The organism is Nocardioides convexus, from assembly GCF_011090295.1.
The window spans coordinates 2963369-3823546 of the sequence record NZ_JAAMYA010000001.1 but is presented as its reverse complement, the minus strand read 5'-3'; the positions used below and the strand labels follow the sequence as shown (position 1 = coordinate 3823546).

The following is an 860178-nucleotide window of genomic DNA, read 5'->3' as shown; positions in this document are numbered from 1 at the left end:
AGCGCGCAGCCCATCACGCCCAGGCCGGACACGTCGGAGAGCCACCGGGTCAGCACCAGCGGGCCCGCGGCGTAGCAGACCGCGACGCCCAGCATCTCCGCAACCGCGAGCAGGTCGACGTGGTCGAGGTCGAGCCCGACCAGGCAGGCGACGCCCGCGAAGCCCAGCACCAGCCCGGCCGCCTGGGTCCGGGTGAAGCGCTCGGCCTGCGCGGTCACCAGGAAGGCCAGCGCGCCGAAGAGCGGCACCGCCGCGACCAGGAGCCCGGCCAGCGAGGAGGAGATCCGCTGCTCGGCGTGCCCGAGCAGCACCCACGGCACCATGATCTCGATGACCGCGAAGAGCGCCAGCGGCCGCCAGCGGCGCAGCACCGGGGCGACCTCGCCGCGGGCCAGGGCCAGCGGCAGGAGGACCAGCGCCGCGAGCGCCGTGCGGAGGAAGACCAGGCCGGCGGGCGAGACGTGCTCGACGGCGATCCGGATGAACAGGTAGGGAAGGCCCCAGATCACGCACATCGCCAGGAACAGCGTCCACCCACGCTTCGTCACGGGAGCACTGTAGGGACGGCCGCCGACAACCGGGCAAGATGGACGCCTCGGACCCTGAGGAGAGCCCATGGCGAAGTACCTGCTGTTGAAGCACTACCACCGCAGGCTCCGGCCCGGCGCCGGTCCCCGGCGCCGACGTGCCGATGGACCAGTGGGTGCCCGAGGAGGTCGCCGCCCACGTGCAGTTCATGCGCGACTGGGCCGACGACATGCGCTCGCGCGGTGAGTCTCGTGGACGCCCAGGCGCTGGCTCCCGAGGGCACCTTCGTCCGGTACGACGGCGAGGGCCTCCCGCCCGTGATCGACGGCCCGTTCCCGGAGACCAAGGAGGCTGATCGCCGGCTGGATGGTCATCGACGTGGACTCGCCGGAGCAGGCCTACGAGGCCGCCGCGAGCCTGTCCGCCGCGCCGGGCCGGGACGGGCAGCCGATCCACGAGTGGATCGAGGTGCGGCCCTTCCTGGAGGAGCAGCCGGCCGAGGACTGAGCGAAGGTAAAGAATCCGGCGATCCGCCGCCAGCCCGTCGGGCGCGGAGCGACAGTGGGCCCATGCGCCGTCGTACCGGACTCGTGGGTTCCATCGTGCTGCTCGGGGCGTCCTTGGTGGCCGTCGTCGGCGTCTCCGCGCCGCCCGCGCGGGCGGACTACACCGAGCGCTGGTGCGGCACGCCGTTGGTGACGCCGTGCATCCAGTCGTTCACCATCAACGGCGTCGCCCAGACCTCCAGCAGCCCGACCGGGCTGGTGCTGAACGGCCCGCAGTCGTTCACGGGCTACCGCGAGGTCAACCTGGAGTCTGGAGGGTGTCGCGCCCGCGCTGAGCGACGACCTGGTGGTGGTCGTCAACACCGGCAAGACCTTCGACCCGCAGCGGATGCTGGGCACGATGAGGCTCGCCGATGTCGACCGCGGCACCGACGCCTCCGGCAACCACCTGATCCGGATCGCCGGCAAGCCGGTGCGCTGGGCGCTCGGCTGCAACTTCGACGTGTGGCCCTGGGCGTGCCCGGCCACCGCGAGCAGCGACGCCGTCCGCTTCGGCGGCGACATCGCCCAGCTCACCGACCCGACCGACACCAGCATCGGGATGTACGTCGGCACGAACGCCTACTACAACGGCATCTTCTTCGAGGAGCAGCCCGACGGGTCGCACGCCCTGACGACCGACATCGCCGCGCCGCACTACTACGCCGACGGCAGCACCGTCATCACCGGCTCGATCCGCTTCCGCGTCTCCTACGACCTGATGCGCACCGACATGGGCATCCCGAACCCGGAGACGCTGACCTCCACGAGCCTCGCCGGCGCGGTGAAGACGCCCACCGGCGCGCCGGCGGCCGGGAAGTTCGTCACCTGGCACGACCCCGACGGAGGCGGATTCTTCATCGAGGCCTCGGGCTTCACCTTCTCCCGCAAGCGGCTGCTCGTCGACGCGGCCCGGATCACGCCGACCCGCCCGGCACTCGCCCGCACGGTCCGCAAGACGGCCCGCCGAGGCGTGCTCGTGCACACCCGGGCGCTGCCGCGCGGGGCGCGCGTCACGTCGTACGCCGCCTACTGCCGCAGCGCCTCGGGGCACGTGGTGCGCGCCAGCGGGGCGCCGGGCTCGTCGGTCGTGGTGGTGACCGGGCTGCGCCGCGGCAGGTCCTACAGGCTGCAAGGTGGCCGCGAGCTCCAAGGCCGGCCGCGGTGCGTGGAGCGCGCCGCGCACCCTGCGCGCCCGTCCCTGACGCTCAGGCCTCGGGCGGTCCCGGCTGCTCGCCCTGCTCCAGCCAGCCGCGGAAGGCCTCGAGGTTGGCGGTCGACTCCCCACGGTCGTTGCGCCACTCCCACTCCTTGCGGATGGAGGACGCGAAGCCGAGACTCGAGGATGGTGTTGAACGACTCGTCGGCGTAGGTCAGCACCGAGCCGAGCAGCCGGTCGAGGTCGTCGGGGGTGACCGAGGAGAGCGGCAGGCGGGCGTCGAGGTAGATGTCGCCGTGGTGGTCGATGCCGAAGGCGACGCCGTACATCTTCATGTTCCGCTCCAGGAGCCAGCGGTAGACCCGCTCGAACTCCTCGTCGGGACGGCGGCAGACGAAGGCGTGCACGCCCAGCGCGTGGGGGCCGAGGTCGAGCCGAACCGGGGTCTGCAGCCTTCTTCTCGCCGGGCAGCGCGAAGGCTGAAGACGCCCTCGGTCTCCTCGAACTCGATCTCGTTGGCCTTCAGGTGCTCCCGTACGACGTCGCGGGGGTCGGTCATCGCAGCGCTCCTGCTTCCTCGCGCATCAGGGAGTGCGCGCGCTCGTAGACGGCCAGGGTCTGGGCGGCGGTCGCCTCCCAGGTGAACTGCTCGGCCTGCACCAGCGCGCCGGCGGCCAGCCGGTCGCGCAGGTCCGCGTCGAGGACGACCTTCTCCAGCGCGGCCGCCCACACGGTCGCGTCGTGGCTGTCGACGAGCAGACCACTGTGCCCGTCGCGCACGACGGTGGTCAGCCCGCCCACGGCGGCGGCGATGACGGGGGCTCCGGTGGCCTGGGCCTCGGCGGCGACCAGCCCGAACGACTCGTTGTACGACGGCACGGCGACCAGCGACGCGGCGGCGTACCAGCCGGCGAGCTCGTGCTGCGGCACCGGCGGCACGAAGCGGACCACGTCGTCGATGCGCAGGCTCGGCGGCCAGCCTGGGCGAGCGCGGTGGGGCGCTCCAGGCCGCTGCCGGACGGCCCCCCGACGACGGGTACGACGAGCCGGGAGCGCAGACCCGGGCGGCGGTACAGCAGGCTCGGCCACCGCCCGGAGCAGCACGTCGGGTGCCTTCAACGGCTGGATGCGGCCCGCGAAGAGCAGCACCAGCGCGTCGTCGGGCAGGTCCCGCTCACGGCGCGCGCGCTGCCGCTCGGCGGGCGAGGACGGACGGAAGACCGAGGTGTCGACACCGGGGTGGACGACCTCGACGCGACCCGGCTCGGCGTCGTACAGGTTGATGAGTCTGCTTGGCCTCGAGGTCGGTGTTGGCGATGAGCACGTCGGCGGCCTCGACCACCTGCTCCTCGCCGATCACCCGCTCCAGCGGCTCGGGGGTGTCACCCTCGGCGAGTGCCTCGTTCTTGACCTTCGCCATGGTGTGCATCGAGTGCACGAGCGGCACGCCCCAGCGGTCGCGCGCGAGCGCGCCGACCTGGCCGGAGAGCCAGTAGTGGGAGTGCACGACGTCGAAGTGCCCGGCCGGGTGGGCGGCCTCGGCGCGCAAGACCTCACGGGCGAAGACGCACAGGCTGGCCGGGCAAGCTTGCTCCTTGCTCAGGCCCTCGAAGGGGCCGGCGTGCACGTGGTGCACGGTGACCTGGTCGGAGAGCCGGACGACGGGGTCGAGGGAGGAGCCTGGTGGCCCGGGTGAAGACGTCGACGTCGATGCCGCACGCGCCGAGCCGGCGGGCCACCTCGACGACGTAGACGTTCATGCCGCCCGCGTCGCCCGTGCCCGGCTGGTCGAGGGGCGAGGTGTGCAGGCTGATCATGGCGACGCGCCCGATCCGCGACTCCCCCATGCACCCTCCTCGCGTCCGACTTCTGGCGAACGGCTCAACCCTCTCAGTGTGCCCGGCATTCCCTACCGGGGAAGATGGGGTCCATGAGCACCCGGATCGCTGTCGTGACAGGAGCCTCCAGCGGGATCGGCGCGGCCACCGCGCGCCACCTGGCGGAGGCGGGCTTCGAGGTGGTGTGCGCGGCGCGCCGTACCGATCGGATCGAGGCGCTGGCCGCGGAGATCGGCGGCCGGGCGGTCGCCTGCGACGTCACCGACGCCGCCCAGGTCGCCGCGCTCGCCGACGCCGTCGGCCCGCGCCTGGACGTGCTGGTCAACAACGCCGGCGGTGCCTTCGGGCTGGCCCCGGTCGCCGAGGCCGACCCCGAGGACTGGCGGCGGATGTACGACGTGAACGTGCTCGGCGTCCTGCAGGTCACCCAGGCGCTGCTGCCCGCCCTGGTCGCCAGCGGCGCGGGCGTGATCGTCAACGTCGGCTCCACCGCGGGCCGCCTGGTCTACGAGGGCGGGGCGGGCTACACCGCGGCCAAGCACGGCACGAAGGCCGTCACCCAGACCTTGCGCCTGGAGGCTCTTCGACCAGCCGGTGCGGGTCAGCGAGGTGGCGCCCGGGATGGTGCACACCGAGGAGTTCTCGCTGGTGCGCTTCGAGGGCGACCAGGGCGAAGGCGGACGCGGTCTACTCCGGTGTTCCCGACCCGCTGGTGGCCGACGACGTCGCCGACGCGATCACCTGGATCGCGACCCGGCCCGCGCACGTCAACATCGACGAGCCTGGTGATCAAGCCGCGCGCCCAGGCCGCCCAGCACAAGGTCCACCGCGTCTGAGCCGGCTGCGCACGAGCGTGCGCAGGCGCAGCGCGAGCGCCCACGGGACGCCGGTCCAGGCGGCCCGCGAGCGCACCGGCAGCGCCGCGTGCGCGGGCAGCACGAGGCTGACCGCGGCGTGCCGCAGGTCCGCCGAGGTGCTGCGCGAGGCGAGCCGGTGACGGAAGGTCAGCGCGCTGCCGGCACCCCCGCCGAAGGAGCCCGGTACGGCAGCGCGGTGGTAGCCCAGCGCCTGCTCGACCACGGCCCTCGGCACCCGGTCCAGCCGGTCGTGCACCGGCCCGGGCACGTCCGCCGGCAGCCCGACCGTCGCCCGCGCGATCGCCAGCGAGGTGAGCGCGACCGGTCGCAAGCTCGCCCTCCAGGACGGCCGGGTCGCGGGCCAGCCGGCGCAGGTCCACCAGCGTGCGCAGCCACACCCAGCCCTCGCGGTGGGAGGCGGAGTGACGCAGGGCGTCGTAGGGGCTCAGCGTGGGCAGCAGGCTGCCACCGAGCGGGACCTCGGCGCGCCGACCGTGCAGCACCGCGAACGGCGGGAGCGCACCGGGGCTCGGGTCCAGACGCCAGTGCAGGTCGATGTCGGCGCCCTGGCCGGCATAGGTCAGTGCGTTGCCCCAGCGGCTCACGTGCCGCCAGGCCCAGGTGTCCGGCTCGACCCGCCCCTCCTCGCGCAGCGCCCAGCCCCCGGCCAGCAGCACACGGTGCGCGTCGACCACCTGCTCGGGCGCCACCAGCAGGTCCACGTCGCCGGGGCCGCGGGCGCTCGCGTCGCCGGTCGTCAGCACCGCGAGCGCCCGGCCCTTGAAGGCCAGGACGTCGATCCCGTGACCCGCCAGCAGGGCGCACGCGCGCACCGTCTCCATCGCCTGCAGCAGCAGCCGCGGCCGGGCCAGCGCGCGCCAGGCGTCCAGGCCCTCGACCAGACTCGGCCGGCAGGGCGAGTGGCTCCGCCCCGGTGCGCAGCGCCTCCGCGACCCGGTGGCGCCGTACGACGGCGAGGAGGTCGGCCACGTCCACGCCACCGAGGTCCACGGGTCCGACGAGGTGTCCCTCCTCAGCCGCCAGTGCACCGCGGACGAGCCTCCGGAGCAGGTCGTGGGCGGCGGTCACGGCGCGAGCGTCGCACGCGCCGCCGGACCCGGCAGCCGAACAGAGTTAAAATCGTGGATGGGCCGTTCCCTCGGGGTGCGAGCCGCGTTTGACGGACGACGGCGAGTCCTCCCGTTCGCCGTCCGAACCCTCAGGAGTCCGCATGAAGCCGACCTACACACCGCCCGTCCTCGAGACGCTGAGCCTCCGGGCCACGCACGACATCGAGGTCGACCTCGACATCAACCTCGGTCTCGGCAGCTGACGAACCGAGCCCGGCTCGCCCTCGCGGCGACCTGGGTGCTGCTGGGCCTGACCCGGCTGCTCACCCTGGTCCTCCCGTTCCGGGCGGTCCGACACCTGCTCGGTGACCACCGGGCGCCTCGCGCGGCAGCCTCGCTGCCACCCGCCGGTCCACGGGAAGCCGGCCGGGCCAGGCGCATCGGCTGGCTCGTGCAGGTCGCGGCGACTCGGACGCCGTGGCGCTCCGACTGCTACCCGCAGGCGCTGAGTGCCCGACTGCTGCTGCGCGCGCTGCGCGTGCCGCACCGGGTGACCTTCGGCGTGCGCCGCGACGCGTCCGGCTCGCTCAAGGCCCATGCGTGGGTGTCGGCCGGCGGGGTCACGGTGACCGGCGGCTCGACCCGTGACTGGGCCGAGGTCGGTGCCTTCGTCTGGGCTCCTCGACACTAGGGGATCAGCGCATGCACCTCTCCTGCTACGGCCTGGTGCTCGACAGCGAGTCTGCCGCTGCCGGAGCCTGGCTCCCGCGCCCGCGGCCGGGCCCGACGTGACGATCCGGGTGGGGCCGGTCGCCACGCCGGGCCCGGCCGCGGTGCCGCTCCCGCTGGGGTTGTGGGTCGACGGCGAGGCCACCGGCGTCGACGTACCGGAGGTGGGGCGGTTCCTCGCCGAGCGCGGTTGCCGGATCACCGTGCAGCCGTACGACGGCGCGGACCCGGGCGCCGTACGGCTGTTCCTGCTCGGCACCGCCCTCGGCTGCCTGCTCGTGCAACGCGGCCTCCTGGTGCTGCACGGCAACGCCTTCCGGGTCGGCTCGGCCTGCGCCGTCGTGCTCGGCCACTCGGGCGCCGGGAAGTCCACGCTCGCCGCGGAGATGCACCGGCGCGGGCTCGACGTGCTCAGCGACGACGTGGTGCCGGTCGACGCCACCGGCCACGCGCTGCCGGGCTTCCCGCGGATCAGGCTGTGGCAGGACGCCCTGGACCGGCTCGGCGTCGGCTCGGGCGGGCTGTCCCGGGTGCGCGCGGAGCACGACAAGTTCCACCTGCCGATCGAGCGGGCCGGCCTGGCGCCGCTCCCGGTGCGCTGGCTCTACGTGCTCGACCGGCACGACGGGCCGCTGCGGCTCGTCCCGCAGCGCGGGGCGGAGGTCTTCACCGCACTGCACGAGCACGCCTACCGCAACGAGGTGCTCGTCGGGACCGCGCGTCGTACCCACCTGGCACGGAGCGCCGCGCTCGCCGCCACCGCCCGGATGACCCGGGTGGACCGGCCCCGCGGCGTGGACTCCGTGGTCGCGTCGGCCGACGCCATCCTCGCCGACATCGCAGCCACCGAACGGGAGGGGCGCCATGCCCGCACAGCCTGAGCCCCGCTGGGTCCGCGCGCCCGGCTGGGAGGCGGTCGAGATGGGCGGGGAGTTCGTGATGATGAGCGCCGAGGCGGGCGAGTACTACGCCGTCAAGGGCGTCGCCGCCACGCTCTGGCAGGCACTGGCGCAGCCGCACGACGTGGACAGTTTGGTTGCCCTGGTGGCGAGTGAGTACGACGTCACGGCACAGGACTGCCGCGCCGACGTGGTCGCCTTCGTGGAGCAAGCTGCGCGGCAAGGGGATGGTCCGGCCCGCCGGCTGAGCCCGGGAAAGATCAGGCGAGCGCGCGGTCCAGCGCCGCCGCCACGTGCAGCGCGGTCGAGGGGAAGACCGGCGACTCGGAGTCGGCCTGGCGCACCAGCGACCCGAACCGGAGCAGCCCAGGATCACGCCACCGGCGCCGGCGTCCCACGACTCGCTGATGATCGAAACGACCGAACGGCGGGAGTCGTCGAGGACCTTCCCGTGCACCAGGCTCGTCGTAGATGATCCGGTTGAGACTCGTCGTGGTGACCGGCCTCCGGCACCAGCACGCCCAGGCCGTGGCTGGCGATCCGGTCGGTGAAGAAGGTGCGCGACATCGCGAACTTGGTGCCGAGCAGGGCCACGGTCTCCACGCCCTGCTCCTTGCAGGACTCGGCGACCACGTCGCCGAGGTGCAGCAGCGGGATCGCGACGGCGTCCTGGACCTGCTCGGCGACGCGGTGGAAGGTCGTCGTGCAGAGCATCAGGAAGTCGGCGCCGGCCCGCTCGACCGACTGCGCGGCGTCGCGCAGGATCGCGGCCACGCCGTCCCAGTCCTCGGCCTCCTGGAGGGTCGTCACCTCGGCGAAGTCGACGGAGGCGAGGACGCTCCTGGCTGAGTGGAAGCCGCCCAGCCGCTCCTCCACGCCACGGTTCAGCGCCTCGTAGTAGGCCGCGCTGCTCTCCCAGGACATGCCGCCGACGAGGCCGATGGTCTGCATGGAGGGAGTCTAGGGGCGGGCGCGACGATGCGAGGCGGAAGGTCCGGCGCCAGTAGGCTGAACCCTCGTGTCCCAGACTCGTCGTACCGATCTCCGCAACGTCGCCATCGTGGCCCACGTCGACCACGGCAAGACCACCCTCGTCGACGCCATGCTGCACCAGGCCGGCGCGTTCAGCGCCCACCAGGCCGAGGGTGTCGCCGAGCGCGTGATGGACTCCGGTGACCTCGAGCGCGAGAAGGGCATCACGATCCTCGCGAAGAACACCGCGGTGCACTACCGCGGCCCCTCCGCGCAGGAGCTCGCCGACGGCGACATGGTCATCAACATCATCGACACCCCCGGTCACGCCGACTTCGGTGGCGAGGTCGAGCGCGGCCTGTCGATGGTCGACGGCATCGTGCTGCTGGTCGACGCCTCCGAGGGCCCGCTCCCCCAGACCCGCTTCGTGCTGCGCAAGGCGCTCAACGCCGACATGCCGGTGATCCTGGTCGTCAACAAGACCGACCGCGGTGACGCCCGCATCGACGAGGTCGTCGACGAGACCTACGAGTCTCTTCATGGACCTGCTCGACGAGAACCACTCCCAGGACGCCCTGGACTTCCCCGTCGTCTTCGCCTCCGGCAAGGCCGGCATCGCCTCGCTCACCAAGCCGGAGAACGGCACGCTGCCCGAGGGCACCGACCTCGAGCCGCTGTTCCGCACCATCCTGGAGACCATCCCCGCGCCGGTCTACGACGAGGGCGCGCCGCTCCAGGCCCACGTCACCAACCTCGACGCCTCGCCCTTCCTGGGTCGCCTCGCGCTGCTGCGCATCAAGCAAGGCACCCTCAAGAAGGGCCAGCAGGTCGCCTGGATGCAGCGCGACGGCGGTGTGAAGAACGTCAAGATCACCGAGGCTCCTCGTCACCGAGGGTCTCGAGCGCAAGCCCGGCGAGTCCGCCGGCCCCGGTGACATCGTCGCCGTCGCCGGCATCCCGGACATCACCATCGGCGAGACCCTCGCCGACCCGGAGAGCCCCGTCGCGCTGCCGCTCATCCACGTCGACGAGCCCGCCATCTCGATGACGATCGGCACCAACACCTCCCCGCTCGTCGGCAAGGGCGGCAAGGGCCACAAGGTCACCGCCCGCCTGGTCAAGGACCGCCTCGACTCCGAGCCTGATCGGCAACGTCTCGCTCCGCGTCCTGCCCACCGAGCGTCCCGACGCGTGGGAGGTCCAGGGCCGCGGCGAGCCTGGCGCTGGCCATCCTCGTCGAGCAGATGCGCCGCGAGGGCTACGAGTCTCACCGTCGGCAAGCCTCAGGTCGTCGTCCGCGAGGTCGACGGCAAGACCCACGAGCCCTTCGAGCGCCTCACCATCGACGCGCCCGAGGAGTTCCTCGGCACCATCACCGAGTCTGCTCGCCAACCGCAAGGGCCGCATGGAGGGCATGACGAACCACGGCACCGGCTGGGTGCGGATGGAGTTCGTCGTACCGGCTCGGGGGCTGATCGGCTTCCGCACCGACTTCCTCACCGAGACCCGCGGCACCGGCATCGCCCACTCCATCTCCGAGGGCTACTTCCCCTGGGCCGGCGAGATCCGCTCCCGCCAGTCCGGCTCCCTCGTCGCCGACCGCTCCGGCGCCGCCACGGCGTACGCCATGACGTCGCTGCAGGAGCGCGGCGTGCTCTTCGTCGAGCCCGGCACCGAGGTCTACGAGGGCATGATCGTCGGCGAGAACTCCCGCGCCGACGACATGGACGTCAACATCACCAAGGAGAAGCAGCAGACCAACATCCGCTCCGCCACCTCCGACAACTTCGAGAAGCTCATCCCGCCGAAGAAGTTCGTCGCTGGAGCAGTGCCTGGAGTTCTGCCGCGAGGACGAGTGCGTGGAGATCACGCCCGAGACCGTCCGGATCCGCAAGGTGAACCTGGACGCGAACGAGCGGGCGAAGATGGCCTCTCGGGCTCGGAAGGCGAACAAGAGGCTGAGTGCTTGATGCGAGAGGCCCGTCCCTGATGGGGCGGGCCTCTTGCGTGGCCACGGCTCCGGAAATTCACATCAAGGCGGCCATGCTCGAGGGTCGCTCACAAGAGCGTCGCGTCGGAACCCGCCGCAGGCAAGTACCGGTTCGCGGCGAAGGTGGTTCTCGATCGTCACGTTTGTCTAGGCGCCGTGCGTACGGCGCGACAAACTGGCGGTGATCAACGTTCTGCGAAACCACCTCGACGGCCTACTCCGGAAAGCGCCCGGCACAACGCCTTCGGAAAAGAACACGGCGAGTTGCTGCGTCCCGTGGGCGGCGGAGCCTATGTTGAGAAACGCGAAGGCCCGGCGACCTCCAGATGACCTTCAAGCATCTGGATACGTCCCCGGGCCTCGCGCCTTTCTAGGACCCTAGGATCAGGTCCAGTCCTCGACCGTTCCGCCGTTGGCGATGATGTTCGCGCAGTTCTGCGCGCTCGCCTTGGCGGCGTAGGTCTCGGAGGCGGCCAGGATGGCCCCGTTGCTGGCCACGACACGGACGAAGAACTGCCCATTCGTGGACTTCCTGATCTGACACTTCATGGTGTTTGTGCTCCTTATCTCATCGACAGCGCCGCCACGGATCGGACTGACGCTTGACCCCAGTAGTTACATCGCTGTAAGTACCTCGTCGCCATCAGTCTCCCTGACGAGAATGACGTCCGCAACAGTCCATCCACGGGCGCGTAGGTCTTCTTGCCCACCAGGGGGCACAAATTGACCCGAGAAGACCCGGGTACGCCTGAGAAGACCCCGGTATACCCGGCTACGACCCTCAAAACTTGGCAAGTAAAATTTCGTGGGTACGGCGTTCCTGGTAACTGAAGAGGCCTGTGGGACTGGTGGGACTAGCCTTGTCCGCTCATGAGCGTGCCGGTCACCGCGCTGCGCGATCCCGCCAACAACCAGGACCTTGCGTCACTCCGCCGCCGCAAAGAACCTGCCCCTGCCGGAGTCGGCTGTCGTGATCAGCCGTCCGCCCGGCCGCCAGGTCAGTCGGCCGTGGCCCCCGCGTGCGCGATCGCGTCGACGGCCGCTTGGTGCGCCCGGGTCAGCACCAGTTCTCCCGATCGGGTCTGTCGCACTCCGACGTTGTCGATCAGCGCATTGGCGACGCCCAGCGCCAGTCCCGCCGCAGCCATCCCGAGGAACAGCCCGGCGAGCTCCTTGCCGGAGACCACACTGACGACGGCGAGGACGAAGCCGCCTCCACCAACGAGCCAGGCGAGGCGGTTGCGGCGGCGCCAGCGGTCGTGCACCTCGTGCAGGAGCGGTACGTCGATCCGGTAGCGCCGGGAGGAGCCGGTGGTCGCCACCAGCCAGGCTCAGGAAGCCTGAAGATGACGAGGAAGTCCACCCAGCCGGGAGTGGTGGCGCCGCGGAGGGTGACCTTCTGCGTGGTGGGGCGGCCGGTCTTGACGCAGACGCCGGTGCCGACGTTCACCGTCGTACCGACTCGTCCGATCACCACGCTCGCCATGGCGGCAGCGTAGGCGATGTCAGCCGCGGAGGACCTTCTCCATCGGCCGCCCCTTGGCGAGCTCGTCGACCAGGCTTTGTCGAGGTAGCGGATCTTCTGCATCAGCGGGTCCTCGACGTCCTGGACCTTCACGCCGCAGACCGAGCCGGTGATGAGCGAGGCGGCGGGGTTCAGCGTGGCAGCGGCGAAGAAGTCGAGGAAGGTCGTCTCGTCGGCCAGGTGCGCGGCCAGGCTCGTCCTCGGAGAAGCCGGTGAGCCAGCAGATGACCTCGTCCAGACTCGGCCTGGGTGCGGCCCTTGCGCTCGACCTTGGTGACGTAGTGCGGGTAGACCGAGGCGACGCTGGTGGTGAAGATCCGGTGCACGGGGCCACGGTACGGCGGAACGAATTCATGCCTATGATTCAGCAGCCCTACCCGCCGATCTCCGGGGAACGGGATCCGGCGAGACCAGAGGTGAAGCGATGAGTTCCACACCGGTGCGGCCCCAGAAGACCGCCATGCTGCTCGCGCAGCGCATCGTCGGCGACATCAACCGGCGTGGCAACACCGTCGGCGACCGCCTGCCCCCCGAGCGGATCATGCTCGAGGACTACGAGGTCGGGCGCGGCACGCTGCGCGAGTCGCTGCGCTTCCTGGAGTCGCAGGGCGTCATCTCCCTCAAGCCCGGCCCCGGCGGCGGTCCCGTCGTCCAGCACCCCGACGCGACCAGCCTCGCCACCTCGCTCACCCTGCTGCTGCAGTTCGCCGACGCACCCTTCCGCACGATCGCCGAGGCCCGCAGCGGCCTGGAGCCGATGCTGGCCCAGGCTCGCGGCCGAGTCTCATGCCCGACGAGCAGGCTCGCTGCGCTCGAGGCCAGCGTCGACAACATGCACGACCACCTCGACGACCAGACGGTCCTCCAGGAGGAGAGCAGGCGCTTCCACCACGTGATCGCGCACGGCTGCGGCAACCCGATCCTCGGCTACCTCGTCGACGCGCTGCTCGGCATCCTCGACGACTCCGCGATCGGCGTCGACCACCACGAGGTACGACGCTCCGCGGTCCACCAGGCGCACCTCGCCATCTACGAGGCGATCGCCCGGCGCGACCCGTCCGCCTCGGCCGCGGCCATGCAGGACCACGTCCACCAGCACCTCAGGTACGCCGAGGAGAAGTTCCCCGACGTGCTCTCCGCTCCCGTCGTGTGGGGCAACGGCTCCTGAGCCCGGCAGGCGTCGCGATCGGCGGACGGCGGCGCGTCGATCCGCTTTGATGGGCGCGTGCTCGTCGACCTGCAGGCTCGATGCCCGCCCCGACCGCGCGCTGGTCCGTGCCCGGGAGCCTGACCGAGGCCGGTGCCGCCGGGCTGTTCACCTTCGAGGGCCCGCACGACGTCTTCCTGCCGCTGGCCGCCGTCGCCGGCCAGGTCGACGCCGACCTGATGACCAACGTCGCCATCGCGATGCCCCGCTCGCCGATGCACCTGGCGCACACCGCATGGGACCTCCAGGCTCATGACGGGCGGCAGGTTCCGGCTCGGGCTGGGCTCCCAGATCCGCCCCCACATCGAGAAGAGGTACGGCACCACCTGGTCCCCGCCTGCCGCCCGCATGCGCGAGATCGTCAGCGCCGTGCGCGCCATCCTGGGCTCCTGGCAGGACGGCACCCGGCTGGACTTCCGCGGCGAGCACAGCACCCACACCCTGATGCCGCCGACCTTCGTCCCCGGCCCGAACCCGTTCGGCCCGCCCCCGGTCCTGCTCGGCGCGCTGGGCCCGCTGATGACGCGCACCGCCGCCGAGGTCGCCGACGGGCTGCTGGTCATGCCCTTCCACAGCCACCGCCACTTCCACGAGCGCACCCTGCCGGCGGTCGCCGAGGGCCTGTCCCGGGCCGGTCGCCGCGTCGAGGACTTCGCGGTCTTCCCGCAGGCGATCGTCGCGATGGGTCGCACCGAGGCGGAGCCTGAGTGCCGCGCGGGCCGGCGTGCGGGGGCTCCTGGCGTTCTACGGCTCCACGCCGGCGTACCGGCCGGTGCTGGAGGTGGAGGGCTGGGCCGACCTCCAGCCCGAGACCAACCGGCTGTCCAAGACCGGCGAGATCGCGGCCATGATGGCCCTCGTGGACGACACCATGCTCGCCACCCTCGCGGTCACCGGGACCCCCGAGGAGTGCGCCGCGGAGATCGTCCGGCGCTTCGGCGACGCACCGGGCGTCGCGGACCGGGTCTGCTGCTACTTCCCGGGCTACGACCCGCCCGCCGAGCAGGTCGCGGCTCTTGTCGCCGACCTGAGGACGGCACACCACGACCAACGCTAGGGTGCGGCTATCACGCTGGGGGGTTGTGAGCACAACGCTTCCTTCTGCTCAGGAGTCCTCCCCATGTACGAACTGCTGGACGCCGCGACCCGCGCCCGCCCGGACGCCGTGGTCGTCACCAGCCCCGCCCGCCGGACGACGTACGCCGAGCCTGAGCCGCGACGTCGCCGCCATCGCGACCGCCCTCGTCGAGCGCGGGAGCCGCCGCGTCGCGGTCCTGCTCGCGGAGCCGGCCGACGTGCTGGCCGTGCTCGCCGCCTGCTCGCGGATCGGCGTCGAGGCATGTGTCTACCCGCTCGCGGCCACCGACCAGGCGGTCGAGGAGATGGTGGAGCGCTTCGAGCACGAGGTCGTCGTCACCGACCGGACCACCCTGGCCTCCCCCGTCGTCACCCTCGACGAGCCTGACCTCGGTCGCGCCGGGCGAGACTCCCGCCGATGCCGGAGAGCCGGCCGGTCATGGCGATGACGACCGGCACGAGCGGCTTCCCGCGCGGCGTGCGGCACGAGTGGGACCGGCTGCTGCGGGCGGTCCGCAAGATCAAGCCGGCCCCCGACCACCGGTGGCTGCTGGCCTACGGCCTCAACCAGTTCGGCGGCCTGCAGATCCTCATCCACGTGCTCGCCGCGCAGGCCCGACTCGTCGCCGCCGAGTCCTTCCAGCCGCGCGACGCGCTCGGCGCGATGCGCGCGTCCGGAGTCACCCACGCCAGCGGCACCCCGACCTTCTGGCGCTTCCTGGTGGCCGAGATGAGCGCCGACGGCGGCCCCGTCCCGGGCCTGCGGCAGGTCACCCTCGGCGGCGAGGCCGTGCCCGGCGCGCTCCTGGAGCGGCTGCGCGAGCGCTTCCCGGACGCCCACCTGTCGCAGATCTACGGCGCCACCGAGTTCGGCCAGAACGTCACCGTCCGCGACGGCCGGCCCGGGCTGCCCGTCTCGATGCTGGAGTCCGGTGGGGACGTGCAGTTCAAGATCACCGACGGCGAGCCTGTGGGTGCTGTCCAAGGCCTCGATGCTCGGCTACCACGGCGAGGAGGCCGTCCCCGACGGTGCCTGGCGCGCCACCGGCGACCTGGTCGAGGTGGTCGGCGACCGGATCGAGTTCCGCGGCCGCAAGACCGACGTCGTCAACGTCGGCGGCGTCAAGGTGCACCCGATCCCCGTCGAGGACCGGGTCAGCAAGGTCCGCGGCGTCTCCCTGGTGCGCGCCTACGGCCGTCCCAACCCGATGGTTGGCCACGTGCTCGCCGTCGAGATCGTGCTGGAGCCCGGGTACGACGAGTCGGAGGTCGCCCGCCAGGTGCGCGAGGCGTGCGCTGACCTGCCGCCGGCCGCCCGGCCCCGGAGCATCAAGTTCCTCGACACGATGAGCACCACCGGCAACAAGATGCTGCGCGGCGCCGCACGCTGATCAGCGCCCGAAGGCCGGCTTCTCCTTGGCGAGGAACGCCCGGACGCCCTCCGCGAAGTCCGGGCCGCCGTAGACCTCGCGCAGCAGCGCCTCCTCCTCCGGCGGAGAGGCCTCGGCGGGCTGGGCGCGGGTGAGCAAGCTGGTGCTTGGTGGTCTCGATGGTCACCCGGGAGGCCTGGGCGATCCCGGCGGCGAGGTCGGCGACCTCGGCGTCCAGCCCCTCCGCGTCCGGTACGACGGCCGCGAGCGCGCCCACGCCGTAGGCCCGCTCGGAGGTGACCAGCCGCGAGGCCAGCAGCATCTCCCGGGTGAGCGACTCCCCGAAGATCGCCTGGCAGCGGTAGAGCACCGAGCCGGAGAGCGCGTTGCCGAGGGTGCGCGCGATCGGGTAGCCGAAGCGGGAGCCGGCGGTCGCGACGCGCAGGTCGCAGTGGGTGGCGACGGCGAGGCCGCCGCCGACGCAGACGCCGTCGATGGCGGCGATCGTGACCTGGGGCAGCGCCCAGAGCCGGTCGAACATCTCCCGGATCCAGTTCTCGTACTCGACGGCGTCGGCCTCGAGGAAGTCGCTGATCTCGTTGCCCGCCGCGAACGCCTTGCCACCCGCGCCACGCAGCACGACCACGCCGACCGACCGGTCGGCGGCCGTCGCCTCCCACAGGGCACGCAGGCTCGCCGTACATCGCCTTGGTGAAGGCGTTGCGGCGCTCGGGCCGGTTGAAGGTCACCTCGAGGACACCGGGTCCGAGGCGGTCGCGATCGATCAGCAGGTCAGCGGTCACGACGGTGAGGGTAGCGGCCCGCGAGACCGCGCTCGCTCACGACGACGGCGGCGAGAACGCCGGCGAGCGCACCGAAGAGGTGGCCCTGCCAGGAGACGCCCGGCGTCCCGGGCAGCACGCCCCACAGCACGCTGCCGTAGACGACCAGCACGACCACGCCGATCAGGATCTCGGCGGGCTTGCGGTCCACGAAGCCCTGCACGGCGAGGTAGGTGATCCAGCCGAAGATCAGCCCGGACGCGCCGATGTGCACCGAGCCGCTGCCCGCGACCAGCCAGACCGCGAGCCCGCCGGCCAGCCAGATCACGGCCGTCGCGGCGAGCCCGCGGGCCAGGCCGGTGGCGAGGGTGAGAAACCCCAGCACCAGCGCCGGGACGGTGTTCGCGCCGAGGTGCTCCCAGCCGCCGTGCAGCAGCGGCGCGGCGAGGATGCCGAGCAGGCCCTCACCGTCGCGCGGCCGGATCCCCCAGCCGTCGAGCCGGTGCGACGCGGCCACGTCGAGCACCTCGATCCCCCACAGCAGCACGACGAACGCCACCGCCACCACGCCGGCGACCTGCCACGGCGGCCGCGGACCCCGGGAGGTCCGGGTGGTCACGGCGTCCGCCAGACGGCGACCCAGTACTGCACGCCGAAGGGCGCGTCGTCGTAGAGCACCTCTGCCTCGCCGAGCGGCGGCAGGCTCGCCCAGGCAGGCGGTGTCGGCCCAGAGCGCGGCTGCGAGGTCCGCGTCGATCCCGGCGAAGGAGGTGCGCAGTGCGTCGTCGAAGGCCGCGGCTCGTTCGTCGAGGTGACCGGGCGCCTTCTCCGTGCGGGTGGCCGATCCGTTGCCGACGACCAGCACACCGGTCTCGCCGTCGTCGACGACGGTGCCGCCGGTCGCGGCGACCAGCGCGGCCGCGACCCGCGCTCCGGAGGGTCCGGAGGCACGGACCCGCACCCGCGGCCCGAGCCGGCGCACGGCGTCGAGAGCCGCGACGCGCAGGGCGGCGACCGGGTCCTCCAGCGAGGCGTACGACGGGAGCAGGGCCGGCACGCCCGGCACCAGGACCACGGGGCCGGTCACTGGATGCCCCGGATCGCGCGCAGCGGCGGGCGGCGCCCGGCGATCGACCACACCATGTCGACGGTCTGCCGGGTCTCCACCACCTGGTGCACGCGGTAGATGCGGGCCCCGGCGAGCGCGCAGACCGAGGTCGCGGCGAGGGTGCCGACCAGCCGCTCGCCCACGTCGAGACCGAGCGTCTCGCCGACGAAGTCCTTGTTGGACAGCGACACCAGCACCGGCCAGCCGGTGGCGACCATCTCGCCGATCCGGCGGGTCACCTCCAGGGAGTGGAAGGTGTTCTTGCCGAAGTCGTGGGCCGGGTCGATGACGATCGACTCCCGCGCGACGCCAGCGTCCAGGGCCCGCTGCGCGTAGGCCGTGGTGTCGGCGATGGCGGCGGCGACCACGTCGTCGTACTCGATCCGGTAGGGGCGGGTCCGCGGGGTCACCCCGCCGGTATGGGTGCAGATGATCGCCACGTCGTGGGCCGCGGCGACGTCGACCAGACTCCGGGTCCGCACCGCCCCACGCGTCGTTGAGCACGTCCGCGCCGGCCGCGCAGACCGCGTCGCCGACCTCGGCACGCCAGGTGTCGACCGAGATCACCAGGCCCGGGTACGACGCACGCACCCGCGCCACGAAGTCGACCACCCGCGCCTTCTCCTCGGCGGGTGAGATCTCCACGCCGGGCGCGGCCTTGATCCCGCCGATGTCCACGATCTCGGCACCCTGCTCGACCACCTCGCCCACGCGGGCGAACGCCGCGTCCTCGGCCCAGGTGGCGCCCTTGTCGAAGAAGGAGTCGGGGGTGCGGTTGACGATCGCCATCATCAGCGCCTCGTCGTCACCGAAGTGCTGGCGTCCGAGTCTCACAGGTGGGCCTCCGCGGGGGTCGTTCGAGGGTGGGGACGACCTGCTCGACAGGCTCCAGGCCACGCAGGTACTGCCGCAGCACCGCTTCGCCACCGGCCCCCTCCACGCCGGAGCGGGCCAGTGCGGCCGCGATGATCTGGGTCGCCATCCCACCGAGGTCGCGCAGCGCCTGGTGCCGGTGCGCGCGGACGCCGAGACCCACCTGCGCGATCGCGGCCGGTCCGGCGGCACGGAGGGTGTCGACGAGCGCGGCCAGGCTCGACGGCGTACCCGGTCGGGACGGAGAGGCCGGCGAACCACGAGCGGCGCACCGCCCACTCCCCCGCGAGCGGCTGCACCAGGCTGCCGAGTCCGGGGAAGAGCAGCGCGATGAGGGGGCGCGCGACGAGCTCGGTGACCCGGCCGCCCTCCAGCGGGCCGTCCACGCCGGGGCGGTCGTAGAAGCCCTTGACGAGCCTGCACGTCGGGCGAGGTCAGCAGCGGACCGAGCAGGCCGGGCACGAAGTGGGTGTCCCAGTCGTGCAGGTCGGCGTCCATGAAGACGACCAGGTCGCCCGAGGTGACGAAGAGCGACTTCCACATCGCCTCGCCCTTGCCCGGGTGGCTGCCGAGGTCCGGGCGGATCTCCGCCGCACGGTGCACCCGCGCACCGGCGGACTCCGCGACGGCGTAGGTGTCGTCGACCGAGTCGCTGTCGATCACCACGATCTCGTCGACCAGGTCCACCGTCTCCATCAGCGCGGTGCGGACGCGGGAGACGACGGCGCCCACGGTGGCCGCCTCGTTGCGGGCCGGTACGACGAGGCTGACCCGCTGGCCCAGCCTCCCCTTGGCCACCAGCAGCCCCTCGAGGTCCCAGTCGTCCCAGGAGGCGGCTCGGATCCCCATGCCCGCCAACCTACCGGCACGTCGTACGGCTTCGAGTTTGCCGTCGATCCGGTCACAAACGACGTGCGCGGTGCTACGGTCGAAATCCTCTCGGGAAGTTCGGTGGGCGCTCCCTCCCCCTGGAGTTCACGACATGGCATTTCGACGGTGGCGACGCAAGGTCCGTTGCCTGCTCAAGCACGGCCCGCGCGGCTGTCCGCACATCGAGCGGCACTCCCGCCGGCCCCGTCGCCGGCGGCGTACTCGAGGACGACAGCGGTCGTCACCTGCCACCGGTGGCGATCATCGATCCTGCGGACCTGGTGCGCTGAGGAAGGCCCGCGCCCCGGCGACCAGCGCCCGCGCGTAGCGGCGCTGCCCGGCGGCGCTCTCCATCACCGCGGCCTCCGCGGGGTCGCGCATGTTGCCGAGTCTCCACCATCACCGCCGGTACGCCGGACAGGTTCAGGGTCCCGAGGTCGCCGCGGACGTCGATCCCCCGCACCCCCCGGTACGACGAGGGCCGGAACCGCGCGTCCACCAGGGCGTCGCGCACGGCGCTCGCCAGCCGGCGCGAGGGCCGCACGATGTCCTCGGTCCACCCGGCGAGCCGCGCGGGCCGGATCACGTGGAAGCCGTTCGCACCGCCTGCGGTCACCCCGTCGGCGTGGATGCTGATCCGCAGGTCCGCCGTCGGGCCGGGACGGCCGGGGTTGCCGACCCGGCCACGCTCGTCGACGCACGGACCCCACCTCTGGTCCGAGTCCGAGCCCCGGGTCAGGACCACCCGGGCGCCGAGCCCCTCCAGCAGGCGCCGCGCGTCCTGCGCCACCCGCCAGGTGAAGGTGGACTCGGGGAAGCCGTCCGTGGTCGCCGTGCCGGTGGTGTTGCACTCCTTCTCGAAGCCGCCCGCGTCCACGGGCGCGCCGATCTCCGCCGCGTGGTGGCGGTTGCCGAGCCTGGTGGCCCGGGTCGAGCACGACCACCTTGCCGGCGAGCGGCCGGCCCGCGGCAGCCGTGGGCGAGGGCACCACCGTCGGGGTCGCCGACGCGCGGGGCGGCGCGGAGTCGGGTCCGCCCGCCGAGCAGCCGGCCGCGAGGGCCGCGGCCAGCAGCAGGGGCGCGGCCCGGCGTACGGTCATGCGTAGCCCAGGACGTCCTTGCGCTTCTCGCCCCAGGCCAGCGCGGACGCGATCGCCTCGTCCAGGGAGAGCTCGGTCTGCCAGCCCAGCAGGCTCGCGCGCCTTGTCGGCGTTGGCGAAGGCACCCGCGGCGTCGCCCGGGCGCGCCGGCGCCTCGGTGACCGGGACCGGCTTGCCGACGACCCGCTCGACGGCGGCCAGCAGGCTCCCGCACGGTGACGCCCTCACCGGAGCCGAGGTTGATGTAGGTGTACGTCGCGTCGACCTTCGCCAGCACGCCGTCGAACTCCTCGACCGCGCGCACGTGGGCCTTGGCCAGGTCCCAGGCGTGGATGTAGTCGCGGATGCCCGTGCCGTCGCGGGTCGGGTGGTCGGTGCCGGTGATCGTGAAGTCTGTCGCGGAAGCCGAGAGCCGTCTGCGCCATCAGCGGTACGACGTGCGTCGCGTCCCGCAGGTGGTAGCCGGTCTCCAGGTCGGGGTCCGCGCCGATCGGGTTGAAGTAGCGCAGGATGATCGCGCGCAGCGCGGTGGCCTTCGACAGGTCCTCCAGCACCTCCTCCATCATCCGCTTGGTCCGCGCATAGGGCGAGACTCGGCGCGACCGGGTCCTCCTCGGTGACCTCGAAGTCCGGCTTGAGCGCGTAGAGCGAGGCGGTGGAGGAGAAGATGATCCGGGCCTTGCCCAGTGCGGTCAGGCTCGTCGAACATCTCCAGCGACTTCGCGACGTTGTCGCGGTAGTACTCGTAGGGCTGCTCCACCGACTCCGGCACGATGATCCGTGCGGCCATGTGGATGGTGGCGTCCAGGTCGGGGTGCTCGGCGACGATCCGGCGCAGCAGCGCACGGTCGGCGACGTCGCCCTCGTAGAAGATCCGGTCGCCGACGTAGGCACGCGGGCCGGTGAGCAGCGAGTCGAGGACGACCGGGACGTGCCCGGCCTCCTCCAGGGCCTTGGCGGTGATCGAGCCGAGGTAGCCGGCGCCGCCGGTGACGAGGACCTTCATGGCTCTGGACCCTAGCGGGCCGCCCCTCAGCCCCCGTGCTTCTCGTCGAGCAGGGCCAGCAGGTAACCGCCGTAGCCGCTCTTGAGCAGGCCGTCGGCGCGCTCGGCGAGCTTGCTCGTCGGTGATGTACCCCAGTCGCCAGGCGACCTCCTCGGGCGCACCGACCTTGGTGCCCTGGCGCGCCTCCAGCGCGCGGACGTAGTTGCCGGCGTCGTTGAGGTCCTCGAAGGTGCCGGTGTCGAGCCAGGCCGAGCCCCGCGGCAGCACCTCGACCTGGAGCCGGTGCTCCTCGAGGTACATCCGGTTCAGGTCGGTGATCTCCAGGCTCCCCGCGCGCGGAGGGCTGCAGGACCTTGGCCTTGTCCACGACGTCGGGACCGTAGAAGTAGAGGCCCGGCACGGCGAAGTGGCTGCGCGGCTTCTCCGGCTTCTCCTCCAAGGACAGGGCTCGGCCGTCCTCGTCGAACTCCACCACGCCGTACGCCGTCGGGTCGGCCACGCGGTAGCCGAACACCGCCGCGCCGTCGAGGCCCTCGAAGCGGCTCAGGTGGGTGCCGGTCCCCGGGCCGTGGAAGATGTTGTCGCCGAGCACCAGGCCGGCGCCACCGCCGGCGAGGTGCTCCTCGCCGATGAGGAAGGCCTGGGCCAGGCCGTCCGGGGAGGGCTGCACGGCGTAGGCTGATCGCGATGCCGAACTGGGAGCCGTCACCCAGCAGACGCCGGAACTGGTCGGCCTCGTGCGGCGTGGTGATGACCAGCACCTCCCGGATCCCGGACAGCATCAGGGTCGAGAGCGGGTAGTAGATCATCGGCTTGTCGTAGATCGGCATCAGGCTGCTTGCTGATCGCGTGCGTGATGGGGTGCAACCGGCTTCCGGTGCCTCCCGCGAGGATGATCCCGCGCATCGTGATCCCGCTCCTTGTCGATATCGGGGACGGCCGCGCCATTGTGCTCCATAGACTCCTCCCCGTGCAGCGCATCCTCGTCACAGGCGGCGCCGGCTTCATCGGCTCCAACTTCGTCCACCACCTGCTCCGGTCCACCGACGCCTCGGTGACGGTGCTCGACAAGGCTCACCTACGCCGCGTCGCGAGAGTCCCTCGACGGCCTGCCCGCCGAGCGGGTGAGGCTGGTCGTGGGCGACGTCGCCGACGCGGCAGTGGTCGAGCCGCTCGCCGGTGAGCACGACGCCGTCGTGCACTTCGCCGCGGAGTCGCACAACGACAACTCCCTGGACGACCCCTCGCCGTTCATCCGGACCAACCTGATCGGCACCTTCACCCTGCTGGAGGCGGTCCGCAAGGCGGGCGTGCGCTTCCACCACGTCTCGACCGACGAGGTCTACGGAGACCTGGAGTCTGGACGACCCGAAGCGGTTCACCGAGGACACGCCCTACCAGCCGTCCTCGCCGTACTCCGCCTCCAAGGCGGGCTCGGACCACCTGGTCCGCGCCTGGGTACGCTCCTTCGGCGTGCAGGCGACGATCTCGAACTGCTCCAACAACTACGGCCCCTGGCAGCACGTGGAGAAGTTCATCCCGCGCCAGATCACCGAGGTGATCGACGGGCGCCGGCCCAAGCTCTACGGCTCCGGCGAGAACGTCCGTGACTGGATCCACACCGAGGACCACTCCTCCGCGGTGCTCGCGATCCTGGAGCGCGGGCGGATCGGCGAGACCTACCTCGTCGGCGCCGACGGCGAGAAGTCGAACCTCGACGTGGTGCGGCTGATCCTGTCGCTGATGGGCCGCGACGCCGACGACTTCGAGCACGTCACCGACCGCGCGGGCCACGACCTGCGCTACGCGATCGACTCCGGCAAAGCTGCGCACCGGAACCGGATGGACGCCCCGGTACGCCGACTTCGAGTCCGGTCTCGCGCAGACCGTCCGCTGGTACCAGGACCACGCCGACTGGTGGCGCCCGGCGAAGGCCGCCACCGAGGCGGCGTACGCCGCGAAGGGCCAGTGACCGTGGAGCCCGCGGTCGAGACCACGCCCGTCCCGGGCCTGGTCGTCCTCCGGCTCGCCGTGCACGCCGACGCCCGCGGCTGGTTCAAGGAGAACTGGCAGCGCGAGCGGATGGTCGCCCAGGGGCTCCCGGACTTCGGCCCGGTGCAGAACAACATGAGCCTCAACATCCGTCGCGGCGCGACGCGCGGCATCCACGCCGAGCCGTGGGACAAAGTCTGGTCTCGGTGGCGACCGGCAAGGTGTTCGCGGCCTGGGTGGACCTGCGCGCGGGCGAGAGCCTTCGGCGCGACGTACTGGATGGAGCCTGGACGAGGGCGTCACGGTCTTCGTCCCGCGCGGGGTCGGCAACTCCTACCAGGCGCTCGAGGACGGGACGGTCTTCTCCTACCTCGTCAACGACCACTACGTGCCCGGCACGACCTACCCGGCGCTGCACCTGGGCGACGAGAGCGCCGCGATCCCGTGGCCGATCCCGCTCGCCGAGGCCGACGTGTCCGACAAGGACCGGGCCAACCCACGCCTGGCCGAGGTCGCACCGATGCCCGCGCGCAGGCCGTTGATCACCGGCGCGAACGGTCGGACCGGCAGAGCGCTCGCCGCGCTCTACCCGGAGGCGACCCTCGTCGACCTGGCGGAGCCTGGACCTCACCGACCCCGACGCCCTCGCCGCGTGGCCCTGGCAGGACCACGACCTGATCCTCAACGCCGCGGCCTACACCGCCGTCGACAGGGCGGAGACGTCCGAGGGCCGGGCCGCCGCGTGGGCCGCCAACGCCGCCGCGCCCGCGGCCCTGGCCGCCATCGCCGCGCGCCGCGGGATCACCCTGGTCCACTACTCCACCGACTACGTCTTCGACGGCCGCGAGGTCGCCGGTGGTCACCGCGAGGACGAGCCCTTCGCGCCGCTCGGCGTCTACGGCCAGACCAAGGCCGCCGGCGACCTCGCCGTCGCCACCGCGCCGAGGCACTACGTGCTGCGGACCTCCTGGGTGATCGGCGAGGGGCACAACTTCGTGCGCACCATGGCCCGGCTCGCCGCCGACGGCGTCGATCCCGCGGTCGTGGACGACCAGGTCGGCCGGCTCACCTTCACCGCCGAGACTCGCCCGGGCCACCCGGCACCTGGTGGACACCGCGGCGCCGTACGGCACCTACCACGTCACCAACAGCGGGACGCCCCGCTCGTGGGCCGACTACGCCCGCCGGGTCTTCGAGCTCACCGGCCACGACCCGGCGCGAGTGAGCACCACCACGACCGAGGAGTACGCCGCCGGCAAGCGTCTCTCGCCGCGACCGCTGCACAGCACCCTGGCGCTCGACAAAGCTCGCCGCGACGGGGTTCGAGAGCGCTGATGCCGATCAGGCCCTCACGGACTACCTCGCCCATCTAGGCTGACGTCGTGCTTGCGCTGACCTGCCCCACCCAGTCCTACGACTGGGGCTCGACGCACGCCATCCCGACCTTCCAGCGCACCGAGGCCGACGGCCGGCCGGTCGCCGAGGTCTGGGTGGGCACGCACCCGCTCGGCACCGCCCGGATCGACGACGGCACCGGTCAGGGCCGGCCGCTGACCGAGGTGGCCGGCGAGCTCGGCTTCATGCTCAAGCCTGCTCGCCGCCGACCACCCGCTGTCCATCCAGGTGCACCCGGACGCGACCCGGGCCGCGGCCGGCTTCGCCGACGAGGAGGCCGCGGGCGTCCCGCTCGGCGCCCCGCACCGGGTCTTCAAGGACCCCTTCCCCAAGCCCGAGATGGTCTACGCGCTGACCACCTTCGACACCCTGGTCGGCCTGCGTCGTACCTCGGAGGTGATGCGGGTCCTGCACGCCATCGAGCACCCGCTCGCCGAGAGCCTGATGGCGAGCCTCGTCGACCGCCCGGGCTTCTCCGGGATCGTGCGGCTGATCGAGGGCCTGCTGGAGTCGCCGCCGACGCCCGCCACCGTCGGCGAGGTCGCCGCGGCCTGCCAGAAGGCGCTCGACGGGGGCCGTGACGTCAAGCGCGCCTTCGAGACCGCCGTCGAGACTCGCGGAGGCCTGCCCCGGCGACGTGGGCGTCATCGTCTCCCTGCTGCTGAACCGGCTCACGCTGCAGCCCGGCGAGGCGGCGTACCTCGCCACGGGGATCATCCACGCGCACCTGCGCGGGCTGTGCCTGGAGGTGATGGTCTCCTCCGACAACGTGCTGCGCGCCGGGCTGACGACCAAGCACATCGACGCCCCGGGCCTGGTCCGCTGCCTGGAGGAGGGCACCTCCCGCGCCGCCCGGGTCGAGCCGATGGTCTTCAACTACTCCACCGACGTGTTCAGCCCCTGCGGCGACTTCGCGCTCTCGGTCACCCAGAGCTCACCGGCCGACCCGGCAGGCGTCGTGCTGCCCGCGACCGGCGCCCGGCTGCTGGTCTGCACCGGCGGCGAGGTCGCGCTGGTCAACCGGCGCGACGAGGTGCTGCGCCTGGGCCGTGGCGAGGTGGCCTACGCCGACGGCACCGACGGCGAGCCTGCGGGTCGCCGGCACCGGCGAGATCGCGCAGGCGTTCGTCCCCGCCCCCGACGCCCGCGGTCAGCCTCTTCGACCTGCTGTGACACCGACCGAGCACGTCTTCGGGGCGTGTGAGGGCAGCAAGCTGCGGCGAGGCCCCTCTCGCCGCGCTGCCGGCCGGAGTCACCGGCTCCTCAGCGGGGCTCCTCAGCGGCGGCGGCGCAGCCCCGCCAGCGCCGGTCGTACGTCGACCAGGTAGACGAACGCCGCCACCGTCAGCACCAGGTTCACGATCCCGATCGGGAACGGCACCACCTGCAGCAGCACCCCGATGCCGAGCAGCGCGCACCAGGTCGCACTTGTTGAGGCTTTGTCGGCGGCCTCGTAGGACTCCGCGGAGTAGAGCAGCGCGTTGACGAGCGCGAAGATCTTGAGCACGAGCAGCGCGAAGGAGACACCGAGGTTGATCCACGCCTCGACGTCGCTCGCCGGCAACACCCATCCTCCGCCCATGAGCAGTGATCCTAGCCAGAGCGTGGTGGCGAAAAAGACCGCGACCCCGGGGCCGACGGCCTCGGGGTCGCGGTACGACGGAGCGGTGCGCTCAGTTCGCGGCGGCCTTCTTGGCCGGCGCCTTCTTCGCGGGAGCCTTCTTGGCGGCCGGGGCCTTCTTGGCCGGAGCCTTCTTCGCGGGAGCCTTCTTGGCGGCCGGGGCCTTCTTGGCCGGAGCCTTCTTGGCGGCCGGGGCCTCACCGCTGCGCAGGCTTCACGACCACGCCCTCGCCGCGCTTGGCGAGGTCGGCGTACAGCGCGGTGGCGGTGGCGACGTTCTCGTCGTAGGCACCCTTGACGGAGGTCTGCACCTTGGCCGGCAGGGCCTTGGCGTCGGCCTGCAGGTCGGCGAAGGCCTCGGTGGCCTTGCCCTGCAGCGACTTCGGCTGCGGGAGCGAGAAGCCCTTGACGCTGGTCTGCACGTCGGCGACGCGGGTGGTGACGTCCTTCTGGACCTCGGCGACCCGGGCGGTGACCTTGGTCTGCACGTCGGCGACGTAGGCGCGGACCTTCTCCACGGCCAGGTCGGTCGCGCCGACGCCGGCGTAGATCGGCTTGGCGGCGGCCGGGGGAGGTCCGGAAGGTCGATCGCCTTGAGGTCGATCGTGGGGATCTCGAACTTCGGGAGGTCGAGCCTCCGGGAGGTCGAGCTCCGGCATTTCTTTACCCTTCGTTGGTGACACGCTGGACGCTGTCGGGAATCTCGTTCGGGATCGAGGCGTCGCTCTCGGCGGCGGCATCGGCCGCGTTGAGCGCGAGGAACGATGCGTAGACGTCGAGGAGCGACTGCTTCTGTCGCTCGGAGAGGCCGGTGTCGCCGAGGATGGCGAGCTCGACCGAGCCTCCGACGCCGTCGTCCGGGCTGAGGATGCCGGCCCGGATGTAGAGCCTGCTCCGCGGAGATCCGCAGCGCCTTGGCGATCTGCTGGAGGACCTCGGCCGACGGCTTGCGGAGCCCGCGCTCGATCTGGCTGAGATAGGGGTTCGAGACACCCGCCTGGTCGGCGAGCCTGCCGCAAGGAGAGACTCGCGGAGGTGCGCTGCTCCTTGAGGTAGTCACCGAGCGACCCGACGGTCTTCCCGACCTTTCCCTTAGCCATGGCTCCATGGTGCTAGCAATAGTTAGCACTGTGCAAGCACTCCGCTAGTGAAGTCCTTCACATGAGCCGACTTACGGCGGGTGCGTGGTTCCGCCTGTCAGTGTTCGAAGCGGAGCAACTCACTCGACTCGGTACGATCACCTGCGTGTCGAGTCCCTCCGTGCCGCAGCACTGCCCCACGCCCCGGGAGCTCGACGACCTGGAGCCTGCTGACCTCCGGGGCCGCGGGCCCGATCGTCGGGTTCAACGAGCCGGGCAGCCCGATCACCCTGGACCTCCCCGAGAACCTGGAGAACCACCTCGACGAGGGCCACGAGGTCGAGCTCGTCGACCCCGAGGGCCTCCCCCTGGCCCGGCTCGCCCGCACTCTGCGCGGGCTGAGCGTCACCCCGCTGACCCACGCCCAGTTCGGCGCCTTCCGCTCCCTGCACGTGCCGCCCGACGTCGCCCGCGAGCGGTACGCCGGACGCACCGTCGTCCCGGTCACCGACCTGGTGACCGACACCCAGGCTCGAGCAGGCTGCGCGGACTCGGCCCGGTCCTGCTCGCGGCCCTCGTCGGCGCCGGGACGCCCGCGGTCAGCCCGGTCGGGCTGCTGCGCGCGACCACGAGGGTGGCCGCGATGATCGGCGCCGAGGTGGTCGCCATCCCGCTCACCGACCACGGCCCGGAGGCCGACGAAGCAGACGCGGCCCTGCGCCAGTCCGTCCTGGCCTGGTACGCCGGGGCGGACGACCTCGTCGAGCCTGGCACCCGGCGGGAGCACCCTGCCCGAGCCTGGCGGGCATCGAGGCCCAGGAGCGCCCGGCCGCCGCCGACCAGGGCCTGGTGCTCTTCTTCACCGGCCTGTCCGGCAGCGGGAAGTCCACCATCGCCCGCGCGCTGATGGACCGGATCCTGGAGCAGGGCGCGCGGACCATCACCAGCCTCGACGGCGACGTGGTGCGCCGCAACCTCTCGGCGGGGCTCACCTTCTCCAAGGCCGACCGGGAGACCAACATCCGCCGGATCGGCTGGGTCGCGGCCGAGATCGCCCGCCACGGCGGGGTCGCGATCTGCAGCCCGATCGCGCCCTTCGACGAGACCCGCCAGCAGGTGCGGGCGATGGTCGAGCAGGCCGGCGGCCGGTTCTTCCTCGTCCACGTCGCCACTCCCCTGGAGGAGTGCGAGCGGCGCGACCGCAAGGGCCTGTACGCCAAGGCCCGTCGCGGCGAGATCCCCGAGTTCACCGGCATCTCCTCCCCCTACGAGGAGCCCGCCGACGCCGACGTGCGCGTCGACACCACCGGACGCACCATCGAGGACGCGCTCGACGACGTGGTCGCGGGCCTGGCCGAGTCGGGCCTGATGTTCCTGCGGACCACCGACCCCGGCAGCCCGCCGCCCGCCGCTGCGGCCGCCACTGCGCGACGCACGGCCGCGCGTCGTGAGGCCGCCCGGCCCCGGGCGGCCGACGCGGGCCCGCTGCGCGTGCTCTTCGTGTGCACCGCGAACATCTGCCGCTCGCCGTACATGGAGTCTGCGGGCCCGGGAGCCTGCTGGGCACCCACACCGACGTGGAGTTCACCAGCGCCGGCACGCACGGCTTCCGCGCGCACCCGGTGGACCCGACGATGGCGAGCGTGCTCGCCGACCGCGGCGTCCCCGACGCCCTGGTCGCCGGCTTCGCCAGCCGCCGGCTCACCCGCGAGCCTGATCGACGAGGCGGACCTGGTGCTGACGGCCGAGGCCGCGCACCGCGCCTTCGTTCTCGAGGACGCACCCGGCGCCTTCCGCAAGGCCTTCACCCTCGGCCAGTTCGCGGAGTCCGTGGAGCGGGTCGACGCGAACCTGACCGGCGCCGCCCTGGTGACCGCCGTCGGGCACCGCCGCGCGGGCGCGGTCGACGCGCACGACGTGCGCGACCCCTATCGCCGGGGCCGCTCGGCCGCGGAAGCCTCGGCCGACCAGATCGACGCCCTGCTCCGAGCGGTCCTGCCGCGGTTGAGCCCTCCCGAGACAGGCTCCGCATGACCGAGTGGTTCACCCTCACCGCGCTGTCCATCGCCGCCGCGGGCTTCCTCGTCGGCATCGTCGTCGGGCTGACCGGCATGGGGGGCGGCGCGCTGATGACGCCCGCGCTGATCTTCCTCGGCGTCGGGCACACCTCGGCGATCGTCACCGCCGACCTGACCGCCGCCGCGATCTACAAGACCGGCGGGGCGATCACCCACGCCCGCGAGGGCTCACCGAACCTGCGCCTGGCCGGGTGGTTGATCGCGGGGTCGGTCCCGATGGCCTTCCTCGGGCCGTGGCTGGTCAGGCTCGCTGACCGACGACCCGGCAGACCTGGAGAAGACACTCAAGGCTCTGCATCGGCATCGCCCTGCTCTTCGCGGCGTCGACCTACGCGCTGCGGCTCTACATCAACCTGCGCCGGGTACGGCGCGGCGGCGTCGCCCCCGACGACGACCCGCGCATCCGGCCGCTGCCGACCCTGCTCGTCGGCATGCTGGGCGGCCTGCTCGTCGGGATCACCAGCGTCGGCTCCGGCTCGGTCATCATGATCGCGCTGCTCATGCTCTACCCCGGCCTGTCGGCCGTGCGGCTGGTGGGCACGGACCTGGTCCAGGCGGTGCCGCTGGTGCTCAGCGCCGCGCTGGCCAACATCGCCATCCACGGCCTGGAGTGGGACCTGCTGGTCCCGCTGGTCGTCGGCTCGGTGCCCGGCACCCTGCTCGGCTCGCGGATCGCGCCGCGAGTGCCGCAGTCCTTCATCCGGCGCGGCATCGTGATCGTGCTGACGATGTCCGGCACGGCGCTGCTCTTCAAGGCCGGTCTGCACCCCTTCGGCGAGGGCCACGAGACCCTCGAGGCGGTGCTGGTGGCCGCAATCGGCGCGGCGATGCTGCTGCTCGTCCCGCTCGTGTGGGGCCTGCTGCGCAAGCAGCACGGGCTGCCGATGTTCGGCGCACCGACGGTCAGCGAGATCGAGGCGCTGGGAGCGGACGGCGACCGCCGCGGCCGGCGTACGCCGACGTCGGGCTGAGCCGGCTGGACCAGGCGGTCAGTGGCCGAGCCGGAAGGGCTCGTCCAGGGTCGCGGAGCGGGCGAGGCCGAAGGTCAGCGCCGAGGCGGCGACGACCCAGAGGGCTCCCAGACCGAGCAGTGCTTCCATGCCTCCACGGTAGGCCGGTCACCGCAGCGACCCCACCCTCATTTCGTCTGGAAGATCCGCGACTTTAGTCCCGTCCGTAGATGTCGCGGGTGTAGACCTTCTCGGCCACGTCGTCGAGCACGTCGGTGCGCCGGTTGGCGATGATCACGTCGGCCTTGGCCTTGAACTCGTCGAGGTCCTTGATCACCTTGGAGTTGAAGAAGCGCTTCTGCTCCAGGCTCGGGCTCGAAGACCACGACCTTCACGCCGCGGGCCTTGATCCGCTTCATCACGCCCTGCACGGCAGACTCGCGGAAGTTGTCCGAGCCGGCCTTCATGGTCAGCCGGTAGATCCCGACGACCTTGGGCTCACGGCGCAAGATGTCGTCGGCGATGAACTCCTTGCGGGTGGCGTTGGCCTCCACGATCGCGCTGATCAGGTTCTGCGGCACCCGCTGGTAGTTCGCCTGGAGTCGCTTGGTGTCCTTCGGCAGGCAGTAGCCGCCGTAGCCGAAGGACGGGTTGTTGTAGTGCCCCCCGATACGCGGGTCCAGGCCGACGCCCTCGATGATCTGCCGTGTCGCCAGGCCGTGCGTGGCGGCGTAGGTGTCGAGCTCGTTGAAGTACGCCACCCGCAGCGCGAGGTAGGTGTTGGCGAAGAGCCTTGATCGCCTCGGCCTCGGTCGACCCGGTGAACAGCACCGGTACGTCGTCGTCGAGGGCCGCCTGCGTCAGCAGGCTTCGCGAACAGCCGGCCCGGCTCGGTGTCGGAGCCGATCACGATCCGCGAGGGGTGCAGGTTGTCGTGCAGCGCCCGGCCCTCGCGCAGGAACTCCGGGCTGAAGAGGATCGAGGCGCCGGGGTGCGCCTCCCGCAGGGTGTTGGTGTAGCCCACCGGCACGGTCGACTTGATCACCACGGTGGCGCCCGGGTTGGCGGACAGCGCCTCGGCAGTGACCTTCTCGACGGTGGAGGTGTCGAAGCGGTTCGTCTCGGGGTCGTAGTTCGTGGGCGTGGCGACGACGACGAAGGCTCGCGTCGGCGTAGGCCTCCTTGCGGTCGCGGGTGGCCTTCAACGCGAGGCCGCCCGCGGCCGGTGCTCCTCCGACTCGGCGTCCACGATGGGCGAGCGGCCGGCGTTGACGGCCGCCACCCGCTCGGCGCTGACGTCGAGCACGGTGACGTCGTTCCAGCGCGCCAGGAGCACGGCGTTCGACAGGCCGACGTAGCCGGCCCCGACGACGGTGATCTTCATGCTCCTCAGGCTGGGACGACCGCCTGAACGCCTCCGGACGCCGACATGACGCCCAGGTGGCGGGTGGGCGGCGGGTCAGCCCGCCCAGACGGTGGCGATCGGCAGGCCCCACAGCCGCGGGCCGTACTGGTGCCCGGACCCCGCGGTGGTGAGCACCACCCCGCCGCGGAAGCGCGGCCCGGCGCGGCGGGCGAGCGCGCGCAGCCGCTCGAACTGGTGCGGGCGCAGGCTCGCCGCGGTGATCACCTCCAGGCCGTAGAGCGTGTCGTCGGGCGACTCCACGACGAGGCCGACGGCGAGGCCGTTGCGCTCGCGCAGGTAGGCCACCCGGTGCTCCACGACGCTGGTCGCCTGCTGGCGCAGCAGACTCGCCGGCCACCATCGTGCGCAGCAGCGGCGCGAGCCGGCGACGGCCGGAGAAGGCCGCCAGGTCGTCGGGTCGGTGGCCGGCCAGGTGCCGGGCCAGGGCGGCGTCCTCGAAGACCACCTGCGGCCGGCCGATCGCCCGCTTGGCCGCCACCGAGCGGGCCCCCGGCAGCAGCCGGACCACGCCGGTCTCGACCAGCACGTCGACGTACGGGCCGACGGTGGTGGGCGGGATACCGGTCGCGGCGCCCAGCCGGGCGTGGTTGAGTCTCGCCCAGCAGCGGGTCGGCGAGCGCGGCGAGGACGGCGCCCAGCCGTCCCGGGTCGGTACGACGCACCGAGCGCGCCCGGCGGGCGATCCGGCGCAGGCTCCTCGCCGGTGACCTCGCGGGCGGTCGCGGCGACGTACCGGTCGACGTCCCAGGTGCTGCGCACCTCCCCGGGGCGGTGCCCCGGGAGCCCAGACGGGCGACGAAGTCGGCTGCCACGGAGCCGAGCCTAAGGACCACCCGTGGAAAACTCGTCGATTTGTCTAACGAGCCCGTCGCAATGTCTCGGTGCAAGGCCGCGCATGGCACGATGCAGCCCATGTCCCAGACCCACAGCGACTACCGGCTGAGCCAGCCTGGACCAGCCTGGAAGCCGAGTCGATCCACATCTTCCGGGAGGTGGCCGCCGAGTTCGAGAAGCCCGTGCTGATGTTCTCGGGCGGCAAGGACTCGATCGTCATGCTCCGGCTGGCGGAGAAGGCGTTCTACCCGGCGAAGATCCCGTTCTCGATCCTCCAGGTCGACACCGGGCTGGACTTCCCCGAGGTCATGGAGACCCGCGACCGCTGGGTCAGCCGGCTCGGCGTGAACCTGGTCGTGGCGAGCATCGACGACGCGATCCGCGACGGGATCATCCCGGACGCCGCGAAGATCAGCCGCAACCGCCTGCAGATCCCCACCCTGCTCAACGCGATCGAGGAGAACGGCTTCACCGCCGCCTTCGGTGGCGGCCGGCGCGACGAGGAGAAGGCCCGCGCCAAGGAGCGCGTCTACTCCCACCGCGACGAGTTCGGCCAGTGGGACCCGAAGAACCAGCGCCCCGAGCCTGTGGAGCCTCTACAACGGCCGCCTGCACGAGGGCGAGCACATGCGGATCTTCCCGATCTCGAACTGGACCGAGTCTGGACGTCTGGGACTACATCGGCCGCGAGGGCATCGAGATCCCCCTCGATCTACTTCAGCCACCAGCGCCGCGTCTTCGTGCGCGACGGCATGCTGATGAGCGAGACCCCGCTCAACCCGCTGCGCGAGGGCGAGGTCGTCGAGGAGCGGACCGTGCGGTTCCGCACCTGCGGCGACATCACGCTGACCGGCTGCGTCGAGAGCACCGCGTCGACGATCGCGGAGATCATCGACGAGGTCTCGGTCGCCCGCAAGACCGAGCGCGGCGCGACCCGCGGTGACGACAGGTTCTCCGAGGCTGCCATGGAGGACCGCAAGAAGGAGGGCTACTTCTGATGGCCGGGACGAACATGGACCTGCTCCGCTTTGCCACCGCCGGCTCCGTCGACGACGGCAAGTCCACCCTCATCGGGCGCCTGCTGCTCGACTCGAAGTCGATCTTCGAGGACCAGGCTCGAGGCCGTCGAGGCGACCTCGCAGTCCAAGGGCTACGACTACACCGACCTCGCGCTGCTCACCGACGGGCTCCGCTCCGAGCGCGAGCAGGGCATCACCATCGACGTGGCCTACCGCTACTTCGCGACGCCCAACCGCAAGTTCATCATCGCCGACACCCCCGGGCACGTGCAGTACACCCGGAACATGGTCACCGGCGCCTCCACCGCCGACCTCGGCCTGGTTCTCGTCGACGCCCGCCAGGGCCTCACCGAGCAGTCCCGCCGGCACGCGGTGATCCTCTCCCTGCTCCGCGTCCCGCACCTGGTGCTGGCCGTGAACAAGATGGACCTCGTCGACTTCGACCAGGCGACGTACGACAAGATCCACGCCGAGTTCACGTCCTTCGCGACGAAGCTCAACATCCCCGACCTCGAGGTCATCCCGATCTCGGCGCTCCAGGGCGACAACGTGGTGACCCGCTCGGAGAACATGAAGTGGTACTCCGGTCCCACCCTCATGCACCACCTCGAGCACGTCCACGTCGCCTCCGACCGCGACCTGATCGACGCCCGCTTCCCCGTCCAGTACGTCGTCCGGCCCAAGTCGGACGAGTTCCACGACTACCGCGGCTACGCCGGCCAGGTGGCGGGCGGCGTCCTCAAGCCGGGCGACGAGGTCGTCGTCCTCCCCTCGGGGATGACGTCGCGGATCTCCAAGATCGACCTGTTCGACAAGGAGATCACCGAGGCCTTCCCGCCGATGAGCGTGACAGTGCGCCTCGAGGACGACGTGGACGTCTCCCGCGGCGACATGATCGCCCGGGTCAAGAACGCCCCGACGCCGAGCCAGGACATCGACGCGATGATCTGCTGGATGACCAACGCCCCGCTGCAGCCGCGGCAGAAGTCGGCCATCAAGCACACCACCCGGACCGGCCGGGCGCTGGTGAAGGACATCCAGTACCGCCCGGACGTCAACACCCTGCACCGCGACCAGGAGACCAAGGAGCCCGGCGTCAACGAGATCGGCCGGGTCACCCTGCGCACCACGGTCCCGCTGCTCGCCGACCCCTACTCCAAGAACCGCACCACCGGCTCGTTCATCCTGATCGACGAGGCGACCGGCGTGACCGTCGGCGCCGGCATGATCAACGGCTGATCCCGACGGCCCCGACGGGCGTCCTCCGCACGCGGAGGGCGCCCGTTCGTCGTACCTCTTGACGTTCTCCTGCGGTTCTTGACCGTTGCAACGGCCAGGAACCGTAGGAATCCCCCGGTAACCGGGGATTCCTGCAGCCCTCAGCGCTGCGGGCGGAAGTGCAGCCCGATCTCGGGGTCGACGACGACCTCCTGCGCGGCGGGCAGCCCGTCGACGACCAGCGGCGCGGCCAGGTCGGTGTTGCGCTTGAGCAGGGCCAGCGCGATCGGGCCGAGCTCGTGGTGGCGGGCCGAGGAGCCGACGAAGCCGGCGTCGCGGCCACCGGCGGCGGGCACCACCACCGAGCCGAGGGCGGGCAGCCGGTTCTCCGAGCCGTCCAGGTGGAGCAGGGTGAGCCGGCGCGGGGGCTTGCCGAGGTTGTGCACCCGCGCGACGGTCTCCTGGCCGCGGTAGCAGCCCTTGTCGAGGTGCACCGCGCCCCACGGCTGCTCGGCGATCCAGCCGACCTCGTTGGGGATGGTGCGCTCGTCGGTGTCGACGCCGAAGCGCGGCTCGCCACGGGCGATCCGCAGCGCCTCGAAGGCCCACAGCCCGGCGGCGGGGCCGGCCGCCTCGGCGTACGCCGGCAGGCTGGTCGCGGGGCACCAGGTCGTAGCGGCCCGGGCGCCAGGCCACCGCGAGGGCCGAGGTCTCGTCGGTGACCTCGACGCGCATCATGAACCTCATCCGCTCGAGGAAGGCGATCAGCGCCGCCGCCCGGCCGGGCTCGGTGTGCGCGGTGAACGCCTCGCCGTCGTCGACGCCGGTGAAGGCGTGCTCGACGTGGCCCTGCGGGGACAGCACGAGGGCGGAGACCCACTGCCCCGGGGCCAGGCCCTCGAAGTACTGCGTGGTCAGCGAGTGCAGCCAGGTCAGCCGGTCCGGGCCGGCCACGCGGAGCACGTCGCGGTGGGAGAGGTCGACGAAGCCCTCGCCGGCCTCCAGCGCCTTCTGCTCGCCGAAGAGGCTGCCGTAGTGGGCCGCCACGCCGGCGTCGATGCCGTCGCCGGCGACGGCGCCGGGGAGCCTGGAGAAGAGGTGAGGTCATGTGAGGTCCCGGTAGTGCTCGAGGAGGCGGGTCAGGGTGCCGAGCGCGGTCTGCATCTCCTCGATGTGCACGGGGTCCAGGGTACGGAGCATCTCCTTGATCTCCGTGCTCGAGACACCCGAGGTCCGAGGCAGGTACCGCACCTCGCAAACGTCGGAGAGACTCGTCGAACTTCCCGGCCCAGTCGTCGCCCATCACGAAGACGTCCACGCCGTGCTCGACGATGTCGGCGCGCTTCTGCTCCCAGGCTCCGCTCGGGGAGGACCAGGTCGACGCCCTTGATCGACTGCACGATGGCCGCGCGGTCGTCGTACGACACGACGGAGCGCTTGCCCTTGCCGGCGTTGAACTCGTCGGTGGAGACACCGACGATCAGCCGGTCGCCCATAGCGGCGAGCCGCTCGATCAGCCGCAGGTGGCCGATGTGGAAGAGATCGAAGGTGCCGTAGGTGAGCACGGTGGTCATCGGGGTCCTCCCTCGCAGTCGGCGCAGCGGCCGAAGACGGTCAGGTGCCCGAGATCGGGCGCGAAGCCCTGGGCGCGCAGCACCTCCACGAACGGTGCGGCCTCGGCGGCATCGACCGAGGTGACCGCGTGGCACCCTCGGCAGACCAGGTGGAAGTGCTCGTGCCCCCGCACCGAGTGGTACGTCGGAGCGCGGTCCGAGAGGTGCGCGTGCCGCACCAGGCCGAGCCTCCTCCAGCACCTCCAGCGTCCGGTAGACGGTCGAGGCGTTGACCGTGCTCGCGGTCTCCTGGACCTTCGCCAGCACCTCGTCCGGGGTGGCGTGGCCGAGCTCGTCCACGGCGGCGAGGATCGGCTCGCGCTGCGGCGTGAGCCGGTAGCCCCGGTCGCGCAGGGCTGCCCGCCAGTCGGTCTCCTCAGGCACGCTTGAGCCTCGCCCAGAGGTGCGGCTGCAGGGCCTGGCCCATCGCAGCCATGTCGAAGGCGTAGAGCAGGTCGCCCTCGACGTTGCCGTAGAGACGCTTGCCGGCGACGTACTCCTTGGCGGTCTCGGTGCGGGCGACGGCGTCCGTCGTCCACTCGAACTTGCCGTTGTCGGCCGTGCCCTCCCAGATCTCCGCGATGCCGGTGTTGTGGGTCAGCAGGATCTCGAACTTCCCGTCGCCGACGGCGCGGATGAAGCCGGTCTCGATGGCCGCGTCGCGGACCTTCTCGTTGTTCTCGTCGACGATCCACGAGCGCGCCATGTAGTGGAAGAACGGGCGCCCGTCGTGGGTGAAGATCAGGCTCCTGGCCGAACTGGAAGGCATCGATCGTCGGGTAGTCACCGTGGCCGTTGCCGCGCCACGTGCCGAGCATCCAGGCGATGGGTCCGCAGTCGGGGTGCAGGTTGTCGGGGAGTTCGAAGGCCACGAGGTGGAAGTCTAGTTCCGGCGGCTGCGCGGCGCCGCTGCGGCAGACTGTGGCCCGTGCTGACCCCCGCCGCCGTGTCCGAGCCTACGGCGCGCGGTGCGTGCCGCGCTCGCCGCCGAGGCCGGCGCGTCCGTGGGCTGGCAGTGGCGCGGCGCGGTTCCGGCCGACGACTTCCTCGACGCGGCCGTGCGGCACCGGGTGGAGATCCTGCTGGCGGGACGGGCGAAGGAGCCTGGACCTGCCCGGGCCGGTGGCGGCGGAGCCTGGGCGCGCTGCGCGACGAGGACCGTCGTACGGCGATGGCGCGGATCGTCACGATCCGCCGGCTCGACGGCCTGCTGGCCGGCATCGACCACCTCGTGCTCAAGGGTCCTGCGCTCGCGGTGCAGACCACCGGGGACCCGACCGCCCGCGGCAGCGGCGACGTGGACCTCCTCGTCGCCCCGACGGACGTGGAACCCGCGCTGGACCGCCTGCTCACCGCGGGCTGGACCTGCCGGGCGGGCAGCACCGTGGACCGGGCGTCCTGGAGCTGGCGGCACCAGCCTGCGCCACGGCAACGAGCTCTCCCTCGCCGGCCGCGACGCGGTCGTGGACCTGCACTGGCGCCTGGACACCACCCAGGACGGCGCACCGGGCTTCGCCGAGTCTCTGGTCGCGGCGCGCGTACGCCGACCTCGGGCCGGTCACGGTCGCGACCCTCGCCCCGGCCGACGCCCTGCACCAGGCCCTGCGGCACAGCGCCCGCGACGGCTGGGACACCCTGCGCAGCCTGGTCGACGTGCACCGCCTGGCGCGCGACCCGCGCGCCTGGCCCGCCAGGCCGGACCGGCTCGACCGGGCCAGCCTCAGCGTGGTCGCCGCGACCACCGGCCTCCCACCTGGTACGCCGGGCTTCCGCACCACCCGCGCCGGCCTGCCCCGCGCCCTCTCGCTCCAGGCGCGCGAGATCAACGCCCGGCGCCACCCCGGCGACCAGGTCGGCCGGTACGTCACCTGGGCGCTCGCCGCCAGCCACAGCCCGCGCGACCTCGTCGCCACCGCGATCACCGCGCTGCTCCCCCGCAGCAGGCTGGCGGAGGTCGCCGAGCCGACCGCGGCACGGGCGATCGCGGTCGGGCTGGGGCGCCGCGCGCGTCGTACCGTCGGCCGGCTGGGGGAGCCTGCGATGACCTCCCGCGCCCGCGCCTACCTGGCCGCCGCGGCCGATGCCTGCGGCCCTCGCGCGCTGCTGCTCTTCCAGGCTCACCCTGCTCGCGAGCGCGGTGCTGGAGGCGGGGGCGCTGCTGCTGCTCGTGCCGCTGGTGCAGGTGCTCGCCGGCGCCGGTGCGGTCGACCTGCCACGGCTGCACCTGGAGGTGGACGCCCCGCTCGCGGTCGGCGCGCTGCTGGTCGTGGCCCTGCTGCGGGCCGGCTGCGGGTGGCTGACGGCGGTCCAGGGCACGAGCATCCAGATGCGCACCGCGGACCGGGTCCGGCTCGGCGCGCTGGGCGAGCCTGCTGCACGCCGAGTGGCCCTTCCTCGCCCGGCAGCGCACGAGCGACGTCGTCCAGGCGACGACGACCCAGATGGAGCGCTTCGAGGCGGCACTCGCGCTGCTGCTGCACACGGCGGTGAGCGCGGTGACGCTCGGCGCGACGGTGGTCGCGGCGCTGTGGATCTCCCCCGTCCTCGGCGGCACCGCGATCGTCGTGCTGGCCGTGGTGGCGCTGGTCAGCCGCCGCGTCGTACGGCGCAGCGTGGACCTTGGCGTGGAGGGCTTCCACCGCAGCACCCTGTTCGGCGCCGCCGTCACCGACTCGCTGTCCTCGCTGCGCCTGGTCCGCGCGCACGACGCCGCGGGGCGCTGGATCGACCTGCTGCGCGACAGCGCCGCCGCGAGCCGCGGGATCGAGCGCCGCTACGTCGAGTCGACCGCCGGCTACCAGTCCGTGCTCAGCGTCGTGGGGGTCGTCGCCGCGCTCGCGCTGGTGCTCGCGGGCCGGGCGCTGGACCTCGGGGTGGCCGAGTCGATCACCCTGGCCGTGGTGATGAACCGCGCGATGGCGCTGGCCCGCACGTCGGTGCAGGGCGCCCAGGCCTTCGCCCACGACGCCCCCGCGATCGACGCGATCTCCGAGATCGCCGCCTCCGCGCGCGCCCACGCCGAGCCGGCCGGCGACCCCTCCGCCGTCAGTCCGGTCGCGGCCCCGCCCGCGCTGACGGTCACCGCCCTCACCGCCGGGTACGGCGACCAGCCGGCCCTGCGCGGCCTCGACGCCACCGTCCCAGCAGGGGCCCTGGCCGCGGTGGTCGGCCCGAGCGGGTCGGGCAAGTCCACCCTGCTCGACTGCCTCCTCGGCCTGCTCACGCCGTCCGCGGGGGCGGTGCTCGCGGACGGCCGGCCGCTGCCGCCGCCCTCGGTGTGGCGGGCCGGCCTGGCCTATGTCCCCCAGGCTCGCGGTGCTCGTGCCGGGCAGCGTGCGGGCGAACCTGACCTGGGCCGCCGGGCGCGAGGTCACGGACGCCGAGCTCGTGGCAGGTGCTGGAGACCGCCTGCGTCGCGGACGCCGTACGCCGGCTGCCGGAGGGCCTCGACACGGTGCTCCACGACGTCGCCCAGGCTCTCCGGTGGTGAGCAGCAGCGGGTCTGCATCGCCCGGGCCCTGGTCCGGCACCCGCACCTGCTGGTGCTCGACGAGGCGACCAGCGCGCTGGACGAGGAGACCGAGCGGCGCGTGCTGGAGGCGATCCGGGCCGGTGGCGCGACGGTCGTCCTGGCCACCCACCGCGCCGGCGTCACGGCCGTGGCGGACGTGGTGATCCGGGTCACGGGAGATTCACAAGTCGACACGCCGTGACCTGTGGGACGGTTGGGCCGTTATCGGATCGTCATGCCGTCCGGATTGCAACCATCGGTTCCGCCCGGCCATGATGTCTCATAGGATGCTCGGGAACCGACACAATGAGGGAGATGTGGCGATGGAGAAGAAGACGTGGGTTGCGCCCACCGTCGCGCCGTTGAGCGCCGCGAAGGACGCTCAGGGCAGCCTCATCGGCACGGTCGCTGACGGCACCTCCAACCGGAAGCAGATCAGACTCGGCAGGCTGACGCGCCGCGCGTGACGTCCGGAGCCGCCCGCGTGCGGCTGGTCGGGCGTTGGTCCGATCTCGGTGACGGGATCTCGTTGCACACCGGGCCCGGCCCGGTCGATCGTGCTGCTCTCCACACATGGCTGCGCCGGGACCTGACGGGTCCGGTGCCCGTGCGGCAGGGCTTCGCCGTGGCCTGGAGCCGTCCGGACGGCTCGGTCCTCGTCGCGACCAGTCCCCGCTGGGAGCAGGCCGCGCTCTACGCCGTCGACGGCGACAGCCTCCTCGTCGGCACCCGTCCCCGCGAGACTCGTCGGTGCGCTCGGGGTGCCGCCGCCCCTGGACGTCGGCAAAGCTCGCCGACCTCGTCGCGCTCTACGACGCCCCGGACACCACCGTCTTCACCGGGGTCTCCCGGCTCCCGCTCGGTCACGCGCTCGCCTGGGCGCCCGGGCAAGCACCGGCCGTCCGGCGGTGGTTCGCGCCGGCGACCGAGCCGGACCCGGCCCTCCTGCGCACCGCGCCGGACCTGGTCCGCAGCACGATCGCCGAGGCCGTCGCCGCCTCCCTGCCCTCGACCGGGGACGTCGGCGCCACCCTCTCCGGCGGCCTCGACTCCACGACCGTCACCGCCACCGCGGCCGCGATCCTGCAGCCGCAGGGCCGCTGGATCGACGCGCTCACCCACGTCCCGCTACCCGGTGCGGTGGACGAGCACCCGGCCTGGGAGCCGGACGACAGCCCCTACGTCCGCGCGCTCGTGGCCGCCGTCCCCGGCATCCGCCAGGCCGACGTCGTCAACACCGCGCGGGTCCGGCCGGTGCAGGCCGAGGCCTGGTTCCACGAGCGCACCTGGCACCCGTCCGGCAACCCGGCCAACCAGGCGTGGCTCAACGAGATCGTGCGTCGTACCGAGGCCCGGGGGCACGGCCTGCTGCTCACCGGCACCGCCGGCAACGCGACCTTCTCCCGGCCGCGCCAGGGCATCGTCCGCGGGCTCGCGGCGGAGCACGCATGGCCCGCCCTCCTGCGCGAGGTACGCCGCCGGCACGCCGAGGGGCTCGCCCTGCGGCGCGCCGGCCGGGAGGTGCTGCGCGACGTGCTGCCGCCGCGGCTGCTCACCCGGCTGCGTGGCACGACGCCGGCGGACGGTCCCGGACCGCACGACCTGCCGCTGGTCACCGCGGCGCTCAGCGACGCCGCGCGCGCGGACCTCGCCGCGTGGGCACGGCTCGCCACCGCCCCGCCCACCCGCGCGGACTGGCTGACGATGCTCCTCGGCGACGACTCCCGCATCGACATGGCCCAGCACATGTCCGACACCGTCTGGGTCAGCGATCCCCTCTCCGACCCGGCGCTCCTCGCGCTGGCCGCGCGGCTGCCCGAGGAGGCCTGGCTGACCGGCGGCCGGTCCCGCGGCCTGGCCCGGGCCGCCACCACCGGGCTGCTGCCCGACCCGGTGCGGCTGCGCCGCACCTACGGCAGCCAGGGCGCCGACATCGCCGAGGTGGTGCGAGGCCACGAGCAGGACTACCGCGACCTGCTCGACCGGTTCCGCGCCTCCCCCACCGTGCCGCAGTTCGTCGACCTCGACGCCCTGGAGCGCTCGCTCGGCCCGGACCTGTCCGACCCGCTGCGAGCCGTGCACTGGCACGGCGTGCACGGCCGGGCGTTCTCCTACGGCCACTTCGCGGTCTGGTACGAGGACGAGGTGCTCGGGCGCTAGGCCAGCCCCGCCACCACGTCGGCCACCTCGCCGACGGTGTCCCGGCCCTCCGGGCGCTCGACGTGCCACAGCGGCACGGCACGCGCCAGCCAGGTCGTCCACTCGTGGAAGGCGGCCCGGTGGGCGGGCAGCCGGCAGATGCCGTAGCGGTCCGCGGACCAGGCCAGCACCGGCAGCGCCTCCAGCCCGGGGACCTCGCGGGCGGCGACCTCCCCGGCACCGGCCCGCTCGGTGAGGATCACCATCCCGGCGAGCGGGCGCGGGGTCAGGTCGGCGGGTGCGTCGTAGGCCCGCTTGTCGCGCTGGGGCAGCCAGCGGCCCTGCTCGACGTCGCCGCCGAGTGCCCGGGCAGCGGGGTCGGAGAGGTGCAGCGGACGGGCGACCGGCAGGGCCCGTGGGCCGTCCGGGCCGGGCACCACCTCGGCGATGTCGTCGCTCGCGAGGGTCCAGCCGCGTCGTACCAGGCTCCACGGCGGTGGTCGACTTGCCGGCGGTCGACTCACCGAGCAGCGCCCAGGCACGGCCGTCCGGCGCCACCACGAGCCCGCCGTGCAGGTTGAACCGGTGCCGCAGCGACAGCAGCGCCCGGGTCGCGGTCGCGTAGAGCAGCCAGTCCATGGTGGCCCGCTGTGCCGCGTCGGGCGTGTCCAGCAGGACACGGTCGGCCCGCACGTGCACCGCGGAGCCGAGCGCACGGAAGAGCAAACTGGTCCTCATCGGCCCACAAGTACGGCGGTTCGGCGACCGGCGCGTCCCACGGCTCGGGGGCGGTGCCCTCCTCGACCGGTACGTCGAGGACCTGCCGGGTCAGTCCGGGTGGGCCGAGGATCATCCCCGGACGACCAGGCCGTGCTCCTCGAGCGCCTCGAGGAAGCGGGCGACATCGGTGCGGCACTGCTCGGCGCTGACGTCGTACTCCGCGGTCAGCATGGCCACCAGGCTCGTCCAGGTCGCTCGGCTCGGCGAGCAGGTCCCAGACCCGCTGGCCGACGGTGTCGAGACCGAGGTACTCCAGGCTCCGCGTTGAGCAGCACCCGGACCTCGTCGAACTGCGCCTCGACGACACCGGAGGTACGCGCGACGGAGCGGGGGGGAGCTCATGGCCGCGAGGATAGCGGTCCGAACTGCGATGCCGGGCGGAAGCCGTCCATCACGTCCTCCCCGGTCACGACCAGCCCCGAGCGGCCCACGAACCAGGCGTGCGGCACCGCCGCGGGCCGGCGCGCGTCGAGCCCGATCACGACCGTGCCGGGGCGGCGTCGTACCCGCATCATCAAGGCTCGCGGCGACCGCCTGCTCCAGGCAGTTCGCGCCGGTCCGCGCGGTCGCCGAGCGCAGCGCGACCGCGACCCGGGCCTCCGTGCCGCTCAGCCGGCCGAGCACCGGCGGGGTCGCGGCCGGCCCGCTCGGGCCGAGCAGCGGCGCCCAGCGACGCATCGGGACGTGGCGGCGGAGAACCCGCGCGAGCAGCACCAGGGCCAGCGCCTCCACGACGCGCAGACGGTGCCGGAGCCTGACCACGGGCCCAGGGTGGCACAACGGCGCACTCCCGTACGCTCGCCGCATGGCGCGTGGACTCGTGGTGAAGGTGACCTGCGGCGTGGACGAGCCGGAGCGCTGCAACCAGGGCTTCACCGTCGCCGGTACGGCGGCCGCGTCCGGAGTCCCGGTCTCGCTGTGGCTCACCGGCGAGGCGTCCTGGCTGGCGGTGCCCGGACGCGCGGCGGAGCTCGCGCTGCCCCTGGCCACGCCGCTGCCCGACCTGCTGGAGACCGTCCTCGCGACGGGCACGGTCACCGTGTGCGCGCAGTGCGCGGCTCGACGCTCGCTGGGCGAGGCGGACCTGCTGCCCGGCGTACGGATCGCGGGGGCCGCGGTCTTCGTCGAGGAGGCGCTGGCCGAGGGCGTGCAGGCCCTCGTCTACTGAGGATTTTCCTCGGGACGGGGCGCATCGGCCCCGGAGATCGGCTTAGGGTGTGCTCACACCGCCGTGCATCCCCCCTTCCGACAACGCCACGGCGGTCCGGAGGCTCCACCGGCGATGTCCGTCACCGCATGCCCAGGCTTTGTGGCTCGCAGAACCTGAAGAACTACCGCCCCTCGCGGCGGACCGGGCGGAAGAACTTCCGCTGCCGGTCCTGCGGCCTGGTGGGCTGGTCCGACCGGGCGGACCTGGTCCTGCCCGACACCGTCGGGCTCGACGACATCAGCGTCGAGGAGCGTGCGGCCTGGGTGGCCAGCAAACGCAGCCACGCCGCGGAGGCCGCGCAGGTCGAGGTGCTCGACGAGCTCGGCGCCCGCCTCGACGGCGGCCCGCGGAACCGCACCCTCTACGACATCGGCACCGGTGACGGCCAGTTCCTCTCCGTCGCCGGCGAGCGCGGCTACCAGGTGCGCGGCAACGACCTGATCGAGGCCAACGTGCACCTCGCCGAGCGGTCCTACGGCGTACCGGTGGACCTCGGCGACCTGTCCGCGCTGGACGTGCCCGGGCACGACGCGGTCACGATGTGGTGCGTGCTGGCCCACGTCGCCGACCCGGAGGCGCTGCTGCAGAGGCTCCTTCGACCTGCTCAACCCGGGCGGGACGCTCTTCCTGCAGACGCCGCGGCGGACCCGGGTCGACAGCGCCGCCATCGCGCTGAGTCTCGGCCTCGGGCGGCCGGCTCTCGCACTGGGCGGACCGCCGGCTCGCCCCGCACCACTGGCACCTGCACACCGCCGAGTCGATGGTCACGGCCCTGCACGCGGTCGGTTTCGTCGACGTCGAGGTCATCCCGCGCGCCCGCTACTCCCTCAACTCCGGCGCCTACCTCGCCTCGATGGGCGTCCCCGCCCGCGCGGCGCGCGGCGCCGGCCTCGCCGCCGACCGGCTGATCGACCGCGGCTGGGCGCCGCGGATCGTGCTCGAGGCCTACGCCCGCAAGCCCGGCACGCTCGCGCCGGCCGTGGCGGTGGGCACCGAGCAGGCACCCGGGGTCGCCGAGGCCGGCTGACCCGGCAGGATGGCGCCCATGCGCGCCGTCCTCCAGCGAGTCACCTCCGCCTCGGTCGTCGTCGACGGCTCCGTCGTCGGCGCGCTCGACGTACCAGGCCTGCTGGTCTACCTCGGGATCACCCACGACGACGGACCGGCCGAGGTGGCCTGGATGGCCCGCAAGATCCGCGACCTGCGGATCCTGCCCGAGGAGCGCTCGGTCGCCGACGCCGGCGCCCCGGTGCTCGTCGTCTCCCAGTTCACCCTGTACGGCGACGCCCGCAAGGGCCGGCGACCGACCTGGACCGCCGCCGCGCCCGGCCCCGTCAGCGAGCCGCTGTACGACGCCGTCTGCGCCGCGCTCGAGGAGGCCGGGACGCCCGTCGAGCGCGGCGTCTTCGGAGCCGACATGGCCGTCGCGTCGGTGAACGACGGCCCGTTCACGGTCCTGCTGGAGTCGCCCTGAGCCCCCGGCCCGACGGACGTCCGCGACGAGATGGGCCTCCAGCCCGCCGAGGGCGGTGCGGACATCGCCGACGCGCGTGAGGCTCAGCCGGCGGGCCGGTAGGCGCGGACGAACGCGTCGACCCCGGCGACCACGGACCGCTCCACCGCCGCGTCGTCGCCGGGCACGGTGCCGAGCAGGGTGATCTCCTGCATCTCCGCGCTGATCAGCGCCAGGAAGTGGCGTGCGGCGAGGTCGGGGTCCTCGATCTCGAGGTGACCGGCGTTGGCGAGGATCGCGAGCCGGCCGGCGAGCCCGTCGAGCAGCGGCGTGGCCGACTCCGCCCAGACCTCGCGGACCAAGGCTCGGGTCACGCAGCGACTCGGTCTGCAGGCTGGCGGGACAGGGCGATCGACTCGGGGCTTCGCTGGCACTGCACCAGGGAGACGCCGGCCGTCGTCAGCGCGTCGCGCCACTGAGCCGACGCGGTGATCCCCGGCAGCACCCGGGCGAAGCGCTGGTTCATCGCCAACGCGGCGCGCGCCAGGGAGGCCCGGTAAAGGCCCTCCTTGCCGCCGAAGTGGCTGTAGACGGTCGGCTTGGAGACCCCCGACTCGGCTGCGATCGCGTCGACGCTGACCCGCTCGTAACCCGCCGCCGCGAACAGTCTCTCGGCCGCCTCCAGGATCTGCTCGCGCTTGTTCCGCGATGCCCGGGAGGGAGGAGCGAGAGCCATGGCACCACCATACTCGCCGGGTTCATTGACTTTACTACACCGTTTAGTTCATTGTATTTGCCATGCCAGTAGCAACCGACCAGGCGAGCCTCACCCGCCAGCAGGTCGTCCTCGTCGTCGTTCTCGCCGCCACCGCCTTCGTCGCGATCCTCGACGGCTCGGTGGTCGCGGCCAACCTCGGTGCACTGCAACGACAGTTCGACGCCGGACCCGACGCCGTGGTCTGGGTGACGGTCGGCTACCTCCTCGCCGCCGGTGTCACCCAGTCGCTCGTCGGCTGGCTCGGCGGGCGGCTCGGCGTCCGGGCGGTGTTCTTCGCCGGGCTGATCGCCTTCCTCCTCGGATCGGCCATGAGCGCCGCAGCGTGGAGTCTCGGCAGCCTCGTGGCGTTCCGGGTCGTCCAGGGCTTCGGTGGCGGTCTCGTCGAGCCGGCCGCGACCGCCCTCGCCGCAGCCACGGCACCCCCCCACTCTCATCGGCCGGGTGACCGGGTGGTTCGCCCTGATCATCAACGTGGCGCCGGTCGCGGGCCCGCTGCTCGGCTCCGCGGCCTCGACCGGATCGTGGTGGCGCCTGGTGTTCGCGGTCAACGTGCCGATCGGCGTCGTCCTGCTCGTCCTCGGTCGACGGACACTGCCGCCCGAGGCCCCCGTCTCCGCACCCGAGAGCGAGCGGACCCGCCCCGACCTGGTCGGTCTGGTGCTGCTGCCCCTCGGGTTCGTCGCCGTGCTGTTCGCCCTCAACCGGGTCGGATCATCGATGGCGGGGTGGCAGATCGCGATCATCGCCGTCGTCGGGACGGTGCTCGTCGCGGGGGCACTCGTGCGGTCCCGGTCCACGACCCGGGAGCCGGTGATCGACACCCGCCTGTTCGCGTTCGCCGAGTTCCGGGCGACCACGGTGATCATGCCGCTCGTCGGCTTCACGATGTTCTCGCTGCTGATCGTGCTCACGACCTACGCCCACACGCTCCACCGCTTCAGCGGGGCCCGGGCCGGGGTGTTCGTCGCGGCCGTCGGCATCGGCCTGCTCGTCACCATGCCGCAGGCCGCACGGCTCTCCGACGCTCTCGGCCCGAAGGTGCTCGTCTCGAGCGGCGCCGCCCTGCTGACCGCCCTGTTGGCCCTCGCCGCGGCCGTGCTGCCGCACGGGCCGGTGCCCGTCGTGCTGGCCGTGCTGGTGCTGGCCGGCATGGCCTTCGGCACCACGGCGGCTCCCACCTTCGCCAGCATCTACCGGTCCCTGCCCGCCGCGAGGATCGCGCACGGCACGTCTGCGCTGTTCCTGCTGACCCAGGCTCGGTGCGTCCGCCGGAGCCACCCTCGCCGAGTCGATCGTCGGCGACGGACACCCCGCCGACTTCCGTCACGCGTTCCTCTGCCTGACGGCCGTCGCGGCGCTGATCGCGCTCGCCTCCCGCCTGCTGCCGGGCCGGCCGGCGGCACAGTGAGTCAGGCCGGGCGACCGCGCAGCCGCGCGCCCAGCAGGTACATCTCGCAGCCCAGGCAGAACGCGAAGACCGCGTTGAGGAAGGCCGCGACGAAGGCGAAGCCGGCGAAGACCTGGCCGAGCAGGATCGCGCCGGTGGCGAAGCCGATCGTCGCCACGACGGCGAAGACCGGGCCGACCGCCTGGGCGAAGCGCGGCGGGGCGGGGTCCTCCAGGCTCGGCCGGCGGGGTGAGCCGCGGCCGGACCACCGAGCGGAAGAAGAGGCCGGTCGGGGTCTTCTGCACCCCGAGCCCGGCGCCGATCGCGAAGAGCACGGCCTGCACGCCGGTGATCACCGCGGCCGCGGTGGGTGCGGCGTCGGAGAGCAGCAGGGCGACCGCGAAGACGACGAGGGTCACCGTGGCGGTGAAGCGCGGGCCGCGCGGGTCGATTCCGGAGGTGCTGGTCATCGGGACTCCTGGGAGAGGGGCAGGGCGGCGAGCACCTGCTCGCGGCGGGGGCGCCGGCGGCGCGGGTGACCTCGCGGCCACCGCCGTCGAGGATCAACGTGGTCGGCGTACGACGCACGTCGAGCGAGCGGACGAGGTCGAGGTGCTGCTCGGCGTCGATCTCGACGTGGGCCACGCCGTCGTACCGCTCGGCGACGTCGGCGAGCACCACCCGCGTGGTGCGGCAGGGAGCGCAGAAGGCGCTGGAGAACTGCACCAGCGTGGCCCGCTCCCCCAGCGCCGCGTCGGGGAGGGCGACCGCGACCGAGGTCCAGGCGGTCTCCTCGGCCAACGCCTCCTCGGCCAGCGCCTCCTCCGTCGGCGCACCGGCGAAGCGGCCGTCGACGCGCCTGCGGTACAGCCCGAAGCCGACCGCCACGACGACGGCCAGCACGAGGATGAGGAGTCCGGTGGTCACGTCCGTCCTTCAACGCCGACGGCGGCCCCCGGATTCCGAGAACCGCCGTCGGCGCGCATCAGAGCCTCAGATCGAGATCTGGACCTCGGCGACCGAGCCGGTCTGCGCCTGCACGGCGCGGTCGACCGGGTCGGCCTTGGGGGCCAGCGTCCGCAGGGTCCACTGGCCGTCGCCCGCGAAGAAGCGGAAGTGGCCGGTCGCCGAGGTGGGGACCTCGGCGGTGAACTCACCGGACTTGTCGAGCAGCCGGACGTAGGCGCCCGAGACCGGGGTGGCGTCCTCGCCCTGGCCGCGCACGACCTGGCCCTGGATCACCGCCTCCTTGGCGACGTTGACGCCGTCGAGGGAGAGACCTCCCACCGTTGCACCGCACATGGCTCAGGCCTCCCCGGGCTCGTCGCCGAGGGCGATCGGGACGCCGACGAGCGAGCCGTACTCGGTCCACGAGCCGTCGTAGTTCTTGACGTTCTTCTTGCCGAGCAGACTCCTGCAGCACGAACCAGGTCAGCGAGGAGCGCTCACCGATGCGGCACAGCGCGATGGTGTCCTTGTCCTCGTCGAAGCCGACCTCGTCATAGAGCGCCTTGAGCTCCTCCTCCGACTTGAACGTGCCGTCGTCGTTGGCGTTCTTGCTCCACGGGACGTTGACCGAGGTCGGGATGTGACCGGCGCGCTGCGACTGCTCCTGCGGGAGGTGGGCCGGGGCGAGGAGCCGTCCGGCGTACTCGTCGGGGCTGCGCACGTCCACCAGGTTCTGGCTGCCGATCGCGGCGACCACGTCGTCGCGGAAGGCGCGGATCGAGCGGTCCTGCTCCTGGGCGACGTAAGCTGGTCTCCGGGCGGGTGGGGACCTCGTCGGTCAGGCTCGCGGCTGTCGAGCTCCCACTTCTTGCGGCCACCGTCGATGAGGCTTGACGTCCTGGTGGCCGTAGAGCCTTGAAGTACCAGTAGGCGTAGGCCGCGAACCAGTTGTTGTTGCCGCCGTAGAGGACGACGGTGTCGTCGTTGGAGACACCGCGCGAGGACAGCAGGGCCTCGAACTGCTCCTTGTTGACGAAGTCACGGCGGACCTGGTCCTGCAGGTCGGTGGTCCAGTCGAGCTTGATGGCGCCCTTGATGTGGCCCTTGTCGTAGGCCGTGGTGTCCTCGTCGACCTCGATGATGACGACGCCGGGGGTGTCGATGTTGTCCTCGGCCCACTGGGTGGAGACGAGCGAGTTCTCGCGACTCATGGAGACTTCCTTACTTGCGCGGTGGTGGTGGGTTTCGTACGGCTGCTGCCGAGGCAGCGCGAGAGCGCACAGGACGAGGCCTGGGCGCGGAAGCGCCGCGGAGGCGACGGGGAGACGGCGGAACGCCGGATCAGAGACCCGTCAGCAGGGTCGACACAGCGCCGAGTCGACGCGGCAGTTGTCCACCGCGCGCCGCTTGGTCAGCAGCAGGGTCGTCGACATGGGCAAGAGCCTAGGCGGCAATCCCGGCCGATCCCATTCGGTCTCTCGAATAGCGAGACGCTTGTCCAGAATGTGAGATCAAGCGTGGAGGCGGCGCCTCAGCGGACCGTGCAGGAGCCTGGCGACCGTGCGGTTCGGGCTGCCGGGCGAGGCGCCGGGCGTGACCGAGAGCCGTACGTCGCCGGTCTGCCCGGCACCGGCCTTCATCACGAACTCGATGCGGTGCCGCGACTGCGGCTCGAAGGTGAGCCCCACCCGGGCCAGCCTGCCGCCCGGCGAGGCTCTCGACGACGGGCCTGGCGACCCGCTGCCCGTCGATCGACAAACTCGTCGATCTCGCCGCCCACCGGCGAGGTCACGTAGACCACGAGCAGTTTGGTCCCCCGGCGACACCCGCTGGTCGGGGTACCCGGCGCCGGTGATCGAGGGCGGCAGGGCGCGGACGTCGGGCGGGGTGTCGCTCTGGAAGTCGATCGAGCCGCCCAGCACCTGGCGGTCGCCGACGCAGGAGCGCGGGATCACGGTGGCGTCGTACTTGAGGTAGTACTGCATCTTCGTCGGGCCACCGTCGTTGAGGTAGATCCCGACGCCGGGGTCGTTGCTCGCCTGGTCGGAGAACTCCCCGGCGATCGCCGTGCCGGCGATCTCGGCCTGGTTCTCCGGCTCGAAGCTCGTGCATCCGGATCCGGCCCTCCTGCACCGCCGTCACCAGCCCACGGATCGACTCGGCGGTGTTCCCGCGCCCGGCCGCGAAGGCGTCGAACACGGCCTTGGCGACGGCCTGCTGGTAGTCGGACTGGATCGAGCGGTCGTTGGTGAGCCGGTAGATCTCGTTCTCGACCGCCTGGACGACGTTCGCGGCGTCGACCGGGACGTAACCCGGCACGGCGACCGTCCCCGTGCCCCGCAGCAGGTAGGACACGGCCACCGGGTCGACGAAGAACATGCCGTCCAGACGACCGCCCATCTCCCGCTCCCAGCGCGCCCGGATGATGTCGGCCGAGCGCTGGAAGTCCGGGGTGAGCGTGGCGTCCACCGCCGCCAGGCCGAGGATCCGGCCGAAGATCCGGTTCTCCTCCGGCGTCAGGGTGACCACCGGGCGGGTGTCACGGCCCAGGCTCGGACATGTCCGCCTGCTCGACGATGTCGACCTTGCCGTCCTGCATCCGCACCAGCGACAGGGCACCCGGCAGCCCGCCGCCGCTGCGCAGGCTCCGCGTTGTTCTGCATGACCATCAGGTAGTAGCGGGGCCGGTCGGTGCCCATCATCCGCGGGATCATCCGCGCCGCCCGGTACGTCGAGCCGAGCGTCGCGCGCGCGTCGGTGACCAGACTCGTCGAGCCTTGCCGAACTGCTCCCGGACCGGGCCGAGGAAGTCTGTCGGTGTCGACGGCGGCGAGCTTCTTGCCGGCGTCGTCGAAGGCGCGCTCGCTCTGCTCGGCGGGCCGCACCATCGCCGCGATGCGGTCCACAGGGAAGCGCCCGTCCACCGGCTGGAAGGTGTCGGCGGTGACCAGGCTCCGCGGCGTCCGCGATCGGCGGCAGGCCGTCGCGGCCGATCTCGTCGAGCACGTCGGCGGCCGTGGCGATGCCCTCGGCGTCGTCGCCGAGGAAGGGCACGGCCTCGAACACCTTCCAGGTCGGCCCGGAGGTGTGGTCGTGCGCCGATGCCGCGGCCTCCTGGTAGCGCGCCATCGCGCGGCGGGCGCCGTCGGCGTCCGCCCGGACCAGGGCGGCGCGCATCACGGTGGCGCTCTCCCGGACGTCGGCGAGGTCGCTGCTCGCCGCCCGGACCACCCACGCCGACCAGGCGAGCGCGAGCAGGACGACGACGCCGAGGCCGCCGAGGACCAGACGGCGCGGATGCTCCGTGCGCAGGCTCCCTCAGCCGCCGGACCAGGCGCCGGGTCGGGGTGGAGCGCCGGCGGCGGCGTACCTCAGGCATGGGCAACGCGCCCTGCACGGGTTTGCGCCCTCCGCCACGGAAGCCCGGTGGTGTTGACTAGGATCACCTCACTTGTCCGTGGCACACGGTACCGACAGCAAGGGTTGGGTCTTGGACTTCAAGCAGTTTCTGGTCGTGCTGCGCCGTCGCTGGTTGAGCGTCCTGCTCATCATGGCGCTCGCGCTCGGTGTCGCCTCGGCGCTCACGTTCACCCGTACGCCGATGTACGAGTCGAAGGCACAGGTGCTCCTGACCGTCGACGTCCGCAACACGACAGACTCCTACGCCGCCAACCTCGCGATCACCCAGCGGGCCGCGACCTACGCGCAGATCGCCAAGAGCACCGAGCTCGCCGGCATCATCATCGACGCCGGCGGCTTCGAGATGAGCCCGGAGAAGCTCGCCTCGCGGATCGCCGCCGAGGTCGTCGAGGGCACCTCGCTCATCGAGTCTGAAGGTGCAGGACGAGAACGCCCGTGAGGCGCAGAAGATCGCCAACGTCACGGTCTCGCAGTTCGCGGACTACATCCAGAACCTCGAGCAGGTGACCGGCTCGGACAACACCGTGCTGGTCAAGAAGACCGACGAGGCGACGTACAACCCCAGCCAGGTCAGCCCGACGGTGCTGCTCAACCTGGTCGTCGCCGCGCTCATCGGCCTGCTCCTGGGCATCGGTCTCGCGGTCACCCGCGAGCCTGCTCGACCGCACGATCCGCACCGCGGACCACGTCGGCGAGTCTCACCGACTCCCCGGTCCTGGCCAGCATCGGCTTCGACAACGACATCCGCTCGGCGCCGCTGCTCACCGACCTGGGCGGCTTCGCCGCACGCACCGAGGCCTTCCGCCTGCTGCGCACGAACCTGCAGTTCATCGACCTCGACCACCAGCCGCGCTGCCTCGTCATCAGCAGCGCAGTGCCGGGCGAGGGCAAGACGATGACGTCGACCAACCTCGCCGTCGCGCTCGCCCAGACCGGCCGCAACACGCTGATCATCGACGCCGACCTGCGCCGCCCCCGGGTCGCCACCACCCTCGGCCTCGACCCGGCGATCGGCCTCACCACCGCGCTCGTCGGCAAGACCGAGATCCACGACGCCATCCAGGTGCACGAGGCCAGCGGCCTGCACGTGCTCGCCAGCGGCGCGAAGCCGCCGAACCCGACCGAGATCCTGCAGTCGAAGATCACCCACGACCTGATCCGGCGGCTGCGCTCGTCGTACGACATGGTCATCATCGACGCCCCGCCGCTGCTGCCGGTCGCCGACGCCTCGGTGCTGGCCAAGGCTGGCGGACGGCGTGATCATCGTCGTGCGCCACGCCAAGACCACCAAGGACCAGGTCAACGAGGCCATCAACCGCCTCAACCAGGTCGGCGCCCGCCTCTACGGCGTCGTGGTCAACATGGTCGCCAAGCGCGCCGTCGGCTCGTATTACTACTACTACTACGAGGAGACCGCGCCGACCGGACGCGGCAAGGGCTCCTCCGGCGGGCGCCGCCGGGCCTGAGGCCGGCCGGGCACAACAGACGCACGAAGGGGCGGGAGATCATCGATCTCCCGCCCCTTCGCCGTTGCGCCGGGGCTCAGGCCTTGCGGACGAACACCATCCAGGTCGGCGCGAAGCGCGGCGGCGTGAGCCGGTCGGCGAGCCTGGGCGGCGCGCCAGGCCGGCTTGGCCGAGCCGAAGTACGTCGGCTCGGAGGCGTGCCCGTAGAGCACCAGGCTCGTGCGCGGAGAACAGCCGTTCCAGGTCCTTGCGGGTGTTCATCGTGTAGCGGACCGGGAAGACGTCCTCGGCCTTGCGGCCGGGCTGCAGCCTGGTCAGCACGCGCGTGTGCAGGTCGTTGGGGACTGCCCGTGCGCCGAGGCCGATGATGCCCCACTTGTTCGGTGTCCGGGCCGCGAACCAGCCGCCGGGCTTGAGCACCCGCATCACCTCGTCGGCGACGACCTGCGCGTCCTCGCGGCCCACGTGCTCCAGCACGTAGTCGGCGATCACGACGTCGAAGGTCTCGTCGTCGTACGGGATCGGGGCGCCGGGCTCGATCAGCCTGGCCTCGGCCAGCGACTCGTTCTCCAGCACCACCGGGTCCACGTCGACGCCGACCACCCGCTCGACCCACTGGTCGATCGCGCGCAGCTTGCGGTGGTACGGCGCCAGCGGCTCGAACTGCCACGCGCCCCGCCCCGCTCCGAAGTCGAGCACCACGCTCGACTCGTCGAGCAGTGCGTTGACCCGCGAGTAGAACTCGACGAAGCCGTCGTACCGGGTGAAGCCCCCGGCCTCGACCTCGGGGTAGAGTCTGCGCTCGCAGGCCCGCGACCTCCTCGCTGGCCCGGTCCTGCTGGATCTCCGGCTGGTTGTCCATTCCCATGCGCCCTTTCGGCCACCGCGGAAAAGGGATCGCGGGGCGGTCCAGACAATATTCGCCGACGCCGGATTTGGGGCGAGAACCCCTGCTATCTTCGCCCGGTGACGACGACCCCCGACGAGCCTGCGCGAGCTCTACCTCGACCTGATGAAGCGCACCCTGACCGGTGCTCTGATGGAGGACAACGACTCGATCCTGGGCGGGGTGCGGACGGCCGGATCGCCGTCCCTGAAGAAGAAGGCGGCCAACGCGGCCGGCTCGCTCGCCCAGCGGTTCGGCTTCGAGATCGCCTACAAGAAGCCCTACGACCCCGCCCTGCGCGAGACCGGCAGCGACTGGCCGGCCCGCTCGGAGTCGATGATCGGCCTCAAGCGGATGCAGAACATCCAGGACGCGATCTCCGCGATCATCGAGGACGACGTCCCCGGCGACCTCATCGAGACCGGCGTGTGGCGCGGTGGCGCCTGCATCTTCATGCGCGCCAACCTCAAGGCCTGGGGCGACACCAAGCGCACCGTGTGGCTGGCCGACTCCTTCCAGGGTCTCCCGGCCCCGAACGTGAAGGACTTCCCGGCCGACCAGGGCGACACCTTCTACCTGCAGACCGGCCTGTCGGTCGGCGAGGCCGCGGTGCGCCACAACTTCGAGCGCTACGGCCTGCTGGACGACCAGGTGAAGTTCCTCGTCGGCTGGTTCAAGGACACCCTGCCCACCGCCCCGGCCGAGCAGTACGCCCTGATCCGCCTCGACGGCGACCTCTACGAGTCGACGATCCAGGCCCTCGACGCGCTCTACCCGAAGGCTCGTCGGTCGGCGGCTTCTGCATCATCGACGACTACGGCACGCTGCCCGACCAGGCCGGCAGGGCGGTGCACGACTACCGCGAGCAGCACGGCATCACCGACGAGATCGTCGACGTGGACGGCAACGGCGCCTACTGGCGCAAGACCGCCTGACGGGACGTGCAGGAATCCCCGGTTACCCGGGGATTCCTACGGTTCTTGACCGTCGCAACGGTCAAGAACCGTAGGAAAACGTCAAGAACCACCCCGCATCGCGTACGCCGAAGGGCCCGGGTCGGTCGACCCGGGCCCTTCGTGCTGCGTTCTGGAGCTGCGCGCCTCAGGCTGGTGAGGCCGCCGTCCACGACCAGCACCTGGCCGGTCATGAACTTGTTGTCCGGCGAGACCAGGAAGGACACCACGCGGGCGACGTCCTGGGCGTCACCGAGCCGCCCGAGCGGCGTACGGCGCTCGATCTGCTTGAGCCTGGTCCTCGTCGAGGCCGTGGCTCATCTCGGTGCGCAGGTAGCCCGGCGCGACGCTGTTGACGGTGATCCCGCGGGAGCCCAGGCTCCCGGGCCAGTGCCCGGGTCATCCCGTCCAGCGCCGCCTTGGTGGCGCTGTAGACCGACAGCCCGCGGTAGCCGGACAGGCCGACCACCGAGGAGATGTTGACGATCGCGCCGCTGCGGCGGGCGAGCATGGTGCGGCTCGCGGTGCGGGTGACGTAGAGCGTGCCCTTGATGTTGAGGTCCACGACGCGGTCGATCATGCCGTCGTCGGTGAGCGCGATCATGCCCTCGCCCGCGACGCCCGCGTTGTTGACGAGGACGTCGATCCGGCCCCAGCGCTGCACGACGTCCTTGACGTAGCGGGTCGCGTCGGCCTCGACCGAGACGTCCGCGGTCTGGAAGGAGAACCGGTCGGGGAACTCCTTCTCCCACGCGTCCACCTGGTCGGTGCGCGAGCGGGAGCAGGTGGCGACGGCGTAGCCCTGCGCGAGCAGGTCCTCGACGATGCCCGCACCCAGCCCGCGGCTGCCGCCGGTGACGAGGGCGACGCGCGCCTCGATCGGCGCCGTCATGCGGCGTTGTAGAACGCCAGGACCTCGCCCACGGTCTCGGGAAGCACGTCGCTGGTCGAGAACGGGTCCGAGCCGAACTCGTCCTCCAGGACGGCCGACAGGCTCGGCGGCCTCCAGGGAGTCGAGTCCAACCCGCCGCCGTACAGGCTGAGGTCATCGGTCAGGCTCGCCGTACTCCTTGTTGGCGCGCTGGAGGAACTCCACGATGACTGCCCGGGCACGGTCCACGGTCACTTCGAATCCTTTCGACACGGTTGAGGTCACCCACCCAACGCGGCGGGCCGGGTCAGGTCACGATGATCGCTCACTTGGTGGCCTTCAGGATGCCGTACCCGAAGGTGCGGTCGTTCCAGAACGCCTCGAGCACCTCGGTCGAGCGGACGTACTCGTCCAGCCCGTCGGCGCCGATCAGCCGGGTGATGTCCTCGGCGTGCTCGTCGCAGTTGGCACGCCACGCCGCGAACGTCGGCAGCGTCTCGTCACTGATGTCGGTGAGGTCGTCCACGGTGAGGCCGACCTCGGTCAGCATCGCGGCGTACTCCTCCAGCGGCAGCATGTGCGCGTCGCCGTAGACGGCCCGGAGGAGGGCGAACTCGTCGCGCCGCTCGCGGACCTCGAGGAAGGGGATCTTGCGGCGGCTGATGATGTCGCAGAGGACCAGCCGGCCGCCGGGGACGAGCACGCGTGCGCACTCCGACAGCAGCGCCTTGCGCTCGCGCATAAGGTGCGAGGACTCCAGCGCCCAGGCCACGTCGAAGGCTGGCGTCGGGCAGGCCGTTGTCGGTGCCGTCGCGCTGCTCGAAGCGGGCGCCGTCGAGCCCGCGCGAGGCGGCGAGGGCGGTCGCGGCGGCCACGCCGGTGCCGCTCGTGGTGATGCCGAGGACCTGCGCGCCGTGCTCCGCGGCCGACTTTGCACGACTGGTGGCCGGTGCCGCAGCCGATGTCGAGCACCCGCTCCCCGGGCTGGATCTCGGCCCGCGCCAGCATCTGCGCGGTGAGCGCGGCGGCGGCGTCGGCGAGACCGATGCCCTCGGGCCGGAAGTAGCCGTAGTGGAACTCCTCGCCCAGGATCAGGCGCCAGGCCTCGTGGACCCGGTCGTAGTGGGCGTCGGGCTGGTGGCTCACGGACGGCCCGGCGTCGCTGGTTCCCATGCTGGTCCCTTCAAAGATCGATAGACTCCCCCGCCGAATCCAACCACTTCCCGAGGGTCTCCATGAGGCGAGTTGCCGCACTGCTCCTGATCTTCCTCCCCCAGCGGCTCAAGCACGCCGTGGCCAACCGTGTGCTCGGCTGGGAGATCCACCCGACGGCGCACATCGGGCGGAGCCTGGTCCTGGCCGGCAAGGTCACCATGGGCCCGGGCGCCCAGATCGGGCCGCTCAACGTGATCCGGGGCCTCGACGAGCCTGCGGATGGCCGAGGGCGCCAACATCTCCTCCCGGAACTGGATCATCGGCGTGCCGTCCTCCTCCGGGCTCTACCCGGACCCCAAGCGCGACCCGTCGCTGGTCATGGGCGAGTACGCCATCATCACCACCGCGCACGAGCTCGACGTCACCGACCGGATCGAGTCTGGGCAAGCAGGCCGCGATCGCCGGCTTCCGCTCCGCGATCCTGACCCACAACCTGAACCTGGTGAACGACCGGTTCGGCAGCAGCAAGGTCACCCTCGGCGACTACGGCGTGCTGATGTCCGGCTGCACGCTGCAGAGCGGCACGAACGTGCCCGCGCGCTCGATCATCTCGGCCGGCTCGGTCGTCGCGACCAGGCTCAAGGCCGAGCCTGACCCTCTACCGCGGCAACCCCGCCGAGGCGGTGCGCGAGCCTGCCGGAGCGGCTGGCCTTCTTCCACCGCGAGGGGCGGCAGGCCCAGATCGAGGCCGAGGTACGACGCTGGCTGGCCAAGTCCTGATCTCCCGGCGCAACCGGCCCTCGGCCCACTAGGCTCACCGCCCATGAAGCGCGCGCTCATCACCGGCATCACCGGCCAGGACGGTTCGTACCTCGCCGAGGCTCCTCCTCAGCAAGGGCTACGAGGTCCACGGGCTGGTCCGGCGCCACTCCACCCTCAACCGGGCGCGGATCGACCACCTGGCCGGCACCGAGAACCTCCACCTGCACTACGGCGACCTCACCGACGGGGTCAGCCTGGTGAACCTGGTGCACGCGATCGAGCCGCACGAGGTCTACAACCTCGGCGCGCAGAGCCACGTGAAGGTCTCCTTCGAGCCTGCCGGAGTACACCGCGTCCACCGACGCCGTGGGCACCTTGCGCCTGCTGGAGGCCATCCGGGCCTCGGGCATCGACTGCCGGTTCTACCAGGCCTCGACCTCGGAGATGTTCGGCGCGACCCCGCCGCCACAGGGCGAGAACACGGTGTTCTACCCCCGCTCGCCGTACGGCGCCGCGAAGGCTCTACTCGCACTGGGTGACGGTCAACTACCGCGAGGCCTACGACCTCTTCGCCGTCTCCGGCATCCTGTTCAACCACGAGTCCCCGCGCCGCGGCGAGTCCTTCGTGACCCGCAAGATCACCCTCGGCGTCGCCTCGATCAAGGCTCGGCATCACCGACCACCTCGACCTCGGCAACCTGGACGCGGTCCGCGACTGGGGCTATGCACCGGAGTACGTCGAGGGCATGTGGCGGATGCTGCAGCACGACGAGCCGCAGGACTACGTCCTCGCCACCGGGATCGGTACGACGGTGCGCGAGTTCTGCCAGGAAGCCTTCTCCCACGCCGGCCTGGACTGGGAGGAGCACGTGCGCTACGACAAGTCCTACGAGCGCCCGACCGAGGTCGACGCGCTGATCGGGGACGCGTCCAAGGCGCGCGACGTGCTCGGCTGGGAAGCCAGGACCGACGCCAAGGCGCTCGCCCAGGCTCATGGTCGACGCCGACATCGAGCAGGCTCGGCCGGCTGGTCCGCAACCGCTCGGAGTGAGCGCCGCCGAGCCGCGGCCCCCCCGGTGGGTTCTTGACGTCTTCCTACGGTTCTTGACCGTTGCAACCGTCCAGAACCGTAGGAATCCCCGGTTAAGCGGGGATTCCTGCACGCCCCGTCAGGAGCGGACCGGCACCTTGCCGGCAGCCTGGCGCTCGCGGGCGTAGGCGATGAAGCCGTCGATGTCGTCGGTCGTCAGCAGCGGGACCGCGGCCTTGACCTCCTCGTCGGGCCAGTCCCACCAGGCGATGTCGAGCAGCGCGGTGATCTGCTCCTCGGTGGCCCGGTAGCGGATCACCCGTGCCGGGTTGCCGCCGACGATGGCGTACGGCGGGACGTCCTTGGTCACGATGGCGTTGGCCGCGACGACCGCGCCGTGCCCGATCCTCACCCCGCTGCGGATGAAGGCGCGCTGGTAGACGACCACGTCGGAGCCGATCCAGGTGTCCGCCGACGGCACCGGGTTGCCGTCCTTGGTGGCCCCGGGCATGCCCCAGTGGATCCGGAACGGGAAGTGGCTGACGGTGTTGTTCGGGTGCTCGCCGCCGAGCATCACGATCGCGGTCTCCGAGACCGGGCTGTACTTGCCGATGGTCAGGCTTTGGTGTTGTCGTGCTCGTAGAACTTGATCGTCGGGATGGCGTAGGAGTGGTCGCCGATCTCGAGCCGGCCCATCCGCTTCAGCCGCGCCGCGACGGCCTGGTTCGGGCCGATGATCGCGTCGTGCAGGCGCAGGAGGTTGAACTTCAGCCACCGGAGCAGGTACATCACCATGGCTCCATCCTTGCGCACCGCCGGGCCGATGCGGAGGGAATCGCGACGACCTTCCGACTTCGGGGGTGGTGCGGGGCGCCACGTCCTATCCTCGTCCCGTGACCGCGCTCCGCAGCACCGGCTACCTCGCCAAGCGAGTCCGCCAGACCCCCGCTCTCTTCCGCAACTTCCCCGCGGTGTTCGCCGACCTGGCCCTGGGCCGGACCCGGCTGGCCCGCCCGGAGATGACCCTCCGCCTGCGCAACGGGCTGACGATCACCACGCCGAACGTCGACGGGGCGCGCTTCCCGGTCTACGAGATCTTCGCCGACGACATCTACCGGATCGAGGCGCTGACCAGCGGCGTCGACGCCGACGCGACGATCGTCGACGGCGGCGGCCAGGTGGGCTGCTTCTCGATGGCCCTGGCCCACGCGCTGCCGGGCGCCAAGGTGCACGTCTACGAGGCGTCGCCGACCAGTGCGTCGTACGTGCGCCGCAACGTGACGGGCAACGGCTTCGGCGAGCGGGTCACCGTGCACGCCAAGGCGCTCGCCGGTGAGGCCGGCGAGTTCACCTTCGTCGACAGCGGCACCGCGAGCAGCCACAACGGGCTGACCGCGCCGGAGGACTCCGGCCAGGAGGTGACCGTCCCGGCGGTGACCTTCGACGACGCGGTGCGCGACGCCGGCGGCTCGGTGCAGATCGTCGAAGCTCGACATCGAGGGCGCGGAGTACGACCTGGTCCTGCAGAGCAAGCCGGAGTCGTGGCGCGAGGTGCGCAAGGTCGTCATGGAGTACCACCCGGTCACCGGCCGCGACGTGCAGGAGGCTCCTCGACTTCTTCGCGACCGTCGGCCTGGTCCCCGAGCGGATCGACAAGATCACCGAGACCGGGCTCGGCACCCTCTGGCTCCACCGCGCGGCGTGAGCCGGGTCCCGCCGCAGCTGCAGCGGTTCTGGCCGCTCATCAAGCGCGGCCACCGGTACGGCGCCCGGGTCGCCGGCGCCGTCGGCCGCCACACCGGCGGCCCGGCCCGCGGCCTGCCCCGGACCGCCTCGCCGACCGCCCGGGAGACGGTGCGCCGCGAGCCGGTCGGCACCCGCTTCCACACCCTCGCGCCGGCGTACACCCTCGACCGGCCGATGCCGGTGGGCGAGCCGGCCGGCCACCCGTACTTCGCCGCCCGGTCGCGGCAGGAGGTGCCGGAGCGCTTCGTCCTCGACCTGCGCGACGGGCTGCTGCTGGGCCGGCACCTGGCGACGGTGACCGCGGGCGGCATCCTCGACAGCGAGACCAGCCACTACTGGGGCATCTCCGGCTGGCGCGAGCACCCGGTCTTCTGGAACCCCTGGCCCGCCAGGGTGCGCCACGTCGAGGGCACGGTCGGCACGCTCTCGGCCCGCGGCACGGGCGGCAACTACTACCACTTCCTCATCGACGCCCTGCCCCGGTGGGAGGCCGTGCGCACGGTGCTCGGCGGCGCGGACCCGGACTACTGGGTCCTCGACCACGCCACCCGCTACGAGAAGGCCTACGTCGAGCCTGATGGGCATCGACCCGGCGCGGATCATCACGCCCGGTCCCGGCTTCGCGCTGCGGGCGGACCGGCTGCTCGTGCCCTCGCTGCCGAACGTGGAGACCCTGGTCGAGCCCGGGACGACGACCTGGCTGCGCGAGCGCTTCCCGGCCGGCGACCTGAGCGGGCTGCCCGAGCGGATCTACGTCACCCGGGGCGAGGTGCCGAACACCCGGCGCGTGGTGGGCGAGGACCGGCTGTTCGCGGCTCTCGCCGACCGCGGCTTCGCGAAGGTCGACCCGGGTGCGCTGAGCGTGCAGCAGCAGATCGACCACTTCGCCGCGGCGCGGGTGATCGTCTCCCCGCACGGAGCGGCCCTGACGAACCTGAGCTTCTGCCGGCCCGGCGTACGGCTGCTGGAGTCTGTTCGCCCCCGGCTACGTCAACGGCGGCTACTGGTCGATCACGGGCAACATCGCGGACTCTCGCTACCGCTACCTCCTCGGCGACGGCGACCCCGGCCGCACGACCCCCGGCGCCGAGCCGGTCATGCAGGACATCGAGGTCGATCCGCGTCGGGTGCTGCTGGCACTCGACGCCCTGGAAATGTGAGCATTTCCGGTACCCAAGACGCCGCGTGACGCAAGATGGACGCAGTCGTTGGACCGGCACATCGCTGGGGGGCGACCGACACCGAATCCTTGGAGGAGACAGCATGAACGCGGGCCCAGTAGACGTCCTCGTCGCCGGCGGCGGCGGCTTCATCGGAGGTCACCTGGTCGCCGATCTCCTGGCGCAGGGCAAGACCGTGCGCTCGGTCGACGTCAAGCCTCTCGACGAGTGGTACCAGGTCCACCCGGACGCCCAGAACAGCGTCGGCGACCTCTCCCTGCTCGACCAGGCCGAGGCCGCGACCCAGGGTGCGCGCGAGGTCTACATGCTCGCCGCCGACATGGGCGGCATGGGCTTCATCGAGAACAACAAGGCGCTGTGCATGCTGACGGTGCTGACCAGCACCCACATGCTCCAGGCCGCGCAGAAGCACGACGTGGAGCGCTACTTCTACTCCTCCTCCGCGTGCGTCTACGCCGCCGACAAGCAGACCGACCCCTCGGTCACCGCGCTCAAGGAGTCCGACGCCTACCCCGCCATGCCGGAGGACGGCTACGGCTGGGAGAAGCTCTTCTCCGAGCGGATGGCCCGCCACTTCCGCGAGGACTTCGGCCTCACCACCCGGATGGCGCGCTACCACAACGTCTACGGCCCCGAGGGCACCTGGACCGGCGGTCGCGAGAAGGCCCCCGCCGCGGTGTGCCGCAAGATCGCCGAGGCCGTCATCTCCGGCAAGCACGAGTCTGGAGATCTGGGGCGACGGCGAGCAGACCCGCAGACTTCATGTACATCGACGACTGCGTGAAGGGCTCGCAGATGATCCTGGCGAGCGACCACGTCGAGCCGATCAACCTGGGCTCCGCCGAGCCTGGTCTCCATCAACCAGGCTCTACTCCATCGTCGAGGACATCGCCGGCATCAAGTGCGAGCGGAAGTACGACCTCAGCGCACCCCAGGGCGTGCGCGGGCGCAACTCCGACAACACCGAGATCAACGAGGTCTTCGGCTGGGAGCCGTCGATCAGCCTGGCCGACGGCCTGGCCAAGACCTACGCGTGGGTCTACGACCAGGTCAAGCGCGCCCAGGGCTGATGCGGGTCCTCGTCCACGACCACAGCGGGCACCCCTTCCAGGCCGAGACTCAGCCGTGAGCCTGGCCCGGCGCGGCCACGACGTCACCCACTCCTACGTCGCGGGTTACGTCTCCGGCAAGGGCGAGGCTCGAGGCCGGCCCCGAGGAGACGATCGTCTTCGAGGGGATCGGCGGCAGCAAGCAGATCGACAACCAGCGGATGCTCCAGCGCCTCGTGCGCGAGACGTCACGGGGCTTCGGTTCGGTGCGCCACGTCCGCAAGGTGGATCCCGACGTCGCGATGATGTCGAACGTGCAGATCCCGACCCTGGTGATCTTCGCGTTCTTCATGGCGGTGCTGCGCCGTCCCTGGGTGCTGTGGCACCAGGACGTGTACGCCGTCGCCGTCCGCTCCTTCGCCGGCAGCAAGGCTGCCCAAGCGGTTCGCGGTGGTGGCCTGGGCCTTCGAGGTCGCCGAGCGCTGGTGCTCGCGCCGGGCCGCGGCCATCGTCGTGATCGCGCCCTCCTTCGTGCCGGTGCACGAGAAGTGGGGCACGGCCGACAAGGTGAGCGTGATCCCGAACTGGGCGCCGCTGGACGAGATCGTGCCGACCGAGCGCAAGAACGACTGGGCGACCGAGCACGGCCTCGACGACGTCCAGACCCTCGTCTACTCCGGCACGCTCGGCCTCAAGCACAACCCGGCGCTGCTGGTGCGCCTGGCCAAGGCGACCATCGACGCCGGCCGCCCGGTGCGCCTGGTGGTGGTGAACTCCGGCCCCGCGGTCGACGTCCTGAGGGACGAGGCGGCGCGGCTCGGCGTCGAGGTGACCCTGCTGCCCTTCCAGCCCTACGAGCGGCTGCCGGAGGTGCTCGGCACGGGCGACCTCCTGGTCGTGCTCCTGGAGCAGGAGGCGGGCGCCTTCTCGGTCCCGTCCAAGACGCTGTCCTACCTGTGCGCGGGCCGTCCGGTGCTCGGGCTGATGCCCTCGGAGAACCTCGCCTCGGCGCTCGTCGGCCGCGCGGGTGGAAAAGTTCTCCCGCCGTCCGACGTCTCTTTGCCCGAGGCGGGCCGGTGGATTGCTAACGTCCTGGGGGACGACGAGGCTCAGGGTGGAGCTCGGGGAGGCCTCGCGGGACCTCGCGGAGCAGGAGTTCGCGCTCGAGAGACTGGCCTCCCGGTTCGAACAGCCTTCTCAGGCTCGACGGCTCGACGGTAAACCGTTTCCGAACTTCTGGATGTAACACGTATCTCTTTCTGCGCTCGCTCGTTGGCTTGCATGAGCGGGTGTCCCCCATCCCGCCGATTGGGTGACCTGGGGCTCGGCTTGGTCCTCGACAGGAGGTTTGCAGGCTTGCGAAAGCGCGTTTTCGACGTCGTCGTCATCTGCCTCGCCGCCATCGTGTGGATGCCGGTGGTGGCCGTGTCGGCCCTCGCCGTCCTGATCTTCTCCGGCCGCCCGATCTTCTACCGCTCGCGCCGCTGGGTCGGCGCGGGCACGGTCATCGAGATGGTGAAGCCTGCGGGTCATGATCCGCGACGCCAACAAGGTGGTCGCCCCGATCGAGGCCGGCCGGTTCCTCAACACACCCGCGGACTCCCCGCTCTACACCCCGGTCGGCCGGATCCTCGACGGCCTCGGCCTCAACGAGATCCCGCAGTTCATCCACGTGCTCAAGGGCGAGATGAGCATCGTCGGCGCCCGGCCGCTCACCGACGTCGTCCGCGACGCGCTGATGGAGCAGCACGAGGACCTGGACGGCCGCTGGGAGACCCCGGCGGGCCTGACCGGCCTCCCGCAGGCTCGTCGGCCGCCGGGACCTCACCGATGCCCAGCGGCTGCAGGCTGGAGGCGTCCTACGCCCGGCGCACCGCGGCGAAGCCGAGCATCCGCCTGGACTTCATGATCCTGCTCAACACGGTGCTCATCACCTTCGGGATCCGCAAGCCGATGACGTACGACGCCGCGCTGGAGTCTGGCCGAGGGCCGCAAGACCCGGGTGCGTCAGGCTCCGGGCGCAGTCCTACCCGGCCGCCGCCACGGACGCCGACGCCGTCGCCTGACAGACTCCTCGGGTGGAGTCACCGCGCGCGCTGGTCACCGGCATCACCGGCCAGGACGGCATCTACCTGGCCCGGCACCTGCTCGCCGCGGGCTGGCAGGTCACCGGCACCTGCTCCCCCGGCTCGGCTGCCACGGAGCGGGCCGCGCACTACGTCCCCGCGGCGCGGGTGCTGCCCGTCGACCTGCGCGACGGTGAGGCGATGGCGGCGCTGCTCGACGCCGAGCAGCCCGACCACGTCTACAACCTCGCCGCGCTGACCTCGGTGGGCCGGAGCCTGGTCGGAGCCGGAGGACACCGCGGCGACGAACGGCACGGCCGTCGTAGGGCTGCTGGACGCGGCGGTCCGGATGCAGGAGCGGCGCGGGCGCGAGGTCCGGTTCTTCCAGGCCTCCTCGGCCGAGGTCGGCGGCACCGCCGCGGACAGTCCCTACGCGCGGGCCAAGGCCGAGGCCGAGCAGGCCGTCGTGGAGCACCGCGAGCAGGACGGGCTGTTCGCCTGCTTCGCGGTGCTGCACAACCACGAGAGCCCGCTGCGCAGCACTGCCTTCGTCACCCGCAAGATCACCCGCGGCGCCGCCCGGATCGCGGTCGGCGCCGAGCGCGAGCCTGGTCCTGGGCAACCTGGACGTGAGCCGGGACTGGGGCTTCGCCGGGGAGTACGTCGACGCGATGCACCGGATGCTCGGCACGGACAGCCCCGTCGACCTGGCGATCGGCACCGGCGTCGCGCACACCCTCGGCGACCTGATCGTGGCCGCCTTCGCCGCGGTCGGGATCGACGACCCGTGGCCGCACGTGCGCCAGGACCCGGCGCTGCTGCGCCCGGCCGACACCGCGCACATCGTCGCGGACCCCGAGCCCGCCGCGGCCGCGCTCGGGTGGCGGGCGAGCGTCACGTTCGCCGAGCCTGGTCGAGCACATGGCCCAGGTGGACCTGGCCCGGGCCCGCAGCGGCGTCGAGGACGCCGCCGACTACCTGCTGCCCTCAGCGCCCGTCCGCGGCCAGTGAGTCGCGCACCGCGGCGGCGGTCGCCTCCCAGGTGAAGTCCGCGATGTGCGCCTGACCCGCGGCCAGGCTCCTCGGGGGTGCGGGCCAGCGCGCGGCCGATCGCGCCGGCGAGGTCCTCGGCGCTCGTGCTCGCGGCCACCGCGGCGTGCCCCCCCGGTCACCTCGGCCAGTGCCTCGTCGGCGGAGACCACCAGCGGGATGCCCAGGCGCAGCGCCTCGGCCGCCGGCAGCCCGAATCCCTCGAAGTCGGAGGGGAACACGATCAGCCCCGCACCGGCGAAGCAGCGCTGGAAGGCGTCGTCGTCGAGCCAGGGCATCAGGCTCCACGCGGTCCGCGATGCCGAGCCGCGCGATCTCCTCCCTCCACGGCCGGGCGGCCGGCCTTGCCGAGGCCCACCACCCGCAGGGTCATGTCCTCGTTGCTCGCGCAGAACCGGGCCCAGCCGGCCAGCACCGCACCGGCGTTCTTGTTGGAGAAGTGCCCGAACGTCAGGGCGTACGGCGGGACCGCGCGCTCCGTCGGCGGCCAGGCGTCCACGTGGTCGGCGCCCAGGCGGGCGACCACGCCCTTGCGGGCCGGCGCCGGGTGGAGGCGGCGCAGGTCGTCGTACGTGCGCCGGGAGATGCAGAAGATGTGGTCGGTGTTGCGCATCGCCAGCCCCCAGGAGACCCGGCGGGCGGCGCGGCGGCTGCGCGGGAACTGGTGGGGCCGCAGGCTCGTGGCGGAAGTCGTACATGATCAGCCCGTGCGGGCAGCCCGGCGGCACCAACGCGCTCGCCGGGACGCCCGAGAGCACGGCGTCGGCACCCAGCCGGCGCGCTTCGCGTCGTACGGCGAAGGAGCGGAGCCAGGCCGTGCGCAGCCGCCCGCCCGCGGGGGCCTCCACCTGGACGACCTCGGCGCCCGGCGGCGCGGTGAGCTCGAGGTCACCGTCGGCGAGGACGGTGATCCGGTCCGCGGGCGCGAGCCGCGCCCAGCCGTGGAGCAGGTGCTCGACCACGATGCCGGCGCTGCCGGCCCGGACCGCGAGTGCGTCGACGACAAGGTGCACGGCGCGACCCTATCGGCAGCGGACCTGCCGGGTCCGCGGAACCGGCTCCACACGAGCGAGGCGACCGATAGGCTGCGCACGCAGGAATCTCCCCTCCCGACGTATGCCCCGAAGGACGCTCGTGAGCAACAAGATGATCGACCCGGCCGACTGGCCCGACGGCGTGCTCCTCAACCTCGGCTGTGGGCACCACGCGCCGAAGACCTGGATCAACATCGACCGTTCTCCCATGATGATCCTCCGCCGCTTCCCCGCGGTCCGGAAGAGCCTCAAGAAGGTCGGGGTGCTGACCAACGACCACATGGGGACCTGGCCCGACAACATCCTGCGCCGCGACCTCTCCAAGCCGCTGCCGCTGGCCAACGGCACCGCCGACGCGGTCTACTCCTCGCACATGCTGGAGCACCTCTTCCTCGAGGACGCCCGCAAGTTCCTCGCCGAGTGCGCCCGCGTGCTCAAGCCCGGCGCGCTGATCCGCCTGGCCCTGCCGGACGCCGAGCAGTTCGCCAAGGACCTGCTCGCCGCGGCCGAGGACCCCGAGGGCAAGGCCGGGATCATGTACGGCCAGATGCTGCGCGCGCACCCCGAGTCCAAGCCCACCGGCAAGCGCCTGGTCACCTTCGTCGGCGGCTCCAACTGGCACCGCTGGCAGCCGACCCGCGGCCTGGTGAAGTCGCTGCTCGCCGAGGCCGGCTTCACCGACATGAGCGAGCACACGTTCCGCGAGGGCAAGGCTGCCCCACCTCGCCGACGTCGAGCAGCGCGAGGACTCCTGGTTCATCGAGGCCGTGCGCACCTGATGCATCCGTACGACGGGCCCCTGCCGATCTCGGCGGGGGCCCTTCGTCGTTCGTGGGGGCTCAGCCCCAGATGCCGGACTTGCCGACCATCTTGCCGCGCACGCCGGAGACCAGCCGCGGGAAGCGCTCCTTGACGTAGACGAACTCGTCGACGAGCGTGATCCGGGCGCCCTTGGCGGCATCGCCGCCGAGCTCGCGGCCCACGGTCTTCCACGCCGCGCGCTTCCACGCCTTCCAGGCCTCCGCCTCCTCGGGGAGGAAGGGCAGCGGGAGGTCGGCGCCGGCGCGCGCCTGGACCCGCCAGGCCCGGCGGATCAGCCGCGGGATGCGCTTGCCGGCGGTGTCGTGGTTGTAGCGGTACGCCGGCGCGGGCGGGAGCTTCTCGGAGCAGGCGAGCACCGCGGCGGCGTACTCCTCGGCGAGGGCGCGGATCGTGGAGTCCTCGGTGAGCGAGTGCACCGGCGACTCCGACCAGCGCACCGACATCAGGCTCGGGGCGCTGCGGATCGAAGGCGTGGAAGTGGAACAGCCGCAGGCGCTCGTCCTTGCCGACGATGGCGTAACCCTTCTCGTCCTGGGCGAGCGGGCGCTCGTGGACGTTCATCACCGACACGTTGTAGCCGTGGTGGCGCAGCGCACGGGCCTGGAACAGGTCGGCGCCGATGTCCATCCACTTCTGGTCGACGAACAGACCGTTGAGCGCATCGACGATGCACTCCCAGCGCAGCCGCTCCCACCACCAGTCGAGCGAGGCGATCGCGCGACGGTCCCAGCCGCCGAAGCCGAGGTTGTAGATGCCGACCATCACCTGGTGGCCCTCGTTGACGGGCGCACCCTCGGGCAGCGGGTGCAGGAAGTGCGAGGTGAGCAGGATGCCGCCCTCGCTGGCCTGCAGGCTCGCCGGACAGGCTCCTCCATCGGCTCGGTGACATAGGTGTCCGGGTCGAGGTAGAAGACCTGCTCGGTCTCCTCCAAGAGCCGCTTGAAGAGCAGTGGCTTGATCGCCGTGGCGAACTCGACCAGGCTCGTAGCGGGTCGTCAGGCCGAGCAGACTCACGCCGGTCGAGGCCGAGGAAGTCGGTGCCCAGCAACCGGATCGGCAGGTCCGCGGGCAGGTCGTGGTCCGTCGAGGCTCTCCGCGTCGATCAGCAGCACGACCAGCCGTGCCCCCATCTGCCGCTCCAGGCTCTCGGCGAGCGCCAGCGCCTTGGGCAGGTAGTTGGTCGCGAGGACGGTGCAGTAGGTCACCGTGGGGGTCGGCATGGGCGTCACCTTACTGAGCGGGAGCGGTGTGCGAGCCCGAGTCGCCGGACTGGCTCCCGGTCTCCTCGGGGGCGGGCGCGCCGACCCTGTCCTCAGGCCGGTGGCGCAGGTACGTCGCCCACCAGATCACGTTGCAGATGACCTGTCCGACGACCAGCGCCCAGTAGGCACCGGTCACGCCGCCGACCACGACGCCGACGCAGATCGCGGTGGTGAGGATGACCGTGGTGGCGATGTCGATGCGCACCGTCTTGTGCACCGCGCGCATGCCGAGCAGGCCCGCGCGGGTGCCGCAGATCGCGGCGTAGAGCACCATCTGCACGGTCGCCGGCAGCAGCAGCGCCTGGGTCGGCTCCCACACGTCCTTGAGCAGCAGCCGACCGACCGAGTCGGGCAGCAGGAGCAGGACGACCATGTTGATCACCGAGGCGGCCACCGTCAGCAGGGTGGTACGACGCACGTGGCGTCGTACGTCCGCCGACCCGGGCTCCAGCCGGGAGATCTCCGCGGTGCCGGCCGCGACCGACGCCAGGTGCACCAGCCCGACCGGGCGGGTGATGAGGACCGTGCCGCGCACCGCGCCGAGGGCGTCCGCGCCGGCCGCCACCCCGACCACCACGGAGCCTGGCGAGCGAGGCCATCTGGGTGGAGGCGAAGCCGATCAGGTAGCGCCAGGAGAACGACCAGGTCTCGCGCAGCCACTTGAGAGAGACGTGCAGGTGCCGCAGGCCGAAGCGGGTGAAGACGAGCAGACCGGCCAGCGCACCGGACCCGGCCCACGCGGCGACGAAGGTGACCAGCGAGCCTGTGGTCGAGCACGGCCAGCAGCACGATGACGGCGATCATCAGCACCAGCCAGACCGTGTCGATCATCAGCGAGAACGACGGCCGGTGAGTGGTGAAGCCGAGGTAGCGGCCCAGGTCCTGCAGCGCGATCAGCGGCATGCAGACGCCGAGCACGATGAAGGAGCCCGCGAGCTCCGCGTGCCACAGGTGGGTGACCAGGCCGGCCACGACGAGCAGGACGCCCGCGCCGAGCCCGAGCAGGGTCGTCGTGCCGATGGCGTCGCCGGGACGCTCCTCGGCCTCTTCGGGGTGCACGAGCAGCGGCTCGCACAGCAGCGCGCGCAGGCAGCCCTGCACGGTCACGAAGGCGGTGAAGACGATGCCGTAGAGGCCGAAGGCCTCCACGCCGAGCACCTGCGCGGCGAGCACGAGGATGAGGACGTTCGAGGCTCCGGAGACGGCCTGGTCGACGGTGATGACGCGCAGCCGGCGCCCAGCCGACGACACACCCTTGTCCACAAACCCCACCGATGCTGTCGTAAGCCGTCCGAGCAGGTCTAAGGTAGCCCACCAGGGGGCAGCACCGGGCGCGATTGCGCGCATCGGAAAAGGACGCATGGGGCGTCCGCTGGACCCGAGGGAGCTCTCCAAATGAACAACGCCACCCCGTTTGCCGACCGGTCGAAGCAGAAGGCCATCGAGTGGGCCACCGCGACGGTGTCCTGGGGGCCCGCGCGGCTCGCACTCAAGAAGGGCGCCCACCAGGCGGCCCGGGCTCGCGGCCGAGCCCTCGAGCGCAGGGGCGAGCTCCCCGCGATCGCGAACATCTACACCGCCTCCACCCCCAAGGCCGGCAGCCAGTGGATGCGCGCCGTCTTCGACCACCCGGTGGTGCGCGAGCAGACGAACCTCTTCACCGTGCCGCAGGCTGAACTACCAGGACCGGCCCGAGCGAGGCCTGCCGCTGGCGAGCCTACGTGCCCGGCCTCTACGTCCGCTACGACGAGTACCGCCGCATCCCGCACCGCTACCCGCACCGGGTGATCTACATGTTCCGCGACCCGCGCGACGTGGTGATCTCCGGCTACTTCTCGGCAGTCAAGACGCACCAGAACACCTACAACGACGAGGTCGAGCGGCTGCGCGACGAGCTTGCGCGCGATGCCCTTCGACGAGGGCCTGCTCAAGGCTGATCGAGGAGGCGGCCCCGCGGCTGCAGGAGATCGCGACCTGGGCGGGCGTCGAGGACCCGAACGTCGCGTGGTTCAAGGCTCGAGGAGGTCTCCGCCGACCCCGAGCCGCACGTACGACGCATGCTCACCCACTGCGGTGTCGAGCCTGAGCGAGGCGAGCCTTCGCCACCCTCCTGGCCGACACCTCGCGGGAGACCCTGCAGGCCAAGGACCTCGCCAAGCGCGAGGCCGGGGCGGAGTCGCACTACCGCGTGGACCGCAAGGGCTACCAGGACCTCTTCCAGCCCGAGCACTACGCGGCCGTCGAGAAGGCCGTGCCCGGCCTGGTCGCCGGTCTCGGCTACCCCGAGTGACCCGCCAGCAGCGGATCAGGCTGACGCGCGCTGCGTCCTCGAGGGCCTGCAGCCCCACCGGGTCGTCGCGGTGGGCGACGGCGACGTCCCAGAACGCGTAGCCGCGCTCCTCCTTGGTCGTGCGCTCCAGACTCGGCGGTGCGCTCGACCAGACTCGGTGGTCGGGAAGGTGCCGATGAGCCGGCCGCCGTTGTCCCACAGCACGGCCTGCTCGTAGCCGCGCTCGTGCAGCGTGGGCCACAGGCTCGCTAGGGGTGACCTCGGGGTTCACGATCCGGGTCGGCACCGGGTCGAACTCGAAGAAGATGACCGGCTTGGAGACCAGGAAGGCCGCCGACACGGCGGTGACCAGGCTGGACGTCGTACCCGTCGGTGTCGGACTTGACCAGGCGGACGTTCTCCAGGCTCGGGGTACTTCTCGCGCAGCGCGGTCGTGGTGATCGTCGGCAGGCCGTCCTCGACCGAGGTGCGCTCGACGATGCTGCTGCCGAGTCTCGGCGCGGGCGATCTTCAGCCCGTGCGTCTGGTCGGTCTCCGGGGAGACCAGGACGGAGTGCTCGACGGCGACGTTGGCCATCGCGCCGACGTTCGCCTGCAGGTAGTCGAGCCAGTGCGGGTCCGGCTCCACGCAGACCGCGCGGCCGGGCGCCGCGTCGAGGACCACGAGCGCGGTGTCACCGACATTGGCGCCGATGTCGAGCAGGGTGACCTCGCCCTCGGAGCGGGCCAGGGACTTCGCGAGCGCGACCAGGTTGTCGAAGTAGACCGAGCCCGGGTGGGTGAAGTAGGGCAGGGCGTGCCCGCGCGGCAGCACCATCTCGATGCCACGGACCGTGCGCTTGACAGGCTTCACCGGCAGACGCGAGTCCACCATCAGCCGGACACGCGCCGCGACCTTGCCGAGGGGAGGAAGGGACACCGGGAACCTCTCGTCGCACGCCACCAGGACGCGCCGATGCTATACGCCCGAGGCCCTGGCCACAGGCGTTGTGGAAGGTACGTCGAAATCAGTGCTCTCCACGCCCTCGGCCGCCCTCACGCCGTTGTCGCCGGGGCTGCGACCGGTGGTCGTGACGACCGCGACGACGCTGAGCGCGATCGGCGCCCACACGCCGCGGTCGTAGAGGCTCGGCACGATCGCACCCCAGCCGACGTAGGTCCACGCGGCGTAGCACAGCCGGCGGTAGGGGCTGTCGCCGAAGAGCGGGCGGGCGAAGGCGAACAGCACGAACAGGTAGGCCAGCAGGCCGAAGAAGCCGATGCCGACGGCGACCTCGAGGAAGTTGTTGTGGATGTCGAACAGGTCGATCAACCCGTCGCCGAACCACGGACTGTTCCAGAACCGGTCGATGCCCGACTGCAGGCCGTTGGTGCGTGCCTCGTTGGAGCCGGAGGCGCTGCCCTGGCCGAGGATCCGGTCGATCGCCGACGTGCCCGAGCCGACCTCGACCACGAGCGGGAGCGCCGCCAGGAAGATCGCGCCGCCGATGGCGAAGATGAAGCCGGTCACCGCGGAGCGCTCCACGACCGGGATCATCAGCACCAGCACGGCCGCGACGGCGGTCGCCCCGCGGCTGCCACTGAGCAGGATCGTCACGCCGCACAGGGCGATCGCGCCGAGCACGGCCGCTCGGGCCAACGGCTTCTTGTAGTGGAAGAGCAGGTAGAGCAGCAGGCTGATCGACATGATCGCGGCCCGGCCGAAGTAGTTGGGGTGCGTGGTCAGCCCGAAGTAGCGGCCGTCCGCGGTGACCCCGCCGCGAGCCATGCCCCCGAGCCAGCCTGACCATGTGCCCGGCGACGTAGGCTCCAGGCGAGCAAGCTGGATGATCTTGTCCGAGGGCATCCACAGCGCGAACGCGATGGGCAGCGGGACCAGCACGATCAGCCACAGGACGAGGGCGAAGAAGGCTGAGGAAGGACTGCTCGGAGAGCGTCGAGGCGATCGCCCCGAAGATGGCGATCCCGGAGACGCCGAAGATGTAGCTGATCGGCATCGAGATCCGGCGGTTGATCACGTGCGGCAGCAGCAGCGCGAACCCGACGACGAAGAGCACGTCGGTCGGCGTGATCTGCTGGCCCTCGGGGACCAGGCCCTTGTACATCGGCGCGGTCGCGAAGGCGCCCATCAGCGTCAGCGTCGCCGTCTTGAGCGAGCCGAGCACCGCGAGCAGCGCGATGAACCCGGCCACCAGCACGCCGGCCGCGAGCCCGAGCAGCCCCTGCGTCGCGGCCAGCGCGACGAGGCCGGCCGTCAGGACGACGTACCCGGCGACGATGGTGATGCGCCAGCCGTTGCCGGGCGCCGCGCCGAGGACGCCAGTGCGTCCGGCGGCTGCCGACTGCTGCACAAGGACCCCTTTCCGGTGGATCGCGCAGGAGTCTACGGCCTGAGCGGGCTCACTCGGCGCGAGACAGCCAGATCACGCCGAGTCCGGCCATCGGGCCGTGCTCGTGGCGGGTCGGGGTGAGCCCGACGGCGGCGAACCAGTCGAGCAGGTCGTCCAGGGATCGGCCCGGCATGGGGTGGTACTCCATGACGACCTTGCGCACGCCGGCCCAGGACTCCGGGCTGCTGCTGAGGACGATGTCGTACTCCGCGCCCTCGACGTCCATCTTCACCACCCGCACCGGGCTCTGCGCCGCGGCGACCGCCTGGTCGAATTCCTCGGCCTCGACGGTGACCTCGCTCCCGCCGTGGGTGTGGACCAGGCCGGTCAGCCCGTTGTGGCCGCTGCCGGTGCCGCTGTCGGTGAACGTGAACATCCCCGCCCGTCCCGCCATCGCCACCGCTCGTACGTCGACCTGGTACATCAGCCCGTTGCGGCGCACGTTGCGGCGGATGAAGCCGGCACTGGTCGGCGAGGCCTCGTAGACCCGGACCTTCACGTCGGGCCGCGCGCCGGCGACCGCCAGCGAGAAGCACCCGATCTGGCCACCGACGTCGAGCACGGTGTCACCGGGGCCGACGCCGTCGAGCAGACTCGTCGAGGTGGTAGGCGTCGTCGGCGAAGATCTCGTAGAGCGGGAAGCGCGCACCGTCGGCGTTGGGGCACGCCACGACGTACCCGTTGCGCATCCGGAAGGTGATCTCCGGACGCCGCCACTGGGTCCGGGTGCTGCCGAGGTCGAGGAAGACCTGCACGTAGTTGCGGAACAGTCGCGGCGTCTGCCGCACCCTCGTCATCGTGTGGCTCCGTGCCCGCACGCGCACAGCAGTCATCTGCTGCCCCTCCCCGGTCCTCCCCCCAGCGATCGCAGTAGGCCGACCCTGGCACAGGACGAAGGTCCCGGGTGAGTCTTTTTACGAACCTTCTCGTAAAAGTTCTCAGCCGCCGGCGAAGGGCGGCAGGAACTCCACCGTCTCCCCCGGCCGTACGACGACCGCACCGGGATCGCCCGAGGACACCGGCCGCTCCCCCACCAGCACCGAGCACACCCGCACGACGTCGGCGAAGGTGCCGCCGGGATGGCGCTCCACGACCGCCGCGCGCAGACTCGGTCAGCGTCAGCGGGCCGTCGGAGGCGACGTCCTCCTCGGCCACCCCGGCCGCGGAGCGCGCCGCGGCCCAGTAGCGGACCCGGATGACCTCGGTCTCATCCACCGTCTGTTCCCTTCCGCGTTGCGCCCTGGTTTCGCTATCCTCCCCTACACGAAAACCGGCCGGGGCCCAGCGTTGCGTTTCGGTCTCTCGACATGGCTCCGCGCGACCCGCGGCTGCCAGTGAGGAGACCCCAGTGAGCACTCTCCTGCTCCTGACCAGCGCCCTCCAGCCCTCTGCCGAGGTGCTGCCCGGGCTCGCGCTGCTCGGCCACCACGTGAAGATCCTGCCCGCCGAGGGCAGTGCGCTGCTGGAGGCCCCCGAGGCCGACCTGCTGCTCGTCGACGGACGCCAGGACCTGGCCGGCGCGCGCGACCTGTGCCGGCTGATCCGCACCACCGGGACCGACGTACCGGTCCTGCTGGTGGCGACCGAGGGCGGCCTCGCGGTCGTCAGCCACGACTGGGGGATGGACGACGTCGTGCTGCACACCTGCGGCCCGGCCGAGCCTGGAGGCGCGGATCAGACTCGCCATCGGCCGGCTCGCCGCCGCGCGCGACGCCGCTGACCCCGAGGCCCACGTCATCCGCTCCGGCGAGGTGGTGGTGGACGAGGCGACGTACACCGCGAAGGTCGGCGGGCGCGTGCTCGACCTGACCTTCAAGGAGTTCGAGGCTCCTCAAGTTCCTCGCCCAGCACCCGGGCCGCGTGTTCAGCCGCCAGCAGGCTGCTGCAGGAGGTGTGGGGCTACGACTACTTCGGCGGCACCCGCACCGTCGACGTGCACGTACGACGCCTGCGCGCCAAGCTCGGCCCCGAGAACGAGACCCTCATCGGCACCGTCCGCAACGTCGGCTACCGCTTCGTGCTGCCGTCCAAGGACGCGGCCGCGGAGGCCGACTCGGCGCGGGTGGCCGCGCGCGCCGACGCCTGAGTCGCGCGTCGGTCAGGACGTGCGGCCCTGCTCGTCGAAGTGGTCGCTGGTGCGCATCAGCGACACGACCTCCTCGCGCAGCCGCGGGCCGAGTCTCGCCCCAGCCCTCCTTGTAGCCGTAGACCGCGGCGAGCGAGCGGGCGTCGTAGTCGCCGTTGAAGATGTCGACGTCGGTCGTGGTGATGAGGCCGGGGTGCGCCACGCCGACGGCCGCCGACACCCGGGTCAGGCTCCTTGCGCAACGTGCGCAGGTAGACCGCGCAGCGCTCGGCCTTGGAGACCGGGTCGAGGCCGCGGACCAGCCACGGGTTCTGCGTGGCGACGCCGGTCGGGCAATGGTCGGTGTGGCACTTCTGCGCCTGGATGCAGCCGATCGAGAGCATCGCCTCCCGGGCGACGTTGACGAGGTCGGCTCCGAGCGCGAAGGCCACGATCGCGTTGTCGGGCAGGCCCAGCCTTGGCCGAGCCGATGAAGGTCAGGTCGTCGGTCAGGCCCAGGCTCGGCGAAGGTGCCGTAGACCCGTGAGAAGCCCATCCGGTAGGGCACCGCGACCGAGTCGGCGAAGATCAGCGGCGCCGCACCGGTGCCGCCCTCGCCGCCGTCGACGGTCACGAAGTCCACACCCCGCTGGCGCGGCTCCATCAGCCGGGCCAGGCTCCTCCCAGAAGTCCATCGCACCGACCGCGGACTTGATCCCGACCGGCAGCCCGGTCTCCGCGGCGAGCAGACTCGACGAAGTCCAGCATCGAGTCGACGTCGCGGAAGGCCGTGTGCCGCGAGGGCGACGCGCAGTCCCTGCCCTGCGGGATGCCGCGGATCGCCGCGATCTCCGCGGTCACCTTCGCCGCCGGCAGCAGCCCACCGAGACCGGGCTTCGCGCCCTGGCTGAGCCTTGATCTCGATCGCCCGGACCGGTGCGGAGCCGACCATCTCGAGCAGGCGGGGCAGGGAGAAGTCGCCCTTGTCGTCGCGGCAGCCGAAGTACGCCGTACCGATCTGCAGGACGAGGTCCGCACCGTTGCGGTGGTACGGCGAGATGGCGCCCTCGCCGGTGTTGTGCAGGCAGCCCGCCGCCGCGGCGCCCTTGTTGATAGCGGTGATGGCGTTCGAGGACAGCGAGCCGAAGCTCATCGCGGAGACGTTGACGACCGAGCCCGGCCGGAACGCCTTCGCACGCCCGCGCGGGCCGCCCAGCACCTTCGCACTCGGCAGCGTCCAGTTGGCGTCGTGGTCGCTCGGCAGACTCGTCGGCGAAGGTCCGCGGCTTGATGTAGGCGTGGCCCTGGGTGTGCTCGACGTCCATGTCGGTACCGAACCCGAAGTAAGTCTGTTCTGCTCCTTGCTCGAGGCGTAGATCCAGGTCCGCTGGTCCCGGCTGAACGGCCGCTCCTCCTCGTTGCTGGTGACGATGTACTGCCGCAGGCTCCGGCCCGATCGTCTCCAGCCAGTAACGGGCGTGGCCCAGCACCGGGAAGTTGCGCTGCAGGGCGTGCTTCTTCTGCAGGATGTCGCGGGCTGCGACCGCGCCGAGGGCCGCCACCGCCCCACCCACCGCGTGGCTGAGGCTTCATGAGGCAGGTCTACCCGGGTCACCGCGTCGCACGCAATGCAGCGGATCGACTCGCGATAGCGTCGCGACGTGCCCTCCGAGGAGTTCCTGACCGGTCCCGCCGCACTCGCCGCGATCGAGGCGGTGAGCGCCGCCGCGGCCGCGGCCGACGGGGCCGCGCCGCTCGACGAGGCCGCTCTGCTGCGGCTGCGCCACCACGGGCTGGCCGGTGCGGAGTCCTGGGTGAGCACGGACGGCTTCGCGCTGCGCCGAGGCACCGAGCCTGGACCTGGTCGTCGCGCCGGGCGCGCGCGGCGCCGGGCTCGGTGGGCGGCTGGCCGGCCACGCGGTCGCGGAGCCCGGTGAGCCTGACCGCCTGGTCGCACGGCGACGACCCGGCCGCCCGGGTGCTCGGTGAGCGGTGGGGCTTCGCCCGTGACCGGGAGCCTGTGGGTGATGCGGCGCCCGACCGCCGTACCGCTGCCGGGGCTGGAGGTTCCCGACGGCGTCACCATCCGCGACTACGGCGACGGCGACGCCGCCGCCCTGCTGGCCGTCAACGCAGCGGCCTTCGCCACGCACCCCGAGCAGGGCGCGCTGGACCGCGCCGGGCTGGACGAGCGGATGGCCGAGGCGTGGTTCGACCCCGCCGGCCTGCTGCTCGCCGTCGACCCCGACGGCACCCTGCTCGGCTTCCACTGGACCAAGCAGCACGATGCCGCCACCGGCGAGGTGTACGTCGTCGGGATCGCCCCCGAGGCCCAGGGCCGCGGCCTCGGGCGGGTTCTCACCCTCGCCGGTCTGCACCACCTCGCCGCCCGTGGCGTCGCCGAGGTGATCCTCTACGTCGAGTCGGACAACGCGCCGGCGCGCCGGCTCTACGAGGGGCTGGGCTTCACGCACGCCGCAGCCGACACGCACGTGCAGTACCGCCGGGCGCACTCTGTGGAACATTCCCCGTAACCCCGGCATCCGTGAGTAGATTTACCTCCCATGAGGCTCTGTCACCGACGACGGGCCGGAGTCCGAGGACTCCCGGCTCGACGAGTCGCGCTCCGAGCGCGGCAAGGGACGCAGGGGCCGGTTGTGGCGTCGCCACGACAAGGAAGTGCCGGTCGTCGGTGAGACTCGACGCCGAGGACCTCGACGGTTCGCTGCGCCGCAGCCACACCTCCGCGGTGGTCGAGGGCGACGACGAGGAGCCCGAGCCGAGCGCGCCCGCGGTGCACGACGCCCCCGCGGACCTGCTGGCGGCCGACGACCCCGACAACATCGCCGCCCGGGTCGGCTCCCGGACCGGCCCTGCGCCGGAGGTCGACCACGACGACGTCGACTGGGAGGCGGTGCTGAGGCTCGGGCGAGGAGCCCGACGCGGACGCCGAGCCCGGGGCCGGGCTCGAGACGCAGGAGGAGCCCGACGCGCAGGTCGACTCCGACGCGGAGCCCGAGCCCGAGCCCGAGGACGCCGCCGAGGCGGAGGCGGAGGCGGACGGTGAGGACTGGGCCGCACTGATCGACCGCGCCGTGGGCCGCGACGAGAGCACGCCGGTCCAGGGCGGCCTGGCCGCCCGCATGGCCCGGGTGCGCGAGGAGCCGGAGGTCGCGGAGTACTCCGGCGAGGCCCCTGGCGCCTGGGACGGCAGCGACGACTGGTCCGCGATCATCTCCCGCGCGACCCGCGAGCCGGACCCGCTGAACGACCCGATCGAGGAGCCGGAGGAGCCGGCGGCCGAGCACGCCTCCGAGGAGGCGCCCGAGGCAGCGGACCTCGAGGCCGAGCCCGACGCGGTCGAGAACGTGCCCGACGCGGTCGAGGACGAGCCCGAGGTCGAGGCGGTCCAGGCGGTCGAGGCGGTCGAGACCGAGGAGCCCGCGGCCGCGCGGACCGAGTTCGGCGACCACCACACGACCGACGAGGAGGCGGGCCAGCGGATCATCGCGGCCGCCATCGACGGTGGCTTCGCCGAGCCGACCCCGGTTCCGGCACCGAAGGGACTCGCCCGGCTGCGCCGCCGCAACGGTCCGGGCGCCGCCCCGAAGCCGGAGGCCCGGCCGCTGGCGGACTTCGTGGAGCCGCCCCTGCTGGAGGAGCCGATCCCGGACATCGACCGGTCCTCCGACGTGCCCCGTCGGCCGGCGGAGGTGCTCGCCCAGGCCCGCGCCGAGATCGAGGCCGAGCTCGCACCGGCCGTCGAGCCCGAGGCGGAGGCCGACGTTCCCGTCGAGGCGCCGGCGAACGCCGAGGTGGTCGCCGCGCTCGCCGCCCGCCTGCGCCGCGACGCCGAGATGGCCGCCGCGACCCAGGCCGCGGAGCGGCTCGCCGCCGAGGAGGCCGCCCAGCGCGCCAACGAGGCGCGCGCCGAGGCCGACCGCCTGGCGCAGGAGCAGGCCCAGACCGCCGAGATCGCGCACCGCGCCCGGGCCGAGGCCGAGGAGCCTGGCCCGCGCGGAGTCGGTCGCCCGCGAGGCCGCCGAGCGCGCCGCCCGCGAGCGGGCCGAGCCTGGCCGATGCCGAGTCCGCGCGCCGTGAGGAGGCGGAGCGGCACGCGGTCGAGCAGGCCGAGCGGGCCGCGGCCGCGCACGCCGAGCGCGAGGCCGCCGAGGCCCGCGCCCAGGAGCAGATCGAGCCTGGCCTCCGCGGCCGCTGTCGCACGGCAGGAGGCCGAGGCGGCCGCCAGCAGCCTACGCCGACGCCGCGCGCCAGGCTCACGAGGACCGTGCCGCCGCCGAGGACCGCGCCCGCGTCATGGCCGAGGCCGCCGCGGTCAGTGCCGCCGAGCACGCCGAGTTCGCCCGGCGGATGCTGGAGGAGCGCGAGGCGGCCGAGCGTACGTCGGCCGAGATCGCCCAGGCGCGTGCCCTCGCCGAGGACGCCGCCCGTCAGCAGGCCGCGCTCGCCCAGGAGGCGCACCGCGCCGCCGAGGCGGCCGAGGAACGGGCCCGCCTGCTCGCCGAGCAGGCCGCCGCCAGCGCCGAGGAGCACGGCGCCCTGGCCCGCCAGGCCGTCGACGAGCGGGCCGCCGCCGAGCACGCCGCCGCCGAGCACGCCCGGCTCGCGACCGAGGCCCACGAGGCCCGGGCCGCCGCCGAGCAGGCCGCCCTGGAGCAGGCCGAGGCTCGCCCGGATCGCCCTGGAGACCGCGGAGGCCGCCGAGCAGCGCTCCGAGGACGCCGCCGCCCGCGCCACCGAGCAGGCGGCCGCCCGGGTCGCCGCCGACGAGTCCGCCGCCCAGCAGGCCCAGCGCGCCGAGGAGGCGCACGAGGCACGCCGGCTCGCCGAGGTCGCCGCCCGCGAGCAGGCTCGACCTGGCGCGCGAGGCCCAGGCCGCGGCGGCCGCCGCGCACGACTCCGCAGCCGCCCTGGCCGAGGAGAAGAAGGCCGCCACCGAGGCCCTGGCCCTCGCCGCGGAGTTCGCCGCCGAGGCGACCCACGCCCGCACCGAGGCCGAGGCCCGGGCCACCAGCGCCCTCGCCGAGCTCGAGAAGGCCGCCGCCGCGCACGTCGCCGCTCTCGAGGACCTCCAGACCGAGCCTGGTCCAGGCCCGCGAGACCGCGCTCGAGCACGCCCGGGCCCGGGTCGAGGCCGAGGCCGCCGCCGCCGAGCAGGCCGAGGCCCGCGCCGCCGCGGAGGCCCGCGCCATTGAGACTCGCCCAGGAGCGCGAGCGCGCTCTCGACGAGGCCACCCGCGCCCGCGAGGCCGCCGAGGCGCACGCCGCCGAGCCTGAGCCAGGCCCGCGAGCAGGCGCTGGCCGCGGCGACCCAGGCCCGCCTCGACGCCGAAGCCCGCGCCGCCGCCGAGGCCGACGCCCGCGCCCAGGCACTCGCCGACGCCACCCAGGCCCGCCTCGACGCCGAAGCCCGCGCCGCCGAGCAGGCCGAGGCGCGCGCCGCCGCGGAGAACCGTGCCCACGAGACCGCGCAGGAGCGCGAGCAGGCGCTTGCCGAGGCTGCCCGCGCCCGGGCGGTCGCCGAAGCCAATGCCGCGGACCTCGCCGACCAGGTCGCCCAGATCCGCGCCCGCCTCGACGCCCAGCCCGAGCCCGCCCCCGCCGTCGCGCCGGTCGCCGCGCCCGTTGCCGCGCCCGTTGCCGCGCCGGTGTGGCCGGCTGTGGTCGCGCCGGCCGCGGCCGTCGCGGAGGTACGGCACGAGGAGCCCGACGCCGAGGAGCCCGAGCCCGAAGCGCTCGTCGAGCCGGAGCCGGAGCCCGAGCCCGAAGCACTCGTCGAGCCGGAGCCGGAGTCCGAGCCCGAAGCGCTCGTCGAGCCGGAGCCCGAGCCGGAGCCCGAATCCGAGCCGGACGTCGAGCCGGACGTCGAGGCCGAGGTGGTCGCGACCGAGCCCGAGCCCGTCACCGCGGACGAGGTCGAGGAGGTGCGCGAGCACTACCTGCTCTCCTCCGCCGAGAGCGACCTGTCCGACGTGGGCGTGGTGGAGGCCGACGAGGCGTACCTCGTGTCCTCGACCGAGACCGGTGAGCACGACCTCGCCGCGATCGCTGCCTCGTCCGCGGCACCGACCGCTGCCGACATCCTCGCCGAGGCAGACAGTGAGGAGCCCGTCGACGAGTCGAGCATCGCGCGCGGCCCGTCGCTGGTCGAGCAGTGGCGCGCGAGCGTCGAGCCGGTCGACGAGACCGAGGGCCTGGTCGAGATCGACGGCGAGGACGCCGAGCCCGCCGTCCCCGCGCCCGGCCTGGCCGCGCTCTGGCGCGCCTCGGCCGCCGCTTCCGACGAGGCGGACGCGGTGGTCGACCCGGTCACGAGCGCGGACGAGGTCGTCGCGGCCGAGCCTGGCGCCGCTGCGCGACACCGACTTCGGCGACGACCCCGAGCCGGTCGTGGAGCCCGAGCCCGAAGTACTTGTCGAGCCGGAGCCCGAGCCCGAGCCGGAGCCCGAGCCGGAGCCCGAGCCGGAGCCCGAGCAACACCGCCCCTCGGCCACCGAGGCCGGCCGGGCGACCGTGGCCGCGCTGGCCGCCGACACCCCCACCCGCACGACGCAGACCGGCACCGCCCAGCCGTTCCACTCCAAGCGCGGCGACTCCAGCCTGGCGTTCGTCGCCCTGCTGATCGCCGTGGCCTGCGCCGCGGTGGTCGGTCAGCAGGCGATCCAGGGCCGGATGCTCGACGACATCCCGCTCAACGCGACGCTGACGGTGATCGCGGCCGCGCTGCTGCTCTTCGCGCTGCGCGCGCTCGGCAACACCCGCACCGTCGCGATCGACGAGCAGGGCATCCTCAAGGTGACGGTCGGGGACTTCAACAGCACCTTCGACCTGACCAGCCCGAACACCAAGATCGAGCAGACCGGTACGCCGGGCTCGCGCAACTGGCGCATCAACATCCTGCGCCGCAGCATGTCCCCCGTCGCCGTCGACAGCCGGATGGTCGAGGCGCACAGGCTTCCTGGAGGCGCTGCGCCAATGGCGTCCGGACCTCTAGAGACCGACCTCGCGCACCTGCGATCCGAGCGGGACGCGCTCGCGCAGCAGGTCGAGGACCTGACCGAGCAGACTCGCCCAGGCGCGGGCGCGGATCAGCGCCCTCGAGGCGGACCAGTCCGGGCCGCTCGCCCTCTTCGAGGGTGGCGAGGACCGGTTGACCGGCGACGGCAGCGATCCCCGGGTCCTGTCGATGGTGCTCGGCGCGACCGCGGTGGTCGCCGGCATGGTCGCGCTGCTGGCGCTGATCAACGGCAAGGCTCGGTACGCCGTTCGGCATCGTCATGGTCGTGCTGACGCTCGCCCTGGCGTGGGGCGCGGCGCGCACCCGGGTGGTGCCGGTGGAGGTCAGCGTGGTGCGCGGGATGGTCTACGTGCAGCAGGGTGAGTCGTCGTACCGCTTCGAGGTGCGCAAGCCCGAGACGGACGTGCAGATGGTCGGCCAGCCGGGCGATCCGGGGTGGCAGGTCCGCTTCGGGCGGCGCGGGCTCGAGCCGTTCGTGATCGACGCCTCGATGGTCGACGCCCACGAGTTCGTGGCGAAGGCTGCGGGAGTTCCGCCCCTCCCTGTGAGCCTCAGCGCAGGGCAGTGCGCAGCCGGCCGGCGATCTCGAGCACGGCCGCGCGGCTGGTGCGCCCGGCGCCGACGATGTTGAGGAAGCCGTGGATCTGGTCCACGAAGCGCCGCATCTCCACCTCGACACCGGCGTCGGCGAGCCGTCGCGCGTAGGCCTCGCCCTCGTCGCGCAGCGGGTCGAAGCCCGCCGTGACGAGGTACGCCGGCGCCAGGCCCGGCGGCGACTCGACGTCGAGCAGGTTGACCCGCTCGTCGCTGCGGTCCGCGGCGGTCGGGAGGTAGATGTCGTTGAAGGTCGCGATCGACTCGGCCGTGAGGTAGAGGTCCTGGCCGAACAGACGCAGGCTCTCGGTCTGCCGGTCGGCGTCGACGCACGGGTAGATGAGCAGACTGGAAGGCGAGCGGTACGCCGGCCCGGGCCGCCTCGATCGCGGTCCACGCCGCGATGTTGCCGCCCGCGGAGTCACCCGAGACGCCGATCCGCTCGGGGTCGGCCCCCAGGCTCCTCCGCGTGCTCGTGCACCCAGCGCAGCGCGGCGAAGGCGTCGTCGAAGCCGTCGGGGAAGGGGTTCTCCGGGCCGAGCCGGTACTCCACCGACAGCACCGGTACGCCGGACTCCTCCGCCAGCACGCGGCAGGGCGCGTTGTGGGAGTCGAGGTCGCCGTAGAGGAACCCGCCTCCGTGGAAGAACAGCAGCAACGGCTGCGCCTCGGTGGCGGGCCGGGCGCCGTGGGGGAGGTAGTGCCGCGCGGGCAGGCCCGCCACCGTCAGGCTCGCGGACCGCGCCGATGGGCTGGTCGCCGCCGACGAGCCCCGCGTTGGCACGCATGTCCGCGCGCCCGCTGGCGATGTCGGCACCGGCGAGGTCGCCCTTGCGTGCGATCCGCTGCAGCCGCAGCATCGTCTGGAGGTCGGTGGCCAGGGTCTGCCCGTCGAGGACGAGCGGGCGCCCGGCGACGGCGCGCTGGGCGGGGCCGGGCAGCGCCATCAGGGTCTTGAGGGCGGCGGACTCGACGGTCGTGCGCAGGTTCACGCCGCCCAACCTACTCACCCGTAACCGGGCGGCGCTCGCGACACCTCCCGTTCACCGACGACTGCCACACTCGATGCATGTCCACCGAGCCACAGATCGCCGACGCCCCCTCCGACGCCGACGGGCTCCGGGGGACCGGGAGCGAGGCGGAGGCGCTGGCGTCGTACACCCCCGAGCCGGCGCTGGTCGAGCGCATCGAGGCGGTCGACAACCGGTTCGTGGACCGCGAGCCTGTCCTGGCTCCGCTTCAACGAGCGGGTGCTGGAGCTCGCCGAGGACGAGAGCCTGCCGCTGCTCGAGCGGGCCCGCTTCCTGGCGATCTTCACCAGCAACCTGGACGAGTTCTTCATGGTCCGGGTGGCCGGGCTCAAGCGCCGGATCGCGACGGGCCTGGCCGTCCGCGCGGCGAGCGGGATGATGCCGCTGGAGGTGCTCGAGGCGATCTGGACCCGCGCCGAGGAGCCTGAGCCAGCGCCAGGCCAGCGTGTTCCAGGACAAGATTGTCCCGTCGCTGCGCGAGGAGGGCATCGCCCTGGTGCGCTGGTCGGACCTCGACCGCGACGAGCAGAAGTCCTGCAAGAAGGCTCTTCAAGGAGCGCGTCTACCCGGTCCTGACCCCGCTGGCGGTCGACCCGGCGCACCCCTTCCCCTACATCTCGGGGCTCTCGCTCAACCTGGCCGTGCTCATCCGCAACCCGAAGACGGGCAAGGAGCACTTCGCCCGGGTGAAGGTGCCCTCGAACTTCGACCGCTTCGTCGCGGTGGGCAATGCCCGCTTCGTGCCGCTGGAGGACGTGATCGGGGCCCACCTCGGCCGGCTCTTCCCCGGCATGGAGGTGCTCGAGGTGCACACCTTCCGGGTCACCCGCAACGAGGACCTGGAGGTCGAGGAGGACGACGCCGAGAACCTGCTGGCCGCGCTGGAGAAGGAGTCTGCTGCGCCGCAAGTTCGGCCCGCCGGTGCGCCTGGAGGTGGAGGAGTCGATCGCCCCGTCCGTGCTGGAGTCTGCTGGTCTCCGAGTCCGGGCATCAGCAGCGAGGAGGTGTTCCGGCTGCCCGGGCCGCTGGACCTGCGCGGGCTGCACTCGATCGCCGACCTGCCGCGCGACGACCTCAAGTACCCGTCCTTCGTGCCCTCCACGCACCGCTGGCTGGCCGAGGTCGAGTCCTCCGCCCCGGTCGACGTGTTCAAGGCGCTGCGCCGCCGCGACGTCCTCCTCCACCACCCCTACGACTCGTTCGCCACCTCGGTGCAGCGCTTCATCGAGCAGGCCGCCGCCGACCCGCACGTGCTGGCGATCAAGCAGACGCTCTACCGCACCTCCGGCGACTCCCCCATCATCGACGCCCTCATCGACGCCGCCGAGGCCGGCAAGCAGGTGCTGGTGCTGGTCGAGATCAAGGCCCGCTTCGACGAGCAGGCCAACATCCGCTGGGCGCGCAAGCCTGGAGCAGGCCGGCTGCCACGTCGTCTACGGCCTGGTCGGCCTCAAGACCCACTGCAAGCTGGCGATGGTGGTCCGCGACGAGCCCGAGGGCATCCGCCGCTACACCCACATCGGCACGGGCAACTACAACCCGAAGACCTCACGGATGTACGAGGACCTCGGCCTGCTCACCACCGACGAGACCATCGGCGAGGACGTCGCCCACCTGTTCAACAACCTCTCGGGCTGGTCGCGCAAGGCGACGTACGAGCAAGCTGCTCGTCGCTCCCGACTCGGTCCGCAGCGGCCTGGTCGAGCAGTTCCACCGCGAGATCGAGCACCACCGGGCCGGCCGGCCCGCCGGGATCCGGATCAAGGCCAACTCGGTCGTCGACGAGGAGATCATCGACGCGCTCTACCTCGCCTCCTGCGAGGGCGTCCCGGTCGAGTCTGCTGGTGCGCGGGATCTGCGCGCTGCGCCCGGGCGTCGCGGGCCTCAGTGAGAACGTCAAGGTCCGCTCGGTCCTCGGGCGCTTCCTCGAGCACAGCCGCATCTTCTCCTTCGAGGGTGGCGGCGAGCCGACCGCCTGGATCGGCTCGGCCGACATGATGCACCGCAACCTGGACCGCCGGGTCGAGGTGCTGGTGCGCCTGCCCGACCACTCCCGCGACGAGGTACGACGCCTGCTGGACCTCGCCTTCGCCGAGACCACCCAGGCCTGGGAGCTCGGCGAGGACGCGCGGTGGACACGCAACGCCGGCACCGAGCACCTGCAGGAGACGCTCATCGAGCGCCAGCGGCGCCGCCGGGACGACTCGCCGCGCTGACCTGCGCGGATGCTCCCCGCGGCAACGGTGTGACACCCGCCGCGGACAGGCGGATTGCATTTACCGCCTCGTGACCCCCTAGCATGATGACGTTCTTCTCCGCCTCAACGGGAGTCCATGTGGGTCTGCGTCTGCGTCCGGTCGACACGTCTTTCTACGACCTCTTCACCCAGTCCGCGAACCACCTCGTCGGTGGCGCGGAGATCCTTGCCGAGATGCTCTCGGACAACTCCGACAAGGCGTCGGTCGCCGAGCGCATGCGCGCCGCCGAGCACGCCGCGGACGAGACGACCCACGAGATCGTGAAGAAGGTCAACAGCACCTTCGTCACGCCTTTCGACCGCGAGGACATCTACGCGCTGGGCTCCGGCCTCGACGACGTGATGGACATGATGGACGAGGCCGTTGACCTGATCCTGCTCTACGAGGTGCAGACGCTGCCGGCCGAGCCTCTCCGAGCAGGTCGAGGTGCTGCGCCGCTGCGCCGAGGCTGACCGCGGCCGCGATGCCGCGGCTGCAGTCCATGCAGTCGCTCGACGACTACTGGATCGAGATCAACCGGCTGGAGAACACCGGCGACCGCAACCACCGTCGTACGCTCGCCAAGGCTCTTCTCCGGTGAGTACAAGACGATCGAGGTGCTCAAGCCTGAAGGACATCGTCGAGTCGCTCGAGGGCGCCATCGACGCCTTCGAGAAGGTCGCCAACACGGTCGAGCAGATCGCCGTCAAGGAAGGCTGAAGGGCCCTGCTGTGACCCTCACCCTGGCGATCGTGATCGCCGTGATCGTCATTGCCCTGGCGTTCGACTACACCAACGGCTTCCACGACGCCGCGAACGCGATCGCCACCTCCGTCTCCACGCGCGCGCTCACCCCGCGGATCGCGCTCACCCTGGCCGCCCTGATGAACTTCATCGGCGCCCTGCTGGGTCAGGAGGTCGCCAAGACCGTCGCCGACGTGATCACCATCGAGGACAAGACCGGCACTCTCACCGTCGGCGTCCACCACGGCCTGGTGGTGGTGATGGCCGGCCTGCTCGGCGCGATCATCTGGAACCTCATCACCTGGTACTTCGGCCTGCCCTCCTCCTCCTCGCACGCGCTCATCGGCGGTCTGGTCGGTGCCGCGCTGGCCGGCGGCGTCTCGGTCAAGTGGGACACCATCGTGGAGAAGGTCCTGATCCCGATGGTCATCTCCCCCCTGTTCGGCTTCTGCGCCGCCTTCGTGGTGATGACCGCGATCCTGTGGATCTTCCGCAAGGGCAACCCGCACCGGATCAACCGCGGCTTCCGCGGCATGCAGACCATCTCCGCGGCCGCGCTGGCGCTCGGTCACGGCCTGCAGGACGCGCAGAAGACGATGGGCGTCATCCTGCTGACGCTGGTGATCGCCTACCCGGCGTCGTACGACATCGAGACGCTGCCGCTGTGGGTCGTGCTCGCCGCCGCGACCGCCATCTCCGCCGGGACCTACGCCGGCGGGTGGCGCATCATGCGCACCCTCGGCCGCAAGATCATCCACCTCGACCCGCCGCGCGGCTTCGCGGCCGAGTCGGTCGGCGCGGGCGTGCTCTACACGACCGCGTTCGTCTTCCACGCCCCGATCTCGACCACCCACACGATCACCTCGGCGGTGATGGGCGCGGGCGCCACCAAGCGCTTCTCCGCGGTGCGCTGGGGCATGGCGCGCACGATCCTCGCCGCCTGGGTCTCGACCTTCCCGGCCGCCGCGCTGGCGTCCTGGGGCTGCTACGAGATCCTCAAGCTCGTCCTGCTCTGACCCCGCCCACGAACCGTGGGTAGTGGCACCGCGAACCGTGGGTAATGGCACCACGAACCGTGGGTAATGGCACCACGAACCGCGACCGAGGGTTTGGTACGTCGACGTACTCCGCCACCAGCCGCGTCTCGCACAGCCATCTGCCGCGGCTCGTGGTGCCGCGCAGCACGGTTCGCGGTGCCATCCGGCACGGTTCGTGCGGTCAGGCGGGGTCGATCGTGAGGCTGTAGCCCCGCCCCCGCACCCGTCGTACGACGGCCGCGGAGCCCAGCCGCGCGCGCAGCCGGGTGACGTGCATGGCGATCGTGTTGCCGCCCGGCCGGTGGCCGCTGGTGCCCCACAGCGCGTCGCCGAGTTCGTCGTCGGTGACCACGCCGGGCGCGTGCAGCATCAGGGTCCGCAGCAGACTCGAACTCCTTGAGCGGCAGGTCCGCGATCCGCTGGCCGTCCACCCGCACGGTGAACGCACTGGCGTCGAGACTCGATCGGGCCGACCTCCACCCGGGCGTGGTCGGAGACCGAGCGCGGCCCGTGCGAGATCAGGTCCCACAGGTGCTGGGGAGCGTAGGGCCGCAGCACCACCGCGGAGGCGCCGGCCAGCATGAGCGAGCCCACCCCGTGCTCGGTGACGTCCTCGGTCCCCGCGATGACGTACGGCGAGCCGAGGCGCCGGATCACGCCGACGAACTCCTCCACCGGGATCCCCGGTGCCTCCGGCGCGACCAGCACCGCGTGCGGGTCGGTACGCCCGAACTCCACCAGGGCGTCCAGGGTCGAGTCGACCCAGGTCACGTGCACGCCGTGACCCGCCATCCCGTCGGCGAGCGCGCCCTCGTCCGGCCGGGGATCGACCACCAGGAGCCTGCGCTCCGGTGGTCTCCGCCCAGCGGTGGAGGTAGGCGCGCACGGACTGCCGACGGGCGTCCCGCCCGTCCCGCATCGCCATCTCTGCTCCGTTCCGGTCTCCGTGCTGCACGCCCGAGCGCAGCATCGTCGATCAGCCGAAGCGACCAGAGATGTAGGCCTCGGTCGCGGGGTCGTCGGGATTGGCGAACATCTTCTTGGTGGGGTTGAACTCCACCAGGTGCCCGGGCTCGCCGGTCGCCTTGAGGTTGAAGAAGCCGGTGTCGTCGGAGACGCGCGCGGCCTGCTGCATGTTGTGGGTGACGATCACGATCGTGAACTCGTCCTTGAGCTCGTGGATCAGGTCCTCGATGGCCGAGGTCGAGATCGGGTCGAGCGCCGAGCACGGCTCGTCCATGAGCAGCACCTGCGGCTCCACGGCGATCGCGCGGGCGATGCACAGCCGCTGCTGCTGGCCGCCGGAGAGGCCCATGCCCGGCTTGTTGAGCCGGTCCTTGACCTCGTTCCACAGGTTCGCGCCGCGCAGGGACTTCTCCACGACGGCGTCGGCCTCGGACTTCTTGAGCTTTGCCCGCGTTGAGCCTTGAGGCCCGCGAGGACGTTGTCGTAGATCGACATCGTCGGGAACGGGTTGGGCCGCTGGAAGACCATGCCGACCTGGCGGCGTACGGCGACCGGGTCGACGCCCGCGCCGTAGAGGTCCTGCCCGTCGACGACGATCTTGCCCTCGACCCGTGCGCCGGGGATGACCTCGTGCATGCGGTTGAGCGAGCGCAGGAAGGTCGACTTGCCGCACCCGGAGGGACCGATGAACGCGGTGACCGCGCCCGCGCGGACGGACATGTTCACGCCCTCGACCGCGAGGAAGTCGCCGTAGTAGATGTTGACGTCGGAGACGTCGATGCTCTTGGCCATGGTGGTTCCTATCAACCCTTCTTGGGGGCGAAGATCTTGCCGACGATGCGGGCGGTGAGGTTCAGCACCACCACGATGATGATGAGGATGAAGGCGGCGCCCCAGGCGATCGCCTCCGCGGGGGCGTCGCCGCGCAGGTTCTGTCCGTAGATGAGCACCGGAAGGGTGGTCATCGAGCCGTCGAACAGGTTCATGTTGGTCCGGTCCGTGGCACCGGCGATGAGCAGCAGCGGGGCGGTCTCCCCGATGACGCGGGAGACGGCGAGGGTGATGCCGGTCAGGATGCCGCCGAGCGCCGTCGGGAGGACGATCCGCACGATGGTCTTCCACTTCGGCGTGCCGAGGGCGTACGACGCCTCGCGCAGGTCGTCGGGCACCAGCATCAGCATCTCCTCGGTCGCCCGCACGACGATCGGGATCATCAGCAGCGACAGCGCCACCGACCCGCCGAACCCGGAGACGTACGCCGGCCCGAAGAGCAGCGTGAAGAGCGCGAAGGCGAACAGGCCGGCGACGATGGAGGGGATGCCCGTCATCACGTCGACGAGGAAGGTGATCGCCTTGGCGAGCCTTGTTCTTCTTGCCGTACTCCACCAAGTAGATCGCCGCCATCACGCCCACCGGGACCGAGATGACGGCCGCGCCGATGGTGATCAGCAAGGTGCCGATGATGGCGTGGTAGACGCCGACCGGCTGGTCGATCTGGGTCTTGAAGAAGGAGTAGGCTGAGGAAGGTGCTGTCGATCCGGCCGGCGCCCTTGGAGATCACCCGCCACAGCAGGGAGACCAGGGGGACGACGGCGACCAGGAAGGTCGCCCAGATCAGGCCCGTCATCATCCGGTCGGTCGCACCGCGCCGGCCCTCGACGAAGAGAGACCACAGCGGCAGGGCGGCCAGGTAGACGATCGCACCGATGAGCACGCCGCCGACGACACCCGTGCCGAGCACGATGAGCAGCAGCGCGAGCGCCACGGCGATGCCGGCGACGATGAGCGGCGCCACGCGCGGCAGGCGCGGCTGGACGAGCGGGATGTGCACCCGCTGCTGGACCTCGTTCGCGGTGGTGCTCATCGGGCCATCCGCCTCTCGCTGCGGCCGATGACCCACCGGGCCGCGAAGTTCACCAGGAAGGTCAGCAGGAAGAGCACCAGACCGGTCGCCACCAGGACGTTGAGCAGGTCGGCGCTGCGCTCCTTGTACTTGAGCGCGATGTTGGCCGCGATCGAGGTCGGGCTGGAGGTCGCGATGACGTTCCAGGACAGCCCGAAGCCGACCGAGAGCACCATGGCCACGGCCATCGTCTCGCCGAGCGCGCGGCCCAGGCCGAGCATCACGGCGGAGACCATGCCGGAGCGGGAGTAGGGGAAGACCGTCATCCGGATCATCTCCCAGCGGGTGGCGCCCAGCGCCAGCGCGGCCTCCTCGTGCAGGCGCGGCGTGCGGGAGAAGACCTCGCGGGTGATCGCGGTGATGATCGGCAGGATCATGATGGCGAGCACGATGCCGACGGTGAGCCACGAGCGGCCGGCCGGGTTCGGCTCGCCGAAGAGCGCGCCGAGGACCGGCCAGGAGCCGAAGGTGTCGTGCAGCCAGGTGTGCATCGGCACGAGCTTCTTCGCCAGGTAGAACGCGCCCCACAGGCCGTAGACGACCGAGGGCACCGCGGCGAGCAGGTCGATCACGAAGGCGACGGGCGTGGAGAGCCACTTCGGCGCGTAGTGGCTGATCACCAGCGCGATGCCGAAGGCCAGCGGCACCGCGATGAGCAGCGCGATGATCGAGACGGTGAAGGTGCCCACGAGCAGCGGCCAGACGTAGCCCAGGAAGGCTCTCGGCGTGCGGGCCGTAGACCTCCGCCGGCTTGGTGAAGCCGGTGGCTCCCTTGGCCAGCAGGAAGATGAAGACGCCGGCGAGGGCAGCCAGGATGATGAGTCCGGCCACGAGCGCGGCGCCGGAGAAGATGCGGTCACCGATGCCACCGCGGACGCTGGCCCACTCGGCGGGCGCGTCCTCGATCTCGGCGGTGGGGGCTGTCACGGGGTCACCTCAGGGTGCTCGGGATGGTGCGGGAGTACGACGGGTGGAGGGGCGGGGACGGGCAGCGCCCGTCCCCACCCCTCCGGGACGTCACTTCGCGGAGATCTTCGCGACGATGTCCTGGGCCTTCTTGGCCGTGTCGGCCGAGAGCCTTGGCCGAGCCGGCGTTGTCCGCGGCGGCCGCCCGGCCCTCGTCGGACACGATGTACTCGAAGTAGCCCTTGACGTTGGCGGCCTCGGTCGCGTCGTCGTACTTCTCGCAGGCGATCAGGTAGGACAGCAGGATGACCGGGTAGGCGCCGGCCTCGGTGGTCTTGCGGTCCACGTCGACGGCGATGTCGGTCGCGTCGCGACCCGTGACGGTCGGGGAGACCTCGACGGTCTTGGCGGCACCCTCGGGCGACGGCGCGACGTAGTCCTCGCCGACCTTGACCGAGACGTGCTTGAGGTCGCCGGTCTGGCTGGCGTCGGCGTAGCCGATCGCACCCTCGGTGTCGGTGATCTGCTTGACGACACCGGAGGTGCCCTCGGCGGAGAGACCACCGGAGACCGGGAAGGCGTCCTCGGCCTCGTACTTCCACGCCTCGGGCGCGACCTTGTTGAGGTAGTCGGTGAAGTTCTTGGTGGTGCCCGAGTCGTCCGAGCGGTGCACCGGGGCGATCTTGGTGTCGGGCGACCTTCACGCCGTCGTTCTGGCCGGCGATGGCCGGGTCGTTCCACTTGGTGATCTTGTTGTCGAAGATCTTCGCGATGGTGGCCGCGTCGAGCCTGAGCTCGTCGACACCAGGCACGTTGAACGCGATGGCGATGGAGGAGATGTAGGCCGGGACCTCGACGATCGTGCCGCCGCAGCGCTCCTTGGCCTTGGTCAGGTCCTCGTCCTTGATGTAGGAGTCGGAGCCGGCGAAGGACAGCGCCTTGCTGATGAACTGGCTGCGGCCGTCGGTCGAGCCGAGCAGGCGGTAGTCGATGGTGAGGCCGCTGTTCTTGCCCTGGAAGTTGGTCTTCCAGGCGTCCTGGGCCTTCTCCTGCGACGTCGCGCCACCACCCGTGAGGGTGCCACTGAGGCCGCCGGAGCCGTTGTCGTCGCTGCCGCCGTCCTCGTTGGAGGCGCCGCAGGCGCTCATGAGCAGGGCGAGGGCGGCGACGCCGGGCACCGCGGCGCGGTGGATGGACTTGAGGTTCAAGGAACTTGCCTCTCAGAGGTGAGGGGCGAGCACGGAAAGGCCCCTCGATTCGTACTGGACACCGTGAAGTTAGGGAGCGTCGGTAACACAACTCCCCAGCCGATCTGAACGGCCGGTGAACAGTGGCGGTCCGGGCGGCGCTGGCCCGTGGTCCCGGTTACACCGGGCGCGGTCGGTGCCGCTCCGCCGCCACGACGGCGCCCTTGCGCACGTGCAGCACGAGCATCTCAGCGGGCTCCAGGCCCGCGCCCTCAGGGGGTGCCGCGAGCCCCGCCGCGTCGTACACCAGCGGGAGGACGGGGCGGTGCGTGCACAGCACGCTGCCCTCCTCGGCCTCGAACAGGCTCCTCGACCATCTTGGCGACCGCGCGCGGGGTGGCCCGCTCCTCGCTCAGCCGCGGGCGCAGGTCGAGGGCGAGGTCGGCGGTCTCGGCGTAGGGCCGCACGGTCTGCACGCAGCGGGTGCTGGTGGAGGTCACCACCCGGGTCACGTCGTACGCCGCCAGCAGGGGCACCGGGCGGTCGGACTGGTGCTCGCCGGCCCGCAGCAGCGGACGGGCCGCGTCGTCGCCGCGCCACGCCTTGCGCGAGCGCGCCTGCCCGTGCCGGAGGACCACGACCGCGCGGGTCTTGCGGCGCACCTTGAGCGCGGCGGCGAGCGTGGTCCGGTCGTGCTCGTAGGTCAGCCGGACCATCGCCTCGTCGAAGGGCACCCAGGCGACGCCGTCGATCTCGTCGTTGGGCCGGTAGCCGCTGACGTCGTCGTCGCCGACCACGCGCCCGGTCCAGTAGTGGACCGTCTTCATCCGGCGCGCGACCGGGTAGCGCTGCGAGGGCAGCGGCGGACCGAGCCGCACGTGCACCCCGGTCTCCTCGGCCACCTCGCGAACCGCCGCGGCGACGGCGTGCTCGCCACGGTCCAGCCTTGCCCTTGGGGAACGACCAGTCGTCGTACTTGGGGCGGTGCACGAGCAGGACCTCCCGGCCGGGACGGAAGACGACCACGCCGGCGGCGAGAATGTCGGGCACGGGCCTAGGGTAAGGGCACTCACCTCTCGGCCCGATCGAGGAGATCCCCGCGTTGCTCCACCTCCCCCGCTGGTCCGTACGACGCTGGGTCGCCCTGGGGGCCGCGCTGGCCGTGGTCGTCGCCGGCCTGGTCGTCGTCTGGCTGGTCCGCGACCGCGACCGGACCCGCCTGGAGCACGCGCTGGAGAGCGTGCCGGCGTCCTCGGAGCGGTTCAGGCTGGACCGACTGGACCGCGGTGCGGGCCGCGGTCGGCACGAAGGTCGGCGCGGACTCCTCCGCCGAGGAGGTCACCACCTTCCTGGAGCAGGCCTACGACCGGGACCTGACCGCGACCACCTCGCTCGACGACTCCGGGCCGGCCATGCAGACCACCCTCGGCTTCTCCCCCGCGAGCCTGGACTGGGAGCCTGTTCGCCCAGGGCACCGAGGGCGCGGTGGTCGCGATGGGCCTCCCCGACGGGTACGACGTGAAGGCGCTCCGCGAACGCCTCCGCACCCTCGGCTACTCCGCCCCCGCACGGGCCGACGGCGTGTGGAACGCCGGCACCGACCTGGTCTCCCGCCTCGGCGACGGCAGCCTGACGCCGGAGCCTGGCAGCGGTGCAGGTCGACGAGGACGCCCACGTGCTCTACGCCTCCGACCAGGCGGCCTACCTCGACCGGCGGGCGAAGGGCGCGCGCGGGGACCGGGACGACGAGGTGGCCCGCACCGCGGCCGCCGTCGGCGACCCGCTGAGTGCGCTGCTGCTGGACGGCGACCGGGCCTGCACCGAGCCTGGCGATGAGCGAGGCCGACGAGGCGGACCGGATCCGCGGCTCGGAGCCTGGTGAAGCAGGCCGGCGGGGTGCACCCGCTGACCGGGTTCGCGATCGCGACCGAGCGCGGGGGCGACGTACGGGTGGCGCTGGCGTTCGAGCAGGAGGACCAGGCCCGGGCCGACGCCGACAGCCGCTCCCAGGCTCGCCGCCGGGCCGGCGCCGGGCCAGGGCGGCACCTTTCCCGAGCGCTTCCGGCTGGGGAAGGTGCGCGCCGACGGCACCCTGGTGACCATGGCGCTCGAGCCGCTCGAGGGTCAGTCCCTGCTCTCCGACCTCAGCGACGGGCCGCTGCTCTTCGCTACCTGCTAGCGGAACCTCCGCAGTCGCAGGCTGTTCGACACCACGAAGACGCTGGAGAAGGCCATCGCAGGCTCCGGCGAGCATCGGGCTGAGCAGCGCCGCCGCGGCGAGCGGCAGCGCGGCCACGTTGTAGGCGAAGGCCCAGAACAGGTTGCCCTTGATCGTCGCGAGGGTACGGCGCGCCAGGCGCACCCCGTCGGCGGCCACCCGCAGGTCGCCGCTCACGATCGTCAGGTCGCTCGCCTCGCGGGCCACGTCGGTGCCGGTGCCCATCGCGATGCCCAGGTCGGCCTGGGCGAGCGCGGCGGCGTCGTTGATGCCGTCACCGACCATCGCGACGCTGCTGCCCTCGGCCTGGCGGGCCGCGACGTACTCCTGCTTGCCGGCGGGGAGCACACCCGCGACCACCTCGTCGATGCCGACCTCGGCGGCGACCGCGCGCGCGGCCCGCTCGTTGTCGCCGGTCAGCAGGACTGGGCGCAGGCCGAGCCCGCGCATCCGGGCGACCGCCTCGGCGGCGCCCTCCTTGACCGTGTCGGCCACGGCGAGCACGCCGCGCGCGCGGCCGTCCCAGCCGACGACGACCGCGGTCGCGCCCCGGGCCTCGGCGGCGTCGACCGCCTCCACCACGGCAGCGGGCACGTGCAGCCCCTGCTCGGCCACGAAGGCCACCCGACCGATCACGGCCGGCGTGCCGTCCACCTCGCCGGTGACGCCGAGGCCGGCGACCGCGGCGAAGCCGGTGAGCACGCCCCGCTCGGGGACGGCGGCGGCGATCGCCTGGGCGATCGGGTGCTCGGAGCCGGCCTCGAGGGTGGCCGCGACGCGTCGTACGGCCGCCTCGTCGTCGGCGACCACGGACTCCAGCCGCATCCGGCCGGTCGTCACGGTGCCGGTCTTGTCGAGCACGATGGTGTCGACGGCCCGCGCGGACTCCAGCGCCTCCGGCCCACGGACCAGGATGCCGAGTCTGGGCGCCCCGGCCGGTGCCGACCATCAGCGCGGTCGGCGTCGCCAGCCCCAGCGCACAGGGGCAGGCGATGATGAGGACCGCGACGGCCGCGGTGAAGGCCACCGGCGCACCGGCCCCGGCGCCTAGCCAGAAGCCGAGCGTGGCGACGGCGAGCACGATCACGACCGGCACGAAGACCCCGGAGATCCGGTCGGCGAGCCGCTGCGCGGCCGCCTTGCCGGCCTGGGCGTCCTCGACCAGCCGGGTCAGCCTGGGCGAGCCTGGGTGTCCGCCCCCACCCGGGTCGCCCGGACGACCAGCCGTCCGGTGGTGTTGACGGTCGCGCCGACGACGGTGTCGCCCTCGGCGACCTCGACCGGGACCGACTCCCCCGTCAGCAGGGAGGCGTCCACGGCGGAGGTGCCGGACACGATCGTGCCGTCGGTGGCCACCTTCTCCCCCGGCCGTACGACGAACAGGTCACCCTCGGCGAGCGCCGCCAGCGGCAGCGGCGTCTCCGGCCCGCCCGGGCCGTCACGGAGCACCGCGACCTCGCGGACGCCGGTCTCGGCGAGCGCCCGGAGCGCGGCTCCGGCCCGGCGCTTGGAGCGCTTCTCGAAGTACCGCCCGGCCAGCAGGAAGGTGGTCACCCCGGCCGCGGTCTCCAGGTAGATGTCACCCAGCCCGTTGCTGGGCGCCTCGCCCCAGCCGGTGAAGAGCCTGGAAGGGGTGCCGCATCCCGTCGGCTCCGGCGTCGCCGAGGAAGAGCGCGACGAGCGACCAGCCGAGCGCGGCCAGCACGCCCATCGAGACCAGGGTGTCCATGGTCGCCGCGCCGTGGCGCAGGTTGACCCACGCGGCACGGTGGAAGGGCCAGGCGCCCCAGGTCGCGACGGGCGCGGCCAACGTCAGCGAGGCCCACTGCCAGTGGTCGAACTGCAGCGGCGGCACCATCGCGACGAGCACGACCGGCACCGCGAGCACCAGTGACCACAGCAGCCGGGTGCGCAGCGCGTCGAGCTCGGGATCGGCGTTCTCGCTCTCCTCGGAGACCGGCTCGTCGGGCGCGGCGTGCACCCGGGCGCCGTACCCGGCTGCCTCGACGGCCTCGATCAGCGTGCCGACCTCGACCTCGGCCGCGTGCTGCACGCGGGCCCGCTCGGTCGCGTAGTTGACCGTCGCGGTGACTCCGTCGAGCCTTGTTGGCTTTGCGCTCGATGCGGTTCGCGCAGGACGCGCAGGTCATCCCGGTCAGGTCCAGGTCGACGTCGTGGGCCTGGTCAGTGGTCGTGCTCACCGGGGGCTCCCTTCTCCTCGCCGGTCACCTCGAAGTCGGCGCGGTGGACCTTGCCGCCGTGCTGGAACTCGAAGAACAGCCGATAGGCTTCCGGGCTCGTCGAGCCCGGTGTGGAAGGCGACGGTCGGCCCCGCCGGGCCGTCCTGCGGGTGGACGTGCAGGTAGGCCAGGTCGTCCGTGCGGATCGCGACGAGGTGCCCGTAGGCGCCCAGGTAGGGCTCCAGGTCGGTGACGTCGGCGCCGCCGCGCTGGACGTGCAGGCGCAGGCTCCCCGGCGTCGCGGGTCATGTGCACCGTGAAGCCGTCGACCGTCGCGGTGGCGGCGTCGGGCGCCGGCGGCGCGGGGGAGAACTCCCCGGCCACCGCCAGGTCGGCCTCGGCGAGCGCGGCACTGCCGCCGGCCGGAGTGAAGTCGGCGTAGACCCGCCAGCCTGCCGGCGTCGAGGTCCAGCGGCACGGTCCACCGGCCGGTCGCGGCATCGAGGATGGGGTGGACGTGGCGGTACCCGCCCAGGTCCCGTCGTACGACGACCAGGTGGAGCCTGCTTCTCGTGCTGCACCTCGTACGCCGTGATCGGGGAGCCGCCCGCGGTGCGCAGGGTGAACGTCAGGCGCTGCCGCCCGGCGTCGTACCGCGTCCGGTCGAGGTCGAGGACCGGCTGCTCGCTCGCGACCGGCTCGGCTCCCTCGTCCATCTCCTCGTGGGTCGCCTCGTGGCCGTGGCCGGTCTCCTCGGTGTCGATCGGGCCGACCGCTCGGCCGATGCCGAGCGCCGCGGCGAACGCGACGACGACGATGACCGCGAAGGCGGCGACCTTCTGCGCGCCGCTCATGCCAACGCGTAGCCGGCTTCCGCCACGGCGGCCTCGACGGCCTCCCGCGTGACGGGCTCGGCGCTGGTGACGACGACGGCGCCGGACTCGAGGGTGACCTCGACGGACTCCACGCCCGCGATCTCCTCGACCTCCTCGCGCACGGAGGCGACGCAGTGGCCGCAGGTCATCCCAGTGACGGTCCAGGTGCTGGTGGTGCTCATGATCGGTTCCTCCTGGGGTTGGCGTTCAGGACCGCACGAGGCGGTTGATGGCGGCGATGGCCTCGGCGACCTTCTCGCGGGCCTCGGCGTCGCCGGCGCGCGCGGCGTCGACCACGCAGTGGTTCATGTGCTCCTCGAGCAGGCCGACCGAGAAGGACTGCAGCGCGCTGGTCATCGCGGCCACCTGGGTGAGGATGTCGATGCAGTACTTCTCCTCCTCCACCATCCGCTGGAGGCCGCGCGCCTGGCCCTCGATCCGCCGCAGGCGCTTGAGGTAGTCGTCCTTGCGCTGGATGTAGCCGTAGTGGTGGCTGTGCTCGTGGCCGTCGCTCATGCGGGGAACCATACCCCCTACCCTATCGCGATCAAGACAAAGAAGAACCGCCCCTCCCGGGCGGGAGCAGGCGGCGTCGTACGGCGGCGGGGATCAGGCCCGGGGAGCCACGCCCAGGATCCGATCGATCTCGTCGAGCGGCAGGCGCTCGTCCGAGGCCGTGGCGGCGATGATGAGGTTCGTCGTCAGACTCGACCTCGACGAGCAGGTCGCGGTCCTCCAGGGTCACGTCGAACTGGTCGGCCACGAAACCCTCCCTCCCGCCGAGCCCGGATCGGATAACTGAATCCATCTTCCCCCCAACCCGGTGCCCGAAACCCTTAAGTTCAGCAAAATTCGGAAGGCCCCGCCGACCGGCGGGGCCTTCCTGCTGAAGACGAGGGTCTCCTCGTCCAGGCGGTGCCTGGATCAGAGGGGGACGGACGTTCTCCGCCTGCGGGCCCTTCGGGCCCTGGGTGACGTCGAACTCGACCTTCTGGTTGTCCTCCAGCGACTTGTAGCCGTTGGACTGGATCGCCGAGTAGTGGACGAAGACGTCGTCGCCGCCACCCTCCTGCTCGATGAAGCCGAAGCCCTTCTCGGCGCTGAACCACTTGACGGTGCCCTGAGCCATTGTGCTCGTTACTCCTTGTGTCGGGGCGAGAGTCGCCACCTCGGCGACCCACAGCGGAGGCGATGACACGTCGCTCCGACCCGTGATGGAGACACCCCGAACCAGATACGCCGTCGGCCACAGATCTCCGCAGGCGTTGAACCTTCCGAAACTGCATCCGCTGCAGATCCGACACTACCAACCGGAACGGCCAACGGAACCTCCGTGCTGCAACGTTCTCGCGTTCGGCCATGAAGGTTCCGCTACGCACACGTGACAGGCCCGCAAACAAGACCGTGGCACCATCGGCGGGTGTCCACCACGCCCGTTCCCCGGCGCCCCGACGTCACCACCGTCGAGTCTCGTCGGCGGCGTGGAGAAGCGCGCGCTCAGCCTCTCCGAGCCGGACCCGGCCTGGCCCGCGTCGTACGCCGGGCACGAGGCGCGGATCCGCACCGCGCTCGGTCCGGTCGCCGTCCAGGTCGAGCACATCGGCTCCACCTCGGTCCCGGGGCTCGCTGCGAAGCCGATCATCGACGTGCTCGTCACCGTCGCGGACATCACCGCCGAGGAGGACTACCTCGACCCGCTGCTGGACGCGGGCTACGTGCTGCGGGTGCGCGAACCGGGCCACCGGTTGGTGCGCACGCCCGCGCGCGACGTCCACGTGCACGTCCTCGCGGAGGGGGACCCGGCGGCCGGGGACTACCTGCTGCTGCGCGACCACCTGCGGGCCGACCGCGCGGACCGGGAGGCTCTACGAGCGGACCAAGCGAGAGCCTGCTGACCCGGGACTGGGCGGACATGAACGCCTACGCCGAGGCCAAGACCGCCGTGATCACCGCGATCAAGGAGCGGGCGCGGCGGTCGGCGTAGCAGTGCGCAGCGGCTCGACGATGCCGCGGACCAGGTCGACGGGCACCCAGGGACCATCGGGGCACTGCTCGGTCGCCGGGCACAGGTGCGCGCGCGAGTCGGCCGCGTGGGCGCGGTTGTCGCCCAGCACGAAGAGCCGGCCCTCCGGCACCGGGCCGACCGTCCACCGGCACTCTCCGGCGATGGCCGTCCCGGGCCGGACCCGCCCACAGCGCGATCAGGGGCGCGTCGCACGCACCGGGCTCGGGCGCGAGGTACGGCTCGTCGAGCGCCTCACCGTCGACCGCGATGCGCCCCTGCGCGTCGCAGCACACGATGGTGTCGCCGGGCGTGCCGATCACCCGGTGGACGAGGGTGCCGTCCTCGGAGTCCAGCCCGAGCCAGCCGCCCGGGTCGCGGTAGACCACCACGTCGCCGGTGCGCGGGCCGCCGGCGCCGACCTCCGTGGCGACGAGCCGGTCGCCGGGACGCAGGCCCGGCTCCATCGACCCGGCCGTCACCGAGCCGCGGAAGGTCACCTTCCGCCCGTCCGCCGGCCCTTCCTCCCCGCCGCCGCAACCGGTCAGAGCCGGGACGAGCAGGACCGCCACGATTCCCCAGAGCGCGCGCACGCCCGGATCGTACGACGCCGAGCGCCCGGCCGGGTGGGGTCGGCGCGCGCGACGGCGGCGTGCGCCAGTAGTCTTCGAGGACCCGGGCCCCTAAACCAATTGGCAGAGCCTGAGGACTTTTAATCCTTAGGTTGTGGGTTCGAGTCCCACGGGGCCTACCCGGAGCAGTCGGCGCAGAGCCCGACGAGACTCGACCGTGTGCGCCACGTCGGTGAAGCCGTGCTCGTCGGCCACCGCGTGCGCCCACCGCTCGACGGCGGACCCGGTGATCTCGACGGTGCGCCCGCACGAGCGGCACACCAGGTGGTGGTGGTGCGAGGTGCTGCAGCGACGGTACGTCGCCTCACCGGCCGGGCTGTGCCGGACGTCGACCTCACCGGAGTCCGCCATCGCCTGCAGGGTGCGGTAGACGGTGGCGAGACCGACCTTGTCCCCGCCCTGGCGGAGCGCGTCGTGGATCTCCTGGGCGCTCTGGAAGTCCACGGCCGAGCGCAGCGCACCGGTGATCGCGAGGCGCTGCTTGGTGGGGCGCAGCGCGGTCGGACGCGCGTCGGTGTCGGTCACCGGACCTCCAGCAGTTGGGAATCGCTCTCAATTTACCCGGTCACCGGGCGGCCGGCCCGGGGTGCCCGGAACCGGGGACGACGGCGGCGCGCCGGAGGTACGCTCGGTCGCGGAGAGGGAAAGGGAGGACTCCGTCATGGGGAGCAATGACGAGTTCGGACCCGACACGGAGACGATCCGTGCGTGGCTGGCCAAGCGTGCGACCTACGCCAAGGACGCGCGGGTGATCGCTGCGCCCCGCGACGCCCCGGCCCCCGATCCGGAGCCCCCGCCGCCGGAGCCCCCGCCGCCGGCAGCCCCCGCCGGCCCGGACACCCGGGTCGCCGGCCGCTCCGTGGTGGAGGCGCTGCGCGCACCCGGCCCCGCCACCGAGCCGACGGCCCCGGTCGCACCGGTTGCCCCGGCGGCACCCGCGGAGAGCGAGCCGGCCGCCCGGGTGACCGCGAGCGAGCCGGCGAAGGGCGTCCGGGTGAGCACGCCGGCGCCCCGGGCGTCGTACCAGGCGTCGAGCCGGCCGCCACCGGAGACGGCCGCCCCCGCACCCGTCGTACGACGCGGGCGGTGGACCGAGCCGGAGGCCAACCGCCTGGCCGTGGAGGCGACCACCGACGTGGACTTCCCGGTGCGCGGCGGCGCGCGCCGGGTGCTGTCGGTGCTGCTGCTGGTCGTCGTGGTGGCGACCGGCGCGATGGGCTACGTCGCGGCCCGGGACCGCACGCCGACCTCGCTCGGGATCGCGGGCGTGCTCGGCTTCCTGACGCTGATGGTGTGGGCGGTGCGCGCGAGCCTGCACGACGACCCAGGCTCACGCTGCGCCGCGGCCGGCTGACGATCCGGCGCACCGGGCACACCGAGGCTCGTCGACATCGGCAGCCACCTCACCCCGATCGCGATCGTCGGCGAGCCGGGTCACCGCCGGTGGACGGTGCTGCTGGAGCGCCCGGGGCTGCCCCTCGTGGTCATCAACGCGAGCATGGTCGACCCGCACTGGTTCACCAGCGCGCTGTACCGGCTGCGCCCCGAGCCTGCGGCCCGGCTACGACGAGGTCAGCCGAGGCTGATCCAGAAGCGCATCTTCCCATCGCGCACGTCTTCGAGCACGCCCCCGCGCTCTCGATGGTGCGCCGCGAGGGCGCGTTGTCGTCCTCGCAGGTCACCAGCACCCGCTCCAGGCCGAGCCCCGCGGCCTCCTCCAGCGCCAGCCGCAGGGCGGCACCGGCGTGCCCGCGCCGGCGTGCGGACGGCTTGACGGAGTACCCGATGTGGCCGCCCACCTCCCGCAGGAAGTCGTTGAGCGCGTGCCGCAGGTGCAGGAACCCGACCAGGCTCGTCGCCGTCGGCGATCCAGAAGTACGTCGACGGCACCCGGGTGCCGTCGAGGTCGGGCGCCGCGGTCAGGCTCGGTCATCGTGACGAACGCGGCGCACCCGGCCTCGGTCGGGACCGGGTCGCCCTCGAGGAACCAGGACCCGGAGCCGTGCATCTGCTCGACGTCGCCGAAGTCCTCGACCATCGCGGCCCAGGCTCTTCCACAAGGCGGCGTCGGGCGGCACGAGGGTGGTCATGTGCCGATTCTGGCCGATGCCGAATGAGAACGTGTTCTAGTCTGGCGAGGTGAACTGGCACCTCCCCACCGACGACCTCTCCCCCGACGACGCCCGCGCCGCCGAGCGGGAGGCCGCGACCTGGCTGCCGCTGGCCGAGGTCACCCGCGAGTCTGGTCGACCTGTGCGTGATGTCCGACGTCGCGGAGGAGGACGTGCGCGCGGCCCAGGCCGACGTCGAGGCGGCGGTCGCGCGGCTGCGGAAGCTCCGTCGTACCCAGACCCTCGGCCAGGAGCACCTCACCGGCGGCCGTCGCCGGCCGTGGGGCAACCCGGTGATCGGGCTGCGCAACCCGCTCGCCCCGCCGTTGGAGGTCCGGACCGACCCGAGCGGGCGGGCCGAGAGCGACTTCACGTGCGGGCCGGCGTACGAGGGACCGCCGGGGCTGGTGCACGGTGGCGTCGTCTCGCTCGTGCTCGACCAGTCTGCTCGGGCATGCGGTCGGCGCGGCCGGCCGGCCCGGGATGACCGGGACGCTGACGATCGTCTACCGGCAGGGCACGCCGCTGGGTGACCTGCGCGCCGAGGCGTGGGTGGACCGCGAGGACGGCATCAAGACCTGGGCCCGGGCCCACCTGCTCGGCCCGGACGGCGTCACCGCCGAGGCGGAGGGCGTGTTCATCCTGCCGCGCGCGATCCGCGAGCGGGGGTTCCTGACGGGTTCCGACGGTTCTTGACCGTTGCAACGGTCAAGAACCGACGGAATCCCCGCTTAAGCGGGGATTCCTGCAGCGCCTCAGGCGTCGACCCGCACGCCGCGCTTGTTCTCGTCGGAGAGCCGGGCCTCCTCGGCCGCCTGCTCCTCGAGCTCGGCACGGCGCCGCTCGGCGTCGGCGAACTCGCCCGGCTGCGAGACCAGGTCCGTGGCGCCGCGGGTCAGCCGCTGCAGGGCGACCCGGGCGAAGATCTGCTGCTCGGTCGCGGTCCGCTCCGAGCGGCCCTTGCCGAGGAACGAGACGGCCCAGCGCAGCACCGCGGTGACCCGGTTCTTGAAGCCGGTGAGGTAGAAGAGGTGCACGACGAGCCACATCAGCCAGGCGAGGATGCCGGTGATCCGCAGCTTTGCCGACCATCGCGACCGCCCGGAAGCGGCTGATGATCGCCATCGAGCCCTTGTCGAAGTACTTGAAGGGGCCCTGTGCGGGCTTGCCGTCGAGCCGGCCCTGGATCTCCTTGGCGGCGTACTTGGCACCCTGGATCGCGACCTGCGCGACACCCGGGAGGTTGTCGAGGGAGATCATGTCGCCGACGACGAAGACCTCCGGGTAGCCGGGCAGCGTGAGGTCCGGGTTGACCGAGATCCGGCCGGCGCGGTCGAGCGGGGCGCCGGTCTGCGCGGAGAGCCTGCTTGCCGAGCGGGTTGGCCTGCACGCCGGCGGCCCAGACCTTCGCCACCGCGTCGATGCGCTGCTCGGTGCCGTCCTTGTACTTCACGGTCAGGCCGCGCTCGTCGACGTCGGTGACCATCGCGCCGAGCAGGACCTCGACGCCGAGCTTCTCCAGGCTTCTCCTGGGTCCACCTGCCGAGCTTTGGCGCCGAACGGCGGCAGCACCTGCGGGGCGGCGTCGACCAGGATCACCCGGGCCTGGTTGCTGCTGATGGCGCGGAAGTCGCGGGTCAGCGTGCGGTGCGCGAGACTCGGCGATCTGGCCGGCCATCTCCACACCGGTCGGCCCGGCACCGACGACGACGAAGGTCAGCAGGTGGTCGACGTCCTCGCCGCGCGAGGCGGCCAGGCTCGGCCATCTCGAAGGCGCCGAAGATCCGCCCACGCAGGCTCCAGCGCGTCGTCGATGCTCTTCATGCCGGGCGCGAACTCGGCGAACTGGTCGTTGCCGAAGTACGACTGGCCGGCACCGGCGGCGACGATCAGCGAGTCGTAGGGCATGACCAGGCTCACGACCGAGGACGTGCGAGGTGACCTGGCGGTTCTCCGGGTCGACCTCCGTGACCTCACCGAGCAGGACCTGGGCGTTCTTCTGGTTCGCCAGCACCTCACGGGTCGGCGGTGCGATCTCGCCCTCCGAGAGGATCCCGGTCGCGACTTGGTAGAGCAGCGGCTGGAAGAGGTGGTGGGTGGTCTTGGCGATCATCGTGACGTCGACGTCGGCCTTGCGCAGCGCCTTGGTGCCGAACAGGCCGCCGAAGCCGGAGCCGATCACCACCACCTGGTGCTTGCCGGAGCGGGGCACGATGACGCGGTCGGACAGTTCCTGCTGGATGTCGTCTGCGGTCATGGCTGCTTCCTCCTGGAGCGCACGTACGTCACGTGTGATCGACGGCTTCGGTGGTGCGACGAAGATCGCACGCCGCCTATTCTTCCGCCTCGGCTCCGCGTGGCCCAACCGAGGTCGCGGTCTCGTCCGTCACACTGCTGCCCCGACGCTGAGAAAACAGCCGGGCCGAGTTGGTTTGGTTGCACTTTTAACCGGGTATCGCATTCGGGATCAGGCTTCACCGACCGATGAGATGCGAGAACTCGGGCACTGGAATCCGTGGAAGGTCTCTCTGTGCAGCAACGGCAGACCCTGGAGCCTGGCCACCGGGCCACGCAGCGTGCACGAGGCACGCCGCTGGGTCGTTGCCACCTGCCGTGAGACTCGGCCGTGACGACGTGGCCGACTGCGCCGAGCCTGGCGATCTCCGAGTCGGTCACCAACGCCGTCCTGCACGGTGAGGCACCGGTGCGGATGCAGGCTCAGCGGCACCGCCGAGCACCCCCGCTTCGAGGTCCACGACGCCTCCACCATCGCCCCGCAGCCGGCGACCCAGGCGAGCGGGTTCGACCTCGACGCCTTCGACCTCGACGCCTTCGACGCCCTCGACGAGGAGCAGACTCGCCGCGCTGACCACCGTCGGCCGCGGGCTCGACATCGTGGCCCGCGCCTCCGTGGTCTGGGGCGCGGAGATCGACGAGGAGGGCAAGGCGGTCTGGTTCGAGCCGGCTGCCGAGTCTGTCGGAGGAGGGCGGTGCGCCGTACCAGGCTCACCTACACGAGCAGCCTGTTCGCCGAGGACCGCACCCGGGTCGGCGAGGTCGCCGTCCAGATCAACGGCGTTCCCGTGCGCGCCTTCGGGCACTTCCAGCGCCACTACCGCGACCTGCGTCGCGAGATCCGGCTGCTCGCCCTCGCGCACGAGGACGACTACCCCCTCGCCAAGGTGCTCTCGGAGCACTTCGACGCGCTCGAGCGGCCACTGCGCTCCAACATGGGCCGCGAGCAGGTCGACGAGGCGCACGCCGAGGGGCGCACCAGCGTCGACCTCCGGCTGCGGATGCCCCGGGAGTCCGCCCGGCACATCGGCGGGCTGATCGACCTGCTCGACGCCGCGGACGAGTTCAGTCGCGCGCAGCGGCTGCTCACCGCACCGCGCACGGCCGACCAGCGCGCCTTCCAGATCTGGTTCCTCGGCGAGTTCCGGCGCCAGTCGGCCGGGGCGCCGCCGGTGCCCTGGCAGGGCAGTGCCGGGTCCGGCGCACCCTCCCGGGCGCTCTAGCATCGCCGCATGACCCCCGGGCCGCGGCACTTCCTCGCCGTGGCCGCCGGTGGGGCCGCCGGCGCCTCGCTGCGGTACGTCGCCCTGCAGGCCCAGGCCGACGGCCCCGGCTTTCCGTGGACCACCTTCGCGATCAACGTCGCCGGCTCCGCGCTGCTCGCCGGGCTCCTGCTGCTGCCGCTCGCGCGCCGCTCCCCCGTCGTGGCGGCGGGCCTCGGCCCGGGCGTGCTCGGCGGCTTCACCACCTTCTCCGCCACCTCCGAGCAGGCTCGCGCGCTGCTCGCCGACGGCCGCGCGGGACTGAGCGCCGCCTACGTCCTGGGCACCCTCGCCGCCGGCCTGCTCGCGGTCGTCGCGGTCGGAGTGCTCGCCCCGTCGCTGCCCGCGGAGGACGAGTCTGTGAGCGTCCTGCTCGTGGCGCTCGGCGGCGCTCTCGGCTCGGTGCTGCGCTACGCCCTCGGCCAGCGCTACGACGACCGGTGGCACCACGGCACGCTCGCCGCCAACACCCTGGCCAGCCTGCTGCTCGGCGCCTGCGCCGGGTGGGCGCTCACCGGCGCGCTGCTGGCGCTGGTGGGCACCGGCGTGTGCGGCGGGCTGTCGACGTACTCCTCGCTGATGGTGCAGACCCGCGACCTCGGGCTGCGCCGGGGCGGGCTCTACCTGGTGGCGACGATCGGGCTCGGGCTGGCCGCCTGCGCGCTCGGGTTCTGGCTGGCCGCGGGATAGTCCCCGGGCGGCTCAGGCGTAGCCGAGGTCGTGCAGGCGGTCGTCGTCGATACCGAAGTGGTGGGCCACCTCGTGGACCACGGTGATCCGGATCTCCTCGGCGAGTCTCGGCGGCGTCGGCGCACATGTCGAGCAGCGGACCGCGGAAGAGGTAGATCCGGTCGGGCAGCCTGGGGCAGGAGGCCCCCGTCGCGCTCGGTCAGCGCCACGCCGTCGTAGAGGCCCAGGAGGTCGTCGGGCTCGCCCTCGGGCGGCTCGTCCTCGACCAGGACCACCACGTTGTGCACCAGCCGGGCGAGACTCGTCGGGGATCTCGTCCAGGGCGGCGTCGACGATCGCGTCGAACTCCTCGGGACTCATCTCGACCGGCACCCGGCCATTGTGCCGGGCGCGCCAACCACACCGGGCGCGGAAAACGCACGACGCCCGGACCTTGCGGTCCGGGCGTGCTGGCGACCCCGACGGGACTCGAACCCGCGGCCTCCGCCGTGACAGGGCGGCGCGCTAACCAACTGCGCTACGGGGCCTTGGCTTGCTGACGCACTCGCGTGCGCAGCGGATGGAACTCTAACCCATGCCCGAGCCGGGCACCCAATCGGTGGCTGTGCCTATGCTGCACCGACGCGGGGGACGCCGATGAAAGGGCTCGGGATGCTGCGGGTGACGCTGCGCGGGGCGGGACTGCCGACGGTGGTTCTCGGCTCCGGAGAGACGCTGCTGTTCGGGCGCGCACCGCACCAGGCCCTGCCCGAGGACCCGGACGCCTCGCTCGCGCTCACCGCACTGGCGCTCCCGCGCTGCGCGCCGCACGTCTCGCGCCTGCTCGGCGAGCCTGGTCGTCGGCGAGGAGACCGCACGGCTGCGCTGGCGCGGCGCGGGCGAGACCCAGGTGTCCAGCCTGTTCGACGCCCCGGGCGGCGCGCGGCGGGTCACCGTCACCGAGGGGATGTCCCTGCTGCTCGACGAGGGGGAGAACGCGCTGACGGTGATGCGTGGGCGCCAGTCCGGCCCGTCGTCGTACGACGACCTGACGATCGTCGTCGACGTGAGCCTGGCCGAGCCGGTCCCGGTGGAACGCCCCCGGACCGTGGAGGCGGAGCCTGGAGGGCGCCGTCACCGCGCCCGCGCCGCAGGCTGGTCCGCCTCACCCGCGAGTGGTACGTCGCCCCGGCGCTCGCCGAGCCGTGGCTGACCGGCACCGACGACTACCCGCGGCCGCCGTCGAACCGGGAGATCTTCGAGCGGGTGCTCGGCTGGCACGGCTACGCCTGGAACCTCGAGCGCGCCCAGCGGGTGGACGACGCGATCCGGGCCATCTCGAGGCTGGCGTTCGGGCCGCGCGACGACCCCTTCCAGGCGGGCAGCGGCCGGGCCCAGAACGTCCGCTTCGCGATCGGCCGCCGGGCCGCGGAGGTCCGCCTGGTGACCGCGGAGGACCTCGACCTGGTCGAGCGGGCGGCGCAGCGGCGGCTCGCAGACCGGAAGGTTCCACCCCCGCAGGCCTCGCCACCGGCGCCCTGAGGTTCCTAGCCTCCGGGCAAAGGGCACCGAGTCGCCAGGAGGCAGCCATGAGCAGCAACATCCAGGGAATGGACACCGAGTACGCCCGCGAGATGGTGCGCGGGATGAAGCAGAGCGCCGGGCAGATGTCCGGCGTGCTGACCAGCGTCTCGGGCGTCGTCCAGCGCGCCAAGCAGAGCCTGGAGCGGGCCCGACGCCGAGGCGTTCGTCAACGACTGGGACGGCCAGTTCGCCCCGCAGGCGCAGGGCGCGGTGGAGTCGGTCGACGAGCAGGCCGGCGTGCTGGCCCGCCACGCGGACCGGCAGGACGCCGCGAGCGCCTGAGCGTCGTACCCGAAGGGCCGTCGGACCGCTGTCCGGCGGCCCTTTCGCATGCCCGGAGCAGGTCCCGGCAAGGCGGAACCTTCCACCCCCGGATCCCTCGACGGGCCGCGAGCCACCGGCCTAGCGTCCACCGCGTCACCCCGACGACGACAGCGAAGGAGGGCCCACGATGTTCCTCGGAGCAGACACCGAAGAGCCTGCAGGAAGCCGGCCAGAAGTGCCAGGAGGGGGCCGAGGCCACCGGCCAGGTCATCCAGTACCTGCGGGCCCTGGTCCTCGCCCTGCGGGCGGCATCGTTCTTCACCGGCGGCGCGAGCGCGGCCTATGCGCAGTACCTCGAGTCGACCGTGATCCCGTGGCTGGAGCGGGTCAAGCAGGCGCTCGACCTGTTCGCCAAGGTGCTCCTGGCGCACGCCGACGCGCAGAACAAGGTCAGCGCCGGCGAGAGCGTCGACTGGAGCGGCCTCCCGACGTACCGGAGCCCCGCCCTGCCGGCGGGCGACACCCGCGACTACCCCACCATCGTCGCCGGTGCGCCCGGCCCGGTCACGGCGAGCGCCGGCGGCTCCCCGTCCGCGCCCGTCACCGGCCCCACCACCCCCGCCGCGCCCGCCGTCGCGGGCTTCGGCCCGGCCGACCAGGTGGGCCGTGACGCGGGCGTGCCCGGTGGCACCGGCAGCACCTCCCCCGGCAGCACCTCCCCCGTCGGGGCCGGCGCCGGCGCCGTCGGTGGCACGGGCGGTGGCACGGGCGGTGGCACCGGCGGTGCCACGCCCCTGGGCGGCGGTACGCCGGGCGGCCTGCCCGCCGGCGTACCGGGCAGCGGCGACGGGGCCGGCCCCGTCACGGGCAGCCCGGCCATCGCCACCGGCACCGTCGACGGCACCGGCGGCGCGGCCGCGGTACCGGTCAGCGAGGTGGCCGGCAAGGCGGGCGAGAGGTCGTACGGCACGGCGGCAGGGATCGCCGGCGGTGCCGCGGCCCTCGGCCTCGGCGGCGCCGCGGCGGCCGCACGACGCGGCGGCAACGGCGCCGACTCCGACATCGAGCGGCTGGTCGCGAGCAACGGCCGCGGCAGTCGCGGCGAGGAGGTCCGAGAGCCTGCAGGAGCGGCTCACGGCGGCGGGCTACGACACCCAGGGCGCGGACGGGCAGTGGGGCCGCAAGACCGAGGCGGCCTACGAGGCCTGGCGCACCGACCACCCGCTGGAGATCAAGACCGGCACGGGCTACACCTCGCCGAGCGGCTTCGACTACAACCGGGTCCGCGGGGTGGAGGGCAACGCCCACGTGACGCCGGAGTTCCTGCGCCGGATGGAGGGTGTGGCCCAGCGGGTCGGCGCCCGCCCGGAGGACCTGATGGCCGTGATGGCCCTGGAGTCCAACCGGACCTTCGCCCCCGACGTGCGCAACGCCGACACCGGCGCGACCGGGCTGATCCAGTTCATGCCCTCGACCGCGCGCGGGCTCGGCACGACCACGACCGCGCTGGCGGGGATGACCGCGACCGAGCAGGCTTGCCGTACGTCGAGCGCTACCTCGCCCCGCGCCGCGGCCACATCGGCAACCTCGAAGGGCTCTACACCTCGATCCTCTACGGCAGCCCGCAGGACGACCCGAGCAAGGTCCTGTGGAGCCGCGGTACCGAGGCGTACGGCGACAACCACGGACTCGACCGCAACCGTGACGGTCGGATCACCGCGGGTGAGGCGGCGGACTCGGTCCGCACCTTCGTCCGCAACTGAGCACACCCACCCACCAGCAGCACCCACAGAGAAGGAGAAGAGCCATGGCCATGAAGGGAATGGACGTCGAGGGCGGTCGCCAGGCGGCCTCGCAGATCACGCAGGGGATGCAGGAGGCTGGAGGCGCTCGCCGGCCGGCTCACCCAGTCCATCAAGAGCTTCGAGTGGGTCGGCCCGGACGCCGACCGCAGCCGCAGCACCTGGGACACCGACTACATGTCGATGCTGCGCCAGGTCGGCGGTGCGCTCCAGGAGTTCTCGACGCTGATCCAGAACCAGGCCCAGGAGCAGGAGCAGGTCTCGGCCTGACCCGGTGCCCGAGCCTTGCCGGGATCCGCACGCCGGATCCCGACAGGCTCGGACGCCGGGCCGCCGGACCGCGAGCCGAGGAGGAGCAGCCATGCCGAGTCTGGGCCCTGTCCCTGCGGGCCTCGCCCGAGGCCGGCGTACCGTCGGCGGACGTGCGGGTGCACGCCCGCCCCGACGCCACCGTCGCCGACCTGGCCCGGGCCCTGGGCGGGCACCTCGCCCCCGCCCAGCACGGCCTGCTGCTCGTGCCGACCGAGGGCAGCCACCCGTGGCCGGCCGACCGGCGCCTCGCCGAGTGCGGGCTGCGCACCGGCGACCTGCTGGACGTCGTCTCCGCGCCCGAGAGCCTGGCTGGCCCGCGGCTCGTCGGGCGAGCGGGTGCGCGCGGTGGCGCACGTGACGACCGGGCCGGACCGCGGCAAGCGGGTGCCGGTGCGCGGGAGCGCGCTGACGATCGGCCGCGGCGCGGCCTGCACCCTCCAGGCTCTCCGACCCGCTGGTCTCCCAGCAGCACGCCCGGGTCGTGCTCGGCACCCGCCCGACGGTGTACGACGAGGGCTCCGCCAACGGCACCTCGGTCGGCGGGCACGCCCTGTCGGGCCCCCGCGAGACCGACTGGAGCACCCCCATCACCGTCGGCCGCACGACGGTCGTGCTCGACCCCGGCGAGAGCCTGCCCGCCGAGCCGGCGGTCTCCGTCTTCCGCTCCCCCCGCTTCGGCGACCCGCTCGTCGAGGACGTGCTCGAGCCTGCCCGCGCCGCCGTCGAAGCCGCGGCCGAGCCCGGTGCCGTGGATCGTGATGATGATGCCGGTGCTGATGGGCATCGCGCTCTACGTCACCACCCGCAGCACCTACGCGCTGATGTACGTCCTGGTCTGGCCGTTCATGGGCCTGGGCACGTGGTGGCAGCAGAAGCGGACGGCGGAGCGTCAGTTCGCCGAGGAGCCTGGACGTGTGGCGGCAGGACGTCGACGAGTCTGCTCACCACCATCGACGACCAGGCCCGCGCCCAGCGCGAGCAGGCGCACGAGGACTACCCGGAGCCGCAGGTCGTCCGCGAGCGCGCCGCGGCCGGGGACCCGCGGACCTGGGCGCGCAGCGAGGACCGCGCCGGCTTCCTGGTGACCCGGATCGGGATCGGCACCGTGCCGGCGCTCCTGCGCGGGACGGTCAAGGAGGGCGGCGACCGCGCCACCCGTCGTACGACGGTCCAGGAGCCTGCAGCGCCGCGACGCCCTCGCCGACATGCCGGTCACCGTGGACCTGGCCGGCCACCCGCTGGTGGCCGTCACCGGGCAGCCGGACCGGGTCGACGACCTGGCCCGCGCGCTGGTGCTGCGACTGGCGTGGGACCACGCGCCCACCGACCTGAGCGTGGCGGGCTGCCTCGGCACCGGACGCGCCGCCCACGAGGCCTGGCTGCGCTGGCTGCCGCACGCAACGGCCCGGGTCGGCGGGGAGTCGCCCGTCGCGGTCGGCACCCGCGCGGCCACCGCCCTGCTCGACCACCTTGCGACCGAGGACGGCGTGCGGGGGCACACGATCTGTCTCGTCGACGAGGGGGCGGAGGTGCCGCGTCGTACCCTCGAGGCGATCGCGGGGATCGCCGCCGAGCGCCGGCTGCACCTGGTCTGGATGGGCAGCGACCCGGACCGCGTGCCGGCGGCCACCAGCCTTCTCGTCGACGTCGACCGCGGCGTGGTCGCGCTCGCCGACCGCGGCGGCCGCCAGCACCTGGAGCGGCCGGACACCGCCGGGCTGGAGCAGGCCTGGCGGGGCGCCCGCGCGATGACCGGGAACGTCGACGAGGCCGCGGTGCTGCCGGCCAGCACCGCCGTGCCGCGGCTGGTCCGGCTGCCCGAGGTCAGTCCCGACCTGGCCGACCTGGACGACGTGGGCGCGGTCCTCCAGCGGTGGCAGCAGGGCAGCGGCCTGCGCGCCCAGGCTCGGCGCCGGCGTGGACGGCGTGGTCACGATCGACCTGCGCGAGGACGGCCCGCACGGCCTGGTCGCCGGCACCACCGGCTCCGGCAAGAGCGAGTCTGCTCCAGTCGATGATCTGCTCGCTGGCCCTGAACAACCCGCCGTCGCGGATCAACTTCCTGCTCGTGGACTACAAGGGCGGCGCGGCCTTCCGCGAGTGCGCGGACCTGCCGCACACGGTCGGCTACATCACCGACCTCACCCCGGCCCTGGTCGCCCGCGCCCTCACCTCCCTCGGCGCCGAGATCGCCGCGCGCGAGCACCTGCTCGCTGAGCACGGGGTCAAGGACCTGCCCATGCTGGAGCGCGAGCACCCCGAGGTGGCGCCGCCGAGCCTGCTCATCTGCGTCGACGAGTTCGCCGCGCTGACCTCGGAGGTGCCGGAGTTCGTCGACGGGATGGTCAACATCGCCCAGCGCGGGCGCTCCCTCGGCATGCACGTCATCCTCGCGACCCAGCGCCCCGCGGGCGTGGTGACCGGCAACATCAAGGCCAACACCGACCTGCGGATCTCGCTGCGGGTCTCCTCCGCCGACGACTCCAACGACGTGATCGACTCCCCCGAGGCGGCCCGGATCTCGCGGCGCACCCCCGGCCGCGCCTGGGTACGGCGCACCGGCCACGGCACCGCAGAGCTCGTCCAGTCCGCGTGGGTCGGCGCCCGGGAGACGCTGGCCGGCCCGGGCACGGTCGTACGGGTCGAGCCCTTCACGGCGACCGCCACCGGCGCCGGCGGTGACCGGGACGACGTCCGCCTGGACCCGCGGACCGACCTGGAGCGCTGCGTCGCCACGATCGGCGCGGCCTTCCTCAAGAGTGGCGCCGGCGCCCCGCCGAAGCCGTGGCTGCCGATGCTGCCCGAGGAGCCTGCTGCTCGACCCCGACGCGATCGCGGCCGCCGGCCGCCGCCCCGGCCAGGTGTACGTCGGCCGGGTGGACCGCCCCGACGAGCAGACTCCAGCCCGACCTGGTCCTCGACTACCCCGCCGTCGGGCACGTGCTCGTGCACGGCGCCTCCGGCTCCGGCAAGACCGAGTCTGCTGCGCACGGTCGCACTGGCGGCCTCGCTCGGCGACGCCGCGAGCGGCGCGGCGCCGTACGTCTACGCGCTGGACTACGCCGGCGGCGGGCTCACCCCGCTCCTGGACCTGCCCACGACCGCAGCCCTCGCCTCGGCCGCCGAGCCGGGCCGGGTCATGCGCACGATCCGGCTGCTGCGCCGTACCGTCGACGAGCGGACCCAGGCCCTCGCCGCCCGCGGCTGCGCCGACCTCGACGACCTGGCCCGGGCCGGCCACCTGCTCCCCCGCGTGCACCTGCTCGTCGACAACCTGCCCTCGCTCATCGAGTCGCTGGAGTCCGCCGGCGGGTTGGCCCGCGAGCACGTGGAGCAGCCTGCAGACCGTGCTGCAGAACGGGCGCCGGGTCGGCATCCACGTCACCGCCACCGCGCCGGGCCGCACCGGCGTGCCGACCGCGATCGGCTCCAGGCTTCCGGGCGGCGGGTGGTGCTGCGGATGACCACGACCGACGACTACCTCATGCTCGGCGCCCCCGCGGGCGTGCTCGACGCCGACACCAGCCCCGGCCGCGGCCTGCTCGGCCGGAGCCTGCTGCAGGTCGCCACCACCGGCGGCGCCGGCACCCCGGCCCAGGCCGAGCACGTCCGGCAGGTCGCCACGCTGCTGCTCCCGGCGGTCACCGGCCGGGCGGGTGCACCGGTGCCCGGCATGCCCGGGCGGCTGCCCGCCTCGGCGCTGCCCGACCCGATCGGCGCCACGCTGCCGCTGGCCGTCGACAGCGACGCGGTCGGCCTGGTGGAGGCGGACCTGCTGGCGGGACCGGTGCTCGTCGCCGGGCGTGCGCGCAGCGGCCGGACCTCCTTCCTGGACGGGATGGCCGAGCTGGCGGCGCGCTCGTCGGTGCCGCCGACCGTGATCCGCGGCGGCCTCGACGAGGTCGCCCAGGCGCTGGCCGCCTGGTCCGCCGGGCTCGGCAGCGCCGCGGAGGACGCGTGGGCGCTGCTGCTGCTCGACGACGCCCACCGGGTCGACGTACCGGGCGGGGAGGGGCGGGACACCGTCGCCGCGGCCATCGCCGACCACGCCCGGCTCCGGCTCGGCGTCGTGGTCACCGCCGACGTCGCCGAAGCGCGGCAGCGGGCCGCGGCGGGCGGCGTCGTGGAGACCGTGAAGCGGTCCCGGCGCGGCATCCTGCTGCAGCCGGAGTGGGCCGACGGGGACCTGTTCGGGATCACCGTGCCCACCAAGACGATCGAGCCGCTGACGGGCCCCGGCCGCGGGCTGTGGTGCGTCGCGGGAGGCGCTGTGGGCGTCCAGGTCGTGTCCGGTCCGGGAACATCCGGTGGCGAACGCTGACCGCACTCCTGGAGAGGGTTTGCGGAAGGTTCCGGGTTGGGAACCAGGACTGTTTGAGAACACTGTGCGTCGTGCGAGGGTAAGGCAGCCGACGGAGCGAAGGGACGAGAGCGATGAGGCGGATCTCGGGGCCGCGAGGCTGGGTACGACGCGGACGCTCCGCGCGCGGCACGGCCGAGCTCTCGGTCGTCGTGGTGGCCGGCTCGCTGCTCGCCGGCCTGGTCTTCGGCAACGGCCTCGCGCGCACCTCGCTCGACCTGACCGACGGGCTCAGGCTGGCTCAAGGACGAGCCCTCCGGCCAGGTGCTGCAGGTCAACCCGCTCACCGGTGAGCCGATGGGCGCGCTCGACACCGGCGACCCGAACGACCCCCTCCAGGCTCGCCCAGTACGACGGCGGCCTGGTCGTCCTCAACCGGGCGACCGGCACCCTCACCTCCTTCGACCTGGCGACCATCCTGCAGACCGGCCAGAGCCGGGTCCGCGACGGCGACCAGGTCGAGTCTCCTCGTCCACGACGAGCAGTTCTTCCGCCTCGACAAGCAGGAGGGCACCTTCGCCGCCCTGGACGCGGTGACCACCCGCCCCGTCGGCGAGATCTGGTTCTCCCCGACCGGCCTGGTCGACGCCAAGATCGACGAGGAGGGCACCATCTGGACCCTCGACCCCGAGGGCCTGGTCACCGCGCTGACCTGGTCGCCGGAGTCGAGGTCGTTCATCGTCGAGGACACCCGCAAGGTCGATCACTCCGGCCCCGGCTCGGTGCTGGTGGCCCACGAGAAGGGGGTCACCCTCTTCGGGCCCGACAACGGGATCGTCGTCCAGGTCGGCACCGGGCGCGACATCGTCCACGGCGGCATCGACATCAAGGGCCGGCTGGCCGGGCCGGGCGTCAGCCCCGACGACCTGGTCCCCGTCGCCTCCCCCGACAACGGCACCGTCGTGATCGTCTCCGGCGACCGGGTGGTCCAGGTTCCGCTGGGTGCGAGTCTGCGAGGACCCGGGCGCGCCGCTGGCCTACCACGACTCGGTCTACGTGCCCTGCGAGGGCGACGCGCAGGTTCTGCGCCTCAGCCCGGACGGCAAGGTCGTCGGCGCGATCCGTACGCCGCACGAGGGCACCGGCATCGAGCTGGTGCTCGACGACGGCTACCTCCTGATCAACGTCCAGGGCGCCGACACCGGCATCCGGGTGCTGCCCAACGGCGACACCAAGACCTTCACCCGGCGCGAGCGCGGCACCCCGGTCCGCAGCGGGCGCGACGACGACGGCTACCCCGACCTGCAGCAGAACGCCGCCCAGGACCGTGACGAGGGCCGCGACCGCGAGCCCCCGCCGCCGCTGAAGCTTGTCGACACCGCCGATCAAGTCTGCTCACGCCGCCCGAGGGCGACCGGGACCACGGCGGCAAGGACCCGGGCCGCACGCCGGGCAAGGGCGACCACGAGGGTCTGGCGCCGCCGAGCAGCGTCGTCGCCACCGTCGAGGGTGGCCGGGTGGTGCTGCGCTGGTCGCACTCCGGCCGGCCCGGGGCCGAGTCCTTCGAGGTGCGCGAGGCCGGCGGCGGACGGGTCGCGACCCTGCGCGACGGCGACCGGCGCGAGCTGCGCCTCGACGGCGGCGTCCCGAGGACACCGACCGCGTGGACGGTCACCGCGATCAACGGACGCGAGCGGGCGGTCTCCGCACCGTCCAACGAGATTCCCGACGACGGCGCGCCGGCCGAGTTCGCCGCACCGGTGAGCGTGCTCGCCACGGCCGAGCCGGGGGGCAAGGTCCGCCTGTCCTGGTCCCACGGCGGCGAGGTCGCGGCCGAGCACTTCCGCGTGGAGCGCTCCGGCGGCGTCGTCCTGGCACAGGACCTGGCGGCCGACGACCGTGACTACGTCGACGACGCCGCTCCGCTCGGCAAGCCGGTCACCTACGTCGTCACCGCGATCCGCGGCAAGGAGCGGGCGCCCTCGGCGGCCTCCAACCCGGTCACCCCGGCCGAGGCCCCGGCACCGCTCGCCGCCCCGGCGAGCGTGGTGGCGACGCCGCTGGGCGACGGCACCGTGCACCTGACCTGGACCCACGCCGGGAGCACCCCGGCCGGCCAGTTCACCATCGCCACCGGCGCCGGCACCGACGTCACCCCGTCGGCGGGCGTGGCAGGCGGCGCGCGCGAGGCGACGGTCACCGCGCCGCTCGGCACCCCCGTCACCTTCGTCGTCACCGCGGTCAACGGCGACCAGCGGGTGGCCTCGGCGCCCTCGAACGAGGTCACCCCCGCCCGCGACCCGGACCCGATCTCCGCACCGACCGGCGTCACCGCGACCGCGCAGTCCAACGGCACCGTGCGGGTCACCTGGACCCACAGCGGCACGGCAGCCGCCGAGTTCGTCGTCAACGGCGGCGGTCGCGAGCTCGGCACGGGCCAACGGCACCGAGCGCGAGGCCGTCGTCAGCGGCATCGCCGCCGGCACGCCCGTCACCTTCACCGTCACGGCGGTGCTCGGCAGCCAGACCCGCACCAGCGCCGCATCCAACGCCGTGACGACCAGCAGCCAGCCCGGCGCCCCGCCCAACGTCCGGGTGAGCGCCGAGCCGACCAGCACCATCAAGATCTACCGGGTCAAGGTGACCGTCACCTGGGGCACCGCTCCCGACAACGGCTCGCCCATCACCACCTACGACGTGACGATCGGCGGAGGAGGCCTCGGCGAGCGCACCGTGCGGGCCACCGCGGACCAGCGCACGGCGACCGCGACGTTCAGCCTGCAACTACCTCGACGACAAGCTGCGGCAGCCTCGGCGAGGACTTCGTCGCCACGGTGACCGCCACCAACGCCTTCGGCACCGGGCCGGCGGGCAGCAACCAGACCGACCTCCCCCCGCCGCCGCAGCCGGGCGCCCCGCCGAACGTCCGGGCGAGCGGCGACTTCCAGCGCACCGGAAACCCGCTCTACGCCGACGGCACCTGCACCATGTCCGTCACCTGGGGCGCGGCCCCCGACAACGGCTACCCGATCGAGGGCTACGACATCACCTTCGGCGAGGGCGCCTCGGCGATCACGAAGAGCACCAACGGCGCCGGCCGGGACGCGAGCGCGACCAAGGACTGCGAGGCCGGCAACGGCGCGCAGGACTTCACCGTGACCGTGCGCGCCCGCAACAGCAGCGCCACCGGTCCCGCCGCGAGCGCCACCGGGACCCTCAGCACGGGCGGGCGCTGGACGTGCTGGCCCGATCCCCCGGTCGGCCCCGGCCAGCAGTGCCGCTGATCCCCCACGACCCGCAGGAAGGCCACCTCCGTGACCGCCACCATCCCCGCCACCGCACCGACCCCGCACGACATCGCCGACTTCCGCGCGCTGCACCAGCGGGTCGGCGACGCGATCGAGTCGGCGGTCCACGGCAAGCGCCCGATCGTCGACCTGGTCCTGGTCGCCACCTTCACCGGCGGGCACGTGCTCCTCGAGGACGTGCCCGGCACCGGCAAGACCACGCTGGCGCGGGCGACGGCCCAGGCCCTCGGCGGCACGGTACGACGCATCCAGTTCACCCCGGACCTGCTTCCCGGCGACGTCACCGGCACGACGATCTTCGACCCGCGCGACGGCGCGGTGCGCTTCCGGCCGGGCCCGGTGTTCGCGAACGTGCTGCTCGCCGACGAGATCAACCGGGCCGCGGCGAAGACCCAGTCCGCGCTGCTGGAGGTGATGGAGGAGCACACCGTCACCGTCGACGGCGAGGCGCACCCGGTGCCCGCGCCCTTCGTCGTGATCGCCACCCAGAACCCGGTCGACCTCGACGGCACCTACCGGCTCCCGGAGGCACAGGCTGGACCGCTTCCTCATCCGCACCGCGCTCGGCTACCCCGACATCGAGCACGAGCTCGACGTCCTCCGCCCGGGCAGCACCGCCGGCGTCATCGGCCAGGTCGCGGCCGTCACCACGCCCGCCGAGGTCGCCGACCGGATGGCCCGGCTGCGGCACCTGCACGTCGCCGACCCGATCCTGCGCTACGTCCGCGAGATCGGCGCGGCCTCCCGCAGGGACCCGCGGGTCCGGCTCGGTGCCAGCACCCGCGGGCTGCGCGCCCTGGTCCGCTGCCTGCAGGTGCACGCCGCCGCGCAGGGCCGCCACTACGTCATCCCGCACGACGTGCAGCGCCTCGCCGAGCCGGTGCTCGCCCACCGGATCGTGCTCTCCCGCGAGGCGGCGCTCGGCGGGCACACGCCCGACGCGGTGCTCCACGACGTGCTGCAGACCGTGGAGCCGCCCCAGCCGGACCGCGGGTGAGTCGTGGCCCGCGCCCTGCCTGAGCCGCTCGCCGCGCTCACGCCCCGCGGCCGGCTGAGCCTGCTCGCCGCGCTCGTGCTGCTGGGACTGGGCCTGTGGTGGCACTACCCGGTGCTCGCCGGACTCGGCGGCATCCTCACCGCGCTGGTGCTCGCCGAGCCTGGCCGCCTGCTACGGCGCCCCCCCGGGTCGTCGTACGACGCGAGGTGGACCCCCGCGTCGTCGTCCGCGGCGCGAGTCTGCCGCGGCGAGCCTGCGGTTGTCCGGGCGAGCGCGGACGGGCCTCGCCCGGCTCGACGTCGCCGACCAGGTGGACGGCCGGCGGGTGCCGGTGGCCCTGCCGCGCGGCGCGGGCGACACCGGGGTCGGCTACGACATCCCGACCTCGCGCCGCGGCCTGGTCGACGTGGGCCCGCTGCACGTGCGCCGCTCCGGGCTCACCGGCATGGCGTCCCGCTCGGCCGAGGCGGGCGACGTGCTGCAGGTGCGGGTGCTGCCCCGCCGGATCCCGCTCGCCGGCATGGCGCCCGGGCACCGACGGGCCGTCAACGCCGGCGGCGACGCGATCGAGCACGGCGGGACCGACCTGGTCGGGCTGCACGAGTACACCGTCGGCGACGACCTGCGCCGCCTGCACTGGCCGACCTCGGCCCGCACCGGCACGCTGATGGTCCGCGAGGACGCCGACCCGTCCGAGCCGCACCTGTTCGTGCTGCTCGACGACCGGGCCGCGAGCCTACCCGGGCCCGGGGACGGAGTTCGAGGAGGCGGTCGAGCTCGCCCAGGCGCTGTGCCACGCCGCGGTCGCGGCCGGGAACCCGCTGCGCTTCCGCACCGCGAGCGGGCTCGCCGAGGTCGACGTCGCCGGGCGCGACGCGGGCCTGCGCAGTCCCGAGGCCGAGCACCTGGAGTGGCTGCTCGCCGAGATCCAGCCCGTCGAGGAGCCGGCGCTCGCCGACCTCGGCACCCGCGACCTCGACGTCTTCGCCGCCGTCACCGGCCGGGACGCCGACCTGCCCGACCTCGCCCTCGCGGCCGCGTCCGCGCTCAGCCAGTACGTCCTCCTCGTCGACCCCGCGCCCGCCGCCGGCGTCGAGCAGCGGGCCGGGCTGCTCCTGCTCCGCGGCCGGACCTCCACCGACCTGGCCGCCGCCTGGGAACGGACCGTGGCCCGGTGAGCGCCCGGGAGGCCGCCGCCACCGCGTGGACCGCCGCGCTGCTCGTGTCCGGCAGCGTCTCCCTCGCGCTGGCCTGGGGGCACTGGCTGCCGCCGCTCGTGATCGGCGCGGCGGCCGTCGTACCGATGCTGCTGCTGCGTCTGGCGCTGCGGCTCGGGGTGTCGCGCTGGGCGAGCACCTCGGTGCTGATGATCCTGCTGGTGCTGGTGGCCTACCTGCTCAGCGCCGAGCGCGGGGCGTCGTTCACCAGCACCGTCTCCGACGCGCTGCCGCTGCTGCTCACCGAGCCGCAGCCGCTCGCGGTGAGCGCCCGGCTGCTCGCCGCGCCGGTGCTCCTGGCCGGGGTCGTCAGCCTGCTGGTCGGCCTGCGCCGCGAGCGCGGCGCCCGCTTCGCCCCGGTGTGCGGCGCCCTGGTCCTGTACGTCGCCGGGCTGCTCCTCACCTCCGGCGACGGCGACCCGCTCGGCCTGCTCGCCGCCGCGATCCTGGTCCTGGCGCTGGCCGGCTGGGCGCTGCTCGACGAGCACGGCGAGCCCACCGCGCGTCGTAACCGCGTGCTGCTGCCGGTCGCCGCGCTGGCGGTCGGGGTGGTGGCCGGGGTCGCGGCGGTGCCGGTCAGCAGCGCCTTCGACCCGCGCGAGGTCGTGCACGCCCCGACGACCGAGGAGACCGTGCCCAACCCGCTGCCGCAGCCTGCACGCGTGGCTCCTCGACCCGGCGGTCGAGTCTGCTGCGGGTCAAGGGCACCGCCTACCCGCTGCGGCTGGTGACCCTGACCGAGCACAACGGCGCGAGCCTGGGAGGCGCCGACCAGCCTACGCCCGGTTCGGCAGTCTCGGCTCCCCCGCGCTGCCGCGCGGGCCGCGGCAGGCCGTGCTCGACGAGCGGATCGACGTGCGCGAGCCTGGCCGGGCCCTGGCTGCCCACCCCCGGTACGCCGACCGAGACTCGGCGTCGACGGCGCGCTCTACGACGTCGAGACCGGCGCCGTCTACGCCCCCGACCGCGAGCCCGGGCTGTCCTACGACGTCTCCGCGCAGAGCGACGCTCCGGAGCCGGCCGACCTGGCCGAGGCGGCCGTCCCGGACTCGGACGCGGCGGCGCCGTACCTGCAGGTGCCGGACTTCGGTGCGTCGGGGACCGAGCCTGGAGCAGACCCTGCTCGGCTACGCCCAGGAGGCGACCGCGACCTCCCGCACGCCGTACGAGAAGGCGGAGGCGCTGGAGCAGGCCGTGCGCGGCAGCCGAAGGGTGGACCCCGACGCGCCGTCCGGGTCGAGCGGCGCCCGGATCGTGGCCTTCCTCGGCGGCGAGCCCGGCACCTGGGGCGCCCAGACCGGTACGTCGGAGCAGTTCGCCACGGCCTTCGCCCTGCTGGCCCGGATGTCCGGCCTGCCCACCCGGCTGGTCGTCGGCTTCAAGGCCGGCACCGAGCAGGCCGACGGCACCCGGCTGGTCCACGGACGCGACGCGCTCGCCTGGCCGGAGGTCTACTTCGAGGGCCAGGGCTGGGTGCCCTTCCAGCCGACGCCTGAGGACAACACCTTCTCGCGCCCCGACGTGAAGCCGCCGCCGGAGCAGGCCCCACCGCCGCCCACGCCGACCGACCAACCGAGCGAGACCGCGACCCCGGAGCCGCAGCAGCCCACCACCGACCAGCCGGGCGCCTCCGGTGGCGGAGGCACCGCGCTGCCGTGGTGGCCGCTCGCCGTCGCCGGCCTGGTGCTGCCCTTCCTCGCGCTGGCACTCGCGCGCGGGCTGCGCTCGCTGCGGCAGCGCCGTGGGGGTGCGCGGGGCGCGTGGGCGGAGGTGCTCGACTACCTGGTGCTCGCCGGCCGGCCGGCGGGACGGCACGAGTCCGCGAGCCAGGTCGCCGAGCGGGCCCGCGCCGGTTCCGGGACACCCGAGGTGGTGCCGCTGGCCCACGCCGCGGAGCACGCGGCCTTCGGCCCGGACCCGGCCCCGGAGCGCGGCCCGGCACCGGCGGCGCTGGCCGTGGTGCGGCGCGCGGCGCGTCGTACCGTCCCGGCGTGGCGGCGGCTGTGGTGGCCCTTCGACCCCCGTCCGCTGCTCAGGGGCGGCAGCGCGGCGCCTTCGCCGCGGCGAGCTCCCCGTCCAGCGTCGTCGCGATGACGGTGTAGCAGAGGTCCTTGGCGTCCGGGTCGACCCCGGTGATGGTGTACGACGTGGTACCTGCGGCGAGCAGGCTGGCCGAGGATCGCCCGCACCGGCCGGGTCTGCACCACGGTGAACGACGCCTCGCCCCCGGTGCGGTCGGCCCAGGTCAGGGTGAGGGACGTGCCGTCGTCGTCGAGGCGGCGCAGCACCGGGCTGATCGCGGGGTTGTACTTCGGCGGCTGCACGGTGCCGCCCGCGGTCGGGTCGAGCGTCGGCAGGGCCGTCGAGCCGCTGTCGCGGCGCTGCGGCGGGTCCTCGCCGTCGCTGCGCAGCGCCTGGGCGGCGATGCCGAGCGTGACGCCGACGATGGTCGCCACGATGCCGAGGTAGAGCGCGATCCGCCGCTTGCGAGGCCGCGGGCCGTCGTCGCCCGGCAGCACCTCCGAGCCCGGGTCCCCGTTGCCCTCGCCGCGGCCGGAGGCAGTCGGCTCGGCATCTCGCTCGAGCGCCGTACCGGGGGCGTGGGAGAGGACCGACAGCGCGACCGGGCCGGGCTCGGCGACCGGCGCGGGCACCGGCTCGGCGGGCCGGGGCCGCTCGGCGGTGTCGTCGCGGCGAACGGGACGCGGCGCAGGTGCGACCGGCCCGGCCTCGGGCGCCCAGGCGCGCAGCGACGCACGCAGGTCCTCCAGCGCGTCGCGCATCGCCGCCGCGTCCGGCCAGCGCTCGGCGGGGTCCTTGCGCAGGGCCCGCTCGACCACCGCGACCAGCCCGGCGTTCGCGTCGGTCACCGCGAGCGGGCGGTGCGGCTCGGTCCGGGCCCGGCGCAGGTACGCCAGCGCCGTGTCGTCGTCCGGGTCGTCGGCGGCGAACGGCGGCCGCCCGTCGAGCAGGGTGAACAGGGTGGAGCCGAGCGACCAGATGTCGTCGGCCACCGTCGGGGGGTGCCCGTCGAGGATCTGCGGCGACGCGTGGCGGTAGGTGAAGCGCTCCGCCGAGGCGGTGTGCTCCGAGCCCGCGAGCCGGGCGATCCCGAAGTCCCCGAGGACGTACGACGTGGGCAGCACCATCACGTTCTGCGGCTTCACGTCGCGGTGCAGCACCCCGTGGGCGTGGGCGAAGGAGAGCGCGTCGGCCAGCACGGTGCCGATCGCGACCACGTCCGGCGCCGGGACCGGGCCGGACTCGTGCAGCCGGTGGTCCAGCGAGCCGCGCTCGTAGTGGTCCATCACGATCGCCGGGCGTCCCGAGTCCGTCGTACCGGTCGCCAGGACGGTCATGATGTTGGGGTGCTGCCGGCCGAGGTCGACGGTGATCTCGACCTCGCGCTCGAAGCGGGACACCGTCGTCGCGTCGTCCACGAGGAGCACCTTGATCGCGACGTCCCGGTTCAGCCGGGTGTCCCGCGCCCGATAGACCACGCTCTCGCCACCGCGGCCGATCTCGACCAGGTCGGTGTAGCCGGCCAGGGACTCCGCCGCCGGCGGTGGGCCCGCCGGGGCCGGCTCGGCCGGCATCCAGGCGCGGTCGGCGTGCGGGTCGCCGCCCGAGACCTCACCCGCCATCCCCGTCCTCGCTCTCGCGTCACGCCGGTGGGAGCACCCCCAACCGGATTCGAACCGGCGTACCCGCCGTGAAAGGGCGGTGTCCTGGGCCGCTAGACGATGGGGGCCCGCCGTCGCCGGACCAGGCCCACGACAGCCGGGCCAGCATAGTGCGCCGCCGCGGCCGCGCGCCCATCCGGATCGCGAAGGTGCCTCCGCTTTCGTGAGAACCGGCGGGCTCTAGTAAGGTGTGCGACTGCCTGGCCAGGTAAACTCAGTTGGTACGAGCGACCGACTGAAAATCGGTAGGTCGGCGGTTCGACCCCGCCCCTGGCCACAGCGACGAAGGGCCCCGCAGCACGCTGCGGGGCCCTTCGTGCGTCCCGGCTCAGGCGTCGCGCACGCAGCGGAAGCCGAGGTGACCGGTGCTGCTCTCGAGCGCCTGCCCCTGCCGCGCGCTGGCGCGGTAGCGCCGGCAGTACGACGGTGCGCACAGGTGCGAGCCGCCCTTGGTGACCGCGCGGGTCTCCTCGGCGGCGGGGCCGCTGGGGGCGCAGCAAGCTCGCCACCATCGCCAGCGGCGCGGCGCCGTGGTCGTCGGTCCAGGGCGAGGAGGTCCACTCCCAGACGTTGCCGATCATGTCGACCGGGCCGAACGCGTTGGGGCGGAAGGAGCCGACGGGCGTCGTACCGGCACCGCGGGGGTCGTCGTGGCGCCAGGGGAAGTCGCCACGGAAGGTGTTGGCCATCGGCCGGCCGCGCGGCTCCAGGCTCCTCCCCCACGGGTACGTCGTGGTGGCACCCGCCTGCGCCGCGTGCTCCCACTCGGCCTCGGTCGCGAGCCGCTTGCCCGCCCAGGCGGCGTAGGCGAGGGCGTCGACGTGCGCGACGTGGACGACGGGGTGCTTGTCGCGCCCGTCGAGCGTGCTCCCGGGGCCGGCGGGGTGGCGCCAGTCGGCGCCGGGGACCCAGGCCCACCAGCGGCGCCAGTCGTCGAGCGGGACCGGACCGGCGGGCGGGGTGAAGACGAGGGAGCCGGGCTCGAGCTCGTCGAGGCGCTCACCGGGGACGGGCGGCGGGGGCAGACTCGGCGAGGGTGACGTGGCCGGTGTCGGCGACGAAGCGGCGGAACTCGGCATTGGTGACGGGGTGCTCGTCGACCCACAGGTCCGGCACCTCGACCCGGCGGACGGGCCGCTCCTCCGGGTAGGCGTCCTCGCTGCCGATGGTGGCGGCACCGCCGGGCACCAGGACCCCGCGTGCGGTCCGGCGCGTGCTGTCGGCGCGTCCCATGGTGGACACCTCCTCTCCGTCGTACGACTGAAACCTATTATCTCGACAGGCTTTGTCCACTATGCAGGAGGCTCCCCCATGCCCGACCAGTCCACCACGCCCTCCGGCCTCTCCCGCCGCGGTCTCGCCGGCGCCGCCGTCGGCGTTCTCGGTGCCGCCGCCGTGGTCGGCGCCGGCGCGAGCGCGGCGTCCGCCGAGCAGCCGTTCCGCGCGATCGCGAGCAAGGGCCGCCGGCCGCGTCCCAACATCCTCGTCATCCTCGCCGACGACCTCGGCGCCGCGGACCTGAGCCTCCTACGGCTCCCCCGACATCGAGACCCCGCACCTGGACGCGTTGGCCGCCTCGGGCGTGCGCTTCACCCAGGGCTACTCCGCGGGCGCGGTCTGCTCGCCCACCCGGATCGCGCTCTACACCGGCCGTCACCCGGGCCGGATCCCCGGCGGCCTGCAGGAGCCGATCGGCCGAGCCAACGACCGCGACGGGATCCCGCCCTCGCACCCCACCCTCGCCTCGCTGCTCAAGGGGGCGGGGTACTCCACGCACATGGTCGGCAAGTGGCACGGCGGCTTCCTGCCGACGTTCGGGCCGCTCAAGTCCGGGTGGGACACCTTCTACGGCAACTACTCCGGTGGCCTCGACTACTTCAGCAAGTACGCCCACAACGGCCTCTACGACCTCTACGACGGCGAGACCCGGGTCGAGGACCCGCGCTACTACACCGACATCCTCACCGAGAAGGCCACTGCGGTGATCCGCGCCGGGGCGCGGGAGCACCGGCCGTGGCTGTTCAACCTCAACTTCACCGCCCCGCACTGGCCCTGGGAGGGGCCGGGCGACAAGGCGGTCAGCGACGAGTCTCACGGCGCGACTGCGGGGCGGCGACACCCAGGCGCTGTTCCACAACGACGGCGGCTCGCTGGCCAAGTACAAGGAGCTCGTCGAGCACCTCGATCGCTCGATCGGCAAGGTGCTCGCCGAGCTGCGCCGCACCGGCCAGGACCGGGACACGATCGTGCTCTTCGCCAGCGACAACGGCGGCGAGCGGTTCAGCCTACAACTGGCCCTTCACCGGCAACAAGGCCGGCGTCAACGAGGGCGGGATCCGGGTGCCGGTGATCCTGTCGTGGCCGGGCCGGATCGAGAAGCGGCAGGTGGACGACACCCCGGTCACCACGACCGACTGGACCGCGACCTTCCTCGAGACCGGCGGCGCGCGGCCGGACCCGTCGTACCCGCTCGACGGGACCAGCCTGGTCGGCCACCTCTTCGAGGGCGAGGACGTCCCCGAGCGCGACCTGTTCTGGCGCACCCGGAGCGGCCGGGCGCTGCGCCGCGGCGACCTGAAGTACGTGCGGCTGAGCGGCACCGACCACCTCTACGACCTCGCGGCCGACTCCCGCGAGCAGGCGGACCTGGCCAAGAAGCAGCCCGCCGACCTCGCGGCACTGCGCACCGCGTGGGAGAAGGTCGACGCGAGCCTGCTCGCCTACGCCTGAGCGGGGCCGCCCAGGTCCCGCGGCCACCACGGCGGGAGCAGCCGGCCGTAGAGCGCGAGGAGCTCCTCGACGTCCGGGTCCGGCTGCTCCAGCCAGGCCGCGATCACGCCGACCGTGCCGTCGGCGATGAAGCGGGCGGCGGCGTCGGCGACGTACGCGTGCTCCAGGCCCGGTACGTCGAGCGCCACGTCGACCCCGGACACCTCCCGCAGGATCCGCCCGCTCTCGCGGAAGTGCCGCCCGAGCATCCCGCGCAGCCCGTGGTCGGTCTCGCCGTCGGCGAGACCGGCCCGGTAGATCGCCGCGTGCCGGGCCACGTGCTCCAGCACCCCGCGGGTCACCGCGGTCACCGAGCGGGCCACCTCCTCGGGCGGGGCGCCGGCGGCGGGGAGCCCGGCACGCAGGTCGTCCAGGCTCGGCGCCGAGCGCGGCCTGCAGCAGGCTCGTCGACGGAGCCCGCGTGCTCGTAGACGGTCGAGCGGTGCACCCCGGCCGCGGCGGCGACGGCGGTCATCGAGATCTCCGCGACCGGGCGCTCGGCGGCCGGGCGGAGCACCGCGTCGTGCAGGAGCGCGCGGCTGCGCTGCTGGCGGGGGTCCACCCGTGGAATGTTATCCGACATCTGTAGGTTAGACCCCTATCCGACACTTGTCGGACAGAACTCAGGAGGTAGGAAACATGGCCACCTACGACGTAGCAGACCGCTCCGCCATCGTCACCGGAGGCGGCTCCGGCATCGGCCGGGCGGTCGCCGAGTTCGCTGGCCGCGAACGACGCGTCCGTGCTCGTCGCCGACATCGACGCCGCCGCCGCGCAGAGCGTCGTCGCGGCGATCACCGCCGCCGGCGGCACCGCCGCGCCCTTCGTCGGCGACGTCGGCGACCCGGACACCGCGACCGCGATGGTCGCGGCCGCCGAGGAGCTCGCCCCGCTGCGGATCGCCGTCAACAACGCCGGCATCGGCGGCGCCAACGCGCCCGTCGGGGAGTACCCGATCGACTCGTGGCGCAAGGTCGTCGACATCAACCTCAACGCCGTCTTCTACGGCGTGCGCGCGCAGGTCCCCGCGATGGCCGCCCACGGCGGCGGCGCGATCGTCAACATGGCCTCGGTGCTCGGCTCGGTCGGCATCGCCGGCTCCTCGGCGTACGTCACCGCCAAGCACGGCCTGCTCGGCCTCACCAAGAACGCCGCCCTCGAGCACAGCGCCCAGGGCGTGCGGGTCACCGCGGTCGGTCCCGGCTTCATCGCCACGCCCCTGCTGGAGGCCAACCTCGACGCCGCGACCCAGCAGGCGCTCGCGGACAAGCACGCCACCGGCCGCCTCGGCACGCCGGAGGAGGTCGCCGCGCTCGTCGCCTTCCTGGTCTCCGACGCCGCCACCTTCGTCACGGGCAGCTACCACCTGGTCGACGGCGGGTACGCCGCCTCCTGACCCCCCGGCGGCACCCGCGTGAGACGCTGCGCGGGTGCTGCCCCGCTTCGCGATCGTCGCGCGCCACCGCCCGGTCGAGATCGTCGGGACACCCCTCGTCGCCGAGCGGTACGACGACCCGCGGGCTCAGCAGTCGAGCACCGCCGCGCTGCCCCTGCTGGCGCCGTTCGCGGCGGTCGAGTCTGTCGCTCGCGGGCCGCGGCGGCGGCACCACCGCGAGCCTGGCAGGACCGGACGGCTCCCAGGCTTCTCCGCGGTCCTCGACCAGGGCCGGGTCCGGATCACGATCCGCTCGGGCGCGGCCGAGACGGTCCACCGCAGCCGGCGCCACGGCAGGACCCGGCGCTCGCCGGGCCGCCTGGCGCTCGCGCTCACCGGGACGCACGTCTCGGCGCTGACCTTCGAGGCCGGCTCCTGGGTGCTCCGCGCCCGGGTGGACCTGGCCGGAGGCCACGTCCGCTCCCCGGAGTGGCTGGCCGGGCTGACCGCGTCGTGGTCCTCGGCGGAGCCCGGCGCGGTGACCGCCTGGCGGGCGGGGACGTTCGGGCAGGCTGGGGCTGCGCGACATCAGGCTGGTGACGGAGGCCGACGGCTCGGCGTACCGCACCGCGGACGGGTCGGTGCTGCTGTCGGCGACCAGCGCGGGACCAGGGTTCTTCGGCACGGCACACACCTCGTTGTGGACTCTTGACGCACAAGGGGGGATGCGGCGCGGTGCCGTGCTGTACTTCCAACGACCCGGTCGGCCCGGGGGCTACGGCGACCACGCGACCCACGTGGTCCGCGACGGCGGGCGCTGGCTGGTCGCCACCAGCACCTGGTCAGACTTCCCGGCCGACAAGCGGGCGCGCCGGGACGCCCGGGTGGCCGTGACGCTGGCCGAGACGAGCGCCGACCTCACCCGCGGCCAGCACCTGCTGGCCACGCGTGCGCTCGACCTGCCCACCGACGGCCCGAGCGTCGGCGTCTGGGACCCGCACCTGGTCCGCGACGGGGACACCTGGCTGGTCGGCTACGTCAGCGCCCGGCGGTTCTTCGACTTCCACCCGGTGCTCGCGAGCGGCCCGTCACTGGACGCGCTCACGCTGCGTGCCTCCGCGACCGGCCGTACGGCGACCGAGGGCACCACGCTGCACCACGACGGCGCCGCGTGGCGGGTGCTCGCCAGCGACGGCCGGGACGGCCCCCGCGGACGGCGCGGACGGTTCCCGGTGCTCGACCTCGACCTGCGTGAGATCGGCACCGTGGACGCGCCGTACCCCTCGAACCTGCCGTGGCCCACCGTGGTCCCGCCGGACCCGGCCGTCCCGGGTGACCGGTGGCGGCTGGTGACCTTCGACGGTACGCCGTCAGGAGGTGCGCTCGCGGGTTACGGGACCCACGGCGACGTGATCGTCATGCACGAGGCGCAGTGAAGCGCGTCGTGCCTACCGATCGCTCGGGTCGGCGTAGTCCGACCACTTCTCGAGCACCTCAGGCTCGACCTCCTCGGTGCGGCTCGCCGGCTCCCCGTGGAGCTCAGCGGCCAACGCCGAGAGATCGGTGTCGTGAGTGCGGTACTTCAGGTCGCGTGCGACCTTGGTCTGCTTGGCTTTCGCTCGGCCGCGGCCCATAGGGTCCAGCCCCCTCGCACACTTGGCCGGGAACCCTCCGGGCCCCGGACTGCTGAATCAGAGTCTCGTGGGCCTAACGGTACATGGCCGGTGGGTGTTCCCGCACGCCAGCCCACCCGAAACGCGGGGCGGGAGACCCAGGTCACCAACCGGGGTGCTGGCCGACCAGCTCGACGGTGCCCTGCTGCTCCGGATCGACGCCGACCTCGCCGGCGGCCCAGGAGTCGATCCCGAAGTCCCCGAGCCGGGCGAGCACCGCGTCGGCGGCGTCCGGCGCGACCAGCGCGACCATGCCGACGCCGCAGTTCAAGGTGGCCTCGAGGTCGGGCTGGGCGACCTCGCCGACCTGGCGGACCAGGTCGAAGACCGGGCCCGGCGTCCAGGTGCCGCGGTCCAGGGTGGCCTTGAGCTCCGGCGGCATCACCCGGGCCAGGTTGTTGGCCAGGCCGCCGCCGGTGACGTGCGCCATCGCGTGCGTCTCGGTCTCGCGGGCGATCGCCAGGCAGGGCTTGGTGTAGAGCCGGGTCGGCTCCAGCAGGCTCCTCGCCGAGGGTCCGCCCGAGCCTCCTCGACCTGGCGGTCCACGGTCCAGCCGGCCTGGGTGAAGAAGACGTGACGGGCCAGGGGTAGCCGTTGGAGTGCAGGCCACTGGCCGCCATCGCGATCACGACGTCACCGGGACGGACCCGGCCCGGGCCGAGCAGCGCATCGGCCTCGACGACACCGGTCGTGGCGCCGGCGACGTCGTACTCGTCGGGGGCGAGCAGGCCCGGGTGCTCGGCGGTCTCGCCGCCGACCAGCGCGCAGCCGGCCTCCACGCACGCCTCGGCGATGCCCTTGACGATCGCCGCGATCCGCTCGGGGACGACCTTGCCGGTGGCGATGTAGTCGGTCATGAACAGCGGCTCCGCGCCGCACACGACCAGGTCGTCGACGACCATGCCGACCAGGTCGAAGCCGATCGTGTCGTGCTTGTCCATCAGGCTGCGCGACGGCGACCTTGGTGCCCACGCCGTCGGTGGAGGTGGCCAGCAGCGGGCGCTGGTACGCCGTCAGGGCGCTCGCGTCGAAGAGGCCGGCGAAGCCGCCGAGGCCACCCAGCACCTCGGGCCGACGGGACTTCTCGACCCACTCCTTCATCAGGTCGACGGCGCGGTCCGCGGCCTCGATGTCGACGCCGGCACGGGCATAGGCGTTCTCAGCCACGGTTCCCCTTGGTTCGCTCACGGGTTGTTGAAGACGGGAAGGGCCTCGCCGTGCGTGCTCGGCGAGAGCGTCGCCTCCAGCAGGTGCTTGCCGAGCAGGCTCTCGTCGGGCAGGCTCGATCGGGTAGTCGCCGGTGAAGCAGGCCGTGCACAGGCTGGCTCTGCGGCTGGCCGGTCGCCTCGATCATGCCGTCGAGGGAGATGTAGCCGAGGCTGTCGGCGCCCACGCTGGCGGCGATCTCGTCGACATCGAGGCCGTTGGCGATCAGGCTCGGCGCGGGTGGCGAAGTCGATGCCGTAGAAGCACGGCCACTTCACCGGTGGGCTGGAGATCCGGACGTGGACCTCCAGGGCACCGGCCTCGCGGAGCATCCGGACCTGGGCGCGCTGGGTGTTGCCGCGCACGATCGAGTCGTCGACCACCACGATCCGCTTGCCGCGGATCATGTGCTCCAGGGCGTTGAGCTTGAGCCGGATGCCGAGCCTGGCGCAGGGTCTGGCTGGGCTGGATGAAGGTCCGCCCGACGTAGGCGTTCTTGACGAAGCCCTGGCCGAACGGGATCCCGCTCTCCAGCGCGTAGCCGGACGCGGCCGGCGTACCGGACTCAGGGACGGGGATCACCAGGTCGGCCTCGACCGGGAACTCCCGGGCCGGCTGGCGGCCCATCTCGACCCGGGCCTCGTGCACGCTGCGCCCGGCGATGGCGGCGTCGGGGCGGGCGAGGTAGACGTACTCGAACACGCAGCCCTTGCGGCGCGGCTCGGCGAACTTGTGCGAGCGCAGGCCGTCCTCGTCGATGACGAGCAGGCTCACCGGGCTCGACCTCGCGGACGACGCTGGCGCCGATGGTGGCCAGCGCGGCGGACTCGCTGGCCACGACCCAGCCGCGGTCGAGCCGGCCGAGCACGAGCGGCCGGATGCCCTCGGGGTCGCGCGCGGCGTACAGGGTGTTCTCGTTCATGAAGACGAAGACGAAGGCGCCCTCGACCTGCGGCAGCAGGCTCCAGCGCGCGCGACTCCAGGGACTGGTCGGGGTGGTGCGCCAGCAGCGCGGTGACCAGGCTGGTGTCGTTGGTGGAGGCCTCGAGGTTGCGGGCGTGGATGTCGAGACTCGCCCTCGTCACTGGGCAGTCTGCTGCACCATCTGCGCGAGCGCGGCGGTGTTGATCAGGTTGCCGTTGTGGCCGAGCGCGATCGAGCCGTCCTCGGTGGGCCGGAACGTCGGCTGGGCGTTCTGCCAGGTGCTCGACCCGGTCGTGGAGTAGCGGCAGTGGCCGACCGCGAGGTGGCCGGTGAACGACGCCAGCGCGTTCTCGTCGAAGACCTGGGAGACCAGTCCCATGTCCTTGTAGACGAGGATCTGCCGGCCGTTGCTGACCGAGATGCCGGCCGACTCCTGCCCGCGGTGCTGCAGCGAGTACAGACCGAAGTAGGTCAGGCTTGGCGACATCCTCACCCGGGGCCCAGACGCCGAAGACTCCGCACACGGCTTCCAGCCTACCGGCGAAGTGCTCGCAGGCCTCAGTTCGCGAGGCTGCGGCGAGACGTGCGCTCCACCACGGTCGCCGCGACCTGGGCCGCCTGGGCCCGGATCTCGGGGATGGCGGTGGACTCCCACAGCGTCCCCTTGCGCGGCGGGCCCACCAGGTGGAGGCCCGGGACCGGCTGCCCGGACGCGTCGAGCACCTGGCCCTCGGGGGTCGCGTCGAGACCGAGCGCGAGCGGGTCGGGGGCGACCGTGCCGCGGGCCAGCAGCGCCTGGATGAGCGGGTCCGCGCTGCGTCGTACGTCGGAGAGGGGGCCGGTGCAGTTGACCACGGCATCGACCTCCAGGGTCTCGGCACCGGAGGTCACCCGGCAGCGCTCACCGAGGTCGGTGACGGTCTCCAGGGTCCCGGGGCGCACGTGCAGGCGGCCCTCGTAGCGGTAGCGCTGCAGCCGGAGCGCGACGTCGGGCGCCATCCGGTGGCGTCGTACCTCCCAGTCGCGGGCGTAGACCTCCAGGAAGCGCCGGCGCTCGGCGAGCGGCAGCCGGCGCCACAGGTCCTGCGTGGCCGGGCGCAGACCGTCGACGACCGCGCGCCAGCCGACCCCGCGCTCGGCGGCGGCCCTGCACTCCTCGGTGACGGCCTCGGCGATCGCGTCGGCGGTGACCGGCCCCTCGGGCACCTTGGTGACCCAGGCGGTGTGGGCCTGGCCGACGTGCGGCTTGGGCAGCAGGCCGTGGCGGCTGAGCATGGTGACCTCGCGGTCCGGGCCGTCCTCCAGCAGCGTGATGACGGTGTCGACCGCGGTCAGGCCGGTGCCCACCACGACGATCCTGGCCTCGGCGGGCAGCGCCCGCAGACGGGCGAGCCTGCCACGGGTTGGCGACGTGCCAGGGCGCCTCGGGCAGCGCCTCGCCGGTGGCCGCCACGGTCAGCGGGCGCGGCGGCTGGTTGCCGTGGCAGAGCACGACCGCGTCGGCGGTGGAGCGCGAGCGCTCGGTGACGATCTCGAAGCCGTCGGCGGCCGGCACCACGTCGAGCACCCGACCGGCCCGCACCCGGAGCCGGTCGTCGGCGACGTCGGCGAGCCGGTCCTGGAGGTAGATCGCGTAGTCCGCGCGCGGCAGGAAGCCCTGCGGGTCGCTGCTCCGCCCGGTCCGCAGGGCCCAGTCGAGCAGGTCCGAGGGCGAGTCGGGGAAGGCGCTCATGTGCCGCGCGCGCACGTTGAGCAGGTGCCGCTGGTCGTTGGTGCCGTAGGCGATCCCCCGCCCCACGATCCCGCTGGCCTCGTGGACGACGACCTCGAGCGCAGGGTCGTCGGAGCGCACCAGGAGGTTGATCGCGGTCAGCACACCGCTCGCGCCGCCGCCGATCACCGCCACCCGGGTGCGCTCGGCCACGGGTCCGCGGTTCTCGGTCAGCGTCATAGCACAAAGTCTAGGGCATCACTCGACATTGGGTTGAGTTGTGGGTTCCCACCCGCGAGTTGTGGGTTTCCACCCGCGACTTGTGCCAAGTCACGGGTGGGAAGTGCCAAGTCACGGGTGGGAAGTGCCAACTCGCGGGTGGGAAACCCCGAGTCAGCCGCCGAGATTGCGCAGCAGCAGCGCCTCGGCGAGCAGCACCTTCTCGAACTCCGCCAGGTGCAGGCCCTCGTTCGGGCCGTGCGCGCGGGTGTCGGGGTCCTCGACGCCGGTCACCAGGACCGAGGCCGCGGGGAAGGCTCTCGAGGAACTCCGCGATGAACGGGATGGACCCGCCGACGCCCATGTCGACCGGCGCGGTGCCGTCCCAGGCCTCGGCGAACGCGGCCCGCGCGGCGTCGTACGCCGGCCCGGTGGCCTCGATCTGGGTCGCCTCCCCGGTGTCGACGACCGTCGCGGTCAGGCTCGGCACCCCACGGCACGTGCGCCTCGAGGTGGCGCTGGAGCGCGGCGAGGGCGTTCTCGGTGGTGTCACCGGGCGCGACGCGGAGCGAGATCCGGGCGCGGGCGGCGGGGACGAGGGTGTTGGAGGCGCCGTCGACCTTGGGCGCGTCCAGGCCGGTGATGCTCAGCGCGGGCTTGGTCCACAGCCGCTCGACCGCGGAGCCCTCGCCGATCCACTCGGCGCCGGGCGCGGCACCGGACTCGGCGCGCAGCCGCTCCTCGGGGTAGTCCACGTCGGCGGCCGGGCCGGAGTGCAAGCCCTCGACGGCGACGTTGCCGCGGTCGTCGTGCAGGCTGGCGATCAGCCGCGACAGCGTGATCAGCGCGTCGGGGACCAGGCCGCCCCACATGCCGGAGTGCACGGCGTGGGTGAGGGTGCGGACCTCGACATCGACGCGGACCAGGCCGCGCAGCGAGGTGGTGAGGGCCGGGACGCCGATGTCCCAGTTGCCGGAGTCGGCGATCACGATGACGTCGGCGGCGAGCCGGTCCTGGTAGGCCTTGAGCAGGCTCGGGCAGGGTGTCGGAGCCGACCTCCTCCTCGCCCTCGATGAAGATCCGGACGGTCACGGGCAGGCTCGTCGCCGAACGCGCGCAGCGCCGCGACGTGGGTCGCGATCCCGGCCTTGTCGTCGGCGGCACCGCGGGCGTAGAGCCGGCCGTCACGCTCGGTCGGCTCCCACGGCGGGCTGTCCCACTCGGCGTGGTCGTTCTCGGGCTGCACGTCGTGATGGGCGTAGAGCAGCACGGTCGGTGCGCCCTCGGGGCCCTTCTTCTCACCGATCACGGCGGGCGGCGCTCCGTCGTACGCACGCACGATCTCGACGTCCACCCCCTCGGCGGCGAACAGTGCGGCGGTGGCGCGAGCGCTCTCCTCGACGTCCTCACGGCGGGCGGGATCGGCGCTCACGGACTGGATGCGGACGAGGGCCTCGAGGTCCGATCGGACGCCCGGCAGGAGACTCGGCGAGACGCGTACGCAGGTCGGCGGTGGTGACAGGTCCGGTCATGGATCCCAACCTAGAGGACGAGCACGCGGCGCTCCGCCTCGCGGCCGGTAGTACGACAATCTTCGTAGATACGATGTTTATAGTACCTATATGTCCGCCACCGAGACCCGCCTCTCCGCGCACGCCGCCCCGAGCCGTTGGACGCTCCCGGTCGTGCTCGCCGCCCAGTTCGTCACGCCCACCGCCATCGCCGGCACCGCGATCGCCCTGCCCCTCGTCTCCGAGGACCTCGGCGCCCACCCGGTCGCGCTGCAGGGCGTGGTCAACGGCTTCAACCTGGCCTTCGCCCTCGCCACGGTCGCCTGGGGCGCGGTCGGCGACCGGGTCGGTCATCGCCGTGTCTTCACCGCGGGGGCGGCCCTGGTGACCCTCGGCAGCGTCGCCAGCGCGGCCGCCCCGAGCCTGCTCCTGCTCGACCTCGCCCGCATCGTCGCCGGGATCGGCGCCGCGGCCGTCCTCACCGGCTCGACCTCCCTGCTCTCCCACGCCTACGACGGCGCACGGCGTACCCATGCGTTCGCGGTCTTCGGCACCGTCAACGGGCTCGGCCTGGCCCTGGGCCCGACCCTCTCCGGCGCCCTCGTCGCCGCCGTCGACTGGCGCGGGGTCTTCCTCCTGCACGCGATCGTGCTCGCCGCGGCGGCCCTCGGGTCCCGGCTCCTGCCCGAGGCACCGGGCCGCGCTGCGGCGGCCGGCCCGGTCCTGGATCTCGGCCTGCTGCGCAACCGGGAGTTCCTGGTGATGTGCCTGGTGCCTGTCGCCGGCGCGATCGGCTTCGTCACCCTGCTGACCTACCTGCCCTCCGCGCTGAGCGGGGTGCGCGACGTCTCCGCCGGCCACGCCGGCCTGCTCATGCTCGCCATGACGGTGCCGGTGCTGGTGGCGCCGCTGGCCGTGGCTCAGGCTGGTGACGCGCTTCGGGGGAGTCACCGTGGGCCGGGTGGTCGGCCTGAGCCTGGCCGCACTGCTGCTGGGCGATCTCGGGATGCTGCTCCTCGCGCCGGACCGCTCGGTCGCCTGGATCCTGCTGCCGATGGTGCTGGTCGGCCTCGGCTTCGGACTTCCGGTCGGCCTGGTCGACGGCCATGCGCTGTCCGTCGTCCCCGCCCACCGCGCCGGTACGGCGGCCGGCCTCCTCAACTTCTTCCGCATCGGCAGCGAGGCGGTCTTCGTCGCGGGCTACGCGGCCGTGCTCTCGCTCGCCGTCGGGACCCGGCTCAGCGGCGACCCGGCGGCCGAGACGGCCGCCGGCCAGTTCGGGCACCCGGCGGTCTACCGAGAGGCGTTCGCGACGACCGTCGGCGCGCTGGTGGCCCTGCTCGTCGTGCTGACGCTGGCGATCGCGCTCGCCGGGCGTCGATCAGCGGCCGACCGCTGATCGCTGCGAGTCGGAGCGCTGGGAGGCGAGGATCGAGTCGAGCAGGCCGGGGAAGACACGGTCGAGGTCGTCGCGGCGCAGCCGGGTCATCCGGCCGTTGCCCACGTCGCGCTGCCAGATCAACCCGGCCTTGCGGAGCACCCGGAAGTGGTAGGTGCGCGTCGACGGCGCCCACGGCATCCCGAAGTCGCTGCAGAACTGCTCGCTCCCGGCCGGCAGCGCGGCGAGCCTGGGCGATCACCTCACGGCGGTTGTCGTCGCCGAGCGCGTTGAGGACGGCCGAGAACTCGAACTCGTCGAGGTCGGGGTGCCCGTCCGCATCTGCCACACCCCGATCCTACGGGCCCAGGGGCAGGTACCGCGTCAGGTCGGTCCGTTCCCCGCTGGCGCTCACCCGCCCCGCCGCCACCGCGTCGAGCCAGGCCAGGCTCCCCGGTCGCGACCGCGATCCAGGTCGCCGCGTCGGTCTCCACGACGGCGGGTGGTGTGCCCCGGGTGTGCCGGACGCCCTCGACGACCTGCACCGCGGCGTACGGCGGCACCCGGACCTCCACCGAACGACCCGGCGCACGGGTCTCCAGCAGGGCCAGGAAGTGCTTGACGAGCAGGCTTGAGGTCGGCCCGCTCCGCACTGCCCTCGTCCACCCGGGTGAGGGCGGTGGCGACGGCGGCGGGGTCGGCGGGCTTGAGGCGAGCGGGCATCGACGCCAGGTTATCGGCGGTCTCCCCGAACCCGCCGCGGCGCCCGTGCCCGCACTGCCACAATGACCCCATGCTGCTCCGCCGTTCCGCCGCCGCCTGCTTCGGGCTGCTCGTGCTCCTGCCCGCCCTCGCCGCCTGCGGTGGCGACGACGGGGGCATCAAGGTGGGCGACCTGGTGGACGCGCGGGCCGACGACCAGTTCATCGAGGGCGGCACGGCGTCGACCGTCGCGCTCCCGATCGGGCGGCTGGAGATCAGCGCGGGCAAGCCGACGACCAAGGCTGGCCGCGGACGACACCCGGCAGCCTGCAGGCGGTCGAGGCGCCGGCGGGCAGCACGTTCATCCCGATCACCTGGCAGTACGACGCGGGGACCTTCGGCGACTACACCGACTACCTCGACACCCAGGCCAACCCGGTGATCGACCTGGTGGCCGACAAGGCGTCGTACCGGCTCCCGGCGCCGGAGGCGACCGGCGAGGGCGCGGAGTCGTTCTACACGCTGGTCTCCGGCGACGGCGAGGACGCCGCGCTGTCGGTCGACTTCGACGGCGTGAAGCAGACCGTGGTCCTCGCGACCGGCAAGCGCACCGAGGGCAAGGCCGCCCCGCTGTACAGGCTCAAGCCGCGCAAGGACCGCACCGCCTCCTGCACCACCGACAGCAAGTTCAAGTCTGTCGATCACGCACTCGCGGCTGCCCGACTACAGCCGCAACATCACCCCGACCGCCACCATCCCCTACGCCGGCGGCAGGTGGGCCGACGACGGCAAGACCTGGCTCGTGGTCACGCTCAGCACGACGTTGCGCCGCTACGACCTGCTCTCCGACGACCTCAAGTCGGGCGCGATCTACGTCGCGACCTCGATCGACTCGACGTTCACCCTCGGCAAGGCCAAGCCGGCGAAGGTGATCGAGGACAAGGCGCTGACCTCCTGCCCGGACCCGGAGCAGGGCGGGTGCGTGAAGGTCTACCACCTCATCTTCGGCGTGCCCGAGAAGTCCCGGGGCACGCTGCGGATGGACCAGACCTACGAGCCTGGCGCTGAGCAGCGTCTGGGGCGGCGGCTCGGGCCGCGACACCCTGACGCTGACCAACAAGGCCGTCATCAAGGCTGGGCTGAGGCTCAGCGGCCCAGCGCCTCCGGCAGGGTGGCGGACCAGGCGGTCCGCAGGCTCCTCCAGGGGCACCTCGAAGGCGCCCTCGACGACGAGGGCCTCGCCGCCCGTCGTACCGATCTCGGCGAGCGGCACGTCGTGGCGGCTCGCCAGCACGCGGAGGCTCCTCGACCGCGCCGGCCGGCACGGTGACGATCGCCCGCGCGGCGGACTCGGCGAAGAGGCCGACGAAGGCGTCGCCGTCGAGCCGGACCGTGGCACCGGTCCCGCTGACGATGGAGGCCTCGGCGAGCGCCTGCGCCAGACCGCCGTCGGAGAGGTCGTGCGCGCTGGTGGCGACGCCGACCAGGTCCTGCAGCAGCCGGGCCAGGCGTTGCTCAGCGGCGAGGTCCACGGCAGGCGGGCGGCCGCCGAGGTGGCCGTGCACGACGTGCGCCCACTCCGAGCCGGACAGGCTCCTCGCGGGTGGTGCCGAGCAGCACGACCGTCTCGCCGGCGGCCTGGAAGTGCGAGGGGGTACGGCGCCGCACGTCCTCGATCACGCCGAGCACCGCGACGACCGGGGTCGGCAGGATCGCCGTCTCGCCGGTCTGGTTGTAGAGGCTGACGTTGCCGCCGGTGACCGGGATGCCCAGGCTCCAGGCAGGCGTCCTTGAGCCCGCGGCAGGCCTCGGCGAACTGCCACATCACGGCCGGGTCCTCGGGGGAGCCGAAGTTGAGGCAGTCGCTCACGGCCAGCGGGGAGCGCACCGCCGGTGGCGACGTTGCGATAGGCCTCGGCGAGCGCGAGCCTGCGCGCCGGCGTAGGGGTCGAGCCTTGGCGAAGCGGCCGTTGCAGTCGGTGGCGATGGACACCCCGAGGTGGGTCTCCTCGTCGACGCGCACCATGCCGGAGTCGGCGGGCTGGGCGAGGACGGTGTTGCCCTGCACGTAGCGGTCGTACTGGTCGGTGATCCACGACTTGTCGCACAGGTTCGGGCTGGCCACCAGGCGGAGCAGGGTCTCGCGCAGGCTCCTCGCCCGTGCTCGGCCGGGCCAGTGCCTCGGCACCGTCGGCCTGCAGCGCGTCCTGCCACTCGGGGCGGGCGAAGGGCCGCTCGTAGACGGGGCCGTCGTGCGCCACCGTCCGCGGGGGCACGTCGACGACGGTCTCGCCGTGCCAGTCGATCACCAGGCGGCCGGTCTCGGTGACCTCGCCGATGACCGCGGCCTCGACGTCCCACTTGGTGGTGATCGCGAGGAAGGCGTCGATGTCGCCGGGCTCGACGACCGCCATCATCCGCTCCTGGCTCTCGCTCATGAGGATCTCCTCGGGCGAGAGCGTCGAGTCGCGCAGCGGCACCTTGTCGAGGTGGACGAACATGCCGCCGTCGCCGGCGGAGGCCAGGCTCGGAGGTCGCGCAGGACAGGCCCGCACCGCCGAGGTCCTGGATGCCGGCGACGACGCCGGCCTGGAACAGGCTCGAGGGTGCACTCGATGAGCAAGCTTCTCCATGAACGGGTCGCCCACCTGGACGCTCGGTCGCTTGGCGGGACCGTCGGCGTCGAAGGTCTCCGAGGCCAGGACGGACACGCCGCCGATGCCGTCGCCGCCGGTGCGCGCGCCGTAGAGCACGACGAGGTTGCCCTCGCCGGACGCCTTGGCCAGGTGCAGGTCCTCGTGGCGCAGCACGCCGATGCAGCCGGCGTTGACGAGCGGGTTGCCGAGGTAGGTCGCGTCGAAGACGGCCTCGCCACCGATGTTGGGCAGGCCCAGGCAGTTGCCGTAGCCGCCGACGCCCGCGACGATCCCGGGCAGCACGCGGTGGGTGTCGTCGGCGTCGAGGGGGCCGAAGCGCAGCGGGTCGACGACCGCGACCGGGCGCGCGCCCATCGCGATGATGTCGCGGACGATGCCGCCGACACCGGTCGCGGCACCCTGGTACGGCTCGACGTACGACGGGTGGTTGTGGGACTCGACCTTGAAGGCTCACGGCGTAGCCCTGGCCGATGTCGATGACGCCGGCGTTCTCGCCGATGCCCGCGAGCATCGGGCCGATGGGCGTCTCCTGGGGGATCTCGCCGAACTGGCGCAGGTGCACCTTGGAGGACTTGTAGGAGCAGTGCTCGCTCCACATGACCGAGTACATCGCGAGGCTCCCGCGCCGGTGGGCCGGCGGCCGAGGATCTCGCGGATCCGCTCGTACTCGTCGGCCTTGAGGCCCAGGCTCGGACCAGGGCTGCTCGCGGCCGGGGTCACCGGCCGCGACGGCGACCGTGTCGAGAGCGGAGCGAACGGGTGCGGAAGCGGTGTCGGCCACGGGGCGCAATCCTATCCGCCCGGGTGCGCCGTGCTGACCGCGCGGTCACAGGGTGTAGGCTGTGGTAGCGGCTGCGGAACTCTGCCATCAGGCTCCGGCGTGGGCTCCGCGCCCTCCGCGACGGCACGGTGCAGGTCGGCGAAGAACTCCTCGTAGCCGCCCGGCGTGTAGAGGCAGATCGCCGTCGCCGGGGCGTCGCCGGCGTTGCGGAAGCCGTGCGCGCAGCCGCGGAGCGCGGCGACCAGGGTGCCCGCACCGGCGCTCACCTCCTCGGTGCCGGTGTGGAAGGTGAGTCTCGCCGCGGACGACGTAGAAGTGCTCGTCGTGCCGCTCGTGGACGTGGGGGCGGGCGCCCAGCGCACCGGCGCCGAGGGTGAACTCCTCCACCGAGACCAGCCCACCGGTCTCGGCGGCGGTCAGGCTTGAACAGGTGCGGGAGGCCCATCGCCTCGATCGAGGTTCCTGCTCCGGGCGGCTTGATCAACGGGGGGCGCATGCCGGTGAGAACCCCGCCCGTCCGGCCGGAATGCCGCTTGCCGCAAGGATTTGCGGGGTTCCGATAACTACACCGTTGTAGTTCACCCCGACCACTGTTACGGGTGTGAATGTTGTGGTTATCGTGACGTGGCTTCGCCACGGTCCGCCCCGCCTTCCCCTGGAGTTCCTCCGCCATGTCTGCCCGGTTCGCACCCCTGTCCGCAGTGTTCGCGGCCGCCCTCGCGGCAGTGCTCGCGATCACCCTGCTGGGCGCCCCGGAGGCACCCACCGACGACCCGGTGGACCTCACCGCGACGAGCACCAACCGGCCCACGCCGGCCACCCACTTCAAGGGGTACGGCTTCGACCAGTGCCTCGCGCCCACCCAGGCGAAGATGGACGCCTGGATGGAGAGACTCGCCGTTCCTGGCCGTCGGCATCTACATCTCCGGGGCCTCGCGCGCCTGCCGCAGCCAGCCCAACCTGACCGCGACCTGGGTGAGCACCCAGGCTCGCCCGCGGCTGGCAGCTTGCTGCCGATCACGCTCGGCCCACAGGCCAGCCTGCTCGACCCGCTACCCCAAGTACGGCGCCGCGATCGACCCCAAGATCAGCGCGAACAACGCCAACGGCTACGCCACCGCCCGCAACCAGGGCCGCATCGAGGCGGACCGCGCGGTGGTCGCCTCCCGCGCCCTCGGCATCACCCAGGGCAGCACGCTGTTCTACGACCTCGAGGCCTTCGACATCACCAACGCCACCTGCAAGGCCTCGGCGATCCGCTTCCTGGACTCCTGGACCGTCCGGCTGCACGCCCTCGGCTACAAGTCGGGCTACTACTCCAGCGCCGGCTCGGGCATCAAGATGGTCAACGACTTCAAGGCGAAGTACCCCACCACCTTCACCTACCCGGACACGCTGTGGATCGCGCGCTGGGACGGCGCCGCGAACACCAGCGTCAGGCTCGTCGTACCTCGCCCCGACGGCGTGGACCCCGGGCCGCCGGATCAAGCAGTACCAGGGCGGGCACAACGAGACCTGGGGCGGCGTCACGATCAACATCGACCGCAACTTCCTCGAGGCTCGGCGCCGGCATGGTGCCCGGCCGCGAGGTGCACTGCGGCGGCGTCCCGGTCGACCTGACGACCTACGCCACGCTGAAGATGCCGACGGCGTCGTACAAGCCCCCGGTGGCGTCGGTGAAGGCGATGCAGTGCCTGATGGCCGAGGTCAAGGCCTACACCGGCAAGATCAACGGGGTCTACGACCTGACCACCCGGCGCGCGGTCTACACCTGGCAGCGCCGCCGCGGGTTCGCCGCCAGACTCGACCTGGGGCAACCGCGACTGGATCACCCTGCTCACCGCGGGCGCCCGCCCGGTGCTGAAGTACGGCTCGGCGGGGCTCTACGTCCGCCGCGTGCAGCGCGCGATGCGCGTCGCGATGCCCTCGCGCAACGTCCAGATCACCGGTGTCTACGACGCGGCGATGGCCGCGCACGCGGGCTACTACCGCCGCCAGGTCGGCGTCTCGTCGTACAACATCATCAACACGGCGACCTGGCTGAAGGCTGCAGACCGGGCGGTACTGAGCGCTCAGCCGCCGAAGCCGACCTGCGGGTCGAGCCCGGTGCGCATCCGCCAGCCGAGCAGCGCCAGGCCCAGCCCGGTGCGGTGGTCGGCCTCGTCCAGGGAGACCCCGAGCAGCCGCTCGATCCGGGCGAGCCGGTCGTAGAGCGACTGGCGGCGCAGGCCGAGCAGGTCGGCGGTGCGCGCCTTCGACAGCGAGCACGCGAGGTAGGCGTCCAGGGTGCGCAGCAGTCTCGCTGCGGTGCTCCCGGTCGTGGTCGACGAGCGGCCCGATCTGCTCGTGGACGAACTCGCTGAGCACCTGCGGGTCGATCGCCCGGGTGACCAGCCGGTGCGCCGCGACGTCGCGCTCCATCACCACTCCCGTACGACGCCCCGAGCGCCGCGCGGCCCGGACCACCTGGCGCGCCCGGCCCACCGCGGCGGCGAGGTCGCCCGGATCGGCGACGGGCGTGGTCGCCCCGACCAGGACCCGGCCGGGGAGCTCGGCCGCGAGCCGTCCGGCCGCCGCGGCCAGGTCCTCGCGGACCTGGGTGGGCACGGCGCGGCGACCGCCTCGCTGGACGAGGACCACGTGCCCGGCGGCGGTGCCGACGAGCACGCCGCCCTCGTGGCCCAGCACCCGCTCGGTGGCCGCGACCGCGTCGGTGACCGGGACCGCGGCGTCGACCTCGATCGCCGCGACGACGAGGTGACGACCCTCCAGGGGCGGCCAGCCGAGGTCGACGAGCCGGTGCAGCACGTCCGCGCGCGAGACCACGACTCCCGCGGCGAGGTCGGCGACCAGCGACTGGGCGGGCCCGGGCCGGTGCCCGCCACCGGTCCCCCGGCCGAGCTCCAGCGCGACCGCGGCACCGGCCGCGTCGGCGACCCGCTGCCGGTGGGTGGTGGCGGCACCGAGGAGACGCAGCGTGCCGTGCACGCCCGCCTCGCCGCGGACCTGGAGCCGACGCCGGCATCGCCGCTCACCGAGGCGATCCGGCTGCGCTCGACGGTCTGCCCCTCGGGGTCGCGCAGGCTCGACCGCGCAGCCCGCCAGGCGCGAGGTCTCGTCGAGCAGCGCGCGCAGGCCGCGTCCCTCGATCACCACCTGGGTGAGCGTGCGCCAGCCCGCGTCCCCCGTGCCGGCCTCGACCTTGCGTCGTACCAGCAGGCTCGTGGAAGTCCTCGACCATCCGCTCGAAGGGCACCACCCGGTGGAACACCAGCACCGGTACGTCGCGGCGCAGCGCCGCCTCGACGATCGGCTCCGGCACGGCGAAGAAGGTGCGGCCCACCTCGAGACCGATGGCCGCGACGCCCGCGTCGGCCAGGCTGGTCGACGTAGGCCTGCAGGTGGTCGGCGGTGCGCCCGTGCAGGCCGAGCCCGGAGGTCAGCAGCACCTCGCCACCGGCGAGCAGCGAGCCCATCTCGAAGACCTCCGAGGAGTGCACCCAGCGCACCCGGACGCTCTCGGGGTCGCCGTGCAGCACCTCGGTCCCGGCAGCGCGGAACGACGGGAGGGCCAGCACCTCGGCAAGAGTTGCCGCCATCAGGACAGTCCGTCCGGACGTTCGCCGTTCATGCCGGACAGTATGTCCCTTGTCGGCAGCCATCGCCTCTGGTGGTGTGAGCCCCGACACACCCGGCACCGACGGAGGCACCATGATCGACGACCACGACCGCAGGTATCTCGACCTGGCGATCGAGCAGGCACGCACCGGGTGGGAGGAGGGCGGCATCCCGATCGGCGCCGTCCTCGTGCACCAGGGCGAGGTGCTCGCCGTCGGCCGCAACCGCCGGGTCCAGGCTCGGCTCGGCCATCCGGCACGGCGAGACCGACGCCATCGAGAACGCCGGCCGGCTGCCGGCGAAGGTCTACCGGGCGAGCACGCTCTACACGACCCTGTCCCCCTGCTTCATGTGCGCGGGCACCTCGGTCCTCTACGACATCCCGCGCATCGTGGTCGGCGAGAACGTCAGGCTTCCAGGCCTCCGAGGAGTGGCTGCGCTCGCGTGGCGTCGTGGTCGACGTCGCCGACGACCCGGCCTGCAAGGAGGCTGATGGCGACGATGATGCGGGAGAAGCCCGAGTCTGTGGGCCGAGGACATCGGGGAGGAGTCGTGACCGACACCGCCCGCCCCGAGACGGCCGTCGTCGACCCGGACTACCCGGTCACGCCGGTCCCCGCGCACGCGCGCAAGTCGTTCCTCTCGCTGGCGGTCGTGCTGCTCGGGTTCACCGTCTTCACCCCGACCATGCTGGCCGGCGCGCAGGCTCGGCTCGGCGTTCGCGCTCGGCGACCTGGTCCGGGTGATCCTGCTCGGCTCGCTCGTCCTCGGCACCTACGTCGCGCTGCTCGGCTGGATCGGCGCCAACACCGGCCTGACGACGGTCGTCATGGCGCGGTACGTCCTGGGCCACCGGGGCAGCAAGACTCGGCTCGATCCTGCTCGGCGGCACCCAGATCGGCTGGTACGGCGTCGTCATCGGCACCATCGGCGACCTCACCGCCCAGGCGTTCTCCTGGGAGTCCGACCTCGCCCGCGCCGCGGTGATGATCGCGACGAGCGTGCTGATGTGCCTCACCGCCTGCTACGGCTACCGCGGGATGTACTGGGTCTCGGCGATCTCCACCCCGCTCATCCTGATCCTCGCCTTCTGGGTGCTCTTCCGCTCCCTCGACGAGGTCGGCGGCTGGTCGGGCCTGGCCGACGTGCAGCCGAATGCCACGATGACCACGGCCGTCGCGATCACCACCGTCGTCGGCACCTTCGTCTCGGCCGGCACCCAGGCGCCGAACTGGACCCGCTTCGCGCGCACCGGCAACCAGGCCCTGATCGCCTGCGTGATCGGCTTCCTGATCGGCAACGGGCTGATGATCTTCTTCGGCGCGACCGGCGCGATGACCTTCGGCCAAGGAGACTTCGTCCTCGTCCTCTACGACCTCGGCCTGGTCACCTGGGGGCTGGTGCTGCTCTTCGGCAACCTGTGGAAGTCGAACGCCGACACGGCGTACGCCTTCGGGGTGGCGGGCGCCGAGCTCTTCGAGAAACCCTCGAAGACGCCCTTCGTGGTGGGCGGCTCGATCGTCGGCACCGTGCTCGCCCTGGTCGGCGTGCAGAACCACCTCGTGGACTACCTGGTGCTGCTCGGCGTCTTCATCCCGCCGCTGGGCGGGGTGATCATCGGCGACTACCTGGCCCGGTGGCGCGGAGGGATGCCCGAGGGCGAGCGGCTGCCCGCCCTCAACCTCCCCAACCTGGCGGTCTACGCCGTCGCCAGCGCCGCGGCGTACGTCGCGAAGGAGGCCGAGATCGGCATCCCGCCCGTGATCGGAGTGGTCCTCGCCGCCGTCGGCGCGTACGCCGTGGGCCGCTCCGGGCTCAACCGCCGACTGGACCCGGCGGGCTGATCGGGCGGGCTGATCGGGCGGACCGCTCAGGCGAAGGCGGTCTCGACGAGCGAGGTGAAGAAGCCGAGCCCGTCGAGGCCGCAGCCGGTCAGGCTCCTCGACCGCGTGCTCGGGGTGCGGCATCAGGCCGACGACGTTGCCGCGCTCGTTGCTGATGCCGGCGATGTCGTTGAGCGAGCCGTTCGGGTTGACCTCGAGGTAGCGGGCCACGACCTGGCCCTCCCCCTCGATCCGGGCCAGGGTCTCGGCGTCGGCGACGAACCCGCCCTCGCCGTTCTTGAGCACGATCCGGATCTCCCGGCCCTCGGCGTACGCGGAGGTCCAGGGGGTCCGGTTGTTCTCGACGCGCAGCAGTCTGGTCGCGGCAGACGAACTTGCGCAGGCTCGTTGCGGATCAGGGCGCCGGGCAGCAGGTGCGACTCGCAGAGGATCTGGAAGCCGTTGCAGATGCCGAGCACGGGCATGCCGGCGTTCGCGGCCTCGACCACCACGTCCATGACCGGCGCGAAGCGGGAGATGGCGCCGCAGCGCAGGTAGTCGCCGTAGGAGAAGCCGCCGGGCAGCACGATCGCGTCGACGCCCTTGAGGTCCGCGTCGCCGTGCCACAGCGCGACCGCCTCGTTGCCGCCGATGCGGACCGCGCGCTGCGCGTCGACGTCGTCGAGCGAGCCGGGGAAGGTGACGACGCCGACCTTCACTGCTCGACGCTCACGACGTAGTTCTCGATCACCGGGTTGGAGAGCACGGTCTCGGCCATCTTGTCGACCTCGGCGAGGACGGCGTCGGTGACCTCGCCCTCGATCTCCAGGCTCGAACCGCTTGCCCTGACGGACATCGGTGACCCCGGTGAAGCCCAGCCGGGGCAGCGCGCCGTGGACGGCCTTCCCCTGCGGGTCGAGGATCTCGGGCTTCGGCATGACAAGCTACGACGACTCGGGCCACGGGGCGTAACTGTACCGGGGCACACTGGGGTCATGAGCAATCCGTCCCGTCCCGCGTTCGGCACCACCTCCCCGCTCAGGCTGGAGTACCCCCAGTCCCTGGCGGTCTACGACGACTACGCCGCCGCGCAGCGCACCGTCGACTTCCTCGCCGACGAGAAGTTCCCCGTCGAGCAGTGCATGATCGTCGGCACCGACCTCAAGCGCGTCGAGCGGATCACCGGCCGGCTCACCACCGGCCGGGTCGCCGCCGGCGGCGTGATGTCCGGGCTCTGGCTCGGCCTGTTCGTCGGGCTGATCTTCAGCATCTTCACCGACGAGAGCACCTTCGGGATCATCGTCTCCACGATGGCCCTCGGCGCGGCCTTCGGCGTGATCATGGCGCTCGTGGGCTACGCCCTCTCGGGCGGACGCCGCGACTTCTCCTCGATCAGCGCGGTCGTCGCCACCCGCTACGAGGTCCTCGTCGAGCACAGGGTCTCCGCCCAGGCACGCGAGCTTACTGGCGAAGGCTGCCCGGCGCGCTGCCGAACCCCTTCAGGCTGAGGTGCGGCCCCACGTCGCCGGCTTCGCCGAGCTCGACCCGCACACGCTCTACGACCTGCTCCGGCTGCGCGTCGACGTGTTCGTCGTCGAGCAGGCGTGCGCCTACCCCGAGCTCGACGGCCGGGACACCGAGCCGGGCACCCGGCACCTGTGGCTGGCGGACGGCGGTGCCCCCACGGCGTACCTGCGGGTGCTCAGCGAGCCGGACGGCGTCGCCCGGATCGGCCGGGTCGTGGTGACCCCGGCGGCCCGCGGGACCGGTGCCGCCGGCCGGCTGATGGCCGCGGCGCTGACCGAGATCGGTGCGCGGGAGACGGTCCTCGACGCACAGGCCCACCTGGTCGCGTTCTACGAGCGGCACGGTTTCACGGCCACCGGCCCGGAGTTCCTCGAGGACGGCATCCCGCACGTGCCGATGACCCGCCCGGCCTGAGACCAGAGGTCGACCGGGTCCGAGCAGAGCCTGGGTCTGCGCGTCCCAGGTCGCGTTGCCGTGCGCGAGGGTGGTCGCGCCGTCGTCGTCGGAGCGCCCCAGCGCCGGCGGGTACGGCGGCGCCACCACTCCCAGGCAGAAGGTCACCCGGTCCGGGGCCTCCGGCAGCGCCACCGGCCCGTCGCCGAGGTCGTCGCCGAAGGGCTGGCGCCGCACGAAGGGCTCGGGCACGGTGAGCTCGCGGCTCAGGCTCCTGGCCCGCTGCGAGCCGGGTGACGCCCACTCGGGGCGCCTGTCCCCACGCCATCGAGTCCGTGTCGGGCCACGGGAACGCCCGCTGGGACAGCAGGATCCCGGAGCCGCGCCCGGTGACGTAGGCCAGCGTGGCGTCGTACCGGACCCCGGCGCCGGCGGCGCGCGGCACCCCGTCGAGGACGAGCAGACTCGCCGTCGGTGGTGTTGCGCAGCCGCCAGGAGACCCGGACCGTGCCGTCGGCGACGCGCACGGTCGCGGCGAAGTCGAGACCGGGGTCGGCGATGCCGCCGTCCGGGTCGGCCGGGTCGCTCGGGGCACCGGCGGGCGCCGAGTCCTTCGTGTCCGCACCACATCCGCCGAGCGTCAGGCCGAGCACCGCCGCGAGGGCCGCGAGCAGACGCCGGTCAGTAGTGGTCACGGTGCGGCGCCCCCATCTCCTCACGCAGCCCGTTCTCGGTGTACTGGTACGGGTGGTCGGGGTCGATGACCTCCGGCGTCGACGGGTCGCCGTCGTGGTCGATCGGGAGCCCGGCGGCCTGCCGCTCGTCGTTGGGCGTGCCGTGGTTGGTCTGGTCGTCGCCCTGGTAGTCACCCGGCGCGCTGGTGTCGTTGGCGTAGTCGTAGACGTGGGCGAGACTCGTGGTAGACCACCGCGATCGGCGGGCCGTCGACGCCGCCGCCCGGCGTGCGCAGGTGGTCGAGCGCGACGTTGTAGTTGATGACGTAGTTGCCGTGCCCGTCGTTGCTGGCCGTGCTGTTGTCGGGGTCGCTCGGGTCGTTGTACTCGCGGATGACCAGGGTGTCCTTGTTGATCCCCAGGAAGCCCGAGTCGTCGATGTTGTGCGCCAGGTTGGCGAGCATCTGCTGGCCTGCCGGCGAGGACGCCAGCGACTCCAGGTCGGCGCGCACCCGGGCCTGGAACTCCGGCGAGCCCTCGACCTGGATCTCGCTCGGCACGTCGCGCAGGCTCCACCGTCACCCGGTGCTCGCCGCCGCGCACGACGTCTCCCTGCTCGGCGTACGTCGTGTCGGAGCCAGTGCCGGCCTCGACCGTGTCCTCGCCCTTGCCGGTGTAGACCTTGTCGTCACCGTCGCCGCCGTAGATCGTGTCGTCGTCGGTGCCACCGGACAGCGTGTCGCCGCCCGCGCCGCCGTCGAGGGTGTCGTCGCCGGAGCCGCCCTCGAGGTAGTCCCAGCCGTCGCCGCCGGACAGCGTGTCGTCACCGTCGAGGCCGTAGAGCGTGTCGTCGCCCGAGCCGCCGGAGAGGGTGTCGTCGCCGAACTGGCCGTCGGCGTAGTCGCGCCCGGCGCCGCCGGAGATCCGGTCGCCGCCGTCGCCGCCCTTGATCCGGTCGTCGCCGCTGCCGCCGAGGATCGTGTCGTTGCCGTCCCCGGTCTCGATCAGGTCGTCGTCCTTGCCCCCCAGCACGGTCACGTCGACCCGGCTGCCCTTCGGCACGGTGACGGTGTCGTTGCCCTCACCGACGCGGACCACGACCTCCTGCCCGGCCGGCACCCGGTAGACCTTGCCGTTGATCGTGACGACCTGCTCGCCCGTCTTCGGGTCGACGGTGACGGTGACCGTGTCGTCGCCCGCGCCGGTGTTGAAGATCGTGCGGTTGCCGATGGTGATCGCGCCGACGCCGTCAGCGTCCGGCGGCGAACTCGAAGGGATCGGCGCCCTCGGCGACGGCCTGCCAGCGGTCGGCGATCGCGCGCCACTGCTCGACGGTCGCCGCGATGGCCGCGCGGTCCTCGTCGAGCGCCGTGTCGAGCCCGTCGCGGATCTCCCGCGCCCGGGCCAGCGCCTCGGTGACCTTGGTCTGCTCGGCCTCGTCGCGCGGCTGGAAGGTCATCTCCCCGCCCGGCCCCCAGTGCACCGGGACGCTGACGATGGTGGCCCACTGCGCGTCGAGGTGGCCCTGCGCGACCCGCACGGAACCGGCCGCCAACGTCAGGTGCGAGGCGACCTTGCCCGCCAGGTCGCCACCCGCGTCGAGGTCGGCGACCAGGCGTCGGCGGTGGTCGTCGAAGGAGTCGCGGGTGTCGCCCTCCCAGCCGGCGTCCATGACCGCCTTGACGCCACGGGTGACGTCGTCACCGGAGTCGGTCAACGTCGTACCGACGGCCGCCCACTGGGTCGCCGCGGTGTCCAGACTTTGTCGACCTGGTCGTGCAGGTCGAAGATCCCGGCCGCCATCACGCCACCCGGGCGGACGTCGGCGGCGGGGTCGGCGCCGGGCCAGGCGAGGGCGAGGGGACCGGCGGGGGCGTCTTGTCGGGGGTCTTCTCCGCGAAGCCGGCCGCGACCCTCTCGTCGGTCGTCGAGAAGTCGAAGGCGCACAGGTAGACCGCGTCGACGTCGGCTTCCAGCACCGACACCAGCCGCCCGACGGCGATGGCCGCGGCGTTGCCGGCGTCGGTGTGGGCGGTCAGCAGCGGACCGCTCTCGAGGGTGTTGCCGGCGGCGCCGGACGGGACCTGGAGCGCACTCAGCGCCCCGGACCAGCCGTCGGCGACGTCCTGGGACGCCGACAGGCAGGTGTTCGCGAGCTCCGCGAGCCTGGGTGGGGACCTCCACGAGCGGCCTCCTGAGGGATGGGATGGTGAGACCCGGCTCCTACCCCATCCCCCGGAGACGCTAACCCCTGTCTTGCCGCCGGAAGGCGGCAGACCTACGCCGGTCGACTGCGCGCGCGGCAGCGCGGCGAGAGCCGCCGTCCGGCAGACTTTGCTGCCCGCCCCTGCAGGCGAAGCCGCGCTCGCGCCACCGGACACGACGGCGTCTTGCCGCCAGACGGAGGCAGTCTCTACGGAAGCCGACTGCGCGCGCGGCAGCGCGGCGAGAGCCGCCGTCCGGCAGCCTTGCTGCCCGCCCCTGCAGGCGAAGCCGCGCTCGCGCCGATCGATCAGTCCAGGCTCGCGCTTGAGGATCTTTCCGGTGGCGGTCATCGGCAGGCCCTCGACGATCTCCACGAGGCGGGGGTACTTGTACGCCGCCATCTGCTCCTTGCTCCAGGCCACGATCTCCTCGGGGGTGGCCTCGGCGCCCGGCTTGAGGATCACGAACGCCTTGATCTCCTCGCCGTGGCTCTCGTGCGGGACACCGATCACGGCGGCCAGCGAGATCGCCGGGTGGGTGAGGAGCACCTCCTCGATCTCGCGCGGGTACACGTTGAAGCCGCCGCGGATGATCATGTCCTTGGAGCGGTCGACGATGTAGTACCAGCCGTCGGCGTCCTTGCGGCCGAGGTCGCCGGAGCGGAACCAGCCCTCGTCGTTGATCGCCTCGGCGGTGGCGTCGGGGCGCTGGTAGTAGCCCTTCATGATGTTGTGGCCCTTGATGGCGATCTCGCCGATGCCGTCGGGGTCGGTGACCTCGTCCCAGGCTCTCCGGGTCGATCAGGCTTCATCTCGACACCGGGGATCGGCGTGCCGATCGAGCCGACCCGGACCGGCTCGCCGAAGCGCGAGAAGCTCGCGACCGGCGAGGTCTCCGACAGGCCGTAGCCCTCCAGGATGGTGACGCCGAAGCGCTCCTCGAACTGGTGGTGCACCTCGACCGGCAGGGCAGCGCCGCCGGCGACCGCGACCCGCAGGTTGGCCGCGATGGCCTTGACGTCGACCGAGGCGTCGAGCGCGCCGAGCAGGCCCCAGTACATCGTCGGGACGCCGGCGAAGAAGGTGACCTTCTCCTTCAGCATCAGGCCCAGCGCGGGCGCGGCCTCGAAGCGGGGCAGCATCACCACGGTGCCGCCGAAGGCGAAGGCGCCGTTCTGGATGACGGTCTGGCCGAAGGAGTGGAACAGCGGCAGCACGCACAGGTAGGTGTCGGGGTTGTCGGCGCTCGCGCCGAACAGGTCCTTGCCGGACAGCGCGTTGTCGCGCATGTTGCGGTGCCGCAGGCTCCGCGCCCTTCGGCTGGCCGGTCGTGCCGGAGGTGTAGAGGATGACGGCGGTGTCGTCGTCGTCCACCTCGACGGTGTCGAACGTCGGCGCCTGGCCGGCGAGCGCCTGGCCCAGCGTCTCGGTGCCCTCGATGGGCGAGGCCGCGGTGGGGTCGGCGGTGATGACGAAGAAGTGCTCGCAGCCGTCGGCGGCCTGGAAGCCGGCGTACCCCTCCTCGCCGATGGCGAGACTCGGGGGTGCCCTGGAAGGCGAAGTAGGCCTTCGCGTCGGAGTCGCCGAGGTGGTAGGCGACCTCGCGGCCCTTGAGCAGCACGTTGAGCGGTACGACGCTCGCGCCGGCCTTGAGGATGCCGTAGTAGACGATCGTGAAGTACGGCAGGTTGGGGCAGGCTGATCGCGACCTTGTCGCCCGGCTTGATCCCGCGCGAGACCAGCAGGTTGGCGACCTGGTTGGCCGCGCCGTCGACCTGCGGGTAGGTCAGGCGGGTGTCACCGAGGACGATGGCTGTGCGGTCCGGGAAGGCTCTGGGCGCTGCTCTCGAGGAAGCCGGCGAGGTTCGTCATGCGGGACAACCTACTTGCCGGTCGTGACGGCGGTCACCGATCACTCAGAAGGTCTCACCCGTCAAACGCTCGTAGGCCTCGATGTAGCGCGACCGGGTCCGCTCGACGACCTCGGGCGGCAGCGGCGGCGGAGCCTCGCCGGACGCCTTGTCCCACCCGCTCTCGGCCGACAGCGCCCAGTTGCGCACGATCTGCTTGTCGTACGACGGCTGCGCCCGGCCCGGCTGCCAGTCGTCGGCCGGCCAGTAGCGCGAGGAGTCCGGCGTCAGCACCTCGTCGGCCAGCACGATCTGCGCGATGCCCGGGCGCACTCCGAACTCGAGCCTTCGTGTCGGCCAGGAGGATGCCCTGCTCCCGCGCGATCTCCTCGGCCCGGCCGTAGACCTCCAGGGTGAGTCTCGCGCAGCGCGGCGGCGGAGTCCGCGCCGACGGTGGCGACGACGGCGTCGTAGGAGACGTTCTCGTCGTGGTCGCCGAGCTCGGCCTTCGTGGCCGGGGTGAAGATCGGCTCCGGCAGGCGGCTGCCGTCCTCGAGGCCGCCGGGCAGGGCGATCCCGCAGACCTCGCCGGTGGCGCGGTAGTCGAGCAGCCCGGAGCCGGTGAGGTAGCCCCGCGCGACGCACTCGACCGGGAACATCTCCAGTCGCTCGCACACCACCGCGCGGCCGCGGACCGCCTCCGGCACGTCGGTGGAGAGCACGTGGTTCGGCACGAGCGGCGCCAGTCTGCTCGAACCACCACTGCGACATCCGGGTGAGGATCTCGCCCTTGTCCGGGATCGTCGTCTCCAGCACGAAGTCGAAGATCGAGAGCCGGTCGCTGGCGACCATGAGCAGGCTTTGCCGGCGTACGGGCCCTCGGTGACCTCGTAGAGGTCGCGCACCTTGCCCGAGTGCAGGTGGCGGTGGCCGGGGAGCTCCGGGGCGGGCGGGATGTTCGCGAGCGTCACGGGCGACAGCCTATTGAGCCCGCTGCGTGAAGGCCCTCCCCGGATTCAACAAAACTATCTAGACTGATCTACATGCCTTCGGACCGGGACCCTCGCCCCGACTTCTTGCTGGTCGGCGCGCCCAAGGCCGGCACGAGCGCCCTGCACCTCGCCCTCGCCGCGCACCCCGACGTCTTCGTGACCACGCCGAAGGAGCCGAAGTACTGGCTCTGCGAGGGCGCCCCGCCGCCGCACTGGGGCGGTCCCGGCGACCGCCACTCCCAGCAGGAGTGGGTCTGGCAGGAGCAGGCGTACGCCGACCTGTTCCGCCCCGCGCCCGCCGGAAGCGTGCGTGGGGAGTCCACGCCGTTCTACCTGTGGCACCGCGGGGCGCAGCGCCGGATCGCGGACGCACTGCCCGAGGTCAAGCTCGTCGCCGTCGTCCGGGACCCGATCGACCGGGCCTACAGCAACTGGATGCACCTGTGGTCCGACGGCCTCGAGCCGGAGGCCGACTTCGAGACCGCCTTCGCCCGCCAGGACGAGCGGGTCGCGGCCGGGCACGCGCCCTTCTGGCGCTACCGCGACCTCGGGCTCTACGGCGAGCAGGCTGCGCGACCTCTACAAGGCTCGTGGACCCCGCCCGGGTGCTGATCGTGCGCTACCGCGACATCGTCGACCACCCGGCCGAGACCGTCGACCGCACCTGCCGCTTCCTCGGCATCCGCGAGGGCCAGGTGACCTCCATCCCCCGCGACAACTCCCGGCCCTACGTCGCCCCCGGCTGGCGTCCGCGCGTCGTCGGACCCGTCGTCCGCGGCGGGGCCTGGGCCGGCCAGTTCGTCCGGCCCGAGATCTGGCGGCGGCTCAGCATCCCGCTCGTCGCGCGGCTGCAGACCAGCGACGCGCACCGGCCCTCGCTCACGCCGGAGCAGCGGGAGCGGCTCCTGCCGGCCTTCGCCGACGACATCGCCCTGCTCTCCGACCTGACCGGCGAGGACTTCTCCGACTGGCTCTCCACCCGCGACCGCGGGTCCTTCGCCGAGCGGGTCAGCGCCCGCCCCTGACCCGCGACTTGGGGGTTTCCACCCGCGACTTGGGGGTTTCCACCCGCGACTTGGGGGTTTCCACCCGCGACTTGGGGGTTTCCACCCGCGACTTGGGGGTTTCCACCCGCGACTTGTCACAAGTCGACGGTGGGAAGTCCCAACTCACGGGCGGGAAGTCCCAACTCACGGGTGGGAAGTCCCAACTCGCGGCTAGCGGACGACAGTGACCAGGTCGTGCGCGCCGTCGGGCCGCGCGGCCTCGACGTAGAAGCGCACCCGCCCGTCCGGCAGCGGTACGGCGGCGGCGTAGCGCCACGCGCCGTCGCTGTGCGGGGAGGTGATCGGCGGGGCGTCCTGGGCGACGTACCGCTCACCGTCCCAGGTGGCGATGCCGGTGGTCTCGAACCAGTTCGAGGCGGCGTCCGCACGGCCGTCGTACAGGATGGTGCGGGGGGCGCCCTCGCGATCGGGCAGCACCGCGGTGGCGCGGGCCCCGCGGGCGTCCCACTCCCCCGGCCGGCCGGCGAGCACCTCGCCGTGGTCGGTCCAGGCGAGGCCGTCCGCGCTGCGCAGCAGGCGCGAGGTCATCCGGTCCTCGTGACCGGCGTCGGTGAGCGGGTGGCAGCACAGCAGCATCTCCCAGCCCTCCGGCCCGTGGGTCACGACCGGGTCCTTGACCGCGACGGTGTCGTCGCCGGGGAGCACCACCTGCCGGACCCCGCCGGGCAGGCTCCGCGGGCGTCGCGGCGGTGAGGCTGTCGACCCACCAGTGCTTCGATCCGGGCGTCGCGCAGGACAGGTACAGCCGCCAGCCCACCCCCGGCACCGGCACCAGCACCGGGCGCTCGAAGGACTCGCAGCCGAACGCGTCGCGGTGCACCTCGGCCACCTGCTCGAAGTGCTCGCCGTCCTCGGAGCGGGCCACGACCACGCTCACCCCGCGGCCCTCGGTCAGCGGCCGGCGGACCCGGTAGGTCAGCCAGTACGTGCCGTCGACCAGCACCGCGCTCGCCGCACCCGCCCAGTTGCCCGCGCCGGCGGCGGGAGCGGGGACGACCACCCGCGGGTCGTCGTACGTCGGGGCGGTGGGGGTCGCGAGGGTCATGAGGTGATCATACTTGACCAAACGACTCGACATTGGGGGTCGGTGCGGGAGCCGGTCTGCGCGGATGGCACAGTGTCGCCATGACGGAGTCCGCGCAGACCCCCGAGAGCACGTTCGTCCACGGCCCCATCGTGTGGGAGGACGAGGTCTGGATCCTCGCCCGCCACGACGCCGGCGGCCGGCTCGGCCTGACGCTGCACCACCGTGACCCCGAGGCTCTCGGGCAGGCTGTCCGACGACCACGCCTCGCAGGCTCGGCCGGATCGGCAACCGCCTGATCCGGATCATCGAGCACCTGCCCGGCGCGGGCAGTGTCTCCCTCGGCCGCATCTCCGGTGAGCACGTCCAGGCTTCACCTTCGAGGTGACCGACGTGACCGAGGACCACCTGCACGACATCGCCATCCGGCTCGCCAACTGGGGCGGCGAGGCTCGCGCCTGACCGGCGCCCGATCGAGGAGCACTCCATGCCCGTCGTGAAGATCAACGCCATCACGGTGCCCGAGGCCGCCGGCGCCGAGCTCGAGAAGCGGTTCGCCGCACGGGCCGGTGCCGTCGAGGGCGCCTCCGGCTTCCTCGGCTTCCAGTCTGCTCCGCCCGACGGCCGGCGAGAGCCGGTACTTCGTCGTGACGCAGTGGGCCGACGAGGAGTCCTTCGCCGCCTGGCGCGACGGCGACGCCCGGGCCGCCCACGCGACACCGGCCGGCGAGGCCCCGCGCAAGCCGGTCTCCACGGGCGCGGACCTGCTCGAGTTCGACGTCGTGCTCGACGTACGCCCCTCCTGAGCCGGCTCAGGAGAGCAGCCGGGCCGCCCGCCTCAGGTCGGCCGCGACGGCCGGCCGCGCGAAGCGGGTCACCAGCGGGCCGGCGCCCAGCGCGCCGACCGTGAAGTCCGCGGACACCCGGCAGCCCTCGTCGGTCGATACGAGTTCGCAGGCCCAGGCGAGCCCGGAACGGGCCGAACCGCCCCTCCTCCGCCCACCGGTGGGGCCGCTCGGAGACGGTGGTGCGCATCCGCGGCCGCAGTCCCGGCACGACGGTGACGTCCGTCCACGCCGGGCCGTCCAGGTCGGCGACGGCGCGCAGCGAGGACTGCCACGCCGGGCGGTTGCGCGGGTCGGCGAGGTAGTCGAACGCCCGGTCCGCCGGGACCGGGAACGGGACCTCGATCGGGCTCAGAGGATCGCCCCCGGCTGGTACGACGCCGCGGCGGGGTGCGCCGCGAGGACCGCCTCGACCTGCCGGCACACGGCCTGGGTCTGCTCGACCGCGGCACCGGTGAACGTGATCGGCTCGGCGACCAGCGACTGCAGGCTGCTCGCTCGTCAGGCCCAGCCGCTCGTCGGCGGCGAGCTTTTGGCGAAGACGTCGTTCTCGGCCTGGCCCTGGCGCATCGCCAGCGCGGTGCCGACCGCCGCCTCCTTGATCGCCTCGTGCGCCGCCTCGCGCCCGACGCCGTTGCGGACCGCGGCCATGAGCACCTTGGTGGTGGCGAGGTAGGGCAGGTAGCGGTCGAGCTTCGCGCTGGATGACCGCGGGGAAGGCCCCGAACTCGTCGAGCACCGTCAGGAAGGTCTGGAACAGCCCGTCCACGGCGAAGAAGGAGTCCGGCAGCGCCACGCGTCGTACGACGGAGCAGGAGACGTCGCCCTCGTTCCACTGGTCGCCGGCGAGTCTCGCCCACCATGGACAGGTAGCCCCGGGTCACCACGGCGAGGCCGTTGACCCGCTCGCAGGAGCGGGTGTTCATCTTGTGCGGCATCGCGGACGAGCCGACCTGGCCCTCCTTGAAGCCCTCGGTGACGATCTCGTTGCCGGCCATCAGCCGGATCGTGGTCGCCAGGTTGGAGGGCGCCGCGGTGAGCCTGCACCAGGGCCGAGAGCACGTCGAAGTCGAGCGAGCGCGGGTAGACCTGCCCGACGCTGGTCAGCACCCGCTCGAAGCCGAGGTGGCTCGCGACCCGCTGCTCGAGGTCGGCCAGGCTTCGCGGCGTCACCGCCCAGCAGGTCGAGCATGTCCTGGGCGGTGCCCATCGGCCCCTTGATCCCGCGCAGCGGGTAGCGGGCGAGCAGGCTGCTCGATGCGCTCGATGCCGATCATCAGGCTCGTCGGCGACGGTCGCGAAGCGCTTGCCGAGGGTGGTCGCCTGGGCGGCGACGTTGTGCGAGCGGCCCGCCATCACGGTGGTCTCGTGCTCGGCGGCCAGCCGGGCCAGCCGGGCCAGGGCCGCGACGGCGCGGTCGCGCACCAGGCCGAGGGACTGGCGCACCTGCAGGCTGCTCGACGTTCTCGGTGAGGTCGCGGCTGGTCATGCCCTTGTGGATGTGCTCGTGCCCGGCGAGCGCGGCGAACTCCTCGATCCGCGCCTTCACGTCGTGCCGGGTCACCCGCTCGCGGGCCGCGATCGAGTCCAGGTCGACGACGTCGACGACCTTCTCGTAGGCCTCGACCACACCGTCCGGTACGTCGATGCCGAGGTCGCGCTGCGCCCGGAGCACCGCGATCCAGAGCCTGCCGCTCCAGCACGATCTTGTGCTCCGGGGACCAGATCTCAGCGAGGTCGGCGGCGGCGTAGCGGGTGGCGAGGACGTTCGGGACGGTCACGGTGGGCCATTCTCCCACGGCGGCGCACACCACCCGCCATCAGCGCACGGGCCGGACCAGCACCATCTCGCCGTCCTCGGTGGTGCCGCGGACCCCGGTGAACCCGGCCTTGGCCGCCACCCGGAGGCTCGCGGCGTTGTCGGGCGCGATGGACGCCCGCACCCGGACCCCCGCGGAGTCGGCGCGCCGCAGCAGCGCGGCGAGCGCCTCCGTCGCCAGCCCGAGACCCCGCGAGGAGGTCACCAGGCCGTAGCCGACCTCCACCTCCGGCGTGCCGTCCGCGGCGTCCTCGGGCGGGCCGAAGAAGCCGATCGAGCCGACCACGACGCCCTCGTGCACGATCGAGCGCGGACCCCACGGGTCGCCGTCGCGCCACAGGGTGGCCGCGCCCCGGTCGTCCTCGCGCGGGAAGTCCGGGTGCCAGTCGGGGTGCCGGGAGCCCTCGCGGATGGCGCGGACCGTGGCCTCGTCCCACAGCACCAGGTCCAGCCGGGCGGTGCCGACCCCGCGGCGCTGAGCCGCCTGCTCAGCCATCGGCATCCACCACCCGGCCGTCGTACGACGCCAGGGCGCTCGCCACGGCCCGGACGTCCGTGCGCCAGACGTCCTCCGGCCCGGGCGGCAGGATGTCGTCCCAGTCGACGGCGAAGGACCCGCGCACCGACAGCAGTCCCTCGGTGCGGGCCATGAACCAGGTGTGCAGGTGCTCGGCGCCGTCGCCGATGCGCTGCACGTGGCAGCGCGCGACGTTCGGGAGACCCTCGACGATGCGCGCGATGCGGACCGCGAGCACGCCGTGCTCGGCGGCCATGGCGTCGTCGAGGTCGGGCAGGTCGAGGTGGGCCCACGGCTCGAGGATGAGCACCAGCGGCAGGCCGCTGCGCTCGGAGAGGTGGCGCAGGCGCCACCGCTCGTTGGTCCACGCCACACCGGCCGGCTCGGCATCGCACGCCCGACAGCCGACGCCACCCTCGCCCTCGCGCGGCTCCTCCGGGGCCGGCTCGGCGAGCGGCTTGGGGCTCAACCGCCCGTCGACGACCTCCCACGGGAAGACGTCCCAGGACGCCACCGAGGGCAGCGGGAGCCGTCCGTGCTCGTCGGCGACGCCGCGCACCCGGGCATACAGGTCTGCTGCTGACTCGGCCATGGCGTCACTCTGCCACCCAGGGCCGCTCAGTCGTGGAGCGCCTTCTGCCACCACACGACGTCGATCCAGCGGTCGAGCCTTGTGGCCCACCTCGCGCAGCACGCCCTGCCGCTCGAACCCGCAGGCGCGGTGCAGCGCCTCGCTGGCATCGTTCGGGAGCGAGATGCAGGCCAGGGCGGTGCGCATGCCGGAAGCGGACAGCCGCGCGAGCAGGCTCGTCGTAGAGCCGGCGGCCGATGCCACGCCTCGAGGCGGACGGGTCGAGGTAGATGGTGACCTCGCGGGTGGCGTCGTAGGCGCCCTTGGGCCGGAACGACGAGGAGTAGGCGAAGCCGAGGACGGTGCCGCCGTCGTCGGCGACCAGGAAGTGGTCGCCGGGGTGGGCGGAGGAGAGCAGCCCCTCCCACTTCGCGCGCGGCGGCGGCTCCAGGTCGAAGGTGGCGGTGCCCTCGCGGACCTCGCGGTCGTAGATCGCGGCGACGGCGTCCAGGTCGGCGTCGACGGCGGGGCGGACCTCCACTCAGTCCTCCGCGACCGACGCGCCCTCGACCACGCCGAGCGGCTCGGCGGCGATGTCGGAGCGGCGCTGCTGGCCCTCGAAGGCGATCAGGTCGGCCGCGGCGTAGGCGCGGGCCCGTGCGTCCGAGACGTCGTAGCCCACCGCCCGTACGGCGAGCACGCGTCCGCCCGCTGTCACCAGCGACTCGCCCTGCAGCGCCGTCCCGGCGTGGATCACGTCCACGTCGTTGACGCCGTTGGCGGCACCCACACCGGTGATCACGTCGCCCCGGGAGGAGGACTCGGGATAGCCCGCGGAGGCGAGCACCACCGTGACGGAGGCACCGTCGCGGAAGGCCGGCGGGACGACCGAGCCGAGGTCGCCGCGGGCGGCGGCCAGCAACAGGCTCGCCGAGCGGCGAGTCGAGCAGGGCGAGCACGGGCTGCACGTCGGGGTCGCCGAACCGGCAGTTGAACTCGATGACCCGCGGGCCGGCCGTGGTGAGCGCGAGGCCGACGTACAGGCAGCCGACGAAGGGCGCCTCCCGACGGGCCATCTCGTCGAGGGTGGGCTGCACGACGGTCTCCAGGACCGTCGCGGCGAGGTCGGCGGGCGCCCACGGGAGCGGGGAGTAGGAGCCCATCCCGCCGGTGTTCGGGCCCCGGCCTCCGTCGTGGATGCGCTTGAAGTCCTGGGCGGGCTGCAGGGCGTAGGCGGTGGTCCCGTCGCACACCGCGAACAGCGAGACCTCCGGGCCGTCGAGGAACTCCTCGACCACCACGGTGCCGCAGCCGGCCGCGTGCTCCTCGGCCTCCGCCCGGTCGCGGGTCACCACGACGCCCTTGCCGGCGGCGAGCGCGTCGTCCTTCACGACGTACGGCGGGCCGAAGTCGTCGAGCGCGGCGGCGACCTCGTCGGCGGTGACGCAGGTCCGCGAGCCCGCCGTCGGTACGCCGGCCGCGGCCATGACCTCCTTGGAGAACGCCTTCGAGCCCTCCAGCAGGGCGGCCGCCCGCGACGGGCCGAAGACCGGGATCCCTGCCTCGCGCACGACGTCCGCGACACCGGCGACCAGCGGTGCCTCCGGGCCGACGACGACGAGGTCGGCGCCGATCTCGGTGGCGAGGGCCGCGATCGCCGTGCCGTCCATCGGGTCGACGGGGTGCAGGCTCGCGAAGGCGCCGATGCCGGGGTTGCCCGGAGCCGCGTGCACCTCCGTGACCGCCGGGTCGCGGGAGAGCGCGAGGGCGAGCGCGTGCTCGCGGCCACCGGTGCCGATCACGAGGGTCTTCACGGGGGTCGATCCTAGGGCGGCCACGGCCGGCTCACATGCTCGGCACCCGCGGCTTGCTGGGCAGCACCATCTCGAAGGTCGTCCGGCGCTCGTCGGTCGGTGCGAGGTAGCGCACCTCGCCCCCGTGGCTGCGGGCGATCTCCCGCACCAGGTGGAGGCCCAGGCCCGTCCCGCCGGTGGGACCGGCATGGGCGAAGCGGTGGAACAGACTCGTCCAGCAACCGCTCGTCGACCCCGTGGCCGTCGTCGGAGACGCGGATCCGGACGCCGTCCGCGGTCGGCTCGCCGGTGACCAGGACCGGCGCCCGGCCGTGCCGCAGGGCGTTCTCCAGCAGGTTGTCCAGCGCCTGCCCGAGCCGGGCGGGATCGGCGAAGATCTCGGTCTCGTCGCTCACCTCGACGGCGATCCGCTCGTGCGGGTGCACCGCGCGGGACCGGTCGGCGGCGGCCAGCAGGGTGGTGCGCAGCGAGACCCGCTCGGGCTCCAGCGCCAGCGCGTCGGCGTGCACGTCCGAGGCGGCGCTCAGGTCGCTCACGAGGCGCTGCAGGCGGTGCGCGCTGCTGGCCATGGCCTCGAGCAGCCTGGTCGCGGGTGTCGTCGGAGACGGTGTCCCCGCTGTCGCGCAGGATCGCGACGGAACCCTCGACCACGGCCGCGGGCGTGCGCAGGCTCGTGGGCGGTGATCGCCAGCAGGTGCGCCTGCTGCTCGATGGCGGCCTTGCGGTGCTCCTCGTGCTCGCGCTGCTGGGTCTGGTCGCGGGTGATCTTGGCGTACCCGCGGTGGCGACCGGCGTCGTCGTAGACGGCCGTGATGAGGACGCTGGCCCAGAACCGGCTCCCGTCGCGGCGCACCCGCCAGCCCTCCTCGGCGTAGGTCCCCTTCTCCAGGGCGTACTCGAGGTTGCGCTCGGGGTGCTCCGCGCGGCGCTCCTCCTCGGGGTAGAAGACCCGGTAGTGCTGACCCACGATCTCGTCCGCGGCGTAGCCCTTGATGTTCTGCGCACCGGGGTTCCAGGCTCGCGACCCGGCCGTCGGTGTCGAGCAGGTAGATCGCGTAGTCGGTCACCGCGGTCACCAGCAGCCGGAACATCTCCTCGCTGCGCCGCAGCGCGATCTCGGCGGTGATGTCCTGGACCTGCGCGAAGACGTAGAGCGGCTGGCCGCGGGAGTCGCGGATCGGCGCCAGGGTGACCCGCAACGTGCTCGCGCCGCCGTCGGAGACCAGCGGGTGCTCGAAGGTGACCAGGTCCTCGTCGCCCTCGGTGATCCGGGCCAGTGCCTCGTCGAGGTGGTCGCCGTGCTGGCGGGTGAGCACGCCGTAGTCGAGCCCGACCAGGTCGTCGGGCACCCGGCCCACCATCTCGGCGAGCTCGGGGTTGGCGCGAACGATGCTGCCGTTGAGCGTCATCGTCGCCATGCCGATCGCGGCCTGCTCGAAGGCCTCCTGGTAGCGCTCGCGGTGCTCGTCGAGCGCGGCCTGGTCGCGGGCCGCGGACTCGTCGAGACCGTCGGCGACGTGCAGGCCCAGCGAACGAGGTCGTCGTACGTCGGCCTCGGGCCGGTCGACGTGCTGCCACAGCAGGCTCCGGCAGACTTCTCGATCGGCACCGACTTCTCGATGAAGTCCGCCGCCCCCAGGCTCCCGGGCCCGGGTGGCGAGGCCCCGTCCCTCGAAGCCGGTGAACACCACGACCTTGGTGCGCGGCGAGACGGCCAGCACCAGCGGCAGCGCCTCGAGCCCGTCGAGCACCGGCATCGAGGTGTCGAGCAGCATCAGGTCGGGCTCGTGCTGGTGGGCCAGGATCATCGCCTCACCGCCGTCGGCGCCCTCGCCGACCACGTCGAACAGGCCCGAGGCCGACAGTCGCGATCGCACCACGACCCGCAGACTCGGCTGAGTCGTCCACGATCACCACCGTGGGGCGTCCCACCACGCGCTTCCTCCGCCCTAGATGTCTCCAGGCCGAGGTTCCCAGCAATTCCCTTTCCACACGGGAGTTCCCGACAAAATCTTCGCGGTCAGCGCAGCGGGTGCCGCACCACGGCCTGCTCACGCTCGGGACCGACGCCGACGACGGAGATCCGCGCGCCGGAGCGGTCCTCGACGAAGGTGACGTAGTCCTGCGCGGCCTTCGGCAGGTCTGCGAAGTCGCGGCACCCCGAGATGTCCTCGCTCCAGCCGGGCAGGTTCTCGTAGACCGGCACCGCGTGGTGGAAGTCGCTCTGGTTGACCGGCATCTCCTCGTGGCGCACACCGTCGACGTCGTAGGCGACGCACACGGGCAGACTCCGCGAGCCCGGTCAGGGTGTCGAGCTTGGTGAGCACGAAGTCCGTGACGCCGTTGACCCGCGCGGCGTAGCGCGTGATCACGGTGTCCATCCAGCCGCAGCGCCGCGGACGCCCGGTGGTGGTGCCGTACTCCCAGCCGGCCTTGCGCAGGAACTCGCCGTTGTCGTCGTGCAGGCTCGGTCGGGAACGGGCCCTCGCCGACCCGGGTGGTGTAGGCCTTCGCGATCGCGATGACCTGGTCGATGCGCGTGGGCGGGATCCCGGTGCCGGTGCAGGCGCCGGCGGAGATCGCACTGCTGGAGGTGACGAAGGGGTAGGTGCCGTGGTCGACGTCGAGCAGGGTCGCCTGACCGGCCTCCATCAGGACGACCTCGTCGCGGTCGAGGGCCTGGCTCAGCAGCAGGCCCGTGTCGCACACGTACGGCGCCGGGCGCTCGGCGTGGCCGAGCAGGCTCCTCGACGGTCTGCTCCACCGACGGCGCGCGACGGTTGTAGATCTTGGTGAGGATCTGGCCCTTGAGCTCCAGGGCACCCTCGACCTTCGCGGTGAGGATCTTCTCGTCGAAGAGGTCCTGGACCCGGATGCCGATCCGGTTCATCTTGTCGGCGTACGTCGGACCGATCCCGCGTCCCGTCGTACCGATCTTGCGGGAGCCGAGGAAACGCTCGGTCACCTTGTCGACCTGCCGGTTGTAGTCGGCGATCACGTGCGCGTTGGCGCTGAGCCTGAGCGAGGAGGTGTCGATGCCGCGCGCCTCCAGGCCGTCGATCTCCTGGAAGAGCACGTCGATGTCGACGACGACGCCGTTGCCGATGACCGGCGTGCAGCCGGGCGTGAGGATGCCGCTGGGCAGCAGGTGGAGGGCGTACTTCTCGTCGCCGATGACGACCGTGTGGCCGGCGTTGTTGCCGCCGTTGAACTTCACGACGTAGTCGACCTGGCTGCCCAGGTGGTCGGTCGCCTTGCCCTTGCCCTCGTCGCCCCACTGGGCGCCGACGATCACGATTGCAGGCATTGGTTGCTCCTCGCCACGGACGGAGTCCCTCCGCCCCTCCTGACGGGACGGCTGCTCGACGCACCACTTGTTGTTGGTGTTGCTGTTGGTGTCTGCCCAGCAAGAAGCCCCGGCAAGACCGGGGCTCTTGCGGCGTCACGTTACCAAAACGCGATCTTCACGCTAGATTCGGCTAACGAGAACACGTTCTACTTTGGGAGACCGCCATGGGCGCCAGCCGCGAGACGATCCTCGGGACCATCCAGCAGTACGTCGACCTGGTCGCCACCGGCGCCTCCGCCGACGTCGTCGCGCTCTACGCCGACGGCGCGAGCGTCGAGGACCCGGTCGGCACCGAGGTGCGTCGTACCCGGGAGGAGATCGCGGAGTTCTACGGCGCCCTCGACGGCCTGGAGCAGTCCGCGACGCTGCTGCACGTGCGGATCGCCGGCAACGAGGCGGCGTTCGCCTTCGAGCTCGTCACCAAGGCCGGCGAGCAGACCTACACACTCGCGCCCATCGACGTGATGACCTTCGACGACGACGGCCGGATCACCAGCATGCGGGCGTTCTGGTCGGGCGAGGACATGGTCGTCGGCTAGCGGCCAGCCGGGCCGCGACCTCGGCGACCACCGCGCGGGCCAGCGTCTCCGGCGTGTCCCCCTCGTCCTCCGGCACGACGCCGTGGACATCGCCGTCGGCGAGCAGGTCGAGCGCACCGACCCGCTGGCGCTCGGCCATCTCCGCGGCCCGGGAGGCGTCCCCGTGGACGATCACGCTGGCCCCCTCGGGCGGGAGCGGGGAGAGCCAGCCGCGCTCGGTCGCGAGCACGGTGTCGGCAGGCAGCATGGCCAGCGCCCCGCCACCGCAGCCCTGGCCGAGGATCACCGACACGGTCGGCACCTCCATCGTCACCAGACCAGCGATGCAGCGGGCGATCTCACCGGCCATCGCGCCCTCCTCGGCCGCCTGCGAGAGACCCGGCGCCGGGGGTGTCGACGACGGTGACCAGCGGCAGGCGCAGGCTCGTTGGCGAGCTCCATCGCCCGCCGGGCCTCGCGCAGCGCGCCCGGCCCCATCGGCGTCGCGGGCGTCTGCCGGGAGCGGTCCTGGCCGACCAGCACGCAGGGCCGGCCGTCGAGCCGGGTGAGCGCGATGAGGACCGAGTCGTCGCGCTCCCCCTCGTCGGTGCCCTTGAGCCGCAGGGTGCTGGTGGCGCCGTACCGGAGCAGGTCGCGCACGCCCACCCGGCCCTCGGCACGGGTCGCCTCGACGTCCTCCCAGACCGGGTGGTCCAGCCGGGTTCCGGCGGCGACCGGCTCCCGGCGCTCCAGCGCCGGCTCCGTCGCCGGGTCCACGAGCACGCCGAGCGCGGCGTCGACCAGCGCCGGCAAACTCCTCGGCCGGTACGACGGCGTCGATCACCCCCTTCGCGGCGAGGTTCTCCGCGACCTGCACCCCCTCGGGGAAGGGCTCGCCGTTGAGCGCCTCGTAGACCTTCGGGCCGAGAAAGCCGACGAGCGCACCCGGCTCGGCGACGGTGATGTGGCCGAGCGAGCCCCACGAGGCGTACACCCCGCCGGTCGTCGGGTGCCGCAGGTGCACGAGGTAGGGCAGGCCGGCCGCGCGGTGTGCCATCACGGCGCGCGAGATCTCGACCATCTGCACGAAGGCGGGCGTCCCCTCCTGCATCCGGGTACCACCCGAGGAGGTGCTGGCCAGGACCGGCAGGCCCTCGTCGGTCGCCCGCCGTACGGCGGCGGCGATCCGGTGCGCCGCGGCGATGCCGATCGAGCCGGCCAGGAAGCGGAACTCGTTGACGACGAACGCCACCGGCCTCCCCCGCACCGTCCCGCGCCCGGTGAGCACGGACTCGTCGGTGCCGGCCCTCTCCGCCGCGGCGCGCAACTCGTCCTGGTACTCCTCGGCGTGCCCGCTGATGTCGATCGGCACGTCCCAGGACTCGTAGGAGCCCTCGTCGAGGACGAGGTCGATCAGGCTCACGGGCGGTCCAGCGTCGCGTGCTTCCCATGCGACCGAACTCTAGGGTGGTCCCGTGCCCACCGACCGCTCGATGCTCGTGATCACCAACTCCGGCGCCGGTACGGCGGACCAGGAGGCCCTCGACGCGGCGCTGGCCGTGCTCCGCGGGGCGGCCGAGGTCGAGGTCGCGGCCACGTCCTCACCGGAGGAGGCTCGAGGAGGTCCTGCGCGGCGTGGGCGAGCGGGAGGTCGTCGTCGCGGGCGGTGACGGCAGCATCCACGCGGTCGTCCAGGCCCTGCACGACCGTGGCGGCCTCGACGGGCGCACCCTCGGGCTGGTGCCCCTGGGCACCGGCAACGACTTCGCCCGGACGCTGGGCATCCCGCTGGAGGCGGCCGAGGCGGCCCAGGTCGTGGTGGACGGGACACCCCGGCCGACCGACCTGGTGGTCGACGACCGCGACCGGGTCACCGTCAACAGCGTGCACCTGGGCGCCGGCGCCGAGGCCGGCAAGTACGGCGCGCGCTGGAAGAAGCGGCTGGGGAAGATCGGCTACCCGATCGGCGCGGTCCAGACCGCGCTCAACCCGCCGGTCCTGCGGCTGCGGGTCGAGGTCGACGGCGAGGTGGTCGTCGACGTCGACAAGGGCGTGCTCATGGTGGCCGTCGGCAACGGCGCGTCGGTCGGCGGCGGGACCGAGTCGACCCCGGACGCGGACCCGCACGACGGGCTGGTCGACGTGCTGGTGGCGACGCCCGACCGGACGCTGGCGCGGCTGGGGTACGCGCTGCGGCTGCCCTTCGCGCGGCACGGCGAGCACCGCGACGTGGCGATGGTGCGCGGTCGCGCGGTCCGGGTGACCGGCACCCCGTTCGACTGCAACAGCGACGGGGAGATCGACGGGCCGGTGGGGGCGCGGACCTGGCGGGTGCTCCCGGCGGCGTACTCGATGGTGGTCCCGCTCTCCTAGCGCCCTAGGCTTGGGCGCCGTGGCACGAGGACAGCGCGACCAGCAGCAGGACCCCACCGACTGGGTGACCCGGACCGCCGACCTGGCGCTCCGGCACGCCGAGCAGGTCAACGGCGGCACCCTGCCCGACCTGGTGACCTGTGCGTCCGGCATCAGCCCCTCCGGGCCGATCCACCTGGGCAACCTGCGCGAGTTCCTCACCGTGCACTTCGTCGCCGAGGAGATCCGCCGCCGCGGCGTCGACGTCCGTCACCTGCACAGCCTGGGACGACTACGACCGCTTCCGCAAGGTGCCGGCCGGCGTCGACCCGTCGTGGAGCGAGCACATCGGCCGCCCGCTGTCGGCGGTGCCGGACCCGACCGGGGAGTTCTCCAGGCTGGGCCGAGCGCTACAAGGCGCCGCTGCGGGCCGCGCTCGCCGAGATGGGCTGCGAGATGGTCGAGGTCAGCCAGACCGAGATGTACCGCGCCGGCACGTACCGCGACCAGATCCTCACCGCCATCCGCAAGCGTGGCGAGATCGAGACCGTCATGGCGCGCTTCCGCACCAAGAAGACCGACCCGGTCGAGGACGGCGAGTCGCTCGCCGAGGAGGATGCCGGCCACGGCGCCACCGAGGACCTGGCACGCTTCCCCTACAAGCCCTACTGCCGCGGGTGCGGGCGTGACACCGTCACGCTCACGTCGTACGACGACGACAGCACCGACCTCGCCTACACGTGCGAGACCTGCGGCCAGTCCTACGTCACCAACGTCGCCACCCAGGACGAGGGCAAGTCTGGTCTGGAAGGTCGACTGGCCGATGCGCTGGACCTTCGAGGGCGTGCACTTCGAGCCGGGCGGCGTCGACCACGCCTCGCCCGGCTCCTCCTACACGGTCGGCAAGGAGATCGTCGGCCCGGTCTTCGGCGGCTCCGCGCCCTCCTTCGTCGGCTACTCCTTCGTCGGCGTCGCCGGCATGCCGAAGATGTCCTCCTCCAAGGGCGGAGTCCCCACCGCTGCCGAGGCGCTGCGCATCCTGGAGGCGCCCATCCTGCGCTGGCTCTACGTCCGGCGCCAGCCCAAGCAGGCCTTCAACGTCGACTTCGGCCGGAGGTGCTGCGCCTGTACGACGAGTGGGACGCGCTGACGAAGAAGGCCGCGATCCCGGAGAAGCGGGACGCCGCCGTGCTGGCCTGGGAGCGGGCCTCCGCCACCGCGGCGGCGGGCACGCTGCCGACCCCGGCGGTCGTCGTGCCGTTCCGGATGCTCTCGTCGGTCGCCGACGTCACCGCGGGGTCGCGGGAGATCACCGCGCAGACGGTCGGTGCCTCCGAGGCGGACCTGGAGCCGCGGCTGACGAAGGCCGCCACCTGGATCACGTCGTACGTCGACCCGGAGGAGCGCACCACGGTCCGTGAGTCCGCCGACACCGAGCGCCTGGGGGCGCTGGCGGAGGACGAGGCGCGCTGGCTGGGGCTGCTGCTCGACCGCCTGCCCGACTCCTTCGCCGACGCCGACGAGCCTGACCACGCTCATCTACGGCGTGCCCAAGGCTCGGCCGCGGCCTGAGCCTGGACGACGCGCCCACCGAGGAGGTCAAGGCCGACCAGAAGGCGTTCTTCCGGCTGCTCTACAACCTGCTCGTCTCGGCCGAGCGCGGCCCTCGTCTGCCCACGCTGTTCGCGGCCCTCGGCCCCGCGAAGGTGCGCTCCCTGCTCACCTCCTGAGGAATTTTCTCGCGAAATCGCGTGATGTTCCCCCGCTCCTCGCGTCCGGACCAGTGCAATCCCCCGGAAACGAGGAGCCTCCCATGCGTACTGCCGAGTCTGAACCGCAAGCACCGCGCCACCCAGCCTGTCCCCGCCGCCGAGCGGCCGGCCCCGACCGGTGACCACCGCGCCGCGCGCACCGTCGACCTGCCGATCTTCGGGATCCTCGGGATCCTCGTCATCCTGCTCGCGGTCTACCTCACCCTGCGGGGCTGAGGTGCGGCTGTGGCTGCCGTCGCTGGCGGCCGTGCTCGACACGCTCGTGCTCGACGAGTCTGCGGCGCTACGTACGACGCTGAGCGCCTCGCCGTCGTAGCCACGGCCCCAGCAGCGGCGCGAACGCCAGCGCCACGAACACCCGGACGAACTGCATCGTCAGGATCAGCCCGATCTCCTGTCCGGAGTCGACGGCGACGGCGACCACCGCCGGCAGCCCGCCGGGCGTGGTCGCGAGGTAGCCGTCGATCCGCGAGATGCCGACCGCGTCCGCGAAGAGAACGCCCACCGCCGCGCAGGCGAGCACCCCCAGCACGACCTGGACCATCGCCAGCGGGAACAGCCGCGCCAGCCGGCGCAGCCGCTCCCGGGTCAGGCTGAGCCCGACGTTGGCGCCGACGACCGTGAACCCGAGCGCCACCACCCAGCCCGGGACGCTCGCGTCGGGGAACCACCCCGACAGCGCCAGCGCGCTGGAGGCGACCAGGGTGCCGAGGATCGGAGCCGCACTGATCCGCACGAAGCGCGCGAACAGCAGGCCGAGCGCGATGGCGGCGGCGGTGTAGAGCAGCCGGGAGACCGGGTCGCTCGGGGTGTCGTCCGGAAGGGCCGCACCGCCGGCGTCACCCAGCAGCGGCGCCACGATGGGGACGCTGACCAGCACGAAGACAACGCGCAGGTACTGCACCGAGATGACGATCGCGTCGTCCGCGCCGTACTCCCGCGCCGCCAGGGCCACGCCCGACGCACCACCCGCGACCGAGGCGAAGATCGCGGTCGTGCCGTCGACGTCGCGTGAGAACCGCAGCACCTGACCCACCAGCATCGAGACGGCGAGGGTGACCAGCACCCCGCCGACCACGGCGACCGGCTCGCGGGCGACCGTGCGCAGCACGTCGGCGTCCACGCTGGCACCGGCAGCGGTGCCGACCACCGCCATCCCCACGGTGCGCAGCGCCGGCGGCATCTCCGGCGGGTCCGGCGCCCGCAGCGCCACCAGGACCGCGGCGACCAGCGCCGCGAAGAGCAACGGGGAGGGTGCGCCGAGCCACCACAGGCCGGCCCCCACGACGGCGTACGTCGCCGCGGCGGCCGCCCACAGGCCCGGGCGGGGCACCTCAGCCGAGCAGACTCGTCGTACCCCGTCGGGCTGGAGTCGCGCAGGAACTCCGCGCACCGCTCCCACTCGGCGCTCTCGCCGATCGCGCGGGCCGCCAGGGCGAGCAGGGCCAGGGCGCGCAGGAAGCCGCGGTTCGGCTCGTGCTCCCACGGCACCGGGCCGTGGCCCTTCCAGCCGTTGCGGCGCAGCAGGTCGAGCGAGCGGTGGTAGCCGACGCGGGCGTAGGCGTAGACGGTCACGTCGTCGGCGCCCTCGTCACGGGCCTGCTCGGCGAGGGTGGCCCAGGCCAGCGGCGAGGCCGGCAGGCGTCGTACGACGGCCGTGGGCGCCTCGCCCGCCGCGAGCAGACTCGGCGGCAGTGTCGACGGGCAGGTGCGTGGGCGGAGGGCCGGCCATCAGGTCGGCGCCGGGGGTGAGGCTCATGGCTTCATTGTGTCCCCGGGGAACAGGATGTCGGTGGGCGGGTGTTGACTCGGACCGTGACCCAGAGCGCACCCCCGCAGACCACCTCCGAGGTGGACAACCCCTGGCCGGCCCTGTGGGCCCTGGTCATCGGGTTCTTCATGATCCTGGTCGACCTGACCATCGTGACCGTCGCGACGCCGACGATCATCAAGGACCTGGACGCATCGGTCAACGACGTCGTGTGGGTCACCAGCGCCTACATGCTGGCCTACGCCGTGCCGGTGCTCATCATGGGTCGTCTCGGCGACCGGTTCGGCCCGAAGAAGGCTCTACCTGCTGGGCCTGACGGTCTTCACCCTCGCGTCGCTGTGGTGCGGCCTGACGAACACGGTGGACGCGCTCATCCTGGCCCGCGTCGTGCAGGGCCTCGGCGCGTCGATGATGACGCCGCAGACGATGGCGATCATCACCCGGATCTTCCCCGTCGCCCAGCGCGGCAGCGCGATGGCCGTCTGGGGCGCCACCGCGGGCGTGGCGATGGTGGTCGGCCCGATCCTCGGCGGTGTGCTCACCGACGGCCTGGGCTGGGAGTGGATCTTCTTCGTCAACATCCCCTTCGGCATCATCGCCTTCACGATGGCCTGGCGCCTGGTGCCCTCGCTGCCCACCCACGCCCACCGCTTCGACTGGCTGGGGGTGGCGCTCTCCGGCGCCGCGATGTTCCTGCTCTGCTTCGGCATCCAGGAGGGCCACCAGAAGGACTGGGCGAGTCTGGATCATCGCGATGATCACCGGCGGCGTCGTGCTGCTGGTCGTCTTCATCGTGTGGCAGCGCTTCAACCGCGCGGAGCCGCTGGTGCCGCTCAGCCTGTTCAAGGACCGCAACTTCTCCGTCTCCAACGTCGCGATCGCCTGCATGGGCTCGATCGCCGCGGCCTTCGGGTTCCCGCTCATGCTCTACGCCCAGGCCGTGCGCGGCTACACGCCCACCCAGGCGGCGCTGCTGATGCTCCCGATGGCCGTGATGTCGATCTTCCTGGCCCAGCCGATCGGCAAGGCCGACCGACCGCCTGCACCCGCGCCAGGTCACCGGCTTCGGCTTCGGGGTCAGCCTGGTGGGCTTCCTGTTCCTGATCTGGCGCTTCGAGCCGGACGTGGCGATCTGGGAGATCGGCCTGGCGATGGCGATCATCGGTGTCGGCAACGCCGCCATCTGGGCGCCGACCGCCGCGACCGCCAACCGCAACCTGCCGCTGCAGACTCGCGGGCGCCGGGGCCGGGGTCTACAACGCCACCCGCCAGGTCGGCTCGGTGCTCGGCGCCGCGGCCATCGCGGTGCTGATGGACAGCCGGCTCGCGCACTACCTGCCCGGCGCCGCCGCGACCGGGGAGGCCGGGGCCGACAAGATCCCCGACCCCCACGTCGCCGCCCTGTTCAGCAACGCGATGCACGACGCCCTGTGGCTGCCCGCGGTGATGTACGCCGTCGGTCTCGTCGCCGTCATGTTCTACGAGGCTCCGAAGCACGCCGGCTTCCGCGGCGCTCACTGAGCGAAGGTCCGCCTCCCGCCGCCCCGGCGGGAGGCGGACCCCGCTCGGGTCCCCCGCTCAGCGCCGCGCCGGGCGCAGCAGCGCCAGCACGCCCACCGCGGCCACCAGGCACAGCCCGGCGTTGACCCCGATCGCGGTCCGCAGGGCGCCGAGCAGGTCGATCCCTCCGGCCGCTGCGCCGCCCAGCGCGGCCACCAGGACGGTCCCCATCACCGGGATGCCGATGGTGATCCCGACCTGGGTGCTCATGTTCGCCAGGCCCGTGGCCAGGCCCTGCTCGGTGTCGGGCAGGCCGCTGGTGGCGCTCACCATGAAACCCACGATCGCGACCAGGTTGGCGACCCCACCGACGAAGGTCGCGACCAGCAGCAGCCCGACCGACGCCCGCGAGGTGCCCAGCAGCAGCAGCGAAGCGGTCGCCGCGGCCTGGACCAGGAGTCCGGCGACGATCGCGGTCCGCGGCGAGGTGGCTGCGATGACCCGCGGCGCGAGCAGACCGCCCAGCACCGTGCCGATGCCGAGCACCGCGAAGGACAGCCCGGCCTGCAGCGGGCTGAACCCCTGCACGTCCTGCAGGTAGAGCGTCAGCAGGAAGACCAGCGAGGTCTCGGTGGCGAAGGCGACGATGCCGGCGAGGTTGCCCCACAGCACGCTCCGGCGTCGCAGGACGCCCAGCGGCACGAGCGGGCTCGGCGAGGCGCCCTCGACGACCAGGAACACCACGAGCAGCGCCACGCCCGCACCCAGCGCGCCCCAGGCGAGCGGGTCGGAGGCACCGGCCTCCCCGATCCGCGTCGCACCGAGGACGAGCAGGAGCAGCGCCCCGGTCACGCTGACCGCCCCCGGTACGTCGAGCCGGGTCCGCCGCTCGCGCGCCCCCTCGGTCAGCAGCCGCGGGCCCAGCACCAGCACGGCGAGCGCGACCGGGAGGTTGAGGAAGAACGCCCAGCGCCAGGCTCAGCAGGTCGGTGAGCAGACCGCCGAGGATGGCCCCGGTGGTGAAGCCGGCGGCCATCAGGGAGCCGTTCAGGCCGAGCGCCCGCTCGCGCTGCGGCCCCTCCGGGAAGGACGTGGTGAGCAGCGACAGCGCCGCCGGGGTGACGGCCGCGGTCGCCAGTCCCTGCACGACGCGGGCGGTCAGCAGCGTGGCCGGGTCCTGCGCGAGCCCGCCGAGCAGCGAGCCGACGCCGAGCGCGGCCATGCCCACCAGGAACAGCCGCTTGCGGCCCACCAGGTCGGCGACCCGGCCGAAGAGGAGCGTGAAGCCGGCCGCGCAGAGCGCGAACGTGGTGGCGATCCAGGGCAGGGACTCCAGCCGGAAGCCGACGTCCGCCCCGATGACGGGCAGCGCGACGTTGAGGATGGAGAAGTCGATCGCCAGCGTGAAGTCTCGCGGTCAGCAGGAGCACCAGGACCAGGCGCTGGCGCGGGGACCAGCCCGCGTCCGTCGTACCGGAGCCTGTCGAGGAGGGTGGACATGCGGAGGCCTTTCGGGTCGGAGCGGGACTCCTCCACGGTCCGGTGGTACGACGCTCCGCACCACGCCCGGTGATGGGTAGCACCGGCAGGGATACCCCCGGGCGGTGGTGGCCGGGGATACTCGCAGCATGTCCTCCCTGGGTGCCTTCCTCCGGCAGCGCCGGGCCGCGCTGCGCCCGGTGGACGTCGGCCTCGTCGAGTACGGCGCCCGGCGGGTCCCCGGCCTGCGCCGCGAGGAGGTCGCCCTGCTGGCCGGGGTGTCGATCACCTACTACACCCGGCTCGAGCAGGGGCACAGCACGAACGCCTCGGAGTCGGTGCTCGGCTCTCTTGCCCGGGCGCTGGCGCTGACCGCCGTCGAGCGGCAGCACCTCTTCGACCTCGCCGGGGTGCGGGACCGGCCCGGGCGCCCGGCCGGGACGGCCCCGGACTTCGCCCGGCCCGGCACGGTCCGCCTGCTCGACGCGATGGCGGCCGTCCCCGCCCTGCTGCTCGGCAAGCGCACCGAGGTGCTGGCCTGGAACGCGCTCGGCCACGCCCTGGTGGCGCACCACCTCGACCCGCGCGGGCCCGAGCAGCCCGACGTACGGCCGAACCTGACCCGGCTGCTCTTCCTCGACGAGGCGACCCGGGCGCTCTACCCGGACTGGGCCACCGAGGCGGCCCGCGCGGTGGCCTCGCTGCGGCTGCTGTCGGGACGCTTCGCCGACGACCCGGCGCTGGCCTCGCTGATCGGCGAGCCTGACCCTGAAGAGCCCGGAGTTCGCGCGGATGTGGGCCGAGCACCCCGTGGACAGCCTGCATGTCGGGCACCAAGACGATCCGGCACCCGGTCCTCGGTGACCTGGAGCCTGGACTTCGAGGTGCTCTCGATGCCCGACGACTCGGGGCACCGCCTGCTCACGTACACCGCCGCACCCGACAGCGCCTCCGGCCGAGCGCTGGCCGGACTGCTCGCGAGCGACGTCGCCTAGGAGAGCACCAGGCCGAACAGCGGGCTGTTCGGCGGCACCTTCTCCACCCGCAGCCGCGAGGCCTCCATCCGGGCGAGCAGCCCGTCCAGGTCGTCGCGGTGCTGCATCTCCACGCCGACCAGCGCCGGGCCGGTCTCGCGGTTGTTGCGCTTGGTGTACTCGAACAGCGTGATGTCGTCGTCCGGGCCGAGCACCTCGTCGAGGAAGCGGCGCAGGGCGCCCGGCTCCTGCGGGAACTCGATCAGGAAGTAGTGCTTGAGCCCCTCGAAGACCAGCGCCCGCTCGACGATGTCGGCATAGCGGGAGACGTCGTTGTTGCCGCCGGAGACGACCACGACGACCTTGCTGCCCGGCTCGAGCGCTCCGCCCACCGCGTCGAGGCGCAGCGCGGCCGGCGCCAGCGCACCGGCAGGCTCCGCGATGATGCCGTCGGACTGGTAGAGGTCGAGCATCTCCACGCAGATCAGCCCCTCCGGCACCGCGACCACGGACAGGTCGACGGCGGAGCGGGCCTGGGAGACCGCGGTGTAGGTCAGGTCCCCCACCCGTCGTACGGCGGCGCCGTCGACGAACGGGTCGACCGTCTCCAGACTCCAGCGGACCGCCGTGGTCCAGGGCCGCGGCGAGGGACGCGGCGCCCAGTGGCTCGGCCGCGACGACCGCGACGCCGGGGAGCCGCTCGGCGAGGACGGTCAGGCAGCCGGCGATCAGCCCGGCCCCGCCGACCGGCAGGACGAGGGCGTCGGGCTGCCAGCCGAGCGCCGCCGACTGGGCCAGGATCTCGGCCGCCACGGTGCCCTGGCCGGCGACGATGCCGGGGTGGTCGAAGGCGGGGATGACTGTCGCGCCGGAGGCGGCGGCGAACTCCGCGGCGGCGACGGCCGCGTCGTCGTAGGCCTCGCCGGCGATGACGACCTCGACCTGCTCACCGCCGAGGGCGGCGACCCGATCGCGCTTCTGCCGGGGCGTGGTGCGCGGCAGGAAGATCGTGGCGTGCACGCCGGCGCGGGCGCAGGCGAAGGCGACGCCCTGGGCGTGGTTGCCCGCGCTGGCGCAGGTCACACCCCGGGCACGCTCGTCGTCGGTGAGCCCGGCGAGCACGGTGTAGGCGCCGCGGGCCTTGTAGGAGCGGACCGGGGTGAGGTCCTCGCGCTTGAGCCAGACGTCCAGCCCGGTCAGGGCGGAGAGGCGGTCGGCGCGCTGCAGCGGGGTCGGCGGGACGACCGACCCGAGCAGCCCCGACGCCTGGTCGACGTCGGCGGCCGTGGGGAGCCTGGCCGGTCACCGTCAGCCGACGGTCTTGCCGGCCGAGCGGAGGTTCTCCGACGCCTCGACGACGCGCGCGGCCATGCCGGCCTCGGCGGCCTTGCCCCACGCACGCGGGTCGTAGGCCTTCTTGTCGCCGACCTCGCCGTCGATCTTGAGCACGCCGTCGTACTTCTGGAACATGTGCGTCGCGACCGGACGGGTGAAGGCGTACTGGGTGTCGGTGTCGACGTTCATCTTCACCACGCCGAAGTCGACGGCCGCACCGATCTCCTCCGCCGTCGAGCCGGAGCCGCCGTGGAAGACCAGGTCGAAGGGCTTGGCGCCCTCGGGCAGGCCGAGGCTCCTCGACCACCGCGGCCTGCGCGTCGCGCAGGATCTCCGGGCGCAAGCTTGACGTTGCCGGGCTTGTAGACGCCGTGCACGTTGCCGAAGGTCAGCGCCGTCAGGTAGCGGCCCTTCTCCCCCGTGCCGAGCGCGCGCACGGTCGCGAGCGCGTCCTCGGGCGTGGTGTAGAGCTTCTCGTCGATCGCGCCGACGATGCCGTCCTCCTCGCCGCCGACGACGCCGACCTCGATCTCGAGGATGATCCGCGCGGCCGCCGCCTTGGCGAGCAGACTCCTCGGCGATCTGCAGGTTCTCCTCCAGCGGTACGGCGGAGCCGTCCCACATGTGCGACTGGAACAGCGGCGCCTCACCGCGCGCCACCCGCTCGGCGGAGATGTCGAGCAGCGGGCGCACGAAGCCGTCCAGACCTTGTCCTTGGGGCAGTGGTCGGTGTGCAGCGCGATGTTGACCGGGTAGGCTCTTGGCCACCTCGGCGGCGTAGGCCGCGAAGGCCACTGATCCGGTCACCATGTCCTTGACGGTCGGGCCGGAGAGGTACTCCGCGCCACCGGTCGAGATCTGGATGATGCCGTCCGACCCGGCGTCGGCGAAGCCCTTGAGCGCGGCGTTGAGGGTCTGCGAGGACGACACGTTGATCGCGGGGAAGGCGAACGCTCCGGCCTTGGCGGCGTCGAGCATCTCGGCGTACTTCTCGGGGGTGGCGATGGGCATGCTGGCTGGCTCCTGCACGGGTCGGGTGGACGACCCGGCCAACCTACCGTGACAACCTCCGGGGACTGGTCTGCGTATCCCCTCGTGAGTGAGCATCGACCACGACGCGGGAGGCGGACATGCAGGACATCATCGAGCGGCTGGAGGCCGAGTCTGGGCACCCCTCCGGCCGCGGGCTTCGAGATCGAGCAGGCGGTGCGCACCGGCCGGACGGCGGTACGGCGCCGCCGGGTCGCCCTCGGCGGCGCCGGCCTGGCCGCGGTCCCGGCCGTCGGCGGGGTGGCCTGGGCGGTCGGCCCGGGCGGCGGCGCCGACGGGGGCGTCGACCGGACGCCGGTCGCGGTCAGTCCCACGCCGACGCCGACACCCGCGCCGAGCCCGTGGGAGAAGGGCGAGGTGATGCGTGTCGACGCCGAGGGCACGATCACGATGAACCCCGCCGCCGCGGTGCTGGAGCAGACCCGGGTGAGCGACCCGGAGGGGACGGTTCACCGGGCCTTCCGGATCCGCCTGGACGGCCAGGGGTACTACGCGGTCGCCGACGACGCGGGGTACGCCTCGCAGCCGTTGCCGGCCCAGGGGCTGACCCTGCGCGAGTGGGCCCAGCAGACTGGTCACGCTCGGCACGAGCGAGTCGGGCTCCAGCGACGACGCGTGGGTGCGCATCAACGGCCGCTCCCAGGTGCGGCCCGAGCCGGGTGTCGAGATCGTCGCGTCCCGCCCCGACCCGGGCCTGGGCGACCGGTTCGCCCCGGCCGGCCGGCCGACCGCGGTGGTCGAGGTCGTCCGCGACGGCGAGACCTGGTTCCTCGCGGTCCGCCGGATTCCCGGCGGCGGCACCGAGGCGATCCCCTACCGCAAGGACGCGACGGTCCCCACCTTGTCGGCGTTCCTCGCCTACGCCCGCACCCAGTACGCCCCGAACGAGTCCGGCGGCAGCGAGGGCCTGCGATGAGGCGCAGCCAGGAGGCGGCGTACGTCGAGTTCGCCACCAGCCGCCGCGACCGGCTCCGCCGCATCGCCTACGGCATGTGCGGCGACTGGCACCAGGCCGACGACCTGACCCAGACCGCCCTCGTCCGGCTGTACGTCGCCTGGCCCCGGGTGACCCGGCGCGGCACCGAGGACGCCTACGTCCGCCGGATCCTGCTCAACGCGAGCATCGACGCCTCGCGGCGCGGGGTCCGGCGGGAGACGCCGACCGCGGACGTACCGGAGCGCGCGGCGCCGGACGAGACCAGTCTCGAGGACCGCACCTCGCTCGTCGCGGCCCTTCAGACGCTGCCGGCACAGCAACGCGCCACGGTGCTGCTGCGGCACTGGCTGGGGCTGTCGGTGAGCGAGACGGCCGCGGAGCCTGGGCATCGCGGAGGGCACCGTGAAGAGCCACACCTCGCGGGGGCTCACCGCGCTGCGGGAGGCGCTGGCTGCCGCCGACGCGTGAGGATCGCGACCGCCAGCCCGACCGCGGCACCGGCCGCCGTCTCCACGAAGCGCGGGCCGAGCAGGTCGCCGAGCGGCTCGGGGTGCGCGAGCTCGGTGACGAGCAGGGCGAGCGGGGTGATCAGCACGAGCGCGAGGCCGTAGTTGCGGGTGACGACCAGGCTCGGTGGCCGCCTGCAGCAGCGCGACCACCACGATCGTGCCGATCGCCGAGAGCGGCAGCGCCAGCAGCAGCCCGGTCAGCACCAGGCCGGCCAGGGTGCCGAGCACCCGGTGCACCCCGCGGGTCACCTGCTGGCGCAGTGTCGTCGCCGCCAGCGGCACGACGGCCGCCACCATCGCCCAGTACGGGTGCGCGACGCCGGTGCTCGTCATCAGCCCGCCCGCGACGAGCACGGCGACCGCGCACCGAGTCGCCTGCAGCCGGCGACGCCCGGGCGGCAGCGGCGGCAGCGGAGGCGGGCCGGCCGGGACCTCGCCGCGTCGTACCTCGATGGTGGTCTCGACGACCGCGAGCGCGATCGCGAAGGCGGCCGTCGCCAGACAGACCGCGATCGCCACCGGCACCCGGTCGAGCGTGGTCGGCACCGAGGCGCAGGTCGCGGCGGCGAAGACCAGGAACACCGGGCCGGGCGGACGCCAGCGCCAGCGGTCCGAGCCGGCGGCGCCGATCGCGGCCCAGGCGGCGGCGACCAGGACCGCCCACCAGGCCCGGTGCGCGCTGGTCGCGACGAGCGACCCGCAGGCGACCGCACCGGTGAGCAGGACGGCGAGCGCCACCTGCTGGCGCCACCGCCGGCGGTAGGGCACCGCGCCGCCGTAGATCGCGGCGAAGGCACCGAAGGTCGCCGCGGCACCGAGCTCCAGCGAGCCGGCCGCGTGCAGGACGAGCAGCGCGACGAGCAGGGTGCCGCCGGCCCGGATCGCCGCCCAGCGGGTGACCGGCGGCGGCCCGACGTGGCGCAGGCTCGTCGAGGAGCCTGCTGCCTCAGCCCCGCCACGTCTCCACGCCGCCGAGGTCGGCGTGCTGGCGCACCCAGGCGTGCATGGCGATGGCCGCGGCGGCGGAGGCGTTGATCGAGCGGGTGGAGCCGAACTGCGCGATCGAGAAGGTGCCGTCGCACGCCGCCCGCGCCGCCTCCGAGAGCCCGGGGCCCTCCTGGCCGAACAGGAAGCACACCCGCTCGGGGATCTCCATCGTCTCCAGGTGTGCCGAGCCGGGCAGGTTGTCGATCCCCAGCAGCGGTACGTCGCCCAGGTGGGCCCGCAGACTCGTCGACCGTCGGGTGGTGGTGCACGTGCTGGTAGCGGTCGGTCACCATCGCCCCGCGCCGGTTCCAGCGCCGGTTGCCGACGATGTGCACCTCGGCGGCGAGGAAGGCGTTCGCGGAGCGCACGATGGTGCCGATGTTGAAGTCGTGCTGCCAGTTCTCGATGGCCACGTGGAAGCCGTGCCGGCGCGTGTCGAGGTCGGCGACGATCGCCCCCAGCGACCAGTACCGGTAGCGGTCGACGACATTGCGGCGGTCCCCGTCGCGGAGCAGACTCGGCGTCGTACACCTCGCTCCCGGGGCCCTCAGGCCACGGCCCGGGCCAGGGCCCGACGCCCACCTCCGCGGGTCCGTGCGGCATCGGGTCGTACGGCGCCCGCTGCTCCCCATCCACGGATGGCACCCTAACGCTCACCCTCCTGGGCAGGGACAGGTAGCGTGACGGCGTGAACTCGCTGGTCGCGACCCCCTTCGTCGTGCCGATGCTCCTGGGCATCAAGTGGCTCGACCCCGAGTGGTTGCAGCATGAATACGGCAGCACCTTCATCTGGATCGCGCTCGCGATCGTCTTCGTGGAGTGCGGCCTCTTCTTCCCGTTCCTGCCCGGCGACACGCTGCTCTTCGCGCTGGGGCTGTTCATCGCGGGGAGCAACACGACCGGCTACTCCGTGATCGGGATCTCCAACGAGCCGGTCGAGTCTGGTGATCGCGATCGTGCTGCTGACGATCGCCGCCTTCGCCGGAAACGTCGCGGGCTACGAGATCGGGCGCAAAGCTCGGTCCGCCGCTCTACGAGCGCGAGGGCAGGATCCTCAAGAAGAAGTACTTCGACAACACCAGCGCCTTCTTCGACAGGCACGGCAACAAGGCCCTCGTGATCGGCCGATTCGTGCCCTTCGTGCGCACCTACATCACCGTGGTCGCCGGCGTGACCGAGATGCAGCGTCGCCGCTTCTTCGTCTGGAGCGCCATCGGCGCGGTGCTCTGGGTCGTCTCGATCACCCTGCTGGGCTACTTCCTCGGTGCCGCGATCCCGGCGCTCGGCGAGAACATCGACTACGTCACCCTGGCGATCCTGGCCTTCTCCGCCGTACCGCTCGGCTGGGAGTGGTGGCGGCACAAGCGGCCCGGCGCCAAGCGGCGCAAGGAGACTCGCCGCGGAGACCCTCTCCGACGAGCGATGAGTCCGGGCTGATCCTCCGGTCTTCCCCGGCATCGAACCACCACGACAGCAGGGAGTGAACCGATGGGCATCAACCTCAACCCGTACCTCAACTGGCGCGGCCAGGCCCGCGAGGCGATGGAGTTCTACCAGTCGGTGCTCGGCGGTGAGCCTGAGCGTCATGACCTTCGCCGACATGGGCGGCCCCGCGCGGGAGATCGCCGAGAGGGACGGCGAGACTCGACTGGGTCATGCACGCGGCGCTGAGCGTCTCCGAGTCCGTCCTGCTGATGGGCGCCGACCACCCGGCCCACGTGCCAGGCGAGCCGAAGAAGCAGACCGTCAGCATCAGCGGCGACGACGAGACCACGCTGCGCGCCTGGTGGGACGGGCTGTCCGAGGGCGCGACCGTCCACCAGCCGCTGGAGAAGGCGGTCTGGGGCGACTCCTTCGGCATGCTCGAGGACCGGTACGGCACCGAGTGGCTCGTCAACATCGCCGGCGAGCGTCCCGCGGAGTAGCCCCCTGCGGGTCAGGCCTGGGCAGCCGCCCGGGCCGCGTCCAGCTCGGCCTTGGTGAGCACGGCGCGCACCTCGAGGGCGACGTCCTCCAGCGGGTTCGCGTCGCCCGCGCTGCGGTCGATCGCGCACACGACGGTCTCCACGACCGCGCCGCCCTCGCGCAGCGCGTTCGTCGCGTCGCGCACCGCGCCGCCGGTGGTGATCACGTCCTCGATCAGCACGATCCGCTTGCCGCCGAAGGCCGGGCCCTCGGCGAGCCTTGGCGGTGCCGTACTCCTTGGCCTTCTTGCGCACGAACACCACCGGGATGCCGACCAGGCTGGCTCACCGCGGTGGCGATCGGGATGCCGCCCATCTCCAGGCCGCCGAGCAGGTCGGCGTCACCGGGGAGCAGCCTGGGCGACCTCGCGGGCCACGCGGGCGAGGAGCCTGCGGGTCCGCCTCGAAGAGGTACTTGTCGAAGTACTCGTTGCTCACCTGGCCCGAGCGCAGGGTGAACTCTCCCGTCAGGCGGCAGGTGGCGTCGATGTCGGCGGCGAGGGCGGTGTCCGTGGTCGTCACGGGCTCAGGGTAGTGGGCGCACCGCCACGAACCCGGTGACCGTCCCCTGCAGCAGGGTGCCGTCCGGCAGGAAGGTTCCGACCATCTGCAGGGTGTCGGCCCCGGGGCCCAGCCCGAGCAGCGTCCGGCTGAGCACGCGCCCCGTGCGGGGGTCGATCCGCACCAGGTGCCAGGTGAGCCCGCCCAGGCCCCGCTCGACGGTGTAGATCACGTGCTCCGCCACCGACAGACTTCGGTACGGCGGCCGAGGCGACCGCGTTCGTCCACCGGGACCGGCATCCGGCCCTGGTGACGTCGATCCGCTGCATGCCGCCGACGAAGGGCGCACTGGCCGGGTCCGCAGCCCCCGCGCCGTCGGGCGTCGCCGGGTAGGGGTAGCCGTAGGTGCTCGCGACGTACACCTGGTTGCGGAAGCCGATCGGTGAGTTCTCGGTGCCGGAGTTGTTCGCGCCGAGGAACGGGGTCTTGCAGACCTGCCGCCCGGTGCGGGTGCGGTAGACGAGGAGGTGCTCCCGCGGGCGCGCGTTGTCGGTGACGAGGACGTACTCGTTGCCGGTGCGCGGCCCGAAGAAGGTCGGCGTCGCGCCGGTGCCGTGGCTGAGCCTGGCCGGGCTTGCGTGCCGGACCGCGGTCGTAGGCCCGGCGCCAGACCTGGCGGATCGCGCCCGGCCGGCCCGCCGCGTCGCGTCGCGCCCGGACGAGGTACGTCGCCCGGTCGGTGGCGACCGCCATGCCGGCGGGCGCGGTGGAGATGGAGTTGGCGACGTGCTCGCCGCGGCCGAGGAGGCGGAAGGCGACCTTGCCGGTGCGAGGGTCGGCGTAGCCGGCGCGGCCCTGCGCGGTGCCGAACCAGACCAGCCCGTTGTAGCCGGGCGCGACGGTCGTCACCGCGTCGCACGCCGCGGCGCCGCACGCTCGGGTGAGCGCCGGCTTCAGGTCGATCGCGCGGGACTCGACGATCGTCCAGCCGCCGGCGGGGGTGCGGCGGTGGGCGAGGAAGAGCAGCCGGCCGCTGCCGTCGACGGTGACGACGCGGTCGTGCTGGTCGACGTAGGCGTAGACGCCGCCCAGCAGGCTCCCCGCGGTCAGGTGCTTGCGGGCGACCGGCAGCAGGGTGCGCGGGTCGATGACGTTCAGGGTCGGCCCGCGGTCGTAGTACTCCGTGCAGAGCGCCAGGATGTAGCCGTCGGCGCCGGCGAGGATCGTCGGGCACACCGACAGCAGCGGCAGCGTCGGCGCGGCCGCCGCGCGCGGGCCGGGGCCGCGGTAGGGCGTGGTGTCCGAGGACGCCGGGTCGCCGTGCATCGTCGAGGAGCCCACGGGCCCGGCGTACGGGTTGACGGGCGGCTGGCCGGGGACCCGGGAGAGGGCTTGCCCCGACCCGGGGAGGAGGGCGAGGACCAGCAGGGCGATGACGACCGGAGCGACGGCGCGAGACCTGAACACGACAAACATTATCGACTTGGTCGGGTAGCAGCGCCCGGCCCGTCCGGTCCGTGGCCTACGGTGAGGCTGTGCCTCCTGCATCCCGACGCGTCGCCGGCATGGGCGCGACCATCTTCGCCGAGATGTCCGCCCTCGCCGCGCGCACGGGCGCGGTCAACCTCGGCCAGGGGTTCCCGGACACCGACGGCCCGGCAGCCGTCCTCGACGCCGCGAGCGCGGCCCTGCACGGCGGCGCCAACCAGTACGCCCCCGGGATCGGCGTCCCGGTCCTGCGCCAGGCGATCGCCCGCCACCAGCAGCGCCACTACGGCATCGACCTCGACCCGGACTCCCAGGTCACCGTGACGACCGGGTGCACCGAGGCGATCGCCGGCGCCCTGCTCGGGTTGGTCGACCCGGGCGACGAGGTGGTCGTGCTGGAGCCCTACTACGACTCCTACACCGCGATGATCGACTTCGCCGGCGGCGTACGACGCCCGGTGACGCTGCGCGCGCCGGACTTCCGCCTCGACCCCGCCGAGCCTCGAGGCGGCGGTCACGGAGCGGACCAGGCTGATCCTGCTCAACACCCCGCACAACCCGACCGGGCGGGTGCTCGACGCCGCCGAGCCTGGCCGCGGTCGCGGACGTCGCGCGCCGCCACGACCTGCTCGTGGTGACCGACGAGGTCTACGAGCACCTGACCTTCGACGGCCGCCCGCACACCCCGGTCGCGACCCTCCCGGGGATGGCCGAGCGCACGCTCACCCTCTCCAGCGCCGGCAAGTCCTACTCGGTGACCGGCTGGAAGGTCGGCTGGGCGACCGGCCCGGCCGACCTCGTCGGTGCGGTGACCGCGGCGAAGCAGTGGCTGACCTACACCTCCGGCGCACCGCTGCAGCCCGCCGTCGCGGTGGCGCTCGACGACGAGGCGGGCTTCCCCCGCCGGCTCGCAGCCGACCTCGCCGCCCGCCGTGACGAGCCTGGTCGCCGGGCTGCGCGCGGCCGGCCTCCCGACGTACCTGCCGGAGGGCACCTACTTCGCGACCACCGACGTCTCCGCCCTCGGCTGGGCCAGCGGCAGCGACTTCTGCCGGGCGCTGCCCGAGCGGGCGGGTGTGGTGGCGATCCCCGCGGAGGTCTTCTACGACGAGCCGGACGCCCCCGGCGCCGGGCGGCACCTGGTCCGCTGGGCGTTCTGCAAGCAGCCCGCGGTGATCGCGGAGGCGCTCGCGCGGCTCGGCGCGGCCGACCTCAGCGCGTGAGCCCCGGCATCCGGCGCATCCGGTACCAGGCGCCGACCTCGGGCCGCAGCAGCATCCGCACCGCGAAGCCGATGCTCAGCACGACCACCAGCACCGGCGGGTAGACTCAGCGCCACCAGCAGGGCCAGCACGGCCGCGCCGACCCCGGAGATCGCGAGCACGATCCGCGCCCAGTCCTGGCCGACGTAGGCGAGGCCGGCGAGCACCGCCGCACCCACGCACCACAGGATCAGCCCGACCGCGATCACCCAGAACATCGCGACCACGTCGGCCTCGGTCATCCCCGAGGACTCGACCATGTCCGGCTGCTGCTCCTTGACGTCGGCGAAGAGCCTGACCGCTGTCGCCGACGGCACGGACGACGCCGAGCAACCCGCTCAGCGCGACCAGCGGGGTGAGCACCCAGGTGAGGATGCAGCCGCCGGTCAGCGCCCCCGGCCGTCGTACGGCGAGGGGCCGCTCACGCGGCAGCGCCGGCGCACCCGGGGGCGGAGGCACCGGTGCCTGACCCTGCTGCGGCGCGGGGGACGCGGGGGACGCCGGAGGCAGGGTCGGGCTGCCGGAGCGCATCAGCGCGAGCCGCTGCTCGCGGCGCTCCCGGTGCTGCTCGGCCCAGGGCCGTCCGGCGTACCAGTCGCGGGTGGGCTGGGCCCACAGCAGCGCCACGCCCAGCACCGCGAGGATGCCGAGCGGGGTGCTGGTCGCGAGGCCGCCGACGAGCAGCAGCGGAGCCAGCCCGGCGAGCACGAGGCGCGCACTGGTGGAGCGCTGGAAGACCTGGAAGCCGAGGATCGCCGAGGCCGCCGCGGCGCCACCGCCCACGATGCAGAGCACCCGGATGGTCGCGGTGATCTCCTCGACGGTGAGCCCGCGCACCTCGTTGCGGGTCAGCCACTCCTGCAGCCCCTCGCGCACGTCGAGGGTGTTCAGCAGGCTGACCCGCTCCCAGGCGAGGGCGATCAGCAGGAGCGAGCCGCCGATGATCAACCCGCCCGCGAGCGTGGCCTGGACCGGTCGCGCCTGCTGCTCGCTCATGGCCCCCATTCCACCAGACGGCCCCAGCGGCCGTGCTCCTGGTGGTTTCCCGACGGTTCTCGACCGTTGCAACGGCCAGGAACCGCGGGAATCCCCGGTGAACCGGGGATTCCCGCAGTCCCGATCACACCGCCAGGACCAGTCCGTCCTCCCCGCGCTCGACGGTGACGGCACCTCCGTCGGTGACGTCGCCGCCGATGAGCAGCCGCGCGAGCGGGTCGCCGATCGCGGTCTGGATCAGCCGGCGCAGCGGCCGGGCGCCGTACGCCGGGTCGTAGCCGACGTCCGCCAGCCAGGCCCGCGCCTCCGGCGTCACCGCGAGGGTGATCCGCCGGGCGGCCAGCCGGGCCTCCAGCGAGCGCAGCAGCAGACTCCACGATGTGCCCCAGGTCGTCGCGGGTCAGCGCGTCGAAGGTGACGATCTCGTCGAGCCGGTTGAGGAACTCGGGCTTGAACGCCTGCCGGACGATGCCGAGCACGGCCTCCTTCTGCGCCGCGGGGTCCATGGTCGGGTCGACCAGGAACTGCGAGCCTAGGTTGGAGGTCAGGATCAGGATCGTGTTGCGGAAGTCCACCGTGCGGCCCTGGCCGTCGGTCAGCCGGCCGTCGTCGAGCACCTGCAGCAGGATGTCGAAGACCTCCGGGTGCGCCTTCTCGACCTCGTCGAGCAGGACGACGGAGTACGGACGGCGACGGACCGCCTCGGTGAGCTGGCCGCCCTCGTCGTAGCCGACGTAGCCCGGAGGGGCACCGACCAGGCGGGCGACGGAGTGCTTCTCGGCGTACTCGCTCATGTCGATGCGCACGATCGCCCGCTCGTCGTCGAACAGGAAGTCCGCGAGCGACTTGGCGAGTCTCGGTCTTGCCGACGCCCGTCGGGCCGAGGAAGAGGAAGGAACCGGTCGGACGGTTCGGGTCGGAGATCCCCGCCCGCGCCCGTCGTACGGCGTCGCTGACCGCGCGCACGGCGTCCTGCTGCCCGATCAGCCGGGCCCCGATGACCTGCTCCATCTCGAGGAGCCTTGGCGGTCTCGCCCTGCAGCAGCCGGCCGGTGGGGATGCCGGTCCAGGCCTCGACGACCTCGGCCACCTGGGCCGCGCCGACCTCCTCGCCCACCAGGCTTTCTCGCCCGCGGGCTGGGCGCCCTCGGCCGCCTCGACGGCCTTGATCTGCTGCTCCAGCGCGGGGATCTGGCCGTAGAGGATCGCGCTGGCGCCGCCGAGGTCACCCTCGCGCTGCAGCCGGTCGGCCTCGATCCGCAGCTCGGTCGAGCCTGGCGGCGCAGCGCGCCCTCGCCCTCCAGGCTCGGACTTCTCCCGCTCCCAGCGGACCTCGAGCCCGCGCAGGCTCCTCCTCCTTGTCGGCGAGGTCGGCGCGCAGTGCCTCCAGCCGGTCGACCGACGCGGCGTCGGTCTCCTTGGCGAGCGCGAACTCCTCCATCTTCAGCCGGTCCACCTGGCGGCGCAGACTGGTCGATCTCCTCCGGGGAGGACTCGATCTCCATCCGCAGCCGGGAGGCGGCCTCGTCGACGAGGTCGATCGCCTTGTCAGGCAGCCTGCCGGCCGGTGATGTAGCGGTCGGACAGGGTCGCGGCGGCGACCAGGGCGGCGTCGGTGATCCGGACGCCGTGGTGCGCCTCGTACTTCTCCAGGATGCCGCGCAGGATCTGGATGGTGTCCTCGACCGAGGGCTCGCCGACGAAGACCTGCTGGAAGCGGCGCTCCAGCGCGGGGTCCTTCTCGATCGACTCGCGGTACTCGTCGAGCGTGGTGGCCCCGATCATGTGCAGGCTCACCGCGCGCGAGCATCGGCTTGAGCATGTTGCCGGCGTCCATCTGGCTGTCGCCACCGGCGCCCGCGCCGACGACCGTGTGCAGGCTCGTCGATGAAGGTGATGACCGGCCCTCGGAGTCCCGGATCTCGTCGAGCACGGCCTTGAGCCGCTCCTCGAACTCGCCGCGGTACTTCGCGCCCGCGACCATGCCCATCAGGTCGAGGCTGAGCACCCGCTTGCCCTTGAGGCTGTCCGGTACGTCGCCCGCGACCACCCGCTGCGCCAGGCCCTCGACGACGGCGGTCTTGCCGACGCCGGGCTCGCCGATGAGCACCGGGTTGTTCTTCGTGCGCCGCGAGAGCACCTGGATCACCCGGCGGATCTCCTGGTCCCGGCCGATGACCGGGTCCAGCCTTGCCCTCCTCGGCGGCGGTGGTGAGGTCGACGGAGTACTTCGCCAGCGCCTCGTAGGTCGACTCGGCGTCCTGGGAGGTCACCCGGCGGCCGCCGCGGACGGCGCCCAGCGCCTCGCGCAGGCCCTCGGCGCTCAGCCCGGCGTCGGTGAGCACCTTCTGGGCACTGGACTCGACGGTGGCCAGCGCGATGAGCAGGTGCTCGCTGGCGACGTACTCGTCCTTCATGGAGCGGGCCAGGTCGAGCGCGGAGGCGAGCACGCGGGTCAGCGCTGCGGATCCCGCCGGCTGCTGGACCGTGGCGCCGCTGGCCTTCGGCAGGGCGTCGCGCGCGGCCGAGGCGGCGTGCACGAGCGCGGGAACGTCGACGCCGGACTTGGCGACCAGGTTGGCCGCGGTGCCCTCCTCCTGGAGGAGCAGCGCGACGAGCAGGTGCACCGGCTCGACGGTGGTGTTGCCGGCGGTGGTGGCGGCGAGTCTGCGCGGCCTCGATCGCCTCGCGGCTGCGCGTGGTGAACTTGTCGGCCCCGAACTGACTCATGTGCAGAGTGTCTCCTGTGTGCGAAGGGGTGGAACGTCTGTGGGCTCAACGCGCGCAAAGTTGAGTCTGTTCCACTCAACTTTACTTATTTCGAGCGTCGCCGTCGATTGGTCCTGCGAGGATCGGCGACCATGCGGAACGAGCAGGCTCATCCCCCGGCACACGCCGGCCTCGCGGGCGGTCGCCGAGCGGGTCCCGGTGGTCCTCGACCTCACCTCGCGGCTCAACCGGCTGCCCTTCTCCGACGCCGCGGGCCGCGCCGCGCTGCTCGCCGAGATCCTCGGCCGCCCGGCCCCGGAGACGCTGACCCTGTACCCGCCGTTCTACTGCGACCACGGCCTGCGCCCGGACCTCGGCGAGCACGTCTTCGTCAACCAGAGTCTGCTCGTTCTACGACATCGGGGGGATCACGATCGGCGACCGGACGATGATCGGGCCCGGCGTCACCCTCGCCACGGCCGGGCACCCCGTCGCCCCCGCCGAGCGGTACGACGGCATCACCACCGCCCCGATCGACATCGGCCCCGACGTGTGGCTCGGCGCGAACGTCACCGTCGCGCCCGGCGTACGGATCGGGGCGGGCTCGGTCGTCGCAGCGGGCGCCGTCGTGGCGCGGGACGTGCCACCGGCCAGCCTGGTGAGCAGCGCCGGGCAGGTCACCCGGCGCTCGCTGGCGGACTAGTGCTCGGACGGGCCGCTCAGCCCTCCATGTCCGGCGGCGACTCGTGCTCGGGCAGGGCGTCGCTGGCGGCCGTGGCCTCGTCGACCAGCGCCAGCTTGCAGAACTCCTCACCGAAGGGCGTGAGGTGGATGCTGCGGCGGACCACCTTGGTGAACTTCACCGAGTGCAGGGCGGCCAGCACGTCCGGCTGCGCCTCGAGCACCTGGTACTCCATGTGGTCGTGCACCGGCTCCCGGGAGAACCAGACCAGGCCCAGCCGGAACAGGTTGTTGAGGTAGGACGGCACCTGCTCCAGGTAGCGCAGCCCGGCCCGCGGGCCGACCATGTTGAGCCCGGGCGCAATCAGGCTGGCTGCTCACCACGCCGATCGGGCCGCCGGTGCGCACGTCCACGCTCGGCTGGGGGCCGTTGCGCAGCAGCATCACCAGGATCCGCGCCTCGTCCGGCGCGAGACTCGTCCAGGATCCGGTCGAACGCGGGGTGCCGGTCGTCCTGGCTCCACACGTCGCGGGACTTGGCGAGCAGGTCGTTGCCGCGCTCGCGCAGGCTCTGCGGCCGGCTGGCGGTGACCTTGCCGTCGACGACCGGTGCGGCCAGCGGCTCGCGCCGCTCGGCCCCGCCCAGCGACTCCCCCGCCCGCATCAGGGCGGTCGCGACCGGGACCCCGCCGGAGACCTGGCGGGCGACCTCGCCGAGCGCTCCGACGTACGACGTGACGTCGCGGATCAGCGAGGCGGCCTCGTCCTTGTTGGTGACGGCCTTGCCGACGCGCAGCCAGTTGCGGGTCGTCGTCCGCACGCCCCAACCGGCGGTGTGCAGCGCCGCGGAGCCCGCGACCCGGGCCAGGCCGGGCAGCGACTCGGCCACGGCCGGGCCGGTCAGCGCGGGCAGCCGGGGCAGGCCGTCGTTGTCGAGGTCCTGTGTCATGCCAGCCTTCCGCTCACGGTGGGAACCCGGGGATCCAGCCCCAATTGAAGATGCCGAGGTGGAGCAGTCCGCCGGCGGCCCCCATCACGGCGCCGTGGGCGTAGAGCATCCACTCGTCCTCCTTGATGGCCGCGCGCATCATCTCCACGAAGTCCTTGGGCGGCAGGCTCCTTGGTGCGCCGCGCGATGAGGACCCGGATCTTCTCCGACTGCTGCCGGCTGAACTCCGCGTCCCGGAAGGGCGTGATGGTGCGGCCCACGGCCTCCATCGCGAAGGAGTCCTTGATGCTGTCGTACCGCCTGCCGCCCATCGCCACGTTGACGGCGCCGCGCAGCGGGCCGGCGGCCTTGTCGATGGCCGGGCGCATGGCGGTCGCGATCATCTGGCGGGTGCGGTCCCCGCGCGGGCCGTCCATGAGGAAGTCGCCGATCCGCTCCAGGGTGATGACGTCCTCGGCGATGATCCGCGCGTAGACCTCCGCGCACTCGTCCTGGCGGCGCAGGAAGAGCCCCTGCACCTTGATCCCGAGGATCCGCTTCGCCTCCGGCGGGTCGAAGATCAGCCACATGCCGAGGAGGTTGGTCGTCCAGCCGACGAAGACGCCGAGCAGCGGCAGCAGCCACCAGATGTGCCAGGTCTGGTCGATGATCGCGACCGGGATGCCGAGCAGGAAGCCGAAGATGAAGCCGAAGGCGACCATCAGGTTCAGGCTCGCGCTGCCCCACGTCCTTGAACACCCGGACGACGAGGTCGGGGTTGGCCCGGAAGTGGTCGATCACCATGATCTTGGGGTCGAGCAGACTGGTCGATGTGGACGCCGATCTCGTCGGTGATCGTCTTGACCACGCCCGGCAGCCTGCGCCTGGACCCGGTCGATGACGGCCTGGCGCACCGGGCGCGGCAGGTCCCGCCACAGCCGCGGGTGCTCGCGCATCATCACCTCGTCGACGAGGTCGGGGAGGTCGGGGCGGAAGACGTTGACGATGTGCTCGGCGATCTGGTCGGGCTCGAGCCTGGGCGTAGAACTCCGCGGGCGTGCCGAGTTCTGGCGATCACCTTGTCGACCGCGATGCTGCCCATCTTGGCCGCCCGCGCGGGCACGATGCCCTGCCAGCCGAAGCCACCGTCCATCCACCCCGGGATCTCCTGCAGCCTTGCGCGGCAGGATGCCCGCGACCTCACGCAGGCCGGGCACCCGGAAGCCCCAGAAGCCGACCGGCTTGAAGAGCATCCACAGGCCGGACCAGTTGATCAACCAGCCGACGATCCCGGTGAAGAACGGGATCGACACGAAGGCGAACCAGTCGACGTGGTCGGCCCAGTCCCTGAGCCAGTCCAGCACTGCGTCCACGTGCACCTTCCGTCCTGTGAGTACCGCAGTGCCCCCATGCCACCCGACGGTCCCGACGGGCTGAGGTTAGTGCCTCCTGTGGCGAACGGCACAGGGATCTCAGTCACGGTGTCGCAGGAACCAGCCGTACGTCGTCCTCCAGCGAACCGAAGTCGCCGAACGGCTGCAGCCGGAAGGAGACCCGTGCCTCGATGTGGTCGGCCCGCGCGAAGCCGAAGGTCCGGGAGTCGTCGGAGCCACCCCAGTTGTCCCCGACGACCCAGTAGGAGTCCTCCGGCACGGTCACCCAGCCGGGCTTCGTCGTGCCCTGGACCGTGGTGCCCTCGGGGGTGCAGCAGGGCTGGGTCTTGGCGCCGACCCGGCCCGCCCACGTGGGGTTGTCGACCACGTACTCACGGGCGGAGCCCGCGGGACGCACCCGTACGACGGGCGCCGCGCCGGACGCGTCGGCACGGACCCGGTCGCCCGGCATCCCGATCACCCGCTTCACCAGCGGGATCTCCCGGTCCCCGAGGGTGGTCTCGACGATGTCGAAGCGGTGGATGTCGTCGCCGGCGAACGGGTTCACCAGCAGCCGGTCGCCGTCGCCGAGGGTCGGCTCCATCGAGTGCCCGGAGACCTTCACCGAGAAGGCCAGCGCGGCGATCACGACCAGCACGCCGGCGAAGAAGAGCACGAGCGCGGTCACGCCCAGCGCGGTGCGCAGCCAGGGTCGCCGCTCGGCTCGGTGGGACACGGCCGGAACGCTACGTGATCAGGTCTGCATCGGCCGGCACCTCTCCCACCTGAGGAGAAATCCGCGACGGAGTGTCGCGCACACCTGGAGATGTGTGTCACACTCCGTCACGGTTGGCCAAGGGCATGGGGATGCGGCCAGGCTTCCGCCGCCGGTTCGGGAGGGATCGGCGGATGCCTTTGGGAGGGAACACAGATGAACATGCACGAAGAAGGAATGGGCCGCACCCGTCTGAAGAGGTTCGCGGCCGTGACCGTCCCCGCCTCGCTGCTCGCAGCGGGACTCGGGGTCGCGATGCTGCAGGGCATGGTCGGCGCGGTGCTCGCATCCGCCGACGGGTTCACGCTCAACAGCGACCGCATCACCAGCGACGGCCTGAAGGCGCGCACCGGCGCAGCCAACGTCGCAGGGGGCAACCAGGCCACGATCTACGCCGAGACGGGGTCGAACACCAACGCGAGCGGCATCCAGGTCGTCACCCCCAACGTGACGATCCCGCTGCTCAACCTGCCGGCGCACCTCGAGGTGAAGTCCACCGACACCACCATCGCGCTCGGCTCGGTCGGCCTCAACGCGAAGACCCTCAACACCCCCGACGGAGCCGAACTCGGCACCACCACCATCGGTGTCGCGCAGTCCGAGGCGGGATTCGCGAACAAGGACACCTCCAGCGGCTACGTCGGCGACGCGTTCGCGCTGACCAGGCTCCTCGGCGGACCTGCCGAACGTCAACGCGAAGGCCTACGCCATCACGCTGCAGAGCCTGGACCTGGACAACCTGTCGCTGTCCGTCGCGCTCGGCAACTGATCGCCGGCTGCTCCCCGGCGCTCGGGTCCGCTCCCGCCCGACGCCGCTGAACCCTCGTCCCGCGGAGGCGCGCGCACCCCTGCGCGCCTCCGCGGGGCACCCACTCGTTGCGTAGGGACACCCCATGACCGGGTCGATCGACCCCGTCGCCGGCACCGCCGCACGCGCGACCACCCCCACCGTCACCACCGTCACTCCTGCCGCCCCGGTGCGACCGTCGCACCTGCGCCGGGCACTCACGGGCTTCACCCGCTTCCGCCGCACGCGCCCCTTCTGGGGCTCGCTCGTCCTGCTCGGCGGCGCCTGGTTCATCGCCAGCCCGCTGCTCGGCGAGAGCCTGGAGTTCTACACGACCGTCGGCGTGCGCAGCATCACCCCGCTGCTCCTCGCCGGAGGCATGGCCGCGGCGGCCCTCGTCGCCGTCGTCGTCCCCGCCCAGCGGCACTTCCCCGCGATCGTCGCCATGATGCTCGCCGTCGCCTCGCTGCCCTTGGCCAACCTGGGGGGTTGGCTGATCGGCATGGTGCTCGGCATCGCCGGCTCCGGCCTGGTGTTCGCGTGGGCGCCGTACACCGAGAAGCAGGCTGGCGCGCTTCGCCGAGCGCGACGCCCGGCGCACCGCCCGTCGTACGGCGAAGCGGGCGGCCCGATGACCAGCCGGCGTCTGGGCCTCGTGGCCCGTGCGAAGAGGGAGGCGGCCCACCGGGCCGCTGCGATGGCCGCGCAGGCCCAGACCCGGCGGGGCACCCGCCGGCGAGCGCTGGTGCCGCTCGCCGGCGGGTTCGCGGCGCTGGTCGCGATGTTCCAGGCTCGTCAGCAGCAACGTGCTGGCGGTGAACTTCACGACGTCCAACCAGGAGTTCCAGGCTCTACTCCAACTACCTGCAGGGCGCGCAGGCCGCCGGCTTCCTGGCGACCAACGACACCGCGACCGGTCAGGACAACGGGGTGGCCGAGCTCGGGATCCGCTCCGCGAAGGCTCGCCGGGCTGTGCGCCATCGCCCACGAGAGCGTGCCCGTCGTCGGCGAGGTGACGCTGATGATCCTCGCCGGCGTCCCGGTCCGGAGCAAGCTTCAACACCGGCAGCAACACCACCACCGACGGCGCCGGCAACCCGCTGACCTACGACGCCAACGGCCTGCTCACCGGCGGCAACCACATCACCGCGAGCAACCTGTTCATCAACTCCCGCTCGCTCAACGGCTTCGGCAACCTCATCAGCGGCATGAACCTGGGCCAGAGCGCCAACACCGTGGACGCCACCGCCGGCATCACCTGGCCCGCCGGGCAGACGAAGCCGGACGCCGGCGACTTCGGGCTGACCGTCGACCGGATCAACGTCGGCGGCCTGGGCGGCGACACCTACGGCATCAACCTGCAGGGGGCGATCACCCTGCCGAACCTGAAGATCAAGGTCGTGCCCGGTCACAAGACCCAGGCCGACTGCCCGACCCAGGCGGCCGGCTGATGGCCGCCCGGGTGAAGGCGGCCTGGGCGTGGTTCGGCGCCTTCCGCCGTACTCGTCCCTTCTGGGGCGGGCTGTGGTGCGTCGCCGCGGGCGCCTGGATCATCCGCTCGATGTTCTTCTCGTTCGTGCTGGCGGTGAGCGGCGGGTGGAGCCTACTCGGCCGGCTACATCCTCGGCGGTGGGCTGGTGCTCCTCGGCCTGGTCTCGTGGTTCGCGCCGCACTACCGCGCGCTGCTGGGGATCCTGGCCGTGCTGCTCGCGCTGGCGGCCTTCGTCGCGGCCAACCTGGGCGGCTACCTCGTCGGCTCCGTGCTCGGCATCCTCGGCGGCTCGATGGTCTGGGCGTGGGGCGAGAAGGCGCCACGGCGGGCGCGCGGTGGGCGCCGACGCGCGGCCGCGACGGCGTCGTGACGCTGTCCGTGCGGCGCCAGCGCTGGCTGGTGCTGCTGACCGTGCTCGCCCTGGGGGCCGCCGCCCTCCTGCTGCCGCGCGTCGGCGACGAGGCACTCGGCCAGCCCCTGAGCAGCGCTGCGCAGCCCTTCGCCTGCGACCAGCCCGGCAGCAGCGACCCCCAGCAGCGCCGCCAGGACATCCAGACTCGACAACGGCAACGGCGACTTCAACGCGGCCGGGCGGATGTACCCCTGCCTGGCCGGCGTGCGCTGGCACCTGCAGTCGGGCAACGTCGCCACCTCCGACGCCAGCGCCGCGATCGGGCAGATCCGCACGGCGTACGGTCGCAAGTTCCCGAACACCGTCTACTACGCCGCCGCCGGCTCCCGCACCGACCTCTACCAGGTGGCGTTCAGCGGGCTGCAGTTCTGCACCGCCAAGGGCGCTCCGGTCTCCACCTGCCCGACGGCCGGCACGACCGACATCCAGGCTGTACGGCGACAGCACGGACGCTCCCGCGCCCAAGGCCGCGAAGAACTACCGGCTCACCATCGACCCCGACCAGGCCATCACCATCGGCGGTCCGGGCGTGTGGACCGAGGTGCTCGCGACGGGGGACAGGCTCGTTCACGGTCCCGGTCGCGCAGCCGCCGACCGCCACGCACCTGGCCTGCGGGCTGGTCGGCGGCACCGCCCGCGGCGGCTTCCTGGGCATCGGCGGCACCTGCGAGCCTGAGCGCCTCGGACTTCGCCGGCGGCCTCGCGCAGTGGCTCGGCGGCGGCAAGGACTACACCCTGCTCGGCATCAACCTCGACCTCTACTACCTGGTCACCCACCGCGAGAACGCCAGCGACCCCTACACCCAGGTCCCGGTCGACGGCTCCGGCAACCCGCTCAACTCCATCCAGGCTGCCCAGCACGACGATCTCGGTGGTCTGATGGAGCAGGGACGACGCGGCACCCGCTGGCGCCGGATGGGCGCCCTGCTCGGCGCGGGGCTCGGAACCCTCGGCGCGCTCGCCACGCTCACCTGGAACCAGGTGCTCGGCTTCGACGCGACCCTGGTGATCCAGGACGGCAACGCCACCTTCTCCTCCTCGCAGATCACCGCCGACGACGCTGCCTTCGGGATGGCGCCGGTACGCCTGGGCGACGGCACCTGGAAGAACGTGCTGCGCGCGGGCTTCGCCAGCGCCAGCCTCGACGGGCTCTGCGTGTCGAAGACGGAGACCATCGCGGGCGGCATCAGGTACACCCTCAAGGCTCACCGCCGGCGACGGCGGTGCGGGGCTGGAGACGAGGGCCGCCAACGCGGCGCTCGACGTCACCACGCTGCGCGGCGCGGGCATCAGCCTCCAGGGCAGCACGCAGGCTCGGGCAGGCGACGACCGACCTGACGACGGCGCCCGGCGCGGCGCCGTACCTGGCCAATCCGTTCGGCGTCCCCTCGACGTACGACGGCGGGTTCTTCGGACCCGGCCCGACCGGCCCGCAGGCCTACTCCGGCACGGGCAACGGCGGGCACGTCAACGGCCAGGGCTTCACCGGGATCGATGCCACCCGCGGCTCGCTGACCCAGGTCTACGGCCAGGCTCTGGCAGGCCCAGGTCACCGGCAACATCACGCTGCCGAACCTGCAGATCCGGGTGTACCCGTTCAAGGACGACATCGGCTTCAATGCCAACGGCACCCCGAACAGCACGCCCGACGGGATCGATGACCGGTCGTGCTGGACCGAGGCCAAGCAGGGGACCTACCCGCGCTGACGGCGCCAGACCACCAGGGACTGCCCGGCCGGCGGCTGCGGCAGCGCCGGCAGCCGGGCCGGCGGTGCGGGCGGCCGGGCGCTGAGCGCCTGGCGCAGCGCCTCGTGCGCGGCCTCCAGGCTCGGCGACCAGACCGGCGTTGCGCCCGCGCAGCGCGGTCACGGTGTTCTCCAGGTCGAGGATCCGCTTGACGCCCTCGATCCCGATGCCGGCGGCGGTCGACTCGGCGATCTCCCGCAGCCGCTCGATGTCGCGGTAGGAGTACCGCCGGCCGCCGCCCCCGGTGCGCCCGGGCGTGATCAGCCCGACCCGCTCGTAGGTGCGAAGGGTCTGCGGGTGCAGCCCGCTGAGCCTGCGCGGCCACGCTGATGACGAAGACGGAGTCCTCGGCACCGGGCGGGCCCTGGGGCGGCAGGCCGGGCATCAGCCGGCCTGCTCTTCGAACAGGCCCGCCCGCAGCGAGTCTGCCGGCCGTCGCGGCGGCATAGGCCTCCAGCGCGGCCCGGGCCTCCGCATCGAGCGTCGCCGGCACCTGCACCTCGACCGTGGCGAGCAGGTCGCCCCGCGAGCCATCGGCCTTGGCCGCGCCCTTGCCGCGCACCCGGAAGGTCCGGCCGTTGGGCGTGCCCGCCGGCACCTTGAGGGTGACCGGAGCGCCGGCCATCGTCGGCACCTTGATCTCCGCACCGAGCGCGAGCTCGGTGAAGGAGACCGGTACGTCGACGGTGAGGTCGTTGCCCTTGCGCCCGAACACGCGGTGCCCGGTGACCTTGACGGTGACGTAGAGGTCGCCGGCCGGGCCGCCGTTGCCGCCGGGCGCACCCTTGCCGCGCAGCCGGATCCGCTGGCCGTCCTTGACCCCCGCGGGGATCTTGGCCTGGATCGTGCGGGTCGCCTGGCCGGTGCCGCTGCCGTGGCAGGTGGGGCACGCCTCGTCGTAGACGAGCCTGGCGACCGCCGCAGGCCGGGCAGGTCTCGTTCATCGAGAACGCCCCGCCGACCGAGGAGGTGACCATCCCGGTGCCCTCGCACACCGGGCAGGCGTGCGGCTTCGTGCCGGGCTTGCCGCCCGTGCCGTGACAGGTCGGGCAGGCCCCCTCGGAGGCGATCCGCAGGGCCACCGTGACGCCCTCGAGCGCCTCGGTGAAACCGATCGTCGCGGTGGTCTCCAGGTCCCCGCCCCGGCTGGCCCGAGGCGCCCGCCGGCCGGCGCCGAAGCCCCCGCTGAACAGGTCGCCGAACAGGTCGCCGAAGCCACCGCCACCCGGGCCGCCGGCCCGGTCGCGGAGCAGGTCCTCCACGTTGACGTTGCCCCCACCGCCGTACCCGCCGCCGAACCCACTGGGGAAGCCGCCGCGGCGGAACATCTCGCGTGCCTCGTCGTACTTCTTGCGCTTGTCGGCGTCGCCGATGACGTCGTAGGCCTCCGCCACCGCCTTGAACTTCTCGTGCTTGGCGGTGTCGTCGGGGTGCGAGTCGGGGTGGTGGGCGCGCGCGAGCCTTGCGGTAGGCCTTCTTGATCTCGTCCTGCGTCGCGGTCTTCGCGACACCGAGTCTCCTTGTAGAAGTCCTTGCTGGCCCAGTCGGACCGGATGCCGTCGTCACTCATCGCGCACCTCCCTCCTGCTGTCTGTCGTGCTCACTCAGCCCTCGACCGGGTCGACCACGAGGACCTGCGCTGCGCGGACCACGCGCTCGCCGATCTTGTAGCCGGCCTTCGCGACCACCTTGCAGGTGGTCACCTCGACCTCGGGATCGGTGCCGATGTGCGAGAGCGCCTCGTGCACGGTCGGGTCGAAGGCGTCGCCCGGCGCACCGAACTTCACCAGCCCCAGCCCGGACACGACCCGCTCGAGTCTGCTCGGCGGTCGCCTTGAAGCCGCCCTCGAGCGGCTCGTGCTCCCGCGCCCGGTCGATCGTGTCGAGCACGTCGACGATCGGCGCCAGCGCGGTGTACGTCGCGTTCTCGCGCAGCAGCCTCCCGGTCCCGCTCGACCCGGCGCTTGTAGTTGAGGTACTCGGCCTGCAGTCGCTGCAGGTCCAGGGTCCGCTCCTCGAGCGCGATCTTGGTGACCGTCAGGCTCGTCGGCCTCGGGGGTCGCCTCCTCGGCGGCCGGCTCGGCCTCGGCGGCCGGCTCGCCCTCCGGCGAGGGAGCAGCCTGGTCGGGCTGCTCCCCCTCCGGGGTGAGGTTCTCCTCGGTCACTTGGCGTCGCCCTCGGTGTCCTCGTCCACGATCTCGGCCTCGACGACGTCGTCGTCGGACTCGCCGGTCGCGCCGGTGGTGCCACCGGCCGCGGCGGAGTCCGCCTCGGCGGCGGCGTACATCGCGGCGCCCATCTTCTGGCTGGACTCACCGAGCCTTGGAGATCGCGGCGGTGAGGTCGTCGGCGCTCGACTCGGCGTTCTCGAGGACGCCCTTGAGCGCCTCCAGGTCCGTGGTCACCTCGGCCTTGACGTCGTCCGGGGATCTTCTCGCCGTTGTCGGCGAGGAACTTCTCGGTGGTGTAGACGAGCCTGGTCGCCCTGGTTGCGGACCTCGACGGCCTCGCGACGCTTGGCGTCCTCCTCGGCGTACTGCTCGGCCTCCTTGACCATGCGGTCGATGTCGTCCTTGGACAGCGCGCTGCCTCCCGAGATCGTCATCGACTGCTCGCGGCCGGACGCCTGGTCCTTGGCGGAGACGTGGACGATGCCGTTGGCGTCGATGTCGAAGGTGACCTCGATCTTCGGCACGCCGCGCGGAGCCGGCGGCAGGCCGGTCGACTCGAAGTTGCCGAGGCCCTGGTTCTGCGACCAGATGGCCCGCTCGCCCTGGGCGACCTTGATCTCGACCGACGGCTGGTTGTCGTCGGCGGTGGTGAAGATCTCCGAGCGCTTGGTCGGGATCGTGGTGTTCCGCTCGATCAGCGTGGTGAACACGCCGCCCTTGGTCTCGATGCCGAGCGAGAGCGGGGTGACGTCGAGGAGCAGCACGTCCTTGACCTCACCGGCGAGGACACCGGCCTGCAGGGCGGCGCCGACGGCGACGACCTCGTCCGGGTTGACGCCCTTGTTGGGCTCCTTGCCGCCGAGCAGGCTCCTTGACCAGGCTCGGTGACCGCGGGCATGCGGGTCGAGCCGCCGACGAGGACGACGTGGTCGATCGCGGAGACCGCGATGCCACCGTCCTTGAGGACGTTCTGGAAAGGCGCCTTGGTGCGCTCGAGCAGGTCGGCAGTCAGCCGCTGGAACTCCGAGCGGGTGAGCCGCTCCTCGAAGTGCAGCGGGCCGTTCTCGCCGTGGGTGATGTAGGGCAGGTGGATCGTGGTGTCGCTGGAGGAGGACAAGCTCGATCTTCGCCTTCTCCGCGGCCTCCTGGAGGCGCTGCGCGGCGATCTTGTCGGCGGAGAGGTCGACGCCGTTGGCGTCCTTGAACTTCTTGACCATCCACTCGACGATCGCGTTGTCCCAGTCGTCGCCACCGAGGTGGTTGTCACCGCTGGTCGCCTTGACCTCGACGACGCCCTCACCGATCTCCAGCAGGGACACGTCGAACGTGCCGCCACCGAGGTCGTAGACGAGGATCGTCTGGTCGTCGCCCTTGTCGAGGCCGTAGGCCAGCGCCGCGGCGGTGGGCTCGTTGACGATGCGGTCGACCTTGAGGCCCGCGATCTCGCCGGCCTCCTTGGTGGCCTGGCGCTGGGCGTCGGAGAAGTACGCCGGGACGGTGATGACCGCGTTGGTCACGGTCTCGCCGAGGTAGGCCTCCGCGTCGCGCTTCAGGCTTCTGCAGGATGAACGCCGAGATCTGCTGCGGCGTGAAGTCCTTGTCCACCGGGTCGCCGATGTGGGTGGTCCAGTCGGTGCCCATGTGGCGCTTGACCGACCGGATGGTGCGGTCCACGTTGGTGACCGCCCGGCGCTTCGCGACCTCGCCGACGAGCACCTCACCGCTCTTCGCGAAGGCGACGACGGACGGGGTGGTCCGCGCGCCCTCCGCGTTCGCGATGACCGTGGGCTCGCCGCCCTCGAGGACCGCGACGACGCTGTTCGTCGTACCGAGGTCGATGCCGACAGACTCGTGCCATGTGTATTTCCTCCTGCTGTGCTCAGCGGCTGGTTCAAGTTAGTTGAGCCGGATGGACTCAAGTCTGACACAGGGCACAACGGGCGTCCTCGCCGGGTTGTTCCCGGCTCGCCGAACTTCCCCCCGTGCACGCGTCCAGGGGCCCATGGCATAGTGCCTGCATCAGTGGCTAGGCCACTGGTCCATTGAACCAACCCTCAGGAGCCACCATGCCCGTGTCCTCCGGCCCGCTCGCCGGCACCGTCGTCGTCGACCTGAGCCGGGGGCTCGCCGGCCCGCACGCGACGATGATGCTCGGCGACCTCGGCGCCCGGGTCGTCAAGGTCGAGGCGCCCGGGCACGGCGACGACACCCGCGGCTGGGGTCCGCCCTTCGTCGGGCCGTCCGAGGACCCGGTCGCGACGTACTTCCTGGCGGCCAACCGCAACAAGCAGTCGATCGCGCTCGACCTCAAGGACGCCGCGGACCGCGACACCCTGCTCGCGCTCGTCGACCGGGCCGACGTGCTCGTCGAGAACTTCCGCACCGGCGTCCTCGAGCGACTCGGGCTCGGCATCGAGGAGCCTGATGGCCCGCAACCCACGGCTGGTCGTGCTCTCGATCACCGGCTTCGGCCACGACGGCCCCGAGGGCGGGCGTGCGGGCTACGACCAGATCGCCCAGGGCGAGGCCGGACTGATGTCGCTGACCGGGTCCGGGCCCGAGGACCCGCAGCGGGTCGGCGTACCGATCGCGGACCTGCTCAGCGGGATGTACGGCGCCTACGGCGTGCTCGCCGCCCTCCACGAGCGCGGACGCACCGGCCGTGGCCAGGTGGTGCGGACCAGCCTGCTCGCGGCAGTCGTCGGCGTGCACGCCTTCCAGGGCACTCGGTGGACCGTCGCCGGCGAGGTCGGGCGGGCCCAGGGCAACCACCACCCCTCGATCGCTCCCTACGGCCTGTTCCGCTGCCTCGACGGCGCCGTGCAGATCGCGCTGGGCAGCGAGGGCCTGTGGCACCGCTTCTGCACCGGGTTCGGCATCGACCCCGCCACGCCCGGCCTCGCGACGAACCCGGAACGAGTCGGCGCCCGCGAGCGCACCGTCGCCGTGGTCGAGGAGGCCTTCGCGCCGTGGCCGGCGGAGAAGTCTGCTCGCGCGGCTGGCCGAGCTCGGCGTACCGGCGGGGAAGGTGCGCACGCTCGACGAGGTCTACGCCTGGGAGCAGACCGCGAGCCAGGGACTGCTGGTCGACGTCGAGCACGCGAGCCTCGGACCGGTGACCCTGCCCGGCCCGCCCCTGCGCTTCTTCGCCGCGGACGGCGCGGAGACCACCTTCACCGCGCACACTGCTCCCCCCGTTGCTCGACGCCGACGGCGACGAGTCTGCGCACCTGGGTGGCGGGCGGCTGATCAGGAACCGTCGCCGAGCAGGCCCGCACAGGCGGTCGCCGCGGCGGCCGCGTCGCCGCGGATGATCGCCTCGGCGAGACGGTCGAGGCTCGCCTGCAACGCGGGTGAGTACGACGGCGCGGGGGCATGGGCGGCGAGGCTGTCGTCGAGCCTCGGCGAGCAGCGCGGAGTCGGCGAGGCGTCGGACGCAGCGCCAGGTGTGCTCGAAGTCTGCGCGGCTGGCCGTCGTCGGCGAGCATCGCCAGGCGCAGCGAGCCCTGCGGGTTGGCCGCCGCCGCGCGGGCGATCCCGGCGAGCATCGCCTCGCGCGCCGCGACCACCTCCGTGCGCGGGCGCGCCTCGACGGCGGGCAGCACGGTGGTCGACCCGGACGCGTCGCGCACCAGCGCGCCCACTCCGTGCCGCACCTCGATCCGGCCCTGGGTCTCGAGCGAGGCCAGGGCTCGCGAGAGCGTCGCCCGGCTCACGCCCAGGCTCGGCGGCGAGCCTGGCGCTCGGGCGGCAGCCGGTCACCGCCGACGAGTCCCTGCGCCTCGATGAAGTCCGAGATGTGGTTCGCGAGGCTCTCGTAGAGCCGTTCACGGCGCATCGGCGGGAGCGGGGGGCGACGATCACCGTTCTCGGGCATGAGACGCATCGTAGTGGTTCGGTGATCCCAGTGGACAGGTGGCCTAGCCACTGGCACACTGACGCTCGCACGTATGACGCCCATCACATCCTCGGCCTCCCCAGGAGAACCATGTCCCACGAACTCATCTCGCTCGCCGTGCTGGCGGTGGTCTTCCTGGTCGCCACCGTGCGCGGCGTCAACATGGGCGCGCTGGCGCTCGTGGCGTCCTTCGTCGTCGGCTTGGCGGTCTACGACGCCACGACGGAGGACGTGCTCGCCGGCTTCCCCAGCGGCCTGTTCGTGATCCTGGTCGGCGTCACCTACCTCTTCGCGCTGGCCAAGAACAACGGCACCGTCGACTGGATCGTGCACGCCGCGGTCCGCGCCGTGGGCGGGCGGGTGGCCCTGGTGCCCTGGGCGATGTTCTTCGTCTGCGCGGTGGTCACCGCCATCGGCGCGGTCAGCCCGGCGGCCGTCGCGATCGTCGCGCCGGTCGCGATGGGCTTCGCGCTGCGCTACCGGATCCACCCGGTGATGATGGGCATGATGGTCGTGCAGGGCGCGACCGCCGGCAGCCTTCTCCCCCATCGGCATCTTCGGCTCGATCACCAACGGCGTCGTCGACACCAACGACCTGCCGGGCAACCAGGGCGTGCTGTTCGTGACCACCTTCTCCGCCGCCACCCTGATCGCGGCGATCACCTACCTCGCCTTCGGCGGACGCCAGGCTCGTGGCCCGCGGGCGGGACACCGTCGCCGTGGGGGCGATGGGCAACGAGGCCGAGCAGGCGTCGTACGCCGCCACGCACGGCGTCGCGACCGCGACCCCCACTCGGCCGTCGAGGCGCGCCGCAGCACCCGCAGCGACGACCCGGAGGACGTGACCCGGCTCAACCCGCAGCGCTCGCTCACCCTGGTCGGTCTGGTCGCGCTCATGGTCGGCGCGCTCGGCTTCGACCTCGACGTGGGCTTCACCGCGCTGACGATCGCGGTGACCCTCACCCTGGTCTTCCCGGCGTCAGCCAAGGGTGCGGTGGAGAAGATCAGCCTGGGGCACCGTCCTGCTCATCGGCGGCATCGTCACCTACGTGACGCTGCTGCAGAACGAGGGTGTCGTCGACTGGCTCGGTGACAGCGTCGCGAAGGTGGGCTCACCGCTGGTCGCCGCGCTGCTCATCTGCCTCATCGGCGCGATCGTGTCGGCCTTCGCCTCGACCACCGGCATCATCGGCGCACTGATCCCGCTCGCCGTGCCCTTCCTGCTCACCGACCAGGTCAACGCGATCGCGCTGATCGCGGCCCTGGCCATCTCCAGGCTCGGTCGTCGACTGCAGCCCGTTCTCGACCAACGGCGCCCTGGTGGTCGCCAACGCCGACGCGGACGAGCGCGAGATGGTCTTCAAGCGGCTCATGCAGTGGGGCATGTCGATCGTGCTGGTCGCCCCGGTCGTGGCCTGGGCCCTGCTCGTCGTGCCGACCGCCTGAGCGGGTCGGGACCTCAGTTGACGGTGACCCTGATCTCGTTGCTCACGGTGCCGGTGTCGCGGTTGATCACCCGGAACCGGTTGAGGCCGCTGACGCCGGTGAAGATGTAGGCTGGAGAAGGTGCCGTTGGCGACCCCGACGCTGGCCGGGAAGTCCGCCCACGCACCGTCCTGCCAGCGCTGCAGCCACAAGATGGCGCCCTCGCCACCGGGGTAGACGCCGCTGAAGTAGATCCGCTCCCCGGAGCCTGACCGTGCTGTCGACGGCCTGGAGCGAGATCTGGCCGGCCTTCGGCAACTCCGAGGCGGTGTCCTCGGTGGTCGCCTCGTCCGACGGCTCGTCGCCGGCGGAGTCGGTGCCCTCGTCGTCCGGGTCCTCGGTGTTCAGCGTGATCAGCGGGCCGCTGGAGACCTCGGTCTCGACCGGGCTCGGGAGGTACATCGAGTCGTGCACCGTCGTACCACCGGAGGCGTCGCCGCCGTCACCGCCGACACCCAGGACCTTGATGCCGACCACCGCGACGAGCGCCACGAGCAGGCCCACCCCGAGGCCGACGCCGACCAGCGCCACCAGCCCGTTGAGCACGGGGCGGTCGGCGCGGGGCTCGTTCTGGTCGCTCACCCGGCCCATTCTCCGGGTCGGGTGGTGAAATCAGAAACCGCGTGTCCAGACGACCTGCTCGTGGAGACGGCGCGAGCGCCAGCCGGCGTCGGTGCGCACGAAGGAGTGGCGGTAGAGGCCGCCCACCTCAACCACCCGCTCACCGCCGCGGCCGTCGGAGATCCGCATCGGGTTGTGGAAGTACGCCGTCACCTCGGCCGCGTCGCGCCCCTCGGTGAAGTCGAAGGCGATCTGGCCCACCGTGTGCAGCCGGTGCCGGGAGAAACCGGGCAGCGCCTCGGCCAGCCACGCCTTGACCACCTCGTAGGTGTCGACGACGCCGCCGCTCTCGGTGTAGTCGATGTGCGCGTCCGGGGTGAAGACGGTGTCCAACCGGTCGAAGTCGCCCTCGTCGACGGCGAGGGTGTAGCGGGTGATCGCGTCGGTGATCTCCGCGCGGTCGCTCAGGCTCCTGCAGGTCCACGGGTGCTCCTCGGTCCTCAGCGGGGTTCCAGGACGACGACCGGGATCTCCCGGTCCGTCCACGACTGGTAGCTCGTCGAAGTCGGCGTACAGGTCGACCAGGCGCGGCCACAGCAGCGCCCGCTCTCCCGGCCCGGCCACCCGGGCGCGCACCGGCCGGGCGCGCTCGCGGGGCAGCGCGACCGTCGTGTCGGGCGTCGCGACGAGGTTGTGGAACCACTGCGGGTTCCTCGGCAGGCCGCCCTGCGAGGCGACGACCACCAGGTCGCTGCCGTCGGGCAGGTAGAGCAGCGGCGTGGTGAACCGCGCGCCGCTCTTGCGCCCGACGTGGTCGAGGAGCAGCACCGGGACCGGCTTGCGCCAGCCCGCGCCGATCCGCCACTTCGCGCCGATCCGGCCGTTGGTGAGCCGGAAGGCCCGGACGTTCGCCTTCGCGCCGTACTTGATGATCGTCGCGACGATCGGCTTGTCGAGCCCCTCGGGCTTCTCCTTCGGCAGTCCCGCCATGCCTGCACTCTGGCAGAAATCTAGAACACGTTCTAGTGTTTCGCCCATGCGCTTCTCCTTCGCCGAGGGCATGACCCACGCCGGCTACTACGCCCCGCTCGCCCAGGCCTGCGAGGCGGCGGGCTACACCTCGATGACGATCGCGGACAGCCTGATCTACCCGCAGGAGTCGGACTCGAAGTACCCCTACACCGACACCGGGGACCGGGAGTTCCTGCTCGGCAAGGAGTTCATCGAGACCTTCATCCTGTGCGCGCACCTCTTCGCGCAGACCTCGACCCTGCGGCTGACCCCCTTCGTGCTGAAGGCTGCCGATCCGCCCGCCCGTCCTGGTCGCCAAGCAGGCCTCGTCGCTGGCGTTCCTGTCGGGCAACCGGCTCGGCCTCGGCGTCGGGCTGTCTCCCTGGCCCGAGGACTTCGCCGCGCTCGGCGTCCCGTGGGAGCGGCGCGGCAAGCGGATGGACGAGTGCATGGACATCCTGCGCGGGCTCACCCAGCCCGGCGACGAACCGACCTTCTTCGGCTACTCCGGGGAGTTCTTCGACATCGAGCCGCTCCAGCAGTGCCCCGCGCCGACCGAGCGGATCCCGCTGCTGGTGGGTGGCCACTCGGACGCGGCGCTGCGGCGCGCCGTACGCAAGGGGGACGGGTGGATGCACGCCGGCGGGGACGGTGAGGAGCCTGGACCGCCTGCTCACCCGGCTCGCCGAGATCCGTGCGGAGGAGGGCGACACCCGCGGCCCCGACGAGTTCGAGGTCCACGTCATCTCCTACGACGCCTACACGGTCGACGGCGTGAAGCGGCTGGAGGAGCGCGGGGTCACCGACTGCATCGTGGGCTTCCGGGTGCCGTACATCAAGGGACCCGACACCGAGCCGCTCGAGACGAAGATCAAGCACCTGGAGCAGTACGCCGAGAACATCATCGCGAAGGCCGGCTGATGTCGGCCTCGCTCGGGCTGACCGGTCCGTTGCAGACGGCGATCGCCGAGGCCGAGGAGCCTGATCGCCAACGCGCCCTTCATCCGGACCGAGGCGGACCGGCTCGAGGGCTACGACTACCTCGCCGGCCGGATCCGGATGGCGCTGCAGACCGCCTTCGACTACGACCTGGAGCAACCGCTCTTCATCAACCCCACCCACCAGTTCTCGCGGCAGGGGCTCGACAACCCGGACGCGGTCTACCTCCACGCCTACCTGCGCGAGGGCGTCTCGTACGTGATCCGGGGCCGCCGCGGCACGTCGGCCGACCTGTCCTTCCAGGTGATGGGCGGGACCTACTCCGCCGACTCGGCCGCGACCTCGCTGATGGCCTTCGACGAGCGCGAGTCTGGACGTCGAGCCAGATGGGAGCCTTCTCCTTCGCCTACACCGCCGAGCCCGGCGCGAAGACCCTCATCGTGCGCGAGGTGTTCAACGACTGGGACACCGAGGAGCGCGGCACGCTGAGCATCGAGCGGGCCGACACCGTCGGTCGCCCCCGGCGTCCGCTGACCGAGGACCTGCTCCGCAAGAAGTACGAGGTCGCCGCCCGCTCACTGACCGGCTCGATCCAGACCTGGTTCGCCTTCCCGCACTTCTTCCAGTACAAGGAGCCGGTCAACACCCTCACCGTGCCCTCCTCGACACCGGGCGGGCTGTCCTCGCAGTACTCCTCGATCGGGCACTACGAGACTCGCCGAGGACGAGGCGATGATCGTGACCGTCCCCCGCTGCGACGACTGCACCTACCAGGCCATCCAGATCGGCTCCGACTGGTACGCCTCCACCGACTACGAGACCCACCAGACCTCGCTCACGAAGGCCCAGGCCGTGGCCTCCGAGGACGCTCTGCTGCGGTTCGTGATCTCCGAGCGTCCGCCGGGGCCGCGTGGCACACCGGTCGCGAACTGGCTGGAGACCACCGGCCACCGCACCGGGCCGATCATGCTGCGCTGGCAGCAGGCTTCTCCCGCGCGCTCGGTCCGGCGGACGGGCCGGGGGTCGAGGTCGTGCCCGTCGCCGAGGTGGCGTCGCGGGTGCCCGGGCTGGCCGGGTTGAGCGAGGCGGAGTACGCCGAGAGGATCGCCGCACGACAGCGGGCGGTGGCCCGGAGGATGATCTCCTAGCGCACCGCCCGCCGCGTCGGCTCAGGACCGCGACCCGATCAGTCGGGGATCCAGTCGAAGGTGTCCGGGTTCGGGCCCTGCCGCCCCGCCTCGCCCTTGTCGAGCGCGGCCAGCGTGGCCACCTCGTCGGCCGCGAGCGCGAAGTCGAAGACCTCGAAGTTCTCCGCCAGCCGCTCCTTGCTGAGCGACTTCGGGAACACGATGTCGCCGCGGTCCAGCGCCCAGCGCAGGAGCACCTGGGCCGGGGTCTTGCCGTGCCGCTCGGCGAGGGCCGTCACGGCCGGGTCGTCCAGGCTCGCCGCCGCCCTGGCCCAGCGGGGACCAGGCCTGCACGGCCGCGCCGTGCCGGGTGGTGGCCGCGCGGGCGGCCTCGTTGGCGAAGTACGGGTGCGCCTCGATCTGGTTCACCGCCGGGACGACGCCGGTCGCCTCGACGATCTTGTCGAGGTGGTCGGGCTGGAAGTTGGACACGCCGACCGAGGTGGTCAGGCCCTCGTCCCGCAGGCTCCAGGAGCGCCTTCCAGGTCGCGACGAAGTCGCCGTCGTACTGGGTCGGGAGGGGCCAGTGGATGAGGAAGAGGTCGACCTTGTCGAGGCCGAGCAGGCTCGAGCGAACGTCGCAGCGAGTCCTTGGCCTGCGCCGGCTCGTGCCGGTTGTTGTTGAGCTTGGTGGTGACGTACAGGCTCCTCTCGGGCCAGGCCGGAGCGCGCGATCGCGGCGCCGACGCCGGCCTCGTTGCCGTACATCTGGGCGGTGTCGACGTGGCGGTAGCCGATCTCGAAGGCTTCGGAGACGACGCGCTCCGCGTCCTCCTGGGGCACCTGCCAGACACCGAGCCCGAACTGCGGGATGGACGTGTGGTCGTTGAGTTCGATCCGAGGAATGCTCACCTCCATCCCAACCGAGGCGGGCGCTCACTATTCCGCCCGCGGGTCAGTAGTCGTCGCCGGCCTCCGTCATGCTCCCGGAGTGGGTGACCTCGCCGGGACTCCACTGGTGCGCCCCCTTGAGTGGGCGAGGTCGCGCAGCGCCTGGTCGATGCTGAACGGCAACGCCGCGCCCGGATCGGTGGGCGGGTCCGCGTGGGGGTTGCCGGACAACAGGCTGGGTCAGGCCGGAGCGGTATCCCTCGTAGTACGTCGAGTAGAGGGTGTCGGTGAGCCCGGTGTAGATCTGCTCGGCGCCCTCCAGGCTTGACGTCCGCGTGGGTCTCCCCGAACTTGTGCCCGCTGACGTCGGCGATGTCGGTGACCAGGCTGCGACACGTCGGTGACGGTGCCCACGAACTTGTCGACCTGCTCCTTGACGACCCCGACCACCGGCAGGTCCCCGACCACGGCCCAGGCCGAGCCGAGGATCTTGGTGAAGTCCGCCATCCAGGGCGGCTCCGTCGGCGGATCCGCCGGCCGGCCGTCCTGCCGTACCCATTCGGCGAGACTGCGTCTTGAGGTTGTCGCGCACGCTCTCGGCGAACTTCTGCGCACCGACCTGGGCGCCGTGGGTCAGCATCGCGAGCATGCCGAAGGCGGCGACGACGTCACAGGTGAAGGTGTAGCAGCGGCCGAGCATCGAGTTGAAGTTGTCGTAGAAGGCTGGCGAACGCGCTGGCACCCTCGCCGGTCCAGAAGTTCGAGACATGCTCGATCGTGGCCCAGTCGGAGTTGTTCTGCGGGTGGAGCCTTGCCGAGGGTGTTCCGCTGCAGGTCCACCAGGGCGTCGGCGATGGTCTCGGGGCTGACCTCGGTGAACTGGGCACACACGCTGCGGCAGTAGTCCGCGATGCCCGCCGACCAGACTCACCCCCTGCTGGTACGCCAGGTTCGCGTTGGTCTTGAGCGTGGTGAAGAACGCGTCCTGCGCGGCCTTCGCGCCGTCCTCGTCGACCGGGCGGAAGACCGGGAAGCGCAGCGGCGAGGAGTACTCGCCATCGGACCACATCGGCTTGACCGCGTAGCGCGAGTCCGGGCAGGGGAACCGGTAGTCGTTGTCCACCTCGTAGATCGCCAGGTAGAACACGCCCATGCCCTCGACCTCCGGCGGCAGGTCCTCGGTGGTCTGGATCGACTCGCTGCGGGCCGAGCGGAGGTAGAGGAACGCGCGCTCGTTGCCCATCAGGTAGCCGAGTAGGCTTCTCGATCTCGTCGAGCGTCTTGGAGAAGGCGTAGGAGTCGAAGGCCATCAGTGGGCTCCCGGCGTCGGTGTGGCGGGCAGGTCCGGACCGTCCATCTGCTGGCCCTGCTCGTAGCCGACGTCCGTCGGGTCCGGCGTGGTGCCGACCTTCACGTCCTCGATGTGGATTCCCAGGATGTCGATGTCGGTCGTCGCGCCCGGCGCGGCCAGGTCCGGCAGCGCCGGTCCGGCCGATGCGGGAGACGGGTCGGCCACGGAGGGCAGGCGCAGCCCGAGCCGGTGGAGGTCCTCGCGTGCCTCGTCGTCGGTGCGGGCGTAGTCCGCGGCCGTGGCGAGGACGGCCTGCGCCGCGTTGTTGAGCGAGATCACCGCGCTGCGCAGCACCGCGTGCACGTCGCCGCCGATCGACAGCGCACCGGTCAACGCCGGGGAGTCCCCGGCGAGGGCGGCCTGCACGTTCAGGGTGTCGAGCCCCATCGCCAGGCTCTTGGCCACCGCGGAGATCAGGTCCGCCTGGTCGGGCAGCGCCTTGGTCGCCGCCCAGTACATCCGGCCGATGTCGGCCGTCATGAGGTTCTCGTAGGACGGATTCGTCATGGCGGCGATATGCCCGCTGACACAAAGACACCAAACCTGATTTGATTTGTCGATCACATCTGATCAGAGGGGTTTGTGGAGGTCGCGGCGAAGGGAAAGGTGGCGCTCGTGTCCCGACCGATGCTGCGTGCCCTGATCGGCGTGCTGGCCTGCGCCGTCCTGGCGCTCGGTGGGTGCACGCCCTCGTCCGACACGCCACCGTCGTCGCAGGACAGCGACCGGCCGCCGAGCGGGAAGCCGTCCCCCGACGCACCCACGCCGGCCCGGACGACCGACGCCACCTGGGCCTCGATCGGCCAGCCTGGACCCGTGCAAGGCTGAGCGCCGCCGGGCGCCGGGTCGCGTTCGCTGGCCGGCTCGGCAAGGGCGCCACCACGTGCACCACCTGGACGTCGGCACAGGACAGCGACATCGTGGCGGAGGTCGGACGGAGATGGAACGCCGCCGACACCGACGGCCTTGCCCCCAAGCGTCTCGCCGGCTTCCAGGCTTGGGCCGGACCGGTCGGCCCCAGCCTGCTTCGTGCTCCTCCCGGCCGGAGGCACGAGCGTGGCCCTCACCTCCGCGGACCAGCCCGACTGCGGCCCGCTCCTCGCGCAGGTCACCACGGTCCTGACGCGGCTCCGCGCCGACCCGCACGCCTTCGACCTGGCCACACCGCGCCCGGTCGCGTGCCAGGTGCTGTCGAGTGCGGGGCTCAGCGCCACCGGCGACGACGCGACGGCGTGCACGAGCGGCACGATCACCGCCTGGATCCTCGATGCGTCCACCCACCCCGACGACGTCCACGTCGCTCTCGGCGCCGTGCGCGGAACGCGCTCCCGGCAGGCTGGCCGAGGAGCAGGGCCTCGCGTCCTGCAGCGTCCGCTGGACCCTCTCCGCCGGCATCGAGGCCGCCATCCTCGCGCCCACCTGCGAGCAGGCGGCCGACGTCGCACGCAAGGCGGCTGCGGGCGGCGGGGCCTTGCCCGCGCCCGGCTCCCTCGCCCTCGATCCCGCCGACTGACACGGCCCGGCGCCTACCAATACGACCAACACCCTCGACCAAAACTGAAACACGTTCTATTCTGGCGCGCATGGTGGATCTGCTGACCGACAAGGTCGTCGTGCTGTCCGGGGTCGGGCCGGGGCTGGGCCGCTCCCTCGGCGAGGAGGCGGCGCGGATGGGCGCCGACCTGGTGCTCGCCAGCCGCACCCCGAAGCGCCTGGAGAAGGCGGCCGAGACGGTCCGGTCCTACGGGCGCCGGGCGCTCGTCGTACCGACCGACATCACCGACGAGGGCCAGCGCCAGGCGCTCGTCGACGCCGCCGTGGCCGAGTTCGGCAAGGTCGACTGCCTCATCAACAACGCCTTCGGCATCCCGCCGATGGACCCGATCAGCACCCTCGACCTCGATGGCCTGCGCACCGCCAACGAGACCAACGTCTTCGCCCCGCTCCGGCTCTCGGCCCTGTTCGCCGACGCGCTCGCGGAGACCGCGGACAAGCCGGGCGGGTCGATCATCATGGTCAACTCGTGCGTCGTCTACAGCAGCCAGCCGGAGTACAGCGGCTACAAAGCTCTCCAAGGGCACGCTCAAGCACCTCGCGTCCTCGCTCGCCACGGAGCTCGGACCGCGCGGCATCCGGGTCAACAGCGTGGCGCCGTCCTACATCTACGAGGACGTCAACAAGGCCTACTTCGACTGGCTCGCCTCCGAGTCCGGGCGCACCCACGAGGAGGTCTACGCCGAGAAGGCCGCTCCGACCGACCTCAAGCGGCTCGCCTCGCCTGAGGAGGTCGCCCGGGCCACCCTGTTCCTCGCCTCCGACCTCGCCTCCGCGGTCACCGGCGTGATGCTGAACGTGGACTGCGGCGAGTTCCATGTCGACTGAGAGCGCACCGGCCGAGCGGCAGCGCTCCGACGTCGGCTCCTTCGAGGACATCTGCGCCGCCGCGACCCGCACCACCGGGCTGACCGACTTCGGCTTCGCCGACGCCCCCGGGCACGAGGAGGCCTTCCGGATCCTCGTCGAGGACCTCGGCTCCCCGGAGGCCGGGCTGACCGGCACCGGCAACTACTTCATGCGCTCCCAGGTCAAGAGCGCACTCGTCGCCCGGCTGCTCACCCAGGCCCGCTTCACCGAGCTTCCCGCGCACGCCGACGTCGCGATCGAGCGGCCGATCTTCGTGCTCGGCCTCCCCCGCACCGGTACGACGGCGCTCAGCCGCCTGCTCTGCGCCGACCCCGCGCACCAGGGCCTGGAGATGTGGCTGACCGAGTTCCCGCAGCCCCGCCCGCCGCGCGCCACCTGGACCGACGACCCGATCTTCAACGCCATGCAGAGCGCGTTCCGGGCCCACCACATCAGCAACCCCGAGTTCATGGGGATCCACTACTCCGACGCCACCGAGCCGGAGGAGTGCTGGCGCGTGCTGCGCCAGACCGGCAAGTCCCTGGGTTTCGAGTCGCTGGCCCACGTGCCGGCGTACTCCCGCTGGCTGGCCACCCAGGGCTGGACCGACGCCTACGAGCGGCACCGGAGCAACCTGCAGGCTCATCGGGCTCAACGACCAGGACCAGCGCTGGGTCCTCAAGAACCCCTCGCACCTGATCGCGCTCGACGCCCTGCTCGAGGTCTACCCCGACGCGCTCGTCGTGATGACCCAGCGCGAGCCCGTGACCTCCGTCGCCTCCGCCTGCTCGCTCTCCGCCGAGGCCACTGCCGGCCACTCGACGACCTTCGTCGGCGAGACCCTCGGCCGGGACCAGACTCGGCCACCTCACCCGGCAGTGGCACGCCTTCTGGCAGGCCCGGCCCAAGTACGACGAGCGTCAGTTCTTCGACGTGGACTACCGCGACTTCGTGAACGACCCGGTCGGCACGGTCGGCGCGATCTACGACGCCTTCGGCCTGACCTGGAGCCAGGCCGCACAGGATGCCGTGCACCGCCTCGACGACGAGTCGCGCAAGGGTCCACGCCGCCCCTCGCACCGCTACGACCTGGCCGACTACGGCCTGACCGAGGACGAGGTCCGCGAGGCCTTCGTCCGCTAGCGCATCGCCCTCACCTCACTCACCGCCCGAGGCCCGGCACAGGCAGAACGGGTGCCCCGCCGGGTCGAGGAAGACCCGGAAGGCTCTCGCCGGGCTGGTGCTCGTGCTTGGTCGCCCCCAGCGCCACGACCGCGACCTCGGCCTCGTCCAGGTCGTCCACGTCGACGTCGAGGTGGATCTGCTGCGGCACGTCCTGGCCCGGCCACACGGGTGGTCGGTAGTCCTCGACCCGCTGGAAGTGGAGGAAGTGGTCGCCGGAGAAGACGGTGGCCCAGCCTGCCGTCGGGGTCGGTCTTCGGCGTCCACCCGAGGATGGCGCCGTAGAACTCCGCCAGGACGAGCGGGTCCGGGCAGTCGGTGACGAACTGGGGATTGCGTGCGATGGCCATGACACGACGTTAGGTGGGGGTACCGACACCGCCTGCCGGGCCGGCCGCTCCGCCCCTTGCTAGCCGCGCGGACGCTCGCCGCCGCGTGCCGGTGGGCGGGGCTCAGGTGCCCCAGAGCCTCCCGTTGCGCCCCAGATCCGTCCCTTTCCCCTCCACAGGCCGCCCCGCCGGCGCGGTCGTCCACAGCGCCCGTCCGCCACCACCGTCGACTTCACCTTCGCCGCGCACCCTGCCGCCATGACCCAGCACGCGGCCACCAGCCACCACGACGTTCTCCTGTCCGTCCCCCGGCACTGGGTGACCCACGCCGATCCCGAGCAGGCCATCGCGCTCGCCGCGCGGGCGCCGCGCCGCCTCGCGAGCGGGTTCGCCCCCGGTTCGGTCCTGCGCGCCGTACCGGTGACCGGTGATGGGGAGCAGTGGCGCCGCCGCGTCCTCCTCGCACCGGGCAACGGCCTGGAGGAGTTCGAGGTCGAGGAGATCGAGCACTACGAGACTCGCCGAGCGGATCGTGGGCTACCGCCGGTTCGGCCACCGCGTCGGCGCAGTCTCGGTGATCTGCGACCAGTGGGCGTGGGTCGACGAGGGCGTCGGCGTGACCCTGACCTGCTCGGTCGCCCGCAGCGACTACGCCGACTACGCCGAGTTTGTTCGAGAGCATCGCCGCGACGGCCGAGGTCACGCCCTCCGCGCGACCCGGATCCGCGCCCCGCGACGAGGAACGCTCGTGATGTTGCGGACCTGGGGGACCTCCCTGCCGACAGCCTCCACGTCGTACCGGCGGAAGACCTCGCGGAGCACCTCGACCCCCTCCATCAGGGAGAAGCCGGCTCCGATGCAGCGCCGCACGCCGCCACCGAAGGGGATCCACACGTTGAGCGCGGGGGTGTCCTTGCCCAGGAAGCGCTCGGGCCGGAAGACGTCCGGGTCCGCGAAGTTCGACTCCTGCTGGTGGCTCAGGATGATCGACGGCCCGACCGTGGTGCCGGCCGGGAGGTCCCACCCACCGACCGTTGCCGGTGCCATGAGCGTCCGGACGACCATCGGGATGATCGGGTGCAGGCGCATCGACTCCTTGAGGACAGCCTCCAGCCAGGCGTCGTCTCCCTGGTCGGCCGCGTGCTGGGTTCGGGCGAGCAGGTCGGCGCTGCGGCCGATCTCCACGAGCGCCCACGACAGCGCCGAGGCGGTGGTCTCGTGACCTGCGAGCAGCAGCGTCACCAGCCTGGTCGCGCAGGCTCGGTGTCGTCCAGCCCGCTGCCCGGCTCCTCGGGGTCGGTGGCGGCCAGCAGCCGAGAGAGGACATCGGTGCGGTCGGCGAGGTCGGTGGCCGTACGACGCTCGCGGATCTCGGCATACATCAGCCTGTCGAGTCTCGACCTGGTTCTCTACCGTGCGCCGCCACGGGCCGAGCTTCTGCAGGCGGGGATAGGCCCATCCGAGCAGCACGGCGGGGTTGATCTCGACGGTCCGGTTCACCGCGGGCCGCAGCCGGGCGAGCCGTTCCTCGTCGGTCACGCCGAAGACCACCCGGAGGATGACCTCGAGCGTCAGCGCGTTCATCCGCTCCAGCGCACGGAAGGGCACACCCTCGGTCCACCCCTCGGCCTCGTCGGTGGCGACCTCGGCGACCATGCCCCGGTAGCCGCGCAGCGCATGCCCGAGGAAGGCCGGCATCAGCAAGCTTTGCGGGCCCGGTGGTGCTCGGTCGAGTCCTGCAGGAGCAGGGAGTGCTCGCCCATGATCGGGCCGAGCACGGCGTTGCCCCGGCCGGCGTGGAAGACCTCGGGGTCGCCGGCGAAGATCTCCTTGGTGACCTCGGGCCGGGTGAAGAGCACCAGCGGGCGGCCCCCGGGGACGAGGTTCACGGTGTACGCGTCGCCGTACCGGCGGTGGAGCCAGGGGTGGAAGCGGTGCCGGAAGCGCATCAGCGCGATGGTCTGCACGAGCGCCGGCCACCGCGGGCCCGGGGGCAGCGCGTCCAGGGGCACCGGCGGCAGACCGCTCCCGCCGACCACGCTGGTCTTCTGGAACCGGCGCATCGTCAGGTCGCGGGTGTCGCCGTCTCGCGCCGTGGCGCGCTCTGCCTCGAGGGTCACGAGCCCGACGCTACGCCGCGAGCGGAGCCTCGACAGCCTCCTACGGTAGGAGATCGTCGCGGCGCGCGATCGCCGCCGCCTCGGTCCGGCTGGCCGCGCCGAGCCTTGCCGAGGATGTTGGAGACGTGCACGCTCACCGTCTTGGTGCTGATGAAGAGCCTGCTTGCCGATCTCGCCGTTGGAGCGGCCCTCCGCGACGAGGGCCAGGATCTCGACCTCGCGGGCGGTCAGCGCCGGCACGCCGGGGCCGGCCGATGCAGCCGGACGGCCGGAGGGACGCGCGGCGGAGCGGGAGGTGCCGGCCTCGGCCATCAGGTCGGCCACCAGGCCGGGGGCTCCGAGTTCGCTCGGCCAGCGCACGGGCCGTCTCCGCCTCGTCCCGCGCTCGTACCGGGTCGCCGGTCAGCCGCAGCACCTGGGCGTGAGCGGCCCGGACGCGCGCCTGCTCGGGGACGTGTCCGAGCTTCACGGCGGAGTCGGTCGCGTCCTGCCAGGCGTCGATCGGCTCGTCGCGCTGCTCGGTGCCCACGCCGGCCAACCAGCGCACTCGCAGGTGCTCGGCGACGAGTCGGTCCACCCACATCTGGCCCTCAGGACCCCAGGGGCTGCCGCGCTCGCGTGACCAGGCGAGCACGGCGTCGCCGTCGGCACGGAGCCGGTCGGCCTGGGCGGCGAGGTTCCGGCGTTCGGCGGCACTGGCGCCGGGCATCGCGGCGGCCAGTGCGGTGAGGGTCTGGGCGGCGAGCCGGATGCGACCTCCGAAGTGCTCGTGCCAGATCCGGGTGAGCACCTCCACGACGTCGTCGTAGGCCGCGAGGGCGGCGGTGGCATCGGCACGCGCGGCGTAGACCTCGATCTCGACGCCCGAGTCTGAACACGGCGATCCCACCCTCGGCCTCCCACAGGGTGCGCAGCGGGAGCAGCCGGTCGAGCACGTCATGGCCTCGGGCGTTGAGAACGGCGAGCCTGTGCCGGCTGGATGATCCCCCGCGGGACGGCGGGCGCGTTGACGCCGTCGACGGCGTCGACCAGAGCGAGCACCTCGTCCCAGTCGCCGAGGATGTAGGCTGATCCAGGTGAGTCTGCCAGCGTGACTCGATGCTGAACGGCGCCCAGAGCAGCCCGGCTCGCTCACCGAGGTGGAGCGCGGAGCGGAACCAGCGGGCGGACTGCACCCAGTCGCCGGAGTCCTGGTACGAGCGGGCGAGCAGCCAACGGCCGCGGATCTCAGCCTGGAAGGCACCGGCGCGGGCGGCGCTCTCGACGGCCGACTCCAACGCCCGGCGCAGGGCGTCCTGCTCGGTACCCTCGACGATCTTGACGCGCAGGCCGCTGAGGGTGGTGCGGATGTCGGAGGCGAGCTCGGGCAGGGCCAGCCGCTCGGCGAGGGCGAGGGCCTCGGTCGCGAGCGCCTCCGCCTCGTCCTCACGGTGCCGCGCGTGCGTGCCGAGGATCCGCGCGTACGCGACGAGCACCTTGGCCCGCAGCGCGCTCTCCCCCTCGGGAGCGAACTCGAGGGCCTCGGCGGCCAGCGCGACGGGGTCGAGGCCGGTCTCGATGATGGCGAGGACCTCGGCATAGGCGAGGAGCAGCCGGGAGCGGGAGTACGGCGGAGCGTCGGGACCGAGCCGTTCGAGTCTGGGTCCGCAGCAAGCTGCCCCGACCGGAGGGCGTTGCCACCGGTGGTCAGCGCGGTGGCGGTCTTCACCACGAGCCTGGAGTGGTCGATGCCGAGCCGGGCGGCGCGCCCGGCGTCCTCGAGCAAGCTCCAGGGCCTGCTGGTAGTGGTCGGCGGCCTCGTCGGGTCCGCCCACGGCCATCGCCTCGTCGCCCGCCTCGATGCTGGCCGCGACCGCGCGGTCGAGGTCGTTGGCGCGACGGGCGTGCAGGGCGAGCTCGGCGGCCGTGCCGCGGGCCAGCCCCTCGTCGAGCGCGGCGACGAAGCGGGCGTGCAGCCGGACCCGCTCCCCGGGCAGGAGGTCGTCGTAGACCGCCTCGCCGAGGAGGGCGTGCCGGAAGGTGTAGCGGTCGCCGCGGACCTCCAGGACGTTCATCTCCACGGCCTGTCGGACGCCGGCGTCGAGAGCGTCCTCGGGCAGGTCGGCGGAGGCGGCGAGCAGGCTCGTGGCTGACCCGGCGCCCGGCGACGCTGGCGACGCGGACCACGTGGCGGGCATCGTCGGCGAGGCGGTCGAGGCGGACGAGCAACACGTCCGCCAGGTCGCCCGGCACGTCGCCGGTGGCACAGGAGTCGGAGGCGACGAGCTCCTCGACGAAGAAGGCGTTGCCCTCGGCACGAGCCACGATCCGGGTCACCGAGGACTCGTCCATGGTGTCGGCGAGTCTCGCGGACCAGCGCGCGGACGGAGTCCTCCGACAGCGGGTTGAGCGCGAGTCGGCTGACCTGCGGCAGGCGGCTCCACTCGGCGACCTGGCGGCGCAGCGGGTGACGGCGGTGCAGGTCGTCGGAGCGGTACGACGCGACGATGGCCACCGGACGTGCGAAGGCCCGCGTGAACAGGAAGCCCAGCATGTCGCGGGTCGACTGGTCGGCCCAGTGCAGGTCCTCGACGACCAGCAGCACGGGCGCCTCGGCCGCGACGGCCTCGAGCAGGGCGTGGACGGCGACGAAGATGTCACCGCGGTCGGGCGCGTGGCCGACCTCGCCGCCGGGGTCGTCCTCCCCCGCGCTCCGCGTCCGACGGCCGGGCTGCAGCCGGGTCAGCGCCGGGTGGTCGGTGGCGACCGCGTCGACGAGGGCCGGGTGCTCGGTGGCGATCCGCCCGAGGACCTCGCTGAAGGGCAGGTAGGGCAGCGCACTGTCGGCGAAGTCCAGGCAGTGCCCGGCCAGCACCTGCCAGCCGGCGTCGTGCGCGTGGTCGCGCAGCGAGCGCAGCAGCCGCGTCTTGCCGACCCCGGCGTCGCCGGAGAGGAGCAGCACGCGCTGCGGGCTGCCCGTCTCGGCCGCACGGACGGCGTCGTCGAGCACCGAGGTCGCCTCGGCGAGCTCGGCGTCGCGCCCGACCATGGTCAGGCTGCTGTGTACGGCCACGGGCACCATCATGGCGCCGCGCGCCGACATGGTCTGCGTCAAGGGGTCGGCCGACCGGGCGGCACTCAGCGCGACTGGCGCTGGACCGCGGGGTCGGTGGCCGCGAGGCGGCGCAGCCACGAGGCCCGGCTGCGTCCGGACCGGCTGGCGGCGGCGATGCCGCGAGCGGCCTGCTGGCGGCGGTAGTCGTTCTCTGCGGAGATGAAGTAGTCGTTGCTCATGTCATCGAGAGTGGTCCTCTGAGGTAGGCCCCCACATCGGGCAACTGCCTTAGGTGGCTCGGTGCCTACCTCAATTGCCGCCGTGGCCGCGGTGGGATGATGGGTGGCCGAGGAGGTCGGGTGGAGTTTCCAGAGGTCGTACGACGACGCCGCATGACGCGCGCCTACGCACCCGAGCCGGTCGACCCCGCCGTGGTCGAGCGGGCCCTGGACCACGCGACCCGCGCCCCGAGCGCGGGGTTCTCCCAGGGCTGGGCGTTCGTCGTGCTGGACACCCCCGAGGCGGTGCACGGCTTCTGGGCCGCGCAGACCGACGCCGCGCTCCCGGGCGGTGAGCCGGACCGCTGGCTGGCCGGGATGATGGGCGCGCCGGTGGTGGTCGTGCCGTGCAGCCGCCGGGCGTCGTACCTGGAGCGCTACGCCGAGCCCGACAAGCGCCGCGCCGGGCTCCACGAGCGCGACGAGAGCCGGTGGGCGATGCCGTACTGGCACCTCGACACCGCAATGGCCTCGCTGCTGATCCTGCAGTCGGTGACCGACGCCGGGTTGGGGTCGTGCTTCTTCGGCCTGGTCCCGGACCGGGTGGATGCCGTCAAGGCGCAGGCTCGGCCTGGTCGACACCGCCGACGAGGAGGCGCCGCACCCGATCGGGGCGATCACGATCGGCCACCCCGCCCCCGGTACGACGGGCGCGCGCGGCTCGGCCGCGCGGCGGCGTCGTACGCCCTGGACCGAGGTCGCGCACCGTGGCCGGTGGGGAGCGGGCTGGTGAGGCCGAGTCCCGTGGTGACCCACCTGACCCCGGAGGACCTCGACCAGCGCGAGCCGGTCATCCCGCGGATCGCGCGGCTGCTGCGTCCGTACCGCGCCAAGATCGCGCTGGTGCTGGTCGCGGTGGTGGCGGCCGCGTCGCTGACCGCGCTCGCGCCCTTCCTGACCAAGGCGGTCTTCGACGACGCGCTCTTCCCGCTCGACGGGAGCGGCCCGGACCTGCACCTGCTGGCGTGGCTGGTGGCGGGCATGTGCGCGATCCCGATCGTGGTCGCCCTGATCGGCATCGGGCAGATGTGGCTGACCTCGTCGGTCGGCAACTCGGCGATGGCGGACCTGCGCGGCGACCTGTTCGAGCACCTGCAGAAGATGGAGCCTGGCGTTCTTCACCGCCACCAAGACCGGGGCGATCCAGTCCCGGCTGGCGAACGACGTCGCCGGGGTGCGCACGGTGCTCACCGACACCGCGACCACCATCGTGCAGAACACCGTCACCGTCTCGGCCGCGCTGGTCTCGATGGTGGTGCTGTCGTGGCAGGTCGACCGTGATCACGCTGTTCCTGATGCCGCTCTTCGTGGTGCTGCAGTTCCGGGTCGGCCGGGTCCGCCAACGCCTGGCCCGCCGCACCCAGGAGTCGCTCTCGGAGATGACGGCGATCACCGAGGAAGCCCTGTCGGTGAGCGGGATCCTGCTCGCGAAGGTGTTCAACCGCGCGGACTCCGAGGTGGAGCGCTACCGCGAGGCCAACCGCCGCCAGACCCGGCTCCAGGTGGAGCAGGCGATGACCGGTCGCACCTTCTTCGCGGTCGTGCAGACCTTCTTCGCGATCACGCCCGCACTGATCTACCTCGCCAGCGGCTGGATCATCACCGGCGGCATGCCGGTCGGCGAGGACGCCCTCACCGCCGGCACGCTGGTCGCGTTCACCACGCTCCAGGGCCGGCTGCAGATGCCGCTGCTGCAGGCTGATGCGGGTCACCCTCGACGTGCAGACCTCGCTCGCGCTGTTCCGGCGGATCTTCGAGTACCTCGACCTGCAGCCCGCCATCACCGAGAAGCCCGGCGCGACCGTGCTCGACCCGGATCGCCTGCAGGGCCGGGTGGAGCCTGCGCGGCGTGCGCTTCCGCTACCCCGAGCCGCGCACCCTCTCCGGTACGACGACACGGGACCGCTTCGGCGAGAGCGGCGTGCGCATCGAGGGCACCGACACCGACGAGGCGCCCGCCCAGGGTTGGGCCCTCGACGACGTCTCGCTCGTGGTGGAGCCGGGCCGACTCGCCGCGATCGTCGGCCCCTCGGGGAGCGGGAAGACGACCGCGACGTACCTCGTCCCCCGCTTCTACGACGTCACCGAGGGCGCGGTCCTCATCGACGGGCACGACGTCCGCGAGACTCACGCTCTCCTCGCTGGCCGACGCGGTGGGGATGGTGACCCAGGAGCCGTACCTCTTCCACGGCACCATCCGCGACAACATCGCCTACGCCAAGCCGGACGCGACCGCGGAGGAGATCGAGCGGGCCGCCCGCGACGCCAACATCCACGACCGCATCATGGGCTTCCCCGAGGGCTACGAGACGGTCACCGGCGAGCGCGGCTACCGGCTCTCCGGCGGCGAGAAGCAGCGCCTCGCCATCGCCCGGGTGCTGCTCAAGGACCCACGGATCCTGATCCTCGACGAGGCCACGTCGGCCCTCGACAACGAGACCGAGCGGCTCGTCCAGGAGGCGCTGGAGCGCGCGACCCGGTCCCGCACGACGATCGCGATCGCGCACCGGCTCTCGACGATCCAGTCCGCCGACGTGATCTTCGGCCCGGAGGACGGCCGGGTGGTCGAGCGCGGCACGCATCGCGAGCTTGCTGGCGTCGGGCGGTCTCTACAAGCGGCTGTACGACGAGCAGTTCTCCCGCGAGCCGCACGGCCGTCCGCACTGCGACAGCCGCCGTGCCGACGTCTCGCTGTGACCTGACGACGGTGACCCGGCTGGCAGGATCGCCGACGTGATCCGCTTCCCGGCGCCGCTTCGTCCCGGCGACACCATCGCCGTGACCGCACCGTCGGCCGGCGTCGGCGGGGCGGCTGCCGACCGGGTCGCGTTCTGCGTCGACTGGCTGCGCGCACAGGGCTACGACGTCGTGGTCGGCACGTGCATGGACGGCTCCGGCATCACCTCCGCACCGGCCGATCAGCGAGCAGCGGAGCCACCGCGATGCTCGCCGACCCCGCGGTGCGGTGCGTGCTGCCGCCCTGGGGCGGGGAGACGGCGATCGACCTGGTCGACCTGATCGACTGGGACACGCTCGCCTCCGCGGAGCCGACCTGGCTGGTGGGCTACTCCGACCTCTCCACCCTCCTGCTGCCCGTCACCACCCGGCTCGGCTGGGCGAGCCTGCACGGCGACAACCTGGCGGACACGCCGTACGAGTCGCCGGCCGGCCTGCTGCGGTGGCTCGACGTCGCCGCCGGCCCCGGCCCGCACGTGCAGCACGACTCCGGTCTCGTCGCCGACTGGGTCCGCTTCGAGGAGGACCCGCGGGCCACCAGGTGGCGCGAGGTCGGTGCGGGCGGTTGGCGGCTGCAAGGCGCCGAGACGCTCGACGTGACCGGGCGGCTCGTCGGCGGCTGCATCGAGACCCTCGTCAACCTGGCCGGCTCGCCGTACGGCGACGTCGCGGGCTTCGGCCGCGAGCACGCCGCCGACGGACTGATCATCTACGTCGAGGCCGCCGAGGAGGGAGCGGCCACGATCTGCCGTCACCTGCACGGGTTGCGCCTGGCCGGCTGGTTCGAGCACGCGCGCGCCGTCCTGGTCGGCCGCACGAACGCCGCCGACCACCCCAGGATGACCCAGGAGGAGGCCGTGCTCGACGCACTCGACCGCCTGGGCCTGCCGATCGTCCTCGACCTGGAGATCGGCCACGTGCCTCCCCACCTGCCCCTCGTCAACGGCGCGCTCGCGCGGGTGCGCATCGACGGCGACGTACGACGGATCACCCAGGACCTGCGGTAGACCGGCTCCCCAGCCGCCCGCGCTATCGTCGGGAGCGAGGTGAGAGGAATGCCCGAGGACCGACGCGAGGACCGGCCGCACGACGCGGACCAAGCCGCCGCACGCGCCCGGATCGCCCAGCAGCAGACCTGGGTCGACCTGCAGGTGCGCCAGGCGATGGAGCGCGGCGAGTTCGCGAACCTGCCGGGTGCGGGCAAGCCGATCGAGGGCCTCGGCGAGACCCACGACCCGGACTGGTGGGTCAAGCGACTCGTCGAGCGGGAACGCATCACGGTCCTGCCGCCCGCGCTGCAGCCTGCGCAAGGACGACGCGGAGCTCGACGCCCACCTGGACACCCTGGCCTCCGAGCACGAGGCGCGCTCGTTCGTGGAGGACTTCAACGCCCGGGTGATCCGGGCGCGCTACACCCCTGTCGACGGTCCGCCGCTCATCACCATGCCGCGCGACGTCGAGGCGACGCTCGCAGCGTGGCGCGATCGCGGCGAGGCCCGTCGGCTCGCCCGGCAGGCCCGCCTCAGCGACGCTGCAGACTCCCACGCGGCGCGGATGGCTCGGCGGATGGCGGCGGCGTCGCCGCTGAGCAGGGCCTGCACCTTGCGGTGGCGCTCGTAGCGCGGCGGCACCCCGAACGTCCCCGGGTGCTCGGCGAGCAGCCGCTCCCGCTCCAGGAGGCCGGACCGGACGACGAGACTCGCCCGGATCGATCAGGCGCGCGACGAGCCGGTCGTCGACGTACCACGCCGGGTGGCTGGTCGTGCCCTTGCGCTTGCACCCGGGCAGGGAGCGCGCGAACTCGTCGACCTCCTCCGGCGTCACCCCCACGACGGTACGACGCCGGCGCCGTCTCGGCGAGAGATCGGTCATACCGGAGCGGGGTGACTCGCCGGTAGGTTGTCGAAGCGTGAGTCACAAGAGCGCCAAGGACTTCTTCCGACCGCTCGCCGTGGGAGCCCCGCTCCCGCTGCGCGAGATTCCCGCCCGGCCGAGCCGCGCGATCCACTTCTTCGACCCGAGCAACGAGAAGATGGCCGCGAAGATCCCCGGGATGATCGGCACGGTCGACGTGCTGCTCGGCAACCTGGAGGACGCCGTCAAGGCGGACAACAAGGTCGCCGCCCGCGAGGGCCTGGTGCGGATCGCCCAGGCCACCGACTTCGGCCCGACCCAGCCTGTGGACGCGGATCAACGCGCTCGACAGCCCCTGGGTGCTCGACGACCTGACCACGCTGGTGCCGGCGATCGGCGAGAAGCTCGACGTCGTCATGGTCCCGAAGGTGCAGGGCGCCGAGGACATCCACTACGTCGACCGGCTGCTCGCCCAGGCTCGAGGCGAAGGCCGGCATCAGCAAGCCGATCCTGATCCACGCGATCCTGGAGACCGCCCGCGGCGTGGCCAACGTCGAGGAGATCTGCGGCGCCTCGCCGCGCATGCAGGGTCTCTCGCTCGGCCCGGCCGACCTCGCGGCCGACCGCAAGATGAAGACCACCCGGGTCGGCGGCGGTCACCCCGGCTACCTGGTGCGCCAGGACCCGCCGCGCGACGCGGAGGGCAACAGCCAGATCGACGCCCAGCGTGCGATCTTCCAGCAGGACCTGTGGCACTACACGATCGCCAAGATGGTCGACGCCTGCGCGACGCACGGCATCTACCCGTACTACGGCCCCTTCGGCGACATCGCCGACGTGGTGGCCTGCGAGGACCAGTTCCGCAACGCCTTCCTGCTCGGCTGCGTCGGCACCTGGTCGCTGCACCCCAAGCAGATCGCGATCGCCAACCGGGTCTTCTCCCCCTCCGTCGAGGACATCGCCCACGCCCGCCGGGTCGTCGCCGCGATGGGCGACGGCACGGGTGCGGTGATGATCGACGGCAAGATGGAGGACGACGCCTCCCTCAAGCAGTGCCTCGTGCTCGTCGAGTCTCGCGGAGAAGCTCGCCGAGATCGACCCCGACCTCAAGGCCCAGTACGACGCGATCCCCACCAGCGAGGTGCAGTCCTGATGACCGAGTTCAAGCCGCTCCGCTCCGTCCTCTACATGCCCAGGCTCGAACGAGCGGGCGCTCGAGAAGGCCAAGACCCTGGCCGCGGACGCGATCATCTTCGACCTCGAGGACGCCGTCGCACCCGACGCCAAGCCCGCTGCCCGAGAGGCCGCCGCTGCCGCCGTCCAGTCCGGTGAGTACGGCCGGCGCCACCTCGTCATCCGCGTCAACGGCATCGGTACCGAGTGGCACGACGAGGACATCCGCGTCGCCGCCGCGGCCGGCCCGGACGTCGTGCTGGTGCCCAAGGTGAACTCCGCCGACGAGGTGAAGCGACTCGTCGCCGCCCTCGAGGCCGCGGGCGCGCCGGAGAAGACCACGCTCTGGGCGATGGTCGAGACCCCGATCGGGATGCTCAACGCGCTCTCGATCGCGCAGGCCTCGGACCGGCTCACCGGCTTCGTGATGGGGACCAACGACCTGGTCAAGGAGGCTGTACGCCGAGCACGTCCCCGGCCGCCAGCCCGTGATCACCGGCCTCGGACTCGCCCTCCTCGCGGCCCGCGCCGCCGGCATCGTGATCATCGACGGCGTCTACAACGACGTGAAGAACCTCGACGGCTTCCTCGCCGAGGTCGAGCAGGGCCGCCAGATGGGCTTCGACGGCAAGACCCTGATCCACCCCGGCCAGGTCGAGGGCGCCAACTCCGGCTTCGCCCCCGACGAGAAGGCGGTCGAGGACGCCCGCGGGCTGATCCAGGCCTGGGAGGACGGCAAGGGCTCCGGCGTCGTCACCTACAACGGCAAGATGGTGGAGAACCTCCACGTCGAGTCGGCCGAGCGCACCCTGTCGATCCACGAGGCGATCCAGGCGCTGCAGGGCTGATCGCGAGCGGGTCCGTGGCGGAGCCGGAGCACACGCCCGACGGCCGGTACGTCGTCGTCGAAGGGCGACGCTGGCGCGCCACGGACCCCGCCATCCCCGAGGAGCGCCGCGCCGAGCCTGACCCGCATCCTGATGGCCTGGCGCCGCGAGGTACGGCGCACGAAGGGCTCCGACGAGGAGGACCGCTCCCGCGCCGGCGTGCAGGCCGCCAAGGTCGCCCTGGGCGAGCGCGGACAGCCGCCGTGGTGGGACCAGAGCGATGCCGAGCGCCGAGCACGGTGGGAGGCCGACGTACCGGTGCCGGAGGGCTTTCGGCCCTGACCTGGACGTCGGTGCCACGATGGTCCGATGGACAGCGACACCCGGACCTACCGCACCGGCGACCGTGAGGTCGTCCTCGACCTGACCCGCGACGCCGCCGCCTGGGTGGCCGGGCGCGGCGACGGGCTGCTCCACGTCTTCGTCCCCCACGCGACCGCGGGCCTGGCCATCATCGAGACCGGCGCGGGCAGCGACGACGACCTGCTGGCGGCGCTCGGCGACCTGCTGCCCGCCGACGACCGCTGGCGGCACCGGCACGGCAGCCCCGGGCACGGACGCTCGCACGTGATGCCGGCTCTCGTCCCGCCGTACGCGAGCGTGCCGGTGCTGGACGGCCGTCTCGCGCTCGGCACCTGGCAGAGCATCTGCCTGGTCGACCTGAACGTCGACAACGACGAGCGCGAGGTGCGCTTCAGGCTTCCTGCCGGGCTGACCACCGAGCGCGCGGCACCCGTCGTCGCGCCCTTCGCGACGCCGACGAGCAGCACCCGCGTGGCCACCGGCGTCAGGCACCTGGACCGCTGACAGCCTCCTCCAGGAGGTCCGCGACGGCCTGCTGCTCCTCCGCGTAGGGGTGGTAGGCCGTGGCGTCGCGCACCGGCTTCACCCCGGCGATCCAGGGCTCCTCACCGCAGATGTCGTGACCCTCGGTGGCGGACCAGACGTCGGCGTACTCGGCGCCGGCCTCCTTCGCGGCGTCGCGCTGGGCCTCGACGAACTGCTCGATGACGCCGCGGCCGAAGAGGTAGTCGCCCGCGCCGAGCGGCGACTCGGGACAGGTGCCGGTGGCGGGGATGATCTGCGGGTAGCCCACGACCACGACCCGGGCCTTCGGCGCACGGTCGAGGATCTCGCCGACGATGTCGACGATCGAGGTGCTCACCTGGTCGAAGATCTTCGGCAGCACGGTGGGGTTCTGCTGGGCGAGGTCGGAGCAGGGCGCACCGGTCGGGTTGGCGACGGCGAGTCTGCGCGCAGGTGATCACCAGGCTGCCGTAGACCTCGCCGTTGTTGGCGCCGATGCTCAGCGTGACCAGGTCGGTGTCCTCGGTGACCGCGTCCAGGCTGCGGGGGTACGGCGTCGCCGCCCGCCTGCTGCTCCTGGGTCATGTTCTCGGTCTTCGCCCCACCGCAGGCTCACGTCGGTCGAGCTTCAGGTCCAGGGCGGCGGCGAGCAGGTGCGGGTAGTTGGCGTCGGTCTGCTGGCACCCGGCCGGCCCGGTCGGCGTACCGACACCCGGGGCGGAGGTGTAGGAGTCACCGAGGGCGACGTAGCGGTCGCCGGCGGCGACCGGCCGCTTGTTGCCGCGCGCGTCGGGCTCGTCGTCGCTGGTGCAGGCCGCCAGGGCCAGCACCGACGTCAGGACGAGGGCGCACCCGGCGGCTGCCCGCGCGTGCCACGCGCTCATCCGGCCTCCTCCACACCGAGGGCAAGGGTCAGGGCGAGCACGCTATCGGGATCGTCCAAACGCTCGCCGTACAGGCTCGCGGAGCCTGGTTCATCCGGTAGCGGATCGTCTGCGGGTGCACGAAGAGCGCGGCCGCCACCTCGTCGCGGCGGCCCTGGTGCAGCAGCCAGGCGCGCAGGGTCTCGCGCAGGCTTCGCGGCGGCGGCCGGGCGCAGACCCTCCATCGGCGCCAGGACGACGGCGCGCAGGTCCGCCAGCGCCCGCGGGTCGGCGGTGAGCACCAGCCGGGGCAGGTGCAGACTCGGTGTCGCCGGTGAGGCCCAGCGCGCCGGCGCGCACGGCCCGGTCGTAGGACTCGCGCACCTCCAGCCACGGCCGCGCCGGGCCGACCAGCGCGTCGCGGTCGCGCACGGTGCGCAGCAGCGGGGCCCGGCGCCGGTCGTGCGCATCGGGGACCATGAGCAGCGCGGAGCCGTCGAGTCTCGGGCAGGTCGGTGGTGACGAGCGTGCCGCGGCGCAGCACCCGCAGCAGCGTCCCGGCCTGGGACTCGGGGACGATCACGGCGGTCAGCGTGCTCGGCGGGGTCCACTCGGCCCGCTCGGCGGAGGCGAGCACGGTCGCCTCGGGGGCGCCGGTGAGCAGGTGGCGGGCCAACCGCTCGACCATCCGCTGCCGGATCCGGCCCTCGCTGGCGGACTCGTCGCGGTGCCCGGCGACGCTGGCCGCGGACAGACTCGTCGATGTAGGCGAAGACCAGGCTCCGCGAAGGACGCCATCGTGGCTGGGTCGATACCCTGCTCGACGGCCTTGGCGGACAGGTGGCGCCAGGAGACCTGCGCCCCGATCCGGTACGCCGACAAGAGCGCGTCCGCCGTACGCCCGCTGCGGACCTCGCCGCGACCGAGTCTGGTAGGCACCGTCCACCGCGGAGGCCCGCGGGGCGAGCGCGTCGGGACCGCGCCGGTCGCTGATGAGGGAGAGGAAGCCGCCGAGCGCGACCTGCACGGCGCCGCGGATGGTCTCGCCCATCGGGCCGCTGAACGCGTCCTCGTAGGCGGGCACCTCCTCGATGATCCGGCTGACGACGTCGTCAGCCACCACGGCGAGGTCGGTACGGATCGCCGCGACGGTCTCCGGCGGGAGCAGCACGCTCTCGCCGGGCCGTGCACGGCGCAGGGCGCGTCGAGGCACTTTCACTCCTGGAGAACAAAAGCAGTCGGCCGATTCACCGACTGTGGTCATGAGTTTAGCGCCCGTTGCTGGGAGTCTGGTTGATGTGAGCACGACCAGCGCCTCGCCCCGGACGGCCGCCCGCACCGGGCGCCTGACCTCCGGGCTGCGCAGCCTCCTCGACGCGGCGGTCACCCCGCTGACCGTCGACGACCTCCTCGACCACTTCGCGCCGCTGCGCGGCAACGCGGCCACCGGCCTCCAGGGCCGGATCGTCTCCGTCGAGTCGGAGACCGCCGACGCCGCGACGATCGTCGTCAAGCCGGGCCGCGACTGGGCCGGGCACGTCCCCGGCCAGTACGTCCGGGTCGGTGTCGACGTCGACGGCACCCGCCTGTGGCGCACCTACTCGCTGACCCACGGCCCCCGCCCCGACGGCCGGATCTCGATCACCGTCAAGGCGATCCCCGGTGGCGCGGTCTCGCAGCACCTGGTCCGCACCGCGCGGCCCGGGCAGATGCTGCAGGCTCGCGCAGGCCGAGGGCGACTTCGTGCTGACCCCGCCCGTCACCGGGCGCCGGCAGAAGCTCCTGCTGATCACCGCCGGCTCCGGGATCACCCCGGTGATCGGGATGCTGCGCAACCTCTACTCCCGCAACGAGCACGACGCCCGCGCGGCGTACGACATCGTGCTGGTGCACTCGGCCATGTCCCGCGACGAGGTGATCTTCGGCGCCGAGCTGCGCGCGCACGCCGACGCCGGTCGCCTGCGCCTCATCGAGCGGCACACCGACACCGACGGCCTGCTGACCACCGCCGACCTCGAGACCGAGGTCCCGGACCTGGCCGAGCGGACGGCGTACGCCTGCGGGCCGGCGGGGCTGCTCGACACCCTGGAGGCGTTCTACGCCGAGCGCCGGCTCACCCTGCACACCGAGCGCTTCCGCCCGGTCACCATGGCCGCCGAGGCCGACGGCTCGGGGGGCGGCACGGTCACCTTCTCCGGCGCGAGCGTCGAGGCCGACGGCGCCACCCCGATCCTCGACGCGGCCGAGTCGGCCGGCGTCCTGATGCCCAGCGGCTGCCGGATGGGCATCTGCATGGGCTGCGTCCTGCCCCTGAAGTCCGGCGCCGTGCGCGACCTGCGCAACGGCGAGTCTCACCGTCGCCGTCCCCGGCGAGACGCATCCCGACGGCGTGAAGATCCAGACCTGCATCAGCGCCGCTGCCGGCGACTGCCACATCGACCACTGAGCCACCCGCTCCCCCGACGAAAGGCTGACGATGACCACGATCACGCACAAGCCGCAGAACCCGATCGCCCACCTGAGCCCCGAGCAGATCGAGGCGCTCGGTGCCGAGTCTCGACGCCATCCGCCAGGACGTCATCGACACCCGCGGCGAGCGCGACGCGGCGTACATCCGCAAGGTCGTCGACGTCCAGCGCAAGCCTGGAACCGGCAGCCGCGCCGTGCTCCTGGCCAGCATCTTCCCGCCCGCCTGGCTGCTCGGCACTGCGGGCCTGAGCGTCGCGAAGATCCTCGAGAACATGGAGATCGGCCACAACGTCATGCACGGCCAGTGGGACTGGATGCGTGACCCGAAGATCCACTCCACGACCTGGGAGTGGGACAACGCCACCCCCTCGGAGGCCTGGAAGCACTCGCACAACCAGGTCCACCACACCCACACCAACATCGTCGGCAAGGACAACGACCTCGGCTACGGCATCATGCGCGTCGACGAGGAGCAGCGCTGGTACCCGCTCTACCTCGCCCAGCCGCTGTGGAACTTCATCAACGCCTGCTTCTTCGAGTACGGCATCGCGGCCTACGACCTCGAGACTCGGCAAGAACCTCTCCAAGCCGAAGGACAAGCGCCCCGAGTCGTTCCGGCAGGGCGTGAAGGACACGCTGACCAAGATCCGCAAGCAGGCCACCAAGGACTACGTCGTCAACCCGGCGCTCGCGATCCCGACCGGCTCGTTCCTGCCGGCTCTCGCGGCGAACTTCACCGCCAACCTGGTGCGCAACCTGTGGTCGCACTCGGTCATCATGTGCGGCCACTTCCCCGAGGGCGTGGAGACCTTCGAGTTGAAGGCGATCCCGGAGAAGGAGACGCGCGGGGAGTGGTACCTGCGCCAGATGCTCGGCTCCGCGAACTTCTCGGGCTCCCGGGCGATGCACATCATGAGCGGGAACCTCTCCCACCAGATCGAGCACCACCTCTTCCCCGACCTGCCGAGCAACCGCTACGCCGAGGTCGCGCCGAAGGTCCGGGCGGTGTTCGAGAAGTACGAGTCGACCTACCTCACCCGGCCTTTCGTCCCGCAGGTCGCGAGCGCGTGGCACAAGGTGCTCCGCCTGTCCTTCCCCAACGGCTGGCTGGAGACGACCACCCCGAGGAACCTGCCCTCGCAGACTGGTCGCGCTCTACAAGATCACCACCGCCGACAAGCGCAAGCGCCGGGTGATGCTCAAGGCTTGCTCGAGCGCGAGGCGAAGAAGCAGTACGCCGAGGCCGCCTGAGCCCTCCCGGCAAGGGTTACCCATGGGTAGCATGAGCCCATGAGCAACGTCTCCTGCACGATCACCGACGGCATCGCCCACGTCCGGCTGGACCGTCCGGACAAGGCTCAACGCGCTCACCCTCGACCTGCTCGACGACCTGGTCGCGACCGCGTCCCGGCTGCGCCGCGACAAGACGCTGCGCGCGGTGGTCGTCAGCGGCGAGGGTGACGCCTTCTGCGCGGGCCTCGACTTCGCCTCGGTGATGCGCAACCCGGCCGGCCTGGCCAAGGCCTTCGTCCCGCGGCCGCTGCGCGGCACGAACACCTTCCAGGAGGCGCCCTGGGCCTTCCGCCGGATCCCGGTGCCGGTCATCGCCGCGGTGCACGGCCACTGCCTCGGCGGCGGGCTGCAGATCGCGCTCGCCGCGGACTTCCGGATCGCGACCCCGGACTCGCGCTGGTCGGTGCTGGAGGGCAAGTGGGGCCTGATTCCCGACATGTCCGGCATCCAGGCGCTCAAGGAGCTCGTCGGCATCGACCAGGCCAAAGCTGCTGACCATGACCGCCGAGATCTTCGACGGCAGCCGCGCCCACGAGCTCGGCCTCGTCACCCGCCTCGACAACGACCCGCTCAGCGGTGCGCTGCGCCCGGCCAACGAGATCAGCCGCAAGTCACCCGACGCCGTGGCCGCCGCCAAGCGACTGTTCAACGACACCTGGAGCGCCTCGCCGCGCCGTACCTTCGCCCGGGAGCGGATCGAGCAGGCCCACCTGCTCGTCGCCCGCAACACCAAGGCGGCCCGCGAGGCGGCGTTCAAGAAGGCCGAGGCGGTCTACGGCCCGCGCGGTCGCTGAAAGCCGCTCGCCGGCACCGCAGCGCGCGCCGTACCCTGGCGCTCTCGCCTCACCCCTGGGGCGGACGGGCCACGGCAGGTTCCGACCCTGCGTGGCGACCGTGATCCGTGAACAGTGGTCCGACCACATCGGCAGGGGTTGTTCGGGTGGCCCGGCCGAGCCGGGCCACCCGTCCTTTCGGACCCTCTTCGCGACGATCTCTTCGAGAATGTCGTATCCCGCCGATCTCCTTCGTGGTCCGAGTAGAGAGCCGAGCCGAAGGAGACAGGGCGATGTGGACCAACACCACCCACGAGCAGCACCTCAGCCACGACCTGCCGTGCCCCGCCTGCGGGCACGCGGCACACACCTACCTGGCGTGCAGCGACAAGCTGCGACTGCCGGCCGACGGTGATGCCGGGCGCCGCGCCGCTGGCGGCCTGAGCCGGGCTCAGGCCCGCTCCTCCCCCAGCGGTACGACGAGGGCGGCCAGCGCCACCCAGGTGGCGACCGAGTGCAGCAGCCAGTGCGCGGGCAGCGCGAGCGCGTCGAGGGCCGCGAGCCAGCCGCGCCGGCGGGCCAGCGAGACGCCGGCGACGAGCACGGCCGTGCCGAGCACGATGACGGCCTCGCCGATGCTCAGCCAGGCGACCCGCTCGGCGAGCGAGCCACCCTGCCCCTCGCTCCGGACAGCGGCGAGGAGCGCCCCGACGACGGCGACCGGGTAGGCGAGGAACATCGCCGGCGTCAGCAGGCGGCGGACCACCTCCGCCGCGGGGAGACCGCCGGACAGCGCGCTGCGCACGGAGCGCACGCTGGCCCGGGCCCGGGCGTCGGTCCAGCGCACCAGACCGGGGTCGCCGGCGCGCACCGAGATCGAGTCGAGGTGCTCGATCCGGGGCCCGTCGGGCGGCAGCGCGCGGGTGGCGATGGCGAAGCCGCCGTGGCGGCGCAGCAGCCGCATGTTGAAGTGCACCGACTTCATCGCGAGGGAGTGGCCGTGCTCGCCGCTGAGCCGGCCCAGGTCGAGGGCGTCGTCGATGTCGGTCATCCGCGAGAAGAACGAGCGGCCGTCGCCGTCGGCGCGGTGGTCGGCACGCAGCCCGACGAGGGGTGCCGGCGCGAGGCCGAGCGGGCTGTCGAGGCCGGCGGCGAGGTCGGCGTCGAAGGCGCTGACCGCCCGGCGCAAGCTGGTCGGCGGCGGGGTGCTCGTCGGCGGCGTACGCGACGACGTAGCGGCCGCGGGCCAGGGTGAGTCCGTGGTCGAGGGCGAGCACCGGCTCGGCGTGCTCCCCGGCCGGCACCCGGGCGACCCGGACCCACTCCGGCGGCGCCACGCGTCGGACGCCCTCGAGGGTGGCGGCGTCGTCCTCCGCGACGAGCAGCACCGCGTCCAGGCGCGAGGTCGGGTAGTCGTAGCCGCGCAGGGTCCACAGCGCACGCCGCACGGCCGCCTCCCCGCCCTCGAGCCGCATCAGCACGGTGTAGACGGGCGACTCGGCGTCGTCGAGGCGGGGCGGCGGCGGGGAGGCCTCCGCGGCCGGCGGGGCGAGCGCGGAGAGACCCGACACCGCCTGCGTGGCCGCGCCTGCGAGGAACACCACGGAGGCGAGCAGGACGACGGCCGCCAGCAGCCAGAGCGGTACGACGAAGCCCGCCACCAGCGCGGTCACCGCCAGCACCAGCACGGCGAGGTAGTGCGGCGTGCGGACCCCGGTCCGGGGCGAGCGCCGGGTCGCGGGGGCGCGCGGACCGCGGGCCCGGCGGGCGGCCAGAGCGACCCCGTCCAGGTCCCGCTGGGTGCACGCCACGAGGCTCGATCGCGCGGCCCGGGAAGTGCTCCTCGATCTCGGTGACCAGGCTCCTCGGCGGGCCGCACCGACGTCGCCACCACGACCCCGTCGTCGGTCAGGCTCGCAGGCCACCCAGCCCAGGCTCGACGGCGGTCTCCGGGTCCAGACTCGGCCAGCAGACTCGGGCGACGGCGGGTCGGTGACCAGGTCACGCGGGGTGAGCTCCCAGTGCTCGGCGAGGGCGGCGTAGAACTCCGAGCGGGTGAGGTGGCCGGCGTCGACGAGGTGCTGGCCGACGTACCCGCCGACGGTGCGCTGCTGCTCCAGCGCCCACTCCAGGCTGGGCAGGCTCGACCCGGCCGGTCGCGACCAAGCGTGCTCCGATGGGTCCCACGACGTCCCCAGGCTCCCCGCGCCCCCCACCGACGCGTCCTCTCCCACTGTCCCTGCGGCGAGAGTAGGACGCCGCCGCCGGGTTTCTCACCGGATCGTCGGATCCTTTGCCGAGACCGTTCCCACATGAGGGAACGCTCAGGTCAGGGGTAACGCAGGTCCACGGTCTCCTCGCTGATCTCCCACAGGGTCCGCGCCGCCTGCTCGTCCTGGCCCAGCCTGCTGCGGCCGACCCGGCGCGGGGCGCCCGACATCTGCTGGAAGCCGCTCGGGCCCACGAAGGTGTTGCCGGGCAGGTCGCCGGTCGCGGCCCACAGCGACGGCCGGGCGCCCGCGGCCGCGGACTGCGAGACCGCCCGCACACCGGCGTCGAGGATCGAGGCGATCCCGCCGGAGGAGCGGCCGTACTGCCCGTTCGCCGCCAGGTGGGTGCCCGCGAAGCCCGGGTGCGCGGCCAGCGCCCGCACCGGCAGGTCGCGCTCGCGCAGGCGGCGGTCCAGACTCGGCGGTGAAGTAGAGGTTCGCGAGCCTGGACTGCCCGTAGACCCGCCACTTGCTGTAGCGGCCGTGCTGCTCGCGGGGGTCGCCCAGCGGCGGCTTGCCCGCGAAGTTGTGGAACATCGAGGACACCGTCACGACCCGGCCGTCCTCGCTGGCCACCAGCCTGCGGCAGCAGCAGCCCGGTGAGCAGGAAGGGGCCGAAGTGGTTGGTGGCCATCTGCGACTCGAGCCCGTCCGCCGTCCGCGCGTACGACGTGCCCATCACCCCGGCGTTGTTGACCAGCACGTCGATCGGCCCGATCTGCTGGGCCGCCGTCGCCGCCGAGCGCACCGACGCGAGGCTGGCCAGGTCCAGGTGCAGCGCCTCCAGGGTCGCCTCCGGGACCTCCGCCCTGATCGCGGCGACCGTCTCCTCCACCTTCGCCGGCGTGCGCCCGGCGAGCACCACCCGGGCACCGCGCCGGGCCAGGCTCGAGCGCCGTGTGGTGGCCCAGCCCGCCGAGCGTCGGGCCGGTGATCAGCACCGTCCGCCCGCTCTGGTCGGGCAGTTCGGCGATGTTCCACTTCTCAGGCATCGAGGCTCCTACGGGGTGGTGGCGAGCCGGTCGAGGATGCGCCCGCCCAGGCTCCTGGTCGCCGGAGACGGTGACCGCGCCCTCGGCGGCGGCCCGGCGGCCTCCCGCGAGGACGATGAACGACTCCCGGTCCATGTGCAGCGCGACGCTCGGCTCAGCGGGCACCTCGGCGAGGCGCCGCGCGCGGCCGTCGTCGCCGATGCCGACCGCGACCGGGTCGCTGCCGTCGACGGCCAGCACGGCCGTCGTGCCGGCGGGCGGGGCGACGCGCTTGCCGACGACGTACCCGAAGCCCTCGACGAGGTAGTCCGCCGTGTGCTGCGCGCCGGGCGAGTCCAGGCCACCGGGACGGCCGACCGCGCGGCGGATGTCCTGCTCGTGCATCCACACGTCCAGCGGCCGGTTGCGCAGCAGGGTTCGGGTGCTCCAGCCGATCAGCCCGAAGATCCCGGTGGCCGGAGCGTCGGGGTCGGTCGGCGGCTCCGCCGTCAGCGCGGCATGCCGCTCACCGGTGCGCTCGCGGATCTCGGCGACGATCGAGGCCGGCGCGCGGTCGCGGCGGGTGAGCACGCCGATCTCGGTGAACTGCCCCATCGGGCCGGTGATGTGGTCCGCCGGGCCGACGTCGGCCTGCTCGTCGGGACCGCCGGCGAGGAGCGACTCCAGGTGCGCGGTGTGCGAGGCGACGGCCTTGACGTCCCAGCCGGCCAGGTCCGTGGGTCGCGCCCAGTCGTCCGGGCCGAGGTCCTCCAGCAGGGCGAGGAGGTCCTGCACGGAGGTCCACCAGGCGTCGACGTACCGGCTCAGCAGGCTCGCCCTCGCTCACCTGGCCGATGCTAGCGAAGCATTCGCGCGAGCGAGGCCAATGTCTGCTCCCAGCCCAGCCGTACGCCGCCGGCCACGGCCGCGCCCTCGGGACCGATCCCGGAGAGCCGGATCGTGAGGTCCACCCGGGTTCCACCGTCGCGCCCGGTCAGCAGCACCTCCTGGACGGCGCGGAGCACCGGAGCCCCGTCCGCTCCGAGCGGCGACAAGCTCGACCTCCAGGCGACGCAGCGGCTCGACCGCCCGCGCCCTCCCGGCAGCCCGGTGCAGCGCCCCGTCGCCCTCCCGCAGCGTGATCTCCCACCGGCCGCCGACCCAGGGTTCGACGGCAGCCTCGGCGACCTCGAAGTGCTCCGGTGCCCACCAGCGTCGTACGACGGCGGGGTCGGTCCACGCCCGCCAGGTCTCCGCCGGCGAGGCGGGAACGTCCACGTGCAGACTCGATCGTGTGCTCGGTCTCCCCCGCGGCGATCTGCTCCTCCTCGACGGCGATCGCGCGCTCGTACTGCTCCAGCGCACTGTCCGCCGGGTCCGCCACGGCGACCGCGGCCAGCCAGTCAGCGAGCCCGCGCAGCCGGGACCGGTCGAGGGCGACCACCCGCCGGCGGCCGAGCCGGTGCACCCTCACCACGCCGACCGCCTCGAGCGCCTGCACGTGCCGGGTGACCTGCGGCTGCGGGGCCCCGGTGCGCTCGACGAGCTCGCCGATGGTCCGCGGCGCGGCGGCGAGGAGCCGCACGATCTCGAACCGGGTGGGCTCCGCCAGGGCGGCCAGTATCCGCTGTTCCTCCACGGGCGCATCCTTTCAGGATTGACATATGCGTTGCAACGCATATGATCACCCTATGACGACCCTCACCCGACAGATCCCGACCACCCCCGCGCACGTCTGGGAGCCTGTGGACCACCGCCGCCGGCATCGCGCAGTGGTGGGCCCCCGACGGCTTCCGCACCGACGTGACCCGCATCGAGGTCCGCGAGGGCGGTGAGCCTGGAGTACACGATGACCGCCGTCGATCCGGCCCAGGTCGCCTTCATGGAGGAGCACGGCCTGCCGCTCACCACGACCGCGCGCAAGCGCTTCACCGAGGTGGCCGCACCCGCGCGCCTCGGCTACCTCTCCCTGATCGACTTCGTCCCGGGCATGGAGCCCTACGACCACCTGACCACCGTCGAGCCTGACCGCGACCGACGGCGGCACGCTGGTCACGATGACGATGGACGAGCCTGCACGACGCCGAGTGGACCGGCCGGCTCGTCGCGGGCCGCGGCAACGAGCCGACCACCTGCGCGCCCTGGTCGCCGGCGCGTGAGCAGACGCGGAGACGACGACGGCCGCCCCGGGGAACCGGGACGGCCGTCGTACGGGGTCGATCAGCGGATCAGAACGCCGCCTCGTCGAGGCTCCATCAGGTCCAGGCCGGTGTCCTGGGCGATCTTGAGCTCGGCCGAGATCCGCGGCAGGTTGAGCCTGCGCGAACCACTGGGCCGCAGCGACCTTGCCCTCGTAGAAGGCCTTGTCGTTGCCGGCGTCGCCGCCGAGCTTCTCCAGCGCGACCTCGGCGCCGCGGAGCAGCAGCCAGGCGCACACGACGTCGCCGAGCGCCATCAGCAGGCGGGTGGTGTTGAGGCCCACCTTGTAGATGTTCTTGATCTCGTCCTGGGCGGACATGAGGTCGTTGATCATCAGCCCGACGATCGCCTCGGCGTCGGCCAGGGCGGTCGCGAGGAGCTCGCGCTCGTTCTTGAGCCGGCCGTTGCCCGCCTCGGACTCCAGGAACTTCTTGATCTCGCCCGCGACGTGGCCCAGCGCCTTGCCCTGGTCCTTGACGATCTTGCGGAAGAAGAAGTCCTGGCCCTGGATGGCCGTGGTGCCCTCGTAGAGGGTGTCGATCTTGGCGTCGCGGACGTACTGCTCGATCGGGTACTCCTGCAGGAAGCCCGAGCCGCCGAAGGTCTGCAGCGACTCCGTGCCCAGCAGAACCCACGAGCGCTCCGAGCCGTAGCCCTTGACGATCGGCAGGAGCAGGTCGTTGACGGCCTCGGCGAGTCTCGTCGCGCTCCCCGGCAGCCTTGGCGATCTGCACCTTGTCCTGCCAGGTGGCGGTGAAGACGACCAGCGAGCGCATCGCCTCGGCGAACGACTTCTGGGTCATCAGCGAGCGGCGTACGTCGGGGTGGTGGGTGATCGTCACCCGGGGCGCCGCCTTGTCGGAGGCCTGGGTGAGGTCGGCACCCTGGACGCGCTCCTTGGCGTACTCCAGCGCGTTGAGGTAGCCGGTCGACAGCGTCGCGATCGCCTTCGTGCCGACCATCATCCGGGCGTTCTCGATGACGTCGAACATCTGGCGGATGCCGTCGTGCACCTCGCCGAGCAGCCAGCCCTGCGCGGGCTCGCCGCCGCCGACCTGCGGGTCGCCGAAGGTGAGCTCGCAGGTGTTGGACACCTTGATGCCCATCTTGTGCTCGACGTTGGTGACGTAGACGCCGTTGCGCTCACCGGTCAGGCTCACCGGTCTGGTGGTCGAAGTGGTACTTCGGCACGAGGAACAGGCTCAGGCCCTTGGTCCCCGGGCCGCCCACGCCCTCGACGCCCTTCGGGCGCGCGAGGACGAGGTGCATGATGTTCTCCTGCAGGTCCGACTCGGCGCTGGTGATGAAGCGCTTGACGCCGGAGATGTTCCAGGAGCCGTCCTCGTTCGGGGTGGCGAAGGTCTTGCCCGCACCCACGTCGGAGCCCGCGTCGGGCTCGGTGAGCACCATGGTGGCGCCCCACAGGCGCTCGACCATGATCTCGGCGATGCGCACGTCGCGCTCCACGCCGTTGGCGTTCTTGAAGACGACCGAGCCCATCGACGGGCCGGTGCAGTACATCCAGATCGGCGCCTGCGCGCCCAGCACCATCTCTCCGGTGGTCCACACCAGCGACGGCGGGGCGGTCGTGCCGCCGATCTCCTCCGGCAGGCCGAGGCCCCAGAAGCCGGACTCCATCCAGGTGTTGTAGGCCTTCTTGAACGACTCCGGCAGGGGGGCCGTGTTGGTCTTGGGGTCGAACACCGGCGGGTTCCGGTCGGAGTCGACGTACGACGCCGCGAGGTCCTCGCGGGAGATCCGCTCGACCTCGGAGAGGATCTCGCGGGCGGTGTCGGCGTCCATCTCCTCGTAGAGGCCGGTGCCGAGGTACTGCTGCACGTTGAAGAGCTCGAAGAGGTTGAACTCGATGTCGCGCAGGTTGCTCTTGTAGTGGCTCACTGTCCCACCGTTTCTAGGTTTGTCGTGTGGCTGCTACTCGCCAGTAACTTCCATGATACGGGCGGTGCTAACAGCCGGCAAGCGAATGATCGGACGAATGGCTCACACCGGTCCCGCTCCTCCCTTTCGGGAGTTGGGCGGGTAGGTCGAGTGAATCGATCGAGCAATCTGCGACACTGGCCCCATGCGCGTCTCCGCGAAGTCCGACTACGCCCTGCGCGCCCTGATCGCGATGACGGGGCGCTCCGACGGCCGTGCTGTCAGCGCCGAGGAGCTCGGCCGCCTCCAGGACATCCCGCACGGCTTCCTGCAGGCGATCCTGGCCGACCTGCGCCGGGCCGGCATCGTGATGTCCCAGCGCGGCCAGTCCGGCGGCTGGCGGATGGCGCGCGAGGCCGACACGGTCAGCGTCGCCGACGTGATCCGCGCCGTCGACGGCCCGCTCGTCTCCGTCTACGGCCTGCGCCCGGAGGCGGTCAACTACAACGACTCCGCCGAGGTGCTGCAGCACGTGTGGATCGCCGCGCGCAGCGCCCTGCGCGAGGTGTTCGAGGACGTCTCGATCCAGCAGGCTCTCCGACGGTGCGCTGCCGGAGGCGGTCACCACCCGCACCGCCGACGAAGACGCCTGGCAGCCCCATTAGGCGCGAGCGCGGCTTCGCCGCGGCAGTCGGCAGCAAGTTTGCTGGGCACGCGGCTCCCGCCGCGCTGCCGCGCGCGCAGTCGCGTTGCGTAGGTCCGACCTCCGCCTGGCGGCAAGACGCCGCCAATGGCGCGAGCGCGGCTTCGCCGCGGCGGTCGGCAGCAAGTCTGCTGGTCGCGCGGCTCCCGCCGCGCTGCCGCGCGCGCAGTTGGCTTTCGTAGGTCCCGCCTCCGTCTGGCGGCAAGACGCCGCCTGGGGTGCGGGCGGACGTCATGCGAAGTGGTCGTCCTGGAGACCGGTTCGTATGACGCAAGGGGCCTGGCGGGCCCGGCGGGCGCGGTGGGCTCCCGGCGCTCCGGGACCCCCGGCCTGATTCTCGGCTGACGGCTCAGCCCACTCTCCCGGGCACCGATCGGGCGCACAGACGGCCGTGCGCCCCACCGGGGTACGCCGGCGCAGGACGCGCCGGAGGCCACGTTGCCAAGGAAGGTGACGCTGTGGCCCTGCGCCGTGTGCTCGTGTCGTTCGCTCTCGGGATCGCGGTCGTCGTACCAGCCGCCTTCGGGTTGTCCCCGGCTCCCGCACACGAGGCGCGCTGCGGGACCAGGCTCCTCGCTGGACTGGGTGCTGCCCGGCGCGTGCCAGCACGTGGACGAGCCGCCGGCCGGGGTGGACGTGACCGAGCCGGTCTCCACCACCGAGCTCCGGGGGCGCGACGGCGGCGGGGCGGAGGCATACGCCGCGGCGGAGGAGCCTCGGCGTGCCGGCGGCGGCCCAGGCCGCGGCCGCGAGCCCTGCCGTGACCTGCGACGGCGACGGGAGCAGCGGCTACCGCGTCCAGGGGATGTACGTCGTCGAGGCGGGCAAGACCAACCGCTACGCCGCCCTCCAGGACAGACCTTCCGGCTCTGGGCCGCGGGCGTCGACGACGTGGTCAACCGTTCCGCGGCACTGACCGGCGGGGTGCGCAAGGTCCGCTTCGTGACCGATGCGGCCGGCGGCACGTGCGTCGCGCGGGTGCTCAACGTGACGGTGCCGGCGGGTGCGATGAGTCTCGTTCAACGCCACCATCTCCGCGGTCCAGGCACTCGGCTACACCGACCCCAGCCGCAAGTACCTGATGTGGACCGATGCGACCGTGCTGTGCGGTGTCGCCTCGATGTACCCCAACGACGTCGACGGCCGGGGCAACCCCAACAACGGCAGCTTACGCCCAGTACGCCCGCGTCGACTCCGGCTGCTGGGGCTTCGGCGACGGCGCCTCCCAGCACTCCGTCGAGGCGCACGAGTTTGCTGCACACGCTCGGCGGGGTGTTCAGCACCGCGCCGCACGGCACCCGCGCCGGTCACTGCTGGGACGAGTCGGACACGATGTGCTACGCCGACGGCGGCGGCTTCGCGATGAAGCAGGTCTGCCCGGCGGAGCGGGAGTACCTGCTCGACTGCAACAACGACGACTACTTCTCGACGTACCCGGACCCGGGCGGGTGGCTCGACGGCCACTGGAACGCCGCGGACTCGCGCTTCCTCGTCGGCGGCGGCAACGGCAGCGGCGGCGGTACGCCGGGCGCACCGACCACGCTCGGCGCCACCATCGCGGTCAACAACCCGGCCGTCCCCGGCCTGGCCACCCAGGCCTCGGTCGCCCCGGCGCTGCCCGACGGGCGGACGGTGGCGAGCGTGGCGTGGAAGTCCGCGAGGTCCGACTGCGCGTTCAGCGCACCGCAGGCACTGCAGACCGACGTGACCTGCAACGCCGCCGCGACCGGCTCCACGACGGTGACGGCCACCGTCACCGACTCCAGCGGCGCCACCAAGACGGTGACCAGCCCGCTGACCTTCGCGAGCGGGGCGGCCCGGCCGATCGGCGTCGCGCTCGGCGCGGCCGGGCAGACGCCGGCCGACGGCGGCACCGCCGCGGTGTGCACCGGTGCGGCCTTCCCGCTCACCGCGACCGTCCTCGACACCGCCAGCGGGCAGCCGGTCAAGGGGCTCACCGCGACGCTGACCAAGCAGACGGCGGCGATGCTCGCCCCGGCGAGCGCCGGGGCGCCGGCCACGGGAGCCACCGGCACCGCGACCCAGAGCCAGACCGCGACCGTCGCGACGACGTACCGGGCCCGGGTGGCGGCCACCGCACGATACGCCGCCGCCGGCCCCGCCACGCTGGTCGCCGCGCCCGCGCGCTGCACGACGGCGCTGACGGCGGCGCTCGACGAGACCGAGGTCTGGTACGGCGACCCGGTGGTCGCGACCGGCCGCCTCACCGCGAGCGCCGGCGGCACCGCCGTCGTGCCCTCCGGCGTCAGCCTCACCGTCCGACTGAGCACCGCGGCCGGGAAGGTCCTCTCACTGGGCGTGGCGAAGACCGACGCCGAGGGCCGCTTCGCGTTGACCACGAAGCCGACCGCGAGCGGGACGGTGAGCGTGCTGCTGACCGGCGGGGCGTCGTACACGGAGGCGAGTGCGGCCGCCGGGGCGATCACGGTGCGCGAGCCGGCGACGCTGGTGACCGGCGCCGTGGACAAGGCGACGGTCGCCTACGGCCAGTCCGTCGTCGTGACCGGGACGCTGCGCCGCGACGCGGGAGGCACCGTGACGCCGCTCGGCAGCAGGTCGGTGGCGATCACCGTGACGCCGGCGGGCGGTACGACGGTCAAGGTCGGCACCGCGACGACGAAGCCGGACGGATCGTTCAGCGCGACGATCGCGCTCAAGACGAGCGGCACGCTCGCGGCGACGTACGCCGGCACCACCGGACAGCCCGCCGCCTCCGCGACGATCGGCGCGGTCTCCGCCGCCACCTGGTCCACGGCGCTGGGCGCCAGCGCGTCGGCGGGCCAGGTGACGCCCGGCGGCGCGCTGACGATCACCGGCGCGGTGACCCGGACCTACGCCGGCGCGAGCAGCCCCGCGGCCGGGCTCCGGCTCAAGGTGACCTTCCGGGCAACGGGGAGCAGCACCACGACCGTCGTGTCCTCGGTGACGACCACGGCGACCGGCACGTTCACCGCGAAGGTGCTGCCGAAGGCGAGCGGGACGTGGACGGTGACCCTGTCGGACACGCCGGGCTACGCACCGGCGGCATCGAGCGGGCTCGCCGTCACGGTGGGTTGACCCCGACCGGGTCAGGCGACCTCGCCGAGCTTTGCGCTTGAGCTCTGCGGCGCTTGCGGTCCAGGCTCCTCGAGCCGGACCTCGAGGGAGGCGTTGCGGCGGGCCAGGCGCTCCAGGCTCGCGCAGCGCCTCGGGCAGGGACTGGAACACCGGCGTGGCGTGGGGAACCTCGTCGAGGCGCAGGGACGACGTACCGAAGCCGACGAGCCTTGCCGAACGCCTTCCACACGTCCTTGGCCTCCAGGCCGTCGGTCTCCAGCACGTGCAGGCGCTCGGGCTTGCGGACCGCGGAGATCCAGCGGGTGATGGTGTCGGCCTCGTCGTCGATGCCGGTGGTGACGACGACGTTGACCTGGTGACCGACGAGCGCGTCGACGAGCAGCGCGACCTGCTCCGGCGTGGCGCCGGCGAGCAGCGACTGGCTGAACACGAGGTCGCCCTTCGCCTTCTGCGCCCGGCGGACCAGGCGGACCCACTGGCCCTCGACGTCGGAGCGCTTGAGGCCCCACTCCTTGTGCGAGCGGGTCATCTCGACCGCCGCGCGGAAGCCTCTCCGCGGGCGTGTGCGCGACCGACGCGACGCCGAGTCTCGACGAGCGCGCCGTGGTGGTGGGCGAGCGCCGGCTCGACCACGTCACCGGCGCCGGGCATGCCGACGTGGATCCACGCCTTGGGCTTCTTGGCCATGCTCGCACCGTCGCAGAGGCCGGTGAGCGGTCCGTGAACCGACGGTGACCGGCGGGCGTGCGGCCGATGTGACGTCCTCCACTAGAACCTGTTCTAGATTCGTCCTACGCTGACGCCCATGATCACCTCCGACGCGATCGTCTGGAACGCCCCGAACGACCCGCACCCGGCGCGCGCGGCCTCGCAACGCTCGTACTCCGCCGTCGCCAAGGGCGATCTCGCCGAGTGGCTGACGGTGTACGCCGAGGACGCGATCCTCGAGGACCCCGTCGGGCCGTCGATGTTCGACCCCGAGGGCGCCGGTCACCACGGGCACGCCGGCATCGCGGCGTTCTGGGAGAAGGCGATCGCGCCGATCGGCACCTTCGAGTTCCAGATCGACGACTCCTTCGCCAACCCCGGCAGCAACACCTGCGCCAACATCGGGCGGATCAAGACGTCCTTCCCCGACGGCTCGCACACCACGACCGACCTGATCATGGTCTACGTCGTCGACGACGAGGGCCGGGTCACGTCGATGAAGGCCTTCTGGGAGCCGGAGCGGACGATGGCGAGCTTCACCTCCGCCTGAGCCCTCCCCCGCTCGTCGCAGAAAATCGGTGGCGGGCGCTCGTAGGGTGGATCGACGTGAACCCCCTGACCGAGCAAGAGATCCGCGCTTCCTTCGTCAACTGCTCCAAGGGCGAGGCGAAGCGGCTCAACGTGCCGCGCGGCCTCTCCGAGCAGCCGTGGGAGGACCTCGACTTCCTCGGCTGGCGCGACCCGCAGTCGCGGACCCGCGGGTACCTCGTCGCGCCGTACGACGGCGGGCCGCGGGGCATCGTGCTCCGGGCCTCGGACGGCGGCGCGGGCACGCCCCGCAAGAACCTGTGCACGCTCTGCCTGACGCCGCACCCGCCCGGCGGTGTCGTCCTGCTCGTCGCTCCCCCGTGCCGGCAAGGCCGGCCAGAACGGCGACTCGGTCGGCACCTACATCTGTGCCGACCTCCAGTGCTCGCTCTACGTCCGCGGCCGCCGCAAGCCCGACACCGAGCGGCTCCCCGAGTCGCTCAGCGTCGAGCAGCGCATCGAGCGGCTGGAGACCAACCTCGCGGCGTTCCTGGGCCGGGTCGGCTGAGCGCGGTCAGGAGACCGCGGTCTCCAGCCAGTTGATCAGCGGGCGTAGCCGGCGCCAGTCCTCCCGGACCCGGTCGAGCAGGCTCCGCGGTGTGCACGAACGGCTCGAAGCCGTAGGACCGCATGCCCAGCACGGTCTTCATCCGCAGCAGGTCGATCCGCGGGTGCTCCTTGTCGTAGCCGCGGGGCACGGTCTTGAGCCGCTCGCCCGCCACCTCGAAGCCACCCCGCTCCAGGTCGCGCAGGATCCGTTGCAGCGCCTTGCCGGTCTTGTCCTCGGCCATCGCCTCACGGATCGCCGCCAGCCGCTCCCCGCTGGCCTCGTAGATCCCGCCCCCGACCCGGACGCCGGGCGCGGCCACCTCGACGTACCAGCCGGTGGCCGGGGCGACGCCCACGAAGGCGCCCTGGTGGGTCTTGTACGGCGTCTTGTCCTTGGCGAAGCGCACGTCGCGGTAGGGCCGGAACACCTTCGCGGCGCCGAACTCCTGCGCCAGCGCGTCGGTCAACGCGACCATCGGCGCCTTCACCTGCTCGGCGTAGACGTCCTTGTGCGCGTCCCAGAACGACTTGGTGTTGTCGACCTCGAGGTCGTCGTAGAAGTCGAGGGCCGCGACGGGGAAGCCTTGGAACGACATGCGGGCAGCCTAGGCGGTGGGCCCGGGTCGCCGTCGGGGCACCGTCGGGGCACCGTCCCACACGCCTCGCGGTCGATCGGGTTCTGCGCGACGATGGGCCGATGGACACCACCGGAACCCGTGGCTCGGCACCCGGGGTGCGGCTCAGGCCGGTCGAGGACGCCGACCTCGACACGCTCTTCCAGCACCAGACGGACCCGGAGGCGAGCGCCATGGCGGCCTTCCCGGCGCGGGGCCGAGACGACTTCGACCAGCACTGGGCGAGGCTCCGCGCCGACGACAGCGTGGTGACCCGCACGATCGTCGCCGACGGCGCCGTCGCCGGTCAGATCGGCAGGCTGGGCGCAGGACGGACAGCAGTCTGCTCGGCTACTGGATCGGTCGCGAGTGGTGGGGCCGTGGCGTCGCCACGCGGGCGCTGGCTCTCCTCGCGGACGAGCCTGACGGTGCGGCCGCTGATGGCCCACGTCGCGGTCCACAACCGGGGCTCGATCCGGGTTCTCGAGAAGTGCGGGTTCCGTCGTGACCGTGCGCAGGAGGCGGCGGCGCCGGAGGACGGGGTCGAGGAGCTCGTGTTCGTGCTCGAGCGGTGAGCGCCCGTGGGAGCATGCCGCCATGAGGGTCTCGGTCTTCACCCCCAGCCACGCGCCGACGTACCTCGACCAGTGCTGGCGCAGCCTGCTCGCCCAGACGTACGACGACTGGGAGTGGATCGTGCTGCTCAACGGTGGCGCGACCTGGACCCCGGAGAGCCCGGACCCACGGATCCGGATCGTGCACGGCGGGACGACCGGCAAGGTCGGGGCAGCCAAGCGCGAGGCGTGCGCGCTGGCGGACGGTGAGATCCTGCTCGAGCTCGACCACGACGACGTCCTCGCGCCCGACTGCCTGGAGGCGGTCGTCGCGGCGTTCGCCGAGCACCCCGAGGTCGTGCTCGTGTACTCCGACTTCGCCCAGATCGACGAGGCCGGCGCGACGGACCACACGACCTTCAACCTCGCGATGGGCTGGGAGTACGCGCCGGCCAACGTCGCGGGACGAACTCGTCAACCGCTGCAAGGCGCTCGAACCGAGCCCGCACAACGTGGCCTACATCTGGTACGCGCCCAACCACGTGCGGGCATTCCGGCGGGCGGCGTACGAGCGGGTCGGCGGGTACGACGCGGCGTTGGAGGTGCTCGACGACCAGGACCTGATGATGCGGCTGTTCGCGGAAGGGCCGTTCCTGCGCATCCCACGCTGCCTGTACCTGCAGCGGGTGCATCCCGCCAACACCCAGAAGGACAGCCGGATCAACCGGGAGATCCAGAGCGAGACCGTGGAGCGGTACTGGCTCGGGATCGACCGGCTCGCCGTGGCCTGGGCGCAGCGTGAGGGGCTGGCGGTGGCCGACCTGCAGGTGGCTGCGTGGGCCGGTCCCGGCGACGTGGTGGTGGACCCAGCCGATCCTGTCCTGGCGTACGACGACGACTCGGTCGGCGTTCTGCGCGCGACCGACGTGCTGCAGCGGATCCCCGACCGGGGCCGGTTCTTCGCCGAGTGCTTCCGGGTCCTCGCCCCGGGCGGGCTGCTGATGACCGCGACGCCGAGCACCGACGGGCGGGGCGCGTTCCAGGACCCGACGCACGTGTCGTACTGGAACGCCAACAGGCTTCTGGTACCTCACCCAGGCGGCGCTGCGGGAGCGGACCTTCCCGTCGTACCCGGAGATGAGGTTCCAGGTCAGCGGTCTGCGGACCTGGTTCCCGACCGACTTTGACCGGGCGAACGACATCCCGTACGTCGCGACGAACCTGATCGCGCTCAAGGACGACGTACGGCACGGCGGGCCGCTGTTGATCTGAGGGTCAGATGCAGATGGCGTACGCCGTCAGGCGGACCGGTCCGCCTCCGAGCAGCGGGATGTTGGTGACCCGGATCTGTGCCGTCCACGCGGTCGTGGAGGTCGGCGCGTTCTGGATGACCTCCCAGTCGTACACCGAGGCGAGGATCCCCCCACTGGTGTCCGTGACGTAGAAACCACCGCCGACGACCTGCTTGCCCGCGGTGCACGTCGCCGAGACCGAGAGAACCTGGTTGAGGGCGATCGTGGCGGCCTGCACCGAGTTCGAGACCTGCGCCGGCGCGACTGAGGGGCCCTGGGCTCCCTGCGGCCCCTGGGCGCCGGTTGCCCCTTGAGGGCCCTGGGGACCCGCGGCGCCGGTCGAGCCCGGCGTACCAGTTGCTCCGGTGGCACCCTGGGCGCCTGGTGCTCCGGTCGCTCCCTGGGCTCCCGTGGCACCCTGCGGACCGGTGGGCCCGGCTACGCCCTGCGGGCCCTGAGGCCCGGTCGCGCCGGTCGCGCCCTGAGGTCCGACAGACTCCGGTCGCACCCTGCGGACCTGTCGCTCCGGTCGCACCCGTCGCGCCCTGGGCTCCCGTCGCACCCGTGGCGCCCTGGGCGCCGGTGGCACCCTGCGGGCCCTGGGGACCAGCCGGACCCGCGACCCCCTGCGGGCCGGAAGCACCCTGAGCACCCGTCGCGCCCTGCGAACCCGTCGCGCCCTGCGAACCTGTCGCACCCGTCGCGCCCTGCGAGCCCGTCGCACCTTGCACACCAGTGGCGCCCTGAGCACCGGTGGCACCTTGCGGGCCCTGGGGACCAGCGACCCCCTGCGGGCCAGCGGCACCCTGGGAACCCTGCGAGCCAGTGGCACCGGTGGCACCCGTGGCACCCTGCGGACCAGCGAACTCCCTGCGGGCCGGCAGCGCCCTGAGCACCCGTCGCGCCCTGCGAACCCGTCGCACCCGTCGCGCCCTGGGCACCGGTGGCGCCCTGCGGGCCCTGGGGACCGGCCGGACCGGCGACCCCCTGCGGGCCGGAAGCACCCTGAGCACCCGTCGCGCCCTGCGAACCCTGCGAGCCCGTGGCGCCCTGCGAGCCAGTGGCGCCCGTCGCGCCTTGCGAGCCCGTCGCTCCCTGCGAGCCCGTCGCGCCCTGCACACCAGTGGCGCCGGTTGCGCCCTGGGCACCGGTGGCGCCCTGCGGGCCCTGAGGACCGGCCGGACCAGCGAGCTCCCTGCGGGCCGGCAGCACCCTGAGCACCCGTCGCGCCCTGCGAACCCGTCGCGCCCTGGGCACCGGTGGCGCCCTGCGGGCCCTGAGGACCAGCCGGACCGGCGACCCCCTGCGGGCCGGAAGCACCCTGAGCACCCGTCGCGCCCTGCGCACCCTGCGAGCCCGTGGCGCCCTGCGAGCCAGTGGCGCCCGTCGCGCCTTGCGAGCCCGTCGCTCCCTGCGAGCCCGTCGCGCCCTGCACACCAGTGGCGCCGGTTGCGCCCTGGGCACCGGTGGCGCCCTGCGGGCCCTGAGGACCGGCCGGACCAGCAGACTCCCTGCGGGCCGGCAGCACCCTGAGCACCCGTCGCGCCCTGCGAACCCGTCGCGCCCTGGGCACCGGTGGCGCCCTGCGGGCCCTGAGGACCGGCGACCCCCTGCGGGCCAGCGGCACCTTGAGCACCCGTCGCGCCCTGCGCTCCAGTCGCGCCCTGCGAGCCGGTGGCACCCTGCGATCCAGTGGCGCCGGTCGCGCCCTGGGGACCGGTGGCACCGGTCGCACCCTGAGCACCCGTTGCACCCTGCGCTCCAGTCGAACCCTGCGCTCCAGTCGAACCCTGCGCTCCAGTCGAACCCTGCGGACCCTGAGGACCAGCCGGACCACCAACTCCCTGAGGGCCGGTCGCACCAGTTGCACCCTGAGCGCCAGTGGCGCCCTGGGCACCGTCAGCGCCCTGTGCACCCGTCGAACCCTGGGCTCCCGTCGCACCCTGGGCTCCAGTCGGACCCTGCGAACCCGTCGCACCCGTTGCGCCCTGCGCACCGGTGGCGCCCTGCGGTCCCTGCGGACCAGCCGGACCACCGACACCCTGAGGACCGGCAGCCCCCTGAGCACCTGTCGCCCCCTGAGCGCCCGTTGCACCTTGCGCACCCGTTGCACCCTGAGCGCCGGTCGCGCCATCAGCGCCCTGAGCACCCGTCGAACCCTGCGGCCCTTGCGGACCAACCGGCCCGGCTACGCCTGGCGCGCCTTGGGCTCCTTGCGAACCTTGAGCACCCGTCGAACCCTGAGCGCCCTGCGAACCCTGGGCGCCGGTTGCACCATCAGCGCCCTGAGGGCCCTGCGGACCAGCGGGACCACCGACACCCTGCGGACCGGCGGCACCCTGAGCACCGGTGGCGCCGTCGGCACCCTGAGCACCGGTGGCGCCGTCGGCACCCTGAGCACCGGTGGCGCCGTCGGCACCTTGGGCGCCCGTTGCACCTTGCGCACCGGTGGCGCCATCCGCGCCCTGCGCACCCGTCGAACCCTGCGGCCCTTGCGGACCAACCGCCCCGGCGGGGCCAGGTGCACCCTGGGATCCCTGCGAGCCCTGGGCGCCGGTTGCGCCATCCGCGCCCTGGGCACCCGTCGCGCCCTGCGAACCCTGGGCACCGGTTGCACCGTCAGCGCCTTGAGCACCCGTCGAACCCTGCGGTCCCTGCGGACCAGCCGGACCACCGACACCCTGAGGACCCGTTGCACCCTGAGCACCCGTTGCACCCTGAGCACCGGTGGCTCCGTCGGCGCCCTGCGCACCCGTCGGCCCCTGGGCGCCCTGCGAACCCTGGGCGCCAGTTGCGCCATCAGCGCCCTGGGCGCCTGTCGCTCCCTGCACACCGGTCGCACCCTGAGGACCCTGCGGGCCAGCCGGACCACCGACACCCTGAGGACCGGCGGCACCCTGAGGACCCGTTGCACCCTGAGCACCCGTTGCACCCTGAGCGCCGGTGGCTCCGTCGGCGCCCTGCGCACCCGTCGCTCCCTGCACACCGGTCGCACCCTGCGGTCCCTGCGGGCCAGCCGGACCACCGACACCCTGAGGACCGGCGGCACCCTGAGGACCGGCGGCACCCTGAGCACCCGTCGCACCTTGAGCACCGGTCGCGCCGTCGGCACCTTGGGCACCCGTCGCTCCTTGGGCACCGGTCGCTCCCTGGGCACCGGTTGCACCGTCAGCGCCCTGAGCACCCGTCGAACCCTGCGGCCCTTGCGGGCCAACCGGCCCGGCTACGCCTGGCGCGCCTTGGGCTCCAGTCGCGCCCTGGGCACCGGTCGCACCATCAGCGCCCTGAGGGCCCTGCGGACCAGCGGGACCACCGACACCCTGCGGACCGGCGGCACCCTGAGCACCGGTGGCGCCGTCGGCACCCTGAGCACCGGTGGCGCCGTCGGCACCCTGAGCACCGGTGGCGCCGTCGGCACCTTGGGCGCCCGTCGCTCCCTGCGAACCCTGGGCACCGGTCGCACCATCAGCGCCCTGAGCACCCTGAGCACCCTGCGAACCCTGAGCACCCTGCGAACCCTGGGCGCCAGTTGCACCATCAGCGCCCTGAGGGCCTTGCGGACCAGCGGGACCACCGACACCCTGAGGACCGGCGGCACCCTGAGCACCGGTGGCGCCGTCGGCACCCTGAGCACCGGTGGCTCCGTCGGCACCCTGAGCACCGGTGGCGCCGTCGGCACCCTGAGCGCCCGTCGCTCCCTGCGAACCCTGGGCACCGGTCGCACCATCAGCACCCTGAGCACCCGTCGAACCCTGAGCACCCTGCGAACCCTGCGAACCCTGGGCGCCAGTTGCACCATCAGCGCCCTGAGGGCCCTGCGGACCAGCGGGACCACCGACACCCTGCGGACCGGCGGCACCCTGAGCACCGGTGGCGCCGTCGGCACCCTGAGCACCCGTGGCGCCGTCGGCACCTTGGGCGCCCGTCGCTCCCTGCGAACCCTGGGGACCGGTCGCACCATCAGCGCCTTGAGGACCGGCGGGACCGGCGGGACCGGCAGGGCCGGCGAGGCCCTGGGGGCCTACGGCGCCCTGCGCACCCTGGGCGCCGTCGGCCCCGTCAGCACCGGCCGCGCCTTGAGCTCCGTCGGCTCCGTCAGCGCCGTCCGAACCCCGCGCCCCCCGCGTGCCGTCCGCACCCTGCGCGCCGCGGGGACCAGTGGGCCCTTGGGAGCCCGTCGCGCCTGAGCCGTCGGCGCCCTGGGGGCCGGAGGAGCCGTCGGAGCCGTCGGAGCCGCGTGGCCCCCGCGGACCCGGTACGCCGGACAGACTCGGGCTGGTTCGTGGCGGAGATGCCGCCGACCTCGTTGTCACCGAAGCCACCGAACACGGGGCCTCGGAGGCCCGGGGGCTGGATGCCGAACCAGGGCATCTCGGGCCCCGGCGGCGGCTCGGCGCCGACCCGCGCACTGCAGACCAGGCAGAGGGCGGCACTCGCCGCCGCGGTCGCACTCGCACGCCGCGCCTTGCGCGCGAGCCGCGAGTGCGAGGTGCGGCTCACGGGCTGTTCCCGAGGAGGGCGACCGTCCCGTCGGAGACGAGCCTCTCGGACTCACCCTTCGTGGGCGAGTAGACCTCGATCTGGAAGGCGCCGTCGGGGAAGGCGAAGTAGGTCGAGAGCGGCTGCTTCTTGAAGACGGCGACGACAGCACCGCTCTGCGTGCGGGTGACCTCGGCGGCGTTCTTCTTGGCGCTGACGAGGTTCTGGTAGCCCTGCACCGCGGCGTAGGTGGCGACGGTGAGGTACTCGCCCTTCGAGCCCGCCTTCACCTTCTCGGGCAGGTAGCGCACGAAGATGCCGTTGCGGGCGGTGAGGGTGAGACTCGATGTGGGTCCCGGGCCGCTCGCCGGCCCAGTAGACCTGCTCGTGGTCGCCCGCGAACTCCTTGAGCTCGGCCGGCGAGACGATGACCGGTACGCCGACCCGGATCTCGTCCTTCGCGGCGGACTTCTCGTCGTCGCCGCCACGCAGCAGCCATCCGCCGAAGCCCGCAGCGACGAGAAGCACGACCACGCCGACACCGACGATGAGCCTTGTAACTGCCCCGCACGAAACCCTCCCCGGTACCACGCCTAGACCAGAAGTATCACAAATCGCAATACCCCGGAAAGAAGGGATGAAGCGCGTCGGAGCCGGATCGGATACCGGCGGTGGGCCGTTCTGGAGCGGATGACGAGGTTCGAACTCGCGACATTCAGGCTTGGGAAGGTCGACGCTCTACCAACTGAGCCTACATCCGCAGACCCCGGTCTCCCGGAGCGTGGAGGATGCTACCCGATGGGCTCCAGGGCTGGTCGCTTCGGCTCCACCCCATCGCCCGAGGAGCGGCCGGTGACCCGCCGCTGGACCCACGGCGCGAGGTGAGACCGGGCCCAGGCCAGGTCGGCGGCGCGCTGCTCCCGCGCGCTCAGCACCGGTACGACGGCCGGCGGGATCGGCTGCAGGTCGTGCTCGACCCCGAGCGCGTCCAGCGCGGCGATCGCGATCTGCTGGTGCCCGACGGCGTTGAGGTGCAGGCGGTCCTCGTCCATCACCTCGGCGACCGTCCACCCGCGCATGCGCCACATGTCGACGACGGTGGCGTCGTGCTTCTCGGCGATCTCGCGGACCCACTCGTTGAAGATCGCGGTCCGTCCTCGGATCACCCTGATGACGGGGTTCAGGCCCGGGTCGGCGATCGTGAACATGAGGACGTGCGCGCCGCCGGAGGCGAGCCGCTCCACCGCCGCGTCGTACGTCGCAGCGAGGGCGTCGATGTCCACCTTGGGCCGCAGCACGTCGTTGCCGCCGCCGTGGATGGAGACCAGGTCGGGCGCGAGCGCCAGCGCGGCGTCGACCTGCTCGTCGATGATCGCGGGGAGCTTTGCGCCCGCGGATCGCCAGGTTGGCGTAGCCGAAGTCCACGCCGTCGCGGGCGGCCGCCGCGGCGAGCCCCTCCGCCGTCCGGTCCGCCCATCCCCGCAGGCCGTTGGGACGCGCCGGGTCGGGGTCACCGACCCCTTCGGTGAACGAGTCGCCGAGGGCGACGTACTTGGAGAAGGTCACCTCCGCATTGTGCGCCCGTGATCGCCGCCACTGCGCACCGGGACCGGCGGGTAGGGTGCGGGGCGTGCTGCTCAGCGACCGCGACATCACCGCCGAGATCGACGCCGGACGGGTCGCTCTCGACCCCTACGACCCGGCCATGATGCAGCCGTCGTCGATCGACGTGCGGCTGGACCGGTTCTTCCGGGTCTTCGACAACCACAAGTACCCCTCGATCGACCCGGCGGCGGACCAGTCCGACCTCACCCGGGTGGTCGAGCCGGAGGGCGACGAGCCGTTCATCCTGCACCCCGGGGAGTTCGTGCTGGGCTCGACGTACGAGGTCGTGACCCTGCCGGACGACATCGCGGCCCGGGTGGAGGGCAAGTCCTCGCTGGGCCGGCTGGGCCTGCTCACCCACGCGACGGCGGGCTTCGTGGACCCGGGCTTCTCCGGGCACGTCACGCTGGAGGCTGGCGAACGTCGCGACGCTGCCGATCAAGGCTCTACCCGGGCATGAAGATCGGGCAGTTCTGCTTCTTCCGGCTCTCCTCGCCCAGCGAGCACCCCTACGGCTCGGAGAAGTACGGCTCGCGCTACCAGGGTCAGCGTGGACCGACCCCGTCGCGCTCCTTCCAGAGCCTTCCACCGCACGCCCATCTGAGGCTTCGCAATCGAGGTTAGGTTAGCCTGACCTCATGACCGTGGAGAACGCGTACGTCGCCACCCTGCCCCTCATCCTCAGCGAGGTGGAGGTGGTCCGGGCCGAACGCGTCAGCCCGTCCTTCGTGCGGGTCGAGCTGGGCGGCGCCGCCCTCGCCGAGCTCGGTACGCCGGGCCCGGTGCTCGACCAGCGCTTCAAGATCATCTTCCCCAACGCCGCGGGCGACCTGCCGTCCTTCGCCGATGCCGACGCGTCCTGGTGGACCTCCTGGATGGAGATCCCGGAGGACGAGCGCGGCTCGATGCGGACCTACACCGTGCGCGACGTGCTCGGCGAGGGCACCCAGACCCGGCTGGTCGTGGACATCGTCGTGCACGAGGCGCACGAGGACGACCCGCTCGACGGCGCCGGCAACAAGTGGGCGCTCCAGGCCCGCGCCGGTCAGCGCCTCGTCATCATGGCGCCGCGGCGCGGGCACGAGTTCGGCGGCATCGAGTGGTCCCCCGGCGACGCCTCGCGGCTGCTGCTGGTCGGCGACGAGACGGCGGTACCCGCGATCCGTGGCGTGCTGCGCGACCTGCCGGCCGACGCGAGCGGCGCGGCCTTTCTCGAGGTGCCGGTCGACGGCGACGTCCTCGACGACGTCACCGCCCCCGCGGGGGTGAGCGTCACGTGGCTGCCCCGCAACGGCGGCGCCCGCGGCGAGGAGCCTGCACGCGGCGGTGCTCGCCCACCTGACCGGCAGCGCGCCCACCGAGTCGATCGACGTCACCGACGAGGAGATCGACCCGGACCTGTGGGAGACCCCGGTGTACTCCTCCTCCGGCGAGCAGGTGGCCGAGGCCACCGCCGTACCGGGCGACGGGGTGCCGTTCGCCGGCCTCTACGCCTGGATCGCCGGTGAGTCCAAGGTCGTCACCGGCCTGCGACGCAAGGCTCGTCAACGACCTCGGCCTGGATCGCAGCCAGGTCGCCTTCATGGGCTACTGGCGCCAGGGCGTGTCGATGCGCTCCTGAGTCAGGGGCGCACGGCCAGCGTGATCGAGGACGGGTACGACGGGCCGGTCCGCACCGTCACCGGCACGAGCCTGGGCGAGCAGGTCGGTCAGCGGCGAGAGCAGGTGCGGGACGTCGAAGGCCTGCACGGCGATCCGCAACCGGTGCCCGGGCTGCACGACGGCACCCGTCGGGAACACCTCGACGTCCACGGGCGCCACCTGACCGGCGGGCGAGCTTGGCCTGAGCGGTCTTGGTGAACGGGTGGTACGGCTGCAACGAACTTTGCCGCCGAGGTAGCGCGACCTCGTGGTGTCGAGCGCCCGGTGCGAGATGACCTGCCAGCCGCCGGTGATCCGGTGCACCGAGCCGTCGGGCGCGACGTCCTCGATCGCGACCGAGAGCATCCCGTCGCCGGTGGGCGAGGACACGTAGAGCCGGGCGTTGATCGGCCCCTGGACCCGCACCGGGGTCGTCACCGGCGCAGTGTCGAAGGTCAGCCCGCCGAGGTCGTTGAGCCGGTTGTCGGTGAAGCAGGGCAGCCCGCTGAGCACGGTGGAGGGCAGGCCCGCGGTCCACTGGTCGGCTGAGCGGGTGCACAGCCCGGTGACCGGGATCGGCGGGACGGTCGAGGAGCCCGCGGCGGGCGTACCGGTGACGAGGCCGCCGGCGGTGCCGCCGACGGCGGAGGTGCCGGACAGCCTTGTACTCCCGCGCGCTCAGGTCGGCGTCGATCCACTTGGCCTTCTTGACCCACTTCCCCGAGCCCTGCTCGTAGTAGGTCAGCGGCGCGATCTGGTCGAGCTTTGCCGTCGATGCCCTTGAGGTACTGGTCGAACCACCGCAGCCTGCAGGCTCGGCGAGCGAGCCGTAGCCGGCCTGGCCGACGTCGGCACCGGAGGAGCCCTGGAGGTGGTTCCACGGGCCGAGGATGAGCTTTGGTGGGCACGCCGTTGCGCTGGATCCGCTCGAAGTCGAGCGGGGTGCCGCGCTGGAACAGGTCGTACTCGCCGCCGATGAGGAAGGTCGGCACCTTCACCTTGTCGATCGCGGTGATCGGCGAGCGCTCGGCGTAGAACGGGCCGTCGTAGGCCGGCTCCCCACCGAGCAGTGCCGCCAGCGCCAGCGGCAGGGTGAAGCCGAGTGCGCCGGCGAGGTGGTCGGTGAGCATCTTGAAGCCGGCGGCGGGCTCCTGGACGCCGTACGCCGGCGGGAGGATGCCGGTAGCGGTCACCAGCCCCAGCCACAGCGGGATGAAGCCGACGTCGATCTGGCCGCCCGAGGCCACCACGTCGCGGTAGACGTCGGCCGCGGGCACCTGCGGGAAGATCGCCTTGAGGCCCGGCGGCTGCTGCTCGGCAGCGAAGAGCCTGCGAGATGCCCATGTACGACGCACCGGTCATGCCGACCTTGCCGTTGCTCCACGGCTGGGCCGCGGCCCAGTTCACGATCGCGCCGGCGTCCTTGCCCTCCCGGGCACTGAACGCCGCCCACTGGCCCTCGGACGTGCCGGTGCCGCGGGCGTCGACGGTGAGCCTGGGCGTAGCCCCGCTTGACCAGGTACGCCGGGTCCGCACCGGCCAGCACCGCTCCGGCGCCACCGGCGATCACGGTCTTGTTGTAGGCCGTGATCGTGACGATGACCGGGAGCCGGGTCGCGACCGGCTGGCCGTCGGCACCGGCCGGACGCTGGAGGTCGCCGCGCAGGACGACGCCGTCGTCCATGCGGATGGCGAGGTCACGGGTGGTGACCGTGGCGGCGTACTGCGCCGGGCGCGGGGACCAGCCGGTCGCCGCGTGCGCGGACGGTCCGGCGGGGACCAGCAGCGCGGCGGGGAGCAGGACGCCGGCGAGGGCGGCGGACAGGCGGAGGAGACGGGCGTGCACGAACAGGATCAACGTCGCGCCGTGACGACGGTCACGCAGGGACGAGCGCGACGTTCCCGGACACGGTCGTCGCCCGCACCTCGACGTGGTCCGCACCCGGCTCCGGCTCGCCCGCCGACGGCAGCGTCGAGCCTGACCCGGCCGCTGACGGTGCTGATGTCGGTCCACACCGGCGTGCCGGCGGGGACGCCGACGAGGATGTCGCCCGAGGCCCCCTTCGCGCTGATCCGGCCGCGTCGCGCGTTGCGCACCGCGACCGCGCCGGAGCCGGTGCTCGTCGCGACGTCGCACTCCGACTCCTGGATCTCCAGGTCGCCCGAGCCGGTCTTGACGACTACCGAGCCGGCTGCGCGGCCGATCCGGATGTCACCGGAGCCGGAGGAGATCGAGGTGGTCCCGGCCGTCGCGCCGACCCCGACGGCGCCGGACCCGCTGCGCACCTTGAGCGCGCCGCTGACGCTGCCCACCTCCAGGTCGCCGGAGCCGGTGTCGAGGACCGCGTCGCCGGCGACGCGCTCCACGCGCACCTGGCCGGACCCGCACTTCACCTTGGTCTCGCCGACCTCGCCGGTGACGTCGACGTCCGCGCTGCCGCTCTTGGCGATCAGCCGGCTGCCGAGCGGCACCTCGACCTCGATGTCGAGCGAGGAGTCGCCACGGAAGAGGCCACCGCGCCCCTTCGGCGCGAGCACGCTGATCTGGTAGCGGTCACGGGTGATGGTCACCTCCTCGGCGCGGTGACCCGCGACGAGCACGTGGGTGGTCGTGGTGTCGGTCGCGACGACGGCGATGCGGCCGGCGCCGTTCTCGACGTAGAGGTCGATGCGGGCGGGGGTGTCGAAGGTGCGGACGAGGGGTTCGCCGTTCATGGTTCTCTCCTGGGGATGGGGGCTCAGAGCCAGCCGGTCATCCGGCGGTTGCCGGGCTTGCCACCGAACGGGAAGTCGCCCCCGAACGGGATGCTGGTGACATCGACGTCGACCTGGACCGCACGCTCGCCGGTCGCGCCGCGGATCAGGCCGACCAGCCAGGTGTTGAGCGACTGCCCCGCCTGGGCGGCGGCGTCGTCGGCGCGGGCCTTGAGCGACTCGGGCAGGCGCAGGCTGACGCGGGCCAGGCCCTCGTCCTCGGCGGGCGCCGCCGGGACCGGCACGGTCACCGGCACGAGCGCCGGCTCCGGCGGGCCCGCGTCGACGACGAACGCGAGGTCGCGCCCGGCGAGGCGGACGTCGACGCCCCCGCTCGCCATCGCCGCGGTGATCTCGGCGGCGGCCTGGCTGATCGCCTCCATGACGGCGAGGCGGACGGCGGGGTCGAGCGCGTAGCCGAGCCGCTCCGCCACCTCCCGCGCCTCGGGGCCGGCGCCGTCGGCAGCGGCCAGCAGGTCGCGGCGGAGGCTGTCGACGTACGGCGTGATGTCCATGTGCATCACTATGACGTCATGATGACGTCACGTCAAGGGCAGTGTGACGTCAGCCCAGGCCGAGCAGGCTCCGCCGAGCGCTCGCGCATCTCCACCTTGCGGACCTTGCCGGTGACCGTCATCGGGAACTCCTCCACGACGATCACGTAGCGCGGGATCTTGTAGTGAGCGAGCCTGCCGGTCGCGAACTCCTTGACCCCGGCCGCGTCCAACGGGGTCGCACCGGCCCGCATCCGCACCCAGGCGCACAGGCTCCTCGCCGTACCGCTCGTCGGGGACGCCGACCACCTGGACGTCCTCGACGTCGGGGTGGGCGTAGAGGAACTCCTCGATCTCGCGCGGGTAGATGTTCTCCCCGCCGCGGATCACCATGTCCTTGATCCGGCCCACGATGTTGCAGTAGCCGTCCTCGCGCATCACCGCCAGGTCGCCGGTGTGCATCCAGCCGTCGGCGTCGATCGCCTCCGCTGTCTTCGCCTCGTCCTCCCAGTAGCCGAGCATCACGCTGTAGCCGCGGGTGCAGAACTCACCCGCCTCGCCGCGCGGCACGTTCTCCCCCGTCGCCGGGTCGACGATCTTGATCTCGACGTGCGGCGCGGCCCGCCCGATCGTCGCCGTACGGCGGTCGAGGTCGTCGTCCGCCCGGGTCTGGCAGTACCACCGGGCTGGTCTCGGTCATGCCGTAGGCGATGGAGACCTCGCTCATGTGCATGTCGTCCACGCAGCGCTTCATCACCTCGACCGGGCAGATCGACCCGGCCATGATCCCGGTGCGCAGGCTGCTCAGGTCGTAGGCTCGCGAAGTCGGGGGTGTTCTGCATGGCGATGAACATGGTCGGTACGCCGTACAGGCCGGTGCAGCGCTCCTCCGCCACCGTGCGCAGGGTGGTCGCGGGGTCGAAGCCGGGCGCCGGGATCACCATCGTGGTGCCGTGGGCGACGCAGCCGAGGTTGGCCATCACCATCCCGAAGCAGTGGTAGAAGGGCACCGGGATGCACAGCCGGTCCTGCTCGGTGAGGCCGATCGGACTCGGTGACGAAGAATCCGTTGTTGAGGATGTTGCGGTGGCTGAGCGTGGCACCCTTCGGGAAGCCGGTGGTGCCGCTCGTGTACTGGATGTTGATCGGGTCGCCCGGGTCCAGCGCGCGCTGCCGCTCGTCCAGCGCGTCGGCGGGCAGGTCCCGGCCGGCCGCGGCGAGCGCGGCCCAGTCGTCGGTGTCGACGTAGACCGTCCGCTCCAGGCCGGGCACCTCGCCGCGGCCGACGACCTCCTCGACCATGCCGCGGTAGTCGCTGGTCTTGAAGGCTGGTCTGCGTCAGCAGCAGACGCAGCCCGGACTGGTTGACGGCGTAGGCCAGGCTCGTGGGTGCGGTACGACGGGTTGACGTTCACCAACACCGCGCCCGCCTTGGCCGCGGCGAGGCTGGACGATGGTCCACTCCGCGCAGTTCGGCGCCCACATGCCGACCCGGTCGCCCTGGGCGATGCCGAGGGCGAGCAGGCCGCGCGCGATCTCGTCCACCGCGTGGTCGAGTTCGCGCCACGTCCACCGGCGCCCGCTCGCGACCTCGACCAGCGCCTCCCCGTCCGGCCACTGCCCGACAGTGCGCTCCAGGGCCGCGCCGATGGTCTCGGTCAGCAGCGGCGTCGTGGTCTCTCCGGCGGCGTACGACAGACTCGGTCATGGAGCCATCGTGCCTCGCACGTGAGCGCGGTCACACCCCTCGAAAGGAGGTGCGGGGTCGAGCGGCGGTGCAGGAATCCCCGGTTAGCCGGGGGTTCCTACGGTTCTTGCCCGTTGCAACGGACAAGAACCGTAGGAAGCAGTCTGGAACCCCGCCCGGCTCAGAGGTCGAAGAGCGAGCCGGTCTCGTTGATGTCGGCGTCCGTACGAGGCTGGTGGGCCTCGCCGGAGGACGCCGGCTTCGGGGCGGGCTTCTTCTCCTCGGGCTCGGCCTCCGCCGCGGGCTCGGGCTCCGCCGCGGGCTCGGGCTCCGGCTCGGGCTCCGGCTCGGGCTCCGGCTCCGGCTCCGGCTCGGGCTCCGGCTCCGGCTCGGGCTCCGGCTCGGGCTCCGGCTCGGGCTCCGGCTCGGCAGCAGCCTCGGGCGCGGGCTCCGGGGTGGCCGCCGCGGGGGCGGGCGCCTCGGGAGCGGCGAAGTCGAAGAGCGAGTCGGCGCCGTTGATGTCGACGTCCGAGGCCGGCTCGGCCGCGGGCGCCGGCTCGGCGGCCGGCTCCGGCGCGGGCGCCTCGGGGACGGTCTCGGCCTCCTCCTCGCGGGCCTCCTCCTCGACCGGCTCCGCCTCCGGGGCCGGCTCGGGGGCGGGCGCGGGGACGTCGGCGGCCTTCGCCGGCTCCGGCTCGGCCGGGGCGGCGATGTCGAAGAGCGAGCCACCTGCGTTCAGGTCGACCGCGGGCTCCGCCTTCGCGGCGGGCTCCGCCTTCGCGGCGGGCTCCGCCTTCGGCTCCTCCGCCTTCGGCTCCTCGGTCTTCGGCTCCTCCGCCTTCGGGGCGGCCGGCGCGGGGGCCTCCTCCGCCGGGGCGGCGATGTCGAACAGCGAGCCACCCGAGCCGAGGTCGGCCGCGGGCTCGGCGTCGGCGGGCTTCGGCTCGGCCTTCGGTGCGGGCTTCTCCTCGACCGTGGAGGTCTCGGCCTGCGGCGCCGCGGCCTCGGTCGGCGCGACGTCGAACAGCGAGCCGCCGGAGCCGAGGTCCTCGGCAGGCTTCTCCGCGGCAGGCTTCTCCGCGGGCTTCTCGGCGTCGGGCTTCTCCTCCGCCGGGGCCGGGGAGTCGAAGAGGGAGCCTGGAGTCGTCGAAGAGCGATCCGCCCTCGGCCGGCTTCGCGGCCGGCTTCTCCTCGACGGGCGCGGCCTTGGCCTCGGCGGGCTTCTCGGCCGGCTCGTCGAACATCGAGCCCGGGTCGTCGAACATCGAGGAGCCGCCCGAGGCCTTCGCGGCCGGACCGACGTCCTCGGTGTCGACGACGGTGTCCTCGGTGACCGTGACGTCCCCGGCCTCCGGCTCGGCCTTGGTCTCGACCGGCTCGGACTTCTCCGCCGGAGCGGCCGGAGCAGCCTTGGCCTGGACCGGCGTACCGGCACCAGGGGCGAGCCTTGGTGGCCATCTCGTCCTTGACGGAGGCGAGCAGCATCTGCGCGACGTCGAGGATCTCGACCTCCTCGCGCGCCTCGCCGTCGGCCTGCATCTTGGTGAGGCCGTCGGAGAGCATCACGCGGCAGAACGGGCAGCCGACGGCGACCTGGTCGGCACCGGTGCCGACCGCCTCGGCGGTGCGGTTCAGGTTGATCCGCTCACCGATCTTCTCCTCCATCCACATCCGGGCACCACCGGCGCCGCAGCAGAAGGACCGCTCGGAGTTGCGCTCCATCTCGGCGAACTCCGCGCCGGGCAGGATCTGCAGCAGGTCGCGCGGCGGGGTGTAGACCTGGTTGTGGCGCCCCAGGAAGCACGGGTCGTGGTAGGTGATCTTGCGGTTGTGCGCGCCCGCGCCACCGGCGACGGGCGTCAGGCTTTGCCCTCGCGCACCAGCCGGTTGAGCAAGCTGGGTGTGGTGGATGACCTCGAGCTCGATGCCGAGGTCGCGGTACTCGTTCTTGAGCGTGTTCATGCAGTGCGGGCAGGTGGAGACGACCTTCTTGGCCTTCGCCTCGGTCAGCGTCTCGATGTTCTGCTGGGCCAGGCCCTGGAACACGAACTCGTTGCCGGCGCGGCGGGCAGAGTCACCGGTGCAGGTCTCACCGTTGCCCAGGACGCCGAACGAGACGCCCGCCAGGTCCAGCAGGCTCCGCGACGGCGCGGGTCGTCTTCTTGGCGCGGTCCTCGTAGGCACCGGCGCAGCCGACCCAGAACAGCCAGTCGACGGACTCCAGGTCCTCGATCTGGTCGCCGACGACCTTGACCTCGAAGGGCAGGTCCTTGGCCCAGTCCAGGCGCGCCGTGGCCGACATGTTCCACGGGTTGCCCTTGTTCTCCAGGCCCTTGAAGAGGCCGTTGAGAACCGGAGGGGAAGCTCGACTCGACGAGCACCTGGTAGCGGCGCATGTCGACGAAGTGGTCGACGTGCTCGATGTCGACGGGGCACTGCTGCACGCAGGCGCCGCAGTTGGTGCAGGCCCACAGGGCGTCCTCGTCGACGACGAAGTCGCCGCCCTCGGGGTTGTAGAACCAGGTGTCGACGCCGTCGGCCTGGTCGTGCTCGGTCTTGCCGACCAGGGCACGCTGCTCGGCGCCGCCGGCGACGGCGTACGCCTCCTCGCGCATCGCCATCATCATCGGCACTTCGGCGAGAGCGGCTTCTCGGTGTTCCACGCGGGGCACTGCGACTGGCAGCGACCGCACTCGGTGCAGGTGGTGAAGTCGAGGATGTCCTTCCAGGAGAAGTCCCAGATGGAGCCGGCGCCGAGGGTGGCGTCCTCGTCGAGGTCGTCGATGTCGTCGAGCGTGATCGCCTTGCCGCCGGACGTCAGCGGCTTGACCGCGCCGAGGGCCGTACGACCGCTCTCCTCACGCTTGAACCAGATGTTGAACCAGGCGGTGAAGCGGTGCCAGGCGACCCCCATGGTGAGGTTCGTCGAGATGACGATGAGCCAGATCATCGCGGAGGTGATCTTGACCATCGCGATGAAGAAGATGATGTTCTCCAGCGTCCCGATCGAGTCGTGGCCGGTCGGGAAGAGGTGGGAGAAGACCTGCGAGACGGGGAAGTGGAAGCCGTCGGCGTGCTCGGCGGCCTCGCCGCCGTGGGCCTTGGCGAGGTTGTACTCCGCGCCGCGGATGAAGAGGATCGCGGAGGCTCTCCAGCAGCACCATCGCCTCGACGAAGTAGGCCTGCCACATGGTGGAGCCGAAGAACCGGCTCCTGCGGCCCATCTGCGAGGGCCGGTGGGTCAGGCGGTAGACGATCAGCGGGATGATCGCGATCGTGCCGAGGAGACCGAGCAGGCTCCGCGGCCCACTCGTAGATCCACCACTTGCCGATGACCGGGATGGTGAACTCGGGGTCGAAGAGTCTGGACGTACGCCGCGGCGACGGCCGTCGAGAGGCCGATGAACGCCGCGAAGGCGAACCAGTGCAGGATGCCGACCCACGTCCACTGGAGCATGCGGGTGTGGCCGACGGTCTCCTTGAGCATCGTCAGCGTCCGGCCGACCGGGTTGCCGGTGCGCCCCGGCGCAGCCTGGCCCTTCCGGATCACGCCGAGCATCGCGGAGACCGCACGGGCGGTCAGGGCGATGGCGACGACCGAGATGGTCAGCGAGACGATGATCGCAACGGTCTGCATCTTCGGACTTCTCCACTCGTCTGGATCAGGTGCGCGCACAGGTGCGGCGGGCCGAGCCTATTGCCATCCACGGGTACGACGAACCGAAGGCAAGCCTTACCGATGCCGTCGTCGCCCGTGGTCGGTCCCCGAATACTACCGGCAGGTAACTTCCCGCGGAGCGTGACGATCACCTCAGGGATGGATCAGGAGAAGGCGATCGCGGTCACCGCACCAGCCCGGGAGAAGGTCACCGTCACCGGCACGCTGGCCCGCGTCGCGCTCCTCGCACAGAACCGGTACGTCGCCCCGAGTCGCTGGTAGGGCTGGCCCACCGCGCGCAGCACCGCCTCGGTGCCCATCCCCGGGCGGACCACGGACCGCACCGCGGCGACGTCCTGGCGCAGGCCGGGGTTGCGGCACGAGTCGGGCCGCACGCCGTACGTCCGCTCCCACATCTGCAGGTAGGCCTCCGCACCGCGGGCCATGTCGTCGACGATCTGGGTGCCGTCCCCGGCGTGCTGGGCGTCGGCGATCTTGCGCAGGTCCTCGACCCAGTCCGGGTAGAGGCCGTACTGAGCGACGCCGTCGACGTTGATGTCCCAGGTCCGCTGCCCCGCCTGCTGCTTGTCGATGCGCACCCCGCCGAGGCCGGTGAACGGGTAGGTCACCGGGTTCGGCACGTCCGCACCGCGCGGGTTGCCCTGCGCGCCGAGGCCGTTGATGTCGGCGCCGAAGCCGAAGCCGAAGTAGTAGCGCGGGTCCGCCCAGCCCAGGTGCCGGCGCCACTTCGCGACGAAACCGGTGGAGTCGCCGGCGTAGGGGGTGATGAAGCCGCCCGCGCGGTAGATGCGCGGGTAGGTGTCCGGCGTGGACCAGGAGTGGCTGGAGATGACGCCCGGGTAGCGCAGGCCCTCGATGACGTCCATCGACGCGGCGCGCGCCTTGACCGAGAGGTGGTCGGGGTCGAAGACCATCCTCCGCTTCGCCATCGCGCCGATGGTGTGCACGCCGAGCTCGGTGAGCCCACGCCTGTTGCAGTGCGCGGGCGGGCCGTAGAGCGGGGTGGCCGGAAGCAGGCCGAGGATCTTGCCGACCGCGCCGAAGAGCGCGTCCTGCTGGTCCGCGTCGATGTCGGGGAGCACGGCCAGGCTGGGGGTTGTCGGCGGACTCGCCGTCCGCCGGCTCGCAGTGCTCCATGGCCCAGAAGGACCCGGTCTCGAGGAAGTTCGCGGTGTTGACCAGCGGACCGATCACGCCCGCGTCGCCGGCGACCCCGGCCAGGGCGTTGTCGAACTTGTTGACCAGGCTCCATCTGCCGGACCCCGAGCCTCTGCATCTCGTCGAGGTTGGCGTCGATCTGCGCCGCCGTGCAGGCGGGGAAGTCCTTGCCCAGCGAGCTTCTTGTAGGTGCAGCCGAACGGGATCGAGGTCTCGATGCCCATGACCACGGCCATCTTGCCGCCGTTGACCACCCGGCGCGCCTCGAAGGGATCCTTCACGATCCGGTAGAAGCCCTTGCCCGGGCCACCGAACTGCGCGTCGATGTAGTCCTGCATCTTGTACATGTCGGAGGCCTGCAGCCGGATCGAGTCCATGTCGTCGCAGGAGTTCCGCTTGATCGGGTAGAGGCTGGCAGAGCCTTGTTGTTCTCGACCAGCAGGTTCACGAAGACCCGCTGCCCGCCACGCCAGGCGCGCTCCAGCCACCGGTAGTAGGTGCCCTCGTGGGTCAGTGACTCCGGCGCCGGCCAGTCCTTGAAGGTCGGCCAGCCGACCGGGTCGTGCGAGGCCTTGCCGGACAGCACCGACTCCAGCAGGGCGCCCTTGCCCTGGGTGAGCGTGTGGTCCGGGCAGTCCACGAGGGCGTACGGCGCGCCGTAGGCTGTGCCACGGACGCCCGCAGTGCACGCTGCCGCCGAGGAACTCGAAGGCCATCCCGTGGGTGTGCGCGTCGACGAACCCGCGCACCTCCTGGTAGGTCGTCTCCCCCGCGAACGGGTCGCCGGTGACGTTGATCGCCGCCTCCGGGTACGACGGGCAGCCGCTCGCCGTGCGCAGCGCGAAGGTCGTCCCGGCGCCGCGCACGAGCTTGCCTCCGGAGACGGTGAGCACCTTGCCGGCGCCGAGGTCGAAGCGGAAGCCGCCGGTCACCTGGGTCGCGGTCCAGTCCGAGGCCGCGCTCGGCTTGGCCGCGACGGCGACCGCGAGCCCGGGCGCGGACAGGCTCTCCGGTGGGCGTGTGCAGCAGGTAGCCGCCCAGCCGGGTGGCCTTGAAGTAGTAGGGCCCGAACGCCTTGCCGGCGCCGGTGAGGGTGTAGCAGCCGCCGGCCATCGCGTAGCGGTCGGCGGGCACCGCGGCGCGGGCCGGGTACGCCGGCACGGAGACCGAGCTTCGGGTCGGGCAGCGCGCGCTCGCGGGCGACGTACGCCTCGGCGGCGGCGCGCTGGGCGGCAGTGGTCGGGTCCACCGCCTCCTCGCCGACGGCCAGCCCGCGGGACACCTCGTTCTTGGTGCGGGGATCGTTGTGGTCGTGGGGCGGCAGGTAGGCGTCGTCGTGCGGGACGCCGAGGTCGGACTTCTGCTGCTCGGCTGCCGCGGCCAGCGACGTCGTACCGCCGGCACCGGTGACCGGCACGCGGGCCGCGACCCCGATGACGGACAGGGCCGCGAGGACGGCCAGGCCGACCCGTCGCGACGCCTCGTTCTCGCGCACTCTGTCCATGCCGTCCTCCTGGCCGTGATCCCGATCACCCCAACGAGCGAGTCCGCGGAGGGTAACACCAGAATGTGAACCTCTGTCAGGTTCGTCCGCGCGGGCAGAATGACCCTCGTGACCCGCACCTCCCGCCTGCTCGCGTGCACCGCCACCGCGCTCGTCCTCGCCGGGTGCGGTGCGGTCGCCACCAACCCCGGCACCCTCCCGGGCGGCACCCCGACGCCGACCTCGACCGCCTCCGGCACCGCCCCGGGCCCGTACGGCGCCGGCCGCAGCGAGACCCGCGAGGACTCCGTCTACCCCGACGTCGGCGACCCCCTCGTGGACGCGCTGCACTACGACCTCGGGCTGACCTGGGAGCCGCAGCGGGACCGGCTGACCGGCCGGCAGGAGCCTGGTCTTCCGGGCCACGGCGGACTCGGCCACCATCCCGCTCGGCTTCAACGACGACCTGGCGATCTCGGCGCTCACCGTGGACGGCGCCGCTGCCGGGCACGACGTCGACGGCACGCACCTGACGATCCGGCACCCGGTGAAGAAGGACCGCCAGTACACCCTGGCACTGACCTACGCCGGCACTCCGCGCACCGCTCCCGCGCCGAGCACCCGCAGCGACTTCACCCAGGGCGTCGGGTGGAGCATCAGCGACGACCACGAGACCTCCACGCTGCAGGAGCCCTACGGCGCCTTCACCTGGTACGCCGTCAACGACCAGCCCTCCGACAAGGCGCTCTACGACTTCACCCTCACCGTCGACGCGCCCTGGCAGGGCGTCGCCAACGGCGAGTCGACGAAGTCGACCGAGGCCGGCGGGCGGACGACGAACCGCTGGCACCTGGCCGAGCCCGCGTCGTCGTACCTGGTGACGGTGGCGTTCGGCGACTACCGGCGCACGGACCTGAAGTCCGCCGGCGGCGTACCGATCCAGGTCTGGGCCCCGGCCGACGGTGAGGCCCTGCCCGGCGGCACCGGCACCGCGCCGGCGGCGATCGACTGGCTGGAGAAGATCCTCGGCCCCTACCCCTTCGACACCTTCGGCATCGTCGTCGTCGACAACGACAGCGGCATGGAGACCCAGACCATGGTCACCCTCGGCGACACCGACTACAGCCTCTCCCCCGAGGTCGTCGTGCACGAGGCCGCCCACCACTGGTACGGCGACACGGTCACCCCCGCCGACTGGTCGGACGTGTGGATGAACGAGGGCATGGCGATGTACCTGCAGGGCATGTGGGAGGCCGAGCAGGAGGGCGTCCCGGTCGCGGACAAGATGGACCAGTGGGCCGACTTCGAGGCCTCGCTGCGCGCGAGCGCGGGTCCGCCGGCGGCGTACGACCCGAAGCAGTTCGGCGACGGCAACATCTACTACGGCCCGGCGCTGATGTGGCAGGAGCCTGCGCGAGCGGCTCGGCGACCGGAAGTTCTTCGAGGTGCTGCGCGAGTGGCCGGCCGCGCAGGAGAACGGCAACGCCGACCGCCAGGAGTACTGGGACTGGATCGAGAGGACCACGGGCGTGGAGGCTCTCGGGCTTCTTCGACGCCTGGCTGCTGGGCAAGCAGACCCCGCGCGCGACTGACGGCTTTGCCCTCCAGCCCTTCCGCGCCGACTGGAACACGTTCTAGTCTCCGGGGATGCGCCTGCGCTCCCTCGCCGCTGCGGCCTGTGCCCTCGCCCTGACCCTCACCGCCGCACCGGCGCACGCCGACGGGTTCGCCCTGCCCGGCCTGCCCGCGCTGCCGACGATCCCGGGCCTGCCGATCCCCCCCGCTGCCCACCGACCTGCTCGTGCCGCGCTTCACCGGCGCCCCGGTCACCGCGCAGCCGTTGGACGCGTCGCCGGTGCCGCAGAACCCCTACCTCGCGCCGAACGGCCGCAGCAGCATGCACAACGACGCGTACAGCACCGACGCGTACGCCGTGTCCGGGCCGACCGGGCGGGCGCTGACGATGCGCACCGCGTCGTACGGCATCCGGGAGTGCGCGACGATGGCGTTCGACTCCCGCGACCGGATCGTCGGCCTCTGCGGCGGTCTCGAGGGCTTCACCCTGATGGTGATCGACCCGGTCAGCCTGCACGCGGTCTCGCAGACTGCAGGCTCTCCGCGCGCGACCTCACCAAGGCCGCCAACCCCTTCACCGACATCTGCGGCGGCACCTACTTCTTCCTCGACGGCCAGGACCGGGCCTACGCGACGACCACCGACTCCTCGATCGCGGAGGTCCAGGTGACCGCCGCCGGCGGGCTGGTCAAGGGCCGCACCTGGCCGCTGGCCTCGTCCCTGGCGAAGGGCGACTGCCTGGTGGCGACCGGCGTCGACTGGTCCGGCCGGGTGTGGTGGTTCAGCCAGAAGGGCACCGTCGGCACGCTGGACCGGGCGACCGGCGCGGTCCGGGCGCTGGAGTCGCCCGAGGGCGAGGGCATCTTCAACTCGGTCTCCAGCGACGAGACCGGTGGCGTCTACTTCGTCTCCACGCACCGGACCTACCGCCTCGACGCCACCGCGGACGGCACCCCGGAGATCACCTGGGCCATCCCCTACGACCGCGGCACGACGACCAAGCCCGGCATGCTCTCCCAGGGCTCCGGCACCTCGCCGACCCTCATCGGCGAGCGCTGGATCGCGATCGCCGACAACGCCGAGCCGCAGAGCCACGTCATCGTCTACGACCGCCGCAAGGGCGTCGCCGAGCGCGAGCACTGCTCGGTCCCCGTGCTGCAGCCCGGTGCCAGCACGACGGAGAACAGCCTGGTGGCAGCGGGCGACTCGCTGATCATCGAGAACAACTACGGCTACGCCGGTGTGCAGTCCACGCTGCTCGGCAGGTCCAGCACCCCCGGCATCTCGCGGGTGATGATCGACGCCGAGGGCTGCCACGTCGCCTGGACCAGCCCGGTCACCGCGCCGACCTCGGTCCCGAAGGCCTCGCTCGGCAACGGGCTCGTCTACGTCTACTCCAAGCCGCCGCGCGCGGACCTGCTCGACGCCTGGTACGTCACCGCGATCGACATCCGCACCGGCGAGACCGCGTGGAGCCGGCTCACGGGGACCGGCATCCAGTGGAACAACCACTACGCGTCGATCTACCTCGGACCTGACGGGGCACTGTACGTCGCCACGATCGTCGGCCTGGTCCGGCTGGCCGACGGCCCCTAGCGGGGTACCGCCGCGTCCGCCTCCGGCAGCGTGGTGACGCCCTCCGCGGCGAGGAAGTGCCCGGCTCCGGGCACCACCCGCGCGGCGACGCCGAGCCTGCGCGGCGAGCCGGTCGGTGAGCGCGGTGGGCACGATCGGGTCGGCGTCCGAGCGGAGCACGGCGACCCGGTCGACCTGCCGGGCGATCGCGCGGACGTCGGTCCGGCCGCCCACGAAGCCGTCCAGCGCCGTGAAGCCGGGCACCGGCTCGGCGAATCCCGCGACGACCACCAGCGTGCCGAGGCGCCAACCGGGCGGCAGCGACAGCAGGTGCCGCAGCACGGTGAGCGAGCCGAGGCTGTGCGCGACGACCACGGACCCGGCGTCCGGTACGCCGATCGCGGCGCCCGCGACCTGCTGCCACCGGGCGGCGTCGGGCTGCTCGGGATCGGGCAGCGCAGGTACGGTCGGGGTGAGGCCGTCCGCGGCCAGCCGGTCGGCGAGCCAGCCGAACCAGTGGTCGGCGGGCGTGGCGCCGTACCCGTGGATGATCGCGGCACGGCGGGGAGTTGAGGACATGCGCCGGACCGTACGGGTTGACGCCGGCGTCAAGGTCAAGCCAGGAGGGAACGTGCGGATCGCGGAGGCGGCACGGCGCGCGGGGGTGAGCCCACGGGCGCTGCGGCACTACGAGGACAGCGGGCTGCTGGCACCGGCCCGGACGGCCGGCGGCTACCGGGAGTACGACGAGAGCGACCTCGCGCGCGCCGCCCAGGTGCGCACGATGACCGCGGCAGGGGTCGGCACCGAGCCTGATCCGCCGCTACCTCGACTGCGTGGGCGAGGACACCCTCGAGCCTGTGCCCCGAGCCTGCGGGCCGAGCTCGCCGCGCTCGACGCCCGGCTCGCCGGGGAGCGCGCGGCGCTCGCCGCGAAGCAGGACCGGCTCGCCGCGCTCCTCAGGAGCGGGGCTCCGGGGCCGATGCAGCGAGCATGCACGTCGTGACCAGGCTTCGCTCGAGCCGCGCGCGCGGTGGGAGGAGTCGGACACCGTAGGTGCCGAGGCGTTCGCGGAGGCGGCCCAGCGCGTGGTCGGCTACCTGAGCCGTCGTACCCCCTTGCGGGACTGGTCCGTCTCCCGCGTCGCCGGCGGCGAGCAGGTCCACGTGCACGTCCACCACGACGTGCTGCTCGAGACCGGCGACCGGGTGCCGTGGGACGAGACGTTCTGCCGGCGGATGAGCAACGGCGCGGACCACGTCGTGCCCGATGCCCTGCGCAACCCCGACTACGCCCCGCTGCCCGACGCCGGCGACGTGCGCGCCTACGTCGGCTTCCCGATCACCGACGAGGGTGCGCTGTTCGGTGTCCTGTGCGGCGTCGGCGCGGAGCCGCTGCCCGGTGTCGAGGCCGTGGACGCCGACCTGGTCGAGTCTGCTGAGCACCCTGCTGTCCTCGCAGGCTCACCATCGCCCGGGCCGCCGACCGCGAGCGTCGCCGGGCCGCACTCGCCGCCGCCCTCGCCGACACCGACGAGTCTCACCGGCCTGGTCAACCGCCGCGGCTGGGACGCGATCGTCGCCGACGCCCAGCAGCGGATCGACGCCTTCGGTGACCCGGTCGCGATCGCGGTGGTCGACCTCGACGGGCTCAAGGCGGCCAACGACGCACGGGGGCACCAGGCGGGCGACGCGCTGCTGCGTCGTACCGCGTCGGTGCTGCGGGGCGCCTGCACGCCCCAGGACCGGGTCGCCCGCTACGGCGGCGACGAGTTCGGGATCCTCAGCAACAACGTCGCCGTGGACGGGCTCGCCACCCACTTCGCCCGCTTCGCCGACGCACTGGCCGCCGAGGGCATCGCCGCCTCGATCGGCCACGCCTTCACCGGCCCCGGCGAGCGCACGGTCGTCGAGGCCTTCCGCCGCGCCGACGCCGCGATGTACGACGTGAAGCGGGCCCGGCGGGCCTGACCCGGCCCGCTCCGGGCTCCTCGTGGACGGCGCACCGGACGAATTCGTCGTCGATCGGGCTCGTCCACGACGATTGTGCCCGGTGCGACGCGCGAGGCGGGCCTGGTCAGAACAGCAGCGCCGTCGCCGGATCCTCGACGATCCCCGCCACGTCGGCGAGGAACTGCGAGCCGGTCGCCCCGTCGATGTGCCGGTGGTCGAAGGACAGCGCGAGCGTCATCACCTGCCGCGGCACGACCTCGCCGTCGACCACCCACGGCTGCGCCTTGATCGCGCCGAGGCAGAGGATCGCGGACTCGCCGGGGTTGATGATCGGCGTGCCGCCGTCGACACCGAAGACCCCCACGTTGGTGATCGTGAAGGACCCGCCCGCCAGGTCCGCGGGCTGGGTGCGGCCCTCGCGCGCGGTCGCGGTGAGCGCCTCCAGGGCGCGGGCGAGGTCGAGCAGACCGAGCGCGTGCGCGTCCTTGACGTTGGGGACGACGAGCCCGCGTGGCGTGGCGGCGGCGATGCCGAGGTTGACGTAGTGCTTGACCACGACCTCCTGTGCCGCCTCGTCCCAGGTGGAGTTCACCAGGGGCGTACGACGCAGCGCGAGCACGCACGCCCGCGCCACCACGAGCAACGGGCTGACCTTGACGTCGGCGAGTCTCGCGGCGGGAGCGCAGCCGGGCCACCAGGCTCCACCGTGGCGGTGGCGTCGATCGTGACCCACTCGGTCACGTGCGGGGCGGTGGAGGCGGAGGCCACCATCGCTGAGGCCATCTGCTTGCGCACGCCCTTGACCGGTTCGCGGGTCTCGCGGCCCGTCGGCGCCGACGCGGCCGACGCGGCCGACGCGGCCGCCGCGGCCGGCGCCGGGGCGTCGACCGCCGCCAGCACGTCCTCCTTGCTGACCGTGCCCTTCGGCCCGGTCGGCGTGATCGTGGTCAGGTCGACGCCGAGGTCGCGGGCCAGACGGCGCACCAGCGGCTTGGCGAGCGCGCGTGGCGGGCGGACCGCCGGGGCGACCTCCTCGACCGCGGGGTCGGTGACAGCAGGCGCCAGCGCCTCCGCAGGCGCCTCCGCCTTGCGGGCGCGGCGCTTGAGGGCGCGTTGCTTAGGGCCGTAGCCGACGAGGGTGGCCTGCCCCGTCGGCGGGATGTTGGTGTCGATGATCTCCGGGCCGCGCGCAGGCTCCGGGGCGGGCTCCGGGGCGGGCGCGGCAGGGGCAGCCTCCGCCGAGCCGATCCGGATGATCGGCGTGCCGACCTCGACGGTGTCGCCCTCCTGGACGAGCAGGGCCAGCACCTCCCCGGCGTACGGCGAGGGGGAGCTCGACGATCGACTTGGCCGTCTCGATCTCCACGACCACGTCGTTGACGGCGACGGTGTCGCCGGGCTTGACCCGCCAGGCGACGATCTCCGCCTCGGTGAGGCCCTCGCCGACGTCGGGCAGACTTGAACTCGTTGCTCATCGCGGGCCTCCTCAGTAGCCGAACGTGCGGTCGACGGCGTCCAGCACCCGGTCCAGGTCGGGCAACCAGGCCTCCTCGATCCGGGCCGGCGGGTACGGCGTGTCGTAGCCGCCCACGCGCAGCACCGGCGCCTCGAGGGAGTGGAAGCACTCCTCGGTGACCCGGGCGGCGACCTCGGCACCCACTCCGAGGGTCACGTGCGCCTCGTGCACGACCACGAGACGACCGGTGCGTCGTACCGACTCCACGACCGGCACCAGGTCCAGCGGCGAGAGGGTGCGCAGGTCGATCACCTCGACCGAGCGGCCCTCGTCGGCGGCCACGGAGGCCGCGTCCAGGCAGGTGGAGACCGTGGGGCCGTAGGCGACCAGCGTGGCATCGGCGCCGGGGCGGACCACGCGGGACTGCCACAGGGGGGCGGGCGCGGCGTCCTCGTCGACCTCGCCCTTCGCGGAGTGGTACAGCCGCTTGGGCTCCAGGAAGACGACCGGGTCGTCGCTGGCGATCGCCTGCTGGAGCATGGCGTAGGCGTCGGCGGGGTTCGAGCAGGCGACCACCTTGAGCCCGGGGGTGTGGACGAACTGCGCCTCGGGCGACTCGCTGTGGTGCTCGACCGCACCGATGCCGCCACCGAACGGGATGCGGATCACCATCGGCACCTTGATCCGGCCCTGGCTGCGGAAGTGCAGGCTTGGCGACCTGGCACACGATCTGGTCGTAGGCGGGGTAGACGAAGCCGTCGAACTGGATCTCCACCACCGGCCGGTAGCCACGCATCGCCAGGCCCACGGCGGTGCCGACGATGCCGGACTCCGCGAGCGGGGTGTCGATCACCCGGTCCTCGCCGAAGTCCTTCTGCAGGCCGTCGGTGATCCGGAAGACGCCGCCGAGCGTGCCGACGTCCTCCCCCATCACGAGCACCTTGTCGTCGGCCTCCATCGCCCTGCGCAGCCCGGCGTTGAGCGCCTTGGCCATCGTCATGGTGGTCATGCCGTCACCTCCTCGAAGGAGGCCACGTGGGCGTCGTAGGCGGCCTGCTGGGCGGCGAGCTCCGCGGTCTGCTCGGCGTGGACCAGCCCGAAGATGTCGCGAGGCTGCGGATCGGGCAGGGCGTGGCACTCGCGGCGCATCCGCTCGCCGAGGCTCGTCGGCCTCCGCCGCGACGCTCTCGACGAAGCCGTCCTCGACCAGGCCGTTGCGGCGCAGGTAGACCTCCACCCGCGCGATCGGGTCCTTGAGCCTTCCAGTGCTCGACGTCGTCGCTGAGCCGGTAGCGGGTCGGGTCGTCGGTCGTGGTGTGGGCACCCATCCGGTAGGTGTAGGCCTCGACGAAGGTCGGCCCCTGGCCCTCCCGGGCGCGTTGCAGCGCGGCCTGCATGACGGCGTACGTCGCGAGCACGTCGTTGCCGTCGACCCGGACGCCGGGGAAGCCGAAGCCGTGCGCCCGACGGTAGAGCGGGATCCGGGACTGACGCTCGAAGGGCTCCGAGATCGCCCACTGGTTGTTCTGGCAGAAGAACACCACCGGCGCGTTGTACGACGCGGCGAACACGAACGCCTCGTTGACGTCGCCCTGCGAGGAGGCCCCGTCGCCGAAGTGCGCGACGACCGCCGTGTCCCGCTCGGGGTCGCCGGTGCCGACGGCGCCGTCGCGCTGCACGCCCATGGCGTAGCCGGTCGCGTGCAGGGTCTGCGCACCGATCACGATCGTGTAGAGCCCGAAGTTGTTCTCGTTCGGGTCCCAGCCGCCCTGGTCGACGCCGCGGAACAGCCCGAGCAGGCTGGACCGGGTCCACCCCGCGGCACCAGGCGACGCCGTGCTCGCGGTAGGTCGGGAAGACGAAGTCCTGGGGCCGCAGCGCGCGTCCGGCGCCGATCTGGGCGGCCTCCTGGCCGAGCAGGCTGGGCCCACAGGCCGAGCCTCGCCGTGGCGCTGCAGGGCGGTGGCCTCGATGTCGAGGCGGCGCACGAGCACCATGTCGCGGTAGAACCCGCGCAGGCTGCTCGGCGGAGAAGTCGAGGTCGAAGCCGGGAGGGTGGACCCGCTCGCCCTCGGGCGTCAGGAGCCTGCACGAGCTCCGGGTCAGCGGTCTGCTCCGGGGCCGGTCCGAAAACGGGGTCCGTCATCACCACTCCTTGCGGCCACGCCGGCGGGATCACCGCGACGCGAGTCGGGGTCGTCGTGCCCCGGACCTGGCACAGGGGTGGCGTGCCTGTGACCCGGGCCACACATCACCGCCACGATACTCGCTAGGGGGTGGCGTCGAAGCGCTCCCGCGCGGGCCACAGGGAGCCGGCGAGCAGCACGACGCCGGCCGGGATCGCGAGCAGGAAGGCCCGCGCCCACGGGGTCAGCGAGCCGAGGACGGCGTCGAGCATGATCCGCACCAGCGGCTGGTCGCCGACCTCGGCGCGGTCCACGAGCAGGTCGGTCACCGGGTCCACCGCGAGCAGCACCAGCCCCGCACCGAGGGCCAGGCCGAGCAGCGCGAGTCCCGCGGTGCGCAGCCGGCCGCGCCACCCCGAGGCGACCAGCACCGCGAGCAGGACCAGGCCGAGCCACAGCGGCGGCAGCCAGCGGGAGGCGCCGTGCGTGGCCCGGTACACCGGACCGCCCTCCGCGACCTTCGCCCGCTCCACCACGCGCACCTCCAGCGGCAGCCTCGGCAGCAGGGCGACGGGGATGCCGCGCTCCTCCAGGCTCAGGAGCACCTGCGCGAGCAGCGGAGCCGCGTCCACCGTGATGGAGCCGGAGGTGTCGGCGTCGGGGTCCTTGAGGACCGCGAGAACCTGGCGGTGGACGTCCTCGTTGGCGGTGCGCCAGAACTCCGGGAAGTCCGGGCTGTCCACGACCTTCCGCGCGGCGGCGTCCGCCCAGTCGGTGACGGCGGCGGGAAGCCCGACCGGGATCCGCTCCTGCAGCGCCTTCACCGCGCCCGCCGCGGCGGCGTCCGCCATCACCTGCCGCACGCCGGGGTCGTCGGCGAGCGGGGCGACCGTGTCGACGTACTCCCGCCGGTCGTCGACGCGCGCGCTCACCCAGGTGCTCGCGACGGCGAGCGGGGCGAGCACGGTCGCGACGACGACCAGCACGAAGACCGAGAAGGAGCGCACGGGACTACTCGCCGGTGGTGTCGTCGACCTTCCAGTCGCCGTCCTCCTTGACGAGCCTTCACCGTGCCGTCCTGCGACTCCTCGTCGTCGTCACCACCGCAGTCGTCGAGGATCTTCTTGTCGCCGGTGAACTTCGAGGTCGAGCTTGAAGTCGACATCGGCCTTGTCGCCGGTCTCGTCGGTCTTCTTGATCTCGACGTTGTAGTCGATGTCGTCCTGGATGTCCTTGAACGTCGAGTCGCAGGAGCCGTCGAGCCTTCTCGTCGAGCCTGGTCGTCGAACTCCTTCTGCTGCTTGTCGGCGTAGGCGTCGCAGTCCTTGACGTCGGCGCCGTCGAGGAGCCTCCTTCTGGGAGTCCTTCGACAGCAGGCTCGCACTGCGCGCTGTAGTCGGGGTCCACGAAGTTCTGCGCCTCGAGGTAGTCCTTCGCGACGTTCTCCGGGCTGCCGCCACCGACCACCTTGAGCAGCACGATGCCGGCGATGAGCGCGATGATGACCACCGCGGCGATGCCGCCGATGATCGCGATCAGGCTTTGCCCTTGCCCTTGCCGCCACCGCTGGGACCGGGCTGGCCGTAGCCGCCGAACCCGCCGCCACCGCCCTGGCCGTAACCGCCCTGGCCGTAGCCCGGCTGCTGGCCGTAGGGCTGCTGGCCGTAGGGCTGCTGCGGCTGGCCTGCCGGCGGGCCCCACTGCTGCGGCGGCTGCTGCGGCTGCTGGGGCTGCTGCTGGCCGTGGTCGGCGGCGCGGTTGGGCGCGACCACGGTCTGGTCACCCGGGCCGGGCGCGGCCGGCGGCTGCGGCGCGGCAGGCGTGCCCGGCTGGGTGTGCTCGGTCCACTGCGTGCCGTCCCACCAGCGCTGGCCACCCTGGCCGTCGGGATACCAACCGGGAGGGGTGGTGGGCTGGTTCGGGTCCGACATGAGCACTCCTTGCGCGCGTCGCCGAGCGGATCGTCCGCTCTCGATGGTGCGCCATCATGCCATCCGCAAACCTCAGCCCGCGTCGACTCCCGCGACCTGCCAGCCGTCGTCACCCTCGTCGAGCAGCACCGTGCCGCGGTCCACCGGCTCGCCGCCCTGCCACAGCGCGTCGAAGCCGGCCCGGTCCGCACCGTGGTACCGCAGGGCCACCACGTAGGTCACCCGCGCCTTGCCGCCGTCGTCCTCGGCGGTCCTCACGGTGACCTCGATGTCGGTGTCGGCGGCGTACCTCGCGAACCCGGTCTCGCTCGCGGTCCGCTTCTCCTCGGCCGCGAAGGCCGCGCAGTCCGCGTACGCCCGGCCCTCGTAGAGGAAGTGCTGCCACTGCTCCGAGGCCAGGCTCGCACTCGGTGCGCGCGTCTCCGTCCCACTGCGCCCGCAGGTAGTCCTCCGCGACGTCGTCGGGGCCGGGTCCGCGCAGCGCGAGGACCAAGCCGGTGACTCCCGCGGCGACGGCAAGCACGACGACCGCCACCACCACGAGCGTCGTACGACGCCGCGGAGGCATCATCCCTCGTCGGCCAGGCTCGCGACGAAGTCGAGCCTTGTCCAGGACCGGGGCCGGGATCACGAACGGATAGACGTCTTCCTTGCCCATCGAGCGGTTGATCTGGTTGAGCGCCACCGACAGCGGCACCCACACGGCGCGGACCAGGTCACGGAAGACGCTGAACGCGCGGACGTCCACGGTCGCCAGTCCGTAGGCGGCGGCCGTCTCGCAGGTGTCGCTGATGTGCAGGTAGTGCGCGAAGGTCTCCGCGAAGTCCTCGAAGGGGTGCATGGTCGCGTAGGTCGTGATGAACGACGCCTCCCACCCCTCCGGCGGCCCCTCGGCGTAGTGGCGGTCGATCTCGGCCTGGTAGTCGGTGGTCTCGTCGCCGAACAAACTCGCGGCAGCGGGCCAGCCGCTCGGGGTGCTCCTCGGTGACCAGCCGCATCTGGAAGAAGTGCCCCACCTCGTGGCGCAGGTGCCCGAGCAGGGTGCGGTAGGGCTCACCGAGTCTGCTGGCGGATCCGCTCGCGGCGGGCGTCGTCGGACTCGGCGAGGTCGATGGTGATCACGCCGTCGGCGTGGCCGATCACGACGTTCTCCTCGACGCTGGAGAGCATGTCGAAGACCAGCCCGTCGAGCGAGAGGCCGAGCCCGTCGAGGCTCCACCACGAGGTGCCGCTTGGCGGACTCCGCGGCGGGCGGCTGGGACAGGCCCTCGGCGTCGTCGTCCGCGGGCCGGGTGCGGGTCAGGTCGCAGGCGGCGCACTGCCCGCCCTCGACCGGGGCCAGCCAGGTGCAGCCGGAGAGGTTGAGGTTGCGGCACACGTGCCAGACCAGACCGGCGTGGTCGACGTACCGGCCGCCGGAGTCGAGGGGCACGATGTCCCGCTCGGCCCGGGAGAAGCCGAGCGCGGTACCGCAGGACACGCACAGGGAGTTGTCGAAGAAGAGGGGGCTGTCACAGACCCGGCAGGAGAAGGCGCGCACCCCATCAGCGTAGGCGTGAGGGGGACGGACGGGCGTGGCACCACCCCCGAGGTCCCACGCCCGTCCACCCCCAGCATGCCAAAGGCGCGCACGTGCCGCGCACGGACGGGTGCCTCAGATCGGTGCGACGTCGACCGACACCGCGAGCCGGGACGTGGTCGCCTCGGTGAAGATCACGCCCTTGAGCGGGGGTACGTCGCCGTAGTCGCGCCCCCACGCCACCGTGACGTAGCGGTCGTTCTGCCACTGGTCGTTGGTCGGGTCGAGGGCGAGCCACTCCTCGCCGCCCAGCCACACCGCGACCCACGCGTGCGAGGCGTCCGCGCCGACGACCCGCTCCTTGCCGGGCGGCGGCTCGGTGGCGAGGTAGCCGCTGACGTAACGCGCCGCCAGCCCGTGCGCGCGCAGGGCGGACAGGGTGAGGTGCGCGAAGTCCTGGCACACCCCGGCCCGCTGGGCGAGGATCTGCGACACCGTCGAGGTGACCGTGGTCGCGGCCGGGTCGTACTCGAAGTCCGCGTGGATGCGGTGCATCAGGTCCGTCACCGCCTCGCCGACCGGCCGGCCGGGCAGCAGCGACGCCGCGGCGTAGTCGCGGGCGCCGCCGTGCGCCGGCACCGCCGCGCTCGGCAGCGCGAAGTCGGTGGCCTGCCACGCACCGACCGCGTCCGGGTCGGCGAGCGGACGCACCGACTCCCAGGGCCGTGCCGCGGCGCCCTGGTCCACCAGCGGCGGGACGACGTCGACCTCGCCGCCGCCGACCACGACCAGGCTCGTTGTGCGGCGTGGTCACCTGGAAGTAGGTCACCGTGTTGCCGTAGTAGTCCGCGTCCTGGCTCAGGTCCCCGGGCTCCGGGGTGATCGCGACGTCGTAGCCGCTGACCTGCTGCCACGGCAGGACGCGCGGGACGAGGTGGCCGATCCCGAGGCTGTCGGTCACGTCGTCGTCGTAGGTGTACGTCGTGCGGTGCTCCACGCGGTAGCGGGTCATGCCGTCACCTCGACGGCCGTCAGCACGCCGAAGGTGCGCGGGCGCGGGCCGGTGGCGAAGTGCAGGTCCCGGATCGCCTCGGCCAGCCGCTGGAGCCTGCGCGGTCACGTCGTCGAGGAGGCCCACCAGGTGCGGCCGGTCCACGCCGCCGATGGCCGCCAGTGCGGAGATGTCGGCGCCCTCGACCTGGGCGATCAGGTCGTCGAGCAGCCGCTCGGGCCGGGTGGAGCCGGTCGAGGCGACCTGCGCGGCGAGGTGCTCGCGCAGGCGGTGCAGGCTGAACACCAGCGAGCGCGGGTTCTCGGGGTCGATCAGCAGCAGGTCGAGCACACCGGCCGGGCGGACGTAGTCGCGGTAACGGCGCCGGTGCGTCACCGAGCTCTCTGCCGCGGTGAGGACAGCCGCCAGCACCTCCCGGTCGACGTCGAAGCCGCGCCGCTCGGTGATCATCCGGAGCAGGTGGCACAGCCTGGAGCCCGCGCTCGACGTACCGTCCGGCGGCGGCCATGTGCCAGCCTGCGTCCCGGATCATGCTGGCCGTCACGCCCTGCAGCGCGAGCACCGCGGTGAGCATCCGGCCGGCGGACTCGGCCACCTGGTGGCTGTGGTGCGAGGCCTCGAGGACGGCGGTCGCCCGGTCCACCGAGCCCATCGCCCGCCACGCGTCGGCCGACATCTGGTCGCGCACGCCGGTGAGCGCGTCACGCAGCCCGGCCAGGGAGTGCGCGGCCGAGCCGGTCCGCTCCTCGTCCAGCAACACCGAGCGGAGGTCGAGGTCGTCGTCGTCGAGCGCCTGCCCGGCGAGCCGGTGCACGGCCGACATCAGCACCTCCGGTTCACCCCGCCGGTGGTCCGCGGCCGGGCGCGGTAGTCGGCGACGAGCACGTGCGCGGCGAGCACCAGGGCGGAGCATGTCCTCGGCGCGCTCGGCGTAGCGGCCGAACCAGAACAGGTCGTCCAGCACGCGCGGCACCGTCGCCGGCAGCGAGCGGACCGCCGTCATCGGCAGCACCTCGGTGAGCCCCTGGTCCGGCTGCCCGGTCTCCTCCTTGAGGACCCACACGTCCTTGCTGGCGACCGTGCGGTCGCCGTCGCGGGCGGTGGCGAGCCCGCCCAGCAGGGGCCGGTACGCCGAGCCGTAGCGCAGCGTGAACGTCCGCAGCGACGAACTCGGCCGGCTTGGCCGTGCGCCCGCGCCAGGTGGGCGACTGCGACAGGCGCATCCGCTGCTGGCCGACGAAGGCGTGCGGGCGGGCGCGCACGGTGAGCCGGATCCGCTCGGGAGAGGCACCGGCGAGGGTCGAGTCGGAGCCGTCGATCGAGCGCACCACGAGACTCGTCGAGGTGGCTCAGCACGTGCTCGAGGCCCGCCGGGTCGCCGCACCACCAGGTCGGCACCGACGGCAGCCGCAGGGGCTCGCCGAGCAGGTGCTCGCACGCGGCCGGGAGGAAGGGCAGCAGGCCGGGGTTCTCCAGCACGCCCGCGCCGAGCCCGTTGACGACGCGGACCCGGCCGCGTCGTACGGCCTCGGCGAGACCGGCGACGCCCAGGCTGGCTGTCACCGCGCAGGCTCCAGCGGGTCGCTCCAGGCGGCGTCCACCCGCCGCAGGATCACGTCGACGCGCTCCAGGCGCTGCGGGGTCTTCATCAGCACCCAGCCGTCGCGCACGGTCAGGTCGCTGCCCTGCACCAGCGGGAAGCCCAGGTTGCTCGCGATCGCCGCCTGGTCGTAGTGCGTCTCGGAGTGCAGCCCCGGGCTCAGCACGACGACGCGCGGGTCCGGCAGGTCACCGCTCGCCGACTGGAGCAGTGCCGAGCGCAGCGCCCACAGGTACGGCGCCATCCGGTGCGAGTCCGCCTCGCGGTAGAGCTCGGGCATGACCCGGCTCAGCACCCGCCGGTTCTCCAGCGCGTAGCCCAGCCCGGACGGCGCCTGGGTCCGGTCGCCGAGCACCCGCCAGGTGCCGTCGGCGTCGCGGCCCAGGTCGGTCGCGGAGAGCACCAGCGGTCGCGGGTCTGCCGTCGAGGCACGCGCCACCACCCGGGTGAAGCCGCGGTGGCCGAGCACGACGGCCGGCGGCACGATCCCGCGCGCGAGCAGGGTCTGCGGGCCGTAGAGGTCGGCGAGCAGGGCGTTGAGCAGACTCGGCGCGCTGCGCGAGGCCGACCTCGAGGTGCTTCCAGGACGCCGCGTCCACGACGAGGGGCACCGGGTCCAGCCGCCAGCGGGCGGGACGCTCGCCGGGCCGGGAGTAGGTGACGCCGTCGTCCTCGAGGAAGCGGGCGATCTCCTCGGCCACGCGACGCATGTCCTCGGCGTCGATCCGGGTGGCGACCTCGGCGAGCCGCTTCCACGGCGGGCGCAGCGACCCGTCCGGGCCGACCACCTCGTCGTACCGGCCGGGCTCGTCGACTCCCCCCTCGCCACCGAGCGTCGGCTGGGTCAGCCCGGCGGCGTAGTCGCGCAGGACGGTCACGGGGCGCCTCGCGGGACCCGGCGCAGGTCGAGGGTGTGCGGGTACTCCTCCGAGGCGACCGCGCGCGCGAGCCGCCGGAGCCCGGCCACCTCGATCGGGCCGGCGGTGTGCCGGCGCGGCTCGAAGCGCGCGGCCCGCCGGGCCTCGGCCTCCTGGGCGTTGACCGGCGGGGAGTCGTAGCTGCGGCCACCCGGGTGCACGACGTGGTACGTCGCACCGCCGAGGCTCACCCCGGCGTCGAGGTCGACCACGTCGAGGACCAGCGGCGAGTCCACCGGGATCGAGGGGTGCAGCGCCGACCACGGCTGCCATGCCCGGTAGCGGACGCCGGCGTAGTGGGCGTCCGCGGCGGGCGAGGTCGCGGTCAGGGGCACGGGGACACCCTGGCACGTGACGAGGTGCCGCTCGGGGTCGATCCCGGTGACGCTCACCTGGACGCGCTCGACCGAGGAGTCGACGTACCGGGCGGTGCCGGTGCCGGTCGCCTCTTCACCGAGGACGTGCCACGGCTCCACGCCCTGGCGCGCTCCAGGCCGATGCCGCCGGAGACCTCGGCGGCGCCGATCCGCGGGAAGCGGAACTCCGTGAACGGCGCGAACCACGCCGGGTCCAGGTCGATCCCCGCGGCCGCGAGGTCCGCGGTCACGGCGGCGATGTCCGCGGCGGCACCGTGCGGCAGCAGGTGGTCCTCGTGCAGCCGGGTCCCCCAGCGCACCAGCGGCGCGCTCGACGGGTCGATCGGGTGCTCCCAGAACATCGCCACCAGGCTGCGCACGAGCAGCGCCTGCACCAGCGCCATCTGCGGGTGCGGCGGCATCTCGAAGCCGCGCAGACCCAGCAGCCCGAGCCGCCCGCGGGTGGAGTCGGGGCTGTAGAGCCTTGTCGATGCACAGGCTCCGCACGGTGGGTGTTGCCGGTCAGGTCGGTGAGCAGGTGCCGCAGCGCCCGGTCGACCAGCCACGGCCGCGGCTCACCGCCCGCCGCGAGCCGGGCCACCTCGGCGCAGGCGATCTCCATCTCGTAGACCGCCTCGGGCCGGCCCTCGTCGAAGCGCGGTGCCTGGCTGGTCGGGCCGATGAAGCGGCCGGAGAAGAGGTACGACAGCGCGGGATGCCGCTGCCAGTAGGTGATCAGGCTGACCAGCAGGTCCGGCCGGCGCAGCAGCGGGCTGTCGGCGGGCTGCCGGCCGCCGAGAGTGAGGTGGTTGCCGCCACCGGTGCCGGTGTGCAGCCCGTCGAGGTCGAACTTCTCCGTCGACCAGCTTGCGCCCGGCGGGCCTCGGAGTAGAGCGTCGTGGTGAGGTCGCGCAGGCTCGGCCCAGGAGCCGCTCGGCTGCACGTTGACCTCGACCACGCCGGGGTCCGGTGTCACCGAGAGCCTGGGTGAGCCGCGGGTCGGGCGGCGGCGGGTATCCCTCGAGGACGACGGTGGTGCCGGTCGCGGCGGCCGCGGTCTCGACGAGGTGGAGCAGGTCGGCGTAGTCCTCGAAGCGGGTGGTGGGCGGCAGGAAGACGTGGACGTTGCCCTCGCGCGTCTCGAACGCCAGCGCCGTGCGGTCGGACTTCTCGGGGTCGGCGAGAGCCACCGCCGGAAGGCCGGCGACGTGCCCGTCGGTCGCCTCCAGGTACGACGGCTGGGCCGGCGCCTCCGGGTCGCGCCAGGCGATCGAGGACAGCGGCAGCCGCAGCCCCACCGCGCTGGTGCCGGGCGTGAGCACGACCCGCCCGCGGCGCAGCGCCCACACCGGGCTGGTCCAGCCCTCCTCCCCGGTCGTCAGCGGCAGCACCCAGCCGGTCGGCTCGGTCACGCCGGCGTCGAGCCGGGCGACGAGGTCGAGGTCGGGCTCCACCTCGCCGGGTCGCTCACCCTGCGGCCGGGCGACGTCCTCGGCCAGGGCGGCGAACGGGTCCTCGAAGGCGCCGCGCAGGCTGGTCCGCGGGCAGGCCGAGCAACCGCGTCACCTCGGCGCCCAGGGCCTGCGCGGCAGCAGGCGTCACCTCACCGGCCGCCCACGGGTCGGCCAGCAGGGCGGGGTCGGACCACAGCGGCACGCCGTCCCCGCGCCACTGCAGCGCGATCGACCAGCGCGGCAGTGGCTCGCCCGGGTACCACTTGCCCTGCCCGCGGTGCACCACCCCGCCGCTGGCGTACCGCTCGCGCAGCCGCGCGGCGAGGACGCTCGCCAGCCGGCGCTTCTCCGGGCCGTCGGCGTCGGTGCTCCACTCCGGGGTCGAGGAGTCGGCCAGGGACACGAAGGTCGGCTCGCCACCCATCGTCAGCCGGACGTCGCCGGCCTCCAGCCGGGCGTCCACGGCCGCGCCGAGGGCGTCGATCCGCGCCCACTGCGCGTCGGTGTACGGCGCGGTCACCCGCGGGTCCTCGTGCACCCGGGTCACCGTGTTGTGGAAGGAGAAGGTCACCTCGACCGGCTCGGTCGCCCCCTCGATCGGAGCCGCGGAGCCTGGGGTGCGGCGTCGCCGACAGCGGGATGTGGCCCTCGCCGGCAAAGAGCGCGCTCGTCGGGTCCATCCCCACCCAGCCCGCACCGGGCAGGAAGACCTCCGCCCAGGCATGCAGGTCGGTGAAGTCCTCGGTGGGCCCGGCGGGCCCGTCCAGCCCCTCGTTCGCGAAGGCGTCCGGCGCGAGCCTGGACCAGGTAGCCCGACACGAAGCGGGCGGCCAGCCCGTACTGCCGCAGCAGGCTGACCAGCAGCCACGCCGAGTCGCGACAGGACCCGATCCCGCTGGCCAGGGTGTGGTCCGGGGTCTGCACACCGGGCTCCATCCGCACCGAGTAGGCCACGTCGTGGTGCACCGCGGTGTTGAGGTCGGCGAGGAACTGCACCGTCGGCACCCCGCCCGGCGGCAGGCTCCGGGAGCCGGCGGCGCCAGGCGTCGGCCGCCCCGGAGTCCCCCACCGGGCGCAGGTACGGCGCGAGGTCGGCCGCGAGCCTGCTCGTCGTAGGCGAAGGGGAAGGTCTCCGCGTGCTCCTCGACGAAGAAGTCGAACGGGTTGACGACCATCAGGTCAGCGACCAGGCCGACCGTGATGTCGAGGGTGCGGACCGGCTCGGGGAACACCAACCGGGCCAGCCAGTTGCCGAACGGGTCCTGCTGCCAGTTCACGAAGTGCCCGGCCGGCTCGACCTCCAGGGAGTAGGCCTCGATCGGTGTGCGGCAGTGCGGGGCGGGTCGCAGGCGCACCACGTGCGGGCCGACCGCCACGGGGCGGGCGAACTCGTACGTCGTACGGTGCTCCAGCGCGACCTTGATGGACATGTGCTCACCCTAGGCAAGGCTCCGGCACGACAGGTTTCGCCGAGGTCACGCAGCCCCGGTCAGTCGATGTCGCTGATGAGCCACCGTCCGCCGGCCTGGGTCAGCGTCACGGTCGGTTCTGTCGTCCTTCCCGGCGTAGGTGAGTCTGATCGGGACCGTCGCCGTGGAGCCCTTCACGGAGGCCTTGCCGACGGTGTACTTGGCCTTGCTGCCGAAGTCCGAGGGCAGGTCGGAGGTGGTGCAGCGCCCCTCGGACTTGAGGTACGCCGGGGTGACCAGGTCCTCCGCGGTCGCGCAGTCGCCCGCCAGGGCCGAGGAGAGGAAGGCCGTCACGACGGCGCTCGGCTCGTTGGCGACCGCGCTCGCGGTGCTCGTCCCGCTCGGGCTCGGCGTACCGGTGGACGGCAGGTCGGTCGAGGAGCCTGCTGGGGCCGGTCGGCGTCGGGCTCGCGCCGTCGCCCTCGGCGTACGACGCGACGCGCCACTCGCCGTCGACCTGCTGCAGCACGAACTCGTAGTCGCTGCTGCCCGCCGAGCCTGGTGAAGGTGACCGGCACGGTGGCCTCGGAGCCGTCGACCTGCGCGTCGCCGACCTCGGCGTCCACGTCCTCGGTCGAGAGCAGCCGGAACTCCGCCGCCGAGCACGGGTCCGCCGCCGCGGCGGCAGCGGTCAGGTAGGTCTTCGCCTGGTCGCAGTCCCCTTCCTCGGCCGCGTCGACGAGGCTCTTCACGACCTCGTCGGGTGCCGCACCGGAGGCGGCCGTCGAGGGGTCGTCTCCGGCCTTGTCGTCGTCGCCGTCGTCGCTGCCGGTCAGCAGCAGGACGAGTCCCACGATCACGCCGACCAGGGCGAGCACGCCGACGACGCCGAGCACGATCCACAGGGTGTTGCCCTTGCGCGGCGGCGGTCCCGGCGGCGGGAAGCCCGGCGGGAAGCCCGGGGGCGGACCCTGCGGCGGACCCTGCGGCGGCAGTCCGGGTGGCGGACCCTGCGGCAGGCCGGGCGGGGGCGGGAAGGACGGCGGGTTCGGCGTGCTCACGGGTTCATCTGCTCCAGGAAGTCGGTGGCCCAGGACTGCCAGCCCTCGGGGTCGGTCGGGAACTGGGACGGCAGGCTGCTGGCGAAGTTCGACGGCAGGCCCGAGGGCAGCCGCGAGCGCAGGCTCGCTCGGCAGGCTCCGTCGGCAGGCTCGGTCGGGAAGTCGGACGGGTTGATCGTCGGGATGTCCAACGAGGAGGGAGGCGCGGCCGTCGTCGAGGTGGTCGTCGACGACGGGGCGCCCGCACCGGTGTCCTTCTCCGGCTCGTCGCCCCTGCCGAGCACGACGACCAGGCCGACCACCACGACGGCGGCGAGCACCAGGGCGCCCAGCACGCCGATCGCGATCCGCAGTCCCTTGCCGCCGCCGACCTCGAGGGTCTGCAGCGGGCGGGTGGGGGGCGGGTCTTCGGGAGCGGACACCGTCTCTCCTGGGGGCGCGACGTCAGGACTGGCCCCACCGTAGCGGGATCAGGCGGCAGCCTCCCCGCTCGACAGCACGTCGCCGCCCGTCACCACCTCGAGGTCGCGGCCCAGGGTGATGTCGAGCGGGTTGGTGAGGCAGCGGATCGAGCCGCCCCCGAGGTGGAACTCCGAGACGTCCACCAGCACCACGTCGAAGCCGAGGGTGTCCAGCCAGTTGCGGACCCGGCGCGGGCACTCGGGCATCACCACGGTGCGCCCGACGACCACGGAGTTCGCGCACCAGCCTGCCGATCGCCTCCTCCTCGCTGAGCACGACCGGCTGCGGCACCAGGTCGAGCAGCATCGCCGCGGAGGCCTCGTCGAAGGCCGCCGGGCAGACCAGGGCGTGGTCCTCGTCGAGCGGGCAGAAGGCGAGGTCGAGGTGGTACATCCCCGGGTGCGTGATCCGCACCCCGCGCACCACCACGCCCAGGTCGTGGGCGAGCCTGCTTGAGGGCGAGACTCGTCGGTGCGCGGACCGTGCCCGACCACCAGGCTCGCCGCGGAACGGGAAGGCGTCGCCGGCCTCGAAGTGCGCGCCGATCCCGTCCCGGCCGACGTACGACGCCGCGAAGCCGTGGGACTCGAACCACGCGCGCGCCGCCGGCGTCTCCACCCGTCGTTGCGGGAAGCGCATGTGCGACATCACCACCGAGCGGCGGCCCGGGCCGCTCCAGTCCGGGCGGAGCGCGACCAGGCCGAGGTTCATCGCGTAGACCATGTCGGGCGCCTGCGGCAGCGCCGGGATCTCCTCCACCTCGGCGCCGAGCGCGCGCAGCGTGCCGGCCAGCGTCTGCCACTGGTCCCGGGCGCGGACCGGGTCGGGCTGCACGGCCGGGTCCATGTACGGGTTGATCGCGTAGTCGATCCGGTACGCCGCCGGGTCCACCATCGCGTAGTGCCGGCCCCATTCGAGCGTCATCCGCCGCCCTCCCACCCCTCGGAATCATTGTCAGACAATCTGACAAGAGTCACAGGATAGCGGCCGGACCGGCAGAATGGGGCGCATGTCGGCCCTCCCCGCTCCCCGCCAGGCCTTCGCCTCGTTGAGCGTCGAGCACGCCTCGACCGTCTCCCGGGTGGCCGCGGAGCCTGCGCCGGGCCGTGTTCGAGGGCGAGCCTGGAGAGCGGTACGCCGCTGCGCGAGATCGCCCTCGCCGAGTCCCTCGGCGTCTCGCGGCCCACCGTCCGCGAGGCCCTGACCGTGCTGGTCGGCGAGGGCCTGGCGATCCGCGAGCCCAACCGCGGGGTGTCCGTGGTGACCCCGCGGGCGGACTCGGTGCGCGACGTGTGCCGGGCCCGCTGGGTGCTGGAGGGGGCCGGGGTCCAGGCCTGGACGGCCGCCGACGGCGGGCGCCGTCAGCGGGTGCGGGACACCCTGGAGGCCTACACCGAGGCGGTGCGCGGCGGCGTGGCGTCGTACGAGGAGCCTGAACGAGCGGCACCTCGCCTTCCACGTCTCCCTGGTGGAGCCTGACCGGCAGCCCGCGGCTGGTGCAGATGGCCGAGGCGCTGATGGACGAGCTCAGGCTGGCCCTGGCCCAGGTCGACCGGCTCAGCCGCAACGCCCACGACGAGGCCGAGTCGCACGAGGGCCTGGTCGAGCCTGCTCGAGGCCGGGCACATCGACGGACCGGACGGCGCGTACGCCTTCCTGCGCCGCCACATCGACGAGGCCGAGGTCGAGGTCATCGAGGCCCTCGGCCTGGAATGAGCCTCCGGCGAGCCTGGAATGATGGCGCCATGATCGCCTTCCTCACCCGCTGGGGCATCACCGCCGCCGCGCTCGCCCTCGCCGCCCAGCCTGCTCGACGGGATCTGGTTCGAGGGCGCCACCGAGGGCAGCGCCGAGGCTCTCCGACAAGATCGTCCCGCTGCTGGTCGTCGCGCTCATCTCGTGCGCGATCACGGCCTGGGTGAAGCCGGTCCTGACCATCCTGTCGATCCCCTTCATCCTGGTGACCCTCGGGCTCTTCCTGATCGTGCTCAATGCGCTGCTGCTGCGCTTCACCGCCTGGATCGCCGACGGCGTCGACCTCGGGTTCCACGTCAACGGCTTCTGGCCGGCGTTCTGGGGCTCGATCATCATCAGCGTCACCACCTGGATCCTCGACGCGATCGTGGGCGTGGACGACTGATGCTGCCGGCCCCGCGCACGCCGGGTCGCTACCGGATCGCCCTGGTCTGCCTCGGCAACATCTGCCGCTCCCCGATGGCGCACGTCGTCCTCGCCGCCCGGGTCGCCGACGCCGGGCTCGACGACCGGGTCGCCGTCGTCAGCGCGGGCACCGGCGACTGGCACGTCGGCGGCCCGATGGACCGTCGCGCGGCGGCCCTCCTCACCGCCGAGGGGTACGACGCGAGCCGCCACCGGGCGCAGCAGGTGCTCCCGTCCTGGCTGGAGGAGCACGACCTCGTGCTCGCCATGGACGCCGACAACCTGCGCGACCTCCGCGCCCTCGCCTCGGCGGAGCCGGACCCGGAGCGGCTGCGGCGCTTCCGCGACCTCGACCCGGACGGGCCGGGCGACGTACCGGACCCCTACTACGGGGGCGACGACGGCTTCCGCGACGTGCTCGCGATGGTCGAGCGCACCGCCGAGGCGATCGTCGAGGAGGTGGCCGCGCTCGTCCCCTGACACCGGAGGCGTAGATTGCTAGGACGTCCTAGCAATTCACGTCTGGAGGGAGACGGTCATGACGGACATCGAGCGCGTAGGGGTGGTGGGCGGCGGCCTGATGGGAGCGGGCATCGCCGAGGTCAGCGCCCGCGCCGGCAAGGACGTCGTGGTGGTGGAGTCCTCCGCCGCGGCCGTCGACGCCGCACGCAACCGGCTGGAGAGCTCGCTCAAGCGCGCCGAGAGCCGGGGCAAGATCGAGTCCGCGGACGCCGTGCTGGCGCGGGTGCGGGTGGTCGAGGACCTCACCGAGTCTCGCCGACCGCCGACTCGTCGTGGAGGCCATCGTCGAGGACGAGCAGGCCAAGACCGACCTCTTCCGCCGTCTCGACGAGGTGGTCACCTCCCCCGACGCGATCCTCGCGTCCAACACCTCCTCGATCCCGATCATGAAGGCTCGCGGTCGTCACCAGCCGGCCCAGCCACGTGCTCGGCGTGCACTTCTTCAACCCGGTCCCGGTGCTCTCGCTCGTCGAGTCTGGTGCCCTCGCTGATGACCGACGCGGAGACCACCGAGCGCGCCCGCGCCTACGTCCAGGAGGACCTCGGCAAGCACGCCATCGACTGCCAGGACCGCGCCGGCTTCGTCGTCAACGCCCTGCTGATCCCCTTCATCCTCTCCGCGATCCGGATGCTGGAGTCCGGCTTCGCCACCGCCGAGGACATCGACGAGGGCTTGGTCCGCGGCGCCGCCCACCCCCAGGGCCCGCTCGCCCTCGCCGACCTGATCGGCCTCGACACCACCAAGGCCGTCGCCGAGTCCCTCTACGAGGAGTTCAAGGGAGCCGCTGTACGCCGCCCCGCCCCTCCTCGCCCGGATGGTCGAGGCCGGCCTGCTGGGCCGCAAGACCGGGCGCGGCTTCTACACCTACGGCTGATCCGGGAAGTCGCCGGACGCCCGCCGCACCTTCCGCAGCAGGTCGTAGGCGTCGCCCTGTTGCCCGTCGTCCAGGCCGGTGATCGCGAAGTCGATCGCGCTCACCGCCTTGGTCGCCTTGCGGACCGTCGAGCGGCCGGAGGGCGTCAGCCGGGCGAGGGTACGACGCCGGTCGTCCTCGTCCGGGACCCGCTCCACGAAGCCCTGGGCCTCCAGCCGGTCGATGGCGCTGGTGACCGAGGTGGGGTGGACCATCAGCCGCTCGCCGATCTTGCTCAGCGGCAGCGAGCCGCGCTTGCTGAACAGCAGCAGCACCAGCACCTCGTAGCGGGAGAAGGTCAGCCCGAACGGCTTCAGGGCGCCGTCGAGGGCGCTCATCATCAGGCTGCTGGACGCGCATCACCGAGGTCGCCAGGCGCATCGAGGTGGCGTCGCCGAAGTGCTCCTCCCACAGGCTCGCCCGCCCGGTCGATCGGGTCGAAGGGCAGGCGGGGCGCGGGCATGCGCCCGACCCTAAGGCATCACGCCCACTTCACAGATTTAGTAGGACGTCCTACTATCGGAAGTCCGAACACTTTGGAGGCCTCCCGCATGCCCGACTCCGCCCTGCACGTTCCGCAGCACCCCGTCCGCCTGGTGACCGCGTCCAGCCTGTTCGACGGCCACGACGCCTCGATCAACATCATGCGCCGGATCTTCCAGAGCCAGGGCTGCGAGGTCGTGCACCTGGGCCACAACCGGTCGGTGGCCGAGGTGGTGGAGGCCGCGATCGAGGAGGACGTGCAGGGGATCGCCGTGTCGTCGTACCAGGGCGGGCACGTGGAGTACTTCGAGTACCTCGTCGAGTTCGCTGCGCCAGCGCGGTGCCGAGCACATCAAGGTCGTCGGCGGGGGCGGCGGCGTGATCGTGCACGACGAGATCGACCGGCTGCGCGCCTCCGGCGTCACCATCTTCTCCCCCGAGGACGGCCAGCGCCTCGGCCTGCCCGGCATGGTCAACACGGTCGTCGCCGAGTGCGACACCGACCTGTGGGAGACCGCGGCCGTCACGCCCGAGCAGGTCATCGCCGGCGACCGTACGGCGCTCGCCCGGGCCATCACCGGTGCCGAGACTCGGCCGCCTCGACGAGGCCTTCCTGACCCGGGTCCGCGGCGCGCACGAGGGCCGCCGGGTCCCCGCCCTCGGCATCACCGGCACCGGCGGCTCCGGCAAGTCCAGCCTCACCGACGAGTCTGGTACGACGCCTGCGGATCGACCAGCAGGACAAGATCCGGGTCGCGGTGATCGCCGTCGACCCGACCCGGCGCAAGGGCGGCGGAGCACTGCTCGGCGACCGGATCCGGATGAACAGCCTCGACCTCACCGGGCACGGCCTGGACCGCGACCGGGTCTACTTCCGCAGCCTCGCCACCCGCGGCGCGCACGAGGTCCCCGAGCACCTGACCGACGTGCTCGACGTCGTCAAGGCCGCCGGCTTCGACCTCGTCGTCGTGGAGACGCCCGGCATCGGGCAGGGCGACGCGGCGATCGTGCCCTTCGTCGACACCTCGCTCTACGTCATGACGCCGGAGTTCGGCGCCGCCTCGCAGGCTGGAGAAGATCGACATGCTCGACTTCGCCGACGCGGTCGCGATCAACAAGTTCGAGCGCCGCGGCGCCGCCGACGCGCTGCGCGACGTGGGCCGCCAGATGGTGCGCAACCGCGAGGCGTTCGGCAAGCAGCCCAGCGACATGCCGGTGTTCGGCACGTCGGCCGCGACCTTCGACGACGACGGCGTCACCGCGCTCTACCAGCACCTGCGCGGCCTCCTCGTCCCGCAGGGCCTCCCGGCGAGCGAGGGCCTGCTCGCCCCGGCCGAGGGCAAGTTCTCCACCCGGATCCAGCAGGTGCTCCCCGCCGACCGGGTGCGCTACCTCGCCGAGATCACCGAGACCGTTCGCGGCTACCACGCCGCCACCGAGGAGCCTGGTCGCCAAGGCCCGCCGCGCGCAGCGCTTCGCCGCCGTCGCCGACGAGACTCGGCGAGATCGAGGACCTGGCAGCGGCCGCCGCACGGGCCAACGACGACCTCCCGCTCGACCTGCGCGACGAGACTCGCCGCGTGGCCCGGCGTCGTCGCGTCGTACGACGAGGACACGGCCAGCAACGGCCGCGAGTCCCTGTCCGGCAACCGCGTCCCCCGCGTCGCCGTGCCCCGCTTCGAGGACCACGGCGAGACTGGTCCGCTTCTGGCGCCGGGAGAACCTGCCCGGCAAGTTCCCCTTCACCGCCGGGGTGTTCCCGTTCAAGCGTGCCGACGAGGACCCGGCCCGGATGTTCGCCGGCGAGGGCGACCCGTTCCGCACCAACAAGCGCTTCAAGTTTGCTCTCCGAGGGCCAGCCCGCCACCCGGCTGTCCACGGCCTTCGACTCGGTCACCCTCTACGGCCGCGACCCCGACGAGCGCCCCGACATCTACGGCAAGGTCGGCACGTCCGGCGTCTCGGTCGCGACGTTGGAGGACATGAAGGCGCTCTACGACGGCTTCGACCTGCTCTCGCCGACCACCTCGGTCTCGATGACCATCAACGGCCCGGCCCCGACGGTGCTTGCGTTCTACCTCAACACCGTCATGGACCAGGCCCGCGAGCGCGGCATCGACCCCTACGAGGCGATCAGGACGGTGCGCGGCACGGTGCAGGCCGACATCCTCAAGGAGGACCAGGGCCAGAACACCTGCCTGTTCTCCACCGAGTTCTCGCTGCGCTGCATGGCCGACATCCAGGAGTGGTTCATCCAGCAGCAGGTGCGGAACTTCTACTCGGTCTCCATCTCCGGCTACCACATCGCCGAGGCCGGGGCGAACCCCATCAGCCAGGCTCGCGTTCACCCTCGCCAACGGCTTCACCTACGTCGAGTCCTACCTCGCGCGCGGCATGGACATCGACGACTTCGCCCCCAACCTGTCGTTCTTCTTCTCCAACGGCATGGACCCGGAGTACTCCGTGATCGGCCGCGTCGCCCGCCGGATCTGGGCGGTCGCGATGAGGGACAGGTACGGCGCCAACGAGCGCTCGCAGAAGGCTGAAGTACCACGTGCAGACCTCCGGTCGCTCCCTGCACGCGCAGGAGATGGACTTCAACGACATCCGCACCACGCTGCAGGCGCTGATCGCGATCTACGACAACGCCAACTCGCTGCACACCAACGCCTACGACGAGGCGGTCACCACGCCCTCCGCGGAGTCGGTACGACGGGCGCTGGCGATCCAGGCTCATCATCAACCGCGAGTGGGGCCTGGCGATGAACGAGAACCCGCTCCAGGGCTCCTACGTCATCGACCAGACTCACCGACCTCGTCGAGGAGGCCGTGCTGCTGGAGTTCGACCGGATCTCCGAGCGCGGCGGCGTGCTCGGCGCGATGGAGACCGGTTACCAGCGCGGCCGGATCCAGGACGAGTCGATGCTCTACGAGCACCGCAAGCACGACGGCAGCCTGCCGATCATCGGCGTCAACACCTTCCGCAACCCCTCGGCCGGCGACGGTACGCCCGACCACATCGAGTCTGGCCCGCGCGACCACCGAGGAGAAGGACTCCCAGGCTCGACCGGGTCCGCGACTTCCAGGCCCGCCACGCCACCGACGCGGCCGAGGCGATCGCCCGGCTCAAGGAGGCGGCCACGACCGGGGAGAACGTCTTCGCCGTGCTCATGGACGCGGCGCGGGTGTGCTCGCTCGGGCAGGTCACCGAGGCGTTCTTCGAGGTCGGTGGACAGTACCGCCGCAACGTCTGAAATCTTTTCCTCGGTCGATGTCGAAAGCCCGGGGGGGCCGTTCGACGTAGGTTCGTCATCACCCACCAACGACTGACGAAGGACTGATCGAGATGCCGCGTTTCATGGGTTTCGTGCGGATGGAAGAGGGACAGGGCCAGCCCCCGCAGGCGCTGTTCGACGCGATGGACACCTACATCGGGGAGCAGGCCGGCAAGGGTCACTTCCTCGACGGTGGCGGGCTCTACGGCCTGGAGGACGCGGTCAACTTCGTGGTCCGCACCGGTGAGGTCACCCGCGTCGACGGCCCGTACGCCGAGGCGCGCGAGGCCGTCGGCGGCTGGGCACTGCTGCAGTACGACACCCTCGAGGAGGCGATCGCCAACCAGGAGGAGTTCGCCGCCCTGCACGCGAAGTACTGGCCCGAGTGCTCGATGGTCGCCACCCTGCGCCAGGTGCCCGACGAGGCACCCACCCCGGCCGAGGGCTGACCCGCCCCCACGAAGTGTGGGAAGTGGCCCACCGAACCGTGGAAGGTGGTCCACCGAACCGTGGAACGTGGTCCACCGAAGCGTGGGCCGTGAGCGCATCCGAGATGGACCGCTTCCCACGCTTCGCACGACCACTTCCCACACTTCGCGGAGCCACTTCCCACACTTCGTGGGGCCACTTCCCACACTTCGTGGGCCCTAGGCTGGCCGCATGGCCGACGTCACCACCGCCGACGCGATCACCGCCACCTGGCGGGCGGAGTCGGCCCGTCTCGTCGGCGCTCTCGCCCGGATGACCCGGGACGTCGAGCTCGCCGAGGACCTCGCGCAGGACGCCCTGGTCGCCGCCCTCGAGGCGTGGCCGGGCCAGGGCGTGCCCGCCAACCCCGCCGCCTGGCTGATGACGACCGCCAAGCGCCGCGGGATCGACCACATCCGGCGCGCAGCGAACCTGCGCCGCAAGACCGAGGAGACTCGGTCACGCCGCGGAGGAGGTGAGCCCGATGCCCGACCTGGACGCCCAGGTGGACCACATCGAGGACGACGTCCTGCGGCTGGTGTTCCTCTGCTGCCACCCGGCGCTCACCCCGGAGTCGCGCGCGGCGCTCACCCTGCGCCTGGTCGGCGGCCTGACCACCGACGAGATCGCCCGCGGGTTCCTGGTGCCCAGCACCACCATGGGCCAGCGCATCTCGCGGGCGAAGAAGACGCTGGCCGAGGCCGGCGCGCGCCTGGAGTCGCCGACCGGCGCGGAGCGCACCCAGCGCCTCGACGACGTGATGGCGGTCGTCTACCTGATCTTCACCGAGGGGTACGTCGCCACCGCGGGCGACGACTGGTCCCGCCCCGACCTGGCCCGGGAGGCCATCCGGCTGGCCCGGCTGCTCGCCGAGGTGGCCCCCGACGAGCCCGAGGTGCACGGCCTGCAGGCGCTGCTGGAGTCTGCAGGGCTCGCGGCTCGACGCCCGCACCGACGCGGCGGGCGAGCCGGTGCTGCTCGACGACCAGGACCGGGACCGCTGGGACCAGTCTGCTCGTGCGCCGCGGGCTCGCGGCGCTGGGCCGGGCGGAGGAGATCGCCGCGCGCGGCGTACCCGTCAGCCGGTACTACCTCCAGGCTGCGATCGCCGCCGTGCACGCCCGCGCCGCCACCGCCGCGGACACCGACTGGCCCCGCATCGCCCACCTGTACGACGTCCTGGCCACCGCCGCGCCCGGGCCGGTCGTCGAGGTCAACCGCGCCGTGGCCCACGGCCGCGCCGCCGGCCCGGACGCGGGCCTGGCCGTGCTCGACGCGATCCCCCCGGAGGCGCTGCGCGACTCCCCGCTGGTGGCCAGTGTCCGCGGCGACCTGCTGGAGCGCGCCGGGCGTCGCGCGGAGGCCGCCGGGCAGTTCGCCGAGGCCGCACAGCGCACCCGCAACGCCGGCGAGCGGGCGCTGCTGGAGCGCCGGGCGGCGGAGAACCGGGACTAGCGCGCCCGCAGCGTGTCCGAGGGCGCCACGCCGTACCTGCCCCGGTAGGCCGCGGCGAAGCGGCCCAGGTGGGTGAAGCCCCACCGGGACGCGGCTTCGCCGACGGTGCCGACCCGGCCGGCGAGCAGGTCGGCGTGCACCCGGGCGAGCCGGATGGCGAGGAGGCTCCGCCGACGGCGTGCGGCCGACGTAGCGCTGGAAGCCCTGCTGCAGCCGTCGGATCCCGACGCCGGCCTCCCGGGCCAGGTCGGCGGCGGTCCAGTCCCGCGCGGGGTCGGCCTCCATCGCCTCCAGCACGCGGGACACGATCCGCGGCCGGACCGTGCCGCAGCCGGGCTCCTCGGGGAAGGACGCCGCGACGAAGGCCGCGGTCAGCGTGGCCGCGAGCCGCCGGGCGACCCGCTCGTCGCGCGCCAGGCCCGGGTTGCGCAGCGCCTCGGTGCCGATCGAGGCGAGCAGCCCGATCCAGGTGCGTCCGCCGTCGGTGCGCAGGTCGAGCCTGGGCGGGCAGCCGGTCGGTGCGCAACCCGATCAGCGCGGCGACCTCCTCGACGAGGTAGTCCCGCTCGACCCGCATCCCCACGATCGAGCAGTCCGCCGACCACCGGGTCATCCGGGTCTGCTCGTCGGGCGGGCAGATCGTCGCCTGGCCGTCCAGGGAGAGCACGTGGTGGCCGCCCACCCGGGCCTCCAGCACCCCGCTGCGCGGCACGTTGACCGCCCACGCGCCGGGGTGGTCGGACTCGACCGCGACCTCGCTGCCCCAGCCGATCCGGGTCAACCGCACCGGGCCGAGGTCCACGGCGCGCAGGTCGGCCGGCCCCGCGGCCGGACCGCGCACCACCAGCCGGTGCGGGAAGTAGGCCCGCGCGACCGCGGTGGAGAAGTCGTCCAGGCTCGATGACGCACCTCCTCGGCTCCGGCGTGACCGTCCTCACACTAGGCGAACTCCGCGATCCGGAAAACGCAACCGGCGCAGCCCGCTGCGCAATCCGGACCGCCGCTTCGCCGGGCGGATCGCCGGGCGTCGTACCCACGCCTAGCGTCACCGCCCATCCCGTCCCGCTCCCGTCCACCGAAGGAGGCACCCATGGACCCGCGCACCCTGCGCTCGGCCTTCGGCCGCTTCGCGACCGGCGTCACCGTCGTCACCTGCCGGACGCCGGACGGCGCCCACCACGGCGCCACCGTCACCGCGTTCACCCCGATCTCGCTCGACCCGCCGCTGGTGCAGGTCGCGCTCACCCGGACGTCCAAGGCCGCGGCGTACCTCGACGGCACGGCCTTCGCCGTGAACGTGCTGGCCGCCGACCAGGTGGACGTCGCGATGCACTTCGCCGGCCGCCCGAGCGCCGACCCGGTGGCCTGGTGCGGCGGCGGCACCGCCCCCTCCCTGCACGGTACGGCGGCGACGCTCGTGTGCCGCGCGCACCGCACCGACGACGGCGGGGACCACCTGCTGTTCCTCGGCGAGGTGGTCGACGTCCTCACCACCGGACGCCCGCCCCTGCTCTTCCACGACAGCGCCTTCCACCAGATCGGCCGCCGCTCGTCCGACGTCGTCTGGCTGGGCTGCCAGGACGACCCCCACACCAGGCTGGTTCGGCGCGCTCGTGCCGGCCGACACCCACTACTGACCGAGAACGAGGAGACATCCCATGACCGACATCCTGGCTCCCGAGGCCACCAACCCGGCCGCCGACAGCCCCGCCAACCAGCAGACCAACTTCGCCTCCCGTCCGATGACCGGCGACGAGTACATCGAGAGCCTCAAGGACGGGCGCGAGATCTACCTGCACGGCGAGCGGGTCCAGGACATCACCACGCACCCGGCGTTCCGCAACCCGATCCGGATGACCGCCCGGCTCTACGACGCCCTCCACACCGGACCGCACGTCGACGAGCTGACCGTCCCCACCGACACGGGCAACGGCGGCGTGACGATGCCCTTCTTCAAGACCCCGACGTCGTCGGCGGACCTGCTCAAGGAGCGCGACGCGATCGCCCGCTGGGCGAAGATGACGTGGGGCTGGATGGGCCGCAGCCCCGACTACAAGGCGTCCTTCCTCGGCACGCTGCACGCCAACAAGGAGGCTCTACGCGCCCTTCCAGGCCAACGCCGAGCGGTGGTACCGCGAGTCCCAGGAGAAGGTCCTCTACTGGAACCACGCGATCATCAACCCGCCGGTCGACCGCAACCTGCCGCCCGACGAGGTCGGCGACGTCTACATGAAGGTCGAGAAGGAGACCGACGCCGGGCTCGTCGTCTCCGGCGCGAAGGTCGTCGCCACCGGCTCGGCGATCACGAACTACAACTTCATCGCCCACTACGGCCTGCCGATCCGCAAGAAGCAGTTCGCGCTGATCTGCACGGTCCCGATGGACGCGCCCGGCATCAAGGTCGATCTGCCGCTCGTCGTACACCGAGCAGGCGGCGCTCAACGGCGAGCCCTTCGACTACCCGCTGTCGAGCCGGATGGACGAGAACGACACCATCTTCATCTTCGACAAGGTGCTGGTGCCCTGGGAGAACGTCTTCATGTACGGCGACGTGGACCGCATCAACGCCTTCTTCCCCCAGTCCGGCTTCCTCCCGCGCTTCACCTTCCAGGGCTGCACCCGGCTCGCGGTGAAGGCTCGACTTCATCGCCGGGCTGCTGCTCAAGGCGCTCGAGGCGACCGGCTCCGGCGACTTCCGTGGCGTGCAGACCCGGGTCGGCGAGGTGATCGGCTGGCGCAACCTGTTCTGGTCGCTCACCGAGTCGATGGCCCGCGACCCCGAGCCGTGGGTGGGCGACGCGGTGATCCCGAAGCCTGGAGTACGGCCTGACCTACCGGATGTTCATGATCCACGGCTACCCGCGGGTCAAGGAGATCATCGAGCAGGACGTCGCCTCGGGCCTGATCTACCTGCCCTCGGGTGCCGCCGACTTCAAGAGCCCGGAGGTGCGGCCCTATCTCGACAAGTACGTCCGCGGCTCCAACGGCATCACCGCCGTGGACCGGGTGAAGGTGATGAAGGCGCTGTGGGACTCCATCGGCTCGGAGTTCGGCGGCCGGCACGAGGCTCTACGAGCGCAACTACTCCGGCAACCACGAGAACGTGAAGGCCGAGTCTGCTGTTCGCCGCGCAGAACCGCGGTGACGTGGCGCAGATGAAGGGCTTCGCTGACGAGTTCCTCGCCGAGTACGACCTCGACGGGTGGACGGTCCCGGACCTCTTCTAGCCGATCAGCAGGCCCTGCTGGTCGAGACTCGTCGAGACCCCCTGCGGGCTCGGCGGGCTCGGCCGGCTCGGCCGGGGAGAGCCGCCAGTTGAGGATCCCGGCGAGCAGCACCAGCCCCGCCGCCACCACCGGTACGACGAGCGCCGCGCCCGTCCCCGCCCGGTCGGCCAGGCTGCCCGTCACCACCGACGCGGTGGCCTGGCCGACGATCACGGCGGATCCGAGCATCGTCATCACGGTGGCCGAGCGGCCGGCCGGGCTACGCAGCGCGCCGAGGCTGTACTGGGTGACCATCGTCGGGCCCACGCCGGTGCCGACCACCAGCAGCAGCACGCACATCGCGGCGACCGAGCCGACGAACGGCAGCACCGCCGTGCCGGCCACCAGGACGCCGGCGAAGACCAGCCAGCGCGCGCGCAGCGAGAAGGCGGCGGGCAGGAAGGCGACGCCGAGCGCGAAGGCGGCCGAGCCGATGCCCATCACGCCGTAGACCGGGCCGGCGCCCTCGGCGTTGCCGTGGTCGCCCATGAAGGCGGTCAGCGAGGTGAGCATGGAGCCGAAGAACAGACCCACACCGAGGATGCCCGCGACCACGACGACCAGCGCCGGGCGGCGCAGGCTCCGCGGCCGGCGCGGGCGGCACGCTCTCGCCGCCGGAGGCGGCCAGCGCGGTCGCGGTCGGGTGCACCGCGAAGGCGGAGACGAAGACCAGGGTGACGACGGCGGCGGCCGCGACCGGCGCCCACGGGTCGAGCGCGGTGCCGAGCAGCCCGACGAGGAAGGGGCCCACGATGAACACCATCTCGTCGGCGGCCGACTCGTAGGCCATCGTCGCGTCGAAGGTCCGCTCCCGGCGCTCGGGCGACAGCCTCGCGGCGATGATCTGGACCAGCCGGCTGCGCGACATCGGCGCGATCTGCGGCGCACTGCCGCCGACGAGGAAGGCCACCGCCAGCACGGCCGCTCCCGGCAGCGGGCTGTAGACCACCCAGGCCATCAACCCGAGCGCGGTGGTGGACGCCAGCCCGGCGACGAGCAGCACCGGGCGCTGGCCGAAGCGGTCGGCGGCGGCACCGAGCAGCGGCCCGAAGCAGGCCGCACCGAGGCCGACCATCGCCGAGTCTCAGGCCGCCGAAGGCCAGCGAGTCGCGTCCGGCCACGACGAGCGTCAGCACACCGACGACCATCATCGCGTAGGGAAGTCGCGCGACCAGCGCGATCGGGAAGTACGTCGGACCGGTCGCCTTCAGCAGCGACCGAGCGGCTTCGACCATGGTGTCGTCCCAGGGGCTCAGGTGCCGCCTTGGACCGCCGGTCGAGCCGGCGCGAGGTAGATACACACGGGTGATCTGTACACCTCATCCTACGCGGCCCTGGCGAGGAGCGGGAATCAGCGGGACGACCCACTAAGGTCCGTCCCATGAGCACGCAGCCGACGTACGACCAGGCTCGTCACCCTGCCCGCCTTCGCGGTGCAGCCGGTCCCCACCGCGTTCGAGGACTTCAACGGCTTCCTCAACGTGCGGCACTACCTCGGCATCGGCAGCGAGGGCCTCGACGAGTCCCTCTACGACGTGGGCATCTCCCAGAACTGGCCGGTCGCCAGCGGCTTCGCGTGCCTGTCGGCCGAGCACCACCTGACCTACCTGCACGAGCTCAAGACCGGTGACGAGATGTCGGTCCGCGTTCGCCTGGTCGGTCGCTCCGAGCGCGCGGCGCACGCGGTCGTCTACGTCCTCGACGACACCAACCAGCGGGTGGCGTGCGTGTTCGAGGAGATCTTCTTGTGCGTCAAGGCTCGACCAGCGCAAGACGGCGCCCTGGCCCCCCGGGGTGGCCGAGGGCCTCGACCGCCGCGTCGCCGAGCACGCCGAGCTCGACTGGAAGCCCGCGCTCACCGGCGCGCTCGGCCTGCGCTGAGGAACGCTCCCGCGGTGAGCGTCGACGACCTGGGCGCCGAGGTGGCGCTGCCCCGGCCGCCGCGCCGCATCGTCTCGCTCGTGCCCTCGATCACCGAGGCGCTGGCGACCGACGTACCGGACCGGCTGGTGGGCGCCACCGACTGGTGCACCCACCCGGCGGACCTCGACGTCGCACGGGTCCGCGGCACCAAGAACCCCGACCTGGCGGCGATCCGCGCGCTGGAGCCGGACCTGGTGGTCGCCAACAAGGAGGAGAACCGCGAAGCTCGACGTGCGCCGCCTGCGGGACTCCGGCGTGCCGGTCTGGGTGACCGACATCGAGACGGTGCCCCAGGCGCTCACCTCCCTCACCCGTCTGTACGACGAGGCGCTCGCCCTCCACACGCCGGGCTGGCTGCGGGAGGCGACGACGCTGTGGTCGGGTCCGGTTCCGGCGGTGCGGGGGCGGGTCGCCGTACCGGTGTGGCGGGACCCGTGGTTGGTGGTCGGCCCACGGACCTACACCGGCGACCTGCTCCGCCGGCTCGGCTGGGCGAACGCCTTCGAGGAGCACGCGGACCGCTACCCGACCGTGGAGACTCGCCGCGATCGACCGGGCCGGCATCGACCTGGTCCTGCTCCCGGACGAGCCCTACGAGTTCAGCGCCGAGGACGGGCCCGAGGCCTTCGCGCTGGTTCCGACACGACTCGTGCCGGGCCGGCTGCTCACCTGGTACGGACCGGCGATGGTGGCCGCCCGCGGCGTTCTCCTGGCACCGTGACAAGGCCGACCGCTCGCACTGTCGTCGGCATCACATGCCACGACATCCTTTCGTAACCACGGGGCTTGTTCGCGGAAACCTCAGCGGCTCAGAGTTGTTCCCATGAAGCAGACGACCTCTCCTGAGACCCAGACCGGCCGTCACCTCGAGTCCGTCGACACCCATCGTGTCGAGGCCGTCGAGGACGCCGCCGCCCGCGCCATCGCCCGTCGTGCCGCCCTGCGCGACCGCCACGCCCAGAACCTCACCCGCCTGATGGAGCAGCGCAGCGACCTGCGCGGCGTGCACCCGCTCGCCGACTTCGTCGACGACGCGGTCCGCTGGAGCGCCTGACCTCCCTCCCCTCCCGGCCGGCCTCTCCCTGCCGGCCCCCTGCCTGGGGCCTGGCTCCCGGTCCGGCGCCGCTGACGTTGCTCAGCACGCGCCGGATGGGGAGTCAGGCCCTAGGCTCGGTCGGACCATGACATGGCTCGACGATCTTGCGCTGCGGGGCCGGCTCGAGGACGAGCAGGACCGCCTCACCGGCTTCGGCACGACGCTCCTCCACCCCGCCGGCGGAGCGGCCTGGCTGGACGACGCCGGCCGCCCCGAGCCCGAGCGCGGTGTGCTGACCTGGATCACCTGCCGGATGCTGCACGTGCACGCGATCGCCGCGCTCACCGGGCGTCCCGGCTCCCGCGACCTCGCCGAGCAGGCTGCTCGCCGGGCTCGCCGGTCCGCTGTGCGACACCGCGCACGACGGCTGGTTCCACGCCCTCGACGCGGACGGCCGGCCCGACCTCGCGGCCGGGAAGACCTGCTACGACCACGCCTTCGTCCTGCTCGGCACCTCCAGCGCCGTCGTCGCCGGGCTGCCCGGGGCCGATGCGCTGCTCGCCGCGGCGAGCACGGTCTTTCTCGAACGGTTCTGGGACGAGGACGCCGGGCGGTGCCGCGACGAGTGGTCCGCCGACTGGTCGCGACTCGACTCCTACCGCGGCCTGAACGCGAACATGCACGCCGTCGAGGCGATGCTCGCGGTCGCCGACGCCACCGGCGACCTCTCCTGGCGGAGGCGCGCGGCACGCGTCGCGGACTTCGTCGTCGACCTCGCGGCGCGGTACGACGCCCGCCTCCCCGAGCACTTCGACGCCGCCTGGACGTCACTGCCGGACCTCAACGCGGACCGCCCCGCCGACCCCTTCAAGCCCTACGGCGCCACGATCGGCCACGGCCTGGAGTGGTCCCGGCTGCTGCTCACCCTCGACGCCGTGGCGCCCGACGAGCGGCTGCTTCCGACCGCGGAGGCGCTCTTCGACCGCGCCGTCGCCGACGGCTGGTCCGTCGACGGCACGCCCGGCTTCGTCTACACCACCGACTGGTCGGGCACGCCCGTCGTACGGGACCGGATGCACTGGGTGCTCGCCGAGGCGCTGGCCGCCGCGGCGGCGCTCCTCGCCCGCACCGGCGAGCAGCGCTACGCCGCGTGGTTCCGGGAGTGGTGGGCACACGCGGAGGACGTCTTCATCGACCGCGCGCAGGGCTCCTGGCACCACCAAACTCGACGCGGACAACCGCCCCGCGGCGGGCGTGTGGCCGGGCAAGCCCGACCTCTACCACGCGGTCCAGGCCACCCTGCTCCCGCGGCTCCCGCTCTCCCCCACTCTCGTCCGCGCGATCCGGGACGGAGCCTGGCAGTGACCCCACCCGAGGTGCTCGTCGTCGGCGAGGCGCTGATCGACATCGTCCAGCGCGCCGGACAGGATCCGGTCGAGCCTGCCCGGGGGGAGCCTGCGCCAACGTCGCGCTGGCACTCGGCCGGCTCGGGCACCACCCCCGCCTGGCGACCGTGCTCGCCGACGACGAGCGCGGCGCGGTGCTGCGACGCTGGCTGAGCGCCAGCGACGTCGTCGTGGAGGCGGCCGAGCCCGCCACCGGCCGCACCAGCACGGCCGCCGCAGTGCTCGACGCGCGCGGTGCGGCAACCTACGAGTTCGACCTGTCCTGGGTGGCGCCGCCGATGACCGACGGGGCCTGCGACGTGCTGCACGTCGGCTCGATCGCCTCGGTCCTGGCGCCCGGAGCCGACGCGGTGCGGGACCTGGTGCGCCGTGCCCGGCGGCGGGCGCTGGTCTGCTTCGACCCCAACGCCCGGCCCGGGATCACGCCCGACCGCGACGCGACCCTGGCCCGGGTCGAGGAGCCTGGTCGCGCTGGCCGACGTGGTCAAGGTCAGCGACGAGGACCTGGGCTGGTACTTCCCCGGCCTCGCGCCCAGCGAGGCCGCCGCCCGCTGGGCCGGGCTCGGTCCGGCGATCGTCGTGGTCACCCGCGGCGGCTCGGGAGCGAGCGCGCTCCGCGCGGACGGCACCGTCCTCGACGTGCCCGGGGTGCGGACCGAGGTCGTCGACACCATCGCCGCCGGTGACACCTTCACCGCCGGGCTGCTCGACGGCCTCCTCGCTGCGGGGATCTGGGGCACGGACGCGTCCCCGCGGATCGCCGGGCTGGACGACGCGGGCCTCACCGCCGTCGTACGACGGGCCCACGCCGCCGCCGCGATCACCGTGTCGCGACCGGGCGCGGACCCGCCGACGCGCGCCGGACTCGACGCGCGCCTGGGTGATCAGCAGGCCTAGCGGCGCCGGCGGGCGGTGCCGAACATGCCGCGGGCGATCTCGGACGCGGCGGTGCGCATGAACTGCTTGAACGCCGAGGACTGCACGACGTCCTTGACGATCTCGCCCGCGCCGCCGCCCTCGTCCTTCTTCTTCGCGGCCGGCTTCTCCGCCGGGGGAGCGGCCTTCTCCTCCGCCTTGGCCTGCGCGCCCTCCTCGAGCTTCTTGGCCAGGATCTCCCGGGCGGACTCGCGGTCGACCACCTCGGCGTACGTCGCGTAGCGCGGGCTCGCCTTGACCGTCGCCTCCATCGACTCCGCACTGCTGGGGGCCATCAGCGACTCCGGTGCGCGCAGCCGGGTCCACGCGACCGGCGTCGGCGCGCCCTTCTCGCCCATCACGGTGACGATCGCCTCGCCGATGCCGAGGTTCGTGATCACCTCGCCGAGGTCGTCGTAGGCGCTGTTGGGGTAGGTGTTGACGGTCGCCTTGAGCGCCTTGGCGTCGTTGGGCGTGTGCGCGCGGAGCCTGGTGCTGCACGCGCGAGCCGAGACTGCGCCAGCACGTCGTCGGGCACGTCGGTGGGGCTCTGGGTCACGAAGAAGACGCCCACGCCCTTGGACCGGATCAGCCGCACCGTCTGGGCGATCTGCTCCAGGAACGCCTTCGAGGCGTCCTTGAAGAGCAGGTGCGCCTCGTCGAAGAAGAAGACCAGGCTTCGGCTGGTCGACGTCGCCCACCTCGGGCAGGTCGTGGAAGAGATCGGCGAGCAGCCACATCAAGAAGGTGGAGAAGATCGCCGGGCGGTCCTGCAGGTTCGGCAGACTCGACCAGGTTGATCAGGCCGCGCCCGTCGGAGGCCTGCTGCAGCAGGTCCGCGGAGCCTGAACTCCGGCTCGCCGAAGAACGCCTCCGCGCCCTGGTCCGCGAAGCCGATCAGGCTCGCGCAGGATCACCCCGGCCGTCGCCGCGGAGAGACCACCGAGGCTCCTTGAGGTCCTCCTTGCCCTCCGGGCTGGTGAGGTGCTGGACGACCGCGCGCAGGTCCTGGAGGTCGAGCAGCGGCAGGCCGGCCTTGTCGGCGTAGTGGAAGACCAGGCTCAGGCTGGACTCCTGGGTCTCGTTGAGGCCGAGCACCCGGCTGAGCAGCAGCGGGCCGAACGCCGTCACGGTGACCCGGATCGGGATGCCCGTGCCCTGGCCGCCGAGCGCGTAGTACTCGACCGGGAAGGCGGTGGCCTTCCAGTCCTGGCCGACCGACTTGGTGCGCGCGAGCAGGCTTTGTCGCTGGCCTCGCCGGCCGTGGCCAGGCCGGACAGGTCGCCCTTGATGTCGGCGGCGAAGACCGGTACGCCGGCGGCGCTGAGCTCGCTCGGCCAGCAGGCTGCAGGGTCTTGGTCTTGCCGGTTCCGGTCGCGCCGGCGACCAGGCCGTGCCGGTTCAGCATCCCCAGGGGGATCCGGATGGTGCTGGCACTGAGCCGGTCCGGGCCGGTCATCAGGCCGCCGAGCTCGAGGGCCGGGCCCTCGAAGGCGTAGCCGGGCGCGATGGCCTGCTCGATCGGGTCGGCGGCCGGGGCGGCGGGTGCGGGCGTCTCGGGTGCGGGCGTCGTCGGCTCCTGCGTCATGCTGGGAACTCTAAGCGGAACACGGTGTCGCACGGCAGGCCCGTAGACTCCGAGCCCGTGATCTTCAAGCGCGTGGGCGACGGGCGTCCGTACCCCGACCACGGCCTCGGCTCCAAGGGCTGGGCCGCGGTGCCTCCGCGCCAGGTCCGGCTCGACCAGTCTGGTCACGACCAAGGACACCTTGCAGGCTCTCCTCGTTGCTCGACGAGGACTCGACGTTCTACGGCGACCTCTTCGCGCACGTCGTGCTGTGGCGAGGTGAGTACTACCTGGAGGACGGCCTGCACCGCGCGCTGCGGGCGGCGCTCCAGCAGCGCAACGTGCTGCACGCGCGCGTGATCCGGATGGAAGGCTGAGGGGATGGACGGGCAGGACGTCAAGGAGAGCAGCCGCTCGGCGATCACCCTCGTGGTGCTGGCGGTGGTGTTCCTCGCCGCCATCGCCTGGGGCTGGTCGCGGGTGACCTCGCCCTTCCCGGAGAAGGTCGAGGCGGCGCCCTGCACCGACACCCTCGTCGCCGCCGGCGACGAGGTCGCCCCGCCGCAGGTGATGGTCACCGTCCTCAACGCCGGTGGCGCCAACGGTCTCGCGGGCAAGACGATGGACAAGGCTGGTCGGCTTCGGCTTCGGCCAGGGCAAGACCGGCAACGCGCCCCGGGACACCGGGTCGGTCTCCGCGCAGGTGTGGTCCGACGACCCGGGCGACCCGGCCGCGATCCTGCTGGCGTCGTACCTCGGCAAGGGCGTCGAGGTCGTCGACCAGCCCTCGGGCTACCCGGGCGTGACGATCGTGGTCGGCAAGAAGTTCAAGGGCGTCACGAAGGGCCGGGCCACGGTGACCGCGCAGAAAGACTCCTCCGTCTGCACGCCTCCGCTGAGCACCGACCCGAGCCTCTCGTCGTAGCGGTCAGCCGCGCCGGCGGTCCTCGCCCAGCCACTGGGCGAGGCGACCGCCCGCGCTGACCTGGCGCAACCGCTGCTCGGTGGACTCGCGCAGGCTTTGCGTGGGGTGACGACGATCAGGTCGTCCCCCTGCCGCAGCACGGTACGGCGCTCGGGCACCATCGCGCGCCCGTCGCGCACCACCATCGAGACGTTCGCCCCCACGGGCAGCCGCAGGCTCGCCGACCTCCACGCCGTGCAGCCTTGGACGCCGGGCTGATGGTGACCTGCAGCAGGTCCGCCGCGACCCGCTCCAACGGCGCCGCCTCGAGTCCGAAACCGCGCGGCTCCGAGCGCCGGGTGACCCGCAGCAGACGCGCGGCCAGCGGCAGGGTCGGGCCGGTGAGCAGGGTGTCGACGACCACCAGCACGAAGACGATGTCGAAGAGCCGGTCGGCGCCGTCGACGCCCTCGGCCAGCGGGATCGTGGTGAGGACGATGGGGACGGCTCCGCGCAGCCCGGCCCAGGACAGGAAGGCCAGGCTCGTTCCAGCGCATCGGCTTGACCACCGCACTGACGAGCACCGACAGCGGCCGTGCGGCGAGGGTGAGCAGCGCACAGGCGGCCAGCGCGATGCCGACCGTGCTCCAGGCTCAGCCGGCCGGGCGAGAGCAGCAGGCCGAGCATGACGAAGAGCCCGATCTGCGCCAGCCAGGCCAGGCCCTCGACGAAGGACCGGGTCGCCGCCCGGTGAGGGAGGTCGGAGTTGCCGAGGACCAGCGCGGCGACGTACACGGCGGCGAAGCCGCTGGCGTGCACGGCCGCGGACGCGCCGTACCCGATCAGGGTGAGGCAGAGGATCGCGATCGGGTAGAGACCCGAGGACGGCAGCGCGGCCCGGCGCATGATCCACGCGCCGCCGAACCCGGCGACCAGGCCGAAGGCGACGCCGGCGATCAGGCTCGAAGACGACGATGCCGGCCGTGCCGAGCAGCCCGTGGTCACCGACGGCGCCGGAGGCGACCAGGGTGACCAGGACGACCGTGGGTGCGTCGTTCAGCCCGGACTCCGCCTCCAGCGCACCGGTCACCCGCTTGGGCAGCGGTACGACGCGCAGCACGGAGAACACCGCCGCGGCATCGGTCGGCGAGCAGACCGCACCGAGCAGGACGGCCAGGCTCCCAGGGCAGCCCGAGCACGTAGTGGCCCGCCAGGGCCATCACCGCGACCGAGACGAACACGCCCACGGTCGCCAGCGACAGGCCCATCCGCATGGCCGGTCGCGCGTCGCGCCAGGCTCGTGGTGAGACCACCCTCGGCCAGGATGATCGCCAGCGCGCCGAAGCCGAGCGCGTGCGCGAGCCTGGGCGTCCTCGAACCGGATGCCCACCACGGACTCGCCGAGGACGACGCCCATCAGCAGGTAGACCAGGAGGCTCGGAAGACCGGCGCCCGCCGACAGTCGCACCGCGAGGACCGCGAGGAAGGTGACCGCGGCGCCCACGAGTACGAACTGATCGAGTTCGGTGGACGTCGAAGGTCAAAGGTCACTCGGCTTTCGTCGGGTGGCGGGTACGTAGTCTATCGGTAGAACATGTTCTAGATTTGTCCTCGTGACGACCACGAGCGACAACGTTCCGGCCGGCCTCGCTATTCCCGAGGCCCTCCCCGCCAGCGCCCTCGGCGAGGCCCCCGAGAGCCTACGACGTCGTCGTCGTCGGCTTCGGGATCGCCGGTGGCTGCGCGGCTCTCGAGGCGGCCCGCGCCGGCGCCCGGGTGCTGCTGCTGGAGAAGGCCGCGGTGCACGGCGGCACGTCCTCGATGTCGGGCGGGCACTTCTACCTCGGCGGCGGCACCGCGGTGCAGCGGGCAACGGGTCACGACGACTCGGTGGAGGCGATGACGGCGTACCTCCTGGCGAGCACGAAGGACCCCGACGAGGAGAAGATCCGCGCCTACTGCGAGGGATCGGTCGCGCACTTCGACTGGTTGGAGCAGGCTCGGCTTCGAGTTCGAGCGCTCCTACTTCCCCGGCAAGGCGGTGATCCAGCCCGGCACCCAGGGCCTGATGTTCACCGGCAACGAGAAGGTCTGGCCCTACCGCGAGGAGATCGCGCCCGCGCCGCGCGGACACAAGGTGCCCGTTCCCGGCGACACCGAGGGCACCCGGATCGTGATGGACCTGCTGCGCGAGCAGTGCGAGAAGGCCGGCGTGGAGGTGCGCTACGAGACCGGCGTGACGAACCTCGTCACCGACGGCGACGGCGACGACCGTCAGGTCGTCGGCGTGGGCTGGCGCTCCTTCGACACCCACGGGGCGGTCCGCGCGCGCAGCGTCGTCCTCGCCGCCGGGGGCTTCGTGATGAACGCCGACATGGTGGCCCGCTACACCCCGGCACTGGGCTCGAAGTCTGTTCACCCTCGGCTCGACGTACGACGACGGCCTGGGGATCCGGCTCGGCCAGTCGGTCGGCGCGGCACTGGAGCACATGGAGGAGCCGTTCATCACCGCGCCCTTCTACCCGCCGTCCTCGCGCTGCAAGGGGATCATCGTCAACCGCGACGGGCAGCGCTTCGTGGCCGAGGACAAGCTACCACGCGCGGACGTCGTACCACGTGATGAAGGAGGCGGACGCGGTCGCGTACCTCATCGTCGACAGCGCGCACCTCGGCGAGGACCACATGCCGCTGGTGCCGTTGAAGGACGGCTTCGAGACGATCGAGGAGATGGAGGCCGGGCTCGGCATGCCGGCCGGTGCGCTCGTCGCGACGATCGAGCGCTACAACGACCACGCCGCCCGCGGCGAGGACCCGGACTTCCACAAGCACCCCGACTGGCTCACGCCGCAGACCGAGGGCCCGTGGGCGGTGCTCGACCTCTCCCTCGGTGTCGCGCTCTACGCCGGCTTCACCATCGGCGGCATGGCCACCACCGTCGACGGCGAGGTCCGCCGTGCCGACGGCTCGGTCGTGCCCGGGCTGTACGCCGCCGGCGCCTGCGCCTCGAACATCGCCCAGGACGGCAGCGGCTACTGCTCGGGCACCCAGGCTCGGCGAGGGCTCCTTCTTCGGCCGCCGGGCCGGCCTCCACGCCGCCACCCGCCGTTGACTTGGGGCTTCCCACCCGCGACTTGGGGCTTCCCACCCGCGACTTGGGGCTTCCCACCCGCGACTTGGGAGATTCCCACTGTCGCGTCCGGTGCACAAGTGCCAACTCAAGGGTGGGGAACTGCCAACTCGCGGGTGGGAAACCCCAACTCGACGCGGCATAGGGTCGGGACGTGATCGACCGTCTCACCGTCGCCGCCCGGGCGAACGTCCCGCCGTTCCACGTCATGGACCTGCTGGCCGGTGCGGCCGAGCGGCAGCGCACGCACGGCGACCTGCTCAACCTGGTCGCGGGCCAGCCGAGCACCGGTGCGCCGGCGCCGGTGGCGGCGGAAGCGGTCCGCCTGCTCGGCAGCGGCGACCCGCTGGGCTACACCCCCGCGACCGGCATCGTCGAGTTCGCGCGAGGCGATCGCCGGCCACCACCGCGAGCGCTACGGCCTCGAGGTGGGCGCCGACGACGTCATCGTCACCACCGGCTCCAGCGGCGGCTTCCTGCTGGCGTTCCTCGCGGCCTTCGACGCGGGAGCGCGGGTGGCGATCGCGCGACCCGGCTACCCCTGCTACCGCAACGTGCTCGCCGCGCTCGGCTGCACCGTCGTCGAGGTCGCGACCGGACCGGAGACCCGCTTCCAGCCGACGGTGGAGCAGACTCGCCGAGGTGCACGTGCGGCAGCCCCTCGACGGGCTCGTCGTCGCCAGCCCGGCCAACCCGACCGGCACCATGCTGCTGCCCGAGGAGGCTCGCCGCGATCGCGCGCTGGTGCGAGGAGAACCGGGTGCAGCCTGGTGTCCGACGAGATCTACCACGGCATCCAGTACGCCGGCGCCCGCGCCGCCTCCGCCTGGGAGACCTCGCGCGAGGCGATCGTCTTCGGCTCCTTCTCCAAGTACTTCTCCATGACCGGCTGGCGACTCGGCTGGATGCTCGCGCCCGAGCGGCTGCGCCGGCCGGTGGACGTGCTGACGGGGAACTTCAGCATCTGCCCGCCGGTGCTGTCGCAGCGCGCGGCGCTCGCGGCGTTCACCCCCGCGTCGTACGCCGAGCCTGGACGGGCACGTGCAGCGCTACGCCCACAACCGGGCCCTGCTGCTGGAGGGCCTGCCCCGGCTGGGCATCACCGCGCTGGCGCCGGCCGACGGCGCCTTCTACGCCTACGCCGACGTGGGCCACCTGACGCGTGACTCGATGGCCTACGCCAAGGACCTGCTCGCCCGCACCGGGGTCGCCGTGGCGACCGGCGTCGACTTCGACACCGTGGACGGCGGCCGCTTCCTGCGGATCAGGCTTCGCGGCCTCGACCGCCGACGTCACCGCGGCGCTGGACCGTCTCGACGGCGCGCTCTGAGGCTCGGCCCGGGTGTCCTAGGGTGACCCGGTGGTCGATCGTCGGGAGGCTCGAGGCACGCAACGACGCGATCTACGCCGAGCACCGGGCGGTCGTGGCTCGGGGCGAGAAGCGGGTCCTTCGCACGACCAGGTCCGGCCTGCTGCACAGCTACCAGCCCGACGAGATCGGCCTCGGCCCGGCCTCCTCGACCCGGGAGGTGACGAGCCTGGTGGGGGCTGACGATCCTCACTGCGTTCTTCGTCGCGATCTTCGCCGCCTCCTGGGCGATCGTCCTCGTCCCCGTGAGTCGCGGGGAGGGCCCGGCGTGGGCCGGACTCGTGGTGACGGCGATGGGTGCGCTCGGCGCCGCCTACACCGGGCACCTCACCCTGATCCAGGCTCCGCGCGCGGCGGGTGCGCCGCCGCCGCGGCGCTCCCGAGCCGGGCACGTACCCGCTGCCCGAGCGGTGGACCGACCACGCGGCCGTGGCCGGTCTCCTGGCCCGGGCACGCACGCCACACCCGCGGGCCCACCGCTGGCGCAAGCGGCCGTGGTGGTGGGTCGTGCTGCGCGGCCTCGCCGCCGCGGCGCTGGTCCTCGCGGTGATCGGCGCGCTCACGGACCTCGAGGACCCCGACGCACCGGGGGCGCTGTGGTTCGCGGGCGCCGGGCTGGTGCTCACGAGCGTGCTCCCGGTGGTCCAGGCCGTGCGCCGGGTCCGCGACGCCGACGAGGTTTGACCGAGGACGAACGAGGGAAGGGCGCGACTCATGTACGGCGACAGCGAGGTGATCCGGCGACGCGTGTCCGCGGTGCGGGACCAGGGTGCCGACGTGCGCGCCCTGGCCGACGAGCCTGGTCGCCCGGGTCGACGGCCTGGGCTGGACCGGACGGGCCGCGGAGGCGATGCGCGAGCGGGTCACCGAGCGGGCCCGGCACCTGCGCGCCGCCGCCGATCGCCACGTCTCCGCAGCGGACGCGCTCGCCGACCACGTGGAGGCGGTCGACGCGACCGCCGAGGAGATCGCGGTCACCGAGTCCCGGGTGCGTGCGCTGGTCGCCGACGCACAGGCCCGGGTCGCGGCCATCGCGGCCCGCAACGAGCGCAGCGACGGCCCGCAGATCTCGCCCGACCCGCTCGACGAGGTGCTCGCCGCGTTCACCCCGCCGCCGCCCGGGCACCGCGACTGGCTCGCTGTCGACGTACCGGGACTGGAGCGCTGACGTGCCGACCATCGACCTGACCGACGTCAGGGCCCGCGCGCCGCGGCGCCCTCTCGACGCGGCCCCGCGCCGGATCGGGCTGACCCTCACCGAGCCTGCAGCACGCCGCGAGCCTCGCGGGCGGCGCGCCGCTGCCGTTCGAGGTGACGCCGCCGGCCGCGGTCGACACGATGCAGTCGCGGCTGGGCCAGAGCCCGGCGGCGAGCGACGACCGCGCCTACCGGACGGCGGTGGGCGCTCTGCACGACGGCGCCGACGCGCTGCAGCGCCGCGGCCTGCTCACCGACGGCGTGCTGGACCCCGGCCTGGCCGGCGCGATCGGTCTGCTCGCGGCGCCCCGGACCGCGCTCGACGTGGACCTGCGGATGGCCGGCGTCCAGGCGAAGGTCTGGCAGCGCCGGGACGACTCCGCCGTCGCGTCGCTGGCCACCGTCGACGGGATCGTCTTCGAGCTCGGCTGGTTCGCCACCGACGCCTGGGCCGGCGAGCCTGGCGCGGGTCGCGGCGATCTCGGAGGACGTCCCGCTCGGCACCTCCACCGTCCCGTCGTACGCCGACCTGCCGTTCGAGCTCGCCGACGCCGCCGCCGAGGCGACCCGGGTCGGGCGGGGCGACCTGCTCCCGGTGCTCGCGTCCCGGCACAGCGGATCGGTGCTGGGGCCCGACGGCGTGCTGCCCGACGACGCGGTGGCCCGCCTGCTGACGGCGCTCGCCCACGAGGCCCAGGGCCGGCTGCGCGCGCTCGTCGCCGACGTGTCGGGCAGCACGGTCGACACCGTCGGCGTCGTCTCCTGGACGCTGCTCGCCGACGGCTGGCGGGCCTTGCGCCCGCACCAGCAGGACGGCGTGCCCCGGCTGGAGATCCGGGCCGTCGAGCCGGCCGACCTGGCCGCCGTGGTGGCCCCGGTCCTGGAGGGAGCACGATGACCGACCAGCGCAGCGAGCAGCAGAGCGAGCGGCCGTTGACCGCGGTGGAGTCCGCCGACCTGGCCGACAAGTACGACCAGATGATGCGCCCGGCCGACCTCTTCGACGACGCCGGCGCTCAGATGCGCGACTGGGCGCAGCCTGGGCCAGCAGGTGCTCACCGACCCGGAGGTGGTCGCGTCCACGACGCTCTCGCCGGGCACCTGGATGACGGCCGAGGAGGAGCCTGCGCGCCGCGACCACCGGCAAGGACGGCCTGCTCGGACGCTCGATCGAGTCTCGACGCCGACGCGCTCGTGCTGCGCGCCACCGTCCTGACCTACCGCTGGATCGACGAGCCTGCAGGCGGCGGCGTACCAGACCCTGGGCTCGATCGCGGGCAAGGCGATCGGCTACCTCGCGCCGCAGGTCAGCCTCGGCGGCGCCATCGTCGCGGCCGGGCTGATCGAGACCGACGCCCTGGACCGGGACGGCGTTGCGGCGTACCTCAACGAGCCTGGCCGAGGCCAACCCCGAGCTGATGGAGCACGTCACGACCGGTGGCGGTCTCCTCGACAGCCTGCAGATGCGCGAGTCTGCTGACTGCGGGCGTGCTCTCCGGCGACCAGGCGCGGCGGGCTCGCACGGGCGGGCTGCGCGCGACCGGGATCGCGCCGCTCGGCGACGACTGGGGCTCGGCCCTGCGCGACGTCGCGGTGGACCTCCCCGGCCCCGTCCCGGAGGTGCAGCCCGAGCCCGGCGAGGAGGACGGCAGCGCGCCCTCGGGCCTCGCCGACCTGATGACCCTGCTGGCGGGCGGCGCCGACGGCGACCCGGTGCGGATCCTGCGGGTCGGTCCCGGCCGGCTGCTCGCCTTCCTGACCGGTACGCCGCCCGCCGCACCCGCGACCGGACGGCTCCGCCTGGTCTCGGGCGACGCCTCCGGCCGGGCCGCGGCGGTGGTCCGGGCCCTGGGCGCGGCGGCCGCCGAGCACGACGGCGAGACCCGGGTGATGCTCGTGGGCCGGGGCAGCGGCGGTGCCGCCGCGCTCGAGATCGCGACCCGGACCGACCTGCCCGGCTTCGTGGTCGACCAGGTCGTCACCGCCAGCGCGCCGGCAGCGGCGCTCCCGGCGCTGCCGGCCGACGTCCGGGTGCTCTCCCTGGAGGACCGCAGCGACCCGGTCGCCCTGCTCGGCTCGCTCATCAACGCCGCGACCGCCAACCGCCTCACCGTCGTCTACGACGCGGGCGCGGACCCCGGCGTGCCGCCCCTGGTGGCGGGCGGCAGGGCTGCGGACCGCGCCGAGCATCCCGACCTCCGGGCGGTGCTGGCCCGGTGGCGCGAGCAGGGCTACCTGCGCTCGGCCTGAGGGATCCGGACGATCCCGCCGAGCACGCAGGCGGCGATGGGGACGAGCGGGAGGTACCAGAGGATCACGCCGTCCCGGGCGATCCCGAGCGCGGCGAGCGCACCCAGCCCGGCGCACACGCCGAACGTCGCGAGCACCGGCCGCAGGACCGGCGGCGCGGGCCGCGGGTCGGGCGCCGGTGACTCGAAGCGGCCGACGAGCGCCACCGCTCCGGCGGTCAGCAGGGCCAGGACCGCGACGTACAGCGGCCGGGTGGCCCACCAGCCCCCGGTGTCCGGTACGCCGTGCAGGCCCAGCCCCCGAGCGCCATCGAGCCGGCGACGAGCACGCCGAGCATGGTCAGGTGCCACAGGTAGATGCTCATGATCCGGCCGTTGACGAGCACGGTCGCGAGCCAGACCCGGCGGTGCGCGACGACGCGGCGCAGCAGCGGCTCCAGGGTGAGCACCGCGCCCGCCTGCAGCAGCCCGAGGAAGCCCTGGGTGACCCGGGTCGGGTAGGCGTTGTCGATCTCGTCGGTGCCGAGGCCCACCATCGAGACGGCGTAGGGCCCGTGCACGGTCAGCAGCCAGAGGCCGGCGAGCCCGACGGCCCCGAGCGCGAGGCGGCGTGCGGTCGAGGAGAGCCGCCCGTCCAGCCAGGCGTAGCCGAGCAGGTGCACGGTGCTCCACACGACCACGTAGTTGAGGAAGCCGACAGCCAGCAGGTCGCCGCGCACGCTCACCAGGTCGACCAGGCCGCCGAGCGCCAGGCCGGCCACGACCGAGCCCCAGCCGAGGCGCTCCCAGGCGAGCAGCGTCAGCGGCGCGAGGGCCACCACCACGACGTACGCCGCGAGGAACCAGGTCGGCACCAGGGACGCGCGGCTGGCGATCCGGAGCAGGTCCGGGTCGGCGCCCAGCGCGTGCGCGGTGGGCGCGAGCACGGCCCAGAACGCCATCAGCGGGAGCACCGGCAGCACCAGGCGGCGCAGGCGGGCGCGCAGCCAGCCGGCGTACGTCGCGCCGCGGCGGCGGGCCGAGCGCCAGGACAGCCCGTTGGCGTAGCCCCCGACGAGGAAGAAGACCGGCATCACCTGCAGCACCCAGGTCAGCGGGTGGGTCCAGGCGGCGAGGTCGAGCAGGTCGGCCCGGTGCAGGTCACCGTCGCGGTCGACGTACACGGCGGCCATCAGCCAGTGCCCGAGCACGACCACGAGGATCGCGGCGGCACGGAGCAGGTCGACGACCCTGTTGCGGGTAACGGGAGTGGCGTCGGCGAGGGCGGCGGCGCTCGGCAGCAGGCCGGTCGGAGCGGTCATGGAAGCGATCCTCGTCACGGACGGAGCGGTGCGACCGGGCCCTTGTACTCAAATCCTTGATCAGTTCCTTGACAAAACCGGGGGCAATGTATGCAACATTGTGTTGCGCTAACACGGCGCACGCTCCCGCTTTCGACGACGAAACGGATCGAGGAAGACATGACTGCCACCGCTGACCGCACCGCCGAGACCCTCCCGGAGACCGAGGGCCTGAGCCTTCCAGGACACCCTCAAGGTCCTGTCCGAGGCCTCCGTGCACCAGCACTTCGACGCCTTCCTCGACATCGCCTGGGACTCCCCGGAGTTCGCCGTCGACCCGAACGACCCCCGTTGGGTGCTGCCGAAGGCTCGACCCGCTCGGCGCGACCGAGTGGTACCAGTCGCTCCCGCTGGAGCGTCAGGCTCGAGATCGGCCGCTACCGCTACGCCAACATCATGAAGGTCGGCCTGCAGTTCGAGCAGGTCCTCATCGGCGGCGTGATGGCCCACCTCATCGGCATGGACAACAACCGTGCGGAGTTCCGCTACTCCACGCACGAGGTGACCGAGGAGTGCCACCACACCCAGATGTTCCAGGAGGCCGTCAACCGCATCGGCGTCGACGTCCAGGGCGGCCCGAAGTGGTTCGTGAAGGTCGCGCCGTGGCTGTGCCTGGCCGGTGGCCCGCTCACCAACGTGTTCTTCATCGGCATCCTCGCCGGTGAGGAGCCGATCGACTACCTGCAGAAGATGCTGCTCCGCTCGGGTCACGAGCCTGCACCCGATCGTCGAGCGCGTCATGCAGATCCACGTCGCCGAGGAGGCGCGCCACATCAGCCTTCGCGCACTCCTACCTGGTGGAGCGCTCCAAGGACTACGGCCGCCTGCAGCGCTTCGGCCTGTCGCTGGCCTACCCGGTGATCATGCGGGTGCTGTGCGACGTGATCATGAAGCCGAGCCGCCAGATGCAGAAGGAGCTCGGCATCCCGCGCTCGGTCATGCGCGAGGTCTACTGGAAGGGCCCGCAGTCGGAGAAGTCTGCTGCGCGACACCTTCGGCGACGTGCGCATGCTGGCCGACGAGCCTGGGCCTGATGAACGTGGTCTCCCGCCGCATCTGGGGCGCGCTGGGCATCAACGGGACCTCCTCGCGGTTCCGCAGCGAGCCCAAGTCCGCCGCGGCCTGACCCGCGCCGCCCCCGGATCCTCCATGGCCTACGTCGTCACCCAGTCGTGCTGTGCCGACGCCTCGTGCGTCGTCGCCTGCCCGGTCAACTGCATCCACCCGGCACCGGGTGAGCCGGGCTTCGGCACCACCGAGATGGTGTACGTCGACGCCACCACCTGCGTCGGCTGCGGCGCCTGCGCGACCGCCTGCCCGGTGGGCGCGATGGTGCCGGACGCCGCGCTGACGACCAAGCAAGCTGCCCTTCGTCGACCTCAACGCTGCCTACTACGACGCCTTCCCGCACGCGGACCGCACGCCGCTCGCGCTGGTGCCGCAGCAGCGCCGGCTCACCCGCACCGGCCCGTTCCGGGTCGCGGTGATCGGCGCCGGACCGGCCGGCCTCTACACGGCCGACGAGCCTGCTCAAGCACCCCGAGGTCGAGGGTGTCGACGTCTACGACCGGCTGCGCACGCCGTACGGGCTGGTGCGGCACGGGGTCGCCCCCGACCATGCCTCCACCAAGGCTGGTGACCCGGCTGTTCGAGGCCATCGAGCGGCAGCCGCGCTTCCGCTACTTCCTCGGCACCGAGGTCGGCACGTCGATCACGCTGGCCGACCTGCGCGAGCGCTACCACGCGGTCGTGTACGCCGTCGGCGCCTCCGCCGACCGCGCGCTCGGCATCCCCGGCGAGGAGTCTCGCCGGCTCGGTGCCGGCGACGGCGCTGGTGGGCTGGTACAACGGCCACCCCGAGCAGCAGGCGCTCGACGTGCCGCTGACCCACGAGCGGGCCGTCGTGGTCGGCAACGGCAACGTCGCCCTCGACGTGGCCCGGATCCTGACCCGCGACCTCACCGTGCTGGAGCGCACCGACCTGGCGCCCGGCCCGCTGGAGCAAGCCTGCGCGGGAGCAGCGTGCGCGAGGTCGTCGTGCTCGGGCGCCGGGGTCCGGCGCAGGCGGCGTTCACCGTCCCCGAGCCTGATCGGCCTCGCGGCGCTCGACGACGTCGACGTGCTCGTGGAGTGCGACCCGGCGCTGCTGACCGGCGAGGACCAGCGCAGCCAGGCTGCTGCGCGACCTCGCCGCGCGCACGCCCTCCGGCGACCCGCAGCGGCGCCGGATCCTGCTCTCCTTCGCCGTCTCCCCCGTCGAGGTGCTCGGCACCGACGGCCGGGTGAGCGGCGTCCGGGTCGCCCGCAACGACCTCGTCACCGACGCCGACGGCACGGTCCGCGCGGTCACGACCGAGGAGACCTCCGTGCTCGACGCCGGCCTGGTCGTCCGCTCGGTCGGCCACCGCGGCCTCCCCGTGGCGGACCTGCCCTTCGACGAGCGCAGCGCGACCGTCCCGAACCACGCCGGCCGGGTCGAGCCCGGCGTCTACGTCGTGGGTTGGATCAAGCGCGGCCCGGTCGGCTTCATCGGCACCAACAAGACCGATGCGCAGGAGACGGTCGAGACGATCCTCGACGACCTCGACGCCGGGCTGCCCGAGCCCACCGGCACGCTGGCCTCGGCGGCGACGCTGGTGCGCGAGCGCTGCCCCGACGCCACCGACCTCGGTGGCTGGCAGCGCCTCGACGCCGCCGAGCGCGAGCAGGGGGCCGCCATCGGCCGCCCCCGGGCCAAGGTCACCGACCCGGCCCTGCAGCGCTCCCTCGCAGCACCGCCTGTCACGCGCCGCCGAGGGCTGCTTCGGCGTACCGTGTCGCTCACGTCGTGACCACCCGAGGAGGTGTCGCCGTGAGACTCGCCGAAGCGGGACACCACCGACGGCCGCAAGCGCCGCTGGCAGGAGCACAACGCCGCGCGCCGTCAGGCGATCATCGACGCCGCCCTCGTCGTGCTCACCCGCGACCTCGAGCCGGGCGAGGAGACTCGCGGTCCAGCAGATCGCGGACGAGGCGTCGGTGCACCGCACCGTGCTCTACCGCTACTTCGACGACCGCACCGACCTCGACCTCGCCATCCAGCGCGAGATCTGCCTGCGCGCCGGTGAGGTGCTGCTCTCCGCGGTGACGCTGGAGGGCACGCCGCGCGAGATCGTGCAGCGCATCGTCGCGGCGTACGTCGGCTGGTCGGTGGAGAACACCGCCCTGATGAGGTACGCCGAGCGGGACGTCCCCGGCGCCAACGCCAAGCCCCTCGACGAGGCCATCTCCCAGATCGCCGAGCAGATCGAGTCTCGTCATCGGCGGGTTCATCGCCGTCCTCGACATCGAGATCAGCGAGGACGACCGCGACTCGCTGACTCCGTGGGTGTTCCTGCTCGTCGGCGGCGTCACCGCCGGCGTCCGCAGCCTGGATGTCACGCGACGCGCTGCGGCCCGCCGCCCCCGTCTTCACCGACCTGCTCGCCGAGGTCACCTGGCTCCAGGTCGAGGCCCTGGCAGCGACCCGCAACATCGAGGTGCCCGACGTCCCCGTCGAGCAGACTCCTCAACCCGAAGGAAGCACCATGAGCGACCCCACCCCCGAGCACCTCGACGTCCTCATCGTCGGTGCCGGACTCTCGGGCATCGACGCGGCGTACCACGTCGGGAAGGCCTTCCCCGACCGCTCCTACGCGATCCTGGAGATGCGCGACGCCCTCGGCGGCACCTGGGACCTGTTCCGCTACCCCGGCATCCGCTCGGACTCCGACATGTACACCCTCGGCTTCGGCTGGAAGCCGTGGAAGGGCAAGAAGGCCATCGCCGACGGCGCCGACATCCGCGCCTACCTCCAGGAGGCGGCCCGGGAGAACGGCATCGACCAGAACATCCGCTACCACCACAAGGTGGTCAAGGCGGACTTCTCCACCGAGGACGCCCGGTGGACGGTCACCGTCGAGCGCACCGACACCGGCGAGACCGCCGGGTCGACGGCGAGCCTTCCTGTGGTCCACCTCCGGCTACTACCGCTACGACGAGGGCTTCACCCCCGACTTCGCCGGTCTCGACGACTTCCAGGGCCAGCCTGGTCCACCCGCAGCACTGGCCCGAGGACCTCGACTACCAGGGCAAGCGGATCGTGGTCATCGGCTCCGGCGCCACCGCCGTGACGCTGATCCCCTCGCTCGCCGACTCCGGCGCCGGGCACGTCACGATGCTGCAGCGCACGCCGACGTTCATCGTCCCGCAGCCGCTGACCGACCCGATCTCCTACCGGATGCTGCAGACGCTGCCCGACAAGGCTCGCCAGCAAGGCTGGTCCGCGGCCGCTACCTCGCGCTCACCATCGGCTTCTACGAGTTCTGCCGGGCCCGGCCCAAGGAGGCCCGCAAGGCTGATCCGGGCGATGTCCGAGCGGCGCCTGCCCAAGGACGTGTCCTACGACGAGCACTTCACCCCGCCGTACGACCCCTGGGACCAGCGGCTGTGCGTCGTCCCGCGCGGCGACCTGTTCAAGGCGCTGCGCAAGCACACCGTCGACATGGTCACCGACCGGATCTCCCGCTTCACCGAGAAGGGCATCCTGCTGGAGTCCGGCCGCGAGCCTGGAGGCGGACATCGTCATCACCGCGACCGGCCTCAACCTGCAGGTCTTCGGCGGCGCCCGGCTCGCCGTGGACGGCGCCGAGGTCAAGCTCGCCCGACACCATGGCCTACAAGGGCATGATGCTCAGCGGCATCCCGAACTTCGCGTTCATCGTCGGCTACACCAACGCCTCCTGGACGCTCAAGGCCGACCTGGTCTGCGGCTACATCGTGCGGGTCATGGAGCACATGGCGAAGACCGGCGCCCGGTCCGTCGTGCCCCAGCGGGACCCGAACGTGGCGGAGGAGCCCTTCCTGGACTTCGAGGCGGGCTACGTCATGCGCGCGATCGACCAGTTCCCCAAGCAGGGCGACGTCGAGCCGTGGCGGCTGAAGATGAACTACTTCAAGGACCTCAAGGTCTTCGGCAAGCCGGTCGACGACCCGGCCCTGGAGTACACCCGCTAGGCCCACGGGTCGAGCGCGTGCTTGCCGCGGGTCTCCCCCGCGGCGAGCCGCGTCAGCACCCGCGGCCCGTCGGCCAGCGGGTGCACCTCGGGCGTGCCCGGCGGGACCACGCCGTCGGCGACGAGTGCCTGGAGAACCGGCCAGCAACGGCCGCCACGGCTCCGGTACGCCGGCCAGCGCGCCCACGTGCAGGCCGAGCACCTGGACCGGGTGGGTGTGCACGAGGTCGTGGGTGCTCACCGTCGCGTCGCCGGAGGCGGCGCCGAAGACGACGACGCGGCCGGTGAACGGCCGGGCCAGGGCCAGGCTGCCCGCCAGGGTCGTCCGGCCGACGGACTCCAGCACCACGTCCACCCCACCCGTACGACGCCGGACCTCCTCCGCGAGGTCCGGGCGCCGGGCGTCGAGCACCACGTCGGCCCCGAGCGCCGCGACGACCTCGTGCTTGCCGGGTGAGGCGGTCGCGACCACGCGGGCGCCGTAGTGCCGCGCGAGCCGGACCGCCGCCTGCCCGACGCCCCCGGCCGCGGCGTGCACGAGCACCGTCTCCCCGGCTCTCACCCGACCGAGCGTGCGTAGCGCGGCCAGCGCGGTGGCGGTGTTGAGCACCAGCCCGAGCGCTTGGGCGTCGCTCCACCCGGCCGGCACCGGGAGTGCGGCCGCCGCCGGCATCGCCACGTGCTCGGCGAAGGCGCCCGGGCCGGTGCCGAGCACGTGCGTGCCGAGCGGCAGCGGGTCCGTGACCCCCGGGCCCACCGCGACGATCTCGCCCGCGGCCTCGAAGCCGGCCACGTAGGGCGGGGTCGGGCCGCCGCCGTACCGGCCGCGGGTCTGGAGCACGTCCGCGAAGTTCACCCCGGCAGCGCCGACCCGGACCAGGTACTCACCAGGACCCGCGGCCGGTTCCGGGTACTCCATGACGAGGGCGAGGTCCGCCGGGCCGTCGGAGGAGTGCTGGACGAGGGCGCGCATGCTCATGCGAGCGACGCTAGGAGCCTGCCACTTGCGGCAGGGTCAAGCGGCAGGGTGAGGCGGCAGGGTCAGGCGCCGGCGTCGCGGAGGTAGGCGTCGAGCGCGTCGCGCTGGTCGCTCAGCGTCGCGATCCGCCCGTCCAGCCGGTCCCGGAAGCGTCGTACCTCCTCCAGGAAGGCAGGGTCCGGCCCGTCCTCCGAGAGCACCTCGCGGATCAGCCGCACGGACAGCCCGGACTCCAGCAGCGAACGGATCGCGAGGACCCGGTCGACGGTGGAGGGGCAGTAGTCGCGGAAGCCGTTGCCGCACCGGCCCGGCACGATCAGCCCCTCGTCCTCGTAGTGCCGCAGGGAGCGCACGCTGACGCCGCTGACCCGCGCCGCCTCGCCGATCCGCATCGCGTCACCAGGCCAGGTCGTGGACGAAGTCGCTGAGCCTGGGCCATGTTGCGGCACTCGATCATCGGCACGATGTCGGCGTACGTCGGCGCCGCCGAGTCGCCGGTGCCCCAGTTGCGCTGGTGCTCGGGGTTGAGCCAGAACGATCGTCGTACCGACCCGGCGAGGTGGCGCAGCGTCTCCTCGTGGAGGTCGCTGTAGTTGGAGCGCGCGTCGCCGAGGATCAGCAGCGTGGTCTTGGGGGTGAGCGCGTCGGCGTGCGAACTCGTCGAACTTCTGGAAGGCGCGGCCGTAGTTGGTGCGGCCCCACAGCGCCGCGTGGCTGGCGCTCGCGGTCAGGTCCGCCAGCACGTCGGCTGGGTCGGCGCCGGGCCGGAAGTGACCGCTGACCTCGTGGACGTGGTCGATGAAGGTGAAGGCGCGCATGGACTGGAAGACCTCGCGCAGCGCGAAGACGAAGAGCAGCGTGAAGGACGCGAAGTTCGCGACCGAGCCGCTGACGTCGCACAGCACGACCAGGTCGGAGCGGTGCGGGCGCTTGGGCCGGTGGTGGGTGGTGATCGGTACGCCGCCGGTGGCGATCGACGCGCGCACGGTGCGACGGAAGTCCAGCGGCGCCGTCCGTGCGTGCCGCGAGTGCTGCTCCTTCGCCAGCCGGGTCGCGAGCCGGCGCGCCAGCGGGAAGATCTCCTTGCGCATCTCCTCCAGGTCGGTGCGCCGCGCCGCGAGGAAGGCGAGCTTTGTCGATGCTCGGCCGGATCGCGACCTCCGCGACGTGGTCCGGCCCCTTCTCCTCCGCGATCCGACGGCGGGCGTCGTCCTCGACCATCCGGGTGAACGATCCGATCCGGCGGTTCGCGCGGCGGGCCGCCTCCTCCTCGCCGACGCTCTCGCTCATCAGCCCGGCGACCAGGCGGTCCACCAGGCTCCTGCGGGGCGACCCGCTGCAGCGCGGTGTACGCCGACCACGACGACAGCCCCGGCCCGCGTCCCGGCATCGCGCCGAAGGTGCCGACCATCTCGGCCGCCATCCGCCGCAGGCTCCGCCTCGTCGATCTCCCCGGCCTCCAGGCTGCTCGGCGAGCCGGTCACGGAAGTCGACCAGGGCGGCGGCGTTGTCGCGCACCTGTGCCGCCGGCTCGTCGTCCGTGCTCGCACCGGCCGCCCCGTCGCCCACCATCGCGGGGAAGTAGACGTCGAAGAGCGCGTCGAAGGTCGTGCGTTGCGACTGCTTCTTGACCATCGTCGCGGCGAACGCGTCGCGCACCGTGGCCCGGTCGGTCCAGTGCAGTGCGGAGAGCGCGGCCACCGAGTCCAGGTCCTCGGCGAGGGAGACGGACAGCCCGGCACCCCGCAGCGCCTCGACGAAGGCGAGGTGGCGGTCCAGGAGGCCGGAGCGGTCGGCTTTCATCGACGTCTCAAGCCCGCGCGAGTTCGGTTCCTTGATCGCGCGCTCGTGGTCGGACTGGTGCTTGAGCACGGCGCCGAGCGTGCGCAGGACGGCCTGGTCGTCGAGGTCGCGGATCTCCAGTGCGATCAGGGTGCGGGCCCAGTCGACGGACTCCGCGATCGAGGGCGCCTTCTTCAGGTCCAGGCTCCCGCATCCGGGCCACCGTCGCCACGAGCCTGGCCGGCGATCCGGTCGTCGAGGCCGGGCACCTGCTGCTGCAGGATCTGCCGCTCGCGGGCGGCGTCAGGGTAGCCGATGTGCAGGTACAGGCAGCGCCGCTTGACCGCCTCGGAGAGCCTCGCGGCTCGCGTTGGAGGTCAGCACGACGTACGGGCGCCGGGTGGCCGCGACCGTGCCCAGGCTCGGGGATGGTGACCTGGAAGTCGCTCAGCACCTCCAGCAGCAGGCCCTCCACCTCGATGTCGGTCTTGTCGACCTCGTCGATGAGCAGCACCGTCGGCTGCTCGCGGCGGATCGCGGTGAGCAGCGGCCGGGTGAGCAGGAACTCCTCGGTGAAGATGTCGTCGTGGGTGGCGTTCCAGTCCTGCCCACCGCCGGCGGCGTTGGCAGCCTGGATCCGCAGCAGCTGCTTCTTGTAGTTCCACTCGTACAGCGCCCGCGCCTCGTCGAGTCCCTCGTAGCACTGCAGCCGGACCAGGCTCGGCGCCCGTCGCCCGCGAGACCGCCTTGGCGAGTCTCGGTCTTGCCGACTCCCGCAGGGCCCTCGAGCAGCAGCGGCTTCTCCAGCGCCCCCGCGAGGTACGTCGTCGTGGCGGTCGCCGCGTCGGCGAGGTAGCCCGCCGAGCCCAGCCGGGCGGCCGTGTCGGCCGGTGAGTCGAACCAGGTCATGACCCCATCCTGCCCGCCCCCGGCGCGGAAGGGCGACGCGGCTGTCGCAGATCACACCACCGGATCGTGACCCGGGCCGGGCCGCCTCGTTGAGATCGGCAGGGAAGGCACCGACCGGGACACGATCGACAGGGGGGACGCACGATGGCTGAATTCGCTGCTCCCACGGCATGGATCCGGGTCACGGTCCACTCGTTCCGCACCGCCACCACGGTCGCCGGGCTCACCCTGCTGCTCGGCTTCGGCGCCCTCGGCGCCACCACCACGCCGACCCCGGCCGCTCCCTCGGAGAGCGTCGGGCTGTCCGCCGGCCCGCTCGACGACCTGATGCAGCACAACCGCTGCTCGGTCACCGGCTTCGACCGCACGGTCGTCCCCAGCCAGGCCATCGTGCGCACCCCCGAGGGCGAGACCGAGTCTGGTCTCCTTCGACCGCGGCTGGGCCGTCTTCAGCGGCGAGGTCGCCGGCGAGCCTGGTCGCGGTGTGCCTCGGCCCGAAGCAGCCCGCGGCCGCCTCAGCGCCCTAGCGCCTCTCCCACGAAGCGCAGCACCCGCGGCGCGATCCGCCGCCAGTACCCGCTGTCGTGGTCACCCCGCTCGAACCCGCCCGCCGGCGGGTGCTCGAAGCCCGCCACGTAGTCCCGGGTGGTCGCGTAGAACGGGTCGCCCTTGCCGCAGTCGACCCGCACCGCGATCCCCGCCAGCCCGTCCTGGCGGCCCAGCACGGTGGTACGGCGGAAGTCGGCGGCGTCGTCGTAGGCGCCGGGCGCCGTGTCGTCGTAGGAGTGCCACAGGGCGGGCGACATCGCCGCGACCGCCCGCACCCGGTCGGCGCCGAGCACGTCCGCCAGGTGCAGCGCGCCGAAGCCGCCCATCGACCAGCCCGTGAGCGCCAGCCGGGTGGTGTCGAGGCCCTGCCGCTCCAGCCGCGGCAGCAGACTCCTCGACCACCATCGTCTCCGCCCGGTCCCCGCTCGCCCGGTCGTGCCAGTAGGTCTCGCCGCCGTCCACGCTGGCGATCGCGAACGGCGGCACGCCGCGTCGTACGGCGTCGGTGAGGAAGCGGTCCAGCGCCAGCCGGCTCCGCCGGAACACCGCCGTGTGGTCCTGCCCCCGGCCGTGCAGGACGACGAGCACGGGCAGCCCCGTGCCGGTGCCGCCCGGGGTGGCCACCGCCCAGCCGACCCGCCTGCCACGCGCGGAGGAGCGGAAGGCGCCGTAGTGCACCCGTGCCGGCTCGACGTCCGGTACGACGCCGTCGGGCCCGTCCGCACCGAGGTGGTGGTAGAGCGAGGCCTTGCCGGGCAACACCTCCAGGCTCGACTCCGGTCAGGGTGGCGGCGCCGGCAGGGCGAGAGCGCCGGTCGCGAGCAGCGCCCGACGGCGGGTCAGCGAGGTCACGAGGAGGAGACGCGCGGACGTTGCGAACGGTTGTCACCGAACGACGGAGGCTCTTCGTTTCCCGACCGTGCTGCGAAGATCGGGCGGTCCCGGCTAGGTGAGGTCTTCGCGGTGACGATGGACGTAGGCGTCCACGCCAGGGACGGTGTAGGCGAGCCTGTCCGTGGTCGGGTGCGTAGACGAGGCCCTTCTTGATGAGGTTGGCGCGGCAGGGGGCGAGGCTTCGGCTTCAGGTCCTTGCGACGTGCTATCTCGCTGGAGGCAGACGGGCCGGAGCCGTCCCCGGCCATCGCGACGAGCAGTCGACGCTCTGAGGGAGTGGCGCGGTTCCAGCGTGAGCGGAAGAACCCTGCGTCCAGGCGTTCCAGCCCGATGACTGCGCTGGCACGGGCATCGTCGAGGGTGATGACGGGTCCGGCTGCGACCTCCCATGCTGCCCTTCCTTGCTCCTACAGGAAATAGGGGTAGCCGCCGGAAGCGTCGAGGAGCAAGCTGGAGTGCGTCTGGGTCGAACGACACATCGTGCTTGGTGACGGGGCCGACGAGAGCGGCGTGCGCTTCGGGGTCCGGCAGGCGGGCGATGGTGCGGTAGTCGAAGAGCCGCTCTGCGTAGGAGCGGATCTCAGCCAGGATGCCGGGCAGGTGGGGCAGTCCCGCTCCGATGAGGAAGAACGGCCAGCCGCGTTGACCGGCTTCCCTGTCCGTGGAGGCGCCGTGTGCACCAAAGTCCTCTACCCCAAGCGTTGGGCGGCGCGGGCCGCGCTGGAGTTCATACAGCGCAAAGGCTGGGCCGTGAAGTCAGTACATCCCTACTATGGAGGACATTCAGGGACGTGGCACGTCATGACGACGGCGACGGGAACAACCCACCGACGGGGAGCAGCACTAGACGAATGCCGCCTGTGGCGCGAACGTCATGAACGGAAGCAGCCTAGTCCACCAACCAACCGCCACGACATGGCCGGCTCCATGGGCCGAGTCGGCGCGGCCGGCGACAACGCGGCCGTGGACTCGTTCGGCTCACCGGTGCCGGGCGGTACAACCTCCCTGGACATCACAACTAACGGGGCTAAGTGCCCGGGGGAGCCTGCGATCGCGATCGTGACCTGGATCGAGAATGCCTACGACCGACTACGCAGGCAGGCAACTTTCGGGCGGTTCACCCCCGTCGAATACGGAGTTGATCTTGAAGGCCCCCGCCATCAAGGCGGCCCAACACCGACTGTCACCCGTTCGTGCGGCACACCCGACGCTCGATGCTCGACCCGTTCGTCTGGCCGGCGAATCCGCGCACGAGGGACGCGGTCGTATGCACCGAGGGCGGTGAGATCGTCGAGCCAACTAGTCACCAGTAGCCGGTCGGAGATGCTGTCGGTCCGCCCCCTGTATCCCTCGTCCACGGTGGGTTCGAGGATGTCGGTGGCCTAGCCGCTTAGGGATGCATCCGCTACCTCGCCGGTCACGATGTTGTGGGCGCGGTTGAACTTGGCACATGCTCCTATCTCGCCGGGACTCAGTGATGGTCTCCTAGGTACGTCGGGGCCAACGTGGACGCTCCCAAGGAACCCGATCACGACACCGCAATACGCAGTGCATAGCCGAACCGGGTCATAAGTGAGCGCGATTATGTGATTGACACCGTCGGCGATGTTGTTGCCCCGGGAATCCCCATGTGGTCCCAGCGTGAGCGCACCCGATCTACTTGCTTCGGCGCTCCTCTGCCAGTGCAGCGACAGCGGGGATCCAAAAGCCGCTAAACGCCAGCGGACCTAAGAATACAGACCACCAACCATCACCTCCCGGCACGGCGACAACCGCAACCACTACAGCCAGGACTATCCAACGCAAGCGATGCAGAAGTCGTATGCCTGGCCGGAGGTTCGCATCTCGCTAGTCACGGAGATCTCCATCACGCGTAGAAAGGCGGGTCATAATCGGCACCATTTCTGCCCGCGTACCCATTGACCCAGTGAGAGAACGTCGGAACCCATCCGAAGTAGTAGCGCACCCTCCAGCGGTACTGACCGTAGTAGAGAGTACCCGTGCGATACTGCTTACGCCACTTTCCTGCGACCTTCACACAGCGCCATTGGTTCACAATCGTACTTCCCGATCGCTGCTGGGTCCCGATAATTTCGATCCGCATCGGCGACAATCCGTAGAGTCTCAATGGCGGTTTCCTTGAGCCATTGCTTGAATCCGTACGGTCCGGAGCCGTTTGGGGCGTCCTTCCACCGGCGCCACTTGATCTCGGAGATATGGTATGTAAACCAGTCACGAATTCGGCTGTCGCACTTTCCGTCGATATCTGCTTGGTTACACGGGTCTAGAGGATACCCGTATGGCGTCAGATTGCCGCCCGGAACAGGATCAGGAGTCGTGAAGAGTCCGGTCGACGGGTTGTACATTCGTACGCCGAGCGAGACGAGTTGCCCGATGTTGCTGGCGTCCCTCTGGTGCGCTCCGAGCCATCCATAGGAACGTCCCGTCGGCGTTAGGCCGACCTGTCGACCAAACTCGTCAGTCTCGAAGTAGGCCGTGACGACTCCCGCCGATGTCGCGGCGGCAACTACGTCTCCACGGATATTCGTTATCTGATACTCGTGATCGGCCCCGGTCGTCGACAACACCAAACCCAGACCCGGGATGATGAGGTGCTTGGTTTCGGTCCACGTCACACCTCCATCGCTTGAGCGTTGCGTGATGGCCGGTGTATCGGTAAGAGCGCCATAGCGGAATCTGGTCCGTTCGGTCTCTACGCCGTCGGCCAAACGGATCACCTGAGCGACGGCTCCCCCAGGATCGTACGAGTACGTCGCACTGGCGTCGACGGTCGTGGATCCAGAACCAGAGACCTGCTGCGCAAGTGAGTGAACCCGATCATCTGCATCGTAGGTGGCAACAAGATCCGATGTACCGCTGCCGTCTAGCGCAGGCTGAAGGAATGCTCGTCATTCTTGCAAGGCCGTCGTAGACGTAACCCGAGTCCACCACACGGTTCGCCGCGTCGAAGGCGCTAGTGCGGCTGACTGTCGCGGTCGAAGTCTGACATGTCTCCGGCGCGGTGGCGTCTGGCCCGTACGCGCGTTGGCTGGTCCGGTTGGAGAATGAGTTGTAGCCGTACGTTCGGGTGGTGCAGCCCGACCCGCGCACGTCATCCACCCGCACGAGACGTCCAAGTCTGATCCTGCGTGAGGGCCTGATGAGATCCAGGGGATGCCTGCGCAATGGTCTTACCCGATGCCTCCTTAGTTGCCGAGAAGCCAAAAGTCGGGTTGGATGCCGACCGGTACTCCAGCGCGATCACCTCGCCGATTTCGTTGTATCGGAAACTTGCGGTAATCCCGTTCGGCAAGTCGATCTCATGCAGACTTCCATTCGCATTGAAGTCGTAGTCGAAAGCGCCCACACCGGAGCCAGCCGAGATTGAGTCGATTGCACCGGACGGGTCATAGGTGAAGTCAAGGTCGTAGGCACCGGTATCTAGCGTTGAGACCCGGCCAGCGACGTCGTATGTCTGCTCGGCGGTAGGCTCCGCTACGGTCGGTATATGTGATCTGGCGCCCCCACCCATCGTATGCCAGTGAAACTTGCTGCCCATCCGACGCTTTGGTCGCGAGCAGACCGGAGCCAGGAGAGTATGAATAGTCAGTTTGCTTACGGTCCGTTCGGGCTGCCCCGGAGGTCTCGTTAACCACCTGAACCATTCGGTGAGCATCGTCGTAGGTGACGGAGGTGGACCGGACGACTGCTCCACCACTTCGCTCCTCTATCAGCGTCGGCGCGAGATCAGCGTCGTATTGCATCACGTGCTTGACCGGAACCGAGCCTGCCCGTAGGCTGTGCAGCCGGCCCCTCCTGGCACACCAAGCCGGCCCACTGCGGCTTTCCACCACATACTCCGGTGCCGCCGGCGGTATAAAGATGGGTGACAGTGGAGTGAGCGTCGCTCCCGGCGCCAGCGGAGTCCGCGCTGCCCCCGGGCTGGCGAACCTCCACGACGTCGCCGTCGGAGTTGAACCGAGTGATTTCGGTCGACCACGTGCTGGCATCGAGGCTGACGGAGGTAGACGTAGGCTTACCCAGCACCCAACCGTCACCGTCTCCCGTAACGCGAGGAGCGTAGCCGTAAGTGGTGATCTTGGCGTCGTGGTCGTCGCTCAGGTCTGAGGCGGCGGAGCTTTGTCGTCTCTTTGACGACCAGCCCAAGCGGGCTGCTGCCCGGGCGCCCGGCCAGCAGGGCGCTGTCAACGCCGGGGGTGTCGTCGTAAACGTAGGCGGTGTGACTCCGGTAATTGCCGACCGTCCCGCTCCTCAAAGACGCGGTGTGGGACGGTCCATATTCGTCTACGAGGCGCGTACCGACACTCGCGGCATCACCCCAGGTGTTGTAGACGTTAAAGGACGACGCCTCGATCGCGACTTGAGGGCGGTCCGCAAGCGGCGCGGCCTGAACACGGGCCCAGCCTGTGGGGTCAAGGTTCTGCACGGGGTTTCCGCGTGCATCGAGCCAGACTGCGGTCATCAGCCATCCGCTCGGACCGGAGGTTGCGGTGTTGATGACTCTGCCAGCACGGTCCGTGTAGAACAGTTCAGCCTTCGACACGTCAGTCGCCCCAGTACCGTCGGCGTACACCGCGTATACAGCTTGTCGGAGCGACGGACTGACCCCACTCGGCGAGCCTTGGTCGCGCTCATGTCAGGCAGGCCGGCGCTGGTCAGACTGAGGTTGTAGTCAATTGCCCAAGTTGCGTCTCCGCCGCTTGTGCCGGGAAGTTGTCGCTTGACGTTGAGGAGCCGACCGATCGGGTCGTAGGTGAAGCGCCACTCGGTGAGGCCCGCCGGCTTGAGGGTGGCGAGCAGGGTGCGGCTAGCGACCGTTGTGTAGGTGTACTCGGTACACAGAGGAGCCGCTATACCTGCGCCGTCGGGGTCAAGCCCGCAGACCTTGGTGAGCCTTACCCGAGGTGTAAGTGTAGTTGGCGAGGGTCTTCGAGGCGACAGCGCCGGGGCTGGTAGCGCCGATGATGCGTTCGACCTTGCTAACTCTGGTAGAGCCTGCCCGACCCGGTGTAGGTGATGCTAAGGCCGCGGCAGCCCTCAGTCTGGGTGGTGCCGTTACAGGTCGAGGAAGGCTGATGGATCGGACACGCGGACGAAGGTGGGCCGTTGCCCGGTGCTGTTGACCGCCATGTCGTTACCGGTCCCGGGCGGGTCGGTTTCCTTGACCGTCCACTCCGGGGCGTCACCGGTGTCGGAGGTCTTCCACTCCCACGTGGTGACTACGGTTCCCGTTCCCAGGGGGCGCGAGAGCGTGAGGGTGTCGAGGCCGCCACCGGTGCCCGCCGCGAAAGTGAGCTTGGTAGCGTCGCCAGTCGGCTCCAGTGGAGTGAAGACGCCACCGGTGGTCGCCGTGAAGGTCTGGGAACCGCCATCGGCATTGACGACGACGAATGTGCCGTCTTTCGACCGATTGTCGATGATCGATGCAGCGGTGTCAGAGTTGGCGCTGAGGATCGTTGGGTCTGACCAACCAGGCCCAAAGACACCATCCGAGATGGTTCCGTCGGACAGGCTGGAGTAGGTGCGACCAATGGCCGCCTTGGCGTCGACTGCGTCGGTTTCGGAGATCATCGCTTCGCCGTTGAGCAGCGCGACCTGGGCGGGCCCTAGTCTCGCGGTCGGGAACTTCTCGCCGAACGCGGAGCCGAAGAGGCCGACGTAGGTGACGGCTGAGCAGGAGTCTGCTGAGCCTGAGTATTGGAAGCAGCCCCGGATCTCGAGCAGCGACGGTGCCGTGATGAGCGGCGCAGTCTCGCTCGTCTCATCAGTAGCGTTCCAGATCAATGCGCCGGTGGTGGATCGTCCGATACCTGCGGTGACCGTGCCGGTCCAGTCGGTGCCGTCAACCTTCTTGACCTTCGCGGCGTTGGTCCAGGTCGTCTGCCCGGCAAGACGCCACTGCAGGCTTCGCGCCGGTCGCCGAAGGTCGTGATGAGAGGTCGATGGGGAACGACGCCGTGGAGGGGGTCCACTGGTATGGCGTGGTGAAAGCTCGCCGCGCCGACACCGTGGCTGAACGTGACCGGGGTGCCGTAGTTGCCTGCGGTGTCGATCGGGGTAACCGCGAGAACGTGCCAGCCAGGGGTGGGTGCGTAGGGCATCGTCGCGTCGCCGGAAGCGTTGGCCTTGATGTTGGCCTTGACGCCGTCGTAGTCGACCAGGAAGGCGGTGGTGTCGGCGCTGCCGTTGAGGGTGGTGGTCGCACTGCTGGGCAGCGTGTTGGTCCAGGTGCCGTTGGTGAAGACGTTCGAGGTCACGATCACATCAGGAACGTTCGTGTCGACCGTGACATTCGTCGACGCTGCCGTCTTGCTGCGCGCGGCGACACCGTCCTCTCCCCGGACTGTGACGGTGTACTGGCCGCCGTCGGTCAGGCTTTGCCCGACGGGACCTCGACACTCGCGGTGCCACCGGAGGCCACCATCGCGCTGGTGCCGGACCAGATGACGGTGCTGCCCTGCTTGACCTCGAAGTAGCCGGCGACCTGCCCGCCGTCGGGGTCGGTGACCACGGCCGACAGGGTCGGCGTGGTCGAGCCTGACGTGTGACCCGTCCGGGCTCGGTGCGACCTGCAGCGAGGTCGGGGTCGAGGGGTAGCGGTTGTAGGTCACGATCAGGCGGGGCTTCTGGATGCCGCCGCTGGAGTCGGCGGACCAGTACCCGCGCCAGGTGTTGGGGTTCGTCTCGGTGTACGCCGCCAGACGCAAGCCGTAGTTCGCCGCCGACCCGTCCGCCCACGACTGCACGATGTTCGTGACGTTCCACTGCGCTTCGTCAGCAGCACAGCCGGTCGCACCGTGAGCGGGCGAGTACTGCGCCTGGTCGGTCGCGGTCGCGACCGGCTGGTTGCTCCAGGTCAACGTGCTCGGCGCCCACGAGGCCGTGATGCGGGACGCACGGATCGCGCCCGCGCTGCAGGTGCCCGACTGGAAGTTCCACAGGCTTCAGCACCGCGCCACGGATCTGGGAGCCGTTCCACGTCGCGTCACCGGGGAACTTCAGGAAGGAGCGCGCCGGGCTGGTGCCGTCCGCCGTGCCGGCCCGGAGAACCGACGAGCCTGCCCTGGCCCGAGGGGAAGTTGCTGCTCACCCAGGTGTCCGCGTTCGAGTAGAGCGTGAACTGTGGGTCCACGGTGACCGGGTAGACCGTGTCCGGGTCCGTCAGGAACGCCATGTCCGGCTTGAGCACCAGCCGACCGCCGGCCGCGGTGTCGACCACGCTCGCGCTCACCGGCTCGACAGACGGGTCACCCGAGGTCGCCGTCGCGCTGACGTCCTGCGGCCCCGGGGCAGAGGAGTCCCACATGATCGGCCGCGGCGCTGCTGCCACGACCTCGTGGCCCTTGGCGCTGGTCGTGATCTCGACGCCGCCCGCGGCGTTCGTGCGGACCTCCGCACCCGGCGTCGTGACCGGGATCGTGAGACCGACCGGCGCGACCTTGCCGTCCGCGCCCGCCTTCGGCCGCTCCTCGAGCACCACGTTGTGCGTGAAGCCCGACGCCGTGGCCGTGACCACCAGGTCACCACCACCAGCAACCACATCGCGATACGTCGCCGACGCACCGTCCAGCACCGGCTCCGGCAAGCTCGCTCGGCCAGGACCACGACACCTTGCCCGCGCCACCGGGACCGTCGTCCGGAACGACATCGGCGAAGACCTTGTCCCCACCCGCCGACAAGGACAGACTCACCGGGCGCGTTCTTCGGCACCAACCGGCCGCCGACCTTGACCAGCGTCAGGTCGATCGGCGCCCACTCGCCCTTCTCGTCCTGGGCCCGCACCGGCTCGGAAGCGGACTCCGTCGTCCAGGTGCCGTCCGGGTTCGCGAACACCTGCGTGAACGCATCACCCTGCGACAGGTCCTCGACCCGCTGGCCCGCCGACTGAGCCGCGACCATCGCCGCCACCGCGTCGCTCCGCGGCGACACATCCACCTTGCGAGCGGGCTCCGCCGCCGCAGGGGGAACCGCCACCGGCGACACGACGGGCTGAACGGCAACCGCCGACAAGGCGACCGCGAGGCCGAGCGTTCCCAGACCAAGACGACGACGAACGACAGGCACCACGAGCAGCCCACTTCCTCCGATAGCCCGAGGTCGACAGCCGACCCGGGAACAACTGCAGGCGTGACTCTCGCACCGACCGCTCGAACGTGTCTTTGATTTCCGGGAAGTTCGATCAATTGATGTCACATCTGGAAACTCGCTCGACACGTCGCATGACAAAGCCCCCCGCCGAGACGAGTCTCGACGGGGGCTTTTGCTGGCGGGCCAACTGACCCAACTGTGGAATCACTCCGTATGGGCTCAGGCGGCGCAGATCCTCGCTGACCCCAATGCCTACGCCCGAGATCCAGCCCTCGACGTGCCCACAGGCCGCCGCCAAGCCCAGCGCCGCCTGAGCGAACCAACCTGGGCCAAGATCGCCTCGGAGTACCAAGAAGGCTTCACTGCCGGCACCCTCGCCCGCCGCTACGGCATCGACGACCAGACGGTCCTGAACCAACTCCGCGTCCGGGGTGTCGCGATTCGCGCGCGGCCCGCCGCCATCGCGCCAGCCGATCACGCAGACCTCCTGGCTCGCAAAGCCTGAAGGCTGGAACAACGCCCAGATCGGTCGGCACTACGGCTGCAGTCGACAGGCTGTCCAACAAGCGCTAAAGCGAGCCGCGCTCCTGACGGACGGCGCCAACTGAGATACAGCCATCCCCGTAGAACAAAGTATTGAGCGCCTTTCTACAACAATTTCTCCATTTACATTGGTCCACGCCAATTGCATAGTGTCTTCATGGCAACCAAATAAGGATAGGAGTCATCATGGCAACCAAACGCAAAGCACTAACACTTGAGGATCTTCTCGACGTAGTCAAACAAGAGAAGGCTCACACCTAAAGTCTAAGATCTTTCTTAGCATCGACGAAGAAGGCAATGAGATGTACGGGCTCGCTTCATTCGGAATGGAGAAGGGAGAATTGGTGCTCTACCCGTCCAATACTGCCGAGTACCGGTTATCCGATTGGTAGTCGCCCGCTTGGGGCTCAGGTCGCGATCGAGAGTATTCCCGCGAGCACCAACAACGAGGCAATGGAGATATCAACCATGCAGGAAACACCACGTGAAAAGTCAAGTAGACGAAATGGGTGGCTCGAATATCAAAGTGAGCGACTCCGGCGAGTTCATAGACGGTTGTCTCTGCGGAGGCAGAGACTTCTATACAGTCGTCGCCGACGGCGGCCACTACCGCGAGATTGAGCCCGTAGTTGTTTGGGACGATTGTGGCCTGCGCCAGTTGCGAACAACTTTGGTCAGACGCCGGTGCACTTCTGGCTCACCACTCTCATACCAGACGGCTGGCGCAACTTGATATTGACAACCAACTCACGACGCAACCGCGTGCAACTACTCTGTTAGGCTTTGGAATAGGAACTTCTACTTCTGCCGGCTTGGAAGGCTCCATTCGAAGTCCGGGCAATGTGCGCAGGTACAGGAAAGAGAGGGCGAATTGAACTACGACGAGACCGTGGCATCAGGCGCTGAGCAGTACCGCGACGTTCTTGACGCTCTCGACGCGGTGGGCCTCGGCGGAGAGTTCATTCAAACCGGAGGAATGTGCGCCGCCCTCGAAGTCATCCTTGATGGTGGCTACTACCTTCTATTCACCGACCAAGAAGACACCCTGGCTTGGCGGCGCGAGGACCATCAAGGGTGGTTAGTTGGCCTATATCAGGCCGACGAGAGACGAACGGTCGACGGTCCGCTGCGTTACCTTCTCCATCCGGACGGATCGCCCGAGAAAGCCGTCGACTTGGCGCAGCGGGTTCTCAAGGGCGAGACGCTGTAGCAACGCTTGGTCCGCGGTCGACTCGCCGCGAATATCGGAGCACCTCATCCCTTGCCCGGACCGTGCGTCCATAGTCGTTCTAGCCGCCGAACGCTAGGCGCCCAGTCGGCGCCCGGCTGCGAGACGCGCCCTGACCCCGCGCTCGAGTCGACTTCACTCAACTTCCCGCAAGTACTGCCGAATCAGGCCTTCCAGATCCCGTCGCTTGCTCGCCTGAGCCCAAGCCAGACTTGTCTCAACCTCGAGTCGCCAAAAGTTGAACACCTGGTCGATCCGGCCACTCAGTGACGCGTCCCTCGCGAGGCGGCGTCCACGACGTAGGTACGAAAACGCCGTGACATAGGGGTGCTCCGTGACCCGGTTGGCGGAGGCACGACGGGCTTGATCCACCGCATTGAGCCCGTCAAAGAATGTGTCCTCATCAAGGCTGCGCCGTGGCGACCGAGCGTCTCAACAAGACCGTTGCGAGAGTATTTAGGCTGAGCCCATCCTCATGTCGGCTCACCGCCTCTCGGGCCCACGCCTCTGCTCGCTCATACCGAGGACGTGAAGCCTCGAGTTCCGCGAGAGCTCGCTGCTCCCAGAAACGAGAGTTCCAAGAAAAGATCGACTCCAGTTCCTCGTAAAAGGTCGCGACTCGCTCCCTTCCGAACGAGGCCACGACCCGCTGCGCGTCCATCAGCCTTGGCAACAAGAGAGACCTCCCGCGTCCTCTGGGAGATGGTGGTGGGGTGGACGTAGGGCGCCGCAGCCGAGACCAAATCCACTGTCGCCACGTACCGTCGGTCTGCCGTAAGCACCTGACTCGACGCTCGAGCCGCCAAACCCCAGTGCCGTGCGGCAACCCCCCCGCGGGGACCGGCGTGGATGAGGCGCTGCAGTGGCGCAACGCTCAGCCTGCGCCCGCAGGTCGCTTGCCGTTACAGGCTGCCGCTCGCGCGAGGACTCCCGCGCTCAACTCCACACGCGCCTCGCTGGCGAGAAGGACGATGTCCAAGATCCTTCGCGCGGTCGGTACGGTCACCTCCTCGTAGGCCTCGACATACCTGGCAGAGAAGGTCCGACCCCGTGTGACAGCAGCGAGGCCGTCAACGAGCGACGCCTTGTGGGTCTTAGCAAAAATTCTATGCGCTCCTCTTCATCCAAATCGAGAAGCACGTTGAGGCGATTATTTCGGCTCAGGGTCTCAAGGAGCGTGGCAATTTCTCGTGGCGCCAGGCGGTCAGAAACACGGATCGGCCGAAGCGCATCGCCAAGATGCAACTGGAGGGCGGGCAAACGGGATGAACGGATGCTCGAAACCAACACGACCGGCGTACCCGAGTCCGCGCACAGTTCCTCTAGGCTCGCCGGCGGCGTCAGCGAACTCGTCGATTCGCGGGACCCGCAGCAAAGCCTACGCGCACCCTGTTTCGCCATCCAATGGATAGACCTCGGATCAAACATCCCGTCGCCGCAATACTCAAGCACGTCGAATCCGGAACCGACCGCATCTTCGAGGAACCGCATCTCCGCCGTCGTCGTACCGCTCAACTCCCCGTGAAACGCCAGAACCCGCAGACCGCTTGTTGGCTTCACGTCAGCCATCTTTGGTATGTGCTGGATAGCACGTGGGGCATCGAGACCGCGGCGAAGGTCGCCCCACGACGGCTCATCACCGGCGTAAAGGTCATGCCAACGGTCGGTGACGTCAGCGGGCTTACGAAACGATCGCAGAAAAGACAACGCCAACGGATTCAGCCCCTCTGTTCCGGGAACCTGAGCCGACGCGATCAAGGAAAGTGTGCTCTCCCATTCGTCATTTACTGCTTGAAAGAACCCTTTGGCTTCCATGCGGACGGGGATTAGCCCGGCTTGCCTTAACCGGAATTCTTCGAATTCGGTGAACGTCGGCTTGACGATGATAGACGGCCGAGAAGAATCGGCGGCATCCCCGAGCAGTGGCCTAGCCAGATCCAGTTCGTCGTCCAGCGAGGCACCGACGACCACCGTCGGAACCCCGTCTACCCACTCATCGGAGAAGATCTTGTGCGCGGCGCCACCGCTGGCCGCTGCCGACAGGTATTCGAGTGAACCGAATACGAGCGGACCGTTCGAAGCGGCGCCATGCAGGTGAACCATCCGCACCTTATCCAGGGGATCGCGACGCGCAGTCCATGGGTCCTCCCAAGCAGCGACTTTGAGTTCTTGTCGAGCCCGACTACGAAAGACCTTGCGGTAGGCGTTCGTAACAACATCGTCGATGTTGAGGTTCCAGATTACGCGCCACGGAACCGTGACGAGGTGTGCATACCAATCAGCCTACGGAGCAACCGGTGAACCACGGCCTGATGACCTCGGCAGGCGAACGGGACCCCGCGACTCCCCGCCTCACTTAGAACTACGTCGTACACCGGCGCAGCGACTGGTCATGGCCGCCGGGGATCTTGTAGTGGTCAAGCAGCCGATCGCGGAGTCCGGCTCCTCCTAGCAGTTGTTCCCCCAAGCCGTTCGTACATCCCAAGCCTGGCACCGGCCCCCAGCACCAAGGAATACTCGGCCGTGGCAAGCCCCTCCAACAGGTCTCTCCATTGACTCTCGTCGAGTTCAGTTGGTCTCACTGTTCCCCGATCAGCCTTGGCCTTCTGCGCAAGCATTTGACGCACTCGAGTGATTGATTCCAGAAATTTTGGGCGTGATCGGTTCTCGCGGCCTTGAACAAATCAGAAGCCTTCACGCAAGCGCGTCAAGAACCTTGTTCAGATCGGTGACATTCTTGTTCGCCTCCAGGTAGTGCGCGTATTGAGCGCGCGCCTGGTGGATCAACTCCTGGTACCGAAAAACCCGGCCGTTGATCTCCGCGACGCGGTCGCGCGAATAGTCTTCGACCTTGCGTCCGGGGGGACCTTCTTTGCCGACGGTTGCTCGCCAACCACAAAGATCACTTCGAATGGCTCACTTCCGCGGCCAGTGTCATCCAAGATCTTCTGAAGCGCCGTGACGTAGGAATGTCCTTGGTCGTACAGGACGTCGATATCAGGACGAACCTTGGGCCGCTTGAGCTCAATAACTACATGACGATTCTGAACGTTGCAGTATCGAAGATCGAATCGCTTTAGCGGATCCTCGGCCGGGCGGGGTGCACCCATCCTCTTGGCGGCCTCGAATACGCGTTCTTCCATTTGTGCATCCTGCGATACCCGATCCCACGCCGGATCCAAGAGCCAAAGGTTCTTATGGAGACTGGTCTGCAGGACCTTCTCCAGTACGTTTTCTTCAACATCGGAGTTGAAACTCTCGACCGTCTCCATCCGGGCGCGGATTAAATCGAGGTACAACGCAGATTCGTAGTCATCGAGTGTCCCCAACGCGTGCAGCACGTCTTCGCTTTTCATCGTGGTCAGCAAGTTGATCCGGTCGAGATCCTCACGAAGCCCGATTCTTGCAAACGCCACAATCCCGGACTGGAACAAGCGCTTCTTGTCCTTGGCCGCGTCGCTGCTCTCAGGGATCGAAAGAGCCTCGATTGTGCCCATCAACTTGGTTGCAGGACCTCGCTGATACTTGGGAAGTCCCTCGATCCACTCCTTTACGGCTGTGTTGTTAGCGAGGACTTCCTTCGCCTTTTTCTTGGGCCGCCAGTCCGACCACTGGTCAGATGCCTTCAACACCGCGTCGCGGATGAACTTCCGGAGCGCCTCGACGCGAGGGTCGTCCTCCATCAGCCGCTGCCGATCACTGGTCGCAATGTCATCCAGCAGATCTTCGTCCAGGAAATCGGCACGGATCTGTCCAGTCAAGTAGCTGACGAACACGCGGCTGAAATCAAGCCGCTCAATGATGCCTTCCTGGATCGGCCGGCCGCGCGACAGAATGATGATGTTCTTGAGCGAGCCCGCCTCCTTGTCCTCGACGAGCCTGATCGGGCTTGGCGACGGTGCCGAACCAGCCGGTGACCTTCCAGGTCGAGTCGCCGGGCACTGTATCGGGGATGACGGTTCGCTTGACATCATCCGCAAGGTTCTCCGCCGGGACGACCTCGCCTCCGAACTCCCAGATGTACTCAAGTTTCTTGAGTTCCACGCGGTCGTGGAAGCCGATGGGATCGCCATTGATCGTGACGTAGAAGGTATTCTGGAGCTCGCCTTGCACCTCCGTGCGCTCCTCGGCGCTCAATTCCCCTTCAAGCCGGTTGCGGGCATCCCTGATCAAGGTCTGGATGCGCACCAACGGCGGGGTCTTATCGTCACCGGGCACTGTCAGGGACAATACGTCGAAACGGCGAGCGACCCGCTTCCGCAGACCCGCGATCGCCATGTCGAGCCGCTGCCGCTTGAGCGACGACAATCTGATGATCGTGCCGTGCTTGCCGAGGTCATCTGTCGGCTTGATCGGGTCAGGGTGGTACGGCTTGTTTTCTGCAATTTTCGCCCGAAGGTCGTCCACGTCAATCCGTAGCGCGTTCCGTTCGCCGTCCCGAGCGGAATGCACCTCGACCACCCGGGCGATCGAGAAGACCGACAGACTTGCCGATCCCCTTACGCCCCATGAAGGGGCGCGACAGCGTGCCGCTGACACCTCCCTCGGTATGACGCTTGGGATAGCCGACCGTCAGGAATCGCTCGTTCAGGCTGATCCTGCGTCATGCCTGTGCCGTCGTCCCAGATCTCGATCTCGGCTTCGTCGGCGTCGGGATCCCACTTGATCTGCACCAGCCCCGCTTCGGCGTCCCACGCGTTGGCGACCATCTCCGAGATGACCGCGGCGGCATTGCTGTAGAGGTTGATGCCCAACGCCTCCAGCACGGACATGCTCGCCTTCATCTCGAAGGGGTGCGCCTCCTCCGGGCTCTCAGCAACCTCGTCCACCACTGCCTCCTCGTAGGTCAGGATGGGATTCTGACATACGAAGACATGCTCCCTCGAGGTGTCCGTCACATCATGCGGCGTCGGCTTTCCGTGCCGCGCGCACGATGACGTCACCGACAAACTCGTCCGAACGCCGGGGGGACCGCGTTGCCGATCAGGCGTCCTACCGCCTGCATCGACACCTTCTCGCCAGGAGGGACGAACTTGTAGGTGCGGGGAAAGCCCTGCAACATGGCGGCTTCGCGGAGCGTCAGGCTCCGGTCCTGCTCGGGATGCCCGAACCGTCCAGTCCCAAAGTTGAACGCCTGAGTGGTGATAGTCGGCGACGGCTCATCCCAGACCATCCGTCCGTAGAAGGCGCCGAAGGCTCCTGCCGCTCTCCTTGCGGTGGCACGGAGCGAGTAGATCCTCGGGCCAGTCTCTCCACGTGCCGCCGGGGCGTGACGCCCGCATGCGTGCGAGGTTGGTCGGCGAGAGCTTTGCGAGCCGCGTGGAGCGGGTCGCCAGAGTCTGTCTCGCCGCTCTGCAGCCTTAGGAAGGTCGGCGATCGTCCGCCGTACCGTCGTGGCATCGTCTCCTCGGTCCACATTGCCCTGCGGCAACGCGATGTGCCCCAGTCGCGAGGCCACAAGCACCAGCCGTCTGCGCTGCTGGGGCAGGCCGAAATCCGGGCCATAGAGCGTTCGATGGTCGACGACGTAGCCGGAGCCTACGCAGCGACGCCACAAACTCTGCGAAGACCGACAGACGCCGGAGCCGGGGCACGTTCTCCATGGTCACGAAGTCCGGCCCCGTCTCCTCGACGAGGCGAGCGAACTGCTCGAGTAGGTTCCAGTTGTTCTCGGAGTCTGGTGTCGGCGCCACGTCGATGGCTTGAGAAGGGCTGACACGGCGCGCATCCGGCGAGCAAGCGGAACTTCGCGCGCCCCCACAATCGCTCGACGTCCGCGCCCTCCACGTCGCTGACATCGCGAAGAAGGAACTTCGCGTTGATGTTCTCGGTGTAGGGGTACTCGCACGCCGGGTCGAGGTCAACGCCGCCAGCAACTCGTACGCCAGCCTTGCTGAAGACCGAGAGAGAGCCCACCTGCCCCGGAGAAGAGATCCACAGCGGACACAGTCACCATGAGCGTACACACTAGTCAGGACGAGGCACCGTGGCTGGGAGAAACGGCGAGGTGAAGCGGTGACCTTGCTGACCCTCCAGATGCAGGCTGCCGGCGCGGACTCGACTCGCGTCAGCGGTTGGGTCGCGCTCGCACGGCCGACTCGATTGCAGCGGCGACCCGCTCAGGCGACTCGTGCTCCCAGAATCGGAGAACCCGCCAGCCGCGCTTTGTGGACTCGGCGGTCGTCTCGGCGTCACGCTCCCGATTGCGTTCAATCTTGGAGCTCCAAAAGTCACGATTGCGCACGGGCGGAACGAAGTGCTCTGGACAGCCGTGCCAGTAGCAACCGTCGACCAACACGACGACCCGCACCTTGGTGAAGACCAGGTCACCCGTGCGCCTGAGCGTCGATTCGGGTCGGTAGTTGACCCGATACCGCAGCCCTCGCGCATGGACTAACCGGCGGATCGCCAGTTCGGCTGACGTATCGCGTCCGCGATTTCCCTGCATCGTCCGACGCACCGCATCACTCGATGCCCAAGACTCCGCCATGCTTCGACGATACGACCGCTGGCGCCCACGCAGTGTGCGTTCGCTAGGCTCTTCAGGTCAGTGCGCGGCCCCGTACGCGTCGCGAACACTGGCCGGAATCCGGCCGCGAGCAGGCACGTCGAGCCCCTGACCGCTCGCCCACTCTCGGATCTCACTCGCGCTCGGTCCACTCGTCGACTTGCGCTTGGCTCGAGCAGGAGCGCCAGAAACCCGCCGGGCCTGCTCGACGTAGGAGGAGAGAGCACCACGCAGGCTTCGCCGCGTTCTCGTCGTTGAGATCGATCTCGTAGGTCGCGCCATCGAGAGCGAATGTCACGGTCTCGGCAGCCTCGCCGCCGTCAATGTCGTCCTCGAGCAGGGTGATGATCTTCTGCGCCATTGGGCGACCGTCTCACTCGATTCGCCTTGGCCGCAATCTCCCGCGCCGCGCTACCCTGACGTTGTCCCTTCGGCTCCGTGGACCTTGGAATGCGGGTGAGCCGAGCGCATTGTTGCGAACCGCCGCTGTGTCGTCTGCCGATGTGGCAGGGCGCCACTCCACTCGATATCCATGTCCGTGGAGGCGCCCGTGTGCACCAAAGTCCCCTACCCCAACCGTCGGACGGCGCAGGCCGCGCTGGTGTTTCTACAGCGCAAAGGCTGGCCCGTGACGTCCATCCATCCCTGCTATGAAGGACATCCCGGAGCGTGGCACGTCACGCGGCAAAAGCGCCGAGAGTAGTGATCGGTTGCCGGTAGCCTGCTCCCCGTGGCTGCGTCGACTCCCGGAGCCTGCACCGAATGCGGGACACAGGCTGGTTGTGGGTGTCGAGTTCGTTGATGACGGGAGCATCCATGACGTTGACGCTCCCGACCCGACGGTTGCTGTGGATTGGTGTCCCAACGTCGACTGTCCGTCGAACGGGCGCCCTCGATGCTTCCGGCAGATCTCGCCACACGAGTACCGCTGCGTGGTCTGCGGCGAGGTCGTAACGGCTTACGTCGATGCGGTATCAAAGCACCGCCGTCAGCACGAATAGGGATCGACACCGCTCAGGTGCGCAGGTCGCGCCGCAGCAGCGCTGCTAAGGCAATCGTGATGAGCCCGATACACAACGCCAAGTCCTGCGCCAAGCGGTCCTGCGCCGGTGAGGATGGCAGGGAACGCCCAGAGGACGGCAGCACCCGCGTAGACCGGCGTCGACGATAGCCGGCGCGTGGTCAGCGAAGTCGCCAGCCCGAGGGCAGAGGTCTCTGAGCCGAGTCCCGTTGCCGCCCCGCTATGCCGGTAGACGAGCACCCACGGCGCTACGAATCCGCCGATCGCGATGATGACTTGCATGGCGTGAGCCAACTGCTGGTGGGGGCCGATGGCTAGCCGCTATCGCTCGATGCTGAGCAGATCGCCGACATCGCACCCGAGCGCATCGCAGATCGCAGTCAGGGTCGAGAACCGGATCGCATTGGCACGGTTGTTCTTGAGCACGGAGAGATTGACCCTCGTGACCCCGACTCGGTCGGCCAGTTCGGTGAGCGTGATTCCACGCTCGTCAAGCAGCGCATCTAGGTGACACTGGACGCGGTGCAGGCTGAGGTCTCCCTCGCTGTCGGCGTCCTCGCCTCCATTCTTGCGGCTCACACGAGGCCCTTCACGTCTTGCTCAAGTGCGACCCCTCGTCGCCACACGTGGGCGATCGCAAGCAGGGCTCCGCCTGCGGCGATCCCGCCCCACGGCAGCGAGAACAGGTCGTATCCGATCTGGTCAACTCGGTCGGCGACGGTCGAGGAAGCGATCATGCGGCCGAGCACCACATGCTGACCAACCGAACTGACGATGCTGCCGATGCCGAGGACACCGCCCGCGAGTGTCAGCCGGCGAGCGTTCGATGACGTGAAGGGTGACCCACCTCGGCGGCGGGCGACGCCAGCCAGGAGCCACGCCACGGCCGCAATGCCGAGCCAGGTAGCGGCATGGATGATGACGTACGCCCAGCGCTCGCCTGCGGGAGGAGTGAAGAACTGGAGTCGCGGACCGAACGACACTTCGGCGTAGCCGCGCGGCTCGATACCGCCGTCCATCGCACCGAGGTCTCGGGAGACGTCGGAGAGCGCGTCGTTGTCCTCGCGGTCCGACAACGCGATCGGAGCCGACGGCAGTGCACCCCAGGCTCCTCAGTGATGGCGCCGTCACGAGGTCGTCGGTCCCGGCGGCGAAGTCCGGATCGATGATGTGCGCGCCGTTGTAGCCCAGCACCCACAGTGCTGCCATCGCGACGCACGCGATCGCGACCAGTCGCAGCGATGCCTCTGCCGCAGATCGAGCGAGCTTTGTTCATGTGTCTACCCCCGAGGTTGAGTATCGTTCTTCGATACTATCGAATAGCGATACGTTGTCAAGGGCGTCCCGGTCTGGCGTTGGCCTGCCCGCGGTTCCCGGCATCGGGGGCGTCTGCCGCAGTTGACTCGACGCTCGGCGCACATGAGGCCGCGCGCCGAATGGGTCGAGCATCGGGCGGTGTTTCATGTATCCGGAAAGTTGAAAATTGCCACATCCTCACATTCGGTGAGCAACTGTTGACAACACTTCGGTGGAGACCTCATAGTCCAGCGTCGGACATTGTCTTTCTCAGGGGGCTCCATGCACGTCCAGAACCGGTCGATCGCCACACTCTTGGTGGCTCTGGTGTCGGGTCTCTTCATCCTGACCTTCGCGCCGAAGGCGTTCGCTGCGACGGACGACTGGTACTCCAAGACCAGTCCGTTGATCGCGTGGGAGGACGACGCCAAGCAGGCGCTGGCCTACGGCACCGCCTACACGAAGAACACGTACCTCAAGAACCACACCTTCTACCGGGACCCCCGCGCGGGCGGCGACGCCGTCTACACCGAGTCGAGTCTACAGCTACAAGGAGCCTGCCGGCCAGTACGGCGAGCAGTGGGGCTACCCCAACGGCGAGGACCAGAGTGCCCGCGACAGCAGCGGCTCCTGGGTCGACCAGTACGACGCGGACGACTATTCCCACCGACGTGCCAGCCAGGGGCGGGTCTACTACAAGGTGTGTGAAGACCAGAACTTCAGCGGCGACCCCTGCAGCCGCAAGCCGTACTCGCCGTTCAACCTCTGACGTGAGCATCGCAGCACTGGGGGTGCGTTGCTCCTACGGGCGCAACGCACCCCCAGTGGTCAATGTCGATGAGTTCGCGGTGGAGTCCGGTGTATGCGGGCTGGTCGGCGTGAACGGGGCTGGTAAGTCGACGCTACTTCGAACGCTTGCGGGATGTCGGCGCCCTGAGGCGGGCGCCGTAAGCATCGACCAAACCGCCCTGTACGGCAGGGCTCGCCGGAAGGTGATTGCGCGAATCGGCTACATGCCGCAGCAGACTCGATCTGCCGCGCGAGCTCCGAGTCTCGGATGCCTTGGGATACGCCAGTTGGATCCGTGGCGTGCCCTCGTCGACGGCGTCACGTCGCAACCCCGAACTGCTAGAGCGTGTTGGACTCACGTCCAAGGCATCGCACCGCGTCGGCCAGTTGTCCGGAGGCATGAACCGCCGACTCGCGCTTGCCGTTGCGCTTGTTACCGATCCAGACGTCCTGCTCCTTGACGAGCCGACCACCGGCCTTGATCCAGCGCAGCGTGCTGCGCTGCGCGGCATCGTGGCTGGCCTCGGGTCCGAAGCCGCCACCATCCTCAGCAGTCACGTCATGGAGGACGTCGCCATGATGGCCGATCGGGTGGCGGTCCTCGACGAGGGTGAGTTGCTCTACGACGGCGGCATGTCGGACTTCGTCAGCACCTACGGAGGCGCCGAGAAGTCGGCCGAGGCCGCGTTCCTGGCCATCATCGAGCGGGGCAGGCTGAGTTGAGGCACGCACTCACCTGGATTGGGAGTCGCCGTACGGTCGCGCTCGAGTTCGCAGCGATGCTTGCCGCGGGAATCGGATGCGTGCTGGGGCGGGCAGATTCGTGGATCGGGTCTTGGAAACAGGCGCTCGACATGGCTGCCGGATCGACGCTGCTCATCGGGCCGGTTCTCGCTGGCGCGGCAGCGCTGGCGTACGCACGCCTGCGGTCGTCGGCGGTGAGCGAGATTCTCATGCAGGGTCCTCGTGACTGGCTACGCTGGCTCCAGCCGCTAGTGACCACATGGGCGCTCGGATGCCTCGCGCTGCTTCTGGTCGTCCTCGGCACCACGACCGCGGCCAACCTCGCAGGCGCCCCGGCGTATCCGCAGTACATCTGGATACTGCTGCCCGCCTTCGCCGTGCTTGGAGCCCAGACCGCCATCGGTGCGGCCTTCGGGTATGCGGCCGGGCGGCCCTGGACTGCACCCCTCGCGGCAGTCTTCGTGTTCCTGCTCTTCTTGTGGACCGTGAACGGCCCCCTTCCGACCTTCTTCGTTACGGGTGGCGTGACCGGCACGCTCGCGGGAGAGAGGTTCGTCGCGGGTCCGGTGTTTGGCCCGGGGGTAGCGGCCGTCGGTATCGCTGGCGTGGTGCTTGCCGCCGTCCATCCCCGGCTGCTGCTGGCGACCTTGCCGCGCAAGCTCGTGGCGGCGGCCGCGGTTGCCATCCTTGCCCTCGGCTGGGTGCTGACGCCGGGTGACAACGATGCCCGCTACGCGATTGTCGCGGATCCCGCTGTCACCTGTGCGGGTAGCGCGCCGGAGGTCTGCGTGCTTCGGGAGGTCCCGCGTCCGCTCGACGACCTCGCCGAGAAGGCCCACGCCCAGGCCAGCGCCCTCGTCGAGATCGGTGCGCCGGTTCCCCAGCGCTTCTCGGCGTCGCCACATGGGTCGGAACGGCGCGGGGACGGCGTCGTGCTCATGTGGACTAAGGATGAGTCCGCTCGGGTAGTCGGCGATGACTCGGTGACCCGAACGCTGGTCACGCCGGCGGAGTGCGCCGCCGATACCGGTGACGACGTCGAAGCCGTTCCCTTCGATGCCCGACACCTACTCGGGCGCTGGATTCAGGTGCGTGCTGGGCTGCTCAAGCCGGGCAAAGATGACGGGGATCGTGCGTGGCTGACCCGGCCAAGCGAGGCACAAGAGGAGTGGGTGCGGACCACCTACCGCCAGGCTCGCGAAGTGTGACTTCGCGGCCATTCGGATGCCGGATGGATTGGGTTAGACGGACGCTGGCCGTCTACCGTGCCTGGGGGCTCGGGACCGCACTCGGCGTCTCCGTCGTGCTGGCTGGTATCGCTGTGGTTGCCGGCGATGCTTCGCTCAATCTGAGCATAGTGCACAACAGGATCACGACGGTCCATGTGCTCCCGGTTCTCACCGCAACGGCACTCGGCTATCCGCTCGTCGACCGGACTCCGGGTCTCACTGTTCTCGGCAGGCGATCATCAACCTTTGTGCCCACTGTCCGCCTGATTGCGGCAGTCGTGGTCGCACTGCCGGTCGCCCTCGCCTTGGTCCTGATTGGCTGGACCGTCGCCGGAGCGTCGGTCGTAGTTGGCTTCCTCGGGGTATCGGCAGTCTTCGTCTCGCTGCTCAGGATCTGGTACTGGGCGCCCATGCTCGTAGTGATGGTCGCCTGGGTGGCCCTGCGCCCGCCGTACGCCGCGGTCGGCGCAGGCGGCGAGTGGATGGCCATCTCTTTGGCCGCGCTGCTGCTCGGCGGGACCTTCTTCATCGGTATTGAGAGCCGGCGCGCGCTGCCAGGACGACAGGACGGTGCCTACGACTGACCTCGTGTTCCGCAAGGGCCGATGAGCAGGAGGCCCGCCCTCGCTGCCCCTGCCTGGCTCGCGCTACAGCCAAGCCCTAGATCCAGCGCGCCGATCCCTTTACGACGGCCGGGACGCCGGCATATAGAAGGCCCGGCTCCGCATCTTGGACCAAGACCGAGCCAGCGGCGATAACGGCTCCGTCCCCGACGTTGAGCCTGACCGACGACGATTGATCCCGTGCCCACAAGTACGCCGGCGCCGACGACAGGGGGCCGAGGTGTCCACCGACAGAGCGCGCGTGGACTAGGGACCCTTGGACCACCGATCCGTGACCTACAACGACACCATTACAGATGAAGCCACCAACTTGCACATCATTTCCGATTCTGCAGTCGTCGTAAATTCTGGCGCCGTATTCGACCACAACACGATCTCCAATGATGCAGTCTTCACCCACGTAGCTTATGGGCGTCCGCGCGCAAGTAGTCGCCGATGGTCGTTCCGCGGCCGACAAAGGTGAACGACCCGACAGTGCAACCGTCGCCGAAAACCGCCAGCCGTGGAGCCTGCGATCGACCAAGTTGGAAACTCTCACCACCTAGATCGCAGTAGTCGCCCACGCGGGGGAGTTGCCGAACTGGGCGCGCGGATAGCGGACCGCAACCTCTCGCGGGTCTGTGATCATCGACCCAAATCCACCACGTACTTGACGATGTCTCGCGCCATCGGCACATAATGCTCGATAGGCCGTGGGCGGTCGACGAGAGTGCCGATATCGACGTTGCTGATTGTCCAGCCGCTGCGTACGGCTGCGAGCACCAGCGCAATATCAAACGCCCATCCGGGGGGGATACGTCGGCGGCGGGAACTTCGACCGCGAGAAGGCATAGGTGCCGGAGAGACATCTCGGCGGCAACTTGAGCCCTGGGAATATCACAGCGCAGATGTTTTCCGCTACCAACCGCGTGACCGGGAAGTCATCGTACGGGGAGTCAAAGACTCCACGCATCAGGTCAGATCCACCAGTCGCGACCTCGGCGATCTTTCCAAAATCCCAATCGGAGATGTCCGCGTCAGTTCGAAAGATGCGATCAGTCGTACTGGCGTTCACCCCAGCGGCCATCGCCGCTCCCAGGCCGGATTGGCGCGCGCGCACAACGCGGGCCCCAGCATCCCGCGCCACTTCGGACGTAGCATCTTCTGAAAGGCTATCAACGACGAGAACCTCCTCGGAACAGGCCCGAGGAGCACAACTCACCGACGACAGAGCCGACCGTCTTTGCTTCATTGCAAAGCCTGGGATAACGGCAGTGACTCCTTCAAACTTCACCGAGCAGCCTGCCCTTCACGTACCAGAGTGCGCGATGCCACAACGTGGGCTCCGGGAACACAGAGCCTGCCCGCTTCCAGATGGAGAAGCTCGATCGCCAAGAACGTGGGCGCCAGTGAGTTCGACCCATAAGTGAAAAAACCGTCTGGTGAAGTATCGGTGACCCTGACGATCGCAAAACGATCTCGAGTTCCGTTTGCATGTCCGACGTGATGTTCGGGAAGTACATCCACATCCGCCAGTTCTTCGAGCCAACGCAGGGCCCCGAACGTACCGAGCGTCGACACGCCGGCAACGACGACTCGGTGGCGGATGGATGCGGCGCGCGATCCTCCCTCATGCGTGACTTGCACTATCCCGTAGCAGGTGCGAGGTCGGCCGTCGGCGTCACGCAAAGTGGTCAAGGACGCAAAACTGGCGCCGTCGCTGCCCTTGGCGACCAGTGCGTCGTCGGTCGCTCCGTGGCGCGCAATAGTCTGGAAGGCAACATCGAACGGGGAGCTCATGATCAGGTCTCTCGACACGTCATTCCACACGGGACCACTGATTGCTAGTAGTTCACGCCAAGTGCGAAAATCAGGCCGCGCGGTCGTCGAACAGACGGTTGAAATTGATCCACGTCGCCGGAGGCTCAGAAAGTGTAGAGCAGAGGCGATCGAAGAGATGTCTCCCTCGTGAGCGAAGCGGTGTCCAGTAGTCGGGTCGACCACCAATCCGTAGACAACTCGGAGTCGAGCCTTTGAACGAGGGGCAAACCCAGTGAACTTGTGGAACGCACTTTGATGTCGCGCAACAAGCCACGTGACAGTCACAAAGGCGGCGGCACCGCCCAAGAACCAGAGTGCGGCTGCGATGATGCTTGCCGCGACGGAGCCTGAGCAACTAGACCTGCCGAAGGACTTGATCCCAAACGGTCGACTCATGACCGCTCTGGGTAAATGCATGTACGCCGCCTTCAACTCGAACCCACGTTGCGAATGGATTCCGCTTCGCCACCTCTCGCGTGGACTCATACGGGATCAACTCGTCCGCATCTCCGTGGAAGATCAAGTGAGGACGGTCGATCCGTCCGTAGGCTCGCGCAACGTCCATGAGACGGAATTCGAGCAACATTTCCCGACTCATTTCGAAATGCGGGACCGGTCGGAAGGCTTCCCAGCCGGCTCGCCTGCTCAAAGGTGCTGTCATTGAACATGGCCGCCATCTCAGGCTGGGTTGGCTTGACGAAGGTGTCGTCGAAGCGAAGAACCGGGTTGATCATGACGAGTTGATCGTTGACAAGATCCCGGATCAGCGGCCACGCCAGCGATGTGACTGCACCCGAAAAGGACGAAGAGACGAGCCCAACGCTTTCAGACCGGCCTCGCGCCCACCTCAATACATCAACGAGTGACCACACCATTGCCTCGACATTGGCTTCACTGCTGGGCGTGGCACTTTGCCCGTGTCCGGGAAGATCGAATGCCGCGGACGAAATCCCGGCGCCTTCCAGCAAGGGCGCCAGACGCTCGAATCGCCCGTTCTCGGACTTGTCCACGAAGATCCCGTGGGACAGCACCCAGAGGCGCGCCCCGGCGTCAACCACCCTCGCGCGAATTGGGCCACCGCGAGGGCTCGGGATGTCCACACGAACTGCGGTCATTGATTGATCACTGCCCTTCGCGGACGTCGCAGCATGCCGGATGACCCACGTGGGATTGATGACGCTCGACCGGAATCTGGAGGACTAACATTCATGCGTACCTTCATCCTATCAAATCTTGACATCTGATTCTAGGGCGAGCGTCCGGTTTCGACTAACTCCACTGGCAGTCGGTCTCTGCCAATCGATGTCGGGTGCAGTCGGCCCGCCCCACTGCCGCTCTTTGTCGCCCTCGTCGAACTGCTTCACCCTGTCCTCGATCTCCCGAAGAGCCTACCCGTCGCACGCAAACTCACAGACGAGCGCACCCCTTCGTCCTCGTGCACGAAGAGTCGAGAAAATCGGCACCCGGGCCGCCTTGTGCTTTGCGCCGAAGGCTCAACCGGCGAGTCTGCCGGATCACTGCGGCGCTGTCCAACATGACCCTCTCTGCGATGACCCGCCCGTCGTCATCGAACTCGACGATGGCCACCATCTCGAGGTTCACGGCACGTCCCGTCGGGGCGATTCCCGCGTAGTTCCCGTCATGGGTTCCGACGAACCGCACGAGCATGGCGCCTGTGTTTCCCTCCTGCCCCAAGGGGGTGCAGGTCGCGGTGAGGTCGCTGAAGCCGCCGAAGAGAGCGATCTCGCGCTCGCGGAGCGCGGCGATGCCGTTCTGGGGCCCGGTGAGAGGAGAGTCGTAGCGGGCGGGTTCGGCCCAGAGGGCTACGACGGAGTCGACGTCGTGGGCGTTCACGGCCTGAGCGGCCGATCGGGCGAAGTGGTGAATGTGCATGACTGGCTCTCCTCGTTTGGGGTTGTTTGTTGTTGAGTCACGGCCGTACGGAGCGCTCGGCCGCACTGATGGCGATGCGTTCGGGAAGTCGGGTTGCGACGTGAGCCAATGCAGCGTTCCGCTTTCCGTCCACGACACTGGGTCGGTCACGCCGGATGGCGCGTTCGGCGGTAGATACGACCTGCTCTGGGCTGCGGCGGTTTCCGACCGACGCAGCCTCGCCGACGATGTCGAAGAACTCGGTGTCGGTCGCTCCGGGGCACAGGGCCAAGACCTTGACGCCAGTTCCGCGGGTCTCTGCCCACAGCGCTCGGGTGAAGGACAAGACGTAGGCCTTCGTGGCGGCGTACACGGCCATGTGTGGCACAGGCTGAAAGGCCGCGGTGCTTGCGACGTTGATGACTTGGCCCTCGCCGCGCTCGACCATTGCCGGCAGCAGGCGGGCGGTGAGTTCGGTCAAGCTTGCTGACGTTGAGGGTGATCTGTGCGACGAGGGAAGCTTGGGTTGCCCGTCACGACATCGCCGTGATCTCCGACGCCCGCGTTGTTGATCAGCGTTCCGACCTCGATCTGGCGGGTGGCGAGGGCGCCGGCGAGTTTCGCAGCCCCGTCCGCGGTGGAGAGGTCGGCTGGGATCACGTCGATCGCACTTCCGTAGCGAGCACTCAGGCTCGCCGCGAGATCCTTCAGGCGCGCTTCGCGGCGCGCGACCAGCACCAGGCTCTGCCCCGTACGCCGCGTGGCGTTCCGCGAAGGCTCGCCCGATGCCCGATGAGGCACCCGTGATCAAGACGGCAGGTCCACGCACTTCTACTCCTAAAAACCGCATAGTTGGTATGTTCTGTTCGGTAGGATGACTCCTGTGTCTCCATCGCGCAAGTCCCCCGTGGGTCAAGTCGCTCCTCGAGAGCCGAAAGACGAGGTCGGACGAACCCCCAAAGGCACTGCCTCCCGGGCCCAGATCCTCGATCGCGTCGCCGAGGTCTTCGCCGACGTCGGCTTCGATCGAGCGCGGATGGCTGATCTGATCGCGGCGACTGGGATGACCAAGGGAGCGGTCTACTTCTACTTCGACGGCAAGGAAGCCTTGGCTCTCGCAGTCTTGGAGCGGAAGCATGATCAGTGGCTGGCTGCCGTGCGCGAGAAGGTGGCGGTGACGAGGCCAGGTCTTGCGCGCCTGCGCGGGCTGACGGCCGCCATGCTGGACTTGCACGTCACCCATCCAGACGCCTGGGCCGTCAGTCGGCTTACCAACTCGCTGGCCGAAGTGCCCACGGCGCGACCGCACGCCGCGCTGCTCAATCAGCGTTGGGTCGACTTCGTGGCTGGCCTAGTCGGCGAGGCTCAATCCATGGGTGACGTGCGGGCCGACGTGGATGCAGCTGCTCTCGCCACCGTGCTCGTGGGGGCTTTCGATGGGATCAAGGCGACCGTCGCGGTGCTGGCAGAAGATGGGGAACGGGCCGGGCAGGCTCGCGGCGGCGAGCGATCTGCTGGAGCGGATGCTGCTGGCCTACCTCACCGAGACGAAGAAGTGACACCTCGCCATCGGGCTCGGCAGATGCGTTAGGGAATGGATCAGGTGATCCAGTTGGCGGGCTGATCGCCGCGAGGTCCGAACAGGTGCAAGATCTCGACGTCCTTGTCGTCGGCCGGACCGAACCAGTGGGGTTCAGAGGTGTCGAACTCGGCCACACCGCCAGCCTTGAGGACCTGGTCGCGCTCACCAACGAGGACGCGAAGCGTCCCAGCCAGCACGTAGAGCCATTCGTATCCCTGATGGACGACAAGCCTGGGCGGGCGCGGCGCCAACACCTGCTTGAAGACTTGGATGCGCCCGGGGTAGGCCGTCAGTGGGATGACGATGCTGTCGTTGTCGTGCCGGTAGGGCTTCAGGTGTACCCGAGGATCGCCAGTGGCGGGTGGAGCGACCAGGCTGGTCCAGCGACACCCGATGAACGCGGGCCAATGGGATCAGCAGATCAAGCGTTGGGCGCCGCTTGCCCACCTCGAGACGCGACAGCGTGCTGACTGTGAGACCTGCCTGCTTTGCGACGAGCTTCTAGGGACAAGCTTTCGCTGCTGCCGGAGCCGTCGCAGCCGGGGTCCGATGGCGGCGAGGACCTCATCAACTGGCGCGTCCGTCATTGCGGTGGGCCCCAAGTCCATAGGTCCGAGTCTGCCCGACCTCCGCCCGGCGTTGCACTTTTCGCAACAAAGGTGGGGATTCGCGGGGCGGTGCTTCCAGACTCATGCAGGTCGCGTCATACGCCACGTCTGCATGGTTGGCGTTGTCCTCAGGAGGTTTCAGGTGAACGGTGCCGTCGCTGCAGTTGAAGGTCACGGGCTGACCCCGGTGAGACGCCGCTGGGTGCTGATCATCTGCGCCTCGAGCCTCTTTCTGGTCGGGCTCGACACGACGATCGTCAACGTGGCGCTCCCCTCGATCGGCGATGGACTCGGGACCGGCACTCGAGGCCTTGAGTGGATCGTCGACGCGTACACCATCGTGTTCGCGAGCTTGTTGATCACCTCTGGCGCGCTAGCCGATCGCTTCGGTCGACGCCGCGTCTTCCTCACGGGACTCATCGGGTTCGGTGTGACCTCCCTGCTGTGTGCGCTCGCTCCGAGCGTCGAGCCTGTTGGTCGCCGCGCGGGCTCTCCAAGGTGTCCCGGCGTCCATGCTGAGCCCCGTCGCCCTGGCCATCGTGGTCGCAGCGACGCCCGATTCACGCGAGCGCGCCCGCGCGATCGGCATATGGGCATCGGTGTTCGGACTCAGCCTCGCGGCCGGCCCCGTGCTCGGGGGTCTCATGTTGAGCCTGTTCGACTGGCGGTCGGTGTTCTGGATCAACGCACCGTTCGTGATGATCGCAGTCACAGGCGTCCTTATCGTCGTCCCGGAGTCACACGGGTCCCAGACGCGGCGGCTCGACCTGCACGGCCAGATCCTCCTGATCGCCGTGCTGGGACTCACGGTCGGCGCCCTCATCGAGGGTCCGCATGTGGGGTGGACCGCACCTGCGATGGGCGCGATCTATGCCGCCGTGGTCGCTTCCACCCTGCTGTTCATCAGGACCGAAACACGCCATGGGGCGCCGCTGATCGACCTCGCCGCCTTCAAGAGATCGACCTTCACAAGCTTGCTGTGCTGGGAGCTCGTCGCGGTCTTTGTCGCGATCTCAGTCATGTTGCTGACAAACACCTTCTATCTGCAGGCCGTTCGCGGGTGGAGCCCACTCGCCACCGGTCTCGCGGTCCTGCCGATGGCGGCGGGGGCAACGATTTGCGCGCCCCTCTCGGGCAGCCTCGTGGCGAGGAACGGACCGCGGACCCCTCTGGTCATGGCTGGTGCGTTCATCGCATCTGGCGCGCTGCTGGCCTGGGTTGCCACCGTCGGGATTGCCTTCCATCACATCGCCACCGTTCCCCTGCTCTTGGCGGCTTATGCGGTGTTCGGCACTGGGGTGGGGTTCGCGAACGCTCCCATCACCAGCACGGCAGTGGGCAGCCTTCCCGCCGAGCGAGCCGGGGTGGCGGGTGGTATCACGTCCACGGCGCGGCAGGTAGGGGCGGCGTTCGGCGTCGCTGTCGCCGGCGGCCTGCTCGGCGCCTCCCTGGCACCAGGCGTCGATGTGCGTGGGTCCGACCTCGCCGCAGCGTTCACTGCGGGGTGGGCCATCGCTGCGTCCGCCGGCATTGGCTTGGTCCTGCTTGCGGGGGCCCACCGTCGGATCAGGCCGTCATGACTGGCCGACGCCGTAGATGCGGGTGAGGTGGATCCGCGTGAACTAGTCGGCCAGGCTGAAACGCAGCGGGCAAGTCGGATCGAGCAGTCTCGCGTCCACGTGCCCTACGCGCCCTACGACGATGGCCTTAGATCCGGCTCAGTGTGCTCTCCGCCAACGATGGCCTTACCGGAGGTCGACGTCAGAGGGGGGCATCGGGTGCTACCGAGGGTGACGATGGCGAGCGTGGGCGGGTGCCAATCACGGCGGCGCAGATCAAGGCGCCACCGAGGAGGGCCCTGACGCTGAGGTGTTCGTGAAGGAAGATGACGGCCAGCGCGAAAGACGGTCAGCCGCAGGCTTCCCGGCTGGTACCTCGTCGGTCGCAGGGACGACCTTCCACGACGATCGGCGGACCTCGCGTTCCTCAGCCGCCGTCGGCACGTGCGGCACGGTCTTCGTCAGGCTCCTCGATCAAGACGTCTCGACGCTGGCTGTCGATCTGCAGGAAGATCTTTAGAGTCTTGAGCTTCACGTTCACACCCAGCCGCAGGTCATGCCGCCGCAGTTCTTCCGCCAGGTCACACAACACGGCGATTCGCCCGCGGTCGTAGATCGTCGCTGATCGCGTCGAGAATGGACGACGCCTCCAGGGCACGACGCAGCGCGGCGAGATTGGTTGTCACTCGCCGACTCGTGGTGCGGATGCGTTCCCAGTCCGACGTCGCTTGGTCGGATCCATCGCCGATGGGGATGACGATGTCGCCCTCATCGCGTCCGGTAAGACGGAGTTCCTGACCGGCAGGTATGAGCCGGTGGACCCGACATGCGTGTAGCAGGCGCCGATAGCGTGCACGTTCCGACTCCGAGGGGTCAGCGACAATCATCGGGGCGCCAGCGCCCTGTATCTGGGCGACGAGCACCCGGGCCTCATCAAGCGTTGCCTGCGCCTTCTCGCCCAGTTCGACGGGTTGCTCTGCCGTGTGCTCCGCGCCTGCAGTCCGGCGCCGACGGGGAGTGCCGCCGCCAGCGTGCCCAGGCGGATACTCGCCGTGCTGCAGAGTACGTACCCGCCTCAGTGATGGTCGCCTGCCATGACCGCGCATGACCCTTGATAGCGACCAACCCGCGGCCCTTGAGCGCGCCAGTCTGTCGTCTTGTAGGTGAAGTCACCGTCCGGCCAACGCCCGTCCGGGCAGCCCTCAGCAACCCATCTCAGAACTTCAAGTTGGCGCGCATTCACGACTCGAGGCACGTCAGCCACCATAAGCACCTCCCCCGACACAACGGCTGAGCCATTGCTCAGAAATGCACTCGCGGCGCGCCAGGCACGCCGCTTCTGGCGTCACGACCGATGACCCCTCAGCAGTAGGTCACTGTCGAGAACACCGAGGCTTCCAAAAGAAGCGTCGGCAAACCCGCCAGTCGCTGCTTGGCACCCGATCAAGCGGCGCGGTGCTCAAGACGCGAGATGCGCGTCTCGTGATCGTCCAAACGAACTGTCTGCCGACGATCTATCGCCTCCATGGCAGCCACGATGGTCTCGGTCTGCTGATTCATCCCCTCAACGACTTGGTCACGGAGTACGTTCATCTCGAACTCGGAGATCCGTAGCGAGACCGTCAACCTTGCTCGCGAGTCCATCGACCTTCCCATCGAGTGCGTCAAGATCCGCCTGCGTCGCCAAACTAGAAACAGCCTGTGAAACAGTCCCTCGCACAAACCGCTTCAAATCTTCCAGTAGTTCTTCATTTGTCATATGCATCCATTATCGCATAGACGTTGAAATATGCCAATGCCAACTGCAGAAAGGCTGAAATAGTCCCGGGAGGCCGAATCTAGATGGCTGAACAATGGGTCCATCTACCGCCCGGCGCCCACTACCTCAGCCTTCGATAACCAAACCCTCCACCAACGCACCCGGATCAACCTCGACCGCACCAGCAATCTTGATGATGTTGTGCAGGGAGATGTTCACCTGACCACGCTCGACCTGCCCGAAGTAGGTCCAGTGCAGGTCGCTCCGATCAGCCAGCGCCTCCTGGCTCAGGCTCGAGCTCGAGTCGGCGTTCGCGAACACGGCGCCCGAACTCCGCCGTGGCGGGCGAGAGCGGCGGTTTGCCGGCGGGCCTGGGCACCCGCCAACCCCATAGTTCCCAACCCGATTCTTCCAGAGGCGTTGCCTCTCAACGATATTCATCGTAACGTCTGGATCCGCGCGGCGCCACCCGGAGCGCCCCCAGCGAGAGGACTGATCAGATGAGTGGTGGCGGTGGGCTGATGCCCCCCAGCAGTGTCCGTCCGAGCCGGTTTGAGCGGCTTGCCGAGCGACTGCGCCTGCGTCGCGGTCGGCGACACTGATCGCCGATCGAACTACGGCTGGCTTCGGAGTAGCAGCAGCCTGAGGGCTTCCAAGTGGAGGCTGTTGGTGCAACCCGCGAGACTGAGGAAGTAGCCGTCGTTAACGCTCAGCAGCGCCGTGACGCCGCCTTGCCGCGGTTGGGTGCCAAGACTTGTCCGACGCGCGCAGATAGGCGCCGACGTGACCGTGCGCCAGCCCTGACAACCCACGCCAGACCGCTTTGTACGCGAGCGCACCGTGTTCCATCTCGGTAGCGCATGACAGACTCGGCGAGTCCATGCAGCACCTTTGGTCCAGGCGGTGGGTAGGTCAGACCAAGCTCCTGAGCCTCGGCGCGATAGGTCGTGTCGACATCACGAGCCGCCTGGTCGAAATCCTGCTTAGCCGCAGCAGGATCGGCCTCCAGGTCCTCCCCGAACACTTTGAGTAGATCGTCGTAGTACAGGTCCTGCTCACGCTCGTCCGCGATCTCCAAGCGGAGCGCCCGCCGGCGCCGCTCGAGGCTCTCTTCCGGGTCCAGCACCCATGCCGCGTAGAACGACGCCTCGAACGTTCCTCGCAGCAGGTTCCAAGGCGCAGAAACACTCAGCCCATGCGGACTCTGCAGCAGCGCTACCAATGCCTGGTGGTTGTCCCTGGCGATCATGAGGTAGCGCTGCGCTGCCATATAGACGCGGTGACCTGCCACTTGGCCTTCGTCGATCATGCGGGCGTGCAATAAACCCGGACGACGCTTGGCGGTGACATGTCGCACGGCGTCGTACGCCGCGTCGAGCAACTGCCAGTGCTGCGCTAGTTCGCTCAGGTCGAGCGTGCCGGTCTCGACCCGGTCGTTAAACACCGCCGTCCACGTCCTCTCGCGTCTCAGCCCCGCCGACTGCTGCGATGGTCTGCCTGGCTATTGAACGGCGCGGAAGACCTCGACGACGCGCCCGCGAAGCGACTGTTCAGGCGAGCCGGCCAGCGGCTTCCTCGGTTGAGACGACCTCAGTCCGGATGAGAATCTCCGCCCCAAAGCGAACCTCGCCGTGCCACTTGTCAGGCACCTCGTCGCACACGGCGAACAGGTTGAACTGCACTGCACCAGCGTTCGTCGGTACGGGCACCCTGAGACCTGGGCGGAGTTCCTCACCATTGGTCGCGAAGCGCGTCGCCTTCATTCCGGGCATGGACACGATGATGCACCCTGGCTCTAGGCTTTGATCGCGAACTCCAGACGCAGATGATCACGAACGTCGACCGCATCCTGGATGACGGGACCCCACAGCAACGATTCGGTGCCCGAGCGCCTGGCGTCAAGGCCACTGGCTAGGCTCCAAGCCCCCCGGGAGGCTCGGATCCCACCGCCCTTCGATGAACATCTCGCTGAACGGCCGGAAGGCCCCGCCGAATGGTCGGGGCCTTCCTTGGTTGGTGCCGATCACGGCTGGTCCACGAGGGTGCCGTGAGGTCGTGGTGAGGTGTCAGAGCCGGGTGGTGTACCACCGGGTGTAGTAGTAGCCCGAGGTCGATGCCCGGGTGATCACGACCTTGGTGACGTTGCCGCCGAGGCGGTAGTTCCAGGTCGCGGAGCCCGACCGCGTCCAGAACGTCAGGGACTTCGACCAGACCTGGCGCCCGGCGTTGTCGTACATCTTGATCGTGTAGCCCAGGTTCACGGTCGGCGAGGTGGTGCAGTGCCCGATCGTGAGCCGGAGGTTGAGGTCGCCGTGAGCTCGCGCGTACTTCAGGGTGGTGGAGCCGGCCACGTCGGTGCCCGATCCGGACTCGCTGTAGGTGCCGGCCGTGGCGGTCGGCATCGTGGCCGGGCTCATCGTGACGCCGAGCGCGCCGCTGGTCCCGAGGGCCAGCAGAGTGACGCCCCTGATGATGGAGTTCTTCATTGTCGTTCCCTTCTCGTCGTTCCTGCCTCTGCCGGCGACCTCGGATTGAGGACGCCGGGTAGACGGCCGGCCCGACGAGAAGGGTCCGCAGACAAGTGTGTGAAGTCTACCCGGTGGCATCGTCCGGAGGGCCCCACGAGAGAAGAGCCAAGTGGGGCTCGGACCAGATGCGCTCGTAGTAGTTCAGACCAGTAGCCCTTGGCCCCCTCCCGCGCGGCACCAACCATTCCAAAAGGAACCTGGACGCTCGTCCTCCACCACCACAGTGGAGGACTGAAACCGGTCCGAGTCCGAGGAGACCAAACCCTTTCCCCAGGCGAGTGGTGAAGTCTGGTGTGCCTACCACGCCCCCGCAAGGATGAGGAATCCCTAGGTAGAAGGATCAACCCTTCGCCGAGCACGGTCAAGGAAACCGTGCGAGTTCGTGGGTTACAGATCGGAAACAGTGGGGTACAGGGACGCGACACGCACGGTCATCCACAGGGTCACTGTGGATGTGGAGTAACGGAGAATGAAGAAACCCTCCGCCTGGCCGCCTGGCGTGACGGAGGGGAGGGTCTGAGCGAGGTGGTGTTGGTTCGCTCGTTTTGATCTTCTGGAATGGTCGAGCCGGGAGGTCCCGGGCTCCACTCAAAGTCGCACTCTACGCCTAGCGCCGTGATGACCACCAGATGCCGTCTGGAGACGACACAAAGCCGAGACTTTGGTCCCGAGTCGAACAGCGGCAGCGGTCATCGAGCCAGGAGTCCCACGCCGCACCGACAGACCCTTCACCGGATACGACAACAGACTCGGTTGCGACCGACCTGGTTGCATGCTCAACCTCAGGCTGCAGCCAAGCCTCCGCGAGATCGGAAGGTTCGAGGCTCACGACCGTCCGCTCTCGCGACTGGTTGAATCCGTGGTGCGTCCGAGCTTCACGATCATCTGCGTCTGGAGTTCGCGATCAAGCCACTGGCTCCGACAGTTGAGATCGCGATCGAACCCACCCGGGCGACTTGATGCTCACCCTGAGCCGGCGGCTACGCAGCGGTACGGCTGGGCGACGAGTCACTGGAGTCTACCAGGCTCCACTCTGGCTGCCACCCAGCGTCCAGATGAAGGTGATTCCCGCACGAGGTAGGAGCCATCCCGGGAGATCCACACTGACCACACGAGCGTTCACCTGGTCGGGCATCGGCACGATCTCTGGTCGTTTGGCGCTGGTGACCAGATCCATGACGGTCAGGCGCTCGATCGGGGTGTCGGTGTAGTCGAGCTTTGAGCGAGAGGTTCTTGGTTGGCTGCGGCAGGTCAAGGAAGAGGAAGTGCCCCGTCCGGGTGACGGTGGTTCGGTAGAGGTGCTTGATCCGGACCGACTGCCGGTCGCGCACCACCTGATCCCCGATAGAGACGCTGTAGGTCTGCCCGCCCTTGCGCTGCTGGCGACGGATAGGGAGTTCCTCCCCGTCGACACTGAAGTAGAGCAGTTCGTAGGCAGCGCGATCAGCGGCGTCTGCGCTGCGCCCTGACATGAACCACGTCGACGTAGCCGGCGCATCGCTGACGAGCTCCTCGTACTCATCCCGGTCGGAGACACAGGCGAAGCGGCGTACGCCGTGGCTTGGAACGGTCGTGTACTCCCACTCGACGAGCACATCAAACAGCGGAGTACCTGCGGTACTCCGCTCTACTGCAGTAGAGAGCCGGACACTTACGCTCACATCAGTCCACCGCTCCGGTGCCCGGATCGCCTGGTCGCGAAGATCGGTGTAGATCTCTCGAGCGAACTGAGCATCGCCCAACCTCAGTGCGAGTGCATTGGTCGCCAACTTGTCGAGGAACTCAGGGGTCGCGACCCGCTTCATGTCTTCAGGCTGCGCCGCGAAGCCCTTCAGCACGGCGTCGACGTAGTCCGGGATCAGTTCGCGTTGGACCAAACGGTTCTGCTCCAGGCTCCATCTCGCGGCGATCGCGGCTTGCGAAGAAGTCCACCGCGATGCCGATGGCACCGGTGACCAGCAGCACGTCAGCCAAACCGTCAACCACGGCACGAAGCAGGTGCGGCGCACCGACGCCTTGAAGCCAGTCACCTGCTGCGGAGGTGAGCAATGCCAGAACGAGCAGAAGCGCTCCCGCGAAGAGGGAGCCTTAAGACGATAGATCCGAGATAGGAGGGTTGAGCGGTCTTTCATTCACAATGAATTATGAACCACTTTACTCAGATCTCAAAATAGTGATGCCCAAATTCAGGGAGAGATTGCATCACTTGTCGCAAGAAGACGGATCGCCCCTAAAGGCACCCCGTCGCGACGACATTTCGATCAGGCTCGTTGGACGAGCGGCTCACCCTCCGAAGAGGTGCGAACTCACACCACTTCAATGAGATTCTCCAACGACTCGTCGCTCGCGGAAGCGACGGCCTTGTATGAGAGCCACGAGACTCATCCACCCGGTTATGATCACCGTCATCGTTACCAGACCTAGCACCGCCGCCACGATCCAAAGCGAAAGAATCGTACCGTCCCATCCTTCGAGCGCCACCGACAATGCGGCGGCGAACGAGGTGGCTGAAGAAACAAGCAGCAGCGTCCGAAGGCGGCTAGCGACATGCCCTGACAGTTCGTGTTCGTCAGACCGGAGAACGCTTGCCGATCCCAGGGAGAATAGCGACAACGACACCGCTACAACCGGCCCCGCCGCCGTCCCCGCTTTTGCCTCCGTGAGGATACTTCCGAGCCACTCCCCAACGAGCCCAGCTTACCGTTACCATGAACCCCGCGATTGCCCACAATGCCGCCGCGGTAAAGGATCCGCGAGGTACCGGTCGCAGGGTTAGGAGAAGAAAGTACTCTGCGGGCGACAACCCAGCCGTGTAGCATATAGACCGTTCTGGGGTCACCTTCTTGATGAAGGTCGCGTCGGGACCTCCGTGGCTAGTACTTTCGTCTCCATCGACGTACAGCTGGGCTGACTCGATGAACGTCCCTTTGGGAGCCGTCACTCGCAGATGTTCTCGTTGTGCACCGCCCACATGAGGCGCATCGACATAGTAGTACTGCGGCGAGATGCAGAGTGCTTCGCCGAGACTTCGTCGTCCGATTTCGTATGACTCCACGAGCCGGAACTTGATGATGCTGTGAGGCCTCTCAATGTCGATCTCAGTCATCATTAAAACGAGTCCGCGAAGTGGTCGACCTGCCCAAGGTCCGGGAGTTGCTGCCGAAGAAGCGAGTGAGCCTTGCTCTCTTTGCGTCGACCCTTTGTGGCCACTCGCGAGTTGGTACATGCCCTCAAGAGTTGAAGGCTCAACCTGGTGCCCCAGCAAATCAGCCGCCATGTCGGCAAGAATGAGCTGGCTGGCGAACGAATCGTGGCCGCTTGTTACCACCGACATCGGACGCCCATCGACGCCGATTAGGTCAACATCAAGAAGCAGACCCTTGGGCAACACTGCGAACGGTATGGGAAGAATCGAAACATCTCGCAAGCCGTGATCGATTGCACGCCGAGCCAGAGACCGACCCGATATGTCTAACGTAACGCGGCGCTGCCAGCGACCCCTGTCCAGCAGGCTCCACCGTCTCGACGCGTCGTTCTATCCACGACGGATCTTCAACTAGCGAACGAAGGTACTTTGCTAGCGGTTTGTGATTCCAACCAACACAGACTGCGGCGCTATGCGCATGCAGTCTGGAACTCGTGCGACCTGTCGAGTCTACTTAGACCTAGTCGGCTTTTTGGCGCTACGCATACCGACGGCAGAGGTCTCGGCTGACTTGACGTGGTGGAATCCATCCACACCCTTTTTCTCGAAACGCTTGAGCGCCTTCTTCTGCCCCTTGACCGCGGCGCTCCGCGTGATGCTCTTCGCCAACCTAGACACCAGCCTCAAGCGTGGAGGCGGCAAGTCCAACTCGCACCCCGGCGTGTCCGGAGCCTTCTGCGGACCGCTTGTCTCGGACGTCGGGACCTCGCCCTGGGATTCGCGAGAAAGTTGCGGAGCCGCCGCCCTCAAAACCACTGAACCGCAGGTCTGACATATCGTCTCGACCTGCGCTACTTCCGTCTGTTCTGCTGGTACTTGGGGGATTCGCTCGTATTCCATACGTGTAACTCTCAGTTACACTCTGGGCCGAAAAGACGAACACGTCAACCCCATTCTGCTCGACAGCAGGACCACCAAGAACTCTCACCTCTGGTGATGCCGTCACTGTAGTTACAACGTTGTGATTCTCAATCGCGACACGCCGGGAGAATGTTTGACCATCACCGGCGTATGTCGTCAAGAGTCATCACCTTGTTGCTCACGCGGAACTGCCCGCGACACCATCTTGGCTCGCGCATCCAAGCGACCCCCGGGGTCGGGAGTGTCGGGGACCACTGAGTACACCAGATCAACCGGCGACCCGCCAGAGAGTTGTTCAGATCGTCACATGGTGACCAACGGCAGCCGTGCATCACTTCTGAGTCTGTTGTCGACCAGTTCCACTCCCAAGCAACCCCCGCAAACAGCCCGCCGTACAGGTCCCTGAACTCCGCCTTCACCGAAGACGTCGGTCCCGGCTCCAGCAACCGCTCCGTGCTCGGCACCCCCGGTGCCTCTGGTGCAGTGAGCCCGCCGAACTCCCACATGTACTCCGGCTGCTCGCCCAGGAACAGCACCTCGAACACCGCGAATCTGGTGGGCTCGTGGAACGCGAGGCTCTCGGACATCAGCCAGGCTTCTTCGGTCGGGTCCCCGGGCACCTTGAACGCGAGGTCGTAGGTCTGTCCGCGTCTCAGGGGTTCCTTGTGCCAGAAGGCGTGGTGGTAGCCGCCCGGGATTTCGGTGGTGCGCACGGTGAAGTCGTGGCCGGCGACCATCACGGTCGGGTTGCCGCTGACGATCGCCACGTACTCCGCGCCGTCGAAGAGCGTGAACAGCCGGTAGTGGTGGCTGCTCTCCAGATGCCTGCGATCGCTGACAACCGTCCGAACATGCACCGCGTGCTGCACCGTGCCGTTGTGGGACTCCGGCACCCGCAGGCCCATCGGGGACTTCGGGTACCAGCCCGTTATCAGGCTGAGTGAGCAGCCGCTCGACGGCTGCGGTGTCACGATCGGCGACCGCCTCGCGACCGATGCCGAGCCCGAGGCGACGGCATCGCGCCGCTGCGAGAGCAGCGCGAGCCTTTCCGTCTCATCGCTCAGCGCGTAGACGGCCATCAGCAGCGAGGCGTCGTCATCTCGAAGCGACCAGATCGCCGACTCAAGCCGCTCACGTAGGACGTCGCCGGGTTCGGCCGCTCCGCCGAGCACCCCGATGAGCGCGTGGCAGCGTCCGAACCGGTCGTCTGTGTAACCCCGCCCCTTTCGGAGGTACAGGAGGTCCGTCCGAACGTCCTCAGGCTCGAAGCGCTGCGCCACGGCCGCCCCTTCCCCAGCGTCAGGGCACGGTGTCAGACGCCGTCAGTCCACCGTGTGACTCCAACTTTGTGCCGGTTCACTCCAACTATCTCGCGGCCCCTATCGAGGGGTGTTCGCCGAAACCTAGCGTCCGGGGCGCGGACCAAGCCGGTTCCGCACCCTACGAAACGAAAGGACCAAGCAATGAGCGGACTAGAACGAGCCCCGATCGGCAGGATGGCCCACCGCCGAGCGGTGTCCCAGGGCGAGCGCGCACTCGACCTCGCGGTCGGCGACATCCGTTCGGAGACCAAGATCGCCGCGGTCAAGGTCGACGCATCGGCGGCGCTGGCCGGACGGATCATGGAACGGGTCGTTGACATCGACGAGTACCGGCGCGCGCTCGCCGGCAACGACGAGACCCTCAACGCCGCACTGACGCGCATCGAGACTCGGCTTCATCGCCAAGGCCGAACGCATCCAGCGCGGCATGGGCTCGGAGTTCGGGCTATGAGCGGCCCGGACCTCGTGGCGGCGTTCAGCTACCTCGGAGCCGCCGGTGTCGGCGGCGGGCTGGGCGTCTTGGCCGCCGCCTGGGTGACGCGGACGCAGCGGCGCATGGCACGAAGCGTGGTGCGGGCGATCACTAAGGCCACCGCGCCGCACGGGGACGACGAGTCGGTCGGCGCTGGTGACCGGGAGGCCGAGGCGATGCTGAATGCCCACGTCACCGCAGTGCGCTATCAGGTGGAGCGCTTCGCCGACGCCCTCGCCGCTGGCGATCCCGTGCTGCGGTCCCGCCTGCGGCATCTCGAGCAGCAGATGGGACGGGGGCGCTGAGATGGTCATCGCTCTGGTCGGCTGGCGCTGCTGGTGCTGTTGTCCGCCGCGTCCATGCTGGTTTGGATGGTCTGGGACGCGACCACTCGGACGAAGTCTTCGGCTGGCCGACTGCTCGATGACGAGTACTGGCAAGCACGGCGCACCATGAACGACGCGGCCAATCAGTCGTGGCGCAACCTGGCGGACTGATCACGATGACCGCCGCTCCGGAGCCCCAGACCCTAACGACCGCGCCGAACGCCGAGCCCGAGTCGAAGCCTGCGCCGTGTATGAGCTGGGGTGCCATCTCGGACCTCTGCCTCACCAACTAGTTCCGCCCAGCACAGCCAGGAACGAAGCGGTCTCGAAGGTGGACCAGAGAGCGTTCTCTCGCGAGGAACGTTGTCCATTCCACATCGACATTCTTCGGACCTACTACGTCCCGATTCCCCGTTATCCGCAACCTGTTGCTCCGAGCGACCAGACGTCGCGTCGCTCGACGCGTCGCACCCCTCATCCCTTGCATTTCACAGGCCCTCAGGCTTTAAGTAGCGGCAAGCCCCGACGAGGGTCAGAGCACGGGCTTTCTGCCACGGAGGCGGTCCCATCAACCGCCGCACGTGGAGCCCACGTGCTCTGAGACGGACTCGCCGCACCGAGACATCGCGCCGGTGCGCTGTCTTCGTCATGCCCGAAATCTGAAAGCACGGGGCCGGAAGGAGGTCTTTCTATGTCCAACGTCATCAACCTCACGCCTCGGCCGGAGTCGCCGGCGAGGTACCGCACGATCCTGGCCGACCCGCCGTGGGACGTCCACCAGAAGGGACGCCACGGCGCCGGCGAGCACTACAGCCTCATGACGCTCGACCAGATCGCCCGCTTGCCGGTGGGTGATCTGGCGACAGAGAACGCCCACCTGTGGCTCTGGGTCACCAACAGCACGCTGCGGATCGGCTACGACATCGCCGAGGCATGGGGGTTCACCGTGAAGTCGCCTCTGACCTGGGTGAAGTTCCGCCTGGGGCTCGGACCGAATCTTCGCAACGCCACCGAGCATCTGCTGTTCGCTACGAGAGGCAAGGCTCCGGTGCGGTTTCACGCCCAGCCCACTTGGCTGAATGCCCCCGTGCAGGACCACTCCCACAAGCCCGAAGAGCAGTACGCCGTCATCGAGCGCATCAGCCCAGGCCCGTACCTCGAACTGTTCGCCCGGCGGCCGCAGCCGGGCTGGCACGCTTGGGGCAACCAGATCGACAGCGACATCTCCATCCCGGGCTATCCGGTCCCGAGCGACCGCCGCAGACCAGCAGGGGGTGACCGGTGATGGCGCGCTCTGGCTTCGACCCGACCGGCTGGTTCGTCAGCACCGCAATGAGCCTGCTGCTCGGCGCCGTCGCCTTGGCCATGGCGATCGCGATCATCCAGTACTACTTCGCCTGGATCATCGGGGCTGCGCTCGTGCTCGGACTGGGTTTCGTGCTCGTCCAGGCTCGGCCTGTGGTGGTGGAGGCGGCCATGGTGACGCAGCGCTCCGCGCCCGACCCAGCGGACGATCCGAAGACACCGAGGGTGCCCGATACCGAAGCACTCGAAGATCTCTGGCAGGAGCGGATCGACCAGCGAGACTCGTCGGCGCCAAGCCAGACGGCGCCCCAGGGCCGGCGCTCGCCGCATCGTCGTGGACGCCGACCGGCGCACCGCCCCAGACAGCCAGCGCATGTCACGTGCACTCCTGGCGCTCCAGCGACAACTCGCTGCGGCTGATGCCGAGACCGATGCCCGCACCCGTGGCCAAGACGGCACTGCAGCCGGGGGCGAGTCGTGACCCGGCACGACATGGCGTTTGCGCGCGTCTACCCACCCCGCCCGCTTGAACCGCAGGCCGTCGAGGCGCTCCTGCTGCGCCTGGCGTCGGACCCGACCAGCGCGCCCGTCGCTCTCGAAGCACGCGCGCAGCCAACGACGACGGACGAGAGCGCTGTCGACTATTGGATTGGTTCTTCTGGCAAGCACATTCGTTGGCTACGCCGAACAGCACACGATCTCCTGCCGGGACTGCTCGTCGACAGCGAGGCCACCGGTCGCCTTCAGGTGAACCACGCCGTGAGGGTCGATGTGCGGCCGGGCGGCCTGGCACTCAATGTCGATCACCCGCAGCGGACCGCCACCGCGATCCTCTCGGCCCTCAACCAGAAGTCTGCTCCCCGGTGAAACACTCGTGCTCCAACTCCTGTTCGGACGACGCCGCACCCCACAGCACCGACGGCGAGCACTCATCGACCCAGGGCAGCCATGGTGGTCGGTGCTGGCCCATGGAACTGTCGAAGCACCAACCGCCCTCGTCAAGCAGCACGACCAGCGACTCCTCCAGGCAGGCATCGCGACCACCGTCCGGCTCGGCGTCTTCACGGACGGCATTGCCCACCCCGAGCGTCACCAGCGGCTCCTGGTGGGACTGCTCGGTGGACTCTCCACCGCCAAGACTCCAGGCACCTTCATGCGGCTCCGACGCGACAACCCAGCGAAGCTCGACCTGGCAACTCCACCCAGACGCTGGCGCATCGCGCCCGCCGCCGCCGAACTCGTCGGTTTTACCGCATGGCCGTTCGGTGAAGCCGACCTCCCCGGCCTGCCGCCGATGCATCCGAAGTTGTTGGCGCCAAGCCGGGCCATCCGTGCGAGCACTGACGCAAGCCGGATCCTCGGCGTATCAGCCGTGCCTGGCAGCCAAGATCCGATCCCGCTGACCGCGAAAGACTCGCTCTTTCACCTCGTCGCTACCGGCCCCACCGGTTCCGGCAAGTCGACCGCTCTCCTCCACCTGATCCGAGCCGACCTCCACGCCGGTCGCCCCGCGCTCGTTATCGATCCCAAGCGTCAGGCTCATCGACGACATCCTGGACCGCGCGGTACCGGAGGAACGCGTCGACGACGTGGTCGTCCTCGACCTCGACCCGAGTGCCGAACTGGTTCCAGGGTTCAACCCCCTCGACGTCGGCAGCGGGCGGCTCGGCCGCGACCCAGACGTAGTCGTCGACGGCCTGCTCGCCGTGTTCGCCGCCGTGTTCGCCGAAGGTTGGGGACCCCGAACACAGGACATCACTCACTCAGGTCTGCTGTCGCTCGCCCGAGCCAATGTGCAGCAATCCCTCCGCGGCCTGCCGCCCCACACCCTGCTCGACCTGCCTCGACTCTTCGTCGACCCAACCTTCAGGCGGTCGGTCATTGGCCACGTCGCAGCCGACCCAGGTCTCGCCGCGTTCTGGGCCTGGTACGACTCCCTGGCGCCACAGGCCCAGGCGACGGCGCTCGCGGCGCCGTCGAACAAGTGGCGCCAGTACCTCCTCCGCCCGAGCATCCGGCGGGTTCTCGGGCAACCGAGCCCGGCGTTCAACATGCGCGACCTGTTCCGCGAACGCAAGATCGTGCTTGCTCCCCTCAACGAGTCCCTCATCGGTCCGATCACCGCGCAGGCTTTGTCGGCGGGCTACTCGTCGCCGAAGCCTGGGCAGCCACGCTCGAACGCGCTACCGAGCCCGACCCGATGAACCGACCAGGCTCGATCTGGATCGACGAAGCGCAGAACTACACGCACCTACCGACCTCACTCGATGCCGCGCTGGCCGCGAGCCGATCGCTCGGCGTCTCGTGGAACCTCGCACACCAGTTCAGATCGCAGTGGCCCACCGCCATGGCCGCTGCTGTCGATTCCAACGCCCGCAACAAACTCATCTTCGCCACGACCGACCCGAAGGATGCCGCCGCGTTTGCGCGCTTCGCACCGCAACTCGACCCAACGGACTTCCTGACCCTGCCTGCCTACACGGCCTACGCCACCGTCATGTCCGGCGGCGCCCAGCAGCCGTGGTGCACCGTCCGCACGCTTCCGCCTCCCGAGGTCACCGGGCTCGCGCAGGAGATCCGCCGGAGGTCGACGAGCAACTACGGCGGAGAGCCGCCCGCTCCGGTCTTGGATCCGAAGCCGACGAGCGACTGGCCAGAACCGGGCGACCATCCCGTTGGCCGCAAGCAAGGACGGAGGCACTCATGACGACCCTTCTGACGCGTGAAAACCAAAACGAAACGCGACGCATCGACCGTCTCGTCGCGACCCTCAACCAGTTCCGTTTCCCCAGGCTCATTCCCCATGTCTCCTCCCTTTTGGGATGGGACTGACCCCGCACCGCGGGGCCACGAACGCCGCCGCAGGGGCGCAGGAGTTGCCCGGTGAACGCCTACCTTGCCGAGGCTCCACACAACCAACTCGACGACCGAGACCTGGCGATTCTGAGGTCGCTCGAGCGGTTCAGACTCCTCACCACGCGCCACATTCAGCACCTGCACTTCCACGGCCACCAGAGCCTTGCTCGCTGGAGCACGCGCCTGCACCAGGACGCTGCAGCGACTGCACGCGAGTGGGTTCATCAGCCCTCTTGAGCGCCGCATCGGAGGAGCCCGACGCGGGTCCGCCAGCCTACGTCTGGCACCTGGCCGCTGCGGGTGAGCGACTGCTCCGGATCCGCGAAGGCGGCGGCCGGCGCCGCCGCTACCTCGAGCCGGGATACGCGTTCCTTGACCACACGCTCGCGGTCAACGACGTCGCGGTCGGCGTTATCGAGGCAGCACGTGACCGAGCCTGATCTGCACCTCGACGCGCTGGTCTCCGAGCCCCGCAACTGGCGTCAGTATCTGGGCGCGCACGGGGAGACTGCCTGGCTCAGGCCGGACCTATACGTCATCACCAGCGGTGCAGGAGTCGACGGTGAAGACGACGCATGGGAGGCGCACAGGCTTCCTAGAGATCGATCGAGGAACCGAGCACCTGCCACGTATCCAGGCGAAGTGCTGGAGCTACGCCAGCTACTACGCCACAGGGCGCTACCAGGCCGAACACGGGGTCTTCCCCGCCGTGATCTGGCTGAGCAACGACCCCGCCCGCAGGCGGGCCCTCCGCGGCGCCCTGTCGGCCGCTACCGGCCTCCCCGCCCTCTTCCGGGTCACTAGCCCGGCGGACTACCTCAGCAGCCTCCCGGGCGGCGGAGACGGCGAAATCAACAACCAACCAAGCACGCAGGAAGGAGGACCAACCTCATGAATCACGAACACCCATCGGCTAACGACTCTGGAGCGGAGCCACCACGACACCGAGCCGACATCCCGGGAGGGGACTCCTCCGAGTCGATTCCCAGCGTCGAGAGCGACGCCTACGTCCTGCACGTCATCAGGCACGCACCAACGTCGGAGACTGCGGAGGCGATCGCCGACGCCTACGGCCGCCACGGCACCGCCTTCGCGCTCTACCTCACGCTCAGCGGCGTGGACAGGTACGTCCGCGACTACGGGCCCGGGCACACACACGAAGGGGCCACCGGGCCGCAGGGGATCGAGCGGGACTTCCAGAACAAGCTTACTACGGCAGGTTCGCCTCGCGGGACGCGCTCGTCGACGACACCATCGAGTCCTTCGACTGGGGCACCGAGCCTGAGCCGCCTCCTGGAAGGGCGCATCGAGTCGCAGCATGTCGTGACCTTCGACCGCGACGCGATCTACGACTTCGCGGCCGCCCACTACGAGGTCGTCGAGACGGATGACGGGCTGTATGCGTTCTGGCGCTGATGCGCCGGCGAGAGCCGGAACGACTGATGCGATTTCCGCATCACCCCGCCCGCCCCCGGAGTTTGCCGTTTCCGCAGGTCAGAACGGCATTTCCGACTGGATTTCGCCGCCTATCTGAGCGTCAATGTCACCGGGCCGGGGCCGGTCCTGAACGGTCCGCCCCCACCCCTCAACCAACCCGAAAGGAGGCACATATGCCTACACCAGAACCATCTACAAACACTCCAAACCCGGAGGCGCCGACGGTGCACGACAACCCTGAGCAGCAGCGCTACAAGACGATCGCGGTCCGCGTGGAAGAGCGTCTGCACTCGCAGGCTGCAGTTCATCGCAAACCTGAGCGGCACCACCATCACCGACGAGATCCGCACCGCCATCGATCGCCGCATCACGACCGCCCAAGAGGACCCTGACCTCCAAGCACGTGCGCTCGCAGCACAACAGGAGATCGAGCGCGAAGCCGCCGCACGAACTGCAGCCATCGCAGGCTTCATCGGGCACACCGCAGCCGCCGCACCGACCGGCAAGACCACCCGCGGAGCCGGACGATCAAGCCGTGCGTCAAAGCCGGCCGAGTCCTAGAGGCCCTTTGGAGGACAACCCACCATGAAGATCCCTGACGCCGCCGAGCAGAGGCTTCACGATGCCGCCTGACACGCAGACCGCCCCGGTCAACGCGCTGATCTACCTGCGCGTTTCGACCGCCCGCCAAGCCACGAAAACGGAGAGGCCGAGGGCTACTCCATCCCGGCCCAGCGCGAAGCCTGCCTCCGAAAGGCCCGAGAACTCGGCGCCGTGGTCATCGAGGAGTTCAAGGACGCAGGTGCCTCTGCTCGCTCCGCTGACCGCGACGGCCTCCAAGCCATGCTCGAGCGCGTCCGCGTCGGCGACATCGCGTACGTCATCATCCACAAACTCGACCGCCTGGCGCGCTCGCGTACTGACGACGTCGAGATCGCCACCATCTTCAGCAAGGCGGGGACCACCCTGGTCTCCGCCAGCGAGCAGATCGACGACAGCCCGTCCGGCTCGCTGCTACACGGCATCATGGCCGCGATCGCCGAGCACTACTCCAAGAACCTCTCCCACGAAGCCAAGAAGGGGATGGCCGAGAAGGTCCGACGCGGCGGCACGAACGGCGTCGCTCCCCTCGGCTACCTGAACCTCGTCGAACGAGTGAACGGCGTGGAGATACGCACCGTCGGCGTTGATCCAGACCGCGCCCCGCATGTGCGCTGGGCATTCGAGCAGTACGCCACCGGCGACTGGTCGATCTCAGTGCTACGGGACGCCCTCGCGGCACGCGGCTTCAAGTCCCGCACCACCCGAAAGGTCGTGGGCAAGCCGATCAACAGCAGCCAACTACACCGCCTGCTGACCAACCCGTACTACAAGGGCCAGATCCTGTTCAATGGCGTGCTCTACGACGGCAGCCACGAGCCGCTCGTCGACGACGTGACCTGGCAGCGCGTGCAAGACGTCCTGGGCACAAGACGCATCGCCGGTGACCGTTCCTGGCGCCACACCCACTACCTCAAGTCTCCGACCTTCACCTGCCGGCGCTGCGGCAGTCGACTCGGCACCACCAAAGCCAAGGGACGCGGCGGGGAGTACGACTACTTCTACTGCGTCGGGAGGAACACCAAGCGCACCGGCTGCGACCTCCCCCACCTCAACGTGCACGAGGTCGAAGAGGCCGTCACCCGCGAATGGGCACGCGTCCGCTTCACTCCTGAACAAGTTGCTGCATTCAGCCAAGCGGCCCGAGAGGATCTGCGCCGCTCCGCCGAATCCAGCAACCGCCTGCTCGCGGACCAGCGCCGGAGACTCGCCGAACTACAACGCCACCAGCAGAAGTTGCTCGACGCCTACATGGCAGACGCCGTACCGATCGACGTCCTGAAGGAACGGCAGACCAGCACGGCTCTGGAGATCGCTGACGCGCAGCGCACGATCCAGAACGCACAAGCAACCAACAGTGAGACTGTTCGACAGGCTCGACCAGGTCATTGAACTTCTGACCTGCGCCCAGCGTCTCTACGAGACGTCCAACGACGAAGCGCGGAGTCTGCTGAACAGTGCCGTGTTCTCGGGCTTCGCGGTCGACGTCCTGGACGACGACCCCTCGCGGGTGCCCTTCATCGCCGAGGCCCCACTCAGCCCGGTGACCGCGGCGGTCGTCACCGCAGGGGCCGGACACGAAGAAACCCCCGGCGAGCTTTCTCTCGTCGAGGGTTCCAACGTGACTCATTTGGCGGTGGCGGAGGGATTTGAACCCTCGGTGGACTTGCGCCCACAAACGCTTTCGAGGCGTTCTCCTTAGGCCGCTCGGACACGCCACCGCCGCAGAGATTACCGGAGGGTGACGGGCGGCCGAAATCCGGCCGCCCGTCGCGGGCTCAGCGGTTGACGCGGCCGACGACCGGGCGGCCGGGGACCTGGGCGAGGCCGGTGGCGCTGCCGGTCGTCGAGAAGACCGCGGAGACCTCGCCGCCGTAGAGGTAGGAGCCGCTGCCGCTCTCGCTGACGACGACCTGGACGGTGTGCGCCCCCTTCACGACCGGTACGACGAGGGTGATCGAGCCAGTCGCGCCGATGCCGATGTCGCGGTAGGTCAGGGTGCGGCGGGAGTCGATGACCTTGCCGTCGATGCGCAGGTTGTAGTTGAGCGAGCCGAGGCCGGTCAGGTCGAAGTCGTCCTCGGCGTACAGCGTGCCGGTGACGGCGAGGAACCCGGTGGCGGGGGTGGTGAGCGTCTTCGAGACCACCGGCGTCCACGCGCTCGCGGTGAAGTCGTCGGTCTGGGCGTTGGCCATCGCACCCCAGACGGAGGTCTCGTCGGCGATGTCCGCGTTGGTCAGCGAGCCGTTGGCGACGTCGGCACCGGTGAGGGAGCCGTCGCGGACGTCGGCGCCCAGCAGGCCGTTGTTCTGGATGTCGACGCTGCCGAGGCTGCCGTTCTTGATGTCGGCACCGGTGACGGACTCGTTCTTGATCTGCTTGCCGGTGATCAGCGCACCGGCGACGGCACCGCCGGTGGAGCCGAGCAGCAGGGCCACCACGAGGGCGGCGAGGGCGAAGGGGGAGAAGCGACCGAAGCGGGCGCGCTCGGGATTGGGCATGACGGATCTCCTCGGGAGAGGGAGTTGGGAGCACTCCACACGAGCGATGTGGAGTGCTCCCGACGCTGACACGCAGCGTTTCCGCCTGCAGGGCGATTGCCGGAATCTTTACCCGTGACAGCCCGTCAGCGCCTCGGCCGTCACCGGTTGGCGGTGCGCGGGTGCACCGTGCGGCCGGCGACCAGGGCGAGCCCGCTGGAGCTGCCGGTCGGCGTGTACACCGCGCTGAGTCTCGCCGCCGTAGAGGTACGTGCCGGAGCCCTGCTCCTTGACGACGAGCCTGGACGGTGTGTCCACCCGCCGCCACCGGTACGACGATCGTGGCGGCGCCGTTCTCCCCCGCACCCGGGTCGGCGAAGATCAGGAGGCTTCCGGGCGTCGACGACCTTGCCGTCGATGCGCAGGTCGTAGGCGAGACGGCCCGTGCCGGCGAGGCTGAAGTCGTCCTCGGCGTACAGGGTGCCGGTGATGGTGAGGTAGCCCGCACGGCCGGTGACGAGCGCCTTCGACACCACGGGCGTCCACGTGCCGGCGGTGAAGTTGTCGGTCTGCACCTTCGTGGCGGCTCCCCACGCAGCCGGCTCGTCGGCGATGTCGACGTGGGTGAGGGAGCCGTCGCGGACGTCGGCGCCGAGCAGGCCGTTGTTCTGGATGTCGACGCTGCCGAGGCTGCCGTTCCTGATGTCGGCACCGGTGACGGACTCGTTCTTGATCTGCTTGCCGGTGATCAGTGCGCCGGCGACGGCACCGCTGGTGCTGCCGAGCAGGAGCGCGACCACCACGAGGGCGAGCGCGACGGGCGAGAAGCGGATCTGGGGGATACGGGGCATTGCAGTCTCCTTGGGGGGATGGAACCTTCCCCGCTCAGAGCAGCCGGGCCCACCGCCTGATACATCGATCTCGCGGATCGGCGGATGCAACGTGGTTGCAACCTCCAGCAGACATCGTCGGGAGGACGAGAGACGCTGGTCACACGGGGGACGACGATGTCTACTGGACTCATGACGCAGGAGCCCGCACCGCAGCGGATGCGGGCGGAGGTCGCCGCGTCCTGGGAGCGCTCGGCCGCGGCCGGCGTCGCCGTGGAGCCTGGGCTCGGCACCGGTCACGATGGCCGACGCGGCACTGCACGGTCGGCGCGAGGCCCACCCGCTGGCGCGGGTGCTGCCGCTGCTGGACGACGTGCTCGGCCGTGAGGTGCGCGACTGCGGCGCGGTGATGGCGCTGGCGGACGCGGAGGGCACCCTCCTGTGGGTGTCCGGTACGACGGACCGGCTCCGTCAGGCGGAGCGGATCGGCTTCGTCGAGGGCAGCAACTGGGACGAGCGGCTGGCCGGCACCAACGCGCCGGGGCTCGCGCTCGCCACCGGCCGGGACGCGTTCATCACCCGCGAGGAGCACTTCCGGGAGTCGGTGCGCACGTGGAGCCTGCGCCGCGACGCCGATCCACGACCCGGGAACCAGCCAGCCTGCTGGGGGTCCTCGACGTGACCGGCGGCGACCAGATCGTCGTGCCCCAGACGATGGCGATGGTCCGCGCGGCCGCCCGGCTGGCGGAGGCCGAGCCTGGCGCGCCACCTGCCGCCTCCGGTGCGCGAGCGCCCCAGCGGGCTGCGCCTGCTGCTGGAGTCTGCTCGGCCACAACGAGGCCCTGCTGACCGTCGACGACGGGCGCGGACGGCTCAACCGGCTGCGTCTCTCCCGCCGGCACAGCGAGATCGTCGCGCTGCTGGCCGCCTCCCCCGCCGGCCTGACGGGCGACGAGCCTGGCCGTGCGGCTCTACGAGGAGGACGGCGGCACCTCCACCCTGCGCGCCGAGCTCAACCGGCTGCGGGGGCTGCTCGGCGAGGAGCCTGCTCGCCTCGCGCCCCTACCGGCTCACCGCCCCGGTGGCCGGTGACTGGCTGGCCGTCGAGGCCCAGGCTGGCGGCGGGCGACCTCCGCGCCGCCATGAAGGGGTACGGCGGGCCGGTGCTCCCCCGGTCGAGCGCGCCCGGCGTCGTACGGCTCCGCGACAGGCTTGGCCGCCTCGCTGCGCCAAGCGCTGCTCCGCTCCGGTGCGCCCGAGTCGATGTCCGCGTGGACCCGCTCCGGGTGGGGGCGCGACGACTACGACATGTGGCTGGCCCAGCGGGCCGCGGTGCCGGCCGGCGCGCCGATGCGGGCTCTCATCGAGGGCCAGATCGCCCGTCTGGACAAGGAATTGGCCTGATCCACCGGATCGCCGCAACGAGGCTGCAACGTCGCGGCTCCTAGCGTCGTGACCGCCGTCACAGACCGGACGGCCCGACCGACACCTGGAGCAACCCATGACCGTCTACGCAGCACCCGGACAGCCCGACTCGCTCGTCTCCGTCGCGAGCCGCTACGGCCACTACATCGGCGGCCAGTGGGTCGATCCCGTCAAGGGCGGCTGGTTCGAGAACGTCTCACCCGTCAACGGCAAGGGGTTCACCGAGATCGCCCGCGGCACCGCCGAGGACATCGAGGCCGCCCTCGACGCCGCGCACGCCGCGGCGCCCGCGTGGGGCCGCACGTCCACGACCGAGCGCTCCAACGTCCTGCTGAGGATCGCCGACGTCATGGAGGCGAACCTGACCGCGATCGCGGTCGCGGAGACCTGGGAGAACGGCAAGCCGGTCCGCGAGACGCTGGCCGCCGACATCCCGCTCGCGATCGACCACTTCCGCTACTTCGCCGGCGCCCTGCGCGCTCAGGAGGGCTCCATCGGCGAGATCGACGAGAACACCGTCGCCTACCACTTCCACGAGCCGCTGGGCGTGGTCGGCCAGATCATCCCGTGGAACTTCCCCATCCTGATGGCCGTGTGGAAGGCTCGCGCCCGCGCTGGCGGCCGGCAACGCCGTCGTCCTCAAGCCCGCCGAGCAGACGCCGTGGTCGATCCTCAAGGCTCATCGAGTCTGGTGGGCGACCTGCTGCCGGCCGGGGTGCTCAACGTGGTCAACGGCTTCGGCGTCGAGGCCGGCAAGCCGCTCGCGTCGAGCCCGCGCGTCGCCAAGGTCGCCTTCACCGGCGAGACCACGACCGGCCGGCTGATCATGCAGTACGCCAGCCAGAACATCATCCCGGTCACCCTGGACTCGGCGGCAAGAGCCCGAACATCTTCTTCGACTCCGTGGCCGCCGAGCGGGACGCGTTCTACGACAAGGCGCTCGAGGGCTTCGCGATGTTCGCCCTGAACCAGGGCGAGGTCTGCACCTGCCCGTCGCGTGCTCTCGTCCAGCGCAGCATCTACTCCGACTTCGTCCACGACGCCGTCCAGCGGGTCGAGGCGATCAAGCAGGGCAACCCGCTCGACGACACCACGATGATCGGCGCCCAGGCCTCCAACGACCAAACTCGAGAAGATCCTGTCCTACATCGACATCGGCAAGGAGGAGGGTGCCAAGATCCTCACCGGCGGCGAGCGCACCGTGCTCGAGGGCGACCTCGCCGAGGGCTTCTACGTCCAGCCCACCGTCTTCGAGGGCGAGAACTCGATGCGGATCTTCCAGGAGGAGATCTTCGGCCCGGTGGTCTCGCTGACCGGCTTCGACGACGAGGCCGACGCCCTCAAGATCGCCAACGACACGCTCTACGGCCTCGGCGCCGGGGTGTGGTCGCGGGACGGCTCGCAGGCCTTCCGCGCCGGCAAGGAGATCCAGGCCGGCCGGGTGTGGACGAACAACTACCACGCCTATCCCGCGCACGCGGCCTTCGGCGGCTACAAGCAGTCCGGGATCGGCCGGGAGAACCACAAGATGATGCTCGACCACTACCAGCAGACCAAGAACCTGCTCGTGTCCTACAGCCCGGACGCCCTCGGCTTCTTCTGAGCCGTCTGCCCGGGCCGACCGCGCTCCCGCCGCCGGGGACCGTATGACCTCCCCGGCGGCGGGCACCACCGCAGCACCAACCACAGGAGGACCGCGTGACCAGCAGGGTCGACGTCAGTGCCGCGGCAGCCGAGTCTGCTGCGCACCCTCACCGAGGCCCACGGCCCGGTGATCTTCCACCAGTCCGGCGGCTGCTGTGACGGGTCCTCGCCGATGTGCTACCCGGACGGTGAGACTCCTGCTGGGCGATGCCGACGTCCATCTCGGGGACCTCGACATCGGGCTCGCACGCGACGTACCGGTGTGGATGTCGCGGGCACAGCACGCCTACTGGTCGCACACCCACCTGACCATCGACGTCGTCCGGGGACGCGGCGCGGGCTTCTCGCTGGAGGCGCCGCACGGCGTGCGCTTCCTGGTCAGGTCGCGCCTGCTGTCGGACGCGGAGCTGGCCACGCTCGAGGAGGTGCCCGCATGATCGCCCGCGAGACTCACCCTGCTGGTGCGCGACCTCGCGCTCTGGGCCGTGGGGGTACGACGCGCCACGACTCCGCGCTGAGCCGGTCAGGCCAGTGCCGCGGCGATCTCCCCCGCCACCCGGGCCATCGTGGCCCGGGCCCGCTGCGGGTCGTCGGTGAGGAAGTAGTGGTCCACGCCCGGGGTCACGTCGTGCCAGACCTCGACACCGGCCTCGCGCAGCCGCGCGGCGTACCGGTCGCCGTCGGGGCGCAGGGTGTCGCGCTCCCCCGTCAGCACCAGCGCCCGCGGCAGCCCGCGCAGGTCGGGCGCCAGCAGCGGTGAGGCAGCCGGCTCCGTGCGGGTCGCGGGGTCGGGGAAGTAGACCCGGCGGACCAGGTCGCGGAACGACGGCGAGATCATCCCGCGCCCGCGCGGCACCTCGCTCGCCACGTCCAGCGCGGGCACGCCGAGCACCTGCAGCCGGGGCACGAAGGCTGCCGGCCTCCCGCGCCTGCAGGCACACCGAGGCGGCCAGCCCACCGCCGCTGGAGAAGCCGCCGACCGTGACCGGTGCCGAGCGGGCCACCGCCGCGGCGACGTCGTGGCACTGGTGCTGCGCGACCGGGTAGGCGACATAGGGGCCGGCGCGGAAGTCCACGTTGAGCACCCGGACCCCGGCCGTGGCCGCGACGTAGCGACACCACCAGTCGTCCATCTCGGGGTAGCGCATCAGCCAGGCGCCGCCGTGGAAGTGGACGTGGGCCGGGCCCTCGCCGGGTCCGGCCTGCGGCGCGTCGTGCTCCCAGGCGGTGACCTCGCCGTGCCGGGTGGCGAAGCGGACCCGGCGGGGGCGCGGGAGGTCCGTGCCGGCGAAGCGGAGCCGGGCGCCGTAGCGGACGGTGTGGCGGGCGCTCGCGTGGACCAGGCTCGCGCGCAGACGGTCGGTGGGTCTCACACCCCGGGTTCGGAGCGGGTCCCCTCGGCGGATTCCGGGACGGTGTCGACGACCGTCGGGCGGAGCATCGCCCAGCCCTGCAGGACCGCGGCGAGGACCAGCAGGCCGACGCCGACCCACAGGTTGACCGACGAGCCGTCGGTCCTGCTGTCGGCGGTCCGCTCCGGCCCGAACAGCCCGGCCAGGACGAGGATGACCCCGAAGAGGCCGATCAGGGCCGCGATGAACGTGCGGATGTCGAACGCACCGGCGGTGTGCTTCTGCTCTGCCATGTCGGTCACCTCACCAGAAGACGATGTTGAGGACGATGACCAGGACCAGCGCGACGCCGGCGAGGGTGCTCGGCCGCTGCCACCACGTCAGGCTCGCCCTCGGTCTCGTCGTGGAAGTCCTGCTTGGGGGTCAGGCTGTAGACCAGCCCGCGCAGGCTCGGACTCGGGTCGTGGCTGGGTCACCAGGGTGACAGCGACGCTCACGGCGATGTCGACCACGAAGGCCGCGCCCGCGGCGACGAAGCTCGCGCCCTGACCCTTGAGGTCGATCACGCCGAGCGAGAGCGGGCCGAGGACGTCGGTGCCGAGCACCGCCACCACGACGGCCGCGAGCGTGCCGGAGACGAGACCCGTCCAACCGGCCGTGGCAGTCATCCGCTTCCAGAACATACCGAGGATGAAGGTCGCGAAGAGCGGGGCGTTGAAGAACCCGAACAGGGTCTGGAGGTAGTCCATGATGTTCGAGTACGACGAGGCGAAGATCGCCGTGCCGACGGCCACCACGGTCGCCCCGACCGTCGCCCAGCGCCCGACCGCGAGGTAGTAGCCGTCGGGCTTGTCCTTCTTGACGTAGGTCTGCCACAGGTCGTAGGCTGAAGACCGTGTTGAACGCGGAGATGTTGGCGGCCATGCCGGCCATGAACGAGGCGAGCAGGCCGGCGACCGCGAGCCCGAGCATGCCGTTGGGCAGCAGGTCGCGGATCAGGTAGATCAGGGAGTTGTTGTAGTCGAAGTCGCTGTTCGGGTCGGCCTTCGCCGCGGCGACCGGCGCCACCAGGACACCGGCGATCATGCCGGGCAGGATGACGATGAACGGGATGAACATCTTCGGGAAGGCGCCGATGATCGGCGCGCGCTGCGCCGCGGTGATCGACTTGGAGGCCATCGCTCGCTGCACCTCGACGAAGTTCGTCGTCCAGTAGCCGAAGGACAGCACGAAGCCGAGACCGAGCACCAGGCCGAGCACCGACAGCACGGGGCTGCCGATCTCGGTGAGGTTCGTGCCGGGCCACGACGAGAGCCTGGTCACCACCACCGGAGGTGGCGCCGATGCGGTCCTTGAGGCCGGACCAGCCACCCACGCGGTGCAGCCCGATGATCGTCAGCGGGGTCAGCGCCGCCACGATCACGAAGAACTGCAGCACCTCGTTGTAGATCGCGGCCGAGAGCCCGCCGAGCGTGGTGTAGGTGAGCACGACCAGCGCGGCGACGATCAGCGAGATCCACAAGCTGCCAGCCGAGGATGATCTCGACGATCTTGGCGAGCAGGTAGAGGTTGACGCCCGCGATGAGCAGGCTGGGCGACGGCGAAGGCTGATCGCGTTGACCAGGTGGGCGGTCGGGCCGAAGCGGCGGAGCATGAACTCCGGCACCGAGCGGACCTTGGAGCCGTAGTAGAAGGGCATCATCACCACGGCGAGGAAGAGCATCGCCGGGACCGCGCCGATCCAGAAGTAGTGGACCGTCGGAATGCCGTACTTCGCGCCGTTGGCGCTCATCCCGATGATCTCGACCGCGCCGAGGTTGGCGGAGATGAACGCCAGCCCCGTCACCCAGGCCGGGAGCGAGCGCCCGGAGAGGAAGAAGTCGAGGCTGTTCGAGACGGCGCGCCGCGCCATCACCCCGATGCCGAGCACGAACACGAAGTAGAGGGCGATGACGACGTAGTCGACCCAGTTCGTGTCCAGCCGCAGATTCGCCGCCCATGCCGAGACCATGCGCGGGAACTTACTCCTTCGCGGCCAGACGCGCGTCGACGGCTGCCGGTGAGAGCACCGTGTCGAGGGCCAGGGCGGCGCAGCCGACCAGCCCGGCCCGGTCGCCGTACGTCGAGGGGAGGAAGCGCAGGCTCCCGGGTCGCCAGTGCGGAGGCCCGGGCGTAGACCGCCTCGCGCACCCCCGCGGCGTAGACGTCGTACGCCCCCGCCATGTCGCCGCCGAGGACCACGGCCTCGGGGTTCAGCAGGTTGATCGCGACGGCGAGCGAACCACCGAGCCGGCGCCCGCTCTCGCGCAGCAGCCTGCTTGGCCTCGGCGTCTCCGTGGTGGGCCTGGGCGACGAGGTCGCGGACGTGGTCGACGCTGCGGCCCTCCTCGCGCAGCCGCGCGACCAGCGCCCACCCGGCGGCGAGGGTCTCCAGGCAGCCGACGTCACCGCAGCGGCAGGGCCGGCCGGCGGCCTCGGGGACCTTGGTGTGGCCGAGGTCCCCGGCGCCGCCGCGGGAGCCGCTGACGATCCGGCCGTCGGCCAGCACCCCGAGCCCGATGCCGGTCGAGGCCTTCACGACGAGCAGGTCACGGACGGTGGCCGCGTGGCCGAGGAGCCTCCGAGCGGGCGAGGATGTCGGCGTCGTTGGCGAGGAACAGCGGCGCGTCCGCCACCCCGGCGAGGTACGGCGCGAGCGGCACCCCGTCCCAGCCCGCCATCACCGGCGTGTCCACGCTGACGCCCCGGTCGGGGTCGACGACACCGGGCATCGAGACGGCCGTGCCGAGCACGGGCGGCAACCCCGGGGCGAGCAGCGCGCGCAGCTGCTCGGCGACCACGGGCATCACCTCGTCGGGTCCGGCGCCGACCTCGTGGTCGACGGCGGAGGACGACAGCTCGGTGCCGCCGAGGTCGAAGACGGCGACCTGGGAGCGGGAGCGGCCGATCGCGGCGGCGAGCACGACGCCCGCCTCGGTGTTGAGCACCAGGCTGCCCGGCGGACGGCCGCCGGTGGAGGCGAGCTCCGCGCCGAGCCGGAGAAGGCCGGCGGCGGCGAGCGCGTTGACCCTCGCGACGACCGCAGTGCGGGACAGCCCGGTGACGGTGCGCGACTCGGAGCGGGTGGACGCCCGGCCGCTGCGCAGCAGGGCGAGCAGGTCTCCCGCGGTCGCCGACTCCATGCGCGGAGTCTAAGCATCTCCACTTTGATCCGAAAAAGACCTAAGTAACGCTTCCGAAGAGCAGTGTTAGGTCGTAGCGTGGTGTCGGTGGGTCTCCTTCTCGCCCGATCTCGACCTCCCGGCCTGCGACTTCACGGTCTTCGGTGGCACCGGCGACCTCGCCCTCCGCAAAGCTGCTGCCCGGCCTCTACGAGCGCGAGCGCCAGCACCAGCTGCACCCCGACACCCGGATCGTCGGCGTCTCCCGGCACGCCCTCGACGACGCGGGCTACCGCGACCTCGTCACCACCGCGATCTTCGACCACGTCCCCGAGGACCACCTCGAGGCCGGTGCAGTGCACCGGCTGATCAGCCGGCTGCACCACCTGGCCCTCGACGCCCACGACCCGGAGGGCTGGGACCTGCTGCACGGCCTGCTCAAGGAGGAGGCCGCGACCGGCTCCACCACCCGGACGCGGGTCTTCTACCTCGCCGTCTCCTCCGACCTCTTCGGCCCGCTCTGCCAGCGCCTGGACGACCTGGGCCTGGTCGACACCGAGAGCAGGGTCGTGCTGGAGAAGCCGATCGGCGCCGACCTCGCCTCCTCACGCGCCGTCAACGACGCGGTCGGTCGGGTCTTCGAGGAGCGGCAGATCTTCCGGATCGACCACTACCTCGGCAAGGAGAGCGTGCAGAACCTCCTCGTCACCCGCTTCGCCAACATCTTCCTCGAGCCGATCTGGGACTCCCGCTGGGTCGACCACGTCCAGATCACCGTCTCCGAGACCCTCGGCGCCGCCGGCCGCGGCGACTACTACGACCGGGCCGGTGCGATGCGGGACATGGTGCAGAACCACCTCCTGCAGATGCTCTGCCTGGTCGCGATGGAGCCGCCGACGTACGTCGGTGGGGACCCGGTGCGCGACGAGAAGCTCAAGGTGCTGCGCGCCCTCAAGCCGCTCACCGGCGCGGAGGCGGACCGGAGCACCGTGCGCGGGCAGTACACGACGTACGGCGAGGAGATCGGGCACCCCAGCACCACCGAGACCTTCGTGGCGCTGCGTGCCGAGGTGCAGAACTGGCGCTGGGCGGGCGTGCCGTTCTACCTGCGCACGGGCAAGCGGCTGGCGCGCAAGGAGTCGAAGATCGAGGTCGTCTTCAAGGAGCCGCCGCACGCGATGTTCCCGCACAGCGAGGGCGTCACCACGCCGAACCGGCTGACCATCCGGATGCAGCCCGACGAGGGCATGCAGCTGCACGTCACGGCCAAGCACCCCGGCCCCGGTGGGATCCGGCTGCACCCGGCCTCGCTCGACCTCAGCCTACGCCGACGCCTTCGACGAGCGCAGCCCGGACGCCTACGAGCGGCTGCTCCTCGACGTCATGCGCGGCATCCCGACCCTGTTCATGCGCCGCGACGAGGTCGAGGCCGCGTGGGCGTGGACCGAGCCGATCATCGAGCAGTGGCAGCGCTCGGCGCTCGAGCCGGTCCGCTACCACCCCGGAACCGCCGGTCCCGCCGCGGCAGCGACGCTGCTGGCGCGCGAGGGCCGCACCTGGCAGGAGTGAGCATGACCCACCCCGTCCTCGCCGACGTGACCCGTCGGCTCACCGAGCGCAGCGCCGCGACCCGTACGGCGTACCTGGCTCGGGTGCGTGCGGCGGCCGGGCGCGGACCCGCGCGCGGCCGCCTCGCGTGCGCCAACCTCGCGCACGGCTTCGCCGCGGCCGACGAGCCCGCCAAGGCCGAGCCTGGCGCGCGGGCAGAAGCCCAACCTGGCGATCGTCACCAGCCTACAACGACATGCTCTCCGCCCACCAGCCGTACGGCGCCTACCCGCCCGTGCTCAAGGACGCGGTGATCCGTGCGGGCGGCCTGGCCCAGGTGGCCGGCGCGGTGCCCGCGATGTGCGACGGCGTCACCCAGGGCCGCGACGGCATGCAGGCTCTCGCTCTACAGCCGCGACGTGATCGCCATGTCCACCGCGATCGCGCTCTCCCACGACATGTTCGACGGCGCGCTGCTGCTCGGCGTGTGCGACAAGATCGTGCCCGGCCTGCTGATCGGCGCGCTCTCCTTCGGTCACCTGCCCGCCGTGTGGGTGCCCGCCGGGCCGATGGCCTCGGGCCTGCCCAACAAGGAGAAGGCCGCCGTGCGGCGCCTCTTCGCCGAGGGGAAGATCGGGCGCGAGGAGCCTGCTGGAGGCCGAGGCCGCGTCGTACCACTCCCGGGGGACGTGCACCTTCTACGGCACCGCCAACTCCAACCAGCTGGTGATGGAGGTGATGGGCCTGCACCTGCCGGGCTCCTCCTTCGTCAACCCGGAGAACCCGCTGCGCGAGGCGCTCACCCGCGAGGCCGCCGCCGTGGCCGTACGACGCACGGCACAGGCAGGCGGTGCGCCCACCCTCGGCGAGATGGTCGACGAGAAGGTCGTGCTCAACGCCTGCGTCGCCCTGCTCGCCAGCGGCGGCTCCACCAACCACACCCTGCACCTGGTCGCGATCGCGCGTGCGGCCGGCATCCTGCTGAGCCTGGGACGACCTGGCGGAGCTCTCGGCCGTCGTACCGCTGCTGGCGCGGATCTACCCCAACGGCGCCGCCGACGTGAACCACTTCCACGCCGCCGGCGGGATCGGCTTCCTGGTCCGCACCCTGCTCGACGCGGGCCTGCTGCACGAGGACGTCGAGACGATCGTCGGGCGCGGGTTGCGCCGCTACACCGAGGAGCCCGTCCTCGCGAACGGGATGCTCACCTGGCGGCCCGGTCCGGCAGAGTCGCTGGACCTGGACGTGCTGCGGCCCGCCTCGGCCCCCTTCTCCGCCGACGGCGGCGTGAAGGTCGTGCGCGGCCCCCTGGGCACCGGGGTGGTCAAGACCTCCGCGGTGGCGCCCGAGCACCGGCGGATCTCCGCGCCGGCGCGGGTCTTCGACGACCAGCACGACTTCCTGCTGGCCTTCTCCGACGGCGAGACTCGACGGGATCGACCTGGTGGCGGTGATCCGCTACCAGGGCCCGGCCGCCAACGGGATGCCCGAGCCTGCACAAGGTCGACCCCGGCGCTCGGCGTGCTCCAGGACCGCGGTCGGCAGGTCGCGATCGTCACCGACGGGCGGATGTCCGGCGCGTCCGGCAAGGTGCCGGCCGCGATCCACGTGACGCCCGAGGCCGCCCTCGGCGGGCCGCTCTCCCGGGTCCGGGACGGCGACGTGATCACCCTGGACGCCGACGCCGGCACCCTCACGATCGACGCCGAGTCTCTCCGGCCGCACACCGTCCGGCGCCGCTCCCTCCGGCGCGGAGTGGGCCGGCACCGGCCGCGAGCCTGTTCGCGGCCTTCCGCGCGACCGTCGGCCCCGCCGACGAGGGCGCGTCCGTCTTCCCCGTCCTCTCCCCCGCCGCGGAGGTGCCCCTTGTCCGCTCCTGAGCACACCGACGTGGTCCTCGACCTCGTCCCCGTCCTGCCGGTCGTGGTGATCGACGACCTCGCGCACGCCGTCCCGGTCGCCCGCGCGCTCGTCGACGGCGGGCTGCCCGCCATCGAGCCTGACCCTGCGCACGCCGGTGGCCCTGGACGCGATGCGGCTGATCGCCGCCGAGGTGCCCGAGATCGTCCTCGGCGCCGGCACCATCACCAGCCCCGACCAGGCGGAGGCGGCGGTGGCCGCAGGCGCCCGCTTCCTGGTCTCCCCGGGCTCGACGCCCGCGCTGCTGGCCGCGATGGCCGCGACCGGGGTGCCCTTCCTGCCCGGCACCTCGACGGTCTCGGAGGTGCTGGCCGTGCTGGAAGCGGGGCTCACCGAGATGAAGTTCTTCCCGGCGGAGGCGGCCGGCGGTGCGCCGTACCTGAGGTCGGTGGCGGGTCCGCTCCCCCAGGCCCGGTTCTGCCCGACCGGCGGGATCACCCCGGCCTCCGCGCCCGGCTACCTCGCACTCCCGAACGTCGGCTGCGTCGGCGGCTCCTGGCTCACCCCGGCCGACGCCCTGGCCTCCGGGGACTGGGAGCGGATCAGCAAGGCTGGCCGCGGAGGCGGCGGCTCTGCGCTGAGTCAGGCGCGGCGGCCCAGCAGCGCGAGCAGGCTCGGTGAGCGGGTCCGCGCCCGCCGGGACCGGCTGCACCGGGCCGAACGCGCCGCCGCGCTCGGCCGCCGCCTCGGGCGTCGAGAACGGCCGGGCGAAGGACAGGCACGCGGCGACGTCCTGCTCCGCGGGGGCGTAGGGCCGGCCGAGTGCCGTGGCCAGGTCCCAGCCGTGCACGACCACCTCGTTGAGGGCGACCGCCGCGGCCACGTCGCCCGGCATCTCGACGCCACCGGCGGAGGCGGTGCCGTCGTACGCCGCCGGGTCGCGCCAGGCCCGGGCCAGGCTCCGCCAGGTCCGCGGCGATCCGGTCGCGCCACCCCGGCTCGAGCCGCGAGGCATCGCCCGTCCCGCCCTGGTCGGCTCCGGGCACGGGCTGTCGGCGGGCCGCGCCGGTGAACGCGACCGCGAGGCCGCCGATGTGGTCGACGAGGTCGCCGACGGCGTACTCCGGGCAGGGGGTCGGGGCCACCAAGCTCGTCGTCGCCGACCGAGCGCACCAGGCTCGGCGAGGGTGGTCGTGGCGGGCCCGAGGTCGAGAGTCGTCATGCCCGGTGCAGACCCGGCGCCGACCCCTGACTCATCGCTGGGTGGCGAAGAAGGACTCCAGCAGCGCGGCCGACTCCTCCGCCAGCACCCCGGCGAGGACCTCGGGACGGTGGTTCAGCCGCCGGTCCCGTACGACGTCCCACAGCGAGCCCACGGCGCCCGCCTTGTCGTCGTAGGCACCGAAGACGACGCGGTCGACCCGTGACAGCACGGCCGCGCCGGCGCACATCGTGCACGGTTCCAGGGTCACCACCAGGGTGCATCCCGAGAGCCGCCACTCGCCGCGGGACTCCGCAGCCGCGCGCAGGGCGACCACCTCGGCATGGCCGGTCGGGTCGCCGTCGCGCTCGCGGACGTTGTGGCCGGCGCCGAGCACCGCGCCGGCGGCGTCGAGCACCACCGCCCCGATCGGTACGTCGCCCGAGGCCAGCGCCGCGGACGCCTCCGCCAGCGCGAGCCGCATCGGCTCGTCCCAGGCGGACCTCACGCGGAGGTCAGGCCGACGACGTCGTCGAAGAGCTCCCCGAAGCCCATGCCCCGGGCGATCTCGGAGAGCATCTCGTCGGGGTAGAGCTCGTCGTCGTCCAGCACCTCGGCGAGGAACATCGCGTCCACACCGAGGTCGCTCAGCGGACTCGAGGTCGCCGGCGGGCTCCGGGTCGTCCTCGTCGTCCACCGCGGGCAGCCCCAGGTGCTCGACCACCTCGGCCGCCAGGCTCCCACTCGCTCGCCGCGGTGATGTCGGAGAGCATCACCCGGGTCTGCTGGCCGGCCACCCGGACCACGACGAAGAAGTCCTCCTCGACCGCGACCAGGCCCACCGCGCCGCCGTCGCCGGGGAAGCGGCGCAGTGCCGAGACGAGGGTCTCGACGTCGGTCGCGTGGTCGGGGGTCAGGCTCGGCAGGCTGCCACACCCCCTCCTCGCGGAAGGCGGCGAGCGCGAAGTCGACGGCGTCGGCTGCGGACATGGCCCAAGCGTGACACGGGAAGGCCCGTGGGGCTAGGGGCGTTTCGGCCGCGCCGCTCTAAGGTTCACCCATGCGCACCATCGTCGTCGACCACCCCCTCGTCGCCCACAAGGCTGACCGTCCTGCGTGACCAGGAGACCGACTCGCCGACGTTCCGCTCGCTGGCCGACGAGCCTGGTCACCCTGCTGGCCTACGAGGCGACCCGCGACGTGCGGGTCGAGGCGTCCGAGATCGTGACGCCGGTGGCGCCGACGACGGGGGTCCGGCTCGCGACGCCGCGCCCGCTCGTCGTTCCGATCCTCCGGGCGGGGCTCGGCATGCTCGACGGCATGATGCGGCTGCTGCCCACGGCCGAGGTCGGCTTCCTCGGCATGGTCCGCAACGAGGAGACCCTGGAGGCGGTGACCTACGCCGAGCGGCTGCCCGACGACCTGACCGGGCGCCAGTGCTACGTCCTCGACCCGATGCTCGCGACCGGCGGCACGCTCGCCGCCGCGATCCGCTTCCTCGTCGAGCGCGGCGCCGACCACATCACCGCGGTCTGCCTGCTGGTCTCGCCCGAGGGCTGCGAGCGCCCGGAGCAGGAGCTCGCGCACCTCGACATCCCGGTGACGATCGTCACCGCGGCCCAGGACGAGAAGCTCAACGAGAAGGGCTACATCGTGCCGGGCCTGGGCGACGCGGGAGACCGGCTCTACGGCATCGCCGCGGGCTGAGCACGCCTCTGCATAGACGTACGTCACACGTAAGACGGGCCCCGTGAGGGGGTGAGCCGTGTGTAGGTTGACCAGCGCTGTACTCACAGAAAGCCTGGAGGCTCCGTGCTCATCGGCATCCCCCGCGAGTCGAAACCGGGCGAGACCCTGGTTGCGGCCACCGCCAAGACCGTATCCCAACTGACCAACCTCGGTTACGACGTCGTCGTCGAGTCCGGCGCCGGTGAGGCCGCCGACCAGCCCGACGCAGTCTTCACCGACGCCGGTGTGCGGGTCGGTACGTCGGAGGAGGTGTGGTCCGCCGACGTCGTCGTGAAGGTGAACGCCCCCTCCGAGGAGGAGATCGGCCGTCTGCGCCCGGGCGCCACGATCATCTCGATCCTCGCCCCGGCCCGCAGCCCCGAGCCTGCTGGAGAAGCCTGCAGGCCGCCGGTGTGACGGCGCTGGCGATGGACGCCGTGCCGCGCATCTCGCGCGCGCAGTCGATGGACGTGCTGTCCTCGATGGCCAACGTCGCGGGCTACCGCGCCGTCGTCGAGGCGGCCCACGAGTTCGGCCGCATGTTCACCGGTCAGGTGACCGCCGCCGGCAAGATCCCGCCGGCCCGCGTCTTCGTGGTCGGCGCCGGTGTCGCCGGCCTGGCCGCCATCGGTGCCGCGTCGGCGATGGGCGCCGTGGTGCGCGCGTTCGACGTGCGCCCGGAGGTGGCCGAGCAGGTCGAGTCGATGGGTGCGCAGTTCGTGCACGTCGACATGGAGCAGGAGGTCTCCTCCGACGGCTACGCCAAGGAGATGTCCGAGGCCCAGGTCGCCGCCACCGCCGCGATGTACGACGAGGAGGCGCGCGCCGCCGACATCGTCATCACCACCGCGCTCATCCCGGGCCGCCCGGCCCCGTCGCTGATCACCGCCGAGACCGTCGCCGGCATGGCGAACGGCTCCGTGATCGTGGACATGGCCGCGGCCAACGGCGGCAACGCCGCGGGCACCGTGACCGACCAGAAGGTCGTCACCGAGAACGGCGTCACGATCCTGGGCTACACCGACCTCGCCGGCCGCCCGGCCGCGCAGACGTCCCAGGCTCTACGGCACCAACATCGTCAACCTGCTCAAGCCTGCTGACCCCGGAGAAGGACGGCAACCTGACGCTGGACTTCGACGACGTCGTCCAGCGCGGCATCACGGTCGTGAAGGACGGGGAGTCCACCTGGCCGCCGCCGGCCGTGCAGGTCTCCGCCGCCCCGGCCGCCGCTCCCGCTGCGGCCGCCGAGCCCAAGCCGGAGAAGGCGCCGCTCTCCGCGGGCGCCAAGGTCGGCATCACGCTCGGCGCGATCGCCCTCTTCTGGCTGGTCAACGCGCTCGCCCCGACCGAGGAGCCTGCGCCGGCACTTCACCGTGCTGATGCTCTCGATCGTGATCGGCTACTACGTCATCGGCAAGGTGGCGCACGCGCTGCACACGCCGCTGATGTCGGTGACCAACGCGATCTCGGGCGTGGTCGTCGTGGGCGCGCTGCTGCAGGTGCCGAGCGACGACAACCTCGTCCTCGGCCTCTCGCTGGTGGCGATCCTGCTGGCCTCGATCAACGTCTTCGGTGGGTTCGCGGTCACGCGCCGCATGCTCTCGATGTTCAGCAAGGGAGCCTGATCCATGGACATCACCTCGATCACCGGCGCGGCGTACATCGTCGCCGCCCTGCTGTTCATCCTGTCCCTGGCGGGCCTTTCGAAGCACGAGAGCGCCAAGAACGGCCTGACCTTCGGCATCGTCGGCATGGCCGTCGCGCTGGTCGCGACCGTGGCCGGCGTCATCGACGTCAGTGAGTACGTCGACAACCGCGCCCTGGTCATCCTGCTGATGCTCGCCGCCATCGCGATCGGTGGGGCGATCGGCCTGTGGCGGGCGAAGATCGTCGAGATGACCGGCATGCCCGAGTCTCATCGCGCTGCTGCACTCCTTCGTGGGTCTGGCCGCCGTCGCGATCGGCTGGAACGGCCACATCCTCGGCTCCCACGAGTCGCTGTCGAGCCTGGTCAACATCCACGAGGCCGAGGTCTCGATCGGCATCTTCATCGGCGCGGTGACCTTCACCGGCTCGATCGTCGCCAACCTCAAGCTTGTCGGCGAAGATGAAGTCCGCGCCGCTCGTGCTGCCGGGCAAGAACTTCATCAACCTCGGCTCGCTGGCGCTGTTCGCGATCCTGACGATCGTCTACGTCTCGCTCGACGAGGGCACCGGCCAGGACGTCATCCTGGTCGTGCTCACCGTGCTCGCGCTGGCACTCGGCTGGCACCTCGTCGCCTCCATCGGCGGCGGCGACATGCCGGTCGTGGTGTCGATGCTCAACTCGTACTCCGGCTGGGCCGCGGCCGCGTCGGGCTTCCTGCTCGGCAACGACCTGCTCATCGTCACCGGCGCGCTGGTCGGCTCCTCCGGTGCCTACCTGTCGTACATCATGTGCAAGGCGATGAACCGCTCGTTCATCTCCGTGATCGCCGGTGGCTTCGGCATCGAGGCGCCCGCCGGCGCGGACGTCGACTACGGCGAGCACCGCGAGATCCAGGCCGACGCCGCCGCCGAGTTCGCTGGCCGGTGCGTCCTCGGTGATCATCACGCCGGGCTACGGCATGGCGGTCGCGCAGGCGCAGTACCCGGTCGCCGACCTCACCGCGAAGCCTGCGGGCCAAGGGCGTCGACGTACGGTTCGGCATCCACCCGGTCGCCGGCCGCCTGCCCGGTCACATGAACGTGCTGCTGGCCGAGGCCAAGGTGCCCTACGACATCGTGCTGGAGATGGACGAGATCAACGACGACTTCCCGGAGACGGACGTCGTGCTGGTCATCGGCGCCAACGACACGGTCAACCCGGCCGCGTCGGAGGACCCGACCTCGCCCATCGCCGGCATGCCGGTCCTGGAGGTCTGGAACGCCAAGGACGTCATCGTCTTCAAGCGCTCCATGGCCGCCGGGTACGCCGGGGTGCAGAACCCGCTGTTCTTCCGCGACAACAGCCAGATGCTGTTCGGCGACGCGAAGGACCGGGTCGAGGACATCGTCCGCGCACTCGGCTGACGCACTGCTCGGAAGGCCCGGATCCCGCGTGGGTCCGGGCCTTCCGGCGTTCTCGGGGGCTACAGGACGATCTCGGCGAGCGTCTCGTAGCGGGGCGAGCGGCGCGGTCCCTCGCCCAGGTGCGAGGCGATCACCTCGACCGAGCCGAACGGCCAGGGCGGTCCGGTGTAGGTCTCCAGCAGGCGCACCCACGAGGTCATCTCCACGAACCGGCCGCCGGTGCGGGCGACCGTGGCGTGCGGGGTGAAGCGTTGGCCGTCGACCTCGATCCCGCAGGCCACGGCCGCGTTGCGGGCCCGCACGGACGCCGTGCCGAGCACGTCCGCGCCTGTCACGCCGGTCGCGAGGACCCGGCCCTCGCCGACGTGGGGAAGACCACCGCGCCGGACAGCGCGAGGGCGTCCAACGGCAGGCCGTCGAGCGCGGTGGCGAGGCGGTCGACGTACTCGTCGACGCGGCGGGGCTCGGCGTCGGCCATGAACGCCAGGGTGATGTGCAGGTGCTCGGGGCGGGTCCAGCGGAAGTCAGCGGCTGCACGGCGCGGCTCGAGGAAGGCGTCGAGGTGGGCCACCACCTCCGGGGGCGGTACGACGGCGGCGAAGGCCCGCATCACACCTGGGTGCCGACCAGGCTGGCCGATGCCGTGGGTGACCGCCATCGCGATCAGCCCGCCTGCCACGTTGCGCAGCACCGCGAGCCGCCAGGAGCCGTAGCCCAGCCTCGCGCTGCCCCAGCCGGTGACCGCGAGGGCGACCACGACCGCGGCGACCGTGACCCAGACGCGCGCGTCGGCGGCGACCAGGAGGATGGTGAGCAGAGGCAGCAGCGCGCCCAGGGTGAAGGAGATCATCGACGCCAGCGCCGCGTTCCACGGGTTGGTGAGGTCGTCGGGGTCGATGCCCGACTCGACCTCGGCGTGCGCGGCGAGCGCGTCCTTCGCCGTGAGTCTGCTTGGCGACCTCGAGCGCCGGGTCGGGCTCGAGCCCCTTGTCGACGTACAGCCCGGCGAGCTCCGCGAGCTCGTCCTCGGGGTCCTCGCGCAGGCTCGCGCTTCTCCTTGGCGAGCAGCGCCTCCTCGGAGTCGCGCTGGGTGCTGACCGAGACGTACTCCCCCGCCGCCATGCTCATCGCCCCCGCCGCCAGGCCCGCGACGCCCGCGATGAGGATCGCCGTCCGGTCGGTGGTCGCACCGGCCACGCCGAGCACGATGCCGGCGGTCGAGACGATGCCGTCGTTGGCGCCGAGGACACCGGCACGCAGCCAGTTCAGCCGGTCGTTGAAGCCCTGCTCGTGGGGCTCGTCCTCGTGGGGTCCGGGCTCTGCCACCAGGGCGTTCGCGTCACTCACCCGCCCATGATCCCCGACCGACGGGTCGCGGCGCGACCCGGAAAAGACGCGAGTGCCGAGCCCCGCACGGGCCCGGCACTCGGCAGGCGGATCTCAGAGGCCGAGGTCGCGGCCGATGAGACCCCTTCATGATCTCGTTGGAACCGGCCCAGATCTTGGTGACGCGGGCGTCGCGCCAGGCGCGAGCGACGCGGTACTCGTTCATGAAGCCGTAGCCGCCGTGGAGCCTGGACGCAGTGGTCGAGCACCTCGGACTGGACCTGCGAGGAGAACCACTTGGCCTTGGCGGCGTCGATGGCCGTCAGGGTCTTCTGGGAGTGGTTGAGCACGCACTTGTCGATGTAGGCCTCGGCGGCCTCGATCCGGGTGACCAGGTCGGCCAGCAGGAACTTGTTGTGCTGGAAGGTGCCGATCGGGGCGCCGAAGGCCTGGCGCTCCTTGGCGTACTGGATCGTCTCCAGCAGGATCTGCTTGGCGTGCGCGACGTTCGCGACCGCGCAGCCGAGGCGCTCCTGCGGGAGCTTCTGCATCATGTGGATGAAGCCCATGTTGAGTCTCGCCGATGATCTCGGCGTCGGTGACCCGCAGGTTCTCGAAGAAGAGCTCGGCGGTGTCGGACTCCTCCATGCCGACCTTGTCGAGCTTGCGGCCACGCGAGAAGCCCTCGGCGGTCGCCTCGATGCCGAAGAGGGTGATGCCCTTGGGGCCCTTCTCCGGGTCGGTGCGCACGGCGGTGACGAACAGGTCGCCGGAGTAGCCGTTGGTGATGAAGGTCTTCGAGCCGTTGATGATCCAGCCGTCGCCGTCGCGCACGGCCGTGGTCTTCAGCGCGGCCAGGTCGGAGCCGCCGGACGGCTCGGTCATCCCGATGCCGAGCAGGATCTCGCCGGAGACGACGCCCGGGAGCCAGCGCTCCTTCTGCTCCTCGGTGCCCAGGCTCGACGATGTACGGCGCGGTGATGTCGGCGTGGATGCCGTGGCAGGTCGGGTACGCCGCGCCGACCTTGGCGAGCTCCTCCTGCAGCACGGCGTTGAACCGGAAGTCGCCGGCCTCGGCGCCGCCGTACTGCTCGGGAACCTCGAGGCCGAGCAGGCCCTGCTTGCCGGCCTCGAGCCAGAACTCCCGGGGCAGCGCCTTGGCGGCGATGTGCTCCTCGGTGTGCGGCAGGACCGAGCGGTCCACGAACTCCTTGACGGAGGTGCGGAAGGCCTCGTGGTCCTCGTCGTAGATCTCACGCTTCATGAGCGCGATCCTACTCGCGGGTCACATGCGCGCGGGCGGTCAGTCCGCGACCGGCTCGAACCTCTTCGGCATGACCAGACCCGCCGCCACCAGCGCCAGCGCGGTGAGCGCGACGCCGACGAAGACGGCGTGCAGCGCCGGCTCGAGGACGCCGACCGGCAGGGCGTCCAGGTCCACGTCCCCGGCACGATGACCCCCACCGAGCCGGGAGGCGACGACGCCGTTGGCGACCGCGCCGAAGACGGCGACCCCGACCGCGCTGCCGACCGAGCGGGCGAACATGTTGGTGCCGGTGGCGACCCCGCGGTGGCTCCACGAGACGGCGGACTGCGCGGCGACGATGCTGGGGCTGGCGACGTACCCCAGCCCGAGGCCGAGGACCAGGCAGCCGAGCGCGAGCAGCCAGACCGGGCTGCCCGGTCCGACGAGCAGCACGATCCCGGTGCCGAGGACGCCGAAGAGCGAGCCCGCGAGCAGGCACGGACGGAACCCGAGGCGCAGGTAGAACCGGCCGGCGCTGCTCGCCGCGATCGGCCAGCCGATGGCGAGCGCGGCGACGGCGAGGCCGGCGGTGACGGCGCCCGCGCCGAGCACCCGCTGCGCGTAGACCGGGACGTAGGACGTCACGCCCAGCATCAGCATGCCCACCACGAACGCCCCGATCGTCGCTGCGTTGAGCACCCGGTCGCGGAACACCCACAGCGGCAGGACCGGGTCCGGCACCCGTCGCTCGACGGCGACGAAGGCGAGCAGCAGCACCACGGCCGCCACGAAGATCCCCACCCCGGCGGGCGACCACCAGGCCCAGCGGATGCCGCCCTCGAGCAGCCCGAGCAGCAGCAGACCGGCGGCGAGCGCCAGCAGCACCGCCCCGCCGACGTCGATCGGCCGTCGTTCGCCGCGCGTCGTACCGGCCGCGGACTCGTCGAACCGCCGCGCCAGGACGTACGCCGCGAGCGCGCCCAGCGGCACGTTGATCCAGAAGATCCAGCGCCAGGAGAGCCTGCTCGGAGAAGAGCCCGCCCAGGGTCGGGCCGACCACCGCGGCGGTAGCCCACACGCCCGCGACGTAGGCTCTGCGCGACGGCCCGCTCGGCGACGGAGTAGATGTCGCCCATGATCGTGACCGAGGCCGGCTGGATCGCGCCGGCACCGAGGCCCTGGATCGCGCGGAACACGATCAGCGCCGTCATGCTCCAGGCCACGGCGCACAGCACGGAGCCGAGCACGAAGAGCCCGATGCCCAGCAGCATGAGGGGCTTGCGGCCGAAGACGTCGGCGAGCCTTGCCGTAGATCGGCGTGGTCACCGCCTGCGCCAGCAGGTACGTCGAGAACAGCCACGGGAACTGGGTGAACCCGCCCAGGTCCTCGACGATCGCCGGCACCGCGGTCGCCAGGATCGTGGTGTCGATCGCGACCAGCGCCACGCTCAGCATCACCGAGGCGAGGATCGGACCCCGGTCGCTGCGCAGTCCCACGCTCGCTCGGCTGATCGGCGTAGTGGTGGGGGAGGTCACGACGGGCTGCAACCTCCGCCCCGGAGCCGGCATTCCCCGCGCCTCCTAGACTCAGGCGTCATGGCGACCCACGACACCCGGATGCTGCTCCTGGGTGCGGTCGCGCTGTTCGAGCCGGTCAACGGCTACCAGATCCGGCGCGAGCCTGCTGTCCTGGCAGGTCGAGGACTGGGCGCACGTCAACCCCGGCTCGATCTACAACGGCCTGTCCACGTTGGCCCGGCAGGGCCACGTGACCCGCACCGACCTGGTGGACGGTGGGCGCCCGGTCGCGGTCTACGAGCCTGACCGACTCCGGCCGCACCGAGCTGGAGCGGCTGATCCGCAGCGGGCTGGAGGAGGTCAGCACCGTCGATCGGACGGCGTTCAGCGCCGCGATCTGCCTGCTGCCGTTGCTGTCCCCGGCCCGGGCGCTGCGCTCGCTCACCCGGCGCCGGACCGCGCTGGAGCAGGTGGTCGCCGACCTCGGCACACCGGTCGGCCCCGAGGCGGCGCCACCGCACGCACTGCGCATGGTCACCCTGTGGCTGGACCTGGCCATCGCCGAGCCTGGCCTGGCTGCGCGAGACGATCGAGCAGGCTCCGGCGCGGGGACCTGCCGCTCGACCCGGCCGCGTGGGCGCCGCCGGCCGACGATCCCGGCTGGCAGATGAGCAGCGACCGCGACCGCTACCGGGCACTCCTGGGCCGCTGAGCCGCGCGAAAAGCGCTCGCCGATGATTCGGCGGCGGTGGCAGGGTCAGAGCGTGCGGCGGGGGTGAGCGCGATCGGTTGACGCGGTCGTGTTCAATCTTGAATACTCCGTGTTCAACGTTGACTACGAAGGGATCGCGATGATCGAGGCACGAGGGCTCGTGCAGACCTTCCACACCGGGCAGGGCAAGCAGAAGCGCGAGGTGCACGCGGTGCGCGGCGTCGACCTCGACGTCGCCGAGGGCGAGGTCGTCGGCTTCCTCGGCCCGAACGGCGCCGGCAAGACCACCACGCTGCGGATGCTGACGACGCTGCTGCGACCGACGGCGGGCACCGCCACCGTCGCCGGGTACGACGTCGCGACCCAGCCGGTCGACGTACGACGCTCGATCGGGTACTGCTCCCAGGTCGGCTCGACCTTCTCCGGCGCCTACGCCGGCGACGAGGTCGTGGACCACGGGATGCTCTACGGGATGTCCAAGAAGGCCGCGGTGGCCAAGGGCCAGGAGACTCTTCGACCGAATCCAGACTCGAGGGGCTGTGGCGGCGGATGCCGAAGAACATGTCGGGCGGTCAGAAGCGCCGCCTCGACATCGCCATGGCGCTGATCCACTCGCCGGGGCTGGTCTTCCTCGACGAGCCGACCACCGGCCTCGACCCGCAGGCGCGGATCAACCTGTGGCAGCACATCTCCGACCTGCGCACCCGCGAGGGCGCGACGGTCTTCCTGACCACGCACTACCTCGACGAGGCCGACGCGCTGGCCGACCGGATCATCATCATCGACAAGGGCGAGATCGTCGCCAGCGACACCGCCGACAACCTCAAGGCCGCCGTCGCCGGCGACCTGGTCGACCTCGAGGTCAGCACCGACGAGCAGGTGAGGATCGCGCGCGACAAAGCTCGCCACGATCAGCGGCGACGTCGAGGTGGACGGTCACCACGTCCGCGGCCGGGTGGCCCGCGCCGGCAAGGCGGTGCCCGGGCTGCTGCGCGACCTGGACGCCTCCGGGGTCGCCCTGGAGTCGATCGAGGTCGTCCGGCCCACCCTGGACGACGTCTTCCTCACCCTGACCGGCCGCTCGCTGCGCGACGCCGAGGCCGGTGCCGCCGCGACCGACGCCCCCACCACCGAAGGAGCCGAGGCATGACCCTCTTCCTCCGCGAGTCCTGGATCGTCTTCAACCGCCAGCCTGCGGATGAACCTGCGCAACCCGGCGTGGGTCATCATCGGGATGCTGCAGCCGGTGCTCTACCTGCTGCTGTTCGGCCCGCTGCTCAAGCCGGTGATCTCCCAGGCTCGGCGGCAACCAGTACACCTGGTTCGTGCCCGGCATGCTCGTCCAGGCTCGGCATCTTCGGCGCCTTCTTCGCCGGCTTCTCGCTGATCGGCGAGTGGCGCGAGGGCGTGATCGAGGCGGAGCGGGTGACCCCGGCGCACCGCTCGGCGCTGCTGTTCGGGCGGCTCTACCGCGACCTGCTCCAGTCTGTTCGTGCAGGCGGTGATCCTCGTGGTCCTGGGGCTGGTGCTGGGGATGGATGCCTCCTTCGGCGGCATCGTGGTCGGCGTCGTCCTGACCATGCTGCTCGGCGGGGCGTGCGCCGCGGCGTCGAACGCGCTGGCGCTGACGACCAAGAGCGAGGACGTGATGGCGCCGATCATCAACGTCGTGATGATGCCGGTGCTGCTGCTCAGCGGGATCCTGCTGCCGATGAGCTTCGGCGCCGGCTGGCTGGAGCGGCTCAGCGACTTCATGCCGATCCGGCACGTGGTCGACGCGGTCCGCGCGTCCTTCTTCGGCGACTTCGACAGACTCGATGCTGTGGGGCGTGGGCTGGACCTTCGCGCTCTTCGGCCTCGCGGTCTGGTGGGGCACCGCGGTGTTCAAGAAGGAGAACGCCTAGGAGCCGGGCCTAGGAGCCGGGCAGGGCGCCGAGGCCCTTCTGGATCGTGTCGAGGTACTTCCGCAGCGGGAAGACCTGTCCGTCCGCGGGCTTCTCGATCGCGACCTCCTCGTCGAAGTCCGAGAACTCGAAGTGGTCGACGTCGCTCTCCTCGATCCGCATCAGGTAGTGCGGCGCGGCGGAGCGTACGTCGACCACCTCGCGCTGGCCGCCCTCGCTCTGCTCGATCCGGACCGTCTCCTCGCCGTCGACCCGGCCGGTGCCGATCCGCCTGGCCTCGGCGTTCTCCCGGCCGTCGCGCTCGAGGAACTCGTCGAGGTCGCAGAAGCCCTCGGTGCTGTCGCGCAGGTCGTTCTCCAGGACCCACTTGTCGCCGAGCACGGCGAGGATGATGTCGGTCGTGCTGTCCTTGCCGGTGGCGTTCCAGTACGCCCGGTCCGCGCGCAGGTAGACCTGGTCGTCCACGCGCAGGATCTCCGCGGTGCCGCCGGAGGATGCCGACTTCATGCTGCCCGTGCAGTCGCCGCGGGTGGTGGCGGTGACGTCCACGGTGAGGGTGTCGCCGTCGCTGTCCGCGAACTGCCCGCGGATCCGCGCGGTCTCCACGACCGCCATGTCCTTGTCGGAGGCCTGCAGCACCTCCTTCGGGGACAGGCGCGCGAACGCGTCCGGCTCCGGGTCGCTGCTGCCACTGGTCCCCAGGGCCACGCCGATGCCGCCGGCCAGGGCGAGGACGGCCGCGCTGCCCACCGCCACCCACCGTCCGGTACGACGCCGGGCCGGAACCGTCACGAGGGGCGCCGGGGCCGCGGGCGGTGCCGGGGCCGCGGGCGGTGCCGGCCGCGGGGTCGGGGCGGGCGTGGGCCGCTCGAGCGCGGAGAGCCGGAGGGCGGCCTGCAGGTCGCCGCGCATCTCCCCGGCCGAGCGGTAGCGCTCAGCGGGGTCCTTGGCCATCGCGGTGCGCAGGATCCGGTTCGTCGCCTGCACCATCGCGCTCTCGCCGGGCAGCCTGCGGCACCGGCTCGCTCTCGTGCGCGGCGATGACGAGGTGGTCCGCCGGGCGCGGGTAGGGCTGGGTGCCGGTCAGCGCGACCCACAGCACGCAGCCGAGCGCGTAGATGTCGGTCGCCGGGCCGGCCATCGTGCCCGCGTGCAGGCTCCGGGGCCATGTACGACGGCGTGCCGGCCGTGGTCGTCGTCCGGCTGGCCGCGGCGTCCATCCGCCGGGCGATGCCGAAGTCGGCGAGGTAGGCCCGCACCGGGCCGGGCCGGCGGACCAGGACGTTGGCGGGCTTGATGTCGCGGTGCACCAGCCCGGCCGAGTGCGCGTCGGCGAGGCCGGCCGCGACCTGCTCGATGATCTCCAGCGCCCGGACCAGGCTCGGCGTGCCGTCCGCGCGGATCAGCCTGCCGGAGGTCTCCGCCGGGGACCAGGCTGGCTGGCGAGGTAGAGGTGACCGTCCTCCTCGCCGTGGGCGTAGACCGCCACCACGTGCGCGGACTCCAGCGAGGCCTGGGCGCGCGCCTCACGGGTGAAGCGGGCCCGGAAGTCCGGGTCGTGCGCCCACAGCGGCGCGATCACCTTGAGCGCGACCTCGCGGCCGAGGTTCTCCTCCAGGGCGCGGTAGACCACGCCCATGCCGCCCTGGCCGAGCCTGGTCGAGCAGCCGGAACCGCCCGATGCGCGACCCGGGCGCGGGGTCGCCGGCTGGGGGTGGGGGAGGAGACACGGTCCCTGTCTACCGGAAGCGGTACGCCGGGGACGAGGTGCGCCGCGCCCGGACGCCGGGGCGAGGCCCCCCAGACCGTCCCCGGTCAGCCGACCGTCGATCCGGCGTGCGGCGGACGCAGCGCACCTCTCGCGAAGGACCACTTCCCCCACGGAGGGCCCAGCGCAATTGTCCGGCCGCGCGTGACCGGGGGGAATCCCCCGAAATGGAGGACACGCCCCGCGCGCGGCCGAATCCGCCTAGGGTGCGACGAATGGGGCCTCGTCGTCCGGTCGCGCGCGCGTTCGGCGCCACCGTGGAGCGCGTTCTCCACCTCGCGCTCGGCCTGGCCCTGCTCCTCGGCGCGGCGCTCTTCGTCCTCCGGCTCGGCCCGCCGGCGGACCTCGACGAGGTGACCCTGCTGTCGGCGGTGGTCGTGGTGCTCTGCCTGGCCACGGCCGGACTGCGCTGCCTGGGGCGCGGCACGAGCGGTCTCGACGTGCTCCTCGGCGTCGCCGCCGCCGGCGCCGGGACGACCATGCCCGGCGCCGAGCGGCCGGTCCTCCTGCTCGCGGCGCCGCTGCTCCTCGTCCTCGCCGCGCGCCGGCCGCGCCCGGTGCTCGCCGTCGTCTCGGTGACAGCGGCCTACGCCGTCCTGCGCTGGAGCCAGACCGGCACGCCCGGCGTCGCGGAGGCGGTCCTCGCCGGTGGCACCGGGCTGGCGGCGCTCGTCCTGGTCACCCGGATGCGCCGGGCGGCGGCCCGCGCCGACGCCACCCTGGACAGTCATCGCGAGGTGCACCGCGCGCACCTGTCCGTCGCCGAGGTGGAGACGACCGCCTTCCTCCACGACGACCTCGTGCCGACCCTGCTCGCCGTCGGCAGCATCCCCGACTCCCCCGACACCCACGCGGCCGCGACCGCCGCACTCACCCGGCTCACCGGGCCGGCGCACGGCGAGGACGCCGCGGACCTGGTGACCGCGATCCGTGCCGCCGCGGCCCGGGAGAGGCTCGACGCCCGGATCCTCACCCGCGGCCCGCGCACGCACCTGCCCGAGACCGTGCGGGAGGCGATGCTCGGCGCGGCGGGTGAGGCGCTGCGCAACGTCGCCCGGCACAGCGGTCAGCGGCAGGCCACCGTCACCGTCGTACGACGCCCCACGGCCCTGCGGGTCCGGATCGAGGACAGCGGGAGCGGACTGTCGGGCGCCCAGGGCGTCGGCATCCGGGTCGCGATCCTCGGCCGGCTCGAGTCGATCGGGGGCACTGCCCGGGTGACGGGTGCGCCCGGCGGCGGGACCGTCGTGGAGCTGGCCTGGCGGGCCCGGCTCGTCTCCCGGCTGCTCGGCGTCAGCCCCGACCTCGACCGGCTCGTGCGGGCCGCGGTCGGCGACCCGGGCCGGGTGGCCCGCCAGGTGGGCGCGATCCTCGCGGCGGCCTACGCCGCCTCGGGGCTGCTTCTCGGCCGCGAGACCCCGCAGGAGCCGTGGGCGTGGGCGGGCGCCGCGCTGCTCGTCGCCCTCGTGCTGGTCGTGGGGACCGCGATGAGCCGCGGCGCGCTGCACCCCGCCCTGCTGGTGCCGGTGGCCGTCGTACCAGCGGTGGTCGTGGGCGGGACGACGGAGGTCTGGGCGGCGGCGTTCGCGGCCCTGCCGGCGCTCGCGGTCGCCTGGGTGGTGTCGGGCCGGATGCTCGTCCTGCTGCTGGCGCCGGCCGGGGCCGTGCTCCTCGCGCAGGGCCGGGCGGACCTGCTGGCCCTTCCACTGGCCGACGCCGCGGCGGTGGCGGTCGCGGTCGCCGTGTGCCGCCACGCGGGGCGGGTGCTGACCGAGCCCGCTCGGCCCGAGGTCACCGCCCACGCCGCCGCGCTGAGCGCCGCACTGGGCCCGATCCTGCGTCCGGTCGTGGTGGCGCTGCGGACGGTGGGCGCGCCCGACGCCCCGGCCGAGCCGCCGCCTGCGCTGCTGGCCCAGGCGGTGCGGGACTGCCTCTACCTGCCGGGGCCCGGCCACGAGGCGCTGCGCACCGAGATCGACGCGCTGCGCCGTGCCGGCGTCCACGTGGAGACCATCATCACCGACCTGCCCCCGGCGACCCGGACGCTCGCGGCGGCGCTCGCCACCGCGGGCCGGACCGGGGCGACCCGGGTGACGGTGTCGGGCAACCCGGAGGAGGTGACCGTCGTCGCCGTGCCGGGGCCCGGGCCGGAGCCTGGCCGAGCGGCTGCCCCGGCTGCTGCCGGTGGCCTGGCGCGTGGACGCCGATCCCGAGGTCGCGGTGCTCAGTGGTCCGCCCGACCTCGCGACCCTCATTCGTCGAGGTGACCGTCGGCGCGTGCGCGACTGATCAGTCCGTGCACGTTGCCGATGTCGACGCCCCCGTCGCGGTAGGCACGGGCGGCGCGGGAGAGGTGCTCACGCACGGTGACCTCGCTGATGCCGAGCCTGGCGCGCGACGAGCCGGTACGGCAGGCCGGTGCTGACCGCCTGCAGGATCTCGATCTGCCGCTCCGAGAGCCGGGTGCCCAGGGAGGCGTCGGTGAGCAGAGCGGCGGCGAGCCTGGCCCGAGCAGGCGAGCTCGCCGGCGGCGGCGTCGCGGATCGACTGCGCGATCCGCTCGACCGGGTCGACCTTGAGGACCAGCCCGGCGGCGCCGGCGGCGATCGCGCGTCGTACCGGGACGGGCTTCTCCTCGGCGGTGAACAGCAGCACCACGATCCCGAGCTTTGCTCAGCCGGCCGACGGTCTCCTCGGGGTGCGGCTGGCCCGGCATGTGCAGGTCGAGCAGCACGACGTCGAGCCCGTCGGGCGCCTTGGCGAGCAGCGCGTCCACGGTGTCGGCGATCGCGACCAGGCGCAGGTCCGGAGCGGATTGGGCGAGCGCCGCCCCCACCCCGGCGAGAACCACCGGGTGGTCGTCGATCGCGCCGACCTTGATCACGGGACCAGTATGTCCACGCGATCCGCTCCCGTGCGGGGAATCGGAGATCCCGCCGGCTCCTCGCGGAAGCCGTGCCGCTCCCACCACCGCGCGAGCGGCGCCGGAGCCCACCAGTTCCACCGGCCGAGCAGGCTTCATCGTGGCCGGCACCAGCAGCGCGCGTACGACGGTCGCGTCGACCAGGATCGCCACCAGCATGCCGATGCCCATCATCTTCATGAACACCACGCCGCTGAGGCTGAAGGCACCGATCACGACGGCGAGCAGCAGGGCCGCACTGGTGATGATCCGGCCGGTCTTCTGCACGCCGGCCTGCACTGCGAGGTCGTTGCTGCCGGTGGCGTCCCACTGCTCGCGGACCCGGGAGAGCAGGAAGACCTCGTAGTCCATGGACAACCCGAAGAGCACGGCCAGCATGACGATCGGGTTGGTCATGTCGAGGAAGCCCTGCGGCGTGAAGCCGAGCAGGCCGGCGAGATGGCCGTCGCTGAAGATCCAGGTGACCACGCCGAAGGAGGCGGTGATGGAGAAGGCGTTCATCAGCACCGCCTTGAGCGGCAGCACCAACGAGCCGAACGCGAGGAAGAGCAGCACGAGCATGACGCCGACGACGATCAGCCCCATCAACGGCAGGTGGTCGCCCACCGAGGTCGCGAGGTCGACGGTGCTCGCGGTGAGCCCGCCGACCAGCGCATCGGCGCCGGCCGGCGCGTCGACCGTGCGCAGGTCCCGGACCACCTGCTGCGAGGCCTCGCTCTGGCTGTTGCCCCGCCAGGCCGCACGGAGCAGGGTGGTGTCGCCGTCGGTCGCCACGGGCCGGACGTCGACCACGCCCGGCACCGCGGACAGCGCGGCGACGTAGGCGTCCAGCCCGGCGCGGTCGGCACCCTCGACGAGCACGTTCGCCGTCGAGCGCTCGGCACCGAACTCGGTGTTGAGGCGTTCCGAAGCCTGGTGCGACGGGGTGTCCGCGGGCAGGACCCGGTAGTCCACACTGCCCCACTTGACCCCGAGGAACGGCGAGGCGACGACGAGCAGGACGGCGACGACACCGACCGCGACGAGCACCGGGCGGCGCATCACGGCGCGGGCCAGCCGGGCCCAGCCGCCGTGGTCGTCCTCGGTCCGCGGCGCCCGCTGCAGGAAGGGGATCCGCAGGGCGTCGATGCGGGTGCCGAGCAGCGCCAGCGCCGCCGGGAGGACCGTCAGGGCGGCCACCATCGCGATCAGCACGGCCGCGATGCCGCCGTACCCGATCGACTTGAGGAAGGTCTGCGGGAACACCAGAAGCGAGTCTCATCGCCGCGGCGACGGTGAGCGCCGAGAAGGCGACCGTGCGCCCGGCCGTCGCCATCGTGCGCACCAGCGCGGCGCCCGTGTCGTCCGGCGTGCGGGCAATCTCCTCGCGGAAGCGGGAGACCACGAAGAGCGCGTAGTCGATCGCCAGGCCCAGCCCGAGCAGGGTGATGATGTTGGGCGCGAAGATCGAGACGTGGACCAGGCTCGTTGAGCCCGGCCACCGTCGCCCGGGCGCCGACCACGGCCGCGAGCCCGACCAGGACGGGCATCAGCGCGGCGACCACGCTGCGGAAGATGAGGAGCGAGAGCAGCAGCACGATCGGCATCGAGACCAGACTCGGCGCGCAGCAGGTCGGCCTTGGTCTCCTTGTTGACGTCGACGTAGACCGCGTAGGGGCCGGCGAAGTCGGTGGCCAGGCTGCTCTCCGCGACGACCGGCTCCATCCGCTCGAAGGCGTCGCCGAAGTCGTCCTGGCTGGTGCCGACCAGGGAGACGTACACCGCCGTCGCGTGACCGTCCTTGCTGACCATGGCGGGGTCCTGGGCGTCGTACCAGGTCTGGGCGGCGGCGACGGTGCCGCGCGGCACCGAAGCGAGGGTGCGCTCGACCTCGGCCCGGAAGGCCGGGTCGCTCGCCTGCGCCGTCGGGCTGGAGAAGATCACGATCGTGTCCACCGAGCGGTTGCCGAAGGTGGCACGCTCCTGGGTCAGGCTCGCGCGCCGACTGGCTGCTCGGGTCGTCGAAGCCACCCGCGTCGAGCCTTGTCCTCGAGCCCGATCCCGGCGATCGCTGCCGCGGCGGTGATGCCGAGGCCCACCAGCAGCACCACGATCGCCCGTCGTACGACGAGAGCGCCCCATCGCTCGATCATCGGCGTGTCCCCTGCCTGTCCGTGAAGCACCATCAGTTTCGTTAACACTGTAAACCGTAAACGGTGTAAACTCCTCACGTCAAGCCATCTCGGACCTCTCGTAGGAGTCACGTGCCCCACCTCCCCGCACCCGCCACCCGTCGCGAACGCCAGCGGGAGGCGACGTACGACGAGATCGTGGCGGTCTCCGCACAGCCTGCTCGCCGAGGGCGCGGACCTGTCGCTGCGCGCGGTCGCCGGGCGGATGGGGATGACCGCCCCCGCGCTCTACCGGTACGTCGAGAGCCTACCAGCGAACTCGTCGACCTGGTCGCCTTCGAGACTCGACAAGGCCGCCACCGCCGAGTGGCGCGCGGCGGCCGAGCGCTTCCCGGCCGACGACCCGGCCGCGCGGCTCACCGTCGCCTGCGTGCGCTTCCGGCAGTGGGCGCTCGCCAAGCCCCGCGAGTTCGCCCCGGTCTTCGCCAACCCGATCGCGGAGGGCGACACGCACCGCCGCGAGCCTGCTCACCGTCTCCACGTCCGGGCACTACTTCACGGACCTGCTCTGGGAGATCTGGGAGCAGACCCGGTTCCCCTACCCGCGCCTGGACGAGCCTCGACCCGGTCATCCGGGAGGCCGTCCTGGAGCCGCTCATCCCCGCCAAGGCCGACCACGTCCCGGCCGAGGAGCGCGGCCTGCTGTGGGTCTACATGCGCGCCTGGTCCGCGCTCTACGGCGTGGTCACCCTGGAGTCCACCGGGCACTGCGACCCGCGGGTGATCGCCTCCGGGCAGGCTCTTCCGGGCCACCCTGCTCGACTGGCTGGCGCCGCTCGGGCTCGACGACGACCGGACCCGGATCACCGGGATCCTGGACGCGGAGCCTGGCGCGGGACTAGCCGCCGAGCCTTGGCCAGGTCGACGGTGTCGGAGGCGGCCGGCCTCTTCGCGTTGACCGGCACGTCGAACTGGCTGAGCGTGACGGCGCCTTCCTTCTTCACGTCCCAGCGCAGGAAGTAGTGGGGGTCGCTTGACGCCACCCACGCCACGCCGGGGTTGCCGTCGTCGGACGTGAACGAGACGCCCACCGCGTCCTTGCCTGCGACCTTCTTGGTGCCGGTGACCTTGGATCCCTTGCCGCTGACGTCGTCGGACTTCAGGCTCGCCCAGGAGGCCGTCGAGGTCGCAGAGCCTCGGCGAAGCCCTCGGTGTCGGAGGAGTCGGTGGCCCACCGGTCGCCGATCAGGCTTCATCGCGGCGTCCGCGTCCCCACCGGCCTGGCTGCGCCAGAACGCCTCGTCGGCCTTGAAGTAGGAGACCCCGTCGACGGCGATCAGCCGGAACGAGCCCGTCCCCGGGATCTTCATGCTGCCGACACAGTCACCGCTGGTGCTGATCGAGACGTCCATGACGATGGCCTCGCCGTCGTCGACGATCCTGCCCTTGAGGTGGACCGACGTCAGGTCCTTCATCGCCGCCTCGACGTCCTTGCCGATCTGCTTGACGGAGGTGTCGGCGTAGGCCTTCGGCTCAGCGCCCGATCCGGTGTCGGCGGCGTCCTCGCCGTCTCCGCAAGCGGTGAGTCCGAGCAGGACGAGGGGGACGAGGGCGAGGGTGCGGGCCGAGAACATGGCGTCACAGTAACCCGGCACATCCTGAAAAGACGTGCTCAGGCCCAGAGCACCTCGCGCGCCCACACGGGCACCAGGTCGCCGGCACGGCCCTGCCGGGCCTCGTGGAAGAAGTGCGTGCCCTCGCTCGGCTCGAGGTTCAGGCTCCAGGGTGCGCGCGCCGTGACGGCGGGCGTGCTGGACGAAGCCGGCGGCCGGGTAGACCGCACCCGACGTACCGATGGAGACGAACTGGGTGGCCTCCGAGAGCGCGTCGACGATCCGGTCCATCTCGTAGGGCACCTCGCCGAACCACACCACGTCGGGGCGGAGGTCGTGCACGCCGCAGCCCGGGCAGGCCGGCTCGTCGAGCAGCGTGCCCTCCCACGGCGAGGCCACGCCGCAGGAGCGGCACAGCGCCTTGCGCAGGCTCGCCGTGCATGTGGATCACGTTGCGCGAGCCGGCCCGCTCGTGGAGGTCGTCGATGTTCTGGGTGACGACGAGCAGGGCGTCCCCCATCGTCTCCTCCAGGCTCGGCGAGCGCGCGGTGGGCCGGGTTCGGCTCGACGTTCGCGAGGGCGGCCCGGCGCTCGTCGTAGAAGCGCTGGACGGTGGCGCGGTCCCGCTCGAAGCCCTCGGGCGTCGCGACGTCCTCGACCCGGTGGCCCTCCCAGAGCCCGTCCGCGTCGCGGAAGGTGGGCACCCCGCTCTCCGCGGAGATGCCGGCACCGGTCAGGACGACGATCTGAGGCACGTCCGGAGGCTACTCGCCCTCCGGGTGACGGCAGTCACCCGGAGGGCGGGCGCGAGACGCGACGCCCCGGTCACTGGTTGTCGAGCGGCAGCCCCGGCGGGTTGATCTCGGACTTCTCGACCGCCTCGTTGGAGAGGTTGTACGTCGCGAGCCACTTCGCGTACTGACCGTTGTCGATGAGGTAGTTCAGTGCCGCGGCCACCGCCTCCACCAGCCCCGAGCCCTTCTTGGTGGTCGCTGCGATGAGGCCCTGCAGGGAGGACCCGGCGCCGGAGTAGGTGCCCGCGGTGCGGTACTTGTCGCCCGTCTGCGACTCCTGGTAGGCGATGCTCGGGTTCGGGCCGAAGTAGGCGTCGATCTGGCCGGAGTCCAGCGCCGTCCACTGCGAGTTCGCTGTCGGCGAAGTACTTGATGTCGATGCCCTTCTTGCCCGCCTTCTTCAGCGCGTCACTGAACTCGACGAGGATCTTCTCCTGGTTGGTGCCTGCGCTCACCGCGATGGTGAGCCCCTCGAGGACGGCCGGGTCGCCCTTGAAGTCCAGGGTGCTGTCCTTCTTGACCGCGAAGGCGACGTTGTCCTTGCGGTAGCCCGCGAAGTCGTAGGTCTCCTTGCGCTTCTCGGTGTCGGTGATGTTGGAGAAGCCGACATCGGTGGCGCCGCTGTCGATGCCGACGAAGAGGTTGTCCCAGGTGGCGTTGACGACCTCGGGCTCGAGGCCGAGGACGGCGGCGACGAGACGGCCGAGGTCCGGCTCGGCGCCGGTGATGGTCTTGTCGTCGTCACCGACGAAGGCCAGCGGCGGGAAGCCGTCGGGCAGGGCGCCGACCCCGATGACCAGGCTTTGCCCTTGTCGAGGACCGCCTTCGGGAGCCTTCGCCCGGATGTCCTTCTGGACGGGTACGTCGAGGGTGGTCTTCTCGAAGGCTGGTCGCGGTGTTCGCGATCGTCACCTGGCCCTCGGCGTCGCCCGACGCCTCGGCGTCGCTGCCGCAGCCGGTCAGCGTCGAGGCGAGCAGGGCGGCGACGGAGGCGGCGAGCAGGGCGCGGCCGAGGGGTCGGCGGAGCGGACGGGTGGCAGACATGGTTCTCCTAGGTCGAGCATCGTGGGACCACCGGCGGGACCGCCGGCGGGGTGCTGCGGAGGGAGCCTGCGGGTCAGAGGACCTTCCCGAGGAACTCGCGGGTGCGGGCGTGCCGCGGGTGGTCGATCACCGTCTCCGGTGGGCCCTGCTCGACGACGACGCCGCCGTCGATGAAGACGACGTGGTCGGCGACCTCGCGGGCGAAGCCGATCTCGTGGGAGACGATGACGAGGGTGGTGCCACTCTCGGCGAGCGCCTTGATCACGGCCAGCACCTCGCCGACCAGACTCGGGGTCGAGCGCAGAGGTGGGCTCGTCGAAGAGCAGCAGGCCCGGCTCGAGGGCGAGCGCGCGGGCGATCGCGACCCGCTGCTGCTGGCCACCGGAGAGCCTGGCGCGGGTAGGCCTTGCCCCGGTCGCCGAGACCGACCTGGTCGAGCAGACTCGCGGGCCCGCGCCCGGGCCTGCGAGGGGGTGGCCCGCTTGTGGGCGAGGAGCGGCTCGGCGACGTTCTCCTCGGCGGTCAGGTTCGGGAAGAGGTGGAAGGCTCTGCGCCACGAAGCCGATCCCGGTGCGCTGCTCGCGGATCGCCTTGGCCGGCAGGCTCCTGGAGCCGCCCCCGGTGCTCGCGCACCCCGACGAGCCGGCCGTGCACCGCGACGTACCCCAGGTCCAGGGGCTCGAGGTGGTTGATCGCGCGCAGCAGCGTGGACTTGCCGGAGCCCGAGGGGCCCAGGATCACGGTCACGCCGCCCGCCGGCAGGGTCAGGTCGATCCCCCTGATCACCTCGGTGCCGGCGAAGGCCTTGTGGGCGTTGCGGATCTCGACGGCGGGGGCGCTCATGCCCGTGCCTCCGTCAGCCGCAGGCGCAGCCCGGCGAGCGTGCCGCGCAGCCGCTGGAAGGGCGTCGGCGGCAGGGTGCGGACGGCACCGCGGGCGAAGAAGCGCTCGACGTAGAACTGCACGACCGAGAGCACCGCCGCGATGACGAGGTACCACGCCGAGCCGGCCAGCAGGATCGGGATGATGTCGCCGGGGAGCCGCGACTTCACGATGTTGACCGCGCCGAAGAGGTCCTGCAGGGAGACGAAGTAGACCAGCGAGCTTCATCTTCACCAGCCCGATCAGCCTGGTTGACGTAGCCGGGGACGATCGAGCGCAGCGCCTGCGGCAGGACCACCCGGCGCAGCCGGCGCAGCGGCGAGAGACCGAGCGCGTTGGCGGCCTCGACCTGACCCGGGTCGACGGAGAGGATGCCGCCGCGGATCAGGCTCCGCGGCGTACGCCGCCTCGTTGATCGTCAGCCCGACGACACCCGCCACCAGCGGCGCCAGCAGCAGGGGCGTCTCGGTGCTGAACAACGCCGGCAGGAAGGGGATCTTGAGCGCGAGCGTCGGGAAGAACTGCGACAGGTTGTAGACGATGATGAACAGCACCGGCAGCGGCAGGGACCGGAAGAACCAGATGTAGAGCCAGGCCAGGCCGTTGAAGAGCGGGTTGCGCGAGAGCCGGGCGAGGGCGAGCACGGTGCCGAGGACGAAGCCCAGCACGGCGGCGTACAGCGTCAGCCTGGAGGGTCAGCCGCAGGCCGTCGAGGATGACGGGCCGAGTGAAGTAGCCCCCGAAGTCCTGCCACTGGTAGTTCGCGTTGCCTGCGATGTCGAGCACCAGGGAGGCGAGGAGGAGGGCGATCACGATCGTGGCGACCCACCGCACCAGGTGCGGGCGGGGCAGCACTCGCTTGGTCGCGAGTCTCGCTGCGCACCACGTCGGACGTCGGCGTCTTGGTGGCCGGCACGACCACGGGGATGCTGCTCATGGCGGTCCTCTCGGTTGGTGGGGCAATATTGACCTATGACTAGTGAATTAGTCGAGATTCTCGACAATCCAGCATGGCACTCGCTGACCGGTCCGCATGCCGGACTGGCCGAGGGCAGCGGTCTGGCCCGGCGCTACCGCCGCGACGTCTCGGTCTTCCACGCCCTCGCCGACCAGCGCGACCCGCAGGCCTGGGCCGATCTCGCTGCGCTCACCGGCCCCGGCGGCGAGGCGACGATCAGCGGCGACGACGTACCTCCTCCCGACGGCTGGACGCTCGTCGCCGGCGGCACGGGCGTGCAGGCTGGTCGAGACCCCCGCCGTCGCGGCCCGCCCCGACCCCGCGGCCGAGGTGCTCGACGGCACCGACCCGGCGGTGGTCGCCGAGATGCTCGCCCTCGTCGCGCGCAACCAGCCCGGCCCCTTCCTGAGCGGTACGCCGCGGATGGGCACCTACCTCGGCATCCGCCACGAGGGGCGCCTGGTCGCCATGGCCGGCGAGCGGGTGCACCCGCAGGGCTGGACCGAGATCAGCGCGGTGTGCACGGACGCGGACTTCCGCGGCCGGGGTCTTGCCAGCCGGCTGGTCCTGGCCGTCGCCGCCGGCATCCACGCCCGCGGCGAACGCGCGCTGATGCACGCCGCCGCGACCAACACCGGCGCGATCTCGGTCTACCTCGGCCTCGGCTTCGAGCCTGCGCCGGCACACCTCCTTCCGGCTGGTGCGGGCACCCGGCACGGCGACAGGCCCCCACCCCGTGGAGGTGGAGGCCCGTCAACCGGCCTGAGCGGGATCAGTGGAAGGTGTCGGCCGCGTTCTTGTTGGTGACCGCGACGTCGAAGTTGTCCACGTCGACGTCGTCACGGTGGGCGCTGTCGTGCTCGACGGCGTCCTTCACCGCGAACCGGTCCTTGCCCTGGCCGCCGACGAGGTGGTCGTAGGCCGGCGCCACCTCGTGCGACTCCAGGCTGTCGTCGCCGGCCTGGCCCTCGACCCAGTCGATGCCCTCGTAGCCGTTGAGGTAGTCGTTGCCGTCGCCGCCGTAGAGCCTCGTCCGAGCCGTCGGGCACGTTCGGGCCGGCGTAGGCTGATCAGGGTGTCGTTGCCCTCCTCGCCGCGCAGGACGTCGTCGCCCGCGCCCCCGTTGACCAGGTCGTTCTCGGTGCCGCCCATGACGAAGTCGTCGCCCGCCTCGCCGAGGACCTGGTCCATGCCACTGCCGGTGTAGATCTCGTCGTCCCCGGAGCCGCCGTACACCGTGTCGGCGCCGGTGCCGGACATCACCTCGTCGTCGCCGCCGAGGCCGTAGATCGTGTCGTTGCCGGAGGTCCCGATGATCTCGTCGGCGCAGGCGGTGCCGTACGTCGTGACGCCGGGCTTGGCGAAGACCAGGTTCGGGCTGTCGCCGCAGACGGGGCCCGCGGAGGCCGCGCTGGCGGTGATGGTGAGCCCGGCGAAGGCGGCCGCACCGGCGAGGGCGAGCCTGGGAGACGCGGGTCAGACGGGGGGAGGTGGTGGTCATGGCGGTGTCCTCGGTGGTGAGAAGGTCGGCGCCGGTCGGTCGCCGGGCTCACGGGTAGGAGCAGCGACGCGGCCGGACCTTGCAGAAAACTCGTTGAGTACGACGACTCACGCGCCACCTCCTGCTCGGCTGGGACCGTCGAGGCGTGAAGACCCCCCTCCTGCTCGCCTCGTTGACGTGCACCGCCCTCCCCCTGCTGGCCGCGTGCGCGGGCGCCAGCCACGCCGGCGAGGCCGACGACCTGCGCGACCGGCTGGCCACGCTGCCCGGGGTGAGACTCGGCGAGGCTCGACTACACCGAGCCGGTCACCCTCGACTCCGGCAAGCTCCAGCTGACGGTCGCCCTGGCCCAGGACGCCGACGCGTCCGCGGTCGTCGCCGTCGTCACCACGACCTACGACGCCTTCTCGGGCGTCCACCACGGCGAGGAGGGCGACCTCGACGTCACCTGGCGCGGTGACGTCGTCCACCTGCGCAGACTTCGAGCCGGACGCCGACACGGCCGCGGTGAAGGCCGCCGCCGAGCAGGCCGTCCCGGTGCTGGAGGCCGAGAACGTACGCGTGGACCTCGAGACCCAGGACGTCGCCCGGGCACCCCACGTGCGCACCCGGTTCACCGTCACCACCGCCCCCGGACCGGACGCGCTGCTCGCCGCACTGCCCGCGCTGGACCGGCGCTTCGGCACGATCCCCCACGCCGACTGGACCGTCCAGGCCACACCCGAGGGCAGCCTGGACGCTCGTGGCCGGCGGCGGTCTCCCCCACGCCGAGCAGGCTGATCCTCTTCGGCCGGTTGCGCGCCGGGCTCCCGCGGGGCGCGGGCGTCTGGCTGGGCGACGACGGGGCGACCAGCCTCACCCTGCCCGCCGGTACGACGCCCGAGGCCGCGGCGGCGCAGGTCGAGCGGCGACTCGCTCTGCTCGGTGGAGCGCGCACGGCGTCGTACGACCTGATGGTCGGCGAGAGCCTGGAGGTGTCGATGATCGGCGGCGAGTGCTCCTTCGACGCCGGCCCGCTCGGTCAGCAGGCTCCGGCGCGCACACGGCGGGCAGTGCGCGAAGGTGCTCGACCAGGGCTGAGCCGCACCGCTGCCGATGTCCGCGGTATGCGCGGGAGATCGCTGGGTACCGCCCCTTCACCTCGTCCAGAATCGGCGGGGTCCGGCTGCGCGGAGACCGCGCACCACTCTCAGGAGAGTCACCATGACTCAGGAAGCAGCCCCGGCCCCGCGCGACGAGGACCGGGCCACCGTCCACCACTACATCCGGCTCTTCGGCCGGACCCCCACCGACGACGAGCCTGCTCCGCTTCCGCGAGGCCCGCGCGCGCGTCGTACCGCCACGGGGGTGCGCTCCCGCGCCGCCCGCCTCATCGTCCGGCTCTGAGCCTCCCGCTCAGCCGTCGCCCAGTCGCGCCGGGAAGCCACCCGTCGCGACCGGGCTCCACCGGGTCGGGGTGATCCGGAGCAGCGACTTGCCCTGGTCGAGCATCGCCTGGCGGTACTCGTCCCAGTCGGAGTGCTCGCCCGAGATGTTGCGGAAGTACTCCACGAGCCCGTCCAGGGCCTCGGGCACGTCCAGCACCTCGCACGTCCCGTCCACCTGCACCCACGGACCGTTCCACTCGTCCGAGACCACCACGACGCTCACCCGCTCGTCGGCCCGCGCGTTGCGGGTCTTCGCACGCTCGGGGTACGTCGCGATCACCAGCCGGCCGCTGTCGTCCACCCCACCGGTCACCGGTGAGGCCTGCGGCGAGCCGTCGGCGCGACGGGTGACGAGCAGGAAGCGGTGACGGGGGCGGACGAAGTCGAGGAGCCTCGTCGAGGCCGACCTGGGTGTTCGTGGCGATGGTGCGCGGCATGGGACCTCCAGGGCCGTGGGACCGGGCTTCCAGTGCTACCAGGCGGGGCTGAGGGGCTCAAGGACAGCCGGAAGGTCGGCTGACCTCCAGACCATCTCGTGGCTGCGGCCAGGCCTGATCAGTAGTACCAGGGGTACGGCGACCAGTCCGGCTCGCGCTTCTCCAGGAACTGGTCGCGGCCCTCCTGCGCCTCGTCGGTCATGTACGCCAGGCGGGTGGTCTCGCCGGCGAAGAGTCTGCTGGCCGACCAGGCCGTCGTCGAGGAGGTTGAAGGAGTACTTGAGCATCCGCTGGGCGGTGGGGCTCTTGCCGTTGATGAGGCGGCCCCACTCCAGGGCGGTGGCCTCCAGGCTCGGCGTGCGGTACGGCGCGGTTGGCGGCGCCCATCCGGACGGCGTCGTCGGCGTCGTACTCCTGGCCGAGGAAGAAGATCTCGCGGGCGAACTTCTGGCCGACCTGGCGGGCGAGGTACGCCGAGCCGTAGCCGCCGTCGAAGGAGCCCACGTCGGCGTCGGTCTGCTTGAAGCGGGCCTGCTCCTTGGAGGCGAGGGCGAGGTCGCAGGTGACGAAGAGGCTGTGGCCGCCGCCGGCGGCCCAGCCGGGGACGACGCAGATGACGACCTTCGGCATGAAGCGGATCAGCCGCTGGCACTCCAGGATGTGCAGCCGGGCGAGCCTCGCCTTGTCGATGACGCTGGGCTCCTCGGCACCGGTGTCGCCGGAGCCGATCTCCTTGTCCTCGTACTGGTAGCCGGCACGGCCGCGGATCCGCTGGTCGCCGCCGGTGCAGAAGGACCACTTGCCGTTCTTGGCGCTCGGGCCGTTGCCGGTCAGGAGCACGCAGCCGACGTCGGCGGACTGGCGCGCGTGCTCCAGGGTGCGCAGCAGACTCGTCCACGGTGTGCGGGCGGAAGGCGTTGAGGACGTCGGGGCGGTCGAAGGCGATCCGGACCGTGCCGTGCGCCTTGGCACGGTGGTAGGTCAGGTCGGTCAGGTCCTCGAAGCCGGGGACGACGTCCCACTGACTCGCGTCGAACGTCTCGCTCACGCCCTCGATCGCACTCATGGACCGAACGCTAGCGGCTCGGGGAGGCTCGGGCTTGACCTTGACCCCGGGGGCAAGGTCTACGGTCGGAGCGTGCTCATCAAGGACCTCGCCCAGCGGGCCGGCGTCAGCGTGAAGGCGGTGCGCTACTACGAGTCGCGCGGGCTGATCGCCCCGGACCGGGCGGCCAACGGCTACCGGGAGTACGACGACGCCGACGTGCTCGTGGTCCGCGAGATCCGGGCGCTGCTGAGTCTCGGACTCACCGCCGAGGAGACCGTGCCGTTCGTGGAGTGCCTGCGCGCCGGCAACGACCGGGCCGACGTGTGCCCGTCCTCGCTGGACGCCTACCGGCTGCGCATCGCCGAGATCGACCGCCGGATCGAGGAGCCTGAGCCGGCTGCGCGGTGAGCCTGTCCGGGCTGCTGGACGACGCCGAGAGCCTACCGACCCGAGGAGAAGAGATGACCCTGCAGGAGATCACCGACGCCGACTTCGAGGCGGAGGTGCTGGCCTCCGACGTACCCGTGCTGGTCGAGTGGTGGGCCACGTGGTGCGGGCCGTGCCGCCAGGTCGGGCCGGTCCTGGAGCGGATCGCCGACGAGCGCGCGGGCTCGCTGCGGGTGGTGAAGATGGACCAGGACGCCCATCCCGTCCAGTCCGCCGCGCACCGTGTCATGGGCGTGCCGACGATGATCCTGTTCCGCGACGGGGCACCGATCCTGCAGATGACGGGCGCGCGGACCAAGGCCGCGATCGAGCGGGCCGTCGACGCGGCACTGGAATAGCCGCGCCGCGCGTGGTCTTGTGGGGGCATGACCCTTTCCGGTGAGTACGAGCCGAGCAGCCAGCAGTGGGTCCGCGACCAGGTCGCGGAGTACGAGGCCTCCGGTGGCCAGCGCGCCAACACCCTGCGCGACACCGGCGACCCGATCGTGGTGATCACCAGCGTCGGCGCCAAGTCCGGCAAAGCTCCGCAAGAACCCGGTCATGCGGGTGGAGAAGGACGGGACGTACGTCGCGATCGCGTCCAAGGGCGGCGCCCCGGAGAACCCGAGCCTGGTACGCCAACTTCGTGGCGCACCCCGTCGTCGACCTCCAGGACGGCCCGGAGCCCAAGCCCTACCGCGCCCGCATCGCCGAGGGCGAGGAGCGGCAGCAGTGGTGGGACCACGCCGTGGCGACCTGGCCGACCTATGCGTCGTACCAGGAGAAGACGGACCGGGAGATCCCGGTCTTCCTGCTGGAGCCCGTCGAGGACTGAGCCCGGCCGGGGTCAGTCGTTCGCGGTCGCGATCGTGTTGGCGAGGCCGCACAGGTGGCCGAGCCGCGCGATCTCGGAGTCCGCGAACTCCGGCCCGCCGCGCCGGCCGATGACGACCACCTCGTTGCCGTCGAGCCGCGCGGCGGCGTAGAGCGTGACCTCGTCCTCGGGCACCTCCGGGCGCACCGGTGCCTCGATCTCCACGAACTCCAGGCTCCTCGGGAGCGGCGCTCGTGCCGTAGACGACCCCCTTGGCGCGGTGCAGGCGCGCGGCCCAGTCGACCCGGAAGGTCGCCGGCAGCAGGTCCACGAGCCGGTCGAAGGCGCGATCGGGCGCAGCGGTGAGTCTCCTCGACGGCCTCCAGGTCCATGACCAGGTTGCCGCCCGCGGGATAGCGGCTGATCCAGAGCACCTCGACGCCCTCGACCGCGCTGCACGCCGAGACCACGGAGTCCGGCATGGTGCCCACGGCGACGTCGAGCAGGACGTCGTCGACGACGGTGCCGTCCTCGCGCTTCTCGACGATCTCGATCGCCTCGATGTCGCCCCCCGACATACCGATGGCCGTCGCGACGCGACCCAGCGAACCGGGGACGTCGGGCAGCAGCACACGGAGCAGGAACGGCATGCTTCGACACTAACCCGCACGCGTTTCAGGACCGTTGCGGGCCCACCGGTTGGTCTCCGTCCTCGGCCAGGCGTTGACGCAGGCCCGTCGCACGCTGCGCGGTCGTCTCGACCGCGGCGCGTACGGCGGCCTCCGAGCCGACCACGACCACGCGCTCCTCGGCACGGGTGACCGCGGTGTAGAACAGACTCGCGGGTCAGCAGCCGCGAGTCCGCGTCGGGCAGCAGCACCGCGACCTCGCGGGCCTGGCTGCCCTGGCTCTTGTGGATGGTCATCGCGTGCATGGTCTCGATCGCGCCCAGCCGGGCGGGGGCGAAGGGCCGCGGGCTCCCGGCGCCGGCGATCCATGCGCGCGGCCGGCCGGTGCGGTCGGGGACCACCACGCCGGTCTCGCCGTTGTAGACGTCGAGCGCGTAGTCGTTGCTGGTGACCAGGAGCGGGCGGCCGGCGTACCACGCGGAGCCGAGCGAGGTGCCGGTACCGGCGGCCAGCCACTGCTCGACGTGGCGGTTCCAGGCGCGGACGCCGAAGGGCCCCTCGCGGTGCGCGCAGAGCAGCCGGAAGCGCTCCAGCGCGGCCAGCGCCGCCTCCGGACCCTCCTCGACGGCGGCGGTGCGGACGGCGAGAGCGGCGGCCGTGCAGCGCTCGCGGAGGGCGGTGACGGGGTCGTCGGTCTCGACGTACTCGACCTCGCCGGTGCCGGCCCGCAGCGCTGCGAGCACCCCCTCGGCCGCGCCCGTGCCGTCGTCGCGCAACGCCGCCGCGAGCGCCTTGATCTGCTCGGTGGAGCGGTGGTTCTCGGTGAGCGCGACGACTGGCGAGTCGGCGTGCCCTGCGAAGCCCGCCACCAGGTCGGAGAGCACCGCGCCCGCGCCCACCGAGGTGAGCCTGGCGCGGGTCGCCGACGAGCACCAGCCGGGTCTCCGGGCGGACCGCGTCGAGCAGCCGGGCCATCATCGTCAGGTCCACCATCGACGCCTCGTCCACCACGATCAGGTCGTGCTTGAGCCGGTTGGACCGGTCGTGGGCGAAGCGGGTCGTGTTGTCGGGGCGCCAGCCCAGCAGGCGGTGCAGCGTCATGGACTCCGGTACGGCGAGCCGGCCCGGCCCGTCGCCGAGCACGTCCAGGCCGGTCAGGCTCACGGACCACGGCCTCCTGCAGCCGGGTCGCGGCCTTGCCGGTGGGCGCCGCCAGGGCGATCGACATCCGCCGCTCGTGGTCGGCGGCGAACTGGTCGGCCAGCGCGAGCACCAGCCGCGCGACCGTGGTCGTCTTCCCGGTGCCGGGCCCGCCGGTGAGCACGGTGGTGCGGTGCCGGGCGGCGTGCGCGACGGCCGCCTCCTGCTCCGGGCTCAGGTGCCGGCCCCGCACCCGGTCCAGCGTCGCGGCCAGCACCCGCTCGTCCACAGGTGGGGCGCCGAGCGCGATCCGGGCCCGGAGGTCGTCGGCGATCTGGCGCTCGAGGCGGTGGTAGCGGTCGAGGTAGACCAGCCCGAGCTCGCGCTGCACGGCTCCGGCCGCCACGAGCGGCGAGGCGTCGATCGCGGCCGACCAGTCGGCGAGGTCGGGCCACACCAGGTCCAGGTCCGTCAGGTCGGGCAGCGCCTCCAGGTCTAGGCCCACCGAGCCGCCACGCACCGAGCGGACGGCGAGCGCCACGGCCAGCCGAACGCGGTCGTCCTCCTCGCCCGCCAGCGCGGCCACCCGCTCCGCCACCCGGACGTCGGCCGCGTCCACCAGCCCCGCCGCGTTGAAGTCCGCGAGCAGGCCGGACGCCCCGCGGGCCACGCGCGGGTCGTGCGGCGAGGTCGCCTCGAAGCGGTCGGTCACGGCTTCCACCCGTCCAGCAGGTCGGACAGACTCGGTCACCAGCACGGGCGGCGGCTGCCAGGTGAAGACGCCCGCCGGCGCGCCGTCCACCACCGGCGTCTCCGGGCCGCACATGCCGCGCAGGTAGAGGTAGACGACACCGCCGAGGTGGACCGCCGGGTCGTAGCCCGGCTGGCGCCAGCGCAGGAAGCGGTGCAGCACCACGGCGTACAGCAGGGCCTGGAGCGGGTAGTCGGAGTGACTCATCGCCTCCTCCAGCGCCGCCTTGTCGTACGACGCCGCGGTCAGCGGCTCCTCGGCGGGCCCCAGCCAGTTGGTCTTGTAGTCGACGATCACGTAGCGCGGCGCGTCCTCGCCGCGCAGCCGCAGCACGACGTCGACCGAGCCGTTGAGGTAGCCGCGCAGCACCTGGCCGCCGAGCAGCGGGTTCTCCAGCGTCTCGGCGTACCCCGGACGGGGTCGTCGTCGGGCAGGTGCCGGCGCAGCAGGGTGGCGATGTCGCCGAGCAGCACGGTCTCCTCACCGGGCGACCAGTCGTCGCCGCGGGCCAGCGGCAGGCTCGAAGGCGAACTCGCAGAGCCTGTCGCGGGTGCCGATCCGGCGCAGCGTGGAGTCGTCGAGGAGCGGGCCGAGCGGGGAGTCGAGGACGGCGACGAGCGCATCGGCCAGGCTCCTCGCGGTCGAGCTCGACGGGCCACCAGGTGAGCCTGCTCCTCGACGTGGGCCAGCAACTCCGCGCGCAGGTCCGCGGCGCCGGGGTCGGCGTGCTCCAGGACCGCGTGCACCAGGGAGCCGAAGGTCGCGCCGACCGGCAGGTCCGCCATCGGCGAGGGCACGCCCGCCCCCGGCCCTGCGGGAGCGACCTCGAGCCCGACCCCCTCGTCGTCCTTGACCGCGACCTCGGGCTCGCTGGCCACCCCGGGGAGCGCCTGGGCGGTGGCGAGGTCGACATTGCTCAGCGCGGAGTACGACGTGCGCCGCCACTCGACGTCGACGGTGCGGGTGAACTCCCGGGCACCCAGCAGCGGCTCGGGGTCGCGGGGGAACCGGCCGGCGTCGGCGGCCGGGGCCGCGACCTCCGGCTGGGGACCACCGCGGTCGCGCCAGGCAGCGAAGAGCGCGGTCACGGCGTCCTCGTCGGGCACCGGTGGAGCCGGGGGGACCTCGCCGCTCAGCGCACCGTCGGGAGCCGCCCGCCGCATCAGCAGCCGGTGGAAGGGGGGACGCCTCGGCGTTGCGGGTCGGTGCCCACCACGCCACCACCTGGCTCTGCGCCCGGGTGAGCGCGACGTAGAGCAGCCGCAGCCACTCGCCGGCCTCCTCGTCGGCCCAGCGCCGGCAGTGGTCGGTCCAGTCGGGACCGGAGCCGCCGACGTCGAGGCACCGGTGCCCCTCGGCGTCGTGGAAGAGCGGGCGCTTGGGCTTGCCGACGTGGCGGTCGGCCAGGGCGGGCACGTAGACGACGGGGTACTGCAGGCCCTTGCTCGCGTGGATCGTCACCAGCTGCACCGCCGCCGCGTCGGAGTCGAGCCGGCGGGTGCGCTCGGCGCCGCGCCCCTCGCGCGCCTCGACGACCTGCTCGCGCAGCCAGGCGAGCAGCGCGACCGCCCCCATCTGCTCGCGCTGGGCGACCTCGTGCAGCACCTCGCCGATGTGGCGCAGGTCGGTCAGCGTGCGCTCCCCGCCGACGCGGCCGAGCAGCCGCTCGGGCAGCCCTCCGGCGACCGCCGCCTCGACCACGGCCGCGACCCCGCGCCGGGCCAGTGCCTCCGACCACGCGCGGAGCCGGTCGCCGAGCTCGTCGGTGAGGTCGTCACCCCCGGCGTCGAGCCCCGCGGCGTCGTAGCCGAGGAAGCAGGTGAGCGCCGCCGCCCGCACCCGCAGCGTGCGGTGCGGCTGCTCCAGCGCCTCCAGCAGCGCCAGCCACTCGGCCGCCGCCGGGGTCGCGAAGACGCTGCCGCCGCCGGCGATGACCGCGGGCACGCCGACCTCGCGCAGCGCTGCCTGGGCCGCCGCGAGGTCGGAGTGGCGGTAGCAGATGACCGCGACGTCGCTGGGTCGCAGCGGCCGGCCGTCGAAGGTCGCGTCCGGCGCGGTGACCAGGGCGCGGACGTCGTGGGCCAGGTCGCGGGCGATCCAGGGCCGCACCTTGGGCATCGGCAGCGTGGCCGAGCCCCGCCGGCCGAAGGACTCGCGGCGCACCACCCGCACCCGGAACGGCTCGGGGTTCGGGACGCCGGCCAGGCGCGACTCCTGGTGGTGCGCGGTCACCTCGTGCACGACGATCTTCGGGTCGCCGGTACTCGGCACCGCCCATGAGCGCCTGGAACCGGGCCAGCAGCCCGGCGTCGCTGCGCCGGTTGACGTCGAGGGTCTGCCGGGTGGTGGCCGTCCCCGCCGCCGTGAGGTACGTCGTGACGTCGCCCCCGCGGAAGGCGTAGATCGCCTGCTTCGGGTCCCCGATCAGCACCATCGTCGCGTGCCCGGTGAACGCCCGGTCGAAGACCTGCCACTGCACCGGGTCGGTGTCCTGGAACTCGTCGACGAGCACGATCCGCCAGCGCTCGCGCATCCGGGCCCGGGCCGGGGAGTCGGCGGGCGCGAGCGCGTCGGCGAGCCTGGCCGAGCAGGTCGTCGTAGGAGAGGACGCCGAGGCGGCGCTTGCGCCGGTCGAGCTCGGCGCGGACCGCACTGGCGAAGGCGACCCGCCGCCCGGCCGGGTCGGTGCGCGGCAGGCCGGCCGGCTCCAGCCGGGCCTGCGGGTCGCGGACCACGTCGCGGGCGATCGCCAGCGCGTCGCCGTGGGTGAAGGCAGGAGCGTCGGAGCCCTGGGCGAAGGCGCGCAGGTAGAGGTCGTCGACCACCTCGACCAGCATGTCGTCGAGGTTGTCGCGCAGACTCGGCGCGGGCATCGGTGTCGCCGGCGACACCGAGCGAGTCGAGCACCAGCGAGCAGAACTGGTGGATCGTGGCGATCGTCGCGGCGTCGAAGTCCGCCAGCGCCTGGACCACCCGCCGGTGCCGCAGCCGGCGCTCGGCGCCGTCGCAGTCGAGCAGCAGCCGGATCAGGTCGGTCGGCTCGACGTCCGGCGCGGGCTCCTCGGACAGCGCGCGCTCGGCCTCCACGAGTCCGGTGGCGCACCTGCTCGCGCAGGCTCCTGGCTGGCCGCGCGGCCGAAGGTGACGACGAGCAGTCTGCTCCAGCGGGACGGCCTCCTCGGCGACGTACCGGGTCACCAGGGCGCCGATGGTCCAGGTCTTGCCCGTGCCGGCGCTGGCCTCCAGCAGGGTGGTGCCGGTCGGCAGCGGGCCGCGGATGTCGAACGGCGTCATCGCTCCGCGCTCCAGTCCGCCGGGACAGCAGGGTCCCCGCGGCGTTGTTCGTCGCAGGAGCGACGCGGGGGAGACGGAGAACGTCGTAGGGTGCTCACAGCGCGGCCACCCTCTCCGCGCCGCCCAGCAGCGGCTCCCACAGCCGCCAGGCCAGGTCGGGCAGCCCCGCCTCGATCAGCACCTCGACCGGGGCGTCCGGGCCCCAGATCCGCCGGTGCGAGGGGTCGTCGTCCTCGCCGGTGATCCCCCACTCGTTGTAGGGGTCGGTCGTCCAGGCCCGCGCGGCGGCCTCGCGCGGGTCGACGTCCATGCCGCGCAGGCTCTTGGCGTGCGCATCCGCCCAGGCGTACGCCGTGTCGAGGGGCATCGGCAGCGGCCGGGCCAGCCCGGCGTCGTACAGGTCGACGACGGCGCGCAGCCACTCCGCCGCCCGGTGGTCGAGCGGCCCGGTGAGCGCGCGCTGCGGGCCGGCCTTGGCGCGGGCGACGGCGTGCCCGGTCCAGGCTCTCGTCGGGGTACGCCGCACTGAGCGCCAGCACGTCGAGCCAGGAGGTGAGCCGCTGCTTGGGCTTGAGACGGGAGTACGACAACGAGACGACCTGGTTGCCGTGCACCCGCGGCACGGTGCCGGTCAGCCGACGGCCGTCGCCGAGGTCGACGTCCACGTCGATGGTGCGCGGGGTGCCGGTGCGCAGCGAGGCGCTGCGGCTGAACAGGCTCCTGGCACTCGTGCACCACCTTGGTCAGCCTCGTGCCGGCCGAGGTCGAAGGGCGGCAACGAGCCGCGCAGCCTGCTCGGCCGTCATCACCGCCTGCGCGGTCGCCCCCGGGTCGTCGGAGGCGAGCACCTCGCGCAGCAGCCGGTCGCCGATCTGCCACGACTCCAAGCCGTTGAGCGTCACCGGGATCGCGTCGGCCACCTGGTCGGGCTCGAAGGCGGTGGAGACCTCCAGCCGCCGACGCAGGAAGGTGCGCGCCGGGTGGTGCAGCAGGCTGGCGCAGGTCGGCGAGGGTCACGTCCCCGACGGGCGCGGGCGGCAGTGCTTCGGCGAGGAAGGCCGGGAGGCGTGTGCGCTCGCGGACGCTCGCCCGGGCGCCGGCGAGCGAGGCCCGGTCGAAGGAGAACGGGCGCTCGCCGCCCAGCGCGCCGGCGAGGTGGTTGCGGGCGTCGTAGGACTGCAGCGGGTGGCGCACCACGACGGCGTCGCGCACCGGCGCGGCGGCGGTGCGGTCGAGGGCGTCCACCAGCTCCCCGAGCGGTACGGCGGGCGGGCGCACCGCACCCGTGTGCTCGGTCGCCCCGGTGTAGGTGATCACCAGTCGCTCACCGGCCGCGAGGATCGCGTCGAGCAGCAGCTGCCGGTCCTCGCCGCGCCGGTCCCGCTCACCGACGAGCGGGTCGCGGCCGAGCACGTCGTCCCCGTCGACCCCGCTACCGCGCGGGAAGACGCCGTCGTCGAGGCCGATCAGGCAGACCACCCGGTGCGGCACGGAGCGCATCGGGACCATGGTGCAGACGGTGAGCGTGCCGGTGCGGAAGTTGGCGCGGGTCGGCCGTCCGGCGAGCCGGGCCTGCAGGAGGGCCCGCACGTCGGCCAGCCGGAGCGGGACACCGGGCGCGCTCGCCTCCGCGCTGGCGCGGGCCCGGGCCAGGCTCGCGCTCCAGCCTGCGGGAGCCTGCCAGGCGTCGTCGTCCTCGACCTCGCACAGGTCGCGCACCCCGGTCGCGACGGCCTCGAACCACTCCCCCTGCGGCCTGGGCCCGGTCCAGCGCGGCCAGGCAGGCGCCGAGCCGCTCCACGGCCTCGGCGAGGCGGCCGACCAGACTCGATCTCGCCGCTGGCGACGTCGTCGACAGGCAGTCCGCGACCCAGGTTGCGGTGCCCGTCCCCGCTCATCGCGACGCCCAGCAGCAGCCGGTCGATCCCCGCCCGCCAGGTGTTGTGCTCGAACTGCTCCATCGCGTAGGCCGCGCGCTGCGTGCCGTCGATCCCCCATCGGACGCCGGCCTCGGCGACCCAGCGGGTGATCCGGGCCAGGTCGTCGTCACCGAACCCGAACCGCCGCCGGCACACCGCCCGCGACAGCAGGTCGATCACCTGCGAGGCGGTGGCCCGGCCGCCGGCGAGACTCGACGAGCGCGACGGCCACGGACAGCAGCGGGTTGGTGCTGCTGGCCGCGCGGTCTGCGAGCCGGACCCGCAGCCGGTGCGCGGGGTGGAGCTCGTCGTCGCTGCCCTCGTCGGCGATCGACCACCGAGGCCGAAGCCGGCGGAGACGAGGGGTGCGTAGGTCTCGATGTCGGGGCACATCACCACGATGTCGCGCGGCTCCAGCGTCGGGTCGTCCTCGAGCAGGCCGACCAGCACCTCCCGCAGCACGTCGACCTGGCGCGCCGGGCCGTGGCAGGCGTGCACCTGGACGCTGCGGTCGTCGCCGGCCAGCACCCGGCCGGCCCGGGTCGCGGCATCCGGCGCGGCGTTGGCCCGCAGGTCGCCCTGGAGCCAGCCGAGCAGGGTGTCGGGAGCGTCCGGCTCGGGGGCGGAGCCGGCGTCGCGCGCCTCGCCCGTGGCGACCCGGGCCCCGAGCACGGTCGCCGACTCGCGGGAGTCGCGGCCCAGGGAGGCGAGCAGCGGATGGTGCGCGAGGTCGGCCGAGGACTCCGTCGCGCGCGGGCGGACCTCCGCACCCGCGGCCAGCACCGCGTCCCACAGCGCCGCGGAGGGCTGCGCCAGCCACAGGTGCACCTCGCGGTGCCCGGCCAGTGCGACGAGCAGGTCGATCTCGGTCTCCGGCAGCCGGGTGTGGCCGAACAGGGAGAGACGGTCGGGCAGGTCGAGCCCGTGGAGGTCCCCCGCGCGCAGGGCGGCGCAGACCCGGGCGTGCCGCACGTCCGGGGGCTCCGCCTCCACCCGGTCGAGCAGCCGGCGCCACAGACTCGGCCTCCCAAGCGAGGTCCGGCGCCAGCGCCCCGCCCGCGCCGTCGGTGTCGCGGCCCTCGCGCCAGTCGGTGACGAGCGCCGGCCGCTGGACGGCGTACGACGAGAAGAGCTCCGCCAGCCGCCGCGCCACCGACCACCGCCGGCTGCGGCGCGAACCACCCTCCTCGCCGTCGAGACCGTGCCCGAGGTGGGTCGCGAGGGTGGCGCACCAGGCCTCGCCCAGGCTGTCGTCGATGGTCGCGAGCAGCGGCCACACCAACCGGTCGGGGTGCCACGGGTCGTCGGCCTCGCGGCCGAGCAGCATCCCGACCAGGGAGGCCGGGTGCAGGAACTCCACGCCCGCGCACACCCCGTCGCCCCCGCGCGGGCCGGTGCCGAGGCGGTGCGAGAGGCGCTGGGTCAGCCAGCGCTCCACGCCGCGGGCCGGCACCACGACGACCTCGCTCGCGAACGGGTCCCCCGCGGGGCGCGCCAGCAGGGCGCCGAGCTCGTCGGCGAGCAGGTCGGTCCGCGGCGCGCGGTGCAGGTGGAGCGTCATGACGGACCCGAGGTTAGTGGTGGGGTCCGATCCTTCAGCCGAGGACGCCGGCCATCGTGGAGCGGCCCAGGCTCGATCGCCGCCGCGATGCTCTCGAGGTCGCTGCTCAGCCGGGAGACCTCCGGAGCGCCGAGCGGCGGGCGGACCTCCAGCAGCATCGCGACCTCGGCCGCGCTCGCCTCCGCCAGGTGCAGGTCGTCCGCGGAGTAGGCTCTGGTGCCGTCGCACGTGGGCGGCCCCCGCGGCCCGCCCGTGCCGGAGGAAGTACGGCGCCAGCACGATCCGCTCCAGACGCGACGGTGGCTCGGCGGACTGGTCGAGGCGGCGGGTGCGCAGCACGAGCACGTGGGTGGCTCCGTCGGCCAGTGCGGGCCGGTAGGGCACACCCTCCGAGAGCCCGCCGTCGACGTAGGTCCGCCCGCCGATGCGCACCGGGCGCCCCGCCAGCAGGGGCATGCAGGCGCTGGCGCGCAGCGCCGTCTGCAGGCTCGACCGGTCCGTGACGTACGGCGCGAGGTCGGCCGCCTCCCCGGTGCGGGCATCGGTGGCCATCGGGTGGAAGCCGATCGGGTTGGCGAGGATCGCGGCGAAGTCCATCGGCGTGATCGACTCGTAGACGTGGTGCACCAGCCGCCGCAGGTCGACCAGCGGGCCGCCGCGCAGCATCCGCCGCGGGTCGGTGATCCTCGCGGCCGCGACCTCCGGCCATGCCCAGCTTGCGCATCCAGCGCTGCGCCTCGCCACTGAGCAGCCAGGCCGCGTTGAGCGCGCCACCGGAGGTGCCGTAGACCTCGTCGAAGGCGCCGGTCAGGCCGGCCTCGTCGATGGCGAGCGCCATCCCCGCGGAGTACGCCGACCGGTTGCCCCCCGCCCTCGATGGCCAGCGCGATGCGCAGCCCGTCGGTGCGCTCCCCCGGCCGGCTCCCTGCCTCGCGCCGGGCCCGGAGCGCCGCCAGCAGGCCGACCTGCGTCAGGTCAGTCAGGCTCACGCACCACCCGGGCCGGGTTGCCGAGCGCGAGCACGCCGGCGGGGAGGTCCTTGGTCACCACCGATCCCGCTCCGACGACGGTGTCCGCGCCGATCGTGACGCCCGGGCAGACGATGACGCCGCCGCCCAGCCACACGTTGTCGCCGATCGTGATCGGCTTCGCGGCCTCCCACTTGTCACGGCGCGGGCCCGCCTCCAGCGGGTGGATCGGGGTGAGCAGGCTGGACGTTCGGGCCGATCTGCACGTCGTCGCCGATGACGATCTCGGCCACGTCGAGCGCGACCAGGCCGTAGTTGGCGAACGTCCGCGCACCGACGCGGATCTGGGTGCCGTAGTCGACCTGCAGCGGCGGACGGATCGCGGTGTCCTCGCCGACCGCGCCCAGCAGGCTCGCGCAGCAAGCTCGCCACGGCGCTCCTTCTCGCGCGCGGTCGTCGCGTTGTAGGCGGTGGTGAGGTCGACCGCGCGGAAGTAGGCCTCCTCCAGGCTCGGCGTCGTCGGCGACGTACCAGTCACCGGCGAGCATGCGCTCCTTCATCGATCGCTCGTCCACGGCGCTCATGCGTCCTCCCCGTCCTGGTGGTGCTTGCGGTCGTCGGCCTCGCTGATCTCGCCCTCCAGGGCCGCGCGCGCCTCGGGCTTGCCGTGGAAGCGGCGGTAGGAGTAGACGATCAGGCCGAGCGCGATCAGGCTCGACAGGACCAGTGTGACGCCGGTCCACGGACCGCCCACCAGCCACCACTTGTCGGCGACCGGCCACCAGGACGGTACGTCGGGCCGGATGATCCACAGCGCGCCGAACCCGCCCAGGGCGAGCGCCCCGATCGTGGATCCGATGATGCGCGGCCAGGTCTCCACGCCGTCGGCCGCGGCCCGCAGGGCACGCAGCAGCACGGGGTCCAGGAGCCGCTCCGCCCAGGTGTACTGCTGCGAGAGCACCCCCAGCCCGGCCGCCATGAGCAGCAGCCCGGGTCCGGGCAGCACCAGGGCCGCGATCCCGGCGAGCAGCAGCAGCCAGCCCAGGATCTCCAGCAGGACCCGCTTCGCCGTTCCCGTCATCGTCCGCCTCCCCACTTGTCCAGCCACGCCAGCACGTCGTCGTCGGCGTTGCCGTGCTCCGCGGCGATCCGCGCCCAGCGCTGCGCCATCGTGTGGAAGCGCAGCGGGTTGTAGACGTCCTCCTCGCGGGAGAAGAGCCCGTCTCCGGCGTAGGTCATGATCGTGATGTTGGGCTCCACCAGCATCGTCCCGTCGCCCGGGTCGGGCATCGGGTTCAGCACCTCGCACACCAGCCGTCCCTGCTCGGCGTCGACCACCTGCCAGGCTGATCGGGAAGCCGGTCATCACCCGGCCCGGGTACGACGTCATGGTGCGCACCGCCCAGTCCCGGATCTCCTCACGACCGGTGAACGTGCCCATCGCGTGCTCGACGTACACCGCGTCGGGGGTGAAGAGCTCGGCGTACCCGGTCCAGTCGCCGGTCGCGACGATGCCCGCCACCTGCTCGTGGAAGGCGGCGTAGGCCTCGGTGATCTCCGCGGCCGGGAAGGAACCGGTCATGTGCCGATCCAATCAGGTCCGGACAACGGGGGCACTACGCTTCGCCCCATGCCGCGCAGGAGGGGTGCCAGCCGCCGGAGCCCCTTCGGCTCCCGGCTGCTCGGGCCGCGCGACCAGTCGCCGCGCGGGCTGCGGATCCGGATCCAGGTGCTGCTGACGGTCCTGCTGCTCAGCACGAACGTGATCGGCGTCGTCCTGGTCTTCGCGATCAACATCTGGGTCATCCCCTCGCCGCCGCCCACGCACGGCATGGTGCTCGCGCTGGCGATCGCGGTGCCCGTGTACGTCGCCGCGGCGGTCGTCGTCGGCACGGTCTGGGGCACGACGAGACTCACTGGGCGCGCTGCGCTGGGCGACCGACCCCACGATCGACCCGGACCGCACCCAGCGCGAGCGTGGGCTGCGGGTGCCGATGGTGCTCACCTCCGTGCAGGCTCGCGCTGTGGACCACCGGGACGATCCTGTTCACGGTGCTCACGGTGATCCTGCAGCCCAGCCGCACGCTCGGCACCGGCCTGACGATCGGGATCACCACCGTCGTGGTGGCCGGCATCGCCTACCTGCTCACCGAGTTCGCGCTGCGGCCGGTGGCGGCGCGGGCACTGAGCGACGTACGGGTCACCGGACGGCTGCGCGGCATCGGGGTCGGCCCGCGGCAGGCGATCTTCTGGTCCCTCGGCACCGGCGCCCCGATCGTCGGGCTGCTGGTCGCCGCGATCCTCGCGCTCACCCCGAGCAACGACGCGACGCTGACCCAGGCTGGCGATCGTCACGATCGTGGTCTGCGGCGTCGTCCTGGTCTTCGGCTTCCTGCTCACCGACCTCAACGCTCGCTCGGTCGTGGCCCCCATCATCTCGGTGCGCGACGCCATGCGCGCGGTCGAGAACGGCAACCTCGACACCGATGTCGTCGTGTACGACGGCACCGAGACTCGGCCAGGCTGCAGAGCGGCTTCAACGCGATGGTCAGCGGACTGCGCGAGCGGGAGCAGATCCGCGACCTGTTCGGCCGCCACGTCGGGCAGGAGGTCGCCGCGGCCGCCGCCGCGCTGGGCGCCGGCGAGATCGAGGCTGGGCGGGGAGACCCGGGTGTGCTCGGTGCTCTTCGTCGACCTCGTCGGCTCCACGGCGTACGCCACCGAGCACGGGGCGGCCCAGGTGGTCGCCGTCCTGAACCGGTTCTTCGCGGTGGTCGTCGACGAGGTGGACCGGCACCACGGGCTGGTCAACAAGTTCATCGGCGACGCCGTGCTCGCCATCTTCGGCGCTCCGGTCGAGTCTCGACGACCACGCCAGCGCCGCGCTCTCCGCGGCGCGGGCGATGGCCGCGCGGCTGGCCGTGGAGGTCCCCGAGGTCGGAGCCGGGATCGGCGTCGCCACCGGCCAGGTGGTGGCCGGGAACGTCGGGCACCAGCAGCGCTACGAGTACACCGTGATCGGCGACGCGGTGAACTCCGCCGCCCGCCTCACCGACCTCTCCAAGGACGTCCCCGGCTGCGTGCTCGCCTCCTGGGACACCGTCGAGGCGGCGCTCGCGCCGGAGGCCGACGCCTGGACGCCGTACGGCGAGACCGTCCTGCGCGGGCGCTCGGTGCCGACCCGGCTGGCCGTGCCGCGGACCTGACCCGGCGTGCTCCCGCCCGTGTGGCAGGCTCGGCGCGTGAGCGAGGGAGTGAGCGAGAACGCTGTGGACGCCGGCTTCGTGCCGGACGCGATCGTCGTGGGAGCCGGCCTGGCCGGGCTCGTCGCGACCTACGAGGCGACCCGCGCCGGCAAGCGGGTGCTGGTCCTGGACCGGGAGAACCGCGCCAACCTCGGCGGGCAGGCCCACTGGTCGCTCGGCGGGCTGTTCTTCGTCGACTCCCCCGAGCAGCGCCGGATGGGCATCAAGGACTCCCCCGAGCTGGCGTGGCAGGACTGGCAGGGCTCCGCGGCCTTCGACCGGATCGGCGAGGGCGACGGCCCGGACCGCGGCGAGGACCACTGGGGCAGCCGCTGGGCACGGGCCTACGTCGACTTCGCGGCCGGCGAGAAGCGGGACTACCTGCGCGCCCTCGGCCTCAAGTCGCTCACCTTCGTCGGCTGGGCCGAGCGGGGCGACGGCTCCGCCAGCGGCCACGGCAACTCGGTCCCCCGCTTCCACCTGACCTGGGGCACCGGCCCCGAGGTCGTCCGGGTCTTCCGCGAGCCGGTCGAGGCGGCCGAGGCGGCCGGCCTGGTGCGCTTCGCTTTCCGCCACCAGGTCGACGAGCCTGGTCGTCGAGGACGGTGTGTGCGTCGGGGTCCGCGGCTCGGTCCTCGCGCCGTCCGACCTGCCGCGCGGGGAGAAGTCCTCGCGCGAGGTCGTCGCGCCCTTCGAGCCTGCGGGCACCCGCGGTCGTGGTGACCTCGGGCGGGATCGGCCACAACTTCGAGCCGATGCGCGCCAACTGGCCCACCGACCGGGTCGGCCCGGCCCCGGAGCACATGATCGCCGGCGTACCGGCCCACGTGGACGGGCGGATGCTCGCCATCACCGAGTCCGCCGGGGCGAACCTCGTCAACAAGGACCGGATGTGGGCCTACGTCGAGGGCATCCACAACTGGGACCCGGTCTGGCCCGACCACGCGATCCGGATCCTGCCCGGCCCGTCGTCGATGTGGTTCGACGCCGACGGTCAGCGGCTGCGCGGGATGTCGGGCGTCCCGGGCGCCGACTCGATCGGCTCGATGAAGCAGATCCTCGCCACCGGCGCCGACTACTCGTGGTTCGTGCTCACCCAGTCGATCATCGAGAAGGAGTTCGCCCTCTCCGGCTCCGAGCAGAACCCCGACTGGACCGAGAAGGACATCCGGATGATGCTCAAGGAGCGGCTCGGCAAGGGCGCGACCAGCCCGGTCGAGGCGTTCAAGGAGCACGGCGAGGACTTCGTCGTCGCCACCTCCCTCGACGAGACTCGTCGCGGGGATGAACAAGATCGCCCGCGGTGACCGCGTCCTCGACGCCGACCTGCTGCGCCGCCAGATCGAGGACCGCGACCGGCAGACTCGCCAACGCCTACACCAAGGACGCCCAGGTGATGGCGATCCACAACGGGCGCAAGGACCGCACCGGCAAGATCATGCGCGTCGCCAAGCCGCACCGGATCCTCGACCCCGCGCACGGCCCGCTCATCGCCGTCCGCCTCAACATCCTGTCCCGCAAGACCCTCGGCGGCATCGAGACCAACCTCGACAGCCAGGTCGTCCGGCCCGACGGCTCGCCGTTCCCGGGCCTGTACGCCGCCGGCGAGGTCGCCGGCTTCGGAGGCGGCGGGGTGCACGGCTACAACGCCCTGGAGGGCACCTTCCTCGGCGGCTGCATCTTCTCCGGCCGGGCCGCGGGCCGCTCCCTCGCCACTCGTTGACTTGGGGGTTCCCACCCGCGAGTTGTGGGTTCCCACCCGTCAGTTGTGGGTTCCCACCCTCGAGTTGGGGGTTCCCGCCGGTCGCGAACCCCCAACTCGCGGGAGACAAACCCCAACTGACGGGTGGAAAATCCCAAGTCGCGGGTGGAAACTCCCCACTCAGCGGGTGGGGTCGACCAGGATCTTCGCGTGCCGCTCCGGGTCGGCGAGGTCCGCGAAGGCCCCGGCGACGCCGTCGAGCCCCACCGTCCCGGTGATCAGCGGCCGGACGTCGACCTTGCCCGCGGCGATCCACTGCAGCGTCTGGTGGAACTCGCTGGGGTCGTAGGCGAAGGCGAAGCGCAGGTCGATCTCCTTGTTGATCGCCATCGACGGGCGGAACGAGTCCTGGCCCATGCAGACCCCGACCACGACCACCCTGGTCAGCAGCGGCGCGTTCGCGACCACGTGCTCGATCATCCCGGGGACGCCGACGCACTCGAAGACGATAGGCCCGCGCGGGGTGGCGCCGACCTTCTCCGCGGCGCGCATGACGTGCGCCCACGGCAGCATCGGTACGGCGCGTAGGCTTTGTCCATGGCGTCGAGACCCAGGCTCGGCCAGGGCGATCGCCTCGGTGAGGTAGCGCTTCGACTCCGCGAAGGATGCCCAGGGCGAGTCGGTGGCGGGGTCCACGACGACGTCGGCGCCCATCTGCTCGGCGAGCGCTCGCCGGCCGGGTGAGAAGTCGCTGGCGATCACGTGGCGCACGCCGGTCGCCTTGAGCATCGCGATCACGGCGAGGCCGATCGGGCCGCAGCCGATGACCACGGCGACGTCGCGGGCACCCACCTGCCCGCGTCGTACGGCGTGCAGGGCGACCGCCATCGGCTCGGTGAGCGCGGCGGCGTCGGCGTCGAGCTCGTCGGGCACGCGCATGGTCATCGAGGCGGTGACGAGCACCTGCTCGGCGTACCCGCCCGGGGCCTGCTCGCTCAGCCCGGTCAGGTGCACCGACTCACCGGAGCGCAGCACCGGCAGCGAGACGACCCGGCTGCCGGCGGGGAACGCCTTGCGGGAGGTGCCGGCGCCGTGGTCGAGCACGGTCCCGACGAACTCGTGGCCCATCACGACGTGGTCGGTGGAGCGCATGAAGTGGTCGTAGCCGAGTACCGGCGACGTCGGCGGCGGTCTCGTCGCAGTGCGTGCGGGCGTGCAGGTCGGACCCGCAGATCCCGCACCGCTCGACCTCGACGAGGAGCCTGCCCCCGCTCGGGCGTCAGGTCGGGCAGGTCCTCGACGGTGAGACTCGGCCTGGTGGCAGACGACGGCGCGCATGGGGCCATCATGCCGCCCGCCGGGCCGGGTAGTGGCCGAGTGGTTGCTGGCCGGTCAGCGCGCCGATGGCCGCCATCAGGCGGTCGGTGGCCTCCCGCACCTCCCCCGCCCGTACGTCGACCGGCGCGCCCACCACGACCCGGACCCTCCCACGGCGCCACCGGCCCACCTGCTCGGTGCCGCAGAGACCGACGGGCAGCACCACCGCGCCGGGCACCGCGCGGGCGACGCGGACCACGCCGGTGTGCCCGCGGTAGAGCCGGCCGTCGGGCGAGCGGGTCCCCCTCGGGGTAGATCGCCCACGTCCCGCCCTCGCGCAGCACGCCCTCGGCTGCCCGCAGCGCAGGCTCCGGCGGCATCGCCGCCGCGGCGGTCGACGGGGATCTGTCCGGTCACGGTGCACAGCCAGCGCTCGACGCGCCCGCGCAGGCCGTGCCCGGCGAAGTACTCCGCCTTCGCGACGAAGCGTGGCTGGCGCGGCAGCACCAGGCAGAGCACGAGCGAGTCGATCTCGGCGCGGTGGTTGGCCGCGAGGACGACCGGTCCGGTGCGCGGCAGGTGCTCCCGGCCGGTGACCCGCGGCCGGGTGTACCACCGCACGACCGGGCCGAGCAGCACCCACTTGAGCAACCGGAACCACATCGGAGCCTCCACGCGTAGACAGTGTCTACTACCAGTCTGCCCCGCAGCAGTAGACACTGTCCACATGAGCGCGCGCGACCGGCTGGTGACCGTGGGGACCGAGTCTGCTCGAGGAGCGCGGCCTGGGCGGCATCTCGCTGCGCTCCATCGCCAGCGCCGCCGGCGTCTCCCACGGCGCACCCCGCCGCCACTTCCCGACGTACGACGCCCTGCTGGCCGCGATCGCCCGCCGGGCCCTCGAGGAGCCTGGACGCCGAGATCGGCCCCGCCCTCGCCGGCGGCGACCTCGCGGGCGCCGCCCGCGCCTACCTGGACTTCGCGCGGCGCCGCCCCGAGGCTCTTCGCACTGATCACCCGGCACGACCTGCTGGAGGGCGCCGGCGGGAACCTGCGCGAGATCACCGCGCGGTGGTTCGCCGGCCTCGGAACCACCCTGGCCCGCACCACCGGCCGCACCCCGGCGCCGGCGGAGGTGCTGGCGCTGTGGTCGGGCGTGCACGGCCTGGCCGCGCTCACCAGCCGCCGGGCGACCGAGCCGGTCGACGCCGACCCCGACGCCGCCCTCGCCGTGCTGCTCGAAAGCACAGCACCCCGGCTCCGAGGAGCCGGGGTGCTGCGAAGCGCCGGTGAGACTCAGCCCTCGAGGGCCTGGGCGACGCGGCGGTGCGCCTCCCAGATCTCCTCGGGCAGGCCGTCGAACTGCGCGAGGTGCTTCTCGCGGTGGCCCATCTCCTCCTGCCAGCGCGCGACGTCGATGGTGAGCAGCGTGTCGAGGTCGGCGAGCGCCTGCTCGTCGAGACCCTCGAGGTTGAGGCTCCTCACGCTTCGGCAGCACGCCGACCGGCGTCTGCACGCCCTCGACCTCGCCGTTGAGGTACTCCATCAGCCAGTTCAGCGGGCGCAGGTTCTCGCGGTAGCCGGGCCACAGGAAGCGGCCGTCCTCGCCGCGCTGGAACCAGTTGACGTGGGCGAAGATCGGCTTGGTCGTCGCCCGGCCGATGACCTCGAGCCAGTGCGCGGCGTAGTCGGCCTCGGAGTAGGACATGAACGGGCGCATCGACATCGGGTCGTAGCGCAGCACGCCCTCGAGCCCGTCGGCCGCGGCCGTCGCCTCGGCGCCGAGCGTCAGGCCGTCGTAGACACCCTCGGCGACGTCGTTGATCGCCCGGATCAGCGGCTCGCGGTCACGGGTGCGGCCACCGAAGATGATGCCGTGGATCTCGACGCCCTTCGGGTCCTCGAAGTCCTTGGCGACGTTCGGGACGTTGGCCAGGGTCGTGGTGAAGCGGCTGTTCGGGTGCGCCCACGGGTCGTCGGCGTTCTCGGGGGCCCGGTCGGCGATGACGTCGCCCTTCCAGTCCTCCCAGCCGTCGAGGTCGGCCGGCTTGTCGCCCTTGCCCTCCCACCAGACCTCCTGGGTCTTGGGGTTGTAGGCGACGTTGGTGAAGATCGCGCCGGTGCCGGGGACGATCGAGTCGATCGCGGTCGGGTTGGTCTTCTCGTTGGTGTCCTTGGCCACGCCGAAGACGCCGTTCTCCGGGTTCATCCCGTAGAGCCTGCCGTCGTCGCCGACCCAGATCCACGCGATGTCGTCGCCGTAGAACTCGACGTAGTAGCGGTCGCCGAGGGCGTCGGGCGCCAGCGTCATCGCGAGGTTGGTCTTGCCCGACGCGGACGGGAAGCCACCGCAGATGTTGTACTTCGTGCCGGTCTGCTTGTCGGTGATGCCGAGCAGCATGAACTGCTCCACGAGGAAGCCGTTCTTCCAGCCGTCGTAGGCACCCTGGCGCAGGCCGTGGGCGATCTTGCCGAGCAGCGCGTTGCCGCCGTACGACGAGCCGAAGTGCAGGATCGTGCGCTCGTCGGCGACGGTCACGAAGTAGCGCTTGTCGTCGGGCGTGCCCTGGCCGAGGTTCTCCAGGTCGCCGGTCACGTGGACGGCCTTGACGAAGGAGTCGCCGAGGTCGTTGATGTACTCCACGCCGACCCGCGCCATGCGGATCATCTGCAGCACGACGTTGCGGTTGTCGGTCAGGCTCCACACCGGCGGCGAACTTCTCCACCGGCGAGCCCTTGGGCGACATGAGGTAGGGGATGACGTACATCGTCTTGCCCGCGGAGGCGCCGGTCATCAGGCTCGATGAGCTTCGGCTTCATCTCCGCGGCGGGCTTCCAGTTGTTGTAGATGCCCTTGTCGTTCTCGTCGCTGGTCGCGACGATGGTGCGCTCCTCGGCCCGCGCGGTGTCCTTGTAGTAGGAGCGCGAGTAGTACAGGCCCTCGCCGGCGGGGAGCAGGCTCACCCGCGTCCAGCGACTCCTGGACGAGACGTGCGTCGTCGGCCGCGGACACGACCTCGACGCGCTCTGCTCCCGTGATGTTGGCCCAGTGTGCGACGTACTCACGAACGTGGGGATTGGTCAGCCCCGCTTCGTCGAGCGCCCGCTCCACATCAACCATGCTCTTCGCCAGCCTTTCGGTCCTTGTCAAGGTGTGGGCACGCTACCCCACAGCCCACCCGGCAAATACCGGGGTTCGAATCACCAGATCCGGGGACACCGTCGTCCGCGTGGAAGCCACCATGACACCGCTCGCGCGCTGACGCACATCGGCGCCACCAGCCGAGATCGTGCCCCTGCGAGGCGGCACGACGATTGGATCGATCGAATACCTCCGGGGTTCACCAGGGGTACGACGGGGTAGGAACCCGCGCATGAGTCTACCCACCCCAGCCACCTCCCCCGGGACCGCCCGGCTGGGGCCCTCCGCAGGGCCCGCCCACCCCGCCGCCACCCGGCTGGGGCCCGCCCCCGGGACCTCCGGGACCGCCGCCCGGCGGCCGGCCGAGGCGCAACACCGGACTGATCGTGGGCCTGGTCGCCGTGCTCGTGCTGCTCGTCGGCGGCATCGCCACGACCGCGATCCTGCTGACGACCGGTGACGACGGGGACGAGAAGGCCGGCGACGACCCGACCTCGCAGAGCACGTCCGCCTCGCCGAGCGAGGGTCCGAGCGCGAGCGACGCGACCTCGGACCCGGTGCCGGTCACCCCCGCCAGCCCGAGCGGCCCGATCACGCCGTACTCCCCCACCGACGACGCCGGCGACGACATCCACGTCGACGTCAAGGCGGCGGACTTCCCCGGCGACTGGAACTTCAGAACCGGCGACGTCAAGCAGAGCGCGAAGGCTCGACGGCTCGTGGGACTACGACAGGCTGCGGCCCGGTGGAGGACTCCTCGACGCTGACCCGCCAGCGCTGCGACCACGCCGTGCAGTGGAACTTCACCGCGCTGGGCGGCAAGGCCCGGGTCACCCACCTCTTCCTCGTCTTCGACACCCAGCCGCACGCGAAGGCGGCCGAGGCGAGCCTGGAGGACAAGGACTTCGACCTGCGCGCCGGCTCGCTCTTCAAGGACTTCAAGCAGGGCAAGTGGAAGCACAGCGTCTACGGCAACGTCGTCGCGGTCACGATAGGGACCACCAACGCCACCGTGCCGGAGAAGGACCTCAAGTCGCTGGTCGACTACATGAACACCGACTACCGGGTGGCGCTGAGGCTTCAAGGGCCTCTGAGCGCGCGCCCCGCGGAGGGAAAGCGGAGGGGGAGAAAAAGTAGAAGCCGCCGCAGGCGTCTCGGGTCACCTGCGGCGGCGAGAGCAGCCTGCCACGCGCCGAGCCCTCTTGTCATCCCCTGGAAGTAAAATCTTCAACTTCGGTACGCCGGTACGCCGGTGCCCGGCGGCTCGGCGCCGGCTCGGCGCTCGCGAGCAGCGGCAGCACCCGCGGGGCGATCAGCGTGGACAGCACCATCACGCTCGTCGAGCGCACCACCGAGGAGGACTGGTCGATGCGGACCAGGGTGGCCTGCAGACTCGGGGTGGGAGCGGGTCGCGACCCGGCACAGCACGTCGTAGGAACCGGTGGTGACGTAGGCCTCCAGCACCTGCGGGATGACGGCCAGGTCCCGGGTGACCTCGTCGAGCGCGCCCTGGGAGATCTCCAGGGTGACGTAGGCCTGCACCTCGTAGCCCGCCGCGGCCACGTCCAGGGTCGGGTCCCAGTCGGCGATGACGCCGGCCTCGTGCAGCCGCCGCAGCCGGCTCTGCACGGTCGCGCGGGCGACCGAGGTGAGCCGGGAGAGCCTCCAGGTCGCCGGCCCGCGGGTGCTCGGTGAGGGCGGTGAGCAGGGCGAGGTCGATCTGGTCGAGCGTGAGCGGGACGGACACCCTTCGATGATAGTCAATCTGCCTACCCTCACGCTGTCCGAGTCGGCAGAACTACCCGATCTGCCTATCTCGCAATAGGCAGGTTGTGGAGGTCGCCGACGACCTGTTGTGCTCCTCACATGTCCCTCCAGGAGACCCTGACCAACGAGGAGCGGCTCGCCGAGCTCGACCTCGACACGTTGAAGCAGGCTCGTCGGCCTCGTCGAGCACGACGACCACGAGGACCCCTTCCCGGTCACCGGCTGGGACGCGGTCGTCTGGGCGGTCGGCAACGCCACCCAGGCCGCGCACTTCTTCGTCTCCGCCTTCGGCATGGACCTGGTCGCCTACTCCGGCCCCGAGACCGGCAACCGCGACCACGTCGCCTTCGTGCTGAAGTCCGGGGCGGTCCGCTTCGTCCTCAAGGGCGGCGTCGACCCGAGCAGCCCGCTGCTGGACCACCACCGCAAGCACGGCGACGGCGTGGTCGACATCGCGCTCGAGGTGCCCGACGTCGACAAGTGCATCGCGCACGCCCGCTCGGTGGGGGCGAGGATCCTCGAGGAGCCGCACGACGTCAGCGACGAGCACGGCACGGTGCGCACCGCCGCCATCGCGACGTACGGCGACACGCGGCACACCCTCGTCGACCGCAGCGGCTACGACGGCCCCTACCTGCCCGGCTACGTCGCCCGCACGTCCACCTTCCAGCGCCGCGAGGGAGCGCCCAAGCGGCTGTTCCAGGCGCTCGACCACATCGTCGGCAACGTCGAGTCTGGGCCGCATGGACGAGTGGGTCGAGTTCTACCGCAAGGTCATGGGCTTTGTGAACATGGCCGAGTTCATCGGCGACGACATCGCCACCGACTACTCCGCGCTCATGTCGAAGGTCGTGGCCAACGGCAACCACCGGGTGAAGTTCCCGCTCAACGAGCCGGCGGTGGCGAAGAAGAAGTCGCAGATCGACGAGTACCTCGAGTTCTACGACGGCCCCGGCGCCCAGCACCTCGCGCTCGCCACCAACGACATCCTCGACACCGTCGACCGCCTGCGCGCCGAGGGCATCGAGTTCCTCAACACCCCCGACTCCTACTACGAGGACCCCGAGTCTGCGCGCCCGGATCGGCGAGGTGCGGGTGCCGGTCGAGGAGCCTGCAGAAGCGCGGCATCCTGGTCGACCGCGACGAGGACGGCTACCTGCTGCAGATCTTCACCAAGCCGCTCGGCGACCGGCCGACGGTCTTCTTCGAGCTCATCGAGCGGCACGGCTCGCTCGGCTTCGGCAAGGGCAACTTCAAGGCGCTGTTCGAGGCGATCGAGCGCGAGCAGGAGCGACGGGGCAACTTCTGATGGCCCACTACCAGCGGATCGGGTTCGTCCCGCCCAAGCGGCACACCCAGCACCGGGCCGAGGACGGCACCCTCCACTTCGAGGAGCCTGATGGGCGAGGAGGGCTTCTCCTCCGACTCCTCCCTGCTCTACCACCGCCACCTGCCCTCGGCGGTCGTGGAGGCGCGGGTGTGGGAGCCTGCCCGACCAGGCGACCGTTCCCAACCACCCGCTGGTCCCGCGGCACCTGACGCTGCACGACCTCGACGGTGACTGGCAGGAGACCGACGCGGTCACCGGGCGCCGCCTGGTGCTCGGCAACGGCGACGTCCGGATCTCCTACGTCGTGTGCGGCAAGGCCTCCCCGCTCTACCGCAACGGCATCGGCGACGAGTGCGTGTACGTCGAGGCCGGCACCGCGATCGTCGAGACGGTCTTCGGCGCGCTGGAGGTCGGCGAGGGCGACTACGTCGTGCTGCCGCGGGCGACCACCCACCGCTGGGTCCCGACCGGCCGGGAGCCGCTGCGGCTCTACGCGATCGAGGCGAACAGCCACATCACCCCGCCGAAGCGCTACCTCTCGCGCTTCGGGCGCCTGCTGGAGCACGCGCCCTACTGCGAGCGGGACCTGCGCACGCCGGCGGAGCCGCTGCTCGTCGGCACCGACGGCCCCGTCGAGGTCTACATCAAGCACCGCGGGCCCGGAGCCGGCGGCCTGGCGGGGACCGTGCACGTCGTACCGGAGCATCCGTTCGACGTCGTGGGCTGGGACGGCTGCCTGTACCCCTACGTCCTCAACATCGCCGACTTCGAGCCGATCACCGGCCGCGTGCACCAGCCGCCGCCGGTGCACCAGGTCTTCGAGGGGCACGGCTTCGTGATCTGCAACTTCGTGCCGCGCAAGGTGGACTACCACCCGCTGTCGATCCCGGTGCCGTACTACCACTCCAACGTCGACTCCGACGAGGTCATGTTCTACGTCGGCGGGGACTACGAGGCGCGCAAGGGCTCCGGCATCGGGCCCGGCTCGATCAGCCTGCACCCGGGCGGTCACGCCCACGGCCCGCAGCCGGGTGCCTACGAGAGGTCGATCGGCGTGGAGTTCTTCGACGAGTCTCGCCGTCATGGTCGACACCTTCCGGCCGCTGGAGCTCGGCGAGGCCGGGCAGGCCGTGGACGACGGGGTCTACGTGACCTCGTGGGTGCGGGGGCAGGCATGAGTCTCGACCGGTTCGAGCGGCTGCTCGACGACGCCGCGATCTTCCCGCCGGGCGACCTGCCGCTCGCCGAGGCCGTCCGCGCGCACCTCGCCCACGGCGTCGCGCCGCACGCCGCCCTGGTGGGGCCGCTCGTGGTCTCCCTCGCCGACCTGCCCGTGCTCGCCGAGGCCACCGCCGGGCTGCCGGTCGGCAGCATCGCGCTGAGCATCACGGTGCCCTCGCCCGCGGCCGCCGGCGACGTGCTCGACCGAGTACGACGCATCCGGGCCGCGCGCCCGGTCGCGGTCGAGGTGGCGGTGCCCGCGGACCTCGGCGCCGAGGACGTGGTGCCCGCACTGACCGTCGCCCTCGGGGAGCCTCGCGGCACGACCGTCTACGTCGAGCCTGCCGCGCGACGTGCGCGGCAAGGCCCTGCTGGGGGAGGCTCGCGGCGACGTCGTACCTCGCCAAGATCCGCACGGGGGGCGTGCGCGCCGAGTCTCTACCCGGACGAGGCCGAGCCTGGCCGAGACCGTGGTGGGCGCGGTGCGCGCCGGGGTGGCGTTCAAGGCCACCGCCGGGCTGCACCACGCGGTCCGCAACACCGACCCGGTGACCGGCTTCGAGCAGCACGGCTTCCTCAACCTGCTCGCCGCGACGGACGTCGCGCTCGCGGGCGCCGCCGGCCCCGAGGTCGCCGCCTGGCTCGCCGAGCGTGACGGCGGCCGGCTCGCGGAACGGGTCGCCGAGTTTGTCCCCCGCCACGCGGGACGCCTTCCGCTCGTTCGGCACCTGCAGCATCTCCGAGCCGGTCGCCGAGTCTCGGCGCACTCGGCCTGCTCACCCCCGAGGAGGTGTGATGGAGGCTCTTCGGCCTGACCAACCTGCCCTACGGCGTCGCGTCCGCCGAGGGTGCGGACCCGCGCTGCGTGACCCGGCTCGGCGACCGGGTCGTCGACCTGGCGGACCTGCTGGGCGACGACGTCTTCGCCCGACCCACCCTGGACGCCTTCCTCGCCCAGGGCCGCGCGCGCTGGGACGAGGTGCGCGGGCAGCTGCGCGAGCGGCTCGCGGTCGGCGTACCGGACGGGGTGCGGTCGCACCCGGTGGACGCGGTGCGGATGCACCTGCCGTTCACGGTCGCCGACTACGTCGACTTCTACGCCTCCGAGCACCACGCCTCCAACCTCGGCCGTCTGTTCCGTCCCGGCAACCCGGACCCGCTGCTGCCCAACTGGCGGCACCTGCCGGTGAGCCTACACCGGCCGCGCGGGCTCGGTCGTCGTGTCCGGCACGGACGTGGTGCGCCCGAGCGGCCAGCGCAAGGCGCCCGACGCCGAGGGACCGAGCTTCGGGCCGTCCACGCGGCTCGACATCGAGGCCGAGCTGGGCTTCGTGGTCGGCGTCGGCAACCCGATGGGGACGCCGATCGAGGCGGCCGACGCCGAGGAGCACCTGTTCGGCGTGGTGCTCTTCAACGACTGGTCGGCGCGCGACATCCAGGCCTGGGAGTACGTCCCGCTCGGCCCGCACCTGGGCAAGTCCTTCGCCTCCACCGTCTCCCCGTGGGTGGTCCCGCTGGCGGCGCTCGACGCGGCCCGGGTGGACACCCCGGTCCAGGACCCGGCCGTGCTGCCCTACCTCTCGCTCGGCGAGGACCGCGCGCCGTGGGGCCTGGACATCGAGCCTGGAGGTGGAGCCTGAACGGCGAGGTCGTCAGCCGGCCGCCGTACGCCTCGATGTACTGGTCGCCCGCCCAGATGCTCGCCCACCTCACGGTGAACGGCGCGCCCACCCGGACCGGCGACCTGTTCGCGTCCGGCACCATCTCCGGGCCTGCGAAGGACCAGGTGGGATCCCTCATCGAGCGCGGCGAGGGCTTCTTGGAGGACGGCGACGAGGTCGTCCTGCGCGCCACCGCGCCCGGACCCGACGGCACCCGGATCGGCTTCGGCGAGTGCCGCGGCCGGATCGCGAAAGGAACGATGCAGTGAAGGACCTCCTGGACCGCTTCGAGGCCAAGGCCCCCGAGATCGTCTTCGAGTGGCACGACGCCGAGACCGAGGCCAAGGGCTGGGCCGTCATCAACTCGCTGCGCGGCGGCGCCGCCGGCGGGGGCACGCGGATGCGCAAGGGCCTGGACCGCAACGAGGTCGAGTCGCTGGCCAAGACCATGGAGGTGAAGTTCACCGTCTCCGGCCCAGCCATCGGCGGCGCCAAGTCCGGCATCGACTTCGACCCCACCGACCCGCGCCGCGAGGGCGTGCTGGCCCGCTGGTTCAAGGCAGTCAGCCCGCTGCTGAAGACCTACTACGGCACGGGCGGCGACCTCAACGTCGACGAGTTCGCACGACGTCATCCCGCTGACCGAGCGCTACGGCCTGTGGCACCCGCAGGAGGGCATCGTCAACGGTCACTTCGCCGCCGACGAGCGCGAGCTGGTGCAGCGCGTCGGCATGCTGCGGCTCGGCGTCTCCAAGGTCGTCGAGGACCCGCGCTACACCCCGGACCGCGACGCGAAGTACACCATCGCCGACATGGTCACCGGCTGGGGCGTGGCCGAGTCGGTCGTGCACTACTACGCGACGTACGGCGCCGCGCAGGGCCAGAGCCTGGCGGGCAAGCGGGTCATCGTGCAGGGCTGGGGCAACGTCGGCTCGGCCGCGGCGTACTACCTCTCCCGGGCCGGTGCCCGGATCGTCGGGATCATCGACCGCGACGGCGGGCTGATGAACGCCGAGGGCTTCACGCCCGAGGAGGTGCACGCGCTCTTCGTCGGCAAGGACGGCAACGCGCTGCGCGCGGAGGGGATGGTGCCCTTCGCGGAGCCTGGACGAGGCGATCTGGGACCTGGGGGCGGAGATCTTCCTGCCCTGTGCCGCGTCCCGCCTGGTCACCGTCGAGCACGTCAAGCGGCTGGTGTCCGCGGGCCTGGAGCCTGATCTCGGCGGGGGCGAACGTGCCCTTCGCCGACCCGGAGATCTTCTACGGCTCGACCTACGAGTTTGCCGACCAGCACGTGGCGGTGATCCCCGACTTCATCGCCAACTGCGGGATGGCGCGCACCTTCACGCTGCTCATGGAGGGCATCGACGAAGTGTCGGACGAGGTCATCCTCGGCGACGTCTCGCGCACCATCCGGGCCGCGCTGGAGCGCTGTCACGAGCGTTCGCCGCACCCGACCCTGGTGGCCGCGACCGCGTTCGAGATCGCGCTCGACCAGGCTGGTCTGACTCCCGGCGGTGTGGCGTGCGCCACGTCCTCCTCAGGCGTTACCTCATGCGGTAATTCCGGCTCAGGGCACCCCTCGCGGGGTGGTTCCATAGCGAGGTGCCGGTAGCGACGGCCGTGGTGATCTGCTGCTGCACCGCAGACCGCTACGACGTCGCGGCTGCCGCACGCTCGGTCGACGAGCAGGAGGTGCCTGGGGGGCGGCTCCTGGTCGTCGTCGACCACAACGACGACCTGCCGGGTCCGCCGCGTGCCGACCCGGCAGGCGTCCAGGTCGGGGCGATGGCGCGCCGGGCGAGCGGCCCCGAGCCCCCCCCCGCGGGACCGGAGCCGGCCGCGAGATCCTCGTGCCGGCCGATCGCGGCCATCTATCGTGGGCGCTGTGTGAGAATCGGCGCGCGAACGCTCCCATCCCGGGACGGGCCGCCGGAGATCTGAGGGGACACGATGGACATGGCCGACGACGACGGACGCAACCTGGGCGAGCAGGCGGCGCGCCCGGACGACCTGGGCTTCCCGGCCCCGACCGAGCAGGCGGCCCCGCAGCCGCACGACGTCCTCGACGGCCCCCCGCCCGTCGACGCGCTCGACACCAGCGTGCCGCCGCCGGCCGACCCGGAGCCCGCCGCGTCGTCCGTCGTCCCCTCCGCGCAGACCTTCCAGGACCTGATCGCGCTGCGCCGCGAGGCCGAGGAGTCGGCCGCGGCCGCCCTGGTCGAGCGCCGCGAGGCGACCACCCAGGCGTCCCGGATCATCGAGGAGGCCATGCGTGCCTCGGAGAGCCTGCAGGCCGAGGCCCAGCGCAAGGCTCGACGAGCAGCGCGGTGCCGCCGAGGCGGAGGCCGCCACGATCCTGGAGCAGGCCCGCACCGAGGCCGCCGAGATCGTCAAGGCCGGGGAGAACGACGTCCTGGAGGCCCAGCGACTGCGCGCCGAGGCCAACGCCGAGCGAGAGCGCCTCAACAGCGAGCCTGGAGAAGATCCGCCGCACCGCGCAGGAGGAGCCTGTTCGCCGAGGCCAACCGGCACGCCGCCCGGATGGACGAGATCCGCACCCGCGTGCTGCACGGGGTCGAGGCCGCCACCGACGGGCTGCGCGACGCGGTCCGCGACAGCGCGGCGCGCAGCGACGCTGCCTTCGAGGGCGCGTCCTTCCTGCAGCCGGTCGAGCCGGCCCCGGCCATCCCGGCGGGCCCGGTGGTCGCCCCCGCCGCCCCCGCCGCAGCCGCCACGGCCGCCGCACCGGAGCCCGCACCCGTCGTGCCCGAGCCCCCGGTCTGGGAGGTCCCGGCCGCACCGGTCGCCCCGCCGGCCGCGCCGATCACGCCCTACGAGCCCGGCAGCGCCGGCGCCCGGATCGCACCCACCGGGCAGGACGCTCCCGACGAGGAGCCCCGGCGTCGCGGGTGGCGCAGCCGCCGCTCCTGAGCCTGCGCAGGCCGGAACCCGAGGACTCACGACGAGCGGTCGACCGCGCCTGAGCGGTCGTCCGCGCCGAGCCGAGCGCCTCGGACGGGAGTGCCGGGCCTGATTCTCAGATCAGATACGAGACACGTCGTGGGCCGTGCCTGCGACAAGACGTCTGCCTAACATTACCTCCCGTGGCGACCGCGCGACGGCAGATCGAGCCGACGCGTGCGCCGGGCAGGACACGTCCGCGGGGATGGGCTCGGACGGCTGCACTCTCGAGGAAACAGGTCAGAGCAGAACGATGTGGGGGACAGTCGCGCGCTTCGAGGAGCGCGTCACCGGCGAGGCGGCCGCGCGCTCCGCGTGGTACGCCGGGCAGGCGTCGATGCGCAGCGTGGAGGGCCGTCCGCACGCGGTGCGGCTGACCGTGCTCGCCAACGCGCTCGGGCTGGTGTTCTTCGACGAGGACGACGACGTGCGCGACCTGGAGCGGCTCGGCGCGGAGATCGGGGCGAGCAACACCGCGGTCCTGCAGGACGAGTTCGCTGGCCCCGATCGACGACAAGCCCGGCCGGCCCCTGACCACCCGGCTGGTCCGGGTCCTCGGCGAGCGCGCCTGGGGCGAGACCGCGCGGACGCCGGGGCAGGCTCTCCTGCGACGTGCCCGCCATCGCCGAGCCTGTGCGGCGAGGCCGCGCTGCGGCTGATGGTCATCGACGACGGGGACGACGCGCCGGCCGCGCCGGTGAGTCCGGAGCGGGCGCTCGCCCGGATCTTCGGCCGCGGCGACCTGGTGCTGTGGCGCCGGCTGGTCAACGCGGCGCTCGCCGATCCGTGGGCGGGACGCACCGACGACCTGCTCACCCTGCTCGACCCGGACCGCAGGCCCGGCGAGCACGCAGCGGTGAGCGCACTGGCAGACCTGGCCCGGCGGATGGCCGAGGAGGACGAGCGCCGCGCGGTGGCCGACCACATCCGCACCACGATCGCCGCCACCGGGCTGACCCAGCGGCAGTTCGCGACGCTGGTGGGCACCTCGCCGTCGCGCCTGTCGACGTACGTCACGGGGAGCGTCACGCCCTCGGCGGCGATGCTGCTGCGGATCAACCGGATGGCCAAGCGGGCCCGGACGCTGCCGAGCCGCGGCTTCACCGACGAGCCGGCCTGACTCAGCCCTGGAAGGCCTTGCTCCCGACGGTCTCGCCGCCGGCGAGCAGGGTCACCGTGCCTCCCGGCGGGAGCAGGCTCTGCACCCAGACCGTCAGCGGAGGCGGTGCCGTGCCGGCGTAGTCGAACGTGCACGTGATCGCGCTGCCGGACGTGCAGGTCCAGCCCGCACCGTCGACCTGGTAGGTGTCGAGCACGATCAGGCCGTCGGTGAACTGCACCCGTGCGGTGATCGTGCGCGCCGGACCGCCGTCGACCGCGGGCACGACCTCGACCGACCACGGCTGCAGCAGCCCCGCCTGCCTGGCCTCGACCGAGACGAGTCGCACGCAGTGCTCCCACGTGCCGAGGGTGCCGGTGAAGGTCTGCTGCGTCCCGGGCTTGAGCACGTAGCCGGGCTGGGCACTCGCCTCGACCGCCCAGGCACCGGTCCGCCCGTCGCCGGCCGTGCGCCGGTAGGACACCCCGCGGGTGGTCGGCAGGTCGATGCTGCCGTAGGTCTCGCAGGAGGTGATCGGGTGCTCGGTCGGCGCGACCGCGGTGACGGCGATCGGCCCCGGCGGGGTCGAGGCTCTTCGGGGCGTTCGGCTCGGTGCTGCCCTGCGCGGCCGGCGGCTCCGAGCTCGTCCGGCGTGGCGGGCACGGTGTCGTCGCCGGCGTACGGCGGCGGGGCGCTCGGGGACACCTGGGGCGGCGCCACGTCGCTCTCCCGCGGCACGGACGGGTTCGCCCGGGGCCGCACGCGCGGCAGGGCCGGCGTGGTGCTCGCGACATCTCCCGTCGTGGGCGCGGCACCGGTGGTGCTGTCGGCCTCGGCGGCGGTCGGCTCGGCGTCGTTGGCGTTGACCGCCCAGGTCAGCCCGCCGGCCGCGACCGCGACGACCGCCGCCGCGGCGGCGATGGTGGTGGCGGCCGAACCGGCCCCGCCGCCCGCGGCACCGCCGCCGGACGAGGAGGCACCGCCTCCGGTGGCGGCACCGGCCGCACCGGTCAGGCCGACCAGCCAGGCCAGGCCCTTGCCGGAGGCGGGCAGCGCACCGAGCAGCACGACCGGGAAGATCCAGGCGGCGAGCTTTGCGGTTGACTCGCTCCACCTGGAGGTACGCCGCGAGGCAGTCCTCGCACGAGCCGAGGTGGGCGCTGACCTTCTCCTCGGCGCGCGAGGAGAGGTCGGTGCGGACGTACTGGCTGAGCCGGTCGCGGGTCCACCGGCACTCGGCGGGCGCGGCGGAGGCGACCACGTGCTGGTCCAGGTAGGCCCGGCGCAGGCCCTCCCGGGCGCGATGGGCGAGCGAGGAGACCGCGCCGGCACGCATGCCGAGCAGGTCGGCGACCTCGCCGGGCTTGCGGCCCTCGACCTCGACGTGCCACAGGACCTTCTGCCAGGACTCCGGCAAGGTGGCGAAGGCGTGCGCCGCGGTGTCCGCCTCGAGGTCCTCGACGAGGCTCCTCGGCGGGTGGCTGCGCGTCGTCGAAGATCCAGGGCTGGTCGGAGACCGGAGCCTCGCGCGTTCCGCGCAGGGAGTCACGGAAGCCGTTGCGGATGGTGACGTGCAGGTAGGCGCGGAAGTTGTCGCGCGGCCCGCGGCCCGCGCGCAGGCTGGGCGAGCACCCGGGCGAAGGACTCGGCGACCAGGCTCCTCGGCCTGCTGGGGTCCGACCAGGATCGTCGCCAGCCGCCGGGCGTCGTCGACGTGGGTGCGGTAGAGGCTCCTCGAAGGTGTCCTCCGACGGGGTCACCGAGGGCAGCACGGACTCCGTGCTCTCCCACGACGCTCCATCCGTCACGTGCATCCCAACCCTTCGTCGCCTGCCACGCACCCCGCGTGGTTCGCGCGCCCGACATCGCCGGCGCGCAGAACGGCCCTGACGATCGTAGATCGACTCGGCAAGATCCGCGCCCCCCAGAAAAAGATCGGGATCAATTCCGAAAACGGCGTGATGTTCCGCAAGGGCTCCCGTCTGGGTTCGTGACAAGGCGCCGCCCCCGGGTCGTGCCTGCGCTCCCGCACCGGACCAGCAAGGACGTGACGATGCCCACCACACTCGCCGCTCGCCCCTCGGCCACGCCGACGACGACGCCGACCGCGGCACCCGACCTGCGCAGCCAGTTCGCGGCCCACCCGATCCCCGTCCACGCCGGCACCACGCTGCGGCGGATCCTCTTCGCCACCCTCGACCGTGCCGACCGGGTGGGTCCCGAGCACGCCGAGATCTGGGAGCAAGCTGGTCCGGGTCCTCGACCAGAACCGCACCGACCCGCGCTCGACCGCGCGCTGCGCCGTCCTCGCGAACCTCACGGCGATCGTCGTCTTCGACGAGCCCAGCGACTACGCCGCGACCGCCGAGACTCGCCGCCCAGGCTCGGCCAGGACCGCCTCGCCCGGCTGCAGCACCGGGCCGGGGTCGCGCTCGAGACCGACCCCTCGATGCCGTGGACCACGACCGTCGTGCGGCGGCTCATCCACTGGGACCTCCAGGCCCGGCTCGAGGGCAAGCCGTCGAAGGAGGTCAGCGAGGACGTGGCCACCACCTGTGCGGTGATCGCGCAGAACCTCCTCTTCGCCGACATCGACCCCGACCGTGCGACCGCGCCGATCACCTCGGTCCGCGAGCCTGCACCAACTGCTGGACGCGGGCACCGTCGTGCAGTGGCGGGCCCACCTGAGCACCATCGCGTCCAGCCCGTGGGGCCCCTACGCCGACGACCTGCTCGCCCTCGGCCAGAGCCTCCGACCGCCCGTCGGCGCTCGCCGCCATCGCCAGACTCGATCGCGCAGTGCCAGGAGTGGTGCCGCGACCGGGAGCGCGACCAGGTCGCCCGCGAGATCCGCCACCTGGTCGCGGTCAGCGGCGCCTCGCAGCGCGAGTTCGCCTCCCGGATCGGCACCTCGCCGTCCCGGCTGTCCACCTACGTCCGCGGCACGGTGACCCCGTCGGCCGCGATGCTGCTGCGCATCCAGCGGGCCTCGCGCCTGCTGCAGCGCCAGGCCACGCGGCAGGTGCTCGCACCGAGCCGCTGACCACCCGAGCCACCACGACGGGAGCGTGGTGGGACTGGCCGGGACCGGGAGCCTGGGGGGCTTCGGGTCCCGGCCAGGACCGCTTTTCAGAGCGGGACGTCGAGCAGCAGGGCGCGGTGGTCGGAGACCTCCGGTGTGGCGAGGACCTCGAAGGAGCGCACCCGGTCCGGGTCGGAGACGAGCAGGTAGGCTCGCGCTCCGGACCGGCTTGGTGTAGCTGCTCGTGCGGGTGTCGGCGTCCCGCACCAGGTCGGTCAGCCCGATCCCTCCGAGGACGTCGAAGGTCTCGCTGTCCGGCAGCAGGTTGAGATCGCCGCACACGACGACCAGGTCGCCCGGCTCCCGCACCTCCTCCACCAGCGCCGCCAGCCGCTCCGCCTGCGCGCGTCGAGCGGGGCTGTCGCCCTTGCCCGCGTCGTCGCGCAGCCCGTGCAGGTGCCCGATCGTCAGGTATCCCGCGCCGGCGTGCAGGCGCGCCACCTGGGCGACCCGTGGCCGGTCGCTGTGCGGCCACGCGGCGCCGTGGTCGGCGTACCGGCCGTGGACGTGGGTGGCCGTCGTGCGCACCGCCACCACCTCGGGGGCGGTGAACGTGCCGAGCCCGAAGTGCTGCCGGTGCACGATGCCCGATGCGTCGGCGACCGGGCCGGAGTCGCTCACCGCGAACCAGCCGTCGTACGACGGCAGGGTGGCCTGCACGTCGGCCATCAGGTCGGCGCGCTGCGGCAGCGCCCGGGCCTCGTCCTCGAAGCGAGTCCACCCGCCCAGCCCCGGCGTCCGGGTGACCTCCTGGAGGCACACCACGTCGGCGCCCACCGTCGGCAGCCAGGCCACCAAACTCGTCGTACCGGGCTCCGCCCCAGGCGTTCAGCGACAGGATCCGCACTCGACGAACCCTAGGGCGTCGCGACGATCCGCTCCCGCGAGACCTGCACGTGCAGCCGGTCCAGGGTGCGCTGGTGCTCCTCCGCACGGTCCAGCAGCCGGTCGATCTCCTCGCCGTCCGGGCGCTGGTCGTCGTCGGCCGAGGCCCGCAGCACCTCGAACCCGGCGCGCTTGCTCGCCGCGGCCAGCCGCAGCGCCTCGAGACTCGACCACGTCCGTCAGCGGCGCGCGGTGGAACAGGTGCCCGTTCGGCTTGAGCCGCCCGACCACCTCGCCCACCCGGGCCATCGTCGTACCGACCACGCTGGGCTTCACGCCCACGCTCGCCATGATCCGCCGCAGCGCCTCGCGGTCCGAGGCGACCTCGCCCGCCAGCCTGCCGGATCTCCGCCGCCGCCCCGGGGTCGTGGTGGTTGCGTCCGACTCGCCGGAAGGCCGCCGCGCCCGCGGTCGAACCGACCCAGTGGTGCTGGAGGTAGCCCTTCAAGACCTCGTCGTTCAACGCTGATCACTCCTCAGTCGCTGGGGGACCATGGAGGTACCCAGGTGACCGAGCATCAGACACCGAGCATCCGTCGCCGAGCAGGGCAGGACAGGGCAGCGGACCGCCGCGCGCCGGAACCTTCAGCCGACGGTGTTGCTCTCGCGGCACTCCGCGCAGGTCCACCACTGCACCAGCAGGACGCCGTCCTTGCCGATGGTCGCCGGGCCGCGCACGTGATCGGTCGTCCGGTCGCAGGACAGGCACTCCAGGCGCCGTGCCTGCTCGGCGCCGGCGGCAGGCTGGCCGGGCCGGTCGAGGCGCCGGGCGAACTCCCGGGGCGAGGGTACGGCGGGAGGCGGCGGCGTGTCGGTCGTCATCGCCGCACGCCGGACATCGGCACGGCGATCTCGGACATGCCTCGACGCTAGGCGCCGCACGGGACAGGCGGTATCCGCCCAGCGCCGACTTCGCTATCCCGCGAGCGCAAGGATTCAGCGGCGCAGGGTCTCGCCGGGGGTCTCGCCGTAGGCACGGCGGTAGGCCTGGCCGAAGTGGCCGTGGTGGGAGAAACCCCAGCGGCCGGCGATCTCCGCGACGCTGTCGCCGCCGGACACGGTGCCCGAGGTGAGGTCGCGGTGGGTGCGGGTCATCCGGACCTCACGCAGGTAGGCCATCGGGGTGGTGTCGAGGTGGCGGCGGAAGGCGAGCTGCAGCGAACGGATGCTGACGTGCGCCGCGGCGGCGATCTGCGCCGGCGTGATGTCGTCGCCGGGGCGCTCCTCGATGAAGGCGATCGCGCGGCGCAGCGCGGCTGGGTGAGCGTCGCGGCTGTCGCCGGAGACCGCACCGACGGCGGAGGTGCGGAAGGTGCTGAGCACGTGCGCGGCGACGTACCGGGCCGCCTGGCCAAGGATCAGCGGGTTCCCCGCCGCGACCGGATCGCCCAGGACCGCGAGGTCGAAGTGCTCGATCGCGGCGCGCAGCCGGGCGGCGGCGGCCGCGCCGGTGGGCCGGTGGTCGAGCAGGGTGACCGGTGCCTCACCGCTGCCGGCGGCGACGGCGCTGAGGACGTCGGGGTCGATCATCGTCACGGTGTAGCGGGCCCGGTTGATCGTGCCGCCGTAGCCGCGGTCGGGAGGCGAGAGCACGAACAGGTCCCCCGGCCCGAAGGACTCCCGCCCGGCTCCCTCGGGGCCGTGACCCTCGATCGTGCCGGTGGCGATGTCGCACAGGCCGATCCGGCCGAGCGGCGCGACGTCGTAGGTCATCTCGAAGGCGAAGTCCAGCCGATCGACGCTGATCAGGTCCGACGCGACGCGGGACATCCGTGACGGGGCGTCGGCCGTGGTGCTGCCGATGCGCATGGGCGCGTACTGCTCGCTGAGGAACTCCTCGGTCTCCTCGAGGCTCTCGCTCTGGAACTGCAACATCCGTGGTCACCTCCGACCCGTCGACTCACCAGCGTAGTCACCGGCAACGACAAAGGCCCCCGCACGCGATGGTGCGGGGGCCTTGCTGCGAGTGCTGTTTCGCTCGCGCGCCTGTAGGGATTCGAACCCCAAACCTTCTGATCCGTAGGGATCAGATGGGGCGTCCGGTGCCGACCCGGCACGCCCACGGCCGACATCTCGATCTCACCAAAGTAGCAGGTCAGAGGGCGGCTCACCTTGACCGTCGCCTTCAGTCGACGCCAGTCGCCTCGAGGCGTACCACGCCCGTGGGACCGCCATTTTGAGCCGAGTTTGAGCCGCCGCGTCGTTCGATGTGGAGCGGAAGGTCGGCGAGCATCGACGGGCCGTCGGCGGAAGTTTCGCCCTGCGCCGCCGTGCACGGCGCCTCACCCTCTCTTGCTGAGCATGGATAAACAACCTGTCTTCGGGTCGGCTCAGCCCGCAAGTGTCCCCAAAGGTTCATGGACGGTCCGATCCGGCCGACGCCGGGGGCAAACGCCCTGCCCGCGCGGCGTAGGCGCGATAGGTGTTTTGGCCAGAGACCGGTCGAAAGAGAGCAGAGGCGGTCCGGATCAAGCCTGATGCGGACCGCCTCGCTGCGGGTCTAGCGAGTGGAGCCTGGGCTGCCGTCGCCCGCGGTGGATAAGCACGCTGAACACCAAGCCAAGTGACGCCCACATGGTGGCCAGCTGCCCCAGAGAGGCAAGGCGGAAGTTCCAGATCAGAGTGGTGGGCATGTCGGTCGGTATGCCATCAGGTGAGTCCGGCACGAGCAGCAAGATCGCCGACGTACCGACAGCGAACGCCGCCACCGTGACGATGGAGCGCACTGGTATTGACAGCCGATCTCGAAGCGATGCGTCGAGGTTGAACAGCGCGAGCACCAGTGCGAGCGTCAACAGGATGGTCAGGGTGAAGATCAGCGTCCGGTGGCTGATCGTCGCCGGGTCCCCGACCGCCGGCGGGTTGCCCGGGATCTTGATCTGCGGCGCCAGAGCGAAGACGACGAACCCTAGGGCCGCAAGGGCCATGACGCGGCCGTGCTCTGTCAGCGCGGGAAGGCGGTGCCGGGTGCGCGCGAACACCACCGAGAAGACGACCCCGAAAATCGCTCCTATGACGAGGGTGGTGGCCATCCCGCCGACCACCTGCATCGTGCGGCCAACGAGCGGCTCCGCCATCTCATGGCCGGCCCCGGCGTGCACTCGGCGATCCTCGACCATGAGTGCCTGTCGAAGGAGCGGCTCGGTGACGGAGTACATCACGACAGCAGCCGCAGCGCCGCCGACGGCGCCTGCGGCCGCGCCGCTGCTCACATATCGGCGCAGACTTTGCATTGGGAACAGAGGACAGCGGAACAGCGATGCTCATGACGACACTCCTCAGTGGCACGGGAAGCCGAGAGTGTGACGAGCGTCGTGGGTGAACTCGTGGAGGTACTGGCCGGCAGTCGCGCCGAGGAGCGCGCCATTCTCCTGGCTCATCACGAAAAGCGCGATGAGAGCGAAGGCCGACAGGACCCACACCCAGGCGGGTACGCGGAGAGGAGTAGGGATCTGGACGTGAGATGTGGCCATGGTGGCGCCTTTCGTTCCATGCCTCGTGGTTGTTGGTCGCCGCGGCCGGTCTCCTGACTCCCGGATCACCATTACGCGCCAGCCTTCCCAACCCGAAGGTCAGTGGCCGTCGAGGCGCGCAACTCCTCAGTCACAGTGGCGAGGACCGTGCCGGATTTTCACCGGCTTCCCGTACATCGCAGCGTGCCCAGTGTTCCACAACTACTACGCAAGATAGTTTGCAGTTCATCAGGCGGCCGACCGTGGGTACGACGTCACCGGAGGGGCTCGTGGGGCGTCTTTGGCGCGGCCCACGTCCGAAGGTCCTGTAGTGGATCGGCTCCCTGGTCCAACCGGGGAAGGGCCGCCGCCGCAGGCCGACCGGCGGCGGCCTTCCCCAGCGGTTAGCCGATGGCGTTGAGGACCTTCTGGCAGGCTGCCTCGCACCTACGACAAACGTCTGCGCAGATGCGACAGTGCTCGTGCATAGTGGCGTGTCGACCGCACTCGTCCCCGCAGGACGTGCACGCCTGGGCACAGGCTTGGAGCACGGCGCGGGTGATGGCTGCGTCGTAGCCCGTATGGCGGGACAACACGCGAGCAGTTGCTTCGCAGGTGTCGGCGCAGTCGAGATTGCTCCTGACGCACTTGACCAGGTCCGCGATGGTGCCCTCACTGAGGCAAGCGTCGGCGCACGCGGTACAGGCTCTGCGCGCACTCCACGCAGGCCGCCACGCACGCGGCGACGTCTTCGCGGTCGGTATAGATCCGTGCCGGGTAGGCGTTCATCATCTCGGTGATGGTGCTTGTCATCGTGCTTTCTCCTCAGGTCTGGTTCCGTTCCGGGTGACGCGACAGGCTGAGCCGCTGATTCTCAGCGGCATAGGCGTGGCCGAGTCGTGCGATGTCGGCGGTCCCGCGAAGTGCGGGCCCCGCTCGGTCCCTCACATGCGGATCACTGGGGAGGCTGATGGGTGGGGTTCTTGGCGGCGGGCGCCATCGGCGAGGCAGTCTCCGTGGCGCCGCAGCCGGATTTCCGGATGCGCCACGAGAGAGGCGCCTTGCTTCTGACCTCGTTGCGTCTGACGGCTGAACAGTCGGCACACACCAGCACCGCCAGGCAGGCACACCACAGAGGGACCAGATGCTTCTCGGCAGGACGGCCACCAGCCTCCGCGCGGAGGCCATGTTCACCGCCCTGCTCGACGCTCGCAGTCAGAGACGATGCTCGGTGAACAAGATCCTCGGAGATCGGGCGGTCGTCGATACTCGCAGCAGCCTGGAGGACCTGCGTGACGATCAGCCACGCGAACATCGTGGCGCAGATCACCGCGAGCAGACCTCGTATACGGCCAACTCGCGCGTGCGAACGATCAGTCGCCGCCTGCACGCCTATCGACGTACCCGGAGACAAGAACTCTATGTGGGTTCGCCGCGTTCCCTCGCAGCGCCGGCACGTCGGTGCGGCCACCCACCTCGGGTGGCCCCAGCAGGGCCTCGCCGCAGGCGAGACCGATCAACGAGCCTGAGGCAAGTCGCGTCACGACAACTCGGCCGCGCTGTCCATTGGTCGAGTCTGCGATCTTGCACGCGACCGCGGTGCGCCGGCGCGCCCAGAGGGCGTAAACGAGTAACCCAAGAGATCCGACTGCGAGCATCGGTTGGATCGGAGCGAACACATTGAGAGCCCCGCTCACGCCGATGGCCATGACAACGAGCTTTGTTGCAGATGGGGCATCCGACCGCGAACAGCGACAGCGCGCTACCTGCGAAGGTCTTTCCGCCCTGGGTTACGGGCACCGGCGTAGCGGGGTCGCGCACGTACGTCGCGACGAGCATTCCGGTGAGGATCGAAGTGAGCGCCCAGACCGGGTAGTTCCACCACAGCACCGGGGTCATCCGGTGATACCAAGGCGTTGCGATCACGCCTGTCGGAATTCCGATCGCCAGCGCTGTAAACACGGCGGCGACCCCGGCGGCAACGATCCGGCGGGTGAGGAGCATGCAACCGACCCTTCTACTAGGTAACATAGTAGCCATCTAGTTGGCGGCCGGCCATGGATTCGCACGACAGCCGTCGAGACCCTTCGTCTGCTGAACCATGACCGGAGTCTGGATGGCCCTTTCCGGGGCAAGTGCGGTGGGCATTGCCGAGGGCGTGCCCGAACTCGTGGTTGATCATGTAGGCCCGGTAGTTCCTCAGGTCGCTTGCATAGGCGTCGGCCCCATTAGCCCACCGCCAGGCGTTGAGAACGACCATCTGCCCATTGCGGCACGAGAGCCGACCGCCCGTGTTGAGCGGCGCACACAGCTCGTCGCTCGTCTTCGGTGTCGACAACCGGATTCGAAAGTCCGGCGACGACGTCACCCGTCGGAGCGAAAGGCCCATCGCGCTTGCCCAACCGCGGTCGTCGCCGAGCACACGCTCCACCACTTCGGCCACGTCGTTGACGGCATACGGCAGCCCTTCTTCGATCTCAACCGAGTAGGTCACGAGTCTGCCGGAACCGACGGCTTTCGAGGTGCCGGTCGCCACCGCGAATCGCCCCTCACCACGCTCAGGAATCACAACAGCGGTCGGTGTCGGTCCGACTGGGGACGGCGAGGCGATCACGCGATTCCCGGTGGTTCCAGGCGTTGGCGGGGTGGCCGCAACGACGGGAGTGGTCGGGCTTGGCGAACTAGGTGTCGGTGGGTCGGCTTCGACGGCGGTCGAGGCCTCGGGGATTGCTGAACCGGCGCGTTCGAACTCGCCGGTTACGTCAAAGATGCGCAGGCCGATGACCGCACCTGTGGCCGTGATCGCGGCGCCTGCCGCGAGTGCACGGATCGGGCTGCGTCGCCGCTTCCGGGACCCACCGCGGACCGCTTTGTGACGCCCGGTCACCGGTTGTGGAGGTGGATGCGGGCGAGGATGTGGTCGCGCGGGGGAACGTGGTGGTGGATGGTCTGTGCGTGCGCCGATGCCAGGTCGATCAGGCTCCTCCTCTGTCTCAGCAGCAAGGACAAAGTCGCAGGCATGGCAGGTCAGTTCCAGTCGACGCGGCATGCCTCAGCCTGCCTCTCTTGACGCCCCGAAAGCGCATCACGTGGTTGCGGAAGGACGGTGCGACTCTGATGTCAGCAAATCCCGCGTTGGCCAGCCCGTCGGCGAGTTCGTCGGGAGCGATGATTCGGTGAGGTGAGCCGTCCAGCCGGTGCGTCGCTCTCGCCAACCTCGTGTCGGTGAGGTCGTAGCCGATCACCATTCCTCGCGGGCGAAGGACCCGCGCTGCCTCTGCCAAGGCCTCGCTCCAGTCGATGACGTGGTGCAGCATGAGGTAGGACGTGACGATGTCGAAGGTCTCGGCCGGATAAGGCATCGAGGTGACGTCGGCTCGTTCGACCCGAAGGTTGGGGTAGGCAGCGAGCCGGCGGGCGGCTGCGGACACCATCACGTCGTCGACGTCCGTGACCACGAGCCTGGCTGCAGGGAAGGCTGCGGGCCACACCTTCGGCCATGGCCCCGCTTCCGCCGCCGATCTCTAGGACGTCCCCGTCGAGAGTGACCTCGCCGAGCGCCCATGGCAGGACTCGTCGCCTCGCAAACGATCGCCATGGCGCACTGCGACAGAAGGCACCCTCAACGGTGGACATCACCGGCATCAGCCGAGCAGCCCCTGCATCGTGGTGATCTCCTTCGTCTGCGCGGCCTCGATCGTCTCTGCCAGCGAGATCGCCTCGGGGAACTTCCCGTCGCTCTGCTCGGCCTGCGCCATCTCGATCGCGCCCCTGTGGTGCTCGATCATCATCGTGAGGAACATCTGGTCGAACTCGGCGCCGTTGGCGTTCATGAGACTCGTCCATGTCCTCGCTGCTCATCATGCCGGGCATCTCAGACGAATGGTCCATGCCGCCCATGTCCTCGGGGACGGGCTTGCCCCACCTGGTGAGCCATCCCGACATCGTCTCGATCTCGGGGTCCTGCGCCTTCATGATCTGCGCCGCGAGATCTTTGACCTCCTGACTCTCCGCGCGGGTTGCGGCGAGTTCGGCCATGTCGACCGCCTGGCGGTGATGCGGGATCATGTCGGTCGCGAACGTGACATCGGCATCGTTGAAGTCACCGGCCGCGTCGGTCGACGTGCTCTCGGACGTGGTCGGCCTCGAGGGCGATCCCATGCCGGACATGTCGTGTGACGATCCGCCGTCGCCGCCACACGCGGCCAAGGTGAGGCCGCTCGCCACGACGAGAGCCTGCTGCTGCAAGGTGCTTCCTGCGCATCTGGGTTGATCTCCTTCTCAGAACTTGGATTGGACCGTGACCGATGCCTCGTTGCACCCGCCCGGAGCCGCGGCGACATGGGGCCGCTGCTACCTCAGTGGCTTTCGGGCCACGTGAGGACGTACATGAATCCGCCCATGACGGCGACAAAGACGAGGGCGATCAGCACCTTGACCAGACTGAGAAGGCCGACGACAACCAGGACGACGATCGACAGGGTGACGAGCGCGGTCATCGAGACGCACAGGAGCAGCGTCATCCGGGGGTGCTCGGTGTCGCTGGACTTCGGGGCCGCCTGGTTCATGGACGAGGACTCCTTTCGGCTAGGACTGGTAGACGAGAGCGGCCATCATTCCGGCCTCGGCGTGGTAGATGTTGTGACAATGGGCCATCCAGTTGCCAGGATTGTTGGCCTCGAGACCGATGGCGACGGTTTGCATCGGTTTGAGCAGGACGGTGTCCTTGCGAAGGCCGTTGGGCAGGGCGAAGGTGTGGCCGTGTATATGCATCGGGTGGGCCATCATCGTGGTGTTCTCGAGTTGAACGCTGACGCGCTTTGCGTTCTCGATGGCCAGCGTCCTGTTCCGCGGGAAGGCCGCCCCGTTGATCGCCCACTGGTACGGGCTCATCTGCCCGCTCAACGATAGCGTGATCGCTTGCTCGACCTCTCGCTTCGGGAGTCGAGCCGACTCGGCGGGGCGTAGTTCTGAGCCGACCAGGATCGGGCCGTCGAGGCTCTGCCAAACTCACTTGCGGCGGCGGGGGGCTGCCGGATCCGGATCGGATCAAGGCCAGCGCCTGGCCCTTTTGCCGACCGGCCGCGCGACGAGCGGGAAGACTCCGTCCTTCACGGTGACGATCGCGTCGTACCGCTCCCCCATGCCGATGTACACGGCGGTGGCTTCCTGATTCTCAACCGCGAACCCGTCACTGTGGGTGACATCGACTGTGTGAGAACCAAGCGCCACCGCGAAGATCGTGTCGGCCGCGGCGTTGATGAGTCTCAGACGGACACGCTGACCCGGTTTCGCGCGGAGAACGTCGGGGGCAGCGGCAACTCGTCCGTTGATGAGGAAGTGGGGGTAGGTGACGTCGCCGGCGTCACCCCACGGCGATGCGGCGGCACCCATCTCCATCCCGTCCATCCCACCCATGTCCATCCCGCTCATCGTGCCCATGTCGTCCGGACTGGCGTTGGCGGCAATCAGGTTGGCGAGAACGTCGTCGGGCGTCCTGCCGGTCCCGTCGATCCAATCGTCGAGGACTACAACCCACTCCTGGTCGTAGCCGCCGGGCTCATCGGGGTCGTCGATGACGATCGGGGCGTAGAGCCCGCGGTCGAGCCTGGACCCCGACGTGAGGGTGATAGAAGTACGTGCCCGGGTCGGGCGCGACAAACTCGTAGACGAACTGTCCTCCTGACGTGATCGACTCTTGGGTCAGCCCCGGCACCCCGTCAGCAGCGTTGCGCAGCGCGACGCCATGCCAATGGATGCTCGTCTCAGCGGGGAGCCTGGTTGTCGACCGTGATTCGCAACAGGTCGCCGGCTGTAGCGCGGACTAGAGGACCAGGCACAGTCTCGCCGTACGCCCACGTGTCGACGACCGGACCGCCGAGGTCGACCGTTGCAGTACGTGCCCTCAGAGTGCGCTCGACCACTCGCTGCCCCGGCTCGGGGGCGAGTGGTGTTTGGCTCGGCAACAGAATCTGACCGGCCGCGGGCCTGGGCGAGGATGCCCGGCCCGTACATGCAGATAGCATCCCTCCGCCGGCGACTGCTGCCGCCCCAACGAGGAGCCTTGCGACGCGACAGGGTCATGCTGGACGCTTCCTCGACGGATGCCGACGGTAGTGCCCGAGGGTGGTGCGGACGCGGCGGCCTTCTTCGGTGCTGATCTCGCCGCCGGCGCCACCTTGATCGAGGGTCGCCTGGGTGTCCGATCGGGAGGCGGGGTCTCGCGGCGCGAGTACGGCGCGGCAGATCAGGGCAATGAGCGCCCAGACGGTGACCAATCCCAGGATCGCCCCAATCCACATGGCAGCCGTGCCACCGCCGTTCATCATCACGCGCTCCAGCGTGCTGCGGGACCATTGTGGTTCGACCCTGCATTCCATGAAGGTTTCCCGAAGTTCGGGTCTCGCGGGGACGCGTCGGTCGCCCCGCTCACCAAGGAGGGCCACGATGGGAGGATGAGCAGGCACACGCACGGGTCCGACGCGCAGGCACCCACCGGAGCCGGCACCGCGTCGGACCCGGTCTGCGGCATGACCGTCGACCCCACGACGACCGATCAAATGACCACGCACGACGGCCAGCAGTACTTCTTCTGCTCCGCTCGCTGCCGGGAGCGGTTCGAAGCCGACCCGCCGGCGTTCGTGAGCGGGTCAGGTGCTGCTCAAGTCATCACCAAGGCTGACGATGCCGACGCGCACGCCTCCCACGGACACCATCACGCGGCCACGACTGCATCGTCGTCGGCGGAGACGGCGACGACCACAGGCGACCACACCCCTCCCGGGTCCGTGCCCGGGGCAACCGAGTGGACCTGTCCGATGCATCCCGAGATCCGGCGCCCAGGCCCAGGTGCCTGTCCCATCTGCGGAATGGCGTTGGAGCCTGTCACGGTCAGCGCTGACGCGGGTCCCAGTCCAGAGTTGAGAGACATGACCCGCCGGTTCTGGGTCGGGGTGACCTTGGCGGTGCCCGTGGTCGCTTTGGAGATGGGTGGCCACTTCGTCGACGCCATCGGTGACCTCTTCTCCCAAAGTTTGTCGAACTGGATCCAGGCTCGTGCTAGCCACACCCGTGGTGCTGTGGGCAGGCTGGCCGTTCTTCGAGCGCGGCTGGGCATCGCTGCGCACGCGCAACCTCAACATGTTCACCCTGATCGCCATGGGCACCGGAGTGGCGTGGCTGTACAGCGTGGTCGCCACACTCGCGCCCGGGATCTTCCCCGACTCCTTTCGAGCCGCAGCCGATATGGGCGACGGCATGAGTTCGGGCGCGGTCGATGTCTACTTCGAAGCGGCGGCAGTGATCATCGTCCTCGTCCTTCTGGGACAGGTCCTCGAGCCTGCGCGCCCGCGAGCAGACCTCGGACGCTCTCCGCGCCCTCCTCGATCTGACGCCGAAAACCGCCCGTCGTCTGCGAGTCTGACGACACCGACGAGGAGATCGGCCTCGACGAGGTGGTCGTCGGTGACCGCCTACGAGTGCGTCCCGGTGACCAGGTCCCAGTCGACGCCGTGGTGGTCGAGGGCCATTCCGCACTCGACGAGTCCATGGTCACCGGCGAGTCGATGCCGGTAACCAAGCAGACCGGAGACTCCGTCATCGGGGGGACCATCAACACCACCGGAGCCTTGGTGATCCGTGCCGAGCGCGTCGGGCGGGACACGATGCTCTCGCGGATCGTCGCCCTGGTCGCCGACGCGCAACGGTCCCGAGCGCCGATCCAGCGCACCGCGGATCGCGTCGCGGGCATCTTCGTGCCCGTGGTGATCGCGATCGCCACAGTAGACTTTCCTCGTATGGGCGATCCTCGGACCGGAGCCGCCGATGGCGCACGGTCTGATCGTGGCGGTCGCGGTGCTGATCATCGCCTGCCCCTGTGCGCTTGGACTCGCGACGCCGATCAGCATCAAGGTCGGGGTCGGTCGCGGCGCCGAGAACGGCGTCTTAATCAAGAACGCCGAGGCGCTGGAGCGCATGGAACGGGTCGACACGGTTGTTGTCGACAAGACCGGAACCTTGACCGAAGGCAAGCCGGCAGTCACCGCCATCGAGTCTGTCCAATACCGGCGACCATGTGGTCGGTGGCGATGTGAACGAGGCACTGAGGATGGCTGCCACCGTCGAGCGGTCCTCGGAGCATCCCTTGGCCCGGGCCATCGTAGACGCCGCGAAGGACCGCGATTTGCGCCTGGGTGAGGCAACCGGATTCGACTCCCCCGCCGGCAAGGGCGTGCTCGGGACGGTCGAGGGACGACACGTCGTGCTGGGAAGCGGCACCTTCCTCTCTTCGCAGGGCATTGACCCCGCACCGTTGGCGGCCGCCGCTGATCAGTTGCGGGCTACCGGTGCCACAGCCATCCTGATGGGCGTCGACCGGGAGGCTGGTGGCGGTCTTCGCGATCGCCGACCCCGTCAAGCCGACTACCGCTGCTGCCCTCGCCGATCTCGCTGCGCAGGGTGTCGAAGTCGTCATGTTGACCGGCGACAACCGCGTGACCGCTGAGGCTGTCGCCGCGAACCTGGGCATCAACCGGGTCGAGGCCGAGGTGCTGCCCGACCGCAAGGCCGAGGTCGTCCGCAGACTCCAGGCCGATGGCCGTGTGGTTGCGATGGCTGGTGACGGCGTCAACGACGCGCCCGCGCTCGCCGCGGCTGATGTCGGCCTGGCCATGAGTTCAGGGACCGACGTCGCGATGGAGTCGGCCGGAGTCACTTTGCTGAACGGTGACCTGATGGGTATCGCCCGGGCACGCCGCCTATCGGCCAAGACGATGCGCAACATCCGGCAGAACCTGCTCTTCGCGTTCATCTACAACGTCGCAGGCATTCCGATCGCCGCCGGAGTTCTCTATCCCGTCACCGGGCTTCTGCTCTCGCCGATCATCGCTGCGGCTGCGATGGCGCTGTCGTCGGTGAGCGTCATCAGCAATGCGTTGAGGCTGCGGGCCGAGCACCTCGGCTGAGCAAGGCACGACCTGAGAGAGAGGGACGCTTATGCGCAGGGGATCCACCCTGATCACCGGAATCACGTTGTCGGCACTCGTCCTCGGCACGTCCGCTTGCAGCCGCGACGACGCTGGTGACCGCCCGCCGCTGGCGACGCAGACCGCCATGAACGGCGATGTTTTCAATGACGCCGACGCTGAGTTCGCCACCGCTTTCGTGCAGCACCATGCTGCGGTGCTTGCGCTCGTGGATCTCGCGTCTGACCACCAGGCTCTCTGAGGAGTCCACCCGGCTCGCCGACGACATCTTGACGACCCGCGGACCCGAAGTTGAGCAGACTGGTCACCTGGCTCACCGACTGGGATCAGCCGATCCCCGACACCATGCGCGACCACGTCAACGCCGGGCATGGGGACTCCCACGGCCCGATAGAGTTCTCCGGAGATGTCGGCTCAGACCTTCCTGGCATGCCCAGCGTCGGGGAGGTCAACGCGCTCGCCAGGGCCAGGGATCCCGCTTTCGAGACGCAGTGGCTGGAGTTGCTGGCGGCGCACCATCGCGGCGCGGTCGAGTCTCGCCGAGACCGAGGAGGACGACGGCCACTTTGCTGCCGCTGTCACCCTGGCCCGTGCGATCACCACGGCTCAGCAGGACGAGCTTCGCCCGCATCGAACAACTTCTCGAGAGTTGACCGACCGCAACTACTGGCGCACGCGCGGTCCATCCGGGGCCACGCTGTTCCCGACTGCACGAGAGAGTTGAGGCATGGCGCAATCGGTACCCGTCCTGGTAGTTGAGGATGAGCGGCCTCTCGCCGAGATCGTTGCCGATTATCTCGCCAAGGCCGGCTTCGAAGCTCACCAAGCCCATACCGGAGCCGAGGCGGTCGACCGAGCCCGCACTCTCGATCCCGACCTCATCGTCCTCGACCTCGGGCTGCCCGGCCTCGATGGCGTGGAGGTATGCCGGCAGGTCCGCACCTTCTCGGACTGCTACATCATCATGCTCACCGCCCGCGACGACGAGATCGACAAAGCTCATCGGGCTTGGGGTTGGGGCCGATGACTACGTCACCAAGCCCTTCTCGCCACGTGAACTGGTTGCGCGCGCTCAGGCCGCGACGCGACGCCCCCGTCTCAGCAAGTCTCACGACCGCGGCCGGCGGAGAAGTGTTGAGGTTCGAAGGGCTGACCATCGATCTCGCCGCCCGGGAAGTCACCCTCAGCGGTGAGCCTGTCGCACTGACCAGGACCGAGTACGACCTCCTCGCGACCCTCGCAGCATCGCCTCGCCGCGTGTTCGCACGCCGCCAACTCGTCGACGCGGTCTGGGGTGAGGGCTGGGGCGGCGACGAGCACATCGTCGATGTCCACGTGGCACACCTGCGCAACAAGATCGGTGACGACGCCACCGAACCGCGCTACGTCGAAACCGTCCGCGGCGTCGGCTACCGGTTCAAGCCAGAGTCGATCCGATGACACTCGGACAGTGGCGGATCGGAACCCGCCTCCTTTTCGCCCAGGGTCTGGTCTTGATCGCGGCCGTCCTCACCGCCGGAGTGATCGCAGCGGTCGTCGGACCTCCGCTCTTTCACAAGCACATGCTCCAGGCCGACCACACGCCTGCTCCTTCCGAGTTGGAACACGTCGAACGTGCATACCGCACGGTCAGCGTCATCTCGCTGGGGATCGCCGTCGCAGCAGCCGCCATGCTCGCCCTCGCTGTGACGTGGTATCTCACCCGTCGCTTCGAGGCGCCCCTGACCAGACTGCGCCGAGCCGCCGCCGACGTCGCCCAGGGCAACTACGACACCCGTGTACCGGTAGCGGGAGCGGGGCCCGAGCTCGACGCGCTGGCCGCGTCTTTCAACACCATGGGAACCCGGCTAGCCGACGTCGAGGAAACGAGGCGCCGGTTGCTGTCAGATCTGGCCCACGAGCCTGCGCACCCCGATAGCCACACTCCAGGCCTACCTGGAAGGCATCGACGACGGGGTCCGCGTGTGGGACGACGCCACCCGCGCGGTGATCCGCGACCAAGTCAGCCGGCTGGCCCGGCTGGCCGAAGACATCGACGCCGTATCCCGAGCCGAGGAAGGGCGCCTCGCCCTCGCCCCGGAACAGGTCGACGTCAGCCGACTCATCACAGCGGCTACCGCAGCGGTCAGCGGTTCCTACGCCATCAAGAAGGTTAGCCTCGACGTCGCGCACCTTCCGGTCGCGGCGGCGGTCATCGATCGCACCCGAATGCTGCAGGTCCTTACGAACCTGCTCGATAACGCCCGCCGGCACACGCCATCGGGCGGACTGGTCCGTGTAATCTGCACAAGTTGAGCATGGTCGAGTGACGATCACGATCAGCGACAGCGGCGACGGAATTTCACCAGCCCAACTCCCCCATATCTTCGAGCGCTTCTACCGCGGTGACACGGCACGGAGCCGAGACGACCAGGGCTCCGGGATCGGTCTCACCATCAGCCGCGCCATCGTCGAGGCGCACGGCGGCACCCTGACCGCGCACAGTGCCGGCCCCGGCACAGGAGCGACGCTGATCATCGTGGTGCCGACGGACCCCGCGGCGGGTGGTCGGCGGTGACGCAGTGGACCTTCTCAATGATCGATCTTGCCGGCTACACGGCATTGACCGAGACGCACGGGGACGAGCGTGCCGCAGACCTGGCGGTCGGATTCGCAGCCATCGCGACCGAAGCCCTTGCCGACGGTGACCGACTGATCAAGCCGATCGGTGACGCGGTCCTCCTGGCTTCGGCCACGCCGGGCAGTGGGTTGGCGCTCGTCGAGCGGATTCTTGATGCCACCACCCGCTTGGATGGATGCCCCCTGGCTCGCGCGGGCCTTCACCACGGTCCCGCGGTCGAGCGGCACGGAGACGTGTTTGGCGCGGCGGTGAACCTGGCTGCGCGCGTGGCTGGGCAAGCAGGCGGCGGGCAGGTCTTAGCAACGACGGTCGTCGCCGATGTGGCACGACACAACGGCCTCCCCCGTCAGCGCCCTCGGCGCCATGTCTCTTCGCAACGTCCAGCAGCCGGTCGACCTGTTCGAGGTGGCGCTGGGAGGCGTGGACGAGCACATTGACGTGGACCCCGTCTGCCGCATGCGGGTCGTCCGGGCGGGCGCGGCTGGAAGGCTCCAACACGAGAGCAAGACCTACTGGTTCTGCTCGCTGGAGTGCGTGGCGATCTTTGCCTCCGACCCCTCACGCATCCTCGCCTGACCAGACTCTTCCGGACGCGTCATTATCGCTACTGCCAGTTGCTTGCAATAGGGTCGGGTTTGTGAGCCTCACGACTAGGACCTCCGCAGCCCGGTCGTTCGCAGCGTCGTTGTCCGCGGCGGATCGTCGGTCGCTGATCGCGATGTCGGCCGCCGTGGTCCTACTGCACGTCGCCGGCTTCGGCATCCTTCTCGGGCTGGTGGCACCGCAACACTACCAACTCGGTGGCGACCACCCCGTGTTCAGCGTCGGTGTAGGCGTTCTCGCCTACACCTTCGGTCTACGCCACGCGTTCGACGCCGACCACATCGCCGCAGTCGACAACACCACCCGCAAGTTGATCGCCGACCGCTCAGCCGATCCCACGCGTAGCCAGCCGCTGTCGGTGGGATTCTGGTTCTCGCTCGGCCACTCGACCATCGTGTTCGCGCTCGCATTCGCGCTCGCTGCCGGTGTGCGCGCCCTCGTCGGACCGATCTCCCAGGACGACTCCACCCTTCACGCCATCACCGGGCTGATCGGACCATCCGTGTCGGGCGTCTTCTTGTGGGTCCTCGGCCTACTCAACCTCGCCGCACTGCTCGGCATCCTTCGCGTGTTCCGCGACATGCGATCGGGGCGGTTCGACGAAGCGGAACTGGAGCGCCGACTCGACAGCCGCGGTCTCATGAACCGCTTCCTCGGAGGGCTCACCAAGTCGGTGCGCAAGCCGTGGCACATCTACCCAGTCGGCGTGCTCTTCGGCCTCGGGTTCGACACCGCGACCGAGGTCGGGCTGCTGGTCCTGGCCGGCGGCGCGGCCGCATTCAGCCTGCCCTTCTACGCAATCCTGGTCCTGCCCATCCTGTTCGCCGCTGGCATGTGCCTGATGGACACCATCGACGGCGTGTTCATGAACGCCGCCTACGGATGGGCGTTCGCCAAGCCCGTCCGGAAGATCTTCTACAACCTCACCATCACCTCGATCTCGGTTGCAGTGGCGCTGCTGATTGGAAGCATCGAACTCATCGGCGTGCTGACGGACCGTTTGGGGATCACGACAGGCCCTCTCGCTGCGATCGGGTCCGCCAACCTCGACTACGCCGGGTACGGCATCGTCGGACTCTTCGTGACCGCCTGGGTGGTCGCACTCGCTGTCTGGAAGTTCGGGCGGATCGAGGAGCGTTGGGCCCTCGAGCCCGAGTCGACCTGACGGTTCACTGCCCCCGGTACCTGGCTGGGATCAGTGCCTCGACCTCCGGCACATATTCGGGAGCACAGGCTCTTGAGCCTGGTCCCACACCACGATCATGAGAGCCAGCGTCGTGCCCGGCTCGTCATCGATCCGGAATCCACCGGCCGGGAAGTCCTGCGCGAAGGTCTCGAGTTCATTGAGCGGCCGCCGCACCGCGTCCTGACCCTGCTCGGCAGCCGGCACCTTGCACGCACGGCCAAGCGCGTGGAGCGCCTTGTGAGCGGCCTCGACGCGGTCCCGTGGTGGCTTCTGAGTTGGTTTCGGGAGGGTGTAGGGCGCCACCACCGCGTTACTGCTGGATGCTGGAGTGCCGGGGCCGGGACTGGGACCGGGACTCGTGAGCACGGCACGAAGCAAGAAGTCTAAGCACGGTGAAGCCGATCAAGAGCACCATCACCGCAGCGATGGGATGCCTGGCAAGCCAGACCACGACCCGGCCCCGGATCACAGGGGGACCTGCCACGTCCCGATCAGCGTGCGGAGTTGCGCGAGCCAGGCCGCCCATAGCCCGGTGACCTCCAAGACACCCAGCACGACGAGCATGCCTCCGCCGGTGCGCATGATGGCCCGTGCGTGCCGGCGAGCGAACGAGAATACTGAGAAGACTCGAGTGATGCCAAAGGCCGAGAGAATGAACGGAATCCCGAGGCCCAGGCTGTAGGCGAACGACAGGAGTGCGCCGCGGCCCGCGGTCCCGGAGGTCGTGGCGAGGGAGAGAACCGCCGCCAGCGTCGGGCCGATGCACGGGGTCCAACCGACACCGAACATGACACCGAGCACGGGAGCGCCAGCGAGTCCGACCTTGGGTCGGTAGCCAAGCCGGACGGTCCGTGAGAGTCCCGGGATGTGTCCCAGCAGACCGGCAAACATGAGCCCCAGGACGATGGTAAGTACCCCGAGAACTCGCAGGATCGTGTCCTGGTGCTGGATCAGGTTTGCGCCGACCGCGCCGAACAGGGCGCCGTAGGCGACGAACACAACGGCGAATCCGAGCACGAACAGCACGGTTCCTCCTACGGCGAGTGATCGCCTCGGCGCGTCCGACGCCAGCGTCACGTCGGCGCCGGCCGCGCCGCTGACGTAGGCCAGGTAGCCGGGCACAAGCGGCAGGCAGCACGGGCTGGCGAAGGAGACCAATCCAGCGAGTATCGCGACGGGGAGAGCGACGAGGAGTGGGCCGTAGGCGACGGCATCGCCGAGGGACGCGGTGCTCATCCGAGGTTCTCTGCGTCCTCGATCAGTCCGCGCAGTGTCGAGGCGTCCACGCGACCAACGATGCGAGCACGGATGACGCCTTGGCGATCGACGACGAGGGTCGAGGGGACGGCACTGACCGGGATGATGCCGGTGAACTGGGCGAGGACGAGACCGCTCTGGTCGTCGAAGGCTCGGGTACGTGATGTCGTACTTGCGCTCGAACGCGCGAGTCTGCGGCCGGGTTGTCGCGAACGTCGATACCCACGAACCGCACACCACGGGGCTCCGACTCCCTCGCGATCGCAGAAAGGTCCGGTGCCTCGGCCCGGCAAGGGGCGCACCACGAGCCCCATACGTTGAGCACCACGACGTGGCCGCGAAGGCCGGGGAGAGACAGGTTGTCGCCTGTGATCGTTGCACCCTCGATCTCCGGCACCGGGATCCCCTTGCTGCCCTGATACAACGTCAGGCCGGTCCCCGCATCGCCCGCACCAGTGTCGCCGGCACGGCTCCTGAGTTGGGTCACCTGCCAAAGGGCGATTCCAGTAACGCCGATCACGACGGCGAGCACCGCGACATTGCGCAACAACCTGCCTGGCACGACCACATCGACACCCATCTACTATCGTGATTAGTTGATAGTAGATGGGTAGTCCCGCCATCTCGAAACGGGGCAGCGAGGACGTGAGAAATGGCAGCCGCAGACCGCGACCGCAAGTTTGGCCTCTCCGCGAAGGCCCGCCGTGTCGTGCTGCCAGTTGCGGGCCTCGCGGTCGCCGTCGTGATCGTCGGCACCGTGACAAATCGTGGGGGTGGATCGAGCGCCGGCGATGGCCCCGTGGTCGGCGATGACCTGCACGCCGTGGGCCGACTCGGCGATCGCCTCGTGGTCGGCGGCCACGGGGGCGCCGGGTACCGGCCTCCCTCCGGCGGATGGACACAGATCGACACGCTCGATGACAAGGACGTGATGGGCTGGGCGGACTCCGACGGCGTCTTCTTGGCGGGCGGGCACGCGGGCCTGTATCGGTCCACCGACGGGGGCGACACCTTCGCCGCAGTCGAGGGTCTGCCGATCTCGGACGTCCACGCCCTCGGTGCCTCCGGAAGCCGGGTCTACCTCGGGTCCCCGGAAACAGGTGTCTTGGTCTCCAACGACGGCGGCGCCAAGTTCGAGCCGGTGACCGATGCGGCCGGGCAGGACTTCATGGGCTCGATTTGGGTCGACCCGAGCAACGCGGACATCGCGGTTGCGCCGTCGATGCAAGGCGGCGCAGTCGAGACGACCGACGGCGGCCGCACATGGTCGCCCCTGGGCTCGTCTTCGGGAGCCATGGCCGTGGCCGTGAGCAATGACGGTCAGCAGATCGTCGCGCTCGGGATGAACGGCGCCGAGCGCAGCATGGACGCTGGGGCGACGTGGAACTCCTTGGACGTTCCCGACGCGACGAGTGCCGCCACCTACACTTCTCAAGGCGACCTCGTGGTCGCAGCGCTTTCCGGAGACCGCGCACAGGTCTACAAGTCGGTGGGCAGCAGATGGACCTCGCTGAGGTGAGGATGAGGACCGGTGAGTCAAGGAACCGTGGAAGGGGGGCAGCATGCGTCCACTCGGTGAACTCGAGGCCGTCGTGATGGAGCACCTGTGGGCGGCCGACGATGCGATGGCTGTGCGTGAGGTCCTTGAACGCATCGATCGCGACCCGCCGCTGGCGTACACCACGGTCTTGACGGTGATGGACAACCTGCACCGCAAGGGCTTCCTGACCCGTGAGAAGGATGGGCGCGCGTACCGCTACCAGCCCACGAAGGGCCGGGCAGATCACACCGCCGACCTGATGCATGAGCCTGCTCAGCGACAGCGGGGACCGCTCCGACACCTTGATGCGCTTCCTGGACCGCATGACGCCCAGCGAGGTCAAGCGACTCAAGGATGCACTCGATGATTAGTGCGCTTCTGCTGGTCACGTACGGCATCACCACCGGAACCTGGGGAGCCAAGAGTCTCCTCCACGCGCGTTGGACATCCTCGGCACCGCGCCTCGCGATCGCTGCCTGGCAGGCGGTGGCTGCCTCGATCTTGATGAGTCTGCTCGCCGCCGGAGCGGCGCTGGCGATCAGCCTTCCAGCACGTCCGCGGTGACCTGGCGCGCCTGTTCGATCTGTGTGCCGACAACCTCAAGCATGGCTACGCCTCCCCCGGTGGTGCCTTCGTGGCCACGCTCGGGGTGACTGCGGCGACCCTGCTCGTGACCAGGACGGTCTGGTGCGCCGCTCGCGTTGTGCGCCAGGAGCGACGCGAGCGAGTCCGCCCGGCTCGCGGTGCTCGACCTCGTCGGTCGGACTGGTGTCGTGCCCGGTGCGCTCGTGCTCGACCACGACGAGCCGTACGCCTTCTGCATCGGCGGCAGGCGGCACCGGGTGGTCGTCACCGAGGGCCTGCTCGCCACGTTGGACCAGCGCGAGCTCGAGGCGGTGCTCGCGCATGAGAGCGCCCACCTGCACCAGCGTCACCATCTCGCGCTCATGTTGAGCAGAACCCTATTCGGAACCCTGTCGCCGTTCTTCCCCGCCTTCGGCCGAGCGATGTCGGAGGTTCGGCTGCTGGCCGAGTTTCTGTGCGGACGATTCCGCTCGGCGGCAGGTGGGTGCTCGGCCCTTAGGTACGGCACTGGCGCGGCTGGCGTGCATGCCTGCCCCAGCGGGGACGCTCGCGGCTAGCGCGCACGAGGTCGAGAAACGCCTGCTCCGGCTGACCGGCCCGGATCTCGGTCTGCGGCGTGAGCGCCTCATCGTCGGCGCGGTCGCAGTCGCGGCGGTCGTGATGGTTCCGCTGGCGCTCGCTGCGGCGCCGGCGATCGCGCTCGCCTGGGAAGGCATCTGCCTCGTCGGGTGACCTGCGCGACCCTTCAGGATCCGGAGGGCTGACGGTCGAACGGGTTGGACGGGTAGCCGGTGTCGAAGTGCATGTAGTCAGCGACGTCGATGTTCTGCCAGATCCACCCTTCGTCGCGGAACGCGGTCCACACGACGCCCCCGCGCAGGACCTTTCCCGGGCCCTCGACTCGTGCTGCGTTCGCCTTCGACGGGAACCAGCACTTGCAGCGCAGGTCCCGCCAAGGGTTCTCGACGGGGTTGATGTCGATGGCCCGCCCGTTGGCATGCGGCGACTTCAGGAATGGCGCGTTGATCTGGTTGGCGGTCCGGCAGTTGTACGCCGAGGTGTTGTCGTCGGCCAAGGCTGGCGTTGGCGTCGCCGTCGTACTTCTCCAGCGGCCGCATCCTGCGGATCGGGAAGCGATTTGCGAACAAGGTGCTGAAGATGCGCACCACGCTGGCCGCGACGTCCCGGTTGACGACCAGGCTGACCGCGTTGCACCTCCCCTGCGAAGTCGACGAAGTTGATCCGCACTGATCCCAGCCTGGGAGCGACGGGTGATCGGACATCCCGGTCGCGCCATCCCGGCGGCCTTCATCGCCTGCCACTGGCGCACGGGTATCGGCTCGACGACCGGTCGAGCAGGATTAGGCCGAGGAGCGGAGGAAGCGTCGCTGCTCGACCCGGAGGGTTCTGCGCCGGGAGGGGAGCATCCCACCAGCACCACGAGTAGGACGACCGTGGCGCCGAGCAATCGGCGCCGCTTCATGCGACCTTGTGCAGATCGCGCTCGTAGTACGACAACCGCCTCCCGTCGACGCCCGTGGAATCCCGGATGTGGGTCCACCCCGACTTGGCGTAGAACTCCCCCGCGCCCCCGGTTCCTGCGATGGTGACCAAGCAAGCACGATCGCGCTGCGCGGCGCGGGCATGATCGAGGAAGGCGTCGACCAACACCGTTCCGAGTCCAGACCCGCGGCAGTCCTTGGCGACCACCACGTGCGACAAGACAGCCAGCCGAGGACCAGCGAAGTGCTTGACCGTCGCATGGTTGCGTACCAGCAGCGCCACGACGTACCTGCGTGCCCTGGTGACCAGGAACTTCGCAAGGACTGCCGGCCTTCGCATCAGGCCAAGGAGGCCACAGGTCGCCAGCGCGAGGCCGTGATAGGCCAGAAGGAGCCGGCGATGCGGAGCCGGGTCGAGGATGCCCGCGAGATACCCGGCGGGCATCCCCGCGACCTCGACCACTAGCGCGACGGCGAGAGGCCCGTCTAAGAATGTGCGGTAGTAGCGGCGCAGGAAGCGGGGGCCCAGACGAGCGAAGAACCCGCGCGGGAAGCTCGTCACGGTGTGCTTGGACGACCTGCGGCAGATCCTGAAGGCCCATCCGCCGCACGACCACCGGGCCGCCAAGAACATCGCGGTGATCGTGGTCGCGTTGGCCGTCGTGATGGTTGGTCGTCGAAACCATGGTCTGCCCGCCCGCTCCGTTGCCTGACATCTCACTCCACTCGATCTACTATGATTGATAGTAGTCAGGTCGAGTGGCCGTGATCCAAGGAGGGAACGACGATGGCAAGCATCCGTCGGCGAGCACAGCAGTCTGAGGTCGACCGTCAGGCTCTCGGGGTGGTCCAAGCGACGCGTGCTCTCGTGGTCGTTGTTCGGCCTCGCCGGCTTGGTCGCTGTTCAGCACCTGCTCGCCCATGGTGGCTTTCGCCCGATCCCGATCTCGATGGGCTGGCAGGACCTCTTGATTGGCTATCCGATGGCCATCGCGCTGGTGGTGGTCGGCGGCATCGCCATGGACCCGAACCCTCGGATCTGAGGCCGCCGGGTGGTCCTCCTGTCGCTGCCGAGCCCGGCTCAGGGCGTCTGGCACCTCGGCCCTTTCCCGCTGCGCGGTTACGCGCTAGGCATCATCGCCGGCATCGTGGCCGCCATCTGGCTCGCCGAGCGCCGCTTTGTCGCCAGCGGAGGGCGACAGGGTGTCGTCGCGGACGTGGCGATGTGGGCGGTGCCCTTCGGCATCGTGGGCGGCCGCCTCTACCACGTCGCCACGGACCCCGAGCTCTACTTCACGGCCGGCAAGAACCCCTGGAACGCCCTCGCAGTGTGGCACGGCGGCCTCGGCATCTGGGGAGCCGTCGCGCTGGGCGCCGTCGGGGCGTGGATCGGCTCCCGACGGGCTGGAGTGTCGTTTTCCGGCCTAGCCTGGGCCTTGGCCCCTGCCATCCCTCTGGCGCAGGCGATTGGGCGTTGGGGCAACTGGTTCAACCAGGAGGCTTTTCGGCAAGCCAACCGACCTTCCCTGGGGGCTGCGGATCGATTCCGCCCACCGCCCCGACGGCTACGAGACGGACTCGACCTTCCACCCCGCGTTCCTTTATGAGTCGATTTGGGACCTCGGCGTCGCGGGCATGGTCATCTGGGTCGGCAACCGCTTCCGGCTCACCGGAGGCCAGGCTCTTCGCGGTCTACGTCATGGGCTACACGACCGGACGTGGATGGATCGAATACTTGCGCATCGACTCGGTCAACCATGTGCTCGGTCTCCGGCTCAACGTGTGGACCAGCATCATCGTGTTCCTCGCCGCGGCCGTCTTCTTCTTCATCTCGACGCGACGCGCCAGGCGCGCTGGCGAGCCCGAGCCTTGCCGAAGAGCCTTCCAGCGTCGTGACTCGAACGGCGGCACCGCCCCTCACCACCCAGCCCGCGACCCCGGACCCGGCACCTCCTGCCCTTTCGCCGGTCGAACTCATGCGATGGGCTTGGCGGCAGCTGACATCCATGAGGACCGCCCTGGTCCTGTTGATGCTGCTCGCCCTGGCCGCCATCCCTGGCTCGTTGATCCCTCAACAGCGGGTAGACGCCCGGGCCGTCTCGCTCTGGAAGTCGGATCACCCGAGGCTGACTCCGCTGTTCGACCGGGCTGGCATGTTCCACGTCTACGGCTCGGCCTGGTTCAGCGCCATCTACATCCTGCTCATGGTGTCCCTGGTCGGGTGCATCGTGCCGCGACTGCGCGTCTACTGGCGAGCCCTTCTCGCACGGCCGCCGGCGGCTCCGCGAAACCTGACACGTCTGCCCTCGTGGGCGTCAGGCCACACCTCAGCGCCGCCCGATGAGGTGGCCCAAGCGGCAGCGCAGATGCTTCGTCGGCAGCGCTTTCGACGCGTCATCGATCGCACGTCTGACGACGGATCCGTCACCCTCTGCGCTCAACGGGGCTACCTTCGCGAAGCAGGCAATCTGCTCTTCCATCTGAGTCTCGTGGTCGTGCTGGTCGCGTTCGCCGCTGGCGATCTCTTCGGATACCGGGGCGGGGTCATCCTCGTGTCCGGCCAGACGTTCACCAACGCCCGGCAGTCCTACGACGACTTCGCCCCGGGCGGCTTCTTCCGCGACACCAGCCTCGACCCGTTCAGCCTTCAACTCGACGACTTCAAGGCGTCCTTTCTTCAGACCGGGCCGAGCGTCGGGCAGCCAACAGCGTTCAGTGCCGATGTCACCTACCGCTCCAGGCCCGGCGCTTCGGACGAGAAGGCCACGTTGAAGGTCAACCATCCCCTGACCGTGGACGACACGAGCGTCTTCCTCGTCGGCAACGGATACGCCCCCGTGATCACGGTCCGCGACGGCAACGGCGAGGTGGCCTACTCCGGGCCGACGGTCTTTCTTCCTGAAAACCCCTCCTACGCCTCCTGGGGTGTGGTCAAGGTGCCGGACGCCGCGCCAACCCAACTCGGCTTCGAAGGCGAGTTCCTGCCTACCTACGGCAAGGACCTGACTGGCCGCGTCGTCTCCCGGTTTCCCGACGCTTTGGCGCCGACTCTGTCCCTGACCCCATTCGTCGGGGACCTGGGCCTGGGATCCGGCGTGCCGCAGTCGGTGTACGCGCTCAACAAGACGTCCTTGAGGGCGGTGAAGGGCAAGGGTGGAAAGCCGCTGACGCTCACTATCGCCATGGGCGAGACCCGAGAACTGCCTGATGGCGCCGGCTCCATCAGGCTTCGACGGCGTCCAACGCTGGGCAAAGCCCAGGTGAGCTCCACCCCCGCCGAACCACTCGCCCTGGGCGGCGTGATCCTCGGTCTCGTCGGCCTGCTCGGCTCGCTCTACATCCGCCCTCGACGTCTCTGGGTTCGAGCTTTGCCCTAGCGACGGCGGCACTCTCGTCGAGGTCGCCGGCCTCGACCGACACGGCAAGCGGGGACTCGACGTCGCCGTCCAGCAGGCTGACCGACGACCTCACGAAGGCAAGATGATGACGCCAGCGCAGTACGCCCAGTTCAGCAACACCGCGATCATGTTCGCGGCCGTCCTCTACTGCCTCGCGCTCCTGGCTCACATCACCGAAGTGGCCCTGACGCGCAGCCCGACAACGACACCTGTCGCCGTCGGTGCGGGCGGGGCGCCAGCGCCACAGGCCAAGGAACGCAAGGACGCCCCTAGAGTCGAATTTGCCGGCCGGCTGGGGGTCTCGTTCACAGCGGTCGCGTTCCTCCTCCACGCCGCCGGCGTAGTGACTCGAGGCCTCGCCGCGGAGCGGGTGCCGTGGGGCAACATGTACGAGTTCACCATCACCGGCAGTGCCGCCGCCGTCGCGACCTACCTGGTGTGGTTGCGGTTCCAGCCCGTACGGTGGCTCGGCCTTCCGATCACGGCTCTCTCGGTGATCATGCTCATGCTGGCCGTGCTTCTTCTCGACGTACCCGCCGGCCCGCTCGTGCCCGCGCTCCAGTCGTACTGGCTCTACGTCCACGTCACCGCCGCTCTCCTGGCGACAGGCGCATTCACCGTGGGGGCGCTCGCCTCGATCCTGTTCATCGTCCGGAGCCGAGCCGAGGCCAAGGGAACAACGGCACGAGGCCTCAGCGCCCGCCTCCCCGATACCGAGACAATCGACACCTTCGCCTACCAGGCTCCACGCCTTCGGATTCCCCCGTCTGGACCTTCGCCGCCCTGATCGCTGGCCCCATCTGGGCCAGGTTCGCCTGGGGCCGCTACTGGGGCTGGGACCCCAAAGAGGTATGGGCTTTCGTCACCTGGGTCGCCTACGCCGCCTACCTCCACGCCCGCGCGACCGCTGGCTGGAGGGGCCAACGCGCGGCCATCTTGGCCCTGATCGGGTTTGCGGCCTTGTGGTTCAACTTCATCGGCGTCAACTTCTTCATCAGCGGCCTGCACTCCTACGCAGGCAAGTAGGCTTCGTGCGCTCGCACGACGGCCAACGACGATGGTCGAGATCGCCGCTCGCCGTCGCCGTCGCCGTCGCGGCCGGAGTGGGGGCCGCTCTGTCGTTCGCGCCGGTTGGCGCGGGATGGCTGATGCCCATTGGCTTGGCGGGCCTGTGGTGCACGCTCAGACACAGCAGCGTGGCGGGCTCAGTTGTCCGAGGATTCGCGTTTGGGCTGGCATACCTGGGTCTGTCGCTGTTCTGGCTCAACGCATCGATCGGAACGAGTGCCTGGCTCGCGTTGACCGCCGCCGAAGCCACCCTGATCACGGCGGGCGTGGCCCTGATGCGGTTCGCTGCTCCGCTCGCCCTGGGTCCCCTGTGGGCAGCCGCACTGTGGATAGTTGCTGAGACCGTGCGCAGCACCTGGCCGCTCGGCGGGATGCCGTGGGCCCGCACCGGCTTCACCGCAGTCGACGCTCCCTGGTCAGGGCTCCTGCCGTACGCGGGGATTACGGGGACCGGGTTCTTGATCGCCGCCGGTGCCTTCGCTGCTACCGAGCCTTGTCTTGGGGATCTTCGGACGCGAGCGAAACAACCTACGACCATCCATGGTGGTGCTGATGCTGGTCGTCGGGTTCGTGGGTGCGGCCTGGTGGCGTCCTGTCGTGCCTGCGAGCACGGGCTCGGTCCGCGTCGCCGTCGTTCAGGGTGGGGTTCCGGGCGATGGAACCGAGCCTGGCTAGGTTTCATCGGGCTGTCACTCGCAACCACGCTGAGGCCACCGCGGATCTGGCCGTGGATCTGGAGCGGGCCGGCGACTCGGTTGACCTCGTCGTGTGGCCCGAGAACTCAACGGCCGTCGATCCGATCGCGGACGCGACCGCTCATGAGACTCATCGATGCAGCCGCGCAGACGGCAGGTGCGCCTGTGCTGGTTGGCGGCATCTTCGACGGGCAGGACGCCGCCACGGCGTACAACCAGGGGCTGCTCTGGCCCTCCGAGGGGCATCCCGAGGATCGCCGGGCCGCCACCTACACCAAGCGTCACCTGGTGCCCTTCGGCGAATACATCCCGTGGAGATCGGTCATCGGGTCCTGGTCGCCGCGCTTCAAGGCTCATCCCCCGCGACATGCTGCCGGGAACGCCTAGCGTCCCCCTCGCCCTCGGTGAGATCCCGTTCGCGGCCGCCATCTGCTTCGACGTGGCCTACGACGATGTCATCGCCGACCAGGTCATTCAGGGAGCGCAATTCGTGACGGTCCAGACCAGTAACGCCACGTTCTTCGGCACCACGCAACCGGACCAGCAGACTCGCCATCACGAGGGCCCGGGCGATGGAGTCGGGTCGAGCGGTGGTGGTCGCATCCACCAATGGCGTCTCCGCCGTCATCGACCGGAACGGGGACGTCGTCGCGACGCTCCCGCGCGGCGAGACCGCAACGACCGTGAGCGATGTGCAGCTGGCCACCACTGTCACGCCAGCCGTTCGGTGGCGTGATCTTCAGCAGCCCATGATCCTTGCGCTCGCGGCAGCCGGACTGGTCCTCAGCCTGGTGCGCCGCCGGTATCCGGATCGCGCCGTTCGGGGGCAGTCCCGGCGGTCGGGCCGTCCAGGGCCGATTCCCCCTCCGGCTGAACAGCCGCGATCCCGTCAGGCACCGTGCTCTCAGTGAGTCGCCACACCACCGCAGATACCACGACAAACGCTACGACAGGGATCCCGACGAACAACCCGATCACCTGCAACCACATCACCGTCACGCAGCCCTCTCGGTCACGTTCGCTCAAACCCGGATGTAGGACTACCGGACGCGGACGGTCCAGGTTGCCTGTGCCGGATCGAGGCCTCCGCTGCCCCGGAAGCGGACTACTACTTCGTGGTTGCCCGAGGGCAGTCCACGGAAGACCGCCCGCGCGAGACCGTCGACAAGGTCGAGCCTTTGGACCCGCTCGCCGACCCTGATGGCGACCCGGCCTGAGGCCGCTTGCTCGACTCCGATTGGCGGCAGGACTCGAACCTTGACGGCCGCTCGTCCGCGTCGTCGTGACCGTGCCTTGACACGCAGAGTGGGCGTGCCGGACGTCGTACTTGGCGCGGAGAGTGTCTGTGTGACCGATGGTCTGGGTTCTTGTGCTGCAGTGACCTGGACAGCGAGCCTGGGCGCCCAGGTCTGCCGGGACACAGGTGTAGGACGCCGAGGTCGCTCCCGGGATCGGAGCGCCGTTGCGCAACCAGGTGAAGGTGACGGTCGCATTCGGAGGGTCGAAGGACCCGGGTATGACGGTCAGCGTCTCTCCGATGCGAGCGTTTCCCGACATCTTCGCCGGCACGGCCACGACGATCGAATGCGAAGCTCGTCCACGCTTTCGAGATCGCGTTCGCGACCTGTTCTCTGACTGTCGGGAGCGCGGCATAGAGATGACGTCCCGGACAGGCTGTGTCGTTAGTGTCACGATGCCCGTCGATCACAGGCAGGGCAACCTTCTTGCCGGCTCGGTACTTGTCGCTGCCCTCAGAGGTCACGGTCGTCGATCCAGCCGGGTTCCCGGAGAACGAGTAGACCTTCCAAGCCGCGACCGCTGCGACACCGCCGAGGATCTTGGGATCGGGCGCGACTAGGTCGAAGTTGCCGATCACAGCGACGCCGGTCGACGTGCCGTTGAAGCCTCTCGTGTGGGCGCCGCGAACCGGCTGGTCAACACCCCCGGCACGGCCCTCCCAGATCCGACCGAATCGGTCGACGAGGAAGTTGTACCCGATGTCGGACCAACCCAGGTTGTGCGTGTGGTAGCGGTAGAAGCCGCGAAGGAGCGCCGGGACCGCCGCAGCCGTGTAGTCGTTGCCGCTCGCCGTGTGGTGGATATGGACTTGCTGCAGTGCGCTGTTCAGAGCGGGCCTGTCACTTCGCCAGGCCTCATTCGCCCCCCAGGCGGCCCGGGTCAGGATCTCGGGCTTGAGCAGGGCGAGTTGCTGCGCCTTCTTGGTCGCCGTGTCGGGACCCGGTGCTGCACGACTGGATCGGGACGCTGACGGGATCGCGTCACCCTTTCGAGCCAGCGGGTGCAGAAGTACCAATGCGAGCCTGCGGTGGGCGGGCGCCGTTGACCTCGAGCCTGGATGCCATCGGCTCGCCCGACCCAGACCAGGCTCCGTGCCAGTGTGAGTAGCCGACTGGGGGTTCGCGTCGTCGGCCCCGCCGTGGAGGGGAGGGAGCGGCGTCCACGGCCCCCATCCGGCCTTGCCTCGGGAGCGGATGCGGAACGTCGGCTTCTCGACGCTTTGGGCTGGCCAGATGAACGCCGCCATCGTGAAGGTGGAGGTTGGTAGGCGCCGCGAGCGCCACTGGTCTGGTCCTGACCGGCGAACGATTGAGGAGTCGATCGGGACCTCCAGCGTGCCCATGCCGGGAGTCTCGTGGCTGGACAGCACGAGGCCGCGGTCCGTGCTCTTGCCGGCGGGGCCAGAGGCCAGCCTGATCGCGCCACCGACAGCACCGGCCGCGCCGATCCCGGCCACGCCCTTCAGTACGAGCCGCCTCCCCGCAGACGACCGGCGATTCACATCAGCATCAGCAGTCACATGCATAACTATGCTTCATAGTAGGTGTCGAGATCGGTTCCCATGGCGCGAGTCGTGGGTTCTAGTGCGGCTACGCCTGGGCACCGTGGTCGGCGAGCGCCGTCTTCGGGTCGATGGGATCGCCGCCGTCAGGACGAACCTCGACGTGGACATGGGAGCCAGTGCTGTTGCCCGTGCTGCCCACCTCGCCGATCTTCTGCCCGCGCTCGACAGGATCCCCCACCTCGACAGTGATCCGGGACTGGTGGGCATACCAGATTTCGGTGCCGTCCGGCGACTCGATGATCGTGCGGAAGCCATAGGCGCCAGCCCAGCCAGCCGACGTGACCTTGCCTCCGGCCACAGCGTGGATCGGCGTCCCAGTGTCGGTGGCGAAGTCGAGGCCGGTGTGGACCGTGCTCCACAGCGAACTGCGCTCCCCGAAGGTTCCGGTCAGACGGTAGGTGGCGACCGGGAGGACCCACTGGGCCGCCTCGCGCCGTGCCGCCTCTCGCGCAGGCTTCGCGGTCGAGTTGCACCAAGGCCGCACTTCGCCTGTCCATGGCTTGTTGCGCCTGGTCTTCATTCGAGTTCCCAGATGAAGACCGATTCGCTGATCGGCTCAACCCGACACGACTCACGGCTTGCGAAGCAGGTGCACTGCTGTCCTGATTGACCGGACTTGCTGCCGTCGTGGCCAGCGACTCCTGCGTCATCGACTCGCTTACCCCAGCGGCCCCACTGAGAGCCTCCCACGACGAGTACAGCGGTTGCGATTTGAGGATGGCGACTTCGCGTCGATCGGTGGGGTTGCTGGCGATGTCGGCCGGCCGACGGCCGCGGGACCGGCTCGGTGACCAGTTTCCGCTTGCCAGCGCCCTCATAGCGTGGCGTCTTCTGGACGTCTCTGACGTACTTGTGCGCACCGGCCACCTGCTCTCCTCGACCACCAAATTTGCATGCGAACCCGCGTCGAGGACCTGAGGTGGTGGGTGCCCGCAACGGGGAAGGCACGGGCACCCACCTGTGGGAGGGGACGTCCCGTCTCTACTATTGACCATAGTAGATTGGTGGGCGTGAACCAACTTGGGCTTGTCTCCCGATCGTCCGTTGCGCTGACCCTCGATCGCACGGACGGTATGCGCTGGGTGACGATTGTCGGCGTCATCGGGTTCGCGAGTGCCGCTGCGATGGCCTCATTCGGTCTGCCGCCGGTCGATCTCCACGGGCCTCTTCACCGGATGGGCATCATGGACCCGTTGTGCGGTGGAACCCGAGCCGCGAGACTCACGGCCCAGGGCAACCTCGGCGCGGCGTGGCGGTACAACCCACTAGGAATCGTCACGACGGTCGCCGCCGGCCTCGCCGCCGCCAGACTCCTGCTCGGGTTGACGGCGCGGCGATGGGTCAATGTCTCGATCTTCTGGACACCCAGAACGAAGCGAATCGCTCTGGTCGTGGTGCTCGTGCTGCTCACAGCCCTGGAGGTTCGGCAACAAGGCCGGGCCGATCTGTTGCTACGTCGCTCTTGAGAGTTTGCGTGGTTGAGGACAACGGCGGCCTATTCCATCACCTGGAAGACTGCCGGTCATGAGACCGGCGTACCGCTTGCGCCCGGTGACGAGCACGCTGCGCCCGACGCAGTGCGCTTTGGAGATCGGGTAAGCAGGCGCCACGGCGGCCGACTGAGTCCGGTCAGGAGTTGGCCGCGGGGGTGAGCCCAGCCAGCAGGTTGAATGCCCCGGTCAGAACGTTGAGGGCGACGATGCCCACGATGTCGGCTATCTCACGATCACTGTATCCGTGGCCGCGTAGTTCTTGGACCTGCTCGGCAGTGATCTGTGTGGGTTCCTGGTACACCATCAACGCCACGGCGATCATGGCCGCGACCCGGGGCTCGGCTGAGGAGCCACGTCGGGCCGCTTCGATCTCCGCTTCTGTGACGCCGAGTGAACGCGCCGCCGTCTCGTGGGCTTCTAGGCACAGTTCGCATCCTTGACGAACCTGCAGGGCGATCGAGACGAGTTCACTGATCCGGCGGTCGAGCTTGGCGCGCTTCATCGCCCGGCTCAGTTGCAGGTAACCGCCCAGCACCGCCGGCGAGTGGGCCATGGTGCGGACCATCGGCCCGACCTGCCCATGCCGTTCGACCAGGTCACCGAGCATGTCCCGTGAGGCGCCGACCGCGGTCTCCGGCGTCAGGGCGCGCAACCGCGCGACGGGCGGGGTCATGCCGTGACCGCCTGCGAGCTCGCGGGCGTGGTGTGGGCCTTGAACCCACGCAGCCGCAGACTGTTGGAGACCACGAACACGCTGGAGAAGGCCATGGCAGCACCGGCGAGCATCGGGTTGAGCAGCCCGGCAGCGGCCAACGGGAGGGCGGCGATGTTGTAGGCGAAGGCCCAGAACAGGTTGCCCTTGATGGTGCCGAGGGTGCGACGGGATAGTCGGATCGCGTCGACGGCGACTTGGAGGTCGCCGCGGACCAGGGTCAGGTCGCTGGCCTCGATGGCGACGTCGGTGCCGGTGCCCATGGCGAGGCCGAGGTCGGCCTGGGCGAGAGCGGCGGCGTCGTTGACGCCGTCGCCGACCATGGCCACCACGCGGCCCTCGCCCTGGAGCCGCTTGATCATGTCGACCTTGTCGGCGGGCAGCACGTCGGCGATGACGTCGGCCCCGTCGATCCCGACCTCTGCGGCCACGGTCCGAGCGACCGTTGCGTTGTCGCCGGTGAGCAGGACCGGCCGCAGGCCCAGGCCCTTGAGCTCGCGGATGGCGGAGGGCGAGGTGGGCTTGATCGCGTCGGCGACCACGACGACGCCTCGGGCCTTGCCGTCCCAGCCCACGGCTACGGCGGTGCCGCCGGTGGCCTGTGCTTCCTCGAGCGCGGACTGGAGCCCGGGGCTCAGGTGCTGGGACCACTCGGCGAGCAGGCTGTGGGCGGCCCACGAGGACGGCGTGGCTCGCGGTGCTGTCGCCCTCGTCGACCAGGATCCCCTGGACGCCGAGGCCTTCGACGTTGGCGAAGTCCTCCACGGTCGGGAGGGTGCCGAGTCGTTCGCGGGCGCCGGTCGCGATGGCCCGTGCGATCGGGTGCTCGGAGGCGTCCTCGAGTGCGCCGGCGTACCGCAGCACGTCGTCGGGGTTCTCGCCGTCGGCAGCGATGACGTCGCGCAGGGTCATCTGGCCGGTCGTGACCGTGCCGGTCTTGTCGAGCACGACAGTGTCGATGGTGTGGGTGGATTCGAGCACCTCGGGACCCTTGATCAGGATGCCGAGCTGGGCGCCCCGGCCGGTGCCGACCATGAGGGCGGTCGGGGTGGCCAGCCCGAGGGCGCACGGGCAGGCGATGATCAGGACGGCCACGGCAGCGGTGAACGCGGCGGCGAGCCCGTTGCCGGTGCCTACCCAGAAGCCGAGGGTTCCGGCGGCCAGCGCGATCACGATCGGCACGAAGATCCCGGAGATCCGGTCAGCGAGTCGCTGGACCTGGGCCTTGCCGTTCTGGGCGTTCTCGACCATGCGCGCCATCTGGGCCAGGCTGGGTGTCGGCGCCCACGCGGGTGGTGCGCACGACGAGGCGTCCGCCGGCGTTCACGGTCGCGCCGACGACGGCGTCGCCGGGTCCGACCTCGACCGGGACCGACTCGCCGGTGAGCATCGAGGCGTCCACGGCGGAGGTGCCGCGCTCGATGACGCCGTCGGTGGCGATCTTCTCACCGGGGCGTACGACGAACAGGTCGCCGACGGCCAGCGTGTCGACCGGGGCCAGGGTCTCGGTCACGCCGTCAGGTCCCAGGACTGCGACCTCCTTGGCGCCAAGCTCCAGCAGTGCCCGCAAGGCGGCGCCGGCGCGGCGCTTGGATCGTTGCTCGAAGTAGCGACCAGCCAGGATGAACGTGGTGACGCCGGCGGCGGCCTCGAGGTAGATGTTGCCAGCGCCGTCGGTGCGTGCCACGGTCGGCTCGAAGGGGTGGGTCATCCCCGGGGTGCCGGCGGTTCCCCAGAACAGGGCGTATATCGACCAGCCGAGTGCGGCCAGGGTGCCGAGAGAGATCAGGGTGTCCATGGTGGACGTGCCGTGGCGCAGGTTGGTCCAGGCGGCCTTGTGGAAGGGCCAGGCGCCCCACGCGACGACCGGGGCGGCGAGGGTCAGGGAGAGCCACTGCCAGTTGGTGAACTGCAGTGCGGGGATCATCGCCATTGCAATGACCGGGACGGTGAGGGCCGCGGAGACGAGCAGCCGTTGCCGCAGCGGCGCGACCGGATCGGGCTCGGCGGGTGTCCCGTCATCGCCGTCGGCCTTGGGGGGCTGTGGCAGCGAGGCGCCGTACCCGGCCTGTTCGACGGCGGAGACCAGGTCCTCGGGAGTGACGTCGTCGGCGTAGGTGACCTTTGCCTTCTCGGTGGCGTAGTTGACCGTGGCGGTGACGCCCTCGAGCCTTGTTGAGCCTTGCGCTCAATCCTGTTGGCGCAGGAGGCGCAGGTCATCCCGGTGAGCGCGAGACCGATCTGCCGGTCGATGGCTGGTGCGCCTGGCTGACTCTGCGTGGTCATCGGTGTCTCCTTGTTGGGTGGCCGGTCAGTGACCGGAGTGCTCGCCGTGCTCGGCGGGGGTGCCGGACTCGGAGGGGCTTGCGCCAGACGACGTCGACGCAGCGTCCTTGTTCGCGTCGGCGGTGACGGTGAAGGACGCGGTTCGGACGACCCCGTTGTGCTGGAAGTCCAGGTAGAGGTGGTAGGTGCCGGCACTGGGGACGGCGGCGTAGAAGACAACCTCGGGGCCGGGCTCGGTGGTGCCGTCGCCCGGAGTGCCGTCGGGGTGGACGTGGAGGTACGCGAGGTCACCGCCGCGCAGCGCGACCAGGTGGCCGTAGGCGCCCAGGTAGGGCTCCAGATCGGTGACCGGTGCGCCGTCCTTGCTGACGGTGAGCATGAGGCTTCGCGTCGGCGCCGGCGGTCAGGTCGCCCTCGAGGGTGACCTCGTAGTCCCCGACGGTCGCGGTGCGGTTCTCGGCGGCCGGGCTCGCGGGCTGGTAGTCACCGTCCACGGCCAGGTCGGCGCCGAGAGTGAGTGCGTCGGCGCCGGTGGCCTTGAAGTCGGTGAAGACGCGCCAGGTGCCCGGGGTGAGGTTCAGGTCCACCGACCACAGACCGGTGGCGGGGTCCAGGGTGGGGTGGACGTGCTGGAACCCGGTGAAGTCACGTCGTACGGCGATCAGGTGCAGACTTCTTCTCGTGCTCGACGTCGTAGGCGGTCACGGGTGCCCCGTCGGGTCCGGTGATGGTGAACCTCACCGGACGATCCGTGCCCGCACGGGCGCGTGCGTCGGCGAGGGAGAGCGTGTAGCCGTTCTGGGAGACCATCAGTCCTCCTGGGATCTGTGCCTGTGCGGGCTGGTCGTCTGGGGTGCCGCTGGTGGCCTCGCCGTGGCCCTCCCCGTGCCCGTCGGTGTCGGAGTCCGTGGCATGGGAGCCTGTCGTGGCTGGCGGGCGTGTCGTCGACCGGGCCGACGGCCCGGCCGACGACGACCGCGATGCCGAAGATCGCGGCGATCGCGGCCACGAATCCGGCGAGCCTTGATCGGGGTGCTCATGCGAGCTGGTAGCCGGCCTCCTCGACGGCGGCGCGGACGGCGGCGTCGTCGAGGGGCTCGGCGCTGGTGATGGTGACGGCTCCGGTGGGCAGGTCGACCGCGACGTCCTCGACGCCGGGGATCTCGGTGACCTCCTCGGTGACCGAGGCGACGCAGTGGCCGCAGGTCATGCCGGTGACGGTGTAGGTGCTGGTCTGGCTCATGGCTGATTCCTTCGTCTTTTCGGTGTTGAGGCGGTTCAGGCGGCTGCGGTTCAGGAGCGGACGAGACGGGCGATCGCGTCGGAGGCTTCCTTGAGCCTTGATCTGCGCATCCTCGCCGCCAGCGGCGACGGCGTCGACGACGCAGTGGGCCATGTGCTCATCGAGCAGTCCGAGAGCGACCGCTTCGAGGGCCTTCGTCATCGCCGAGATCTGGGTGAGGATGTCGATGCAGTACTTCTCCTCCTCGACCATCCGTTGCAGACCGCGAGCCTGGCCCTCGATGCGGCGCAGCCGCTTGAGGTAGTCGGGCTTGGTGTTGTTGGCGATGTAGACTGTGCTGGTGCTCGTCGTGGCCGTGTGGCATCGGGCTGTCCTTCTCGTGGAGCGTCGCGGTCATTCTCAGGGTACCCCCCTCCGGTATTTCGTGGTAGCGTCCGCGTTCGTTGGAATACATTACCCCCCTATGGTATTCCACACAACCACGAAGTCCCGAACCGACGGGACACTGTCGAAGGAGAATCAGATGTCAACGACAACGAGGCCGGGGGCGGATCGCCGCTGGCTCGGGCTCGCGGTGATCGCCGCGGCCCAGTTCATGGTCATCATGGACACCTCGATCATCGGGGTCGCGCTTCCCCGCATGCAGGCCGATCTCGGCTTCACCCCGGAGAACCTCTCGTGGGTCTTCAACGCCTACGTGGTCGCGCTCGGCGGCCTGCTGCTCCTGGGTGGCAAAGCTCTCGGACGTCCTCGGTGCCCGGCGGGTGTTCTCCGCCGGGTGGCTTGTCCTGCTGGCCGGATCGCTCGTCGCCGGGCTGGCCAGCAACGTCACCGTCGAACTGATCGGCCGCGCGGTCCAGGGCGCCGGCTCGGCGCTCATCGCACCATCGGCCCTGACCCTGCTCTTCATGCTGTTCGGCGCCAACCCCAAGGAACTGCCGAAGGCGCTCGCGCTCTACGGCGCCGCGGCCCCGGCCGGCGGCACCGCTGGAGTCTTCCTCGGCGGCGTGATCACCGAATACCTGTCCTGGCCATGGGTCTTCTACGTCAACATCCCGATCGCCCTGGTCATCCTCGCCCTGGTCCCCGCTGTGATGCCCGCCGGCACCGGGTCGGGTCGTCGGGTCGACATCCTCGGCGCACTCACCGTGACAAGCTGGCCTCGCGGCCGCGGTGTATGCGGTGGTCCAGGCCCCCGAGATCGGCTGGGATGCCCCGCGAACCTGGTGGGTACTGACCGCCGCCGCGGTCCTGATCGCCGCGTTCGTCTCCCTGCAGGCCAAGGGCCGCGCCCCGCTGGTGCGGCTCGGCATCTTCCGGGCGCCCAACCTGGCCGCCGCAAACCTGGCTCAGGCTCCTGCTCGGCGCGGCCTGGATCCCGATGTGGTTCTTCCTGAACCTCTACCTGCAGCAGGTCCTCGGCTACACCGCCTTCCCCAGCGGTTCGGCGCTGTTGCCGATGACGGTGCTAATCATGGTCGGCATGATCGTGCTCGCCCCCCGTGTGCTCGTCGCGATCGGGCCGAAGGCAGCGACCGTCACCGGCATGACACTGCTCGCTGCCGGCATGGCCTGGCTGGCGCTCATCGACGCGGACGGCTCCTACGCCGTCGACGTCCTGCCCGCCTCGCTTCTCGCCGCACTGGGCATGTCACTGGCGTTCATTCCCACCCTGGGCACCGCGATCTCGGCCGCCCGTCCGGAGGAGGGCGGCCTGGCGTCCGGGATCGTGAACACCAGCCTACCAGGTCGGCTCCGCGCTCGGCCTGGCCGTGATGACCGCGATCGCCGCAGCCAACGGCGCTGACCAGGCTCGGCGACAAGGCGGCGCTCACCGACGGCTTCTCGGCGGCCTTCGTTGGTGCCGCCATCGTCGCCGGAGCCGGAGCACTGGCCACGCTCGCGTTCTTCCGCCGCCCCGCCGCGACCGGTTCGGAAGCCGAGGCCACCCCCGAGCACATCGCCGCCTGACAAACCCGCCCAGTCTCGACAAGGGGCCGGAGCACACGAGCCACCCCGGCTCACCACCCAGAAAGGAACACCCTCACATGAGCGACCTCACCGAATACACCGTCCAGGGCATGACCTGCACCAGCCTGCGCCACCAAGGTCAGCGCCGCCGTCGCCCAGGTCTCAGGCGTCATCACCACCGACGTCGACCTCCCGACCGGAACCCTCCGGGTCACCGGACCCGACGTCGACGACACCGCAGTCCGCACTGCGATCATCGACGCCGGCTACCGACTCGGCTGACCACCCCCGACAGCGTCGCCACCGAGTCCCATCGAGAACTCGGTGGCGACGCTGCACCAACCCCGCCCATGATGTTCACGGCTTGCGGCCAATACATGACTTGGATACGGTGGGGGGGTATCTATTGAGAGGATCTTCTCGACATGAACTCCCGCAACTCGATGGCCGCCAACGCCACCCTGCACTGCCTCACCGGCTGCGCGATCGGCGAGATCGCCGGCCTGATGATCGGAACCGCACTCGGCCTCAGCAACGCGGTCACCATCGCCCTCGCGGTCGGCCTCGCGTTCCTCTTCGGCTACGCCCTCTCCACCCTTGCCGCTCATCCAGGCCGGTCTCGGGTTCGTCGCCGCGCTTAGCGTGGTCTTCGCCGCCGACACCCTCTCCATCGCCGTCATGGAGATCGTCGATAACGTCGTGATGGCCCTCATCCCCGGCGCCATGGACTCCGGCCTGGTCGACCCGATCTTCTGGATCGGCATGATGATCGCCCTCACCGCCGCCTTTCTCGCCGCCTTCCCCGTCAACCGGTACCTGATCGACAAGGGCAAGGGCCACGCCCTCACCCACCAGTACCACCACGGAGCCTGAGCACGAAGACCACGCCGATCGCGCCAACCACGCCGGACACCAAGGCCACGAGACCGGACCCGAGCCCATCGGCGAGTCCGACCACACTGAGCATCGCGGGCATCACGGCTCCGGCGACCACTCCCACCACCACTGACAGGCACGCACAAGATGAACACCAGCACCCTCGCAGCCGCCGTCATCGGCTTCCTCTTCGGCGGACTGACCGTCTCCGTCGCAGCCTGAACTCGAGGACGTGAACCCGACGGCGCCTAGCCACGCCTACACCAAGCATCAGACTCTGGACCACCGAAGCATGCAGCCTTCCAGCATCGGATTCACCGGCCGCGTCCGAAGCTCCGCGGACCATCCCGCCGTTCGACGAGTGGCCCTATGCCTCCTTCGGTGTACAACGAGAGTCCTTCAGGATGCCGGCACCGAGCGCGGCACGCCGCCGCGGTGAACTCCTGGATGCGCCCAAGTCATGGAGATTGCGCTCGACCAGGGCACGCGGCCGACGGGTGCCGTAGATCGTGATTTGCCCTTTGGTTCGTGATGCTCTCGCAGTCGGGGCGGAGGCGCCCCAGGGTTACGTGAGCCGCACCGGTAACCGGTCCGGGCCCGACGCCGCCGCCCTACTCCCCTGCTCTCCCTAGTCCACCTCCGACCCTCGTCTCCCGTCCCCAAGAACCTCACCTCTGTCGATAACTGCCTCCCTTCTGTGCAGCGCCCGTGTGCCAATCGCTCGGCGAGGCAGCGCCCCTGAACGCGGAGCCTATCTTGGGCGGAGAGCGCTCGGCTCATAAGGCGAAGTCGTAGGTGCCCGCCAGGTTCTCCGACCGATGCGCCCCCCGAATCTTTCCCTTGCGAGCCCGATCGGACGCCTGCCAGCGCCGCCACCGCGGAGGCGGAACTCGTGGCGTCGACCGCGGCGTCGCTGGCGGCGCGCAGGGTTTCCGCGACGGGTGGTGGGAGCGGGACGAGGCGTTTGTTGAGGATGTCGGCGGGGGAGACCCAGACGACGTCGCCATCGGCAGGCGGGGTTGCCAGGCCGGCCTCGACGTCGTTGTGTGCCCGGTGCGAGAGGGCGCGGGCCGGGCCGATGAGGTCAGGGGCGTCGGCCTTCTCGGCGACGACCACGGCGAGTTCGGAGCCGGCCTCGATCGCGCGCAGCGTGGCGCGCACGGCTTGCGGTAGCCCCGGGCGGCCGGCGATGGCCCCGGGGCTGGCCAGCGTGGTCTGGTCGTGGGTGATCTGGCGATAGGCGGCGCGGACCTCCGCGGCCGCGCGAGCCTAGCGGCTCCTCGATGCGAGCGCCTGGAGGAACAAGGTCGCCCCAGCGGCTGGCCAGGTTGCTCCAGGAGCGTCCTGCCTCGGCGATGGCGGGGACCAGGCGGTCGGAGCGCTCGAGGGCACCGGCGGCCGCGGCCGCGTCGGCCAGGACCATGCTCGCGCCTGCGATCAGGCCCTGGGCGCGGGTGATCAGCAGGATGTTGGCCGGTTCGAGAACCCGCGCGAGCGTCCGGTGGGTTTGGATGTCCCAGTTGGCCAGGGCTTGCGCGAGCCGACCTGGGTCGTCAACGGGGCGCATCGCCTCGCCGGCGAGGGCGTGGGCGAACCGGTCGCTCAGGTAGGCTGCGGGCGGTGTTCTCGCATGCGGTCATCCGGTCGATCCAGGCGCCGGTGGGGGCGATCGCGTAGGGGGGAGTGGTGCTGCGCGAGATGGATGCGTCGCCCAGAGTTGCGGGCGTCGTCGACGCGATCGCGGCCGTGGTCGTGGAGCGCGACGTTGACGGCGTGGGCGGTGAGGTAGAGCCCGTGCATGATCCGTGTGCGCGCGGCCTCGAGGTCGCTGTGTACGTCGGGTTGCTCGTGGGGGATCTCGGCGCCGTAGCGGCGGACCAGCGCCGCGGCGTTGAGGAACGTCTGGGTCATCTGGTCGATGCGGGGGCTGGTCGGGCCCTGTCCTGGCCAGGCGCTGCGGCCGGACAGGCTGGTCTCGATGGTGGCGGCCTGGGCGGCGAGGGTGGTCATGGGCCGGTCGCGCTCGTCGACGCCAGGGCGCCGGCCGGGCAGGGACGCCCACAGGTCCTCGGCGGCCGCGACCATCGTCGGCCAGCCTGCGCAGCAGCGTGCCGGCCGCGTCTCCGTCGACGTCCATTAGCAGGCTGGCGCGCCAGGTAGTCGACGTCGAAGAGCATCTCGCCGACGCTGCGCACGTCGCGCGAGGTCATGGGGATCTGGTCGACGTCGAAGAGCCCGGAGTCGATGTCGGCGTACGCCAGCCGCAGGTCAGTAGCCAAGGCCGCGGGCTTCCCGGATGAGGTCGCACAGGTCGACGACCAGCCTGGGAGCCGTGCACCAGGTCGGGCCGGTGCAGCGGCAGGGGCCGGGTGAGGCTCTTCGGCCTCGGTGAGCAACTGCAGCGGGGTGCGCTCCTCGAGCTCGTCCACCTCGAGGTCGGGCGACTCGTAGTCCTCGGGCAGCAGGGCGCTGGCCTGGTCGTGCGCGAGGTAGACACCGAGGCCGAGGTCGTGCAGCGGCGAGTCTGCGGCCGCCCGGTCGGCGTCGCTCCATACCTGGGTGGCGGCCTGGTACAGCAGGAGGGCGATCGAGCCGAGGCGGTCCCAAGTGCCGTCAGCCCCATCGACTTGGAGGGTGTCCACGGGTGTTCCTTTCGGTCGGAGGTCGGTCTGGCCCATGAACCCACGTCGGGGTCGGTCCTCGCTCCGCGAGACGGCGGGCTGTGGATAACTCGGGGTCGTGTCGGCGGCTGGGCACAAACTGGTCTCGTTCGCCTATGTCGGATGGCGGTCGCCGGACGATCACCGCGGACAAAGTCAAGAGATTCGCACTAGTGCTGACAGATGGAGGAGGGTCGTGATGATGAGGTTCCCGATGACCGTGCTGAGGGTGGTGACGCTGGCGCCGGCGCTGCTGGTGAGCCTTCGTCCTCACCGTGGTGGTGTGCGCCCTCCTCACGCCTGCGCTCGGACTGGTGGCGTTCCTGGCTGCTGCCGGTCTGCTGGTCGCGCTGGCGCTGGGCCGGTTCGAGCCTCAGGCGATCGCGGCGCTGACCGGTTCCCGGCCCGCGACTGCGGCCGAGCCCCAGGCGATGGGGCCCGTGCTTGCCGAGCCTGGGCGGCCGCGGGGTCGACGTGGACGCCCTGTTCGTACGCCGGCGTCAGACTCCGAGCACCCCGGTGGCTGTGGCGATCGCGGCTGGCGCTGTCGTGGTCAGCCCCGGCCTGGTCGACGCCACGTACCGGGGAGGGGTGACCGCTGCGGAGGCGGCCGCCGCGATGGCTCATGCCGTCGGCCGACGGCGTGCGATCCGCCCGCGGCTCGAGACCGCGGTGCTTGCGGCGACGACGCCGTGGCGGCTGGTGGTCGCGGCGTTCCGCGGCGTGGCCCGGGCGTTCGCCTGGCTCCCGTTCATGCGGCTGGCGTGGACGCTGCGAGGTGTCGTCGGGGTGATCTGCATCGTGCAGTCGGTCGCCGAGGGCCGGGCCGCTCCGGGGATCCTGGGCGGCGCGGTGATCCTCCTGACCTACCCGGTGCCGGCGGCCAGCCGCCGGATCGAGGCCAGCGCGGAGGCCGCGGCCGACCAGCCTGGTGGTCTCCCTGGGCCTGGGCGCCGTGCTGGCTGGCCTGCTCGGGCGTCATGGCCATCCGATGACGCTCGAGCGGCTGCAGCGCCTGGAGGCGTCCGCCGAGCCCCCGGCGCGGCCGCGGCTGCACCTGGTCCACGGCTAAGGCACACTCTCCGGCGCTGCAGGTCCGCCGGGCTACTCGTCGTCGGCGAAGCCGGAGGTGGAGTGGTGTACGCAGCCGCGGCCGTTGCCCTCGTGCGGCTTGTGGTTCATGCACGGCAGCGAACCCAGTTTGTGGGAGCAGTCGACCCAACGGACCGTTGTCCGGCCGGGGACGTGACTGACGTCCGCTGATGCGAGCGCGGTTGCCATCACGAGCTCCCTAGCGGCGCGGGCCGCGGCGGCGGCCGAGCCTGGGGCCGCTGGGAGGCGGCCGTGCCCGACTGATCGGTGTGGTCGTGCTGGCGACCGGAACGGTGGACCTGCGCGATCTCGGCGTCGGGGGAGGTGCCGGTGTCGGCGGCCGCGGCCTGGGCGGCGGCCTCCTCGGTCGCCCTGATCTCCTCGGCGCGCTGTCGGGCCTCTTCCTCGAGGGCGGCTTCTTCGCGAGCGGCTTCACTCATGTGAACTCCCATGGATCCCGTGGACCGGCACCGGCTGCGCCAGTCCTCCCTGGTCTCCTAAGTGCGGGCCGGGGGTGGGAGCGATCACCCGCGGCGGATCCGTCTCGGCGGGCCGGGTTCCGATCACGGCGACTGGGCGAGCAGTGTGGCTCCCAGCAGCCTGCGCGGTGTGCTCGAGGAACGCCAGGGACCCGTTCGCGCCCGGCCGGTCGCAGCACGGGTGGGTGTCGAAGCCCTCGTCGACGACGATGCGGTGCGGTGGCCACCGCACGCGCGACAGCGGCGGTCGGCGTGGGTGGGGCACTGGTCGGCTGCCACGGCGCAGGGCAGGCACGCAGCGGGCGCCGTCGGGCTCACCTGGTGGTCGCGGTCCCAGTCGCGGCGCTGCCGCAGCAGGGTGGCGGTCTGTTCCCATAGCGCCTGCTCGAGGTGCGCCGGTGCCGGTCGGCCGAGGGCCTGGTCGACGGCGAGTCTGCGCAGTTGCTCGCCGCAGCCGAGGAGGCGTTCGTCGACGCCGCGGGCGTAGCACCACCGGGCCAGCGTCTTCGCGGCCAGCGTCAGCCTGCTCGTCGATCACCTGCACCTGGGCTCTCAGCAGGCTTCCCCACAGGCCGCGCTCAGCGCCCTGGGCGTCATCGAATGCGGCGGCGTACGACTCCTCGCGGGCAAGCGCCTCGTCTGCTTCGTAGCGGCGGGCGGCGCCGCTGGCTAGGAACTCGCGGCCTACATCAACGCGGTGGCCGTCGTCGTCATGGTCGACGTAGCGCAGCAGCCGGTCGTAGCGGTCACGGCTGGGCTGGGCGGTGTCGGTGACTAGGTCGACGGTGCTGCCCACCGGAGCGAGTCGCTCGAGCAGGCGCGTGGCATCGGTGGCGTAGCACTCGGCCGGCGACGGCGGATGAGCGACTTCGGGGGCGTCGAGCCCGAGCAGGCGAACTCGGCCGAGCCTGGCGGCCGTCGAGCGTCTCGACGCGGATCGTGTCGCCGTCGACGACCGCGGTCACCCGCACCCGGGTGGTCCTGCCCTCGGCGGGCTCGGGGCCTGACTGGACTCCGGGGATCGCGGCCTTGATCCCGCCGGCGGTGAGCGCGAGGACCGCGGCCGCGGCCAGCCCGATCAGGGCCTTCACCGGGCCACCCTCAGCCTGCGCCCGCTGGCCGGCAACGGGGATCGCCCGCTGCTCCTCGCGCAGGCCGAGGGAGCGGTGGCTGCTCTCGGGCACGTGCTCGTCGACGTCGAGCCGACCGGCGCCGGCCGGCTGCTCGGGGAGATCCGCGGCGATCTTGGCGGCCAGGTCCCGAAGCGGCGGGGTCTTCTCGATGCGGCGGGTGGCCAGCAGCACCGTGGTGTGGTCCCGCTCGAAGTGCCGGGCGATCGTGGGCAGGCTGTGCCCGTGGATCCGGGCGGCCGCCATGGCCACGGCCCGGGCATCCGCGGCCGCCCGGCTCCGGTCCGTACCCAGGAGGACCTCCGGGGTGGTGTTGAAGGCATCCGCGGCCGCCACCACGGCGTGCTCGACCGGGCCATCGGGCTCGAACGTCGAGGACGGCGGCCGCTGGGGGAGGTCGACCACGTTCTCCTCGGCCCGTACTGATCGGGGGAGACGGGCGGTGTAGCGGCTGTTGATGTGCTCGCTCACCCTGGCCGCGGCGTCGGCGAGCCGGGGCCGCTCGGCGGTGCGGCGGACCGCGTGGATCACCGAGCCGTGGTCCTTGTTGAAGTGCTCGGCGATCGCCGGCAGGGACAAGCCGGTCTCACGGGCGGCCGTCATGGCCACCGCCCGGGCATCGCTGACTGGCCGGCTGCGCTCGGCGCTGAGGATCGCCTCCGGGGTGGTGCCGAACATCGGAGCGGCGGCGTTGATGGCCAGGCTCGCACACCGCGGCCGGGCCTGTTGCCGAGGACGCCGGCGCGCTCTGGTCGACCTGGGCGGCCAGCACCGTGACCAGCGAGCGCAAGCTGCTCGGCGTCCAGCGGTGCGATCAGGCCGGCGACCTGGTCGTGTTCGCCGCGGCCCGCGGCATCGAGGATGAGTCCGGCGAGCCTGGCGGCCGCCCTGGTCGAGATCCATGAGCGTTCTCCCGCCTACCGTGCCGGCGATCCGTAAGCCGGGGCCGCTGCTTGGCGAGGCACCCGGGCGCGGCCTTGTTCGGCCATCCGCCGGCGGGCGTTGTCGGTGATCTCGGTGGCGATGCCGGCCGACTGCCGGGCGCTGGCCGCGGCGTGGTCGACGACGTTCTCGAGCAGGCGCACGTCTTCGTCGGCGCGGCCCAGGCTCCTTGCCCGCGGTCGCGATGCTCCGCTCGAGGGTGACCGGTTCCAGCAGCGACGGCGGGGTCACTTGCTGAGCCGCGAGGTGGGCGTTGTCGACGTGCTGAGCGGCCAACCGGGCGATCGGCTTGGCCAGGTCGACCATCTCGCCCATGACGGCGAGGCGGGGCTTCAACTGGGTGACCCCGACGACGAGCTCGGGATAGGCTGGTGTCGACGTCGCGGAGGGCGTCGTGGGCATTTCCGATCGCCTGAGATGCACGCTTCAGGTGCCCGGTGAGGCTCTTCGGCCATTTCGGCGTGGTCGCTGCAGCGCCGCTCGAGGCGGTTCAAGTGCTCACTGGCGGTCTCCAGGTAGTAGCCGCCGCGTTCACTGAGAAGGGCCTTCGCAGAGTCGAGACTCGGCATCATCGAGCACCCGGATCGCGGAGTTGATCGTGGTGTGCAGACTCGTCGACGACGGCGCGAGCTTTTCCTACGGCCTGCTCGGCCATGAAGACGGCATCTGCCGCCTGCAGGGCGGTGTCGGTGTTCATGACGGCTCACCGCCTCCCGTGGTTGACGGGGGCATGCTGCTCGCCGCCGCGAGGACCTCACGGAGGCGATCAAGCGCGGCCAGGGCCTGCTCGAGGTGGTCGCGGGCCTCCTGGACCGGGTAGCGGTCGGCCGCAGCGGAGGGAGAATCGGTGGACGTTCTCATGGCCAGGCTCCTTGGTGGATCGAGGTCATCTCTCAGTCACCAAAGGAAGGTCTGCCCGCCGGGGCGATCACGCGACGCGAAGAAATCTCGCGGCCGCCTCAGGCTGGGCCGGGTCAGAGGCTGGTCCCAAGGCATCGACTCCAGCCCCCGCAACTGCCGGCCGTCGACGCCCTGGCTGATGACGTGCGGGGTGGCCTTGCGTGCGGCGTCGAGGTGCTTGTGCAGGTCGACCGCAAGGCCCCGGGCCTCCTCCAGGTGGAGCCGCGGAACGCCGATCGCAAGCGCCGGGTCCAACTCGTCGGTCATCGCGTCCATGCTGAGCACCTGGTGAGCCAGGGCCTGCTCGAGTGCGCTGGACAGGCTGCGAGACGGCCTGCGGGAGCGCGGCCGCGAGGTCGGCGAACTCCGCCAGCCTGGTCGGAGGTCTCGGACGGGATCTGGCCCCGGTCCCACATCGTTGCGCGGTTGAAGCCGTAGACGTGCTCGCGGGCCGCCGTCGCGTGCCCGTCTGCTGCGAGCCTGGTGATTGTCGTCCACCAGATGCCCTTCCTGCCGAGAGGTAGATCTCGAGTCTCGCGGACCTCGCCGCCGACGCGCGCCCCGGCGGCGAGGCTGTGGACAGCCGGGGACAGGGGTGACCTCCGCGCCCTGCGAGACGGGAGACTGAGCAGCCAGGGACGACCAGGCGGCTCTGATCGCGCGGCGGGTAGCGCTCGCCGCCGCGGCCTGGTCCAACGCTCCGGCTGATGTCGAGGCCTACCGCCGGTTCGCTGCAGCGGTGGGCGGCGTGGCACGCCTACGCCTCGCCGCAGTTCGAGGACAGCGAGGTCGGCGAATGCTCGATGACCTGGCCGAGGTCGCGCACCGATGCCGTTGGGCGAGGGTCGCCGAGCTTGAGGCGGTTCTGCGTCGTCAGGCTCGTCGACTGGTGGAACCTGTAGGAAGGAGGCCCGGAGGACCGGCGGATGCGACCGAGCAACCCGCGGCCGCCGGTGTTGGTCCGGCGGCCCTGGGAGTTGCTTCCGCTACTGGTCGGAGCCGGGGAGTGCCTGTCGCTCGGCCGACGCGAGCGCGGCGTCGGGACCCCAGTGGCTGCTGGCGGCGTGTTCGCGCAGGTAGTCCCGCAGGCCGGGGAGGGTGAAGTCCACCAGACCGTGGCCGCGGGGCTCGATCACCTCAGCAGCGATCAGGCGCAGCCGGTACTGCCCGGCGTAGGTGGCGTCGACGCCGAGTCGGGTAGCGATGCCGGCCATGCGGCTCGGGCCGTCGTCGTGGGCCATGGCGGCGAGGAAGGAGCGGTCGACGTCGGAGAGGTCGGCCAGGGCGCTGGCGTGGACGAGCCTGGCCGACCTTGCGCCGGGCCTGGTCGACGCCGCGACGGGCCTGGTGGACGTCGATGGTGGCCGCGGTGCTGTCGGCCCGCCAGGCGTGCAGTCCGACGAGCCTGGATCATGAACGGGTATCCGCCGGTGCCGGCCACGGCGGTCTGCAGTGCTTCGGGCGTGATATCTCGTCCGGCTTCCCGAATGGGCACGGCGATCGCCGCGGCGACCTCCTCGGGCCGAACGGTGCGGAGGTGGCGCCGGTCGGCGCGGCGCAGGAATGTGGAGACCTCATCGGAGAGCAGGTCGTCGACAGCCGAGGGCAGGCCGGCACCCACGAAGGCGACGTTGCGGCGCTCACGGAAGGCGTGTTGGATCGTGGTCCCGAGCTCGCGGAGATCGTTCATGCCCTTGCGGTGGACCTCGTCGACGGTGATGAGGACCCCGCTGCCGCCCCGTTCGGTCAGGAGGTCGGTCAACAGGTTCAGTTGGGACCGCAGACCCGGCCGAGGGGTGTGCCGCTCGGAAACCTCCCGATCGGCGCCGAATCCGCCTGGCAGGGAGACGCCGGTGAGGCGCGACCCGGTCTGGCGGTGGTCGATCTCGCTGAGGAGGCGCGGTAGGTGCTCGTGGGTGATTCGATCGATGAGGTTCGGGGTAGCGGTCTCGGAGATCACCAGCCAGCCCTCCTCGCCGGCGACGTCCTCGTAGGCATTGAGCATGACCGTCTTGCCAGTACCCCGCAGCCCGGTAACCAAGGTGGCACGCTCGGGCGAGCCCGGGCCCTCTCGCAGCCCCTCGCGGAAGTCGGCCAGGTCGCCATCGCGGCCGACCAGCAGCGGCGGACTTGTCCCGAACGTCGGGGTGAAGGGGTTCATGTCACACACCGTATCAATCTCTTTAAATCTTTTAAATATCGCTTTGGGGCCTTTAGCGCTCTTTCAATCCTTTAAATCTCGCGTGTGCGCGACCTGTCTGAGCGGGGCAGCCTGGGCCCGGAGGCGCCGCGGGGGCGAGCCGAGCGCCGGCGGCGTGCGGCTTCGTCGGGGCTCTCGGTCGGAGGGCCGGCCTCTTGAATGTCGAGATCCGCGAGGCCTGCCGATGCGCCTGGACGGGCGGCTTGGCTTAACGGTTCGGCCAGGTCCTCAACGTCCGCTTCCAGGACGCGCTTGAGGAGGTCGGCGATGCTCGCGGGAGTGCCGTTGCACTCGGCCACTAGCGCCTCGGCCAGTTGGTCAAGGGCGGCGTTGCCGCGGGCGGTGAAGGTGATGACTCCGGGGACTGGGTTCTCGGCTGGGGGTGTGCTCATGGTCCACCTCGCTTTCTGGCCACCTACGTGCACAGGCGGGGCGGGAGCGATCAACTCGCGACGACTCGGTCGCGTTCGACCCGAAGGGCGATGATCCGCCACCCCTAGGAACGCGCCGACGAGCGGCCTCGAGCGCCTGGTGGTGGTCGACGTCCTCGACGATCAGTTCGTCTCGGCCGAGCGTGTAGCCGCCGCGGGTGGTCGGGCGGAATCTCCCGCACCGTGGCGTGCAGGGTCAGCCGCTGTTCGACGGCGTCGGTCACGGGGTCTGACTAGGCCGCAGGCTCGTGGTGATCGCGCCAGGCCTGGTCGCCGTCGTCGAACTCGACCGTCCACTCGTCGACGGCGGTCCGCTCGACGATCGTGGCTGGCACCCAGGCGGTCGGAGCGTCGCGGTGGAGGCCGCCGAGAACCTCGACTCGCGAGCCATCGGGGAAGGGGTTGTGGGACCCCAGGTACTCGCTGACGGTCTCCTCCAGCGGAGTGGCGCCGCCCTGGGGTGCGGCGTTGACCCACTGCTCCATCGGGTCCTCCCGTGCCCACCGAAGTGCGTGGCCGGCGACGAAGTTCGCCTCAGTTGACACGGCCGGTCGCCTCGCCCTCGCAGTACAGCGTGCTGGCCCGCTCGTGGCTCATGCGGCCGTTAGGGTCGGTGCCCTCGGTCCACAGTTGCTGACGGTAGTGACCCTCATCCTCGGGCTCGGATCCGACGTAGCCGGGATCGGTTCCGGGGGAGGTGGCCGAGATGCCGCGCTCGCCTTTCACGGTGGCGTCCAAGGAGAAGGTCAATGCCCGTGGGTAGTGTCGGCGCACCCAGGTCTCGGCCCGGCTCCAGACGACGTCGTAGGCGTCCTCATCACCGCGGCCGTCATTGGCCTCGACGGCCGCCCGGTATGCCTGCCAGATGTCGTAGGCCTCGCGGTCCTTCTCCCGGTTCTCGATGAGCACCGGGAGGCACCCGCACTCTTCGCCCGCGTCATGGTGGTAGCCGATGCAGCGGTCGTCGTCGCAGCCGCACTCGTCGCCGCGCCACTCGGTCTCCGGCACCCAGCGAGGGTTGCCCGCCTCGTCAGTGTCTTCCTTGAGCCAGCCTCCGTAAGCGATCCAGTCACGCATGGTGATCCCCGCGTCCGCGAGGATGCTGCGAGCTTGGCAGTTGAGCCTTCGTCATCAGTCGGCCTTCGGGTCCGAGGGGGCAGGAACGATCTGGCTGACTGTTCCGACATTGACCGGGCCCCCCTACGGCGGCGCCCGACGGCGTGGCCGACCCATGCATCAGAACTGGGTCATCTTGGCGCGGACGACTCCGCCGGCGGCGGTCGCAACCAGGCATCAGCCCCACAGCGGCTGCTAGCGGGCACGATGAACTGCTAGCCCATGCTGCGGAAGGTGTCGTAGGCATGCCCGATCTCGACCAGGCTCGGCGCGCTGCTGCGGCAGCCATCTGCTAAGCGATCGGGGCGCTCCAGAGGCGACGGGTATTGGGGCGAAGCGTTTTGGGATGGGTTGCTCATCGTGTCGTCCTCCCGAGGTGCGGCTTGCTCGGTCGACGTCGCCGACCAAACCAAGGAACTCTCAGCACAGTAGGTATGGGCGTAGACCCAAATCGGGTTATCCACAGGGTCAATTGGGGCGTCATCGACGGGGTGCGGAAATCTCTCCTGCGAGCCCAGGCGCCGCCCGCCGTGGGGAGCGCACGGGGTCCGGGACGAAGGACTCGTCGAGGTGCTCGGGCTCAGCGGACGTCCTGGCGGCGTGGGTCATGACATCGGTGATGACGTCTTGGGCGTTGGTCACGGCGCTGGCCTGGCCGAGGCGGATCAGGCTGGTTGACGCCGGTGGAGGCGACACTGCTGACCGGGCCGGGGACGCCCATGAGGGGTCGGTGCAGGTTGCTGGTCCAGTGGGCGGTGTTGAGCGTCCCGCTGCGCATGGCTCCCTCGACGACCACGGTGCCCTCGGCGAGGCCGGCGACGACCCTGTTCCTGGCCAGGAAGCGGGTCCGCGTGGGTCCAGCGCCCGGAGGTGCCTCCGAGACGACCAGGCCACTCTCGGCGATCGCCTCGAGCAGGCTGAGCGTGGGCCACCGGATAGGGCCGGTCGACGCCGCCAGGCAGGACGGCGACGGTCGGGCCACCGGCGCTGAGGGCGCCGCGATGGGCGGCGTAGTCGACCCCGTACGCGAGGCCGCTGATGACGGTGTGCCCCATGCTGGCGAGGTCGCAGCCGACTCGGTGGCCTGCTCGGTGCCGTAGCTGGTGGCGGCCCGGGAGCCGACGACGGCCACCGAGTTGCCGGCGAGCCTGGCGCAGGTCGTGCGGTCCGCGGACCCACAGGCCGACAGGCTCGCCGCCGCGCTCGTACAGGGCGCCGGCGTTGCGGAGCGCGCCGAGCTCGGCGGGCCACTCGGCGTCGCCGGGGACGATGAAGCGGATGCCCTGGGCGGCTGCCTGCTCGAGGACCTCGGCGGGGTCGACGCGGCCGAGCCTCCTGGGCGAGCGCGAATCCCCAGTGAGACTCGACGTCGGCGGCCGCCTCGAGGTAGCCGAGGACCTTGTCGGCTCCGAGTCTCGCTGACCAGTCCGGTGACGCGGAGATCTCCGGGTTCGATGGTCCGGCTGAGGGTGACGCGGGCGAGCCGGTCAGTGTCGTCGACGGCGGAGCGCGTGGTCATGCCTGCCCTCCCCACAGCAGACTCGAGGTCGGGGTCGTGAATGACGTCGAGGCGCTTGTCGGGGGCGTAGGCCGCGGGCTCGGGCACCACCAGGCGACGCAGGCTGGCGCTCGGTAGCGCTCGGCTGGGCTGCCACCTTGTTGGGGTCGATCGAGCCGGTCTCGTCGTAGGCTCATCGCGGTCCCCTCAGCGGCCCGGGGCGGGGCGGGCGGTGGCGGGCTGGGTGCGCGGCACATCGCGCTGGTGCTCGGGAGGCTTGGGCACGAAGGACTCGTCGAGTCTCGCTGGCGAGGTCCCGCATCTGGGTCTGATACCGCTGCCACTCGCGAGGGTGGATGCCGTTCTGCAGGGCCGAGGCGACGATGGCGGCCATGGAGTAGGGCCGGTCGGCGGGCACCTGGTCGAGCGCACACCAGGCCTTGGCGCCGTCGCCGTGCAGCCAGCTGGCGAAGCCGAGCATGGAGGCCGGCGCCGCGCGGACCTCGCCAGGGGCGCGGCGGGTGAGGTCGTTCCAGAGCGCCATGTGGGAGGTGTGGTTCTCCCTGGTCATGTCCTCCCACAGCGCGTCGCGGGTGCCGATCGTCTCCATGGCGACGAGCATCCGGGCGCCGTCGACGTCAGAGAGCCTGGTTGCCGTCGGTGTGGAACTGCCCGAGGCGGTCCAAGGCCCAGTCCCGCTCCGCGGCCGGCGAGCCTGGCCGCGGCTTCTGCTCGAGCCGCGGGGATCGAACCGGCGATCGGCTCGCGGTCGCCGACCACGGAGGCCGCCAGTGAGGCCCGGCTCGAGGCCGGCTGGGCGGCACCGGAGAGCACGGTCGCGGCCGCGATCCGCTCCGCGGTCGCCTGGGTCTGCAGACCGGTGAAGCCGGTGTTGAACTCACGCCACCGCTCCCCGTCGGCCCACAGCCGGATCTGGGTGGTGATGCCCACGGTCTCGAGTCGGTTGGACAGGTGCTGGCTGGCCAGGCTCCGCGCTGCGGCGGTCCTCGGTGAAGCAGAGGATCCCCAGCCGAGCTCCGGGGCGGGCGTGGCGACCGTACGGGCCGCTGATCGCGTCCCAGACCCCCTCGCGGGCAGCCGCGCTGGTCGGCAGGTCGACGCGCGTGATCGGGAGCCCGGGCCCGAACGGGACCAGGACGACCGACTCCTCAGGCTTGAAGCCGAGGACATGCGGGACGGCGGCGAGCAGACTCGTCCGGGGACTGTACGACGAGATCCATCGAAACCCTCCCCGCGCCTCAGGCTGGCCTGGGCCGGGCGGGCGGCGCGCTCGACGCGCGCGGAGACGTACTTGAGCGAGACGCCGACCTCGCCGAAGCGGCTGTCAACGACCACGACGTCCAAGGTGTGCTTCTCGCCGGTCTCCTTGTCCGCCCAGGCTCTCGGTGCGCTCGAGGCCGTGGACAACGCCATGAGAGAGGATCGGGTCGCCGGATCCGCAGCTTGTCGTGCACGTGCGTGGCGGCCGAGCCGAAGATCTTGACGTTGTGGGCGGTGGGCTCGTCGTTGACCCACTCCCCCGTGTCGTTGTTCTGCACGCGCCGGTTGACCAGGACCCGGCAGCTAACGAACGGCTTGTTCTCGCGGACGAAGAGCAGACTCAGGAGCCTCGGCCGAGGTGACGAACGGGTTGCCGGCGAAGGTGACGGTGGTGGACATGACTTCCTCCAGATGGATGACCGGGTGACGGCGAGACGTCGGAATCGGTCCCGCAGTCACCTAGGTCCCATCGGGGTCCCGCAGCGATCACCTGGGCCGAACTTGTTCGGATCCACTCGTGCTCGCCGGGGAGCCTGCTCGCCAGGGCACAGCGAGGGCGCAAAGAAGCGCCCCGAGCGGCTCTCGGGTACCGGATCGGGGCGCTGAGGAGGACACTAGGCAAAGGGGCCGACACAACTGCGCCGTACAAACTGGGTCGGCCGCCAGTTGGGCCTACCGTGCGGGCCGGCGTCGCGGAGGTCGATTGCTGAGCTTCTGCGGGGGCGGAGGCAGGTCGCGGCCGAGCCGCCGGCGGGATTCCTCGCCTGCGGCGATCACTGCTTCCTGGGCGAACGCGGAGCGGGCGAGCATCCGGCCGAGCTCCTGGCGGTCGGCCACGAGCGCGTCTTCGACCGCCTCGATGGTGGAGGCTGGCAGGTCGTGCTTCTTGTTGAAGGCTCTTGCGGGTCACGCTGACCAGGGCGGGATGGGTCTCGCCGGCGGCCGCGAGACTCGGCGCGCTGCTGGGGTGAGCGCTTGGCGTGCAGGCTCGAGCGCCTGGGCGAGCCAGCCGACGAACGATCCGGGCGAGTCGGGGTCGGTGTCCAGGTCGGCGACGTAGGCCGATCGGGCGAGGTCCCACACGCCGGGCTTCCAGTAGATGCCGACCGGCGTCGTGGTCTGGCTCGTCATGCCGCCACTCCCCTGTGCCGGCGCCAGCCTGCCGCACCTGGCGCCGGCACTAACACCAACGCCGCTGCATTCCCGGGCGGGGCCGTGTGCAGCCGTTCCCACTCTCGCTCGATTCCTTCCGTCCAGACAGCCACGAAGGGTGCAGCTGCGCCGCGCCGCCGCAGCGGAGTCCGCGTCCGTACGAGCGGGGTTTCCCCACCCTCCGGACGTGCCCACCTTTCCACAGGTTCGCGCTGCGAGCCGGTAGGCGTCGGCCCCCGTTGGGAGACTTGGTCCTGTCAGTTCTTTCTATTCTACTCACGGAGGACAGCAGCATGACCGACACCATCCAGACCGACGCCGTCACCACCACCGAGGGCACCGACGCCGCCCCGGCTGAGGAGTTCCTGCACCTGGACCCCGCCGACATCATCATCGGCACCAACGTCCGCGCCGACCTGCGACCCGACCACAAGGAGTTCCGCAAGTCGATCAAGGAGCGCGGTGTCATCGAGGCCGTCACGGTCTACCGCAACGAGGACGGCCAGTACGTCCTGCTGCGCGGCCAGCGCCGCACCGTGACCGCCGCCGAGGTCGGCACCCCGACCGGCCTCATCCCGGCGCGGGTCGTCCCCCAGCCCGCCGAGGCCGACCGGATCGGTGACCAGATGGTCGAGAACATCCACCGGGCCCAGATGCGCGAGACCGAGATCGTCGCGGGCGTGGAGCAGTTGGCCCTGCTCGGCGTGAGCGCTGCGCAGATCGCCAAGCGCACCAGCATCGACCGCCCGATCGTGAACGCCGCCCTGGCGGTCACCAAGGCCGACCAGACCCGCAACCGTCTCGACTACGGCGACCTGACCTTGGAGGAAGCCGCGATCTTCGCCGAGTTCGAGCACGACCCCGAGGCCGTGGAGCGACTGGAGTACGCCAAGCGATTCCGCCGCTCCCTGACGCACGAGGCCCAGCAGCCTGCGCGACGAGGCCGCAGAGCGCGAGGCCGACGCCGCCGAGGTCGAGCGGCTGCGCGCCGAGGGCCTGCCGGTGCTGACCGCCGAGGAGGTCGCGGAGGCTGACGAGGTGCTGCGCATCGAGCGTCTGGTCACCGCCGAGGGCGAGCCGGTGCCCGAGGAGGAGTGGCCCAACGTCCCCGGCGCTCGCGTCCACGTCGTCAAGGAGTGGGTCTACCCCGAGGACGAGTACGACGAGAGCGAGGAGGGCACCGACGACGAGGACCGTGAGGACGAGGACTACGAGCCCGCCGAGCCCTACCAGCAGTACGTGCCGGTGTGGGTCGTCACCGACCTCGACGCCTCCGGCCTGCGCCGTCGCGGCGGCGTCAGTGGCAGCGCCAGCACCGCCGACGAGGACGCGGGCGAGAGCGAGGAGGAGGCCGAGGCCCGCCGCGAGGAGCGCCGCCGCGTGATCGCCAACAACAAGGCGTGGGCCAGCGCGGAGACGGTGCGCCGCGAGTGGCTGGCCGGGTTCGTCGCGCGCAAGACGGCCCCGAAGGGAGCCGAGGCCCTGATCTGCGAGGCCATCGTCACCGGCCACCACTCGCTGAGCAAGGCCATGGACCACCGGCACCCGATGCTCTTCACGATGCTCGGCATCCCGGCCCCGTCCGGCTACTACGGCGCGGGCCACGACGAGTGCCGCAAGATCGCGACCAAGGCGACCACCCCGAAGGCCGCGACCATGACCACGCTCGCCGCCGTCGTCGCCGCTTGGGAGGCGACCACCGGCAAGCACTCCTGGCGCAACCCGAGCGCGTGGGACGCCCGCGTGCTCGGCGCGCTCGTGGAGTGGGGCTACCAGCCCAGCGAGGTCGAGCGCATCCTGCTCGGCGAGGAGCCACAGCCGAGCACCGGCAGCGACGAGCCGGACGCCGACGCCGAGGACGAGGACGAGGCCAACGCCGACGAGGCCAACGACAGCGCCGCCTGACCTTCTCCCCTCCCCACTGAGGGCGGTTCTACCTGTGGAGAACCGCCCTCAGTGGAATAGAAACCATAGAATGAACTCAATTCGTTTGATCCGCTACCCGGGAGGACCCCGACATGTCACACGAGATCGAGACCCACGGCACGCAGGCCGCCGCCGTCTTCGCCCGCAATGACGCCTGGCACCGACTGGGCACCACGGTCCGCGACCGCGCGTTCACCGCCGAGGAGGCCATGACGCTCGGCCACCTGGGCGGCTGGGACGTACGCAAGTTGCCGCTCACCACCGCCGAGGTCAGCGAGGGCGGCGTCACGCCCATCGAGGTCCCCGGCTTCGCCACGGTGCGCACCAACCCGTTCACCGGAGCGCCCGAGGCGCTCGGCGTTGTCGGCGGCGGCTACACCCCGCTGCAGAACGAGGACCACGCCGAGTTCCTGAACCTGCTGGCCGACGAGTCCGGCGCGATCTTCGACACCGCCGGGTCGCTGCGCGGAGGTCGGCAGGTGTTCATCACGATGCAGACTGCCGGACTCGCTCACGGTCGGCGGCACCGACCGCGTCGACCTCAACATCGCCGCGCTCAACAGCCACGACGGGTCCAGCGCGTTCCGCATCCTCGTCACCCCGGTCCGCGTAGTGTGCGCGAACACCCAGAGCGCCGCGCTGCGCAACCACGAGTCGTCGTTCTCGATCCGCCACACCCGCAACGCCAAGGCCGCCGTCCAGGCCGCCCGCGACGCGCTCGGGCTGACATTCACCTACGTCGACGCGTTCCAGGTCGAGGCCGAGCGGCTGATCCAGCAGACCATGACCGACGCCGCGTTCGACGCCCTGATCGACGCCACCTTTGGCAAGGCCGAGGCCAGCGCCACCAAGCGCGTCCGTGAGACCGAGCGCCGCCGCCGCTCCCGGCTGCACTGGCTCTTCGCCGACGCCGAGACCCAGGCCGGCATCCGCGACACCGCGTGGGCCGGCTACCAGGCCGTGGCCGAGTACGTCGACCACTACGCCCCGGTCCGCACCAAGGGCGACGAGGCCGCCGCCCGCGCCGCCCGCGTGCTCACCAGCGACGACCCCGACCGGATCAAGCGCCGCGCCTGGACCGCGCTGGCCCCGGCCTGACCGTCCGTCCCGCAAGTCCTCCGGTGGCGGGCTGAGACCCCGAGTCCGGCCCGCCACCGGCCCAACCCAAGGAGGAGCCATGACCGACACCACCACCCACCCCGCCCTCGCCACCGAACAAGTCCGCGCATGGGATCTCCGGCCCACCGACACGCTTGTCGACCCCGACACCGGCATCGCGTTCCCCATCACCACAGTCACCGTGGATGAGCCCGGCCGCGCGGGACGCAACGTGCATATCTCAGCCCTGGTCCTTGGTGCCCGCATCCTGCCGCTCAACCAGTTCGTCACCATCGCGAAGCGGGACAACACTCCGACTGTCACTGACGCCGACGTCCAGGCCAGCGCCGCCAAGGACCGGCACACCCTCAGCGAGACGGCATGCGACCTGATCGCAATCGAGCACCGGCTGCGCGACGTGCGCCGCTGGACCACCGAGACCGCCCGCGTCCACCTGGACGCGGCCCTGTCCAGCGTCGCCACGGCGCTGGATGCCCTGCACGCCGAGTACGCCCACCGCACCACCACCGAACAGGAGCAGTGATGTCCGAGCAGACCCAGCCGGAGCCGACCGGCACCGTGATCAGCGAGCGCGACCAGCGCCGCATCCTCGCCGCCATGATGGCGATGCCGTACGCCGCCAGCAGCCGCGTCCCGAAGCCGTGGACCGCGATGCGCGAGACCGTCACCGCCGATGCCGTCGTGGCGTTCCTCGACGGCCTCGCCGGGGTCCTGACCGAGGTCGGAGCCGAGAGCGACATCCACCGCCGTCACCTGTTCTCCCTCGAGGCCGACATCGAGGCGTTCCGCCGCCTCATCGGCACCGCGCCCGCCGAGGTGACCCCGTGAGCGCGCACATCGAGTGGCTGGCCGCCCGCGAGACCAGCGTCCAGGTGTTCACCCCCGGCGAGGACTGGATCGGTGCCGGGGAGCACCGCCAGCCCGTCCTGACTCTCGCCGGTGACGACGTGGTCGCGATCCAGGGCACGCCCGCCGAGTTGCGCGCGCTGGCCGCCCGGATCACCGCCGTGGCCACCGCCGCGTCGGGTCGGCTCGACCTCGCGGCCGCACGGCAGGACCAGCCCGCATGAGCGACGACGCCAGCCTCCGCGCTCTGGAAGCGCGCGCGACCCCGGACCCTGAACTCCGTACGGCGACAAGATCCGCGCCACCGCCGCCGACGCCCTGATCCCGGACAACATCCTCGTCGCCTACGCCGGTGCTCGCTGGCAGCGGCTCGGGATCAAGCAGTACCCACGCGGGGGCGACGTTCCCGAGCACGCGCCCGACGTGGAGTTCATGGCCGCTGCTCGCACCGCGCTGCCGGACCGGCTCGACCGGCTCGACCGCATCCGCGCTCTTCACGCCAAGTGGGGCGAGCAGTCGCCCGAGGACGCGGACGGCTACCTCGACCTGTGGGAGACGCTCGGTCGCCTCCTCGACGGCGAGCCCGCCTGACCAACAACCGCAAGGCCGCCCACACCATCGGTGCGGGCGGCCTTCTGCGTCCGGCTGGTCACCACAGGGTCAGTTGCTCGCCCAGCAGGCTCCTGGAGCCGCGCGAGGTCGTCTGCTACGAGTTCGCGGGTCCTCACGCGCCAGGTCGCGCAGTTCCCGCGCCCGCCGACGCGGGCCGCGCGGGTCGGCCAGCGGGCTGTAGGGCAGCCGCCGTTGGACGGCCCACTCCTGCCGGTTCTTGCGTGCCGTCGAGACCACGACGTGTTCCGGCGCGATCCGCTGGCACAGCGGGTTGTGACAGCGATGCCCGAGCAGCCGCGCCTCTTCCAGCGCGTCCACGCCGTGCATGATCGCGTACGCGAACCGGTGGGCGATGATCACCCGACCCGGCGCGTACCAGAACCGGCCATGACCACCGCCCTCGGTGCGCTCCCGCTCGGACCGACCCGAGACGGCCCCGGTCCACCACAGGCACTCACTGCCCGGCACCGTGGCGACCTTCGCCCGGTACCGCGCGAGCACCGCAGGATCAGCGAGCGCCGCCGCGACCGCCGCGAGGCCGGCGTCATCAAGCCGCCGAACCGGCACCCGCTCCCCCGCTCCCGGCCTCCACGTCCGGCTCCCGCTCGGCGGCCGCGCCGCCCTCGGTCTCCGCGCTGCCGTCCGGTGCGGCCAGCCGCCGCAGTCGCGTCGCCTCCCGCACGGTGATCGTCTCGCCGCACCACTCGACCACCTCGCCCAGGGACAGCCCCTCGACCTCGGTCAACTCCCGCAGCGCATCCCCGGCGCGCTTCTCGGTCTCGGCCACCGCCGCGTCCCGCTGGCCGATCGCCACCATGACCTGTTCGGCCAGGTCGACCACCCGGCGCTCGCGCTCCTCACGCTCGCGCCGCCTCTTGTCGGCCATCTCCCGCGCCGTACGCCGCGCCTGCTGCTTGATCGTCTGCTGACTCATCGGTCCTCACTCCGTGTCGACATGGACTCTGACAGTCACCTACGACAAATCCCGGTCCCCGTGCGATCACCACCGGCCAAGAAACCTTCCGAACCCACCAACCTCGACCCCAGCCAGCCCGTTCAACTCAGCCAGTCCGAACCCGACGCCCCAGCCGTCACCGACGCCCCTCAGCGTCCCCCCAGATTTCCGCGACCTCCCAGTGCCACACACCTCTTGCATTCTCGGTCTGCCGAATAGAAAGAACACATCAGAAATCCGGCTGGAAGTGATCGCAGCGGGCGCCCGCGCGCACGTAGGTGACCGTGACGATGAGCCTCCACAAGGCTGACGGCGGGGTCGGGGTACGACTACCTGACCCGCCAGGTCGCAGCGATGGACGCCACCGACAAGGGCCACACCGGCCTGGCGAGCCTACTACACCGAGAAGGGCGAGACCCCTGGCGTGTGGGTCGGCTCGGGCATGGAGGGGCTCGAAGGGCTCGACGCCGGCGACATCGTCACCGCCGACCACATGCAGAGCCTGTTCGGCTCCGGTCACCACCCGCTGGCCACCCAGCGGACCAAGGACCTGGACCTGCGCATCGGTCGGGAAGGCGTCGACCGGCCGACCGACGCCGACTACAAGACGGCCCGTCGACTCGGCACCCCGTATAAGGTCTACGAGAACGACATCAGCCCGTTCCGAGTCGAGACTCGCCAAGCGCATCGCGGCGCTCAACGAGGCCGCCGGACTGCCCGGTGACTGGCCGGTTCCCGCGGCCGACCGGGCCCGGGTCCGCACCGAGGTCGGCACCGAGTTCTTCCGTGCCGAGCACGGTCGCGAGCCCACTGACGCCCGCGAGTCTGGCCGCCGCGATCGCCAAGCACTCCCGGCCGAGGACCAACGCGGTGGCCGGCTACGACCTGACGTTCTCGCCGGTCAAGAGCGTCTCGGTGCTGTGGGCGATCTCGGATGCGAAGACCGCCGCGGTGATCGAGCGCTGCCACCAGGCGGCCATCAAGGACGCGCTGGACTTCATCGAGGCCAAGGCCCTGTTCACCCGCCGCGGCACCAACGGCGTGCGTCAGGTCGACGTCCGCGGCCTGGTGGCCACCGCGTTCACGCACCGCGACTCTCGCGCCGGCGACCCCGACCTGCACACCCACGTCGCGGTGGCGAACAAGGTCCAGACGCTTGACGGCAAGTGGCTGGCCATCGACGGCCGCCCGCTCCACAAGGCGGTCGTCTCGGCCTCGGAGACCTACAACACCGCCCTCGAGCGGCACCTGTTCGACGCCCTCGGCGTGCGCTTTGACGAGCGTCCGAACGACATTGATGGTGGCGACGCCCGCAAGCGCCCCGTGCGCGAGATCGTCGGCGTCGACCCCGAGCCTGAACCGCCGCTTCTCCAAGCGCCGCGCCAGCGTGGAGGACCGCCGCAAGGTCCTCGCCGCCGCCTTCCAGGCCACCCACGGCCGCCCGCCCACGCCGGTTGAGACCATCCAGTCTGTCCCAGCAGTCGACGCTGGAGACCCGCGAGGCCAAGCACGAGCCGCGCTCGCTGGCTGAGCAGCGCGAGACCTGGAACCGCGAGGCCGTCGAGGTGCTCGGCACCCCTCAGCGGGTCAAGCAGATGGTCCACGGCGCACTAAACCCGACGTCGAATCTGCAGGGCACAGCACGGTCGCTGGCCGACTCAGCCTGGTTCGCCAAGACCACCGACCGGATCGTGACGACGATGGAGGGCGCTCGCAGCACCTGGCAGTACTGGCACGTCTACGCCGAGGCGCAGCGGCAGGTCCGTGGCGCCAACGTGCCCACCAACCAGATCTCCCAGGTCGTCGACCTGCTCGTCAGCGAGGTCCTCGACGGCCGCTCGGTGACCATGGCCCGCGCCGCCAGAGACGCGGACACCATCAGCGAACCGGCCGAGTCTGCGTCGCGCGGACGGCGCGTCGGTCTACACTCAGAGCGGCGCCGAGTCTGTTCACCTCGGGCAAGGTGCTGGCCGCCGAGGAGCGCCTGGTGGCGGCCGCGGGCCGCCACGACGGCTACGCCGTCACGGTCGACTCGGTCGACATGGCGCTGCTCGAGTCGACCGCCAACGGCATCACCCTCAACGCCGGACAGGCCACCCTGGTGCGGGAGATGGCCACCTCCGGTGCCCGGCTCCAGGCGGCGATCGCCCCCGCCGGCTCCGGCAAGACCACCGCGATGCGAGCCCTGGCCAGCGCGTGGGCCGACGGTGGCGGCACCATCATCGGCCTGGCGCCGTCGGCCGCGGCGGCCGACGCCCTGCGCTCTCAGATCGACACGCAGACCGACACCCTGGCCAAGCCTGACCCACTCGCTCGACCAAGCACGCGCGGCCCGCGAGACCGGCGACAGCAACTATCCGGGGATGCCCGCGTGGGTCGCCGGCATCGACTCCTCCACCCTCGTGGTCATCGACGAGGCCGGCATGGCCGACACCCTCTCGCTGGACGCCGCGGTCTCCTACATCCTTGAGCGCGGCGGCAGCGTCCGTCTGATCGGCGACGATCAGCAGCTCGTCCGCGATCGGTGCCGGCGGCGTGCTGCGCGACGTCCGCGCCACCCACGGAGGCTCTGCAGGCTGACCGAGTCTGGTCCGGTTCAAGGACCCGGCCGAGGGCGCCGCGTCCCTCGCGCTGCGCGAGGGCAAGTCCGAGTCGCTCGGCTTCTACCTCGACCGCGACCGTGTCCACGTCGGCGACCTGGCCACCATGACCGAGGACGTCTTCGCGGCCTGGCAGGCCGACCGCGCCGCGGGTCTGGACTCGATCATGCTCGCCCCCACCCGCGACCTGGTCAGCGAGCCTGAACCAGCAGGCCCGCGCCCACCGGCTCGCCCAGCAACACGGAATCGGCCCGGCCGGCCCCGCTCATCCGGCCAGCATCGGCCCGGTGCGCCGGCTCGCCGACGGCAACGAGGCCTCGATCGGCGAACTGATCATCACTCGCGAGAACGACCGACGCCTGCGCACCTCGGCCACCGACTGGGTGAAGAACGGCGACCGCTGGAACGTCCTGGAGATCCACGACGGCGGCGACCTGACCGTCCAACACACCGGCAGAGAGGGGCACCGCCGCACCGTGCGCCTGCCCGCCGACTACGTCGCTCGATCCACCGAGACCGGCTACGCGTGCACCGTGCACACCGCCCAGGGCGTCACCGCCGACACGATGCACGGTCTGGCGACAGGCAGCGAGTCGCGCCAGCAGACTCTACACGATGATGACCCGCGGCGCGCACGCCAACCACGTCTACCTCGAGGTCGTCGGCGACGGCGACCCGCACTCGGTGATCCACCCGACCCTGGTCCGGCCGCTCACCCCCACCGACATCCTCGAGTCGATGCTGGTCCGCGACGACACCCAGCGGTCCGCGACCACCCTCATCCGCGAGCAGGCCGACCCGGCCACCCGACTCGGCGAGGCCTCCCAGCGCTACCTCGACAGCCTCTACGTCGCCGCCGAAGATCTCCTGCGCCACGACACCATCACCGGCCCAGAAGCATCAGGCGGCACCCCGGTCAACCCCGAAATCAATGTGGTCGACGCCCTGGACAGCGCGGTAGAGACGCTCGTCCCCGGGCTCGCTGAGGAGGCCGCATGGCCGACCCTGCGAGCCCACCTGCTGCTGCTCGGCGCAGCAGGCGAGAACCCCGTCGACGCGCTCCGGGCGGCCGCCGGCGACCGCGAGCTGGAGAGCGCGCACGACCGCGCCGCGGTCCTCGACTGGCGCCTCGACGCCTCCGGCCTTCGCAACGCCGGCGCCGGCCCGCTGCCCTGGATGCCCGCAGTCCCGGCCCGCCTGGCCGACGACCCGCACTGGGGCGCCTACCTCGCGCAGCGCGCGCACCTGGTGAGCGACCTCGCCGAGCAGGTCCGCACGCGGGCTACCGACCAGGCCGCCCTGCCGGCGTGGGCACACAACGGCCTCCGGCCCGAGGCCGCCACGGTGGCCGACGTCGAGGTCTGGCGAGCCGCCATGCAGGTCCCCGGCGACGACCGGCGACCGACCGGAGCACCGCAGCCTGCAGAAGGCCTCCGCGACCTGGCAGCGGCGCCTCAACAAGTCCGTCACCGGAGACCACACGCCCGCGCTCAAGGAATGGCGCCAGCTTGCTCTACTCACTCGCCCCACAGGTTCGAGACGACGAGTTCACTCCGCTGCTGGCCGAGCGGCTGGCCGCGATGTCTCGCGCCGGCGTCACCGCCCACCAGATGCTGCGCACCGCCACCGCGCCCGACCACCCCGCCGGGCCGCTGCCCGACGAGCACGCCGCCGCAGCCGTGTGGTGGCGCATGGCCCGTCGACCACTCCGGCCGTGGCCGCCCAGATCGGCGACGGCTCCCACGGTGAGGGCGTCACTACCGAGTGGACCCCACGGCTCGCGGACCTGTTCGGCCCCGAGCGCGCCGCGAGCATCCAGGCCAGCACCTGGTGGCCCGCGCTGGTCGCGAAGGTGGACCACGGCGTGGAGCGCGGCTGGCAGGTCGAGGCCCTGCTGGGTGCAGGCCGGGCGATGCCGAGCGACGGCTGGGAGGGCGTCGACGAGTGCCAGGCCCTGGTCTGGCGGACCTCGATCGCGCTGGAAAGCGCTCCCGACGAGCACGCGCACGAGTACCACTTCGACGAGCCGCCCGCGGACCTGTGGGACGGCGTCGAGCCGGACCCGGCCACGGTCGTCGACCACCCGATGGACACCGCCACGGCCCCCGACTGGGCCGACTGGCCGCTCGCCGAGGACCCCGGTCCGTACGACGAGCACCTGGTCGACGCGTTCGAGGAGGACCTGGTCGACGTCGACGCTGGCGACCCGGTCGACGTCGACGAGGACCAGTTCGTCGAGCCCGACCTGACGCTGGCCGCCTACATCCGCGACCTCGGCGGCACCCGACTGGAGCCCACCGAGGCAGACCTGCGGCTGATGTACCAGCGCGCTGAGGAGTGGCACTCCTCCCCCGTCTCGCGTGAGCGCATGCTCGAGATCAACGACATGACGCAGGCGTTCTTCGAGGCCCGGTTCCAGTCGTCGTCAGGCTCGTGGGGCCGCGACTACCTCACCGGACGGTTCGGCGTCGACCTCGCCGGCGACGAGCGCTTCCGGCCCGGGCAGGCGCCGGCCGGGTGGACCAATCTGGTCGGCCACCTGCGTAGCCGCGATGTCAGCGACGCCGAGATGGTGGCCACCGGGGTTGCGAGCGAGGCCAGCACCGGCCGCCTGATCGACCGGTTCCGGGACCGTGTGATGTTCCCGGTGATCCACCACAACAATGGGCAGCGCGAGGTGCTCGGCTTCGTTGGCCGACGGCGGCCCGGCCTCACCGACGCCGACAAGGGCGGCCCGAAGTACCTCAACACCGCCGACACCCCGCTGTTCCACAAGGGCGCCCAGCTTGTTCGGCGTCGTCGACGATCTGCTCGACGGGGGCGCGGTCCCGGTGATCGTCGAGGGCCCGATGGACGCTGTCGCGGTCACGCTGGCCAGCCATGGGCTCTACCTCGGTGTGGCACCGCTCGGTACGTCGCTGACCGACGAGCAGGCCGCCCAGGCTGGCAGCGGTGGGACGCGACCCGATCGTGGCCACCGACGCCGACCTCGCCGGCCAGGTCGCGGCCGAGCGGGACTTCTGGATGCTCACCCCGCACGGCCTGGACCCTGGCTACGCCCGGTTCCCCGACGGCCTGGACCCGGCCGACCTGCTCGCACAGCGCGGGCCGGCAGCGCTCACGGCCGCGGTGGCCAGCGGCCAGCCGGCCTTCCGCTCGCTGGGCGACCAACTGCTCACCGAGCGGCTGAACAACCTCGCCCCCGAGCAGGCACGAGTCGAGGCCATGAGGATCCTCTCGGCCCGCCCCAGCCGCGCCTGGGAGCCGGGAGTCAACCAGGTCAGGGCGCGCCTGCAGGCTCTCGCAGATGCAGGCCCGCCGAGACCTGCGCGACGCGGTCAAGAGGCTGGGATGCCGACCCCCGCAAGGCGGCGCTGGCCGAGCTCCACGAGAGCAGCGAGGTGCGCGCCCGACTCTCGGCCGCGTCCGAGAAGACGCCCGCCGAGCGGTGGGCTCCGCTGGCCCGCGAACTCGACCCGCGCCTGCTTGAGCAGGGCGACTGGCCGGCCACCGCAGCGATCCTGCAGCAGGTCCACGAACAGGGTCACGACGTAGGCGCCGTCACCTGCGGCCTGGTTACTGAAGGGCCGCTGGGCGACAGCCCCGCGCGGGACCTGCGCTACCGGATCGTGTCTCGGCTTGAGCTCCCGATCGTCGGTGGCGAGACCAGCCCGGCGCCAACCCAGTCGCCGGGAGCGGCACGCGACCGGCAGGACGTGAACGGTCCGCGGCCGCCGCGCCGCGGCACTCTGGGCCGCTGAAAGCGAGCCGATCGCTGGCCTTGGGCGGCCCCATCCCCGGCCGATCAAGGTGCCACGCCCGACACGAATCAGGCCCGGCGCGCGACGCTTGCGCAGGTCCGGCAGTTACTCGCGGCCGCCGGCAACGAGGCACCCCCGGGGCGACCTGGTCATCGAGTACGTCGGCCCTGGTCGGTGCCACAGGCCGACCCAGGCTTCCCCCCTCGTCGCCTGGCGGCGCACTGACCGCGTAGTCCCGGGGGTGGGCCCCGCTGGCGTTAGCGGTCTTCGAGGATGTCTGGCAAGAGCAGTAGGCACGCGCGCAGGCTTCCTCCGCGGCGCGCGATACGGCTGCGCGTGACGCGGACCGAGTCGTGGCCTTCGTCGCCGGCGTGTGGGAGCGCACCGGCGCGGGACCGAACTGACCTCGACCGAGACTGGGTGACGAGCTGGGCTGGTCGCCAGCCCCGCAGGCCAGCATCATCCGCCTGCTGGCGAAGGAGGAAGTGCTGACCTACAGCACGGAACCACGCGCGCTGGCCGGGGCACAGAGAAGCGTCGAGAACTGGTTGAAGTTCCCCGTGCCGTTGTGAAATACGATCGGCGGGGACGAGGCCTCCGATCCCGGTGTGGGGTCAGTGGTGACAAGTGGAGCCAGTCGGCGTAGGTCGCTGCTCGGCCTTCGTCTGAGAGGTAGGTCTCGGGGGTCTGCTGCACGAACGGGTGACAGGTCAGGATGTCACCTATCCGTACAGCAGACCCGCGTGTTGCCTACGCCGAGATCTGCACCGACGAGAAGGTCGCCACCGCGATAGGGGTCCTGCAACGTGCAGTGGCTTGGTACGCCGAACACGGCGTCACCGTCGAACGCAAATTGTCCGACAACGGATCGGCTTACCGGTCATACGCCTGGCGTGAGGCGTGTGCCGAACTTGCCATCGTCCACAAGCGGACTCGGCCATACCGCCCGCAGACCAACGGAAAGATCGAGCGCTTCCACCGCACCCTGGGCGACGGCTGGGCCTACGCCCGGCTCTACGAATCAACCGAGCACCGCAACGCCGCCCTGCCCGAATGGCTTCACTTCTACAATCATCACCGCGTCCACTTCGCGATCGGAGCCAAGCCACCTGTCACCCGACTGACCAACGTGCCTGGACACCACAACTAGTCGGCCTGCTGGTCGACCGGGCGCCGGCGCATCGCTGAGAGCCGAGCCTGGGGATCCGAGTAGGCCGCGCGAACCAGTGGCGCTCGAGCCGTGCCCGAACTCGGCTGAGGCCACCGGCAGGCATGCGTTTGGCGGCGTTTTCCTTCGTAGAAACCCCCCCATTAGGCTCGGCGGCCGCCTCCAGTAGCGCGTTGCGGCGGTTCCCTGCGGCGCGTCGAGGACCCGGCCACGGTCGCGCCAGCATCTTCGGTGCCGTCACAGTCGCCGGGCTCAGCGCCGCGGCAGCAAGCGACCGTCCCCGCGCCACTCCGGACGCGACGACGCTGTCCGCGCCATTTCGTTCACCAGCCCCTGGTCCTCGGGGTCGTCCGCGGCACTGCCACCAGAGCAGCCGGCAGGTTGCCGTCCCTTCTCCGGTGTGCCGGAGAGCCCGAGGCACCTGAGTCCCACCTCGGTAATCTTCCGGGCGGTGTCCACCCGGGACCTGGTGGGCAACGCGAGGTGGCTCACGGTGAGCCTCACCAGGGCATCGGCGGCATCGGACACCTCATCCTCCCGCAGACCGGCCACGTGGGAGGTGAGCCACCGGGCCAGCGAACCGGAGGCGAGGTCCAACAGTCTGCGCAGACGTGGTGAGGAGCGGCAGGATCCCCGTCCTGGGCGGTAGGGGATCACGGTTGGGGATCAGGACCGCTCTGAGCAGGGGACTGTTCTCGGCTTCCTCAAGCACGAAGCCCACCGCGGCCGCGAGGCCGCCGGCAGCGTCGGAGCCGTGATGTGCGAGCACGTCCTCAATACCCTCGATCAAGCGCGCCGCCTCCCGCAGGGCGACGGCTTCTCCCAAACCGGGCTTGTCGCCAAACTCCTTATACAGTAGGGCGCGCGATACGCCGACCGCCTCGGCGATCTCGCTCATGCGGACCCGATCCCAGCCCCGCTCAGCGATCAGGTCATGGGCGGTCTCCAGCACCGCCGCACGGACGTGCTCGCGGTAGCGCTCTCGCATGGACGACACGGTGGACAGAGTATCGCCAATTGTCCGACCGCGGACACGCGTCAGGTGGACCGGGGAGACATTCTCAACGCAATGCCTTAGTTTTGAACAAAACCTACCCGTTGTCTCCAGAAGGAAGCCTCATGGTCAACTCAAGCGACACCGAATTGGTCACCTACCCGCACCGACGCGGCGGGCACTGTGGCTCCGGAGCCATGCGGGACCTCATGGAGTGGGCGGGCCTCGGCTGGGACGGCCCCCCCAGACGAGGGCCTCGTCTTTGCCCTGAGCGGAGCCTTGGATCTCTCCTACGTCAGGGACGCGGATCTCATGCCACCGGTGTACCTCGTGGGGCGGGGAGGCGACTTAGAGACGGATCTCCCGACGCGGCTTGGCGCCGAGGTCTCCGTACATGCGACGGATGACCCACAGGAGGGTTGGACGTGGGTGCGCGACGCCATACGAGAAGGCCGCCCAGCCCTGGTGTGGGCCGACATCGCGGAGCTCCCCTACCTCCGCGTACGCCTGCAGATGAGCCGCCACGACATCGTCGTGATCGGATATGACGATGAGCCTGCAACTCGCTCACGTCATCGACAACGACCGGGATGAGGTGCAGGCTGGTGCCGTATTCGGCACTGGCCCGAGCCCGCTCATCCCAGGGATTCCCGGTTCCGACGCGCCACACCTACTTCGACATCACCTGGCCGGACCAGACTGCCTGATCTGGTCGAGATCGCGCAAACGGCGTTCGCCCAGGCGGCGGCCGCGATGACCACGTGTACCGGCCCCTCAATCGTCACTGAAAGGGACTCGGCGGTCGGGGCCACGGGGCTAAGCTGCAGTCGACCTCTTTGCCGCAGACCTCGCAGGATGGCCGGATATCTTCCCCGACGACGTCCTGGGTCTGGTACTCCAAGGGCTCAGCGCCTTCGTCGAGAAAGCCGGCACCGGCGGCGGGCTCTTCCGCCGACTGCTGTCCAGCGGCGCCAGCGACATCGCGCGCCTGACCGGGGACGCGCGGACGAGCGAGGTCGCCGCCGCTGCGCACCTGTGCGCGGAAACATGGTCCCTGGTCGCGTCGCTGGCCCGGCAAGACGGCCCAGCACGAGGGCGGGTGGAGCAGGCTGCTCTCGCGGCCGCCGCACTCCCCCTCGCTCGAGCGGACCCTCGTCGCCGCCCTCGAAGTCGCGGGTGCGCCCCAGGACCTCCGGGCCGGCGCCTGATGAGGGATGAGATCGACCTGCGAGAGGCCCTTGCCCCGAGCCGGTTCGTCGACAGCGACCATCCCGACGTCCGCGACTTCACCGGGTCCGTCGTGCGGGGTGTCCAGGATCGGCGAGAGCGGATCGGGCTGCTGTTCGCGGCGGTCCGCGACCAGGCTCAGGTACGACCCCTACAGCGTTACCGCCGAACCCGTTGACTACCAGGCCAGCGCGATCCTCGGGGGTGGCCCCACCTGGTGCGTGCCCAAGGCGGTGCTGCTCACCGCGACCCTGCGCGCTGCGGGGATCCCGGCAGTGCTCGGATTCTCCGACGTGCGCAACCACCTCAACAGCACGGCGCTCTTGGGCCTGATGGGCACAGACCTGTTCGTGTTCCACGGGTGGAGCGCGGTGTACGTCGACGGCCAGTGGCGCAAGGGGTCGCCGGCCTTCAACTCCGAGTCTGTGCCGTCGCTTCGGCGTAGAACCGTTGGAGTTCGACGGCTCACAGGATGCGTTGCTCCACGCAGCCGACGGCGCCGGGCGACGTCACATGGAGTACGTCCACGAGCGAGGCACGTTCTTGGACCTGCCGTTCGACGAGTCTCATGACGACACTGCTCGACACCTACGGTCCCGCCATGGTCCGCGGCTCCGACTCCCCGCGCCCCAAAGACCCCCGCTTCCGCGCGTGAACGCCCAACTCACTCGGCGCCGTGTCGGCTCCACGCAGGCTCACACACCATCGAGGCGAGGGTGTCCTCGAGCCGTCGACGACCCACCTCGATGGCACGGGCCGGCTCCAGGTCCCGCAGGTCATCCAGCGGGATCGGCGATCCGACGAAAATGCTCACACGTCGTCGCAACCCCCAGCGCAACCGCCCGCTGTAGGCGGGCAGGATCTTCTGTGCCCCCCACTGGGCCACCGGCACGAGCGGTACCGATGCCTCCAGAGCGATCCGCACCGCCCCCGACTTCATCGTCATCGGCAGACCATCGTCCCGCTTGGTAATGGAACCCTCGGGGTACACCAGGAGAAGCCGCCCGTCGCGCGCCGCGCTCACAGCGTTGTCGTACCCCGCGCGTCCCGCGACGCGGTCGACCTCGACGTGGCCGGCAGCACGGAACCACCTGCCCACGACCGGCCCGCTGAAGAGACTGTCCTTTGCCAGGAACCGCGGCACCCGCCCCTCGGCTAGCACCATCTCCGCGACCAGCAACGGGTCGAGGTGCGAGACGTGGTTGGCGGCCAGCACCGCTCCGCCCAGCCGGGGGATACCCGCGACTCCGCGCCAGTCCGGGCGACGCAGCACCACCAGGATTGGCTTGCAGACCGCCACCGCCAGCCACCAGGCGGGGCCACGTCGGTCGCTACCGATCGGGCGACGCTGGAATGTTGAAGTCGTTCGCATCTCAGCCAGAGTAGACATCGATGGCAGTTTCGTCACCCCGTTGACAAACATGCAAAGATGTTTCGACGTACTGTGGTCCTGGAGCCCGAGGAGCCCCCGATGAGTGATGCACTGGTTGGCGACTACGACACCGAGCCCCCTACCCCGAGCCGCGAGATGCGTCTCGACGGGGGCACGGGGTCGACGCTGGATGCATGGGTCCGGTCCATGTCGCGGTCGGCGCCGACGCAGGTGGGCCGCCTGCCCTCGCATTCCCCCACCTGCGCGGGATGCGGTAAAGAGAACCCCGCCGGCCTTGCCCTGGAGGTCGACGCCACCGCGCACGGCGTGAGCGCCGTGCACCGCTTCGACCATCGCCAGGAGGGGGCGCCGGGGATCACCCACGGCGGTCTGGTCGCCGCTGCGTTCGACGACCTGTTCGGGTTCCTGCTCTACCGCGTCGGCGAGACTCGCCGTGACGAGGTCGCTGACCGTGGAGTACCTCCGTCCGGTGCTGCTGGGGGTGGATCACGAGTTCACCGCGTATGTCCGGACCCGGGCAGGACGGCGGCTCCACGTGAATGCTGCAGCCGTTGACAAAGACGGCCGGCAGGTCGCGACATCGCACGCGACCTTCGTCATCGTTGACGTCGAGCACTTCGAACAGGGCAGTTCCGCGAAACGCTCGTGACTCACTCGCCGATGAAGGGATCCATCTCGACCGCCGGGTCGAGGTGGATGCCGTGGGCGGCCAGGGCGTCCACGAGCACCAGGGTGACGTGCCGCGAGAGACGCCGCACCATCACGTCCAGGGTCTCGTCGCCCTGGTCGAGCCACCAGATGACCGTAGCGTCGACCATCCCCATCACGCCAACGAGGATGCCCTCAGGGAACGACTCGTCTCCCGATCTGGTGTACCCCCGCGCCGCTACGGCGATCTCGTCCAGCAGACGCGAACGACCCATCCGAGAGCGGTGCATGGTCCGACTCTGCCCCCGAGCCGCCAGGAAGCGGTAGAGATGGGGGTGAGCCTTGGCCCAGGTCGCGCTGGCGCGCACTAACCCCTCGACGACCTGTACCGGCGTTCCTCGCCGAGCGAGATGAGGGCGGACCCGCTGGATGAGGTCCTGTGCAGCAAGGCGGACCACCTCGTTATCGAGGTCCTCGCGGCTGGCGAAGTAGCGGTAGACGTGCGGCCTCGGGATCCCAGCCCGCTCGGCGAACAGTGCGGTGCTGGCGTCCGCGCCCATCTCGTCGACGACCTGCAAAGCCGCGTTGGCCACGTCTCGCCGCCGGCGGTCGCGGACCTCGTCATCGCGAGAGGACCGGCGCCGCACCGTCGAATCCACCCATCGCCCTACCTCGACCACAATCGCAGCCTATGCCTGGGGCGCCCATGGCCGGCGCTGACCATGCCGAGCGGCGCCCATTGGGACACCTTGTACCCAGACCTTCGCCGTGGTTGGATGGGTACATCCTGTACCCGATTCGCTGGAGGCGCCCCGTGACCACTCTCCGCTCACCCTGGATGGACGACGACCTCGACGCCGTCCGTGACCTCGCACGCACGTTCTGCGAGAAGGAGATCAAGCCACACATCGAGACCTTCATCGCCGACAAGCACGTCGACAGGCAACTGTGGAACCGCGCTGGTGACGTTGGCCTGCTCTGCCTGTCGATCCCCGAGGAGTACGGCGGCGGTGGCGGTACTTTCGCCCACGAGGCAATCTTGATCGAGGAGCAGGCACGGGTCGGAGACAGTTCCTGGGGAGCGTCCCTGCACAACGGCATCGTCGCCCACTACCTGCTCGCCTACGGGACCGAGGAGCAGAAACAGCAGTGGCTGCCCAAGATGGCGTCCGGCGAGGTGGTCGGCGCGATCGCGATGACAGAGCCCGGGACCGGCTCGGACTTGCAGAACGTCAAAACCAAGGCGGTGCGCGAGGGCGACGAGTACGTTGTCAGCGGCTCAAAGACGTTCATCACCAATGGCTCGCAGGCCGACCTGGTGCTCACCGTGGCTAAGACCGATCCGGACGACCACGCCGCCGGCATCTCACTGATGCTGGTCCCCGCTAACTCGGAGGGCTTCTCCCGCGGTCGGGTGCTCGACAAGATCGGGATGAAGGGGCAGGACACCTCGGAGCTCTTCTTCGACAACGTCCGGGTCCCTGTCACCAACCTGCTGGGCCTCACCGAGGGCCGGGGCTTCGTGCAGGCTCATGCAGCAGGCTCCCCCAGGAACGGCTGCTCGTTGCGGTCTCCAACGTCGCTGCCATGGAGTTCTGCCTGGCCGAGACGCTGGCCTACGTGCGCGACCGAACTGCCTTCGGACGGCCGATCTGGGGGTTCCAGAACACTAAGTTCAAAATGGCAGAAGTCGCCACAGAAGGCTCGCGTGGCACGGTCCTTCGTGGACGAGTGCATCCAGGCTCCACGTCGGCGAGGGTCTGGACATCCCAACAGCCGCCATGGCGAAGGCTGTGGTGCTCCGAACGAGCGCAGCGCGTAGCCGACACCTGCCTGCAGCTGCACGGCGGCTACGGGTACATGAACGAGTACCCCATCGCCCGCATCTGGGCCGACCTGCGCGTCTCGCAGATCTACGCCGGCACATCCGAGATCATGAAGGAGATCATCAGCCGGTCCCTGTGAGGACCGACCCCGCTCCGGCGGCACCGCCGGAGCGGGAACCGGCTGGCCGGGCGTTGTGCGCCGAGCCCCGACGGGATCCTCCGTGTTGGGCGAGAGCACAAGACGTCCACTCCATCGACGTGACAGCATCGACATTCATCGTCTGAAAGGAGTGACATGAGCCAGCGCGTCGACTTCGGCGACCGCATGTTCCTCCCCGCCGAGAGCCCGAGAACCAAGGCTGCACCACATCGAACGGCTCGACTGCGTCGGTTTCGGCATGTTCATCAAGATGCACCACGCCCCTGATCGACAGTCACATCGCGATGACGCTGCACAGTTGGTCAGGCTCGCGGCCGTCAGTTGCGCCTCGCTGCTCCTGGCTTCGATGGTGACCCACGTGGGTCTCGCATCCGTCGGCGCTCTGCTGCCCGATTCCTTCAGGCTTCAACCTTCGTCGTCAGCGACGTCCCCAGCACGACGGAGGACTCGTTCTTCCGCGACAGCCGCCTAAGGGGATGAGCCCGGCACCTCCGCTGTTCGACGCCGCCACCCCTCAACCTCACCCCTGCTCTCGTACGCGCCCGAAGCAGGTGACTGCCTGCACGCAGATCCGTCAGATCGGCGGACCTGCCGGTCCGCTACGCCGCTCTCGTCGAACCCCTTACCGAAGGATTCACATCCCATGACATCGACCCACTACGACGTGCTGATTATCGGCTCCGGTTTCGGCGGCTCGGTAACCGCCATGCGCTTGGCAGAGAAGGGGTACCACGTCGGGGTGCTCGAAGCCGGTAAACGCTACGACACCGACGACCTGCCCACCTCGTCGTGGGACACCCGTCGGTTCGTCTGGGCGCCACGGCTCGGCTGCTTCGGCATCCAGCGCATCCACCTGCTGCGTGACGTCGTCATCTTGGGGGGCGCCGGTGTGGGCGGCGGGTCGCTGAATTACGCGAACACCCTCTACCAACCTCCTGCCCCATTCTTCAACGATCCACAGTGGGCGCACATCACCGACTGGTATGCCGAGTTGGACCCGCACTACCAGACGGCACGGCGGATGCTGGGTGTCACGCAGAACCCTCATGTGACGCCTTCGGACGAGGTGCTGCGTGAGGTCGCGCGCGACATGGGTGTGGAGCACACCTTCACGCTGACCCCGGTCGGCGTCTTCTTCGGAGAGCCCGGCATGGAGGTGCCCGACCCGTTCTTCGGCGGTGCAGGGCCGCGCCGCACCGGCTGCACTGAGTGCGGGTCGTGTATGACCGGGTGCCGGGTCGGGGCGAAGAACACCCTGGACAAGAACTACCTGTACTTCGCGGAAGAGCTCGGGGCCGAGGTGCGGCCCCTGACCACTGTGGTCGACGTACGCCCGCGCCAGGGAAGCGGGTACGTCATCGACGCCGTCCGCACCGGCAGGTCCGTGCGCCGTCGCCACAATCGGCAGTCTTTCACGGCCGATCACGTGGTCTTCGCAGCGGGCACCTACAACACCCAGAAGGCTGCTCCATCGGCTGAAGGCCACGGGCTCCCCTGCCGAACGTCTCCGACCGACTGGGCATGCTGACCCGCACTAACTCCGAGTCGATCCTGGGGGCGAAGTCCCGGGATCGGTCTAGCGACTTCACGCGTGGCGTGGCCATTACATCCTCGATCCACCCCGACGAGTTCACTCACATCGAGCCGGTGCGCTACGGCAAGGGCAGCAATGCCATGTCTATTCTCCAGACCGCCCTTACCGATGGGGACGGCCGCGGCCCGCGGTGGTGGCGCTGGCTCCGGACGATCGCGACCCAGCCCTCGCACCTAACATGGTTCAGCCCGCGACGGTGGTCGGAGCGGACGGTGATCCTGCTGGTCATGCAGACGCTGGACAACTCCATCACGGTGCGGTCGAAGAAGACCCTCCTCGGTCGCCCCACGATCACCTCAGGACCTGGCCACGGGGCGCCTAACCCCACCTGGATCCCCGTCGGCAACGAGGCCACCCGTCGCGTCGCCGAGAAGATCAACGGCGTGGCCGGAGGATCCGTGGGGGAGATCGCCAACATCCCGATGACCGCTCACTTCATCGGCGGATGCGCCATCGGGGACTCTCCGCAGGCGGGGGTCATCGACCCCTACCACCGCCTCTACGGGCACGACGGCATTTTCGTCGTCGACGGCTCCAGCATCTCGGCGAACTTGGGGGTCAACCCGTCGTTGACGATCACCGCGCAGGCCGAGCGGGCCGCCTCTTTGTGGCCCAACAAGGGCGATCGGGACGAGCGTCCCCCGTTGGGCGCCGGCTACCAGCAGATCTCTGCCATCGAGCCAGCGAGGCCGGCGTTTGCGTTTCCGAACGTGACACACGTCACCGAGTGCGGCCAGCACCAGGCCTGAGCCCCGGACGGGAGACGACCGCGAGGGCGCGTGGCGCTCGCGGTCGTCTCGGATGGATCCATGGCGGGGTCACGCCGATGGCATTAGGCTGCGACCGATCCGCTCCAGGTAGGCTTGGCGCGCCGCGGTGTCCACGCGGTCGAGAAAGACGGTATCGGTCCCGAGCATCGCCCCGAGGCTGGGTCGCCATCCGCTCGGGAACGAACTTCATCGCCGCCACCATGGTGCCGGCGATACGCGTGACTCGCACGAAGGGCCGCGGGCGCTCGATGAGATCCGCCGTGGCGCGCGCGATCTCCTGTGGTTCAGCGTTGCGCATACCTTTGGCTCCGCTCGTTCCAGAGACCAGGCTCGGTGTTGGTGAAGGTCGGACGCACAGTGGACAGGGTGACACCCGACTTGCGGTATTCCTGCCGGGCGGCCTCGGTGAACCCGATGACCGCGAACTTGGTGCCGCAGTACGTCGCCAATCCCGGGACCGGGAGGCTCCCCGGCCAGTGAAGCCGTGTTGATGATGTGTCCCTGTTGCCGGGGCAGCATGCGCTGCAGGGCGATCTTGGTGCCGAAGATGACGCCTAGGACGTTTATCTCCACCTGGCGGCGGGTGACCTCGTCGGTCTCCTCGTGCACGTGCCCGGTCGGCATGACGCCCGCATTGTTGATGAGGACGTCGATCGGCCCCAGTGCCTCCTCTGTCGCGTCGAGGAACGACGCGATGGAGCCAGGGTCGGTGACGTCCGGGCGCACCGCGACGTCGAGGCCGAGGCTCCTCGGCGGAGACCTTGAGCCTGGAGCTCGTCGATGTCCCCGATGGCGACCCGATGCCCGCGCCGGATGAGTTCCTCGGCGGTGTGATAGCCGATCCCCCGGGCGCCTCCGGTGATGGCGACCACCTGTCGCTTGTTCGTTGTCGTCATGGTTCCTTTTCCTTTCAGAGGCCGAGTCGCTGCCGCAGGCTGCGACCAGCGGCTAGGCGCAGCACTCGGCCGGCGATCGCCGTACGCCGGGCGGAGTACGGGTACCAGGTGAGACTCCTTGGTGGTCAGCGGGATCCGCGGCTCGGTGACCGCTTGGACGCGGCAGTACTTCCGCAGTCCCTGCGCGCCCCCGAGGCGAGCACCCAGGCCCGAGGACTTCCAGCCGCTGTGGGGTAGACCCACGGCGAAGAGGTTGCTGAAGACATCGTTGATGTTGACCGCACCAACCTCGAGTCTGGTCGGCGATGCGCCGCCCTCGAGCGACGTCTCGTGTCCATACGGTGGCCGAGAGCCCGTACTCGGAATCGTTAGCGAGGGCCACAGCCTCGGCCTCATCAGCCACCCGCATGACCGGCAGTGTGGGTCCGAACGTCTCCTCGGTCATGCAGGCCATGCTGTGGTCGACGTCCACCAGCAGCGTGGGGGCGAAGAAGTTGCCTTCGTCGCCCCGCGCCCCGCCGACAAGCACGCGCGCACCGGACGCTTCGGCCTGCCGTACATGCCGCTCAACCGTGTCCAACTGCGCCCGGGTCACCATGGCGCCGACATCATCGCGGGCTCGTGAGCCCTGCTTCAAGGCTCCGAGGGCCGTCACCACCTTCTCCACGAACCGGTCGTAGACCGCGTCCACCACGTAGACTCGCTCGACCGAGATGCAGACCTGCCCGGAGTTGAAGATCCCGCCCCAGACGATCCCATGCGCGGCCCGATCGAGGTCGGCATCCTCGAGCACGATGGCAGCGTCCTTACCGCCCAACTCCAGGCTGACCGGCTTGAGCAACTCAGCACAGCGCGTCGCCACCCGACGACCCGTCGCCGTCGAGCCCGTGAATTGGACGAAGTCAACAGCCTCGACCACCGCCCCTCCGGTGTCACCGGCCCCGGCGACGTGCGCCAGGACCGGCGGGGCACCGATCTCGTGCCAACCCTCGATGACGCGCGCACAGGTCAACGGGGTCATCTCCGACGACTTCGTCAGCACCGCACACCCCGCTGCGAGCGCCGGCGCTGCATCCATCAGAAAAAGAGTGATCGGGAAGTTCCACGGGATGATCAGTCCGACCAACGGGTAGGGCCGATAGGCTGCGGGTCAGCCGCTTCGGAAGGCTGAGCAGCCCTCCTGCCCCCACTCGTTCGGGGGCGAGGAACTCTTTCGCATGGTCGGCGTAGAAAGAGATGAACTCGCACGAAGCAGTCGTTTCCACCAAGGCGTCCGGGCGGACCTTACCGGTCTCTGCGACGAGCAGGTCAGTGAGACTCATCGGTGTGGTCGAGGATCCAGCCCCGCCACTTGCGCAGCCACGTGGCTCGCGCAGCAGGACCCATGTCGCGCCACGCGACCTGCGCTGCGCGCAACTCCTCAGCGGCGGCGCGCACGCGGTCGCCATCGACGATCGGGACCGATCGGAGTGCTTCACCGTCGGCGGGGCGACGGATGTCGAGGGTGGGTGCGGACTGGGCGGTCATCATACTTCCTCCAATTTCGTGACGGACGATGTCCAGACGGGGCCTGCCAGGGCACGCGGTCAAACGACGACAGCGGTGGAGCGACGAGATCCTGCGTCATAAGGTGCCGGGACCTGAGCCGTCGCGGCGTCGCTGCCGAAGGACCCCGGAGGTCGGGTGATCCCGTGCTCGCAACACCAACCACCCGGCTCACACTGGCTGCCGCACGGGATGCCGCTGGAGGGCTCGATTTGCAACGGGATCGGCGGCAGGCGCGGCGAGCTCGTGGCCGGACTCGGCCGCAAAGCTCGTCGGCGTCCTTCTTCTCCGACATCCCGATCGGGCCGACCCGCTGGACGTTGAGGAACTGACGAACCACCGGTCCTCGCTCGAGAACAGCATCTCGCGCGGGCCGAACTTCGCCAGGTGCTTGTGGTAGAGCAGACCAATGGCGTCCGGCACCGTCCGCGCGGTGTTGATGTCCTGGGTCACGATCATGAAAGTCGCATCAATCTGCGCGTTGAGGTCGACGATCAGGCTGATTGAGGAACGCCGTACGCACCGGGCAGACTTTGTCCTCGGTGCCCAGCAGACCGACCAGGTCCAACTTCTCCATGACGACGTCACGGATCTCGGTCTCGGACTTCTTGGTGTGCTCGCGCGACAGGAACGCGACGTTGTCGTACAGGTTCATCGACCCGAACATCGCACCGTCCTGGAACAGCACACCGAACAGGCTTTGCGGACCTCGTAGAGCTCCTTCTCCGAGCACGAGGCAATGTCCCCTCGATCACGATCGAGCCCTCCTCGGGCTTGATCAGACCGATCAACGCCTTCAGGAACACCGACTTGCCGGTGCCCGAGGCGCCTAGCATCACGCAGATCTCGCCGGCCGGGATCGTCAACGACGCATCGCCCAGAGGAGGCTCTTTCCGAAGACTTCTGGTGAGGTTGTCGACCTTGATCTCGACACCCATGACAGTGTTCCCCGCTCGATCAGTAGTGCTTTGGCGTGGTCTGGGGTGGGGCTGGGACACCTCATCGGGTCTCGAGACCCGCGATCAGCCAGTCCGAGCCCACCCGCCGCATGGTGACCTCGACCCGGCTGCCGCTGATGGCGGGATCTGGCGTGTTCCGGCTCGTGGTGGACTGGGTGAGGAAGACGAGCACCACGACCTCGTCGTCGCCCTCGATCGAGACGACTCCGGCAGCGTTGACGTTCGCCTCGGTGATGATCCGACGATCCGTCGCCGCGGAGCGCACGACGTCGTCGATCAGGTCGCCGTACTCGTCGGTGAAGTCGCCGGCCGTCTGGTCCAACGCGGTGTCGAGGTCCTCCTCGAGCGTGGCATAGCGGTAACTCAACAGCAGCGGGACACGCTCGCGGACCGCCGCAACGGCCTCAACGCCGGCGGAATCCCGATCGTCGAGTCGATCGACCCGCCAGGCTGCAGCCCCGGCCGCGCCGGCAAGCACCACAGTGAGCACCCCCACCAGCATCACCAGTCGACGACGCCGCGGGCGCCCGGCGACCGTTGGGACAGACAGCGACGCGAACAGCGACCTGACAAGCACCCCGGCATCCTTCTTCGTCACCGGCCTGATCATGCGACGAACCTCAACGCCGAGACCAACCACGAGCCCTCGACCTCCTGCGAGACTTTACCTCGAGGCGGTAGGCTGCGCGGCTCCGGCCGCCGGGCGCTGCGGTTGTCGACGGTGCCACGGGCCGCCACGATCACCGTGGCGGTCTCGTCCTCTAGGCTCACCACTCCCGTGGAGACGACTTCACCGGTGGCCTCGACCTCGTTCTCCACGACCTCCTGCCGCAGCCGATCGGCCTGGTCGCGCAGGTCGTCCCGAAAGGTCGCGGTGGCCCCCTGGATCAACTTCTTGAGGTCCTCGTCCGTCGTCTTGGCGCTGATGGTGATCAGGCCCACCACCTCGTTCTCCGCCGCCTCGACGACGTCGGCGCGAGCCTGCTCCCGTCGCTCCGCCTCGCGCCAGGCCAGGCCCCGCTCCACGGCGGCCCCGAGTGCAGGCTGCCAGGAGGACGCCCAGTAAGACCCACACCAGGACAGCACGCCCCGCACGGGAGGTCACGTCCGAGGAGGGTCGGACATCCGAGTCGGACACTTCATCGGTCATCGCACACTCACCGGTCCCCGCACGAGCTCCTGCCATCCCTGTCCGAGCGACGGCGCCTGCGACGTGTCACCTGCCAAGCCTCGGCGCAGGTCCGAGCCGCGTGATCCACCGTCTCCCTGCGGCCAGACGCCGTTCCCGAACTTCAGCCCGCACGAGGAGGGCAGGGGGCCGCGTCCAACACCCTGGGGGCAGGGCAGCAACCTGGCGCCTCGCACGGACTTGGGGTCCTCGTCGGGCACCGTGCAGTGGGCCAGGCGGTCGACGTCGCGGAACTGGCCCACCGACGGATCACGACGCTCGGCAGCCGGCAGGTAGCCCTGTGAGCAGGCCGGTGGGTTGTTCACGTTGGCACGCAGGTCGAGGTTCACGTCACCGAACTCGGCGCGCGGGTTGATGGCACTCTGCAGCCGCGCGACGGTCACCGGGTAGTAGACCAGACCTTCTTGGATCTGCGGCAGGTAGGTATTAAGCACCTCCGCGTTGGTAGTGAGGTTGGTGACCAGTAGCGGAAGCGTCGGCTGAAGGTCGGTCACCAGGCTCGGTGGCGGCACGCAGCCCCTCCGGACCCTCGGACAGCAGGGCGCGGAGGTCACGATCCTGTCCGGCGAGACTCACCGGTGAAGGACGCAAGGGACTGCGCGTAGCCAAGAGTCGTGTTTCGCAACTCCTGCTGGGTGCCCAGGACCGGCTGGGCGGTCCTGATCAAGGACGTCGTGACGGCCAATCTCTCCTGCGCGGTGCTGAGGAGACTCGTCGGCATCCTCGATGGTGCTGGCCAGGTCGGGGCCGCTCCCGCCGAGGCCTTCGTCCACCTGGTCGAGGACGCGGCGGGTACGCTCACGCGGGACGGACTCCAACAGGTCGTTCACCGACTCCAGAACCGGGGTGATCTGAGGCATCTCGACGGTCCGGTCCACCGGGATCACATCACCGTCGGCCAAACTGGTGGACTGTTCCGGGTCGGCCGCGCCTTCTGGTGCGGGGACGAGATCGACGTACTGCTCCCCGATCGCCGAGGTGCTGTGGAGTTCGGCGACCACTGTGGCCGGGATGTCGTGCTCGTCGTCGATTCGAAGCACGGCGGTCGCGCCGCCGTCCCCGACCTCGAGCTCGGCCACTTCGCCGACCTTGACGCCTTGGTAGGTCACCATCGCCTTGGGATAGAGACCGCTGGCGTCGGAGTACTCGGCACGGACGTCGTACACGCCCACACCCACCATGGTCGGCACGCGGGCATACACGACCACGGCGAAGAACAGCGCGACGACGGTGAGCACCGCGAAGACGCGGAGCCTGACGTTTGATCAGGGCTGTGAGGACCATCAGCAGTCTCCTAGAAGTCCGAGCAAGCGAGCTTCCACCGTCGTCAGCGTCTTCGTCGTCGTTGGCGCCGTCGGCGGCGTCGTCCTCGGGTGCCCCAGCGCCGCTCTTCCCGCCGCTGCCTGACCCGTTGCCGGCGCCAGGATCCTCGAGGGGGTCCTGCAGGGGGTTCCCGGACTGCAGCGAGGGCAACTGGCCGCTGCCGAGCAGCAGGTCGGCCAGGCTCCGGGTACTGACGTCGATGGTGGCGAAGAGGTTGGAATAGTCGCCGCGCAGCGTCTTCTCCGTGGTCATCGCGGGGAAGGGGATCGTGATGGCGATCTTCAGCGCCTCGGGAAGTCGGGTGGCCGCCTTCCCAAGGTTGCTGAGGATGGGTCCCAGGGAGGCGAGGTTGGCCAAGATCGCCTCCTGGCTCGCCTGGATGACCCCGACGGCCCGCGTGCTGGCCCGTCCTGAGGTCGTCACGGCGTCGACGAGCCGTGCTCTCTCCTCTTCCAGCGCCTCCAGACCGGGGCCCACCTGATCGATGGCCCGGGCGATGACGTCGCGGTCGTCTGCCAGACCCCTGCTGAGACGCTCCAGGGATTCCAGGGCCCTGATGATCTCACCCTTGGTGTTGTCGAGGACATCCAGCAGGCTCGTTGGAACGGTCGACGAGGTCGCGTGCGTCCAGTTGTCGCTCGTCCAAGGCAGTGGTGAGACTCACCCGTGATCGTGCTGATCTGCGAGAGGCCACCGTTGTTGAGCAGCAGAGCCACGCCGGCGAGCACCTGCTCGGTGCCTGGCGCCTGGCCCGTGCGGGCCAGTGGGACTTCGTCCCCGTCTGCGAGCAGGCTCGCGGGTGACGCCGTGGCGTTCACGCGTGGGGAGTTGACTTCGACATACTGTGCGCCCAGCAGGGTCTTCTGACCGATGGTGAAGCGGGCGTCCTCGCTGATCGGCACCGAGTCGAGCAGCCGGATGTCGGCGACTGCGTGCCAGTCCTGGACTCTGATGTCCGTCACGGTTCCAACGACGACGTCGTCGAGGAGCACCTGGGAGTTCGGGACGAGGTTCTCCACGGCCTCGAAGTGCACGGTGACCCCGTAGCCGTCCGAGCCGGTGGCCACCTGACCGGGCAGCGTGTTCTCGTTCGGCTGGAGCGAGCAGCCCGCCGTCAGCGAGGCCAGCAGGGCGCCCACCGCTGTCACCCGCAGGGCCAAGGATCGTCGGGCGAGCAGGGATCGGGTGATCATCGGGTGTCTCCGTTGGTGCCGGTCAGCAGACTGCCGAGGGTCTGCAGCAGGTCGATCTCTATGCCCTCGAGTCCGGGGATGGGGATGTCATCACCGTCACCGGGCTCGCCGACGTTGATGCCCGGGACCAGACCCTGGTCCAGGCTGTCCAGGCCCAGCGCATTGAGGATCGGGGTGATCACCTTGCCGCACTGAGCGGCGGTGCCTCCGGCTCCGAGGATCGCGCCGCACAGCAGGCTGCGGGAGGCTGTCCAGCGCACTGAGGGTGGCGCGTCCCTTGAGCGCGGATCCCTCGACGATGTTGGCCAGGTTGATGAGCGCGTTGGTGCCGATGTGCAGCGATCCCGCCACCTCGTTGGAGCGGTCGGCTAGGGCGGCAGAGAGCAGGTTCACTTGGCGGACCGCGGTCGATATGCCCTTCCCGTTGGCGTCGAGGAAACCGCGCGTGGTCCGCAACGTCCCAGCGAGATCGCGCAGCACCGTGGTCAGCGCAAGCCGGTTGCGCTCTAGGACATCTCCGACGGCGTCGACTTCTTGGGCGAACCCGCGAACGGCTTGGTCGTTGAGTGCCAGGGCTCGGGTGAAGGTGTCGAGGTTCTCGACGGTGGCGAAGAGGTCGGACCTCGGGTCCGACAGGGCCGCGGCAGCGGTCCGCAGTCCCGCGATGGCACGCCGAAGGCTCCGTGGAGTTGCCGGCCTTGAGACTCTCGTCTAGCGCGACGACCGCTCGGGACAGGGCACCGCGTTCGGTACCACTTCTGGGACCCAGGACGCCGGTCAGATCGGTCAGTTGCTGCTTGACGTCGTCGAAGGTGACTGGTACCGCGGTGCGGTCGATGCCGATCTCGGCACCGTCCTGCAACTGCGGTCCGCCGGCGTAAACGGGCTCGAGTCTGGACGAACCGACCGCTGACAAGGCTGGGCGAGACGATCGCTGCCCGGGCGTCGGCGGGGATCGGCTGGTCGTCCTCGATGGTGAGAACTCGACCTCGACGCCGGTCTCCACCGGTGTGATCTCGCTAATGGTCCCCACGGGCACGCCCAGCACCCGCACGTCGTCTCCGACATAGAGCCCCTCGGCGCTGGTGAAGGTGACGTTGATCGTCCTATCGCCGCCGCGGATCAGCATTGTGACGGCCACGACCAGTAGGCCCAGGACGAGGAGCACGGCGAGACGGCGCACGAGGCCATCCTTGAACACGTCGGTCACGGCAGGATTCCAGACAGGATCGGCGCCAGGGTGGCAGGGTCGGTGAGGTTTTGGATGTAGGCATCGAACCAAGGACCGGTAGACGCGGCGTCGCCGAATGCTGTGGCGTAGCCCCGCAGACCGACCACGGTGTCCTGGATCGCCTTCTTGTTGCGGTTCAGAACACCGACGATGTCGTTGGCTTGGCGCAACGCAGGACCGATGACCCGGGCGTTCTCCTTCAATGCGGTGCGCAGGCTGCGTCGCCAGCGTCTGGGCGCTGCTCAGCAGGTCGTCGATGACACGCTGACGCGTGTCCAGGCTCCGCGAACAGGGACTCACCGGCCGTCAGCAGCGACGCGACCTGCCGGTCGCGATCAGCCAGGACGCCCGACACCCGCGTGGCTCGGTCGAGCAGGGTGGCTAGGCTGCTCGTCGTTGGCGGCGATCGCCCGGGAGATGTCGGTGATACCGCGCAGGGCCGGGCCGACAGACTCCTGGGAGCCCTCAAGGACCCCCGAAGCCTGGTCGATAGGCTCGCTGTAGGGCCTCCTTGTCGATCTGCCCGCTTTCGGTCGTGAGCCTGGTTGAGAGCACTGGTGATGCTGTACGGCGAGTCGGTCCGCTCGACTGGGATCGTGTCCCCGGCCTTGAGCTCCCCTCTGCCAGCCGGCACGAGACCGACCGCCGCGCGACCCAGAAGGGTCGTGGTGATGATGCGGGCCTCGGTCAGGTCGCCGAGACTCGACATCGGGGTCGGTGAGCGCCAGGTCGGCCTCCACGACACCGTCCTCGAGGCTCACCTCGCGCACCTTGCCGATGTCGGCACCCGACACCACCACCGAGTCCCCAGCACGCAGCCCCCCGCCTCGGCGAACCGTGCATGGATGACCTCGCTGTTGCCAACTAGGGGCAGCCGGTTGAGGTTGAGGCTGGCCAAGACCACAAGCACAAGGAACACCGTGCCCGACAGCCCAAGCCGAGCACGACCGTGTAGCAAGCCGCTCATCATCCTTGGCACCTCTCAGCATCGGGATTGATCCACGGCGTCAGGACCGGGACACCGGCAGCGACGTCGGTCTGGATACGGACCCCGCAGAGGAAGAAGTTGAAGAAGTTGCCGTACGAACCAGCGTTCTGCAGGCTTTGCGATAGTGACGAGGAAGGCTGCCGGAGCACCGCGACCAGGCTCGTCCTTCTCCAGGTTCAGACCGCGAGCCGCCACAGTGAGCGCGCGCAGGTCGGGGGTGAGATCGCCGCGCGCCCGGGCGACCAGGTCCGACGCCTCGCGAGCAAACTCGTCAATCTTGTCGGCCGCGATCAGGATCTCGGTGTCCTGCTCGTCGAAGCGAGTCAGCACGATGTCCAGCGCGTCGATCAACTCCCCGAGTCTCGTTGCGACGCCCGTCGACAGTCTGTAGGACCTCGTTGAGGTTGCCGATCACCTGCGTGATCAGTTGCTCGCGCTGAGCGATCGTGGAGGTGAAGGAGCCGACTCGGGTTGTCAGCGTCTCAACGGCCGACTCCTGTCCCTGCAGCACCTGCACCAGCTTGCTGGGACAACTCGTTGACCTGGGAGGGGTTGAGACCGGCGAAGAGCGGTTTGAACCCGTTGAGCAGGGTGTCGAGATCCAGCGCCGAGGCTGTGTTGGCGATCGGGATCATCTCACCCGCGGCCAGGCTCGGCAGCGCCCCTCTCGCTTGTGGTGGCCAGCTTGGACGATCCGGTCGCCGATGAGGTTGCGGTACTCGATCGTGGCCGTGGTCGCGCTGTTGAGCACGAGCGTTTCGTCGACCTCAAAGGTGACGACGACGGTGCTGTTCGGCTGGACGTCGATGTCGGTGACCTGACCGACCCTGACGCCGGCGGCCCGGACCTGGTCGCCCTTCCGCAGGCCCGATACGTCGTCGAAGGCGGCCTGGTAGGGGGTCGCTCCTCCGGAGCGGTACTCGCTGGTCACGGCTGCCACCGAGAAGGTGACGAGTGCCGCGACGATGAGGAAGATGACCAGCCGGATGAGGTCGGCCCGTTCCTTGAGACGCACCGGACTCGTCGCCACGTCAGCGACCTCCCATTCCCAGAATGTCGAGGATGTCGGCGGGCCCACGGGCTCCCGCGGCCGCTTCCTTGAAGGGGTTCACCCCGGTGTCGAAGGTCGGCTCGTAGGTCAGCGCGGCCTCGTCCGGAGTCACATAAGGCAGTCCGAAGCAGTTGGGCCCGCGGTTCTCGCCCAACACGTGGACGTCGGTCGCGTACTCGTAGGGCTCCCTGCCGCGGACCACGTGCGTGAAGGTCGTGATGCCAGGGTTGGTGCCTCCCACCGCGAGGCTCTGCGAGCTCGTTGCCCTTCGCCAGACCTTCGATAAGGCACGGCAACTCTGGGGAGTATCGCGCCAACGTCCCGGTCACGGGGTCGAGCAGCCGCAGCGACGTGCTGAGCCCCTCGCCGCTGTCCCTCAGCAGGGTGTCGCCCTTGCTGCTAAAGGAGGTGAGGCTCAACTCCAGGGCACGCAGCGAGGCCTGCTGCTGCACCAGCGTCTCCAGGGTCGTGGCCGCGCCGTCGAAGGTGGTGATGAGGTCCTCACGGGCCAGGTCGTACACCGCGGCCACGTCGTCGACACGGCGCAGGTCCTTGCTCAGGGCCGGCAAAGACGGGTTGAAGGAGGTCAGGTAGGTCTCGGTCAAGGTGATCAACTCTCCGAGCACCTCGCCGCGCTGGTCCAGGGTCCCCGCCACGGCGCTCAACGCCTCGCTGAGACTCGGCGGGCCGGGCGGCCTCGAGGACGGCGGTGAGGTTGGTGAACGTCTCGTCCACCTCTACGGTGGTAGCGGTCGCAGGGATGACGTCACCGGCATCGATCGGCTCGGCGCCTGCTCCCTCAGGAACGCTGAAGTCTGGACGTACTTCGCGCCGAACGCCGTGGGTGGGACGAGCCTGGGCGGTGACCTCACGCGGGATCGCCTCGGCTTCGTCCGGGTCGAGGCTCGAGGGTGATCTCCGCGCGGTCTCCATCGATATCGACGTCACCCACGGCGCCAACCTCGACACCGTAGAGCCTTCACCGGGGCACCCGGCGCCATGGTGATCCCGGCACGCTCGGCCTCAACAACTACATCGATGCTGGAATGGAAGACCCCGTTGTACTGCATGACGGTACCCACCATGATCGCCGCCACGAGAAGCAGCACGGTCAGGCCGGCCAGGAGCCTGCATGTCGATTCCTCGACTCTTGGACATGTCCTTCACCCCGCGATGTGGACCGACGGCCCGCCCCAGACGGCAAGCGCGAAGATCAGGTCGACGAACATGGTGGCGATCAAGGCCGAACGAACGGCCCGCCCCACCGCCTGCCCCACTCCCGCCGGCCCCCGCTGGCGCGGAAGCCATGGAAGCAACACACCGAGACGATCACCAGAGCCATGAGCAGGACCTTGATGCTGGCAAGAAACAGGTCGCCGGGCACGAGGAAGGTGTCAAAGTAGTGCTGATACGTACCGGGCGCCTGTCCATACCCGACTGTCACCACTAGCCGCGTGGCCAGCCAGCAAGACATCAGGGCGATCGTGAACAAGGGCACGACCGCGATCAGACCAGCGATGATCCGCGTGGTGACCAGGAAGGGCACCGGGTGGACCGCCATCACCTCGAGCGCGTCAATTTCTTCGCTGACCCGCATCGCCCCGATCTGGGCGGTGAAGCCGGCGCCGACCGTGGCTGTCAGCGCGATGCCAGAGATAATCGGGGCAACCTCACGGGTGTTGAAGTACGCCGAGAAGAAACCCGACAGCGCAGAGACCCCGATGTTGTCGAAGGAGGTGTAGGCCTGCAGGCCCACCTCGATGCCAGACGCGGCCGTCAGGAAGCCGATGACCAGGACGGTGCCCCCGATGAGGGCCAGGGCACCCGAACCGAGGGACACCTCGGCGAGCAGCCGGACGATCTCCCTCGGGTATCTGCGAACCGTGCGAGGCACGGCTCGATAGGCCGCCACATGGAACCCGAGTCTGGTCGCCGAGGTCGCGCAGAGCCTGGGCGGGCCGGAGCGCAAGCGCACCCCCATCCAGGAACCGTCGCGCCAGCGAGGTTGGGGCGTGGACCGCCATGTCAGGCTCCCAACTTTATCTGCAGGAAGAGGGCGCTGATCACGCTGTTGGCAGCGAACAGCAGCATGAATGCGAAGACGACGGTCTGGTTGACCGCGTCCCCCACGCCCTTCGGGCCGCCCTTCGCGTTCAGACCGAGGTAGCACGCGGTCAGACCCGCCAACAAGCCGAAGACCGCAGCCTTAATCTCGGAGGTGATGAAATCCGCGAGACCCACGAGCAGGGTGAGGTCGGCGACATAGAGGCCAGGCGTGGCTCCCTGGAGAATGACCGAGAAAATGTAGCCCCCCACAAGGCCCACCACGGTCACCATGCCGTTCAGCGCGACGCCGACCAGCATGGAGGCGAGGACGCGCGGCACCACCAGCCGCTGGATGGGATCGATGCCGAGGGTGACCATGGCATCGATCTCATCTCGGATCTTGCGCGAGCCGAGGTCGGCGCAGATCGCGGTAGCACCGGCGCCAGCCACCACCAGGACACTCACAATGGGCCCGATCTCACGGACCACCGCCACGGCCGCGCCCGCTCCCGCGAGGTCGACGGCCCCTATCTGGATGAGAAGTCTGGTTGACCTGGAAGATGATCACGACGCAGAAGGGGATCGCGACGAGGAGTGCCGGCGCGAAGGACACAGTCGTGATGAACCAAGCCTGCGACACGAACTCGCGGAACCGGAACCGGCGGGTGAACATCTGCTTGAAGACGTTGCCGGAGAACGCGTAGAAGTCGCCGAACGTCGTCAGGGCCTGAACGAAGATGCTCGCCCCCATGGCCGCCTTCGCGATCTTCCGCGAACTCGGCGTCATGCCGGATGGTCCCCGCCTTTCGATGTCCGGGGAGGGGGTCGTCGTCACCACTCGGCGACGCTGTCCATGATGACCTCGGCCAGCGCCCAGGTGGCCCGGCCGCGACAACGCTGAGGAGGGCCCCCTAGTCGACCTGCCATCTCGACACGGGTCACTCGGGCGGACCCCGGAGAGTGCCTCGCCTGCGACAGTCCTGTCGCGGCAGGTCCGACCCGAATGTTCATGCGCTGAGCCCCCTACTTTCGAGATGTGACCACCATTACAACCGCGAGGCAGTTCAGGCGTCTCGTGACAACCGCCTGTTTTTGTCTCTAGTTGTTGTAGTTTTGCACCATCATGAGCAGTCGCGACGAGACCGTGCCAAGGAACCCGACGGATCCGGTTCCGCGGGACGACGAATGGCTAGCGAAATTCGTTCTCGCCGAGTCGAACCCCAGCCGCATAGATGCATGGGTGAAGCGCACCGGCCAGAGGATCCTTGATGAGATCCCAGAGTTGGCGTCCCGCCCCGACCTCCCGCAGGAAATCGAGGAGGCGATCCGTGAGCACTGGATCTGCTTCCTCGGCCAATTGAACCAGCCACAGATGGCCTTCACCCTCGTCCCTGCCGCCGAGAGGATCGCTCACGGATCAGCCCAGACGTCGCTCCGGCTTGACACCCTCAACCGGATGTACCGCATCGCGCAAAACAGTACGTGGAGACTTCGTCACTGAGACCATCGCCGCGGTGGACGATGCCGGGTCCGATCGCACGGAGTTGCTCATCTTTCTGTGGCAGCGAGCGTCCGAGTGGATCGATCATTCCGTCAACGAAACCAGCCGGATATACCACGAGGCACGCCACCGCATTGAGGTCGGGAGGAACGCTCGCTATTTGGAAGTGGTCTCCCGGGTGCTGGAAGGCGAGGCCATGGACAGCGGGTGGCTCTCGTCCGAGCCTGGGGGGATACCCCATCAGCGGCTACCACACCGCGTTTGTCCTGGCCGCGGGCGAGCAGTTGAACGCTGCGGAGTCGCTCGAGGATTCGTGCCGAAGTCTGGCGGCCGGTGCCGGGACTCGGCCGCCGCTCGTAGTGCGTGCGGGCGGACGTCAGGCGTGGATGTGGGTTTCCACAAGTCGACGAGCTACCGGCCGACACGGAGTTCGTGCTCCCCGACGGACCTGCCGGAGGCCTGCGCGTCGTTGTCGGGCCAAGCAGGCCAGGACTGGGTGGTTTCGCCTCCTCGCACCTCCAGGCGCGGCGCACCCTGGATGTCGTGCATCCGGACAAGCGGGGTGTCTTCGTCTACGCGGATCACGAGGCACTCGTCCTCCTCGGGTGCAACGAGGAGGTGGACGACTTCGTGCGGCGCACGCTGGGCGGCTTGGGCGCCCCCTTGGACCACCAGGCCCGCCTCCGGCACACAGTGGCGACGTATCTGGCCCTGGGCGGTAGCGTCGATCGAACCGCAGCAGAGTTGGCCGTGCACCGCAACACCATCCGCTACCGCGTCCAGCAGGCGGCGCGTCTCCTGGGCCGGAATCTCGCGCCGACGAGCAGCGATGTGGCTATCGCCCTTCGTCACTTGGACCTGAGTCATGACGGGCAAGCTGCCAAACTGACCGGCGGCAACCAGGCTCGTAGTGTCAGGGCGGCCGAGGCAGGGCGGTCGCTCAGGCTCAGCCCGATCCACCGGCCGTGGCGGTTGGCGTGAGCGTGGCGTAGAACGAGAAATGCCCCTTGAGCAGGGACGATGTTGATTGCGACGTCAGCATCTGACCTACCCAAGGGGGCACTCGTATGTGAAACCTTCTCACACGATTCGGCCTGTCTTCGATGACCCGAGCCTGGTGTCGTCGGCTGGGCTGGTGTCGTCGGCTGGGCTGGTGTCGTCGGCTGGGCTGGTGTCGTCGGCTGGGCTGGTTCCGTCGTTGCGGTTGGCCGAGGCCGCTGGCCTTTACGACCTCCTGATCAGTGGGTTGTCGGTGCCCTCGGCCAACGCGGGAGCGAAGGCCGCCGCGGTGATCGGCGGGATGCTCGCCGGCGCCGACTCGATCGATGACCTCGACCTGCTGCGCCACGGCGGCATGGGCCGCCTGTTCGCCGGGGTCCGGGCGCCCTCGACGTTGGGCACGTTTTGCGCACGTTCACCCACGGCTACGTGCAGGCTGCTCGACAAGGTCAACGCGGGCCTGTCGGCCGGACTCGCCACGAGAGTGCCCGATCTGCTCACCGGGAGCGATGCCGACGGGGTCGCGTTCCTCGACCTCGACGACACCGTGCGTGAGGTCCACGGCTACGCCAAGCAGAGCGCGGCGTTCGGGTACAGCAAGGTCCGCGGCCTCAACATCCATCTCGCCGCCATCAGCACCCCGACCGCGGCACCGGTGATCGCCCGCGCCGGGCTCCGCAAGGGCAACACCGCCTCGGTCACTGGGTGCGGCAGGCTGCTGGGCCAGGCCATCACTACGGCCCGGGCTGCTGGCGTGGAGGGCCGGATCCTAGCCCGCGCGGACTCGGCCTACTCCGGGTGGGCGTCCGTCGGGACCGCGGTCCGGCACAAGGCGTGGTTCAGCGTGACCGCCCGCATGAACCCCAGCGTTCTCACCGCGATCACCAGCATCGACGAGGACGCATGGCAGGCCATCGAGTACCCAACGCGGTCTACGACGAGGCCGAACAGCGCTGAGTCTCTGACGCCGAGGTCGCCGAGATCGACTTCGTGGCGTTCACCGGTTGCCGCCAGAACCAGCACGTCCCGTGCCGCCTGATCGTTCGTCGCGTCAAGCGACCCCAGCCACTGGCCACGGACGGGACCAAGCAGCGCGAACTGTTCGCGACCTACCGCCACCACGCCTTCATCACCAACAGCACCCTGTCGATGGTCGAGGCCGATCAGCGTCATCGTGACCACGCCCTGGTCGAGCAGGTCATCGCAGAGTCGAAGTACGGCCCACTCGCGCACCTGCCGTCCGGGAAGTACACCGCCAACGCTGCCTGGGTCGCGGCCGCAGTGATCGCGTTCAACATCGCTCGCGCCACCGCCGTCGCCTCGTCGATGCAGACCGCCCGGTGGGCCACCGTGCGGACCAGGCTCATCAACATCCCCGCCCGGATCGCGACCACCGGACGGCGGCTCGTGCTGCACCTGCCCACCCGCTGGCCCTGGGCACGCGGCTGGGAGTTGCTGTGGTCGACCGCAACCAGCCCGCCAGCCCCGGAACACGGCCTGACCACCCCACGCCGGCGACGGCACGACCCGAGAACCCGACGTAGAAGAGCCGGCACAAGCCGGCAGTTCAGCCACGCCCAACGCCACGAGCCACTCGCAATCGACCGGAATCACCGACCACAGATCAACCGCGGTGGATCAGGGCTCAGACCTCGACGACCGTGAGGACGCCGTCGGCGTGCTGGCCGCGGAGCACCTTCTTGTCAGATTTGCCAACCGACGTCTTGGGCACCTCAGGCACAAAGCACCAACGCTCGGGCAGCCACCACTTGGCTACCTTGCCCTCCAGGAAGTCCCGCAGCTGCGAGGGGCCCACCTCGGTGCCCTCACGCCTCACGATCACGGCGAGGGGGCGCTCCTGCCACTTCTCGTCCGGCACGCCGATGACCGTTGCCTCCAGCACGTCGGGGTGACCGGCGAGCAGCAGTTCGAGTTCCACCGAGGAGATCCACTCGCCGCCCGACTTGATGACGTCCTTCGCGCGGTCGGTCAGGGTGACGAAACTGCGCTCGTCGATGCGTCCCACGTCCCCTGTGCGCAGCCACTCGTTGTCGAACCTCTCCGCGTCCTCGCCGCCGACGTACGATCCGGTGATCCATGGGCCACGCACCTGGATCTCCCCGACCGACTCACCGTCGTGCGGCACCTCGTTGCCCTCGTCGTCTACCAGCCGCACCTCGACCCCGGCGACCGGCCGCCCCTGCGAGGCCCGCAGCGCCCAGTGCTCCTCACCGCTCACCGACGCCGGGGGCCGCGCGATGGCAGCCAGCGGCGAGGTTTCCGTCATCCCCCAAGCCTGCACGATCTGCACGCCATACTTTTCCTGGAAGACCTGCATCAGGTGCAGCGGTACAGCCGACCCTCCGCATGCCACCAGCCCCAATGAGGAGATGTCTTGGCCGGGATTGGCCTCAAGGTAATTGAGTACGTCACTCCAGATCGTCGGCACGGCACCAGCGATGGTGGGACGCTCACTGGAGATGAGGCGGACCAGCGGCTCGGCCTGGAGGAACCGCTCGGGCATGACCAGGTCGGCTCCAGCCATCAGAGCCGCGTAGACCAGTCCCCAGGCGTTGGCGTGAAACATCGGGACGATAGCCAAGATCGCGTCGTCACCGCTGACGCTTAGCCCGTCGGCGGCACACGCAGCCATCGAGTGGAGGTACGTCGACCGGTGGCTGTAGGCGACGCCCTTCGGGTTTCCCGTGGTGCCCGAGGTGTAGCACATCGCCGCAGCGGAGAGCCTCATCGACCTCCGGCCATTCGAACGTCTCCGGTTGGCCTGCGATGAAGTCCTCGTAGGCAACCACGGTGAGGCCGTCACGCTGCAGCGGCGCGAGGTCGACGCCCCCCGTCACAACCACCGTGCGCAGTCGGGGGAGCCTGCGGCAGGACTGCCTCCAGGAGGGGGGCCAAGGTACCGTCTACAAGTACCACCCGGTCGTCGGCGTGATTGGCGATGTAGACCAGTTGCTCGGGGGTCAGGCGGGGGTTGAGGGTGTGCAGGACCGCGCCCATCGAGGGCACCGCGCAATAGGCCTCGACGTGCTCTTGGTTGTTCCACATGAGGGTTGCGACCCGATCGTCGCCCGTCACCCCACAGACGCGCAGGGCGTGGGCCAGCCTGCGCCGACCGGCGACCGACGTCTGCGAACGTTCCGACCTTGACCGAGCCGTCGATCTGGAGCGTACGGACACGTGCGGTGGCGTGCACGCGCGAACCGTGCCGCAGGATCGCGGCGGTCGTGAGGGGTATGTTCATCATGGTGCTCTGCATCGAGGTTCCTTCAGGTATTGGCGTTATTCGGCGCCGGGACGCGACGGCAGGCCCGCGCGTCGGGGGCCAAGAGATGGGACCTCAGGATGCGACGGGGGCATGGAGCCTGGGCCCGGTCGAAGTCGAGACCTTGGCCGATCGTTTGCTTGGCCTTCATGAAGTCCCGCGGTCGGTTCACGCAGTCCACGGCCAGCAGCCGGCCCTGCTGGAGGTAGTAGCAGGTGAAGTCGCGATCACGGGTGGGGTCGCCACTCAGAATGAGACTCGTCGTAACCGGTGTTCAATCCCGCGATCTGCAGGCTTGAGGTCGTACTGGTCGGACCAGAACCAGGGCAGCGCTGCGATAGGGCGCTCGTTGCCGCACAGCGTCGCGGCTGCCGTCTTGGCCTGCTCCCCGGCACTGGGCACGGACTCCAGCCTCACGAGCCGGTCGTAGCGAGCCATGCGGTGGCTGGCACAGTCACCGGCGGCCACGATCCGATGGTCGCTGGTGCGGGCGAGGTCGTCGATCACGATCCCGCTATCGACGTGCAGGCCAGCCTCGGCGGCCAACTCGGTGTTGGGAACCAGGCCCACACCGACGATGACGAGATCGGCGGAGATCCGCTCACCACCGGCCAGGACCACCTCACGGACGCGGTCGTCGCCGGCCATGGCCTCGACGAGGGCACCCGTCCGGATAACGACGCCGGCGTCGCGGTGGACGCGCTCATAGAACGCCGAGACCTCGGGTGCCGTGACCCGCGCGAGCACGCGTTCGGCTGCCTCCAGGATCGTCACCTCCAGGCCGAGGGCCCGCAGGGACGCGGCTGTCTCCAAACCGATGTACCCGCCGCCGACGATCACGGCGTGGCGACCCGCGGCCGTGGCCTCACGGATCGCCTCGACGTCCGCGAAGGTCCGCAGGTAGAAGATCCCCGGCAAATCGATGCCGGACACGGACAGGATGCGCACCCGGCCTCCCGTGCACAGGGCGAGACCGTCGTACGCCATAGCCTCACCGTCACTCAACACCACCTGTCGCGCCGAACGATCGACCTGCGTGACCGTCCCCCGCACGAGGCGGATGTCGTGCTTGTCGTAGAACTCCGCCTTGCGGATGGCTAACTCCTCCAAGCCTGCTCTTGCCTGTGAGGTAGGCCTTGGACAGGGGAGGGCGCTGGTACGGAAGCGCCGGCTCGTCACCGACAACGACAACCTCACCTGCCCACCCCTCCTGACGAAGGCTGGCTGCCAGCCTGGACACCGGCGTGGCTGCCACCGACGACCAGCGCCCTCCTCTCGGTCACGAGTCAGTCTTCGGGGTCAGTCTGGACCATCAGCGTGCTGATGCCGCGCACGAAGTTGGACTGGACGTACTCCGGCTCACCGACGACCTCGATCTTCTCGAAGCGCGGCAGCAGGCTCCTCCCACAGGATCCGCAGCTGCAACTCCGCCAGCCGGTTGCCCATGCACCGATGTACGCCAAACCCGAACGAGATGTGGTTACGTGCGTTTCTGCGGTCGATGATCAAGTCGTCCGGCCGGTCGAACACCCGCTCGTCGCGGTTTCCCGAGGCGTACCACATGACCAGTTTGTCGCCCTTGCGGATGAACTGGCCGTTGAGGACCGTGTCCTTCTTCGCAACGCGACGCATGTAGGCCAGCGGCGTCTGCCAGCGGATGATCTCCGAGACCATGTTGGGGATGAGGTCAGGGTTGGCCTTGAGACTTCTCGAACTGGTCCGGGAACCGGTTCAGGGCGAGGACGCCCCCGCTCATGGAGTTCCGAGTGGTGTCGTTGCCGCCAACGATGAGCAAAACGAGGTTGCCCAGGAACTCCATCGGACGGTCGATCAGGTCCTTGGTGTCCTCGTTGCTCTGCAGCATCGTGATGAGGTCGAATCCGGGCTCCTCGCCCGCCGCGAGCCGTGCCGCCTTGTCGCGCCACAGGGCACTTAGCCCTCGCGCCGCGTCCACGAACCCGCGGAACACCTCGTCGTTGTCCGACGGACCGCCGTTGGCCTGCTCCATGGAGCTGGCCAAGTCCGACCACTCCACCAACTTTCGGCGCTGCTCATAAGGGAAGTCCAGCAAGGTTGCCAACATCCGCGCAGTGAGTTCGATCGAGACGCGGTCGACCCAGTTGAAGGGCTCACCGGTCGGGAGGTCGTCCAGCACCTCTCGGACGCGGGACCGGATCAGTCCTTCCATCTCGCGCAGGTTCTTGGGAGCCTACGACGCCCTGGACGGCAGCGCGCTGGCGGTCATGCTTGGGCGGGTCCATTGCGATAAACATGGCAACATCCATGAATCGCGGAGGCTCGCCGATGATGATGAAGGGCTCAGCGGAGAAGGTCTCGTGGTCCTTGTCGACCGCGATGATGTCGGCGTGCCGGGTGACCGACCAGAAAGGTCCGAACGGGCTGTTGGCCTGGTAGTGGACGGGTGCCTCGTTGCGCACGCGCTCGAAGTATGACTGCCACTTGCCCTGACGGTAGAGGAACGGGTTGCTCAAGTCGATGTCGGCGAGGGCGACGTCCTCCACGGGGGGAAGGGGCTCCTCGACGAAAATCTTCTTCCCGTTGGTCCGTGTCACGAAGCGACGGGTCTTGTCGTACAGGTGCGCTCCGCGGATCTGGATCTCCATCGGGACGATGGACTGGGCTCGCTCAGCCACTGCGTCGGTCACGGTAGTCAGCGTCGTCATGTTGCGATCTTCCTCTCGACAGTCACATCTGGAATTCGGGGAGTCGGACGACGAGGCCGTCCCAGTTCTCGCTCACCCGCATCTGGCACGACAGTCGCGAGGTCGCCTCACGCTCGGGGTTCATGGCGAGCATCTCCTCCTCGACCGGACCAGAACGGCCGACTTCGGCGACCCACTGGTCGTCGACGATCACGTGGCACGTGCCGCACGCGGCCTCCCCGCCACAGTCGCCATCGACCCCGGGCACCGCGTTGTCTACGGCGATCTGCATGAGGGACACACCCTCATCGAGGGGCGCCTCGTGCTTCTCCCCGTCATGCGAGATGAAGGTGACAACTGACATGAAACAACTCCTTGCTCGAACGTGAGACAAGTGTTGGCACTCTGGTCATGCTGTGGCTATGGTCACCCGCGTCAATATGTTGTGATTTCGGCTCAGGAGGTCAGTTCCCATGATTTCCCCCGAGCCCGGGGTGCCTCCGTTGGCGTTCGTCCAGGCTCCTGAACAGCGACGTCCTCGAGCCCGACGCCGTGGCCCACTTCCGTCGGATCATCGACCACCATGGCACCTCCGGTCGGGTTGGTCCGGCACGACCGACAGGTGCCGGTCCGGTGGTTCCGCGAGGTCTACCCCCCACCTCGACTCCGAAGGCGCCACCCAGGCTCGGGCTCGCATTCGCCGAGAGGGCCCAGGCTGACCTCGTTCGGCCCCTTGAGCGTGCCCCTGGTCAGCGCTGGATCCGTGACCGAGGTCTTCGAGTCTGCTCGGCTATCTGCCCGTCATCTCCGGGGCCCTTCGCCCCCACTTCCACCAGGGGCAGCGCAGCCTGACGGTGGGTCTCAGCGGCCATACCGGCGATCCCGATCTCGACTGTCTGGTCATTACCTACGGTGGCGCGGCATTGCTTCGGCTGCTCGACATGCTGGCCGGCTCGCCGCCGGGCGTCACGCTGCACCTGGCCTGGAAGGCCCCCGGTTTCCGGAAGGCTACGCAGGCCTCCTGACCGGACGCCTGGCCTTCGACGCACACGCATCCTTCATCGACGTGCCCGCCGAGACCCTCCAAGCCCCCTGCCGATTCCCAGACCCGGTCGCCTACCGCCTGGCCGTCACCGAGCCTGCGCCGCACGCTCGAGCGGAGCACCAGCGCCACCAGCGTCACGGAGAGCGTGAGGCGCCTGCTCGAGGAGGATCCCGGACGCAGCAGCAGCCAGGACGTCGCGGCACTCCTCGGCGTCTCCCCCAGCACCATGAAAAGACGCCTTGACGACGAGGGCACGACCTTCCGTGAGGTTCGACAATCCCTGCTACGTGAGAGGGCCATCGTCCGCCTGCTCGACCAGTCCCTAACGATCAGCCAGATCGCGGTCGACCTCGGCTACAGCGACCTGGCAAACTTCTCCCACGCCTTCAAGCGCTGGACGGGAAAGTCGCCAAGCGAATTCCGCAACGTGGGTCGCCGCGGACCGAGCCTGAGCATGCGCACTGCACACGAAGGCCGGGGTGCGCTCCTGCTGCTCCAGATGAGGCGGTGTTTGATGCCCTAAACGTGACAACGACGGTTCTTATGACGCTTCCGAGGGTGGTCGATCGCGCCTGAACGGCCGCACGCCGCTCCCACTCTAGGTTTCTGGCTTGTAGGAGTCAGGACCACGGAGCGGAGAATTGCGTGCGAAACACCAGCCTATGGCGCGCCCTGTTGGGCGTCGACAAGCACCGTCATCGAGGACGTCGAGTTCGACGAGGAAGACGAGACTCGTCCTCTCGCCCATGTCCGACCACGACGCGCGGGCTGCGGCGTCTGCGACACGGGTGCACCGTGCGCACCGCCCAGGTCTGGGACGACATCGACGGTGGACTCGACCTGTTCGCCGGACTGCGTCGGATCAGGATCGATGAGATCTTTTGCGCAACTACAAGCACCTGACTATCGTGGTCGACCACGACACTGGCCGGCTGGTGTGGGCCGGTGTCGGGCGGGACAAGGCGACCGTGCGGGTGTTCTCGGGCCGTGCTCCATCGATGCCAGGATCTTGGCCTTGTAGTTGACGATGGTCCGCTGCAGCCTTCACGAACCGTTCGATCCGGCAGCGACGTGCCCAGTCGATCCACGCATCGAGCACCTCGACGGCCTCGTCGTGGGGAGGCTGGAACACCAGTCGGAGCGCTTCCTTGAGGAGGCAGGCGCGGTGCACTGTGGGCTCAGGCTTTCGCGATCCAGGCGAGTTGCGCCTGCTGTCGGGTGGTCAGGTTCTCGGGGTTCTTCCTCCAACGGATTCATCGAAGCGGTCAACACCAAGATCCGCTTGATAACTCGCATGGCCTTCGGCTTCGCCAGCCCCGACGCCCTCATGGCGCTGGCCATGCTCAACCTCAGCGGCCACCGACCCACCCTCCTCGGCCGGAAATGACCCACGGAAGCTATGAGTGCGCCGTGGCCGGGAGGCGTACCGAGGTAGGCGACGACGTCGGTCGCCGGGAGCGCGACGTTCGCCAGAGCGGCGACGGCCGCCATCGCCGCGGCGGCCCGAGTCCGCAGGACGTCGTCGACCGGTTCAGCGTGGCAGCGCGCGCCAGGCTGGCGGACCAGGACGAGAGGACCTTCGCCAGCGCCGCGACCACAAGGAAGGCGCCGCCGAGGTAGGCGATCGCTACCATGAGGAGAAGCACTGCGGACGCGGGATCGGGGCCGTTCTACGCCTGGACAGCAGCCGCGGCGAGCGCGCTCAGAATCGCTCACTGACAACCGGACGGGGTCAGGAGTCCCGGCCAGACGGGGTTCCGCGACTCTCAGAGGCGCTGTGAGGCCGACTCAAGACCGTCGCGGCCGCTTCATCGCGATGAAGTGGGCGTGAGCTCCACGTCCGTGGTCGACGACGTCGACGGGATCGCAGGGTGCTCCCCCTGGCGGCCGCGTGCAGCCGTCGCACGCTCCTCGAGGTCCTCGCCCGCTGCCTCGAACTGCTGACGCTGCTCCTCGGTGCTCGGCACGCCTGAGTGCGCGCTGGACTCGCCCGATGTCCTCGGAGCGTTCCTTCACGTGCATCATTCACGTGGTCCCTTCTCGGTGCGGGTGCGCGGCTGCGCGCCGAGTTCGTCGCCGTCGTGGATCTCGCCGGTGTCGAGGTCGACCAGGCCGAGCCTCGGTGGGCCTGCCGGGGCCGGCCGCTGTTCGTGTGCCCGCCTGTTGGCGGGTAGGGCGTCGATGTCGTAGGCGAAGGTGTTCTCGCGTCGCTGGCGCCTCGCGTCGGCCAGGTGCTCGTTGTGGCGGGGCTTGGCCGGCCAGGCTCTTGTGCTCGTCGTCGCAGTGCGCGCGCAGCCTGTTGCGCATGCGGTCGGTGAACGCCGTCAGGCAGTAGCGGTGCCACTCCTCGAGCGCGTCGCTGGTCATCGCCAGGCCGGCTCGCCGGCGCTGGTCGGCCAGGACGGCGATCTCGTGGACCAGGTGCGGGTGCAGGGGCCAGCAGGCTGGGGATGAGGCCGGAGACGTCCCAGGTGTACTCGCGGTTGAGCCAGATCACGACGTCCTCGAGCCACTCCCACAGGTCGTGACGCAGGCTTGGGGTCCAGGCAGGATGCCGGCTCCCAGGGCCGCGGCAGCAGCGCGTGGTTGCCCAGAGCCTTCCTCTGCTCCTCAGTGCCGTTGATGGCGATGCGGAGCTCGCGGTAGGCGAGCCGGACGTGGTTGCCGGGGACGGGGAACGGGAAGACCATCAGTGTTGGCGCCGCTCGGCGGGTCTGCTGCTCGGTGGTCACAGTTCACTCCTTGCCTGACCGTCATGGTGGTCGTTCTCGTCGTCGACGAAGCCGAGTCGGCGGGCCTCGACGAGCGCGGCGGTGGCGCGGGCCTCGGGGGTGATGACCAGGCGCCGGTCGTTGGTCAGCCGCTCGCGCAGCGCCCGCTGGTCGGCCAGGAGCCGTTCGCCGGCCTTGCCCTCGACGCAGCGGTGCAGGCTTCGCGATGATCGGCTTGCCGTTCTCGGCGATCACCAGGGCTTGCCGCTCGGGCAACTGGCGGACCTCCTCGGGCCGCATGATCGCGATGTCGTCGCCCTCGTACCCGCCACCGCTGCCGCGGTGGGTGCGGCGGCCGATCCGGACCTGACCGAGGAGGTCGGAGATCTCCTGGTTGAAGGCGACGTCCTTGGATCCGCCGAACATTACCAGGGTGTTGGTGAGGCCGAGCAGCGCGCGAGCCTCGTGCTCGCCGAAGATGCTGGTCAGGCTGAGGGCGGGTCTGAGCGGCCCAGATGAACGAGAGCCCCAGGGCCCGCTCGTTGGCCATCCGGGTGCGCAACGTGGGCAGCGGTGCAGTTGAGGGCAGGCTCGTCGAGCACCGAGACCAGGGGCGGGCACAGCCGGCCTCCCCACGGGGAGTTGTTGGCCAGCAGCAGGCCGGTGTCCAGGACGTGCTCGGCGACGGCGGTCATCAGCGGGCTGGCCGAGGCGTAGGGGTCCTCGCGGCCGAGGAGGTAGATGGTGCCGCGGCGGCGGATCACGTCGGCCAGGTCGGTGGCGGGGTGGCCCGGGCTGGGGATGCAGCGGCGGCGGATGTCGGCCTGGAAGAACAGCGACACCGCCTGCTGCACCGTGGTGACGGTATTGCCGGCGGTGCGGTCGTCACCGTTCAGCGCTCCGTGCAGGAGGCCGTGCCAGAACGGCTCGGCGTGCGGGTGGCGGCGCAGGATCTCCATCGGCTCGTTGGCCGCCGTGGGGTTGGCCACCCACTGCAGCACGTCCTCGAGCGTCTTCCCGGTCAGCGCCGCGGCGTGGAAGTAGCCCTGCAGCACCTTCGCGGACTCGGCCGCGTAGAACCGGGCGGCGTCGTCGCCGGTGCCGCCGGTGATCGCGCCCTTCACGGTGCCGGCGGTGAATGCCTTGGCGCGCCGCTCGGCCACCTTCGGGTCGACACAGCCGGCGATCGGGTCCCAGATCAACTCATCGACACCGTGACCCCAGATGCCCTCGGCCAGACCGAAGGGGTCGAGGACCACGCACGGCCGCTCGTCACGGGACCGCTCGCTGAGGCTGAGCAGCAGGTCCTCGACCTTGGTCAGCGTCACCAGGGCGGCACCAGGTGCACCGAGCAGCGCCGGGGTGAGCAGGTCGAGGGTCTTGCCGGAGCCCTGTGGGCCGATCACGCCGGCGGTGCGGTCCCACGGCACCCACAAACTCGCCGCCTCGCGGCTCATAGGCGTTGCCGATGCGCCAGCCCACGTCCCAGGGGTCGAACCTCAGGCTTCATCGAGCCACCTCCGGAACGGTGTCCCCGCACGGAGCGAGGCATCGGCGGCAGATCACCGCGCGGCCCTGGCGCTCTTCTGCGCGGCGGCCGAGGAGCGGGAACGTGTTCCCCGAAAGGAGGTCGCGCGCCTCGCCGACGAGCTCCACGTCGCCGACACCCACGTAGTAGTGCTTCTCGACGAGTACGGGCCGGTGGCCGCGTCGACGACAGATGATGCCGCCGAGGCGTCGGCGGCTGCGGGCGCGAATGGTCGGGTGACCTCGCAGGGGTGTCTCGTTGCTCATCGGTCTTCCTTCGTTCGGCGGCCGTCCAGGAGCCACGGGCTCAGGCCGTGGCCCAGCCTGTGGGCCGGGTTGTTCGGTGAGGTCGCCGATGGCGCGCTGGACCGGCGCCGGGGTCGCGGCGTGCTTGCCGTAGAGGTCCGGGCGGACGATGCCGGCGACCTTGCGGAGGCGGGTGACGCCGAGCAGGCTTCTCGGCCTCGGCGGCGGTCGCCATGCCGCGCATGCGGCCCGGACCCCAGCGCTGGTAGGCCCATACGCCGGCCCAGATGGTCGCGGCCAGCAACGTGAGACTCGGTCAGGGCGATGCCGCCCCAGACCAGGCCGCGGCCGGCCAGGTCGTCGGGGGCGGGGCTGGGGAGCCCGGCTCGGGCGTTGCCGCCAAGGACTCGCGGCAGGCTGGTCCAGAACGCGGTGCCGATGGGTGAGGGGAACGTGCCGGCGTTGGCGTCGGGCCAGGTCCATCCGGCGCCGGCGATCAGGTTGGCGACGGCTCGGCCGAGCCTGGATGCCGATGACGAGGACGAACAGGGTCGCCACCGTCACGGCCAGAGGGACCTCCCAGGTCCAGGGGTAGGGGTCTCGTCGTCGCTCGCGCTGCATCGGTCTGGCCACCTCCGGGCGGTCGTGGGTCTAGGTCACGTGTTGGGCCTCGCTGGTCACCTATGTGCCGTCAGGTCCCCGGTGCGATCACACGGCCCGGTCAGACTGCGTGGCTCGGACGCGATGCGTTCTCTGCGAGCCAGGTCGAGGGGTCGACGTTGTCGGGGCCGTAGATCGAGCCGTTCTTGAGGTGGACCTCGAAGTGGAGGTGGCAGCCGGAGACGTTGCCCTCCTTGCCGACCCGCCCGATCGGCTCGCCGGCGGCGACGGTCTGGCCACGGCCCACGGTGACTGTCTGCATGTGGGCGTACCAGGTGGTCAGAGACCCGGCGCCGGTGGTGACCTTGACCAGCCTGCGGGCCGGCCCACCCCTGGGTGGTGTCGATCTCGATGGTGCCGGCATGGGCGGCGTAGACGGTGGTTCCGCAGGGGGCGGAGAAGTCGGTGCCGGTGTGCCAGTTGGACCAGTAGGGGCCGGTCTCGTGCCAGTTGTGGTTGTCGGTGCCGATGTACTGCGCGGGCACCGGGTAGACCACCTCGTCGCAGGATGCGCCCTCGAGGCCAACCGGCTGGACGGAGGCGCCGGGCTTGACGTTGATGTGCACGTGGTCGAGGTGGTTCTCCGTGGCGCTCCCCCGGTCCTCCATCGGCCGCCAGCCCTCGGAGGCGCGTGCGACCGACCAGATGCGCTGGTACCAGATGATGTAGTCGATGCCGAGCTTTGCTCGCGTTGGTCTTGGCGTAGGCGGCGAGTCGGTCGCCCTGCGCGCGACCCGCGGCGTTGAGCGGCACCATGAAGTCCGCGGCGAGTCCGGCGGGGTGACCGTTGGGGTCGGTCGCGCTCGCGCGGTAGCCGCCGACGGTCTTGATGTCGAACATGGGCCCGAGGATGTTGACCAGTCTGGGTCAGCTGCGGCTTGACCGGGCCGAGGTTGTACTTGGCCTCCGTCGTGCTCGAGTCGACGGCGCACCCGGCGCTGCTGCCCGCGGTGGTGGCGGTCACCAACGGGTGATCGGCGAGCCTTGCTGGCCTTGGTGCTGTTGTCGACCTCGGCGCTGGCCCAGGTGAGGTTGGCGCCGTAGACGTGGTCGATCGGTGCGTCCTTCTTGGGCTTCTTGCAGGGTTCTGCGGAGCCGCCGAAGGCGTTGGTCAGGCTCGGGAGTGAGCGCGCAGTGCGAGGAGTTGTTGCCGTCGCTGCCGTCGTTGAAGTCGCCCACGATGACCGCCGGCGTGCCGGTGCCGGCAAGGCTCGGTCATGGTGGCCAGGCTCGCGGCGCAGCGCTTCCTTGCGGTGTCCCGCGGCGTTGCCCTGGGTGTTCGCGGGGTTGTGGATGCTCCAGACCCAGATGACCTGTCCGGCGCTGGGGCCGCCGGCCGTGCCGGTCAGCCTGGACCAGCGGCATGCCGACGTCCTTGCCGCCGAAGTACGGGATCTGCACGAGCCGGGCGTCGGTCTGCTCCCACTCGTTGCGGTCCCAGATCACCCGGTTCTGGGCCTTGCCGCTGGCCGGGTACATGCCCCACTTCGCGGCGTAGCGGTCGGCCAGGGCCTTGGCCTGGGGCGGGTGGACCTCCTGGAGGCCGGCGATGGAGACGCCGGCGTTCTCGATCGTCCGCATGGCGCCAGGCAGGCGCTTGTCCCAGGTGTCGTATCCGGGCCGCTCGCCGGCCTGGTCGGTGTGGCCGGCACCGAGGAGGTTGAGGGTCCCGATCGTGACCGGGTTGACGGTGTCGTCCTGGCAGTTGGCGACGTTGGTGGTCGAGCCGTCTTCGGGAAGGTCGGGCAGGTCGCCGCCGAGGAGGTCGGTGATGTCGCCGGCGACGTCTTCCCACTGTGCGTAGGCGTCGGGGTAGCCCGAGCGCTGGACGGCCTGCGCGGCCTGGGTGAGCGACATGTTCTGCCAGCCCGGGATGTCGAGCAGGCCCGGGTTTCCGGTGTGCTGTGCCTCGCCGAAGAACGCGCGAGCCGCGAGCACCGGATTGGTGATCTGGTTCTGGGCTCCCCCATCCGGTCGACGGGCGCTGCTGGAACAGGCCGAGGGAGTCGCGGTCACCGCTGTTGAGGTTGACCAGGCTTGGACTCCTGGATCGCGGCGGCGATCGCGATCTGCAGCCCGTAGCGGGGGGATCTCGAGGTCGCGGGCGACCTGGGCGATGGTGATCGCGTTGCGGGCCTGCTCGGCGGTCAGGGTCGGGTAGTTGGACGCGAACCGCAGGCGCATCAGGCTGGGCGAGGACGTCGCCGGCCGGCGCCTCGGCCGCCGTCTTCGCGGTGTACGCCGCCGGCACAACCCCCTCGCTGCCGGTGGTGGCCTCGGGGGTTCCCTCCGGGCCGGCGCCGTTCATGGCGATGCGGGCCGAGAGCCAGTGGTGGTCCGAGACCATCGTGCCGTCCCAGCCCTGCTCGAGGCGGGCGCCCTGGTGGTGGGGGAAGAAGATGAAGTCGACGCCGTGGTTGTGCCATCCGTAGCCGGCGGCCTTCATCTTCGCGGCTGCCGTCCAGGGCATGTCGGTGTAGGAGGCCTGGGTGTTCATGTCGCCGCCGATCAGCACCGGGCCGTGGGTGGCGAGGAGTGCGCGCAGCTGCAGCAGGATGTCCATGCCGGCGCCGTACTGCTGGGGCCGGGTCAGTGGCGGGTTGCCGTGCTGGCGAGGCCATTTGTGGGGGTTGGTCATGTGGTGGGTGGAGACCACCGAGACCACGGCGCCGTCGGCGCGCCGGAGCATCACCCACGTTGCGAAGCGATCCCAGGTGACCGGGCGGCCGTGGTAGAAGGTCTTGTCGTCGTCGACGAGTTTGGACTCGGCCGCCGTTGACCTTGGTCCAGGTCGAGTTCTTCCAGAGCACGACGTTGCCCATGGCCTGCTCGGCGCCGGCGCCGGTTCCGGCCGGGGTCGACACTCGAAAGGCGGAGTAGCCGGGGGCGGCGTCTTCGATCTGCGCGATGCTCCAGCCGCTGGCCTCGTTGAGGGTGACAAACTCGGGGTTCTTGGACAGGACCTTGGGCATGGATGCCCGGAACCCCTCGAGGCCGGAGCGCCGCGGGATGTTGGCCTGGGCGAAGGTGATCTTGCCCTTGACCGGGCTGCCCACGGGGCCGTCGATGGCCCCGAGGTCACCGGACTCGGTGGGCGCCGACTGGTTGGTCTGGGTGCGGCACTGGGCGGCCGCGGTGGTGCTCATCACCACCACCAGGCTGATGAGGAGCGGGAGCCCCATGAAGATCATCAGGACCGGCAGTCCGGCGAGCAGCAGACTTCTTCATGACAGGTCAATCCGAAGGTCGCGCCCTCAGGCGGCTGTCTCTAGGCACTTAGGTTCGATCAGCGTGTTTGTGGCTCCGACCGGCGTTCGCGCAGGTGGCGTCGGTTCGTTGCTCACTGAGCCGTGAACCGATGAACCGTCACCGTGGCTGACGGTTTCGCTGTAGCATCGACGCATGGTCGGCTCCTTTGAACTGAATGGCTGATGGGTCTGGTGGCGCTGCCGGGTGGCGGTGCGGGCGAACTGGTGCTGTCGAGTGCGCAGGCAGCCGAGGACTTCGAGCAGGAGATCGTTGATCAGTACGCGCTTGCGATGTCGGCGTCCGGCTTGAGCGATGGGCACATCCGCCAGACCCGGGCAGTGGTGATCGAGTTCGCGCGGTCGCTGACGAAGCCGCTGTGGGAGGCGACCTGCGCCGACGCCGACTCGTTCCTGGCAGAGCAACGCCGGTTGGGTCACAGCGTCGCCACCCGGGCCGGCAAGGCCGGCACCTTGTCGCTGTTCTACGAGTTCGTGATCGGCCGGTACGAGGGCACGATCCGCCGGGCGACCGGAGTGCTCGTCGAGCAGCCCATCGATGAGTTCAACCGTCAGTCCGGGGCGTCGCTGGCCAAGGTCCGCGTCCCGCCCTCGGATGAGGAGATCGACTCCCTGTTCACCGCTTGGCGGAGTTCGATCCCGCAGGCCCGCAAGTACTTGCCGGCAGCCCGCGACTACTTCGCCGCATCGCTGTGGCGCCGCCTGGGCCTGCGGATTAACGAGACCGTGATGCTCGACATCCGCGATTGGCGTCCCGACCTGGGCGAGTTCGGCAAGGCTCCATGTCCGGTTCGGCAAGGGCAGCCGCGGCCGGGGCTACAAACCACGGCTGGTGCCGGCTATCAACGGCGCCAACCAGGCTCATCGACTGGTGGCTGGCCGAGGTCCGCCACCAGTACGGCCAGGACTGGGACAACCCGGACGCACCGATGCTGCCTTCGGAGCGGTTCGACCGCGACCTGGATCGATGCGGTCGCGTCGGCGCCAACGCGTTGCGCCGAGGTCTGGCGATCCAGGTTGATCAGTGGCTGCCGGCGTGGTCGGAGCGGATGACACCGCATGTCCTTCGGCACTACTGCGCCTCGTACCTGTACGAGGTCGGCATGGACATCAAGGCGATCCAGGAGCCTGCTGGGCCACCAGTGGCTGGCGACGACCTCGGGCTACATCCACGTACGTAGCGAGCACATCGTGCACGCCTGGAACTCCGCCAACGACCGGGTCGGGGCCCGGCTGGGACTCCGCGCCGACTGAACACGCCGGGCCGATTGCGCCCATCACGACAAGACCATCGACGAGACCAGATCGACTACCGAAGGAGAGGACGCAGATGCAGTGGAGCCTGCGGCTTCGCGCCGCTGAGAGAGGGATCTGGAAGTCGGCACAGGCTGCGCCGGATGCTGGCCGAGGCCGGTCTGGAGATCAGCGCCGGGAAGATGTCGTCGTGGTGGGCAGGGACCCCGCCGACGATGAGGCTCGAAGAGCTCGACGTGCTGTGCGCGGTGCTGGAGTGCACCCCCAACGACCTGATGACCCCCGAGCCCGAGAAGGTCGCCGCCCGCCGGGCCGGCAACGCCGAGGCAGTCACCGGCAACGACGACAAGCCGAACGGCGGCAGCGCCAGCCCTGTTGTGAGCCCGCGGTTCGGCAAGCCACGGTCGACCCCGCCGCTGTAGACCCCGCCGCTGTCGACGACCTCTGGCAACCAGGAAACGACGAGCCGATGCCGGCGCCCGGACCCGATGCTCCGTTGCGTCTGCCGCCGCGGTGCACCCGGTGCCAGGCCAACCCGGTCGCCTGGACCAATCCGCGGGTCGACTTCTGCTACGACTGCCTGCCCGGGGGACCGTTCCCCGCCCCGCCGTGCCGCACCTGTGGGACCGCGAAGGACTACTTCAGCCAAGGCCTGTGCAGCCTGTGCCACCCACGCAGCCCGCAACGCCCCGGGGCGTGCAAGGGCTGCATGGCGTGGGGTGTCTACCCGCGCTACAACTGGACCTGCTGGCCGTGTCGCTGGTGGCGCACCCACTACCCCGAGGGCGTCTGCGACTTCTGCGGCCGACTCGCGCGGATCGGGAACTCGGGCGCCTGCCGACTCTGTGTGGAACAGGCACAGATGACCCAAGAGCCGGGCCGCGCCCTCGACCTGGTCGGCGCCAACGCCACCAGCCAGCAAGCTGTTCTTGGCCAACATGCTGTTCAAGAAGCGCGTCACGCCACGCCTGTCGGCCCCGGGGCCGCGGGCCGGTAAGGCGATCAGCGAACCGTGGAAGAGCCGCCACAAGAACCGGCTGCCCTACCCGGCGGGGACCGGCTTCGACGACGAGGACACCGTCCAACTGCCCTTGTTCGACATGGCGCCCGACCCCGAGGCCGTCCGCCGGCGGGTCCTGACCGAGGACAGCGAGCCTGACTCGCTACTGCGCAGCCATCATCAACGAGCACGCCGAGCGGTACGGCTGGTCGGTACGTCAACGCAACGACGTAACCCGATCGCTGCGCCTGCTGCAGACCCTGCGCGAGACTCCGACCGCGAAGATCCGGGCCACCGACGTCCTGCAACTGCCCCGCTACGCCGGCAACATCGCCTCGACCATCGACGTACTCGCCACGGCCGGGCTGCTGATCGAGGACCGGCCCAGCCGGGTCGAGGTCTACTTCGCCGCAAAGACGGCCAACCTGCCGCCCTTGATGCGCGAACACCTCGAGTCTGTGGCTGCGGGTCATGCTCGACGGCTCGCAGCAGCCACCCCGGCAGGTGCCCCGCGACCCGCAGACCGCGCGGATCCAGATCATGGGGCTGGTCACCGTGGTCAACACCTGGGTCGAGGCCGGCTACAAGTCCTTCGCGCAGGTCACCCGCGCCGACATCGAAGCCGCCCTGCTGCCGCTGAACCCCGGTCGACGACACGCGGCCGAGCTCGGGCTGAAGTCGCTGTTCAGAACCCTCAAGGGCCGCCGACTGATCTTCGCCAACCCGATGCGAGGCCTCAAGCACACGCCACTGAACGGCAACATCCCACTCGCACTCGACCCCGCCGTTATCCGCGACGAGACTCAACCACCCCGACCCGGTCGTCGCACTCGCCGTCGCCCTGATCGCCTTCCACGCACTCACCGGCAAACAGGCTGCGGCAGATCATGCTCACCGACATCGTCGACGGGCGCCTCACGATCGGGGACCGCGTGATCCCGCTCGCCGCCCCGGTGCGCACCAGGCTCGCGGCCTGGCTCGACCACCGCAACCGCCGCTGGCCGGGCTCCATCAACCCGCACCTGCTGGTCAGCCGGCGCACCGCACCGCGGCTCGTGCCCGTGGGCCACAGGCTTCCCCTGGAAGGGCATCACGCTGCGCCCCCAGGCGCTGCGCGAGGACCGCATCCTGCACGAGATCCACGCCACCGGCGGCGACGTACGCCGCATCTGCGACCTGTTCGGCCTCAGCGTCGACGGCGCCACCCGCTACCTGAAGACCGTCGAGCACCCCGACCTGACGGTCGCCGCCGAACCGACACCTCGAACCTGAGCAGACCCGCCAAAGACTCCCGAACTCAGCGCCTCGACCGGCAGACCCAGATCGGGGCAGCAGCCAAGCGTCGTCGCTGATCTCAATGGTGAACACCTCAGCCACCCCCGGCCCTCTCCCGCAACCAGGAGCACGGAGCACCACGCAATACTCCGCAACACCGGGACTTGACCCCGTACCTAGGTCCGGGGTTCAGGATGGGGTCATGCGAACCAGCGAACTGGCTGAGCGCGTCGGCGTGAACGCCGAGACCCTGCGCTACTACGAACGTCGCGGCCTCTTGGCGCCGCCGCCCCGAACACCGGGCGGCTACCGCGACTTCCCCGCCACGGCAGTCGAGTCTGCTGCGGTTCATCAAGCGGGCACAGGAGCTGGGCTTCACCCTGGACGAGGTCGAAGAACTGCTCCACCTCGATGCCGGCGGCCCCGAGGCGTGTGACGCCGCCCGCGAGCCTGGCCCAGGCCCGCTGCGCCGACCTCGAGGCACGCATCACCGACCTGCAGCGGATGCATGCCTCGCTGAGCGACCTGATCGCCACCTGCGAGCGTCCGACCGCGGACCGCGACTGCGCCCTCCTCGAAGCGATCGCAACCCCTCGCCCGACCCCGACCACCCCGTGACCAGCCGGAGCACATCGTGACCAACCCACCGCAGCCGACCAACTCGGCAACCCCGGCCACACCGGCCACACCGGCCACACTGGCCACACCGGCCACACCGGCCACACCGGCCACGCCGGCCACGCCGGCCACACCGGCTATCGAGATTCTGCACGTTCCGGACTGCCCGAACCTGGCGCCGATGCTCGACCGCCTCCGCGAGGCCACCGACATCCCCGCGACCACCCGCGAAGTGCAGACTGAAGCCGATGCCCGGGCCCTGGGGATGGCCGGCTCACCCACCCTGCTGATCAACGGCGTCGACCCGTTCGCCACCGAAGACGCGTGCGAGTGCGGGATCTCGTGCCGGCTGTACCGCGACGAGGACAACAAGATCGTGCCGGCGCCGACCGCTGACCAACTGCGCGCCGCACTCGCTGCCATGACGAGTGGGGAGTCAGGAGGCGGCGATGACGCGGCCGAGTGCGCGAGCGGCACCCCCGGCGAGCGGCTCAGCAGGCTGGCGAACTCGCGCGTTGCCCCAAGACGCGCTCCAACGAGCGGTCCACCAAGCGATCCTTCGTACGTTCGCCAGCACCGGACGACCACCCACGATCGAGGACCTGCACCGAGCGACCGGCGCCACCTCGAGCACCCTGGCCGGAGCGCTGCGCGCGCTGCACGACAGCGACACCGTCCGGCTCGACCAACACGGCCACGTCGTCGTGGCGTACCCGTTCTCAGCCTGCCCCGACCCGGCACCAAGTCGCGATCGCCAGCGGTGTCAGCGTCCACGCCATGTGCGGCATCGACGCACTCGGGATCCCGGTCATGTTGGGCCAGGACGTCCGCATCGACACCAAGGACCCGATCACCGGGGAACAGATCACCATCACCACCGACAACGGGCACACCACATGGAACCCCCACGACGCTGTGGCGTTCGTCGGCGCCGACGCCGGTGGCGGCCCGTCCGCGGACTGCTGCTGTGGATACCTCAACCTGTTCGCCAGCCAGGCCACCGCGGCTGCCTGGTCCGCAGCGCACCCGAGCATCCTCGGGCAGGTCCTCTCCCAGATCGAGGCGGAGGAGACTCGCCGGCTCGCTGTTCGGCGCTCTCCTCACGCCCGACACCCGTGCCACGATGACCCCGTGAGCAGGGTCCAGCGCTTCCAGGCCACCGTCACGGTGGATCGGCGCGGCCGCACGCACGTGCACATCCCGTTCGACCCCGATCAGGTGTGGGGTCCGAAACCACGTCATCCGGTCGCAGGATCGGTGGCCGGTCGATCCCTGCGCGGCACCATCGAGAAGCTCGACGCCGGACCTGTCATGACCCTGGGCCCCGCCTGGACCTGCCTCGCGTTGACCGACGGGGCAACCGTCGACGTCGTCCTCGAGCCCGAGGGACCCCAGCGAGAAGACCTTGCTACGGACATCGCCGAGGCACTGGATGCCGCGCCAGACGCGGCCGCCGCCTTCGACGGACTCGCGCAGTTCTACCGCAAGCAGTGGCTGCGATGGATCGAATCGACCAAGCGGCGGCCCGACCAGCGCCCAGTACGCATCGCCGAGATGATCGAACTGCTCCGAGCCGGCCACAAGGAACGTCCCTGACCCACCGCCAGGATCGTGCTGGTGCGGGTTGCTCGAACCTGAGCACGTACGACCGCCCCCAGGCTTCGAAGATGCTCAGGTTCCGGCCAAAACCGTCAATTTTCATCGGAACTTCTAACCTGCGGCCTCGATGGCCTCGTTGGTGTAGTAGAGCTTCTTCTCCAGCGGGTGGAGCACCGTCTGGACCTTGTACATGGCGTCGCCGATGCACCACAGCGCGCGACCCTTGTCCTGCATGGCCCACCCGGAGACGAGGTCTTGGGCGATCGGGCCGAGACCGAGCATGGAGTCGAGCTCGCGGGCGACGCGGGGCTTCTGGGCGCCGAGGATCTTGATGTCGGCCGACTCGAGGAGGTCCTTGGCGATCATCGAGGCCTGGGAGTCGGCATCGCCGACCGAGAGCAGGTCCGAGGGCTTGTGCAGGTTGCAGAACTGGATGTCGCCGCCCTTGCCGGCCATGCCGCGCGAGAGCCGCAGGTCGGCGTCGAAGGCTGGCCACCGCGGCGGTGCCCAGGCGCATCTGCTTCCAGACCTCGTCGCGCACGACGATGCGCAGGTCGCCAGGCTCGGCGATCTCCCGCAGCCCGCGACCCCAGGAGTTCATGCACAGCAGCGCGATGCCCACGGCCTCATCCCCGAGGCCGTCGAGTCGGGAGAGGCTGAACGACTGGATCGGGGCGCGCCAGTCGACCTCGATGTTGGTGAAGTCGTCGAAGAGGCCTGCCAGCGTGCCGGTGACCAGGCTTCGCCCAGCGCGTTGCGCAGCAGCCGGGTCTCGTCGAGGAACTGTCGGGTGTTCGCGTACTCGCAGGCCCGGACGAGGCTCCTCGGTGGGGTTGCGCAGCAGGTCCCACAGCCGCGGGATGGTGGTCTCTTTCAGGACGCTGTTGCCGGCGGCGTAGCCGGTGAGGATGGCCAGGGCGTTGCGTACGACGTCGGACTCGTCGGGGCCGAACGGCACCCGCCGTTCGTCGTCGATCTTCATGCTGCCGACCAGGCCGCGGACCAGGACCAGCCACCGGTTGAAGATGATGGTGGCGCGCCGCTGCGCCTCCTCGGCCGAGAGCTTCTCCCAACCGTGGCTGAGCGGCCCCATGTCCAGCGGGTTGACCCGCGCCGGCATCCCGGGGCCGATCGCGAACGGCTCGACGCCGAGCGCGCGGCACAGCGATTCGTACTCGTCCTTGACGTCGCCGGTGACCAGGGTGCGGTAGCCGAACGGCATCATCCGGGTGCAGAAGCCCTTGGTGGTTCCCGACTTCCCACTGCCCGGCTTGGCGAACTGGAAGATGTTCGGGTTGGTGGCGGGGACGTCGTCGCGCAGCACCCATCCGAACGGGTCGCAGTAGAACGAGCCGCCGGAGAGCCTGGTCGACACCCATCTGCGCACCGGTCGGGGGCAGGGCGGGCGCGGAGACGAACGGCCAGAACACCGGGGCCTGGTCGCTGGTCATCCGCCAGGCCAGTGCCGGAGCGCTGGCGGCGGCCCAGCCGCGGCCGCGGCGGGCGGCACCGCGGCGTGGGGCGTAACGGAACAGCCGGGGCTCCTTGGCCTCCGGCGCGAGGACAGGGATCGTCGGCAGGTCGTGCCCGAAGTCGGAGAGCAGGGCCGCCATGTCCCTGCCTCGATCGGCACCATTGCGACGGGGGCGATTGCGGCGGGGGGCTGCGTTGATTGTCCGGGGCATCAGGCGTCTCCGCTCCGGGTCAGGCTGGTACCGAGGGGGATGGTGGACGCGGCGAACCCGACGTCCTGGGCGAGGTCGAGGCGCAGCGGCGCGAACCCGGCGCGCCGGACCGAGGCGTCCAGCCGGCGGCCGAACTCGGTGATCCGCATGGTCTTGGGGACGGTGACGGTGCACACGCCGTAGGGCCGGGTCAGTGAGTTGCCGCGGGCCGGCTTCGCGTCCAGGCCCCGGGCCTTGTGGGCCTCGTCGCGCTGCTTGGCGCGGGTCTTGCGGCCGAGCTTCTCGTTCATCCCCTCGGCCAGGTCGGCGGCCCACTTAGCGTTGCCAGACTGCCGGTCGGCCTTGGACTGGGACACGATCGGGTAGGCGACGACGAACGAGCGACGCTCCCCGGACTCACTCGGGGTCAGGATCGGCGCCAGGGCGCCCATCGCGACGCCGCGGGTCGGGAGGCTTGATGGTCGAGCCGACCGAGTTCCAGGCGTCGTGGCTGTAGTGGCGCACCGTCGCGTCGGCACCGGACGGGCCGGCCATCGCCCACGGGACGTCTGCGTCGACGTTCGGGTCCTTCTCGCGCATCGAGAGGGCCTCGACGATGCCGGCGCGGTCGCCGGGGGCGAACCCAGTCCGGCAGGCCAGCGCGAGCTCGGGCGAGCTAAGCCACCGGACCGTGGTCATCCCCATCGGGCCGCGCAGGCTGGGCCTCGATCTCGCCCATGAGCAGGTAGAGACTCACGGCAGCGGCCCTCGAAGCCGCCGCCGGACTCCTTGGCCGAGCGCGCGATCCGAGTCTCGGGGACGACGATCGTCACGAACGTCTCGGTGCGCACCGACGCCTGAGTGAGGCCGTGAGCCAGGCCGCTGTTGACGACCTCCGACGAACCGGGGCGTTCGGCCGGCGGTGCCGGTTGACCCACAGGTCGCGCTCGGCGCCGTCCTCGGGGACGGTGCGCACCATGAAGAGGATCTCGTCGACCTTCTCGGTCCGGCCGGCGACGTCGAGCAGTCCGGCCAGCGCCTCGCCGTAGCGGGCGCGCTCCTCGACGTCCTTCATGCCGATGCCCGAGTGGACGATCGAGGCAGTGACCGCCCAGGTCTTCATGGCGTGGTTCTCGATGATCGCCACGCGCTGCGACTGCGAGCCGTGCGGCGGGCCGTCGTGGATCTGAACGCCCTGCAGCACCCCGGGCAGGTCCGGGGTGTCGAGGTCCTCCGCGCGACCCTGGGTCGCCTTGGCACGGAACGAGGTCCAGCCGAGCAGGCCTCCGACGGCGTACATCGTCGAGGCGAACACCCAGCCGGTAGCCGAGCGGCCGCGCACAGGGATCACGGTGATGGCCAGCAGGAACAGCCAGACCAGGGCGAACAGGAACGCGGAGAACCATGCTCCGCGGCTGATCGCCCAGAACGCCGGCAGGCTGGCCAGCGCCAGGAACATCAGGCTGGCCTCCGGAGAGGCCGAAGAACCAGCCGATGCGGTCGCGCTGGTAGTCGGCGTAGGTGGTCATCGTCGGCTTCCCTTCTGGTCAGTGAGGTCGGTGGCTGTCGATCGGTGCTCGAGGTGGGGGCGCATCGGGCTACACCGCCACCGGTGGGATGCCGCCAGGCTGCGGCACCGGCACCTCCGGCACCTCCGGCTGCTCCCCCGCCGCCCGCGGCCGGGGTCTTGGGAGCCTGCGCCCGCTCCCCCGCCCCCTGGGCCGCCGCCCTGGCCTCCAGAGCCGCCGCCCGGTCCGCCGCCACCGGGCAGCGTCGGCAGGGTGGGCGGGGCAGGAGGCGTGGGTGGGGTCGGCAGCGAGGAGTCGCCGTCGTTCTGGTCACCGCCCCGCGAATCCGACTGCTTCCCGCCCTGGCCGCCGGACTGACCGCCGGACTGCCGGCCACCCATGCCGCTGAAGTCGGGGCCGTAGGTGCTCTGGCCGACGCCGGCCTGGTTGGTCTCGTCCGACATGAGCGAGGTCGCCTTCGCGCCGGCGGAGTTGATCGCCCCGAGCCCGGCCGCGACCGCCCGGCCGACGCCGCCGAAGCCTGCCGAGGAAGCCCTGGGTGGACTTGTTGAACCGGTCGCCGGTCGAGGACTCGGCGCTCTGCTCGCCCGAGGAGCGTCCGTTGGCGTCAGTGGTCGACGCCGCCGAAAAGCCGCCACCCGCGCCGCCGCCGAGCAGGCCCTGGAGGCCGCCCTGGATCGCCATGCCCTGACGGAACGATGCGCCGCTGGGGGTGCCGGGGTCGACGAAGGCCAGAAGGCTTGAACAGAGCCATGGGCGCGACGACGCCGATCAGGATCGTCATGACGGCCGGCAGTGCGGTGCCGAAGGTCTTCGCGGTGTCCTCGGCCAGGTGGGCCGCGACGCCGTTGGCGAACTGCACGCCGATGCCGAGCACCGTGATCATCAGGACCGGGGTGAACGCGGCGGCGTGCAGCCACCGCAGGCTCTTCCAGAACCAGGACCGGGTGAAGTCCGAGACCAGGCCGGCGGCCGACAGGGGGCCGGTGGCGGTGAGCACCAGGAGCGAGGCCGCCCGTGCGAGGTAGACCAGAAGGTGGCCGATGGCGGCCAGCCACAGGAAGATCCCGAGGAAGGCCAGCGCGGTGGCCACGCCGGCGTCGGTAATGTCGTCGACGCCGAGGCCACCGAGCGGGTCCCAGTCCGGCCAGGTCTGCACCTTGAGCAGCGACTTCATCAACGCCCGCGTGATCGCACCACAGGCCGCGATCAGGGTGACGGCGTAACCGAACCAGCACGCGTTGATGACGACGAACTGGCCGGCGCCGATGAGCGCCCGGGCGAGTCCCTTGCCTTCGCGCTTGAAGGCCGCGGCGCCGAGCCTGGATCATCGCCAAGATGACCACCAGGGCCAGGGCCAGCCACAGGGTGAAGGCGTAGACGTCCTTGCCGGGGCCGTCGGCCCGCAGGTCGGGGGTCAAGAACAGGCTCGCTGAACGTGAGCACGATGCGCAGCACGAACAGGCCGGAGTTCCAGACCGCGAGCATGGCCGCGGTCCAGGCGTCGGCGGCCGCCTTGGCGATGACGTCGCCGATGGCCTCGAACGGGTTGGGGATGTCACCCACGCCGGGGATGCCGCCGCCGAAGACGTCGCCGACGTTCGGCAGACCGGGGATTCCGGGGAGCCCGGGAACGCCAGGCAGCCCGGGCAACCCGGGCAGGTCGCCGCCGCAGATGGCGTCGAGGATGCCGCAACCGTCCGGAAGCAGGTTGCCCGCGCCGTCCAGGACGTTGCCGGCGCCGTCCTTCACGTCGCCGGCGGCGTCCTTGCCGCAGTCGATCGGGTCGCTGGCACAGTCGAGTGCGTCGCCGCCGAGGTCGCACAGGGCGTCGGGGCCGGGGCAGCCCACCTTCACGTTGCCGCGGGCCGGCAGTCGGCCGCTGGTGGCGGCCGGGGTGAGCTCGGCTGTCGTGGCGGCCGAGTTGGTCGCCGGCTCAGCGGCGGCCGCCGCGGGCGGCTGCAGGGTGCTCGCAGGCTCCGAGGAGCGTGGTGAGGACCAGGATCGCCAGGGCGGCCCTGACCAGGTGGCCCAGTCGGAGCGCCCGGGGCGCAGTGGCGATAGCGGTCGTGGTCACTGGGGGGCTCCGTTGATCCAGATCCAGCCGGCCTTCTCGAACTCGGGGGTGCCGGGAGCCACGGCCTGCGGCTGGCCCTCCGAGACCAGGTGCTGGATGTCGGCTTCGCTGCCCGTGACCAGGCGCCAGTCGCCGTCGATCCAGCGCATCAGCCTGGGTGCCGGCGTAGAGGCTGTCGTTAACCTTGCCGTCGGCGGTGGTGAGCGTGACGTAGGCTGAGCAGGTTCACCGCGTAGTAGCCGGTGTCGAGTCTGCTCGAGGGTGTAGGCGATCGGGGTGAGGGCGTACGACGCGGGGGCAGGCACGTCGCCGTCCTTCGGGACGCCGGCCTGCTTGCGGCGCAGGCTCGACCGCGGCGCGGGCGCGCTCCTCGAAGGTGGCCTTGTCCTCGGGGTCGGCGTAGAGGCCGGCGACGGTGACGGCCTGGTCGTAGTCGAACCCGAGCTGGGCCTTGGCCACCTCGACCTGGAGTGCCACGGCGCCGAGGTCGGTGGCCGGGAATCCGGTCGGGTGGCCGTCGACCTGGTCGGTGCCGGTCGGGATCACGACGCCCTCGGCGGGCGCGGTGTCCGGGGCGACCTGCTCGACCGAGGTGTTCTCGACCGTCTGGCTCGAGTTGTCCCCGCCGGCCGTGTCGGAGGCGCCGGCGTCGTCGGCTCGACTGCGAGCACCGAGCCAGACAACGGTGGCCACCATGGTGGCGATCGCCACCAGGATGCCGATGCGCACCAGGGTGGCTCGCGAGTCGTCGTTGCCGGTCGTCAGGTTCTTCATCTCAGTGGTCCCCTTCGATGTGGTCAGGGTCAGTAGTGGCGTCGGTCGACCAGGTGCGCCAACCGGCCTCGTGTGCCAGTTGGGTGCCGGGCCAGGTCGCGGGAGCGGGGGCCGGGGGCGCGCCGGGCGCGACCATCCAGCGGCCGCCGACCCACTGCATGCGCTCGCAGTGGGCGAAGGCGATCTGGGCTTCCTGCTTGTAGGAGGCGGTGACCTTCATCAGCACGCAGACGGTGGTCCAGTCAGGGCCGTCGGTGCCCTTCACGAGCGCGGCGGCCGGCTCGAGGGAGACCGAGGAGCCTGGGGCCCTTGACCTCGCCCATGCCGGTGCTGGTCAGGAAGGCGCGGACGCTGGCGGTGATCCACCAGTCCTCAGCGCGGACCCCGCCGGGCAGGGCCCACGCGTTGTAGACCTCCTCGGCCGTGGTCAGGCTCATCGACTGCAGCACCGCGAGGTCGATCTGGGCGAGCCTGCCCGATCGCACCCTCGGGGGTCTGCGGGAACCCGGTCCTGACGAACGCGGGGCCGTTCACGCCGGCGCCGGTCGGGATCTTGATGACGGGCGCCGCGGCGCTGATGGTCTCTCCCGGGAAGGCGGCCCTCTCCGGGACGGTCAGCATCGACTCGGCGGCGATCTCGTCGCGGTGCGCGGCGCCCCGGGCCTGCGTTGAGCGGTCGGTCTCGCCGGTCGCCACCCCAGGGGCCGCCGCGTTCGCGTCGTCGCCGATACCGGCGAGGGCGAGGTAAACTCCCGTAGACCAGGCCACCGATCAGGAGCGCAGCCACGACGACGGCCATCACCAGAATCCCGAGGAGGCGGCGACGGCTCCACTCGCTGGTGCCCTCAGCCTTCTTCGTGGCCGCGCGCCGCATCAGATGCAGCCCTTGCCGAGGATGCCGTCGAGCATGCCGGGCAGAACCAGGTAGGCGATCGCGCAGGCGAAGACCACCACCACCGAGATCACGCCGACCTTGGAGGCGTGCGGCAGGGAGAACACCCGGCCAGCGATGATCGCGCCGATGGCGATGACGATCGCGAGACCGAACAGGATGATGACGCCCCACAGGACGTAGGCTGGTGATCTCGTTGGTGGGCCCGACGGCACCGGGAGGCGCCTTCGGGCAGACCTTGGCGGCCATCGGGAGGAAAGCGGTCGTGACGTCCATCGGTGGACTTCCCTTCTGGGTTGCTGACCCCGGTGCGGGTCAGGCGCTTTCGGTGGTGTCGGTGAGCAGGTGTGCGGGCTCAAGCAGGCTGACGTGCTGCCGAGATCAGGGGGGTCGGGACGGGGCGGGAGTCCAGGCCGTTGACCGCGAGCTCGCGGTCCTCGGGGATCTCCACGCACCGGTCAGCGACCAGCGCGCGACGTACGGCGGGGCCGCCGGCGTGCTCGAGACCCCGGGGCCACTTCTTGCGGCGCGGGCCGCGCACGGCGAGGGTGATCTGCTCGGGCTGCCAGTGGTTGGCCAGCAGACTCGAGCGCGACCGAGGCGCGTCGCATCCCGGGGACGGTGGCGGTCGTGACCAGGACGACCTGGTCGGCGGTGCGGACGGCCTCGGCGAGCCAGCAGTCGGTGGCCAGCAGTTGGCCGGCCTCCCAGCCGACGTCGAGGATGGTCAGGCTGGGTCTCATGCTCGGCGTCGGTCGGCAGGGGGGACCTCGTCGACGCCGGCGAGGACCTCGCTGGCCCGCTCGAGCAGGACGTGGTCGCGCTTGCCCTGACGCCAGTCGGTCGGGTGCAGGCCGAGACCGGCGGTGCTGGCGGAGGCGAGGCCGGAGGCGGTGACCGAGCAGCACTCGATGACCCGAACCGGGCCGGCCGCGGCCAGGCCGGTGGCGAGGGCGATGGTGCTGGCCCCGACCGAGCCGGCGCATCCGATCACGGCGATGGTGTGCTCCCCCGCCGCGGGTGACCACTTGTCGGCCGCAGCGGTGCCGCGGCCGCGGGGTCCCTTGCCGGCGCCGGGGCCGGTGCGGAACTCGCCGGCGGCGAGGGCGTCCCATGCGCGCTTGAGTTCGTCGACCCCAACCGGCCGGGCCGGGCGGCTGCAGGCCGGTGCTGAGACTCGGGTGCTCATTGGGCTTCCCCGATGCCGCCGCGACGGAACTCGAGCGCGGCGCGGACCTCAGCCGGCGTCAGGCTGGCCAGCCTGGGCCTTGGCGGCCTGGACCTCGTGCAGGCTGCGCGACGCAGCCGGTGAGCCTGCTCGATCGCCTCGGTCTCGCGGCCGGCGATCGCGAACAGTTCAGCGATCTGCTGCGGCGTCCGGCTCCCACCACGATCCAGGGTGTCGTCCTGGGTGTTTGTCATGGGCTTCACCACCTCCAGGCGCCTAGGTGTCGTGGGGCGGTGGGAGCGATCACGGTTGCGCTCCTTCGTCATGGCCGAACTTCCTGGGGGCGGCCGCGGCGAGGGCGCGCATGCTGCGCGAGCCGTGGCGACGGACGGTTGCCTCGGACACCCCGACCCGGGGCGCGACTCGGCTGGAGACCTCGTTGCTGAGCAGGCCGCCGTAGCCGCGGGCGAGGTTGCGGGTCTCGACCCGGTCGGCCTCGTCGACCAGGCACAGCAGCAGGTAGCGATCGGCCGGGCTGATGACCTGGTTCTCGCAGGCCCACGCCAGCAAACTCCAGCAGGCTCCTCGGTGGCCGAGGGCTCCTCCTGCTCCGGGCCGGCGTCGGCGAGGATCTCGGGACGGTGGAACAGGGCGCCCGCAACCCGCTCGGTCGGCATCGCGGCCGCGCTCCATGCGCCGGCGTCGCCGTCGGTCAGGTCGCCAGAGGAGAAGGACTCCACAAGGGTGGTGTTCGCCCAGGTGCGGTCGGCCCGGGAGACGTGGAAGAAGTCCCCGACTTCGCGGAGGACACCAACCCTGGTGTTGATCAGGATGTTGGCGGCGACCTTGCGCAGTCGACGCCACTTGAAGGTCCGGACCTCGATCCACAGCCTGGGAGGCCACGAGACTCGTCGATCCGCTCGACGGCCGACCTCGAGCCGGAGGCGACGGGCTGGCTGTCGCGGAAGACCTCGCGGGGCGGCAGGGTGCTCAGCCAGCCCGCGAGCCGGCACGCGCCGGGCAGCAGGCACTTGGCGAGCGCGGCCGCGGCGGCGATGTTGTCACCGCCGTCGGGGGCCGCCAGCATGGCCAGCGCGAGGAGGACCTCGTCAGAGGCCGCGCTGTCCACCGAGGGCAGCCAGGCCCGTAGGTCGTCGAACGTCTCGACGACGCCAAGCCGTGGGTCCGCGGCCACCCAGGCGGTCCACTTCTGGCGGGCCTGGTCGAGCAGTTCGCTGTTGTCGTCGAGGCCGAGCCTGGTCTCCCACACTCATCGCGCTCGCTCCTTTCGTCCGTGGCTGTGCACGGCAGAAAGGTCGCGAGCGGGCGTCCCGCATCCGTCCCCCCAAACCCCTGGTTTGCAGGGGGGACGCTGAGGGGGGACGCACGTTTCCGCAGGTCAGAGGGCGTCCCCCCGAAAGTTGAAGAAGTTTCCGGCAACCCCTTGCACGGTCCCGATGTCGAGACACAGCGAACTTTTCCGAACGGGACTGATGGTCCTTTCAGCACTGCATTGCTCGACAATGAGCCGATTGTCGTCAGTCGCCGAGTGACGGGTCCGAGCGGTCTCGACTGTGGATCGTTAGAGGGGCTGGACGTAACGGATGGGGGCGAGAGCGCTGCCGGACGCGCGCGATGGGCGCCACGATGTCGGTCCCAGATGTGAGGATGTGGCTCCCAGTTAGGAGGAGGCCTACCCTGTGCCGGCGAGTGGACAGAAGTACCTGTACGAGCGTCTGACGCCGAACGACTTCCAGTCTGTTGGTGAACGCGCTGATGCCTCACGCGTTCCCGGGGTATCGACCGCTTCCGCTGGGACAGTCTGACGGAGGCCGGGACGGCATCTCCGAGGCCGACGGCAAGACGCTGGTGGTCCAGGTGAAGTGGTCGTCGACGGGCCAGCACAAGGACGCGGTGTCGTGGCTGGCCGGTGTTGTGCGCGGGGAGGAAGCAAACCTTCGCCGCCTCGCGCGCGAGGGCGTACGCCGGTACGTGCTGGTGACGAACGTGCAGAGCACCGGGAAACCCGGAACGGGGACCTTCGACCGGCTCGACGACAAGTTCAAGCAGTACGAGAAGGAGTATGGCTTCGAGTCGATGACGTGTATCTGGCGCGAGGGCCTGGATGGGTTCCTCGACTCCACGCCGGATGAGGTGAAGTGGGCGTACGCGGACGTGCTCGCCGGCTGGGAGCTCGTCCGGTACCTGATCACCGAGCACTTCGGAACTTCACGCGACCAGGGACTGCGGGACCTGGTCCGCAACGTTGCGGCGACCCAGTGGGACGACGACGAACTGGTGAAGTTCAGCCAGGTCGACGTCGACCGAGAGCGGGTCGCCGACCTGTTCATCGACATCACCGGCGAACAGACTGCGAAAAGTTGAGGTGCCGGCGGTGTTCGCCGCGCCGGCGCGTGGCATCACTGCCGAGCCCGTGCCCGCGGCGAAACACGTTGGCGGCGCGGCGGCTTACCTGCTGGCGACGAAGGCTTCGGCCACGCTCGTGCGTGGCGCACCGGGACAGGGAAAGTCAACGCTGAGCCAGTACGTCTCCCAGGCCCATCGGGCGGCGTTCGTTCCGGCCGAGCCTGAAGTCCGTGAAGTCTGCCGACGCCGGCTCTGCCGCGGTTCCCGTTGCGGGCGGACCTGAGCGAATACACTCGCTGGCGTCAAGGCGTCGACGTATTCGATCCCGCCACCTCAGACGCGTCCGAGTCGAGCCAAACTACGGCGCAGCGGACGAAGCGTCCCAAGGCCAGGCCGGCGGCCCACGCGACTCTTGAGTGCTTTCTCGGCGAGCCTGATGACCTATGCGTCGGGCGGGAATCGGGTCGATGCCGACGGCGTCCAGGAGCCTGTTCAGGCGCTTGCCCAGCGTGGTGGTCCTCGACGGTCTCGATGAGGTCGGAAGCCCGAAGATGCGTGAAAAGGTCGTGGACGCAATCGACAAGTTCACGCGCCGGGCGCGCGCCTACCCCACGCCGGTGCAGGTCGTGGTGACGACCCGGCCGAGCAACAACGAGCCTTCCCGAGCCTGCTGCTGACCTGTTCGAGGTCATCTCACTGAACGAGCTCACCGAGGACCAGCGCGCCGAGTACCTGCGCAAGTGGTGCGCAGTACGCGACATCCGGGGCAAGGACGGTCGCGAGCCTGCGGAAGAGCCTTCAAGGCCAAGAGCCAAGAGCCCTACATCGCCGAACTCGCCGGCAACCCAATGCAGCCTGACCATCCTCCTAGAGCCTCATCCATGAGCGAGGGGCGGCGACGCCGACGCAACGCACGGACCTTTACGACCACTACGTCGACCTGCTGCTGGCACGCGAGGCGAACAAGCATCCCGAGTCGGTGAAGAAGCACCGCGAACAGACTGAAGGAGATCATGCCGTTCATCGGTTGGTACCTGCAGTCCCGCAGCGAGGAGCAGGACCTTCCGGGCCGGATGAAGGTGACCGAGCTTCAGGCCGCGATGCGTCACTTCCAGCACTGCTACGGCAAGCCCCAAGACGTCGTCGACGAGTTCGTTCGAGGCCGCGACCGATCGGCTGTGGGCGTTAACGAGCAAGAACGAGGGAACCTACGAGTTCGAGGTCCTATCGCTGCGGGAGTACTTTGCCGCCCGATACCTGTACCACTGGGCAGGCGAGGACCAGCGCGGCTTCGATCACGCCTGGGTGTTGCGCGAACTTCTGCGCCGTCCGCAATGGCTCAACACGGCCAGGTTCTACGGCGGGAACGCCGAAGGGCGTGACGTCGCGGCTCTAGCCGACGGCATGATCGACGAGCTTCGCGACGGGTGCAGCCCGCAGGCCCGCGCCGCGGCGTGGACTCTGCTCACCGACGGGGTGTTCCAGAGCCGCCCGCGGCGGGCGCGTGAAGTCATCGACGCGCTCCTAGGCGACGACGCAGGGATCGCCACGCTTCTCGACGCGCTCGGCCGCAACGAGATCCGACCGCTGCCCGGCCTGCCAGAGCTCCCCGAGGGCGACGGACCCGACACGGCGTGGACCCGGCTGACAACCCAGATCGCCGCCGCACCGGAGGCTCCAGGCGCACACAAGTGGACGCGCGCAGTTCGTGAGCCTCCTCAACCAGCGATCGCCTTTCGCGAGCCTGGTGGACATCCCACATGCGGACCGTTGCAGGGACCCATGCCCAGGACTCCTGGCTCGAAATCGCGGCCGCGTGCGAGGCGGCCGCCGGCGTCGCCATCGACCTCGACGCGGTGAACCTCGAGCCGGACCCGGAGGCACCCATCCAGTCGGCGTCACCTGCTCAACTGGTCCTCGATACCGGACTAGTCCCGACCAGTGGAGGCCAATTCGAAGCGCGGTTGCTCCAGGCAGTTCTTGACGGCGAGTGTCGGGAGGTCACCTCGATCCGCTCCATGCCGTCGCAGGTTGCGGTGGCGCTGCGCCCGATGGCGTTCGTCAGCCGAACGGAGAACGGGTTCTACGACGTAAACGAGGGGTACGTAAGGCGACGCCCCGGAAGCCTATTGCGCGCCTGCACAAGACGGCACCGGAGTTCGCGAAAGTCGCATCGCAGCGCCGCTTCAAACACGGGCAAAAGGGCAGCACATTTCCGTGGTCGGACGCCGCGAGTGCCCTGTTCGACGTCGCGGGCCGCTGCTGGCTGGCCTCCGAGATCGCGATTATCGGTGCTGCCTCCCCGCACCGGGACGGGTTCTCGCGCAAGCCGGCAGCGGCTGCGTTCGGACCGCACAGCCACCCTGCAGAGCCTTCTCGCCCAGACCCGCGGACACCTCAAGGACGTCTCGTGGTGGCGTGAGCAGTTGGCGGTGGTCACGGAGGGTGATGGTCACGATGACCTGTTCCGCGCCGAGTGGGCGCTCGCCCTTTGGGCGATCCCATCTGGGCGGGTGGTCGCGGACCTTCTCAGCGAGTGGGAGAGCGTGCTCGCGGAGCTCACGGAGCGACGACGGCGTGTCGTCGTGCGAGCGGCGATGGACCTGACCTGGCTCGGCCGGCTCAAGGGCGGCCCAGTGGAAGGGACCGTCGGCGACGCCCGCCTCAAGCACTTGCTCGAGGCCCGTCAACCCAAGGCTCCCCGCGTGGAGCGGGAGGCGGCCCGCCGAGCCCCGACGACTCCGGCGCCCGGACTGCCGCCCCTGGCCCAAGTGGCGAGAGATGGCGCGTGGTTCAAAGTCGATGCGGCATCTACCTACCGCTGACTGGAGCAGATATCCCTGCACTGTTTGAGTTGGAAATCTGGGCAAAGTTTATCGCGGTCAACCCACCAATCTTCGCTGCATCTCGACACCGAATTTGCGATCGAGCGGGGCCGACGCGGACGGCGTACGGGGCCTCGCCGGGCCCTGCGCAGCGGATCTGCAGATCTCCTGCGCGGCCGACCGGGGTCGTGCTCTACTAGGCGCCAGAGCCCCAGGTGACCCGAGACGCCTGGGGCTCTTTCACGTCCAGGCTGCGGCGGTCAGCGCCTGCCAGGTGAGCCCGGCCGGTGAACGAGAACAGGTCCCGTCCTGCTCTGAGGACGGAGACCTGTCGGGTGGCCGATAGGCCTACTTCGTGGTCACTGGGTCAGCACCTGCGCCTCGCCGATCCGGATCGGGAGGGGCTCCGTGGTCAGATCGAACTCGATGGTTCCGGACTGGCCACCGCCGGCCCACTCGACCACCCAGTGGCTGGTCGCGGTGACCTGGTACGCACCGTCGGGCTGGTCCGACGACATCTTCGCGTAGCGGTGTCCGCAGTTCGGGGACGGCTGCTTCCCGTAGTGATCGGCGTACGGGGTGCCCTTACCGGTGCAGGTCACCTTGGTGCCGTCGCCCATGTTCCACACGATGCTGGAGACGCTGGCGGTCGCGCTGACCGAGACCGGCCCCTGGCTCGCGGATCGGGTGATCGGACCGAACGTGTCCTCGGTCGGGGTGTCGACCCACATCCAGACCGGCAGGCCGACCAGGCCGGCGCGGTTGGCCCCGGACTCGGGAACGATGCCGATCTCGATCGGGTCCAGGTCCATCGAGGCGATCGCACGATTGGCGAGGACGACCGGGTCGATGCCGACCTCGCCGCTCTCGATCCACATGTACTCCCAGGACGACCCCGGAGGCGGGAAGTAGCAGACGTGCCACCAGCCGTCCTCCTTGGTCTGGCCCTCGGGCGGGACCATGTCGTCCGGTCCCCTCGCTCCGATCCAGCACTTGTACTTGCTGCTCCAGACCGACCCCTCTGGCCCGGTGCACGGGATCTCGTTCCCTGCGTAAGAGCAAGTCGACGAACCTCCGTTGCCAGGGTCGTTGTCACCGCCCCCTCCGTTACCGGTGTCTTCGCAGACGAGCCTTGACCTCTCCAGTCGTCGGGTCGGTCTCGTACCAGCAGTTCTCGCCGCCGCCCGCGGATGCGGGCGCAGATGCGCCGACCACAACCAGGGCGGCCGCGGCAAGGACCGTGGCGAGCGCCCGCGCTAGCACGGCTCGTCCCACAGGACGTTTGAGCTCGTGACGAGCCAGCGGCCCTTGTCCAGCACCAACTCGTACTCGATCGGCACCGGGTTGCGCAGCGGGTTGCCGTCCGGGTCCTTCTGCTCCGGGACCGGCTTACCGTCCTTGGTCCGCTTCACCGCGGTGCGGTCCTCGCAGTCCGTGATCAGGATCTGGTCGTCGGCGCGTTGGCGCGGCTCACCGAGGGTGTGGACGTACTCCCCGGTGACCTTGCTTCCAGAGCGCTCGATCCCAGATACGTTCTGCTGGACGTTCAGAAACTCCCGGCCGGTGGCCACCTTGTTCAGCCGCTTGAACTCGATCGTGGCCGCACGGAAGGCGTCGTCCCGGACGTCGAGGTAGGCCACGAGCCTGCGCTGCCGCCTTCTCCTCTGGGGTCTTCGGGGTCGGCGTGCTGGTGGCCGTCGGCGAGGGGGTGTCGCTGGGGGTCTCCTGGCCCTTGGGCTCGGTGTCGTCGTCGCCGCAGCCCGACAGGGTCAGGGCGAGGGCGAGGGCCACTCCCCCGAGTGCGGAGTGGTGCTTCCTCATGCGGTGTCTCCTCCTGTGTTGGGCGCCGTCGCGACGGATCGGCTGACGTCGTTGGCGATGTGCTCGAGGTGCTCTTCGGCGGCGTCGACGAGTCCGGCGAGCGAGCCGTTGTCGGCCGGGTCGAGGCCGAATCGCTTGTCGGCCTCGTAGATGGCTCGGATGGTGTCGCGGACGAACACGGCCCGGGCGATGCGGTGGGCATCAGGGTCGGGCCGGTCACCGCCGGCGGCGACGTAGCGGCCGGTGAGCCTCCTGGTCGAAGGTGGTCATGTGCTGGTTGCTCCCTTCCGAGTCAGGCTCGCGAGCCAGCCGTGGGTACTGATGATGGTCTTCGTACGCTCCGACAGTTCCATGGGCGCGTCGCCGTCGTCGGACCGGTTGCAGATCTCCTCGCGGAGGATCCGGTCGGCCTCGAGCCTGGTCGCCTTCGGCCTTCATGACGTGCGCCAGGCACAGGCGGGTGCTCTCGCCGTCGGGGTCGGCCCGGTTGGCGACGTAGGCGGCGGAGCGGGCCTTGACCAGGTCGCCGGCGGCGAGGGCCTCGGTCACGACGATGAGGGCGACGTCGGCGATCCAGCCGGACGCCATGAGGTCGACGCGGTCGGGCTCGTTGGCCAGCCATGCCCATCCTTCTTCGCGGAGCCTGGCTGAACGGCCTGGCCTCTCCGACGGTTCTCGAGGGCGGTGCAGAGGTCGGCGACGCCTTCCGCGCCGCCTCGTGCCTGGCCGCGCTTGCGCAGGCGGAGGAAGAGGTCCAGGTCCACGAGCAGGCCGTCGTCGACCTGGTAGACGTTGATTCCGGTCACCTTGGCGGCCGGCGCCTTGTCGGCGTAGGGCAGGTGATCCTCTCCGGTGCGGGGGTTGGTGCCCAGCCAGTCGCGGACGATGTTGGTGTAGTCGCGCACCTTGCCGTCGGAGATCGAGAAGGCCTCGCGGATCTGTTCGCGGGTGGCGCCGTGCTTGCGGTGCAGGGCGAGGAACGCCAGGAGCTCGGTGAAGTACGGCTTGCGCTTGGCCAGCGCCTTGCCGCGGGTCCGCGCGGCGACCGGGCCGAGCAGGGTGAGGCGGGGCCGGTCACAGTCGGTGGAGAACCAGTCGGCGATGTCCTGGTCGAGGTCGGGGTCGCTCTGCTCGACCTCGGCGCGCACGTGGGCGGGCACCTTGGGTGCCAGCGTCTCGAGGTCCTCCTGGACGATCGCGCTCTGCCGGATGTAGTCCTCGTCCTCGCCCTCGAGGAGGGAGGACAGGGGCTCGTCGACGGCGTCAGCGGGGGTGTTGCGCGGCAGGGTGTACTCGCGGCGCAGGGCTCCGGAGGCGTCGGTGTAGGCCTCCCAGCCGTCGGTGGCGGTCTCGTCGACCGGCATGGGGACGTCCTCGGCGACTTCGCTCTGTGCGTAGACCAGGGCGCAGCCGCGGGCCTCGTCGCTGGTCAGGCCGACGGCGATGAGGTTGAGGCCGGCGTGCTCGAGGACGACGCGGCCGGTGTTGGTCATGTGCAGCACGGCGCCGGGGGTGTTGGGGCGCTCGCCGGCGACGACGATGGAGGTGGCGGACTGCCCGACGTGGTCGTTGACCAGCCTGCAGCAAACTGCTCGAGGTCGTCGGGCTCGCCGGCGGCTGCGTCGAGCAGCAGCATCCGGGCGGGCCAGGTGTCGTCGTCGACGCTGCCGGTGCGGGCGGTGGACACGTCGGTGTCGTGCCGCGTTGCTCGGTCGACCGTGGTGACGGCGGCGGCGAGGGCTTCGGCGGTCGCGGGTGAGCCGGCTGCACCGGTCGGGTAGTAGCTCGATCCGCTCGTCCATGGCGACGGCTTCCTCGGCCACGCCGATGCAGTCGACCTGGACGCGGCGCGACCACGGGTTGACGGCCAGCCTGCGCGGCGAGGTGGCGGGCGAAGTCTCGGCCGTAGGTGGGGTCTCCGCTGATGGTGAGGGTGGACAGGCTCCTCGCAGTTGAGCAGCCAGGTCTCTCCCGCGTCGCTCATCCCGATGGTGGCCAGGAGCGGGTAGGGCGGCTCGACGTTGTCGGTGTCCGGGCCGAGTCTCGTCGACGGCGGTGTCCGTGCTGACGTGCCAGTGGGTCCGGTCGGGGCTGCCCATCCAGGGTGCGGGCACGTCGGCCGGCGCGCTCAGGTGCAGGGTGAGCCTTGCCGTGTGCGAGTTCCACAGCGGCCAGCGGCGGCATCGTGGTGCCTTGGGCTCCCACGGCGGCTGCGAGGCGGCGCAGCGCCTCGTCGGCGAACTCCACGGTGGCCGCGGCGGCAGCGCCGGTGGCGTTCAGGGTCATCTCGACCGGTGCGAGCTCCGGGGGCGGCGCGGCGATCGCGCGGCCGGGCTGGCGGTTCCGGTAGCCGGCGCGGCGACGGGACCGTAGGGCCATCAGCAGTGCGCCGGACAGCAGGACGCCCCCGCCGGTCAGACCGGCGAGGACCCAAGGCGCGTCGAGGACCGAGTCGTCAGCATCATCGATTGGGTCGTCGACCTGGTCGACGTCGGCGGCCGGCGCCGCCGGCTCCTCGGCCTGGGGCGGTGCGACGTCGGGTGCGGCCGTCTCGGGCACCTGGGGCTCCTGGACCACCGGGAGCCTGCTCCTCGACCGGCGGGTCGACGGGCTGCTGGTCCTCAGGGCTGGCCGGGGTCTCGGGCTCGGTCTCGCGCGGCTGCTGGTCCTGCCGGTCGTCGTGGACGGCGGGCGTCTCGGCGCCGGGGATGTTGAGCTTTCCAGCCGACGTCGATGACGTCGGGGTCGCTCAGGCCGGGCTCCGCCGGGCTGGGCGATGCCGGTGGAGGCCTGGTAGATCTCGGGCCACCGGTCGGCGTCGCCGGTTCTGCTCGTGGGCGATCTCGCTCAGGGTGTCGGTGGGCTGCACGGTGTAGGCGTGCGCCGGTGCCCCACCGCCGAGCGCCGGCAGCCTTGAGCACCCATCCGGGCTCGAGGAAACTCGGCTGGCCACCGAGCAGGTCACGGTTGAGACTCGGCGATCTCCTTGTACCGGGCGCCGTCGCCGAAGTGGTCCTCGGCGATCGACCACAGGCTCTCCCCCGGCTTCACGGCGTGGTCGACGGTCTTGGGTGCCTTGCGGTCCTGCTTGGTCTCGACCTTGACGTCCTGATGCGCGGGCGCCTGCTGCGCGGCGTGGTCAGCGTCGGCGGTGACGTGCCCGACTGTCGCGGGTGCGGCGGCGGCCGAGCCTGATCGTCGATGCCTGCGCGGCGATGGGGGCGGCGATGAACAGCAGCGCGGCGAGGCCGACGAGGCCGCGCGCGGCGGCCTGCGGCTTGCCCAGACCAGGCAGCCTGGGGCGCCTGGACCCGGCGGAGGCGTGCGAGGACCTCGACGATGAGGCTCAGCGTCATGAAGGCCCACGCGACCCAGCCGATCACCTTGAACAGGCCGAGGACGAGCGTGCCGTCGTCGGGTGCCAGGAGCGCGTTCTTGATGCCGTCCAAGGTGGGCGCCTGGTCCGGGATCGGGCTGGCGCCGATCGCGAGGAACAGTGCGGGCAGCCCCAGGACGATGCCGAGTACGGCAAGCGCGGCAGCGAGGCCGGTGAGCCGCTGGCCCAGGGTGGGATGGGTGGGCGTAGTCATCTCTCGATGCCTCCTTCGGCGCGGATGAGCCGCGCGGACGCCTCCCCGGTGACCTGCATGGAGTCCAGGCCGATGATCCCGAGGAACTTGCTGGTGTAGGTGTCGGTGGTGGTGACGATCAGGGTGTCGCCGTCGACGACGCGCGCGGTTCCCTCCACGCCGGCGGCGTGGAGGTAGTCCAGGGCGGCTGCCTTGGCGGCGTTGATGTCGACGCGGAGGTCCTCGCCGCGCACCGCTGTCGAGCCCTGGACCTCCTGGGCGCCGGTGCGGGCGGCCTGGGATGCCGCGCTGCGGGCCTGCTGCTGGGTGTGGACCTTGCCGCCGAGGTCGACGGCCATCCCGACGAGGATGATCATCGCGAAGGACGCAGTGGCGAACCAGACGCTGATGGAGCCGCGCTCGTCGCGCGAGCGCCGCGGCGTGAGGCTTCGCTTGCGGTGGCTCATCATCGGCGCTCCCGGTAGGCGTCGACGGGGCTGCTCGCGGTGGCGGTGATGGTGCGGGTGCCGGGTAGGCCGGGGATGGCCAGGTCTGCGACGTCGACCTTGCAGGTCACGGTGGCGGTCACCTGGCCGGTGGTTCCCAACGGGGCGTTGAATGCCGCGGCGTTGACCGTGATGTTGGTGGTTGCGCATTGCAGGCCCTGGTCGTTCAGGCTGCTGGTGGCCGCGGACTTGCCGGAGCCTGATCGCCTCGCTCTGGGTGCGCTCGATGGAGGCCGCGCGGGCGGCCTCGTAGGCGGCTGCGTCCACTGCCTGGTTGGCGATCTCCACGCGGCCGCCGAGAATGATCATCGCCACGAAAAGGCCGAAGGCCGGGACGCCGATCGCGGCCTCGATGGCCACCGATCCGCGCTCGTCCCGGCGGCGTGCACTCTGCCTCGTCTGCCTGGTCATGTCCCTAAGGCCGTGAGTTCTCCTGGCCCCTGAACTCCTCACGTGGCCTTTGATGCTGGTCATCGGGCGCATGCGACACCCCCGCGAATACTTGAGATGATTTCAGGATTCCTGAACAGAATCTGATATCTATGACGTGTGATGTGGATTCGTGATCCCAAGGACCGCGCATGACTCTGGCGGTCGTGCGTTCGCTCGACTCGCCGCGGCGACTGGCGTCTGCCGCCGATGCGGAGGTGTTCGAGCAGGAGATTGTCGACCAGCACGCGCTGGCGATGGTCGGTGCCGGCCTGACGGACGGTTACATCGACGCCGAGCGTTCGGCGGTCATCGAGTTCGCCCGCCTCCTCGGACAACCCATCTGGGTCGCCGGCGGCGCGGACGTGGACCGGTACCTGACCTGGCTGCGCCGCGACCGCGGGCTGACCCGGTCCACAGTGGAAGGCAAGGCCGGCTCGGTAGCGCGGTTCTTCGAGTTCATGATCGCCCGTTACCAAGGCGACATTCATGCCCTGACCGGCATGGTGGTGGCCCAGCCGGTCGATGAGTTCAACCGTCCGGCGAGCACCTGGACCCAGGCGGTACGGGTGCCGCCGAGCGATGAGGAGATCGACCACCTGTTCGGCTGCTGGGCCGACACGCTCGTCGATCAGCGCAAGTACCTGACTGCGGCGCGGGACTTCCTGGCCGCCTCGCTGTGGCGTCGGGTCGGGCTTCGGCTCAACGAGTCGCGCATGCTGGACCTGCGTGACTGGCGTCCCGATCTCGGCGACCACGGCAAAGCTCCACGTCCGGTTCGGCAAGGGATCGCGCGGCCGCGGGCCGAAGACCCGGCTGGTGCCGGGCATCAACGGGGTCGACGGGCTGCTCCACTGGTGGCTGACCGACGTGCGCCACCAGTTCGGCGACGACTGGAACGACCCGGATGCGCCGCTGCTGCCCAGCGAGCGATACGACCCGATCACCGGCCGGCCGACCCGGGTCGGCGACGATGCCCTCCGCTCGGGCTTGACCCGCGCGGCCGGACGCTGGCTGCCGGCTTGGGAGCAGCGCCTGACCCCGCACGTCCTGCGCCACTACTGCGCGACCTCGCTCTACCACCGCGGGATGGCGCTCAAGGCCGTCCAGGACCTCCTGGGTCACGTCTGGCTCAAGACCACGACTACCTATGTGCACGTCTACGCCGACCACATCGAGCGGGCCTGGGACGACGCCAACCAACGCCTCACCGCCCGATTCGACCTGACCTCCGAGTTGGCCTCCGACCCGAAGAAGGAGTGAGGATCCGATGCAGTGGAACCTGCGCATGGCCGCCGCCGAACGTGGCATCTGGAAGTCCACCGAGTTACGTCGCAGGCTCGCCGACGCGGGACTCGAGATCTCCGCGGGGAAGATGTCGGCCCTGTGGACCGGCACGCCGACCACGATCCGGCTCGAGGACCTCGACGTGATCTGCGACGTCTTGGACTGCGAGCCCTCCAAGCTCTTGATCCGCGAACCCGCCAAGGTCGCCGCCCTCCGAGCCGCCAAGACCGCTACCGGCGACGAGCCAGGTGGCGCCAGCACGACCAGCCCCACCGTCCAACCGCGGCTGGGACGCAACCGGACACGGCCCCCTGAGTGAGCGATGGAGCAAAACCCGGCAAGCCGAAGCCCTGCATCACCTGCCGGCAACGTCCAGCCGCCTGGACCCGACCGCGCGTCGACTACTGCTACCAGTGCCTGCCCGGCGGCCCATTCCCGCCACCGGCGTGCACACGCTGCAACGCCGGCACCAACGGCGACTGGGCGCCGGGCGGGAACCTGCCCGGCGTCGCTCTGCGGGTGGAGTACTACTCCCAAGGCCTGTGCACCCGATGCCATCCCGCGGCGCCGCAGCGCCTCGAGAGCCTGTCGCGACTGCCACGCCTGGGGCGTGATCCGCAAGTACAAGTGGTTGTGCTGGCGCTGCCACAGCTGGCGCGCCCGGCTCCCCAAGGGAACCTGCCGGATCTGTCATCGCCTCGACATGGCGATCAACCCCGACCAGGTCTGCAACCTGTGCGACCGGCAGATGAGCATCACCCTGGGTGCCACCGTCGAGGAGGCCAACGCCGGCGGTCAGCAAGCTCTACTTCGCCAACATGCCCTGGCAGCCCACCAGGATCCGCTGGGGCAACGTCCGCCGGGTCGACAAGCCCAACCCGCGCAACCTCCACCAGCACCGGGCCGACAGGTTCGGCACCATCGCGTTCTACCCGGTCGAACACATCCAACTCGCACTCTTCGACATGCCCCGCGACCTCACCACCTGGACGACCCGCGCCCAGCAGCGCGGGCTGCTCACCAGCGAACAAGCTGCCGGCCCCACCGCACGAGCAGATGGCGGCCTTCCTCGACGCCGCGGTCCTCGACCATGCCCGCCGCCACGGCTGGCCCAAGTCCACCATCCACCGAACCCAACGCGCGATGCGCATCCTGCAAGCTCATGCAAGACACCCCCGGCACGACGCTGCTGGCCTCCGACGCCATCCGGCTCCAGGAGATCGGCTTGACCGCCCTTCCCGTCATCGACGTCGCCACCGCCGCCGGCGTCATGCTCGACGACCGGCAACCCGCCATCCACGCCTACGTCGAGGCCACCATCGCCGACCTCCCCGACCCGATGCGCGCCGAGGTCCGCGAGTGGTTCGAGGTGATGATCAACGGCTCGACGACACCGCCACGACGCAAGCCCCGTGACCAGCAGACCATCCGGCTCTACCTGCGCTGGGCGATGCCCGCCCTGACCACGTGGGCCGAACAGGGCCACCACTCGCTGCGCGAGATCACCAGCAGCGACGTCCGCGCCGTACTCCCGGCCTCGGGCAACCCGCGCTCCACCATGGGCGCAGGGCTCCGCTCCATCCTCACCCTGCTCAAGGCCCGCAAGGTCCTGTTCGTCAACCCCATCGCCCGGATCCAGACCGGCAGCCACGAACGACGCGACCCCCTGCCCGCGCACGCCGAGAAGATCCGCACATCGCTGCTCTCGCCCGACCCCGCCTGCGCCGCCCTGACCGCACTGGCCACCTTCCACGGACTGCGCGCCGGCGAGCCTGCGCAACATGCAGGCTGAGCGACCTCGCCGACGGCCGGCTCCGACTCGGCCGGCGAAGCATCCTGCTTGCCGAACCCGTCCGAGTCCGGATCAACGCCTGGCTCGACCACCGCAACAAGCACTGGCCCACCACCGGCAACCCGCACGTCTTCCTCAACCACCGCAACTCCACCCGGACCACGCCGGTCGGCGGCCGGTGGCTCACCCTGGCCACCGGGATCCCCATCCACGTCCTGCGAGAAGACCGGATTCTGCACGAGGCCCGGGCCACCGACGGCGACGTCCGCCGCATCTGCGACCTGTTCGGCCTCACCGTCGAAGGAGCCCTGCGCTACCTGCCCACCCCGGACCCCGAGGACCCCACCGAACCCCATGGGTTGTGAACCCCCAGGGGTCATCCATGTGACGTCGGTCATATTGACCCCCACCGGGGTTGAAACTGGAGTCGACTCCAAGTTCTACGCTGGTGCCTGTGACCCACGAAGAACAGGCGGTGACCCGCATGAGCACGGCCCCGGACCAGACCCTGGCCGCCACTACCACCGACGAACCCACCCAGCGCCGGTACTTGGTGCTCGCCGGGTGCGTGGACTGCTCCGGCGACCTGGCGGCGCTGCGCCAGGTGCCCGGCGCCAGCGAGGTGCGCCTGCTCGAGGCCACCGGAGTGATCGCCGTGGACGCCGACCCGACGCTGGATGACGACGTGTTCCTGCGCGCAGCGGCCGGGTCGGGCCTGACCCTGCAGCGACAAGACACCAGCCGCCCCTCGGCGCCACTCGCCTCGACACCGTGGTGGAAGCGGCCCGCGCTGATCGCCCTGGCCGCAGCCACCGCCCTGGTCGCCACCGGTCTCGTCGTCGAGCACGCCATCGGCGCCGAGCCCGCCGCACTCGCACTGTTCGTCGCCGCGATCGGCATCGGCGGCATCTACCCGGTCCGTGAGGCGCTCAGCGTGCTCCGGTCGCGGCGGCTCTCGATCGGCGTCCTGCTGGTCGCAGCGACCATCGGCGCACTCGCCCTCGGCAGGGTCGAGGAAGCCGCCGAGCTCGTGGTCATCTTCTCCCTCGGCGAGGTCCTGGAGTCCTACGCGGCCGACCGGGCACGCGGCTCGATCCGCGCCCTGATGGCCCTCACCCCACCGGTCGCCGAACGAGTGCGCGACGACGGCGCCAGCGTCCCCACGCCGGTCCAAGACCTGAACCTCGGCGACGTGGTGCTGGTCCGGCCCCACCAGCGCATCCCCACCGACGGCCAGGTCGAGGACGGCAGGCTCCTGGGTCGATGCCTCCGCGGTCACCGGCGAGTCCATGCCGGTCGAAACCACCACCGGCGCGGCCGTTTACGGCGGCACCCTCAACGGTGACGGACTCCTGCGGATCAAGGTCACCACCGCCTACACCGACACCGTCCTGCCCCGAGTCATCCGTCAGGTCGAGGAGGCACAAGCAAGTCGCGGCCGCGCGCAGCGCTTCGCCGAACGCTTCGGCGCGATCTACACCCCCGCCATGTTCGCCCTGGCCGCCGCCGTCGCCCTCCTGGGCCCACTTACCGGTCTGACCTTCACCGAGGCCGTCTACCGGGCGCTGGTCATCCTCACCGTCTCCTGCTCCTGCGCCCTGGTTATCTCCGTGCCCGTCACCGTGGTGACCGCCATCGCCCGCGGCGCCCGGGACGGCATCCTCATCAAAGGCGGCGCCCACCTGGAGCAACTGGCCCGCCTCGACACCATCGCCTTCGACAAGACCGGCACCCTGACCGCCGGACGACCCGCACTGACCGCAATCCACGCCCTCGTAGGGCACACCGAGCAGGACGTCCTCACCCTGGCCGCGGCCGTCGAGGCCAACTCCACCCACCCCATCGCCACCGCCATCGTCGACGCCGCCCAGAAGCGCCGTCTGGCCCTTCCACAGGCTCGCGAGGCGAGCACGATCCCAGGCATCGGAGCCCACGCCACCATCGACGGCCACACCGTCCACGTCGGCCGGATCCGAGAAGCCGCGACCGATGACCCACCGACCGCCCCAGTGCTCGAAGCGATCGAGGGGCAGGGCCTGACCCCGGTCGGCGTATACCGCGACAACACCCTGATCGGCGTACTCGGCGTCGCCGACCAACTGCGCCCCGAGGCCATCGCCGCACTGACCCAGGCTGAGGCAACTGGGCATCGCCCGCACCGTCATGCTCACCGGCGACAACCCCCGCGTCGCCGAGGCGGTCGCCACCCAGGCTGGGCATCGACCAGGTCCACGCCGCTCTGCTGCCCGACGGCAAGACCAGCCAAGTCCAAGCCCTGCGCCAGCACGGCACGATCGCGATGGTCGGCGACGGCGTCAACGACGCCCCCGCGATGGCCAACGCACACGTCGCCATCGCCATGGGCGCCGCCAGCACCGACGTCGCCCTCGAAACCGCCGATGTCGCACTCATGGCCGACGACCTGACCCGGCTCCCGGCCGCGATCCGCCTGGCTCGCCGCGCCCGCGCCAACATCACCCAGAACATCGTGCTCTCGCTGGCCGTCATCACCGCACTGGTGGCCGCCGCGATGGCCGGCGCCTTCAACCTCACCCAGGGCATCATCCTCAACGAGGGCACCGCCCTGCTCATCATCGCCAACGGCCTGCGCCTGCTGCGCCGCAAGGAGGCATAGATGACCACCACCACCGGCTTGACCGTCTCCGCACTCGCCCAACGAGTCGGCGTGCGCCCGGACACCATCCGCTACTACGAACGCATCGGCCTGCTTCCCACCGCCGCCCGCACCAGCGGCGCCCACCGCCGCTGGCCCGAAGACACCACCGACCGGCTGCGATTCATCCAGGGCTGCCAACGCCTCGGCCTCAGCCTCGGGGAGATCGGCGACCTGCTCTCCGTACGAGACACCGGAGCCTGCCCCTGCGAACCCGCCGGACCTCTCCTGGCACGCCACATCGACGACCTCGACACCGAGATCGACCGCCTCACAACACTGCGCGCCGAACTCGCCGGCATGCTCCAGCGCGTCGGACCCGACTGCCCAGACCCGACACCAGGAACCTGGCAACCATCCGCCAGTTCCCGAACCCAAGCACACACCTAGGCTCCTCACGGCTCCTCGCTCCCCGAGTTCGCGGCCGACGACCCTTCAGAAATCGCGAACTCACGGGAGGGTTCGGTCAGCCTTTCGACCGGGACGCTGGCGCTCTGGGTGACGGTGACGTGCCAGCCGGGGATCACGCTCATGGACGTGCCGGTGACGGTGATCGTGGCGGTGGTCGTGGTCCGTGATCCGGAGACGGTGGTGGAGGTCATCACGTCGGATCCGCCGGCGTCCTGGAGGAACGTGTTCGCCGTGGCCACACCGGCGTCGCGGGTGCCGGTCTCGCTGCCTGCCTCGCGGGCGCCCTCTTGCGCGGCCGCGAGAGCCTACCTGCTTCGCGTGGTAGTACAGGGCGCCCTGGAGGCCAAGGAACATCAGCAGGAAGAGCGCGGGCATCAGGAAGACCATCTGGATGGTCACTGACCCGCGCTCGTCTTGGCTGCGGCGGCGGAGGCTGGCGAACATGGCGAGATCGATCCCGGCTACTTGATCTTGGCGGACTCGCTGGTCACGAAGAACTTGATGGCCGCGACGACGATGCCGACGATGACGATCACGGCGCCGGCCCAGATGACCTGCTCGATCGTGACGGAGCCGCGCTCGTCGCGCTGCCTGGTGACGCGGTCCTCGAGGGAGGCGAGCGTGGTCAGCGCCGCCAGCCTGGAGGGCGATGAAGAGCCTTCAACATCGGGGTTCTTCCTTCCTGTTCGGGTGTTGCGGTCTGGGGACCCGGGTTCTTGGGGTCGGTGTTAGGTCGGTCAGGTGGTGAAGCGGAGCGTCGAGGGGGCGACGAGGATCGCCATGAAGACGACGCCCAGCAGGCTGGCGGGGATGTACATGCGCTCGGAGGTCGCGTTGGCCTTGCCGATCTCGGCGCTGAGCATCGCCGAGCGGAGTGCGGCTGCGCGGGCTCGGAGGTTGTTGTAGATCTGGGCTCCGTCCTGGCCGGACTGCTGCATGATGTCGGCCAGGTCGTCCAGGCTCGGGGACGCCGAGCTCGTCGGCCAGACCGTGCAGGGAGTCCCAGGGGGCGCGGGTCATGTAGCGGGCGCGGCGCAGGCTCACTCTCGATCCGCTTGAAGACCCAGGTGTCGCCGACCTCGGCCGCCTGGCGCAGCGCCTGCTGGCCGCTGGAGCCGTCGCGGACGCCGGTGGCGACCATGTCGATGTAGGCGCCCAGGGCTCGGTTGAACTCGATGCGGGCCTTCTTGGCGTCGTCGGCGGCGTTGTAGTTGGGCATGAACCAGAACAGGGCGGCCAGGGCCAGCGACCCGAGCGTGGGGATCGCGAACGGGAGCGGGAGCCCGATCAGCGTGAAGAACCCGGCCAGCAGCGGCGGCATGATCAGCCCCAGCATCGCCCAGACGACCTTCTCGCCGTAGAACCGGGTCTCGCTGATCTGCAGGAGCGCCAAGTCCTTGCGGGGGTGTGTGCCCAGGCACCACCGGGCAGGTTCTTCATCGCCCACAGGCCGATCCGGTCGACGGCCGACCCCGTGTCGGTGCCGGCGGTCTCGAGGTCGTGGGCGCCGCGGCGGGGCACGACATGGTCAGGTGAGAGACGGTCCAGGGCGTCGACCAGGTCGGGGTCCGACGGCGCGAGACGCCATACGAGCAGGGCGAGAGCCAGCCCGATGAGGCTGCCGCTGGCGAGCGCGATCTGCAGGCCTGTCACGCGAACCCTCCTTCCTTCTCGCCCGGCACCGAGCGCTGGGAAGCGTGGTGCGCGTTGCGGGCCTGGAGGTCGAGGAACCGCGGGAGTGGCTTGGCGACGGCCATCCGGCGCATCCACAGCAGGGTGGCCACGTAGGCCGAGAGCAGGACGGCAAGGATGACCTGGCCCAGCGGGCTGCCGTAGGGCTCGATGTAGTCGCCGGTGAAGGCGAGCATGCCGAGCACGCCGAGGGTGATCACGGTGACGGTGCGGGCGGTGGTGCGGGGCTTGGCCTGGTCGGCGGCGATCTGGCGGCGGGCGCGCACGTCGGAGGCGACAGTCTCAGCGAGTGCGTCGAGGGCCTTGGACAGACCGGCCTGGCCGCGGCCGCTGGCGGCGAGGATCAGGCTGGCTGGCCACGACGTCGCCGGTGGAGTCGTTGAGGTCCTCGGCGAAGGCGCGGAGCACGTCCTCGGTGGTGGCGGTGTTGTTCCACAACCGGGAGACCATCAGCCCGACCTCGCGCTCGATCGGCGCCGGAGCGGACTGCAGGGACTTGATGAGCGCCGAGCGCAGGGACTGGCCGGCGGTCAGGCTTTGCCGGATAGCGACCGGGTCCACTCCTCGAGCGCCTCGAGCTTCTCGATGCTGGCGGCCGCCGGCGGGGGCGTGAGCAGCAGCGGGATACCGACGATCGCGGCCGGGACGAGCACGATAGCGATCACCCAGCCGGTCACCAACGCGACCAGGAGGCCGGCCACTGCGCCGCCGACCATCAGCATCCGGGTGCGCCGGTCGAGCCGGACGAACCAGGCTGCCCAGGCGGCCGAATGGCGTGGTGGTCCGTGCGGGCCGTGGCGGCTTGGGCGGCGCGGGGATCATCGCGTAGACCATCCCGATCAGGCCGATGACGATGAGGGCGCCGAAGACGGCGGGCAGGAACGCGGCGGTCATGAGGTGGCCACCCCCGGGTTGGCCAGGGATTCGGCCTTGTACGCCTCGAGGTCGAACCCGTGGCGGGCCAGGCTCCTGAGCAAGGAAGTTGTCGAGCCTTGCCGGTCGCGACGGCCTGGCCGAGCCTGGTTGGGGGCGAAGATCGGGGTGGTGGCGTAGCCCCGGGCTGCGTCGATGCTGGGCTGGACGACCAGGACCTCCTCGACCCAGCGCTGCTTGCGGAAGGTGCCGTCGGGGTTGGGGATGACCTCCGAGCGCAGGTAGATCACGATGTCGATCGCGGCGGCCAGGCTTGCTGATGGCCAGGCTCGCGGGTGACCTGGGGGCCCTTCTCCATGGCGCAGGAAACGAGCTTCTCGATGGTGTGCACGGCGCTGCGAGCGTGGGTGGTGCTGATCGAGCCCGGGCCGGACTCCATGGCCTTGAGCATGTTCCAGACCTCCGGGCCGCGGACCTCGCCGACGATCTGGCGGGCGAGGTTGAACCGGAAGGAGTGGTGGATGGCCTCCTCGAGGCTGAACTCACCGGCCTGGCGGCCGTCGATGCCGACCTCACCGGATCCGGGGCGGTGCTCCCAGGCATGGACGATCTTGTGCCGGTCGACGAGCTCGTGCAAGTGCAGACTCGAACTCGGTCTCGAAGGTGCCGATCATCTCCCAGGGCGGGATGCACGAAGCGAGGGCGCGGACCCAGGTGGTCTTCCCGCTGCCTTGGACCCCGGAGACGACGATGCTCTTGCCGGCGCGCACGCAGGCGGCGGCGAAGTCAGCCAGGACCGGGCTGCAGGCCTTACGGTCGTAGACCATCTCGTCCATCGACACCTCGCGCATGCCGTGGCGCCGGATCACGACCGAGGTGTAGGCCATCACCCAGGAGCCGGCCGCGAGCCGCGCTCCCCCAGGCAGCCGCAGATCCAGGTGCGGACGTGCCTCGGTGAAGGGGCGGTTCTGCCGGGCGCCGAGGTCGGAGAGGAACTCGCGCAGACTCGTCCTCGGAGTCGGCGATCGGGGCAGACTTCGACCAAGGTGCCGTCGGTCGGCTCGAGCCATACCGAGCAGACCGGGCCGCGGGCGATGACGATGATGTTCTCGACGTCCTCGCGCTCTACGAGGGGCTGCAGGCGGCCGAGTCCGAACAGGGCGGCGTGGAGGGCGGACTTGAGTGCCTTCTCCTGGCCGGTCGTCCATGGCGGACGGCCGGTGGAGACCAGTGTCTCGGCCTCGGACTTGATGAGGCTCCTCGATGACGTCGAGGCCCATCTGCTCGCGGTCTTCCTCTGTGACCCGGCCACCTTCCTTGTCGAGCCGGGCGGTCAGTCGCGACGAGATCTCGGCGCGGTACTGCGCGATCAGGCTCCCAGTCCAGGCTCGACCTCGCCATCCGCGCCGTGGATGTAGTCCTCCGCGGGCGCCACAAGCGGGCGCAGGCTGAACTCGGAGCGGGCGCGGCCGGGCAGGCTGGCCCTCGCCTTGGCTGGTCCAGGCGCCGGCGAAGATCGGGAGCGTGGTGGGGTCGTGGTCCTCGACGACCGGCGGCGGGGGCGGCGGTGTGCCGTTGGTGGCGCGGCCGCGGGCGAAGGGCGAGGTCTGCTCGCGGGTCGCGGCGTGGCGGGCCTCGAGCCACTCGTCGGCGCGCAGCGGGTCGCGGCCGTTGGTCCCCGAGGTGTCGGGGTGGTGTCCGTTGGTGCTCATGCGTGGCCTCCGTTCGTGGGAGCGAGGGCGGCCTGGTTGGCGCCGAGGATGGACTGGATGGCCGCGGCGCTGGCGCGGTAGCCGCGCAGCAGCCCGGAGGACTCGAACTTGCGGGGCTTGCGGGCGCCGTGGGAGTAGACCTCGGCCGCCTCGGGCTCCCAGTCGGCGGAGGAGACGACGGGGATCTGCAGGGCCTTGGCGATGTGGCGTGCGGTGTAGGGCCGGACGCGGGCGCCGGTGGGCGCTGCGGGCCAGCGGCGCTCCTCGTCGACGAGGAGGACTCCGAGGCGCGACATGCCTCCCACCGCGGCGAATTGGGACCGCAGGGTCTTGGCCCAGGCTGGTGGCGCCGGCCAGGGCCGGCAGCGAGCCTGCGGGTGACGAGCAGGGTCAGGTCGGAGGCGGCGATGAGCGGCTGGGGCCAGCCGGCGAGTCCGAGGCGGCCGGCGTCGACGATGACGTCCTGGCCGTTGCGTTCCAGTGCGCGCAGGCTGCTCGGTGAGCGGATCCCATAGGGGCAGCAGGCTGGGGGGCCTGCTCGTGGGCGCGGATGCCGGGCAGGAACCAGGCGGAGCGCTCGGCCGGGGCCTCGGGGTCGAGCAGCAGTGTCTCGCGGGGCAGCGCGTCGGCTAGCGTCCCCTCGCGCAGGGAGAGGGCGAGGTTGATCAGGCCGCCGGTCGGCTGTTGGGTGCCGTGGAAGTAGCCGGCGAAGACCGAGGAGGATCCGGTCGGGTCAGCGTCGACCAGGAGCACGGGCCGGTGCCAGTTGAGGGTGAGCCCGAGCGCCGTGGTGGAGACGCCGGGCGAACCGCTCGCGGAGGCCAGGACGATCAGCGCCATTCCTCAGCGCTCCCGTGCGTCCAGGACGAGTGCGACCCGTCCGGTGGCGGCACGGGCAGCCAGGTCGGCGGCTTCGGCCTCGGGCACCGAGACGTCGATGACGCTCTCCCCCGTCTCTCCGACCCGGCTAACACCAACGACGGTGGCCTCGATGGTGACCGGCTCCTTGTCGGTGACCTCGCCCTGGTCACCGGGCGTGGTGACGATTCGGACGACGTCGCCGCCGTAGAGCGACTCCGAGGGCATCTGGGCGGGAGTGAGGCTGATGCCCACCAGGGACTCCCCCTCCCCCGGCACCAGGTTGTCGGTGACGGCTTCCTCGGTGAGCAGGGTGCCGGCCCACAGGTCGACCGCGGCGCGGCTGCCCTCGAGCTCGGCCTTCTGGCTGCCGGGGACCGGGGTCAGCGCGGGGTCGACACTTACCCGTACGACGGCGAGGTCGCCGGGCTCGATGGTCTCGCCGCGGTTGACGTCGTTCCTGACGACGAGGACCTCTTGGGTGTCGTTGACCGAGGTAAAGGCGAACGCGCTGCCAACGGCTCCGGCCGCGACGAGAGCCGCGCAAAGAGCGAATATCCACGGTCGGCGTCGACGTCTGATGCGGGCAGTGGCGGGCGCGCTGTGAGTGTTGTTGCTAGGCTGGCCGGAACGACCCGTCCGGCGCTGTGTGAGTGGTGTCTAGTGACATGAATCCCGAGTCCTCTCGTCCTCGATCACCTATGTGCGGAGAGGAACTTGAGCGATCACCCCGCTCCAATCTCCATAAGAAGAGACTAGTGCAGTTTTATCGAGAATTCTGTTGTCCACAGGTGGCGGAATCCGAGGTGTCATTGCCCGAGTCCTGACTGGATACGACAGCGTCGCCACTCCCCCGATGGGAATGGGCGTCGCGCTCCCGTGGGACAATGGGAACACAGATCGACGCCTTGTGGCGTAATGAACTCAGACCTGTGGATTGCGCCGAGAGGCCTGTTGATCAGCCTTCGTTCTGTCTACGTTGCCGCCGAGCCTTCATCGAAGGCTGCGGCAACGGCATCGATCGGCTCGCCGAGGGCACGGGCCATGGGTTCGAGCGTGTCGGGGCCGGGGCGACGTGTCCAGCGTCCCTGCTCCCAGGCGTAGTAGGTCGGCATTGCCACATTCGTGGCAGCGGCCAGGGCGGACACGGTGAGGCCGGCTTGAAGCCGTAGGGCCTTGAGGTCGGCGACTTCTCCGTCGAGGTGGATGAGCCGGAGTGTTGGGATGTCGAGTGCCTTCGCGAGCTTGACCAGGAAGTCGGGCCGTGGAACGGAGGTACCAAGCTCCCAGCGAGAGATCCGCTCCCCGCCCGCGGCACCTACGACTCGCGCCAACTCGTGCTGGGTGAGGCCTGCGCTCTCCCGAGCGGCACGCAGCGCTGCAGGGTCGACACCGGATACCATCGCGTGCGAACACTAGCGCGTTGGGTCGGCTCTGGGTGATGTCGCTACGGGGTCACAGTTGGCCGAGCCGCTCGTCCCACAGCAGGGCGCCCATCTGGCTTGCTGCTCGACGTCGGAGTTCGTCGACCGCGTGTGTGTAACGCTGCGCGGTGGCCATCTCGGTCCAGCCCATGATCGACATGACTGTGCGTATGTCGACGTTCTGAAGAAGTAGCAGGGTCGCAGCGGTGTGGCGGGCGTCGTGCAGGCGGACGTCACGCACGCCTGCGGCCTCGATCAGGCGGTTCCATTCGGCGTTGTCGCGGGCCGGGTCGACGAGACCGCCGGCTGCTGCGGGGAAGACGAGGTCGTGGGTGGTGTCCCAGCCCTCGCCCGCGGCGAGGCGGCGTCGGTTGACTGTCGCGCGATGGGTCCGCAGTTCGTCAATGAGGGGCTGGGGTAGGACGATGGTGCGCTTGGAGGCCTTAGTCTTGGGCTCGACCAGGACGAGGCCGCCGCCGGTTCTACGGTCGCATTCGGCGCCGCGCTTGTGCCCGCAAGCCGGTTGTCCGTCGACGAGTTCGCAGCCGTGCTGCCAGGTGTGTCGTTGGGCGGATCGCCTGACGCGAAGGACGCCGTCTTCGAGGTCGACGTCGCTCCACAGCAGGCCGAGCGCTTCGCCTTGGCGAAGTCCGAGAGATAGGGCCATGGACCAGCGGGCAGGGTGGGCCGAGGACTGGGCGGCCGCGAGGACGCGTCGACTCTCCTCGATTGAGAGCGGTTCGATCTCGACTTCCTTCGCACGGGGTGGGCGGGCGACGAGAGCAGGGTTGGTGGCGAGTCGGCGGCGGCGTACGGCCTCGTTGAGCGAGGACCGCAGGACGCGGTGGACGGCTCGGATGACGTGGGTGGAGTGGCCCTCGCTCTGCATCTTGCGGTAGTGCTCCTCGAGGTGCTCAGGGCGTAGGCTCGCTGAGTCGCCATCGACCGAGGGCGGGGACGACGTGAACGCGCATCTGGCTGCGGTAGGTGGAGAGCGTCTTCCAGCGGGCGCTCATCGGGAGCACGGACTCGAGCCAGTGCTCGAGCCATTGTCCGAGGGTGACGTCGTCCTGGGTCCAGACGTAGGTTCCGGCGTCGCGGCGGCGTTCGAGGTCGCGGACGGCATCGCGCAGTTCGGCTTTGGTACGGCGCTGGACGTGCTTGCGCTCGGTGGTGCCGTCGGGTCGGCGGCCCATCGTTACGCGGGCGTGCCACTGGCCGTCAGCGCCGCGGTAGGTGGTGGAGGTCGTCTGCTCGACGGGCTTGCGCGGTCTACTCATCGCGCGCCTCTGCATCGGCATTCCCGACGTCGCGCATCTGGGCGATGAAGCGCTCGAGCTCGCGGCGTTCGACGCGCACGGAGCGGCCGAGGTGGACGACGCGGAGCCGGTGACTGGCAATGTGGCGTTCGACGCTGCGCCGAGCGCAACGCAGGCTGGCGGGCAGCCTCGTCGAGGGTGAGCAGCAGGGTGTCGGCTGCGGTCGTGGTCAGGGTGCTGGGGTGGGTGAAGGTCTCCATGTGGCACCTAGGTGCGGTTCCGCTCCGGGTGCGATCACCAGAGCGGGGGGACGTGGGGGGACGCAGTCCGATTCCGGGGGGACGTCGAAGGGGGACGCGACCTGAGCCGACGTGGGGCGACGCGAGGGGCGCGGAGCGTTTTGAGCCGGTTTCTGAGACGGAGAAGGCCCACCTCCCGGTGCGGGAAGTGGGCCTCTCAACCTGTTTGCGCAGGTCATGCGGTGTATCCGATCTGCGCGCCTGTAGGGATTCGAACCCCAAACCTTCTGATCCGTAGTCAGATGCTCTATCCGTTGAGCTTACAGGCGCCCGTCGCCGGAGCGACCGGTTGAGAATAGCCGAGCCAAGGGCCCGATGCCGAATCAGCGCGGCCCGGCAGTGTGGAAGCATTGCTCCATGACCGGATATCGCCCCGAGGACAGGGAGGCTCTTCGAGCGTGAGGCGACCGGCCTGTACGAGCAGGCTCCTCGTCGAGGGCGGCATGTCCTCGGACGACCCGCGGATCGCCGAGGGGGCGCCCACCCGGCGGGCGTTCGACCTGCTCGTGGAGCTCGGTCTGCTCCAGACTCGACGACGCCCGTACGACGTGGCGCCCGATCGAGCCGAGCAACGCGCAGTCGCGCGTGGTGACCCCGCTGGGCACCGAGGGCGCCCGGCTGATCGAGGAGTCCGCGCGGTGGTCGAACGCCTTCGCCTCGATCGCGCAGAGCCTGGCGCCGCTCCCCCGCGGCGACCGAAGCGGGACCGTTCCTCTACCTGCACCGCGAGGCCATCAACCCGTACCTCACCACGATCATCGGCGAGGCCCGGGAGGAGCCTGCTCACCGCCCAGCCCCAGGCGCCGGAGCGCACCGCCAAGGTGGTGGCCGAGGCGGCGGTCCGCGACATCGCCGCGCTCAAGCGTGGCGTGTCGATGCGGACGCTCTACCAGCACAGCGCGCGGCGCCACCCCGCCACCCACCGCTTCGTCGCGCAGGTGACCGAGCACGGCGCGCAGGTGCGCACGCTCGACGAGTTCTTCAACCGGATGATCGTGATCGACCGCCGGATCGCTGTCATCCCCGCGGCGGACAGCCTGGCGACGGCGGTCGTCGTCAAGGAGCCGGCGATGGTGGCCTACCTGGTCGACGTCTTCGACCGGGCCTTCGCCCGCGGCCGTGCCTTCGACAGCACCGGGCGCAGCGTGATGAAGGAGATCGCCTCCGAGCAGCGTGCCATGACGATCCGGATGCTCATCGAGGGGCACCCGGACGCAGGCAGCGCCAAGCGGCTGGGCGTCAGCCCGCGGACGTACGCCGGCTACGTGGCCGGTTCCAAGGAGGAGTACGAGGCCGAGACCCGCTTCCAGGCTGGGCTACGTCATGGGCCAGCCTGGGCATCGCCGGGCGCGACGACGACGAGCCCTGACCCACAGGCAGGGCTCGGTCAGCCGCGGCTCAGCGCTGTGCGGTCGGGTGGATGCGGAAGCCCCAGGCTGCTGTCGGCCTGGGCGGCCGACGGGAGCGCGACGACGCCCAGCGTCGCGATGAGGGCGATGGTGCCGAAACCGAGCCGGCGCACGACCTTCTTCATTTTTCTGTCTCCTTGTCCGCCGGATCACGGCGCGATCTGGATACAACCCTCCGACACCTCAGCGTGGACCATCGCCGAGCGGACGGCAAGGAGCGACCCTGACTTATCAGAACCGATACGAGACTACGCCGGACAACGCTCGTTGACGAGCGAGACCCCCGAGAGGTCTCCCGGGGGTCTCGTGCTGTCGGCGGAGGCGGAGGGATTTGAACCCTCGATGGGGTTGTAGCCCCAAACCCGCTTAGCAGGCGGGCGCCATAGACCAGACTAGGCGACGCCTCCTCCGCTTCCCGGCCCGCGAGGGACCGGCCAGCGGGGCAAGGTTACAAGGACCGGCGCGCGGCACCCAATCGGGTGGCCCGCTCAGCGGGCGGCACGCCGCAGGTGGTCGCGGACGTCGCGGGCGAGGTCGTCCTTGTCGGCGGCCACCAGCCTGGACGGGGATCGTCGTGGACCGTCCGTCCCGTAGCCGCAGGACCAGGCACTCGATGTCGCGCGGGGAGGCGGCCACGGCGTCCTCGACCTCGCTCCAGCGGGCCTCGGTGACACCGGCGACGCGGATCATCCGCACCTGGTAGCCCGCCTCGGTGAGGCGGACGACGACCGGGCGGCTGCGCAGCCACCAGGCCAGCCCGATGAGCCCGAGCACACCGAGGGCGAGCACGACGACGAGCAGGTCGGCGTTCAGGTCGAGCGCCACCGCGGCCACGGTGGCGGCGAGCAGGAGGAGCGCCAGCACCACGAGGTAGGCGCCGACCAGGCGCGCCATCACCGGGGGTGCCAGCCGGTAGTCGGTCACCGACGGGGCGTGCGGGCTGCTCATGGACGCATTGTCCTGGAGCCCCGCGGGTCCGCCCAAGTCGCCGTGTGCCCAGCGCAGAGGGGGCGGGATTCGAACCCGCGGTAGGTCTCCCTACGACCGCTTTCAAGGCGGTTCCGATCGGCCACTCCGGCACCCCTCCTGGCCCGCGCGGCGCCAGGCACCGACGCGGTCGGCCCCGAGTCTAGAGGGCTCAGCCGAGGGTGATCTGCACCAGCACGTCGCCCTCCTGGACGACGTCGCCGGCCTCGACCTTGACGGCGCTGACCACGCCGCCGGTCTCGGCGATCACCGGGATCTCCATCTTCATCGACTCCAGGAGCACCACCGTGTCCCCCGGAGCGACCGTGGCGCCCTCCGCGACCTCCACCCGGAGGACGTTGGCGACCATCTCCGCAACCAGGCTCTGACGTCGTCACCCGGGCCATGGGGACGACGCTAGGCGTTACCGGGGAGTACCCGAAACGGCGGGCCTCACAGCAGGGGCGCGAACCGACCCGGTTCGGGCCGTACGGCGGCCGCCTGCTCCGCCACCCGACTGCGCCGCCCGCGGTTGCCGGTGAGCGCCAGGTCCAGCCGGATGAGGAGCCAGCCGAGGACCAGGCCCACGACCAGGCCGTAGACCACCGACAGGGTGGCCTCGGTGAGGCTCACCGCGGGGTTGGCGAGCGCGGTTGCGGTGGAAGAGGTCGCGGCCACGCCGAAGGCGCACACCCACCAGCCCTGCCGGCGACGGGCGCGCATGTGCACGCCGTAGGCCGGGGCGGGGACGCCGAGCACGGTCTCGACCGGGCGCGGGAAGGCACCCAGGGTGTCCCGGCTCCAGCGCACCCACGACAGCAGACTCGTCGACGAGGCCGGTGGAGCCGTAGCGGCGCAGCGCCTCGGCGTAGAGCAGGGTCGCCATCAGCACCACGCCGCCCACGGCCACCATGGCCAGCCCGCGTCGGCCCAGGCCGTGCAGGCCCGCGCCGAGGCGGTAGACGAGGACGAGCGCGCCGAGGAGCGCGAGCCCCAGGCCGACGTACTCGAAGCGCTCCTTCTGGATCGCCGGTTCGAAGCCCACCGTCGCGAGGGCGCCGATGCCGGCACAGACCAGGGCGACCACGCACTCGCGGACGGAGGCGAGGAAGCCGGTGGCCGGCACGGTGATCATCACGCCGAGCACGGCGGCGAGCGCGGAGGTGCTCACGGCGGCACCCGTCAGCAGCAGGTCCTGGTCGCTGAGGACGGCGACCAGGCCGCAGAGCAGGGCCAGCGCGCCGAAGACGAAGGGCCGGCCGCCGGTGCGTGCCGCCAGCGCCGAGGTGTACGTCGTCGCGACCACCAGCGAGCCGGTGACACCGAGCCAGTCCGGGCCCACCGGGACCATGGCCGCGACCAGCGCGGCGGTCCCGAGCACGACCAGCACCGCACCGACGGCGCCCGGCACACGTGAGGTGCCGAGCCGGCCGAGCCGCTCCTCGAGCGAGGCTCGGGAGGACGATCGGGAGGGGCGGGGCACGGGGAGGCAGCCTACAGACGGCGGTTCGAGAGCGACGGATTGACCCGGCGGGCCTCCTCCAGCGTGGAGCGGTCGGCGGTGGCGCGGATCACCTCCGCGGCATCCAGGTCGCCGGGCCCGGCCTCCACGAGCACGTCGCCGAACGGGTCGACGACCAGCGAGTGCCCGCAGTAGCGGGGTGCGGGCTGGCCGGCCGCGGCGACGTAGACGGTGTTCTCGATGGCCCGCGCGGTGAGCAGGGTGCGCCAGTGCTCGACCTTGCGCGGCCCCGCCACCCAGGCCGCCGGCAGCAACAGCAGACTCCGCGCCGCGGTCGACTAGGGCGCGCGCGAGCTCGGGGAAGCGCAGGTCGTAGCAGGTCATCAGGCCGACCTTCCAGCCGCTGACCTCCACCAGGGTCGGCTCGGCCGGCCCCGCGGTGAGCCGGTCGGACTCGCGGTGGCCGAAGGAGTCGTAGAGATGGACCTTCCGGTACGACGCCTCGGCACCCCCGCGCACGACGAGGGTGTTGTAGGGCCGCTCCGGGGCGGGGCCCTGCTCGAACATGCCGGCCACGACCGTCGTACCGACCCCGGTGGCGGCGGCCAGCGCGGCCGTCGGGAAGGGCCCGTCCAGCGGCTCGGCGTAGGCACTCACGTCGGAGCCGGCCTCGCCGAAGTCGCGGGCGAAGGCCTCGGGGAAGACGAGCAGGTCGGTGCCGGGGCCGTGCTCCGCCGTGAGGTCGGTGAGCGCGGCCCGGTTGGCCGCCGGGTCGAGACCCGAGGCCGCCTGCACCAAGGCGATCCGGAGCGTTTCTGCGGTCACGCCCCCAGCCTAGGCGGGGAGTTGGGACACTGGTCGGCGTGATCGAGCCTGGGACTGTCCGGATTCGCCGCCGTGATCCTCGCTGGCGGCCAGGCCTCACGCCTGGGCGGCGCCGACAAGGCGAGCATCGAGCTCGGCGGACGCTCGCTGCTGGAGCGTGCCCTGGATGCGGTCGTCGACGCCGGCGAGGTCGTCGTCGTGGGCCACCAGGTTCCCACCGAGCGGCCGGTGACCTTCGTGCTCGAGGATCCCCGGCACGGGGGCCCGGTGGCGGGCCTGCTGACCGGCCGGGACTCGCTGCTGCGCCGGTTCCCGACCCTCGCGGTGCTCGCCGTGGACATGCCGCACCTGACGTCCTCGACCTTCCGGCGCCTGCACGAGGCCGCGGTCGGGCACGAGGGCGCGGTGCTGACCCGCGAGGGCCGGCGGCAGGCTGGCGTTCGTCGTCGAGACGGCGCGCCTGGACGCCGTACGACCGGACCGGGAGGCCCAGCACGGACAGGCGGTCCGGGCGCTGCTGGAGCCGCTGGACCTGGTCGACGTGCCGTCCCTGGGCGCGGAGGCACGCGACATCGACACCTGGAGCGACCTGCGCGACCTGGCCTCGGAGCCGGAGAGCCGCTAGGGCGTGGCTCCAGGCCCTTGCCAGGCCCGGTCCGGGTGGATCACTCTGGGTGGGTGAACCTCCACGACTGGATCGACGAGTTGTGCGACGTCCTCGACATCGAGGCCGAGGCCGACGAGGGCCTGCTGGTGGACCTCGCCGGGATCACGCACGACAACGTGCACCCCGCAGCCGGACCCGTGACCGCCTTCCTGCTGGGCTTCGCCGCGGCCGAGCAGGACGCAGATCCCGAGGCGGTGGAGAAGCTCGCCGCGAAGGCGCAGGCCCTCGCCGAGTCGTGGGACCGGCCCGCCGGTGCGTCGTCCGCGGAGGAGGACGACGTCGAGTTCGAGGAGCCTGGCCGACGGCGACTACGAGGACGCCGACTCGCTGGTCTGAGGCGGCCGGTCCCGGCAGACTGGCCGCATGCGCGCTGTCACCCAGACCAGCCCCGGAGGCCCTGAGACCCTCGTCGTCACCGACCTGCCGGACCCGGAGCCGGGTCCCGGTGAGGTGCTCGTCCAGGTGGCGGCCACCGCGGTCAACCGGGCCGACCTGCTGCAGCGCCAGGGGTTCTACCCGCCCCCGCCCGGCGCCTCGGAGGTGATCGGGCTGGAGTGCAGCGGCACGATCGCAGCCGTCGGCGACGGCGTCGAGGGCTGGGCCGAGGGCGACCGGGTGTGCGCCCTGCTCGCCGGAGGGGGGTACGCCGAGCAGGTGGTCGTCCCCGTCGGGCAGGTGATGCCCGTGCCCGACGGTGTCGACCTGGTCACCGCGGCCGCGCTGCCGGAGGTCGCGTGCACGGTGTGGTCCAACGTCTTCATGGTCGCCGGGCTGCGTCCCGACGAGGCCTTCCTGGTGCACGGCGGCGCGGGTGGCATCGGCACCTTCGCGATCCAGACTCGCGGCGAGGTCCGGGGCCCGGGTGTTCGCGACCGCGGGCAGCGCCGACAAGCCGGAGCGCTGCCGCGAGCTCGGTGCGGAGCGCGCGATCGACCTATCGCGACGAGGACTTCGTCGAGGTGCTGCGCGAGGCCACCGGGGGGCGCGGTGCGGACGTCGTGCTCGACAACATGGGCGCGAAGTACCTCGGCCGCAACGTCGAGGTCCTCGCGGACGAGGGCCGGCTCGTCATCATCGGCATGCAGGGCGGGTCGAAGGCCGAGTCTGAACATCGGCCAGCCTGCTCTCCAAGCGGGGCGCCGTGATCGCGACCGCGCTGCGCTCGCGCCCGCTCGACGGCAAGGCCCGGATCTGCGCCTCGGTGGTCGAGCACGTGTGGCCGCTGGTGGCCGACGGCTCGGTGACGCCGGTCGTGTCCGCCGTGCTCCCGCTGGACGAGGTGGGCGACGCCCACCGGCTGATCGAGTCCGGCGACAACGTCGGCAAGGTGCTGCTCACCCCCTGACCGGGCGTGGGGTCGGTTGGCTAGGTTGGACGGCATGACCGAGAGCGGGGAAGAGCAGATCGTGGTCGTGGGCCCGGACGGACAGCCGATCGGCACGGTCCCCGCCTCCGCGGTCCAGCAGGGCGAGGTGGCCGACGACGACGGCGACGACGACGGCGAGCGCGCGCTGACCGACCTGGTCGAGCAGCCGGCGAAGGTGATGCGGATCGGCAGCATGATCCGCCAGCCTGCTCGAGGAGGTGAAGGCCGCGCCGCTCGACGAGGCCAGCCGCAACCGGCTCGCCGCGATCCACCGCTCCTCCATCGCCGAGCTCGAGCAGGGCCTCGCCCCGGAGCCTGGTCGAGGAGCCTGGAGCGGCTCTCGCTGCCCTTCTCGGAGGAGGCGACGCCCTCGGAGTCCGAGCCTGCGCATCGCCCAGGCCCAGCCTGGTCGGCTGGCTGGAGGGGCTCTTCCACGGCATCCAGACCGCGATCTACGCCCAGCAGATGGCGGCACGGGCGCAGTTCGAGCAGATCCGCCGGGCGCTGCCGCAGGGCATGCCGATGGGCGCACCGGGAGTGCCCGGTCAGCCGCAGCCGGGCCCGCCCACCGAGCAGGCCGACGAGCCGCGCTCCGGAGGCATGTACCTCTAGAACCGCCCGAGCGTGCTTCTGGCGCCTCCCGCCACGCTGCCGGCTCGGGCTGCCGCTAGGGCTTCCGACGGCCGACGCGGGAGAGCAGCACCAGCCCGAGGATGCCGACCAGGCCCACGGCCGCCCCCGGCGCGACCACGCGGCCCAGACCCGGGGCGCCGTCGGACCCGCCCGAGGGCGCCGACAGACTTCGCCTCGACCGGCTCGTCGTCCGGTGCAAGGGCGTCGCGGAGGGCGTCGACGGTGGTGGCGGTGAGGCCGCGGGCCGAGACGTAGCCGTCGCAGCCGTCGGCCCGCAGGGTGGCCGCGGTGCCGGTGGTGAAGAAGACGTAGGCTGGCGTTGAGGCGCAGGCTGGGTCTGCTTCCCGCCGACCGCGGAGAACACCACGCGCACCGGCTCGCCCGGGTGCAGGTCTCCGGTGAGGGCGTCCTCGACGAGGACCTCGTGGCGCACGGTCCGGCCCGCGCCGGGCGTCGGAGTTCCGGTGGCGGTCGCGGTGGCGGCCGGGGCCGTGGAGCCGCCGCCGGCGGTCGGGCCGCTGTCGATGCGGACGACCCGGCCGATGAAGACGTCCTCGGTGCCCTGGGCGTTCGCGACGACCGCGGCCGCGTCGGTGAGGTCGAGCCGGCCACACGTCACCGGAGGCGGTACGGCGCCCGCGGAGCCCACTGGCAGCAGGAAGGCAGCGGCCAGCGCGGCCAGCGGGGCGGCCGGGAGGAGACGACGGGGAGCGGGCGTCACGCGTCCATCCCACCAGATCCGGCGGCCGGGAACCAGCGGCCGAGCTCGACGGCCGCGCCGTCCTCGTCGACGGAGACGGTCACGTCGTCGGCCGCGTCCTTGACCTCGTCGACGGCCCGGCCCATCGCGACCCCGCGCCCGGCCCACTGCAGCATCTCGATGTCGTTGCGCCCGTCGCCGATCGCGAGCACGTCGGCCCGGTCGACGCCGAGCCTGCTGGGCGACGTACTCCAGCCCGGAGGCCTTGGAGACGCCGACCGGCGCCAGGTCGAGCCAGGCGGTCCAGCCCACGACGTAGTCGGTGCCGTGCAGGCCCAGGCTCGAGGCGAAGCTTCACGAAGTCCTCCGCCGTCGCCTTCGGGTCGCGGATGATCACGCGGCTGACCGGCTCGGAGACCATGTCCTCCACGGCGGCGACGATGGACTCACCCCCCAGGCTCGCCGTCGGGGAAGGGCGCGGAGACCCGGTAGCCGATGCCGCGCTCCTCGACCGCGACCAGCGCCTCGGGGTGCTGCTGCAGCACGGCGGCCACGGCGGGCGCCGCGTCGAAGGTGATCTCGTGGACGACCTCCGCGGGCGGGTACCGCAGCACCACCGCGCCGTTGGCCGCGACGATCCACAGCCGCTCGCCGTGACCGTGCAGGTCCAGCATGTCAGCGACCTCGGTCATGTTGTGCGGGGCACGGCCCGAGGAGAGGACGACGTGGGCGCCGCTGTCGAGCACCCGTCGTACGGCGTCGTGGACCGCGGGTGTGACCTCCTCGTGGCTCATCCCGAGCCCGGCGACCCAGCGGAGCAGGGTGCCGTCGATGTCGAGCGCGACCAGGCGCGGCTGCCACTCGCTCATCGCGCGACCGGCTCCAGCACCTCGAGGCCGCCGAGGTAGGGCCGCAGCGCCAGCGGGACGCGGACCGAGCCGTCCTCCTGCTGGTGGGTCTCCAGGATCGCGACGATCGCACGGGTGATGGCGGTGAGCGTGCCGTTGAGGGTGGCCAGCGGGCCGGTCTTGTCGCCCACCCGGACGCGCGTGTCCAGGCGCCGGGTCTGGAAGTCGGTGCAGTTGGAGGTCGACGTGAGTCTCGCGGTACTTGCCCTGGGTCGGGATCCACGCCTCGCAGTCGAACTTGCGGATCGCGCTGCCGCCGAGGTCGCCGGCGGCGATGTCGACGACGCGGTAGGCGAGCTCCGGCTTGTCGAGGAACTCCTTCTCCCACGCCAGCAGCCGCCGGTGCTCGGCCTCGGCGTCCTCGAGCGTGGTGTAGACGAACATCTCGACCTTGTCGAACCAGTGGACCCGGATGATCCCCTTGGTGTCCTTGCCGTGCGAGCCGGCCTCCTTGCGGAAGCACGGGCTGAAGGAGGCGTAGCGGCGCGGGAGCGAGGCGCCGTCGAGGATCTCCTGCGAGTGGTACGCCGCCATCGGCACCTCGGACGTGCCCACGAGGTAGAGGTCCTCGCCCTCGATGCGGTAGATGTCCTCGCCGCCGCCCTGGTCGAGGTACCCGGTGCCCTCCATCGCCTCCGTGCGCACCAGCGACGGCGCGATCACCTGGGTGAAACCGGCGTTGCGGGCCTGCTCCATGGCGAGGTTGACCAGGGCCAGGCTCCAGGCTGGGCGCCCACCCCGGTGAGGAAGTAGAAGCGGCTGCCGCTCACCTTGGCACCGCGCTCGAGGTCGATGGCCCCGAGCAGCCGGCCGAGCTCGATGTGGTCGCGCGGCTCGAAGCCCTCCGCGGCGAAGTCGCGCGGGGTGCCGACCTCCTCGAGCACGACGAAGTCGTCCTCGCCGCCCGCGGGGGTCTCCTCGGAGACGACGTTGGGGATCGCCTTGAGCGCGTTGGCCCAGTCCTCCTCGGCGGCGGCCTGGGTGGCCTCGGCACTCTTCACCTCCTGCGAGAGCGTCTTGACCTGGTCGAGGAGCGCCTGCTTCTCCGCACCGGAGGCCTGGGCCACCTGCTTGCCGAACGACTTCTGGGCGGCCCGCTTCTCCTCGAAGGCCGCGATGGCGGTACGACGCGCGTCGGCCGCCGCCAGCGCCCGGTCCACCACGTCCGCGGACGCGCCGCGCTTGGCCTGCGAGGCGCGGATGCGGTCGGGCTCGTCACGGAGGATGCGCGGGTCGATCATGGCGCTCAGGCTAGCCGCCGGGGTAGAGCACTCGCGCGGCGGTTTGGGGTGGAGCGAGCTGCAGGAATCCCCGGGTACCGGGGGATTCCTACGGTTCTTGACCGTTGCAACCGTCAAGAACCGTAGGAATACCCACTTAACCGGGGATTCCTGCAGCCCGATCGGACCCTCAGAACGGCGCGATCGGCTCGGGCGCGGGGAACAGACTCGTCCAGGCTCCGCGAGGTCCTCGGCGGTCGGGACCCACTGGTCCGCGGCGGCGTTGGCTGCGACCTGCTCGACGGAGGTCGCGCCGGCGATCACCGAGGCGACGGGCTCCTGAGCGAGCAGCCAGCCGATCGCGACGGTCACCTCGGAGATCCCGCGGGTGCGGGCGAAGGCGGTGTAGGCCTGCAGGGTGGGCGACACCGCGTCCTGGAGCAGGTGCTGGCGGGTGTGCGAGAGCCGCGAGCCCTCGGGCGCGGAGCCGGAGGCGTACTTGCCGGTGAGCAGGCCGTTGGCGAGCGGGAAGTACGGCAGCACGCCGATGCCGTACTCCCGGCAGGCGGGCAGCACCTCCAGCTCGGCCCGGCGGTCGGTGAGGTTGTAGTGGTTCTGCGCGGAGACGAAGCGCTCGGCGCCGAGCTCGCGGGCGACGTGCTCGGCCTCGGCGATCTGCCAGCCGGCGCGGTTGGAGTGGCCGACGTAGCGGACCTTGCCCTCGCGGACCAGGTCGTCGAGCGCGGCCAGGGTCTCCTCGATCGGGGTCTGTGGGTCGGGGGTGTGGAACTGGTAGAGGTCGATCCAGTCGGTGCCGAGCCGGCGCAGCGAGGCCTCGACGGCGGTGCGGACGTAGCGGCGCGAGCCACGGGCGCCGAAGTCGGGGCCGTTGGCGCCGCCCATGTCCATGCCGAACTTGGTGGCGACCACGACGTCCGCGCGGCGGGAGCCCAGCGCCGCACCCAGCCGCTCCTCGGCGAGCCCGGGCGTGGCGCCGTAGGCTGTCGGCGACGTCGAAGAGCGTGATGCCGGCGTCGATCGCGGCGCCGACGACCCGGTCGGTGCCCTCCTGCGACTCCGTGGCGGCGCCCTTGCGGCCGAGGTTGTTGCAGCCGAGACCGACGGCGGAGACGACGAGGCCGGAGCGGCCGAGCCGCCGCTGCGTGGGCTGGTACGACGGGGAGGTCATGCCTGCGACGGTAGCCGGGCGGCACAGGTGCCATAAACTTCGGCGAGTGCTCGACCGCCCCCGCCGGACCCCGCTCCTGGCCTCGCTGATCCTCCTCGCGCTCTTCGTGGCGGTGGCGCTGACCGTGGCCGCCGACTGGTCCTGGGTGACCGACCTCGACCACGCGGGCTCCGACGCGCGCTCCTGGGCCGCCGGGCAGAACTGGCTGGACCACCCGCTGCGCGCGGTCGAGATCGCTTTCGGCACGGCCTGCATGACCGCGGCGACGGTCGTCTTCGCGGTCGCGATGTGGGTCAAGGGCCACCGTCGCGCCGGCATCCTGATCGCGGTGGTCATGGCGCTCACGGCGCTGCTCACCTACCTCACCAAGATGGTCGTGGGCCGGGGCCGGCCGGTGTGGCAGGACCCGGAGTACTTCCTGCACTCCAACGCCTTCCCGTCGGGCCACACCTCGGCGACCGCGGCGTTCTGCGGGCTGGTCATCCTGCTCGCCGTGATGCTGGTACGACGCTCCGGCATCCGTCGGCTGATCGCCACCGTCGCGGTGCTGGCCTTCGTGATCGTCGCGGCGGACCGGGTGCTGCTCGGGCGGCACTACCCCAGCGACGTGCTCGGCGGCACCCTGCTGGGCGTCGGCGTGCTGCTGCTGGGGGTCGCCGTCTACAGCCCGCTCCCCCGCAGCCACGCCCTCAAGGCCGAGCCGCTGCCCGAGCCCTTCCCCTCGGCGCGCCGCCTCGCGGTGGTGCTGAACCCGATCAAGGTCGAGTCGGTTGAGCAGTTCCAGTCGATCGTCACCCAGATGGCGCTGGCCTCGGGCTGGCGCGAGCCGCGGTGGTACCTCACCACCGTCGAGGACTCCGGCACCGGCCAGGCCGAGCAGGCCGCCGTGGACGGGGCGGACCTGGTCATCGTGTGCGGCGGTGACGGCACGGTGCGCGAGGTGTGCGCGGAGCTCGCCGGCACGGGGATCCCGGTGGGCGTCGTACCGGCCGGCACGGGGAACCTGCTCGCCCGCAACCTGGAGATCCCGCTCTTCATCCGGGCAGCCATCGACATCGCCCTCACCGGCCAGGACCGGGCCATCGACATGGTCGCGGTCGAGGGCGACGGCATCGAGCCGAGCCACTTCATGGTGATGGCCGGCATGGGCTTCGACGCCGCGATCATGGAGGGCGTCAACGAGGACCTCAAGAAGAAGGTCGGCTGGCTGGCCTACGTGCTCTCCGCGCTCAAGGGTCTGATGTTCCCGGCGATGAAGTCTGGAGATCTCCATCGACGACATGCCCTTCACCAAGCACCGCGCCCGCACCTGCGTGATCGGCAACGTCGGCAGCCTGCAGGGCGGCATGGTGCTGCTCCCCGACGCCGCGATCGACGACGGCCAGGCTCGACGTGGTGCTGCTCTACCCGCGCCGCTTCCTGTCCTGGATCCCGCTCGTGCTGCGGGTGATGAGCCGCCGCGAGCACAACGCGGGCGAGTCGGTGGCCCGGATGACCGGCCGCAAGGTCGTCGTCCGCGCGGCCGGCGGGGTGCCGCGCCAGCTCGACGGCGACACCATCGGCGAGGGCACCGAGCCTGAGCATGGAGTGCATCCACGGCCGGGTGCTGGTGCGCGTCCCCCGCTAGTCGAGCACCCTCTCGACGAGGTCGGCGACGAGCCTGCTCGGCCCAGTCCGGCTCCTTGCGCCGGGTGTCCAGCACCTCGACGCTCAGGAAGCCCCTCTCGTCGGTCTTCGTCAGCGCGACCTCCCAGGTCCCCGACCTCTTGTCGTGGTACGCCGGGTGGTCGCCCACCGTCGCGTTCGACGCCGTCCTGAGCGGGTCGCGGCGGGCGGTGACGACGATCGTGGCGGGGTTGCCGTCCACGTCCTCCCGGTCCTTGGCCGCCACCAGCGTGCACTGCCGCCGGCCGTCGTACGACGCCCGCTCGGCGCGGTCCTGCGGGCCGGTGGCGGTGGTCATCGCCACCCAGGAGCGGCCCTTGCTCGCCGCGGTCGCCCGCGCGGACTCCAGCGCCGGGACGCACAGGACGGCGGGATCGGCCTCGCCGTGGCGGATCAGGTCGACCGGGTCGCCGGGGACCTCGACGTCGCCGGTCGGCGCGCACAGCCAGGCGACCTGACCGCCGAGGTCGGCGCACGCGCCCTCGCCGCCGGGAGTCGGCTCGCCGGCGGCGTAGAAGACCGGGGACCTCACGCTCCGGCCCGGCCGGGTCACGGCACCGAGGTCGGCCAGGGCCGCCGCGGCGACCTCCTTCGCGCTCGCGCAGTCGTCGTCCGCGTCGGTGATCGCCAGGGCCAGGTCCAGGCTGGCCGGTACGACGACCGCGCACCCCACGCTGCCGCCGCCGCTGGTCACCGGGCCCGGTCCCACCCACGTCGCGACACCGGCGAGGTCGACCCGATCGCGGCTGTCGAGCGCGTTGACCGCGTCGAGGCCGGTGCTCTCCACGAGGTAGCGGGCCGCGGTGGTCACCTCGACGGTGCCCCGGCCGCGGTTGACCGTGCAGGAACCGTCCGCGCCGGGCGTGCGGATCGCGTCCGGCTCCCCGACGGCCCCGATCGCGCAGGGGTCGAGCGCCGCGAGGTTGGCGCGGGCGACCGCCACGGCAGGGGCACGCACTTGCGGCACGTCCGCGGCCACGGGCGCGAGGGCCGACCAGTCGCGGTCGTCGTAGGACGGGTCCCCGGAGCAGCCGGAGAGCACGAGGCCGAGCGGCAGGACGGCCGCGATCCAGCGCGGTGAGGGCATCGACACGGGTCCGACCTTCCCACAACGTCAGCCTGGCCAATCCCATGCATGAACTGCCCCGAGGCGGGAATGCAGAAGAGGTCCGCCGCGCGGCGGCAACCCCCGGACGAAGGACGAGTGATGTCGGACGAGATCTACGTGCCGATCGTGAAGATCTACACGGCCGCCCGCCAGGGCATCCCGGACCAGGCCGAGGACCTCTCCCTCATCGGCGGCCGGCTGGAACTCGATCGTGACCACCCTCGACATCGAGACCGCCAAGGCCGGCGACCCGCCCGCCCTGCGCGACGCCCTGTCGATCGCCGGGCGGATCCACGACGGCATCCGGCGCGGGATCACCACGCTCAACCACGCGGCGTTCGCGCTGGAGGCGACCGGCGACGACTACGTCGAGCACGACGCCCAGGCACGCGACGAGTTCAACAAGTGGGGCGGCGCGCTCAAGAACGTCGACCCGACGCGGACCACCGTCCCCACCGACATCGGCGACCCGGAGGCGCCCGGCGCGGTGCTGATCGACCCGACCGGCCACTCCTACCCGCACGTCATCTACTCCTCCGACTACGACCCCGAGGCGCCCAGCGAGGACAAGTCCGACCGCGACGACACCGCCCGCGACGACAAGTCCGACCTCGGCCTGCCCTACGACCCAACGGCTCAGTACCGATGAGCACCGAGAACAGGAGCCACCGATGAGCCTTCGACTACTTCGAGGCTCTCCGAGCAGTTCGACAAGATCGAGGAGAAGCTCGGCTACCTCAAGGGCAACGAGCCTGGCCTGGGACTACCTCGTCGCCGCGCGCGACCAGACTCGGCGGGATGTCCGCCCCCGGCGACGGCTACATGCCCACCCAGTGGTGGCTCGAGGACTGCAAGTTCCCCGTCCCGGGGCACGAGGTCGATCCGACCCGCTGGTTCGAGTTCACCTTCTGGGTTCCCTTCGACGAGATCCGCAACTCCCCCGACCCGTCCAAGATCGGCGCCGCCAACCAGAAGTACATGAAGGACGTGGCCAAGGGCGCGATCGAGGCGTGGCACAACGGCGCCTCCTGGGCGAGCGGGCTGGCGTCGTACTGCCGCCAGGTGACGGACTCCTTCACCCGCGCCGACGCGACCTCCATCGCCAGCGCTCTGGAGGACCTGCACCAGTACGTCACCAGCGACTTCTCGGTCAACGTGCTCGACGACCCCTTCGGCATCGAGACCATCCGCACCCAGTGGACCGGCAAGTCCGGCAGCAGACTTCAACACCTTCTACGCCAACTACGACGGGCAGGTCGCCCAGATGGCCTGGGCGAGCGTCCAGGTCGCGCAGACCTTCGCCGCGGCCGCGCACGTCATCCACGGCACCCAGCAGGGCGTCCTGGAGTTCGCCAAGAGCATCGTGAAGATCATCGACCAGCAGACTCGAGGCCTGGGCGCCGATCGGCCCGCCGCCTCGGGACGTGCCGGACACCCCGCCGTGGGTGGCCGACGTGACCAAGATCGTGACCTCCGGCTGGAAGGTGCTCGGCCACGTGCCGGTCGTCAAGGACGTGAAGAGCCAGTTCGACGCGGTGATCAGCGCCGGCCAGGACGTCAGCGACTTCGTCAAGACGATCGCCGACGTGACCGGCACGGACCTGCCGAAGCCTGCAGAAGACGCTGGACGCCGCCGACTCCGACGAGATCTACAAGTTCGCTGACCGACACCCTCTACGACGACTACCAGCAGAAGTACGTCGCCGCGATGGACTCGCTGCAGAAGGGCACCTCGATCGATCCCGGGGACTCCGGCTACCAGCCGCCGATCAACACCTCCGATGTCATGGACGACATGCCGCCGCCGTGGTTCCCGAAGGAGGACATGCCGAGCGAGACCAGCATGCGCTGAGGCTCCGCAGCGCTCAGGCTGCGGGCCATCCGCGCGTGCGCGACCGCCTCGTTCTCCTCCGGCGAGAGCCTCCTGGTCGCTGCTCCACGCCGCGACGGACTTGGCGTAGGTGCGGGCCTCGTTGCGCCCGCGGATCGAGGTCAGCACGACGCCGTCGCCCGCGTCGTCCAGCAGGGCCAGCGACCAGGACAGGCGCCCGCCCATCTCGTCGAAGGCGTCGTAGCGGACCACGGCGAGGTGGCGCAGCGCGCCGGACGCCTCGGCCCGCAGCGCGGCCACCTCGCGGCGCAGGCCGGCGGCGTCCGCGGGCAGGCCCTCCTCGCCGGGCACCGGGCGCGTCGTACCGGAGCGGAGGGCGACCACGAGGGCGGCCGCGGCGAGCAGCAGGGCGAGGATCGAGAGCGCGACGGCCATGGAGGAACCGTACGGAACGTGAACGCCCCGGCGGGTGACCCGCGCCGCCCGCATAGGCTCGGCGCATGCCGCGCATCGCGTACCAGGGGGAGCCCGGGTCGAACTCGCACATCGTGTGCCGCCAGCACTACCCCGACGCCGAGGCGGTGCCCTGCGCCTCCTTCGAGGACGTCTTCGCGGCCGTGGCGAGCGGCGACTGCGACCTGGCCCTGATCCCGATCGACAACTCGATCGCCGGCCGGGTGGCCGACATCCACCACTTCCTGCCCGACTCCGGGCTGCACATCATCGCCGAGCACTTCCTGCGCATCCAGTTCCACCTGATGGCCAACCCGGGTGCCGACCTGGACACGATCCGCACCGTGCACAGCCACGTGCACGCGCTCGGCCAGTGCCGCAAGGTGATCCGCGAGCTCGGCCTCACCCCGCTCATCTCCGGCGACACGGCCGGCGCCGCCCGCGAGGTCGCCGAGGCCGGCGACCTGACCCAGGCCGCCATCTCGCCGCCGCTGGCCGCCGAGATCTACGGCCTGCGGATCCTGCGCGAGGACGTCGAGGACGAGGACCACAACACCACCCGCTTCGTGCTCCTCTCGCCGGACTACGTCGAGGCGCCCGCCGGCAACGGGCCGGTGGTGACCAGACTTCGTGTTCAACGTCCGCAACCTGCCGGCCGCGCTCTACAAGGCGCTCGGTGGCTTCGCGACCAACGGCATCAACATGACCAAGCTCGAGAGCCTACATGGTCGGCGGGAAGTTCACCGCCACCCAGTTCCTCGCCGAGGTCGACGGCCACCCCGACGACCCGGGCCTCAAGCGCGCGCTGGAGGAGCCTGGCCTTCTTCACCACCGAGATCAAGGTGCTCGGCGTCTACCCGGCCGACCCGTTCCGGAGTCGACTCCGCACGTCGTACCGGACGAATTCGTCGTCTCCGGACCCGCAGCACGACAGAGATGTCCGGTACGACGCGGCGAGGCCCCGCGGCCTAGGGTGTCCGCATGGTGAACTCCCCGTTCGGAGCCGACAGCGAGGTCGGCCGGCTGCGCTCGGTCCTGCTGCACCGGCCCGGTCCCGAGCTCCAGCGGCTGACCCCGCGCAACAACGACCGGCTGCTCTTCGACGGCATCCCCTGGGTGGCTCGCGCCCAGGAGGAGCACGACGCGTTCGCCGAGGCGCTGCGGGCCCGCGACGTCGAGGTGCTGTACCTCACCGAGCCTGCTCACCGAGACCCTCGACGTGCCCGCCGCCCGTGCCGCGGTCACCGACACCACGCTCACCGGGACGAGCGGTCGCGACCTGGGCGACCCGGTGCGGGCCTACCTGCGCTCGATGTTCGAGGCCGCCTCGCCCGAGGAGCCTGACCTACCTGCTGACCGCGGGCGTCCGCAACGACGAGGCGCGCTCGGGCCTGGCGAGCGGGACCCTGGTCACCTCGCTGCTCGCCGACGAGACCTTCCTCGTGGCGCCGCTGCCGAACCTGCTCTTCACCCGGGACTCCTCGGTGTGGCTGCGCGACCGCGTCGCGATCACCTCGCTCGCGATGCCCGCACGGCGCCGGGAGACCCAGGCTGACCGAGTCGATCTACCACTTCCACCCGCGCTTCGCCGGGACCGACCGGATCCACGGCCACCACCTCGAGCACGTCGAGGGCGGCGACGTGCTGCTGCTGGCTCCGGGCGTGATCGCCGTCGGCGTGGGTGAGCGGACGACGCCCGCCGGGGCCGAGCGGCTGGCCCGGCAGGTGTTCGCGGCCGGCCTGGCCACGACCGTGCTGGCCGTCCCGATCGCGCAGGAGCGGGCCACGATGCACCTGGACACGATCTGCACGATGGTCGACGTCGACAAGGTCGTGATGTACCCCAACATCGCCGACTCGCTGACGGCGTACGCCGTGACCGCGCGCGAGCCCGGCTCCACCGTGATCGACGTCGCCGAGCCCGAGCCCTTCCTGGTCGCGGCGGCCAAGGCGATGCAGATCGACACGCTGCACCGCATCGACACCGGCCTCGACCCAGTGACCGCCGAGCGCGAGCAGTGGGACGACGGCAACAACACCCTCGCGCTGGCGCCCCGGCTGGCGGTGGCCTACGAGCGCAACGAGGGCACCAACGCGCGGCTGGAGGAGGAGGGCATCGAGGTCGTCCGGATCGCGGGCTCCGAGTCTGGGCTCCGGACGGGGAGGTCCGCGCTGCATGAGTCGCCCGATCTCCAGGGACGACCCGGCGTGATCCCCGGCGGCGGTAACCCCGCATAGCCGGACACGTTGTAACGGTTGTCCCAGAGACGCCTCCCGCTCGCGTCCGCGGAGGGCTAGGGTCGGCACCGACGCGGAGCAACGGCGAAAGGGTCCACGCAATGGCAACGTTCTTCGAGCACTTCACCCCTGAGGAGATCGCGCGGATCAGCGCGACCGGACGGCGGGTGAAGCTCCCCGAGGGCTGGTCGCCGATCTGGGAGGACACCCCGGCCGACAAGGCCTACATCCTGCTCGCGGGCACCGTCTCGGTCCGCCGCGACGGCCGGAGATCGCCCAGGCTCGGCCCCGGCGACATCGTCGGCGAGGCGGCGATCGTCGGCCAGAAGCCTGCGCACCGCCTCGATCGTCGCGCTCACCCCGCTCGACACCATCCACCTCACCGACGAGACCCTGCGCGAGACTCGACAAGGAGTGGCCGGCCTTCCACCAGGCCCTCGTCGAGGTCGCGCAGTCCCGCTTCGGCAACGCCTGACCCGCCTCGGTACGACGGCGTGGAATCCCCGGTCGGCCCCGCCGGTGACGGCGGGGTCGTCGGCGCGCTCGAGGAGCACCTGCTCGGCGAGGCGCCGCGGCTGACCCAGCAGGAGGTCGCCGACCAGGCGGGCGTCTCGGTGGAGACCGCCCGCGAGCCTGTGGCACGCGCTCGGCTTCGCCCACGTCCCCGACCAGGACGCGGCGTTCACCAGCGCCGACGTCCAGGCGCTGCGGCTGACCAACGACCTGATCGGCCTCGGCATCCTCAGCCAGGACCGCCAGGACGGCCTGGTGCGCACCTGGGGCCGCAGGCTTCGCGCGCCTCGCCGACTGGCAGGTCGCGCTGCTCGCCGATGTCGCGGGCGAGCTCGGCGCGGACCCGGCCGAGGGCCTGCTCGCCATCTCCGACGAGGTGATGCCGCGGGTGGAGCAGTCTGCAGTCCTACGTGTGGCGCCGCCACCTGCTCAGCGCGAGCGCCCGGATGCTCGCCGAGTCCACCTCGGGCGAGGGCTCCACGCTGGCGGTCTGCTTCGTCGACATCGTCGGCTACACCTCCCGCTCGCGCACCCTCACCGACCGGGAGCCTGGTCTCCTGGCTGGAGTCCTTCGAGTCCGCGGTCCTGCAGATCACCGTCGACCGCGGCGGCCGGATCATCAAGAACATCGGCGACGAGGCTCCTCATCGTCGCCGACTCCCCCGAGGCGATGGCCGACATCGCCCTCGAGCTCACCGGGCGGGGCGCCGACCCGGAGGACCCCTTCCCGGCCGTCCGCGCCGGCGTCGCGTACGGCGAGGTGGTCACCCGGCTCGGCGACGTGTTCGGCCCGGTCGTCAACATCGCCGCGCGGCTCACCTCGGTGGCCCGGCCGAGCACGGTGCTCGTGGACCTGGGGACCTACGAGGCGCTGTCCGGGCGCACGGTGGAGCACGACGACGACGAGACCCGCGGTGCGTCGTACCGCTTCCGGAGGCTGCGGCGGATCTCGGTGAAGGGCTACTCGCGGCTCAAGGTCTGGGCGCTGCAGCCGGCCCGCTGACGATCAGCGGATGGTGACCTGGCGGTTGGCCAGGCCGTCGCGGGCCGAGCGCTGCTCGGTCGTCAGGTCCGAGTCTGTCCGCGAGCGCCTCGTCGAGCTTGGACTTGAACGCCGCCGCGGCCTCCTCCAGCGGCTCGGGGCCGGTGCCGACCTCGAGGTCCCACACCGGGGCGAGCAGGCCCTGGGTGCGGAACATCCCGACCAGCCGGGCGTCCGGCACGATCACGTCGTCGCCGGTGACGTGCAGGCGGGCGAGCGCGTCGAGCAGCGCGTCCTCGGGCTCGGGCATCACCCAGCGCAGGTGCTCCTTGGCGCCCATCCGGGTCCAGTACGCCGCGGTGACCTCGGTCAGCCGCGCGGTCGGGGAAGCGGCGCCGTCGGCCTGCTCCAGCGCCTGCGCGAGACTCGGAGGAGGCCTCCATGTCGGCCACCCAGAAGTCGAAGCCCTCGTGCACCTCGATCTTCAACGGCTCACCGGCGACCAGGTCCTGCAGTCGCGGTACGTCGGCCGCGGGCGGGCTGGTCAGCCCGACCATCCCCGCGCCGGGCTCGGCGGCGAGGGCCGCGAGCAGCACCGCGCCCAGGTCGCGGGCCGCGTCGCCGAAGTCGTGCTGGACCTGCAGGCCGAGCCAGATGTCACCGCTCTCGCGGACCAGGGCGGGCGCGGCCATCGGGAGCAGGGTGCACAGGCTGCACGGTCCGCCCGGCGTGCTCGCCGGTCAGCGACAACGGCGCGGTGGCCGCCGGCACCAGGCCACGCAGCGCGACGACGTCGGTCTCCGAGGGCATCCCCTCGAAGGGCCGCTTGACGAAGACCTGGCCGCCGCCGGGCGCCCCGTGGCAGGCCTTGTAGCGCTTGCCGGAGCCACACGGGCAGGGCTGCCGCGGGCCGATCTCGCCGGCCGGGGTTTCGGTCGCGGACGCCTTGGAGCGGTTCTTCTTCGCCATGCGGCGAAACCTACTGCGTGGGGCCGAACCGCGCGTCGAGCAGGTCCAGCATCAGCCGCGGCCGGTCGCTGATCACGGCCTTCACGCCGAGGGAGAGGCAGAGGTCGAGGTCCTTCTCCTTGTTGACCGTCCACACGTGGATGTCGCGCTCGCTGCGCACCAGGCTCTCGCGCAGCCGCTCGTGCTGGCGCAGCATCTTGATCCCGGGCCCGACGATCCAGTCGCGCCCGATCACCCGGCGCAGCATCGGCCACGAGTTCGGCCGGTCGAAGAGCCTGGACCAGTCTGGACCTCCGGGGCGAGCCGCTCGACCCGCTGCAACGCGGTGAACGAGAAGGCTCATGATCCGCACCGGCGCGCCCGCGCGGTCCCAGCCGAAGTCGCGCAGCATCTCCACGAGGCGCTTCTCGACCAGTCCGCCGTACCGGGTGGGGTGCTTGGTCTCGATCGCCACCTCCACTCGCCGCTCGTAGTCCGCGACGGTCTCCAGCAGGCTTGCGCAGGGTGAGCACGCCGCGCTCGTCGTCCTCCTCGGCCTCGTCGTCGAGCTCGGACCAGGGGTTCTTCCAGGACGCGAAGTCGAGGTCGGAGAGCCTCGGCGAGGTCCATCGTGGAGACGAGCCCCTTCTTGGCCGCCGTACGACGAAGGTCCCGGTCGTGCACGCAGACCAGGTGCCCGTCGGCGGTGAGCCGGACGTCGCACTCCAGGCCGCCCGCCCCGGTGTCGAGGGCGGCGGTGTAGGCACCCAGGGTGTGCTCGGCGATCTCGTGACTGGCGCCGCGGTGGGCGACGACCTGTGGTCGCATGGCTGCATTCTGACAGCCACGTCCCCCTCAGGGTCGGATCCGGGTCCGACCAGGGTCGATCCCCGATGTCCGCGGGCCGCGGACCGGGCACGGTGGAGCCATGAGCAACTACGACAGCTACCCCGCCCCGCAGCAGCCCTCCGCCCCGCGCAAGGTCGACCCGCCGCAGCCACGACAAGGTCGTCGCCGGCGTGTGCGGCGGCGTCGCCGACCACCTCGGCGTCGACGCCAACCTGGTCCGCCTGCTCCTGGTCGCCGCCGTGATCTTCGGCTTCGGCGCCGGCATCGTCCTCTACATCGCCGGCTGGCTGCTGATGCCGGAGGCCTGACAGTGTGGGCCTCGTGCCCGACCTCGTCTCCCGCCTGCGCGCCGCCGGCTGCGTCTTCGCCGAGGAGGAGGCCGCGCTGCTGACCGAGGCCACGGACGAGCCCGCCGCCCTCGAGGAGCCTGGTACGACGCCGCGTCGCCGGCGAGCCGCTGGAGACCGTGCTCGGCTGGGCCGGCTTCGACGGCCTGCGGGTCGCGGTCGACCGGGGCGTGTTCGTCCCGCGCCAGCGCACCGTGTTCCTCGTCGAGGTCGCCGCCCGCGCACTCGACGCCCTCGCCACGGACCGGCCGGGGACCGTGGTCGACCTGTGCTGCGGCTCCGGCGCGCTGGGCCTCGCCCTGGCCCACCGCCGCCCCGGGATCACCCTGCACGCCACCGACGACTCTCCCGCCGCTGTCGTGTGCGCGGCCCGCAACCTCGCCGAGGTGGGCGGTACCGCGCACCTCGGCGACCTCGCCGTGCCGCTCCCGGTGGACCTGCGCGGCGCGGTGGACTGCCTGCTCGCGAACGTCCCCTACGTGCCGAGCGCCGCCGTGGAGCAAGCTGCCCCCGGAGTCGCGCGACCACGAGCCGCGCAGCACCGTCGACGGCGGGACCGACGGTCTCGACGTCCTGCGCCGGGTGGCGGCGCTGGCCCCGGGCCTGCTGCGCCCGGGTGGATCGGTGCACTCGGAGGTGTCGAGGGGGCAGGTGGACGCGGCACTGGCCGTGCTGGCGGCCGCCGGTCTGGCTGCTCGCGTCGAGCACGACGACGAGCGGGACGCGAGCGTCGTCAGCGGGACTCGGTAGCGTCGGTGGCCACCTTGTCGAGGAGGGCCGACAGGCCGTCCTTGTCGACACCTCGCCCGGCGACGGAGATCTCCAGGGTGGCCCGGCCCAGGGCGTCCGGGACCCAGCGGAAGAGGTCGTAGCGCAGCCGCCCGGCGCTGTCGCGGTAGGTGAAGGAGACCGCGTCGCCGGTGGTCTCGTAGATGTCGACGGAGTCGAGGTCCTTCGACGTGCGCAGGCTCCCGGGACTTCTCCGCGACCGCCTGCTCGACCTTCTGGGTCGTGTCGCGCGCCTGCACCCGCAGGCTGTGCCCGCCGACCACCGGCTCGCCCTCGGGCCGCCAGCGCACCTGGCCCCGGCTGTCGACGTCCGCCGGCGGGACCACCGCGTCCTGCCCGTCGTAGGCGACCCAGCCGGTCGGCACGGGGTAGGTCCACACCTGCTTGCCCGCGCGGACCACGTGCGTCTCGTAGGCCTGGGACCTCGCGATCGTGAGCGCCGGGAAGGTGATGTCCGCTGCCGCCGACGGGCTGCCGGACGCCTTCGCCCCACCCGGGCTGTCGTCGCCGGTGACCAGCCGGGTCACGCCGTACGCCGCCCCGAAGGTCAGCACGAGCACCAGCAGCGCGAGCAGCGCCACCCGCCCGGCCCGGGTCGGCGGCCGGCTCGCGGGCGGATCGGCGGAGATGGCCTCGGTGGCCTGGACGACCAACGGCGCGTGCCGCTCGACGGTGCGGGTGAGCGCGTCGTCCTGGGCGGAGCGGCGCTCGGCCCAGCGCAGCGCCGCCACGAAGGACGGTACGTCGGGCCACCGGTCCTCCGGATCCGGTGCCAGCGCCCGCAGCACGACCGCGTCGAAGGGCGCCGGTACGTCGGCCAGGGTCGAGGGCGCGGGCGGCAGCACCGGCTGCGCGAGCGCTCCGATCCCCCGTCGCGCACCAGCCGGCCGGTCATCAGGTGGTAGGTCACCGCGCCCAGCGCGTGCACGTCCGCGCGCAGGTCGAGGCCGACGCCGTGGGCCTGCTCGGGCGCCATGTACGACGGCGTGCCCACCACCTGCGTCAGCCCGCTCGCGTGCAGCATCGCCTTCGCGACGCCCAGGTCGGCGACCATCACCCGCTCGCCGCCGTCGGGCGCCGAGCGCAGCAGCAGGTTCTGCGGCTTGATGTCGCGGTGGATCACGCCGGTGCGGTGCAGGCTCCGCGACGCCGGCGCCCGCCTGCGCCATCAGGTCCACGACCCGGCCGAGCGCGGGCGCCGGGCAGCCCGGCTCGATCAGGTCCGCGACGGTGCCGCGGTCGGCGTAGGTCATCACGAAGTACGGCGTCCCGTCGGCCTCGCCGATGTCGTAGACCCGCACCACGTGGTCGGAGTCGGCCCGGCGCAGGAAGCGCGCCTCCTCCAGGAAGCGCTCGGTCACGTCGGCCCGCTGCGCCCAGTTGTCGGCGAGGGCCTTCACCGCGACCGGGGAGTCGAGACTCGTCGTCGTGGTAGAGCCACACGGTCGCGAAACCACCGGCTCCGATGCGGTCGACGCGGCGGAGCCTCCCGAGTCGCTCCGGTAGGGACACGCTGCGTATTGTGCCTGGTCGGGAGGACCCGCCATGGACGACATCGACCTCGACGAGCTCGCGCTCCGCGCGGCCGCCGGTGACCGCGCTGCGCTCGAGGACCTGCTGGCCGCCGTGCAGCCGCGGGTACGCCGCATCTGCGGGCGGATGCTGCTGCACCCGCAGGACGCCGAGGAGGCGACCCAGGACGCCCTGCTCCTCGGTCGCGACGAAGATCGGCACGTTCGCCGGGCGGAGCAAGTTCACCACGTGGCTGCACGCCGTGGCCTCCAACAGCGCCCGTTCGACGTACCGGTCCCTGAAGCGGCGCGCCGCCGAGACCGCCGTCGACGAGTCCGCCCGTGCACGCCGACCCGCGCACCACCAGCGTCATCGCCGGCAGCCGGCTGGACCTGCTCGAGGCCTTGGAGGTCCTCGCCGGCAGCCACCCCGAGCTCGTCGAGCCGCTGGTGCTGCGCGACGTCCAGGAGACTCGACTACAACGAGATCTCGCGGCTGCTCGACAGTCCGCTCGGCACCGTGAAGTCCCGGATCCACCACGCCCGGCAGGCGATCCGGCCGTTGCTGCGGGTGCACGACTAGGGCGAGCCGCCCAGCACGCCGACGCCCTCGGCGGTGCCGGACCTGTCGCACGTCCCCGCGAGGTCGCAGGTGTAGACCGTGGTGACCTGCGCGCCGTCCGGGCCGGTGATGCTCAGCACGGCCACCTCGTCGGCGGAGAGCATCGTCATGTCGTTGACGGTGTCGCCGGGCAGGCTCGAAGGTCGCGACCTGCTTGCCCGTCGACGCGTCGCGGACCACCGCGCGGTCGGTTCCCCCACCGCCCTCGCCGGAGGCGTACGCGACGAAGCGGGTGCCGTCGGGTGCGTACGCCGGGGCCGACGGCAGCGTCCCGGGGCACTCCTTCCACAAGGTGGCGTCCTCGTCGGCGACGCCGCCGTAGAGGCACTCGTCGCCGAGCCCGCTGCGGATGCCGACGTACCGGCTGCGGTCGGGCGAGAACTGCGCGTCCACCGGGTCGCGGCCCACGATCCGCAGGCCGGTGCCGTCGAGGGCGGAGCGGTAGTACGTCGTACCGATCGGCGACCAGCCGGTGATCACGCCGTCGCCGTCGAAGAGCGCCGTGCCCTCGGGCGAACCGGGATCGGGCGGCGGCGGCACGCGGGTGGCCTTGCCGGTGCGCAGGTCCGTGACGACGTAGGTCGAGTCGTCGGCCGAGCGTCCGATGTGGTGGGTGCCGGAGGCGTCGATGTCACCGTGCCCGTGCACCCTCGCCAGGCTCGGTGACCGTGCCGTCGCGCTCGACCCGCAGCACCCGCGGCGAGCGCCCGTCGTCCGGCACGTCCTGCAGGACCCAGGTGTCGCCGACCCGTTCGAGACCGGTCACGAAGTCCACCCCCTTCAGCGGTACGACGGCATCCCCGTCGTGCAGGCTCCGTGGTGGTCGCCCACAGCGGCAGCGCCGCGTCCGGCCGGTCCGCCGGCGCCGAGTCGCCACGCCCGCCGAGGCTCAGCGCCGTCCCCACGCCGCCGGTGATGCCGACGACCGCGGCTGCGCTCAGCGCCACGGCCAGCCGCCGGTTCACGAGCGCACCCCCGGCACCAGGTTGCCCACCGCCTCCAGCACCGGCCTGCAGCGCTGGCCGGCGAGTCTCGCAGCGGCTGAGCGTCACCGTGGCGGAGGTGTCGGTGCCGGTGACCACGTCGACCGTCCCGGCACCCGACCACTCCGCGTGCAGCCGCTGGCTCCCGGCGGGGTCCAGCCGGGAGCGGACCGCGCCGGTCGCCGGGTCGCGCAGCACCAGACCGGGCGCGGCCGGTCCGTCGTCCACGACCGCGGCCGTGAGCAGCAGCGTCCCGTCCGGCGAGTACGGCGCCGCCGAGGCCGCGCCTGTCCCGCACGCGTGCCACCAGCGCCCGCGCGCGCCGACGGGGCCGCCGGTCAGGCAGAGCCCGTCCTGCGCGAGCGCGTGCGCCCCGTCCGGCGAGGTGATCCGGGCCGGCGGCTCCGGCACCACGCCGGCGTCCCGGGTGGAACCGTCGGCCGCCACCTCGGTGCCGCGCAGGGAGCTCCCGTCCGCGCCGTAGGCGACGACGAGGTAGCCGTCACCGCGGCGTCGTAGCGAGACCACCTGGTCGGCGTCGACGCCGGGCACCGCGAGCTCGGTGGCGTCGTCGTGGATGGTGCCGTGGAGGAAGTAGAAGAGCCCGTCACCCCGCGCTCTCTCCGGCGGCGCGGGGTGGGAGGAGAGGGCGTACCCCACTCCGCCCGCGGTGCCGAGCACGGCGGCGGAGGCGGCGGCGGCCAGGACCACGCGGTTCATGGACGGTGTGACGCCCGGCGCGGCGCATTGGTTCTCAGCGGCGGCGACGAGGTCACGGTGGGGAGTCTGGCACGCACCGCTCAGGCTGCGCAGGAACGCGGGCGCCAGACCCGCGCTCACGGTCATCAGGTGCTCGACGAGCTCGTCGGTCCCGGCCTCGATCAGGCCCGAGCGCCAGGCGTGGACGGTCTCCACGAACCCGCCGATGCCCGTCAGGACCGCCACCTGGAAGCCCACCTCGTCGATGTCCTCGCGGACGTAGGGACGGGCCAGGTCGATCATCATGCCCATCGTCATCTGGGTCGTCTCCCGGCGGCGTTGCTCCAGCACCGCACTGCCCGCATGGTCGCCGAAGACGATCTGGGCCCGCTGGGGCTCGTCGCCGATGTGGTGCACCACTGCGTGGATCGCGGCGCGCAGGCTGGTCGAGGGGCGGGGCTTCGGCATAGGGCACGATCGCGGCGAGCAGCATCTTCAGCGTCTCGTCGCGCATCTGGTCCCAGATCGTGGCGAGCAGGGCGTCGCGGTCGGCGAAGGCTCTCGTAGAAGTACCGGTCGGTGAGTCCCGCGCGGGCGCACACCCCCCGCATGGTGACCGCGGCCCAGCCGCTCTCCTGCCAGATGTCCACGGCGGCCGCGAGCAGGGCCTCCCGTCGCTCGGCGCGCCGCTGCTCCGCGGTCTTGCCGCCGTAGCGGCGACGCGGGGCGGGCAGCGGGTTTTCCACGGGAACATCTTGACGGCACCCGCCCTCAGAATGCAATGTGAGGGCATGCGCCGTCAGAATCAGCGTCCGGCCCGCGGATCACTCCGCAGCCGGATCGCCGCCGAGGCCACCTCTCGCACGCTGCGCCCGCTGACCACGCTCGTGCCGGCCAGCCCCCGTGGCGTCCGCTTCGCGCGCCGCCTGGTCGCCGGCAGCCTCGCCGTCTTCGGCCCCGGCCTGCCCGGCAGCAGGGTCGTCCGCGTCGTGCGCCCCGCCGGCAGCGGCCCGACCCCGCGCGGGGAGTGGGTGCGCGGCCCGGGCGCCGAGCGCGAGGACGCGGTGATCCTCTACATCCACGGGAGTGCCTACACGATCTGCTCCGCGCGCACCCACCGCGGGATCACCAGTCGGCTCTCGCAGCGCACCGGGCTGCCGGTCTTCGCCTGCGACTACCGGCTGGCACCCCGGCACCGCTTCCCCGCCGCGGCCGACGACGTGCGGGCGGCGTACGACTGGCTGATCGGCGAGGGCCACGACCCGAGCCGGATCGTGCTCGCGGGCGACTCGGCCGGCGGCCACCTCGCCGTCGACCTCGCCCTGGAGCCTGATCCGCCAGGACCTGCCCGCGCCCGCCGCACTCGTCGCCTTCTCCCCCGTGCTCGACCTGTCGATGGCGCTGGCGGCGGCCCGCGAGCGGATGCGCCCCGACCCGATGATCTCCGCGGCCCGGGCCGCGCGCCTGCTCGACCTCTACCTCGTCGGCCAGGACCGGAGGGCGCCGCGGCTACGGTTCTCCTTCGACGGCGCCGACCGGTTCCCGCCCAGCCTCGTGCAGGCCGGCGGCCGGGAGATGCTCGCCGCCGACGCGATCGAGTCTCGCCCGCGGCCTGGAGTCCGCCGGCGCGTCGGTCCGGCTGGAGGTCTGGCCGGACCAGATGCACGTCTTCCAGGCACTCTCGCGGGTCGTCCCCGAGGCCGACCAGGCCCTCGACGTGGCCGCGGAGTTCGTCGACCAACAGGCTCGAGGTGCAGCGCCGCCGGAGCGCGCTCACCCTGGTGAAGGAGGCCTGATGAGCCGTCGTACCAAGAACGCCGGTGCGGTCGTCACCGGCGCCGGCAGCGGCATCGGCCGATCGTTCGCGACCGAGATCGCCCGCCGGGGCGGGCGCGTGGTCTGCGCCGACCTCGACGAGACCCGCGCCAAGGAGACCGTCACGATCATCGAGCAGGCCGGCGGTACGGCGATCCCGGTCGCCTGCGACGTCGCCGACGTCGCCCAGGTCGAGTCGCTGCGCGACACCGCCGTCGAGTGGCTGGACCGGCCGCCCGGCCTGGTGATCAACAACGCCGGCATCGGCGCCGGCGGCCGCGTCGTCGGCGACGCACCGCTGGCCGACTGGCAGCACACCCTCGGCGTCAACCTGTGGGGCGTCATCCACGGCTGCCACGTCTTCGCGCCGGCCCTGCGGGGCCTGGGCCACGGCGGGATCATCAACGTCGCCTCCGCCGCGGGCTTCACCGCCGCGCCACGGATGGCGGCCTACAACGTCAGCAAGGCCGGCGTCGTCAGCCTCTCCGAGACGCTGGCCGCCGAGCCTGGCCGGCTCGGGCGTCGCCGTCACCGTGCTCTGCCCCACCTTCGTCAAGACCAACATCTTCGACGGCGAGTCGATCGACCCCGGTGCTGCCGGGATGGCCCGCAGGATCGCCCGGATCGCCGGGTTCTCCTCCGACCGGGTCGCCCGCACCACGCTCGACGCCCACGACAAGGGCCGGCTCTACGTCGTACCGCAGGCTCGACGCGCAGCTGCTGTGGCGCACCAAGCGCCTCCTGCCCGCGCCCTACACCCGCATCGCCGGCCTGATGGGCCGGTTCGTCCCCGAGGAGGAGACCCGATGAGCACCACGACGTACGACTTCGACGGCATGCTGCAGACCATCAAGGACAAGCAGTGGTCGCTCGCCGACATCGACTGGGACGCCCCGGGCGCCGAGACGATGACCGACGAGGTGCGCGCCAAGATGAAGCCGTTCATGGCGGACCTGGTGTGGATCGAGCACGTCGGCGCCCGCGGCTTCGCGGCGTTGGCGACGAAGGCGCCGACGCCGACGATCAAGCGGATCTACGAGTACTTCCACGCCGAGGAGCAGAAGCACGCCAACGCCGAGTCTCGCGCTGATGAAGCGCTGGGGGATGCTCGACGAGGACGGCAACCCGCCCGAGCCGAACATCAACGTGAAGCTCGCGATCAAGACCCTCGACACCTACGGCGAGTCCCTGCCGCTCACCGGCCTGGCGACGCTGATCCCGCTGCTGGAGTGCGCGCTCGACGGCGCACTGGTGAAGTTCCTGCTCGACGAGGTGCAGGACCCGCTGTGCCACGAGGTCTTCCGCCACATCAACTCCGACGAGGCGCGGCACATCACCGTCGACTTCCAGGTGCTGGAGCCTGATCGGCGCCGGCCCGCTGCACACGCTGCTCATCGAGTCGCTCGGCAACCTCAAGCCGCAGGTCGTGCTCGGCCTGATCGTGGTGTTCACCCCGCTCATCAACAAGATGCGCGACAACATCGTCGCGATGGGCCTGCCGGAGCAGAAGGCTCTACAACGCGGTGAAGCGCTTCAACTCGATCGGCTCGCGCGGCGCGCACACCAGCCGCATCCCGGCCTTCCACGTGCTCCGGGCCCAGGCCGCGATGGTGGTCGACCGGACCTCGCCGTACCACCGGCTGCTGGCCGACCCGATGGTCAGGCTGACCTCGCTCATCCCCGCCAAGGCGCTCGGCAAGCACCAGTCCTGGGTGGACGAGTCGACCCACGAGCCGGTGGCGTCGTGACGTACGACGGCCCGCTGCTGCGCGGCAACCAGTGGCGCGGGCGCGCCTTCACCGGCCAACGCGTCGCCGTCCTCGCGCCCGGGCGCGAGGCGGCGGTGATCGTGCCCGAGGTGGTGCGCACCGCGAGCGCGGTCAAGGTGTTCCAGGAGGAGCCGGACTGGCTGGTGCCGCTGCCCCTGCCGCTGCCCTCGGTGCTACGGCGCCCGGTCGCGCGGCTGCACCTGCGGCTCGCCGTGCCCGACCCGTGGCTGCGGCACCGGCTCACCCCCGACGGCCGCTTCAACCGCCGCCGTCCCTGGGTCGACGGCCGCTACTACGCCGCCCTGCAGGAGCCCACCTGCACGCTGATCTCCTGGCCCGTCTACGCGCTCGTGCCCCAGGGCGTGCGCAGCGCGGAGGGCATCGAGCACCACGTCGACTGCATCATCCTGGGAGCCTCGTCGGTGCTGAACCGGCCCGGTGGACTGGTTCCCCTCCAGCGAGAGGACTCCTGCGCATGAGCGCCCCGACCCTGCCCCGGCCCGACCACGAGGTCGTGATCATCGGAGGCGGCTTCTCCGGCATCGGTGCGGCGATCCTGCTCGCCCGCGCCGGCTTCGACGACTACCTGATGCTGGAGGCCGGCGACGGCGTCGGCGGGGCCTGGCACTGGAACACCTACCCGGGCGTGGCCGTCGACATCCCGTCGTTCAGCCTACCAGTTCTCCTTCGAGCAGGTCGCCGGCTGGTCACGGGTCTACGCTCCCGGGCGCGAGCCTGAAGGCCTACGCCGAGCACTGCGTCGACAAGTACGACGTGCGGCGTCGTACCCGGCTGCGGACGAGCGTCGTGGGCGCCACCTTCGACGACGAGGCGCACCTGTGGCGGCTGGAGGTCGAGGGCGGCGAGGTGATCACGGCCCGCTACGTCGTCGGTGCGACCGGCGTGCTCACCCAGCCCAAGGCTGCCCGACATCGAGGGCCTCGCCGACTACACCGGCACCGTCATGCACACCGCGCGCTGGGACCACGACGTCGACCTCACCGGCCGCCGGATCGCGATCATCGGCACGGGCGCCTCCGCCGTGCAGGCGATCCCGCACCTGGCCCGCACCGGCGAGCACCTCACCGTCTTCCAGCGCACCCCGATCTGGTGCCTGCCCAAGCCGGACTCGCCGCTCCCGGGGCTGGCGCGCACGGCCCTGCGCGCGATCCCGGGCGCGCGCAGGGTGGGCCGTCTCGCCAGCCAGGCCTACGTCGAGGTGACCTTCCCGATCGCCGCGCACTTCGCCGGCCTGGTGCCGGTCGCCTCCGTCGGCGCCCGGATCGGGCACGCCCACCTGCGGCGGGTCGTCAAGGACCCGGAGACGCGCGACAGGCTCACCCCGCGCTATGCGCTCGGCTGCAAGCGACCGAGCTTCTCCAACTCCTACCTGCAGACCTTCAACCGGCCCGACGTGACCCTGGAGACCTCCGGCATCGAGGCCGTGACGCCCACCGGCGTGCGCACCGTCGACGGTACCGAGCACACCGCCGACGTGCTGATCCTGGCGACGGGCTTCAAGGTGTTCGAGAAGGGCAACATGCCGCCGTTCTCGGTGCGCGGGGCGGGCGGCGTGGACCTGGAGAAGTGGTGGGAGGAGAACCGCTTCCAGGCCTACCAGGGCGTGTCCGTGCCGGGCTTCCCGAACTTCTTCTCCATCCTCGGGCCCTACGGCTACAACGGCTCGTCGTACTTCAACCTGATCGAGACGCAGAGCGCGCACATCGTCCGTGCGCTCAAGCACGCGCGCAAGACGGGGGCGACCCGGGTGGAGGTGACGGCGGAGGCGAACGCGGAGTACCTCGCGAGCGCGCTGGGCCGCCGCAAGCACCAGGTGTTCTTCCAGGACTCGTGCGGGATCGCCAACAGCCTACTACTTCGACGACAACGGCGACGTGCCCTTCCGGGCGGCGACGACGCTGGAGACGATGTGGGCGGCGAAGACCTACCCGCTCGACGCCTACGCCTTCACCGGCTGATCGCAGGACTCCTGGCTGCGACGCAACTACCGAATTCGTCGCGTTGCCGGCCGTTTCACGACAAAATTGGTATTTGCGTCGCGCACCAGGAGCGGCTCAGCCGAGCTCCAGCGTCGCGCCGGCCCACCGGCGCCGGAGCCACCGGTCGTGCGAGGCCACCACGATCGTGCCCGGGCTGCTCCCGATCGCCTCCTCCAGGCTCGGTGACCAGCGCGAGCGAGAGGTGGTTGGTCGGCTCGTCCAGCAGGAGCAGGTCGGGCGCGGTGGCCACGGCGATCGCGAGGGCGAGGCGGCGGCGCTGCCCCACCGAGAGCAGGACGACGGGCTTGGGGTGCTCGCGCGCCGGGAGCAGCCCGAGCGAGCGCAACGGCCGCGACTGCGCGGACTCCGGGCCGACGAGCGCGGCGTAGGTGTCGGCTGCCGTGGCCGTGAGGTCCGGGAAGACCGGGTCCTGCGTGAGCTCGACGACTCGCCGGGCGATGACCTGCACGGTGCCGCTGGCGGGCCTCACCCGGCCGGCGAGGACGCCCAGCAGCGTGGACTTCCCGGTGCCGTTGGCGCCGGTGACGAGCAGGTGCTCGCCGCTGTCGAGGTCCAGCACCGGCAGCCGCAGCCGGTCCACGACGACGAGGTCGCGCACGGTGACCACCCGGCCGCCGGCTGCGGCCGCGGTGAGACCGGTCGCGAGCCGCAACGGCGCGGGCGGCTTGGGGACCTGGTCCCGCTCGGCCTCCTCGAGGCGCCGCTCGGCGTCCTTCTTGCGCCGGGCGAGGGCGCGGTCGACGTTCTGGCCCTTGAAAGCGTGGATGAACTTGTCGTTGTCCCGCGGACCGCGGCCCGGGGCGATCGCGCTCTTCTCGACCCTGGTAGCGGCGCGCAGCCGGGTCAGGCTCCTCCTGCTGCTGCTCGTAGGCCTGCTCCCAGCGGCGCCGTGCGGCGGCACGCTCCGCGGCATAGGCGGTCCAGCCGCCGCCGTAGCGGCGCCCGCCGCGACCGTCGGTGCCGAGCCCGACCGGGTCGAGGTCGACCAGGTCGGTGCAGACCTCGTCGAGGAGCACCCGGTCGTGGCTGGTGAGCAGAACCACGCCCGGGAGGTCCCGCAGGAATCCCACGAGCAGCGCCACGGCCTCGTCGTCGAGGTGGTTGGTCGGCTCGTCCAGCAGGAGACAGGCCGGCCGCCGGGTGATCAGCGTGGCGAGCGCGAGCCGGGTGCGCTGGCCACCGGACAGGCTGCCCACCCGCCGGTCCTGGTCGAGCCCGTCGAGGCCGAGTCTGCTCGGCGGCGAGCAGCGCGCGGCGGTCGGCGTCCCAGGCGTCGGCTGCGAGGGCGCGTTCCAGCGCGGCGGCGTACCGCTCGGCGGTGACGGGGTCGTCCAGGCCGTCGGCCAGCCGCTCGACGTCCGCGACCGCCTGCCGCAGCGGCGCCAGCGTGGTCGCCAGCACGTCCGCGATCGTGGCCTCGTCGGCGAACGGCGGCTCCTGCGTGAGGAACGCATGGTCCGGCGGCGTCTCGACGCTGCCCGTGACGTGGGCGACGGCGGGCAGGCTGCCGTCGATCGCGCGCAGCAGCGTGGACTTGCCGGCGCCGTTCTCGCCGATCAGGCCGATCCGGCGGCCGGGCTGGGCGAGCAGGTCGACCCCGTCGAGGACGGTTCGACGCCCGAAGGTGACGGTGAGGTCGCGGACGACGATCGGGTGGAGTGCGGACATGACGGTGCCTTCGGGACGAGATCGGACTCGCCGGGCGGGGCCGCGGACGCGAGTCGGGTCAGGCAGTCATGAGCATGATGGGACGAGTCTACGGCGGGCCGCGCGGGGCCCGCCAGTCATTTACAGCCCGCCGAGGATGCGGGCCCGCGTCGCGTCGTACTCCTCGCGGCTGACGAGGTCGCGGCGCAGCAGACTCGTCGAGCTCGGCCAGCCGGTCCGCCGCCGAGGCGGGCTCCGCCGGTGCCGACGGGGCAGCCGGTGCCATCGGGGTCACCAGCCGCGCGGCGGCCCAGTCGATCTCCCAGTCCCGGGTCTCGGGGTCGACGAGGACGGGCAGGCTCGCCGCCGTAGAGCAGCGGCAGCCGGAGCTCGGGTACGACGGTCCGGGTCTGCACCTCGAAGGGGGCGACGTCCTCGCCCTCGATCCGCAGGCTGAGACTGGACGAGCGGCTGGTCGTTGATCCGGACGTTGGTCTGGTCGAAGGACAGCACGTGCCCCCGCGCCCTGCGGCCGCGGGCCCGCAGCCGGTACGTCCGCTGCTGGGAGCGGGTGCGCCCGCGCGCGACGAGCAGGGCGATCAGCACGTCCAGGACCGTGATCCCGATGCCGGTCGGCAGCAACCAGCCGGAGCCGGGCTCGTCCACGACCAGGCCCATCACCAGGAAGACCGGGCCGACCACGCCGCAGACCAGCATGAAGGCCAGCATCGGCACGAAGTTGCGCAGGAACGAGCGCGGCTTCTGGATCGGGGCGTCACTCACGCGCTCAGCGTAGGGCCTCAGGTGTCCGCGGTCAGGTGGTCGAGCAGGTCGTCGAGGTCGTCGAGGTCGTCGAAGACCACCGTCTCCCGCCGCTCTCCGGACCCGTCGCCGGGCTCGACCTCCAGGTCGTCGAGTCTGGAGGTCGTCGTCGAGCCGGACCCGGATCGCGCCGCGCGGGAAGTGCTCGGCCGCCTCGAACGACAGCAGCACCGCGTCGGGCAGCACCACGACGGAGCGGATCAGCAGGTCGTCGCGCAGGTCGGTGCGCTCGGCGACGGCGCCCTCCCCCACGGCGTCCTCGATCTCCACCGCGACCTGCTCGACGACCTCGCGCCACTGCGCGGAGGTGATCGCCACGACGCCGGCCACGCGGCGCACGAGGGCGTCCCGGTCGGCGTCCGACCCGTCGTCCGGGTCGACGTTCAGGCTGACCTCGGCGTCGGCGCCGGAGAGGTAGGTCCGGCCGTGCACGAACGAGTCGTCGACGACAGGGTCACTGATGAGGCCGGCCTCGGAGAGAGCGTCCGCGAGTCGCTGCAGATCCACAGCGAGGAGACTAGATCACGCCTGCGTGCGCAGGTAGCGCCCGAAGTGCGGGACCGTGAACGCGATCCGCCCGCGCTCCCCGGAGTAGATCAGCCCCTTCTTGAGCAGCGAGTCGCGCGCCGGCGAGAGCGACTGCGGCTTCTTGCCCAGGACGGCGGCCACGTCGGCCGTGGCCACCGAGCCGACCGGGTCCTCGTCGTCACCGGCGGCGTCGGCCATCGCCCGCAGGTAGTCGCGCTCGGCGGGAGTCGCCCGCTCGTAGCGCGAACCGAAGAAGCCCACCGCGAGCTCGCGCTCGGCCTCGGGCCCGGCCACGGCGACGTCGTCGGCGGTGATCGGCGAGCGCGGCGCGAGGTCCCAGGCGGAGCGGCCGTAGGCCTGGATGAAGTAGGGGTAGCCGCGGGTGGCGTCGTACAGCACCGCGAGGGCGTCCGCCGTGAACGCCGCCTCCTCCTCGTCGGCGGGCGCGACCAGGGCTCGGTCGGCGGCGTCGCGGGAGAGCCGGTCGATGCGCTGGTAGGAGAACAGCCGCTCGGAGTAGGACTTGCTGGCCGAGAGGACCGCCGGCAGGTGCGGGAGCCCGGCGCCGACGACGATGACGGGCAGGCCGTTCTGGCTCAGGCTCGTGGCAGGCGGCGCAGAGCGCGGAGACGTCGTCGGCGCCGAGGTCCTGCATCTCGTCGATGAAGATGCCGACGCCCTTGCCGACGTCGGCCGCGAGCCCGCCCACGTCGGTGAACAAACTCGACCAGGTCGATCTCGATGTCGCCGGAGTCGGCCCGCCCCCGGACGACCGGTACGTCGATGCCCGGGCTCCACCGGTCGCGCAGACTTGGCATCGGTGCCCGCCTCCCGCTGGGCGAAGGAACGGATCACACCGAGCACGTGATCGGTCTCCGCCGCCTCGGGGTGGCCCAGGCTCGCGGACCGCCCGGTGCAGCGCGGAGGACAGTGGCCGACGCAGCGACTGGTCCGGACGGGCCTCGAGCTTTGCCGGTCCCCCAGCCCTTGCGGACGGCGGCCGAGCGCAGCGCGTTGAGGAGCACGGTCTTGCCGACCCCACGCAGCCCGGTCAGCACCAGGGAGCGCTCGGGACGGCCGCGGGCGACCCGCTCCAGCACCACGTCGAAGGCGGCCAGCCTGCTCGTCGCGGCCCGCCAGGCTCGGGCGGGCGCTGGCCCGCACCGGGCGCGTAGGGGTTGCGGATCGGATCCATGATCCGACGCTATCGAGATCTCTAGCGCCGGCCCTAGATTCACCTAGCGTGTCGGAGAATCAGGAGGCGTTGACGATCCGCTGGTTCGGCGGCGCGACGATCTTCACGCCGCTGTCGTGCGCGACCAGGCTCGAAGCCTGCTCGCTCCGCCGCGCGCGGTCTCGACCGCCAGCAGCAGCGGCGGGCCGTCGATCGCGACGGAGACCGTCATCGCCGAGCCGTCGTCGTCCTCGCCGGTGAAGCGGCGCACGGCGGCACCGCGCACCTGTCCGGTGCCGGCGTCCTCGAAGCCCTCGAACCGGGAGTCGTCGGGCAGCAGGCTCCGCCAGGTCGCACGAACGCGAGCCTGGGACGGGGCGCCGCCTGCCACTTGCCACGGAGCAGGGCGACCTTCTCGGCGTCGTACCGCAGGGGGTCGCGCATCATCGGCACGTCGGCGAACACGTACACCGTGTTGCCCACCGTCCGGGTCACCAGCGAGCCGCGCTCGGCGTGCTCGAAGGAGGTCTGGCAGGTCCCGTCGTCGGTGACCACCAGGCTCGCCGGTCCCGGCCAGCGGCCCGGCGGGGCCGTTGACCGTCGTGGTGCCGCGGTAGGTCACGTCCTGCAGGCTCGCCCATCGCGTCGTGCGCGGCGTGCAGCGCCGCCGCGGGCTCCATCCCGGCGATGCCGGTGCCGGGCGCCGGGGCCGGGTCGCCGCCGCAGGCCGTGGCCAGGACGAGCACGAGCGCGGCCAGCGCGGTCCTCCTCATGGGAGGGACGCTAGTGGGTGCGGGTACGACGCCCGCGGACCAGTCCGATCCCGGCGACCCCGCACGCCGCACCCAGGCCGGCGAGCCACGGGTCCACGGCCGCGCCGGTCGCGGGGAGCACGTCGGCGACGGGCGTCGCCGCGGGCCGGCTCTCGCTGAGACCGGCGACCTCCCCCTCGTCGCTGAGGACGACGTCCACCACCGCGTCCTCCTCGCCACCGACCTCGCCGCCGACCTCGCCGCCGGCCGGGTCGGTGCCGGGGTCCTCGGGCAGCACGACCGGCTCCTCCACCGGCAGGCTCCGGCTCCTCCTCGCCGCACGCCTCGGTGGCGGGGACCTCGGGGGTGACCAACACCTGCTCGGTCCAGGCGGGCACGTCGACGCGGTCGTGGGCGGCGCTGTCGACGACGGTCACCTCGGAGCCGGGAACGGGCGACCAGCCCGCGCCGGCCGGCGCGGCGGCCGAGGTGCCGGCGGGCTGCTCGACGGCGGGTGCGCCGGCGCGGGTGGCGCCGGTCGCGACGTACCCCGCCGGGGCGGCCTGGTCCACCGGGAGCCAGATCTCGTCGGTGACCGCGGGGGCGGTCGGGGTGAAGGCGCCGCGCGTCCAGCCGGCACCCGCGGGCGTCTCGCCCTCGGGCAGGTCGACGTCCTCCAGGATGCTCCCGGCGACCCGGCTGTCGCCGGTCGCGGTCGCGCCCGCGGGCGCGTTGTCGCCGTCCTGCACCCAGGTCCGCTCCACGTGCGAGAGCCGGTGACCGCCGGGGTGACCACGTCGTCGCGGGTGAGCCCGGTGGGCGACCAGCCCTTGCCGTTGTCCCCGGCGTTCCAGCCCGCTCGCTCCCAGCGGAGGTTGCCGGTCTGCTGCTGGACGTACTGCCACATCGTCTCCACGACCGCCGGTACGGCGGCCCGGTCGACCACGGTGCGCGCGAACTCCCGCTCCATCACCTCCACCGAGCGGCTCCACGTCCAGTACCCGGTCGCCGGAGTCACCACCCGGCTGTGCTCGGCCTCGCTCGTCGCGACCGTGCGCTGCCAGGCCCACTCCTGGTGGGTCACCGCGGGCACGGTGGTGACGACCGCGGGGTGCTCGACGGCGACGTACACGGCGGGGACGGCGGGCTGCCCGCAGGTGGCCGGGTCCGCAGCATGGGCCGAGGGACCGAGCCCGACGACGGCGGCGGTCGCGAGCGCGGCGGGGGTGATGACGAGACGCGGAAGGTGGCGGCGCATGGGGACGGCCTCTCTGCTGGACGGGGGGTGAGCCGCGTCCCGAGTGCGACGTGGCGACCAACCGCGACGCGCGGCCCGAGGTCACTGCCGGCCGGCGGATTCAGGACGAAGTCCCGGGTCGGTGCCCTGTTCTAGGCTGGGCGCGTGCCCGAGCCTGCCCGAAGTCGAGGCGCTGGCCCTGGATCTGCGGGGCCGGCTGGACGGACGTGCCATCACCCGCGTCCACATCGCCGCGTTCAGCGCGCTCAAGACCTACGACCCGGCGCTCTCGGCGATCGAGGGCACCCTCGTCGACGACGTACGACGGCACGGGAAGTTCCTCGACATCGAGGCCAGCGGCCTGCACCTCGTGCTCCACCTGGCCCGGGCGGGCTGGGTGCGCTGGAAGGACGAGGTGCCCGCGCTGCCACCGCGCCCCAGCACGAAGTCCACGCTCGCGGTGCGCGTCGTGCTCGACGAGCGCGACGGGCTCACCCCCGGTCTCGACATCACCGAGGCCGGCACCAAGAAGTCGCTCGCGCTCTACCTCGTCCGGGACCCGCTCGACGTGCCCGGCATCGCCAGCCTCGGCCCGGACCCGCTGACCGAGGACTTCACCCAGGAGCGGCTGGCCGGGATCCTCGCCGAGGCCGGGCGCAAGCAGATCAAGGGAGTGCTGCGGCACCAGGGCACGATCGCGGGCATCGGCAACGCCTACTCCGACGAGATCCTGCACGCGGCCCGGATGCCGCCGTACAAGCCGGCGGACGGGCTGTCGGAGGAGGAGCCTGACCACGCTCTACACCGCGATCCGGCAGACCCTCGGCGACGCCGTCGAGCGCTCCCGCGGGCTCGCCGCGAGCGAGACTGAAGAAGGAGAAGAAGTCGAACCTCGCCGTGCACGGCCAGACCGGCAAGCCCTGCCCGGTCTGCGGAGACATCGTGCGCGAGGTGTCCTTCGCCGACTCCAGCCTGCAGTACTGCCCCACCTGCCAGACCGGCGGGAAGCCGCTGGCCGACCGTCGGATGAGCAAAGCTTGCTCAAGTGACCCGGCCTAGAGTGGCCGCATGATCCCCTCCATCGAGATCGAGAACGTCCCCGACCCGCTGCCCCAGGGCCTGGTGGTCCTCGACGTCCGCGAGGACGAGGAGTGGGCGGCCGGGCGGATCCAGGGTGCGGTGCACATCCCGCTGATGGAGCCTCCCGGCCCGGCTCGGTGAGTTCGTGGAGCCTGGAGGCGCCCCAGACACTCGTCGTGTGCAAGGCGGGCGGACGCTCGGCGCGGGCGGCGGCCTACCTCGCTCAGCAGGGCTACGACGTGGTCAACCTCGTCGACGGGATGATGGGCTGGGAGCGGGCGGGCCGGCCCATGGTCGCCGACGGCGACCAGCCGCCCACCGTCGTCTGAGGCTCCGGACAGCGAAGCGCCCCCGCTCACCGAGGTGAGCGGGGGCGTTCGTACGTCGGCCGGAAGGCTCAGGCTCGGGCTGGCGGTGAGGCTCTCGAGCATGCTCGCGAGCTCCGAGGGGTCGGTCGGGATGTCCGTCGGCATGCCCGAGGGCATCTCGGTCGGCAGGTCGGTCGGCGGCTCGGTCGGCAGGCTCGGTCGAGTCCGAGCCTGTCGGATCCGGAGTCGGACGAGTCTGTCGTCGCTCGAGGAGCCCGAGCCCGAGTCGGTGTCGGAGCAGGTCTTCGACTCGTACTCGTTGTAGGCCTTGACCTTGTCCTTCTCGTCCTTGGAGAGGTCCGCCTCGAACGGGTCGGAGGAGTTGTCCTCGAAGGCCTTCTTGATGTCGTCGCCGCTGACGTCCTTGGCCGCCTTGACCTGGATCTCGAAGCCCTCGCGCGCGTCGTCGGAGATGTCGTCGGGGGTGCCCACGTCCTCGATGTCCTTGACCCGGTCCTTGAGCAGGTCGGCGACCTTGTCGTAGTCCTTGTCCGTGACGGCCTTCTCGAAGTCGTCGCCGCTGGTCTGGGACTTGACCGCCTTGCAGTAGTCCTCCTTCGACGCGTCGGTCGGCGCACCGCCGCAGGCGGAGAGCGAGAGCGCGAGAAGGGCGGCGGCGCCGACGGCGGCCACAGGACGCTTGATCGGAGTCATGAGGGGGTCCTTTCCTGGAGGGTACGAGACACACGTGTGCCCGCGAGCGGAGCGCCGAGCCAGGCGTCAGCCAGGTCGACCTTGCCCCGTCTCGTTCAGACTATTCACAGGTTCGGGAAACTCCGGGTGGCCGTCCGGTGGACGGAGCGCGTGTCCTGCGTCTCGGACCTCAGACGTCCCACATCCGAGAACGGGGGACGTCGATCAGCCCGGCCAGGCTCCGCGACGTAGTCCGCCCGCGGGATCGCCCGCACCCCCAGGCTGCGCAGGTGCGGGGTGGCCCACTGCACGTCGACCAGCCGCGCGTCGCCGTCGGCGCGCAGCCCCTCGACGAGACCGAGCAGCGCCACCTTCGAGGCATCGGTCTCGTGGTGGAACATCGACTCGCCGGCGAACAGCCCGCCGATGGCGACGCCGTAGAGCCCGCCGACGAGCCGGCCCTCGCGCCAGGTCTCGACCGAGTGCGCCCAGCCCAGTCGGTGCAGACTCGGTGTAGGCGCGGGCGATGCGCCGGTCGATCCAGCCGTGGGGCCGGCGCGGGTCGGCGCAGGCCGCGAGCACGGCGGGGAAGGCGGTGTCGACCCGCACCTCGAAGCGGGCCGCCGAGCGGCGCAGCGAGCGCGAGACCCGCGAACCGTCGAGGCGCAGCACCCCGCGGTGGGCAGGACACCACCAACCGACCGAGCGGCCCTCGGGCATCGGGAACAACCCGGAGCGGTACGCCGCCAGCAGGGTTCCCGGCTCGAGGTCGGCGCCGACCGCGACGAGGTCGCTGGCGTCGTACCCCTCGGCGTCGGGCCCGTCGTCACCGGCCGGGAGCGCCGCGAGGTCCTCCCGACTGGGGAGCACCCACGGCGTCGGCGGCGGCTCGACGGGCGACCGGGTCAATTCGCGGAGACCGAGGACTCCGGCACGGTGGCGCTCGCCGCGGGACCGGCCGCGGTGGGGCACTGCTTGCCGACCCAGGCGAAGAAGGCCTCGGCCTTGGCGCTGTCCGCGGCCGAGACACCCGGGATCTCGCCCTTGCTCTCACCGGCGAAGGCCTTGAGCGCGTCCTGGTAGGCTCATCGAGGTGATCGCGTCCACGGCGACGTCGCGGCCCTGCTTCTGCTGCGCGTCGGCGCCGGGGAGGGCGACCCCGTCGAGGGCACCGTAGGACTTCTGGATCTCCTTCCACTGCGCCTCGCTGATCTTGGGCCCGGTCACCGAGCCGGCGGTCTTGATGATGCCGGTGACGGCGGCGCACAGGTCCTCGGCACCGGGCGCGGCGCTGAGCGAGACGGTGCTGCTCGGGGCGTCACTGCCCGCGGACGAGACGCCGTCGGAGGCGCTGGCGTCCGCCGTCGGCGACGAGCCTGGTGGACTCACTCGGGCTGTTGCCGTCGCTGGCCTTGTCGTCGCCTCCGTCACCGCAGGCGGCGAGCGAGAGCGCCAGCAGCGCGCTGGTGGCGACGGCGGCGAGCGGGCGGGTGATCGAGCGCATGGTGGTCCTCACAGTCGGTGTCATCGGACCCCACCCTACGGATCCCTACGATGGAAGCATGGCTTCCCGTCTGCGGAAGGGCCTCGCCGTCGAGGCGGCCCGTCAACTCGCTCCCAAGGTCACCCAGGCTCGCGCCGGGGCTCACCCAGTCGTTCGTGCGCGAGGCGCTGCGCCGCGCGATCTCCGGCGCGGGGCCGCTGCCGCCCGCCGCCGAGGCGGCCGAGGCCCAGCCTGCGCGAGCAGCACGGGAACGTCGACAAGGCGGTGCGCGAGCCTGATCCAGAACCACGTCGCCTACGCCGGCGTGGAGGGCTTCGCCACCAACCTCGGCGGCCTGGTGACCGCGGCCGTCGTCGCACCGGCCAATATCGCCGGACTGGCGCTGATCCAGAGCCGGATGGTGGCCGGGATCGCGCACCTGCGCGGCTACGACCTCGACGACCCGCGGGTGCGCAACGCGATCCTGGAGACGATCCTCGGCGAGGACACCGTCGCGAGGATGGTCAAGAAGCACCAGCCGCCCGCGCCGCCGATGGCCGTGGCGACCGCGCCGCAGCACGACCCGGCGCTCGACCAGACGATCTCCACCGCGCTCGCCAACGAGCCTGATCGGCCGGGTGATCGGCAAGCGGGTCGCGGTCACGGTCGGCAAGCGGGTCCCCGTCATCGGCGGGGCGGTCGGCCTGGTCGCCGACGGCTGGGGCACCTGGAAGGTCGGCCGCTACGCCGACAAGGAGCCTGCGGCCCCGCGCCCTGCGGTAGGCGCCGAGCGCCCTGCGGCCGGGCCCGCTCGTCTCCAGCCTGCTGCACGGTCCACTCCATGGTGCGCATCAGGCGGGGGGTGCGGGCCCGGATGAGCTCGCGCCGCGCCTCCTCGAGCTTGACGCGCAGCCGGTCGGCCTCGGCCTGACGGTCGGCGGCCTCGACGAGGAGCGCCCGGATCGCCTCCAGGGAGGCCTGGGCGACCTGACGCTCGGGCGGCTTGTCGGGGTCGGCCCACTTCTCGGTGGCCGGCGCCTCGCCCCGGAGGTCGGCGAGGTCGCCCACCACGTCGTACCGCCGCTCGGTGAGGCTCCTCGATCCAGGACTCGGTGAGACTCGGCGATCCAGGGGTACTCGCTCGGCGGCAGGCTCAGCCGCGGCGACCTCGTCCGCTTCGACAGGGTCTGGTGGGCCAGCAGGCTCGCGCACGAGGGGGCGGTAGTGCACCGGCGGCAGGTCGCGGGTCGCGGCCTTGTTGATCCGGCGCAGCAGGGCGGACTCGGGCACGCCGAGACTCGGGTTGGCCCGCTCGGTGCCGAGCTCCAGGTCGAGGTCGTGCAGGCCGAAGGCGGTGCTGAAGCGCTGCCACAGGCTCCTCGCGCGGGCCGCCCGGGCGCGGCACGGTGACGATGTGCACCCGCTCCGGCGGGATCGTCGCGCCCCAGCGGTGCAGGATGTCGGGGATCTCCTGGACACCCCAGAACCAGGCGCCGACGCGGTCGCCGCGCTCGGGGTCGCGGATCCGGTCGAGGAACTGGGCGTAGGAGAAGGTCGCGCGGTGCTTGACGTTCTCCTGCCACTCCGCGGGGATCTGCCGCACGAGGTCGCGCACCGAGACGATCAGGTGCACCTCGGTGCCGCCCGTGCCGCCGGGCTCGTGGCCCAGCGAGGCGAGCGCGCGCTGCACCTGCGTGCGCGAGGCGGTCGCCAGGATCTCGTGGCTGATGATCGAGGTGCCGTCGTGCTCACGGACCTGCGCGGCGAGCCGGTCCCAGGCGCCGACGGCCTCCCGCTCCAGCCCGCCCCAGCGCAGCCGCATCAGGTCGAGGGCGGCGAGGAAGTGCTCGTCGAAGCGCTCGGCCGGGTAGGCTCACGCCCTGCTTGAGCAGCCGGGACCGGTTCTGGAACAGCACGTCCTGGAGGTACGACGTTCCGGTCTTCGGGGTGCCCACGTGGAGCAGGACGCGCGAGCTCATCGCTGCGGATCCTCCTTGATCGTCGCCGTCACGGGGTCGAGGAGCAGCCCGAGCGCGAGTGCCAGCACCTCGGCGTCGACCGGCACGACGGGCTCCGCGGGCAGCGGGCCCGGCACCAGCCGGTCGAGATCGCCGAGGACAGGGTATCCAGCGGCGGCGAGGTCGTGGTGGGTGCGTTCGGCCTGGGTGCTCAGCCAGGCTCTCCCAGCGTCGCGGGATCGTCGGCGGCGGACCGCCCGCCCCGTCCAGCCGCTCGGCGAGCGTCGCGCGCAGCAGCGCCGGACGGAGGTCCTTGTCGACCAGCAGGCCCAGCGGCTCACCGACCCGGCGGACCAGGTCGACGGCGTGGGCGCCCAGCCGCGGCGGGCCGTCAAGACCGCGGGTGCCCGACTCGGCCGCCAGCGCCTCGGGGTCGAGGACGACGGTGACCTTGCCGGCGCCGTACTTGTGGGTGGCGGAGCGGGCCATCCGCGGCAGGTCCGCGCGCGGCGGCAGGTGGCCGAAGCCTGGCGGAGTTGCGCAGGAAGTCGGTCCAGCCGGGGCCACCCTGGTCGAACGCGCGCGCGGTCCACGCCTCGGCGAGGACGGTGGCGAGGTCGTCGGCGAGGAGGTACGCCGTCGGGCGCCGCCCGCCCGGCTTGTGGCCCTGCGCGACCAGGCCGTCGCGGACGTACTCCGCGCGCCACTGCGACCCGACCACGACGAACGAGCGCACCCACGGCCGCCGCACGGCGCGGGCCCGGTCCAGGAGGCTCCGCTCGGGAGCCGGCTCGCCGGCGGTCGCGGCCACGTCGTCGGCGATCAGCCCCGCGGCGACCCGCAGCAGGCTCGTCCTCCGGCAGCGTGTCCGGGTCGACCGGGCGCGGCCCGAAGCGGTCCGGCACGTCGCTCGCGCCCAGCACCGGGAGCTCACCGCGACCGCGCCCGGAGACGCCGGCGGCCAGCACCCGGTCGGCCGTGGCGAGCGGGACCCGCCGGCCTGCACTCGCAGCGGCGGCGTTCAGCCGGCGCAGCAGGCCGAGCCTGCTGCGCACCGGGCAGGTCGCCCGCGAACGGATCGCCCTCCGTCGTACCGTCGTCGGGCCAGTCCTGCCATCGCGTCGTGGAGCCCTCCCGCAACGCGGCCGCCCACCCCCAGGCGCGTCGTCGACCACTCATGTGTCAACGGTAGAGGGCCGATCCACCGACGCCACGGGCTGGTCCTCCGGGGCGCGCGACGCAACTACCGAATTGGTCGTGACCGAGCGCGATCCGCAGCGAATCCGGTAGTTGCGTGGCGAGCCCGGAGCCTCAGGAACCGGTGGGCGTGAGGGCCCTCACCACCGCCGAGGGGCTGGGCCGGCCGAGGCTCGCCGGCCATCCAGGCGCTGGTGGCGACGACGGCACCGAGGTCGACGCCGTGCTCGATGCCGAGCCCGGTGAGGAACCAGACCAGGTCCTCGGTGGCGAGGTTGCCGGTCGCGCTCTTGGCGTAGGGGCAGCCGCCGAGACCGCCCGCCGAGGCGTCGTACGTCGTGACACCGGCCTGGAGACCCGCGTGCACGTTGGTGAGCGCCTGGCCGTAGGTGTCGTGGAAGTGCAGCGCGAGCCGCTCCGGCCCGATCCCGGCGGCGCCGAAGGCCGCGACCAGGGCGCGGACGTGACCGGCCGTGGCAACACCGATCGTGTCGCCGAGGCTGAGCCTGGCCCACGCCGAGGTCGAGCAGCCGCGTGCCGACGGCGACGACCTGCTCGACGGGGACGGCGCCCTCCCACGGGTCGCCGAAGCACATCGAGACGTAGCCGCGCACGTCCATGCCCTGCTCCCGGGCACGAGTGATCGTCGGGGCGAACATCTCGAGTCTGGGACTCCAGGGTCCGGTTGAGGTTCTTCTGCGCGAAGGTCTCGGTCGCCGAGGCGAACACCGCGACGTGGCGCAGCCCGAGCTCGACCGCCCGGTCCAGGCCGCGCTCGTTGGGCACGAGCACCGGCAGGCTCGCGGGCCCTTTCGCCGAGTTCCGGCCACGAGACCGGTCATCGACTCGGCGGCGTCGGCGGTCTGCGGCACCCACGTGGGGTGCACGGAGTGGTCGCCTCCACGACCGGCAGGCCGGCGGCCAGCAGCCGCTGGACGAAGGCCGCCTTGGTCGCCGTCGGCACGGCGCTCTTCTCGTTCTGCAGGCCGTCGCGGGGCCCGACCTCGTAGATCGTCACCCGGCTCGGCAGGCCCGGCTCGGGGACCACCATCGGCAGGCTGGCTCATGCGTCCTCCTCCCCCGTCTCGACCACGAACAGCACCGCGCCGAGGGCCACCTGCTGGCCGGTGGCCGCGCCGACGCTCGCCACCACGCCGTCGTACGGCGCGGTGAGGGCGAGCTCCATCTTCATCGCCTCGACCACGCCGAGCACCTGGCCCGCGGTCACCGTCTCGCCCGCGGCCACCCGGACGTCGAGGACCGTGCCCGGCATCGGCGCCACGATCGTGCCGTCCCCCGCCGCGGCGCCGTGGTCGGCGCCGGCGTCGGGACGCGCGAAGACGTAGCGCTGGCCCTGGTGGGCGAGCCTCCACCTGGTGCGGGGTCACCCCCGCGACGGTGCCCTCCGGCACGCGGCGAGCCGGCGTCGCGAGACTCGTCGAGGCTCGACCGCGGGCGGCCTCGGGTCGCCTCCCATCCGGAAGCCGTCGCCCGCGAAGGGGCCGGCCGGTTCGGCGTACGCGTCGAGCCAGAGCCGGGCCGCGATCGCCCGGGCCGGCGCGGGATCCGGCTGCGGTACGTCGTTGCGGTCCAGCCACGCGGTGTCGATGCCGCCGGGCTCGGCGAACTCCGCGCCGGCCACCAGCACCCGCAGGAAGCCGGTGTTCGTGGTCAGCCCGAGGATCGCGGTGTCGTCGAGCGCGGCGACCAGCGCGCGCCGCGCGGACTCGCGGTTCGGGCCGGCGACGATCACCTTGCCGAGCATCGGGTCGTACGACGTGCTGACCACCTGCCCGCTCTCCAGGGCGTGGTCGACGCGGGCGCTCGCCGGCCAGTGCACCGTGGTGGCGCGCCCGGCCTGCGGGAGGAACCCGCCGAAGGCGTCCTCGGCGTAGATCCGCGCCTCGATGGCGTGGTCGTAGAACCGCAGCCCCGCCTGGTCGAAGGGCAGCGGCTCCCCCGCCGCCACCCGCAGCCTGCAGGGCGACCAGGTCGGTGCCGCTGTGCATCTCGGTGACCGGGTGCTCCACCTGCAGGCGGGTGTTCATCTCCAGGAAGTAGAACTCACCCGTCGCCGCGTCCAGCAGGAGCTCGATGGTGCCGGCGTTCTCGTAGCCGACGTTCGCCGACAGCGCGACGGCGGCGGCGTGCATCCGCTCCCGCAGGTCGTCGGCCAGCGCCGGGGCGGGCGCCTCCTCGATCACCTTCTGGTGGCGACGCTGCACCGAGCACTCGCGGGTGCCGAGGTGGACGACGTGGCCGTGGCTGTCGCCCAGCACCTGGACCTCGATGTGGCGCCCGCGCTCGACGTACTTCTCGATCAGGATCGTGTCGTCGCCGAACGCCGTCGCGGCCTCGCGCTTCGCCGCGGCGATGCCCTCTGGAAGGTCGGCGGCCGCGCGCACGACGCGCATGCCCTTGCCGCCGCCACCGGCCGCGGCCTTGACGAGCACCGGGTAGTCGAACGTCGCGGGGTCCTCGTCCAGCCCGTACGACGGCACGACCGGCACACCCGCCGCGACGGCCAGGTCCCGGGCGGCGTCCTTGCGGCCCATCTGCTCGATCACCCGCGGGCTCGGCCCGACCCAGGCGATGCCGGCGTCGGTGACCGCGCGGGCGAAGCCGGCGTTCTCGGACAGGAAGCCGTAGCCCGGGTGGATCGCGTCCGCGCCGGCCTGCCGCGCCGCGGCGAGCACGGCCTGCGCGTCGAGGTAGGCTCGGCACGAGCAGCGCCTCGTCGGCGTCGCGCACGTGCAGCGCGTCGTCGTCGAGGTCGGTGTGCACGGCGATCGTGCGCAGGCCCAGGTCGCGACAGGTGCGGAACACCCGGCGGGCGATCTCGCCGCGGTTGGCGACGAGGACGGAGCCTGATCGTTGTCGTCATCGGTGACTCACATCCGGAAGATGCCGTAGTGGGGGTCGGGCGTGGGCACGGCCGTGGTGACCTCGAGCGCCATGCCGAGGATCCGGCGGGTGTCGGCGGGGTCGATCACGCCGTCGTCCCACAGCCGCGCCGAGGCGTAGTACGGCGAGCCCTGGGTCTCGTACTGCTCACGGATCGGCTGCTTGAACTCCTCCACATCGGGGTCGTCCTCGCGCCCGGCGACGGTGGCGAGCACGTTGGCGGCCTGGTCGCCGCCCATCACCGAGATCCGGGCGTTCGGCCACATCCACAGGAAGCGCGGGTCGTAGGCCCGCCCGCACATGCCGTAGTTGCCGGCGCCGAAGGACCCGCCGATCACGACGGTCGGCTTTGGGCACGACCGAGCAGGCGACCGCGGTGACGAGCTTCGCGCCGTCGCGGGCGATGCCGCGGTTCTCGTACTCGCGACCGACCATGAAGCCGGTGATGTTCTGCAGGAACAGCAGCGGGATGCCGCGCTGGTTGCACAGACTCGACGAAGTGCGCGCCCTTGAGCGCGGACTCGCTGAACAGGATGCCGTTGTTGGCCACGATGCCGACCTGGTGGCCGTGGATCCGGGCGAACCCGCAGACCAGCGTCTCGCCGTAGAGCCTGCTTGAACTCCTGCAGCCGGCTGCCGTCCACCAGGCGCCGGATCACCTCGCGGACGTCGTACGGCGTGCGGGTGCTCGACGGCACGACGTCGTAGATCGTCTCCGGGGCCTCCAGCGGCTCCTCCACCTCCACAGGCTCCGCTGGTCGAGCCTGTCGGGACCGGCAGCGTGTCGACGATGCCGCGCAGGATCCGCAGCGCGTGCGCGTCGTCGTCGGCGAGGTGGTCCACGACGCCGGACCTGCGTGCGTGCACGTCGCCGCCGCCGAGGTCCTCGGCGCTGACGACCTCACCGGTCGCGGCCTTCACCAGCGGCGGGCCGCCGAGGAAGATCGTGCCCTGCTCCTTGACGATCACGGTCTCGTCCGACATCGCGGGGACGTAGGCGCCACCCGCGGTGCACGAGCCCATCACCGCGGCGAGCCTGCGGGATGCCGCGCGCGGACATGTTGGCCTGGTTGAAGAAGATCCGGCCGAAGTGCTCGCGGTCGGGGAACACCTCGTCCTGCATCGGCAGGAAGGCGCCGCCGGAGTCGACGAGGTAGACGCAGGGCAGGTCGTTCTCCGCAGCGATCGCCTGCGCGCGCAGGTGCTTCTTCACCGTCAGCGGGTAGTACGTGCCGCCCTTGACCGTCGCGTCGTTCGCGACGACCAGGGCGTTGCGGCCCTGGATCCGGCCGATGCCGGCGACGACGCCGGCCGACGGGACGGCGTAGTCGTCGCCCGGGCCCTTGCCGTACATCCCGTACGCCGCCAGCGGGGCGACCTCGAGGAACGGGCTCCCCGGGTCGAGCAACCGGTCGACCCGCTCGCGCGGGAGCAGACTTTGCCGCGGTCGGTGTGCTTGGTGCGTGCGGCCTCGCTGCCGCCCTGGCGGACCCGGGCGAGGCGCTCGCGCAGGTCAGCGCTGAGCTCGCGCAGGCTGGGCTCGGTGCTCGGAGTCTCGGACACGTCGCTAGGTTAACGATCATTAACCTGGGCTGTAAAGGCCTAGGCTCCTCGTCGTGAAGCGCTCCCTCGCCGTGGCCGCCGCCCTCAGCCTCACCCTGCTCGCCGCCGGGTGCGACGACGGGGACGACACGTCCTCCGCGAAGCCCTCGGCCGGCGCCTCCTCCGAGGCCTCGGCGGACTCGCCCGGGGCTGGCGAGGTCGAGAACGAGACCTATCCCCGCGGCGCCGACGTCGCCCGCTTCTGCGCGGTCGTCGGCGAGATCGACGACGCGATCGACGAGGCCGAGCCCGGCAACAAGGACCACTGGGACCGGATCCTCTCCGCCTTCGAGGCCCTCGACGCGCTCGGCGTGCCGGACGACCTGCCCGAGGGCGGCGCGGCCGAGCCTGGTCCACGTCGAGTCTGCTCGTCCAGCAGAGCCGCTCGGTGGCCGAGTCTCAACGCCGCGGTCGAGAAGTCGCCGCCGCCGGGCCGCACACTGGACGACTACATCGACGACCACTGCGGGTGAACGAGCGCTAACCTTCGGGGGTGACCGCGACCCGCCGTGAGCAGATCCTGGCCACCGCGGCCGACCTGTTCGCCGCACGCGGCTTCCACGGCGTCTCCGTCGCCGAGCCTGGGCGCCGCCTGCGGGATCTCCGGGCCTGCGCTGTACAAGCACTTCCCCTCCAAGCACGCGATGCTCGCCGAGATGCTCACCTCGATCAGCGAGCGCCTGCTCGCCGTCGGCCGCGAGCGGGTCGACGCGGCCGCCGGCGACCCGGCCGCAGCCCTGCGGGGGCTGGTCGAGTGGCACGTGGAGTTCGCGCTCGGCCACCGGCCCCTGATCGTCGTCCAGGACCGGGACTGGGAGTCCCTGCCCGAGGACGCCCGGGCCCAGGTACGACGCCTCCAGCGCTCCTACATCGCCCTCTGGGCCGACCAGGCTCCGCGCCCTGCGCCCCGAGCCTGGACAAGCCCGGCGCCTACGCCGCCGCCCAGGCGGCCTTCGGCCTGCTCAACTCCACCCCGCGCGCCGGCCACGGCATACCGGACGCGCGACTGCGGGAGCCTGCTCGGGTCGATGGCGCTCGCGGCTCTCGGGGTCTCCGCGCCGGGCTCCTGACCTCGTCGTACCGGCAGGATCCTCAGAAGCCGGGCTCGGTCCGCTCGAGGATCGGCGCCAGGTCCAGCCCGGCGGGCAGGGTGCCGAAGGCGCTGCCCCAGTCCCGGGCGAGGCGGCTGGCGCAGAAGGCGTCGGCGACGGCGGTGGGCGCGTTGCGGAGCAGCAGGCCGGCCTGGAAGACGACCGCGATCTGCTCGACGAGGCGGCGTGCCCGCAGACTCGATGTCGTCGAAGTCGGTGAGTCTCCTTCTTGAGCGCGGTGACCGCGTCGTCGTACCGGGCGTCGGCGCCGAGGGCGAGGTCGGCCTCGGCGAAGAAGGCGTCGAGGGACTCCGGCTCGCGGCCGATCGCGCGCAGGGCGTCGAGGGCGGCGACGTTGCCGGAGCCCTCCCAGATCGAGAGGAGCGGCGTACTCGCGGTAGATGCGGGCGAGGTCGAAGTCCTCGATGTAGCCGTTGCCGCCGAGGCACTCGAGCGCCTCGTTGGCGAGGACCGGGCCGCGCTTGCAGACGTAGTACTTGGTGGCGGCCAGGGCGAGGCGGCGCAGCGCGGCCTCCCCGGCGTCACCGTGCACGGCGCGGTCGTTGGCGCCGGCGAGCCGCATCATCGCCGTGGTGGCGGCCTCGGACTCGACGGCGAGGTCGGCGAGCACGTTGCGCATGAGCGGCTGGTCGACGAGCAGACTTTGCCGAACGCCGAGCGGTGGCGGGCGTGGTGCGCGGCCTGGACCAGGGCGGAGCGCATCCCGGCGGCGGAGCCGATCACGCAGTCCAGGCGAGTCATGTTGACCATCTCGACGATGGTCTTGACCCCCCGGCCCTCCTCACCGACGAGCCAGCCGACCGCGTCGTCGTACTCGATCTCGGAGGAGGCGTTGGACTTGTTGCCGAGCTTTGTCCTTGAGCCGCAGGAAGCGGATCGGGTTGGCCTCGCCGCCCGGCAGCACCCGCGGGAGCAGGAAGCAGGAGAGCCCGCCCGGCGCCTGGGCGAGGGTGAGGAACATGTCCGACATCGGCGCGGAGGTGAACCACTTGTGGCCGACGATCCGGTAGGTCCCGTCGGGCTGCGGGGTCGCCGTCGTGGTGTTCGCGCGTACGTCGGACCCGCCCTGCTTCTCCGTCATCGACATGCCCGCGACCAGGCCCTGCTTGGTCTCCGGGTCGCGCAGGCCGAAGTCGTAGACGCGGTTGGTGAGCAGCGGCTCGAAGCGGGCGGCGAGCGCCGGGTTCGCCCGCAGGGCGGGCACGACGGCGTAGGTCATCGAGATCGGACAGCCGTGCCCGGCGTCGACGTTCCAGGAGTAGAACTTCGCGGCCCGGGCGACGTGCGCGCCCGGCCGGTCGTCGCCCCAGGGCGCGGCGTGGATGCCGTGGGAGACGGCCGTCTCCATCAGCCGGTGGTACGCCGGGACGTACTCCACCTCGTCGATGCGCCGCCCGTAGCGGTCGTGGGTGAGCAGCCGCGGCGGCACGCGCTCGGCGAGCCGCCCCCACTCGATCGCCTCGGCGGTGCCGGCCAGCCGGCCCACCTCGCGGATCTCCTCGAGCGCCCAGCCGGCGCCCTCGCGCTCGATGCCCTCGAGCAGCGCGGGGTCGGCGGAGGTGTCGTGGCCGACGAGCGGCGGGACCTGGTTGAAGACCTCGTGGGTGCTGGACATGGTGCTCACTCCTGGTCGTTGCGGCGGTCGGTGACGTTGCTGGTGGCGGGTCCGGCGTCGTCGTACGGCGCCCCGTCGCGCTCGCGCACGGCCTGCCGGAAGCCGGCCTCGGCGGCGCGCTGCTGGAAGGCGTAGCCCTCGCGGGTGTGACGGGAGATGCCGTCGAAGACGGTGGAGATCATCTGGCTGTTCTGCACGCCCTGGGCGAGCAGTGCGGAGTTCAGCGCGAGCTTGGTCATGATCAGGCTGGTTGAGCGGCATGGCCGCGATCCGCTGCACCAGCGCCTCGGTGCGCTCGGCGAGCCGCTCGGGCTCCGGCGCCTCGATCGCCAGCCCCCACTCCGCGGCCTCCCGGCCGGTCAGGGTGTCACCGGTGAGCAGCAGGCGCTTGGCGCGCTGGTCGCCGAGCCGGTGCGCCCACAGGCCGGCGGACGGGACGCCCCACACGCGGGTGGGCGGGTAGCCGATCTTCGCGTCGGCCGCGATCACGATCTGGTCGCAGTGCAGCGCGATGTCGGTGCCGCCGGCCACGCAGAAGCCGTGGATGCTCGCCACGGTGGGCTTGTTCGCGTGCAGCAGGCTGGCGAATCCGCGGGTGAACCGGCTCATCATCGCGTAGTCGACCATCGGGTCCCAGGTGCCCGCGGGGTCGTGGTTGTGCATCTGCACGGTCGGGTCGAGCACGGTTCCCCCACGCGGGGTCGCGCCGGTCATCGCGCCGTCCATCAGGCCCTCGGCGGAGGCCGCGAGGTCGTAGCCGCCGCAGAAGCCCTTGCCGCGCCCGCTCAGCACGATCACGTGCACCCGCGGGTCGAGGTCGGCACGCTCGACGGCGTCGGCCAGCTCGACCGGGGTGTCGGGGGTGATCGAGTTGCCCTGCTCGGGGCGGTCGAAGGTCAGCCGCGCGACCCGGCCGTCGACCTCGTAGGTCAGCGTCCGGTACGACGGCGCGGGCGCCACCTCCCCCGCGTCGCGGTACGGCGAGCCCGCTCCCTCGTGCGCGGGACGACGCCAGGGTGCGGGATCGCTCATGGTCGCGACGTTACAGGTTCGGCCACAGTTGTGTCGAGATCTGTAGCGTGGAAGGCTGACCCCCGTGCCCGACGCCCTCGCTCCCCTCCCGGCGCGCTCGGTCATGCTCAGCCTGCTGCTCGGCTCCCACCCGGACCGGCTGACCGCGGCCGAGCCTGGTCCGCGCCGGCGAGCACTTCGGCATCCCGGCGGCCACCACCCGGGTCGCGCTCACCCGCGCGGTCGCCGCCGGGGACCTGCGCCGCACGGAGGGGGACTACGTGCTCGGCGAGCGGCTGGCCCGGCGCCAGCGCCGCCAGGACGAGGCGGTCCTCGATGCCGAGACTCCCTGGGACGGCAGGCTGGGAGCCTGGCGGTGGTGACCGTCAGCGGACGGCCTGGACCGGAGCGCGCGGCACTGCGGGAGCGGCTGGCGTCGTACCGGCTGGCGGAGGTGCGGGAGGGCGTGTGGACCCGGCCGGCGAACCTGCGCCGACCGCGGTCGTACGCCGGCGACGCGGTCCTCAGCACGTTCACCGCCACCCCCGACGACGACCCCGCGGACCTCGCCGCCGGCCTGTGGGACCTCGGCGCCTGGGCTCGCGAGGGATCGGCCCTGCTGGAGCGACTGGTCACGACGGACGAGCCGGCCCCGCGGCTGGCCGTCGCCGCGCACGTCGTCCGTCATCTCGCGAGCGACCCGCTGCTGCCGGCCGGGTTGCTTCCCGGCGACTGGCCCGCGGCACAGATGCGCGCGGCGTACGCCGCCTACCAGACCGAGCCTGCGGGCACTGGCCTTCTCGTCCTTGCCCTGACGGGCCTGGGGCGGCTCCCAGACCGGGCCGAGGAGCAGCCAGAGCCCGACGATCACCCACGGCCGGCCCAGCCCCGCGAGCAGCACCTCGTCCTGAGCCGGGTCGGCGACGAGCAGCACCAGGCCGAGCAGCACGACCGAGGCGATCGCGGCGGCCGTGACCACCCGGAACCACTCCCGCCAGAGCGCGGCGAGCTTCTCCGGACCGTGCTTCGGCAGACTTCACCGGCGCGGGCCCACCGGCGAAGCGGTGGGCGAAGCGGACGTCGGCCCAGCGCACGAGGGCCGGGCCGAAGGCGACGGAGAAGCCGAGGTAGAGCCCGGCCAGGGTGTGCGCCCCGCCGGCCTCGGCACCGCGGTGCAGATCGACGGCGACCGCGCCGACGAGCACGACGTCGAGGAGCGGGATCGCCGCCAGGGCGAGCGTGCTGGCGCGACGCCAGCGGAGCAGGTAGCGCAGCGCGAGGCCGGCGCCGAGCAGCACCCACAGGCCGACCTCGCAGGCCACGATGAACCCAGCGACGGGGTTGTCGGAGAGGAAGTCCAGCATGGGGGTGCCCCGAGTTTCTAGCGCGAACGTGCTAACAACGAGACCGTAGCACAACCGTGCTACGGTCCCCTCGTGCCGCGGACCATCGACCACGAGGAGCGCCGGCAGCGGATCGGCGAGGCGGTGTGGCGGATCGTGCTCCGCGACGGCGTCGGCGCGGTCTCTCTGCGTACCGTCGCGAGCGAGGCCGACCTGGTGCTGGGCTCGCTGCGGCACGAACTTCCCGACGAAGACCGAGTCTGCTCGCGTTCGCGATGGAGCCTGGCCCACGAGCGGGCGGCGGCACGGGTGGCGCGGCACGCCGCGATGCGCGACCCGTGGCGTCGTACCCGCGCCGCGCTGCACGAGGTGATGCCGCTCGACGACGAGCGCCGGGTCGAGATGCGGGTGCACCTCGCGCTGATGGCCGAGAGCCCTGCGCACGAGCGGCTGGCCGAGTTCGCCGCCGCGGCGCACGACGCCATCCGGGGGCTCTGCCTCGACGCGCTCACCGTGCTCCGCGACGCCGGCCGGGTGCGCGCCGACCTCGACCTGCGCCGGGCCACCGACACGCTGCACGCGCTGCTCGACGGGCTGGCCCTGCACGCGATGTACGACCCCCGCCGTCGCCGGGTCGCGGTCCGCGCGCTCGACGAGCACCTGGCGTCGCTGGCCCCGCCGGTCGCGGGCGGGGGGCCGTCGCCGGTTTGAGCGGGCGCGGCGGTGGTGAGGTTCTCTCCACGAGGTCCTCGCTCCGGGACCGCCCGAGATCCGCTCCACCGGCAAGGACCCGAACGATGAGCCACCCGTACGAGCCGCGGCAGGACCGCGCCGCCTTCCAGGGCTGGTGGATGGCCCCGGGCGCCCCGGGCGGCGTACCGGCCTGGGTGATCGTGGAGGACGGGCGCCTGGCCCTGATGGTGCCCGGCGCGAGCGCGTCCGGCTTCGTCGACGTCTTCCGGGTCCCGCTCCGGCAGGCGAGGGTGTCCTCGGCGGCCCAGCGGATCACGGTCACCGTCGGCGGCACGTCGTACCCCGTGCTGGCCCGGCCGCACGGCGCCCTCCTCGGGCCGGTCGCCGGCGTCGTCGGCTCGGCGGGCAGGCTGGCGGGCCACCCCACCGCAGGGATCGGCAGCACCGCGTTCCGCGCCGGCAACCTGGCCGCGGACTCCTCGGCGTTCGCCCGCCAGGGCGGACACGAGCTCCCTCGCGGCCGCACGACGCGGGGGCGCACCGGTGCGCCGGGTCGGCTACGCCGCACTCCTCGCCGGAGGCATGGTGGCCGGCCTGCTGCTGGCCCTGCTCGTGACGGTCGTGACGGTCGCCGCGCTGGCGTGAGCGTGATGGCGCTTCGCCGGGTCAGGGTCCGTCGGCCCCGGCCGGCGTCTCGTCCGGCTCGAACGCGCTGATCATGGCCCGCGCCCGGAGTGCCGCGTCCACCGCCAGGCTCGACGTCGTCGGCCAGGTCGCCGACCCGCGGCTCGCCTGCCCCGGTCTCACCGGTCGTGCCGGCGGCACGGGTGTGCAGCGCGGCCAGCGACTCCTCGCGGTCCAGGCCGCGGATCGCCAGCAGCACCAGCGGATCGGCGTCGACCAGCCAACCGGCCTGGATCAGCACCGCGACCGCGTGGGCGCACGGATCGAGGTAGTGCGGGCAGGTGCAGGTGGCGGCCAGGCTCGCCGCCGTAGGGAAGCAGGCTCGACGCCCAGGCTCCTCGGCGTGCTCGACGAGGTCGTGCGGGAGGTTCGCGGCGAGCAGACTCGGCGATCCGTCCGGACTCGGCGGCGACCGCCTCGACGAAGCCGCTGCGGGCCGCCTCGTCCAGCACCGGTACGGCGACCTCCACCGTCCAGGCGTCCTCCCCGTCGCGCACCGCGGCCACCAGCGCGCCGGCGTCGACGGTGATCCCGCCGACGTCGCCGCGCCGGGCGGCGGCACGGCCGGGGCGCAGGCTCCGCCTCGGAGTACGTCGCCTCCTCGACCGCCCGCTGCCAGGCCTTGCCCCACCAGGTCCGCACCCCGCGCGGCGGGGAGGTTCGGCGGGTGAAGGTGACCCGCATCAGTCCTCCACCTCCGCGCTCTCCCGGGCGGCGCGCCGGAGGGTGACCAGGTCGCGCAGGCTCCTCGTTGCTGAGACTCGGTCAGGGCGGCGTCCCCGCGGGCGAGGACGGCGTCGGCGAGTCGCCGCTTGCGGTCGAGCAGGCTGGGCGACCCGCTCCTCGATCGTGCCGCGGGTGACCATCCGGTGCACCTGCACCGGACGGGTCTGGCCGATCCGGTAGGCGCGGTCGGTCGCCTGCTCCTCGACGGCGGGGTTCCACCACCGGTCGAAGTGGATGACGTGGTCGGCGCGGGTGAGGTTGAGCCCGGTGCCACCGGCCTTGAGGGAGAGCAGGAAGACCGGCACCGCGGCGTCGTCCTCGGACTGGAACCGGCGCACCATCGCCTCCCGCTCGCGCACGGGCGTGCCGCCGTGCAGGAACTGGTGCGGGACACCCGAGGCGGTGAGGTGCTGCTCGACGAGGCGCGCCATGGCGACGTACTGGGTGAAGACGAGGACCGCGCCGCCCTCGGCGAGGACGGTGGCGACCAGGCTCGTCGAGCAGGCTCCAGGCTTCTCCGAGCGGCCGGTCAGCCGCACGGCGCCCGACTGCTTGAGGAACTGCGCGGGGTGGTTGCAGATCTGCTTGAGGCCGGTGAGCAGCGCGAGGACCGGGCCGCGGCGGGCGTCCGGCTCGGAGCGCTCGATCCGCTCCATCGAGTCCTTCACGAACGCCTCGTAGAGCACCACCTGCTCGCGGGTGAGGCCGAGCAGGTGGTCCGTCTCGGTCTTCGGCGGCAGACTCCGGCGCGATGCCGGGGTCGGACTTGCGGCGGCGCAGCAGGAAGGGGCCGATCAGGTCGGCGAACTGCCGCGCCTTGGTCGGCTCGGCTCCGGACTCGATCGGCGCCGCCCACACCCGGCGGAAGGCCAGCCGGCTGCCGAGCAGCCCGGGCACGCACCAGTCGAGGATCGACCACGACTCGGTCAGGTCGTTCTCGACGGGTGTGCCGGTGAGCGCCACCCGGGCGTTGTTGGGCAGGCTGGCGCAGGGCGCGCGCGGTCGACGTGCGGGAGTTCTTGACGTGCTGCGCCTCGTCGGCCACGACGAGGTCCCAGCCCACCGCGGCGAGGGTGGCCGCGTCGCTCCGCAGGGTGCCGTACGTCGTCAGCACGAACCCGCCGCCCAGGTCGTCGAGCGAGCGCGAACCGCCGTGGAAGCGGCGCACGGGGACGCCGGGCGCGAACCGCCGGATCTCGCTCTCCCAGTTGCCGAGCAGGCTCGCAGGGCAGACCACGAGCGTCGGAGTGACGGCCGCGCGGTGCAGGTGCAGCGCGATGAGCGTGATCGTCTTGCCCAGCCCCATGTCGTCGGCCAGGCACGCACCCAGGCCCAGCCCGGTGAGGTCGGCGAGCCAGGTGAGGCCGTGCCGCTGGTAGTCGCGCAGGCTCGCCTGCAGTCCGGGCGGCTCCGCCAGCGGGTCGCGGGTGGCCGCGGCGAGCACCTGCTCACGTACCTTCAGCAGGCTCGCCCCGACGACGACCTGCGCGGTCTCGGGCTCCTCGTCCGGGGCGGCGGGCAGGCTCGGTCACACCGGTGAGTGCCGCGGCCAGCGCCTGGGCGCCGGTCGCCTTGCGGATCAGCCGCTTGCGGGCACGCTGCGCCGTCGTCGGGTCGACCACCGTCCAGGCGCCGCGCAGCCTGATCACCGGGCTCGCCGCCCGGGCGAGCTCGGTCATCTCCTCCTCGGTCAGCGGCTCGCCGTGGAGCGCGACCTGCCAGGAGAAGGAGAACAGCCCCTCCGCCGAGAACGGGCTGTCCTGCAGGGGCAGGCTCGGTGCCCTTCGGGCCCTTCTCGTGCCGGGTCCCCAGCACCGCGCGGGTGGTGGTTCGGGCCCGAGCGCGCGCGGCCAGTGCACGTCGACACCGGCGGCACGCAGGTCGCCCACCCGCGCCAGCAGACTCGGAGATCTCCTCGCCGTCGAGGGTGAGCCTGGTCGGGCACCGACAGCGCGAGGAAGCGGTCCAGCGCCGGCCACACGTCCGCCGCCGCCCGCAGCGCGATGCTCGCGTGGATCCGTGCCCGGGCACCGAAGCCGTGCTCCTCCTCGCCGGCCGTCCACAGCACCGCCGCGTCGCAGACGTGCAGCGGGTCCCGCTCGTCGTGGACCTGGAGCACCACCCGGACCGAGCCCGCGACCAGGCTCCTCCTCGTCGGCCTCCACCCGCAGCGAGACCCGCACCAGGCTCGGGCCGCTCGCCCCGGCGCCGGGCTCGCGCGTCGGCCTCCTCGCGGGCCGTCCGCTCGGCGAGGCGCCGACGGACCCGCTCGGCGAAGTCCTCGGGCGCACCCGACGGACCCGCCGGGGTGGCCGGGACCCGGGTCTGCACGGACCGGGTGCGCAGCGCCGGGGCCGCGCGCGGCATCGCGTCCGCGACGGCGTCGAGCACCCGGCGGACCAGCCCGGCCGCGTCCTCGGCGTCGAGACCGTCGTAGGCACGGGCGGTGGCGAGGCGTCGTACGGCGTCGTGGTCGCGCTCGTCCAGCCCGTCCACCCGCCAGCCCGTGGAGCCCTCCGGCGCGGGGGCCACCTTGCCCGCGGCGACCAGGCGCAGCCCGAGCAGCGCGGCGCCGCTGAGCAGCGCGACGCTCGGGTGGGTGCCCTCCGCGGTGTGCGCCCGGCTCAGCACCGGCAGCGCCGCGCGGACCGGCAGCGCGACCGTGCGCGCCGCCGGGACCGCGTCGGTGAACTCGATCTCTGCGGGGTCACCGGCCCGGAAGGTCGCCGGGCCGGTGACGGGAACGAAGCTCACACAGGGACGTTAACGGGTGCCTCAGACACCGAGCTCCGAGGCGGTACGACGTTCGCGCAGGCGCGCCAGGAACCAGCCCCCGAGCAGCAGCACGCCGCCGCCCGTCGCGAGGATCGCGGCCCACCAGGTGGGGTGCTCGGCGGCGAGCGCGGCAGACGCGAGCGGGACCAGGATCGCCGGGGCCGCGATCGCCAGGATCGTGAAACCGGAGTGGTTGGTGATCGCGGCGGCGGCCGCCCACAGCACGACGAGCAGTCCCGCCAGGGCCAGCACCCACCACACGTCGCCCTCGTGGAAGCCGGTCTCCACGCTGACCGCGCTGAACCCGGCGCGACCCGGGCCGTCGCCTTCCTCGAACGAGGTGAGGGGCAGACCACCGAAGAAGCCGAGGAAGAGCCGGGACGCCACGAACATCACGAGGATCCCGACGAACCCGGCGAGCCCGACGGCACCGACCGCCACCCCGGTGACGGCGCGCGACGGCAGCGCCCAGCCGAGCAGGGTGATCACGACGACGAAGAGCGCGACCATCACCGCGCCGGTGACCTCGGGGTGCCCGTCCCCGAGGCTGTCGGCGACGAAGTCCCCGAACGCGATCATGTAGACCAGCGCGAGCCCGAGGATCCCGACCACCACGAACGCGGCGCGGCGGCTGGCGACGTACCCGATCGCGGCGAGGACGACGATCGTGCCGCCGATGAGATAGCCCACCCACGAGGACTCGTCGTCGATGCCGACGCCGATCACCAGGCCGGTCGCCAGGATCCCGACCGCGCCGGGCCAGGTGACGACCTCCTCGCGCGCCCGGCCACCGGAGCGGCGTGCGGACAGGGAGCCGAGGACCGCGATGACCAGCAGGACAGCGGTCGCACCGACCGCGACGCCGAAGTTGGACCAGTCCAGGTCGTCGTCGCTGCGGCTGCGGAAGGCGCCGATCACCACCGCGGCGGCGAGCAGGCCGGTGCCGAGCGCGACGATCGCGGCGGTGAGCCCGGCCTTGGTCGCGCGGTGCGGGTACTCCGGCTCCGCCGTCCCGGCGCCGTGCACCGGCGGGTCGGCGTCGCCGCCACCGATCCAGGCGGCGGTCCGCGGCTCCTCGGTCAGCACGGTGGACCGGCCCTGGTCGTCGGTGCCCACGTCGGCCTGCGTCGTCGCGGGCGGCGGGGCCGGCGGCGCCTGGGCGCGGATGGGTGCGGTCTCGCCCGGCCCGTCGCCGTCGTCGATCGCGCCCGCCGGCGGCTGCGGCTCGTCCGGCCGGATCGCCGTGTGCTGCGGTTCGACCGGTGACGCCGCGGCGTCGCCGGCGTGGGGGAGCTCTGCGCGTCGTCCGTCATGGCTCAAATCTAGGCCCGCGGAGGCGGAGAAGCCGGGAGGCTCAGCCCAGCACCCGCCCGGTGATCGGCGGCAGGTCGGCCAGGGTGACGATGCCCGGCTCGGCCGCGACGACGTACGGCACCGCGTTCGTCACCGGCAGCGCCGTGTAGATCATCCCCAGGCCCATGTAACCCGGCTCGGACCAGTCCTCCGGCGGCAGGCACTGCACCACCGTGCGCATGTTCGGGCGGCCGAACACCTGGATCACGTGGCCGTGCGCCAGCGGCTTCGGCGGGGTGACGTGCGCGCCCATGGTCCAGTTGAAGCCCACGCTCACCACGTTGCGCTCCCCCACCCACCCGCGGTGGTAGCCGAGCACGCCCGCGACGCTGCCCTCGGGGATGGTCATGAAGCCCAGGTCCGTCGTCCCGGTCGCGGGGGTGAAGGTCACGTCGAAGGCTCATCCGGTCCAGCCGTACGCCGAGCGCGTCCGCCATCATCGCGGCCGACTCCGCGAACACCTCGCTCTCGCGTCGTACCGTCTCCGCGAGGCCGGGTGTCTCCGGGTCCAGCGAGAAGCCCATCGCCCGCTGCGTCTGCGCGGACTCGTACGTCGAGCAGTCCACCGACTCGGTGATCCGGATCTCGTCCACCCGCTCGCACGACCCGCTGAGCACCATGCCGACCAGGTTGGTCATGCCGGGGTGGGCGCCGCTGCCGAAGATCGTGGACCGCCCCTGTGCGCACGCCTTCTCGATCCGCGCCCGGTCCTCCGGCGACTGCTTGCCGCCGGTGATCCAGGCGGCACTGGTGCACACGTTGACGCCGTTCTCCAGCAGCCCGACCAAGCTCGTCGACGTCCGGCCACAGCGGGTTGTAGCAGCATGCGTCGGGCCGTAGCGCGAGCAACGCGTCCACGTCGTCGGTGGCCAGCACCCCGGTCGGCTCCGGCCAGCCGCACAGGCTCCGCCGCGTCCCTGCCGACCTTCTCGGCGCCGTGCGCGTAGACGCCGACCAGCTCCAGGTCGGGCCTGCTCAGGATCGCGTGCGCGGAGCGGCTGCCGATGTTGCCGGTCGTCCACTGGATCACGCGGAGGGGACGGCCGGGCCGGGGTGCGCTCATGCGAGCGAGAGTAGAACCTGTTCTATTTTATGTCGAGGGTCAACCACTCACCCCCAGCACGAGGGGCAGGACCGCCGCGGCACCGGCGTCGTGGAGCGCGGCGGCGGCGAGGGTGAGCGACCAGCCGGTGACCAGCCGGTCGTCGACCACCAGCACCCGGGCGTCCCGGACGGCGTCGGGACCCTCGAGTCGGAGCTCGCAGCGGCGGGAGACGGCGGCGACCCGCTGGGCGGAGTTGGTCGCGCCGCGGTCGGGGCCGACACTCGGGTCCACCACGGCCCAGCGACCCACGACCGGGAGCCCGAGGAAGCGGGACAGGCCGGCAGCGAGGTCGGCGGTGAGACTGCGGGCGGCGCTCGGACTCGGCGACGACGATCGCGTCGACCTTCGGCTGCCAGTCCTGCAGCATCGTGACCATCGCCCGCGCGAGCGCGTCCGGGACCGGACCGTCGGGTGCGTCGGCGCCGAAGAGGCCGCGCAGCGCGGCGCCGTGACCGAGGTCCGTCAGCCGGGCGATGGCCCGGCCGGTCTCCGCGGGCTGCTTGATCTTGCCCGACAACCCGACCCCGATCGCGGAGAGTCCGGTCGGCCACAGGCTTGCGCGGCTCGATCGGCACCCCGGGCCGGGCCAGCCGGTCGGCCGCCTCCTCGACCGCGGCGGCGGACACCTCGACGGACAGCGCCAGGCCGCCGCAGTTGTCGCACCTCCCGCAGCGCCAGCCGGGATCGGCGAGCACATCAGGGTCGTCGAGCCTGGCGGCGCAGGAAGAGCATCCGGCACTCGTCGGTGCCGAGGTAGTCGAGCATCGCGCGCTGCTCGATCTCGCGGGCCTCGGCGACGCGCTGGTAGCGCTCGGCGTCATAGGCCCAGGGGTGGCCGGTCGCCTCCCAGCCCCCGCGGACCCGGCGGACCGCACCGTCCACGTCGAGCACCTTGAGCATCGTCTCCAGCCGGTTGCGGGACAGGTCGACCCGCGGCTCGATGGCGGCCGTGCTCAACGGACGGCCCTCCTCGGCGAGCACGGCGAGGGTGTCGCGCACCAGGCTCCTCGCGCGGGAAGGCGAGCGAGGCGAAGTAGGCCCAGATGTCGCGGTCCTCGACCGCCGGCAGGAGGACGACCGAAGCGCCCTCGGGCGGCAGGTTGCCGCCACGCCCGGCACGGCCGACCTGCTGGTAGTAGGCGACCGGGCTGTTCGGTGCGCCGAGGTTGACCACGAACCCGAGCGAGGCGTCGAAGCCCATGCCCAACGCGCTGGTGGCCACCAGCGCCTTGACCTCGCCGTCGATCAGCGCCTGCTCGAGGGCGAGCCGCTCGGTCTGCTCGGTCTGGCCGGAGTACGCCGCGACCTGGTGCCCCCGCGAGCGGAGGTAGTCGGCGACCTCCTGGGTCGCCGCCACGGTCAGGCAGTAGACGATCCCGCTGCCCGGCTGCTCCGCGAGGTGGTCGGCGAGCCAGGCGAGCCGCTGCTCGGCGGTCCTCAGCCGGACGACGCCGAGCCGGAGCGAGGCCCGGTCGAGGCTGCCGCGCAGGACCAGGGTGTCGGGCCCCAGCCTGCTCCGAGACGTCGGCGGTGACCCGCTCGTTGGCGGTCGCGGTCGTCGCCAGCACGGGAATGCCGGCCGGCAGGTCCTGCAGCAGGGTGCGGATCCGCCGGTAGTCCGGGCGGAAGTCGTGCCCCCAGTCGGAGATGCAGTGCGCCTCGTCGACGACCAGGAGCCCGCAGGTCGCCGCCAGCCGCGGCAGCACCTCGTCCCGGAAGCCCGGGTTGTTGAGCCGCTCCGGGCTCACCAGCAGCACGTCCACCTCGCCCGCCTGGATGGCGCCGTGGATCTCGTCCCACTGCTCCATGTTGGTCGAGTTCACCGTGACCGCGCGGATCCCGGCCCGCTCGGCGGCGGCGATCTGGTTGCGCATCAGCGCGAGCAGCGGGGAGATGATCACCGTCGGCCCGCTGCCCTGCTCGCGCAGCAGCAGCGTCGCGACGAAGTAGACCGCCGACTTGCCCCACCCGGTGCGCTGCACGACGAGCGCACGCTGCCGCTGCACGACGAGCGCCGCGATGGCCGCCCACTGGTCGTCGTAGAGCCGCGCGTCGGCTCGGCCGACGAGGGCCTGGAGGTGCTCCTCGGCCCGGCCGCGGGTCGCATCGGTGCTCATACCGAGGTGTCTACCAGCGGGGCCCGACACAATGCCCGGCCGCCTCGCCGTTGTCCCCCGTTGCTGTGAATCACCTATGAGTGAGGCCGATTTTCGGGATTCCGTGGGACAACCGCCGCGACGCCAGCCTAGTGTCGGAGACGCAGCCGCTGGTGACCCGAGACGCCGGCGGCTGCACTGTTTTTCCGCCGCCGAGGTCCACCCCGGCTCTCCGCGCGCCCGCCGGTGCCCGGCTCGGGACGACCGGTGCGATCATGACCGCGTGCCCAGGGCGACGCGGTGAGCTCCTACGACCCGTACGAGCCGCCGTCGCGTGCCGTCCCGGACGTCGATGACCACGTCGAGCCCTCTGGCTGGCTGCTCTGGCCGGCCCGGGCCGTCGCACTGGTGCTCGTGCTGCCGGTCCGCTTCGCCTGGGACCTGGTCCGCTCCGCCGGGCGCGCCCTCGGTCGACGCCTGACCACTGCGGCCGGGTACGTCGGTGAGTCTGCTCAGGTCCGTCGTGCTGACCCTGCTCGCGCCCCTGCGCCTGCTCGCCCGGGCGGTGATCGCCCCGTCGCTGGCCCTCGCCGGGCACGCGCTCGCGCTGCTCCGCCGTGGGCTGGGCCTGCTCGGCGGCGCCGTGGGCGCCGTCCTCGGCCTGGTCGGCACCGCGCTCGCCGCGATCACGAGCGCGCTCGCCCGGGCGGTGTCCGCCGTCCTCGTCCGTCCTCTCGCCGCCCTGCTGCGGGCCCTTCGCGCGGGCGCCGCGGGGACGGTGCGCCTCCTCGGCAAGGCCCTCGCGCTGCCCCTCGTGCTGCTGTGGCGCCGCCTGCTGGCCCCGGCCGGCCGGGCGATCGGGCTCGCCCTCGCGGCCCTCGTCGCCGCCGGCACGCTCGTGCTGCGACCCGTCGGTCGGGTCCTGGATCTCCTCGGCCGGGGTCTCGGCAGCCTCCTGGCCCTGGTGGGCCGCGGCCTCGGCCGGGTCGCCGCGCTGACGGGCCGGGCGATCGACCGGGTCGCCGGCGGTATCGCCGCTGTCGTGTCCTGGGCCTGGGGGCTCGCCGGCCGGGTGCTCGCTGCCGCCGCTCGGGCGCTGCTGGCCGTGGCCCGGCTGCTGGCGACGCCCTTCGTGTGGTTCTACCGCCGCGTGCTCACCCCGGTCGGGCACGCGGTCCGGGCAGCGTCCCGCGCGCTCGCCGGCACCGTGCGGTCCGTGGGGCGAACGGTCCTGCTCGCGCCGTGGCGCGCCGTGCGTCGTGCGGCCGCCCGGGCGAGCGCCGCCGTCGGGGCGGCGCGGCGGGAGGCCGTCGGCCAGGTCCGGGCCCAGGCTGCGCGCGCTGCTCGGCCGGCGCCGCTGAGCGCCGCCGGCCGGCCTGCTCAGTGCGGGCGTGGCTCCGTGCCCAAGGTGGCGCACGCGGCGTCGTACAGCGCCACGACCTCACGCCGGATCTCCCCGCGCTCGGAGATCGGGCCGCCCGGCCACCGGATCCGTCGCTCACCGAGCGGGCCCTCGGGACCGATGACGGTCCAGGTGCCGGCCTCGCCGTCGGCGTCGCTCATCGACGCCGCTGTCGCCTCGGGGATGCCCGCGGCGCGGACGATGAGCAGGTTGTCCTCGAGGTGCTCGCCGTTCATGTGGGCGAGCACGGCCTCGACGACCTCCGGCTCGAAGGCGTGCGGGACGCGGGTCACCAGATCCGCACCCGCTCGGTCGGGTCGAGCCAGAGCCCGTCACCGGGCGCGGTGCCGAAGACCTCGTGGAACTCGTCGAGGTTGCGCACGATGTTGGCGCGGAACTCCGGCGGGCTGTGCGGGTCGATGGTGAGGTACTGCTGCTCCTGCTCCAGGCGGCGCTTGGTACGCCACACGAAGGCCCAGTTGAAGAACAGCCGCTTGCGGTCCTCGACCGTCGCCTCGCCGCCCCGGGCGATGAGGAAGGCGGTGTGCGCGATGGTCAGGCCACCCAGGTCTCCGATGTTCTCGCCGACCGTCAGGGATCCGTTGACCTTCTCCCCGGGCAGGTTGCGCGGCGAGAAGCCGTCGTACTGCTCGATGAGGGCCTTCGACTTCACCTCGAAGGCCGACTTGTCGTCCGGGGTCCACCAGTCGTTGAGGTTGCCCTCGCCGTCGTACTGCGCGCCCTGGTCGTCGAATCCGTGCCCGACCTCGTGGCCGATGACCGCGCCGATGCCGCCGTAGTTCTCGGCCTCCAGCGCGTCGGGGCTGAAGAACGGCTTCTGCAGGATGCCCGCGGGGAAGCAGATCTCGTTGGTGCCCGGGTTGTAGTAGGCGTTGACCGTCTGCGGGAGCATGAACCACTCGTCGCGGTCGACGGGCGCACCGATCTTGGCGAGGTGGCGGTCGGTCTCGAAGGCGGAGGCGGCCTGGGCGTTCGCCACCAGGTCGTCCGGTACGACGACCAGCGCGCTGTAGTCGCGGAACCTCACCGGGTAGCCGATCTTCGGCCGGAAGGTGTCGAGCTTGGCGTAGGCCCGCTCCTTCGTCTCCTCCGTCATCCAGTCCAGCTTTGCTGATCGACTGGCGGTAGGCGGCGAGCAGATTGGCGACGAGCTCGTCCATCATCGCCTTGGAGGACGGCGGGAAGTGCCGGGCGACGTACTCCTTGCCGACGGCCTCACCCATGGAGCCCTCCACGAAGGACACCGCGCGCTTCCAGCGCGCCCGCGACTCGGGCGTGCCGGACAGGGTGCGGCCGTAGAAGTCGAAGTTGGCCTGCACGAACTCCTCCGACAGGTACGGCGCCGCGGAGCGCAGCACGCGGGAGAGGAACCAGTCCCGCCAGGCCTCGACCGGGGTGGCCTCGAGCACGCCCGACAGGTGCTGCAGGTACGACGGCTGGCGCACCACGACCTCGGCGATGGTCGCCTGCGGCCCGCTGAGGTGACCGCCGAGGTTGGTGATGTAGGCGTCCCAGTCGAACGAGGGGCACAGCGCCTTGAGTCCGTCGGCGGTGAGCCGGTTGTAGGTCTTCTGCACGTCGCGGGTCTCGGCCCGCTCCCAGTGCCCCTTGGCGAGGTCGGTGTCGAGCTCGAGCACCCGCGCGGCGGCACCGGCGGGGTCATCGTGGCCGCCGAGGGTGAGCAGCCGCTCCAGGTAGGCGAGGTAGGCCTGCCGGATCTCGGCGAACTTCTCCTCGCGGTAGTACGACTCGTCGGGCAGGCCGAGCCCGCCCTGGACGACGTGGAACAGGTAGCGGTCGGACTGGCGGTCGTCGGTGTCGACGTAGGAGCCGAACAGGCCGTAGCCGCCGATCCGCTCGAACTCGCCGAGGAAGGCCGCCACGTCGCGCACGTCGCGCAGCCCGGCGACGGCGTCGACGAGCGGCTGCGCGGGGGCCAGCCCGGCGGCCTCGACGCGCTCGGTGTCCATGAAGGAGTTGTAGAGGTCGGCGATCTTGCGCGCGTCCTCGTCACCGGTCGGGGAGGCGGCGAGACTCGGTGATGATCGCGCGCACGTCCTCCTCGGCCTGGTCGGCGAGCCTGGACGAAGGGCCCCCAGCCTGGACCGGTCGGAGGGGATCTCCACCTCACGCAGCCAGGTGCCGTTGACGTGGCCGAAGAGGTCGTCCTGCGGCCGGATGGTGGGGTCCATGCCCGGACGGGCGTCGTCGAGGATGCTCACGGAGGCGAGCCTAGACGGCGAAAGGTGAACGAGGGCCGCCCCGGGAGGCCTGGGACGGGGGTCCTCAATTCCGGAGCGGTTCTCAACCCGGCCCGCGAGGGCCCGATCGGTCGCGCATGGCGAAGATCATCCGACTGGTGCCCGGCCTCCTGCTGGGCCTCGTGGTCAGCATGACCGCGGCCCCCGCCGGGTCGGCCGCCGTTGCTCCCGCGCCCGCGCAGCGCGCCCAGGACGTCGTACCCACGCGGCTGCTGGTGCAGCGGGTGCTCGAGGACCGGGTGCTGCTGCTGACCAACATCGAGCGGCGCAAGCACGGCTGCGGCCCGCTGCGACCGAACGCCGCGCTGCGCAAGTCCGCTCGCGGTCACACGGTGACGATGGCGCTGAACAACCTGATGTCCCACCAGGCTGCCGGGCGAGCCGTTCTTCAGCAAGCGCATCACCCGCGCCGGATACACCGGCTGGAGCCTGGTCGCGGAGAACGTCGCCCGCGGCTTCAGCGGTCCGACGTCGGTCGTCCGGGCCTGGATGAACAGCCCGAGCCACCGCCGGAACATGCTCAACTGCACGCTGCGCGACCTCGGTGTCGGCGTGGTCCTCCAGGGCGGTCAGCTGTGGTGGACGCAGAATTTCGGCCGCCGGTGACCGGATCTGATCATCCTCGGACGATTGGGTCCGGAAGCGGCGAGACGGTAGCCCGATCTGACTAGACGAGGCCGCACGGAGCACGGATGTGGCGCCGCGGCGCGCTCACCGACCATCGATGCATGAACCGGGGGATTCATCGTCTCGTCATCAGCGCGCTCGTCGCGGCCGTCGCCGTCCTCGCACCGTCGGGTGCCACCACCGCACCGGCGGCCGGTACGACGCGCCTGGCCACCGCGAGCATGACGCTGAGCGTCAACAACATCCTGGAGAACACCATCGTGGTGCTCACCAACACCAAGCGGGTGCTCGCCGGCTGCCCGCCGCTGCGGGTCAACGGCGACCTGCGCCAGGCGGCGCGCGCGCACGCCAAGCGGATGGCGGTGACCGGCGTGATGAGCCACCGGCTCTCCGGCGAGCCCACCCTGGGCCGGCGGATCACGCTCGCGGGCTACACCGGCTGGAGCCGTGTGGCGGAGAACATCGCCGCCGGCTACACCTCCGCCCCGCTGGTCATCCAGGCGTGGTGGAACAAGCTTACACCCACCGCCGCAACCTGCTCGACTGCTCGCTGCGCGAGGTCGGCGTCGGCGTGGTGTGGACGGGCCGGACGATGTACTGGACCCAGGACTTCGGCCGTCGCTGAGCCGACGGGCCGGTGCGACGGTTGACAGCGCCACCATGATGAGCGGCGTGCGCCTCGGCTTCCCCGCCGCCCTCCTGGGCCTGCTCCTCGCCACCTGCCTGCTCGCCCCGCCCGCGCTGGCGACCGCGCCGCCGGAGCGCAGCAGCACGACGCTGCGCCTCGAGAGCGACACGATGGCCCAGGTCAACCGGGTCCGGGCCCGGGCCGGCTGCCCGGCTCTCCGCGTCGACAGCGCCCTGCGCGGTGCCGCCCGCCGCCACAGCGCGCTGATGGCGCGGCAGCGCGCCCTCAGCCACCAGGTCGCCGGTGAGGCGACGCTCCAGCGCCGGGTCGCGAGCGCCGGCTACACCGGGGCGTCGATGCTCGGGGAGGTCGTCGCCTACGGCCCCCGGTCGGCGTACGACGTCGTGAACAAGCTGGCTGCGCAGCAGGCCGCACCGCGCGATCCTGCTCGACTGCCGGTTCCGGCACGTCGGGGCGGGCCTCGTCGTCGCCGGCGACGGCCGCTACTGGTGGACCGTCGACGTGGGCCGGCGCTAGCGGATCCGCACGACGGACTTGCCGAGCGTGGCCCGGTCGTCCATGTCGGCGAGCGCCCGGCCGAACTCCTCGATCGGGTAGACCTTGCCGATCGGCGGCTTCACCGTGCCGGCCTCGATCATCGGGACCAGCCTGGGCCCACTGCTCGGCGAGGTAGCCCGGGCGGGCGAAGGCGTAGGCACCCCAGCCGACGCCACGGACGTCGACGTTGTTGAGCAGCAGCCGGTTGACCTTGACCTCCGGGATCCCCTCGCCGGCGGCGAAGCCGACCACCAGCACCCGGCCCTGCGGCGCGAGCGCGCGCAGCGAGTCGGTGAACAGCGAGCCGCCGACCACGTCCAGCACCACGTCGACGCCCCGGCCGTCCGTCGACTCGCGAGCGGCGTCCTTGAAGCCGTCGGGTGCGATCGCCTCGTCGGCGCCCGCGGCGAGCGCGAAGGCCCGCTTCTCCTCGGTGCTGGCGACCGCGATGGTCCGCGCCCCCAGGCCCTTGGCGACCTGGATGCTCGCGGTGCCGACGCCGCCGGCCGCACCGTGGACGAGCACGGTCTCGCCGGCGCGCACCCCGCCCCGCTCGGCCAGCGCGAAGAGCGCGGTCAGGTAGTTCATGGGCAGCGCGACGGCCTCCTCGAAGGAGATCGAGTCCGGCAGCGCGAAGAGGTTCTCGGCCGAGCCGAGGACGAGCCTCCGCGGCCCCGCCGTACGGGCCGACACCGGCGACCCGCTGGCCCGACGCGAAGCCGTCGCCGGAGACGACGACGCCGGCGAAGTCGACGCCGAGGGTGAACGGGGGCTCCGGCTTGAGCCTGGTACTCCCCCTTGCTGAGCAGCAGGTCGGGGAACGAGATCCCGGCCGTGTGCACCTCGACGAGCACCTGGCCCGGGCCGGGTGCGGGCTCGGCGACGTCGGTGACGACCACGTCGGAGGGGCCGGTGGTGGTGAGGACCTGGACGGCGCGCATGGATCGCAGGCTAGCCGGGGGCGGGTTCCGGTGCGCCGGACGGGGGTAGGAGGGCGCCATGCCCCGCGCCCTGTCCCCGATCCACCCCGTGACGGCCTTCCTGGCGTCCCTGCTCCTCCTCCTGCCGACGTACGGCGCCCTGGGCACCACGAGCGACGGCGGGCTGTGACTCTGGTTCACCGGCGGCATCGCCGCCGTGGCCCTGCTCGGCGTGCTGCTCCGGCTGGTCCTGCCGCGGGCGCTCGCACTGGTGCTCCTCGCCGCCAGTGCCTACCTCGTCGTGGTGCTGGCCGGGATCTTCGTCGTGGCGGCGGCAGGGCCGCCCGCCGGCGACGCCACCCTGGCGCTGCTCGTCGGCATCCCGGCTGCGGCGGTCGCGGCGCTCGTGGCCGCCGCGCTCACCGAGCACTTCGCCGAGGACGCGATGGCGCCTGCGGTCGTCGCGATCGTGATCCTGGGCCTGATCGGGATCTCGGTGGCGCCCGCGGCCGGCGACGCCGTGGCCGACGCGCGCGACCGGGCCGAGCGGATCGCGGACCTGGAGGCGTCCGGCCTCACGCCGTACCTGCCGGAGATCCCGGGGCTGCGCGCCGGCAGCGGCAGCACCAGCCTGCAGGGCGAGCGGATCGTGGGCTACTCGTTCCGCTACGAGCGCGACCCCGACGACTACCGCTCGCCGGCGCTGAGCGTGGAGGTCGACGGCGAGTTCGCCGACCTACCGCGACTGCGACACCTCCGAGCGCGCGATCTACCAGTGCCGGCGCGGGGAGGGCTACTACGTGCTCGCCCAGGACGGCGCCGACCAGTACGTCGTCGCGGAGTCCGGCGGCGACTACCTGATCGGGTGGTACCTCGACCAGGACGACCGGCTGCCCGACGCCGACACGGTGGGCAAGGCGCTCGCCGGCGCCGAGCGGGTGGAGTGGTCGGACGTCGTCGGTGTGGACTGACCTGTTTGGTGAGGCACCGGGCCGGGCAGATCGAGTCGCGTGAGCGACTGGACCGACTGGACCCAGAACCGGCGCATCGCCGACGCCGAGGAGGCCCTCGACGCCGAGCGCCGGGCGCGCAGCCGGCTCTCGGAGCAGATGCGCCAGCAGCAGGGCAACCTGCAGGGCCGACTCGACCGGCTCACCCGGGCCATGGTCGCGCTCATCGAGCACGAGGACATCCGCGCCGAGCCTGGGCCAGCACGCCGACGCGGCGGCCTGCCGGCGCTACGCCCGCGAGGTGGTGGCGACCGTGGTGGTCACCGGCGGTGGAGCGGTGCGCGAGACGGCCGAGCCGGGCGACGTGCCCGGCTACTGGCTCGCGGCCGCCGCGCGGGGCGTGGCCGCCGTGGCCGACGGCGAGACCTCGGGCGAGGCCCTGCTCGAGGCCGCGGCCCAGCGGGACCCGGCCCGCGCCGCGCTCTTCCTCACCCTGCTGACGGCGCTCACCCGGGACCCGCGCTGGGCCGTCGCGCCCTTCGAGCGGGTCGTTCCCGACCAGGCCCAGGTCACCCAGGCGCAGCGCCAGGTCTGGCTGGCCGTCGCCGACGGCCGGATCGCCCCCGCCGAGCCGGCGCTGGTCGCCGCGCTCACCCGCCAGGTGGACGCCGATGACGGCGCCGCGGAGCGGGTCGGCGAGTGGCTGCGCGGCCAGGTGCCCGCGGGCACCGGAAGCCTCGACAGCGAGCGTGCCGTCGCCCAGCCTGCAGGTGCTGCAGCGGTTGCTCGCGGGCGAGAGGCTGCCCGGCGACGAGCCCGCCGAGACGTCTGCCGAGACGTCCGAGGACCCCCTGGCCGACTGCCTGCGCTCGCTCGTCGACGAGGGCTCGCCCGCCGAGGGCGACATCCTCGAGCGGATGGCCGCCGCGCGCGCCGATCTCGGCTTCCTCGACGAGCGTGTCGGCGCCCGGGCCGCGACCTGGTCCACGCCCACCGGCGACGTGCTCGACCTGCTGCTCGCGGACCTGGCCGAGCCGGCCGGCTCCGGCCGCCACCGGCTGGCCCTCCGGGTCCTGTCCCCCCTGCTCGGTACGACGGCCGACCGGCTCGCCACCGCGGCCGCCACCAGCCTCGCACCCACCCGGGCCGCGACCGTGCTCGGGCAGACCATCGACGTCCAGGCCGGGGGTGCGGTGCGGGACTGGCGTCCCGACGTGCTCGCCGCGGCCGCACGGCGCACGCCACGGCAGCCGCACCTGCTGCCGGGGGGTATCGCCGCGCTGGCCGTCGGCGTGGTGGCGATCGGGCTCGCGTTCGTCGCGAGCGGGTTCGCCGTGCTGGCCGTCGCCGCGCTGCTCGGGGGCGCGGCGGCGGTGGTCACCGCCCTGACCCAGGCCCGGCGCCAGCGCGCCGCGCAGGAGTCCGCGGTGCGCTCGGGTGAGCGTCAGGTCGCCGAGTCTCGCGCAGCGGATCACCGACGAGACGGCGCGCTCCACGAGCGCCGCGACCACGGCCAGCGCGCTGCGCGAGGCGGTCCGTGCCCGGACTCGGCTGATCAGGCCGGGTGCTCGGCGCGGTGCCGGGCCACCAGGTCGGCGTACCAGGTGAAGGAGCGCTTGGGCGTGCGCACCTGCGTCTCGTAGTCGACGTGCACCAGGCCGAAGCGCTGGGTGTAGCCCTCGGCCCACTCGAAGTTGTCGACCAGCGACCAGGCGTAGTAGCCGCGCACGTCCACGCCCCGCTCGATCGCCTCCGCGACGGCCGTCAGGTGGGCGTGGTGGTAGTCCACCCGCTGGTGGTCGTCGACGACCCCGTGCTGGTCCGGGCCCTGGTTGTAGGCGCAGCCGGACTCCGTGATGACGAGCGGCGGTACGGCGGCCCGGAGCCGGGCGCGGAACATGATCAGCCACTCGCGCAGCGCGTCCGGCACCACCGGCCAGCCGAAGTCGGTCAGCGGGTAGCCCAGCACGTCACGGAACTCGAACGGCGAACTCGGCGGTCTCGTCGGCCGCGGCGATCCGCATCGGGTTGTAGTAGTTGACGCCGTAGAAGTCGAGCGGCTGGCGCATCGTCGCGAAGTCGCCGTCGCGCACGTGCTCCTCCAGCAGCATCATCATCTCCTCGGAGTACCGCCCGAGCAGCATCCCCTCCAGGTAGTGCCCGTTCCACAGCGCGTCGAAGAGCTTTGGCCGCGCCCACGTCGGCGGGGTCGTCGGAGCCCGGCCAGATCGGGGCGTGGTTGTTGGCGCAGCCGACGCTCTGGGCGCCCGCGGCGCGCAGGGCGATCGCGGCGCGGCCGTGCGCGACGAGCAGGTGGTGACCGACGGGCAGCGCCTCGAAGAGCAGCGCCTTGCCGGGGGCGTGCATCCCGACGGCGTAGCCCATCATGGTGACGACACTGGGCTCGTTGACCGGCACCCAGTCGGCGACCCGGTCGCCGAGCCGCTCGGCCACGATCGCGGCGTAGTCGGCGAAGCGGTCGATGGTGGCGCGGTTGAGCCAGCCGCCGTCGTCCTCCAGCGCCTGCGGCAGGTCCCAGTGGAAGAGCGTGGCCATCGGCCGGATGCCGGCCTCCAGCAGGCCGTCGACGAGGCGGTCGTAGAAGTCCAGGCCGGCCGGGTTGGCCGGTCCGGAGCCGGTCGGCTGCACGCGCGGCCACGCGATCGAGAAGCGGTAGCCCGGGGCGCCCAGGCGGCGCATCGACTCGATGTCCTCGGCGTAGCGGTGGTAGTGGTCGCACGCCACCGCGCCGCTCGAGCCGTCGACGATCCGGCCGGGCTCCGCGGTGAAGGTGTCCCACACCGACGGGCCGCGGCCGTCCTCGGCCACCGCCCCCTCGATCTGGTACGACGCCGTGCTGGTGCCGAAACGGAAGCCCGCCGGCAGGCGCGCGGCCAGGTCCCTCTCCCTGTCCTCCATCGGGCCCACCCTCCCACGTGCGCGTCCAGGGCACGGCCAGCCTGCGCGGGCCCGACGAGTCACCGGCCACAATCTGACATGTGAACGTCGAGATCCGCAGGGGTTCGAGCAGGTTCGCCGAGCGTGTCCCGGGTCGGCTGACCCAGCACGCCTTCTCGTTCGGGCCGGACCTGGACCCCGAACGCCTGTCCTTCGGGCCGATGGTGTGCCACGACGACCACCTGATCGGGCGGGGGCAGGGCTTCGAGGACCATCCGCACGCGGCCCTGGAGATCGTGTCCTGGGTGCTCAGCGGCACGCTGGTGCACACCGACGGGACGGGCGCGGCGGTGGAGCCTCGGCCCGGGCGAGTGCGCGGTGCTGAGCGCCGGCTCGGGGGTGCGGCACAGCGAGGTCGCCGGCGACGGCGTCACCCGCTTCGTGCAGGTCTGGCTCACGCCGGACGACCCGGACGCCGCACCGGCCTACCGGGCGGCTGCCGCGCCCGAGGGCTCCGGCCTGGTCCGGGTCGCCGGCGAGGGCGCGCCGCTGCCGGTCGGTGTTGCCGGTGCGGCCTTCGCGGTCGCCCGGCTGGAGGCCGGGGAGACCCTGGCGCTGCCCGCCGCGGCGAGGGTGCACGCCTTCGTGGCCACCGGTGCGCTGCTGCGCTCCTCGCTCGCCGAGCCGCTGTCGGCGGGGGACGCCTTCCTGCTGACCAGCGGGGCGTCGTACGACGTGACGGCGGCGGTGCCGACCGAGTCTGCTCGTCTGGTCGTTCGCCTGACGACGGCGCGGAGCGCTGGGGGGTTCTTGACGTTCTCCTACGGTTCCTGACCGTTGCAACGGCCAGTAACCGCAGGAATCCCCCGGTAAGCGGGGATTCCTGCAGCCAGCCTCAAGCCTCGCCGAGTCTCGTCGTGCCCGACGATCGCCGCCGCGATCTCGCCCAGGCTGGCGCACCTGCTCGGGGCTCAGGCTGGGAGAAGACCAGCCCCCGCACGTGCGCGACGTGGCTCGGCGCGACCCGGTCCAGCAGACTCTTGGCCGGCGTCGGTGAGGGTCACGAACTGGCGGCGCTTGTCCTCGGGGCACTGCTTGCGCAGCACCCAGCCGCGCTGCTCCAGGCCGGTGACGGCGTGGCTGAGCCGGGACGGGCTGGAGGCGGTGAGCCGGGCCAGGCTCGCCCATGGTCAGGGTCCGGTCGGGGCGCGCGGACAGGGTGGCGAGCATCCCGTAGTAGTTGTGCGGGATGCCGGCCTCCTCACGCAGCCGCTTGTCGAGGGCCTGCGGGAGGGCCTGGACGATCCGGATCAGCGGCAGCCAGGCCGCCATCTCCTCCTCGTCGAGCCACTCGGTCACGCGGACAAGTCTCCCAGGTCCAGGGTGTGCGCGGTGTGGTCCCGCTTGACGGCGAGGTAGCGCCGGTTGGCGGCGGACAGGTGCACGCCGGTCGCGACCTGCTCATCGACGCCGATCCCGTGGGCCGCGAGCCTGCGCGGCCTTGTCGGGGTTGTTGCTCAGCAGCCGGATCCGGTCCGCGCCCAGGGCCAGCAGCATCTGCGCGGCGGCGCGGTAGTCCCGCTCGTCCTCGCCGCGACCGAGCGCCCGGTTGGCCTCGTAGGTGTCGAGGCCGGCGTCCTGCAGGGCGTAGGCGTCGAGCTTGGCGTACAGGCCGATCCCCCGGCCCTCCTGGCGCAGGTACAGCAGGAAGCCGCCCTCGGCAGCGATCCGCTCGACCGCCTCGCGCAGCTGCGGACCGCAGTCGCAGCGCTCGGAGCCGAACACGTCACCGGTCAGGCACTCGCTGTGCGGGCGCACCAGCGGCGCCTCCCCGCCGGCGGCGAGCCCGGCCAGCCGGCCGCGCCAGTCGCCGAGGCCGAGCAGCAGGTGATCCTTGCCGTCGGCGAGGCCGGTGAAGGTCACCACGTCCGCGGTGGCGGCGTACCCGTCGGCGAAGCGGAGCGGTACGACGACCGAGGTGCGCACCTCGGCGGAAGGGGTCCCGGTGCTCGGCACTCGGGTCAGGCATGCGGTCATCGTCGTCTCCGTCCAGTTGTTTCAAGTTTGAAACTTCTGGTCCAAGGCGACCAGGACCCGCGCTATTCCGCCGTCCCGGGAAAAATCTCAGTCGGCCGGGCGGAGCACCACGTCGTCGGGCACGACGAGCCCGTACTGCGCGACGGCGTCCACGAGCACGGCGGTCACCTGCCGGGTCAGCCGCTCGACGAGCCTGCTCCTGGGACTCGTCGTGGTGGTCGAACCACCAGATGATGCTGGCGTCGACCATCCCCATCACGCTGACGAGGACCCCCTCGGGCGGGTCCGTGGGCAGGGGCGTCTCGCGCAGGTAGGACCGGGTGGCCTCGACGATCTCGCTGAGCAGGCGGGTCCGCCCCAGCCGGGCACGGTGCAGCGCCTTGGTCTGCTGCTGCGCGGCGAGGAAGCGGAACAGGTGCGGGTGCTCCGCGGCCCACGCGACGCAGGGCCCGATCAGGCCACCGATGACCTCGGCCGGCGTACCGGACCGGGACAGGTGGGGACGCACCCGCCGCAGCAGACTCGGTCGCGGCGTAGCGGGCGACCTCGGCGTCGAGCCTGCTCCTTGCTGGCGAAGTGGCGGTAGACATGGGGGCGCGGGATGCCCGCACGCTCGGCGATCTGGGCCATGCCGACGGAGGCGCCGCCCTCCTCGATGGCGTCGATCGCGGCCTGGACGACCTGCGCGCGGCGGGCGTCGCTCTCCAGCGCCTCGTTGGCGCTGCGCCGGCGCACCGTCGAGTCGACCCACTTCACCACGTCCACCACGAGAGCAAGGTTACCTTGGACAAGCGGTCTTGGGTACAACTAGTATCCAGTAGCCGATACACCGTGTACCCAGACTCCTGACCCCCCGAGAGGGACCGACATGCCCCAGCGCCGCTCGCCGTGGATGAACACCGACCTCGACGACTTCCGTGACCTCGCCCGGACCTTCTGCGAGAAGGAGATCAAGCCGAACGTCGACACCTTCATCGCCAACAAGCAGGTCGACCGCGAGACTGTGGAACAAGGCCGGCGAGGTCGGCCTGCTGTGCCTCTCCATCCCCGAGGAGTACGGCGGCGGGGGCGGCACCTTCGCCCACGAGGCCATCCTGATCGAGGAGCAGGCCCGGGTCGGCGACAGACTCGTGGGGCGTCTCGCTCCACAACGGCATCGTCGCCCACTACATCCTCAACTACGGCACCGAGGAGCAGAAGCACGCCTGGCTGCCGAAGCTCGCCAGCGGCGAGGCCGTCGCCGCGATCGCGATGACCGAGCCCGGCACCGGCTCGGACCTGCAGAACATCAAGGCCAAGGCGATCCGCGAGGGCGACGAGTACGTCGTCAACGGCTCCAAGATCTTCATCACCAACGGCGCCCAGGCCGATGTCGTGGTCACCGTCGTCAAGACGAACCCGGAGGAGGCGGCGGCCGGCATCTCGCTGGTCATCGTGCCGACCGACACCCCCGGCTTCTCCCGCGGCAAGGTGCTCGACAAGGTCGGCATGAAGGGCCAGGACACCTCCGAGTCTGTTCTTCGAGGACGTCCGGATCCCGGTCACCAACCTGCTCGGCAGCGAGGAGGGCCAGGGCTTCATCCAGGCTCATGGAGCAGGCTCCCGCAGGAGCGCCTGATCGTCGCGGTCTCCAACGTCGCGGCGATGGAGTTCTGCTACGACGAGACGATGCGCTACGTCCACGAGCGGCACGCCTTCAACCGGCCGATCTGGGGTTTTCAGAACACCAAGTTCAAGATGGCCGAGGTCGCCACCGAGGCCCGCGTCGCCCGCTCCTTCGTCGACGAGTGCATCACCCTGCACCTCGAGGGCCAGGCTCGACATCCCGACGGTCGCGATGGCCAAGCTCGTGGTGCTCCGAGCGCGCGCAGAAGGTCGCGGACAAGTGCCTGCAGGCTGCACGGCGGCTACGGCTACATGAACGAGTACCCGATCGCCCGCGCCTGGGCCGACCTCCGGGTCTCGCAGATCTACGCCGGCACGAGCGAGATCATGAAGGAGATCATCAGCCGCTCGCTGCCCGCGCCCAGGCTGACCCTCGCGCGTCGCACCTGACGAACGCGTCGTGGATCGGGGGATCACACGACCGTTCCGTCAGGTGCGACGTCGCTCAGTCGGCCGGCCGGCAGGTCACCGGGAGATCGCCATCCTGCCCGGGGGCTCCGACCTCGCACGTCCGGGTCACGCCGTCGCCGTCGTAGCAGGTGGCGATGACGTCGGTCGCGAAGGCCTCGTCGCGGCCACCGAGGTCCTCCGCGGGGATGGTGTACGACGCACAGGCGTCGCCGGCCGGGGCGCCGCCCGCGCCGAGGTCACCTGCGACGAGGCCGGTGGCGGCCAGGGTCGTCAGCGCCAGCACGGCGCGCCGGGTGCGGTGCACGGGTCGGTCAGGCTCTCGTCGCAGTCGATGCCGATGTTCGCGGCATAGGCCAGGCTCGGGTCGGGGACCTGGTGCGCGGTCGCCTCGGCCTTCTTCAGCGCCGCGGTGGCGTCGGCGCACGGCACCGCGGCGCAGCCCGGGCCGCCCAGCACGCGCCACCCCTCGTCGTCCTGGGTGACGACGTAGGGCTGGTCCTCGCCGCGCACCTCCAGCATCACCGCGCCCGGCGTCAGGTGATCGGTGCGGATCACGTGGGCACCGGGAGCGGCATCGAGCAGAGCCGCCTCGGCGGTGTCACCCCGTGCCGTCGTGCACGCGCCGGCGTCCGGTTCGTCCTCGTGGCCGCACGCGACCAGACCCCACGCGGCCGCGGTGAGCAGGGCGGCGGTCGCGGCGCTCCCCCGGCGCCTCACTCCGGCACCGGCCCGTCCACGAGCCTCGGCGCAGGCGACCATGGCAGTCCCGTCGGGCCCCGGCGTCGCCTCGTCGATCGCCCGCTGGCACTCCTCGCTGATCGGCTCGTCCGGCTCGTCGTCGGACGCGGCACCCGTGGCGCAGCCCTCGCCGGCCACGGCGAGCCAGCCCGCGCGGAGCCGCTGGACGTCGTAGACGCCGGTGTCGCCGTCGGGCTCGACGGCGATGCGCGCCCACGCCCTCGTCCGCGAGAGGACCTTGGTGATGACCGTGCCGTCGCCGGCGGTGATGCGGACCGCATCCTCCGGCGACGAGCCCACCTTGTCGGCGAAGTGCTCCGCGTCAGGCGCCCGCCCCCACGGCGTGTGCAGGCAGCGCTCCTCCCGCGCGGAGGTCACGCCGTCGCAGTCGATCGCGTCCACCACGGCGGGGTAGTCGACGTCGGCCTGGTTCCCCACCGGGAAGAACGTCGCCACGTCCGGGCACACCGCCACCGCGTGGTCGTTCTCGTGGCTGCACGCCGTCAGTCCCCAGGACGCCGTCACCAGCAGGGCGGCAACGGCCCCTCTCCCCCTCAGCATGCGCCGACCCTAAGGGCTCAGGCGAGGATGCGCAGGGCTTCCGGCAGCAGACTCGACGGCCATCGGGTCCGCGCCGGTCGCGGGCAGCGGGCCGAGCGCCTCGCCGTCGGCGCCGACGGGCACGGCGGCACCTCCGGCGTACGTGCCCGAGAGGGTGACCCGGCGCCCGGTCAGGACGGTGACCTCGTCGAGGGCGACGTGCCCGCCGTCGTACACCTTGGGCAGGGAGCGGATCAGGTCCAGCCGCCCGGCCGCCTCGATCACGACCACGTCCAGCAGGCCGTCCGAGACCGACGCGGTGGGCGCGATGGCCATGCCCTTGCCGTAGTAGCGGGAGTTCGCGACCACGACCGTGGCGGCCTGGTGGGTCGAGCGGGCGCCGTCGACCTCGAGCACGCAGTCCACCGGCCGGTACGTCGCGAGCGCCCGGACCGCGGCGACCGGGTACTGCAGCCTGCCGGGGAGCCAGTGCGAGCGGTCCACGATCTCCGCGGCCCGGGCGTCCACGCCGGCGTACACCGAGCCGGCGACGACGGAGGTCGCCCCACCGACGGTGACCCGGAGCAGGTCGATGCGGCGCTCCTCGCCCGCCAGCAGCAGCCGGGCCTGGGCGGCCGTGTCGTGCGGGACCTCCAGCATCCGGGCGAAGTCGTTGCCGCGCCCGGCCGGCACCACCGCGAGGACCCCGTCCGCCGCGGACACCGCGCCGGCGACCGAGGAGAGCATGCCGTCGCCGCCGACGGAGACCACGACCGCGTCCGCCCCCACGGCAGAGGCGACCAGGGCGGGGGTCTCGGCGGCCGAGGTCGTGTAGGTGACCTCGACGCTCGCGCCGGCCTCGCGCAGTGCCCGGGCGAGGGGTACGACGACGCGCGGCGCCGCGCCACCGCCGGCGCTCGGGTTGACGAGGAAGGAGAACGAGCGGGTCACGGGACCAGCACCCCGGGGTTGAGGATCCCGGCCGGGTCGACCGCCTGCTTCACGGCCCGCAGCACGGTGGCGCCGACCTCGCCGATCTCGGCGGTGAGGTAGGGCTTGTGGTCGGTGCCGACGGCGTGGTGGTGGGTGATCGAGGCCCCGGCGGCGACGATCGCCTCGCACGCGGCGGCCTTGGCCGGCAGCCAGGCGGCGAGCGGGTCGTCGCCCCCGGGCGCGGCCACGGTGAAGTAGAGCGAGCAGCCGGTGGCGTACACGTGCGAGACGTGGCAGAGCACCATCGCGCCGGGCAGAGCGGTCTCCAGCGCGGTCTTCACGCGGGTGTAGAGGTTCTCCCGGTTGCTCCAGAAGGTCACCGTCTCCAAGGTCTCGACGAGGACGGCGACGTCCAGCAGGCTGTCGCGCAGGTACGGCGCGTCGAAGCGTCCCGCGGCCCACTTCTCCCCGGGCGCGGAGCCGAGCGGGGTGCCGCCGAGGCCGTCGAGGACCGCGGTGACGGCGGCCATCTTCGCGGCGACCGCGGCGGAGGTGCCCTCGTAGCCGACGATCATCAGGCAGCCTGCGCTCCCCTCGCCTCCGATGGCGTCGGGGTCGGCGAGGTTGATGGCGGTCTCGTTCTCGTCGGACAGGCGCAGCACGGTGGGCAGCAGGTCGGACTGCGCGAGCGCGCGCATCGCGTCGGCGCCCGCCGCGAAGGAGGCCCAGCGCCAGCCCTCGTACTCCTTGACCTCCGGCAGCGGGCGGACCCGGACGGTGACCTCGGTGATCACGCCGAAGGCGCCCTCGGAGCCGAGGAAGAGCTCGCGCAGGTCCGGGCCCGAGGCGTTGGCGGGCGAGGCGCCGAGCCGGACCTCGCCGACCGGGGTCGCGACACGCAGGGCGACGACCATCGCGTCGAAGCGGCCGTAGCCGGCGCTGGACTGCCCGCTGGAGCGGGTGGCCGCGAACCCGCCGATCGAGGCGTACTCGAACGACTGCGGGAAGTGCCCGAGCATCAACCCGTGCTCGGCCAGCAGCGCCTCGGCCTCGGGGCCGCGCAGGCCGGGCTCGAGCGTCGCCGTCGAGGAGACCGGGTCGAGGGCGAGCAGCCCGCGCATCCGGCCGAGGTCGAGCGAGAGCACGCCCGCGAGGCCGGCCGGGTCGGCGACCAGGCCGCCGGTGACCGCGGTGCCGCCGCCGAAGGGGACCACCGCGATCCGGTGCTCCTGGGCGAAGGCCAGCACGGCGACCACGTCGTCGTGCCCACCCGGCCGGACGACGACGTCCGGCGCGTCGCCCAGGTCGCCGCTGCGCTGCCGCAGCAGGTCGGGGGTGGACTTGCCGCGGGTGCGCAGGCGCCGTACGTCGTCGTCGGTGAGCACGTTCGCCGCACCGACCACGCCCCGCAGGCCCTCGACCAGGCTCCGGCGAGAGCCGGGACGCGGGGACGGTGACATCGGCGCGGGCCGGGGTGTCGGAGATCGGGAAGACCATGCCGACGAGGTCGCGGACCCCGTCCGGCAGGCCGTGCGCGGAGGCCGGGTCGCCCCACCGGGTGGCGGGCATCTCGGGCTGGAGGACGGCGGGACGCTCGGTCGTCATGTGTTACAGTGTTACACATGACGTCACATCGTCACAACCATGAGTCCGAGACCGGCCCCCGCGACGGCTACCTCGACGCCGCCCGCGAGTGCATCCTCGACGTCGGCTGGCGGCGCACCACGCTCACCGAGGTGGCCCGTCGGGCGGGGGTGTCGCGGATGACGATCTACCGCGCCTGGTCCGACATGCCCGCGCTGCTCGGCGACCTGATGACCCGCGAGTGGGGCGGCCTGGTCGCCGGACAGGTCGACCTCGCCGGGGCGCCGACCCCGGAGCGGATCGCCGACGCGGTCGCGGCGACCATCGACGCGCTGCGCGGCAACGAGCTCGTTCACCCGGATCGTGGAGCTCGACCCGGAGCCTGATCCTGCCCTACCTGCTGGCCCGCCGCGGCCGCTCGCAGGAGCCTGGTCATCGGCGTCCTCGCGGGCGCCGTCGCACAGGGCCAGGAGGCCGGCACGATCCGCGACGGCGACCCCGTCGTCATCGCCCGCGGACTGGTGCTCGCCGCCCACGGCTTCGTGCTGTCGGCCCACACCATGCTCGACGACGCGGTGGACGCTGCGAGCCTCGACGCCGAGCCTGCGCACCCAGGTCGTGCGGAGCCTGAGCCGATGAGCCGCATCACAGCCGGTCTGGCCGGGGCGCCCACCGACGTCGACCTGGTCGTGATCGGCCTCGGCGTCACCGGCGCCGGGGTCGCCCTCGACGCGGTCTCGCGCGGGCTGAGCGTGCTCGCGGTGGACGCCCACGACCTGGCGTTCGGTACGTCGCGATGGTCCTCCAAGGCTCGTCCACGGCGGCCTGCGCTACCTCGCCTCCGGCCAGGTCGCCATCGCCCACGAGAGCGCCGTGGAGCGCGGCATCCTGATGGACCTCACCGCGCCGCACCTGACCCACCCGCTGCCGTCGCTGATCCCGCTGGGCGCCGGGGTCAGCAAGCCGATGGGCGCGCTCGCCGGTGCCGGCTTCGTCGGCGGCGACCTGCTGCGGCGGGCGGCCGGGACCAGCAAGGACACGCTGCCCCGGCCGCGCCGGCTGAGCGCCGCGGAGACCCGGCGGCTGGCCCCGCCCCTGCGCACCGACGGCCTGCGCGGCGGTCTTCTCGGCTGGGACGGACAGACTCGAGGACGACGCCCGGCTGGTCACCACGATCGCCCGCACCGCCGCCGAGCGCGGCGCCGCCGTGCACACCCGGGCCCGGGTGGTCTCGGCGTCGGGGACCCGGGTGCAGCCTGCGCGACGAGCCTGACCGGAGCCCCGCTCACCGTCACGGCGCGAACCGTCGTCAACGCCGCCGGCGTGTGGGCCGGCGACCTGGTCGAGGACGTCCGGCTGCGGCCCTCCCGCGGCACCCACCTGGTGCTGCGCGGCGAGGCCCTGCCCGGTCTCACGGTCGCGGTGTTCGCGCCCATCCCGGGAGAGACCAACCGCTTCGTGCTGGTGCTCCCCCAGCCCGACGGCCGGTCTACGTCGGCCTCACCGACGAGCCCGTCGAGGGCCCGGTCCCCGACGTCGCCGCGCCGACCGAGGTCGAGATCGGCTTCCTGCTCGACGTCGTGTCGGCCTCCTTCGCCCGGCCGCTGCGTCGCTCCGACGTGGTCGGCGCCTTCGCCGGGCTGCGCCCGCTGCTGGACAGCGGAGAGGGCTCCACGGCCGACCTCTCCCGCAAGCACGCCGTGCTCACGTCGCCGACCGGCGTCGTCACCATCGTCGGCGGCAAAGCTCGACGACCTACCGCCGGATGGCCGAGGACGCCGTGGACGCCGCCGTCGCCCACGCCCGACTTCCCGCCGGGCCGTGCGTCACCGCGACCCTCCCGCTGGCCGGCGCCGCGCCGCGCGAGGCACTCGCCGAGCAGGCCGCCCGGGCCGGCTCCCCCGGCCGGGCCCGCCTCGTCCGGAGGTACGGCGCCGACGCCGACCTCGTGCTGAGCGCCGCCGCCGAGGCGTCCGGCTGGGCCGAGACCGATCTGCTCGCGCCGATCCACCCGGAGCCTGGCGACGGTCTGGGCGGAGCTCTTCTTCGGGATCACCCACGAGGGCGCCGCGGACGTGGCGGACCTGCTCGACCGCCGTACCCGGATCGGGTTGGTGCCCGCGGACCGGGTGCTCGCCGTACCGGCGGCGGAGCGTGCACTGGAGGTCGTGCGCGCGCACCGATGAGTTTTCTCCTCGACCCCCGTCTACCGGTTCAGGCAGACTGGCGAGACCACAGGGGCAGGGATGGGAATCACGGTGACCGAGCAGGCAACCGCGAGCAGTGAGACTCGCCGACTTCGACACCCTCACGGGGCGCTACCAGCGCGAGCCTGCTGGCGCACTGCTACCGGATGAGCGGGTCGGTGCACGAGGCCGAGGACCTCGTCCAGGAGACCTTCCTGCGCGCGTGGAAGGCGTCCGCGAGCCTTCCAGGGCCGGAGCTCGGTGCGCACCTGGCTCTACAAGATCGCGACCAACGTGTGCCTGACGAACCTGGAGAGCAAGCCGCGCCGGCCCCTGCCCACCGGGCTCGGCACGGCGGACTCGGCACCCTCCGACGAGCCTGCTCGAGGACCACGAGGTGCCCTGGCTGGAGCCGATCCCGGACGCGGCGGTCGAGGTCGCCGAGCGGGACACGATCCGGCTGGCGTTCGTCGCGGCGCTCCAGCACCTCCCGGCGCGCCAGCGGGCGGTGCTGATCCTGCGCGACGTGCTGCGCTGGTCGGCCGCCGAGACCGCCACCGCGCTCGACACCACCACCGCCGCGGTGAACTCCGCGCTGCAGCGCGCGCACGCCCAGGCTCTCCGAGCGCGGCCTGACCCCGGACACGGTCGAGGCGGACCTGGACGCGGACCAGCGCGGCCTGCTCGACGCCTACCTGGCGGCGTTCTGGCGCAAGGACATCGACCAGATCGTCCAGCCTGCTGAAGTACGACGCCACCTGGGACATGCCGCCCTTCCTCAACCACTTCCGCGGCGCCGACGCGATCGGCCGCCTGATCGGGTCCAAGTGCCCGGGCGGCACCAACGACATGCCGATGATCGAGACCGTCGCCAACGGCCAGCCGGCGTTCGGGCTCTACATGCGCCAGCCGGAGGGTCACTTCGAGCCCTTCCACCTGCAGGTGCTGCAGATGACCGGCAGCGGCGCGGACCTGAGGGTCGAGCACGTGAGCGCCTTCTTCGACCCGCGGCTCTTCGCGCGCTTCGGCCTGCCGGAGCGGCTGCCGGCCGACTACGTGCCGGTCTGATGTCCGCCGAGCCCGCACCAGCCGGACTCGTCGCAGGCCTGGACGTGCTCCAGCGCGCCCTGGACTACACCCGCGGCACGCTGGCCACCATCACCTGCGCCGACGTCGACCGCCCGACGCCGTGCGCCGGGTGGAGCCTCGCCGACCTGCTCGCGCACATGGAGGACGCTCTCGACGCCTTCGCCGAGGCCGCCGAGGGCGCCGTCGGGCTGAGCAGCGCCGCGCCCTCCCCGCTCGAGCAACGGGTGCAGCGGCTGGAGGTCAAGGCCTGCGGGCTGCTCACCTCGTGGATGAGCGCGCGGGCGCCGTACGTCGACGTCGGGGGGCACCCGCTGCCGGTGGACACCGTCGCCCGGATCGCGGCGCTGGAGATCACCGTGCACGGCTGGGACGTCGGCCGGGCGACCGGGCGCGGCGGGCCGCTCCCCGAACGACTGGCCGCGGGCCTGCTGCCGACCGCGCTGCAGGTCGGGCTCAGCGACGACCCGCGCTTCGCGCCGCCCGTGCCGGTCGACGTCCGCGCGCCGGCAGCGGTGCACGTGCTCGCGCTGCTGGGCCGTCGCGCGACCTAGACTGCGCCGCATGCCGGAGACGCCCGCCGCCGACGTACGCCACCGCACCCGCAGGATGACCGGCCGCGACCCGCACGAGACGGGCCGGGCCTCGACGCCGCTGGAGCCTGCTCTTCGACCTCACCTTCGTGGTCGCCTTCGGCACCGCCGCCAACGAGTCTCGCCCACGCCCCGGCCGCCGAGCACGTCGGCTCGGGCATCGCCGCCTTCGCCTTCGCGACCTTCGGCATCTCCTGGGCGTGGATCAACTTCACCTGGTTCGCCTCGGCCTACGACACCGACGACTGGGTCTACCGGATCACCACGATGATGCAGATGGTCGGGGTGCTGATCTTCGCGCTCGGCATCAAGCCGATGTTCGAGTCGGTGACCCAGCACGGCGAGACGCTCGACAACGACGTCATCGTCTGGGGCTACGTCGTGATGCGGGTCGCGATGATCCTGCAGTGGCTGCGCGCCGGCCGGCACGACCCCGAGCGCCGCGCGGCCTGCCGGACCTACGTCGTCTCGATCGCGCTCGCCCAGGTGCTGTGGTGCGTCCTGGCGCTGGTCGACCTCTCCGTCGGCCTCACCTTCGCGCTCATGGTGATCCCGTTCCTCGTCGAGATCGGCGGCCCTGCGATCGCCGAGTCTGCGCCGCGGCGGCACGCCCTGGCACGCCCACCACATCGCCGAGCGCTACGGCCTGATGGTCATCATCACCCTCGGCGAGGGGATGATCGGCACGATGGCCGCGATCAACGTCCTCGCCGAGGACGGCCTGTCCTGGGAGATCGGGCTGTTCACCCTCGCCGGCACGGCACTGACCTTCGGCACGTGGTGGTGCTACTTCGCCGTGCCGACCGGCGAGGTGCTGCACGCGCGGCGCGAGCGCTCCTTCGGGTTCGGCTACGGCGCGATGGCGCTCTTCGGCTCGATCGTCGCCACCGGTGCCGGGCTGCACGTCGCCGCCTACTACCTGGAGCACCACAGCGAGACTGCACCTCACCGGGACGGTGCTCACCGTCGTCGTACCGGTCGGGTTGTTCCTCGTCGTCTTCTACGCCGGCTACTCGCTGCTCACCCGCTCCCTGCACTCCTTCCACCTGGTCCTGCTGGCGATCACCGCGGTGGTCCTCGTCGTCCCCGTGCTCATGGCGCAGGCCGACGTCGACCTGGTGTGGTGCCTGCTGGTGGCCTCGCTCGCGCCCTGGGTGACCGTGGTCGGGTACGAGGTCTTCGGCTTCCGGCACAACGTCGAGGTGCTCGAGGCGCTCGGCGACTGAGCCTCGGGCCGGAAGCGGCCACCCTTTTGCTGCCGCGACCCCTGTCGGATGTGACCTGCGCCACCTACCCTGTTGACGCAACCGTCACTAGGGCGGTGCACACCCACTCGGGAGGGAAGCACCCATGCTCGTCACCAGGTTCCGGGCCGCCGCCGCAGCGGTCGCCACCAGCATCGTCGCCGTCGCCGGCCTCGCCACACCCGCCTCGGCGGACCCCGCACCGATCCCCGACGGCACGCTGGTCGAGACCGGCTACAACTACGCCGCCCGGCCGGACTACACCGCCGGCGCCAACGACTGGTCCTGCCGGCCGCAGGCCGGGAAGAGCCCGACCATCCTGCTCCCCGGCACCTTCGCCAACGCCGGCGCCAACTTCACCAAGGCTCGGCCCGCGGATCAAGAACGCCGGCTTCTGCACCTTCACCCTCAACTTCGGCCAGACCGCCGCGTCCTTCGGCCGGGTCGGCGGCCTCGCGCCCACCGCGGACTCCGCCCGCCAGGCTCGCCGCCTTCGTCGACCGGGTCCTCGCCGCCACGGGGGCGACCAAGGTCAACGTCGTCGGCCACTCCCAGGGCGGGCTGATCCCGACGTACTTCATCAAGCGTCTCGGCGGCGCCTCGAAGATCGACAAGTACGTCGGCCTCGCGCCCAGCAACCACGGCACGGAGTCTGTTCGGCATCGCCGCGCTGGGCCGCGCGCTCGGCCTGCTCGGGATCGCGGAGGACTTCGCCTCCTTCGCCCAGTTCCCGGGGGTGACCTCGCAGGCGGTCGGCAGCCAGGCGCTGCAGACGCTGTGGGCCGACGGTGACGCGATGCCGGCCGGACCGTCGTACACCGTCATCAGCACGCGGTACGACGAGGTCGTGCACCCCGTCGCCAACCAGCGCCTCGACGGCCCCGGCACCCGCAACATCCTGCTGCAGGACCTGTGCCCGCTCGACACGACCGGCCACGTCGGCATCGCGTTCGACGAGCCCGCCCTGCAGCCTGACCGTCAACGCCCTCAACGGCGGGTCGAGCAGACTTCCGCCCGAGCCTGCGGCTTCGGGACCCAGCGCGGGCTGTTCGGGATCCCGTTCGCCTGAGCCCGCGCGCGATCAGTCGACCGGGAGGGCGACGTAGGTGGTGTCGAGGTACTCCTCGATGCCCTCGAACCCGCCCTCCCGGCCGTACCCGCTGGCCTTGACGCCGCCGAAGGGTGCGGCCGGGTTGGACACCAGCCCGGTGTTGATGCCGAGCATGCCGGTCTCCGGGCGCTCCGCGAGCCGGATCGTGCGGTTCAGGTCGCGGGTGTAGGCGTAGGCCGCGAGGCCGTACTCGGTCGCGTTGGCGTGCGCGATCGCCTCGTCCTCGCTGGTGAAGGTCGTGATCGGGGCGACCGGGCCGAAGGTCTCCTGGGTGACCGCGTCCGCCTCCGCCGGTACGTCGACGAGCACCGTCGGCGGGTAGAAGAAGCCCTCGCCCTCGGGCCGCTCCCCGCCAGTCAGCACCCGCGCCCCCCCGCTCGACCGCGTCCGCGACCGTGGCGGCGACCGACTCGACGGCCTTCTCCTCGATGAGCGGGCCGACCTCGACCCCCTCGTCCTGGCCGCGGCCCACGCGCAGCGCCCCCATCCGCTCGGCGAGCTTTGGTGCCGAACTCCTCGGCGACCGAGGCCTCCACGAGGAAGCGGTTGGCGGAGGTGCACGCCTCGCCCATGTTGCGCATCTTCGCGATCATCGCGCCGTCCACGGCCGCGTCGAGGTCGGCGTCGGCGAACACCAGGAAGGGCGCATTGCCGCCCAGGCTCCATGGACACCCGCTGCAGGCTGCCCGGCGGACTGCTCGACGATCCGCCTGCCCACACCGGTGGAGCCGGTGAAGCTCACCTTCCGCAACCGCGGGTCGGCCTGCAGGGTGCTGCTCAGCCCGCCGGAGTCGCTGGTCGTCACGATGTTGAGGACGCCGTCGGGCAGCCCGGCCTCGGCGAGGAGCCGGGCGAGGTAGAGCATCGTCAGCGGCGTGAGCGCCGCCGGCTTGACCACCATCGTGCAGCCCGTCGCGATCGCCGGGCCGATCTTGCGGGTCCCCATCGCCAGGGGGAAGTTCCACGGCGTGATGAACAGGCACGGCCCGACCGGCTTGCGCACCGTCAGCAGCCGGCTGCCGCCCGCCGGGTTGTGCATCCAGCGGCCGTGGATGCGCACCGCCTCCTCGGAGAACCAGCGCAGGAACTCCGCCCCGTAGGTCACCTCGCCCTTGGCCTCCGCCACCGGCTTGCCCATCTCCAGGCTCATCACCAGCGCGATGTCGTCGGCCTGCGCGGTCACCAGACTCGAACGCCCGGCGCAGGATCTCCCCGCGCTCCCGCGGCGCCGTCGCGGCCCAGTCCGCCTGCGCCGCGGCCGCCGCGTCCAACGCCGACCGCGCGTCGTCCAGGGTCCCGTCGGCCACGTCGGTCAGCACCGAGCCGTCCGCCGGGTCGATCACCTCGATCCGGCCGCCGCCACTCCCGGGCACCCACTGCCCGCCGACGTACAGCCTGGCGGTTCGACTCGGGAAGCAAGCTTGGTCAAGACGCTCGCGCAGGCTCATGGGACAACTCTGGCACGCCCCGGAAACCCCACGGGAGGACCCGTCACCGGGCGCCGGCCGCACGGCGAGATCAAAGGATTGCCGCCAAGCGGAGGCTGGACCTACGCAAGCCAACCGCGGGGGCGGCAGCACGGCGAGAGCCGGGCGCCCAGCGACTTGCTGCCGACCGCCCCGGCGAAGCCGGGCTCGCCCCATCCAACACCTGGCAGCACGGCGAGAGCCGGGCGCCCAGCAGCTTGCTGCCGACCGCCCCGGCGAAGCCGGGCTCGCCCCATCCAACACCTGGCAGCACGGCGAGAGCCGGGCGCCCAGCAGCCTTGCTGCCGACCGCCCCGGCGAAGCCGGGCTCGCCCCATCCAACACCTGGCAGCACGGCGAGAGCCGGGCGCCCAGCAGCTTGCTGCCGACCGCCCCGGCGAAGCCGCGCTCGCACCAACGGGCGAGTCTTGCCGCCAGACCAACTCGACCTCTACGAAAGCCAACCGCGGTGCGGCAGCACGGCGAGAGCCGGGCGCCCAGCAGACTTGCTGCCGACCGCCCCGGCGAAGCCGGGCTCGCACCATTCAAAAGGAGCGAGCCCCACATTGCATGGGGTCAACGTGGGGCTCTTGTCGCGTTCGGTGCTCCCTCCGATTACGACACCCCCACTCTAGCGCGGCCATAGCGCGGGTCAAGAAACTATCGCCAGATTCCCCTTCTCGGTTGTCGCATCTGGGATCAAGGTCCCGGTCAGCGGGCTCCGCGCAGGAACTCCTCCAGCAGCGGACCGGCGGTCTGCGAGCCCGACGTGCCGGTCTGGACGAAGACCGCGACGGCCAGGTCGCCCTGCGCGGCGATCATCCAGGCGTGGGTGCGGATGGTGCCGGCGTCGGCGTACTCCGCGGTGCCCGTCTTGGCGATGACCGGGCCGCCGGGCAGGTCGGCCAGGCCGCGGCCGCTGCCGTCGGTGACCACCCGGCGTAGCAGTGCCTTGGCCTGGCGGGCCTCGGCGGCGGTGAGCGGCTTGGCGGCGGCGGGGACGGAGACGTCGGTGCCCGCCACCAGGTGCGGTACGACGGTCTTGCCGGCCTGGATGCTCGCGACCACCGTGGCCATCGCCATCGGCGAGGCGAGGACCTTGCCCTGGCCGATCAGGTTCGCGGCGCCCTCGGTCTCGCTGGCGGGCTTCGCGGGGACCTTGCCGAAGTAGGCCGGGAACCCGAGGTCGTGGTCGATGCCCAGCCCGAGGCTGCCGGCGGCGTCAGCGAGGGCGCCGTCCTTCACCTTGGCCCGCGCGTTGATGAGCGCGGTGTTGCACGACTGGGCGATCGCCTCCTGCAGGGGGATGGTGCCGACCGCGGAGGCGGGGTAGTCGGAGTAGTTCTTGAACTGCTTGCCGTTGACGGTCACGGTCGGGGTGCACCGGACCGGCGTCTGCGGGGTGAGGCCGGCGCGGAGCAGGGCGAGCGAGGTGACCGACTTGAAGGTGGAGCCGGGTGCGAGCCTGCCCGTAGGTCGCGTAGTTCTGCCCGCCGGTGCCCGCGCCGTTGGCGGCGGCCAGGATCGAGCCGTCGCTGGGCCGGATCGCGACCAGCGCGCTGGCCGGCTGCACGGTGCCGAGCACCCGCTCGGCGAGGGTCTGCAGGCGGGTGTCGAGCGTCGTCGCGAGCGGCTTGCCGGGGGCCGGCTCGCTGCGGAAGAGCCTCGCGGCGCTCGGCGCCCTTGGCCGCCGGCACGGCGTAGACGGCGCGGCCAGGCGTGCCGCGCAGCCTGCTCGTCGTAGCGGGCCTGCAGGCCGGTGAGCCCCGCGATGTCGCCGGAGCGGTAGGCGCTCGGGTCCTTCTTCACCATCTCGGCGGTGACCGGACCGACCTTGCCGAGGAGGGGCGCGGCGAAGTCGCGGGTCGGGGCGAGCGCGAGCTCGTCCGTCGACGGTGCGGCCGCCGGCGATCCCGGGGATCGCCGCGCGCACCGCCGCGGGGACCTCGGCGGCGCGGTAGGTGATCGCCTCGACGAAGGCCTTGGGGCCGGCCCCCGTCACCGCCTTGACGTAGGGCGCCACGTCGATCCCGACCAGCGCGGCCAGCCGGCGCGCGGAGGCCGGCGCCTGGGTCGCCGGGACGAGGCTGCGGTCGATGCCGACCCGGACCACGGGCCGCTCGGTCACCAGCGGGGCGCCACCGGCGCCGGTGATGTCGGCGCGCTGCGAGGACTCGGTCACCACGTCGAGGGACTCCCCCGCCTTCAGGTCGGGCTCCAGGATCGCGGGTGACCAGGACACCGACCAGGAGTCACCGGACTCGCTCAGCGGCGCGGTGGTCTCGTAGGTCCAGGCGTCACCGCCCTCGACCACCGGCCAGGACCACGCCAGGGTCGCCGACGGCTTGTCGCCGTCGGCGCTGACCTCGGTGACCTTCACCGTGGGAGCGAGGCCGTCCATGCCGGCCACGATCGCGTCGTGCTCCTTGGCGACGGTGGCACCGTCGGCCCCGCTCCACCGCAGCCCCTCGAGGTCCTTGCCCGTCGAGAGCGCCCCGGCGAGGGCGGTCGCCGCGTCACGCGCACCGTCCTCGTCGGAGCCCCCGGAGCAGGCCGCGAGCCCGCTCGTCAGGACGAGCAGACCCACGGTCGCCGAGATTCGCCTCATGCGAGGAGTTCTACCAAAGGGGTCCGAGGGAACCCCGGCGTGCTAGCCGACGAGCAGCCCCGAGACCAGCGGCTGGTAGCCGGAGGAGTGGCCGAGCCGGTTGGGGTGGTAGGCTCTCGCTGACCGGGTTCGAGAAGCCGTTGAGCCACTCGGTGCTGTCGCAGACGGCGTGCCCGGTGAACCGCGACGTGGGGTTGGCCCACTTGAAGCCCTTGGCGCTGGCAGCGGCGGAGAGCCTTGCTGTTGAGCAGGTCGGCGGTGGCGTTGAGCCGGGTCTCCTCGGCGGGCGAGAAGAAGGTGGCGGCGTTGCAGTCCTCGCCCATGAACACCCGCGGGTAGCCGACGACGACCACGACGGCGTTCGGCGCCTTGGACTTGATCGAGGCGTAGAGCGTGCTCAGCCGGCCCGGCAGGGTGTTGTTGATGAAGGACTGGGCGGTGTTGATCGAGCCGTCGCAGTCCGACATCCAGCCCGGCTGCGCGCACTCGGTGAGCACGCTGCTGAACCCGGCGTCGTTGCCGCCGACCGAGATGGTGACGTACTGCGTGGTGCTGGTCAGCGCGCTGAGCCTGGCTGCTGGTGACCGTGCTGACGGTGGCGCCGGAGCAGGCCTTGAAGGTGAGGGAGTAGCCCTTCGCGGCGGCGACCAGGCTTTGGGGTAGGCGTAGTTCGAGCGCTGGCAGACTCGTCCCGTCGTCGATGTAGGCTGCGGGTGCCGACACCGGAGGAGTACGAGTCGCCCAGCGCGACGTACGACGGGCCGGCGGCGTGGGCGGGCGGGATCGCGACCAACCCGACGAGGGCGGCGGCGAGCACGGAGCCGAGGGACAGGAGAAAGCGGAGGGACCGAGACATGTGAGCCTGCTTTCCGGACGTTTGGATGTGAGCCAGGTCACTCAACCACGAACCTCCGTCCCCGTCACCTGTGCCCGGGAGAATGTCCGGCCAACAACGGGAGACCTCGACGGGTCCCGTCGACGATGTCGGCCACGTGCGCCTGGAAGCCGGGGCAGGTGGTGATGTCGTGCGCCCGGCACTCCAGGGCGTGCGCGGTCAGGTGCCGCGAGCGCTCGAGGTCCGCCTGCCGTCGGTCCAGACTCGGCGAGGTGCTCCTTGAGCGCGTCCCGACGGCCCTCGGTGGAGGCGTCGACGAGGGTGCGGATCTGCTCCAGGCTCATCCCGGACGCCTTGCTGGCGAGGATCGTGGCGACCCGGTAGGCGTCGTCCTCGCCGTAGACCCGGCGGCCCGCGGAGTCGCGCTCCGGGCACAGCAGACCCTTGTCCTCCCAGTGCCGCAGCACATGGGTCTCGAGGTCGAAACGCTCGGCGAGATCGCCGATCGACCAGCGGACGTCGCGACGGCTTGACTTCATGTCCACATGAACTCACATGCTTCTGACCTGCGCAAGTCCATGATCCCCGAGAGGAACTCCTCATGAACCACTATGACGTCGCCGTCGTCGGGGCCGGCTCAGCCGGCCTCCAGGCCGCCCAGACCCTGGGCCGCATGCACCAGCGCACCCTCGTGCTCGGCACCGACCGCTACCGCAACGACCCGACCGGCCACATGCACAACTTCCTCGGCCACGACGGCGCCCCGCCCGCCGAGCCTGCGCACGGCCGCCCGCAAGGACGCCGAGGCCTACGCCGACGTCACCTTCCGCGACGCCGAGGTGCTCTCGATCTCCGGCAGCCTCGGCGACCTCGTCCTCGAGCCTGGCCGGCGAGGAGCCGGTCCGGGCCCGCCGCGTGCTGCTCGCCACCGGCGTCCGGGACACCCTGCCCGCGATCCCGGGCATCGCCGAGAACTTCGGCGACCTGGTGGCGCACTGCCCCTTCTGCCACGGCCACGAGTACGCCGGCACCCGGGTCGGCATCCTCGGCTCCGCCCCGCACGTGGCCGCGATGGCCTCGATGCTCGGCCCGATCGCCGCCGAGCCTGGTCGTGCTCACCGACGGCGCCGACCTGGACGAGGAGGTCGGAGCCACGCTGGCCCGGCTCGGCGTGCCGGTGCTCGCCGACAGCGTCCGCGCGGTCCGCCGCGAGGGGGACGGGCTGGTCGTCGACCTCGCCGACGGTGCGACCACCGTGCTCGGCGGGCTGCTGGTGAAGACCGACTGGGCACTCGCCGTACCGTTCGCCGAGCAGACTCGGCCTGGCGGTCTCCGAGATGGGCGCGGTCGTCGTCGACGCCTTCGGCCGGACCAGCGTGCCCGGCGTCTTCGCCGCCGGCGACATGGCCCAGGGCCCCGGCCTGCCGATGCCGATGGCGTCGGTGCTGGTCGCCGCCGCCAGTGGACAGATGGCCGCCGCCGGGTGCGTGCAGGACGCGGCTCTGGCGCGGATCGCCTGACACACTTGGTGCCTGCCGGACAGGAACAAGGCATGGATCCGACGAGCACGCCGCCACGGGAGCAGCGCTTCCGCGAGCCTGTACGACGCGGCCTACGTCGACCTGCTCCGCTTCGTCCGGCGCCGCGTGCATCCCACGCACGCCGAGGACGTCGTCGGCGACGTCATGCTCGTGGCGTGGCGCCGCCTCGACGACGTCCCCGCCGACCACTCGGCCGCACGGGCCTGGCTCTTCGGCGTCGCGCGCAAGACGCTGCAGAACGCCCGACGCCGCGAGGACCGGCACGACGCCATCGCGGTCAGGCTCGCCGAGGCGGCCGCGCCGGGGAGCGACGAGCACCCCGACCTGGTGAGCAGCCGGGTCGACATCGCCGCGGCCTGGCCGCGGCTGAGCGCCACCGACCAGGAGGCGATCGCTCTCTCGGTCCTCGACGGGCTCAGTGCACCCGAGGCCGCGACGGTGCTCGGCATCTCCGCCACTGCCTTCCGGCTGCGGCTCTCGCGGGCCCGGCGCACCCTGCGCCGACTCGTCGACACGACCCCCGCCGGCGTACCCCTCACCGAGAGGAGCCCTCGATGAGCAGGGACGACACGATCACGGCGGCCCTGCGCCACCTCGACCCGGCTCCGGCCAGCGACCTCACCGCGGCAGAGCGCGCCCGAGCAGACGCGTTGCTCGCCCGGATCGTCGCCACGCCCGGCGGGCGCACCCCGTCGTCCCGGCCGCGGGTCCGGACGCTGGCGGGCGCCGGCGTTGCCGCCGCCACCCTCGCGTGCCTGCCGGCGCTGCTGCTCGGGGGTGGCGACGCCTTCGGCTCGTGGACGCCGACACCCGAGCCTCTGTCGGTCTCCGCGGCGGGCGCGGCCGAGGCACGCTGCCGCGCCTCACTCGACGTACCGGACCGGACAACGCGGGTCGCGCTCGCCGAGCGTCGCGGCGAGTGGACCTACGTGCTGCTCGCCGGCCCGGGGGGCGAGGCCACCTGCCTGATGCCCGACGAGGGTGACAGCGTCTTCGGGGGGTCCACCGCGGACCCACCCGCGCCCCCTGCACTCGCCCTCGACGGCCTCGACGAGACCGGCAGCATGACGAACGTGACGGACGAGGGGTCGTACTCCTACACCGAGGGCTATATCGGTCGCGACGTCACCGGGGTGACGGTGCACGTCTCCACGGGACTCGACATCCAGGCGTCGATCGCGGACGGGCGGTTCGCCGCGTGGTGGCCCTCGATCGAGCAGAGCAGCCGGCACCCCGAGGGCGAGTCGTGGACCTTCACCGTGCACCTCGCCGACGGCACCACCCGGGAGAGCGCAGGCTGAACGGTCAGTACCAGCCGACCCGCTCGGAGTGCTCCCACGCCTTCTGCGCGTTGCCGTAGCGCGCGCCGATGTAGGCCAGTCCCCAGCGGATCTGGGTCTCCGGGTTGGTCCGCCAGTCGCTGCCGACGACGGCCATCTTCGTGCCGGGCAGGGACTGGGGGATGCCGTAGGCGCCGGAGCCTGGGGTTCTCGGCGAGGTGGTTCCAGCCGGACTCTCGGTGCCACAGCGCGTCGAGGTAGGGCCACTGGTCCGCGGGGTAGCCGAACTCGATCATCAGCTGGTAGCCCAGCGCCCGGTTGGAGCCGCGGTCGACGTTCTGCGGGATCTGGACGGGCGGCAGGTTCTTGGCGATCCGCTCGGCCCGGCGGGCGAGACTGGGCCATGATCTGGACGTCCGGTACGTCGGCGCGCGCACCCGAGGCGCGCGACACCTCCGTCGGCCGGTCGCTCGGGACCGCCGAGGCCGAGGCGGACGGCGAGACCGAGGGCGAGACCGGCACCGACGCCGACACCGAAGGCGACACCGACGGGGCCGGATCGGCGGCGGGGGTCGTCGACGGACCGCACGCGGTCGCGAGCAGCGCGACGGCGGCGACCAGCACGGATCGGCCCCCCATGCCGGCCGACGCTACGTCAGTCCCGGGGCTTGCGCGAGCGGTTCGGGGGACCGTAGTCCTTGGCGAGACTCGATCAGGCTTTCCGGAGATGCGGGTGCTCTTGAGCCGCTCCCACTGCTCGTCGGTGAGCCGCGCGGGCAGACTCGACGATCGAGTAGTCGGGGCGGATGGTGATCTTGCCGAAGTCGCGCCGGTCGAGGCCGCCCTCGTTGGCGAGCGCGCCGACGATCTGGCGGGGCTCGACGCGGTGCCGCTTGCCGACCTGGATCTTGTAGGCCTGGAAGTTGCCGCCACCGCGCGGGGCACGGTCACGACCGCCCCGCTCGCCGCGGTCGTCGGCACCCCAGGAGTCGCGCTTGCGGTGGTCGCCGCGGTCGGTCCGGTCGCGCTCGGCACGCACCGGGCGCTCGGGCTCGGGCTCCAGCAGCAGCGGGGTGTCGCCCTGCATCACGATCGCCAGCGCGGCCGCGACGTCGACCTCCGGGACGTCGTGCTCCTTGATGTAGTGGCTCACCACGTCGCGGAAGAAGGAGATGCTGGGCGACTCGAGCGCGGCGGTGATCTGGTCGTCGAAGCGGCTCAGCCGCGACTCGTTGATCGCATCGACGCTCGGGAGCCTGCATCTGCTCCAGCGTGGTGCGGGTGGCCTTCTCGATGTGCTTGAGCAGGTAGCGCTCGCGCGGGGTGATGAAGGAGATCGCGTCACCGCTGCGGCCGGCGCGGCCGGTGCGGCCGATGCGGTGCACGTAGGCCTCGGTGTCGGTGGGGATGTCGTAGTTGAAGACGTGGCTGATGCGGGGGACGTCGATGCCGCGGGCCGCGACGTCGGTGGCCACCAGGATGTCGAGCCTTGCCGTCCTTGAGCCTGGTTGACGGTGCGCTCGCGCTGGGCCTGCACGATGTCGCCGTTGATCGCGGCGGCGCTGTAGCCGCGGGCGCGCAGGCTTCTCGGCGAGCGTCTCGGTCTCGTTCTTGGTGCGCACGAAGACGATCGCGCCCTCGAAGTTCTCGACCTCGAGGATCCGGGTCAGCGCGTCGACCTTCTGCGGGTAAGCTGACGATCAGGTAGCGCTGCCGGATGTTCTCGGCGGTCCGGGTCTTGCGCTCGATGGCGATCTCGACCGGGTCGTTGAGGTACTTCTGCGACAGCGTCTTGATCTGCTTGGGCATCGTCGCGGAGAAGAGCGCGACCTGCTTGTCCGACGGGGTGTCCGCGAGGATCGTCTCGACGTCCTCGGCGAAGCCCATGTTGAGCATCTCGTCGGCCTCGTCGAGGACCAGGAAGCGCAGACTCGGTGAGGTCGAGCGTGCCCTTGTCGAGGTGGTCCATGATCCGGCCCGGCGTGCCGACGATGATGTGCACGCCCCGGCGCAGCGCGGACAGACTGCACGCCGTAGCCCTGGCCGCCGTAGACGGGCAGGACGCTGACGCCGCGCAGGTTCGCGGCGTACTTCTCGAACGCCTCGCACACCTGCAGCGCGAGCTCGCGGGTCGGCGCGAGCACCAGCGCCTGCGGGGTCTTCTGCGAGGTGTCGAGCCTGGTCGAGGATCGGCAGCGCGAAGGCGGCGGTCTTGCCGGTGCCGGTCTGCGCCAGGCCCATCACGTCGCGGCCCTCGAGCAGGTGCGGGATGGTCTGGGCCTGGATCGCGGACGGCGACTCGTAGCCGACGTCCTTCAGGGACTTGAGGATCCGGTCGCCGAGCCCGAGGTCGGCAAACGTCGTCGTCTCGTTCTCAGCGTTGTCACTCACCCGTCAAGGGTAGTGGCGTGAGGCATTTCACGCCCGATCGTCGGCGCGGTGCGCTACGTCACCCACACCTAGGCTGGCCCCATGGGTCGCAGTCACGAGCAGCAGGTCATGGTCCCGGCACCGCCCGAGCAGGTCGCCCAGCGGGTGTGCCACGTGGTCGCCGCGCTGCCCAAGGCCGCGGGGGTGGCGCTGAACCCGCCGTACGTCACGGCGAGCATCGGCACCGGGATGTGGAGCCTGGGGGGGAGAAGATCCTCGTCCAGGCTCAGCGAGGTGCCGGGCGGCTCGGCCGTGCGCATCCGCAGCGAGTGCGTCTTCCCGCTGCAGACTCGTGGACTACGGCAAGAACCGGCGCAACGTCGAGCAGATCGTCGCCGGTCTCGCCTGAGCCTCACTCGACGGTGACCGACTTGGCCAGGTTGCGCGGCTTGTCGATGTCGTGACCCAGGCTGAGCGCCGCGTGGTAGGCGAGCAGGCTGCAGCGGGATCGTCAGCAGGATCGGGTCGAGTTTCGCGCTCGTTGGCCGGTACGTCGATCCGGTGCGCCTGCAGGTCGCCGAGGTCCACGCTCGCGTGGGTGACCACGGTGAGCGGGCCGCCGCGAGCGGCGATCTGCGCCAGCGCCGCGACGTTGCGCTCGACCGAACTCGTCGTCGGGCACGATCGCCACGGTCGGCACCGCGGAGGAGATCAGCGCGAGCGGGCCGTGCTTGAGCTCGCTGGTCTGGTAGGCCTCCGCGTGCCGGTAGGTGATCTCCTTGAACTTCTGCGCGCCCTCGCGCGCCACCGGGAAGCCGCGCACCCGGCCCACGAAGAACAGGCTCTCGGCCTCGGCCAGGCTCCTTGGCGACGACCGCGGTACTCGGGCTCGGTGGCGAGCACCTGCTCGATCTGGCCGGGGATCGCGGTGAGCCCGGCGATCAGCCGGCGGCCGTCGGCGATGGAGAGGTCGCGCACCCGGCCGAGTCTGGACGGCGAGCATCGCGAAGCCGAGGAACATGTTCGTCAGTGCCTTGGTCGAGGCGACCGCGACCTCGGGCCCGGAGTGCAGGTAGATCCCGCCGTCGACCTCGCGGGCGATCGCCGAGCCGACCACGTTGACCAGGCCGATGCAGCGTCCGCCCTTGCGCTGGATCTCCTGCACCGCGAGCAGGGTGTCGATGGTCTCGCCGGACTGGCTCACCGCGACGTAGAGCGTGTCCGGCTCGACGATCGGGTTGCGGTAGCGGAACTCGCTGGCGGCCTCGGCGTCCGCGGGGATGCGGGCCAGGCTCCTCGATGAGGGGAGGCGCCCATCTGCCCGACGTAGTACGCCGAGCCGCAGCCGAGGATCTTGACCCGCCGGATTGCCCGCAGGCTCGCGGGCGTCGAGGTTCAGCCCGCCGAGGTGGCCGGTGCCGAAGCGCTCGTCGAGCCGGCCGCGGAGCACGGCCTCGGCCCGAGCGGGCTGCTCCAGCATCTCCTTGTGCATGAAGGACTCGTGCTCCCCCGCGTCGTACGACGCCGGGTCGATGTCGACCTCCTGGGCGCGCCGGTCGGCGGGGGTCAACCCGGTCGCGTCGAGCCGGTACGTCGTGAAGCCGCTCGCCGTCACGGTCGCCATCTCGCCGTCGTCGAGGTGCGCGACGGTCGTCGTGTACCGCACCACGGCGGCGAGGTCGGAGGCGACGTGCATCTCGTGGTCGCCGACGCCGATGATCAGCGGGCTGCCGTTGCGGGCCACCACGATCCGGTCGGGGAAGTCGGCGTGCACGACGGCGAGACCGTAGGTGCCCTCGATCCGGCCCAGCGCCTCGGCGGTGCGCGCCTCCAGGGTCTTGGCGGTGGAGCGGCCGACCAGGTGGGCGATCACCTCGGTGTCGGTGTCCGACTGCGACTCGACGCCGGCGTCGGTCAGGCTCCGCCCGGAGCGCGGCGGCGTTGTCGATGATGCCGTTGTGCACGACCGCCACCCGGCCGGCCGGGTCGGCGTGCGGGTGGGCGTTCTCGTCGGTGGCCGGGCCGTGCGTGGCCCAGCGGGTGTGCCCGATGCCGATCTTGCCGCCGAATCGCTTGGGGAGGCCGTCGGCGAGGTCACGCACCCGGCCGGCCTGCTTGGCGATCCTGACCCCGCCGGCGCCGAGGACCGCGACGCCGGCCGAGTCGTAGCCCCGGTACTCCAGCCGGGTCAGTCCCTCCAGCAGCAGCGGTGCCGCCTGCTGCGACCCGATGTAACCCACGATCCCGCACATGTCGGTGCTCCCTCTTCCTCAGCCGTAGACGATCCGGCGCAGGCGGCGCTCGGACAGACTCGGGCGCGGCGACCACGTGGCCGTGCGCCTCCTCCTTGAGCCGGGCGAAGATCTCGGCGTTCTTGGCGCCGTAGGTCTTCGAGCCGGCGTGCCGTCGCCGCACCCAGTCCTCGACCGGCTCGTCGTGGAAGGACAGGACGTCCTCGACGAGCCGGCGCGCCTCGGTGGAGTCTCAGCCCGCTGCTCTGCTCCACGTGACGCAGGAGCCTCGGGTCGACATGCACGACGACGAGAGTGCTCCTGAAGTCCGGGAAAACTCAAGTTCCTGCCCGAATTCGGGCAGATATCCGGCACTCACCACGATCTCGCCCGCTTCGCACCGCTGCGGTGGAGCGCCCAGGCGCTCGACACGCAGTCACCGGCCGATCAGGTGGAGGACAGAGCGTCAGATTCGGCGAAGGAGTGACCTCAGGTGGGGAGCGTGCTACTCTGGTGAACACAAGGTGAACAGGAGGTGTCCCATGACCAACACCGAAGTGTCGACTCGGCTTGAGATGCGCTGGGTCCCCGTGACCGATGCCAGCGGCCGCACGCACATGGAAGCTTGTCTGGGTGGAGGTCGGAGCGCCGGCCGTCGCCGCGCACGCCGCCTGACGTACCCCCAGGCTCCGCAAAGAAGGAGCGCCCCGCCACCGCGGGGCGCTCCTTCCTTCGTTTTCGGCTGTTCACCTCCGTGACGCAGCACACACCTTGATCCGGAATGGTTGACGTGTCACCATTGCTTTGATCTTTGACGTTTCAACAACTTCGACGCGAACCCACTCAAGGAGCCTTCACATGACCGAGAACGCCGCCCTCACCGACATCTCCGGCGACTACACGCTCGACCCGGCCCACAGCCGGCTCGGCTTCGTCGCCCGCCACGCGGTCGTCACCAAGGTCCGCGGCCAGTTCTCCGACTGGACCGCGACCGCCCACATCGACACCGCGAACCCGGCGGCCTCCTCGGTCACCGTCACCATCAACCCGGCCAGCGTCAGCACCGGCAGCGCCGACCGCGACGGTCACCTGCAGTCCCCCGACTTCTTCGACGCCGCGCAGTTCCCCGAGTGGAAGTTCGTCTCCACCGAGGTCAGCCGCGACGGCTCGGACTGGACCGTCACCGGCGACCTGACCATCAAGGACGTCACCAAGCCGGTCACCATCGAGTTCGAGGAGAACGGCTCGGCCAAGGACCCCTTCGGCAACGTGCGCGTCGGCTTCGAGGGCGACGTCACCGTCAACCGCAAGGACTGGGGCCTGACCTGGAACGCCGCGCTGGAGACCGGCGGCGTCCTCGTCTCGGAGAAGATCAGGCTCGAGTTCGACATCTCGGCGATCAAGAACGCCTGAGCGAGAACTCGCTGCGCGCACCCGGCCGAGTCGTCCAGACTCGGCCGGGTGCCGTCTTTCCCACCCGCCCGCTGACCCTGGCCGACGCTCCTGCCGTGCACGCGGTGATCGCCGCGCAGGAGCGGCACGACGTCGGGAGCGTCGAGGTCGAGGTGGACGACCTCGTCGGTGACTGGCAGCGTCCGTCGTACGACCTGGCGGGCAGGCTCGGTCGCGGTCCTCGACGGTGAGCGGATCGTCGCCTACGCCGAGCACCTGGGCGAGGAGCGGTACGACGCGGCGGTGCACCCGTCGTACCGCGGCCGGGGGATCGGGACCTGGCTCGCCGGGTGGGTGCAGGACCTCGCCCGCGCCCGCGGGGTCCGGGTCCTCGGCATGCCCGTGCCGGAGGGCTCGGCCGGCGACGAGCCTCCTCACCGCCCTCGGCTACGAGGTGCGCTGGACCAGGCCGGGTGCTGCGGCTCCCACCCGGCGCGGAGATCGCCACGCGTGACCTGCCGGAGGGCTACGCGCTGCGCGAGGCGACCCCCGCCGACCGCGAGCAGGTGTGGACCGTCGTCGAGGACGCCTTCCTGGAGTGGTCGGTGCGCGGGCGCGCCTCGCTCGACGACTTCGCCGCGCAGGTCTGGCAGCGTCCGGGCTCCGAGCCGTGGCACCTGCAGGTCGTCACCGGCCCGGACGGTGCCGTCGTGGGCGCGGCCCACGGGTCGAACACCGCGACCGAGCCGGTCGACACCTACGTGTCCCGGCTGGCGGTGGCCCCGGCACACCGCGACCGTGGTCTCGCGCAGGCGCTGCTCGGCGCCGTCTTCGCCGCGGGCCGGGCGCGCGGCGCGGTGACCTCCAGCCTCGCCACCGACTCCCGCACCGGCGCGCTGACGCTCTACGAGAAGGTGGGCATGCGGCCGGACTCGGTGTGGGTGCACCGCGCGGTCCGGCTCGGCCCGGCCCCGGGCGCGGAGGAGGTTGGGCCGGCGGATCGTGGATAGGCTCCCCCGCATGGGCGAGGTGTTCGCGGGACGCTACGAGCCTGCTGGACCCCATCGCCACCGGTGGCATGGGCACGGTCTGGCGGGTCCTCGACCACACGGCCGGTGAGGTCAAGGCGGCCAAGATGCTGCGCCAGGGCGATGCCGCGATGCTGCTGCGCTTCGTGCGCGAGCAGTCGGTGCGGATCGACCACACGCACGTGGTGACCCCGCAGTCGTGGGCCGGCGTCGACGACCGGGTGCTCTTCACGATGCCGCTGGTCCGTGGCGGCTCGGTCGCCGGGCTGCTCAAGCGCACCGGCGGGAGCCTGCCGCCCCGGTGGATCGCGATGCTGGCCGACCAGACCCTGCAGGCCCTCGACGCGGTGCACGCGGCAGGGATCGTGCACCGCGACATCATGCCGGGCAACCTGCTGCTCGAGCCGACCGGCGCCGGACGGCCGCACCTGCGGCTGACGGACTTCGGCATCGCCGTACCCACCGACGAGCCGCGGCTCACGCACGTGGCCATGGTGATCGGCACGCCGGGCTACATGCCGCCGGAGCAGCAGGAGGGCGCGGACCCCGACCCCAGTGCGGACATCTACGCCCTCGGCGTCGTGGTGCTGGAGATGCTGACCGGGCAGCGGCCGGCCAAGGACGGCGGTCCGGTCGACACCGCGCCACTGCGGACCGGGCAGCCCGAGCACGACGCGATCCTCGACCTGGTCACGGTCGCGACGGCGGCCGACCCGGCGCAGCGGCCGAGCGCCGAGGCGCTGCGCGCCCACCCCGCCCTGCGCGGGCTCGTCGCGCGGTGGGACGACCCGGCGCTGCACGACACGATCACCGTGCCGGACGAGCAGGCCGGCGACGTACCGCCGCCCCCTCCGCCGCCGACGCTCGCCTCAGCGCCGCCGACGCTCGCGGTGGGCACGCACCTCCTGCCGCCACCACCGCCGGGTGCGGTCGCGACCCGCCGGGTGCCGCGGGACGCCTACGCCCTGCTCGGCGTCGGCCTCATCGGCCTGCTGGTCGCGCTCTTCCTGCTGCTGGGGTGAGCCTCAGCGCCGCGCGCGCAGGCGCACCAGGCCGCCCGCGAGGCAGGCCACGCTGACCGCGGCCACACCGAGACCGGCACCGCGCCGGCCGGTCAGCCAGCCGCCGTCCGCGTCGTCGCCGACCGCCGGGTTGCCCGAGGCGACGGCGGCGAACGTGCCGTCGGCGACGAGGAACGGCTTCTGCGGGGAGTACGACGCGACCTGCTCGCCGTCGTCCGGGGAGGTCGCGACCCCGGGATACCCGGGGGCACCGGTCGTCTCGTCGCTGACGGCGACGGTCAGGTCGAACGGGACGTCCAGCGGCTTCTCACCGTCGTCGGCCGGCGCCACCGAGAGTGCCACCCAGTAGTCGCCCGGCACGACCGGCGAACTCGTCGGTGAAGCGGTCGCGGTAGCGCAGCGGCCGGGTGCCGGCGACGAGGTCGATGCTCTCCTCGTCGTCGTAGGCACCGTCGGGGCTCTCGTCGTCGGCGGCGTCGTTGGTGTCGGCGAAGACCGCCCGTCGCGGGTCCACCAGCCGCAACCGGACGTGGGGGTCGTTGTAGCGGCCCTCCTCCTTCTCGCGCGGCGGCGCCGTCGCCCGCACCGCCGCCTGCTGGCCCCAGCCGACCCCGACCCGCCACAGCCTGCTCGGTGCCCTGGCGCACGCTGCTGCGGACCGTCACCCCGTCGGCGGAGGAATCGAGCGCGGGCGCGTCGGCGAACGACGTGCCGCCGCGGACGTCCTGCGCGTCTCCGGTGGCCGGAGCGACGAAGGAGACGTCCGGGTCCGGCTCCGGGAGGGAGGCACGGTCCTCGACCGGCGCCTCCTCCACGATCTTGATCGCGACCGGCGACTCGGAGGTGCTGGAGCCGCCGTTGGTGCGGCCGACCTCGATCTGCAGGGTGCCGGCGCGCAGGCAGTCGGGCCGGTCGGTCGCCTCGGCCGAGCTCGGCCCGACCGCGACCGCGACGCCGATCACCGCCTGCGGGACGGAGAACCCGGTCGTGTCGCTGTCGCTCTCACAGGCTGGTCAGAGCGCCGCTCTCGCCCACGGCGCCGACCGTCACCGCGACCGAGTCGGTGTCGTCGGCACCCGGTGCGGCGATCACGCCGACGTGCACGGTGCTGTCGCGCATCCGCCGCTCGTAGGTGAAGTGGTGGGTGTTCTTGGCGGCCGAGCCACCGATCGTGTCGGCCCACAGGCCCGGGTCCAGCGCGGTCGGCCGGTCCGGCGTGGTGCTGCCGATGCCGCCGGGGACCGGCGCGCCGCCGAGGTCGATCGCGGACGGCGCCGCCGCGCCGGCGTACGCCGTCGTCAGCGCGAGCCAGGCCACGCAGGTCGCGCCGGCGAGCAGGGCGGAGGGGCGGGAGCGCACGGGGGAAGCCTATGCAGGACCGCCCGCGGCCAAACGCGGGTGCCGGTCCGCCCAACCGCGGGGACCGCTCAGGCGTCCTACCTGCAGTGCCATCGAGGCTCGGGAAAGGATGACGACATGAGCGGACCTGGCAGTGCCACCGAGGAGGAGTTCGTCGAGTCTCGTCCATGCGGCCTGGCCCTCGCTGTACCGCACCGCGATCCTGCTGACCGGCGACCACGGCCTGGCCGAGGACCTGGTCCAGACCGCGCTGGCGCGGACCTACGCCCGCTGGGGGCGGCTGCGCGAGCCGGCAGCGGCGCGCGGGTACGCCCGCCGGGCGCTCGTCACGCAGACCACCAGCCTGGTACCGGCGTCGCTCCACCCGCCACGAGCGGCCCACCGAGGTGCTGCCGGAGCGGGCCGCGCACGGCGACACGGGCAGCGCCGTCGGCGACCGCGTCGACGTCGCCGCCGCGCTCGCCCAGCCTGCCGCCCCGCCAGCGCGCGGTCGTCGTCCTGCGCTTCTACGACGACCTGTCGGTGCAGGAGACCGCCGACGCGCTCGGCGTGACCACCGGCACCGTCAAGAGCCAGACCTCGGTCGCGCTCACCAAGCCTGCGCACCCTGCTCGGCGACGTCGAGCTCACCACCACCGCTCCGGGAGGACACCATGCCTGAGCTCTCCGACCTGCTGCACCGCTCCGTCGACGACGTCGACGTCCCCCGCCCCCACGTCCACGACATCACCGCCCAGGGCCGCGCGCTGCGCATCCGCCGCCGGCTCGGCGGCGCCGTCGCCGCGGCGGTCGTGCTCGGCGCGATCGGCGGCGGCTTCGTGCTCGCCGACCCGCTCGGCGGAGATCCCCACAGCGAGATCGCGAAGGCCCCGAAGGACACCGGCACGCCGTACGACGAGTGGTCGGCGTGGTCGCTGGACGACGACGTCACCATCGGCGGTCGCCCGGTGCGTCTCCCCGGCCAGACCGTCAACCTGGCGCAGACCTCGGTCGGGGTCGTGGCGAAGACCTTCCCGGGCGACGACGACCCGGCGCGCTACGTCCTCGTCCGGCCCGACGGCAGCACGCGGACGCTCTCGCTCCCGGCGAGCGTGCCGACCGTCGACGGCGACATCGCCGCGCCGCGGATCGCCTGGGTCAGCAGCGGGCGCGACGTGCTGGTGCTGCACGTGTGGGACGTGGAGAGGGACGAGGAGCCTGGCCCGCGTCGACGTGCCCTCGCCGGGGACGACGCCGCCCTCGGCCGGCGAGATCCTCGAGCCGGCGCTGCTCGACGGCGACGCGGCGTACCTCCAGACGCACGGCGGGGTCTCCCGCCGCGTGGTCTGGGGCACCGGCGAGGTGCGGACCCTGCCGCGGCCGGTCATGTCGGTGCGCTCGGGAGTGGCGACCGGCGGCGACAAACTCGGGCTCGACGTACGTGGTGATGGATGCCGCGACCGGCCGGGTCCGCCGCACGGTCGAGGGCGACCTCATCCGGTTGACGGTGTCACCGGACGGCCACTGGTTGTACGGCAGCACCTCGGACGGGTCGTTCGTCGAGCCGGTGGACGGGGGCAAGCGGGTGCCGCTGGCGGAGCCTGTCCGTGATGGCGTCGTGGTCGCCCGGCGGCGCGGTGGTCGGCCAGAAGGGCACGGAGGCCACGATGGTGCGGTGCACCACCGACGGCAGGTGCGCCGAGAAGGTCGTCGGCGAGGGCGGTGAGGTGTCCGTGCTGTCGGCGGACTTCCTCAACGCCGGCTGAGACGTGACGGGCCCGTGGCCCCGGGGATCACCCGGGGCCACGGGCCCTGTGCTGTGCCTGGTCGCCCTGTGGGCTCAGGCGTCGTCCTCGTCCTCGGCCGGCTGCGCCGGGTCGGCGTCCGGTCCGTCGGCGAGGATGCCGTAGAGGCTGCGGCGCGCTTCGACGAGCACGTCCACCGCGGCGCGGCGCTGGCCCTCCGAGCCCGTGGTCACGATCTGCCAGACGGCACCCATGACCTGCCCGATCTCGGCCTTGAGGTCGGCGGGGGCGCCGCCCTCGGTCGTGCCGGACTCCTCGGCCGCCTTGCGGCGGTCGAAGGGCACCCACACGGCGGCGAGACTCGTCGGCGTGCTCGGCACACCAGGCCGCGCCCGCTGAGGTCAGTCGCATGCCGCGGCGCCCGCCCTCGTCGTTCTCGACGAGCTCCTCGTCGAGCAAGCTTGCTGCACGGTCGGGTAGACCGAGCCGGGGCTCGGCTTCCAGACCCCGCCGCTGCGCTCGGTGATCTGCTGGATGACCTGGTAGCCGTTGGGCGACTCCTCGCGCTCGTTCGCCGCGCGGAGCACGTCGAGGATCGCGGAGCGGACGTCGCCGCGGCGGACCCGCGGGCCGCGGCCCGGCTCGGGCCGGCCCTGGCCGAAGAGCCCGGCCAGCCACGGCGGCGGACCGCCGTGACCCCCGTGCCCTCCGTGCCGGCCGCGGCCGCCGTACTCACCCCAGCCGCCCCAGGGGCCGGGGCCGAAGTCGCCGCGCTGGCGGCGCTGGAAGCCGCGGAGCCCGGATTTCCCCAGGGTCCGCGGTCGTCAGGTCCGAAGTTCTGGTGGCGTCCCATGGTGGGACCTCCTTCGCGTGTCGTGGGCCTCGTGAGCCCGATGAGTTCGTGATATCGCGGAAACAGTTCGTGTTGCTATCGCGATATATCGCAACCGTACGCGAAAGAAGGCGCCTGCGCAAGGGCCTGCAGGCTCGGGGCTAGCGGGCCAGCCAGGCGGCGTAGGCGTCGAAGGAGAACGGGCGGCCGAGGAAGCCGGCGACCAGGTCGGCGGCGTCGGCGGAGCCGCCGGGGACGAGCACGTGGTCGCGGTAGCGGTGCGCGACGTCGGCGGCGAACGGGTCGGACTCCTCGAAGGCGCTGAACATGTCCTTGGCGATGACCAGCGACCACATGTAGGTGTAGTACGCCGAGTCTGTAGCCGCCGAGGTGACCGAAGGCTGGCGAACATGTGCGTCCCGGGGAGGTACGGCAGTGCGCCGTACCGGGCCTGGAGCTCGACCATCCGCTCCGTGAGGTCGGGGACCTCGTCGCGGGCACGATCGGCGTGGAACCAGTACGACATGGCGGCGTAGAACATCTGGGTGCGGGCGTAGATGCCCTTGCCGTAGTCGTCGGCGGCACGCATCGCCGCGACCAGGCTCGGCAGGGGATCGGCTCGCCCGCGGCGTCGCTGGCGAAGGTGCGCAGCACGTCGGCGTGCCAGGCCCACTCCTCCAGCATCTGGCTCGGCGCCTCGACGAAGTCCCACTCCGTGGCGACGCCGGCGAAGCGGTACCACTCGCCCTGGCCGGCCAGCACGTGGTGCAGCAGGTGGCCGAACTCGTGGAAGAGCGTGACGACGTGGTCGTGCTCCATCAGGCCGCGGGAGAAGTTGCAGACCAGCACGCCCTCGGGCAGCTTGCTCGCCCGCGACGCCGTCGACCAGGGTGAACTGGGCGGCGTGCTTGTACTTGCCCTCGCGCGGGTGCAGGTCCAGGTAGATCCGACCGATCCGTACGTCGCCGCGCAGCACCTCGTAGGCCGCGACCTCCTCGTGCCAGACCGGCACGTCGACCGGCTCGTAGCGCAGGTCGAAGAGCCGCCCGGTCACCTCCAGCAGCCCCTGCCGGACCTTGGCGAAGTCGAAGTAGGTGCGCACCCGCTGCGAGTCCACGTCGTACCGCTCGGCGCGGACCAGGCTCGGCGTAGTGGTTGTAGTCGTAGCCCGGGACCTCGCTGGCGTCGGGGAAGTCGCGGCGGTAGCGCTCCAGCAGCCTGCTCCAGGTCGCGCCGCATCGGGGCGTCGGCCGCCTCGGTGATCCGGTCGATGAACTCCGGGATCGCAGGACCCGTGCCGATCATCTTCACGTCGGCGTCGTACGACGGCCAGTCGGCGTAGCCGACCGTGGTGGCCAGGCTCGTGGCGCAGCGTGAAGAGCTCGGTCAGCAGCGCGCCGGTCGCCGGCCAGCCGCGCTCGAGGAAGGCGACGGTGATGTCGCGGCGCACGCCCTGGTCGCGCGCGAACATGCGCACCGGCACCGAGTCGGGGTAGTCGGTGGTGACGGTGACCAGGCCCTCGTCGTCGGCCGGGTGTGCCTCCAGCCAGTCGGCCGGCATCCCGTCGAGCTTGTTCGGGACGGACCCGGATCGTCCTCACGTCGTCGCGGGTGATCCGGCTGAACTCCTGGTCCAGGCTCGGTGATCCGCTCCCGCACGGCGGTGATCCGCGCCCGGGTCGCGTCGTCCTTGTCCACGCCCGACCGGCGGAAGTCGGCGCGCACCTTCTCCAGCAGCCGTACGGCGAGGAGGTCGTCCCCGAGCGCCGTCGCGTCGATCGCGGCGAAGACGTCGTAGAGTCTCGCGGTCCAGGCTCCACCGGGTGCCGAGCCGGGAGGCCTCCTGCTCGGCGCCGTCGGCGATCTCCCGGCAATCCTCGTCCGGGTGCACGTTGCCGAGCAGCGAGCCGACCGCGGCGACGTTGCCGAGGTGCCCGCCGGCGCGGTCCCACTGCCGGAGCACCGCGACCGGGTCGGCCGGCGGGTCGCTCCGGAGCCCGTCGACCAGGGCCGTGGCCCGCTCCAGGCTCGGCGGCGGTCCGCTCGCGGATCCAGGCCGGCCAGGCGGCGGTGTCGGTCGGCAGGGCGAGCGGCTCGAGCGTCATGCGGCCAGCCTAGGACCCCACGAAGCGCCCCAAAGGGCACCACGAGCCTGCGGGAAATGGCACCACGACCTGCGGATGGTGGTCGGGCGCTGCCATCTCCCACACCTCGAACGACCACCTCCCGCACTTCGTGCGACCACGAGGCGAACTTCGTGGTGCCATCTCCCACACTTCGTGGGTCAGACCAGGCTCGCCACGCTTCCGGGTGAGGTACGCGCGCTCGGCGGTGTTGTCACACACGGCCAGCGCGGCGTCGTACTGCTCCCGGGAGGCGGCGGAGCGTCCCAGCCGGCGCAGCAAACTCGGCCCGGGTGGCGTGCCAGGCGTGGTAGCCCTCCAGCGGCAGCCGCTCGACGAGCGCCAGGGCCACCTCGGGGCCGTCCAGGCTCGGCCACCGCGACCGCGCGGTTGAGCGCGACGACGGGCGAGGGATCGAGCCGGGCCAGTCCGTCGTAGAGCGCGACGACCTGGGACCAGTCGGTCGCGGCGGCCGTCGGCGCGTCGGTGTGCACGGCGTTGACGGCGGCGAGGGAGCCTGGTAGCGGCCGGGCCGGTTGGCGACCAGGCACTGCCGCACGAGGGCGTGCCCCTCGGTGATCAACGCCCGGTCCCAGCCCCCGCGGTCCTGCTCGTCGAGCGGCACCAGGCTCGCCGCCGCGCACCCGGGCGGCACGCCGGGACTCGGTGAGCAGCAGCAGGGCGAGCAGCCCGGTGGCCTCCAGGTCCTCGGGCAGCAGGTCGTGCAGGATCCGGGCGAGCCGGATCGCCTCACCGGTCAGGTCGGCGCGGACCGGGTCGCCGTCGCCGCTGGAGAGGTAGCCCTCGTTGAAGATCAGCATCAGCACCGCGAGCACGGTGCCGACGCGCGAGGGCAGGTCGGCGGCGTCGGGCACCCGGTAGGGGATGTTGGCGGCCTTGATCTTGGCCTTGGCGCGGGTGATCCGCTGCGCCATCGTCGTCTCCTGGACGAGGAAGGCGGCCGCGATCTCGGCGACGGTCAGGCCGCCGAGCAGGCGCAGCGTCAGCGCGATCCGGGCCTCCGGCGCGAGCGCCGGGTGGCAGCAGGTGAACACCGGGCGCAGCCGGTCGTCCTCGATGACGCCGGTCGGCTCGTGCGGGGTGGGGTCGTGGACCATGGCGGCGGCCTCGTGCTTGCCCTCGCGCAGGCTTCTCGCGACGCAGCCGGTCGATGGCCCGGTTGCCGGCGGTGGTGGTGAGCCAGCCGCCGGGGTTCGGCGGTACGCCGGACCCGGGCCACTTCTCCAGCGCGGCCACCAGCGCCTCTCCGGCCGCCTCCTCGGCGATGTCGATGTCACCGAAGCGGCGGACCAGGGAGGCGATCAGGCGGCCGTACTCGTCGCGGAAGATCCGCTCGACGGCAGCGCGTGCGTCAGGCACCCTGGAAGGGCCGGACCTCGACCCGGCCTCGGCAGGCCTTCGAGCCCTCGGCGGCGAGCCGCAGGGCGACGTCCAGGTCGGGAGCCTCGATGATCCAGAAACCGCCGATGACCTCCTTGGTCTCCAGGTAGGGTCCGTCGGTCGTCACCGGCGTCTCGCCGGTCCCGTCGACCACGGTCGCGGTGTCCGCCGGCTGGAGGCCACCGGCGAAGACCCAGTAGCCCTGCTCCTGCAGCCGCTCGTTGAAGGCACCGGTGTCGGCGAAGGCCTGCTCCATGTCCTCCTGGGAGCCGTAGCCGCCGTACTCCTCGGCCTCGACCGGGCCGTGCACGCTCATCAGGTACTGCGTCATGTCGATCTCCTGGCTGTCCGGGGCGGTCCCGATGACCGCCTCACACCCTCTCCACGAAGGCCGTGGCCCCGATACGACACCCTGCCACGAAACTTTTCCGTCGCACCCCGGTGAACTCTGGTCCGCGACCCTTGACCGGCCCGCGGATGACGTGCGGGGATGGGCTCATGACCATCTCGGGCAAGTCCTTCATCCTGTCTGCCGTCGCCGCGGTCACCACCGTCGTCGCGACCGCACTCCCCGCCTCCGCCGTCACCCAGGCGGCCGCCGAGTCCGCCTTCCGCGCGGCCGGCATCACCTGGACCTCGTCGGGCGGGTGCACCAACCGCAACGTGTCGACCTGCACCTCCTTCGACGGCCTTCGCCAGGCCTCGGTGGACGGCGCGGTGACCCTCAAGCGCGCGAGCGGCTGCGGGCTCACCATCACCGGGGGCACGGAGACCGGCCACGCCTCGGGCACCTACAGCCACTGGAACGGCTACAAGCCTGGACTTCTCGCGCACGTCCTGCCTGACCAGACTGGGTGCACAACACCTACGCGTACCAGGGCCTGCGCAGCGACGGCGCCCCTCTCTACAAGGCCGCCTCCGGCAACCTGTACGCCGACGAGGGCAACCACTGGGACGTGACCTTCTTCTCCTGCGGTTGCTGAGCCCTGGCCGAGCGGCTCAGGAGAGCCGCTCGGTCAGCCGGACGACGACCGTGTCGCCTGCGCGCTTCCCGCTCTCGACGCGGAGCGCGGAGGCGACCGGCGCCTGTGGTTGCCGTCGCCGAGCGCCATGAACGAGGTCTCGAAGGGCACGTCGTCGACGGTGCCGCGCACCTTGACCCGGCCGCGGGTGCCGAACCTCTCGGCGGACTCGGGCCACACGACGTAGGTCCAGCCGCCCTTCGCGTCGCTCTCGCGCAGGGTCTCGGTGAAGGTGATGTCCAAGGGAGTGCTCATGCCGGTGGAGACCGGTCGCACCCCCCGGATTCATCGAGAGGTCCGACCTTTCCGTAGCCTGCTCCGGTGAGTCTTCGGGGCATGCTCGCCGACACCCGGCCGCTGCGGAACCCGCACTTCCGCCGGCTGTGGACCGCGAACATCATCACCGTGGTCGGTGCGCAGACTGACGGTCGTGGCGGTTCCCGCCCAGATCTACGCCGACACGGGGTCCTCTGCCTACGTCGGGCTGACCGGGATCTTCGGCCTGGTGCCGCTCGTCGTCTTCGGCCTGTGGGGCGGGGCACTGGCGGACCACTTCGACCGTCGTACCCTCCTACAAGTCACGACCGCCGGGCTGATCGGCACGGCCGTCCTCTTCTGGCTGCAGGCCGCGCTCGACGTCGGGAACGTGTGGCTGCTGCTGTGCCTGTTCGCGGTCCAGCAGGCGTTCTTCGCGATCAACCAGCCGACCCGCTCGGCCGTGCTGCCGCGCCTGCTCGACGCCGAGGTGCTGCCGGCCGCGAACTCCCTCAACATGACGGTGATGCAGGCCGGGGCCATCGGCGGGCCGCTGATCGCGGGCGTGCTCATCCCGTTTACCGGCTTCTCCTGGCTCTACCTCGCCGACGCCGTGTGCCTGCTCGCGACGCTGTGGGCCGTCGTACGGTTGCCGCGGCTGCCGGTCGAGGGCGTCGTCACCGGGACGCCGGGCCTGCGCTCGGTCGTCGAGGGGATCACCTACCTGCGCACCCAGCCGGTGCTGATGATGTCCTTCGTCGTCGACATCATCGCGATGGTCTTCGGCATGCCGCGTGCGCTCTTCCCGGAGATCGCGCACGAGAGCCTTCCTCGGGCCCGACGAGGGCGGGATGGCGTTCGCGCTGCTCTTCGCCGGCATCCCCGCGGGCGCCGTGCTCGGCGGCGTCTTCTCCGGTTGGGTCTCCCGGGTCAGCGCCCAGGGCCGCGCGGTGATCTGGTGCATCGTCGTGTGGGGCCTGGCGATGGTGGGCTTCGGTGTCGCGGTGCTGTTCGCCGACCACACACCCGGATCGGCGCGGCTGTGGCTGGTGGTCGCCGTGCTCATGCTCGTCGTCGGCGGCGCGGCCGACATGGCGTCGGCGGCCTTCCGCACCTCGATGCTGCAGAGCGCCGCGGCCGACGAGGTCCGCGGCCGCTTGCAAGGCATCTTCATCGTCGTGGTCGCCGGCGGTCCGCGGATCGCCGACGTGGCCCACGGGGCGTCCGCCGCCATGGTCGGAACCGCCGCGGCGGCGGCCGGCGGAGGCGTGCTGGTCGTGGTCGGGGTGGTGATCGCGGCGCTCGTCGTACCGTCCTTCGTGCGCTACCGCGTCACACTGGCCCGATGAGCACCCACGACATCGAGGAGGTCGAGGAGGTCGTCGCGGCCTTCTTCGCGACCTTCGTGTCCGGACCTGAGTGCGTCGCGCGCGCGAACCGGCTGCGCGGGCTGATGCTGCCCGAGGCGCTGGTCTTCCGCCCCGGTTCGGCCGAGGACGTGGAGTCCTTCCTCGCTCCCCGGGTGGACCTGCTGACCGGCGGCCGGTTGCTCCACTTCAGCGAGTGGCCGGTGGAGGGCCGCGTCGAGCAGCACGGCGACGTCGCGCACTGGTTCGGCAGACTACGCCAAGCAGGGCACCCTCGACGGCGCGCCGTACGGCGGCACGGGCGCCAAGTCGATCCAGGCTGGTCCGCACGTCCGCGGGCTGGCGGATCAGCGCCGTCGCGTGGGTGGACGACTGATGCTCGGGACCGAGCCTGCCGATCGTCGCCGCCCCGATGGCCGGCGGGCCCTCGACGATCGCGCTCACGTCCGCGGTCACCGACGCGGGCGGGTTCGCCTTCCTGCCGGCGGGCTACCTCGCGGCCGAGGCCTTCGAGAGCCTGCTCGCCGACGCACGGGCGGCGGGCCGGCCGTTCGGGGTGAACCTGTTCGTGCCGCAGCCGGGCGCCGTCGCGGCGTCCGGCTACGCGGCGTACCGGGACCGTCTCGCCGGCGAGGCGGCCGCGCTCGGCGTGGACCTGCCGGCCGAGCCGCGGCACGACGACGACGCGTGGTCCGCCAAGGTGGACCTGCTCGTCGCCGACCCGGTGCCGTTCGTGTCGCTGACCTTCGGCCTGCCGCCGCTCGCCGACATCGCCCGTCTGCGGACAGCCGGGTCGCGGGTGCTGGCGACCGTCACCACCGCCGCCGAGGCCCGCGCCGCGGAGGAGGCCGGCGTGGACGGGCTCGTCGTCCAGGGGCCTGCCGCGGGCGGGCACAGCGGCGCCTTCGACCCGCGCCGACCGATCGACCTCGCGCCCACGGCCGACGTCGTCCAGGCCGTCCGCGCGGTGAGCGCGCTCCCGATCGTCGCCGGGGGCGGGGTCGACGGGCCCGGCGCCGTTCGCGCACTGCGCTCCGCCGGGGCGGAGGCGGTCGCCGTCGGCACGCTGCTGCTCCGCGCCACCGAAGCCGGTACGACGCCCACCCACCGCGCCGCGCTCGCCGACCCCGCGTTCACCGAGACCGTCGTCACCCACGCCTTCACCGGGCGTCCGGCACGAGCCCTGCGCAACGGTTTCGTCGACCGGTACGACGCGTCGGCGCCGTACGGCTACCCCGAGTCTGCACCACCTGACCCGCGACCTCCGCCGGGCAGCAGCCGCCGCCGGCGACCCGCACCGTCTGCACCTGTGGGCGGGCACCGGCTGGCGCGCCGCACAGGAGCGGCCCGCGGCCGAGATCGTGCGCGGGCTGGTGTGAATCACCCCAGCAGACCGCGCACGTAGGCCGCCTGGCCCACGTGCTGCGTGCAGTCGTTGACCACGCTGACGAGCCGCACGCCCAGCGTCACCGGCGGGTCCCAGCGCTCGTCGACCACCCGGTCGAGGTCCTCGGCGGTCACCCCGCCGACGAACGCCAGCGCCTGGGCCTGGGCGGCCTCGTGGTAGTCGGCGAGCAGAGCGGCGGGCGCGCGCACCTGGCCGACCTGCTCGGTGGTCTGGCCGTAGCCGATCTCGGCGGTGTCGAACGGGAGCCCGAAGCGCTCGGCGTACCCGCCCGCGGTCCAGACCTGCTCCGTGCCCGCCACGTCGGACGCGTGGTCGTCGAGAACTCGCGTCAGGTGCCAGACCAGCCAGGCGATGGTGTTGGCGTCGGGACCGGGGCGCTGTGCGAGCAGGTCGTCGGAGGCGGCGTCGAGGACGGTCGCGACGCTCTCGCGCACGCGGTCGAGGGCGTCGGTCAGCAGGTCGGCAGGAGTCATGACGCCGACGGTACGCCGGTGGGTTCCGGGCGCCGGCGCCGTCCCTGGGGGGCATAGTGATCCGCGTGAGTGACGACGTCCCGCGCCGCGGCAGCGCGCTGCGCTCGTTCCTGCTGACCGCCCTCGTGATCACCGCCCTCTTCGCGGCGGGGGCCGGGTTCCTCGTCTGGAAGGCGACCCACCCCGAGCAGGCCGCTCTCTCGCGGCCGGTCACGGTCCACCTCACGAAGGCGGACCTCTACGGCGCCTACAAGGCTCTCAGGCTCCAACAAGAAGTGGGTCGAGTTCACCTATGCCCACGACGGCCACCGCTACGCGGGGCACGTCTTCTCGTACCAGACCGATGCGCTGTGGCAGTCCCTCCGCGCGGGCCAGGAGCCTGCCCGCCTGCGTGGACCCGGACGAGCCGACCAGGGTCGCGCTCCTGTTCGACCACGGGAAGTGCGGTGACCAGAACCTGCACGTCGCCACCGCGAAGGCCGAGCAGGTCTCATGACGTGCGCGACGCAACGACGACCGGCAGGACGAAGCGCTCCACCAGCCGCCGTTCCTCCGCCTCGTCCGCCCCCGGCACGGTGAGCAGCGAGACGATCACCCGCACCAGCCACCGGGCGCTCTCGGCGTCGGCGGCCATGCTCAGACCGATCGCCTCGACCACCTCCGAGCCCTGCGCGAGGTCGGCGGTGTGCGCGGCGTCCCGGTCGCCGAACCACGCCAGCAACGCGGGGTTCGCCCGCACGTGGCGCAGCGCCGCGACGATCGCGTCGGCCGGTCGCGCGGGCGCTCGGCCGCCACCGCGGAGCCGACGCGGACGGCCTCCCGCTGGACGAAGGCGAGCCTGCAGGGTGGGCCGGTCCGGGAAGTAGCGGTAGAGCGTGGCCCGCGAACAGCCCGCACCGGCGGCGATCCGGGCCATCGAGACGGCCTCCACACCGGACTCGGCGAAGAGACTCGCCAGCGGCGTCGAGGATCCGCTCCACCGCCGGCGTACGACGATCGACCCAGGCTCACGCGACCTCCAGCGGGACGCTCAGCGGTCGTCGTACGTAGGCGCCGGGCGCCCAGGTGATCGCGTCCGGGTCCACCGTGAAGTGGGGGATCCGGCGCAGCAGGCTCCTCCAGGGTGACCCGGACCTGCAGCCGGGCCGCGGCCGCGCCGAGGCAGTGGTGGTGGCCCTGGCTGAACGTCAGGACCTGGGTCGGGCGACGACGCAGGTCGAGCTCTTCGGCGTCGGGACCGTACTTGCGCGGGTCGCGGTTGCCGGCGGCGTACAGCAGCAGGACCTTGCAGCCCCTCGGGATCGTGCGGCCGTGCAGGCTCACCGTCCGCGTGGTGGTCCGGGCCAGGCCCTGGACGGGCGAGGTGAGCCGCAGGACCTCCTCGACGGCGTCGGGCACCAGGCCGTGATCGGCGACGAGCAGGGCGCGTTGGCGCTCGTCGGCGGCGAGCAGGCTGGACCGCGCCGCCGAGCGCGCCCGTCGTGGTGTCGTTGCCGCCGGCGACCATCGTGAAGACGAAGGCCAGCACCGACAGCAGGCCCGCGTCGTCGCCGGCGACGCCCGCACGGACGAGCCTGGGAGACGGTGTCCTCGCCGGGCTCGCGCCGGCGCCGCGCGACGAGGTCGGCGAAGTAGGCCATCAGGCTCCGCCGTCGCACCGGCCGCCTCGGCGGCACCCTCCGCGTTGGCGGCGACGATCGCGGTGCTCCAGTCGTCGAAGCGCGCCCGGTCCTCCTCGGGCACGCCGAGGTAGTGCCCGACCACGAGGCTGGGCAGCGGCTTGAACAGCGCCGCGACCACGTCACCGCCGCCCGCGGCGCGCAGCCGGTCGAGCCGCTCGGCGGCGAAGGCGCGCACCACCGGCTCCAGGCTCGCCGACCTGGCGCGGCGTGAACCCCCGCGCGACCAGACTTTGCGGAACACGGTGTGCACCGGCGGGTCGGTCATCACGAACGGCGGGTTGTCGGCCGGGCCGATCCGCTCCAGGCTCGTCGTAGGCGACGGTCAGCCCGTGGGCGCTGGAGAAGGTCTGCGTGTCGACGGCCGCGGCGAGCACGTCGGCGTGCCGGGAGAGCACGAAGAAGTCACCCGCGGCGACGTGGTGGACCGGGTCGTGGTCCCGCAGGGCGGCGTACGACGGCCAGGGGTCGCGCCACGCCGCTCCCCCGCCGGGCCGGTACCCCGGCGGAGACGACAGATCGGCTGGCATGTCCCCAGGATGAGACACATCAGCCGATCTGTCTAGGGCTCAGGCCTGGACGGCCTCCGGCACCGAGGCGCCGGGCGTGCGGCGCTCGGCGTCGGTCAGCCAGGCGAGTCTGCTCGAGCCGCTCGAGGATCGTGTGCAGCAGGTCGGCAGTCGTCGGGTCGGCCGCGTCGATGTCGTCGTGGATGCGGCGGGCGGTGCCGGCCACGGCGTAGATCGAGGCGACGATCGCGTCGATGGCGTCTCCCGTGAGCACCTCGCCGAGCGGGAAGGCCGGCAGGCTGCTCTGCGCGGCGATCCGGGCCGAGGTGCCGTCCGGGACGGCGTACACGGCGCGCATCCGCTCGGCGACGTCGTCACCGAAGGCGCGGGCGGCGTCGATGATCTCGTCCAGCCTGCAGGTGCAGGTCGCGGAAGTTCGGGCCCACGATGTTCCAGTGCGCCTGCTTGCCCTGCAGGGCGAGGTCGTTGAGGTCGACCAGCAGGCTGCTGGAGGTGGCCGGCGAACTGCTCGTCGGCTCGGAAGGCGGGGTGCGAGACGTGCTTCTCGGTGCGGTGGCGCGTCGCGGTGCTCATGGGGTGGTGCTCCCTTCGCTTGCTGTCACGGATGCCAGCCCGGTGGGGGCCGATGACGATCACCCTGCCACGCTTTCTTGAACGATTCCAGGAAAGGCAGGCTTGCCTCACTCGATGAGTTCCGGTGTCGGTGGCGGTCTCTAGCGTCATGGCCATGAGCGAACCGATGATCAGCGCGACCGGGCTGGTCAAGCGCTACAAGGACGTCGAGGCCCTCGCGGGCCTGGACCTCGCGGTGCCCGAGGGCAAGGTGCTCGCACTGCTCGGGCCCAACGGCGCGGGCAAGACCACCGCCGTGCGCTGCCTGACCACGTTGCTCAAGCCCGACGCGGGCGCCGCGCGGGTGGCCGGCATCGACGTGCTCGCCGACCCCGCGGCGGCCAAGTCGAAGATCGGGCTCTCGGGGCAGTACGCCGCGGTCGACGAGCACCTCACGGCGTACGAGAACCTCGTGATGATCGGCCGGCTCTACCACCTCGGCCGCAAGCGGGCCCGCGACCGCGCGCAGGAGCCTGCTCGAGCGCTTCGACCTCACCGAGTTCGCGAGCCGGCCGACGAAGACCTACTCCGGCGGGCAGCGCCGGCGCCTCGACCTGGCCGGAGCCCTGGTCGCCGCGCCGCCGGTGATCGTGCTCGACGAGCCCACCACCGGCCTCGACCCGCGCAGCCGGCAGGCTGATGTGGGACGTCATCCGGGAGCCTGGTCTCCGACGGCGCGACCCTGCTGCTGACGACGCAGTACCTCGAGGAGGCCGACGTCCTCGCCGACGACATCGTGGTGATCGACCACGGCCGCGAGATCGCGCACGGCACCGCCGACGAGCTCAAGGCGCAGACCGGCGGCCAGCGGATCGAGGTCGTGCTGGTGAGCCCGGCCGACGCGGATGCCGCGAGCCGCGTGCTCAACGAGGTCGCGGTCGGCGAGGTGCAGGTCACCGGTGGCGGCCGCGAGCTGGCCGCCGCCGTCGGCGACGAGGCCGCCGGCGACCTGCTGCGCGTGCTGCAGGCCTTCGAGCGCGACGCGGTCAAGGTCCTCGACGTCGGGCTGCGACGGCCCACCCTCGACGACGTCTTCCTCTCCCTGACCGGACACGACAGCACGGAGGCCGAGCAGTGAGCACCATGGCGCAAGCGGTGAACGACGGCTGGGTGGTCGCCCAGCGCAACCTGATCAAGATCGTGCGGGTCCCCGAGATCCTGGTCTTCGTCCTGGTCAGCCCGATCATGTTCGTGCTGCTGTTCGCCTACGTCTTCGGCGGCGCGATCGAGACCCCGGGCGTCAACTACCGCGAGTGGCTGATCGCCGGCATCTTCGGCCAGACCATCGTGTTCGGCGCGACCTTCACCGGCGCCGGTCTGGCCGAGGACATGCAGAAGGGCATCATCGACCGGTTCCGCTCGCTGCCGATGTCCAACTCCGCCGTCCTGGTGGGGCGCACGTCCTCCGACGTGGTCTACAACGTGCTCTCGCTGATCATCATGGCGATCACCGGCTTCGTCGTCGGCTGGCGCATCCGCGAGGGCTTCCTGGACGCGATCGCGGGCTTCGCGCTGCTGCTCGTCTTCGGCTACGCGATCAGCCTGGGTGATGGCCTGGGTCGGGCTGATGGTGCCCAGCGTGGAGGTCATCAACAACGCGTCGTTCATCGTGATCATGCCGTTGACCTTCGTCTCCAACGCCTTCGTGCCGACCAGGCTCCTTCAACAGCGTGCTCAAGCCCGTCGTCGAGTGGAACCCGGTCTCCGCGGTCACCCAGGCCAGTCGCGACCTGTTCGGCAACACCGGCGTCGGGCCCGGCTCCGACGCGTGGTCGCTGCAGCACCCGGTCGCCTACACCCTGATCTGGGTGGTCGGGATCATCGCGGTGTTCGCGCCGCTGGCGGTGCGGCAGTACCGGCTGACGACCAGCAAGTAGGCCGACGCCCGGGCGCTTCAGTCGATGCAGAACTCGTTGCCCTCGATGTCCTGCATCACGATGCAGGAGTCCGTGCCGTCGTCCAGCAGACTCCAGCCGGGTCGCGCCGAGCGGCACCAGCCGGGCGCACTCGGCCTCGAGGGCGGCCAGCCGCTCCGCGCCGGCCAGACCTGTGCCGACCCGGACGTCGAGGTGCACGCGGTTCTTGACGGTCTTCCCCTCCGGCACCCGCTGGAAGTACAGCCGGGGACCGGCCCCGGTCGGGTCCACGCACGCGCTCCAGTCCTCGAAGCCGCTCGCGTCCGGCGGGACGACGTAGCCCAGCACCTCGGACCAGAACCGGGCGACCCGCTCCGGCTCCGCGCAGTCGAAGGTGACCTGGACCTGCTTGACCGACGTCATGACCACCGAACCTAGCGCCGCCGCACCCGCCGTCGCGAGCGGACAACCGGCCGGCTCAGGCGGAGACCGGCGCCCGGTCGCCGTCGAGCAGCACGGGCAGCGCCTCGACGCCGTAGACCGCGGAGAGCCTTGCGGAAGTCGAGGTCGGAGATGTCGGCGGCCATGGCGAGGTTCGGGAAGCGCTCGGCGAGCATCTGCAGGGCAGTGCGCAGGCTCCATCCGCGCCAGGCTCGGCGCCGACACAGCGGTGCATGCCCCAGCCGAAGGCCAGGTGGCGGGTGGGCTCGCGCTCGGGGTCGAAGGTGCCGAGGTCCTCGCCGAGCACCGGGTCGCGGTTGGCCGCGAGGAGCGAGACGCCGACGGCGTCGCCCTCCTTGATCAGCACGCCGCCGACCTCGACGTCGGTCTTGGCGAAGCGCAGGAAGGCCAGCCTGGACGACGCACAGGTGGCGCAGCAGGCTCCTCGACGACCTGGTTGACCTGCTCGGCGTCCTCGGAGCGCAGCATCTCCCCGGCCTTCGGCGTCGTGGCGATGAGGTAGGCGCCCAGCGCGAGCATGGACGCGGAGGTCTCGTAGCCGCCGAGGAAGACGCCGTCGGCGATCCCGCCGAGGGTGACGTCGTCGAGCTCGTCGCCGTGCTCCTTGAGGAGCGCGCCGATCAGGCCGTCGCCGGGGTGGGCCCGCTGCTCGCGCACCGCGTTGATCAGGAACTCGCGGGTGTGCGCGGCCGCACCGAAGGCACCGGCCCCGCCCTCGGTGAGGTCGAAGCGGGCGACACCGAGCTCCAGGAAGCGCGCGCGGTCGTCGACGGGGAGCCCGAGCAGGTCGCAGATCACGTCGAACGGCACGGCGAACGCGAACTCCTCGACCATGTCGACCGGCTTGCCCGAGGCACCCGCAGCGGCCATCGCGTCGAGGCGCTGCTTGACGATCGACTCGATGCCGGGCTGCAGGCGGGCCAGGCGGCGCATCGTGAACTCGGGGGTGAGGTAGCGGCGCAGGGCGGTGTGCAGCGGCGGGTCGGTCATCCCGAGGCCGCCGATCTGCTCCTCCTCCGAGCGCCCCTCCTGGGAGACGAACTGGCCGAGGTCGTTGGACCACACGTCGGCGCCGCCGGCGAGGACCTCGCGCGACTCGTCGTACCCGCTGACGAGCCACACGCCCTTGCCGAAGAGGTCGGCGAGCTTCTTGACCGGCTGCTCGGCCTGCACCTTCATCATCGCGGGAAGCGGGTCGAGCCCGTCGCGCTTGAGCGGGAGGGTGACGGCGGACGGCAGGAAGCGCAGGCTTGCGCAGGTCGATGCCGTTGCGCATCGTCCGGTTGAGCAGCCAGACGCCGGCGCGCTGCTTCACGGTGCCGAGGAGGGGGATGCGCATGGCGCTATTCCACCAGACGACAGACTCCGACAGATCCGGATGTTCCCTGATCCGGCCCCGAGATCCGGGTGACACCCACCACTCCGTCGCCCGGCTAGCCTGAACCCCGTGCCCCGGACCCCTGTCGACTGGACCCTGTACGACGCCGTGCTCTTCGACCTCGACGGCGTCGTGACGCCGACGGCCGAGGTGCACATGCACGCCTGGGCGGAGATGTTCACCGCCTTCCTCCAGGCGCACGCGCCGGACGCGGCGCCGTACACCGAGCAGGACTACTTCGACCATGTCGACGGCAAGCCCCGCTACGACGGCGTCCGCGCGTTCCTCGCCTCCCGCGGGATCACCCTGCCGGAGGGCACCCCGGACGATCCCCCGGACGCGGAGACGGTGTGCGGGCTGGGCAACCGCAAGAACGACGCCTTCAACGAGATCCTCGACCGGGACGGCGTGGAGGCCTACCCGGGCTCGGTCACCCTGATCGAGCAGCCTGCACGCGAGCGGCCGGAAGCCTGGCCGTCGTGTCGTCCTCGAAGAACGCCCCCGCGGTGCTGGAGGCGGCGGGCCTGACCCGGTACTTCGACTTCGTCATGCACGGCGGGCTCGCGGCCGAGCCTGGGCCTGCCGGGCAAGCCGGCGCCGGACACCTTCGCGCACGCGGCCCAGGTGCTGGGGGCCACCGACGACAAGGCGGTCGTGCTCGAGGACGCCACCAGCGGGGTGGCGGCCGGGCACGCGGGAGGCTTCGGCCTGGTGATCGGCGTCGACCGCGGCGCGGGTGCGGACGCGCTGCGCCAGGCGGGCGCGGACATCGTCGTGAAGGACCTCGCCGAGTCTCGCCGGGGAGCAGGCGTGAACGCGCCGCCGCCGGACGGCCCCTCGCACAAGGCCCCGCCGGTCGCCGACCCGCTGGACCGCACCCGCTTCCCCGCCGACGAGTGGCGCCTGGTCGAGACCCGCTTCGACAAGCACGACCTCGGCACGACCGAGTCGCTGTTCACCGTCGGCAACGGCTACCTCGGCCTGCGCGGCAACTACTCCGAGAGCCGGGACGCGCACGTCGACGGCACCTACATCAACGGCTTCCACGAGACCTGGCCGATCTCCCACGCCGAGGAGGCCTACGGCTTCGCGCGGGTCGGCCAGACGATCGTCAACGTGCCGGACCCCAAGGTGATCCGGCTCTACGTCGACGACGAGCCGCTCCAGGTCTCGGTCGCCGACCTCATCGAGTACGAGCGTGCGCTCGACTTCCGCACCGGCGTGCTCTCCCGCGAGCCTGCTCTGGCGCACGCCCGGCGGCAAGCGGGTGCGGATCCGCAGCACCCGGATGGTGCCGCTGGAGCAGCGCCACCTCGCGGTGCTCACCTTCGAGGTGACCCCGCTCGACCAGCACGCCTCGCTGGCGATCTCCTCGCAGGCTGATCAACCGCCAGGACCAGGAGGGCGAGGCGCCCAACGGCGGCGGTGGCGAGCAGGGCAAGGCGGACCCGCGCAAGGCCGAGATGTTCAGCCGTCGCGTGCTCGTCCCCCGGCTCCACGACGCCGACCCGGAGACCGGGCGGATCAAGGCTCGGCTACCGCACCGCGCAGAGCGGGATGACCCTGGGCGTGGTCGCCGACCACACGCTGGAGACCGCCTCGTCGTACTCCATGGAGGTGCACTCCGAGGACGACATGGCCAAGGTGATCTACCGGGTCGCGGCCGAGCCCGGCGTCCCGGTCCGGCTGACCAAGCCTGGTCGCCTTCCACACCGCCGAGACCGTCCCGCCGCGCGAGCCTGATCGACCGCTGCGAGCGGACCCTGGACCGCACGCACGAGGAGACCGTCGCCCACCAGTACGCCGCCCAGGAGGCCTGGCTCGCGGACTTCTGGTCCCGCGCGGACGTGGAGATCCCGGGCCAGCCCGAGCCTGCAGCAGGCCGTGCGGTGGAACCTCTTCTCGATCCTGCAGGCCTCGGCGCGGGCCGAGGGGCAGGGCATCGCGGCCAAGGGGGTGAGCGGCTCCGGCTACGGCGGCCACTACTTCTGGGACACCGAGATCTACGTGATGCCCTTCCTCACCTACACGATGCCGTGGGCGGCGCGGAACGCGCTGCGCTTCCGCTCCACGCTGCTCGGCAACGCCCGGCACCGCGCCCGCGAGCCTGTCGCAGAAGGGCGCGCTCTTCCCGTGGCGCACGATCAACGGGCACGAGGCGTCGGCGTACTACGCGGCCGGCACGGCGCAGTACCACATCGACGCGGACATCGCCTACGCCCTGAGCCAGTACGCCGGCGCCACCGGCGACCAGGAGTTCCTGGCCCGCGAGGCGGTCGACATCTTCGTGGAGACCGCGCGGCTGTGGGCCGATCTCGGGTTCTGGCGCGACGACCACGCCGGCGAGGGCGGCAGCCGCACCTTCCACATCCACGGCGTGACCGGGCCGGACGAGTACACCACCGTCGTCAACGACAACCTGTACACGAACGTGCTCGCGCGCTTCAACCTGCGCCGCGCCGCCCGGGCCGTGTGGGAGCCTGCAGCGCGACGACCCGACGGCCTACGAGGGGCTGGTGCGCCGGACCGGGCTGACCGAGGACGAGCCCGAGGAGTGGGCCGAGTGCGCCCAGGGGATGTACATCCCCTACGACGAGTTCCTCGGCATCCACCCGCAGGACCGCCACTTCCTCGAGCGCGAGATGTGGGACCTGGAGAACACCCCGCTCGACAAGCGGCCGCTGCTGCTGAACTACCACCCGCTGGTGATCTACCGCTTCCAGGTGCTCAAGCAGGCCGACGTGGTGCTCGCCCTCTTTCTGCAGGGCGAGGAGTTCACGCCCGAGCAGAAGAAGGCGGACTTCGACTACTACGACCCGATCACCACCGGCGACTCCACGCTGTCCGCGGTGGTGCAGTCGATCATCGCCGCGGAGGTCGGCTACCACGACCTCGCGCTGCGGTACTTCATGTCCGCCCTCTTCGTCGACCTCGACGACCGCCACAACAACACCTCCGACGGGGTGCACGTCGCCTCCACCGGCGGGGTGTGGAGTGCCCTGGTCGGCGGCTTCGGCGGCTTCCGCGACATCGGCTCGGGGGCCGGCGACCAGCAGTGGCAGATCGACCCGCGACTGCCGGACGGCTGGGACTCCCTCACCTACCGGGTCACCCTGCTCGGCACCCGGGTCCGCGTGGCGGTCCGGCCCACCGGTCTCGAGCCTGTACGTCGAGGCCGGCGACGGTCCGGTCACGCTCTCCGTGCGCGGGGAGCCGGTGAAGGCTCCTCCCCGGCGACCCGGTGGTGCTCCCGCTGGAGCACCAGGGCCCGCGACTGGAGGGCGAGCCGCCGTACCCGGCGGGGATCCAGCGGGCCGACGGGACGGTGATCTCGGCGATCGTGCCGAGCGGCGACTAACCACCTGTCGCCGCACTCCTTGAAGCCGTACTTCGTGGCGAGTCTGGTTGGCCTGGGCGAACGGGTCGTCGGAGCTCAGCGCCTCCATCGGGTCCTTCTTCACCTTGGCGACCTCGGTGTCGATCGCGTCGAGGATCGCCTCGTAGGTCTTCGCGTCGGCCGCCGGGGGCTCGAGGGCGCGCGACTCGCGAGCCTGGCGCTCGACGTCGGGGACCAGGGTGTCCTTGACGAAGGCGACGACCTCCTCCTTCGAGGAGTTCTCGTCGAAGCCGGCCCCGGCCTTCTCGATGCGGTCGTTGCCGGCCTTGCAGATGGCGTCGCCCTTCGCGATCAGGCTCGCTCTTGGTGAGAGCGGCGGGCTGGTCGGCGTCCGAGGAGTCCTTGGCCCCGTCATCGTTGCCACACCCGGCGAGGGCGAGGACGGCGGCGAGGGCGGCGAGGGTCCCGGAAGTCTTGTTCACGTGTCGCAAGGTAGCGCGTCGCCACCGACGGCACACGTGGCTCGCCCGCCAACGGCCCGCGGTGCCGGCGACGTCAGCACGCAGATCTGGCTAGAGCGCCAGGTAGGCGTGCAGCACCCGCCCGACGTCGTCGAGCGGCTGGGTCGAGCGGTGGGCGCGGGCGAGCAGGATGGCGCCCTCGACGGCGGCGAGGGCGGCCGAGGCCAGGGCTCGCGCCTCCTCCGTCTCGCGGCCGGCGGCGACCAGGCGCGCGGCGATCGACGCGGCCCAGCGGGTGAACGCGCGACGGGCGACCTCGGCAGTGTCGGTGGAGCCCGGGGTCAGCGCGAGGGAGGCGACCGGGCAGCCGGCCTCGAAGTCGCTGTCGAGGAGCAGCGCACGCCAGAACTCCACGAAGAGGTCGATGAGTCTCGGCGGGATCGCCCTCGACGCCGTCGATCATCCGGCCGATGAAGTCGGCGCCCTGCTCGCCGGCCTCGAGCAGCAGCCTGGTCCCGGCCGCCGGGAAAGTGGTGGTAGACCGAGCCGCGCGGCGCGTCCGCACGGCGCAGCACGGCGTCGAGGGTCACCGCGCCGGTGCCGCCCTCGCGCAGCAGGCTCCACGGCGCTGTCGACCATCCGCTGTCTCGTGCCACGTGCCACCTGCTCCGCCTCCCCGTGCGACTCGGATCACCCTAACCCGACTCTTGACTATGACATGTTGCATAGCCGATGGTCGGTCCCATGACGTCGACGACGGAGTCCCCGGCCTGGCAGAAGACCGCCTGCATCCTGTGCGAGTGCAACTGCGGGCTGGAGGTGGCCCTCGACGGGCGGCGGCTGGCGAAGATCCGCGGCGACAAGGAGCATCCGGAGTCGCAGGGCTACACCTGCGAGAAGCCGCTGCGCCTGGACTACTACCAGAACGGCCAGCACCGGCTGGACACCCCGATGCGGCGCCGCCCGGACGGGACCTACGAGCCGATCGGCTGGGCGACCGCTCTCGACGAGATCGCCGCGCGGCTGAGCGCGGTGCGCGCGGAGCACGGCGGCGAGAGCATCGCGTTCTACGGCGGCGGCGGGCAGGGCAACCACCTGCAGGGCGCGCACGGACGGGCCCTGATGAACGCCCTCGGCGTACGGCTCTACTCCAACGCGCTGGCCCAGGAGAAGACCGGCGAGGCGTGGGTCGACGAGCCTGCTCTACGGCAGCCACACCACCGGCGACTTCGAGCACACCGAGGTCGCGGTCTTCGTCGGCAAGAACCCCTGGCAGTCGCACGGCGTCGCACGCTCACGACCCACCCTGCGTGAGATCTCTCGGGACCCGAGGCGGTCGATGATCGTCATCGACCCGCGCCGCTCGGAGACCGCCGGATTCGCGGACTTCCACCTCCAGGTGCGGCCCGGCACCGACGTGTGGTGCCTGGCCGCGATGGTCGCGACCCTCGTCCAGGAGGACCTGGTCGCCCACGCGTGGCTGGCGGCGCACGCGAGCGGCGTGGAGACCGTGCTCGCCCACTTCCGGCGCGTCGACATCGCCGCCTGCGCCGCCACCTGCGGGGTGGAGGAGGACCTGATCCGCGCCGCCGCCCGGCGCATCGCGGACGCGGAGAGCGTGGCGACGTACGAGGACCTGGGGGTGCAGATGGCGCCCAACAGCACGGTCGTCTCGTACGTGCAGAAGATGCTGTGGATCCTCACCGGCAGCCTTCGCCAAGCCCGGCGCGATGCACATGCACTCCTGGCTCTTCCCCATCGCGGGCCACTGGTTCCCGATCGGCCAGCACGAGCGCCTCGCCCGCCAGCGGGTACGACGGACGCTCGGTCTCGCGGCGATGAGCGTCGGCTCCGGGGCACTGCGCCGCGGGCTGGCCCTGGCCGGGCGCACCGGGACAGGGAAGGTGGCCGCCACGGTCGCCGGCGGCCTGCTCGACGCCTTCTTCGAGGCGACCGCTGTCCCGCTCGCCGCGGATCTTGCCGCCCGGGTCTCGATGGACCACTCCGCACCGGAGACCACGCCGGTCACCGGCGCCCGGGTCATCGGCGGCATCATGCCGGCGTCCGCGCTGGTGGAGGAGATCCTGACCGACCACCCGGAGCGGATCCGCGCACTGTGGGTCGAGGCGTCCAACCCGGTGCACTCCCTGCCGGAGTCCGACCAGGCTCCGGGCGGCCTTCGCGCAGGCTCGACGTCAGCGTGGTGATCGACGTGGCGATGACCGAGACCGCGCGCTGCGCGGACTTCGTGCTGCCCGCGGCGAGCCAGTTCGAGAAGTGGGAGGCCTCCCTCTTCACGCTGCACTTCCCGCACAACGTCTTCCAGGCTCCGCGCACCGCTCATGTCGCCCCTGCCCGGCACCCGGCCGGAGGCGGAGATCTACACCGAGGTGCTGGACCGGCTCGGCGTGGTCGAGCCGCGGGTGCTCGACCGAACCACGACCGCCGCCCGGATCGGCCCGGAGGCCTTCGCGCTGGCCTTCTTCGGGACCGTGCACGCGCGACCGGACCTGCGCGGGCTGACGCCGTACCTGCTCTACCGGACGCTGGGCCGCACCCTCGGGGAGGGCAGGGAGGCGACGGCGACGGTCTGGGGGCTGGCGCACCTCGCCGCCATCGCCCACCCCGAGGGGCTGGCGCGGGCGGGCTTCGACGGGGCCGGCTTCCGCAAGGGCCGGGCGCTCTTCGACGCCATCCTGGAGCGGCGCGAAGGGGTCACCTTCACCGTCGACGACCACGACGACGCGTGGGGCTACGTCCGCCACGCGGACCAGCGCTTCCACCTCGTCGTGCCCGAGCCTGCTCGAGGAGCCTGTCGCGCGTGCTGGCAGCGCCCGCGGCGCACACCAGCGCCGAGTTTCCGCTGGTGCTCTCCGCGGGCGAGCGGCGCTCCTTCACGGCCAACGTCATCATCCGCAACCCCCAGTGGCGACGCCGCGACGCGGACGGTGCGCTGCGGATCTCCCCGAGGACGCCGAGGCGTTGGGCCTGACCGACGGAGGGCGCGCTCGCGTGGTCACCGAGCAGGGCAGCGCCGAGGCGACGGTCGAGGTCAACGACATCATGCAGCCGGGGCACGTCTCCCTGCCCAACGGCCTGGGCGTGAGCCTACCCGGGCGAGGACGGCGAGAGCGTCGTCGGCGTGCCGCTCAACCAGCCTGACGACGAACACCCGGCGCGACCGGTTCTGGGGGACGCCGTGGCACAAGCACGTCCCCGCGCGGGTCGAGGCGCTGTGACCGGGACGGTCGCCGAGGCGATGGTGACCGTCCCGAGGACACTGCCGGCCTCGGTCTGCGTCGCCGAGGCACGGGCGGCCTTCGCCGACCCCAAGGTGCACCTGCTGCTGCTCACCCGTGGCCCGCGGCTGGTCACCACACTGACCCGCGCAGACCTCGTCGACGCGACGAGCGGACCGGCCCGGTGGCTCGGCAGCACCGCGGGCCGGGTGACCGCGCCGGGCGAGCCGCTCGCCGAGGTGGGGGCCTGGATGCGTCGTACCGGCACCCGGCGGATGGCCGTGATCGCCGACGACGACCGGCTGCTCGGGCTGTTGTGCCTCAAGGCGAGCGGCCGGGGATTCTGCTCGGACGCCGACGTCCGCGCCCGATTGTCCGCATCTCAAGACAATTTGTCTCATTTCATGGACGGTGTGGTCCACTGAGGGCATGACGATCACGGTCGCACGTCGCTGGGCGATGCTGGCGGCCGGTACGACGGCCCAGGCCTCCAGCGCCGCCATGGTCTCCTCGCCGGCGTTCCTCATCCCGGAGCCTGCACCGCCCGGTGCGCGAGGGCGGGCACGGGATGAGCCTCGCCGAGGCCGGCCTGGTGGCCGCGGCCGCAACGGCCGGGCTGACGTGCACGCTCGTGCTGTGGGGCATCGTGGTCGACCGGCGGGGCGAGCGGTTCGCGCTGCTGGCCGGGCTGGCGATCACCGCCGGCGGCGGCGCGGTCGCGACGCTGATGGGTGAGCCGTGGCCGATGGCGGCGGCGCTGTGCGTCGCGGGCGTGGGCGCCGCGGCGACCAACTCCGCCTCGGGGCGCGTCGTGGTGGGCTGGTTCCCCCCGGAGCAGCGCGGCCTCGCGATGGGGATCCGGCAGACCGGGCAGCCGCTCGGGGTGGGCCTCGCCGCGGCGACGGTCGCGGTCATCGCGCACCACGCCGGCATCGGCCCGGCGCTGTGGGTGCCGACCCTCGCGGCCGTGCTGAGCGCCGTCCTGGTGGCACTCGTCGTGCTCGACCCGCCGCGCCCGGACCGCTCCGCGGCCGGCGCGGTCGCCAACCCCTACCGCGCCGATGCCTTCCTCGCCCGGATCCACGGCGCGTCCGTGCTGCTGGTGGTCCCGCAGTTCCTGGTGTGGACCTTCGGGCTGACCTGGCTCGTCGAGGACCTGGGCTGGTCCCCCGGCGTCGCCGGGGGCGTGGTCGCCGGCACCCAGGTCGCCGGGGCGGCCGCGCGGGTCGGCGCCGGCTGGGTCTCCGACCGGCTCGGCAGCCGGATGCGCCCGATGCGCTCGGTCGCCGTCCTCGCCGCGGCCACCATGGCCCTGCTCGGGCTCACCGCCCTCGCCGCCGACGGCTCCGGCCCGCTCACCGCCGCCGCGGTCGCCCTGCTCGTCGTGGCCTCCGCGGTCACCGTCGCCGACAACGGGCTCGCCTTCACCGCCGTCGCGGAGCGGGCCGGGCCGTTCTGGTCCGGACGCGCGCTCGGCCTGCAGAACACCGCCCAGCAGGCTGGCCGCGGCGGCCGTCCCGCCGCTGGCGGGCCTGGCGATCACCGCGGGGTCCTACGGCGCGACGTTCGTGCTGGCAGCGGCCTTCCCGCTGGTGGCCGTGTCCGTCGTACCGGTCTCCGGCGAGCGGCAGGTCGACTGAGCCGCCGGCGGTAGCGTGGCGCCGTGGTGCACGAGGAGGAGGGCGGGCGGCGTCCCGATGCCGGGGCGCAGACGTTCGCGCGCGGGCTCGACGTGCTCGCCGTCGTCGTCGGCTCCGAGCGGCCGCTGACGATCACCGAGGTGGCCCGCGAGAGCGGTCTCAACCGGTCCATCGCCTACCGCCTGCTGCGCACCCTCGAGGACCGCGGCATGGTCGTCCAGGCCGACGGCCAGGGCTACCGCGCCGGGCTCGGGCTGCTGCGGCTGGTCCCGCCCGAGCGGCGGATCCTCGTCGAGTTCGCCCGCCCGGCGCTGGCCGCGCTCGCCGCGCGCACCGGCGCCACGGCGGTCCTCTCGGTGCGCGACCGCCACCAGGAGGTGGTCGCGCTGTGCGTGCCACCACCCGGCGACCAGCCCACGATCGGCCTGCGCGAGGGCTCCGCGTCGGTCCTGGGCCGCGGCGTCGCCGCGACCGCCCTGCTCGCGCTCGACGCGTCCGGCAAGGAGCAGCAGGAGCCCGCCGTGGTCCGCACCACCGCCGACCTGCCCCCCCGGCACGACGGCCCTGGCGCTCGCCTGGCGCGGCGAGCCCGACCTTGCCGTCTCCACGGTGTTCTTCACCGGCACGGTCGACGAGGAGGCCGCCGCGACCGCGCTCGTCGCGACCGCGCGCGCACTGACGGCGCGGGCCTGAGAGAGTCAGCGCACGATCGCCCGGCCGTGGTCCGCCACGGCCTCCAGGTCGGTGAGGTCCGGCGCGCCGGCACCCGCGTGCACGGCGTCGCTGCCACGGCCGGTGGCCCACACCCCGCCGGCGACGTCGAGGCGGCCCAGCTCGCCCCCGATCTCCACGGTGACCACGCCGTCGCCCGCGGTCGCGATCCGCCCGCCGACCCGGACCCGCTCGACCCGGCCGTCCTCCTGGATGCTCAGCGCCGCGGCGGAGAGCGTGCGCTGCACGCCCTCGACGAGGCTCAGCCCCTCCCCGCCGTAGGTCGACACGTCGGAGACCACCTCCAGGCTCGCCCATCGGCCGGCTGACCCGGATCCCGGCCGAGCCGTCGCCGGTGGTGCGGATCGAGGCGAAGCGGGCGGAGCCGAGGGTGCCGTCGCGGAGGTCGAAGCCGCGTGCGCCCGCGCCGTGGGTCTGGACCGGCGCCTGCACGTCGAGGGTGGTCAGCTCGCCGAGGTTCACGAAGCCGCTCCCGCCCGGTCCGTGCGAGGTCACCGGCGCGAGCACCGTCCAGGTCTCGACCGTCCCCCCGTTGAGGAGCACCATGTCGCTCTGGCCGTACGTCGTGACCGGGCCCCCGTTGACCACCGCGCCCACCCGGGCGCCGGTGATCACGAGGACGCCGCCGGAGACGAGGTCCGGCGTGCCCGCCGGGATCCGGCCGTGGGTGTGGATCTCACCGGTCGTCAGCCTGCTGACCTCGGTCCGGCCGCCGACGAGGACGCCGCTGCCGCCGATCGGCTCCTGCGCACTGCCGGCGGACACGTCGAGGATCTCCGCGGAGAGGACCACGTCCGGGTCGTGCTGGCGGTTCCACACGGTGAGCCCGCCCTGGTGGGCATCGACGCCGAGGGCGCGAGGGCGTTGCTCCCGGCCGGCGAGCCGGGCAGCCTCCACGTGCAGGCCCTCGATCCGGATCTCCCCCGTGCGAACCGCACCCTCCGCGAGGAGGATCACCTGCCCGCGGGTGGTGACGTCGTGCAACCGGAGCGTCCCCAGGTCGTCGTACGACGTGTCGTTGCACACCGCCGTCTCGTACGCCGGCGCGGAGATCGTCACGCCCTCCAGGGCATTGTCCCTGGTCAGCCGCACGCCGCGGGCGCCGAAGACCAGGGTGCCGCCGTGCACCGTGGTGCCGGGAAGCAGGGTGATCGAGGGGATGCCGGTGACGGTTCCCTCGACCTCGATCCGGACGCCGGGCGTCGCCGCCGCGGCGATCGGCTCCTCCGCGGTGCGGACGGCCATCGTGCTCATGGAGCACGATTCAACGCGAGATCGTTCCTACTATCGACCCGTATGTTTCGATATCTGGTACGGATTGTAGTCGACCACCACGGGGGCGTGGTCGCTGAGGCGCACTCCGTCGTGCTCGCGGTCCACCACCGCCACCCGGGCCGCGCGCGCCAGCGCCGGGGTCGCCAGGTGGTAGTCGATCCGCCAGCCGGCGTCCTTGGCGTAGGCCTGGCCGAGCCAGGCTCCACCAGGAGTACGGCCCCTCGGTGTCCGGGTGCAGCCGACGGACCACGTCGACCAGCGTGCGCGGGGTGAGCCTGGGCGTCCAACCACGCGCGCTCCTCGGGCAGGAAGCCCTCGACCTGGTTGCTGCGCCGCCAGTTCGCGACGTCCAGGCGGGTGTGCGCGACGTTGAGGTCACCGGTGAGCAGGAACTCACGGCCCTGCGCGGCCGCGCGCCTCCGCGCTGCCGACAGGTGTCGCGCGAAGCCCGCGAGGAAACGCATCTTCCGCTCGTACTTAGCGCCGCCGTCCGGGCTCTCGCGCATCCGTCTCGGGTCCTGCAGGTGCGCGGGCAGCCCGCCCTTGGGCAGGTACAGGCTCGCCACGGTGAGCGGTAGGTCGGCGAGGTCCACCTCGACGTACCGGCCCTCGGTCGCGTGCTTCCTCAGGCTCCCGGGCCAGCGGCCGGTCCGGGTCGGGCGCCGACCAGGTCCGCACGGCCACCGGCGCAGTCCTGGTGAGCACCGCGACCCCGTTGCGGCCGGCGACCTGTCCGAGGTCGTACGACGCGTGGTAGTCGCCGAACGCGCCCTCCGGCAGGGCGTCCTCCGGGCAGCGCACCTCCTGCAGCGTGACGACGTCGCAGCCGCGGGTCGCGAGCCAGTCACCGAAGCCGCGGCGGTGGGCCGCACGGATGCCGTTGACGTTGACGGTGGCGATGCGGAGCACCGCAGGAGACTAGGTGGTGCTCCACGCGGTGAGGAGGGCGGCCTCCCGCTCGCGGGTGATGCCGCCGATCACGGCCGCCGGGTCCGCCTCCAGCCAGGCCCGGGTGTCCCGGACCGTCTCGGCGAGGGGCCGCACGGTGAGCCCGGCGTCGAGGGCCGGCCGCGCGTCGTGGGCCAGCATGCCGTCGTGCTCGGGACGGGGAAGCCAGACGGGGATGCTGTCCGGACCGGCCCACGGCGCCACGCCCTGCTCGGCGAGGAAGGCGTCCGGCAGCCAGGTCACCTCCGCGCCGGGGGCGACCGCGCGCACGAGGTCCGCCATCGGCAGCACCGGACCGACAGCGTCGAGGGTCGTCTCCGGTCGCTCCTCGGCGAGGGTGATGATCCACGCGGCGAGGTCGCGCACGTCGATCACCTGGACCGGCGCGTCCGGCTGCCCCGGCCCGACCAGTGCACCCGTCTCGCCGGCGCGCCGCGCCCAGTAGGCGAAGCGTCCGCTCGGGTCGCCCGGCCCGACGACCAGGCCGGGGCGCACGATCGTCGCGGGGACCGCCGCCCGGACCAGGCTCCTCGCAGGCCACCTTGAGCGCGCCGTAGTCCTCGCCGACCGGCTCGTGCAGCCGGCCCGTGCCGGGACCCGCGGGGTCGGCCACGTCGGCGTAGACCGAGATCGTGGAGACGAACACCCAGTGCGCGTCCGGTACGGCGGCCAGCGCGTGCCGCACGTGCTGCGGCTGCCGGGCGACGTCGACCACGGCGTCGTACGGCCCGGCGGCGGTCAGGTCCGGCGGTGCCGGCTCGTCGCGGTCCCAGTGCACCGTCGTGGTGCCCGGCGCGGCGGTGCCGGACCGCCCACGGTTCGCGCAGACCACCTCGTGCCCGGCCCGGGCTGCCTGGGCGGCCACCTCGCGGGAGAGGAACTGCGTGCCGCCGAGGACCAGCAGCCTCATCAGAGGAAGGCGGCCGGGTCGAAGTCGTCGATCGGGATGATCCGCACGCGCGGCAGGCGCTCGTTGAAGGCGTGCATGTCGTACTCGAGGTCGAAGAACTCCAGCCCGCGCCCGGCGTAGGCGGTGAAGGCGCTGTTGCGGAACTCGGTGAACCCGGCGAGTCCGATCCGGCGCCCGTCGAGAAGATCCTCGACCTGCTCGAGGAAGTCGCCGTCGTTGCTGACGAGGACGACGTCGGCGTCGCGGCTGCGCAGGCTCGGCCAGGGTGCGCTGGATGGCGATGTCCACGACCTTCTGGCCCGGACCGCCGGACAGCGGGATCGGGCGGTAGCCGATCGCCATCAGGGCCTGCACGAAGGACATCGGCAGTCTCGCTGTTGGCCGCGAGGAAGAACAGGCCGTTGGTCGGCTGCCCCCACTGCCGCTCGACGAACTGCAGCAGCCGCTCCCAGCGGGGCCGCTCCTCCGGGCGCGGACGGCGACCCAGGATCGAGTTGCCCAAGGTGGCGTCGATGTTCTCCCCGTCCACCAGGACGTGGGTGGTCCGCACGGTCTCGCCCATGCGAGAAACCTACGCCCTCGGCACACGCGCCCGCAGCGGGCGCCGACCGGCCGTCGGCCCGCGCTCGGCACGCACGTGGTGCGGGCTGAGCGCAGCGGACAACGGTTTCCCGCGCGTCTCCACGGCCTGAGAGGCTGGCCCCATGCGGATCCCGGTGGTGCTGGCGAGTCTCGGCCTCGCGCTGAGCGCCTGCGGAGGCGGTACGACGACGCCCGCGCCCCGCACGTCACCGACCTCCGCGGCCCCGACGCCCACCCCCTCGTCCACGCCCAGCCCCACGCCTTCGCCCTCACCCACCTCCCCGCCCACGAAGCCGGCGTACCGCGACGGCATCGACGCCTCGCACCACCAGGGCCCGGTCGACTGGCCCCGGGTCGCGCGGAGCGGGATCACCTTCGCCTACCTCAAGGCGAGCGAGGGCACCGGCTTCACCGACCCCGACTTCGCGGCCAACCGGGCGGCGGCGACGCGGGCGGGCATCGACGTGGCCGGCTACCACTACTTCCAGGCTCTGCTCCGACGGCGCCGCGCAGGCCGCGCACTTCCTCGCCGTCCTGGGGCCGGCACGGTCGAGCGTGCCGCCCGCGCTCGACCTCGAGCCTGCAGGGCGCCTGCGCCGACCCGCCGCCCGCCGCGGACCTGCTGCGCGAGGTGCGCGCGTTCCTGCGCCGCGTCGACCGGGCGACCGGCACGAGGACCCTGGTCTACCTCTACCCCGACCTCGAGGCCCGCTTCGGCTTCGCCGACGACCTGGCGGATCACCCCCAGTGGGTACGCCGCCTGGGCGATCGCCCGCCGCGTCGTCCCTGGTCGGTGTGGCAGCACGACGACGCCGGCTCGGTGCCGGGGATGCGGGGCACCGTGGACCTCGACCGGATGAAGGAATCTCTCACCGCCCCCGCACGTTGACCAGGGCATGTCCACCATCGACCTCACCGCCGGCAACTTCGAGCAGACGGTGCTCGACAACCAGATCGTGTTCGTCGACTTCTGGGCGTCCTGGTGCGGTCCGTGCCGCAACTTCGCGCCCATCTACGAGGAGGCCTCGGAGAAGCACGGCGACCTGGTGTTCGCCTCGGTCAACACCGAGGAGGAGCAGCAGGCTCGCGGCCGCCGCGCGGGTGACCTCGATCCCGACGCTGATGGCGTTCAAGAACGGCGCCCTGGTGTTCTCGCAGGCCGGCGCGCTGCCCGGTCCGGCACTGGAGCAGGTGATCAGCGCGGTGCGCGACTTCGACCCGGAGGCGGCACCTACCGATGGCTGAGCCGCGGGAGCCTGCAGACTCGGGCTGGACACCTTCGGCGACGTCACCCTCGACCCCGAGACGGGCGAGCGGGTGCCCTACCCGCAGGTGATCCGCAACCTGGTGGCCGAGGCAGAGCCTGGCCGACCGGGTGGGCGTCGACGCGATCGGCATCGGCGAGCACCACCGCGACGACTTCGCCGTCTCCGCGCCGGAGATGGTGCTCGCGGCGATCGCGAGCCGCACCGAGCGGATCCTGCTCGGCACGGCAGTGACGGTGCTCAGGCTCCGACGACCCGGTCCGGGTCTACGAGCGCTTCGCGACGCTGGACGCGGTGTCCGGCGGTCGCGCCGAGATCACGCTGGGCCGCGGCTCGTTCACCGAGTCCTTCCCCCTCTTCGGCTTCGACATGGCCGACTACGAGCGGCTCTTCGCCGAGAAGCTCGACCTGTGGGCTGCCCTGCAGGGCGAGGGCTCGGTCTCGTGGAGCAACGGGACGCTGCGCCCGCCGCTGACGGACGCCCGCGTCTTCCCCCGCACCGAGCGCGGGCACATGCCGACCTGGATCGGGGTCGGCGGCTCGCCGGAGTCCGTGGTCCGCGCGGCCCGCTACGGCTTCCCGCTGATGCTGGCGATCATCGGCGGCGACCCGGCCCGCTTCGCGCCGTACGCCGACCTCTACCGGCGCGCTCTCACCGAGCTCGAGCAGCCGGACCTGCCGATCGGCGTGCACTCGCCGGGCTTCGTCGCGGACACCGACACCGACGCCCGCGAGCCTGCTGTACCCGCACTTCAAGGCCAATCGCGACCGGATCGGCGCCGAGCGCGGTTGGGGCCCGGTCACCCGCGAGCAGTACGACGCGGAGGTCGAGCAGGGCTCGCTCTACGTCGGCTCCCCGGAGACCGTCGCGCGCAAGATCGCCGCCACCGCGCGGGTCCTGGGCATCCAGCGCTTCGACCTGAAGTACAGCAACGGCTCGATGCCGCACCCGCTGCTGATGCACAGCATCGAGTCTCTACGGCACCGCGGTGATCCCGCGGGTGCGCGAGCCTGCTGGCCGAGGCGAGCATCAGCGCCTGACGAGGTCGGGCCGGACCGCGAGGAAGAGCCCGACCATCACCTCCACCAGTCTGCTCGCGCTCGGCGGGCAGGTCGCCGCGGAGCACCGCGCCGATGGTGTGCGCGACCCCGCCGATGAGGAACTGCGCGGTGGCCCGCAGGCTCGACCGGCAGCGCGTCGGTGGCCGCACCCGGGTCGCCGCTCGACGCGGTGGCGGCGACCATCCCGGCGAACCGGCTGCTCTCGGCGAGCACCCGCGGCCCGAGCACCGGCGAGACTCACCGAGTCGACGAGCGCGACCCGGCCCTTCGCCGGGTCGTCGAGGTAGAGGTCGACCATCTCGGCCAGCACCGCCCGGACCCGTCCGACCGGGTCGCCGGGAGCGGTGCCCAGCGCCGCGACGGCGCGCGCCTCGGCCTCGGCCGCGATCGTGTCGAAGACCGCGACCTGCAGGCTCCTCGATGCTCGCGAAGGCTCTCGTAGAAGTAGCGCGCGGCCAGCCCGGAGGCCTCCGCGACCCCGCGCACGGTCGCGCCGGCGACGCCGCGCTCACCCATCACGGCGAGACCGGCGGCGAGCAGCCGGGCGCGGCGCTCCGCCACGCGCTGCGCGGCGTCCTGGCCGCCGTAGCGTCGAGCATCGGCCATGGCGGACATCTTGACACACCCGTGTGCAGATGGCCCATCATGGGATCTGTCAACGTTCGTTGACCGATAGGAGCCGTGATGACCGTCGCCCCGTGGCACCCCTCCCAGCCGCACGCCGCACTGGCCGCCGACGTCCGCCGCTGGCTGGGTACGCCGGCCGCGTTCGCCCTCTACGGCCGGCTGGCCCTCGACCAGGTGGCCTACCGCGAGGTCGCCGCCGCCGTCGACGCCAGCGGCCGGTTCGCCGCGAACTTCACCGACCGGGGCATCCGCAGCAGCCTGTGGGGGCCGCTGCTGCTCTTCGGCGACGACGCCGACCGGGCCGCCACCGCGAACCGGCTCAAGCACCTGCACGGCGAGGTCAGGGGTCGCGGCAAGGGGCACTTCGCGGGCGAGCGCTACAGCGCGCTCGACCCGGACCTGTGGAAGTGGGTCGGGACGACGAGCCTGCTGGTCTTCCACACCGGCTACGTCACGACCTACCCCCGGCTGAGCGAGCCGGAGCGGGACGCGGTCTACGCCACCGTGCTGCACCTGGCCGACCTGGACCTTCCGAGCGACCGGGCCCGGGTGCCGCGCACCCGGGCCGAGGCGGAGGCCTACTACGACGAGGTGGCCGCGACCCGGCTGGCCGACAACCCCTTCCTGCAGTGGGCCGACGCACGCTTCGACGCGCTGCCCGTGCCCACCCTGGTCGGCCCCCGGTGGCTTCAGGCTCGCGCTGACCCCGGCCTGGCGGCTGCTGACCCCGGTCCTGACCCGGCCGGCGAAGGTCTGCGCACAGAAGGCCGCCCACCCACGGATGCGCGAGCCTGCTCGGTGTGCGCTGGACCCGCCGTCGGGAGAGGGAGTTCCGCCTCTACGCCGCGCTGGTGCGCGGGGCACGTCGCTGGCTGCCGTCCTGGCTGCTGCTGGACCCGATCGCGGCCAACCGGCTGCGCTACGAACGCCTGCGGTCGGCGTACGAGAAGAGCCGGCTGACGTCGTTCGCCCCGCCGCAGTAGCGCTTGCCTGCGGCGGGGCGAACACCCGGGTTCTCGGTCACTCCGACCCGACCGGGCTGTCAGGTGCCCCTCACCCGGAGGGGCTCCCGACCATGGTCAGGCGGAGTGGGGACGCCTCACCATGACCATCCCCGCCCCCAGGAGCACGAGCAGTGCACCCAGCGGGAGCAGGAACCCGGCGGGGCCACCCGTGTCGGGCAGGGCGGCGGTCGTCACGATCCCACCGACCTCGCCCGGCTCCGACGGCGCGCCCGGCTGGGTCGGCTGGGTCGGCTCGGTCGGGGTGCACGGCACCCCGTCCCCGTCCACGGCGCCCGGGTCGGTCGAGGCGTCCTCGCAGATGCCGCCGACCTCACCACACATCTCCAGCGCGTCGAAGTCCGCCGCGGTCTGGCCCGGCTGGACGTAGGCGAGCACCGACACGGTGTCCGTACCGCTGGTGTAGTCGAACGGGAAGACGCCCAGGAAGCCGTTGGCGATGGCCGTCAGCTCGTCCAGGATCGTGATCGTGCCGAGCGGTACGCCGGCCACGACCCGCGCGCTGTCCGGGTAGACACAGGCCACGACCGCCCGCGCCACCGGGCACGCCGTGCCGCTGTCGACCGGCGGGTCGTAGGAGATCACCGGCTCACCGCCGTCGAACACGAAGCCGGTGTGGGCGGTCGACTCGACGCTCCCGTCGACCGGGTCGACGCTGATGTCGTAGTCCGGGCTGGTCGGGATGTTCACGTAGGCCGCGTTGTCCGGGCCGCACGGGTCGTCGACGGTCAGGTCGGGACGCTGCAGCACCTCGGTGTCACCGGGGCACGCCGACAGCGGGACGTCCTGGGCCTGCTCGCCGTCGTTGGCGTAGCGGATCGCGATGGACTTGAACTGCGCGTCGGCGAACTCCCACGGGAAGGTGCCGGGCCAGTCCTTGCCCAGGGCGCTGACGCTCACGATGACGATCGTCTGGAGGCTTCTCACCGCCGCCGGGGGTGGCGGCGTACTTGCAGACGACGACCTTCTTCTCGTTCACCGGGCAGGCCGCGGTGTTGGTCTCCACCGGCGCCGCGATCTGGTACGTCGCCGCGCCACCCGGGAACTCGTAGCCGGAGTCCGCGGTGAGCGTGATGCTGCCGTCCGGGTTGACGGTGACGTCGTACGGACCGGCCGGGACGCTCCAGGTCGCGTTGCCCGTGCCGCACGGGTCGTTGAGGACCGGCGTGGGCGGCGTGATCTCGGTGGGCGCCGGAGCCGGGTCGCACTCGGTGATGTCCAGGCTGGTTGGAGCGCTCGCCGTCGTTCGCGTAGCGGATCGCCACCGACAGGTTGTGCGCGTCGGCGAAGACGTAGGGGAAGGTGCCGACCGGCCAGGCCTTCCCGAGCGCGCTGGTGTTGACGATGATGATCGTCTGCGCCTTCTCGTTCACGCCCGGCTTGGCGGCGTACTTGCAGACGACGACCTTCTTGGTGTTGACCGCGGCCGGGGCGGCCGCCGCCTTCACCTCGGGAGCGGCGCCGGGTGTGCCGCCGTTCCCGCTCTGGGGACCGGAGGACTGCGGGGACTTCGCGGGCACCTCGTTGGCACTGTCCTCCGCACCGTCACCCGCCGGTACGGCGTCCGCCGGGGTGTCCTGCGGCTGGGCCGCCGGCTCCTCCTGCTGCTGGGGGGCCGGGTCCGGCGCGGGTGCCGGGTCGGGCTCGGGCGCGGGCGCGGGTGCGGGGTCCGGCTCGGGGGCGGGTGCGGGCTCCGGCTCCGGTGCGGGAGCCGGCTCGGGCGCGGCCGCCGGGTCCGGTGCGGGCACGTCGGCCGAGGCCTCGGCGGCGGCGGGCGGGTTCGCGCCACCGTCGCCCGCGTCGTCGGCGTACCCGGGCGCCATGAAGGTCGTCACGGCGACCAGGGCGGCGACCGGGACGGTCAGCGCGGTCCGCTTCCCGAGCCCGGTGCGCCGGGCCTGGCCCCGGCGGAAGATGCGGCCCTCACGCCGCGCTGACTGGTTCATCTCGGTGTCCCCACATGGTCGGGCGGCCGTGCCCACCGCACGTCCGGTCGTTGCTCGGAGCCGGGGCCGTCCGAAAAGCGGCGAAGGGAGCGCCGGAGCCTGCTCCGGAAATCTCTTCCGCAGCCGTTGCTCAGCACTCCCTCTTCCTGACAACGACCCCACGTCGCAGCCAGACCCGATTTCGAGATTAGGGATCTTTACCGGAGAAAGGTCTGAAAATCAGGCCAACCATCGCATCCGATAGGTGGCCGTGGTGGCGCCCGTCTCAGGCCTGCCGGTCCTCTGGTCCCTGCGGCAGGAAGCGCTCGGTCAGGGCCGGCCACGCGTGGTCGATGAGCTCCTCCATGTCGAGGTGGGTCGCCCGCTGCACGTAGGGCTTCGCCAGGCTCGGTGTCGATCACCTTGAGCACGAAGCGGCGCAGGCCGGAGTCGAGCCCGGTGAGCTTTGCGCAGCATCGCCCCGCGCCGGGTGTCCGTCTTGAGACCGAGACCGATCTGGTCCTCGGTCGGCGTCACCAGCCCAGGCGCAGCCGCAGCGGCTCCTCGGTGTGCACGACCAGGCTGGAGCGGTACGACGACCTCGGCGTTGAAGTTCAGCCGGTCCAGCGGCGACCCAGGCTGGAAGACCACACTGATCGGCAGGTCGATGGCGTAGGTCAGCAGCGGCGCCCCGACGACCTCCTCGCCGGTCGTGGGCCCGAAGTCGCCGACGAAGCCTGACGCTCGCGAAGGCACGCCCCGGCCCGGCGCCGATCGGGCCGAGCGCGATCTGGTCGCCGAGGACCTGGTCGATGGTGCGCAGCACCCGGTCCCGGTGCAGCACTCGCCGGATCCAGTTCACGCCGAACAGACTCGTACGACGGTGGGCTCGCCACCTCGGTCACCGCATCGACCACGTCTCCCCCTCGCGTCGGTCGGCCTGCCGCCTCGGAAACCCGCGTCAGGACTGATGATTCTCGTCCATCCTGCCCTACCCGGACGCGCCGGGGGCGGCCTTCGCGCCGGACCGGGCATGATGGTCCGGATGGAGCTCACCGTGGGCATCTGCGAGGACGACCCGGCACTGCGGCGGGCGCTTCGGGGTGCCCTCACGATGGCCGGGCACACCGCGGTGGTGGCGCACACCGGCGCCGAGGCGCTGCGCCTGTTCGGCGAGGACAACGCGCTCGACGTGATCGTGATGGACATCGGGCTTCCCGACGCCGACGGCCGCGACGTGTGCCAGGCCCTCAAGACGGCCGGCCAGGAGGCACCCGTCCTCTTCCTGACGGCCTACGGCGCCGTGCACGACCGCCTCGCGGGCTTCGGCGCCGGTGGCGACGACTTCGTCGCCAAGCCCTTCGACGTCAAGGAGGCTGATGGCGCGGATCGCGGTGCTGGGGCGGCGCGGGCGCCGACTCGCCGTACGACGCGACGACAGCGGGCTGGTCCTCGACCCGGTCACCCACTCGCTGCGCACCGACGCCGGGGAGGTGCCGCTGTCGCCGACGGAGTACCGCATGCTCGCGGCCGTCGCGGCCCGGCCCGGCGAGGTGGTGCGCCGGGCGGCGGTGGTCGCCGCGGCCTGGCCGGACGGCGCGATGGTCAGCGACAACACCGTGGACTCGCTGATGCGGCGGGTGCGCACCAAGCTCGCCGAGGCCGGGGCGAGCGCCCAGGTGGAGACCGTGCGCGGGGTGGGCTACCGGCTGAGCCCCGGCGGTGCCGGGTGAGCCGCCCGCCCGCACGGGCCCGGTCCTTCCGTGCCCAGGCTCGTCGTGCTCACCGCCGCGGTCACCGCGCTCGGCGTCGTGGTGCTGACGATCGTGGTGCAGGCTCGTCCTCGCCGGCGCCACCGGGCGCAGCGTCGACACCGTGCTGGAGGACCGCACCGAGGCCGTGATCGGCTCCGCCACCACCGGCCCCGGTGGCCGGCTCGTCGTCCCCGACTCCCGGCTCGACGCCGGCGTGGCCGTCTACGACGCCACCGGCCGCCTGGTCGCGGGCAGCGCCCCGAGCGCCGACGCCGAGCAGTACGCCGCCCTGGCGACGACCCCGAGGACACGCACCGTCGAGCCGTCCGGCACCGACGAGCGGCGGATCCGCGCGAAGCCGTTCCGCACGTCCGCGGGCACGCGCGGGGTGGTCGTGGTGACGGAGCGGACGGCGCCGTACGAGCGGGGGGAGCGGCTCGCGCTGCTCGTGTGCATCGGCGCGGGCGGGCTGATGATCGTGCTGGCCGCGGGGCTCGCGCTGTGGGTGAGCCGGCGCGCGCTGGCACCCGTCGTGGCGATGACCCGCTCCGCCGACGACTGGAGCGAGCACGACCTGGGGATGCGCTTCGACCCCGGGCCCGGTGGCAACGAGCTCGCGACACTCGGCCGGACCCTGGACCGCCTGCTGGAGCGGGTCGCCCACGCGATCCGCTCGGAGCAGCGACTCACCTCCGAGCCTGGCGCACGGTTCGCGGACCCCGCTGACCGCCGTACGGCTCAACGTGGACCTGCTGCTGCTCGACCCGGACCTGAGCCCGGACACCCGGGAGCGGGTGGAGGAGGTGCAGGACGCCGCCCGGCGGATGGCGAGCGCGATCGAGAGCCTGCTGGAGCCTGGCCCGGACCGCGTCCAGCCAGGCCATGTCCGGCTCCTGCCGGGTGGTCGACGCGGTCGCCGAGGCGCTCGGGCCCGGCGACCATGCGGGCGTCGAGGTGGACGTCGACCCGGCGCTGCGCGTGCTGCTGCCGACCGCGCTCGCGGCGCGCGCGATCGCGCCGGTCCTCGACAACGCACGCCGGCTCGCCGGCCGCACCGTGGTCTCCGCGGGCCTGCACCGCCCCGGCTTCCCTCGCCTTGTACGTCGACGACGACGGCCCCGGCATCGGCCCCGCCGAGCGGGAGCGGGTCTTCGAGCCGGGCCGCACCACCGGCGCCGGCGCCGGGCTGGGACTGCCGCTGTCACGGCGGATCGCACGCAGCATGGGCGGTGACGTGACCGTCGGCGACGGCCCGCTGGCGACCCGGCTGGTGATCACGCTGCCCACGCCGTAGCGCGGACGCCGCACGCAGTCAGGTCCGTGTCAGGTTCGGCACCCGATCCTCGGTGCCATGACCACCACGCCCCTGCGCCGCGCGGCGCCGATGCTCAACAAGGTCCCCGAGGTCACCGTCTGGTTCTGGATCATCAAGATCCTCTGCACCACGGTCGGTGAGAGCCTTCGCCGACTACGTCAACGAGACCCTCGGCTTCGGCACTGGTCCCCACCGCCGTGCTCTTCACGGTGGTCTTCGTCGTCGTGCTCGCCGTGCAGATGCGGCTGCGCGCCTACGTCCCCGCTGCGTACTGGCTGACGGTCGTCGTGGTGAGCGTGACCGGGACGCTCTACACCGACATCCTGACCGACCGAACTCGGCGTACCGCTGTGGATCAGCAGCACCGTCTTCGCCGCCCTGCTGGCCGCGGTGTTCGGTGCCTGGTACGCCCGCGAGCGGACCCTGTCGATCCACAGCATCGTGACCACCCCGCGCGAGAGCCTGGTACTGGCTGGCCGTCCTGGTCACCTTCGCCCTCGGCACCGCCACCGGTGACTGGACGCTCGAGCTCACCGGTTGGGCGCCGGGCCAGTCCGTGCTGCTGCCGCTGGCCCTCATCGCGCTGGTGACCGGGCTGTGGCGCTTCGGCGCGAACCCGGTGCTGTCCTTCTGGCTGGCCTACATCCTGACCCGCCCGCTGGGCGCCAACATCGGCGACTGGCTGGCCACCCCCGCCAAGGAGCAGGGCCTCGGCCTGGGCACCTTCGGCACCAGCCTGGTCTTCCTCGGCGCGATCCTCGCCTGCGTCGTCTACCTGTCCCTGAGCCGGGCCGACGTCGTCGAGGAGCACGACGAGGCGAGCGCACCCCCGACCTCGGAGGGCCGGCAGCGGATCTCGCTCGGCGTGCTGGCACTCGCGGCGATCGCGACCTGCGGCGTGCTGGTCTGGGCCGACCACCAGCCGCACCAGGACGCGCTCGCGGCCGAGGAGGGCGCCGCACCGACCTGCGCGGACGACAGCGCCCACGTCGCCCCGGCGAAGGCGTTCCCGGCCGGTGACGTCCGGAGCTCAAGCAGATCTCGCAGGACATCCTCGGCCGGGTCCGCTCCGGCGACCAGTCCGCGGCAGCAGCGCGGGCGACCGACCTGGAGACCGCGTGGGACGACGCCCAGGACCGTCTGGTCGCCAAGGACTGCGGCACCTGGACCTACGTCGACCACCAGGTGGACGGCGTGCTCACGTCGGTCCGGGCGTCCTCCCCGGACCAGAAGGCCGAGACGGGCGCCCTCACGACCCTCATCGGGTCGCTCGGGTGAGCCTCGACGGACTCGGGCGCCCCGCCACCGACTGGGCCGTGGACCACGGCCTGGTGCCTGCCCTGCACGGGGTGGAGGTCGCCTTCGCCCAGCCGGTGCTGGTCGCGGTGGCGGTCCTGGTCGCGGCGGTCCTGGCGGTGCGGCGGGCCTGGGGGGCCGCCGCACTCGTCGCCGGATCGACCGCCGCGACCACGGTCGTGACCGCCGTCCTCAAGGACGTCGTGGGCCGGGGCCGCCCGGAGTGGCAGGTCGCCGCGCACGCGATCCGCACCCCGGCGTTCCCGTCCGGCCACACCTCTGGGGTGACCGCGCTCGTGCTGGCACTGCTCGTCGCGACCGGTCGCCGCGGGTGGGCCGCGGTCGCGGGGGCGCTGATCGTGCTGCTGGTGGGGGCGGACCGGGTGCTGCTCGGCCGGCACTACCCCAGCGACGTGCTCGGCGGGATGCTGCTCGGCGCGCTCGTCGTCGGCGCCGGGGTCCTGGGGCTGGGACTCCTCGCCAGGAGGTGGCCGGGCACCGGGGACTCGCCGACGAGGTGGTCACCGACGATCCGGCGGACGCAGGACGGGTCCACGGCGCCGTACCAGGCGTCGTCGGGGTGGACGACCACCACCGGGGCCTGGTTGCAGGGGAACAGGCAGCCGGTCATGGTCACGAGCACGTCGTCGTCCCCGAGCCCGCGCCGGCGCAGGCTCCTCGCCGAGCGCCACCGCGGTGCCGGCCGAGCCACGTGCCGAGCAGCGTGGTCCGCGGCACACCAGCACCTGACGGGCGTGCCGTGGCACCTCCTCCCACGCGGGCGAGGTGAGCGGCGCCTCCGCACCGGTGGCCGGCCGGTCCGCCACCACCAGCGACACCCCGGGGTGGCGGCGGACCCAGTCCCCCGCGACCCGGCGCAACCAGGAGCGAGAGGCCGGCGCGCCGAGCCCGAGCCCGACCAGGCTCGACCCCGGTCACCCCGCGGGAGGCCAGCCGGTCCAGGCTCGTCGACCAGGGCCGGCGTACCGGCTTGGAGGAAGGCGAGGGTCGCACCGGTCGCCCGGGCCACCGCCCGCAGGTCGTCGGCGTGCCGCTCGGCGTCGACGCCCAGCGGGACCAGCACCACCGCGCGGCTCACCGCGCCGCCCGCTCGTCGTGCCACACCACGTGCAGCCGGCCCGACGTCCCGTGCCGCCCGACGCTGGCCTCCACGCCGTAGACATCGGCGATGAGGGCGGCGGTCAGCACCTGCTCGGGCGGTCCGGCGGCGACCACCCGGCCGGCGCGCAGCACCACGAGGTGGTCGCAGAAGGCCGCGGCCAGGTCGAGGTCGTGCAGCGCGGCGACGACGGTGCGGCCGAGAGCGCGGACCGTGGCGAGCAGGTCGATCTGGTGGGCGAGGTCGAGGTGGTTGGTCGGCTCGTCCAGCATCAGCACGGCGGGCCGCTGGGCCAGTGCGCGGGCCAGTCTGCACCCGCTGGCGCTCCCCACCCGACAGCGTCTGCCAGTCGCGGCCGGCCAGGTGCTCGACCTCGGCGAGGCGCAGCGCCTCGCCGATCTCGGCGGCGCCCTCGCCGTTCCGCGCGGGCCAGCGGCCGCGGTGCGGGATCCGGCCGAGACTCGACGACCTGCCGCGCGGTGAGCGGCAGCCCGGTGGCGGACTCCTGCTCCAGGAGGGCGATCCGGCGGGCCCGCTCGCGCGCCGGCAGCCGGTGGACGTCGTCGCCGTCGAGGTGGACGGTGCCGGTGTGCGGACGGCGCAGCCCGGCCATCACGTGCAGCAGGGTCGTCTTGCCCGATCCGTTGGGGCCGAGCAGGCCGGTCACCGCGCCGGGCGGGCACGCCAGCGCCACGTCGTCGAGGATCGCTCGCCCGCGCACGCCCCACACCAGTCCCTCCGCGGCGATCACCGGGTCCTCGACTCGCGCCGCAGCAGCCAGGCGAAGACCGGCGCGCCCAGCACCGCCGTGACCACGCCGATCGGGATCTCCTGACCGTCGACCAGCGAGCGGGCGACGGTGTCGGCACCGACCACGAGGATCGCACCGGCCAGCGCGCTGAGCGGCAGCAACCGCCGGTGGAGCGGCCCGCACACCAGCCGTACGACGTGCGGGACCACCAGTCCCACGAAGCCGATGGCGCCGGTGAAGGCGACCAGGCAGGCGGTCAGCAGCGCCGTACCGACCAGGAGGATCCAGCGCACCCGCTCGACCGGTACGCCGAGCGAGGACGCCGAGGCGTCCCCGAACGCGAACGCGTCGAGGTCGGCGGCGAAGCCCAGCACCAGCACGGTCGCGAGCAGCACCACGACGAGCAGGAGCACCGCGCTGTGCCAGCGCACGCCCGCGAGGGAGCCCATCGTCCAGGCCAGCACCCGCCGAGCCGCGTCCCGCTCACCGCTGGTCATGACCACGAAGGACGTGTACGCCGCACACATCTGGGCGACGGCCACGCCGGCCAGCACGGTGCGGGCCGGCGGCAGGTCACCCCCGCGACCGGTGGCGAGCGCGAGCACCAGGACCAGCGCGACGAGCGCTCCGAGGAAGGCGCCGGCGCCGAGCGCCGCACCGCCGGCGAGCCCGGCCACCCCGACGCCCAGCACGATCACGGTGACCGCGCCGACGGTCGCACCGCCGGAGATGCCCAGCAGGTAGGGGTCGGCGAGGTCGTTGCGGGTCAGCGACTGCAGCACCGCGCCGGCGATGGCCAGCCCGGCGCCGGTCGCCGCGGCCCCCAGCACGCGGGGCATCCGCAGACTGCCACACGATCCGGTCGTCCACGACGGTGGCGTCGACGGCGAGGCCGAGGCGGCGCAGCACCACGTCGAGCACGTCGGTCACCGGCACGTGCACCGAGCCGATCCCGACCGCGACGACGATCGCGAGGCCGAGCAGCAGCGCCAGCACCACACCGAGCGGCCGTGCCGCGAGCGTCATCGGGAGCGCTTCGTCAGCGCCTCGCCCAGCGCCACGGCGCCGTCGGCGAGCCGGATCCCGGGCGTGGTGGCGGAGAAGGGCAGCACGACGTACGCCTTCGCCCGCACCGCGCGCAGGTTCCTCAGCACGGGGTCCTTCTCCAGCAGCGTGATCTTGTCCCGCGCGCTCGACCAGGCTCGCGTCCGCGAGCACGATCAGGTCGGGATCGGCCTTCACGACCCGCTCCCAGCCTGACGTCGGCCCAGCCGCCCTTCACGTCGGCGAAGACGTTGGTCGCGCCGACGGCGTCGAGAATCAGGCTGCGGGCCGCCCTCCCCCGCGCCGGCGAAGGCGGCCTTGTCACCGGAGTCGAACCAGAACACGTCCAGCCCCTTGCCCGGCGCCTGTGCGGCCAGCACGTCCAGCGCCTCCTCCTGCGCGTCCACGACCGCCTCCGCCCGCTCCGGCACGCCGAAGACGTCCGCCACGGTCTCGATCTCGTCCCACACCGCGTCGAAGGAGACCTCCGCGGAGGGCTCGTTCTCGCCGCAGCCGAACAGCGAGAGGAAGGAGCCGATGCCGAGCTTCGCCAGGCTCCTGCTGGGATCCGGCAGCCTCGTCGCCGAACGCACTGGAGTACGAGCCGTAGACGAAGTCCGCCCTCGCGGCGAGCAGGGTCTCGTGGTCCGGGTACTCCTTCGAGAGCACCTCCACCCCGTCGTACGCCGCGCGCCACTTCGCCGGCACGCTGTCGTCGAGGTACGCCGTGCCGGCCATCCGGTCCTGCAGGCCGAGCGCGAGCATCACCTCGGTGGCGCCCTGGTTCATCGTCACCGCGCGCTCGGGCGGTGCGGCGACGGTGGAGGTGTAGCCGCAGCCTGCTCGCCTCCACCGGGTACGACGGCCCGGCGACCGCCTTCGTCTCGGGCTCGGGTGCTCCGGCGCAGGCGCTCAGGGAGGCTGAGAGCCAGCGGGAGGGCGAGCAGGGCAGGGAGGAGTCGGGCACGACGCGACGTCACAGGTCACTCTTTTCGTCCGAGGCTCTTGCGCGAAGCCTGGTGGGTGGGGTGACGCGGACCGGAGGTCCACGGCCAGCAGGTCTTCGGACTCGGGATCGACCGGACGGAGCGCCTTCCCAGAGCGGCGAATTGCCCGCTCCAGTGGCGTGTTGCCCCGCCCGTCACCCTCACCGCTGCGCGTCAGTCCCGGACTCTCACCGGGTTCCCTGACCCACGATCCTCGTGAGTGCGACTGGCGTCACGGACGCTAGCAGAAGGCTCCGCAGCCGCCACCCGCCTACCATGACGGGGATGTCCGCGACCCGAACCGCCGCCGCCTCAGGGCGCCGGTTCCGGCCTGCCCGCGGCATCCTCGCCGGTCTCGGTCGCGGCCTTCGGCGCGCTCTGCGCGCACGTCGCCGGCGGCGGCACGATCCTGCTGGTGCCCGGCCTGGTCGTGCTGGGCGTCGCGCTGCCGCTGGGGATCGTGCTCACCCGCATCGGGCGGGTCGACGTGCCGCGGCTCGCGCTGGTCGCCTTCTGCGCCCAGGCGGTGGGCCACCTGACGCTGATGATGGCGCCGAGCGACCTGCACCACCACGGGCACATCCACCAGGCCGCGGGCGGGATGGGCCTGCTCGACGCGGTCGGGCTCACGCCGTCGATGGCGCTGACCCACCTCGGCGTGGTCGCCGCGACGACGGCCGTCGCCGCCGGCCTCGACCAGGCGGTCGTGAAGGCCGTGTGGGCGTTGCTGGGCTGGCTGGTGCTGCGGCTGCTGCGCCTGGTCGCGCTGCCCGTGCGCGGTCGCCAGCGGGTGTCCACCGAGCGCGTCGCGGTCCGTTCGCAGACGGTGCGCTCCGCCGCGGTGCCACGCGGTCCGCCGGCCGGGGCGAGCACCCTCCTCCCCTCCCTGCGCCTCGCGCACTGACGGTCCGGTCCCTGCAGGTTCCGGCGGGTGCGGTGGCGCCCGTTGCTGCGCGCTCCCGCGCGCCCGGAACCCGAATCGAGAAGAACTCGTCATGCGCACGACCACCCTGTCCGCCGTACTCCTGTGCGGCCTGCTGGCCCCGGCCCTCGCGGCCTGCGGCAGCGACGACGCGTCCCCACCGCGGGCCGTCGAGAGCACGACCACCACGCAGAACCAGGCCCAGGCGCTCAGCGTCACCGACCCGTGGGTCAAGGCCGCCGGCAGCGGGATGACCGCCGCCTTCGGCATCCTGTCCAACAGACTCCGGCCAGGACATCGACGTCGTCAGCGCCTCGACGACCGTCAACGCGATGACCGAGCCTGCACGAGACCGTCGAGAACGCCGACGGCTCGATGGCGATGCGGCCCAAGGAGGGCGGCTTCGTCGTACCGGCCGGGGGAAGGTGACCCTCGCACCCGGCGGCGACCACATCATGATGATGGAGCCTGGAGAGACCGGTCGCGGCGGGCACCACCGTCACGATCACCCTCACCCTCGGCGACGGCTCGACCACCGAGGTCGAGGCCACCGTCAAGCCGTTCGACGGGGCCGACGAGAAGTACCAGCCCACGGACGGCAGCAGGCTGATGCCCGGCGGTCCACGTTGGGACCGCCGCAACGTCCTCCGCACCGGTGCCGCCGCGCTCGGCGGTGCCGGGGTGGGCTGGAGTGCCTCCGCCGCCGTGGCGGCGACGGCACCCCGCCCGCCGGCCGGGGACGGCACGACCCGTGTGGTCGGGCCGTCCCCGGGGGCGGAGACGGCACCGGCGGTCGGCCGGAACCAGGCCGGGATCGCGACCCCGCCGCAGGCCCACCTCGCCCTGGTGGGATGGGACCTGCGCGGCGGCCGGGACGAGCCTGGCCCGGATGATGCGCCTGCTGTCCGACGACACCGACCGGCTCGCGGCCGGCCGGCCCGCGCTCGCGGACACCGAGCCGGACCTCGCCGGGCACCCGTCGCGGCTGACGGCGACCTTCGGCTTCGGCCCGCGCGTGCTGCGCGCGCTGGTGCCGGCGGCGCGCCGGCCGCGGCTGGAGGAGCCTGCCGTCCTTCCGCCGGGACCGGCTGGAGGAGCGGTGGTCGCAGACCGACGTCGTCGCCCAGATCTGCAGCGACGACCCGCTCACCCTGGCCCACGCCAAGCGGATGCTGCTCAAGGACGCCCGCCCGTTCGCGGACGTCCGCTGGATCCAGCACGGCTTCCGCACCGCGCGCGGCACCGTCCCCGACGGCACCACGATGCGCAACCTGATGGGGCAGGTCGACGGCACGGTCAACCCGACCGAGGCCGATCCCGGCTTCGCCTCGCTCGTGTGGGCACGCTCCCCCGAGCCGTACGACGGAGGCACCTTCCTCGTCGTACGGCGCATCCGGATGGAGCCTGGACCGCTGGGACCGGGTCGACCGGATCGGGCGGGAGGTGATCGTCGGCCGGCGCCTGGACACCGGTGCCCCCCTGACGGGCCGCGCGGAGCGGGACGAGCCCGACTTCGGGGCGACCGACCGCTTCGGCTTCCCGGTCATCGACCCGGCCAGCCACATCGCCCGGGCGCGCAGCACCGATCCCGCGGAGCGGTTCCTGCGGCGCGCCTACAACTACACCGAGCCGGATCCACGGCGCACGACCGGCGAGGACAGCGGACTCGTGTTCCTGGCCTACGCCGCCGACCCCGCCCGGCAATTCGTCCCCGTGCAGCAGCGCCTGGACGACCTCGACCGGCTCAACGAGTGGGTCACGACCATCGGCTCGGCGGTCTACGCCGTGCCTCCCGCCGCCCCGCAGGGCGGCTACACCGGACAGTCCCTCCTGGAGGAATCATGAGCAAGAACAACCAGCCGAACCTGCCCCCGCCGCCGGGCGACGAGGAGCGCCGCGCCGAGGCCCGTGCCGCCCGGCACGCCACGATCACCCGCCAGCAGGAGGAGGCCAGGCGCCAGGCGCGCAAGCGCAAGCTTGCTGCTCCAGGCCGGCCTTCCCGTGCTCGTCGTCGCGGTCGTGCTCGCCACCACGCTGATCGTGCTGGCCGCACGCGGCGGCTCGTCGGACAAGATCGCGATCGGCGACCGGCCCGAACTCGTCGACGCCCAGGGCGCTCTGTCCTTCGGCGCGAAGGACCCGAAGGTCGTCATCCAGGTGGTGGAGGACTTCCAGTGCCCGATCTGCCGGCAGTTCGAGGCGACGTCCGGGCCGCTGCTCGCGCAGTACCGCGCGGATCCGCGGATCCAGGTGCAGTACCGCCCGATCGCCTTCCTGGACCGGGTCTCGACGACCCGCTACTCGAGCCGCGCCTCCAACGCGGCGGCCTGCGTCGCGGCCGAGGGCGGCGAGAAGTGGTTGGCGTTCCACCAGGAGGCTCTTCGACCACCAGCCGCCCGAGGGCGGCGCCGGGCTGACCGACGGCGAGTCTGCTCGACCTCGCCGAGAAGGCCGGGGCGGACCGGGGACGGATCTCCGACTGCGTCACCGACGAGTCCTACGCCGACTGGGTGAAGGCCACCACGGCGAAGACCCTGCAGGGCGAGGTGACCGGCACGCCCACGGTCTTCGTCAACGGCACGAAGGTCGACGGCTTCGACACCGCCAGCGTGCAGGCGGCGGTCGAGAAGGCGCTCTCGTGACCGAGACGTACGACGAGCACGCCGCGGCGGCGCCGGCCCGGGTCACCGGGCTGGCGCTCGCCGCCGGCGGAGCGATCGGCCTGCTGGCGGCGTTCGTGCTGACGGTCGAGCGCTTCCGGCTCCTCGAGAACCCCGAGCACCGGCTCTCCTGCGACCTTTCGCCGATCCTGTCGTGCGGGTCGGTCATGGTGACCGAGCAGGCACGGGTCTTCGGCTTCCCCAACCCGCTGCTGGGGATCGGGGCGTTCTCGGTCGTGCTCACCCTCGGCGTCCTGCTCGCCGGCGGCGTCCGCCTGCCCCGGTGGGTGCTGGCCGGCTTCGCGGGAGGCGCCTGCCTCGGCTTGGTCTTCGTGGCCTGGCTGTCGTTCCAGAGCATCTACCGGATCGGCGCGCTCTGCCCGTGGTGCATGGTCGTGTGGTCCGTCACGATCCCGATCGCCGTGTGGACCCTCGCCCTCGCGGCACGCCCCCATCCCCTCGGCCGGGTGCTGTGGGACTACCGCCACCTCGTCGTCGTCACCCTCTACCTCGCCCTCGTCGTCCAGGCCCTCGTGCGGTTCTGGGACTACTGGAGGACTCTCGTATGACCCGGCTCCTGCGCGTCCTCGCGCCTCTCGCGCTGCTCGCCGCCGTCGGGCTCCCCGCGGCGCCCGCCTGGGCCCACGCGGCCCTGGTGTCGAGCGACCCCGCCGACGGGCAGCGGCTCTCCGCGCTGCCCGGCACCGCGACACTGACCTTCAACGAGGAGATCAGCCCGCCGTCGTACGTCGTGGTGACGGCGCCGGACGGCAGTCGCGCCGACCGGGGCGAGCCCCGGGTGGACGGCTCCACGGTCACGGTGGACCTCGCGAAGGGCGAGGAGGGCACCTATGCGCTGGCCTTCCGGGTGATCTCCGCCGACGGGCACCCGGTCACCGGACGGCTGACCTTCGTCGTCGGCGACGGCCCGCTCGACACCACCGGTCCCACCCTCGCGGCCACACCGGCCGACAGCCCCACCTCCGCTCGGGCAGCCGCCGCGGACGGCGGGGGCCCCGGCCTCGGCACGGTCCAGATCGCCGTCGGGGCGGGGCTCCTCGCCGCCGCCGGGCTGCTGTGGGTGCTCGCACGGCGGAGGCCACGATGAGCCGTCGTACCGCATTGGGAGGGGTGGTCGGCGCCGGCCTCGTCGCGGCGGTGCTGCTGCTCGCGGTGGGCGGCGCGATCCCGGTGCCGGTGCCGGGCCTGCCCGATCCCGGGCGGGTCACCGCGTGGGGGCTGCCCTTCCTGCGACTGGTCGCCGACGGCGCCACCATCGCGGCGGTCGCGGGGCTGATGGTCGCGCCGCTGACGATGGCGCGGCCCTCTGACGAGCTCGAACGAGCCGCGCTGCGGCCGATGGTCGCCGTGCGGCGGCTCGCCGCCACCGCGGCCGTGGCAGCGCTGGTGTCGGTGCTGCTGACCTACTCAGACCAGTTCGCCGTCCCACCGACGGACGTGCGCTGGCGCGAGCCTGCGCGGCTTCGTCTCCACCTCCGACCAGGCGACGTCGCTGCTCGTGCAGGCGCTCCTCCTGGGCCTCGTCGCCGGCGCGGCCCGGTGGGTGCTCACCCACCGCGGCGTGCTCGTGCTGCTCGGGCTGGCGCTGCTCTCGCTCGTGCCGCCGCTGCTGACCGGTCACGCCTCCTCGGCGGGCAACCACGACACCGCGATCGTCGGGATCGTCGTGCACGTGCTCGCCGCCGTCTGCTGGATCGCCGGCGTCGGCGCGCTCTGGTGGCACCTGGCGACCGGGCGCCTGCGCGAGCGGGCGCTGCGCCGGTTCGGTGCGCTCGCCGGGTGGTGCCTCGGCCTGACCGTCGTCTCCGGGCTCATCAGCGCCTGGGTCCGGATCGGCGACCTCACCGGCATCACCTCCTGGTACGGCGCCGGGGTGCTCGTCAAGACCGCCGTGCTCGTCGGTCTCGGCGTCCTCGCGGCACGGCTGCGCGAGGGCGTGCGCGGTGGCGAATTCACCGGTCTGGCGCGGCTGACGGCCATCGAGCCTGACGCTGATGTCCGTCGCCGTCGGTCTCGGCGTCGCCCTGGGCCGCACCCCGCCGCCGGTGCCCGACGACCTCTACACCTCGCTCGCGGAGTCGGTCCTCGGCGGCCCCGTCCCGCCCGCGCCGACCCTGGCCCGGCTGCTGTTCTCCTTCACCCCCTCCGGGGTGGGCTTCCCTCGTCGTGGGGCTGGGCGGTGCGGCGTACCTCGCCGGGGTGGTGGCGCTGCGCCGGCGCGGTGACCGCTGGCCGCTCGGCCGCAGCATCGCGTTCGCGCTGGGGCTCGTGGTCGTCGCCTACGCGACCTTCGGCGGGCTCGGCACCTACGCCCGGGTGATGTTCAGCGCGCACATGGCCGCCCACATGGCGCTGTCGATGATCGCGCCGATCCTGCTGGTGACCGGCGCGCCGCTGCAGACTCGCCCTGCGCGCGCTGCCCGGGGCCGACGTACCGGGTGGGCTGGGACCGCGCCAGGCTCCTCGCCCGGGCCCTCGCGTCGCGTCCCGCACGCCTGCTGCTGCACCCGGTCACCGCGTCGCTGCTGCTCATCGGCAGCCTGTACGTCGTCTACCTCGGCGGTCTCTTCGGCCCGCTGATGCGCGGGCACCTCGGGCACGTCGGGATGGAGCCTGCACTTCCTGCTGGCCGGGATGCTCTTCTTCGAGATGCTGCTGGGCGAGCGCCCCGGGCGCACCCTGCCGTACGTCGCCCGGCTGGTCGTCCTGCTCGTCAGCATGCCCTTCCACGCGTTCTTCTCGATCGCGGTGATGGGCTCGGAGACGGTCATCGGGGACAAGCTTACTACCGACTGGTCCGGCTGCCCTACGTCCCCGACCGGCTCGAGGACCAGCACCTCGCCGGGGCGATGAACTGGGCGCTCGGCGAGGTGCCGATGGTGCTCGTCGTCGTGCTGCTGCTGTTCCAGTGGTGGCGCAGCGACGACCGCGAGGCGCGCCGCCGCGACCGGGCCGCGGACCGGGACGGCGACGCGGAGCTCGCGGCCTACAACGCCATGCTGGAGCGGGCTAGCCGAGGATCTCGCGCGCCGCGGCCGTGATCGCCTGGGCGAGCGCCACGTCGGCGTCGGTCACGGTGCCGGTGTCGTGGGTGCCGAGCCACACCTCGACCTCGGGGTAGCGCAGCGTGAGGTCGGGGTGGTGGTTCGCCTCCTCGGCGAGCCGGCCGATCTCGTTGACCAGGCGCAGGCCGGTCGCGAAGTCGCCGGTGGCGAAGGTGGTCGTCGCCTGCGCACCCTCGACCCGCCAGTCGGCCAGGCCCTCGGCGGCGGTGAGACTCCTCGGCGGTGACGGTCCGGTAGTCGCGTGCCATGAAGCCGACGGTACGCCGCGGGGGTGCAGGAATCCCCGCTGAAGCGGCTCTTCCTACGGTTCTTGACCGTTGCAACCGTCAAGAACCGTAGGAATCCCCCGGTAAGCGGGGATTCCTGCAGCCCCGCGTTAGGCCTTGTCAGTACGGCGTTAGCGGCGCGTTAGGACCGGCACTCAGGGCCTCGGACCGGCGAAGACTCCGAGCCATGTCCCCCGAGAACGTCGTCGCGCTGGTCGTCAGCGCCCTCCTGCTCGGCTACCTGGTGGTCGCCCTGGTCCTCCCGGAGCGCTTCTAGATGTCCGACACCCTGGCCGGCCTGCTGCAGGTCGGCGTCCTCATCGCGGCCCTGGCCGTCTGCTACGTCCCGCTGGGCGGCTACCTGGCGCACGTCTTCACCACCGAGAAGGACCTCGCCGTCGAGCGTGGCATCTACCGGCTCGTGGGCGTCGATCCCCGGGCCGACCAGGCGTGGCGCACGTACGCCGTCGCGCTGCTCGCCTTCTCGGCCGCTGGTCTCGTGCTGCTCTTCGCCCTGCAGCGCCTGCAGTCGCACCTGCCGTGGTCGCTCGGGTTCCCCGACGTGTCGCCGGACCTGGCGTTCAACACCGCGGCGTCCTTCGTCACCAACACCAACTGGCAGGCCTACTCGGGCGAGGCCACGATGGGCCACCTGGTGCAGATGGCCGGCCTGGCGGTGCAGAACTTCCTCTCCGCCGCCGTCGGTCTCGCCGTCGCGGTCGCCCTGATCCGCGGCTTCGTCCGCTCCCGCACCGGCCGCCTCGGCAACTTCTGGGTGGACCTGGTCCGCGGCACGGTCCGCGTGCTGCTGCCGCTCGCGGCGATCGCGGCGATCGCCCTGGTGCTGATGGGCGTCGTGCAGAACCTCTCCGGCGGCGTGGACGCCACCACGCTCACCGGTGCCCACCAGACCATCCCCGGCGGGCCGGTCGCGTCGCAGGAGGCGATCAAGGAGCTCGGCACCAACGGCGGCGGCTTCTTCAACGCCAACTCCGCCCACCCCTTCGAGAACCCCAACCCGCTGAGCAACCTCTTCGAGGTCTTCCTGATCCTGCTGGTTCCGGTCTGCCTGACCCGCACCTTCGGGGTGATGGTCGGCAACGTCCGCCAGGGCTACGCGATCCTCGCCACGATGGCGGTGATCTGGGTGGTGATGCTCGCCGCGGTGTGGGCGATCGAGGCCGCCCACCCCACCCCCGCGTACGACGTGGCCGGGGCGGCGATGGAGGGCAAGGAGACCCGGTTCGGCGTGCCCGGCTCGAGCCTGTTCGCCGTCTCCACCACCGGCACCAGCACGGGGGCCGTGAACTCCTTCCACTCCTCGTACTCACCGGTGGCGGGCGGGTTGCTCATGCTCAACATGGGCCTCGGCGAGATCGCGCCCGGTGGCGTGGGGACCGGTCTCTACGGCCTCCTGGTGCTGGCGATCCTCACCGTCTTCGTCGCCGGCCTGATGGTCGGGCGCACCCCGGAGCCTGCTCGGCAAGAAGATCACCGCACGGGAGATGAAGTCTGGTCGCGCTGAGCATCCTGACCATGCCGTTGGTGGTGCTCGGGTTCACCGCCCTCGCGCTGTCCCTGGACGGTCCGCGCTCGTCGATCCTCAACGCCGGTCCGCACGGTTTGAGCGAGGTGCTCTACGCCTACCTCTCGGGCGCCAACAACAACGGCTCCGCCTTCGCCGGGCTCTCCGCGAACACGCCGTTCTACAACACCACCATCGCCATCGCGATGCTCGTGGGCCGGTTCGTGCCGATCGTGCTCACCCTCGCCCTGGCCGGCGCGCTGGCGCGCCAGACACCGGTGCCGCGCACCGACGGGACGCTGCCCACGCACGGGCCGCTCTTCGTCGGGATGCTCACCGTCGTCTCGCTCGTCGTCGCCGGCCTCACCTTCTTCCCGGCCCTCGCGCTGGGCCCGCTCGCGGAAGGACTGTGATGACCGCGCCCACGAAGACCCCCACCCCCAGGCTCGCTGCTGCGCTCCCTGCCCGACGCGCTGCGCAAGGCTCGACCCGCGGGTGATGGTGCGCACGCCCGTCATGTTCGTCGTCGAGGTCGGTGCCGTCTTCTGCACCGTGCTCGCCGTCCGCGACTCCTCCGTCTTCGCCTGGTCGATCACGGTCTGGCTCTGGCTCACCGTGCTCTTCGCCAACCTGGCGGAGGCCTTCGCCGAGGGCCGCGGCCGCGCGCAGGCGGCCACCCTGCGCAAGGCGAAGACCGACACCACGGCGCGGAGGCGCCACCCCGACGGCACGCTGGAGCCGGTGCCCGCCACCACGCTGCGGATCGGCGACGAGGTCGTCGTCGAGGCGGGTGAGGTGATCCCCGGCGACGGTGACGTCGTCGACGGCGTCGCGAGCGTGGACGAGTCCGCGATCACGGGTGAGTCCGCACCGGTGATCCGGGAGTCCGGTGGCGACCGCTGCTCGGTGACCGGCGGCACGAAGGTCCTCTCGGACCGGATCGTCGTACGGATCACCACCAACCCCGGCGAGAGCCTTCATCGACCGGATGATCGCGCTCGTCGAGGGCGCCAGCCGGCAGAAGACGCCGAACGAGATCGCGCTGAACATCCTGCTCGCCAGCCTCACGATCATCTTCCTCGCGGCCACCGTCACCCTCAAGCCGCTGGCGCTCTACTCCGGCGCGGACCAGCCGATCCTGGTGCTCATCGCCCTGCTGGTCTGCCTGATCCCGACGACGATCGGCGCGCTGCTGAGCGCGATCGGCATCGCCGGGATGGACCGGCTCGTGCAGCACAACGTGCTCGCGATGTCCGGCCGGGCGGTCGAGGCGGCGGGCGACGTCAACACGCTGCTGCTCGACAAGACCGGCACGATCACCCTCGGCAACCGCGAGGCGGCCGAGTCTCATCCCCGTCGGCGAGGTCGGCGCGGAGCCTGCTCGCCGATGCCGCGCAGGCTCGCGTCGCTGGCCGACGAGACGCCGGAAGGCCGCTCCGTCGTCGTCCTGGCCAAGCGGGCGCACGGCCTGCGCGAGCGGACCGCCGGCGAGTCTGCCCGCGGCGAGGTTCGTGCCGTTCACCGCGCAGACCCGGATGTCCGGCGTGGACCTGGCCGGCCGCGAGATCCGCAAGGGCGCCGCGGCCGCGGTCGCGGCGTGGGTGCGGGAGAACGGCGGCCAGCCGGGTGAGGACGTCGGCCGGACGGTGGACGCCATCGCCTCGGCGGGAGGTACGCCGCTGGTGGTCGCCGACCGCGTGCCCGGCGAGGCCGCGCGGGTGCTCGGCGTCATCCACCTCAAGGACGTGGTGAAGGCGGGGATGCGCGAGCGCTTCGAGGAGATGCGCCGGATGGGCATCCGCACCGTGATGATCACCGGCGACAACCCGCTCACCGCCAGGGCGATCGCCGAGGAGGCCGGGGTCGACGACTTCCTGGCCGAGGCCACGCCCGAGGACAAGATGGCCCTGATCAAGCGGGAGCAGGATGGTGGCCGGCTGGTCGCGATGACCGGCGACGGCACCAACGACGCACCCGCGCTCGCGCAGGCCGACGTCGGCGTCGCGATGAACACCGGCACCTCCAGCGCCAAGGAGGCCGGCAACATGGTCGACCTCGACTCCAACCCGACGAAGCTCATCGAGATCGTGGAGATCGGCAAGCAGCCTGCTCATCACGCGCGGCGCGCTGACGACGTTCTCCATCGCCAACGACGTGGCGAAGTACTTCGCGATCATCCCCGCCATGTTCGCCGGGGTGTACGGCGGCCTCGACGCCCTCAACATCATGCGGCTGTCCTCGCCGGAGTCCGCGATCCTCTCGGCGGTGATCTTCAACGCGCTGATCATCGTGGCGCTCATCCCGCTGGCGCTGCGCGGCGTGACCTACCGGCCCTCCAGCGCCTCGGCGATGCTGCGCCGCAACCTCACGGTCTACGGGCTCGGCGGGCTGGTCGCGCCCTTCGTCGGGATCAAGGCTCGTCGACCTGCTCGTGTCCACCCTGCCGGGCCTCTGACGGCCCCGAACGGAGAACTCCCATGTCCCTCTCCTCCGCCCTGCGCGGCGGGCTCGCGCAGGCTCGGCGCCGCGGCTCGCGTCCTCGCCGTGATGACGGTGCTGCTCGGCCTCGCCTACCCGCTGGCGCTCACCGGGGTCGCGCAGGTCGTCGTACCGGACCGGGCGGACGGCTCCCTGGTCGAGCGCGACGGCGGGCTCGTCGGCTCGGCGCTGATCGGCCAGTCCTTCGCCGGGAACGCGGCGTACTTCCAGTCCCGGCCCTCCGCTGCCGGGGATGGCTACGACCCGCTGGCCAGGCTCCGCCTCCAACCTCTCCCCGGCGAACCCCGAGCTCGTCGCGGAGGTGCGCCGGCGGATCGCCGAGGTGGCGGCCTTCGACGGCGTCGCCCCGGCCGATGTCGCACCCGACGCGGTGCTCGCCAGCGGGTCCGGTCTCGACCCCCACATCTCCCCCGCGTACGCCGCCCAGCAGGTCGCCCGCGTCGCCCGCTCCCGCGACCTGGCGCCCGACCGGGTGCGGGACCTGGTCGAGGAGCACACCACCGGCCGCACGCTCGGCTTCCTCGGCGAGCCGCGTGTCAACGTGCTGGAGCTCAACCTGGCCCTGGACGGGCTGGAAGACTGAGCCCATGAAGCGAGGCCGGCTGCGGGTCTACCTCGGCGCCGCGCCCGGCGTCGGGAAGACGTACGCCATGCTCGGCGAGGCCCGGCGCCGGATCGAGCGCGGCACCGACGTGGTGGTGGGCATCGTGGAGACCCACGGCCGCGCGCACACCGCCGCCCTCCTGGACGGTCTGGAGGTGGTGCCCCGCCAGCAGCGGGCCTACCGCGGTGCGGAGCCTGGAGGAGATGGACCTCGACGCCCTCCTGGCGCGCCGGCCCGCGGTCGCGCTGGTGGACGAGCTCGCGCACACCAACGTCCCTGGCGGCCGCAACGAGAAGCGTTGGCAGGACGTGCGCGAGTCTGCTGGACGCGGGCATCGACGTGATCTCGACCGTCAACATCCAGCACCTGGAGTCCGTCAACGACGTGGTCGAGAAGATCACCGGCGTCCCCCAGCGCGAGACCGTGCCGGACTCGGTCGTCCGGGCCGCCGACCAGGTCGAGCCTGATCGACATGTCCGCCGAGGCACTGCGCCGCCGGCTCGCGCACGGCAACGTCTACGCCCCGGACAAGGTGGACGCCGCGCTCTCGAACTACTTCCGCGAGGGCAACCTCACCGCGCTGCGCGAGACTCGCCCTGCTCTGGGTGGCCGACAAGGTCGACGACGCGCTCCAGGGCTACCGCCGCCGTCACGACATCACCGGCACCTGGGAGGCCCGCGAGCGGGTGCTCGTCGCGCTGACCGGCGGGCCCGAGGGTGAGCAGGCTCGTGCGCCGCGCCGCGCGCATCGCCGCCCGCTCCGGCGCGGGTGACCTGCTGGCCCTCCACGTCAGCCGCTCCGACGGGCTCACCGGAGCGGACCCCACCCACCTCACCCGTCAGCACCAGGCTCGTGGAGTCGCTGGGCGGCACCTTCCACCAGGCTCCTCGGCGACGACGTGCCCGAGACCCTCCTCGCCTTCGCCCGCGCGGAGAACGCGACCCAGGCTGGTCCTCGGCGACAGCCGCCGCTCCCGCTGGGCGTCGTACGTCTCGCCGCCGGGGATCAGCGCCCGCACCATCCGCTCCGCCGGGGACATCGACGTGCACATCGTGTCCCACACCCACGCCGGGCAAGGTCGCCGGCTGCCGGTCGGCCGCGGGGCGCTCAGCCTGCGCCGCCGGGTCCGCGGCTACGTCCTCGCGGTGCTGCTCCCGGCACTGCTCACCCTCGCCCTGCTGCCGATCGACCACGCGCTCAACCTGGTCAGCGACGTGCTGCTCTTCCTGCTGCTCGTCGTCGCGGTCGCCCTCGTGGGCGGCGTGGGCCCGGCGATCCTGGCCGCGCTGGCCGGCTCCTTCCTGCTCAACTTCTTCTTCACCGCGCCCGTGCACACGCTGACCATCGCCAGCACCAACAACGCCCTCGCCCTGCTCGTCTACCTGCTCGTCGCCGTCATGGTCAGGCTCGGTGGTCGACGTCGCCGCGCGGCGCACCCGGCAGGCGGCCCGGGCGGTCGCGGAGTCGCACGTGCTGGCGAGCCTCGCCGCCACGCCCCTCACCGGCAGCGCCGGCCTCGCCGGGCTGCTGGACCGCTTCCGGGAGAGCCTGTCGCTCGGTTCGGTCGCCTTCCTGGAGCGGTACGCCGGCGGGTGGCAGGTGATCGGTACGGCCGGCCCCGACCCCGCGGCATCGCCGGAGGCAGCGGACACCGTCGTACCGGCCGGGGAGGGGACGGTGCTCGCCCTGCGGGGCCGGCTCGCCCCGGAGGACGCCCGGGTGGCCGACGCCTTCGCGGCGCGCACCAGCCAGGCCGTGCTCCAGATCCGGCTCGCCGAGGAGGCCGCGCAGGCGGCTCCGCTCGCCGAGGCCAACAAGGTCCGCACCGCGCTGCTCGCCGCCGTCGGGCACGACCTGCGCACCCCGCTCGCGGCCGCCAAGGCCGTCGTGTCGGGTCTGCGCGCCGACGACGTGGCCCTCGCCGAGGAGGACCGCCGCGAGCCTGCTCCGCACCGCCGACGAGGCCCTCGACCACCTCGCCGCGCTCGTCGACAGCCTGCTCGACCTCAGCCGGCTGCAGGCCGGCGCGCTGCCCGTCCACCTCGCCCCGTCGTACGTCGAGGACGTGCTCGCCGGCGCGCTGGACGACGTCGGCGTGGCCGGCACCGGGGTGCGGGTCGACGTCGCCGACGGGCTGCCGTCCGCGCTGGCCGATGCGGCGCTGCTGGAGCGGGTCGTGGTCAACCTGCTCACCAACGCCCAGCGCTACGCCGGCGCGACGCTGGTCACCGCGAGCGCCGTCCTCGACCGGGTCGAGATCCGCGTCGTCGACACCGGCCCGGGGATCCCGAGCGCCGACTACGAGCGGGTGTTCCAGCCGTTCCAGCGGCTCGGCGACCACGACAACAGCACCGGCGTCGGCCTCGGCCTCGCGCTCGCCCGCGGGCTGGTCGAGGCGATGGGCGGCACCCTGGAGCCCGAGGAGACGCCCGGCGGCGGGCTCACCATGGTGATCTCGCTGCCCGTCGCCGGCGGCGACCCGACCGGCCCCGACCTGGGCATCCGGGAGCGGATCGGATGACGCGGATCCTGGTCGTCGACGACGAGCCGCAGATCGTCCGCGCGCTCTCGATCAACCTGCGCGCCCGCGGCTACGAGGTGACCACGGCCGGTGACGGCACCGAGGCGATCGAGGTCGCCGCGATCGCCCCACCCGACGTGGTCGTGCTCGACCTGGGCCTGCCGGACCTCGACGGCGTGGAGGTCATCACGCGGCTGCGGGCCCGCTCCGCCGTACCGATCCTCGTGCTGTCGGGGCGCAGCGACAGTGCCGACAAGGTCGAGGCCCTCGACGCCGGCGCCGACGACTACGTCACCAAGCCCTTCGGGATGGAGGAGTCTGCTCGCCCGGCTGCGGGTGATGCTGCGCCGCAACGCGACGCCCGAGGAGGCGGCGTCCGCGACCGTCTCCTTCGGCCGCGTCGTCGTGGACCTGGGCCGGACCCGGGTTACCGTCGGCGGCGAGGAGGTGCGGCTCACCCCGACGGAGTGGCACCTGCTGGAGGTCTTCGTCCGCAACCCCGGGCGGCTGATCAGCCAGCGCCAGCCTGCTGAGCGAGGTGTGGGGCCCGGGCTACGAGACCGCGCACGGCAACCTGCGTCTCTACATGGCCCAGCCTGCGCCGCAAGCTCGAGCCCGAGCCGTCGCGCCCGGTGCACTTCCGCAACGAGCCGGGGATGGGCTACCGGTTCGAGCCCTGAGAGGATCCCCCACGTGGGACAGGTCTTCGAGTGCGAGATCCAGGCGCGGCTGCGCGACGTCAACCTCGGCGGGCACGTCGACAACGTCGAGGCGCTGCGGGTGCTGGACGAGGCACGGCTGCTGTTCTTTCGCTTCGCGCCGCTCGGAGACGACCGGCCGGGTCTGTTCCGCGACGTGCCGTCCGGCGTGGTGGAGCCTGGTGGGCTCGCAGCGGGTGGACTACAACGCGGAGATGCGCTTCGTCGCCTACCAGCCCTTCCTGGTGCGGATGTGGGTCGGCCACGTCGGGCGCTCCTCGCTCGCGGTCTCCTCGGAGTCTGCGCGTCGCGCCGGACCACCCGCCGGCCATCACCGCCGAGACGTCGGTGGTCTTCTGGGACCACGCGGCGGGTACGTCGTGGCCGATCTCCGCCGCGGTCCGCGCGACCCTCGACGCCCACACCGCCGCGCCGGTCGCGCTGCGCGAGCGGCCCGGGCGCTGACCGGTTCCGCGCTCAGCGGCGGTCGATCCACTCGACGTAGCCGCTCGTGCCCTCGACGAACCGCCCGTCGACCCGCCCGCTGAACCGGAACCCGCCGACGTAGCCGGCCGCGAGGCCCCACTGGAACGGGGTGTCGGTGACCCCCACGAGGTCGACATCGACGGCCGAGCCCGGAGGCGTGCGCCAGCGGAACCGGTGCGGCAGCGGCATCGTGTGCCCGTCGTCGGGCGTGCGGGCGGGCTCCGGGCGGTGGTCGAGCACCTCGAAGCTCACGCCGCGGTCCAGCACGACCGAGCGCCCGGTCACGTCGCGCAGGGAGGCGCTGTGCAGGACCGGGCGGCCGGCCGCCTCGGTCGCGACGAGGAGCAGGCTGGGCGCCCTCGCCGATGTCCAGCACCTGGTAGGTGAAGAAGTCCATCGACAGCCGCAGCCCGCGCGGGACCGTGCGGCCGGTCAGGAGGTGGAGTCCGGGCGCGCAGGCGTACTCGTAGCAGCCGAGCCCGGCCACGTCGTACGGCGTGCCGGCGTGCTCGATCGTGCCCCGGTAGCGCGCGAGCAGGCTGAGGTGGCGGTACCCCGGCAGGTCGACGAACCAGGTGACGACCCGGCTGGCGGTGACGGCGAGGTCGACGCTCAGCCCGTCACCGGCCGCGTGCACCCGGAAGGAGGGGTAGGTGCCGGTGAGCAGCAGGTCCGCGCCGAAGCGCCAGCGCGAACCGTCCGGCGCCGACTCGCAGTCCCGGCTCAGGGCGTGGTCGCCGGCGAAGCCACTGACGGCGGTCGCGACGCCGAGGATCGCCCGGTCCCGCGGCCCGTCGCCGGGTGAGGGTGTGGCGAGGTCGCTGATCCGCACGCCCGCGCCGCCGACGACCGTCGTCACCGACAGGAACCGCAGCGGCTCGGGCAGGTCCGGCAGCATCAGCCCGTTGTGCGACCACGACGCCCCGCGCCGTTGGGTGTGCGGGACGAGACCGTCCTCGTCGTCGAAGGGCGTGCCGCTGCGCCGGGCGGCGCGGTTGACGCGCAGCGCGGTGCGCAGGGTGAGCGCGGTCGCCGCGTCGTACGCGGGGCCGAGCAGGGGGAACGCCACGGTCTGTCCTCCTCAGAGGTCGAGGGTGAGCCGGCCCCGGCCGCGCGAGACGCACGCCGCCATCCGGTCCGCGCGGTGCTCGGGCGGCAGGAAGCGGTCACGGTGCTGCACCTCGCCGTCGACGTAGCGAACCGTGCAGGTGCCGCAGAACCCCTGCCGGCAGGAGTACGCCGCGTCCGGGCGCACCTCCAGCAGGCCGGAGAGCAGGGTCTCGTCGGCGGCGACCTCGAAGGTCTCGCCGGTGCGGGTCAGGCTCGACGGTGAAGGCCTCACCGCCGACGACAGGCGGCGCGGAGAAGCGCTCGGCGTGCAGCGCCTCGACGTTCTCGGCGGGCACCTCGGCGCGCAGCGCGTCGATCATCGCCGGCGGGCCGCAGCAGTAGAGCGCCGCGCCCTCGGGGGCGCGCTCGACGATCGCCGCGGCATCGGGCACGCCGCGCTCGTCGTCGGGCCAGATCTCCACCCGGCCCGGGTACGCCGCTGCCAGGGCCTCCACCTCGGCGAGGAAGGGAAGCGAGGCGCGGTCGCGGCCGGCGTACACGAACCGCCAGTCCTCTCCGTGCGCCGCGGCGAAGCGGACCATGGGCAGGATCGGCGTGACGCCGATCCCGCCCGCCACGAAGAGGTACGACGGCGCGACGACGAACGGGAACGCGTTGCGCGGACCCTTGAGCACCAGGCTCCGCGCCGACGGCCAGGTCGTGCACCTCGCGCGAACCGCCGTCCCCGTCGGGGATCCGGCGCACCGCGATCCGGTAGCGGGCGCGGTCGCGGGGGTCGCCGGTGAGGGAGTACTGGCGGGTCCGTCCCGAGGGCAGCACCACGTCCAGGTGCGCGCCCGGCGCCCACGCCGGCAGGCTCGGACGCTCGACCGGCTCCAGGTCCAGCGACACCACGTCGTCGGCCTCGGCGTGCACCGCCGCGACCCGGACCCGGATGCGGCGGTCCACCGGACGCACCTCGGGACGCCGTCTGGCGGTCACCGGCATCAGCCGCACGACACCCTCGGTGAGGTGCCCGAGGAGGCGGTAGCCGACGGTGTCCGGGAGCGACGGCCTCTGCTCGACGGTCATCGCCCGTCGGCCGCGCGAGCGGCGGGAGAGGTCGCGAGGTAGGCGACGGCCTGGCTGGTCGAGCCCTCCTGGCGGGGGTGGTACGTCGGCTTGAGGTAGCGCAGCGACGGGATCACCATGCCGCGCACTCCCGGCAGGATGCCCTTGCGCGCCGCGGCCACCCAGGCTCCGGAGGAAGGGCAGGTCCTTCTCGGCCAGCGTGCTGTCGTGCTGGAGGAGGTAGCGGGCGCTGCGGGCCCAGAGGTAGACGATCCCGGCGGCGGCGAAGACGTAGGCCCGGACCCGTCGCAGGTACCGCCCGTCGAGGTGGTCGAAGAGGTCGTAGGCGACGTGGCGGTGCTCGACCTCCTCGGCGCCGTGCCAGCGGATCAGGTCGAGCATCCGCGGGTCCGCGCGGAGCCGGTCCAGGCCGGGCGAGTTGAGGACCCAGTTCCCCAGGAAGGCGGTCATGTGCTCGATGCCGGCGACCAGCGCGAGCCGCTCGACCAGCCATTCCTCCGCGGCCTCGCCGCTGAGACTCGTCGCGGTCGCCGAGCAGCCGCTGGAAGACGTGCTCGACCTCGCCGACCATGTCGCGCGTGTCGAGCCCGTGGCCGTCGAAGTAGTCGAGGACCCCCTGGTGGGCGTTGGCGTGCATGCCCTCCTGGCCGATGAAGCCGATGACCTCCTCGCGCAGCCGCTCGTCCTTGATCAGCGGCAGGGCGTCGGTGAAGATCCGCACGAACCAGCGCTCGCCCTCGGGCAGCAGCACGTGCAGCACGTTGATGACGTGCGAGGCGAACGGCTCGCCGGGGATCCAGCGCAGCGGCAGCCCGGCCCAGTCGAAGACGACCTCGCGGGCGTGCAGCGCGACCTTGTCCGGCTCGCGCAGCGCGCGGCGCGCGCTCATGCCGACACCTTCGCGGCGACGAACTCACGGACCAGCCCGGCGATCAGGGCCGGGCGCTGGGAGACCACCCAGTGGCTGCCGGGGACGTGGTGCACCGTCAGGTCGCCGACGTACGGCGCGGGCGCGCCCGTCTGCAGCGGCACACTCACGTGGTGGTCGTTCTCCGGCGCGATCACCTGCACCGGCAGGTCGACCTTCGGCGGGCGCGGGCGCAGCATCCGGCTCGGGAAGTTCGCGCGGTAGAGCCTGGATCCCGTTGACCGTCTCCGCCGGCCCACGATCGGTCGCGGGCACGACAGCCGCCTCGGCGTCGGCCGCGGCCGAGTGGTGGGCGAGCCGGTCGATGATGCCGCGTCGCGCGGAGAGCCTCGGGCACGAGCGGGGTCATGAAGAAGAAGACGTAGTAGGACGCCAGCAGGCTCGCTTGAGGCGCGGAGCCTTGCCCACGCCGGAGTCGCGCAGCCACACCGCCGCATGGTCGAGCGAGGGCCCGGAGATGCTGGTGTAGGTGCGGATCCGCGGACCGAGCCGGCCCGCGGTGAGCCCGTCCCAGACCTGGATGGAGCCCCAGTCGTGGGCGACCAGGTGCACCGGCTCGTCGGGGCTGGTCGCGTCGATCACCCGGCCGAGGTCGTCGACGAGTCTGGTCGATCCGGTAGCCCTTGCGCGAGGTGGGCACGCCGGACGCACCGGAGCCGCGCACGTCGTAGGCGACGACGTGGAAGTCACCTGCCGGCTCGGCCGCGACGCCGTCCCAGACGTGGTGGTTGTCGGGGTAGCCGTGCACCAGCACCACCGTCGGAGCGCCGCGTTCGCCGCGCTCGTGGACCGCCAGCCGGAGGCCGTCGCTGGTGTCGATGGTGCTCTGTCGCTCGTTCGTCATCGGACGGGCTCCTCGGATCGGGGTTGCTACTGTGCCGCTCGAGATTGCTACGTCAACGTAGCATTAACGCACCTGGAGGCGATGTGACGAACGTCAACCCGACGATGAGGGCCGTGACCTGCACCTCCGGCACGTTCGCCGTCGAGGAGCCTGCCCCGCCCCGTGTCCGGCCGCGGCCAGGTGCTGCTCCGCGTCGTGCGCACCGGCATCTGCGGCTCCGACCTGCACGCCCGCGAGCACGCCGACCAGGCTCGCCGACGTCGCTGACGCGCTCGGCTACCGCACCCTGATGCGCCCCACCGACCGGGTCGTGATGGGCCACGAGTCGCTCGGTGAGGTGGTCTCCTACGGCCCCCGCACCCGCGGCCGGTGGAAGCCCGGCACCCGGATCGTCGCGCTGCCGATGGTCCGCTCCGGCGACGACGTCCACATGGTCGGCTTCGACACCCACTCCCCCGGCGGCTTCGCGGAGTACGTCGTCGTGCAGGAGGCCTTCGCCTTCCCCGTGCCCGCCGGTCTCTCCGACGACAAGGCAGCCTTCACCGAGCCGCTCGCCGTCGCCTGGCACGCCGTGCGCCGCGGCGACCTCGGCCGCGGCCAGCCCGCCGTCGTGATCGGCTGCGGCCCGATCGGGCTCGCGGTGATCCTGGTGCTCGAGGCCCACGGGGTGCGGACCGTGGTCGCCTCCGACCTGTCCCCCGTACGACGCGCGCTGGCCCGCCGCTGCGGTGCCGACGTGGTCGTCGACCCGCGGGTGAGCTCGCCGTGGTCGGCGTACAAGGTGCCCGCGACGGTGACCTCGCTGCCGGAGTACGCCCGCTTCGGCATGGCTGCCGTCGGCTTGATGCGCCGGGTGCCGCTGCTCCCGTGGGGGCGGCTGATCCGGGCCGGTGAGGCACTGGGGGCCTCGCCGGCCGGTCCGGTCGTGTTCGAGTGCGTCGGCGTGCCGGGCGTCCTCGACGAGATCTACGCGAAGGCGCCGCTGCGCAGCCGCGTCGTCGCCGTCGGGGTGTGCATGGAGCCGGACACCGTGCGCACGGCCTTCGCCCTCAACAAGGAGGCTCGAGGTGCGCTACGTCTTCGGCTACGACCCCGAGGAGTTCCGCCACGCGCTCGACCTCATCGCCTCCGGCAGGGTCGACCCGACACCGCTGCACACCGGGACGGTGGGGCTCGGCGAGCCTGACCCGGGCCTTCGCCGAGCCTGTCCGGTGCGGAGGAGCACGCGAAGATCCTGGTGGACCCGGCCCTGGCGTAGCGGACCGGTGGCCCTAGGCCTCCTGGATCGAGCGGACGATCTCGACCGCGAAGTCGTTCATCCGCTCGGCGCCGTACTCGTCGGGGTCCTTGAGGATGAGCCGCGCGCCCATCTCCATGGCCCCGACGAACAGGTGCGCCAGCAGCACGTGGTCCAGCGGCTCGCGCCGGTAGGACACCGCCCACTCGCAGAGCATCGTGAACTGGGCGACCATGAAGTCGCGGGTCTCCTCGTGCCGCCTGCGCGCGGCCGCCGGCAGGCTGTCCGGTGCCAGCAGCAGCCGCCAGCGGGCCGGGTGGGCGCGGACCCCGGCGAAGAAGGTCTCCACACCGGTGCGGGCCAGCGCGACCGGATCGCCGTCGGACACGTCGTCGGGCAGCGAGTCGAGCATCTGCTGCAGGCCCCTGTCCTGCTCACGGTCCACGAGGGCCGCCAGCACCGCGTCGGCGTTGGCGAAGGCGCCGTACACGACGGGCTTGGTGACCTGGGCGGCCTCGGCGATCGCCTCCATCGTCACCGCCGCGACCCCGCCGGAGACGGTGAGCCCGAGAGCCGCGTCGAGGAGCCTGCTCACGCCGCTCGGCAGGGGGGAGCCGCGGCGCGTAGCTGCGGCGAGTCCTCACCCGCGGGACCCTACCGGTGCCAGCGACCAGGCGAGGGTGACCAGGCCCAGGACCACCGCCAGCGACACGATGCCCACCACCGCGGCGTCGAACACGGCGAGGTCCAGGGAGCCGGAGAGCCTGGCTCAGGAAGGTACCGGCCGAGAGCAGGCAGGCGACCGCGAGGCTCGCCGGCAGGGTCGCCGCCGGGAGCCGACGGGGCCGCCCGGGGTCGAGGACCGGACGGCGGAGCATCCCCAGCAGCACCACCCCGATCACGAGCAGGCCGAGGACGCTGGTGCCGTGCTGGGCCCACTGCTCGCCGCGCATCGGCCCGTGCATCTCCTGCAGCCACGGCACCATCCGCACACCCCAGCGGCCCTCGTGGGTGAAGGCGTCCCACACGACGTGCGTCACCGAGCCGAGGACGGCGGCCGGTGGCGCCAGCAGCCACGCCCGCCGGCACAGCGCCGCGTGCGCGGGCAGCCGGTCCCGGGCCACGGCGGGCGCGGTGTCCACCAGCGCGTCGCGGCCCCAGCGGTCCCAGAACACCAGGAGGAGCAGCGACATCGCGAGATCGACGGTGACGACGCCGATCGCGCTGTGGGTGAAGCCGTAGGTGTGCCAGGACCGCGTGAAGACCGGCAGGTCCGGCGCCATCGAGCCGATGACCATCGCCGAGAGCGGCAGGCCGAGGCCGCGCAGCGGGAGCACGGCCGCCGGGTGGGCGATGGTGACGGGCACCGGGTGAGGCTAGCCGGGCGGAGCAAGCCCCGGACGGCCGGCGATCCGCAGCGACGCCGTCGCCTGCTCGCCCTCCTCCACGCCCGTCAGGCCGGCCGCCCTGCGCGCCGCCGCCTTGAGCGGGACGAGGTAACGCCCGTCCTTCGGGAACAGCGCGGTGGTGAACTCGGTGTCCCCGATCCGCACCTCCACCGCGACCTGGCCCCAGTACTCCAGCCCGCGCGCGGCTTCCTTGATGTCCTCGCTCTCCTCGGGTGGCACCGCGAGGAACCAGTACGGCGCCGGGCCGCGCCACTCGAGGACCGAGCCGGTGAAGGTGACCTCCATGCCCCCACCTTGCCCGGTCCGGGCTCAGTCGCGCAGCAGGGCGGCGATCTCGTCGTACCCGCGGCGCTCGGCGTGCTGGAGCGCGCTCACGCCGTCCCGGTCGGCGATCGTGCGGTCGACCCCCGCGTCGAGCAGGATCCGCACCACCTGCTGGTGCGCCCGTCCGCCGTCGCCGAGGATCACCGCCTCCAGCAGGGCGGTCCAGCCGAGGTCGTTGACGTGGTCGAGGTCCACCCCGGTGCGCACCACGCGGCGGACGTAGTCCACGTGGCCGCGCTCGCTGGCGGGGATCGGCGAGAGTCCGCCGTACCGGTTGCGGATCGTGAGGTCCGGGTCCGCCGGCAGCAGTGCCTCGAGCATCGCCACGCTGCCGGTCACCCCGGTGACCAGCCAGGGCGTGTCGTGCCGGTCGTCGAGCGCGTCGGGGTCGGCGCCGCGGGCGACGAGGACCCGCGCGACGGCGACGCGGTCGAAGGTGCTGGCCAGCAGCAGCGCCGTACGACGGTGCCGGTCCCGCGTCTCGATGCCGGCGCCCGCGTCCAGTGCGGCCGTCACGGCTGCCGCGTCGCCACGGCGGGCGGCGCGCAGCAGGGCGGCATCGGGGTCGGCGGGGGGCTTCGGCACGGCGCTGGGGGTCCTCTCGACGGGTGCGGCCACCGTAGGCCGATCGGCCGGCGACGCGGGCGCGCCGCCCCCGCAGGCGCCGAGCAGCAGCGCGAGCGGGAGGACGGCGGCCAGCAGGTGACATCTCATCGGGTGGGGTCCGTGACGACCTCGTAGGGCCCGGAGGCGACGGCCTCGTCGAACTTGCTGTCGACGTAGAGCACCCGCCCGCGCAGCACCTTCGCGGTGGTCAGCACCCGGTCCGGCGAGCTCGCGCGCTGGCCGAGCAGGCTCGCGTGGCGACCGTCGGCGCCGAGCCGCAGGATCGCGACCGTGCGGCTGAAGTTCCGGACGACGGTGAGCCGGCTGCCCTGGCGCACGAGGCCATCGGCGTCCACCAGGTCGGCGCCGCCGGTCGCGACCGGGCTGACCGCGCCGGTGCGCGCGTCGAAGCGCCAGAGCCGGCCGGTGTTGCCCTGCGCGACCACGAACGCGCGCCGGTCCGCGGTGAGCACGATGCCGCCGAGGTTGAAGCCGGGCCTCCTCTCGATCGTCGCCGAGGCGTCCGCCCACCGCGTGGCCCGCCAGCCGTCGCGGCCGTGCGCGACCCGGAAGACCTGTGCGTCGTTGGAGTTGGTGAAGTACGCCGCCCCGTCCGGGCCGATCGCCACGTCGTTGAGGAAGACGTCGGTGCCCGGCGCGCGCAGTGCCGCGAGCAGCCGGCCCTCCTTGCTGTAGACCCACAGGTCCGGCCGGCCGGTGCCGATGCCGTTGGGCCCGCCCGCGACGTACACGTTGCCGGCGGGGTCGACGGTGATCCCGCGGGCCGTGAAGCGGCCGTCGGTGCCGTCGCCGGCGAGCCACTCCTGCGCCTGCGCCGTGCCGACCGAGCCGCGGTGGATCTCACCGCCGGTCACCTCGCTGATGTAGAACAGGCCGCGGCGCTCGTCGGCGCCGATGCCCTCGAACTTGGAGCCGACCGGGCTGTTCGCGTCCCCCGCGAGGAGGTACGTCGCCGGGCGCGTGGAGTGGGCAGTCGCCGCCGTGGCGAGGGGAAGGGTCGTGGTCGCGACGAGCAGGGCGCCGATCAGGGAGGTTCGCTTCATGGCTCCACCCTGTGCCGGGCGGGGGTGCTCGCACGTCGGGCAGCCGGCCAGGTCCCGATAGCCAATTGGCTGATGCCGTCCTGCGCCGGGCTCCCTACGCTGGACCGACCATGTCCCCGCCCTCCGACCGGCCCGGCGTCCACGGGATCCTCGCCGCCACGCGGCTCGACCCGTGGCTGCTCGTCGTCCTCGTGGTGCTGCTCCTCGCCTCCGCCGTCCGGTACGTCGACCGCCACGGCCTCGGCCCGACCGGGCTCCTGGTGCTGGCGGGCGCACTGGTCCTCGCCCTGGCCTACGCGACGCGCACACTGCTGCCCGGGCGCACCTGGTGGCCCACGGTCTGGGTGCTCGCGATGGCGGTGCTGTGGGGCGTGCTGACCGCGGCGGCGCCGTCGTTCGCCTGGTGCGCCGTACCGGTGGCCTTCGCGGTGCTGCGGGTGCTGCCGTTCGGGTGGGCGGTGGCGACGGTCGTCGCCATGACCGTGGTGGTGACGCTGTCGTGGCTGCGGATCACCGACGGCGTCGACCCGACCCAGGTCGCGGGCCCGGTGGGTGTCGCCCTGGTGACCGTGCTCGCCTACCGGGCCCTGGAGAACGCCCAGGCCGGCTCGGCGCCCTGGCCGAGCGGACCCGCCTGTCGCGGGAGATCCACGACTCCGTCGGGCAGGGGCTCTCCAGCATCAACCTGCTGCTGCAGGCCGCCGAGCAGTCCTGGGACGGGCAGCCCGCCGCCGCCCGCGAGCACGTGCGGACCGCCGCGGCCACCGCACGCGACGGCCTGGACGAGGTACGACGCGTGGTGCGCGACCTCGCCCCCGCCGACCTCGCCGACGACCCGACCGGCGCGGCCCTCGCGACTGCCCTGCGCCGGGCCGCCGCCGCCTCCGCGACGGGCCTCGAGGTCGAGGTCCGCGTCCACGGGACGCCCGTCGCGGTCGGGTCCGACGTGGCCGCCGCCCTGGTCCGCACTGCCCGCGGCGCCCTGGCGAACGTCCGCGAGCACGCGGCAGCCGGCCGGGCCGCGCTCACCCTGACCTACCAGGTCGACGAGGTGGTGCTCGACGTGCGCGACGACGGCCGCGGCTTCGACCCGAGCGCCGTGCGGGCGACCGGGAGCCGCGGTCGCGGGCTCGCCGGGATCAGGGACCGGGCCTCCGGGCTCGGTGGCAGCACCGACGTGGAGAGCGCGCCCGGCGAGGGGACCACGGTGTCGGTCCGCTTCCCGGTCGCGGGCGAGGAGGGCCGATGACCCGGATCGTGCTGGTGGACGACCACCCCGTCGTCCGGGCCGGGCTGCGCGCCCTGGTCGAGGGACAGCCCGACCTGTCCGTGGTCGGCGAGGCCGGGAGCCTGGACCGGGCGCTCGCCGTCGTCGGTGCCGAGCGTCCCGACGTCGTCCTCATGGACCTCAGCCTCGGCGCCGGCGAGGCCGGCGGTGCGGCCGTGACCGCGGCCCTGCGCGCGCTTCCCGAGCCGCCCGAGGTGCTCGTGCTGACGACCTACGACACCGAGTCCGACATCCTGCGGGCGCTGGAGGCCGGTGCCCGCGGCTACCTCCTCAAGGACGCCCCTCCCGAGGAGGCCTCTTCGCCGGGATCCGCGCCACCGCGCGGGGCGAGACGGTGCTGGCGCCGTCGGTCGCGGCGACCCTCGTGCGTCGTACGGCCCCGGGGGCGGCGAGCGTCACCGAGCGCGAGGTCGAGGTGCTCGGTTCTGCTCTCCCGCGGGCTCGGCAACAAGGAGATGGCGCGCGAGCCTGTTCGTGTCGGAGGCGACGGTGAAGTCCCACCTGTCGCACATCTACACCAAGCTCGGCGTCGACACCCGGGCCGGCGCGGTCGCCGCGGCGATCGAGCGGCGGATCATCCGGCACTGACGAAGGCGCAGAGCTCGTTGCCCGCCGGGTCGGCCAGCACGGTCCAGCCGATCTCGTCGTCCTGGGGTCGCAGCACCCTCGCCCCGGCGGCGACGAGGGCCTCGACGCTGTCGGTCCGCACGTCGACGTGGACCCGGTTCTTGACGACCTTGGGCTCGTCCACCTTCATGAAGACGACGTGGTCGAAGGGCGTCCCGCTCAGCCTGCTCGATCCAGGACCAGCGCCCCTCGGCGTCGTCCTTCGCCGTCCCGCCGATCAGCCCGGACCACCAGGCCGCGAGCGCCGGCGGGTCGGCTGCGTCCACGACCAGGCTCCACCAGCCGCCGGTCGGGCAGGTCGCTCTCGGAGAACACGCACAGGCTCCCCGCCCTCGGGGTCGCGCAGCACCTTCCACCGGAAGGACTCCAGGTCCACCGCCGTGGCGCCCAGCGCCAGCACGTCCTCCACGCGGTGCAGGTTGACGTCGAGGTGCACCCGCTGCTTGACGGTCACCGGCTCCGGCACGGCGTTGATCCAGATCGTCTCCGCGGGCGTCGTACCGTCCAGCCGGACCTGGCCGTCCTCGCGCACCGAGAGCTCGAGGTCCAGGACTCCGGCCCAGAACCGGCCCAGGGCGCGGGCGTCCACCGCGTCGATGCACAGCGCTTCGTACGTCGCCAGGGCCATGGGCCTCACCGTAGCCCCGCGTTGTGTCGGACCCTCTCGGGATACTCGGGGACATGACCCAGCACGCCGATCCCGCACCCGGGTCCGAGGTCGTCTCCGAGCGGTGGGAAGGCGAGGACCTCTCCGGGCGCAAGCTTCCAGCAGGTCACCTTCGTCGACGTCGACCTGACCGAGGCGACCGCGACCGGCGCGCGCTTCGAGGAGTGCGTCTTCCGCGACTGCGACCTCAACGCGGCGGCGTTCACCGACAGCGCCTTCGTCAACTGCCGGTTCGTCAGGTCCGCCTTCTTCGGGGCGCACTTCACCGGCTGCAAGCTGGTGGGCTCCACCTTCGAGCGCTGCCGGTTCGGGGCGTTCGAGGTCGTGGGCGGGAGCCTGGATGTTCGCCGGGCTGGCCGGGGCGGACCTGCGGCGTGCGGTGTTCCGGCGGGTGGACCTGCGCGAGGCGGACCTGGCTGGTGCGAGGCTCGGGCAGGCCACGCTGCACCACGTCGACCTCGGCGGGGCCGAGCCTGCACGAGGCCGACCTGACCGGCGCCGACCTCCGTGGATCGGTCCTCACCGCGCTCGACCCGCTGACCGCGCGGCTGGGCGACGCGGTGGTCGACCTCGACCAGGCGGTGGTGCTGGCTCGCGCGCTCGGCCTGCGGGTGGAGGAGGACGTGCCCCTGGGTGAGTGAGGACAGCGGGCGGTGCCCGGGCTCAGCCCCTCGTGACCGCCGTGAGGACCGCGTCGAGCTTCTCCTTCAGCGCGGGCACCTCGTCGAGCAGGGCGAGCCTTGTCGTCGAGCCTTGGCCAGCAGGGCCTGGACCTCGCCCAGCACCTGCTTGGTCTCGGCCAGGGTGGCGTCCACCGTGGCCGGCTTCTCGTCGACGCCGGTCAGCGTGCCGTCGACGTTGGTCAGCGTGCCGCCGACCGTCCCCAGGGTGGTGTCGACATTGCTGAGGGCGACCTCGGCGTTCTTGAGCACCTTGTCGGAGCGCTTGAGGACGTCGGCGACGGGATTGAGACCCACGGTGTTCTCCTTGGACGTGAGCGGGAGCGGACGCCCACCCTTGCAGGTGGACGGCCCGTCCCCAACGGTTCTCAGGCCAGTCGGCCCAGGATGGGCTCAGATTCGAGAAGTCCGGCGTCGCTGGGCTCCTCCCCGGCGCCGAAGACCCGCGCGTGCTGCTGGGCGCGCCAGGCCAGGTGCGCCTCGGCGGGCTTCTCGTAGCCGTAGCGCTCGCGGGCCTCGGCCGGCGTGAGCACCTCCGGGTGCGTGGGTGCCACGCCGAGGAAGACCGGCGCCACCACCGGCACCGTGCTGGGCGAGAGCAGCCCGAGGATCCGCAGCCTGCAGCCGCTTGCTCGTCGCGGTCAGGAGGAAGGCAGCGCGCAGCACCGGACGCACCGCGACGTCGACGGCCCGGGACTGCGGCAGGTCACCCATCTCGCGCATCCAGTGCGGGAGGGTGGCGATCACGCCGGCACGGAAGAACCGGGCGACCACCCAGCGTGCGGGCCGCAGCACCAGCGGCACCGGTCCGAGCCTGGGTGACGTCCATCAGGTGCGCCATCGCCTTGCGGGCGATGGGCGAGCCGGACATCTGCGGGCGCATCCGCTCGTAGTAGGCGTGCAGACTCGGCGCGGTCGCGCGGCACGTCGTCGGGGTCGCAGGTCTGCAGGCTCCGCGGCTCGGGCGCACTCGGCCCAGAACCGGCCCTCCTCGTCGGGCGAGAGCCTGCCGGGGCCGTACATCTCGTAGGCCTTGAGCACCGAGTGCCAACCGGTGACGAGGATCCACAGCTCGTGAGTCGGGGTCGTTGGCGTCGTACCGCTCGCCGCTGTAGGGCTCGGTGCCGATCGCCTTGCTGTGCACCTTGACCAGGACGTCGGCGGCCCTGCTCGTCGTCCGGCTGTCGCCGAAGGCGACCAGCGCGAAGTAGCGGATGGTCCGGTCGTAGCGGGTCTTGGGCCGGCGGTAGATGTCCTGGGTGCGGTCGACGGACGCGACCAGGTGCGGGTCGAGCTCCTCGACCACCACGGCGCGGCTAAAGCCGACCGTGAGGGAGGTCGGGTAGCCCCAGACCTTCCAGGCGACGGAGCCGGGCCCGAAGAAGCCGTAGTCCTCGGCAGGGGTGAGGGAGCGCTTGCGGATCGCCATGGCCCGTATATTGCTACAGTTATGTAGTAATTGGAAGACCCTAAGGTGTGCGCATGTCCGAAAAGGTCCGCAAGAGGCGGCCGTACGCCGCGCGGGTCCCGATCGAGGAGCGACGCACCCAGCCTGCTCGACGCGGCCCTGCGGATCATCGACCGCGACGGCTACGACCGGGTCTCCATCGACGCCGTCGCCAAGGAGGCCGGCGTCACCCGCCCGGTCGTCTACGGCGCCTACGACGGCCTCGGTCCGCTGCTGATGGCCCTGCTGGAGCGCCAGCAGAAGCGCGCGCTCGGCCAGGCTCTACGGCGCCCTGCCGCTCACCGCGCTCGGCAGCCCACCGTCGGCCCTGGTCGAGCGCGCGGTCCCGGCCCTGCACCGGATGCTGCTCGACGACCCGGTGACCTGGCGCGCGATCCTGCAGGCTCCGGCCAACGTGCCCGACGTGGTGCGGGAGCGGATCGAGGCCAACCAGGACCAGGTCCGGGCGATGATCCAGGTGCTGGCGGCCACGATGCTGCCCGCGGGGACCGACATCGAGCCTGGCCGCGCACGGCCTGCTCGCGCTGATGCGCCACCTGGGCGCGCTGATCCTGGCCGATCCCGAGCGCTACGACGCCGAGCGACTGACCGCCGCGGCCACCCAGGCGGTGCGGATGCTGCTGCCGAGCGGCGGCCACTCGACATGAGCACCGAGCGACCGGCGCTGCGCCCGGCCCGGCGCGAGGAGGCGGCCGCGCTGTCCGACCTGGCGCTGCGCTCGAAGGGGCACTGGGGCTACGACGCGGAGTTCCTCGCCGCGGGCCGCGCGGAGCCTGACCCTCGACCCGCACGAGCCTGGCCACGCACCGCACGCTGGTCGCTGAGCCTGGACGGGCGACCGGTGGGCTTCGGGACACTGGAGGGCGCGCCACCGTGCGGCGAGCCTGGGGATGCTGTTCGTCGACCCGGGCCTGCTCGGTCGCGGGATCGGCACGGTGCTCCTGGCGGCGCTGGTGGACCGCGCACGGGAGGAGGGCTTCCGCCGTCTCTCGATCGACGCCGACCCGCATGCCGAGGCGTTCTACCTCGCCCACGGCGCGGTGCGGGCAGGGATCGTCGGGTCGGCGTCGATCCCCGACAGGGTCCTGCCGCGGCTGGAGCTCGCGATCACCTGAGGGTGACGTCGGCGAAGACGAGCACCGGCCAGGCGATCACCTCCCCGGCCCACGACGCCGCGGCGTCGAGGCCTCGCAGCCTGGTCGAGTCTGCTCGCGGTGCGCATCGGCCCAGAGGACGCCGACCACCAGGTAGGGCAGGGCCAGCCAGACCCCGAGGGACAGCAGGTCGGTGATCCACGAGCGCTGCCTCTCGGGCTTGGTCGTCGTCGCCATGACGGCACCGTAGGACAGCCCGGCCGCAATTACTACACTCGTGTAGAAAGTGTTCTCGGATCGGATGTCGGCGCCCGGGTGCACCCTGGTCGCATGAGCACACCCTCCCCTGTCACCGAGGCTCCTCGCTTTCACCATCGACACCGCCGATGCCACCCGACTGGCCCGCTTCTACGCCGACCTGACCGGCGGTGAGGTCACCGGCGAGTACCCCGAGTACGGCTACGCCTCGGCGTCCGTGCTGGGGGCGACGCTCAACTTCCAGACCGTCCAGGACTACGCCGCCCCGCAGTGGCCCGGCCAGGAGCACCCGCAGCAGTTCCACCTCGACTTCCAGGTCCCCGACCTCGAGGCGGCTACCGAGCACGCCGTGGGTCTCGGCGCGCGCGTCGCCGAGGAGCAGCCCGAGGGGGCCACCTGGCGGGTGCTGACCGACCCCGACGGGCACCCGTTCTGCCTGTGCCCGCCGAGCCTGAGCGAGCCCCCTCAGCGCCGGTAGGTCAGGTGGGCGACGTGCGGCGTGTGCCGCGCGGAGACCGGCGTGAGCCCGAGCGCCGGTACGCCGTCGAAGAGCCGTGATCCGCCGTGCGCCCCGTCCGCGGCGAAGCCCGAGAGCGTCGGCGCGACGTGCCAGCGCAGACTCGTCGAGCAGGCCCGCCCGCAACGCGGCGTTGACCGTCGAGGCGCCGCCGGCGATCGCCACGTTGCGCTCGCCGGCCGCCTCGCGGGCCTGCTCCAGGGCCGCCTCCAGCCCGTCGGTGACGAAGTGGAACGTGGTCCCACCGTCCATCTCCAGCGGCGCCCGCTCGTGGTGGGTCACCACGAACACCGGTGCGTGGTACGGCGGCTCCTCGCCCCACCAGCCGCGCCACTCCAGGTCCCAGGCACCCCGGCCCGCCGAGAACATGTTGCGGCCCATCACGAACGCGCCGGCCTCCAGGATCCCGGCGACCTCGGCGGCGTTCTCCTCGCCGTGGTCGAACATCCACGCGTGCAGCGGCGCGTTGTCGAGGTCCCCGAAGGGAGACTCCAGGCGCTGGTTCGGCCCGGAGGCGAAGCCGTCGAGGGTGGTGCTGATGTCCGCGGTCACGATGCCCATGCCAGAGCCGACCCCGGTCCCCTGCGAAACTCATCGCCCCGGCCGGATCCAGCGTGGGAGAATCGCGCCGTGCTGGGCATCACCGACCTCTCGACGTACCTCGTCGGCCTGGTCCTGATCGTCCTGCTGCCCGGCCCGAACTCCCTCTACGTCCTCTCCGTCGCCGCGCGGCGCGGCGTGCGCGACGGCTACCGCGCGGCGGCCGGCGTGTGGACCGGCGACGCGGTGCTGATGACGCTCTCCGCGGCGGGCGTGGCCTCGCTGCTGAAGGCCAACGACCTGGCCTTCTCGATCGTGAAGTACGTCGGTGCGGGCTACCTCGGCTACCTCGCCTTCACCATGCTGCGCGGCGCGATCATGATGCTGCGCGAGCGGCACCGGGCCGTCCAGGCGGTCCGGGAGGGCGCTCCGGCGCCGGTCCCGGACGAGCGCCCCTACCGCCGGGCGCTGGTGATCAGCCTGCTCAACCCGAAGGCGATCCTGTTCTTCGTCGCGTTCTTCGTGCAGTTCGTGGACCCGTCGTACGCCCACCCGGTGCTGTCGTTCCTCGTGCTCGGCACGCTCGCGCAGATCGCCAGCGTGGCCTACCTCTCGGCGCTGATCTTCGGCGGCACCCGGCTGGCCGATGCGTTCCGCAGGCGCCGCTCGCTGTCGGCCGCGGGCACCTCCGCGATCGGCGCGATCTTCCTCGGCTTCGCCGTGAAGGCTCTCCCTCGCCCACGCCTGACCCACGAACCGTGGCTCGTGGCACCACGAAGTGCCCCTCGTGGCACTGCGAGACGTGGATCGTGGTTGTCATCTCCCACTCCTCGAGGTGCCATCTCCCACACTTCGAGGTGCCATCTCCCACACTTCGTGGTGCCATCTCCCACGGTTCGTGGGCTACCAGCTGACGGCGTCGCAGGCCGAGGAGCGGTAGCCCTCGACCTGCAGGGTGGCGTGCTCGATGTGGTGCTGCTCGCGCAGCACCGCCTGGCCCTGGCGCAACGCGGCCTCGGCGTCGGCGTCCTCGCCGAGGACCAGGTGGGCGGTGGCGACGTTCATCCCGGAGGTCAGCGTCCACACGTGGAGGTCGTGCACGTCGCACACGCCGGGCACCGCGGCCAGCGAGGTGGTGACGGCCTCGATCTCCATGCCGGCGGGGACGTGCTGGCCGAGCACGGCGAGCACCTCGCGGCCGAGCATGACCGCACGCACCGCGACGAAGCCGCCGATCAGGAACGCGACGACGGTGTCCCAGACCCCACTGCCCGTGGCGAGGATCAGGCCGCCGGCCACCAGGACGCCGACGCTGCCGGCGGTGTCGGCGACGACCTCGAGGTAGGCGCCCTTGACGTTGATCGAGTCCTTCGCGCCGGCGCGCAGCATCAGCAGGGCCGCGATGTTGACGAGCAGCCCGAGCAGTCCGACGACGAGCATCGGTCCGGTCTGCACCTCGACGTCCTCGCCCATCCGGGCGATCGCCTCGACGACGACGTAGACCGAGACCCCGAGCATCATCAGCACCGCGAGACCGGAGGCGAAGACCTCGGCCCGGTAGGAGCCATAGGTACGCCGCCCGGTGCTGTCCGCGCGGGTGGCGATCTTGGTCGCGACCAGCGCGGCCCCGAGGGCCACCACGTCCGCGGCCATGTGCCCGGCGTCGGAGATCAGCGCGAGCGAGCCGCTGACGATGCCGACGACGAGCTCGACGACGAAGAAGACGGCGATGATCGCGAACGAGATCGCGAGCCGCCAGCGGTGGCGGCCGCCAGCGCTCGTCGTACCGCCCTGGCCGTGCCCGTGCCCGACGCCCATCACCACTCCTCGTCGCCGTGCAGGGCCGCGGGGCCGAAGTTCGCGGAGAGCACGACGGCCTCGCCGGTCGCCTCCAGCAGCCGCTCCGCGGCGCGCAGGATCGCGGCCGTCTCGGCCGGGTGGGCGAGGGAGAACATCGAGGCCCGCCCGCTCGGCCGCGACCGCACCAGGCCGCAGTCGCGCAGGCAGGCGAGGTGCTTGGAGACAGTGGACTGGGCGAGCCCGAGGTGGTCGGTCAGGTCGACGACCCGGTGCTCGCCGAGCGCGAGGTGCTGCAGGATCGCCAACCGGTTGGGGTCGCTCAGCCCGTGCAGCAGGCAGGCCGCGGCGACCAGCGCCTGGACCTCGCTGCGGGGTTCGACATGATTCATCGCCATGCGACGATGAAAGCACCGTTGGGCGACATCGGTCAAGCGGACCTATGCTCGCCTGCGTGCTGATGCGACCGGCGGAGCTCGAGGCGATCCGCGACGGCCAGGTGGATCTCGCGTTCCGGCGCTGGGACCGGCCCCGGGTCAAGGTCGGGACCCGGCTCCGTACGGCGGTCGGGCTGGTCGAGGTCGTCAGCGTCGAGCAGGTCGCACTCTCCGCGCTGCGCGCCGAGGACGCCCGCCGCGCCGGCGCCGCCTCGCTCGGCGCGCTCAAGCAGGCCCTGGCGGCCCGGGCCGAGCGCCCGGTGTTCCGCGTCGGGCTGCGCTACGCCGGCACCGACCCCCGCGAGAGCCTGCGCGAGGCGCGCCCCGAGCCGGAGGAGGTGCGCACCATCCTCGCCGGTCTCGACCGGCTCGACTCCGCCTCCCCGATCGGCCCGTGGACGCGGGAGACGCTGCGGATCATCGACCGCAACCCCGAGGTGCGCGCGCCCGAGCTGGCCGCCCAGCCTGGACCGGCCGACGGCGGAGTTCAAGCGCGACGTGCGCAGACTCAAGGAGCGCGGGCTGACCGAGTCGCTCGCGATCGGCTACCGGCTCTCCCCGCGCGGCGAGGTGGTGCTCGACAGCGAGGACGGTCCGCGCGAGCGCGCTCCGCGGCGTACCGGCACGCCGTTGCCGCGCACCATCGGCGCCCCCGCCACCCGCGCCCTGCGGGCGGTCGACGTGCACACCCTGGAGACGGTGAGCACCTGGACCCGGCGCGACCTCGCCGCGCTGCACGGCGTCGGGCCGATCGCGCTGGACCGCCTGGAGGCGGCGCTCGCGCAGGCTCGGGCTGGCCTACGCCGGCTGAAGCAGTACCGGCATCAGCGCGCGCACCTGCCGGCGCAGGTCCTCGAGGACGCCCTCGGTGCCGCAGAGGTGGTGGAGCAGCGCCTGCTGGAAGAGGCCGTCGAGCAGGCCGTAGGTCACGTGCGGCTCCATCGACGGTAACCGGCCGGCGAGCCCGGCATAGGTCGTGACGACGCGCCAGATCATGTCGACCAGCGTCTGGTCGATCTGCAGGACGGCCTCGCGCAGCGACTCCTCGAACATGCTCTGGGCGCGCAGGTCGTACCAGAGCCGGTGCATCGGCGCCTCCTCGACGATGGTCTCCACGAGCTTTGTCGGCGAAGAGGTCGACGAGCTCCTGGGCCGTCGTCGCCCGCTCGACCACGTCGTCGTAGCGGTGCACGCAGGACGCCTTGTAGTGCCGCACGCAGTGGACGATCAGTTCCGACTTTGTCGGTGAAGTAGTAGTGCACGACGCCGTGGGAGAACTCCGAGTTGTTCGCGATCTCGCGCAGGCTGGACCGGGCGTAGCCGAGCTCGCCGAGGGTCCGCAGGGCGGACTCGGCCAGTGCGCGGCGGCGCTCGTCGTGCTTGTCGGCAGGCGTACGACGAGCCGGGGCAGTCGTCATGGTGCCGCCGATCCTACCGTCCGAGCCGGGATCTCTGGACGGTCGTCCGAACTTTTTCGGTCGGTCGTCAAGAAAACTCTTGACAGTCGTCAAGGTACCGGGGTTGTGTGGCGCTCATCACCCCATCGACGAAGGAGTCGCTCCCCATGACCGAACCCGAGCTCGCCGGCCGCAGGGCCCTCGTGACCGGAGCCGCCCAAGGCCTCGGCAAGAAGTTCGCCGAGCACCTCTCGGCGGCCGGCGCGAGCGTGGTCGTCGCCGACCTGCAGGACGAGAAGGGCAAGGAGGTCGCGGCCGCGGTCGGCGGCACCTTCGTGCACCTCGACGTCACCGACGACGCCTCGTGGGAGGCCGCGATCGCCCAGGCCGTCGGCGAGACCGGCGGGCTCGACATCCTCGTCAACAACGCCGGCATCGAGATCGCCAGCCTCTTCCTCGACCTCGACCCCGACGTCGCCCGCCGGATCTTCGACGTCAACGTCGTCGGCACCTCGCTCGGCATCAAGCACGCCTTCCGGACGATGCGTCCCGGCGGCGCCGCGGGCAACGGGGGTGTCGTCGTCAACATCGCCTCGGTCGCCGCGACCATCGCGTTCCCGGCGCTGTCGCAGTACTCCGCCTCCAAGTCCGCCGTCGACCGGATCACCCGGATCGCGGCGATGGAGAGCGGCAAGCTCGGTCTGGGCGTCCGGGTCAACTGCATCTACCCCGGCCTCATCCCCAACGAGATGGGCGCCGGGCTCGCCAACGAGATGACCACGCTCGGCCTGTTCCCCTCCGCCGAGGAGGCGGTCGCGGGCGTCGTCGAGCCTGACCCCGTCGGGCCGGCTCGCGACCGAGGACGAGATCGCCGACGCGCTCGTCTTCCTCGCCTCCGACCGCGCCAGGTTCGTCAACGGCATCGGCCTCCCGGTCGATGGCGGCATGGGAATGTGAAGGAGACGCCCACCATGAGCACCAAGCCCGTCGTCGTCTACGGCGCGTCCGGCTACACCGGTCGCCTGGTCTGCGAGTACCTGCGCGAGTACGGCGTCCCCTTCGTCGCCGCCGGCCGCTCCCGGGAGAAGCTCGAGGCCGCGCTGGCCTCGCACGTCGCCGGCGCCGAGACCGCCGACTTCGAGATCGTCGAGGTCGAGAACACCGTGGAGGCGCTCACCGAGGCTCTTCTCCGGCGCCTCGGTCGTCTGCAACACCGTCGGCCCGTTCTCCAAGTACGGACCCACCGTCGTCGAGGCCTGCCTGGCCGCCGGCGCGCACTACCTCGACACCACCGGCGAGCAGGACTGGCTGATCACCTGCGACGAGGAGCACGGCGACGACTTCGCCGCCGCCGGCCTGCTGCTCGCGCCCGGCGTCGCGCACATGTACACCACCGGCGAGATCGCCGCCGAGGTCGCGCTGGAGAAGCCCGGCCTCGACACCCTCGACATCGCGGTGTTCTGGGGCGGCTCACCGACGATCGCCTCGACGCAGACCATCCTCGTCAACGCCTCGACGTCCAAGGCGCACTACCTGCACCAGAACCAGTACGTCGAGTTCGACCCGACCCAGGGGCTGGTCCCGCTCGTCGTTCCTGGTCAGCACGAGCTCGCCCAGTCCCTGCCGTGGGGCGGTACGTCGCACCCGGTCTGGTACCGCAAGGACCCGCGGGTGGCGAACTGCAAGGCCCAGGGCGGCGTCTTCAACGCGGCGCTGATGAACGGCGTCCCGCAGATCGTGGCCGGAGCGCTCGAGGCGACCAAGGACATGACCGCGGAGGAGCGCGACGCCGCGCTCACCGAGACCGCCGCCCAGGTGATGAACCAGATGCCCCCGCGCGAGAACCCGCGGCTCAACAAGTCGCTGGACTCGGTGCACGCCTCCGGTCCGCTCGGCCGGGCGCACGTGGTCATCCACGGCAACCAGAACTACAAGCAGACCGGTCTCCTGCAGGCCTTCGCGGCGTACTGGCTGCTCCAGCGGGCCCCGCTGCGCGTCGGTTTCGCGTCGGGCTGCCAGGCGTTCGGGCATCGCGCGCTGCTCGGCCAGCCTGCTGGAGTTCGGGCTGGTCTCGCCTCCAGTCGTCACCGTTGACGGCTGAGCCTCGGCCGGGCCGGGCGGACGCGAGGGTTGCGCCGCCCGGTCCGGGGGATGCTGGGAGGGTGCCCGATGCCCGCGCGTCCCAGGACCGGCGACCCTGAGCGCCCTGGTCCGGATCGTCGACGACGTCGTCGCCCGCGAGCGGGCGCACCCCCTCGCCCGATCCGAGACTCGGCGCCTCCTGGCGTGCCTTCATGGGGGCCGCGCCCGCGTGGCGCGAGGAGCGCACCGGCCCCTACGGCGTGGCCGTGATCGCGAACATGTTCGCGATCGCGGCCTGGCGCCTGCCGAGCGACTACGACGACCTGGTGACGCTCGCGAACTGGCACGGCATGCACCGGCTGAGCCTGGTCCTGCACCACCTGAGCTCCCGGATCGAGATCGACCGACGGCTCCTGCTCGGCAGTCGCTTCGTGCACGGCCTGGCCCCGACCCACCACGGCCCGCTGCCGGAGCCGGTGGCCCAGCTGTGCCCGCGAGCGGCGATGCTCTTCATGCTCGTCGGCGCCCACGAGGTGGAGCCTGGCCCGGACATCGAGACCCCGGAGGCGTTCGTCCGGCACTTCCTCGAGGAGGGGCTGCCGGAGTGGCGGGCCCAGATCGCGCGGTACGCCGAGGATCCCTGGTCGCCGTACGCCCGGCACCTCGACGCGCTCGCCCAACAGGCCGGGCTGCCGGGGTTCGACGTCACCATCGGTCAGTTCATGCACGAGATGCGTGACCACGCCGAGACCCGCGACCGCGAGATGGTGGCTCGCGAGATCCGGCGGCTGGTCGCCGAGAGCGGCCTCTCGCAGCGGACCTTCGCCGCCCGGCTGGGCACCTCGCCGTCGCGGATGTCGTCGTACTGCACCGGGCAGGTGACCCCCTCGGCCGCCCTGCTGCTGCGGATCCGTCGCCTGGCGCGAGCGGTGGCCTCCCCGGAGGCCTAGGCTAGCTGTGGCCGCTCGCGCGCACCTCGCCGGCGCTCACGCCGAAGCGACGCCGGAACGCCTGGGAGAAGTGCGACGCCGACGTGAACCCGCAGCGAGCGGCGACGTCGGCGGTGCGCTCCGTCGTGCCGGCGGCGAGCAGGCTCCGGGCCAGGTCGAGGCGGCGGGCCAGCACGAGGCGAGGCACGCTGGTGCCGGCGTCGGCGAGCACCCGCGACAGGTGCCGTTCGCTGATGCCGGCCCCGGCAGCCACGTCGGCGGCGCACAGGCCGGGGTCGGTCAGGTGGTCGTCGATGAAGGCGCGCGCGGCCGCCCGGTGGGCCACGGGCAGCGAGCCGCGCTGTCCGGTCGCGAGGACCGAGACCGACTCCAGCACCGCGCGCTCGTCGGCGGGCACCGGCACCTCCGCTGCCACCGCGCGGCCGACCAGGCGCACCAGTGCCCGGGCGTGGGGGTCGGAGTCAGCGCCCGCGGCGTCGAGGACCAGCGGCGCGGCGACCGTGTCCAGCCCGGTGAGACTCGGTGAAGTCCGCGCGCGGGACCTTGACCGCCAGGCTCCTCCAGGCCGTGGCCGAAGCCCCGCACCAGCGGTTGGTCCACGTCGCACAGCAGGAGCCTGGCCCGGCCGCACGACCAGTCGCCCGCCCGCGTGCTCGACGATCGCCTCGCCCCGCAGGGCGGCGTACGCCGCGATGGCGCCGGCCGGGCGGGTGCGCACCATGGCCGCGTCACGGGCGACCGTGTGCGGCGTGCCGGCGACCAGCGCCAGCCGGACCCGGTCGAGCCTGCACGGTGTCCTCGCGGGCCCGGAAGTCGCCGGCCGGGACGGTGCAGGCCAGGCTCGATCAGCGCCTCGGCGTTGTGCCGCTCCCAGGCCGCCACCAGGCTCCTCGTCGGCCAGGTCGGCGACGACGAACCTCCGGACCTCGGGAAAAGGCGCCACCCCGAAATGATGACACGTCAACCACCTGGGCGCCAGAGGTGCGGAAATCCGCCACCTTCGCCCGGCGGTGTGGCGTCCGCCACAGGACCGGGGTCATCGTCGGGCCATGGCTGAGTTCAACGACGGGATCGCCGAGACCGCGCTGCCCACCGTCGAGGACGTCGTCGAGACCGAGGTGCTGGTCGTCGGCTCCGGACCCGGTGGCGCGGCGGCGGCGCTCTTCCTGAGCACGCTCGGGGTCGGCACCATCATGATCACCAAGTACCGCTGGACCGCGAACACCCCGCGGGCGCACATCACCAACCAGCGGGCGATGGAGATCTTCCGCGACCTCGGCATCGAGGAGCAGGTGCTCGCCGACGCCACACCGCACGAGCCTGTGCGGCGACACCGTGTTCTGCACGAGCATCGCCGGGGAGGAGATCGGCCGGATCCACACCTGGGGCACCCGGCCCGACCGCGAGGGCGACTACCGCCTGGCCTCGCCGTGCCTGACCGTCGACATCCCGCAGACCTACCTGGAGCCGATCCTGGTGCGCAACGCCACCGAGCGAGGCGCCCAGGCCCGGTTCTCCACGGAGTACCTCTCCCACGTCCAGGACGACGACAAGGTCGACGTCCGGGTGCGCGACCGGCTCACCGGCCACGAGTACACGATCCGCTGCCGCTACCTGATCGGCGCGGACGGCGCGCGCTCCCAGGTCGCCGCCGACATCGACCTGCCCTTCGAGGGCGCGATGGACATCGCGGGATCGATGAACATCACCTTCAAGGCCGACATCACGGCGTACGTCGACCACCGGCCCTCGGTGCTCTACTGGGTCATCCAGCCCGGCTCCAACGTCGGCGGCATCGGCACCGGCCTGGTGCGCATGGTCCGGCCCTGGGACGAGTGGCTGATCGTGTGGGGCTACGACATCGCCGAGGAGCCGCCCGTCCTCGACGACGCGGAAGCGGCCCGGATCGTGCGGGACCTGCTCGGCATGCCCGACCTGGAGCCGGAGATCACCGGCTACTCGCTGTGGGGCGTCAACGAGATGTACGCGACGCACCTGCAGTCCGGGCGCGTCTTCTGCGTCGGCGACGCGATCCACCGGCACCCGCCGAGCAACGGCCTCGGCTCCAACACCTCGGTGCAGGACTCCTACAACCTGGCCTGGAAGCTGGCCGCGGTGCTGCGCGGGGAGGCGGGTGCGTCGCTGCTGGAGAGCCTACTCCGAGGAGCGGGCGCCGGTCGCCCGGCGGATCGTCACCCGGGCCAACCGGAGTGCCCGGGAGTTCGCCGAGATCTTCGACGCGCTGGGCATCGCCGGGCTCACCGACCCCGAGGAGATGGCCGCGGTCATCGAGCAGCGCAAGGACGCCACGCCCGAGGGCGCGGCCCGGCGAGCGGCGCTGGTGAGCGCGATGGAGCGCAAGAACTACGAGTTCAACGCGCACGGAGTGGAGACTCGGGCAGTTCTACGAGTCGCGAGCGATCCTGTCCGACGGGACCCGGCCGGCACCGAGCCGGGACGAGGATCTCTACCACGTCATGTCCACCTCACCCGGTGCCCACCTGCCGCACGCCTGGGTCGGCGACAACGTCACCAAGCACGCGATGCTGGACCTGGCGCCGTACGACCGCTGGACGCTCGTCACCGGGATCACCGGCCAGGACTGGGAGCCCGCGGCCGAGCAGGTGGCCGCGGAGCTCGGCCTCCGGCTCGCCACGGTGGTGATCGGCCCGGGCCGCGCGGTCACCGACCTGTACTACGACTGGGCCAAGCTGCGCGAGGTCGAGGAGAGCGGAGCCCTGCTCGTGCGCCCCGACAAGCACGTGGCCTGGCGCGCGCAGGCGCTGGCCGAGGACCCCGCCGGCGCGCTGCGCGACGCCCTCGTCCGGGTGCTCGGGAGGTCCGCATGAGGTTCGTCCACGAGACCCTGCCCCAGCGCGTGCGGCTGGCCTCCGGCGAGGCGGCTGCGGCCGTCGCGGAGGAGGTCGCCGCGCTCGGCGCCGAGCGGGTGATGGTGATCGCCTCCACCCGCGAGGCCGGCCTCGCCGCCACCGTGACGGCCGGCCTCCCCGTCGCCCTGACGTACGACGAGGTGGTGATGCACGTCCCCGTCGAGGTCGCCGAGCGCGCCCGCAGCGCAGCGGCCCAGGCCCGGGTCGACGCGATCGTCACCGTCGGCGGCGGCTCGACCACCGGCCTCGGCAAGGCGGTCGCGCTGACCACCGGCCTGCCGCTCCTCGCCGTCCCCACGACGTACGCCGGCTCGGAGGCCACCGACGTCTGGGGGCTCACCGAGGCCGGGGTCAAGACCACCGGCACCGACCCCCGGGTGCTCCCCCGCGCCGTCGTCTACGACGCGACCCTGATGACCGGCCTGCCGGTCGCGCTGTCCGTCGCGAGCGGGCTCAACGCCCTCGCCCACTGCGTGGACTCGCTGTGGGCGCCGCGCGCGGACCCGCTCAACGCCGCGCTCGCCGCGGAGGGTGCCCGGGCGCTCGCCCGGGGCCTGCCAGCCGTCGTCGCCGACCCGGCCGGGCTGCCCGGCCGCGAGCAGACCGTCTACGGCGCCTATCTCTCCGCGGTCGCCTTCGCCTCGGCGGGCTCCGGCCTGCACCACAAGATCTGCCACGTGCTCGGCGGGCGCTACGACCTCCCGCACGCCGAGACCCACGCGTGCGTGCTGCCGCACGTGCTCGCGCTCAACGCCCCGCACGCACCGGAGGCCGACGCCCGGCTGGCCGCGGCCTTCGACGCCCCCACCGGGCTCGCCGGCCTGGAGGACCTGCGCGGCCGGCTGGACGCGCCGCGCGCGCTGCGCGAGCACGGCTTCCGCGAGGAGGACATCCCCGGTGCGGTCGCGGCGATCCTGCCCGTCGTCCCCCCGTCCAACCCGAGCCCCGTCACCACCGAGAACCTCACCGCGCTGCTGCGCGCGGTCTGGGAAGGAGCAGATCCGTCATGAGCACCTCGCCCGAGCAGGAGGCCCGCGAGGAGGAGCCTGGTCGAGGACGTGCGCCGCTCCTTCGCCGGCACCGCCGACCCGCGCCTGCGCACCCTGATGGACGCGCTCGTGCGCCACCTGCACGCCTTCCTGCGCGAGACCCGGCTGACCGAGGAGGAGTGGCAGGCGGCCATCGCCTTCCTCACCGCGGCCGGGCACATCACCGACGACCGGCGCCAGGAGTTCATCCTGCTCTCCGACGTCCTCGGCGCGTCCATGCAGACGATCGCGATCAACAACCTCGCGCACGGCGACGCGACCGAGGCCACCGTCTTCGGGCCGTTCTTCGTCGAGGGCTCACCGCGGGTCGAGGCCGGCGGCGACATCGCCGGCGGGGCGCCCGGCGAGCCGTGCTGGGTCGAGGGCACCGTGACCGACACCGGGGGCCGGCCGGTCGCCGGCGCCCGGATCGAGGTGTGGGAGGCCGACGACGACGGCCTCTACGACGTCCAGTACGACGACGAGCGCACCGCCGCGCGGGCCCACCTGCTCACCGACGACGCGGGCCGGTACTCCTTCTGGGGCATCACCCCCACGCCGTACGCGATCCCGGACGACGGTCCGGTCGGGCGGCTGCTGGCGGCCACCGGCCGCTCGCCGATGCGCGCGGCGCACCTGCACTTCATGGTCACCGCGCCCGGGCTGCGCACGCTCGTCACACACATCTTCGTCGAGGGCGACGAGTCTGGTCGAGCGGGACTCGGTGTTCGGCGTGAAGGACTCCCTGGTCAAGCGCTTCGAGGCACAGCCCGCGGGCACGCCCGCGCCCGGCGGCCGGGTGGTCGAGGGCACCTGGTCGCGGGTCCGCTTCGACATCGTGCTGGCGCCGGCCTGAGAGGTGTCACATCCCGGGCGCGGCCGGTGTCTTGATGGCATGACCAACGAGACCCGCATCCCCCCGATCCCGATGACCGGCCTCTACGGAGCGCTGGTGAAGAAGTTCTCCGCCAAGATGTTCGGCCGCGTGCCGGCGTCCCTCGGCGTGCTCTGGCACCACCAGCCCGCGCTCAAGGCGAGCATGGCCTACGGCCAGAAGGCTGCAGAAGTGGGACACCTGCGACGAGACCCTCAAGACCTACGCGCACATGGCCGTCGCCTCGCTCGTCGGCTGCTCGTGGTGCCTGGACTTCAACTACTTCATGGCCCGCGACAAGGGCCTGGACCTCGACAAGGCGCGGGAGGTCCCGCGCTGGCGCGAGGCCGACGTGTTCAGCCCGCTGGAGCGGCAGGTGCTCGAGTACGCCGAGGCCGCCAGCCTCACCCCGCCCACCGTCACCGACGAGATGGTCGCGCCGCTGCTCGCCGCCCTCGGTCCCGCGGGGCTGATCGAGCTCGACGAACGTGATCGGCTTCGCCAACCTCACCACCCGCAGCAACGTCGCGCTCGGCATCGAGTCCGAGGGCTTCGCCGCCGCGTGCGGGCTGAAGCCGCTCGCCGTAGCCTCGGCCTCATGAGCGACAGCGACCCGTTCGTCGCCCACCGCAACCTGCTCTTCACCGTCGCCTACGAGATGCTCGGCTCCGCCGCCGACGCCGAGGACGTGGTGCAGGAGACCTGGCTGCGGTGGTCGGCGGTCGAGCAGGCCGAGATCCAGGAGCCGCGGGCCTACCTGGTCCGCATCGTCACCCGCCAGGCACTGAACCGGTTGCGCACGCTGGCTCGCCGGCGCGAGGACTACGTCGGCGAGTGGCTGCCCGAGCCGCTGCTCACCGCGCCCGACGTCGCCGAGGACGTCGAGTCTCGCCGAGAGCGTGTCCATGGCGATGCTCACCGTGCTGGAGACGCTCGGGCCCACCGAGCGGGCGGTGTTCGTGCTGCGCGAGGTCTTCGACCTGCCCTACGACGAGATCGGCGCCGCGGTCGGCAAGAGTGCCGCCGCGGTGCGGCAGATCGCGCTCCGCGCGCGCAACCACGTCGCCGCCCGCCGGCCCCGGGTGGACGTGGACCGCGCGGAGCAGCGCGCGGTCGTGGAGCGCTTCTTGCTCGCCGTACGCACCGGTGACCTGCAGGGCCTGATGGACGCGCTCGCGCCCGACGTGCTGCTGCGGGCCGACGGCGGCGGCATCGCCAACGCGATCCGCAAGCCGCTGACCGGTGCCGAGCCGGTGGCCCGGCTGCTGTCGAGGTTCGCGGTCTTCGCCCCCGACGGCCAGCCTGGACCTGGTCTGGCTCAACGGCGCACCGGCCGTGCTCATCCGCGCGCAGGGCGAGCCTGACGGCGGTGAGCTTCGGCCTGGAGGAGGGCCTGATCACCCACCTGTACGTCGTCCGCAACCCGCACAAGGCTCACCGCGCTCGACACCGAGGCGGTGCTCAGCCGCGAGGGTTGAGGCGGCGCGCCATGCTGGAGCCATGCGCGCCGTCATGCACGAAGAGTTCGGAGACCCCGCCCACGTCCTCACCGTCGAGGAGGTCCCCACCCCGGAGCCCGGTCCCGGCGAGGTGCGCCTGCGCACCCTGCTGGCCGCGATCCACAACCACGACCTGTGGACCGTCCGCGGTTCCTACGGCTTCAAGCCCGAGCCTGCCGGCCCGGGCCGGCACCGAGGCGGTCGCGGTCGTGGAGGCGCTCGGCGAGGGCGTCGAGCACCTGCAGGTCGGCCAGCGGGTCGCCAGCGGCGGGGCCTTCGGCGCCTGGGCGGAGCAGTACGTCGCACCCGCTCGCGGCCTGATCCCGGTTCCCGAGTCGATCCCCGACGAGGTCGCGGCCCAGCCTGGTCTCGATGCCGTTCAGCGCGATCAGCCTGCTGGAGTCGCTCGGCCTGTCCGCGGGCGACTGGCTGGTGCAGAACGCCGCCAACGGCGCGGTCGGGCGGATGGTCGCCCAGGCTCGCGGCGGCCCGCGGGATCAACGTGGTCGGCCTGGTCCGTCGTACGGCGGGCGTGGAGGAGCCTGGCCGCGCACGACATCGGCAACATCGTGGCGACCGACACCGAGGACTGGAAGGACCGGGTCCGCGCGATCGTCGGTGACGCCCCGATCAAGGTCGGCGTCGACTCCGTCGGTGGGCCCGCGAGCGGCGAGGTGATGTCGCTGCTGGCCGAGAACGGCGAGCCTGGTGGTCTTCGGCGCGATGCAGTCGCCCACGATGGAGATCGGCTCGGGCGACGTGATCTTCAAGCAGGCCACGATCCGGGGCTTCTGGGGCAGCGTCGTCAGCCGCGAGATGCCGGCCGAGCAGCGCAGGGCGCTCTTCGGCGAGCTCGTCCAGCGCATCGGCGACGGCTCGCTGACCCTGCCGGTGGACCGGGTCTACTCCTTCGACGACGTCCGCGACGCCGCGGCCGCCAACTTCGAGCCCGGTCGCAGCGGGAAGATCCTGCTCAAGCCCTGAGCCCTCGCTCCGTGGTCACCACGAGCTTTGCCGGGGTGGGAGCCGGCCTCGAGGTCGCGGTGCGCCTGCACGATCTCGTCGAAGGCGTACACGTGCCCGATCGGCACCCGCACCCGGCCGGCCTCGACGTCGTCGAGGTAGGCCTGCAGCACCTCGGCCGGCAGGTCGGTCGCGTCGCCGCCGTAGCCGCCGATCCACACCCCGGGCGGCAGGTCGCCGGTCGGGTAGAAGTCCGGCAGGGTCCAGGTGTTCGACAGCATCCCGGTCATGCACGCCACCCCGTGCACACGCAGGGTGGCGGCGGTGTCGAGCAGGGTGGGGGCGCCAACCAGGCTCCAGCGCGCGGTCCACGCCGTCAGGGAAGAGCGCACGCACCTTCGGCGCGATCACGCCGTCGTCGACGACCACGTGGTCCACGCCGATCGCCTCCAGCACGCCCGCACGCGCCGCCGAGCGGGTGGTCGCGACGACGGTCATCCCCCGCTGCTTGGCCAGGATCGTCGCTGCCTGGCCGATCGAGGAGGTGCCTCCGCGCACCAGCAGGGTCTCGCCCGGCTGGGCGTCGAGGCCGACGGTCAGCGAGCCGTGGGCCGTCTGCAGCATCTCCGGCACCGCGCCGAAGGTGGCCCAGTCCAGCCCCGTCGCGACCGGGATCACCTGGCGGACGGGGACGACGGTGTACTCGGCGTACCCGCCGTCGTACTGCCGGCCCATCCCGCCCATCATCGCGACGACCTGCTGTCCCACCGCCAGGCTCACCGCCAGGACACGCGGCCACCTCGCCGGTGGCCTCGATGCCGAGCACCCGCGGGAAGGTGACGCCCTCGGCCAGCCCGATCCGGGTGTGCGGACTCGGAGCGGTTGAGCCCGAAAGCGCGCACGCGGACCAGCACCTGCCCGGGCGCGGGCCGCGGCAGCGGCAGGTCGCGGATCACCAGTCCCTCCGGCGGCGCGGGCGCGGCGTCGAGCACGACGGCGCGCATGGTCGCCGGCAGGCCGGCCGGGGAGTCGGTCAGGAATCGAGAAGCCTCCGGGTCCGGGCCGGACCTAGCCTCGTCGGCATGACGCACATCGAGTACCTCACCATCGAGACCCCGGACCCGCAAGGGGCCCGGTCCTTCTACGCCGCAGCGTTCGGGCCGGACCTGCCGCTGCGCTTGCGCGCCTCGGACGCGCCGACCTCCGGCTTCCGCGGCTTCCACATCTCCCTGACCATGGCCCAGCCCGCCGACGTCGACGGTCTCGTCGAGAGCGCCCTCGCCGCCGGTGCGACCGCGATCAAGCCGGTGACCAAGTCCCTGTGGGGCTACGGCGGCGTGCTGCGGGCGCCCGACGGCACGATCTGGAAGGTCGTCAGGCTCCTCGAAGCGGAACAAGGGCCCGGCCAGCCGCACGATCGAGAGCATCGTGCTGCTCATCGGTGCCGAGGACGTCGCCGCCAGCAAGGCGTTCTACGTCGAGCGAGGCTTCGGCGTCGCGAAGAGCCTTCGGCAAGAAGTACGTCGAGCTCGAGCCCGGCGCCGGCCCGGTCACCCTGGGCCTGCTGCCCCGCAAGGCGCTGGCCAAGGACGCCGGCGTACCGATCGAGGGCAGCGGGTCGCACCGGCTGGCCCTCGCCGGCGGCAGCGCCGCCACCGACCCCGACGGCTTCGCCTGGGAGCCCGCCGAGGTCACGAGCCGGGGCTGAGCCAGGTCGCGCGGAAGCGCCCGCCGCGTGCGGGGATCATCGTCACGTTGCGGCTGATCGCCCGCTCCGGCGCGGGGTCGTCGACGACCAGATCGGTGCGGCGGGCGATCTCGGAGACCACGATCCGCAGGCTCCTCCATCGCCAGCGCGGCGCCCAGGCAGCGCCGGGTGCCACCGCCGAACGGCAGCCACTCGTGGGTGCCCGGCTTGCGGCCGACGAAGCGCTCCGGCGCGAACCGGAAGGGGTCGGGGTAGAGGTCCTCGCGGTGGTGCAGCAGGAGGATGCCGATCAGCACCCGGCTCTGCGCCGGCGCGACGACCTCACCGAGCCTGCCACGGCACCTGCACGCGCCGCCCGACGAGCGGCACCACCGGGCGGACCCGCATCGACTCGGTGATCGTGGCCTCGAGGTAGTCCTCGGGGTCCTCCCCCGAGCGCACCACCTCGCGCAGGCGGTCGTACGTCGCCGGGGTCCGCAGCAGTCGCTCGAAGGTCCACGCGATGGAGTTCGCCGTGGTCTCGTGGCCCGCCAGCACCAGCGTGATCAGGCTCGTTGCGCAGGCTCCTCGTCCGTCAGCGGCGCACCGTCCTCGTCGCGCACGTCGAGCAGCAGGGACAGGATGTCGTGCCGGGCACCGGGCTCGTGGGCCGCGCGGCGACGGGCGATCACGGCGTACATCGCCTTGTCCAGGCGGCCGATGACCCACCTCTGCGGGCCGACCGACTCCTCGCGGTCGAGGTTGAGGAGCTCGCCGAACCGGGCGACCGGCGACACCGAGAGGGCCAGCGTGCGCTTCACGACCTGACGCAGGCGGCTCTCCGCGGGATCGGCGGAGTGCTCGATGCCGAAGACGCCCGACATGATCACGTCGAGGGTGATCGCCTGGGTGGTCTCCGCCATCGGGAACGAGCGGCCGGTGGTCCACCGGTCGAGGTGGCGCGCGGTCGCCTCCTCGATCTGCGTGCGGTAGCGCACGATCGCCTCGCCGTGGAAGGACGGCATCATCAGGCCTTGCGGCGGCGCCGGTGCTGCTGGCCGACCGCGGTGAGGACGGAGAGCCCGACCACCGGTCGCACCGGTGACTCCCCCGCCAGGGAGGGCACCAGCGCGGGGTCGGCGGAGAAGAGCGAGCGGACGTGCTCGGGGTGGGAGGTGACGACCACCGGCTGCGGGTCCAGCAGGCTCGCGAAGGAGAACACGTCGCCGTACCGCGTGCCGGAGAAGAGCTCGCCGCCCATGTCGGCGGCGATCCGCAGGCTCTGGCGCAGCCGGTTGGGATGCCCGATCTGCGGTGCCGCCGGCCCCGTGGCGCCGGCCGCGAGCGGGCCGGCCGTCGAGGAGTCCGGTACGACGGGCGCGAGCCCGCCACCCGCCGGGGAACGCGCGTGCCACGAGACCATCCCGCCATCGTCCTCATCCGGCACGGCCCCGGACAACCGACTCCGGTAGGACTTCTCGGTCTGCGTTCAGCAAGCGCACAGGTTCGGGTGCGAGGCTTTCCGTGAAGTTTCAACCATTCGACGTCCACGACCCGCCTGTCTCGGAAAGGCCCGCCATGAACGCCCTCACTGCTCCCACCCCTGCCCCCGTGCGCGACATCGCCCTGCTGATCGCCCGCATCGGCCTCGGGGTCGTCCTGCTCACCCACGGCATCGACAAGTCTGCGCGCCGGCTTCGGCGCGACCGCCGACGGCTTCGACGCGATGGGGATCCCGCTGCCCGCTGCCGCTGCCGCCTTCGCCCTCGTCGCCGAGATCGGCGGCGGTGCACTGCTGCTGCTCGGCCTGCTCACCCCGCTCGCCGGGATCCTCGTCATCGCCCAGATGGCCGGTGCCTTCTGGTTCGCCCACCGCGGCACCGAGGTGATGTCGGCCGACGGCGGCTGGGAGCCTGGTCGGGCTGATCGCCTTCCTGGCCCTGGTGATCGGCGCCACCGGCGCCGGCCGCTACTCCGTCGACGCGCTCATCGGCGGGCGCCGGACGGAGCCGGCGACCGCCTGAGCGGCCCCCGGCGGGGCCGGCTCAGAGCCAGCCGGCCCCGTCGGCGATCAGCAGGAGCCCGAACAGCGCGAACAGCGCCGCGGCGCCGTACGCGATGACCTTCTCGGGCAGGCGGCGGCCCAGCAGGGCGCCGACGCCGATCGCCAGCGCGTCGGCGGCCACCATGCCGACCGTCGAGCCGATCCAGGTGCCGAACCAGCCCTCCTGGGTGGCCAGCGTGATCGTCGCGAGCATGGTCTTGTCGCCGAGCTCGGCGAGGAAGAAGGCCACACCCACGGCCAGGATCGCCGCACCCGTGGCGTTCTTCGCCTTCTCGGCCTCGTCCTCGGTGAGACTCGTCGCCGCGCAGCGTCCAGAGCGCGAAGAGCAGGAAGGCGACACCGGCCACGATCGCGATCGGGCCCTGGTAGTCGGCGAAGGCGTCCCCGATCAGGGCGCCGATCCCGACCGAGGCCAGGTGGACGAGTGCGGTGGCGGCGGTGATGCCGATCAGCACGTCGCGGGCGCGGTAGCGCGCGGCGAAGGTCATCGCCATCAGGCTGGCTCTTGTCGCCGAGACTCGGCGACGAAGATGACGGCCGTGGAGAGCAGGAAGGCGTACATCGGGTTGTCCTCTCGGCGCGGGCCGAGGGACCTCCGCGAACGGACGCTCTCGACCAGGCGCCCAATTCTGGGTCGGCTGCTGGTCGAAAGTCTCGTCCGCCACCTCGCGGTGGCCTGCCGCACCGGACCCGGAGGTCAGTGTGTCGACGCGGCTGTTGGGGACTACTCCCTTTCGACCGAGGACTCTACCAGCGGCTCACAGCGATCCGAGAATCGTGCGCATCCGCTCGATCTCGGCACCCTGGCCGGTCACGATCTCGCTCGCGAGGCTCGTTGACCTGCACGTCCTCGCCGGCCTGCAGCACCGCGTCGGCCATGTCGATCGCGCCCTGGTGGTGCTGGATCATCCCCCTCGAGGAAGAGCCGGTCGAAGTCCGCGCCGCTCGCCGCGCGCAGCGCGGCCAGCCTGCTGCGCGGTGAGCATGCCGTGCATCGAGGCGTGGCCGTGCGCGCCGTGGTCGAACTCCGCAGGATCGTCCTGGGCGGTCGGGACCTCGATGTTGCGCGCCCGCAGCCAGGCGGCCATCGTCAGGATCTCGGGCCGCTGGGAGGCCAGGACCCGCCGGGCCATCGCCTTCACCGCCGGCGACTGTGCGCGCTGCGGCGCGAGCCGCGCCATCGTCAGGGCCTGCGCGTGGTGCGGGATCATCATCTGCACGAAGGCCACGTCGTCGTGCGCGAAGCCGGCCTCCGGTGCCTCCGCGTCGGCACCGACGGTGCGCGCGTCCTCCCCGGGGCCGCCGGGCTGGAGCACGGTCGACGTGCCGACGTGCGGGCGGTCGTCGTCCTCCTTCGGCAGGCAGGCGGTGGTGAGGGCGAGCAGCCCGGCCAGAAGCAGGGCGACAGGCAGAGACGACCGAGTCCGAGACACCGAGAGCTCCTCGAAGGGGGTTGTGGTGGGCCTCCACCCTAGGCGAGCATCGAGGTTCGGATCCGCATCCAATCTCGGGAGTGAACCATGGCGATCCCTGTTCCCCTGCGCCTGCGCAGGCTCGGCGTCACGGCGCTGGGCGTGCTGGCCCTCGGCCTGACCGCGGCCACCCTGCCGGCTGACGCCCACGACGACCACGGCGACGGCCAGGACCCGTCGGCCTTCTGCCCACCCGGGCACGCCAGCGACACCGCACGCGCCGGCGACAACTTCAAGGCTGGCCTGCCAGCCCGGGCAGGACTTCGCCCGCCTCGACGACAGCCAGGCCGTGCTGAAGCCCGGCGAGATCGACAAGAGCCGCAACGTCGAGTCCGCTGGCGAACCTGCCGAAGTCCGGGCCGTTCGCGAAGGAGTCGTCGTACGAGACCGACCTCGCCTTCCAGGGCGACTACGCCTTCCAGGGCAACTACGACGGGCTGACGGTCTACGACATCCGCCAGCCGCGCAGGCCGCGGATCGTCACCCAGGTGCTCTGCCCCGGCTCGCAGAACGACGTCTCCGTCCACGGCGACATCCTCGTCCTCAGCGTCGACTCCAGCCGCAGCAACGACAGACTGCGACAACGTGCCGCAGTCGGCCACCATCAAGTCGTCGTGGGAGGGCATCCGGGTCTTCGACATCAGCGACCCGACGAAGCCGCGCTACGTCGCCGCGGTCGAGACCGCCTGCGGCTCGCACACCCACACGATCGCGCCGTCGAAGGACCGCCGCGACCTCTACGTCTACGTGTCGTCGTACTCCCCCAACGCGACCTTCCCCGACTGCCAGCCGCCGCACGACCAGATCAGCGTGGTCAAGGTCCCCGTGCGCGCGCCGCAGGACGCGGCCGTGGTGAGCACCCCGGTCCTCTTCCCCGACGGCGGCAACCCGGCGGGGGGTACTCCCGGGAGACCTCCGGCTGCCACGACCTCACGGCCTACGCCCGCAAGGACGTGATGGCCGGTGCCTGCATGGGTGACGGGATCCTGCTCGACATCTCCGACCGGGAGCGGCCGGTCGTCACCGAGCGGGTCCGCGACACCCAGAACTTCGCGTTCTGGCACTCGGCGACCTTCAACAACGCGGGCACCAAGGTGGTCTTCACCGACGAGACTCGGCGGGGGCGGCGGCCCGACCTGCAACCCGACCACCGGGCCGAGCAAGGGCGCGGACGGGATCTACGACATCCGCGGCGGCAAAGCTGGTCTTCCGCTCCTACTTCAAGATCCCGCGGACCCAGGCCAACACCGAGAACTGCGTGGCCCACAACGGCTCGCTGATCCCGGTCAAGGGCCGCGACATCATGGTCCAGGCCTGGTACCAGGGCGGCATCTCGGTGTGGGACTTCACCGACTCCGCACGGCCGACCGAGATCGCGCACTTCGACCGCGGACCGCTGTCGGAGGAGGAGCCTGGTGCTGGGCGGGTCGTGGTCGGCGTACTGGTACAACGGCCACATCTACTCCAGCGACATCCAGCAGGGCCTCGACGTGCTCCGGGTCAACGACCCGCGGGTCGCCCGGGCGCGCAGCGTGCGGACGGACGAGCCTGAACGTGCAGTCCCAGACGTCGTACTGACGCCGGCCCTGGACCTCGCCCTGGCCCCGGTCCGGACGGACCGGGGTCAGGGCGCGCGGAGGACCAGGCTGAGGTAGACGTTGCCCGCCCGGTCGCGCCACGCGCCCACCCCGGCCTGCCGGAACCGGCCGTCGAGCATCAGGCTGCGATGGCTCGGCGAGCGCATCCAGCCGGCGACCGCACGCAGGGCGGGCATCCGCCGACCCTTGGCGATGTTCTCGCCGGCCATCCGGCCGCCGCAACGGACGAAGACCTGACGCAGGCCGCTGAGGTGCCGGAACGCGTCGTACGTCGCCATCCGGCGTGATCGCGACTCCGCGAACCGGTCCACACAGCGCGCGGGCCGCAGCGCGGGCAGACCACGCTGCAGCCGCATCCGGTTGACCTGGCGCAGCACCGCGCGCTCGTAGGTACCGCTCAGCGGCGCGACCGACTGGGCCTGCGCCGGCGGTGTCGTCAGCGGGGTGGGGGCGGCGGCGAGCACGGTCGCCGTCAGGAGCCCGGCAGCGGCCGAGCGGAGGGTCCTGCTCATCGGTGGGTCCTTCCCGAGGGGGCCACCGGATCTCAGCGGGTCAGGGGCGGTCGACGTACCGGTCGCGGGGCGCACGCCGCCACGGCGGCGCGATCACGAGCGACAGGACGATCGCCAGGACCCCCGCGACGATGAGGATCGTCCCCAGAGCGTCTTCGTTGACGTACTTGATGTCGGCCGTGATCACGTCCATGGTGAAGACGAGTCCGACGACGAGCAGCACGATGCCGAGTCCGATGTACATGCGCCAGCGGTACCCCGGGTGCGGACGGACAGACCCTCCGCGCTGCGGTCAGCGGATCGGCAGGCCCTGCAACCGTGGCGCGGTGTCACCAGGCAGGCTGCCGGCCAGCCACTCACCGAAGGTCGCCCGCGCCTCCAGGTCGACGTCCGGGTTGGCCCGGATGTAGTCCTGGACGGCACGTTCGGGGTCGGTGCGCTCGCCGTCGACGATCAGCCGGCGGTAGGCGACGAGTCTCGCGCACCGAGTAGGCCCGCGACGAGGAACGGATGTGTCCGTGATCCCGAGTCATGACAACCACGCTATAGCGACTTTGGTGGAACGCCCAGCCGGGATGGGAGGCTTGCTCACCATGCGGGAGGACGTGTATGACGTGGGCGCGCGGTTGGCCGGCTGGCTCGAGGAGCTCGGTCTCGCCGACCAGGCTCGGCGCCGCCGGGCTGCCCACCTTCGAGCGGGACCTGGGCGGGGTGGCGCGCTGGACCGACCCGCGCACCGGCGCCCCGCTGAGCGCCGACCAGGCTCGCCGACCTCGACCGGGTGCTGCACCAGGACGGGGAGGACCCGGCCCACGCCGTACCGCTCGGGCTGGTGCAGCTGCGCCGACGGGCGCAGGTGCGCGCGGCCCTGCTCGCGAGCGCGACGCACACCTACGCGAGCCTCGCCGCCGTGCGGGGCGCGTCGGAGAACGCGACCCGCTTCGCCGTCCACAAGGCAGCCGAGCGGGGCGCGCTGCTCGTCGTGCCGCACGAGGGCGGGGTGCTCGTCCCGGCCTTCCAGACTCGACGCCGGCGGCGAGCCTGCGGGAGGAGCCTGGGTGCGGTCCTCTCACCGCTGCTGGCCGCGAGGATGGACCCCTGGGCGGTGTGGACCTGGCTGACCCAGCCGGCGGGGCTGCTCGGCGGCGCCGTACCGCACGAGGCTGCTCGGGACCCCGAGGAGCCTGCCGATCGTGCGGCATGCGGCGGTGCGGCTGGCCGAGCGGGTCTGATCCTGCTGGGGCGGGGCGCCGTCAGCGCTCGCGGACGGCGTGGTCGCCGATCAGCAGGAAGGTCTCGACGCACCGCGCGACCACCTCGTCGCGGCTGAGCGGGAGCGTGCCCGCCGTCCAGGCGGTCAGCACCTCGACGAGCCCGCCGAGGAGCAGGGTGGCGGCGAAGGCGGCGTCCCGCTCGACCTCCGGCGTGGGATCGACGCCGAGGCTCGACATGCCGCGCTCCTGGATCAGCGCGACCAGGGTGCGGGTCAGGTCGGCGCGCAGCCGCGCGAGCACCGGGTGACCGGCGGACTCCTCCAGCAGGCGGGTCAGCCGCGGATCGGCCACGAGCAGGTCGACGCCGGCCCCGATGGTCGCCGTGGCCTGCGCGCTCGGCTCCGGTCCGGCGCTCGCCATCGCCGCGACGAGGACCTCGACCAGGCGCGCGCCTGCATCCTCGGCGACCGCGACGAGGAGGTCGTCGTGACCGGGGAAGGCTCTCGTAGTAGTACCGCTCGTTGAGGCTCGCCTGCCGGCAGACCTTGTGCACGGTGAGCGCCGACGTGCCGTGCTCGGCGATCAAGGTCGTCGCCGCGTCGACGAGTCGCTGCCGGCGGGCGGCCGCGCGCTGGGCGGCCGGGACGCCGCCGTAGGCGCGGCCGGTGGAGCTCATGCGAGGAGTCTGGCAGACATCGTTGCCAGATGGTGGGGGCGCGTGCGATGCTGCATCTGGTGGGCGGCCTTGCCAGATAATATCTGGTGGATGGCCTTGCCAGATCGGAGGCGGATGGATGAGCGGCTACTTCGCGACCGACTCGGTCGTCGTGCGGGCGCTGTCGACCCGGGCGGTCGGCCTGACCTACGGCCAGCGCGCGCTGGTGACCGGCGCGCTGCACGCCCGGCTCTTCGTCGGCACCGCGCAGCACACCACCCACCGGACCTCGCCGTACACCCGGCTGGGGCTGACGGCGCGGCTGTTCGAGGCGGTGTTCCTCGGCTCGCGGGCCGAGGCCGACCGCGCCCTGTCCTACGCCGCCAAGAGGCACGCCACCGTGCGCGGCACGACGCGGGTCGACGGAGGGCCGGCGCACCCCACCGGCACGCCGTACGACGCCGCGGACCCCGGCCTGATGTGGTGGACCGCAGCGTTCGTCCTCGACTCGGTGGAGGCGGTCCACGACGCCCTGGTCCGGCGGCTGAGCGACGCCGAGCGGGAAGAGTCTGTTCGCGGACTTCGTGCGCTGGGCGGAGCCTGTTCGGCATGCCGCGGGCCGGCGCCCCGGCGTCGTACCGGGACTTCCGCGCGGACTTCGACGGCTGGCTGCACTCCGAGGCACCCTTCCTCACCGACGAGGCGCGGCTGGTGGGCCGGCACATCGCCGGGACGTCGGGGTACGCACTCCCGTTCCGGGCGATCAGGCTCGCCGCTGCTGGCGACGATCGTCCAGGGCAGCCTCGACCCGGTCGTCCGCGAGCACCACGGCATCGTGTGGGACAGCCGTCAGGAGGCGGCGTGGCAGGTGCTCAGCCGAGCGAGCCGAGTCTGCCTTCCGGGTCCCGGTGCTGCGGCGCTCACCGCTGACGACCGGGCGCAGCGAGGAGTTCTACAAGGTCGTCCAGCGCGGGGAGCGGGCCCTGCTGGCGCGCGGCGGGGTGAGCATCCGCGGGGTGAGCGACACCCCGGCGCCGTACGGCGAGCCGGATCACGTCGCCTGACGGGCCTGCCAGCGCAGCACCTCCAGCGCCACCCCGACCCGCAGCGGGTCCTCGGCCAGCGGGCGCGGCAGCAGGCTCGTCGGCGCGGGCGAGCCGACGGAGCACGGTGTTGCGGTGGGTGAACAGCCGATCCGCCGCCGCGGAGGCGTTGCCGAGGACGGCGAGGTAGGTGCGCACGGTCTCCTGCAGGTCGGCCGGCGCCGCCGCGAGGTCGCCCAGCACGAGCGCCACGAACTCCTCCGCCCGCGCCTCGTCGCGGGTCACCAGCGCCGCCACCTGCACCTCCGCGAAGGTCACCACGGGATCGGGGGCGCCGAGCCGGGCCACCAGGCGTCGTACCTCGACGGCGTCCTGGTGGCTGCGCCGGAACCCCTCGACCCCGCGGGCGGGGGCGCCGATGGCCACCCGCACCTCCGGGGTACGACGCAGCGCGGCCGCGACCTCGGCACGGTCCGGCGGCGTGCGCACCGGCAGCCACACCCACAGCGTGCTGGCCGCCGCCACGACGGTGAGACGCTGGCGGGCACCGGCGGCGCGCATCAGCGCCTCCGCGGCCCGCTCGAGCCGGCTCAGGCTCGGACTCGCCCTCCGCGGTCCACACCACGGCCGCGACGTGCGGGCCGTCGAGGCGGTGCCCGAGCACGTCCTCGGCCCGGGCGCGGGAGACCGGTGCGCCCTGCAGGATCAGGGCGACCAGGTCGCGCCGCTCGGCCTGCGAGCCGCGAGTCAGGTCGTCGCGCTCGGCGGCCATCCGCAGCGCGACCGCGGCGATGGTGTCGTCGACGAAGGCGGAGATCGAGGCGGCCGAGACCAGCAGCACCTCCTCGAGCTCGTCGGCGTCCCGGGTGAGCCCGAAGCAGATCCGCATCCACGCCTGCCAGGCCACGCTCTGCCCGGTGCGGTAGGTGTCGAGGCCGATCTCGTCGAGACCGCGCCGGACCAGGTCGCGGGCGACGTCGAGCCTGGACCGCGCTGGTGTTCGCCGGGACCCGGTCGCCGGGCGCGCGGACGTTGGCGCTCGCCCAGGCGAAGAGGTTGTCGAAGTTGGCACGCCGGATGGCCTCCGCGAGTGCCGGGTCGGCGGCGATCTCGGCGGCGGAGGGCGCGGAGAGGGTCGCCTCGTGGACCTGGGCCACCCAGGCGTCGGGCGACTGGACGGCCAGGCTCGGCAGCGCGCCGGATGAGGGCGCGGGTGCGCGCGGACGGCTCGGCCCAGGTCATCCGGCCAGCGTAGGACCTACGGTGCACAGTGCACCACCGGATGCCCGAAGCGGGCGGTGTGCACCTGCCGACCGTGTCCGTCCGAGGCGCACCATGGAGGCATGACCACCGAACACCTCGACGTCCTCGTCATCGGCGCCGGCATCTCCGGGATCGGCGCGGCGCGGTACCTGCTCACCGAGCGCCCCGGCACCACCTTCGCCGTGCTCGAGGCGCGCGAGGCGTCCGGCGGCACCTGGGACCTGTTCCGCTACCCCGGCATCCGCAGCGACTCCGACCTGCAGACCTTCGGCTACGAGTTCAAGCCGTGGACCGACCCCAAGGCCATCGCCAGCGCGGACAAGATCCTCGCCTACCTGCGCGAGACCTCCCGCGAGTACGGCATCGACGAGCACATCCGCTACCAGCACCGCGTGCTCGGTGCGGCCTGGTCCACCGACGAGGCCCGCTGGACCGTGCAGGTCGAGCGCGGCGACACCGGCGAGCGGCTCACCCTGACGGCGGGCTGGCTGTTCGGCGCCACCGGCTACTACGACTACGCCGAGGGCTTCACCCCCGAGTTCGCGGGACGCGAGCGCTTCACCGGCGAGATCGTGCACCCCCAGCACTGGCCCGAGGACCTCGACTACGCCGGCAAGCGGGTCGTCGTCATCGGCTCCGGTGCCACCGCGGTGACCCTGGTCCCGGCGATGATCGAGGGCGGCGCGGAGCACGTCACGATGCTGCAGCGCACGCCGACCTACATCATGCCGGTGCCCTCGGAGGACAAGGCTGGCCAACCGCCTGCTCTCGGTGTTCGGCCACGACCGCGGCTACGCGCTGGCGCGGCAGAAGAACATCCTCAAGCAGCGGGCCGTGTGGAAGTTCTGCCAGACCTTCCCCAAGACCGCGCGCACCCTCATCCGGTCGGTGAACGCGAGGTTCCTCCCCGAGGGTTACGACGTCGACACGCACTTCAACCCGCCGTACGACCCGTGGGACCAGCGGCTGTGCGCGGTGCCCGACGGCGACCTGTTCCGCGCGATCCGCAAGGGCAGCGCGTCGGTGGTGACCGACCGCATCACGAGCTTCACCGAGACCGGCGTGCTGCTGGCCTCCGGCGAGGAGCCTGGCCGCCGACGTCATCGTCACCGCGACCGGCCTCAACCTCCAGGCTCTTCGGCGGCATCGACATCAGCGTCGACGGCACGGCGCTGCACGCACCCGACCACGTCGCCTACAAGGGCATGATGCTCAGCGGCGTCCCGAACCTCGCCTTCGCGATCGGCTACACCAACTCGTCGTGGACCCTCAAGGTCGGCCTGCTCTGCGAGCACTTCTGCCGCCTGCTGGAGCACATGGAGACCCACGGCTACGACGTGTGCGTCCCCGAGGCTCCGGAAGGCATGGCGACCCGGCCGCTGCTGGACTTCGCCGCCGGCTACGTCCAGCGCGCGCTCGACACGCTGCCGCGCCAGGGCGACCGCTACCCGTGGACCATGTCGATGTCCTACAAGGAGGACGTGCGGCTGGTGCGCGGCGGCGACGTGGTCGACGAGAACCTCACGTTCTCGCGGGCCACGGCCGGCAAGGTCGCACAGCCGGCCTGAGGTCCTGCCGTCCGTCGCTCAGGCGGGTTCAGCAGCAGCGCACGTCACCCGCGCCGGCCACCAGAACCGGTCGCCGAGCAGCATCACGAGCGCCGGCACCAGCACGGTCCGCACGACGAGGGTGTCGAGCAGGACGCCGAGGCACACGACCACGCCGAGCCTGCGCCAGGACGACGAGCGGCAGGACGCCCAGCACCGCGAACACCGCGCCGAGCAGGATCCCGGCGCTGGTGATCACGCCGCCGGTGGCCGCGAGGGCGCGCAGCATGCCGTCGCGGGTGCCGTGCGCGCGGGCCTCCTCGCGGGCCCGGGTCACGAGGAAGATGTTGTAGTCCACGCCCAGTGCGACGAGGAAGAGGAACGCGAAGAGCGGCACCTGGACGTCGAGCGCGTCGAAGCCGAGCGGCCCGGTGAACAGCCACCGGGAGGCTCCCATGCTGGCGGCGTAGGTGCCGACGACGGTGGCGACGAGCAGGACCGGCGCGACGATCGAGCGCAGCAGCAGGAGCAGCGCGAGCAGCACCACTCCGAGGATGAGAGGGAGCACCACCTCGCGGTCGCGGGCGGCACCGTCGCGCTCGTCGATGCCGGCGGCCTCCTCGCCGCCGACGTGGGTGTCGGGGAAGTCCGCGACGGCGTCCCGGAGCTCACCGATCGTCGACCGTGCCGCGGCGCTGCCGGGCCGCGCGTCGAGGACCACGTCGATGCGGCTGATGCCGTCGGCGGTGTCGGCGACCCGGGCGGACGTGACGCCCGGGGAGCCCGCGACCGCCGTACGCACGGCCTCGGCGTCGGCGCGGGTGAGCACCTCGGTCGGGCTGGAGGTGCCGGCCGGGAAGGAGTCGGCGAGGCGGGTGGCGGCGGCGATGGCCTCGGGCTCGTCGAGGAACTGGTCGGCCTGGCCGAGGCCGGTCTCGACCCGGAGCAGGCCGACGGCGAGCAGGGCGAGGACGGCGACGGTGCCGCCGGCGAGGACGGCGGGCCGCCGCCGGACCAGGCCGCCCACCCGGCGCCACGGCGAGGGGCGCTCGGCGAGCGCGGTGGCGCCGACCTCGGGACGCCGCGGCCAGAACACCCAGCGCCCGAAGAGCACGAGCAGGCACGGCAGCACGACGAGCACGAAGGACGCCGCCACGACGATGCCGATCGCGCAGGCCAGGCCGAGCCCGCGGGTGCTCGGCGTGAGCGAGAGGAGCAGGGTGAGCAGGCCGGCGACGACCGTGCCGGCGCTGCACAGCACCGGCTCCACGGTACGACGCAGCGCGAGCCCCATGGCCTCGTGCCGGGACTCGTGGCGGCCCAGGCTCGTCGCGGTAGCGGGAGATGAGCAGCAGCGCGTAGTTCGTGCCCGCCCCGAACACCAGCACGGACAGGATGCCGACGGTCGACTCGTTCCACGCGACGTCGAGCGCGGCCATGGCCCGGGTGGCGAGCACCGCGGCGAGCCGGTCGGCGACGCCGACGACGAGCAGCGGGATCATCCACAGCACCGGGCTGCGATAGGTCAGCACCAGCAGGATCGCCACGACGGAGGCGGTCGCGAGCAGCAGCCGGGTGTTGGCACCGTCGAAGACCTTCGCCAGGTCGGCCTGGATCCCGGCGGGGCCGGTGACCTGGGCGGTGACGCCGTCGGGCGTCGCCTCCCCGAGCCGGGTGCGCAGCCGGTCCACCGCGTCGGCGGTCTCGCTCGCCGATGCCGCCTCCACCGGTACGACGACGAAGGCGGCCGTCGCGTCCTCGGCCACCGTCAGGCTCTGCGGCACGCCGCCGACGGCCTGCACGGCGGTGCGGATCGCGGCCTGCTGCCGGTCGTCGAGGCGGCCGCGCTCGGCGGCGAAGAGCACGATGGCCACGTCCTGCTCGTCCGAGCCGAGTCTGCTGGTCCAGGCTGGGTCGCCAGCGTGCTGTCCATTCCCTTCGGCACGGAGTCGGTGGGCTGCTGGGTCCGCTCCCCCTCGGCCAGCAGGCCGAGCGCGAGCACCGCGAGGACCAGCGGCAGCAGGCCCAGCAGCCAGGCGCGGTGGGGGCGATGAGCGGGACGGGCGGCGCTGGGGGACATGCGAGACTCCATCGTCGATCGGAACAGCGGCGGGTAGTCGCTAAGATACTTGATAGTTAAGTAGGTGAGAGAAATGACGCGACCCACGGACTGGCACGCCACCCCGACGATGGAGGCGCTGCGCCGCCTGCTGCAGTCGGCCGTGCGGATCCGGCACGTCGTCTCCCGCCGCACCGGCCTCAGCGAGGTCGAGTCTCGCCGCCCTGGAGCAGGTCGGCCGCGGATCGCTCGGCCCCGCCGCGCTGGCCCGCCAGGCTCGACGTCAGCAGCGCCGCCGCCACCGGCATCGTCGACCGGCTGAGCCGGCGCGGTCACCTGGAGCGGGTGCCCGACGCGGACGACCGCCGTCGGACCCAGCTGCACCTGACGGACACCGCGAACGCCGAGGTGCAGCGGCACCTCGGGCCGATGTTCGCCGGGCTGGCCCGGCTCGACGCGAGCTTCAGCGACGAGGAGCGGGCCGTGGTCGAGCGCTACCTGTCCGGGGTGCTCGACTGCCTGGACGAGGTGATCGCCGAGCCGTAGCGCTCGGCGGTGCGCTCGAACTGGGCGAGCAGCCGCGGCCACCGGTCCTCGGCGCCGAACTCCGCCTCGGCCCGCGCGAGCCTGGTCGGCCATCGCGGCGGAGTCGCCGGTCGCGCAGGACCAGGCGAAGAGGTCGAGGTCCAGCGGCCCCGCCTCCGTGCGCAGCACGCCGGCCAGCGCCTCCGCGTCCACGATCCGCTCCAGGTGCGCGGCCACCTGGCCGATCGCTGCCCGGAAGGCGGGCTGGAGATCCGCGTCCGACCAGTCCTCCAGGTCGATCCACTGGCCCGGCCAGTCCGTGATCGTCTCGAACCTGGTGGCATAGGGGGCGTTCGCCATCGCCGGGTCGTCGGGGACGGTGCTGCCGAGGCGGCGGGCGAAGTCGCCGACGTACGCCGCCGACTCGACGTAGTCCCGCAGGTGGCCGGGCGCGTTGCCGTGGCTGCGCTGCAGGGTCACGCGGTGCACGACATCGCCCTCGACGCGGGTCCACTCCAGCCGGCGCTTGTGGTAGCCGCGCGGCTTGAGCACCGGGACGACGGCCTCGGCGACCAGCGGGGTGAGACGTGCCTCGAGATCGGTCACGCCGGCAGCCTAGGACTCGATCCGCTCCAGGCTTGGTCCACCCGCGCCAGCCGCGCTCCTCCAACAGGTCCAGCAGCCGCCGGGCAGCCGGCACCGAGCCTGAGGAAGACCCCGTCCAACAGGGCCGCGAGGTCGTCGGGGATGTCGATCCCCTCCTCCCAGGCGTCGCTGCGCGCGGCGTCGTCCTCGACCATCGCGACGAACCGGTCGGCCAGCGCCGGCAGCCGCGGGTCGTCCGGCGCCCAGGTGATCGCGTCCGCCATGTCGAGGTAGCCCTGGCTCAGCCCGGGCTGGTCGAGTCTGGGCGTTCTTGATCGCCATGAAGAGCGGCATGTGCTGGGGCACCTGGGCGGCGATCAGGATCCAGGCGTCCCGCTCCCCCTCGATCAGCACCTCCGGCACGCCGATCTCCCGCAGCCGGGCGAGGAAGGCCGCCGCCGCGGGAGGCAGCGCCAGGTTGTCCCCCGCGGCGAGCCTGCGCGATCCGCTCGCGATGGCGCTGCCGCTCGCGGATCTCGGCACGCAGCCTGCGGTCGATCTCCTCGACGGCGGCGGCGAACTCCTCCGGGTCGGCGGCGAGGAGCCGGCGCACCCGGGCGAGCGGGACGCCGGCCTCGGCCAGGGTGCGGATCCGGATCAGGCTCGGAGGCCGCCCGGGCGTCGTACCGGCGGTAGCCGGAGGCATCGCGCTCGGGCTCCGGAAGCAGTCCCTTGGCGTGGTAGTGCCGGACGGCACGCACCGTCACCCCGGCGTACGACGCCAGCTCCCCGATCGTCAGCATGGGCGTCCTCATGGGCTCAGCGTGCCGCAGCCCGGCCGAACAGGCGCACCGACCACGCGAAGCACAGCGCCGTGATCAGCACGCACCACCCGATCGCCCAGCCCAGGTCGCTGCCCGGGTCGGCACCGTCGAGCAGCGCGCGCAAGGTGTCGATGACCGGTGTGAAGGGCTGGTGCTCCGCGATCCACGCCAGCACCCGCGGCATCGAGTCGGTCGGCACGAAGGCGCTCGACACGAAGGGCAGCAGCACCAGGAACATCGGGGTGTTGCTCGCCGTCTCCACGCTGTCGGCGGCCAGCCCGAGCCCGACGCACAGCCAGGTGAGGGCGAACGCGAGCAGCCCGAGCACGCCGAGCGCGCCGAGCCAGCCGAGCGGACCGGCGTCGGGACGGTAGCCCAGGGCGACCGCGATACCGAGCACCACCGCCAGGGCCAGCGCGGTCTGCACGAGGGCGGCGAGCACCAGCCCGGTCAGCACCGAGGAGTGCGCGATCGGCATCGTGCGCAGGCGGTCGACGATCCCCTCGGTGGCGTCCTTGGCGGCGTAGATCGCGATGCTCATCGCGACCGAGGCGACGGTGACGAGCAGGATCGCGGGCGCCAGGTAGGTGAGGTAGGCGTCGCGGTCCCCACCTCCCGGCAGGCCGGCACCGAGGGTGCCGCCGAAGACGTAGACGAACAGCAGCAGGAAGAGCACCGGCTGCGCGACGAGCATGATCGTCAAGGACGGGTAGCGCACCATGTGCAGCAGGTTGCGGCGCAGCAGCGTGCGGGTGTCGCGGATCATCGGGCCACCTCCGTGAGGGCGAGGAAGACGTCGTCGAGGCTCTCGCCACCGGCCAGGCTCCTTGAGCTCGGCGGGCGTGCCCTCGGCGACGAGCCGGCCGCCGTCGAGCAGGCCGACGGTGTGGGCGAGCCTGGTCCGCCTCCTCCAGGTACTGCGTGGTGAGCAGCACCGTCACCCCCTCGGCGAGCAAACTCGCGGACGATGTCCCACGACTCGCGGCGGCTGCGCGGGTCCAGACCGGTCGTCGGCTCGTCGAGGAAGATCACGCCCGGCCGGCTGACCAGGGTCATGGCGAGGTCGAGGCGTCGCCTCATCCCACCCGAGTACGTCGACGCGCGGCGCCCCGCCGCGTCGGTGAGCCCGAAGCGCTCCAGCGAACCGGCGACCCGCGCCGACGCCTCGGTCCGGGGCAGGTGGGCGAGATCGGCCATCAGCCGCAGGTTCTCGCGGCCGGTGAGCAGGTCGTCGACCGCCGAGAACTGACCGGTGACCCCGATCGAGCGGCGGACCGCGACCGCCGCGTCGGCGACGTCGTGCCCGGCGACCCGGGCCGAGCCGCCGTCGGGGGCCACGAGCGTGGAGAGGATCCGGACCAGGGTGGTCTTGCCGGCCCCGTTGGGACCGAGCAGGGCGTAGACCGTGCCGCGCGGCACGGTGAGGTCGACGCCGTCGAGGACGACGTGGTCGCCGTAGGACTTGCGGAGGCCGGTCACCTCGATGACGGCCTCGGCGGTGGGGGGTTGCTGGTTCATGCCGACCAGCGTCGAGGGTTGACGCTGCGTCAGGGTCAAGCCCGTTGCTGGACCCGCTCCTCGGCGAGCCCGGCGGGCGAGCGCAGCAGCCCCCGGAAGGCCGCGAAGCCGGCCGGGTCGAGCGCCCGGCTGAGCAGTCCCCAGACGACGAGGTAGATCACGGCACTGCCGGCGAGTGCAGCACCGAGCGAGGAGACCTCGGCCGCGAACAGCCCGGCGCACGCGGTGGCGACGACGATCGGGACCAGGGCGGGGACCGACACGATGCTGCCGACCAGCCGGGTGAGCGGGACCAGCACGATCACCGCCTCGACGAGGAAGGCGAGGCTGGAGGCCGCGGCCGCGGCGGTGATGCCCCAGACCGGGATCAGCCAGAGGTTGAGGCCCACGTTGAGCACCAGGCCGACCACGCTCGCCACGAGCACGACCGGGTAGGGGCGCCGGGCGAGCAGCACCGAGCCGCACAGGTGGTTGATGCCGAAGAGCAGCGGCGCGGGCGCGAGAGCGAGGAAGAGTCCTGCGTGGACGTACTCCGCGCCGAAGAGCAGGCCCACCAGGTCGTCGCCGCGCAGGGCCAGCAGGGCGCCGTAGGGGAGGTAGATCGCGCAGATGATCGTCAGGCTGCGCCGTGCCCAGGTGCGCACGTGCACGGTGTCGTGGGCGCGGGCGGCGATGACCGGCACGTAGGCCCGGGAGAGGGTCCAGGCTGACGAAGAGCACGGTCTCGAAGATCCGGTAGGCTCGCGCCGTAGACGCCGACGGCGGTGGTGCTCAGCAGCACCCCGATCAGCGCGGCGTCGATGCGGAACAGCCCCATGGAGGCGATCTCGTCCAGGCCCATCACCGGCGCGGCCACCAGGATCAGCCGGATCTCCGGGCGGATCCCCCGCAGGCGGGGGCGGGCGCCGACCCGGCGGGCGGCGAGGTACATCCCGGCGACGCCGACGAGCGTGGCGAGGAGGTAGCCCAGCGCCGCGCACCACGCGCTGCGGGTCAGCAGCAGGGCGCCGACGGAGAGGCCGAGCGCGGAGAACCGCTGGACCACCAGGACGACGGCCGCGAGTCTGCTGCTGCTGGACCGCGCCGCAGACCGCGCGGGAGGCGTCGCTGAACGTCTCCAGCAGACAGACTCGTCACGAGCAGGCAGACCGCGGCGGCGTGCGGGACGCTCATCGTGGCGAGCAGGACGACCGCGGTCGGGACCAGCACCGCGACCGAGAGCGCGGCGCGCAGGACGAGCAGCGCGCCGTAGCAGCGGTCGATCGGCTCGGGCCGGGCGCTGCACAGCCTGCACCAGCCGCGCGTCCAGGCCGAGCGAGGACACCACGCCGAGCAGCAGGCCCAGGCTCAGCCCGAAGGAGAGCACACCGAACTCCTGCACCCCGAGCACGCGGGCCAGGACGAGGAAGGTGAGGAAGGTGGCGATCTTGCCGAGCAGACTCCGAGGCCGCCAGCGTGAGGACCGCGGAGCCCGCCCGGCGCAGGGAGTCGTCGCGCTCCAGGGTCGCGGTCACCTGCTCACGATCCTGCGCACGGCGGCCTCCGGCAGCGCGGCCTTGACCCGGCGGCGAGCGGCCGCCTCCCAGCGGTCGAGCCGGTCGACCGAGGCGTGCGAGGAGGCGCGCAGCCCGCTCCGCACCACCTCGGCGTTGCCGAACTTCGCCTCCGTCCAGCCGCGCAGCCAGTCGAAGGTCCGCACGTCCGGGTCGTCCTGGGCGCGCAGCACCGCCTCGATGTCGCACACGGTGCCGCCGCGGTAGGCGAGCCACCTGTCGGCCACGCGTCCGTCGTAGAGGCGGTGCGCGTCGCCGTCGACGAGGACGGTGACGAAGCCGGCGACCTCGCCCTCGACGAGCATCAGGTGCACGACGCCCGCGCCGGCGGCGAAGGCGGTGCGCAGCACCTCGGTGTGGAAGGCGAGCGTGCCCGGGTCGTCGAGTCTGGCTGCGCCGCCCGCTCGCGTGGTCGCGGGCGCGGCGGACCTCGACCAGGCTCCGGCAGCCAGCGCTCCAGCCCGGCGAGGTCGTCGACGACGAGCTTCTCGGCGTGGAGACCGTCGCGGCCGGCGGCGTTGAACGCTCCGGTGGCCTTGCGCCGCCGGTCCCGCTTCACCCGGTACGACGCACCGACCCCCTCGATCCGGGGCATCGGCGCGCCCGGGCTCACCACCGCGTCCGGCAGCAGCCGGGCCAGGCTCGGCCAGGGCCGGGTCGCCGGGCGCGAGCCTGGCCGAGGTCCAGGGTCCAGCGGCGCTGCGTGCGCAGCCAGTCCACGACGGCGGCGGCGAGCGCGCGGGCCGCCTCCGGGCCGTCGTGGTGGAGCCTGGCCGTAGTCGTTGAGGTCCCCGCCGAGCAGGGTGACGCGGGACGTTCCTCGGTGCCGGGTGAGCGACAGCGCCGCCAGCCCGGCGACCTCGCCGTCCACCCGGGCCACCACGACCACCGGCTCGCCGGCGAGGTGGGTGGCCGCGGCGAGCAACCAGGACGCACGGGCGCAGAACGCCTCGGCCCGCGCGTCGACGTAGGACGCCAGGTCCTGCAGGACGGCGATCGCCCGGGCGCCGGTGGCGACGGGTGGGGCGCTGCTGCGCAGGGTGTCGGTCATGGTGTCTCCGGAGGGTCGGGCGGTGCTCGTCCACCCCACTGGTGCAGCCAGCGGGGCCGGTTGATCCCGGCTAGGCGACGAGATCGGGGAGGATCGCGCCGCGGGCGGCGAACCAGGCGAGGGTGTCGGCGACGCCGTCGTGGACGTCGCGCTCGGCACGCCAGCCGAGCAGCCGGGCGGCGCGGTCGCTGCGGGTCCAGGCGCCCACCGTGTCGCCGGGGCGGCGGGGCGCCTCGTGGACCGGGACCCGGCAGCCGGTGACCTGCTCGAAGGCGGCGACCAGGCTCGCGCACCGTCGTGCCGCGCCCGGTGCCGAGGTTGATCGCCTGGGTGCGGCCACCGGCCAGCGCCCGGTCGAAGCCCTCGACCGCGGCGACGTGCGCCCGGGCGAGGTCCCAGACGTGGACGTAGTCGCGGATCCCGGAGCCGTCCCGGGTCGGGTAGTCCACGCCGGTCAGCGGGAAGGGCGCGCCGGTGCGGTGTGCCTCGACGAGCACGCCGAGGGCGTGGCTGGGCCGCGGCAGGCTGGACGCCGGTGCGCAGCCGCGGGTCGGCGCCGATCGGGTTGAAGTAGCGCAGCGAGAGCACCCGCGGGCCGCCCGCGGCCGCGAGGTCGGCGAGCATCGTCTCGGCGATCGCCTTGGTGCGGGCATAGGGGCTGCCGGGCGCCCAGGCGGAGTCCTCGTCGACGGTGAGGTCCGCGCCGGGTGCGTAGATCGACGCCGAGCTCGCTGAACACCACCTCGCGCACCCCGCCCTCGGCCAGCGCCTCGGCCAGGCTCCAGGGTCGCCAGCACGTTGGTGCGGTAGTAGAGACCGGGCTGGGCCACCGACTCCGGTACGACGACCCGGGCCGCGCAGTGCACGGCGACCGCGATGCCGGGGTGCTCGGCGAGCACCCGCCGGACGAGCGCACGGTCGCCGACGTCGCCGACGTGCAGCGGGTGTCCCTGGACCAGGCTCGGGCCGGCCGGTCGAGAGGTCGTCGAGCACGACCGGGCGGTGCCCGGCGTCGGCGAGCGCCGCGACGACCGCGCTGCCGATGTAGCCGGCACCGCCGGTGACCAGGACGTCCATCACCCGCACCGCCCCGGTACGACGCCCGGCGCATCCGCCGGGACCGGCTGGGCCAGCACCCGGCTCACCCGCAGCCCGGCCGGCACGGCGTGGAACAGGTGCAGCCGCACGGTGCGCGCGCGGCCCGGTGCGAAGCAGTAGAACCGGCCGGAGATCACCTGGGCCACCCGGCCGCGGGCGTCGACGAGGACGGCCTGGGCGGCGACGTACCCGTCGAGGTCGCCGCGGGCGACCAGGCCGGCGGTGACGACCGTGTCGCCGGGAAGCCGACGGAGCGTGGGCGCTCCCGCCCGCACGGTCGCGGTCGGCGTGGCCGGTCCGGCGTCGAGGGAGAGCGCGTCGACGGCCACCGCGCGCACGTCCGCGGCCCGCGGGACCGGGTCGGCGAAGAGCGCGACGTCGGCGCCGGGGGCCAGGCCGGTCACCGTGCAGCAGACGTCGCCGGGCCGGCCGGTGGTGGCGAGCAGCACCGCGCCGCTGGCGTCGGTCGCGGTGATCCGGACCCGGGCCTGCTCGACGGTCCGCGCCGAGGTGTTGCGCACGACGAGCGCGAGCCTGTCCGCGGGCCTGTCCCCAGGAGACGACCCGGAGCCCGTCACCGGGCGCCGGTGCGGGGGCAGCGCTGGCGCTCGGTGACGGGCGGTCGGGGGTGGGCGTGCCGGAGGGCGTGACCGACGGGGTGACCCGCGGCTCCGGCGGCGTGTCGTCGGAGTCGACGACACCGGTGAGCAGCAGCAGGCCGGCGGCGGCCGCGACCACGAGCAGGGCCATGCCGGCGTACAACGGCCACACGGGCCCGGTCTTCTCGGTCCAGGGACTCATCGGCTTCCTCTTCTCGTGCGTGCGTAGAGGTCGCGGTAGGCCGCGACCATGCGCTCGGACCCGAAGTCGCGCGCGATCGGCTCGTGCCCGCGGACCCGCATCCGCTCGCGCAGCCGCGGGTCGCCGAGCACCTCCTCGAGGGCGGTGGCCAGGCTCCGGGACGGAGTCGGATCCGACCAGCCGGGCGGCGCTGCCGAAGTGCTCGGTGACGCCGCGCACCCGCGAGGCGACCACCGGGACGCCGGCGCCCATCGCCTCCAGCACGCTGATCGGCAGGCCCTCCCAGCGGGTCGGGAGCACGAGCACGTCGCTGGCGGCGAGCAGCCGCGGCACGTCGGTGCGCTCGCCGAGCAGCCGGACGCCGGCGCCCAGGTGGTGGCGCTCGATCGCCTGCGCCGTCCGCGACTCCTGCGGGCCGGTGCCCGCGAGCAGCAGGGTGCCGGGCACCCGAGCGGCGGCCCAGGCCTCGACGAGGAGGTCGTGGCGCTTCTGGTCGACCATCCGGGCCAGGCACAGCGCCACCGGCTCGTCGGCGGGCAGCCCGAGCTCGGCCCGCGCCACCGGCCGGGAGTACGACGGCAGCGGCTCGATCGTGTTGGCGACCACCTCGATCCGCGCCGCCGGCACGCCGAAGCCGATCAGGCTCCTCGCGCAGGTGCGGGGAGACCACGACGATGCGGTCGCTGGTGCGGCGCAGGAGGTGGGCGGCGCGGCGGGCCTCGGCGGCGCCGACGCCGTGCAGGGTGGTGACGACGGGGACCCGCGGCCCGACGGCGAGCCGCGCGACGAGGGCAGCCTTGGGGTTGTGCGCGTGCACGAGGTCGGGTGCGGGGAGCCTGCGCAGCCGCCGCAGCGAGGCGAGCAGGTCGCCCGGCCGGCGCCCGAGGAGACGCAGCGGGACGTGCTCGACGCCGGCCTCGCGCAGGCGCTCGACCCGGAATCCGGGGGTGCTCGCCACGACCACGTCGTGCGCGTCGGCCGCGGCGGACAGTGCCAGCTCGACGGCGACCGCCTCTGCGCCGCCGGCCCCGAGGGCCGCGATCACCGTCAGGACGCGCATGCCGTCGTCCTCGCGTAGACGCCGAGCAGGTCCTCGACCATCCGCTCGGCACCGAAGCGCTCCAGCACCCGCCGCCGGGCGCTGACGCTCATCGCGCGGCGCAGCGGCAGGTCGGCGGCGAGCCAGCCCAGTGCGGAGCGGATCTGCTCGGGCTGGCCGGGGTCGACGAGGAAGCCGTCCACGCCGTGGCGCACGATCTCGGGGACCCCGCCGACGCGGGTGGCGACGACCGGCGTACCGCAGGCCATCGCCTGGAGCAGCGCCATCGGGCAGGCCTCGGCGGCCGAGCAGAGCACGAACACGTCCGCCGCCCGCAGGTACGGCGCCGGGTCGGCCTGGAAGCCGGCGAAGGAGACCCGCTCGGCGGACCCGGCGGCGGCCACCGCCGCCTCCACCCGCTCCCGCTCCGGCCCGTCGCCCACGAGGGTGAGCCGCACCTGCGGCAGCCGGGCGGTCGCCGCCACCAGGTCGGGAACCCGCTTGACCGGCTCCATCAGTCCCAGCCAGAGCGCGTCGAGCTCGCCGCCCGCCGACGCCGGGCGCGGGCAGTCGGCCAGGAACTCGCCGCCGACGCCGTTGTAGACGGTGTGCACCCGGTCCGCACGGATGCCGACGTGCTGGCGGGCGTACTGCGCCAGCGCCTCGCAGGGCGTCACCACGGCGGTGCGCGGGCTGCTGGCGAGCAGCCGCTCGAGGCGGAGGTAGGTCAGCCGGTCCCGCGCTCGCGCGGGGGCGATCTCCAGGTTGCCCGGGACCAGCGGGGCGAGCCTGGTCGGGCACCCCGTGCAGCGTGTAGACCGTCGGGATCGCGGCCTGGGCGGCGATCACCCGGCCGACGAGCCCGGCTCGGCGGTCCTGGAGGTGCAGCAGGTCCGGCCGCAGGCGTCGTACGACGGAGGCGACGGCGCGCGCGCCGGACAGGTCGGTCTTGCTGGTGACCTCCGCGGCGTGCACCGCCACCCCGTGCTCCGCGGCGCCGAGGAGCCGGTCGCCGGGCGGACCGACGAGGTGGCTCTCGTGGCCGCGCCGGGCGAGCGCGACGGCCACCTCGACGGCGTGGTCCACCGGACCGCCGCGGTCCTGGGTGACCAGCTGCAGCACGCGCATGTCAGGAGCCTCCTCGGGTTCGGGGGGGAGGGCGAGGCCGAGGGCGACGAGGAGCCACACCGGCAGGTACAGACTGCTCGCTCAGGAAGCAGGCGGCGACGAGGGTCCCGGCGAAGGCGACGAGGACCGCGTCGGCGAGCGGCCGGGTGCGCACGAGGGTGCGGGCGCGGGCGGCGCCGTGGATCCCACAGGCGAGCACGGCGCCGAAGGCCACCAGCCCGAGCAGGCCGGTACCGGCGCTGACGTCGAGGTACATCTGGTGCACGACGGTCTGCCGCACCTCGGTGACCCCGGCGGGGACGTAGCGTGGCGACGCGGCCTGGAAGCCGCCCGGCCCCTGCCCCAGCAGCGGGCTGTCGACGGTCATGTCCGCGGCCATCGTCCAGGTGGTCAGCCGCAGGTCGACGTTCTCGGCGGCGATGTGGTCCTTCTCGGCGAGCGACTCCGCCACGACGGCGGTGTTGGCGGCCCACAGCACCGCGACCGCGCTCAGCGCGACCAGCCCGGCGGCGACCACGGTCGTGGCGCGCAGCGCGCCGAGGTAGAGCGCGACCGCGACCATGACGACGAGGCCGACCAGCGCGCCGCGGGAGAAGGTCACCGTGATCGCGACGAGCAGGACCAGGGCGCAGGCCGCGCCGCCCACCGGGGTGCGGCGGGCGAGGACCAGCGCGAAGGGCAGCGCGGCCAGCAAGAAGAACGCCAGGTCGTTCGGGTCCTCCAGCGGCCCGGCGCCGCGGCCGCCGTGCGCGAGGAAGTCGCCGATCGCGACCAGACCGGCGCCCGTGCAGGCGAGCAGGTAGGACAGCGCGATCCGGGTCGCGCAGGTGAGTGCGTCCGGCCGGGCCCGGCGCACGGTGTCGACGAGCACGACGACGACCAGCGCGTAGGAGACGTAGGCTGAGCAGGTGGTCGGCGCCGGTGCCGAGGTCCGCCCCGTGCACCGCGAAGGACCCGAGCAGCACCGTCATCAACGCCGCCAGCGCGCGGATCCCGCCCTGGCGCAGGCCGGACACCCGCGGGTCCTGGGCCAGCCGGACCAGCCAGGCGAGGAAGAGCACGGCGCCGGCGAGCCTTGACCGCGGCCGGGTGGATCTCGCGGAGCAGGTCGCCGAAGGGCTCCACGGCGACGTAGCCGATCGCGGCCCACTCGATGCGGCGCACCGCGACGACCAGCACGAGCAGCCCACCGGCCGCGAGCAGCGCGGGGGCTGGGGCGAGCACGGCAGCAGCGCCGGCGACGGTCGCGGCGAGCACGGTGGCCACGGTGAGCAGCAGCGCCCGGCCCGGCAGGCCGGTGCGCTCCAGCAGCCGCACCGTGCCGGCGTAGGCCGCCATCGACAGCGTGCCGGTGACGAGCAGGCCGGGCACCGACACCGGGCCCCAGGGCAGCAGCGCCCGGGCCGCCAGGGCGGTCGCGGCGAGGGCGACGGCACCGGCGGCGAGCGGCACCGAGCGGCGCAGCAGCGCGGACCAGGCCAGCCCCTCGACGTAGCGCGGGACGAGCAGGAGGGCACCCGCGAGGGTGAGCAGCCCGGCGCCGACCTGGGCGGCGGCCACCCCGGTGACGCCCCAGCGCAGCGCGGGCAGCAGCACAGCGACGAGGGCGAGGAGGTGGAAGGCGGTCAGGCCGAGCACGACCGGCGTGCGGCCGACCGACTTGAGCGCCACCACGATGAGACCCAGCGCGCTGAGGACGAGGCCGTACGCCGCCAGCCAGCGCAGCGCCGGGACGGCGGGCGCCCACTGCTCGCCGAGCAGGCGCAGGCTGCGGCGCGAGCACGATCATCCCGGTGTAGAGCGGGACGACGAGCAGGTGCAGCCGGAGCGCGGCGTCGGTGACCGCCTCCCCGACGGCGGCACCGCGCAGCCGGCACAGGTGCGCGAAGACCGCGCCCCCACGACCATGGCGATCAGCAGGTAGGGCATGTAGGCGATCCGGAAGGCCATCGAGTAGACGCCGACGTCCGCGGTGCCGAGCCGGTGCGCGACGAGCAGGTAGTCCACGTTCAGCACGACCAGGGTGAGCAGGCCGCTCGCCGCGAGACTGCCGCCGAAGGCCAGCAGGTCGCGGGCGTCGGTCGCCGACCAGCCCGGCAGCACCGGCCGGCGCAGCACCCAGAACAGCGCGAGGACGACGAGCGACTGCACGAGCCTGGCCGTGCACGAGTGCCATCGCCCCGTGCCCGGCCGCGAGGCTGGCGACGGTGACGAGCGCACCGATGATGTTGCCGACGATGTCGGGCACCACCCGGCGACGGAAGTCCAGCGCCCGGCGCAGCAAACTCGCCACTGACCACCGACAGCGCGGCGAGCGGGGTGCAGAGCACGATCCCGCGCAGCACGTCGACGCCGAGGTCGCCGGCCTGGACCAGCCCGGACAGCCGGGGCGCCGCGACCCAGACCGCGACGACCAGGCTCACCGAGACCGCCAGGCCGAGGGTGACCGCGGTCCGGGCGGCGCGCTCGGCGTCCCCGCGCAGGTGCACCAGCGCGGTGCCGGCGCCGAGGTCGGCGAGCACGGTGGTGATGTTGAGCGCGGCGGCCGCGAGCGAGATCACCCCGAAGGACGACGGGTCGAGGACGGCGGCGAAGACCAGCAGCACCAGGGTCTGGCAGGCCTTCGCGGTGACCGCACCGGTCGCCAACCAGCCGGCACCGCGCACGGCGGGTGCCGCTGCGGTCCGGAGCGGGCTGGGGGCGGTCGTGGTCACCGGCTCAGCGCCCCCGCACGGCGTCGCGCAGCGCGGCGAACGCCGGCTTCGGGGTGAGGTCGGCGTGCAGCAGGCCGAAGCCGTCGGCGTAGGCGCGGGTCGGGCCGTCGACGTCGCGGTACCAGATGATCGGGCCGACCGAGGGGTAGCGGTCGCGGATCAGCGCGACCGCCTCGCGCAGGTAGCGGGCCTGCACCGCCGGGCTCACCGGCCGGTCCCACGAGTTGCCCATCGAGTCCGGGCCGGAGGACCAGCCGAGCTCGGTCACCCAGATCTTCTTGCGCCGGTCGCCCCACTCGTCCATGACGGCGCGCATCGCGGGCAGGTGGGTCAGTCGCCAGACCTCGCCGACCGACGGGGTGTCCGGCGCGGCGTCGCTCGGCCCGACGTAGGGGTGCACGGCGAGCGCGTCGAAGCACGGGCCGGCACCGCTGCGGTAGGCCTTGCCCAGCCAGGCGTCGTCGTTGTACATCAGGCCGCCGAGCAGGACGGGCGAGTCGTCGTACCTCTTGACGGCGGGGTAGGCCGCGCACAGCAGCCGGGAGTACGTCGCCGGGTCGGCGCCCTCGAAGAAGGCGTCGAAGTTCGGCTCGTTCCAGATCTCCCAGGCCGCGACGTCCCCGCTCCAGCGCGCGGCCATCAGCCCGATCGCCCGGGCGTAGTCGGCGACGTCGCGCGGCGGGGCGTAGATGCTGCCGTTCGGGCTCGCCCAGGCCGGGGTCTGCCACAGCGAGACGATCACCTTCAGCCCGCGGGCGCGGGCGGCGGTGAAGACGTCGTCGAGGAGATCGGCGTACCAGCGGTCCATGCCGCCGGGTCCGCGCGACTGCAGCGCGGGCCAGCCGACGTCGACCCGGACCCAGCCGGCGCCGGTGGGCCGGAGCGCGGTCATCGCCCGCACCGCTCGACGGGCGTCGGCGGCGTGGTGGGCGGAGAGCCTGGTAGCCGAGGTCCCCGTCGTGCCGCGGCCGGAGAGCCGTGGGCGAAGGGGCCGGCGACGGGGCCGGGGTGGCCGACGGTGCCGGGCGCGGCGACTCCGAGGAGGCACCGAGCCGCCAGGGCAGCACGCTGCCGGCGACCCAGGTGCCGAGGATGAGCACGACGAGGAGCCCGCGGCGCAGCAGCGTCGTCATCGCGAGCCCACCTCCAGCCCACGTCCGTCCGGGGTCTCGCGCGGTGCGCGGCCGAGCAGGTCGTGGGCGCGGCGTCGTACCGAGGGCACCGGATCGGTGGCCCGGCGCAGCGCGGGGTAGAGCCGGCGCAGGCTTGAGCCGGAAGGTGCGTGCGGTGTCGGTGGCGTTGACGTCGACCCGGCCGAGGGCGAGCTCGTCGGCGGTGTCCCAGATCCCGAAGCCGGCCTCGAACCCGGCCGCGCGCACCGCAGCGCGAGCCCGCTCGTCGTGATGGCCGTAGGGGAAGGCGAAGGAGCGCACCGGCGTGCCCACGACGCTCTCCAGGTGGGTGCGGACCGCGCGCGTCTGCTCCGTCAGCGCGGCGTCGGGCAGCCCGCGCAGGTCGCGGTGGTCGGCGCCGTGCGCGCCGATCGCCATCCCGGCCGCGGCGGCCTCGCGCAGGCCGGCGGCGTCCATCAGCCGGTGCCGGTAGCGCTCCTCGAGCCAGTCCGACGTACCTCCGATCCGGTCCGCGGGGACGTAGAGCACGCTCGGGACGCCGAGCTCGCGCAGCACCGGGACGGCGTGCTCGCCGACCCCGACGTAGCCGTCGTCGAAGGTCACCAGGACCGCCTTGCGCGGCAGCCGGGCGCCGCCGACCGCGGCGAGGTAGTCCTCCTCGGAGACCGGGACGTGGCCGGTCTCGAGCAGGGTCTCCATCTGCCGGCGGAAGGCCTCGGGGGTGACGAACATGCCGTAGGGGTCGCGACGGGCGCTGACCCGGTCGACCCCGTGGTACATCAGTACCCGGGCGCGCGGCCGGCTCACGAGGTGCGCTCCCGGATCTGGTAGAGCCCGCCGGCCAGGAGCAGCACGGCGATCACGCAGAGCGCGGCCAGGTAGAGCGTGCGCGGCGGGTCCGAGGTCACCCCGGCGGAGCCGGCCCGCACGACCACCACGACCTTGGCGGTGGTGTCCGTCGCGCCCGGGTCCTCGGCGTGCTCGGCGATCCCGTTGGCCACGTCGACCGCCGCGTCCTTGTCGCCGGAGCCTGGCCACGATCCGCACGGTCGCAGTGCCCGCGTCGCGGGTCGTGGTCACCGTGACGTCCGGGCGGTTGCCGCCGCGGGTAACGCTGCTCGTCACCGACGCGGCCGTCTCCGGGGCGCCGAGCGAGACGCTGTACTCGTGCGCCTGCATCTCGATGTTGTCCGCGGACTGCTCGGCGGTGACCGGCCGCAGCGCGATCGCGCTGGTCGCGGTGTACGTCGTCGGGATGAGCAGGATCAGCCTGCACCCCGAAGGTCACCAGCAGCGCCAGCCCTCCGACGAGCAGCCAGGTCGAGCGGGTCCGCTCGCGGCGCCGCTGCGAGTCTCCGGCCGTGGTCACCATTGCTGTCTCACTCCTGACGGGGAAGGTGTGCGGTTCGCGGCGGTCGTCTCGGCGACGATCGCCAGGCCGAGCAGCGTCCAGACGAGGCCGGACACGATCGGGTTGCGCAGGGGCATGTCGAAGAGGCAGTGCACGGCCACGGCGACGAGGGCCGCGACGACCGCGACGCCGGCCGGCGAGCCCGCATCGGGGCGCAGCACGCGGCGGCGGACCACCAGGAAGCAGCCGACGAGCACGACCACGCCGACCCCGACGCCGATCGTGCCGCGGTCGGCGAGGACGGTGAGGAAGAGGTCGTGGGGGTGCTCGGCGGGCTCACCGGAGATGGCGCTCGCCGAGACTCGACGCCGCCGCTTCGTAGCCGCCGGGGCCGACCCCGAACCACGGGTGCTGGGTGGCCTGGCGCCAGGCCTCGGCCCAGATCAGCGGGCGGTCGTCGTACTGGTTCTGGGTGGGGGCGCCGAGCGAGCGGAGCCGGGCGCCGACCAGTCCGAGCACCATCGTGCTGCTGGGTACGACGAGCGCAGCCGCGCAGGTCGCCACCACCGCCGCGCCGATGGAGCCCAGCGCCCGGCGGGTGCGCGGCTCGGCGATGCCGAGGCACACCAGCGCGACCAGGCCGCCGATCCAGGCGCCGCGGGACATGCTCATCGCCCAGGCGAGGGCGAGCAGCGCGGAGGCCGCACCCAGCACGACGACCCGGGCCCGCGTCGTCGCCGTCACCAGGCAGGTCACGCCGACGGGGAGCAGGGCGGCGCAGAAGATGCCGAGGCTCGTTGGGCTGCGCGAACGGGCCGGTCAGCCGGCCGTTGACGACGCCGCCGCCCTCGGCGGACTGCAGCGACCCGGCCGAGGTCAGGGCCAGCGCGCCGACGACGCCGCCGACCACGACGAGCAGACTCCAGCGCCTGGGTCATCAGCGCGGGCGAGGCGGCGATCCCGATCGCGACGGCGTAGCCGAGGGTGAGGAAGGAGACGACGACGAGCCTGCACCGAGCGCGACGGCTCCACGCCGCCGGCCGCCGAGACCACTCCGCACGCCACGCTGAGGCCCAGGCCGAGCAGGATGGTCGAGGGCGGCACCGGCACCCGGTCGGAGACCAGCAGCCAGAGGCCGATCGCGGCCGGCAGCGCCATCGCGACGTACACCAGGCTGAGCCCGGCGCCCGGCACGCTGGCGGTCCCCACCGGCAGCAGCACGACGACCGCCGCGATGCTCAGCGGCAGGAGCCGGCCACCCGGTCCGGCGCCGGTCAGCACGACGCCGCGCTCGACCGGCGTCCAGCCGGACCGGCGGCCCGGCAGCAGGACGGCGCTCATCGGCGCTCCCCTCATCGGCGCTCCGCCCGTCGGGGCACCCGCACGGACAGCGCGCCGTAGGCCTTGGCGAGGTCGCGCGCCGCGGCGATCGGCGGCACCAGCGCGGCGGTCCGCAGCGGGGCCGGGCCGCGCAGGGCGCGCACCATCGGCAGCGAGAGGTACGCCGCCGTGCCGGCCGCGACGAGGGCCCGGGTCCGGCCGCCGCGGGCGACCAGGGCCACGGCGCCGGCGTACCCGGCGACCCGAGCGAGATCACGGCCGAGCAGCCGGGCGTCGCCCGAGTGCCCGCTGCCCTCGCCGTAGCGGCGGTACATGACGAGGTTGTCGCGCAGGGTGGGCCGCTGGGCCCAGGACACCTCGGCGTCGCGGACCAGCCGGGCCTCGCCGCCGGTCGCGACGACCTCGCGCCCGAACAGCACGTCCTCGCCGGTCGCGAGGTCGACGGGGAAGCCGCCGGCCCGGCGCCAGGCGGCGCGGCGGAAGCCCACCGAGCGGCCGGTCGGCATGCTCGCGTCGAAGGCCCGGCCCAGGAAGCGGCCGTAGAGCCGCACGAGCGGGGTGGGCCGGGCCAGGCTCCTCGACCGAGGGATAGCCCACCGCGGCCAGCGCGCGCTCCCACGGCACGCTCGCCTCGACCCGGTAGGTGCCGGTCCACAGGTCCACCTCGGGGTGGCTGGCGAACGCGCGGCGCATCGCCTCCAGCCAGCCGGGCGCCGGCACACAGCCCGCGTCCGTGCACACGACCTGGTCGTGGTCGGCCGCCGCGATCCCGATGTTGCGGCCCTCGGAGATCCCCACGCCGGGACAGAGCAGCAGCCGGATCCGCCGGTCGCGCACGGCCGTGGCGCGCACGATCTCCGGGGTCCCGTCGGTCGATCCGCCGTCGACGACGACGAGCTCGTCGCCGTCGCGCAGGCTGGGGGCGCAACCCGGCCAGCAGCGCGCGGGTCGCCTCGGCGTCGTTGTACACGGTGGTCACCACGCTGAGCGCAGGCCGCTCGGGCGAGCTCCCGGCACCCGGTCGGTGCACCACCCCGGCGAGGAAGTCCACGAGCCGGTCCGCGGCCTGGGTCGCGTCCGGGAAGTCCCGGGCACGACGCTCGCCGGCGGCGCCGAGCCGGCGGCGCAGGGCCGGGTCGGTGAGCGCGGTGAGCGCCCCGGCGATCGCGGTCGGCGCACCCGGCAGCACGCCCAGCCCACCGTCGGCGGCGACCTCGTGCACCGGGGGTACGGCGAGCACGGGGACGCCACCGACGAGGGCCTCCAGCGCGGTCATCCCGAAGGCCTCCCGCAGCCACGGGGCGTCGTACGTCGGGCGGGTGAGGACGGCGACCGCGTCGAAGGCGCGCACCACCGCACCGAAGGAGGGCAGCGCGGGCAGCAGCACGAACCGGCCGGCGACACCGAGGTCCCGGGCGAGGTCGAGCAGGCGGTCCCGCTCCCCCGGCTCCGCGGGGTCGGTGATCCCGGCGACGACGAGCATCCAGGACGCGGCAGCCGGCTGCGCGAGCGCGCGCAGGGCGTCCTCGACGCCCTTGCTGCGGGCCAGCCGGGTGCCCATCCCGAGCACCAGCACCCCGTCCGGGACGACGACGCCGAGACTCGGCACGGGCCCGGTCCCGGGACAGCGCGACCGGCACGCGCGGCGGGTTCAGCACCAGCGGGTTGCCGGCGGAGCGCCCCTCCTGCAGCCAGGCGCTCGTGGAGACCTGGCCGTCGGTGAGCCGGTCGAGCAGACCCACCACCCGCCCGCCGTACGACGCGTCGTGACGCACCCACACGACCGGGATCCCGAGGGCGCGCGCCGCGGGCGCGGCGACCAGCGCGGCCTTCACCCCGTGCACGAGCACCAGGCTCGGGCAGGTCGCGGCGCAGCAGCGGGACCAGCCGGGCGAGGAGCCCGGGCAGGTCCGCGGCCCGTCGCGGCGCGGGCAGCCGGGTGACCGGCCGGCCGCGGCCGGCCCAGGCCTGCGCCGTGGGTCCGTCGCCGAGCGCGACCACGGACAGGTCGAGCCGGTCGGTGGCGTCGGCGAGTCTGCAGCTGCCAGCGCTCGGCTCCGCCGAGAACGCCGCCGAGTCTGCACGAGCGTCACCCGCAGCGGGTGGTCCATGGCGTCCTCCGTCCGGTCAGGTCTGGTCAGGTGGTGAGGGCGAGTCTGCCCTGCCGACGCACTAGTGCGCCGTCGTACCCCCCCTGATCCGTCGCGGACGGACCTTTCGCGCTCCGCTGCTCAGGCGGTGCGCTGTCGCCGGCGCCGCCGGCCCGGGCGCGTGCCGAGCAGCACGCTGCCGAGCACCCGCAGGCGGATCCCCCGCAGGTGGTCCGCCGCGCGCTGGACGAAGCGCGGGTGCACCCGGCCGGCCGGCACGGTGAGCAGCATCGCGCCGTGGATCGCCATGATCCGGGCGTCCTCGGAGCCCGCGACCGGCGCGGCGTGCACGACGACCACGTCGTAGGAGCCCTCGGTCTCGTCGAGCAGCCCCCGGAAGCGCATCTCCAGCAGGCTGGGCGCGGCCAGGTGGGCCTGGCCCAGCGGCAGCACGTCGACCAGCCCGGTGGGCCCCGCGCACACGGCGTCGGAGAGCTCGCAGGTGCCGGCCAGCACGTCGTACAGGCCCGGCTCGCCGGGCGCGGACAGGGCGGGGTGCACCTCGCCGTCGCGGTCGGCGTTGATCACCAGCACCCGGTGGCCGACCTCGGCGAGGGCGGCGGCCAGGTTGACCTCGGTCCAGCCGGCCCACGGGTCGGCGCTGCTCGCGGAGGTGACCACGATCAGCCGCGCGGGATCCTCGGCGCTGGCGAACTCGATCGCGATCCGCAGCGCGCGCAGGGACTGGAACTCCTCGGCGTCCACGTCCAGCGCGGGTACGCCGCCCGGGTCCGCCGGCTTCGGCACCACGCCCAGCACGGCGGTCCCGGAGACCTCCCCCATCTCCTCCGGGTCGGTCACCGTCCGGAACACCCGGTCCGCGACGGCCGCCGCGGCGATCGCCAGCAGCACGGCGAGACCGAGCCCGGCCAGTGCGGTCAGCGGGATGTTGGGCCAGGCTGAACGACTCGGGGACGACGGCCTGCTCGGTGACGTGGTAGTCGAAGGAGCCGTTGCTCGGGTCGTGCTCGGGCAGCCTTCTCCACGACCGCGTTGGCGATCTCCGCCGCCCGCTTCGGGTCGGTGTCGGTGACCGAGACCTGGATGATCACCGTGTCCGGGACGACCTCGCCCTTCACCTCCGTGCGCAACCGGTCCGCGGAGCGGCCCACCTGGCCGGAGATGTCGTCGAGCAGCGGGCGCGACTCGGCCACGTCGGCGATGGTCCCGAGCAGGTCGGTGTAGGCTCGCCGGCGAGGTCGCCAGGCTCCGCCTTCGGCGTCGCCGCCACCCGCGCGGACGCGGTGTACTGACGGTCGACCAGCACCAGCCCGGCCGCCACCACGTTCGCGACCAGCGCGAGCACGAGGAGCACCACCCAGCGCCGGCGCCACAGCAGGGCGCCGAGCGCACGGAAGCCCCCGCGCACGGCGAACGACGCGGAGCCGCTCTCCTCGGTGGGGGAAGCAAGAGACGACATGGGGATTCCTAACTCCTGATCAATCCGGCCGGGGAGCGGCCGTACGCCGCCTCGAGGGCGGCACGCTGGTCGGCGGCCGTGGAGGCGGCCGAGAACTGCTGGGAGGCGGCGCGCGCGGTGGCCCACGCGGCCGGGTCGTGCAGCGCGGCGAGGCCGTCGGCCAGGTCCGTGGGGGTGGCGCCGAGGCCGGGCACCGCCAGGCTCTCGAGGGTCGCGATGCCGCGCGCGAGCACCGGCAGGCCGACCGCGGCGGCCTCCAGGATGCTCACCGGCGCGGCCTCCCAGGCGGCGGTGTGGAGGTAGGCCTGAGCCGTGGCCAGCCTGCTCCAGCACCTGCGGGCGCGGCAGCCAGCCGGACACCTCGACCCCGGCGGCCCGCAGCGCGGTGCGGCCCTCGGCGTCACCGTTGCCGAGCCAGTGCCAGGTGACCGGGACGTCGTAGCGGCGCTCGTAGGAGGCCTTGACCTCCAGCAGGAAGCGCCAGTCCTTCTGGGCGCCGATCCGGCCGACCGCGACGGCCCGCAGCGGCTCGCCCGGCTGGGCGGTCGCCGTCGGCGGGTGCAGCGCGCGGTTGGGGACCAGGACGACCGAGCGGTGGCCGAGGTCCTCGGCGAGGCGCGCCTCGTGCGGGGAGCACGCCACCAGCACGTCGGTACGACGGACGAGGGCACGCTCGATCCGCCGTACCCCGGCCCGGCCGGTCGTGGAGAGGTCGAGGCGCTCGAAGCCGAAGCAGTGCGGACTGTAGGCGACGCGGGTGTCGAGCCCGGCCGATCGCACCAGCATCCCGGCGTAGGAGGAGTGCGCGTGCACGACGTCCGCGGCGCGGGGCTCGACGGTGCCCCGCAGCGCGCGGACGGCGCGGGGCAGGCTCGAGGGCAGCACGTGCACACCGCTGAAGCCGGCCTGCTCGAGGTCGGTGGCGGCGTGCTCGCGGCGCGGCCAGACCACCAGGTGGTGCTCCAGGCTCCGGGGTGGCGTCGACCATGCTGAGCACCGCACTGAGGGTGCCCCCGCCGACCGCCTCCACGACGTGCAGGACGCGCATGGTCAGGCTCCGCCCTCGGTGCGGAACAGCGAGCCGAGCTGGCGGCCACCGGTCTGCTCGGTCTGCTCGGCCTGCTCGGCCTCGTCGGTCTGCGGGGTCACCTCGGTGTCCTCGGTCGCCACGACCTCGGGCTCCTCGGCCGCCGCCGTGGCGGGCTTCTCCGCCACCTCCGGAGCCGACGGCTCCGTGCTGGGCACCGACAGGCTCGCGCCGGGTGTCCTCGAGCAGGGTGTCGATCGCGGCGAGCCTGGTCGCGCACCGCGGTGGAGGCGAGCTCCAGCGCCCGGGTGACGTCGGCCATCGAGGCTCTTCAGGTCCGCCCCCAGGTCGGCGGCACGGTGCAGCACCTCGCGCGCGGAGCCTGCGGATGTCCTCGGCGTCGCGGGCACCGCGAGCGGCGGCCTCCCCGACGTAGAGGCGGGCGGTCTGCTCGGCCTCGGCCATCGCCGAGCGCATCGCCTCGGCCCGGATGCCCTCGGCGTCCCGCTCGGCGTCGCGGGCCATCGTGCTGGTGGCCTCCTCGACGCGGGCGCGCTGGGTCTTGACCCACTCGACGGCCTCGGCGCGGGCGGCCTCGGCCTCCGCCTCCGCCTCCGCCCGCAGTCGCTCCGCGACCTCGCGCGCCTCGAGCACGATCTGCTCGGCCTGCTCGGTCGCGGCGGTGCGCTCCTGCGCGGCGAGGCTGAGCATCTCCTGCGCCTGGACCTGGGCGACCCGGGTCGCGCGCAGGGTCTCGGCGTGGTCCGCGGCGGACTCCTTGGCCGAGGTCTTGGCGACGGCCTTGGCCGGCTCCGGGGTCTCGGGCTCCGGGGCGCTCTCCGGCTCCGGGGCGCTCTCCGGCTCCGCCGCGGGCTGGGGCGCGGACGCCTCCAGGCTCGGCGAGCACCGAGTCGAGGGTGAAGCCTGGCGGCGCTCTGCGGCGTTCCCGACGAGCGAGTGCGGTTGAACATCAGGTCTCCAAGGGGTCGGACGGACTCAGTAGGCGCCACGGCCGCCGAGGACGGCGAGCGGGGTGCGGATCAGGATGCGGAGGTCGAGCCACAGCGAACGCCGCTCGATGTACTCCACGTCGAGGCGGAGGATCTCCTCCCACTCGAGGTCGCTGCGGCCGCTGACCTGGGCGAGCCCGGTGATGCCGGGACGGACCCCGAGCCGGGCCACCTCGTCGGGCGCGAAGCGGACCACCTCGGCGGGGCTGGAGGGTCGCGGGCCGACCAGGGCCATGGACCCGTTGAGGACGTTCCACAGGCTGGGGCAGGCTCGTCGAGGGAGGAGCGGCGCAGCCACCGGCCGACGCTGGTCACCCGCGGGTCGTCGCGGTGCTTGTCCAGCGGGCCGGAGCCGTGGTTCTCCTCGGCGAACAGGCGCGCGGCCAGGGCCTCGGCGCCGTCGTACATGGTCCGGAACTTGATGACCTCGAAGGGCACGCCACCGTGGCCCACCCGCCGGTGCCGGAAGAACACCGGGCCGTCGGAGGTGAAGGCCACCAGGACGGCGATCACCCCCATCAGCGGGGCGAGCAGCACCAGTGCGGTGCCGGCGACGACGAGACCGGCGAAGCGGCGGACCCGGCCGTGCGGACGCACCGCGAAGAGCGGGTTGGCGGGGCGCTCGGGCGCCAGGGCGGACGGGACGGGGACGGCCGGCGCCACCCGCTCGGGTACGACGCTCACTTCCCACGCTCCGCGACGTCGCCGAACTCCGAGGCCCGGAACTCCACCCGGAACGCCTCGCGCACCGTGGTCAGCAGCCGGTCGGCCTCGTCCAGGCGGCTGTTGAGCGCCGCGAGCCCGGCCGTGCGCAGCGCGTCGGCCTGGTCGACCGCCTCGGTCACGATGCCGCGGGCCTCCCGGTCGGCCTCCGCGAGCTTCTCCGTGGTCAGCCGCAGCGCCATCGAGCGCAGCCGCTGCGCCTCCTTGGCCACCAGCCGCAGCAGGCGGCCCACGTCACCGGGGTCGACGGAGACGGCGTCCTCGAGCCTGGGCGAGGAGGGCGTCGATCTCTCGGTGCGGCAGGTAGGCCGGCCACCCAGGGTCGTTCGTGCTGGTCACGCAGCACTGGTGCGTCCCGCGGACGCCCCTGATCCACGGCCGGCGGACTTTTTCAGGCGGTGCCGCTGAAGTACCGGAACGCGGCCCAGTACGACGGGTGCGGGTACTCCTGCGCGACCAGCCGTCGTGCCCTGCTGAGCGCCTGCCGCGGGTGCTGCCCGGCGGCGATCGCCTGGTAGAAGTGCCGCATCAGGGTGACCGTCACCTGGTCGTCGATCGGCCACAGCGCGGCGACGACACCGACCGCGCCGGCGTTGAGGCAGGCCCACGCCAGCCCGATCGGGCGGGGGGTGCTCGCCGAGACCCGGCCGGACACGCAGGCGCTCAGCACGACCACCCGACCCTGCAGGTCGAAGCGGCCGTCCACGAGCGAGGCCGCTGTCAGCCAGCCGTCGCCGAGGTGGAGCGCGGAGAAGAGCGGGTTGCCCGCGCGGAACCGGCCGTGCGCGGCGATGTGCACCAGGCTCCGCCGCGGCCACCCGCTCCGCGAGCACCGCCGAGGTGGCCTCGGGCCCCAGGTGCACCTCCGCTCCCGGGACCAGGCTCGGCGATCATCGCGGCCTCCGCGGCGATGGCCGGGGCCTGCTGGTCCGGTACGGCGAGGACGAGCGTCGCGACCGGAGGCGCCTCCTCCGGCGGTGCGTCCGGCACGGGCTCGGCGTGCGGCGCGGGCCCCGGGCCGTCGTACGACGGGGTGAGGCGGCGACGCCACGGCGCGTCCACGTCGAGCAGGGCGTCGAAGGGCACGGCCGGAGGTGGCGGTGCCCGAAGACCACGAGCGGCTCGCACTCCAGGTCGACCAGCAGATCGGCCAGCGGCGCCACCAGGTGCGCGTAGAGCCCGTCGAGGGACGGTGAGCCGTCGTCGACCGGGCCGACCGCAGTCGCGAGCAGGCACTCCTGGTGCCAGGCCGTCACCAGTCGCTCGGTCTCGGCCGCGACCCGGCCCAGGCGCCGGACGAAGACCTGGCCCTCGCGGATCACGAAGGCGATCACGTCGGGGCCGAGCACGTAGAGCTCGAGCGCCGGTCCCTCGGGCACCGGCGGCGACTCGCACGGACCGGCGGGGCGCTGGCCGCGGCTGGCGGCACGGGCGCCCTCGATGAGCGCGTCCACGTCGTCGACCGAGCCGGCGGCGTCGTCCACGTGCCAGCCCTCGGCGTGCGCGCGCAGCGCCGTGAAGGCCTTGATCTTCGAGGCCCGCACCCGCTGCCAGGCCTCGATCTGCGCGGCGTGCCCCCCGTCCTCGACGAGCACGTCGATCGACTCGTCGGTGACCCGGGCGAGCGTCCCGTCGTGGATCCCGCCCCGCCCTGTGGACTGCTGGGCGACCAGGTCACCCATCTCGGCCGCCGCGCGCAGCCTCCTCCGCCGCGCCGGCCGGCGAGTCGATGCGGCGCAGGTGCTGGGCCCGGACCAGGCGCAGGCTCCAGGGCGCAGGCTCAGGCTGGGCGAGCCGGTCGGCCTGGCCGGCGGAGGAGGCGATCAGGCTGCTCGGCCTCGGCGAGGTCCTCCGTGGCACGCGCCCGGATCAGGCTCGCCGTGCACCCGGGCGGCCTCGGTGGCCCCCTCCTTCTCCAGGGCGCTCGGCGATGCCGAGCGCCTGCGCGTCGTCGCCGCGGAACAGCGCCATCCGGGCCGCGAGCACCCGGGCGCGGTCACGGGTCACGGTGTCTCCGCACTCGGTGCTGAGCCGGGCCGCGGAGAGCAGGCTGTCGACGGCCGCGTGCGGCCGGCCGGTGCGTACGGCGGCGCCGGCGCAGACCAGGCTCGGCGCGGGCGCAGGCGGCGATCCGGCCCTGGGCCCGGAAGGCCTCCCGGGCCGCCCGGCCGCGGTGGTAGGCCTCCTCGGCCAGGCCGGCGCTGAGCAGCGCGACGGCCAGCACCCGGTCCCGCTCGGCGGCGTTCCCGCCATCGACGGTGACCCGCTCCAGCAGACTCGATCGCGGAGACCGGGCTGCCGACCTGGGACAGCGCCTCGGCGATCGGCAGGGTGGCGCGCACGGCCGCTGCCTCCGACCCGGCCTGCAGGAAGGTCTGCCGTGCGTCGCACAGCACGTCGAGCGCCCGGTGGACGAGTCCGTCCGCCGCGAGCGCCCGGCCGCGGCGCAGCCCGATCACGGCCACCTCGTGCAGGTCCCGGAGCATGATCGCGACGTCGTCGGCGAGGTCGAAGTAGCGCATCGCCCGGGCGTGGTCGCCGCGTGCCGCGTGCGCGGCGCCGGTTTGCTGGTGCGCGTGCAGGTGCAGGCGGGTGGCCAGGCTCCTCGTCGCGGGTGCTGACCCCCTCGACACCGCTGAGGATCCGTCCGACCAGGCCGATCACCTCGTCGTACTCCCCGATCTCGAGCAGCACCGCCGTGCGGCCCAGCATCGCACCGCGTGCCTCCAGCGGCCGGCCGACCGAGAGCCACCTCATCCGGGCGACCTGGAAGGCCGTCAGCGACGCGAAGACGTCACCGCGGTCGAGACCGACCTGGCCGCGCAAGGTCGCCAGCCGCGCCGCCGCGACGTGGTCGTCGTGCACGTCGGGGTGCGCTGCCGCCCGGTCGAGCGAACCCAGGCAACGCTGCGTGTCGGTGCGCCGCAGTGTCTGCGCGAGGTCGAGCAGGCTCCTCAGCCCTGGGTCGTCCATCCAGGCCGCCGTCAGGGGCGCAGGAGGCGCAGGGGTGCGCTCACCTGCACCGGCCCGGCCGCGAACCGCAGGCTCGTCGACGCTGTCGGGGACCTCGCGCGACTCGAAGCGCCCGTCCGCGCCGGCGCGGACCATCCGGCGGACCACGCCGTCCTCGAGCAGGCTCAGGTCGATCCCGTCGACGGGGTTCTCCAGGAGCAGCAGCCCGACCAGGTCCACCGCGCCCACGCCGGCGGGACGGACCTCCACGATGAACCGGCCCGCCTCGCTCTCGAACGCCAGGTGGGTGCTGTCGAGGGTGTCGGCCGAGCGCATCCCGGCGACCCGTGCGTCCCGGGTGTCGTAGAGCAAGCGGGCGCTCGACCACTGCGGGCCCGGCGCCTGCGCCGCCCCCGCGCCGAAGAGGTCGCGCAGCCGCTGGCTCAGGCTCGGCGGGCGGCTGCTCCAGCGGGAGCCGGGCGGCGTCGTGGCGGAAGCGCTCGAACCACTCCGCCGTCGCGGCGGCCGCCGGGTCGGCGGCGACGTGCTCGGCGACGGCCTGGGCGCGCTCGGGTGCGAGCCGGCCCTCGACCCAGTCGAAGATGTCGGCCGGCGTGGGACGCCGGCCTCTGCCGCTCACCATCCGCCGTCCTCGGTCAGGATCGCCTTGAGCTTCTCCAGGCAGCGCCCGCGCAGGGGGCCGATCCCGCCGATGGAGCGCCCGAAGCGCTCCGCGATCTCGGCATAGCCTGGGGCTCTCCGGCTCGAAGTAGAGCGCCTCCAGCAGACTTGCGGCAGGTGCCGCCCAGGCTCGGCGAGGGCGTCGTGCAGCGCGACCACGCTGTCCCAGTCGGCGAAAGGGTCGTCGACCTCCTCCGGCGCCTGCTCCAGGTGCACGTCGCGGCGGCTGAGGTTGCGCACGCGCCACGCCTGGCGACGGGTCACCGTCATCAGCCAGGAGGCGAGCCGCTCCTCGTCCCGGATCCGGGAGAGGGAGTCGATGAGGGTGACGAACGTGCCCTGGGTGACGTCGGCGGCGTCCTCGTCGGAGAGCCCGTTGCGCCGGGCCACCGAGTAGACCAGCCGCTCGTAGCGGGCGACCAGCAGGTTCCAGGCCTCGCCGTCGCGCTCGCGGCAGCGGGCCAGCAGACTCGGCGTCGGTCGGCTCGGCGACGACCTGACCGCGGTCGGGGCGGCGGAAGCGCAGCACCGTGCCCGCCCGCTCGGGCTCCGGGGCTCCGCGCTCGGGCGGGAGCACACCGTTGTGGGGGAGCGACATTTACGTGGTGTCCTTCGGTTCGGGTTCGGAACGTCCCGACCGTCGCCCGCCCGGCATGTCAGGCGCTCGCCGGGTCCACGACCCCATTCACGAACCACCCGGACCTGTCCCAGTCCGGGCACCAGCACCCACACGCCTCGGCTCTGCGACACCGAGACCTTGTCCCACGGACGACCCGAGCGTCGTCCCTTACGGGAACTTACTTCCCCCCAACGGGCTGATCCACGCCCAGCAACGCTTGTGTTCCCGCAATTGATATACGAGCCGCTATAAGTCTGCGCTATAGCGAGATAGATCACAGGGCCGCGCGGTCGACCGCCCGCCGGAAGCGACCGTACGACGCGAGACTCGACCCGCACCGGATCCACCACCTGGGCGCGCAGCACCCGGGCGATCACCGCCCGGCAGGCGTCCTCGACCTCCGCACCGCGGCGTGCCGCTGCCCGGCCGGCCGCCCGTCGCGCGGCGAGGTGCGCCCCGAGCGCGGCCACGGCGAACGCCACCAACGGCACCACCGCGAGACCCGACACGAGCAGCAGCAGCGCGCTGAGCACCGCTCCCGCCAGGCAGCCCCACCGCGCCAGGCCGAGGGCGCGCGCGGCGCCCGCGCCCGCGTCGGGGAAGCGCAGCGCCGCCGACTCGGCATCCAGCCGGTCGTCGGTCCCGGCCAGACCGCGCGTCGCGGCGGCCCGCAGCGGCGCACCCCACGCCTCGGTCAGGTCGGCGCAGATCCGGTCGGCGAAGGCGCGCACGGCGGTGTCGACCGCCGGCCGGTCCACCGGGCCGACCCGGACCGCGGCGTCGGCGGAGCGCTGGACCCGGGCGGCCGCGGCGGGCACCCCCGCCGCGTCGGCGACCCGGCGCTCCAGGTCGCCGACCCACCCCGCGGGCAGGCTCGCGCGGCGCGTCGCCCGCCGCGTCGAGCAGCCCGCGCGCGGCCGTCCGGACGTCGGCCTCCACCCGCAGGGAGACGTTCGGCCGCTCCTCCACCCGGCGACGTACGGCGGTGCGGAGCTCGGCGGTCCCCAGCCCCTCGCGCGCGCTCATCCCGAGGATGCGCGGGTCGCGGATGCCGTCGGCCACCAGCACCCGGCGCAGGTCGCGGAGCATGGCCGGCCGGCGATCCTCGGGGATCGTGTCGAGGTGGTTGAGCACGACCATCGTCACGTCGCGGTGACCCGCCAGCGGCTGCAGGAAGCGGCGGTGGATCGCGGCATCGGCGTACTTCTGCGGGTCCACCACCCAGATCAGCAGGTCCGCCAGCGCGACCACTCGCTCGGCCTCGCGGTGGTGCGCCTTCTCCACCGAGTCGTGGTCGGGCAGGTCGAGCAGCACCAGGCCCTCGGGCAGCCGGTTGCGCGGCGGGCGCGGGTCGAGGTCGTCGCGGCGGTGCTGCCGCGCGGCCGGCACCCCGAGCCAGTCGAGGATCTCCCCCACGTCCCCGTCGGACCACACCAGCGCGGTCGCCTCGGAGGTCGTCGGCCGCTGCGCGCCGGAGACCGAGAGACCGGCACCGGCGAGGAGGTTGAAGGTGGTGGACTTCCCCGAGCCGGTCGAGCCGGCGATCGCGACGATGGTGTGCTCCGGCGGCAGCCGCAGCCGGCCCTCGGCGCGCTCGACCGTCAGCGCCGCGTCGGCGAGCAGGCCTTCGTCGAGGTGCCCGCGGGCGGCCTCGACCGCCGCGCCGAGCGCGGCGATCCGCGGGCCGGGCTCAGGCATCGCGGTCCACCGCGTCGAGCATCCGCTCCGCCTTCGCCGCCGCGGCCCGCAGCCGGTCGGCGGCGTCGGGCGCCAGCCCCCAGCCGAGCACCGGGCGGAGGTAGCGCGCCCGCTCCTGCGCGAGCAGGTCCGCCGCCAGCCGTCGTACGCCGTCGCGGGCCTCGGCCACCAGCGCCGGCGTGCCCTCGTCCCGCCCGGGCGTCGACACGGCGTGCAGCACCAGGGCCACCGCCAGCGCGCGGGCGCCCACCTCGCCGAGGTCGCCGAGCTCGGTGCGCACCTGCGCGACCAGCGCCCGCCGCCAGGCCGAGATCGACTTGCGCGCACGGCCGGCGAGACCACGGCCGGCCCGGGCCAGGTCCTCCTCGCTCCAAGTGAGCAGCGCGTCGCCGTGCCGGCTGGACCGCAGCGCGTCGGCGGCTCGCTCGGCCGCCCGCTCGGCGTGGTCCACGACGAGGGTCTCCAGCGCCAGGTCCAGCGCCAGCCCGAGCCGGTCGGTCGCTGCGGCCCGCTCGGCGTCCGGGGCGAGCAGGTGGGTGCGGAGCACGCCCATCGTCTCGGGCAGGGTCAGCAGGTCGTCCCGGCCGACGAAGGCGTGCCACTGCGCGAGCAGGTCCCCGCGCAGCAGGGTGCCGTCGCCGAGCCGGCCGGCGAGCTCAGCCCCCGCGGCGTCGTACGTCGTGTCGACGAGGGTGAGCAGGTCGTCGACGGCCGCGACCTGGCGGGTCGCCGCGGCGGCGACCGGGCCGGCCAGCGCCAGCGAGCGACGGACCGCACCGACCACCGCCTGCCGCACCAGCGCGGTCCGGGCGGCCTCGTCGGCGCCGAGCCCGTCGAGCCAGGCACGCACCGGGGCGGCGTACGACGCGGGGAGCAGGCCCTCGTCGTCCACCGGCCCGCGCTCCACCAGGAAGAGCCGGTCCCGGCCGATGCCCCGCTCGGACAGCATCCGGGTGAGGTGGCCCGAGACGGTCGCCCGGTCCTCGGGAGGGATCCGGTTCATGACCACCGCGACCGGGGTGTCGCGGGCCAGCGCGTGGCCGAGTCTGCTGCCAGGGCACCTCGTCGGAGTAGCGCGCCGCGGAGGTCACGAAGAGCCACAGGTCCGCCGCCGCGAGCAGCCGCAGCGACGAACTCGCGGTTGGCCTCGTCGATCGAGTCGAAGTCCGGGGCGTCCACGACCGCCAGGCCGCGGCGCACCCGATCGCTCGCCACCGGGCGCAGCGCGTGCGGCTCCTCGGTCGGGCTCGTGGTGCGGGCGAAGGTCGGCAGCAGCCGCTCGGGGGCGAACCACCCCGCGTCGTCGGGGTGGTGCACCAGCACCGCCGACCGGGTGGTGGGGCGCAGCGTGCCTGGCACGGTCACCGGCTGCCCGACGAGGGTGTTGACCAGGGTCGACTTGCCGACGCCGGTCGGTCCACCGACCACCACGACGGCCGGGGCGTCCGGCTCGGCCAGCCGCGGCAGGACGTAGTCGTCGAGCCTGCTCCAGCGCCCGGGCCCGCTCGGCGCGCAGGCTCCTCCGTGCCGGCGAGGGGCAGCGGGAGGTCGGCCGTGCGCAGGGCCGCGTGCATCGCGGCGACGGCCCCGGCGATCTCGGTGTCGAGCGGGGCGGTGCGGAGCATGGGGCACAGGGTAGGGACCCCGTAGCCGTCGTACGGCGGCGGCACCGGCATGTTCCCGGATGCGATAAGCCGCCCCGCAGGTGGGCGAGACGTCGTACTCTCCCCGCGTGCGTCACCCGAACCTGCTCCCCTGGACCCATCGCGACATCACCGCCTTCGGCACGGCGCCGCACCGCGCGCCGCACCGCCTGCACGAGTCGCCCGCCTTCGGTGACGAGGCGCTCGCGGCACTGCTCGACCGCCTGCCGCGGGAGGTCGTGCACCCGTACACGATGGGCGAGGACCCGGCCGACAGCAGCCAGTGGCGGCGCGGCGCCCCCACCGACCTGCCCGGCGCCACCCTGCTCGAGGTCGTCGCCCGCGGCCGGCTGTGGCTGAACCTGGTCGGCGTCAACCGCCACGACCCGCAGCTGCGCGAGACTCGTCACCGAGCCTCTACGACGAGGTCCGTGCCCTGGTCCCGGGCTTCGACCCGCTGGAGGTCAAGGCCACCCTGCTGATCTCCTCGCCCACCGCACTCGTCCACTACCACGCGGACAACCAGCCGAACATGCTCTGGCACCTGCGCGGGCGCAAGCGGGCCTACGTCTACCCGCGCGCGGACCGGTTCGCCTCCCGCGCCGACCTGGAGAAGGTCGTCGCCGGCGCCACCGACGAGGAGCCTGCCCTACGACCTGTCCTACGACCAGCACGCCGAGGTGCTCGACCTCGAGCCGGGCCAGGTCGCCTGGTGGCCGCAGAACAGCCCGCACCGGGTGCAGAACGTCGACGGCCTGAACGTCTCGCTCTCCACCGAGCACTGGACCGCGGAGTCGCTGCGCCGCGAGCACGTCTGGACGGCCAACTACTTCCTGCGCACCGGCGCCGGGCGCACCCCGCGCTCGACCCGCGAGAGCGGCGCCCTGCCGGCCGCCAAGGTCGCCGCGATGCGCCTGGGCCGCCGGGCCGGCGTGCTGACGATCCCGGAGAAGCGCGCACCGCGGCCGAGCTTCCGGATCGACCCGGACGTGCCGAACGGCGTGGGCGCGCTCGCCGGCTGAGGGCACTCAGCGGGGCGCGGTCAGGTCCGCGCCGAACACCAGGGCGTCCCCGCCGTGCACGAACGCCTCGCGCTCCAGGCTCAGCCCGATCTTCGCGGCGACCCGCTGGGAGGGCAGGTTCGCCGGGCGGATGATCGCCACCAGGTGCTCGACGCCGTCCGCCGCGGCGGCGTCGCGCACCGCGGCCGCCGCCTCGGTCGCCAGGCCGCGCCCGCGCAGGTCGGGGTGCACGTGGTAGCCCACCTCGACGTGCGGCTCGTCGTCGACGTGCTGGACGGTGAGCCCGCAGTCCCCGACGAACCGGCCGTCGTGGGTCTCGACCACCCACAGGCCGAAGCCGTGCTCGGCGTAGGCTGCGGCGGGTCCAGGCGATCCAGCGCTCGGCGTCGGCTCGGGTTCGCGGCCGGTGGTCGAGGCGGACCGGGTCGGGCGCGCCGAGGACGAGCGCGACGTCGTCGAGGTCGGCATGGGTCATCTCGCGGAAGCGGAGTCGTGTCGTGGGCGCGGGCAGCACCCGGGAGCGCACCGCCCGCTGCTCGGCGATCTGCCGGATGTCGTGGAGGTGGTGGTGGGCGTCGTGGCCGTTGTTGCGGGCGATGTCCGCCGCGCGCTGCGGTCCGCGCGTCGCGTGCTCCAGCACGACCTGCTCCGCCAGCGCCGCCGTCAGCACCTCGGCCCACCGCTCGGCGGCCTGCTCGGCCGACCACAGCGCCACCTGGAGCGGGATCGCGGGGTAGCCGCGGGCCCGGGCGAGGGCGTCCGGGTCGTAGCCCGCCACCGCCGTCCGCCCGGCCAGGCGTGCGCCCTGGACCCGCTCGGCCCACTGCCGCAGGTTGTCGCCGACGTGGGCGACGTACTCCGCCACGGACCAGCCCTCGAGCCGCTCCTCCCCCGTGCACGAGCCCGCCTCGACCCGGGCCCGGGCCGCGAACTGCCGGACCCCGGCGACGGCCTCGGCCGGGTCGATCGACCACGCGAAGCCGCACGCGCGGCACGGCTCGCCGAACAGGGCGGATCCCCAGAGCTCCACGGGAGCGACCCTAGTCGGCGCCGCGGAGCAGGCTCGCGCTTCATCGAGGGCCGCAGGAGGGCGAGACCGAGCGGCAGCAGCAGGAGGCCGAAGCAGGCCTGCTCGACCTTCATCCACACCGGGTAGCCCGAGTCCGGCGCCACGACCAGCGCGATGATCCCGATCGGCGCGAGCACGGAGACGACCCGGACCCGGGTGAAGGCCGGGCGGTCGGCACGGCCGCGGACCGCACGGACCAGGCTGACCAGCCAGAGCCCGCCGAGGGTGTAGAAGCCCGCCCGCACCCAGACCACCCAGTTGACCTGGTCCGGCGCGACGGCCTCGAGCAGGGCCGCGACGAGCAGGGTGAGCGCGGAGACGGCGGCGAGGACGGCGAAGACGCGGGCGGCGTACCGCATCACCCGGTCGAGCGCGGGGGGGAGGACGGTGGACATGGCGGCTCCTTCTTACTCGGATGGGTAACTATTACTCATCCGAGTAAGAAGGGCAAGGACGTGCTCAGGCGTCCGGCAGGAGGCGGACGATCTGCTTGCCGAAGTTGCCGCCGGTCAGCACCGAGTGGATCGCGGAGACCGCCGACTCCAGGCCCTCGGTCACGGTCTCCTCGATCGGGATGGTGCCGTCCTGGATCAGCGGGACCACGAACTTCTCGTAGCCCTCGCGTGCGTCGAGGTGGTCCTTGACCAGGTAGCCCTCGACCTGGAGCCTGCTTGAGCACCACGTCGTAGAGGTTGGCGGGGGCGGCGGGCGGGTTGTCGCGGTCGTTGTACTGCGCCACCGCGCCCACCCAGGCGATCCGCCCGCCCGGGTCCTTGACGGCGGCGATGGCCGCACCGAGCCTGCTCGCCGCCGACACCCTCCAGGGCGACGTCGAAGCCGGCGTCGGCGTACCGGTCGTGCAGGGAGGTGGTGCGGTAGTTGACGACCTCGTCGAAGGCGCCGGCCGCGAGCAGGCGCTCGGCCTTGTCGTCCGAGCCGGTGCTGCCGGCGACCCTCGCGGCGCCCAGGGCCTTGGCGAGGTGGCCGGCGGTGGAGCCGACCGCGCCACCCGCGGCGGTGATCAGGATGCTCTCGCCCGGCTGCAGCCGCGCGACCCGGGTCAGCCCGACCCAGGCGGTCAGGCCGGTGCCCCCCAGCACCCCGAGGTACGCCGAGAGCGGCACCCCGTCGGCCACGTCGATCACCCGGAAGTCGTCGACCAGGGAGTGGGTGGCGTAGGCCTTGCGGTGGAAGACCAGGGCGCCGGGCGCGACGTCGTCGACCGCCGAGGCGAGCACCCGGCCGATCGTGCGCCCCTCGAGCCTGGTCGTGCAGGTCGAGGTGGCCCTCGTCCATCGCCTCCCGGTGGTAGGGGTCGACCGAGAACAGGACGTTCTCGACGAGGAGCCTGCCCGGCCTCGGGGTCACCGAGGACGAGCCGGCGACCTCGAAGTCGTCGGGGACGGGCAGGCCGACCGGGCGGCGGGCGAGCCTGGAGGCGACGGGCGTCGACCATCAGGAACATCTCCTATCGGGTGGGGACGCGGTCCTCGACCGCGTCGTCGGTGGGGGTGAGCCTGGTCGGGTGTCCACCGGGACACCGCGGGCAGGGCGAGCAGGGTGATCGCGAGGTGCAGGCAGCCACCGACGATCCAGGCCGCGCGCAGGCCCCACAGGTCGCCGACGAAGCCGCCGGCGAGGGCGCCGAGAGGCAGTGCGCCGAAGGCGAGCATCCGGCTGGCACCGCCGACCCGGCCCATCAGCGTGCTGGGGATGAGCCGCTGGCTCAGGCTCTGCGCGACGACGTTCCACACCGACAGCCCGAAGGACCACACGCAGAAGAGCAGGCCGACGAGCAGCGCCGTCCGTCCGAGCGTGCCGATCGCGATCAGGCTGAGCGCGCTCGCGGCCGCCACCAGCGGGATCAGCGTCCTCGGCCCACGGCTGCGGGCGATCCGGCTCGACACCAGGCCGCCGACCACGCCGCCGAGGGCCATCGCGGCGAGCAGCAGGCCGTAGCCCCGGTCGCCCACGCCGAGGTCGCGCTGCGCGAAGAGCACCAGGGTGGACTGGCCCATGAACACGCAGAAGTTGCTGGCCGCCGCGAGCAGCGCGACCACGCGCAGGACCGGGTGCGAGAACAGCCACGCCGCCCCCTCCCGTACGTCGGCCAGGATCGTCACGTCGCCGCGCTCCTCGCGCGAGCGGGCCTCGAACTCGGGCCGGTCCCGCACCGCCAGCACGATGCCGATGGAGATCGCGTACGTGCCCGCCACCACCCACAGCGGCGCGCTGTGCGCCAGCGAGAAGAGCAGCGCGCCGAGCGCCGGACCGGCGAAGTTGCGGCCGATCGTCTCCGCGGTGACGTTGAGGCCGTTGGCCGACTCCAGCGCGCTGCCCGGCACGATCCGCGGGATGATCGCCTTGCTGGAGCCCATGAAGAGGATGTCGCCGGTGCCGAGCACCGGGGCGAGCAGCAGCACCACCTCGATCCGGCCGTGCCCGCTGATCACCACCAGCGCGACGAGCGCGGCGCACACCGCCTGGGCGACCTGCGCGGCCACGATCAGCCGGCGCCGGTTGACGCTGTCGACGATGACGCCGAGTGGCAGCGCGAGCAGCAGCCACGGGAGCTCCAGGCACAGCGAGACCAGCGACACCAGCCGCGGGTCCTCGGTCAGCGAGGTCATCAGCAGCGGCAGCGCCGCCAGCACGATGCCCTCGCCGAGGGTCTGGATCGAGTAGGCGGCGAGGAAGGCGCGGAAGGTCGCTCCGACGTCACGCAGCCGGCCCATCGAGGCGCCTCCCGTCGCTGAGCAGGATCGCGGCCCGCTGCGAGGGCGGGGCCTGGCCGGACTCGGTGACGAAGGGCTCGCCGAAGGCGTGCAGCCGGGCGCCGCCTCCGGCGAACCCGGACTCCGGCAGGTAGTAGATCCCGAGCACCGCCTCGCCCACCCACGGCGTGCCGTCGGCGTGCACGCCGTCCTCGGCGACCGGGACGGCGCGCTGCTGCACGACGGCCGGCACCCCGGAGGCGAGGTGCTCCGCCCAGCGCTCCGCACCGATCTCCCAGCCGGCGACGACTCCCTCGCCGCCGTAGCCCCGGGCGGGCTTGTAGATCAGGCCCGCCCGGTCGGTCAGCAGCCGTTCGCGGCCGGCCTCGCCGACCAGCTCGGTGGGCGGGACCACCCGGGCGACCGCCGCGCGCTCGTCCTCGGTGAGGGCGAGGCGCGCATCGGCGGCGGAGAGCAGGGCCAGGCCCCGCTTGTCGCGGGCCGCTCGGAGGCGAGCGAGGTGAAGATCCCGACGTCCCCGGCGTGCGCCGCACCGACGAGCGCGTGCAGCACCGCGAGAGCGCGCGGGTCGGCCGCGACCTGGTCGAGCGCGAAGATCCGGTAGACGACGTCGATCCGCTCACCCGCGTGCCGCACGCCGCCCGCGCCGACCTCCAGCCCGAGGACGTCGGTCACCACGGCGGGGACTCCGGCGGCGGTGGTTCGGTCGCGCAGCGGGTACCAGGCGGGGCCGTGCTCGGCGAGGCCCACCGGTCCGCCGACGATCGCGATCCGCGGTGTCTCCACCCCCGTCGTACGACGGGCGAAGGAGCGCAGGCTCGGCGGCGAGGTTCTCGATCGGGCTGACCCGGCGCAGGCCGGCCCGGTCCAGGGCGTCGGCCGTCGCGGGCTCGGCCCACCACCCGGCCCCGGCCTGGTCCACCCACTCCAGGCCGCCGGTCTCGCTGGTCGCGTTGAACTCGACCACGGCGATGCCGTCCGCGGTGCGCAGCGCGTCGACCCGCCCGAACAGCGGGTCGGGCAGACCCTCGGCGGCAGCGAGCAGGTCCTGGATCTCGGTGGGGTAGCCCAGGCTCGTCGGCGTAGCCGGCCGCGTCGTGGCCCAGCCGGCGCGGCAGGTCCCGGAGCAGTCCGGCCACCCGCAGCAGGTCGGCACCGAGCGCCTCAACCTCGGCGGCGGGCAGGACGTAGGGGCTGCGCAGGTAGGCGCCGCCGGCGGCGGTCAGCCGCTCGGCGACCGGCTCCGGGAGGCGCAGCGCCGGCCCTTGCCGGCCGACCGCGACCCGGCTGTCGAGGACCGGGCGCACCTTCCCGCTGACCGGGTTGCGCTCCAAGGTGCCCGGTGCGAGCACCTCGACCGCGAAACGGAACACGTCGCGGCCCTCCCCGAAGTGGTCGCGCTCGGCGAACGCCTCGAAGCGGGCGGACAGGTGCTTGCGCAGCCTGCTCGGCCTCGACCTTCGCGGCGGACTCCGCCCTCACCAGCACGCTCTCGGTGCCGTCGACGGTGTCGACGACGACCTGCAGGCTCGGAGACGCCGAAGGGCTGCAGACTCGCCGAGCACCTCGGCGTGGGCGAACGTGCGCGCCTTGACCTTGACGACGCCGTCGGCGCGGCCGAGGTACTCCAGGGTGCGCCCGCTCACCCCGCACGCACAGGTGGTCCGGCCGAGCGCGCCCAGGTCGCCGATGCGGTAGCGGACCAGGGGCTGGTGCAGGCTTCTGCAGGGTCGTGAGCAGGATGTGCCCGGGCACGCCGTCCGGCACCGGCCGGTCCTCCTCGTCGACGACCTCGACGAGGTTGTAGTCGTCGACGAGGTGGTGCGTGCGACCCCGCTGGTGGGGGCACTGGTAGGCGATCTGGGCGCCGTCGTTGGCGGCCAGGATGCTGGAGATCGTCCGCGTGCCCAGGTGGTCGGCCAGCCAGTCGCGGTCGTGCTCGGCCAGCGGCGAGCCGCCGAAGACGATGGTCGGGATGCGCAGGCTCCGGCTCGATCGCGGCGGCGTCGCGCAGCAGCGGGAGCAGCAGGGTGGGCATGCCGACGAGGGCGTCGACCTCGAAGCGGCGCCACAGGTCGACCAGGCTCGGCCGGGGTGACGTGCTGGCCGGTGGTGAAGTTGAGGACGCTCATCCGGGACAAGCTCGCACAGGCTGGTCGTCAGCCCGCCGTAGAGGCTGCCGCCGAAGAGCGTGTTGACCACCCGGTCGCCGGGCTGCAGGCCGACGGCGTAGAGCATCGGGACCGCCTCGGCCACCATCCGTTGCCAGTCACCGCGGCTGTAGGCGATGTAGCGGGGCCGGCCGGTGGAGGCGCCGCTGCGCAGCACCTGGCCGTCGTACCCGCCGGCGACGGTCATCGCCTCGAGGTCGGCCTTGGACTGCACCGGGAAGCCAGTGCCCTCGGCCGGCGGGACCGGCCGGAAGCCCGGGTCACGACGTACCTGCTCGACGAGGAAGCGGAAGCGCGCCGCGACCGACTCCTCCGCGTGCGGGGCGCGGTACTGCTCGTGACCGCCCGGGACGACCTCGGCGTGCAGGAGCGCCCGGGCCCAGGGCGCGAAGCCGAGATCCGCCCAGCGCAGCGGAGCCTCGAACGTGAGCACCTCCGGGCCGGCCTCGTCGGTCGGCCGCACCTCCAGCCCCGGTACGGCGAGCGCCCGGCCCGCCTCGGCCACGCGCTCCCAGCGCTCGGGCCGGTCGGTGTGCACGGTCACCGCGGTCCCGGCGAACCACGCCACGACCAGCGCCCGGAGGAGCGCGCCCTCCTCGCCGCGCACCGCGATCCTCTCGGCCGCGGAGAACAGCACGGTCTCCGGGCCGGAGGTGCGCGGCACGAAGGGGTACTGCGCCGCGCCGCCGGTCAGGTCGTCGAGTGCCTGGAGCACGGCGTCCGTGCTCACCGGGACGCCGAAGTCCGCCGCGAGGGGCAGGGTCGCGGTGAGCGCGTCGAAGGGCTGGAAGGTGGTCATGGGTCAGGCCTCCTGGGGCACGCGCGCGTCGAGGATCCGGTTGAGCGCCGCGACGTGCCGCCCGGCCACGGTCCGCAGGTCGGCGGCGCCGTCGGCGCTGAGCTCGGCGAAGACCGGCACCTCCCACTCCTGGTAGGTCTCCGCGCGCACGCCGTCGGCGTCGTTGGTGAACAGGGCATCGGTGTCGGGGGCGAGCACCTCGGCGACGTAGCGCCGGGCCTCGCGGGTGAGCGGGGTGGCACCGAGCAGGAAGCCGTGGTGCCGTCCGCTCGGGGCCCGCGCGCCGTCGTGGGGCAGGCCGGCCTGGGCGCACAGGCTCGCGCGCGGCGAGGTCCACCCCGGTGCGGCGACGGTGGGCGGTCAGCACGCCGGCGCCGCCGACCCGCTGTCCCGCCTCCAGGAAGACGTAGTCGCCGGGCCCACGCCGGAAGACCTCGACGTGCACCGCGCCCCGGGTGACCCCCAGCGCGTCGAGCGAGGCCTCGGTGAACGCGACGGCCGCCGGCTCGTCGAGCCTGGACGGAGGCGATCACGCGGCCCTGGGCGTACTCCAACGGCGAGCCCAGGCACTCGGCGACCGTCGCCGCCCGCAGCCGTCCGTCCTCGACGAAGCCGTCGACGTGCAGGACGGGGGCGTCGACGTACTCCTCGAGCTCGTCCTCGGCGCCGCGCGCGGCCAGCGCCTCGGCCACGGTGGCGAAGGAGCGCACGCCCGTGCTGCCGGCACCGTCGCGCGGCTTGACGATGGTGGGCCCGGTCCAGGCCGGCGGGTGGAGAGCCGCACCGTCGCTGAAGCGCGGGATGGCCAGGCCCGCGGCCTGCACCGCGCGCTTCATCTCCACCTTGTCGCGCACCCGGGCGATCTGCTGGTCGGTGTGCGCGGGCAACCCGTAGTGGCGGCGGGCCACGGCGCCGGCGTAGTGACCGAACTCGGACAGGCTGACGACCGCGTCCACGGCGGCGGGACCCTGGGCAGGCAGGACTGTCGCGACCTCCTCGGCGAAGGCCCACTCGTCGGCTGCCGCGGCCGGGTCGGCCACCGCGAGTGCCGTGTGCCGCAGGTCCGCGGGGACCTGGGCGAGCGACGCCTCGGTGCCGAGGTAGGTCACCTCGTGCGCGTCGTGGTCGAGCAGGGCGTCGTAGCCGATCTTGCGGAAGGGCACCTGGTGGAGGACGAGGATCCTCATGCCGAGGTCACCGTGAGGAGGGTCGCTCCCCAGGAGAAGCCCAGCCCGCTGGTGAGGTGCAGGGTGTGATCGCCCGGCCGCAGCGCCCCGGTCGCGGTGGCCTCGCCGAGCGCGAGCAGCGTGTCGGCGTTGCCCTGGTGGGCAAGCCGGTCGTAGTGGAAGCGGGAGCGGTCCTCCTCGACACCGAGCGCGGCCAGGGTGCGCTCGTGGGTGGTGCGGTCGCCGTGGTTGAGCAGCACCAGCGCGATGTCGTCGATGCTCAGGCCGGCGCGCGCGAGGACGGACTTGGCGAGGTCGCCGAACGCCTCGACGTACCGCTCCCGCAGGCCGTGGCGTTCCCCGGCCCGCAGCAGCGTGGCCCCGCTCCGGTGCGGCAGGTAGGCGCCGCGGAACTCGTCGACCCAGGCTCGGGTCGGTGGCCGACTCGGCGTCGCGGACCAGGAAGCGGCCCGGCCCCGGCCCGGAGGCCAGCAGCAGGGCAGCCACGCCGTCGCCGTAGTTGAAGAGCCTCGGCCGAGGCCGGGTCGGTGTCGTCGACCAGGCTGCTCAGCCGGTCCTGGAGCAGCACCAGGGTGGTGCCGTGCGGGTGCGCGACGGCGCGGTCCAGAGCGAGCCGGGCCACCAGGGCCAGGGAGTTGCAGAAGTTGCCGACCTCGAAGGCGTGCACCTCGCGCAGACCCGCGGCCCGGGCCACCGCGGCGGCCGGCGACCAGGCCGGGTGGTCCCAGGGACCGGTCCCGGCGACGATCACCGTGTCCACCTCCGCGACCGTCTCCGGGTGCGCGGCACGCAGCAGGCTCGACGGCCTCGGTGCTCAGCCCGAGCAGGCTCTCGCCCGCACCGAGCACCGGGAAGCCCGGGCTCCCCGTCCAGCCCCGGACCTGGTCGGGAGCCAGTCCCGACGCGGCCGCCAGGCTGCTCGACGGTACGACGACCGCGGGGCAGCACGACGGCCGTGTCGACGACCCGCAGCGTGCCCAACGGCTCAGGCACGCTCACGGATGCTGACCCGGTGCACGATCCGCTCGGCACCCTCGGGCAGCCTCGGTCGCCGAGTGGAAGGTGATCCGGGTCTTCCACACGACGATGTCGCCGGTGGTCCAGCGGTGGCGGTAGATCCGCGACTCGTCGGCGAAGTGGTCCTCGATCGCCGCGAACCAGCGCTCGTTGTCGTTGGCGTCGAACTCCTCCACCCGCTCGGTGTAGCCCGCCGAGCCGTAGGCGTAGCGCTTGCCGACGGCGAGGTCGACCGGGGTGAGCGGGTGCACGGCGGGCGGGTACTCCGCGTCGACGGCCGCACGGAACTCCGGCAGGGAGAGCCCGACGTGCTCGGGGCGGAACCGGAAGCGGCGGCTGTGCAGGTGGGTGGCCGTGGCGTCCTCGGCCTTCTCCCGCAGGTCCGCGGGCAGCGCGGCGAGGACGTCGATCGCGCTGGCGAAGAGGGTGTCGCCGTGCCCGTCCGGGACCTGCACGCCCTGGAGCAGGGTGTACTCCGGCGGGTCGGGCAGGTAGACTGGAGTCCTGGTGCCAGAAGTTCCCGACCCGGGCGACCCCGACCGGCTTGCCGTCCTTGACGACGTTGGGTCGATCATCGGCTCCGGGTAGTCCGGGTGGCGGTAGCGGCTGATGTTGAAGGGCACCGGCTGGCCGATCTCGCGGGCGAGCGCGAGCCTGCTGGTCGCTGGTCAGCGGCGTCTGGCGCAGCACGACCAGGTGCGTGTGCGCGAGGGAGTCCTTGATGTCGGCGAGCACGTCCGGCGAGACGAGGTCGGCGGCCTCCAGGCCGCGGTACTCGGTGCCGAAGCCGGGGCGGATCGCCGTCTTGTCGTAGGCGACGGAGCGGAGGGTCATGAGTGGATTCCTTCGGTGAGGACGGCGCGCCCCTCCACGGGGGGATGGAGGCGCAGGGCGGAGTCGAGCGCGGCGACGAAGGCAGCGATCTCGGCGGAGCCTGCGCAGCGGCCCGGGAGCGAGGCGGATGCGCTCGGTGCCCGCGGGCACCGAGGGAGCGTTGATGGGCTGGACGTAGATGCGGTGTGCCGAGAGCAGGGTCCGGGCCACCGCCTTGACGCGTGCGGCGCCGGGCACGAGCACCGGGACGAAGTGCGACTCGTCGTCGAGGAACGGGATGTCCCGCTGGCGCAGCAAGCTGCTTGAGGTAGCCCACGTTGGTGCGGACCCCCTCGCGCAGGTCGGCGCCGACCTCGCCCTGGACCAGGGTGAGCGCGGTGTCCCAGGCCGCCAGGAGCGCCGGCGGCAGCGCGGTGGTGAAGATGAAGCCGGGCGCCGTGGAGCGGAGGTAGTCGATCGCCGGGCGGGGGCCGACGACATAGCCCCCGACGCTCCCCAGCGCCTTGCCGGCCACCGCCTGGACGAACGTCGCCCGGGTCTCGCCCAGGCTCGGCGAGCAGGCCCGCGCCCTGCGGGCCGCGCATGCCGACGGCGTGCGTCTCGTCGACGTACGTCATGGCGCCGAGGCTCCTCGGCCAGGTCGCACACCTCGCGCAGCGGCCCGCAGTCGGCGTCCATGGAGTAGATCGACTCGAGCACGATCAGGCTTCGGCCGGCCCGGGTCGGTCTCCTCCAGCAGCCGGCGCAGGTGGTCGACGTCGTTGTGCTCGAAGATCCGGGTCTCGCCGTGGCCGCGGATGCCCTCGATGAGGGAGCGGTGGTTGAGACGGTCGGAGTAGACGACCAGGTCCGGCATCGCGCGGCGCAGCGTGGTCAGCGTCTCCACGTTGGCGACGTAGCCGCTGCTGAACAACAGGCCCGCCTCCTTGCCGTGCCAGCGCGCGAGCCGGGACTCCACCTGCTGGTGCAGCGGGCTGGTCCCGGAGATGTTGCGCGAGCCGCCGGAGCCGACGCCGTGCGCGCGCAGGTAGCCGATCGCCGCCTCGACGACGGCGGGGTGCTGGCTCAGGCCGAGGTAGTCGTTGCTGCACCACACCGCGATCTCGGTCTCGCCGAACTCGGCCCGTCCGGGCGCGTCGACGAGGTTGTCGCTGGCGAGGAAGGTGCGGTAGGCTGCCCGACTCGACGATGTCGCGCAGGGCCCCGGAGGTGACGTCGAGCAGCAGGTCCGCGGCGCTCGCGACCTCCCGCGTGATGACGCTCATCCGCGCGGCGCGGCCGGCGGCACGACCCAGTTGCCCTCGCCGGCCACGACGTGCGGGGAGTCCTTCGTCCCCACGTCATGTGCACCGAGCACTCCCACGGCGGCGAGCACCGCCGCCACCGTCATCGCTCCCACCGCATGCTTCATGACCAGCAACCCCCCGAAGTGTCCCTGCTGATAAGATTGACTGGAAGATTTACATATATGACTGGCTTAGTCAACTTTACGACTGGGCCGGTCATGCAGGGCGCAAGGAGCAGGGCATGCAGGACTTCGGGGAACAAGCTGCGATCGCTACGACGCCGCCGTGGGCTCTCACAGGCGGAGGCTCGGCGCCGGGCAGTACTCCGCCAGCCTACATCTCCCACCTGGAGAGCGGCCGCCGGCAGCCCTCGCCCGAGCCTGGTCGCCTTCCTCGCCGGTCGCCTGGAGGTCACCGGCGAGGAGCCTGACCGGGATCGCGCCCCAGGCCTACGCCGATGCCACGGGTGCCGCGCTGGCGACACTCGCCGAGCCTGCGCATCCTCGAGGCCCGCGACCTGCACGACCACCGCCGCGCCGCGCAGGCCGCCGATCGCTTCCTGCTCCCCTCCACCCGCGAGCAGGCCGACCCGTGGTGGGCGGCGACCTACGTCAAGGCAGAGGCGCTGCTCGCCGCCGAGGACTACGCCGCGTGCCGGATGAGCGTCACGGCGCTCCTCGACCACCCGCTCACCGCGCTCTCCCCGGGCCTGCGCGCCCGCGCGCTCGTCGTCGGCTCCCGTGCCCTGCGTGCCGACGGCGCGCTCGGCCCCGCCCGGGAGCAGGCCACGGCCGCCGTCCGGGCCGCGCTGGACTCCGGCGAGGCGGAGCAGGTCGTCGGTGCGCTCCGGGTCGAGGTCGCCGCCTGCGCGGAGCCTCGGTCTCGTCGACGAGGCCACCGAGGCTCGCCGCGCGCCTGGTCCGAGCCCGCGCGCGCCTCGAGCCCGGTCACCTCACCGGTCTCGCCGCATGGACGGTCGGCAACGTCGCGTTCCTGCGCCACGACATCGAGGAGGGCGTGCGCGAGCACACCGCGGCCGCTCAGCAGCCTGCGACCCGCCGTCGACCTGCGGGCCTGGGCGCGCTTCCACAAGGCGTCGGCCGCCATGCGACTGGCCGCCGGCGCCACCGAGGCGGTGGACACGCTCATCGAGACCGCCGGCCACGCGCTCGCCCTGGTCGGCAACACCAGCGACCGCGCCGAGCCTGGGTCTGCTGAAGGCCGAGCGGGTCGTCGACACGGACCCGGCCCGGGCCAGCGCCCTCGTCGAGGCCGCCCTCGCCAGCACCGCGCTGCCCGCCCACACCCGCGGCGAGGCGCACGTGCTGCGCGCGCGGGCCCACACCAACGCCGGTGAGCCGGAGGCAGCACGCCGCGCGCTCGTCGAGGCCGCACAGGCCTTCGAGTCGGCCGGCGCGGACCGGCGGGCCGCGGAGATCTGGCGTCGACTCGCGGGGGTCGGCGAGCTCGCCTGAGCCCGTTCGGCGAGCACCTCGTCCGTGCTGAGCACCCGGGCGAAGCCACCGCCGTGCAGGTTCGTCGCGGTCACCTGCACCAGGGTGCGCGCCGGGACGACGGAGCCGTCCGGCCCGGTCAGGTCGAAGGTCCGGGTCGCGTCCAGCGCGACGACCACCTCGAAGCCGAGGTTGCCGCCGACCCGCGCGGTGGTCTCCACGCACATGTTCGTCTGGATGCCGCACACCACGATCCGGCCGACGCCCTCGGCACGCAGCCAGTCCTCGAGGTCCGGCGTGCCGTGGAAGGAGGAGTTCACCGACTTGGTCACCAGCAACGCCGGGCGCACCGCGGCGACGGCGGGGAGCAGGGCGTTGCCCGGCTCGCCGGCGCGCAGCGGCGACCCCGGCTGCTCGCTGTCGTGGCGCACGACCACCACCGGGTCACGGCTGTGCTCCCACGCCGCCAGCAGCCGCTCGACGTTCCGCTCGCACCCCGGGTGGTTGGTGGTCGGCCCCCAGACCGGGTCGCCGAAGCCCTCCTGCACGTCCACGACCACCAGGGCCGTCCTCGTCTCGCTCGTCGGGTGCTCAGTCGTCGGGTGCTCGGTCGTCATGCGCTCAGTCCAGCGCACCCCTTCCACGCGAGCCAGTGGCCAGAACGTCAGGTATCGATAAGATCGCGCCATGACTGTCGTCGGCATCCTGGTCGGCCCCGGACGCCGCGCGTTCGACATCGCCGTCGTCCGCGAGGTCTACGACGACCGCTCCGACCGCGGCGTGCCCCGCGCCGACGTCCGGCTGCTGGCCGCCGAACCGGTCACCGACCTCGACCCGGTGCACGCGCTGCGCCGTACCCATCCGCTGGGCGCGGTCACCGGCCTGGACCTGCTGGTGGTGCCCGGCAGCGAGCACCCGCTCGCCGCGCCGAGCCCGGCCGAGGTGGCGGCCGTCGCAGCGGGCGCCGCGGCCGGCGTGCGGGTCGCGTCGCTGTGCACCGGCGCGTTCACCCTCGCCGCCGCGGGCCTGCTCGACGGCCGGGCCGCGACCACGCACTGGCGCTTCGCGGACGAGCCTGGCGCGACGGCACCCGGCGGTCGCCGTGCGCCCGCGCGACCTGTACTGCGGAGGCGACGGCGTGTGGACCTCGGCCGGCGTCACCGCCGGGATCGACCTCCTGCTCCACCTGGTCCGCGCGGACTGGGGCGCCCACGCCGCCGAGCAGGTCGCCCGCTCGATGGTCACCCCGGTCTTCCGGCCCGGCTCCCAGGCGCAGTACGCCGACACGGGCATCCCCACCGGCACGGCACCCACCGTCGAGCGGCTCCAGCTCGACGTCGTCGCCGCTCTCGACCGGCGCTGGAGCGTCGCCGACCTCGCGGCCGCGTGCGCGCTGTCGCCGCGCACCTTCCACCGCTGGTTCGCCACGCACGTCGGTGTCCCGCCGCTCACCTGGCTCAACGACCTGCGGGTCCGCGAGGCGCAGCGGCTCCTCGAGCAGACCGACCTGCCCGTGCGCGCCGTCGCCCACGCGGTCGGCTACGCCTCCGACGACCTGCTCCGCAAGCACCTCACCCGCCGCCTCGGCACGACGCCGAGCGGGCACCGCGCCGAGTTTCGTCGGGCGCGCTGAGGAAGGGGCGCTCAGGCGGCGAAGGCGTCGATGGCGGCCGCCAGGTCGTCCCCGGTCCGCCCCTGCTGCAGCGCGCTGAGCCACGCCGCCTGCGCGGGGAGCGCGCCCTCGTCCGCGGCGAGGGCGACACCGACGAGGTCGTGCCCGGGAAGGAGCAGCCACGCGGCGCGGTAGCCGGGCAGCCGGCCGTTGAGGTACAGCCTGCCCCGACGGTCCCACCGCCCAGCCCAGCCCGTAGCGCTGCGGGTCCGCCGGGGCGGTGCGCACCTTCGCGACCTCGGCCAGCAGGTCCGGCTCGCCGAGCAGCCGCTCGCCGGCGGTGAGCAGGTCGGCCGCCGTCGAGCACAGGCCGCCGCTGGGCCGGCGCCCGCGCGGGTACGCCGCCACGCCGGCGGACGGCGCGAAGGTCGTCGCGTCGAGGCCCCACGGCCCCAGCACCAGGCCGGCCAGCGCGTCCTCGTAGGTGCCGCCCGTCAGGGCAGCGAGGACCGCACCGGCCAGGAAGTAGTTGCCGTTGTAGTACTCCCAGCGCTGCCCGGGCGAGCGCACGCTCCCCGCGCGCACGACGAGCCGTGCCGTCTCCCGCAGCGCTCCGTCACCCTCGCCGAGCGCGGCGACCTCGGCGGCGCTGACCGAGGGCGCCAGCCCGGCGGTCTGCGCCAGGAGGTCCGCGACGGTGATCGTCCGCTCCGCCGCCCAGTCGTCCGCGAGCTCCGGCAGCACGGCGAGCACCGGCGTGTCGAGCGCGACCCCGGCACGGCGGCAGGCCAGGACCGTGGCGAGGGCCGTGAACGGCTTGGTCAGCGAGGCGATCCGGTACGGCGTGCCCTCGCCCGTCGTACCGGTCGGCTCGAGGCGGCGCACGCCGCCATCGCTGGATGCCAGGACGCTCATGGCGTGGCCAGCCCCATCACCACCACGTCCGGTGCTTCCTCCCCCAGCGCCTCGCGCAGCCAGCCCGGCCGGAGCCGCATCACCTCGCGCCAGCCCGCGGCGTCGTACAGGCGGCGGGCGGAGGGGTGGAGCGCCAGCACCTCCAGGCACGGTCGGCGCCGACGCGCCACCATGTCCGCGACGGCCGTGGCGAGGAGTCTGTCTGCCCACGCCCGTACGACGCGCCGGGAGCCCCACGAAGAACGCGCTCACCCAGGCCAGGTCGCCGACGGCGCAGCCGTGGAAGGCGGCGCACGCCCGGTTCGCCGCCTCGGCGTCCACGGCGGGGCCGATCCAGCAGATCTGACCGACCGGGCGGCCGTCGAGGCTCCGCGGTCCACGCCCCGAGCGCGTCGCCGGTGTGGAGGAAGTCCTCGACGGGGATCGGCAGCGGGTCCCGGACCGGATAGCGCGACGTCGGCTGCTGCTCCCACAGCGCCTCCGCCAGCGCGGGCAGGTCGTCGGGGCGGCGCGGCCGCACCACCATCGCGCTCATCCCGGCACCCGCCCGGTGTCGTGGGCCCACATCGCGATCTCGACCCGGTTCCGGGCGCCGAGCCTTGGTCAGCAGGCTCGCCACGTGGCTCTTGACCGTCGTCAGGCTCACGAACAGACTCGGCGGCGATCTCGGCGTTCGTGCGACCGACCGCGACCAGCGTCAGCACCTCCTCCTCGCGAGGGGTGAGCGGCTGGACCGGCGGCGCACCACGTCCCGGCGCCGCCCCCGCGGCGAGGGTCGCCAGGAGCCGGCGGGTGACGTTCGGCGCGATCAGCGCGTCGCCCGCGGCGGCGGCGTGGACGGCCTGCACCAGCAGACTCCGGGCCGGCGTCCTTGAGCAGGAAGCCGCGGGCGCCGGCGCGCAGGGCACCGTGGACGTACTCGTCCAGGTCGAACGTCGTGATCACCACCACCGCGATCGGGTCGGCCACGTCCCGACCGGCGAGCAGACTCGGTCACCTCGATGCCGTCCAGGCCGGGCATCCGGATGTCGACCAGGCAGACGTCGGGCCGCAGCCGCCGGGCCAGGCTCGACGGCGGCCCGGCCGTCGGCGGCCTGGCCGACCACCTCGATGCCGGGCTGGTCGTCGAGGATCATCGCCAGGCCGGTGCGGACCAGGTCCTGGTCGTCGGCCACGAGCACCCGCACCGTCATCGGCGTACCTCCGTCGGCAGGCTCGGCGTCGACCGCCCACCCACCCTCGGGCCCCGGCCCCGCGTGCAGGGTGCCGCCGAGCAGCCTTCACCCGCTCGGCCATCCCCAGCAGCCCGAAGCCGTGCGCGGCCGGTCGAGTAGCGCCGCCCCGGCCGTCGTCGGTCACGCGCAGGCACAGCCGTCCCGCGCCTTCGGCGACGCGGATCTCCACGCGCGAGGCGCCGCGCGCGTGCCGCAGCGCGTTGGTCAGCGCCTCCTGCGCCATGCGGTACGCCGCCGCGTCGACCTGGGGCGCGATGCCGGCCAGGTCGCCGGTCGACTCGACCTCGACGACCGGAGCCGGGTCGCGGCGGGCGAAGGAGACGAGGTCCGCGACGCCGGGCTGCGGGCCGTACGTCGCCGGCGCCCCCTCGCGCAGCACCCGGACCATCGTCCGCATCTCCGCGAGGGTCCGCGACGCCTCGCCCTCGATCGCGGCCAGGGCCTCGAGCGCCGCCTCGGGACGCTTCCGGCCGATCGTCCGGCCGGTCTGCGCCTGCACAGCGATCGCCGAGACGTGGTGGGCGACCGAGTCGTGGAGGTCGCGCGCGAGCCCGACCCGCTCCGCGCTGCGGATCTGGTCGTGGGCCCGGCGCCGGCTCTCCGCGCGGTAGCGCAGGGCCGCGCCGCCGGCGACCACCGCCACCAGCACGGCGAGCCCGCCGAAGAGCCTCGGCCGGGCCGGTGTAGTCGGTCGCGACACTGACCGCGGTGGCGAGCCCGGCCACCACCAGGCCGATCACGATCTCGCGTCCCGAGCCCCAGCGGACCAGCGCGTGCACGAGCACGAGGACGACGATCGTCGTGGCCGACCCGGCCCCGGCCAGGACCAGCGCCGTCGCGGTGCCGAAGCCCAGCACGACGCACGCCAACGGGTGGGAACGACGCCACAGCAGCACCGGCGCGAGCGCCACGGCGACGATCGTCGTCACCGGACGCCAGGTGATGTCCGCGCGCAGGGTGCCCTCGAGCAGCGCCGCCACGACCACCAGGCCGACCAGCACCTCGTCGTACCTCGTCCGGCCGGGCGGCGAGGCGACGCGCGGCTCGTCCCAGAGCGCGCGCAGGGCCGTGGTGATCACCGGCCCAGCCTAGGCATCGCCGATGCCAGCCGGGATCGGCCGAAAGAACGAGACGGGTCCGGCCTCGATGCCGATGCGGCGGGCGGCCGGTCGCGGCGAGGCTTCGGGGCATGACCACCTCCGTCGTACCGCCGATCCCGACCCGTCGGATCGTCCGCGTCGAGCCTGCGCAAGATGTTCGACACCCGAGCGGGCTTCTGGCTGCTCGCCAGCATCGGCGTGCTCTCCGTCGTGGCCACCGTGGCGGCCGTCGCCCTCGCCCCCCGCGACACCCTCGGCTACGAGACCATCGCCAGCGCGCTCGGCTTCCCGAGCACGCTGATCCTCCCGCTGATCGCGATCCTCGCGGTCACCGGGGAGTGGAGCCAGCGCAGCGGGCTCACCACGTTCACGCTCGTCCCCCGCCGGGGGCGGGTGATCGGCGCCAAGGCGGTCGCCACCGCCGTCGTCGGCGTGGCCTCGGTGCTGGCGGCGTTCGCGATCGGGGCCGTCGGCAACCTGGTCGGCTCCGCCGTCGTCGGCGTCGACGCGGTCTGGGACATCGGGCCGGCCCAGGCAGCCCAGATCGTCCTGGGCAACCTGGTCGGGATGGCCATCGGCTTCACCCTCGGGGTGGTGCTGCGCAGGCTCGTCGGCCGCCGTCGTCGGCTACTTCGTGCTGTCCTTCGTGCTGTCCGGCATCCTGCTCCTGCTCGCCCGGGTGCGGGAGGGCTTCACCGACCTGCAGCCCTGGGTCGACTGGAACCAGACCCAGGTCGCCCTGTTCGAGGGACGCACCTCCTCGGTCGAGGCGTGGGCGCAGGCTCGGGGCGACCACGACGCTCTGGATCGTCGTACCGCTCGCGATCGGCCTGGTGCTGCTGCGCCGCTCCGAGGTCCGGTAGTCACCGGACGGCGTTCTCAGGACGAGCCAGAGACCAGTCGCGCCGACAGCGCACGGGCAAGGCTCGTCACGCTGCCCGCGGGCCGGTCGGCCTCTCGGTCAGGATCTCGGCGATGCCCTGCCGGTAGGTCGTGACCGCGAAGTCCGGGAACCGGGTGGCGAACTTGGTGGTGTCGAAGATGTTGTCCTGGCGGTAGCGCGGGAGGAGCCTCGTTGGCCTCCTTGACCGCCGGGTTGAACAGGCCGCCGAGCCTTGAAGACGACCGCCGGCACGGTCCGGTAGGAGATCTCCCTGCCGAGCACCTCCGCAGCGTTCCCCACCATCTCGGCGTAGGTCAGCCGGTTCGGGTCGATCGGGAGGTGCCACGTCTGTCCGTAGGCATCGGGCGTGTTGCCGAGCAGGCCCAGGGCCCGGCTCGCGTCCGGGGTCCAGATGAGGGAGCGCCGGGTGTGGGCATCGAGCGGGATGGTCGGGCGCTCACCCTTCTTGATCCGGTCGAAGACAGCCGTGTTGGTCAGGCTCTGGGTCTTCCCGGGGCCGTAGAACTCCGGTGCTCGGCCGATGACCGCCTCGATGGTCCCCGCGCTCATCTCCGCGAGCAGCATGTTCGCGATCTCCGCCCGCACGGTGGCCTTGCGGCCGACCGGCTGGAACGGGATGTCCTCCACCTGCGGCTGGTCGGTGCGCGGGTACATGTAGGTGTTGTCGAAGAACACCAGGCTTGGTCCCGTGCTTCTGGCAGGCCGCGATGGTGTTGGCCATCATCGTCGGGAACTGCTGCTCCCACAGGGCGGAGTCCATCGGCAACCCGACGGTCAGGTAGGCGATGTCGCTGCCCTCGACGGCAGCGGCGGTCGCATCGGCATCCATCAGGTTGGCCGGGAACAGACTGGTCGGTGTCATGGACCTGGCGCGGGTTGCGGCTGACCAGGCGGAGGTCGTGGGTGACGTTGTCGTGGAGGTAGCGGGTGAGGCTCCTCGGCGATCTGGCCGTTGGCTCCGAGTACGGTCTGCATCTTCACTTCACTCCTGGAAGCCGCTTGGCCAGCCTCAGCGCGAGAGTGGCGACACGGGCGTAGGTCTTCGGGTTCATGCCGTCGGGCACCCCGACCGGGATCAGCCGCTCGATGGCGATGGTCTGGGACTCGGTGTACTTCAGGATGCCGTGCTCGCCGTGGCGACGGCCCATCCCGGATGCCTTCATGCCACCCATCGGGGCGTCCATCGAGCCCCACGCGGCGGCGTACGCGTCGTTGACGTTGACGGTGCCTGCCTCGAGCCGGGCGGCGACGCGGTAGCCCCTGGCCTCGTCGGAGGTCCAGACGCTGAAGTTCAGGCCGTACTCACTGTCATTCGCCCGGGCGATGGCCTCCTC

At 71.9% G+C, this 860178-nt stretch carries 1007 protein-coding genes, 9 tRNA genes, 252 pseudogenes and 2 riboswitches (2 of these 1270 only partly in view); of the genes and pseudogenes, 546 read left to right on the top strand and 722 right to left on the bottom strand.

Annotation, left to right across the window (positions count from 1 at the left end; translation table 11 throughout):
* Positions 1 to 548: the 5' portion of an EamA family transporter gene (locus G5V59_RS28535; RefSeq protein WP_278258751.1), read on the bottom strand. The gene continues 394 nt to the left of window position 1, outside the view; only the first 548 of its 942 coding nucleotides appear in the window; it begins with the start codon at positions 546 to 548; its stop codon lies beyond the left edge, outside the window.
* Positions 549 to 615: 67 nt separating this feature from the next.
* Here G5V59_RS28535 and G5V59_RS28530 point away from each other — a divergent pair, with 67 nt between their 5' ends.
* Genes G5V59_RS28530 through G5V59_RS28520 form a run of 3 tightly spaced genes read left to right on the top strand, consistent with a single transcriptional unit; the run spans position 616 to position 1035 of the window.
* Positions 616 to 774 carry a hypothetical protein gene (locus tag G5V59_RS28530; RefSeq protein ID WP_278258750.1) on the top strand — a complete coding sequence of 53 codons (159 nt, stop codon included), beginning with the start codon at positions 616 to 618 and terminating at the stop codon, positions 772 to 774.
* Positions 704 to 883 carry a hypothetical protein gene (locus tag G5V59_RS28525; RefSeq protein ID WP_278258749.1) on the top strand — a complete coding sequence of 60 codons (180 nt, stop codon included), beginning with the start codon at positions 704 to 706 and terminating at the stop codon, positions 881 to 883. The genes G5V59_RS28530 and G5V59_RS28525 overlap by 71 nt, the downstream gene beginning before the upstream one ends.
* 11 nt (positions 884 to 894) lie before the next feature.
* Complete coding sequence (locus G5V59_RS28520) at positions 895 to 1035, top strand: hypothetical protein (protein WP_278258748.1); 141 nt, start codon at positions 895 to 897, stop codon at positions 1033 to 1035.
* 157 nt (positions 1036 to 1192) lie between these two features.
* Here the strand turns inward: G5V59_RS28520 and G5V59_RS28515 are convergent, their stop codons facing one another.
* The gene (locus G5V59_RS28515) at positions 1193 to 1318 is read right to left on the bottom strand and encodes a hypothetical protein (protein ID WP_278258747.1); all 126 of its coding nucleotides are present in this window, start codon (positions 1316 to 1318) and stop codon (positions 1193 to 1195) included.
* A 65-nt stretch (positions 1319 to 1383) separates the two neighbouring features.
* Here G5V59_RS28515 and G5V59_RS28510 point away from each other — a divergent pair, with 65 nt between their 5' ends.
* Positions 1384 to 2445, top strand: a complete 1062-nt coding sequence (locus G5V59_RS28510; RefSeq protein WP_278258746.1) for a hypothetical protein — start codon at positions 1384 to 1386, stop codon at positions 2443 to 2445.
* A 29-nt stretch (positions 2446 to 2474) separates the two neighbouring features.
* Here G5V59_RS28510 and G5V59_RS28505 read toward each other — a convergent pair.
* From G5V59_RS28505 to G5V59_RS28485, 5 genes and pseudogenes are all read right to left on the bottom strand, one after another.
* A pseudogene (locus G5V59_RS28505) lies at positions 2475 to 2639 on the bottom strand (YbjN domain-containing protein); the annotation flags it as partial.
* Positions 2564 to 2791: a hypothetical protein gene (locus tag G5V59_RS28500; protein WP_278258745.1), complete on the bottom strand. Its 228-nt coding sequence runs from the start codon at positions 2789 to 2791 to the stop codon at positions 2564 to 2566. The pseudogene G5V59_RS28505 and the gene G5V59_RS28500, both read right to left, overlap by 76 nt.
* Positions 2788 to 3399 carry a glycosyltransferase gene (locus G5V59_RS28495; protein WP_341351325.1) on the bottom strand — a complete coding sequence of 204 codons (612 nt, stop codon included), beginning with the start codon at positions 3397 to 3399 and terminating at the stop codon, positions 2788 to 2790. Before G5V59_RS28495 ends, G5V59_RS28500 begins: the two co-directional genes overlap by 4 nt.
* Positions 3400 to 3406: 7 nt before the next feature.
* Positions 3407 to 3859: a glycosyltransferase gene (locus G5V59_RS28490; RefSeq protein ID WP_278260114.1), complete on the bottom strand. Its 453-nt coding sequence runs from the start codon at positions 3857 to 3859 to the stop codon at positions 3407 to 3409.
* The gene (locus tag G5V59_RS28485; protein WP_278258743.1) at positions 3786 to 4079 is read right to left on the bottom strand and encodes a glycosyltransferase; all 294 of its coding nucleotides are present in this window, start codon (positions 4077 to 4079) and stop codon (positions 3786 to 3788) included. The genes G5V59_RS28490 and G5V59_RS28485 overlap by 74 nt, the downstream gene beginning before the upstream one ends.
* Before the next feature lie 83 nt (positions 4080 to 4162).
* Between G5V59_RS28485 and G5V59_RS28480 the strand changes: the two are divergent.
* Positions 4163 to 4906: pseudogene (locus tag G5V59_RS28480) on the top strand (SDR family oxidoreductase).
* A 17-nt stretch (positions 4907 to 4923) separates the two neighbouring features.
* Entirely contained in the window at positions 4924 to 5067 is a 144-nt protein-coding gene (locus G5V59_RS28475) for a hypothetical protein (protein ID WP_278258742.1), read from the top strand.
* Positions 5068 to 5074: 7 nt separating this feature from the next.
* Here G5V59_RS28475 and G5V59_RS28470 read toward each other — a convergent pair whose 3' ends face one another.
* Positions 5075 to 6016 carry a hypothetical protein gene (locus G5V59_RS28470; protein WP_278258741.1) on the bottom strand — a complete coding sequence of 314 codons (942 nt, stop codon included), beginning with the start codon at positions 6014 to 6016 and terminating at the stop codon, positions 5075 to 5077.
* A 240-nt stretch (positions 6017 to 6256) separates the two neighbouring features.
* On the opposite strand from G5V59_RS28470, the gene G5V59_RS28465 reads away from it, so the two are divergent.
* Together G5V59_RS28465 and G5V59_RS28460 are read left to right on the top strand one after the other, a co-directional pair.
* Positions 6257 to 6688, top strand: coding sequence for a lasso peptide biosynthesis B2 protein (locus tag G5V59_RS28465; RefSeq protein ID WP_278260113.1), 432 nt, complete (start codon positions 6257 to 6259; stop codon positions 6686 to 6688).
* 97 nt (positions 6689 to 6785) lie between these two features.
* Complete coding sequence (locus G5V59_RS28460; protein WP_278258740.1) at positions 6786 to 7607, top strand: hypothetical protein; 822 nt, start codon at positions 6786 to 6788, stop codon at positions 7605 to 7607.
* A gap of 278 nt (positions 7608 to 7885) precedes the next feature.
* Here the strand turns inward: G5V59_RS28460 and G5V59_RS28455 are convergent, their stop codons facing one another.
* Together G5V59_RS28455 and G5V59_RS28450 are read right to left on the bottom strand one after the other, a co-directional pair.
* A complete protein-coding gene (locus G5V59_RS28455; RefSeq protein WP_278258739.1) occupies positions 7886 to 8023 on the bottom strand; it encodes a hypothetical protein in 138 nt (45 codons plus the stop codon).
* The gene (locus tag G5V59_RS28450) at positions 7998 to 8576 is read right to left on the bottom strand and encodes an amino acid racemase (RefSeq protein WP_278258738.1); all 579 of its coding nucleotides are present in this window, start codon (positions 8574 to 8576) and stop codon (positions 7998 to 8000) included. Before G5V59_RS28450 ends, G5V59_RS28455 begins: the two co-directional genes overlap by 26 nt.
* A 67-nt stretch (positions 8577 to 8643) precedes the next feature.
* Here G5V59_RS28450 and typA point away from each other — a divergent pair.
* A pseudogene (gene typA / locus G5V59_RS28445) lies at positions 8644 to 10567 on the top strand (translational GTPase TypA).
* 404 nt (positions 10568 to 10971) lie between these two features.
* On the opposite strand, the gene G5V59_RS28440 reads toward typA, so the two are convergent.
* From G5V59_RS28440 to G5V59_RS28430, 3 genes are all read right to left on the bottom strand, one after another.
* Positions 10972 to 11136, bottom strand: coding sequence for a DUF1508 domain-containing protein (locus tag G5V59_RS28440; RefSeq protein ID WP_278258737.1), 165 nt, complete (start codon positions 11134 to 11136; stop codon positions 10972 to 10974).
* A 449-nt stretch (positions 11137 to 11585) separates the two neighbouring features.
* A complete protein-coding gene (locus tag G5V59_RS28435) occupies positions 11586 to 11909 on the bottom strand; it encodes a hypothetical protein (RefSeq protein ID WP_278258736.1) in 324 nt (107 codons plus the stop codon).
* Between the two features lie 334 nt (positions 11910 to 12243).
* Positions 12244 to 12438: a DUF2200 family protein gene (locus G5V59_RS28430; protein ID WP_278258735.1), complete on the bottom strand. Its 195-nt coding sequence runs from the start codon at positions 12436 to 12438 to the stop codon at positions 12244 to 12246.
* Positions 12439 to 12536: 98 nt separating this feature from the next.
* On the opposite strand from G5V59_RS28430, the gene G5V59_RS28425 reads away from it, so the two are divergent.
* The 5 genes from G5V59_RS28425 (at position 12537) to G5V59_RS28405 (ending at position 15696) form a co-directional block, all read left to right on the top strand.
* Entirely contained in the window at positions 12537 to 13280 is a 744-nt protein-coding gene (locus tag G5V59_RS28425; protein WP_278258734.1) for an FCD domain-containing protein, read from the top strand.
* Between the two features lie 80 nt (positions 13281 to 13360).
* The gene (locus G5V59_RS28420) at positions 13361 to 14026 is read left to right on the top strand and encodes a hypothetical protein (RefSeq protein WP_278258733.1); all 666 of its coding nucleotides are present in this window, start codon (positions 13361 to 13363) and stop codon (positions 14024 to 14026) included.
* On the top strand, positions 14023 to 14376 hold the full coding sequence (locus G5V59_RS28415; protein WP_278260112.1) for an LLM class flavin-dependent oxidoreductase: 354 nt from the start codon (positions 14023 to 14025) through the stop codon (positions 14374 to 14376). Before G5V59_RS28420 ends, G5V59_RS28415 begins: the two co-directional genes overlap by 4 nt.
* A 63-nt stretch (positions 14377 to 14439) precedes the next feature.
* The gene (locus G5V59_RS28410) at positions 14440 to 14784 is read left to right on the top strand and encodes a hypothetical protein (protein WP_278258732.1); all 345 of its coding nucleotides are present in this window, start codon (positions 14440 to 14442) and stop codon (positions 14782 to 14784) included.
* Positions 14785 to 14814: 30 nt separating this feature from the next.
* Complete coding sequence (locus G5V59_RS28405) at positions 14815 to 15696, top strand: AMP-binding protein (RefSeq protein WP_278258731.1); 882 nt, start codon at positions 14815 to 14817, stop codon at positions 15694 to 15696.
* Positions 15697 to 15725: 29 nt separating this feature from the next.
* Here G5V59_RS28405 and G5V59_RS28400 read toward each other — a convergent pair whose 3' ends face one another.
* From G5V59_RS28400 to rfbA, 8 genes and pseudogenes are all read right to left on the bottom strand, one after another.
* Positions 15726 to 16412: an enoyl-CoA hydratase-related protein gene (locus G5V59_RS28400; RefSeq protein WP_278258730.1), complete on the bottom strand. Its 687-nt coding sequence runs from the start codon at positions 16410 to 16412 to the stop codon at positions 15726 to 15728.
* A gap of 146 nt (positions 16413 to 16558) precedes the next feature.
* A pseudogene (locus tag G5V59_RS28395) lies at positions 16559 to 16996 on the bottom strand (rhomboid family intramembrane serine protease); the annotation flags it as partial.
* 635 nt (positions 16997 to 17631) lie between these two features.
* Positions 17632 to 18096, bottom strand: coding sequence for a dihydropteroate synthase (locus G5V59_RS28390; protein ID WP_278260110.1), 465 nt, complete (start codon positions 18094 to 18096; stop codon positions 17632 to 17634).
* A 100-nt stretch (positions 18097 to 18196) separates the two neighbouring features.
* Positions 18197 to 19378, bottom strand: a pseudogene (locus tag G5V59_RS28385) (dihydropteroate synthase); the annotation flags it as partial.
* A 374-nt stretch (positions 19379 to 19752) separates the two neighbouring features.
* Entirely contained in the window at positions 19753 to 20727 is a 975-nt protein-coding gene (locus G5V59_RS28380; protein WP_278258729.1) for a hypothetical protein, read from the bottom strand.
* Positions 20724 to 21065, bottom strand: coding sequence for a hypothetical protein (locus G5V59_RS28375; RefSeq protein ID WP_278258728.1), 342 nt, complete (start codon positions 21063 to 21065; stop codon positions 20724 to 20726). The genes G5V59_RS28380 and G5V59_RS28375 overlap by 4 nt, the downstream gene beginning before the upstream one ends.
* Positions 21062 to 21439 (bottom strand): annotated as a pseudogene (locus G5V59_RS28370) (NAD-dependent epimerase/dehydratase family protein); the annotation flags it as partial. The gene G5V59_RS28375 and the pseudogene G5V59_RS28370, both read right to left, overlap by 4 nt.
* A gap of 92 nt (positions 21440 to 21531) precedes the next feature.
* Positions 21532 to 22411 (bottom strand): annotated as a pseudogene (rfbA, locus tag G5V59_RS28365) (glucose-1-phosphate thymidylyltransferase RfbA).
* A 64-nt stretch (positions 22412 to 22475) separates the two neighbouring features.
* Between rfbA and rfbB the strand changes: the two are divergent.
* The 7 genes and pseudogenes from rfbB (at position 22476) to G5V59_RS28330 (ending at position 26096) form a co-directional block, all read left to right on the top strand.
* Positions 22476 to 23477 (top strand): annotated as a pseudogene (gene rfbB, locus G5V59_RS28360) (dTDP-glucose 4,6-dehydratase).
* Positions 23423 to 23620 (top strand): annotated as a pseudogene (locus G5V59_RS28355) (hypothetical protein); the annotation flags it as partial. The pseudogenes rfbB and G5V59_RS28355, both read left to right, overlap by 55 nt.
* 109 nt (positions 23621 to 23729) lie before the next feature.
* A pseudogene (locus G5V59_RS28350) lies at positions 23730 to 23948 on the top strand (dTDP-4-dehydrorhamnose 3,5-epimerase family protein); the annotation flags it as partial.
* A 169-nt stretch (positions 23949 to 24117) separates the two neighbouring features.
* Positions 24118 to 24513, top strand: a pseudogene (locus tag G5V59_RS28345) (sugar nucleotide-binding protein); the annotation flags it as partial.
* Between the two features lie 91 nt (positions 24514 to 24604).
* The gene (locus G5V59_RS28340; protein ID WP_278258726.1) at positions 24605 to 24832 is read left to right on the top strand and encodes a sugar nucleotide-binding protein; all 228 of its coding nucleotides are present in this window, start codon (positions 24605 to 24607) and stop codon (positions 24830 to 24832) included.
* Between the two features lie 47 nt (positions 24833 to 24879).
* Complete coding sequence (locus G5V59_RS28335; RefSeq protein ID WP_278258725.1) at positions 24880 to 25473, top strand: type I phosphomannose isomerase catalytic subunit; 594 nt, start codon at positions 24880 to 24882, stop codon at positions 25471 to 25473.
* Positions 25470 to 26096 carry a hypothetical protein gene (locus G5V59_RS28330; protein ID WP_278258724.1) on the top strand — a complete coding sequence of 209 codons (627 nt, stop codon included), beginning with the start codon at positions 25470 to 25472 and terminating at the stop codon, positions 26094 to 26096. Before G5V59_RS28335 ends, G5V59_RS28330 begins: the two co-directional genes overlap by 4 nt.
* A 72-nt stretch (positions 26097 to 26168) precedes the next feature.
* On the opposite strand, the gene G5V59_RS28325 is transcribed toward G5V59_RS28330, so the two are convergent.
* The 4 genes and pseudogenes from G5V59_RS28325 to G5V59_RS28310 all read right to left on the bottom strand — a co-directional run.
* Positions 26169 to 26714, bottom strand: a complete 546-nt coding sequence (locus G5V59_RS28325; protein ID WP_278258723.1) for a DUF2516 family protein — start codon at positions 26712 to 26714, stop codon at positions 26169 to 26171.
* Positions 26711 to 27172 (bottom strand): hypothetical protein, encoded by a 462-nt coding sequence (locus G5V59_RS28320; RefSeq protein ID WP_278260359.1) that lies wholly within the window; start codon positions 27170 to 27172, stop codon positions 26711 to 26713. The genes G5V59_RS28325 and G5V59_RS28320 overlap by 4 nt, the downstream gene beginning before the upstream one ends.
* 4 nt (positions 27173 to 27176) lie before the next feature.
* Positions 27177 to 27506 (bottom strand): hypothetical protein, encoded by a 330-nt coding sequence (locus G5V59_RS28315; protein ID WP_278260358.1) that lies wholly within the window; start codon positions 27504 to 27506, stop codon positions 27177 to 27179.
* Positions 27463 to 27621 (bottom strand): annotated as a pseudogene (locus G5V59_RS28310) (hypothetical protein); the annotation flags it as partial. The pseudogene G5V59_RS28310 and the gene G5V59_RS28315, both read right to left, overlap by 44 nt.
* 137 nt (positions 27622 to 27758) lie before the next feature.
* Between G5V59_RS28310 and G5V59_RS28305 the strand changes: the two are divergent.
* The 4 genes and pseudogenes from G5V59_RS28305 (at position 27759) to G5V59_RS28290 (ending at position 30641) form a co-directional block, all read left to right on the top strand.
* Complete coding sequence (locus G5V59_RS28305; RefSeq protein ID WP_278258722.1) at positions 27759 to 28499, top strand: hypothetical protein; 741 nt, start codon at positions 27759 to 27761, stop codon at positions 28497 to 28499.
* Positions 28442 to 29626 (top strand): adenylyl-sulfate kinase, encoded by a 1185-nt coding sequence (gene cysC / locus G5V59_RS28300; RefSeq protein ID WP_278258721.1) that lies wholly within the window; start codon positions 28442 to 28444, stop codon positions 29624 to 29626. The genes G5V59_RS28305 and cysC overlap by 58 nt, the downstream gene beginning before the upstream one ends.
* Positions 29623 to 29865: pseudogene (locus G5V59_RS28295) on the top strand (TSUP family transporter); the annotation flags it as partial. The gene cysC and the pseudogene G5V59_RS28295, both read left to right, overlap by 4 nt.
* A gap of 101 nt (positions 29866 to 29966) precedes the next feature.
* Positions 29967 to 30641 carry a sulfite exporter TauE/SafE family protein gene (locus tag G5V59_RS28290; RefSeq protein WP_341351324.1) on the top strand — a complete coding sequence of 225 codons (675 nt, stop codon included), beginning with the start codon at positions 29967 to 29969 and terminating at the stop codon, positions 30639 to 30641.
* A gap of 193 nt (positions 30642 to 30834) precedes the next feature.
* Here the strand turns inward: G5V59_RS28290 and G5V59_RS28285 are convergent.
* A pseudogene (locus G5V59_RS28285) lies at positions 30835 to 32004 on the bottom strand (nucleotide sugar dehydrogenase).
* A 75-nt stretch (positions 32005 to 32079) separates the two neighbouring features.
* Complete coding sequence (locus G5V59_RS28280) at positions 32080 to 32805, bottom strand: hypothetical protein (RefSeq protein WP_278258720.1); 726 nt, start codon at positions 32803 to 32805, stop codon at positions 32080 to 32082.
* A 233-nt stretch (positions 32806 to 33038) separates the two neighbouring features.
* Here G5V59_RS28280 and cysD point away from each other — a divergent pair, with 233 nt between their 5' ends.
* Both cysD and G5V59_RS28270 read left to right on the top strand, forming a co-directional pair.
* Positions 33039 to 33878, top strand: a complete 840-nt coding sequence (gene cysD, locus G5V59_RS28275) for a sulfate adenylyltransferase subunit CysD (protein WP_278258719.1) — start codon at positions 33039 to 33041, stop codon at positions 33876 to 33878.
* 14 nt (positions 33879 to 33892) lie between these two features.
* A pseudogene (locus G5V59_RS28270) lies at positions 33893 to 35138 on the top strand (GTP-binding protein).
* 140 nt (positions 35139 to 35278) lie between these two features.
* Here G5V59_RS28270 and G5V59_RS28265 read toward each other — a convergent pair.
* Positions 35279 to 35704, bottom strand: coding sequence for a hypothetical protein (locus G5V59_RS28265; protein ID WP_278260108.1), 426 nt, complete (start codon positions 35702 to 35704; stop codon positions 35279 to 35281).
* Between G5V59_RS28265 and G5V59_RS28260 the strand changes: the two genes are divergently transcribed.
* Entirely contained in the window at positions 35606 to 35839 is a 234-nt protein-coding gene (locus G5V59_RS28260; RefSeq protein WP_278258718.1) for a hypothetical protein, read from the top strand. The genes G5V59_RS28265 and G5V59_RS28260 overlap by 99 nt on opposite strands.
* 31 nt (positions 35840 to 35870) lie before the next feature.
* On the opposite strand, the pseudogene G5V59_RS28255 reads toward G5V59_RS28260, so the two are convergent.
* The 3 genes and pseudogenes from G5V59_RS28255 to G5V59_RS28240 all read right to left on the bottom strand — a co-directional run.
* A pseudogene (locus G5V59_RS28255) lies at positions 35871 to 36164 on the bottom strand (folate-binding protein); the annotation flags it as partial.
* Positions 36165 to 36256: 92 nt separating this feature from the next.
* Positions 36257 to 37114 (bottom strand): adenylyltransferase/cytidyltransferase family protein, encoded by an 858-nt coding sequence (locus G5V59_RS37865; protein WP_341351053.1) that lies wholly within the window; start codon positions 37112 to 37114, stop codon positions 36257 to 36259.
* Positions 37107 to 37499, bottom strand: coding sequence for an FABP family protein (locus G5V59_RS28240; RefSeq protein WP_341351052.1), 393 nt, complete (start codon positions 37497 to 37499; stop codon positions 37107 to 37109). The genes G5V59_RS37865 and G5V59_RS28240 overlap by 8 nt, the downstream gene beginning before the upstream one ends.
* A 152-nt stretch (positions 37500 to 37651) precedes the next feature.
* Here G5V59_RS28240 and G5V59_RS28235 point away from each other — a divergent pair, with 152 nt between their 5' ends.
* From G5V59_RS28235 to G5V59_RS28220, 4 genes are all read left to right on the top strand, one after another.
* Entirely contained in the window at positions 37652 to 39220 is a 1569-nt protein-coding gene (locus tag G5V59_RS28235; RefSeq protein WP_278258717.1) for a hypothetical protein, read from the top strand.
* Positions 39172 to 40443: an ATP-binding cassette domain-containing protein gene (locus tag G5V59_RS28230; RefSeq protein WP_278258716.1), complete on the top strand. Its 1272-nt coding sequence runs from the start codon at positions 39172 to 39174 to the stop codon at positions 40441 to 40443. Before G5V59_RS28235 ends, G5V59_RS28230 begins: the two co-directional genes overlap by 49 nt.
* Positions 40444 to 40564: 121 nt before the next feature.
* Complete coding sequence (locus G5V59_RS28225) at positions 40565 to 40708, top strand: hypothetical protein (RefSeq protein WP_278258715.1); 144 nt, start codon at positions 40565 to 40567, stop codon at positions 40706 to 40708.
* Between the two features lie 106 nt (positions 40709 to 40814).
* Positions 40815 to 42401, top strand: coding sequence for an asparagine synthase-related protein (locus G5V59_RS28220; RefSeq protein ID WP_278258714.1), 1587 nt, complete (start codon positions 40815 to 40817; stop codon positions 42399 to 42401).
* Here the strand turns inward: G5V59_RS28220 and G5V59_RS28215 are convergent.
* From G5V59_RS28215 to G5V59_RS28205, 3 genes are read right to left on the bottom strand one after another with little or no spacing between them, the layout of a single operon-like run.
* Positions 42398 to 42904, bottom strand: coding sequence for a hypothetical protein (locus tag G5V59_RS28215; RefSeq protein ID WP_278258713.1), 507 nt, complete (start codon positions 42902 to 42904; stop codon positions 42398 to 42400). The genes G5V59_RS28220 and G5V59_RS28215 overlap by 4 nt on opposite strands.
* On the bottom strand, positions 42901 to 43233 hold the full coding sequence (locus G5V59_RS28210) for a hypothetical protein (RefSeq protein ID WP_278258712.1): 333 nt from the start codon (positions 43231 to 43233) through the stop codon (positions 42901 to 42903). The genes G5V59_RS28215 and G5V59_RS28210 overlap by 4 nt, the downstream gene beginning before the upstream one ends.
* Positions 43230 to 43922, bottom strand: a complete 693-nt coding sequence (locus tag G5V59_RS28205) for a PqqD family protein (protein WP_278258711.1) — start codon at positions 43920 to 43922, stop codon at positions 43230 to 43232. The genes G5V59_RS28210 and G5V59_RS28205 overlap by 4 nt, the downstream gene beginning before the upstream one ends.
* 43 nt (positions 43923 to 43965) lie before the next feature.
* Between G5V59_RS28205 and G5V59_RS28200 the strand changes: the two genes are divergently transcribed.
* From G5V59_RS28200 to dtd, 4 genes are all read left to right on the top strand, one after another.
* Positions 43966 to 44328 carry a DsrE family protein gene (locus tag G5V59_RS28200; protein ID WP_278258710.1) on the top strand — a complete coding sequence of 121 codons (363 nt, stop codon included), beginning with the start codon at positions 43966 to 43968 and terminating at the stop codon, positions 44326 to 44328.
* 221 nt (positions 44329 to 44549) lie between these two features.
* Positions 44550 to 45278, top strand: coding sequence for a methyltransferase domain-containing protein (locus tag G5V59_RS28195; protein ID WP_278258709.1), 729 nt, complete (start codon positions 44550 to 44552; stop codon positions 45276 to 45278).
* Positions 45224 to 45397, top strand: a complete 174-nt coding sequence (locus tag G5V59_RS28190; protein WP_278258708.1) for a hypothetical protein — start codon at positions 45224 to 45226, stop codon at positions 45395 to 45397. Before G5V59_RS28195 ends, G5V59_RS28190 begins: the two co-directional genes overlap by 55 nt.
* A gap of 18 nt (positions 45398 to 45415) precedes the next feature.
* A complete protein-coding gene (dtd, locus tag G5V59_RS28185; RefSeq protein WP_278258707.1) occupies positions 45416 to 45844 on the top strand; it encodes a D-aminoacyl-tRNA deacylase in 429 nt (142 codons plus the stop codon).
* Between the two features lie 83 nt (positions 45845 to 45927).
* Here dtd and G5V59_RS28180 read toward each other — a convergent pair whose 3' ends face one another.
* Positions 45928 to 46197, bottom strand: a complete 270-nt coding sequence (locus G5V59_RS28180; protein ID WP_278258706.1) for a TetR/AcrR family transcriptional regulator C-terminal domain-containing protein — start codon at positions 46195 to 46197, stop codon at positions 45928 to 45930.
* Complete coding sequence (locus G5V59_RS28175; RefSeq protein WP_278258705.1) at positions 46194 to 46559, bottom strand: helix-turn-helix domain-containing protein; 366 nt, start codon at positions 46557 to 46559, stop codon at positions 46194 to 46196. The genes G5V59_RS28180 and G5V59_RS28175 overlap by 4 nt, the downstream gene beginning before the upstream one ends.
* Before the next feature lie 62 nt (positions 46560 to 46621).
* Here G5V59_RS28175 and G5V59_RS28170 point away from each other — a divergent pair, with 62 nt between their 5' ends.
* On the top strand, positions 46622 to 47944 hold the full coding sequence (locus G5V59_RS28170) for an MFS transporter (protein ID WP_278258704.1): 1323 nt from the start codon (positions 46622 to 46624) through the stop codon (positions 47942 to 47944).
* Between the two features lie 66 nt (positions 47945 to 48010).
* Here G5V59_RS28170 and G5V59_RS37860 read toward each other — a convergent pair whose 3' ends face one another.
* The 7 genes and pseudogenes from G5V59_RS37860 to G5V59_RS28135 all read right to left on the bottom strand — a co-directional run bounded on the left by G5V59_RS37860 (position 48011) and on the right by G5V59_RS28135 (position 52167).
* On the bottom strand, positions 48011 to 48223 hold the full coding sequence (locus G5V59_RS37860) for a DUF4395 family protein (RefSeq protein WP_341351323.1): 213 nt from the start codon (positions 48221 to 48223) through the stop codon (positions 48011 to 48013).
* A 76-nt stretch (positions 48224 to 48299) separates the two neighbouring features.
* Positions 48300 to 48458: pseudogene (locus tag G5V59_RS37855) on the bottom strand (DUF4395 family protein); the annotation flags it as partial.
* A 109-nt stretch (positions 48459 to 48567) separates the two neighbouring features.
* Positions 48568 to 48669: pseudogene (locus tag G5V59_RS28160) on the bottom strand (thioredoxin); the annotation flags it as partial.
* Between the two features lie 312 nt (positions 48670 to 48981).
* Positions 48982 to 49290 (bottom strand): DUF1416 domain-containing protein, encoded by a 309-nt coding sequence (locus G5V59_RS28155; protein ID WP_278258703.1) that lies wholly within the window; start codon positions 49288 to 49290, stop codon positions 48982 to 48984.
* 3 nt (positions 49291 to 49293) lie between these two features.
* A pseudogene (locus G5V59_RS37850) lies at positions 49294 to 50147 on the bottom strand (sulfurtransferase).
* Between the two features lie 300 nt (positions 50148 to 50447).
* Positions 50448 to 50762, bottom strand: coding sequence for a hypothetical protein (locus G5V59_RS28140; protein ID WP_278258702.1), 315 nt, complete (start codon positions 50760 to 50762; stop codon positions 50448 to 50450).
* A complete protein-coding gene (locus tag G5V59_RS28135; RefSeq protein WP_278258701.1) occupies positions 50725 to 52167 on the bottom strand; it encodes a DUF4012 domain-containing protein in 1443 nt (480 codons plus the stop codon). Before G5V59_RS28135 ends, G5V59_RS28140 begins: the two co-directional genes overlap by 38 nt.
* A 259-nt stretch (positions 52168 to 52426) precedes the next feature.
* Here G5V59_RS28135 and G5V59_RS28130 point away from each other — a divergent pair, with 259 nt between their 5' ends.
* The 3 genes from G5V59_RS28130 to G5V59_RS28120 all read left to right on the top strand — a co-directional run bounded on the left by G5V59_RS28130 (position 52427) and on the right by G5V59_RS28120 (position 53822).
* Complete coding sequence (locus tag G5V59_RS28130) at positions 52427 to 52795, top strand: Wzz/FepE/Etk N-terminal domain-containing protein (protein WP_278258700.1); 369 nt, start codon at positions 52427 to 52429, stop codon at positions 52793 to 52795.
* A complete protein-coding gene (locus G5V59_RS28125) occupies positions 52773 to 53255 on the top strand; it encodes a hypothetical protein (protein ID WP_278258699.1) in 483 nt (160 codons plus the stop codon). The genes G5V59_RS28130 and G5V59_RS28125 overlap by 23 nt, the downstream gene beginning before the upstream one ends.
* Before the next feature lie 357 nt (positions 53256 to 53612).
* On the top strand, positions 53613 to 53822 hold the full coding sequence (locus tag G5V59_RS28120) for a hypothetical protein (RefSeq protein ID WP_278258698.1): 210 nt from the start codon (positions 53613 to 53615) through the stop codon (positions 53820 to 53822).
* A 39-nt stretch (positions 53823 to 53861) separates the two neighbouring features.
* On the opposite strand, the gene G5V59_RS28115 is transcribed toward G5V59_RS28120, so the two are convergent.
* On the bottom strand, positions 53862 to 54542 hold the full coding sequence (locus G5V59_RS28115; RefSeq protein WP_341351322.1) for a class I SAM-dependent methyltransferase: 681 nt from the start codon (positions 54540 to 54542) through the stop codon (positions 53862 to 53864).
* Between the two features lie 268 nt (positions 54543 to 54810).
* Here G5V59_RS28115 and G5V59_RS28110 point away from each other — a divergent pair, with 268 nt between their 5' ends.
* Complete coding sequence (locus G5V59_RS28110; RefSeq protein WP_278260106.1) at positions 54811 to 55692, top strand: TylF/MycF/NovP-related O-methyltransferase; 882 nt, start codon at positions 54811 to 54813, stop codon at positions 55690 to 55692.
* A gap of 159 nt (positions 55693 to 55851) precedes the next feature.
* On the opposite strand, the gene G5V59_RS28105 is transcribed toward G5V59_RS28110, so the two are convergent.
* The 4 genes from G5V59_RS28105 to G5V59_RS28090 form a co-directional block, all read right to left on the bottom strand.
* A complete protein-coding gene (locus G5V59_RS28105) occupies positions 55852 to 56553 on the bottom strand; it encodes an SDR family oxidoreductase (RefSeq protein ID WP_278258697.1) in 702 nt (233 codons plus the stop codon).
* Positions 56550 to 56774, bottom strand: a complete 225-nt coding sequence (locus G5V59_RS28100; RefSeq protein ID WP_278258696.1) for a hypothetical protein — start codon at positions 56772 to 56774, stop codon at positions 56550 to 56552. Before G5V59_RS28100 ends, G5V59_RS28105 begins: the two co-directional genes overlap by 4 nt.
* An 83-nt stretch (positions 56775 to 56857) precedes the next feature.
* Complete coding sequence (locus G5V59_RS28095; RefSeq protein WP_278258695.1) at positions 56858 to 57109, bottom strand: hypothetical protein; 252 nt, start codon at positions 57107 to 57109, stop codon at positions 56858 to 56860.
* The gene (locus G5V59_RS28090) at positions 57076 to 57678 is read right to left on the bottom strand and encodes a class I SAM-dependent methyltransferase (protein ID WP_278258694.1); all 603 of its coding nucleotides are present in this window, start codon (positions 57676 to 57678) and stop codon (positions 57076 to 57078) included. Before G5V59_RS28090 ends, G5V59_RS28095 begins: the two co-directional genes overlap by 34 nt.
* Positions 57679 to 57824: 146 nt before the next feature.
* On the opposite strand from G5V59_RS28090, the gene G5V59_RS28085 reads away from it, so the two are divergent.
* The 5 genes and pseudogenes from G5V59_RS28085 to G5V59_RS28065 all read left to right on the top strand — a co-directional run bounded on the left by G5V59_RS28085 (position 57825) and on the right by G5V59_RS28065 (position 59537).
* Positions 57825 to 58172: a hypothetical protein gene (locus G5V59_RS28085; protein ID WP_278258693.1), complete on the top strand. Its 348-nt coding sequence runs from the start codon at positions 57825 to 57827 to the stop codon at positions 58170 to 58172.
* A gap of 429 nt (positions 58173 to 58601) precedes the next feature.
* A pseudogene (locus G5V59_RS28080) lies at positions 58602 to 58730 on the top strand (GDP-mannose 4,6-dehydratase); the annotation flags it as partial.
* Between the two features lie 85 nt (positions 58731 to 58815).
* Positions 58816 to 58914 (top strand): annotated as a pseudogene (locus G5V59_RS28075) (GDP-mannose 4,6-dehydratase); the annotation flags it as partial.
* Between the two features lie 70 nt (positions 58915 to 58984).
* Positions 58985 to 59065: pseudogene (locus tag G5V59_RS28070) on the top strand (GDP-mannose 4,6-dehydratase); the annotation flags it as partial.
* Positions 59066 to 59120: 55 nt separating this feature from the next.
* Complete coding sequence (locus tag G5V59_RS28065; protein WP_341351321.1) at positions 59121 to 59537, top strand: GDP-mannose 4,6-dehydratase; 417 nt, start codon at positions 59121 to 59123, stop codon at positions 59535 to 59537.
* Positions 59538 to 59618: 81 nt separating this feature from the next.
* On the opposite strand, the gene G5V59_RS28060 is transcribed toward G5V59_RS28065, so the two are convergent.
* Positions 59619 to 60053 carry a CatB-related O-acetyltransferase gene (locus G5V59_RS28060; RefSeq protein ID WP_278258692.1) on the bottom strand — a complete coding sequence of 145 codons (435 nt, stop codon included), beginning with the start codon at positions 60051 to 60053 and terminating at the stop codon, positions 59619 to 59621.
* A gap of 41 nt (positions 60054 to 60094) precedes the next feature.
* Positions 60095 to 60274 (bottom strand): hypothetical protein, encoded by a 180-nt coding sequence (locus tag G5V59_RS28055; RefSeq protein ID WP_278258691.1) that lies wholly within the window; start codon positions 60272 to 60274, stop codon positions 60095 to 60097.
* Between the two features lie 98 nt (positions 60275 to 60372).
* Here G5V59_RS28055 and G5V59_RS28050 point away from each other — a divergent pair, with 98 nt between their 5' ends.
* The 9 genes from G5V59_RS28050 (at position 60373) to G5V59_RS28010 (ending at position 66567) form a co-directional block, all read left to right on the top strand.
* On the top strand, positions 60373 to 61803 hold the full coding sequence (locus G5V59_RS28050; RefSeq protein WP_278258690.1) for an FkbM family methyltransferase: 1431 nt from the start codon (positions 60373 to 60375) through the stop codon (positions 61801 to 61803).
* A complete protein-coding gene (locus tag G5V59_RS28045; RefSeq protein WP_278258689.1) occupies positions 61803 to 62414 on the top strand; it encodes a glycosyltransferase family 61 protein in 612 nt (203 codons plus the stop codon). Before G5V59_RS28050 ends, G5V59_RS28045 begins: the two co-directional genes overlap by 1 nt.
* Before the next feature lie 74 nt (positions 62415 to 62488).
* Positions 62489 to 63190 (top strand): NAD-dependent epimerase/dehydratase family protein, encoded by a 702-nt coding sequence (locus G5V59_RS28040; protein WP_278258688.1) that lies wholly within the window; start codon positions 62489 to 62491, stop codon positions 63188 to 63190.
* 154 nt (positions 63191 to 63344) lie between these two features.
* A complete protein-coding gene (locus G5V59_RS28035) occupies positions 63345 to 63476 on the top strand; it encodes a hypothetical protein (protein WP_278258687.1) in 132 nt (43 codons plus the stop codon).
* A gap of 55 nt (positions 63477 to 63531) precedes the next feature.
* Positions 63532 to 63972 (top strand): hypothetical protein, encoded by a 441-nt coding sequence (locus tag G5V59_RS28030; RefSeq protein WP_278258686.1) that lies wholly within the window; start codon positions 63532 to 63534, stop codon positions 63970 to 63972.
* A complete protein-coding gene (locus tag G5V59_RS28025) occupies positions 63906 to 64676 on the top strand; it encodes a glycosyltransferase (RefSeq protein ID WP_278258685.1) in 771 nt (256 codons plus the stop codon). Before G5V59_RS28030 ends, G5V59_RS28025 begins: the two co-directional genes overlap by 67 nt.
* 310 nt (positions 64677 to 64986) lie before the next feature.
* Positions 64987 to 65364, top strand: coding sequence for a sugar transferase (locus G5V59_RS37845; protein WP_341351051.1), 378 nt, complete (start codon positions 64987 to 64989; stop codon positions 65362 to 65364).
* Between the two features lie 169 nt (positions 65365 to 65533).
* A complete protein-coding gene (locus G5V59_RS28015) occupies positions 65534 to 66154 on the top strand; it encodes a GDP-mannose 4,6-dehydratase (protein WP_278258684.1) in 621 nt (206 codons plus the stop codon).
* The gene (locus G5V59_RS28010) at positions 66151 to 66567 is read left to right on the top strand and encodes a GDP-mannose 4,6-dehydratase (RefSeq protein ID WP_278258683.1); all 417 of its coding nucleotides are present in this window, start codon (positions 66151 to 66153) and stop codon (positions 66565 to 66567) included. The genes G5V59_RS28015 and G5V59_RS28010 overlap by 4 nt, the downstream gene beginning before the upstream one ends.
* Here the strand turns inward: G5V59_RS28010 and G5V59_RS28005 are convergent.
* Positions 66496 to 67584 carry a glycosyltransferase gene (locus tag G5V59_RS28005; RefSeq protein WP_278258682.1) on the bottom strand — a complete coding sequence of 363 codons (1089 nt, stop codon included), beginning with the start codon at positions 67582 to 67584 and terminating at the stop codon, positions 66496 to 66498. The genes G5V59_RS28010 and G5V59_RS28005 overlap by 72 nt on opposite strands.
* 121 nt (positions 67585 to 67705) lie before the next feature.
* Between G5V59_RS28005 and G5V59_RS28000 the strand changes: the two genes are divergently transcribed.
* Positions 67706 to 68518 carry a class I SAM-dependent methyltransferase gene (locus tag G5V59_RS28000; RefSeq protein ID WP_278258681.1) on the top strand — a complete coding sequence of 271 codons (813 nt, stop codon included), beginning with the start codon at positions 67706 to 67708 and terminating at the stop codon, positions 68516 to 68518.
* On the opposite strand, the gene G5V59_RS27995 is transcribed toward G5V59_RS28000, so the two are convergent.
* Genes G5V59_RS27995 through G5V59_RS27975 form a run of 5 tightly spaced genes read right to left on the bottom strand, consistent with a single transcriptional unit; the run spans position 68445 to position 70952 of the window.
* Positions 68445 to 68870 carry a hypothetical protein gene (locus G5V59_RS27995; RefSeq protein WP_278258680.1) on the bottom strand — a complete coding sequence of 142 codons (426 nt, stop codon included), beginning with the start codon at positions 68868 to 68870 and terminating at the stop codon, positions 68445 to 68447. The two genes, G5V59_RS28000 and G5V59_RS27995, sit on opposite strands and share 74 nt — an antisense overlap.
* Positions 68870 to 69475: a hypothetical protein gene (locus tag G5V59_RS27990; RefSeq protein WP_278258679.1), complete on the bottom strand. Its 606-nt coding sequence runs from the start codon at positions 69473 to 69475 to the stop codon at positions 68870 to 68872. The genes G5V59_RS27995 and G5V59_RS27990 overlap by 1 nt, the downstream gene beginning before the upstream one ends.
* A complete protein-coding gene (locus G5V59_RS27985; protein ID WP_278258678.1) occupies positions 69438 to 69647 on the bottom strand; it encodes a hypothetical protein in 210 nt (69 codons plus the stop codon). Before G5V59_RS27985 ends, G5V59_RS27990 begins: the two co-directional genes overlap by 38 nt.
* A gap of 10 nt (positions 69648 to 69657) precedes the next feature.
* Positions 69658 to 70107: a hypothetical protein gene (locus tag G5V59_RS27980; protein WP_278258677.1), complete on the bottom strand. Its 450-nt coding sequence runs from the start codon at positions 70105 to 70107 to the stop codon at positions 69658 to 69660.
* Positions 70086 to 70952: a hypothetical protein gene (locus G5V59_RS27975; protein WP_278258676.1), complete on the bottom strand. Its 867-nt coding sequence runs from the start codon at positions 70950 to 70952 to the stop codon at positions 70086 to 70088. Before G5V59_RS27975 ends, G5V59_RS27980 begins: the two co-directional genes overlap by 22 nt.
* Before the next feature lie 132 nt (positions 70953 to 71084).
* Between G5V59_RS27975 and G5V59_RS27970 the strand changes: the two genes are divergently transcribed.
* Both G5V59_RS27970 and G5V59_RS27965 read left to right on the top strand, forming a co-directional pair.
* The gene (locus tag G5V59_RS27970) at positions 71085 to 71477 is read left to right on the top strand and encodes a hypothetical protein (RefSeq protein WP_278258675.1); all 393 of its coding nucleotides are present in this window, start codon (positions 71085 to 71087) and stop codon (positions 71475 to 71477) included.
* A 5-nt stretch (positions 71478 to 71482) separates the two neighbouring features.
* Positions 71483 to 71626, top strand: a complete 144-nt coding sequence (locus G5V59_RS27965; RefSeq protein WP_278260104.1) for a hypothetical protein — start codon at positions 71483 to 71485, stop codon at positions 71624 to 71626.
* A 72-nt stretch (positions 71627 to 71698) separates the two neighbouring features.
* Here the strand turns inward: G5V59_RS27965 and G5V59_RS27960 are convergent, their stop codons facing one another.
* From G5V59_RS27960 to G5V59_RS27940, 5 genes are all read right to left on the bottom strand, one after another.
* On the bottom strand, positions 71699 to 72898 hold the full coding sequence (locus G5V59_RS27960) for a hypothetical protein (protein WP_278258674.1): 1200 nt from the start codon (positions 72896 to 72898) through the stop codon (positions 71699 to 71701).
* Between the two features lie 88 nt (positions 72899 to 72986).
* Complete coding sequence (locus G5V59_RS27955; RefSeq protein ID WP_278258673.1) at positions 72987 to 74330, bottom strand: hypothetical protein; 1344 nt, start codon at positions 74328 to 74330, stop codon at positions 72987 to 72989.
* A gap of 49 nt (positions 74331 to 74379) precedes the next feature.
* Positions 74380 to 75018 carry an FkbM family methyltransferase gene (locus G5V59_RS27950; protein ID WP_278258672.1) on the bottom strand — a complete coding sequence of 213 codons (639 nt, stop codon included), beginning with the start codon at positions 75016 to 75018 and terminating at the stop codon, positions 74380 to 74382.
* A complete protein-coding gene (locus G5V59_RS27945; protein WP_278258671.1) occupies positions 74936 to 75166 on the bottom strand; it encodes a hypothetical protein in 231 nt (76 codons plus the stop codon). The genes G5V59_RS27950 and G5V59_RS27945 overlap by 83 nt, the downstream gene beginning before the upstream one ends.
* A 141-nt stretch (positions 75167 to 75307) precedes the next feature.
* Positions 75308 to 75460, bottom strand: coding sequence for a hypothetical protein (locus G5V59_RS27940; protein ID WP_278258670.1), 153 nt, complete (start codon positions 75458 to 75460; stop codon positions 75308 to 75310).
* Between the two features lie 257 nt (positions 75461 to 75717).
* On the opposite strand from G5V59_RS27940, the pseudogene G5V59_RS27935 reads away from it, so the two are divergent.
* Positions 75718 to 76455 (top strand): annotated as a pseudogene (locus G5V59_RS27935) (response regulator transcription factor).
* 56 nt (positions 76456 to 76511) lie between these two features.
* Here G5V59_RS27935 and G5V59_RS27930 read toward each other — a convergent pair.
* The 4 genes and pseudogenes from G5V59_RS27930 to G5V59_RS27915 form a co-directional block, all read right to left on the bottom strand.
* Complete coding sequence (locus G5V59_RS27930; RefSeq protein WP_278258669.1) at positions 76512 to 76886, bottom strand: glutamate synthase-related protein; 375 nt, start codon at positions 76884 to 76886, stop codon at positions 76512 to 76514.
* Positions 76887 to 77011: 125 nt separating this feature from the next.
* A pseudogene (locus G5V59_RS27925) lies at positions 77012 to 77098 on the bottom strand (glutamate synthase-related protein); the annotation flags it as partial.
* The gene (locus tag G5V59_RS27920) at positions 77098 to 77295 is read right to left on the bottom strand and encodes a hypothetical protein (RefSeq protein ID WP_278258668.1); all 198 of its coding nucleotides are present in this window, start codon (positions 77293 to 77295) and stop codon (positions 77098 to 77100) included. The pseudogene G5V59_RS27925 and the gene G5V59_RS27920, both read right to left, overlap by 1 nt.
* 187 nt (positions 77296 to 77482) lie before the next feature.
* Positions 77483 to 77587: pseudogene (locus tag G5V59_RS27915) on the bottom strand (glutamate synthase-related protein); the annotation flags it as partial.
* Positions 77588 to 78095: 508 nt separating this feature from the next.
* Here G5V59_RS27915 and G5V59_RS27910 point away from each other — a divergent pair.
* From G5V59_RS27910 to G5V59_RS27875, 8 genes are all read left to right on the top strand, one after another.
* Positions 78096 to 78371, top strand: coding sequence for a hypothetical protein (locus tag G5V59_RS27910; RefSeq protein ID WP_278258667.1), 276 nt, complete (start codon positions 78096 to 78098; stop codon positions 78369 to 78371).
* A 90-nt stretch (positions 78372 to 78461) separates the two neighbouring features.
* Positions 78462 to 78968 (top strand): mycothiol synthase, encoded by a 507-nt coding sequence (gene mshD, locus G5V59_RS27905; protein ID WP_278258666.1) that lies wholly within the window; start codon positions 78462 to 78464, stop codon positions 78966 to 78968.
* Positions 78969 to 79126: 158 nt separating this feature from the next.
* Complete coding sequence (locus tag G5V59_RS27900; RefSeq protein WP_278258665.1) at positions 79127 to 79501, top strand: hypothetical protein; 375 nt, start codon at positions 79127 to 79129, stop codon at positions 79499 to 79501.
* 28 nt (positions 79502 to 79529) lie between these two features.
* A complete protein-coding gene (locus G5V59_RS27895; protein WP_278258664.1) occupies positions 79530 to 81650 on the top strand; it encodes a hypothetical protein in 2121 nt (706 codons plus the stop codon).
* Positions 81647 to 82483, top strand: a complete 837-nt coding sequence (locus G5V59_RS27890; RefSeq protein WP_278258663.1) for a hypothetical protein — start codon at positions 81647 to 81649, stop codon at positions 82481 to 82483. The genes G5V59_RS27895 and G5V59_RS27890 overlap by 4 nt, the downstream gene beginning before the upstream one ends.
* A complete protein-coding gene (locus G5V59_RS27885) occupies positions 82380 to 83609 on the top strand; it encodes a hypothetical protein (protein ID WP_278258662.1) in 1230 nt (409 codons plus the stop codon). The genes G5V59_RS27890 and G5V59_RS27885 overlap by 104 nt, the downstream gene beginning before the upstream one ends.
* Entirely contained in the window at positions 83606 to 83836 is a 231-nt protein-coding gene (locus tag G5V59_RS27880) for a hypothetical protein (protein WP_278258661.1), read from the top strand. Before G5V59_RS27885 ends, G5V59_RS27880 begins: the two co-directional genes overlap by 4 nt.
* Positions 83739 to 84104, top strand: coding sequence for a hypothetical protein (locus G5V59_RS27875; RefSeq protein ID WP_278258660.1), 366 nt, complete (start codon positions 83739 to 83741; stop codon positions 84102 to 84104). Before G5V59_RS27880 ends, G5V59_RS27875 begins: the two co-directional genes overlap by 98 nt.
* On the opposite strand, the gene G5V59_RS27870 is transcribed toward G5V59_RS27875, so the two are convergent.
* A complete protein-coding gene (locus G5V59_RS27870; protein ID WP_278260103.1) occupies positions 84025 to 84408 on the bottom strand; it encodes an alpha/beta hydrolase fold domain-containing protein in 384 nt (127 codons plus the stop codon). The genes G5V59_RS27875 and G5V59_RS27870 overlap by 80 nt on opposite strands.
* A gap of 80 nt (positions 84409 to 84488) precedes the next feature.
* Positions 84489 to 84791, bottom strand: a complete 303-nt coding sequence (locus G5V59_RS27865; protein ID WP_278258659.1) for an alpha/beta hydrolase fold domain-containing protein — start codon at positions 84789 to 84791, stop codon at positions 84489 to 84491.
* A gap of 423 nt (positions 84792 to 85214) precedes the next feature.
* Between G5V59_RS27865 and G5V59_RS27860 the strand changes: the two are divergent.
* The 4 genes and pseudogenes from G5V59_RS27860 to G5V59_RS27845 all read left to right on the top strand — a co-directional run.
* Positions 85215 to 87236: pseudogene (locus G5V59_RS27860) on the top strand (RNA degradosome polyphosphate kinase); the annotation flags it as partial.
* 197 nt (positions 87237 to 87433) lie between these two features.
* Positions 87434 to 87808, top strand: coding sequence for a DUF47 family protein (locus G5V59_RS27855; protein ID WP_278258658.1), 375 nt, complete (start codon positions 87434 to 87436; stop codon positions 87806 to 87808).
* Complete coding sequence (locus G5V59_RS27850) at positions 87783 to 88055, top strand: hypothetical protein (RefSeq protein WP_278258657.1); 273 nt, start codon at positions 87783 to 87785, stop codon at positions 88053 to 88055. The genes G5V59_RS27855 and G5V59_RS27850 overlap by 26 nt, the downstream gene beginning before the upstream one ends.
* Positions 88056 to 88066: 11 nt before the next feature.
* Entirely contained in the window at positions 88067 to 89095 is a 1029-nt protein-coding gene (locus tag G5V59_RS27845) for an inorganic phosphate transporter (protein WP_278260102.1), read from the top strand.
* Positions 89096 to 89297: 202 nt separating this feature from the next.
* Here G5V59_RS27845 and G5V59_RS27840 read toward each other — a convergent pair whose 3' ends face one another.
* The 9 genes and pseudogenes from G5V59_RS27840 to G5V59_RS27800 all read right to left on the bottom strand — a co-directional run bounded on the left by G5V59_RS27840 (position 89298) and on the right by G5V59_RS27800 (position 94980).
* Complete coding sequence (locus G5V59_RS27840; RefSeq protein ID WP_278258656.1) at positions 89298 to 89486, bottom strand: helix-turn-helix domain-containing protein; 189 nt, start codon at positions 89484 to 89486, stop codon at positions 89298 to 89300.
* Positions 89486 to 89950, bottom strand: coding sequence for a hypothetical protein (locus G5V59_RS27835; protein WP_278258655.1), 465 nt, complete (start codon positions 89948 to 89950; stop codon positions 89486 to 89488). The genes G5V59_RS27840 and G5V59_RS27835 overlap by 1 nt, the downstream gene beginning before the upstream one ends.
* A gap of 142 nt (positions 89951 to 90092) precedes the next feature.
* Positions 90093 to 90874 (bottom strand): annotated as a pseudogene (pstB, locus tag G5V59_RS27830) (phosphate ABC transporter ATP-binding protein PstB).
* Between the two features lie 11 nt (positions 90875 to 90885).
* Positions 90886 to 91410, bottom strand: coding sequence for a phosphate ABC transporter permease PstA (gene pstA / locus G5V59_RS27825; RefSeq protein ID WP_278258654.1), 525 nt, complete (start codon positions 91408 to 91410; stop codon positions 90886 to 90888).
* Positions 91410 to 91946 (bottom strand): hypothetical protein, encoded by a 537-nt coding sequence (locus G5V59_RS27820; protein WP_278258653.1) that lies wholly within the window; start codon positions 91944 to 91946, stop codon positions 91410 to 91412. The genes pstA and G5V59_RS27820 overlap by 1 nt, the downstream gene beginning before the upstream one ends.
* Positions 91943 to 92854 carry a phosphate ABC transporter permease subunit PstC gene (gene pstC / locus G5V59_RS27815; RefSeq protein ID WP_278258652.1) on the bottom strand — a complete coding sequence of 304 codons (912 nt, stop codon included), beginning with the start codon at positions 92852 to 92854 and terminating at the stop codon, positions 91943 to 91945. Before pstC ends, G5V59_RS27820 begins: the two co-directional genes overlap by 4 nt.
* Before the next feature lie 62 nt (positions 92855 to 92916).
* Positions 92917 to 93564 (bottom strand): substrate-binding domain-containing protein, encoded by a 648-nt coding sequence (locus G5V59_RS27810; protein WP_278260101.1) that lies wholly within the window; start codon positions 93562 to 93564, stop codon positions 92917 to 92919.
* A 103-nt stretch (positions 93565 to 93667) separates the two neighbouring features.
* A pseudogene (locus tag G5V59_RS27805) lies at positions 93668 to 94039 on the bottom strand (substrate-binding domain-containing protein); the annotation flags it as partial.
* A 311-nt stretch (positions 94040 to 94350) separates the two neighbouring features.
* A complete protein-coding gene (locus G5V59_RS27800) occupies positions 94351 to 94980 on the bottom strand; it encodes a histidine phosphatase family protein (RefSeq protein WP_278258651.1) in 630 nt (209 codons plus the stop codon).
* 200 nt (positions 94981 to 95180) lie between these two features.
* Here G5V59_RS27800 and G5V59_RS27795 point away from each other — a divergent pair, with 200 nt between their 5' ends.
* From G5V59_RS27795 to G5V59_RS27785, 3 genes are read left to right on the top strand one after another with little or no spacing between them, the layout of a single operon-like run.
* Positions 95181 to 95600: a hypothetical protein gene (locus G5V59_RS27795; protein ID WP_278258650.1), complete on the top strand. Its 420-nt coding sequence runs from the start codon at positions 95181 to 95183 to the stop codon at positions 95598 to 95600.
* The gene (locus G5V59_RS27790; protein ID WP_278258649.1) at positions 95573 to 95914 is read left to right on the top strand and encodes a hypothetical protein; all 342 of its coding nucleotides are present in this window, start codon (positions 95573 to 95575) and stop codon (positions 95912 to 95914) included. Before G5V59_RS27795 ends, G5V59_RS27790 begins: the two co-directional genes overlap by 28 nt.
* 42 nt (positions 95915 to 95956) lie before the next feature.
* The gene (locus G5V59_RS27785; protein ID WP_278258648.1) at positions 95957 to 96340 is read left to right on the top strand and encodes a hypothetical protein; all 384 of its coding nucleotides are present in this window, start codon (positions 95957 to 95959) and stop codon (positions 96338 to 96340) included.
* Between the two features lie 61 nt (positions 96341 to 96401).
* On the opposite strand, the pseudogene G5V59_RS27780 reads toward G5V59_RS27785, so the two are convergent.
* From G5V59_RS27780 to G5V59_RS27740, 9 genes and pseudogenes are all read right to left on the bottom strand, one after another.
* Positions 96402 to 97187 (bottom strand): annotated as a pseudogene (locus G5V59_RS27780) (HAD-IC family P-type ATPase); the annotation flags it as partial.
* Between the two features lie 91 nt (positions 97188 to 97278).
* Positions 97279 to 97461 (bottom strand): annotated as a pseudogene (locus tag G5V59_RS27775) (hypothetical protein); the annotation flags it as partial.
* 5 nt (positions 97462 to 97466) lie between these two features.
* Positions 97467 to 97850: a hypothetical protein gene (locus tag G5V59_RS27770; protein WP_278258647.1), complete on the bottom strand. Its 384-nt coding sequence runs from the start codon at positions 97848 to 97850 to the stop codon at positions 97467 to 97469.
* Positions 97851 to 97875: 25 nt separating this feature from the next.
* Positions 97876 to 98349, bottom strand: a complete 474-nt coding sequence (locus G5V59_RS27765; protein WP_278258646.1) for a hypothetical protein — start codon at positions 98347 to 98349, stop codon at positions 97876 to 97878.
* A gap of 172 nt (positions 98350 to 98521) precedes the next feature.
* Positions 98522 to 98785: a hypothetical protein gene (locus G5V59_RS27760; RefSeq protein ID WP_278258645.1), complete on the bottom strand. Its 264-nt coding sequence runs from the start codon at positions 98783 to 98785 to the stop codon at positions 98522 to 98524.
* A complete protein-coding gene (locus G5V59_RS27755; protein WP_278258644.1) occupies positions 98782 to 99330 on the bottom strand; it encodes a hypothetical protein in 549 nt (182 codons plus the stop codon). The genes G5V59_RS27760 and G5V59_RS27755 overlap by 4 nt, the downstream gene beginning before the upstream one ends.
* Positions 99327 to 99533, bottom strand: a complete 207-nt coding sequence (locus tag G5V59_RS27750; protein WP_278258643.1) for a cation transporter — start codon at positions 99531 to 99533, stop codon at positions 99327 to 99329. Before G5V59_RS27750 ends, G5V59_RS27755 begins: the two co-directional genes overlap by 4 nt.
* Positions 99534 to 99558: 25 nt before the next feature.
* Positions 99559 to 99867: a metal-sensitive transcriptional regulator gene (locus tag G5V59_RS27745; protein ID WP_278258642.1), complete on the bottom strand. Its 309-nt coding sequence runs from the start codon at positions 99865 to 99867 to the stop codon at positions 99559 to 99561.
* Between the two features lie 415 nt (positions 99868 to 100282).
* Positions 100283 to 100480, bottom strand: a pseudogene (locus tag G5V59_RS27740) (cold-shock protein); the annotation flags it as partial.
* A gap of 352 nt (positions 100481 to 100832) precedes the next feature.
* Between G5V59_RS27740 and G5V59_RS27735 the strand changes: the two are divergent.
* A complete protein-coding gene (locus tag G5V59_RS27735; RefSeq protein WP_278258641.1) occupies positions 100833 to 101246 on the top strand; it encodes a GrpB family protein in 414 nt (137 codons plus the stop codon).
* A gap of 25 nt (positions 101247 to 101271) precedes the next feature.
* Here G5V59_RS27735 and lepB (G5V59_RS27730) read toward each other — a convergent pair whose 3' ends face one another.
* Complete coding sequence (gene lepB / locus G5V59_RS27730) at positions 101272 to 101946, bottom strand: signal peptidase I (protein WP_278258640.1); 675 nt, start codon at positions 101944 to 101946, stop codon at positions 101272 to 101274.
* An 84-nt stretch (positions 101947 to 102030) separates the two neighbouring features.
* Here lepB (G5V59_RS27730) and G5V59_RS27725 point away from each other — a divergent pair.
* Positions 102031 to 102104 (top strand) — tRNA-Lys (locus G5V59_RS27725).
* Here the strand turns inward: G5V59_RS27725 and G5V59_RS27720 are convergent.
* Positions 102073 to 102510 carry a transcriptional repressor gene (locus G5V59_RS27720; protein WP_341351050.1) on the bottom strand — a complete coding sequence of 146 codons (438 nt, stop codon included), beginning with the start codon at positions 102508 to 102510 and terminating at the stop codon, positions 102073 to 102075. The genes G5V59_RS27725 and G5V59_RS27720 overlap by 32 nt on opposite strands.
* A gap of 136 nt (positions 102511 to 102646) precedes the next feature.
* Between G5V59_RS27720 and G5V59_RS27715 the strand changes: the two genes are divergently transcribed.
* Together G5V59_RS27715 and G5V59_RS27710 are read left to right on the top strand one after the other, a co-directional pair.
* Positions 102647 to 103339, top strand: a complete 693-nt coding sequence (locus G5V59_RS27715) for a hypothetical protein (protein WP_278258639.1) — start codon at positions 102647 to 102649, stop codon at positions 103337 to 103339.
* The gene (locus tag G5V59_RS27710; protein ID WP_278258638.1) at positions 103279 to 103923 is read left to right on the top strand and encodes a hypothetical protein; all 645 of its coding nucleotides are present in this window, start codon (positions 103279 to 103281) and stop codon (positions 103921 to 103923) included. The genes G5V59_RS27715 and G5V59_RS27710 overlap by 61 nt, the downstream gene beginning before the upstream one ends.
* Here G5V59_RS27710 and G5V59_RS27705 read toward each other — a convergent pair.
* Positions 103905 to 104075, bottom strand: a complete 171-nt coding sequence (locus G5V59_RS27705) for a hypothetical protein (protein ID WP_278258637.1) — start codon at positions 104073 to 104075, stop codon at positions 103905 to 103907. The two genes, G5V59_RS27710 and G5V59_RS27705, sit on opposite strands and share 19 nt — an antisense overlap.
* Before the next feature lie 49 nt (positions 104076 to 104124).
* Here G5V59_RS27705 and G5V59_RS27700 point away from each other — a divergent pair, with 49 nt between their 5' ends.
* Positions 104125 to 104583 carry a hypothetical protein gene (locus G5V59_RS27700; RefSeq protein ID WP_278258636.1) on the top strand — a complete coding sequence of 153 codons (459 nt, stop codon included), beginning with the start codon at positions 104125 to 104127 and terminating at the stop codon, positions 104581 to 104583.
* Complete coding sequence (locus G5V59_RS27695) at positions 104580 to 104792, top strand: hypothetical protein (protein WP_278258635.1); 213 nt, start codon at positions 104580 to 104582, stop codon at positions 104790 to 104792. The genes G5V59_RS27700 and G5V59_RS27695 overlap by 4 nt, the downstream gene beginning before the upstream one ends.
* A gap of 59 nt (positions 104793 to 104851) precedes the next feature.
* On the opposite strand, the gene G5V59_RS27690 is transcribed toward G5V59_RS27695, so the two are convergent.
* Both G5V59_RS27690 and G5V59_RS27685 read right to left on the bottom strand, forming a co-directional pair.
* Positions 104852 to 105145 (bottom strand): hypothetical protein, encoded by a 294-nt coding sequence (locus G5V59_RS27690; protein WP_278258634.1) that lies wholly within the window; start codon positions 105143 to 105145, stop codon positions 104852 to 104854.
* Positions 105145 to 106353 (bottom strand): FAD-dependent oxidoreductase, encoded by a 1209-nt coding sequence (locus tag G5V59_RS27685; protein WP_278258633.1) that lies wholly within the window; start codon positions 106351 to 106353, stop codon positions 105145 to 105147. Before G5V59_RS27685 ends, G5V59_RS27690 begins: the two co-directional genes overlap by 1 nt.
* Before the next feature lie 436 nt (positions 106354 to 106789).
* On the opposite strand from G5V59_RS27685, the gene G5V59_RS27680 reads away from it, so the two are divergent.
* Both G5V59_RS27680 and G5V59_RS27675 read left to right on the top strand, forming a co-directional pair.
* Positions 106790 to 107614 (top strand): hypothetical protein, encoded by an 825-nt coding sequence (locus G5V59_RS27680; RefSeq protein ID WP_278258632.1) that lies wholly within the window; start codon positions 106790 to 106792, stop codon positions 107612 to 107614.
* Positions 107615 to 107623: 9 nt separating this feature from the next.
* Positions 107624 to 108343: a CrcB family protein gene (locus G5V59_RS27675; RefSeq protein WP_278258631.1), complete on the top strand. Its 720-nt coding sequence runs from the start codon at positions 107624 to 107626 to the stop codon at positions 108341 to 108343.
* A 12-nt stretch (positions 108344 to 108355) separates the two neighbouring features.
* Here G5V59_RS27675 and G5V59_RS27670 read toward each other — a convergent pair.
* The 3 genes and pseudogenes from G5V59_RS27670 to G5V59_RS27660 form a co-directional block, all read right to left on the bottom strand.
* A pseudogene (locus G5V59_RS27670) lies at positions 108356 to 108451 on the bottom strand (metallopeptidase family protein); the annotation flags it as partial.
* 122 nt (positions 108452 to 108573) lie between these two features.
* A pseudogene (locus tag G5V59_RS27665) lies at positions 108574 to 108618 on the bottom strand (hypothetical protein); the annotation flags it as partial.
* A gap of 175 nt (positions 108619 to 108793) precedes the next feature.
* Positions 108794 to 108870, bottom strand: a tRNA-Asp gene (locus G5V59_RS27660).
* Between the two features lie 109 nt (positions 108871 to 108979).
* Here G5V59_RS27660 and G5V59_RS27655 point away from each other — a divergent pair.
* From G5V59_RS27655 to G5V59_RS27620, 8 genes are all read left to right on the top strand, one after another.
* Positions 108980 to 109864, top strand: coding sequence for a hypothetical protein (locus G5V59_RS27655; RefSeq protein WP_278258630.1), 885 nt, complete (start codon positions 108980 to 108982; stop codon positions 109862 to 109864).
* A gap of 47 nt (positions 109865 to 109911) precedes the next feature.
* Entirely contained in the window at positions 109912 to 111933 is a 2022-nt protein-coding gene (locus G5V59_RS27650) for a hypothetical protein (protein WP_278258629.1), read from the top strand.
* A 44-nt stretch (positions 111934 to 111977) separates the two neighbouring features.
* Positions 111978 to 113369, top strand: a complete 1392-nt coding sequence (locus G5V59_RS27645) for a hypothetical protein (RefSeq protein ID WP_278258628.1) — start codon at positions 111978 to 111980, stop codon at positions 113367 to 113369.
* Between the two features lie 132 nt (positions 113370 to 113501).
* On the top strand, positions 113502 to 114302 hold the full coding sequence (locus G5V59_RS27640; RefSeq protein ID WP_278258627.1) for a hypothetical protein: 801 nt from the start codon (positions 113502 to 113504) through the stop codon (positions 114300 to 114302).
* A complete protein-coding gene (locus G5V59_RS27635) occupies positions 114299 to 116605 on the top strand; it encodes an FtsK/SpoIIIE domain-containing protein (RefSeq protein WP_278258626.1) in 2307 nt (768 codons plus the stop codon). Before G5V59_RS27640 ends, G5V59_RS27635 begins: the two co-directional genes overlap by 4 nt.
* A 113-nt stretch (positions 116606 to 116718) precedes the next feature.
* A complete protein-coding gene (locus G5V59_RS27630; RefSeq protein WP_278258625.1) occupies positions 116719 to 116937 on the top strand; it encodes a hypothetical protein in 219 nt (72 codons plus the stop codon).
* Positions 116909 to 117181, top strand: coding sequence for a hypothetical protein (locus G5V59_RS27625; RefSeq protein WP_278258624.1), 273 nt, complete (start codon positions 116909 to 116911; stop codon positions 117179 to 117181). The genes G5V59_RS27630 and G5V59_RS27625 overlap by 29 nt, the downstream gene beginning before the upstream one ends.
* Positions 117178 to 117915, top strand: a complete 738-nt coding sequence (locus G5V59_RS27620; RefSeq protein ID WP_278258623.1) for a hypothetical protein — start codon at positions 117178 to 117180, stop codon at positions 117913 to 117915. Before G5V59_RS27625 ends, G5V59_RS27620 begins: the two co-directional genes overlap by 4 nt.
* Positions 117916 to 117969: 54 nt before the next feature.
* On the opposite strand, the gene G5V59_RS27615 is transcribed toward G5V59_RS27620, so the two are convergent.
* Complete coding sequence (locus tag G5V59_RS27615; RefSeq protein ID WP_278258622.1) at positions 117970 to 118122, bottom strand: hypothetical protein; 153 nt, start codon at positions 118120 to 118122, stop codon at positions 117970 to 117972.
* On the opposite strand from G5V59_RS27615, the gene G5V59_RS27610 reads away from it, so the two are divergent.
* From G5V59_RS27610 to G5V59_RS37840, 5 genes and pseudogenes are all read left to right on the top strand, one after another.
* The gene (locus G5V59_RS27610) at positions 118102 to 119868 is read left to right on the top strand and encodes a hypothetical protein (RefSeq protein ID WP_278258621.1); all 1767 of its coding nucleotides are present in this window, start codon (positions 118102 to 118104) and stop codon (positions 119866 to 119868) included. The genes G5V59_RS27615 and G5V59_RS27610 overlap by 21 nt on opposite strands.
* Before the next feature lie 30 nt (positions 119869 to 119898).
* A pseudogene (locus G5V59_RS27605) lies at positions 119899 to 120369 on the top strand (AAA family ATPase); the annotation flags it as partial.
* A 196-nt stretch (positions 120370 to 120565) separates the two neighbouring features.
* Positions 120566 to 120889 (top strand): hypothetical protein, encoded by a 324-nt coding sequence (locus G5V59_RS27600; protein WP_278260100.1) that lies wholly within the window; start codon positions 120566 to 120568, stop codon positions 120887 to 120889.
* 259 nt (positions 120890 to 121148) lie between these two features.
* On the top strand, positions 121149 to 122837 hold the full coding sequence (locus G5V59_RS27595; RefSeq protein ID WP_278258620.1) for a DUF58 domain-containing protein: 1689 nt from the start codon (positions 121149 to 121151) through the stop codon (positions 122835 to 122837).
* Between the two features lie 103 nt (positions 122838 to 122940).
* Positions 122941 to 123582, top strand: a pseudogene (locus G5V59_RS37840) (transglutaminase-like domain-containing protein); the annotation flags it as partial.
* 302 nt (positions 123583 to 123884) lie between these two features.
* Here the strand turns inward: G5V59_RS37840 and G5V59_RS37835 are convergent.
* Positions 123885 to 125750 (bottom strand): protein kinase, encoded by a 1866-nt coding sequence (locus tag G5V59_RS37835; protein WP_341351049.1) that lies wholly within the window; start codon positions 125748 to 125750, stop codon positions 123885 to 123887.
* A 34-nt stretch (positions 125751 to 125784) separates the two neighbouring features.
* A tRNA-Glu gene (locus G5V59_RS27580) sits at positions 125785 to 125857 on the bottom strand.
* A 134-nt stretch (positions 125858 to 125991) separates the two neighbouring features.
* On the opposite strand from G5V59_RS27580, the gene G5V59_RS27575 reads away from it, so the two are divergent.
* Positions 125992 to 126066, top strand: a tRNA-Phe gene (locus tag G5V59_RS27575).
* 51 nt (positions 126067 to 126117) lie between these two features.
* Here G5V59_RS27575 and G5V59_RS27570 read toward each other — a convergent pair.
* The 4 genes and pseudogenes from G5V59_RS27570 to G5V59_RS27555 all read right to left on the bottom strand — a co-directional run bounded on the left by G5V59_RS27570 (position 126118) and on the right by G5V59_RS27555 (position 127246).
* Entirely contained in the window at positions 126118 to 126225 is a 108-nt protein-coding gene (locus G5V59_RS27570; protein WP_278260099.1) for a hypothetical protein, read from the bottom strand.
* Positions 126226 to 126367: 142 nt separating this feature from the next.
* Positions 126368 to 126868 (bottom strand): annotated as a pseudogene (locus G5V59_RS27565) (SUMF1/EgtB/PvdO family nonheme iron enzyme); the annotation flags it as partial.
* Positions 126789 to 127022 (bottom strand): SUMF1/EgtB/PvdO family nonheme iron enzyme, encoded by a 234-nt coding sequence (locus tag G5V59_RS27560; protein ID WP_278260098.1) that lies wholly within the window; start codon positions 127020 to 127022, stop codon positions 126789 to 126791. The gene G5V59_RS27560 and the pseudogene G5V59_RS27565, both read right to left, overlap by 80 nt.
* 59 nt (positions 127023 to 127081) lie before the next feature.
* Positions 127082 to 127246: a hypothetical protein gene (locus tag G5V59_RS27555; RefSeq protein ID WP_278258618.1), complete on the bottom strand. Its 165-nt coding sequence runs from the start codon at positions 127244 to 127246 to the stop codon at positions 127082 to 127084.
* A gap of 110 nt (positions 127247 to 127356) precedes the next feature.
* On the opposite strand from G5V59_RS27555, the gene G5V59_RS27550 reads away from it, so the two are divergent.
* Both G5V59_RS27550 and G5V59_RS27545 read left to right on the top strand, forming a co-directional pair.
* A complete protein-coding gene (locus tag G5V59_RS27550; RefSeq protein WP_278258617.1) occupies positions 127357 to 128139 on the top strand; it encodes a sulfatase-like hydrolase/transferase in 783 nt (260 codons plus the stop codon).
* Positions 128130 to 128519, top strand: a complete 390-nt coding sequence (locus G5V59_RS27545; RefSeq protein WP_278258616.1) for a hypothetical protein — start codon at positions 128130 to 128132, stop codon at positions 128517 to 128519. The genes G5V59_RS27550 and G5V59_RS27545 overlap by 10 nt, the downstream gene beginning before the upstream one ends.
* Here the strand turns inward: G5V59_RS27545 and G5V59_RS27540 are convergent.
* Together G5V59_RS27540 and G5V59_RS27535 are read right to left on the bottom strand one after the other, a co-directional pair.
* Entirely contained in the window at positions 128510 to 128881 is a 372-nt protein-coding gene (locus G5V59_RS27540; protein WP_278258615.1) for a hypothetical protein, read from the bottom strand. The genes G5V59_RS27545 and G5V59_RS27540 overlap by 10 nt on opposite strands.
* Positions 128866 to 129120 carry a hypothetical protein gene (locus G5V59_RS27535; protein ID WP_278258614.1) on the bottom strand — a complete coding sequence of 85 codons (255 nt, stop codon included), beginning with the start codon at positions 129118 to 129120 and terminating at the stop codon, positions 128866 to 128868. The genes G5V59_RS27540 and G5V59_RS27535 overlap by 16 nt, the downstream gene beginning before the upstream one ends.
* A 159-nt stretch (positions 129121 to 129279) precedes the next feature.
* Between G5V59_RS27535 and G5V59_RS27530 the strand changes: the two genes are divergently transcribed.
* From G5V59_RS27530 to G5V59_RS27520, 3 genes are read left to right on the top strand one after another with little or no spacing between them, the layout of a single operon-like run.
* On the top strand, positions 129280 to 129954 hold the full coding sequence (locus G5V59_RS27530) for an SDR family oxidoreductase (protein ID WP_278260097.1): 675 nt from the start codon (positions 129280 to 129282) through the stop codon (positions 129952 to 129954).
* Between the two features lie 34 nt (positions 129955 to 129988).
* Positions 129989 to 130645, top strand: coding sequence for a hypothetical protein (locus G5V59_RS27525; RefSeq protein WP_278258613.1), 657 nt, complete (start codon positions 129989 to 129991; stop codon positions 130643 to 130645).
* 13 nt (positions 130646 to 130658) lie between these two features.
* The gene (locus G5V59_RS27520) at positions 130659 to 131369 is read left to right on the top strand and encodes a hypothetical protein (protein WP_278258612.1); all 711 of its coding nucleotides are present in this window, start codon (positions 130659 to 130661) and stop codon (positions 131367 to 131369) included.
* 12 nt (positions 131370 to 131381) lie between these two features.
* Here the strand turns inward: G5V59_RS27520 and G5V59_RS27515 are convergent, their stop codons facing one another.
* From G5V59_RS27515 to G5V59_RS37825, 7 genes and pseudogenes are all read right to left on the bottom strand, one after another.
* Positions 131382 to 131567 carry a DUF3073 domain-containing protein gene (locus G5V59_RS27515; RefSeq protein WP_278258611.1) on the bottom strand — a complete coding sequence of 62 codons (186 nt, stop codon included), beginning with the start codon at positions 131565 to 131567 and terminating at the stop codon, positions 131382 to 131384.
* Between the two features lie 142 nt (positions 131568 to 131709).
* Positions 131710 to 132773: pseudogene (purM, locus tag G5V59_RS27510) on the bottom strand (phosphoribosylformylglycinamidine cyclo-ligase).
* 117 nt (positions 132774 to 132890) lie between these two features.
* Positions 132891 to 134269: pseudogene (gene purF, locus G5V59_RS27505) on the bottom strand (amidophosphoribosyltransferase); the annotation flags it as partial.
* A gap of 25 nt (positions 134270 to 134294) precedes the next feature.
* Complete coding sequence (locus G5V59_RS27500) at positions 134295 to 134678, bottom strand: hypothetical protein (RefSeq protein WP_278260357.1); 384 nt, start codon at positions 134676 to 134678, stop codon at positions 134295 to 134297.
* Positions 134638 to 135687 (bottom strand): FAD/NAD(P)-binding protein, encoded by a 1050-nt coding sequence (locus G5V59_RS27495; protein WP_278258610.1) that lies wholly within the window; start codon positions 135685 to 135687, stop codon positions 134638 to 134640. Before G5V59_RS27495 ends, G5V59_RS27500 begins: the two co-directional genes overlap by 41 nt.
* Positions 135688 to 135956: 269 nt before the next feature.
* Complete coding sequence (locus G5V59_RS37830) at positions 135957 to 136655, bottom strand: peptidase dimerization domain-containing protein (protein WP_341351048.1); 699 nt, start codon at positions 136653 to 136655, stop codon at positions 135957 to 135959.
* The gene (locus G5V59_RS37825; RefSeq protein WP_341351047.1) at positions 136652 to 137098 is read right to left on the bottom strand and encodes a M20/M25/M40 family metallo-hydrolase; all 447 of its coding nucleotides are present in this window, start codon (positions 137096 to 137098) and stop codon (positions 136652 to 136654) included. Before G5V59_RS37825 ends, G5V59_RS37830 begins: the two co-directional genes overlap by 4 nt.
* A gap of 237 nt (positions 137099 to 137335) precedes the next feature.
* Here G5V59_RS37825 and G5V59_RS27485 point away from each other — a divergent pair, with 237 nt between their 5' ends.
* Together G5V59_RS27485 and G5V59_RS27480 are read left to right on the top strand one after the other, a co-directional pair.
* Positions 137336 to 138109: a hypothetical protein gene (locus G5V59_RS27485; protein ID WP_278258609.1), complete on the top strand. Its 774-nt coding sequence runs from the start codon at positions 137336 to 137338 to the stop codon at positions 138107 to 138109.
* Entirely contained in the window at positions 138106 to 138576 is a 471-nt protein-coding gene (locus G5V59_RS27480) for a hypothetical protein (protein ID WP_278258608.1), read from the top strand. The genes G5V59_RS27485 and G5V59_RS27480 overlap by 4 nt, the downstream gene beginning before the upstream one ends.
* On the opposite strand, the gene G5V59_RS27475 is transcribed toward G5V59_RS27480, so the two are convergent.
* Both G5V59_RS27475 and G5V59_RS27470 read right to left on the bottom strand, forming a co-directional pair.
* On the bottom strand, positions 138559 to 138756 hold the full coding sequence (locus tag G5V59_RS27475; protein WP_278258607.1) for a helix-turn-helix domain-containing protein: 198 nt from the start codon (positions 138754 to 138756) through the stop codon (positions 138559 to 138561). The two genes, G5V59_RS27480 and G5V59_RS27475, sit on opposite strands and share 18 nt — an antisense overlap.
* Before the next feature lie 62 nt (positions 138757 to 138818).
* Complete coding sequence (locus tag G5V59_RS27470) at positions 138819 to 139130, bottom strand: sterol carrier family protein (RefSeq protein ID WP_278260096.1); 312 nt, start codon at positions 139128 to 139130, stop codon at positions 138819 to 138821.
* 218 nt (positions 139131 to 139348) lie between these two features.
* Here G5V59_RS27470 and G5V59_RS27465 point away from each other — a divergent pair, with 218 nt between their 5' ends.
* Entirely contained in the window at positions 139349 to 139699 is a 351-nt protein-coding gene (locus G5V59_RS27465) for a hypothetical protein (protein ID WP_278258606.1), read from the top strand.
* Positions 139696 to 140325 (top strand): hypothetical protein, encoded by a 630-nt coding sequence (locus G5V59_RS27460; protein ID WP_278258605.1) that lies wholly within the window; start codon positions 139696 to 139698, stop codon positions 140323 to 140325. Before G5V59_RS27465 ends, G5V59_RS27460 begins: the two co-directional genes overlap by 4 nt.
* Here G5V59_RS27460 and G5V59_RS27455 read toward each other — a convergent pair.
* From G5V59_RS27455 to G5V59_RS27425, 7 genes and pseudogenes are all read right to left on the bottom strand, one after another.
* On the bottom strand, positions 140256 to 140822 hold the full coding sequence (locus G5V59_RS27455) for an AIR synthase-related protein (RefSeq protein WP_278258604.1): 567 nt from the start codon (positions 140820 to 140822) through the stop codon (positions 140256 to 140258). The genes G5V59_RS27460 and G5V59_RS27455 overlap by 70 nt on opposite strands.
* Positions 140773 to 140937 carry a hypothetical protein gene (locus tag G5V59_RS27450; protein WP_278258603.1) on the bottom strand — a complete coding sequence of 55 codons (165 nt, stop codon included), beginning with the start codon at positions 140935 to 140937 and terminating at the stop codon, positions 140773 to 140775. The genes G5V59_RS27455 and G5V59_RS27450 overlap by 50 nt, the downstream gene beginning before the upstream one ends.
* A complete protein-coding gene (locus G5V59_RS27445; RefSeq protein WP_341351320.1) occupies positions 140934 to 142136 on the bottom strand; it encodes an AIR synthase-related protein in 1203 nt (400 codons plus the stop codon). The genes G5V59_RS27450 and G5V59_RS27445 overlap by 4 nt, the downstream gene beginning before the upstream one ends.
* Positions 142125 to 142304 (bottom strand): annotated as a pseudogene (locus G5V59_RS27440) (AIR synthase related protein); the annotation flags it as partial. The gene G5V59_RS27445 and the pseudogene G5V59_RS27440, both read right to left, overlap by 12 nt.
* Positions 142305 to 142364: 60 nt before the next feature.
* Entirely contained in the window at positions 142365 to 142634 is a 270-nt protein-coding gene (locus tag G5V59_RS27435) for a hypothetical protein (protein WP_278258602.1), read from the bottom strand.
* Between the two features lie 72 nt (positions 142635 to 142706).
* Positions 142707 to 142961 carry a hypothetical protein gene (locus G5V59_RS27430; protein ID WP_278258601.1) on the bottom strand — a complete coding sequence of 85 codons (255 nt, stop codon included), beginning with the start codon at positions 142959 to 142961 and terminating at the stop codon, positions 142707 to 142709.
* Positions 142958 to 143191 carry a hypothetical protein gene (locus G5V59_RS27425; RefSeq protein ID WP_278258600.1) on the bottom strand — a complete coding sequence of 78 codons (234 nt, stop codon included), beginning with the start codon at positions 143189 to 143191 and terminating at the stop codon, positions 142958 to 142960. The genes G5V59_RS27430 and G5V59_RS27425 overlap by 4 nt, the downstream gene beginning before the upstream one ends.
* Before the next feature lie 123 nt (positions 143192 to 143314).
* On the opposite strand from G5V59_RS27425, the gene G5V59_RS27420 reads away from it, so the two are divergent.
* Positions 143315 to 143659, top strand: a complete 345-nt coding sequence (locus G5V59_RS27420; protein WP_278260356.1) for a hypothetical protein — start codon at positions 143315 to 143317, stop codon at positions 143657 to 143659.
* Complete coding sequence (locus tag G5V59_RS27415) at positions 143599 to 144315, top strand: glycoside hydrolase domain-containing protein (protein WP_278260094.1); 717 nt, start codon at positions 143599 to 143601, stop codon at positions 144313 to 144315. Before G5V59_RS27420 ends, G5V59_RS27415 begins: the two co-directional genes overlap by 61 nt.
* 108 nt (positions 144316 to 144423) lie before the next feature.
* Here the strand turns inward: G5V59_RS27415 and G5V59_RS27410 are convergent, their stop codons facing one another.
* Complete coding sequence (locus tag G5V59_RS27410; RefSeq protein WP_278258599.1) at positions 144424 to 145848, bottom strand: hypothetical protein; 1425 nt, start codon at positions 145846 to 145848, stop codon at positions 144424 to 144426.
* Positions 145845 to 146294, bottom strand: a complete 450-nt coding sequence (locus G5V59_RS27405) for a PucR family transcriptional regulator ligand-binding domain-containing protein (protein ID WP_278258598.1) — start codon at positions 146292 to 146294, stop codon at positions 145845 to 145847. Before G5V59_RS27405 ends, G5V59_RS27410 begins: the two co-directional genes overlap by 4 nt.
* 112 nt (positions 146295 to 146406) lie before the next feature.
* On the opposite strand from G5V59_RS27405, the gene G5V59_RS27400 reads away from it, so the two are divergent.
* Both G5V59_RS27400 and G5V59_RS27395 read left to right on the top strand, forming a co-directional pair.
* A complete protein-coding gene (locus G5V59_RS27400) occupies positions 146407 to 147300 on the top strand; it encodes a hypothetical protein (RefSeq protein ID WP_278258597.1) in 894 nt (297 codons plus the stop codon).
* Positions 147189 to 148157, top strand: coding sequence for a cytosine permease (locus G5V59_RS27395; protein ID WP_341351319.1), 969 nt, complete (start codon positions 147189 to 147191; stop codon positions 148155 to 148157). The genes G5V59_RS27400 and G5V59_RS27395 overlap by 112 nt, the downstream gene beginning before the upstream one ends.
* 26 nt (positions 148158 to 148183) lie before the next feature.
* Here the strand turns inward: G5V59_RS27395 and purQ are convergent.
* Positions 148184 to 148855 (bottom strand): annotated as a pseudogene (purQ, locus tag G5V59_RS27390) (phosphoribosylformylglycinamidine synthase subunit PurQ).
* Positions 148852 to 149099, bottom strand: a pseudogene (purS, locus tag G5V59_RS27385) (phosphoribosylformylglycinamidine synthase subunit PurS). Before purS ends, purQ begins: the two co-directional pseudogenes overlap by 4 nt.
* Positions 149100 to 149131: 32 nt before the next feature.
* Between purS and G5V59_RS27380 the strand changes: the two are divergent.
* From G5V59_RS27380 to G5V59_RS27370, 3 genes are read left to right on the top strand one after another with little or no spacing between them, the layout of a single operon-like run.
* Positions 149132 to 149644: a general stress protein gene (locus G5V59_RS27380; RefSeq protein WP_278258596.1), complete on the top strand. Its 513-nt coding sequence runs from the start codon at positions 149132 to 149134 to the stop codon at positions 149642 to 149644.
* Between the two features lies 1 nt (position 149645).
* On the top strand, positions 149646 to 150077 hold the full coding sequence (locus G5V59_RS27375; protein WP_278258595.1) for a GNAT family N-acetyltransferase: 432 nt from the start codon (positions 149646 to 149648) through the stop codon (positions 150075 to 150077).
* 60 nt (positions 150078 to 150137) lie between these two features.
* Positions 150138 to 150353, top strand: a complete 216-nt coding sequence (locus G5V59_RS27370; protein ID WP_278258594.1) for a hypothetical protein — start codon at positions 150138 to 150140, stop codon at positions 150351 to 150353.
* Between the two features lie 384 nt (positions 150354 to 150737).
* Here the strand turns inward: G5V59_RS27370 and G5V59_RS27365 are convergent.
* The 8 genes and pseudogenes from G5V59_RS27365 to G5V59_RS27330 all read right to left on the bottom strand — a co-directional run.
* Positions 150738 to 150908 (bottom strand): annotated as a pseudogene (locus G5V59_RS27365) (M91 family zinc metallopeptidase); the annotation flags it as partial.
* A gap of 13 nt (positions 150909 to 150921) precedes the next feature.
* Positions 150922 to 151242: a M91 family zinc metallopeptidase gene (locus G5V59_RS27360; RefSeq protein ID WP_278260092.1), complete on the bottom strand. Its 321-nt coding sequence runs from the start codon at positions 151240 to 151242 to the stop codon at positions 150922 to 150924.
* A gap of 140 nt (positions 151243 to 151382) precedes the next feature.
* A pseudogene (locus G5V59_RS27355) lies at positions 151383 to 151762 on the bottom strand (calcium-binding protein); the annotation flags it as partial.
* 217 nt (positions 151763 to 151979) lie between these two features.
* On the bottom strand, positions 151980 to 152447 hold the full coding sequence (locus G5V59_RS27350; RefSeq protein ID WP_278258593.1) for a hypothetical protein: 468 nt from the start codon (positions 152445 to 152447) through the stop codon (positions 151980 to 151982).
* 85 nt (positions 152448 to 152532) lie between these two features.
* Complete coding sequence (locus tag G5V59_RS27345) at positions 152533 to 153660, bottom strand: AMP-binding protein (protein WP_278258592.1); 1128 nt, start codon at positions 153658 to 153660, stop codon at positions 152533 to 152535.
* Positions 153657 to 154223 carry an AMP-binding protein gene (locus G5V59_RS27340; RefSeq protein ID WP_278258591.1) on the bottom strand — a complete coding sequence of 189 codons (567 nt, stop codon included), beginning with the start codon at positions 154221 to 154223 and terminating at the stop codon, positions 153657 to 153659. Before G5V59_RS27340 ends, G5V59_RS27345 begins: the two co-directional genes overlap by 4 nt.
* A gap of 311 nt (positions 154224 to 154534) precedes the next feature.
* A pseudogene (locus G5V59_RS27335) lies at positions 154535 to 154591 on the bottom strand (hypothetical protein); the annotation flags it as partial.
* A 271-nt stretch (positions 154592 to 154862) separates the two neighbouring features.
* Positions 154863 to 155704: pseudogene (locus G5V59_RS27330) on the bottom strand (phosphoribosylaminoimidazolesuccinocarboxamide synthase); the annotation flags it as partial.
* A gap of 123 nt (positions 155705 to 155827) precedes the next feature.
* On the opposite strand from G5V59_RS27330, the gene G5V59_RS27325 reads away from it, so the two are divergent.
* Both G5V59_RS27325 and G5V59_RS27320 read left to right on the top strand, forming a co-directional pair.
* On the top strand, positions 155828 to 156388 hold the full coding sequence (locus G5V59_RS27325) for a sulfotransferase (RefSeq protein ID WP_278258590.1): 561 nt from the start codon (positions 155828 to 155830) through the stop codon (positions 156386 to 156388).
* A complete protein-coding gene (locus G5V59_RS27320) occupies positions 156382 to 156801 on the top strand; it encodes a hypothetical protein (protein ID WP_278258589.1) in 420 nt (139 codons plus the stop codon). The genes G5V59_RS27325 and G5V59_RS27320 overlap by 7 nt, the downstream gene beginning before the upstream one ends.
* Before the next feature lie 352 nt (positions 156802 to 157153).
* On the opposite strand, the gene G5V59_RS27315 is transcribed toward G5V59_RS27320, so the two are convergent.
* Positions 157154 to 157888 (bottom strand): hypothetical protein, encoded by a 735-nt coding sequence (locus G5V59_RS27315; RefSeq protein ID WP_278258588.1) that lies wholly within the window; start codon positions 157886 to 157888, stop codon positions 157154 to 157156.
* Between the two features lie 80 nt (positions 157889 to 157968).
* On the opposite strand from G5V59_RS27315, the gene G5V59_RS27310 reads away from it, so the two are divergent.
* Genes G5V59_RS27310 through G5V59_RS27300 form a run of 3 tightly spaced genes read left to right on the top strand, consistent with a single transcriptional unit; the run spans position 157969 to position 158777 of the window.
* Complete coding sequence (locus tag G5V59_RS27310; RefSeq protein WP_278258587.1) at positions 157969 to 158166, top strand: hypothetical protein; 198 nt, start codon at positions 157969 to 157971, stop codon at positions 158164 to 158166.
* Between the two features lie 57 nt (positions 158167 to 158223).
* On the top strand, positions 158224 to 158367 hold the full coding sequence (locus tag G5V59_RS27305; protein WP_278258586.1) for a hypothetical protein: 144 nt from the start codon (positions 158224 to 158226) through the stop codon (positions 158365 to 158367).
* A complete protein-coding gene (locus tag G5V59_RS27300; RefSeq protein WP_341351046.1) occupies positions 158355 to 158777 on the top strand; it encodes an antibiotic biosynthesis monooxygenase in 423 nt (140 codons plus the stop codon). Before G5V59_RS27305 ends, G5V59_RS27300 begins: the two co-directional genes overlap by 13 nt.
* Before the next feature lie 286 nt (positions 158778 to 159063).
* Here G5V59_RS27300 and purB read toward each other — a convergent pair.
* The 7 genes and pseudogenes from purB to G5V59_RS27265 form a co-directional block, all read right to left on the bottom strand.
* Positions 159064 to 160493 (bottom strand): annotated as a pseudogene (gene purB, locus G5V59_RS27295) (adenylosuccinate lyase).
* Positions 160494 to 160532: 39 nt separating this feature from the next.
* Positions 160533 to 161027: a GNAT family protein gene (locus G5V59_RS27290; RefSeq protein WP_278258585.1), complete on the bottom strand. Its 495-nt coding sequence runs from the start codon at positions 161025 to 161027 to the stop codon at positions 160533 to 160535.
* Positions 161020 to 161640, bottom strand: a complete 621-nt coding sequence (locus G5V59_RS27285; RefSeq protein WP_278258584.1) for a hypothetical protein — start codon at positions 161638 to 161640, stop codon at positions 161020 to 161022. Before G5V59_RS27285 ends, G5V59_RS27290 begins: the two co-directional genes overlap by 8 nt.
* A 4-nt stretch (positions 161641 to 161644) precedes the next feature.
* Positions 161645 to 162160, bottom strand: coding sequence for a GNAT family N-acetyltransferase (locus G5V59_RS27280; RefSeq protein WP_278258583.1), 516 nt, complete (start codon positions 162158 to 162160; stop codon positions 161645 to 161647).
* Positions 162161 to 163433, bottom strand: a pseudogene (purD, locus tag G5V59_RS27275) (phosphoribosylamine--glycine ligase).
* 11 nt (positions 163434 to 163444) lie between these two features.
* Positions 163445 to 165322 carry a PAS domain S-box protein gene (locus tag G5V59_RS27270; protein ID WP_278260091.1) on the bottom strand — a complete coding sequence of 626 codons (1878 nt, stop codon included), beginning with the start codon at positions 165320 to 165322 and terminating at the stop codon, positions 163445 to 163447.
* Between the two features lie 131 nt (positions 165323 to 165453).
* Positions 165454 to 166740 (bottom strand): annotated as a pseudogene (locus G5V59_RS27265) (adenylosuccinate synthase).
* Between the two features lie 206 nt (positions 166741 to 166946).
* Here G5V59_RS27265 and G5V59_RS27260 point away from each other — a divergent pair.
* Positions 166947 to 167321 carry a nuclear transport factor 2 family protein gene (locus G5V59_RS27260; RefSeq protein ID WP_278258582.1) on the top strand — a complete coding sequence of 125 codons (375 nt, stop codon included), beginning with the start codon at positions 166947 to 166949 and terminating at the stop codon, positions 167319 to 167321.
* On the opposite strand, the gene G5V59_RS27255 is transcribed toward G5V59_RS27260, so the two are convergent.
* From G5V59_RS27255 to G5V59_RS27245, 3 genes and pseudogenes are all read right to left on the bottom strand, one after another.
* Positions 167272 to 167847 (bottom strand): carboxyl transferase domain-containing protein, encoded by a 576-nt coding sequence (locus G5V59_RS27255; RefSeq protein ID WP_278260090.1) that lies wholly within the window; start codon positions 167845 to 167847, stop codon positions 167272 to 167274. The genes G5V59_RS27260 and G5V59_RS27255 overlap by 50 nt on opposite strands.
* 17 nt (positions 167848 to 167864) lie before the next feature.
* Positions 167865 to 167960, bottom strand: a pseudogene (locus G5V59_RS27250) (hypothetical protein); the annotation flags it as partial.
* A 238-nt stretch (positions 167961 to 168198) separates the two neighbouring features.
* Positions 168199 to 168672: pseudogene (locus tag G5V59_RS27245) on the bottom strand (carboxyl transferase domain-containing protein); the annotation flags it as partial.
* Positions 168673 to 168775: 103 nt separating this feature from the next.
* Between G5V59_RS27245 and G5V59_RS27240 the strand changes: the two are divergent.
* The 7 genes and pseudogenes from G5V59_RS27240 to G5V59_RS27215 all read left to right on the top strand — a co-directional run bounded on the left by G5V59_RS27240 (position 168776) and on the right by G5V59_RS27215 (position 171640).
* Complete coding sequence (locus G5V59_RS27240) at positions 168776 to 168970, top strand: hypothetical protein (RefSeq protein WP_278258581.1); 195 nt, start codon at positions 168776 to 168778, stop codon at positions 168968 to 168970.
* Positions 168936 to 169673, top strand: a complete 738-nt coding sequence (locus G5V59_RS27235; protein WP_278258580.1) for a YegS/Rv2252/BmrU family lipid kinase — start codon at positions 168936 to 168938, stop codon at positions 169671 to 169673. The genes G5V59_RS27240 and G5V59_RS27235 overlap by 35 nt, the downstream gene beginning before the upstream one ends.
* Before the next feature lie 64 nt (positions 169674 to 169737).
* Positions 169738 to 169875: pseudogene (locus G5V59_RS27230) on the top strand (hypothetical protein); the annotation flags it as partial.
* Positions 169814 to 169996, top strand: a pseudogene (locus G5V59_RS37820) (hypothetical protein); the annotation flags it as partial. The pseudogenes G5V59_RS27230 and G5V59_RS37820, both read left to right, overlap by 62 nt.
* A gap of 100 nt (positions 169997 to 170096) precedes the next feature.
* Positions 170097 to 170378 (top strand): annotated as a pseudogene (locus G5V59_RS27225) (lysine--tRNA ligase); the annotation flags it as partial.
* The gene (locus tag G5V59_RS37815) at positions 170269 to 170802 is read left to right on the top strand and encodes a hypothetical protein (RefSeq protein ID WP_341351318.1); all 534 of its coding nucleotides are present in this window, start codon (positions 170269 to 170271) and stop codon (positions 170800 to 170802) included. The pseudogene G5V59_RS27225 and the gene G5V59_RS37815, both read left to right, overlap by 110 nt.
* A 601-nt stretch (positions 170803 to 171403) precedes the next feature.
* Positions 171404 to 171640: a hypothetical protein gene (locus tag G5V59_RS27215; RefSeq protein WP_278258579.1), complete on the top strand. Its 237-nt coding sequence runs from the start codon at positions 171404 to 171406 to the stop codon at positions 171638 to 171640.
* Between the two features lie 67 nt (positions 171641 to 171707).
* On the opposite strand, the gene G5V59_RS27210 is transcribed toward G5V59_RS27215, so the two are convergent.
* Positions 171708 to 172757, bottom strand: a complete 1050-nt coding sequence (locus tag G5V59_RS27210; protein ID WP_278260088.1) for an AbrB family transcriptional regulator — start codon at positions 172755 to 172757, stop codon at positions 171708 to 171710.
* Positions 172758 to 172783: 26 nt separating this feature from the next.
* Positions 172784 to 173183, bottom strand: a pseudogene (locus tag G5V59_RS27205) (DUF3151 domain-containing protein); the annotation flags it as partial.
* A gap of 140 nt (positions 173184 to 173323) precedes the next feature.
* Between G5V59_RS27205 and G5V59_RS27200 the strand changes: the two are divergent.
* The 4 genes and pseudogenes from G5V59_RS27200 to G5V59_RS27185 all read left to right on the top strand — a co-directional run.
* A pseudogene (locus G5V59_RS27200) lies at positions 173324 to 173446 on the top strand (MFS transporter); the annotation flags it as partial.
* 52 nt (positions 173447 to 173498) lie between these two features.
* Positions 173499 to 173780 (top strand): annotated as a pseudogene (locus G5V59_RS27195) (MFS transporter); the annotation flags it as partial.
* A gap of 169 nt (positions 173781 to 173949) precedes the next feature.
* Complete coding sequence (locus G5V59_RS27190) at positions 173950 to 174507, top strand: hypothetical protein (RefSeq protein WP_278258578.1); 558 nt, start codon at positions 173950 to 173952, stop codon at positions 174505 to 174507.
* Entirely contained in the window at positions 174477 to 174716 is a 240-nt protein-coding gene (locus tag G5V59_RS27185) for a hypothetical protein (protein ID WP_278258577.1), read from the top strand. Before G5V59_RS27190 ends, G5V59_RS27185 begins: the two co-directional genes overlap by 31 nt.
* A 57-nt stretch (positions 174717 to 174773) precedes the next feature.
* Here the strand turns inward: G5V59_RS27185 and G5V59_RS27180 are convergent, their stop codons facing one another.
* Positions 174774 to 175628, bottom strand: coding sequence for an MFS transporter (locus G5V59_RS27180; RefSeq protein WP_278258576.1), 855 nt, complete (start codon positions 175626 to 175628; stop codon positions 174774 to 174776).
* Between the two features lie 103 nt (positions 175629 to 175731).
* Positions 175732 to 176055, bottom strand: a pseudogene (locus G5V59_RS27175) (MFS transporter); the annotation flags it as partial.
* A 268-nt stretch (positions 176056 to 176323) separates the two neighbouring features.
* On the opposite strand from G5V59_RS27175, the gene G5V59_RS27170 reads away from it, so the two are divergent.
* Positions 176324 to 177169, top strand: coding sequence for a helix-turn-helix transcriptional regulator (locus G5V59_RS27170; protein ID WP_278258575.1), 846 nt, complete (start codon positions 176324 to 176326; stop codon positions 177167 to 177169).
* Here the strand turns inward: G5V59_RS27170 and G5V59_RS27165 are convergent.
* From G5V59_RS27165 to G5V59_RS27150, 4 genes and pseudogenes are all read right to left on the bottom strand, one after another.
* Positions 177166 to 177714, bottom strand: coding sequence for a hypothetical protein (locus G5V59_RS27165; protein ID WP_278258574.1), 549 nt, complete (start codon positions 177712 to 177714; stop codon positions 177166 to 177168). The genes G5V59_RS27170 and G5V59_RS27165 overlap by 4 nt on opposite strands.
* A gap of 112 nt (positions 177715 to 177826) precedes the next feature.
* A pseudogene (locus G5V59_RS27160) lies at positions 177827 to 178339 on the bottom strand (pyridoxal-phosphate dependent enzyme); the annotation flags it as partial.
* 117 nt (positions 178340 to 178456) lie between these two features.
* A pseudogene (fbaA, locus tag G5V59_RS27155) lies at positions 178457 to 179494 on the bottom strand (class II fructose-bisphosphate aldolase).
* Between the two features lie 129 nt (positions 179495 to 179623).
* Positions 179624 to 179986: a hypothetical protein gene (locus G5V59_RS27150; protein ID WP_278258573.1), complete on the bottom strand. Its 363-nt coding sequence runs from the start codon at positions 179984 to 179986 to the stop codon at positions 179624 to 179626.
* Between the two features lie 166 nt (positions 179987 to 180152).
* Between G5V59_RS27150 and G5V59_RS27145 the strand changes: the two genes are divergently transcribed.
* Positions 180153 to 180449, top strand: a complete 297-nt coding sequence (locus tag G5V59_RS27145) for a hypothetical protein (protein WP_278258572.1) — start codon at positions 180153 to 180155, stop codon at positions 180447 to 180449.
* Positions 180446 to 181081, top strand: coding sequence for a sigma-70 family RNA polymerase sigma factor (locus tag G5V59_RS27140; RefSeq protein WP_341351317.1), 636 nt, complete (start codon positions 180446 to 180448; stop codon positions 181079 to 181081). Before G5V59_RS27145 ends, G5V59_RS27140 begins: the two co-directional genes overlap by 4 nt.
* A gap of 33 nt (positions 181082 to 181114) precedes the next feature.
* On the opposite strand, the pseudogene G5V59_RS27135 reads toward G5V59_RS27140, so the two are convergent.
* Positions 181115 to 181312, bottom strand: a pseudogene (locus G5V59_RS27135) (FUSC family protein); the annotation flags it as partial.
* 613 nt (positions 181313 to 181925) lie between these two features.
* Positions 181926 to 182569 (bottom strand): annotated as a pseudogene (locus tag G5V59_RS27130) (TrmH family RNA methyltransferase).
* 85 nt (positions 182570 to 182654) lie between these two features.
* Between G5V59_RS27130 and G5V59_RS27125 the strand changes: the two are divergent.
* The 4 genes from G5V59_RS27125 to G5V59_RS27110 are packed head-to-tail and all read left to right on the top strand — an operon-like array spanning position 182655 to position 183891.
* Positions 182655 to 183086 carry a hypothetical protein gene (locus G5V59_RS27125; RefSeq protein WP_278258571.1) on the top strand — a complete coding sequence of 144 codons (432 nt, stop codon included), beginning with the start codon at positions 182655 to 182657 and terminating at the stop codon, positions 183084 to 183086.
* Positions 183017 to 183403, top strand: coding sequence for a VTT domain-containing protein (locus G5V59_RS27120; RefSeq protein WP_278260086.1), 387 nt, complete (start codon positions 183017 to 183019; stop codon positions 183401 to 183403). The genes G5V59_RS27125 and G5V59_RS27120 overlap by 70 nt, the downstream gene beginning before the upstream one ends.
* Before the next feature lie 51 nt (positions 183404 to 183454).
* Positions 183455 to 183637, top strand: coding sequence for a hypothetical protein (locus G5V59_RS27115; RefSeq protein ID WP_278258570.1), 183 nt, complete (start codon positions 183455 to 183457; stop codon positions 183635 to 183637).
* Entirely contained in the window at positions 183622 to 183891 is a 270-nt protein-coding gene (locus tag G5V59_RS27110) for a VOC family protein (protein WP_278258569.1), read from the top strand. The genes G5V59_RS27115 and G5V59_RS27110 overlap by 16 nt, the downstream gene beginning before the upstream one ends.
* Before the next feature lie 11 nt (positions 183892 to 183902).
* Here the strand turns inward: G5V59_RS27110 and G5V59_RS27105 are convergent, their stop codons facing one another.
* The 5 genes from G5V59_RS27105 to G5V59_RS27085 are packed head-to-tail and all read right to left on the bottom strand — an operon-like array spanning position 183903 to position 185898.
* Entirely contained in the window at positions 183903 to 184112 is a 210-nt protein-coding gene (locus G5V59_RS27105; protein WP_278258568.1) for a hypothetical protein, read from the bottom strand.
* Positions 184106 to 184246, bottom strand: coding sequence for a hypothetical protein (locus tag G5V59_RS27100; RefSeq protein ID WP_278258567.1), 141 nt, complete (start codon positions 184244 to 184246; stop codon positions 184106 to 184108). The genes G5V59_RS27105 and G5V59_RS27100 overlap by 7 nt, the downstream gene beginning before the upstream one ends.
* Positions 184216 to 184452, bottom strand: coding sequence for a hypothetical protein (locus G5V59_RS27095; RefSeq protein WP_278258566.1), 237 nt, complete (start codon positions 184450 to 184452; stop codon positions 184216 to 184218). Before G5V59_RS27095 ends, G5V59_RS27100 begins: the two co-directional genes overlap by 31 nt.
* Before the next feature lie 4 nt (positions 184453 to 184456).
* On the bottom strand, positions 184457 to 184663 hold the full coding sequence (locus G5V59_RS27090) for a hypothetical protein (RefSeq protein ID WP_278258565.1): 207 nt from the start codon (positions 184661 to 184663) through the stop codon (positions 184457 to 184459).
* Positions 184660 to 185898, bottom strand: coding sequence for a hypothetical protein (locus tag G5V59_RS27085; RefSeq protein WP_278258564.1), 1239 nt, complete (start codon positions 185896 to 185898; stop codon positions 184660 to 184662). The genes G5V59_RS27090 and G5V59_RS27085 overlap by 4 nt, the downstream gene beginning before the upstream one ends.
* 98 nt (positions 185899 to 185996) lie before the next feature.
* On the opposite strand from G5V59_RS27085, the gene G5V59_RS27080 reads away from it, so the two are divergent.
* Entirely contained in the window at positions 185997 to 186557 is a 561-nt protein-coding gene (locus G5V59_RS27080) for an aminotransferase class I/II-fold pyridoxal phosphate-dependent enzyme (RefSeq protein WP_278258563.1), read from the top strand.
* The gene (locus tag G5V59_RS27075) at positions 186554 to 187246 is read left to right on the top strand and encodes an aminotransferase class I/II-fold pyridoxal phosphate-dependent enzyme (protein WP_278258562.1); all 693 of its coding nucleotides are present in this window, start codon (positions 186554 to 186556) and stop codon (positions 187244 to 187246) included. The genes G5V59_RS27080 and G5V59_RS27075 overlap by 4 nt, the downstream gene beginning before the upstream one ends.
* On the opposite strand, the gene G5V59_RS27070 is transcribed toward G5V59_RS27075, so the two are convergent.
* Together G5V59_RS27070 and G5V59_RS27065 are read right to left on the bottom strand one after the other, a co-directional pair.
* A complete protein-coding gene (locus G5V59_RS27070; protein ID WP_278258561.1) occupies positions 187218 to 188177 on the bottom strand; it encodes a hypothetical protein in 960 nt (319 codons plus the stop codon). The two genes, G5V59_RS27075 and G5V59_RS27070, sit on opposite strands and share 29 nt — an antisense overlap.
* Before the next feature lie 124 nt (positions 188178 to 188301).
* Positions 188302 to 190907 (bottom strand): annotated as a pseudogene (locus tag G5V59_RS27065) (AAA family ATPase).
* Between the two features lie 131 nt (positions 190908 to 191038).
* Between G5V59_RS27065 and G5V59_RS27060 the strand changes: the two are divergent.
* Both G5V59_RS27060 and G5V59_RS27055 read left to right on the top strand, forming a co-directional pair.
* Positions 191039 to 191338 carry a hypothetical protein gene (locus tag G5V59_RS27060; protein WP_278258560.1) on the top strand — a complete coding sequence of 100 codons (300 nt, stop codon included), beginning with the start codon at positions 191039 to 191041 and terminating at the stop codon, positions 191336 to 191338.
* On the top strand, positions 191335 to 191589 hold the full coding sequence (locus tag G5V59_RS27055) for a DapH/DapD/GlmU-related protein (RefSeq protein WP_278258559.1): 255 nt from the start codon (positions 191335 to 191337) through the stop codon (positions 191587 to 191589). The genes G5V59_RS27060 and G5V59_RS27055 overlap by 4 nt, the downstream gene beginning before the upstream one ends.
* A gap of 16 nt (positions 191590 to 191605) precedes the next feature.
* On the opposite strand, the gene G5V59_RS27050 is transcribed toward G5V59_RS27055, so the two are convergent.
* From G5V59_RS27050 to lepB (G5V59_RS27030), 5 genes are all read right to left on the bottom strand, one after another.
* Entirely contained in the window at positions 191606 to 191914 is a 309-nt protein-coding gene (locus tag G5V59_RS27050) for an Abi-alpha family protein (RefSeq protein WP_341351045.1), read from the bottom strand.
* 17 nt (positions 191915 to 191931) lie between these two features.
* A complete protein-coding gene (locus tag G5V59_RS27045; protein ID WP_278258558.1) occupies positions 191932 to 192516 on the bottom strand; it encodes a hypothetical protein in 585 nt (194 codons plus the stop codon).
* Entirely contained in the window at positions 192513 to 193217 is a 705-nt protein-coding gene (locus tag G5V59_RS27040; RefSeq protein WP_278258557.1) for a hypothetical protein, read from the bottom strand. Before G5V59_RS27040 ends, G5V59_RS27045 begins: the two co-directional genes overlap by 4 nt.
* A 75-nt stretch (positions 193218 to 193292) precedes the next feature.
* Positions 193293 to 193874, bottom strand: coding sequence for a hypothetical protein (locus G5V59_RS27035; RefSeq protein WP_278258556.1), 582 nt, complete (start codon positions 193872 to 193874; stop codon positions 193293 to 193295).
* Positions 193875 to 193971: 97 nt separating this feature from the next.
* A complete protein-coding gene (gene lepB / locus G5V59_RS27030; RefSeq protein ID WP_278258555.1) occupies positions 193972 to 194604 on the bottom strand; it encodes a signal peptidase I in 633 nt (210 codons plus the stop codon).
* A gap of 249 nt (positions 194605 to 194853) precedes the next feature.
* On the opposite strand from lepB (G5V59_RS27030), the gene G5V59_RS27025 reads away from it, so the two are divergent.
* The 3 genes from G5V59_RS27025 to G5V59_RS27015 all read left to right on the top strand — a co-directional run bounded on the left by G5V59_RS27025 (position 194854) and on the right by G5V59_RS27015 (position 199232).
* Positions 194854 to 195462 carry a hypothetical protein gene (locus G5V59_RS27025; protein WP_278258554.1) on the top strand — a complete coding sequence of 203 codons (609 nt, stop codon included), beginning with the start codon at positions 194854 to 194856 and terminating at the stop codon, positions 195460 to 195462.
* A 74-nt stretch (positions 195463 to 195536) separates the two neighbouring features.
* Positions 195537 to 198995, top strand: a complete 3459-nt coding sequence (locus G5V59_RS27020) for a DUF6114 domain-containing protein (protein WP_278258553.1) — start codon at positions 195537 to 195539, stop codon at positions 198993 to 198995.
* A gap of 6 nt (positions 198996 to 199001) precedes the next feature.
* The gene (locus G5V59_RS27015) at positions 199002 to 199232 is read left to right on the top strand and encodes a hypothetical protein (RefSeq protein WP_278260355.1); all 231 of its coding nucleotides are present in this window, start codon (positions 199002 to 199004) and stop codon (positions 199230 to 199232) included.
* Between the two features lie 43 nt (positions 199233 to 199275).
* On the opposite strand, the pseudogene G5V59_RS27010 reads toward G5V59_RS27015, so the two are convergent.
* The 4 genes and pseudogenes from G5V59_RS27010 to dnaK all read right to left on the bottom strand — a co-directional run.
* Positions 199276 to 199434, bottom strand: a pseudogene (locus G5V59_RS27010) (MerR family transcriptional regulator); the annotation flags it as partial.
* A 30-nt stretch (positions 199435 to 199464) separates the two neighbouring features.
* Positions 199465 to 200650, bottom strand: a pseudogene (gene dnaJ, locus G5V59_RS27005) (molecular chaperone DnaJ).
* Between the two features lie 34 nt (positions 200651 to 200684).
* Positions 200685 to 201245 carry a nucleotide exchange factor GrpE gene (gene grpE / locus G5V59_RS27000; protein WP_278258552.1) on the bottom strand — a complete coding sequence of 187 codons (561 nt, stop codon included), beginning with the start codon at positions 201243 to 201245 and terminating at the stop codon, positions 200685 to 200687.
* Positions 201242 to 203090, bottom strand: a pseudogene (gene dnaK, locus G5V59_RS26995) (molecular chaperone DnaK). Before dnaK ends, grpE begins: the two are co-directional and overlap by 4 nt.
* A 227-nt stretch (positions 203091 to 203317) precedes the next feature.
* Here dnaK and G5V59_RS26990 point away from each other — a divergent pair.
* From G5V59_RS26990 to G5V59_RS26980, 3 pseudogenes are all read left to right on the top strand, one after another.
* A pseudogene (locus G5V59_RS26990) lies at positions 203318 to 203611 on the top strand (CoA transferase); the annotation flags it as partial.
* Between the two features lie 64 nt (positions 203612 to 203675).
* Positions 203676 to 204197: pseudogene (locus G5V59_RS26985) on the top strand (CoA transferase); the annotation flags it as partial.
* 82 nt (positions 204198 to 204279) lie between these two features.
* Positions 204280 to 204348, top strand: a pseudogene (locus tag G5V59_RS26980) (hypothetical protein); the annotation flags it as partial.
* A gap of 76 nt (positions 204349 to 204424) precedes the next feature.
* Here the strand turns inward: G5V59_RS26980 and G5V59_RS26975 are convergent.
* Both G5V59_RS26975 and G5V59_RS26970 read right to left on the bottom strand, forming a co-directional pair.
* Positions 204425 to 204967 (bottom strand): hypothetical protein, encoded by a 543-nt coding sequence (locus G5V59_RS26975; RefSeq protein WP_278260084.1) that lies wholly within the window; start codon positions 204965 to 204967, stop codon positions 204425 to 204427.
* Positions 204964 to 205128, bottom strand: a complete 165-nt coding sequence (locus G5V59_RS26970) for a hypothetical protein (protein ID WP_278260354.1) — start codon at positions 205126 to 205128, stop codon at positions 204964 to 204966. Before G5V59_RS26970 ends, G5V59_RS26975 begins: the two co-directional genes overlap by 4 nt.
* Positions 205129 to 205239: 111 nt before the next feature.
* On the opposite strand from G5V59_RS26970, the gene G5V59_RS26965 reads away from it, so the two are divergent.
* Positions 205240 to 206202, top strand: coding sequence for a hypothetical protein (locus tag G5V59_RS26965; protein ID WP_278260083.1), 963 nt, complete (start codon positions 205240 to 205242; stop codon positions 206200 to 206202).
* Entirely contained in the window at positions 206199 to 206705 is a 507-nt protein-coding gene (locus tag G5V59_RS26960; protein WP_278258551.1) for a hypothetical protein, read from the top strand. The genes G5V59_RS26965 and G5V59_RS26960 overlap by 4 nt, the downstream gene beginning before the upstream one ends.
* Here G5V59_RS26960 and G5V59_RS26955 read toward each other — a convergent pair.
* Entirely contained in the window at positions 206662 to 207216 is a 555-nt protein-coding gene (locus tag G5V59_RS26955; protein WP_278258550.1) for a hypothetical protein, read from the bottom strand. The genes G5V59_RS26960 and G5V59_RS26955 overlap by 44 nt on opposite strands.
* A gap of 30 nt (positions 207217 to 207246) precedes the next feature.
* Positions 207247 to 208185 carry a nitroreductase family deazaflavin-dependent oxidoreductase gene (locus G5V59_RS26950; protein WP_278258549.1) on the bottom strand — a complete coding sequence of 313 codons (939 nt, stop codon included), beginning with the start codon at positions 208183 to 208185 and terminating at the stop codon, positions 207247 to 207249.
* A gap of 308 nt (positions 208186 to 208493) precedes the next feature.
* On the opposite strand from G5V59_RS26950, the pseudogene G5V59_RS26945 reads away from it, so the two are divergent.
* From G5V59_RS26945 to G5V59_RS26935, 3 genes and pseudogenes are all read left to right on the top strand, one after another.
* Positions 208494 to 208793: pseudogene (locus G5V59_RS26945) on the top strand (LLM class flavin-dependent oxidoreductase); the annotation flags it as partial.
* A gap of 64 nt (positions 208794 to 208857) precedes the next feature.
* The gene (locus G5V59_RS26940; protein ID WP_278258548.1) at positions 208858 to 209127 is read left to right on the top strand and encodes a hypothetical protein; all 270 of its coding nucleotides are present in this window, start codon (positions 208858 to 208860) and stop codon (positions 209125 to 209127) included.
* Positions 209127 to 210293 carry a hypothetical protein gene (locus tag G5V59_RS26935; RefSeq protein ID WP_278258547.1) on the top strand — a complete coding sequence of 389 codons (1167 nt, stop codon included), beginning with the start codon at positions 209127 to 209129 and terminating at the stop codon, positions 210291 to 210293. The genes G5V59_RS26940 and G5V59_RS26935 overlap by 1 nt, the downstream gene beginning before the upstream one ends.
* Before the next feature lie 38 nt (positions 210294 to 210331).
* Here the strand turns inward: G5V59_RS26935 and G5V59_RS26930 are convergent.
* From G5V59_RS26930 to G5V59_RS26920, 3 genes and pseudogenes are all read right to left on the bottom strand, one after another.
* A pseudogene (locus tag G5V59_RS26930) lies at positions 210332 to 211184 on the bottom strand (aldo/keto reductase).
* Between the two features lie 43 nt (positions 211185 to 211227).
* A complete protein-coding gene (locus tag G5V59_RS26925; RefSeq protein ID WP_278258546.1) occupies positions 211228 to 212406 on the bottom strand; it encodes a hypothetical protein in 1179 nt (392 codons plus the stop codon).
* 66 nt (positions 212407 to 212472) lie between these two features.
* Positions 212473 to 212994: a hypothetical protein gene (locus tag G5V59_RS26920; protein ID WP_278258545.1), complete on the bottom strand. Its 522-nt coding sequence runs from the start codon at positions 212992 to 212994 to the stop codon at positions 212473 to 212475.
* 135 nt (positions 212995 to 213129) lie between these two features.
* On the opposite strand from G5V59_RS26920, the gene G5V59_RS26915 reads away from it, so the two are divergent.
* The 7 genes and pseudogenes from G5V59_RS26915 (at position 213130) to G5V59_RS26885 (ending at position 216060) form a co-directional block, all read left to right on the top strand.
* Positions 213130 to 213342, top strand: a complete 213-nt coding sequence (locus G5V59_RS26915) for a hypothetical protein (protein WP_278258544.1) — start codon at positions 213130 to 213132, stop codon at positions 213340 to 213342.
* Between the two features lie 228 nt (positions 213343 to 213570).
* Entirely contained in the window at positions 213571 to 214113 is a 543-nt protein-coding gene (locus tag G5V59_RS26910) for a hypothetical protein (protein ID WP_278258543.1), read from the top strand.
* A pseudogene (locus tag G5V59_RS26905) lies at positions 214098 to 214529 on the top strand (SDR family NAD(P)-dependent oxidoreductase); the annotation flags it as partial. The gene G5V59_RS26910 and the pseudogene G5V59_RS26905, both read left to right, overlap by 16 nt.
* The gene (locus G5V59_RS26900) at positions 214417 to 214896 is read left to right on the top strand and encodes an SDR family oxidoreductase (RefSeq protein ID WP_278260082.1); all 480 of its coding nucleotides are present in this window, start codon (positions 214417 to 214419) and stop codon (positions 214894 to 214896) included. The pseudogene G5V59_RS26905 and the gene G5V59_RS26900, both read left to right, overlap by 113 nt.
* A pseudogene (locus tag G5V59_RS37810) lies at positions 214886 to 215452 on the top strand (sulfotransferase); the annotation flags it as partial. The gene G5V59_RS26900 and the pseudogene G5V59_RS37810, both read left to right, overlap by 11 nt.
* A 109-nt stretch (positions 215453 to 215561) precedes the next feature.
* Positions 215562 to 215774 (top strand): annotated as a pseudogene (locus G5V59_RS37805) (sulfotransferase); the annotation flags it as partial.
* Entirely contained in the window at positions 215725 to 216060 is a 336-nt protein-coding gene (locus G5V59_RS26885) for a sulfotransferase (protein ID WP_278260081.1), read from the top strand. The pseudogene G5V59_RS37805 and the gene G5V59_RS26885, both read left to right, overlap by 50 nt.
* Positions 216061 to 216079: 19 nt before the next feature.
* Here G5V59_RS26885 and G5V59_RS26880 read toward each other — a convergent pair whose 3' ends face one another.
* The 7 genes from G5V59_RS26880 to G5V59_RS26850 form a co-directional block, all read right to left on the bottom strand.
* The gene (locus G5V59_RS26880; RefSeq protein ID WP_278260080.1) at positions 216080 to 216268 is read right to left on the bottom strand and encodes a VOC family protein; all 189 of its coding nucleotides are present in this window, start codon (positions 216266 to 216268) and stop codon (positions 216080 to 216082) included.
* Positions 216269 to 216551: 283 nt separating this feature from the next.
* On the bottom strand, positions 216552 to 216938 hold the full coding sequence (locus G5V59_RS26875; protein WP_278258542.1) for a hypothetical protein: 387 nt from the start codon (positions 216936 to 216938) through the stop codon (positions 216552 to 216554).
* A 189-nt stretch (positions 216939 to 217127) separates the two neighbouring features.
* The gene (locus G5V59_RS26870) at positions 217128 to 218126 is read right to left on the bottom strand and encodes a cytochrome P450 (RefSeq protein ID WP_278258541.1); all 999 of its coding nucleotides are present in this window, start codon (positions 218124 to 218126) and stop codon (positions 217128 to 217130) included.
* Positions 218126 to 218788 carry a hypothetical protein gene (locus tag G5V59_RS26865; protein WP_278258540.1) on the bottom strand — a complete coding sequence of 221 codons (663 nt, stop codon included), beginning with the start codon at positions 218786 to 218788 and terminating at the stop codon, positions 218126 to 218128. Before G5V59_RS26865 ends, G5V59_RS26870 begins: the two co-directional genes overlap by 1 nt.
* Positions 218682 to 219125 (bottom strand): hypothetical protein, encoded by a 444-nt coding sequence (locus G5V59_RS26860; protein ID WP_278258539.1) that lies wholly within the window; start codon positions 219123 to 219125, stop codon positions 218682 to 218684. The genes G5V59_RS26865 and G5V59_RS26860 overlap by 107 nt, the downstream gene beginning before the upstream one ends.
* Positions 219126 to 220598: 1473 nt before the next feature.
* Entirely contained in the window at positions 220599 to 221576 is a 978-nt protein-coding gene (locus G5V59_RS26855) for an ATP-binding protein (protein ID WP_278258538.1), read from the bottom strand.
* A gap of 89 nt (positions 221577 to 221665) precedes the next feature.
* Entirely contained in the window at positions 221666 to 221821 is a 156-nt protein-coding gene (locus G5V59_RS26850; protein WP_278258537.1) for a hypothetical protein, read from the bottom strand.
* 96 nt (positions 221822 to 221917) lie between these two features.
* Here G5V59_RS26850 and G5V59_RS26845 point away from each other — a divergent pair.
* The 12 genes and pseudogenes from G5V59_RS26845 to G5V59_RS26785 form a co-directional block, all read left to right on the top strand.
* Positions 221918 to 222343: pseudogene (locus G5V59_RS26845) on the top strand (nitroreductase family protein); the annotation flags it as partial.
* Between the two features lie 625 nt (positions 222344 to 222968).
* A pseudogene (locus G5V59_RS37800) lies at positions 222969 to 223070 on the top strand (hypothetical protein); the annotation flags it as partial.
* Positions 223071 to 223155: 85 nt separating this feature from the next.
* Positions 223156 to 223491: pseudogene (locus tag G5V59_RS26835) on the top strand (ABC transporter transmembrane domain-containing protein); the annotation flags it as partial.
* Between the two features lie 218 nt (positions 223492 to 223709).
* A pseudogene (locus tag G5V59_RS37795) lies at positions 223710 to 223928 on the top strand (ATP-binding cassette domain-containing protein); the annotation flags it as partial.
* A gap of 91 nt (positions 223929 to 224019) precedes the next feature.
* Positions 224020 to 224562: an ATP-binding cassette domain-containing protein gene (locus G5V59_RS26825; RefSeq protein WP_278260079.1), complete on the top strand. Its 543-nt coding sequence runs from the start codon at positions 224020 to 224022 to the stop codon at positions 224560 to 224562.
* Between the two features lie 31 nt (positions 224563 to 224593).
* A complete protein-coding gene (locus G5V59_RS26820; protein ID WP_278258536.1) occupies positions 224594 to 224878 on the top strand; it encodes a hypothetical protein in 285 nt (94 codons plus the stop codon).
* The gene (locus G5V59_RS26815; protein WP_278258535.1) at positions 224803 to 225603 is read left to right on the top strand and encodes a S66 peptidase family protein; all 801 of its coding nucleotides are present in this window, start codon (positions 224803 to 224805) and stop codon (positions 225601 to 225603) included. Before G5V59_RS26820 ends, G5V59_RS26815 begins: the two co-directional genes overlap by 76 nt.
* Before the next feature lie 48 nt (positions 225604 to 225651).
* Positions 225652 to 226494, top strand: a complete 843-nt coding sequence (locus G5V59_RS26810; RefSeq protein ID WP_278258534.1) for a DUF1992 domain-containing protein — start codon at positions 225652 to 225654, stop codon at positions 226492 to 226494.
* An 11-nt stretch (positions 226495 to 226505) separates the two neighbouring features.
* A complete protein-coding gene (locus tag G5V59_RS26805; protein ID WP_341351044.1) occupies positions 226506 to 226964 on the top strand; it encodes a hypothetical protein in 459 nt (152 codons plus the stop codon).
* A gap of 638 nt (positions 226965 to 227602) precedes the next feature.
* Positions 227603 to 228471 (top strand): annotated as a pseudogene (locus G5V59_RS26795) (CoA ester lyase).
* Positions 228472 to 228485: 14 nt separating this feature from the next.
* A complete protein-coding gene (locus tag G5V59_RS26790) occupies positions 228486 to 228860 on the top strand; it encodes a hypothetical protein (protein WP_278258532.1) in 375 nt (124 codons plus the stop codon).
* Positions 228820 to 229317 carry a YjbQ family protein gene (locus tag G5V59_RS26785; protein ID WP_278258531.1) on the top strand — a complete coding sequence of 166 codons (498 nt, stop codon included), beginning with the start codon at positions 228820 to 228822 and terminating at the stop codon, positions 229315 to 229317. Before G5V59_RS26790 ends, G5V59_RS26785 begins: the two co-directional genes overlap by 41 nt.
* On the opposite strand, the gene G5V59_RS26780 is transcribed toward G5V59_RS26785, so the two are convergent.
* The 4 genes from G5V59_RS26780 to G5V59_RS26765 are packed head-to-tail and all read right to left on the bottom strand — an operon-like array spanning position 229298 to position 231351.
* Entirely contained in the window at positions 229298 to 229675 is a 378-nt protein-coding gene (locus G5V59_RS26780; RefSeq protein ID WP_278258530.1) for a GDSL-type esterase/lipase family protein, read from the bottom strand. The genes G5V59_RS26785 and G5V59_RS26780 overlap by 20 nt on opposite strands.
* Positions 229672 to 229902, bottom strand: a complete 231-nt coding sequence (locus tag G5V59_RS26775) for a hypothetical protein (RefSeq protein ID WP_278258529.1) — start codon at positions 229900 to 229902, stop codon at positions 229672 to 229674. Before G5V59_RS26775 ends, G5V59_RS26780 begins: the two co-directional genes overlap by 4 nt.
* The gene (locus G5V59_RS26770; RefSeq protein WP_278258528.1) at positions 229899 to 230201 is read right to left on the bottom strand and encodes a hypothetical protein; all 303 of its coding nucleotides are present in this window, start codon (positions 230199 to 230201) and stop codon (positions 229899 to 229901) included. Before G5V59_RS26770 ends, G5V59_RS26775 begins: the two co-directional genes overlap by 4 nt.
* 28 nt (positions 230202 to 230229) lie before the next feature.
* Positions 230230 to 231351: a helix-turn-helix domain-containing protein gene (locus G5V59_RS26765; protein WP_278258527.1), complete on the bottom strand. Its 1122-nt coding sequence runs from the start codon at positions 231349 to 231351 to the stop codon at positions 230230 to 230232.
* Between G5V59_RS26765 and G5V59_RS26760 the strand changes: the two are divergent.
* The 5 genes and pseudogenes from G5V59_RS26760 to G5V59_RS26740 form a co-directional block, all read left to right on the top strand.
* Positions 231272 to 231862 (top strand): annotated as a pseudogene (locus G5V59_RS26760) (FAD-binding oxidoreductase); the annotation flags it as partial. The gene G5V59_RS26765 and the pseudogene G5V59_RS26760 sit on opposite strands and share 80 nt — an antisense overlap.
* Before the next feature lie 142 nt (positions 231863 to 232004).
* Positions 232005 to 232472, top strand: a pseudogene (locus G5V59_RS26755) (iron-sulfur cluster-binding domain-containing protein); the annotation flags it as partial.
* Positions 232473 to 232656: 184 nt separating this feature from the next.
* A pseudogene (locus tag G5V59_RS26750) lies at positions 232657 to 233943 on the top strand (acyl-CoA desaturase).
* The gene (locus G5V59_RS26745) at positions 233940 to 234110 is read left to right on the top strand and encodes a hypothetical protein (protein ID WP_278258526.1); all 171 of its coding nucleotides are present in this window, start codon (positions 233940 to 233942) and stop codon (positions 234108 to 234110) included. The pseudogene G5V59_RS26750 and the gene G5V59_RS26745 overlap by 4 nt, the downstream one beginning before the upstream one ends.
* The gene (locus G5V59_RS26740) at positions 234028 to 234840 is read left to right on the top strand and encodes an enoyl-CoA hydratase-related protein (protein ID WP_341351316.1); all 813 of its coding nucleotides are present in this window, start codon (positions 234028 to 234030) and stop codon (positions 234838 to 234840) included. The genes G5V59_RS26745 and G5V59_RS26740 overlap by 83 nt, the downstream gene beginning before the upstream one ends.
* 326 nt (positions 234841 to 235166) lie before the next feature.
* Here the strand turns inward: G5V59_RS26740 and G5V59_RS26735 are convergent, their stop codons facing one another.
* The 8 genes and pseudogenes from G5V59_RS26735 to G5V59_RS26700 all read right to left on the bottom strand — a co-directional run bounded on the left by G5V59_RS26735 (position 235167) and on the right by G5V59_RS26700 (position 239595).
* The gene (locus G5V59_RS26735) at positions 235167 to 235766 is read right to left on the bottom strand and encodes a hypothetical protein (RefSeq protein ID WP_278258525.1); all 600 of its coding nucleotides are present in this window, start codon (positions 235764 to 235766) and stop codon (positions 235167 to 235169) included.
* Complete coding sequence (locus G5V59_RS26730) at positions 235763 to 236521, bottom strand: hypothetical protein (protein ID WP_278258524.1); 759 nt, start codon at positions 236519 to 236521, stop codon at positions 235763 to 235765. The genes G5V59_RS26735 and G5V59_RS26730 overlap by 4 nt, the downstream gene beginning before the upstream one ends.
* Before the next feature lie 195 nt (positions 236522 to 236716).
* Positions 236717 to 236881, bottom strand: coding sequence for a hypothetical protein (locus G5V59_RS26725; RefSeq protein ID WP_278260353.1), 165 nt, complete (start codon positions 236879 to 236881; stop codon positions 236717 to 236719).
* 158 nt (positions 236882 to 237039) lie between these two features.
* On the bottom strand, positions 237040 to 237561 hold the full coding sequence (locus tag G5V59_RS26720) for a hypothetical protein (RefSeq protein ID WP_278260352.1): 522 nt from the start codon (positions 237559 to 237561) through the stop codon (positions 237040 to 237042).
* 46 nt (positions 237562 to 237607) lie between these two features.
* A pseudogene (locus G5V59_RS26715) lies at positions 237608 to 237847 on the bottom strand (SDR family NAD(P)-dependent oxidoreductase); the annotation flags it as partial.
* A gap of 244 nt (positions 237848 to 238091) precedes the next feature.
* Positions 238092 to 238751, bottom strand: a pseudogene (locus G5V59_RS26710) (maleylpyruvate isomerase family mycothiol-dependent enzyme); the annotation flags it as partial.
* Between the two features lie 62 nt (positions 238752 to 238813).
* Positions 238814 to 238960 carry a hypothetical protein gene (locus G5V59_RS26705; RefSeq protein ID WP_278258523.1) on the bottom strand — a complete coding sequence of 49 codons (147 nt, stop codon included), beginning with the start codon at positions 238958 to 238960 and terminating at the stop codon, positions 238814 to 238816.
* On the bottom strand, positions 238951 to 239595 hold the full coding sequence (locus G5V59_RS26700; protein WP_278258522.1) for a metalloregulator ArsR/SmtB family transcription factor: 645 nt from the start codon (positions 239593 to 239595) through the stop codon (positions 238951 to 238953). The genes G5V59_RS26705 and G5V59_RS26700 overlap by 10 nt, the downstream gene beginning before the upstream one ends.
* A 52-nt stretch (positions 239596 to 239647) precedes the next feature.
* On the opposite strand from G5V59_RS26700, the gene G5V59_RS26695 reads away from it, so the two are divergent.
* Entirely contained in the window at positions 239648 to 239791 is a 144-nt protein-coding gene (locus tag G5V59_RS26695) for a hypothetical protein (RefSeq protein WP_278258521.1), read from the top strand.
* Entirely contained in the window at positions 239760 to 239984 is a 225-nt protein-coding gene (locus G5V59_RS26690) for a hypothetical protein (protein WP_278258520.1), read from the top strand. Before G5V59_RS26695 ends, G5V59_RS26690 begins: the two co-directional genes overlap by 32 nt.
* Before the next feature lie 200 nt (positions 239985 to 240184).
* Here the strand turns inward: G5V59_RS26690 and G5V59_RS26685 are convergent.
* Positions 240185 to 242054: pseudogene (locus tag G5V59_RS26685) on the bottom strand (acyl-CoA dehydrogenase).
* Between the two features lie 184 nt (positions 242055 to 242238).
* Between G5V59_RS26685 and G5V59_RS26680 the strand changes: the two are divergent.
* The gene (locus tag G5V59_RS26680) at positions 242239 to 242790 is read left to right on the top strand and encodes an Rrf2 family transcriptional regulator (RefSeq protein WP_278258519.1); all 552 of its coding nucleotides are present in this window, start codon (positions 242239 to 242241) and stop codon (positions 242788 to 242790) included.
* Positions 242791 to 243186: 396 nt separating this feature from the next.
* Positions 243187 to 245814: a hypothetical protein gene (locus G5V59_RS26675; protein WP_278258518.1), complete on the top strand. Its 2628-nt coding sequence runs from the start codon at positions 243187 to 243189 to the stop codon at positions 245812 to 245814.
* Here the strand turns inward: G5V59_RS26675 and G5V59_RS26670 are convergent.
* Positions 245801 to 246343, bottom strand: a complete 543-nt coding sequence (locus G5V59_RS26670; protein ID WP_278258517.1) for a hypothetical protein — start codon at positions 246341 to 246343, stop codon at positions 245801 to 245803. The genes G5V59_RS26675 and G5V59_RS26670 overlap by 14 nt on opposite strands.
* Complete coding sequence (locus tag G5V59_RS26665) at positions 246340 to 246501, bottom strand: hypothetical protein (RefSeq protein ID WP_278258516.1); 162 nt, start codon at positions 246499 to 246501, stop codon at positions 246340 to 246342. The genes G5V59_RS26670 and G5V59_RS26665 overlap by 4 nt, the downstream gene beginning before the upstream one ends.
* A gap of 118 nt (positions 246502 to 246619) precedes the next feature.
* Between G5V59_RS26665 and G5V59_RS26660 the strand changes: the two genes are divergently transcribed.
* From G5V59_RS26660 to G5V59_RS26650, 3 genes and pseudogenes are all read left to right on the top strand, one after another.
* Positions 246620 to 247072, top strand: a complete 453-nt coding sequence (locus G5V59_RS26660; RefSeq protein ID WP_278258515.1) for a nuclear transport factor 2 family protein — start codon at positions 246620 to 246622, stop codon at positions 247070 to 247072.
* Positions 247073 to 247128: 56 nt separating this feature from the next.
* Positions 247129 to 247410 (top strand): annotated as a pseudogene (locus G5V59_RS26655) (FBP domain-containing protein); the annotation flags it as partial.
* Entirely contained in the window at positions 247406 to 247618 is a 213-nt protein-coding gene (locus tag G5V59_RS26650; protein ID WP_278260077.1) for an FBP domain-containing protein, read from the top strand. The pseudogene G5V59_RS26655 and the gene G5V59_RS26650, both read left to right, overlap by 5 nt.
* On the opposite strand, the gene G5V59_RS26645 is transcribed toward G5V59_RS26650, so the two are convergent.
* Complete coding sequence (locus G5V59_RS26645; protein ID WP_341351043.1) at positions 247551 to 248255, bottom strand: DUF2461 domain-containing protein; 705 nt, start codon at positions 248253 to 248255, stop codon at positions 247551 to 247553. The two genes, G5V59_RS26650 and G5V59_RS26645, sit on opposite strands and share 68 nt — an antisense overlap.
* Before the next feature lie 101 nt (positions 248256 to 248356).
* Here G5V59_RS26645 and G5V59_RS26640 point away from each other — a divergent pair, with 101 nt between their 5' ends.
* The 3 genes from G5V59_RS26640 to G5V59_RS26630 are packed head-to-tail and all read left to right on the top strand — an operon-like array spanning position 248357 to position 250014.
* Positions 248357 to 248848 carry a GNAT family protein gene (locus G5V59_RS26640; RefSeq protein ID WP_278258514.1) on the top strand — a complete coding sequence of 164 codons (492 nt, stop codon included), beginning with the start codon at positions 248357 to 248359 and terminating at the stop codon, positions 248846 to 248848.
* Positions 248849 to 248870: 22 nt separating this feature from the next.
* A complete protein-coding gene (locus G5V59_RS26635; RefSeq protein WP_278258513.1) occupies positions 248871 to 249629 on the top strand; it encodes a glycosyltransferase in 759 nt (252 codons plus the stop codon).
* On the top strand, positions 249574 to 250014 hold the full coding sequence (locus G5V59_RS26630; protein WP_278258512.1) for a methyltransferase domain-containing protein: 441 nt from the start codon (positions 249574 to 249576) through the stop codon (positions 250012 to 250014). Before G5V59_RS26635 ends, G5V59_RS26630 begins: the two co-directional genes overlap by 56 nt.
* An 88-nt stretch (positions 250015 to 250102) precedes the next feature.
* On the opposite strand, the gene G5V59_RS26625 is transcribed toward G5V59_RS26630, so the two are convergent.
* Entirely contained in the window at positions 250103 to 250357 is a 255-nt protein-coding gene (locus tag G5V59_RS26625; RefSeq protein WP_278258511.1) for a hypothetical protein, read from the bottom strand.
* Between the two features lie 3001 nt (positions 250358 to 253358).
* On the opposite strand from G5V59_RS26625, the gene G5V59_RS26620 reads away from it, so the two are divergent.
* On the top strand, positions 253359 to 254306 hold the full coding sequence (locus G5V59_RS26620) for a hypothetical protein (RefSeq protein ID WP_278258510.1): 948 nt from the start codon (positions 253359 to 253361) through the stop codon (positions 254304 to 254306).
* A 364-nt stretch (positions 254307 to 254670) separates the two neighbouring features.
* On the opposite strand, the gene G5V59_RS26615 is transcribed toward G5V59_RS26620, so the two are convergent.
* The 3 genes and pseudogenes from G5V59_RS26615 to G5V59_RS26605 all read right to left on the bottom strand — a co-directional run bounded on the left by G5V59_RS26615 (position 254671) and on the right by G5V59_RS26605 (position 256251).
* The gene (locus tag G5V59_RS26615; RefSeq protein WP_278258509.1) at positions 254671 to 255132 is read right to left on the bottom strand and encodes a hypothetical protein; all 462 of its coding nucleotides are present in this window, start codon (positions 255130 to 255132) and stop codon (positions 254671 to 254673) included.
* A gap of 148 nt (positions 255133 to 255280) precedes the next feature.
* Positions 255281 to 255359 (bottom strand) — tRNA-Gly (locus G5V59_RS26610).
* Positions 255360 to 255389: 30 nt separating this feature from the next.
* A pseudogene (locus G5V59_RS26605) lies at positions 255390 to 256251 on the bottom strand (SGNH/GDSL hydrolase family protein).
* Between G5V59_RS26605 and dcd the strand changes: the two are divergent.
* Positions 256229 to 256807 (top strand): annotated as a pseudogene (gene dcd, locus G5V59_RS26600) (dCTP deaminase). The pseudogenes G5V59_RS26605 and dcd overlap by 23 nt on opposite strands.
* Positions 256808 to 256871: 64 nt before the next feature.
* Positions 256872 to 257824, top strand: a pseudogene (locus G5V59_RS26595) (siderophore-interacting protein).
* On the opposite strand, the gene G5V59_RS26585 reads toward G5V59_RS26595, so the two are convergent.
* The 19 genes and pseudogenes from G5V59_RS26585 to G5V59_RS26495 form a co-directional block, all read right to left on the bottom strand.
* Positions 257791 to 258357, bottom strand: coding sequence for a CocE/NonD family hydrolase C-terminal non-catalytic domain-containing protein (locus G5V59_RS26585; RefSeq protein ID WP_278258506.1), 567 nt, complete (start codon positions 258355 to 258357; stop codon positions 257791 to 257793). The pseudogene G5V59_RS26595 and the gene G5V59_RS26585 overlap by 34 nt on opposite strands.
* Positions 258300 to 259121 carry a hypothetical protein gene (locus G5V59_RS26580; protein ID WP_278258505.1) on the bottom strand — a complete coding sequence of 274 codons (822 nt, stop codon included), beginning with the start codon at positions 259119 to 259121 and terminating at the stop codon, positions 258300 to 258302. The genes G5V59_RS26585 and G5V59_RS26580 overlap by 58 nt, the downstream gene beginning before the upstream one ends.
* A complete protein-coding gene (locus tag G5V59_RS26575) occupies positions 259034 to 259690 on the bottom strand; it encodes a hypothetical protein (RefSeq protein WP_278258504.1) in 657 nt (218 codons plus the stop codon). The genes G5V59_RS26580 and G5V59_RS26575 overlap by 88 nt, the downstream gene beginning before the upstream one ends.
* Before the next feature lie 8 nt (positions 259691 to 259698).
* Positions 259699 to 260559 carry a DUF4097 family beta strand repeat-containing protein gene (locus G5V59_RS26570; RefSeq protein WP_278258503.1) on the bottom strand — a complete coding sequence of 287 codons (861 nt, stop codon included), beginning with the start codon at positions 260557 to 260559 and terminating at the stop codon, positions 259699 to 259701.
* Positions 260560 to 260582: 23 nt separating this feature from the next.
* On the bottom strand, positions 260583 to 261119 hold the full coding sequence (locus G5V59_RS26565) for a toxin-antitoxin system HicB family antitoxin (protein ID WP_278258502.1): 537 nt from the start codon (positions 261117 to 261119) through the stop codon (positions 260583 to 260585).
* Positions 261120 to 261145: 26 nt separating this feature from the next.
* Entirely contained in the window at positions 261146 to 261346 is a 201-nt protein-coding gene (locus G5V59_RS26560; RefSeq protein ID WP_278258501.1) for a hypothetical protein, read from the bottom strand.
* A 61-nt stretch (positions 261347 to 261407) separates the two neighbouring features.
* Positions 261408 to 261695: pseudogene (locus tag G5V59_RS26555) on the bottom strand (AMP-binding protein); the annotation flags it as partial.
* Positions 261640 to 262102, bottom strand: a pseudogene (locus tag G5V59_RS26550) (AMP-binding protein). The pseudogenes G5V59_RS26550 and G5V59_RS26555, both read right to left, overlap by 56 nt.
* Positions 262103 to 262208: 106 nt before the next feature.
* Positions 262209 to 262394, bottom strand: a pseudogene (locus G5V59_RS26545) (AMP-binding protein); the annotation flags it as partial.
* Positions 262395 to 262430: 36 nt separating this feature from the next.
* Complete coding sequence (locus G5V59_RS26540) at positions 262431 to 262691, bottom strand: AMP-binding protein (protein ID WP_278260076.1); 261 nt, start codon at positions 262689 to 262691, stop codon at positions 262431 to 262433.
* Between the two features lie 269 nt (positions 262692 to 262960).
* Positions 262961 to 264214, bottom strand: coding sequence for a hypothetical protein (locus G5V59_RS26535; protein WP_278260351.1), 1254 nt, complete (start codon positions 264212 to 264214; stop codon positions 262961 to 262963).
* Between the two features lie 182 nt (positions 264215 to 264396).
* Positions 264397 to 264882 (bottom strand): annotated as a pseudogene (locus G5V59_RS26530) ((Fe-S)-binding protein); the annotation flags it as partial.
* Positions 264786 to 265394 (bottom strand): (Fe-S)-binding protein, encoded by a 609-nt coding sequence (locus tag G5V59_RS26525; RefSeq protein WP_278258500.1) that lies wholly within the window; start codon positions 265392 to 265394, stop codon positions 264786 to 264788. The pseudogene G5V59_RS26530 and the gene G5V59_RS26525, both read right to left, overlap by 97 nt.
* 8 nt (positions 265395 to 265402) lie before the next feature.
* The gene (locus G5V59_RS26520) at positions 265403 to 265693 is read right to left on the bottom strand and encodes a hypothetical protein (RefSeq protein WP_278258499.1); all 291 of its coding nucleotides are present in this window, start codon (positions 265691 to 265693) and stop codon (positions 265403 to 265405) included.
* Complete coding sequence (locus G5V59_RS26515; protein WP_278258498.1) at positions 265638 to 266003, bottom strand: hypothetical protein; 366 nt, start codon at positions 266001 to 266003, stop codon at positions 265638 to 265640. Before G5V59_RS26515 ends, G5V59_RS26520 begins: the two co-directional genes overlap by 56 nt.
* A 32-nt stretch (positions 266004 to 266035) precedes the next feature.
* A complete protein-coding gene (locus tag G5V59_RS26510; protein WP_278258497.1) occupies positions 266036 to 266416 on the bottom strand; it encodes a hypothetical protein in 381 nt (126 codons plus the stop codon).
* A gap of 185 nt (positions 266417 to 266601) precedes the next feature.
* Positions 266602 to 267540 (bottom strand): hypothetical protein, encoded by a 939-nt coding sequence (locus G5V59_RS26505; protein ID WP_278258496.1) that lies wholly within the window; start codon positions 267538 to 267540, stop codon positions 266602 to 266604.
* A gap of 108 nt (positions 267541 to 267648) precedes the next feature.
* On the bottom strand, positions 267649 to 268548 hold the full coding sequence (locus G5V59_RS26500) for a hypothetical protein (RefSeq protein ID WP_278258495.1): 900 nt from the start codon (positions 268546 to 268548) through the stop codon (positions 267649 to 267651).
* Entirely contained in the window at positions 268545 to 269120 is a 576-nt protein-coding gene (locus G5V59_RS26495) for a hypothetical protein (protein ID WP_278258494.1), read from the bottom strand. Before G5V59_RS26495 ends, G5V59_RS26500 begins: the two co-directional genes overlap by 4 nt.
* 134 nt (positions 269121 to 269254) lie before the next feature.
* Between G5V59_RS26495 and G5V59_RS26490 the strand changes: the two genes are divergently transcribed.
* From G5V59_RS26490 to G5V59_RS26465, 6 genes are all read left to right on the top strand, one after another.
* Positions 269255 to 269632: a hypothetical protein gene (locus G5V59_RS26490; RefSeq protein ID WP_278258493.1), complete on the top strand. Its 378-nt coding sequence runs from the start codon at positions 269255 to 269257 to the stop codon at positions 269630 to 269632.
* Positions 269587 to 270792: a M1 family aminopeptidase gene (locus tag G5V59_RS26485; RefSeq protein ID WP_278258492.1), complete on the top strand. Its 1206-nt coding sequence runs from the start codon at positions 269587 to 269589 to the stop codon at positions 270790 to 270792. The genes G5V59_RS26490 and G5V59_RS26485 overlap by 46 nt, the downstream gene beginning before the upstream one ends.
* Complete coding sequence (locus G5V59_RS26480; protein WP_278258491.1) at positions 270747 to 272270, top strand: hypothetical protein; 1524 nt, start codon at positions 270747 to 270749, stop codon at positions 272268 to 272270. Before G5V59_RS26485 ends, G5V59_RS26480 begins: the two co-directional genes overlap by 46 nt.
* A gap of 33 nt (positions 272271 to 272303) precedes the next feature.
* Complete coding sequence (locus G5V59_RS26475) at positions 272304 to 272822, top strand: hypothetical protein (RefSeq protein WP_278258490.1); 519 nt, start codon at positions 272304 to 272306, stop codon at positions 272820 to 272822.
* 4 nt (positions 272823 to 272826) lie between these two features.
* Positions 272827 to 273255, top strand: a complete 429-nt coding sequence (locus G5V59_RS26470) for a MerR family transcriptional regulator (protein WP_278258489.1) — start codon at positions 272827 to 272829, stop codon at positions 273253 to 273255.
* Positions 273256 to 273337: 82 nt separating this feature from the next.
* Entirely contained in the window at positions 273338 to 274219 is an 882-nt protein-coding gene (locus G5V59_RS26465; RefSeq protein ID WP_278258488.1) for a sensor domain-containing diguanylate cyclase, read from the top strand.
* 106 nt (positions 274220 to 274325) lie between these two features.
* Here G5V59_RS26465 and G5V59_RS26460 read toward each other — a convergent pair.
* From G5V59_RS26460 to G5V59_RS26345, 24 genes and pseudogenes are all read right to left on the bottom strand, one after another.
* Positions 274326 to 275657 (bottom strand): annotated as a pseudogene (locus tag G5V59_RS26460) (dihydrolipoamide acetyltransferase family protein).
* Between the two features lie 30 nt (positions 275658 to 275687).
* Positions 275688 to 276666 (bottom strand): annotated as a pseudogene (locus tag G5V59_RS26455) (alpha-ketoacid dehydrogenase subunit beta).
* Positions 276667 to 276670: 4 nt separating this feature from the next.
* Complete coding sequence (locus G5V59_RS26450) at positions 276671 to 277381, bottom strand: thiamine pyrophosphate-dependent enzyme (protein ID WP_278260075.1); 711 nt, start codon at positions 277379 to 277381, stop codon at positions 276671 to 276673.
* A gap of 545 nt (positions 277382 to 277926) precedes the next feature.
* Entirely contained in the window at positions 277927 to 278790 is an 864-nt protein-coding gene (locus tag G5V59_RS26445; RefSeq protein WP_278258487.1) for a hypothetical protein, read from the bottom strand.
* On the bottom strand, positions 278712 to 279389 hold the full coding sequence (locus G5V59_RS26440; protein WP_278258486.1) for a hypothetical protein: 678 nt from the start codon (positions 279387 to 279389) through the stop codon (positions 278712 to 278714). Before G5V59_RS26440 ends, G5V59_RS26445 begins: the two co-directional genes overlap by 79 nt.
* A complete protein-coding gene (locus G5V59_RS26435; protein WP_278258485.1) occupies positions 279319 to 279714 on the bottom strand; it encodes a DUF2510 domain-containing protein in 396 nt (131 codons plus the stop codon). Before G5V59_RS26435 ends, G5V59_RS26440 begins: the two co-directional genes overlap by 71 nt.
* 109 nt (positions 279715 to 279823) lie before the next feature.
* Positions 279824 to 280657, bottom strand: a pseudogene (locus G5V59_RS26430) (putative zinc-binding metallopeptidase); the annotation flags it as partial.
* Between the two features lie 110 nt (positions 280658 to 280767).
* Complete coding sequence (locus tag G5V59_RS26425) at positions 280768 to 280884, bottom strand: putative zinc-binding metallopeptidase (RefSeq protein WP_278260073.1); 117 nt, start codon at positions 280882 to 280884, stop codon at positions 280768 to 280770.
* Between the two features lie 121 nt (positions 280885 to 281005).
* Positions 281006 to 281254 (bottom strand): annotated as a pseudogene (locus tag G5V59_RS26420) (zinc-ribbon domain-containing protein); the annotation flags it as partial.
* A gap of 114 nt (positions 281255 to 281368) precedes the next feature.
* Positions 281369 to 281788, bottom strand: a complete 420-nt coding sequence (locus G5V59_RS26415) for a transglutaminase family protein (RefSeq protein ID WP_278260072.1) — start codon at positions 281786 to 281788, stop codon at positions 281369 to 281371.
* Positions 281789 to 282086: 298 nt separating this feature from the next.
* Positions 282087 to 282695, bottom strand: a pseudogene (locus G5V59_RS26410) (alpha-E domain-containing protein); the annotation flags it as partial.
* Positions 282696 to 282774: 79 nt separating this feature from the next.
* Positions 282775 to 283158: pseudogene (locus tag G5V59_RS26405) on the bottom strand (alpha-E domain-containing protein); the annotation flags it as partial.
* An 86-nt stretch (positions 283159 to 283244) separates the two neighbouring features.
* Positions 283245 to 283808, bottom strand: a complete 564-nt coding sequence (locus G5V59_RS26400; RefSeq protein ID WP_278258484.1) for a circularly permuted type 2 ATP-grasp protein — start codon at positions 283806 to 283808, stop codon at positions 283245 to 283247.
* On the bottom strand, positions 283805 to 284674 hold the full coding sequence (locus G5V59_RS26395; RefSeq protein ID WP_278258483.1) for a circularly permuted type 2 ATP-grasp protein: 870 nt from the start codon (positions 284672 to 284674) through the stop codon (positions 283805 to 283807). Before G5V59_RS26395 ends, G5V59_RS26400 begins: the two co-directional genes overlap by 4 nt.
* A 45-nt stretch (positions 284675 to 284719) precedes the next feature.
* Positions 284720 to 285238, bottom strand: a complete 519-nt coding sequence (locus G5V59_RS26390; protein WP_278258482.1) for a transglutaminase family protein — start codon at positions 285236 to 285238, stop codon at positions 284720 to 284722.
* Positions 285151 to 285684 carry a transglutaminase family protein gene (locus G5V59_RS26385; RefSeq protein WP_278258481.1) on the bottom strand — a complete coding sequence of 178 codons (534 nt, stop codon included), beginning with the start codon at positions 285682 to 285684 and terminating at the stop codon, positions 285151 to 285153. The genes G5V59_RS26390 and G5V59_RS26385 overlap by 88 nt, the downstream gene beginning before the upstream one ends.
* Positions 285685 to 285693: 9 nt before the next feature.
* Positions 285694 to 286617 (bottom strand): transglutaminase family protein, encoded by a 924-nt coding sequence (locus G5V59_RS26380; protein WP_278260071.1) that lies wholly within the window; start codon positions 286615 to 286617, stop codon positions 285694 to 285696.
* Positions 286586 to 287092 carry a transglutaminase family protein gene (locus G5V59_RS26375; protein ID WP_278260070.1) on the bottom strand — a complete coding sequence of 169 codons (507 nt, stop codon included), beginning with the start codon at positions 287090 to 287092 and terminating at the stop codon, positions 286586 to 286588. Before G5V59_RS26375 ends, G5V59_RS26380 begins: the two co-directional genes overlap by 32 nt.
* Positions 287093 to 287139: 47 nt before the next feature.
* A complete protein-coding gene (locus tag G5V59_RS26370) occupies positions 287140 to 287508 on the bottom strand; it encodes a transglutaminase family protein (RefSeq protein ID WP_278260069.1) in 369 nt (122 codons plus the stop codon).
* A gap of 308 nt (positions 287509 to 287816) precedes the next feature.
* Positions 287817 to 288002: pseudogene (locus G5V59_RS26365) on the bottom strand (transglutaminase N-terminal domain-containing protein); the annotation flags it as partial.
* Between the two features lie 45 nt (positions 288003 to 288047).
* The gene (locus G5V59_RS26360) at positions 288048 to 288335 is read right to left on the bottom strand and encodes a hypothetical protein (protein WP_278258480.1); all 288 of its coding nucleotides are present in this window, start codon (positions 288333 to 288335) and stop codon (positions 288048 to 288050) included.
* Positions 288332 to 289042 carry a hypothetical protein gene (locus G5V59_RS26355; RefSeq protein WP_278258479.1) on the bottom strand — a complete coding sequence of 237 codons (711 nt, stop codon included), beginning with the start codon at positions 289040 to 289042 and terminating at the stop codon, positions 288332 to 288334. The genes G5V59_RS26360 and G5V59_RS26355 overlap by 4 nt, the downstream gene beginning before the upstream one ends.
* On the bottom strand, positions 289039 to 289464 hold the full coding sequence (locus G5V59_RS26350) for a hypothetical protein (protein ID WP_278258478.1): 426 nt from the start codon (positions 289462 to 289464) through the stop codon (positions 289039 to 289041). The genes G5V59_RS26355 and G5V59_RS26350 overlap by 4 nt, the downstream gene beginning before the upstream one ends.
* Before the next feature lie 22 nt (positions 289465 to 289486).
* Positions 289487 to 290428: a hypothetical protein gene (locus tag G5V59_RS26345; protein WP_278258477.1), complete on the bottom strand. Its 942-nt coding sequence runs from the start codon at positions 290426 to 290428 to the stop codon at positions 289487 to 289489.
* An 85-nt stretch (positions 290429 to 290513) separates the two neighbouring features.
* On the opposite strand from G5V59_RS26345, the gene G5V59_RS26340 reads away from it, so the two are divergent.
* The 9 genes and pseudogenes from G5V59_RS26340 (at position 290514) to G5V59_RS37775 (ending at position 293061) form a co-directional block, all read left to right on the top strand.
* Positions 290514 to 290708, top strand: coding sequence for a hypothetical protein (locus G5V59_RS26340; RefSeq protein ID WP_278258476.1), 195 nt, complete (start codon positions 290514 to 290516; stop codon positions 290706 to 290708).
* 2 nt (positions 290709 to 290710) lie between these two features.
* Positions 290711 to 290983 carry a hypothetical protein gene (locus G5V59_RS26335; protein WP_278258475.1) on the top strand — a complete coding sequence of 91 codons (273 nt, stop codon included), beginning with the start codon at positions 290711 to 290713 and terminating at the stop codon, positions 290981 to 290983.
* Between the two features lie 23 nt (positions 290984 to 291006).
* A complete protein-coding gene (locus tag G5V59_RS26330; protein WP_278258474.1) occupies positions 291007 to 291426 on the top strand; it encodes a hypothetical protein in 420 nt (139 codons plus the stop codon).
* Positions 291423 to 291644, top strand: a complete 222-nt coding sequence (locus tag G5V59_RS26325) for a phage holin family protein (protein ID WP_278258473.1) — start codon at positions 291423 to 291425, stop codon at positions 291642 to 291644. Before G5V59_RS26330 ends, G5V59_RS26325 begins: the two co-directional genes overlap by 4 nt.
* The gene (locus G5V59_RS26320) at positions 291644 to 292144 is read left to right on the top strand and encodes a low molecular weight protein-tyrosine-phosphatase (RefSeq protein WP_278258472.1); all 501 of its coding nucleotides are present in this window, start codon (positions 291644 to 291646) and stop codon (positions 292142 to 292144) included. The genes G5V59_RS26325 and G5V59_RS26320 overlap by 1 nt, the downstream gene beginning before the upstream one ends.
* Positions 292145 to 292202: 58 nt before the next feature.
* Positions 292203 to 292376 (top strand): annotated as a pseudogene (locus G5V59_RS37790) (3-hydroxyacyl-CoA dehydrogenase NAD-binding domain-containing protein); the annotation flags it as partial.
* 82 nt (positions 292377 to 292458) lie between these two features.
* The gene (locus G5V59_RS37785; RefSeq protein WP_341351042.1) at positions 292459 to 292677 is read left to right on the top strand and encodes a 3-hydroxyacyl-CoA dehydrogenase NAD-binding domain-containing protein; all 219 of its coding nucleotides are present in this window, start codon (positions 292459 to 292461) and stop codon (positions 292675 to 292677) included.
* Positions 292677 to 292919 (top strand): annotated as a pseudogene (locus G5V59_RS37780) (3-hydroxyacyl-CoA dehydrogenase family protein); the annotation flags it as partial. The gene G5V59_RS37785 and the pseudogene G5V59_RS37780, both read left to right, overlap by 1 nt.
* Before the next feature lie 82 nt (positions 292920 to 293001).
* A complete protein-coding gene (locus G5V59_RS37775; protein WP_341351315.1) occupies positions 293002 to 293061 on the top strand; it encodes a hypothetical protein in 60 nt (19 codons plus the stop codon).
* Here G5V59_RS37775 and G5V59_RS26310 read toward each other — a convergent pair.
* Together G5V59_RS26310 and G5V59_RS26305 are read right to left on the bottom strand one after the other, a co-directional pair.
* Entirely contained in the window at positions 293052 to 293441 is a 390-nt protein-coding gene (locus G5V59_RS26310; RefSeq protein WP_278258471.1) for a MarR family transcriptional regulator, read from the bottom strand. The two genes, G5V59_RS37775 and G5V59_RS26310, sit on opposite strands and share 10 nt — an antisense overlap.
* A complete protein-coding gene (locus G5V59_RS26305; protein ID WP_278258470.1) occupies positions 293441 to 293563 on the bottom strand; it encodes a hypothetical protein in 123 nt (40 codons plus the stop codon). Before G5V59_RS26305 ends, G5V59_RS26310 begins: the two co-directional genes overlap by 1 nt.
* Positions 293564 to 293651: 88 nt before the next feature.
* On the opposite strand from G5V59_RS26305, the gene G5V59_RS26300 reads away from it, so the two are divergent.
* The 9 genes and pseudogenes from G5V59_RS26300 to G5V59_RS37760 form a co-directional block, all read left to right on the top strand.
* Positions 293652 to 294200: a cobalamin-dependent protein gene (locus G5V59_RS26300; protein ID WP_278258469.1), complete on the top strand. Its 549-nt coding sequence runs from the start codon at positions 293652 to 293654 to the stop codon at positions 294198 to 294200.
* 141 nt (positions 294201 to 294341) lie between these two features.
* Positions 294342 to 295853 (top strand): annotated as a pseudogene (locus G5V59_RS26295) (methylmalonyl-CoA mutase family protein); the annotation flags it as partial.
* A 106-nt stretch (positions 295854 to 295959) separates the two neighbouring features.
* Positions 295960 to 296070 (top strand): annotated as a pseudogene (locus G5V59_RS26290) (hypothetical protein); the annotation flags it as partial.
* A 103-nt stretch (positions 296071 to 296173) separates the two neighbouring features.
* Positions 296174 to 296257: pseudogene (locus G5V59_RS26285) on the top strand (hypothetical protein); the annotation flags it as partial.
* A 155-nt stretch (positions 296258 to 296412) separates the two neighbouring features.
* The gene (locus G5V59_RS26280; RefSeq protein WP_278260068.1) at positions 296413 to 296913 is read left to right on the top strand and encodes a methylmalonyl-CoA mutase family protein; all 501 of its coding nucleotides are present in this window, start codon (positions 296413 to 296415) and stop codon (positions 296911 to 296913) included.
* 16 nt (positions 296914 to 296929) lie between these two features.
* A complete protein-coding gene (locus G5V59_RS26275; protein WP_278258468.1) occupies positions 296930 to 297307 on the top strand; it encodes a YciI family protein in 378 nt (125 codons plus the stop codon).
* Between the two features lie 211 nt (positions 297308 to 297518).
* Positions 297519 to 297743, top strand: a pseudogene (locus tag G5V59_RS37770) (sigma factor); the annotation flags it as partial.
* Between the two features lie 67 nt (positions 297744 to 297810).
* A pseudogene (locus G5V59_RS37765) lies at positions 297811 to 298221 on the top strand (DUF6596 domain-containing protein); the annotation flags it as partial.
* Positions 298222 to 298249: 28 nt separating this feature from the next.
* Positions 298250 to 298297 (top strand): annotated as a pseudogene (locus tag G5V59_RS37760) (hypothetical protein); the annotation flags it as partial.
* A 480-nt stretch (positions 298298 to 298777) separates the two neighbouring features.
* Here the strand turns inward: G5V59_RS37760 and G5V59_RS26265 are convergent.
* Together G5V59_RS26265 and G5V59_RS26260 are read right to left on the bottom strand one after the other, a co-directional pair.
* A complete protein-coding gene (locus G5V59_RS26265; protein ID WP_278258467.1) occupies positions 298778 to 298921 on the bottom strand; it encodes a helix-turn-helix domain-containing protein in 144 nt (47 codons plus the stop codon).
* 231 nt (positions 298922 to 299152) lie between these two features.
* Positions 299153 to 299719, bottom strand: a complete 567-nt coding sequence (locus tag G5V59_RS26260) for a hypothetical protein (RefSeq protein ID WP_278258466.1) — start codon at positions 299717 to 299719, stop codon at positions 299153 to 299155.
* A gap of 152 nt (positions 299720 to 299871) precedes the next feature.
* Between G5V59_RS26260 and G5V59_RS26255 the strand changes: the two genes are divergently transcribed.
* From G5V59_RS26255 to G5V59_RS26245, 3 genes and pseudogenes are all read left to right on the top strand, one after another.
* On the top strand, positions 299872 to 301014 hold the full coding sequence (locus tag G5V59_RS26255) for a flavin reductase family protein (RefSeq protein ID WP_278258465.1): 1143 nt from the start codon (positions 299872 to 299874) through the stop codon (positions 301012 to 301014).
* Positions 300945 to 301508 (top strand): annotated as a pseudogene (locus tag G5V59_RS26250) (4-hydroxyphenylacetate 3-hydroxylase N-terminal domain-containing protein); the annotation flags it as partial. The gene G5V59_RS26255 and the pseudogene G5V59_RS26250, both read left to right, overlap by 70 nt.
* Before the next feature lie 87 nt (positions 301509 to 301595).
* Positions 301596 to 301940: a 4-hydroxyphenylacetate 3-hydroxylase C-terminal domain-containing protein gene (locus G5V59_RS26245; protein WP_341351314.1), complete on the top strand. Its 345-nt coding sequence runs from the start codon at positions 301596 to 301598 to the stop codon at positions 301938 to 301940.
* Positions 301941 to 302267: 327 nt separating this feature from the next.
* Here the strand turns inward: G5V59_RS26245 and G5V59_RS26240 are convergent, their stop codons facing one another.
* Complete coding sequence (locus tag G5V59_RS26240) at positions 302268 to 303122, bottom strand: MFS transporter (protein WP_278258464.1); 855 nt, start codon at positions 303120 to 303122, stop codon at positions 302268 to 302270.
* A 358-nt stretch (positions 303123 to 303480) separates the two neighbouring features.
* Between G5V59_RS26240 and G5V59_RS26235 the strand changes: the two are divergent.
* The 3 genes and pseudogenes from G5V59_RS26235 to G5V59_RS26225 all read left to right on the top strand — a co-directional run.
* Positions 303481 to 303795, top strand: a pseudogene (locus tag G5V59_RS26235) (thioesterase family protein); the annotation flags it as partial.
* Between the two features lie 147 nt (positions 303796 to 303942).
* A pseudogene (locus G5V59_RS26230) lies at positions 303943 to 304691 on the top strand (helical backbone metal receptor).
* A 102-nt stretch (positions 304692 to 304793) separates the two neighbouring features.
* A complete protein-coding gene (locus G5V59_RS26225; protein ID WP_278258463.1) occupies positions 304794 to 305024 on the top strand; it encodes a hypothetical protein in 231 nt (76 codons plus the stop codon).
* Positions 305025 to 305127: 103 nt separating this feature from the next.
* Here the strand turns inward: G5V59_RS26225 and G5V59_RS26220 are convergent, their stop codons facing one another.
* Entirely contained in the window at positions 305128 to 305328 is a 201-nt protein-coding gene (locus G5V59_RS26220; RefSeq protein WP_278260350.1) for a hypothetical protein, read from the bottom strand.
* Positions 305329 to 305386: 58 nt separating this feature from the next.
* Between G5V59_RS26220 and G5V59_RS26215 the strand changes: the two genes are divergently transcribed.
* From G5V59_RS26215 to G5V59_RS26205, 3 genes and pseudogenes are all read left to right on the top strand, one after another.
* Positions 305387 to 306565 (top strand): AGE family epimerase/isomerase, encoded by a 1179-nt coding sequence (locus G5V59_RS26215; protein WP_341351313.1) that lies wholly within the window; start codon positions 305387 to 305389, stop codon positions 306563 to 306565.
* Positions 306478 to 306771: pseudogene (locus tag G5V59_RS26210) on the top strand (carbohydrate kinase); the annotation flags it as partial. The gene G5V59_RS26215 and the pseudogene G5V59_RS26210, both read left to right, overlap by 88 nt.
* 10 nt (positions 306772 to 306781) lie before the next feature.
* A complete protein-coding gene (locus G5V59_RS26205) occupies positions 306782 to 307309 on the top strand; it encodes a PfkB family carbohydrate kinase (RefSeq protein ID WP_341351041.1) in 528 nt (175 codons plus the stop codon).
* On the opposite strand, the pseudogene G5V59_RS26200 reads toward G5V59_RS26205, so the two are convergent.
* From G5V59_RS26200 to G5V59_RS26190, 3 genes and pseudogenes are all read right to left on the bottom strand, one after another.
* A pseudogene (locus G5V59_RS26200) lies at positions 307306 to 307758 on the bottom strand (helicase HerA-like domain-containing protein); the annotation flags it as partial. The gene G5V59_RS26205 and the pseudogene G5V59_RS26200 overlap by 4 nt on opposite strands.
* Entirely contained in the window at positions 307725 to 307946 is a 222-nt protein-coding gene (locus G5V59_RS26195; RefSeq protein WP_278260065.1) for a helicase HerA-like domain-containing protein, read from the bottom strand. The pseudogene G5V59_RS26200 and the gene G5V59_RS26195, both read right to left, overlap by 34 nt.
* Before the next feature lie 278 nt (positions 307947 to 308224).
* A complete protein-coding gene (locus G5V59_RS26190) occupies positions 308225 to 308566 on the bottom strand; it encodes a helicase HerA-like domain-containing protein (RefSeq protein ID WP_278260064.1) in 342 nt (113 codons plus the stop codon).
* A 406-nt stretch (positions 308567 to 308972) separates the two neighbouring features.
* Here G5V59_RS26190 and G5V59_RS26185 point away from each other — a divergent pair.
* A pseudogene (locus G5V59_RS26185) lies at positions 308973 to 309271 on the top strand (type II toxin-antitoxin system VapB family antitoxin).
* Positions 309272 to 309275: 4 nt separating this feature from the next.
* Entirely contained in the window at positions 309276 to 309878 is a 603-nt protein-coding gene (locus tag G5V59_RS26180) for a hypothetical protein (RefSeq protein WP_278258461.1), read from the top strand.
* Here G5V59_RS26180 and G5V59_RS26175 read toward each other — a convergent pair.
* Positions 309823 to 311302 (bottom strand): annotated as a pseudogene (locus tag G5V59_RS26175) (potassium/proton antiporter). The gene G5V59_RS26180 and the pseudogene G5V59_RS26175 sit on opposite strands and share 56 nt — an antisense overlap.
* Before the next feature lie 224 nt (positions 311303 to 311526).
* Here G5V59_RS26175 and G5V59_RS26170 point away from each other — a divergent pair.
* From G5V59_RS26170 to G5V59_RS26125, 10 genes and pseudogenes are all read left to right on the top strand, one after another.
* Positions 311527 to 311943: pseudogene (locus G5V59_RS26170) on the top strand (FAD-binding protein); the annotation flags it as partial.
* Positions 311840 to 312418, top strand: a complete 579-nt coding sequence (locus tag G5V59_RS26165; RefSeq protein WP_278258460.1) for a hypothetical protein — start codon at positions 311840 to 311842, stop codon at positions 312416 to 312418. The pseudogene G5V59_RS26170 and the gene G5V59_RS26165, both read left to right, overlap by 104 nt.
* On the top strand, positions 312418 to 313083 hold the full coding sequence (locus G5V59_RS26160; RefSeq protein WP_278258459.1) for an FAD-binding protein: 666 nt from the start codon (positions 312418 to 312420) through the stop codon (positions 313081 to 313083). The genes G5V59_RS26165 and G5V59_RS26160 overlap by 1 nt, the downstream gene beginning before the upstream one ends.
* Positions 313084 to 313149: 66 nt before the next feature.
* On the top strand, positions 313150 to 314091 hold the full coding sequence (locus G5V59_RS26155) for an aminotransferase class I/II-fold pyridoxal phosphate-dependent enzyme (RefSeq protein WP_278258458.1): 942 nt from the start codon (positions 313150 to 313152) through the stop codon (positions 314089 to 314091).
* Between the two features lie 4 nt (positions 314092 to 314095).
* On the top strand, positions 314096 to 314281 hold the full coding sequence (locus G5V59_RS26150) for a hypothetical protein (protein ID WP_278258457.1): 186 nt from the start codon (positions 314096 to 314098) through the stop codon (positions 314279 to 314281).
* 4 nt (positions 314282 to 314285) lie between these two features.
* Positions 314286 to 314477 (top strand): hypothetical protein, encoded by a 192-nt coding sequence (locus G5V59_RS26145; protein WP_278258456.1) that lies wholly within the window; start codon positions 314286 to 314288, stop codon positions 314475 to 314477.
* Between the two features lie 174 nt (positions 314478 to 314651).
* Complete coding sequence (locus tag G5V59_RS26140; protein ID WP_278258455.1) at positions 314652 to 314978, top strand: hypothetical protein; 327 nt, start codon at positions 314652 to 314654, stop codon at positions 314976 to 314978.
* A gap of 85 nt (positions 314979 to 315063) precedes the next feature.
* Positions 315064 to 315462 (top strand): hypothetical protein, encoded by a 399-nt coding sequence (locus G5V59_RS26135; protein WP_278258454.1) that lies wholly within the window; start codon positions 315064 to 315066, stop codon positions 315460 to 315462.
* Between the two features lie 143 nt (positions 315463 to 315605).
* On the top strand, positions 315606 to 316910 hold the full coding sequence (locus tag G5V59_RS26130) for a hypothetical protein (RefSeq protein ID WP_278258453.1): 1305 nt from the start codon (positions 315606 to 315608) through the stop codon (positions 316908 to 316910).
* 18 nt (positions 316911 to 316928) lie between these two features.
* Complete coding sequence (locus G5V59_RS26125) at positions 316929 to 317741, top strand: hypothetical protein (RefSeq protein WP_278258452.1); 813 nt, start codon at positions 316929 to 316931, stop codon at positions 317739 to 317741.
* Here the strand turns inward: G5V59_RS26125 and G5V59_RS26120 are convergent.
* Both G5V59_RS26120 and G5V59_RS26115 read right to left on the bottom strand, forming a co-directional pair.
* Positions 317723 to 317947, bottom strand: a complete 225-nt coding sequence (locus tag G5V59_RS26120) for a hypothetical protein (RefSeq protein ID WP_278258451.1) — start codon at positions 317945 to 317947, stop codon at positions 317723 to 317725. The two genes, G5V59_RS26125 and G5V59_RS26120, sit on opposite strands and share 19 nt — an antisense overlap.
* An 11-nt stretch (positions 317948 to 317958) precedes the next feature.
* Positions 317959 to 319041, bottom strand: a complete 1083-nt coding sequence (locus tag G5V59_RS26115; RefSeq protein ID WP_278258450.1) for an acyltransferase family protein — start codon at positions 319039 to 319041, stop codon at positions 317959 to 317961.
* Between the two features lie 253 nt (positions 319042 to 319294).
* On the opposite strand from G5V59_RS26115, the gene G5V59_RS26110 reads away from it, so the two are divergent.
* From G5V59_RS26110 to G5V59_RS26075, 8 genes and pseudogenes are all read left to right on the top strand, one after another.
* A complete protein-coding gene (locus G5V59_RS26110; RefSeq protein ID WP_278258449.1) occupies positions 319295 to 319480 on the top strand; it encodes a hypothetical protein in 186 nt (61 codons plus the stop codon).
* Positions 319477 to 319731 (top strand): annotated as a pseudogene (locus G5V59_RS26105) (diiron oxygenase); the annotation flags it as partial. The gene G5V59_RS26110 and the pseudogene G5V59_RS26105, both read left to right, overlap by 4 nt.
* Positions 319732 to 319877: 146 nt before the next feature.
* The gene (locus G5V59_RS26100; RefSeq protein WP_278258448.1) at positions 319878 to 320114 is read left to right on the top strand and encodes a hypothetical protein; all 237 of its coding nucleotides are present in this window, start codon (positions 319878 to 319880) and stop codon (positions 320112 to 320114) included.
* On the top strand, positions 320089 to 321366 hold the full coding sequence (locus tag G5V59_RS26095) for a 4Fe-4S binding protein (protein ID WP_278260063.1): 1278 nt from the start codon (positions 320089 to 320091) through the stop codon (positions 321364 to 321366). Before G5V59_RS26100 ends, G5V59_RS26095 begins: the two co-directional genes overlap by 26 nt.
* Positions 321342 to 321911 carry a hypothetical protein gene (locus G5V59_RS26090; RefSeq protein WP_278258447.1) on the top strand — a complete coding sequence of 190 codons (570 nt, stop codon included), beginning with the start codon at positions 321342 to 321344 and terminating at the stop codon, positions 321909 to 321911. The genes G5V59_RS26095 and G5V59_RS26090 overlap by 25 nt, the downstream gene beginning before the upstream one ends.
* A gap of 187 nt (positions 321912 to 322098) precedes the next feature.
* Entirely contained in the window at positions 322099 to 322650 is a 552-nt protein-coding gene (locus G5V59_RS26085; RefSeq protein WP_278258446.1) for a hypothetical protein, read from the top strand.
* Positions 322647 to 323231: an NAD(P)/FAD-dependent oxidoreductase gene (locus tag G5V59_RS26080; protein WP_278258445.1), complete on the top strand. Its 585-nt coding sequence runs from the start codon at positions 322647 to 322649 to the stop codon at positions 323229 to 323231. The genes G5V59_RS26085 and G5V59_RS26080 overlap by 4 nt, the downstream gene beginning before the upstream one ends.
* The gene (locus tag G5V59_RS26075) at positions 323201 to 323788 is read left to right on the top strand and encodes a hypothetical protein (RefSeq protein ID WP_278258444.1); all 588 of its coding nucleotides are present in this window, start codon (positions 323201 to 323203) and stop codon (positions 323786 to 323788) included. The genes G5V59_RS26080 and G5V59_RS26075 overlap by 31 nt, the downstream gene beginning before the upstream one ends.
* Here G5V59_RS26075 and G5V59_RS26070 read toward each other — a convergent pair.
* From G5V59_RS26070 to G5V59_RS26045, 6 genes and pseudogenes are all read right to left on the bottom strand, one after another.
* Positions 323752 to 325092: a zinc-binding dehydrogenase gene (locus G5V59_RS26070; protein ID WP_278258443.1), complete on the bottom strand. Its 1341-nt coding sequence runs from the start codon at positions 325090 to 325092 to the stop codon at positions 323752 to 323754. The genes G5V59_RS26075 and G5V59_RS26070 overlap by 37 nt on opposite strands.
* 62 nt (positions 325093 to 325154) lie before the next feature.
* Positions 325155 to 325484, bottom strand: coding sequence for a MerR family transcriptional regulator (locus tag G5V59_RS26065; protein WP_278260062.1), 330 nt, complete (start codon positions 325482 to 325484; stop codon positions 325155 to 325157).
* On the bottom strand, positions 325409 to 325708 hold the full coding sequence (locus G5V59_RS26060) for a hypothetical protein (RefSeq protein ID WP_278260061.1): 300 nt from the start codon (positions 325706 to 325708) through the stop codon (positions 325409 to 325411). Before G5V59_RS26060 ends, G5V59_RS26065 begins: the two co-directional genes overlap by 76 nt.
* 100 nt (positions 325709 to 325808) lie before the next feature.
* Positions 325809 to 326183 (bottom strand): annotated as a pseudogene (locus tag G5V59_RS26055) (VWA domain-containing protein); the annotation flags it as partial.
* 198 nt (positions 326184 to 326381) lie between these two features.
* Positions 326382 to 326576, bottom strand: a complete 195-nt coding sequence (locus G5V59_RS26050; protein WP_278258442.1) for a hypothetical protein — start codon at positions 326574 to 326576, stop codon at positions 326382 to 326384.
* A 326-nt stretch (positions 326577 to 326902) separates the two neighbouring features.
* Positions 326903 to 327838 (bottom strand): hypothetical protein, encoded by a 936-nt coding sequence (locus G5V59_RS26045; protein WP_278258441.1) that lies wholly within the window; start codon positions 327836 to 327838, stop codon positions 326903 to 326905.
* A gap of 89 nt (positions 327839 to 327927) precedes the next feature.
* Between G5V59_RS26045 and G5V59_RS26040 the strand changes: the two genes are divergently transcribed.
* Positions 327928 to 328422, top strand: a complete 495-nt coding sequence (locus G5V59_RS26040) for a hypothetical protein (RefSeq protein ID WP_278258440.1) — start codon at positions 327928 to 327930, stop codon at positions 328420 to 328422.
* On the opposite strand, the gene G5V59_RS26035 is transcribed toward G5V59_RS26040, so the two are convergent.
* From G5V59_RS26035 to G5V59_RS26005, 7 genes are all read right to left on the bottom strand, one after another.
* The gene (locus G5V59_RS26035; protein WP_278258439.1) at positions 328372 to 329091 is read right to left on the bottom strand and encodes a hypothetical protein; all 720 of its coding nucleotides are present in this window, start codon (positions 329089 to 329091) and stop codon (positions 328372 to 328374) included. The two genes, G5V59_RS26040 and G5V59_RS26035, sit on opposite strands and share 51 nt — an antisense overlap.
* Before the next feature lie 2147 nt (positions 329092 to 331238).
* Positions 331239 to 331862, bottom strand: coding sequence for an RHS repeat-associated core domain-containing protein (locus G5V59_RS26030; RefSeq protein WP_278258438.1), 624 nt, complete (start codon positions 331860 to 331862; stop codon positions 331239 to 331241).
* A 476-nt stretch (positions 331863 to 332338) separates the two neighbouring features.
* A complete protein-coding gene (locus G5V59_RS26025) occupies positions 332339 to 332593 on the bottom strand; it encodes a hypothetical protein (protein WP_278258437.1) in 255 nt (84 codons plus the stop codon).
* A gap of 1709 nt (positions 332594 to 334302) precedes the next feature.
* Positions 334303 to 335031 carry a hypothetical protein gene (locus G5V59_RS26020; protein WP_278258436.1) on the bottom strand — a complete coding sequence of 243 codons (729 nt, stop codon included), beginning with the start codon at positions 335029 to 335031 and terminating at the stop codon, positions 334303 to 334305.
* On the bottom strand, positions 335028 to 336188 hold the full coding sequence (locus tag G5V59_RS26015) for a DNRLRE domain-containing protein (RefSeq protein ID WP_278260060.1): 1161 nt from the start codon (positions 336186 to 336188) through the stop codon (positions 335028 to 335030). The genes G5V59_RS26020 and G5V59_RS26015 overlap by 4 nt, the downstream gene beginning before the upstream one ends.
* Before the next feature lie 44 nt (positions 336189 to 336232).
* A complete protein-coding gene (locus G5V59_RS26010; protein WP_278258435.1) occupies positions 336233 to 336895 on the bottom strand; it encodes a hypothetical protein in 663 nt (220 codons plus the stop codon).
* 531 nt (positions 336896 to 337426) lie between these two features.
* A complete protein-coding gene (locus G5V59_RS26005; RefSeq protein WP_278258434.1) occupies positions 337427 to 337813 on the bottom strand; it encodes a hypothetical protein in 387 nt (128 codons plus the stop codon).
* A gap of 936 nt (positions 337814 to 338749) precedes the next feature.
* Here G5V59_RS26005 and G5V59_RS26000 point away from each other — a divergent pair.
* Entirely contained in the window at positions 338750 to 339088 is a 339-nt protein-coding gene (locus G5V59_RS26000; protein ID WP_278258433.1) for a hypothetical protein, read from the top strand.
* A gap of 1020 nt (positions 339089 to 340108) precedes the next feature.
* Here the strand turns inward: G5V59_RS26000 and G5V59_RS25995 are convergent.
* The 9 genes and pseudogenes from G5V59_RS25995 to G5V59_RS25955 all read right to left on the bottom strand — a co-directional run bounded on the left by G5V59_RS25995 (position 340109) and on the right by G5V59_RS25955 (position 347711).
* Positions 340109 to 341209, bottom strand: a complete 1101-nt coding sequence (locus G5V59_RS25995; protein ID WP_278258432.1) for a hypothetical protein — start codon at positions 341207 to 341209, stop codon at positions 340109 to 340111.
* A 680-nt stretch (positions 341210 to 341889) separates the two neighbouring features.
* Positions 341890 to 342882 carry a hypothetical protein gene (locus G5V59_RS25990; protein WP_278258431.1) on the bottom strand — a complete coding sequence of 331 codons (993 nt, stop codon included), beginning with the start codon at positions 342880 to 342882 and terminating at the stop codon, positions 341890 to 341892.
* 19 nt (positions 342883 to 342901) lie between these two features.
* Entirely contained in the window at positions 342902 to 343567 is a 666-nt protein-coding gene (locus tag G5V59_RS25985) for a hypothetical protein (protein WP_278258430.1), read from the bottom strand.
* 38 nt (positions 343568 to 343605) lie between these two features.
* Positions 343606 to 344004, bottom strand: coding sequence for an ATP-binding protein (locus G5V59_RS25980; protein ID WP_278258429.1), 399 nt, complete (start codon positions 344002 to 344004; stop codon positions 343606 to 343608).
* A 41-nt stretch (positions 344005 to 344045) separates the two neighbouring features.
* Entirely contained in the window at positions 344046 to 344663 is a 618-nt protein-coding gene (locus G5V59_RS25975; protein WP_278258428.1) for a DNA cytosine methyltransferase, read from the bottom strand.
* Between the two features lie 510 nt (positions 344664 to 345173).
* Complete coding sequence (locus G5V59_RS25970; protein ID WP_278258427.1) at positions 345174 to 345596, bottom strand: very short patch repair endonuclease; 423 nt, start codon at positions 345594 to 345596, stop codon at positions 345174 to 345176.
* Positions 345597 to 345653: 57 nt separating this feature from the next.
* Positions 345654 to 345975, bottom strand: a pseudogene (locus tag G5V59_RS25965) (Lsr2 family protein).
* 981 nt (positions 345976 to 346956) lie between these two features.
* On the bottom strand, positions 346957 to 347214 hold the full coding sequence (locus tag G5V59_RS25960; RefSeq protein ID WP_341351040.1) for a helix-turn-helix domain-containing protein: 258 nt from the start codon (positions 347212 to 347214) through the stop codon (positions 346957 to 346959).
* The gene (locus G5V59_RS25955; RefSeq protein WP_278258426.1) at positions 347211 to 347711 is read right to left on the bottom strand and encodes a hypothetical protein; all 501 of its coding nucleotides are present in this window, start codon (positions 347709 to 347711) and stop codon (positions 347211 to 347213) included. The genes G5V59_RS25960 and G5V59_RS25955 overlap by 4 nt, the downstream gene beginning before the upstream one ends.
* Before the next feature lie 538 nt (positions 347712 to 348249).
* Here G5V59_RS25955 and G5V59_RS25950 point away from each other — a divergent pair.
* The 5 genes and pseudogenes from G5V59_RS25950 (at position 348250) to G5V59_RS25930 (ending at position 351277) form a co-directional block, all read left to right on the top strand.
* On the top strand, positions 348250 to 348639 hold the full coding sequence (locus G5V59_RS25950) for a hypothetical protein (protein WP_278258425.1): 390 nt from the start codon (positions 348250 to 348252) through the stop codon (positions 348637 to 348639).
* Positions 348540 to 348950: pseudogene (locus G5V59_RS25945) on the top strand (ATP-binding cassette domain-containing protein); the annotation flags it as partial. The gene G5V59_RS25950 and the pseudogene G5V59_RS25945, both read left to right, overlap by 100 nt.
* Positions 348928 to 349443 carry an ATP-binding cassette domain-containing protein gene (locus G5V59_RS25940; RefSeq protein WP_278258424.1) on the top strand — a complete coding sequence of 172 codons (516 nt, stop codon included), beginning with the start codon at positions 348928 to 348930 and terminating at the stop codon, positions 349441 to 349443. The pseudogene G5V59_RS25945 and the gene G5V59_RS25940, both read left to right, overlap by 23 nt.
* A 56-nt stretch (positions 349444 to 349499) precedes the next feature.
* Positions 349500 to 350672 carry a hypothetical protein gene (locus tag G5V59_RS25935; protein WP_278258423.1) on the top strand — a complete coding sequence of 391 codons (1173 nt, stop codon included), beginning with the start codon at positions 349500 to 349502 and terminating at the stop codon, positions 350670 to 350672.
* Between the two features lie 95 nt (positions 350673 to 350767).
* The gene (locus G5V59_RS25930) at positions 350768 to 351277 is read left to right on the top strand and encodes a hypothetical protein (RefSeq protein ID WP_278258422.1); all 510 of its coding nucleotides are present in this window, start codon (positions 350768 to 350770) and stop codon (positions 351275 to 351277) included.
* A 1308-nt stretch (positions 351278 to 352585) separates the two neighbouring features.
* Here G5V59_RS25930 and G5V59_RS25925 read toward each other — a convergent pair.
* The 5 genes from G5V59_RS25925 to G5V59_RS25905 form a co-directional block, all read right to left on the bottom strand.
* Positions 352586 to 353125, bottom strand: coding sequence for a hypothetical protein (locus G5V59_RS25925; RefSeq protein WP_278258421.1), 540 nt, complete (start codon positions 353123 to 353125; stop codon positions 352586 to 352588).
* A 473-nt stretch (positions 353126 to 353598) separates the two neighbouring features.
* Positions 353599 to 354231 (bottom strand): alpha/beta hydrolase, encoded by a 633-nt coding sequence (locus G5V59_RS25920; RefSeq protein ID WP_278258420.1) that lies wholly within the window; start codon positions 354229 to 354231, stop codon positions 353599 to 353601.
* A 292-nt stretch (positions 354232 to 354523) separates the two neighbouring features.
* Positions 354524 to 355009: an ester cyclase gene (locus G5V59_RS25915; protein ID WP_278258419.1), complete on the bottom strand. Its 486-nt coding sequence runs from the start codon at positions 355007 to 355009 to the stop codon at positions 354524 to 354526.
* Between the two features lie 37 nt (positions 355010 to 355046).
* Complete coding sequence (locus tag G5V59_RS25910) at positions 355047 to 355469, bottom strand: SDR family NAD(P)-dependent oxidoreductase (protein WP_278258418.1); 423 nt, start codon at positions 355467 to 355469, stop codon at positions 355047 to 355049.
* Entirely contained in the window at positions 355466 to 355789 is a 324-nt protein-coding gene (locus G5V59_RS25905) for an SDR family NAD(P)-dependent oxidoreductase (protein ID WP_278258417.1), read from the bottom strand. The genes G5V59_RS25910 and G5V59_RS25905 overlap by 4 nt, the downstream gene beginning before the upstream one ends.
* Positions 355790 to 355862: 73 nt before the next feature.
* Here G5V59_RS25905 and G5V59_RS25900 point away from each other — a divergent pair, with 73 nt between their 5' ends.
* On the top strand, positions 355863 to 356579 hold the full coding sequence (locus G5V59_RS25900; protein ID WP_278258416.1) for a TetR/AcrR family transcriptional regulator: 717 nt from the start codon (positions 355863 to 355865) through the stop codon (positions 356577 to 356579).
* A gap of 8 nt (positions 356580 to 356587) precedes the next feature.
* Here the strand turns inward: G5V59_RS25900 and G5V59_RS25895 are convergent, their stop codons facing one another.
* Positions 356588 to 356824, bottom strand: coding sequence for a cupin domain-containing protein (locus G5V59_RS25895; protein ID WP_278258415.1), 237 nt, complete (start codon positions 356822 to 356824; stop codon positions 356588 to 356590).
* The gene (locus G5V59_RS25890; RefSeq protein ID WP_278258414.1) at positions 356733 to 357017 is read right to left on the bottom strand and encodes a hypothetical protein; all 285 of its coding nucleotides are present in this window, start codon (positions 357015 to 357017) and stop codon (positions 356733 to 356735) included. Before G5V59_RS25890 ends, G5V59_RS25895 begins: the two co-directional genes overlap by 92 nt.
* A gap of 607 nt (positions 357018 to 357624) precedes the next feature.
* Between G5V59_RS25890 and G5V59_RS25885 the strand changes: the two genes are divergently transcribed.
* Positions 357625 to 358758 (top strand): MFS transporter, encoded by a 1134-nt coding sequence (locus G5V59_RS25885; protein WP_278258413.1) that lies wholly within the window; start codon positions 357625 to 357627, stop codon positions 358756 to 358758.
* Between the two features lie 1864 nt (positions 358759 to 360622).
* Here G5V59_RS25885 and G5V59_RS25880 read toward each other — a convergent pair.
* From G5V59_RS25880 to G5V59_RS25855, 6 genes are all read right to left on the bottom strand, one after another.
* The gene (locus G5V59_RS25880) at positions 360623 to 360817 is read right to left on the bottom strand and encodes a helix-turn-helix transcriptional regulator (RefSeq protein WP_278258412.1); all 195 of its coding nucleotides are present in this window, start codon (positions 360815 to 360817) and stop codon (positions 360623 to 360625) included.
* 388 nt (positions 360818 to 361205) lie between these two features.
* Entirely contained in the window at positions 361206 to 361940 is a 735-nt protein-coding gene (locus G5V59_RS25875; RefSeq protein ID WP_278258411.1) for a hypothetical protein, read from the bottom strand.
* Between the two features lie 106 nt (positions 361941 to 362046).
* Positions 362047 to 362178, bottom strand: coding sequence for a hypothetical protein (locus G5V59_RS25870; RefSeq protein ID WP_278258410.1), 132 nt, complete (start codon positions 362176 to 362178; stop codon positions 362047 to 362049).
* Positions 362179 to 362562: 384 nt separating this feature from the next.
* Positions 362563 to 362982 carry a hypothetical protein gene (locus G5V59_RS25865; protein WP_278258409.1) on the bottom strand — a complete coding sequence of 140 codons (420 nt, stop codon included), beginning with the start codon at positions 362980 to 362982 and terminating at the stop codon, positions 362563 to 362565.
* 1022 nt (positions 362983 to 364004) lie between these two features.
* Positions 364005 to 365054 carry a hypothetical protein gene (locus G5V59_RS25860; protein ID WP_278258408.1) on the bottom strand — a complete coding sequence of 350 codons (1050 nt, stop codon included), beginning with the start codon at positions 365052 to 365054 and terminating at the stop codon, positions 364005 to 364007.
* A gap of 2176 nt (positions 365055 to 367230) precedes the next feature.
* Positions 367231 to 368370 (bottom strand): hypothetical protein, encoded by a 1140-nt coding sequence (locus G5V59_RS25855; RefSeq protein WP_278258407.1) that lies wholly within the window; start codon positions 368368 to 368370, stop codon positions 367231 to 367233.
* 234 nt (positions 368371 to 368604) lie between these two features.
* On the opposite strand from G5V59_RS25855, the gene G5V59_RS25850 reads away from it, so the two are divergent.
* From G5V59_RS25850 to G5V59_RS25830, 5 genes are all read left to right on the top strand, one after another.
* Positions 368605 to 369189, top strand: a complete 585-nt coding sequence (locus G5V59_RS25850) for a hypothetical protein (RefSeq protein ID WP_278258406.1) — start codon at positions 368605 to 368607, stop codon at positions 369187 to 369189.
* A 39-nt stretch (positions 369190 to 369228) separates the two neighbouring features.
* Positions 369229 to 369381 carry a hypothetical protein gene (locus G5V59_RS25845; protein ID WP_278258405.1) on the top strand — a complete coding sequence of 51 codons (153 nt, stop codon included), beginning with the start codon at positions 369229 to 369231 and terminating at the stop codon, positions 369379 to 369381.
* Positions 369382 to 369901: 520 nt separating this feature from the next.
* Positions 369902 to 370495: an MT-A70 family methyltransferase gene (locus G5V59_RS25840; RefSeq protein WP_278258404.1), complete on the top strand. Its 594-nt coding sequence runs from the start codon at positions 369902 to 369904 to the stop codon at positions 370493 to 370495.
* Positions 370492 to 370935 (top strand): hypothetical protein, encoded by a 444-nt coding sequence (locus tag G5V59_RS25835; RefSeq protein ID WP_278258403.1) that lies wholly within the window; start codon positions 370492 to 370494, stop codon positions 370933 to 370935. Before G5V59_RS25840 ends, G5V59_RS25835 begins: the two co-directional genes overlap by 4 nt.
* A 57-nt stretch (positions 370936 to 370992) precedes the next feature.
* Positions 370993 to 371382 carry a hypothetical protein gene (locus G5V59_RS25830; RefSeq protein WP_278258402.1) on the top strand — a complete coding sequence of 130 codons (390 nt, stop codon included), beginning with the start codon at positions 370993 to 370995 and terminating at the stop codon, positions 371380 to 371382.
* Here the strand turns inward: G5V59_RS25830 and G5V59_RS25825 are convergent.
* Positions 371357 to 371815, bottom strand: a complete 459-nt coding sequence (locus tag G5V59_RS25825; protein WP_278258401.1) for a hypothetical protein — start codon at positions 371813 to 371815, stop codon at positions 371357 to 371359. The genes G5V59_RS25830 and G5V59_RS25825 overlap by 26 nt on opposite strands.
* A gap of 289 nt (positions 371816 to 372104) precedes the next feature.
* On the opposite strand from G5V59_RS25825, the gene G5V59_RS25820 reads away from it, so the two are divergent.
* The 6 genes from G5V59_RS25820 to G5V59_RS25795 all read left to right on the top strand — a co-directional run bounded on the left by G5V59_RS25820 (position 372105) and on the right by G5V59_RS25795 (position 376800).
* Positions 372105 to 372719: a hypothetical protein gene (locus tag G5V59_RS25820; RefSeq protein WP_278258400.1), complete on the top strand. Its 615-nt coding sequence runs from the start codon at positions 372105 to 372107 to the stop codon at positions 372717 to 372719.
* Positions 372716 to 373222 carry a hypothetical protein gene (locus G5V59_RS25815; RefSeq protein WP_278258399.1) on the top strand — a complete coding sequence of 169 codons (507 nt, stop codon included), beginning with the start codon at positions 372716 to 372718 and terminating at the stop codon, positions 373220 to 373222. The genes G5V59_RS25820 and G5V59_RS25815 overlap by 4 nt, the downstream gene beginning before the upstream one ends.
* 382 nt (positions 373223 to 373604) lie before the next feature.
* Positions 373605 to 373811, top strand: a complete 207-nt coding sequence (locus tag G5V59_RS25810; RefSeq protein ID WP_278258398.1) for a replication-relaxation family protein — start codon at positions 373605 to 373607, stop codon at positions 373809 to 373811.
* 451 nt (positions 373812 to 374262) lie between these two features.
* A complete protein-coding gene (locus G5V59_RS25805; protein WP_278258397.1) occupies positions 374263 to 374787 on the top strand; it encodes a hypothetical protein in 525 nt (174 codons plus the stop codon).
* 245 nt (positions 374788 to 375032) lie between these two features.
* Positions 375033 to 375200, top strand: a complete 168-nt coding sequence (locus G5V59_RS25800; RefSeq protein WP_278258396.1) for a hypothetical protein — start codon at positions 375033 to 375035, stop codon at positions 375198 to 375200.
* A gap of 331 nt (positions 375201 to 375531) precedes the next feature.
* Entirely contained in the window at positions 375532 to 376800 is a 1269-nt protein-coding gene (locus G5V59_RS25795) for a recombinase family protein (RefSeq protein ID WP_278260058.1), read from the top strand.
* Positions 376801 to 376824: 24 nt separating this feature from the next.
* Here the strand turns inward: G5V59_RS25795 and G5V59_RS25790 are convergent, their stop codons facing one another.
* The 4 genes from G5V59_RS25790 to G5V59_RS25775 form a co-directional block, all read right to left on the bottom strand.
* Positions 376825 to 376971: a hypothetical protein gene (locus G5V59_RS25790; protein ID WP_278258395.1), complete on the bottom strand. Its 147-nt coding sequence runs from the start codon at positions 376969 to 376971 to the stop codon at positions 376825 to 376827.
* 68 nt (positions 376972 to 377039) lie between these two features.
* Positions 377040 to 377129: transfer RNA gene (locus tag G5V59_RS25785), tRNA-Ser, on the bottom strand.
* 57 nt (positions 377130 to 377186) lie between these two features.
* A complete protein-coding gene (locus G5V59_RS25780) occupies positions 377187 to 377909 on the bottom strand; it encodes a hypothetical protein (RefSeq protein ID WP_278258394.1) in 723 nt (240 codons plus the stop codon).
* Between the two features lie 140 nt (positions 377910 to 378049).
* Positions 378050 to 378739, bottom strand: a complete 690-nt coding sequence (locus G5V59_RS25775; protein ID WP_278258393.1) for a hypothetical protein — start codon at positions 378737 to 378739, stop codon at positions 378050 to 378052.
* Positions 378740 to 378910: 171 nt separating this feature from the next.
* Here G5V59_RS25775 and G5V59_RS25770 point away from each other — a divergent pair, with 171 nt between their 5' ends.
* From G5V59_RS25770 to G5V59_RS25735, 6 genes and pseudogenes are all read left to right on the top strand, one after another.
* Positions 378911 to 379105 carry a hypothetical protein gene (locus tag G5V59_RS25770; protein ID WP_278258392.1) on the top strand — a complete coding sequence of 65 codons (195 nt, stop codon included), beginning with the start codon at positions 378911 to 378913 and terminating at the stop codon, positions 379103 to 379105.
* Positions 379071 to 379400 (top strand): hypothetical protein, encoded by a 330-nt coding sequence (locus G5V59_RS25765; protein ID WP_278258391.1) that lies wholly within the window; start codon positions 379071 to 379073, stop codon positions 379398 to 379400. The genes G5V59_RS25770 and G5V59_RS25765 overlap by 35 nt, the downstream gene beginning before the upstream one ends.
* On the top strand, positions 379397 to 379567 hold the full coding sequence (locus G5V59_RS25760; RefSeq protein WP_278258390.1) for a hypothetical protein: 171 nt from the start codon (positions 379397 to 379399) through the stop codon (positions 379565 to 379567). The genes G5V59_RS25765 and G5V59_RS25760 overlap by 4 nt, the downstream gene beginning before the upstream one ends.
* Entirely contained in the window at positions 379500 to 380174 is a 675-nt protein-coding gene (locus G5V59_RS25755; protein ID WP_278258389.1) for a hypothetical protein, read from the top strand. The genes G5V59_RS25760 and G5V59_RS25755 overlap by 68 nt, the downstream gene beginning before the upstream one ends.
* 45 nt (positions 380175 to 380219) lie before the next feature.
* Positions 380220 to 381746, top strand: a pseudogene (locus G5V59_RS37755) (aldehyde dehydrogenase family protein).
* Positions 381747 to 381942: 196 nt separating this feature from the next.
* A complete protein-coding gene (locus tag G5V59_RS25735; protein ID WP_341351039.1) occupies positions 381943 to 382224 on the top strand; it encodes a DUF779 domain-containing protein in 282 nt (93 codons plus the stop codon).
* Positions 382225 to 382310: 86 nt separating this feature from the next.
* Here G5V59_RS25735 and G5V59_RS37750 read toward each other — a convergent pair whose 3' ends face one another.
* The 8 genes and pseudogenes from G5V59_RS37750 to G5V59_RS25695 all read right to left on the bottom strand — a co-directional run bounded on the left by G5V59_RS37750 (position 382311) and on the right by G5V59_RS25695 (position 386321).
* Positions 382311 to 382841 (bottom strand): alpha/beta hydrolase fold domain-containing protein, encoded by a 531-nt coding sequence (locus G5V59_RS37750; protein WP_341351038.1) that lies wholly within the window; start codon positions 382839 to 382841, stop codon positions 382311 to 382313.
* A pseudogene (locus G5V59_RS25725) lies at positions 382773 to 382920 on the bottom strand (alpha/beta hydrolase fold domain-containing protein); the annotation flags it as partial. The pseudogene G5V59_RS25725 and the gene G5V59_RS37750, both read right to left, overlap by 69 nt.
* Before the next feature lie 236 nt (positions 382921 to 383156).
* Positions 383157 to 383432, bottom strand: coding sequence for a hypothetical protein (locus G5V59_RS25720; protein WP_278258386.1), 276 nt, complete (start codon positions 383430 to 383432; stop codon positions 383157 to 383159).
* 87 nt (positions 383433 to 383519) lie between these two features.
* A complete protein-coding gene (locus tag G5V59_RS25715; protein WP_278258385.1) occupies positions 383520 to 383807 on the bottom strand; it encodes a hypothetical protein in 288 nt (95 codons plus the stop codon).
* A gap of 24 nt (positions 383808 to 383831) precedes the next feature.
* Positions 383832 to 384017: pseudogene (locus G5V59_RS25710) on the bottom strand (Na+/galactose cotransporter); the annotation flags it as partial.
* 67 nt (positions 384018 to 384084) lie between these two features.
* A pseudogene (locus G5V59_RS25705) lies at positions 384085 to 384318 on the bottom strand (Na+/galactose cotransporter); the annotation flags it as partial.
* Between the two features lie 223 nt (positions 384319 to 384541).
* Positions 384542 to 385717, bottom strand: a pseudogene (locus G5V59_RS25700) (ROK family protein); the annotation flags it as partial.
* A gap of 10 nt (positions 385718 to 385727) precedes the next feature.
* Positions 385728 to 386321 (bottom strand): ROK family protein, encoded by a 594-nt coding sequence (locus G5V59_RS25695; protein ID WP_278258384.1) that lies wholly within the window; start codon positions 386319 to 386321, stop codon positions 385728 to 385730.
* Positions 386322 to 386464: 143 nt separating this feature from the next.
* On the opposite strand from G5V59_RS25695, the gene zwf reads away from it, so the two are divergent.
* The 5 genes and pseudogenes from zwf to G5V59_RS37740 form a co-directional block, all read left to right on the top strand.
* Positions 386465 to 388162 carry a glucose-6-phosphate dehydrogenase gene (zwf, locus tag G5V59_RS25690; protein ID WP_278258383.1) on the top strand — a complete coding sequence of 566 codons (1698 nt, stop codon included), beginning with the start codon at positions 386465 to 386467 and terminating at the stop codon, positions 388160 to 388162.
* Between the two features lie 114 nt (positions 388163 to 388276).
* Positions 388277 to 388453 (top strand): annotated as a pseudogene (locus tag G5V59_RS25685) (dihydroxy-acid dehydratase); the annotation flags it as partial.
* Between the two features lie 43 nt (positions 388454 to 388496).
* Positions 388497 to 388778, top strand: a pseudogene (locus G5V59_RS25680) (dihydroxy-acid dehydratase); the annotation flags it as partial.
* 67 nt (positions 388779 to 388845) lie between these two features.
* A pseudogene (locus tag G5V59_RS37745) lies at positions 388846 to 389502 on the top strand (dihydroxy-acid dehydratase); the annotation flags it as partial.
* Positions 389503 to 389881: 379 nt separating this feature from the next.
* Positions 389882 to 390262: pseudogene (locus G5V59_RS37740) on the top strand (keto-deoxy-phosphogluconate aldolase); the annotation flags it as partial.
* Positions 390263 to 390311: 49 nt separating this feature from the next.
* On the opposite strand, the pseudogene G5V59_RS25670 reads toward G5V59_RS37740, so the two are convergent.
* From G5V59_RS25670 to G5V59_RS25660, 3 genes and pseudogenes are all read right to left on the bottom strand, one after another.
* A pseudogene (locus G5V59_RS25670) lies at positions 390312 to 390875 on the bottom strand (hypothetical protein); the annotation flags it as partial.
* Between the two features lie 87 nt (positions 390876 to 390962).
* Positions 390963 to 391394 (bottom strand): nucleoside deaminase, encoded by a 432-nt coding sequence (locus G5V59_RS25665; protein ID WP_278258381.1) that lies wholly within the window; start codon positions 391392 to 391394, stop codon positions 390963 to 390965.
* Between the two features lie 163 nt (positions 391395 to 391557).
* A complete protein-coding gene (locus G5V59_RS25660; RefSeq protein WP_278260054.1) occupies positions 391558 to 391782 on the bottom strand; it encodes a hypothetical protein in 225 nt (74 codons plus the stop codon).
* 188 nt (positions 391783 to 391970) lie between these two features.
* Between G5V59_RS25660 and upp the strand changes: the two are divergent.
* From upp to G5V59_RS37715, 6 genes and pseudogenes are all read left to right on the top strand, one after another.
* Positions 391971 to 392617: pseudogene (gene upp / locus G5V59_RS25655) on the top strand (uracil phosphoribosyltransferase).
* A 105-nt stretch (positions 392618 to 392722) separates the two neighbouring features.
* A pseudogene (locus G5V59_RS37735) lies at positions 392723 to 394263 on the top strand (Re/Si-specific NAD(P)(+) transhydrogenase subunit alpha).
* 3 nt (positions 394264 to 394266) lie between these two features.
* Positions 394267 to 394494: pseudogene (locus G5V59_RS37730) on the top strand (NAD(P)(+) transhydrogenase (Re/Si-specific) subunit beta); the annotation flags it as partial.
* Between the two features lie 82 nt (positions 394495 to 394576).
* Positions 394577 to 394717, top strand: a pseudogene (gene pntB, locus G5V59_RS37725) (Re/Si-specific NAD(P)(+) transhydrogenase subunit beta); the annotation flags it as partial.
* Between the two features lie 28 nt (positions 394718 to 394745).
* Entirely contained in the window at positions 394746 to 395363 is a 618-nt protein-coding gene (locus G5V59_RS37720; protein WP_341351037.1) for an NAD(P)(+) transhydrogenase (Re/Si-specific) subunit beta, read from the top strand.
* The gene (locus G5V59_RS37715) at positions 395294 to 395689 is read left to right on the top strand and encodes an NAD(P)(+) transhydrogenase (Re/Si-specific) subunit beta (RefSeq protein ID WP_341351312.1); all 396 of its coding nucleotides are present in this window, start codon (positions 395294 to 395296) and stop codon (positions 395687 to 395689) included. The genes G5V59_RS37720 and G5V59_RS37715 overlap by 70 nt, the downstream gene beginning before the upstream one ends.
* A gap of 59 nt (positions 395690 to 395748) precedes the next feature.
* Here the strand turns inward: G5V59_RS37715 and G5V59_RS25625 are convergent, their stop codons facing one another.
* The 7 genes and pseudogenes from G5V59_RS25625 to G5V59_RS25595 form a co-directional block, all read right to left on the bottom strand.
* Positions 395749 to 396024 (bottom strand): hypothetical protein, encoded by a 276-nt coding sequence (locus G5V59_RS25625; RefSeq protein ID WP_278258377.1) that lies wholly within the window; start codon positions 396022 to 396024, stop codon positions 395749 to 395751.
* Positions 396021 to 396299, bottom strand: coding sequence for a 2'-5' RNA ligase family protein (locus G5V59_RS25620; protein ID WP_278260052.1), 279 nt, complete (start codon positions 396297 to 396299; stop codon positions 396021 to 396023). The genes G5V59_RS25625 and G5V59_RS25620 overlap by 4 nt, the downstream gene beginning before the upstream one ends.
* Before the next feature lie 81 nt (positions 396300 to 396380).
* Positions 396381 to 396686 (bottom strand): annotated as a pseudogene (locus tag G5V59_RS25615) (VIT1/CCC1 transporter family protein); the annotation flags it as partial.
* Positions 396687 to 396808: 122 nt separating this feature from the next.
* Positions 396809 to 396895: pseudogene (locus G5V59_RS37710) on the bottom strand (VIT family protein); the annotation flags it as partial.
* A 234-nt stretch (positions 396896 to 397129) separates the two neighbouring features.
* Positions 397130 to 398279 (bottom strand): annotated as a pseudogene (locus G5V59_RS25605) (acyl-CoA dehydrogenase family protein).
* 39 nt (positions 398280 to 398318) lie between these two features.
* On the bottom strand, positions 398319 to 399146 hold the full coding sequence (locus tag G5V59_RS25600; protein WP_341351036.1) for an MFS transporter: 828 nt from the start codon (positions 399144 to 399146) through the stop codon (positions 398319 to 398321).
* Positions 399147 to 399406: 260 nt separating this feature from the next.
* Positions 399407 to 399532 (bottom strand): annotated as a pseudogene (locus G5V59_RS25595) (hypothetical protein); the annotation flags it as partial.
* 47 nt (positions 399533 to 399579) lie between these two features.
* Here G5V59_RS25595 and G5V59_RS37705 point away from each other — a divergent pair.
* The 6 genes and pseudogenes from G5V59_RS37705 (at position 399580) to G5V59_RS37690 (ending at position 401641) form a co-directional block, all read left to right on the top strand.
* Entirely contained in the window at positions 399580 to 399846 is a 267-nt protein-coding gene (locus tag G5V59_RS37705; protein WP_341351035.1) for a hypothetical protein, read from the top strand.
* Positions 399847 to 399857: 11 nt separating this feature from the next.
* Positions 399858 to 400085, top strand: a complete 228-nt coding sequence (locus G5V59_RS25590; protein ID WP_278258376.1) for a hypothetical protein — start codon at positions 399858 to 399860, stop codon at positions 400083 to 400085.
* Positions 400055 to 400450 (top strand): hypothetical protein, encoded by a 396-nt coding sequence (locus G5V59_RS25585; RefSeq protein ID WP_278258375.1) that lies wholly within the window; start codon positions 400055 to 400057, stop codon positions 400448 to 400450. The genes G5V59_RS25590 and G5V59_RS25585 overlap by 31 nt, the downstream gene beginning before the upstream one ends.
* Before the next feature lie 180 nt (positions 400451 to 400630).
* A complete protein-coding gene (locus G5V59_RS37700; RefSeq protein WP_341351034.1) occupies positions 400631 to 401098 on the top strand; it encodes an ATP-binding cassette domain-containing protein in 468 nt (155 codons plus the stop codon).
* Positions 401041 to 401169 (top strand): annotated as a pseudogene (locus G5V59_RS37695) (ATP-binding cassette domain-containing protein); the annotation flags it as partial. The gene G5V59_RS37700 and the pseudogene G5V59_RS37695, both read left to right, overlap by 58 nt.
* A gap of 250 nt (positions 401170 to 401419) precedes the next feature.
* Positions 401420 to 401641, top strand: coding sequence for a hypothetical protein (locus G5V59_RS37690; protein ID WP_341351311.1), 222 nt, complete (start codon positions 401420 to 401422; stop codon positions 401639 to 401641).
* Positions 401642 to 402404: 763 nt separating this feature from the next.
* On the opposite strand, the gene G5V59_RS25570 is transcribed toward G5V59_RS37690, so the two are convergent.
* Genes G5V59_RS25570 through G5V59_RS25555 form a run of 4 tightly spaced genes read right to left on the bottom strand, consistent with a single transcriptional unit; the run spans position 402405 to position 404125 of the window.
* The gene (locus G5V59_RS25570; protein ID WP_278258373.1) at positions 402405 to 403385 is read right to left on the bottom strand and encodes a hypothetical protein; all 981 of its coding nucleotides are present in this window, start codon (positions 403383 to 403385) and stop codon (positions 402405 to 402407) included.
* A complete protein-coding gene (locus tag G5V59_RS25565; RefSeq protein ID WP_278258372.1) occupies positions 403330 to 403536 on the bottom strand; it encodes a hypothetical protein in 207 nt (68 codons plus the stop codon). Before G5V59_RS25565 ends, G5V59_RS25570 begins: the two co-directional genes overlap by 56 nt.
* A complete protein-coding gene (locus tag G5V59_RS25560; RefSeq protein WP_278258371.1) occupies positions 403479 to 403925 on the bottom strand; it encodes a hypothetical protein in 447 nt (148 codons plus the stop codon). Before G5V59_RS25560 ends, G5V59_RS25565 begins: the two co-directional genes overlap by 58 nt.
* On the bottom strand, positions 403922 to 404125 hold the full coding sequence (locus G5V59_RS25555; protein WP_278258370.1) for a hypothetical protein: 204 nt from the start codon (positions 404123 to 404125) through the stop codon (positions 403922 to 403924). Before G5V59_RS25555 ends, G5V59_RS25560 begins: the two co-directional genes overlap by 4 nt.
* A 295-nt stretch (positions 404126 to 404420) precedes the next feature.
* Here G5V59_RS25555 and G5V59_RS25550 point away from each other — a divergent pair, with 295 nt between their 5' ends.
* Positions 404421 to 406430 carry a hypothetical protein gene (locus G5V59_RS25550; protein ID WP_278258369.1) on the top strand — a complete coding sequence of 670 codons (2010 nt, stop codon included), beginning with the start codon at positions 404421 to 404423 and terminating at the stop codon, positions 406428 to 406430.
* On the opposite strand, the gene G5V59_RS25545 is transcribed toward G5V59_RS25550, so the two are convergent.
* From G5V59_RS25545 to G5V59_RS25535, 3 genes are read right to left on the bottom strand one after another with little or no spacing between them, the layout of a single operon-like run.
* Positions 406415 to 408331: an MMPL family transporter gene (locus G5V59_RS25545; protein WP_278258368.1), complete on the bottom strand. Its 1917-nt coding sequence runs from the start codon at positions 408329 to 408331 to the stop codon at positions 406415 to 406417. The genes G5V59_RS25550 and G5V59_RS25545 overlap by 16 nt on opposite strands.
* 12 nt (positions 408332 to 408343) lie before the next feature.
* Positions 408344 to 409096: an MMPL family transporter gene (locus tag G5V59_RS25540; protein ID WP_278258367.1), complete on the bottom strand. Its 753-nt coding sequence runs from the start codon at positions 409094 to 409096 to the stop codon at positions 408344 to 408346.
* Entirely contained in the window at positions 409054 to 409218 is a 165-nt protein-coding gene (locus tag G5V59_RS25535; protein ID WP_278258366.1) for a hypothetical protein, read from the bottom strand. The genes G5V59_RS25540 and G5V59_RS25535 overlap by 43 nt, the downstream gene beginning before the upstream one ends.
* Positions 409219 to 409462: 244 nt before the next feature.
* Here G5V59_RS25535 and G5V59_RS25530 point away from each other — a divergent pair, with 244 nt between their 5' ends.
* The gene (locus G5V59_RS25530; protein WP_278260349.1) at positions 409463 to 409981 is read left to right on the top strand and encodes a hypothetical protein; all 519 of its coding nucleotides are present in this window, start codon (positions 409463 to 409465) and stop codon (positions 409979 to 409981) included.
* Between the two features lie 79 nt (positions 409982 to 410060).
* On the opposite strand, the gene G5V59_RS25525 is transcribed toward G5V59_RS25530, so the two are convergent.
* The 9 genes and pseudogenes from G5V59_RS25525 to G5V59_RS25485 form a co-directional block, all read right to left on the bottom strand.
* Positions 410061 to 410831, bottom strand: a complete 771-nt coding sequence (locus G5V59_RS25525) for a hypothetical protein (RefSeq protein WP_278260348.1) — start codon at positions 410829 to 410831, stop codon at positions 410061 to 410063.
* 255 nt (positions 410832 to 411086) lie between these two features.
* Positions 411087 to 411209: pseudogene (locus G5V59_RS25520) on the bottom strand (NAD-dependent protein deacylase); the annotation flags it as partial.
* 194 nt (positions 411210 to 411403) lie between these two features.
* Positions 411404 to 411514: pseudogene (locus G5V59_RS25515) on the bottom strand (NAD-dependent protein deacylase); the annotation flags it as partial.
* Between the two features lie 121 nt (positions 411515 to 411635).
* Entirely contained in the window at positions 411636 to 411923 is a 288-nt protein-coding gene (locus tag G5V59_RS25510; protein WP_278260050.1) for a hypothetical protein, read from the bottom strand.
* A gap of 103 nt (positions 411924 to 412026) precedes the next feature.
* Positions 412027 to 412332, bottom strand: a pseudogene (locus G5V59_RS25505) (transporter substrate-binding domain-containing protein); the annotation flags it as partial.
* Positions 412333 to 412345: 13 nt separating this feature from the next.
* Positions 412346 to 412648 carry a hypothetical protein gene (locus tag G5V59_RS25500; protein WP_278258365.1) on the bottom strand — a complete coding sequence of 101 codons (303 nt, stop codon included), beginning with the start codon at positions 412646 to 412648 and terminating at the stop codon, positions 412346 to 412348.
* A gap of 73 nt (positions 412649 to 412721) precedes the next feature.
* Positions 412722 to 413491, bottom strand: a pseudogene (locus G5V59_RS25495) (amino acid ABC transporter ATP-binding protein).
* A gap of 281 nt (positions 413492 to 413772) precedes the next feature.
* Positions 413773 to 414198, bottom strand: a complete 426-nt coding sequence (locus tag G5V59_RS25490) for a hypothetical protein (RefSeq protein WP_278258364.1) — start codon at positions 414196 to 414198, stop codon at positions 413773 to 413775.
* 14 nt (positions 414199 to 414212) lie between these two features.
* Positions 414213 to 414467 carry a hypothetical protein gene (locus G5V59_RS25485; protein ID WP_278258363.1) on the bottom strand — a complete coding sequence of 85 codons (255 nt, stop codon included), beginning with the start codon at positions 414465 to 414467 and terminating at the stop codon, positions 414213 to 414215.
* Between the two features lie 96 nt (positions 414468 to 414563).
* Here G5V59_RS25485 and G5V59_RS25480 point away from each other — a divergent pair, with 96 nt between their 5' ends.
* Entirely contained in the window at positions 414564 to 415295 is a 732-nt protein-coding gene (locus G5V59_RS25480) for a GNAT family N-acetyltransferase (protein WP_278258362.1), read from the top strand.
* Here the strand turns inward: G5V59_RS25480 and G5V59_RS25475 are convergent.
* Positions 415261 to 415989, bottom strand: a complete 729-nt coding sequence (locus tag G5V59_RS25475; protein WP_278258361.1) for a calcium-binding protein — start codon at positions 415987 to 415989, stop codon at positions 415261 to 415263. The two genes, G5V59_RS25480 and G5V59_RS25475, sit on opposite strands and share 35 nt — an antisense overlap.
* Positions 415990 to 416134: 145 nt before the next feature.
* On the opposite strand from G5V59_RS25475, the gene G5V59_RS25470 reads away from it, so the two are divergent.
* Positions 416135 to 416449, top strand: a complete 315-nt coding sequence (locus tag G5V59_RS25470) for a hypothetical protein (protein WP_278258360.1) — start codon at positions 416135 to 416137, stop codon at positions 416447 to 416449.
* A complete protein-coding gene (locus tag G5V59_RS25465) occupies positions 416446 to 416769 on the top strand; it encodes a hypothetical protein (RefSeq protein WP_278258359.1) in 324 nt (107 codons plus the stop codon). Before G5V59_RS25470 ends, G5V59_RS25465 begins: the two co-directional genes overlap by 4 nt.
* Positions 416770 to 416844: 75 nt before the next feature.
* Here the strand turns inward: G5V59_RS25465 and G5V59_RS25460 are convergent, their stop codons facing one another.
* Positions 416845 to 417129, bottom strand: a complete 285-nt coding sequence (locus G5V59_RS25460; RefSeq protein WP_278258358.1) for a hypothetical protein — start codon at positions 417127 to 417129, stop codon at positions 416845 to 416847.
* 63 nt (positions 417130 to 417192) lie between these two features.
* Here G5V59_RS25460 and G5V59_RS25455 point away from each other — a divergent pair, with 63 nt between their 5' ends.
* The gene (locus G5V59_RS25455; protein WP_278258357.1) at positions 417193 to 417375 is read left to right on the top strand and encodes a hypothetical protein; all 183 of its coding nucleotides are present in this window, start codon (positions 417193 to 417195) and stop codon (positions 417373 to 417375) included.
* A gap of 9 nt (positions 417376 to 417384) precedes the next feature.
* Here the strand turns inward: G5V59_RS25455 and G5V59_RS25450 are convergent, their stop codons facing one another.
* Together G5V59_RS25450 and G5V59_RS25445 are read right to left on the bottom strand one after the other, a co-directional pair.
* Complete coding sequence (locus G5V59_RS25450) at positions 417385 to 417774, bottom strand: PPOX class F420-dependent oxidoreductase (RefSeq protein WP_278260049.1); 390 nt, start codon at positions 417772 to 417774, stop codon at positions 417385 to 417387.
* A gap of 197 nt (positions 417775 to 417971) precedes the next feature.
* Positions 417972 to 418919: pseudogene (locus tag G5V59_RS25445) on the bottom strand (1,4-dihydroxy-2-naphthoyl-CoA synthase).
* Positions 418920 to 418991: 72 nt separating this feature from the next.
* Between G5V59_RS25445 and G5V59_RS25440 the strand changes: the two are divergent.
* The 3 genes from G5V59_RS25440 (at position 418992) to G5V59_RS25430 (ending at position 420162) form a co-directional block, all read left to right on the top strand.
* Positions 418992 to 419309, top strand: a complete 318-nt coding sequence (locus G5V59_RS25440; protein WP_278258356.1) for a MerR family transcriptional regulator — start codon at positions 418992 to 418994, stop codon at positions 419307 to 419309.
* The gene (locus tag G5V59_RS25435; RefSeq protein ID WP_278258355.1) at positions 419306 to 419686 is read left to right on the top strand and encodes a thioredoxin domain-containing protein; all 381 of its coding nucleotides are present in this window, start codon (positions 419306 to 419308) and stop codon (positions 419684 to 419686) included. The genes G5V59_RS25440 and G5V59_RS25435 overlap by 4 nt, the downstream gene beginning before the upstream one ends.
* Before the next feature lie 287 nt (positions 419687 to 419973).
* The gene (locus G5V59_RS25430) at positions 419974 to 420162 is read left to right on the top strand and encodes a nitroreductase/quinone reductase family protein (protein WP_278260048.1); all 189 of its coding nucleotides are present in this window, start codon (positions 419974 to 419976) and stop codon (positions 420160 to 420162) included.
* 12 nt (positions 420163 to 420174) lie between these two features.
* Here the strand turns inward: G5V59_RS25430 and G5V59_RS25425 are convergent, their stop codons facing one another.
* The 12 genes and pseudogenes from G5V59_RS25425 to G5V59_RS25370 form a co-directional block, all read right to left on the bottom strand.
* On the bottom strand, positions 420175 to 420801 hold the full coding sequence (locus tag G5V59_RS25425; protein ID WP_278258354.1) for a hypothetical protein: 627 nt from the start codon (positions 420799 to 420801) through the stop codon (positions 420175 to 420177).
* The gene (locus tag G5V59_RS25420; RefSeq protein ID WP_278258353.1) at positions 420801 to 421934 is read right to left on the bottom strand and encodes an AAA family ATPase; all 1134 of its coding nucleotides are present in this window, start codon (positions 421932 to 421934) and stop codon (positions 420801 to 420803) included. Before G5V59_RS25420 ends, G5V59_RS25425 begins: the two co-directional genes overlap by 1 nt.
* 58 nt (positions 421935 to 421992) lie before the next feature.
* Positions 421993 to 422736, bottom strand: a pseudogene (locus G5V59_RS25415) (AAA family ATPase); the annotation flags it as partial.
* A 405-nt stretch (positions 422737 to 423141) separates the two neighbouring features.
* Complete coding sequence (locus tag G5V59_RS25410) at positions 423142 to 424236, bottom strand: 3'-5' exonuclease (RefSeq protein ID WP_278260047.1); 1095 nt, start codon at positions 424234 to 424236, stop codon at positions 423142 to 423144.
* 199 nt (positions 424237 to 424435) lie between these two features.
* Complete coding sequence (locus G5V59_RS25405; RefSeq protein WP_278258352.1) at positions 424436 to 425194, bottom strand: UvrD-helicase domain-containing protein; 759 nt, start codon at positions 425192 to 425194, stop codon at positions 424436 to 424438.
* Positions 425086 to 425955 carry a hypothetical protein gene (locus G5V59_RS25400; protein ID WP_278258351.1) on the bottom strand — a complete coding sequence of 290 codons (870 nt, stop codon included), beginning with the start codon at positions 425953 to 425955 and terminating at the stop codon, positions 425086 to 425088. Before G5V59_RS25400 ends, G5V59_RS25405 begins: the two co-directional genes overlap by 109 nt.
* Before the next feature lie 94 nt (positions 425956 to 426049).
* Positions 426050 to 426908: pseudogene (locus tag G5V59_RS25395) on the bottom strand (hypothetical protein).
* 513 nt (positions 426909 to 427421) lie between these two features.
* The gene (locus G5V59_RS37685; RefSeq protein WP_341351310.1) at positions 427422 to 428846 is read right to left on the bottom strand and encodes an exodeoxyribonuclease V subunit gamma; all 1425 of its coding nucleotides are present in this window, start codon (positions 428844 to 428846) and stop codon (positions 427422 to 427424) included.
* A gap of 112 nt (positions 428847 to 428958) precedes the next feature.
* Positions 428959 to 430179, bottom strand: a pseudogene (locus G5V59_RS37680) (exodeoxyribonuclease V subunit gamma); the annotation flags it as partial.
* Between the two features lie 231 nt (positions 430180 to 430410).
* Positions 430411 to 430560, bottom strand: coding sequence for a hypothetical protein (locus G5V59_RS25380; protein ID WP_278258349.1), 150 nt, complete (start codon positions 430558 to 430560; stop codon positions 430411 to 430413).
* A gap of 40 nt (positions 430561 to 430600) precedes the next feature.
* Positions 430601 to 430963, bottom strand: a complete 363-nt coding sequence (locus G5V59_RS25375; RefSeq protein WP_278258348.1) for a hypothetical protein — start codon at positions 430961 to 430963, stop codon at positions 430601 to 430603.
* A gap of 20 nt (positions 430964 to 430983) precedes the next feature.
* Complete coding sequence (locus G5V59_RS25370) at positions 430984 to 431985, bottom strand: PGPGW domain-containing protein (protein WP_278258347.1); 1002 nt, start codon at positions 431983 to 431985, stop codon at positions 430984 to 430986.
* A gap of 48 nt (positions 431986 to 432033) precedes the next feature.
* Between G5V59_RS25370 and G5V59_RS25365 the strand changes: the two genes are divergently transcribed.
* Positions 432034 to 432468, top strand: coding sequence for a hypothetical protein (locus G5V59_RS25365; protein ID WP_278258346.1), 435 nt, complete (start codon positions 432034 to 432036; stop codon positions 432466 to 432468).
* Here the strand turns inward: G5V59_RS25365 and G5V59_RS37675 are convergent.
* On the bottom strand, positions 432405 to 432758 hold the full coding sequence (locus G5V59_RS37675; RefSeq protein WP_341351033.1) for a hypothetical protein: 354 nt from the start codon (positions 432756 to 432758) through the stop codon (positions 432405 to 432407). The genes G5V59_RS25365 and G5V59_RS37675 overlap by 64 nt on opposite strands.
* A gap of 97 nt (positions 432759 to 432855) precedes the next feature.
* Between G5V59_RS37675 and G5V59_RS37670 the strand changes: the two are divergent.
* The 4 genes and pseudogenes from G5V59_RS37670 to G5V59_RS25340 all read left to right on the top strand — a co-directional run bounded on the left by G5V59_RS37670 (position 432856) and on the right by G5V59_RS25340 (position 435371).
* Positions 432856 to 433609: pseudogene (locus G5V59_RS37670) on the top strand (adenylate/guanylate cyclase domain-containing protein).
* A gap of 36 nt (positions 433610 to 433645) precedes the next feature.
* Entirely contained in the window at positions 433646 to 434371 is a 726-nt protein-coding gene (locus G5V59_RS25350; RefSeq protein WP_278258344.1) for an FAD-binding protein, read from the top strand.
* Positions 434372 to 434403: 32 nt separating this feature from the next.
* Positions 434404 to 434955, top strand: a complete 552-nt coding sequence (locus tag G5V59_RS25345; protein ID WP_341351032.1) for an FAD-binding protein — start codon at positions 434404 to 434406, stop codon at positions 434953 to 434955.
* Positions 434952 to 435371, top strand: coding sequence for an FAD-binding protein (locus G5V59_RS25340; protein WP_278258343.1), 420 nt, complete (start codon positions 434952 to 434954; stop codon positions 435369 to 435371). The genes G5V59_RS25345 and G5V59_RS25340 overlap by 4 nt, the downstream gene beginning before the upstream one ends.
* A 159-nt stretch (positions 435372 to 435530) precedes the next feature.
* On the opposite strand, the gene G5V59_RS25335 is transcribed toward G5V59_RS25340, so the two are convergent.
* The 4 genes and pseudogenes from G5V59_RS25335 to G5V59_RS25320 form a co-directional block, all read right to left on the bottom strand.
* Positions 435531 to 436688 carry a zinc-binding dehydrogenase gene (locus G5V59_RS25335; protein WP_278258342.1) on the bottom strand — a complete coding sequence of 386 codons (1158 nt, stop codon included), beginning with the start codon at positions 436686 to 436688 and terminating at the stop codon, positions 435531 to 435533.
* A 75-nt stretch (positions 436689 to 436763) separates the two neighbouring features.
* Entirely contained in the window at positions 436764 to 437330 is a 567-nt protein-coding gene (locus tag G5V59_RS25330) for a lysophospholipid acyltransferase family protein (protein WP_278258341.1), read from the bottom strand.
* A gap of 28 nt (positions 437331 to 437358) precedes the next feature.
* On the bottom strand, positions 437359 to 439374 hold the full coding sequence (locus G5V59_RS25325) for a phosphoenolpyruvate carboxykinase domain-containing protein (protein WP_278258340.1): 2016 nt from the start codon (positions 439372 to 439374) through the stop codon (positions 437359 to 437361).
* 158 nt (positions 439375 to 439532) lie between these two features.
* A pseudogene (locus G5V59_RS25320) lies at positions 439533 to 439631 on the bottom strand (hypothetical protein); the annotation flags it as partial.
* A 410-nt stretch (positions 439632 to 440041) separates the two neighbouring features.
* Between G5V59_RS25320 and G5V59_RS25315 the strand changes: the two are divergent.
* The 3 genes from G5V59_RS25315 to G5V59_RS25305 are packed head-to-tail and all read left to right on the top strand — an operon-like array spanning position 440042 to position 441031.
* Positions 440042 to 440269 carry a hypothetical protein gene (locus G5V59_RS25315; RefSeq protein WP_278258339.1) on the top strand — a complete coding sequence of 76 codons (228 nt, stop codon included), beginning with the start codon at positions 440042 to 440044 and terminating at the stop codon, positions 440267 to 440269.
* A complete protein-coding gene (locus tag G5V59_RS25310) occupies positions 440196 to 440576 on the top strand; it encodes a hypothetical protein (RefSeq protein ID WP_278258338.1) in 381 nt (126 codons plus the stop codon). Before G5V59_RS25315 ends, G5V59_RS25310 begins: the two co-directional genes overlap by 74 nt.
* On the top strand, positions 440555 to 441031 hold the full coding sequence (locus tag G5V59_RS25305; RefSeq protein WP_278258337.1) for a hypothetical protein: 477 nt from the start codon (positions 440555 to 440557) through the stop codon (positions 441029 to 441031). Before G5V59_RS25310 ends, G5V59_RS25305 begins: the two co-directional genes overlap by 22 nt.
* A gap of 5 nt (positions 441032 to 441036) precedes the next feature.
* On the opposite strand, the gene G5V59_RS25300 is transcribed toward G5V59_RS25305, so the two are convergent.
* Positions 441037 to 441573, bottom strand: coding sequence for an Lrp/AsnC ligand binding domain-containing protein (locus tag G5V59_RS25300; protein WP_278258336.1), 537 nt, complete (start codon positions 441571 to 441573; stop codon positions 441037 to 441039).
* A 295-nt stretch (positions 441574 to 441868) separates the two neighbouring features.
* On the opposite strand from G5V59_RS25300, the pseudogene G5V59_RS25295 reads away from it, so the two are divergent.
* The 10 genes and pseudogenes from G5V59_RS25295 to G5V59_RS25250 all read left to right on the top strand — a co-directional run.
* Positions 441869 to 442072 (top strand): annotated as a pseudogene (locus G5V59_RS25295) (4-hydroxyphenylpyruvate dioxygenase); the annotation flags it as partial.
* Positions 442073 to 442319: 247 nt separating this feature from the next.
* A complete protein-coding gene (locus G5V59_RS25290) occupies positions 442320 to 442976 on the top strand; it encodes a VOC family protein (protein ID WP_341351309.1) in 657 nt (218 codons plus the stop codon).
* Positions 442885 to 443115 carry a hypothetical protein gene (locus G5V59_RS25285; RefSeq protein ID WP_278260347.1) on the top strand — a complete coding sequence of 77 codons (231 nt, stop codon included), beginning with the start codon at positions 442885 to 442887 and terminating at the stop codon, positions 443113 to 443115. The genes G5V59_RS25290 and G5V59_RS25285 overlap by 92 nt, the downstream gene beginning before the upstream one ends.
* 59 nt (positions 443116 to 443174) lie before the next feature.
* Positions 443175 to 444782 (top strand): homogentisate 1,2-dioxygenase domain-containing protein, encoded by a 1608-nt coding sequence (locus G5V59_RS25280; RefSeq protein WP_278258335.1) that lies wholly within the window; start codon positions 443175 to 443177, stop codon positions 444780 to 444782.
* 156 nt (positions 444783 to 444938) lie between these two features.
* A pseudogene (locus tag G5V59_RS25275) lies at positions 444939 to 445184 on the top strand (hypothetical protein); the annotation flags it as partial.
* 163 nt (positions 445185 to 445347) lie between these two features.
* Complete coding sequence (locus tag G5V59_RS25270; RefSeq protein ID WP_341351031.1) at positions 445348 to 445767, top strand: fumarylacetoacetate hydrolase family protein; 420 nt, start codon at positions 445348 to 445350, stop codon at positions 445765 to 445767.
* Complete coding sequence (locus G5V59_RS25265; RefSeq protein ID WP_278258334.1) at positions 445731 to 446057, top strand: fumarylacetoacetate hydrolase family protein; 327 nt, start codon at positions 445731 to 445733, stop codon at positions 446055 to 446057. Before G5V59_RS25270 ends, G5V59_RS25265 begins: the two co-directional genes overlap by 37 nt.
* Entirely contained in the window at positions 446054 to 447403 is a 1350-nt protein-coding gene (locus tag G5V59_RS25260; protein ID WP_278258333.1) for a Glu/Leu/Phe/Val dehydrogenase dimerization domain-containing protein, read from the top strand. Before G5V59_RS25265 ends, G5V59_RS25260 begins: the two co-directional genes overlap by 4 nt.
* Positions 447404 to 447747: 344 nt before the next feature.
* Positions 447748 to 448722: a hypothetical protein gene (locus tag G5V59_RS25255; RefSeq protein ID WP_278258332.1), complete on the top strand. Its 975-nt coding sequence runs from the start codon at positions 447748 to 447750 to the stop codon at positions 448720 to 448722.
* 283 nt (positions 448723 to 449005) lie between these two features.
* The gene (locus G5V59_RS25250; RefSeq protein WP_278258331.1) at positions 449006 to 449872 is read left to right on the top strand and encodes a helix-turn-helix transcriptional regulator; all 867 of its coding nucleotides are present in this window, start codon (positions 449006 to 449008) and stop codon (positions 449870 to 449872) included.
* A gap of 1 nt (position 449873) precedes the next feature.
* On the opposite strand, the gene G5V59_RS25245 is transcribed toward G5V59_RS25250, so the two are convergent.
* The 15 genes and pseudogenes from G5V59_RS25245 to G5V59_RS37660 form a co-directional block, all read right to left on the bottom strand.
* Complete coding sequence (locus G5V59_RS25245; protein WP_278258330.1) at positions 449874 to 451400, bottom strand: sigma-70 family RNA polymerase sigma factor; 1527 nt, start codon at positions 451398 to 451400, stop codon at positions 449874 to 449876.
* On the bottom strand, positions 451397 to 451642 hold the full coding sequence (locus G5V59_RS25240; protein ID WP_278258329.1) for a hypothetical protein: 246 nt from the start codon (positions 451640 to 451642) through the stop codon (positions 451397 to 451399). Before G5V59_RS25240 ends, G5V59_RS25245 begins: the two co-directional genes overlap by 4 nt.
* 559 nt (positions 451643 to 452201) lie before the next feature.
* Positions 452202 to 452546 (bottom strand): hypothetical protein, encoded by a 345-nt coding sequence (locus G5V59_RS25235; RefSeq protein WP_278258328.1) that lies wholly within the window; start codon positions 452544 to 452546, stop codon positions 452202 to 452204.
* Positions 452547 to 452567: 21 nt separating this feature from the next.
* Entirely contained in the window at positions 452568 to 453728 is a 1161-nt protein-coding gene (locus G5V59_RS25230) for an endonuclease/exonuclease/phosphatase family protein (protein WP_278258327.1), read from the bottom strand.
* A 33-nt stretch (positions 453729 to 453761) separates the two neighbouring features.
* On the bottom strand, positions 453762 to 454109 hold the full coding sequence (locus tag G5V59_RS25225) for a hypothetical protein (RefSeq protein WP_278258326.1): 348 nt from the start codon (positions 454107 to 454109) through the stop codon (positions 453762 to 453764).
* A 294-nt stretch (positions 454110 to 454403) separates the two neighbouring features.
* On the bottom strand, positions 454404 to 454640 hold the full coding sequence (locus G5V59_RS25220; protein ID WP_278258325.1) for a hypothetical protein: 237 nt from the start codon (positions 454638 to 454640) through the stop codon (positions 454404 to 454406).
* Between the two features lie 114 nt (positions 454641 to 454754).
* Positions 454755 to 455693 (bottom strand): helix-turn-helix domain-containing protein, encoded by a 939-nt coding sequence (locus G5V59_RS25215; RefSeq protein WP_278258324.1) that lies wholly within the window; start codon positions 455691 to 455693, stop codon positions 454755 to 454757.
* Positions 455694 to 456286: 593 nt separating this feature from the next.
* Positions 456287 to 457030: a CbtA family protein gene (locus tag G5V59_RS25210; protein ID WP_278258323.1), complete on the bottom strand. Its 744-nt coding sequence runs from the start codon at positions 457028 to 457030 to the stop codon at positions 456287 to 456289.
* A gap of 286 nt (positions 457031 to 457316) precedes the next feature.
* Positions 457317 to 457506: riboswitch (cobalamin riboswitch) on the bottom strand.
* A 168-nt stretch (positions 457507 to 457674) separates the two neighbouring features.
* Positions 457675 to 457821 carry a four-helix bundle copper-binding protein gene (locus G5V59_RS25205; protein ID WP_278260043.1) on the bottom strand — a complete coding sequence of 49 codons (147 nt, stop codon included), beginning with the start codon at positions 457819 to 457821 and terminating at the stop codon, positions 457675 to 457677.
* Positions 457822 to 457942: 121 nt separating this feature from the next.
* Complete coding sequence (locus G5V59_RS25200) at positions 457943 to 458083, bottom strand: hypothetical protein (RefSeq protein WP_278258322.1); 141 nt, start codon at positions 458081 to 458083, stop codon at positions 457943 to 457945.
* Positions 458084 to 458225: 142 nt separating this feature from the next.
* On the bottom strand, positions 458226 to 458660 hold the full coding sequence (locus tag G5V59_RS25195) for a hypothetical protein (protein ID WP_278258321.1): 435 nt from the start codon (positions 458658 to 458660) through the stop codon (positions 458226 to 458228).
* Between the two features lie 630 nt (positions 458661 to 459290).
* The gene (locus G5V59_RS25190; RefSeq protein ID WP_278258320.1) at positions 459291 to 460319 is read right to left on the bottom strand and encodes a DUF3152 domain-containing protein; all 1029 of its coding nucleotides are present in this window, start codon (positions 460317 to 460319) and stop codon (positions 459291 to 459293) included.
* Positions 460264 to 460728, bottom strand: a complete 465-nt coding sequence (locus tag G5V59_RS25185) for a class I SAM-dependent methyltransferase (RefSeq protein WP_278258319.1) — start codon at positions 460726 to 460728, stop codon at positions 460264 to 460266. The genes G5V59_RS25190 and G5V59_RS25185 overlap by 56 nt, the downstream gene beginning before the upstream one ends.
* Positions 460729 to 460914: 186 nt before the next feature.
* Complete coding sequence (locus tag G5V59_RS37665) at positions 460915 to 461103, bottom strand: DUF305 domain-containing protein (RefSeq protein WP_341351030.1); 189 nt, start codon at positions 461101 to 461103, stop codon at positions 460915 to 460917.
* A gap of 73 nt (positions 461104 to 461176) precedes the next feature.
* Positions 461177 to 461308: pseudogene (locus G5V59_RS37660) on the bottom strand (DUF305 domain-containing protein); the annotation flags it as partial.
* Between the two features lie 58 nt (positions 461309 to 461366).
* On the opposite strand from G5V59_RS37660, the gene G5V59_RS25175 reads away from it, so the two are divergent.
* A complete protein-coding gene (locus G5V59_RS25175) occupies positions 461367 to 461543 on the top strand; it encodes a hypothetical protein (RefSeq protein WP_278260346.1) in 177 nt (58 codons plus the stop codon).
* 85 nt (positions 461544 to 461628) lie between these two features.
* Here G5V59_RS25175 and G5V59_RS25170 read toward each other — a convergent pair whose 3' ends face one another.
* The 5 genes and pseudogenes from G5V59_RS25170 to G5V59_RS25150 all read right to left on the bottom strand — a co-directional run bounded on the left by G5V59_RS25170 (position 461629) and on the right by G5V59_RS25150 (position 463602).
* Positions 461629 to 461838 (bottom strand): hypothetical protein, encoded by a 210-nt coding sequence (locus tag G5V59_RS25170; protein WP_278258318.1) that lies wholly within the window; start codon positions 461836 to 461838, stop codon positions 461629 to 461631.
* A gap of 19 nt (positions 461839 to 461857) precedes the next feature.
* Entirely contained in the window at positions 461858 to 462163 is a 306-nt protein-coding gene (locus G5V59_RS25165) for a multicopper oxidase domain-containing protein (RefSeq protein ID WP_278258317.1), read from the bottom strand.
* Between the two features lie 156 nt (positions 462164 to 462319).
* Positions 462320 to 462931, bottom strand: coding sequence for a hypothetical protein (locus tag G5V59_RS25160; RefSeq protein WP_278258316.1), 612 nt, complete (start codon positions 462929 to 462931; stop codon positions 462320 to 462322).
* A gap of 7 nt (positions 462932 to 462938) precedes the next feature.
* A pseudogene (locus G5V59_RS25155) lies at positions 462939 to 463007 on the bottom strand (hypothetical protein); the annotation flags it as partial.
* Positions 463008 to 463350: 343 nt separating this feature from the next.
* On the bottom strand, positions 463351 to 463602 hold the full coding sequence (locus G5V59_RS25150; RefSeq protein ID WP_278258315.1) for a hypothetical protein: 252 nt from the start codon (positions 463600 to 463602) through the stop codon (positions 463351 to 463353).
* Between the two features lie 123 nt (positions 463603 to 463725).
* On the opposite strand from G5V59_RS25150, the pseudogene G5V59_RS25145 reads away from it, so the two are divergent.
* The 10 genes and pseudogenes from G5V59_RS25145 to G5V59_RS25095 form a co-directional block, all read left to right on the top strand.
* A pseudogene (locus G5V59_RS25145) lies at positions 463726 to 464145 on the top strand (YHS domain-containing protein); the annotation flags it as partial.
* A 111-nt stretch (positions 464146 to 464256) separates the two neighbouring features.
* Complete coding sequence (locus G5V59_RS25140; RefSeq protein WP_278260345.1) at positions 464257 to 464661, top strand: hypothetical protein; 405 nt, start codon at positions 464257 to 464259, stop codon at positions 464659 to 464661.
* Positions 464662 to 464724: 63 nt separating this feature from the next.
* A pseudogene (locus G5V59_RS25135) lies at positions 464725 to 464994 on the top strand (haloacid dehalogenase); the annotation flags it as partial.
* Positions 464995 to 465094: 100 nt separating this feature from the next.
* Complete coding sequence (locus tag G5V59_RS25130) at positions 465095 to 465466, top strand: hypothetical protein (protein WP_278258314.1); 372 nt, start codon at positions 465095 to 465097, stop codon at positions 465464 to 465466.
* Between the two features lie 182 nt (positions 465467 to 465648).
* A pseudogene (locus G5V59_RS25125) lies at positions 465649 to 466233 on the top strand (HAD-IC family P-type ATPase); the annotation flags it as partial.
* A gap of 31 nt (positions 466234 to 466264) precedes the next feature.
* Positions 466265 to 466495 carry a hypothetical protein gene (locus tag G5V59_RS25120; RefSeq protein ID WP_278258313.1) on the top strand — a complete coding sequence of 77 codons (231 nt, stop codon included), beginning with the start codon at positions 466265 to 466267 and terminating at the stop codon, positions 466493 to 466495.
* A 486-nt stretch (positions 466496 to 466981) separates the two neighbouring features.
* A pseudogene (locus tag G5V59_RS37655) lies at positions 466982 to 467694 on the top strand (response regulator transcription factor).
* Positions 467691 to 468047, top strand: a pseudogene (locus G5V59_RS37650) (two-component sensor histidine kinase); the annotation flags it as partial. The pseudogenes G5V59_RS37655 and G5V59_RS37650, both read left to right, overlap by 4 nt.
* A gap of 169 nt (positions 468048 to 468216) precedes the next feature.
* Positions 468217 to 468549: a hypothetical protein gene (locus G5V59_RS25100; protein ID WP_278260344.1), complete on the top strand. Its 333-nt coding sequence runs from the start codon at positions 468217 to 468219 to the stop codon at positions 468547 to 468549.
* A 10-nt stretch (positions 468550 to 468559) separates the two neighbouring features.
* On the top strand, positions 468560 to 468811 hold the full coding sequence (locus G5V59_RS25095; RefSeq protein WP_278258310.1) for a HAMP domain-containing sensor histidine kinase: 252 nt from the start codon (positions 468560 to 468562) through the stop codon (positions 468809 to 468811).
* Between the two features lie 14 nt (positions 468812 to 468825).
* Here G5V59_RS25095 and G5V59_RS25090 read toward each other — a convergent pair whose 3' ends face one another.
* Positions 468826 to 469152 (bottom strand): hypothetical protein, encoded by a 327-nt coding sequence (locus G5V59_RS25090; RefSeq protein WP_278258309.1) that lies wholly within the window; start codon positions 469150 to 469152, stop codon positions 468826 to 468828.
* An 85-nt stretch (positions 469153 to 469237) separates the two neighbouring features.
* Here G5V59_RS25090 and G5V59_RS25085 point away from each other — a divergent pair, with 85 nt between their 5' ends.
* Together G5V59_RS25085 and G5V59_RS25080 are read left to right on the top strand one after the other, a co-directional pair.
* The gene (locus G5V59_RS25085) at positions 469238 to 469450 is read left to right on the top strand and encodes a YHS domain-containing protein (protein ID WP_278258308.1); all 213 of its coding nucleotides are present in this window, start codon (positions 469238 to 469240) and stop codon (positions 469448 to 469450) included.
* A 142-nt stretch (positions 469451 to 469592) separates the two neighbouring features.
* Entirely contained in the window at positions 469593 to 470642 is a 1050-nt protein-coding gene (locus tag G5V59_RS25080) for a HoxN/HupN/NixA family nickel/cobalt transporter (protein ID WP_278258307.1), read from the top strand.
* Positions 470643 to 470672: 30 nt separating this feature from the next.
* Here G5V59_RS25080 and G5V59_RS25075 read toward each other — a convergent pair whose 3' ends face one another.
* Positions 470673 to 470969 (bottom strand): hypothetical protein, encoded by a 297-nt coding sequence (locus G5V59_RS25075; protein WP_278258306.1) that lies wholly within the window; start codon positions 470967 to 470969, stop codon positions 470673 to 470675.
* Between the two features lie 159 nt (positions 470970 to 471128).
* Positions 471129 to 471899: a cytochrome c biogenesis protein CcdA gene (locus G5V59_RS25070; RefSeq protein ID WP_278258305.1), complete on the bottom strand. Its 771-nt coding sequence runs from the start codon at positions 471897 to 471899 to the stop codon at positions 471129 to 471131.
* Between the two features lie 352 nt (positions 471900 to 472251).
* Between G5V59_RS25070 and G5V59_RS25065 the strand changes: the two genes are divergently transcribed.
* The 6 genes and pseudogenes from G5V59_RS25065 to G5V59_RS25040 all read left to right on the top strand — a co-directional run bounded on the left by G5V59_RS25065 (position 472252) and on the right by G5V59_RS25040 (position 474777).
* A complete protein-coding gene (locus G5V59_RS25065) occupies positions 472252 to 472512 on the top strand; it encodes a hypothetical protein (RefSeq protein ID WP_278258304.1) in 261 nt (86 codons plus the stop codon).
* A gap of 60 nt (positions 472513 to 472572) precedes the next feature.
* Positions 472573 to 473439 (top strand): hypothetical protein, encoded by an 867-nt coding sequence (locus G5V59_RS25060; RefSeq protein ID WP_278258303.1) that lies wholly within the window; start codon positions 472573 to 472575, stop codon positions 473437 to 473439.
* Positions 473440 to 473482: 43 nt separating this feature from the next.
* Positions 473483 to 473680 (top strand): annotated as a pseudogene (locus tag G5V59_RS25055) (BlaI/MecI/CopY family transcriptional regulator); the annotation flags it as partial.
* A gap of 143 nt (positions 473681 to 473823) precedes the next feature.
* The gene (locus G5V59_RS25050) at positions 473824 to 474024 is read left to right on the top strand and encodes a hypothetical protein (protein WP_278258302.1); all 201 of its coding nucleotides are present in this window, start codon (positions 473824 to 473826) and stop codon (positions 474022 to 474024) included.
* A 179-nt stretch (positions 474025 to 474203) separates the two neighbouring features.
* Positions 474204 to 474602 (top strand): M56 family metallopeptidase, encoded by a 399-nt coding sequence (locus tag G5V59_RS25045; RefSeq protein WP_278258301.1) that lies wholly within the window; start codon positions 474204 to 474206, stop codon positions 474600 to 474602.
* Positions 474571 to 474777: a hypothetical protein gene (locus tag G5V59_RS25040; RefSeq protein WP_278258300.1), complete on the top strand. Its 207-nt coding sequence runs from the start codon at positions 474571 to 474573 to the stop codon at positions 474775 to 474777. Before G5V59_RS25045 ends, G5V59_RS25040 begins: the two co-directional genes overlap by 32 nt.
* Positions 474778 to 474790: 13 nt before the next feature.
* Here the strand turns inward: G5V59_RS25040 and G5V59_RS25035 are convergent, their stop codons facing one another.
* A complete protein-coding gene (locus G5V59_RS25035) occupies positions 474791 to 475120 on the bottom strand; it encodes a M15 family metallopeptidase (protein WP_278258299.1) in 330 nt (109 codons plus the stop codon).
* 8 nt (positions 475121 to 475128) lie between these two features.
* Here G5V59_RS25035 and G5V59_RS25030 point away from each other — a divergent pair, with 8 nt between their 5' ends.
* On the top strand, positions 475129 to 475296 hold the full coding sequence (locus G5V59_RS25030) for a hypothetical protein (RefSeq protein WP_278258298.1): 168 nt from the start codon (positions 475129 to 475131) through the stop codon (positions 475294 to 475296).
* A gap of 228 nt (positions 475297 to 475524) precedes the next feature.
* Here the strand turns inward: G5V59_RS25030 and G5V59_RS25025 are convergent, their stop codons facing one another.
* Positions 475525 to 476109, bottom strand: a complete 585-nt coding sequence (locus tag G5V59_RS25025) for a GNAT family N-acetyltransferase (RefSeq protein WP_278258297.1) — start codon at positions 476107 to 476109, stop codon at positions 475525 to 475527.
* A gap of 7 nt (positions 476110 to 476116) precedes the next feature.
* On the opposite strand from G5V59_RS25025, the gene G5V59_RS25020 reads away from it, so the two are divergent.
* From G5V59_RS25020 to G5V59_RS24985, 8 genes and pseudogenes are all read left to right on the top strand, one after another.
* Entirely contained in the window at positions 476117 to 476260 is a 144-nt protein-coding gene (locus G5V59_RS25020; RefSeq protein ID WP_278258296.1) for a hypothetical protein, read from the top strand.
* A gap of 147 nt (positions 476261 to 476407) precedes the next feature.
* Complete coding sequence (locus G5V59_RS25015) at positions 476408 to 476590, top strand: hypothetical protein (protein ID WP_278258295.1); 183 nt, start codon at positions 476408 to 476410, stop codon at positions 476588 to 476590.
* Positions 476591 to 476599: 9 nt separating this feature from the next.
* Positions 476600 to 476995, top strand: a pseudogene (locus G5V59_RS25010) (prolipoprotein diacylglyceryl transferase family protein); the annotation flags it as partial.
* 19 nt (positions 476996 to 477014) lie between these two features.
* Positions 477015 to 477143: pseudogene (locus G5V59_RS25005) on the top strand (prolipoprotein diacylglyceryl transferase); the annotation flags it as partial.
* A gap of 7 nt (positions 477144 to 477150) precedes the next feature.
* Positions 477151 to 477315 (top strand): annotated as a pseudogene (locus G5V59_RS37645) (hypothetical protein); the annotation flags it as partial.
* A 262-nt stretch (positions 477316 to 477577) separates the two neighbouring features.
* Positions 477578 to 478924 carry a cytochrome c biogenesis protein ResB gene (locus G5V59_RS24995; RefSeq protein WP_278258294.1) on the top strand — a complete coding sequence of 449 codons (1347 nt, stop codon included), beginning with the start codon at positions 477578 to 477580 and terminating at the stop codon, positions 478922 to 478924.
* 106 nt (positions 478925 to 479030) lie between these two features.
* Positions 479031 to 479971: pseudogene (gene ccsB, locus G5V59_RS24990) on the top strand (c-type cytochrome biogenesis protein CcsB).
* Positions 479972 to 480831: 860 nt separating this feature from the next.
* The gene (locus tag G5V59_RS24985; protein ID WP_278258293.1) at positions 480832 to 481095 is read left to right on the top strand and encodes a hypothetical protein; all 264 of its coding nucleotides are present in this window, start codon (positions 480832 to 480834) and stop codon (positions 481093 to 481095) included.
* A gap of 2501 nt (positions 481096 to 483596) precedes the next feature.
* On the opposite strand, the gene G5V59_RS24980 is transcribed toward G5V59_RS24985, so the two are convergent.
* Positions 483597 to 484091, bottom strand: coding sequence for a M23 family metallopeptidase (locus G5V59_RS24980; RefSeq protein ID WP_278258292.1), 495 nt, complete (start codon positions 484089 to 484091; stop codon positions 483597 to 483599).
* 490 nt (positions 484092 to 484581) lie between these two features.
* Here G5V59_RS24980 and G5V59_RS24975 point away from each other — a divergent pair, with 490 nt between their 5' ends.
* Positions 484582 to 485037 carry a DUF2752 domain-containing protein gene (locus G5V59_RS24975; protein WP_278258291.1) on the top strand — a complete coding sequence of 152 codons (456 nt, stop codon included), beginning with the start codon at positions 484582 to 484584 and terminating at the stop codon, positions 485035 to 485037.
* Between the two features lie 163 nt (positions 485038 to 485200).
* Here the strand turns inward: G5V59_RS24975 and G5V59_RS24970 are convergent, their stop codons facing one another.
* The 7 genes and pseudogenes from G5V59_RS24970 to G5V59_RS24940 form a co-directional block, all read right to left on the bottom strand.
* Positions 485201 to 485737 (bottom strand): carboxymuconolactone decarboxylase family protein, encoded by a 537-nt coding sequence (locus G5V59_RS24970; RefSeq protein ID WP_278258290.1) that lies wholly within the window; start codon positions 485735 to 485737, stop codon positions 485201 to 485203.
* Positions 485734 to 488062, bottom strand: a pseudogene (locus G5V59_RS24965) (heavy metal translocating P-type ATPase). The gene G5V59_RS24970 and the pseudogene G5V59_RS24965 overlap by 4 nt, the downstream one beginning before the upstream one ends.
* A 25-nt stretch (positions 488063 to 488087) precedes the next feature.
* Positions 488088 to 488441: a hypothetical protein gene (locus G5V59_RS24960; RefSeq protein ID WP_278258289.1), complete on the bottom strand. Its 354-nt coding sequence runs from the start codon at positions 488439 to 488441 to the stop codon at positions 488088 to 488090.
* Positions 488350 to 488649 carry a hypothetical protein gene (locus tag G5V59_RS24955; protein ID WP_278258288.1) on the bottom strand — a complete coding sequence of 100 codons (300 nt, stop codon included), beginning with the start codon at positions 488647 to 488649 and terminating at the stop codon, positions 488350 to 488352. The genes G5V59_RS24960 and G5V59_RS24955 overlap by 92 nt, the downstream gene beginning before the upstream one ends.
* A 58-nt stretch (positions 488650 to 488707) precedes the next feature.
* Positions 488708 to 488872, bottom strand: a complete 165-nt coding sequence (locus G5V59_RS24950; protein ID WP_278258287.1) for a hypothetical protein — start codon at positions 488870 to 488872, stop codon at positions 488708 to 488710.
* 226 nt (positions 488873 to 489098) lie between these two features.
* Positions 489099 to 489344 carry a heavy-metal-associated domain-containing protein gene (locus G5V59_RS24945; protein WP_341351308.1) on the bottom strand — a complete coding sequence of 82 codons (246 nt, stop codon included), beginning with the start codon at positions 489342 to 489344 and terminating at the stop codon, positions 489099 to 489101.
* Positions 489345 to 489355: 11 nt separating this feature from the next.
* A pseudogene (locus G5V59_RS24940) lies at positions 489356 to 489632 on the bottom strand (metal-sensitive transcriptional regulator).
* Positions 489633 to 490033: 401 nt separating this feature from the next.
* Between G5V59_RS24940 and G5V59_RS24935 the strand changes: the two are divergent.
* The 4 genes from G5V59_RS24935 to G5V59_RS24920 all read left to right on the top strand — a co-directional run bounded on the left by G5V59_RS24935 (position 490034) and on the right by G5V59_RS24920 (position 492149).
* Complete coding sequence (locus tag G5V59_RS24935; RefSeq protein ID WP_341351029.1) at positions 490034 to 490702, top strand: MFS transporter; 669 nt, start codon at positions 490034 to 490036, stop codon at positions 490700 to 490702.
* On the top strand, positions 490663 to 491112 hold the full coding sequence (locus G5V59_RS24930) for an MFS transporter (RefSeq protein ID WP_341351307.1): 450 nt from the start codon (positions 490663 to 490665) through the stop codon (positions 491110 to 491112). Before G5V59_RS24935 ends, G5V59_RS24930 begins: the two co-directional genes overlap by 40 nt.
* 589 nt (positions 491113 to 491701) lie before the next feature.
* A complete protein-coding gene (locus tag G5V59_RS24925) occupies positions 491702 to 491917 on the top strand; it encodes a DUF4396 domain-containing protein (RefSeq protein ID WP_278258284.1) in 216 nt (71 codons plus the stop codon).
* Position 491918: 1 nt separating this feature from the next.
* On the top strand, positions 491919 to 492149 hold the full coding sequence (locus G5V59_RS24920; protein ID WP_278258283.1) for a DUF4396 domain-containing protein: 231 nt from the start codon (positions 491919 to 491921) through the stop codon (positions 492147 to 492149).
* Between the two features lie 1087 nt (positions 492150 to 493236).
* On the opposite strand, the gene G5V59_RS24915 is transcribed toward G5V59_RS24920, so the two are convergent.
* From G5V59_RS24915 to G5V59_RS24905, 3 genes are read right to left on the bottom strand one after another with little or no spacing between them, the layout of a single operon-like run.
* On the bottom strand, positions 493237 to 493719 hold the full coding sequence (locus G5V59_RS24915) for a hypothetical protein (RefSeq protein ID WP_278258282.1): 483 nt from the start codon (positions 493717 to 493719) through the stop codon (positions 493237 to 493239).
* Between the two features lie 35 nt (positions 493720 to 493754).
* Complete coding sequence (locus G5V59_RS24910; protein WP_278258281.1) at positions 493755 to 494162, bottom strand: hypothetical protein; 408 nt, start codon at positions 494160 to 494162, stop codon at positions 493755 to 493757.
* Positions 494159 to 494794 carry a hypothetical protein gene (locus G5V59_RS24905; RefSeq protein WP_278258280.1) on the bottom strand — a complete coding sequence of 212 codons (636 nt, stop codon included), beginning with the start codon at positions 494792 to 494794 and terminating at the stop codon, positions 494159 to 494161. Before G5V59_RS24905 ends, G5V59_RS24910 begins: the two co-directional genes overlap by 4 nt.
* A gap of 293 nt (positions 494795 to 495087) precedes the next feature.
* Between G5V59_RS24905 and G5V59_RS24900 the strand changes: the two genes are divergently transcribed.
* Positions 495088 to 495807 (top strand): hypothetical protein, encoded by a 720-nt coding sequence (locus G5V59_RS24900; RefSeq protein WP_278258279.1) that lies wholly within the window; start codon positions 495088 to 495090, stop codon positions 495805 to 495807.
* Positions 495808 to 496092: 285 nt separating this feature from the next.
* On the opposite strand, the gene G5V59_RS24895 is transcribed toward G5V59_RS24900, so the two are convergent.
* The 7 genes and pseudogenes from G5V59_RS24895 to G5V59_RS24865 all read right to left on the bottom strand — a co-directional run bounded on the left by G5V59_RS24895 (position 496093) and on the right by G5V59_RS24865 (position 500596).
* A complete protein-coding gene (locus G5V59_RS24895) occupies positions 496093 to 496344 on the bottom strand; it encodes a hypothetical protein (protein WP_278258278.1) in 252 nt (83 codons plus the stop codon).
* On the bottom strand, positions 496337 to 497275 hold the full coding sequence (locus tag G5V59_RS24890; protein WP_278260040.1) for a thermonuclease family protein: 939 nt from the start codon (positions 497273 to 497275) through the stop codon (positions 496337 to 496339). The genes G5V59_RS24895 and G5V59_RS24890 overlap by 8 nt, the downstream gene beginning before the upstream one ends.
* 400 nt (positions 497276 to 497675) lie before the next feature.
* Positions 497676 to 498416, bottom strand: a pseudogene (locus tag G5V59_RS24885) (helix-turn-helix domain-containing protein); the annotation flags it as partial.
* A 607-nt stretch (positions 498417 to 499023) separates the two neighbouring features.
* Complete coding sequence (locus G5V59_RS24880) at positions 499024 to 499152, bottom strand: hypothetical protein (RefSeq protein ID WP_278258277.1); 129 nt, start codon at positions 499150 to 499152, stop codon at positions 499024 to 499026.
* A 200-nt stretch (positions 499153 to 499352) separates the two neighbouring features.
* The gene (locus G5V59_RS24875) at positions 499353 to 499631 is read right to left on the bottom strand and encodes a hypothetical protein (protein WP_278258276.1); all 279 of its coding nucleotides are present in this window, start codon (positions 499629 to 499631) and stop codon (positions 499353 to 499355) included.
* Positions 499619 to 499771 carry a hypothetical protein gene (locus G5V59_RS24870; RefSeq protein WP_278258275.1) on the bottom strand — a complete coding sequence of 51 codons (153 nt, stop codon included), beginning with the start codon at positions 499769 to 499771 and terminating at the stop codon, positions 499619 to 499621. The genes G5V59_RS24875 and G5V59_RS24870 overlap by 13 nt, the downstream gene beginning before the upstream one ends.
* 570 nt (positions 499772 to 500341) lie before the next feature.
* Positions 500342 to 500596: a hypothetical protein gene (locus G5V59_RS24865; protein ID WP_278258274.1), complete on the bottom strand. Its 255-nt coding sequence runs from the start codon at positions 500594 to 500596 to the stop codon at positions 500342 to 500344.
* On the opposite strand from G5V59_RS24865, the gene G5V59_RS24860 reads away from it, so the two are divergent.
* Complete coding sequence (locus G5V59_RS24860; protein ID WP_278258273.1) at positions 500595 to 500771, top strand: hypothetical protein; 177 nt, start codon at positions 500595 to 500597, stop codon at positions 500769 to 500771. The two genes, G5V59_RS24865 and G5V59_RS24860, sit on opposite strands and share 2 nt — an antisense overlap.
* The gene (locus G5V59_RS24855) at positions 500713 to 501261 is read left to right on the top strand and encodes a hypothetical protein (RefSeq protein WP_278258272.1); all 549 of its coding nucleotides are present in this window, start codon (positions 500713 to 500715) and stop codon (positions 501259 to 501261) included. The genes G5V59_RS24860 and G5V59_RS24855 overlap by 59 nt, the downstream gene beginning before the upstream one ends.
* A 790-nt stretch (positions 501262 to 502051) precedes the next feature.
* On the opposite strand, the gene G5V59_RS24850 is transcribed toward G5V59_RS24855, so the two are convergent.
* The 8 genes and pseudogenes from G5V59_RS24850 to G5V59_RS24815 all read right to left on the bottom strand — a co-directional run bounded on the left by G5V59_RS24850 (position 502052) and on the right by G5V59_RS24815 (position 507012).
* Positions 502052 to 502210, bottom strand: coding sequence for a hypothetical protein (locus tag G5V59_RS24850; protein ID WP_278258271.1), 159 nt, complete (start codon positions 502208 to 502210; stop codon positions 502052 to 502054).
* Between the two features lie 9 nt (positions 502211 to 502219).
* Positions 502220 to 502471, bottom strand: a complete 252-nt coding sequence (locus G5V59_RS24845; protein ID WP_278258270.1) for a tudor domain-containing protein — start codon at positions 502469 to 502471, stop codon at positions 502220 to 502222.
* A gap of 49 nt (positions 502472 to 502520) precedes the next feature.
* Complete coding sequence (locus G5V59_RS24840; RefSeq protein ID WP_278258269.1) at positions 502521 to 503063, bottom strand: hypothetical protein; 543 nt, start codon at positions 503061 to 503063, stop codon at positions 502521 to 502523.
* Positions 503064 to 503682: 619 nt separating this feature from the next.
* Positions 503683 to 504711, bottom strand: coding sequence for a DNA-processing protein DprA (locus tag G5V59_RS24835; RefSeq protein WP_278258268.1), 1029 nt, complete (start codon positions 504709 to 504711; stop codon positions 503683 to 503685).
* An 82-nt stretch (positions 504712 to 504793) separates the two neighbouring features.
* Positions 504794 to 505414, bottom strand: a pseudogene (locus G5V59_RS24830) (DUF4192 family protein); the annotation flags it as partial.
* Between the two features lie 445 nt (positions 505415 to 505859).
* Positions 505860 to 506159: a hypothetical protein gene (locus tag G5V59_RS24825; protein WP_278258267.1), complete on the bottom strand. Its 300-nt coding sequence runs from the start codon at positions 506157 to 506159 to the stop codon at positions 505860 to 505862.
* A 394-nt stretch (positions 506160 to 506553) separates the two neighbouring features.
* Complete coding sequence (locus G5V59_RS24820; RefSeq protein ID WP_278258266.1) at positions 506554 to 506718, bottom strand: hypothetical protein; 165 nt, start codon at positions 506716 to 506718, stop codon at positions 506554 to 506556.
* Between the two features lie 69 nt (positions 506719 to 506787).
* The gene (locus G5V59_RS24815) at positions 506788 to 507012 is read right to left on the bottom strand and encodes a hypothetical protein (protein WP_278258265.1); all 225 of its coding nucleotides are present in this window, start codon (positions 507010 to 507012) and stop codon (positions 506788 to 506790) included.
* Between the two features lie 314 nt (positions 507013 to 507326).
* Here G5V59_RS24815 and G5V59_RS24810 point away from each other — a divergent pair, with 314 nt between their 5' ends.
* The 8 genes and pseudogenes from G5V59_RS24810 to G5V59_RS24775 all read left to right on the top strand — a co-directional run bounded on the left by G5V59_RS24810 (position 507327) and on the right by G5V59_RS24775 (position 511515).
* Positions 507327 to 508067: a ParB N-terminal domain-containing protein gene (locus G5V59_RS24810; RefSeq protein ID WP_278258264.1), complete on the top strand. Its 741-nt coding sequence runs from the start codon at positions 507327 to 507329 to the stop codon at positions 508065 to 508067.
* Positions 508036 to 508938 carry a hypothetical protein gene (locus tag G5V59_RS24805; RefSeq protein WP_278258263.1) on the top strand — a complete coding sequence of 301 codons (903 nt, stop codon included), beginning with the start codon at positions 508036 to 508038 and terminating at the stop codon, positions 508936 to 508938. Before G5V59_RS24810 ends, G5V59_RS24805 begins: the two co-directional genes overlap by 32 nt.
* A gap of 113 nt (positions 508939 to 509051) precedes the next feature.
* Positions 509052 to 509408, top strand: a pseudogene (locus tag G5V59_RS24800) (DUF945 domain-containing protein); the annotation flags it as partial.
* Positions 509409 to 509457: 49 nt separating this feature from the next.
* Complete coding sequence (locus G5V59_RS24795; protein WP_341351306.1) at positions 509458 to 510057, top strand: DUF932 domain-containing protein; 600 nt, start codon at positions 509458 to 509460, stop codon at positions 510055 to 510057.
* Positions 510058 to 510136: 79 nt separating this feature from the next.
* On the top strand, positions 510137 to 510601 hold the full coding sequence (locus tag G5V59_RS24790) for a hypothetical protein (RefSeq protein WP_278258262.1): 465 nt from the start codon (positions 510137 to 510139) through the stop codon (positions 510599 to 510601).
* Positions 510601 to 510906, top strand: coding sequence for a hypothetical protein (locus G5V59_RS24785; RefSeq protein ID WP_278258261.1), 306 nt, complete (start codon positions 510601 to 510603; stop codon positions 510904 to 510906). Before G5V59_RS24790 ends, G5V59_RS24785 begins: the two co-directional genes overlap by 1 nt.
* Entirely contained in the window at positions 510903 to 511148 is a 246-nt protein-coding gene (locus G5V59_RS24780; RefSeq protein WP_278258260.1) for a hypothetical protein, read from the top strand. The genes G5V59_RS24785 and G5V59_RS24780 overlap by 4 nt, the downstream gene beginning before the upstream one ends.
* Before the next feature lie 199 nt (positions 511149 to 511347).
* On the top strand, positions 511348 to 511515 hold the full coding sequence (locus tag G5V59_RS24775; RefSeq protein WP_278258259.1) for a hypothetical protein: 168 nt from the start codon (positions 511348 to 511350) through the stop codon (positions 511513 to 511515).
* 69 nt (positions 511516 to 511584) lie between these two features.
* Here the strand turns inward: G5V59_RS24775 and G5V59_RS24770 are convergent, their stop codons facing one another.
* Together G5V59_RS24770 and G5V59_RS24765 are read right to left on the bottom strand one after the other, a co-directional pair.
* Complete coding sequence (locus tag G5V59_RS24770; protein WP_278258258.1) at positions 511585 to 512037, bottom strand: hypothetical protein; 453 nt, start codon at positions 512035 to 512037, stop codon at positions 511585 to 511587.
* Between the two features lie 46 nt (positions 512038 to 512083).
* Positions 512084 to 512470 carry a hypothetical protein gene (locus G5V59_RS24765; protein ID WP_278258257.1) on the bottom strand — a complete coding sequence of 129 codons (387 nt, stop codon included), beginning with the start codon at positions 512468 to 512470 and terminating at the stop codon, positions 512084 to 512086.
* Positions 512471 to 512915: 445 nt separating this feature from the next.
* Between G5V59_RS24765 and G5V59_RS24760 the strand changes: the two genes are divergently transcribed.
* The 9 genes and pseudogenes from G5V59_RS24760 to G5V59_RS24720 form a co-directional block, all read left to right on the top strand.
* A complete protein-coding gene (locus G5V59_RS24760) occupies positions 512916 to 513215 on the top strand; it encodes a hypothetical protein (RefSeq protein ID WP_278258256.1) in 300 nt (99 codons plus the stop codon).
* Positions 513212 to 513949 (top strand): MobF family relaxase, encoded by a 738-nt coding sequence (gene mobF, locus G5V59_RS24755; RefSeq protein WP_278258255.1) that lies wholly within the window; start codon positions 513212 to 513214, stop codon positions 513947 to 513949. The genes G5V59_RS24760 and mobF overlap by 4 nt, the downstream gene beginning before the upstream one ends.
* Before the next feature lie 505 nt (positions 513950 to 514454).
* Positions 514455 to 514961 (top strand): AAA family ATPase, encoded by a 507-nt coding sequence (locus tag G5V59_RS24750; protein ID WP_278258254.1) that lies wholly within the window; start codon positions 514455 to 514457, stop codon positions 514959 to 514961.
* On the top strand, positions 514855 to 515295 hold the full coding sequence (locus G5V59_RS24745) for an AAA family ATPase (RefSeq protein ID WP_278258253.1): 441 nt from the start codon (positions 514855 to 514857) through the stop codon (positions 515293 to 515295). The genes G5V59_RS24750 and G5V59_RS24745 overlap by 107 nt, the downstream gene beginning before the upstream one ends.
* Positions 515258 to 515710, top strand: a complete 453-nt coding sequence (locus G5V59_RS24740; RefSeq protein ID WP_278258252.1) for a hypothetical protein — start codon at positions 515258 to 515260, stop codon at positions 515708 to 515710. Before G5V59_RS24745 ends, G5V59_RS24740 begins: the two co-directional genes overlap by 38 nt.
* Entirely contained in the window at positions 515707 to 516840 is a 1134-nt protein-coding gene (locus G5V59_RS24735) for a hypothetical protein (protein WP_278258251.1), read from the top strand. The genes G5V59_RS24740 and G5V59_RS24735 overlap by 4 nt, the downstream gene beginning before the upstream one ends.
* Complete coding sequence (locus G5V59_RS24730) at positions 516806 to 518281, top strand: hypothetical protein (RefSeq protein ID WP_278258250.1); 1476 nt, start codon at positions 516806 to 516808, stop codon at positions 518279 to 518281. Before G5V59_RS24735 ends, G5V59_RS24730 begins: the two co-directional genes overlap by 35 nt.
* A 211-nt stretch (positions 518282 to 518492) precedes the next feature.
* A complete protein-coding gene (locus G5V59_RS24725; protein WP_278258249.1) occupies positions 518493 to 518852 on the top strand; it encodes a hypothetical protein in 360 nt (119 codons plus the stop codon).
* 742 nt (positions 518853 to 519594) lie between these two features.
* A pseudogene (locus tag G5V59_RS24720) lies at positions 519595 to 520002 on the top strand (integrase core domain-containing protein); the annotation flags it as partial.
* Positions 520003 to 520549: 547 nt separating this feature from the next.
* Here G5V59_RS24720 and G5V59_RS37640 read toward each other — a convergent pair.
* Positions 520550 to 520972 carry a helix-turn-helix domain-containing protein gene (locus G5V59_RS37640; RefSeq protein ID WP_341351028.1) on the bottom strand — a complete coding sequence of 141 codons (423 nt, stop codon included), beginning with the start codon at positions 520970 to 520972 and terminating at the stop codon, positions 520550 to 520552.
* A 225-nt stretch (positions 520973 to 521197) separates the two neighbouring features.
* Between G5V59_RS37640 and G5V59_RS24710 the strand changes: the two genes are divergently transcribed.
* From G5V59_RS24710 to G5V59_RS24690, 4 genes and pseudogenes are all read left to right on the top strand, one after another.
* On the top strand, positions 521198 to 521608 hold the full coding sequence (locus G5V59_RS24710) for a BtrH N-terminal domain-containing protein (protein WP_278258248.1): 411 nt from the start codon (positions 521198 to 521200) through the stop codon (positions 521606 to 521608).
* Positions 521609 to 521879: 271 nt separating this feature from the next.
* A pseudogene (locus G5V59_RS24700) lies at positions 521880 to 522089 on the top strand (DUF4872 domain-containing protein); the annotation flags it as partial.
* A 132-nt stretch (positions 522090 to 522221) separates the two neighbouring features.
* On the top strand, positions 522222 to 522419 hold the full coding sequence (locus G5V59_RS24695; protein WP_278258246.1) for a hypothetical protein: 198 nt from the start codon (positions 522222 to 522224) through the stop codon (positions 522417 to 522419).
* Between the two features lie 39 nt (positions 522420 to 522458).
* Entirely contained in the window at positions 522459 to 522686 is a 228-nt protein-coding gene (locus G5V59_RS24690) for a hypothetical protein (protein ID WP_278258245.1), read from the top strand.
* Between the two features lie 219 nt (positions 522687 to 522905).
* Here the strand turns inward: G5V59_RS24690 and G5V59_RS24685 are convergent, their stop codons facing one another.
* Positions 522906 to 523541: a lysophospholipid acyltransferase family protein gene (locus G5V59_RS24685; RefSeq protein WP_278258244.1), complete on the bottom strand. Its 636-nt coding sequence runs from the start codon at positions 523539 to 523541 to the stop codon at positions 522906 to 522908.
* 526 nt (positions 523542 to 524067) lie between these two features.
* Here G5V59_RS24685 and G5V59_RS24680 point away from each other — a divergent pair.
* Positions 524068 to 524283: a hypothetical protein gene (locus G5V59_RS24680; protein WP_341351027.1), complete on the top strand. Its 216-nt coding sequence runs from the start codon at positions 524068 to 524070 to the stop codon at positions 524281 to 524283.
* A gap of 1 nt (position 524284) precedes the next feature.
* Here the strand turns inward: G5V59_RS24680 and G5V59_RS24675 are convergent, their stop codons facing one another.
* A complete protein-coding gene (locus G5V59_RS24675) occupies positions 524285 to 524962 on the bottom strand; it encodes a TetR/AcrR family transcriptional regulator (protein ID WP_278258242.1) in 678 nt (225 codons plus the stop codon).
* An 11-nt stretch (positions 524963 to 524973) separates the two neighbouring features.
* On the opposite strand from G5V59_RS24675, the pseudogene G5V59_RS24670 reads away from it, so the two are divergent.
* The 4 genes and pseudogenes from G5V59_RS24670 to G5V59_RS24655 all read left to right on the top strand — a co-directional run.
* Positions 524974 to 525696 (top strand): annotated as a pseudogene (locus G5V59_RS24670) (acyl-CoA dehydrogenase family protein); the annotation flags it as partial.
* 173 nt (positions 525697 to 525869) lie between these two features.
* The gene (locus G5V59_RS24665; protein WP_278258241.1) at positions 525870 to 526247 is read left to right on the top strand and encodes an acyl-CoA dehydrogenase family protein; all 378 of its coding nucleotides are present in this window, start codon (positions 525870 to 525872) and stop codon (positions 526245 to 526247) included.
* A gap of 664 nt (positions 526248 to 526911) precedes the next feature.
* Complete coding sequence (locus tag G5V59_RS24660; protein ID WP_278258240.1) at positions 526912 to 527796, top strand: GMC family oxidoreductase N-terminal domain-containing protein; 885 nt, start codon at positions 526912 to 526914, stop codon at positions 527794 to 527796.
* Positions 527790 to 528611: a GMC oxidoreductase gene (locus G5V59_RS24655; protein ID WP_278258239.1), complete on the top strand. Its 822-nt coding sequence runs from the start codon at positions 527790 to 527792 to the stop codon at positions 528609 to 528611. The genes G5V59_RS24660 and G5V59_RS24655 overlap by 7 nt, the downstream gene beginning before the upstream one ends.
* Positions 528612 to 529195: 584 nt before the next feature.
* Here the strand turns inward: G5V59_RS24655 and G5V59_RS24650 are convergent.
* The 23 genes and pseudogenes from G5V59_RS24650 to G5V59_RS24540 all read right to left on the bottom strand — a co-directional run bounded on the left by G5V59_RS24650 (position 529196) and on the right by G5V59_RS24540 (position 541804).
* Positions 529196 to 529924: an aldehyde dehydrogenase family protein gene (locus G5V59_RS24650; RefSeq protein WP_278260038.1), complete on the bottom strand. Its 729-nt coding sequence runs from the start codon at positions 529922 to 529924 to the stop codon at positions 529196 to 529198.
* Positions 529887 to 530654 (bottom strand): annotated as a pseudogene (locus G5V59_RS24645) (aldehyde dehydrogenase family protein); the annotation flags it as partial. The pseudogene G5V59_RS24645 and the gene G5V59_RS24650, both read right to left, overlap by 38 nt.
* A 182-nt stretch (positions 530655 to 530836) precedes the next feature.
* Entirely contained in the window at positions 530837 to 531055 is a 219-nt protein-coding gene (locus tag G5V59_RS24640) for an aldehyde dehydrogenase family protein (protein WP_278260037.1), read from the bottom strand.
* Between the two features lie 189 nt (positions 531056 to 531244).
* Positions 531245 to 531532, bottom strand: a complete 288-nt coding sequence (locus G5V59_RS24635) for a hypothetical protein (RefSeq protein WP_278258238.1) — start codon at positions 531530 to 531532, stop codon at positions 531245 to 531247.
* A gap of 10 nt (positions 531533 to 531542) precedes the next feature.
* Positions 531543 to 531806, bottom strand: coding sequence for a hypothetical protein (locus tag G5V59_RS24630; protein WP_278260343.1), 264 nt, complete (start codon positions 531804 to 531806; stop codon positions 531543 to 531545).
* A 34-nt stretch (positions 531807 to 531840) separates the two neighbouring features.
* Positions 531841 to 531909 (bottom strand): annotated as a pseudogene (locus G5V59_RS24625) (hypothetical protein); the annotation flags it as partial.
* 163 nt (positions 531910 to 532072) lie between these two features.
* Positions 532073 to 532642 carry a hypothetical protein gene (locus tag G5V59_RS24620; RefSeq protein WP_278258237.1) on the bottom strand — a complete coding sequence of 190 codons (570 nt, stop codon included), beginning with the start codon at positions 532640 to 532642 and terminating at the stop codon, positions 532073 to 532075.
* Positions 532639 to 533127, bottom strand: a complete 489-nt coding sequence (locus tag G5V59_RS24615) for a hypothetical protein (protein WP_278258236.1) — start codon at positions 533125 to 533127, stop codon at positions 532639 to 532641. Before G5V59_RS24615 ends, G5V59_RS24620 begins: the two co-directional genes overlap by 4 nt.
* Positions 533128 to 533178: 51 nt before the next feature.
* A complete protein-coding gene (locus tag G5V59_RS24610; RefSeq protein WP_278258235.1) occupies positions 533179 to 533715 on the bottom strand; it encodes a hypothetical protein in 537 nt (178 codons plus the stop codon).
* A 78-nt stretch (positions 533716 to 533793) separates the two neighbouring features.
* The gene (locus G5V59_RS24605) at positions 533794 to 534459 is read right to left on the bottom strand and encodes an MlaD family protein (protein WP_278258234.1); all 666 of its coding nucleotides are present in this window, start codon (positions 534457 to 534459) and stop codon (positions 533794 to 533796) included.
* Positions 534460 to 534963: 504 nt separating this feature from the next.
* Positions 534964 to 535692 (bottom strand): MlaD family protein, encoded by a 729-nt coding sequence (locus G5V59_RS24600; protein WP_278258233.1) that lies wholly within the window; start codon positions 535690 to 535692, stop codon positions 534964 to 534966.
* A gap of 141 nt (positions 535693 to 535833) precedes the next feature.
* Positions 535834 to 536088, bottom strand: coding sequence for a hypothetical protein (locus tag G5V59_RS24595; RefSeq protein ID WP_278258232.1), 255 nt, complete (start codon positions 536086 to 536088; stop codon positions 535834 to 535836).
* 855 nt (positions 536089 to 536943) lie between these two features.
* Positions 536944 to 537171, bottom strand: coding sequence for a hypothetical protein (locus tag G5V59_RS24590; protein ID WP_278258231.1), 228 nt, complete (start codon positions 537169 to 537171; stop codon positions 536944 to 536946).
* Positions 537168 to 537323 (bottom strand): hypothetical protein, encoded by a 156-nt coding sequence (locus G5V59_RS24585; protein ID WP_278258230.1) that lies wholly within the window; start codon positions 537321 to 537323, stop codon positions 537168 to 537170. The genes G5V59_RS24590 and G5V59_RS24585 overlap by 4 nt, the downstream gene beginning before the upstream one ends.
* A complete protein-coding gene (locus tag G5V59_RS24580; protein WP_278258229.1) occupies positions 537304 to 537768 on the bottom strand; it encodes a hypothetical protein in 465 nt (154 codons plus the stop codon). Before G5V59_RS24580 ends, G5V59_RS24585 begins: the two co-directional genes overlap by 20 nt.
* Before the next feature lie 182 nt (positions 537769 to 537950).
* Positions 537951 to 538286, bottom strand: coding sequence for a hypothetical protein (locus G5V59_RS24575; RefSeq protein WP_278258228.1), 336 nt, complete (start codon positions 538284 to 538286; stop codon positions 537951 to 537953).
* A gap of 152 nt (positions 538287 to 538438) precedes the next feature.
* Positions 538439 to 538591: a hypothetical protein gene (locus G5V59_RS24570; protein WP_278258227.1), complete on the bottom strand. Its 153-nt coding sequence runs from the start codon at positions 538589 to 538591 to the stop codon at positions 538439 to 538441.
* A complete protein-coding gene (locus G5V59_RS24565; protein ID WP_278258226.1) occupies positions 538588 to 538971 on the bottom strand; it encodes an MlaD family protein in 384 nt (127 codons plus the stop codon). Before G5V59_RS24565 ends, G5V59_RS24570 begins: the two co-directional genes overlap by 4 nt.
* Positions 538972 to 538987: 16 nt before the next feature.
* The gene (locus tag G5V59_RS24560) at positions 538988 to 539248 is read right to left on the bottom strand and encodes a hypothetical protein (RefSeq protein ID WP_278258225.1); all 261 of its coding nucleotides are present in this window, start codon (positions 539246 to 539248) and stop codon (positions 538988 to 538990) included.
* Between the two features lie 260 nt (positions 539249 to 539508).
* The gene (locus tag G5V59_RS24555) at positions 539509 to 539940 is read right to left on the bottom strand and encodes a hypothetical protein (RefSeq protein WP_278258224.1); all 432 of its coding nucleotides are present in this window, start codon (positions 539938 to 539940) and stop codon (positions 539509 to 539511) included.
* Positions 539941 to 539951: 11 nt separating this feature from the next.
* Entirely contained in the window at positions 539952 to 540116 is a 165-nt protein-coding gene (locus G5V59_RS24550) for a hypothetical protein (RefSeq protein WP_278258223.1), read from the bottom strand.
* A gap of 128 nt (positions 540117 to 540244) precedes the next feature.
* Positions 540245 to 540847, bottom strand: coding sequence for an ABC transporter permease (locus tag G5V59_RS24545; RefSeq protein ID WP_341351026.1), 603 nt, complete (start codon positions 540845 to 540847; stop codon positions 540245 to 540247).
* 185 nt (positions 540848 to 541032) lie between these two features.
* Positions 541033 to 541804 (bottom strand): annotated as a pseudogene (locus G5V59_RS24540) (ABC transporter permease).
* A gap of 372 nt (positions 541805 to 542176) precedes the next feature.
* On the opposite strand from G5V59_RS24540, the gene G5V59_RS24535 reads away from it, so the two are divergent.
* The 4 genes from G5V59_RS24535 (at position 542177) to G5V59_RS24520 (ending at position 545218) form a co-directional block, all read left to right on the top strand.
* A complete protein-coding gene (locus tag G5V59_RS24535) occupies positions 542177 to 542554 on the top strand; it encodes a hypothetical protein (RefSeq protein WP_278258222.1) in 378 nt (125 codons plus the stop codon).
* A 432-nt stretch (positions 542555 to 542986) separates the two neighbouring features.
* On the top strand, positions 542987 to 543535 hold the full coding sequence (locus G5V59_RS24530; protein ID WP_278258221.1) for a helix-turn-helix domain-containing protein: 549 nt from the start codon (positions 542987 to 542989) through the stop codon (positions 543533 to 543535).
* A gap of 271 nt (positions 543536 to 543806) precedes the next feature.
* The gene (locus G5V59_RS24525) at positions 543807 to 544592 is read left to right on the top strand and encodes a transposase (RefSeq protein WP_278258220.1); all 786 of its coding nucleotides are present in this window, start codon (positions 543807 to 543809) and stop codon (positions 544590 to 544592) included.
* On the top strand, positions 544544 to 545218 hold the full coding sequence (locus tag G5V59_RS24520; protein WP_278258219.1) for a transposase: 675 nt from the start codon (positions 544544 to 544546) through the stop codon (positions 545216 to 545218). Before G5V59_RS24525 ends, G5V59_RS24520 begins: the two co-directional genes overlap by 49 nt.
* Here G5V59_RS24520 and G5V59_RS24515 read toward each other — a convergent pair.
* From G5V59_RS24515 to G5V59_RS24480, 8 genes are all read right to left on the bottom strand, one after another.
* Entirely contained in the window at positions 545199 to 546302 is a 1104-nt protein-coding gene (locus G5V59_RS24515) for a long-chain-fatty-acid--CoA ligase (protein WP_278258218.1), read from the bottom strand. The genes G5V59_RS24520 and G5V59_RS24515 overlap by 20 nt on opposite strands.
* 71 nt (positions 546303 to 546373) lie before the next feature.
* Positions 546374 to 546649: an AMP-binding protein gene (locus G5V59_RS24510; protein ID WP_278258217.1), complete on the bottom strand. Its 276-nt coding sequence runs from the start codon at positions 546647 to 546649 to the stop codon at positions 546374 to 546376.
* A gap of 191 nt (positions 546650 to 546840) precedes the next feature.
* A complete protein-coding gene (locus tag G5V59_RS24505; protein ID WP_278260036.1) occupies positions 546841 to 547086 on the bottom strand; it encodes an oxidoreductase C-terminal domain-containing protein in 246 nt (81 codons plus the stop codon).
* Positions 547083 to 547946, bottom strand: coding sequence for an FAD-dependent oxidoreductase (locus G5V59_RS24500; protein ID WP_278258216.1), 864 nt, complete (start codon positions 547944 to 547946; stop codon positions 547083 to 547085). Before G5V59_RS24500 ends, G5V59_RS24505 begins: the two co-directional genes overlap by 4 nt.
* A gap of 249 nt (positions 547947 to 548195) precedes the next feature.
* Positions 548196 to 548510: a cytochrome P450 gene (locus G5V59_RS24495; RefSeq protein ID WP_278258215.1), complete on the bottom strand. Its 315-nt coding sequence runs from the start codon at positions 548508 to 548510 to the stop codon at positions 548196 to 548198.
* Between the two features lie 13 nt (positions 548511 to 548523).
* A complete protein-coding gene (locus G5V59_RS24490) occupies positions 548524 to 548991 on the bottom strand; it encodes a hypothetical protein (RefSeq protein ID WP_278258214.1) in 468 nt (155 codons plus the stop codon).
* Positions 548966 to 549460 carry a hypothetical protein gene (locus tag G5V59_RS24485; RefSeq protein ID WP_278258213.1) on the bottom strand — a complete coding sequence of 165 codons (495 nt, stop codon included), beginning with the start codon at positions 549458 to 549460 and terminating at the stop codon, positions 548966 to 548968. Before G5V59_RS24485 ends, G5V59_RS24490 begins: the two co-directional genes overlap by 26 nt.
* A gap of 82 nt (positions 549461 to 549542) precedes the next feature.
* Positions 549543 to 549863: a 2Fe-2S iron-sulfur cluster-binding protein gene (locus G5V59_RS24480; protein WP_278258212.1), complete on the bottom strand. Its 321-nt coding sequence runs from the start codon at positions 549861 to 549863 to the stop codon at positions 549543 to 549545.
* Positions 549864 to 550353: 490 nt separating this feature from the next.
* Here G5V59_RS24480 and G5V59_RS24475 point away from each other — a divergent pair, with 490 nt between their 5' ends.
* From G5V59_RS24475 to G5V59_RS24465, 3 genes and pseudogenes are all read left to right on the top strand, one after another.
* Positions 550354 to 550524 carry a hypothetical protein gene (locus G5V59_RS24475; RefSeq protein WP_278258211.1) on the top strand — a complete coding sequence of 57 codons (171 nt, stop codon included), beginning with the start codon at positions 550354 to 550356 and terminating at the stop codon, positions 550522 to 550524.
* 165 nt (positions 550525 to 550689) lie between these two features.
* Positions 550690 to 551067: a helix-turn-helix transcriptional regulator gene (locus G5V59_RS24470; RefSeq protein ID WP_278258210.1), complete on the top strand. Its 378-nt coding sequence runs from the start codon at positions 550690 to 550692 to the stop codon at positions 551065 to 551067.
* Between the two features lie 122 nt (positions 551068 to 551189).
* Positions 551190 to 551515 (top strand): annotated as a pseudogene (locus tag G5V59_RS24465) (hypothetical protein); the annotation flags it as partial.
* Between the two features lie 13 nt (positions 551516 to 551528).
* Here the strand turns inward: G5V59_RS24465 and G5V59_RS24460 are convergent.
* Positions 551529 to 551785: pseudogene (locus G5V59_RS24460) on the bottom strand (transposase); the annotation flags it as partial.
* A gap of 2 nt (positions 551786 to 551787) precedes the next feature.
* Between G5V59_RS24460 and G5V59_RS24455 the strand changes: the two are divergent.
* Both G5V59_RS24455 and G5V59_RS24450 read left to right on the top strand, forming a co-directional pair.
* A pseudogene (locus tag G5V59_RS24455) lies at positions 551788 to 551931 on the top strand (transposase); the annotation flags it as partial.
* A 23-nt stretch (positions 551932 to 551954) separates the two neighbouring features.
* Entirely contained in the window at positions 551955 to 552164 is a 210-nt protein-coding gene (locus G5V59_RS24450; protein WP_278258209.1) for a hypothetical protein, read from the top strand.
* Between the two features lie 168 nt (positions 552165 to 552332).
* Here the strand turns inward: G5V59_RS24450 and G5V59_RS24445 are convergent, their stop codons facing one another.
* The 11 genes from G5V59_RS24445 to G5V59_RS24395 all read right to left on the bottom strand — a co-directional run bounded on the left by G5V59_RS24445 (position 552333) and on the right by G5V59_RS24395 (position 558879).
* Entirely contained in the window at positions 552333 to 552560 is a 228-nt protein-coding gene (locus tag G5V59_RS24445; RefSeq protein ID WP_278258208.1) for a hypothetical protein, read from the bottom strand.
* A gap of 9 nt (positions 552561 to 552569) precedes the next feature.
* A complete protein-coding gene (locus G5V59_RS24440; protein WP_278258207.1) occupies positions 552570 to 552911 on the bottom strand; it encodes a hypothetical protein in 342 nt (113 codons plus the stop codon).
* Positions 552908 to 553276, bottom strand: coding sequence for a hypothetical protein (locus tag G5V59_RS24435; RefSeq protein ID WP_278258206.1), 369 nt, complete (start codon positions 553274 to 553276; stop codon positions 552908 to 552910). Before G5V59_RS24435 ends, G5V59_RS24440 begins: the two co-directional genes overlap by 4 nt.
* Before the next feature lie 21 nt (positions 553277 to 553297).
* Positions 553298 to 553687, bottom strand: coding sequence for a TraM recognition domain-containing protein (locus G5V59_RS24430; RefSeq protein WP_278260035.1), 390 nt, complete (start codon positions 553685 to 553687; stop codon positions 553298 to 553300).
* A 53-nt stretch (positions 553688 to 553740) separates the two neighbouring features.
* The gene (locus G5V59_RS24425) at positions 553741 to 554712 is read right to left on the bottom strand and encodes a hypothetical protein (RefSeq protein WP_278258205.1); all 972 of its coding nucleotides are present in this window, start codon (positions 554710 to 554712) and stop codon (positions 553741 to 553743) included.
* A 49-nt stretch (positions 554713 to 554761) separates the two neighbouring features.
* On the bottom strand, positions 554762 to 555661 hold the full coding sequence (locus G5V59_RS24420; RefSeq protein WP_278258204.1) for a hypothetical protein: 900 nt from the start codon (positions 555659 to 555661) through the stop codon (positions 554762 to 554764).
* Positions 555662 to 555749: 88 nt separating this feature from the next.
* Positions 555750 to 555950, bottom strand: a complete 201-nt coding sequence (locus tag G5V59_RS24415) for a M23 family metallopeptidase (RefSeq protein ID WP_278258203.1) — start codon at positions 555948 to 555950, stop codon at positions 555750 to 555752.
* Positions 555951 to 555967: 17 nt separating this feature from the next.
* Complete coding sequence (locus G5V59_RS24410) at positions 555968 to 556528, bottom strand: hypothetical protein (RefSeq protein WP_278258202.1); 561 nt, start codon at positions 556526 to 556528, stop codon at positions 555968 to 555970.
* Positions 556529 to 556648: 120 nt separating this feature from the next.
* Positions 556649 to 556867: a hypothetical protein gene (locus G5V59_RS24405; protein WP_278258201.1), complete on the bottom strand. Its 219-nt coding sequence runs from the start codon at positions 556865 to 556867 to the stop codon at positions 556649 to 556651.
* 36 nt (positions 556868 to 556903) lie between these two features.
* A complete protein-coding gene (locus tag G5V59_RS24400; protein WP_278258200.1) occupies positions 556904 to 557872 on the bottom strand; it encodes a hypothetical protein in 969 nt (322 codons plus the stop codon).
* Positions 557872 to 558879, bottom strand: a complete 1008-nt coding sequence (locus G5V59_RS24395) for a hypothetical protein (RefSeq protein WP_278258199.1) — start codon at positions 558877 to 558879, stop codon at positions 557872 to 557874. Before G5V59_RS24395 ends, G5V59_RS24400 begins: the two co-directional genes overlap by 1 nt.
* 240 nt (positions 558880 to 559119) lie before the next feature.
* Here G5V59_RS24395 and G5V59_RS24390 point away from each other — a divergent pair, with 240 nt between their 5' ends.
* The 9 genes and pseudogenes from G5V59_RS24390 (at position 559120) to G5V59_RS24350 (ending at position 564697) form a co-directional block, all read left to right on the top strand.
* Positions 559120 to 560007 carry a hypothetical protein gene (locus G5V59_RS24390; protein WP_278258198.1) on the top strand — a complete coding sequence of 296 codons (888 nt, stop codon included), beginning with the start codon at positions 559120 to 559122 and terminating at the stop codon, positions 560005 to 560007.
* Positions 560004 to 560135 (top strand): tyrosine-type recombinase/integrase, encoded by a 132-nt coding sequence (locus G5V59_RS24385; RefSeq protein ID WP_278258197.1) that lies wholly within the window; start codon positions 560004 to 560006, stop codon positions 560133 to 560135. Before G5V59_RS24390 ends, G5V59_RS24385 begins: the two co-directional genes overlap by 4 nt.
* A gap of 216 nt (positions 560136 to 560351) precedes the next feature.
* Positions 560352 to 560630 (top strand): helix-turn-helix transcriptional regulator, encoded by a 279-nt coding sequence (locus tag G5V59_RS24380; protein WP_278258196.1) that lies wholly within the window; start codon positions 560352 to 560354, stop codon positions 560628 to 560630.
* Positions 560631 to 561146: 516 nt separating this feature from the next.
* The gene (locus tag G5V59_RS24375; protein WP_278258195.1) at positions 561147 to 561848 is read left to right on the top strand and encodes a hypothetical protein; all 702 of its coding nucleotides are present in this window, start codon (positions 561147 to 561149) and stop codon (positions 561846 to 561848) included.
* 247 nt (positions 561849 to 562095) lie between these two features.
* A complete protein-coding gene (locus G5V59_RS24370) occupies positions 562096 to 562560 on the top strand; it encodes a hypothetical protein (RefSeq protein WP_278258194.1) in 465 nt (154 codons plus the stop codon).
* Between the two features lie 125 nt (positions 562561 to 562685).
* Positions 562686 to 562919: a MerR family DNA-binding transcriptional regulator gene (locus G5V59_RS24365; RefSeq protein ID WP_278258193.1), complete on the top strand. Its 234-nt coding sequence runs from the start codon at positions 562686 to 562688 to the stop codon at positions 562917 to 562919.
* Positions 562916 to 563101, top strand: a complete 186-nt coding sequence (locus G5V59_RS24360) for a hypothetical protein (RefSeq protein WP_278258192.1) — start codon at positions 562916 to 562918, stop codon at positions 563099 to 563101. The genes G5V59_RS24365 and G5V59_RS24360 overlap by 4 nt, the downstream gene beginning before the upstream one ends.
* A 777-nt stretch (positions 563102 to 563878) precedes the next feature.
* Positions 563879 to 564112, top strand: a pseudogene (gene merB, locus G5V59_RS24355) (organomercurial lyase); the annotation flags it as partial.
* 120 nt (positions 564113 to 564232) lie between these two features.
* Positions 564233 to 564697: a YdeI/OmpD-associated family protein gene (locus tag G5V59_RS24350; protein WP_278260034.1), complete on the top strand. Its 465-nt coding sequence runs from the start codon at positions 564233 to 564235 to the stop codon at positions 564695 to 564697.
* Between the two features lie 114 nt (positions 564698 to 564811).
* Here the strand turns inward: G5V59_RS24350 and G5V59_RS24345 are convergent, their stop codons facing one another.
* From G5V59_RS24345 to G5V59_RS24250, 20 genes and pseudogenes are all read right to left on the bottom strand, one after another.
* On the bottom strand, positions 564812 to 565156 hold the full coding sequence (locus G5V59_RS24345) for a hypothetical protein (RefSeq protein ID WP_278258191.1): 345 nt from the start codon (positions 565154 to 565156) through the stop codon (positions 564812 to 564814).
* 170 nt (positions 565157 to 565326) lie between these two features.
* The gene (locus G5V59_RS24340; protein WP_278258190.1) at positions 565327 to 566313 is read right to left on the bottom strand and encodes a hypothetical protein; all 987 of its coding nucleotides are present in this window, start codon (positions 566311 to 566313) and stop codon (positions 565327 to 565329) included.
* Positions 566314 to 566384: 71 nt separating this feature from the next.
* Positions 566385 to 567063: pseudogene (locus G5V59_RS37635) on the bottom strand (SCO6880 family protein).
* Positions 567060 to 567197: a hypothetical protein gene (locus G5V59_RS37630; protein WP_341351025.1), complete on the bottom strand. Its 138-nt coding sequence runs from the start codon at positions 567195 to 567197 to the stop codon at positions 567060 to 567062. Before G5V59_RS37630 ends, G5V59_RS37635 begins: the two are co-directional and overlap by 4 nt.
* Positions 567194 to 567823, bottom strand: a complete 630-nt coding sequence (locus G5V59_RS24325) for an SCO6880 family protein (RefSeq protein ID WP_341351024.1) — start codon at positions 567821 to 567823, stop codon at positions 567194 to 567196. The genes G5V59_RS37630 and G5V59_RS24325 overlap by 4 nt, the downstream gene beginning before the upstream one ends.
* Positions 567824 to 567889: 66 nt before the next feature.
* Complete coding sequence (locus G5V59_RS24320) at positions 567890 to 568531, bottom strand: hypothetical protein (protein WP_278258186.1); 642 nt, start codon at positions 568529 to 568531, stop codon at positions 567890 to 567892.
* Positions 568501 to 569070 (bottom strand): type IV secretion system protein, encoded by a 570-nt coding sequence (locus G5V59_RS24315; protein ID WP_278258185.1) that lies wholly within the window; start codon positions 569068 to 569070, stop codon positions 568501 to 568503. The genes G5V59_RS24320 and G5V59_RS24315 overlap by 31 nt, the downstream gene beginning before the upstream one ends.
* Positions 569071 to 569102: 32 nt before the next feature.
* Positions 569103 to 569750, bottom strand: coding sequence for a hypothetical protein (locus G5V59_RS24310; RefSeq protein WP_278258184.1), 648 nt, complete (start codon positions 569748 to 569750; stop codon positions 569103 to 569105).
* Between the two features lie 79 nt (positions 569751 to 569829).
* Entirely contained in the window at positions 569830 to 569970 is a 141-nt protein-coding gene (locus tag G5V59_RS24305) for a hypothetical protein (RefSeq protein WP_278258183.1), read from the bottom strand.
* On the bottom strand, positions 569967 to 570119 hold the full coding sequence (locus G5V59_RS24300; RefSeq protein WP_278258182.1) for a hypothetical protein: 153 nt from the start codon (positions 570117 to 570119) through the stop codon (positions 569967 to 569969). The genes G5V59_RS24305 and G5V59_RS24300 overlap by 4 nt, the downstream gene beginning before the upstream one ends.
* Before the next feature lie 76 nt (positions 570120 to 570195).
* Positions 570196 to 570744, bottom strand: a complete 549-nt coding sequence (locus G5V59_RS24295; RefSeq protein WP_278258181.1) for a hypothetical protein — start codon at positions 570742 to 570744, stop codon at positions 570196 to 570198.
* 1 nt (position 570745) lies between these two features.
* Positions 570746 to 571009 carry a hypothetical protein gene (locus G5V59_RS24290; protein ID WP_278258180.1) on the bottom strand — a complete coding sequence of 88 codons (264 nt, stop codon included), beginning with the start codon at positions 571007 to 571009 and terminating at the stop codon, positions 570746 to 570748.
* Positions 570987 to 571181 carry a hypothetical protein gene (locus G5V59_RS24285; protein WP_278258179.1) on the bottom strand — a complete coding sequence of 65 codons (195 nt, stop codon included), beginning with the start codon at positions 571179 to 571181 and terminating at the stop codon, positions 570987 to 570989. Before G5V59_RS24285 ends, G5V59_RS24290 begins: the two co-directional genes overlap by 23 nt.
* On the bottom strand, positions 571178 to 571618 hold the full coding sequence (locus G5V59_RS24280) for a hypothetical protein (protein WP_278258178.1): 441 nt from the start codon (positions 571616 to 571618) through the stop codon (positions 571178 to 571180). Before G5V59_RS24280 ends, G5V59_RS24285 begins: the two co-directional genes overlap by 4 nt.
* A complete protein-coding gene (locus tag G5V59_RS24275; RefSeq protein ID WP_278258177.1) occupies positions 571618 to 571851 on the bottom strand; it encodes a hypothetical protein in 234 nt (77 codons plus the stop codon). The genes G5V59_RS24280 and G5V59_RS24275 overlap by 1 nt, the downstream gene beginning before the upstream one ends.
* A gap of 243 nt (positions 571852 to 572094) precedes the next feature.
* Positions 572095 to 572379, bottom strand: a complete 285-nt coding sequence (locus tag G5V59_RS24270; protein ID WP_278258176.1) for a hypothetical protein — start codon at positions 572377 to 572379, stop codon at positions 572095 to 572097.
* Positions 572376 to 572825, bottom strand: coding sequence for a hypothetical protein (locus tag G5V59_RS24265; protein ID WP_278258175.1), 450 nt, complete (start codon positions 572823 to 572825; stop codon positions 572376 to 572378). The genes G5V59_RS24270 and G5V59_RS24265 overlap by 4 nt, the downstream gene beginning before the upstream one ends.
* A complete protein-coding gene (locus G5V59_RS24260; RefSeq protein WP_278258174.1) occupies positions 572822 to 573058 on the bottom strand; it encodes a hypothetical protein in 237 nt (78 codons plus the stop codon). Before G5V59_RS24260 ends, G5V59_RS24265 begins: the two co-directional genes overlap by 4 nt.
* A gap of 49 nt (positions 573059 to 573107) precedes the next feature.
* Positions 573108 to 573497 carry a hypothetical protein gene (locus G5V59_RS24255; protein WP_278258173.1) on the bottom strand — a complete coding sequence of 130 codons (390 nt, stop codon included), beginning with the start codon at positions 573495 to 573497 and terminating at the stop codon, positions 573108 to 573110.
* 133 nt (positions 573498 to 573630) lie between these two features.
* Positions 573631 to 574074 (bottom strand): hypothetical protein, encoded by a 444-nt coding sequence (locus tag G5V59_RS24250; RefSeq protein WP_278258172.1) that lies wholly within the window; start codon positions 574072 to 574074, stop codon positions 573631 to 573633.
* Positions 574075 to 574565: 491 nt separating this feature from the next.
* On the opposite strand from G5V59_RS24250, the gene G5V59_RS24245 reads away from it, so the two are divergent.
* Both G5V59_RS24245 and G5V59_RS24240 read left to right on the top strand, forming a co-directional pair.
* Positions 574566 to 575189 carry a hypothetical protein gene (locus G5V59_RS24245; RefSeq protein WP_278258171.1) on the top strand — a complete coding sequence of 208 codons (624 nt, stop codon included), beginning with the start codon at positions 574566 to 574568 and terminating at the stop codon, positions 575187 to 575189.
* Between the two features lie 2273 nt (positions 575190 to 577462).
* Positions 577463 to 577996, top strand: coding sequence for a hypothetical protein (locus G5V59_RS24240; protein ID WP_278258170.1), 534 nt, complete (start codon positions 577463 to 577465; stop codon positions 577994 to 577996).
* A gap of 359 nt (positions 577997 to 578355) precedes the next feature.
* On the opposite strand, the gene G5V59_RS24235 is transcribed toward G5V59_RS24240, so the two are convergent.
* The 10 genes from G5V59_RS24235 to G5V59_RS24190 form a co-directional block, all read right to left on the bottom strand.
* The gene (locus G5V59_RS24235; protein ID WP_278258169.1) at positions 578356 to 578874 is read right to left on the bottom strand and encodes a hypothetical protein; all 519 of its coding nucleotides are present in this window, start codon (positions 578872 to 578874) and stop codon (positions 578356 to 578358) included.
* A 378-nt stretch (positions 578875 to 579252) separates the two neighbouring features.
* Positions 579253 to 579636 (bottom strand): hypothetical protein, encoded by a 384-nt coding sequence (locus G5V59_RS24230; RefSeq protein WP_278258168.1) that lies wholly within the window; start codon positions 579634 to 579636, stop codon positions 579253 to 579255.
* 177 nt (positions 579637 to 579813) lie between these two features.
* Complete coding sequence (locus G5V59_RS24225; RefSeq protein WP_278258167.1) at positions 579814 to 579996, bottom strand: hypothetical protein; 183 nt, start codon at positions 579994 to 579996, stop codon at positions 579814 to 579816.
* Positions 579997 to 580033: 37 nt separating this feature from the next.
* A complete protein-coding gene (locus tag G5V59_RS24220) occupies positions 580034 to 580405 on the bottom strand; it encodes a hypothetical protein (protein WP_278258166.1) in 372 nt (123 codons plus the stop codon).
* On the bottom strand, positions 580363 to 581916 hold the full coding sequence (locus G5V59_RS24215) for a hypothetical protein (protein WP_278258165.1): 1554 nt from the start codon (positions 581914 to 581916) through the stop codon (positions 580363 to 580365). Before G5V59_RS24215 ends, G5V59_RS24220 begins: the two co-directional genes overlap by 43 nt.
* The gene (locus tag G5V59_RS24210; protein WP_278258164.1) at positions 581798 to 582394 is read right to left on the bottom strand and encodes a hypothetical protein; all 597 of its coding nucleotides are present in this window, start codon (positions 582392 to 582394) and stop codon (positions 581798 to 581800) included. Before G5V59_RS24210 ends, G5V59_RS24215 begins: the two co-directional genes overlap by 119 nt.
* 44 nt (positions 582395 to 582438) lie before the next feature.
* Positions 582439 to 582738: a hypothetical protein gene (locus G5V59_RS24205; RefSeq protein WP_278258163.1), complete on the bottom strand. Its 300-nt coding sequence runs from the start codon at positions 582736 to 582738 to the stop codon at positions 582439 to 582441.
* A 126-nt stretch (positions 582739 to 582864) separates the two neighbouring features.
* Complete coding sequence (locus G5V59_RS24200) at positions 582865 to 583407, bottom strand: hypothetical protein (protein ID WP_278258162.1); 543 nt, start codon at positions 583405 to 583407, stop codon at positions 582865 to 582867.
* Complete coding sequence (locus G5V59_RS24195) at positions 583404 to 584252, bottom strand: TadE/TadG family type IV pilus assembly protein (protein ID WP_278258161.1); 849 nt, start codon at positions 584250 to 584252, stop codon at positions 583404 to 583406. The genes G5V59_RS24200 and G5V59_RS24195 overlap by 4 nt, the downstream gene beginning before the upstream one ends.
* Positions 584253 to 584362: 110 nt before the next feature.
* Positions 584363 to 585151 (bottom strand): hypothetical protein, encoded by a 789-nt coding sequence (locus tag G5V59_RS24190; RefSeq protein WP_278258160.1) that lies wholly within the window; start codon positions 585149 to 585151, stop codon positions 584363 to 584365.
* On the opposite strand from G5V59_RS24190, the gene G5V59_RS24185 reads away from it, so the two are divergent.
* From G5V59_RS24185 to G5V59_RS24155, 7 genes and pseudogenes are all read left to right on the top strand, one after another.
* Complete coding sequence (locus G5V59_RS24185; RefSeq protein ID WP_278258159.1) at positions 585141 to 585584, top strand: tyrosine-type recombinase/integrase; 444 nt, start codon at positions 585141 to 585143, stop codon at positions 585582 to 585584. The two genes, G5V59_RS24190 and G5V59_RS24185, sit on opposite strands and share 11 nt — an antisense overlap.
* Before the next feature lie 7 nt (positions 585585 to 585591).
* On the top strand, positions 585592 to 585927 hold the full coding sequence (locus G5V59_RS24180; RefSeq protein ID WP_278258158.1) for a helix-turn-helix transcriptional regulator: 336 nt from the start codon (positions 585592 to 585594) through the stop codon (positions 585925 to 585927).
* A gap of 384 nt (positions 585928 to 586311) precedes the next feature.
* Positions 586312 to 587400, top strand: coding sequence for a hypothetical protein (locus tag G5V59_RS24175; protein ID WP_278258157.1), 1089 nt, complete (start codon positions 586312 to 586314; stop codon positions 587398 to 587400).
* 484 nt (positions 587401 to 587884) lie between these two features.
* Complete coding sequence (locus G5V59_RS24170; protein WP_278258156.1) at positions 587885 to 588745, top strand: hypothetical protein; 861 nt, start codon at positions 587885 to 587887, stop codon at positions 588743 to 588745.
* A pseudogene (locus G5V59_RS24165) lies at positions 588690 to 589535 on the top strand (HAD-IC family P-type ATPase); the annotation flags it as partial. The gene G5V59_RS24170 and the pseudogene G5V59_RS24165, both read left to right, overlap by 56 nt.
* Positions 589536 to 589612: 77 nt before the next feature.
* On the top strand, positions 589613 to 590035 hold the full coding sequence (locus G5V59_RS24160; protein ID WP_341351305.1) for an HAD-IC family P-type ATPase: 423 nt from the start codon (positions 589613 to 589615) through the stop codon (positions 590033 to 590035).
* Positions 590036 to 590464, top strand: coding sequence for a heavy metal-responsive transcriptional regulator (locus G5V59_RS24155; RefSeq protein ID WP_278258155.1), 429 nt, complete (start codon positions 590036 to 590038; stop codon positions 590462 to 590464). It abuts the gene before it with no gap.
* A 5-nt stretch (positions 590465 to 590469) separates the two neighbouring features.
* Here the strand turns inward: G5V59_RS24155 and G5V59_RS24150 are convergent, their stop codons facing one another.
* From G5V59_RS24150 to G5V59_RS24080, 15 genes and pseudogenes are all read right to left on the bottom strand, one after another.
* Positions 590470 to 590607: a hypothetical protein gene (locus tag G5V59_RS24150; protein WP_278260342.1), complete on the bottom strand. Its 138-nt coding sequence runs from the start codon at positions 590605 to 590607 to the stop codon at positions 590470 to 590472.
* Positions 590608 to 591110: 503 nt separating this feature from the next.
* Entirely contained in the window at positions 591111 to 591878 is a 768-nt protein-coding gene (locus G5V59_RS24145; protein WP_278258154.1) for a hypothetical protein, read from the bottom strand.
* Entirely contained in the window at positions 591809 to 592138 is a 330-nt protein-coding gene (locus G5V59_RS24140; RefSeq protein ID WP_278258153.1) for a hypothetical protein, read from the bottom strand. Before G5V59_RS24140 ends, G5V59_RS24145 begins: the two co-directional genes overlap by 70 nt.
* Complete coding sequence (locus tag G5V59_RS24135) at positions 592135 to 592443, bottom strand: hypothetical protein (RefSeq protein ID WP_278258152.1); 309 nt, start codon at positions 592441 to 592443, stop codon at positions 592135 to 592137. Before G5V59_RS24135 ends, G5V59_RS24140 begins: the two co-directional genes overlap by 4 nt.
* Before the next feature lie 16 nt (positions 592444 to 592459).
* Positions 592460 to 593071, bottom strand: a complete 612-nt coding sequence (locus tag G5V59_RS24130; protein ID WP_278258151.1) for a hypothetical protein — start codon at positions 593069 to 593071, stop codon at positions 592460 to 592462.
* Positions 593068 to 593340, bottom strand: coding sequence for a hypothetical protein (locus G5V59_RS24125; protein WP_278258150.1), 273 nt, complete (start codon positions 593338 to 593340; stop codon positions 593068 to 593070). Before G5V59_RS24125 ends, G5V59_RS24130 begins: the two co-directional genes overlap by 4 nt.
* Complete coding sequence (locus G5V59_RS24120) at positions 593337 to 593687, bottom strand: ATPase, T2SS/T4P/T4SS family (protein ID WP_278258149.1); 351 nt, start codon at positions 593685 to 593687, stop codon at positions 593337 to 593339. Before G5V59_RS24120 ends, G5V59_RS24125 begins: the two co-directional genes overlap by 4 nt.
* The gene (locus tag G5V59_RS24115) at positions 593623 to 594762 is read right to left on the bottom strand and encodes an ATPase, T2SS/T4P/T4SS family (protein ID WP_278258148.1); all 1140 of its coding nucleotides are present in this window, start codon (positions 594760 to 594762) and stop codon (positions 593623 to 593625) included. Before G5V59_RS24115 ends, G5V59_RS24120 begins: the two co-directional genes overlap by 65 nt.
* Entirely contained in the window at positions 594759 to 595058 is a 300-nt protein-coding gene (locus G5V59_RS24110) for a hypothetical protein (protein WP_278258147.1), read from the bottom strand. The genes G5V59_RS24115 and G5V59_RS24110 overlap by 4 nt, the downstream gene beginning before the upstream one ends.
* Before the next feature lie 94 nt (positions 595059 to 595152).
* The gene (locus G5V59_RS24105) at positions 595153 to 595602 is read right to left on the bottom strand and encodes a hypothetical protein (RefSeq protein WP_278258146.1); all 450 of its coding nucleotides are present in this window, start codon (positions 595600 to 595602) and stop codon (positions 595153 to 595155) included.
* A gap of 3 nt (positions 595603 to 595605) precedes the next feature.
* The gene (locus G5V59_RS24100) at positions 595606 to 595899 is read right to left on the bottom strand and encodes a hypothetical protein (protein WP_278258145.1); all 294 of its coding nucleotides are present in this window, start codon (positions 595897 to 595899) and stop codon (positions 595606 to 595608) included.
* Between the two features lie 30 nt (positions 595900 to 595929).
* Positions 595930 to 596178: pseudogene (locus tag G5V59_RS24095) on the bottom strand (SAF domain-containing protein); the annotation flags it as partial.
* A gap of 416 nt (positions 596179 to 596594) precedes the next feature.
* A complete protein-coding gene (locus tag G5V59_RS24090) occupies positions 596595 to 597023 on the bottom strand; it encodes a helix-turn-helix transcriptional regulator (protein WP_278258144.1) in 429 nt (142 codons plus the stop codon).
* Positions 597024 to 597075: 52 nt separating this feature from the next.
* Positions 597076 to 597933 carry a site-specific integrase gene (locus G5V59_RS24085; RefSeq protein WP_278258143.1) on the bottom strand — a complete coding sequence of 286 codons (858 nt, stop codon included), beginning with the start codon at positions 597931 to 597933 and terminating at the stop codon, positions 597076 to 597078.
* Between the two features lie 25 nt (positions 597934 to 597958).
* Positions 597959 to 598240: a hypothetical protein gene (locus tag G5V59_RS24080; RefSeq protein WP_278258142.1), complete on the bottom strand. Its 282-nt coding sequence runs from the start codon at positions 598238 to 598240 to the stop codon at positions 597959 to 597961.
* A gap of 43 nt (positions 598241 to 598283) precedes the next feature.
* Here G5V59_RS24080 and G5V59_RS24075 point away from each other — a divergent pair, with 43 nt between their 5' ends.
* Entirely contained in the window at positions 598284 to 598505 is a 222-nt protein-coding gene (locus G5V59_RS24075; RefSeq protein WP_278258141.1) for a hypothetical protein, read from the top strand.
* 293 nt (positions 598506 to 598798) lie between these two features.
* On the opposite strand, the gene G5V59_RS24070 is transcribed toward G5V59_RS24075, so the two are convergent.
* Positions 598799 to 598872: transfer RNA gene (locus G5V59_RS24070), tRNA-Arg, on the bottom strand.
* Between the two features lie 128 nt (positions 598873 to 599000).
* Between G5V59_RS24070 and G5V59_RS24065 the strand changes: the two genes are divergently transcribed.
* The gene (locus G5V59_RS24065) at positions 599001 to 600365 is read left to right on the top strand and encodes a hypothetical protein (RefSeq protein ID WP_278258140.1); all 1365 of its coding nucleotides are present in this window, start codon (positions 599001 to 599003) and stop codon (positions 600363 to 600365) included.
* Here the strand turns inward: G5V59_RS24065 and G5V59_RS24060 are convergent.
* The 5 genes from G5V59_RS24060 to G5V59_RS37625 form a co-directional block, all read right to left on the bottom strand.
* A tRNA-Ser gene (locus tag G5V59_RS24060) sits at positions 600328 to 600418 on the bottom strand. The two genes, G5V59_RS24065 and G5V59_RS24060, sit on opposite strands and share 38 nt — an antisense overlap.
* Positions 600378 to 600959, bottom strand: coding sequence for a hypothetical protein (locus G5V59_RS24055; protein WP_278258139.1), 582 nt, complete (start codon positions 600957 to 600959; stop codon positions 600378 to 600380). The genes G5V59_RS24060 and G5V59_RS24055 overlap by 41 nt, the downstream gene beginning before the upstream one ends.
* Before the next feature lie 54 nt (positions 600960 to 601013).
* A tRNA-Ser gene (locus G5V59_RS24050) sits at positions 601014 to 601098 on the bottom strand.
* 51 nt (positions 601099 to 601149) lie between these two features.
* A complete protein-coding gene (locus tag G5V59_RS24045; RefSeq protein ID WP_278260032.1) occupies positions 601150 to 601359 on the bottom strand; it encodes a biotin/lipoyl-binding carrier protein in 210 nt (69 codons plus the stop codon).
* A 42-nt stretch (positions 601360 to 601401) separates the two neighbouring features.
* Positions 601402 to 603234, bottom strand: a complete 1833-nt coding sequence (locus G5V59_RS37625) for a nitrilase-related carbon-nitrogen hydrolase (RefSeq protein WP_341351023.1) — start codon at positions 603232 to 603234, stop codon at positions 601402 to 601404.
* A 102-nt stretch (positions 603235 to 603336) separates the two neighbouring features.
* Here G5V59_RS37625 and G5V59_RS24030 point away from each other — a divergent pair, with 102 nt between their 5' ends.
* The 4 genes and pseudogenes from G5V59_RS24030 (at position 603337) to G5V59_RS37620 (ending at position 605909) form a co-directional block, all read left to right on the top strand.
* Positions 603337 to 604332 (top strand): NTP transferase domain-containing protein, encoded by a 996-nt coding sequence (locus tag G5V59_RS24030; protein ID WP_278258137.1) that lies wholly within the window; start codon positions 603337 to 603339, stop codon positions 604330 to 604332.
* Positions 604295 to 605276, top strand: a pseudogene (locus tag G5V59_RS24025) (NAD(P)H-quinone oxidoreductase). The gene G5V59_RS24030 and the pseudogene G5V59_RS24025 overlap by 38 nt, the downstream one beginning before the upstream one ends.
* Positions 605277 to 605515: 239 nt before the next feature.
* A pseudogene (locus G5V59_RS24020) lies at positions 605516 to 605641 on the top strand (proteasome activator); the annotation flags it as partial.
* Positions 605613 to 605909 (top strand): proteasome activator, encoded by a 297-nt coding sequence (locus G5V59_RS37620; protein WP_341351304.1) that lies wholly within the window; start codon positions 605613 to 605615, stop codon positions 605907 to 605909. The pseudogene G5V59_RS24020 and the gene G5V59_RS37620, both read left to right, overlap by 29 nt.
* A gap of 55 nt (positions 605910 to 605964) precedes the next feature.
* Here the strand turns inward: G5V59_RS37620 and G5V59_RS24010 are convergent, their stop codons facing one another.
* The 4 genes and pseudogenes from G5V59_RS24010 to G5V59_RS23995 all read right to left on the bottom strand — a co-directional run.
* Entirely contained in the window at positions 605965 to 606651 is a 687-nt protein-coding gene (locus G5V59_RS24010) for a hypothetical protein (RefSeq protein WP_278258136.1), read from the bottom strand.
* Positions 606648 to 607478 (bottom strand): annotated as a pseudogene (locus tag G5V59_RS24005) (HAD family hydrolase). The gene G5V59_RS24010 and the pseudogene G5V59_RS24005 overlap by 4 nt, the downstream one beginning before the upstream one ends.
* A gap of 17 nt (positions 607479 to 607495) precedes the next feature.
* Positions 607496 to 608779: pseudogene (serS, locus tag G5V59_RS24000) on the bottom strand (serine--tRNA ligase).
* 300 nt (positions 608780 to 609079) lie between these two features.
* Positions 609080 to 609688, bottom strand: a pseudogene (locus G5V59_RS23995) (aldo/keto reductase); the annotation flags it as partial.
* A 305-nt stretch (positions 609689 to 609993) separates the two neighbouring features.
* Between G5V59_RS23995 and G5V59_RS23990 the strand changes: the two are divergent.
* From G5V59_RS23990 to G5V59_RS23960, 7 genes are all read left to right on the top strand, one after another.
* Complete coding sequence (locus tag G5V59_RS23990) at positions 609994 to 611397, top strand: diacylglycerol kinase family protein (RefSeq protein ID WP_278258135.1); 1404 nt, start codon at positions 609994 to 609996, stop codon at positions 611395 to 611397.
* Positions 611343 to 611765: a hypothetical protein gene (locus G5V59_RS23985; protein WP_278258134.1), complete on the top strand. Its 423-nt coding sequence runs from the start codon at positions 611343 to 611345 to the stop codon at positions 611763 to 611765. Before G5V59_RS23990 ends, G5V59_RS23985 begins: the two co-directional genes overlap by 55 nt.
* Complete coding sequence (locus G5V59_RS23980; protein ID WP_278258133.1) at positions 611731 to 612693, top strand: hypothetical protein; 963 nt, start codon at positions 611731 to 611733, stop codon at positions 612691 to 612693. The genes G5V59_RS23985 and G5V59_RS23980 overlap by 35 nt, the downstream gene beginning before the upstream one ends.
* Positions 612694 to 612931: 238 nt before the next feature.
* Positions 612932 to 613369 (top strand): hypothetical protein, encoded by a 438-nt coding sequence (locus tag G5V59_RS23975; RefSeq protein ID WP_278258132.1) that lies wholly within the window; start codon positions 612932 to 612934, stop codon positions 613367 to 613369.
* Positions 613370 to 613518: 149 nt separating this feature from the next.
* Positions 613519 to 614178, top strand: coding sequence for a hypothetical protein (locus G5V59_RS23970; RefSeq protein ID WP_278260341.1), 660 nt, complete (start codon positions 613519 to 613521; stop codon positions 614176 to 614178).
* A complete protein-coding gene (locus G5V59_RS23965) occupies positions 614145 to 614384 on the top strand; it encodes a hypothetical protein (protein WP_278260340.1) in 240 nt (79 codons plus the stop codon). The genes G5V59_RS23970 and G5V59_RS23965 overlap by 34 nt, the downstream gene beginning before the upstream one ends.
* Positions 614385 to 614428: 44 nt before the next feature.
* Positions 614429 to 614572, top strand: coding sequence for a hypothetical protein (locus G5V59_RS23960; protein ID WP_278260339.1), 144 nt, complete (start codon positions 614429 to 614431; stop codon positions 614570 to 614572).
* A gap of 135 nt (positions 614573 to 614707) precedes the next feature.
* Here the strand turns inward: G5V59_RS23960 and G5V59_RS23955 are convergent.
* Positions 614708 to 614986 (bottom strand): annotated as a pseudogene (locus tag G5V59_RS23955) (DUF4446 family protein); the annotation flags it as partial.
* Positions 614987 to 615051: 65 nt separating this feature from the next.
* On the opposite strand from G5V59_RS23955, the pseudogene G5V59_RS23950 reads away from it, so the two are divergent.
* The 4 genes and pseudogenes from G5V59_RS23950 to G5V59_RS23935 form a co-directional block, all read left to right on the top strand.
* Positions 615052 to 616149, top strand: a pseudogene (locus G5V59_RS23950) (prephenate dehydratase domain-containing protein); the annotation flags it as partial.
* Positions 616040 to 617216: pseudogene (locus tag G5V59_RS23945) on the top strand (arginine deiminase). The pseudogenes G5V59_RS23950 and G5V59_RS23945, both read left to right, overlap by 110 nt.
* 127 nt (positions 617217 to 617343) lie before the next feature.
* Positions 617344 to 618135 (top strand): cyclic nucleotide-binding domain-containing protein, encoded by a 792-nt coding sequence (locus G5V59_RS23940; RefSeq protein ID WP_278258131.1) that lies wholly within the window; start codon positions 617344 to 617346, stop codon positions 618133 to 618135.
* Positions 618135 to 618758, top strand: a complete 624-nt coding sequence (locus G5V59_RS23935) for an adenylate/guanylate cyclase domain-containing protein (protein ID WP_278260030.1) — start codon at positions 618135 to 618137, stop codon at positions 618756 to 618758. The genes G5V59_RS23940 and G5V59_RS23935 overlap by 1 nt, the downstream gene beginning before the upstream one ends.
* Here the strand turns inward: G5V59_RS23935 and G5V59_RS23930 are convergent.
* The 4 genes and pseudogenes from G5V59_RS23930 to G5V59_RS23915 form a co-directional block, all read right to left on the bottom strand.
* Positions 618727 to 619429, bottom strand: a pseudogene (locus G5V59_RS23930) (DUF5926 family protein). The gene G5V59_RS23935 and the pseudogene G5V59_RS23930 overlap by 32 nt on opposite strands.
* Positions 619395 to 619706: a DUF5926 family protein gene (locus G5V59_RS23925; RefSeq protein ID WP_278258130.1), complete on the bottom strand. Its 312-nt coding sequence runs from the start codon at positions 619704 to 619706 to the stop codon at positions 619395 to 619397. Before G5V59_RS23925 ends, G5V59_RS23930 begins: the two are co-directional and overlap by 35 nt.
* 10 nt (positions 619707 to 619716) lie before the next feature.
* Positions 619717 to 620097 carry a glycerophosphodiester phosphodiesterase family protein gene (locus tag G5V59_RS23920; protein ID WP_278258129.1) on the bottom strand — a complete coding sequence of 127 codons (381 nt, stop codon included), beginning with the start codon at positions 620095 to 620097 and terminating at the stop codon, positions 619717 to 619719.
* The gene (locus tag G5V59_RS23915; RefSeq protein WP_278258128.1) at positions 620046 to 620513 is read right to left on the bottom strand and encodes a glycerophosphodiester phosphodiesterase family protein; all 468 of its coding nucleotides are present in this window, start codon (positions 620511 to 620513) and stop codon (positions 620046 to 620048) included. The genes G5V59_RS23920 and G5V59_RS23915 overlap by 52 nt, the downstream gene beginning before the upstream one ends.
* A 191-nt stretch (positions 620514 to 620704) precedes the next feature.
* On the opposite strand from G5V59_RS23915, the gene G5V59_RS23910 reads away from it, so the two are divergent.
* The gene (locus G5V59_RS23910) at positions 620705 to 620842 is read left to right on the top strand and encodes a PspC domain-containing protein (protein ID WP_278258127.1); all 138 of its coding nucleotides are present in this window, start codon (positions 620705 to 620707) and stop codon (positions 620840 to 620842) included.
* Positions 620843 to 621000: 158 nt separating this feature from the next.
* The gene (locus tag G5V59_RS23905; RefSeq protein ID WP_341351303.1) at positions 621001 to 621753 is read left to right on the top strand and encodes a methyltransferase; all 753 of its coding nucleotides are present in this window, start codon (positions 621001 to 621003) and stop codon (positions 621751 to 621753) included.
* Positions 621754 to 622875: 1122 nt separating this feature from the next.
* On the opposite strand, the pseudogene G5V59_RS23900 reads toward G5V59_RS23905, so the two are convergent.
* The 4 genes and pseudogenes from G5V59_RS23900 to G5V59_RS23885 all read right to left on the bottom strand — a co-directional run.
* Positions 622876 to 623217: pseudogene (locus tag G5V59_RS23900) on the bottom strand (protein kinase); the annotation flags it as partial.
* A gap of 334 nt (positions 623218 to 623551) precedes the next feature.
* Entirely contained in the window at positions 623552 to 624343 is a 792-nt protein-coding gene (locus tag G5V59_RS23895; protein ID WP_278258126.1) for a hypothetical protein, read from the bottom strand.
* Positions 624280 to 625902 carry a hypothetical protein gene (locus G5V59_RS23890; protein WP_278258125.1) on the bottom strand — a complete coding sequence of 541 codons (1623 nt, stop codon included), beginning with the start codon at positions 625900 to 625902 and terminating at the stop codon, positions 624280 to 624282. The genes G5V59_RS23895 and G5V59_RS23890 overlap by 64 nt, the downstream gene beginning before the upstream one ends.
* The gene (locus G5V59_RS23885; RefSeq protein WP_278258124.1) at positions 625800 to 626231 is read right to left on the bottom strand and encodes a TetR family transcriptional regulator; all 432 of its coding nucleotides are present in this window, start codon (positions 626229 to 626231) and stop codon (positions 625800 to 625802) included. The genes G5V59_RS23890 and G5V59_RS23885 overlap by 103 nt, the downstream gene beginning before the upstream one ends.
* A gap of 45 nt (positions 626232 to 626276) precedes the next feature.
* On the opposite strand from G5V59_RS23885, the gene G5V59_RS23880 reads away from it, so the two are divergent.
* From G5V59_RS23880 to G5V59_RS23860, 5 genes are all read left to right on the top strand, one after another.
* Complete coding sequence (locus G5V59_RS23880) at positions 626277 to 627281, top strand: alpha/beta hydrolase fold domain-containing protein (protein WP_278258123.1); 1005 nt, start codon at positions 626277 to 626279, stop codon at positions 627279 to 627281.
* Positions 627281 to 628075, top strand: coding sequence for an SDR family NAD(P)-dependent oxidoreductase (locus G5V59_RS23875; protein ID WP_278258122.1), 795 nt, complete (start codon positions 627281 to 627283; stop codon positions 628073 to 628075). The genes G5V59_RS23880 and G5V59_RS23875 overlap by 1 nt, the downstream gene beginning before the upstream one ends.
* Before the next feature lie 497 nt (positions 628076 to 628572).
* Positions 628573 to 628827, top strand: a complete 255-nt coding sequence (locus G5V59_RS23870; RefSeq protein ID WP_278258121.1) for a hypothetical protein — start codon at positions 628573 to 628575, stop codon at positions 628825 to 628827.
* Positions 628727 to 629548 (top strand): hypothetical protein, encoded by an 822-nt coding sequence (locus tag G5V59_RS23865; protein ID WP_278258120.1) that lies wholly within the window; start codon positions 628727 to 628729, stop codon positions 629546 to 629548. The genes G5V59_RS23870 and G5V59_RS23865 overlap by 101 nt, the downstream gene beginning before the upstream one ends.
* The gene (locus G5V59_RS23860; protein WP_278258119.1) at positions 629545 to 629808 is read left to right on the top strand and encodes an FAD-dependent oxidoreductase; all 264 of its coding nucleotides are present in this window, start codon (positions 629545 to 629547) and stop codon (positions 629806 to 629808) included. The genes G5V59_RS23865 and G5V59_RS23860 overlap by 4 nt, the downstream gene beginning before the upstream one ends.
* A 1295-nt stretch (positions 629809 to 631103) precedes the next feature.
* Here G5V59_RS23860 and G5V59_RS23855 read toward each other — a convergent pair.
* The 8 genes and pseudogenes from G5V59_RS23855 to G5V59_RS23810 all read right to left on the bottom strand — a co-directional run bounded on the left by G5V59_RS23855 (position 631104) and on the right by G5V59_RS23810 (position 637332).
* Entirely contained in the window at positions 631104 to 632003 is a 900-nt protein-coding gene (locus tag G5V59_RS23855) for an ATP-binding cassette domain-containing protein (RefSeq protein ID WP_278258118.1), read from the bottom strand.
* Between the two features lie 151 nt (positions 632004 to 632154).
* Positions 632155 to 632544 (bottom strand): annotated as a pseudogene (locus tag G5V59_RS23850) (ATP-binding cassette domain-containing protein); the annotation flags it as partial.
* 28 nt (positions 632545 to 632572) lie between these two features.
* A pseudogene (locus tag G5V59_RS23845) lies at positions 632573 to 632758 on the bottom strand (ATP-binding cassette domain-containing protein); the annotation flags it as partial.
* An 88-nt stretch (positions 632759 to 632846) separates the two neighbouring features.
* The gene (locus G5V59_RS23840) at positions 632847 to 633032 is read right to left on the bottom strand and encodes a hypothetical protein (RefSeq protein WP_278258117.1); all 186 of its coding nucleotides are present in this window, start codon (positions 633030 to 633032) and stop codon (positions 632847 to 632849) included.
* Positions 633029 to 633991, bottom strand: a complete 963-nt coding sequence (locus tag G5V59_RS23835) for a hypothetical protein (protein WP_278258116.1) — start codon at positions 633989 to 633991, stop codon at positions 633029 to 633031. Before G5V59_RS23835 ends, G5V59_RS23840 begins: the two co-directional genes overlap by 4 nt.
* Positions 633992 to 634081: 90 nt before the next feature.
* Positions 634082 to 635282, bottom strand: a pseudogene (locus G5V59_RS23830) (ATP-binding protein).
* Between the two features lie 103 nt (positions 635283 to 635385).
* Positions 635386 to 635883: a hypothetical protein gene (locus tag G5V59_RS23815; protein ID WP_278258112.1), complete on the bottom strand. Its 498-nt coding sequence runs from the start codon at positions 635881 to 635883 to the stop codon at positions 635386 to 635388.
* 147 nt (positions 635884 to 636030) lie between these two features.
* On the bottom strand, positions 636031 to 637332 hold the full coding sequence (locus G5V59_RS23810) for a hypothetical protein (RefSeq protein WP_278258111.1): 1302 nt from the start codon (positions 637330 to 637332) through the stop codon (positions 636031 to 636033).
* 60 nt (positions 637333 to 637392) lie between these two features.
* Between G5V59_RS23810 and G5V59_RS23805 the strand changes: the two genes are divergently transcribed.
* From G5V59_RS23805 to G5V59_RS37605, 4 genes are read left to right on the top strand one after another with little or no spacing between them, the layout of a single operon-like run.
* Entirely contained in the window at positions 637393 to 638121 is a 729-nt protein-coding gene (locus tag G5V59_RS23805) for a DNA-formamidopyrimidine glycosylase family protein (RefSeq protein WP_341351022.1), read from the top strand.
* A 26-nt stretch (positions 638122 to 638147) separates the two neighbouring features.
* Entirely contained in the window at positions 638148 to 638309 is a 162-nt protein-coding gene (locus G5V59_RS37615) for a zinc finger domain-containing protein (protein WP_341351021.1), read from the top strand.
* A gap of 9 nt (positions 638310 to 638318) precedes the next feature.
* A complete protein-coding gene (locus G5V59_RS37610; protein WP_341351020.1) occupies positions 638319 to 638471 on the top strand; it encodes a rhodanese-like domain-containing protein in 153 nt (50 codons plus the stop codon).
* Entirely contained in the window at positions 638402 to 638659 is a 258-nt protein-coding gene (locus G5V59_RS37605) for a rhodanese-like domain-containing protein (RefSeq protein ID WP_341351019.1), read from the top strand. Before G5V59_RS37610 ends, G5V59_RS37605 begins: the two co-directional genes overlap by 70 nt.
* Here G5V59_RS37605 and G5V59_RS23800 read toward each other — a convergent pair.
* The 5 genes and pseudogenes from G5V59_RS23800 to G5V59_RS23785 form a co-directional block, all read right to left on the bottom strand.
* Entirely contained in the window at positions 638574 to 639386 is an 813-nt protein-coding gene (locus tag G5V59_RS23800; RefSeq protein WP_341351018.1) for a hypothetical protein, read from the bottom strand. The genes G5V59_RS37605 and G5V59_RS23800 overlap by 86 nt on opposite strands.
* Before the next feature lie 70 nt (positions 639387 to 639456).
* Entirely contained in the window at positions 639457 to 639828 is a 372-nt protein-coding gene (locus tag G5V59_RS37600) for a leucyl/phenylalanyl-tRNA--protein transferase (RefSeq protein ID WP_341351302.1), read from the bottom strand.
* A 73-nt stretch (positions 639829 to 639901) separates the two neighbouring features.
* A pseudogene (locus tag G5V59_RS37595) lies at positions 639902 to 640051 on the bottom strand (leucyl/phenylalanyl-tRNA--protein transferase); the annotation flags it as partial.
* A gap of 330 nt (positions 640052 to 640381) precedes the next feature.
* Positions 640382 to 640558 (bottom strand): hypothetical protein, encoded by a 177-nt coding sequence (locus G5V59_RS23790; protein ID WP_278258109.1) that lies wholly within the window; start codon positions 640556 to 640558, stop codon positions 640382 to 640384.
* Between the two features lie 91 nt (positions 640559 to 640649).
* Positions 640650 to 640835 (bottom strand): hypothetical protein, encoded by a 186-nt coding sequence (locus tag G5V59_RS23785; RefSeq protein WP_278258108.1) that lies wholly within the window; start codon positions 640833 to 640835, stop codon positions 640650 to 640652.
* 58 nt (positions 640836 to 640893) lie between these two features.
* Here G5V59_RS23785 and G5V59_RS23780 point away from each other — a divergent pair, with 58 nt between their 5' ends.
* Positions 640894 to 641745 carry a hypothetical protein gene (locus G5V59_RS23780; protein ID WP_278258107.1) on the top strand — a complete coding sequence of 284 codons (852 nt, stop codon included), beginning with the start codon at positions 640894 to 640896 and terminating at the stop codon, positions 641743 to 641745.
* Between the two features lie 222 nt (positions 641746 to 641967).
* Here G5V59_RS23780 and G5V59_RS23775 read toward each other — a convergent pair whose 3' ends face one another.
* The 10 genes and pseudogenes from G5V59_RS23775 to G5V59_RS37590 all read right to left on the bottom strand — a co-directional run bounded on the left by G5V59_RS23775 (position 641968) and on the right by G5V59_RS37590 (position 648436).
* Positions 641968 to 642636, bottom strand: coding sequence for a hypothetical protein (locus tag G5V59_RS23775; protein ID WP_278258106.1), 669 nt, complete (start codon positions 642634 to 642636; stop codon positions 641968 to 641970).
* Positions 642563 to 643261 (bottom strand): hypothetical protein, encoded by a 699-nt coding sequence (locus G5V59_RS23770; protein WP_278258105.1) that lies wholly within the window; start codon positions 643259 to 643261, stop codon positions 642563 to 642565. Before G5V59_RS23770 ends, G5V59_RS23775 begins: the two co-directional genes overlap by 74 nt.
* A complete protein-coding gene (locus G5V59_RS23765) occupies positions 643164 to 643706 on the bottom strand; it encodes a hypothetical protein (RefSeq protein WP_278258104.1) in 543 nt (180 codons plus the stop codon). Before G5V59_RS23765 ends, G5V59_RS23770 begins: the two co-directional genes overlap by 98 nt.
* Positions 643703 to 643951: a hypothetical protein gene (locus G5V59_RS23760; protein WP_278258103.1), complete on the bottom strand. Its 249-nt coding sequence runs from the start codon at positions 643949 to 643951 to the stop codon at positions 643703 to 643705. The genes G5V59_RS23765 and G5V59_RS23760 overlap by 4 nt, the downstream gene beginning before the upstream one ends.
* A 64-nt stretch (positions 643952 to 644015) precedes the next feature.
* Positions 644016 to 644606: a hypothetical protein gene (locus G5V59_RS23755; RefSeq protein WP_278258102.1), complete on the bottom strand. Its 591-nt coding sequence runs from the start codon at positions 644604 to 644606 to the stop codon at positions 644016 to 644018.
* Positions 644607 to 644807: 201 nt separating this feature from the next.
* Positions 644808 to 645020: a hypothetical protein gene (locus G5V59_RS23750; RefSeq protein ID WP_278258101.1), complete on the bottom strand. Its 213-nt coding sequence runs from the start codon at positions 645018 to 645020 to the stop codon at positions 644808 to 644810.
* A gap of 12 nt (positions 645021 to 645032) precedes the next feature.
* Complete coding sequence (locus G5V59_RS23745) at positions 645033 to 645242, bottom strand: biotin/lipoyl-containing protein (RefSeq protein ID WP_278258100.1); 210 nt, start codon at positions 645240 to 645242, stop codon at positions 645033 to 645035.
* Positions 645243 to 645353: 111 nt separating this feature from the next.
* Positions 645354 to 645938 carry a hypothetical protein gene (locus G5V59_RS23740; protein WP_278258099.1) on the bottom strand — a complete coding sequence of 195 codons (585 nt, stop codon included), beginning with the start codon at positions 645936 to 645938 and terminating at the stop codon, positions 645354 to 645356.
* A gap of 64 nt (positions 645939 to 646002) precedes the next feature.
* A pseudogene (locus tag G5V59_RS23735) lies at positions 646003 to 646795 on the bottom strand (biotin carboxylase N-terminal domain-containing protein); the annotation flags it as partial.
* Between the two features lie 65 nt (positions 646796 to 646860).
* Positions 646861 to 648436 (bottom strand): annotated as a pseudogene (locus G5V59_RS37590) (carboxyl transferase domain-containing protein).
* Positions 648437 to 648489: 53 nt separating this feature from the next.
* Here G5V59_RS37590 and G5V59_RS23715 point away from each other — a divergent pair.
* Both G5V59_RS23715 and G5V59_RS23710 read left to right on the top strand, forming a co-directional pair.
* Positions 648490 to 648948, top strand: coding sequence for a hypothetical protein (locus G5V59_RS23715; RefSeq protein ID WP_278258097.1), 459 nt, complete (start codon positions 648490 to 648492; stop codon positions 648946 to 648948).
* A gap of 36 nt (positions 648949 to 648984) precedes the next feature.
* Entirely contained in the window at positions 648985 to 649545 is a 561-nt protein-coding gene (locus G5V59_RS23710) for a TetR family transcriptional regulator (protein ID WP_278258096.1), read from the top strand.
* A gap of 22 nt (positions 649546 to 649567) precedes the next feature.
* Here G5V59_RS23710 and G5V59_RS23705 read toward each other — a convergent pair whose 3' ends face one another.
* From G5V59_RS23705 to G5V59_RS23695, 3 genes are read right to left on the bottom strand one after another with little or no spacing between them, the layout of a single operon-like run.
* Positions 649568 to 650206: an acyl-CoA dehydrogenase family protein gene (locus G5V59_RS23705; RefSeq protein WP_278258095.1), complete on the bottom strand. Its 639-nt coding sequence runs from the start codon at positions 650204 to 650206 to the stop codon at positions 649568 to 649570.
* Positions 650149 to 650328: a hypothetical protein gene (locus G5V59_RS23700; RefSeq protein ID WP_278258094.1), complete on the bottom strand. Its 180-nt coding sequence runs from the start codon at positions 650326 to 650328 to the stop codon at positions 650149 to 650151. The genes G5V59_RS23705 and G5V59_RS23700 overlap by 58 nt, the downstream gene beginning before the upstream one ends.
* A gap of 40 nt (positions 650329 to 650368) precedes the next feature.
* Positions 650369 to 652234 (bottom strand): crotonase/enoyl-CoA hydratase family protein, encoded by a 1866-nt coding sequence (locus tag G5V59_RS23695; protein ID WP_278258093.1) that lies wholly within the window; start codon positions 652232 to 652234, stop codon positions 650369 to 650371.
* Between the two features lie 64 nt (positions 652235 to 652298).
* Between G5V59_RS23695 and G5V59_RS23690 the strand changes: the two genes are divergently transcribed.
* The 3 genes from G5V59_RS23690 (at position 652299) to G5V59_RS23680 (ending at position 654965) form a co-directional block, all read left to right on the top strand.
* Positions 652299 to 653540, top strand: coding sequence for a hypothetical protein (locus G5V59_RS23690; RefSeq protein ID WP_278258092.1), 1242 nt, complete (start codon positions 652299 to 652301; stop codon positions 653538 to 653540).
* Between the two features lie 109 nt (positions 653541 to 653649).
* On the top strand, positions 653650 to 654267 hold the full coding sequence (locus G5V59_RS23685) for a TetR family transcriptional regulator C-terminal domain-containing protein (RefSeq protein ID WP_278258091.1): 618 nt from the start codon (positions 653650 to 653652) through the stop codon (positions 654265 to 654267).
* Between the two features lie 86 nt (positions 654268 to 654353).
* Positions 654354 to 654965 (top strand): hypothetical protein, encoded by a 612-nt coding sequence (locus G5V59_RS23680; RefSeq protein ID WP_278258090.1) that lies wholly within the window; start codon positions 654354 to 654356, stop codon positions 654963 to 654965.
* A gap of 87 nt (positions 654966 to 655052) precedes the next feature.
* On the opposite strand, the gene G5V59_RS23675 is transcribed toward G5V59_RS23680, so the two are convergent.
* The 9 genes and pseudogenes from G5V59_RS23675 to G5V59_RS23635 all read right to left on the bottom strand — a co-directional run bounded on the left by G5V59_RS23675 (position 655053) and on the right by G5V59_RS23635 (position 663009).
* Positions 655053 to 655439: a hypothetical protein gene (locus G5V59_RS23675; RefSeq protein ID WP_278258089.1), complete on the bottom strand. Its 387-nt coding sequence runs from the start codon at positions 655437 to 655439 to the stop codon at positions 655053 to 655055.
* Positions 655440 to 655616: 177 nt separating this feature from the next.
* Positions 655617 to 656348 carry a C-terminal helicase domain-containing protein gene (locus tag G5V59_RS23670; protein WP_278258088.1) on the bottom strand — a complete coding sequence of 244 codons (732 nt, stop codon included), beginning with the start codon at positions 656346 to 656348 and terminating at the stop codon, positions 655617 to 655619.
* Positions 656349 to 656478: 130 nt separating this feature from the next.
* Positions 656479 to 656622: pseudogene (locus G5V59_RS23665) on the bottom strand (SNF2-related protein); the annotation flags it as partial.
* Between the two features lie 88 nt (positions 656623 to 656710).
* Positions 656711 to 657103 (bottom strand): annotated as a pseudogene (locus G5V59_RS37585) (SNF2-related protein); the annotation flags it as partial.
* A 4-nt stretch (positions 657104 to 657107) separates the two neighbouring features.
* On the bottom strand, positions 657108 to 657518 hold the full coding sequence (locus G5V59_RS23655; protein WP_278260027.1) for an SNF2 helicase-associated domain-containing protein: 411 nt from the start codon (positions 657516 to 657518) through the stop codon (positions 657108 to 657110).
* 916 nt (positions 657519 to 658434) lie between these two features.
* Positions 658435 to 659550, bottom strand: coding sequence for a hypothetical protein (locus G5V59_RS23650; RefSeq protein ID WP_278258087.1), 1116 nt, complete (start codon positions 659548 to 659550; stop codon positions 658435 to 658437).
* 238 nt (positions 659551 to 659788) lie between these two features.
* A complete protein-coding gene (locus G5V59_RS23645; protein WP_278258086.1) occupies positions 659789 to 660178 on the bottom strand; it encodes a hypothetical protein in 390 nt (129 codons plus the stop codon).
* Complete coding sequence (locus tag G5V59_RS23640; protein WP_278258085.1) at positions 660175 to 660663, bottom strand: hypothetical protein; 489 nt, start codon at positions 660661 to 660663, stop codon at positions 660175 to 660177. The genes G5V59_RS23645 and G5V59_RS23640 overlap by 4 nt, the downstream gene beginning before the upstream one ends.
* A 226-nt stretch (positions 660664 to 660889) precedes the next feature.
* Positions 660890 to 663009 (bottom strand): annotated as a pseudogene (locus tag G5V59_RS23635) (DEAD/DEAH box helicase).
* A gap of 152 nt (positions 663010 to 663161) precedes the next feature.
* Between G5V59_RS23635 and G5V59_RS23630 the strand changes: the two are divergent.
* The gene (locus G5V59_RS23630) at positions 663162 to 663344 is read left to right on the top strand and encodes a hypothetical protein (RefSeq protein ID WP_278258084.1); all 183 of its coding nucleotides are present in this window, start codon (positions 663162 to 663164) and stop codon (positions 663342 to 663344) included.
* 1335 nt (positions 663345 to 664679) lie between these two features.
* Here the strand turns inward: G5V59_RS23630 and G5V59_RS23625 are convergent.
* Both G5V59_RS23625 and G5V59_RS23620 read right to left on the bottom strand, forming a co-directional pair.
* Complete coding sequence (locus tag G5V59_RS23625) at positions 664680 to 665507, bottom strand: M13-type metalloendopeptidase (RefSeq protein WP_341351301.1); 828 nt, start codon at positions 665505 to 665507, stop codon at positions 664680 to 664682.
* A gap of 73 nt (positions 665508 to 665580) precedes the next feature.
* A pseudogene (locus G5V59_RS23620) lies at positions 665581 to 666603 on the bottom strand (M13 family metallopeptidase N-terminal domain-containing protein); the annotation flags it as partial.
* A 167-nt stretch (positions 666604 to 666770) separates the two neighbouring features.
* Between G5V59_RS23620 and G5V59_RS23615 the strand changes: the two are divergent.
* Positions 666771 to 667343 carry a hypothetical protein gene (locus G5V59_RS23615; protein ID WP_278258083.1) on the top strand — a complete coding sequence of 191 codons (573 nt, stop codon included), beginning with the start codon at positions 666771 to 666773 and terminating at the stop codon, positions 667341 to 667343.
* Positions 667344 to 667400: 57 nt separating this feature from the next.
* Positions 667401 to 667949, top strand: coding sequence for a CAP domain-containing protein (locus tag G5V59_RS23610; RefSeq protein WP_278258082.1), 549 nt, complete (start codon positions 667401 to 667403; stop codon positions 667947 to 667949).
* Positions 667950 to 668460: 511 nt separating this feature from the next.
* Here the strand turns inward: G5V59_RS23610 and G5V59_RS23605 are convergent.
* The 3 genes and pseudogenes from G5V59_RS23605 to G5V59_RS23595 form a co-directional block, all read right to left on the bottom strand.
* Positions 668461 to 668586 carry a zinc-binding dehydrogenase gene (locus tag G5V59_RS23605; protein WP_278260025.1) on the bottom strand — a complete coding sequence of 42 codons (126 nt, stop codon included), beginning with the start codon at positions 668584 to 668586 and terminating at the stop codon, positions 668461 to 668463.
* 115 nt (positions 668587 to 668701) lie between these two features.
* Positions 668702 to 669073: pseudogene (locus G5V59_RS23600) on the bottom strand (zinc-binding dehydrogenase); the annotation flags it as partial.
* Positions 669070 to 669426: a hypothetical protein gene (locus G5V59_RS23595; RefSeq protein WP_278258081.1), complete on the bottom strand. Its 357-nt coding sequence runs from the start codon at positions 669424 to 669426 to the stop codon at positions 669070 to 669072. The gene G5V59_RS23595 and the pseudogene G5V59_RS23600, both read right to left, overlap by 4 nt.
* Positions 669427 to 669591: 165 nt before the next feature.
* Here G5V59_RS23595 and G5V59_RS23590 point away from each other — a divergent pair, with 165 nt between their 5' ends.
* The 4 genes from G5V59_RS23590 to G5V59_RS23575 all read left to right on the top strand — a co-directional run bounded on the left by G5V59_RS23590 (position 669592) and on the right by G5V59_RS23575 (position 671998).
* Positions 669592 to 670266, top strand: a complete 675-nt coding sequence (locus G5V59_RS23590; protein WP_278258080.1) for a hypothetical protein — start codon at positions 669592 to 669594, stop codon at positions 670264 to 670266.
* Positions 670206 to 670376: a hypothetical protein gene (locus G5V59_RS23585; protein ID WP_278258079.1), complete on the top strand. Its 171-nt coding sequence runs from the start codon at positions 670206 to 670208 to the stop codon at positions 670374 to 670376. The genes G5V59_RS23590 and G5V59_RS23585 overlap by 61 nt, the downstream gene beginning before the upstream one ends.
* Positions 670377 to 670415: 39 nt before the next feature.
* A complete protein-coding gene (locus G5V59_RS23580) occupies positions 670416 to 671030 on the top strand; it encodes a hypothetical protein (protein ID WP_278258078.1) in 615 nt (204 codons plus the stop codon).
* 74 nt (positions 671031 to 671104) lie between these two features.
* On the top strand, positions 671105 to 671998 hold the full coding sequence (locus tag G5V59_RS23575; protein WP_278258077.1) for a hypothetical protein: 894 nt from the start codon (positions 671105 to 671107) through the stop codon (positions 671996 to 671998).
* Here G5V59_RS23575 and G5V59_RS37580 read toward each other — a convergent pair.
* From G5V59_RS37580 to G5V59_RS23550, 7 genes and pseudogenes are all read right to left on the bottom strand, one after another.
* Positions 671911 to 672324, bottom strand: a complete 414-nt coding sequence (locus G5V59_RS37580; protein ID WP_341351017.1) for a family 1 glycosylhydrolase — start codon at positions 672322 to 672324, stop codon at positions 671911 to 671913. The genes G5V59_RS23575 and G5V59_RS37580 overlap by 88 nt on opposite strands.
* Position 672325: 1 nt before the next feature.
* The gene (locus tag G5V59_RS37575) at positions 672326 to 672499 is read right to left on the bottom strand and encodes a family 1 glycosylhydrolase (RefSeq protein WP_341351300.1); all 174 of its coding nucleotides are present in this window, start codon (positions 672497 to 672499) and stop codon (positions 672326 to 672328) included.
* Between the two features lie 100 nt (positions 672500 to 672599).
* Positions 672600 to 673274: pseudogene (locus G5V59_RS37570) on the bottom strand (family 1 glycosylhydrolase); the annotation flags it as partial.
* 288 nt (positions 673275 to 673562) lie between these two features.
* Entirely contained in the window at positions 673563 to 674612 is a 1050-nt protein-coding gene (locus tag G5V59_RS23565; protein WP_278258076.1) for a hypothetical protein, read from the bottom strand.
* 102 nt (positions 674613 to 674714) lie between these two features.
* Positions 674715 to 675290: a GTP cyclohydrolase II RibA gene (gene ribA / locus G5V59_RS23560; protein WP_278258075.1), complete on the bottom strand. Its 576-nt coding sequence runs from the start codon at positions 675288 to 675290 to the stop codon at positions 674715 to 674717.
* A gap of 176 nt (positions 675291 to 675466) precedes the next feature.
* Complete coding sequence (locus G5V59_RS23555) at positions 675467 to 675727, bottom strand: hypothetical protein (protein ID WP_278258074.1); 261 nt, start codon at positions 675725 to 675727, stop codon at positions 675467 to 675469.
* A gap of 16 nt (positions 675728 to 675743) precedes the next feature.
* Entirely contained in the window at positions 675744 to 676046 is a 303-nt protein-coding gene (locus G5V59_RS23550) for a helix-turn-helix domain-containing protein (RefSeq protein WP_278258073.1), read from the bottom strand.
* 161 nt (positions 676047 to 676207) lie between these two features.
* Here G5V59_RS23550 and G5V59_RS23545 point away from each other — a divergent pair.
* Together G5V59_RS23545 and G5V59_RS23540 are read left to right on the top strand one after the other, a co-directional pair.
* A pseudogene (locus tag G5V59_RS23545) lies at positions 676208 to 676351 on the top strand (hypothetical protein); the annotation flags it as partial.
* Positions 676352 to 676541: 190 nt separating this feature from the next.
* Positions 676542 to 677345 carry an acyl-CoA dehydrogenase family protein gene (locus tag G5V59_RS23540; RefSeq protein WP_278258072.1) on the top strand — a complete coding sequence of 268 codons (804 nt, stop codon included), beginning with the start codon at positions 676542 to 676544 and terminating at the stop codon, positions 677343 to 677345.
* Between the two features lie 55 nt (positions 677346 to 677400).
* On the opposite strand, the gene G5V59_RS23535 is transcribed toward G5V59_RS23540, so the two are convergent.
* Genes G5V59_RS23535 through G5V59_RS23520 form a run of 4 tightly spaced genes read right to left on the bottom strand, consistent with a single transcriptional unit; the run spans position 677401 to position 681037 of the window.
* Entirely contained in the window at positions 677401 to 677670 is a 270-nt protein-coding gene (locus G5V59_RS23535; RefSeq protein WP_278258071.1) for a hypothetical protein, read from the bottom strand.
* Entirely contained in the window at positions 677637 to 678629 is a 993-nt protein-coding gene (locus G5V59_RS23530; protein WP_278258070.1) for a hypothetical protein, read from the bottom strand. The genes G5V59_RS23535 and G5V59_RS23530 overlap by 34 nt, the downstream gene beginning before the upstream one ends.
* A gap of 45 nt (positions 678630 to 678674) precedes the next feature.
* Positions 678675 to 679595, bottom strand: coding sequence for a YegS/Rv2252/BmrU family lipid kinase (locus G5V59_RS23525; RefSeq protein ID WP_278258069.1), 921 nt, complete (start codon positions 679593 to 679595; stop codon positions 678675 to 678677).
* Positions 679592 to 681037 carry an FAD-binding oxidoreductase gene (locus tag G5V59_RS23520; protein WP_278258068.1) on the bottom strand — a complete coding sequence of 482 codons (1446 nt, stop codon included), beginning with the start codon at positions 681035 to 681037 and terminating at the stop codon, positions 679592 to 679594. The genes G5V59_RS23525 and G5V59_RS23520 overlap by 4 nt, the downstream gene beginning before the upstream one ends.
* 233 nt (positions 681038 to 681270) lie before the next feature.
* Between G5V59_RS23520 and G5V59_RS23515 the strand changes: the two genes are divergently transcribed.
* The 10 genes from G5V59_RS23515 to G5V59_RS23470 all read left to right on the top strand — a co-directional run bounded on the left by G5V59_RS23515 (position 681271) and on the right by G5V59_RS23470 (position 687339).
* Complete coding sequence (locus G5V59_RS23515) at positions 681271 to 681792, top strand: hypothetical protein (RefSeq protein ID WP_278258067.1); 522 nt, start codon at positions 681271 to 681273, stop codon at positions 681790 to 681792.
* The gene (locus tag G5V59_RS23510; protein WP_278258066.1) at positions 681683 to 683116 is read left to right on the top strand and encodes an FAD-dependent oxidoreductase; all 1434 of its coding nucleotides are present in this window, start codon (positions 681683 to 681685) and stop codon (positions 683114 to 683116) included. The genes G5V59_RS23515 and G5V59_RS23510 overlap by 110 nt, the downstream gene beginning before the upstream one ends.
* 398 nt (positions 683117 to 683514) lie before the next feature.
* Positions 683515 to 683862, top strand: a complete 348-nt coding sequence (locus G5V59_RS23505; protein ID WP_278258065.1) for a sigma factor — start codon at positions 683515 to 683517, stop codon at positions 683860 to 683862.
* Entirely contained in the window at positions 683745 to 684092 is a 348-nt protein-coding gene (locus G5V59_RS23500) for a sigma factor-like helix-turn-helix DNA-binding protein (RefSeq protein ID WP_278258064.1), read from the top strand. The genes G5V59_RS23505 and G5V59_RS23500 overlap by 118 nt, the downstream gene beginning before the upstream one ends.
* 20 nt (positions 684093 to 684112) lie before the next feature.
* Positions 684113 to 684415, top strand: coding sequence for a hypothetical protein (locus G5V59_RS23495; protein WP_278258063.1), 303 nt, complete (start codon positions 684113 to 684115; stop codon positions 684413 to 684415).
* Positions 684415 to 684987 carry a TIGR03086 family metal-binding protein gene (locus G5V59_RS23490; RefSeq protein ID WP_278258062.1) on the top strand — a complete coding sequence of 191 codons (573 nt, stop codon included), beginning with the start codon at positions 684415 to 684417 and terminating at the stop codon, positions 684985 to 684987. The genes G5V59_RS23495 and G5V59_RS23490 overlap by 1 nt, the downstream gene beginning before the upstream one ends.
* A 10-nt stretch (positions 684988 to 684997) precedes the next feature.
* Positions 684998 to 685297: a hypothetical protein gene (locus tag G5V59_RS23485; RefSeq protein WP_278258061.1), complete on the top strand. Its 300-nt coding sequence runs from the start codon at positions 684998 to 685000 to the stop codon at positions 685295 to 685297.
* Positions 685186 to 686184 carry a low temperature requirement protein A gene (locus G5V59_RS23480; RefSeq protein WP_278260024.1) on the top strand — a complete coding sequence of 333 codons (999 nt, stop codon included), beginning with the start codon at positions 685186 to 685188 and terminating at the stop codon, positions 686182 to 686184. The genes G5V59_RS23485 and G5V59_RS23480 overlap by 112 nt, the downstream gene beginning before the upstream one ends.
* A 140-nt stretch (positions 686185 to 686324) precedes the next feature.
* Positions 686325 to 687062, top strand: coding sequence for an alpha/beta fold hydrolase (locus G5V59_RS23475; protein ID WP_278258060.1), 738 nt, complete (start codon positions 686325 to 686327; stop codon positions 687060 to 687062).
* A 4-nt stretch (positions 687063 to 687066) separates the two neighbouring features.
* On the top strand, positions 687067 to 687339 hold the full coding sequence (locus G5V59_RS23470) for a hypothetical protein (RefSeq protein ID WP_278258059.1): 273 nt from the start codon (positions 687067 to 687069) through the stop codon (positions 687337 to 687339).
* Positions 687340 to 687351: 12 nt separating this feature from the next.
* Here the strand turns inward: G5V59_RS23470 and G5V59_RS37565 are convergent, their stop codons facing one another.
* The 8 genes and pseudogenes from G5V59_RS37565 to G5V59_RS23445 form a co-directional block, all read right to left on the bottom strand.
* On the bottom strand, positions 687352 to 687744 hold the full coding sequence (locus G5V59_RS37565) for an aldehyde dehydrogenase family protein (protein WP_341351016.1): 393 nt from the start codon (positions 687742 to 687744) through the stop codon (positions 687352 to 687354).
* Between the two features lie 76 nt (positions 687745 to 687820).
* A pseudogene (locus G5V59_RS37560) lies at positions 687821 to 687868 on the bottom strand (hypothetical protein); the annotation flags it as partial.
* A 102-nt stretch (positions 687869 to 687970) separates the two neighbouring features.
* Positions 687971 to 688564 (bottom strand): aldehyde dehydrogenase family protein, encoded by a 594-nt coding sequence (locus G5V59_RS37555; RefSeq protein WP_341351299.1) that lies wholly within the window; start codon positions 688562 to 688564, stop codon positions 687971 to 687973.
* A 67-nt stretch (positions 688565 to 688631) separates the two neighbouring features.
* Positions 688632 to 688829, bottom strand: a pseudogene (locus tag G5V59_RS37550) (hypothetical protein); the annotation flags it as partial.
* 729 nt (positions 688830 to 689558) lie between these two features.
* Positions 689559 to 690659 (bottom strand): penicillin-binding transpeptidase domain-containing protein, encoded by a 1101-nt coding sequence (locus G5V59_RS23460; RefSeq protein ID WP_278260023.1) that lies wholly within the window; start codon positions 690657 to 690659, stop codon positions 689559 to 689561.
* Between the two features lie 445 nt (positions 690660 to 691104).
* Positions 691105 to 691248 (bottom strand): annotated as a pseudogene (locus tag G5V59_RS23455) (hypothetical protein); the annotation flags it as partial.
* A 249-nt stretch (positions 691249 to 691497) separates the two neighbouring features.
* Positions 691498 to 692178: a hypothetical protein gene (locus G5V59_RS23450; RefSeq protein WP_341351015.1), complete on the bottom strand. Its 681-nt coding sequence runs from the start codon at positions 692176 to 692178 to the stop codon at positions 691498 to 691500.
* A gap of 174 nt (positions 692179 to 692352) precedes the next feature.
* Positions 692353 to 692829 carry a MerR family transcriptional regulator gene (locus G5V59_RS23445; RefSeq protein WP_278258058.1) on the bottom strand — a complete coding sequence of 159 codons (477 nt, stop codon included), beginning with the start codon at positions 692827 to 692829 and terminating at the stop codon, positions 692353 to 692355.
* Positions 692830 to 693822: 993 nt separating this feature from the next.
* Here G5V59_RS23445 and G5V59_RS23440 point away from each other — a divergent pair.
* Positions 693823 to 694389, top strand: a complete 567-nt coding sequence (locus G5V59_RS23440) for a sigma-70 family RNA polymerase sigma factor (RefSeq protein WP_341351298.1) — start codon at positions 693823 to 693825, stop codon at positions 694387 to 694389.
* A gap of 747 nt (positions 694390 to 695136) precedes the next feature.
* Here the strand turns inward: G5V59_RS23440 and G5V59_RS23435 are convergent.
* The 5 genes and pseudogenes from G5V59_RS23435 to G5V59_RS23420 form a co-directional block, all read right to left on the bottom strand.
* Entirely contained in the window at positions 695137 to 695268 is a 132-nt protein-coding gene (locus G5V59_RS23435; RefSeq protein ID WP_278258057.1) for a hypothetical protein, read from the bottom strand.
* A gap of 555 nt (positions 695269 to 695823) precedes the next feature.
* A complete protein-coding gene (locus tag G5V59_RS23430; RefSeq protein ID WP_278258056.1) occupies positions 695824 to 696456 on the bottom strand; it encodes a DbpA RNA binding domain-containing protein in 633 nt (210 codons plus the stop codon).
* Positions 696453 to 697037: pseudogene (locus G5V59_RS23425) on the bottom strand (DEAD/DEAH box helicase); the annotation flags it as partial. The pseudogene G5V59_RS23425 and the gene G5V59_RS23430, both read right to left, overlap by 4 nt.
* Before the next feature lie 167 nt (positions 697038 to 697204).
* Positions 697205 to 697255 (bottom strand): annotated as a pseudogene (locus G5V59_RS37545) (hypothetical protein); the annotation flags it as partial.
* 46 nt (positions 697256 to 697301) lie between these two features.
* A pseudogene (locus tag G5V59_RS23420) lies at positions 697302 to 697502 on the bottom strand (DEAD/DEAH box helicase); the annotation flags it as partial.
* An 81-nt stretch (positions 697503 to 697583) separates the two neighbouring features.
* On the opposite strand from G5V59_RS23420, the gene G5V59_RS23415 reads away from it, so the two are divergent.
* Positions 697584 to 697907: a hypothetical protein gene (locus G5V59_RS23415; RefSeq protein WP_278258055.1), complete on the top strand. Its 324-nt coding sequence runs from the start codon at positions 697584 to 697586 to the stop codon at positions 697905 to 697907.
* An 85-nt stretch (positions 697908 to 697992) separates the two neighbouring features.
* On the opposite strand, the gene G5V59_RS23410 is transcribed toward G5V59_RS23415, so the two are convergent.
* The 3 genes and pseudogenes from G5V59_RS23410 to G5V59_RS23400 form a co-directional block, all read right to left on the bottom strand.
* On the bottom strand, positions 697993 to 698961 hold the full coding sequence (locus G5V59_RS23410; protein ID WP_278260019.1) for an SIS domain-containing protein: 969 nt from the start codon (positions 698959 to 698961) through the stop codon (positions 697993 to 697995).
* A gap of 481 nt (positions 698962 to 699442) precedes the next feature.
* A pseudogene (locus G5V59_RS23405) lies at positions 699443 to 699583 on the bottom strand (hypothetical protein); the annotation flags it as partial.
* Positions 699576 to 699896, bottom strand: coding sequence for a hypothetical protein (locus G5V59_RS23400; RefSeq protein ID WP_278258054.1), 321 nt, complete (start codon positions 699894 to 699896; stop codon positions 699576 to 699578). The pseudogene G5V59_RS23405 and the gene G5V59_RS23400, both read right to left, overlap by 8 nt.
* Positions 699897 to 700570: 674 nt before the next feature.
* Here G5V59_RS23400 and G5V59_RS23395 point away from each other — a divergent pair.
* The 5 genes and pseudogenes from G5V59_RS23395 to G5V59_RS23375 all read left to right on the top strand — a co-directional run bounded on the left by G5V59_RS23395 (position 700571) and on the right by G5V59_RS23375 (position 703154).
* Entirely contained in the window at positions 700571 to 701125 is a 555-nt protein-coding gene (locus G5V59_RS23395) for a YceI family protein (protein ID WP_278258053.1), read from the top strand.
* Positions 701126 to 701220: 95 nt separating this feature from the next.
* On the top strand, positions 701221 to 701355 hold the full coding sequence (locus tag G5V59_RS23390) for a hypothetical protein (protein ID WP_278258052.1): 135 nt from the start codon (positions 701221 to 701223) through the stop codon (positions 701353 to 701355).
* Positions 701294 to 701437, top strand: a pseudogene (locus G5V59_RS23385) (hypothetical protein); the annotation flags it as partial. The gene G5V59_RS23390 and the pseudogene G5V59_RS23385, both read left to right, overlap by 62 nt.
* Positions 701438 to 701454: 17 nt before the next feature.
* The gene (locus G5V59_RS23380; protein WP_278258051.1) at positions 701455 to 702114 is read left to right on the top strand and encodes a GNAT family N-acetyltransferase; all 660 of its coding nucleotides are present in this window, start codon (positions 701455 to 701457) and stop codon (positions 702112 to 702114) included.
* On the top strand, positions 702042 to 703154 hold the full coding sequence (locus tag G5V59_RS23375) for a serine/threonine-protein kinase (RefSeq protein ID WP_278258050.1): 1113 nt from the start codon (positions 702042 to 702044) through the stop codon (positions 703152 to 703154). The genes G5V59_RS23380 and G5V59_RS23375 overlap by 73 nt, the downstream gene beginning before the upstream one ends.
* A 3-nt stretch (positions 703155 to 703157) precedes the next feature.
* Here the strand turns inward: G5V59_RS23375 and G5V59_RS23370 are convergent, their stop codons facing one another.
* Genes G5V59_RS23370 through G5V59_RS23360 form a run of 3 tightly spaced genes read right to left on the bottom strand, consistent with a single transcriptional unit; the run spans position 703158 to position 704513 of the window.
* Positions 703158 to 703484 carry a hypothetical protein gene (locus G5V59_RS23370; protein WP_278258049.1) on the bottom strand — a complete coding sequence of 109 codons (327 nt, stop codon included), beginning with the start codon at positions 703482 to 703484 and terminating at the stop codon, positions 703158 to 703160.
* A complete protein-coding gene (locus tag G5V59_RS23365; RefSeq protein WP_278258048.1) occupies positions 703433 to 704116 on the bottom strand; it encodes a hypothetical protein in 684 nt (227 codons plus the stop codon). Before G5V59_RS23365 ends, G5V59_RS23370 begins: the two co-directional genes overlap by 52 nt.
* Positions 704117 to 704156: 40 nt before the next feature.
* Positions 704157 to 704513: a hypothetical protein gene (locus G5V59_RS23360; protein WP_278258047.1), complete on the bottom strand. Its 357-nt coding sequence runs from the start codon at positions 704511 to 704513 to the stop codon at positions 704157 to 704159.
* Between the two features lie 133 nt (positions 704514 to 704646).
* Here G5V59_RS23360 and G5V59_RS23355 point away from each other — a divergent pair, with 133 nt between their 5' ends.
* From G5V59_RS23355 to G5V59_RS37540, 3 genes are read left to right on the top strand one after another with little or no spacing between them, the layout of a single operon-like run.
* Positions 704647 to 705066, top strand: coding sequence for a sigma factor (locus tag G5V59_RS23355; protein ID WP_278260018.1), 420 nt, complete (start codon positions 704647 to 704649; stop codon positions 705064 to 705066).
* Positions 705036 to 706103: a hypothetical protein gene (locus G5V59_RS23345; protein WP_341351014.1), complete on the top strand. Its 1068-nt coding sequence runs from the start codon at positions 705036 to 705038 to the stop codon at positions 706101 to 706103. The genes G5V59_RS23355 and G5V59_RS23345 overlap by 31 nt, the downstream gene beginning before the upstream one ends.
* Positions 706100 to 706258, top strand: a complete 159-nt coding sequence (locus G5V59_RS37540; RefSeq protein WP_341351013.1) for a hypothetical protein — start codon at positions 706100 to 706102, stop codon at positions 706256 to 706258. The genes G5V59_RS23345 and G5V59_RS37540 overlap by 4 nt, the downstream gene beginning before the upstream one ends.
* Before the next feature lie 74 nt (positions 706259 to 706332).
* Here the strand turns inward: G5V59_RS37540 and G5V59_RS23335 are convergent, their stop codons facing one another.
* From G5V59_RS23335 to G5V59_RS23305, 8 genes and pseudogenes are all read right to left on the bottom strand, one after another.
* Positions 706333 to 706587 carry a hypothetical protein gene (locus tag G5V59_RS23335; protein ID WP_278258044.1) on the bottom strand — a complete coding sequence of 85 codons (255 nt, stop codon included), beginning with the start codon at positions 706585 to 706587 and terminating at the stop codon, positions 706333 to 706335.
* Between the two features lie 51 nt (positions 706588 to 706638).
* Entirely contained in the window at positions 706639 to 706824 is a 186-nt protein-coding gene (locus tag G5V59_RS23330; RefSeq protein WP_278258043.1) for a helix-turn-helix transcriptional regulator, read from the bottom strand.
* A 406-nt stretch (positions 706825 to 707230) separates the two neighbouring features.
* Positions 707231 to 707398, bottom strand: a complete 168-nt coding sequence (locus G5V59_RS23325) for a M3 family metallopeptidase (protein WP_278260017.1) — start codon at positions 707396 to 707398, stop codon at positions 707231 to 707233.
* Between the two features lie 334 nt (positions 707399 to 707732).
* Positions 707733 to 707918, bottom strand: a pseudogene (locus tag G5V59_RS37535) (M3 family metallopeptidase); the annotation flags it as partial.
* Positions 707919 to 708030: 112 nt separating this feature from the next.
* Positions 708031 to 708171, bottom strand: a pseudogene (locus G5V59_RS37530) (hypothetical protein); the annotation flags it as partial.
* A 205-nt stretch (positions 708172 to 708376) separates the two neighbouring features.
* Positions 708377 to 709174 (bottom strand): hypothetical protein, encoded by a 798-nt coding sequence (locus G5V59_RS23315; RefSeq protein ID WP_278258042.1) that lies wholly within the window; start codon positions 709172 to 709174, stop codon positions 708377 to 708379.
* A gap of 189 nt (positions 709175 to 709363) precedes the next feature.
* Positions 709364 to 710572, bottom strand: a pseudogene (locus G5V59_RS23310) (DUF6596 domain-containing protein); the annotation flags it as partial.
* Positions 710565 to 710924, bottom strand: a complete 360-nt coding sequence (locus G5V59_RS23305) for a YciI family protein (RefSeq protein ID WP_278258041.1) — start codon at positions 710922 to 710924, stop codon at positions 710565 to 710567. The pseudogene G5V59_RS23310 and the gene G5V59_RS23305, both read right to left, overlap by 8 nt.
* Before the next feature lie 167 nt (positions 710925 to 711091).
* Here G5V59_RS23305 and G5V59_RS23300 point away from each other — a divergent pair, with 167 nt between their 5' ends.
* Positions 711092 to 711553 carry a hypothetical protein gene (locus G5V59_RS23300; RefSeq protein ID WP_278258040.1) on the top strand — a complete coding sequence of 154 codons (462 nt, stop codon included), beginning with the start codon at positions 711092 to 711094 and terminating at the stop codon, positions 711551 to 711553.
* 56 nt (positions 711554 to 711609) lie between these two features.
* Here G5V59_RS23300 and G5V59_RS23295 read toward each other — a convergent pair whose 3' ends face one another.
* The gene (locus G5V59_RS23295; protein WP_278258039.1) at positions 711610 to 711870 is read right to left on the bottom strand and encodes a DUF1905 domain-containing protein; all 261 of its coding nucleotides are present in this window, start codon (positions 711868 to 711870) and stop codon (positions 711610 to 711612) included.
* Positions 711871 to 712027: 157 nt separating this feature from the next.
* Between G5V59_RS23295 and G5V59_RS23290 the strand changes: the two are divergent.
* Positions 712028 to 712633: pseudogene (locus G5V59_RS23290) on the top strand (MFS transporter); the annotation flags it as partial.
* A gap of 1016 nt (positions 712634 to 713649) precedes the next feature.
* Positions 713650 to 714642, top strand: a complete 993-nt coding sequence (locus G5V59_RS23285) for a nitronate monooxygenase (RefSeq protein ID WP_278258038.1) — start codon at positions 713650 to 713652, stop codon at positions 714640 to 714642.
* Here G5V59_RS23285 and G5V59_RS23280 read toward each other — a convergent pair.
* The 5 genes from G5V59_RS23280 to G5V59_RS23260 form a co-directional block, all read right to left on the bottom strand.
* Positions 714618 to 715118, bottom strand: coding sequence for a DUF664 domain-containing protein (locus tag G5V59_RS23280; RefSeq protein ID WP_278258037.1), 501 nt, complete (start codon positions 715116 to 715118; stop codon positions 714618 to 714620). The genes G5V59_RS23285 and G5V59_RS23280 overlap by 25 nt on opposite strands.
* Positions 715119 to 715608: 490 nt before the next feature.
* Positions 715609 to 715776 (bottom strand): hypothetical protein, encoded by a 168-nt coding sequence (locus G5V59_RS23275; RefSeq protein ID WP_278258036.1) that lies wholly within the window; start codon positions 715774 to 715776, stop codon positions 715609 to 715611.
* Positions 715755 to 716975 carry a cytochrome P450 gene (locus tag G5V59_RS23270; RefSeq protein ID WP_278258035.1) on the bottom strand — a complete coding sequence of 407 codons (1221 nt, stop codon included), beginning with the start codon at positions 716973 to 716975 and terminating at the stop codon, positions 715755 to 715757. Before G5V59_RS23270 ends, G5V59_RS23275 begins: the two co-directional genes overlap by 22 nt.
* Positions 716920 to 717327 carry a hypothetical protein gene (locus G5V59_RS23265; RefSeq protein WP_278258034.1) on the bottom strand — a complete coding sequence of 136 codons (408 nt, stop codon included), beginning with the start codon at positions 717325 to 717327 and terminating at the stop codon, positions 716920 to 716922. The genes G5V59_RS23270 and G5V59_RS23265 overlap by 56 nt, the downstream gene beginning before the upstream one ends.
* Before the next feature lie 19 nt (positions 717328 to 717346).
* Entirely contained in the window at positions 717347 to 717664 is a 318-nt protein-coding gene (locus tag G5V59_RS23260) for a hypothetical protein (protein ID WP_278258033.1), read from the bottom strand.
* A gap of 384 nt (positions 717665 to 718048) precedes the next feature.
* Here G5V59_RS23260 and G5V59_RS37525 point away from each other — a divergent pair.
* The 4 genes and pseudogenes from G5V59_RS37525 to G5V59_RS23250 form a co-directional block, all read left to right on the top strand.
* Positions 718049 to 718408, top strand: a pseudogene (locus G5V59_RS37525) (ATP-binding cassette domain-containing protein); the annotation flags it as partial.
* 4 nt (positions 718409 to 718412) lie between these two features.
* Entirely contained in the window at positions 718413 to 718631 is a 219-nt protein-coding gene (locus G5V59_RS37520; protein WP_341351297.1) for an ATP-binding cassette domain-containing protein, read from the top strand.
* Between the two features lie 44 nt (positions 718632 to 718675).
* The gene (locus G5V59_RS37515; protein WP_341351012.1) at positions 718676 to 719017 is read left to right on the top strand and encodes a DUF4162 domain-containing protein; all 342 of its coding nucleotides are present in this window, start codon (positions 718676 to 718678) and stop codon (positions 719015 to 719017) included.
* Between the two features lie 5 nt (positions 719018 to 719022).
* A complete protein-coding gene (locus G5V59_RS23250) occupies positions 719023 to 719742 on the top strand; it encodes an ABC transporter permease (RefSeq protein ID WP_278260016.1) in 720 nt (239 codons plus the stop codon).
* Between the two features lie 91 nt (positions 719743 to 719833).
* Here G5V59_RS23250 and G5V59_RS23245 read toward each other — a convergent pair.
* The 3 genes and pseudogenes from G5V59_RS23245 to G5V59_RS23235 form a co-directional block, all read right to left on the bottom strand.
* Positions 719834 to 720218 (bottom strand): annotated as a pseudogene (locus G5V59_RS23245) (VOC family protein).
* Positions 720219 to 720273: 55 nt separating this feature from the next.
* Positions 720274 to 720603, bottom strand: coding sequence for a hypothetical protein (locus G5V59_RS23240; RefSeq protein WP_278258032.1), 330 nt, complete (start codon positions 720601 to 720603; stop codon positions 720274 to 720276).
* The gene (locus tag G5V59_RS23235) at positions 720597 to 721439 is read right to left on the bottom strand and encodes a hypothetical protein (RefSeq protein ID WP_278258031.1); all 843 of its coding nucleotides are present in this window, start codon (positions 721437 to 721439) and stop codon (positions 720597 to 720599) included. Before G5V59_RS23235 ends, G5V59_RS23240 begins: the two co-directional genes overlap by 7 nt.
* A gap of 265 nt (positions 721440 to 721704) precedes the next feature.
* Between G5V59_RS23235 and G5V59_RS23230 the strand changes: the two are divergent.
* Positions 721705 to 722427 (top strand): annotated as a pseudogene (locus G5V59_RS23230) (beta-phosphoglucomutase family hydrolase); the annotation flags it as partial.
* An 18-nt stretch (positions 722428 to 722445) separates the two neighbouring features.
* A pseudogene (locus G5V59_RS37510) lies at positions 722446 to 724751 on the top strand (glycoside hydrolase family 65 protein); the annotation flags it as partial.
* A gap of 238 nt (positions 724752 to 724989) precedes the next feature.
* Here G5V59_RS37510 and G5V59_RS23195 read toward each other — a convergent pair.
* From G5V59_RS23195 to G5V59_RS23185, 3 genes are all read right to left on the bottom strand, one after another.
* Entirely contained in the window at positions 724990 to 725454 is a 465-nt protein-coding gene (locus tag G5V59_RS23195) for a hypothetical protein (RefSeq protein ID WP_278258028.1), read from the bottom strand.
* Between the two features lie 90 nt (positions 725455 to 725544).
* The gene (locus tag G5V59_RS23190) at positions 725545 to 725847 is read right to left on the bottom strand and encodes a hypothetical protein (RefSeq protein ID WP_278258027.1); all 303 of its coding nucleotides are present in this window, start codon (positions 725845 to 725847) and stop codon (positions 725545 to 725547) included.
* 45 nt (positions 725848 to 725892) lie between these two features.
* Positions 725893 to 726072 carry a hypothetical protein gene (locus G5V59_RS23185; RefSeq protein ID WP_278258026.1) on the bottom strand — a complete coding sequence of 60 codons (180 nt, stop codon included), beginning with the start codon at positions 726070 to 726072 and terminating at the stop codon, positions 725893 to 725895.
* 105 nt (positions 726073 to 726177) lie between these two features.
* Here G5V59_RS23185 and G5V59_RS23180 point away from each other — a divergent pair, with 105 nt between their 5' ends.
* The 6 genes from G5V59_RS23180 to G5V59_RS23155 are packed head-to-tail and all read left to right on the top strand — an operon-like array spanning position 726178 to position 730326.
* A complete protein-coding gene (locus G5V59_RS23180; protein ID WP_278258025.1) occupies positions 726178 to 726747 on the top strand; it encodes a molybdopterin-dependent oxidoreductase in 570 nt (189 codons plus the stop codon).
* Entirely contained in the window at positions 726632 to 728425 is a 1794-nt protein-coding gene (locus G5V59_RS23175) for a molybdopterin-dependent oxidoreductase (protein ID WP_278260015.1), read from the top strand. The genes G5V59_RS23180 and G5V59_RS23175 overlap by 116 nt, the downstream gene beginning before the upstream one ends.
* Positions 728416 to 728595 carry a hypothetical protein gene (locus G5V59_RS23170; protein ID WP_278258024.1) on the top strand — a complete coding sequence of 60 codons (180 nt, stop codon included), beginning with the start codon at positions 728416 to 728418 and terminating at the stop codon, positions 728593 to 728595. The genes G5V59_RS23175 and G5V59_RS23170 overlap by 10 nt, the downstream gene beginning before the upstream one ends.
* Positions 728576 to 729097, top strand: a complete 522-nt coding sequence (locus tag G5V59_RS23165) for a hypothetical protein (RefSeq protein WP_278258023.1) — start codon at positions 728576 to 728578, stop codon at positions 729095 to 729097. The genes G5V59_RS23170 and G5V59_RS23165 overlap by 20 nt, the downstream gene beginning before the upstream one ends.
* A gap of 4 nt (positions 729098 to 729101) precedes the next feature.
* Positions 729102 to 729407 carry a hypothetical protein gene (locus G5V59_RS23160; RefSeq protein WP_278258022.1) on the top strand — a complete coding sequence of 102 codons (306 nt, stop codon included), beginning with the start codon at positions 729102 to 729104 and terminating at the stop codon, positions 729405 to 729407.
* The gene (locus G5V59_RS23155; protein ID WP_278260014.1) at positions 729289 to 730326 is read left to right on the top strand and encodes an MFS transporter; all 1038 of its coding nucleotides are present in this window, start codon (positions 729289 to 729291) and stop codon (positions 730324 to 730326) included. Before G5V59_RS23160 ends, G5V59_RS23155 begins: the two co-directional genes overlap by 119 nt.
* Before the next feature lie 145 nt (positions 730327 to 730471).
* Here G5V59_RS23155 and G5V59_RS23150 read toward each other — a convergent pair whose 3' ends face one another.
* From G5V59_RS23150 to G5V59_RS23140, 4 genes are read right to left on the bottom strand one after another with little or no spacing between them, the layout of a single operon-like run.
* On the bottom strand, positions 730472 to 732289 hold the full coding sequence (locus G5V59_RS23150; RefSeq protein WP_278258021.1) for a hypothetical protein: 1818 nt from the start codon (positions 732287 to 732289) through the stop codon (positions 730472 to 730474).
* A gap of 5 nt (positions 732290 to 732294) precedes the next feature.
* Entirely contained in the window at positions 732295 to 732783 is a 489-nt protein-coding gene (locus G5V59_RS37505) for a hypothetical protein (RefSeq protein WP_341351011.1), read from the bottom strand.
* Positions 732784 to 732796: 13 nt separating this feature from the next.
* Entirely contained in the window at positions 732797 to 733228 is a 432-nt protein-coding gene (locus G5V59_RS37500) for an endonuclease/exonuclease/phosphatase family protein (RefSeq protein WP_341351010.1), read from the bottom strand.
* Positions 733164 to 734540, bottom strand: coding sequence for a hypothetical protein (locus tag G5V59_RS23140; protein ID WP_278258020.1), 1377 nt, complete (start codon positions 734538 to 734540; stop codon positions 733164 to 733166). The genes G5V59_RS37500 and G5V59_RS23140 overlap by 65 nt, the downstream gene beginning before the upstream one ends.
* Positions 734541 to 734881: 341 nt before the next feature.
* On the opposite strand from G5V59_RS23140, the pseudogene G5V59_RS23135 reads away from it, so the two are divergent.
* From G5V59_RS23135 to G5V59_RS23115, 5 genes and pseudogenes are all read left to right on the top strand, one after another.
* Positions 734882 to 735193 (top strand): annotated as a pseudogene (locus tag G5V59_RS23135) (GH25 family lysozyme); the annotation flags it as partial.
* On the top strand, positions 735103 to 735648 hold the full coding sequence (locus tag G5V59_RS23130; RefSeq protein ID WP_278260013.1) for a GH25 family lysozyme: 546 nt from the start codon (positions 735103 to 735105) through the stop codon (positions 735646 to 735648). The pseudogene G5V59_RS23135 and the gene G5V59_RS23130, both read left to right, overlap by 91 nt.
* Before the next feature lie 7 nt (positions 735649 to 735655).
* Positions 735656 to 736004, top strand: a pseudogene (gene trxA / locus G5V59_RS23125) (thioredoxin).
* A 130-nt stretch (positions 736005 to 736134) separates the two neighbouring features.
* A pseudogene (locus tag G5V59_RS23120) lies at positions 736135 to 736224 on the top strand (hypothetical protein); the annotation flags it as partial.
* A gap of 94 nt (positions 736225 to 736318) precedes the next feature.
* Entirely contained in the window at positions 736319 to 737017 is a 699-nt protein-coding gene (locus G5V59_RS23115; RefSeq protein WP_278258019.1) for an LLM class flavin-dependent oxidoreductase, read from the top strand.
* Positions 737018 to 737101: 84 nt separating this feature from the next.
* On the opposite strand, the gene G5V59_RS23110 is transcribed toward G5V59_RS23115, so the two are convergent.
* Positions 737102 to 737314 (bottom strand): hypothetical protein, encoded by a 213-nt coding sequence (locus G5V59_RS23110; RefSeq protein WP_278258018.1) that lies wholly within the window; start codon positions 737312 to 737314, stop codon positions 737102 to 737104.
* 9 nt (positions 737315 to 737323) lie between these two features.
* Positions 737324 to 737701, bottom strand: a complete 378-nt coding sequence (locus G5V59_RS23105; protein WP_278258017.1) for a hypothetical protein — start codon at positions 737699 to 737701, stop codon at positions 737324 to 737326.
* Between the two features lie 69 nt (positions 737702 to 737770).
* Here G5V59_RS23105 and G5V59_RS23100 point away from each other — a divergent pair, with 69 nt between their 5' ends.
* The gene (locus tag G5V59_RS23100) at positions 737771 to 738673 is read left to right on the top strand and encodes an oxygenase MpaB family protein (protein ID WP_278258016.1); all 903 of its coding nucleotides are present in this window, start codon (positions 737771 to 737773) and stop codon (positions 738671 to 738673) included.
* A gap of 119 nt (positions 738674 to 738792) precedes the next feature.
* Here the strand turns inward: G5V59_RS23100 and G5V59_RS23095 are convergent, their stop codons facing one another.
* The 4 genes from G5V59_RS23095 to G5V59_RS23080 all read right to left on the bottom strand — a co-directional run bounded on the left by G5V59_RS23095 (position 738793) and on the right by G5V59_RS23080 (position 741565).
* Entirely contained in the window at positions 738793 to 739635 is an 843-nt protein-coding gene (locus G5V59_RS23095) for a hypothetical protein (RefSeq protein ID WP_278258015.1), read from the bottom strand.
* Positions 739636 to 739658: 23 nt separating this feature from the next.
* Positions 739659 to 740717: a hypothetical protein gene (locus tag G5V59_RS23090; RefSeq protein WP_278258014.1), complete on the bottom strand. Its 1059-nt coding sequence runs from the start codon at positions 740715 to 740717 to the stop codon at positions 739659 to 739661.
* Between the two features lie 273 nt (positions 740718 to 740990).
* Complete coding sequence (locus tag G5V59_RS23085; protein WP_278258013.1) at positions 740991 to 741416, bottom strand: hypothetical protein; 426 nt, start codon at positions 741414 to 741416, stop codon at positions 740991 to 740993.
* A complete protein-coding gene (locus G5V59_RS23080; protein WP_278258012.1) occupies positions 741338 to 741565 on the bottom strand; it encodes a hypothetical protein in 228 nt (75 codons plus the stop codon). The genes G5V59_RS23085 and G5V59_RS23080 overlap by 79 nt, the downstream gene beginning before the upstream one ends.
* Positions 741566 to 741630: 65 nt before the next feature.
* On the opposite strand from G5V59_RS23080, the pseudogene G5V59_RS37495 reads away from it, so the two are divergent.
* The 6 genes and pseudogenes from G5V59_RS37495 to G5V59_RS23050 form a co-directional block, all read left to right on the top strand.
* Positions 741631 to 741975 (top strand): annotated as a pseudogene (locus tag G5V59_RS37495) (response regulator); the annotation flags it as partial.
* A 64-nt stretch (positions 741976 to 742039) separates the two neighbouring features.
* Positions 742040 to 742393 carry a winged helix-turn-helix domain-containing protein gene (locus G5V59_RS37490; protein WP_341351296.1) on the top strand — a complete coding sequence of 118 codons (354 nt, stop codon included), beginning with the start codon at positions 742040 to 742042 and terminating at the stop codon, positions 742391 to 742393.
* Positions 742394 to 742535: 142 nt separating this feature from the next.
* Positions 742536 to 743708, top strand: a complete 1173-nt coding sequence (locus G5V59_RS23065; RefSeq protein WP_278258011.1) for an ATP-binding protein — start codon at positions 742536 to 742538, stop codon at positions 743706 to 743708.
* Positions 743709 to 743765: 57 nt separating this feature from the next.
* Positions 743766 to 744008, top strand: a complete 243-nt coding sequence (locus tag G5V59_RS23060; RefSeq protein ID WP_278258010.1) for a hypothetical protein — start codon at positions 743766 to 743768, stop codon at positions 744006 to 744008.
* Positions 744009 to 744077: 69 nt separating this feature from the next.
* Positions 744078 to 744245, top strand: a complete 168-nt coding sequence (locus G5V59_RS37485; protein ID WP_341351295.1) for a hypothetical protein — start codon at positions 744078 to 744080, stop codon at positions 744243 to 744245.
* Between the two features lie 40 nt (positions 744246 to 744285).
* Positions 744286 to 745815, top strand: coding sequence for a hypothetical protein (locus G5V59_RS23050; protein WP_278258008.1), 1530 nt, complete (start codon positions 744286 to 744288; stop codon positions 745813 to 745815).
* Between the two features lie 305 nt (positions 745816 to 746120).
* Here the strand turns inward: G5V59_RS23050 and G5V59_RS23045 are convergent.
* The 4 genes and pseudogenes from G5V59_RS23045 to G5V59_RS23030 all read right to left on the bottom strand — a co-directional run bounded on the left by G5V59_RS23045 (position 746121) and on the right by G5V59_RS23030 (position 748735).
* Positions 746121 to 746896, bottom strand: a pseudogene (locus G5V59_RS23045) (ABC transporter ATP-binding protein).
* Positions 746893 to 747922, bottom strand: a pseudogene (locus tag G5V59_RS23040) (iron chelate uptake ABC transporter family permease subunit). The pseudogenes G5V59_RS23045 and G5V59_RS23040 overlap by 4 nt, the downstream one beginning before the upstream one ends.
* 212 nt (positions 747923 to 748134) lie before the next feature.
* The gene (locus tag G5V59_RS23035) at positions 748135 to 748284 is read right to left on the bottom strand and encodes a hypothetical protein (protein WP_278258007.1); all 150 of its coding nucleotides are present in this window, start codon (positions 748282 to 748284) and stop codon (positions 748135 to 748137) included.
* Positions 748262 to 748735, bottom strand: a complete 474-nt coding sequence (locus tag G5V59_RS23030) for a hypothetical protein (RefSeq protein WP_278258006.1) — start codon at positions 748733 to 748735, stop codon at positions 748262 to 748264. Before G5V59_RS23030 ends, G5V59_RS23035 begins: the two co-directional genes overlap by 23 nt.
* 241 nt (positions 748736 to 748976) lie before the next feature.
* Positions 748977 to 749172, bottom strand: a riboswitch (cobalamin riboswitch).
* Between the two features lie 169 nt (positions 749173 to 749341).
* Here G5V59_RS23030 and G5V59_RS23025 point away from each other — a divergent pair.
* The 13 genes from G5V59_RS23025 to G5V59_RS22965 all read left to right on the top strand — a co-directional run bounded on the left by G5V59_RS23025 (position 749342) and on the right by G5V59_RS22965 (position 755570).
* Positions 749342 to 749830, top strand: a complete 489-nt coding sequence (locus G5V59_RS23025; protein WP_278258005.1) for a hypothetical protein — start codon at positions 749342 to 749344, stop codon at positions 749828 to 749830.
* A 27-nt stretch (positions 749831 to 749857) separates the two neighbouring features.
* Positions 749858 to 750184, top strand: a complete 327-nt coding sequence (locus G5V59_RS23020; protein WP_278258004.1) for a hypothetical protein — start codon at positions 749858 to 749860, stop codon at positions 750182 to 750184.
* The gene (locus tag G5V59_RS23015; protein ID WP_278258003.1) at positions 750181 to 750741 is read left to right on the top strand and encodes a hypothetical protein; all 561 of its coding nucleotides are present in this window, start codon (positions 750181 to 750183) and stop codon (positions 750739 to 750741) included. Before G5V59_RS23020 ends, G5V59_RS23015 begins: the two co-directional genes overlap by 4 nt.
* Entirely contained in the window at positions 750738 to 751295 is a 558-nt protein-coding gene (locus G5V59_RS23010; protein WP_278258002.1) for a Dyp-type peroxidase domain-containing protein, read from the top strand. The genes G5V59_RS23015 and G5V59_RS23010 overlap by 4 nt, the downstream gene beginning before the upstream one ends.
* Positions 751292 to 751693, top strand: a complete 402-nt coding sequence (locus G5V59_RS23005; RefSeq protein WP_278258001.1) for a Dyp-type peroxidase domain-containing protein — start codon at positions 751292 to 751294, stop codon at positions 751691 to 751693. Before G5V59_RS23010 ends, G5V59_RS23005 begins: the two co-directional genes overlap by 4 nt.
* Positions 751694 to 751825: 132 nt before the next feature.
* On the top strand, positions 751826 to 752362 hold the full coding sequence (locus G5V59_RS23000; protein WP_278258000.1) for a thioredoxin domain-containing protein: 537 nt from the start codon (positions 751826 to 751828) through the stop codon (positions 752360 to 752362).
* Entirely contained in the window at positions 752278 to 752490 is a 213-nt protein-coding gene (locus G5V59_RS22995; protein ID WP_341351294.1) for a thioredoxin domain-containing protein, read from the top strand. The genes G5V59_RS23000 and G5V59_RS22995 overlap by 85 nt, the downstream gene beginning before the upstream one ends.
* A complete protein-coding gene (locus G5V59_RS22990; RefSeq protein WP_278257999.1) occupies positions 752487 to 753077 on the top strand; it encodes a vitamin K epoxide reductase family protein in 591 nt (196 codons plus the stop codon). The genes G5V59_RS22995 and G5V59_RS22990 overlap by 4 nt, the downstream gene beginning before the upstream one ends.
* On the top strand, positions 753074 to 753616 hold the full coding sequence (locus G5V59_RS22985) for a copper resistance CopC family protein (protein ID WP_278257998.1): 543 nt from the start codon (positions 753074 to 753076) through the stop codon (positions 753614 to 753616). The genes G5V59_RS22990 and G5V59_RS22985 overlap by 4 nt, the downstream gene beginning before the upstream one ends.
* Positions 753613 to 754518, top strand: coding sequence for a hypothetical protein (locus G5V59_RS22980; protein ID WP_278257997.1), 906 nt, complete (start codon positions 753613 to 753615; stop codon positions 754516 to 754518). The genes G5V59_RS22985 and G5V59_RS22980 overlap by 4 nt, the downstream gene beginning before the upstream one ends.
* A gap of 5 nt (positions 754519 to 754523) precedes the next feature.
* Positions 754524 to 754754, top strand: a complete 231-nt coding sequence (locus G5V59_RS22975) for a hypothetical protein (RefSeq protein ID WP_278257996.1) — start codon at positions 754524 to 754526, stop codon at positions 754752 to 754754.
* On the top strand, positions 754729 to 755109 hold the full coding sequence (locus G5V59_RS37480) for a cytochrome c oxidase assembly protein (RefSeq protein WP_341351009.1): 381 nt from the start codon (positions 754729 to 754731) through the stop codon (positions 755107 to 755109). The genes G5V59_RS22975 and G5V59_RS37480 overlap by 26 nt, the downstream gene beginning before the upstream one ends.
* Positions 755025 to 755570, top strand: coding sequence for a cytochrome c oxidase assembly protein (locus G5V59_RS22965; protein WP_341351293.1), 546 nt, complete (start codon positions 755025 to 755027; stop codon positions 755568 to 755570). Before G5V59_RS37480 ends, G5V59_RS22965 begins: the two co-directional genes overlap by 85 nt.
* On the opposite strand, the gene G5V59_RS22960 is transcribed toward G5V59_RS22965, so the two are convergent.
* Positions 755539 to 755787, bottom strand: coding sequence for a 4a-hydroxytetrahydrobiopterin dehydratase (locus G5V59_RS22960; protein ID WP_278260010.1), 249 nt, complete (start codon positions 755785 to 755787; stop codon positions 755539 to 755541). The genes G5V59_RS22965 and G5V59_RS22960 overlap by 32 nt on opposite strands.
* 260 nt (positions 755788 to 756047) lie before the next feature.
* Here G5V59_RS22960 and kdpF point away from each other — a divergent pair, with 260 nt between their 5' ends.
* The 6 genes and pseudogenes from kdpF to G5V59_RS22905 all read left to right on the top strand — a co-directional run bounded on the left by kdpF (position 756048) and on the right by G5V59_RS22905 (position 763690).
* On the top strand, positions 756048 to 756137 hold the full coding sequence (gene kdpF / locus G5V59_RS22955) for a K(+)-transporting ATPase subunit F (RefSeq protein WP_278257994.1): 90 nt from the start codon (positions 756048 to 756050) through the stop codon (positions 756135 to 756137).
* Positions 756138 to 757798, top strand: a pseudogene (gene kdpA / locus G5V59_RS22950) (potassium-transporting ATPase subunit KdpA).
* 103 nt (positions 757799 to 757901) lie between these two features.
* Positions 757902 to 759840, top strand: a pseudogene (gene kdpB, locus G5V59_RS22945) (potassium-transporting ATPase subunit KdpB).
* Positions 759841 to 759932: 92 nt separating this feature from the next.
* Positions 759933 to 760467 (top strand): annotated as a pseudogene (gene kdpC, locus G5V59_RS22940) (potassium-transporting ATPase subunit KdpC).
* Positions 760468 to 760471: 4 nt separating this feature from the next.
* Positions 760472 to 763010, top strand: a pseudogene (locus G5V59_RS37475) (DUF4118 domain-containing protein).
* Positions 763007 to 763690 (top strand): annotated as a pseudogene (locus G5V59_RS22905) (response regulator transcription factor). Before G5V59_RS37475 ends, G5V59_RS22905 begins: the two co-directional pseudogenes overlap by 4 nt.
* A 349-nt stretch (positions 763691 to 764039) precedes the next feature.
* Here the strand turns inward: G5V59_RS22905 and G5V59_RS22900 are convergent.
* The 6 genes and pseudogenes from G5V59_RS22900 to G5V59_RS22875 form a co-directional block, all read right to left on the bottom strand.
* Positions 764040 to 765263: a DUF6670 family protein gene (locus G5V59_RS22900; RefSeq protein ID WP_278257991.1), complete on the bottom strand. Its 1224-nt coding sequence runs from the start codon at positions 765261 to 765263 to the stop codon at positions 764040 to 764042.
* A gap of 12 nt (positions 765264 to 765275) precedes the next feature.
* Positions 765276 to 765536 carry a 2Fe-2S iron-sulfur cluster binding domain-containing protein gene (locus G5V59_RS22895; protein WP_278257990.1) on the bottom strand — a complete coding sequence of 87 codons (261 nt, stop codon included), beginning with the start codon at positions 765534 to 765536 and terminating at the stop codon, positions 765276 to 765278.
* Positions 765533 to 766786 carry a metal-dependent hydrolase gene (locus tag G5V59_RS22890; RefSeq protein WP_278257989.1) on the bottom strand — a complete coding sequence of 418 codons (1254 nt, stop codon included), beginning with the start codon at positions 766784 to 766786 and terminating at the stop codon, positions 765533 to 765535. The genes G5V59_RS22895 and G5V59_RS22890 overlap by 4 nt, the downstream gene beginning before the upstream one ends.
* A gap of 148 nt (positions 766787 to 766934) precedes the next feature.
* Positions 766935 to 767225 (bottom strand): annotated as a pseudogene (locus tag G5V59_RS22885) (metal-dependent hydrolase); the annotation flags it as partial.
* Positions 767222 to 767407 carry a hypothetical protein gene (locus tag G5V59_RS22880; protein ID WP_278257988.1) on the bottom strand — a complete coding sequence of 62 codons (186 nt, stop codon included), beginning with the start codon at positions 767405 to 767407 and terminating at the stop codon, positions 767222 to 767224. The gene G5V59_RS22880 and the pseudogene G5V59_RS22885, both read right to left, overlap by 4 nt.
* Positions 767398 to 768108: an alpha/beta fold hydrolase gene (locus tag G5V59_RS22875; protein ID WP_278257987.1), complete on the bottom strand. Its 711-nt coding sequence runs from the start codon at positions 768106 to 768108 to the stop codon at positions 767398 to 767400. Before G5V59_RS22875 ends, G5V59_RS22880 begins: the two co-directional genes overlap by 10 nt.
* A 113-nt stretch (positions 768109 to 768221) precedes the next feature.
* On the opposite strand from G5V59_RS22875, the gene G5V59_RS22870 reads away from it, so the two are divergent.
* A complete protein-coding gene (locus G5V59_RS22870) occupies positions 768222 to 768398 on the top strand; it encodes a hypothetical protein (RefSeq protein ID WP_278257986.1) in 177 nt (58 codons plus the stop codon).
* Complete coding sequence (locus G5V59_RS22865; protein ID WP_278257985.1) at positions 768398 to 769294, top strand: alcohol dehydrogenase catalytic domain-containing protein; 897 nt, start codon at positions 768398 to 768400, stop codon at positions 769292 to 769294. Before G5V59_RS22870 ends, G5V59_RS22865 begins: the two co-directional genes overlap by 1 nt.
* An 85-nt stretch (positions 769295 to 769379) precedes the next feature.
* On the opposite strand, the gene G5V59_RS22860 is transcribed toward G5V59_RS22865, so the two are convergent.
* The 5 genes from G5V59_RS22860 to G5V59_RS22840 form a co-directional block, all read right to left on the bottom strand.
* Complete coding sequence (locus G5V59_RS22860) at positions 769380 to 769835, bottom strand: hypothetical protein (protein WP_278257984.1); 456 nt, start codon at positions 769833 to 769835, stop codon at positions 769380 to 769382.
* A complete protein-coding gene (locus tag G5V59_RS22855) occupies positions 769780 to 770712 on the bottom strand; it encodes a DUF4184 family protein (RefSeq protein ID WP_278257983.1) in 933 nt (310 codons plus the stop codon). Before G5V59_RS22855 ends, G5V59_RS22860 begins: the two co-directional genes overlap by 56 nt.
* Before the next feature lie 9 nt (positions 770713 to 770721).
* A complete protein-coding gene (locus G5V59_RS22850) occupies positions 770722 to 771039 on the bottom strand; it encodes a DUF1905 domain-containing protein (RefSeq protein WP_278257982.1) in 318 nt (105 codons plus the stop codon).
* A 24-nt stretch (positions 771040 to 771063) separates the two neighbouring features.
* A complete protein-coding gene (locus G5V59_RS22845; RefSeq protein WP_278257981.1) occupies positions 771064 to 771663 on the bottom strand; it encodes an ankyrin repeat domain-containing protein in 600 nt (199 codons plus the stop codon).
* Positions 771664 to 771788: 125 nt separating this feature from the next.
* Positions 771789 to 772748, bottom strand: coding sequence for a gluconolaconase (locus G5V59_RS22840; RefSeq protein ID WP_278257980.1), 960 nt, complete (start codon positions 772746 to 772748; stop codon positions 771789 to 771791).
* A 172-nt stretch (positions 772749 to 772920) separates the two neighbouring features.
* Between G5V59_RS22840 and G5V59_RS22835 the strand changes: the two genes are divergently transcribed.
* Together G5V59_RS22835 and G5V59_RS37470 are read left to right on the top strand one after the other, a co-directional pair.
* Positions 772921 to 773997, top strand: coding sequence for a sensor histidine kinase (locus G5V59_RS22835; protein WP_278257979.1), 1077 nt, complete (start codon positions 772921 to 772923; stop codon positions 773995 to 773997).
* Positions 773994 to 774624: pseudogene (locus G5V59_RS37470) on the top strand (response regulator transcription factor). Before G5V59_RS22835 ends, G5V59_RS37470 begins: the two are co-directional and overlap by 4 nt.
* Here G5V59_RS37470 and G5V59_RS22825 read toward each other — a convergent pair.
* Both G5V59_RS22825 and G5V59_RS22820 read right to left on the bottom strand, forming a co-directional pair.
* Positions 774611 to 774793, bottom strand: a complete 183-nt coding sequence (locus G5V59_RS22825; protein WP_278257978.1) for a VOC family protein — start codon at positions 774791 to 774793, stop codon at positions 774611 to 774613. The pseudogene G5V59_RS37470 and the gene G5V59_RS22825 sit on opposite strands and share 14 nt — an antisense overlap.
* A gap of 87 nt (positions 774794 to 774880) precedes the next feature.
* Positions 774881 to 775291, bottom strand: coding sequence for a VOC family protein (locus G5V59_RS22820; RefSeq protein ID WP_278257977.1), 411 nt, complete (start codon positions 775289 to 775291; stop codon positions 774881 to 774883).
* A gap of 53 nt (positions 775292 to 775344) precedes the next feature.
* On the opposite strand from G5V59_RS22820, the pseudogene G5V59_RS37465 reads away from it, so the two are divergent.
* From G5V59_RS37465 to G5V59_RS37460, 3 genes and pseudogenes are all read left to right on the top strand, one after another.
* Positions 775345 to 775572, top strand: a pseudogene (locus G5V59_RS37465) (hypothetical protein); the annotation flags it as partial.
* Positions 775478 to 775822 (top strand): annotated as a pseudogene (locus G5V59_RS22805) (pentapeptide repeat-containing protein); the annotation flags it as partial. The pseudogenes G5V59_RS37465 and G5V59_RS22805, both read left to right, overlap by 95 nt.
* Positions 775710 to 775967 carry a pentapeptide repeat-containing protein gene (locus tag G5V59_RS37460; RefSeq protein WP_341351292.1) on the top strand — a complete coding sequence of 86 codons (258 nt, stop codon included), beginning with the start codon at positions 775710 to 775712 and terminating at the stop codon, positions 775965 to 775967. The pseudogene G5V59_RS22805 and the gene G5V59_RS37460, both read left to right, overlap by 113 nt.
* 70 nt (positions 775968 to 776037) lie before the next feature.
* On the opposite strand, the gene G5V59_RS22800 is transcribed toward G5V59_RS37460, so the two are convergent.
* The 3 genes from G5V59_RS22800 to G5V59_RS22790 form a co-directional block, all read right to left on the bottom strand.
* Positions 776038 to 776307, bottom strand: a complete 270-nt coding sequence (locus G5V59_RS22800; RefSeq protein WP_278257976.1) for a hypothetical protein — start codon at positions 776305 to 776307, stop codon at positions 776038 to 776040.
* A gap of 96 nt (positions 776308 to 776403) precedes the next feature.
* Positions 776404 to 776757 carry a hypothetical protein gene (locus tag G5V59_RS22795; protein ID WP_278257975.1) on the bottom strand — a complete coding sequence of 118 codons (354 nt, stop codon included), beginning with the start codon at positions 776755 to 776757 and terminating at the stop codon, positions 776404 to 776406.
* Positions 776717 to 777439: an oxygenase MpaB family protein gene (locus G5V59_RS22790; RefSeq protein ID WP_278257974.1), complete on the bottom strand. Its 723-nt coding sequence runs from the start codon at positions 777437 to 777439 to the stop codon at positions 776717 to 776719. The genes G5V59_RS22795 and G5V59_RS22790 overlap by 41 nt, the downstream gene beginning before the upstream one ends.
* A gap of 45 nt (positions 777440 to 777484) precedes the next feature.
* On the opposite strand from G5V59_RS22790, the gene G5V59_RS22785 reads away from it, so the two are divergent.
* Complete coding sequence (locus G5V59_RS22785) at positions 777485 to 778006, top strand: helix-turn-helix domain-containing protein (RefSeq protein WP_278257973.1); 522 nt, start codon at positions 777485 to 777487, stop codon at positions 778004 to 778006.
* A 912-nt stretch (positions 778007 to 778918) separates the two neighbouring features.
* Positions 778919 to 779308 carry a VOC family protein gene (locus G5V59_RS22780; protein ID WP_341351291.1) on the top strand — a complete coding sequence of 130 codons (390 nt, stop codon included), beginning with the start codon at positions 778919 to 778921 and terminating at the stop codon, positions 779306 to 779308.
* A gap of 192 nt (positions 779309 to 779500) precedes the next feature.
* On the opposite strand, the pseudogene G5V59_RS22775 reads toward G5V59_RS22780, so the two are convergent.
* Positions 779501 to 779908, bottom strand: a pseudogene (locus G5V59_RS22775) (dihydrofolate reductase); the annotation flags it as partial.
* 53 nt (positions 779909 to 779961) lie between these two features.
* Between G5V59_RS22775 and G5V59_RS22770 the strand changes: the two are divergent.
* Positions 779962 to 780801, top strand: coding sequence for a hypothetical protein (locus G5V59_RS22770; protein WP_278257972.1), 840 nt, complete (start codon positions 779962 to 779964; stop codon positions 780799 to 780801).
* Here the strand turns inward: G5V59_RS22770 and G5V59_RS22765 are convergent.
* The gene (locus G5V59_RS22765; protein ID WP_278257971.1) at positions 780791 to 781705 is read right to left on the bottom strand and encodes a cation diffusion facilitator family transporter; all 915 of its coding nucleotides are present in this window, start codon (positions 781703 to 781705) and stop codon (positions 780791 to 780793) included. The genes G5V59_RS22770 and G5V59_RS22765 overlap by 11 nt on opposite strands.
* Complete coding sequence (locus G5V59_RS22760; RefSeq protein ID WP_278257970.1) at positions 781705 to 782076, bottom strand: metalloregulator ArsR/SmtB family transcription factor; 372 nt, start codon at positions 782074 to 782076, stop codon at positions 781705 to 781707. Before G5V59_RS22760 ends, G5V59_RS22765 begins: the two co-directional genes overlap by 1 nt.
* Positions 782077 to 782138: 62 nt before the next feature.
* Here G5V59_RS22760 and G5V59_RS22755 point away from each other — a divergent pair, with 62 nt between their 5' ends.
* On the top strand, positions 782139 to 783101 hold the full coding sequence (locus G5V59_RS22755) for a hypothetical protein (protein WP_278257969.1): 963 nt from the start codon (positions 782139 to 782141) through the stop codon (positions 783099 to 783101).
* A 12-nt stretch (positions 783102 to 783113) separates the two neighbouring features.
* Here G5V59_RS22755 and G5V59_RS22750 read toward each other — a convergent pair whose 3' ends face one another.
* Positions 783114 to 783539 (bottom strand): TetR family transcriptional regulator, encoded by a 426-nt coding sequence (locus G5V59_RS22750; RefSeq protein ID WP_278257968.1) that lies wholly within the window; start codon positions 783537 to 783539, stop codon positions 783114 to 783116.
* 146 nt (positions 783540 to 783685) lie between these two features.
* On the opposite strand from G5V59_RS22750, the pseudogene G5V59_RS22745 reads away from it, so the two are divergent.
* From G5V59_RS22745 to G5V59_RS22730, 4 genes and pseudogenes are all read left to right on the top strand, one after another.
* Positions 783686 to 784237 (top strand): annotated as a pseudogene (locus G5V59_RS22745) (SDR family NAD(P)-dependent oxidoreductase); the annotation flags it as partial.
* A 112-nt stretch (positions 784238 to 784349) separates the two neighbouring features.
* Positions 784350 to 784475 carry an SDR family oxidoreductase gene (locus G5V59_RS22740; RefSeq protein ID WP_341351290.1) on the top strand — a complete coding sequence of 42 codons (126 nt, stop codon included), beginning with the start codon at positions 784350 to 784352 and terminating at the stop codon, positions 784473 to 784475.
* A 426-nt stretch (positions 784476 to 784901) separates the two neighbouring features.
* The gene (locus G5V59_RS22735) at positions 784902 to 785612 is read left to right on the top strand and encodes a DUF5938 domain-containing protein (RefSeq protein ID WP_278260006.1); all 711 of its coding nucleotides are present in this window, start codon (positions 784902 to 784904) and stop codon (positions 785610 to 785612) included.
* Between the two features lie 200 nt (positions 785613 to 785812).
* Positions 785813 to 786550 (top strand): helix-turn-helix transcriptional regulator, encoded by a 738-nt coding sequence (locus tag G5V59_RS22730; RefSeq protein WP_278257967.1) that lies wholly within the window; start codon positions 785813 to 785815, stop codon positions 786548 to 786550.
* 1 nt (position 786551) lies between these two features.
* Here the strand turns inward: G5V59_RS22730 and G5V59_RS22725 are convergent, their stop codons facing one another.
* Positions 786552 to 787493, bottom strand: a complete 942-nt coding sequence (locus tag G5V59_RS22725; RefSeq protein WP_278257966.1) for a helix-turn-helix domain-containing protein — start codon at positions 787491 to 787493, stop codon at positions 786552 to 786554.
* A 106-nt stretch (positions 787494 to 787599) separates the two neighbouring features.
* Here G5V59_RS22725 and G5V59_RS22720 point away from each other — a divergent pair.
* The 10 genes and pseudogenes from G5V59_RS22720 to G5V59_RS22680 form a co-directional block, all read left to right on the top strand.
* Positions 787600 to 787875 (top strand): annotated as a pseudogene (locus G5V59_RS22720) (FAD-dependent monooxygenase); the annotation flags it as partial.
* Positions 787876 to 787885: 10 nt separating this feature from the next.
* A pseudogene (locus G5V59_RS22715) lies at positions 787886 to 788644 on the top strand (FAD-dependent monooxygenase); the annotation flags it as partial.
* A gap of 383 nt (positions 788645 to 789027) precedes the next feature.
* Positions 789028 to 789399, top strand: a complete 372-nt coding sequence (locus G5V59_RS37455) for a hypothetical protein (RefSeq protein ID WP_341351008.1) — start codon at positions 789028 to 789030, stop codon at positions 789397 to 789399.
* Complete coding sequence (locus G5V59_RS37450; RefSeq protein ID WP_341351007.1) at positions 789396 to 790451, top strand: maleylacetate reductase; 1056 nt, start codon at positions 789396 to 789398, stop codon at positions 790449 to 790451. Before G5V59_RS37455 ends, G5V59_RS37450 begins: the two co-directional genes overlap by 4 nt.
* A gap of 48 nt (positions 790452 to 790499) precedes the next feature.
* Positions 790500 to 791360: a dioxygenase gene (locus G5V59_RS22705; protein ID WP_278257964.1), complete on the top strand. Its 861-nt coding sequence runs from the start codon at positions 790500 to 790502 to the stop codon at positions 791358 to 791360.
* Positions 791361 to 791575: 215 nt separating this feature from the next.
* Positions 791576 to 792094 (top strand): annotated as a pseudogene (locus G5V59_RS22700) (sigma factor); the annotation flags it as partial.
* Positions 792095 to 792248: 154 nt separating this feature from the next.
* A pseudogene (locus G5V59_RS22695) lies at positions 792249 to 792344 on the top strand (sigma factor-like helix-turn-helix DNA-binding protein); the annotation flags it as partial.
* 126 nt (positions 792345 to 792470) lie between these two features.
* The gene (locus tag G5V59_RS22690) at positions 792471 to 792707 is read left to right on the top strand and encodes a hypothetical protein (RefSeq protein WP_278260337.1); all 237 of its coding nucleotides are present in this window, start codon (positions 792471 to 792473) and stop codon (positions 792705 to 792707) included.
* Positions 792679 to 793464 (top strand): hypothetical protein, encoded by a 786-nt coding sequence (locus tag G5V59_RS22685; protein ID WP_278257963.1) that lies wholly within the window; start codon positions 792679 to 792681, stop codon positions 793462 to 793464. Before G5V59_RS22690 ends, G5V59_RS22685 begins: the two co-directional genes overlap by 29 nt.
* A gap of 86 nt (positions 793465 to 793550) precedes the next feature.
* Positions 793551 to 793826 (top strand): hypothetical protein, encoded by a 276-nt coding sequence (locus G5V59_RS22680; protein WP_278257962.1) that lies wholly within the window; start codon positions 793551 to 793553, stop codon positions 793824 to 793826.
* A 15-nt stretch (positions 793827 to 793841) separates the two neighbouring features.
* Here the strand turns inward: G5V59_RS22680 and G5V59_RS22675 are convergent, their stop codons facing one another.
* From G5V59_RS22675 to G5V59_RS22650, 6 genes and pseudogenes are all read right to left on the bottom strand, one after another.
* On the bottom strand, positions 793842 to 794585 hold the full coding sequence (locus tag G5V59_RS22675) for a hypothetical protein (protein ID WP_278257961.1): 744 nt from the start codon (positions 794583 to 794585) through the stop codon (positions 793842 to 793844).
* Positions 794582 to 794809, bottom strand: coding sequence for a hypothetical protein (locus G5V59_RS22670; protein WP_278257960.1), 228 nt, complete (start codon positions 794807 to 794809; stop codon positions 794582 to 794584). The genes G5V59_RS22675 and G5V59_RS22670 overlap by 4 nt, the downstream gene beginning before the upstream one ends.
* A 370-nt stretch (positions 794810 to 795179) precedes the next feature.
* Positions 795180 to 795824, bottom strand: a pseudogene (locus tag G5V59_RS22665) (cytochrome P450); the annotation flags it as partial.
* Between the two features lie 10 nt (positions 795825 to 795834).
* A complete protein-coding gene (locus G5V59_RS22660; protein WP_278257959.1) occupies positions 795835 to 796050 on the bottom strand; it encodes a cytochrome P450 in 216 nt (71 codons plus the stop codon).
* Positions 796051 to 796058: 8 nt separating this feature from the next.
* Positions 796059 to 796520 (bottom strand): cytochrome P450, encoded by a 462-nt coding sequence (locus tag G5V59_RS22655; RefSeq protein WP_278257958.1) that lies wholly within the window; start codon positions 796518 to 796520, stop codon positions 796059 to 796061.
* Positions 796520 to 796915: a hypothetical protein gene (locus G5V59_RS22650; RefSeq protein WP_278257957.1), complete on the bottom strand. Its 396-nt coding sequence runs from the start codon at positions 796913 to 796915 to the stop codon at positions 796520 to 796522. The genes G5V59_RS22655 and G5V59_RS22650 overlap by 1 nt, the downstream gene beginning before the upstream one ends.
* Before the next feature lie 303 nt (positions 796916 to 797218).
* Here G5V59_RS22650 and G5V59_RS22645 point away from each other — a divergent pair, with 303 nt between their 5' ends.
* The gene (locus G5V59_RS22645) at positions 797219 to 797614 is read left to right on the top strand and encodes a DoxX family membrane protein (protein WP_278257956.1); all 396 of its coding nucleotides are present in this window, start codon (positions 797219 to 797221) and stop codon (positions 797612 to 797614) included.
* Here G5V59_RS22645 and G5V59_RS22640 read toward each other — a convergent pair.
* The 4 genes and pseudogenes from G5V59_RS22640 to G5V59_RS22625 all read right to left on the bottom strand — a co-directional run bounded on the left by G5V59_RS22640 (position 797538) and on the right by G5V59_RS22625 (position 798990).
* Positions 797538 to 797750, bottom strand: a complete 213-nt coding sequence (locus tag G5V59_RS22640) for a TMEM165/GDT1 family protein (RefSeq protein WP_278260005.1) — start codon at positions 797748 to 797750, stop codon at positions 797538 to 797540. The two genes, G5V59_RS22645 and G5V59_RS22640, sit on opposite strands and share 77 nt — an antisense overlap.
* A 184-nt stretch (positions 797751 to 797934) precedes the next feature.
* A pseudogene (locus G5V59_RS22635) lies at positions 797935 to 798045 on the bottom strand (UPF0016 domain-containing protein); the annotation flags it as partial.
* A gap of 259 nt (positions 798046 to 798304) precedes the next feature.
* A complete protein-coding gene (locus G5V59_RS22630; RefSeq protein ID WP_278257955.1) occupies positions 798305 to 798466 on the bottom strand; it encodes a DUF305 domain-containing protein in 162 nt (53 codons plus the stop codon).
* Positions 798463 to 798990: a DUF305 domain-containing protein gene (locus G5V59_RS22625; protein ID WP_278257954.1), complete on the bottom strand. Its 528-nt coding sequence runs from the start codon at positions 798988 to 798990 to the stop codon at positions 798463 to 798465. The genes G5V59_RS22630 and G5V59_RS22625 overlap by 4 nt, the downstream gene beginning before the upstream one ends.
* Positions 798991 to 799077: 87 nt before the next feature.
* Here G5V59_RS22625 and G5V59_RS22620 point away from each other — a divergent pair, with 87 nt between their 5' ends.
* From G5V59_RS22620 to G5V59_RS22610, 3 genes are read left to right on the top strand one after another with little or no spacing between them, the layout of a single operon-like run.
* A complete protein-coding gene (locus G5V59_RS22620; RefSeq protein WP_278257953.1) occupies positions 799078 to 799470 on the top strand; it encodes a hypothetical protein in 393 nt (130 codons plus the stop codon).
* Positions 799471 to 799517: 47 nt separating this feature from the next.
* A complete protein-coding gene (locus G5V59_RS22615) occupies positions 799518 to 800309 on the top strand; it encodes a hypothetical protein (protein ID WP_278257952.1) in 792 nt (263 codons plus the stop codon).
* Positions 800288 to 800581 carry a hypothetical protein gene (locus G5V59_RS22610; protein ID WP_278257951.1) on the top strand — a complete coding sequence of 98 codons (294 nt, stop codon included), beginning with the start codon at positions 800288 to 800290 and terminating at the stop codon, positions 800579 to 800581. Before G5V59_RS22615 ends, G5V59_RS22610 begins: the two co-directional genes overlap by 22 nt.
* Before the next feature lie 72 nt (positions 800582 to 800653).
* On the opposite strand, the gene G5V59_RS22605 is transcribed toward G5V59_RS22610, so the two are convergent.
* The 3 genes from G5V59_RS22605 to G5V59_RS22595 form a co-directional block, all read right to left on the bottom strand.
* Positions 800654 to 801139 carry a CAP domain-containing protein gene (locus G5V59_RS22605; protein ID WP_278257950.1) on the bottom strand — a complete coding sequence of 162 codons (486 nt, stop codon included), beginning with the start codon at positions 801137 to 801139 and terminating at the stop codon, positions 800654 to 800656.
* A 40-nt stretch (positions 801140 to 801179) separates the two neighbouring features.
* Entirely contained in the window at positions 801180 to 801383 is a 204-nt protein-coding gene (locus tag G5V59_RS22600; RefSeq protein WP_278257949.1) for a hypothetical protein, read from the bottom strand.
* 112 nt (positions 801384 to 801495) lie between these two features.
* Complete coding sequence (locus G5V59_RS22595) at positions 801496 to 801672, bottom strand: hypothetical protein (protein WP_278257948.1); 177 nt, start codon at positions 801670 to 801672, stop codon at positions 801496 to 801498.
* 248 nt (positions 801673 to 801920) lie between these two features.
* Here G5V59_RS22595 and G5V59_RS22590 point away from each other — a divergent pair, with 248 nt between their 5' ends.
* Positions 801921 to 802469, top strand: a complete 549-nt coding sequence (locus G5V59_RS22590) for a hypothetical protein (RefSeq protein WP_278257947.1) — start codon at positions 801921 to 801923, stop codon at positions 802467 to 802469.
* On the opposite strand, the gene G5V59_RS22585 is transcribed toward G5V59_RS22590, so the two are convergent.
* A complete protein-coding gene (locus tag G5V59_RS22585; RefSeq protein ID WP_278257946.1) occupies positions 802393 to 802773 on the bottom strand; it encodes a hypothetical protein in 381 nt (126 codons plus the stop codon). The genes G5V59_RS22590 and G5V59_RS22585 overlap by 77 nt on opposite strands.
* A gap of 127 nt (positions 802774 to 802900) precedes the next feature.
* Here G5V59_RS22585 and G5V59_RS22580 point away from each other — a divergent pair, with 127 nt between their 5' ends.
* Complete coding sequence (locus tag G5V59_RS22580) at positions 802901 to 803938, top strand: hypothetical protein (protein WP_278257945.1); 1038 nt, start codon at positions 802901 to 802903, stop codon at positions 803936 to 803938.
* On the opposite strand, the gene G5V59_RS22575 is transcribed toward G5V59_RS22580, so the two are convergent.
* Positions 803929 to 804612, bottom strand: a complete 684-nt coding sequence (locus tag G5V59_RS22575; RefSeq protein WP_278257944.1) for a helix-turn-helix domain-containing protein — start codon at positions 804610 to 804612, stop codon at positions 803929 to 803931. The two genes, G5V59_RS22580 and G5V59_RS22575, sit on opposite strands and share 10 nt — an antisense overlap.
* 29 nt (positions 804613 to 804641) lie before the next feature.
* Positions 804642 to 805208: a hypothetical protein gene (locus G5V59_RS22570; protein WP_278257943.1), complete on the bottom strand. Its 567-nt coding sequence runs from the start codon at positions 805206 to 805208 to the stop codon at positions 804642 to 804644.
* A gap of 186 nt (positions 805209 to 805394) precedes the next feature.
* On the opposite strand from G5V59_RS22570, the gene G5V59_RS22565 reads away from it, so the two are divergent.
* Positions 805395 to 806882 (top strand): NAD(P)/FAD-dependent oxidoreductase, encoded by a 1488-nt coding sequence (locus tag G5V59_RS22565; RefSeq protein ID WP_278257942.1) that lies wholly within the window; start codon positions 805395 to 805397, stop codon positions 806880 to 806882.
* A gap of 18 nt (positions 806883 to 806900) precedes the next feature.
* Here G5V59_RS22565 and G5V59_RS22560 read toward each other — a convergent pair whose 3' ends face one another.
* From G5V59_RS22560 to G5V59_RS22410, 32 genes and pseudogenes are all read right to left on the bottom strand, one after another.
* Positions 806901 to 807029 carry an MMPL family transporter gene (locus G5V59_RS22560; protein WP_278257941.1) on the bottom strand — a complete coding sequence of 43 codons (129 nt, stop codon included), beginning with the start codon at positions 807027 to 807029 and terminating at the stop codon, positions 806901 to 806903.
* 94 nt (positions 807030 to 807123) lie between these two features.
* Positions 807124 to 808155 (bottom strand): annotated as a pseudogene (locus G5V59_RS22555) (MMPL family transporter); the annotation flags it as partial.
* A 91-nt stretch (positions 808156 to 808246) separates the two neighbouring features.
* A pseudogene (locus G5V59_RS22550) lies at positions 808247 to 808588 on the bottom strand (MMPL family transporter); the annotation flags it as partial.
* Positions 808589 to 808629: 41 nt separating this feature from the next.
* Positions 808630 to 810051 carry a DUF4304 domain-containing protein gene (locus tag G5V59_RS22545; RefSeq protein ID WP_278257940.1) on the bottom strand — a complete coding sequence of 474 codons (1422 nt, stop codon included), beginning with the start codon at positions 810049 to 810051 and terminating at the stop codon, positions 808630 to 808632.
* A complete protein-coding gene (locus G5V59_RS22540) occupies positions 810048 to 810314 on the bottom strand; it encodes a hypothetical protein (protein WP_278260336.1) in 267 nt (88 codons plus the stop codon). The genes G5V59_RS22545 and G5V59_RS22540 overlap by 4 nt, the downstream gene beginning before the upstream one ends.
* 17 nt (positions 810315 to 810331) lie before the next feature.
* A complete protein-coding gene (locus G5V59_RS22535) occupies positions 810332 to 810736 on the bottom strand; it encodes a hypothetical protein (protein WP_278260335.1) in 405 nt (134 codons plus the stop codon).
* 25 nt (positions 810737 to 810761) lie between these two features.
* Positions 810762 to 810833 (bottom strand): annotated as a pseudogene (locus G5V59_RS22530) (hypothetical protein); the annotation flags it as partial.
* 16 nt (positions 810834 to 810849) lie between these two features.
* Complete coding sequence (locus tag G5V59_RS22525; RefSeq protein ID WP_278260004.1) at positions 810850 to 811620, bottom strand: ABC transporter permease; 771 nt, start codon at positions 811618 to 811620, stop codon at positions 810850 to 810852.
* A complete protein-coding gene (locus tag G5V59_RS22520) occupies positions 811617 to 812372 on the bottom strand; it encodes an ATP-binding cassette domain-containing protein (RefSeq protein WP_341351006.1) in 756 nt (251 codons plus the stop codon). The genes G5V59_RS22525 and G5V59_RS22520 overlap by 4 nt, the downstream gene beginning before the upstream one ends.
* A 35-nt stretch (positions 812373 to 812407) precedes the next feature.
* Positions 812408 to 813022, bottom strand: coding sequence for a polysaccharide biosynthesis C-terminal domain-containing protein (locus G5V59_RS22515; RefSeq protein WP_278257939.1), 615 nt, complete (start codon positions 813020 to 813022; stop codon positions 812408 to 812410).
* Positions 812989 to 813798: a hypothetical protein gene (locus G5V59_RS22510; protein WP_341351289.1), complete on the bottom strand. Its 810-nt coding sequence runs from the start codon at positions 813796 to 813798 to the stop codon at positions 812989 to 812991. The genes G5V59_RS22515 and G5V59_RS22510 overlap by 34 nt, the downstream gene beginning before the upstream one ends.
* A gap of 84 nt (positions 813799 to 813882) precedes the next feature.
* Complete coding sequence (locus G5V59_RS22505; protein ID WP_278257937.1) at positions 813883 to 815010, bottom strand: GNAT family N-acetyltransferase; 1128 nt, start codon at positions 815008 to 815010, stop codon at positions 813883 to 813885.
* On the bottom strand, positions 814973 to 815629 hold the full coding sequence (locus G5V59_RS22500; protein WP_341351288.1) for an NAD-dependent epimerase/dehydratase family protein: 657 nt from the start codon (positions 815627 to 815629) through the stop codon (positions 814973 to 814975). Before G5V59_RS22500 ends, G5V59_RS22505 begins: the two co-directional genes overlap by 38 nt.
* A pseudogene (locus tag G5V59_RS37445) lies at positions 815583 to 815693 on the bottom strand (UDP-glucose 4-epimerase GalE); the annotation flags it as partial. The pseudogene G5V59_RS37445 and the gene G5V59_RS22500, both read right to left, overlap by 47 nt.
* A 125-nt stretch (positions 815694 to 815818) precedes the next feature.
* Positions 815819 to 816053 (bottom strand): annotated as a pseudogene (locus tag G5V59_RS37440) (NAD-dependent epimerase/dehydratase family protein); the annotation flags it as partial.
* Positions 816053 to 816595 (bottom strand): hypothetical protein, encoded by a 543-nt coding sequence (locus G5V59_RS22490; protein ID WP_278257935.1) that lies wholly within the window; start codon positions 816593 to 816595, stop codon positions 816053 to 816055. The pseudogene G5V59_RS37440 and the gene G5V59_RS22490, both read right to left, overlap by 1 nt.
* A 53-nt stretch (positions 816596 to 816648) precedes the next feature.
* Positions 816649 to 817902 (bottom strand): annotated as a pseudogene (locus tag G5V59_RS22485) (glycosyltransferase family 4 protein); the annotation flags it as partial.
* Positions 817903 to 817922: 20 nt separating this feature from the next.
* Complete coding sequence (locus G5V59_RS22480; RefSeq protein WP_341351287.1) at positions 817923 to 818528, bottom strand: glycosyltransferase family 4 protein; 606 nt, start codon at positions 818526 to 818528, stop codon at positions 817923 to 817925.
* Between the two features lie 154 nt (positions 818529 to 818682).
* Positions 818683 to 819042, bottom strand: a pseudogene (locus G5V59_RS22475) (glycosyltransferase); the annotation flags it as partial.
* Position 819043: 1 nt separating this feature from the next.
* On the bottom strand, positions 819044 to 819913 hold the full coding sequence (locus G5V59_RS22470) for an O-antigen ligase family protein (RefSeq protein ID WP_278257934.1): 870 nt from the start codon (positions 819911 to 819913) through the stop codon (positions 819044 to 819046).
* Between the two features lie 1138 nt (positions 819914 to 821051).
* Positions 821052 to 821756, bottom strand: coding sequence for an oligosaccharide flippase family protein (locus G5V59_RS22465; RefSeq protein WP_278257933.1), 705 nt, complete (start codon positions 821754 to 821756; stop codon positions 821052 to 821054).
* Positions 821753 to 823588 (bottom strand): polysaccharide deacetylase family protein, encoded by a 1836-nt coding sequence (locus tag G5V59_RS22460; RefSeq protein WP_278260001.1) that lies wholly within the window; start codon positions 823586 to 823588, stop codon positions 821753 to 821755. The genes G5V59_RS22465 and G5V59_RS22460 overlap by 4 nt, the downstream gene beginning before the upstream one ends.
* Positions 823589 to 823793: 205 nt before the next feature.
* Positions 823794 to 824261 carry a hypothetical protein gene (locus tag G5V59_RS22455; RefSeq protein WP_278257932.1) on the bottom strand — a complete coding sequence of 156 codons (468 nt, stop codon included), beginning with the start codon at positions 824259 to 824261 and terminating at the stop codon, positions 823794 to 823796.
* On the bottom strand, positions 824255 to 824503 hold the full coding sequence (locus G5V59_RS22450) for a hypothetical protein (RefSeq protein ID WP_278257931.1): 249 nt from the start codon (positions 824501 to 824503) through the stop codon (positions 824255 to 824257). The genes G5V59_RS22455 and G5V59_RS22450 overlap by 7 nt, the downstream gene beginning before the upstream one ends.
* Positions 824504 to 824576: 73 nt before the next feature.
* Complete coding sequence (locus G5V59_RS22445; protein WP_278257930.1) at positions 824577 to 824996, bottom strand: O-antigen ligase family protein; 420 nt, start codon at positions 824994 to 824996, stop codon at positions 824577 to 824579.
* On the bottom strand, positions 824993 to 825178 hold the full coding sequence (locus tag G5V59_RS22440; protein ID WP_278257929.1) for a hypothetical protein: 186 nt from the start codon (positions 825176 to 825178) through the stop codon (positions 824993 to 824995). Before G5V59_RS22440 ends, G5V59_RS22445 begins: the two co-directional genes overlap by 4 nt.
* Positions 825117 to 825581: a hypothetical protein gene (locus G5V59_RS22435; protein WP_278257928.1), complete on the bottom strand. Its 465-nt coding sequence runs from the start codon at positions 825579 to 825581 to the stop codon at positions 825117 to 825119. The genes G5V59_RS22440 and G5V59_RS22435 overlap by 62 nt, the downstream gene beginning before the upstream one ends.
* A gap of 11 nt (positions 825582 to 825592) precedes the next feature.
* A complete protein-coding gene (locus G5V59_RS22430; RefSeq protein WP_278257927.1) occupies positions 825593 to 827692 on the bottom strand; it encodes a hypothetical protein in 2100 nt (699 codons plus the stop codon).
* A 120-nt stretch (positions 827693 to 827812) separates the two neighbouring features.
* The gene (locus tag G5V59_RS22425; RefSeq protein WP_278257926.1) at positions 827813 to 828583 is read right to left on the bottom strand and encodes a CpsD/CapB family tyrosine-protein kinase; all 771 of its coding nucleotides are present in this window, start codon (positions 828581 to 828583) and stop codon (positions 827813 to 827815) included.
* A gap of 26 nt (positions 828584 to 828609) precedes the next feature.
* A complete protein-coding gene (locus tag G5V59_RS22420; protein ID WP_278257925.1) occupies positions 828610 to 829065 on the bottom strand; it encodes a hypothetical protein in 456 nt (151 codons plus the stop codon).
* 94 nt (positions 829066 to 829159) lie between these two features.
* On the bottom strand, positions 829160 to 829555 hold the full coding sequence (locus G5V59_RS22415; protein WP_278257924.1) for a hypothetical protein: 396 nt from the start codon (positions 829553 to 829555) through the stop codon (positions 829160 to 829162).
* Positions 829552 to 830889 carry a hypothetical protein gene (locus G5V59_RS22410; protein ID WP_278257923.1) on the bottom strand — a complete coding sequence of 446 codons (1338 nt, stop codon included), beginning with the start codon at positions 830887 to 830889 and terminating at the stop codon, positions 829552 to 829554. The genes G5V59_RS22415 and G5V59_RS22410 overlap by 4 nt, the downstream gene beginning before the upstream one ends.
* Before the next feature lie 79 nt (positions 830890 to 830968).
* On the opposite strand from G5V59_RS22410, the gene G5V59_RS22405 reads away from it, so the two are divergent.
* A complete protein-coding gene (locus G5V59_RS22405; RefSeq protein ID WP_278257922.1) occupies positions 830969 to 831145 on the top strand; it encodes a hypothetical protein in 177 nt (58 codons plus the stop codon).
* A 29-nt stretch (positions 831146 to 831174) separates the two neighbouring features.
* On the opposite strand, the gene G5V59_RS22400 is transcribed toward G5V59_RS22405, so the two are convergent.
* The 9 genes from G5V59_RS22400 to G5V59_RS22360 all read right to left on the bottom strand — a co-directional run bounded on the left by G5V59_RS22400 (position 831175) and on the right by G5V59_RS22360 (position 839493).
* Positions 831175 to 831879 carry a sugar transferase gene (locus tag G5V59_RS22400; protein ID WP_278257921.1) on the bottom strand — a complete coding sequence of 235 codons (705 nt, stop codon included), beginning with the start codon at positions 831877 to 831879 and terminating at the stop codon, positions 831175 to 831177.
* Complete coding sequence (locus tag G5V59_RS22395) at positions 831869 to 832144, bottom strand: hypothetical protein (RefSeq protein WP_278257920.1); 276 nt, start codon at positions 832142 to 832144, stop codon at positions 831869 to 831871. Before G5V59_RS22395 ends, G5V59_RS22400 begins: the two co-directional genes overlap by 11 nt.
* A gap of 158 nt (positions 832145 to 832302) precedes the next feature.
* Positions 832303 to 832710, bottom strand: a complete 408-nt coding sequence (locus G5V59_RS22390; RefSeq protein ID WP_278257919.1) for a CHAT domain-containing protein — start codon at positions 832708 to 832710, stop codon at positions 832303 to 832305.
* Between the two features lie 91 nt (positions 832711 to 832801).
* The gene (locus G5V59_RS22385) at positions 832802 to 833593 is read right to left on the bottom strand and encodes a hypothetical protein (RefSeq protein WP_278257918.1); all 792 of its coding nucleotides are present in this window, start codon (positions 833591 to 833593) and stop codon (positions 832802 to 832804) included.
* Positions 833586 to 833771 (bottom strand): hypothetical protein, encoded by a 186-nt coding sequence (locus G5V59_RS22380; protein ID WP_278257917.1) that lies wholly within the window; start codon positions 833769 to 833771, stop codon positions 833586 to 833588. The genes G5V59_RS22385 and G5V59_RS22380 overlap by 8 nt, the downstream gene beginning before the upstream one ends.
* 9 nt (positions 833772 to 833780) lie before the next feature.
* Positions 833781 to 835133, bottom strand: coding sequence for a hypothetical protein (locus G5V59_RS22375; protein WP_278257916.1), 1353 nt, complete (start codon positions 835131 to 835133; stop codon positions 833781 to 833783).
* Between the two features lie 1276 nt (positions 835134 to 836409).
* Positions 836410 to 837861, bottom strand: a complete 1452-nt coding sequence (locus G5V59_RS22370; RefSeq protein ID WP_278257915.1) for a GTPase — start codon at positions 837859 to 837861, stop codon at positions 836410 to 836412.
* A complete protein-coding gene (locus tag G5V59_RS22365; protein ID WP_278257914.1) occupies positions 837854 to 838864 on the bottom strand; it encodes a hypothetical protein in 1011 nt (336 codons plus the stop codon). Before G5V59_RS22365 ends, G5V59_RS22370 begins: the two co-directional genes overlap by 8 nt.
* A complete protein-coding gene (locus G5V59_RS22360) occupies positions 838861 to 839493 on the bottom strand; it encodes a hypothetical protein (RefSeq protein ID WP_278257913.1) in 633 nt (210 codons plus the stop codon). Before G5V59_RS22360 ends, G5V59_RS22365 begins: the two co-directional genes overlap by 4 nt.
* A 100-nt stretch (positions 839494 to 839593) precedes the next feature.
* Here G5V59_RS22360 and G5V59_RS22355 point away from each other — a divergent pair, with 100 nt between their 5' ends.
* Together G5V59_RS22355 and G5V59_RS22350 are read left to right on the top strand one after the other, a co-directional pair.
* A complete protein-coding gene (locus G5V59_RS22355; protein ID WP_278257912.1) occupies positions 839594 to 839986 on the top strand; it encodes a hypothetical protein in 393 nt (130 codons plus the stop codon).
* Between the two features lie 198 nt (positions 839987 to 840184).
* Positions 840185 to 840526 (top strand): hypothetical protein, encoded by a 342-nt coding sequence (locus tag G5V59_RS22350; protein ID WP_278257911.1) that lies wholly within the window; start codon positions 840185 to 840187, stop codon positions 840524 to 840526.
* A gap of 6 nt (positions 840527 to 840532) precedes the next feature.
* On the opposite strand, the gene G5V59_RS22345 is transcribed toward G5V59_RS22350, so the two are convergent.
* The 15 genes from G5V59_RS22345 to G5V59_RS22275 form a co-directional block, all read right to left on the bottom strand.
* Positions 840533 to 840994 (bottom strand): GNAT family N-acetyltransferase, encoded by a 462-nt coding sequence (locus tag G5V59_RS22345; RefSeq protein WP_278257910.1) that lies wholly within the window; start codon positions 840992 to 840994, stop codon positions 840533 to 840535.
* A 195-nt stretch (positions 840995 to 841189) separates the two neighbouring features.
* Positions 841190 to 841990: a hypothetical protein gene (locus G5V59_RS22340; RefSeq protein WP_278257909.1), complete on the bottom strand. Its 801-nt coding sequence runs from the start codon at positions 841988 to 841990 to the stop codon at positions 841190 to 841192.
* Between the two features lie 64 nt (positions 841991 to 842054).
* On the bottom strand, positions 842055 to 842198 hold the full coding sequence (locus tag G5V59_RS22335; RefSeq protein WP_278257908.1) for a hypothetical protein: 144 nt from the start codon (positions 842196 to 842198) through the stop codon (positions 842055 to 842057).
* On the bottom strand, positions 842186 to 842833 hold the full coding sequence (locus G5V59_RS22330; RefSeq protein WP_278257907.1) for a zinc-binding dehydrogenase: 648 nt from the start codon (positions 842831 to 842833) through the stop codon (positions 842186 to 842188). Before G5V59_RS22330 ends, G5V59_RS22335 begins: the two co-directional genes overlap by 13 nt.
* Before the next feature lie 126 nt (positions 842834 to 842959).
* Positions 842960 to 844330 (bottom strand): MFS transporter, encoded by a 1371-nt coding sequence (locus G5V59_RS22325; protein WP_278257906.1) that lies wholly within the window; start codon positions 844328 to 844330, stop codon positions 842960 to 842962.
* The gene (locus G5V59_RS22320; protein WP_278257905.1) at positions 844314 to 844724 is read right to left on the bottom strand and encodes a hypothetical protein; all 411 of its coding nucleotides are present in this window, start codon (positions 844722 to 844724) and stop codon (positions 844314 to 844316) included. Before G5V59_RS22320 ends, G5V59_RS22325 begins: the two co-directional genes overlap by 17 nt.
* The gene (locus tag G5V59_RS22315) at positions 844673 to 845005 is read right to left on the bottom strand and encodes a hypothetical protein (protein ID WP_278257904.1); all 333 of its coding nucleotides are present in this window, start codon (positions 845003 to 845005) and stop codon (positions 844673 to 844675) included. Before G5V59_RS22315 ends, G5V59_RS22320 begins: the two co-directional genes overlap by 52 nt.
* A complete protein-coding gene (locus tag G5V59_RS22310) occupies positions 844950 to 845486 on the bottom strand; it encodes a hypothetical protein (protein ID WP_278257903.1) in 537 nt (178 codons plus the stop codon). The genes G5V59_RS22315 and G5V59_RS22310 overlap by 56 nt, the downstream gene beginning before the upstream one ends.
* A gap of 8 nt (positions 845487 to 845494) precedes the next feature.
* The gene (locus G5V59_RS22305) at positions 845495 to 847300 is read right to left on the bottom strand and encodes a hypothetical protein (protein WP_278257902.1); all 1806 of its coding nucleotides are present in this window, start codon (positions 847298 to 847300) and stop codon (positions 845495 to 845497) included.
* The gene (locus G5V59_RS22300; RefSeq protein ID WP_278257901.1) at positions 847297 to 848487 is read right to left on the bottom strand and encodes a hypothetical protein; all 1191 of its coding nucleotides are present in this window, start codon (positions 848485 to 848487) and stop codon (positions 847297 to 847299) included. The genes G5V59_RS22305 and G5V59_RS22300 overlap by 4 nt, the downstream gene beginning before the upstream one ends.
* Entirely contained in the window at positions 848484 to 849335 is an 852-nt protein-coding gene (locus G5V59_RS22295) for a 3-oxoacyl-[acyl-carrier-protein] synthase III C-terminal domain-containing protein (RefSeq protein WP_278257900.1), read from the bottom strand. The genes G5V59_RS22300 and G5V59_RS22295 overlap by 4 nt, the downstream gene beginning before the upstream one ends.
* A complete protein-coding gene (locus tag G5V59_RS22290) occupies positions 849235 to 850338 on the bottom strand; it encodes a hypothetical protein (RefSeq protein ID WP_278257899.1) in 1104 nt (367 codons plus the stop codon). The genes G5V59_RS22295 and G5V59_RS22290 overlap by 101 nt, the downstream gene beginning before the upstream one ends.
* Positions 850335 to 850955 carry a hypothetical protein gene (locus tag G5V59_RS22285; RefSeq protein ID WP_278257898.1) on the bottom strand — a complete coding sequence of 207 codons (621 nt, stop codon included), beginning with the start codon at positions 850953 to 850955 and terminating at the stop codon, positions 850335 to 850337. The genes G5V59_RS22290 and G5V59_RS22285 overlap by 4 nt, the downstream gene beginning before the upstream one ends.
* Positions 850952 to 851434, bottom strand: a complete 483-nt coding sequence (locus tag G5V59_RS22280; protein WP_278257897.1) for an aminotransferase class I/II-fold pyridoxal phosphate-dependent enzyme — start codon at positions 851432 to 851434, stop codon at positions 850952 to 850954. The genes G5V59_RS22285 and G5V59_RS22280 overlap by 4 nt, the downstream gene beginning before the upstream one ends.
* A gap of 165 nt (positions 851435 to 851599) precedes the next feature.
* Positions 851600 to 851728: a hypothetical protein gene (locus tag G5V59_RS22275; RefSeq protein ID WP_278257896.1), complete on the bottom strand. Its 129-nt coding sequence runs from the start codon at positions 851726 to 851728 to the stop codon at positions 851600 to 851602.
* A 137-nt stretch (positions 851729 to 851865) separates the two neighbouring features.
* Here G5V59_RS22275 and G5V59_RS37435 point away from each other — a divergent pair, with 137 nt between their 5' ends.
* Positions 851866 to 852054: a hypothetical protein gene (locus G5V59_RS37435; protein ID WP_341351005.1), complete on the top strand. Its 189-nt coding sequence runs from the start codon at positions 851866 to 851868 to the stop codon at positions 852052 to 852054.
* Positions 852055 to 852266: 212 nt separating this feature from the next.
* Here G5V59_RS37435 and G5V59_RS37430 read toward each other — a convergent pair whose 3' ends face one another.
* From G5V59_RS37430 to G5V59_RS37420, 7 genes and pseudogenes are all read right to left on the bottom strand, one after another.
* On the bottom strand, positions 852267 to 852575 hold the full coding sequence (locus G5V59_RS37430; protein ID WP_341351004.1) for a hypothetical protein: 309 nt from the start codon (positions 852573 to 852575) through the stop codon (positions 852267 to 852269).
* 194 nt (positions 852576 to 852769) lie between these two features.
* The gene (locus tag G5V59_RS22265) at positions 852770 to 853324 is read right to left on the bottom strand and encodes a hypothetical protein (RefSeq protein ID WP_278257894.1); all 555 of its coding nucleotides are present in this window, start codon (positions 853322 to 853324) and stop codon (positions 852770 to 852772) included.
* Positions 853264 to 853695: pseudogene (locus tag G5V59_RS37425) on the bottom strand (isochorismatase family protein); the annotation flags it as partial. The pseudogene G5V59_RS37425 and the gene G5V59_RS22265, both read right to left, overlap by 61 nt.
* Before the next feature lie 4 nt (positions 853696 to 853699).
* Positions 853700 to 853993 carry a hypothetical protein gene (locus G5V59_RS22260; protein WP_278257893.1) on the bottom strand — a complete coding sequence of 98 codons (294 nt, stop codon included), beginning with the start codon at positions 853991 to 853993 and terminating at the stop codon, positions 853700 to 853702.
* A gap of 91 nt (positions 853994 to 854084) precedes the next feature.
* Positions 854085 to 855575, bottom strand: a complete 1491-nt coding sequence (locus G5V59_RS22255; protein WP_341351286.1) for a serine hydrolase domain-containing protein — start codon at positions 855573 to 855575, stop codon at positions 854085 to 854087.
* A gap of 561 nt (positions 855576 to 856136) precedes the next feature.
* Positions 856137 to 856798 (bottom strand): annotated as a pseudogene (locus G5V59_RS22250) (response regulator transcription factor).
* 187 nt (positions 856799 to 856985) lie between these two features.
* Positions 856986 to 857477: pseudogene (locus G5V59_RS37420) on the bottom strand (histidine kinase); the annotation flags it as partial.
* 616 nt (positions 857478 to 858093) lie between these two features.
* On the opposite strand from G5V59_RS37420, the gene G5V59_RS22240 reads away from it, so the two are divergent.
* Entirely contained in the window at positions 858094 to 858930 is an 837-nt protein-coding gene (locus G5V59_RS22240; RefSeq protein ID WP_278257892.1) for a hypothetical protein, read from the top strand.
* Here G5V59_RS22240 and G5V59_RS22235 read toward each other — a convergent pair.
* Both G5V59_RS22235 and G5V59_RS22230 read right to left on the bottom strand, forming a co-directional pair.
* Positions 858902 to 859498, bottom strand: a complete 597-nt coding sequence (locus tag G5V59_RS22235) for an NAD-dependent epimerase/dehydratase family protein (protein WP_278259999.1) — start codon at positions 859496 to 859498, stop codon at positions 858902 to 858904. The genes G5V59_RS22240 and G5V59_RS22235 overlap by 29 nt on opposite strands.
* A gap of 323 nt (positions 859499 to 859821) precedes the next feature.
* A protein-coding gene (locus G5V59_RS22230) for an aldehyde dehydrogenase family protein (protein ID WP_278259998.1) crosses the window boundary here: on the bottom strand, positions 859822 to 860178 show its end. Its footprint extends 600 nt past the window's final position; only the last 357 of its 957 coding nucleotides appear in the window; its start codon lies beyond the right edge, outside the window; its stop codon occupies positions 859822 to 859824.

Bases quoted from the DNA above. Each gene is read 5' to 3' on its own strand.
- G5V59_RS28530 (WP_278258750.1), top strand. From the start codon at position 616: ATGGCGAAGTACCTGCTGTTGAAGCACTACCACCGCAGGCTCCGGCCC.
- G5V59_RS28520 (WP_278258748.1), top strand. From the start codon at position 895: ATGGTCATCGACGTGGACTCGCCGGAGCAGGCCTACGAGGCCGCCGCG.
- G5V59_RS28500 (WP_278258745.1), bottom strand. From the start codon at position 2,791: ATGACCGACCCCCGCGACGTCGTACGGGAGCACCTGAAGGCCAACGAG.
- G5V59_RS28485 (WP_278258743.1), bottom strand. From the start codon at position 4,079: ATGGGGGAGTCGCGGATCGGGCGCGTCGCCATGATCAGCCTGCACACC.
- G5V59_RS28450 (WP_278258738.1), bottom strand. From the start codon at position 8,576: ATGCAGACCATCGGCCTCGTCGGCGGCATGTCCTGGGAGAGCAGCGCG.
- G5V59_RS28440 (WP_278258737.1), bottom strand. From the start codon at position 11,136: ATGAAGTGTCAGATCAGGAAGTCCACGAATGGGCAGTTCTTCGTCCGT.
- G5V59_RS28425 (WP_278258734.1), top strand. From the start codon at position 12,537: ATGAGTTCCACACCGGTGCGGCCCCAGAAGACCGCCATGCTGCTCGCG.
- G5V59_RS28420 (WP_278258733.1), top strand. From the start codon at position 13,361: ATGCCCGCCCCGACCGCGCGCTGGTCCGTGCCCGGGAGCCTGACCGAG.
- G5V59_RS28410 (WP_278258732.1), top strand. From the start codon at position 14,440: ATGTACGAACTGCTGGACGCCGCGACCCGCGCCCGCCCGGACGCCGTG.
- G5V59_RS28405 (WP_278258731.1), top strand. From the start codon at position 14,815: ATGCCGGAGAGCCGGCCGGTCATGGCGATGACGACCGGCACGAGCGGC.
- G5V59_RS28375 (WP_278258728.1), bottom strand. From the start codon at position 21,065: ATGATGGAGGAGGTGCTGGAGGACCTGTCGAAGGCCACCGCGCTGCGC.
- G5V59_RS28320 (WP_278260359.1), bottom strand. From the start codon at position 27,172: ATGCCGGAGCTCGACCTCCCGGAGGCTCGACCTCCCGAAGTTCGAGAT.
- G5V59_RS28240 (WP_341351052.1), bottom strand. From the start codon at position 37,499: ATGCCTTCCAGTTCGGCCAGGAGCCTGATCTTCACCCACGACGGGCGC.
- G5V59_RS28230 (WP_278258716.1), top strand. From the start codon at position 39,172: ATGGAGCGCTTCGAGGCGGCACTCGCGCTGCTGCTGCACACGGCGGTG.
- G5V59_RS28225 (WP_278258715.1), top strand. From the start codon at position 40,565: ATGGAGAAGAAGACGTGGGTTGCGCCCACCGTCGCGCCGTTGAGCGCC.
- G5V59_RS28220 (WP_278258714.1), top strand. From the start codon at position 40,815: ATGGCTGCGCCGGGACCTGACGGGTCCGGTGCCCGTGCGGCAGGGCTT.
- G5V59_RS28210 (WP_278258712.1), bottom strand. From the start codon at position 43,233: ATGATCCTCGGCCCACCCGGACTGACCCGGCAGGTCCTCGACGTACCG.
- G5V59_RS28200 (WP_278258710.1), top strand. From the start codon at position 43,966: ATGGCGCGTGGACTCGTGGTGAAGGTGACCTGCGGCGTGGACGAGCCG.
- G5V59_RS28190 (WP_278258708.1), top strand. From the start codon at position 45,224: ATGGGCGTCCCCGCCCGCGCGGCGCGCGGCGCCGGCCTCGCCGCCGAC.
- dtd (WP_278258707.1), top strand. From the start codon at position 45,416: ATGCGCGCCGTCCTCCAGCGAGTCACCTCCGCCTCGGTCGTCGTCGAC.
- G5V59_RS28175 (WP_278258705.1), bottom strand. From the start codon at position 46,559: ATGGCTCTCGCTCCTCCCTCCCGGGCATCGCGGAACAAGCGCGAGCAG.
- G5V59_RS28170 (WP_278258704.1), top strand. From the start codon at position 46,622: ATGCCAGTAGCAACCGACCAGGCGAGCCTCACCCGCCAGCAGGTCGTC.
- G5V59_RS28155 (WP_278258703.1), bottom strand. From the start codon at position 49,290: ATGTGCGGTGCAACGGTGGGAGGTCTCTCCCTCGACGGCGTCAACGTC.
- G5V59_RS28105 (WP_278258697.1), bottom strand. From the start codon at position 56,553: ATGACGGCGCCGATCGAGGCGCGCGTCGCCCTCGTCACCGGCGGCAGC.
- G5V59_RS28095 (WP_278258695.1), bottom strand. From the start codon at position 57,109: ATGCTGCCGCTGGAGGAGTACGCCGCGATGCTGACCGAGGTCGGCCTC.
- G5V59_RS28060 (WP_278258692.1), bottom strand. From the start codon at position 60,053: ATGCTCGGCGGCGAGCACCCGAACAACACCGTCAGCCACTTCCCGTTC.
- G5V59_RS28055 (WP_278258691.1), bottom strand. From the start codon at position 60,274: ATGGTGATGTACCTGCTCCGGTGGCTGAAGTTCAACCTCCTGCGCCTG.
- G5V59_RS28045 (WP_278258689.1), top strand. From the start codon at position 61,803: ATGGGCATCGACCCGGCGCGGATCATCACGCCCGGTCCCGGCTTCGCG.
- G5V59_RS28040 (WP_278258688.1), top strand. From the start codon at position 62,489: ATGAACGCGGGCCCAGTAGACGTCCTCGTCGCCGGCGGCGGCGGCTTC.
- G5V59_RS37845 (WP_341351051.1), top strand. From the start codon at position 64,987: ATGATCCGCGACGCCAACAAGGTGGTCGCCCCGATCGAGGCCGGCCGG.
- G5V59_RS27995 (WP_278258680.1), bottom strand. From the start codon at position 68,870: ATGTCGGTGCGCTGGTCGGAGTCGCCGGTGCACTCGCTCACCGAGGAC.
- G5V59_RS27985 (WP_278258678.1), bottom strand. From the start codon at position 69,647: ATGCCGACCCCCACGGTGACCTACTGCACCGTCCTCGCGACCAACTAC.
- G5V59_RS27970 (WP_278258675.1), top strand. From the start codon at position 71,085: ATGAACAACGCCACCCCGTTTGCCGACCGGTCGAAGCAGAAGGCCATC.
- G5V59_RS27965 (WP_278260104.1), top strand. From the start codon at position 71,483: ATGTTCCGCGACCCGCGCGACGTGGTGATCTCCGGCTACTTCTCGGCA.
- G5V59_RS27945 (WP_278258671.1), bottom strand. From the start codon at position 75,166: ATGACGAGGGTGCGGCAGACGCCGCGACTGTTCCGCAACTACGTGCAG.
- mshD (WP_278258666.1), top strand. From the start codon at position 78,462: ATGCGGCGCCCGACCGCCGTACCGCTGCCGGGGCTGGAGGTTCCCGAC.
- G5V59_RS27840 (WP_278258656.1), bottom strand. From the start codon at position 89,486: ATGCTGCACGCGCCCGGCGTGGTCACCGACGACGAACTCGGCGACGCG.
- pstA (WP_278258654.1), bottom strand. From the start codon at position 91,410: ATGACGGGCATCCCCTCCATCGTCGCCGGCCTGTTCGCCTTCGCGCTC.
- G5V59_RS27820 (WP_278258653.1), bottom strand. From the start codon at position 91,946: ATGAGCACCACCGCGAACGAGGTCCAGCAGCGGGTGCACATCCCGCTC.
- G5V59_RS27790 (WP_278258649.1), top strand. From the start codon at position 95,573: ATGGGCCTCCCCGACGGGTACGACGTGAAGGCGCTCCGCGAACGCCTC.
- G5V59_RS27760 (WP_278258645.1), bottom strand. From the start codon at position 98,785: ATGACCCGCGACGCCGGGGAGCCTGCGCCTGCACGTCCAGCGCGGCGG.
- G5V59_RS27755 (WP_278258644.1), bottom strand. From the start codon at position 99,330: ATGAGCGGCGCGCAGAAGGTCGCCGCCTTCGCGGTCATCGTCGTCGTC.
- G5V59_RS27750 (WP_278258643.1), bottom strand. From the start codon at position 99,533: ATGAGCACCACCAGCACCTGGACCGTCACTGGGATGACCTGCGGCCAC.
- G5V59_RS27745 (WP_278258642.1), bottom strand. From the start codon at position 99,867: ATGAGCGACGGCCACGAGCACAGCCACCACTACGGCTACATCCAGCGC.
- G5V59_RS27715 (WP_278258639.1), top strand. From the start codon at position 102,647: ATGGGGAGCAATGACGAGTTCGGACCCGACACGGAGACGATCCGTGCG.
- G5V59_RS27705 (WP_278258637.1), bottom strand. From the start codon at position 104,075: ATGACCACCCTCGTGCCGCCCGACGCCGCCTTGTGGAAGAGCCTGGGC.
- G5V59_RS27695 (WP_278258635.1), top strand. From the start codon at position 104,580: ATGACCGGGACGCTGACGATCGTCTACCGGCAGGGCACGCCGCTGGGT.
- G5V59_RS27690 (WP_278258634.1), bottom strand. From the start codon at position 105,145: ATGTGGCTCGTCGTGCACCTCTTCTACCTCACCGGCTTCAAGAACCGG.
- G5V59_RS27685 (WP_278258633.1), bottom strand. From the start codon at position 106,353: ATGACCGCAGACGACATCCAGCAGGAACTGTCCGACCGCGTCATCGTG.
- G5V59_RS27675 (WP_278258631.1), top strand. From the start codon at position 107,624: ATGACCCCCGGGCCGCGGCACTTCCTCGCCGTGGCCGCCGGTGGGGCC.
- G5V59_RS27655 (WP_278258630.1), top strand. From the start codon at position 108,980: ATGAAAGGGCTCGGGATGCTGCGGGTGACGCTGCGCGGGGCGGGACTG.
- G5V59_RS27650 (WP_278258629.1), top strand. From the start codon at position 109,912: ATGAGCAGCAACATCCAGGGAATGGACACCGAGTACGCCCGCGAGATG.
- G5V59_RS27645 (WP_278258628.1), top strand. From the start codon at position 111,978: ATGGCCATGAAGGGAATGGACGTCGAGGGCGGTCGCCAGGCGGCCTCG.
- G5V59_RS27635 (WP_278258626.1), top strand. From the start codon at position 114,299: ATGATCTGCTCGCTGGCCCTGAACAACCCGCCGTCGCGGATCAACTTC.
- G5V59_RS27630 (WP_278258625.1), top strand. From the start codon at position 116,719: ATGAGGCGGATCTCGGGGCCGCGAGGCTGGGTACGACGCGGACGCTCC.
- G5V59_RS27600 (WP_278260100.1), top strand. From the start codon at position 120,566: ATGGCCCGGCTGCGGCACCTGCACGTCGCCGACCCGATCCTGCGCTAC.
- G5V59_RS37835 (WP_341351049.1), bottom strand. From the start codon at position 125,750: ATGGCGGGTGAGGTCTCGGGCGGCGACCCGCACGCCGACCGCGCCTGG.
- G5V59_RS27560 (WP_278260098.1), bottom strand. From the start codon at position 127,022: ATGGGACGCGCCGACAGCACGCGCCGGACCGCACGCGGGGTCCTGGTG.
- G5V59_RS27520 (WP_278258612.1), top strand. From the start codon at position 130,659: ATGCGGCGCGGTGCCGTGCTGTACTTCCAACGACCCGGTCGGCCCGGG.
- G5V59_RS27515 (WP_278258611.1), bottom strand. From the start codon at position 131,567: ATGGGCCGCGGCCGAGCGAAAGCCAAGCAGACCAAGGTCGCACGCGAC.
- G5V59_RS27495 (WP_278258610.1), bottom strand. From the start codon at position 135,687: ATGACGCTGACCGAGAACCGCGGACCCGTGGCCGAGCGCACCCGGGTG.
- G5V59_RS27475 (WP_278258607.1), bottom strand. From the start codon at position 138,756: ATGCCGTGGGCGCCGTCGACGCGCACCTACCACTTCCGGGTGCTCCGC.
- G5V59_RS27465 (WP_278258606.1), top strand. From the start codon at position 139,349: ATGCTGCTCCGCCGTTCCGCCGCCGCCTGCTTCGGGCTGCTCGTGCTC.
- G5V59_RS27425 (WP_278258600.1), bottom strand. From the start codon at position 143,191: ATGCGCCCCCCGTTGATCAAGCCGCCCGGAGCAGGAACCTCGATCGAG.
- G5V59_RS27405 (WP_278258598.1), bottom strand. From the start codon at position 146,294: ATGGCGGCAACTCTTGCCGAGGTGCTGGCCCTCCCGTCGTTCCGCGCT.
- G5V59_RS27400 (WP_278258597.1), top strand. From the start codon at position 146,407: ATGATCGACGACCACGACCGCAGGTATCTCGACCTGGCGATCGAGCAG.
- G5V59_RS27380 (WP_278258596.1), top strand. From the start codon at position 149,132: ATGAGCAATCCGTCCCGTCCCGCGTTCGGCACCACCTCCCCGCTCAGG.
- G5V59_RS27345 (WP_278258592.1), bottom strand. From the start codon at position 153,660: ATGAAGGGCTACTACCAGCGCCCCGACGCCACCGCCGAGGCGATCAAC.
- G5V59_RS27340 (WP_278258591.1), bottom strand. From the start codon at position 154,223: ATGCGCGACAACGCGCTGTCCGGCAAGGACCTGTTCGGCGCGAGCGCC.
- G5V59_RS27325 (WP_278258590.1), top strand. From the start codon at position 155,828: ATGCCTTCGGACCGGGACCCTCGCCCCGACTTCTTGCTGGTCGGCGCG.
- G5V59_RS27315 (WP_278258588.1), bottom strand. From the start codon at position 157,888: ATGACCCTCGCGACCCCCACCGCCCCGACGTACGACGACCCGCGGGTG.
- G5V59_RS27310 (WP_278258587.1), top strand. From the start codon at position 157,969: ATGACGGAGTCCGCGCAGACCCCCGAGAGCACGTTCGTCCACGGCCCC.
- G5V59_RS27300 (WP_341351046.1), top strand. From the start codon at position 158,355: ATGCCCGTCGTGAAGATCAACGCCATCACGGTGCCCGAGGCCGCCGGC.
- G5V59_RS27290 (WP_278258585.1), bottom strand. From the start codon at position 161,027: ATGGCTGAGCAGGCGGCTCAGCGCCGCGGGGTCGGCACCGCCCGGCTG.
- G5V59_RS27285 (WP_278258584.1), bottom strand. From the start codon at position 161,640: ATGGCCGAGTCAGCAGCAGACCTGTATGCCCGGGTGCGCGGCGTCGCC.
- G5V59_RS27260 (WP_278258582.1), top strand. From the start codon at position 166,947: ATGGGCGCCAGCCGCGAGACGATCCTCGGGACCATCCAGCAGTACGTC.
- G5V59_RS37815 (WP_341351318.1), top strand. From the start codon at position 170,269: ATGCCGGCCACGGCGCCACCGAGGACCTGGCACGCTTCCCCTACAAGC.
- G5V59_RS27190 (WP_278258578.1), top strand. From the start codon at position 173,950: ATGATCACCGGCGGCGTCGTGCTGCTGGTCGTCTTCATCGTGTGGCAG.
- G5V59_RS27170 (WP_278258575.1), top strand. From the start codon at position 176,324: ATGTCCTCCCTGGGTGCCTTCCTCCGGCAGCGCCGGGCCGCGCTGCGC.
- G5V59_RS27140 (WP_341351317.1), top strand. From the start codon at position 180,446: ATGAGGCGCAGCCAGGAGGCGGCGTACGTCGAGTTCGCCACCAGCCGC.
- G5V59_RS27115 (WP_278258570.1), top strand. From the start codon at position 183,455: ATGGGCATCAACCTCAACCCGTACCTCAACTGGCGCGGCCAGGCCCGC.
- G5V59_RS27110 (WP_278258569.1), top strand. From the start codon at position 183,622: ATGCACGCGGCGCTGAGCGTCTCCGAGTCCGTCCTGCTGATGGGCGCC.
- G5V59_RS27100 (WP_278258567.1), bottom strand. From the start codon at position 184,246: ATGGGCGGCATCCCGATCGCCACCGCGGTGAGCCAGCCTGGTCGGCAT.
- G5V59_RS27080 (WP_278258563.1), top strand. From the start codon at position 185,997: ATGGGCGCGACCATCTTCGCCGAGATGTCCGCCCTCGCCGCGCGCACG.
- G5V59_RS27070 (WP_278258561.1), bottom strand. From the start codon at position 188,177: ATGAGCGAGCAGCAGGCGCGACCGGTCCAGGCCACGCTCGCGGGCGGG.
- G5V59_RS27060 (WP_278258560.1), top strand. From the start codon at position 191,039: ATGCGGAACGAGCAGGCTCATCCCCCGGCACACGCCGGCCTCGCGGGC.
- G5V59_RS27055 (WP_278258559.1), top strand. From the start codon at position 191,335: ATGATCGGGCCCGGCGTCACCCTCGCCACGGCCGGGCACCCCGTCGCC.
- G5V59_RS27050 (WP_341351045.1), bottom strand. From the start codon at position 191,914: ATGGTCGGCCCGCGGGCCGGGCTGCGCTACCTGGAGCAGGTGCCGTCC.
- G5V59_RS27045 (WP_278258558.1), bottom strand. From the start codon at position 192,516: ATGACACAGGACCTCGACAACGACGGCCTGCCCCGGCTGCCCGCGCTG.
- G5V59_RS27040 (WP_278258557.1), bottom strand. From the start codon at position 193,217: ATGGTCGCCTTCGGCTTCATCTTCGGCTTCCTGCTCGGCATCCCGGTC.
- G5V59_RS27020 (WP_278258553.1), top strand. From the start codon at position 195,537: ATGACCGGGTCGATCGACCCCGTCGCCGGCACCGCCGCACGCGCGACC.
- G5V59_RS26970 (WP_278260354.1), bottom strand. From the start codon at position 205,128: ATGCCCGAGAACGGTGATCGTCGCCCCCCGCTCCCGCCGATGCGCCGT.
- G5V59_RS26965 (WP_278260083.1), top strand. From the start codon at position 205,240: ATGTCCCACGAACTCATCTCGCTCGCCGTGCTGGCGGTGGTCTTCCTG.
- G5V59_RS26950 (WP_278258549.1), bottom strand. From the start codon at position 208,185: ATGGCGGGACTGCCGAAGGAGAAGCCCGAGGGGCTCGACAAGCCGATC.
- G5V59_RS26935 (WP_278258547.1), top strand. From the start codon at position 209,127: ATGTCGGCCTCGCTCGGGCTGACCGGTCCGTTGCAGACGGCGATCGCC.
- G5V59_RS26925 (WP_278258546.1), bottom strand. From the start codon at position 212,406: ATGGGCAACGAGCGCGCGTTCCTCTACCTCCGCTCGGCCCGCAGCGAG.
- G5V59_RS26920 (WP_278258545.1), bottom strand. From the start codon at position 212,994: ATGACGGCCGACATCGGCCGGATGTACTGGGCGGCGACCAAGGCGCTG.
- G5V59_RS26900 (WP_278260082.1), top strand. From the start codon at position 214,417: ATGGCCTGCGCACCGCCAACGAGACCAACGTCTTCGCCCCGCTCCGGC.
- G5V59_RS26870 (WP_278258541.1), bottom strand. From the start codon at position 218,126: ATGCCGGCCTTCCTCGGGCATGCGCTGCGCGGCTACCGGGGCATGGTC.
- G5V59_RS26855 (WP_278258538.1), bottom strand. From the start codon at position 221,576: ATGGTCGGGCGCGACGCCGAGCTCGCCGAGGCGACCTCGGTGCTCGAC.
- G5V59_RS26850 (WP_278258537.1), bottom strand. From the start codon at position 221,821: ATGAGCAACGACTACTTCATCTCCGCAGAGAACGACTACCGCCGCCAG.
- G5V59_RS26825 (WP_278260079.1), top strand. From the start codon at position 224,020: ATGGTGACCCAGGAGCCGTACCTCTTCCACGGCACCATCCGCGACAAC.
- G5V59_RS26815 (WP_278258535.1), top strand. From the start codon at position 224,803: ATGCTCGCCGACCCCGCGGTGCGGTGCGTGCTGCCGCCCTGGGGCGGG.
- G5V59_RS26810 (WP_278258534.1), top strand. From the start codon at position 225,652: ATGCCCGAGGACCGACGCGAGGACCGGCCGCACGACGCGGACCAAGCC.
- G5V59_RS26785 (WP_278258531.1), top strand. From the start codon at position 228,820: ATGGACAGCGACACCCGGACCTACCGCACCGGCGACCGTGAGGTCGTC.
- G5V59_RS26775 (WP_278258529.1), bottom strand. From the start codon at position 229,902: ATGACCCAGGAGCAGCAGGCGGGCGGCGACGCCGTACCCCCGCAGCCT.
- G5V59_RS26770 (WP_278258528.1), bottom strand. From the start codon at position 230,201: ATGAGCGCGTGGCACGCGCGGGCAGCCGCCGGGTGCGCCCTCGTCCTG.
- G5V59_RS26745 (WP_278258526.1), top strand. From the start codon at position 233,940: ATGAGCAACGTCTCCTGCACGATCACCGACGGCATCGCCCACGTCCGG.
- G5V59_RS26735 (WP_278258525.1), bottom strand. From the start codon at position 235,766: ATGACCGACATCGACGACGCCCTCGACCTGGGCCGGCTCAGCGGCGAG.
- G5V59_RS26695 (WP_278258521.1), top strand. From the start codon at position 239,648: ATGACGACCCTCACCCGACAGATCCCGACCACCCCCGCGCACGTCTGG.
- G5V59_RS26680 (WP_278258519.1), top strand. From the start codon at position 242,239: ATGCGCGTCTCCGCGAAGTCCGACTACGCCCTGCGCGCCCTGATCGCG.
- G5V59_RS26670 (WP_278258517.1), bottom strand. From the start codon at position 246,343: ATGACCCGCTCGCACAAGGAGTGGGGCCTCAAGCGCTCCGACGTCGAG.
- G5V59_RS26665 (WP_278258516.1), bottom strand. From the start codon at position 246,501: ATGGCCAAGAAGCCCAAGGCGTGGATCCACGTCGGCATGCCCGGCGCC.
- G5V59_RS26660 (WP_278258515.1), top strand. From the start codon at position 246,620: ATGATCACCTCCGACGCGATCGTCTGGAACGCCCCGAACGACCCGCAC.
- G5V59_RS26645 (WP_341351043.1), bottom strand. From the start codon at position 248,255: ATGTCGTTCCAAGGCTTCCCCGTCGCGGCCCTCGACTTCTACGACGAC.
- G5V59_RS26640 (WP_278258514.1), top strand. From the start codon at position 248,357: ATGGACACCACCGGAACCCGTGGCTCGGCACCCGGGGTGCGGCTCAGG.
- G5V59_RS26635 (WP_278258513.1), top strand. From the start codon at position 248,871: ATGAGGGTCTCGGTCTTCACCCCCAGCCACGCGCCGACGTACCTCGAC.
- G5V59_RS26570 (WP_278258503.1), bottom strand. From the start codon at position 260,559: ATGAACGGCGAACCCCTCGTCCGCACCTTCGACACCCCCGCCCGCATC.
- G5V59_RS26565 (WP_278258502.1), bottom strand. From the start codon at position 261,119: ATGCACATGGACATCACGCCGTACGTCGACAGCCTCCGCCGCGACCTG.
- G5V59_RS26560 (WP_278258501.1), bottom strand. From the start codon at position 261,346: ATGCGGGCCGGTGCGACCCCGTTGGACGCGGCCGGGGTCAAGGAGTTC.
- G5V59_RS26525 (WP_278258500.1), bottom strand. From the start codon at position 265,394: ATGCGCGAGGAGGCGTACGCCGTCGCCGGCGGCGCCGAGCAGCGTGCC.
- G5V59_RS26520 (WP_278258499.1), bottom strand. From the start codon at position 265,693: ATGGGGGTCGCCTGGCACCGCTTCACCGCCTGGTTCAACATCTGGTTC.
- G5V59_RS26515 (WP_278258498.1), bottom strand. From the start codon at position 266,003: ATGGGCCGCAGGAGCCGGTTCTTCGGCTCCACCATGTGGCAGGCCTAC.
- G5V59_RS26510 (WP_278258497.1), bottom strand. From the start codon at position 266,416: ATGCAGACCGTTGCGATCATCGTCTCGCTGACCATCTCGGTCGTCGCC.
- G5V59_RS26495 (WP_278258494.1), bottom strand. From the start codon at position 269,120: ATGGACAGAGTGCGCGAGAACGAGGCGTCGCGACGGGTCGGCCTGGCC.
- G5V59_RS26480 (WP_278258491.1), top strand. From the start codon at position 270,747: ATGCGCCTGCGCTCCCTCGCCGCTGCGGCCTGTGCCCTCGCCCTGACC.
- G5V59_RS26470 (WP_278258489.1), top strand. From the start codon at position 272,827: ATGCGCCGGACCGTACGGGTTGACGCCGGCGTCAAGGTCAAGCCAGGA.
- G5V59_RS26435 (WP_278258485.1), bottom strand. From the start codon at position 279,714: ATGTCGGACCCGAACCAGCCCACCACCCCTCCCGGTTGGTATCCCGAC.
- G5V59_RS26425 (WP_278260073.1), bottom strand. From the start codon at position 280,884: ATGCTCTCCAGCGTCGAGGAGAACGTCGTGATCGGCCACGCCGACGGC.
- G5V59_RS26415 (WP_278260072.1), bottom strand. From the start codon at position 281,788: ATGCACCGCATCCACGCGGACTTCGAGTACGACCCGGCCGCGACCACG.
- G5V59_RS26370 (WP_278260069.1), bottom strand. From the start codon at position 287,508: ATGGAGCCCGGTGTGCAGACCCCGGACCACACCCTGGCCAGCGGGATC.
- G5V59_RS26345 (WP_278258477.1), bottom strand. From the start codon at position 290,428: ATGACGCTCGAATGGGGCCGGCACTACGCGATGGTGGACCCGGCGGCG.
- G5V59_RS26340 (WP_278258476.1), top strand. From the start codon at position 290,514: ATGTCGGCCCTCCCCGCTCCCCGCCAGGCCTTCGCCTCGTTGAGCGTC.
- G5V59_RS26330 (WP_278258474.1), top strand. From the start codon at position 291,007: ATGGCCGAGGCGCTGATGGACGAGCTCAGGCTGGCCCTGGCCCAGGTC.
- G5V59_RS26320 (WP_278258472.1), top strand. From the start codon at position 291,644: ATGCTGCCGGCCCCGCGCACGCCGGGTCGCTACCGGATCGCCCTGGTC.
- G5V59_RS26310 (WP_278258471.1), bottom strand. From the start codon at position 293,441: ATGATGAGCGCCCTCGACGGCGCCCTGAAGCCGTTCGGGCTGACCTTC.
- G5V59_RS26305 (WP_278258470.1), bottom strand. From the start codon at position 293,563: ATGCCCGCGCCCCGCCTGCCCTTCGACCCGATCGACCGGGCGGGCGAG.
- G5V59_RS26300 (WP_278258469.1), top strand. From the start codon at position 293,652: ATGCCCGACTCCGCCCTGCACGTTCCGCAGCACCCCGTCCGCCTGGTG.
- G5V59_RS26275 (WP_278258468.1), top strand. From the start codon at position 296,930: ATGCCGCGTTTCATGGGTTTCGTGCGGATGGAAGAGGGACAGGGCCAG.
- G5V59_RS26255 (WP_278258465.1), top strand. From the start codon at position 299,872: ATGGACCCGCGCACCCTGCGCTCGGCCTTCGGCCGCTTCGCGACCGGC.
- G5V59_RS26240 (WP_278258464.1), bottom strand. From the start codon at position 303,122: ATGGTCGGCCTCGGTGCGGCCTGCTTCGGGCCGCTGCTCGGTGCCGCC.
- G5V59_RS26225 (WP_278258463.1), top strand. From the start codon at position 304,794: ATGAAGCAGACGACCTCTCCTGAGACCCAGACCGGCCGTCACCTCGAG.
- G5V59_RS26180 (WP_278258461.1), top strand. From the start codon at position 309,276: ATGGACGGGCAGGACGTCAAGGAGAGCAGCCGCTCGGCGATCACCCTC.
- G5V59_RS26160 (WP_278258459.1), top strand. From the start codon at position 312,418: ATGAAGGAGGCGGACGCGGTCGCGTACCTCATCGTCGACAGCGCGCAC.
- G5V59_RS26150 (WP_278258457.1), top strand. From the start codon at position 314,096: ATGGCCTACGCCAAGGACCTGCTCGCCCGCACCGGGGTCGCCGTGGCG.
- G5V59_RS26115 (WP_278258450.1), bottom strand. From the start codon at position 319,041: ATGACCGCTCCGACCGGCCTGCTGCCGAGCGCCGCCGCCCTCGCCGAC.
- G5V59_RS26095 (WP_278260063.1), top strand. From the start codon at position 320,089: ATGCTGGCCGACGAGCCTGGGCCTGATGAACGTGGTCTCCCGCCGCAT.
- G5V59_RS26080 (WP_278258445.1), top strand. From the start codon at position 322,647: ATGAGCGACCCCACCCCCGAGCACCTCGACGTCCTCATCGTCGGTGCC.
- G5V59_RS26070 (WP_278258443.1), bottom strand. From the start codon at position 325,092: ATGAGCATGCGCGCCCTCGTCCAGCACTCCTCCGACGGCCCGGCGGAC.
- G5V59_RS26065 (WP_278260062.1), bottom strand. From the start codon at position 325,484: ATGCGGATCGGCGAGGCGGCGCGGGTCAGCGGCGTCAGCGTGCGCTCC.
- G5V59_RS26040 (WP_278258440.1), top strand. From the start codon at position 327,928: ATGGCTGAATTCGCTGCTCCCACGGCATGGATCCGGGTCACGGTCCAC.
- G5V59_RS26010 (WP_278258435.1), bottom strand. From the start codon at position 336,895: ATGTCGTTCCGGACGACGGTCCCGGTGGCGCGGGCAAGGTGTCGTGGT.
- G5V59_RS25995 (WP_278258432.1), bottom strand. From the start codon at position 341,209: ATGGTTCACCTGCATGGCGCCGCTTCGAACGGTCCGCTCGTATTCGGT.
- G5V59_RS25970 (WP_278258427.1), bottom strand. From the start codon at position 345,596: ATGGCGGAGTCTTGGGCATCGAGTGATGCGGTGCGTCGGACGATGCAG.
- G5V59_RS25935 (WP_278258423.1), top strand. From the start codon at position 349,500: ATGCTTGCCGCGGGAATCGGATGCGTGCTGGGGCGGGCAGATTCGTGG.
- G5V59_RS25920 (WP_278258420.1), bottom strand. From the start codon at position 354,231: ATGACCGCAGTTCGTGTGGACATCCCGAGCCCTCGCGGTGGCCCAATT.
- G5V59_RS25915 (WP_278258419.1), bottom strand. From the start codon at position 355,009: ATGCACATTCACCACTTCGCCCGATCGGCCGCTCAGGCCGTGAACGCC.
- G5V59_RS25900 (WP_278258416.1), top strand. From the start codon at position 355,863: ATGACTCCTGTGTCTCCATCGCGCAAGTCCCCCGTGGGTCAAGTCGCT.
- G5V59_RS25865 (WP_278258409.1), bottom strand. From the start codon at position 362,982: ATGAAGAACTCCATCATCAGGGGCGTCACTCTGCTGGCCCTCGGGACC.
- G5V59_RS25840 (WP_278258404.1), top strand. From the start codon at position 369,902: ATGTCCAACGTCATCAACCTCACGCCTCGGCCGGAGTCGCCGGCGAGG.
- G5V59_RS25825 (WP_278258401.1), bottom strand. From the start codon at position 371,815: ATGCATCGGCGGCAGGCCGGGGAGGTCGGCTTCACCGAACGGCCATGC.
- G5V59_RS25815 (WP_278258399.1), top strand. From the start codon at position 372,716: ATGAACCGACCAGGCTCGATCTGGATCGACGAAGCGCAGAACTACACG.
- G5V59_RS25805 (WP_278258397.1), top strand. From the start codon at position 374,263: ATGAATCACGAACACCCATCGGCTAACGACTCTGGAGCGGAGCCACCA.
- G5V59_RS25780 (WP_278258394.1), bottom strand. From the start codon at position 377,909: ATGCCCAATCCCGAGCGCGCCCGCTTCGGTCGCTTCTCCCCCTTCGCC.
- G5V59_RS25775 (WP_278258393.1), bottom strand. From the start codon at position 378,739: ATGCCCCGTATCCCCCAGATCCGCTTCTCGCCCGTCGCGCTCGCCCTC.
- G5V59_RS25770 (WP_278258392.1), top strand. From the start codon at position 378,911: ATGACGCAGGAGCCCGCACCGCAGCGGATGCGGGCGGAGGTCGCCGCG.
- G5V59_RS37750 (WP_341351038.1), bottom strand. From the start codon at position 382,841: ATGTCGCCTACCCGGTCGCGCAGCACCAGTGCCACGACGTCGCCGCGG.
- G5V59_RS25720 (WP_278258386.1), bottom strand. From the start codon at position 383,432: ATGGCAGAGCAGAAGCACACCGCCGGTGCGTTCGACATCCGCACGTTC.
- G5V59_RS25715 (WP_278258385.1), bottom strand. From the start codon at position 383,807: ATGACTGCCACGGCCGGTTGGACGGGTCTCGTCTCCGGCACGCTCGCG.
- G5V59_RS25695 (WP_278258384.1), bottom strand. From the start codon at position 386,321: ATGGAGTCGGCGACCGCGGGAGACCTGCTCGCCCTGCTGCGCAGCGGC.
- G5V59_RS25665 (WP_278258381.1), bottom strand. From the start codon at position 391,394: ATGCGGCTCGCGCTGGCGGAGGCGTCCGCGGCGCTGGCCTCGGGCGAC.
- G5V59_RS37720 (WP_341351037.1), top strand. From the start codon at position 394,746: ATGAAGTCCGCGCCGCTCGTGCTGCCGGGCAAGAACTTCATCAACCTC.
- G5V59_RS25620 (WP_278260052.1), bottom strand. From the start codon at position 396,299: ATGCGGGCCTTCGCCGCCGTCGTACCGCCCCCGGAGGTGGTGGCCCAC.
- G5V59_RS25590 (WP_278258376.1), top strand. From the start codon at position 399,858: ATGGCGACCCACGACACCCGGATGCTGCTCCTGGGTGCGGTCGCGCTG.
- G5V59_RS37700 (WP_341351034.1), top strand. From the start codon at position 400,631: ATGATCGAGGCACGAGGGCTCGTGCAGACCTTCCACACCGGGCAGGGC.
- G5V59_RS25570 (WP_278258373.1), bottom strand. From the start codon at position 403,385: ATGGTGCAGGCGACGAACCGGATCCTGCGCACCGCGATGGCCAAGGAC.
- G5V59_RS25565 (WP_278258372.1), bottom strand. From the start codon at position 403,536: ATGGCCGGCCCGGCGACCGACATCTACGCGCTCGGCTGCGTGCTGTGG.
- G5V59_RS25535 (WP_278258366.1), bottom strand. From the start codon at position 409,218: ATGATCGAGCGATGGGGCGCTCTCGTCGTACGACGGGCGATCGTGGTG.
- G5V59_RS25530 (WP_278260349.1), top strand. From the start codon at position 409,463: ATGGGGATGACCGCCCCCGCGCTCTACCGGTACGTCGAGAGCCTACCA.
- G5V59_RS25525 (WP_278260348.1), bottom strand. From the start codon at position 410,831: ATGTTCTCGGCCCGCACCCTCGCCCTCGTCCCCCTCGTCCTGCTCGGA.
- G5V59_RS25500 (WP_278258365.1), bottom strand. From the start codon at position 412,648: ATGTCTGCCACCCGTCCGCTCCGCCGACCCCTCGGCCGCGCCCTGCTC.
- G5V59_RS25485 (WP_278258363.1), bottom strand. From the start codon at position 414,467: ATGAGCAGCATCCCCGTGGTCGTGCCGGCCACCAAGACGCCGACGTCC.
- G5V59_RS25480 (WP_278258362.1), top strand. From the start codon at position 414,564: ATGCCGGACTGGCCGAGGGCAGCGGTCTGGCCCGGCGCTACCGCCGCG.
- G5V59_RS25475 (WP_278258361.1), bottom strand. From the start codon at position 415,989: ATGACCACCACCTCCCCCCGTCTGACCCGCGTCTCCCAGGCTCGCCCT.
- G5V59_RS25455 (WP_278258357.1), top strand. From the start codon at position 417,193: ATGACTCAGGAAGCAGCCCCGGCCCCGCGCGACGAGGACCGGGCCACC.
- G5V59_RS25410 (WP_278260047.1), bottom strand. From the start codon at position 424,236: ATGGGGGCGGTCGCGCTGCTCGCCTGGCTGCGCGAGCAGGTCGTCGAG.
- G5V59_RS25405 (WP_278258352.1), bottom strand. From the start codon at position 425,194: ATGCGCGAGCGCTGGCGGATCGTGCTCGTCGACGAGTTCCAGGACACC.
- G5V59_RS25400 (WP_278258351.1), bottom strand. From the start codon at position 425,955: ATGACGCCGTTCGACATCCGCGGCCCGCTGCCGACCGGCACCACCCTG.
- G5V59_RS25375 (WP_278258348.1), bottom strand. From the start codon at position 430,963: ATGAAGGAGCGCATGCTCGCCGGTGACTGGTACGTCGCCGACGACGCC.
- G5V59_RS25370 (WP_278258347.1), bottom strand. From the start codon at position 431,985: ATGACCGGTTCCTTCCCGGCCGCGGAGATCACCGAGGCCTACGCCGCC.
- G5V59_RS25365 (WP_278258346.1), top strand. From the start codon at position 432,034: ATGCCGCGCAGGAGGGGTGCCAGCCGCCGGAGCCCCTTCGGCTCCCGG.
- G5V59_RS25345 (WP_341351032.1), top strand. From the start codon at position 434,404: ATGCGCGCCAACTGGCCCACCGACCGGGTCGGCCCGGCCCCGGAGCAC.
- G5V59_RS25335 (WP_278258342.1), bottom strand. From the start codon at position 436,688: ATGCGCGCCGTCGTCTGCCACCAGGCCGAGTCTCACCGTCGAGGACCT.
- G5V59_RS25330 (WP_278258341.1), bottom strand. From the start codon at position 437,330: ATGTGGTTCCGGTTGCTCAAGTGGGTGCTGCTCGGCCCGGTCGTGCGG.
- G5V59_RS25315 (WP_278258339.1), top strand. From the start codon at position 440,042: ATGAGTCTACCCACCCCAGCCACCTCCCCCGGGACCGCCCGGCTGGGG.
- G5V59_RS25290 (WP_341351309.1), top strand. From the start codon at position 442,320: ATGGACGAGTGGGTCGAGTTCTACCGCAAGGTCATGGGCTTTGTGAAC.
- G5V59_RS25285 (WP_278260347.1), top strand. From the start codon at position 442,885: ATGGCCCACTACCAGCGGATCGGGTTCGTCCCGCCCAAGCGGCACACC.
- G5V59_RS25255 (WP_278258332.1), top strand. From the start codon at position 447,748: ATGGCCGACGACGACGGACGCAACCTGGGCGAGCAGGCGGCGCGCCCG.
- G5V59_RS25250 (WP_278258331.1), top strand. From the start codon at position 449,006: ATGTGGGGGACAGTCGCGCGCTTCGAGGAGCGCGTCACCGGCGAGGCG.
- G5V59_RS25235 (WP_278258328.1), bottom strand. From the start codon at position 452,546: ATGGTGCTCAGGTGGGCCCGCCACTGCACGACGGTGCCCGCGTCCAGC.
- G5V59_RS25225 (WP_278258326.1), bottom strand. From the start codon at position 454,109: ATGGCGAGCGTGGGCGTGAAGCCCAGCGTGGTCGGTACGACGATGGCC.
- G5V59_RS25220 (WP_278258325.1), bottom strand. From the start codon at position 454,640: ATGACGACCGACACGCCGCCGCCTCCCGCCGTACCCTCGCCCCGGGAG.
- G5V59_RS25215 (WP_278258324.1), bottom strand. From the start codon at position 455,693: ATGTTGCAGTTCCAGAGCGAGAGCCTCGAGGAGACCGAGGAGTTCCTC.
- G5V59_RS25200 (WP_278258322.1), bottom strand. From the start codon at position 458,083: ATGACAAGCACCATCACCGAGATGATGAACGCCTACCCGGCACGGATC.
- G5V59_RS25190 (WP_278258320.1), bottom strand. From the start codon at position 460,319: ATGCCGCGTCGACTGGAACTGACCTGCCATGCCTGCGACTTTGTCCTT.
- G5V59_RS37665 (WP_341351030.1), bottom strand. From the start codon at position 461,103: ATGAACGCCAACGGCGCCGAGTTCGACCAGATGTTCCTCACGATGATG.
- G5V59_RS25170 (WP_278258318.1), bottom strand. From the start codon at position 461,838: ATGAACCAGGCGGCCCCGAAGTCCAGCGACACCGAGCACCCCCGGATG.
- G5V59_RS25165 (WP_278258317.1), bottom strand. From the start codon at position 462,163: ATGAGCCCGTACCAGTGGGCGATCAACGGGGCGGCCTTCCCGCGGAAC.
- G5V59_RS25140 (WP_278260345.1), top strand. From the start codon at position 464,257: ATGGGTGGCCACTTCGTCGACGCCATCGGTGACCTCTTCTCCCAAAGT.
- G5V59_RS25130 (WP_278258314.1), top strand. From the start codon at position 465,095: ATGGCGCACGGTCTGATCGTGGCGGTCGCGGTGCTGATCATCGCCTGC.
- G5V59_RS25120 (WP_278258313.1), top strand. From the start codon at position 466,265: ATGCGCAGGGGATCCACCCTGATCACCGGAATCACGTTGTCGGCACTC.
- G5V59_RS25085 (WP_278258308.1), top strand. From the start codon at position 469,238: ATGTCTCTTCGCAACGTCCAGCAGCCGGTCGACCTGTTCGAGGTGGCG.
- G5V59_RS25080 (WP_278258307.1), top strand. From the start codon at position 469,593: ATGTCGGCCGCCGTGGTCCTACTGCACGTCGCCGGCTTCGGCATCCTT.
- G5V59_RS25070 (WP_278258305.1), bottom strand. From the start codon at position 471,899: ATGAGCACCGCGTCCCTCGGCGATGCCGTCGCCTACGGCCCACTCCTC.
- G5V59_RS25060 (WP_278258303.1), top strand. From the start codon at position 472,573: ATGGCAGCCGCAGACCGCGACCGCAAGTTTGGCCTCTCCGCGAAGGCC.
- G5V59_RS25050 (WP_278258302.1), top strand. From the start codon at position 473,824: ATGATTAGTGCGCTTCTGCTGGTCACGTACGGCATCACCACCGGAACC.
- G5V59_RS25040 (WP_278258300.1), top strand. From the start codon at position 474,571: ATGCCTGCCCCAGCGGGGACGCTCGCGGCTAGCGCGCACGAGGTCGAG.
- G5V59_RS24995 (WP_278258294.1), top strand. From the start codon at position 477,578: ATGCTGCTCGCCCTGGCCGCCATCCCTGGCTCGTTGATCCCTCAACAG.
- G5V59_RS24985 (WP_278258293.1), top strand. From the start codon at position 480,832: ATGAGACTCATCGATGCAGCCGCGCAGACGGCAGGTGCGCCTGTGCTG.
- G5V59_RS24980 (WP_278258292.1), bottom strand. From the start codon at position 484,091: ATGAAGACCAGGCGCAACAAGCCATGGACAGGCGAAGTGCGGCCTTGG.
- G5V59_RS24970 (WP_278258290.1), bottom strand. From the start codon at position 485,737: ATGACCCCGCCCGTCGCGCGGTTGCGCGCCCTGACGCCGGAGACCGCG.
- G5V59_RS24960 (WP_278258289.1), bottom strand. From the start codon at position 488,441: ATGCTCACCGTCAGCAAGGACGGCGCACCGGTCACCGATCTGGAGCCC.
- G5V59_RS24950 (WP_278258287.1), bottom strand. From the start codon at position 488,872: ATGGTCTCCCAGAACGGCTACACGCTCTCCCTCGCCGACGCACGCGCC.
- G5V59_RS24925 (WP_278258284.1), top strand. From the start codon at position 491,702: ATGAACTCCCGCAACTCGATGGCCGCCAACGCCACCCTGCACTGCCTC.
- G5V59_RS24915 (WP_278258282.1), bottom strand. From the start codon at position 493,719: ATGCGCCCCGTTGACGACCCAGGTCGGCTCGCGCAAGCCCTGGCCAAC.
- G5V59_RS24910 (WP_278258281.1), bottom strand. From the start codon at position 494,162: ATGACCACCCTCGCCGCCCAGGCCGCCACCATCGAGACCAGCCTGTCC.
- G5V59_RS24895 (WP_278258278.1), bottom strand. From the start codon at position 496,344: ATGAGTGAAGCCGCTCGCGAAGAAGCCGCCCTCGAGGAAGAGGCCCGA.
- G5V59_RS24880 (WP_278258277.1), bottom strand. From the start codon at position 499,152: ATGAACACCGACACCGCCCTGCAGGCGGCAGATGCCGTCTTCATGGCC.
- G5V59_RS24875 (WP_278258276.1), bottom strand. From the start codon at position 499,631: ATGGACGCGATGACCGACGAGTTGGACCCGGCGCTTGCGATCGGCGTT.
- G5V59_RS24870 (WP_278258275.1), bottom strand. From the start codon at position 499,771: ATGTGGGACCGGGGCCAGATCCCGTCCGAGACCTCCGACCAGGCTGGC.
- G5V59_RS24860 (WP_278258273.1), top strand. From the start codon at position 500,595: ATGGCGGCGAGGAAGGAGCGGTCGACGTCGGAGAGGTCGGCCAGGGCG.
- G5V59_RS24865 (WP_278258274.1), bottom strand. From the start codon at position 500,596: ATGGCCCACGACGACGGCCCGAGCCGCATGGCCGGCATCGCTACCCGA.
- G5V59_RS24855 (WP_278258272.1), top strand. From the start codon at position 500,713: ATGGTGGCCGCGGTGCTGTCGGCCCGCCAGGCGTGCAGTCCGACGAGC.
- G5V59_RS24845 (WP_278258270.1), bottom strand. From the start codon at position 502,471: ATGGAGCAGTGGGTCAACGCCGCACCCCAGGGCGGCGCCACTCCGCTG.
- G5V59_RS24840 (WP_278258269.1), bottom strand. From the start codon at position 503,063: ATGCGTGACTGGATCGCTTACGGAGGCTGGCTCAAGGAAGACACTGAC.
- G5V59_RS24815 (WP_278258265.1), bottom strand. From the start codon at position 507,012: ATGACGAGCCAGACCACGACGCCGGTCGGCATCTACTGGAAGCCCGGC.
- G5V59_RS24810 (WP_278258264.1), top strand. From the start codon at position 507,327: ATGACCGACACCATCCAGACCGACGCCGTCACCACCACCGAGGGCACC.
- G5V59_RS24790 (WP_278258262.1), top strand. From the start codon at position 510,137: ATGACCGACACCACCACCCACCCCGCCCTCGCCACCGAACAAGTCCGC.
- G5V59_RS24785 (WP_278258261.1), top strand. From the start codon at position 510,601: ATGTCCGAGCAGACCCAGCCGGAGCCGACCGGCACCGTGATCAGCGAG.
- G5V59_RS24765 (WP_278258257.1), bottom strand. From the start codon at position 512,470: ATGAGTCAGCAGACGATCAAGCAGCAGGCGCGGCGTACGGCGCGGGAG.
- G5V59_RS24745 (WP_278258253.1), top strand. From the start codon at position 514,855: ATGCCCGCGTGGGTCGCCGGCATCGACTCCTCCACCCTCGTGGTCATC.
- G5V59_RS24740 (WP_278258252.1), top strand. From the start codon at position 515,258: ATGCTCGCCCCCACCCGCGACCTGGTCAGCGAGCCTGAACCAGCAGGC.
- G5V59_RS24735 (WP_278258251.1), top strand. From the start codon at position 515,707: ATGATGACCCGCGGCGCGCACGCCAACCACGTCTACCTCGAGGTCGTC.
- G5V59_RS24695 (WP_278258246.1), top strand. From the start codon at position 522,222: ATGAGGGATGAGATCGACCTGCGAGAGGCCCTTGCCCCGAGCCGGTTC.
- G5V59_RS24665 (WP_278258241.1), top strand. From the start codon at position 525,870: ATGGAGTTCTGCCTGGCCGAGACGCTGGCCTACGTGCGCGACCGAACT.
- G5V59_RS24660 (WP_278258240.1), top strand. From the start codon at position 526,912: ATGACATCGACCCACTACGACGTGCTGATTATCGGCTCCGGTTTCGGC.
- G5V59_RS24655 (WP_278258239.1), top strand. From the start codon at position 527,790: ATGCTGACCCGCACTAACTCCGAGTCGATCCTGGGGGCGAAGTCCCGG.
- G5V59_RS24650 (WP_278260038.1), bottom strand. From the start codon at position 529,924: ATGAGGCCGAGGCTGTGGCCCTCGCTAACGATTCCGAGTACGGGCTCT.
- G5V59_RS24640 (WP_278260037.1), bottom strand. From the start codon at position 531,055: ATGACCGCCCAGTCCGCACCCACCCTCGACATCCGTCGCCCCGCCGAC.
- G5V59_RS24635 (WP_278258238.1), bottom strand. From the start codon at position 531,532: ATGATCGTGACCCAGGACATCAACACCGCGCGGACGGTGCCGGACGCC.
- G5V59_RS24620 (WP_278258237.1), bottom strand. From the start codon at position 532,642: ATGATCAGGCCGGTGACGAAGAAGGATGCCGGGGTGCTTGTCAGGTCG.
- G5V59_RS24570 (WP_278258227.1), bottom strand. From the start codon at position 538,591: ATGATCCCGATCGCCAACACAGCCTCGGCGCTGGATCTCGACACCCTG.
- G5V59_RS24555 (WP_278258224.1), bottom strand. From the start codon at position 539,940: ATGGAGACCGCGCGGAGATCACCCTCGAGCCTCGACCCGGACGAAGCC.
- G5V59_RS24535 (WP_278258222.1), top strand. From the start codon at position 542,177: ATGAGCAGTCGCGACGAGACCGTGCCAAGGAACCCGACGGATCCGGTT.
- G5V59_RS24515 (WP_278258218.1), bottom strand. From the start codon at position 546,302: ATGAGGCTCTCCGCTGCGGCGATGTGCTACACCTCGGGCACCACGGGA.
- G5V59_RS24495 (WP_278258215.1), bottom strand. From the start codon at position 548,510: ATGGTCTCGGAGATCATCCGCTGGCAGACGCCGCTGGCCTACATGCGT.
- G5V59_RS24485 (WP_278258213.1), bottom strand. From the start codon at position 549,460: ATGGAGATCCAGATCCGCGGAGCGCACCTGTACGACAAGACCCGTCGC.
- G5V59_RS24480 (WP_278258212.1), bottom strand. From the start codon at position 549,863: ATGTCAGTTGTCACCTTCATCTCGCATGACGGGGAGAAGCACGAGGCG.
- G5V59_RS24440 (WP_278258207.1), bottom strand. From the start codon at position 552,911: ATGACCAGCGACGCGCTCGAGGAGTGGCACCGCTACTGCCTGACGGCG.
- G5V59_RS24425 (WP_278258205.1), bottom strand. From the start codon at position 554,712: ATGAGCCGCGAGGCGGCGAGTTTGTGGGTGCCGTGGGACCGCACCGCC.
- G5V59_RS24415 (WP_278258203.1), bottom strand. From the start codon at position 555,950: ATGCAGACAGTCACCGTGGGCCGTGGCCAGACCGTCGCCGCCGGCGAG.
- G5V59_RS24410 (WP_278258202.1), bottom strand. From the start codon at position 556,528: ATGTTCGACATCAAGACCGTCGGCGGCTACCGCGCGAGCGCGACCGAC.
- G5V59_RS24400 (WP_278258200.1), bottom strand. From the start codon at position 557,872: ATGCGCCTGCGGTTCGCGTCCAACTACCCGACCCTGACCGCCGAGCAG.
- G5V59_RS24395 (WP_278258199.1), bottom strand. From the start codon at position 558,879: ATGATCTTCATGGGGCTCCCGCTCCTCATCAGCCTGGTGGTGGTGATG.
- G5V59_RS24390 (WP_278258198.1), top strand. From the start codon at position 559,120: ATGGGTCTGGTGGCGCTGCCGGGTGGCGGTGCGGGCGAACTGGTGCTG.
- G5V59_RS24385 (WP_278258197.1), top strand. From the start codon at position 560,004: ATGACACCGCATGTCCTTCGGCACTACTGCGCCTCGTACCTGTACGAG.
- G5V59_RS24380 (WP_278258196.1), top strand. From the start codon at position 560,352: ATGCTGGCCGAGGCCGGTCTGGAGATCAGCGCCGGGAAGATGTCGTCG.
- G5V59_RS24375 (WP_278258195.1), top strand. From the start codon at position 561,147: ATGCTGTTCAAGAAGCGCGTCACGCCACGCCTGTCGGCCCCGGGGCCG.
- G5V59_RS24370 (WP_278258194.1), top strand. From the start codon at position 562,096: ATGCTCACCGACATCGTCGACGGGCGCCTCACGATCGGGGACCGCGTG.
- G5V59_RS24365 (WP_278258193.1), top strand. From the start codon at position 562,686: ATGCGAACCAGCGAACTGGCTGAGCGCGTCGGCGTGAACGCCGAGACC.
- G5V59_RS24345 (WP_278258191.1), bottom strand. From the start codon at position 565,156: ATGGCCGGCAAGGGCGGCGACATCCAGTTCTGCAACCTGCACAAGCCC.
- G5V59_RS24340 (WP_278258190.1), bottom strand. From the start codon at position 566,313: ATGGCGGCCCTGCTCTCCGACTTCGGGCACGACCTGCCGACGATCCCT.
- G5V59_RS24325 (WP_341351024.1), bottom strand. From the start codon at position 567,823: ATGTTCCTGGCGCTGGCCAGCCTGCCGGCGTTCTGGGCGATCAGCCGC.
- G5V59_RS24315 (WP_278258185.1), bottom strand. From the start codon at position 569,070: ATGAAGTCGCTGCTCAAGGTGCAGACCTGGCCGGACTGGGACCCGCTC.
- G5V59_RS24300 (WP_278258182.1), bottom strand. From the start codon at position 570,119: ATGCGCTGGATCGACGGCGACTGGCGCCTGGTCACGGGCAGCGAAGCC.
- G5V59_RS24295 (WP_278258181.1), bottom strand. From the start codon at position 570,744: ATGAAGAACCTGACGACCGGCAACGACGACTCGCGAGCCACCCTGGTG.
- G5V59_RS24285 (WP_278258179.1), bottom strand. From the start codon at position 571,181: ATGAGCCTGACCACGGCCGAGGAGGTCTACAACGCGTGGGCCCTGCCC.
- G5V59_RS24280 (WP_278258178.1), bottom strand. From the start codon at position 571,618: ATGCGGCGCGCGGCCACGAAGAAGGCTGAGGGCACCAGCGAGTGGAGC.
- G5V59_RS24270 (WP_278258176.1), bottom strand. From the start codon at position 572,379: ATGAGACCCAGCCTGACCATCCTCGACGTCGGCTGGGAGGCCGGCCAA.
- G5V59_RS24265 (WP_278258175.1), bottom strand. From the start codon at position 572,825: ATGAGCACCCGAGTCTCAGCACCGGCCTGCAGCCGCCCGGCCCGGCCG.
- G5V59_RS24260 (WP_278258174.1), bottom strand. From the start codon at position 573,058: ATGACAAACACCCAGGACGACACCCTGGATCGTGGTGGGAGCCGGACG.
- G5V59_RS24255 (WP_278258173.1), bottom strand. From the start codon at position 573,497: ATGGAGCGCGGCCGCGATGCCGACCGAGCGGGTTGCGGGCGCCCTGTT.
- G5V59_RS24235 (WP_278258169.1), bottom strand. From the start codon at position 578,874: ATGTGGATCGAGAGCGGCGAGGTCGGCATCGACCCGGTCGTCCTCGCC.
- G5V59_RS24220 (WP_278258166.1), bottom strand. From the start codon at position 580,405: ATGGCGTCCGGCTGGATCGCCGACGTCGCCCTCATCGTCGTGACCGAG.
- G5V59_RS24215 (WP_278258165.1), bottom strand. From the start codon at position 581,916: ATGGGCAGCCCCGACCGGACCCACTGGCACGTCAGCACGGACACCGCC.
- G5V59_RS24200 (WP_278258162.1), bottom strand. From the start codon at position 583,407: ATGACTACGCCCACCCATCCCACCCTGGGCCAGCGGCTCACCGGCCTC.
- G5V59_RS24190 (WP_278258160.1), bottom strand. From the start codon at position 585,151: ATGCCCGGCACCAGCCGGGTCTTCGGCCCGCGGCCGCGCGATCCCTTG.
- G5V59_RS24180 (WP_278258158.1), top strand. From the start codon at position 585,592: ATGCAGTGGAACCTGCGCATGGCCGCCGCCGAACGTGGCATCTGGAAG.
- G5V59_RS24175 (WP_278258157.1), top strand. From the start codon at position 586,312: ATGGCGATCAACCCCGACCAGGTCTGCAACCTGTGCGACCGGCAGATG.
- G5V59_RS24170 (WP_278258156.1), top strand. From the start codon at position 587,885: ATGAGCACGGCCCCGGACCAGACCCTGGCCGCCACTACCACCGACGAA.
- G5V59_RS24155 (WP_278258155.1), top strand. From the start codon at position 590,036: ATGACCACCACCACCGGCTTGACCGTCTCCGCACTCGCCCAACGAGTC.
- G5V59_RS24150 (WP_278260342.1), bottom strand. From the start codon at position 590,607: ATGAGCGTGATCCCCGGCTGGCACGTCACCGTCACCCAGAGCGCCAGC.
- G5V59_RS24130 (WP_278258151.1), bottom strand. From the start codon at position 593,071: ATGACCGCCGCGTTCCTGCCCGCCGTCTTCGGCGCCCTCATCGTCATC.
- G5V59_RS24115 (WP_278258148.1), bottom strand. From the start codon at position 594,762: ATGAGCACCAACGGACACCACCCCGACACCTCGGGGACCAACGGCCGC.
- G5V59_RS24110 (WP_278258147.1), bottom strand. From the start codon at position 595,058: ATGTCGCGCCTCGGAGTCCTCCTCGTCGACGAGGAGCGCCGCTGGCCC.
- G5V59_RS24105 (WP_278258146.1), bottom strand. From the start codon at position 595,602: ATGGCGCTGATCGTCCTGGCCTCCGCGAGCGGTTCGCCCGGCGTCTCC.
- G5V59_RS24090 (WP_278258144.1), bottom strand. From the start codon at position 597,023: ATGGTATCCGGTGTCGACCCTGCAGCGCTGCGTGCCGCTCGGGAGAGC.
- G5V59_RS24085 (WP_278258143.1), bottom strand. From the start codon at position 597,933: ATGCAGAGCGAGGGCCACTCCACCCACGTCATCCGAGCCGTCCACCGC.
- G5V59_RS24080 (WP_278258142.1), bottom strand. From the start codon at position 598,240: ATGGGCCGCCGACCCGACGGCACCACCGAGCGCAAGCACGTCCAGCGC.
- G5V59_RS24055 (WP_278258139.1), bottom strand. From the start codon at position 600,959: ATGAGCAGCCCGCACGCCCCGTCGGTGACCGACTACCGGCTGGCACCC.
- G5V59_RS23970 (WP_278260341.1), top strand. From the start codon at position 613,519: ATGTCCGCCCCCGGCGACGGCTACATGCCCACCCAGTGGTGGCTCGAG.
- G5V59_RS23960 (WP_278260339.1), top strand. From the start codon at position 614,429: ATGGACTCGCTGCAGAAGGGCACCTCGATCGATCCCGGGGACTCCGGC.
- G5V59_RS23940 (WP_278258131.1), top strand. From the start codon at position 617,344: ATGGCAACGTTCTTCGAGCACTTCACCCCTGAGGAGATCGCGCGGATC.
- G5V59_RS23935 (WP_278260030.1), top strand. From the start codon at position 618,135: ATGCCGCGGGTGGAGCAGTCTGCAGTCCTACGTGTGGCGCCGCCACCT.
- G5V59_RS23925 (WP_278258130.1), bottom strand. From the start codon at position 619,706: ATGGCGAAGAAGAACCGCTCCAAGGCGTCCGCGACCGAAACCCCGGCC.
- G5V59_RS23920 (WP_278258129.1), bottom strand. From the start codon at position 620,097: ATGCTGCGCGACTTCGGCTGGGACCGCGCGGGCGCGCCGGTGCGGATC.
- G5V59_RS23915 (WP_278258128.1), bottom strand. From the start codon at position 620,513: ATGCGACCACAGGTCGTCGCCCACCGCGGCGCCAGTCACGAGATCGCC.
- G5V59_RS23880 (WP_278258123.1), top strand. From the start codon at position 626,277: ATGCGCCGTCAGAATCAGCGTCCGGCCCGCGGATCACTCCGCAGCCGG.
- G5V59_RS23875 (WP_278258122.1), top strand. From the start codon at position 627,281: ATGAGCCGTCGTACCAAGAACGCCGGTGCGGTCGTCACCGGCGCCGGC.
- G5V59_RS23860 (WP_278258119.1), top strand. From the start codon at position 629,545: ATGAGCGCCCCGACCCTGCCCCGGCCCGACCACGAGGTCGTGATCATC.
- G5V59_RS23855 (WP_278258118.1), bottom strand. From the start codon at position 632,003: ATGCCGCGGAGCGTGCCGCCGCACGGCGCCGCTGGGAGCAGGCCTACG.
- G5V59_RS37610 (WP_341351020.1), top strand. From the start codon at position 638,319: ATGATCCCCTCCATCGAGATCGAGAACGTCCCCGACCCGCTGCCCCAG.
- G5V59_RS23785 (WP_278258108.1), bottom strand. From the start codon at position 640,835: ATGCGCTCGATCACCCGCCCGCTCGCCGCCGTCGCCACCAGCGCGCTG.
- G5V59_RS23780 (WP_278258107.1), top strand. From the start codon at position 640,894: ATGGCTTCCCGTCTGCGGAAGGGCCTCGCCGTCGAGGCGGCCCGTCAA.
- G5V59_RS23775 (WP_278258106.1), bottom strand. From the start codon at position 642,636: ATGCGGCTGCGCTGGGGCGGGCTGGAGCGGGAGGCCGTCGGCGCCTGG.
- G5V59_RS23770 (WP_278258105.1), bottom strand. From the start codon at position 643,261: ATGGCCCGCTCCGCCACCCACAAGTACGGCGCCGGCAAGGTCACCGTC.
- G5V59_RS23760 (WP_278258103.1), bottom strand. From the start codon at position 643,951: ATGAGTGGTCGACGACGCGCCTGGGGGTGGGCGGCCGCGTTGCGGGAG.
- G5V59_RS23750 (WP_278258101.1), bottom strand. From the start codon at position 645,020: ATGGTGGTCCCCGAGCCGGGCCTGCCGAGCCGGGTGACGATCTACGAG.
- G5V59_RS23745 (WP_278258100.1), bottom strand. From the start codon at position 645,242: ATGCCGGGCACGGTCCTCGACGTCCGGGTGGCCGCGGGCGAGACGGTG.
- G5V59_RS23705 (WP_278258095.1), bottom strand. From the start codon at position 650,206: ATGCGCAACGTGCTCGCCGACCTCGCCGTCGAGTCCGAGGCCGCCACC.
- G5V59_RS23700 (WP_278258094.1), bottom strand. From the start codon at position 650,328: ATGACTCGCCTGGACTGCGTGATCGGCTCCGCCGCCGGGATGCGCTCC.
- G5V59_RS23695 (WP_278258093.1), bottom strand. From the start codon at position 652,234: ATGAGCGATCCCGCACCCTGGCGTCGTCCCGCGCACGAGGGAGCGGGC.
- G5V59_RS23680 (WP_278258090.1), top strand. From the start codon at position 654,354: ATGAGCCACCCGTACGAGCCGCGGCAGGACCGCGCCGCCTTCCAGGGC.
- G5V59_RS23625 (WP_341351301.1), bottom strand. From the start codon at position 665,507: ATGACGGAGGAGACGAAGGAGCGGGCCTACGCCAAGCTCGACACCTTC.
- G5V59_RS23610 (WP_278258082.1), top strand. From the start codon at position 667,401: ATGAACCGGGGGATTCATCGTCTCGTCATCAGCGCGCTCGTCGCGGCC.
- G5V59_RS23605 (WP_278260025.1), bottom strand. From the start codon at position 668,586: ATGATCGAGGCCGGCACGGTGAAGCCGCCGATCGGCAAGGTCTACCCG.
- G5V59_RS23595 (WP_278258081.1), bottom strand. From the start codon at position 669,426: ATGCGCGCCGTCCAGGTCCTCACCACCACCGGCCCCTCCGACGTGGTC.
- G5V59_RS37575 (WP_341351300.1), bottom strand. From the start codon at position 672,499: ATGCTGCTCGGGCGGTACTCCGAGGAGATGATGATGCTGCTGGAGGAG.
- ribA (WP_278258075.1), bottom strand. From the start codon at position 675,290: ATGACCGCATGCCTGACCCGAGTGCCGAGCACCGGGACCCCTTCCGCC.
- G5V59_RS23540 (WP_278258072.1), top strand. From the start codon at position 676,542: ATGACCGAGCCCGGCACCGGCTCGGACCTGCAGAACATCAAGGCCAAG.
- G5V59_RS23520 (WP_278258068.1), bottom strand. From the start codon at position 681,037: ATGTCACCGTCCCCGCGTCCCGGCTCTCGCCGGAGCCTGGTCGAGGGC.
- G5V59_RS23505 (WP_278258065.1), top strand. From the start codon at position 683,515: ATGAGCGGGTCGGTGCACGAGGCCGAGGACCTCGTCCAGGAGACCTTC.
- G5V59_RS23495 (WP_278258063.1), top strand. From the start codon at position 684,113: ATGCCGCCCTTCCTCAACCACTTCCGCGGCGCCGACGCGATCGGCCGC.
- G5V59_RS23490 (WP_278258062.1), top strand. From the start codon at position 684,415: ATGTCCGCCGAGCCCGCACCAGCCGGACTCGTCGCAGGCCTGGACGTG.
- G5V59_RS23485 (WP_278258061.1), top strand. From the start codon at position 684,998: ATGCCGGAGACGCCCGCCGCCGACGTACGCCACCGCACCCGCAGGATG.
- G5V59_RS23470 (WP_278258059.1), top strand. From the start codon at position 687,067: ATGCCGGCCGGACCGTCGTACACCGTCATCAGCACGCGGTACGACGAG.
- G5V59_RS23460 (WP_278260023.1), bottom strand. From the start codon at position 690,659: ATGGTGAAGAAGGACCCGAGCGCCTACCGCTCCGGCGACATCGCGGGG.
- G5V59_RS23445 (WP_278258058.1), bottom strand. From the start codon at position 692,829: ATGAAGTCAAGCCGTCGCGACGTCCGCTGGTCGATCGGCGATCTCGCC.
- G5V59_RS23435 (WP_278258057.1), bottom strand. From the start codon at position 695,268: ATGGCCGTCGTCGGCAGCGACTGGCGGACCAACCCGGAGACCCAGATC.
- G5V59_RS23415 (WP_278258055.1), top strand. From the start codon at position 697,584: ATGGGTCGCAGTCACGAGCAGCAGGTCATGGTCCCGGCACCGCCCGAG.
- G5V59_RS23410 (WP_278260019.1), bottom strand. From the start codon at position 698,961: ATGCTGGAGCAGCCCGCTCGGGCCGAGGCCGTGCTCCGCGGCCGGCTC.
- G5V59_RS23395 (WP_278258053.1), top strand. From the start codon at position 700,571: ATGACCGAGAACGCCGCCCTCACCGACATCTCCGGCGACTACACGCTC.
- G5V59_RS23325 (WP_278260017.1), bottom strand. From the start codon at position 707,398: ATGTTCAGCGCCTTCGAGGAGTCCGACCCGTTCGCCGCCGACGTCGCG.
- G5V59_RS23315 (WP_278258042.1), bottom strand. From the start codon at position 709,174: ATGACGCTCGAGCCGCTCGCCCTGCCGACCGACACCGCCGCCTGGCCG.
- G5V59_RS23305 (WP_278258041.1), bottom strand. From the start codon at position 710,924: ATGACGCAGTACCTGATGAGCGTGCACGGCCCGGTCGAGGCCGAGGAG.
- G5V59_RS23300 (WP_278258040.1), top strand. From the start codon at position 711,092: ATGACCATCTCGGGCAAGTCCTTCATCCTGTCTGCCGTCGCCGCGGTC.
- G5V59_RS23295 (WP_278258039.1), bottom strand. From the start codon at position 711,870: ATGAGCACTCCCTTGGACATCACCTTCACCGAGACCCTGCGCGAGAGC.
- G5V59_RS23285 (WP_278258038.1), top strand. From the start codon at position 713,650: ATGGCCGGCGGGCCCTCGACGATCGCGCTCACGTCCGCGGTCACCGAC.
- G5V59_RS23280 (WP_278258037.1), bottom strand. From the start codon at position 715,118: ATGACTCCTGCCGACCTGCTGACCGACGCCCTCGACCGCGTGCGCGAG.
- G5V59_RS23265 (WP_278258034.1), bottom strand. From the start codon at position 717,327: ATGCCAGCCGATCTGTCGTCTCCGCCGGGGTACCGGCCCGGCGGGGGA.
- G5V59_RS23260 (WP_278258033.1), bottom strand. From the start codon at position 717,664: ATGCGCGCCGTGTACGCCGTCCCGGACGGCACCTCGGCCCGGATCGCC.
- G5V59_RS23250 (WP_278260016.1), top strand. From the start codon at position 719,023: ATGGCGCAAGCGGTGAACGACGGCTGGGTGGTCGCCCAGCGCAACCTG.
- G5V59_RS23235 (WP_278258031.1), bottom strand. From the start codon at position 721,439: ATGATGAAGGTGCAGGCCGAGCAGCCGGTCAAGAAGCTCGCCGACCTC.
- G5V59_RS23185 (WP_278258026.1), bottom strand. From the start codon at position 726,072: ATGGTCGACAGCGCCGTGGAGCCTGCTGCGCGAGGGCGGCACCGGCGC.
- G5V59_RS23180 (WP_278258025.1), top strand. From the start codon at position 726,178: ATGACGTCGACGACGGAGTCCCCGGCCTGGCAGAAGACCGCCTGCATC.
- G5V59_RS23160 (WP_278258022.1), top strand. From the start codon at position 729,102: ATGACGATCACGGTCGCACGTCGCTGGGCGATGCTGGCGGCCGGTACG.
- G5V59_RS23150 (WP_278258021.1), bottom strand. From the start codon at position 732,289: ATGGCCGTCCGCACCGCGGAGGAGCCGATCGCCGCGGCGGCGACGCCC.
- G5V59_RS37505 (WP_341351011.1), bottom strand. From the start codon at position 732,783: ATGCGTTTCCTCGCGGGCTTCGCGCGACACCTGTCGGCAGCGCGGAGG.
- G5V59_RS23140 (WP_278258020.1), bottom strand. From the start codon at position 734,540: ATGTCCTTCGTGCAGGCCCTGATGGCGATCGGCTACCGCCCGATCCCG.
- G5V59_RS23105 (WP_278258017.1), bottom strand. From the start codon at position 737,701: ATGTCCGCCATGGCCGATGCTCGACGCTACGGCGGCCAGGACGCCGCG.
- G5V59_RS23100 (WP_278258016.1), top strand. From the start codon at position 737,771: ATGACCGTCGCCCCGTGGCACCCCTCCCAGCCGCACGCCGCACTGGCC.
- G5V59_RS37490 (WP_341351296.1), top strand. From the start codon at position 742,040: ATGGCGCGGATCGCGGTGCTGGGGCGGCGCGGGCGCCGACTCGCCGTA.
- G5V59_RS23060 (WP_278258010.1), top strand. From the start codon at position 743,766: ATGACCACCACGCCCCTGCGCCGCGCGGCGCCGATGCTCAACAAGGTC.
- G5V59_RS23015 (WP_278258003.1), top strand. From the start codon at position 750,181: ATGACCGAGCCTGCACGAGACCGTCGAGAACGCCGACGGCTCGATGGC.
- G5V59_RS23010 (WP_278258002.1), top strand. From the start codon at position 750,738: ATGATGCGCCTGCTGTCCGACGACACCGACCGGCTCGCGGCCGGCCGG.
- G5V59_RS22985 (WP_278257998.1), top strand. From the start codon at position 753,074: ATGACCCGGCTCCTGCGCGTCCTCGCGCCTCTCGCGCTGCTCGCCGCC.
- G5V59_RS22980 (WP_278257997.1), top strand. From the start codon at position 753,613: ATGAGCCGTCGTACCGCATTGGGAGGGGTGGTCGGCGCCGGCCTCGTC.
- G5V59_RS22975 (WP_278257996.1), top strand. From the start codon at position 754,524: ATGTCCGTCGCCGTCGGTCTCGGCGTCGCCCTGGGCCGCACCCCGCCG.
- kdpF (WP_278257994.1), top strand. From the start codon at position 756,048: ATGTCCCCCGAGAACGTCGTCGCGCTGGTCGTCAGCGCCCTCCTGCTC.
- G5V59_RS22890 (WP_278257989.1), bottom strand. From the start codon at position 766,786: ATGACCGCCTTCCTGGGGAACTGGGTCCTCAACTCGCCCGGCCTGGAC.
- G5V59_RS22875 (WP_278257987.1), bottom strand. From the start codon at position 768,108: ATGACGAACGAGCGACAGAGCACCATCGACACCAGCGACGGCCTCCGG.
- G5V59_RS22865 (WP_278257985.1), top strand. From the start codon at position 768,398: ATGCGCCCCACCGACCGGGTCGTGATGGGCCACGAGTCGCTCGGTGAG.
- G5V59_RS22850 (WP_278257982.1), bottom strand. From the start codon at position 771,039: ATGGAGGTCACCTTCACCGGCTCGGTCCTCGAGTGGCGCGGCCCGGCG.
- G5V59_RS22840 (WP_278257980.1), bottom strand. From the start codon at position 772,748: ATGAAGCGAACCTCCCTGATCGGCGCCCTGCTCGTCGCGACCACGACC.
- G5V59_RS22825 (WP_278257978.1), bottom strand. From the start codon at position 774,793: ATGAAGGTGGACGAGCCCAAGGTCGTCAAGAACCGGGTCCACGTCGAC.
- G5V59_RS22820 (WP_278257977.1), bottom strand. From the start codon at position 775,291: ATGGCCCTGGCGACGTACGAAGCGCTGTGCATCGACGCGGTGGACGCC.
- G5V59_RS22790 (WP_278257974.1), bottom strand. From the start codon at position 777,439: ATGGCGATCCGCAAGCGCTCCCTCACCCCTGCCGAGGACTACGGCTTC.
- G5V59_RS22765 (WP_278257971.1), bottom strand. From the start codon at position 781,705: ATGGGCGTCGGGCACGGGCACGGCCAGGGCGGTACGACGAGCGCTGGC.
- G5V59_RS22760 (WP_278257970.1), bottom strand. From the start codon at position 782,076: ATGAATCATGTCGAACCCCGCAGCGAGGTCCAGGCGCTGGTCGCCGCG.
- G5V59_RS22750 (WP_278257968.1), bottom strand. From the start codon at position 783,539: ATGACGACTGCCCCGGCTCGTCGTACGCCTGCCGACAAGCACGACGAG.
- G5V59_RS22735 (WP_278260006.1), top strand. From the start codon at position 784,902: ATGTACACCACCGGCGAGATCGCCGCCGAGGTCGCGCTGGAGAAGCCC.
- G5V59_RS22730 (WP_278257967.1), top strand. From the start codon at position 785,813: ATGGGGGCCGCGCCCGCGTGGCGCGAGGAGCGCACCGGCCCCTACGGC.
- G5V59_RS37455 (WP_341351008.1), top strand. From the start codon at position 789,028: ATGTCCACCTCACCCGGTGCCCACCTGCCGCACGCCTGGGTCGGCGAC.
- G5V59_RS37450 (WP_341351007.1), top strand. From the start codon at position 789,396: ATGAGGTTCGTCCACGAGACCCTGCCCCAGCGCGTGCGGCTGGCCTCC.
- G5V59_RS22670 (WP_278257960.1), bottom strand. From the start codon at position 794,809: ATGCGCGCCGTCGTGCTCGACGCCGCGCCCGCGCCGCCGGAGGGACTG.
- G5V59_RS22655 (WP_278257958.1), bottom strand. From the start codon at position 796,520: ATGATGCCGTCCTTCCACGGCGAGGCGATCGTGCGCTACCGCACGCAG.
- G5V59_RS22650 (WP_278257957.1), bottom strand. From the start codon at position 796,915: ATGGTCTCGTGGCACGCGCGTTCCCCGGCGGGTGGCGGGCTCGCGCCC.
- G5V59_RS22645 (WP_278257956.1), top strand. From the start codon at position 797,219: ATGGGGATCCCGCTGCCCGCTGCCGCTGCCGCCTTCGCCCTCGTCGCC.
- G5V59_RS22640 (WP_278260005.1), bottom strand. From the start codon at position 797,750: ATGCTCGCGACGATCACGCTGGCCACCCAGGAGGGCTGGTTCGGCACC.
- G5V59_RS22630 (WP_278257955.1), bottom strand. From the start codon at position 798,466: ATGATCCAGCACCACCAGGGCGCGATCGACATGGCCGACGCGGTGCTG.
- G5V59_RS22620 (WP_278257953.1), top strand. From the start codon at position 799,078: ATGGCGATCCCTGTTCCCCTGCGCCTGCGCAGGCTCGGCGTCACGGCG.
- G5V59_RS22605 (WP_278257950.1), bottom strand. From the start codon at position 801,139: ATGAGCAGGACCCTCCGCTCGGCCGCTGCCGGGCTCCTGACGGCGACC.
- G5V59_RS22600 (WP_278257949.1), bottom strand. From the start codon at position 801,383: ATGTACATCGGACTCGGCATCGTGCTGCTCGTCGTCGGACTCGTCTTC.
- G5V59_RS22595 (WP_278257948.1), bottom strand. From the start codon at position 801,672: ATGACTCGGGATCACGGACACATCCGTTCCTCGTCGCGGGCCTACTCG.
- G5V59_RS22585 (WP_278257946.1), bottom strand. From the start codon at position 802,773: ATGGCGAGCGCCGGACCGGAGCCGAGCGCGCAGGCCACGGCGACCATC.
- G5V59_RS22575 (WP_278257944.1), bottom strand. From the start codon at position 804,612: ATGCGCGCCGCCGGTGCCCGCCAGCGTCTCACCGTCGTGGCGGCGGCC.
- G5V59_RS22565 (WP_278257942.1), top strand. From the start codon at position 805,395: ATGACCACCGAACACCTCGACGTCCTCGTCATCGGCGCCGGCATCTCC.
- G5V59_RS22540 (WP_278260336.1), bottom strand. From the start codon at position 810,314: ATGGCGGACGCGATCACCTGGGCGCCGGACGACCCGCGGCTGCCGGCG.
- G5V59_RS22535 (WP_278260335.1), bottom strand. From the start codon at position 810,736: ATGCCTCCGGCTACCGCCGGTACGACGCCCGGGCGGCCTCCGAGCCTG.
- G5V59_RS22525 (WP_278260004.1), bottom strand. From the start codon at position 811,620: ATGATCCGCGACACCCGCACGCTGCTGCGCCGCAACCTGCTGCACATG.
- G5V59_RS22520 (WP_341351006.1), bottom strand. From the start codon at position 812,372: ATGAACCAGCAACCCCCCACCGCCGAGGCCGTCATCGAGGTGACCGGC.
- G5V59_RS22500 (WP_341351288.1), bottom strand. From the start codon at position 815,629: ATGCCCGCACCAAGGCGATCGCCGAGACGATGCTCGCCGACCTCGCGG.
- G5V59_RS22460 (WP_278260001.1), bottom strand. From the start codon at position 823,588: ATGGAGACCCTGCTCGAGACCGGCCACGTCCCGGTCTCCGAGGAGGAC.
- G5V59_RS22455 (WP_278257932.1), bottom strand. From the start codon at position 824,261: ATGGTGACCACGGCCGGAGACTCGCAGCGGCGCCGCGAGCGGACCCGC.
- G5V59_RS22440 (WP_278257929.1), bottom strand. From the start codon at position 825,178: ATGACCCAGGCGCTGGAGTCTGCTCGTCGTGGTCGGCGGCGTCGTCGG.
- G5V59_RS22435 (WP_278257928.1), bottom strand. From the start codon at position 825,581: ATGAGCGCCGTCCTGCTGCCGGGCCGCCGGTCCGGCTGGACGCCGGTC.
- G5V59_RS22430 (WP_278257927.1), bottom strand. From the start codon at position 827,692: ATGGACCACCCGCTGCGGGTGACGCTCGTGCAGACTCGGCGGCGTTCT.
- G5V59_RS22410 (WP_278257923.1), bottom strand. From the start codon at position 830,889: ATGCTCAGCCTCGCCGCGCAGGAGCGCACCGCCGCGACCGAGCAGGCC.
- G5V59_RS22385 (WP_278257918.1), bottom strand. From the start codon at position 833,593: ATGGGTGACCTGGTCGCCCAGCAGTCCACAGGGCGGGGCGGGATCCAC.
- G5V59_RS22370 (WP_278257915.1), bottom strand. From the start codon at position 837,861: ATGCCTGAGCCCGGCCCGCGGATCGCCGCGCTCGGCGCGGCGGTCGAG.
- G5V59_RS22365 (WP_278257914.1), bottom strand. From the start codon at position 838,864: ATGAACCGGATCCCTCCCGAGGACCGGGCGACCGTCTCGGGCCACCTC.
- G5V59_RS22345 (WP_278257910.1), bottom strand. From the start codon at position 840,994: ATGCCGACCTCGACGACGTCGCGCTCGTCCTCGGCGCGCCCGACCCGG.
- G5V59_RS22340 (WP_278257909.1), bottom strand. From the start codon at position 841,990: ATGTCCACCGTCCTCCCCCCCGCGCTCGACCGGGTGATGCGGTACGCC.
- G5V59_RS22325 (WP_278257906.1), bottom strand. From the start codon at position 844,330: ATGGGCCGGCTGCGTGACGTCGGAGCGACCTTCCGCGCCTTCCTCGCC.
- G5V59_RS22305 (WP_278257902.1), bottom strand. From the start codon at position 847,300: ATGACCACCTTCCAGCCCTTCGACGCGCTCACCGCGACCCTGCCCCTC.
- G5V59_RS22300 (WP_278257901.1), bottom strand. From the start codon at position 848,487: ATGAGGATCCTCGTCCTCCACCAGGTGCCCTTCCGCAAGATCGGCTAC.
- G5V59_RS22290 (WP_278257899.1), bottom strand. From the start codon at position 850,338: ATGACCCTCCGCTCCGTCGCCTACGACAAGACGGCGATCCGCCCCGGC.
- G5V59_RS22285 (WP_278257898.1), bottom strand. From the start codon at position 850,955: ATGACGTACGTCGACGAGACGCACGCCGTCGGCATGCGCGGCCCGCAG.
- G5V59_RS22275 (WP_278257896.1), bottom strand. From the start codon at position 851,728: ATGACGGTGGCGGCGGTGCTCGCCGCCGTGGGAGTGCTCGGTGCACAT.
- G5V59_RS37435 (WP_341351005.1), top strand. From the start codon at position 851,866: ATGCAGGACTTCGGGGAACAAGCTGCGATCGCTACGACGCCGCCGTGG.
- G5V59_RS22240 (WP_278257892.1), top strand. From the start codon at position 858,094: ATGTTCGACACCCGAGCGGGCTTCTGGCTGCTCGCCAGCATCGGCGTG.
- G5V59_RS22235 (WP_278259999.1), bottom strand. From the start codon at position 859,498: ATGTACCCGCGCACCGACCAGCCGCAGGTGGAGGACATCCCGTTCCAG.